The organism is Luteibacter aegosomatissinici (genome assembly GCF_023078495.1).
Taxonomy (GTDB): domain Bacteria; phylum Pseudomonadota; class Gammaproteobacteria; order Xanthomonadales; family Rhodanobacteraceae; genus Luteibacter; species Luteibacter aegosomatissinici.
The window spans coordinates 2,065,201-2,987,946 of record NZ_CP095742.1 but is presented as its reverse complement, the minus strand read 5'-3'; the positions used below and the strand labels follow the sequence as shown (position 1 = coordinate 2,987,946).

At 63.7% G+C, this 922,746-nt stretch carries 834 protein-coding genes, 4 tRNA genes and 8 pseudogenes (2 of these 846 cut by a window edge); 467 read left to right on the top strand and 379 right to left on the bottom strand.

The window, feature by feature from the left end; translation table 11 throughout:
* From serS to L2Y97_RS13450, 4 genes and pseudogenes are all read left to right on the top strand, one after another.
* A protein-coding gene (serS, locus tag L2Y97_RS13460; protein WP_247427360.1) for a serine--tRNA ligase crosses the window boundary here: on the top strand, positions 1-497 show its end. The gene continues 784 nt to the left of window position 1, outside the view; 497 of the gene's 1,281 nt are visible here — the last part of the coding sequence; its start codon lies off the left edge, out of view; its stop codon occupies positions 495-497.
* Positions 498-768: 271 nt separating this feature from the next.
* Positions 769-858 (top strand) — tRNA-Ser (locus L2Y97_RS13455).
* Between the two features lie 88 nt (positions 859-946).
* A pseudogene (locus tag L2Y97_RS22550) lies at positions 947-1,066 on the top strand (DUF6538 domain-containing protein); the annotation flags it as partial.
* Between the two features lie 84 nt (positions 1,067-1,150).
* Positions 1,151-2,446, top strand: coding sequence for a site-specific integrase (locus tag L2Y97_RS13450; RefSeq protein ID WP_247427357.1), 1,296 nt, complete (start codon positions 1,151-1,153; stop codon positions 2,444-2,446).
* A gap of 279 nt (positions 2,447-2,725) precedes the next feature.
* Here L2Y97_RS13450 and L2Y97_RS13445 read toward each other — a convergent pair whose 3' ends face one another.
* Positions 2,726-3,052, bottom strand: a complete 327-nt coding sequence (locus L2Y97_RS13445; RefSeq protein ID WP_247427354.1) for a hypothetical protein — start codon at positions 3,050-3,052, stop codon at positions 2,726-2,728.
* A gap of 27 nt (positions 3,053-3,079) precedes the next feature.
* The gene (locus L2Y97_RS13440) at positions 3,080-3,286 is read right to left on the bottom strand and encodes a ribbon-helix-helix protein, CopG family (RefSeq protein WP_247427351.1); all 207 of its coding nucleotides are present in this window, start codon (positions 3,284-3,286) and stop codon (positions 3,080-3,082) included.
* 458 nt (positions 3,287-3,744) lie between these two features.
* On the opposite strand from L2Y97_RS13440, the gene L2Y97_RS13435 reads away from it, so the two are divergent.
* From L2Y97_RS13435 to L2Y97_RS13420, 4 genes are all read left to right on the top strand, one after another.
* Positions 3,745-6,720 (top strand): sensor histidine kinase, encoded by a 2,976-nt coding sequence (locus L2Y97_RS13435; protein WP_247427348.1) that lies wholly within the window; start codon positions 3,745-3,747, stop codon positions 6,718-6,720.
* A 71-nt stretch (positions 6,721-6,791) separates the two neighbouring features.
* Complete coding sequence (locus L2Y97_RS13430) at positions 6,792-8,465, top strand: FAD-dependent oxidoreductase (RefSeq protein ID WP_247427346.1); 1,674 nt, start codon at positions 6,792-6,794, stop codon at positions 8,463-8,465.
* A gap of 109 nt (positions 8,466-8,574) precedes the next feature.
* Positions 8,575-9,210: a response regulator gene (locus L2Y97_RS13425; RefSeq protein WP_247427343.1), complete on the top strand. Its 636-nt coding sequence runs from the start codon at positions 8,575-8,577 to the stop codon at positions 9,208-9,210.
* Between the two features lie 311 nt (positions 9,211-9,521).
* Positions 9,522-10,220 (top strand): hypothetical protein, encoded by a 699-nt coding sequence (locus tag L2Y97_RS13420; protein WP_247427340.1) that lies wholly within the window; start codon positions 9,522-9,524, stop codon positions 10,218-10,220.
* On the opposite strand, the gene L2Y97_RS13415 is transcribed toward L2Y97_RS13420, so the two are convergent.
* From L2Y97_RS13415 to L2Y97_RS13405, 3 genes are all read right to left on the bottom strand, one after another.
* A complete protein-coding gene (locus tag L2Y97_RS13415) occupies positions 10,217-10,624 on the bottom strand; it encodes a hypothetical protein (protein ID WP_247427338.1) in 408 nt (135 codons plus the stop codon). The genes L2Y97_RS13420 and L2Y97_RS13415 overlap by 4 nt on opposite strands.
* A gap of 83 nt (positions 10,625-10,707) precedes the next feature.
* Positions 10,708-11,193: a hypothetical protein gene (locus L2Y97_RS13410; RefSeq protein ID WP_247427335.1), complete on the bottom strand. Its 486-nt coding sequence runs from the start codon at positions 11,191-11,193 to the stop codon at positions 10,708-10,710.
* On the bottom strand, positions 11,190-11,675 hold the full coding sequence (locus L2Y97_RS13405) for a hypothetical protein (RefSeq protein ID WP_247427333.1): 486 nt from the start codon (positions 11,673-11,675) through the stop codon (positions 11,190-11,192). Before L2Y97_RS13405 ends, L2Y97_RS13410 begins: the two co-directional genes overlap by 4 nt.
* A gap of 100 nt (positions 11,676-11,775) precedes the next feature.
* On the opposite strand from L2Y97_RS13405, the gene L2Y97_RS13400 reads away from it, so the two are divergent.
* Positions 11,776-12,294 (top strand): hypothetical protein, encoded by a 519-nt coding sequence (locus L2Y97_RS13400; protein WP_247427330.1) that lies wholly within the window; start codon positions 11,776-11,778, stop codon positions 12,292-12,294.
* Here L2Y97_RS13400 and L2Y97_RS13395 read toward each other — a convergent pair.
* Positions 12,242-12,925: an alpha-ketoglutarate-dependent dioxygenase AlkB family protein gene (locus L2Y97_RS13395; protein ID WP_247427327.1), complete on the bottom strand. Its 684-nt coding sequence runs from the start codon at positions 12,923-12,925 to the stop codon at positions 12,242-12,244. The two genes, L2Y97_RS13400 and L2Y97_RS13395, sit on opposite strands and share 53 nt — an antisense overlap.
* 2 nt (positions 12,926-12,927) lie before the next feature.
* Positions 12,928-13,683 (bottom strand): hypothetical protein, encoded by a 756-nt coding sequence (locus tag L2Y97_RS13390; protein ID WP_247427325.1) that lies wholly within the window; start codon positions 13,681-13,683, stop codon positions 12,928-12,930.
* 91 nt (positions 13,684-13,774) lie between these two features.
* Here L2Y97_RS13390 and L2Y97_RS13385 point away from each other — a divergent pair, with 91 nt between their 5' ends.
* The 7 genes from L2Y97_RS13385 to L2Y97_RS13355 all read left to right on the top strand — a co-directional run bounded on the left by L2Y97_RS13385 (position 13,775) and on the right by L2Y97_RS13355 (position 20,161).
* Positions 13,775-14,020, top strand: a complete 246-nt coding sequence (locus L2Y97_RS13385) for a hypothetical protein (protein WP_247427322.1) — start codon at positions 13,775-13,777, stop codon at positions 14,018-14,020.
* A gap of 39 nt (positions 14,021-14,059) precedes the next feature.
* Positions 14,060-14,977, top strand: coding sequence for a hypothetical protein (locus L2Y97_RS13380; protein WP_247427320.1), 918 nt, complete (start codon positions 14,060-14,062; stop codon positions 14,975-14,977).
* Between the two features lie 161 nt (positions 14,978-15,138).
* Positions 15,139-16,575, top strand: a complete 1,437-nt coding sequence (locus L2Y97_RS13375; protein WP_247427318.1) for a catalase — start codon at positions 15,139-15,141, stop codon at positions 16,573-16,575.
* Between the two features lie 71 nt (positions 16,576-16,646).
* Positions 16,647-18,038, top strand: a complete 1,392-nt coding sequence (gene lpdA, locus L2Y97_RS13370; RefSeq protein ID WP_247427316.1) for a dihydrolipoyl dehydrogenase — start codon at positions 16,647-16,649, stop codon at positions 18,036-18,038.
* A 161-nt stretch (positions 18,039-18,199) separates the two neighbouring features.
* On the top strand, positions 18,200-18,790 hold the full coding sequence (locus L2Y97_RS13365) for a hypothetical protein (protein WP_247427314.1): 591 nt from the start codon (positions 18,200-18,202) through the stop codon (positions 18,788-18,790).
* Between the two features lie 95 nt (positions 18,791-18,885).
* Complete coding sequence (locus L2Y97_RS13360; protein ID WP_247427312.1) at positions 18,886-19,809, top strand: hypothetical protein; 924 nt, start codon at positions 18,886-18,888, stop codon at positions 19,807-19,809.
* Positions 19,810-19,903: 94 nt separating this feature from the next.
* On the top strand, positions 19,904-20,161 hold the full coding sequence (locus L2Y97_RS13355; RefSeq protein WP_247427310.1) for a hypothetical protein: 258 nt from the start codon (positions 19,904-19,906) through the stop codon (positions 20,159-20,161).
* On the opposite strand, the gene L2Y97_RS13350 is transcribed toward L2Y97_RS13355, so the two are convergent.
* The 3 genes from L2Y97_RS13350 to L2Y97_RS13340 all read right to left on the bottom strand — a co-directional run bounded on the left by L2Y97_RS13350 (position 20,158) and on the right by L2Y97_RS13340 (position 22,879).
* Positions 20,158-20,697: a hypothetical protein gene (locus L2Y97_RS13350; protein WP_247427308.1), complete on the bottom strand. Its 540-nt coding sequence runs from the start codon at positions 20,695-20,697 to the stop codon at positions 20,158-20,160. The two genes, L2Y97_RS13355 and L2Y97_RS13350, sit on opposite strands and share 4 nt — an antisense overlap.
* Positions 20,698-20,812: 115 nt before the next feature.
* A complete protein-coding gene (locus tag L2Y97_RS13345) occupies positions 20,813-22,450 on the bottom strand; it encodes a hypothetical protein (RefSeq protein WP_247427306.1) in 1,638 nt (545 codons plus the stop codon).
* Positions 22,451-22,579: 129 nt separating this feature from the next.
* Positions 22,580-22,879 carry a hypothetical protein gene (locus tag L2Y97_RS13340; protein ID WP_247427304.1) on the bottom strand — a complete coding sequence of 100 codons (300 nt, stop codon included), beginning with the start codon at positions 22,877-22,879 and terminating at the stop codon, positions 22,580-22,582.
* A gap of 235 nt (positions 22,880-23,114) precedes the next feature.
* On the opposite strand from L2Y97_RS13340, the gene L2Y97_RS13335 reads away from it, so the two are divergent.
* The 7 genes from L2Y97_RS13335 (at position 23,115) to L2Y97_RS13305 (ending at position 33,244) form a co-directional block, all read left to right on the top strand.
* On the top strand, positions 23,115-23,468 hold the full coding sequence (locus L2Y97_RS13335) for a hypothetical protein (protein ID WP_247427301.1): 354 nt from the start codon (positions 23,115-23,117) through the stop codon (positions 23,466-23,468).
* A gap of 74 nt (positions 23,469-23,542) precedes the next feature.
* Positions 23,543-24,340 (top strand): hypothetical protein, encoded by a 798-nt coding sequence (locus tag L2Y97_RS13330; RefSeq protein ID WP_247427299.1) that lies wholly within the window; start codon positions 23,543-23,545, stop codon positions 24,338-24,340.
* A gap of 717 nt (positions 24,341-25,057) precedes the next feature.
* Complete coding sequence (locus tag L2Y97_RS13325; RefSeq protein ID WP_247427296.1) at positions 25,058-26,593, top strand: recombinase family protein; 1,536 nt, start codon at positions 25,058-25,060, stop codon at positions 26,591-26,593.
* On the top strand, positions 26,584-27,018 hold the full coding sequence (locus L2Y97_RS13320; RefSeq protein ID WP_247427293.1) for a hypothetical protein: 435 nt from the start codon (positions 26,584-26,586) through the stop codon (positions 27,016-27,018). Before L2Y97_RS13325 ends, L2Y97_RS13320 begins: the two co-directional genes overlap by 10 nt.
* Positions 27,019-27,565: 547 nt before the next feature.
* Entirely contained in the window at positions 27,566-29,749 is a 2,184-nt protein-coding gene (locus L2Y97_RS13315) for a tetratricopeptide repeat protein (protein WP_247427292.1), read from the top strand.
* 415 nt (positions 29,750-30,164) lie between these two features.
* Positions 30,165-31,814 carry a MobA/MobL family protein gene (locus L2Y97_RS13310; RefSeq protein WP_247427290.1) on the top strand — a complete coding sequence of 550 codons (1,650 nt, stop codon included), beginning with the start codon at positions 30,165-30,167 and terminating at the stop codon, positions 31,812-31,814.
* A gap of 23 nt (positions 31,815-31,837) precedes the next feature.
* Positions 31,838-33,244 (top strand): MobA/MobL family protein, encoded by a 1,407-nt coding sequence (locus L2Y97_RS13305; protein ID WP_247427288.1) that lies wholly within the window; start codon positions 31,838-31,840, stop codon positions 33,242-33,244.
* 197 nt (positions 33,245-33,441) lie between these two features.
* Here L2Y97_RS13305 and L2Y97_RS13300 read toward each other — a convergent pair whose 3' ends face one another.
* Entirely contained in the window at positions 33,442-34,263 is an 822-nt protein-coding gene (locus L2Y97_RS13300) for a hypothetical protein (RefSeq protein WP_247427287.1), read from the bottom strand.
* 44 nt (positions 34,264-34,307) lie between these two features.
* Positions 34,308-35,003, bottom strand: coding sequence for a hypothetical protein (locus L2Y97_RS13295; RefSeq protein ID WP_247427285.1), 696 nt, complete (start codon positions 35,001-35,003; stop codon positions 34,308-34,310).
* A gap of 119 nt (positions 35,004-35,122) precedes the next feature.
* Here L2Y97_RS13295 and L2Y97_RS13290 point away from each other — a divergent pair, with 119 nt between their 5' ends.
* From L2Y97_RS13290 to L2Y97_RS13275, 4 genes are all read left to right on the top strand, one after another.
* Positions 35,123-35,386, top strand: a complete 264-nt coding sequence (locus L2Y97_RS13290) for a helix-turn-helix domain-containing protein (protein WP_247427283.1) — start codon at positions 35,123-35,125, stop codon at positions 35,384-35,386.
* Between the two features lie 151 nt (positions 35,387-35,537).
* On the top strand, positions 35,538-35,792 hold the full coding sequence (locus L2Y97_RS13285) for a helix-turn-helix domain-containing protein (RefSeq protein ID WP_247427281.1): 255 nt from the start codon (positions 35,538-35,540) through the stop codon (positions 35,790-35,792).
* Between the two features lie 311 nt (positions 35,793-36,103).
* Positions 36,104-37,168 (top strand): RHS repeat-associated core domain-containing protein, encoded by a 1,065-nt coding sequence (locus L2Y97_RS13280; protein WP_247427279.1) that lies wholly within the window; start codon positions 36,104-36,106, stop codon positions 37,166-37,168.
* Between the two features lie 727 nt (positions 37,169-37,895).
* Positions 37,896-43,241 (top strand): hypothetical protein, encoded by a 5,346-nt coding sequence (locus L2Y97_RS13275; protein WP_247436797.1) that lies wholly within the window; start codon positions 37,896-37,898, stop codon positions 43,239-43,241.
* Between the two features lie 123 nt (positions 43,242-43,364).
* On the opposite strand, the gene L2Y97_RS13270 is transcribed toward L2Y97_RS13275, so the two are convergent.
* Together L2Y97_RS13270 and L2Y97_RS13265 are read right to left on the bottom strand one after the other, a co-directional pair.
* Positions 43,365-44,999, bottom strand: a complete 1,635-nt coding sequence (locus tag L2Y97_RS13270) for a site-specific integrase (RefSeq protein WP_247427277.1) — start codon at positions 44,997-44,999, stop codon at positions 43,365-43,367.
* Between the two features lie 258 nt (positions 45,000-45,257).
* Positions 45,258-45,860: a hypothetical protein gene (locus L2Y97_RS13265; RefSeq protein WP_247427275.1), complete on the bottom strand. Its 603-nt coding sequence runs from the start codon at positions 45,858-45,860 to the stop codon at positions 45,258-45,260.
* A 167-nt stretch (positions 45,861-46,027) separates the two neighbouring features.
* On the opposite strand from L2Y97_RS13265, the gene L2Y97_RS13260 reads away from it, so the two are divergent.
* Entirely contained in the window at positions 46,028-46,333 is a 306-nt protein-coding gene (locus L2Y97_RS13260) for a type II toxin-antitoxin system HigB family toxin (protein WP_247427272.1), read from the top strand.
* 4 nt (positions 46,334-46,337) lie between these two features.
* Complete coding sequence (locus L2Y97_RS13255) at positions 46,338-46,754, top strand: helix-turn-helix domain-containing protein (RefSeq protein WP_247427270.1); 417 nt, start codon at positions 46,338-46,340, stop codon at positions 46,752-46,754.
* Between the two features lie 283 nt (positions 46,755-47,037).
* Here L2Y97_RS13255 and L2Y97_RS13250 read toward each other — a convergent pair whose 3' ends face one another.
* From L2Y97_RS13250 to L2Y97_RS13225, 6 genes are all read right to left on the bottom strand, one after another.
* Positions 47,038-48,273: a DUF4238 domain-containing protein gene (locus L2Y97_RS13250; protein ID WP_247427267.1), complete on the bottom strand. Its 1,236-nt coding sequence runs from the start codon at positions 48,271-48,273 to the stop codon at positions 47,038-47,040.
* Between the two features lie 84 nt (positions 48,274-48,357).
* A complete protein-coding gene (locus L2Y97_RS13245) occupies positions 48,358-48,999 on the bottom strand; it encodes a hypothetical protein (protein ID WP_247427265.1) in 642 nt (213 codons plus the stop codon).
* Positions 49,000-49,355: 356 nt separating this feature from the next.
* Positions 49,356-50,666, bottom strand: a complete 1,311-nt coding sequence (locus tag L2Y97_RS13240; RefSeq protein ID WP_247427262.1) for a hypothetical protein — start codon at positions 50,664-50,666, stop codon at positions 49,356-49,358.
* Between the two features lie 2 nt (positions 50,667-50,668).
* Positions 50,669-51,709: a hypothetical protein gene (locus tag L2Y97_RS13235; RefSeq protein WP_247427261.1), complete on the bottom strand. Its 1,041-nt coding sequence runs from the start codon at positions 51,707-51,709 to the stop codon at positions 50,669-50,671.
* 174 nt (positions 51,710-51,883) lie between these two features.
* A complete protein-coding gene (locus L2Y97_RS13230) occupies positions 51,884-52,063 on the bottom strand; it encodes a hypothetical protein (protein ID WP_247427258.1) in 180 nt (59 codons plus the stop codon).
* Positions 52,064-52,194: 131 nt separating this feature from the next.
* Positions 52,195-52,797: a hypothetical protein gene (locus L2Y97_RS13225; protein ID WP_247427255.1), complete on the bottom strand. Its 603-nt coding sequence runs from the start codon at positions 52,795-52,797 to the stop codon at positions 52,195-52,197.
* Positions 52,798-53,300: 503 nt separating this feature from the next.
* Here L2Y97_RS13225 and L2Y97_RS13220 point away from each other — a divergent pair.
* A complete protein-coding gene (locus L2Y97_RS13220; RefSeq protein WP_247427252.1) occupies positions 53,301-53,732 on the top strand; it encodes a hypothetical protein in 432 nt (143 codons plus the stop codon).
* Positions 53,733-53,831: 99 nt separating this feature from the next.
* Positions 53,832-54,575, top strand: a complete 744-nt coding sequence (locus L2Y97_RS13215; RefSeq protein ID WP_247427249.1) for a hypothetical protein — start codon at positions 53,832-53,834, stop codon at positions 54,573-54,575.
* Between the two features lie 2 nt (positions 54,576-54,577).
* Here L2Y97_RS13215 and L2Y97_RS13210 read toward each other — a convergent pair whose 3' ends face one another.
* From L2Y97_RS13210 to L2Y97_RS13190, 5 genes are all read right to left on the bottom strand, one after another.
* Positions 54,578-54,967 (bottom strand): hypothetical protein, encoded by a 390-nt coding sequence (locus L2Y97_RS13210; protein WP_247427247.1) that lies wholly within the window; start codon positions 54,965-54,967, stop codon positions 54,578-54,580.
* Positions 54,968-56,237: 1,270 nt separating this feature from the next.
* Positions 56,238-56,462, bottom strand: a complete 225-nt coding sequence (locus L2Y97_RS13205; RefSeq protein WP_247427244.1) for a hypothetical protein — start codon at positions 56,460-56,462, stop codon at positions 56,238-56,240.
* Between the two features lie 87 nt (positions 56,463-56,549).
* Positions 56,550-56,831 (bottom strand): DUF3892 domain-containing protein, encoded by a 282-nt coding sequence (locus L2Y97_RS13200; protein ID WP_247427242.1) that lies wholly within the window; start codon positions 56,829-56,831, stop codon positions 56,550-56,552.
* Between the two features lie 350 nt (positions 56,832-57,181).
* Positions 57,182-57,838, bottom strand: a complete 657-nt coding sequence (locus L2Y97_RS13195; RefSeq protein ID WP_247427240.1) for a DUF3606 domain-containing protein — start codon at positions 57,836-57,838, stop codon at positions 57,182-57,184.
* Positions 57,839-58,111: 273 nt separating this feature from the next.
* The gene (locus tag L2Y97_RS13190; protein ID WP_247427238.1) at positions 58,112-58,975 is read right to left on the bottom strand and encodes a hypothetical protein; all 864 of its coding nucleotides are present in this window, start codon (positions 58,973-58,975) and stop codon (positions 58,112-58,114) included.
* A gap of 825 nt (positions 58,976-59,800) precedes the next feature.
* Between L2Y97_RS13190 and L2Y97_RS13185 the strand changes: the two genes are divergently transcribed.
* Positions 59,801-59,968 (top strand): hypothetical protein, encoded by a 168-nt coding sequence (locus L2Y97_RS13185; RefSeq protein ID WP_247427236.1) that lies wholly within the window; start codon positions 59,801-59,803, stop codon positions 59,966-59,968.
* A gap of 439 nt (positions 59,969-60,407) precedes the next feature.
* A complete protein-coding gene (locus L2Y97_RS13180; RefSeq protein ID WP_247427234.1) occupies positions 60,408-60,908 on the top strand; it encodes a hypothetical protein in 501 nt (166 codons plus the stop codon).
* Here the strand turns inward: L2Y97_RS13180 and L2Y97_RS13175 are convergent, their stop codons facing one another.
* The 4 genes from L2Y97_RS13175 to L2Y97_RS13160 all read right to left on the bottom strand — a co-directional run bounded on the left by L2Y97_RS13175 (position 60,909) and on the right by L2Y97_RS13160 (position 65,309).
* Positions 60,909-61,406, bottom strand: a complete 498-nt coding sequence (locus tag L2Y97_RS13175; protein WP_247427232.1) for a hypothetical protein — start codon at positions 61,404-61,406, stop codon at positions 60,909-60,911. It lies immediately after the preceding gene.
* 85 nt (positions 61,407-61,491) lie between these two features.
* Positions 61,492-63,747 carry a UvrD-helicase domain-containing protein gene (locus L2Y97_RS13170; protein ID WP_247427230.1) on the bottom strand — a complete coding sequence of 752 codons (2,256 nt, stop codon included), beginning with the start codon at positions 63,745-63,747 and terminating at the stop codon, positions 61,492-61,494.
* Between the two features lies 1 nt (position 63,748).
* Positions 63,749-64,585 (bottom strand): hypothetical protein, encoded by an 837-nt coding sequence (locus tag L2Y97_RS13165; RefSeq protein WP_247427228.1) that lies wholly within the window; start codon positions 64,583-64,585, stop codon positions 63,749-63,751.
* Positions 64,586-64,715: 130 nt separating this feature from the next.
* Complete coding sequence (locus L2Y97_RS13160) at positions 64,716-65,309, bottom strand: hypothetical protein (RefSeq protein ID WP_247427227.1); 594 nt, start codon at positions 65,307-65,309, stop codon at positions 64,716-64,718.
* Between the two features lie 337 nt (positions 65,310-65,646).
* Here L2Y97_RS13160 and L2Y97_RS13155 point away from each other — a divergent pair, with 337 nt between their 5' ends.
* Positions 65,647-66,033: a hypothetical protein gene (locus L2Y97_RS13155; RefSeq protein ID WP_247427225.1), complete on the top strand. Its 387-nt coding sequence runs from the start codon at positions 65,647-65,649 to the stop codon at positions 66,031-66,033.
* A gap of 427 nt (positions 66,034-66,460) precedes the next feature.
* Here the strand turns inward: L2Y97_RS13155 and L2Y97_RS13150 are convergent, their stop codons facing one another.
* The 7 genes from L2Y97_RS13150 to L2Y97_RS13120 form a co-directional block, all read right to left on the bottom strand.
* A complete protein-coding gene (locus L2Y97_RS13150) occupies positions 66,461-66,922 on the bottom strand; it encodes a hypothetical protein (protein ID WP_247427223.1) in 462 nt (153 codons plus the stop codon).
* 323 nt (positions 66,923-67,245) lie between these two features.
* Complete coding sequence (locus L2Y97_RS13145) at positions 67,246-67,614, bottom strand: hypothetical protein (RefSeq protein ID WP_247427220.1); 369 nt, start codon at positions 67,612-67,614, stop codon at positions 67,246-67,248.
* Positions 67,615-68,476: 862 nt separating this feature from the next.
* Positions 68,477-69,217, bottom strand: coding sequence for an SDR family NAD(P)-dependent oxidoreductase (locus L2Y97_RS13140; protein WP_247427217.1), 741 nt, complete (start codon positions 69,215-69,217; stop codon positions 68,477-68,479).
* Between the two features lie 1,293 nt (positions 69,218-70,510).
* On the bottom strand, positions 70,511-71,530 hold the full coding sequence (locus L2Y97_RS13135; protein WP_247427215.1) for a hypothetical protein: 1,020 nt from the start codon (positions 71,528-71,530) through the stop codon (positions 70,511-70,513).
* 54 nt (positions 71,531-71,584) lie between these two features.
* Positions 71,585-72,115: a hypothetical protein gene (locus tag L2Y97_RS13130; protein WP_247427213.1), complete on the bottom strand. Its 531-nt coding sequence runs from the start codon at positions 72,113-72,115 to the stop codon at positions 71,585-71,587.
* 1,294 nt (positions 72,116-73,409) lie between these two features.
* Positions 73,410-73,682 carry a hypothetical protein gene (locus tag L2Y97_RS13125; RefSeq protein WP_247427210.1) on the bottom strand — a complete coding sequence of 91 codons (273 nt, stop codon included), beginning with the start codon at positions 73,680-73,682 and terminating at the stop codon, positions 73,410-73,412.
* A gap of 1,804 nt (positions 73,683-75,486) precedes the next feature.
* Positions 75,487-75,834 carry a hypothetical protein gene (locus tag L2Y97_RS13120; RefSeq protein ID WP_247427207.1) on the bottom strand — a complete coding sequence of 116 codons (348 nt, stop codon included), beginning with the start codon at positions 75,832-75,834 and terminating at the stop codon, positions 75,487-75,489.
* Positions 75,835-76,026: 192 nt separating this feature from the next.
* Here L2Y97_RS13120 and L2Y97_RS13115 point away from each other — a divergent pair, with 192 nt between their 5' ends.
* The 8 genes from L2Y97_RS13115 to L2Y97_RS13080 all read left to right on the top strand — a co-directional run bounded on the left by L2Y97_RS13115 (position 76,027) and on the right by L2Y97_RS13080 (position 80,933).
* A complete protein-coding gene (locus L2Y97_RS13115) occupies positions 76,027-76,833 on the top strand; it encodes a hypothetical protein (RefSeq protein ID WP_247427205.1) in 807 nt (268 codons plus the stop codon).
* A 176-nt stretch (positions 76,834-77,009) separates the two neighbouring features.
* Entirely contained in the window at positions 77,010-77,258 is a 249-nt protein-coding gene (locus L2Y97_RS13110) for a hypothetical protein (RefSeq protein ID WP_247427202.1), read from the top strand.
* A gap of 275 nt (positions 77,259-77,533) precedes the next feature.
* Entirely contained in the window at positions 77,534-77,761 is a 228-nt protein-coding gene (locus L2Y97_RS13105) for a hypothetical protein (RefSeq protein WP_247427200.1), read from the top strand.
* Between the two features lie 198 nt (positions 77,762-77,959).
* Positions 77,960-78,199: a hypothetical protein gene (locus L2Y97_RS13100; protein ID WP_247427197.1), complete on the top strand. Its 240-nt coding sequence runs from the start codon at positions 77,960-77,962 to the stop codon at positions 78,197-78,199.
* Positions 78,200-78,593: 394 nt separating this feature from the next.
* On the top strand, positions 78,594-79,181 hold the full coding sequence (locus tag L2Y97_RS13095; protein WP_247427194.1) for a hypothetical protein: 588 nt from the start codon (positions 78,594-78,596) through the stop codon (positions 79,179-79,181).
* Between the two features lie 319 nt (positions 79,182-79,500).
* Positions 79,501-79,692 (top strand): hypothetical protein, encoded by a 192-nt coding sequence (locus L2Y97_RS13090; RefSeq protein ID WP_247427192.1) that lies wholly within the window; start codon positions 79,501-79,503, stop codon positions 79,690-79,692.
* Positions 79,692-80,084 (top strand): hypothetical protein, encoded by a 393-nt coding sequence (locus tag L2Y97_RS13085; protein ID WP_247427189.1) that lies wholly within the window; start codon positions 79,692-79,694, stop codon positions 80,082-80,084. Before L2Y97_RS13090 ends, L2Y97_RS13085 begins: the two co-directional genes overlap by 1 nt.
* A gap of 156 nt (positions 80,085-80,240) precedes the next feature.
* Positions 80,241-80,933 (top strand): ankyrin repeat domain-containing protein, encoded by a 693-nt coding sequence (locus L2Y97_RS13080; protein ID WP_247427186.1) that lies wholly within the window; start codon positions 80,241-80,243, stop codon positions 80,931-80,933.
* A 58-nt stretch (positions 80,934-80,991) separates the two neighbouring features.
* On the opposite strand, the gene L2Y97_RS13075 is transcribed toward L2Y97_RS13080, so the two are convergent.
* Entirely contained in the window at positions 80,992-81,945 is a 954-nt protein-coding gene (locus L2Y97_RS13075) for a hypothetical protein (RefSeq protein WP_247427183.1), read from the bottom strand.
* A 462-nt stretch (positions 81,946-82,407) separates the two neighbouring features.
* Positions 82,408-82,992, bottom strand: a complete 585-nt coding sequence (locus tag L2Y97_RS13070; protein ID WP_247427180.1) for a hypothetical protein — start codon at positions 82,990-82,992, stop codon at positions 82,408-82,410.
* Between the two features lie 501 nt (positions 82,993-83,493).
* On the opposite strand from L2Y97_RS13070, the gene L2Y97_RS13065 reads away from it, so the two are divergent.
* The 4 genes from L2Y97_RS13065 to L2Y97_RS13050 all read left to right on the top strand — a co-directional run bounded on the left by L2Y97_RS13065 (position 83,494) and on the right by L2Y97_RS13050 (position 86,169).
* Positions 83,494-84,171, top strand: a complete 678-nt coding sequence (locus L2Y97_RS13065) for an ankyrin repeat domain-containing protein (RefSeq protein WP_247427177.1) — start codon at positions 83,494-83,496, stop codon at positions 84,169-84,171.
* A 140-nt stretch (positions 84,172-84,311) separates the two neighbouring features.
* Positions 84,312-84,782, top strand: coding sequence for a hypothetical protein (locus tag L2Y97_RS13060; RefSeq protein ID WP_247427174.1), 471 nt, complete (start codon positions 84,312-84,314; stop codon positions 84,780-84,782).
* Entirely contained in the window at positions 84,779-85,330 is a 552-nt protein-coding gene (locus L2Y97_RS13055; RefSeq protein WP_247427171.1) for a hypothetical protein, read from the top strand. The genes L2Y97_RS13060 and L2Y97_RS13055 overlap by 4 nt, the downstream gene beginning before the upstream one ends.
* A 233-nt stretch (positions 85,331-85,563) precedes the next feature.
* Positions 85,564-86,169 (top strand): phage N-6-adenine-methyltransferase, encoded by a 606-nt coding sequence (locus L2Y97_RS13050; RefSeq protein WP_247427168.1) that lies wholly within the window; start codon positions 85,564-85,566, stop codon positions 86,167-86,169.
* Between the two features lie 372 nt (positions 86,170-86,541).
* Here L2Y97_RS13050 and L2Y97_RS22545 read toward each other — a convergent pair whose 3' ends face one another.
* Positions 86,542-87,021: a helix-turn-helix domain-containing protein gene (locus L2Y97_RS22545; protein ID WP_425492857.1), complete on the bottom strand. Its 480-nt coding sequence runs from the start codon at positions 87,019-87,021 to the stop codon at positions 86,542-86,544.
* Positions 87,022-87,716: 695 nt separating this feature from the next.
* Positions 87,717-87,893, bottom strand: coding sequence for a hypothetical protein (locus L2Y97_RS13045; protein WP_247427167.1), 177 nt, complete (start codon positions 87,891-87,893; stop codon positions 87,717-87,719).
* A 250-nt stretch (positions 87,894-88,143) separates the two neighbouring features.
* Here L2Y97_RS13045 and L2Y97_RS13040 point away from each other — a divergent pair, with 250 nt between their 5' ends.
* The 4 genes from L2Y97_RS13040 to L2Y97_RS13025 all read left to right on the top strand — a co-directional run bounded on the left by L2Y97_RS13040 (position 88,144) and on the right by L2Y97_RS13025 (position 92,340).
* Positions 88,144-89,022: a LysR family transcriptional regulator gene (locus L2Y97_RS13040; RefSeq protein ID WP_247427164.1), complete on the top strand. Its 879-nt coding sequence runs from the start codon at positions 88,144-88,146 to the stop codon at positions 89,020-89,022.
* A 478-nt stretch (positions 89,023-89,500) separates the two neighbouring features.
* Entirely contained in the window at positions 89,501-90,154 is a 654-nt protein-coding gene (locus L2Y97_RS13035) for a hydrolase (protein ID WP_247427162.1), read from the top strand.
* A 264-nt stretch (positions 90,155-90,418) separates the two neighbouring features.
* Positions 90,419-91,690 carry an alginate export family protein gene (locus L2Y97_RS13030; protein ID WP_247427160.1) on the top strand — a complete coding sequence of 424 codons (1,272 nt, stop codon included), beginning with the start codon at positions 90,419-90,421 and terminating at the stop codon, positions 91,688-91,690.
* A 191-nt stretch (positions 91,691-91,881) separates the two neighbouring features.
* Complete coding sequence (locus L2Y97_RS13025) at positions 91,882-92,340, top strand: VOC family protein (RefSeq protein ID WP_247427157.1); 459 nt, start codon at positions 91,882-91,884, stop codon at positions 92,338-92,340.
* Between the two features lie 575 nt (positions 92,341-92,915).
* On the opposite strand, the gene L2Y97_RS13020 is transcribed toward L2Y97_RS13025, so the two are convergent.
* The gene (locus L2Y97_RS13020; RefSeq protein WP_247427155.1) at positions 92,916-93,371 is read right to left on the bottom strand and encodes a MarR family winged helix-turn-helix transcriptional regulator; all 456 of its coding nucleotides are present in this window, start codon (positions 93,369-93,371) and stop codon (positions 92,916-92,918) included.
* A 154-nt stretch (positions 93,372-93,525) separates the two neighbouring features.
* Between L2Y97_RS13020 and L2Y97_RS13015 the strand changes: the two genes are divergently transcribed.
* The 7 genes from L2Y97_RS13015 to L2Y97_RS12985 all read left to right on the top strand — a co-directional run bounded on the left by L2Y97_RS13015 (position 93,526) and on the right by L2Y97_RS12985 (position 103,525).
* On the top strand, positions 93,526-94,446 hold the full coding sequence (locus tag L2Y97_RS13015) for an AraC family transcriptional regulator (RefSeq protein ID WP_247427152.1): 921 nt from the start codon (positions 93,526-93,528) through the stop codon (positions 94,444-94,446).
* 183 nt (positions 94,447-94,629) lie between these two features.
* Positions 94,630-95,667, top strand: coding sequence for an alpha/beta hydrolase (locus L2Y97_RS13010; RefSeq protein ID WP_247427149.1), 1,038 nt, complete (start codon positions 94,630-94,632; stop codon positions 95,665-95,667).
* 2,192 nt (positions 95,668-97,859) lie between these two features.
* Positions 97,860-98,570 carry a helix-turn-helix domain-containing protein gene (locus L2Y97_RS13005; RefSeq protein ID WP_247427146.1) on the top strand — a complete coding sequence of 237 codons (711 nt, stop codon included), beginning with the start codon at positions 97,860-97,862 and terminating at the stop codon, positions 98,568-98,570.
* A gap of 246 nt (positions 98,571-98,816) precedes the next feature.
* The gene (locus L2Y97_RS13000; RefSeq protein ID WP_247427143.1) at positions 98,817-99,722 is read left to right on the top strand and encodes a helix-turn-helix domain-containing protein; all 906 of its coding nucleotides are present in this window, start codon (positions 98,817-98,819) and stop codon (positions 99,720-99,722) included.
* 142 nt (positions 99,723-99,864) lie between these two features.
* On the top strand, positions 99,865-100,632 hold the full coding sequence (locus L2Y97_RS12995; RefSeq protein ID WP_247427141.1) for an alpha/beta fold hydrolase: 768 nt from the start codon (positions 99,865-99,867) through the stop codon (positions 100,630-100,632).
* A 541-nt stretch (positions 100,633-101,173) separates the two neighbouring features.
* On the top strand, positions 101,174-102,118 hold the full coding sequence (locus L2Y97_RS12990; protein WP_247427138.1) for an alpha/beta hydrolase: 945 nt from the start codon (positions 101,174-101,176) through the stop codon (positions 102,116-102,118).
* A 699-nt stretch (positions 102,119-102,817) separates the two neighbouring features.
* Positions 102,818-103,525, top strand: coding sequence for a response regulator (locus L2Y97_RS12985; RefSeq protein WP_247427136.1), 708 nt, complete (start codon positions 102,818-102,820; stop codon positions 103,523-103,525).
* On the opposite strand, the gene L2Y97_RS12980 is transcribed toward L2Y97_RS12985, so the two are convergent.
* Together L2Y97_RS12980 and L2Y97_RS12975 are read right to left on the bottom strand one after the other, a co-directional pair.
* The gene (locus L2Y97_RS12980) at positions 103,522-103,797 is read right to left on the bottom strand and encodes a hypothetical protein (RefSeq protein ID WP_247427134.1); all 276 of its coding nucleotides are present in this window, start codon (positions 103,795-103,797) and stop codon (positions 103,522-103,524) included. The two genes, L2Y97_RS12985 and L2Y97_RS12980, sit on opposite strands and share 4 nt — an antisense overlap.
* Positions 103,797-104,180: a DNA-binding transcriptional response regulator gene (locus L2Y97_RS12975; RefSeq protein ID WP_247427132.1), complete on the bottom strand. Its 384-nt coding sequence runs from the start codon at positions 104,178-104,180 to the stop codon at positions 103,797-103,799. The genes L2Y97_RS12980 and L2Y97_RS12975 overlap by 1 nt, the downstream gene beginning before the upstream one ends.
* A gap of 113 nt (positions 104,181-104,293) precedes the next feature.
* On the opposite strand from L2Y97_RS12975, the gene L2Y97_RS12970 reads away from it, so the two are divergent.
* Positions 104,294-104,536 carry a hypothetical protein gene (locus L2Y97_RS12970; protein WP_247427130.1) on the top strand — a complete coding sequence of 81 codons (243 nt, stop codon included), beginning with the start codon at positions 104,294-104,296 and terminating at the stop codon, positions 104,534-104,536.
* Between the two features lie 455 nt (positions 104,537-104,991).
* Here the strand turns inward: L2Y97_RS12970 and L2Y97_RS12965 are convergent, their stop codons facing one another.
* On the bottom strand, positions 104,992-105,957 hold the full coding sequence (locus L2Y97_RS12965) for an alpha/beta hydrolase (RefSeq protein ID WP_247427129.1): 966 nt from the start codon (positions 105,955-105,957) through the stop codon (positions 104,992-104,994).
* 618 nt (positions 105,958-106,575) lie between these two features.
* Here L2Y97_RS12965 and L2Y97_RS22540 point away from each other — a divergent pair.
* The 6 genes and pseudogenes from L2Y97_RS22540 to L2Y97_RS12945 all read left to right on the top strand — a co-directional run.
* A pseudogene (locus L2Y97_RS22540) lies at positions 106,576-107,100 on the top strand (cation diffusion facilitator family transporter); the annotation flags it as partial.
* A 464-nt stretch (positions 107,101-107,564) separates the two neighbouring features.
* The gene (locus L2Y97_RS22380) at positions 107,565-108,182 is read left to right on the top strand and encodes a CPBP family intramembrane glutamic endopeptidase (RefSeq protein WP_256452046.1); all 618 of its coding nucleotides are present in this window, start codon (positions 107,565-107,567) and stop codon (positions 108,180-108,182) included.
* A gap of 2 nt (positions 108,183-108,184) precedes the next feature.
* A complete protein-coding gene (locus L2Y97_RS22375) occupies positions 108,185-108,442 on the top strand; it encodes a CPBP family intramembrane glutamic endopeptidase (RefSeq protein ID WP_256452045.1) in 258 nt (85 codons plus the stop codon).
* A gap of 589 nt (positions 108,443-109,031) precedes the next feature.
* The gene (locus L2Y97_RS12955; protein ID WP_247427127.1) at positions 109,032-109,226 is read left to right on the top strand and encodes a hypothetical protein; all 195 of its coding nucleotides are present in this window, start codon (positions 109,032-109,034) and stop codon (positions 109,224-109,226) included.
* Between the two features lie 224 nt (positions 109,227-109,450).
* Entirely contained in the window at positions 109,451-109,915 is a 465-nt protein-coding gene (locus L2Y97_RS12950; protein ID WP_247427125.1) for an Hsp20 family protein, read from the top strand.
* Positions 109,916-110,332: 417 nt separating this feature from the next.
* Positions 110,333-111,043, top strand: a complete 711-nt coding sequence (locus tag L2Y97_RS12945) for a response regulator (protein WP_247427123.1) — start codon at positions 110,333-110,335, stop codon at positions 111,041-111,043.
* Here the strand turns inward: L2Y97_RS12945 and L2Y97_RS12940 are convergent.
* Entirely contained in the window at positions 111,040-111,315 is a 276-nt protein-coding gene (locus tag L2Y97_RS12940) for a hypothetical protein (protein WP_247427121.1), read from the bottom strand. The genes L2Y97_RS12945 and L2Y97_RS12940 overlap by 4 nt on opposite strands.
* 209 nt (positions 111,316-111,524) lie before the next feature.
* On the opposite strand from L2Y97_RS12940, the gene L2Y97_RS12935 reads away from it, so the two are divergent.
* Entirely contained in the window at positions 111,525-111,740 is a 216-nt protein-coding gene (locus L2Y97_RS12935; protein ID WP_247427118.1) for a hypothetical protein, read from the top strand.
* A 45-nt stretch (positions 111,741-111,785) separates the two neighbouring features.
* Here the strand turns inward: L2Y97_RS12935 and L2Y97_RS12930 are convergent, their stop codons facing one another.
* Positions 111,786-112,139: a hypothetical protein gene (locus tag L2Y97_RS12930; RefSeq protein WP_247427115.1), complete on the bottom strand. Its 354-nt coding sequence runs from the start codon at positions 112,137-112,139 to the stop codon at positions 111,786-111,788.
* Positions 112,140-112,442: 303 nt separating this feature from the next.
* Positions 112,443-112,787, bottom strand: a complete 345-nt coding sequence (locus L2Y97_RS22450; protein WP_343218403.1) for a helix-turn-helix domain-containing protein — start codon at positions 112,785-112,787, stop codon at positions 112,443-112,445.
* 404 nt (positions 112,788-113,191) lie between these two features.
* On the opposite strand from L2Y97_RS22450, the gene L2Y97_RS12925 reads away from it, so the two are divergent.
* Positions 113,192-113,866, top strand: a complete 675-nt coding sequence (locus L2Y97_RS12925; RefSeq protein WP_247427112.1) for a YoaK family protein — start codon at positions 113,192-113,194, stop codon at positions 113,864-113,866.
* A 570-nt stretch (positions 113,867-114,436) separates the two neighbouring features.
* On the opposite strand, the gene L2Y97_RS12920 is transcribed toward L2Y97_RS12925, so the two are convergent.
* Together L2Y97_RS12920 and L2Y97_RS12915 are read right to left on the bottom strand one after the other, a co-directional pair.
* Positions 114,437-114,706, bottom strand: coding sequence for a hypothetical protein (locus L2Y97_RS12920; protein ID WP_247427110.1), 270 nt, complete (start codon positions 114,704-114,706; stop codon positions 114,437-114,439).
* A gap of 20 nt (positions 114,707-114,726) precedes the next feature.
* Entirely contained in the window at positions 114,727-115,236 is a 510-nt protein-coding gene (locus tag L2Y97_RS12915) for a hypothetical protein (RefSeq protein ID WP_247427107.1), read from the bottom strand.
* A gap of 832 nt (positions 115,237-116,068) precedes the next feature.
* On the opposite strand from L2Y97_RS12915, the gene L2Y97_RS12910 reads away from it, so the two are divergent.
* The 3 genes and pseudogenes from L2Y97_RS12910 to L2Y97_RS12900 all read left to right on the top strand — a co-directional run.
* The gene (locus L2Y97_RS12910; protein WP_247427105.1) at positions 116,069-116,551 is read left to right on the top strand and encodes a hypothetical protein; all 483 of its coding nucleotides are present in this window, start codon (positions 116,069-116,071) and stop codon (positions 116,549-116,551) included.
* A gap of 770 nt (positions 116,552-117,321) precedes the next feature.
* Positions 117,322-117,519, top strand: coding sequence for a CopG family transcriptional regulator (locus L2Y97_RS12905; protein ID WP_247427103.1), 198 nt, complete (start codon positions 117,322-117,324; stop codon positions 117,517-117,519).
* A gap of 807 nt (positions 117,520-118,326) precedes the next feature.
* A pseudogene (locus L2Y97_RS12900) lies at positions 118,327-118,530 on the top strand (PhnA domain-containing protein); the annotation flags it as partial.
* Positions 118,531-119,620: 1,090 nt separating this feature from the next.
* Here the strand turns inward: L2Y97_RS12900 and L2Y97_RS12895 are convergent.
* Positions 119,621-119,797 carry a hypothetical protein gene (locus L2Y97_RS12895; protein WP_247427100.1) on the bottom strand — a complete coding sequence of 59 codons (177 nt, stop codon included), beginning with the start codon at positions 119,795-119,797 and terminating at the stop codon, positions 119,621-119,623.
* Between the two features lie 417 nt (positions 119,798-120,214).
* On the opposite strand from L2Y97_RS12895, the gene secF reads away from it, so the two are divergent.
* From secF to L2Y97_RS12885, 3 genes are all read left to right on the top strand, one after another.
* The gene (gene secF, locus L2Y97_RS12890; protein WP_247427098.1) at positions 120,215-120,892 is read left to right on the top strand and encodes a protein translocase subunit SecF; all 678 of its coding nucleotides are present in this window, start codon (positions 120,215-120,217) and stop codon (positions 120,890-120,892) included.
* Positions 120,893-121,028: 136 nt separating this feature from the next.
* Entirely contained in the window at positions 121,029-121,385 is a 357-nt protein-coding gene (locus L2Y97_RS22535) for an ankyrin repeat domain-containing protein (RefSeq protein ID WP_425492761.1), read from the top strand.
* Between the two features lie 171 nt (positions 121,386-121,556).
* Positions 121,557-122,204, top strand: coding sequence for a flagellar hook assembly protein FlgD (locus L2Y97_RS12885; RefSeq protein WP_247427096.1), 648 nt, complete (start codon positions 121,557-121,559; stop codon positions 122,202-122,204).
* 651 nt (positions 122,205-122,855) lie between these two features.
* On the opposite strand, the gene L2Y97_RS12880 is transcribed toward L2Y97_RS12885, so the two are convergent.
* A complete protein-coding gene (locus L2Y97_RS12880) occupies positions 122,856-123,314 on the bottom strand; it encodes a winged helix-turn-helix transcriptional regulator (RefSeq protein WP_247427095.1) in 459 nt (152 codons plus the stop codon).
* A 69-nt stretch (positions 123,315-123,383) separates the two neighbouring features.
* Here L2Y97_RS12880 and L2Y97_RS12875 point away from each other — a divergent pair, with 69 nt between their 5' ends.
* Both L2Y97_RS12875 and L2Y97_RS12870 read left to right on the top strand, forming a co-directional pair.
* Positions 123,384-124,181 carry an SDR family NAD(P)-dependent oxidoreductase gene (locus L2Y97_RS12875; RefSeq protein WP_247427093.1) on the top strand — a complete coding sequence of 266 codons (798 nt, stop codon included), beginning with the start codon at positions 123,384-123,386 and terminating at the stop codon, positions 124,179-124,181.
* 144 nt (positions 124,182-124,325) lie between these two features.
* A complete protein-coding gene (locus tag L2Y97_RS12870) occupies positions 124,326-124,835 on the top strand; it encodes a hypothetical protein (protein ID WP_247427091.1) in 510 nt (169 codons plus the stop codon).
* 200 nt (positions 124,836-125,035) lie between these two features.
* On the opposite strand, the gene L2Y97_RS12865 is transcribed toward L2Y97_RS12870, so the two are convergent.
* The 8 genes from L2Y97_RS12865 to L2Y97_RS12830 all read right to left on the bottom strand — a co-directional run bounded on the left by L2Y97_RS12865 (position 125,036) and on the right by L2Y97_RS12830 (position 133,676).
* A complete protein-coding gene (locus L2Y97_RS12865) occupies positions 125,036-126,778 on the bottom strand; it encodes a hypothetical protein (RefSeq protein ID WP_247427088.1) in 1,743 nt (580 codons plus the stop codon).
* A gap of 137 nt (positions 126,779-126,915) precedes the next feature.
* Entirely contained in the window at positions 126,916-127,755 is an 840-nt protein-coding gene (locus tag L2Y97_RS12860) for a hypothetical protein (protein WP_247427086.1), read from the bottom strand.
* A gap of 87 nt (positions 127,756-127,842) precedes the next feature.
* Positions 127,843-128,091, bottom strand: coding sequence for a hypothetical protein (locus tag L2Y97_RS12855; RefSeq protein ID WP_247427084.1), 249 nt, complete (start codon positions 128,089-128,091; stop codon positions 127,843-127,845).
* A 63-nt stretch (positions 128,092-128,154) separates the two neighbouring features.
* Positions 128,155-128,886, bottom strand: a complete 732-nt coding sequence (locus L2Y97_RS12850; RefSeq protein WP_247427081.1) for an SDR family NAD(P)-dependent oxidoreductase — start codon at positions 128,884-128,886, stop codon at positions 128,155-128,157.
* 38 nt (positions 128,887-128,924) lie between these two features.
* On the bottom strand, positions 128,925-130,001 hold the full coding sequence (locus tag L2Y97_RS12845; RefSeq protein WP_247427079.1) for an SDR family oxidoreductase: 1,077 nt from the start codon (positions 129,999-130,001) through the stop codon (positions 128,925-128,927).
* 76 nt (positions 130,002-130,077) lie between these two features.
* Positions 130,078-131,103, bottom strand: a complete 1,026-nt coding sequence (locus L2Y97_RS12840) for an XdhC family protein (RefSeq protein ID WP_247427077.1) — start codon at positions 131,101-131,103, stop codon at positions 130,078-130,080.
* 24 nt (positions 131,104-131,127) lie between these two features.
* Positions 131,128-132,765 (bottom strand): methyl-accepting chemotaxis protein, encoded by a 1,638-nt coding sequence (locus L2Y97_RS12835; RefSeq protein WP_247427075.1) that lies wholly within the window; start codon positions 132,763-132,765, stop codon positions 131,128-131,130.
* A 122-nt stretch (positions 132,766-132,887) separates the two neighbouring features.
* Positions 132,888-133,676, bottom strand: a complete 789-nt coding sequence (locus L2Y97_RS12830) for a cysteine hydrolase family protein (RefSeq protein ID WP_247427073.1) — start codon at positions 133,674-133,676, stop codon at positions 132,888-132,890.
* 288 nt (positions 133,677-133,964) lie between these two features.
* On the opposite strand from L2Y97_RS12830, the gene L2Y97_RS12825 reads away from it, so the two are divergent.
* Entirely contained in the window at positions 133,965-134,519 is a 555-nt protein-coding gene (locus L2Y97_RS12825) for an SDR family oxidoreductase (RefSeq protein ID WP_247427071.1), read from the top strand.
* 39 nt (positions 134,520-134,558) lie between these two features.
* Here L2Y97_RS12825 and L2Y97_RS12820 read toward each other — a convergent pair whose 3' ends face one another.
* Positions 134,559-136,211 carry a hypothetical protein gene (locus tag L2Y97_RS12820; protein WP_247427069.1) on the bottom strand — a complete coding sequence of 551 codons (1,653 nt, stop codon included), beginning with the start codon at positions 136,209-136,211 and terminating at the stop codon, positions 134,559-134,561.
* A 449-nt stretch (positions 136,212-136,660) separates the two neighbouring features.
* On the opposite strand from L2Y97_RS12820, the gene L2Y97_RS12815 reads away from it, so the two are divergent.
* Together L2Y97_RS12815 and L2Y97_RS12810 are read left to right on the top strand one after the other, a co-directional pair.
* Complete coding sequence (locus L2Y97_RS12815) at positions 136,661-137,452, top strand: hypothetical protein (protein ID WP_247427068.1); 792 nt, start codon at positions 136,661-136,663, stop codon at positions 137,450-137,452.
* Positions 137,376-138,272, top strand: coding sequence for an NAD-dependent epimerase/dehydratase family protein (locus L2Y97_RS12810; protein ID WP_247427066.1), 897 nt, complete (start codon positions 137,376-137,378; stop codon positions 138,270-138,272). The genes L2Y97_RS12815 and L2Y97_RS12810 overlap by 77 nt, the downstream gene beginning before the upstream one ends.
* Before the next feature lie 15 nt (positions 138,273-138,287).
* Here L2Y97_RS12810 and L2Y97_RS12805 read toward each other — a convergent pair whose 3' ends face one another.
* Positions 138,288-139,172: an AraC family transcriptional regulator gene (locus L2Y97_RS12805; protein WP_247427064.1), complete on the bottom strand. Its 885-nt coding sequence runs from the start codon at positions 139,170-139,172 to the stop codon at positions 138,288-138,290.
* A 41-nt stretch (positions 139,173-139,213) separates the two neighbouring features.
* On the opposite strand from L2Y97_RS12805, the gene L2Y97_RS12800 reads away from it, so the two are divergent.
* Positions 139,214-140,005 carry an alpha/beta fold hydrolase gene (locus L2Y97_RS12800; RefSeq protein WP_247427062.1) on the top strand — a complete coding sequence of 264 codons (792 nt, stop codon included), beginning with the start codon at positions 139,214-139,216 and terminating at the stop codon, positions 140,003-140,005.
* Positions 140,006-140,310: 305 nt separating this feature from the next.
* Positions 140,311-140,610: a hypothetical protein gene (locus L2Y97_RS12795; protein WP_247427059.1), complete on the top strand. Its 300-nt coding sequence runs from the start codon at positions 140,311-140,313 to the stop codon at positions 140,608-140,610.
* Positions 140,611-140,657: 47 nt separating this feature from the next.
* On the opposite strand, the gene L2Y97_RS12790 is transcribed toward L2Y97_RS12795, so the two are convergent.
* The 6 genes from L2Y97_RS12790 to L2Y97_RS12765 all read right to left on the bottom strand — a co-directional run bounded on the left by L2Y97_RS12790 (position 140,658) and on the right by L2Y97_RS12765 (position 145,848).
* On the bottom strand, positions 140,658-141,497 hold the full coding sequence (locus L2Y97_RS12790) for an enoyl-CoA hydratase/isomerase family protein (protein WP_247427056.1): 840 nt from the start codon (positions 141,495-141,497) through the stop codon (positions 140,658-140,660).
* A gap of 72 nt (positions 141,498-141,569) precedes the next feature.
* The gene (locus tag L2Y97_RS12785; protein ID WP_247427053.1) at positions 141,570-141,998 is read right to left on the bottom strand and encodes an OsmC family peroxiredoxin; all 429 of its coding nucleotides are present in this window, start codon (positions 141,996-141,998) and stop codon (positions 141,570-141,572) included.
* Between the two features lie 111 nt (positions 141,999-142,109).
* A complete protein-coding gene (locus L2Y97_RS12780; protein WP_247427050.1) occupies positions 142,110-143,654 on the bottom strand; it encodes a GDSL-type esterase/lipase family protein in 1,545 nt (514 codons plus the stop codon).
* A gap of 83 nt (positions 143,655-143,737) precedes the next feature.
* On the bottom strand, positions 143,738-144,169 hold the full coding sequence (locus tag L2Y97_RS12775; protein WP_247427047.1) for an SRPBCC family protein: 432 nt from the start codon (positions 144,167-144,169) through the stop codon (positions 143,738-143,740).
* Between the two features lie 15 nt (positions 144,170-144,184).
* The gene (locus tag L2Y97_RS12770) at positions 144,185-144,871 is read right to left on the bottom strand and encodes a type 1 glutamine amidotransferase domain-containing protein (RefSeq protein ID WP_247427044.1); all 687 of its coding nucleotides are present in this window, start codon (positions 144,869-144,871) and stop codon (positions 144,185-144,187) included.
* Positions 144,868-145,848 (bottom strand): alpha/beta fold hydrolase, encoded by a 981-nt coding sequence (locus L2Y97_RS12765; RefSeq protein WP_247427041.1) that lies wholly within the window; start codon positions 145,846-145,848, stop codon positions 144,868-144,870. The genes L2Y97_RS12770 and L2Y97_RS12765 overlap by 4 nt, the downstream gene beginning before the upstream one ends.
* A 157-nt stretch (positions 145,849-146,005) precedes the next feature.
* Here L2Y97_RS12765 and L2Y97_RS12760 point away from each other — a divergent pair, with 157 nt between their 5' ends.
* Both L2Y97_RS12760 and L2Y97_RS12755 read left to right on the top strand, forming a co-directional pair.
* A complete protein-coding gene (locus tag L2Y97_RS12760; protein ID WP_247427038.1) occupies positions 146,006-146,995 on the top strand; it encodes a quinone oxidoreductase family protein in 990 nt (329 codons plus the stop codon).
* Between the two features lie 23 nt (positions 146,996-147,018).
* Positions 147,019-147,450 (top strand): OsmC family peroxiredoxin, encoded by a 432-nt coding sequence (locus L2Y97_RS12755; protein ID WP_247427036.1) that lies wholly within the window; start codon positions 147,019-147,021, stop codon positions 147,448-147,450.
* 27 nt (positions 147,451-147,477) lie between these two features.
* Here L2Y97_RS12755 and L2Y97_RS12750 read toward each other — a convergent pair whose 3' ends face one another.
* Positions 147,478-147,912, bottom strand: coding sequence for a hypothetical protein (locus L2Y97_RS12750; RefSeq protein WP_247427033.1), 435 nt, complete (start codon positions 147,910-147,912; stop codon positions 147,478-147,480).
* A 1,181-nt stretch (positions 147,913-149,093) separates the two neighbouring features.
* On the opposite strand from L2Y97_RS12750, the gene L2Y97_RS12745 reads away from it, so the two are divergent.
* Positions 149,094-150,536 (top strand): aldehyde dehydrogenase family protein, encoded by a 1,443-nt coding sequence (locus tag L2Y97_RS12745; protein WP_247436795.1) that lies wholly within the window; start codon positions 149,094-149,096, stop codon positions 150,534-150,536.
* On the opposite strand, the gene L2Y97_RS12740 is transcribed toward L2Y97_RS12745, so the two are convergent.
* Positions 150,480-151,085, bottom strand: a complete 606-nt coding sequence (locus L2Y97_RS12740) for a helix-turn-helix domain-containing protein (RefSeq protein ID WP_247427031.1) — start codon at positions 151,083-151,085, stop codon at positions 150,480-150,482. The genes L2Y97_RS12745 and L2Y97_RS12740 overlap by 57 nt on opposite strands.
* 549 nt (positions 151,086-151,634) lie before the next feature.
* Between L2Y97_RS12740 and L2Y97_RS12735 the strand changes: the two genes are divergently transcribed.
* Together L2Y97_RS12735 and L2Y97_RS12730 are read left to right on the top strand one after the other, a co-directional pair.
* On the top strand, positions 151,635-154,694 hold the full coding sequence (locus L2Y97_RS12735) for a TonB-dependent receptor (RefSeq protein WP_247427028.1): 3,060 nt from the start codon (positions 151,635-151,637) through the stop codon (positions 154,692-154,694).
* 211 nt (positions 154,695-154,905) lie between these two features.
* Positions 154,906-156,567: an FAD-dependent oxidoreductase gene (locus L2Y97_RS12730; protein WP_247427026.1), complete on the top strand. Its 1,662-nt coding sequence runs from the start codon at positions 154,906-154,908 to the stop codon at positions 156,565-156,567.
* Between the two features lies 1 nt (position 156,568).
* On the opposite strand, the gene L2Y97_RS12725 is transcribed toward L2Y97_RS12730, so the two are convergent.
* The 8 genes from L2Y97_RS12725 to L2Y97_RS12690 all read right to left on the bottom strand — a co-directional run bounded on the left by L2Y97_RS12725 (position 156,569) and on the right by L2Y97_RS12690 (position 163,271).
* Positions 156,569-157,093: a winged helix-turn-helix transcriptional regulator gene (locus L2Y97_RS12725; protein ID WP_247427023.1), complete on the bottom strand. Its 525-nt coding sequence runs from the start codon at positions 157,091-157,093 to the stop codon at positions 156,569-156,571.
* 102 nt (positions 157,094-157,195) lie between these two features.
* Positions 157,196-157,546, bottom strand: a complete 351-nt coding sequence (locus L2Y97_RS12720) for a helix-turn-helix transcriptional regulator (protein WP_247436792.1) — start codon at positions 157,544-157,546, stop codon at positions 157,196-157,198.
* A 165-nt stretch (positions 157,547-157,711) separates the two neighbouring features.
* Positions 157,712-159,073: an NAD-dependent succinate-semialdehyde dehydrogenase gene (locus L2Y97_RS12715; RefSeq protein ID WP_247427020.1), complete on the bottom strand. Its 1,362-nt coding sequence runs from the start codon at positions 159,071-159,073 to the stop codon at positions 157,712-157,714.
* A gap of 45 nt (positions 159,074-159,118) precedes the next feature.
* Positions 159,119-159,997: an NAD(P)H-dependent oxidoreductase gene (locus tag L2Y97_RS12710; RefSeq protein ID WP_247427017.1), complete on the bottom strand. Its 879-nt coding sequence runs from the start codon at positions 159,995-159,997 to the stop codon at positions 159,119-159,121.
* Positions 159,994-160,818, bottom strand: coding sequence for an SDR family NAD(P)-dependent oxidoreductase (locus L2Y97_RS12705; RefSeq protein ID WP_247427014.1), 825 nt, complete (start codon positions 160,816-160,818; stop codon positions 159,994-159,996). Before L2Y97_RS12705 ends, L2Y97_RS12710 begins: the two co-directional genes overlap by 4 nt.
* Positions 160,819-160,831: 13 nt before the next feature.
* Complete coding sequence (locus tag L2Y97_RS12700) at positions 160,832-161,830, bottom strand: quinone oxidoreductase family protein (protein ID WP_247427011.1); 999 nt, start codon at positions 161,828-161,830, stop codon at positions 160,832-160,834.
* A 94-nt stretch (positions 161,831-161,924) separates the two neighbouring features.
* Positions 161,925-162,545, bottom strand: a complete 621-nt coding sequence (locus L2Y97_RS12695; protein WP_247427008.1) for a cysteine hydrolase family protein — start codon at positions 162,543-162,545, stop codon at positions 161,925-161,927.
* 36 nt (positions 162,546-162,581) lie between these two features.
* Positions 162,582-163,271 (bottom strand): flavodoxin family protein, encoded by a 690-nt coding sequence (locus L2Y97_RS12690; protein ID WP_247427006.1) that lies wholly within the window; start codon positions 163,269-163,271, stop codon positions 162,582-162,584.
* 112 nt (positions 163,272-163,383) lie between these two features.
* Between L2Y97_RS12690 and L2Y97_RS12685 the strand changes: the two genes are divergently transcribed.
* The 4 genes from L2Y97_RS12685 to L2Y97_RS12670 all read left to right on the top strand — a co-directional run bounded on the left by L2Y97_RS12685 (position 163,384) and on the right by L2Y97_RS12670 (position 168,335).
* On the top strand, positions 163,384-164,289 hold the full coding sequence (locus L2Y97_RS12685) for a LysR family transcriptional regulator (RefSeq protein WP_247427004.1): 906 nt from the start codon (positions 163,384-163,386) through the stop codon (positions 164,287-164,289).
* A 152-nt stretch (positions 164,290-164,441) separates the two neighbouring features.
* Positions 164,442-165,530, top strand: coding sequence for an HlyD family secretion protein (locus tag L2Y97_RS12680; RefSeq protein WP_247427002.1), 1,089 nt, complete (start codon positions 164,442-164,444; stop codon positions 165,528-165,530).
* Between the two features lie 150 nt (positions 165,531-165,680).
* On the top strand, positions 165,681-167,126 hold the full coding sequence (locus tag L2Y97_RS12675) for an MFS transporter (protein ID WP_247426999.1): 1,446 nt from the start codon (positions 165,681-165,683) through the stop codon (positions 167,124-167,126).
* An 876-nt stretch (positions 167,127-168,002) separates the two neighbouring features.
* Positions 168,003-168,335 (top strand): helix-turn-helix domain-containing protein, encoded by a 333-nt coding sequence (locus tag L2Y97_RS12670; protein ID WP_247426997.1) that lies wholly within the window; start codon positions 168,003-168,005, stop codon positions 168,333-168,335.
* Positions 168,336-168,340: 5 nt separating this feature from the next.
* On the opposite strand, the gene L2Y97_RS12665 is transcribed toward L2Y97_RS12670, so the two are convergent.
* Together L2Y97_RS12665 and L2Y97_RS12660 are read right to left on the bottom strand one after the other, a co-directional pair.
* Complete coding sequence (locus tag L2Y97_RS12665) at positions 168,341-169,060, bottom strand: helix-turn-helix domain-containing protein (RefSeq protein WP_247426995.1); 720 nt, start codon at positions 169,058-169,060, stop codon at positions 168,341-168,343.
* A 71-nt stretch (positions 169,061-169,131) separates the two neighbouring features.
* Complete coding sequence (locus L2Y97_RS12660) at positions 169,132-170,136, bottom strand: aldo/keto reductase (RefSeq protein ID WP_247426993.1); 1,005 nt, start codon at positions 170,134-170,136, stop codon at positions 169,132-169,134.
* A 314-nt stretch (positions 170,137-170,450) separates the two neighbouring features.
* Between L2Y97_RS12660 and L2Y97_RS12655 the strand changes: the two genes are divergently transcribed.
* Positions 170,451-171,773, top strand: coding sequence for a FlxA-like family protein (locus L2Y97_RS12655; RefSeq protein ID WP_247426990.1), 1,323 nt, complete (start codon positions 170,451-170,453; stop codon positions 171,771-171,773).
* Positions 171,774-171,985: 212 nt separating this feature from the next.
* Entirely contained in the window at positions 171,986-172,510 is a 525-nt protein-coding gene (locus tag L2Y97_RS12650) for a winged helix-turn-helix transcriptional regulator (protein WP_247426987.1), read from the top strand.
* Between the two features lie 25 nt (positions 172,511-172,535).
* Here L2Y97_RS12650 and L2Y97_RS12645 read toward each other — a convergent pair whose 3' ends face one another.
* The gene (locus L2Y97_RS12645) at positions 172,536-173,834 is read right to left on the bottom strand and encodes an MFS transporter (protein ID WP_247426984.1); all 1,299 of its coding nucleotides are present in this window, start codon (positions 173,832-173,834) and stop codon (positions 172,536-172,538) included.
* Entirely contained in the window at positions 173,831-174,331 is a 501-nt protein-coding gene (locus tag L2Y97_RS12640; RefSeq protein ID WP_247426981.1) for a hypothetical protein, read from the bottom strand. Before L2Y97_RS12640 ends, L2Y97_RS12645 begins: the two co-directional genes overlap by 4 nt.
* 541 nt (positions 174,332-174,872) lie before the next feature.
* Between L2Y97_RS12640 and L2Y97_RS12635 the strand changes: the two genes are divergently transcribed.
* Together L2Y97_RS12635 and L2Y97_RS12630 are read left to right on the top strand one after the other, a co-directional pair.
* Complete coding sequence (locus tag L2Y97_RS12635; RefSeq protein WP_247426978.1) at positions 174,873-175,142, top strand: hypothetical protein; 270 nt, start codon at positions 174,873-174,875, stop codon at positions 175,140-175,142.
* 289 nt (positions 175,143-175,431) lie between these two features.
* A complete protein-coding gene (locus L2Y97_RS12630) occupies positions 175,432-177,588 on the top strand; it encodes a carboxy terminal-processing peptidase (RefSeq protein ID WP_247426975.1) in 2,157 nt (718 codons plus the stop codon).
* 22 nt (positions 177,589-177,610) lie between these two features.
* On the opposite strand, the gene L2Y97_RS12625 is transcribed toward L2Y97_RS12630, so the two are convergent.
* Together L2Y97_RS12625 and L2Y97_RS12620 are read right to left on the bottom strand one after the other, a co-directional pair.
* Positions 177,611-179,920, bottom strand: a complete 2,310-nt coding sequence (locus tag L2Y97_RS12625; RefSeq protein ID WP_247426973.1) for a sensor domain-containing protein — start codon at positions 179,918-179,920, stop codon at positions 177,611-177,613.
* 90 nt (positions 179,921-180,010) lie between these two features.
* A complete protein-coding gene (locus tag L2Y97_RS12620) occupies positions 180,011-180,931 on the bottom strand; it encodes a ketopantoate reductase family protein (protein ID WP_247426970.1) in 921 nt (306 codons plus the stop codon).
* Positions 180,932-181,028: 97 nt separating this feature from the next.
* Here L2Y97_RS12620 and L2Y97_RS12615 point away from each other — a divergent pair, with 97 nt between their 5' ends.
* Entirely contained in the window at positions 181,029-182,858 is a 1,830-nt protein-coding gene (locus L2Y97_RS12615) for an FAD-dependent oxidoreductase (RefSeq protein ID WP_247426967.1), read from the top strand.
* 41 nt (positions 182,859-182,899) lie between these two features.
* Here L2Y97_RS12615 and L2Y97_RS12610 read toward each other — a convergent pair whose 3' ends face one another.
* Positions 182,900-183,673, bottom strand: a complete 774-nt coding sequence (locus L2Y97_RS12610; RefSeq protein ID WP_247426964.1) for an alpha/beta fold hydrolase — start codon at positions 183,671-183,673, stop codon at positions 182,900-182,902.
* Between the two features lie 185 nt (positions 183,674-183,858).
* Between L2Y97_RS12610 and L2Y97_RS12605 the strand changes: the two genes are divergently transcribed.
* From L2Y97_RS12605 to L2Y97_RS12595, 3 genes are all read left to right on the top strand, one after another.
* Positions 183,859-184,263 (top strand): hypothetical protein, encoded by a 405-nt coding sequence (locus tag L2Y97_RS12605; RefSeq protein ID WP_247426962.1) that lies wholly within the window; start codon positions 183,859-183,861, stop codon positions 184,261-184,263.
* A 131-nt stretch (positions 184,264-184,394) separates the two neighbouring features.
* Positions 184,395-185,603, top strand: a complete 1,209-nt coding sequence (locus L2Y97_RS12600; RefSeq protein ID WP_247426960.1) for a hypothetical protein — start codon at positions 184,395-184,397, stop codon at positions 185,601-185,603.
* 59 nt (positions 185,604-185,662) lie between these two features.
* Positions 185,663-186,958 (top strand): PDDEXK-like family protein, encoded by a 1,296-nt coding sequence (locus L2Y97_RS12595; RefSeq protein ID WP_247426957.1) that lies wholly within the window; start codon positions 185,663-185,665, stop codon positions 186,956-186,958.
* 625 nt (positions 186,959-187,583) lie between these two features.
* On the opposite strand, the pseudogene L2Y97_RS12590 reads toward L2Y97_RS12595, so the two are convergent.
* Positions 187,584-188,125 (bottom strand): annotated as a pseudogene (locus tag L2Y97_RS12590) (cytochrome b).
* Positions 188,125-189,276 (bottom strand): catalase family peroxidase, encoded by a 1,152-nt coding sequence (locus tag L2Y97_RS12585; protein ID WP_247426955.1) that lies wholly within the window; start codon positions 189,274-189,276, stop codon positions 188,125-188,127. The pseudogene L2Y97_RS12590 and the gene L2Y97_RS12585 overlap by 1 nt, the downstream one beginning before the upstream one ends.
* Before the next feature lie 318 nt (positions 189,277-189,594).
* On the opposite strand from L2Y97_RS12585, the gene flgE reads away from it, so the two are divergent.
* Positions 189,595-190,818, top strand: a complete 1,224-nt coding sequence (flgE, locus tag L2Y97_RS12580; RefSeq protein WP_247426952.1) for a flagellar hook protein FlgE — start codon at positions 189,595-189,597, stop codon at positions 190,816-190,818.
* A gap of 89 nt (positions 190,819-190,907) precedes the next feature.
* Here the strand turns inward: flgE and L2Y97_RS12575 are convergent, their stop codons facing one another.
* Complete coding sequence (locus L2Y97_RS12575; RefSeq protein WP_247426949.1) at positions 190,908-191,777, bottom strand: HEPN domain-containing protein; 870 nt, start codon at positions 191,775-191,777, stop codon at positions 190,908-190,910.
* Between the two features lie 222 nt (positions 191,778-191,999).
* On the opposite strand from L2Y97_RS12575, the gene L2Y97_RS12570 reads away from it, so the two are divergent.
* Both L2Y97_RS12570 and L2Y97_RS12565 read left to right on the top strand, forming a co-directional pair.
* Positions 192,000-193,214 (top strand): hypothetical protein, encoded by a 1,215-nt coding sequence (locus tag L2Y97_RS12570; RefSeq protein WP_247426946.1) that lies wholly within the window; start codon positions 192,000-192,002, stop codon positions 193,212-193,214.
* 64 nt (positions 193,215-193,278) lie between these two features.
* A complete protein-coding gene (locus L2Y97_RS12565; protein ID WP_247426943.1) occupies positions 193,279-194,568 on the top strand; it encodes a PDDEXK-like family protein in 1,290 nt (429 codons plus the stop codon).
* Between the two features lie 282 nt (positions 194,569-194,850).
* On the opposite strand, the gene L2Y97_RS12560 is transcribed toward L2Y97_RS12565, so the two are convergent.
* Complete coding sequence (locus L2Y97_RS12560; protein ID WP_247426941.1) at positions 194,851-196,278, bottom strand: hypothetical protein; 1,428 nt, start codon at positions 196,276-196,278, stop codon at positions 194,851-194,853.
* Between the two features lie 56 nt (positions 196,279-196,334).
* A complete protein-coding gene (locus L2Y97_RS12555) occupies positions 196,335-200,870 on the bottom strand; it encodes a hypothetical protein (protein ID WP_247426938.1) in 4,536 nt (1,511 codons plus the stop codon).
* A 243-nt stretch (positions 200,871-201,113) separates the two neighbouring features.
* On the opposite strand from L2Y97_RS12555, the gene L2Y97_RS12550 reads away from it, so the two are divergent.
* Positions 201,114-201,584 (top strand): hypothetical protein, encoded by a 471-nt coding sequence (locus L2Y97_RS12550; protein ID WP_247426936.1) that lies wholly within the window; start codon positions 201,114-201,116, stop codon positions 201,582-201,584.
* 73 nt (positions 201,585-201,657) lie between these two features.
* Here L2Y97_RS12550 and L2Y97_RS12545 read toward each other — a convergent pair whose 3' ends face one another.
* Positions 201,658-202,278 (bottom strand): hypothetical protein, encoded by a 621-nt coding sequence (locus L2Y97_RS12545; RefSeq protein ID WP_247426933.1) that lies wholly within the window; start codon positions 202,276-202,278, stop codon positions 201,658-201,660.
* A 335-nt stretch (positions 202,279-202,613) separates the two neighbouring features.
* Here L2Y97_RS12545 and L2Y97_RS12540 point away from each other — a divergent pair, with 335 nt between their 5' ends.
* The 3 genes from L2Y97_RS12540 to L2Y97_RS12530 all read left to right on the top strand — a co-directional run bounded on the left by L2Y97_RS12540 (position 202,614) and on the right by L2Y97_RS12530 (position 206,503).
* Positions 202,614-203,525: a hypothetical protein gene (locus L2Y97_RS12540; protein ID WP_247426931.1), complete on the top strand. Its 912-nt coding sequence runs from the start codon at positions 202,614-202,616 to the stop codon at positions 203,523-203,525.
* A 1,009-nt stretch (positions 203,526-204,534) separates the two neighbouring features.
* Positions 204,535-205,878, top strand: coding sequence for a hypothetical protein (locus L2Y97_RS12535; RefSeq protein ID WP_247426929.1), 1,344 nt, complete (start codon positions 204,535-204,537; stop codon positions 205,876-205,878).
* 82 nt (positions 205,879-205,960) lie between these two features.
* The gene (locus L2Y97_RS12530; protein WP_247426927.1) at positions 205,961-206,503 is read left to right on the top strand and encodes a hypothetical protein; all 543 of its coding nucleotides are present in this window, start codon (positions 205,961-205,963) and stop codon (positions 206,501-206,503) included.
* Here the strand turns inward: L2Y97_RS12530 and L2Y97_RS12525 are convergent.
* Positions 206,480-206,629, bottom strand: coding sequence for a hypothetical protein (locus L2Y97_RS12525; RefSeq protein WP_247426924.1), 150 nt, complete (start codon positions 206,627-206,629; stop codon positions 206,480-206,482). The genes L2Y97_RS12530 and L2Y97_RS12525 overlap by 24 nt on opposite strands.
* 145 nt (positions 206,630-206,774) lie before the next feature.
* Here L2Y97_RS12525 and L2Y97_RS12520 point away from each other — a divergent pair, with 145 nt between their 5' ends.
* The 3 genes from L2Y97_RS12520 to L2Y97_RS12510 all read left to right on the top strand — a co-directional run bounded on the left by L2Y97_RS12520 (position 206,775) and on the right by L2Y97_RS12510 (position 209,433).
* The gene (locus L2Y97_RS12520; protein WP_247426922.1) at positions 206,775-207,644 is read left to right on the top strand and encodes a hypothetical protein; all 870 of its coding nucleotides are present in this window, start codon (positions 206,775-206,777) and stop codon (positions 207,642-207,644) included.
* 131 nt (positions 207,645-207,775) lie between these two features.
* Positions 207,776-208,852, top strand: a complete 1,077-nt coding sequence (locus L2Y97_RS12515; protein ID WP_247426919.1) for a hypothetical protein — start codon at positions 207,776-207,778, stop codon at positions 208,850-208,852.
* 98 nt (positions 208,853-208,950) lie between these two features.
* Positions 208,951-209,433: a hypothetical protein gene (locus tag L2Y97_RS12510; protein ID WP_247426916.1), complete on the top strand. Its 483-nt coding sequence runs from the start codon at positions 208,951-208,953 to the stop codon at positions 209,431-209,433.
* On the opposite strand, the gene L2Y97_RS12505 is transcribed toward L2Y97_RS12510, so the two are convergent.
* Positions 209,414-209,659: a hypothetical protein gene (locus tag L2Y97_RS12505; protein ID WP_247426913.1), complete on the bottom strand. Its 246-nt coding sequence runs from the start codon at positions 209,657-209,659 to the stop codon at positions 209,414-209,416. The genes L2Y97_RS12510 and L2Y97_RS12505 overlap by 20 nt on opposite strands.
* Before the next feature lie 801 nt (positions 209,660-210,460).
* On the opposite strand from L2Y97_RS12505, the gene L2Y97_RS12500 reads away from it, so the two are divergent.
* The 4 genes from L2Y97_RS12500 to L2Y97_RS12485 all read left to right on the top strand — a co-directional run bounded on the left by L2Y97_RS12500 (position 210,461) and on the right by L2Y97_RS12485 (position 216,631).
* On the top strand, positions 210,461-211,261 hold the full coding sequence (locus tag L2Y97_RS12500) for a hypothetical protein (RefSeq protein WP_247426911.1): 801 nt from the start codon (positions 210,461-210,463) through the stop codon (positions 211,259-211,261).
* Between the two features lie 90 nt (positions 211,262-211,351).
* Positions 211,352-213,046 carry an ApeA N-terminal domain 1-containing protein gene (locus tag L2Y97_RS12495; protein WP_247426908.1) on the top strand — a complete coding sequence of 565 codons (1,695 nt, stop codon included), beginning with the start codon at positions 211,352-211,354 and terminating at the stop codon, positions 213,044-213,046.
* A gap of 481 nt (positions 213,047-213,527) precedes the next feature.
* Positions 213,528-214,445: a hypothetical protein gene (locus tag L2Y97_RS12490; RefSeq protein WP_247426905.1), complete on the top strand. Its 918-nt coding sequence runs from the start codon at positions 213,528-213,530 to the stop codon at positions 214,443-214,445.
* 179 nt (positions 214,446-214,624) lie between these two features.
* Positions 214,625-216,631 carry an ATP-binding protein gene (locus L2Y97_RS12485; RefSeq protein ID WP_247426903.1) on the top strand — a complete coding sequence of 669 codons (2,007 nt, stop codon included), beginning with the start codon at positions 214,625-214,627 and terminating at the stop codon, positions 216,629-216,631.
* Positions 216,632-216,809: 178 nt separating this feature from the next.
* Here the strand turns inward: L2Y97_RS12485 and L2Y97_RS12480 are convergent, their stop codons facing one another.
* Complete coding sequence (locus L2Y97_RS12480; protein WP_247426901.1) at positions 216,810-217,481, bottom strand: hypothetical protein; 672 nt, start codon at positions 217,479-217,481, stop codon at positions 216,810-216,812.
* A gap of 532 nt (positions 217,482-218,013) precedes the next feature.
* On the opposite strand from L2Y97_RS12480, the gene L2Y97_RS12475 reads away from it, so the two are divergent.
* Positions 218,014-218,295 carry a helix-turn-helix transcriptional regulator gene (locus L2Y97_RS12475; RefSeq protein ID WP_247426898.1) on the top strand — a complete coding sequence of 94 codons (282 nt, stop codon included), beginning with the start codon at positions 218,014-218,016 and terminating at the stop codon, positions 218,293-218,295.
* Positions 218,296-218,379: 84 nt separating this feature from the next.
* On the opposite strand, the gene L2Y97_RS12470 is transcribed toward L2Y97_RS12475, so the two are convergent.
* From L2Y97_RS12470 to L2Y97_RS12460, 3 genes are all read right to left on the bottom strand, one after another.
* Positions 218,380-218,805 carry a hypothetical protein gene (locus L2Y97_RS12470; RefSeq protein WP_247426895.1) on the bottom strand — a complete coding sequence of 142 codons (426 nt, stop codon included), beginning with the start codon at positions 218,803-218,805 and terminating at the stop codon, positions 218,380-218,382.
* 232 nt (positions 218,806-219,037) lie between these two features.
* Positions 219,038-220,882 carry a S8 family serine peptidase gene (locus L2Y97_RS12465; protein WP_247426893.1) on the bottom strand — a complete coding sequence of 615 codons (1,845 nt, stop codon included), beginning with the start codon at positions 220,880-220,882 and terminating at the stop codon, positions 219,038-219,040.
* A gap of 8 nt (positions 220,883-220,890) precedes the next feature.
* Positions 220,891-223,032, bottom strand: coding sequence for a YadA family autotransporter adhesin (locus L2Y97_RS12460; protein ID WP_247426889.1), 2,142 nt, complete (start codon positions 223,030-223,032; stop codon positions 220,891-220,893).
* Positions 223,033-223,177: 145 nt separating this feature from the next.
* On the opposite strand from L2Y97_RS12460, the gene L2Y97_RS12455 reads away from it, so the two are divergent.
* The gene (locus L2Y97_RS12455) at positions 223,178-224,836 is read left to right on the top strand and encodes a sensor histidine kinase (protein WP_247426886.1); all 1,659 of its coding nucleotides are present in this window, start codon (positions 223,178-223,180) and stop codon (positions 224,834-224,836) included.
* Here the strand turns inward: L2Y97_RS12455 and L2Y97_RS12450 are convergent.
* Positions 224,796-225,533 carry a response regulator transcription factor gene (locus tag L2Y97_RS12450; RefSeq protein WP_247426883.1) on the bottom strand — a complete coding sequence of 246 codons (738 nt, stop codon included), beginning with the start codon at positions 225,531-225,533 and terminating at the stop codon, positions 224,796-224,798. The two genes, L2Y97_RS12455 and L2Y97_RS12450, sit on opposite strands and share 41 nt — an antisense overlap.
* A 248-nt stretch (positions 225,534-225,781) precedes the next feature.
* Between L2Y97_RS12450 and L2Y97_RS12445 the strand changes: the two genes are divergently transcribed.
* Entirely contained in the window at positions 225,782-226,615 is an 834-nt protein-coding gene (locus L2Y97_RS12445) for an ImmA/IrrE family metallo-endopeptidase (RefSeq protein ID WP_247426880.1), read from the top strand.
* 93 nt (positions 226,616-226,708) lie between these two features.
* Here the strand turns inward: L2Y97_RS12445 and L2Y97_RS12440 are convergent, their stop codons facing one another.
* The 3 genes from L2Y97_RS12440 to L2Y97_RS12430 form a co-directional block, all read right to left on the bottom strand.
* Positions 226,709-226,990 carry a hypothetical protein gene (locus L2Y97_RS12440; protein WP_247426878.1) on the bottom strand — a complete coding sequence of 94 codons (282 nt, stop codon included), beginning with the start codon at positions 226,988-226,990 and terminating at the stop codon, positions 226,709-226,711.
* An 829-nt stretch (positions 226,991-227,819) separates the two neighbouring features.
* Positions 227,820-228,215, bottom strand: a complete 396-nt coding sequence (locus tag L2Y97_RS12435; protein ID WP_247426876.1) for an ASCH domain-containing protein — start codon at positions 228,213-228,215, stop codon at positions 227,820-227,822.
* On the bottom strand, positions 228,187-229,263 hold the full coding sequence (locus tag L2Y97_RS12430; RefSeq protein ID WP_247426874.1) for an N-acetyltransferase: 1,077 nt from the start codon (positions 229,261-229,263) through the stop codon (positions 228,187-228,189). Before L2Y97_RS12430 ends, L2Y97_RS12435 begins: the two co-directional genes overlap by 29 nt.
* 333 nt (positions 229,264-229,596) lie before the next feature.
* On the opposite strand from L2Y97_RS12430, the gene L2Y97_RS12425 reads away from it, so the two are divergent.
* The 7 genes from L2Y97_RS12425 to L2Y97_RS12395 all read left to right on the top strand — a co-directional run bounded on the left by L2Y97_RS12425 (position 229,597) and on the right by L2Y97_RS12395 (position 235,083).
* Entirely contained in the window at positions 229,597-229,896 is a 300-nt protein-coding gene (locus L2Y97_RS12425) for a DUF3892 domain-containing protein (protein ID WP_247426871.1), read from the top strand.
* Positions 229,897-230,241: 345 nt separating this feature from the next.
* Entirely contained in the window at positions 230,242-230,928 is a 687-nt protein-coding gene (locus L2Y97_RS12420; protein ID WP_247426868.1) for a hypothetical protein, read from the top strand.
* A gap of 223 nt (positions 230,929-231,151) precedes the next feature.
* Entirely contained in the window at positions 231,152-231,490 is a 339-nt protein-coding gene (locus L2Y97_RS12415) for a DUF2188 domain-containing protein (protein WP_343218372.1), read from the top strand.
* 159 nt (positions 231,491-231,649) lie between these two features.
* Positions 231,650-232,648 carry a hypothetical protein gene (locus L2Y97_RS12410; protein ID WP_247426866.1) on the top strand — a complete coding sequence of 333 codons (999 nt, stop codon included), beginning with the start codon at positions 231,650-231,652 and terminating at the stop codon, positions 232,646-232,648.
* A gap of 393 nt (positions 232,649-233,041) precedes the next feature.
* Positions 233,042-234,001: a hypothetical protein gene (locus L2Y97_RS12405; protein WP_247426863.1), complete on the top strand. Its 960-nt coding sequence runs from the start codon at positions 233,042-233,044 to the stop codon at positions 233,999-234,001.
* Positions 234,002-234,011: 10 nt separating this feature from the next.
* The gene (locus L2Y97_RS12400; protein ID WP_247426860.1) at positions 234,012-234,575 is read left to right on the top strand and encodes a hypothetical protein; all 564 of its coding nucleotides are present in this window, start codon (positions 234,012-234,014) and stop codon (positions 234,573-234,575) included.
* 187 nt (positions 234,576-234,762) lie between these two features.
* On the top strand, positions 234,763-235,083 hold the full coding sequence (locus L2Y97_RS12395) for a hypothetical protein (RefSeq protein WP_247426858.1): 321 nt from the start codon (positions 234,763-234,765) through the stop codon (positions 235,081-235,083).
* A gap of 682 nt (positions 235,084-235,765) precedes the next feature.
* Here the strand turns inward: L2Y97_RS12395 and L2Y97_RS12390 are convergent.
* Both L2Y97_RS12390 and L2Y97_RS12385 read right to left on the bottom strand, forming a co-directional pair.
* On the bottom strand, positions 235,766-236,347 hold the full coding sequence (locus tag L2Y97_RS12390; protein ID WP_247426855.1) for a hypothetical protein: 582 nt from the start codon (positions 236,345-236,347) through the stop codon (positions 235,766-235,768).
* 497 nt (positions 236,348-236,844) lie between these two features.
* Positions 236,845-237,054: a hypothetical protein gene (locus L2Y97_RS12385; RefSeq protein ID WP_247426852.1), complete on the bottom strand. Its 210-nt coding sequence runs from the start codon at positions 237,052-237,054 to the stop codon at positions 236,845-236,847.
* A 138-nt stretch (positions 237,055-237,192) separates the two neighbouring features.
* Between L2Y97_RS12385 and L2Y97_RS12380 the strand changes: the two genes are divergently transcribed.
* The 6 genes from L2Y97_RS12380 to L2Y97_RS12355 all read left to right on the top strand — a co-directional run bounded on the left by L2Y97_RS12380 (position 237,193) and on the right by L2Y97_RS12355 (position 242,167).
* Positions 237,193-237,525, top strand: a complete 333-nt coding sequence (locus tag L2Y97_RS12380) for a BufA1 family periplasmic bufferin-type metallophore (protein WP_247426849.1) — start codon at positions 237,193-237,195, stop codon at positions 237,523-237,525.
* A 147-nt stretch (positions 237,526-237,672) separates the two neighbouring features.
* On the top strand, positions 237,673-238,521 hold the full coding sequence (gene bufB, locus L2Y97_RS12375; RefSeq protein WP_247426847.1) for an MNIO family bufferin maturase: 849 nt from the start codon (positions 237,673-237,675) through the stop codon (positions 238,519-238,521).
* Positions 238,514-239,527, top strand: coding sequence for a hypothetical protein (locus L2Y97_RS12370; protein ID WP_247426845.1), 1,014 nt, complete (start codon positions 238,514-238,516; stop codon positions 239,525-239,527). The genes bufB and L2Y97_RS12370 overlap by 8 nt, the downstream gene beginning before the upstream one ends.
* Positions 239,524-240,324: an HvfC/BufC N-terminal domain-containing protein gene (locus L2Y97_RS12365; RefSeq protein WP_247426842.1), complete on the top strand. Its 801-nt coding sequence runs from the start codon at positions 239,524-239,526 to the stop codon at positions 240,322-240,324. Before L2Y97_RS12370 ends, L2Y97_RS12365 begins: the two co-directional genes overlap by 4 nt.
* Complete coding sequence (locus tag L2Y97_RS12360) at positions 240,317-240,808, top strand: DoxX family protein (protein ID WP_247426839.1); 492 nt, start codon at positions 240,317-240,319, stop codon at positions 240,806-240,808. Before L2Y97_RS12365 ends, L2Y97_RS12360 begins: the two co-directional genes overlap by 8 nt.
* Before the next feature lie 21 nt (positions 240,809-240,829).
* Entirely contained in the window at positions 240,830-242,167 is a 1,338-nt protein-coding gene (locus tag L2Y97_RS12355) for a cation:proton antiporter (RefSeq protein ID WP_247426836.1), read from the top strand.
* Positions 242,168-242,174: 7 nt separating this feature from the next.
* Here the strand turns inward: L2Y97_RS12355 and L2Y97_RS12350 are convergent, their stop codons facing one another.
* Positions 242,175-242,441, bottom strand: coding sequence for a transposase (locus tag L2Y97_RS12350; protein WP_247426833.1), 267 nt, complete (start codon positions 242,439-242,441; stop codon positions 242,175-242,177).
* An 88-nt stretch (positions 242,442-242,529) separates the two neighbouring features.
* A complete protein-coding gene (locus L2Y97_RS12345) occupies positions 242,530-243,477 on the bottom strand; it encodes a helix-turn-helix domain-containing protein (protein WP_247426830.1) in 948 nt (315 codons plus the stop codon).
* Between the two features lie 206 nt (positions 243,478-243,683).
* On the opposite strand from L2Y97_RS12345, the gene L2Y97_RS12340 reads away from it, so the two are divergent.
* Positions 243,684-244,082 carry a helix-turn-helix transcriptional regulator gene (locus L2Y97_RS12340; RefSeq protein ID WP_247426827.1) on the top strand — a complete coding sequence of 133 codons (399 nt, stop codon included), beginning with the start codon at positions 243,684-243,686 and terminating at the stop codon, positions 244,080-244,082.
* 9 nt (positions 244,083-244,091) lie between these two features.
* Here the strand turns inward: L2Y97_RS12340 and L2Y97_RS12335 are convergent, their stop codons facing one another.
* The 6 genes from L2Y97_RS12335 to L2Y97_RS12310 all read right to left on the bottom strand — a co-directional run bounded on the left by L2Y97_RS12335 (position 244,092) and on the right by L2Y97_RS12310 (position 249,911).
* Positions 244,092-244,223 carry a hypothetical protein gene (locus tag L2Y97_RS12335; RefSeq protein ID WP_247426825.1) on the bottom strand — a complete coding sequence of 44 codons (132 nt, stop codon included), beginning with the start codon at positions 244,221-244,223 and terminating at the stop codon, positions 244,092-244,094.
* A gap of 59 nt (positions 244,224-244,282) precedes the next feature.
* On the bottom strand, positions 244,283-245,626 hold the full coding sequence (locus L2Y97_RS12330; RefSeq protein WP_247426824.1) for a TolC family protein: 1,344 nt from the start codon (positions 245,624-245,626) through the stop codon (positions 244,283-244,285).
* A complete protein-coding gene (locus L2Y97_RS12325; protein ID WP_247426822.1) occupies positions 245,616-247,247 on the bottom strand; it encodes an FUSC family protein in 1,632 nt (543 codons plus the stop codon). Before L2Y97_RS12325 ends, L2Y97_RS12330 begins: the two co-directional genes overlap by 11 nt.
* 67 nt (positions 247,248-247,314) lie before the next feature.
* Positions 247,315-248,340, bottom strand: a complete 1,026-nt coding sequence (locus tag L2Y97_RS12320; RefSeq protein ID WP_247426820.1) for an HlyD family efflux transporter periplasmic adaptor subunit — start codon at positions 248,338-248,340, stop codon at positions 247,315-247,317.
* Entirely contained in the window at positions 248,337-248,543 is a 207-nt protein-coding gene (locus L2Y97_RS12315; RefSeq protein WP_247426819.1) for a YtcA family lipoprotein, read from the bottom strand. The genes L2Y97_RS12320 and L2Y97_RS12315 overlap by 4 nt, the downstream gene beginning before the upstream one ends.
* Before the next feature lie 99 nt (positions 248,544-248,642).
* On the bottom strand, positions 248,643-249,911 hold the full coding sequence (locus tag L2Y97_RS12310) for a PucR family transcriptional regulator (RefSeq protein ID WP_247426817.1): 1,269 nt from the start codon (positions 249,909-249,911) through the stop codon (positions 248,643-248,645).
* A gap of 155 nt (positions 249,912-250,066) precedes the next feature.
* On the opposite strand from L2Y97_RS12310, the gene L2Y97_RS12305 reads away from it, so the two are divergent.
* The 8 genes from L2Y97_RS12305 to L2Y97_RS12270 all read left to right on the top strand — a co-directional run bounded on the left by L2Y97_RS12305 (position 250,067) and on the right by L2Y97_RS12270 (position 261,510).
* Complete coding sequence (locus tag L2Y97_RS12305; protein ID WP_247426815.1) at positions 250,067-251,329, top strand: PucR family transcriptional regulator; 1,263 nt, start codon at positions 250,067-250,069, stop codon at positions 251,327-251,329.
* Positions 251,329-251,793: a LysR substrate-binding domain-containing protein gene (locus tag L2Y97_RS12300; RefSeq protein ID WP_343218371.1), complete on the top strand. Its 465-nt coding sequence runs from the start codon at positions 251,329-251,331 to the stop codon at positions 251,791-251,793. The genes L2Y97_RS12305 and L2Y97_RS12300 overlap by 1 nt, the downstream gene beginning before the upstream one ends.
* On the top strand, positions 251,676-252,020 hold the full coding sequence (locus tag L2Y97_RS12295) for a LysR substrate-binding domain-containing protein (protein ID WP_343218370.1): 345 nt from the start codon (positions 251,676-251,678) through the stop codon (positions 252,018-252,020). Before L2Y97_RS12300 ends, L2Y97_RS12295 begins: the two co-directional genes overlap by 118 nt.
* Positions 252,021-252,609: 589 nt before the next feature.
* A complete protein-coding gene (locus L2Y97_RS12290) occupies positions 252,610-257,910 on the top strand; it encodes a hypothetical protein (protein ID WP_247426813.1) in 5,301 nt (1,766 codons plus the stop codon).
* 8 nt (positions 257,911-257,918) lie between these two features.
* On the top strand, positions 257,919-259,004 hold the full coding sequence (locus L2Y97_RS12285; RefSeq protein WP_247426811.1) for an RHS repeat domain-containing protein: 1,086 nt from the start codon (positions 257,919-257,921) through the stop codon (positions 259,002-259,004).
* A 1-nt stretch (position 259,005) separates the two neighbouring features.
* The gene (locus L2Y97_RS12280) at positions 259,006-259,488 is read left to right on the top strand and encodes a hypothetical protein (protein WP_247426810.1); all 483 of its coding nucleotides are present in this window, start codon (positions 259,006-259,008) and stop codon (positions 259,486-259,488) included.
* A 595-nt stretch (positions 259,489-260,083) separates the two neighbouring features.
* A complete protein-coding gene (locus tag L2Y97_RS12275; RefSeq protein ID WP_247426809.1) occupies positions 260,084-260,638 on the top strand; it encodes a hypothetical protein in 555 nt (184 codons plus the stop codon).
* 119 nt (positions 260,639-260,757) lie between these two features.
* The gene (locus tag L2Y97_RS12270; RefSeq protein ID WP_247426807.1) at positions 260,758-261,510 is read left to right on the top strand and encodes a DUF6348 family protein; all 753 of its coding nucleotides are present in this window, start codon (positions 260,758-260,760) and stop codon (positions 261,508-261,510) included.
* Positions 261,511-261,536: 26 nt separating this feature from the next.
* Here L2Y97_RS12270 and L2Y97_RS12265 read toward each other — a convergent pair whose 3' ends face one another.
* Together L2Y97_RS12265 and L2Y97_RS12260 are read right to left on the bottom strand one after the other, a co-directional pair.
* Positions 261,537-262,154: a hypothetical protein gene (locus L2Y97_RS12265; RefSeq protein WP_247426806.1), complete on the bottom strand. Its 618-nt coding sequence runs from the start codon at positions 262,152-262,154 to the stop codon at positions 261,537-261,539.
* Positions 262,155-262,231: 77 nt separating this feature from the next.
* On the bottom strand, positions 262,232-262,798 hold the full coding sequence (locus tag L2Y97_RS12260; RefSeq protein ID WP_247426804.1) for a hypothetical protein: 567 nt from the start codon (positions 262,796-262,798) through the stop codon (positions 262,232-262,234).
* Positions 262,799-263,527: 729 nt separating this feature from the next.
* Here L2Y97_RS12260 and L2Y97_RS12255 point away from each other — a divergent pair.
* Positions 263,528-263,818 carry a hypothetical protein gene (locus L2Y97_RS12255; protein ID WP_247426802.1) on the top strand — a complete coding sequence of 97 codons (291 nt, stop codon included), beginning with the start codon at positions 263,528-263,530 and terminating at the stop codon, positions 263,816-263,818.
* A gap of 128 nt (positions 263,819-263,946) precedes the next feature.
* On the opposite strand, the gene L2Y97_RS12250 is transcribed toward L2Y97_RS12255, so the two are convergent.
* Positions 263,947-264,525: a hypothetical protein gene (locus L2Y97_RS12250; RefSeq protein ID WP_247426799.1), complete on the bottom strand. Its 579-nt coding sequence runs from the start codon at positions 264,523-264,525 to the stop codon at positions 263,947-263,949.
* 186 nt (positions 264,526-264,711) lie between these two features.
* On the opposite strand from L2Y97_RS12250, the gene L2Y97_RS12245 reads away from it, so the two are divergent.
* The 4 genes from L2Y97_RS12245 to L2Y97_RS12230 all read left to right on the top strand — a co-directional run bounded on the left by L2Y97_RS12245 (position 264,712) and on the right by L2Y97_RS12230 (position 268,957).
* Positions 264,712-266,211, top strand: coding sequence for a GGDEF domain-containing protein (locus L2Y97_RS12245; RefSeq protein WP_247426797.1), 1,500 nt, complete (start codon positions 264,712-264,714; stop codon positions 266,209-266,211).
* Positions 266,212-266,403: 192 nt separating this feature from the next.
* On the top strand, positions 266,404-267,825 hold the full coding sequence (locus L2Y97_RS12240) for a cytochrome ubiquinol oxidase subunit I (protein ID WP_283248261.1): 1,422 nt from the start codon (positions 266,404-266,406) through the stop codon (positions 267,823-267,825).
* Between the two features lie 5 nt (positions 267,826-267,830).
* Positions 267,831-268,838: a cytochrome d ubiquinol oxidase subunit II gene (cydB, locus tag L2Y97_RS12235; protein WP_247426794.1), complete on the top strand. Its 1,008-nt coding sequence runs from the start codon at positions 267,831-267,833 to the stop codon at positions 268,836-268,838.
* The gene (locus tag L2Y97_RS12230) at positions 268,838-268,957 is read left to right on the top strand and encodes a DUF2474 family protein (protein WP_247426791.1); all 120 of its coding nucleotides are present in this window, start codon (positions 268,838-268,840) and stop codon (positions 268,955-268,957) included. Before cydB ends, L2Y97_RS12230 begins: the two co-directional genes overlap by 1 nt.
* 48 nt (positions 268,958-269,005) lie before the next feature.
* Here L2Y97_RS12230 and L2Y97_RS12225 read toward each other — a convergent pair whose 3' ends face one another.
* Positions 269,006-269,428, bottom strand: coding sequence for a hypothetical protein (locus tag L2Y97_RS12225; protein WP_247426788.1), 423 nt, complete (start codon positions 269,426-269,428; stop codon positions 269,006-269,008).
* Positions 269,429-269,550: 122 nt separating this feature from the next.
* The gene (locus L2Y97_RS12220; protein ID WP_247426785.1) at positions 269,551-269,793 is read right to left on the bottom strand and encodes a hypothetical protein; all 243 of its coding nucleotides are present in this window, start codon (positions 269,791-269,793) and stop codon (positions 269,551-269,553) included.
* A 276-nt stretch (positions 269,794-270,069) separates the two neighbouring features.
* Between L2Y97_RS12220 and L2Y97_RS12215 the strand changes: the two genes are divergently transcribed.
* Positions 270,070-270,327 (top strand): hypothetical protein, encoded by a 258-nt coding sequence (locus L2Y97_RS12215; RefSeq protein WP_247426783.1) that lies wholly within the window; start codon positions 270,070-270,072, stop codon positions 270,325-270,327.
* A 21-nt stretch (positions 270,328-270,348) separates the two neighbouring features.
* Here L2Y97_RS12215 and L2Y97_RS12210 read toward each other — a convergent pair whose 3' ends face one another.
* The 3 genes from L2Y97_RS12210 to L2Y97_RS12200 all read right to left on the bottom strand — a co-directional run bounded on the left by L2Y97_RS12210 (position 270,349) and on the right by L2Y97_RS12200 (position 273,952).
* Complete coding sequence (locus L2Y97_RS12210; RefSeq protein ID WP_247426780.1) at positions 270,349-271,923, bottom strand: putative bifunctional diguanylate cyclase/phosphodiesterase; 1,575 nt, start codon at positions 271,921-271,923, stop codon at positions 270,349-270,351.
* A gap of 199 nt (positions 271,924-272,122) precedes the next feature.
* Complete coding sequence (locus tag L2Y97_RS12205) at positions 272,123-272,965, bottom strand: alpha/beta fold hydrolase (protein ID WP_247436782.1); 843 nt, start codon at positions 272,963-272,965, stop codon at positions 272,123-272,125.
* Between the two features lie 276 nt (positions 272,966-273,241).
* Positions 273,242-273,952: an SDR family oxidoreductase gene (locus L2Y97_RS12200; RefSeq protein WP_247426777.1), complete on the bottom strand. Its 711-nt coding sequence runs from the start codon at positions 273,950-273,952 to the stop codon at positions 273,242-273,244.
* Positions 273,953-274,054: 102 nt separating this feature from the next.
* On the opposite strand from L2Y97_RS12200, the gene L2Y97_RS12195 reads away from it, so the two are divergent.
* On the top strand, positions 274,055-274,960 hold the full coding sequence (locus L2Y97_RS12195; protein WP_247426774.1) for a LysR family transcriptional regulator: 906 nt from the start codon (positions 274,055-274,057) through the stop codon (positions 274,958-274,960).
* Positions 274,961-274,963: 3 nt separating this feature from the next.
* On the opposite strand, the gene L2Y97_RS12190 is transcribed toward L2Y97_RS12195, so the two are convergent.
* Entirely contained in the window at positions 274,964-275,572 is a 609-nt protein-coding gene (locus L2Y97_RS12190; RefSeq protein ID WP_247426771.1) for a hypothetical protein, read from the bottom strand.
* A gap of 387 nt (positions 275,573-275,959) precedes the next feature.
* Between L2Y97_RS12190 and L2Y97_RS12185 the strand changes: the two genes are divergently transcribed.
* The 6 genes from L2Y97_RS12185 (at position 275,960) to L2Y97_RS22370 (ending at position 283,404) form a co-directional block, all read left to right on the top strand.
* Positions 275,960-277,210: an efflux RND transporter periplasmic adaptor subunit gene (locus L2Y97_RS12185; RefSeq protein WP_247426768.1), complete on the top strand. Its 1,251-nt coding sequence runs from the start codon at positions 275,960-275,962 to the stop codon at positions 277,208-277,210.
* 16 nt (positions 277,211-277,226) lie between these two features.
* Positions 277,227-277,997: an ABC transporter ATP-binding protein gene (locus L2Y97_RS12180; RefSeq protein WP_343218402.1), complete on the top strand. Its 771-nt coding sequence runs from the start codon at positions 277,227-277,229 to the stop codon at positions 277,995-277,997.
* A 71-nt stretch (positions 277,998-278,068) separates the two neighbouring features.
* The gene (locus tag L2Y97_RS12175) at positions 278,069-280,435 is read left to right on the top strand and encodes an ADOP family duplicated permease (protein WP_247426762.1); all 2,367 of its coding nucleotides are present in this window, start codon (positions 278,069-278,071) and stop codon (positions 280,433-280,435) included.
* A gap of 33 nt (positions 280,436-280,468) precedes the next feature.
* Positions 280,469-281,857, top strand: a complete 1,389-nt coding sequence (locus L2Y97_RS12170) for a sigma-54-dependent transcriptional regulator (protein WP_247426760.1) — start codon at positions 280,469-280,471, stop codon at positions 281,855-281,857.
* Positions 281,844-283,154 (top strand): sensor histidine kinase, encoded by a 1,311-nt coding sequence (locus tag L2Y97_RS12165; RefSeq protein ID WP_247426758.1) that lies wholly within the window; start codon positions 281,844-281,846, stop codon positions 283,152-283,154. Before L2Y97_RS12170 ends, L2Y97_RS12165 begins: the two co-directional genes overlap by 14 nt.
* A gap of 127 nt (positions 283,155-283,281) precedes the next feature.
* Positions 283,282-283,404, top strand: coding sequence for a hypothetical protein (locus L2Y97_RS22370; RefSeq protein WP_256452044.1), 123 nt, complete (start codon positions 283,282-283,284; stop codon positions 283,402-283,404).
* 46 nt (positions 283,405-283,450) lie between these two features.
* Here L2Y97_RS22370 and L2Y97_RS12160 read toward each other — a convergent pair whose 3' ends face one another.
* A complete protein-coding gene (locus L2Y97_RS12160; protein WP_247426756.1) occupies positions 283,451-284,416 on the bottom strand; it encodes an MASE1 domain-containing protein in 966 nt (321 codons plus the stop codon).
* Between the two features lie 235 nt (positions 284,417-284,651).
* Here L2Y97_RS12160 and L2Y97_RS12155 point away from each other — a divergent pair.
* Both L2Y97_RS12155 and L2Y97_RS12150 read left to right on the top strand, forming a co-directional pair.
* A pseudogene (locus L2Y97_RS12155) lies at positions 284,652-285,023 on the top strand (GFA family protein); the annotation flags it as partial.
* A 200-nt stretch (positions 285,024-285,223) separates the two neighbouring features.
* Positions 285,224-287,047 carry an esterase/lipase family protein gene (locus tag L2Y97_RS12150; RefSeq protein ID WP_247426755.1) on the top strand — a complete coding sequence of 608 codons (1,824 nt, stop codon included), beginning with the start codon at positions 285,224-285,226 and terminating at the stop codon, positions 287,045-287,047.
* 33 nt (positions 287,048-287,080) lie between these two features.
* Here the strand turns inward: L2Y97_RS12150 and L2Y97_RS12145 are convergent, their stop codons facing one another.
* Together L2Y97_RS12145 and L2Y97_RS12140 are read right to left on the bottom strand one after the other, a co-directional pair.
* On the bottom strand, positions 287,081-287,800 hold the full coding sequence (locus tag L2Y97_RS12145; protein WP_247426753.1) for a hypothetical protein: 720 nt from the start codon (positions 287,798-287,800) through the stop codon (positions 287,081-287,083).
* Positions 287,801-288,182: 382 nt separating this feature from the next.
* Positions 288,183-291,242, bottom strand: coding sequence for a TonB-dependent receptor (locus tag L2Y97_RS12140; RefSeq protein WP_247426751.1), 3,060 nt, complete (start codon positions 291,240-291,242; stop codon positions 288,183-288,185).
* Between the two features lie 346 nt (positions 291,243-291,588).
* On the opposite strand from L2Y97_RS12140, the gene L2Y97_RS12135 reads away from it, so the two are divergent.
* From L2Y97_RS12135 to L2Y97_RS12115, 5 genes are all read left to right on the top strand, one after another.
* Positions 291,589-292,161 (top strand): cytochrome b, encoded by a 573-nt coding sequence (locus L2Y97_RS12135; RefSeq protein WP_247426750.1) that lies wholly within the window; start codon positions 291,589-291,591, stop codon positions 292,159-292,161.
* Between the two features lie 19 nt (positions 292,162-292,180).
* Entirely contained in the window at positions 292,181-292,735 is a 555-nt protein-coding gene (locus L2Y97_RS12130; RefSeq protein WP_247426748.1) for a sigma-70 family RNA polymerase sigma factor, read from the top strand.
* Positions 292,725-293,495 carry an anti-sigma factor family protein gene (locus L2Y97_RS12125; RefSeq protein ID WP_247426745.1) on the top strand — a complete coding sequence of 257 codons (771 nt, stop codon included), beginning with the start codon at positions 292,725-292,727 and terminating at the stop codon, positions 293,493-293,495. The genes L2Y97_RS12130 and L2Y97_RS12125 overlap by 11 nt, the downstream gene beginning before the upstream one ends.
* Before the next feature lie 164 nt (positions 293,496-293,659).
* Positions 293,660-294,742: a DUF5700 domain-containing putative Zn-dependent protease gene (locus L2Y97_RS12120; protein WP_247426743.1), complete on the top strand. Its 1,083-nt coding sequence runs from the start codon at positions 293,660-293,662 to the stop codon at positions 294,740-294,742.
* A 218-nt stretch (positions 294,743-294,960) separates the two neighbouring features.
* On the top strand, positions 294,961-295,362 hold the full coding sequence (locus tag L2Y97_RS12115) for a PAS domain-containing protein (protein ID WP_247426740.1): 402 nt from the start codon (positions 294,961-294,963) through the stop codon (positions 295,360-295,362).
* Here L2Y97_RS12115 and L2Y97_RS12110 read toward each other — a convergent pair.
* Positions 295,359-295,874: a lipocalin-like domain-containing protein gene (locus tag L2Y97_RS12110; protein WP_247426738.1), complete on the bottom strand. Its 516-nt coding sequence runs from the start codon at positions 295,872-295,874 to the stop codon at positions 295,359-295,361. The genes L2Y97_RS12115 and L2Y97_RS12110 overlap by 4 nt on opposite strands.
* Positions 295,875-296,005: 131 nt before the next feature.
* On the opposite strand from L2Y97_RS12110, the gene L2Y97_RS12105 reads away from it, so the two are divergent.
* Entirely contained in the window at positions 296,006-296,926 is a 921-nt protein-coding gene (locus L2Y97_RS12105; RefSeq protein WP_247426735.1) for a LysR family transcriptional regulator, read from the top strand.
* 43 nt (positions 296,927-296,969) lie between these two features.
* Here the strand turns inward: L2Y97_RS12105 and L2Y97_RS12100 are convergent, their stop codons facing one another.
* Positions 296,970-298,883 carry a glycoside hydrolase family 76 protein gene (locus tag L2Y97_RS12100; RefSeq protein WP_247426733.1) on the bottom strand — a complete coding sequence of 638 codons (1,914 nt, stop codon included), beginning with the start codon at positions 298,881-298,883 and terminating at the stop codon, positions 296,970-296,972.
* 242 nt (positions 298,884-299,125) lie between these two features.
* Between L2Y97_RS12100 and L2Y97_RS12095 the strand changes: the two genes are divergently transcribed.
* From L2Y97_RS12095 to L2Y97_RS12080, 4 genes are all read left to right on the top strand, one after another.
* Positions 299,126-299,992, top strand: coding sequence for an AraC family transcriptional regulator (locus L2Y97_RS12095; protein ID WP_247426730.1), 867 nt, complete (start codon positions 299,126-299,128; stop codon positions 299,990-299,992).
* A gap of 54 nt (positions 299,993-300,046) precedes the next feature.
* Positions 300,047-300,454 (top strand): DUF2000 domain-containing protein, encoded by a 408-nt coding sequence (locus L2Y97_RS12090; protein ID WP_247426727.1) that lies wholly within the window; start codon positions 300,047-300,049, stop codon positions 300,452-300,454.
* 155 nt (positions 300,455-300,609) lie between these two features.
* Complete coding sequence (locus L2Y97_RS12085; RefSeq protein ID WP_247426724.1) at positions 300,610-300,795, top strand: hypothetical protein; 186 nt, start codon at positions 300,610-300,612, stop codon at positions 300,793-300,795.
* Between the two features lie 111 nt (positions 300,796-300,906).
* On the top strand, positions 300,907-301,404 hold the full coding sequence (locus L2Y97_RS12080; protein WP_247426722.1) for a hypothetical protein: 498 nt from the start codon (positions 300,907-300,909) through the stop codon (positions 301,402-301,404).
* A gap of 12 nt (positions 301,405-301,416) precedes the next feature.
* Here the strand turns inward: L2Y97_RS12080 and L2Y97_RS12075 are convergent, their stop codons facing one another.
* Complete coding sequence (locus tag L2Y97_RS12075) at positions 301,417-301,740, bottom strand: hypothetical protein (protein WP_247426720.1); 324 nt, start codon at positions 301,738-301,740, stop codon at positions 301,417-301,419.
* Positions 301,741-301,881: 141 nt separating this feature from the next.
* Positions 301,882-302,460 (bottom strand): TetR/AcrR family transcriptional regulator, encoded by a 579-nt coding sequence (locus L2Y97_RS12070; RefSeq protein WP_247426717.1) that lies wholly within the window; start codon positions 302,458-302,460, stop codon positions 301,882-301,884.
* 153 nt (positions 302,461-302,613) lie between these two features.
* Between L2Y97_RS12070 and L2Y97_RS12065 the strand changes: the two genes are divergently transcribed.
* Positions 302,614-303,171, top strand: a complete 558-nt coding sequence (locus tag L2Y97_RS12065) for a hypothetical protein (RefSeq protein ID WP_247426715.1) — start codon at positions 302,614-302,616, stop codon at positions 303,169-303,171.
* On the opposite strand, the gene yidA is transcribed toward L2Y97_RS12065, so the two are convergent.
* Complete coding sequence (gene yidA / locus L2Y97_RS12060; protein WP_247426713.1) at positions 303,162-303,995, bottom strand: sugar-phosphatase; 834 nt, start codon at positions 303,993-303,995, stop codon at positions 303,162-303,164. The genes L2Y97_RS12065 and yidA overlap by 10 nt on opposite strands.
* Before the next feature lie 103 nt (positions 303,996-304,098).
* On the opposite strand from yidA, the gene L2Y97_RS12055 reads away from it, so the two are divergent.
* Together L2Y97_RS12055 and L2Y97_RS12050 are read left to right on the top strand one after the other, a co-directional pair.
* On the top strand, positions 304,099-304,731 hold the full coding sequence (locus L2Y97_RS12055; RefSeq protein WP_247426710.1) for a nucleoside/nucleotide kinase family protein: 633 nt from the start codon (positions 304,099-304,101) through the stop codon (positions 304,729-304,731).
* Positions 304,728-306,146, top strand: a complete 1,419-nt coding sequence (locus L2Y97_RS12050; protein WP_247426707.1) for a sugar porter family MFS transporter — start codon at positions 304,728-304,730, stop codon at positions 306,144-306,146. Before L2Y97_RS12055 ends, L2Y97_RS12050 begins: the two co-directional genes overlap by 4 nt.
* A 44-nt stretch (positions 306,147-306,190) precedes the next feature.
* Here the strand turns inward: L2Y97_RS12050 and L2Y97_RS12045 are convergent, their stop codons facing one another.
* The 5 genes from L2Y97_RS12045 to L2Y97_RS12025 all read right to left on the bottom strand — a co-directional run bounded on the left by L2Y97_RS12045 (position 306,191) and on the right by L2Y97_RS12025 (position 312,358).
* Positions 306,191-307,426 (bottom strand): histidine-type phosphatase, encoded by a 1,236-nt coding sequence (locus L2Y97_RS12045; RefSeq protein ID WP_247426704.1) that lies wholly within the window; start codon positions 307,424-307,426, stop codon positions 306,191-306,193.
* A gap of 10 nt (positions 307,427-307,436) precedes the next feature.
* The gene (locus tag L2Y97_RS12040) at positions 307,437-309,923 is read right to left on the bottom strand and encodes a TonB-dependent receptor (protein WP_247426701.1); all 2,487 of its coding nucleotides are present in this window, start codon (positions 309,921-309,923) and stop codon (positions 307,437-307,439) included.
* 101 nt (positions 309,924-310,024) lie between these two features.
* Entirely contained in the window at positions 310,025-311,140 is a 1,116-nt protein-coding gene (locus L2Y97_RS12035; RefSeq protein WP_247426699.1) for a FecR family protein, read from the bottom strand.
* A complete protein-coding gene (locus L2Y97_RS12030; RefSeq protein WP_247426697.1) occupies positions 311,133-311,639 on the bottom strand; it encodes an RNA polymerase sigma factor in 507 nt (168 codons plus the stop codon). The genes L2Y97_RS12035 and L2Y97_RS12030 overlap by 8 nt, the downstream gene beginning before the upstream one ends.
* 113 nt (positions 311,640-311,752) lie before the next feature.
* Positions 311,753-312,358, bottom strand: a complete 606-nt coding sequence (locus L2Y97_RS12025; protein WP_247426694.1) for a phosphatase PAP2 family protein — start codon at positions 312,356-312,358, stop codon at positions 311,753-311,755.
* An 81-nt stretch (positions 312,359-312,439) separates the two neighbouring features.
* On the opposite strand from L2Y97_RS12025, the gene L2Y97_RS12020 reads away from it, so the two are divergent.
* The 4 genes from L2Y97_RS12020 to L2Y97_RS12005 all read left to right on the top strand — a co-directional run bounded on the left by L2Y97_RS12020 (position 312,440) and on the right by L2Y97_RS12005 (position 316,796).
* Entirely contained in the window at positions 312,440-312,877 is a 438-nt protein-coding gene (locus L2Y97_RS12020) for a low molecular weight protein-tyrosine-phosphatase (RefSeq protein ID WP_247426692.1), read from the top strand.
* A 300-nt stretch (positions 312,878-313,177) separates the two neighbouring features.
* Positions 313,178-313,744, top strand: coding sequence for a YjbF family lipoprotein (locus L2Y97_RS12015; RefSeq protein WP_247426689.1), 567 nt, complete (start codon positions 313,178-313,180; stop codon positions 313,742-313,744).
* Complete coding sequence (locus tag L2Y97_RS12010; RefSeq protein ID WP_247426686.1) at positions 313,741-314,535, top strand: capsule biosynthesis GfcC family protein; 795 nt, start codon at positions 313,741-313,743, stop codon at positions 314,533-314,535. Before L2Y97_RS12015 ends, L2Y97_RS12010 begins: the two co-directional genes overlap by 4 nt.
* Positions 314,536-314,639: 104 nt before the next feature.
* Complete coding sequence (locus L2Y97_RS12005; protein WP_247426683.1) at positions 314,640-316,796, top strand: YjbH domain-containing protein; 2,157 nt, start codon at positions 314,640-314,642, stop codon at positions 316,794-316,796.
* A gap of 152 nt (positions 316,797-316,948) precedes the next feature.
* On the opposite strand, the gene L2Y97_RS12000 is transcribed toward L2Y97_RS12005, so the two are convergent.
* Together L2Y97_RS12000 and L2Y97_RS11995 are read right to left on the bottom strand one after the other, a co-directional pair.
* Positions 316,949-318,286, bottom strand: coding sequence for a UDP-glucose dehydrogenase family protein (locus tag L2Y97_RS12000; protein ID WP_247426680.1), 1,338 nt, complete (start codon positions 318,284-318,286; stop codon positions 316,949-316,951).
* A 44-nt stretch (positions 318,287-318,330) separates the two neighbouring features.
* Positions 318,331-319,446 (bottom strand): polysaccharide biosynthesis/export family protein, encoded by a 1,116-nt coding sequence (locus L2Y97_RS11995; RefSeq protein ID WP_247426677.1) that lies wholly within the window; start codon positions 319,444-319,446, stop codon positions 318,331-318,333.
* Between the two features lie 888 nt (positions 319,447-320,334).
* Here L2Y97_RS11995 and L2Y97_RS11990 point away from each other — a divergent pair.
* From L2Y97_RS11990 to L2Y97_RS11980, 3 genes are all read left to right on the top strand, one after another.
* Positions 320,335-321,786 (top strand): undecaprenyl-phosphate glucose phosphotransferase, encoded by a 1,452-nt coding sequence (locus L2Y97_RS11990; protein WP_247426674.1) that lies wholly within the window; start codon positions 320,335-320,337, stop codon positions 321,784-321,786.
* Positions 321,787-321,859: 73 nt separating this feature from the next.
* Positions 321,860-322,837 (top strand): UDP-glucose 4-epimerase GalE, encoded by a 978-nt coding sequence (gene galE / locus L2Y97_RS11985; protein ID WP_247426671.1) that lies wholly within the window; start codon positions 321,860-321,862, stop codon positions 322,835-322,837.
* Positions 322,837-324,018, top strand: a complete 1,182-nt coding sequence (locus L2Y97_RS11980) for an acyltransferase family protein (protein WP_247426668.1) — start codon at positions 322,837-322,839, stop codon at positions 324,016-324,018. Before galE (L2Y97_RS11985) ends, L2Y97_RS11980 begins: the two co-directional genes overlap by 1 nt.
* Before the next feature lie 2 nt (positions 324,019-324,020).
* Here the strand turns inward: L2Y97_RS11980 and L2Y97_RS11975 are convergent, their stop codons facing one another.
* From L2Y97_RS11975 to L2Y97_RS11915, 13 genes are all read right to left on the bottom strand, one after another.
* Entirely contained in the window at positions 324,021-325,526 is a 1,506-nt protein-coding gene (locus tag L2Y97_RS11975) for a right-handed parallel beta-helix repeat-containing protein (RefSeq protein WP_247426665.1), read from the bottom strand.
* A 19-nt stretch (positions 325,527-325,545) separates the two neighbouring features.
* Positions 325,546-326,367, bottom strand: a complete 822-nt coding sequence (locus L2Y97_RS11970) for a glycosyltransferase family 2 protein (RefSeq protein WP_247426663.1) — start codon at positions 326,365-326,367, stop codon at positions 325,546-325,548.
* On the bottom strand, positions 326,364-326,876 hold the full coding sequence (locus tag L2Y97_RS11965; RefSeq protein ID WP_247426660.1) for a serine O-acetyltransferase: 513 nt from the start codon (positions 326,874-326,876) through the stop codon (positions 326,364-326,366). The genes L2Y97_RS11970 and L2Y97_RS11965 overlap by 4 nt, the downstream gene beginning before the upstream one ends.
* A complete protein-coding gene (locus tag L2Y97_RS11960) occupies positions 326,866-328,071 on the bottom strand; it encodes an O-antigen ligase family protein (RefSeq protein WP_247426657.1) in 1,206 nt (401 codons plus the stop codon). The genes L2Y97_RS11965 and L2Y97_RS11960 overlap by 11 nt, the downstream gene beginning before the upstream one ends.
* Before the next feature lie 23 nt (positions 328,072-328,094).
* The gene (locus L2Y97_RS11955; protein ID WP_247426655.1) at positions 328,095-328,967 is read right to left on the bottom strand and encodes a glycosyltransferase family 2 protein; all 873 of its coding nucleotides are present in this window, start codon (positions 328,965-328,967) and stop codon (positions 328,095-328,097) included.
* A gap of 42 nt (positions 328,968-329,009) precedes the next feature.
* Positions 329,010-330,434 (bottom strand): MOP flippase family protein, encoded by a 1,425-nt coding sequence (locus L2Y97_RS11950; protein WP_247426652.1) that lies wholly within the window; start codon positions 330,432-330,434, stop codon positions 329,010-329,012.
* A gap of 12 nt (positions 330,435-330,446) precedes the next feature.
* Positions 330,447-331,679: a glycosyltransferase gene (locus tag L2Y97_RS11945; RefSeq protein ID WP_247426649.1), complete on the bottom strand. Its 1,233-nt coding sequence runs from the start codon at positions 331,677-331,679 to the stop codon at positions 330,447-330,449.
* A 2-nt stretch (positions 331,680-331,681) separates the two neighbouring features.
* A complete protein-coding gene (locus tag L2Y97_RS11940) occupies positions 331,682-331,930 on the bottom strand; it encodes a hypothetical protein (protein WP_247426646.1) in 249 nt (82 codons plus the stop codon).
* On the bottom strand, positions 331,921-332,910 hold the full coding sequence (locus L2Y97_RS11935; protein ID WP_247426644.1) for a polysaccharide pyruvyl transferase family protein: 990 nt from the start codon (positions 332,908-332,910) through the stop codon (positions 331,921-331,923). The genes L2Y97_RS11940 and L2Y97_RS11935 overlap by 10 nt, the downstream gene beginning before the upstream one ends.
* Before the next feature lie 2 nt (positions 332,911-332,912).
* Positions 332,913-335,096, bottom strand: a complete 2,184-nt coding sequence (locus tag L2Y97_RS11930) for a polysaccharide biosynthesis tyrosine autokinase (RefSeq protein ID WP_247426641.1) — start codon at positions 335,094-335,096, stop codon at positions 332,913-332,915.
* A 591-nt stretch (positions 335,097-335,687) separates the two neighbouring features.
* Positions 335,688-336,704: an LLM class flavin-dependent oxidoreductase gene (locus L2Y97_RS11925; protein WP_247426638.1), complete on the bottom strand. Its 1,017-nt coding sequence runs from the start codon at positions 336,702-336,704 to the stop codon at positions 335,688-335,690.
* Between the two features lie 65 nt (positions 336,705-336,769).
* Positions 336,770-337,438: an HD domain-containing protein gene (locus tag L2Y97_RS11920; RefSeq protein ID WP_247426636.1), complete on the bottom strand. Its 669-nt coding sequence runs from the start codon at positions 337,436-337,438 to the stop codon at positions 336,770-336,772.
* Between the two features lie 55 nt (positions 337,439-337,493).
* Positions 337,494-338,276 (bottom strand): alpha/beta fold hydrolase, encoded by a 783-nt coding sequence (locus tag L2Y97_RS11915; RefSeq protein ID WP_247426633.1) that lies wholly within the window; start codon positions 338,274-338,276, stop codon positions 337,494-337,496.
* 100 nt (positions 338,277-338,376) lie between these two features.
* On the opposite strand from L2Y97_RS11915, the gene L2Y97_RS11910 reads away from it, so the two are divergent.
* Complete coding sequence (locus tag L2Y97_RS11910; RefSeq protein WP_247426630.1) at positions 338,377-339,306, top strand: LysR family transcriptional regulator; 930 nt, start codon at positions 338,377-338,379, stop codon at positions 339,304-339,306.
* Between the two features lie 70 nt (positions 339,307-339,376).
* Positions 339,377-340,330 carry an NADP-dependent oxidoreductase gene (locus L2Y97_RS11905; protein ID WP_247426628.1) on the top strand — a complete coding sequence of 318 codons (954 nt, stop codon included), beginning with the start codon at positions 339,377-339,379 and terminating at the stop codon, positions 340,328-340,330.
* Here the strand turns inward: L2Y97_RS11905 and L2Y97_RS11900 are convergent.
* Complete coding sequence (locus tag L2Y97_RS11900; protein WP_247426625.1) at positions 340,320-341,453, bottom strand: FAD-dependent oxidoreductase; 1,134 nt, start codon at positions 341,451-341,453, stop codon at positions 340,320-340,322. The two genes, L2Y97_RS11905 and L2Y97_RS11900, sit on opposite strands and share 11 nt — an antisense overlap.
* Positions 341,454-341,521: 68 nt before the next feature.
* Between L2Y97_RS11900 and L2Y97_RS11895 the strand changes: the two genes are divergently transcribed.
* From L2Y97_RS11895 to L2Y97_RS11870, 6 genes are all read left to right on the top strand, one after another.
* Positions 341,522-342,202: a TetR/AcrR family transcriptional regulator gene (locus L2Y97_RS11895; RefSeq protein ID WP_247426623.1), complete on the top strand. Its 681-nt coding sequence runs from the start codon at positions 341,522-341,524 to the stop codon at positions 342,200-342,202.
* A 75-nt stretch (positions 342,203-342,277) separates the two neighbouring features.
* Positions 342,278-343,558, top strand: a complete 1,281-nt coding sequence (locus L2Y97_RS11890; RefSeq protein ID WP_247426621.1) for a sensor domain-containing diguanylate cyclase — start codon at positions 342,278-342,280, stop codon at positions 343,556-343,558.
* Positions 343,559-343,622: 64 nt separating this feature from the next.
* Complete coding sequence (locus L2Y97_RS11885) at positions 343,623-347,066, top strand: response regulator (protein ID WP_247426619.1); 3,444 nt, start codon at positions 343,623-343,625, stop codon at positions 347,064-347,066.
* A gap of 6 nt (positions 347,067-347,072) precedes the next feature.
* The gene (locus L2Y97_RS11880; RefSeq protein ID WP_247426617.1) at positions 347,073-347,843 is read left to right on the top strand and encodes a YkgJ family cysteine cluster protein; all 771 of its coding nucleotides are present in this window, start codon (positions 347,073-347,075) and stop codon (positions 347,841-347,843) included.
* Positions 347,844-347,912: 69 nt separating this feature from the next.
* A complete protein-coding gene (locus L2Y97_RS11875) occupies positions 347,913-348,950 on the top strand; it encodes a Dyp-type peroxidase (RefSeq protein WP_283248260.1) in 1,038 nt (345 codons plus the stop codon).
* On the top strand, positions 348,943-349,743 hold the full coding sequence (locus L2Y97_RS11870) for a family 1 encapsulin nanocompartment shell protein (protein WP_247426616.1): 801 nt from the start codon (positions 348,943-348,945) through the stop codon (positions 349,741-349,743). The genes L2Y97_RS11875 and L2Y97_RS11870 overlap by 8 nt, the downstream gene beginning before the upstream one ends.
* Before the next feature lie 9 nt (positions 349,744-349,752).
* On the opposite strand, the gene L2Y97_RS11865 is transcribed toward L2Y97_RS11870, so the two are convergent.
* On the bottom strand, positions 349,753-350,745 hold the full coding sequence (locus L2Y97_RS11865; RefSeq protein WP_247426614.1) for a GlxA family transcriptional regulator: 993 nt from the start codon (positions 350,743-350,745) through the stop codon (positions 349,753-349,755).
* A gap of 109 nt (positions 350,746-350,854) precedes the next feature.
* Here L2Y97_RS11865 and L2Y97_RS11860 point away from each other — a divergent pair, with 109 nt between their 5' ends.
* The 5 genes from L2Y97_RS11860 to L2Y97_RS11840 all read left to right on the top strand — a co-directional run bounded on the left by L2Y97_RS11860 (position 350,855) and on the right by L2Y97_RS11840 (position 354,646).
* Positions 350,855-351,157: an SDR family NAD(P)-dependent oxidoreductase gene (locus L2Y97_RS11860; RefSeq protein ID WP_247426610.1), complete on the top strand. Its 303-nt coding sequence runs from the start codon at positions 350,855-350,857 to the stop codon at positions 351,155-351,157.
* Positions 351,158-351,171: 14 nt separating this feature from the next.
* On the top strand, positions 351,172-352,179 hold the full coding sequence (locus L2Y97_RS11855; protein ID WP_247426608.1) for a zinc-binding alcohol dehydrogenase family protein: 1,008 nt from the start codon (positions 351,172-351,174) through the stop codon (positions 352,177-352,179).
* Positions 352,180-352,218: 39 nt separating this feature from the next.
* A complete protein-coding gene (locus tag L2Y97_RS11850; RefSeq protein ID WP_247426605.1) occupies positions 352,219-352,971 on the top strand; it encodes a helix-turn-helix domain-containing protein in 753 nt (250 codons plus the stop codon).
* A 95-nt stretch (positions 352,972-353,066) separates the two neighbouring features.
* Complete coding sequence (locus L2Y97_RS11845; protein WP_247426602.1) at positions 353,067-353,786, top strand: hypothetical protein; 720 nt, start codon at positions 353,067-353,069, stop codon at positions 353,784-353,786.
* Positions 353,787-353,794: 8 nt separating this feature from the next.
* Positions 353,795-354,646 carry an alpha/beta fold hydrolase gene (locus tag L2Y97_RS11840; RefSeq protein ID WP_247426600.1) on the top strand — a complete coding sequence of 284 codons (852 nt, stop codon included), beginning with the start codon at positions 353,795-353,797 and terminating at the stop codon, positions 354,644-354,646.
* 68 nt (positions 354,647-354,714) lie between these two features.
* Here the strand turns inward: L2Y97_RS11840 and L2Y97_RS11835 are convergent, their stop codons facing one another.
* The 3 genes from L2Y97_RS11835 to L2Y97_RS11825 form a co-directional block, all read right to left on the bottom strand.
* Positions 354,715-357,819, bottom strand: a complete 3,105-nt coding sequence (locus L2Y97_RS11835) for an efflux RND transporter permease subunit (protein WP_247426597.1) — start codon at positions 357,817-357,819, stop codon at positions 354,715-354,717.
* On the bottom strand, positions 357,816-358,919 hold the full coding sequence (locus L2Y97_RS11830) for an efflux RND transporter periplasmic adaptor subunit (RefSeq protein ID WP_247426594.1): 1,104 nt from the start codon (positions 358,917-358,919) through the stop codon (positions 357,816-357,818). The genes L2Y97_RS11835 and L2Y97_RS11830 overlap by 4 nt, the downstream gene beginning before the upstream one ends.
* An 81-nt stretch (positions 358,920-359,000) precedes the next feature.
* Positions 359,001-359,612 carry a TetR/AcrR family transcriptional regulator gene (locus tag L2Y97_RS11825; protein WP_247426592.1) on the bottom strand — a complete coding sequence of 204 codons (612 nt, stop codon included), beginning with the start codon at positions 359,610-359,612 and terminating at the stop codon, positions 359,001-359,003.
* Positions 359,613-359,754: 142 nt separating this feature from the next.
* Here L2Y97_RS11825 and L2Y97_RS11820 point away from each other — a divergent pair, with 142 nt between their 5' ends.
* Positions 359,755-361,293: a DHA2 family efflux MFS transporter permease subunit gene (locus L2Y97_RS11820; protein WP_247426589.1), complete on the top strand. Its 1,539-nt coding sequence runs from the start codon at positions 359,755-359,757 to the stop codon at positions 361,291-361,293.
* Here L2Y97_RS11820 and L2Y97_RS11815 read toward each other — a convergent pair.
* Positions 361,290-361,955 carry a DUF3800 domain-containing protein gene (locus tag L2Y97_RS11815; RefSeq protein ID WP_247426587.1) on the bottom strand — a complete coding sequence of 222 codons (666 nt, stop codon included), beginning with the start codon at positions 361,953-361,955 and terminating at the stop codon, positions 361,290-361,292. The genes L2Y97_RS11820 and L2Y97_RS11815 overlap by 4 nt on opposite strands.
* Before the next feature lie 366 nt (positions 361,956-362,321).
* On the opposite strand from L2Y97_RS11815, the gene L2Y97_RS11810 reads away from it, so the two are divergent.
* Entirely contained in the window at positions 362,322-363,092 is a 771-nt protein-coding gene (locus tag L2Y97_RS11810) for an energy transducer TonB (RefSeq protein WP_247426585.1), read from the top strand.
* Between the two features lie 207 nt (positions 363,093-363,299).
* On the opposite strand, the gene L2Y97_RS11805 is transcribed toward L2Y97_RS11810, so the two are convergent.
* The 3 genes from L2Y97_RS11805 to L2Y97_RS11795 all read right to left on the bottom strand — a co-directional run bounded on the left by L2Y97_RS11805 (position 363,300) and on the right by L2Y97_RS11795 (position 368,377).
* Positions 363,300-366,302, bottom strand: a complete 3,003-nt coding sequence (locus L2Y97_RS11805; protein WP_425492759.1) for a TonB-dependent receptor — start codon at positions 366,300-366,302, stop codon at positions 363,300-363,302.
* Positions 366,303-366,534: 232 nt separating this feature from the next.
* Positions 366,535-366,921 carry a TraR/DksA family transcriptional regulator gene (locus tag L2Y97_RS11800; RefSeq protein WP_247426582.1) on the bottom strand — a complete coding sequence of 129 codons (387 nt, stop codon included), beginning with the start codon at positions 366,919-366,921 and terminating at the stop codon, positions 366,535-366,537.
* 400 nt (positions 366,922-367,321) lie between these two features.
* Entirely contained in the window at positions 367,322-368,377 is a 1,056-nt protein-coding gene (locus L2Y97_RS11795; RefSeq protein WP_247426580.1) for a permease, read from the bottom strand.
* Between the two features lie 83 nt (positions 368,378-368,460).
* On the opposite strand from L2Y97_RS11795, the gene selD reads away from it, so the two are divergent.
* On the top strand, positions 368,461-369,501 hold the full coding sequence (gene selD, locus L2Y97_RS11790) for a selenide, water dikinase SelD (protein ID WP_247426577.1): 1,041 nt from the start codon (positions 368,461-368,463) through the stop codon (positions 369,499-369,501).
* Between the two features lie 10 nt (positions 369,502-369,511).
* Here the strand turns inward: selD and L2Y97_RS11785 are convergent.
* The 11 genes from L2Y97_RS11785 to L2Y97_RS11735 all read right to left on the bottom strand — a co-directional run bounded on the left by L2Y97_RS11785 (position 369,512) and on the right by L2Y97_RS11735 (position 379,856).
* A tRNA-Sec gene (locus L2Y97_RS11785) sits at positions 369,512-369,607 on the bottom strand.
* An 8-nt stretch (positions 369,608-369,615) separates the two neighbouring features.
* The gene (gene selB / locus L2Y97_RS11780) at positions 369,616-371,553 is read right to left on the bottom strand and encodes a selenocysteine-specific translation elongation factor (protein WP_247426575.1); all 1,938 of its coding nucleotides are present in this window, start codon (positions 371,551-371,553) and stop codon (positions 369,616-369,618) included.
* Positions 371,550-372,923, bottom strand: coding sequence for an L-seryl-tRNA(Sec) selenium transferase (selA, locus tag L2Y97_RS11775; RefSeq protein ID WP_247426572.1), 1,374 nt, complete (start codon positions 372,921-372,923; stop codon positions 371,550-371,552). The genes selB and selA overlap by 4 nt, the downstream gene beginning before the upstream one ends.
* Positions 372,924-372,986: 63 nt before the next feature.
* Complete coding sequence (fdhE, locus tag L2Y97_RS11770) at positions 372,987-373,934, bottom strand: formate dehydrogenase accessory protein FdhE (protein WP_247426569.1); 948 nt, start codon at positions 373,932-373,934, stop codon at positions 372,987-372,989.
* Positions 373,931-374,590: a formate dehydrogenase subunit gamma gene (locus L2Y97_RS11765; protein WP_247426566.1), complete on the bottom strand. Its 660-nt coding sequence runs from the start codon at positions 374,588-374,590 to the stop codon at positions 373,931-373,933. The genes fdhE and L2Y97_RS11765 overlap by 4 nt, the downstream gene beginning before the upstream one ends.
* Positions 374,587-375,504 carry a formate dehydrogenase subunit beta gene (fdxH, locus tag L2Y97_RS11760; RefSeq protein WP_247426564.1) on the bottom strand — a complete coding sequence of 306 codons (918 nt, stop codon included), beginning with the start codon at positions 375,502-375,504 and terminating at the stop codon, positions 374,587-374,589. Before fdxH ends, L2Y97_RS11765 begins: the two co-directional genes overlap by 4 nt.
* Before the next feature lie 10 nt (positions 375,505-375,514).
* Positions 375,515-377,980 (bottom strand): formate dehydrogenase-N subunit alpha, encoded by a 2,466-nt coding sequence (gene fdnG / locus L2Y97_RS11755; protein ID WP_247426561.1) that lies wholly within the window; start codon positions 377,978-377,980, stop codon positions 375,515-375,517.
* A 12-nt stretch (positions 377,981-377,992) separates the two neighbouring features.
* A complete protein-coding gene (locus L2Y97_RS22610; protein WP_247426558.1) occupies positions 377,993-378,586 on the bottom strand; it encodes a hypothetical protein in 594 nt (197 codons plus the stop codon).
* A 214-nt stretch (positions 378,587-378,800) separates the two neighbouring features.
* On the bottom strand, positions 378,801-378,938 hold the full coding sequence (locus L2Y97_RS11745; protein ID WP_247426556.1) for a hypothetical protein: 138 nt from the start codon (positions 378,936-378,938) through the stop codon (positions 378,801-378,803).
* Between the two features lie 9 nt (positions 378,939-378,947).
* The gene (locus L2Y97_RS11740; protein ID WP_247426554.1) at positions 378,948-379,385 is read right to left on the bottom strand and encodes a hypothetical protein; all 438 of its coding nucleotides are present in this window, start codon (positions 379,383-379,385) and stop codon (positions 378,948-378,950) included.
* Between the two features lie 198 nt (positions 379,386-379,583).
* A complete protein-coding gene (locus L2Y97_RS11735; protein WP_247426551.1) occupies positions 379,584-379,856 on the bottom strand; it encodes a zinc-binding dehydrogenase in 273 nt (90 codons plus the stop codon).
* A 335-nt stretch (positions 379,857-380,191) separates the two neighbouring features.
* Between L2Y97_RS11735 and L2Y97_RS11730 the strand changes: the two genes are divergently transcribed.
* Together L2Y97_RS11730 and L2Y97_RS11725 are read left to right on the top strand one after the other, a co-directional pair.
* On the top strand, positions 380,192-381,016 hold the full coding sequence (locus tag L2Y97_RS11730; protein ID WP_247426548.1) for a restriction endonuclease: 825 nt from the start codon (positions 380,192-380,194) through the stop codon (positions 381,014-381,016).
* Positions 381,017-381,115: 99 nt separating this feature from the next.
* Positions 381,116-381,439, top strand: coding sequence for a carboxypeptidase-like regulatory domain-containing protein (locus L2Y97_RS11725; RefSeq protein ID WP_247426545.1), 324 nt, complete (start codon positions 381,116-381,118; stop codon positions 381,437-381,439).
* A gap of 92 nt (positions 381,440-381,531) precedes the next feature.
* Here the strand turns inward: L2Y97_RS11725 and L2Y97_RS11720 are convergent, their stop codons facing one another.
* On the bottom strand, positions 381,532-382,278 hold the full coding sequence (locus tag L2Y97_RS11720; protein ID WP_247426542.1) for a glucose 1-dehydrogenase: 747 nt from the start codon (positions 382,276-382,278) through the stop codon (positions 381,532-381,534).
* A 112-nt stretch (positions 382,279-382,390) separates the two neighbouring features.
* On the bottom strand, positions 382,391-383,215 hold the full coding sequence (locus tag L2Y97_RS11715; RefSeq protein WP_247426541.1) for a DUF5694 domain-containing protein: 825 nt from the start codon (positions 383,213-383,215) through the stop codon (positions 382,391-382,393).
* Between the two features lie 373 nt (positions 383,216-383,588).
* On the opposite strand from L2Y97_RS11715, the gene L2Y97_RS11710 reads away from it, so the two are divergent.
* Genes L2Y97_RS11710 through L2Y97_RS11695 form a run of 4 tightly spaced genes read left to right on the top strand, consistent with a single transcriptional unit; the run spans position 383,589 to position 388,205 of the window.
* Positions 383,589-384,653, top strand: coding sequence for an HlyD family secretion protein (locus tag L2Y97_RS11710; RefSeq protein ID WP_247426539.1), 1,065 nt, complete (start codon positions 383,589-383,591; stop codon positions 384,651-384,653).
* Complete coding sequence (locus L2Y97_RS11705; protein WP_247426536.1) at positions 384,650-386,188, top strand: DHA2 family efflux MFS transporter permease subunit; 1,539 nt, start codon at positions 384,650-384,652, stop codon at positions 386,186-386,188. The genes L2Y97_RS11710 and L2Y97_RS11705 overlap by 4 nt, the downstream gene beginning before the upstream one ends.
* Positions 386,178-387,635: an efflux transporter outer membrane subunit gene (locus L2Y97_RS11700; RefSeq protein ID WP_247426533.1), complete on the top strand. Its 1,458-nt coding sequence runs from the start codon at positions 386,178-386,180 to the stop codon at positions 387,633-387,635. The genes L2Y97_RS11705 and L2Y97_RS11700 overlap by 11 nt, the downstream gene beginning before the upstream one ends.
* 3 nt (positions 387,636-387,638) lie before the next feature.
* Positions 387,639-388,205: a TetR/AcrR family transcriptional regulator gene (locus tag L2Y97_RS11695; protein WP_247426530.1), complete on the top strand. Its 567-nt coding sequence runs from the start codon at positions 387,639-387,641 to the stop codon at positions 388,203-388,205.
* Positions 388,206-388,233: 28 nt separating this feature from the next.
* Here L2Y97_RS11695 and L2Y97_RS11690 read toward each other — a convergent pair whose 3' ends face one another.
* Positions 388,234-390,531 (bottom strand): sensor domain-containing protein, encoded by a 2,298-nt coding sequence (locus tag L2Y97_RS11690; protein WP_247426527.1) that lies wholly within the window; start codon positions 390,529-390,531, stop codon positions 388,234-388,236.
* A 108-nt stretch (positions 390,532-390,639) separates the two neighbouring features.
* Entirely contained in the window at positions 390,640-391,437 is a 798-nt protein-coding gene (xth, locus tag L2Y97_RS11685) for an exodeoxyribonuclease III (RefSeq protein WP_247426525.1), read from the bottom strand.
* A 142-nt stretch (positions 391,438-391,579) separates the two neighbouring features.
* Here xth and L2Y97_RS11680 point away from each other — a divergent pair, with 142 nt between their 5' ends.
* From L2Y97_RS11680 to L2Y97_RS11640, 9 genes are all read left to right on the top strand, one after another.
* Entirely contained in the window at positions 391,580-391,903 is a 324-nt protein-coding gene (locus tag L2Y97_RS11680) for a hypothetical protein (RefSeq protein WP_247426522.1), read from the top strand.
* 72 nt (positions 391,904-391,975) lie between these two features.
* Positions 391,976-392,959, top strand: coding sequence for a dicarboxylate transporter/tellurite-resistance protein TehA (tehA, locus tag L2Y97_RS11675; RefSeq protein ID WP_247426519.1), 984 nt, complete (start codon positions 391,976-391,978; stop codon positions 392,957-392,959).
* A gap of 144 nt (positions 392,960-393,103) precedes the next feature.
* Positions 393,104-393,751, top strand: a complete 648-nt coding sequence (locus tag L2Y97_RS11670; protein WP_247426516.1) for a hypothetical protein — start codon at positions 393,104-393,106, stop codon at positions 393,749-393,751.
* A 130-nt stretch (positions 393,752-393,881) separates the two neighbouring features.
* Positions 393,882-394,052, top strand: coding sequence for a hypothetical protein (locus L2Y97_RS11665; protein ID WP_247426513.1), 171 nt, complete (start codon positions 393,882-393,884; stop codon positions 394,050-394,052).
* Positions 394,053-394,247: 195 nt separating this feature from the next.
* Positions 394,248-397,058 carry a TonB-dependent receptor gene (locus L2Y97_RS11660; protein WP_247426510.1) on the top strand — a complete coding sequence of 937 codons (2,811 nt, stop codon included), beginning with the start codon at positions 394,248-394,250 and terminating at the stop codon, positions 397,056-397,058.
* A gap of 2 nt (positions 397,059-397,060) precedes the next feature.
* Positions 397,061-398,911 carry a beta-galactosidase gene (locus tag L2Y97_RS11655; RefSeq protein WP_247426507.1) on the top strand — a complete coding sequence of 617 codons (1,851 nt, stop codon included), beginning with the start codon at positions 397,061-397,063 and terminating at the stop codon, positions 398,909-398,911.
* Positions 398,895-400,262 carry an APC family permease gene (locus L2Y97_RS11650; RefSeq protein WP_247426504.1) on the top strand — a complete coding sequence of 456 codons (1,368 nt, stop codon included), beginning with the start codon at positions 398,895-398,897 and terminating at the stop codon, positions 400,260-400,262. Before L2Y97_RS11655 ends, L2Y97_RS11650 begins: the two co-directional genes overlap by 17 nt.
* Positions 400,244-401,188: a carbohydrate kinase family protein gene (locus tag L2Y97_RS11645; protein ID WP_247426501.1), complete on the top strand. Its 945-nt coding sequence runs from the start codon at positions 400,244-400,246 to the stop codon at positions 401,186-401,188. Before L2Y97_RS11650 ends, L2Y97_RS11645 begins: the two co-directional genes overlap by 19 nt.
* On the top strand, positions 401,166-402,575 hold the full coding sequence (locus L2Y97_RS11640; RefSeq protein ID WP_247426498.1) for a family 4 glycosyl hydrolase: 1,410 nt from the start codon (positions 401,166-401,168) through the stop codon (positions 402,573-402,575). The genes L2Y97_RS11645 and L2Y97_RS11640 overlap by 23 nt, the downstream gene beginning before the upstream one ends.
* On the opposite strand, the gene L2Y97_RS11635 is transcribed toward L2Y97_RS11640, so the two are convergent.
* Positions 402,554-402,814, bottom strand: a complete 261-nt coding sequence (locus tag L2Y97_RS11635) for a hypothetical protein (RefSeq protein WP_247426495.1) — start codon at positions 402,812-402,814, stop codon at positions 402,554-402,556. The genes L2Y97_RS11640 and L2Y97_RS11635 overlap by 22 nt on opposite strands.
* A gap of 20 nt (positions 402,815-402,834) precedes the next feature.
* Positions 402,835-403,746, bottom strand: coding sequence for a class A beta-lactamase (bla, locus tag L2Y97_RS11630; protein ID WP_247426492.1), 912 nt, complete (start codon positions 403,744-403,746; stop codon positions 402,835-402,837).
* 187 nt (positions 403,747-403,933) lie between these two features.
* On the opposite strand from bla, the gene L2Y97_RS11625 reads away from it, so the two are divergent.
* The 5 genes from L2Y97_RS11625 to L2Y97_RS11605 all read left to right on the top strand — a co-directional run bounded on the left by L2Y97_RS11625 (position 403,934) and on the right by L2Y97_RS11605 (position 410,504).
* Positions 403,934-407,032, top strand: coding sequence for a response regulator (locus L2Y97_RS11625; protein WP_247426489.1), 3,099 nt, complete (start codon positions 403,934-403,936; stop codon positions 407,030-407,032).
* Positions 407,005-407,862 carry a CheR family methyltransferase gene (locus tag L2Y97_RS11620; RefSeq protein ID WP_247426486.1) on the top strand — a complete coding sequence of 286 codons (858 nt, stop codon included), beginning with the start codon at positions 407,005-407,007 and terminating at the stop codon, positions 407,860-407,862. Before L2Y97_RS11625 ends, L2Y97_RS11620 begins: the two co-directional genes overlap by 28 nt.
* A complete protein-coding gene (locus L2Y97_RS11615; protein WP_247426484.1) occupies positions 407,859-408,431 on the top strand; it encodes a chemotaxis protein CheB in 573 nt (190 codons plus the stop codon). The genes L2Y97_RS11620 and L2Y97_RS11615 overlap by 4 nt, the downstream gene beginning before the upstream one ends.
* The gene (locus L2Y97_RS11610) at positions 408,428-409,564 is read left to right on the top strand and encodes a hybrid sensor histidine kinase/response regulator (RefSeq protein WP_247426481.1); all 1,137 of its coding nucleotides are present in this window, start codon (positions 408,428-408,430) and stop codon (positions 409,562-409,564) included. Before L2Y97_RS11615 ends, L2Y97_RS11610 begins: the two co-directional genes overlap by 4 nt.
* Positions 409,565-409,628: 64 nt before the next feature.
* Positions 409,629-410,504 (top strand): VOC family protein, encoded by an 876-nt coding sequence (locus L2Y97_RS11605; protein ID WP_247426478.1) that lies wholly within the window; start codon positions 409,629-409,631, stop codon positions 410,502-410,504.
* An 18-nt stretch (positions 410,505-410,522) separates the two neighbouring features.
* Here L2Y97_RS11605 and L2Y97_RS11600 read toward each other — a convergent pair whose 3' ends face one another.
* Entirely contained in the window at positions 410,523-411,437 is a 915-nt protein-coding gene (locus L2Y97_RS11600; protein WP_247426475.1) for a LysR family transcriptional regulator, read from the bottom strand.
* Positions 411,438-411,535: 98 nt separating this feature from the next.
* Here L2Y97_RS11600 and L2Y97_RS11595 point away from each other — a divergent pair, with 98 nt between their 5' ends.
* The 3 genes from L2Y97_RS11595 to L2Y97_RS11585 all read left to right on the top strand — a co-directional run bounded on the left by L2Y97_RS11595 (position 411,536) and on the right by L2Y97_RS11585 (position 413,048).
* Positions 411,536-412,285: an SDR family oxidoreductase gene (locus L2Y97_RS11595; protein ID WP_247426473.1), complete on the top strand. Its 750-nt coding sequence runs from the start codon at positions 411,536-411,538 to the stop codon at positions 412,283-412,285.
* Positions 412,286-412,503: 218 nt separating this feature from the next.
* On the top strand, positions 412,504-412,713 hold the full coding sequence (locus L2Y97_RS11590; RefSeq protein WP_247426470.1) for a hypothetical protein: 210 nt from the start codon (positions 412,504-412,506) through the stop codon (positions 412,711-412,713).
* A gap of 92 nt (positions 412,714-412,805) precedes the next feature.
* The gene (locus L2Y97_RS11585) at positions 412,806-413,048 is read left to right on the top strand and encodes a hypothetical protein (protein WP_247426467.1); all 243 of its coding nucleotides are present in this window, start codon (positions 412,806-412,808) and stop codon (positions 413,046-413,048) included.
* Positions 413,049-413,083: 35 nt separating this feature from the next.
* Here the strand turns inward: L2Y97_RS11585 and L2Y97_RS11580 are convergent, their stop codons facing one another.
* The 3 genes from L2Y97_RS11580 to L2Y97_RS11570 all read right to left on the bottom strand — a co-directional run bounded on the left by L2Y97_RS11580 (position 413,084) and on the right by L2Y97_RS11570 (position 416,446).
* Entirely contained in the window at positions 413,084-414,289 is a 1,206-nt protein-coding gene (locus L2Y97_RS11580; protein ID WP_247426465.1) for a carbohydrate-binding protein, read from the bottom strand.
* A gap of 526 nt (positions 414,290-414,815) precedes the next feature.
* Positions 414,816-415,562, bottom strand: a complete 747-nt coding sequence (locus L2Y97_RS11575; RefSeq protein ID WP_247426462.1) for a 3-keto-disaccharide hydrolase — start codon at positions 415,560-415,562, stop codon at positions 414,816-414,818.
* A gap of 74 nt (positions 415,563-415,636) precedes the next feature.
* Complete coding sequence (locus L2Y97_RS11570; protein WP_247426459.1) at positions 415,637-416,446, bottom strand: CHAD domain-containing protein; 810 nt, start codon at positions 416,444-416,446, stop codon at positions 415,637-415,639.
* A gap of 109 nt (positions 416,447-416,555) precedes the next feature.
* On the opposite strand from L2Y97_RS11570, the gene L2Y97_RS11565 reads away from it, so the two are divergent.
* Complete coding sequence (locus L2Y97_RS11565) at positions 416,556-418,142, top strand: inorganic phosphate transporter (protein WP_247426457.1); 1,587 nt, start codon at positions 416,556-416,558, stop codon at positions 418,140-418,142.
* Between the two features lie 14 nt (positions 418,143-418,156).
* On the opposite strand, the gene L2Y97_RS11560 is transcribed toward L2Y97_RS11565, so the two are convergent.
* The 4 genes from L2Y97_RS11560 to L2Y97_RS11545 form a co-directional block, all read right to left on the bottom strand.
* Positions 418,157-419,041 (bottom strand): bestrophin family protein, encoded by an 885-nt coding sequence (locus L2Y97_RS11560; protein ID WP_247426454.1) that lies wholly within the window; start codon positions 419,039-419,041, stop codon positions 418,157-418,159.
* A 17-nt stretch (positions 419,042-419,058) separates the two neighbouring features.
* Positions 419,059-419,388 carry a 2-hydroxyacyl-CoA dehydratase gene (locus tag L2Y97_RS11555; RefSeq protein WP_247426452.1) on the bottom strand — a complete coding sequence of 110 codons (330 nt, stop codon included), beginning with the start codon at positions 419,386-419,388 and terminating at the stop codon, positions 419,059-419,061.
* A 105-nt stretch (positions 419,389-419,493) separates the two neighbouring features.
* Positions 419,494-420,225, bottom strand: coding sequence for a 2OG-Fe dioxygenase family protein (locus L2Y97_RS11550; protein ID WP_247426449.1), 732 nt, complete (start codon positions 420,223-420,225; stop codon positions 419,494-419,496).
* A gap of 61 nt (positions 420,226-420,286) precedes the next feature.
* A complete protein-coding gene (locus L2Y97_RS11545; RefSeq protein ID WP_247426446.1) occupies positions 420,287-422,023 on the bottom strand; it encodes a L,D-transpeptidase scaffold domain-containing protein in 1,737 nt (578 codons plus the stop codon).
* 163 nt (positions 422,024-422,186) lie between these two features.
* Between L2Y97_RS11545 and L2Y97_RS11540 the strand changes: the two genes are divergently transcribed.
* Both L2Y97_RS11540 and L2Y97_RS11535 read left to right on the top strand, forming a co-directional pair.
* Entirely contained in the window at positions 422,187-422,885 is a 699-nt protein-coding gene (locus tag L2Y97_RS11540; RefSeq protein WP_247426443.1) for a murein L,D-transpeptidase catalytic domain family protein, read from the top strand.
* A gap of 53 nt (positions 422,886-422,938) precedes the next feature.
* Positions 422,939-423,280, top strand: coding sequence for a hypothetical protein (locus L2Y97_RS11535; RefSeq protein WP_247426440.1), 342 nt, complete (start codon positions 422,939-422,941; stop codon positions 423,278-423,280).
* 68 nt (positions 423,281-423,348) lie between these two features.
* On the opposite strand, the gene L2Y97_RS11530 is transcribed toward L2Y97_RS11535, so the two are convergent.
* Positions 423,349-424,032 carry an SOS response-associated peptidase gene (locus tag L2Y97_RS11530; protein ID WP_256452097.1) on the bottom strand — a complete coding sequence of 228 codons (684 nt, stop codon included), beginning with the start codon at positions 424,030-424,032 and terminating at the stop codon, positions 423,349-423,351.
* A 135-nt stretch (positions 424,033-424,167) separates the two neighbouring features.
* On the opposite strand from L2Y97_RS11530, the gene L2Y97_RS11525 reads away from it, so the two are divergent.
* Together L2Y97_RS11525 and L2Y97_RS11520 are read left to right on the top strand one after the other, a co-directional pair.
* Complete coding sequence (locus tag L2Y97_RS11525; protein ID WP_247426436.1) at positions 424,168-424,491, top strand: hypothetical protein; 324 nt, start codon at positions 424,168-424,170, stop codon at positions 424,489-424,491.
* Between the two features lie 85 nt (positions 424,492-424,576).
* Positions 424,577-424,804 carry a hypothetical protein gene (locus L2Y97_RS11520; RefSeq protein ID WP_247426434.1) on the top strand — a complete coding sequence of 76 codons (228 nt, stop codon included), beginning with the start codon at positions 424,577-424,579 and terminating at the stop codon, positions 424,802-424,804.
* Here the strand turns inward: L2Y97_RS11520 and L2Y97_RS11515 are convergent.
* Positions 424,801-425,181 carry a DNA-binding transcriptional response regulator gene (locus L2Y97_RS11515; protein WP_247426432.1) on the bottom strand — a complete coding sequence of 127 codons (381 nt, stop codon included), beginning with the start codon at positions 425,179-425,181 and terminating at the stop codon, positions 424,801-424,803. The two genes, L2Y97_RS11520 and L2Y97_RS11515, sit on opposite strands and share 4 nt — an antisense overlap.
* 38 nt (positions 425,182-425,219) lie before the next feature.
* Positions 425,220-425,624, bottom strand: coding sequence for a hypothetical protein (locus tag L2Y97_RS11510; RefSeq protein ID WP_247426430.1), 405 nt, complete (start codon positions 425,622-425,624; stop codon positions 425,220-425,222).
* 131 nt (positions 425,625-425,755) lie between these two features.
* Between L2Y97_RS11510 and L2Y97_RS11505 the strand changes: the two genes are divergently transcribed.
* The 5 genes from L2Y97_RS11505 (at position 425,756) to L2Y97_RS11485 (ending at position 430,341) form a co-directional block, all read left to right on the top strand.
* The gene (locus tag L2Y97_RS11505) at positions 425,756-426,166 is read left to right on the top strand and encodes a hypothetical protein (protein ID WP_247426428.1); all 411 of its coding nucleotides are present in this window, start codon (positions 425,756-425,758) and stop codon (positions 426,164-426,166) included.
* 86 nt (positions 426,167-426,252) lie between these two features.
* Positions 426,253-426,489: a hypothetical protein gene (locus L2Y97_RS11500; RefSeq protein WP_247426427.1), complete on the top strand. Its 237-nt coding sequence runs from the start codon at positions 426,253-426,255 to the stop codon at positions 426,487-426,489.
* 129 nt (positions 426,490-426,618) lie between these two features.
* The gene (locus L2Y97_RS11495) at positions 426,619-429,036 is read left to right on the top strand and encodes a DEAD/DEAH box helicase (protein WP_247426426.1); all 2,418 of its coding nucleotides are present in this window, start codon (positions 426,619-426,621) and stop codon (positions 429,034-429,036) included.
* A gap of 149 nt (positions 429,037-429,185) precedes the next feature.
* Positions 429,186-429,965: a ribonuclease H-like domain-containing protein gene (locus tag L2Y97_RS11490; RefSeq protein ID WP_343218369.1), complete on the top strand. Its 780-nt coding sequence runs from the start codon at positions 429,186-429,188 to the stop codon at positions 429,963-429,965.
* A gap of 184 nt (positions 429,966-430,149) precedes the next feature.
* Positions 430,150-430,341, top strand: a complete 192-nt coding sequence (locus L2Y97_RS11485) for a hypothetical protein (RefSeq protein ID WP_247426424.1) — start codon at positions 430,150-430,152, stop codon at positions 430,339-430,341.
* A gap of 110 nt (positions 430,342-430,451) precedes the next feature.
* On the opposite strand, the gene L2Y97_RS11480 is transcribed toward L2Y97_RS11485, so the two are convergent.
* Positions 430,452-431,033: an FMN-dependent NADH-azoreductase gene (locus tag L2Y97_RS11480; RefSeq protein ID WP_247426422.1), complete on the bottom strand. Its 582-nt coding sequence runs from the start codon at positions 431,031-431,033 to the stop codon at positions 430,452-430,454.
* A 130-nt stretch (positions 431,034-431,163) separates the two neighbouring features.
* Between L2Y97_RS11480 and L2Y97_RS11475 the strand changes: the two genes are divergently transcribed.
* The 3 genes from L2Y97_RS11475 to L2Y97_RS11465 are packed head-to-tail and all read left to right on the top strand — an operon-like array spanning position 431,164 to position 434,135.
* Positions 431,164-432,192, top strand: coding sequence for a LysR substrate-binding domain-containing protein (locus tag L2Y97_RS11475; RefSeq protein WP_247426419.1), 1,029 nt, complete (start codon positions 431,164-431,166; stop codon positions 432,190-432,192).
* Positions 432,193-432,201: 9 nt separating this feature from the next.
* Complete coding sequence (locus tag L2Y97_RS11470; protein WP_247426417.1) at positions 432,202-433,347, top strand: pyridoxal phosphate-dependent aminotransferase; 1,146 nt, start codon at positions 432,202-432,204, stop codon at positions 433,345-433,347.
* Positions 433,335-434,135 (top strand): amidohydrolase, encoded by an 801-nt coding sequence (locus tag L2Y97_RS11465; protein WP_247426414.1) that lies wholly within the window; start codon positions 433,335-433,337, stop codon positions 434,133-434,135. The genes L2Y97_RS11470 and L2Y97_RS11465 overlap by 13 nt, the downstream gene beginning before the upstream one ends.
* A gap of 35 nt (positions 434,136-434,170) precedes the next feature.
* Here the strand turns inward: L2Y97_RS11465 and L2Y97_RS11460 are convergent, their stop codons facing one another.
* From L2Y97_RS11460 to L2Y97_RS11445, 4 genes are read right to left on the bottom strand one after another with little or no spacing between them, the layout of a single operon-like run.
* Positions 434,171-435,280 (bottom strand): C13 family peptidase, encoded by a 1,110-nt coding sequence (locus tag L2Y97_RS11460; protein WP_247426411.1) that lies wholly within the window; start codon positions 435,278-435,280, stop codon positions 434,171-434,173.
* Complete coding sequence (gene mtnC / locus L2Y97_RS11455) at positions 435,264-435,947, bottom strand: acireductone synthase (protein WP_247426408.1); 684 nt, start codon at positions 435,945-435,947, stop codon at positions 435,264-435,266. Before mtnC ends, L2Y97_RS11460 begins: the two co-directional genes overlap by 17 nt.
* Before the next feature lie 54 nt (positions 435,948-436,001).
* Positions 436,002-436,568, bottom strand: coding sequence for a 1,2-dihydroxy-3-keto-5-methylthiopentene dioxygenase (locus L2Y97_RS11450; protein ID WP_247426405.1), 567 nt, complete (start codon positions 436,566-436,568; stop codon positions 436,002-436,004).
* Positions 436,565-437,209, bottom strand: coding sequence for a methylthioribulose 1-phosphate dehydratase (locus L2Y97_RS11445; RefSeq protein ID WP_247426403.1), 645 nt, complete (start codon positions 437,207-437,209; stop codon positions 436,565-436,567). The genes L2Y97_RS11450 and L2Y97_RS11445 overlap by 4 nt, the downstream gene beginning before the upstream one ends.
* A gap of 140 nt (positions 437,210-437,349) precedes the next feature.
* On the opposite strand from L2Y97_RS11445, the gene L2Y97_RS11440 reads away from it, so the two are divergent.
* Positions 437,350-437,685: a high-potential iron-sulfur protein gene (locus tag L2Y97_RS11440; protein ID WP_247426400.1), complete on the top strand. Its 336-nt coding sequence runs from the start codon at positions 437,350-437,352 to the stop codon at positions 437,683-437,685.
* A gap of 305 nt (positions 437,686-437,990) precedes the next feature.
* On the opposite strand, the gene L2Y97_RS11435 is transcribed toward L2Y97_RS11440, so the two are convergent.
* The 3 genes from L2Y97_RS11435 to L2Y97_RS11425 form a co-directional block, all read right to left on the bottom strand.
* Complete coding sequence (locus L2Y97_RS11435; protein ID WP_247426397.1) at positions 437,991-439,430, bottom strand: amino acid permease; 1,440 nt, start codon at positions 439,428-439,430, stop codon at positions 437,991-437,993.
* A gap of 94 nt (positions 439,431-439,524) precedes the next feature.
* Positions 439,525-441,015: an amino acid permease gene (locus L2Y97_RS11430; RefSeq protein WP_247426394.1), complete on the bottom strand. Its 1,491-nt coding sequence runs from the start codon at positions 441,013-441,015 to the stop codon at positions 439,525-439,527.
* A 206-nt stretch (positions 441,016-441,221) separates the two neighbouring features.
* A complete protein-coding gene (locus L2Y97_RS11425) occupies positions 441,222-442,193 on the bottom strand; it encodes a transporter (protein WP_247426392.1) in 972 nt (323 codons plus the stop codon).
* 156 nt (positions 442,194-442,349) lie between these two features.
* Between L2Y97_RS11425 and L2Y97_RS11420 the strand changes: the two genes are divergently transcribed.
* Positions 442,350-442,892 (top strand): NUDIX hydrolase, encoded by a 543-nt coding sequence (locus L2Y97_RS11420; RefSeq protein WP_247426389.1) that lies wholly within the window; start codon positions 442,350-442,352, stop codon positions 442,890-442,892.
* A gap of 18 nt (positions 442,893-442,910) precedes the next feature.
* On the opposite strand, the gene L2Y97_RS11415 is transcribed toward L2Y97_RS11420, so the two are convergent.
* Positions 442,911-443,438 carry a 3-hydroxyanthranilate 3,4-dioxygenase gene (locus tag L2Y97_RS11415; protein ID WP_247426387.1) on the bottom strand — a complete coding sequence of 176 codons (528 nt, stop codon included), beginning with the start codon at positions 443,436-443,438 and terminating at the stop codon, positions 442,911-442,913.
* 107 nt (positions 443,439-443,545) lie between these two features.
* On the opposite strand from L2Y97_RS11415, the gene L2Y97_RS11410 reads away from it, so the two are divergent.
* The gene (locus L2Y97_RS11410) at positions 443,546-444,820 is read left to right on the top strand and encodes an NAD(P)/FAD-dependent oxidoreductase (RefSeq protein WP_247426385.1); all 1,275 of its coding nucleotides are present in this window, start codon (positions 443,546-443,548) and stop codon (positions 444,818-444,820) included.
* A gap of 72 nt (positions 444,821-444,892) precedes the next feature.
* On the opposite strand, the gene L2Y97_RS11405 is transcribed toward L2Y97_RS11410, so the two are convergent.
* The 4 genes from L2Y97_RS11405 to L2Y97_RS11390 form a co-directional block, all read right to left on the bottom strand.
* A complete protein-coding gene (locus L2Y97_RS11405) occupies positions 444,893-445,819 on the bottom strand; it encodes an MBL fold metallo-hydrolase (protein WP_247426382.1) in 927 nt (308 codons plus the stop codon).
* Positions 445,820-445,972: 153 nt separating this feature from the next.
* Positions 445,973-447,181: an acetyl-CoA C-acyltransferase gene (locus tag L2Y97_RS11400; RefSeq protein ID WP_247426379.1), complete on the bottom strand. Its 1,209-nt coding sequence runs from the start codon at positions 447,179-447,181 to the stop codon at positions 445,973-445,975.
* Positions 447,182-447,231: 50 nt separating this feature from the next.
* Positions 447,232-449,601, bottom strand: a complete 2,370-nt coding sequence (locus tag L2Y97_RS11395) for a 3-hydroxyacyl-CoA dehydrogenase/enoyl-CoA hydratase family protein (RefSeq protein ID WP_247426376.1) — start codon at positions 449,599-449,601, stop codon at positions 447,232-447,234.
* Positions 449,602-449,638: 37 nt separating this feature from the next.
* Positions 449,639-450,301, bottom strand: coding sequence for a TetR/AcrR family transcriptional regulator (locus L2Y97_RS11390; protein ID WP_247426374.1), 663 nt, complete (start codon positions 450,299-450,301; stop codon positions 449,639-449,641).
* 240 nt (positions 450,302-450,541) lie between these two features.
* On the opposite strand from L2Y97_RS11390, the gene ndk reads away from it, so the two are divergent.
* From ndk to moeB, 8 genes are all read left to right on the top strand, one after another.
* Entirely contained in the window at positions 450,542-450,967 is a 426-nt protein-coding gene (ndk, locus tag L2Y97_RS11385; protein WP_247426371.1) for a nucleoside-diphosphate kinase, read from the top strand.
* An 8-nt stretch (positions 450,968-450,975) separates the two neighbouring features.
* Entirely contained in the window at positions 450,976-452,100 is a 1,125-nt protein-coding gene (rlmN, locus tag L2Y97_RS11380; RefSeq protein WP_247426368.1) for a dual-specificity RNA methyltransferase RlmN, read from the top strand.
* Positions 452,090-452,875, top strand: a complete 786-nt coding sequence (gene pilW, locus L2Y97_RS11375; RefSeq protein ID WP_247426365.1) for a type IV pilus biogenesis/stability protein PilW — start codon at positions 452,090-452,092, stop codon at positions 452,873-452,875. Before rlmN ends, pilW begins: the two co-directional genes overlap by 11 nt.
* A gap of 89 nt (positions 452,876-452,964) precedes the next feature.
* Positions 452,965-453,936: a helix-turn-helix domain-containing protein gene (locus L2Y97_RS11370; protein WP_247426364.1), complete on the top strand. Its 972-nt coding sequence runs from the start codon at positions 452,965-452,967 to the stop codon at positions 453,934-453,936.
* 130 nt (positions 453,937-454,066) lie between these two features.
* The gene (locus L2Y97_RS11365) at positions 454,067-454,717 is read left to right on the top strand and encodes a YfgM family protein (protein WP_247426362.1); all 651 of its coding nucleotides are present in this window, start codon (positions 454,067-454,069) and stop codon (positions 454,715-454,717) included.
* Positions 454,714-455,910, top strand: coding sequence for an outer membrane protein assembly factor BamB (gene bamB / locus L2Y97_RS11360; protein WP_247426360.1), 1,197 nt, complete (start codon positions 454,714-454,716; stop codon positions 455,908-455,910). The genes L2Y97_RS11365 and bamB overlap by 4 nt, the downstream gene beginning before the upstream one ends.
* A 26-nt stretch (positions 455,911-455,936) precedes the next feature.
* Complete coding sequence (gene der, locus L2Y97_RS11355) at positions 455,937-457,346, top strand: ribosome biogenesis GTPase Der (protein ID WP_247426358.1); 1,410 nt, start codon at positions 455,937-455,939, stop codon at positions 457,344-457,346.
* Positions 457,347-457,376: 30 nt separating this feature from the next.
* Positions 457,377-458,546, top strand: coding sequence for a molybdopterin-synthase adenylyltransferase MoeB (gene moeB, locus L2Y97_RS11350; RefSeq protein WP_247426356.1), 1,170 nt, complete (start codon positions 457,377-457,379; stop codon positions 458,544-458,546).
* Positions 458,547-458,634: 88 nt separating this feature from the next.
* Here moeB and L2Y97_RS11345 read toward each other — a convergent pair whose 3' ends face one another.
* Positions 458,635-459,198, bottom strand: a complete 564-nt coding sequence (locus L2Y97_RS11345) for a GNAT family N-acetyltransferase (RefSeq protein WP_247426354.1) — start codon at positions 459,196-459,198, stop codon at positions 458,635-458,637.
* Positions 459,199-459,248: 50 nt separating this feature from the next.
* Here L2Y97_RS11345 and folD point away from each other — a divergent pair, with 50 nt between their 5' ends.
* The 3 genes from folD (at position 459,249) to guaA (ending at position 463,370) form a co-directional block, all read left to right on the top strand.
* Positions 459,249-460,109 (top strand): bifunctional methylenetetrahydrofolate dehydrogenase/methenyltetrahydrofolate cyclohydrolase FolD, encoded by an 861-nt coding sequence (gene folD, locus L2Y97_RS11340; RefSeq protein WP_247426352.1) that lies wholly within the window; start codon positions 459,249-459,251, stop codon positions 460,107-460,109.
* 155 nt (positions 460,110-460,264) lie between these two features.
* On the top strand, positions 460,265-461,719 hold the full coding sequence (guaB, locus tag L2Y97_RS11335) for an IMP dehydrogenase (protein WP_247426350.1): 1,455 nt from the start codon (positions 460,265-460,267) through the stop codon (positions 461,717-461,719).
* Positions 461,720-461,813: 94 nt separating this feature from the next.
* A complete protein-coding gene (gene guaA, locus L2Y97_RS11330) occupies positions 461,814-463,370 on the top strand; it encodes a glutamine-hydrolyzing GMP synthase (RefSeq protein ID WP_247426348.1) in 1,557 nt (518 codons plus the stop codon).
* 129 nt (positions 463,371-463,499) lie between these two features.
* Here the strand turns inward: guaA and L2Y97_RS11325 are convergent, their stop codons facing one another.
* A complete protein-coding gene (locus L2Y97_RS11325) occupies positions 463,500-464,399 on the bottom strand; it encodes an AraC family transcriptional regulator (RefSeq protein ID WP_247426346.1) in 900 nt (299 codons plus the stop codon).
* A gap of 144 nt (positions 464,400-464,543) precedes the next feature.
* On the opposite strand from L2Y97_RS11325, the gene L2Y97_RS11320 reads away from it, so the two are divergent.
* Together L2Y97_RS11320 and alkB are read left to right on the top strand one after the other, a co-directional pair.
* A complete protein-coding gene (locus L2Y97_RS11320) occupies positions 464,544-465,299 on the top strand; it encodes an SDR family NAD(P)-dependent oxidoreductase (RefSeq protein WP_247426344.1) in 756 nt (251 codons plus the stop codon).
* 31 nt (positions 465,300-465,330) lie between these two features.
* Entirely contained in the window at positions 465,331-465,975 is a 645-nt protein-coding gene (gene alkB / locus L2Y97_RS11315) for a DNA oxidative demethylase AlkB (protein WP_247426341.1), read from the top strand.
* Between the two features lies 1 nt (position 465,976).
* Here alkB and L2Y97_RS11310 read toward each other — a convergent pair whose 3' ends face one another.
* Complete coding sequence (locus L2Y97_RS11310) at positions 465,977-466,924, bottom strand: AraC family transcriptional regulator (RefSeq protein WP_247426338.1); 948 nt, start codon at positions 466,922-466,924, stop codon at positions 465,977-465,979.
* A gap of 99 nt (positions 466,925-467,023) precedes the next feature.
* On the opposite strand from L2Y97_RS11310, the gene L2Y97_RS11305 reads away from it, so the two are divergent.
* The gene (locus tag L2Y97_RS11305) at positions 467,024-468,055 is read left to right on the top strand and encodes an SDR family oxidoreductase (RefSeq protein ID WP_247426335.1); all 1,032 of its coding nucleotides are present in this window, start codon (positions 467,024-467,026) and stop codon (positions 468,053-468,055) included.
* Between the two features lie 4 nt (positions 468,056-468,059).
* Here the strand turns inward: L2Y97_RS11305 and L2Y97_RS11300 are convergent, their stop codons facing one another.
* Positions 468,060-468,833 (bottom strand): SDR family oxidoreductase, encoded by a 774-nt coding sequence (locus L2Y97_RS11300; protein WP_247426332.1) that lies wholly within the window; start codon positions 468,831-468,833, stop codon positions 468,060-468,062.
* Between the two features lie 136 nt (positions 468,834-468,969).
* Here L2Y97_RS11300 and L2Y97_RS11295 point away from each other — a divergent pair, with 136 nt between their 5' ends.
* Both L2Y97_RS11295 and L2Y97_RS11290 read left to right on the top strand, forming a co-directional pair.
* Positions 468,970-469,869 (top strand): LysR family transcriptional regulator, encoded by a 900-nt coding sequence (locus L2Y97_RS11295; RefSeq protein ID WP_247426330.1) that lies wholly within the window; start codon positions 468,970-468,972, stop codon positions 469,867-469,869.
* Position 469,870: 1 nt separating this feature from the next.
* Positions 469,871-470,491, top strand: a complete 621-nt coding sequence (locus L2Y97_RS11290) for a DUF4166 domain-containing protein (protein ID WP_247426327.1) — start codon at positions 469,871-469,873, stop codon at positions 470,489-470,491.
* A gap of 29 nt (positions 470,492-470,520) precedes the next feature.
* Here L2Y97_RS11290 and L2Y97_RS11285 read toward each other — a convergent pair whose 3' ends face one another.
* Entirely contained in the window at positions 470,521-471,444 is a 924-nt protein-coding gene (locus tag L2Y97_RS11285; RefSeq protein WP_247426324.1) for a LysR family transcriptional regulator, read from the bottom strand.
* A gap of 129 nt (positions 471,445-471,573) precedes the next feature.
* Here L2Y97_RS11285 and L2Y97_RS11280 point away from each other — a divergent pair, with 129 nt between their 5' ends.
* The 4 genes from L2Y97_RS11280 to L2Y97_RS11265 all read left to right on the top strand — a co-directional run bounded on the left by L2Y97_RS11280 (position 471,574) and on the right by L2Y97_RS11265 (position 474,017).
* The gene (locus L2Y97_RS11280) at positions 471,574-472,290 is read left to right on the top strand and encodes an SDR family NAD(P)-dependent oxidoreductase (protein ID WP_247426322.1); all 717 of its coding nucleotides are present in this window, start codon (positions 471,574-471,576) and stop codon (positions 472,288-472,290) included.
* 49 nt (positions 472,291-472,339) lie between these two features.
* Entirely contained in the window at positions 472,340-472,978 is a 639-nt protein-coding gene (locus L2Y97_RS11275; protein WP_247426319.1) for a glutathione S-transferase family protein, read from the top strand.
* Between the two features lie 174 nt (positions 472,979-473,152).
* A complete protein-coding gene (locus L2Y97_RS11270) occupies positions 473,153-473,728 on the top strand; it encodes a hypothetical protein (RefSeq protein ID WP_247426318.1) in 576 nt (191 codons plus the stop codon).
* Positions 473,718-474,017: a hypothetical protein gene (locus L2Y97_RS11265; protein ID WP_247426315.1), complete on the top strand. Its 300-nt coding sequence runs from the start codon at positions 473,718-473,720 to the stop codon at positions 474,015-474,017. The genes L2Y97_RS11270 and L2Y97_RS11265 overlap by 11 nt, the downstream gene beginning before the upstream one ends.
* 3 nt (positions 474,018-474,020) lie before the next feature.
* Here L2Y97_RS11265 and L2Y97_RS11260 read toward each other — a convergent pair whose 3' ends face one another.
* Both L2Y97_RS11260 and L2Y97_RS11255 read right to left on the bottom strand, forming a co-directional pair.
* The gene (locus tag L2Y97_RS11260; protein WP_247426312.1) at positions 474,021-474,470 is read right to left on the bottom strand and encodes a PaaI family thioesterase; all 450 of its coding nucleotides are present in this window, start codon (positions 474,468-474,470) and stop codon (positions 474,021-474,023) included.
* Between the two features lie 54 nt (positions 474,471-474,524).
* Positions 474,525-475,190, bottom strand: coding sequence for an O-methyltransferase (locus L2Y97_RS11255; RefSeq protein WP_247426310.1), 666 nt, complete (start codon positions 475,188-475,190; stop codon positions 474,525-474,527).
* Between the two features lie 84 nt (positions 475,191-475,274).
* Between L2Y97_RS11255 and L2Y97_RS11250 the strand changes: the two genes are divergently transcribed.
* Positions 475,275-475,910, top strand: a complete 636-nt coding sequence (locus L2Y97_RS11250; protein WP_247426308.1) for a TetR/AcrR family transcriptional regulator — start codon at positions 475,275-475,277, stop codon at positions 475,908-475,910.
* Here L2Y97_RS11250 and L2Y97_RS11245 read toward each other — a convergent pair.
* Positions 475,907-476,788, bottom strand: coding sequence for an AraC family transcriptional regulator (locus L2Y97_RS11245; protein WP_247426305.1), 882 nt, complete (start codon positions 476,786-476,788; stop codon positions 475,907-475,909). The genes L2Y97_RS11250 and L2Y97_RS11245 overlap by 4 nt on opposite strands.
* A 158-nt stretch (positions 476,789-476,946) precedes the next feature.
* Here L2Y97_RS11245 and L2Y97_RS11240 point away from each other — a divergent pair, with 158 nt between their 5' ends.
* Positions 476,947-477,786 (top strand): oxidoreductase, encoded by an 840-nt coding sequence (locus L2Y97_RS11240; RefSeq protein ID WP_247426302.1) that lies wholly within the window; start codon positions 476,947-476,949, stop codon positions 477,784-477,786.
* 83 nt (positions 477,787-477,869) lie between these two features.
* Here L2Y97_RS11240 and mgrA read toward each other — a convergent pair whose 3' ends face one another.
* Positions 477,870-478,910: an L-glyceraldehyde 3-phosphate reductase gene (gene mgrA, locus L2Y97_RS11235; RefSeq protein ID WP_247426299.1), complete on the bottom strand. Its 1,041-nt coding sequence runs from the start codon at positions 478,908-478,910 to the stop codon at positions 477,870-477,872.
* Between the two features lie 487 nt (positions 478,911-479,397).
* Between mgrA and L2Y97_RS11230 the strand changes: the two genes are divergently transcribed.
* The 5 genes and pseudogenes from L2Y97_RS11230 to L2Y97_RS11210 all read left to right on the top strand — a co-directional run bounded on the left by L2Y97_RS11230 (position 479,398) and on the right by L2Y97_RS11210 (position 482,900).
* Positions 479,398-479,910, top strand: a complete 513-nt coding sequence (locus L2Y97_RS11230) for a helix-turn-helix transcriptional regulator (RefSeq protein WP_247426295.1) — start codon at positions 479,398-479,400, stop codon at positions 479,908-479,910.
* Positions 479,911-480,066: 156 nt separating this feature from the next.
* Positions 480,067-481,167: pseudogene (locus L2Y97_RS11225) on the top strand (NADH:flavin oxidoreductase/NADH oxidase); the annotation flags it as partial.
* A gap of 160 nt (positions 481,168-481,327) precedes the next feature.
* Positions 481,328-481,789, top strand: coding sequence for a nuclear transport factor 2 family protein (locus L2Y97_RS11220; protein WP_247426292.1), 462 nt, complete (start codon positions 481,328-481,330; stop codon positions 481,787-481,789).
* A 38-nt stretch (positions 481,790-481,827) separates the two neighbouring features.
* Complete coding sequence (locus L2Y97_RS11215; RefSeq protein WP_247436772.1) at positions 481,828-482,343, top strand: TetR/AcrR family transcriptional regulator; 516 nt, start codon at positions 481,828-481,830, stop codon at positions 482,341-482,343.
* Positions 482,340-482,900, top strand: coding sequence for a DNA-3-methyladenine glycosylase I (locus L2Y97_RS11210; RefSeq protein WP_247426290.1), 561 nt, complete (start codon positions 482,340-482,342; stop codon positions 482,898-482,900). Before L2Y97_RS11215 ends, L2Y97_RS11210 begins: the two co-directional genes overlap by 4 nt.
* On the opposite strand, the gene L2Y97_RS11205 is transcribed toward L2Y97_RS11210, so the two are convergent.
* Both L2Y97_RS11205 and L2Y97_RS11200 read right to left on the bottom strand, forming a co-directional pair.
* The gene (locus L2Y97_RS11205; protein ID WP_247426288.1) at positions 482,894-483,877 is read right to left on the bottom strand and encodes a JmjC domain-containing protein; all 984 of its coding nucleotides are present in this window, start codon (positions 483,875-483,877) and stop codon (positions 482,894-482,896) included. The two genes, L2Y97_RS11210 and L2Y97_RS11205, sit on opposite strands and share 7 nt — an antisense overlap.
* Before the next feature lie 126 nt (positions 483,878-484,003).
* The gene (locus L2Y97_RS11200) at positions 484,004-484,471 is read right to left on the bottom strand and encodes a carboxymuconolactone decarboxylase family protein (protein ID WP_247426285.1); all 468 of its coding nucleotides are present in this window, start codon (positions 484,469-484,471) and stop codon (positions 484,004-484,006) included.
* Between the two features lie 108 nt (positions 484,472-484,579).
* Between L2Y97_RS11200 and pdxR the strand changes: the two genes are divergently transcribed.
* Both pdxR and tadA read left to right on the top strand, forming a co-directional pair.
* The gene (gene pdxR, locus L2Y97_RS11195) at positions 484,580-485,983 is read left to right on the top strand and encodes a MocR-like pyridoxine biosynthesis transcription factor PdxR (RefSeq protein ID WP_247426283.1); all 1,404 of its coding nucleotides are present in this window, start codon (positions 484,580-484,582) and stop codon (positions 485,981-485,983) included.
* A gap of 30 nt (positions 485,984-486,013) precedes the next feature.
* Positions 486,014-486,505: a tRNA adenosine(34) deaminase TadA gene (tadA, locus tag L2Y97_RS11190; RefSeq protein ID WP_425492758.1), complete on the top strand. Its 492-nt coding sequence runs from the start codon at positions 486,014-486,016 to the stop codon at positions 486,503-486,505.
* On the opposite strand, the gene L2Y97_RS11185 is transcribed toward tadA, so the two are convergent.
* Positions 486,502-487,380: an NAD-dependent protein deacetylase gene (locus tag L2Y97_RS11185; RefSeq protein ID WP_425492856.1), complete on the bottom strand. Its 879-nt coding sequence runs from the start codon at positions 487,378-487,380 to the stop codon at positions 486,502-486,504. The two genes, tadA and L2Y97_RS11185, sit on opposite strands and share 4 nt — an antisense overlap.
* The gene (locus tag L2Y97_RS11180; protein WP_247426280.1) at positions 487,341-488,120 is read right to left on the bottom strand and encodes an Hpt domain-containing protein; all 780 of its coding nucleotides are present in this window, start codon (positions 488,118-488,120) and stop codon (positions 487,341-487,343) included. The genes L2Y97_RS11185 and L2Y97_RS11180 overlap by 40 nt, the downstream gene beginning before the upstream one ends.
* Positions 488,121-488,245: 125 nt before the next feature.
* Here L2Y97_RS11180 and L2Y97_RS11175 point away from each other — a divergent pair, with 125 nt between their 5' ends.
* The 9 genes from L2Y97_RS11175 to L2Y97_RS11135 all read left to right on the top strand — a co-directional run bounded on the left by L2Y97_RS11175 (position 488,246) and on the right by L2Y97_RS11135 (position 497,354).
* Positions 488,246-488,884 (top strand): response regulator, encoded by a 639-nt coding sequence (locus L2Y97_RS11175; protein ID WP_247426278.1) that lies wholly within the window; start codon positions 488,246-488,248, stop codon positions 488,882-488,884.
* A gap of 190 nt (positions 488,885-489,074) precedes the next feature.
* Positions 489,075-490,715, top strand: coding sequence for a phosphoglucomutase (alpha-D-glucose-1,6-bisphosphate-dependent) (gene pgm, locus L2Y97_RS11170; protein WP_247426276.1), 1,641 nt, complete (start codon positions 489,075-489,077; stop codon positions 490,713-490,715).
* A gap of 3 nt (positions 490,716-490,718) precedes the next feature.
* Positions 490,719-491,273: an inosine/xanthosine triphosphatase gene (gene yjjX, locus L2Y97_RS11165; protein ID WP_247436654.1), complete on the top strand. Its 555-nt coding sequence runs from the start codon at positions 490,719-490,721 to the stop codon at positions 491,271-491,273.
* A gap of 139 nt (positions 491,274-491,412) precedes the next feature.
* Complete coding sequence (gene zwf, locus L2Y97_RS11160) at positions 491,413-492,897, top strand: glucose-6-phosphate dehydrogenase (RefSeq protein WP_247436651.1); 1,485 nt, start codon at positions 491,413-491,415, stop codon at positions 492,895-492,897.
* A gap of 108 nt (positions 492,898-493,005) precedes the next feature.
* Positions 493,006-493,467 (top strand): peptide-methionine (R)-S-oxide reductase MsrB, encoded by a 462-nt coding sequence (gene msrB / locus L2Y97_RS11155; protein WP_247436649.1) that lies wholly within the window; start codon positions 493,006-493,008, stop codon positions 493,465-493,467.
* Positions 493,464-493,964 (top strand): peptide-methionine (S)-S-oxide reductase MsrA, encoded by a 501-nt coding sequence (gene msrA / locus L2Y97_RS11150; protein WP_247436646.1) that lies wholly within the window; start codon positions 493,464-493,466, stop codon positions 493,962-493,964. Before msrB ends, msrA begins: the two co-directional genes overlap by 4 nt.
* A 71-nt stretch (positions 493,965-494,035) precedes the next feature.
* On the top strand, positions 494,036-495,118 hold the full coding sequence (locus L2Y97_RS11145) for a sensor histidine kinase (protein WP_247436643.1): 1,083 nt from the start codon (positions 494,036-494,038) through the stop codon (positions 495,116-495,118).
* Positions 495,115-495,846: a LytR/AlgR family response regulator transcription factor gene (locus tag L2Y97_RS11140; RefSeq protein WP_247436640.1), complete on the top strand. Its 732-nt coding sequence runs from the start codon at positions 495,115-495,117 to the stop codon at positions 495,844-495,846. Before L2Y97_RS11145 ends, L2Y97_RS11140 begins: the two co-directional genes overlap by 4 nt.
* 137 nt (positions 495,847-495,983) lie before the next feature.
* Positions 495,984-497,354, top strand: a complete 1,371-nt coding sequence (locus tag L2Y97_RS11135; protein WP_247436637.1) for a serine hydrolase domain-containing protein — start codon at positions 495,984-495,986, stop codon at positions 497,352-497,354.
* 3 nt (positions 497,355-497,357) lie between these two features.
* On the opposite strand, the gene gph is transcribed toward L2Y97_RS11135, so the two are convergent.
* Both gph and L2Y97_RS11125 read right to left on the bottom strand, forming a co-directional pair.
* The gene (gph, locus tag L2Y97_RS11130; protein ID WP_247436633.1) at positions 497,358-498,011 is read right to left on the bottom strand and encodes a phosphoglycolate phosphatase; all 654 of its coding nucleotides are present in this window, start codon (positions 498,009-498,011) and stop codon (positions 497,358-497,360) included.
* Between the two features lie 29 nt (positions 498,012-498,040).
* A complete protein-coding gene (locus L2Y97_RS11125) occupies positions 498,041-498,721 on the bottom strand; it encodes a TetR/AcrR family transcriptional regulator (RefSeq protein WP_247436630.1) in 681 nt (226 codons plus the stop codon).
* 93 nt (positions 498,722-498,814) lie between these two features.
* Here L2Y97_RS11125 and L2Y97_RS11120 point away from each other — a divergent pair, with 93 nt between their 5' ends.
* Together L2Y97_RS11120 and L2Y97_RS11115 are read left to right on the top strand one after the other, a co-directional pair.
* Positions 498,815-500,368, top strand: a complete 1,554-nt coding sequence (locus L2Y97_RS11120) for an MDR family MFS transporter (protein WP_247436627.1) — start codon at positions 498,815-498,817, stop codon at positions 500,366-500,368.
* A 40-nt stretch (positions 500,369-500,408) separates the two neighbouring features.
* Positions 500,409-500,747, top strand: a complete 339-nt coding sequence (locus tag L2Y97_RS11115; protein WP_247436624.1) for a hypothetical protein — start codon at positions 500,409-500,411, stop codon at positions 500,745-500,747.
* Positions 500,748-500,760: 13 nt separating this feature from the next.
* Here L2Y97_RS11115 and L2Y97_RS11110 read toward each other — a convergent pair whose 3' ends face one another.
* Both L2Y97_RS11110 and L2Y97_RS11105 read right to left on the bottom strand, forming a co-directional pair.
* Positions 500,761-503,826, bottom strand: coding sequence for a discoidin domain-containing protein (locus L2Y97_RS11110; protein ID WP_247436622.1), 3,066 nt, complete (start codon positions 503,824-503,826; stop codon positions 500,761-500,763).
* 84 nt (positions 503,827-503,910) lie between these two features.
* Positions 503,911-504,753 carry a class I SAM-dependent methyltransferase gene (locus tag L2Y97_RS11105; RefSeq protein WP_247436619.1) on the bottom strand — a complete coding sequence of 281 codons (843 nt, stop codon included), beginning with the start codon at positions 504,751-504,753 and terminating at the stop codon, positions 503,911-503,913.
* Between the two features lie 57 nt (positions 504,754-504,810).
* Here L2Y97_RS11105 and L2Y97_RS11100 point away from each other — a divergent pair, with 57 nt between their 5' ends.
* Positions 504,811-505,173: a DUF488 domain-containing protein gene (locus tag L2Y97_RS11100; protein WP_247436617.1), complete on the top strand. Its 363-nt coding sequence runs from the start codon at positions 504,811-504,813 to the stop codon at positions 505,171-505,173.
* 3 nt (positions 505,174-505,176) lie between these two features.
* Here the strand turns inward: L2Y97_RS11100 and L2Y97_RS11095 are convergent, their stop codons facing one another.
* The 8 genes from L2Y97_RS11095 to L2Y97_RS11055 all read right to left on the bottom strand — a co-directional run bounded on the left by L2Y97_RS11095 (position 505,177) and on the right by L2Y97_RS11055 (position 515,404).
* Positions 505,177-505,575: a VOC family protein gene (locus L2Y97_RS11095; RefSeq protein ID WP_247436615.1), complete on the bottom strand. Its 399-nt coding sequence runs from the start codon at positions 505,573-505,575 to the stop codon at positions 505,177-505,179.
* Between the two features lie 46 nt (positions 505,576-505,621).
* On the bottom strand, positions 505,622-506,218 hold the full coding sequence (locus L2Y97_RS11090; RefSeq protein ID WP_247436613.1) for a GspH/FimT family pseudopilin: 597 nt from the start codon (positions 506,216-506,218) through the stop codon (positions 505,622-505,624).
* Positions 506,215-506,652 (bottom strand): type IV pilin protein, encoded by a 438-nt coding sequence (locus L2Y97_RS11085; protein ID WP_256452093.1) that lies wholly within the window; start codon positions 506,650-506,652, stop codon positions 506,215-506,217. The genes L2Y97_RS11090 and L2Y97_RS11085 overlap by 4 nt, the downstream gene beginning before the upstream one ends.
* Position 506,653: 1 nt before the next feature.
* Entirely contained in the window at positions 506,654-510,451 is a 3,798-nt protein-coding gene (locus L2Y97_RS11075) for a pilus assembly protein (protein WP_247436612.1), read from the bottom strand.
* 11 nt (positions 510,452-510,462) lie between these two features.
* Positions 510,463-511,050, bottom strand: coding sequence for a pilus assembly PilX family protein (locus L2Y97_RS11070; protein WP_247436610.1), 588 nt, complete (start codon positions 511,048-511,050; stop codon positions 510,463-510,465).
* Positions 511,047-512,372, bottom strand: coding sequence for a PilW family protein (locus L2Y97_RS11065; protein ID WP_247436608.1), 1,326 nt, complete (start codon positions 512,370-512,372; stop codon positions 511,047-511,049). The genes L2Y97_RS11070 and L2Y97_RS11065 overlap by 4 nt, the downstream gene beginning before the upstream one ends.
* The gene (gene pilV / locus L2Y97_RS11060; protein ID WP_247436606.1) at positions 512,369-512,914 is read right to left on the bottom strand and encodes a type IV pilus modification protein PilV; all 546 of its coding nucleotides are present in this window, start codon (positions 512,912-512,914) and stop codon (positions 512,369-512,371) included. The genes L2Y97_RS11065 and pilV overlap by 4 nt, the downstream gene beginning before the upstream one ends.
* A gap of 624 nt (positions 512,915-513,538) precedes the next feature.
* On the bottom strand, positions 513,539-515,404 hold the full coding sequence (locus L2Y97_RS11055; RefSeq protein ID WP_247436604.1) for a beta-ketoacyl-[acyl-carrier-protein] synthase family protein: 1,866 nt from the start codon (positions 515,402-515,404) through the stop codon (positions 513,539-513,541).
* Between the two features lie 191 nt (positions 515,405-515,595).
* On the opposite strand from L2Y97_RS11055, the gene L2Y97_RS11050 reads away from it, so the two are divergent.
* The 6 genes from L2Y97_RS11050 to L2Y97_RS11025 all read left to right on the top strand — a co-directional run bounded on the left by L2Y97_RS11050 (position 515,596) and on the right by L2Y97_RS11025 (position 534,409).
* The gene (locus L2Y97_RS11050) at positions 515,596-516,081 is read left to right on the top strand and encodes a DUF302 domain-containing protein (protein WP_247436602.1); all 486 of its coding nucleotides are present in this window, start codon (positions 515,596-515,598) and stop codon (positions 516,079-516,081) included.
* 325 nt (positions 516,082-516,406) lie between these two features.
* Complete coding sequence (locus L2Y97_RS11045; RefSeq protein ID WP_247436599.1) at positions 516,407-527,311, top strand: autotransporter-associated beta strand repeat-containing protein; 10,905 nt, start codon at positions 516,407-516,409, stop codon at positions 527,309-527,311.
* Between the two features lie 224 nt (positions 527,312-527,535).
* A complete protein-coding gene (locus L2Y97_RS11040; protein ID WP_247436596.1) occupies positions 527,536-528,279 on the top strand; it encodes a gluconate 2-dehydrogenase subunit 3 family protein in 744 nt (247 codons plus the stop codon).
* 4 nt (positions 528,280-528,283) lie between these two features.
* The gene (locus L2Y97_RS11035; protein WP_247436595.1) at positions 528,284-530,059 is read left to right on the top strand and encodes a GMC family oxidoreductase; all 1,776 of its coding nucleotides are present in this window, start codon (positions 528,284-528,286) and stop codon (positions 530,057-530,059) included.
* Between the two features lie 12 nt (positions 530,060-530,071).
* Positions 530,072-531,409 (top strand): cytochrome c, encoded by a 1,338-nt coding sequence (locus L2Y97_RS11030; RefSeq protein WP_247436591.1) that lies wholly within the window; start codon positions 530,072-530,074, stop codon positions 531,407-531,409.
* 159 nt (positions 531,410-531,568) lie between these two features.
* Positions 531,569-534,409 carry a C1 family peptidase gene (locus L2Y97_RS11025; protein ID WP_247436589.1) on the top strand — a complete coding sequence of 947 codons (2,841 nt, stop codon included), beginning with the start codon at positions 531,569-531,571 and terminating at the stop codon, positions 534,407-534,409.
* Between the two features lie 31 nt (positions 534,410-534,440).
* On the opposite strand, the gene L2Y97_RS11020 is transcribed toward L2Y97_RS11025, so the two are convergent.
* The 3 genes from L2Y97_RS11020 to L2Y97_RS11010 form a co-directional block, all read right to left on the bottom strand.
* A complete protein-coding gene (locus L2Y97_RS11020) occupies positions 534,441-535,358 on the bottom strand; it encodes a cupin-like domain-containing protein (RefSeq protein ID WP_247436587.1) in 918 nt (305 codons plus the stop codon).
* 395 nt (positions 535,359-535,753) lie between these two features.
* On the bottom strand, positions 535,754-536,743 hold the full coding sequence (locus tag L2Y97_RS11015) for a VOC family protein (protein ID WP_247436585.1): 990 nt from the start codon (positions 536,741-536,743) through the stop codon (positions 535,754-535,756).
* A gap of 133 nt (positions 536,744-536,876) precedes the next feature.
* Positions 536,877-537,857: a GlxA family transcriptional regulator gene (locus tag L2Y97_RS11010; RefSeq protein ID WP_247436583.1), complete on the bottom strand. Its 981-nt coding sequence runs from the start codon at positions 537,855-537,857 to the stop codon at positions 536,877-536,879.
* A 154-nt stretch (positions 537,858-538,011) separates the two neighbouring features.
* Between L2Y97_RS11010 and L2Y97_RS11005 the strand changes: the two genes are divergently transcribed.
* The 4 genes from L2Y97_RS11005 to L2Y97_RS10990 all read left to right on the top strand — a co-directional run bounded on the left by L2Y97_RS11005 (position 538,012) and on the right by L2Y97_RS10990 (position 542,086).
* The gene (locus tag L2Y97_RS11005) at positions 538,012-538,365 is read left to right on the top strand and encodes a DUF4242 domain-containing protein (protein WP_247436581.1); all 354 of its coding nucleotides are present in this window, start codon (positions 538,012-538,014) and stop codon (positions 538,363-538,365) included.
* Positions 538,366-538,453: 88 nt separating this feature from the next.
* Positions 538,454-541,045, top strand: a complete 2,592-nt coding sequence (locus L2Y97_RS11000) for an ATP-binding protein (RefSeq protein ID WP_247436579.1) — start codon at positions 538,454-538,456, stop codon at positions 541,043-541,045.
* A gap of 73 nt (positions 541,046-541,118) precedes the next feature.
* Positions 541,119-541,664, top strand: coding sequence for a GNAT family N-acetyltransferase (locus L2Y97_RS10995; protein ID WP_247436577.1), 546 nt, complete (start codon positions 541,119-541,121; stop codon positions 541,662-541,664).
* Positions 541,661-542,086: a hypothetical protein gene (locus tag L2Y97_RS10990; RefSeq protein ID WP_247436575.1), complete on the top strand. Its 426-nt coding sequence runs from the start codon at positions 541,661-541,663 to the stop codon at positions 542,084-542,086. The genes L2Y97_RS10995 and L2Y97_RS10990 overlap by 4 nt, the downstream gene beginning before the upstream one ends.
* Positions 542,087-542,126: 40 nt before the next feature.
* Here the strand turns inward: L2Y97_RS10990 and L2Y97_RS10985 are convergent, their stop codons facing one another.
* From L2Y97_RS10985 to L2Y97_RS10970, 4 genes are all read right to left on the bottom strand, one after another.
* The gene (locus L2Y97_RS10985; RefSeq protein ID WP_247436573.1) at positions 542,127-542,636 is read right to left on the bottom strand and encodes a DUF2878 domain-containing protein; all 510 of its coding nucleotides are present in this window, start codon (positions 542,634-542,636) and stop codon (positions 542,127-542,129) included.
* A gap of 88 nt (positions 542,637-542,724) precedes the next feature.
* Complete coding sequence (locus L2Y97_RS10980) at positions 542,725-543,045, bottom strand: J domain-containing protein (protein ID WP_247436570.1); 321 nt, start codon at positions 543,043-543,045, stop codon at positions 542,725-542,727.
* Positions 543,042-543,755, bottom strand: coding sequence for a hypothetical protein (locus tag L2Y97_RS10975; protein WP_247436568.1), 714 nt, complete (start codon positions 543,753-543,755; stop codon positions 543,042-543,044). The genes L2Y97_RS10980 and L2Y97_RS10975 overlap by 4 nt, the downstream gene beginning before the upstream one ends.
* 8 nt (positions 543,756-543,763) lie before the next feature.
* Positions 543,764-544,648, bottom strand: a complete 885-nt coding sequence (locus L2Y97_RS10970; RefSeq protein WP_247436565.1) for a DUF2167 domain-containing protein — start codon at positions 544,646-544,648, stop codon at positions 543,764-543,766.
* 203 nt (positions 544,649-544,851) lie between these two features.
* On the opposite strand from L2Y97_RS10970, the gene L2Y97_RS10965 reads away from it, so the two are divergent.
* Positions 544,852-545,631 carry a class I SAM-dependent methyltransferase gene (locus L2Y97_RS10965; protein WP_247436563.1) on the top strand — a complete coding sequence of 260 codons (780 nt, stop codon included), beginning with the start codon at positions 544,852-544,854 and terminating at the stop codon, positions 545,629-545,631.
* A 101-nt stretch (positions 545,632-545,732) separates the two neighbouring features.
* On the opposite strand, the gene L2Y97_RS10960 is transcribed toward L2Y97_RS10965, so the two are convergent.
* From L2Y97_RS10960 to L2Y97_RS10950, 3 genes are all read right to left on the bottom strand, one after another.
* Positions 545,733-546,953 carry a PQQ-dependent sugar dehydrogenase gene (locus L2Y97_RS10960; protein WP_247436560.1) on the bottom strand — a complete coding sequence of 407 codons (1,221 nt, stop codon included), beginning with the start codon at positions 546,951-546,953 and terminating at the stop codon, positions 545,733-545,735.
* A gap of 37 nt (positions 546,954-546,990) precedes the next feature.
* Positions 546,991-547,836 (bottom strand): S1 family peptidase, encoded by an 846-nt coding sequence (locus L2Y97_RS10955; RefSeq protein WP_247436557.1) that lies wholly within the window; start codon positions 547,834-547,836, stop codon positions 546,991-546,993.
* 125 nt (positions 547,837-547,961) lie between these two features.
* Positions 547,962-549,389 (bottom strand): MFS transporter, encoded by a 1,428-nt coding sequence (locus L2Y97_RS10950; protein ID WP_247436764.1) that lies wholly within the window; start codon positions 549,387-549,389, stop codon positions 547,962-547,964.
* Between the two features lie 288 nt (positions 549,390-549,677).
* On the opposite strand from L2Y97_RS10950, the gene L2Y97_RS10945 reads away from it, so the two are divergent.
* The 6 genes from L2Y97_RS10945 (at position 549,678) to L2Y97_RS10920 (ending at position 559,595) form a co-directional block, all read left to right on the top strand.
* Positions 549,678-550,691, top strand: a complete 1,014-nt coding sequence (locus L2Y97_RS10945; RefSeq protein ID WP_247436555.1) for a LacI family DNA-binding transcriptional regulator — start codon at positions 549,678-549,680, stop codon at positions 550,689-550,691.
* 168 nt (positions 550,692-550,859) lie between these two features.
* Entirely contained in the window at positions 550,860-553,388 is a 2,529-nt protein-coding gene (locus L2Y97_RS10940) for a glycoside hydrolase family 3 protein (RefSeq protein WP_425492855.1), read from the top strand.
* Positions 553,389-553,703: 315 nt separating this feature from the next.
* Positions 553,704-556,142, top strand: coding sequence for a TonB-dependent receptor (locus tag L2Y97_RS10935; protein ID WP_247436553.1), 2,439 nt, complete (start codon positions 553,704-553,706; stop codon positions 556,140-556,142).
* 172 nt (positions 556,143-556,314) lie between these two features.
* Positions 556,315-557,907 carry a tryptophan halogenase family protein gene (locus L2Y97_RS10930; protein WP_247436550.1) on the top strand — a complete coding sequence of 531 codons (1,593 nt, stop codon included), beginning with the start codon at positions 556,315-556,317 and terminating at the stop codon, positions 557,905-557,907.
* 102 nt (positions 557,908-558,009) lie between these two features.
* Positions 558,010-558,810, top strand: coding sequence for a formyltransferase family protein (locus L2Y97_RS10925; RefSeq protein WP_247436547.1), 801 nt, complete (start codon positions 558,010-558,012; stop codon positions 558,808-558,810).
* The gene (locus L2Y97_RS10920; protein WP_247436544.1) at positions 558,807-559,595 is read left to right on the top strand and encodes a polysaccharide deacetylase family protein; all 789 of its coding nucleotides are present in this window, start codon (positions 558,807-558,809) and stop codon (positions 559,593-559,595) included. The genes L2Y97_RS10925 and L2Y97_RS10920 overlap by 4 nt, the downstream gene beginning before the upstream one ends.
* Positions 559,596-559,637: 42 nt before the next feature.
* Here L2Y97_RS10920 and L2Y97_RS10915 read toward each other — a convergent pair whose 3' ends face one another.
* The 4 genes from L2Y97_RS10915 to L2Y97_RS10900 all read right to left on the bottom strand — a co-directional run bounded on the left by L2Y97_RS10915 (position 559,638) and on the right by L2Y97_RS10900 (position 567,376).
* Entirely contained in the window at positions 559,638-561,647 is a 2,010-nt protein-coding gene (locus tag L2Y97_RS10915; RefSeq protein WP_247436542.1) for an OPT family oligopeptide transporter, read from the bottom strand.
* Between the two features lie 199 nt (positions 561,648-561,846).
* Positions 561,847-565,380 (bottom strand): autotransporter domain-containing protein, encoded by a 3,534-nt coding sequence (locus L2Y97_RS10910; protein WP_247436539.1) that lies wholly within the window; start codon positions 565,378-565,380, stop codon positions 561,847-561,849.
* 299 nt (positions 565,381-565,679) lie between these two features.
* Positions 565,680-566,768 carry a TolB family protein gene (locus L2Y97_RS10905; RefSeq protein ID WP_247436537.1) on the bottom strand — a complete coding sequence of 363 codons (1,089 nt, stop codon included), beginning with the start codon at positions 566,766-566,768 and terminating at the stop codon, positions 565,680-565,682.
* A gap of 224 nt (positions 566,769-566,992) precedes the next feature.
* Positions 566,993-567,376 carry a hypothetical protein gene (locus L2Y97_RS10900; RefSeq protein WP_247436535.1) on the bottom strand — a complete coding sequence of 128 codons (384 nt, stop codon included), beginning with the start codon at positions 567,374-567,376 and terminating at the stop codon, positions 566,993-566,995.
* 387 nt (positions 567,377-567,763) lie between these two features.
* On the opposite strand from L2Y97_RS10900, the gene L2Y97_RS10895 reads away from it, so the two are divergent.
* From L2Y97_RS10895 to L2Y97_RS10880, 4 genes are all read left to right on the top strand, one after another.
* Positions 567,764-568,063: a hypothetical protein gene (locus L2Y97_RS10895; RefSeq protein ID WP_247436533.1), complete on the top strand. Its 300-nt coding sequence runs from the start codon at positions 567,764-567,766 to the stop codon at positions 568,061-568,063.
* A 68-nt stretch (positions 568,064-568,131) separates the two neighbouring features.
* The gene (locus L2Y97_RS10890; RefSeq protein ID WP_247436531.1) at positions 568,132-568,488 is read left to right on the top strand and encodes a hypothetical protein; all 357 of its coding nucleotides are present in this window, start codon (positions 568,132-568,134) and stop codon (positions 568,486-568,488) included.
* Positions 568,485-568,829: a hypothetical protein gene (locus L2Y97_RS10885; protein WP_247436529.1), complete on the top strand. Its 345-nt coding sequence runs from the start codon at positions 568,485-568,487 to the stop codon at positions 568,827-568,829. Before L2Y97_RS10890 ends, L2Y97_RS10885 begins: the two co-directional genes overlap by 4 nt.
* 79 nt (positions 568,830-568,908) lie before the next feature.
* Positions 568,909-569,256 (top strand): hypothetical protein, encoded by a 348-nt coding sequence (locus L2Y97_RS10880; RefSeq protein ID WP_247436527.1) that lies wholly within the window; start codon positions 568,909-568,911, stop codon positions 569,254-569,256.
* Between the two features lie 232 nt (positions 569,257-569,488).
* Here the strand turns inward: L2Y97_RS10880 and L2Y97_RS10875 are convergent, their stop codons facing one another.
* Entirely contained in the window at positions 569,489-570,076 is a 588-nt protein-coding gene (locus L2Y97_RS10875) for a hypothetical protein (protein ID WP_247436525.1), read from the bottom strand.
* A 512-nt stretch (positions 570,077-570,588) separates the two neighbouring features.
* Here L2Y97_RS10875 and L2Y97_RS10870 point away from each other — a divergent pair.
* From L2Y97_RS10870 to L2Y97_RS10845, 6 genes are all read left to right on the top strand, one after another.
* The gene (locus L2Y97_RS10870) at positions 570,589-575,442 is read left to right on the top strand and encodes an RHS repeat-associated core domain-containing protein (RefSeq protein ID WP_247436523.1); all 4,854 of its coding nucleotides are present in this window, start codon (positions 570,589-570,591) and stop codon (positions 575,440-575,442) included.
* Positions 575,439-575,906 (top strand): hypothetical protein, encoded by a 468-nt coding sequence (locus L2Y97_RS10865; RefSeq protein WP_247436521.1) that lies wholly within the window; start codon positions 575,439-575,441, stop codon positions 575,904-575,906. The genes L2Y97_RS10870 and L2Y97_RS10865 overlap by 4 nt, the downstream gene beginning before the upstream one ends.
* A 126-nt stretch (positions 575,907-576,032) precedes the next feature.
* Positions 576,033-576,632, top strand: a complete 600-nt coding sequence (locus tag L2Y97_RS10860) for a hypothetical protein (protein WP_247436519.1) — start codon at positions 576,033-576,035, stop codon at positions 576,630-576,632.
* 56 nt (positions 576,633-576,688) lie between these two features.
* A complete protein-coding gene (locus L2Y97_RS10855) occupies positions 576,689-578,497 on the top strand; it encodes an ATP-dependent nuclease (protein WP_247436517.1) in 1,809 nt (602 codons plus the stop codon).
* Positions 578,419-580,233, top strand: coding sequence for an ATP-dependent helicase (locus L2Y97_RS10850; protein WP_343218398.1), 1,815 nt, complete (start codon positions 578,419-578,421; stop codon positions 580,231-580,233). Before L2Y97_RS10855 ends, L2Y97_RS10850 begins: the two co-directional genes overlap by 79 nt.
* Before the next feature lie 142 nt (positions 580,234-580,375).
* Positions 580,376-580,930, top strand: a complete 555-nt coding sequence (locus L2Y97_RS10845) for a potassium channel family protein (protein WP_247436513.1) — start codon at positions 580,376-580,378, stop codon at positions 580,928-580,930.
* 711 nt (positions 580,931-581,641) lie between these two features.
* Here L2Y97_RS10845 and L2Y97_RS10840 read toward each other — a convergent pair.
* Complete coding sequence (locus L2Y97_RS10840; RefSeq protein WP_247436511.1) at positions 581,642-581,941, bottom strand: hypothetical protein; 300 nt, start codon at positions 581,939-581,941, stop codon at positions 581,642-581,644.
* Positions 581,942-582,814: 873 nt separating this feature from the next.
* Complete coding sequence (locus L2Y97_RS10835; protein WP_247436509.1) at positions 582,815-582,979, bottom strand: hypothetical protein; 165 nt, start codon at positions 582,977-582,979, stop codon at positions 582,815-582,817.
* Between the two features lie 306 nt (positions 582,980-583,285).
* Here L2Y97_RS10835 and L2Y97_RS10830 point away from each other — a divergent pair, with 306 nt between their 5' ends.
* From L2Y97_RS10830 to L2Y97_RS22530, 3 genes are read left to right on the top strand one after another with little or no spacing between them, the layout of a single operon-like run.
* Positions 583,286-584,491 (top strand): Mu transposase C-terminal domain-containing protein, encoded by a 1,206-nt coding sequence (locus L2Y97_RS10830; protein WP_247436508.1) that lies wholly within the window; start codon positions 583,286-583,288, stop codon positions 584,489-584,491.
* Positions 584,491-585,423: a TniB family NTP-binding protein gene (locus L2Y97_RS10825; RefSeq protein WP_247436506.1), complete on the top strand. Its 933-nt coding sequence runs from the start codon at positions 584,491-584,493 to the stop codon at positions 585,421-585,423. Before L2Y97_RS10830 ends, L2Y97_RS10825 begins: the two co-directional genes overlap by 1 nt.
* A complete protein-coding gene (locus L2Y97_RS22530; RefSeq protein ID WP_425492841.1) occupies positions 585,420-586,415 on the top strand; it encodes a TniQ family protein in 996 nt (331 codons plus the stop codon). Before L2Y97_RS10825 ends, L2Y97_RS22530 begins: the two co-directional genes overlap by 4 nt.
* Positions 586,416-586,616: 201 nt before the next feature.
* On the opposite strand, the gene L2Y97_RS10820 is transcribed toward L2Y97_RS22530, so the two are convergent.
* Positions 586,617-587,123: a DNA-binding protein gene (locus tag L2Y97_RS10820; RefSeq protein ID WP_247436504.1), complete on the bottom strand. Its 507-nt coding sequence runs from the start codon at positions 587,121-587,123 to the stop codon at positions 586,617-586,619.
* A gap of 94 nt (positions 587,124-587,217) precedes the next feature.
* On the bottom strand, positions 587,218-587,514 hold the full coding sequence (locus L2Y97_RS10815; protein WP_247436502.1) for a hypothetical protein: 297 nt from the start codon (positions 587,512-587,514) through the stop codon (positions 587,218-587,220).
* A gap of 130 nt (positions 587,515-587,644) precedes the next feature.
* Here L2Y97_RS10815 and L2Y97_RS10810 point away from each other — a divergent pair, with 130 nt between their 5' ends.
* Together L2Y97_RS10810 and L2Y97_RS10805 are read left to right on the top strand one after the other, a co-directional pair.
* Entirely contained in the window at positions 587,645-588,028 is a 384-nt protein-coding gene (locus tag L2Y97_RS10810; RefSeq protein ID WP_247436500.1) for a response regulator, read from the top strand.
* A 114-nt stretch (positions 588,029-588,142) separates the two neighbouring features.
* The gene (locus L2Y97_RS10805) at positions 588,143-588,400 is read left to right on the top strand and encodes a hypothetical protein (RefSeq protein ID WP_247436498.1); all 258 of its coding nucleotides are present in this window, start codon (positions 588,143-588,145) and stop codon (positions 588,398-588,400) included.
* Between the two features lie 2 nt (positions 588,401-588,402).
* Here L2Y97_RS10805 and L2Y97_RS10800 read toward each other — a convergent pair whose 3' ends face one another.
* Positions 588,403-588,879: a DUF421 domain-containing protein gene (locus L2Y97_RS10800; protein WP_247436496.1), complete on the bottom strand. Its 477-nt coding sequence runs from the start codon at positions 588,877-588,879 to the stop codon at positions 588,403-588,405.
* A 117-nt stretch (positions 588,880-588,996) separates the two neighbouring features.
* Here L2Y97_RS10800 and L2Y97_RS10795 point away from each other — a divergent pair, with 117 nt between their 5' ends.
* A complete protein-coding gene (locus tag L2Y97_RS10795) occupies positions 588,997-589,401 on the top strand; it encodes a low affinity iron permease family protein (protein ID WP_425492840.1) in 405 nt (134 codons plus the stop codon).
* Here L2Y97_RS10795 and L2Y97_RS10790 read toward each other — a convergent pair.
* On the bottom strand, positions 589,398-589,745 hold the full coding sequence (locus L2Y97_RS10790; protein WP_247436494.1) for a hypothetical protein: 348 nt from the start codon (positions 589,743-589,745) through the stop codon (positions 589,398-589,400). The two genes, L2Y97_RS10795 and L2Y97_RS10790, sit on opposite strands and share 4 nt — an antisense overlap.
* A gap of 123 nt (positions 589,746-589,868) precedes the next feature.
* Here L2Y97_RS10790 and L2Y97_RS10785 point away from each other — a divergent pair, with 123 nt between their 5' ends.
* Both L2Y97_RS10785 and L2Y97_RS10780 read left to right on the top strand, forming a co-directional pair.
* On the top strand, positions 589,869-590,198 hold the full coding sequence (locus L2Y97_RS10785) for a hypothetical protein (RefSeq protein ID WP_247436493.1): 330 nt from the start codon (positions 589,869-589,871) through the stop codon (positions 590,196-590,198).
* 986 nt (positions 590,199-591,184) lie between these two features.
* Positions 591,185-591,397: a hypothetical protein gene (locus L2Y97_RS10780; RefSeq protein ID WP_247436491.1), complete on the top strand. Its 213-nt coding sequence runs from the start codon at positions 591,185-591,187 to the stop codon at positions 591,395-591,397.
* Positions 591,398-591,495: 98 nt separating this feature from the next.
* Here L2Y97_RS10780 and L2Y97_RS10775 read toward each other — a convergent pair whose 3' ends face one another.
* The 5 genes from L2Y97_RS10775 to L2Y97_RS10755 form a co-directional block, all read right to left on the bottom strand.
* On the bottom strand, positions 591,496-591,771 hold the full coding sequence (locus L2Y97_RS10775) for a hypothetical protein (protein WP_247436489.1): 276 nt from the start codon (positions 591,769-591,771) through the stop codon (positions 591,496-591,498).
* 668 nt (positions 591,772-592,439) lie between these two features.
* On the bottom strand, positions 592,440-592,928 hold the full coding sequence (locus L2Y97_RS10770) for a pyridoxamine 5'-phosphate oxidase family protein (RefSeq protein WP_247436487.1): 489 nt from the start codon (positions 592,926-592,928) through the stop codon (positions 592,440-592,442).
* Between the two features lie 201 nt (positions 592,929-593,129).
* Complete coding sequence (locus tag L2Y97_RS10765; RefSeq protein WP_247436486.1) at positions 593,130-593,318, bottom strand: DUF3606 domain-containing protein; 189 nt, start codon at positions 593,316-593,318, stop codon at positions 593,130-593,132.
* Positions 593,319-593,421: 103 nt separating this feature from the next.
* On the bottom strand, positions 593,422-593,796 hold the full coding sequence (locus tag L2Y97_RS10760) for a DNA-binding transcriptional response regulator (RefSeq protein ID WP_247436483.1): 375 nt from the start codon (positions 593,794-593,796) through the stop codon (positions 593,422-593,424).
* 529 nt (positions 593,797-594,325) lie between these two features.
* Positions 594,326-594,502, bottom strand: coding sequence for a CsbD family protein (locus L2Y97_RS10755; RefSeq protein ID WP_247436480.1), 177 nt, complete (start codon positions 594,500-594,502; stop codon positions 594,326-594,328).
* Positions 594,503-594,755: 253 nt separating this feature from the next.
* Between L2Y97_RS10755 and gntA the strand changes: the two genes are divergently transcribed.
* The 12 genes and pseudogenes from gntA to L2Y97_RS10700 all read left to right on the top strand — a co-directional run bounded on the left by gntA (position 594,756) and on the right by L2Y97_RS10700 (position 608,680).
* A complete protein-coding gene (gntA, locus tag L2Y97_RS10750; protein WP_247436478.1) occupies positions 594,756-595,442 on the top strand; it encodes a guanitoxin biosynthesis heme-dependent pre-guanitoxin N-hydroxylase GntA in 687 nt (228 codons plus the stop codon).
* Positions 595,439-596,023 carry a DUF1989 domain-containing protein gene (locus tag L2Y97_RS10745; RefSeq protein ID WP_247436475.1) on the top strand — a complete coding sequence of 195 codons (585 nt, stop codon included), beginning with the start codon at positions 595,439-595,441 and terminating at the stop codon, positions 596,021-596,023. The genes gntA and L2Y97_RS10745 overlap by 4 nt, the downstream gene beginning before the upstream one ends.
* A gap of 121 nt (positions 596,024-596,144) precedes the next feature.
* Positions 596,145-596,279, top strand: coding sequence for a hypothetical protein (locus L2Y97_RS22360; protein ID WP_256452091.1), 135 nt, complete (start codon positions 596,145-596,147; stop codon positions 596,277-596,279).
* 13 nt (positions 596,280-596,292) lie between these two features.
* Positions 596,293-597,399, top strand: a pseudogene (locus L2Y97_RS10740) (glutathione-independent formaldehyde dehydrogenase); the annotation flags it as partial.
* 1,187 nt (positions 597,400-598,586) lie between these two features.
* Complete coding sequence (locus L2Y97_RS10735) at positions 598,587-599,084, top strand: YciE/YciF ferroxidase family protein (protein ID WP_247436469.1); 498 nt, start codon at positions 598,587-598,589, stop codon at positions 599,082-599,084.
* A gap of 526 nt (positions 599,085-599,610) precedes the next feature.
* A complete protein-coding gene (locus L2Y97_RS10730; RefSeq protein ID WP_247436467.1) occupies positions 599,611-599,763 on the top strand; it encodes a hypothetical protein in 153 nt (50 codons plus the stop codon).
* Positions 599,764-599,886: 123 nt separating this feature from the next.
* Entirely contained in the window at positions 599,887-601,968 is a 2,082-nt protein-coding gene (locus L2Y97_RS10725; protein WP_247436466.1) for a catalase, read from the top strand.
* Positions 601,969-602,058: 90 nt separating this feature from the next.
* The gene (locus L2Y97_RS10720) at positions 602,059-602,961 is read left to right on the top strand and encodes an SDR family oxidoreductase (RefSeq protein WP_247436465.1); all 903 of its coding nucleotides are present in this window, start codon (positions 602,059-602,061) and stop codon (positions 602,959-602,961) included.
* Between the two features lie 44 nt (positions 602,962-603,005).
* Positions 603,006-603,617, top strand: a complete 612-nt coding sequence (locus L2Y97_RS10715) for a flavodoxin family protein (protein WP_247436464.1) — start codon at positions 603,006-603,008, stop codon at positions 603,615-603,617.
* Between the two features lie 585 nt (positions 603,618-604,202).
* Positions 604,203-605,255: an alpha/beta fold hydrolase gene (locus L2Y97_RS10710; RefSeq protein WP_247436463.1), complete on the top strand. Its 1,053-nt coding sequence runs from the start codon at positions 604,203-604,205 to the stop codon at positions 605,253-605,255.
* Positions 605,256-605,500: 245 nt separating this feature from the next.
* Complete coding sequence (locus tag L2Y97_RS10705; protein WP_247436462.1) at positions 605,501-607,537, top strand: alpha/beta fold hydrolase; 2,037 nt, start codon at positions 605,501-605,503, stop codon at positions 607,535-607,537.
* 429 nt (positions 607,538-607,966) lie between these two features.
* A complete protein-coding gene (locus L2Y97_RS10700) occupies positions 607,967-608,680 on the top strand; it encodes an ABC transporter ATP-binding protein (protein WP_247436461.1) in 714 nt (237 codons plus the stop codon).
* A 36-nt stretch (positions 608,681-608,716) separates the two neighbouring features.
* Here the strand turns inward: L2Y97_RS10700 and L2Y97_RS10695 are convergent, their stop codons facing one another.
* Positions 608,717-609,796, bottom strand: coding sequence for a site-specific integrase (locus tag L2Y97_RS10695; RefSeq protein ID WP_247436460.1), 1,080 nt, complete (start codon positions 609,794-609,796; stop codon positions 608,717-608,719).
* 104 nt (positions 609,797-609,900) lie between these two features.
* Between L2Y97_RS10695 and L2Y97_RS10690 the strand changes: the two genes are divergently transcribed.
* Positions 609,901-610,863, top strand: a complete 963-nt coding sequence (locus tag L2Y97_RS10690; protein ID WP_247436459.1) for a DNA-binding protein — start codon at positions 609,901-609,903, stop codon at positions 610,861-610,863.
* Positions 610,864-611,835: 972 nt separating this feature from the next.
* Here the strand turns inward: L2Y97_RS10690 and L2Y97_RS10685 are convergent.
* Together L2Y97_RS10685 and L2Y97_RS10680 are read right to left on the bottom strand one after the other, a co-directional pair.
* Positions 611,836-612,525, bottom strand: a complete 690-nt coding sequence (locus L2Y97_RS10685; RefSeq protein WP_247436458.1) for a nucleotidyl transferase AbiEii/AbiGii toxin family protein — start codon at positions 612,523-612,525, stop codon at positions 611,836-611,838.
* Positions 612,518-612,958 carry a helix-turn-helix domain-containing protein gene (locus L2Y97_RS10680; protein ID WP_247436457.1) on the bottom strand — a complete coding sequence of 147 codons (441 nt, stop codon included), beginning with the start codon at positions 612,956-612,958 and terminating at the stop codon, positions 612,518-612,520. The genes L2Y97_RS10685 and L2Y97_RS10680 overlap by 8 nt, the downstream gene beginning before the upstream one ends.
* A 273-nt stretch (positions 612,959-613,231) precedes the next feature.
* Between L2Y97_RS10680 and L2Y97_RS10675 the strand changes: the two genes are divergently transcribed.
* The 3 genes from L2Y97_RS10675 to L2Y97_RS10665 all read left to right on the top strand — a co-directional run bounded on the left by L2Y97_RS10675 (position 613,232) and on the right by L2Y97_RS10665 (position 615,603).
* Positions 613,232-613,858 carry a hypothetical protein gene (locus tag L2Y97_RS10675; RefSeq protein ID WP_247436456.1) on the top strand — a complete coding sequence of 209 codons (627 nt, stop codon included), beginning with the start codon at positions 613,232-613,234 and terminating at the stop codon, positions 613,856-613,858.
* Positions 613,859-614,445: 587 nt separating this feature from the next.
* Entirely contained in the window at positions 614,446-614,715 is a 270-nt protein-coding gene (locus L2Y97_RS10670; RefSeq protein WP_247436455.1) for a hypothetical protein, read from the top strand.
* Between the two features lie 150 nt (positions 614,716-614,865).
* The gene (locus tag L2Y97_RS10665) at positions 614,866-615,603 is read left to right on the top strand and encodes a hypothetical protein (protein WP_247436454.1); all 738 of its coding nucleotides are present in this window, start codon (positions 614,866-614,868) and stop codon (positions 615,601-615,603) included.
* A 461-nt stretch (positions 615,604-616,064) separates the two neighbouring features.
* Here L2Y97_RS10665 and L2Y97_RS10660 read toward each other — a convergent pair whose 3' ends face one another.
* Positions 616,065-616,382: a hypothetical protein gene (locus L2Y97_RS10660; RefSeq protein WP_247436453.1), complete on the bottom strand. Its 318-nt coding sequence runs from the start codon at positions 616,380-616,382 to the stop codon at positions 616,065-616,067.
* A 55-nt stretch (positions 616,383-616,437) separates the two neighbouring features.
* Here L2Y97_RS10660 and L2Y97_RS10655 point away from each other — a divergent pair, with 55 nt between their 5' ends.
* Positions 616,438-616,890 (top strand): acetyltransferase, encoded by a 453-nt coding sequence (locus tag L2Y97_RS10655; protein ID WP_247436451.1) that lies wholly within the window; start codon positions 616,438-616,440, stop codon positions 616,888-616,890.
* A gap of 6 nt (positions 616,891-616,896) precedes the next feature.
* Here the strand turns inward: L2Y97_RS10655 and L2Y97_RS10650 are convergent, their stop codons facing one another.
* Positions 616,897-618,123: an MFS transporter gene (locus L2Y97_RS10650; RefSeq protein WP_247436450.1), complete on the bottom strand. Its 1,227-nt coding sequence runs from the start codon at positions 618,121-618,123 to the stop codon at positions 616,897-616,899.
* Between the two features lie 136 nt (positions 618,124-618,259).
* Between L2Y97_RS10650 and L2Y97_RS10645 the strand changes: the two genes are divergently transcribed.
* On the top strand, positions 618,260-618,877 hold the full coding sequence (locus L2Y97_RS10645; protein WP_247436449.1) for a TetR/AcrR family transcriptional regulator: 618 nt from the start codon (positions 618,260-618,262) through the stop codon (positions 618,875-618,877).
* Here the strand turns inward: L2Y97_RS10645 and L2Y97_RS10640 are convergent.
* Positions 618,874-620,859: an SPFH domain-containing protein gene (locus L2Y97_RS10640; protein WP_247436448.1), complete on the bottom strand. Its 1,986-nt coding sequence runs from the start codon at positions 620,857-620,859 to the stop codon at positions 618,874-618,876. The genes L2Y97_RS10645 and L2Y97_RS10640 overlap by 4 nt on opposite strands.
* A 396-nt stretch (positions 620,860-621,255) precedes the next feature.
* Between L2Y97_RS10640 and L2Y97_RS10635 the strand changes: the two genes are divergently transcribed.
* Entirely contained in the window at positions 621,256-621,954 is a 699-nt protein-coding gene (locus L2Y97_RS10635; protein ID WP_247436447.1) for a dienelactone hydrolase family protein, read from the top strand.
* Positions 621,955-622,035: 81 nt separating this feature from the next.
* Here L2Y97_RS10635 and L2Y97_RS10630 read toward each other — a convergent pair whose 3' ends face one another.
* Positions 622,036-622,953 (bottom strand): hypothetical protein, encoded by a 918-nt coding sequence (locus tag L2Y97_RS10630; RefSeq protein ID WP_247436446.1) that lies wholly within the window; start codon positions 622,951-622,953, stop codon positions 622,036-622,038.
* Positions 622,954-623,071: 118 nt separating this feature from the next.
* Positions 623,072-623,863 (bottom strand): TOBE domain-containing protein, encoded by a 792-nt coding sequence (locus L2Y97_RS10625; RefSeq protein ID WP_247436445.1) that lies wholly within the window; start codon positions 623,861-623,863, stop codon positions 623,072-623,074.
* Positions 623,864-624,046: 183 nt separating this feature from the next.
* Between L2Y97_RS10625 and L2Y97_RS10620 the strand changes: the two genes are divergently transcribed.
* On the top strand, positions 624,047-626,506 hold the full coding sequence (locus tag L2Y97_RS10620) for a TonB-dependent receptor (protein ID WP_247436444.1): 2,460 nt from the start codon (positions 624,047-624,049) through the stop codon (positions 626,504-626,506).
* Positions 626,507-626,529: 23 nt separating this feature from the next.
* On the opposite strand, the gene L2Y97_RS10615 is transcribed toward L2Y97_RS10620, so the two are convergent.
* Positions 626,530-627,141 carry a hypothetical protein gene (locus L2Y97_RS10615; RefSeq protein WP_247436443.1) on the bottom strand — a complete coding sequence of 204 codons (612 nt, stop codon included), beginning with the start codon at positions 627,139-627,141 and terminating at the stop codon, positions 626,530-626,532.
* 287 nt (positions 627,142-627,428) lie between these two features.
* Here L2Y97_RS10615 and L2Y97_RS10610 point away from each other — a divergent pair, with 287 nt between their 5' ends.
* The gene (locus tag L2Y97_RS10610) at positions 627,429-628,346 is read left to right on the top strand and encodes an MBL fold metallo-hydrolase (protein ID WP_247436442.1); all 918 of its coding nucleotides are present in this window, start codon (positions 627,429-627,431) and stop codon (positions 628,344-628,346) included.
* 4 nt (positions 628,347-628,350) lie between these two features.
* On the opposite strand, the gene L2Y97_RS10605 is transcribed toward L2Y97_RS10610, so the two are convergent.
* Positions 628,351-628,923: a phosphatase PAP2 family protein gene (locus L2Y97_RS10605; RefSeq protein ID WP_425492854.1), complete on the bottom strand. Its 573-nt coding sequence runs from the start codon at positions 628,921-628,923 to the stop codon at positions 628,351-628,353.
* A 233-nt stretch (positions 628,924-629,156) separates the two neighbouring features.
* On the opposite strand from L2Y97_RS10605, the gene L2Y97_RS10600 reads away from it, so the two are divergent.
* Positions 629,157-630,401: a DUF1444 domain-containing protein gene (locus L2Y97_RS10600; RefSeq protein WP_247436440.1), complete on the top strand. Its 1,245-nt coding sequence runs from the start codon at positions 629,157-629,159 to the stop codon at positions 630,399-630,401.
* 148 nt (positions 630,402-630,549) lie between these two features.
* On the top strand, positions 630,550-631,353 hold the full coding sequence (locus tag L2Y97_RS10595; RefSeq protein WP_247436439.1) for an SDR family oxidoreductase: 804 nt from the start codon (positions 630,550-630,552) through the stop codon (positions 631,351-631,353).
* A 77-nt stretch (positions 631,354-631,430) separates the two neighbouring features.
* Here L2Y97_RS10595 and L2Y97_RS10590 read toward each other — a convergent pair whose 3' ends face one another.
* Positions 631,431-632,216: an alpha/beta hydrolase gene (locus tag L2Y97_RS10590; RefSeq protein WP_247436438.1), complete on the bottom strand. Its 786-nt coding sequence runs from the start codon at positions 632,214-632,216 to the stop codon at positions 631,431-631,433.
* 163 nt (positions 632,217-632,379) lie between these two features.
* Here L2Y97_RS10590 and L2Y97_RS10585 point away from each other — a divergent pair, with 163 nt between their 5' ends.
* Together L2Y97_RS10585 and L2Y97_RS10580 are read left to right on the top strand one after the other, a co-directional pair.
* Positions 632,380-633,228, top strand: coding sequence for a LysR family transcriptional regulator (locus L2Y97_RS10585; RefSeq protein WP_247436437.1), 849 nt, complete (start codon positions 632,380-632,382; stop codon positions 633,226-633,228).
* A gap of 32 nt (positions 633,229-633,260) precedes the next feature.
* A complete protein-coding gene (locus L2Y97_RS10580; protein ID WP_247436436.1) occupies positions 633,261-634,145 on the top strand; it encodes a DMT family transporter in 885 nt (294 codons plus the stop codon).
* Here the strand turns inward: L2Y97_RS10580 and L2Y97_RS10575 are convergent.
* Positions 634,142-635,035: a LysR family transcriptional regulator gene (locus L2Y97_RS10575; protein WP_247436435.1), complete on the bottom strand. Its 894-nt coding sequence runs from the start codon at positions 635,033-635,035 to the stop codon at positions 634,142-634,144. The genes L2Y97_RS10580 and L2Y97_RS10575 overlap by 4 nt on opposite strands.
* A gap of 160 nt (positions 635,036-635,195) precedes the next feature.
* On the opposite strand from L2Y97_RS10575, the gene L2Y97_RS10570 reads away from it, so the two are divergent.
* The gene (locus tag L2Y97_RS10570) at positions 635,196-635,975 is read left to right on the top strand and encodes a dioxygenase family protein (RefSeq protein ID WP_247436434.1); all 780 of its coding nucleotides are present in this window, start codon (positions 635,196-635,198) and stop codon (positions 635,973-635,975) included.
* Positions 635,972-636,631, top strand: coding sequence for an alpha/beta hydrolase (locus tag L2Y97_RS10565; RefSeq protein WP_247436433.1), 660 nt, complete (start codon positions 635,972-635,974; stop codon positions 636,629-636,631). Before L2Y97_RS10570 ends, L2Y97_RS10565 begins: the two co-directional genes overlap by 4 nt.
* A gap of 30 nt (positions 636,632-636,661) precedes the next feature.
* Here L2Y97_RS10565 and L2Y97_RS10560 read toward each other — a convergent pair whose 3' ends face one another.
* From L2Y97_RS10560 to L2Y97_RS10550, 3 genes are all read right to left on the bottom strand, one after another.
* Positions 636,662-638,128 carry a hypothetical protein gene (locus L2Y97_RS10560; RefSeq protein WP_247436432.1) on the bottom strand — a complete coding sequence of 489 codons (1,467 nt, stop codon included), beginning with the start codon at positions 638,126-638,128 and terminating at the stop codon, positions 636,662-636,664.
* Positions 638,129-638,230: 102 nt separating this feature from the next.
* The gene (locus L2Y97_RS10555; RefSeq protein ID WP_247436431.1) at positions 638,231-639,544 is read right to left on the bottom strand and encodes a PQQ-dependent sugar dehydrogenase; all 1,314 of its coding nucleotides are present in this window, start codon (positions 639,542-639,544) and stop codon (positions 638,231-638,233) included.
* Complete coding sequence (locus tag L2Y97_RS10550; protein ID WP_247436430.1) at positions 639,537-639,980, bottom strand: DUF2231 domain-containing protein; 444 nt, start codon at positions 639,978-639,980, stop codon at positions 639,537-639,539. Before L2Y97_RS10550 ends, L2Y97_RS10555 begins: the two co-directional genes overlap by 8 nt.
* 192 nt (positions 639,981-640,172) lie before the next feature.
* On the opposite strand from L2Y97_RS10550, the gene L2Y97_RS10545 reads away from it, so the two are divergent.
* A complete protein-coding gene (locus tag L2Y97_RS10545; RefSeq protein ID WP_247436428.1) occupies positions 640,173-640,709 on the top strand; it encodes a YaeQ family protein in 537 nt (178 codons plus the stop codon).
* Positions 640,710-640,824: 115 nt separating this feature from the next.
* On the opposite strand, the gene fabR is transcribed toward L2Y97_RS10545, so the two are convergent.
* Positions 640,825-641,493 (bottom strand): HTH-type transcriptional repressor FabR, encoded by a 669-nt coding sequence (gene fabR / locus L2Y97_RS10540; RefSeq protein ID WP_247436427.1) that lies wholly within the window; start codon positions 641,491-641,493, stop codon positions 640,825-640,827.
* Between the two features lie 94 nt (positions 641,494-641,587).
* On the opposite strand from fabR, the gene L2Y97_RS10535 reads away from it, so the two are divergent.
* A complete protein-coding gene (locus tag L2Y97_RS10535) occupies positions 641,588-642,664 on the top strand; it encodes a ferredoxin reductase (protein WP_247436426.1) in 1,077 nt (358 codons plus the stop codon).
* A gap of 8 nt (positions 642,665-642,672) precedes the next feature.
* Positions 642,673-643,788, top strand: coding sequence for a fatty acid desaturase family protein (locus L2Y97_RS10530; RefSeq protein ID WP_247436425.1), 1,116 nt, complete (start codon positions 642,673-642,675; stop codon positions 643,786-643,788).
* A gap of 19 nt (positions 643,789-643,807) precedes the next feature.
* Here the strand turns inward: L2Y97_RS10530 and L2Y97_RS10525 are convergent, their stop codons facing one another.
* The gene (locus L2Y97_RS10525; protein ID WP_247436424.1) at positions 643,808-644,533 is read right to left on the bottom strand and encodes a nucleoside/nucleotide kinase family protein; all 726 of its coding nucleotides are present in this window, start codon (positions 644,531-644,533) and stop codon (positions 643,808-643,810) included.
* A 135-nt stretch (positions 644,534-644,668) separates the two neighbouring features.
* Here L2Y97_RS10525 and L2Y97_RS10520 point away from each other — a divergent pair, with 135 nt between their 5' ends.
* The 9 genes from L2Y97_RS10520 (at position 644,669) to L2Y97_RS10480 (ending at position 653,507) form a co-directional block, all read left to right on the top strand.
* The gene (locus L2Y97_RS10520; protein WP_247436423.1) at positions 644,669-645,364 is read left to right on the top strand and encodes a nucleoside/nucleotide kinase family protein; all 696 of its coding nucleotides are present in this window, start codon (positions 644,669-644,671) and stop codon (positions 645,362-645,364) included.
* A complete protein-coding gene (locus L2Y97_RS10515) occupies positions 645,361-646,134 on the top strand; it encodes a nucleoside/nucleotide kinase family protein (protein ID WP_247436422.1) in 774 nt (257 codons plus the stop codon). The genes L2Y97_RS10520 and L2Y97_RS10515 overlap by 4 nt, the downstream gene beginning before the upstream one ends.
* Complete coding sequence (locus L2Y97_RS10510) at positions 646,131-646,892, top strand: aspartyl/asparaginyl beta-hydroxylase domain-containing protein (RefSeq protein WP_247436421.1); 762 nt, start codon at positions 646,131-646,133, stop codon at positions 646,890-646,892. Before L2Y97_RS10515 ends, L2Y97_RS10510 begins: the two co-directional genes overlap by 4 nt.
* A 241-nt stretch (positions 646,893-647,133) precedes the next feature.
* Positions 647,134-648,894: a fatty acyl-AMP ligase gene (locus L2Y97_RS10505; protein ID WP_247436420.1), complete on the top strand. Its 1,761-nt coding sequence runs from the start codon at positions 647,134-647,136 to the stop codon at positions 648,892-648,894.
* Entirely contained in the window at positions 648,891-649,874 is a 984-nt protein-coding gene (locus L2Y97_RS10500) for an NAD-dependent epimerase/dehydratase family protein (protein ID WP_247436419.1), read from the top strand. Before L2Y97_RS10505 ends, L2Y97_RS10500 begins: the two co-directional genes overlap by 4 nt.
* Positions 649,871-650,125: an acyl carrier protein gene (locus L2Y97_RS10495; protein WP_247436417.1), complete on the top strand. Its 255-nt coding sequence runs from the start codon at positions 649,871-649,873 to the stop codon at positions 650,123-650,125. The genes L2Y97_RS10500 and L2Y97_RS10495 overlap by 4 nt, the downstream gene beginning before the upstream one ends.
* A complete protein-coding gene (gene spt, locus L2Y97_RS10490) occupies positions 650,122-651,321 on the top strand; it encodes a serine palmitoyltransferase (protein ID WP_247436414.1) in 1,200 nt (399 codons plus the stop codon). The genes L2Y97_RS10495 and spt overlap by 4 nt, the downstream gene beginning before the upstream one ends.
* Positions 651,322-651,336: 15 nt before the next feature.
* Entirely contained in the window at positions 651,337-652,671 is a 1,335-nt protein-coding gene (locus tag L2Y97_RS10485; RefSeq protein WP_247436411.1) for a lipopolysaccharide biosynthesis protein, read from the top strand.
* Positions 652,671-653,507 (top strand): hypothetical protein, encoded by an 837-nt coding sequence (locus tag L2Y97_RS10480; RefSeq protein ID WP_247436408.1) that lies wholly within the window; start codon positions 652,671-652,673, stop codon positions 653,505-653,507. The genes L2Y97_RS10485 and L2Y97_RS10480 overlap by 1 nt, the downstream gene beginning before the upstream one ends.
* 89 nt (positions 653,508-653,596) lie before the next feature.
* Here the strand turns inward: L2Y97_RS10480 and L2Y97_RS10475 are convergent, their stop codons facing one another.
* The 12 genes and pseudogenes from L2Y97_RS10475 to L2Y97_RS10420 all read right to left on the bottom strand — a co-directional run bounded on the left by L2Y97_RS10475 (position 653,597) and on the right by L2Y97_RS10420 (position 670,683).
* The gene (locus L2Y97_RS10475; protein ID WP_247436405.1) at positions 653,597-654,973 is read right to left on the bottom strand and encodes an efflux transporter outer membrane subunit; all 1,377 of its coding nucleotides are present in this window, start codon (positions 654,971-654,973) and stop codon (positions 653,597-653,599) included.
* Positions 654,970-658,089: an efflux RND transporter permease subunit gene (locus L2Y97_RS10470; protein WP_247436401.1), complete on the bottom strand. Its 3,120-nt coding sequence runs from the start codon at positions 658,087-658,089 to the stop codon at positions 654,970-654,972. Before L2Y97_RS10470 ends, L2Y97_RS10475 begins: the two co-directional genes overlap by 4 nt.
* A 10-nt stretch (positions 658,090-658,099) precedes the next feature.
* On the bottom strand, positions 658,100-661,210 hold the full coding sequence (locus L2Y97_RS10465; protein WP_247436399.1) for an efflux RND transporter permease subunit: 3,111 nt from the start codon (positions 661,208-661,210) through the stop codon (positions 658,100-658,102).
* On the bottom strand, positions 661,207-662,415 hold the full coding sequence (locus L2Y97_RS10460) for an efflux RND transporter periplasmic adaptor subunit (protein WP_247436398.1): 1,209 nt from the start codon (positions 662,413-662,415) through the stop codon (positions 661,207-661,209). The genes L2Y97_RS10465 and L2Y97_RS10460 overlap by 4 nt, the downstream gene beginning before the upstream one ends.
* On the bottom strand, positions 662,412-663,554 hold the full coding sequence (locus L2Y97_RS10455) for a hypothetical protein (RefSeq protein WP_247436396.1): 1,143 nt from the start codon (positions 663,552-663,554) through the stop codon (positions 662,412-662,414). Before L2Y97_RS10455 ends, L2Y97_RS10460 begins: the two co-directional genes overlap by 4 nt.
* Before the next feature lie 234 nt (positions 663,555-663,788).
* Positions 663,789-664,154, bottom strand: coding sequence for an SMI1/KNR4 family protein (locus L2Y97_RS10450; RefSeq protein WP_247436395.1), 366 nt, complete (start codon positions 664,152-664,154; stop codon positions 663,789-663,791).
* 147 nt (positions 664,155-664,301) lie between these two features.
* Complete coding sequence (locus L2Y97_RS10445; protein WP_247436394.1) at positions 664,302-665,093, bottom strand: hypothetical protein; 792 nt, start codon at positions 665,091-665,093, stop codon at positions 664,302-664,304.
* A gap of 192 nt (positions 665,094-665,285) precedes the next feature.
* Positions 665,286-667,388 (bottom strand): phosphocholine-specific phospholipase C, encoded by a 2,103-nt coding sequence (locus L2Y97_RS10440; RefSeq protein ID WP_247436393.1) that lies wholly within the window; start codon positions 667,386-667,388, stop codon positions 665,286-665,288.
* A gap of 136 nt (positions 667,389-667,524) precedes the next feature.
* Positions 667,525-668,178, bottom strand: a complete 654-nt coding sequence (locus L2Y97_RS10435; RefSeq protein WP_247436392.1) for a DUF3313 domain-containing protein — start codon at positions 668,176-668,178, stop codon at positions 667,525-667,527.
* A gap of 116 nt (positions 668,179-668,294) precedes the next feature.
* Positions 668,295-668,930 (bottom strand): annotated as a pseudogene (locus tag L2Y97_RS10430) (DsbA family oxidoreductase).
* Between the two features lie 149 nt (positions 668,931-669,079).
* Entirely contained in the window at positions 669,080-669,784 is a 705-nt protein-coding gene (aqpZ, locus tag L2Y97_RS10425) for an aquaporin Z (protein ID WP_247436391.1), read from the bottom strand.
* Between the two features lie 122 nt (positions 669,785-669,906).
* Complete coding sequence (locus L2Y97_RS10420; protein ID WP_247436390.1) at positions 669,907-670,683, bottom strand: SDR family NAD(P)-dependent oxidoreductase; 777 nt, start codon at positions 670,681-670,683, stop codon at positions 669,907-669,909.
* A gap of 109 nt (positions 670,684-670,792) precedes the next feature.
* Here L2Y97_RS10420 and L2Y97_RS10415 point away from each other — a divergent pair, with 109 nt between their 5' ends.
* Entirely contained in the window at positions 670,793-671,719 is a 927-nt protein-coding gene (locus L2Y97_RS10415; protein WP_247436389.1) for a LysR family transcriptional regulator, read from the top strand.
* On the opposite strand, the gene L2Y97_RS10410 is transcribed toward L2Y97_RS10415, so the two are convergent.
* Positions 671,701-672,660 carry an MBL fold metallo-hydrolase gene (locus tag L2Y97_RS10410; protein ID WP_247436388.1) on the bottom strand — a complete coding sequence of 320 codons (960 nt, stop codon included), beginning with the start codon at positions 672,658-672,660 and terminating at the stop codon, positions 671,701-671,703. The two genes, L2Y97_RS10415 and L2Y97_RS10410, sit on opposite strands and share 19 nt — an antisense overlap.
* 170 nt (positions 672,661-672,830) lie before the next feature.
* Between L2Y97_RS10410 and L2Y97_RS10405 the strand changes: the two genes are divergently transcribed.
* Entirely contained in the window at positions 672,831-673,304 is a 474-nt protein-coding gene (locus tag L2Y97_RS10405; RefSeq protein ID WP_247436387.1) for a hypothetical protein, read from the top strand.
* Between the two features lie 158 nt (positions 673,305-673,462).
* Positions 673,463-676,468 (top strand): sensor histidine kinase, encoded by a 3,006-nt coding sequence (locus tag L2Y97_RS10400; protein ID WP_247436385.1) that lies wholly within the window; start codon positions 673,463-673,465, stop codon positions 676,466-676,468.
* On the opposite strand, the gene L2Y97_RS10395 is transcribed toward L2Y97_RS10400, so the two are convergent.
* Positions 676,465-676,959 (bottom strand): hypothetical protein, encoded by a 495-nt coding sequence (locus tag L2Y97_RS10395; protein WP_247436383.1) that lies wholly within the window; start codon positions 676,957-676,959, stop codon positions 676,465-676,467. The genes L2Y97_RS10400 and L2Y97_RS10395 overlap by 4 nt on opposite strands.
* A gap of 143 nt (positions 676,960-677,102) precedes the next feature.
* Between L2Y97_RS10395 and L2Y97_RS10390 the strand changes: the two genes are divergently transcribed.
* The 6 genes from L2Y97_RS10390 to L2Y97_RS10365 all read left to right on the top strand — a co-directional run bounded on the left by L2Y97_RS10390 (position 677,103) and on the right by L2Y97_RS10365 (position 682,880).
* Positions 677,103-678,920, top strand: a complete 1,818-nt coding sequence (locus L2Y97_RS10390; RefSeq protein ID WP_247436381.1) for a monovalent cation:proton antiporter-2 (CPA2) family protein — start codon at positions 677,103-677,105, stop codon at positions 678,918-678,920.
* Positions 678,921-679,034: 114 nt separating this feature from the next.
* The gene (locus L2Y97_RS10385) at positions 679,035-679,451 is read left to right on the top strand and encodes a GlcG/HbpS family heme-binding protein (RefSeq protein WP_247436379.1); all 417 of its coding nucleotides are present in this window, start codon (positions 679,035-679,037) and stop codon (positions 679,449-679,451) included.
* A 31-nt stretch (positions 679,452-679,482) separates the two neighbouring features.
* Positions 679,483-680,538: an NAD(P)-dependent alcohol dehydrogenase gene (locus L2Y97_RS10380; RefSeq protein ID WP_247436377.1), complete on the top strand. Its 1,056-nt coding sequence runs from the start codon at positions 679,483-679,485 to the stop codon at positions 680,536-680,538.
* Between the two features lie 45 nt (positions 680,539-680,583).
* Entirely contained in the window at positions 680,584-681,261 is a 678-nt protein-coding gene (locus L2Y97_RS10375) for a type 1 glutamine amidotransferase domain-containing protein (RefSeq protein WP_247436375.1), read from the top strand.
* Positions 681,262-681,295: 34 nt separating this feature from the next.
* The gene (locus L2Y97_RS10370) at positions 681,296-681,595 is read left to right on the top strand and encodes a putative quinol monooxygenase (protein ID WP_247436373.1); all 300 of its coding nucleotides are present in this window, start codon (positions 681,296-681,298) and stop codon (positions 681,593-681,595) included.
* Between the two features lie 37 nt (positions 681,596-681,632).
* On the top strand, positions 681,633-682,880 hold the full coding sequence (locus tag L2Y97_RS10365; protein WP_247436372.1) for an MFS transporter: 1,248 nt from the start codon (positions 681,633-681,635) through the stop codon (positions 682,878-682,880).
* A gap of 18 nt (positions 682,881-682,898) precedes the next feature.
* On the opposite strand, the gene L2Y97_RS10360 is transcribed toward L2Y97_RS10365, so the two are convergent.
* The gene (locus L2Y97_RS10360) at positions 682,899-683,303 is read right to left on the bottom strand and encodes a winged helix-turn-helix domain-containing protein (RefSeq protein ID WP_247436371.1); all 405 of its coding nucleotides are present in this window, start codon (positions 683,301-683,303) and stop codon (positions 682,899-682,901) included.
* 176 nt (positions 683,304-683,479) lie between these two features.
* Here L2Y97_RS10360 and L2Y97_RS10355 point away from each other — a divergent pair, with 176 nt between their 5' ends.
* Complete coding sequence (locus tag L2Y97_RS10355; protein ID WP_425492838.1) at positions 683,480-684,121, top strand: response regulator; 642 nt, start codon at positions 683,480-683,482, stop codon at positions 684,119-684,121.
* A gap of 72 nt (positions 684,122-684,193) precedes the next feature.
* Here the strand turns inward: L2Y97_RS10355 and L2Y97_RS10350 are convergent, their stop codons facing one another.
* The 4 genes from L2Y97_RS10350 to L2Y97_RS10335 all read right to left on the bottom strand — a co-directional run bounded on the left by L2Y97_RS10350 (position 684,194) and on the right by L2Y97_RS10335 (position 688,183).
* On the bottom strand, positions 684,194-685,207 hold the full coding sequence (locus L2Y97_RS10350) for an aldo/keto reductase (protein WP_247436370.1): 1,014 nt from the start codon (positions 685,205-685,207) through the stop codon (positions 684,194-684,196).
* Positions 685,208-685,279: 72 nt separating this feature from the next.
* A complete protein-coding gene (locus tag L2Y97_RS10345) occupies positions 685,280-685,621 on the bottom strand; it encodes a hypothetical protein (protein ID WP_247436369.1) in 342 nt (113 codons plus the stop codon).
* A 682-nt stretch (positions 685,622-686,303) separates the two neighbouring features.
* Positions 686,304-687,080: a LytR/AlgR family response regulator transcription factor gene (locus tag L2Y97_RS10340; RefSeq protein ID WP_247436367.1), complete on the bottom strand. Its 777-nt coding sequence runs from the start codon at positions 687,078-687,080 to the stop codon at positions 686,304-686,306.
* On the bottom strand, positions 687,077-688,183 hold the full coding sequence (locus L2Y97_RS10335) for a sensor histidine kinase (protein WP_247436365.1): 1,107 nt from the start codon (positions 688,181-688,183) through the stop codon (positions 687,077-687,079). The genes L2Y97_RS10340 and L2Y97_RS10335 overlap by 4 nt, the downstream gene beginning before the upstream one ends.
* 201 nt (positions 688,184-688,384) lie before the next feature.
* On the opposite strand from L2Y97_RS10335, the gene L2Y97_RS10330 reads away from it, so the two are divergent.
* Together L2Y97_RS10330 and L2Y97_RS10325 are read left to right on the top strand one after the other, a co-directional pair.
* Positions 688,385-688,804, top strand: a complete 420-nt coding sequence (locus L2Y97_RS10330) for a hypothetical protein (protein ID WP_247436363.1) — start codon at positions 688,385-688,387, stop codon at positions 688,802-688,804.
* Between the two features lie 10 nt (positions 688,805-688,814).
* The gene (locus L2Y97_RS10325) at positions 688,815-689,300 is read left to right on the top strand and encodes a hypothetical protein (RefSeq protein WP_247436361.1); all 486 of its coding nucleotides are present in this window, start codon (positions 688,815-688,817) and stop codon (positions 689,298-689,300) included.
* A 50-nt stretch (positions 689,301-689,350) separates the two neighbouring features.
* On the opposite strand, the gene L2Y97_RS10320 is transcribed toward L2Y97_RS10325, so the two are convergent.
* The gene (locus L2Y97_RS10320; RefSeq protein ID WP_247436359.1) at positions 689,351-690,265 is read right to left on the bottom strand and encodes a LysR family transcriptional regulator; all 915 of its coding nucleotides are present in this window, start codon (positions 690,263-690,265) and stop codon (positions 689,351-689,353) included.
* Positions 690,266-690,389: 124 nt separating this feature from the next.
* On the opposite strand from L2Y97_RS10320, the gene L2Y97_RS10315 reads away from it, so the two are divergent.
* Together L2Y97_RS10315 and L2Y97_RS10310 are read left to right on the top strand one after the other, a co-directional pair.
* Positions 690,390-691,139: an SDR family NAD(P)-dependent oxidoreductase gene (locus L2Y97_RS10315; protein WP_247436356.1), complete on the top strand. Its 750-nt coding sequence runs from the start codon at positions 690,390-690,392 to the stop codon at positions 691,137-691,139.
* Between the two features lie 36 nt (positions 691,140-691,175).
* Positions 691,176-691,709 (top strand): carboxymuconolactone decarboxylase family protein, encoded by a 534-nt coding sequence (locus L2Y97_RS10310; protein WP_247436354.1) that lies wholly within the window; start codon positions 691,176-691,178, stop codon positions 691,707-691,709.
* Positions 691,710-691,853: 144 nt separating this feature from the next.
* Here the strand turns inward: L2Y97_RS10310 and L2Y97_RS10305 are convergent, their stop codons facing one another.
* The 3 genes from L2Y97_RS10305 to L2Y97_RS10295 all read right to left on the bottom strand — a co-directional run bounded on the left by L2Y97_RS10305 (position 691,854) and on the right by L2Y97_RS10295 (position 693,239).
* Entirely contained in the window at positions 691,854-692,096 is a 243-nt protein-coding gene (locus tag L2Y97_RS10305; protein WP_247436352.1) for a hypothetical protein, read from the bottom strand.
* A 65-nt stretch (positions 692,097-692,161) separates the two neighbouring features.
* Positions 692,162-692,599 (bottom strand): tetratricopeptide repeat protein, encoded by a 438-nt coding sequence (locus L2Y97_RS10300; protein ID WP_247436350.1) that lies wholly within the window; start codon positions 692,597-692,599, stop codon positions 692,162-692,164.
* Between the two features lie 187 nt (positions 692,600-692,786).
* Positions 692,787-693,239 carry a DUF4437 domain-containing protein gene (locus tag L2Y97_RS10295; protein WP_247436349.1) on the bottom strand — a complete coding sequence of 151 codons (453 nt, stop codon included), beginning with the start codon at positions 693,237-693,239 and terminating at the stop codon, positions 692,787-692,789.
* 317 nt (positions 693,240-693,556) lie between these two features.
* On the opposite strand from L2Y97_RS10295, the gene L2Y97_RS10290 reads away from it, so the two are divergent.
* The 4 genes from L2Y97_RS10290 (at position 693,557) to L2Y97_RS10275 (ending at position 696,875) form a co-directional block, all read left to right on the top strand.
* Positions 693,557-694,108 carry a cysteine hydrolase family protein gene (locus L2Y97_RS10290; RefSeq protein WP_247436347.1) on the top strand — a complete coding sequence of 184 codons (552 nt, stop codon included), beginning with the start codon at positions 693,557-693,559 and terminating at the stop codon, positions 694,106-694,108.
* Between the two features lie 67 nt (positions 694,109-694,175).
* Entirely contained in the window at positions 694,176-695,714 is a 1,539-nt protein-coding gene (locus L2Y97_RS10285) for an MFS transporter (RefSeq protein WP_247436345.1), read from the top strand.
* Between the two features lie 22 nt (positions 695,715-695,736).
* Positions 695,737-696,243 (top strand): DinB family protein, encoded by a 507-nt coding sequence (locus tag L2Y97_RS10280; RefSeq protein WP_247436343.1) that lies wholly within the window; start codon positions 695,737-695,739, stop codon positions 696,241-696,243.
* 155 nt (positions 696,244-696,398) lie between these two features.
* Complete coding sequence (locus L2Y97_RS10275) at positions 696,399-696,875, top strand: VOC family protein (RefSeq protein ID WP_247436341.1); 477 nt, start codon at positions 696,399-696,401, stop codon at positions 696,873-696,875.
* 21 nt (positions 696,876-696,896) lie between these two features.
* Here L2Y97_RS10275 and L2Y97_RS10270 read toward each other — a convergent pair whose 3' ends face one another.
* The 3 genes from L2Y97_RS10270 to L2Y97_RS10260 all read right to left on the bottom strand — a co-directional run bounded on the left by L2Y97_RS10270 (position 696,897) and on the right by L2Y97_RS10260 (position 699,229).
* Positions 696,897-697,811, bottom strand: a complete 915-nt coding sequence (locus tag L2Y97_RS10270; protein ID WP_247436339.1) for an alpha/beta fold hydrolase — start codon at positions 697,809-697,811, stop codon at positions 696,897-696,899.
* Positions 697,812-697,824: 13 nt separating this feature from the next.
* The gene (locus L2Y97_RS10265) at positions 697,825-698,196 is read right to left on the bottom strand and encodes a DsrE family protein (RefSeq protein WP_247436337.1); all 372 of its coding nucleotides are present in this window, start codon (positions 698,194-698,196) and stop codon (positions 697,825-697,827) included.
* A gap of 133 nt (positions 698,197-698,329) precedes the next feature.
* A complete protein-coding gene (locus L2Y97_RS10260; protein ID WP_247436336.1) occupies positions 698,330-699,229 on the bottom strand; it encodes a LysR family transcriptional regulator in 900 nt (299 codons plus the stop codon).
* A gap of 216 nt (positions 699,230-699,445) precedes the next feature.
* Between L2Y97_RS10260 and L2Y97_RS10255 the strand changes: the two genes are divergently transcribed.
* The 5 genes from L2Y97_RS10255 (at position 699,446) to L2Y97_RS10235 (ending at position 704,793) form a co-directional block, all read left to right on the top strand.
* The gene (locus L2Y97_RS10255) at positions 699,446-700,375 is read left to right on the top strand and encodes a PNPOx family protein (protein ID WP_247436334.1); all 930 of its coding nucleotides are present in this window, start codon (positions 699,446-699,448) and stop codon (positions 700,373-700,375) included.
* Positions 700,376-700,386: 11 nt separating this feature from the next.
* Positions 700,387-701,340 (top strand): PDR/VanB family oxidoreductase, encoded by a 954-nt coding sequence (locus tag L2Y97_RS10250; RefSeq protein WP_247436332.1) that lies wholly within the window; start codon positions 700,387-700,389, stop codon positions 701,338-701,340.
* Between the two features lie 41 nt (positions 701,341-701,381).
* A complete protein-coding gene (locus L2Y97_RS10245) occupies positions 701,382-702,272 on the top strand; it encodes an alpha/beta fold hydrolase (protein ID WP_247436330.1) in 891 nt (296 codons plus the stop codon).
* A 310-nt stretch (positions 702,273-702,582) separates the two neighbouring features.
* Positions 702,583-703,224: an HD domain-containing protein gene (locus tag L2Y97_RS10240; protein WP_247436328.1), complete on the top strand. Its 642-nt coding sequence runs from the start codon at positions 702,583-702,585 to the stop codon at positions 703,222-703,224.
* Positions 703,225-703,359: 135 nt separating this feature from the next.
* Positions 703,360-704,793 (top strand): catalase, encoded by a 1,434-nt coding sequence (locus L2Y97_RS10235; protein WP_247436326.1) that lies wholly within the window; start codon positions 703,360-703,362, stop codon positions 704,791-704,793.
* A gap of 86 nt (positions 704,794-704,879) precedes the next feature.
* Here L2Y97_RS10235 and L2Y97_RS10230 read toward each other — a convergent pair whose 3' ends face one another.
* The 3 genes from L2Y97_RS10230 to L2Y97_RS10220 are packed head-to-tail and all read right to left on the bottom strand — an operon-like array spanning position 704,880 to position 706,806.
* Entirely contained in the window at positions 704,880-705,815 is a 936-nt protein-coding gene (locus L2Y97_RS10230; protein WP_247436324.1) for an enoyl-CoA hydratase/isomerase family protein, read from the bottom strand.
* A gap of 23 nt (positions 705,816-705,838) precedes the next feature.
* Complete coding sequence (locus tag L2Y97_RS10225) at positions 705,839-706,075, bottom strand: tautomerase family protein (protein WP_247436323.1); 237 nt, start codon at positions 706,073-706,075, stop codon at positions 705,839-705,841.
* 20 nt (positions 706,076-706,095) lie between these two features.
* A complete protein-coding gene (locus L2Y97_RS10220; RefSeq protein ID WP_247436321.1) occupies positions 706,096-706,806 on the bottom strand; it encodes an SDR family NAD(P)-dependent oxidoreductase in 711 nt (236 codons plus the stop codon).
* 268 nt (positions 706,807-707,074) lie between these two features.
* On the opposite strand from L2Y97_RS10220, the gene L2Y97_RS10215 reads away from it, so the two are divergent.
* The gene (locus L2Y97_RS10215; protein ID WP_247436319.1) at positions 707,075-708,124 is read left to right on the top strand and encodes an alpha/beta fold hydrolase; all 1,050 of its coding nucleotides are present in this window, start codon (positions 707,075-707,077) and stop codon (positions 708,122-708,124) included.
* 33 nt (positions 708,125-708,157) lie between these two features.
* Here the strand turns inward: L2Y97_RS10215 and L2Y97_RS10210 are convergent, their stop codons facing one another.
* On the bottom strand, positions 708,158-709,387 hold the full coding sequence (locus L2Y97_RS10210) for a LysR family transcriptional regulator (RefSeq protein ID WP_247436317.1): 1,230 nt from the start codon (positions 709,385-709,387) through the stop codon (positions 708,158-708,160).
* A 165-nt stretch (positions 709,388-709,552) separates the two neighbouring features.
* Between L2Y97_RS10210 and L2Y97_RS10205 the strand changes: the two genes are divergently transcribed.
* The 4 genes from L2Y97_RS10205 to L2Y97_RS10190 are packed head-to-tail and all read left to right on the top strand — an operon-like array spanning position 709,553 to position 714,042.
* Complete coding sequence (locus tag L2Y97_RS10205; protein ID WP_247436316.1) at positions 709,553-710,413, top strand: amidohydrolase family protein; 861 nt, start codon at positions 709,553-709,555, stop codon at positions 710,411-710,413.
* On the top strand, positions 710,410-711,306 hold the full coding sequence (locus tag L2Y97_RS10200) for a transporter substrate-binding domain-containing protein (protein WP_247436314.1): 897 nt from the start codon (positions 710,410-710,412) through the stop codon (positions 711,304-711,306). The genes L2Y97_RS10205 and L2Y97_RS10200 overlap by 4 nt, the downstream gene beginning before the upstream one ends.
* A 22-nt stretch (positions 711,307-711,328) precedes the next feature.
* Positions 711,329-712,630, top strand: a complete 1,302-nt coding sequence (dctA, locus tag L2Y97_RS10195; protein WP_247436312.1) for a C4-dicarboxylate transporter DctA — start codon at positions 711,329-711,331, stop codon at positions 712,628-712,630.
* Between the two features lie 38 nt (positions 712,631-712,668).
* On the top strand, positions 712,669-714,042 hold the full coding sequence (locus L2Y97_RS10190; RefSeq protein WP_247436309.1) for a carbohydrate porin: 1,374 nt from the start codon (positions 712,669-712,671) through the stop codon (positions 714,040-714,042).
* A 131-nt stretch (positions 714,043-714,173) separates the two neighbouring features.
* Here L2Y97_RS10190 and L2Y97_RS10185 read toward each other — a convergent pair whose 3' ends face one another.
* Positions 714,174-714,620 (bottom strand): nuclear transport factor 2 family protein, encoded by a 447-nt coding sequence (locus L2Y97_RS10185; protein WP_247436306.1) that lies wholly within the window; start codon positions 714,618-714,620, stop codon positions 714,174-714,176.
* Positions 714,621-714,862: 242 nt separating this feature from the next.
* On the opposite strand from L2Y97_RS10185, the gene L2Y97_RS10180 reads away from it, so the two are divergent.
* Positions 714,863-717,793: a TonB-dependent receptor gene (locus L2Y97_RS10180; RefSeq protein ID WP_247436303.1), complete on the top strand. Its 2,931-nt coding sequence runs from the start codon at positions 714,863-714,865 to the stop codon at positions 717,791-717,793.
* A gap of 57 nt (positions 717,794-717,850) precedes the next feature.
* Here the strand turns inward: L2Y97_RS10180 and L2Y97_RS10175 are convergent, their stop codons facing one another.
* A complete protein-coding gene (locus L2Y97_RS10175; protein WP_247436300.1) occupies positions 717,851-718,009 on the bottom strand; it encodes a hypothetical protein in 159 nt (52 codons plus the stop codon).
* A 22-nt stretch (positions 718,010-718,031) separates the two neighbouring features.
* Positions 718,032-718,499 carry a DUF1203 domain-containing protein gene (locus L2Y97_RS10170; RefSeq protein ID WP_247436298.1) on the bottom strand — a complete coding sequence of 156 codons (468 nt, stop codon included), beginning with the start codon at positions 718,497-718,499 and terminating at the stop codon, positions 718,032-718,034.
* 142 nt (positions 718,500-718,641) lie between these two features.
* Here L2Y97_RS10170 and L2Y97_RS10165 point away from each other — a divergent pair, with 142 nt between their 5' ends.
* Complete coding sequence (locus tag L2Y97_RS10165) at positions 718,642-720,075, top strand: S41 family peptidase (protein ID WP_247436295.1); 1,434 nt, start codon at positions 718,642-718,644, stop codon at positions 720,073-720,075.
* Positions 720,076-720,103: 28 nt separating this feature from the next.
* Here the strand turns inward: L2Y97_RS10165 and L2Y97_RS10160 are convergent, their stop codons facing one another.
* The 3 genes from L2Y97_RS10160 to L2Y97_RS10150 form a co-directional block, all read right to left on the bottom strand.
* Positions 720,104-721,021 carry an AraC family transcriptional regulator gene (locus L2Y97_RS10160; RefSeq protein WP_247436292.1) on the bottom strand — a complete coding sequence of 306 codons (918 nt, stop codon included), beginning with the start codon at positions 721,019-721,021 and terminating at the stop codon, positions 720,104-720,106.
* Positions 721,022-721,091: 70 nt separating this feature from the next.
* Positions 721,092-721,697: an OmpW/AlkL family protein gene (locus tag L2Y97_RS10155; RefSeq protein WP_247436289.1), complete on the bottom strand. Its 606-nt coding sequence runs from the start codon at positions 721,695-721,697 to the stop codon at positions 721,092-721,094.
* 88 nt (positions 721,698-721,785) lie between these two features.
* Entirely contained in the window at positions 721,786-722,529 is a 744-nt protein-coding gene (locus tag L2Y97_RS10150) for a cyclic nucleotide-binding domain-containing protein (protein ID WP_247436286.1), read from the bottom strand.
* 229 nt (positions 722,530-722,758) lie between these two features.
* Between L2Y97_RS10150 and L2Y97_RS10145 the strand changes: the two genes are divergently transcribed.
* Positions 722,759-723,103, top strand: a complete 345-nt coding sequence (locus L2Y97_RS10145) for a carboxymuconolactone decarboxylase family protein (protein ID WP_247436283.1) — start codon at positions 722,759-722,761, stop codon at positions 723,101-723,103.
* A 1,010-nt stretch (positions 723,104-724,113) separates the two neighbouring features.
* Here L2Y97_RS10145 and argS read toward each other — a convergent pair.
* Positions 724,114-725,859 (bottom strand): arginine--tRNA ligase, encoded by a 1,746-nt coding sequence (gene argS / locus L2Y97_RS10140; RefSeq protein WP_247436281.1) that lies wholly within the window; start codon positions 725,857-725,859, stop codon positions 724,114-724,116.
* 181 nt (positions 725,860-726,040) lie between these two features.
* Between argS and L2Y97_RS10135 the strand changes: the two genes are divergently transcribed.
* Positions 726,041-727,333, top strand: coding sequence for an NAD(P)/FAD-dependent oxidoreductase (locus L2Y97_RS10135; protein ID WP_247436278.1), 1,293 nt, complete (start codon positions 726,041-726,043; stop codon positions 727,331-727,333).
* Positions 727,334-727,467: 134 nt separating this feature from the next.
* On the opposite strand, the gene L2Y97_RS10130 is transcribed toward L2Y97_RS10135, so the two are convergent.
* The 5 genes from L2Y97_RS10130 to L2Y97_RS10110 all read right to left on the bottom strand — a co-directional run bounded on the left by L2Y97_RS10130 (position 727,468) and on the right by L2Y97_RS10110 (position 734,098).
* Positions 727,468-728,328, bottom strand: a complete 861-nt coding sequence (locus L2Y97_RS10130; protein ID WP_247436276.1) for an aldo/keto reductase — start codon at positions 728,326-728,328, stop codon at positions 727,468-727,470.
* Between the two features lie 87 nt (positions 728,329-728,415).
* Positions 728,416-729,336: an autotransporter outer membrane beta-barrel domain-containing protein gene (locus L2Y97_RS10125; protein WP_247436273.1), complete on the bottom strand. Its 921-nt coding sequence runs from the start codon at positions 729,334-729,336 to the stop codon at positions 728,416-728,418.
* The gene (locus L2Y97_RS10120) at positions 729,306-730,661 is read right to left on the bottom strand and encodes a hypothetical protein (protein ID WP_247436270.1); all 1,356 of its coding nucleotides are present in this window, start codon (positions 730,659-730,661) and stop codon (positions 729,306-729,308) included. The genes L2Y97_RS10125 and L2Y97_RS10120 overlap by 31 nt, the downstream gene beginning before the upstream one ends.
* 486 nt (positions 730,662-731,147) lie before the next feature.
* Positions 731,148-733,439, bottom strand: coding sequence for an ATP-binding protein (locus L2Y97_RS10115; protein ID WP_247436267.1), 2,292 nt, complete (start codon positions 733,437-733,439; stop codon positions 731,148-731,150).
* 8 nt (positions 733,440-733,447) lie between these two features.
* A complete protein-coding gene (locus L2Y97_RS10110; RefSeq protein WP_247436264.1) occupies positions 733,448-734,098 on the bottom strand; it encodes a response regulator in 651 nt (216 codons plus the stop codon).
* 258 nt (positions 734,099-734,356) lie between these two features.
* On the opposite strand from L2Y97_RS10110, the gene tviB reads away from it, so the two are divergent.
* The 4 genes from tviB (at position 734,357) to L2Y97_RS10090 (ending at position 739,762) form a co-directional block, all read left to right on the top strand.
* A complete protein-coding gene (gene tviB, locus L2Y97_RS10105; RefSeq protein ID WP_247436261.1) occupies positions 734,357-735,724 on the top strand; it encodes a Vi polysaccharide biosynthesis UDP-N-acetylglucosamine C-6 dehydrogenase TviB in 1,368 nt (455 codons plus the stop codon).
* Positions 735,725-735,808: 84 nt separating this feature from the next.
* Positions 735,809-737,482, top strand: a complete 1,674-nt coding sequence (locus L2Y97_RS10100; RefSeq protein WP_247436259.1) for a GMC oxidoreductase — start codon at positions 735,809-735,811, stop codon at positions 737,480-737,482.
* An 11-nt stretch (positions 737,483-737,493) separates the two neighbouring features.
* Positions 737,494-738,234 carry a 4'-phosphopantetheinyl transferase family protein gene (locus tag L2Y97_RS10095; protein WP_247436256.1) on the top strand — a complete coding sequence of 247 codons (741 nt, stop codon included), beginning with the start codon at positions 737,494-737,496 and terminating at the stop codon, positions 738,232-738,234.
* 127 nt (positions 738,235-738,361) lie between these two features.
* Positions 738,362-739,762: a TIGR03013 family XrtA/PEP-CTERM system glycosyltransferase gene (locus L2Y97_RS10090; RefSeq protein WP_247436254.1), complete on the top strand. Its 1,401-nt coding sequence runs from the start codon at positions 738,362-738,364 to the stop codon at positions 739,760-739,762.
* On the opposite strand, the gene L2Y97_RS10085 is transcribed toward L2Y97_RS10090, so the two are convergent.
* Positions 739,763-740,455 carry a J domain-containing protein gene (locus L2Y97_RS10085; RefSeq protein ID WP_247436251.1) on the bottom strand — a complete coding sequence of 231 codons (693 nt, stop codon included), beginning with the start codon at positions 740,453-740,455 and terminating at the stop codon, positions 739,763-739,765. It abuts the gene before it with no gap.
* Positions 740,456-740,563: 108 nt separating this feature from the next.
* Between L2Y97_RS10085 and L2Y97_RS10080 the strand changes: the two genes are divergently transcribed.
* The 15 genes from L2Y97_RS10080 to L2Y97_RS10010 all read left to right on the top strand — a co-directional run bounded on the left by L2Y97_RS10080 (position 740,564) and on the right by L2Y97_RS10010 (position 770,532).
* Positions 740,564-741,283, top strand: coding sequence for a hypothetical protein (locus tag L2Y97_RS10080; protein ID WP_247436248.1), 720 nt, complete (start codon positions 740,564-740,566; stop codon positions 741,281-741,283).
* Between the two features lie 329 nt (positions 741,284-741,612).
* Positions 741,613-743,913 carry a hypothetical protein gene (locus L2Y97_RS10075; RefSeq protein ID WP_247436245.1) on the top strand — a complete coding sequence of 767 codons (2,301 nt, stop codon included), beginning with the start codon at positions 741,613-741,615 and terminating at the stop codon, positions 743,911-743,913.
* A 70-nt stretch (positions 743,914-743,983) separates the two neighbouring features.
* Entirely contained in the window at positions 743,984-745,771 is a 1,788-nt protein-coding gene (locus tag L2Y97_RS10070; RefSeq protein ID WP_247436242.1) for a hypothetical protein, read from the top strand.
* Entirely contained in the window at positions 745,699-746,499 is an 801-nt protein-coding gene (locus L2Y97_RS10065; RefSeq protein WP_247436240.1) for a hypothetical protein, read from the top strand. Before L2Y97_RS10070 ends, L2Y97_RS10065 begins: the two co-directional genes overlap by 73 nt.
* 771 nt (positions 746,500-747,270) lie before the next feature.
* Positions 747,271-753,990, top strand: coding sequence for a polyketide synthase (locus tag L2Y97_RS10060; protein ID WP_247436237.1), 6,720 nt, complete (start codon positions 747,271-747,273; stop codon positions 753,988-753,990).
* Positions 753,987-760,373 carry a non-ribosomal peptide synthetase gene (locus L2Y97_RS10055; protein ID WP_247436234.1) on the top strand — a complete coding sequence of 2,129 codons (6,387 nt, stop codon included), beginning with the start codon at positions 753,987-753,989 and terminating at the stop codon, positions 760,371-760,373. The genes L2Y97_RS10060 and L2Y97_RS10055 overlap by 4 nt, the downstream gene beginning before the upstream one ends.
* Positions 760,374-760,403: 30 nt before the next feature.
* Positions 760,404-761,534: a glycosyltransferase family 2 protein gene (locus tag L2Y97_RS10050; protein ID WP_247436231.1), complete on the top strand. Its 1,131-nt coding sequence runs from the start codon at positions 760,404-760,406 to the stop codon at positions 761,532-761,534.
* A 5-nt stretch (positions 761,535-761,539) separates the two neighbouring features.
* On the top strand, positions 761,540-762,637 hold the full coding sequence (locus L2Y97_RS10045; RefSeq protein ID WP_247436228.1) for a polysaccharide deacetylase family protein: 1,098 nt from the start codon (positions 761,540-761,542) through the stop codon (positions 762,635-762,637).
* Positions 762,625-763,884, top strand: coding sequence for an O-antigen ligase family protein (locus L2Y97_RS10040; protein ID WP_247436225.1), 1,260 nt, complete (start codon positions 762,625-762,627; stop codon positions 763,882-763,884). The genes L2Y97_RS10045 and L2Y97_RS10040 overlap by 13 nt, the downstream gene beginning before the upstream one ends.
* A complete protein-coding gene (locus tag L2Y97_RS10035; protein WP_247436222.1) occupies positions 763,881-765,239 on the top strand; it encodes a phenylacetate--CoA ligase family protein in 1,359 nt (452 codons plus the stop codon). The genes L2Y97_RS10040 and L2Y97_RS10035 overlap by 4 nt, the downstream gene beginning before the upstream one ends.
* Complete coding sequence (locus L2Y97_RS10030) at positions 765,236-766,354, top strand: glycosyltransferase (RefSeq protein ID WP_247436219.1); 1,119 nt, start codon at positions 765,236-765,238, stop codon at positions 766,352-766,354. Before L2Y97_RS10035 ends, L2Y97_RS10030 begins: the two co-directional genes overlap by 4 nt.
* Entirely contained in the window at positions 766,351-767,523 is a 1,173-nt protein-coding gene (locus L2Y97_RS10025) for a glycosyltransferase family 4 protein (protein ID WP_247436216.1), read from the top strand. Before L2Y97_RS10030 ends, L2Y97_RS10025 begins: the two co-directional genes overlap by 4 nt.
* Positions 767,520-768,158, top strand: coding sequence for a polysaccharide deacetylase family protein (locus tag L2Y97_RS10020; RefSeq protein WP_247436215.1), 639 nt, complete (start codon positions 767,520-767,522; stop codon positions 768,156-768,158). Before L2Y97_RS10025 ends, L2Y97_RS10020 begins: the two co-directional genes overlap by 4 nt.
* Positions 768,155-769,339: a glycosyltransferase family 4 protein gene (locus L2Y97_RS10015; RefSeq protein WP_247436212.1), complete on the top strand. Its 1,185-nt coding sequence runs from the start codon at positions 768,155-768,157 to the stop codon at positions 769,337-769,339. Before L2Y97_RS10020 ends, L2Y97_RS10015 begins: the two co-directional genes overlap by 4 nt.
* The gene (locus L2Y97_RS10010; RefSeq protein WP_247436211.1) at positions 769,336-770,532 is read left to right on the top strand and encodes a hypothetical protein; all 1,197 of its coding nucleotides are present in this window, start codon (positions 769,336-769,338) and stop codon (positions 770,530-770,532) included. The genes L2Y97_RS10015 and L2Y97_RS10010 overlap by 4 nt, the downstream gene beginning before the upstream one ends.
* Here L2Y97_RS10010 and L2Y97_RS10005 read toward each other — a convergent pair.
* Complete coding sequence (locus L2Y97_RS10005) at positions 770,529-771,410, bottom strand: hypothetical protein (RefSeq protein WP_247436208.1); 882 nt, start codon at positions 771,408-771,410, stop codon at positions 770,529-770,531. The genes L2Y97_RS10010 and L2Y97_RS10005 overlap by 4 nt on opposite strands.
* A 227-nt stretch (positions 771,411-771,637) precedes the next feature.
* Entirely contained in the window at positions 771,638-774,157 is a 2,520-nt protein-coding gene (locus L2Y97_RS10000) for an autotransporter outer membrane beta-barrel domain-containing protein (RefSeq protein ID WP_247436205.1), read from the bottom strand.
* A 206-nt stretch (positions 774,158-774,363) separates the two neighbouring features.
* Here L2Y97_RS10000 and L2Y97_RS09995 point away from each other — a divergent pair, with 206 nt between their 5' ends.
* The 3 genes from L2Y97_RS09995 (at position 774,364) to L2Y97_RS09985 (ending at position 780,047) form a co-directional block, all read left to right on the top strand.
* The gene (locus tag L2Y97_RS09995; RefSeq protein ID WP_247436201.1) at positions 774,364-776,352 is read left to right on the top strand and encodes a hypothetical protein; all 1,989 of its coding nucleotides are present in this window, start codon (positions 774,364-774,366) and stop codon (positions 776,350-776,352) included.
* Positions 776,353-776,375: 23 nt separating this feature from the next.
* A complete protein-coding gene (locus L2Y97_RS09990) occupies positions 776,376-778,409 on the top strand; it encodes a hypothetical protein (RefSeq protein WP_247436198.1) in 2,034 nt (677 codons plus the stop codon).
* Positions 778,410-778,481: 72 nt separating this feature from the next.
* Positions 778,482-780,047, top strand: a complete 1,566-nt coding sequence (locus L2Y97_RS09985) for a hypothetical protein (protein ID WP_247436195.1) — start codon at positions 778,482-778,484, stop codon at positions 780,045-780,047.
* Positions 780,048-780,067: 20 nt separating this feature from the next.
* Here L2Y97_RS09985 and L2Y97_RS09980 read toward each other — a convergent pair whose 3' ends face one another.
* Genes L2Y97_RS09980 through L2Y97_RS09935 form a run of 10 tightly spaced genes read right to left on the bottom strand, consistent with a single transcriptional unit; the run spans position 780,068 to position 791,396 of the window.
* Positions 780,068-781,201, bottom strand: a complete 1,134-nt coding sequence (locus tag L2Y97_RS09980) for a GNAT family N-acetyltransferase (RefSeq protein WP_247436192.1) — start codon at positions 781,199-781,201, stop codon at positions 780,068-780,070.
* Positions 781,198-782,748: an oligosaccharide flippase family protein gene (locus L2Y97_RS09975; protein WP_247436189.1), complete on the bottom strand. Its 1,551-nt coding sequence runs from the start codon at positions 782,746-782,748 to the stop codon at positions 781,198-781,200. Before L2Y97_RS09975 ends, L2Y97_RS09980 begins: the two co-directional genes overlap by 4 nt.
* Positions 782,745-784,403 carry a hypothetical protein gene (locus L2Y97_RS09970; RefSeq protein ID WP_247436186.1) on the bottom strand — a complete coding sequence of 553 codons (1,659 nt, stop codon included), beginning with the start codon at positions 784,401-784,403 and terminating at the stop codon, positions 782,745-782,747. Before L2Y97_RS09970 ends, L2Y97_RS09975 begins: the two co-directional genes overlap by 4 nt.
* A gap of 53 nt (positions 784,404-784,456) precedes the next feature.
* Positions 784,457-785,458, bottom strand: a complete 1,002-nt coding sequence (gene galE, locus L2Y97_RS09965; protein WP_247436183.1) for a UDP-glucose 4-epimerase GalE — start codon at positions 785,456-785,458, stop codon at positions 784,457-784,459.
* On the bottom strand, positions 785,455-786,285 hold the full coding sequence (locus L2Y97_RS09960; protein WP_247436180.1) for an alpha/beta fold hydrolase: 831 nt from the start codon (positions 786,283-786,285) through the stop codon (positions 785,455-785,457). Before L2Y97_RS09960 ends, galE (L2Y97_RS09965) begins: the two co-directional genes overlap by 4 nt.
* Positions 786,285-787,061, bottom strand: coding sequence for a serine aminopeptidase domain-containing protein (locus L2Y97_RS09955; RefSeq protein ID WP_247436177.1), 777 nt, complete (start codon positions 787,059-787,061; stop codon positions 786,285-786,287). Before L2Y97_RS09955 ends, L2Y97_RS09960 begins: the two co-directional genes overlap by 1 nt.
* A gap of 2 nt (positions 787,062-787,063) precedes the next feature.
* Positions 787,064-788,434, bottom strand: coding sequence for an outer membrane beta-barrel protein (locus tag L2Y97_RS09950; RefSeq protein ID WP_247436175.1), 1,371 nt, complete (start codon positions 788,432-788,434; stop codon positions 787,064-787,066).
* 24 nt (positions 788,435-788,458) lie between these two features.
* Positions 788,459-789,217 (bottom strand): P-loop NTPase family protein, encoded by a 759-nt coding sequence (locus tag L2Y97_RS09945; RefSeq protein WP_247436172.1) that lies wholly within the window; start codon positions 789,215-789,217, stop codon positions 788,459-788,461.
* A 12-nt stretch (positions 789,218-789,229) separates the two neighbouring features.
* Positions 789,230-790,762 (bottom strand): XrtA system polysaccharide chain length determinant, encoded by a 1,533-nt coding sequence (locus L2Y97_RS09940; protein ID WP_247436171.1) that lies wholly within the window; start codon positions 790,760-790,762, stop codon positions 789,230-789,232.
* 10 nt (positions 790,763-790,772) lie between these two features.
* Positions 790,773-791,396 carry an XrtA/PEP-CTERM system exopolysaccharide export protein gene (locus L2Y97_RS09935; protein WP_247436168.1) on the bottom strand — a complete coding sequence of 208 codons (624 nt, stop codon included), beginning with the start codon at positions 791,394-791,396 and terminating at the stop codon, positions 790,773-790,775.
* Between the two features lie 136 nt (positions 791,397-791,532).
* Between L2Y97_RS09935 and L2Y97_RS09930 the strand changes: the two genes are divergently transcribed.
* Complete coding sequence (locus tag L2Y97_RS09930; RefSeq protein WP_247436165.1) at positions 791,533-792,273, top strand: YdcF family protein; 741 nt, start codon at positions 791,533-791,535, stop codon at positions 792,271-792,273.
* Here the strand turns inward: L2Y97_RS09930 and L2Y97_RS09925 are convergent.
* A complete protein-coding gene (locus L2Y97_RS09925; RefSeq protein WP_247436163.1) occupies positions 792,270-792,569 on the bottom strand; it encodes an antitoxin Xre/MbcA/ParS toxin-binding domain-containing protein in 300 nt (99 codons plus the stop codon). The two genes, L2Y97_RS09930 and L2Y97_RS09925, sit on opposite strands and share 4 nt — an antisense overlap.
* A gap of 92 nt (positions 792,570-792,661) precedes the next feature.
* Positions 792,662-792,976: a hypothetical protein gene (locus L2Y97_RS09920; RefSeq protein ID WP_247436160.1), complete on the bottom strand. Its 315-nt coding sequence runs from the start codon at positions 792,974-792,976 to the stop codon at positions 792,662-792,664.
* 127 nt (positions 792,977-793,103) lie between these two features.
* Between L2Y97_RS09920 and L2Y97_RS09915 the strand changes: the two genes are divergently transcribed.
* Positions 793,104-794,636, top strand: coding sequence for a cation:proton antiporter (locus tag L2Y97_RS09915; RefSeq protein ID WP_247436158.1), 1,533 nt, complete (start codon positions 793,104-793,106; stop codon positions 794,634-794,636).
* Between the two features lie 7 nt (positions 794,637-794,643).
* Here the strand turns inward: L2Y97_RS09915 and L2Y97_RS09910 are convergent, their stop codons facing one another.
* Positions 794,644-794,853: a hypothetical protein gene (locus tag L2Y97_RS09910; protein WP_247436155.1), complete on the bottom strand. Its 210-nt coding sequence runs from the start codon at positions 794,851-794,853 to the stop codon at positions 794,644-794,646.
* Between the two features lie 265 nt (positions 794,854-795,118).
* On the opposite strand from L2Y97_RS09910, the gene L2Y97_RS09905 reads away from it, so the two are divergent.
* Positions 795,119-795,481, top strand: a complete 363-nt coding sequence (locus tag L2Y97_RS09905; RefSeq protein ID WP_247436152.1) for a peptidase C13 — start codon at positions 795,119-795,121, stop codon at positions 795,479-795,481.
* Positions 795,482-795,609: 128 nt separating this feature from the next.
* On the opposite strand, the gene L2Y97_RS09900 is transcribed toward L2Y97_RS09905, so the two are convergent.
* The 4 genes from L2Y97_RS09900 to ispG form a co-directional block, all read right to left on the bottom strand.
* The gene (locus L2Y97_RS09900; RefSeq protein WP_247429573.1) at positions 795,610-796,431 is read right to left on the bottom strand and encodes an IS3 family transposase; all 822 of its coding nucleotides are present in this window, start codon (positions 796,429-796,431) and stop codon (positions 795,610-795,612) included.
* Positions 796,428-796,754 (bottom strand): transposase, encoded by a 327-nt coding sequence (locus L2Y97_RS09895; RefSeq protein WP_247429570.1) that lies wholly within the window; start codon positions 796,752-796,754, stop codon positions 796,428-796,430. Before L2Y97_RS09895 ends, L2Y97_RS09900 begins: the two co-directional genes overlap by 4 nt.
* Positions 796,755-796,840: 86 nt before the next feature.
* Entirely contained in the window at positions 796,841-797,671 is an 831-nt protein-coding gene (locus tag L2Y97_RS09890) for an aldo/keto reductase (protein ID WP_247436150.1), read from the bottom strand.
* Between the two features lie 74 nt (positions 797,672-797,745).
* Positions 797,746-799,002, bottom strand: a complete 1,257-nt coding sequence (gene ispG / locus L2Y97_RS09885) for a flavodoxin-dependent (E)-4-hydroxy-3-methylbut-2-enyl-diphosphate synthase (RefSeq protein ID WP_247436147.1) — start codon at positions 799,000-799,002, stop codon at positions 797,746-797,748.
* 100 nt (positions 799,003-799,102) lie between these two features.
* Here ispG and L2Y97_RS09880 point away from each other — a divergent pair, with 100 nt between their 5' ends.
* Positions 799,103-800,566 carry a phospholipase D-like domain-containing protein gene (locus tag L2Y97_RS09880; protein WP_247436144.1) on the top strand — a complete coding sequence of 488 codons (1,464 nt, stop codon included), beginning with the start codon at positions 799,103-799,105 and terminating at the stop codon, positions 800,564-800,566.
* 12 nt (positions 800,567-800,578) lie between these two features.
* On the opposite strand, the gene L2Y97_RS09875 is transcribed toward L2Y97_RS09880, so the two are convergent.
* The 3 genes from L2Y97_RS09875 to L2Y97_RS09865 are packed head-to-tail and all read right to left on the bottom strand — an operon-like array spanning position 800,579 to position 802,955.
* Positions 800,579-800,872 (bottom strand): DUF6587 family protein, encoded by a 294-nt coding sequence (locus tag L2Y97_RS09875; protein ID WP_247436142.1) that lies wholly within the window; start codon positions 800,870-800,872, stop codon positions 800,579-800,581.
* Positions 800,869-802,713 (bottom strand): ferrous iron transport protein B, encoded by a 1,845-nt coding sequence (gene feoB / locus L2Y97_RS09870; protein ID WP_247436139.1) that lies wholly within the window; start codon positions 802,711-802,713, stop codon positions 800,869-800,871. Before feoB ends, L2Y97_RS09875 begins: the two co-directional genes overlap by 4 nt.
* On the bottom strand, positions 802,710-802,955 hold the full coding sequence (locus L2Y97_RS09865) for a FeoA family protein (RefSeq protein ID WP_247436137.1): 246 nt from the start codon (positions 802,953-802,955) through the stop codon (positions 802,710-802,712). Before L2Y97_RS09865 ends, feoB begins: the two co-directional genes overlap by 4 nt.
* A 190-nt stretch (positions 802,956-803,145) precedes the next feature.
* Here L2Y97_RS09865 and L2Y97_RS09860 point away from each other — a divergent pair, with 190 nt between their 5' ends.
* Complete coding sequence (locus tag L2Y97_RS09860) at positions 803,146-803,931, top strand: enoyl-CoA hydratase-related protein (RefSeq protein WP_247436134.1); 786 nt, start codon at positions 803,146-803,148, stop codon at positions 803,929-803,931.
* A gap of 110 nt (positions 803,932-804,041) precedes the next feature.
* Positions 804,042-805,424 carry a D-alanyl-D-alanine carboxypeptidase/D-alanyl-D-alanine endopeptidase gene (gene dacB / locus L2Y97_RS09855; protein WP_247436131.1) on the top strand — a complete coding sequence of 461 codons (1,383 nt, stop codon included), beginning with the start codon at positions 804,042-804,044 and terminating at the stop codon, positions 805,422-805,424.
* 91 nt (positions 805,425-805,515) lie between these two features.
* Here dacB and L2Y97_RS09850 read toward each other — a convergent pair whose 3' ends face one another.
* Positions 805,516-805,998 (bottom strand): glutathione peroxidase, encoded by a 483-nt coding sequence (locus tag L2Y97_RS09850; RefSeq protein WP_247436128.1) that lies wholly within the window; start codon positions 805,996-805,998, stop codon positions 805,516-805,518.
* Between the two features lie 96 nt (positions 805,999-806,094).
* Between L2Y97_RS09850 and L2Y97_RS09845 the strand changes: the two genes are divergently transcribed.
* From L2Y97_RS09845 to L2Y97_RS09835, 3 genes are all read left to right on the top strand, one after another.
* Entirely contained in the window at positions 806,095-807,099 is a 1,005-nt protein-coding gene (locus L2Y97_RS09845) for a methionine ABC transporter ATP-binding protein (RefSeq protein WP_247436125.1), read from the top strand.
* Positions 807,096-807,770, top strand: a complete 675-nt coding sequence (locus tag L2Y97_RS09840; RefSeq protein ID WP_247436122.1) for a methionine ABC transporter permease — start codon at positions 807,096-807,098, stop codon at positions 807,768-807,770. Before L2Y97_RS09845 ends, L2Y97_RS09840 begins: the two co-directional genes overlap by 4 nt.
* A 78-nt stretch (positions 807,771-807,848) precedes the next feature.
* On the top strand, positions 807,849-808,658 hold the full coding sequence (locus tag L2Y97_RS09835) for a MetQ/NlpA family ABC transporter substrate-binding protein (protein WP_247436119.1): 810 nt from the start codon (positions 807,849-807,851) through the stop codon (positions 808,656-808,658).
* A gap of 99 nt (positions 808,659-808,757) precedes the next feature.
* Here L2Y97_RS09835 and L2Y97_RS09830 read toward each other — a convergent pair whose 3' ends face one another.
* Positions 808,758-809,804 carry an aldo/keto reductase gene (locus tag L2Y97_RS09830; RefSeq protein ID WP_247436117.1) on the bottom strand — a complete coding sequence of 349 codons (1,047 nt, stop codon included), beginning with the start codon at positions 809,802-809,804 and terminating at the stop codon, positions 808,758-808,760.
* 29 nt (positions 809,805-809,833) lie between these two features.
* Positions 809,834-810,598, bottom strand: a complete 765-nt coding sequence (locus tag L2Y97_RS09825; RefSeq protein ID WP_247436114.1) for an alpha/beta fold hydrolase — start codon at positions 810,596-810,598, stop codon at positions 809,834-809,836.
* 143 nt (positions 810,599-810,741) lie between these two features.
* On the opposite strand from L2Y97_RS09825, the gene L2Y97_RS09820 reads away from it, so the two are divergent.
* Entirely contained in the window at positions 810,742-811,320 is a 579-nt protein-coding gene (locus tag L2Y97_RS09820) for a TetR/AcrR family transcriptional regulator (protein ID WP_247436111.1), read from the top strand.
* Positions 811,321-811,418: 98 nt separating this feature from the next.
* On the opposite strand, the gene pncB is transcribed toward L2Y97_RS09820, so the two are convergent.
* Both pncB and L2Y97_RS09810 read right to left on the bottom strand, forming a co-directional pair.
* Positions 811,419-812,600, bottom strand: coding sequence for a nicotinate phosphoribosyltransferase (pncB, locus tag L2Y97_RS09815; protein ID WP_247436109.1), 1,182 nt, complete (start codon positions 812,598-812,600; stop codon positions 811,419-811,421).
* Complete coding sequence (locus L2Y97_RS09810; RefSeq protein WP_247436106.1) at positions 812,597-812,980, bottom strand: YbbN family protein; 384 nt, start codon at positions 812,978-812,980, stop codon at positions 812,597-812,599. Before L2Y97_RS09810 ends, pncB begins: the two co-directional genes overlap by 4 nt.
* 93 nt (positions 812,981-813,073) lie before the next feature.
* Between L2Y97_RS09810 and L2Y97_RS09805 the strand changes: the two genes are divergently transcribed.
* Positions 813,074-813,871: a c-type cytochrome gene (locus tag L2Y97_RS09805; protein WP_247436104.1), complete on the top strand. Its 798-nt coding sequence runs from the start codon at positions 813,074-813,076 to the stop codon at positions 813,869-813,871.
* A 21-nt stretch (positions 813,872-813,892) separates the two neighbouring features.
* On the opposite strand, the gene L2Y97_RS09800 is transcribed toward L2Y97_RS09805, so the two are convergent.
* The 4 genes from L2Y97_RS09800 to L2Y97_RS09785 all read right to left on the bottom strand — a co-directional run bounded on the left by L2Y97_RS09800 (position 813,893) and on the right by L2Y97_RS09785 (position 818,178).
* A complete protein-coding gene (locus L2Y97_RS09800) occupies positions 813,893-815,158 on the bottom strand; it encodes a dicarboxylate/amino acid:cation symporter (protein ID WP_247436101.1) in 1,266 nt (421 codons plus the stop codon).
* 242 nt (positions 815,159-815,400) lie between these two features.
* Entirely contained in the window at positions 815,401-816,432 is a 1,032-nt protein-coding gene (locus tag L2Y97_RS09795; protein ID WP_247436100.1) for an aminopeptidase, read from the bottom strand.
* A 133-nt stretch (positions 816,433-816,565) separates the two neighbouring features.
* The gene (locus L2Y97_RS09790) at positions 816,566-817,099 is read right to left on the bottom strand and encodes a cytochrome b (RefSeq protein WP_247436097.1); all 534 of its coding nucleotides are present in this window, start codon (positions 817,097-817,099) and stop codon (positions 816,566-816,568) included.
* Positions 817,096-818,178, bottom strand: coding sequence for a catalase family peroxidase (locus tag L2Y97_RS09785; RefSeq protein ID WP_247436094.1), 1,083 nt, complete (start codon positions 818,176-818,178; stop codon positions 817,096-817,098). The genes L2Y97_RS09790 and L2Y97_RS09785 overlap by 4 nt, the downstream gene beginning before the upstream one ends.
* A 107-nt stretch (positions 818,179-818,285) precedes the next feature.
* Between L2Y97_RS09785 and L2Y97_RS09780 the strand changes: the two genes are divergently transcribed.
* Complete coding sequence (locus L2Y97_RS09780; RefSeq protein ID WP_247436092.1) at positions 818,286-818,828, top strand: RNA polymerase sigma factor; 543 nt, start codon at positions 818,286-818,288, stop codon at positions 818,826-818,828.
* Positions 818,825-819,574 carry an anti-sigma factor family protein gene (locus tag L2Y97_RS09775; protein ID WP_247436089.1) on the top strand — a complete coding sequence of 250 codons (750 nt, stop codon included), beginning with the start codon at positions 818,825-818,827 and terminating at the stop codon, positions 819,572-819,574. The genes L2Y97_RS09780 and L2Y97_RS09775 overlap by 4 nt, the downstream gene beginning before the upstream one ends.
* Before the next feature lie 139 nt (positions 819,575-819,713).
* Here L2Y97_RS09775 and lolD read toward each other — a convergent pair whose 3' ends face one another.
* The 9 genes from lolD to L2Y97_RS09730 all read right to left on the bottom strand — a co-directional run bounded on the left by lolD (position 819,714) and on the right by L2Y97_RS09730 (position 826,161).
* Positions 819,714-820,403 carry a lipoprotein-releasing ABC transporter ATP-binding protein LolD gene (gene lolD, locus L2Y97_RS09770; protein WP_247436087.1) on the bottom strand — a complete coding sequence of 230 codons (690 nt, stop codon included), beginning with the start codon at positions 820,401-820,403 and terminating at the stop codon, positions 819,714-819,716.
* Positions 820,396-821,637: a lipoprotein-releasing ABC transporter permease subunit gene (locus L2Y97_RS09765; RefSeq protein ID WP_247436084.1), complete on the bottom strand. Its 1,242-nt coding sequence runs from the start codon at positions 821,635-821,637 to the stop codon at positions 820,396-820,398. The genes lolD and L2Y97_RS09765 overlap by 8 nt, the downstream gene beginning before the upstream one ends.
* A 95-nt stretch (positions 821,638-821,732) precedes the next feature.
* Positions 821,733-822,140: a hypothetical protein gene (locus L2Y97_RS09760; protein WP_247436081.1), complete on the bottom strand. Its 408-nt coding sequence runs from the start codon at positions 822,138-822,140 to the stop codon at positions 821,733-821,735.
* Complete coding sequence (locus L2Y97_RS09755) at positions 822,112-822,363, bottom strand: FAD assembly factor SdhE (RefSeq protein ID WP_247436078.1); 252 nt, start codon at positions 822,361-822,363, stop codon at positions 822,112-822,114. Before L2Y97_RS09755 ends, L2Y97_RS09760 begins: the two co-directional genes overlap by 29 nt.
* A 195-nt stretch (positions 822,364-822,558) precedes the next feature.
* Positions 822,559-823,347 (bottom strand): succinate dehydrogenase iron-sulfur subunit, encoded by a 789-nt coding sequence (locus tag L2Y97_RS09750; protein WP_247336199.1) that lies wholly within the window; start codon positions 823,345-823,347, stop codon positions 822,559-822,561.
* A gap of 21 nt (positions 823,348-823,368) precedes the next feature.
* Entirely contained in the window at positions 823,369-825,156 is a 1,788-nt protein-coding gene (gene sdhA, locus L2Y97_RS09745) for a succinate dehydrogenase flavoprotein subunit (RefSeq protein ID WP_247436076.1), read from the bottom strand.
* 3 nt (positions 825,157-825,159) lie between these two features.
* Entirely contained in the window at positions 825,160-825,546 is a 387-nt protein-coding gene (gene sdhD, locus L2Y97_RS09740) for a succinate dehydrogenase, hydrophobic membrane anchor protein (protein ID WP_247436073.1), read from the bottom strand.
* Positions 825,543-825,935 (bottom strand): succinate dehydrogenase, cytochrome b556 subunit, encoded by a 393-nt coding sequence (gene sdhC / locus L2Y97_RS09735; protein ID WP_247436071.1) that lies wholly within the window; start codon positions 825,933-825,935, stop codon positions 825,543-825,545. Before sdhC ends, sdhD begins: the two co-directional genes overlap by 4 nt.
* A 58-nt stretch (positions 825,936-825,993) precedes the next feature.
* A complete protein-coding gene (locus L2Y97_RS09730) occupies positions 825,994-826,161 on the bottom strand; it encodes a DUF1674 domain-containing protein (protein ID WP_247436069.1) in 168 nt (55 codons plus the stop codon).
* A 126-nt stretch (positions 826,162-826,287) separates the two neighbouring features.
* On the opposite strand from L2Y97_RS09730, the gene ygfZ reads away from it, so the two are divergent.
* Together ygfZ and L2Y97_RS09720 are read left to right on the top strand one after the other, a co-directional pair.
* Positions 826,288-827,073 carry a CAF17-like 4Fe-4S cluster assembly/insertion protein YgfZ gene (gene ygfZ / locus L2Y97_RS09725; protein WP_247436066.1) on the top strand — a complete coding sequence of 262 codons (786 nt, stop codon included), beginning with the start codon at positions 826,288-826,290 and terminating at the stop codon, positions 827,071-827,073.
* A 486-nt stretch (positions 827,074-827,559) separates the two neighbouring features.
* Complete coding sequence (locus L2Y97_RS09720) at positions 827,560-827,994, top strand: cell wall hydrolase (protein WP_247436064.1); 435 nt, start codon at positions 827,560-827,562, stop codon at positions 827,992-827,994.
* 151 nt (positions 827,995-828,145) lie between these two features.
* Here the strand turns inward: L2Y97_RS09720 and L2Y97_RS22425 are convergent, their stop codons facing one another.
* Both L2Y97_RS22425 and L2Y97_RS09710 read right to left on the bottom strand, forming a co-directional pair.
* Positions 828,146-828,610: an outer membrane lipoprotein gene (locus tag L2Y97_RS22425; RefSeq protein WP_283248303.1), complete on the bottom strand. Its 465-nt coding sequence runs from the start codon at positions 828,608-828,610 to the stop codon at positions 828,146-828,148.
* A 32-nt stretch (positions 828,611-828,642) separates the two neighbouring features.
* Positions 828,643-829,248: a glycine zipper 2TM domain-containing protein gene (locus L2Y97_RS09710; RefSeq protein ID WP_247436062.1), complete on the bottom strand. Its 606-nt coding sequence runs from the start codon at positions 829,246-829,248 to the stop codon at positions 828,643-828,645.
* A 146-nt stretch (positions 829,249-829,394) separates the two neighbouring features.
* Between L2Y97_RS09710 and L2Y97_RS09705 the strand changes: the two genes are divergently transcribed.
* From L2Y97_RS09705 to L2Y97_RS09595, 23 genes are all read left to right on the top strand, one after another.
* Positions 829,395-830,162: a TatD family hydrolase gene (locus tag L2Y97_RS09705; protein WP_247436060.1), complete on the top strand. Its 768-nt coding sequence runs from the start codon at positions 829,395-829,397 to the stop codon at positions 830,160-830,162.
* 112 nt (positions 830,163-830,274) lie between these two features.
* Positions 830,275-830,793 carry a MarR family winged helix-turn-helix transcriptional regulator gene (locus tag L2Y97_RS09700; RefSeq protein WP_247436057.1) on the top strand — a complete coding sequence of 173 codons (519 nt, stop codon included), beginning with the start codon at positions 830,275-830,277 and terminating at the stop codon, positions 830,791-830,793.
* On the top strand, positions 830,790-832,250 hold the full coding sequence (locus L2Y97_RS09695) for an efflux transporter outer membrane subunit (protein WP_247436055.1): 1,461 nt from the start codon (positions 830,790-830,792) through the stop codon (positions 832,248-832,250). The genes L2Y97_RS09700 and L2Y97_RS09695 overlap by 4 nt, the downstream gene beginning before the upstream one ends.
* The gene (locus L2Y97_RS09690) at positions 832,247-833,443 is read left to right on the top strand and encodes an HlyD/EmrA/EmrK family protein (protein ID WP_247436053.1); all 1,197 of its coding nucleotides are present in this window, start codon (positions 832,247-832,249) and stop codon (positions 833,441-833,443) included. Before L2Y97_RS09695 ends, L2Y97_RS09690 begins: the two co-directional genes overlap by 4 nt.
* Entirely contained in the window at positions 833,440-835,014 is a 1,575-nt protein-coding gene (locus tag L2Y97_RS09685; protein WP_247436051.1) for a DHA2 family efflux MFS transporter permease subunit, read from the top strand. Before L2Y97_RS09690 ends, L2Y97_RS09685 begins: the two co-directional genes overlap by 4 nt.
* A 106-nt stretch (positions 835,015-835,120) precedes the next feature.
* Positions 835,121-835,621, top strand: coding sequence for a polyhydroxyalkanoate synthesis repressor PhaR (gene phaR, locus L2Y97_RS09680; RefSeq protein ID WP_045829959.1), 501 nt, complete (start codon positions 835,121-835,123; stop codon positions 835,619-835,621).
* Between the two features lie 83 nt (positions 835,622-835,704).
* Positions 835,705-837,069, top strand: a complete 1,365-nt coding sequence (locus L2Y97_RS09675; RefSeq protein WP_247436048.1) for an FAD-dependent oxidoreductase — start codon at positions 835,705-835,707, stop codon at positions 837,067-837,069.
* 11 nt (positions 837,070-837,080) lie between these two features.
* Complete coding sequence (gene ccmA, locus L2Y97_RS09670; protein ID WP_247436021.1) at positions 837,081-837,707, top strand: cytochrome c biogenesis heme-transporting ATPase CcmA; 627 nt, start codon at positions 837,081-837,083, stop codon at positions 837,705-837,707.
* A complete protein-coding gene (gene ccmB / locus L2Y97_RS09665) occupies positions 837,704-838,390 on the top strand; it encodes a heme exporter protein CcmB (protein ID WP_247436018.1) in 687 nt (228 codons plus the stop codon). Before ccmA ends, ccmB begins: the two co-directional genes overlap by 4 nt.
* A 65-nt stretch (positions 838,391-838,455) precedes the next feature.
* Positions 838,456-839,223 carry a heme ABC transporter permease gene (locus L2Y97_RS09660; protein ID WP_247436015.1) on the top strand — a complete coding sequence of 256 codons (768 nt, stop codon included), beginning with the start codon at positions 838,456-838,458 and terminating at the stop codon, positions 839,221-839,223.
* Entirely contained in the window at positions 839,220-839,420 is a 201-nt protein-coding gene (gene ccmD / locus L2Y97_RS09655; RefSeq protein WP_247436012.1) for a heme exporter protein CcmD, read from the top strand. The genes L2Y97_RS09660 and ccmD overlap by 4 nt, the downstream gene beginning before the upstream one ends.
* Positions 839,404-839,871, top strand: a complete 468-nt coding sequence (gene ccmE / locus L2Y97_RS09650) for a cytochrome c maturation protein CcmE (protein ID WP_247436009.1) — start codon at positions 839,404-839,406, stop codon at positions 839,869-839,871. The genes ccmD and ccmE overlap by 17 nt, the downstream gene beginning before the upstream one ends.
* The gene (locus tag L2Y97_RS09645) at positions 839,868-841,832 is read left to right on the top strand and encodes a heme lyase CcmF/NrfE family subunit (RefSeq protein ID WP_247436006.1); all 1,965 of its coding nucleotides are present in this window, start codon (positions 839,868-839,870) and stop codon (positions 841,830-841,832) included. The genes ccmE and L2Y97_RS09645 overlap by 4 nt, the downstream gene beginning before the upstream one ends.
* The gene (locus L2Y97_RS09640) at positions 841,829-842,371 is read left to right on the top strand and encodes a DsbE family thiol:disulfide interchange protein (protein WP_247436004.1); all 543 of its coding nucleotides are present in this window, start codon (positions 841,829-841,831) and stop codon (positions 842,369-842,371) included. The genes L2Y97_RS09645 and L2Y97_RS09640 overlap by 4 nt, the downstream gene beginning before the upstream one ends.
* Entirely contained in the window at positions 842,371-842,811 is a 441-nt protein-coding gene (locus L2Y97_RS09635) for a cytochrome c-type biogenesis protein (protein WP_247436001.1), read from the top strand. Before L2Y97_RS09640 ends, L2Y97_RS09635 begins: the two co-directional genes overlap by 1 nt.
* On the top strand, positions 842,808-843,476 hold the full coding sequence (locus L2Y97_RS09630; RefSeq protein WP_247435999.1) for a tetratricopeptide repeat protein: 669 nt from the start codon (positions 842,808-842,810) through the stop codon (positions 843,474-843,476). The genes L2Y97_RS09635 and L2Y97_RS09630 overlap by 4 nt, the downstream gene beginning before the upstream one ends.
* A 55-nt stretch (positions 843,477-843,531) precedes the next feature.
* Positions 843,532-844,638: a homoserine O-acetyltransferase MetX gene (gene metX / locus L2Y97_RS09625; RefSeq protein WP_247435996.1), complete on the top strand. Its 1,107-nt coding sequence runs from the start codon at positions 843,532-843,534 to the stop codon at positions 844,636-844,638.
* Positions 844,639-844,766: 128 nt separating this feature from the next.
* Positions 844,767-845,345 carry a cysteine dioxygenase family protein gene (locus L2Y97_RS09620; protein WP_247435993.1) on the top strand — a complete coding sequence of 193 codons (579 nt, stop codon included), beginning with the start codon at positions 844,767-844,769 and terminating at the stop codon, positions 845,343-845,345.
* Between the two features lie 24 nt (positions 845,346-845,369).
* Positions 845,370-845,456 (top strand) — tRNA-Leu (locus tag L2Y97_RS09615).
* 183 nt (positions 845,457-845,639) lie between these two features.
* Positions 845,640-846,866: a tyrosine-type recombinase/integrase gene (locus L2Y97_RS09610; protein WP_247435990.1), complete on the top strand. Its 1,227-nt coding sequence runs from the start codon at positions 845,640-845,642 to the stop codon at positions 846,864-846,866.
* Between the two features lie 90 nt (positions 846,867-846,956).
* Entirely contained in the window at positions 846,957-847,238 is a 282-nt protein-coding gene (locus L2Y97_RS09605) for a hypothetical protein (RefSeq protein ID WP_247435987.1), read from the top strand.
* A 698-nt stretch (positions 847,239-847,936) separates the two neighbouring features.
* Positions 847,937-848,173: a helix-turn-helix transcriptional regulator gene (locus L2Y97_RS22525; RefSeq protein WP_425492837.1), complete on the top strand. Its 237-nt coding sequence runs from the start codon at positions 847,937-847,939 to the stop codon at positions 848,171-848,173.
* A 1,400-nt stretch (positions 848,174-849,573) separates the two neighbouring features.
* Positions 849,574-850,107, top strand: coding sequence for a hypothetical protein (locus tag L2Y97_RS09595; protein ID WP_247435984.1), 534 nt, complete (start codon positions 849,574-849,576; stop codon positions 850,105-850,107).
* A gap of 370 nt (positions 850,108-850,477) precedes the next feature.
* Here the strand turns inward: L2Y97_RS09595 and L2Y97_RS09590 are convergent, their stop codons facing one another.
* A complete protein-coding gene (locus tag L2Y97_RS09590) occupies positions 850,478-850,750 on the bottom strand; it encodes a hypothetical protein (protein ID WP_247435982.1) in 273 nt (90 codons plus the stop codon).
* A 204-nt stretch (positions 850,751-850,954) separates the two neighbouring features.
* On the opposite strand from L2Y97_RS09590, the gene L2Y97_RS09585 reads away from it, so the two are divergent.
* The 7 genes from L2Y97_RS09585 to L2Y97_RS09555 all read left to right on the top strand — a co-directional run bounded on the left by L2Y97_RS09585 (position 850,955) and on the right by L2Y97_RS09555 (position 858,595).
* Positions 850,955-852,211, top strand: coding sequence for an eCIS core domain-containing protein (locus L2Y97_RS09585; protein WP_247435979.1), 1,257 nt, complete (start codon positions 850,955-850,957; stop codon positions 852,209-852,211).
* Between the two features lie 749 nt (positions 852,212-852,960).
* Positions 852,961-853,326, top strand: a complete 366-nt coding sequence (locus tag L2Y97_RS09580) for a hypothetical protein (protein ID WP_247435976.1) — start codon at positions 852,961-852,963, stop codon at positions 853,324-853,326.
* 510 nt (positions 853,327-853,836) lie between these two features.
* Entirely contained in the window at positions 853,837-854,274 is a 438-nt protein-coding gene (locus tag L2Y97_RS09575; RefSeq protein ID WP_247435974.1) for a hypothetical protein, read from the top strand.
* Positions 854,261-855,019 (top strand): lysozyme family protein, encoded by a 759-nt coding sequence (locus L2Y97_RS09570; RefSeq protein WP_247435972.1) that lies wholly within the window; start codon positions 854,261-854,263, stop codon positions 855,017-855,019. Before L2Y97_RS09575 ends, L2Y97_RS09570 begins: the two co-directional genes overlap by 14 nt.
* Positions 855,019-856,812 (top strand): hypothetical protein, encoded by a 1,794-nt coding sequence (locus L2Y97_RS09565; protein WP_247435969.1) that lies wholly within the window; start codon positions 855,019-855,021, stop codon positions 856,810-856,812. The genes L2Y97_RS09570 and L2Y97_RS09565 overlap by 1 nt, the downstream gene beginning before the upstream one ends.
* A gap of 539 nt (positions 856,813-857,351) precedes the next feature.
* On the top strand, positions 857,352-857,843 hold the full coding sequence (locus tag L2Y97_RS09560) for a hypothetical protein (protein ID WP_247435966.1): 492 nt from the start codon (positions 857,352-857,354) through the stop codon (positions 857,841-857,843).
* Between the two features lie 101 nt (positions 857,844-857,944).
* A complete protein-coding gene (locus L2Y97_RS09555) occupies positions 857,945-858,595 on the top strand; it encodes a DUF1828 domain-containing protein (RefSeq protein ID WP_247435963.1) in 651 nt (216 codons plus the stop codon).
* 429 nt (positions 858,596-859,024) lie between these two features.
* Here the strand turns inward: L2Y97_RS09555 and L2Y97_RS09550 are convergent, their stop codons facing one another.
* From L2Y97_RS09550 to L2Y97_RS09535, 5 genes are all read right to left on the bottom strand, one after another.
* The gene (locus L2Y97_RS09550; RefSeq protein ID WP_247435961.1) at positions 859,025-860,500 is read right to left on the bottom strand and encodes a recombinase family protein; all 1,476 of its coding nucleotides are present in this window, start codon (positions 860,498-860,500) and stop codon (positions 859,025-859,027) included.
* A 492-nt stretch (positions 860,501-860,992) separates the two neighbouring features.
* The gene (locus L2Y97_RS09545; RefSeq protein WP_247435958.1) at positions 860,993-861,727 is read right to left on the bottom strand and encodes a hypothetical protein; all 735 of its coding nucleotides are present in this window, start codon (positions 861,725-861,727) and stop codon (positions 860,993-860,995) included.
* Between the two features lie 560 nt (positions 861,728-862,287).
* On the bottom strand, positions 862,288-862,593 hold the full coding sequence (locus L2Y97_RS22520; RefSeq protein ID WP_425492836.1) for a helix-turn-helix domain-containing protein: 306 nt from the start codon (positions 862,591-862,593) through the stop codon (positions 862,288-862,290).
* A complete protein-coding gene (locus tag L2Y97_RS09540) occupies positions 862,581-862,982 on the bottom strand; it encodes a Rap1a/Tai family immunity protein (protein ID WP_247435955.1) in 402 nt (133 codons plus the stop codon). The genes L2Y97_RS22520 and L2Y97_RS09540 overlap by 13 nt, the downstream gene beginning before the upstream one ends.
* Complete coding sequence (locus L2Y97_RS09535; protein WP_247435952.1) at positions 862,979-863,290, bottom strand: hypothetical protein; 312 nt, start codon at positions 863,288-863,290, stop codon at positions 862,979-862,981. Before L2Y97_RS09535 ends, L2Y97_RS09540 begins: the two co-directional genes overlap by 4 nt.
* Before the next feature lie 327 nt (positions 863,291-863,617).
* Between L2Y97_RS09535 and L2Y97_RS09530 the strand changes: the two genes are divergently transcribed.
* Entirely contained in the window at positions 863,618-864,901 is a 1,284-nt protein-coding gene (locus tag L2Y97_RS09530) for a methyl-accepting chemotaxis protein (protein ID WP_247435949.1), read from the top strand.
* A 9-nt stretch (positions 864,902-864,910) separates the two neighbouring features.
* On the opposite strand, the gene L2Y97_RS09525 is transcribed toward L2Y97_RS09530, so the two are convergent.
* Positions 864,911-865,624: an SDR family oxidoreductase gene (locus L2Y97_RS09525; protein ID WP_247435947.1), complete on the bottom strand. Its 714-nt coding sequence runs from the start codon at positions 865,622-865,624 to the stop codon at positions 864,911-864,913.
* Between the two features lie 133 nt (positions 865,625-865,757).
* Positions 865,758-866,354, bottom strand: a complete 597-nt coding sequence (locus L2Y97_RS09520) for a TetR/AcrR family transcriptional regulator (protein WP_247435944.1) — start codon at positions 866,352-866,354, stop codon at positions 865,758-865,760.
* A gap of 147 nt (positions 866,355-866,501) precedes the next feature.
* Here L2Y97_RS09520 and L2Y97_RS09515 point away from each other — a divergent pair, with 147 nt between their 5' ends.
* Both L2Y97_RS09515 and L2Y97_RS09510 read left to right on the top strand, forming a co-directional pair.
* Complete coding sequence (locus L2Y97_RS09515) at positions 866,502-866,756, top strand: type II toxin-antitoxin system HicA family toxin (protein WP_247435941.1); 255 nt, start codon at positions 866,502-866,504, stop codon at positions 866,754-866,756.
* Positions 866,753-867,091: a type II toxin-antitoxin system HicB family antitoxin gene (locus L2Y97_RS09510; RefSeq protein WP_247435938.1), complete on the top strand. Its 339-nt coding sequence runs from the start codon at positions 866,753-866,755 to the stop codon at positions 867,089-867,091. Before L2Y97_RS09515 ends, L2Y97_RS09510 begins: the two co-directional genes overlap by 4 nt.
* Before the next feature lie 3 nt (positions 867,092-867,094).
* Here the strand turns inward: L2Y97_RS09510 and L2Y97_RS09505 are convergent, their stop codons facing one another.
* Positions 867,095-867,439 carry a hypothetical protein gene (locus tag L2Y97_RS09505; protein ID WP_247435936.1) on the bottom strand — a complete coding sequence of 115 codons (345 nt, stop codon included), beginning with the start codon at positions 867,437-867,439 and terminating at the stop codon, positions 867,095-867,097.
* A gap of 104 nt (positions 867,440-867,543) precedes the next feature.
* Positions 867,544-869,499 (bottom strand): formylglycine-generating enzyme family protein, encoded by a 1,956-nt coding sequence (locus L2Y97_RS09500; RefSeq protein ID WP_247435934.1) that lies wholly within the window; start codon positions 869,497-869,499, stop codon positions 867,544-867,546.
* A 106-nt stretch (positions 869,500-869,605) separates the two neighbouring features.
* On the opposite strand from L2Y97_RS09500, the gene rnd reads away from it, so the two are divergent.
* The 9 genes from rnd to pgaD (L2Y97_RS09455) all read left to right on the top strand — a co-directional run bounded on the left by rnd (position 869,606) and on the right by pgaD (L2Y97_RS09455) (position 879,356).
* Positions 869,606-870,727 carry a ribonuclease D gene (gene rnd, locus L2Y97_RS09495; protein WP_247435931.1) on the top strand — a complete coding sequence of 374 codons (1,122 nt, stop codon included), beginning with the start codon at positions 869,606-869,608 and terminating at the stop codon, positions 870,725-870,727.
* Between the two features lie 57 nt (positions 870,728-870,784).
* Positions 870,785-870,860, top strand: a tRNA-Ala gene (locus L2Y97_RS09490).
* Positions 870,861-871,019: 159 nt separating this feature from the next.
* Positions 871,020-871,658 carry a MarC family protein gene (locus L2Y97_RS09485; RefSeq protein ID WP_247435928.1) on the top strand — a complete coding sequence of 213 codons (639 nt, stop codon included), beginning with the start codon at positions 871,020-871,022 and terminating at the stop codon, positions 871,656-871,658.
* A gap of 187 nt (positions 871,659-871,845) precedes the next feature.
* A complete protein-coding gene (gene pgaC / locus L2Y97_RS09480) occupies positions 871,846-873,081 on the top strand; it encodes a poly-beta-1,6-N-acetyl-D-glucosamine synthase (RefSeq protein WP_247435925.1) in 1,236 nt (411 codons plus the stop codon).
* Entirely contained in the window at positions 873,078-873,578 is a 501-nt protein-coding gene (gene pgaD, locus L2Y97_RS09475; protein WP_247435923.1) for a poly-beta-1,6-N-acetyl-D-glucosamine biosynthesis protein PgaD, read from the top strand. The genes pgaC (L2Y97_RS09480) and pgaD (L2Y97_RS09475) overlap by 4 nt, the downstream gene beginning before the upstream one ends.
* A 180-nt stretch (positions 873,579-873,758) precedes the next feature.
* Entirely contained in the window at positions 873,759-875,789 is a 2,031-nt protein-coding gene (pgaA, locus tag L2Y97_RS09470) for a poly-beta-1,6 N-acetyl-D-glucosamine export porin PgaA (protein WP_247435920.1), read from the top strand.
* Between the two features lie 5 nt (positions 875,790-875,794).
* The gene (gene pgaB / locus L2Y97_RS09465) at positions 875,795-877,669 is read left to right on the top strand and encodes a poly-beta-1,6-N-acetyl-D-glucosamine N-deacetylase PgaB (RefSeq protein ID WP_247435917.1); all 1,875 of its coding nucleotides are present in this window, start codon (positions 875,795-875,797) and stop codon (positions 877,667-877,669) included.
* Positions 877,666-878,916, top strand: coding sequence for a poly-beta-1,6-N-acetyl-D-glucosamine synthase (gene pgaC, locus L2Y97_RS09460; RefSeq protein ID WP_247435914.1), 1,251 nt, complete (start codon positions 877,666-877,668; stop codon positions 878,914-878,916). The genes pgaB and pgaC (L2Y97_RS09460) overlap by 4 nt, the downstream gene beginning before the upstream one ends.
* Positions 878,913-879,356, top strand: coding sequence for a poly-beta-1,6-N-acetyl-D-glucosamine biosynthesis protein PgaD (gene pgaD / locus L2Y97_RS09455; protein WP_247435912.1), 444 nt, complete (start codon positions 878,913-878,915; stop codon positions 879,354-879,356). The genes pgaC (L2Y97_RS09460) and pgaD (L2Y97_RS09455) overlap by 4 nt, the downstream gene beginning before the upstream one ends.
* A gap of 121 nt (positions 879,357-879,477) precedes the next feature.
* Here pgaD (L2Y97_RS09455) and egtB read toward each other — a convergent pair whose 3' ends face one another.
* The 9 genes from egtB to L2Y97_RS09405 all read right to left on the bottom strand — a co-directional run bounded on the left by egtB (position 879,478) and on the right by L2Y97_RS09405 (position 889,101).
* Positions 879,478-881,655, bottom strand: coding sequence for an ergothioneine biosynthesis protein EgtB (gene egtB / locus L2Y97_RS22445; RefSeq protein ID WP_343218396.1), 2,178 nt, complete (start codon positions 881,653-881,655; stop codon positions 879,478-879,480).
* 19 nt (positions 881,656-881,674) lie between these two features.
* Positions 881,675-882,052 carry a DUF427 domain-containing protein gene (locus tag L2Y97_RS09440; protein ID WP_247435909.1) on the bottom strand — a complete coding sequence of 126 codons (378 nt, stop codon included), beginning with the start codon at positions 882,050-882,052 and terminating at the stop codon, positions 881,675-881,677.
* A gap of 148 nt (positions 882,053-882,200) precedes the next feature.
* Positions 882,201-883,289: an SAM-dependent methyltransferase gene (locus L2Y97_RS09435; RefSeq protein ID WP_247435907.1), complete on the bottom strand. Its 1,089-nt coding sequence runs from the start codon at positions 883,287-883,289 to the stop codon at positions 882,201-882,203.
* Positions 883,286-884,074 carry a DUF1295 domain-containing protein gene (locus L2Y97_RS09430; protein WP_247435904.1) on the bottom strand — a complete coding sequence of 263 codons (789 nt, stop codon included), beginning with the start codon at positions 884,072-884,074 and terminating at the stop codon, positions 883,286-883,288. The genes L2Y97_RS09435 and L2Y97_RS09430 overlap by 4 nt, the downstream gene beginning before the upstream one ends.
* Positions 884,071-885,306, bottom strand: coding sequence for an SAM-dependent methyltransferase (locus L2Y97_RS09425; RefSeq protein ID WP_247435901.1), 1,236 nt, complete (start codon positions 885,304-885,306; stop codon positions 884,071-884,073). Before L2Y97_RS09425 ends, L2Y97_RS09430 begins: the two co-directional genes overlap by 4 nt.
* Positions 885,287-886,075 (bottom strand): DUF1365 domain-containing protein, encoded by a 789-nt coding sequence (locus L2Y97_RS09420; RefSeq protein WP_247435898.1) that lies wholly within the window; start codon positions 886,073-886,075, stop codon positions 885,287-885,289. The genes L2Y97_RS09425 and L2Y97_RS09420 overlap by 20 nt, the downstream gene beginning before the upstream one ends.
* Positions 886,072-887,334, bottom strand: a complete 1,263-nt coding sequence (locus L2Y97_RS09415) for an NAD(P)/FAD-dependent oxidoreductase (protein ID WP_247435897.1) — start codon at positions 887,332-887,334, stop codon at positions 886,072-886,074. The genes L2Y97_RS09420 and L2Y97_RS09415 overlap by 4 nt, the downstream gene beginning before the upstream one ends.
* 4 nt (positions 887,335-887,338) lie before the next feature.
* The gene (locus tag L2Y97_RS09410) at positions 887,339-888,289 is read right to left on the bottom strand and encodes an acyl-CoA desaturase (RefSeq protein WP_247435894.1); all 951 of its coding nucleotides are present in this window, start codon (positions 888,287-888,289) and stop codon (positions 887,339-887,341) included.
* A 71-nt stretch (positions 888,290-888,360) separates the two neighbouring features.
* A complete protein-coding gene (locus L2Y97_RS09405; protein ID WP_247435891.1) occupies positions 888,361-889,101 on the bottom strand; it encodes a hypothetical protein in 741 nt (246 codons plus the stop codon).
* Between the two features lie 131 nt (positions 889,102-889,232).
* On the opposite strand from L2Y97_RS09405, the gene L2Y97_RS09400 reads away from it, so the two are divergent.
* The 7 genes from L2Y97_RS09400 (at position 889,233) to L2Y97_RS09370 (ending at position 896,107) form a co-directional block, all read left to right on the top strand.
* Positions 889,233-889,793, top strand: coding sequence for a sigma-70 family RNA polymerase sigma factor (locus L2Y97_RS09400; RefSeq protein WP_247435889.1), 561 nt, complete (start codon positions 889,233-889,235; stop codon positions 889,791-889,793).
* Positions 889,790-890,503: an anti-sigma factor gene (locus L2Y97_RS09395; protein ID WP_247435886.1), complete on the top strand. Its 714-nt coding sequence runs from the start codon at positions 889,790-889,792 to the stop codon at positions 890,501-890,503. The genes L2Y97_RS09400 and L2Y97_RS09395 overlap by 4 nt, the downstream gene beginning before the upstream one ends.
* A 112-nt stretch (positions 890,504-890,615) precedes the next feature.
* Entirely contained in the window at positions 890,616-892,112 is a 1,497-nt protein-coding gene (locus tag L2Y97_RS09390) for a GGDEF domain-containing protein (RefSeq protein WP_247435883.1), read from the top strand.
* 56 nt (positions 892,113-892,168) lie between these two features.
* On the top strand, positions 892,169-893,983 hold the full coding sequence (locus tag L2Y97_RS09385; protein WP_247435881.1) for a vWA domain-containing protein: 1,815 nt from the start codon (positions 892,169-892,171) through the stop codon (positions 893,981-893,983).
* Positions 893,984-894,028: 45 nt separating this feature from the next.
* Complete coding sequence (locus L2Y97_RS09380) at positions 894,029-894,580, top strand: RNA polymerase sigma factor (RefSeq protein WP_247435878.1); 552 nt, start codon at positions 894,029-894,031, stop codon at positions 894,578-894,580.
* Positions 894,581-894,584: 4 nt separating this feature from the next.
* Positions 894,585-895,511 (top strand): hypothetical protein, encoded by a 927-nt coding sequence (locus L2Y97_RS09375; protein WP_247435876.1) that lies wholly within the window; start codon positions 894,585-894,587, stop codon positions 895,509-895,511.
* Positions 895,508-896,107, top strand: a complete 600-nt coding sequence (locus tag L2Y97_RS09370) for an IMPACT family protein (protein ID WP_247435873.1) — start codon at positions 895,508-895,510, stop codon at positions 896,105-896,107. The genes L2Y97_RS09375 and L2Y97_RS09370 overlap by 4 nt, the downstream gene beginning before the upstream one ends.
* Positions 896,108-896,160: 53 nt before the next feature.
* Here L2Y97_RS09370 and L2Y97_RS09365 read toward each other — a convergent pair whose 3' ends face one another.
* From L2Y97_RS09365 to L2Y97_RS09350, 4 genes are read right to left on the bottom strand one after another with little or no spacing between them, the layout of a single operon-like run.
* Positions 896,161-896,949, bottom strand: coding sequence for an ABC transporter permease (locus L2Y97_RS09365; RefSeq protein WP_247435870.1), 789 nt, complete (start codon positions 896,947-896,949; stop codon positions 896,161-896,163).
* On the bottom strand, positions 896,946-897,500 hold the full coding sequence (locus tag L2Y97_RS09360) for an ABC transporter ATP-binding protein (RefSeq protein ID WP_247435868.1): 555 nt from the start codon (positions 897,498-897,500) through the stop codon (positions 896,946-896,948). The genes L2Y97_RS09365 and L2Y97_RS09360 overlap by 4 nt, the downstream gene beginning before the upstream one ends.
* A gap of 50 nt (positions 897,501-897,550) precedes the next feature.
* Entirely contained in the window at positions 897,551-900,640 is a 3,090-nt protein-coding gene (locus tag L2Y97_RS09355) for an efflux RND transporter permease subunit (protein ID WP_247435865.1), read from the bottom strand.
* Positions 900,637-901,803, bottom strand: coding sequence for an efflux RND transporter periplasmic adaptor subunit (locus L2Y97_RS09350; protein ID WP_247435862.1), 1,167 nt, complete (start codon positions 901,801-901,803; stop codon positions 900,637-900,639). Before L2Y97_RS09350 ends, L2Y97_RS09355 begins: the two co-directional genes overlap by 4 nt.
* A gap of 167 nt (positions 901,804-901,970) precedes the next feature.
* On the opposite strand from L2Y97_RS09350, the gene L2Y97_RS09345 reads away from it, so the two are divergent.
* Together L2Y97_RS09345 and L2Y97_RS09340 are read left to right on the top strand one after the other, a co-directional pair.
* Positions 901,971-902,639, top strand: a complete 669-nt coding sequence (locus tag L2Y97_RS09345; protein WP_247435860.1) for a response regulator — start codon at positions 901,971-901,973, stop codon at positions 902,637-902,639.
* Positions 902,636-904,024 (top strand): sensor histidine kinase, encoded by a 1,389-nt coding sequence (locus L2Y97_RS09340; protein WP_247435857.1) that lies wholly within the window; start codon positions 902,636-902,638, stop codon positions 904,022-904,024. Before L2Y97_RS09345 ends, L2Y97_RS09340 begins: the two co-directional genes overlap by 4 nt.
* On the opposite strand, the gene L2Y97_RS09335 is transcribed toward L2Y97_RS09340, so the two are convergent.
* The 4 genes from L2Y97_RS09335 to L2Y97_RS09320 are packed head-to-tail and all read right to left on the bottom strand — an operon-like array spanning position 904,005 to position 911,024.
* Positions 904,005-905,582: an ArnT family glycosyltransferase gene (locus L2Y97_RS09335; protein ID WP_247435854.1), complete on the bottom strand. Its 1,578-nt coding sequence runs from the start codon at positions 905,580-905,582 to the stop codon at positions 904,005-904,007. The two genes, L2Y97_RS09340 and L2Y97_RS09335, sit on opposite strands and share 20 nt — an antisense overlap.
* A gap of 29 nt (positions 905,583-905,611) precedes the next feature.
* Positions 905,612-908,650 (bottom strand): efflux RND transporter permease subunit, encoded by a 3,039-nt coding sequence (locus L2Y97_RS09330; protein WP_247435852.1) that lies wholly within the window; start codon positions 908,648-908,650, stop codon positions 905,612-905,614.
* Complete coding sequence (locus L2Y97_RS09325; protein WP_247435849.1) at positions 908,650-909,693, bottom strand: efflux RND transporter periplasmic adaptor subunit; 1,044 nt, start codon at positions 909,691-909,693, stop codon at positions 908,650-908,652. Before L2Y97_RS09325 ends, L2Y97_RS09330 begins: the two co-directional genes overlap by 1 nt.
* A complete protein-coding gene (locus tag L2Y97_RS09320; RefSeq protein ID WP_247435846.1) occupies positions 909,693-911,024 on the bottom strand; it encodes a TolC family protein in 1,332 nt (443 codons plus the stop codon). The genes L2Y97_RS09325 and L2Y97_RS09320 overlap by 1 nt, the downstream gene beginning before the upstream one ends.
* Positions 911,025-911,470: 446 nt before the next feature.
* Between L2Y97_RS09320 and L2Y97_RS09315 the strand changes: the two genes are divergently transcribed.
* From L2Y97_RS09315 to L2Y97_RS09305, 3 genes are read left to right on the top strand one after another with little or no spacing between them, the layout of a single operon-like run.
* Complete coding sequence (locus L2Y97_RS09315; RefSeq protein WP_247435843.1) at positions 911,471-913,744, top strand: TonB-dependent receptor; 2,274 nt, start codon at positions 911,471-911,473, stop codon at positions 913,742-913,744.
* Between the two features lie 45 nt (positions 913,745-913,789).
* Positions 913,790-914,476: a Fe2+-dependent dioxygenase gene (locus L2Y97_RS09310; protein ID WP_247435840.1), complete on the top strand. Its 687-nt coding sequence runs from the start codon at positions 913,790-913,792 to the stop codon at positions 914,474-914,476.
* The gene (locus L2Y97_RS09305) at positions 914,473-915,192 is read left to right on the top strand and encodes a tetratricopeptide repeat protein (protein WP_247435837.1); all 720 of its coding nucleotides are present in this window, start codon (positions 914,473-914,475) and stop codon (positions 915,190-915,192) included. The genes L2Y97_RS09310 and L2Y97_RS09305 overlap by 4 nt, the downstream gene beginning before the upstream one ends.
* Here the strand turns inward: L2Y97_RS09305 and L2Y97_RS09300 are convergent.
* Together L2Y97_RS09300 and L2Y97_RS09295 are read right to left on the bottom strand one after the other, a co-directional pair.
* Positions 915,152-915,451, bottom strand: a complete 300-nt coding sequence (locus tag L2Y97_RS09300) for a helix-turn-helix domain-containing protein (protein ID WP_247435835.1) — start codon at positions 915,449-915,451, stop codon at positions 915,152-915,154. The genes L2Y97_RS09305 and L2Y97_RS09300 overlap by 41 nt on opposite strands.
* 265 nt (positions 915,452-915,716) lie before the next feature.
* Entirely contained in the window at positions 915,717-915,935 is a 219-nt protein-coding gene (locus L2Y97_RS09295) for a hypothetical protein (RefSeq protein WP_247435832.1), read from the bottom strand.
* 259 nt (positions 915,936-916,194) lie between these two features.
* Here L2Y97_RS09295 and L2Y97_RS09290 point away from each other — a divergent pair, with 259 nt between their 5' ends.
* From L2Y97_RS09290 to L2Y97_RS09275, 4 genes are all read left to right on the top strand, one after another.
* A complete protein-coding gene (locus L2Y97_RS09290; RefSeq protein ID WP_247435829.1) occupies positions 916,195-917,958 on the top strand; it encodes an ABC transporter transmembrane domain-containing protein in 1,764 nt (587 codons plus the stop codon).
* A gap of 79 nt (positions 917,959-918,037) precedes the next feature.
* Positions 918,038-919,057 carry a ligase-associated DNA damage response exonuclease gene (locus L2Y97_RS09285; RefSeq protein ID WP_247435827.1) on the top strand — a complete coding sequence of 340 codons (1,020 nt, stop codon included), beginning with the start codon at positions 918,038-918,040 and terminating at the stop codon, positions 919,055-919,057.
* Positions 919,057-920,652 carry an ATP-dependent DNA ligase gene (locus L2Y97_RS09280; RefSeq protein WP_247435824.1) on the top strand — a complete coding sequence of 532 codons (1,596 nt, stop codon included), beginning with the start codon at positions 919,057-919,059 and terminating at the stop codon, positions 920,650-920,652. The genes L2Y97_RS09285 and L2Y97_RS09280 overlap by 1 nt, the downstream gene beginning before the upstream one ends.
* On the top strand, positions 920,609-922,746 hold the 5' portion of the coding sequence (locus L2Y97_RS09275) for a ligase-associated DNA damage response DEXH box helicase (RefSeq protein ID WP_425492835.1). Its footprint extends 301 nt past the window's final position; 2,138 of the gene's 2,439 nt are visible here — the first part of the coding sequence; it begins with the start codon at positions 920,609-920,611; the stop codon falls past the right edge of the window. Before L2Y97_RS09280 ends, L2Y97_RS09275 begins: the two co-directional genes overlap by 44 nt.

Below are 922,746 nucleotides of genomic sequence, written 5' to 3'. Positions count from 1 at the left end.
GCTTCCGTGCCGAGGCTGGCAGCTATGGCCGTGATACCCGCGGCATGATCCGCCAGCATCAGTTCGAGAAGGTGGAGATGGTGCAGGTGACGGCGCCCGAGCACTCGATGGCCGCGCTGGAGGAAATGGTGGGTCACGCCGAGACCGTGCTGCAGAAGCTTGGCCTGCCGTATCGGAAGGTGATGCTTTGCACGGGCGACATGGGCTTCGCGGCGGCCAAGACGTACGACCTGGAAGTCTGGCTGCCTAGCCAGCAGACCTATCGCGAGATCTCGAGCTGCTCCAACTGCACGGATTTCCAGGCGCGGCGCATGCAGGCGCGTTGGCGGAATCCGGCTACTGGCAAGCCGGAGTTGGTGCACACCCTCAACGGCTCGGGGCTGGCTGTTGGCCGCACCCTTGTGGCTGTGATGGAGAATTATCAGCAGAAGGATGGGAGCATTGAGGTTCCCGAGGTGCTGCGGCCGTATATGGCTGGGATTGAAGCTATTAGCTAAGCAGTATCTTGCGGTAACATCGAAGCGTCCTGCCGGCGCTGTCCGGCTCTCAAGACCACCAAAGCACCGGTGGCAGGACCGGCGGGCGCTCAGGCGTGTGTCGGTTCTTCGTCCAAAGCCCCGCTTCGGCGGGGCTTTGTCTTTTCTGGGGCGTTCGTGAATGGGCTTCCGGAGCCATTCGCTAGACGGTTCGGGTACAATTGCCCGGCCGGGGCAATCCCGGCATGCCTTGCTTTACCTCCGGCTGCAACAGCGGGAGCGCTGAAAATACGGAGAGATGGCCGAGTGGTTTAAGGCAGCAGTCTTGAAAACTGCCGTAGGTGTAAGCCTACCGTGGGTTCGAATCCCACTCTCTCCGCCAAGCTGATTTTTTGGTAATAAAATCAGTCACTTGCACTTGACCTGCCAAACCGCCATCGGGACACATTTCGGGACACATTGGAGTCCCGATGCGCATCCCGCACTACCTGGTCCGGTCACCCAGTGGCATCTTCCATTTCCGGCGGAGAGTGCCGGTTGTTCTTCGTGTGTTGTTCCCACACGCCGTCATCAAGAAAAGTCTTTCCACGCGAGACCTCGGTCCTGCGCGTGACCTCGCCCTCGAACTTTGGCGTGCGTATGATGAGCTCCAATCGGTCGTCAGGACGCGTGGCATGGCAGGGAAGAAGTGGAACGTCGATGAGCTCGCCGCATTCCTCAACCGGAATGGCAAGACGTACAAACTGAAAGTCGGCGCCGACGGGTCCGTCGAACTCGAAACCAGGGACGCCGCCGACCACATGGAGGCGATGGAGGCCATCGCCCGCATTGGCGACATGCACAAGGAAGCCATGGTCCAGACGTTGATGCGCGACAGCGCACCCACGGATGCACGTTCTCCCGCAGCACCCACATCAGTCGCGCACACGACCATTGCTGCACAGCGCTCGGTGCTTGCCCCTGCAGCCCCCAGTGCCGTCATGCTCCTCGAAAAAGCAGTCACGCAGTGGGTCAAGGACATCCAGCAGTCGACCCGTGGCAAGACCCTCGTGTCAAAGCGCCAGGCGCTTGAAGATTTCGTTCGGACCGCAGGTGCAGACACCCCCGTCCACGACTGCACGCGGGTGGTCATTGGGGGATGGGTGTCGGAACTGCGTGCGAGAAACCTCGCCACACCGACCATCGTCAACCGGCTGTCGTATCTGCGGGGCTTTCTCGAATGGGCAAAAGGAAAAGGCTTTGTCGACTTTCCCAGGAACGACAACCCGGCCTCGGGTCACGCGACCTATGGTGCGCGTGAAAAGCGCCTGCGGAAAAAGCATGGCTTCAAACCATTTACCGACGCACAGCTCAAGGTCCTCTTTGCGCCGGACAATCTCAAAAAGATTGAACCCGAAGCCCGCCTTGGTGTGTGGATGGGACTTTTCACCGGCGCGCGGGTTTCCGAAATTGGCCAGCTCATGCTCGACGACTTTTTTGACGTCGACGGCATTCCCTGTCTGCGGATTACGGATGAGGGCGACGGGCAGAGCACGAAGAACGATTTTTCCAATCGCGTCATTCCCGTCCACCCCGAGTTCATCAAGATGGGACTCTTGAAGCGCGTTGAACGCTTGCGGGCTGAAGGCGAAAAGCGCCTGTTTCCCCGCGTGGGTCGTCGTGCCACAAAAGCCGGGGCGGCCACAAACGGCAAGGGTGACTGGTTGTCCAAGGCCTTCGGCCGCCATCTTGGCGAACTGCTGGTCAAGCCCGAAACGGGCAAACTCGGTTTCCACAGTTTCCGCAAGACCCTGATTCAAACCCTTCAGGCCAAGGGCGTCCAGGCGGAAGTGCGCGCGGCGTATGTTGGCCACGACCTCGACGACGAGCACCATGCAAGTTACGGCATGGATGCACCCAAGAAGCAGGTGCTCGATGCCATCCGACTGCTGGACTTCCCGGTCACGCCGGCTCGGGACGTCTTCGCTTGACGGCATGGCCCGGGACAACAGGTTCGCGGGCACATCACACCGCGCAAAAGACGCGGCCCATTCAAGGGTGATGCTTCGTCGGGCGGTACGACGACTGCCGCGTCGGCGACTAGGGCAGTGCGGTGGGCGTTGAGTCGGGCGTCGACAGGAGGGTGGCTGGTGCCGGCCCTGTGTTTCGGGCGGATTGGAATCCGTGCCCTGCGTTGTCGGTGGCATCGACAAGCCTGGATGTGGACGGGGGAGTGTCAATGCACCGACCGGATGCTGTTGCGTCCTGGGCTACTTCGCCTGGCTTCCGAAGTAAAAGCCGGTCGCGGCGCCAACGAGTGAGCCAACGGGCCCGATGACGAGCTCGAGGATGCCCTTCAGGTGGTCGAAGTCTGCGCCGACCGCAACACAAAACAACGTAAAGCAGCAGATGACCGCCAACAGCCATGCAAGGAGGTAGGCGAGCTTGCGGCGCGCCTCGTCCATGGCTTTCCCGGCATTGTATGGCTCGGTCTTTGGTGGCGGCGACTGGGTGATTGTCAGATGTGTCGCGGCGACGGGCACATACGGGGTGGTGCTGACCTCGTCAAACAATTCGATGTCGCCCAAGTCTTCCATGCTGACCATCCTTCTGTCTTGTTTGGCTTACCGGAAGATGACCTGACGCATGCTGCCGTCCTTGTCCTCAATGAGGATCTTCTTTCCCTCATTGACTTCCTGACTGAGGAACCGCTCCATGCTGATGGCCTGCCGGAGGACTTCCGTGAGACTGATGCCTTTCTCTGCCGCGAGTGCGCGGAGTGCCTGGGTGACGTCGTCAGACAGGTTCACGGTCAGCTTGGTCTTGTCCATGGCGTGTACCTTGTACGGATATGTTGCGTATATCGTACGGCTTTCTGACGTCTTGTCAATAGATCTTTTTTTGTGGTAGATGCGTCCCTTTGGGTTGATGCCAGCGACGGCCCGGTCCCTCCGGTGACCCGGCTCAGGGCAGGATTGGACGGGGCTGTTCGCCCCATCCAGCATCGCTCCCGGCTGCCAAGCCCAGGCTCAATTGACAGTCGGCCATGACAGGCTTCATATTATGAATTGACTATCCGCTTGGCTGGCGTTTTGAGTACCCGCGTCAGCGACTTCGGCGTCGGTCGCGCGGTTCAGTGGAGTGATCAAGGCCATCCCGCGAGTGCTCGCGCCGCTCGGGCATGCGGTGCCCCGTGCGCGCAGTGCGCGGAAGTATCGTTGCCACCGTGGAACACAGGAGTTGTCGTTTGGCGGTGTTGCGGGCCCTTGCATGGCGTTGGCAGGTGTGGATGCTGCTGTCACTGTGGTGTCTGTCCGCAGGCACACCAGCCGCCCCGTCTTTGCCGTTGTCCCAGTACGACCATTTCGCGCAACGCTTCCTGCATGAGGCGCCGAACGAAATCATCCTGATGACCGAGTCATCCGATGGACTGCTGTGGCTTGTCAGCGGCAGCAAGCTCCTCACCTTTGATGGTCTGCGCATGGCGCCCTACCGGTCTCCGGCAGGTCAACCGGAGTTGCCGCTCGATATCCCGACCGCCCTGATGACGGCAAGGGATGGAACGGTCTGGGTGGGATACACCACGGGCGACATTGCGAGTGTTGGTACAGGCGGGACCCGGGTCTTTGGTCATGACACGGGTCTGCCCAACACCGACATCGAATCCATCTTCGAGGATTCATCAGGAAGTGTGTATGCGGAAACCGAGGCCGGCGGCATTTTTGTGCTGCAGGGCTCAACGTGGGTGGTGCGCTACGGCATCCGGCGCGACACCCGCTTCTCCATGGACTCGGCCGATACCCTTTGGGGCGCGTCGCCAGGAAAGATTTCCTGGCTGGCAAGAGGTGAGCGCTCACCGCACGAGATTCCAACACGCGGTTGGTCGGCCGATGTGCTCCACGAAGCACCGGACCATTCGATGTGGGCCCTTGCCCGTCGTGAGGCACCTTCTGCCGCGCATGCAGTGGGTCGTGGGTGCACGCTCCGTCGCCTTAACCTGCCGGGCCACCGCGCGGAAGAGTTGGCCGTTCCCGTCCCCTGCGGGCCCGTGGGGCGGGGCAACCTCTGGCTCGATGCCGACGGATCGGTTTGGGTCGCATCCTTCTCGGGTGCGTTGCATGTGCGACCGTCCGCCGACCCCTCGTCGGATGGGTCGCACGCCTGGACCGTCGAAGGGTTCACCGCAGCCAACGGTCTGACCAGCGACTCGGCCTATCTTGTCCGCCGCGACAGTTTTGGCAATGTCTGGTTTGCCGGCAAGGATGGCCTTGACCGCTTCACTCCGCCGACGCTCCACAAGTTCGACAGCATTCCGGAGCATCAACTCAAGCTCGCTGCGGGCCCTGCCGGGCATGTGTGGATTGCCGGCTGGCACACGCCGCTGCGCCTCGTCGGCACTGGCGAAGACACGGTCCATGCAACGGAGCGGCAGTGGTCGACGCTCTACGGGGCCCCCGACGGGGCCCTGTGGGCTGCCACCAGCAATCCGTCGGGATTCGGCGTTGCAAGGCCTGGCGGGAAACACTTCGAGGAGATTTCCCTTCCGAAAAAAGGCTCGTTTACCGCGCAGGCCATCACCGGGGATGCAGACGGCATCCTGGTGTCCTATGAGGGGCTGTGGCGCTATGCAAACGGCACATGGTCATCCATTGACCAGGGCGACCTCAACGACGTCGACGAGCCGGTTGCAATGCTGACCGACCGCAGGGGGCGTGTCTGGCTCGGTTATGCGGACGGACCCCTTGCCTCGTTGCAGGGCAACACCATTCGGCGCTGGGATGGGGACGTTGGCATGGTTGAGGTGTTCCTCGACAGTTCGAGGGGAGTGTTTGCTGGCGGGGCGAAGGGCATAGCCTTTTTTGACGGGCAGCGCTTTCGGACCTTGCGGACCGACGACCCGCTCACCGTCCATAATGTCTCCGGACTCGTGGAGGCGCCCAATGGGGATGTCTGGGTCAACGGCGAGGAAGGCGTTGCACTGCTTTCGGCCGGCGAGGTTGGCCAGGCCCTGGCGGACCCAGCGCACGTCATCGAGGTCCAGTCGTTTTCGGGCGGCGACCTCTCGGGTGGCCGTTCACCGTATGTGCGTCCCAGTGCGGTCCTCGACGGGGCAGGGCGCGCCTGGTTTTCCATCTCCCGCTACATCGCATACATCGACCTCGGACAGAAAACGCCCTTGCGCCCGCCGAGCAAGGTCAGCATCCGTTCCATTGAGGCCGACAGTGTGCCCCTTCATGCTGGCGAGGCAATTCCCGCAGGGACCCATACGTTGTCCATCGGGTACGTGGGCGTCAACCTCGCCGCACCCGAGCAGGTCCGTTACCGCTATCGCCTCGATGGTGAGGACAAGGCCTGGCGTGATGCGGGGCGTGGCACGGAAGCCATATACACAGGCCTGAAGAATGGCAAGTACCGCTTTGAGGTGATGGCGTCCAACGGTGCGGGGACGTGGACGACGCTGGCGACACCGCTGGAGCTCGACGTCCTGCCGCTGGTATACCAGACGCTCTGGTTTCGTCTGCTTTGCCTCCTCGCAGTGGTCACGTGCCTTCTCGTGCTGGTGCAGCTGAGGGTGCGCGCCGCCGAGACCGAGGTCCGCGCCCGTCTCTCCGGGCGCTATGGCGAGCGGCTGCGCATCTCGCGCGAGTTGCACGACACCCTCTTGCAGGGGGTGCAGGGCCTCGCCATGAAGTTTTCGGCATTGGCAAGGCAGGTTGTCGACCAGCCTGACCTGAGCGAACGCATGGAGCTTGCCCTCCGGCAGGCAGACCAGTTGATGGTAGAGGGGCGAAACCGCGTCCAGGACCTGAGGTCGGATGCACCCGACGACGCAGACCTCATGACGCGTCTGCAGCACATCGCACACATGAGCCTTGTCGACACTGCGGTTGCCGTCGCGTTTGTCGAAACCGGCAAGGCAAGGCCGCTTTCGCCTTCGGTCCATCTCGAATTCGATGCTATCGCGCGCGAAGCACTGACCAACGTGGCAAGGCACGCGCGCGCATCGGAAGTCTGCATCTCGGTCCTGTTCAGGCCAAGGGCCGTGCATCTCATCATTGCAGACGATGGAGGCGGCATACCTGCGGACGTCCTGGCGGCGGGTGGCCGTCCCGGACATTGGGGCCTGCGCGGCATGCATGAACGGGCGGCAGGCATCGGCGGTCGGCTCAAGGTCCTCTCAGCGGACCCGTCAGGCACCCGGCTCGAGCTCATCCTCCCCGCGTCGATTGCCTTTGCCGAGCGCAGGAAGAGACGCGCGGGCTGACGAGTGCAACGGCGTTGGAGCGAAGTGCCACCGACGGGTGCGGACTCCACAATTTTTTAAGGAAGGCGGTGATGGACAAGAAGAAAGCTGGCGGGTCCCGCAGTTCGCGTCGTGCGAAGGGTGGAGAGGGCGGTGCGTTTGCCTTCTCCAGCGAGATGATTGGCCGGCTCATGCCGTACGGCACAATCGAGGCGGTCGGGCAGGACGCGGTCCTGTTTGAGCGTGGCAGTCGGGAGGCGGACTTCGTCATCGTCCTCAGTGGTGCCGTCCAGTTGTCCGGGGAGAAAAAGAGCCGGCTCGGAAGGGCAGGCATCACGCTGATCAAAGGCCAGTTCTCCGGCGAACTCGACCTCTACAGCGGGCGGGAGACACTGCTCAACTGCAGGGCTTCTGCCCGAAGCACCGTCCTCAGGATTGCGCCAGAGGCGCTCCGGCGCCTGATTCACACCGAACTCGACATTGCCGACGTCATCACCCAATGCTGGATGCACAGACGCACGCTGTTGCTTGAGAGCTGCGCGGGCGGCGCCATCGTGTTCGGCGCGGCAATGGCGCCCGATACCACCCGACTGCAGCAGTTCCTTTTCCGCAACAACTATCCTCACCGCGTCCTCGACCCTGTCTCGAACGGCACGGCGGAACTGCTGCTTGCCGGGATGGACCTGCCGCCGAACGGGCTCCCGGTCGTCTTTCTGTCCGACAACCGCATCCTGCACAATCCATCGAACGAGGCAGTCGCCCGGGCGCTTGGCATCAGCAACGTCTTTGACGCCGACGCGCTCTTTGACGTGGCAATCGTCGGTGCCGGTCCCTCCGGCCTGGCCTCGGCCGTTTATGCCGCATCCGAAGGCCTGCGCACGATTGTCATTGATGGCAACGCGCCCGGCGGACAGGCCGGGACGAGCTCCCGCATCGAGAACTACCTCGGGTTTTCCAATGGCGTATCTGGCCAGGAGCTTGCGTCCGCAGCCGAGGTGCAGGCCCAGCGGCTCGGTGCGCACCTTGAAATCTCCCGTGAGATTGTGCGCATGGAGCCCGACGCTCGCATCCATTCGCTTGTCTTTGCCGATGGCCAGCGGGTGAGGGCGCGGACTGTCATCATCGCCACTGGCGCGCGCTATCGTCGGCTCGCCATTGACGGCAGCGAGCGGTTCGAGCGCCGGTCCATCCATTACGCGGCCACGACAGTCGAGACAGCGCGGTGCAGGGGGAAGGGAGCGCTGGTCATCGGGGCGGGCAACTCTGCCGGGCAGGCGGCGCTCCATCTTGCCGCGACGGCAAGGGAGGTGCACCTTGCGGTGCGCGGCGCGTCCCTGGATGCGACGATGTCGCACTACCTCGTCCAGCGCATCCGTTCAAATCCGCGAATCAGTGTGCACCTGCAGACCGAGCTTCGCAGGATTGTCGGGGAGGAGACGCTCGAGACAGTGGTTCTCGAGCGGAAGGGCCTGGGCGATGTCATCGAATGCGACGTCGGCGATATCTTCGTGATGATTGGCGCCAGTCCCAACACTGGGTGGCTCGGTGGCACGGTCGTTCTCGACCGAAATGGCTTTGTGTGCACCGGTGACGACGCCGGCGTAATCGGAGCCCGATACATGACCAGTACGCCTGGTGTGTTTGCCATCGGCGACGTGCGCCACGGCTCGGTCAAGCGCGTGGCCGCTGCCGTCGGCGAGGGCTCGGCGGTCATTGCCGACTTGCATGTATACCTCGGGGCGCTCGAGCCGGCCCTGGCGGTCTGAGGCCAATGACCGCCTTGACTACACGAAAGGACGACGCGGCGATGGTCGTGCCACGTCATCATGGCGATGGTTCGATTCTTTTGGCCGGAGCAACACAAAAGGTGCCCACATGAATGCCCCGGAGCGTCCGCGCATACGCATCCTCATTGTCGATGACCACCCGCTCATCCGTGAGGGACTCGGTGCAATGATTGCCAGTGAGCCGGACATGGCGCTCGTTGGTGAATCGGGAACCGGCGGGGGTGGCATCGACCGCTTCCACGCCGAGCGGCCTGATGTGACCATCATGGACCTTCGCCTTCCGGACATGAATGGCATCGATGTCATCACGGCAATCCGGGCCGCACATCCGGATGCACGGTTTGTCATGCTCACCACCTATCTCGGTGACGTCCAGGCGGCCCGTGCACTCAAGGCCGGTGCACAGGCCTATCTGCTCAAGGCGAGCCTTCGCACCGACCTCCTCGACACCATCCGTGCTGTCTACAACGGACAAAGGCGGGTGCCGGCAGAGGTTGCGTCGGAAATCGCGGAGTATGCTGCGGACGATTCGCTGACGGCACGGGAAGTCGAGGTTCTCGAGCAGGTGGCCAGCGGCAACTCCAATCGGGCGGTCGCAGACAGGCTCGAGGTGACGGAAGACACCGTAAAGGCCCACATGCGAAACATCATGGCCAAGCTCGGTGCCAATGACCGCACCCACGCAGTCACCATCGCGCTTCGCCGGGGCTTTCTCGACATCTGACCCGACGCGTCCCGTTGCAAACGCTTCCCGGGTGACGGCCTCCCGCCGACGCCTTGCCCGGGAATCCTTTCTTTCCGGACGCTGTGATGACGCGCCTGGTCCTGTCTGGCGATGCCGGTATGCCCCTCCTGCTGTCATGCCAGCACGGGGCGACTCGGCGATGATGTCCCTCGGCCGGTCGAGCCTCGCCCTGTCGGGGCAGTTGCTTGCTGGCGTGCGTCATCGCGCGACATCCTGTCACTTTGCCGGGACGACCAGCTGCTTGACCGGAGGCGCGTCCTTGCCAGGATGGGGGTCCCGCCAGGATTCCCATGGGCAACCTGATTGAGTATGCCGAGGACTTCACCGAGCTGTTGAACGATGTTCCGGATGTCGTCCGCGCCCGTGCATTTCATCCCGATGAATTCAATGTGCCATACGGCCGTCGTCAGCGACCCGAGGAGATGGCCGACTGGTTGTCGGCGGCCGGGTACATGCTGGCACCCGCTACACCCGAGGTCATGGCCGCCTATCCGTCTGCGGCGTGGATGAGCTGGCCGGCGAACTGGCCTTATGCGTTGACAGGCTCCCTCGGGCTTCTGCTCGTGGTCGATGACCTTGCGGGCATCATGCAAGAGCACCATCCGACTGTCGTGGACAGCTTGGCACGTGAGGCGTTCGAGACGGCCCTGCGCGAGGCGCTCCAGGACGGCGGCGCGGATGTGTTCGATGCCACACGTGCCTGGCTTTCAGGACCTGAAAAAAAGGCAGCACTCGTTCCGGATGTCTTGCTCATGCAGGGGCCGGGCGCGTGCAGGAACACTTTTAGCGGCAGGGTGATGTCACCGGAGGAGTGGTCGCCTGCACGATGGCGGCATGGCGCTTGCTTGTCCCATATCCACGCTCGTGAAACGCGGGAAAGTCCTTATCCGGTCCGGGAGGCTGCGCTGCGGGTTCTCCTTGAAGAAGAACATCGTCTCCTTGACCGTTTGGAGGGAGCAGACGGGAGCAGTCGGCGCCAGCGCCTCTAGGGAGGCTTTGGCCGTGACGGGTCGTGGCGGAATGTTTGGGCGTCGAGCATCGTCTTGATGAGGCGCTCTTCGACCGGGGTGGCCTCCCGGACGTCGAGATACGCGAACACCTCAATCAGCGAGGGTTTGCGAAGGAAGAATGCGCCACGCCGGGCATCGATGGATCGTCGCATTCTGCGGATGCGGCTTCGCGCTGCGGCGAGGCTCTTGCTTGGCATCGACAGGCACTGCTTGCTGCCACCTTTCGCTCGAATGACATATTCGCGAGCGCGGCTTTCGCGCCAACGGAGCGCCTTGCCCGGTGTTCCGGCGACGACAAGGAAGGCGACTTCGGCAATCTCATAATCCGGGTCCGTCGGGACACCGTCATGAACGCGGGTAAGCAACATCACGGATGGGCCCATGTCACCTCGTCTCCGGTTGGCTGCATGCGCAAACCGGCCAGCAGCCGCTCTGTAACCTTGCTTCGCGGCGTGTTTGTCTGGAATCAGGCAATCAGGTGCAGAATCAAACCTGCATTGCCCGAATACGATGTCCCGTCCTCGTAGGTATCGAGCGACGCGTTCGGGTCAACCTTCTTCAACGCCTCCTCAATGGCGTCCCGGGTCGACTGGGGAACCCGGGCCAACGCCTGGCTCGGGGTCTCCTTGCCGTCCTGGTCGACAACCTCGTCGCTTTGCCGTGGGAGCACACCTGGGAGTACCCCGGCCTGGGCCGAGCGCTGGAGGTAAGCCGTGCCGGAAACGCTCACGGAAAGGGAGGTGCCAGCAGTGATGTTTGACGTGTTGATGGTCATGTCCGGAATCCTGGATGGGCTGCCCAGATAGGCTTTCGGCAGCAGGCCCGGCGACTTTAGCAAGACTTCAGAAAAAAAAGCATGTGACATTTTTCTCTTGTGCGGCAAATTGCCGGCCTCGCCGTTGCCGCCAATGCCTTGACGAGAAATCTGCATCGGATAGAACGGGTCTTTCACAGGAGACGACCGTGGCACCGACCGAAAAGACGCTCTCGCAAAATCTTGGGCACTGCGGATGGGTATTGCAGCGAACCCGTGTCAATCCGGACAGCGAATGGCACCGGTGGCTTGTCCGTCACGAGGGAACCGGTGAGGCATTCCGCTTTGACCTGTTGGACGAAGTCGACCGCTTCTGGCGCAGTTGCTTCCATGCGCACATCGCGATGGTTGTGCGAGGCGAGGTCGTGGCCGGCTGGCTTGACGACGGTGTGCTCGGAGATGCCGTCAAGGGATGGCTCGAGGGGGCAGGGACACGACTGCCGCAGGCCCTTCGCGAACCCGTACGGACCATTCCCGTCCCGCCCGTCCCCGTCCGGTGGCGGACGAGGGCCGTGCGCCTCGGACATCTCCTCCCGCCAGGTGGCCACGAGTTGCGCCGTCATGTGCGGGATGCCGTCGCCCGCCGGGAGCGGGCGCATCTTGACAGTCTCGTCGACCACGCAGCTTGTCGACGCACGGTGCGCCGCCTCTGAACGGTGCGCTCTGCTCTTGACAGGAATCAATCCCAGGGTAGATGTGTATTTTTGAGGGGATTGGCCCATGGGGTACGGAACCATCGAAGAGGCCACGGAAGAGCTCCTGCTCGGGCGCTGGTGCGTGACACCGACGCCGCAAGTCGAGCAGGAGGCATGGGGCCTTTGGACGATTGAGCCGGCGGAGGGCGGTTACCGCATCTCGGCGTCGACGGTCGACGAGGTCTGGGAGTTCTGGATGATGTGCTATCGCGCGCACCTCGTCGCCGAACAGTCCACGGCCGTTGTCCTCGCACTCCACGCAAGGGACGAAGCCGGCATGGCGGCGCGCATTGAGGAGTGGGCATCCGGCGTGGTTGCAACGCCCCCGGCGCAGGTCGAAAGCGCCCTGCGGGCAGCGTTGCCAGGCTTTCGCGCCCCCGGCCCCTGGTGGCGGCAAGAAGTGAAGTCGCTCGGTGCCGTGCGCCGACCGGACGAGCATGACCTCCGCACTTCGGTACAGCTTGCCCTCATCAGGCAGCTGCACGACAGGCTCACCGCCGCTTCGGATTCACGGGGCCCGGCGTCGCCGGGCCGGCGCCTTTAGAACGGTCCTCGCTGCTGCCGCTGCGGGTGCGTACCGCCCGGAACGTCAGGCTGATGCGCGGACCGGTTACCCCCGCTTCCTTGTTGATGGCATGCTGCCAGTTCGCCTGCGTTTGACCGGCCATCAGGAGCATGGTTCCGTGGGCGAGCATGACCTTGACCGGGGTGCCGTTCTGTTCACTTCGCCGGCGGAACAGAAATGCCCGTGACGCGCCGAGCGTCAGTGACGCAATGACCGGCTCCGGGCCGAGTTCGGGCTCGTTGTCGCTGTGCCAGCCCATTGAGTCATTTCCATCGCGGTAGAGGTTCAACAGCACGCTGTTGAACCTCGCGCCCGAGAGGACTTCCATCCGTCTGCGCAACCGTTGAAGGAGGCCGGTCCAGGGCAGGGGGGCGAACGTTGCGCCCGAATAGCGGTACGCAGCGCCGTCGTCGCCATACCAGGCAATCTGCCTCGGCTGCATGCGCTTCTTGCCCCAGATGACCACCTCACGGCTCTCCCAAGGGGTGTGCGAGAGAAGCCTGCGGAAGGCAAAATCGGCCTCATCGGGACCGAGGGCATCCGGAAACAGGCGGACGTCCGCGTCCGCCAGCGGTACCCGGTCCCCTGAAAGGTCGAACAGGTCAGGCATTGCTATACCTTTTCAAACACGCCATACCAAAGCTTCGCTTTCAGCCGGGGCGAGCGCCCGAAACGGTCCAGATATTCCTTCAAGTCAGACATCTGCTCAGAAGAGCGGGGCCACATCGACACACCCTTTTCCTCGAGCTTGCGGAAGCCGGCCCGCTGCATCGCTGCCCGAATGAAGGCAACAAAGCCGGGGGAATCGTTGTCCAGAACCACGAACTTTGCACCTGCCTTTGCGTTCTGGCCGATATCGTCCCAGAAAGCGTCGGTTTGCGCGCCGAACCTTGCGACTTCGGAAAAGAAGTAGGAGCTGACAAAAAGGTCGGCTTTGAGGAATTTTCGCTGGTCCCGATAGGTGTGGGGCAAGAGCACATCAATCGGCTGCACGGTGCTCGTCACATTGATGAGCGTGCCCAGATGGCGTCCGATTTCACTCCATGCGTCCGCCCACGCACCCTCCTTGTCGCACAGGTAAAACATGAGCGACTGGGTCTGGCGGTTGTGGTGGTTGAGAACGTACTGCAGCGTGCCGAGCATTTCGCTGCCCGGGCCACCGCCGATGCACGAAACGAGGGGATACTGCTGACGGAGAAGCAGATCGTCAATGTGCTCGTCGGCCATCTCGAGGACCTGTCGGACATAATCGGCGTGTGCCGCAACGTACGAGTAGACGTAGGCAAACCGCGTGGCCGCAGGGGCGTAATTGATGGGTGTCGCGGTTGCGTCTTCGAGCCGCCGGTAATTGGCGCTGAGCGTATCCATCTCCTTTTTCAGGACGGCATCCGTATTCGTACCGAACTGTTTTCTGACCTCGTGTTCAAGGTCTTTGAGCGTGTTGTAGACGAGCTAGAACATGGTCGTCGCGGTCGTGCTGTTCATCTCTTCCCTGTTGTCCGTGAAGCCATGCGGGCGCATGGCCACACTATCATCGGGAAGTCATCCGGATGCGGCAATTGGCGGCATGCACGTTTTCGGCATTTCTTGGTCTTGGCGGGCAATGAGGTTGGAAGCAGGCAAAAAAAATCGCAATCATGCAACGAGTGGTGCTGCGTCGCTGGGGCCAAACGCAGACCTGCGCAGCACGCCGCGTGGTGGATAATGGTTGCAGGCGGGCCAGGCAGGTCCGGTGGAGACGCGCATGGACATGACCCGGACGCAGTACTGGCAGAACTTCCAGCTTGGCACCGAACTCGATGTCGCCTGCGGCTTCATGTACGACGGCTTGCGGAACCTTCGCGACCTGCATGACTTCCGGGAAGAGTCGGACGTCTTCCCTGTGCTCTACAACCTCGCGGTGGGTCTTGAGCGCTTGCTGAAGGTGGCCGTCGTCCTCCTGGAGTTCACGGACGAAACCGACATCACGGCGTTCGAAGATGACCTGCGGACACACAACCACGGCGAACTGATGCGCAGGGTGAGGAAGCGGGTAACCGTCAACCTCTCGCCTTGCCACAACGAGTTCATCGCCCTGCTTGCGACCTTTTACAAATCGCATCGCTACGACCGGTTCAATCTCTCGAGTGTGTCTGATGCTGCCAAGGACAAGGCGGCATTCCTCGCCTTCCTCGGCAAGCACCTGCGCATCGATGTGACGGACGATGGATTCTTCGTCTATCCGGGAAACTCGCCCCGCATCCGTGCCTTCCTTGGCAAGGTCTTGCGCCACATCGCCATCCAGCTCTACGACATCATCCGGAAGGCCGCCCAGGCCAAGGGGCTCTACACCCACGAGCTGCGAAACGGCGGGAAGGCCTCAAAGCTCCTCCTTGAGGAAGATTTCTCATTTGCCTCCGACGACCTCGTCTGGAAGGAGGTCTTCCTCTTCCTCCTCAACACGAGGCGGCGGAACGGCTACAAGAGGTTCCTCAAATCCATCAAGCCGCTCGACCTCGACATCGCCCACCTGCCTGATTTCCTCTCGGTCCTCCGGGGGGAGGTCCAGTCCGACGTGGCCGAGCAGGTCGAGACACTCTGGGAGGAGCTCGACGGGCCGGCGCGGAAGGAGCGCATGGAACGGCTGTCTCTGATTGGGGCACCGGGCGTGTCCTTCGACTGAGGTCACCACGAACGGCCCCGGAGCAGTCGGCTCCACGTTTTTTCCAATCGCCGACCATTTGGACGGCCTATCGTGCCGCGCGAACCTTCCCGTTCCGGCACTCGGGCCGTTGCCTGCAGCACGCCGGGCCAACCACCCATGACCTGGTCAAAGGCAGTTCCATGAGCAAGCTCACCACCGCGTTCGGCGCCCCCGTCGCCGACGACAACAACACCATGACCGCCGGTCCGCGCGGCCCCGCGCTCCTCCAGGACGTCTGGTTCCTCGAAAAGCTCGCGCATTTTGACCGCGAAGTCATCCCCGAGCGCCGCATGCATGCCAAGGGCTCGGGTGCCTTTGGCACATTTACCGTCACCCACGACATCTCGAAGTACACCCGCGCGAAGATTTTTTCGGAAGTGGGCAAGACGACGGAGATGGTCGCACGCTTTTCGACCGTCGCCGGCGAGCGCGGCGCAGCGGATGCCGAGCGCGATATCCGTGGTTTTGCCCTGAAGTTCTACACGGAAGAGGGCAATTGGGACCTCGTCGGCAACAACACGCCGGTGTTCTTCCTCCGGGACCCCCTGAAATTCCCGGACCTCAACCGCGCCGTCAAGCGCGACCCCCGTACCGGCATGCGAAGCGCGCAGAACAACTGGGACTTCTGGACGTTGCTCCCGGAAGCCTTCCATCAGGTCACGATTGTCATGAGCGAGCGCGGCGTGCCGAAATCGTACCGCCACATGCATGGCTTCGGCTCCCACACCTACAGCTTCATCAATGCAGCCAACGAGCGCTTCTGGGTCAAGTTCACGTTCAAGACCCAACAAGGCATCGAGAACCTGACGGACGCCGAGGCGGGCGCCGTCGTTGCAGTCGACCGCGAATCGCACCACAGGGACCTCTATGAGTCCATCGAGCGCAAGGACTTCCCGAAGTGGACGCTCTTTGTCCAGGTGATGCCGGAAGCGGATGCTGCAAAGACCACCTACAACCCGTTTGACCTGACCAAGGTCTGGCCGCGCGCTGACTACCCCCTGATTGAAGTCGGTGTCATGGAGCTCAACCGGAATCCTGAGAACTACTTCCAGGACATGGAGCAGGTGGCCTTCTCCCCGGCCGTCATCGTCCCGGGTATTGGTTTTTCCCCCGACAAGATGCTCCAGGGCCGGCTCTTTTCCTACGGTGACGCGCAGCGCTACCGCCTCGGCGTCAACTACGCCCAGGTCCCGGTCAATGCGGCCAAATGCCCGGTCCATGCCTATCACCGGGATGGTGCCATGCGCGTTGACGGCAACGGCGGTGGGTCGACCCACTACGAGCCCAACAGCTACGGTGCGCTTGCCGCCCAGCCGGATTTCTCCGAGCCGCCGCTCGACCTCGGCGACGCCGTGGCCAAGCGCTGGAACCACAGGGAAGACACCGATTATTTCTCGCAGCCGCGAAAGCTGTTCGAACTGATGGACGCCGGCCAGCGCCAGGCGCTGTTTGACAACACCGCCCGCTCCATCAAGGGCGCATCGCAAGAGGTTGTCCAGCGCCACATCGACAACTGCACGATGTGCCACCCCGCCTACGGCCAGGGTGTGGCCGACGCCATCGCAAAACTCGGTTGAGGTCGTTCACAGGGCGGCGCGTCACGCCGCCCTGTGTTTTTTCAGCCCAGCGTGTTCCAGGGGAAAACAACATGAGCCAATACGACGTCCTTGTCATCGGCGGAGGCCCGGCCGGGTACAACGCAACCATCCGCGCCGGCCAGCTGGGGCTGAAGGTCGCCTGCATCGAAGGTGCGCCGGTCCTCGGCGGGACGTGCCTCAACGTCGGCTGCATCCCGTCCAAGGCGCTGCTGCATGCAAGCGAGCTCTTCGAGATGGCCAGGGACGACTTTGCGAGGCTCGGCATCCGGGTCTCCCCGGAACTCGACCTCGCACGGATGATGGCGCAGAAAGACGAGAGCGTTGCTGCGCTCGGCAAGGGCGTCGAGTACCTCTACCGCAAGAACAAGGCCGAGTGGATAAAGGGCTGGGCCAGCATCGCAGCGCCTGGTGAGGTTGACGTGCGGAAAGACGACGGGAGCACCGAGCGGTTGACGGCTCGTGACATTGTCATTGCCACAGGGTCGGTGCCGGCTTCCCTGCCTTTTTTGCCCGTTGACGGCGTGCAGGTCGTCGATTCGACCGGTGCCCTTGCGCTGTCGTCGGTACCCCGGCATCTGGTCGTCATCGGCGGTGGCGTCATCGGTGTGGAGATTGGGTCGGTCTGGCGCCGCCTCGGGGCGTCGGTCACCGTCGTCGAGCTCATGGACCATATCTGTCCGGAAGCCGACCAGGAAGCGGCAAGGGCCCTCCAGCGGGCACTGGCAAAGCAGGGCATGGCGTTTCGTCTGGGCGCGAAGGTGACCGGCGCGACGGTGTCCCCCGGGAACGTGGCCCTCTCGGTTGAATCAGCCGATGGTGCGGCTTTGATTGAGGCGGATGTCGTCCTTGTCGCCGTCGGCCGCGTGCCGTCGACCAGGGGACTGGGGCTGGAGCGGGTCGGCATCACGCCCGACCGGCGGGGAACAATCCTCCACGACCACCATCAGACCGGGGTTCCCGGCATCTGGGTCATCGGTGATGTGACCACCGGGCCGATGCTCGCCCACAAGGCCGAGGAGGAGGCCATTGCCTGCATCGAGCGAATTGCCGGCCGGGCAGGGCACGTCAACTACGGCGTCATTCCCAGTGTCGTCTACACGCGCCCTGAGCTCGCCAGTGTTGGACAGACCGAAGAGCAGCTCAAGGCCGCCGGGCGGCGATACACCGTCGGCAAGTTCGCCTTCCAGGCCAACAGCCGCGCGAAGGTCAACCATGAGGCCGAGGGGTTCGTGAAGGTGTTGGCCGACACGGACACGGACCGAATCCTCGGGGTTCACATGGTCGGTCCCGGCGTCAGTGAGCTCATCGGCGAGTACTGCGTGGCCATGGAGTTTCGCGCGTCGAGCGAGGATGTCGCACGCACGTGTCATCCGCATCCGACCCGGTCCGAAGCTTCGCGGCAGGCGGCCATGAATGTCGATGGCTGGGCCATGCAGTCCTGACGGAGCAACCGGCGACGACTTGCCGGCACCGGTTCGTGCCTGGTGTCGGCATTCCGGCGCGGAAAGCGGGAAGGCGCGGTGACGTGGAGATGGTTCAAAAATTGCATGCTTCGGTTCGGGCTCCCCCTCCACCGCCCGACTGCCAATCCGGAAAGACAACCATGTACACACAGACCCTTTGCAGCATTGTCCCCTCGCAACCCGATTACGCCTCGGTCAAATCGAAGTTCCCGGGGCTCAAGGACACCAACGTCAACGGTACGCTGACCGGCCAGATTCAGCGGATGCTCGACAACATCGACACGCTCTCCGGACCTGGCTCCTCGAAGACCCTCCTCGACGGCTTCGGCGTCAAGGCCGGTGACATCGCAAACCTCGACCCGGATACCCGGACGAAGCTCTCGGAGAAGGTCACCAACCGCTATATGAGCGCCATCAAGGAGGCAGCCGGCGACACCATGGGCAGCTTCGCCGATGTCTACGGCAACCTCACGGGCGACGCGGCAACGGAGGCGTCCCCGAACGGGACCACGACGGCGACGGCCTCGGGGAGCATCGGGTCGTTCATGGGGCCGCAACCGGACCAGACCGGCACGGCCACGGCGGCCAGTGCGGTCGACCCTGCCGGAACGCTCGCCGACATCCTCATGCGCAGCGTTGCCTACCGCATACCGGCCACGAATGCGGCCCATGAAGCAACGACGGAAGACCCGAAGGTGGCAACCGCTGCACCGGCCACACCGGCCGTCTGAAACAACACCTCTTCTTCCCCGGCCGGGCAGGGCCCCGGGAGCAGCATCCCGGCCAGAACGCCGGGTCCCTCCCTACTCGACAAGGCGCCCTGCACGTGACCCTCCCGCACCAGACTTCTCCCGACAGCAGTGGACAGACCGGCGACGTTGCGGCCAACAGCTCCTTTGGTGTTTGCGCTTTCGTTGACCTGCTCGGCTTTGCCGAGGAAGTCCGCAATGTCTCGTCCTTCGATGACCTCAAGCGAAGCCGCGACCGAATCCATCGGGTCCGCGAACGGTTCGATTTCAACCCCGATGACGAGACCGTGCTCGAGGTCCAGGAGATGTACCAAAAGCGCGTGCTCGCCTTTTCCGATTCGGTCATCGCCTACTTCCCCCTCCGCTCGCGTGCCATCGAAATCCAGGGTGACTTCGACCCTGTCTTCAGCGAGCTGGTCGGGTTTGCCGAGGCGCAGGGGGCGGGTGTCGTCTTCAACGGGGACTTCATCCGGGGCGGGGTTGAACTCGGATGGTGGTTCGAGGAAGGGGCGACCCTCATCAGTGACGCACTGGTCGAGGCGCACGGGCTCGAGACCCGGGCCGACGTGCCGGTGCTGGCCATCGGCGAACGCCTGTACAAGCACGCCCGTTCGCATCGCGACCGGGGCTTTTATGCCACCGACATCGACCCCGTGGCCACGTCGTTCCGCCTGTATGAAGGCACGTACAAGCGCGGTCCGACCCGGTTTTATTACCTCGACTACATCCGCATCTGCCTCGAGTCCATCCACGCCCTGGAGACCCTCGCCGAGCTCGAGCTCTACAAGGCAACACCGTCTGGCAAGGCTCGCCAGGCATTGCTCGATGAGGGTTACCGCGCCAAGTTGCTCGATTGGCTCACCCGTCATGGTCAGCGCATCAAGGACGCCCATGCGGCAGCGCCCGGGCCTGCAAAGTCCAAGTACGTGTGGCTGGCCGGTTATCACAACGAGATGTGTGACCTGCACCTTGCCAACCCGTCGTGCTACTGCCGGCTTTGAGCATCCCATGAAGAAATACCAACGAATTGATGTCTTCCTCTCGCGACTTTCCTCCGCTCCAGGCTATGTGTCCGTAGCGGCCGCCTGGAGTGGCATGGGCGACATCCTGGATGACGTGGAGGCCGAATTCGCTCCGGCTGGAGCGGACCAAATGCGGATGCCTTCGCAGACCGGGCAATCGTTCAGGACGTTTGAGGATGGCGGTGTGCGCATCATGCTCATTGGGCATCATCTGTACATCAACCCCACCGGTGCCATCGGGTGGCAGTCGCACGTGGACATGGACCATTTCATGTTCACCAAGCCATCGGCGGCGGGCGACGCTTTCGTGCCCCGGCCCGTCGATGCCTAGAGGCGACGGTGTCGGTGAGGTGTACTCGCTTCGGCAATCTGGTGCGAGAGACGGACGTGCTCCTCTGCGATGTCTCGGACTTTAAGCCGCTCGACAACGCGCGCTGCCCAGTTCACACCCTGCGTTTCCACCTCATGCCACCGGCGGCCTCGCGCCAGCGTTGCCATCCACGTTGGCCATCCGTCCGGCAGCTGCGGCTCGGGCGCTGTGCAGATGGCAATGGCCTGGTTGAGATACCGCGTCGGCAGGTCCTCGATGACGTCATAGGGCGGCGCGCGCAGATACCGTCCCCCGTTCGCGGCAATGTCGAAGAGAAAGTCCGCTGCGAGTCCGCACTGGACAATGTCACCGGCCGTGCTTCGCCAGTATCGCCACAGGCCGCCAACCCCGGGGCCATACCTGGGTGCGAAGGGAGCTTCGACGTCATGGGCATCAAACAGCGACCATGCCTGGCTGTCGCTGTCGGGTCCGATGGCTGGGGGCTTTGCGTTCCAGCCGAAGGCGTGGAAATAGGCAACGGTCTCGTCCGGGTTCATCCATCCGTTGTAGCGACCACGGCGCGTCCGGCAAGCGGCCTGCGACCGATTGCCGTGGCACGCGAGGCAGACTGTCGGGAGAGGTGGTGCGGTCAGTGCCGCACCACCCGATGCATCAGGGGCCGGCCTGCCAGATGACGGTGCCCTGCCAGACAATCTGGGCCACACCATCGTTCCGGATGTTGAACCAGGCACCCGGGTGGCCGGCAGTGCCGGACGCCCAGCGGGGGACGCCGCCGGTGTCGTATTCGACGAGGTTGCCGTCGCCCTGCATGACGGTTGTCGGGATGGCGTGGCCCGCCGTCCCGCTCGAGTAAAGCTTCGTCGTGCCACGGTAGACGACGAGGTCGCCGTTGGCATCCTGCGAGACACGGACACCATTGCTGCACGAGTAGAGCGGGTGGGACTTGTCGATGACCTGGTTCGCCACCAGGGTGCCACACTCCGGCATGGGGTCGAGGGGACCCGGGTCGGTGGGCACCGTCTGGGTCAGCGGGTCGATGCCCTTCATCATGCGGCTCGCGTTCCACACCACGCGCAGGTACCAGTCGGTCGGCAACGACAACCCATCCGCGTCCTGGTTAATCCACGTCGTCTCGCTGGGCGCTTCGCTGGCGTTCCGGGCGTTCTTCAAAAGCGCCGTGCCTTCGTTGACCTCGTCGAACATGGCAATCTTCACAAACGGTGCGCCGGCGGACTTGGCGTTGTATATCTGCTCCCAGAGCAGCTGTCCCCCTACGCGGGGTGCGTCATTGGTGGCGAGCTTTGTGGTGGGATTGCGGCCAGCGGAGCCCGGGATGGCCACAGGCATGTACAGCTGGTGGTTTGCGGCTGTCAGCGCAAGGTCGGGAACAATCTTCGTCCGCTGCCAGTTGTCGACCTCGGCCACCGTCGAATAGGCGCCAACCGGCCAGGGCTGGATGATGTCCGCCTCGGCCAGCACGCGCGCCCAGTCCGGGTCCGCGCCCCGGTTGGGGTCCTCCCAGTTGTTGGGCACCCCTGCCATCACTTCGACGTGGGCCACGTCCCTGAACCAGCCGATGATGCGCTCACCGAGCGCCGCGCGCGGGACATGGCTGCCGTCGGCGCCAAAGCCAAGACCCCACAACGACACCAGCGGCTTTCCTGCATGGCGCTGGTAGGCCGGGCTGTCGGTGACATGCACGGTGTTGACGAGGTAGTTCCAGTCATTGGCGAGGTCTGCGATGACCTGGTCGTCGGAAACCACATCGTAATACCCGCCATGGGAGAGGTCGTACTCGATGGCGAACGTGCGCTGGTTGTCTTCGGCGGCGTGCATCGAGTGGCGCAGGACCGCATCGTTGCCCCTCTTGAGTTGCTCAATCTCGCCGGTAAAGCGCTGGATGAGCGCGCCGTCGATGCCGTACTCGCGCATCCACCGGAAATGGATGTCGGACGTCTCCTGTTCGAACGACGAGAAGAGGTAGGCGGGAGCGCCGTTGATGGTGAGCTTGGTCAGGGGACAGCGTCCTGCGGCACTCCATTCGGTCGTCACCGGGTAGGTGGTCACGTTGATGGACGCGGCACTGGGAATGTTGTCTGTCCAGTGGGAGTAGTTGTTGTCCGGACTCCCGTCTCCGGGGCAGCGGAACCACCCCTGGTAGCCGACGAGAATCTTGCCGTCGAGCGTCGACGGGTCGACCGGAGCCGAGTCGGCATGGGCAACCGTGCCGAGGAGGGGAAGGGCGAGACAGAGTGCCGCTGTAAGGCGGCGGCGCGTGATGCGGGTCATGGGCGTTCCTTGGGTGGGGTACCCCGTTGGTCGGGGCGCCTATCGTCGCCGAGACGGCAGGTCCCATCCGTGCCGTGGTGCACAGGTTTTGCAGATGCTTCACAAACCAAAGCGACAAGCGGCGAGGCATCAACTGTCCGGCACCTGGACAGATGTGCTGCAGGCGCAGTGGACCGCCTCGGTCAATGCGTTGAGCGCGAGACCGAAATCCCGTGCGGGCCGCTCACCGTTCGGGCCAAGGGCGCGGATAAGGGCGCTCGCGGCTTCGTGAATGACGCGCGTGTCGAAGAGGACATGGGGCGCATCGGCGATAATGGCGTGGGCGAGAAAGCGGAGCTCGTCGAAGTCCCGCTCGAGCGCCGCTTCATTCATGGCGATGGCGGTAAACAGGAGCGCCGTACAGTCCCGGGCGAGTGCAGGGTGGGTCATGCCGGGAAATGTACCTTCCGGGCGAAGTGGCAAGCTTGGACAGGACGGGCGACAACACCCCCTCGTTGACACCTTTGCCTCATTCCGTGTCTTTTGACCGATGGCGATATCGTTCACGCATTTCCGGCAACGGCACAAGGACTGGCATACGGGTGCGCTATCGTCCGGTCAGTCCATCGAGAGGTCGTTGCTTCCACCGAGGGATGGACGGAATTCTCCGACAGGAATGGAACGTATGGCCGTCTACTTCAAATCAAGTGCACCGAAGTCACTCCTTGAACAGTTTGATGCGCGCATCGCGCAGGCAGAACCCAAGGGAAGAATCACGACATGGGAAAAATCGGCCGACGGAAAGTACTACACGCACAAGGCACCTGACTGGGCTCGCAAGGCATGGTTCAAGCCCGTCGTTGACCAGGGGCGATTGCGGTTCAATATCATCCGGCCGCAGGGAGCGAACATCAGCGTGCAGGTCTATGGCTACTACCATGGCCATCTGGTCGAGACGTTCCTCAATCATTTCGACAAGTCCTTCGATGAGGGCACGTCGACGGCAAAACCCAGCCAGAATGACGATGTCTCGGCTTGACGCAGCCGGGGCCGGCGGAGTGAGTGCTGATATGAGGGAAGCTGCGGCCTGTGACCATGCCGAGAGGGACGCCGATGACTGTCTTTGATGCTGTCACGAAGGAGCCCTTCGAAGAGAAGGACATAACGTCCCGCATCGGTGAACTGAGGAGGAGGTCCCTGGTCGACCGCGACGGTTGTGCGGTCATTGCCGTCAACCATGCGACGAAGCCCCATTTCCGTCGGCTCGTCAGTGGGGATGAGCTGCTTGGCGGGCGGGAACAGCAGGACCGTGATTCCCATGACAACTGCAAAGCCTGGTTGCTCGGTCTGCTCAAGGTCGCCACGCGGCTGAAAGTGGTGACCTACAACTTCAACGAGGACGCAGCGGGGGATGGCGGTGAGGACGAGCGGTTCACGAGGCCGGTCCTCGCCGAGGTCGGGCAAGGCATTCGTTATGACTGGTTTGACGAAGCTCGCATTGGAGTGGATTTGGAGCGGTACATCCAGCCTGACCTCGCAGGGCGCCACGCCGGAACATTCGCCGCCAGGCCCTCCCAGCCCTCCATCGTCATCGAGGTTGTCAGGACCCACACGCCGGAGCCGGAGACACTTGCGGAATTGCTGAAGCTTTCTTGTACCGGGCACCTTGTTGTCTTTTACTTCGTTGGCAAGCAAAGACGTGACAGCAGGGGGGCGTTGATTGAGTATCAGTCCTCCAAGTACAACAGCGTCCGTGGCGCCGATGAACTCGAGCTTCGCGTGTCTTACTACCTGTACGGTGGCGAGGGCTTCAGGAGCGGCAAGGTCTTTGGTCGTCGTGCGAACGAATCGCCGGAGGCTTACGTGGCGTATCTTTCAGATTTGCTCAATGGGGCGACGAAGCGGGTCTGACAAACTGGTCACGAAGACAGGGCGCGCAACCACGAGGCAGGCAAAAAGGACGCTACCTGCCTGTTCAATGATGTCCTCATCGCACCGATAAGCCGTGAAGGCGTCACCCACAAGACGCGGTGAATCAGTCTCGTCATCGAATACAAGGGGAACAAGCGATTCTCTTCTGTTCCGGTCCAGTACATGGGCGATGCCGATATGCATTCCACATGGGGCGTCAGCGACCATCGCCACACCATGCGGACGATGCCTGTACCAGCAAGCCTGGTCAGGCGGGACGACGCAAAACCTTGGCATGAATTGAAGGCAAAAGCCTGCGGCCCGCTCGTGTTGGTGTTCGGTCCATTGCGGCTCGCCGACCCGTCCGGCGACGCTCGTCCAGCTCTGGTTCCGGTTGAATGCGACAAGGGACGTAGCGCCCTGGCTTGCGAGGTGCAGGATGGCAAGGTCGATACGCCCGAGCATCGAGCCACCTGTCCCGGCGGAATGGATGTATCGGGTGGCGTCACTCGCGGAGGGTGGAGGATGGTAGTCGATGCGCACTGGATGTCCTGTACCGGGGAATCCTTTACGTGTAGCCCGGGCACAGAATTGGTCAAGGGGGCATTGTGCCGCATCAGGGCAGGTCTTCCTGCTGGCAAAACTACTTAGGGCAAACGGCCGATGGTGGCCGGTTGGGCGTGCGCCTAACCTTGGCGGACAGGGGAGGGAGGAGCGATGTCCGGAGCCACCACGCCCGAATCTCCAATCCTGGCTGCGGCGTACATGCGCATGTCAACCGACATGCAGCAATACTCCATCCTCAACCAGACCCTTGCCATCTCTGCCTATGCCGACAGCCACCAGATGCGTGTGGTGCGCACGTACCGCGACGAGGGAAAGAGTGGGCTTACCATTGAAAACCGCCCGGGTCTGCTTTCTTTGATGAAAGACATCACGCGCGGAAGGCTTGAGTACAGCACGGTCCTCGTCCTCGATGTCTCCAGGTGGGGCCGGTTCCAGAATGTGGACGAATCGGCGTACTACGAATTTCTCTGCTGGAAGGCGGGCATCACCGTTCGCTACGTCGCGGAACTCTTTGAAAACGACGGCTCGCCCTTTGCGATGATTGTAAAGGGGCTCAAGAGGGCGATGGCCGCTGAATACAGCCGCGAGCTCTCCGGCAAGACCGTGGCGGCGCATCGCCAGCTTGCCTCCCGGGGTTACCACCAGGGCGCAAGCCCCGGTTACGGGCTGCGCCGCATGCTCATTGACCAGTCCGGCAAAAGGCGCCAGATACTCACACGCGGGGAGCGGAAAGGGACGCAAACCGACCGCGTCGTTCTGGTCCCCGGACCGGTGAGGGAGCAACGCACCATCCGCTGGATGTTCCAGCAGGTGGTTGCAGGAAAGACGTTTACCGCCATCGCCCGCGACCTCAACGACAAGGGGACCACCACCACCTTCGGCAAACCCTGGACCTATGGTCGTGTCCATGAGGTCATCACCTCCGAGCGCTACACGGGCACCCTGGTCTACGGCCGCGAGGCCAAGCGGCTCGGTGGCCCGCTCGAGCATCGGCCTGAAGCGTCCTGGATACGCGCCGAAGGCGCCATCCGGCCCATTGTCAGCCGCGAGCTGTTCGATGCGGCACAAGCGGCGCACCGGCGGCAAAACGAGCACATGTCAAACGACGACATCGTCGTCAATGCGCGCCGTCTCCTCGAACGGGAAGGGCGTCTGTCAGTCGAGCTCATCCGTGCCGACCCGACACTGCCGGACAGTCACTCCGTGGCACGACGTTTCGGCGGACTGACCCCGCTCTACCGCCTGCTTGGCTACACCCAGCCGCGCAATTCCGATGTGGCTGCGGCCCGTGCGCTGATTACAAGGTGGCGGCAATCGGTCACCGGCTTTGTCGCCGAATGGCTGGGTGAATCGGGCTCAAAGGTCGAGCGCTGTGGCTGGGTGCTTTGCATCGACGGGGCGTGGACGGTGTCGTTTTCGGTCCTTCGTGCGGTGGGGCGTGGGCGTATGCAGTACTTCAACCACCGGGCTGTTGAAGACACCGACATCGTGGTCTTTGTCCGCACCGGGTTTGACGAGCCGGCACCTCGCGATTACCTGGTCTTGCCCCGTGTGTTGTTTCCCGTCTGGCCACGGACCTTCTGTGCGAGGAACGGTCCGCTCATCGACGGATGCACATATCCCTCGCTTGCCATCCTCGGCGACCTCGCACGCCTCTCGAGGCGGGACGCGATGCGATGTGGGTAAACAAGGCCGAACGCCTCTGGCGCCGCCGGGAAGAGGCGGTCGTCCTCAAAGCCGTTGCCGGCGATGCAGAGGCGCACTTTGCTGCCTTCGCTGGCGCCATCGCCTTGCTCCTCCAGGACACGGAGGGTGTCCGGCACCTCGCCCGCCATGGCATCAACCAGGCGTGGTGCGCGCGCTCGCCCCGCACCGGCAAGACCGGGGCGGAGGGGCTCTCCGTCCTCGAAGGCGTCGTCCTTGCCGGCACATGCAGCCGGCTACTCGACGACCCGGCCTTCATCCGCTGGATGTCGAAGGCGCACCCCGATGCATTGCAGGCCCTGCACAGGGTGGCCGGTCCGCTCGGCTGTGCGCGCGAGGCCACAGGTGGCCCGACGCCTCTCTCCACACCATCGGATGGCCACGTGCATTGTTTTGCGCGGTCCTGAAGGCCTGACTGGTTAGCGAGGTACTAAACGCGGGTGGGGGGCGGGCGTATGCTTTCGGTGTTCTGCCGGCGGGCGGGTGCTCGACCGGCAGCCGGGGTCTCTCTTGCGAAGGTGGCTGCATGGCTGGGTACTACACGGCGTTTCTTGGACTGGCGGAAACGGCGCGCACGGAGTGCGAGCTCGCTGCCGACGACCTGATGGACGGGGGGCGAAGAACTCGGGAAAGCGGCAGCCGCCTACAGCGAGCTCGAAGAGAGAAATGCGGAGACCATCGTCCGCCACGCGGCCTGCCTTGCCTGGGGCGGCAACCCGGGTGCGGCGGTCGGGATGCTCGAGGCGTCTGGTTTGCGTACGCCAGCTGCAGAGGCGGTCCTCGCCGAGGCGTATTTCGTCTGGTCGGGCGGGTGGAATAATCCGGACCGCGATGCGCGGACCGCGCGGGGCTGGGCACTGCTCCTGCCGCTTCTCGACACCGACAGGCCACCCTGGCTTGCCTTGGCCACCTTCGAGGGACGCCGGGAGGCGCCGGACCCTCGACCCGGATGCGGTGGCCGCATGGCTCGCCAAGGCGCTTGACCTCTACCCGGCCGACGAGCGCTTCCACCTTGCCGTAGAAAGCCTCCTTTCCCCTGGAGTCACCGCAGAGCGCCTCGCTGTACTCACCCGGGCGTTCGCCGAGGTGCCCTCCGCCCGCGTCGCCTGCCGGCTTGCCATGGCCCACAGTGACGCGGGTGACCACGCCAGTGCCGCCGCCTTCTTTGCCACCGCCGAAGAATGGGAATGCAACGACTCGGGTGAGGAGACGGTCATTGCGACCATCCGCACCCTCCGGGTCGGGCAGCTCATCCGGGCTGGGGATGGTCAGGGGGCACTTGCCTTGGCGAAGGCGATTGACGCCGTCGGCCACGACACCCTCGCCGGGCCGCGTGCGAGGCTCGCGGCCGCCTGCGCGACGGGCGACGCAGCCCTGGTCTCGACCCATGGCAAGGTGTTCATCGCGGTCCTGGAAGACAATCCCGGGATTCCGGAAGACGAGATGTTGTGGAACGAAGTGACCTTCCTCAATGGTCCACACTGGACGAGCGGGGAATACAGCCTCGACGCGCCGGACCTCCTTGCCCATCGCAACGTCCTGCTCCACGCAGACGACAACACGGTCCGGGCATTGATGCAGTATCTCTTCGCCGAGCGCGATTCGCGTGTAGCAGACCCGGACGAGGAGGGCTCGACCGACTGGCCGGCCGTCGCTGCCGTCCTCGGTGACGCCGCAACACGGGTCAGTGTTCCCCGCATCAGGCTGTTTGACGCGTCCGTCCGTCTGCGCCTCAAGGGAGCGAAGTGGCGCGTGGTGGGCCGCCAGTGGATGGAAGCGAAAATCGCCGTTGCCGAGACGGAGTCATCCGACGCCGCCCCCGGCATTGATGGCTATCTCGTCGCCAACATCCGCCGTGCGTCGACGTTCCTCAAGGGCGTGGTCGACGGACTCCGGGCTGCAGCGCCCGCGCCCCATGCTTTCGATGCACTGTCCGAAGGGCTCGACGAGCTGCGCATGCATGCCTGGGTGGCAACCGAGATGGCCGACATCATGGCACTCGTAGGGACAACGGACTTGCGGCCCCGTGCCCAGTTTGCCCTGGGCTATGCTCTGGCCGCGCGGCGCGAGGCCGCAGGAGCGCTCACTGCCTATCTTCGCGTCCTCGACACCGAGCCCGACCACGTCACCGCCATCTTCAACCCCTTGCTCCTGTGTCGCTCACCGGCGGAGGCTGACGCGTTGCGACGGCTTTGCGGGTTTGTCGATGGGCTCGGTGCCGACAGCGTCACGGACGAGTGGCGCGGCAAGGTGTCTTCCGCACTCGAGCGTGCCCTGAAGGCCTGCGTGCCGGCCGAGGTGCCGGGGTCACCGATGGCCTTGATGCTCGCCGACTTCCCCAGGCTGCGAAGCGATGTGCCCACGCCCGAGGCTGTCCCGCTCCGGGGTGTCATCGCCCTCATCGCGCTCGTCCGGAGCGCACCACCCGATGTTGACCTGCTCCTGCTGAGGCCGTTTCCGATGGGCACGACCGTGTTTTCCCCGACAAGGGCCTCGCGGCACCTGTCGTTTGATGCGATGCGCACGGGGCTCGTCACGGTCGGTGAACCGACGCCTGCCGAAGCGGTGAGTGCAACGGGTGAGCAATGGAGCATCACGCCCGACAGCATGTGGTGGCGCCTGTCGCCGGCCGCCTTCGCCTTCATCGAGGAGGCGCGAAGCCTTGGGTCGGTCGGCGCGTGGCCGGACGCTTGGCAACGGGTCGCCCCTGGCCTTGCACGCATGATTGCCGCCGACGAATGCATGCAGTACGTCGAGTACCTCTGTGAGGAGCGCCGCTGGCCGTTGCCCTCCGGCAAGGAAAAGCTCCAGACGCTGCTCAATGACATCATTGCCCGGTACTCGGTCGCCCAGGCCTACTATCTCTTTTACATTGCCGTGATGGCCGCCAGCGACCGCAAGGAAACCCAGGGGCTCACCGGTCAGCATGCAAGCAACCTCTTGGTCTACATCGCAGCCGACCGGTTCGAGCGGGCAAAGACCGGGAAGTACGGTGAGGTTCCGCCCGGGTCATGGCGAAAGCACACCTATCCCCGTTCCGCGCTCAGCCTCGCACTGTGGTCCGACCTGCTCGACGCGGGGGATGCGGGCTTCGAGCAACAGGTCGACGATGCACTGGGTTTGACCGAGCCGGGCTGAGGGAAGCATCTCGTCGGGAGGGGGCCGGGCGTACCCCTGCAAAAAACCGGAGAGCACGTCTTAGCATGCTGCGCATGCAAGCGCCGGGCTGCGCCCGGCGAGTCGGTGCATGAGGTCCAGTGCAGAGATACAAATACCCCGATGTACAGTTGTCAATCTGGAAAAGCCGGATAAATATGGCGAAAAAAGCCGTGTTGAGGCGTGTTTTTTCCGCTCCGACGAACAGCCGCCATTCGTTTCGACACCATCCGCGACTGGTCGCGTTACACCCTGGGTATCGCGAAAAACAATTTTGCGGGACCCCCTTGACGGCACTGATATTCGAAGTATGCATATAGGAGATGCGGGCGGGTGTGTGTTGCAACCCAACTGCCAATGGCCAGGAAGGCCCCCAACAACGACAAGGAAGTTTTCAATGGCAGAGCACGCCCGCCCGCATCTCCATACCCATAACCGTGACCGCAAGCATTCTGCTGTCGCTGCTGCCGCGTACCGGCTCGGCATCAAGTTGTTCGACGAGCAAACCAAAACCTGGCATGACTATTCGAAGCGTGCCGGAAAGGCCGTGGTCTTCGGGGAGACAATCGGGCCGCACGGCGCACCCGGATGGCTCCTGGATCCAGCGACGCTCTGGAACGAAGTCGAGAAGGCGGAAAAGCGTGTCGATGCGCAAATCTGCCGTGACTACCGTATTCCCATTCCCCTCGGCCTCGGTCAGGACGCCGCCATTGCCATGAGCCGCGCAATGGCCGGCTACATTCTCGCCCGCTTCAACACCCCCGTCTGCATCGCTGTCCATCACGACAACGCAGTCGATCTCGATGGCAACGCCAAGCCACCCGGGTCCATTGGCTTTCACGCCCACCTGCTTTTCCCCACCCGTGAACTCGTACGCGATGGTGACGGCGGAGGGGAAGGGTGGCGTTTGACCCGCAAGCTCGACGAGCTCGGCAATCGTCGCATGTCGGCGCCGATTGTCGACGCGATGAACGAGAAGTGGGCCCGCCTTGCAAACAGATTCCTCGCCGAAGCAGGCTTGCCAGCGACCTATGAGTACAAGAGCTATAAGCGGCTCGGAATCGACAGGAAGCCAGGGCCCGTCCGGGCACGCAAATACGGTGATCAGGCGAAGTGGTACAAGAACGCGGTACGCCCGAACCCGGAGGCCATCGTCCTCACGCACGGATTGCGACGTCTCAAAAAACAAGTTACCCACGCTGCAGGGCCGGAAGGCGCGGCACCGCCGATTGACCTCAAGGCAGCCTCTGTTGTCGGGCGGCTCAACGCACGGCGGGCTGCGCGCGGTGTAAGGGACGCAACGGTAAAGGTCCGGCGTCTTGAGCGCCGTGCCCGGGCCGGGCAGCATGGCAAGGCACCCTTGGCCAACCGCGTGAACTTTGTCGCTGGGCGGACGCTCCGCATTGACCATCACCTGCGCCTTGCCGAAGCGATGCGCCGTGCCGGTGCGCCACCGAAGACCGATGCCGAGCACGCTGCGCTTGAACGGTCCATGTTCCTCGCGGATCTGCTCGAATCCGTCCTCTTTGCCATGGAACGTGCAAGACAGGAGAGGGCTGATTTCCACATGCGGATGATGCGCGAGAAAATGGCACTCGATGACGCCCGTGCCCGCCAGGATGTCGTCGACGGCGAGCTCCGGAAGGCCGAGGCAGCATTGCAGCGCTGGCTCATCAGTCACCCGCTCCGCGCACGCTACCACCCCGTATCCGGCGAGCATCGCACCCTCTCCGGGGCACGCGATCGGGCATTGGCGCATGTCCAGCGCGTCCAGGCGTCGAAGACAACGTTGCGCCAGAACGTGTCCGACCTGCAAAAGGAGATCGAGGCAAGGGCCCGCCGGGAAGAGGCGTCACTTGCCCGCATGGTCGCGTTGATGGCGGGCTACAAGCCGGAATTCCGCACAGTAACCGACGCCCTCCGGAATCTCCTCGGCGATCAGCAGAACCAGGACGTCGAACAACTGGCTGCCCGGCTGGACGTCGACATGCCCGACATGATGCCGCTCTCACGGGCCGAGTCGGCGTTCAAGGGAAAGCACCCCTGACGAATGGCCATGGAGGGCCATGCATGACACATGATATTGAACTTGACCTGCTGAGCCGGCCGGGCGGGGGAACCGCGGTCTCCCTGGTGGCCAGCCGCCTTCGTCTCGGGATGATGGACGTCCGAAACGGTCTGATGCACGACCACGCCGTTCGCGGACAGGTCGACGCATCGATGACGGTGGCGCCCGCGGGCTCTGGCGAGTGGTGCTACAACGCCGAGCTTCTCTGGAACCGTGTCGAGTGGTGTGAGCGGTACGGAAACGCGCCCATCGCGTTCGAGGTCAGGGCCCGCCTTCCGGGCGCGCTGACGGGCAGTGCTGTCCATCGTTTTGCCCGCGAGCTGGCCGGTTACGTTGCCCGGGACCTCAATGTCCCTGTGACATTCACCGCTTTGCAAGGGAGCGCACCGTGGTCCGTTCGTGAGGCCGGTGACACGTCCATTCAAATGTGTTTTCCGACCCGCATCCTCGCGCTCAACGATGGGTCAAACGCCGTGGGGGACCGGTCGGGTGCCCCCTCCGGCTTTGCCGGTCGACTTGCCATGGTGAGCAACCCGCACCTTGTTACCCAGTTCACCCGTCGCGTGGCCCTTGAAATGGCACGACTTGAAAAGGCCTCCGCAGGCTGGGAGCGGGCGTCGTCGCCCACGGTCGTCGCCCGGCGCGCAAGAAGCGCGTTCCCCTTCGACGACCTCGATCTGTGGGCGGATATCCCGCCGGCGCCTGCGCCGGCTCCCTCTGAAAACCCGGCAACGCACCCGTTGCTTGCCCGGCTGCGAAGGGAAGCTCCGCGCAGCATGACGGTGCCCGACCTGCGGGATTTCGAGATTGCCATGGGGTTTGCCCGCACCGTCGAAGAGACACTGGCAGAGGTGGTCGCCCACAGCACGGCCTGCGACCACCTCCACGGAAAACGCACACAGTTGCAAACGGCCATCCTCGACCATCTCCATCTCCTCGACATCGCACGGCGGACCCGTGCGGCACGCGTGACTGAATTGGAGGAACTTCAAAAGCGGAAGGACAGCTTCATGGTGTTCCTTCGCGGCCGGATTGAACTCGCATCGCTTGCCCGGGAAAGGAAGGCCGTCGAGCTTCGTCGCGCGCGCGGCCACGTCGAGGAACTCAAGGGGGCCATCAGTCGCCTTCGCCACCAGGAGCGCCGGTTGGCGTCCGACACCGAGGCGACCGCGTTGGTGCTGTCGACGGCCTGTCGTGAGCTTCGTGACGCGGTCAAGACCCTCCACGGGGCCGACCCCCGCCTGCTCCAGCATCTGTTGACGATCCTCGGTGACGACCAGCGCAGGCATGTGAAGAAAGCCATGTCTGACGCGGTTCCCGAAAAGCCGACACGGGAGTCTCCGGCGAGCGACGAGGATGGCCGGGCCGGGCCGCCCGCAAAGCCAACGCGAGGAAGCCGGTTGGGATAGCAGCAGAGTATCCCGGCTTCAGTTGTTTCTTCGATCCATTGCCACGGCGGTTTCGACTTTGCGTGAAGGGGCGGTTTTGGCCGGTTGTCCACGGTAGCCGTGTCCGCGTGATCGTCGGGAAATCGAGAGCCGCCGCGACATCTGGCCATCCGGCAACGAGGTCGAGGGCCCGGCTGGCATGCCGTCATCTGGGCGGGTCAGTACGGATTCGGTCGCGGTGGCTCTAGCCGCAGCACGCCCTTTTCCTGCAGTCCCTGGATGAGGCGCATCTCCTGTTCGGTCAGCTCGAACGTTGCTGGGGAACTGTGGAGGAATTCGACTTCAACGGTCCGCCCCTTACCCCGGTGAACGTCACCGCCCCGCACGCAAAGGACAGGCTGGGGGAGCGAATCTGCCCCGCGCATGCCGTAGACGAACCCGGACGGCAGGAATGCCACGTAGGCGTAGTGGTCGATGAGGCGCCCGACATCGCATTCGACCACCGGGGTCTCCGGCAGGTGCCGGCGCACGGCAGCCGCAATCTGGCGCTTTTGCGCATCGAGCTTGCGATAATGTCCTTCGACATCCGGGGCAAGGCGCTTCGCACGATGGGCGAGCCAGCGCATGAGTGGCCCGGCATTGCCCTGACCCACCCATACATCAATGCTGTCTTGCACTGCGTGCGGGTTGTAGTCATTGAACTGTCCGAACGCGTAGGCGTCGGGCAGCTTGAACGATGCGATGCGGACACTGGTCCCGATATCGCGCCACGTCACGGTGCCCAGGGGAAAGCGCTGGACGCCCGTGCGATCGGTCTGGGAAATGATGAGGACATTGGCATGTTCATCGATGACAAGCGACGCCCCACGGTGGCAAAAGCGCGACCGGCGGGGGGCGAGAAACTGTTGGGCAAGGAAAGCAAGAAACAGGACAAGGATGAAACCGGCAAGGAGAAGGGCGCCGGTGGAAAAGCTCAAGCTCGACGACATTGTGGGCTCCACATCAGGGACATATTCGCCCCTGCCGCGCACGGCGCGCATGGAGGGCAGCGGGCCGCACGGGGCAGGGGCTCAAGGGCATCGGCTCAGCCCCTGTTTCCATCCGGGTTGTAGCCGGCAATCCACAGGCGGTAATCGAAGCCGCCTCCGGAGATGCCGTTGCCAAAGCCCGTCACGCGCAGCAGGCGGGTAATGACCGGCCACTGGGCCCACACAAGGGGCTCCGGGATGGAGCGGATAAACAGCGACCTGGGCGGGTTGGGGCCCTCAGTCGCCACCGTGCCTGTCGACATCACCGGCGGGTGCGTCTCGGCCGCCTCGGCCAGCCGTGCCTCCATGTCGTTGGGCATCGCGTATCCGGATTGGCCAAGGTCATTCGTCACCTTGACCGGAGAGCTTCGGCAGATCTGGAAGCGCTCATCGTGATGGCTGCCTGCGTCCGGCCAGATTCGCGCGCGGATGGTCCAGCAGTCGAGATGCTCGCCGTATTCTTCCATCGTCAGGGCCACGCGCGGCCACGCGAGATGCCCGAGCTGCGCCTCTCCTGACTGTGCCGCCGGAAAGATGCCCACGAGCTCACCGGCACCCGGCGTCAGCGGCCGGAACGCGTCGCCCTTGGTCGACCCGGGATTGCTGATTTCCTGCGTGATGCGATGGCCGGCGTCCCGTGCGGTGTTGCCGACACGCTGCCAGAACGAGGGTTTGGCCGTGGTGCTGGCCGGGGCCGGCGCATCCTGGGCGGCCAGCGGCATGGCCGTGAGGAGGGCGAGAAGTGCAGTCAACGTTTTCAATCCGGTTCCCCTGTGTCCTTGGTGGGAGAATGTTAGATCGAAAAATACATCAACATGGAGTATTTCATTCTGTTGTTTAGCGTCGCTTCACCAATCCGTGAAGCGAGCCGATGCCCAAGGGCAGCAAGTCCATCTACGCTGACGAGTACCCGTTCCTGCTGGAGCTCCTTGTCGAGACACGGAAGAAAGCCGGTCTGACGCAGGTGCAGCTTGCGGCAGCGGCTGGTATCTCACAGTCGTATGTCTCGGCCGTCGAGCGCGGTGTTCTGCGCCAGGACATGCTCCAGCTCCGCACGTGGCTGCATGCCTGCGGGACCAATCTTGGTCGCTTCGGTCGGGAGCTCGAGCGGCGGCTTGAGCGGTTTCCGCCCTGAGGGGGCGCTCCCCGGTTGCGTTGTGTCTCGAAGCGCTCTGCAAGGCCTTTTTCGGCGCCTTGCCGGATATGCATATCTGCGGCGGATTGCCGTGTTGACGCGGCCTGCGGGCCCGCCAGGATAGCCCTCCCGTCACCGAGAGTGTCTTCCCATGGCCAAGGGCCCGACCCTGACACAGCGCGCCCAGCGCAACGTGTATCTCGCCCTCCTGGTCGACACGCGCCTTAACGCGGGACTGACCCAGGACGCCCTGGCGGTGGCTGCAGGCGTCTCGCAGCCCGATGTCTCGCAGGTTGAAGCAGGAAAGGTACGCCGAGACGTTGTTCAGTTGCAGGACTGGCTGAGCGCACGTGGCTCGACGTTGGCCAGATTCAGCCGCGCGCTCGAGCGGGGGTTGGCAAAGTGACAGGGGCAGCAGCACGATGCGTCACCGGCGTGTCGTCCTTTACCGTCAGGACGTGTAGGGCATTTCCTACAAAACGACCCGCAAGGCGTCACGGTTGGGCGGCCGCTTGATGGCTGAGGCGGGGCTGGAGCGGGAAAGCGCACGATCTTTCCGCGGGTTTTGATCTGCAACGGCGGTGTCTGGCCACAAGGCGCCGCCTGTGCGCGCCGCCACCCCAATGCCTGGGGTGCCCGGACCTCCCATTGACAGAGTTGTGAAGGGCGCGGAATCTTGCGGCATCCGGCGCAAGGCCGGTGACAGGGGAAAACGGAATGGCAGATGGTCCAGGAGTGGGCAGCGCCGAACGTACGCGGCGTCTACGTTGGCGGGATGTCGCAGCACGTTTGATGGTCTGGTTGGCCTTGACGGTCGCTGCAGTGTCTGCGCACGCCAGCAAGGAAGTGACGTACTACTACGCTGACCCAGCCGGAACCGTTCTGGCGACAACCGATGCGGCAGGAAACATCACCGGGTCGCAAGAGCACACGCCATACGGAACCATTCTCGGCGACATCGCAGTCGGAAACGTGCGTTATGCCGGGAGTGTTGTCGATGGCGAGCCGGGCTACGTGTACATGGCAGCCCGCTATTACGACCCGGAGGTCGGCCGCTTCATTAGCGCGGATCCCGTCCTTCCCGGCGTCGGTAATGTCTTCAACTTCAACCGGTTTGCCTACGCCAACAACAACCCCATCTCCAACATCGACCGGACGGGAGCGGCCTGCGGAGCGGTGGGCGAGGTCAGCCAGAAGGTTCAGCGACTTCGCGATGCCTCGGATGGCTGCAACAACCAGCCCGTCGGCAACGACGGCGGCATTTCCCTGCCGATCTCAGCTGCCGAGCGAGCGGCCGCTGCAGGAGGGAACAGGGCGCTGTTCTGGAGTCTTCGCTACCACCGTTCGCCGCGTGATCCATGGTCAGCTGATGGTATGGCGCTGTGGAATCCTGGCGGTCTCGACAACAGCTGGGCGTCCACTCAAATGAAGGCGCTGGCATGGGTAAACCTTCAGCGCCTCAATGACGCAATCGCGCTGCGCGACGGAACATGGTCGTTGTTCTCCAGCAACGTCAACCAGATCGAGTTAAGCAGCATAGGCAACGATGTGATGAATCTTTACGTCAAGCAAGTTGACCGGAACAACGGAACAATTCCGACGCTTACTCAATCGGCAGCTTTCCATTACGAGGTTTTTATGGCGCACCGGCTACCTGGCGGGACCTATGGCGGAACGCCATTTGGCTATGGACCGACGGGGGCATGGAAATCCTGGGGCGACTTTCAGGCGAAAGCCACAAATGCCATGTTCAGCTACTGCACGCCGGGGTGTCAGCCGTGACGTCCGAAGCAATCAATGCCCGTATCGCAATTTTGCTTTGCGGACTGCTCGTAGCAGGATGCGACTCGGCACCTCCGGGGGTTGTCGATGACCGAGCCACAACGTCGATGGTGCGCTTCACCGTCGATTCAAGCGAGATCCAGAGTCTGGCGCTCGTAACGTCGACTCCCACCGATCAGACCTACCGGAACTGGGCCCGTCTTCAGCCGTATCTGTCCAATTCCGCCAAGCGTCAGGCCGTCTACAGGGAGTTCGAGGTCATCAATGGTCCTGAGCATCTTGTCATCCTGGTCCCACCTCCTTCATGGCAGGCCAACGGATGGGTCATGGTGTGTGAGGAGACCACGTACAGGCAAAGCCACGGAGCCTGCGATACAGAAGGTATGGTGGGTGACGCGGTTGTGAGCGTGACTGGATGGAGCAGCGACATTGAGCGATTCAGAACCATTGTTGCGAGTGCTTCGCGTGCCGTGGCAGAGGAAGGGCTCGGAGTGCCTGTAAACAGCGCGGGAACGTCACCGTAGCATCCAGACAGTTTGCTTCGACGCGCACCTGACCAGGAAGGAACGTCGAGCTGATCGTAGAACAATCATGCTTTGCGACGAATTTGCGCGGTCTGCTCGCTGTCGATCGTCGGTTGTCTGTCGTGATTTCCAGTTGCGTAAGCCAGTTTTTGATACTTCCCCGGTCTTAACCGACACATTTGGCGGGATGCCCAGTGCCGACCATGAAAATGACACCAATTGCCTTAGTCCGTCGGCTTGCGTTCGGGCTACTCCTTCTGTCTGCGATCGGGGTCAGTCACGCCCAGACGACCAATCCGGAAGACGAGTACAAGAAGCTGGTCAGGGTCAACGACCAGCTCGCACCGCTTGGCGACACACCGTTCGGCGAGCAAATTGACCTCCACGACGGGTCGCTGACGTTCTCGGCGGTTGACATCAAGATTGCCGGCAACGGGCCGGTCATCCAGATCGGACGGACGTTCAAGGCCGACGGTGATGCGGATATCCGCAAGGACAACGCATCGTTCGGCGACTGGGACATCGAACTGCCCCGCCTCTCGACGGTCGTCTCCGACCAGCACACGCTGACCGACGGAGACTCCCACAAGGGATGGCTGGTCAACTCCATTGTGATGACGGACCGCTGCACGAATTTCCGGGAGCCGCCCTCCATGACACTGGGCCGCCCGGGCTCTGAACCGCTTGAGTCGGATCAGTGGTGGAACGAGGGGTATCTGCTCCGGATTCCCGGCGAGGAAAGCCAGGACATGCTCGCGCGCGCACCGAACGGGTTGCCGGCACCGTCGATGGCAAGGACGTTTGTCGGTGTCTCCAAGGGCAACTGGCAGCTCGCGTGCCTTCCTGGCACGTCCAATGGAATGCCCGGCGAGGCCTTTCTTGCCATCGGGCCGGATGGGACGCAGTACTCACTGGACTATCTTTACTACCGCCCCGCGCGCTACTTCATCATCGGCCGCCAGATAGGCTTCATGTTCGCCACCCGCGTTGTCGACCGTTTCGGCCGCGGGGTGACCTACAACTACGATGCCGGCCGGATCAGCAGCATCATTGGCGATGACCTGCGACGGGTCGATTTCCAATACACCGGCGACGGCAAGCAGATTGCCCAGATTGTCGTGTCTGCCGACGGCAAGACGCGCACGTGGTCGTACAGCTATCAGCCGAGCGCCACAGGCCAGACCCTGACCGGGGTCACCCTGCCGGATGGAACGACCTGGGGTTATTCGCTCGCTGACCTCACATTTGACGTCAAGAGCACGGCATCCATTGGCCACTGTCTGGACCCGTCTGCACCGGACGAGAACAACGCCAAGGTCGGAACGGTCACCACCCCATCCGGCCTTGTGGGAACGTTTACGGCACGCCCCACACGACACGCGCGGTCGGACGTCTTCGAGTACTGCGGTGCGAACGGACCCACCGCCAACGGGTATGAGAGTTCGCCGCGGTATTACAACAACCTTGCCTTGCGCAACAAGCACGTGACCGGTGCAGGGCTCGACCCACAAGACTGGTCCTACAGCTACCCTCTTGCACAGGCCAGTTGGAGGCAGCAGTGCCAGGCAGGCGGCTGCACGTTTACGTCGTATACGGACGTCGTCGACCCAGGCCAGAACCTGACGCGCTATTACTTCAGCAACCGCGCGAATGTGACGGAAGGCAAGGGCGTATCAACCGAGTACTACGCAGGCGGCGGTGGCAGCCCGGTGCGGGTTGAGACGATGGTCTATGCACTGTCGGGTCCATGGCCTGCCAAGTACGGTTACAACTTCAATATTTACGCCAATGTCGACCTTGCCACGAGTGAAGCGCCGATGTCGCGGCGGACCATCACCGAAGGGGCAGACGCCTGGACGTGGCAGGCGTTGTCCTTCGACACGTTTGCAAGGCCGGCCTCGACGCGTCGCTCGAGCACCATCTCCCTCAGCGTGGGTGGGGAGGCCATTCCCAACTCGGTTGACGAACAGTTCAGCTATCTCGACGATTTGCCGCACTGGGTCATCGGACTGCCCGCCAGCCGCGCAACACTGGTTCCCGCCGGTGAATCACCGACCGGACAGGCTTTCTGGGAGACCGTATCGCGGAACGTCTACAACCTCGCCGACGTCACGATGCAATCGCGCGAAGAGTATGGTCAGACCGTAATGAGCTACACGTTCGACCAAGGCCAGCTTGCGTCGTTTACCGATGCACGCCAGAAGACGACGTTGATTGGTGGCTATACCCGCGGCATTCCGACATCCATCCAGTTTCCGGATGGTGGCCGGCGGACGTTTGTCGTCGACGGCTTCGGGCAGGTGTCGAGCGAAACGGACCAGCTCGGCCAGACCACGTCGTATACCTATGACGCAGGCGGTCGCCTGGCATCGACCAGCTACTCGCCGGACACAGACGGGACAATCTGGTCGCCGAGTATTGAGAACTATGCCGTGGTTGACCAGGGCGAGCGGGGACTTTCCGGACGGCACTGGCGACACACGGTGACCGAGGGAAACCGCAGCCAAGTCACATACCTCGACGCGATGTTCCACCCGGTCCTCACCGAGTCGTACCGTACCTCCGATGGAGGGTTGTTCACGTCGACGGCGACGCGCTACGACTGGAAGGGGCGGACGACGTTCCGGGCCAATGCGCTCGACGGTGCACATGACGTGCCCAGCTTCACCGACGGCGTCTATACCGACTACGACGTCCTTGGGCGTGTGACCGCCACGCGGGAGCGGGCAAAGGACGCCGAGTTTCTGACGAGCCACGATTATCTCGGCGGCGGCCGCGTGCGGGTGACGGACCCCAACCGGGTCGCGACCACAACCGCGTACCAGTCCTTCGACGAGCCGACTTATGACAACGCGGTCGAAATCGATGCGCCGGAAGGCCTCACGCAGCTCGTCAAGCGCGACACCTACGGGCAGCCCCGGTGGCTGTCGCAGGGAGGCATCCGCAAGGACATCTACTACGACGCCAATCACCGCGTCTGCCGCACACAAGAGCCCGAGGTCGGTAGCAACGTCGTTGCCTATGATGCTGCGGGCAACGTTGACTGGAGCGCATCGGGCGTTGGCGTGACGGGCACCGGCTGTGGCCTGGACCAGGTGCCCACGACCGCACGGACCACGCACCAGTACGACGAACTCGGCCGGGTGACCACCAGTATCTATCCCGGGATCACGGATTCCAGCTCGTATGTCTACGACAAGCAGGGCAACGTGCAGTCACAGTCGACCTCGGGGCTTGTCGGCTGGTCGTTTGGCCGCAACCGCCACGGGCTGCTCACGACCGAGCAGCTCTCCATCGATGGCTGGGTCTGGACCATCCGCTACGCCTACGATGCCAGCGGCGCGCTGAGCAAGGTGATCTATCCCGACGGCGAAGAAGTGGCCTATGCCCCGGACGCCATGGGTCGGCCCACGGCGGCGGGGTCGTACGTCAACAACGTCCTGTACGCGGCAAACAGCGATGTCGCGTCCTTCGGTCTAGGCAGCGGGGCGAGCTACGTTGCCGCCCAGAACGATCGCAAGATGCTCGGCAATTTCACCTTTGGGCGCGCGGGTGTGCCCGCCGTTAGCGAGGACTACGGCTACGACGCCAACGGCAACATCACGGGGATGACCGACCAGTCCGGGTCGACCCGCCGGACCAAGGTGCTGACATACGACCAGCTCAACCGGCTGGCGACGGCCACGGCAAGCAACGCTTGGGGCTCGGAGAGCTACGAGTACGACGCCCTCAACAACATCCGATCCATTACGCGGGGCGCGGCGAAGAGCATCTACACGTATGACTCCGCCAATCGGCTGGCGACCATCACAGCCATCGATGGTTCGCGTCTGCATACCTTCGGGTATGACGCGCGTGGCAACACGACTGGCAAGGATTCAGCCATCCTGACTTTTGACGGTGCCGACCGGTTAACCGGCATAACCGGGCACGAGTCGTATGTCTATGACGCAGCCGGGCGCCGCGTCAAACGCTCGGTGACGGGCGGGGCAACAACGTATTATGCGTACAACGCCGCGGGCCAGCTGCTTTGGCAATACGACGCCGGCACCACGCAGGCCACCAACTACGTGTACCTGGGAACGCGTCTCGTGGCCAGTTCGCGTGGGGCGACGTCAACCGTCATCGGCTCGGTCGACGGGATCACCTCGGGGAGCAGTGCCGTGCTGGCTGGCTGGGCCTGCGGTACGGGACTCGCTGCAAGCATCGACATCCACGTCTACGCAGACGGCCCGGCGGGATCGGGCGCCTTCGTGGGCGCCTACCATGCCAACGTTGCCAATGACGAGCGTCAGGTTGAGCTCCAGACCCAGTGCCACGCCGTTGGCACCGCCTACCGGTATTCAGTCGCCTTCACCGAAGCGCAACGGGTCGCGCTTGGCGGAAAGGTGCTCTATGTCCACGGTATCTCTCCGGTGGGCGGCGACAACCTCCTTCTGAGTGGCTCGGGGTCGTACACGATGCCGCCATCCGTCTCGGCGCCTGCCTCCCCGGCCTCAGCGTCGCTCGCGGTGTCGGGTGACTTGTCGACCCTGACCGTGTCTTGGGCGGCGACGTCCAACACCACGTCGTACACGGTTGAGCGGTCATGGAACGGGGAGAACTGGCCTCAGGTCTATTCCGGTGCCGCAACGACGGTGTCTTTTGCGGTGGCCGTGGAGGGCGGCTATGTCTTCCGAGTCAAAGCCTGCAATCCCAATGGGTGCAGCGTGCCGACGCAGACCAATGCCGTTACGGTGCGGCACACACCGGCTGCCCCGGGGTCCATCACCGTGCAAAGCCCGAGTACCGGGTCCATTGCCATCGGCTGGCCGGCGGTAAGCTATGGCCAGACTTATGCGGTCGGCAGGAGCACGGATGGCGCCAATTACTCAGACGTGTTTTACGGGGCGGCAACATCCACGACGCAGTCGGTAAGTACAACGGGCACCTACTGGTTCAGGGTCAGGGCCTGCAACAGCACGGACGGGACCTACTGCGGACCCAGCAGTCCCGCCGCAGCATTGTCGGTCACCATGCCGCCGGCGCAGGCGCCCGGGATCTCCGTGCCAGGGTCGAGCAGCGACGGGTGCTATACGGTCAATTGGAGTGGGGTAGCGGGTGCGACGTCGTATGTGATGCAGGAACAGGTCAATGGCGGCGGCTTCGCGACGATTGGCAACAACGGCTCCGGTGCGCTCGGCATCTGCGGCAAGGGCAATGGCACGTACGGTTACCGCGTCCAAGGATGCAATGCAGGCGGGTGTGGGCCCTTCAGTGGCACCGCATCCGTTACCGTGACTCTCATCCCGGCGATCCCGGGCGGAATCCATATGGAGGAGACTATTGTCGGCAAGTCCCAACGCTATACGTTGTCCTGGTACGCCACGCCGAACGCCACGCGGTACGAGATCCTCAACATCCAGCTGAACAAAACGATATACAGCGGCGGGGATCTTTCGTATCGCGTCGAGGCGGGTGTCTTCCCCTACGACTTGCACAATACCTATCGACTGCGCGCCTGCAATGCCCAGGGCTGCTCAGCCTGGTCGGCAGAAATCACGGGGTGAAGACAATGCGTTCAGGCGTGTTCTTGGGCGCTTGCCGACGCGGCTCTCACCGCTCTGCCCGACGGGCAAAAAAGCCGCACCCATGATGGGTGCGGCTTGGACTGCACATCGCTGTGGCCTCCGTCACCGGGCACGTTTCCGCGGACTGTGGCCGAAGACCGCGTCGAGCCTCGTCTGCCGTGTCTGGTCAGCGTAGGCGATGCGGAAATAGCGCTCATACCTCGATGGGGCGTGCGGCGTCATTTTCACATCAGGGAACTGGATGCGGTGGAGCTGGTGGTGCTTTTCGCGAAGGTCGAGCTCCTGCGTGTAGGTGCGGCGCAGGATGCTTTTGCCCCAGTCATGCCCGAGGAGCTTCATGATGTGCTCATCGCGAATCTCCGACCGGTCCGCAAGCGTCGCAAATGTATGCCGCAGGCTGTGGAAGGTCTTGGCCTTTGACTCAATGCCACAGTGCTTGCGGATGAAAACCGAAAACCAGCAACTCATCTTCTTCGAACACGACTGCTTGCCCGGTTTGAGGTCGGGGAACAAACGCTGCACACCGGCCGCCCGCGCCTGGTTGACGTAGTCGAGAAATCCCGCATTGATAAGCCGGTCGTGGATGGGAATCTTGCGCCGGGACGCCTGGTTCTTCACCCGCTTGCCGGTGCTCTTGTCGGGCGAGATATCAATGCACCAGATGCCTTCGACGTTCTGGATGTCGTCAACCCGTAGCTGGGCGATTTCAAGCTGGCGCATGCCGGCAAACAGCGCAAGGCGAAGCCCCCAGGTTTGCCAGGGCACAAAGAAGGCCGCCTCTTTTTTAACGTCGAACATCAACCGGATTTCGGCCGGATCAAACCAGTCGCGCTGTCCGCCGAAATCCTTGCCCTGATGAAACAGACGCACGCCAAGGAGCAGGCCCGGCCGCACCTCACCCCGGGTCTCCAGCCAGATGAAAAACGTGCGGAGCACCGTGACGAGTCGTTGCTGGCTGTTGAGCATCCGGGGGCCGACGTTGAGCTGCCGGGCCTTCCATACGATCTGCGGAATGGAGAGATCCCGGAACTCCTCGACCTTGGAATAGTGCTTCGGAAGCCCCGCGATGGCGTCAAGGACCTCGTCCATGTCGGTAACCGACACTTCCCCGGTTGCCTTGTCACCGAGGACCTCGGTAAGGATGCGGAAGGCCGATTCGTGCTCCTTGACGTAGGCATAGGTCAGTTCCTTGCTGTGGATATGGCGCATGTAGCGCCCAATCCGGGTCGACAACAAGGCGTTCCCGTCCTGTGGCTCCCCCCAGTCGATCTCGGTGGCCAGTTTGAGGTGCTGGTTGGTGCGCCGGGCCGCTGGGTACCCGTGCAGGGCTTTCATGGGCTGCGGGGCGGTGATGGGCGACACGCGGGGCAGGGTGACGCCAAGGAGGGCGAGCTGGGCGGCGACCGCACGGCTGACGGCCGACTCGAACGGGTTCTCGCCTCGGTTTGCGTGACCAGGCGGGGTGTTGTCGTCGGTGTCGTCACCGGTGTCGTCCTTCGGAGCGAAATGCGCTTCGATCTCCGCATCGGTCTTCGTCGTCTGGAACGGGATCTTCACCCCCTCGTTGATGACGACCACGCGTCGGCGGGTCTTGGCTTTGGCGTTGGTGCTGGCAAGCAGGCTGTCTTCGACGGCCTGGGCGATGGGGTGGAGGGGGGCGTCGAGGGTGGTGCGGGAATCGGCGATGACATTGCGTCCACCTGGAACGCGGAGCGAGCCGCGGCGTTGCTGGGTCATGGTGGTTCTCCGGTTGATGCAAGGGACCTGCAGGGCAGGGTGTGGGGGACTGCGGTGTTGCGTCTTGCCCTTTCATCAAAGCGGGGTTTGAGGCGACGTCAAGAGGGGGATGGGCGACTGGTCGTTAAGACGCGGGAAGTAACGCGGGAGACATCACAGGGCAACGGGCAAACCACAAAAAATGATCCGTGGCCCGTCATCGACTTAGAACAGTTTTGCGGCACGGGCCAATCCGGGTTCAAACCTTTTTTGAATCCGTCACAGTCGGCGGCGTGTTTGGGAGGCCAGTGCGACGGGCATGTGCTCGGCAAGCCACAACGGCTCCCCGTGGTCGAGCAAGGCGCGCAGTGCATCGAGGTAGACGCGGGGGCGCGCCGGGTCGAACCGGGCAAACGACGCCTCGTCCACTGCCCACGCCGGCTGCGCCATTTGCGCGTCGTTTATTCCCGTCCAGGGCGGGCCGAAGGTGTTGAGATATCCCATCCCCTTTCTTCCCGGGTGCTGGTGGGCACTCGTCCAGGGAAACCCTGCCTTCGCCGGTTTGAGGGCAGGGAGCGCATCGGCCGCCAGCCATTCATCGATGGCGTTGCGCGCTGCCGCATCATCGAAATAGCACAGCATCAGCTGGTGGCAGCACGCCGCATGCAGCCGGAACGTGGGCAGGTGGCGGTCGAAGGCTGCCTCGAGTTCGGCGGCGGTGGAAAAGGATGTTCCGCCGGGCAAGGAGTAAGGATGTCCGTCAGACAGCAGCCGGTAGCGGGACACCACGCCGCTGGGCAAGTAAGCGAGGGTGCCTTCAAGGGTCAGCTCAAGCGCGGCAAAACGGGCGGCGGTGTTGGCCTCGGGAACGTTGAAATCCATGGGTGCATCCGGGACCTCCACCCTGGCAGAAATGGCCCAGTGGTCAAGACCGTGGCTGATGCGCGCGGATGTGGGCCGTAAGACGCCAGGGGACGTGAGGAGGCAGGGCGGTGAGGTTGACAAAAAGTAAACTTTCAACTATGTTGTGCGCATAACTGGATCAACCCATGCACGTCATCTCCAAGAGGCCTTTCACCGAAGCCGCCACGAACTACCCCAACGATGCCGATGCGCTGATGCGCACCTACCGTCTGCTTGACGCGGCAGAAGTCGCCTTGCCAACAGAGTTGAAGAAGATCTTTGGCTCTTTGGACAACTTCAAGTATGAGGATCGCTGGTGGGTCATCGACATCGGCGGGAACAACCTGAGGCTTATTGCCTTTATTGATTTCCGAACAGGATGGGTGCTCATCAAGCACATCGTGACGCACGCCGATTACGACCGCATCTGTAAAAAATACCGCGAGAGGTAACACCATGGCATTCGCCGCCATCATCGAAAAGGCGCATTCACTGCTCGATGAAGCGCCGTTTATCGGACATATTTCCAACCAGGCCGAGTACGAGCAGGCGTTGGCGTTGGTCGATGAGCTTTTCGCTGACATTGAGGCCAATGAGGTGCTTATCTCGGTCGTGGCAACTGCCATTCGTCGCTGGGAAGATGAGGCGGAGGAATTCTCTGCCTTCAATGCCGGTCTCGCGGCCCTTGACGACGTGGATGTGCTGCGCGTTCTGATGGAACAGCACAACCTGGGTGTGGCGGATCTGCCGGAAATCGGCGGAAAGTCCCTTGTGTCACGCATTCTCAATCGCCGCGAGCGGAACCTGACCAAGGACCACATCATTGCGTTGAGCCAGCGCTTTGACATCAGCCCGGCGCTGTTTTTCTCCTGACAGAGCCGACGGATCGGAGTTGCGATGCCGCAGGGTGACCAGGCGAGTTTTCCAACGAGATGTTCGGCTTGATTGGTGTTCCTTCGCGTTCGAACACGCGGTTCAGCACGTGTAGAACGCAGGCCAGCAGGGCCGTGCATGTCGTCTGGCGGCATTGCCTTTTGGCCATGGGCGCCTTGTGTCGACGACAAGTCATCGCTCCTTCGCCCCATCGTAGACCACCCCTTGGATGCACAAGAGGCGGCGCCCAGTTTCGGGCGCGACCCAGGGGCTCAAACGCTCGTTAGGCGTTGCGCCATGGCTTCCTGTCAACAAATGCGTTGAGGCTCGGCGGCGTATCGTCGCCGGTCCCAATCCAGTGCGCGGCCCGATAAGGCATCCGGCTCCCAGAGAAGTCACGAAGAGAGACGAACCCCAGGGTGGGATGGAAGGAAGGCTCGGGGTCGACAATCGCGTTGACATCCCGCAAGTAGCGCCCACCCGGCGTCAACTGCGGCAGACGTTCCACTGTTTTGCCCCTCTTCTCCCCGGGCGCAGCCGAGGCCCAGAGAGAGGCGACATAGGTTGCATTGGCGGCATCGTGGAAGTAGATGCTTTGATGCGCCTCATGGATCTGGAGCTTGTTGAGTTCGCTGACGTCGGTTTCATCCGTGAGCATCACGAGCAGACCATTGCCCTCGGTCTGGACATCGTACGTTTCCGGGTCATAGAGCATCACCGCCCATCGCGGGCTCAAAGGAAAAAAGACCTGCAGACCGAGGCTCGATTCATTGAGCAGTGACATCTCCCGGTCGCACAGTGCCGCGTTTGCGTAGACGACGGGTGCATCGCCGAAGATGAAGGGGCGCGGCGTGTCGTTCTCCAGAAACACCATGGTGAGATCCGCAAGCGCATTTGCGTCGTCCTGCGCGGCGGCGATTTTGGTCATTTGAAAGGGGCGGGGGTCGTCGAGCTTTTTTGTCATGATCGCAAACATGGTTCGAAGCGCCTCGGCCGCTTCGGGCGGGCATCCGGATTCGTCGATGCCCGGGGCCGTCAACTGTGGCGCAAGGGCGTCCCTGACGAAGGTATGCACACCGCGCTCGGCCTCCCGTTCTGCGAGCGTGCGCCGCCGTTGGAGCAGCATGTTCCGCAAAAGAACCAAACGGTGCTCAGCTGTAATGGCAGCCGGACGGCCGCCGTCCAGCGCCGATACAATGAACTGGTGGTTCTCCGAGTACGGACCATCGAACGCACTCATCGCATCCTCGGTCGCAGCGTCCCCGTAAAACCACCAATCGGACGACTGCTTGTCAATTGAGGCCGGTTTTGGAACGACCTTGCCTGTCTTTCGCAGCATCAGCTGGATGCTCTTTTCGTCGAGTGAGAAACAGCGAAAGTAATACTTGGGGACGTAATGCTGGTTTCTGTTGCGGTTGTCCAAGGCGATGCGTCCGTACACGGTGGTCGGGGTATGCGGGCTCACCCGGAACAACCCCTGTTCATGAGCCGGGCGAGTGGGAACGGGGAAGGTAATCATACGACGGCATCCGCACGTCGACACACGGCGGTCCCAAGCGTCTCTGGGGCAGTCCCGCCGCTTGTCCCTGGCACCATGCAGGCATCAGGCCGGCGGCTTTTCGACCTTGTGTTCCTGCGCGGTAAAGGAAAAATCGCAGCCATCGTCGTCGATTTGCGTCATGTCGAGATGCCAGTCATAGCCACCATCGGTTCCGCCGACCCGCTCGCCGACCGTCATGCTGTGGGCCTGGTTGCCGACCACAACGCTGCAGGCGCCGTACGCCAGGTATCCTCTGACACCCAGGAAAAGCTCGTTCGGGATGAGGTAGGCGGAATGAGCAAACTCGACTTTCAAGTGCTTGCCGCTGCCTACGAGCTTGGCAATTTTGCTGGTCAGTACGTCGCGCTCCGCCGTGCGGTCGGATAGCACGCGCTGCAGGTTTTCGATTTCCGTTTTTCCGGCAGCGAGTTGTCCTTGCAGGGCATTGAGCTGCATTGGCAGCGCCTGGAAAGCAGCAAGGCTCTGGCGCTCCGAGGCGGACAATTGCAGGGCATTGGCCGCGTCGCCGAGTTGCTGGATGCGGGCCGGCAGGTTCAGCTCCTGGCTTGCCTTGTAGCCGGCCAGCTCGTTGGACTGGAAATACACGGCAAAGATCCATGTCCCAGTGATGCACGCCGTAGCAACAGCGGCCATCTGGGCAAGTAAGGTCGGTGTGCCGGCACCGGTCTGGAAGGGTCGGTTCATGGATCGTGCTTGAGGGGGACGGGAGTTTATCGGCACCGGGCAGGAATTCTTGATGGTACGGGCGCGTGGGCCCTGCGTGATGTATGCAGCTGGGTGCGATCGGCACTGCTTCCGCGTTAATCTCCTGAGTGGAACCGAATTCACGCGGACGTGCATTGCGCATGGAAAGCGCGGGTACCCGGAGACTTGCGGGAGGCGGGTGACCGGGTCCGCAACTATCTGCTGCCGCCGCGCGCCGGCGCATCACGTTGACGAAACACCCGTCGCCAATCCCGCTCATCTGCACCGGACGAACAACCGATCCCTGGTCGATGGGAAAAGGCGCCTGGATGGCCAGGCCAGCGAGGGGCGAATCGCTAGGGCTCTCCCGGGAATGAGGCTATCGACCAGACGACCACCAGCAACATGAGCGCGGTCAGTAACAGCGAAATCCTGGCGATGCTGCCGTACGCGGCGGCGGCGTCCCGGGCAGGAGTGTCAACAAGGCTCGCGTAGCTGTCCGAGGAAATGAATCCGTAGGTTCGCGGCTTCCACTGCAACCGTATTGCGTCTTGCAGCCGGATTGAGCGAAAACCCGACCATACGATGGCCGCAACGTACGCAGACGCGATGACGGCAATGGCCCCGATGATGCGACCGTCGGCCCTAGTGCCCACCTTGGCGGCAACAAGGCCGACGCCCACAGACAGTGTTGTGGCAACGGAAGCCACCAGCTGGCGCGTGCTGTCGGCAACCTTGGTGGACTCATCGAGAACACTTTTTCGAAGATCCGTCAGCATCTTGAGCGTGTCACTGCTGAGCTTGGACATGCCAAGATCATAGGCAAGGCGGGCACCGTCAAGCGATCGGGCGAACGTGTCGGAGCTTGCTGCAATTGTCCCATCGACTGACGAGAACCGTGCAATTTCAGCGGACATCAGCGGATGGCGCATTTCCGTTTCCGTCGGCGTCTCGTAAACCCAGGCCGCGCACGCCTGGACGGCCAGGAAGAACCTCTCGTCGACAATGCCGGTGGGGACAGTCAGCAAGCCGCGCGGCGGTCCCTTGAACACGACGGCCGACGATCCCTGATCCACTTCGTTGCCGAGCGCCGTCAGGCATTGCGACGTGGCAACCGCTGCCCAGCGCGGGAAGATCGCGTCTTCGAGCCAGATGGGAGTCGAAAGCACCCAGGGAGCGATGGATGCTGGTGCAAGGCGCCGGTCGCCGTACTCGCGGACAAAGGACCTCGGGCTTTTGAGAACACCACTCGGTGTCGGGTGGATGGCGGCTGAGACGGCATCTTCCCACGGCAATAGCGTAAGGCCGTGCGCCACCACCGGGGCGCTCAGGCCGGCAATACGGACAACGCTGCGGTCGCTCGTCTCAAGCAGCAGGGGCTCGATCGCACGGACGGTGAGGATCCACCCAACGTCTGCCGTATCGTCCTTGGCGATGCTGATTCGGTATGGCCCTCCGAAGGCATCAATCTCGCCAACGTCCAGGTCATTGTCTGCACTGTCGACAATGGCAAAGCGGCACCCTGCGATGGTCGCCAGACCAGCCATCGAGCGGGCAATGTCCTCATCCAGGCCCGAGACGAGTACGCTGCTCCACGTTTCGCGGGCGAGGCAGTTGCCTTCCGCTTGCACCGCATTGATGAGCGCACCGAGGTCGGGCATGGACATGGTCAGCCAACCTTGGTCACGGTTTCCCGGACCGCTGCATCAGTCTCGATGGTGATGGTTTCCCCACCACCTGGTTTCTTCTCGCGGCGCACGAGCGTCTCGCCTGCGCGCTGGCTGTAGCGGACGACGACGCCTTCCTCGGTTTCGAGCTTGACTGACTTGGGCGTCTTCAATGCGGAAGGGTCCGGCTTGAAACCGAGCCCGTGCAGTCGCGCGGACTCGAATTTCCGGTCAACGGACCGGCCAACGGCGCTCTGCAGTTTCTCATCGTCCGGGTTGCCAAGGACGCCGAGGAGAATCTCCCCGACGACTTCGGCATCAACCGTGGGGCGAAGCCTCAACGCGTTTTCGAACTCACCCATTGCAATGGCCACCGAGCGGTCGCCCAGATTCGCTTTTTGCTCCTGGAGCACGAGCCGCGCGACATTCAAGACGGCCTTGGTCAAGTCAGCATCCGTGCGTTCACGGGACACGCCGAGGAAATCGTAAAAGTAATCGCTCAGTTCTGGCGCAGGGCGCATCCGGTCCCGCGCCGCGACCGAGGCTTGCACACCGTCGTCCGTCGCCCGGATGAGACAGATCTTCTGCACGGCTTTCTTGTCGGTCACAAACGCCTGGACAAGTTTTCGCAGCTGCTGCTTTCCCTTTACCTGCCGACGGACCACCGCCTCGCTGTAGTCGTATTTGATGAGACAGTAAATGCGTGAACCGTCCGCGACCTCAAGGTCGATGACGAAGAATGCGCCGTCGCGGCTCGTGGCCACATGCGCGGTGTTGAAGGCGCGTGCGAGGCGCTGCGCACCCTCCTCGAAGGGAAGGGTCCCGCCGGTCATGCTCTCAAGCAGCTCCCGGGTGGTGCTTCCGTCAACGAAGGAAAAGATGGCATCAGCATCGTTCTCGACGATGCGGGTCAGAAAGAACGCTTCCTCCGAAACGTCGTCGAATGCTTTTTCCGGGACAAAGTCGGTCAACGGCACGCCGACGACGTGAAGGCTCATGGCCTTGATGGACAGCCCGCTCTCGTCATGTCCGAGAAATCCCATGTCTCCTCCCTGTGGTGTGCTGGCCGGCCCCGGCGCCACTCATTGAGCCTTGTCTTGATCCCAAAGCCTGCGACTGCGGCCGGGTGCTGGCGCGGACAATAGCATGACCACAGTCCTTCCCCGGAGGGGGCGTTCGGCGACAGACGCCACCGTCCCCGCGGCTACCAGATACGCTCAGCGCTTCGTGTAATCGCGTCGGGCAAGGTAGGGCATGACATAGGACATCCCGGTGGCTGCCTCGAAGCGGAGGGTAAAACGTTTGACGGGCGTCTTGCGCACACCAGGGGGAAACGGCGCTGGATACTTGAGGCGGGCCACGTCGTCGGGCCCGACGCGCACGTCGGGGAGCGGCATGCTCGTCTCGTCTGGGAACAGGTGGAGGGGCACGGCGGCGACCGACGCAAGGAAGTGGCCCGCCGCCCGCGACGCTGCACGAGCGGTCGGCTCGCCCGTGGGCGGCACGTCGCCGAGCGAAAGGGCAGATTTCAGCGCAGCAGCGGCAAGATAGATGTGGCAAGCATGCAAGCGGAGGTCCCGGTTGAGGGAAAACGCGGTGTTGGGTGCATGGAGTGCGGTGTCTTGCCCGATGACGCCACTGCCGGCGGGAGCTTCGAGCGTGTAGCCGACCATGCCGCCGCCAGCCAGAGCCCGTAAACGGTGCGCAGCATGCGGTGGCGGTGCTTGATGTGGTTGATGAGCATCATCACGTGCGCGTGGTACTGCGCGATGGACCTGCGGAAGGATGCAAACATCCGCTCACGATCCTTGCCATTTGGTGCAAGGCACACAATGACGGACCGGCAGGCCTCTAGATAGCCTGCCAGCGAATGCAGGAACGCGAGCAAGGTATCCCGGAGTGCCGCATCCTGCTCATCGTGCGTCGGCGTTTCGTGCGACGAGACTGCCTGTCTTGCCTGGTTGGCAAGGCGAGCACCGGTCTCGACCACGCGGACGAACACCCGATGGAACAGCTGGCCGGGCGGGAGAAGATCGTGCTCGGCATGCATCGACGCACTGTTGTCAACGGCGTTCAGGGCGTGGAGCACGGGTGGATCGAATCCGGTCAGCGGTGAGAGTTCGGTTTTCAAGGCTGCTCCATACCGGTGCGCCGATGGTCTGCTGATGGGATTCTCTGTCAGGGCTCGCCAGTGTTCAACGTTGGAGCGATCCCGAACTCGATGACAGGGCTGCCGTGATCCCCTCCCGGAATTGCAGTGTCGGGCCATGGCTGTCGGACGCCAATCCCCCGCCAGACTCATCTCTTCGGGTGTGAAAAGACGCATGTCTCCCGTTCTAATGTCGCTTGAAACCGATCTGTGAAGAGCTTTGGGATCAGGGATTTATCCGCAATCGGGTCCGTTCCATTTCCGGACCCAACCCTGTGAATTTCCCTCCCAATCCTCATCCCAGGAGAACACTAAGATGCGACCCCAACCTCTGTTGAACCCATCGCGCAACGCCCGGAATTTCGGCCCATCCCGCCTTTTTGTGAAGACCATCGACGTCTTCACGGGCGTCGTCACGCACCCATCCGCTGGTCCCCGGACCCGTGTCTCCTGCACCTGGCCCCCCGCACCGGGGAGGACCTGACGTGGACATTCTCCATCTCCAGCATCGCGCCGATCCGTTTGGGTCTTCTGACCCGGGCACGGTCATTGCACTCGGCAACCTCCAGCCCATCGGCCGCACGGTCCTGACCTTCCTCGCCATCGACCCAGGCCTTGCACGCGACGTCGAGCGCGACCGTCTGCGCACCTTGGTCAAGCTTGTCATCGCCAATCCATCGAACGACCTCATCGGCATGGCGTTCAATGATCTGCGAAAGATGTGGAAGCGGGGCTTTCCCATCCCGGCCTTTGACGATGACGCCACGCCCATGGTCGACATCGACATGGCCCGCGCCCTCGTGACGGACTTGCGCACGCGTTACCACACCTGCTGGCCAGACGCGGTGTGGGAGGAAAAACATGTCCGTCGTGTGCTGGTGCTCTGCGGGTTTGATGGGGTGGGGGAGGGCCCGTGACACGTCGGGTCGGGCCATCGCTACCCTCCATCCTGACCTGCACATCGCGCGGCTGCTGGTGTTGGTTGCGTATGACGTGTTGCCCGGGGCAGCGTGACAATGGCTGAGTCGGCGCGCACCGGAACGCGGGTCGCCCCGGCCGACTGGCGTCCCCATTGCCCACTGGACGACGTGGCGGTACGAATCGAAATGCCCTGCGATCCCCTTGCGAGCAATGGATTTCGATCGACCTGGTGGCAGGAGGACCGGACACCCTGTTTTCTTTCAGAGGCGACGCTGCTGTCGCTGCTTGGCGCGGCTGGTCGCGACCTGCGGCGTCTTCCCCCGGAGCATGCGTTGCAGCCTGGCCAGGCGATCGTTGTCAATGCCGGTCATATGGATAGCCCTCCGCATTACTTCACGGACATGGATGACGTCAGGCGGGGTACCGAGCGGGAATGGGCCGCACGGCTCTGGACGTTCGAGCTCGTGTACCGCCTTCGCAGAACGGTACCATCGATGGACGCGGCGGATATCGACGACATTCGCGCCGCGCTCGACATGAACAATACAGGCTCCTGCTTCAACGTTCCCGGCTTCATGTCGGCATGGGCAAGGTGCGTATTTGGTGAACCGGCCTGGTTGCTCCGGCATGATGGCGGATACCTGAGCGAGAGTGGATGGCGGGCTGCGTCGAGCATCATGGCTGTGCACATTCCCGAGCTTGACGATGTCGATGGAATGTCGCCACGTCATCCTGGTGTTGCCCATCGTCTCATCGACGAGATCAACCGTTCCACCGCCGAGAGGTTTTCCGCATTGTGGCCCTCGACGCAACACGCAGGCAGACCTCGGCGGCTGTAGGTTCAGTGCCTTTGCCCAGGAGGCGTCCAGTCCATGTCTTTGATTGGAAGCCCCGACAGGTCGTCGCCTTCCTCGCCCACGAGCACGACGCCGGTAAACTTTCGCGTCACCATTGCCTGGTCAGCCACGAAGTAAAGGGTCATCCAGCCCGCTTGGCCCGCCATTTCACGAAGAAGTTCTTCTCGCGCCTGCTTTGCGTCGTCCTCCGAGCCATGTGGGTTCCCACCATAATTCTGGTTGGGGCCCTTTAGCCGGAAGACCCGACGTTCCAGCCTCTTGCTCTGATTTCCATTCATAACCTGTACCGTCCATTCGGTAAACGCGACAATGACGACGCCTTGCACGCTCGTCACCGTGTCGACCTCGATGTGCAGATACGTGCCATCGATCATGGGCTGTTTCTCCTGACAGGTGAATGATTCTTGCGCTGGCCGTCTGGTCGTTGACATTTGGCCGCCTGTCACGCTGATTATCCATGTCTGCATGCCCTTGTCTGTAGGGGAAACCAGACACCCGCTTGACAGATGCCGGACCCACGCCAGGATGGTGAAACAACCCAAAGAAGCTCCACGATGTCAGGACGACATTCCGCACCCTTCGGTGCAACCGAAACCCTCTTCCGTGCCTGTGCAGCACTCGACCATGCCGCGATGACCCAAGCGCTGGAATCCGGCGCCGACGTCCATGGTGTCGATGGTCAGGAGGACCATCCGCTGGGTGCCTCATCCGCGCCTGGCAAAGCGCGAACCCACATCCCGACCCGACATCCTTTGTCGAACTGCTCAGTCGACATGGCGCGAACCTGTCGCGCCCCGGGGCCGGCGAGTGGGCAGGGCACGCCATCGGCCGTCTCTGGTGTATCGACCGTGAGGCCGTCCTGCTCGATGCACTCAGTGCGGCAGGGATGGACTCGGACGACGACATCGATGACGGTGAACTCATCACGCGTGTGGTGTGAGACCGGGCACCAAACCTCCTCGCCTCGCTCCTGCAAAGTCCGCGGGATCTCGCCCCCGACGCGACGGACGAAGACGGGCTGACCGCGCTCCATGCGCTCGTCGACGCAAGACGCTCTCATCACGAGACCCCGGACGACACGATGGACGCGATGATGACGGTGCTCTTCGAGGTCTGTGCCTAGGGTGACGTCCCGGACATCTACGGGCAAACCTCGGTCGAGGTTTGCCAGCGAGGAGCGCCGGAACTCTTCGACGCGTGGCGGACCTCGGGCAGGTTCGGCGCACCATGCACGAGGAGTCCGCCTTTGACGCATCGCAGCCGCCGAGGTCACTTCGGCCGAGAAGGCCGCGCAGCAGCTCTGCGTGTCGAACCTCCGGGCGGGTGCAACCGGCCCGACAATCGGTCGCAGCAGCCTTGCGGTGGGGCCGCCATGTGGCGGCCTTGGGCTCTTCCAACAGGATGCGCCGATGATGATTGAATAACACGCCGCGACCGCCTGCCCCGCACGACCGGGACTGCAGCTGACACCCCGGCCCATCAAGGTCCCCGGCCGCAAGGTGATCCGCTGGCGCCTGGAGGCCGCCGCCGATGGTTGGTGCGCAGTGCCCCATGCAAAGCGCGGTCACCGTGGGTGAGGAGGACCGGCAGCGGTATCGCTGCCGCTGCCGGTCCCATGGGTGCCTGCGAGGAGGGTCCGCCGTGTCAGCGGCAGTCGGACTTGCGCCAGTGCGCCGGATTGGGACGCTCCTGCCGGTGTCGTTCACGGGCGACATGGACACTGTAGCCCTGCTTGCATGCCCAGGTCTCCGCTTCGCGCTGCGTGTTTGCGCGGTGGACTTCCTGCTCGTGGACGATGACCACATGATGGGTGACACCATGGGTCTGGTCGGCCGATTTGGGGCGGTATTCAACGAATGCGTTGGTCATGTTGGTGCAACCTCGAATGACTGGATGATCGCGGGGCGGGCATCACCGTTTTTTTTCCACGGAGATGCCCGCTGTCGGTTCAGCGTTTCAGATGGGGCACTGGTTCAACGCCAGGAGGTTGTTGTTCCAGTCACCGTCGGCGTAGGTGCGCAGGTACGCGGGGCGCCCACTCGGACGGACGACACCGACCTCCGAGCGCTTTCCTGTCTTCGGGTCTCGCACGAAGAAGGTGTTGGTCTTCGCGTCGATGCTGCGGATGACTTCCTCGCGCGACCACTTCCACCGTGGCGGGTTGCCCACGTGGGTGATGTGCTCGTGGGGGCTGTCGGGGTGGGGCTTGGTGATACAGGTGATCTGGCAGTCAGCCATGGCAATATCCTCGGCATGGCCCGGCCGGGTCCCGCTGGGACGCGTGCGTCAGGGCATGCACTTGACGATGGAAATTGCGCTCAGCATTCAGGGCGGATGGCCGCATTCGGACACGCACCAGGGGCACGTGGGAGTGTGAAGATCGCTGGGTTGAATGTTGAGTCGCCCGCATGGGACGATGGGCTCGGACATGAAAGCCAAGCCGTCGTCCGGCGTTTAGCTTGCTGCGGCGCGATTGCCAGTCACTGTCCTACCTCCTGGGGCGAGCAGACCGTTCGCCGTATGGGGCGCCTCTCAAAGCGCGTTGGAATGAACCCGGCCTCGCTCGCAACGAGGTCGGGTTTTCATGTTCATGGCCGTCCCTTCAACCCCCATCCGTCACGGCGGTTCGGGTCGAACCGCTCATCGCGGCTGAGCAGGGTGCTGAGGAAGGCCGACGGATTGGCGCCCTTGGCGGCGATGCCGCGCACCTCAAGGAACGACAAGATCTCGTGCAGGGAACGCCGTCGCCCATCCGCCAGCAAGCGGTAAACGGTGTCGCCAATCTCGGCTGACGATCCCTGCGGTGCACGGTAGACATCGCGGACAGGCGGGCTTCCGACCCCGCCGTCCCGCCGATCCTGTACGGATCCCCCTTCCGCCGTGACTGTTAAGGTGTAGAGGTCGGCCCCTGTCGAGCCAGCTGCTGCATGCATCCGCTGGTTGCGCTGCGTGCGCTGCAACTGCGCGAAGCCTTCAAGAAACGACACGATGCTGCGTCGCTCCTCGCCGAGCCGCTCGACCAGGACTTCAATCTCGTCGAGCCGTGCCTTCATCTGGTCGACGTAGGCGCCCATGGGCTCGCGGAAGGCTGCCAGATACTGCCCGACCGCCTCGGCATCGGTACCGACGGTGCGCATGGCGGTCAGCAGCGAATGAACCGATACCCCAAACTCGGCCGCCCACGCCTCAGCATGGGCCTCGGTGGGCACTTCGATCTGGGTAGGTTTGCGGAAGTGAACGGTCATGGTCCGATATCACGCTCAAAGGCGTCTCATGTCAATGCGAACTTTTCACATTTTGAGATAAGCCTGTGCATGAAACTTGAAATGAGTCTATTTTTCAGAGACTTGTGATATATGGCGCGAATGCTGGCGGGGTTGAGCTAGGTTTGAACGCCGGTGACCGCAGTCCGGGGCCGTGCTAGTCGGGAAGCGTTCGGAAGAGCGGAGCGGTAGATGCCGGTCGCCACCATTCGGGGTTGCTTACCAAGGGGCTGACTCCGGCAGCCATCGGTCCACTCAATGAGACGGGCAAGGCATCGGCTCGAGCGATGGCGCACCGGGCTTGTCGACCACAACAAGGTAGCGATTGTCTGAAACGCGGGCGGAGGGCCGCCGGTCGGCGCCGCATGCGGGTTGGTTCCAGAAGTCAAGGCCCACGACAATGGCAAGGCCCGTGTTGCGTAGCCAGGAGGGGCGGGAAAGGTCAGGGAGCGTGACGGCGCTGCAGGTCGCAGCCACGGCACACGCAATGAGGACGAGGCGGACACCCTGGGCGCAACGGGCGACGAACTGGCCGTGGTGGTCATCAGTGTCCCTTGTCAGGGTCCAGGCCATCGCGGGCAGAACCATCAGTGTGGCGACGACACCGATGACCACCGCCCAGGCGAAGGGTAGACAGAAAAAACCGATGACGGCGAGTGCGCCGGGAAACTTCATCGGATCCTCGCCGGTCAAATCAAAAACCAGCCGGCGTGCAGCTGCGAAGGCAAGGGCCGTGATGAGGGCGGCGAACAGCGTCTTGAATCCCCTGCCGGCTGTGCGTGCCCACTGCAGACGCAAGGCGGCCATGCCCATGACCAAGACATCCACCATCGCGATGACCACGCCGACGGAGGTCAGGGTGTCGACAGCGGCGCCCTGGGCAAAAGGCGACAGGCCTGTCGCCGGCGAGAGGATCGCAATGAGAACAACAACGATGAATGCCTGCCACGCAAGCGCCATGGTGGCCGACGGAGCAACGGCTCGCCGCATGCGCCGGATGGCGAGGTATTTGCGTGCACGCACATGCCGCCCGACAAGTTTCCACTCGTGCCGGGCCTCACCCAACAGCTGCAGCCACCCCGCACCAGTGCCTTCGCACAGCAGGACGAACAGGCCCACGGCAGTTGCCAGTGCGCCAGAGCGTGGAAAGAACCGCAGCAACAGCAAGCCCACGATGAAGAGGAACAGCCCGGCAATGGTCGTACGACTGGGTGGCGCAGCTTGCATGAGAACCCCTGTGATCCTGGATGACGCATCCGTGTGTGGGGCACACTACGACGGGGCAGTCTCGCCGGATGAGATGCTGGCGCATCATGCATCCGGCGCCGTTGCTCCGTTCAAGCACGGCAGCTGCTGCGCCGGATGCGCCGGGAGACAGGTTTATATCCAGGGTTCGTCCCTGGGCACCATGCGGCAGGCGACATGCACCGGGCATTCGATCATCCCATCTCGCTTTGCCGACGCGTCAAGATGGTCCAGCTTGAGCCGCATGAGATGCAAGGGGCAGGAATCGGTCCCGGGAAGGGCGGGGAAACCGTCTGCGCAGCACGCATTCATACGTGGACAGTGCCCTCGCGCCGGGGACCGGCGGACCGCTCACCGGGACGCTTGAACCGATGCACGGCACCCCTGACTCAGATGCAGGCGAATCTTGGATTTACCTCGCGGACGATGTCGACACGGCCGTCGACATCCTCGAACAGGAATTGCACAGCGACCCGTCCGGCGCGTTCCGGTTCTGGGCTCTGCCCGGAAGGTGGCGGTCGACTGGGTGCCCGGCACCTGGTTTGGCGCCTTGGAATTGTCAGCACAGAGCCCCATTCTTCCGTCCGCCGAATTTCCGGCGACAGGGGCAACAACAGTGCAAAAGATCGTCGAGACCTCCGCAGACAGCTTCAAGTGCTTCGACCTCCCGTCACTGCAGGCGTTTTTGCCACGCGCGCCATGGCCACCCCCATTCCCCATGGCATCAAGTATGAGTTTGCCGATGGCCTGGTGGTCAACTGCTATGCAACGGGCAGCGTGACCATCCAGGGACAGGAAACGAAGGGGGCGCTGCCCAACGATGTGCGCATGTTTGTCGAGCTCACCAACAAGAGCAAGACCGGCTGAGGCGCGTGCCCTAGGGTGAGGCCGCCCCGGCGTTTGTCGAAACCCGGCAATGGTCGCGTCCCCGCCCACGGGGCGATGAAACCGGGACGGCTGCTGGCGGGAGGGGGGGAATCAGCGCCGCATCCTCCCGCGCAGCGCCCTGCGGCGGGTCTATGGATGCCGTCGGCAACCGCCCGCTCTGCGGCCTTGCTCCTCGTGGCGGGTGTGACCGGGCAGCGTGAGGGGCGCGGAATGTAGGCAGTCGCGCGACATCCTGTCGCCAGTCCATAGCCTCCTGCCTGTTGACAGCGCGCCAGACCAGGGTAGATCTATGTCTTTGGGAAGGGCGGCGTGCCGCCCGCGACACCCGAACCGTGAATCGCATTGATTTCCAGAATGACCTTGAGGCCATTGGCCTTGCGTTCGTCAGACTTCCGAGGGCATCGGAGCCTTGGCGCCGATGGCGACTGCAGATTGCAGGCCCGCCGGGGCCTGCCCCGGCGTCACCTTCGCGTCAGTTGCCGAGGCGATTGATTGGTGGCGTCGGTACACCGCCGTCGTCGCCCTGCGCGCCTGGGTGGCCGAGGCACTGACGGTCCTGCTCGAATGCAGCACCTCGGAGGAACTCGACGCCATCCGTCGGGTCTTCGACAAAGGGCGACAATGGGGCATTGACCCGCCCGATGCATTGCCGTCGGCGCTCGCAGATGCCTTCGAGCTGCTGGAATGCGCCAAGGCCCCACCCAGCCTCGGCTGGGGGACACCTCGCATGCAAGGATCAGGGTGGCGCCAGTGCGCGCAGGAGGTCTGGCGGAACTGGCGGCGTCCCGATGGCTGGGCGATTGGACCATTCAATGTGGGTCGTGAATGGGCCCGGACACTCATCGACGGCGAGATTTCTCGTCGAATCGGGACGTTACCCGCAGCGAGCGCTCCTGCGCGATCCAACCGCCGCCTGTAGTCAGAGACGGACCCGGCGTCGGGCCGGCGTCGGGTGTGCGGCGGACTTGGGTATGCCCAGTCGCACCGCCACCTCGTCGGGGAGGTCACTGCCCGCTACCTCAGGCGGTCGCGCACCGGGCAGCTCGCGCCGGAATTCCGCGACCTCGTCTGCGTCGATTCCAACGAGGTCCATGGCGGCATCGGTATCGACACTGCAGGCTCGTGCGGTGGTGCTCGCTACCGTGGGCTTGTTCGACCAGTCCACTGTGGCCATCGTGGTCCACGCCTGGAGGACTGCCGAAGCAGCGGGATACCATCTCTCGAGATTTGAAATCACCGCACGGTGGTGGGCTGTCTTGTACGCCTCAGCGCGCTCGACAGACAGCAACTCATCAATGGCTGCCAGCGGGTTGATGTGCAGGTGAGGCGAACACGCAACCCCGTTCCAGCACAGGAAGTAGTAGGTGGGTTCAATATCCACGCCCTCGCCGTTCTGGCGTGGCCTGATGGCAACCACCAGGACGCCGGTAAGTGCGCCCCGGCCAAAGTTTTAGTCATGACAGGTCTCGGTGGTGAGTGTGTGCGTCGGGGAACGGCGTACATCAGTCGGGAAAGTCCGCGAGCTCATCGATATGGTCATTGGCAAGTGCGCGGGACAGGAGAGGTGCATGCCCGCCCCCTTCGCGCGTGGCATAGAACTCCAAGGTGTGCTCCGCTCGGCTCGCGCCAAGGTAGACCTGGGAAGCGAAGTGCCGACGGGCACTCGAGGTCATCGGCCCCTCGGGAACCTCGTCTTTGTTGACGTCGATGAGGAGAACCGTGTCGAACTGCAGGCCCGCGACATACTCCGGCATGCTGAAGATGAATTTTCTTGCGCTGCCGAACGAGCCGCTGGCATCGTCGCGCGATGCAATTGCCGTGAAACGGTCGCGCTGTTCGCTCCGCGACAGGTAGCGGGAGAAATGACTCGGGCTCAGGCAAAGGACGGCAATCCGGGCGCCAGGTTTGGCGTCCGCCTGCAGCTTGCGCGCACGCGCAAACACCTGGCCGTAGACCTCGCTCGCATTTTTAAGCGTGTAGAGCGTCGGTGCGGGGCCGTCCGGCAACTTTGAGATGGCAGTGTAAGGCACCCAGTCCTCGCCAAGGTTCTGGCCGGGGAACTCCGCGTCAATGGCGCGCAGGGTTGCGGCAATCTGCGGGGTATAACGGAAGGCATCGGCAAGTTCAATCTTGCGCACCTTCTTCAATTTTGCGTCCTTCCACAGATCGAGCGCGCTGGCCTCCATGCTGGGCAGTTGGAGGAAGGTGTCGCGGGGCGACTGCTTGGCGTCATAGGCAAGGTACACCCGTGGCGCCTCGTCGATGTTGCGAAGCAGGTGGCTGAATATCATCCGTTCCTGCCGGTTGAAAAGATGCAGCTCGTCGACAAAGATGGCGTCAAAGCCCTCCTTCGTCTGCAGGGCCTCCCACCGGAAGGTTTCCAGGTAGCCCATGTAGTCGGTGACCATCTGGTCGAGCCCGATGACCCCGTTGCTGCGCAGCTTGGCGCGGAAGAGGTCGTAGAGCGCAAGGACGACCTCACGGTCTTCCCGTTTGGGTAGCTCCCACATCCATGACCGTCGACGGTTGTTGTTTGCGTACGCCTGCCGTCGCGTGGTATCGGTCCGGATTCCGTCCGCGTCAAGGACGCAGGCGAATTCGTTGAGAATTTCCCACAGGAAGAACCGGCGTACTGCTGAGTCCCGGTCTGCCTCGATGTATGACCGCAGGGGAGGGGAGCACGCACTTTTGAATGTTACCCAGTTGCCGCGCACAAACTCGTCGACGGCGTCGTTGAGCAGGATGGCTTGGTAGTCCCGTCCATCCTGCCCGTCAATGGAGATGGGGGAAATGTCCGATACGTTGTAACCCATGTGGGCACTGGCCAGATCGTAGATGGTCTGCACCGACAGGCGTGGTCGCTCTCCCGTCAGAAGGTCGATGCCGGCATCGCCCTCCATCGTCAGGATCATCTCCTCAATCTCTTCGACTGTACGGGTCGCATGCGTCAAAAAGAGGATTCGCTCGAACTGCCGGGCTGGAGGCTCGGCACGCAGCATCCGAAGGCACTTGACCACGAGAGTGCGGGTCTTGCCGGTTCCTGCGGCGCCGAGCAGGCGAAGCCCGCCGTCGTCCTGGTTATCGACGAACTCTCGCTGCGCGGGTGTAAACCAGGTGTCGTACCACTGGGTAGTGCTCTGGTGCGGATTGTCATTGGGAAGGCGGCCATCGAGGCTGAAGGTGCCTTCGGCATCAACGGCTTGGCCAGCGACCGGTGTGGCGAGGAAGGCGGGAAGCAATCCCAGCGCCTCATTGACGAGCGCCTCATCGGGCACGAACGTGGAGATGTCCCGGACCCCGCTTTTGTCGAGCAGGAAGGCGAAGATGCGCTTGCCGCCGCCGTCGATGCGCAAGACGATACGCCCGTCCTCGCTTCTGCCGCCCCCTTCGCGTCGCACGAAGCGGTCGGCGTGGAAGGACAAAAGATTGCCGTGGTGGAACGGCTTCCACGCCTGTGTGATGGCGCGGGACCGGCCTGAGGCTATGCGCGCCGCGGCCTTGACGATACGGCCAAGCGCTTCCCCGCGAGCCGGTATCGACGCGACGGCAAGGGGGCCGTCGGGCGCAAGGGAGATGGTCAGCAGGGCGTCTCCGGATTGGTAGTTTCCCGAGACGACAAAGCCGTGGTCGTCGACAACACCACAGCGGATGGTGTCCGTTCCGTCCGGGAGACCCAGTGCCTCGACGATGGCATCGAGGTCAAGCTGATGCGCCGACGCGGCGTCCATCGACTTTTGGTCAATCGTTATCGTTTTCATGTCAGATCCATCCGCACTCGAGGATACTGGCCTTGCCGCTGTCGCGTCGCACCTCGTATTCGGTCGGCATGCCGATTCTCGAATAGAGGTTCCCGAACGCCTGGGTCAGGGCATATTTGTAGGGGGCAATCAGGCGCCCCACGCGCACGCGGTGATGGGACGCGACTGCATCCGAACTCGCGTGAACGACATGCTCGGTGTTCGTCGCCACCAGCTCCCGCAGCAGAACGACTGCCGGGGACACGTCGTATCCGGGTAGGCCAGGGAGAAAAAATACATCGTCAGGAAACTTGCTCTGGCCACCCGCCTTCTCCAGCAGCGCAGCAATGGCCGTGGCTCGGCTTTCGGCCTTGACCGACGAACGCAGGGCCAAGCAGCGCTCGAAGGCGTCTGGCTGGTCCATTTCTGCCCGCAGGCCGGCCTGGATTGGTCCAAACTCCCGCGTGAATCCGGCGTGCGACCCTTCTGGCACGTCGAGTGCATCAAGGATGGCATGCATGTCCTCACGACGGAGCCAGTCGAGTGCGGCGGCATCCGAGAGTGTGCTGTCCTGACCGAGTTGGGCGCTGTGCAGGGCGCGCAGCCGCGCGCCCAAGCGTTCACCGTAGGCCTTCAGCAGCTTCAGTCGCTCGCTTTCGGCCCACGTGTTGCGGACATAGTCCGGGTACCAGACCAGCCTCAGGCACGCGAGATGCGTGCCGAATTTGCGTTGGGCGATGTCACAGTCGGCCGTTACCACGATGGACATGGCCGCCGGCTGGCCGCCACGTGGGGGCCTTTCCATGAGGATGTCGCCTTGCCGTACCTCTTCATCTTGTGGAGGAGTGCTCCATTCCATCGGTTCTGCTCCATGGGTTTCGCAAGACATCGGCCGGGACCAGCGGAACTTTAGTGCGGCGAGTCGGCCCGGTGGGTTTACGCAGGAACTACTGTGGATTCTGTGCGACTGTGGTGCAGCAGGGCGGCAATCACGAGTTCCACAGTAGAGAAGATGGTCGGATTTCTGTCGCGTTTCGATGATTGGCGAAGGCTGATTCCCGCAGACAGCATCGGGTGCGGGTGGTGCGATCGAGTGCTGCAAGAATTGGAAGGCAAATCGCGGGAATGTCCGGTCTGCCTGCACGACGAAAGGCAATTGGCGGCACTGAAAGATAAACGCCGCGACTCGGCCGCGAGCGACAGCAGGAATCGGTTGCATCGGGTACGTCGGCGTCGCGGCGCCTGTCACCGAAAGCGGCGCCTGTTATCTTTTCGGTTATATCCAGTACGGTCAAGGGCTTGTGACAGTCCTTGGCACAGGTCACCGCAGCACGCTTGACGAATGGCCAGGGTGCTCCAGGATGGTGTATCCCCAAAGAATGCCATCCATGTCGTCCGGTGACCATCTCCAGTTCGATCTCCTCCAGCACATCGCGGGTGTCATGGACCTCCGCTTGTCCGAAGCCGTCCACACTGCGCTCGGGTCGGAAGCCGGAAACGTCGACGTCATGGTCGACGAAGACCTCGATGCAGTGGACGTGTGCGCCACCACCGCCGACCGGGAGCGCAAAATCCGGGATCACGCTGGTCGCCTGGTGCAGGCACGGGCCCGCGTCGTTTCAATCAGTCGGTGGACGACCGACCCATCAGCCCCGGTGAACTTCTCGACAGTCCACGGGACTCCACCCTGCGTGACAGGAGCGCCTCAATCGCCGGAACCTCGACGGGTCGCTCCCGGAGGCTGTTGGATATCGGGTCGCAAGATGGCTTTGGCCGCGGACGTACAGCACCCGGGCGTGCCGGCACGTTCCTCCGTGTACCGCATGAGCCACGCCAGTTCCGTGACCAGCGGTTCGCGGCACGCCCGATATGCCCGACAACACCGGATTGCACCTTCCCTAATCAGACAAGTGAGTTGTTATGGCCACCAGAATCCCTGCCGTTGAAACCTTCCAGCATGTCGCAAAGTCGATGAGGTTGCGCCTGAGTGAACCAGGCCGCTCAAAGCGCGGTAAGCTCGACGGAACCTGTTTTGTGCTTGTCGATGAGGACAGGGACGCGGTGGCCGTGTGTGACACGCTCCGGGACCTCACCTTGGAGTTCCGGTGGCGAATTGTCCACATACTGACGGACCACGGACCGGAGCGCTTTAGGCTGGCGATGGCGAATGGTGTAATGACGCTTGAAGAGTTCCTGGCCGTTGCCGGCGACCTCCCGCCGGCGTTGGGGGCACCGTTTGAGCGTGGGCGGCTGGAGGCCGCAACACCGGGTGCCACAAGCCCGGTACTTGCCGCCAAGCGTTTGTAGGGCGCCCCGGGCGTGCTGTTTGACGCCGGCGATTGCGGCTTGCGATGCCCTCCAGAGCCGCCTTCCAGTCAAGCAGTCGCCGTTCGAGGCTGGTCGGCAGCTGGAGCAAGTGCTCCGACTTAATGGCTTGACCCAGGGTGATCAGGTTGATACGACCTGTCCGACATCATTCAGGAAGGCCAGTTGCCAGGGACCTCTCAAGCCGCCCTAAACCGGCCTTCGGATAGGGGGAGTACGTCGATACCCGTTTCGTCCACCAGCAAGAAAAGCACGCCCTGGAGTCTTCTCTGGGGCTGGCATTCCCTCGGGGCTGCAGGCAGCTGGCGGATGCGCTCCAGACATGCCCGACGCGCAAGCCGACTGATCCGTTCCCCATTTAGGCCTCGCCGGAGTGACGTCCCGTTCTTGTGGCTGCGCACACGGTTCTTCACCGCGCGTGCGCTCCAGTCGGCATCCCGGAAAAAGGGGGCAAGTGGCGCAGGGACGGCGTCACAGGTTTGCATGAGTACATTTTCCCAGGACCATGCTCCGCCAGCTGATTGCACAGCGGTTCAAACACGCCCGACACAGTGTTCCCGTACGGGCCGCCCAGGACGTTTCCATGCCGGTCCGCCCACTCGACCAGCGCTTCGAGTTCGGCCGTCGGCGCCGTTTGATAGTGCTCAAGCACAAGGGTCAGGCAGCGGTCCTCTGCGTCTTGGACGGCAGAGGTAAGTAGCCACCAGTGCCACAGTGCGGCGCCGGTGGGTCGGTGACACCAGCTCCCGAGCTCACCATAGGCGACCGACCTTACCGACCAGCCCTTGGCGGTCTTGTCGTCCCCCATGCCCTTCGACAGATACAGCCCCATGGATTGGAGGTAATCATTCAGACGGATGACGGTGGGCACGGGTACACCTGGGCGGGAACTCCATCCTGGCTTCTCCGGGCAAATGGCAATCCATGCCAGGCCGATTGCCTCCCCCCGCGCAGTCGGCGGACCCACGCCCGATGTTGGTGACGCAGCCCCTGCGTGCCCGCGTTGACTGACTTCATCCGTCAATCGGCGGGAGCGTCCGGATGGTCGACGTTGCACATTCCGCGCATCACGCGGGTTGTGCCGTTCGCCACGCCTGGACCGGCCTGAGAGTCCAGCAATACCCCCTTGGCATCTGAGCCACACCGCCGGCCGCAGCGGTCCCCGCCTGCCGTCGGCGCGCCCGCACGTCCTTGTTACCAAGTCTTGGCATCCGAGATGAGGACGGTGTAGTCGGTCATGCCCGGCTGGTAACGGAACAGACGGCCCAGGTCGAAGTCAACGGCCTTGCCCGGTTCGATGTTGGACGTCCCGGCGGGCCAGCCCTGCTTGCTGGCCATGACCTTTCCCGAAGCGTCCTTTGCATCGATGCGGACCTGCGCAGCCGCTGCTTCCGCGCAGTGGTTGACGAGTTGGCCCTTCATGCTGAAACGTGGTTGGCCTGACCCTTGCTGCAACTTGACCGCGAAGGCTTCGATGTTGAAATCCTTTGCGGTGCAGGCTGCGAGGGTGGGGCCGGACGCGATGCTTGCCAGAATGGCGACAGCAAGGGGCAGGGTTCTCATGGCTTGCCTCACGGGTGACCCAACCGCTGGGCCTGTACCGGCTTATCGGCGGGGCCGGCCGGCGCTTTAGCAAGGCTGTACCGCTATTCGTGTTTGCCGCCGCCCCCGGGGCTACAGTGGGGCGACAGGCTGCCCTGTCGAGTCGGGCGCTCATCCAGGGTCAGCTTGCCCCGACAGGCGGCGGTGGATCGCGTCGTCAGTCGGCTCTGACAGAGGGCCGCAATGCCCAGTGGTTGCTCACTGTCGACACAGTCGGTGACAGCGCCCGTCGACGGCTTCGGCTGGACCGAATTGGTGACCCTGCGCCACGCTTTCTGCGTCCCTTTCTGCCTGATGTTGGTGTGATGGGCCTGACGGTTTCATCCAGGCCTTGAGCAACAACGGGCCGACGCGCTGCCGACGACGGTGGGCGAAAAAGGCGTCCTCGTCGCTCGAGGCGTTTATCGCCAGCGCTGGGCGTCGTCTGGCGTTCGGTCACGTCGCTGGCGTATAGGTAGGCTTCTGTTGATGTGTTGAGCGCCTCCGTTGTTCTCGCGCAGTTGTCGCGACGCGCGGCACAGCTGTGGATCAAGCCGAAGCCCGAAGCAAACGTGAGCGCATGAAGCCGCAAGGACCCGTGATGTCCGTCAGGGAGGACTGCGTGGTCTTGAGAAGAAGCGGCGCGCCGCACAGGCGACGTCGAAAGTGCCATCGGCGGCGCGTCATGCCAGTGCTCGGCTTGAACATTCGCGAGAAATGAATGCGCGATGCGTCGCATTCGCCCGAGGCAGCATGCGCCCCACGCCGACGGCCATCTCGCGCGCCATTTCGTGCCTGGCCGCCCGTAGCCGATGGGGCGTGGGCCCCCTGGACTCGTGGTCCTTCACGCGATGGCACCACCGTCGACGGTTAGCGTGGTGCCTGTGATCATCGACGCGGCTGGGCTGGCGAGAAAAGCAACGGCATTTGCGATGTCGCGCGGCTCTGCGAAGCGCCCCAGTGAGGTCAAACCGCGCTGAAACGCTGCTGTTGACCCGTCGGCAGGATTCGCGTCCGTATTGGTCGCGCCGGGTTGCACGAGGTTGACGGTCACCCCGTGTGGCCCCAGTTCGCGTGACAGGCCCCGCGTGAACGATGTGAGCGCGGCCTTCGACATGGCGTATGCGGTGTTGCCAGGAAAGGGAACGCGCTCGCCCAGCGCGGAGCCGATCACGATGATCCGGCCGCCACCGGGCAGGTGCGGAATCGTCGCTCTTGCAAAGAGGACGGGCGCGCGCACGTTCACGTCCATCAACCGCTCGTATTCGTCGAGATCAATGTCGGCGATCAGGCCGACATGGCCGACGCCTGCGCTGTTGACCAGGATGTCGATTCCCCCCAGACCTGCCACAGTATCGTTGACTGACGTCGATATCGCGAAGGGATCGGCACTATCTGCCTGAATCGCCACGGCGCGCCGCCCTAGGGCTTTCACCGAGTCGAGCACCTGTTGCGCCGGGTTCGCCGAGCGCTGGTACGTGATTGCGACATCGGCGCCATTTTCTGCCAGCACCAGTGCTATGGCGGCACCGATGCCTCGGGAGCCGCCGGTAACGAGTGCGCGCTTTCCGTTCAAGTCGATCATTGATCAGTCTCTGGAGTTGTAATGGCTTTTGCATGGTCGCGACCATGCATGGTCAACAGCGAACCCTGGGCATCACAACCTCGGCCGTCTTCGACCCGAAAGTGGTGTGTCGAGCATCTTGCCGCGTGCAGGCGGGATTGCCTTTCCACTTTTGTGGGTTGTCATCGTTGTTGGTCGACTCACTTGGGCTCTTTTGCGGACACGGTTGTCGCACGTGCACGAACGGAAGTGGCCTTGGGATCATCGGCGACGTGGCCAAATCGAGTGTCGGAAGACATGGGAAGGAGCGACGTGGACGTCGAAAACGCGTCGGCAAGATCGCATTCAACGGGAGGCGGAGGTATGCCAGTGGCGGTGTCCGCCGTGCGCTGACCAAAGCCATTGCTGGTCCGGTGACGCAAGCCACTTGGTCGGTCCTGTCCATTGCAAGGCGTGGCGGGGCGCGCGGGTCGGCGTGTGCCGGGAGCCGGCGCATGAAGAAGCTACTGCTCCAGAAACACGCGACGCCGCTGACCGCCGAATGAGAACCGGGGTTGGCACGTTGAAGACCTTTGCGGTCTTGGCCAAGCCTGTCGTTTTGTTGACCACAATGCGTGGGTCGCGGCTGATGAGATCGGGCAAGGCAGGGTTGGTAATCGATCAGGATGGGCACCGAATCATCAGGAAGAAGCTGGGAGTCGAAGCCATTGCGGTAAGTCATCCCCGTTCCCTTGTGCCAAGGTGAAAGTCTTCAGTGACGCCCGCTGTCATGAGCGTCGCCTTTGGCATTATGGGTGTCGCAAGAACTTGTTCGGTAGTCTCACTCTGAATGCAACTGTGTTGCTCATCCGGGAACGCTCATGCATTATCGGAGAACGAAGAACGTTCGCAGAGGTTGCCGATGCTGGTGGGTCATACAAGCGGCTTGCCGCTTGGACATGTGAAAGTCCGTCGCTGGTCGCCGGATTTACGGCTCTGCGTGGGGTGAAATGGCGATTGATCGTCCTGCCAGTCGGACTTGAAGCGCGGATGGACGGCGCTATGTGCACTCAGAAATGTGATCCCTCTCAGTGGGGAGGTTCACGAAAGGCGCCCATCTCGAAAAGCATACCGGCTCACCACATACGACGCTGGCCACGAACAGAAGAACCTGTTTACACGCCTTGTCGAATCCTTCGTCGCGGCGGCCCGGACACTCAGCTTCACGAGTACGTCCGCGCGGGTAGTTATATTGCGTAGGGCGCCAAGCCACGCCATGACGGCCCTGGACCGGTGGTCACGGTTGCCGGGCTTCCATCGGTATTACCGCAGCTGTCACCAGATCGTCCCTGCGTTCGCACTTGTCATCGAAGCACTGTGCGGCCAGCCTTGATCCTTGCAACAACCTTGTTCCTCAAAAAGGCGACCGCTCGCAAGCGAGGTCGCGAGCTGCTCGCTTGCTTGGCCACCCGCTGCCCGGTCCAGGAGCGCGGAGAGCGCCGCTCGATCCCCAGGCCCTGCCCAGCCCGCCTTGTGTCCCACCAGGGTTTTTCCACGAAAGACGTAGAAGGTTGGCGTGTCAAACGAATCAAGCAACGGCCATTCGCCCTGGCTGTTCATCAACACCACCGGCTGGTCGCCCAGCTCCCGCTGCCAGTCAGCCGTCGCTGTCATATCCAGTTTCTGCCCGGGTGGCTCAATCCAGATGATATGGCCGGCGAGCCGATGCGAGAGTTGCCCATCGGCGGTGATATCGCGGGAGGCGTTCCGTGAAAAGTGGCACAGGGGGTGTGACACCACCAGGACTGTGAAATCGTCCCGCAACCTGAAGGGGCGCACTTCCAGGCGACGACCGTTCGGGTCGGGCACAAGAATGGGGGTGTCGGCCGCCCGCGCGCCCGGCAGCCAAGCGACGTCCGGGATGGATTCAAATGCTCCGGGAGACGACGTCGACAGCCGCTTTGCTTCGTCAAAACGGCGCAGCATGACCAACGCCCTGAACAGATAGTCGGTTTCGACACGGACGTCTGCTTGATGGGCAACCAGCACGTTCCTGATTAGATAAAGGTCACCAAGGTGCGATGGGCTATCGCTGTAGTAGATGACGTAGAATGCCGCAAGGAACCACGCACGTAGATCCTTATCGGGCAGCGCGCTGGCTGAGGACGGGGTGGGTCTGCCGTGTTGGTCGTAGAGGGTCGTCAAGTGCGAGGCCTTCTCCCGGTCGGATGCCGCCGGGCTGCGCGCTGCAGATTGCAAGCGGTCGAGAAGCTCGTTGGTGGTGCCGGCCAGCGCTGATCCAGCCACCAGGCACGCAGCCAATGCGCACAAGGCGCGGAAAAGCAGAGGATTCATTCGTTTCTCCGAGAGAACCATGGCCGCAACATTGGCGGCCATGGCATTTGCCGCTCAGCAGCCACGCATGCAGATGTCATTTATCGACTTCGAGCACGTGTGCGGGTGGAGGCACGCATATCCCTCGTAATCGTCACCGACCCCTTCGGCCGGCTTCACGAGGCCAAGTGCGCTGTCCGCCTCGGTCGGGCCGGTCTTCGGGCCCGCCACCACTGCCGCCAGGCGCTGCGCGCCGAAGAGACTGAGGACCTGGTAAATCTGCACCGGTGTCAATTCGTTCCGAAGGTCGGCGTAATTGAAGCCGACAAGGCCGTTGTCGTTGAACTTCAGTGAGGACAGGAACCGCTTCTGCCCCTGCGGCGACAGCAGACTCAGCGGTGATTGCGCCTTGGGGGTGAGCGTCGTATAGCGATAAAGGTCATCTTCGCTATGGATGGGCGCAGCTGCCCGATCGACCAGAATCTGGGGGGAACTTCCCGTCGGTGCTGGGATATCGCTCGCCCGGGCGAGAAGGCTTGTGCCAAACAGGGCGATGGCAACCGTGGCGCTGTATCCGAGACGCTTCAGGCTATCTAACGTATCCATGTTGTCTCCATGATTTGTTTGCCAAATGGCCATCCAAACGTCTCACCGGGTTTTGGGGATTTGAATAGGAAAGGTTCCTATGCGGTGCGCGCAATGCGCGGGAGTGCGCGCTACGTCACTGTTGGGCTTGCCGGTCGAACGGCATGAGCGAGGCTGCGGACAAAAACCATTCCCGGTCCTGGCCCGCGCTCCATGCCATGATGTGCCGGTTATGCGCATGAGATCGCGACGGCCACGCTCTGCTTTCCACACCGCCGCACCGCTGCGTCGCCCGATCGCGACGCGATAAGGCGGTAATATCGCTCGCTCAAATGCTTCGGCTCGGCAATGGCGTGGAAGCGAAGACGTTGATAGGACGTGGCCCATGTGCAGGGTCGCGACATGAAACGCACTTGCGACATGATCAGGGCGTCATGCGACGCGATTAGCCGTATAGCGACACTTCGCCACCTTACCGCCCAACTGGCAGGGGAAGGGGAGGTGTCACTGGCCGCGCAAGGTGCCGCTGGGGCTGCTTGACCGAGGATCAATGGCGCGGTCTGCCTGATGGGCCCGCATCTCTGACGCGGTCGCTTGCGAAGTCGAATGGGCCATCCGGCGGCCTGGTGGTTGGACGGTCGCATCCCGCGACGGCGCCTTAGACGATTGAGCGGATACGCTGCTTTTCGATACACGGTCAAAACCTTTCAATTTGCCACCAGGGTCTCTTTTCCTGCGACGACGCATGTGACACGCTTTCGGGGTCTTCGGCTTTCGCTGTTTTCCCGTCGATCCCGGAGGCAAGCTGGTCCGCTTCGCCGGGAGGCGTGGGCGGCTGGTGACTTACTTGGGGCACGTCCGCCATGCGGTCGTTCGCGCGGCCGTATGGGTGTCCGAAGGACCGGCTGACATCAGCGGGGGCGGGGATCGGGGTGATGCCGGTCCTCGCCAGTTCGGGCCGCCGCGCTGCCGAGTTCAATGAACGAAGCGCCGACGCCAACAACGGGTGCCGTGGCGCGGCCGATTGTCCATGAGACGTTGGGTCCCTGCATGCCTGCCGAACACACCACCCCCCGAGTCGGAATGTCACCGGTGGGGAGGTGCGCATGAGCGCGTTGCCGGAAAGCCGCCCGCCTGCCCGCCAGAAGGCAGGAGGACCGGTCATCCATGACGACAGGGACGACAGCGCAACAGGAAGGAGGCACCGGCATCGCGCGATGCTCACGCATGGTGGCGCGAGGGTCGCGGACCCGGAAGGATTTGCAGACGTGGTGCCCAGCCAGTCCGCCGCCTCGTGGCGGATCAGATCGAAAACCTAGCCTTCCTCGTCGGAGGTGTGCGCGCCGTCGATCAACAGGGCGATCTCGTCGGCAAGCACGATCATGGCCAGGCCCAGATCACCCTCCTCGGTCGGATCTTCTGATAGGGCATCAACAACGCGCTGCGCCGTCTGGGCGACCGTCTGGAGTTCCGCCCTGCCAGCGAACTTGGCGACGTCGATCGCGAGCAGGCGTGCATTCCTGTGGTCGCCCGCTTCGACGGCGGCCGCCAAGTGCGTCGCGGTGGCAATCACGTCTTCGAGCGTCATGACCGAGTCCTGGCAATAGAAGGTTCATCCTAGTGCGCAAGGCGGAGCGCGGCCACCGGGTCTCTCCACACAAAGGAAAGGTCTTGCGGACGGGCGTCGTGGCTCCTTCCAGGGCTGTGTGCCGTGTCTCGCACCCTGTCCGGGTCGCAGGCACACCCCCGGATGACACCGCGGGCCGGTGCTGGGCGAGGGGTTAGCGCAACGTCGGCATAGCCCAAAGCACCTTGGCCGCGGCTGCAGGGACTTCTTGGTCCGTCAATCTGCCGTCAGCATGCTGGTTCGGCCTTCTTGGGTCAAATCCACGCAAAATGTCATGCGGGCCGACTTCGCTGTGCCGTGAGCGGCGCCCAGGGAGCCCGCAGTTCCGATCGTGGAATGTGTCACCGTCACGGAGATGTGGCTATCCGGGCGAAATCTGTGTGCGGGATTGGTCGCGCGGCACCAGCAGCCGGGGATCGCTTGGACGTGACCCATGGTGGAGAACGAGGTTGCCACGGTGTTGGCTGCTTGGCCTGCCGCGCTCGCGCTTTGGATCATTTCCGTGACGGTGCGCATCTAGATCGCCCGGCCGGATGTGTGGGCGGCGTGATCCATGGAGCCCACGAGTTGTAATGTAAGGGGGGCTGACAAGGAGCCCTGAAGCGCCGTTGAAAGCGAGATGGCGCTCGACAGTGCGCGATGCAAATGAATCTTGGTGGGAAAAGGCGCCACCACGCGTAGTGGTATGTCCAAGGTTGGGCTGACTGAAACGATCGCGATGTCCTACGCTCGGCCAAACGCGTAGCAAACGCAGCCGGAAGACAGTATGCACTTTCGTGTTTGAGCCGTCGCCCTAAGTGCAATGCTCGCCTCGGCGATCCTCCCGGGGCGCTGCTTCGGACAAGCACAAGACGCAGGTCGCGTCGTGACATCGGTGCCTTGCGCATTCCACGGGGACGAGCCGAAACCTGGTCCTGCCTGTCTGCTCGCGCATGAGGGCTTGGGTGCACTTCCTAAGGGTCCGCTGTATTGGTACATCGATGTATTCCCGACCGCCAGGAGTGCAGGTGCTGATAAAGGCCATCATGGTGTGGTTGTGGCGGACTTCGGGAAAGTATGGCTCTTCACCATTGCCAGCAAAGGTTGTCGACCGCTGAAGGGCAGCCATGTGGCGAGCATTGGGCCGTTGCCCGTCGTCCAGGCAAGGTCCTTCAGCGCGGAATACGTTCATGCCTTTTTCGCCCCGCGAATGAGTGCACCGGCGCACAAGCACTCCGGTCCCGAGGCTTCCTATTCGCTCGATGGCGATACCTGCCTTGAGATGCGAGCGGGCGTGCACGCCGGAAGGGGCCCTGGCAATGTCGCGCTCATGCCTGCGGGCGAGCAGATGCTACTGATGGCCATTGGTTCCATCCCACGGCGCGCCTTTGCTCTTGTCCTTCACGTCCCGCCACGACCCGCCACGACCCGCCACGACCCGCGTTGAGAGTTGGAAGCCAGCGGGACTGTGCCATGCGAAGCTTGCCAATGTTCAATGCGTTAAGGAAAGATCGGCCAGTCGAAAAAATGGGAGCATGAGATAATTTGACTGGCCCGCTTTGCGTTCACCGATGAACCACGTCACCCTGGCACGCCATCCGCACGACGGTGCGCGACAGTGACATGCCTTGGGAAGGCAGGTGGGCCGTGTTCTTTGACGCCGAGGGTGCGATTCGGGCGTTGGTCGGGTCGCATCGGCCCTCCCATGCGACGGTGGCGTTCGGATGCGAAATGCAGCTCACATTACGATCGGGCTGTGCGATCGCACGACACCCGCCCCTCCCGACTACTGTTCGGCCATCTCGCAGTTCACGTCGACTGCGGCCACGTACGTTGTTTGCTTCTCGCCTGTGGTAAAGCCTCGTAGGAAGCTGAGCACCATCCTCCCGTCGGCTTTTGGCTGATAGTAAATCTGGCGGGCCACCTGGTTGTCGCTCGTTGTGCCACGCGGGTAGATGCCCCAGATGAGTTGATCGCCCTTGAAGCAGCGGATGCTGAAGTTTGCAATATCCGAGCGTGGCACCATCTGGTAGGGCGTGTTCTGATAGGACGTGTTGGATGCCGAAGGCATCTGCTGCGCGACCGCTGGAGCAGCAAGCAGGGCCAGAAGTAAGAGAGTGCTTGTGCGAAGCATGGCTATATCCACATGGTAATACGTCGTTAGCGGCAAGCATCAGTAAAGCTTGAGCCGAGCGGGCCGCATGGTGCCACGTGCTTGGGTGCGGTCGCTTTCCCGATCCCTGAGACGCCGCGTGCTCGCCTTGACCGAGGAATTCGAGGCGCAGAGGGTCGACCCGGCGTTCGCCGGCCCGAGGGAAGCCGATGGGTGCAAGTGGGCCGCGTGGAAGCGGTAAACTCCCCGCCGGTCAAAATCACACCAGGGATGAAAATGGATAAGCAAGGTCTGGCGCCCGCCGGAGATATCAGCCTCAAGCAGGCCAGCGACGTCATCGACCTCCTGGCCAACGCTGAGCGCTACCGGTCCGGCCACAATCCCTTCGACGTCGGCAAGGTCATTGTCACGGTTTACTGGTGGTGTCTTCCGCCCGTCATCGCGTCCGTCGTCATCCTGTATGGCGTCGACGCCTGGCTTGGCCGGTCGCCGACCGAGCAAAACGACCCTATTCTTTATCAGCTGACGGACGTCATCTCCATCGGCGCGCTTGTCTTGTGTGTGGGGACCCTTCTCGTTGTCGGTGCCATCCTCCTGTTTAACAAACAGTGGTTGCGGAAAAACGACGCCCACCATCTGCGCTCAGGGTACGGGCTGCATGAGCAGCAGGTCAGGTCCATTGCGGTCTACCCGCTGCCGGTTTTGCAAAGTGTGGCCCGTTACTTCGACCAGCGCCTTTTGTCTGACCGGGGTGTCCACACGTTTTTCTTCGGCAAGGGGGAGGTGAGCCTTGCGACCATTGCCGTCGTGCTGACCTCGGTCAAAACGCTCAGCGACCTTCACGTTATCGGGGTTTCGCCCGCCAGCCGCCAAATCCTGTTGTCCGTACCGCTGTCCTTGCTGGGCCTTCTGGTGATGAGCCTGTTCGTGCGCTGGATTCGCAAGAGGGAGGACTACCAACGCGGGTTGCTCGCCGACGCCATCGCCATGGTGACCGAGCGGGACAGCAAGACAGCCTGAGCGTTCGTCAGGACAGGCCCGCCCCTATCCTCATTCGTGCATCCTGGCCGCCGAGCGCGCCCTGGTGTATTGGAAGAGCCGGCCGGCGACCGGCCATCGGGGTGATTGGTGCTAAAGTGCTTTAAGTCATGTGCAGACAAAAACCCATCCCTTGGAAACGCCGAGCATGGGCGGCCATGCTGTTTGTCTGGGGCGTTGGCCTTATGCTCGCCGCCCCCAGTCGCAAACACTCGTTGGCAATGGGGGCCTTCCTCCTCATGGGGTGGCTAGAGGCGTTCGTGCCAAGGCCGCCGTTCTTCCAGCCCTTGGCCAAAACCGTCGATGGTTACCGGACCGGTCTGTACCCACGTCCCCGCGTGCTGGATCTGCTGGTCGCCCTGACCGTGTTCGGGATGATGATCGCGGCCATGCTCACGGACGAGTGAGGGCAAGCTTGCATGTGCTGGGAGTGGACGATGCGTTTCGTCTCACCCTGCGTGGACCACTTCAGCACGCGTGATCGGTCTGAGGGGTGTGGGCATGGCCAGCACCCCTGCGGTTGACGACGACTTCGAGGATATTCACATGTGCCCGCGGCCCACCAGTCACCAGGAGAGACGTGGGAGAAAGCTTTTGATCTGACCGGTGTCATCCCCGTCGGATTGACCTATGCGTCACTCTTGCAAGCGGAGGCGGGCGTCGTGCAGATGCTTGTGAGCGGATGAACGTTGCAGCAAAGAGCTGCGCGTCGCTCGATATCCCGATGATTCGTCGGCACATTGGCGCGAGCAAGCGCCGAAAGAGGGCCGAGCTTATCGAAACCCGCAGTGTGTCCGGGAACAACAAGATGTCCTCACACAGCCACATGGGCAAGCGCCGTCCAGACGACGACGGCGAGCCCGAGAAGATCAAAAAAGAGAAGAGATATGTCACGGTTTCCCCCGTATAGCTTGCCGAAGACGACGGGATGAACACGGTAGGCTCCCCGTCTGGACGCCCGACACGCATCCGGGAAGAAGGACTTTCCCGCTTCCATGGTGATCGCATTCCGATGAGGTGTCCGGAACCGTGTAACGCGTGCCTCACAGGCAAGCGTCCCTCCCTTTTGCCATCATGAGCACGTCAACCGGCCGGGGGAAGGGATGTGATGGAGGAACTCACGAATGGAGGGCTTGTCCTGTTCGAGAACGGGGTCGCCCTGGAGCCGGTTGACCCCACCAACCTAATCGCATGGAACCGGACCGGCAACCATCTGACGGTGGTCGTTCGCCGTCAGGGCGCAGCGCACACCATTGCCCAGGCTGTGCGGGTGCCGGTGATCCCGGGCAATGAGGAAGCGCCCACCATCCTCGCTTCCTGGATCCCGCAAAAGCCGCTGCCCTTGTAGCGGGCGGTCGGGCTGGCGACATCGGTGCCGGACCACTGGCGCTGCCCAGGACGGTCGGCCTGTTCGGGTCTGCGGTTGGCGGTAAAAAGGGCCGCCCACGCAAGGTTGCGAAGGCACGGGATGATGGCGTGATGGCCCGACATCGCTGTACCCACAGGCACATCCTTGCGTCGACTGTTCGGTCTGGAGGTCATCACGAGGCGACGGCAAACGCGACACACCCGATTTCTCACGCGTGTTCGTCACCATGCAAATCTCCGTGCGTGCGAGTGTGGTTCGCAAGCACGACATGACGTGTTGCGCGTTGCAGGTGTTCATTTGAACCATTCCCGGGAGCCTTGACAGCCCGGTGCGGGGCGCCAGGATGGATTCATCAATCACCAGGAGTTCTCCCATGACCGTCTCGCGCCGCGCACCAACCGCCAGGTTGATGCGCACATACTTCTCCGACATTGGCTTTGTCCTTCGGCACCAGGTGGTGGCCATGAATGCGCCGGAGCGCTGGTGGCTCACGAACAACGATCAAACAGTCTATCCATTGCCCGGTGGAGTAGGGGATTCGGGGGAGGGGGAAGGCGGCTTCTTTCGCACTTCACAGAGATTGTGGCGCGGCTGGGCCGCCAACCTGGCGCGTTTTGAGCGCGAAGCCCATTGCGTTGCATTGATTGCCAACCGCCTGGCGGGCGCGTCGGCAGAGGAGCGTGTGGAGTTCGACCGCTGGGTCCGCTCGGAAGGGGACTGCTTCCCTGACACGCTCGACGGGACGCCCTTGGACGTGGATGGAAAGCCCGTCGACGAAACAAGGTGGCCGTGGTCAGCCATGCGTTTTTCCAAGGAGACCGGTCAGCTCGAATCCAGGGGCTGGCCCTGGGACGCCCACCCCGTCGCGAGGACCGCTGCCTGGGACGTCCTGCGCAAGGCGGGCTGGGCTGAGCTTGCCGGGCAGCTCTCTGTGTTCGATGTGCGTTCGCCTGCGCTGTAGTTCTCCGCTGTCCGATCAGTGGTCTTGGATGGCGTCTCTGGCGCCCGTCGTCGTCCTTCCGCCTGACCATTGGTGGACGAGGGTGATGCAGGCACGGAGACCACCCGGCATCGAGACGGCAGCCTCAGCCGGGGCGGTGGTGCGCAGCGACGTGCCGCTTTGTCTGCCCGGGCACAAGCGGGCCTTGGCGTCATTCCGTTACATGTAACGCCTCGCGTTCTGTCACACGTAACGCCCCGCCGGGCAATCGGTCGCAGCACGCTTGACGAAACGCCAATTGTCGTTAGCTTGGATGGACTCTCCCAACCAAGGACCCTCCATGCAGCTGACTGTGACCATTGATCTCAAGCACCGTGCCTTTGACGAAGGCCAGGGCGTCGAAGTGGCCTCAACCCTGCGCAAGCTCGCCGAGCGCATCGAGACCCTGTCCGGTGAGGACATCGAAACATTCAGCACGCGGGTGCACGACACCTGTGGCGTGGCTGTCTGCACAGCCGAGGTAACGCCGTGATGGAAGACGAGGACCTGCTGAGCGCCTTGCAACGAATCCTCGCGGTCTCGGGCCAAGTCCTGCTCGTCGGTGATGACATCGTCTCCGGCGACATCGTCGGGCATCGATGTGTCCTGGTGGACATGGATCCTACGGTGACCGCTCGGCTCTTCTCGTCCATGGAAGAGGTGAGGGAGGAGGTGGAGGGCATCGTGCAGCACTCGCTCAACGCACTCGGCGGCCGACGCTACGTTGAGGCCATTGGCCGGGGTGACATCGAGCGTGACGAGTTCCTTGCGGTTGCCGGCCGCGAGGGGCCATTGTGGCTCGCGAAAGGCGAGAAGGCCGTCCTCGGCCAGTCGCTCGAAAACGTTCCGGTCGCACCGAGCACAGCAGCGCAGAGGCGTCTTTAGGTTCCGAGAAGATCCGCCGACGCGTAACACGTAACGCTTGGATGCCGTTACATGTAACGCGTGCACGCCAAACGACTTGGACAACATGCCGTGCGCCCCCTTGACGACCTCAGGATCCTCGTTAACGTGGAAGGAGTCCCCCTTTCCGGAGCTCCCGTGAACGACCCCGTCCGCCTTCCACCCACGACCCTTGGTTGGGACTCACCTGGCTTCGGTGATGCCCATGGTCCCTACCGCATCGGTCGGCGGGAACTGCAGCAGCAGTTTACTCCTGACGAACTCGAATCTTTGGGTTACACGTTGGTTGACCCGTCACTGGGGTATGCGTTCGACGACCCGAGGCGGCGTCAGAGCGACAGTTCAAAACAGGAAAAGGTGGACGAGACCTTGCCGGGCCTCCATTTCATGCTCGAAGCGGCCCTGAATGAGCGGGACATGCCGGCTGCGCATGCCGTGCTCCGTACTGGCCTGCGGACGGACCTCGACTGCATGAATTTCGGGTGTGACCCGACAGGTGAGGAGCCGCCCGAGGTCGCGGACATCTCGGCCGTGGCCTTTGCGACGCTGCTCGACTCCGAGTCGGGCAACCTTGAGTTTCTCCCATTGCTCGCGCAGTTCGGGGACCTCCAGCAGGTCGACACCCACGGTCGCACGCTCATCGCCTATGCCGCGAACCCCGCAGTCATCGGATTTCTGCTCGACGCCGGCGTCCGCATCGATGCCGTCGATGAAGACGACGTCCCGGTGACCGAATTCCTGGGCGAGGAGAACGCCCGTCTCATTGAGGCCATGCATCTCGAACGGGCCCTTCCACAGGGGCTGCCGAGGGAGGCAAGCCCGCGCCTTTGAGGTGAGGCTCTCGACCTGCGTGGCCCGAGCGCCCGGCCGGGAGCCTGATCACCCGGAATCACCCTGGCGTGTGGCGTCGCGTTGGGACAGTCGGCTGGATTTTCGTGTCCAGGGCGGCTGTCTCCTCATTCTGTGGCACCGCCACCTGCGCCAACTCATCGGCTGGTCTGTTGCCGGCAGGGTTGGCGTCACACGATGCGCCGCTGTCAGCGGCGCACGTAATGGTGAATCCCTCGCCCCCTTTATCGGTTGTCATGAATACGTCGCCGAGGGTCTGCAGCGCAGGCAGCATCTGTCGCACGGTTTCGGCCGTGACCCGTAGCCATCCATGGCAGCCGAGCATGCCGTCTTGGGAAATGGGCTCGAAGGCATTGAGGAGCACATCGATAAACCGGTAGCAGTTGACGGTAGCCAGGTCGACGACATGCTTGCGGGCTGGTCCCTCCTCTGCCTCGCGCCCCATGCAGTCTTCAAGGTCAGTCAGCGTTGTGCAAAGTACCGAATGCCCGGGCGGTTCGACGGTTCCGTCAGGCTTTTTTGTGCCAGGTTGGGCCCGGCTGTAGGCAAGATAGTGAATCCAGGTCAGTCGATCATCACCAGGCTGCGGACGGCTGCTCGACCATGTTTCATAGTAATCATTGAGTTCGGCGAGTGCGGGTTCACGTTCCATGTTGGCGTCGCGCGCTCTTTCGTTCGCGGCCGCAAGCTCCTCCTCAGATTCTTCCTTGAGGAGGAAAGTGCGTATTGGAAGTGAAGGCGCATCGAGCGGCGCCATCAAGGTCCTGAATTCGGCGGCACTGCCACCGTTGGCCTGGATCACATCGGCCATGATGATCCACTTTCCCGTCTGCCGGAGCGATTCCATCTGGCTCTTGCGCCAGGGGCCTCCTGCGACAAACTTCGCGCGCCGGTGAATATCAATGAAGCGGTGGGCGCCGTCCAGACCGAAAACCGGCCCTGCACCATTGATGGATAGCGCCGGTTTTCGGGTGTTGATATTGGCGAGCGTCATGCTCCCATCCGGAGGCGGGGCCTTTTCCACCCGCTTGGCCTGGAACAACGCAACACGTGCCGTGGTTTCCGATTCCCACACCACGAGGGCGAAGTCGGCTCCCCGGCGGGCCTCGGAACCCGTCACACTGTCGGTACTCTTGTCGTATTGGCCCCAAGCCACCTTCGGTTGTCCCGGGGGGCCGTTTGGGGCTCCGCCTCGGTGCCCGGCGCTTGGACCGGCGCAGACGCGAAGACAGCGGTACTCACGGGCAGGGTAGCCACAAAACCACCGAGGATTGCGGCGGTGATGGTTTCCTCGTCCATGGTTGCGAGGAGCCCGCTTGCGGCCATCTGGTTGAGTGTGTGCCGGAATGCTGCCTCAACGGGCCCCGGGATTCCTTCGCGTTTTGCATACTGCCCGAGCATCGCCTGCCGCAATCGGTCCATGGTTGCCTCCTCGCCTGGTAGGGCAAGGATACGGCTACAGGCGCCTCCGGGGTGAGGTCGGGGCGTTCGCTGCCGATATTGCATCTGAAAGCGCTTGGCGAGCCTGCAACTGTGTATACCGATCGATGTAGATGCACAGCCGCTCACTCGATCGCGCGCCGGAGGCCCTGCATTCTGCCTCGATGGCAGCGACAGTTTCGAGCCAGGTGTCATCAAGGTCCGCGATTTTCAGTTCGCAGTAGGCGAGTCGCTGGAATCCGCAGGGTCGCAGGGACTTTGCTGCAGGATGGTTCAGGGCGCAATCTTCCCGGGCACGCTGCAGAATCTCTACACGCTCGTCTGGAAGGGCTGTGCGGTACCAGCTACAAAGCAGCCGGTATTCGGTGTCGGCGTTGAGAATACGCAGGGACTCTTCCAGCCACCAGACCCATAGGCCGCCGTAGTCACTGAACGATTGTGCTTTGAGTCGGGCGTTCGGACGAGAAACGACCCAGTGATCGAACGTCGCCTGTGGGTTGTGCACGAGGGCATAGCCCAGCTCGGAGAAATACGCGGTCAGAACCTCCGGCGGCGGCGGGCTGAAGAAGCCGGATGGTCGTCGGGTAAGGCGGATGCCCACGTCGAAGCTCCCAAAGACAACAACGTAACGAAGACGGCGGCGTTGTCAAGCTGATCGAGGTGGCGCCCAAGTTGCCGTCGCACTCGGTTTGTCTCCGGCCATGACTCGACGCACTCAATCACCATTGGGGATTCGGGGGGCGTTGACCCGCTGCCCGCCCGGTGGCGGACCGGAGTCCGCCTCGAGCCTTTGCATGGAGGCTCGTTCAGACGACGGCAACAAACCATGGCAGATCCACACGACCTGGACGCCCTCGGTTTGGCGAAGGTCTTCGAAGACCAACAGCCCGCCCGTGCCTTGGAATACTCGAAGGATGGATTGCCGTTATAGCCCGGGGAGGGCGCGGGACTTCGCGACCGTTCTCCTTGCGTAACACGTAACGCCTGGATGCCGTTACATGTAACGCGTGCACGCCAAGCGACTTGGACAACATGCCGTGCGCCCCCTTGACGACCTCCGGAACCTGGTTAACGTGGAAGGAGCCCCCGGGAGATAGGCCCAATGTCGAGTCCAGCACCCAACGCCACCACCTCGTGGGAGGGCAAGAGTGATTTCGACGAGCGCAACGGGCCGATGGTGGTCTCCCCCAGTGACCTTGAAGCGAAGGCGTCGAAGGCGGTCCTCGAGGCGGCTGGCTATGGGCGCATGGCGCGCCAGATTGAGGGAGCCGGTGACCGGATGCAGGACTTCTTCCGGAAGGTCATGGGCGATGACGGTGTACTGGCACCGTCGCACTGCCTTCCACAGGCCCTCGTCAGGCGTGATCTCAAGGCGGTCACCGCGCTCATTGAGCTTGGCGCTGCCGTTGATTTGCAGGTTTGCGAAGCGGTCATCAATCGCGACGGTGTTGAGATGGAAGTAACGCACGTCACCGCCCTGACGCTTGCGGTGATGCTCGACGCCGAACGCGATCGCCTGCGTTTCCTGCCAGTCGTTGCCGCCAACGGCGACCTCCGCCAGATAGATAGTAACGGGCGCACCTTGCTTCACTATGCCTATAGTCCTGTGACCGTCCGCTATTTGATGGACGCAGGCCTTTCCCTCGACACACCGGACGTCCATGGCGAGACCCCCCGCGACCACATTCCGTCTGCGGTGCTCGCAAACGTTGAACAGGGGTGGCTGGCGCGTGTGCTGTCTGCGGCCGGGATGGTGCCTGGGCCGCAATCCCGTCTTTGACTGCGGGCGGCACCTGACGCAAGGTATCGTGGCGTCCCCAGGGCGCAGCGGCATCACGACGGTGGCCTCCGCTTGTGCGTCATACCCGCCGCCCTGCATGATGCCTCCGCCGACCCGATCGGTCTGACAGGGAGTATGTGGTGCCCAAGGAATCCGTCGTCGACCTCGTTCCAAAAGCCCTCTATGACCTTTATCGTGCTGCGGGAGCCGGCGAAGACAAGCTGCCGCATGACGAGCAAAAGCAAAAACGTGCCCGCGATGTGGCCATCCGTTTTGCGCAAAAGTGCAAGGCACGTGTCGAGAAGGAGGCAGGCGGCGCGCTCAATCCGCATGCGCCAGGGACCAAACGTGCCCTTGCTGGCGACGTCCTCAACCACCGGGGTATCCGGCGTGCGCTGTCGATGATGGACGACGGCGACTGGGTTGGCGTGGAAGTCGCTGCCTTTGCCCATGGAATAAGCAAACTCTCCCTGGAGCGCGCCCTCAAGGCGCATTTCGAGCCCGAGCTAACCGAGGAAGAGAAAAAGAGGGGCGTGCTGCCACCATTGGCCTGGCGCGTGCAGCTCATCAACCTCAAGCACGCCCGCCGCAAGGAGCACAGGCGCTCATGACGAGGGGAAAGGATGTCCCGGAATTCGAGAAGGTGCCACTGCCGCAGTCCGTGGAGTTTGAGGTGCGCTGGGAATGGGTGCGTACCGACCTCAACGTGATCCTCGGTGGGACCAGACACTTTGCAGCCATGGGCCAGCATCCGCCCACCACGACCAGTGCCGAGGCCGTGGTCGCGACCGGCGAAGGCACCGAGACCGTCGATCCGGTCAAAGTGCTTGAGCTGGGCATTGAGTTCGTCGTTCGCCTCGCCGCCGATGGCACGATTGAGGCGGTCGTCGGCTCGCCGTGTGTCCCGGGCCTCACCCCGGAGGTGCTCGTCCAGGCGATGCGGGGGCAGGGCATGGCGGTGCGGGTCATGTCCGCGTTCGAAGCGGTGACCCTGGCCTGGGAAGACAACACTGCGCGGACACCCTGGGTGGACCTGGTGGAAAGCGCATTGGAGGTCATGATGGAGTCCGTCCGCACGGGGGACGCCATGACCTTGCGCCGCGTGCTACTCAAGGAGCTGCCCGAGTCGTCTGCGGGCCGTGTTCACCACCCGCTTTGAGCGGGTATCCCGCATCCCAAAACAGTCAAATGCCTCCTGCCGTCAAGGCGGAATGATGGCGCAGCCTGGGTCCGGTGGCGTGGAAAGCCCCGGATGCATTCCCGGCGCCCTCGGTGCTGGCCTTGCTGTGCTGCGGTCGGGATGGGGTCCTGGTTGTCAGGCCACCGGGGATCACGCTCGACACGGGGCTGATCCCCTCAAATCTCCATTGCTCCCATCACTGGAGCAACGCAATGGCCCGCACCACCAAACCCGCTGCACGCACTCCCATTCCGTCCCGGACGTCGGCGCTCCGCACGCCGGGCAATCAAAAGTCCGCTCCCCTGCGTGGCTTCCAGCATGACCGCACGAAGGGCGAGGAGACCTGGCTCACCCCCCGCTGGCTGGTTGACGCACTGGACCTTCCCCACAATGCCGACGTCGACCCTTGCGCGCCGCCGGTGCGCCATTGGAAAACCGCCCGCCGGCATTTCAACAAGGTCCAGGACGGTTTCAACCGGCCGTGGGACCCGGCGCATTTTTACTGGGTCAATCCGCCCTATGGCGCCGAGTGCGGGAAGTGGATGGCCAGGCTCGCCGACCACGGCAATGGCCTTCTGCTGGTGTTCGCGCGCACCGACACTGCCGCGTTCCACGAAAGCGTGATTGGCCACCCCAATGTCGCGGGTGTCTTCTTCATCCGCGGCCGGCTGAAGTTTGCAAATGGCGCTGGCGAACAGGTCGGCACCGCTGGTGCGCCGTCGATGCTTGTGGCTTACGGACGCCGCGCGCTTACGGTCATCCGCCGGGCCATGCGGGACGGAGCGCTTGAGGGGCACCTCCTCGAGCTTTCGAAGTAGGTGCAGGCGCGACCACTCATCGCCCGGTATTTGCGTCCGGGCGAATGAATACGCATTTGTTGGGCGGCGCGTGGTGGACGACGGGGCGTCGCAGGAGGGATTGGTATCGGTCGGATTCTCCGCTGGCCCCGTGGAAATTCAGAGGGTGGGGGACGGTGGCGCGGGAAGCAGTATCGCCACACCGCCCAGCTGCCCCTGCCGACAACGGCCGCGACGCGACTTATCGATCCCGGGTCTTCGGCAATGTGCAGCCGGATGCTACTTAGGGGAGTGGGACCGTGCCCAGGCGCAAGACATCAAAGCCGGATTTCAGAAGGAACGCGTACTGTCAGTGAGATCTGGAATCGCCGACTTTTGGCTTTTTATGCGATGTCAGTCCACGACGGACTGTGTCGGGCGCTGTTCCGTGGACCGCCCTGAATTGACGTCGGTGTATGCGGCGCGTTCCGCCTTACGGAAGGCACCGGGTGTCATGCCAGTCTCTGCCTTGAATACTCGGGTAAAGTGGGCTTGATCACTGAATCCACATGCCGTGGCGACCTCAGACAGCGACGGAACATCCCGTCTTAGCGCGTCTACCGCCGCCTCAAGACGAACCGACCTCAACCATTGTCGCGGGCTCTCTGCAAACGTGCCCCGGAACGCCCGAAGAAATACACGCGGTGTCATTCCACATGCGCCTGCGAGCTCCGCCGTCGATGATCCTTCCGGCAGTTTCGCGCGAACCACTGCAATGATGGAGCGTACCTGCCCGGATGTGAGTTCGGATTTTCCGGCGGAGTAGGTGATGCCGGCTGTGGCAGCGCGGTGGGCGAGCAGTGCGCGGCGGACATGGTGACGAACGGGTTCCATCTCACCGCCACTTGCCGCGCCAAGGAGGACAAGAGCAGCGTTCAGAAGTCTGTCGAGCCGTTTACACGTCGCAAGAAGGGCAGGCATTGCATGCGGGTGTCCGTCAGCATCAATTGATTCGGATTGTTGCGCTTGACCCTGGAATGTGGAGGGTCGGCTGGGTTCGAGCATCTTTACCTCGGTCATTGGATGATGGGTCGTGACGGTGGCTCCCGACGGTGGCAAGCGGGAAGCCCGCGAACAGCGCAGACCTGTCGTCACTTCGGTCGTGACGCTTGCCGCCATCCCGCGTGCATCGAGGCAGTACATGTCACCCCTTGCTCGCATGGGCCATAGGCAGGCATGGGTCTCTGATCACTGATTCAGGAACCTCTCATCGGGCATCAGCCCCGGGACGGACGCTTCGAAGGTGTTCCGTTACTCAGGCCGGCTCGCGATCGTGTAGTCGGCATCGTTCGTTGTTGATGTTCTACACCGCACGCATCAGTCGCAAATTTGCCATGTTTGGCCCATGGAACTCCCTCAGCCGCTCTTGCGCAGTGACGCCGCCCAGCGAGGCGGGGTTCCCGGTGATGGTCAGTGATACTGTATGGCCGGAACCCGTTCAAACATGACAAGCCCGCCGGTCTGGCAATTGCGCACTATGGCATCGTACTGGGTACCGGGTTCGTTGAAGCAGGCTGGGCTGTTTCTGACTACCCTCCGATCGCATCGTGGCCAACGGCCATTCCCGGCTTTGAGTGGAATTCGCTTGATGACACCGAAGCCCAGCGCAGCGTCAATGTTGCAGGCATGGCAGGATTGACGCCCATCGGGATGCGCAAAACTCCGAAGCCGCGTTCCACATGCAAAAGAGCCGCCATGTCGGGCATGTTTCGGTTCGCTCTCGTCCCGTGCGGAGTCGAAACGCCGACAGGACTGGTCGTACCCGGCGGCTTCAGGTTGACCGCCTGGGCACATGCGCGATTCAAGACCGATGGAAACGTCATGGTTATTGTGTGTTTCTTGACTGGGCTGGCTGGGCGTGAAAGTGTGCTTTCGAGCCCCATTATTTCGGTGGGGAAGCGCAAGCGATAGGGTGCTTTCGTGCCACGCTGTGTCGCAAAATGGGGAACGCTAACGATGGACATCGAGGATCTGCGTACATTTGTTGAAGTCGCTGACGCGGGTGGGGTCTCGGCTGCAGCAGCAAGGCTTGGGGTGTCGAAATCCATTGTCAGCCGGCGGCTCGCGCGCCTGGAAGAGGAGCTTGGAATTCAGCTCCTTGCCCGAACAACGCGCGGGGCCTCTCTGACAGAGGCCGGGGCCCTGTATCGCGATTTCGCCGCGCGCGCTTGTACCGAGATGGAGGTGGCGAGGGAGACCATTCTTCCCTCCGGCGAACTGCGTGGCAGGTTGCGCATCGCCGCACCGCTTTCCTTTGGTCCCACGCATGTCGCCCCGGTGCTTGCGGACATGGCGCGACGTCACCCTGCGTTGCACATCCATGCCTCCTACAGCGATCGCTTCGTCGACATCGTTTCCGAGGGATATGATTGCGCGGTGAGGTTTGGCTATCTCGCCGATTCCAATCTCGTCGCCCGCTGTGTGGGGCCGATTTACGGGAGTCTCGTGGCCAGTCCCGATTACATCAAGGCGTTCGGTGCCCCGCACAGGCCCTCGGAGGTCACGTCCCACGAAGCGCTGATGCAGGGCACCGAGGTCTGGCACTTCATGGACGGCGAGTCCGTCGTCGTGGTCCACCCCAGAGGCAGGTTCAAGGCCGACAACGCCGTGGCGCTCGTTGCAGCGGCTGTTGCAGGACTGGGCATTGCGTGGCTTCCCGATGGCATTACTCGTGAGCACATCGAGCGCGGAAGCTTGAAACGCTTGATGGTTGATCATCCAGTTCCCCCGGGCGGCATCTATGTGGTGAGGCCGAGAAGTGCCCATCCGCCACGAAAGGTGCAGGTTCTCACTGAATTGCTCTCGGCATGTTTTGAGGCGCGTCCTGACACTTGATGTCGCGCTGCGCGGCACGCGCGGATGCGGACCTTGATACCTGGAAATGGTCACCGGTCCTGCGTGAGAGGGCTTGACCATGCCCGCGAGCGTCTCTTGTTGCAATCCTCCGGCGGTGCACGGCCCGATTCAGGACACAACCTGGTTGCAGACGCAGACTGTCGTTCACGGGGTAGCAATCCTTTTTGGTCCTGGCGGCGTGCTGATCATAAAGTCGCAAACCCTAAAGACACCGGGTTCCTTGGTGTGTTGCCGACCGGAATAGACAGCATCAAGCTGGCGTTGACCAATTGGTTTCGATGACTTCTGGGCGGTACCGGGACTTGAGCGTTCCATTTGACGCGACACAGCAAGCCGCTGCATACGGCTACCCTGGAAAAAAGCTGACAAGCAGAATGCTGGCTCTGAAGAGCGAGCGGGTTTGCACGCTTTCCCGTTGAGCCCTTTCTGACTCCCGCCAACAAAAAAAGGAACGCGCATGACCTTCCGCAATGGTCTCGACTCGCTGCTTCGGCCCGAGGACTCGGTACTCGTCTTGATTGACCACCAGCCCTATCAGCTTGCCAATGTCAACAGCCACGACCCCCAGGCCGTTGTGAACAACACAACCGCACTGGCCAAGCTTGCAAAAGCCTTTGGCGTTCCGACGATCCTCACAAGTGTCATCGCAGCCCGTGGTGGTCTGCTCTTCAAGCAGGTAACCGACGTATTTCCTGACCAGGAGGTGATTGATCGCACCTGGGTAAACACGTGGCAGGACAGCAACGTGGTCGACGTGGTCAAGTCGACAGGGCGAAAGCAGTTGATCATCGCCGGGCTGTGGACAGAGGTCTGTGTAGCGATGCCAGTCGTCCAGGCGCTGGGGGAGGGCTGGGACGTGACGGTGATCACCGATGCGTGCGGAGGCGTCTCCGTCGAGTCCCACCAGGTCGCCATCCAGCGGATGGCGTCCGCTGGCGCAAACCTCATGACGCTCATGGCGCTGTGTGGCGAATGGCAGCGCGACTGGGCGAGGACGGAACATGTTGAGGAGCTGACAGACATCATGATCCAGCACATCGGTGGGAGTGGTGTCGCCTACCTGTGGGAGCAGCAACTTCTCAGGACGCAGCCGGGCAAGGACGCGGGCTAATTCGGGATGCGTGGCGGGAACGGGGGTAATGCGTTGCGCGTGACTGTGGGTATTTTGGCTTCCGCCCCCCCTGATCCCGCCATGTCCGGATTGCCACAGGCTTCGCGGAAAGTCGTCCGCCAAGCGCGGGCACTCCGGATGGCTTTCATGCGGTGCCTGGTAATTGCCGCCGTGGTCCTCTCGGCAGGCGCGAGGGCCCAACTATCGACCAACCCGGATCGTGCGCCGACGCTGACGATTGAACGGTACGCCGAGGATTGGACAATGCTCAGCAATCCTGCCAATCGTACCGGTCGGTGGACGGAGGGGTTCAAATATATTTCTCTCAACGACACTGGCACGGCCTATTTGACGACTGGCGTTGAGGCGCGTATTCGTTTTGAGAGCTACCGAAACGTCAACTGGGGTTCGTCTCCGGACGACAGCTACGTCTGGACCCGCCTGATGCCCTTCGCTGACGTCCATCTCGGCAATTTCCGCGTGTTTTTTCAACCGATATCCTCTGCGATCTCCGGGACGGACAGGCCGAAGGGGCCGGCGGATACCACAGCCACCGACGTATTGCAGGCCTTCGCCGACGTTGAGATCCCCGTTGAATCCAATGGTTCACTGCGGCTCTCAGTCGGGAGAAAACTGGTGTCGTTTGGTTCCGGACGCTTCATTGACCGGCGGTATGGCACGGGGGTGCCGCTGCCCTTCGACGGTTTTGAGGCCGTGTACGCCAGTTCAGTGAATCAGCTGTCTGGCTTTTATCTTTATCCTGTCGACACGGGGCCCGGCACCTTCAATGATCATCGGTCGCACCAAAAAGCAGTGTGGGGCGTCTATGCGACGCATTGGCTCGGCCCGCAGCGCCTGGATGGGTTCGATTTTTACTGGATCGGTCTACGGGATGACCGGGCTGTGTTTGATCAGAGTACGGGCCGGCAACTGGCGCAGACCGTTGGCTCCCGCCTTTTCGCAGACGACGGAGCTTGGCATTGGAACATTGAGGGTGCACTCCAGTTCGGCACGTTTGCAGGTCATCGATCAAGGGCCTGGGGTTATGGGGTCGAGGCCGGTTATCGCTTCCGTGACGCCCGCCTGCGGCCCGAGGTTTCGCTCACGGCCGACATCGTCTCCGGTGACGATGATCCCGACGACCCGCGACTGGAGACGCTGAATCCGCTCTTTCCGAATGGAAAGTATTTCGGGGCGCTCTCTCCGATAGGCCCAAGGAATCTCATCCACGTGCGACCCTCGGTTTCAGTATATCCCGGTAGGGACGTGGCGTTGTCCCTGACCGCAGTGGGCTATTGGCGGGAGAGCACCGCTGACGGCATCTATGCAATCCCCGGTTTCCTCGTGCGCAGTGGTCGGCAAAGCAGCGCCCGCTTCATCGGCAAAGAGCTGGAGGCGGCGGCCAGCTGGCAAGTGACGCCTGAGCTCAACCTCGCCTCGTCGCTGAGCGCGTTCGTACCTGGTCAATTTGTTCGGGATACCGGACCGGCGCACACGATAACGATGGTCGGATTCCAGGCAATGTATAGGTTCTGACGGGGAATTCAGTCGTGCGGCGGCGGTGCGGAGCGGTGCCAGTTGTGATCGGATCGATTTTGCGGCTTCTTCGCGTATGAGAGTGTACGGAGCGTCGAAGACGTCTTCTGGAATGACGCAATCCATCTCCATTTCCGCTTGTGGGCATCAGAGCCTAAACACGAACACCAATTTCAACGCAGGGAGTGTCAATGGCTGTCGCCACCTTTGAAAGAAACGATCTGTCGCCTTTTGCCGACATGCGTGGTCACCACGTTGCAGTTCGCACTGCGGACATCGAAATGATGAAGCGGTGGTACCGTGAGAAGCTTGATTTCCGTGTTGTCGCCGAGTGGAGTCACGCCCATTCGGAACTCGCGTTTCTTGCGCCGCCGGCAGACGATGGCTTCCTCATTGAGATTCTGGGCGGGGATGAGGCCAGTCTTCGAGAGACGCCCCAGTTCGCGGGTTTTGGTCGAAGCCTTGCAAATCCTGGCTATCACCACTTCTGTTTGAACGTGGCCAGCGTCGATGCCACAATTGCGGAGCTCCGGGCGCGCGGTGTAGACATTATTGTCCAGCCCTTCGTCGTGGAGGCCATCGATCGCCGGATTGCATTCTTCGCCGACCCATTCGGTAACGTCATCGAATTGGCGGAGGTGCTCGCCTAGCTCGCGGTCGCCTGTTGGTTCGCACCCGTGATTGCCGTGACCTCAGGGCTTTTGTTCATGCTTGCCGTCGCTGGGTTCGAGCACCACTGAGCATCGGATTCTCGTGTCCGGCATATGCGGCTTGCTCGTGCAACACGACGTCGACGCAGGCACATTTTCAGCCGCTGCACTGATGATGGCCGGCTTCGCGAGCCGCGAACCAAAGGGGTCGGGCGGCCCGCTGGCGAGCATTCAAGAAACGTAGTCCGCCGATCCACGCAGTCCTGGGATGCGTCTGCATCGACGGAGATGTCGTCTGAGAGCGTGATCTGCACGGCATCACATCACGGTATATGGCTGCCATTGCGAAAAATGCAATGACTATCTAGCCCGCCTTCCTCGAGCTTGTTTGGCGCCGCTGAATACTTCTGCTTCGTCCGATACCAATGCGCGGGAGGGGCCCAGAGGCGCATCAGGCATAAATCCGTTCGCGATGACGAGTCCTTCTACCTGGCTCGGTGCTCGACCTCCCAAATCGGAGGCAACCCCGGTGGCGCCCTGCTGCATGGGTGGCGGATCGACGGCATGCGAACTGGTCATTCGTCGTCAGCGTTTGCAAGGAGCGAAGTCCGCATTGCCAGGACTTGGCTGCGTAGCTTCCGCAGTTCGACACGCGAAAGGCCCGTCGAGCCATCGACGCAGCGCGAAAAGTCGCTGGCCTTGTCGCGCAGGGCGGTACCTGTCGGCGTCAGTCGCACGCGCACCTGGCGCTCGTCACGGGGATCGCGGCTTCGGGACAGGAAACCCATGACCTCCAGCCGCTTGAGCAAGGGGGTGAGTGTGTTTGACTCCAGAAACAACGTGTCACCGAGCTCGCTCACAGTCCGGTCATCGTGCGACCACAGGGCGACCATGGCGATGTATTGCGGGTACGTCAGACCAAGCGCCTTGAGCAACGGCCTGTACACCCGCCCGAAGGCGTGACCGGCCGAATACAGGGCGAAACAGATGAAGTCGTCGGGCTCGGGAAGGAGTTCGGGCTGGACGGACACGGGCTAAGGACCTTGGACGGGGCTCCATTCTAATACCTTTGTATGAATCGTGCACGATAAAAGCGCGAGCGCTTGACATTCGCAGAGGCATCGGAAAAATATATCGCACACGATGCAAGCGTGCGCGATATCACTTTCGAGCTGGAACCTGATCATGGACATGCCTAACCACGGCGCCCGCAAATACACGTTTGCCGAGCTGGTCACCTCATCCGAGGGCCGTCGGTGGACGACGCTGTCTGCGGAAGTGCGTTCGCACCCGGTCAGCGAGATGCCGGGCTTGGTGCCGCAGGACATGGAGGTCTCTCTGGCGGTGCGGGGACGCCATGACGGCTGGGTCCTACGGTCAGGGGCAGGGGAGCGGCAAAGGACGCGTCCCTTGCCCGGCACGCTGTGGCTGTCGCCCATCGGCATCGCGGACACCGATATACACGTCACCCGGCCCCTGATGCGGATCCTGCACCTGTACCTGCCAGCTTCCCGCTTCCAGGTGTTGGCTGAGGAACACCACCTTCCGGCTTCGTCCGCGCATTCCATCCATTACGTGGCCGGCTTCCAGGACCAACTGATCCGCGAGCTGGGGATGGCGGTACTGGGCGAACTCGAGTGCGAGACCTCAGCGGGTCGGATGTTGGTCGAAACCTGCTCGCTGATGCTGGCGGCGCGCTTGGCGCATCGATACGGCGATGGGTGGTCGCTGCAGGTGACGCCGCCCTCGACGCGCAAGCTCGATGAGGTGCGGCTTCGTCGTGTGAAGGACTATGTTCTCGACCACATCGAAGACGATCTTTCCGTCGCGCAGTTGGCAGCTGTTGCTAACCTCAGCGTCTTTCACTTCACGCGCCTGTTCAGCGCCGCAACCGGCCTTCCTCCCCACCGCTACGTGAGTCACCAGCGGCTGGAACGCGCAATGACGCTGCTGGCAACGGGGCGTATGCGTCTGAGCGAGATAGCGCTGTGTTGCCGCTTCTCTTCGCAAGCCAGTTTCAATCGCGCTTTCCGCGCCGCCGTCGGCATGACTCCTGGTCAATATCGCCGCCTTTTCGTCTCGCAATCCGAGGACGAACCGGCATGAGCACGATGGGCAAAAAGTGCAGCAAGACCTGGAAATACGTTCGGGGTCCTCCGTGAACAGAATCGTAGGACGGCGATCCTCCTGGACACGTCCGTCCCATGGAAAGTGCAGTCACCAAGAACATTCCGAAGTCACGAAAAGCGGAATCCCAAAACCAACCGAGCATTTCCTGGAGCCGTAAACATGAATCTTCGTCGCCTGATCGCCTCCGCCTGCCTGCTGGGAGCTACCCTGATGAGCCAGAACGTCCTTGCCACTGACTCCATTGCCAACGACACCCGTTTGGACCCGACCGTCCGCACCTTCCTCACCGCGATCAACAAGGATCCAAGCCCGTTCTGGGAACTGCCTCAGCCGAAGCCGCAGGACATTCTCTCCGGCCTGCAGGCGCAGACGCCGGTTGACATGTCCGGCGTGAAGACCATCGAGAAGACCATCGTGCAGGATGGCAAGACCGTGAAGCTCTACATCATGCAACCCGAGCATGTGAAGGGTGAGCCGGGCGTACTGCTCTTCATCCATGGTGGTGTGTGGATTGTTGGCAACTTCGAGAATCACAAGCGCCTGCTTCGCGACCTCGTGGTGGGCTCGGGCCAGGTCGGTGTCTTTGTCGAGTACACCCCGCTGCCGCAGGCAAAATTCCCCACGCAGATGGAGGAGTCCTACGCGGCGCTGACCTGGGTGGCCGCGCACGCTGGTGAATTCGGTGCCGACGGTCGTCGCATTGCGGTGGCGGGCAATTCGGTGGGCGGTGACATGACTGCGGCACTCACGTTGATGGCGAAGGACCGCAAGGGTCCAAAGATCAGCTACCAGGTGCTCTTCATTCCCGCCACGGATGCCAGCGTCGACACCGAGTCCTACAAGTTGTTTGGAACACAGCGCTTCCTGGCCCGCGATTTCATGAAGTACGGCTGGGACCGGTATGCCCCGGACACGGCGAGCCGTGACAACCCCTATGTCTCACCGCTTCGAGCCACGCGGGAACAGTTGCAGGGCTTGCCGCCCGCGCTGGTCATCACGGCGGAGAACGATCCCCTGCGTGACGAAGGTGAGGCATACGCACATAAACTCATGGACGCCGGCGTGAGCGTGGCCGCCACCCGCTACAACGGTACGATCCACGACTTCGTGTTGCTGAACGCCTTGCGCCATGTGCCCTCGACCGAAGCCGCCCTTCGCCAGGCCAGCGAAGGCATCCGCGACCACCTGGCAAAATAGAGTCTGGGGCACCGTTCGGGGGCAATGCGACTCCCGAACGGTGCCTCCATTCGAGAAAGTTTGGTCGTCCTTGACGCAGCGGCGTACTCGGCCCCCCTCCACGCATGCCGTGCTCGCGGAGGTCAATCCAACGGACTCCTGAATGTGGCTGATGCGTCAGCGCTGGATAGACGTGATATTACAAACGTCGCGCCAACCTCAGTGATGAGAACAATGAGTGGGTGGTCCGTTTAAGGACGTCTTTCCCGTGTTTCATATCGCCCACGCGGCACGCACGCCGCGCGTTGCGCTGCAAAAAGGCCTTCCGGTCCTCACTCCACGGGCCGTGCTGCAGGTGCCCTGTGATTCGTCGGGCGGGAGAAGGCGATTGAGGCTTTTGTGTCGGATGCGAGGCTGGGATGCCGACCTGACGACGGGCGATGACGCCGTTAGGCGCGCGACGGTCCGCTCGTGATCGCCTTGGACCATGACGATGAAGGCGTGACGTCGGACCTGAGCTAGTGCGCTTCGGTGCCGGAAGTCTGCTTTGATGACGCGTGGCTCGAAGCCACCACTCGCCGATGGCAACCAGCGGATGCCCGAGCCACGGTTCGCCGATTTGGTCGAGAGTGGCGTTGCCGGACTGCTTGTAGGCGGCGTTGGGTGTCGGGCCGTTCGCTCGCCCTGGGTAGCTGCGTTAAGGGCGGCGGACACGACAGTGGAAAATCACCCTGACCATTTGTGTGCGCTGCCCGACCGCAAAAGGCCGGACGGACGTTGGCGTCGCTTGGCTTCCAGGGGGCGATGCGGCTGCAAAAGCTGGGTCGGCACGATGGCGGTCGCCTGCTTGACACCACCCAGTTTTTCGCTCGCCTGGGAAGCCCAGGACGTCTGCGCTCCCGAGACGTCATGACTTTAATGGACCAGCGTGCATTGTGTGGCGTTCCTGGACGGGAAGCATTGATGTCGTCAGGCAATGCGTCAACGACCCGGTCATACGCCACCTCGGCGACACCCATCCGTCACTTTCCGCTTTGCGTCCACGTGCTTTTTTCCACGCTTTGGTTTGGCATCGCGAAAGCGGGCTCGTCGCCAGGGGCAGGGGACGTGTCGGGGACGGTTGCTGCGGACGTCATCCTATCGTCTGTCCTCGGTGTCGTCGTTTGTCATGCCGGGAATGACGTTGGTCCACCAATCGTCGTATGTCGCGGGTCGTCCCGTGTGACGCAGTCTTCCCCCGCGTCGCAGCCCTCCGGATGGACCGACGCTACGGCCGAATAATCCGGGGATTCGGGTGGCATCAGGCGGCAAACGGGTGCCAAGGGGAGGGAAGTTAAAATCGTGACCACCCCCGACGCGCAGCCTTACCAACGACCACTGTGCCGGTGCGACCATTGAGAATGAGAGGGCGAGGCGGCAGTAATGGAACTGGGCGAACACCGGCGTGGTAGGCAGAGGGGTCGCTCAACGGATCGACAGTAGCGGGCAATTGGTGGACTGAAGGGAGAGACGGCCTGCGCCGAGCCAAGCCACATGCCAGGCCATTCCATGGCCAACAGGAGGTGGTCTCCTTACGAGACCGGTGCGATTCTCACGAATGGCACGCGAAGCGTACTGGAGGACGGCTGTCGCAACAAAGGGCGTGCCGCGTGGCGCCGCCCTCCAATCCTGCGGAGGAGGTCTGGAAAAACAGGCGTACGTGTCCCAGCCTTCCCTCTCTCAGGGGATGGTCGGTCCTGGTGAGGTCGGTTGCGAGGACGTGGCCAGACTGAGGATTCCTGTCCCGGACCGTCACCCAAGATCGGACCAACAGCGGACAGCCAGCACTTCGTGGGCAGCCGTGTACGACGATCGCCGGAGGCGGACTGCGATTCCGGAACCGTAAACCACTCAGATAAGGATATGGTTGACCGTGGCCTCGCGTTCGTTGAAGCTTCACACTTTATTCACGGCGACAATCGACGTGCCTGCGGCTCGGCTCAGCCTTTTCCGCCATCTGCCGCCTGTGGCGCCAGATGGTTTTACCATTGAGCAATCATTCTTTTGGGAGGTTGGTCCAGCGCAGGTTCCAGTCCCCAGGCATTAACACCGTCTTTGCCAAGACCCGCTGTCGGGAACCGATTGCCATTTCACATGTTCAGGTACCGCCCACCATCACAGAGCGGCTTTCCCCGGAAATGGGGTTTACTGTTCAGGTTCAGACCGGGACAGCGGTGGAAATCGCCGAGTTGTACGTGGACGGCAAGGCAATGGGCCTGAAGCCTCAGCACGCCGGCTTTGTGAGGATTGTTGACATGGCGAGTCAGCCATTTGCCGACATCCAGACCCCAGCCGAGTTCGTACAAGTCAACCTTCCTTACCGGACGCTTGATGAACTGGCCTACGAAAGTGGTTCTCCACGCATCGTCCGTCTAATGCAGGCGCTCGATACGCATGACCCGGTCCTGCATGGTCTTGCGGTGGCGCTCAAGTCGCACATGTCGCTTTACGGCGGTGCAGATCAGTTGTTTATCGATTATGTCGGGCTGTCGTTCCACGCCCATGTAACCTCGCGGTACAGCAGTTTTTGCGCGCCCGCGACACCAACACGCTGCCTCACCCCCCGCCAACTCAAAATGGCGACCGACCGGATGATGGATGGCCTCGCGGGAACGGTCTCCCTTGTCGAACTCGCCGCGGAATGTGGGATGTCGCAGGGGTATTTCGCCCGGGCGTTCCGCCATGCAACGGGGCTTCCGCCCCACCGGTGGCTCACTGCCGAGCGGGTAAGGATGGCCAAGAAGCTTCTGCTCGGACCGATGACGATCGCAGGGGTCGCCCTGACATGCGGATTCGCCGATCAAAGCCATATGACACGCGTCTTCGCGCAGTTTGAATCGTTGAGCCCGGCACGTTGGCGTCGACACTTCGGCACGAGAGCCTGATATGGACCAGCGATGATTTGGCAGGAGCGGCGCCATTTGATTGGGCGCACGGGGTTCATGCCGCAATTTGCCACACATCGCACTTGGGGAATTGCCTTCGTCCGATGCCGCAGGACGTAACAATCACCGGCAGTCGTGGCGGAGCATTGATCCAAACAACGATGGCACGGTACTCACTGGACTGACCAGCGTCCAGTTCCGGACGCCAGCCGACCGGGGTCTTGAGCAAATTTCAGGAAGTCGACCATGCAGAAAGCCGTATTCACGGAGACGGTCTGTCGCCGCTTTAACGCTTCGTCGCTGAAGACCATTTTTGCCAGGTCGGAAGCGAGCGATCCCATCGCGATATCCCGGGTCATCACGCAGGCAACTCGGACAAAGAAACTCCCCGCCGAGCCGGCGTTCGTTGTTCATGTTCAGACGGGTCAGGTCAACCATGGCGAACTCTATGTGGACGACCTGCCGCTCGGCCTTCGAACCCAGCACGCTGGCCACGTCCGGATCGTCGACATGGCTGGCCGCCCCTATGCTGATATCCACGATGATGCGGATTTCCTGCGCATCAACTTGAGCTACAGGACCCTAGACGAACTCGCCTACGAGCATGGGTTACCACGATCGTTGCGTCTTCAGCAAACTGTCAACGTCATGGACCCCGTCCTTCATGGCCTCGCGTCAGCGCTCTTGGCGCATTTTGACCTCTATGGCGAGCACGATCAGTTGTTCATTGACTATGTGGGCCTTGCGTTCTTTGTCCATATTGCACGTCGCTATGGGGACACACGGTTGCGGGAGAGGCTTCCCGGCCAACTGACGCCTGGTCAACTGAAGTCAGCATGCGACATGTTGCTGGCCAATATGTCTGGGGGCGTGAATCTTTCCGAGCTTGCGAGGGCCTGTGAAATTTCCCCGAGCTATTTTGCCCGATGTTTCCGTCGGACGACGGGTGTGCCCCCTCATCGCTGGCTGATGAACGAACGGGTCAGGCTCGCCAAGCGGCTGCTTCGGGAAGGCCCAATGCCCATTTCCGAAATTGCCTATGCGTGCGGGTTTTCTGACCAGAGCCATCTGACAAGGATCTTCATCCGGTCTGAGGCGGTATCTCCCGGACGTTGGCGCAAGCAGTTCCGGCCGGCGTCGGAGTCGGGGTGAGGGTGGGAAGGCCCTTGCGTTGTAGAAATCTGTGGTCAGTGAGTTCAGGTTCGTTCCAAATTGTTCATGCTCGTGCAGGAGATGACGTCGCATGACACGCACAATCTCCTCGCGGAATTGCCGCCGTGTTGAGGAAATGAAAATGAAGAAACGAGCCATCGCACGCGCAGCTGCACTTGCTGCGGGCCTCGCCGTCGCCTCTTTCGGCGCTTCGGCAAACAAGGCTGTGGTGCCAGCCTCTCACGTCATCCTCGTCCACGGTGCATGGGCCGACGGTTCGAGCTGGTCGAAGGTCATCCCCCTTCTGACAGCCAAAGGTCTCGATGTGACGGCCGTCCAGTTGCCCCTGACGTCGCTGGCGGACGATGCCGCCACTGTAAAGCGTGCCATCGCCCTTGAAAGCGGTCCAGTTGTCCTGGTCGGCCACTCGTACGGTGGCGCGGTCATCACCGAGGCGGGCAACGACGAAAAGGTCTCTGCGCTGGTCTACGTCGCCGCGTTCGCTCCCGACAAGGGACAGTCAGCTGGGTCACTGAGCGCCTCCGTCCAGCCGCCGCCCATGGCCGCTGAAGTCAGGCCCGACCCGAACGGGTTCCTGAAGCTCACGCAGAAGGGCATCTTCGAGGACTTCGCCCAGGACGTATCTGCAAGAGAGAAGGGGGTCCTCTTTGCGGCTCAGGCGCCGACCAGCGTAAAATCACTGGGTGGGAACATCACGGAAGCGGCGTGGCACCAGAAGCCGTCCTGGTACATTGTTGCCGGCAATGACCGTGCCATTCCGCCGACGCTCGAGGCAACCATGGCAAAAACCATCGGTGCAACGACGAAGACGATCCAGGCCAGCCATGTTGTAATGCTCTCCCACCCTGACGAAGTTGCCGCAACGATTCTGCAAGCTGCCGGCAAGTAAGTATCCTCGAAGGTCCCTGTAACGGTGACCTCAGGTCACGGTTACAGGGACGAGCTCCTGCGGCCAGTCCCAGCGCATTCGCTGTGCATTCTTGGCCCTGGTCCGCCGCCCGGAGGCGATTGTCTGCTCGTCGCCGCTTTGGTACTTCGCTCATTCGTGGTCGGGATTGCGCTGTCCCTGTTGCGTAACTGCAGAGAGCACTTACAGGAAACCGAGGCCCGCCACCCTCGGTTGGGCGATCCCTCCATGAGTAGCCGGTGAGGCTGTTGGCGAGCCGTGCCCTTGCTTGAACGCTTGGGCTGCTGAGTAATGAGCTTTGGGGGTGCAACGCGAGATCGCACTCGACCTGGCCGTATGTTGCGCCTGAGTCAGGTCTTTCCCATTTGACGGCGATGGACCGGTGTCTTCGCAGCGCAGGACCCTGAGTCGCAATGCAACCCTTGATCACGTTGGCGCATCCAAACGCTGCGCTGCCCTCGTCACCGCTTTGCGATGGGGCAAGGCAGTCATTCCGAATCGACCGTCCAGAACCGTGATCTTTATGAATCCTATTGTTTCTATTGCATTTTCTATTTCTGCAATCATTGCGCCATTGACGAACGCAGGCGAAGTGTCCCTGCCGCCTGCAGAAGTCCATCACACCCAGCAATTTGACTTCGTTTCCTCGGCAACGCACGAGTCCTACCGAGTGAAGGTGTCCATTCCGCACGGGCATGCGCCCCGTGGCGGCTTTCCAGTTATCTACGTTCTCGACGGCGACCTACTGTTTGGCACCTTTGCCGAAGCGGCGGGAAATGAGGGCAAAGCGGCCGAGCGAGCGCCTGCGGTGGTGGTGGGAATTGAGGGTGGGGAAGGGAAGAAAGGTGCGGATCGCACCTATGACTTCACTCCAAAAGACCTGACACCTTACGAAAAGCAAGTCGTTGTTGATCTGGGGCCGAATCCCCGGTTTGGCGGCTATGACGCATTCTTTCGTGCCATCACTGATGAAATCAAGCCACGGGTGGGCCGGCTCGTGCCGGTTGATGTTGCCCACCAGAGTATTGTCGGCTGGTCCCTTGGTGGTCAGTTCGTGGTGCATACGATGCTGACGCACCCGGAGGCCTTCACCAACTACGTTGCCTTGAGTCCAGCACTTTGGCGAAGTGGCAGGGCAGTATTTGGCGAGATCGATGGGTTCGAACGAACCATCACGAGCAGCAGACGCACGGTCAATCTCTTTGTTGGAGTGGGCTCCTTGGAAGAAGAGCTCTCGCCAGGCATGCTGAAGTGGGATATCGATCAAACCAGATTCGCGGCTGAGATGAAGTATGCGCGCATGGTCGGGAATGTCCGGGATCTCGACGCTGCGTTGGCGCCCTTCTTCCGCTCGGAAGGCATGGCGATGGAGTCGCATATTTATCTTGGGGACACCCATAACACCGTTGTTTGGACCGCAGTCAATCCGGTGCTTCGTTTCCTGCTCGACACCGACCACCCCAAGTGAGGGGCTTCCGAACTGATGGGGTTGCGTTGGCTCCCTTTCCGCAAAGCTGAGACAAAACCTGAGTCCGTCGCGGCCGAACGTCTGTTGGTCCCGGGGTTTCGGCAGTGGCTGGCCAAATCAAATCGGAATCGGCTCTCGTGGAGATCGCCGCAGGAACCCTGCGTGCCTGTTAGCGCTCCCTGCCGGCATGGACCGATTTCATGAGCTCCAATCCGTGCCTGCCAGGCGGGTTTGCCATGCGTACTCGTCTCGCTATCAATCCGGTCGTCCGTCGGCGCGCCGGTCGTGACGTTGTCGAAGAGCTTCTGAACGCCGATGCCCCGGGGCAGGGCGACGATTTCACGCGGTTTGACGCCATCGGCTGCTCCGAAAAGCGGTTTCGCCTGATCGTGGCTGCTCCCGGTTCACCGAAGGCGAGCTCGCTGTTACCCAGCGCAAAGCGACGCCCATGGTCATTCCTGGCGTGGTCAATCCGCCGGGTGGGCGGCCCGTTGCGGGAAACGGGCGGCTTGCCTGTCTTTCAGGGTATCGACTTGATGTGCGGGTCGTGTACCGGTGCTGGTTCGCCCGCATGTGACACCCCCTGATTCGGGACACGCATCCTCAGGGCGGGCGAGGGCTTGCCAGCAGGCCATCATTTTTGCAGCATGGGGGGGCATTTCCGATGGTCGTGATTGCGTCGAACATATCGTCATAGCCATGCCGCTTCGTCGTCTTCCGCGCATCGTCGGATTTGAGGTCCCGCCGCTGAAAAAGCGCGGTGGAGGTTGTGCGCGATCCCCGATCGTCGGCTTGCTGAACGTCGAGCCGAGCAGGGAATGGCTCGATGCCTTCATCGGGGAGGCCGAGAACACGCGTGGCTCGCTCACGAACGCGCTCGTGACCGTGGAGGGAGGGCGAGTCCTGTTCTTTGCCTCTGCTGGCGATGCCCAGACCCGGTGCACTGCCGTCCCGGCAATGATCGGCGACGTGAGCAAGAGCGTGATGACCAGGACTTCCAGGAAGCAAGGGGTTGCGCCACAGGCAGCACAGGCGTCACGCCCGCGGAGCGTGCTGGTCGCCGAGGACAATGAGGTGTTGCTTGATGTCGCTTGCGACGCGCTGAGGGCCGCCGGATGGTCGGCGTTCCCGGCGTCAGGCGTGGCGCAGGCCACGGCTTTGCTTGAGTGCCAAGCCATGGATGCGGGTCCGACCGACATTGACCTCCTCATCCAGACCGAGGGCGTGGGGCTCGCGAGCGACATCCGTGCGCCGTGGCCCCAGATTGGCGTCGTCGTAACCGGGCGTCATGCCGACGACACGTTGGCCCTACCGGAAGGCGCTCTGTTTCTCGCGAAGCCCTACCAGCGACGTCAACTTCTTGCGATGCTCGATATGGCAATCGATTCATCCCGCAACGGGCGTTAGATTTCCCCGTCCTTCGGCCCTCGATCGAGCCAGCCGACTGGCTTGTTCATCGCCCACTCGATTTCGCGAGCCGTGGCATCGGTGATCTCAGTGCCTCTTCGGATATCGGCCAGCGTTCCTGCATGGAGTCCAAGGAGCTGATCGACGAGCACTGCAGACTCGATGCCGTCGTCTTCGAGTTCCTGGAGGAGTGCACGCAGGTTACCCCTCCGATTGAGCTGGAGCGAATCGGGGAGGAATCCCGGCGACGGACGGCGGCGCCTTCCTGTCATCAGAACGTCACCGCCAAGGCCTGTTCGATGGCTTCATCCAGCTCCGTTACGGTGAACGGTTTGGTGAGCTTGATAGCACCAATCGGGGCCTCAGTCGCGTCCTCGTCCGGGTCGGAAAGCATGACGACTGTTCGAAGCGCTGGGTTGCGCTCGCGTGCAAGCGCCAGGTACGCACCGGTTCGGTCCTCCCCAGGTGCCGGCACGGCTGCGATCAGGAAGTCCACCACGGCGTGGGCAAGAGCGGAGTGCGCGCCGCCGGAATGGGTGGCAGCCACGAACACTTCGAAGCCGCGCTGGCGGAGGGCGTCGGCGACCGTGTCCGCAAGGGTGGTCGAGGGTTCGACAATGATTGCGATCGGAGGTGGTATCGTTGGGGAGGTCATTGTGCTTTGATACGCCAATGCAATGGATGGGGCAAGCATGAGGAGCGGTGCGCTTTACGTTTCGTCTCCCGGGTCGCATGCTGGTGTTCAAGACTTCAGGTCGGGAGGTTGCAATGACGGAGCGCATTGAGGTTGTCGACGAGCACGGGCAACGACTGGTGGCGTTGGTTACGCATGCCAGATTAGGGCAGGAAGTTGTTTGGTCTGCCGAGATTGAGGGCGCGGCGGTGACCATCCCGTTGAGCGGAACGGCGGGGGACGAGGGCAGCATCGCTGCGGCGCTACAGGCTCATGTCTTGCGTTGGGGGATAACGGCATCGCCGGGGGCACGGGTCTCCGATTTTCCTGCCGCTTGAAAATCCAACGCAAATGATTTGATCCGCTAAGGGCAACTATTCCGATAAAGACCCGCGGCGTAGCTTGCGCGACCGCCCGTGGTTGGCCTGGATCAACGAGTGCCTTCAGGTCTCTTGGCCATCCGGGGACTATCGGGCCGCCACTTTGCGGCCGGTACGGTTGCTCCGACCCAGGCGTAGGACGCGCATGATGGCGCTGGTTCCGGACGCGCTCCATCCGGGCTGCGCATGATGGGAGGCACTGCGCGGGTCGGGGCCGGCTCGCATCGATCCTCCCGGCAGCGCCAGTTGGCGGGGTCAGGGCCTCCAGTTGATCGTGCGGTTGGATGTTGCGGCTGCAACTAGTCCTCTGCTCTCAAGAAGTCCACTCGCGCATCGACAAGGTGAGGCCAATGGGCAAGGCGTTCGAGGGCCTTCTGAGTCGAGCCAGGGCGATCAACGCGGACTCAATGCCACTAATGAGCGGATTCTGGGGCATGCAGCGGCAGGATAAAATCCAGGATGGTGTTGACTGCAGCCCAGGGTACGGAGTTGTGCGACTCGCCGTCGAACACTTTCGCCGTCCACTCAATCGCGTGCGAGTCGAGCACTGGGCCGAGCCGGTGGGTGAAATCGCCGAAGTTCGTAACCATGCGGCAGTACCGCAGCTCCTCAATGAGCTCCTGGCTCGTCATGCCGCCGTTGTGCATTCCAGGAGGTGGACGCTCCTCGTTGCCTCCGACACCGAGAAGTATCCGTGGCGAGGTTGATGCGTGGTCCAACCGACGCGCGAACGGTTCGATGTCGTCAAAGATGATTCGGTTGCTGCGCCAGAGCGAAGGGCTGAGCGAGACGTATGTCGAGAATGAACCTGGATGTTCGAACATGGTGTGGATGACGAACAGGCCACCGAGAGACCAGCCAATGAGCGATTCCTTCGCCGGGTTTATTGTTGCCGTCGCGGCGACCTTCGCTTTCATCTCCGACTGGAGCGTGCCGTAGAACGCTTGGGCGCCTCCCCATCGGGGGTGGTCACCTAAATCCTTGATGACCGTTTTCTCACGGTCTGTCAGGTCGGTCCACGTGAAATCGAACGTCCGGTTCCCTCCCTTTGTTCCCGGGGCCGACGAGATACCGACGACCACAGCCGGTTCAATCTCGCCCGCCATGGACCGATTGCGCACGGCGTCAGCAAAAGTGTTGAACAGGATGTTCCCGTCGAGAATGAAGAGAACCGGAAAGCCGTTGTGCGGTGGCATCCGTTCTGGAACAGAGATTCGCATGATGAACTGTTCTCCGCTTTCGCGGGAGGTCACGACGAAGGTCATGGGTCCTGTTGCGGAAACTGTGGGCAAAGGAGGGCGGCCTTCGGAAAACGCGCTCACGTTTGCCGATGCCAGCATGAGGAATAAGGTGGCCTTCAGACGCAGCGTGATGCACATAAGCAGTCCCTCCAGCCGACACGCTGCGCCAGCATTACTTCAGGTTCTTGGCGTTTCTTTCCCCGTCGGGCGGGAACAAAGCTGTACACATAGCTTGCAAGAAAGGCGTTTCCTGGCGAGCGGCTGTCGTTCGTAGCGTGCCTTGAGCGTCAAGGGATAGATCAATCGGGTCCGTGGACACACAGCAGAGTGCTCCTCCAGCTTGCCGGCCCGCACAACTCTGCTTTGGCTGCCAATGTTCTGGAATGAGACGTCCGTCGCTCTTCTGTGGGCAATCCAAGGCGATAGCGGGCAATGGCGGGGCCTCGCATCGGATTCGAGTGGAGTTCATCGGCGACGAAACGTCCGTTTTCAGGCTTCGGCCATTCCATGGGCAACGCGTCGGGCGGACAACAAGTGTCGCCCTTTTTCAAGTTCTTGGTTGATCACGCGCGCCGATAAGAGCGCTGGTGGTGACCTTGGTTGAAGGCGGACTGTTTCTGACGGCCCACAATTGGATTCCGATGCTTCACAGTCCTAGAATGCTTGGTGCCAGAGGTCGTTAACGTGTCCCACTCCTGCTGCGGAACAACAATCGATGTGACAGAGCTTCAGGGGCGTCAGCGCCATGTGCTGTACATGGTCCTGGGCATCAATGCCTTCACATTTCTGATCATGTTGGCCGCTTCGTTCCAGAGCCGCTCCACGTCCCTTCTTTCCGGAGGCCTGGACAACTGGGTGATGCGGCGACATATGCTCTTAGCATTGCCGTCGTAGGTGCCAGTCGACAGGCGAAGGGAGGGGCGACCCTTGTCAAAGGCATATTCATTCTCGCCGCTGCCGGCGCAGTTGTTGTCCAGATCAGCATCCGGTTGCCCATCCGCAAACGCCGCTGTTTGAAACCATCGGTCTAACCGGCGCCGTCAATCTCAAGGCGAACCTTGTCTGCCTCCTTCTTCTCTGGTCCTGCCGTTATCGCGACGTCAACATGGCCTCGGCATTCGAGTGTTCCGGAATGACGTGGCAGAGGGGCTCGCAGTGTTCGTCGCGGCTGCTGGAGTCTGGGTCATCCGTCACGGATAGCCTGACCTTGTGGTCGGCTCCGTCTTGCTGGTCGTGTTCGTGCGCTCCGCGCTGCGAAGTTTCCGAAACGGCGTCATGGAGCCGGCTGCCTCAAGAAGGACGGCGTTTGAACCAATTTCGCTGGTTCCGGCGCAGTCGCGCGACTCATGCACAATGGGGGATCGTCGAGTCTCCCGCGCCATCCTGAGCGGGATTCTTCATGACCTGGTGGTGCGCCGCCAATAGCCGCCTGGAGGGATCCCCAAATGCTCGGATGCACCTCTAATGAAGTCACCTTTAAGGCGGAGCGAAGGGGTCGTATGATCGACTTTACGGTTAGCGTCTCAGGCCCCGCTGGAGCTGGAACCTCTGAGCGGCCTGGGCGAGATCCGCTCGGGGCTCGAAGATGATCCAGGGCGTTGGTGCAGTATCGCAAAGGGTCGAAAAGGCTGCGGTCGTTCGGCATCTGGCCGTGGTATGAGACGCGCACGGGGGTGACCATCGGCAGGCGCGGAAGTCCCATGGCCTCGCCAACATGACCCTGTCAGTCCGAGCAGGAAGGCCCCGTGATCCCCAAGAGTTCCTGGCAGCCCATCGGTTGGTTTCTGTTCTGGCTCACCGCTTTCAGCATTCCGGTCGACCTCCTCAGCGTCCATGCCGGGGCGACCCCGCCGATGCTGTCCCGCATGAGCATGTGGTGCCCGGGGCTTGCCGCCCTCTTCACCACCTTTCAGTTCCGCCTGCCTTTTGCATCATTGGGGTTACGGGCCCCGATACGTCGCTTCTGGCTGGCAGGCTATTTCATCCCTTGGGTCTACGCCATCCCGGTCTACCTGCTTGTCTGGGTTTTGGTTCCCGGTGCCTGGGACTGGGCGTCGTATGTGGCATCCCAGGCCGGCACGTACCACATAGCCTCGCATCCGGACCTGTTCTCTGCGATCTACGGCATCCCCTCGACTCTGACCTTTGGCGTGCTCTCCACGGTGGTCTGGACACTTGGGGAAGAACTGGGCTGGCGAGGATTTTTCTCGCCCCGGCTTGCGGAATACATCGGAGTGACCGGCGCGGGCCTCGTCGTAGGGTTGGTGTGGGCGTTCTGGCATTACCCCGTCCTGCTTGGGGCCGACTACAACGCAGGAACCCCCCCGCTTATGCAGTCACCTGCTTTACCGTCATGGTCGTAAGCATGGGTATCACCATGGCCTGGCTGCGTGAGGCCTCGGGCAGTGTTTGGCCGTGTGTGGTCCTTCACGCCAGCCACAACATCATCGTCCAGGGGGTGTTGGATGCGATGACCGCACGCGATGGCCACGCGGTGTTCGTGACCACCGAATTTGGTTGGGGGATGGCGCTGACGCAGGCGCTGATGGCGGTCTACATTGCCGTTCAGGGAGGCAGGAAGCGTGGCTTGATGTGGCGCGGAACCATCGGCGTTGGCGCGTAGCCTCGGCAGCTGTCGCAATTCACGCCACCCACTCGATGCCTGCAAAGGGTGACCCCGCGGAGCCCATCAAGCGACCCTTCCCCGGAGGTCGCTCCGCGCAGTAACCGCCTGAAAGTCCCGATACGGGCCTTCCCTGGACGCTGGGCTTTCAGGCAGACGAACTGGGCTGTCCTCGCCCCGTGAAGGGCCCGCCACCCAATCCAGGCTATGGTCCGCCACCGGATGGCAAGCCCGAATTCCGAGAGTGGGAGGCGGGAAATGGCCGACGCATAACCCGAAGCGGCCTGCGCCCGGGGAGGGGCGCAGGCCATGGCCTTCCATGGTCAGTAGGGGGAACCTCGCAAACGAGGTTCGTGCGATTCTCACGAATGGCCTGTGCATGATACTGGACATGGCAGTTTTCCGGCAGCGGGCGGCCGGTTGGATGTCGAGGTTTTCATCACGGAACAACGACCGGCGTACGGCGATCATCATCCCTGGTGGCACGGCCCCTTCCACCCCCACCGTGTCCGCCTGAGCCCCTGTCATGAGCAGGGGCTTTTTGTTGCGGGTGCCAACACGTTTGACACCAGCCCAACGGGAGTCCGGAATGGCGCAAGTGCGCATCTACGTCGTGTATCGCGCGCACAAGACGCGGGCGTGGCACGTTTCCCTCAACGGTGCGGACGGTGAGTCGTATGCGAGCGAGCTCCTTGCCCTGCATGCCGCATGCGAGCGCGTACGGGTCATGGAGAAAATTGGCAACGACGTCACCGTGCTGCAAGAAGATGCAGGAGGCGTCTGACACGTCGTCCGGGAATAGGCCCGGACAGGAGCACGCACCCTTCGCCGGGAATTGGGAGCATTTGTTGTCCCCTGCCGAGCGTCGTTTGGATGTCCAAACAAATCCTGAACCGGCCCCTTGAAGACGGGCGGCAAGTCCTTATCTGGCTATCGCCGGAACACCACCGGCCTGGCCTGATGACAGGCGAGCACTCATTCCATCTCCTTGCATCCGGAGGATTTGCCATGCGTACTCTTTTCGACATCACCCCATTGCACCGGTCCAACGTCGGCCTCGACCGCGTCTTTGACCTTCTGGAGGCCACGGCGCAGCGCCAGGGCGACGATTTTCCGCCCTTCGACTCGATCCGTCTTTCCGACAATCGCCATCGGCTGACCATCGCCGTACCAGGGTTCACCGAGGACGAGGTGGCGGTAAGCGTCCATCAGGGCGCACTCATTGTCAGTGGTGAGCGCAAGGGCGAACCACAGGGGGAATACCTCCATCGCGGGATTGCTTCCCGGGTGTTCAGTCGCCGCTTCCCGCTTGCCGAGCACGTCGACGTCGTGGGGGCAACGCTCGCACACGGCCTGCTTTCCATCGACCTCGTGCGGGACATCCCGGAGGCGGAGAAACCCCGCACCATTCCGGTGAGCGTCTCGCCCGACCGCGCGGAACCCGTCCGCCAGATTGGCCGCACCGTCGCCTGACGGAGATGCCCGCCCCTGCCAAAGGGGCGGGCCTTTTTGATGGCAAAGCCAGTCGAATCACAACAGCGGTGGCGCATCACGGCTGCAGACCTTCAATGGGCGGAGACCTTTCATCCGCCGTCCAGACCTCCGCGTCGGGAATGCATAGATTGCTGGCATTATCTGCCGGACGCCATCAATCCACAGGGTGGGCTCGGTCGATGCAGCAAGCGGGAGGGGCTCAGCGTCTTTCCCGGTATTGACCTGGGATGCAGCACGTGGACCGGTACTGCGGGCCATGCGGATGGCGACTGATAACGGCCACACTGCATCGCATGCCCGAATATGGTGGCGTCCGCTTGCCGGGCGCGGGTCTACTTTGCAACATATGCGTTGACGTCCATTTGGCCATCCACCACTGACTGCACGGGTTTCGTCATGCCCCTTCGCCATCTTCCCCGGATTGTCGGATTCGAGGTTCCCCCGTTGAAAGACGCGGTCGATGTGGTGCGCGATGCGCCCGTCGTGGGCCTGTTGAACGTCATGCCAAGCCGGGAATGGCTGGATGCGTTCGTCAACGAGGCGGCGAGTACGCGGAACTCGCTCACCGATGCACTGGTATCGGTTGAAGGCGGGCGGGTCCTCTTTTTTGCATCGGCGAGTGACGTCCGGACAAGGTGTACCGCCGTGCGCACGATGGTCGAGGAGGTAAGCAAGCAGGTGGTGACCGGATCGGCCCGGCGGCGAGAACCACGACCCGAATCGACGCCGGACATGCGTCCAAGGCAAGTGCTGGTTGTCGAGGACGACGAGGTGCTGCTGGAAGTGACGTGTGACATGCTCAAAGTCACCGGTTGGGTGCCGACGCCGGCATCGAACGTGGCGCAGGCCATGGCGGCCCTCGAAGCGCAGGTTTTCGATGCCGTGTTGTCCGATATCGACCTCGCGGTGCGAGCAGAAGGCCTCGAACTCGCGCTCAGCGTCCGGACCCGCTGGCCAAAGACTGGTGTAGTGGTCGTGACAGGGCGCCATACCGAGGGCGCGCTTGCGGTCCCCGAAGGCGTGTTGTTTCTTGCCAAGCCCTACCAGCGACGCCAGCTTCTGGCAATGCTCGACCTCGCCACGGGGGCTGCCCCTGCACCGCGCTAGATTTTGTCGTCCTTAGGTCCTCGGTCGAGCCAGCCAGCGGGCCTGTTCATGGCCCATTCGATTTCCCGGGCCATGGCGTCCGTGACCTGTGCACCCTCGCGGAGCTCGGCGAGGGTGCCCGTGGGCAAGCCGAGTACCTGGTCGACGCGGAGGGCCGATTCAATGCCGTCGCCCTCGAGTTCCAGAAGAATAGCGCGCAAGTTGCCGCGGCGGTTGAGCTGGAGGGTGTCGGGGAGAAATCCCGGCGCCGTGCGGGGCCGTGTGCCGGCCATTAGCGTCTCATTGCAGGCGAATGGCCAATGGTTTCGGCAAGGATAGCCTGCCGTTCGAGGGTGTATCGTTTTGGGGAAAGCAGCGGTTCGGAAGTCATTGTGATGTGATACGCCAACGCGGTCGGCACATCAGGTGAGAGGCAGCGGGCTTTACGTCCCGTCTGTACGGTTGCATTGTGGAGCTCGCAATCTGGACCCGGGAGGTACGAATGACGGAGCGCATCGAGGTCATAGATGAGCACGGGCGACGGCTGGTTGCGGTCGTCACCTATGCGCGGTTTGGCAGGGAGGTTGTATGGTCGGCCGAGATTGAAGGCGCGGCGGTGGTTATCCCATTGAGCGGCACGGCGGTCGATGAAAGCACCGTAGCCGCCGCCCTTCAAGCACATGTACTGCGGTGGGGCATCACTGCGCCGAAGGGGTAGTCCGGCGTCGACTTCCCGGACGCTTGAGGAAGGTCTTCCATTGACTTACGCACCCGAAGGAATGGGCAGCAGAGGGACCAGGGCGGGCCCCGATGCAATATCGTCCGTGGAGTCCATGCGCAGGGCCTGTTCGACCAACAGATGCCCTGCCGGTCCGGTGACGTCCTGGTGTGGCTCGTCGAGCCAGTGCATGTTCACGCCCATCAGGTGTTCAATCGAGCGGGCAAGAAAGTCCGGAAGCGGTGCACCACCAAGAACGTCCCGGAGCCGTTCGCGAGTCATGGAAGGGCCGAATGCCGCAGCCAGTCGTTGGTTGCCTGAGAGACCCCTGCTTTCAAGGGCTATACAGAGTGCCCGGATGTTCTCGGGTCGTATTTTCAGCGAGACGGACTGGTTCATGGGAACAGAAGCGGTCGAAGCAAAGCACTCTCCTGTATCGGCCTGCTTCCTTGGCGCTTGAGCCAAATCGCCTCGAAGGCTGCGCCGGAGACGTGGGTGAATGGATGGCGTCAGCTGCCGTTCGGGAACGCAGCCTCGTAGCTCGGCCAGCCCCGGCACTTTTTGGTCTGTTTTGCATGAACCGTGGTACAGCGCGCGGGAGGGGAAGACGGGCTGGTCGATTTACCAGTCCGTCATTCTGCCCCTGCGCAGGAATTGTAATCCGCCACTGTGAGCGCGTCTCGTCGCGCTTGTGACGACCGCTTAGATGCGTCTCGAGCAGCCAAATTTTGCCCTGAAAGCCAGCGGGGTGAGTCCTGTGCTCTTCTTGAAAAGGCGGGTGAAGTAAGCCTGATCGCTAAATCCGCACCTCTGGGAGATTGTGCCAACACATTGCGATGTCGCAACCAGGAGTGTGCGCGCTTTGGCCAATCTCTCCGCCTGATGCTGGCGGCGGGACGGCGCGCGCTGGAGCGGATTGAAATGCGCAAGGACGGGAGGAATCGATATGGCGCCTAGTGGGTCTCGGTGAGGCGGATGGCTGCTACCCACGTCGCTACTCGCGTCCGGTAGTCCCGGCGCGACAAAGGTTGTCCGTTGCCACGGCATCCCTTTGCAGAGATGGAGCGCACGGAGGAGGTAATGGGTGCAAGCCAATATATCCGAGGGGGTGTAATCGAGGCATCGCTGGGCTTCGCGCGCGAGGCGCAAAGCCTCGTTACGCCCTTGGGGTTTGAGGGAGGGGAATCCGTGGTCAGCCATCTTTTCGAGCCAATCAAAGCCTCGTTACTCTACTCCCTGGCCCGGTCTCCTCATCCCCCAAACGAGGGACTTGTTATGCTCAGTGGCATGTCATTGCAAACAAGCGTGGGTAGGTACAAGCGCGTATTTCGGGTCGGACCTTCCATTTGCTTGGCTTGCGAGGCTGTCGCCGTGAACTTGCGAACGAATTCGTGGCACGATGACGGGGTCCTGCATGGGTAAGGTGGCGCAGTCTGAAGGAAAGTGTAGGCATGATTCCAGAGATACCCCGCTGGGCCTGGTTGTGGGCCATTTGCCTCCCGGTTGTCGCCGGCGGCGTGAACGCCATCGCTCTGATGGCCCTGCATCACGGAGGTGTGACACATCTGACCGGAGTGTCCACGGAGGGGGCCATCGGCCTGGGTACGTCCCACACCAACCTATGGATGCATGCAGCGATGATCATCGGCTTGTACGCTCTGGGCTGTGCCATCAGTGGATGGGTTTCCAGATCTCCCCGGTGGATTCCAACGAGGGCTGCCGGGCTCATGCTTGCGGCCGAGTCCGGGCTCATTGCGATTGCCGCCGGGATGGGGTCAGTGCACCTCTCGGCGGCCTTGGGGTTGTGTGCCGTCGCCATGGGAATCCAGAACGGATTGACCTCTGTTGTTTCTGGCGCGTTGCTGCGGACGTCGCATCTCACGGGCATGTTCACTGACCTCGGAATTGCGGTTGGCCAGCGCTTGGGCCGCTCTGCCTTCGATGGCCGCCGTGTGATCGTGTGCGTCGTGGTGATCGGTGGTTTCAGCGGGGGAGGGGCTATTGCCTCAGCGTCGTTCCAGCGTTTTGGCTTCGATGCGCTTTTTGCAAGCGCTCTGCTGTCGGCACTTGTTGCCGTGGTGACGTTCTTTCTCGGGCAGATTCGTCTGACCCGATTCGCAAGATAGCGGTTGATCCGGTCGCACGAGTCGACGATTTGGTCGGAGTGAGCGCTTGGCACGTACACTCCGTTCGCAGTGGGTAGGTGACGAGCAGGATTCTGATTTCGGTGAAGACATCGACGGGGGTGCTTGGTGGGCGCGCGCAAAACGGTCGGTACGGCAGGAAGTGGTGCTTTGACACCTCGCGCGAATTGTCCGACCAGCAGGGTCGTGCTCGCGAAAATTACGCGGCTTGGTCGCACAGCCAGGCAAGCGATGGCCGATGGCCCCCCGTCACGATGGGATGGATGTGCGTGCTTGGTGCGGTAACGCCCCGGCATGTTGAAGGCCGGTTGGGAAGGGTGACAGCTTCTTGTACGCCTCGGGCGTTCGGCCATTCATGGCTGGCGGAGGTCCGAGGGATGCATCGTGATAGTGCGATTCGCACGCAGGGAGCGGGCTGTGCGGAGGTTCTGGCCGGTCGCGACACTGCATCGCGTAAACCCTAAAGCTGATCAGCGTATTTTCGGGCAGGTCTCGGGCAGGTCTGCTGCACAGGCATGTTGTCCGTTCGAGCTCGCGTTTAGTTCGAATCGGTCAACGGTAGGGGCTTGTGCCGCGAACATCCGTGCCGCCGTTGGCGAGCAAGGTACGCACCTTCGTCTGGATGTCACTGCGGATGTCGGCAAGCGATCGCGATGAGCCGAGCATCTCGGCGGGTGGACTCCCCGACGCGGGAAAAACCGCATGCCAGACAAATGGCGAGCTCGCATCATCCTGGGTCGCGGTGACCTCCGCGAGCAAGGAAGCGCCAGTGCGATCCTGGCATTGGAAGCTGAAATGGATGGGGTGCGGTAACGTGTGCACGTGTTACTCCTTGAGGGCCGTCATAGATTGCGCGTTTGCCGCTCTTCGTCCATCCAGCCTGTCCTGCGCTGCATCACCCACTCGAGCTCGCGGGCAAAGATATCGGAGATGTAGCCGCCGTTGAGCATCGTTTCAAGGAACGCGCCATTTACATGCAGGACACTTGCTTGATCCTGTAGGGCGGAAATACCTTCGTCCTTGAGCTCGTCAAGCGCCGCACGCAGGTTGCCGCGCCTGTTCCGCTGCGAGCAATCCCGAGTCAACTTCGGCGTCGAGCCTGGCGATGATTCCATGCAGTTTTCGATGGTACGCGCCAGCGCGGTAAGGGCTCCCCCCAACTCGCTTTCCCTGTGGTCGGGAGTCGCCAGGACAGCGATAACTCGATATGCGGCGAGCACAATCCCCAGTGCTTCGTCGACGGCGGCCACAGCGGCAATTCGGCCGGCGCGGAACACTGCCTCGTCAATTTCGCCGCTTTCGATTGATGACGCGAGTGCATGGGCGTCATCCACAATGTCGTGGAGGTCCATCCCAGTCTCCGTTGACTCACCGACAAAACGAAATGAAAGAATGGCAGACCCTGACCATCCCTCGCAACAGGCATCGGCGAATTGCCAAATTCGACAATTTCGGGACCTGGCGCCCATCAACCAGTGGGAGCCCCGGTATTCTCCAGCTGTTATGCGTCGCCGTTGTGATCCAGGGGTGTTTGGGTGCTTTTTTGCACTGGTTTTGCACTGGTAAGGAGTTCTTTCGACGTCCTCGCCGTCCAGGACATCTGATCCTGCACCCGGTCATTCGTGCACCGCGGTTCAAGACGCGCGCGAGAGGTCGTGCGCACGGCACGATGCAAGGACGAGGCGACCAGGCTCAGTGATGCGCCACCATCCGTCACGGTCTTCAGTGGCCAATCCGTGGGCTTTCAATTCGCGGCATGGGCCTTGATCGAGGGGGCGGACGGCGAGGAACGCGGTATCGGCCAGCTGTCGAAGCGTGAGCAACTGCGTCGGGGTCAGCTTCGGTGACATGGCGGTATGCACCTCCTTCCGGGTTGATCGGATCACGGCAATCGCAGGGCTGACTAGGGTGCTTTTCGGCAAATCGAGCTCTTCTTGGTGCCGCTCGGGGTCCGAGGTCGTCTACGTTCTGGTGCCTCTCGGGGAAGCCGTTTTGGCCCTCAAGTTTCTCGTGCCACTGCCGATGTCGTTGTCAGACGGCTGGGCGAACGTCAGCGCAGCGGCGTGATTTGTGCGCGATAGGTGGGCCACAGTGAACACCTTGGGCGGCAGAAGCACAGGTCGGTGAATTGAAGGTCGACGGCTCCCAGTTTCAGAGGGACCCCGACGTTGACAGGAACGCGAAGTGCACGAACTCAGTCTTAGGCTTGAAAATCCCGTGGTCGAAGGCATCAACGATCGCGGGCGGCAGGGATATCAGGTTGTGTTCAACGGCATATTGACAGACGGGGCTGTGATCAGAACGGGCAAGGAGCTTCGGGTATTCCATGTCACGGTCCGTCATGCTCATTCTGATGGCGCGCTTCATGCGAATGGCATTTCTGTTGAAGATCATCGGACGGAGGAGGCTTGCGTGGATGTCACGTTTGCGCCGGCAATCGTTAACCGGCTCATGGCTATGAGCGATCTTGAAGAGGCGACATTGGCGCTTCGCTTCAGCGACGGGGGGACACGTGATGAGCGAGGAACTGTCTTCGAGGCGGCCGGCTCCCCATGCGCCATCGAATGGAACGCCACCCGCATCACGCGCGTTGAGCCGGTCCTCTGTACCATTCGCATTGCCCGTATGCCGAAGGCGGGCTCGTCGGGGCTGTCGACTGCCGTCTAGCGTAGCGGGACTCGCGTCCAGAGGGCGCAGGCACAACTGATACTGACCAGTTCGGTCAATAGCGCCGCTGTGTCTGGAGATGTTACAAATTCGACAACGACAGGGCGATCGGCCCTGTCGTTACCCTGCCGCGAGCTCAGGCCCTTTTGTTTGTGCAGCATGGCACCTGACCGATATAACCGGCCGCTTCCGAGTCCCCGCAGTCGGGCCGCCTCTCTTAGCCAATGATGAAGGGGCGAGCCGCGATGTTGCGCGCGCGGCCACATGTAGAATCGCAAGATCCATCGTTCCATCGAAGACTCCGCCGACAACCCTGATGGAAGCATACGCCGCCGTGTAGCATGGCTTCAGTCTGGTCTGCGCGCTCGATTGGGACTCTGCCTGGCTTGAGATGGTTTTTTGCGTGCGGGGTAAGGCCAGGTTGAGTCGATAACGCCGCCGCAGATTTCTTTGTCAACGTCGACTGTCAGGCGAAGGAGTAGCCCTGGGGGAGGGGCGGACGTCGGCTCGGCGCATGACCAGGTTGATGCGGCAAGCATGGTGCGCTCGGTGGGACTCGAGCGCGTCGAGCGTTCTGGTGTGGGCGCCGCCGGCCGCGTGACCGCATTCATCTTTTGTTGCGCGGGGCGTCGGCCGACCCGTCAAAGGCAGGCGGAGTGAGCAGGAGCCCGTTTTACCGACCGCGCTGCGGTGGGGGGGGGGCTCCCACTTGCCAGGACATTCATTAGATACGCATGCTATGATAATGAAATGTGTTCAGGAGTCCTTCCATGACCCAGGAAACGCGTACCGCGAGGTTGACCATTCTGGTTGACCCTCGAAAAAAGGCCATCTTCGAGCGCATTTGTGAGGAGCAAGACACGACTCCCTCGCAGGTGGTCCGGCAGCTCATTCGAGACTACATCGAGCGAGTCTCGGGCCACCCGTGGCACGCAGAGGAGCAGAAGCCGGAGACCGACGGTGACTAGCGCACCAGGCATGTCGTCCAAGGGGGCCGTCCCGATTGAGCAGATCGCGGTGTGGGCAACGTCGACCCGCGCACCGGCAGACGCTCCCGACGCACAGCGTTCCATCCGTGTCTTTTGTTGGCCTGAGGTCGGAAAGGCATGGGTTCGCCTCGGCGAAGCAATTGCGGCCGCCGGGCAGCGATTCGGCCACCGTGTTCCTGATAGCGGTCAATGCTGGATGGAAGGGCCGGCGCCACAGCTCCGCGCGTCGCTTCATGGAGATGGGATCATCGCTGAGGCAACCCTCGGCGCCTTGGTTCAGCGTCTACCCATTCGCCTGACCCTGGCGCGGGTTGACCATAAGCCAGGGTCGCCCTCAAATCTCGGCCAGCGCTGCCGTTCGCTCTTTGGCGAGTGCATGGGACCTTACGCCGCGTATTTGAAAAAAACCAACCAGACAGCGCGGGCTGCGGCACTATCTGCGGATGTTGACGGCCAAACGCGCACGGCTCAGGCAGCGGCTTTCACGGCGATACATTCGTTGGTTGAAGAGGGCGGGCGCCTTGGGGCGATGCGTTTGCGGTACTGGACCGACGGCCCACCGCCGTTGCCGCTGGAACTCGCACAGGTCATGGCGGAAGGGGTGGCCAGACACCTTGATGATCCGGAAAGGCCCAGTCCGCTTTGGGAGGCCATGCGGGCAAAGCTGGTCGGTCACGTGCGTTGGGTTGGGGCAAGTGGCCGTCGCCGTAAATGAGCCAAAGGCATTCTGCTCCCGCCCCATCAGGCGGGACAGGTGGTCACTATTTTGGGGAAGAGATCATGGCAGTACGTGACAGCAACGGAAACGAGCTTGTGGAAGGCGACAGCGTTCTGGTCATCAAGGACTTGAAGGTGAAAGGTGCATCCCTGACGCTCAAGCGCGGAAAGCAGTTCAAGGGAATTCACTTGACAGATAGCGAAGACGAGGTGGAATGCCGCGAAGGCAAGAGCGTACTGGTCCTGAAGGCCTGCTACCTCAAGAAGGCTTAACGAGCCGCTGACCACGGGAATATCCGCTCGTGGCTTTTCGTCCGAGACCGCCCTGTTTTGCCGGCCTTGGGGACTGTGACGGCGTGGAAGCTGAAGAAATGCCCCCACTCTGGGCACCAGTTGCCTTTTCTTCATTGTTTATCCATGCGAGCGGACCTGGAGGCCGGACGGAGTCGCGACCGCCTGCCGTCACCTGCCTGGAGTGTCGCGACCTTGGGCACGTACACCTGCGGCTGGGCGACGCTGCCCCGACCGTTCGGACAGGCGAAGCCTGCTGTTGAAGCACCACGCAGTCACAGCGGGAAGCGTCAACTTTCCCATGGTTCGGCGCGCGATGACACGAGCCACCGGACCGACTGAGTGTGGCATAGCTTTCGTTCGCCGATTCGAGGGCGCCTAATCAAGGTTGGTCAGGGGCGGCGCGTGCAGATGCGAGTGCGCATCGGACGTGCCCGGACGCGGCCGCATTTGGCAATCGCTTTTCATTCGCGACAGCCCGTGGCGCACGCGATACCGAAGGCTGGGTCGGTGGTTCAGTGGTCCACGCGGCGCGACGTGATCTGGCCGGCAGGACTCCGCCACGCAAGCCGCTCGATGGGGGGGCACTGCAGACGACATCGGCGGCATCGCGCGTGGTGTGCAAAGAAGGTCCTGATGGCAGGTGCGCCTGCAAACCGGAAACGCCGCATCTGATCTGGCCGGCGGCGCTACGCTCGCCACCCGGAGTGGATCGCGCGAACGCCGTCCTTTGCAAGGCGAAGGCGGGAGAGCCGTTAGGGGTGGAGCGTGCTGGACAGGATGCAAGGTGACGCGCGCACTTTGGCCATCCCGGTCATCACGACGGCGGAGGGAAAGTACCCCGGAAAAAGCCACGTGCACGGACTTCAAACGTGATGGGGATCAGGATGCCAGCGAAAACCAGAAGCTAACCGTCGCGATGTTGAACGCGAGCCCTGCAAGAAACGTCCCGCACTCCGCAAGGGACGACCCGGCCACTGTCCTGTGATCACGAATGCAAGGCCAGTCATCCCGATGACCAGGTAGCTCAGAGGCTTCCACTGCGCCGCTGGCAAGGGCCCTGCAGTTGTACTCACGATGACGGCTTCAGTGCTGTGGGCAGGGCAAGGCAGCGGAGGGCGGCAACGCCACGGAGCAGGGCTGACTCAAGAGCAATGCCGGTCACCTGTTGCAACAGGGCGGAGTCATCGATTCCGGCGAGGAAGGCGGGGCGCATGGGGAACGTCGGATTTGGGATGCCGTCGGTCACGTCACATGGCCCTTTGTCCGCGGGTAGCGCGGCGATCCGCCCCGTGCGGCGTGTGCAGCAGTCTCATCCAAGGGAGTCGCCACCGGCTCGCCTACGATCCAAGGGCCGTCCGGTGACCCTGAGCGCATTGTCCGCAGTGGCGTGAGCCACCGCAGCGCCGACGTCATCTGCATCGCCGGACGGCATCGTTCTCAACCCGCGCCTGCCATCGCGTAACCGCGTGACTGGACAATGCGAAATCCCGTCGTGTTGGCGCTCTTGCTGGTGGTCGCGTCGATAGGGCTCATCCTTGCCCGAGACTTCAAACAGGGCTAGGAAGTCGTTGTCGGCGTGGCGGTCGACATGGCCTAAAGCGCGCCGACCGAAACGAACGATTCTCGCCGCGCCCTGACGAGTGCTGGACTCGACGGCGGCCTTATGCATGCCCTCGGGGGTACCCGGTCGGTAACGGTTCGCCTCCGGCCTAGGGATGACCATGTTGTTATCAACAAGTCTGGGCAAAGCGAGTTCGCAACGCACACCATGGCTGCCCTCCAGCAGAGTCGGCCGGATGCGGTCATGACTCGCAAGTCCTTCGTTGGTCCACAGGTCGGCGCTGAGCTTCGCTCGGACGGCATTTATGCGGTCATCTTCGTCATCATCGGCATCATGGGTAATCTGTGGATCCGCTTTGAGCGGCGCTTTGCCATCGCCGCCCTGGTGACCGAAATCCACGATGTGCTCGTGACCCTCGGTATCTTTGCGCTGACCCAGTGCGAGTTCGACCTCACCGTGCTTGCCTCGGTCCTCGCGGTTGTCGGCTACTCCATCAACGACAAGGTCGTCGTCTTAGACCGGGTCCGTGAGCTGTTCCGCTCATCCCGCAACGCCACGCCCGAGGATGTCCTCAACCGTTCGATCAACAGCACCCTGTCGCGCACCATCATTACGTCCCTCTTTACGGGAATCACCATGGCTGCGCTGTTTTTCTTCGGTGGCCCGGCGGTCCACGGTCTTGCCGTCACGCTCCTCATCGGTCTTGTCGTCGGCACGCTCTCGTCGATTTTCGTGGCCAGCCTCATCTGCTCTGGCTCGGGGTGTCCAAGCAGGACCTGATGCCGCAAACGAGAAGACGCGACGCTGGACCGCCGTCCGTAGCACGCCTGATTCCGCGATGTGGACGCTAAGACGGCGCCCCGGGCCCGCTTGACAGCGGTCCGGCCTCTGTTAGGAGTAGGGCACTTTTCAGGGCATGGAGGCCCATATGGACTTGCAATTGCAACGCGCGCTCTGCGATGCCGCATGGGACGGTGATGCGGCCACGGTGGCAGCCCTCATCAAGCACCCGGACGTGGTCCCGGCGGCCCATCATTCCACGGCCCTCGTTCACGCGGCCCACCGGGGCAAACTCGGCTGTGTTCGCCTGCTGATCCCCGTCAGTGACCCCAGCGCGCGAAATGCCGAGCCCCTCTGGCGCGCTGCGCGCTATAACCGACCGTCGTGCGTCCGGGCCCTCATGGGCGTTTCCGATACCAGTGGCTGGGAGGACTGGCAATGGGAGGAGCTCCCGGTCCCAATGCGCCGTCTCCTCGGCCGTGTGCGGTCGTGAGCGCCGGTATTAAGCCTATATGGTTCAAAAACTGAATGCTCTATGATGCGCGTGCGGGAGAGACAGTGCCCCGCACAAGATGGGGCGAGGTAGGCGCCCCTTCCCCTGGCCGGTTGTCCGGGCGGTATCCCGTTCGACGCCGGGCTCCGCCCGCTCATTGAAGGACCACCCATGACCACACCTGTCGGCAACAGCAACGCCGCATCGAACCAGTCCTCGTCCGGCAAGCTCCAGCAGCAATCGCTCAACCAGGACGATTTTCTGCAGTTGCTCGTGACCCAGTTGACCAACCAGGACCCAACGAAGCCGAACGACCCGACGCAGATGGTTGCCCAACTCGCGCAGTTCTCGCAGGTCACGGCTACCCAGGAGCTTCAGAAATCGTTCGACACGTTGGCGGGGAATCTCACGGGTGACCAGTTCGTTCGGGCATCCGGTCTGGTAGGCCATGACGTACTCGTGCCATCTGTAAAAGGCACGCTCAAGGACGGTGTCATGACAGGGGCGGTCAATGTCCCGACCGCCAACGCGAACGTCAATGTGCAGGTCAAGGACAAGGACGGAAATGTCGTCCGCACCATCCCTCTCGACAAACCCCAGGCAGGGCTTGCGAATTTCACATGGGATGGCAAGTCCGACGATGGGACGAAGATGGACGATGGGGTCTATACCATCTCCGCAGTCGTCAATGGCACGGCTGCCGACACCTTTGTGCGTGGCAAGGTGACGGGCGTTGGCGCATCGGGCACCGATGGCACGTATCTGCAGGTCGATGGGTATGGGGGCGCGCTGCTCAGTCAGGTCGCCCAGATTCTCTGACCGATAAGCGCTGACCGGGGCGGGCGAGCCTGTTTCCGGGCGCCCCCCGGTCCTTACCGCATGTGCCTCAGCCTCATCCAAGGCTGAGAAGGCGCGGTCCGCAAAAATCCCGTGTAGCCAGCCGAGCGCGATGGAGCGCCCAAGCGGAGTGCTTGTCAGCGGCGAGACGCCGCGAGACAGGGTCGGGTGGGTCCACGGTCCCCGGCAAGGCAGCGTGTCCCCGTTTGCGAGAAGAGTCCATGCATGCCCCGACCCGGATGTTCCTGACCCTGTGTCTGCCTGCCGCCATCGTCGGCAGCGGAACCCTTCTCGTGGGCATTCGCTGGGGCGTATTTCGGGACATTGCCCAGCGCGGGACACTCGCCTTCCCGGTGGAAGACCTCATAGTCCTGATGGGGGCTGTCGTCGCCGTGCTGCTTTATTGGGGAGCGGTGTGGCGCTTTCGGAAATGGGAGCGAGGTTGCTCTGCGTGCTGCAGGCGGTGCGGCTGTGCGCTGGGGCGCACGCGGGAAACAGCGACTGGCCGCGTCCGCAGTTGTCTGGGGTGTGGGAGGACGCATGCGGTCTGACGCCACTTCCGATGCTGGGTAGAAGGCATGGCGAGCATTCTTGTTCGTTCGCTTTCAGCGAAGATGATTGCAGCCTTGCGAGTCACCCGCCAGCGTCGTCCTGTCGCATCGGCATGACCACGCGCCAGGTTTCGGGCCGTGCACGCTTTCCGGTGCGTCCGTCGACGACGATGGCCTGCACGGTTTCCCCAGTGTGTGCATCCTCGATGTGGCCGAGCACGCCGTCGCCGTTGTGCGTGCGCCCCCATTCGCCGATGGCGGCAAGGATAGGAAGAAAATCCACGCCGGCGTTCGTGAGCACGTACTCGTCCCTCGGCGGCCGTTCGCTGTAGCGGCGCCTTTCGAGGACGCCTGCCTCCGTCAGCGACTTGAGCCGTCGAGACAGAATGTTCGGCGCAATGCCGAGGCTGACCCTGAACTGGTCAAATTGCGTCATGCCACGACCTGCATCACGCAAGATGAGGGCGCTCCAGGTGTCGCCGACGAGCGCGAGCCCGCGCGAGATGGCGCATGTTCCCGTCGAAAGTTTGTCGATGTCCATTGCACAAGACTAGTGACGACGCTATCGTTTCGCAACACACGCTTCAATAACCAAAGCAAGGAGTGTTGCATGAACACCGAATCGAAGGGCACTGCACTGGTCACGGGCGCATCAAGCGGCATTGGCGCGGTCTACGCTGAGCGCCTGGCTGCACGGGGCTACGACCTCATCCTCGTTGCCCGGCGGGCAGACCGCCTTGGGGAACTTGCCGGCCGCCTGCGGGATGCGACTGGTCGCCGTGCGGAAATCCTCCAGGCGGACCTGTCGAAGGCCGAGGACCTCGCCCGCGTCGAGCAGCGTGTGATTGAGGACGAGTCCCTGACGCTTCTGGTCAACAACGCCGGCATCTCCCTGCAAGGCGGCGTGCTCGAAAACAGCAGCGCTGCCATCGCGGAGCTCATTGCGGTCAACGTCACCGCCCCATCCGTGCTCACGGCCTCGGCCATCAAGCGCTTTCTTGCCCGCAACAGGGGCGGCGTCATCAACATCGCCTCGGTTCTCGCCCTCGCACCGGAAATTCTCGAAGGACTCTACAGTGGATCGAAGGCGCACCTTTTGAACCTCACGCGCGGCGTTGCCCTCCACCTCAAAGACACCAACGTGCGCATCCAGGCCGTTCTCCCGGGCGCCACGAAGTCGGAAATCTGGGACAAGGCCGGCATTGATGTCGACACCGCGCTTCCGGGCATGGTCATGGAAACGGCCGATCTCGTCGACGCCGCCCTTCTCGGGTTTGACCGGGGGGAGGTGGTGACCATCCCGCCGCTCCACGACGAGGAGATGTACCTCGCCTATGACCAGCACCGTCTCGGCATGGCCGAGCACCTGTCGAAGAAGGAAGTGGCCCAGCGCTACCGCGCGGCCTGAGCGAACCAGTGCGCCGGGGCAAGAGGGCCCCGGCGCGGGGCAATCATCCGCAAAAGGACGCCAGTCATGCACGTCGCCTCACCCGCGCCAACGCCCCATTCCCTTGTTCGTCGCTGGTGGTCTGAGCAACGACGCCCACGGCCCGTGAGGGAGATCCTCCTGGACCAGGCCCTCGCCGTGGTCTCGCAGGCTGCGCTCTGGGTCATCGTTGGCTTTCTTGCCTGGATTGCGCTTCCGGGGAAGGCGACACCGGATACCGAGGCTCCCTTCCTTCTCGAATTTGCCTCTGTGCTCTACAACGCGCGGGATATCGCCACTGAACTTGCGATTGCAGCCGGCGCGATGGTCTTCTTCGCGCTTGTCAACGTCGGGCCGGTGGCCCGTCGCCAGCAAGACGACATCAGCCGCGTGATGTATGGCGTCGCTATGGCAACGGTGATGTTTGCCGTCTTGCTGCGTGCCTGGGGATTGCCCTTCAAGCCGTGGCCCTGGGTCTGGTTCGTCGTCGTCGGATATCTAGCCTTCGGGGTTGGGGCCGCCGTCGGCGCAGAGTTCCTCATTCGGGTGTGGGTGAGGAAACCGCGCCCTGATGATGCGACTTCAGCTGTTGGCCCAACGAAGGGCGAGGCCGGCGGCGATCCCGAAGAGGGCTGAGGTCAAAAGCGTCCAGACGACGACCCCAAGGGTGTAGAGGAAGGTCCGCATTCCGGGGCGCAGGCGCCGGGCGAAGGGAAACAGCGTGTCGTGGTCCATGAGGGTGCTCCAGGAAGGGAGCTCCAGGAATAACCGCTCGCCCCCTTTGCGCAATGGGCGAGCGACATTGCGTCCCGTCTTGAGCGTTGGAGGGCGGGCGCTCAGGCTTTTAGGCTCTGCAGGAGCATGTGACGGACTGTCAGGTTCTCGAGCTTGGAGACGATGGGACTGCTCTCGTCCACGCTCTCGTTGACGTGCATCCCGTCGTTGTAGATGAGACCGAGGAGGTAAAGGGTGTCATCGACCACGACCCCCTGGGACGCTGCGTATTCGAGCTTGTTTCGGGTCTTCCAGGTGCCGAGGAACGTGGTTTTTCTGGCCTCGTCCGGAAGTGCATCATAGGCATGACGCTCGATGGTGACCCGGACATGGCAGCAGACCGCAAATGGGTCGTAGTTGTCGGCTTGTTTGACGTATTTTTCCCATTCCGCCTCGATGTGGGCACGAAAGACGGCGGACTGTCCCCAGGCTTCCTTCAGCCCAACCGCCTTCATCTGGGGCCGGATGTCGACGTCGACCGGGTCGTAGTGCAGAAAGTGGCGTCCGATGTCCTTTTCGATGGACGGATCTTCGCGCTTTAGAAGCAGCAGGCGGAACTCCTTGCCAATGGAGGGTTTGGATTTCTTGAGGAAATAGACCTTCGGCTTCGGAAACGAGAAGTGGCGGAAATAGTAGGGATTGAGGTGGGTGAGGATGAGGGGGTAGATGTTCCGGCCCTTTTCCTTGACCCGGTCGATAAGACGCAGGATGTAGTACTGCACGGCCACGAGGTTAGCGTCATCGAGATAGTCAAACACCTCGTCGATAACGACGATGACGTCCTTTGAACCGATGCTGCGCTCAATTTTCCGCAGCTCCGCCGCGAAACAAAGCGAGTCACGCTGGCCGTTGGAGATGTGCATCGCGGCCGGGAACGACACGACGAGGCTTCGTTTGTGTTCCCTTGGGCGTACTTCCTTCCACGTGGCTCCAAAGGCGTTGATGACGTCCTGGTACCCCTGCTTTTCGTCAAGGTACGAAAGGTACTTGCAGGCCGCCTTGAATGCTTTCCTGTCGTCAAGGTACGTCAACGTGACCTGCAGGGCGGACAGGAGTGCGTCGATGCGCCGGTCGCCAGTGGCTGCATGCGGCTCGATGAAGTCGGCCACCGCTGAAAGCGGAGGAATGACCTCGAAGCGAGGCGCAAGCGTCAGTTCGGCCCACGTGCGGATGTCATCTGCCGTCCCGGTGGCGTTGGTCAGTGCATCCATCAACCCCGTAATCTCGGCACCCATGCGCACACCGTCGGCCTTGTCCATCACCGGGCAAAGGTCGGTGAAGCCATCGGCAAGACCCGGGTTGGAAAGGATGTCATCGACCTTTCGCAGCGCCTTGCCGGCGTTTCCGAAGCGGGCCCGTATGGACGTTGAGCTGTAGAGGTGCTTAGCCTTTTCGGGGATGGTTGCAACCAGGATGAGGTCGCTGATTTCAAGCGCGGCAACGGCCGTGGTGAAGCGACCCATGTTGTGCTTGGTTGCCTTCGCACGCAGCCGGCTTGAGACAACGTGGACGTCGAACGCCCCGGCAATGGTGTTGCTCTGCCCATCTGCGACCAGTGTTTTGACAGGGCCCTTTTGCTTGACCGTCAGCGACAGCTTGGGAGGGAGTGCTTCATCGCCCAGGTGCCATTGCTCCTTGGGCAGCTCCATGCGCCTCGTCTTCAACGCCGCAAACGCGGCAGCAAGCGAACTTTTGCCAAAGCCGTTGGGCGCAACAAGCAAGGATGGCTTGTTGGGGAAGATGTCGAGGTCGAAGGTCTTGCTGCCGATGCCGCGTACGTTCTCGATGGCAATGGTTTTTATCATCGTCCTTGGTCCCTGCAAGTTGGAGGTGCTGCCCGCGCATGATTATGGCTACACGGTGCAACGGGCGCCATTGGATGCCGTTGCTGTGACTGCATGACGGAGGGCAGCATGCCGACGGTCTTGATGGCAGCCATGGGTTAGGCCCTCACCCTGGAGGCCGAGGCCAGGGCCGGTGGACCGCCCTCTACAGGCTGCCTGGGCAGGCTGACCAACACATCTGTTACCTCACTGGCGGGGACGAGCCGCAGGCGGACAACGTCCGGCTCCGGGGAGATGACCAGATACCTGTCCTCGACGGCGCGAACCATTCGCCACGCGCCGGGACCGTCGCCCTTGATGCAGACATCGGGATGCCGGCTCCTGGCCTCGCCCTGCAGCACCTGCTCGGCATCGAGCTTGCCGACGTGGTAGGGCCAGAACATGAGCAGACCGAGCTTCACGACCGTCCCACCGAGGGCGGCCCAGCGCAGTTCAAGGGGGGTTGTCGGTTTTCTTGCAATCAGCGCGGTCCCACCCGTTGCGACCAGATAGGCACCGGCCAGGGTGGTGACAAAGGCGAGCGTGTCGGCACACCTGCTGCCCCGCACAGACTGCAGCGATGAAAGGCCCGTCGATGCACAAACGACGGCAATGCAGATGATGCAGAAAGACGCCATCTGACGGCGCGTAAACAAGCCGACGACGGTGACGGCAACGGTAATTGTCGTCGTCAGCAGGAAGATGAGGGCGTTGAGTGCACCGGCCCGCACCATCGCGGTATAGGGGATGGTGTCGACGGCCCATGTCGCGTGCAGGTGTTCAAGAAGCGCCTGGTAGTAAGACGCTCCCGAAATGAGAAGAAACGCTGTCGCCCCGACCAGGCTGGACCCGATGGTTGAGAGGTAGCCCGGGACGGCAGCAAGGACTTCGCGTAGCTGATGGTCGCTGGTGGCATCGGGAGGGGGTGCGGCAGTGGGGGTGGGAGTTTCCGTGTCCATGTGCATGAAAACCGGTATCGGCACAGACGCTGCCGACTTGAGGAGGGGGGCTGGACAGGGGCACCGTACGGTGCCCCGGCTTGGCCATCAGGCGCTCACATCAACAAATCGTCCGGTCGACTGTCCGTCGGGGTCCTCGAGCAGTACATCCGGCGAGAATGCACGAAGCAGCTGTACAGATGGCCTGGGTGAACTCGTTTCCGTCGATTCGACGCCCTGGGTATTGATACTGCCATCGCCGGCGACCTCTGGTTTGCGGGCGTTCTTGGCGAGGTCGGAGGCCGACAGTTTGGCGAGATTGGCGGTACCAGTTTGGCTAACGGTCAGGGTGGTCATGTCTTTACCTGCATGGTGTTGGATCGCAAGACTGCGAGGATTGTCTGCCCGTATTGGAATCAGCTACCAGGGAAGGACTCTTCCGGTGGCAAAAAAGCCGCCCGTCGGAATGACCGGCGCGGTCGCAAGACGCACAGCCTCCGCCGCGCCCTGTTGCAGTGACTGGTAGCCCTGGTGCCGGTTCATGTCGGTGGCGGTAAACCCGGGATCGACGGCATTGACGGAAATGCCCTCTGGTTCAAGTTCGACTGCGAGCTGGACGGTGAGCATGTTGAGCGCGGCCTTGGACATGGCATAGCCGGCAAGTCTGACGTCGGAAAACTCCGAGTCACGGTCAATGGCATCCCCAATCGAGCCCAAAGCACTTGACAGGTTGATGATGCGGGCGCCCGCCGACTGTCTCAGCAATGGAAGCATGGCACGGGTGACGGCAAGGGTCCCCAGAACATTGGTCTCGAACACGCCTCGGGCGCCATGGATGTCCATGACGGTCGCCGGGCCGTCATTCGCGTCGATGACCGCCGCGTTGTTGACGAGTACATCAATGCGCCCATACGCCAGCGCAATGGATGCGGCGGCCGCTTCGTGGGTTTGTGGGGAGTCGAGGTCGATGTGAACGACATCGACGTTGATGCCCTCGTCGGCAAGTTGCGTGACGGCTTCGGCACCACGCCCGGGGTCGCGCGCACCGAGCAGTACGGTGTGTCCAAGCCGGGACAGGTCACGGACAACCTGCAGGCCGATGCTGCGATTGGCGCCAGTCACAAGGGTGATGGGGGAGGGAGCAATGGTCATGGTCGGTCTCGATGGGTGCGGGAGTGTTGTCGCCGCACTCAGGGAATGAGCCGCGCGTCGCGCAGGCGCTGGAGATGTGACAGGTAGCTTTCATGGGTGTCGATGCAATCGCCAAAGCCGGCTTTCCTTGCCTTGATGGTGCTCTGGACAAGGTCAAAGCCCACGTTGACGATGCCTTGTACAAACGGCCATGCGGCAATCTGCGCCCACGACGTGGGGACAAGGTTGTATTTGGCAACGATGGCGTCCCAGACCGGGCCCTTGTCGGCCATGTACTCGGCGAGGGGAATGGGTTGGGGTTCTTCGACCGGGATGTCGAAAAACCGGGCGAGGTCGGGCCAAAGGTGCTTCCAGCGGTAGTGGTCACCGTTGGTGATGTTGAAAATCTCGTTCCGGGATGAATCGCTCTCGAGTGCCCAGAGGGTCGCACGACCAAGAAGGTCGGCATCGGTGACCTGGTGAAGGGCGGACCACGCCTGCGGTGAACCGGGGAAGCGGAACGGAACGCCGAGCTCCTTGCACACGGCCGCATAGGTTGCCATGCCGGTGAGGATGTTCATCGGCGACCCGAGGCTGGGGCCGATGATGCCGTCGGGTCGCAGGATGGTCCAATCCGCGCCATTTGACGCCGACCATGCGCGCAGCGCATCTTCCTGCGCCTCGAAAAACTGCGGAGGCAGGTGGCGGGGGTCGGATTCCTTGGCCGGCGTCTTGTAGGGGCCAAGGTGCGCACCGTATGACTTGCCGCCACCCATGAGCACGATTCGGGAGACCTTTGCGCCAATGTGCTTGAGTGCGTTGAGTGTGTTTCCGAGCATGGCCACATTCGGCGCCACGGTGTCGGCAGCGGTGCGACCTTCCAGGTAGGCACAGAAGGCAACGTCTGTGACGGCTTGAAGGTTGGCGAACGCCGCGTCCGTCCCTTCCTTGTCGAGGAGGTCGACCTGGATGTGTGCCGGTGCGGGCCGTCCACCAAGGAGCGTCTCGGGCGCCGGGCGGCGGCCCGTCGTGATGGGTGTCCACCCCGGGCGGGCGAGGGCGGCCTCGACGACGCCGGTGCCGGAGACGCCATAGCCACCGGTAATGAGGAGGGTTCGTTGCGGGGCGGTGGTCATCTCGAGTATTCCGGAAAGAATTGAGACTTCAAAATATAAATCATCATACATACCGTCCACATTGGACCGTTCTGCGTCAGCTCATTGGCGCCGCGCTGAGCATGCGCCCGAGGATGCCCGTGGCGATGAAACGCGGGCTGGTCATGGCCGGGGACTTGGTCCCGGCGGGAAGGTGGACGGCATGGACCGCTGTCACATCAAAGCCGGCATCGAGCAACCGCCGTCGTCTGGCGTCGGTTTTCTGGCGGCTGCCAAGTGCGCCAGCGGCAAACGCCCCGTCTGTCAGTGCCTGGCAAAGCACCGCATGGTCGGTGTCGTCGTCGTGGGTAAAGGTGTAGATGGCCGTGCGGGCATCGACCTTCGCCGCACTGAGTGCCGGGCCAAGGCTGCCCCGGATGTAGCCAATGCGGGGAAGGGGTGGTGGTCCGTCAGGGCCATCGGGGCGGACGAGCACCACCTCAAGGCCCGTGTGATGGGCAAGGTCGGCAAGCGCAAGCGCCACCGGGTCCGCGCCAACGACAACGAGCCGCAACGCGGGACGGTGCACGCGGCCGATGTGGCCTTCAGGCACCGGGGTTTCTCCGTCGACGGCATGCCAGCGGCCTGTGGTCACCGACGTCACGATGGTGACCGTTCGGCGGGCGGCACCTGCCGCCCTCAGCAGGTCAATATATCGGCCTGCGTCAGAAACGGGGCGCACAAGGATGTGGATGCGTCCCCCGCAGCTGAGCTGGAGGTCGAGGACGGGGCTCCCGGCACCGTAGTCGAGCATCACGGTCGTGTTGTCCCGCAGGCACCCGAGCGCCGCATCAACGACGGCAGCCTCAACGCAGCCACCGGACACGTATCCTGCGCATTGGCCGTTGCGGGCAATGGCCATCTCGCTGCCCAGCGGCCGTGGCGATGAGCCTTCGACCGAGACCAACGTGGCAAGCGCCAGGGGTAGGCCCTGTGCATGCCACTTTGCCATTGGCCCGAGCAGGTCGTCGTCGACCGCGTACCACGGCCAGTCCGGCATCCGGGAAGGGTGTACGGACTCAGTCGTCATGGCGTCGGCCAACTCTCGCGGGCGGCGGCGGTCGCGGGTGTGCTGCTTCGTCACCGCAGCCACCCGCATCCTGCCAGGTCAGAACTCGACCCATTCGTCCTTCCGTGCGCCAGCCGTCCGGGGCGGGACCGGTTGCGTCGGCGCCGCTTGGGCGGGTGCCTTTTCCGGGCGCGCCTTTGCGACGTGGCCAGCGATGGAGAAAAACGACACCTGCTGGAGGAGCCGGGCCGCGAGTTCGGCGGTCGCCCGGCTCGCGGCACTGGCCTCCTCGACCAGGGCGGCGTTCTGCTGTGTCACATCGTCGAGCGTGGTCACTGCATTGTTGACCTGCTCGATGCCGGCCGACTGTTCCTCGGACGCAGCGGCAATTTCCTCGACGATGGCGCTGACCTCACGGCTACCGTGCGCGATGCCCTCGAGCGCATCGTTCGTGCGTCCGACAAGGGCAGCACCATCGCTGACCTTGTCGACGGTATCGCTCACAAGCGCCTTGATTTCACGGGCAGCGGTGCCGCTTCGTTGCGCAAGACTCCTGACCTCGGCAGCGACGACGGCAAAGCCACGTCCCTGGTCACCCGCGCGCGCAGCCTCGACGGCGGCATTGAGGGCGAGAAGGTTGGTCTGGAAGGCAATCTCATCGATGAGCACCACAATCTCGCCAATCTGCCTGCTGGCGGCCGTAATGGCGGTCATCGCCTCCGTTGCCTGGGCGGAGACCGTCCGTCCCTCGCTTGAGGTTTCGAGCAGGCGTCGGGCAAGGTCCCTGGCACGCACGGCGCCATCGGCATTTTGCCGCACAGTTGCAGCAAGCTCTTCCATCGAGGCGGCCGTCTCCTCCAGTGAACTCGCCTGTTCCTGCGTGCGTTGGGACAAATCTTCATTGCCCTGTGAGATGTCCGAGGCCGCGCCGGAGACATCCTCCGCAATGTCCCGGATGTCGGCGACGATGCCCGCGAGCTTGAGGTCCATGGTCGAGAGCGTCTTGAGCGTCTCGGCGAGCTCATCGGTTCCCTTGGCATCAACAGCATTTCCGAGCCGGCCATCGTTGATGGCCTCCGATAGCGTACGCGCCTTGACCAATGGCCGTACAATCGAGCGCGTCAGGAATAGGGCGACGGCAATGAGGGCAATGCCGCTGATGACGATGACCGCGACGCACAGGTCGCGCGTTCGACTATAGCCGCGGGATGCTTCAGCGTACGCTTCCTTCGCCTGCTCCTCGTTGACAACGATGAGGGCGTCGATGGCGTTTGCTGCTTTGCCCAGTTCATCTGCCGTGCGCGTGATGTGCAGTCGTCGAGCCTCTTCAAGCCTTCCTCCATCGAGCATTTCGGCCTCCTGAAGCGCGAGCCGCGATGCGTTCTCCCGCATCGTCACATACGCGTCAGCAACCAGTCGCTCATGCTCGGATGAGACAAGCGCGGGAAAGTAGTTGGCCCATTCCTTCTTTTCTGCGGTGATGTCACGATTGACCCGCTCGACAAATCCCCTAACGGTCGGGTCGGCAAAGCCACGGTTGAGCGCAAGGCGTTCGTCGACAAGCTGTTGCCTCGCATTGACGACATGGACAATCGAGAGAAGGTTGCTCTGATAGATGTCTTCGGCGTTGCCGAAGGTATGATGGAGGCCTGCCAAGCCGGCGACCCCCACCACAATTGAGGCACTGAGCGCAAAGCCCATGGCCGCGAGGATTTTTGTTTTGACGGTGATGCGCATGGACGTTCCCCCTGTTGAAACGGCGCGCAGGATGACAGACGGGCCCAGCATTCTGTCGACATGCCGGACCCTTCCAATGAAGTGGCGCGTGGTCCGCCCGGCGGCTAGGCCGGGCGCACGTGTCAGATGGCCTCGAGCGCGGAGACCAGCTCGCCGGTGGTCAGGATGGCGTGGGCGTACATCGGTGCGTTGATTTTTGCAGCGAGCATGCCGTCCTTGCTGAAGGCCGCCGTGGCGTCCGTCACCAACGTGACGTGGTAGCCGAGTTCCATGCCAAAGCGCGCCGTCGACTCGATGCAGCTGTTGGCAATCAGGCCGACGAGGATGATGCGCTGGATACCGTGCTGCTTGAGGAGAACATCGAGGTCGGTGTTGGCGAAACCGCTCTGCGCCCAGTGCTCCTTGACAATGACATCGCCAGGCTTCGGGCCGAATTCAGGATGGAATTCGCCACCCCAGCTGCCGGCTTCAAACGCCTTGTGCGGCAGGCCGGCCTTTTGGAACATGTTCAGGTGCTGCCAGTGATCGAAGTCGCCCGGCGTCGAGCGGTGGTGCGGCACGATGAAGACCTTGATGTCTTTTTCGCGAACAAGGGGGATGATTTTGCGCAGATTGTCGAACAGTCCGGCTTCGGAGGCGGTTTCCTCGATGGCCTTGTACAGCTTGCCGCCCTCACTCATGAAATCGTTGTAGGGGTCCACAATAAGAAGGGCGGTGCGGTCGGCCGTGTAGGTGTTGTCGGTCATGATGTGTTCCGGTGGCAGGTGGGAGCCGGGCGGCCAGAATGGGTGCGGCACATCCGCCGCACGGAAAACAGGTGTCCCGGTCACGGTTTTTGCGTCGCTTTGATTAGTGAAGCGACTATTTCTTGCGGTGTCAACAGCCCCTGCAATGCCGCTCTCGAACGCCAACGCGCTGCGGTACGTTGGACCAAATGAGGGTGGTCGCATTCATGAATGCCCGGCACGGTGGCCTCATCCAAGTGTGCTCACGGCATCAATGGCACCATCGGCGCCAACGCCCCGGTCAGGGGTATGTCCCGCTACCCGTCCGAGAGCTGCCCATGACCCACGCCATCGCTTTCCCGTCGCGTCGCGCCCTTGTCATCGGCGCGAGTCGCGGTCTTGGTCTTGGCCTCGTTGAACGCCTCCTTGAGCAAGGCTGGGCCGTGTCCGCGACGGAGCGCAGGAGCCGCCCGAGTGCGGTTGCACAGTCTGGCAGGGCCGAACCTGATGGTCGGCCACGTCGACATCGATGACGCATCCTCCATCCACGCCCTTCGCGAGGAGCTCGCTGGATTCCGGTTCGATGTCGTGTTCGTCAACGCAGGCGTCCTCAGCGACCCGGCTCTTTCTTTTGCCGACCAGGTGATGCAGGTCATGCGCACCAACGTCGCCGGTGCGATGCTCGCCACGGAGGCCTTTGAGCCGCTCGTTGCCGACGGCGGCGTGCTCGCGGTCATGTCATCCGGCCTCGGCAGCGTCTCGGGAAATACCACCGGTGGGTGGGAGCCGTACCGCTCGAGCAAGGCAGCGCTGAACCAGTCGTTGCGGAGTTTTGCCGCTGCCCGTCCGGCCATGCCGTACGCCCTCGCGGCCATCGCCCCTGGCTGGGTGCGCACCGAGATGGGTGGGCCGGATGCCGCGCTCGATGTGGCCACCAGCACCAGTGGCATGGTGCGGGTGCTGGAAGGCCTGTTCGGCAAACCGGGGCTCGTCTTTGTCGACTACAAGGGCAATGAACTGCCGTGGTAAGCGAATGCCGGCCCGGAACGCGCCCGGGCCGGCACATCGTCACGGACCAGCTGTCCAGATGACCTTGCCCTGGTAGACAATCCAGGCCTTGCCATCGTTTCGCAAATCCAGCCACGCTCCCGGGTGGCCGGCGGTGTTGCTCGCCCAGCGGGGCGTTCCGTCCTTGGCATACTCGACGAGGTTGCCGTCCCCCTGCATGACAGTTGTCACCACTGGCTGGCCACCGGTCCCGCTCGAATACAGCGCAGTCGTGCCCCGATAGACGGTCAGGTCCCCGCTCGGGTCGAGGCTGACGTGGACAAGCTGGCTGCATGAGTAAAGCGGCTTGCCCGGATTGATGACGCCGTTCGGGCCGAGCACGCCGCACGACGGGGCCGGGTCGAGCGGACCCGGGTCGCCTGGTACCGTATCGGTCAGCGTATCCTCACCTCGCAACACACGCCCTGCGTTCCACGCCAGACGCAAGTACCAGTCGGACGGCAGCTGGTAGCCGTCTGCGTCGAGGTTCAACCATGTGCCCTGGTCGGGGGCTTGGCTGGCGTTTTCGGCCACCTTCAGCAGCGACGTGCCTTCATTGACCTCGTCGAACATCGCAATCTTGATGACCTTCGCCCCGACGCTCTTTGCGGTGTAGAGCTGGTGCCAGAAGAAGTCGCCGCCGTTGCGTGCCGCGCCCTGGCCTACGACGTCGTTCGAATCACGCCCGGCAACCCCCGGCTCGATGACCGGCATGTAGATTTGCCCGTTAGCGTCCGTGACCTTGATTTCGGGGATGAACTTGTTGGTCTTCCACCAGTCGATGTTGTCCCGGTTGCTCAGCGCGCCGACGGTCCAGGGCTGGATGATGTCCGCCTCCTTCAACACATCACCCCACGCCGGGTCGGCCCCATTGTTGGGGTCGTCGTAGTTGTTGGCCACGCCCGCCATGACCTCTGCATGGGCGACGGTCTTGAACCAGTGGATGATGCGCCCGGCAAGGGCTGCGCGCTTGGGGTGGCTGTCATCGTGGAAGGCGAGACCCCACAGGGACACGAGCGGCTTTCCGGCTTCCCTCTGGTAGGCCAGGCTGTCAGTGATGTGCAGGTCATTGACCAGATGTAGCCAGTCATTGGTGATGTCGGCCACGACCTGGTCATCGGAGACCACATCGTAATAATCCCCATGGCTCAGGTCGTATTCGATGGCGAAGGTGCGTCCGTTCGCTTCGGCCGCCTTCATCGCATGGCGTGTGATGGCTTCGCCTTCCTGGCTGTGGTTCGGAATCTCCCCTGTGAAGCGCTGCAGGAGTGCGCCATCGATACCGTACTCGCGCATCCAGCGGAAATGGATGTCAGCCGTCTCCTGGGGGAACGATGAGAAGAGATACGCGGGCTGGCCTCCGACGGTCAAGGTGGTGACCTTGCACCGCGCCACACCTGTCCACTCTGTGGTGATGGGGTAGTTGGAGATATAGAGGTTCTTGCCGTTTGGTTGCCCGTCGGCAAGGTGACTCCAGTTGTTCCATGGGCTCCCGTCACCCGGGCAGCGGAACCACCCCTGGTATCCGACGAGGATGTGGCCGGTGATCGTGCTCGCATCGGCGGATGCGGTCTGCGCGGCAGCGGGCAGCGCGCAGCCAACGGACAAAAGCGCAAGGACGAGTCTTGCGATGGAATGTCTTGTGAGGGGAAGGCGAAGGTCGTAGTGGGACATATGGATTCTCTCAACGGTTGGGGAAGCACCGCTCGGCATGCGCTGCCCGTGGCCATCCGGGGGTGGCTCCTGTCGCTGGAGGGTGCCAGCGAAGCGTTGCGCAAAAAAAAGCGGAGGACCGTGCACAAGTGCACAAGAACGTCATAGGCTTCAAAAAACAAAGCCGGTATACATGCCGCACTTGCGCTCTTTAGGCATGACCATGTTCCCCCTTATCTCTACGAATCCATCCTCCGGCGCTCCCCCAACCACGACCGCCCCTTTCCTTCGCGGGGCCTTCGGCATCTGCGGCAGCCTCTCTCTGGTGAGAACGGGGGCGCGGGCAATGAAGCTTGCCTGGGCACTGCAACGAACGCCCGTCGCCTCGTCACCCTGCGCGACACGTTCGACTTTGACGCGGGGGCCGGTGGGAATGAAGTGGGAGCGGCCCCGGGCAGGACGTCGTTGCGGTGGCCGATTCTGTGATGGCGTTTTATCCGCTTGGCACCCCGCTGTTTGGTTCGGGCGCACACTCCGAGCGCATCCTTGATGAACTTATCGGGATTGCCGACGCGCAGGGCTCGAGCCTCCTTGGACACGGACAGGTCGTCTCCGGGGCCTTGAGCCTTGGGTGGTGGCGTCATGGGGGTGGGGTCGTCATCAGCGACGGGCTCGTGCGTGCTCGTGCCCTGCAGATGGAACTGCAGGCGCCGGTCATCGTTATCGATGAGCGGCTCTTTGCCCATGTCAGGGCTCATTCGTTCGCTCGCAACTATGGGGCGGAGGTTGACCCGGTCAACAACCTGTTTCGTCGTTTCGAAGGGACACTCAGGGGGAGCGAGGTGTCGTTTTGCCATCTCGACTACATCCGCATCTGCCTCGAGGCGGTGGACTGGGCCGACACGCCGGAGCGCATCGAAGCCTACCGCGCTGCACCTGTCGGTGTGGCGCGCCGGGCCATCGTTGAAGAGGGCTACCGTGCCAGCGTAAGCGAATGGCTTCTTGCCCACGCAGCATCCATCGTTCTTGCCCATCGCCGTGCGGAGCCCGACGCCCGCGAGTCGCTCGAATGGCTGGCCGCGTACCACAACGCGATGGTTGCGATGGCGATGGCAGACCCCGTTTGTCTGTGCGTGCTCGACCCGGCCCCCCCCAATCCACATCTCATCCAGACGGGACGCAGTCATGAAGGTTTTTGTCACCGGCACGTCCCGATACATTGGCGGGTCGGTTGCCGTAAATCTGCGCGCGCAAGGCCATGAGGTGCGCGGGCTTGTCCGCCGTCGCGAGAGCGTCGTATCCCACCGCTCAGCAGGCATCGAGCCCGTCCTCGGCGCCCTAGACGACACCGAGTTGCTTGGCAGACTCGCCAACTGGGTCGACGTAACCATCAACGCGGCAAGCTCGGACCATTTCTGGGCCGCTCACGCGCTCATCGAGTCGCTCTCGGGCACCGGCAAGATGCTCATCCACACGAGTGGGTCGAGCATCGTGGGCGATGATGCAGCAGGGATGTACGCCGAATCGACAGTCTACGCCGATGATATGCCCTTCCAGATGCTGCTCAACCGGTCGCCGAGGAACGAAATTGACCGTCTTGTGCGTGCCGCCGGCATCTTCCGTGGCATGCGCACCGCCGTCATCTGCCCGACGATGGTCTACGGGCAGGGACTGGGTGAGAAGGCCGACAGCGACGAGATTCCCAAACTGCGAAAGAAATCCACCGAGGTCGGGGCAGGGGTGTACATCGGCGAGGGCAGGAGCATCTGGTCGAACGTCCACATCGCAGACCTCGTCGACCTCTACCTCCTGGCCGTTGAACGTGCGCCGTCCGCGTTATTTTATTTTGCCGAGAGCGGTGAGCTTGCAATGCGGGACGTGGCCGTCGCCGTCAGCCATTCGCTGGGCTTTGGTGGCAAAACGCAAAGCTGGAACGTGGACGATGCTGTCGCCGAGCTTGGCTTGTGGCCACGCATCGCGCTCGGCACCAACTCCCGTGTACGCGCCACCAACGCGCGCGGTGTGCTTGGATGGACGCCCTCGAGGCCCGACCTCGCAGCGACGGTATCGGCCAATCTGTGAGACCGGAGGCGGGCGTTACGACGCCCGCCGCTCCCCTGGACGCTCGCCAAAGCAGGCCTTGAAGGCGCGGCTGAAGGCTGCGTCCGACGAGTAGCCGATGCGTCCGGCGACTTCGCCGATGCGCATCCCGCTCCGCAACATCTCAGCGGCCATGTGTAGTCGCCAGCGGGCGAGATAGCGCAGCGGGGCTTCGCCGACTTTGGTAACAAACCGCTCCGCAAAGCCCGAGCGCGACATGGCCGAGATGTGCGCAAGCTCCGCGACCGTCCATCGGCGAAGGGGCGCATCGTGCATGGCACGAAGCGCCCGACCGACGCGCTCGTCGGTCAGCCCAGCCAGGCGACCGAATCGGCCATCGCCTTCCGTCGCCCAGGCGCGCAGTGCACGGATAACCAGCACGTCGACGAGACGGGAGACCATCAGGGACGAGCCCGGTTCAATTTGACGTGATTCTTCCAGCAGGAAATGCGTGAGCGCGCCGAGCCAGTCCGGGACCCGGCCGGCATTGGAAATATGCACGCAGGAAGGCAGCGCGGCGAGGACGGGCGGCAGTCCGTCGCCATCATAGCGGTAGGCGCCTTCGACACAGTTCAACGCGGTCACAGCGGTAAGACGGTGGGCTGCACCGGTGGGCAACAAGACAAGGTCGCCAGCCACGGCTCGCGTGGTCGAACCGTCGTCGGTGTCAATCCGGCATTCGCCCTCACTGATAAAGAAAAAGCATCCGGCGCCTCCCCGCGAGGACATCGACTGCCCTGCTGGGATGGCCCTCGGGAAAACCGCCTCGCCCCGCAGGCGAACCCAGGTCAGCACCTGCGACAGCACATCGGGGGCATGTGTGACACGTTTGGACGTGATGTCATCAACGCTGGTGTTTGGGTCATTTGGTTCGGCTTGCATGCATCCCACCTCGTGTGTGTCCTTCCAACCGAGACACCATCATGAAGATTGCTTCAATTGTTGCACTGGGTGCCATGGTCGCTGCCGGCGGCGCCGAAGCCGCCACCAAGCCGACCATCGCGCTCGTCCACGGTGCGTTCGAGAATGCGCAGGTCTGGCAGGGCGTCACCGCTCAGCTCAAGGCCGACGGCTACACGGTCATTGCGCCCGACCTGCCAGGTCGCCCGGGCAACCCGGCCACTCCTGACAAGGTCAGCCTCGACCTCTACCGTGACACGGTCATCAAGGCCATCGACAAGAGCAAAACCCCTGTCGTCCTTGTCGGTCACAGCTTCGGTGGCATTGTCATCTCTGATGTGGCCGAGGCGGCCCCGAAAAAGGTGCGCACACTGGTCTATCTTGCCGCCTATTTGCCCAAGGACGGCGAGTCGCTCATGAGCCTTGCCCAGACCGACGCGGATGCCAAGATTGGCCCGCATCTGGTCATTGACAAGGAGCATGGCGTGGCGTCCATCGAGCGCTCGGCGCGTGCGGACCTGTTTGCCAATGATGCACCGGACGCTGTCAAGAAGATGATTCCCGACCAGATTATCGACGAGCCGCTGGCTCCGCTGGCAACGCCGGTCAAGCTCACCGCCGCTGCCTTCGGTTCGGTCGACAAGGTCTACGTGCACACCTCCCTCGACCAGGTCGTGAGCCCGTCCCTGCAGGCGCGCATGGTTGCGGGAACGCCGGTGCGCAGTGAGACGACGCTCAAGACCGGCCACACGCCGTTCATCACCGACGTGCCGGGTCTGGTCAAGACCATCGAAGAGGCCGCAAGCCACAAGTAACCCGCAGTTGCGCGGCGGGCACTCGGGTGCCCGTCGCGCCGAGGTCGCCGCCATGTCATCCCCTTTTGCCCGTGCCACGTCGCGTCCTCCGATGGTCTGGAAAAGGCCTTCTGGCTACTCGAGTTCTCACCCATCGATGTCAGGAGGCGGCTCCTCGACTGGACCGAGCACCTCGGCGCGCACCTCAACGCACTGACCGTCCGGCTCGACTCGCTGGACTCGGATATCTGGTCGGATGCGCGGGGTATGCGGCGGCCCTTGCCCGTTTCAACGACACCCGCGTCCTTGCCGGCGGCATCCAGGCCGTGCGCGACGCGGTCGCCGCCGTCGACAGTCCTGATGCGATGGCCGATGGTTGGGCGGTCGTGTTCGGAGCGGAAATCCTGCTGACGAACCTCGGTAACCTGAGCCTCGCGCCGGTTTTCGGTGACATCGGGCTCGAGGCCGTCTGGGGGCCGGCGGTTGCAACCGGCATTGAAGCCGAACAGACCCTCTCCGCACTCGGCTTTGGCGGACGGCTTCATCTGGCCCACACGAGCTTCCAGCCACTCCCGGGCTTCCTCGACGCCGTCGTGACCCTTCTCGACGAAGTCGTCGAAGGGTAGCGGACAAAGGGCGCCGCCGTTGATGGCGCCCTTTGTCCAGCCGAGTCTTACGGAACGATGTCGCCGATGTCACGGCCGAGGTTGTACTCGAGCTCGCCACGGGTCTGCAGGCCCTTTTCCATCAGCTGACGGGTGACCGAACCGAACTGCGGGAGCTTTGCCGCCCCCCAGAACGCATCGGAGTGCAGCGGGAATTCCGAATCCGGAAGACGCGTGTACTTGTTGATGTAGTCCTTGAGCTCGGTGATGACACGGAAGTCCCACTTCGACACGCGAAGTGCCCACGCATCGACAAACGCTTCGAACTTGTCGTCGTCGATGGCACGGTTGATGTAGCCGTACTTCTCGGCGAGTTCCGCCGGGTAGTCCTCACCGCTGAGCAGGATTTCAAACGCGCGGGCGCGGCCAACGAGTCCCGGAAGACGTCCCGGGGCGCCACCGCCGGCAACGGCCGTGAAGCCGACTTCCATCTGGCCAAGGATGGCCTTCTCACGGCTGCCGAAGCGGATGTCGGCCGCAAGCGCGAACTCGCTGCCGGCGCCACGAGCAATGCCCCGGATGGCGGCCACGGTCACGGCATGGAGGTGCGACAGGCGCACCGTCACATCAACCCAGGCAGCAAAGCCGGTCTTGCTCGGCAACGCTTCCGTGGCGGCATGGTTGGCGGCGAGGTCGTAATGGGCGAGGTAAAAGTCCGGGTCCGCGCTTTCGAACACGACGACGTTGACGGTCTTGTTCGACTCGAGTTCGGTCAGGAGCTCCTTGAGCTCCTTAATCATCTGCGTGCCGATGACGTTGACCGGCGGGTTGTCGAAAGCGACCTTCCAGTACTGCGGGGTCACAGCCGTCAGCTTGAAGTGCTGGGGTTTGAAGGTATCGAGAAACATGGGGATTCTCCTGGCGTGCGCGACGCCGAGCAAAAGAGGGGGCCGGGGCAGGGCACCGGCCCGAAAAAGGCCTCAGGCCAGCAGCGTCGCGGTCATGCCAAGGTCGACCTTGAGCAGGAGGGCGATGGTGCACGTCGTGCGCGCCCGTTCGACGCAATAGTCGAACTTGTCCTTGGCAATGCCCGGGACCTTGGCTTCGGTGGTGATGGCAATGCCGAGAATGGCCGGGTGGCCGTTTTCGCCATAGCCGAGCTCGACCGTCGCCGAGGTCTTGATGCTCTCGGCCTCAAAGCCAATCATGCCGAAGTTGTTGGCGAGCGCCTGGTTGAAGCAGCCTGCCTGGGCGACGGCAAGGAGTTCCTCGGGGCTGCCGCCCGGCGTGCCTTCGAAGCGACTGGAAAAGCTGTAGGGCTTGTCCTTGAACGTGTCGGTGGTCGTCGACAGGGTGCCCTTGCCTTGCTTCCAGTTGCCTGCCCAGGTGGAAATGCCGGTTGCCTTCATGGTGTTGCTCCGAGGGTTGGGGGGAGAAGTCCGCAGGCTAGACGGGGAGTCGCTTTTGTTATTGCAGCAGACTGCGGCGGAAGAACCTGCGGGCCGTCGCGCCGGAATGGACTACCGTCCGGCGGTGTTCGTGGCCCAGACCGGCCCCTGCGGAGCGTAGATGACGAGGTTGCCGTCTTGCTGGAGATACATGTGCGCACCCGTCTGGCCGCCGGAACCGGACGCCCAGAGCAGTTCACCAACCGCGCCCCGGAGTTCGAAGTTGCCGTCCGGCGTCAGGTACGCCTCGGCAGCGTCCGAGCCGGCCGTTCCCGTGTCGATGAGGGTGGTCGTCCCCGAGGTCACGACGAGGTTGCCGTCGGTGCGCAGGGTCAGGGCATGGGCGCCATCGCAAGATCGCAGCGACTCTCCGGGCCGCAGGCCTTCGCCGGGCTCGATGGCACCGCACGAGGCAGGCAGCGCAACCGGTGCGAGGCTCACGGGCGGGAAGTCGGCAAGATTGATGGCGTTGGCAAACGCCTGGTAGCCGGCGTCGGACGGGTGGAGGTTGTCTGAGGCGACATAGGCCGGCAATGTGTAGGTTGGGCGGTTGGGGTCTTCGAGGACCTTGTGGAGGTCAACGACACCGTCGCAGCCACTGTCCGGCGAGAGCATGAAGGCATTGAGCGCATCGGCGCGTTTCTGTCCTTCCGCTGACCAGTTTGCCGCCGCATGGAACGTCGGCATCGTCGTGCAGTAAAACTTGATGTCCCGCGCATGCGCCTCGGCAATAAGCGTCCGGTAGGCGGCAATCATGTCGTCGGCGGTTGCGTTGGCGGCAACCGGGAGGATGTCGTTCATCGGTGCATCGGAGAAAATCACCCACCGCACGCCGGGCTGGTCGAAGACATCGCGCGCAAAGCGGTCGAGCACATTGGGGCCGCCGTTGATGAGCCCGTTGCCGCTGATGCCCTCGTTGATGATGCCGACCTTCATGCCGGCCGCATTCAGTCGACTGGCAAGAACGTTCGGATACCGGTGGTTGGCGCCATAGGTCGAGGCAAAACCATCGGTCGCCGACGCGCCAAGGGCAACGAGCGTGCCCTGGAGGCCGTCGCCCTGGACGTCCATGTTGAGGAGGAACTGGTAGTCGCCTTCCTCACTCGCCTGCAGCTCGGGCTGGCCACTGACGTCCCCGTTGGCGACCCACTTGGACTGGTTGCTGTAGCTGTGGCCCGTGACCACGTTCGTCGCCTCGGGCACATAAAAACTCACCGCGACGTCGCCCGATGCAGGAATGGGCATGTCGACAGCGTCAGTCGCAGCCGTCCGGCCCACGGGGATGGTCACCGAATGCTGTCCGCCGAAGGTGGCAACGCGGTCGGTGGCACCATCAACCGTCGACCCCGATGGATTGAGCGCCAGGTGGACATCACTGATGACGAGGGGCGCGTCGCCGAACGCGTTGGAAAAGCGCAGTCGTACCCGGGTTCCGGCGACGCTGGTGTGGACAATCTCCCGGAGCGTCTTCCCTCCGTAGTTGACGGGCCCCATGGGCACGGGGGCCACACCCCAGGTACCGACCCAGGGCGGGTTGCCGGCGGCGAGCGCAGGCAGGCTGGTAAGGCCGCATGCAAGGGCGAGGGTCAGGCGGGCGCGGTGGAAGGGAAAGGGCACGATGGGAGGACTCGGTTGGGGAGGAAAAATCAGCCCGGTCCGAACCGGCGGTCCCCCCGCCCCCGGGCCGGACACGGCAAGCGTCAGGGGGTTTCCGCATGGGCTTTCATGGCCAGGGCCCCGCCTTCAAAGCGCCGGGTCAGCCGTTCGAATTCCTCGCCGCGCTGCGCGTCCGAGGCCTGCGTCTGGTCGTACGTCAGCGCCCAGGTCAGCAGGCACTGCGCCGGACCGGTCGCTTCAACCGACAGGCAGCCGTGGTAAGAGCGCAGCGCCATGGGCCCTTCGAGCTGGGCGTAGGTGTAAGACGTTCTGGTCTGGCCCACCATCACCTCGACGACGGCATCACCGACCGTCCGGATGGACCCGAGGTTGCCGTCTCCCTCGACCACGCGGCTGGTGGTGCCGAGAAAGCGGCCGGCGTCGGCAAAGTCGCCGATGCGCGCCCAGGCCTGTGGGGCACTCGCGTCGATGGGCTGCCGGGCGACGATGGTGACAAACTGCGGGAACATGGCCATGGCGCGGTTCCGGGTTCAGGCGACGAGGACCGGCCGCTTGCCGGTGAGAAGCTGCTGGAAGACGAGCGCGTACTCGGAGGCCGACTGCTGGTTCTGGCCGGTGACAAGCCGTCCGTCAACGACAACGCGGACGCCCTGCGGCTCGACATGGACAAAGGCGATTCCCGCCTCTTCCATGACCGGTTGCGGGTAAAACGGGATGAATTTCGGGCCGTAGATGGACTCGGCCTGGATGTCCTCGGCGAGCGTAAAGCCCGTCGCCGTGCGTCCGGCCACCCGGTCAGGGTTGTTGGCCAGTGCGATGGAGCCGTGGCAGATGGTCCCGACGACCTTGCCGGTTGCCCAGAAGTGCTCGAAGAGGCGCGCAAGGTCTGCATTCGGGTAAAGGTCGACTGCCGCGCCGGTGCCGCCCGCCACATGGATGGCATCGAATTGCGCGGGGTCGATGTCGGCAAGACGTGTCGTATTGCCAAGGCGTGCCACCAGCGCGGAGTCCGACAGGAAGCCCTTGCTGACAAGGTCGTCGGCTTCAAACGAGCCGTCCGTTGCCGGGTCGCTCAGTCTGTCCCAGATGATTTTCCCACCTGCCGGACTTGCAAAGGTGATGTCGTGGCCGCGCTCGGAGAGATGCCAGAAAGGGCGGGTGACCTCGGCAAGCCAGGTGCCGAGCGGAGCGCTGGTGATGACAAAGAGGATTTTCATTGATTGAGGAACTCCGTGAGGTAGGTCAGCAGCGCATCGGGCTTTTCCTCGGCGATGAAATGGCCGCTGCCTTCGACGCGGTACGTGGTCGACATGGCTGCCGTTGCTTCAAGGAAGGCCTTCAGGCGCGCATACCCCGGACCACCAAGCCCGAGGACCGGCATCGGGAGCTTGCCGTAGGTCTCCGAGTCGGCGATGTCCTGGTTGAACGTCTGATACCAGCCATTGGACGCACGGATGGCGTCCCGGCTCGCGTAGGCGGCGGCGTACACGGCGCGGTCGCGCGCATCGATGGCCGCTTCGTTCTTTGTCATGTAGCGGAAGAACCACGCTTGCTCGCGGTCCTCGCGCCCTTCCATGAGGTCTTCGGGCAAGCCCTTGACCTGGTGGAAGGCAAACCACCACAGGTACGGGTGGTCCTCGTCAATCTTGTCGTTGAAGGTTCCGGCGTCAGGCAGCATCTTCAACTGCAAGTACCCTTTTGAGGGATGGCCCACGTCGAGCAAAACGAGCTTCCTGACCAGTTCGGGATGGTTTGCCGCGAGACTGAAGGCCACCATCGCGCCGATGTCGTGCCCCACGACGTCCGCGTTGCCGTCGCCAACCTGTGTGATGAGCGCCGCGATGTCGTTGGCCATCGTCTTCTTGTCAAAGCCACCCGCCGGCTTGTCGGAAGCGCCCATGCCGCGCAGGTCGACGCTGATGACCCGGTGTGTCTTTGCCAGTTCCGGCATCGTCTTGTGATAGGACCACCAGGTCTCAGGCCAGCCAGGCAGCAAGATGACCAGTGGTCCCCGTCCGCCGATGACGTAATGCAGACGCACGCCATTGACCGTCGCCATCTTGCTGGCAAAGCCGGGTAGGGCGCGGACGAGCGCCGTATCAGACACGGCCTGCGCTGGCACCGTCGGATGGCCAGCGAAGACAGGGGGCGCAAGCGTGAGGGCGAGGGCAGCGACAATGGACAGCCGTTTCATCAAGGAGCATCCAGGGCGGAAAGCCGTCATTACGCCGTCGGGACGCGGCAGGGTATTGGACCGGGCTGCGGCAGCACACTTTCACACGCTGCCCGGTTGCTTCAATTAAAAAAGCGGGTGATAGTCCAGCACAAACTTTTTCTATAAGGCATGCAACATGAAAACTGTGCGTTTCCACGAAACCGGCGAGCCCGGGGTGTTGCGCTACGAGGATGTGCCCGAACCGTTCCCGGGTCCGGGGCAGGTTAAAATTCGCGTAGAGGCTGTGGGCGTGAACTTCTCCGACGTTCTCCGCCGCCGGGGTGATGACTACCCTGAAGCTTCACCGACCCCCTTTACACCTGGCAGCGAAGTCGCCGGCACCATCATTGAGCTCGGCGAGGGGGTCGCGGGGCTCGCAGTGGGCGATGCGGTCTACGCTGTGCCGCGAACGGGAGGATACGCCCAGTATGTGGTCGTCGATGCCGCAATGGCCGTGCCACTTCCCGAAGGGATTGCCGCCGCTGAGGCGACCTCGCTTGTCATCCAGGGGCTCACGGCCCTGCTCTCGCTCCGGGACGCAGGCCGCCTGAGCCCTGGCGACACCGTTCTCGTTGAGGCCGCAGCCGGGGGCGTTGGAGCCTACGCTGTGCAGCTCGCCAAACTCTCGGGGGCGGGCAAGGTCATTGCGGCAGCGAGCACCCCGGAAAAGCGCGCTTTTGCTGAATCGCTCGGTGCCGATGCGTCCGTCGACTACACCGAAGAGGGTTGGCCGGAACGGGTGCGGGAACTCACCGGTGGTCGCGGTGTCGACATCGCCCTTGAAATGGTCGGTGGCAACATCCTGGGGGAGGCGCTTCGCGCCATCGCACCCTTTGGCCGCATGGTGGTCTACGGCCAGGCCAGTGGTGAGCGGGCCTTCATCAATCCCCAGGAGCTTACCGTCGACAACATATCGGTCATCGGTTTTTACATCGCTGGCTATTTCAAGCTGCGCCCCGACCTCATCAATGCGTTGCACGAAATCATCGGCCATGTCCGGGACGGGCGCCTGTCCATCAACATCGGAGGCCGCTTCCCGCTGTCGCGCGCGGCCGATGCCCACCGCTTCGTCGAAGGCCGCCAGAGTTCGGGCAAGGTCGTCCTCGAGCCCTGGGTCGACGTCTGAGCGCCGGCATGGAAGACAGGACAATGAAGGCGATCGGCTATTCAGACTGGTCAGGCACATGGAAAGAGGGCGCGGGCAGCATCTCGACGGACAGCCTGACCGTCCCCAAAACCTACTACAGTTTCGCGACCCGTTTTGAAGGCGCCAACGGGGCAAGCCCGGAAGAGTTGCTTGCGGCGGCCGAGGCGGGATGTTTCAACCAGGCCCTCGCCAACAACTTCGGCATGAACGGGCTCAAGGCCGAATCCATCGCCACGAGTGCAGTGGTGGAGATGGGCCATGACGATAAGGGGAGCCCGACGATTGTAGGCATCCTGCTCAAGGTCGAAGCCGTCGTTCCAGGTGCGACACAAGAAGTGTTCGACCAGTGCGTCGAGCGCGCACGCACGCGCTGCAGCATCGCCAAGGTGCTCAAGCTCGACATCCGTGTTGAGGCGGCGCTGGTCGTGAATTGACCTGCCTCAATCAGGGCGGCCGCCCGGTCATCCGGCGTTCGCCCCGGTTGGCCGGGGACGATGCAAACCGGCAAACTCGATGGCGACCAATGCGGCGACTGAATCAGCCGACTCAATGAGCCGTGTGTGCAGGGTGACTTCGATGTCTTCCGCAAGCCGTGCCCTGTCGTCGGCGGGCATCGACCGGGCAACGTGGAGCCCGCGCGCGAGGACGCCAGGTGAAAGCCCCAGACGCGGCCCAAGTGGCGTCGGCATCGACGCGGTGACCCAGGGATTGTCCGCAGCCCCTGCCAGATGCAAAACGCCGCCCGATGCGGCTATGAATCCGCAAGCACGTCTTGCCTCGCCATCGTCGGCCTCAAAGCTTGCGCAGACAGGAAGGACCGCACTGCCTGTGGCTTTGCCGACCGGACGGATGACCAGATCTGTGCCGTGGCTGTCGACAGAGAGCGTTCCGACCATGTAAGGCAGGGTCGGGCGTGTGGCCAAGGACACCCACGCGTTTGCCAGGGACCCGCCGAAGCGGTATGCAGTTGCTGCTCCGGGTACACGGGCGGGCAAGAGCGCAGCGATGGTCCCATTGACCGCTCCGGGCAATGCGCGCCATACGAAGTGCCCGAGCAGCGCTGTCGCGAGCACGGGCCGGGCAAGTCCAAAAAAAGGTCCATTGCTGACGTCCGCACCCGGCTCAGTGCCCGTTCGGGCGGCCCTCGGGCGAGCCGCTGGGACGGGTGCTGTCGCAGGGGGGATACCCGGCAGCGGCAGCCCCCAGCCGGGCAAGGTGCTGTAAAAGTCCGGCATGGCCGGGAGGATGGCTGCCAGAAGAAACGCTTGTGCGGTCAGACGAGGCATGGGGCACCGGGTTGGATTTCATGGCGATGCTGCCATGGACGCGCGTTTGAACATGCGGCGATGACAAAGTTCAACATTTGAAGCTGTGCCGTCAGTCATGGCGTTTTCGTCAATTTTCTCCAATTCCGTTTGTGGCCATCCCTCCACGATGTCGATTGTTTTCCCATCCGGCCCCCCGCTTGAACCGTTCCCCTCTGCGGCGCTTCGCTGCCGCCGTCGTCCTGTCGCTTTCCGCCGCATCGGCGCGGCCCCGTCACTTCTGTCGGTCCGCCCGCAAGACGTCCTGGCAGCGCCCGTGCGGGTTATCAAGAGGCCAGGCCGGGGTGTCGGCAGGGAGTTGTCTGCACGCCGGTCTCGCGCCCCTGGAAGCCTCGTTCGCTGTCATCACCTACGACCCGAGAAACAGCGGCCGGCCCGACCGGGTACGTCAACCGGAGAGATTCTCCGCGCGACAGATGGTCGACGACCTCGGATCCCTCCGGCAGGCTCAGGATGTTGGAAGGATTCGACCTCTTGGAAAAAGTGCCGGTCCCATTTGCGCGGACCGGGCCGCTTTGCAGCTGCTGTATGCCGCAGATTGCCGCACGCGGTCCCTGTTCGGCCGAGTGCGCCGGCAAGGTCCGAGCTTTTTTTCAAGCCGTGGCTGCCGAAGGTCTCCGGACTTGACCGTGGCTCGAGCCAGGAGGTCGAAGCCGTCGGGCTCTGCGGCGCCCGCCTCCTCGACCAAGGCCTGTCGGTCCTCATGAGCCATTGACCGGTTGGCCGGGGCACTGTTGCCCGTCCCCGGTCCAATGCACTGCCCCGGGGCGGCCACCCCGCGCCGCCCCCGTCACATAGAAGACAGCACCGGGCCACAGGCGCCCGAGGGAGCCCACGCTTTGCCATTCGCTTCAATCAATCCGTCAAGCGGCGAACTCATCGTTGAGTTCGCCCCCACCACAGAGAGGGCACTCAACGCAATCCTCGAGCGGGCAGACCTTGCATTTCGCGGGGACTGGGGCCGTGCCCACTGCGCGGTTCGAGGCAACATGCTCCGCGCTGCCGCAGACAGCCTGCGGGAAAACCGCATGACGCTCGCGCGAACCGCGACGCTAGAAATGGGCAAGCGCCTCACGGAGGCGCTTTTCGAAATTGAGGCCGCAGCTGGGCTGTTTGAGGTCCACGCCGATAGCATTGCCGATGAGCGCCTCGGCGATATCGCCGGGCACGGGCCGTCGCCGGGCCTCTGTGACGCCGCTCCGGTCGGTGTGGTGCTCTGCGTGGAGACCTGGAATTTCCCCTTCTTCGAACTCGCCCGCGTCGCAGCACCCAACCTTGCGGCAGGAAACACGGTCATCGCTCGCCACAGCAGCCGCTTGCCCTTGTGTGCCGCAGCGTTCGAGCGCGTGGTGCGGGCGGCGGGCCTGCCCATGGGCGCTTTTTCGACGGTCTTTCTCACAGACGACCTTCTCGAACGAGCCCTGCTCGATACGAGGGTGCACGGCGTATCCATGCATGGAACGCACCGCCGTGTGGCCGCATGCGCAATGGCCGCTGGCAAGGCCCTCCAGTTGATGTCCCACGAACCGGCCGGAACGGACGTGTTCGCCGTGCTCGATGACGCCGACGTCGGTCTCGCCGTCGACCTCGCCGTCGAGGGGCGTCTCGCCAATTGCGGGCAGATGTGTTCGGGCGCGCGCCGCTTCCTCGTCACGCCCCCCATCGCCCGCGCTTTCACCGAGCAACTGGCGGCTGCCATGGCGGCGCGCATACCCGCCGAGCCCGGAAGCGCTGCAACGCTACTCGGGCCTGTTGCCTCCCGCGCCGGACTCGAACACTCACTGGACTTGATGGGGAAAGCCATGCGGGCGGGCGCGCAACTGCTTACCGGCGGCCGCCGGGTCGACCGGCCCGGCTTTTACCTCGAACCCGCCGTATTGGCGATGGGAGCCGACGATCCTGCCTTCAGCGAGGACTTCCTTGGCCCGGTCGCCATGGTCGCGACCATTGGTGGGGATGACGATGTGGTCCGGATTGCAAATCGCAAGCCGGGCGGCCTCGGCGGCAGCATCGTCAGCCAGGACACTGACCGGGCGCTCCGTGTCGCAAGGCAGTTCGCGCACGGCCGGGTGTACATCAACGAAACGGCCCTCAGCCGCAAGGCGCGGCTTGGCACGCACGGGCCGCAGGGGGCGGCCCTATCGCAGCTTCCCGTGCGCGCCTTTGTCCATCGCCGCACCATCCATATGCCCTGACAGTTCTTGGACCCAGTTGCCCCGCCGGGCAGCCTGTTCCTCGCGCCAGCGGTGCGGGGACTGGCCGTGGATGCGCCGAAAGGTGTTGGTCAGATGTGCCTGGTCGAAAAAGCCGCAGTCGGCGGCAATGGCGGTCAGGGATGTTGCTGACTCGAGAATCAGCTCTCGCGCGCGTCGCAACCGCAACCCCATGATCCACGCGTGAGGGGTCTGCCCCGTACGCAGGACAAATGCCCGGTGGAAGTAGCTCACGCTCAGGCCCGCGACGTCCGCCAACACGGAAGTCGGCAAGCTCGTGTCGATGGACCTCTCGACAAAGGCCGAGAGCGCCTCGAAGCGTTCGTCTGACAGCGCCAGCGTGCGGCGGGGGCGGGCGGGACCATTCGTGGCGGGGACTTCGGTTGCAAGCGCTGCGACCTCAACGAGGCGCAGCACGGGTGGGGTCGAGCGGAACGCGCCCGTGCGCTCGGTGCAGAGGCGGCCCGTTGCCGTGTAGCAACGGCACTCGGGCAGCGCAGGCGCAGTCGGGTTCGCGGATTGCAGTCGCAAGCTGGCCACTCTCCCCCACGTCAACGTGGGCAGATCCGGAAAAGACGCCCCACGGCGCCAACGGGTGCGGGCGGTGCGCCCCATGACTGCATGTTACTGTAAAAAATGAAGTGGCTATTGGACGAAAGTCGCTTCTCCGGATTTGAACGGCAGTCGATCCGTCGAATCTGCCCGCCCCAGGTCGGGGGCGGTACCGGGCCGGCGGTCGGTCCGCGTTGAAAGACTGCGGAAAGGGCGAGGAAGCCCGACGTTGCATACATCTGATGTTTTTTGACAAATGCCGACGACTTGGCGTGGGATTTGAGGAATCGCTCATCGTTCCATTGACACCGATCGGTTTGGACGTCTAATTTCCAACACGGTCTTAACGTCACCAGCACATGGTGCAGTGATTGAAGTGACCAGAAAATCGTTGCATCAGTGCGGCAGTCCAGCGCCCGGGGAGGGTGGGGTTGCACCAAACGCCCTGGTGCAACTGCCTCTAATCCTTGGCCACGTGGCCGCCTTGAATCAACTGGCCCTGTCTGGGGTCTTCTGGGGAGTGTCTTGATGCATGTCCAATCCTTCCGCCGCGCTGGCGTGAATCGTCCGACCGCGTTGGCGTTCGCCCTCGCAGTGTGCCTCGGCGCAAGTGCGCCTGTTTTTGCCCAGGCGACAACGGGTGCCATCTTTGGCCAAGTGCCGTTTGCAGCGAACGAGACGATACTCATCTCCGGGTCGACCGGTTTCACCCGCGAGGTGTCCGTCGATGCACAGGGTCGCTACCGCCTCGGTAACATTCCGCTCGGGGCCTACAATGTAAGCCTCAAGCGTGACGGAGCAGTGGTCGATTCGCGAAAGAACGTCCAGATTACCGTCGGCGGCAGCACCGATGTCTCGTTTGACGCGCCGACGGCCGCTCTGACGAGCGCACAGTCGCTCGATTCGGTGACCGTTGTCGCCAACGCACTCCCGCCGATTGACACCACGGCTGTCGATTCGCGCACGGTCGTTACCTCCGAAACGCTGGCCCGGCTGCCGCTTGGCCGCAACGCGGAGGCCATCGCACTTCTCGCACCGGGCGCCGTGCCGGGCTCTTCGAACCTCGGTAATGGTCGCTTTCGAACGGTCTCGTTCGGCGGTTCGGGCGCATCCGAAAATGCGTACTACATCAACGGCTACAACACGACCGACCCGTACAAGAACCTCGGTGGCGTGGGCTTGCCGTACGGCGCAATTGACCAGCAGGAGGTCTATACCGGAGGTTACTCGGCCAAATACGGCCGCTCCGATGGTGGTGTGATTTCGCAGGTCGGCAAGCGTGGCACGAACGACTGGCATTTCGGCGCGCAGATTCTCTGGGAGCCGAAGTTTGCCGCATCGAACCCCGGCAGCATCTACTATGGCAACCGTCCGCTGCCGGCGGGCTACGGTTACCAGGATCCGTCTAAGGTCGGCGCCATCTACAAGTCCGGTGACGACAACACCAAGTGGACGACGACGTACTCGGCCTATGTTGGTGGCCCGCTCATCAAGGACAAGCTCTTCTTCTTCGTCGCAGCCGAAGCCGAGAAATCCGAGGGTGAAAGCACCAGCTCGGTTGAGGCCAATCCGGTCGCCACCAATCACTATACCTACAAGCTGCCGAAGTACTACGCAAAGCTCGATTGGAACATCAACGATTCTAACATCCTTGAATTGACGGGTATCCACTCGACGGACGAACAGCAGGGCTACTACACAGGGTATGACTACGACGCGCGATCGGGCTCCGGTCGTACCGGGGCGAACGCTGACACGTCGAAGATTGAATCCAAGTACGCCATCGCAAAATACACTTCTTACATTACCGACGACCTGACGCTGTCGGCGACCTATGCCAAGGGCTGGACCGACGACTACCTGCACAACCCGACGCCAAACCTCGACCAGCAGCCGTATATCTACAATCCCTACCTGCAGAATCCGGCGCTCAACGGCGGCAGGCCGATCTCGAATCTCAACTCGTCCCAGACTACCCAAGACCCGAGCGCCGGCAGCCGTACGCATGGCCTGCGCCTCGACCTCGAGTGGCAGGTCGGTGACCACCATCTCGCCGGTGGCATCGACAACATGCATTACCGTGGCATCGATGAAGGCACTGCGACCAGCGGTCCGGGCTACTACTGGCGCTACTTCCGCTCGGCCAATCCTGGCAACGCTATTAGTTCCTCGCAAGGCGTCGGAGCGCCCGGTGGCGACGGGTACTACGCCCGCAAGGTCGTCTTCTCGTCGGTGACCAACATGTCTCTCGATCAGCGGGCGCAGTACCTTGAGGATCGCTGGCAGGTCACCGACCGCGTGCTGCTGAGCGTTGGCGTGCGCAACGACCGCTTCAAGAACTTCAACGATGAGAACAAGCCTTACGTCAATCAGGCGGCGCAGTGGGCGCCTCGTCTGGGTGCCTCGTGGGACGTCTTTGGGGACTCGAGCCTCAAGGTCTATGGCAACGTCGGCCGCTACTACCTCGCACTGCCCAACAATGTGGCTGTGCGTGGTGCTTCGCCGTCGACCTACACGTTCGAATACTTCAGCTACACCGGCATCGACTCGAACGGTCGCCCGACCGGTCTCAAGGCCCTCGGTCCTGGCCCGGTGTCGCCGGATGGCGAGTACGGTCAGCCGGTCGACGCACAGGCGGTGGCAGCACGGGACCTCAAGAGCCAGTATCAGGACGAGGGCATTGTGGGGTTCGACAAGACACTCGGTGACGGCTGGGTGACAGGCGCCAACCTTACCGTGCGCAAGCTGCGTACGGCCATCGACGATGTCTGCGACACCGGTAAGATTGGTGACAAGCTCTCTGCCGAGGGCATCAACCCCGATTCCGTGGTCATTCCGGGCTGCGTCATTTTCAATCCGGGCGACAGCAACACGTTCAGCCTTGCCAATGCCAACGGCGTCGGTCGCACCGACGTGAAGATGAGCATGGATGACTGGGGCTTCACAGACAAGGCAAAGCGCAACTATTACGCGCTCGACATGTACCTCGAGCATCCGTTCGACGGGAAGTGGCAGGGGCGGCTCGACTACACGTTCTCGCGCTCGTACGGCAATACGGAAGGCCAGACCAAGTCGGACATCGGCCAGACCGATATCTCGAAGACTCAGGACTGGGATTCGGCGGAGCTGATGCGTTACGCCAATGGCCTTCTGTCGAACGACCGTACGCACCAAATCAAGGCGTACGGTTCCTACCAGCTAACCCCAGAATGGTTGCTCTCGGGCAACCTGCGCCTTGCCTCCGGCGCACCGAAGTCGTGCCTTGGCTATGAGGATGGTGAGGCTGACCCTGATCCGATTGGCTACCAGTCCGCTTACCACAACTGCAACGGACAGCCTTCGCATCCGGGTGCCAAGCGCAATCCGTGGTACCGCCAGGTTGACCTCGCCGTGGCTTACCGTCCGGCCTATTTCGACAGCAAACTCGCCTTTGGCGTACAGGTCTTCAACGCGACCAATGAGCGCAAGCCGCTCAACTCGTACTCGACGTACGAGTCGGTGTCGAAGACGGTTCTCAACAACTATGACCTTGGTGAGTACTACCAGACGCCACGCTATGCCCGCCTGACCGTCTCGTACGACTTCTGAGTTCGACCCCGATAAGAAAGTCCCCCTCCCGGGTCAAACCGGGAGGAACAACGACGCAAGTCCCCCATTTAAGGCCGTCCGCTCCCACGGGCGGCCTCCTTTTTATCTACCGCGTCGAGATTCATCCCTATGGATAGGTTGAAGAATGCTAGTGAATACTTCAAATATGGAAGTGGTTCCGACAGTACGGAAAAATCACGGTTAGAGATGCATGATTGACCGCCCAGAGTTTGACCCCGCCGATACGGTCGGCCTCCTTCCGGAGCCCTATCCGCACCTTTCAGACGAAATGGTCGCGCGAATCGGAAGCTACGGGACGCTCGAGTCCATTGACGAGGGCCATCTGCTGTACGCCCGGGGCCAGCGCTCGGTCGATTTTTATGTCCTTATCTCCGGCACGGTCACCGTTTTCGACATTGATGCCCGGGGACGTGAACGGCAGGTCGTCGTCCACGAGGCCGGGTCGTTCACCGGCGAGCTCGACCTCTTTGACGACCGGGGCATCCTGCTCAACGGACGGGCAGGCCGGCACACGAGTGCCTACCGCTTGCCGCGCAGCGCCTTTCGCCGCATGGTCTCCTGTGAACCGGACATCGGCGAGTTCCTGACCCGTTGCATCATCCTTCGCCGGTTCGGGCTTGTCCGTCGGGGGTTTGGCGGGGTCATGCTTATCGGCCACGACACCTGCGTCGACACTGCGCGCATCCGCCGCTTCCTGTCACGGAACGGGTATCCCTACCGCCTGCTCGATTCCATCGACGACCCCTGCGCGCTCGAACTCATCGAGCGCCAGGCCCTCCGGCGCAGCGACCTCCCGGCGGTGTTCATGGGGGATGGCACGGTGATGGTTAACCCGACAACGCCGGTGCTTGCCGATGCACTCGGCTTTTCCGCGCCCGGGGAGCCTGGCCACGTCTATGACCTCGCGGTGGTCGGGGCTGGCCCGGCCGGGCTCGCTGCTGGCGTTTATGGTGCGTCCGAGGGACTCGACACGGTTGTAATCGAGGGGCTTGCACCGGGTGGCCAAGCCGCAACGTCATCGAAAATCGAAAATTACCTTGGGTTTCCCTCAGGTGTCTCCGGGCATGCCCTGGCGAGTCGGGCGCAGGTCCAGGCGCTCAAGTTCGGCGCGCGACTGACCATCTCCCGGACCGTCACCCGCCTGCGCAAGCTCGAATGCCACTTCGAGCTCGATCTCGACGACGGAACGAGTGTGAGCGCGCGCTCGGTGGTGGCGGCCACTGGCGCGCGCTACAGGAAACTCGGTCTTGGGGATTTTGATCGCTTCGACGGGCGTGGCATCCACTATGCCGCAACGGCCATCGAGGGGTCGTCCTGTTCGGGGAGCGAGGTCGTCGTTGTGGGTGGGGGAAACTCCGCCGGACAGGCGGCCGTCTACCTCTCCCGCGTCGCGGCCCACGTCCACATCATCGTCCGGGGTGAGGGCCTTGCCGCCACGATGTCCGACTATCTCGTCCAGCGCATTGGCGGCTCACCCAGGATCACTTTGCATGTCCAAAGCGAGGTGGTCTCCCTGGAGGGCGCCGAGCGGCTCGAGCGTGTGATTTGGCGCAACGTCCAGACAGGGGAAGTGACGACGGCTCACGCCGACAGCCTCTTTGTGATGATTGGCGCCTCCCCAAACACCGGATGGCTCGAGGATGCACTGCGGCTCGACCCCAAGGGATTCATTCCCACTGGTGACCAGGTGTTGTCGCACCGTGCGGGCCCATTCGGGACAGAGTTGCGCGGGCTCTTTGCAGTCGGTGATGTGCGCTCGGGCTCGGTCAAGCGTGTCGCATCGAGCGTAGGGGAGGGCTCGGTGGTCGTTCAGGCCATCCACCAGTTCCTCAGGCCCGAGCTCGCTTGCTGATTTACTCGGACTTCGAGGCTGAAGCGCGCCGGCCGGCCCGGAATGCTGCAGCGCGGCCCTTGCGTTCAGCGGCAAACTTGCGGCCCACGGTCGCATCACAGAGGTCGAACGTAAATGGCGTATCGGCCTTGCCCGGTACCCAGTCGGCGTCAATAGTTTCCCCGGTGCGTTTGAGGACCATGTTGACTGCAGGTGGCTCGTTCTTCCGGTATTTGCCCCACCGCATCCCCCAGCCACGAAGCGCAAGCAGTACGGGGTCGAGCTCCTTCCCCTTGTCGGTGGCGACGTACTCATATCGCAGCGGTCGGTCGCTGTAGGGCACGCGCTCGATGACCCCGTCGGCTTCCAGGCGCTTGAGGCGCGTGGAGAGCAGGAACGACGACATGCCTGTTTGCGCCTGGATTTCGTCGAATTTCGTAGATCCCATGGAAAGCTCGCGCAAAATGAGCAGCGTCCAGCGGTCACCGACCACGGACAGCGAGCGCGCGATGGGGCAGACGCTTTCGTCGACTTCGTCCCAACTCATGAGGGGGCTCCTTCAGAATTAGCAGCAGATTCTCCGCTGAATTCGGGAGTATCGCAAGGTGGGGCACAGTAATTTCCAAGACCTTACGGGCCCAGTTCTGCCTCAGGAGCGTCGTTTCCGGGGGCACGCCGTCAGGACAGGCGGGCGCGTTATAGCCTCAGAGGAGGGTTGCAGGGGCACACCGGCAATGCCAGGCCCGCCGATCATGCCGCAATCCGCGCGCCACTGACTTGGAGAAATGCCGTATCGGACGCGGAATGTATTGCCAAGATGCGCTTGATCGAAGAATCCCGCCGCTGCGGCAACATCCTTCAGGGCGAGGTTGGTCCTTTCGACCAGCAGTGCGGCATATCGCAGTCTCGCATCGAGAACGTAGGCATACGGCGTCATGCCGAAACTCAGTTTGAACGACCTATGGAAGTGGCAGACCGACAGCCCCACGGACGCCGCCATCTCTAGGGGGCCGACCGCTTGGTCGAGATGCTCGGCAACGAAGGACCGCAAGCGGCCGCACCGCGCCTGGCAGAGCGGTGCGGCGTTTCGGGATGACCTTGGAGGACGGATGGTCACGGGGGAGGGGCGGGGGAAGCGCTGCCGGTCCCGGGCAGTGCGCCGGGCTCAGTTGTGGATGAGCTTCTTGTTGACGAATTCGCCAAAGCCGAGGTCGGCAAGCTCGCGACCGTAACCTGAATTCTTCACGCCACCAAACGGCAGGTCCGGGGCGGAAAAGCCGCCCTGATTGATGAAGACCATGCCCGTGTCAAGTTCTGCGGCAACCCGCTTGGCGCGCTCAAGGTCCTTTGTCATCACCATTGCGCCCAGTCCAAAGGGGGAGTCGTTTGCAATATCGACGGCGTCCATCTCGTCCTTTGCACGGAAGAACATCGCCACCGGCGAAAAAAACTCCAGATGGAATGCCGGATTGTCACGAGCGACGCCGGAGAGGATGGTCGGCTCCATGAATGCGCCCTGCATCCCTCCCCGACCGCCACCTATGACGATTTTCGCGCCGGCGGCGACCGCTGCACGCACCTGGGCGATGGCGTTCTCCAACGCGGTTTCAGAGTTCATCGGCTGCAAGGTCGTCGTCGGCAAGGCGGGGTCGCCAGGAGCAACCGCCTGCATTTCCCGGATAAACTTCTCAAGGAACGCGTCAGCCACGGTTTCCTCGACGATGAAGCGCTTGGCGGCATTGCAAACCTGTCCCGCGTTGTGCAGACGGCTGGCTGCTCCAATCTTGGCGGCGCTGTCCAGGTCGGCGTCATCAAGCACGATGAAGGCGTCGCTTCCGCCAAGTTCCATGGTGCTCTTTTTCAAGGCGTGGCCGGCTTCGGAGGCGACAGCCGAGCCCGCGCGTTCACTGCCCGTCAGGGCAACGCCACGGATACGGGCATCGGCAATGAGGGTCGCGGCTTGATCGTTGGTGATAAATACATTGGTATAGACACCATTGCCAGCACCCGCATCGTGCATGACCTGCTCGAAGGCAAGCGCACTCTGGGGAACGTTCGGGGCGTGCTTTGCTATGAGGGAGTTTCCGACTGCGAGATTCGGCCCCACTACGCGGGCCAGCTGGTAGTAGGGGAAATTCCAGGGCTCGATGCAGAAGATGGCCCCCATGGCGCGGGTCACGAGGGTCGCGTTTCCGGACGCGGCAGCGATATGCCGGTCGGCCATGAATTCGGCCGCGTGGTCGGCATAGTACTCAAGGATATGCGCACTGAGTTCCACCTCGCCGAGTGCATCGCGCGTTAGTTTTCCCATCTCGCGGGTAAGCAGTGATGCCAGGTCCACCGCGCGGGAGCGGAGCAGGCCGGCTGCGCGCAGCAGAACGTCTGCACGCTCCTCCACCGGACGCTTGCGCCATGTCTTGAACGCGGTATGTGCCCGGGAGATGACCCGCGCGACGTCCTTGTCGGTGTGCTCGCCGAAGGTCTGGAGGAGTTTGCCTGTAAAGGGATTTACGGACTGGTATGCCATGGAAGCCTCAGGAACGTGTCGCTTGGAAGTCACGGAAGGGTGAGCTCAGGTTGAGCCGTGGATGTCGGGATCGCGGGACGTTGGCGCGAAGTGCCTGGGCGTGTAGTCGCCTGCCTTGCCGAGCCACGTGTTGGGCACGAACACCGGGTCTGCCTGATGGAGCGAATGCCCGCTCTTTCCGCCCAGGAGCTCCTCCCGGAGCACCTGCACGTCGTTGTAGTCCCCGCCGTTTTGCGTTCGCATGGGAATGGGCTCCGTGGTCGCCGCAGCAAGGAGCCGGCCACAATAGATGCGCGTCATCTCCGCGACGACCGACTCATCGGCTCGGCCCAGCTCGTAGAAAGTGACTGGCGGAAGGACCGACATGCCAGGATAAAAGAGCACCCCATGTTCAATGGGCCACAGAAGGTCGTCCATTGCGCCATTGACGCCGCGCGGACCGTAGTGGGCCATACGTCCGCCGACCATCATGGCAACCATGCCGCGACGGCCCTGCAAGGTTCCTTCGCCGAAGCGCTTGCCCCAATCAGGGCCGCCATGGGGTCCGACGCCGTAGGCAAAGCCATAGGCGTAAACACGATCAACCCAACCTTTCAGGATGGCGGGCATTCCGTACCACCAGATGGGGAAATGCAGGACGACGACGTCCGCCCAAAGCAGCTTTTCTTGTTCGGCGGTGACGTCTGGTGCCTGGGTGCCGGTGGTAAACGCCTCCTTGGACGCCCGTTCATAGTCGAGCGGCTCAGACGTTTGCCTGCGCATTGGAAAGTCACCTTCATCCGCCACCGCCTTCCATTTCATGGCATACAGGTCGGACACAACGACTTCATGACCTGCTGCAAGCAGGGCGGCAACTGCATTGTCCTTGAGGTGGCCTGTCAGGGACCTGGGTTCGGGATGGGCGTATACAATGAAATATCTCACCCGACTTCGCTCCCGCTGGAGGATACCGCAGCCACCAGGTAGCGACTTGCTATCTTGTCATGGGATACATCGGCCGCAATCGCACCTTCTGCAGCCAGGAAACGACTCCACGCTTCAGCATCGGGCAAGGATGGAATGCAAACGTCTTCGCGAAGGTCGACTGCGGAGAGGGACGCCGTTACCAGGTCTGCAGCCGACATGATGCGGTCTGCGGGGTATCGCGCGAGATCCGCCCCGGCGATTTGGTGAAAGTCAGTGGCAATGATTCCAGGGACCAGAAGTTGCACGTAGACGCCGGTGCCGGCAGCCTCCAATTGCATATGGCGGCTGAATGCCATCACATAGCTCTTCGACGCACCATAGCCAGCATTCCCGGGCCTCAACAGGAACGCCGTCGCCGAGGAAACGTTGATGATGATGCCGCTGCCAGCTTGGACCATCTGTCCCATGGCGCTTCTGGCAAGACGCGTCATGGCTTGCACATTGACAGCAAGCATCTTGTCGAGAAGGTCAGCGTCGAATGCGGTGACCTTCCCTCTGAATGCATACCCTGCATTGTTAATGAAAATCTCGATTCGCGGACCCGCTTCTAGCCTGGCTGCGATGCGGCGCACGTCCTCAGTTCGGGCAAGGTCCGCAGCAATCACTTCGACCTCGACGCCGAAGGAACCGGCCAGCCGTTCGGCAACGGCGTTCAGGCGGTCTGTCCGCCTTGCGACGATGACGAGATTGTAGCCACTCTCTGCAAGACGCTCGGCATAAGCTTCCCCGATCCCTGAGGAAGCGCCGGTGATGAGAGCCCAGCGTGGTTGATTTGTCACGATGCGTTTCCTCTTACGTCAGTTGGTTCCACGGTTCCAGCACCAGTTTTCCGACGGTGTGGCGGGCCTCGATCGCCTTGTGGGCGACGGCGGCGTCGTTCAAGCCGAAGCGGCCGGACACAGATACGCGGAGATGACCATCGGCCAGTGCGTCGATGAGCGTTCGCATGCCATGCCTGACCAGGCTCGCGCGGTCACCGGTGAACCAGGCCGGAAGGTAGAACCCCCGCACGAGCTGGTTGCGCTCGACGAATCGGTGCAGGTCAAGTGCGTTTTGTTCATTGACCCCGCGACCGAACTTGACGACCGTCCCGAACGGGGCGAGGCATCTGGAAAGCCCGGCGAGGGAAGCGCCGGACGACTCGTACGCCACATCCACGCCTTGGCCGCCCGTAAACCTGGTGATCTCATCGGCCCAGCCATCGACGGAAGGGTCGATTGCGAGATCCGCACCAATCATCCGGGCGAAATCTCGCTTTTCTTCAGAGCTCGCCGTTCCAATGATCTTCGTCGCGCCCATCCAGCGAGCCATCTGTACGACTTGTGAGCCAACTCCGCCAGCAGCTGATTCAACGAAGACGGCTTTCCCGCGAACGTCGGCAACGTGGTGCGTCAGGAGCCATGCGGTGGTGCCTTGGGCAAGGACTGCGGTTGCTTCGGCGAATCCGATGGTGGGCGGCAGCACGTTGGCTTGTGCGACTTCCACGAGGGCGTACTGTGCGTATCCCCTCGATGGCACACGCCCAACGACGCGGTCCCCGGCGGCGAAGCCCCTGACGCCGCGCCCGGCGCTGACCACGAACCCAGCAACTTCCGTTCCTGGCTCGTATGGTAGTGCTGTAGGCAAAAGATAACGGTCGGTGCGACGCATGACATCGCCGTACAGGATGCCGGCTGCCTCGACGCGCACAAGGACTTGGCCCGGGCCTGGGCTGGGCACAGGTACGTCGACAATTTCAAGCACCTCCGGGCCGCCGAACTGCCGGACGATGACTTGCTGGGCTGATGCCATGGCACACTTCCTCAGGCCGGCAAGGCCGGCGCACTCTCTTGGGGGACAGGTGACGGACTTCCGCAGAGTCCCCGGCGGACGCCAGGGAAATGCGTCATGCCGGATCGATGGCAGCAAGGAATTCGTCGATGGTCGTCACCTCATGCCCGAAGGTCGGATAGGAGAGATCAATGGCCGCCCTGTGCGCCTCCTCTGTAAACTCGGCCACGCCATCTGTGAGGAAAGTGACATGGAATCCCTCCTCCAGCGCATGTCGGCCCGCGCTTTCCACGCACGTGTGCGAGGTCAGGCCGGCGAGGACCACCTTTTCAATCTTGTGCTCCTTGAGCTTGGCCAGCATGTCGGTGTTGACGAAGCTGTCGAACGTGCGGTGTCGACTGATGATGACGTCCCCGTCATGCGGTTTGAAGGTGGGATAGAAGTCGGAGCCCCACTCTCCCATCCAGAACACCTTGTTTTCCATTGCCCATTGCCAACGCGGGTGGACATGGGTCACGTCGTCGAAACTGTGTTCGTGAAGGCCATGCGGCACATAGAAAATCTTCACGCCCCGAGCGCGTGCGCCGGTAACGAGGCGCGTGAGGTGGTCAATGAGACCGGTCTTCTCGAGCATTGGGCCGATGCGTTGCGACAGTTTCCCTGTCTCATCGAGAAAATCATTCAGGAGGTCGACGAGAAGAAGGGCGGTGTCGTTGGTCGAATAGTTTTCTTTCATGGCATTGGCCTGGGTTGGGTTAATCAGGGTGGGTGTTCAGTCGTCGAACCGGCGCCATTCATCCGCACCGGCGATGTTCCGCCGGCGCGATTCCTCTTCGCTGATTCGTTGTGGCGGATATGCATCGGCACCGATTAGCCAACGTGCAGTCGTTCGCGCGATGCGTCGGCCGAAGCGCTCGGCCGTAAGACGGTCCCCCGGGTGCGGGGCGGTCTCCGGGGTGCCATCACCAAAGCTCTGTGCACTGAGGCCGAGCCACGACCCATTTACGTTTACGTCCGTATACCGACTTTCAGTGAAATTCCCGCCGGGCTGGTCACCGACGCCGACCCACACCATGCTCATCTGCGCGGCAAACACAGCCATCTGCTCGAGGGCGATAAGCTTGTCTCCGCTTCGCGACGCGGAATTGGTGAATCCTGCGGCAATCTTGTCTTTCCATTGCTGCCCAAGCCATGGCGTAAAGCCGTACTCGAGAAAAAGTTTGAAGAGGCCATGTGCGGATCCCATATACGTCGGCGCGCCAAAGACGATTGCATCGGCTTCATTTAGTGAGGCGACAATGGACTCGTCGTGCCAGCGCCCGTCCTCGCGAACCTGGTCCGGCAGGATCTCGAGCAGTTCCCCGGCAACGCCGGCAACGCCAAGAATCCCCTTGAGTACGTGCTCGGCGATGGTTCGCGTGTGGCCGTGGCCGGATGAAAAAACGATGGCAACTTTGGCCATGTGGACTCCGTAGCAGGGAACGACGGGCTTTTGCGCCTGCCGAATACGCCTAGTCTGTGCCCGCTAGACGCCCCTGTTGAAATCAAAAATTAAAGGTGCTGGTATTTGTCTGATGGATGACAAGCGACTCGACCTCAATCTCCTCCTCGCGCTCGAGGCACTCCTGGCTGAGCGGAACGTCACGAGGGCGGCGCAGCGGCTCAATCTGAGCCAGCCAGCGCTCAGCGCCCAGCTCGCGCGCCTCAGGATCCTCTTCGGCGATGAACTCCTTACGCCGACCTCGCGTGGCGTCGTCCCCACGGCGACCGGGGCTGAGCTTGAAGTCCCGTTGCGCCGGGCTCTCGGGCAGGTCAGGGACGTGGTTGCGGCAGCACGTGGCTTTGATCCCATGGTCTCCTCGGTGACATTGACCGTCGCCGCGAGTGACTACATGCAGGTGAGCATCCTGTTGCCGTTCCTCATTGAGATGAGCGCTGTGGCACCGGGTGTACGTCTGATGGTAAATCTCATGCATGACAGCCGCGCGGTCCACGCTGCGCTGGAGAAAGGTGTCGTAGATGTGGCCTTTCTACAGCGCGAGGATGTCGCTGGCACCTCCCTGCGCCGCATGGACGTGCTATCCGAACGCTACATCGGCGTTGCCCGCAAGGGTCGCTTTGACGACGGGGCTATAACCCTGGATACGTTCACGGAAGCTCGTCACATAATGGTTTCACCCCGGGGCGATGGATTCGCTGGGGCGACCGATATTGGGCTCGCAGCGGTCGGCCGGTCGCGCCACGTCGCCTTCGCAGTCTCGTCATTTCTCGTCATGCTCGAGACGGTCGCGGCTTCAGACCTCATTGCCCTGGCGCCTGAGCGCCTCGCCCGACGGTACATCGAACGGCTCGACCTGTTCACGCCACCTGTGGAGGTGGCGGGATTCTGCATCGCCATGGTGTGGCACGAGCGCACGGACTCCCACCCGGCACGGGAATGGCTCCGTGGAAAGCTCGCGGAGTTCTGCTTGGCGCACTGAGCGAGCAGCATCACGCATTTCGTGGTTGACCGTGGCCATCAGCCGCTTCAATATATGAAGTAACAGATGCTGGACGTTCTTTGGGCCGGGCAGCGACTCTGTGTACGCCATGCAGGGCAAACAACCTTGTTGTGAATCTGGAAAAAAAGCTCATGGACCCGTTCGTCCCTTCCGTGCCATCAGGTTTGCCATATCGCTGGGTCGCAACCGGCGTCCGTATCCTTGTTGTGCTCCTCGGGGTCGCAACGGTTTGGGTGTTTGCCACGAGGTGGAACATGTGGTCGGGGGCGGCGGCGCGTCAGAGAACCGATGACGCCTATCTGGAAAGCGATGTGATTCCCCTGTCGGCCCGTGTCGCCGGATATGTTCGCACCGTTAACGTGGGCGACTTCCAGCGTGTCAGGAGGGGGGATGTCCTCGCGGCGTTGGTCAATGATGACTACCGCGCCCAAGTCGCTCAAGCTCTGGCGTCGCTTCAGCAAAGTGAAGCACAGATTGCGATTCTCGAGCGACAACGAGACCAGCAGGTCGCCACGATAGCAGCATCCACGGCTGGTGTTGCTTCCGCCGTGGCGTCCGCCCGGCTCTATAAGCTCGAGGTCGCACGCCAGAGAAATCTGTTCGTTCAGGGGCACTTTGCCTCCAGGCAGGCTGTCGATCAGGCTGAGGCGAGCGATCTTCAGGCGACTGCCGCCCACACCCAGTCGGTGGCTCAGGAGAGTGCCGCACGAAAAGTCCTCGGGACGCTCGACGCCCAAATCGCGGCCGCACGAGCCTCTCAGGCGGCACAACGCGCCGTTCTGGAGTTGGCTCGTATCAACCTTGGCTACACCGAGATTCGTGCGCCTGTCGACGGCATGGTTGGTCAGCGCCAGGTGCGGCCGGGACAGTACGTGGGCGTTGGTGCGCAGGTCATCAGCGTCGTCGCGCTTCCCAACGTGTGGGTCATTGCCAACTACAAAGAGACACAGATGACCAACATTCGCCGCAACCAGCCGGCCAAGGTGACTGTCGACGCGTTCCCCGGCAGGGTCTTCCACGGCCACGTTGACAGTTGGTCGCCAGCCTCCGGAGCACGGTTCTCGCTCCTTCCTCCCGATAATGCAACGGGCAACTTCACCAAGGTCATCCAGCGCCTTGCGGTGAAGATTGTCCTCGACGATGTTCCTGCGGCGGGTCAGGTCTTGCTGCGACCGGGTATGTCTGTCATCGCCACCATCGACACGGATGCGGGCAGGTAGACCATGTCAGGCGCGGGAGGGATTGCGGTAACCGAGCGGGCTCTTCCCGGGCCTGTGGAAGCGCCGACCCACAGACCGTGGCTGGCTGTCGCGGCAGTGATGCTTGCGGCTTTGCTGTCAACGCTCTCGGCGCGGCTGACGAGTTTTGGCTTGACCGACATCGGGTCCGCCATCGGAGCCGGTGTTGACGAGCGGGCGTGGATAACCACAGCCTTCAGTGTCGCACAGATGCTGACCGGGCCCGTGGCGGCCTGGCTTGGCCTGGTTTTCGGTCTCAGGCGCGTCCTTATGGGGGGAGCCGTGCTTTACTCGCTCTCCCAGCTCCTCTTGCCGTTCTGTCAGAACCTGCCGCTGTTTATCGCCGTGCAGTTTCTGGCCGGTCTTGGCTCGGGTACGTTTATCCCGTTGACCATCGGGGTGGTCCTTAAAAATCTCCCGAAGCCGTTCTGGGTGCTTGGCATCAGTGCATATGCTCTTAACCTTGAGCTGACCCTCAACATTGCAGCAACCCTCGAGGGTTGGCACATCGACCACGGTGGCTGGAGGTGGATTTTCTGGCAAAACCTACCTATCGCTCTTGCACTGGTCTTCTGCATCATGGGCGGTATCCCGAAAGAGCCTGTCAATCGCGCTGAGTTGGTGCGGGGTGACTACTGGGGAATGTTTCTCGCGGGTGTCGGGTTTTCGCTTGTCTACGCGTGTCTCGACCAGGGGAACCGCCTCGACTGGACGTCCTCCGGTCTGATTGTTGGTCTGGCAATCGGAGGTTTGGTGCTACTTGCCGCTTTCGCAATCCACGAGTTTACCAACCCCTTCGGTGCCATCGAATTCTCGTTTCTGGCCAAACGCAATATTCTCATTCTGGCGCTCCTCCTCGCGCTCGCCCGTATGCTGGTGTTAAGCAGCAATTTCCTTGTGCCGCAATTCCTGACCACGGTCGGCGGCTTCAGGCCTACGGAGGTCGGTGACCTGCTTTTGTGGGTCGCCTTACCCCAGTTCCTCATTGGCCCCCTCGTCGGCCTTGTCCTTCTTCGCGTCGATGCGCGTTGGGTGCTCGGCGGTGGCATCCTTCTCGTCTGCATCGCGTGTCTTCTGGCTAGCCGTTTGACCCCTGATTGGGCCGAGGCCCAGTTCATTCCGTCCATGCTGCTCCAGGCGTTGGGCCAGACGATGGCACTCACGGCCCTCATATATTATTTCGTACTGCATTTGACCCCGGCGCTGGTCCTGACCTTCGGCGCCATTGCACAAACGGCTCGCCTTTTCGGCGGCGAGATTGCGGTGGCGGTCATCCAGACCTTCCAGCGCGTCCAGAGTCAGGTTCACTCCAACCTTGTCGGACTCCACGTCGGGGCGGGGGAAGCCGACACTAATCTCCGTTTGGTGCAGTATTCCACTGGGCCGCTCCTCCGATTTGGCGGCAGTAACGATCCGGCCAACGCCGGTCGATCGCTTGCGCTGCTCTCGAGTGCGGTGCGGACACAGGCTCAGACGCTGAGCTTTTCCGACACCTTCCTGATGGTCGCAGCGACCGCTGTGCTCGGCCTTGCCCTCGTTGCACTTTTGCAGCGACCACCACCCTCGGAGCCAGCCTAGGTCTCAATGGTGTGAACCAGCAGGCGAGCACGTCGACCGACAGTGGCATTCAGTCGTACTGGCCTGCTCGTCGCCAATGTCATTGCGGGGCGGTTTACCCGCGTTGAACGGAATACGTTCCGCATCATGGTAAGTCGGTCGTCCGTGGGGCCTCGCCCCTTCACGGTTGCCCCCCGTCCTTTCAGCCAATGCCCGACGGTCAGTCTGTTGGGCGTGGGATGGATGTTGCTCCTGCCGGGGCCGCTTGCCGGCAGCCCGTAGTCGCCGGGCAGGGCGCTGGCCACCCCGCAGTCGTGCAGCGGGAAGCCACCCGTTCCTTCGTCTCGAGCCAGGCAAGGAGAAGGAGGCGCCGGGGCCTTCTCCGACCTTCCCGTCGATGCCCATCCTGAGGCGGGCGTGAACATCGGGCAGAGAGTGCGAGCAGCCGCGATACGCGCACGGAAGTTGCCTGGAGCTCTCGGTGCAATGACCGTATCACTCGGCACAGCAACAGTGCGGCGAGGGTCAGATTGAGGCGATGTCTACCTAAGAACGTTCCTCGGACCCGCAGCCGACTCGTGCACATGCCGCCGCCCGCCTTCCGTCCAGTCCTGAACATGGCAGACGACCTTTTGTAACTTCAGTAAATGAAGTAACATCCATTGTCACGAAGAGACTTGTCTGTGTTTCGACCCATCTGGCAGTCGCTCGCACTCTTCCGCAGGAGGGGCTATGACCGGGTGCATCAACCAAGCAAACCGCGCGCGGCACAACAGACGCACTTGTATGGCCGGGGACAGCGCCAGCCTGAGCGAAGACCTGCCGTCTCGCCAGTGCGCAAGCGTAACCTGCATGTATCCCAGGGCAGTCGGTGCTATGAGTGAGAGGCGGCGAAAGATGGTCATTGCGCTCATCGAGGAGTCATTCGGTCGTCCCTTGTCCGGCGACGAGATGGCGGCAAGTGTCGGCCTGAGCAAAGGGGCCTTCCACCGGGCGTTCAAGGCGACCTTTGGCCTCACGCCGTTCCGCTATTTGACCCGAAAGCGGGTGGAGGCAGCCGCGCGATTGATGTTGGCCACGAACCTCAATCTTGGTGCCATCGCCGCCGACGCCGGCTTTTATGATCAGGCGCATCTGTGCCGTCAGTTTCGCAAGGTTTTTGGTGAATCGCCTGACCGTTGGCGCCGCCGTCAGCGCGAACGGTGCACAGGTCAGCGCGTATCGGGCTGACAGCGTTAGCCGTGGGAGTCCGCCGAGCGTCGCCAGACGCCAGGCGGTACTCCGACGGCATTGCGGAAGATTCGGGTAAAGTGGCTCTGTGAGGCAAATCCGCAGTGTGATCCGACGTCAATGAGCGGCATGGGCGTTTCGACCATGAGTCGTTGCGCTTCATGGATGCGTCGTTCAAGCAGCCAGCGGTAGGGCGTCTTGCCAGTGCTCCGCTGGAACGCCCGCGCGAAATGCCCGGGCGAGAGTGCGCAGGCGGCAGCGATGTCCGGAAGCTTGAGTGCCTGCCCGAAATGGCTGTTGATGAAGGCGAGCGCGCGTTTGAGCTGGAGGTCCGACAGGCCCGGCGCCTGGGCTGGTGGCGCCGTCGTTTCGGGCTCTGTGATGAGTGCCCGCATCGCGAGGGCGAGGTGAGCCAGCAAAGGCGTGTTTTCCGGACTTTCGGTGAGGGCCGAATCGAGGAGCCTGCCGAGCGACGACACCGACGGGTCAGTCGTGGCGTCGTGGTGCGTACGGGAAAAGGTAAGCAGCAGCGGGCGCGGTGCGCTGGCGCTCGCCAGGCGCAATCCGCTGAAGACAAGGTGCAGGTACCGGCAGGGGCCGGCCTCGACCTGGATGCGGACCGTCCGCGCCCGCTCCCTGATAAAGGCCAACTGGTGCCCTGGCAACGCTGTCTCCGGCCGCACCCGCCCGTCGCACCGGCGGGTATCGGCAACAAAGGTGGTCACCAATATTGGCCCTGTGACCCCTTCAGTATGCAAAGGTGCGCCATTGGCTGCTGGCACGTGCGCGACGCCCATCAGGCGCTCGCCGTGTCCGGGTCCGGAACCGGGGCATGCGCGGGAATCAGCCCGGTCGCCTTGAGCTCCGTCCAGAACGCGCCAGGGATGGTCATGTTGAGGAGCGCCACGTTCTCGGCCACACGTGCAGGCGTCGACGTGCCTGGAATGACGGAGGCAACGACCGGGTGCGCCTCGCAAAACTGCAATGCCGCAGCGCGAAGGTCGACACCGTGCCTTGTGGCGATTGCCGCGAGGCGGTCGCGCGCAGCGACTTCCTCCGTCTCCGCATCGCGGTAGTTGTAGGTCTTCCCGCCCGCAATCAGTCCGGAGTTGTATGGCCCACCGATGACCACGTCGACGCCCCGGGAAAGACAGGCCGGAAAGAGCGTATCGAGCGCCGGGGTGTTGAGCAGGCTGTAGCGGCCGGCAAGCAGGAAAACGTCGGGGTCGGCCTGTTCCAGCGCCCGTTCGCAGGATTCAACGGTGTTGACGCCAAGGCCCCACGCCTTGATGACGCCCTCGTGCTTGAGCTCCGCAAGCGCGCGGGCAGCGCCCTTCATCGCACCATCAAACAGGGGTCGCCAGCCCGTCCCGTGCGCGTCCTCGGCGATGTCATGGATGTAGACGATGTCGATGCTCGAAAGTCCCAGGCGCTGCAGACTGTCGTCAATCGAGCGTTTCGCCGCGTCATACGAATAGTCATATTCGACGTCAAAGGGCAGACCGCTAACGAAAGGGCCGAAGTTGCCGTCCGATGACGGATTGGGCAGCAGCATGCGGCCAACCTTGGTCGAGAGGACAAACTCGCCGCGCGGGCGCATACGCAGGGCATGACCGAACCGGTGTTCCGAAAGACCCGTACCGTAAACCGGCGCCGTGTCGAAGTAGCGAATGCCCGATTCCCACGCCGTATGCAGCGTCTCCTCGGCCTGGGCCTCTGAGACGGTCCGGAACATGTTGCCGAGAGGAGCTCCACCGAAACCGAGCGGGCCAAGGGAGCGGAGAAACGTCGGGTGCGCCATGTGAGGATCCATAGGTTAGATACTTCAGAGATTGAAGTGAATGAACATTTCAGTCAAGGCGTGGTTTGTATAAAGCGCTTACTTTTCGTCTCATGCTCCCGCCTGTTCCGGGTTTGCCGTCACGTCGTCACAATCCTGTCGCACAAGTGTCATCGATAAAAACGAGCATTCGCGTCGGTTTGGCGCCGTATTGCGCCATTTAGACGTCCATCAGGGGCTTAATCAACATGACATCGTCCTGCCTCGCGAAGGCTTCCCTTCGCACTCTCTCTGCGTGCATCATCATCGCCATCTCAGCGCATTCCGCTGGCGTCATGGCGGCCGAGAAAGGCAAAGAAAACTCAAAAATCGGCAAAGACCAGACAGCAACGCTTCAAGAAATGCAGCGGCAGATACAGGCCTTGCAGGCAAAAATTGCGGACTTGCAGGCAAGGCAGGAAGCGCAAGCCGACGCCCAGGTCGAGACTGCTAAGGCGGTCAATGACGTCCAGGTGGCCAGTGCAAAGCCAGCGGACGAACTGACCAGGAAGCTCGATGCCCTCAACAAGCTCGTTGACAACACCCATGTCGGCGGCACGATGTTCTTTGACGTGACCAGCCAGAGTCACAAGGAAGCGACGGGCATCAGCAGCCTTGTCAAGAAGGACGGCCACGGTTCGACCAATGGCACGGGTTTTGATGTCAAGCGCTTTTACCTGACGGTCGACCACAAGTTCGACGATGTCTGGTCCGCAAACCTGACCACGGACTTCAACTACCAGGTCTCCATCGGGCAGACCAGCCTGTTCGTGAAGAAGGCATACGTCCAGGGCAAGTTCGACGGTCTCTTCACCGTCCGTTTCGGTGCGGCCGACATGCCGTGGATTCCGTTCGTCGAGAAGTGGTACGGGTACCGCTTCGTCGAAAACACCATCACCGACCGTTCGTTCGAAGGGGGGCGTAGTGGCGGCACCGCGACCGCCGGTGGCGTTGGCGCATTCGGCAATTCGTCGGACTGGGGCATCCACGCGCTGGGCGCGACAACGGGCGGCAATTCCATCAGCTACCAGCTGTCGGTCGTCAATGGTCGCGGGTACCGCAACCTCAGCCGTTCAAAGTCGGTCGACACCGAGGCGCGTTTCGGCTACTCGCCCATTGAGCAGATGGTTATCGCCGTTGGCGGCTACAGTGGCAAACGCGGCTACGACACAGAGGGCGGTGCACCCACCCGCACGGCGACTCGTGGCGACGCGTTGCTTGCCTGGCGCGACAAGACCTGGGGTGCGGGCGTGGAGTACTTCCACACGGAAAACTGGGACGATATCCTCAGGTATGCGGGCACCGGCGCAGGGCCCAATCCTGCGACCAACTCCACCAAGGACAAGGCGGATGGCTACTCGGCATGGGCCGACTGGCACTTTTACGACCAGTTTGCTGTCTTTGGTCGCTATGACCGCGTCGACTACAAGTACGACAACCTGACCAGCGTCGAGGAAAAGCTCAAGGACCGGTATTACAATGCGGGTGTTTCCTATGATGTGCTAAAGAACCTCAAGCTCGCGCTTGTCTACAAGCACAACAAGCTCGACGGTCCGGTGGCAACGCCGTACCATTACAAGACGAACGAAGTGGGTGTTTGGGGCATGCTGACCTTCTGAGCGGCCAGCATGAAAAAAAGGGGTCCTACGGGACCCCTTTTTTGTGGGCGCGAAAAGGCCTCATTGCCGAAATTGCCCATGACGGCCGTCTTTGTATGTCGCATCGGCGAAAGGACGCAATAATTGAAGCATTGCCGATGTGGAAAAAAGCTGGACCATGATGTAAGACTGTAGGCAGTGGTCGCGATGAACAAGGGAAAGAGGAGCATGGCATGAACTGGGAGGAAATCTCTGGCAGCGTCTGTCCCATTGCGCGAACGCTCGCCGTCGTCGGTGACCGCTGGACGCTGCTCATTTTACGCGAGCTTGCCATGGGCAATTCCCGCTTTGATGAAATCCAGGCCCAGACCGGCATGTCCTCGTTTCTGCTCTCGACAAGACTCAAGCGCCTTGAGCACGACGGCGTCGTTGAGCGCCGGCAATACACGGACCGGCCGCCCCGCTTTGAGTATTTTGCCACTGACAAGGGCAAGGAGTTCGATGCCATTCTCCTCTCCATGCGGGATTGGGGTGTCCGTTGGACACCCTACAACGAGGGCCAGCCGCTGCCCCTCGCAGTTGTCGTTCGCGCCACGGGTGAGGCGGTCGAGCCCGGGCAACGCCTTCCGGCCGGGGCCTTCCCTTTCCGCTTTGATGAATGCGTAACTGCCATCAGCCCGGCGTTCGCCCATGAGCGCGACCTCCGCCGGGACGCCTTCTTTGACGCAAGGCGCCACCCCCGGGGGGTCGACGCGTGAGCGCCGACGGCTCGCAGGTGATGCGTCAGGATTGGGCGCGTGCGGGCTGTGGCACGCCACCCCGGCGGGTATGTCGTATCGAAGAGACAACGAGAACGGTGGCCGCCCCCAGGGCGATGACGCCGGCGGCGACGAAGGCTGGCTGGTAGGACCCGGCCATCTGTCGCACGGTGCCCGCACCGATGGCGGCGCCAGCCGCGCCGAGTTGGTGGGCCACGACCACCCAGCCAAACACGATGGGCGCGTCGTGCTCGCCGAAGGCTTCGTTGGCGAGCTTGAGTGTTGGAGGGATGGTCGCAATCCAGTCGAGACCGAAGAAGACGGCAAAGATGGTCAAGTTGGTCGTCGAGAAGTCGACAAATGGCATGATGAGCAGCGATACGCCGCGCAGGGCATAAAACCCGATAAGGAGCCGGCGTGAGTCGTAGCGGTCGGTCAGCCAGCCTGATGCAGTGGTCCCGATGAGGTCGAAGAGACCAATCATCGACATGAAGCCTGCGGCGTGCACTGGCGGGATGCCGTGGTCGCCGCAATAGGCAATCAGGTGGGTGCCGACAAGGCCGTTTGTCGTCAGCCCGCAGGCAAAAAAGGTGCCTGCCAGTAGCCAGAACGCCGGCACTTTCGAGGCTTTTTGCAGCACGTGGATGGCGGCCATGGGTGTGCGGGCCTGGTGTGGCGCAGGCGGTGGGGGCGACATGTCCGTTTCTCCCACGCGACGAACGCCGACATGGTGGGGATGCTCGGGGACCAGAAAGTACACGAGCGGTACGAGGGCGAGGGCGGCGATGGACACAGCAATGGCAACGGGTTGCCACTGGGCGTTTCGGGACAACCAGGCAAGGAAGGGGAGGAAGATGAGTGAGCCCGTGGCCGTACTCGCGCTGAGGATGCCAATCATAAGGCCCTGGCGCGTGGCGAACCAACGGTTGACCACGGCTGCCCCGAGAACGCCGGCGAGTGCGCCAGAGCCGATGCCGGACAATACGCCCCAGGTCACGATGTACTGCCAGGGTTCCTTCATCCACAGGCTCGCGAGCGTCGCTGCCCCGATGAGCAACAGGCCGCTCATCATCGTCCGGCGAATACCAAACGACAGCATCAGCGCCGCTGCGAACGGACCAACCAGGCCGTAGAGGAAGATGCCGGTGGCAGCCCCTGTCGAGACCACCGAGCGGTCCCATCCGAAACTCAGTCCGAGCGGGACCATGAGGACGCCCGGCGTCGACAGGATGCCGGCCGACAGGAGCAGGGCGAAGAAGGTGATGGCCACGACGATATGGGCGTGACGCGCTGAGTGCCTGCTGGACTCTGGCTTGGGGGTCATGTGCGGGATTCCACGGAGCGGACGGGGATGCGACGTCGGCGACCGGGACCCGGTCGCAAGGCCCGGACGCATGTGAGGAGGGACACTGTGCCGAGCAGACCCTGGGCGCTCAGGAAAAGCGCGGGAGCATGCGCCAGGCTCGGTCCGGTGCCGTTAACGGCAAACAGCTGCAGCGTGGCCATCAGGGCAAGGATGTAGGTGTTTGAAATTACGCCCACGCGGTAGATGCTGCGCCATGTCCCGTGCTGGTGGCCGATGTAAAAGCCGCGAAGCGTGACACCAAGGAGTAAAAGGGAGGCAATGGCGATGATGTGGGTGGGGCGGACATCGTCAAACCCGATGACGAAAGCGCTTGCGTCGGTCAGGAAGGCGAAGGCAAAAAAGACCCGGAGCATGACGCCGCCAGGGCGATGTGTGGCAAGCCTGCTGCAAGAAACGAGGCCGGTGCCGAGGGCGATGACGGCAATGACGCCGTGGACAAGAGTGGCCCAATCCATTGCGCTCATCGCTCATGCCCTTTGCGTCCGCCGTCTGTAGCGTCGCTCGGTGGCGTGGTCGACCCGGGCGGCGTGGCGCGGAGCGCTTCTTCCGTTTCGCACCAGCTTCGCCCCCTTGGCGTTGGCAACCAGATGGCGTCACTCAGTTGCTCGGCAAGCCCGTGCTGCACCAATACGGCGGCAACGGCCGGGGGGAGCACAACAGGCCCATTGCGCCCCTGGTTGCACAGTTCGCGCAGTTCCCTGCGAAGCTCGTCATCGGTCAGCGGTGCACTGTTCATGGGTTCCCCGGTCTTGTGCGGTGGCCATCGGGTCGATGGGGAGGTGCAGAAGATTGACCGTGCTTCTGACGCCACTTCAAGTATTGAAGCAGTAACAGACCAAGTCAACGGCATACCTAGGTTTGGGTCTCTCGCTGCGGCGGCCTCATCCAAGCGCTGGGTGCACGAAAGGGTAAAGTGCAAGCCGCGCCAGACAGCGTATTGACTCCGCGCGGCCGGGCAGCCGGGTCCGATGGTCTGGCACGGATTTGGGAGGAACAATGGGCAACAAGGTTAATCTGCATGCAGTCGTCAGCCGCCCGGCAAGGTCGGTCGAGGATGTCTCGATGGACATCCTGTGTCTCGCCTCATCCCTTGAGAGCTGTCCCGTCATGCGGGTCCGGTGGTACTTCGAAGGCTGCCTTGCCTGCGTCGGCGGGCTGACGGCACACCAGTTGGTCGAGGCCGGGCGTGGCCAGGAGGTTATGGACTTTCTTCGCCGCGCACTGTTTGATGAGCAGCGCCACTGGGACGCTGCCGAATCTGCCTGACGCTACTTCCTGCGAACACCCAAGATTCGTTGCGAAGATCGTGCGCGTTTCACAAAAGAAAACGCAAACAGAAGTGCGATTGCGAGAGGACAACATGGCCGTACCGACGAACGGGTCGGGTTCCAAGCGACGTCGATAAATTGTCAGCTCTCTCGGGACAAACAACCGTGGCCAAAGTCAACCAGGGCTCTGACATGGATCCTACGTCACCATGGCGCCTTGCACTGCAAAAACCGAAATGATGATGGTAAATATGCATCCTGCTGTCCAATCCTGCCTGACCTCTCGTATGACCACGACCCGCTTGTCCATTCTCCCACTGGCACTTGCCGGGTTCGTGCTCCTCGCGTTGCCCGGATTGGGGTCGGCAACTGGGCTCCCGCAGCGTCCTCAGGCGTTTGCGTTGACGGCGGACGACCATCAGGCGACGGCGGCGAAGGTCGCGATGCTATTCATGACGCGCGTCCACTATCGACCGCATCCGCTCGACGATACATTTTCGGCTGTCGTCTTCGACAAGCTCGTTGAAGACCTCGACCCGCAGCGGGCGATGTTTACGAAAGGAGACATCGCCCGTTTCGAACCACTCCGGCCCACCTTGGGAAAGGGCATCGAAGACGGGAATCTCTCGGCGGCCATGGCCCCGGTCAACGTCTATCTCAGCCGCATTGTCGAGCAGGCGCGCTTTAGCCAGTCGTTGCTCGACGGCGGCTTTGACTTTTCAGCGCACGAATCCATCACCGTTGACCGCAAGGCCGCACCCTGGCCGGAGGATTCCGACGAACTGCGCGCGCTCTGGCGCCTCCACGTCAAGGATGACTGGCTGCGTCTGAAGTTGGCCGGCAAGGACGATGTGGCCATCCGGGCGACCCTCGCGCGCCGCTACAGGAACCTTGAGTCTCGGGTGCAAAAGACCACTGCTGAGGATGCGTTCCAGCTCTTTATGACGGCGTATGCGGAGTCGACCGACCCCCACACCGATTACTTCGCGCCTAGGGCAGCCAGCGAGTTCAATACAGCCATGTCCCTTTCGCTCGATGGCATCGGTGCCTACCTGCGCGCGCACGACGAGTACGTCGAGGTGACCGAACTGGTTGCAGGTAGTCCTGCGGCAACGTCGGGCAAGGTCCATGTCGGTGACCGCCTGACGGGCGTGGGGCAGGGTGCCGGCGGGACGTTGACCGACGTCATCGGCTGGCGGACGGACGATGTGGTCACACTGGTTCGCGGCAGGGCGGGAACCAATGTGCGGCTCGAATTGTTGCCGGACGAGCATAAGGGGGACGTTGCCCCACACATTGTCACTCTCACACGCCGACGCGTGACAATCGAGGACCAGGCCGCCCGGCAAGGCATCATCGACGTCGGTGTTCCTGGTCATCCGCAGAAAATCGGCGTCATTACGGTCCCGTCGTTTTATGAGGACTTCGACGCCAGGCGTGCAGGCGACGCAAACTACCGCAGCGTGACCCGTGACGTGTCGGCAATGCTTGTTGCACTCAAGGGCGCAAAGGTCGACGGCATCGTCATCGACCTTCGAAACAACGGAGGTGGGTCGCTCGGCGAGGCCGCAGGCATGGTCGGCCTTTTCACCGGCCCCGGCCCCGTGGTGCAGGTGCGAAGCGCCAACGGCGACGTTGACCTTCAGGGTACTCCGGGAACCCCGGCGGTGTGGCACGGACCCGTCACGGTCATGGTCAACCATGCTTCGGCGTCAGCGTCCGAAATCTTTGCGGCCGCGCTCCAGGACCGGGGGCGCGCGGTTATCGTCGGCGAGCGCACGTTTGGCAAGGGAACGGTCCAGAATCTCGTTGACCTCGGCGATGCGCTGGGCCGCTCCAAAGACGAGAAGCTCGGCGAACTCAAGATGACCATCGCCCAGTTCTACCGAATCAACGGCCGGAGCACGCAGCTCGAGGGGGTGACACCGGACATTGCGTTCCCGGAGACGCCAGGCGAGCAGGACCTCGGTGAGTCGATGTACAAAAACGCGTTGCCCGCGTCACGCATTGCGCCGGTAGCCTATTCGCGCGACGTCACCGACGCCGCCCGCATTGCCCTCCTTGTGAGAACCCATGAGTCCCGTATAACCACCACACCCGCCTGGCAACTCCAGCTCGAAGAGTCAGCAGCATTCACCGCGATGGCAAAACGCCCGACAGTCTCATTGAACCTTGCCGAGCGTAAGGCCACCCGCGATGCGGACCTCGGTCGGTACGCGGCCTTTGCCGCCCGGCAAAAGGCACTCGACAGGGCTGCGGGCGTCACCGGGCGCGAAGACGCACCTGTGGCGGATGACGGACTCGATCCCACGGAGCGGGATGCAGCAGCTGACAAACGCCCGGACGCCGCGAAAAGCCCCGCCGATGCCTATCTGCAGGAAGCTGCCCACATCAGTGAGGACAGCGCCTCGTTGCTGATGACGGTCGCAGGCGAGGCGGGCTGACGTCGGCGAGACCGCGTCATGGTCAGCGGAGAGGGCGCGGAAACAGCACCGCCCGGTTTCGTCCGCTCTGTTTGGCGGCATACAGCGCGGCGTCTGCCTTGCGCATCAGTACAAGTCCGTCGAGGCCTTCATCGGGGACAAGGGCGATGCCGACGCTCAAGGTCACCTCGAGCAACAAGCCGTTCCACTCGTAGGGTTGCCCGGACACACTGATGAAGGCGTGCGCCCTGGCCAGCGCATCCGCTTCGGTGGTCGGCGGCGCGAGCAACGCAACGAATTCGTCGCCGCCAAGGCGGCAGACCGTATCGTCCGGACCGGCGGCTGCAGACAGGCGCATGGCGAGCTGGCGCAGCAATTCATCGCCTGCACCATGGCCGTGGATGTCGTTGACGCGCTTGAAGCCATCGAGGTCCATGTACAGCACAGCCATCGGTTCGTCCGTGGCCAGATGGTGGAGAGCGTCGGCCAGCCGCTGGTCAAACACGAGGCGGTTGGGCAGGCCCGTCAGCACATCGGACTCAGCAAGTTCCCGCATGCGGTTGGCCATCGCCTGCGCGGCGGAGACGTCGCGCAGCACAAGGACGCCACCGGCGACCGTCCCGTCGCGGGTGCGGATGGGTGACGCCACATCCTCGATTTCCACGTCGCTGCCGTCCGCAAGGGGCAGTTTCCTGGCAGCCAGCATGTCGACGTGACGCTCCTCTTCAATCGCGCGGGACAGGCTGCTGTGGCCCATGCGCCCCATGCTGTCGATGAGCTGCACGACCTGGTCGACATGCAGGCCGAGGGCACGGCGCGCGGTGGGTGCCAGCAGCACCTGTGCGCGGCGGTTGAGGAAGGTGACGATGCCGCGCGCGTCAGTGGTAACGACCGCGTCGCCGAGGGAGTCGAGGGTGACCTGGGCCATCTCCTTGGCCGAGTAAAGGCGGTCCTCGAGCCTCTTTCGCTCCGTCACGTCGGTAACGAGAACGTAAAAGCCGCACACACGGCCTTCCTCGTCGAACTCGGGGGTGTAGGTCACATCGCCAACGAAGGCAAGGCCGTGGAGGTTGTCCTGTGCCATCTCGAGGCGAACGGAACGTCCGCAAAGGACGCCCTCAATGGAAGGCCGAAGCCGCTCATAGGCGGTGTCACCGAGAAATTCCCGGATTGTCGTTCCCACCTGTGGCGCGCCCCGGCCAAACCAGTGCGCGTAGGTAGCATTGACGAACTGGTAGGTCTGTGTTCCATCGAGATGGGCGAGCATGGCGGGAACCGAGTCGGCCATGCGTTGCAGCCGGGTGCGGGAGCGCCCGAGCTCGTCCTGGAGCGCACGCGTCGCGGTGATGTCCTGCAAGACGGCGATAAATCCGGTGGTCACGCCGTTGACCCGCACCGGCACCGCATGCGACTCGGCCCACACGGGTGTCACCGCCCCACCCAGAAGGCGGAAGGTCTGGTCGAACCGCTCGCCGCCAGAAACCAGTGCATCCCACGCCGACCTGACCCGGTCACGGTCCTGGGGGTGGAGTCTGTTCTCGAACAGGGACGGCACATCTCCAGGCTCGCGGGTCGACAGCCACTCGACCGCATGCGCATTGAGCCACAGCGGCCGCCCGTCGGCGTCGGTGTGGACCATCGCCAGGGGAGCCGCGTCGGTGATGGCAGACAGCTCCGCCCGCCCTCGCTCGAGAGCCGCAAACGCGTCCCTCAGGCTTCTGACCATCGCCTTTGCGGTGCGTTGCGAGCGCCGCAGTCCGAACGCCGCCCACGCAACGAGTGCAAACAGGGCACTGCCCGCCATCAGCAAGACAACGTGTTCGCGACGCTGGAGGGTTTCGACCCGTTGCGTCTGGAAGGTCCTCAGCTCGTCGAGGGCAACGCCAAGTTCACTGTTTTGCGTCTGGTAGGCGCGCCCCATCATTTCCACAACCTGGGCATTGGCACCGCCAGGACGCTCGGTAAGCAGCGGTGCTGCCGTCTCGACCCGCTCTGACAATCGCACGGCCACTGCACGAATGAGGCGGGTGCCTTGCGGGTCGGCGGCCGCGCGCCCCTGCAAATTGGCCAGTTCGCCGCTCGCCTGGTGTGCAAGACGCATCCAGTCCGACCGTGCCGCATCGTCCCCGCGAAGGACCCATGCGGCCATCGACAGGCGCATGGCCGAGACCTGGCCGGAAATCGCATCGGCGGCCATCAATGCACGGAACGCGTCGGAAAGCCGGGTCTGGGCGGTGAGCAGGCCGAGGGTCGAGGCGAGTGCGGCTGAGGCGAGGAGCAAGACGAGAGCGCCGCTGGTCTTGATGCTCCGGTCAATGAGGCGGGTAAGGAGCTTGTGGCGTTCCTGGGTCATCAGGCACCGGGAGAGCAAATCGGGAAATGGAGCGGACGGCGCGCACGCCCTGTCGGCAGGAGTCTCCCCCTGCCGACAGGGCATGCGATGTCAGCCCGCGTGGCGCCGCATGTACACCTGGAGATGGGCAAAGGCGGTCTCGAGAACCGGTGCAGGCAGGCCCTTGGCCACCGAACGGGCGAGCATGTCGCCGACGATGGCATCGGCCTCGAGGCGCGGTCGGCCCTGCGCGATGTCCCGCATCATCGACGCGGCCCAGTTCGATTCCGTCGCAATGAGGTACCCGTCCGTAAAGGCTCTGGTCTCGGCGTTGAGGGCGTGCCCGAAAGCAGCAGCAACGGCCGCCGATTCGGCGATGGCCTGCCGCATGATTTTCTCGCCCGCATCGGTGTGCAGGATTTCCCGCAGCGTCCCGCGAAGCAGGCAGCACACCGCCGCGCCAGAGGCAAGGAGCACCCATTTGTCCCAGAGGGCTTGTTCGATGTCGGGCGACAGGCGCCGAACGCCCGGCGTCCGGTGTGCAAGGTCAAAAAACGCACGGACAACCGGTGCGGCGTCGGCGGTGCGCTCGCCCACAATCATCGTGTCGGCGTCGGCAAGGTGGCGGACGGTTCCATCGTCGGTCAGCGTGGTTGCAACGTAGGCCACCCCGCCGAGCACTTTGTCCTTCCCAAAGCGGGCGTCGAGTGCATCGTAGGCGCCAAGGCCGTTGAGGAACGGCAAGACGACGGCACCTGCTTCAACCGCAGGGGCGACGGCGTCAATCGCGCCGGCAAGGTCATAGCTCTTGCAGGTCAGCAGCACAAGGTCAAAGTGGGCCCCGTCCGGCACCCGGGTCAGGGTCCTGACCGGCCGGCTGAAGTTGCCGACACCGCTTTCGACCCGCAGGCCGGAGGAAAGCTGCGCCTCGCGCGCAGGACGCACAAGGAAGGTGACGTCCGCACCCGCTTCAATGAGGCGTGCGCCGTAATAGCCACCGATGCCACCGGCACCGAGAACAAGGATTTTCATGGCAGGGTCCTGGGAGTCAACGAGTGCGCCCGGGCTGCCGGGTCGAGGCCCGCGTTCCGGACCTGATGCACTTTTACCGTGCGGCCGGGCGGGCCAATTGGACAGGAGTGACGCGCACATCTGTCCGGCGCAAAGCGGCATCAATGGCCAGGTGCGCCTTGACCCGCACGACACAACACTTCAATATCTGAAGGTAATGCATCTGGTGCCGTCGTTCGGGTATGCAGCAGGTGGCCCGACGGAGGATATTGCAATGACAGCTCACGGAACTGGTTCGGGCGGGATGGACGGGCGCGATGCGGACGCCTTTCCCCGCCTCGACGACGACATGCTCCAGCGACTCGCGCGATATGGCGTGGAGGAAGACGTGGCCGAGGGCACAGTGCTCTATGAGCGCGGGCAGCGGGCGCCTGATTTCTTCGTCGTCGTCAAAGGCAGCATCGAGGCGTTCGAGCACGATGCCGGGGGTGTGTTGCGGACGGTGACGGTGCATCGGGAGGGCCAAATCAGTGGCGAACTCGATACCCTGACCGACCGTGAAATCAAGGTCTCCGGACGGGCGGGCCCGGGCGCGCGCGTCATCCGGCTTCGCCGTGACCAGTTCCGGTCGATGGTGTCGTTCGAGCCGGACATCGGCGAGGTGGTGATGCGGGCCTACATGCTCCGCCGCGCCCGCATCCTGAAGACCAGTGTCGGGGGCCTCATCATCATCGGTCCTGCGCATGGGGGCGACACCCAGCGCATTCGCCGCTTCCTCGAGCGCAACAACTACCCCTTCGCCCTTGTCGATACCGAGACCGATGAGGCGGGTCTGGCGGAGCTCGAAAGCTTCAATCTGTCCGCCGCCGACCTTCCAGTCGTCATGACGGTCCGCCGCGAGGTGCTCAAGAACCCGGGTGCCGCAGAACTTGCCGACACCCTCGGCCTGACGGAACGCATCGAGCCCGGGCACGTGTTCGATGTGACGGTGGTCGGTGCCGGGCCGGCGGGCCTTGCGGCGGCGGTCTATGCCGCATCCGAAGGCCTTGACACCCTGGTCATCGAAAGCCTCGCGCCCGGCGGCCAGGCGGGCACATCGTCCAAAATTGAAAACTACCTCGGTTTTCCGGCCGGCGTCTCGGGCCACGAGCTTGCCGGACGTGCCCAGGCCCAGGCCCAGAAGTTCGGTGCACGCCTCTCCGTTTCCCGTGCCGCCGTTTCCCTCGACTGCAGCGGGCGACCCCTTGTCATGGCGCTCGACGACGGGCAGTTCGTGATGACGCGAAGCATCGTCATCGCCACGGGCGCCCGCTACCGGAAGCTTGTCCTCAACGACTATGCGCGGTTCGAGGGGCAGGGCATCCATTACGCGGCAACGCACATGGAAGCACAGCTTTCTGCGGGTAGCGAAGTCGTGGTTGTCGGTGGCGGCAACTCGGCAGGGCAGGCGGCCGTGTTTCTTGCCGCCAGTGCCTCGCACGTCCACATCCTCGTACGGGGAGAGGGTCTGGCCGAGACCATGTCCGACTATCTCGTCCGGCGCATCGAGCAGTCTTCCCGCATCACGCTCCATGCGCGGTCTTCGATCACGGCGCTCAACGGCGGCACCTACCTCGAAGAAGTCATCTGGCACAACAGCGCCTCGGGGGTTGACCGCAACCTGCGGGTGTCCGGGCTCTTTGTCATGATTGGCGCCGAACCCAACACCGACTGGCTCGGAGGCTGCCTTCCGCTTGACGCAGGTGGGTTTGTCCTGACAGGAATCGATGCCGGCGTTGCCCCGGACGCTGGCGGGACGTTTGCAACAGCGAAGCCGGGCATCTTTGCCATTGGCGATGTCCGCTCGGGCTCCATCAAGCGAGTCGCCGCCGGAGTCGGGGAAGGCTCGGCGGTCATCGCAAGCGTCCATCAGTATCTCGCCCCTCCTCTCACAGAAGAAAACGCGTGACACACCAATGCAGCGCCCGGTCCGGGCGCTGCATTGCAGACTCACTTTGCGGCTGCAGCCTCTTCAATGACGTGTGCGACCTCGAGCGGGTGGGACACCATGACGACATGGGACGCGCCCTTGATGACCACGGTCTTCTTGGACGCTGCGCGCTCGGCCATGAAGGCCATGGCCGCAGGCGGGATGCATTTGTCAGCGTCACCATAAATGTGCCAGGAAGGGATGTGCGTCCAGGCAGCGGACGTCGGTGCGTCGTTGAGCGCGGTGTCTGTGACCGGGCGCTGGCCGGCAGCCATCAGTGCTGCAGTCTTTGGTGGCAGGTCGGCGGCAAACTGCGCCGGAAACTTTGCCTGTTCGATGAAAAGGTCATGTCCGCCCGAGGCGAGCGCTACCGGCGGGGCGAGGGTCGGCCCCAGGGTGCTCCCTGGATATTTCCTGGACAGTGCCATGCCCGACTCGCCGACTGCAGGGGCAAAAGCGGCGACGTAGACGAGCGCACGCACATTCGCCTGGCCTTCGGCGGCCTGCGTGATGACCGAGCCGCCATAGGAGTGGCCGACGAGGACAACGTCGCCCTTGATGCTCCCGACGACGCGAGCGACTGACGCCGCATCACCCTTGACCGAGCGCAACGGGTTTGCAGCGGCGACGACGGTGTAGCCGTCCTTCTGGAGTTGGCCGATGACGCCATTCCAGCTCGACGAGTCGGCGAAGGCCCCATGGACGAGCACGATGGTTGGCCGTGTGGCAGCGTGGCTGGTCGGGGGAAGGACGGTTGCCGCAAGCATTGCGGCGCCGAGAAACAGACGGGACATGGGTATCTCCTTGGCATGGACAAAAGGCCCGGGGGCGGACTCGCCCCGGGCCCGGCTCACTCGAGTCTGGGGCGAGGCGTTGCTGCGGCCTTGTTTGAGGCTGCGGCAGATGCCGCTATCCTCAGTCCCATCCAAGCGAAGGCTGTGGCAGGTTGCGACGATTGGCGTTTTAATCAGGCCCACCGATGCCGCGCTTTACGGTCTTCCGTGCAAACCGCTCTGACCTCGACAGGCTGCGCGGTGCCGTCGCCCATGCCCACCGCCTTGCCGAATCGGACGGCGTCGGACTGACGTATTTTGTCCCGGCCATCGGACACCTCGGCAGCTCCGACCTTGCGGCGGCACTGCCTGGCGACATGTTGCAAAGGCTCCTCAAGCGGACCCTCGTTCTCGGCAACGGTCATCCGGTCAGGCTCGTATCGGCCATCACCTCGCGCTTTGAGCGCGGCGTGATTCTTGCCCTTTGGACGGCACCTGAACGCATGGTCGAACTCGAAGGGTGCACGCATGTGCGCGACGTCGTCGTGCTGACCAATGACATCGACGAACTCGATGAGTGGATTGCTGCAAACGAGTCCGCGATGGCCTGAAATCCGCGCGCATTTCCGGGACGGCGACTCCTCAGGCCACGCCCTGCCTCCCGCTGGTACTGACGACACGCCACCAATCATCGGGTCGATGGCCCAGGACGCCCCCACCCCTTCCACGCCAAGGCCGCTCAATGGTTCGCCGTACTGCCCTGACAAAACGCCCGACAACGGTCTACCTCGACACGTCGGACATCTCCAACCTGTCAACGCCCGGTTTCGCTGCACGGAAGACCGGTTTGCTGGAACTCAAGGAGCGCGGTCTTGCCCGGTTCCCGTTCAGCGACGTGCTTCTCCTGGAGAGCCTGCCCGTCGATGAGGACGCGGCTGGCAAGGGCATCGCGCGCATCCGTACCATCGCAGAGCTCAGTGGGCTCGAACACCATCCCTCAGCCTGGGCCATCCTCGACCACGAAGTCCGGCGCATTGTCGCCCGCCACCGGAAGTCGCGCGTTCGCGCGCCTATGCCCACCGACTGGTTTTACCAGCTGGGCGAGATTCCCGACCTCTGGGGTGATGTGCGAAAGTCGCTCATGGAGGAGTGGAAGGCGACGCCTGGCAGCAGTCGCACTGAGCGCCGCTACAGGATGAAGAAGCTGGCCCAGACCTTTCGAGCGAGTGCTGCAACGCCAGCCGAGGAAGAACGACTGGCCGTCCTCATCGACAGCTATCCGTTCCGCGAAAAGGACCGCTTGCGTCTTCTCTCGGCCCTCAAGACGTCGACGACTTCCGCTGACATCAATCTTCTCCACCGTGAGGCGCTCGGCGACATCGTCAACTTTGCTGAATGGGTCGTTCGCAGCGGCGAGCGTGGTCAGGGCGTTGTGCGCGGGCTGCGTGCACAGGGCATGGCCATCGAGTCGGTCCTGGTCGAGTACGCGCATCGAACCAGGCAGGCCCACGAGGGAATGCAAGGGGCGGCGTCGAAGTCCGAACGCCTCGCTGGTCTCCGCTTGGCGCTCGCGGGAATGCGAAGCGAGTGGCTCACCGAAGTCCCGCGCCTGATGGCTGCCCGGCTTTTCAGAAAGGACGCGTCCGATTTCAATACGCTCCCGCCCCTGACGCCCGATACCACGCCATCGCTCTACGCGCTCCACGAGTTCATGATGCAGGTCATCGACAAGTCGAGCAGCGAGTCGATGCCGAGAAATCCCGTAGGCCGTGCGTCGCACGATTATCTTGACGCACTCCACGCCGTGTTTCTTCCCCATGTCGATGTGTTCCGGTCCGACCGCTTTGCATCCGGGCTTCTGGTGACGTCGCCCCTTTCCGCTGCGACCGCCATTGCCCCATCACTCGCCGACGTACCCGCGCTGGTCATGGCGCACCAGTCACGGGCATGATGGCTGACCGTATGTGGCCAACCACCCTTTGCCCCGCAACATGACCAGCAAGGACGACCATGGATACCGATGCACTGAACGCGTCAATGGAACAACTCATGGCGGATTCCCGCCTCGTCGAGCTTTGTGAACTCCACCGGACCGGCGACAGTGTCTTTGATGTCTTCGACCTGACCGAGAACCAGAACTCGGCCATGCTCGCCTGGATGCTCGACCCCAAGGAAGGGCACGGACAGGGCGATGAAATCTTGCGTGACCTGCTGACGAGGGCATCGACGATTGCCAGCTCGGGTGATGCGGGCCTCGATGGACGTGGGGCGACAGCGCGCTTTTTCAGCGCGTGGCCCGCCTCTCGCGTCCGCACGTCGAGCTTTGCCTCGGCATTTACCACAACCGAGCTTCGCGTCAGCGACGGAGAGCGCATCGACCTTTGCGTGGTCGATACGCACAACGGATTCATCCTGGTCATCGAAAACAAGGTTGGCGCAAAGCACACCGACGAACAGCTCGAGCGGTACCGGGACGAGGTCAGCAGCGCGCTCAAGGCCAACCCGAGACTGCGGGGGCTCGAGCAGGTCTATCTGGCACTCGACTACTATCATGACGGGGAGGCCGGGGCGACGCGTCCCTCCATGCTCTACTGGCTGCACCTGGGTTATGACTGGCTCGAGACGTCTGCAAGACGGGCGCAGACGCATGTTGAGCGCGGCAACGCTTCGGCCCGCCTTGTCGCCACCTACTGCCAGCAGCTGACCGATTGGGAGAGTCCCAGAACCGAGCGTGTCCAGACACTGGCCGCTGCCATCCACCAGACCTACCCGGATGCCGTGGCCAGGTTGCTGACCTTTGCGGGCGGCGGGAATGACAACAACTGGCTCTTGGGCAAGGAGCAGAACTGGACCCATCGTCTCTTCGCGCTGCAAAACAAGAGCGTCATGACCACCCTTGGCCAGATGCGCGGCATTGCGTCGGTAGCAACGGAGGTGCGCAATGCCATCCCGGTTCTGCCAAGGACGAGCGTTTACTCGCGCAGGAACTCTTTTGAGGTGTGCCCAAGGGGGTATGAGGTTACGGGCCCGGACCTCCACTGGCCGGTCTACATTCGCGTCAAATACGCCGGAAAAGACAGGCGACAGTTCAATCTCTCCCTTTGTCTCGACCGTGAGTCGGCAACGTCCCCGGGCCATGCCGAACGCTTCCGCGACGCCCTCGCGAGGGTCGATGACCGGTTTGCTTCCCGCGTCGGTGCGGCACGCCGGCGGGCCCTGGTCGGACGGAGCGTTGGTCATGCCGAGATGCTCAGGCAGCTCATTGAGCTCGAGGCCCGGATCTTCTCGGCACTTAACGCCGCCTGAGGTTGGGCGTTCAGCAGGGCTGAGGCGCTAAGGAGGCCCCGCGCGACACCGCGCTCGACGTCCGCCTGGGTCTCAATAGCAAGGCCGGGGGTGTCGGCACGCACGGCGTTTGGTCGCTATTCGCGCCAGAGGTGCCGGAAATACTCGTCCCTTTGAGCGTTGAGGCGGCGGCAAACGTCCTTGCATCGGGCACGCCCGGGATGCCCATCGAAGGCCCGTATTGGGCCACCCCGTCCGTTGCCGGCTTGGCTCTGCGGCATCGGGCAGGGTACGGAGATGGGGCGACTTCCAGTACGGACTGGTCAATGGCCGTCACGGGCACCGGATGGGTCCGCCCGGCGAGGACTGCCGCGACAGCTCGAGCGTGGTGGCCATCTCGGTCTTCCGGCGCGGCTTGAACGCAACCACCGCGCCAGGGCCCGTCCGCGAGCTGTCCGGTCCCTGCACCCGGGGGCAACCCCCAGCCATGCCGGCGGAGGTTGCGCCGACAAGCCGAGGTGTCCTGGCAAGCGGCGTTTCCCCATGGACCATCAGCGCCTGTTTGACCTGCCCCGGACGCCGGCTCGCGTCGGCAGCGAGCAAACCGCGTCATGGGTGTCACCGCCATGGGGCAGGATGTCCTCGGTCACCGACGGCGGCGCAACGTCATGCTCTCGAACACGCCGTCCCTGCGGATGAGCCCGTGGAGCAGGGCCGCGCCCATGTGGGCGAGGAAGGTCACAAAAAACAGCCACGCCAGATACCGGTGCGAGTGACGGCGCCACGCAAAGAGCGTCGCGTCCATCGGCGCAATGGAGGGCAGGATGAGACCGCCGCCGAGGGTGACCGGATAGCCGCCTGCCGACAGCGTCGCCCAACCAATGAGCGGCATCGCAATCATGACGATGTAGAGCATCACATGTGACCCATGTGCGGCGAGCTTTTGCCACTCCGGCAGGTCATCGGGCAGCGGCGGCGCCGGATGCGTCAGGCGGAAGGCAAGGCGGGTGGGGGCGAGGACGAAGACCGCAATGCCGAGGGGCTTGTGGAGGGCAAAGAGCCAGTCATGCGTGGTCTCGACGCTGGTGACCATGCCTGCCCGACAAACAGCAGCATCGAGAGCACCATGACGGCCATGGCCCAGTGAAGGACAGGGGCGACAGGATGGAACATGATGAGGCGTGCCATTAACGCGACGCCTTCGGTGCGGTCGTTCTTGGAAAGTGCCCTTCCTCGCTCGTCCGGCGCGGGTACGATTCTGCGTAGGCAGCGGAGCGGGCGGCGAGGAGTGGGTCGCCTGACGCCTCGATGCCCCGGGGCAGGATGGTCGGGTCGTACAGGATGGTCGGGTCGTAATTGATGTCGCGGCAGTTGCTGGACGCCTGGGGTGTTTTGCGGTCGATCGCCAGTGTGCCGGCGTCGACAGTCGGCCGGGCATCCGGCCGGGGCCCTGCCGAATCGTCAACGGGGTCCCCCTTTGCCAGTTGGCGGACAAGGTCCGCCTCAAGATAGTCCCCGTCCCCCGCAGCGGCACCGCCGTCGCCCGGCGTGGGTGTCTCGGACACCAACTTCCAGCGGACGGCCTGGCGCTTTCCTGCGTCGTTGCGAAGGTAAAACGCATTGATGCTCTCATACGTTTCGGTGACATAACTGGCAGACGGTTTGGCCGCATGAATCCAGGTCAGGAACGGTGCGGTTTCCGGATGGGCGGCGTAAAAGGCCTTGAGCTTTTCCGGGTCCGGCTTGCCGGTTGTCTTGTCAGCCGCGCCCGCGACCTGGAGCGCATAGAACGCATCCGGCGTGGAGACGGGAAACATGTGCACGGAATTCATGCCGGTTCGCCACTGCTCGCCACCGGGCAGGTCGAATTTCAGGGCAAGGCTGCGCATCGGAATGCTGCTGTCGGGCGCCAGCGGGTTGCTCCCCGGAAGGGCGAGGCGGCCGACAACCGGTGTTTGCACCGCCTTGAATACCGAGGCACTCGAGTACGCAGACAGCGCACCATTTCCATCGAAGTGACCGGAAACGCAAACCCCCTTGGAGTGGTTGCGTCGAAATCCCGGATGGGTGCCACCGGCCGACTGGAACTCATCGACAATCTTCTCCGGTGTCACCCGCGAGGGGTCGAGCCAGCCGCCAACGTAGCCAAAGACGATGACGGTGGCTCCAACAGCCACGCCGATGAGGCCCATGCGGAACAAAAGATTCGGAGGTGGTTGGTTGTTTGAATGGCGGCCCATGGCGCGGATGGACCTCTGGGTTGCGGATTCTGGAAGAGTGCACGCGCCGTTGCACACGGCGCTGTTCCAACCGGGGGGCGGAAGCCCGCCGACGAACAAGCGGTGTGCGCTGATCAATGGGTATGCGCTTGTGCCCGACTGAAGAACGCGGGCGAGACCTCGTAGTGACACTTCAAGAAGTGAAGCGTATAGTCTCTCAGCACCCCGAGTGGGCCGGCGCGGCGGCCAGCGACGTGCCGAAACGTCGGTCATCCCTGCAAGGTTCAGGGATGCATGCTGGAACGTTCGGGGACAAGACAGGCTACGTCGTCTCCGGTGCGTGACTGTCGACGCAAGGCAGCGCACCGGTAGTGGTCATGGTCTTGGTCTTGCACTGCAGCTTCCCGTCGCACAACCGCAACCAGTGGGGATTTGTCCATGCCTTTCGATATCGCGCTCAGCGGCATCAATGCCGCCTCAACGGACCTCTCGGTCACCGCCAACAACATCGCCAACACAAGCACGGTCGGGTTCAAGGGCTCGCGTGCAGAGTTTTCCGAGGTCTATTCAGTTGCTGGGCAGAACCTGTCGGCGACGTCCGCCGGCAACGGGGTGCGGGTGACCAACATCGCCCAGCAGTTTGGTGATGGCAACACCACGCAGACCGGCAATGCCTATGACATGGCCATTACCGGCGCGGGATTTTTCACCCTGCGCGACGGGTCCGGATACTCCTACACGCGGGCGGGCAATTTCCATCCGGACGACAACAACTTCATTGTCAACTCGACCGGCCAGCATCTGCAGGTCTATCCGCCGACGGCCTCCGGCGGGTACGACATGAGCGCATTGAAGGACCTCCAGTTGACGTCCGGGTCGTCTGCGGCGAAGGCCAGCACCAAGGTTGGCATCACGGCGAACCTTGCCGCGAGCGCGAAGGCTGCGACCGGGACATTCAGTCCTACCGACAGCAACACGTACACCTCCATGTCGACTTTCCAGGCGTTCGATTCACTGGGCGCCACACACACGGTCAATGTGTACTACGCCAAGAGTGACGCCAGTACGAATACGTGGACCGCGTACATGACGGTTGATGGCAACCAGGTCGGCGGGGCGAAGACGCTCAATTTCTCCACCGGCGGCGCGCTGACGTCCCCGACCGATGGCAAGCTCGACTTTGGTCCGATTTCGGCAAATCCCGGCGCCGAACCGCTCGATGTCAGTCTCGACATGAGCAAGGTCACTCAGGTTGGCGACTCGTCGTCTACGACCAGCACGACGAACGACGGTTACCCGGCAGGCAAGTTCTCGAAGATTGACGTGTCGGACACTGGTGTTGTGTCGGCGATCTATTCCAACGGGGTGACCACACCCCTGGGTCAGGTCGCGCTGGCGACCTTTGCCAATCCCCAAGGTCTGCGCCAGCTCAACGACACCAACTGGGCAGCGTCCGCCGAGTCGGGGCAGCCGGTCCGGGGCGCGGCGGGGAGTGGTGACGTCGGCAGCATCGGGTCGGGCGAGCTTGAATCATCAAACACGGCGGACCTCACCGCGCAGCTGGTCAACATGATCAAAGCCCAGCGCAACTACCAGGCCAATGCACAGGTGTTGTCGACGGACAACCAGCTGACCCAGACCATCCTCAATATCCGCAACTGACGACGGTCTGCTGCGTGGGGAGGGGCGACCCGCGCCTCCCCGGGGTTCGCCCGAGGGAATTCTGCTGAGGGCCGGAGTCTGGCCAAGCCTCAGGAAAGCAGGGGCCCGCGCGCCGGAGCCCAGGCGTTGTCCGCCATCCACTCCGCCAGGTCGTTGCCGAGAAAGCGCCGCATGCTCGATGCAGCGATGAATTGTGCAGCGAGTGCAAGGCGGACCACATGCAGCCGGGCAAGACCCGCGCTTTCATAGCGAGACTCGACATACGGTGGAAACAGTGCGACCGCCTGTGCGATGAGATGGTCGTCTGCGTGCGGCGCCAGGCCCGCCAGCTCGTTGGCGAGACTGACCAGCTTGTGGTGGTGCGGAGGCGTTGTTCCGGCATGGGCAATGGCGGCTTTCAGCGAGAGCTCGGCCGTCAGGCAGATGGGCTGAAGCACGCTGTCGACGCCTGCCGTTTTCGGCAGGATGTCAGCGAGGTTTGCAAGGTTTTCCCCCGCCATGTACCAGAGTGATGCTGCCTGTGCGTTTCCGTGGCGCAGGGTATCGACGCCGGTTGCAAAGTCGTGGATGTCCGCCATGGCGTGGATCGTTCCTGTGATGATGCCGTTGTCGTCCTGGCACCATTCGCGCCACAATGTCTCGCTATCGAACCCGAGATACCGCCAGGGTGGCGGGAGCACCGGGCTACCGAAGGGGACACCGGCGATCACCTTCCTCACGTTGTCCGTCGACGCGATGATGCCGGCGCCGAGCCCTGGCCAGGTGTCATCCCCGGAAGGAAAAAGTGCGCGAAACCGGGCGGTGATCGCCTCGACCTCCGGATTGCCGCCCGCGCCCATCGAGAACGAACCCTTCAGGATATCGACGGCGGCACGCAAGGGCCGCTGGAAGGGCTTGATGCCTGCTTCGGCGTACTTTTTGTTGAGGGCGCGCAAGGTCTCGTCAGTCCAGTGGCTCATCGGTCCGTGGATCCCTGAGTGTGAGAATCCAGCTATGGGGGTGACCCGCCAAGGAACAAGGGAGGCATCCGCCAGGCGATATGCTGCAATCAAGGGCAACGGTCAGCGATATCCAAGCGAGCGTGCATCACATGTCCTAGCGTGAGCGGGCGGCATCCGGAAACGGGCTGCGCCAGCTGCTGGTCACCTCCCATGATTCAGACCGAACCTTCGCAAGGAACCATGAGCAAGCAAACCTCCCCGGCGACGCAGGCCGCCATCGTCTATCTCGACAGTTCCGACATCTCTGAATTGACCACGCCGGATCGTGCAGGACTCAAGACCGAGCTTCTCGCGCTCAAAACCAGTAGCCTTGCGAAGTTCCTGTTCAGCGATATCCTCGTGCTCGAGTGCCTCCCGAAGGACCCGGACAATGTCTTGCCGGACGACAGGAGCCTGCAGCGCATCCGGACCATCGCGGAGCTGAGCGGCCTGGAACATCACCCTTCTGCATGGTCAATCCTTGACCATGAGATCCGGCGATTGGTCGCACAACACCATCGATCCCGCGAGCGGACGAGGCTGCGCCGGGACTGGTATTACCGTGTGCCGCAGATCCCACCGCTCTGGGATCTTGTTCGCAAGGAGTTGATGCAGGATTGGCGAAATGCCGGGGCAAGCCGCAATGAGCGGCGTGTCAGGTTCAAGGGCGCTACCCGGCTTCTTCGTGGGAGCAAGAACTCCGACGAGGAGGTGCAATTGCTCGACGAGCTGGTCCGCAGGTTTCCGTTTCGTCCCGGCGACCAGGCGAAACTGCTGACGGCTCTCAAAACATCAACCAACCCTGCGGATCTCAACCGACTCTACCGCGAGGCGCTCGACGATATCGTCAATCTCTCCGAATGGGTGGTCAAAAGTGGTGATGCGGGGCGACAGTACGTTGATGAGCTGCGCGCGAAAGCGCGCAGCATGGAAATGGTTGTCGTTGAATACTTCAACCGGACCAAGGCGACACATGCCGCGCTCAAAGCCGGCGCCAGTGACAACGGTGGGGCAGGCACAGTGCAATCGGCGACTGAGAAGATGAGGGACGAATGGCTGGATGAAGTGCCCCGCCTGATGGCTGCCGGATTGTTCGGAAAAGAAGCGGAGGACTTCAAGGGACTGCCGCCTCTCAGTCCAGGGACAACCCCCTCCCTTTACGCACTCCACGACTTCATTATCCGAATCATCGAAGGTGCAGGCAGGGAAAAGCATCCACGAAACCCGACCGGGAAGGCGTCGCACGATTACTTTGACGCCATGCACGCGGTGTTCCTCCCGCATGTGGACATCTTCCGTGCAGACGGCCACGCCGCTGAGGTCCTTCGCTCATCGCCCATGGCAGCAACGAAGCAGATTGCGGCCTCCCTCTCCGACATCCCGGGCCTGGTCGCGGACCACCATCATCGCGCATGATGCATCCGGCGCTCAGCGACTGCCGGGCGCCGTAAGGCACCGTACTGAAAAAAGGAAAAAGCGCATGGTAGCGACATCCCGTGAACGAGACATGGAGCGGCTGATGGCTGACCCAAGGCTGGTTGAGCTCTGTGAGCTCCACCGCACAGGAGACAGCATCTTTGACGTCGTCAGGCTCAGCGAAAAGCAGAACTCGACCATCCTGGCCTGGATGCTTGACCCGAAGGAAGGGCACAGCCAAGGGGATGAAGTGCTGCGGGATCTGCTCACGCACGCGTCGTCTGTTTTTGCCTCTGGTGGCAGTGGCCTCGACAAGCGCGGCGTGACGGCGCATTTCCTTGCCCTTTGGCCCGCTTCGCGCATCCGCACATCGAGCTTTGCATCCGCCTTCACCCTGACCGAGTTCTGGGTCTCGGAGACTGCACGGATTGACCTCTGTGTTGTCGATACCCAGAACAACTTCGTTGTAATCATCGAAAACAAGGTGGGCGCCAGGCACTCGGAGGAACAGCTCGAACGCTACCGCGAGGATGTTGGTGCGGCACTGAAGGCCAACCCGCGCTTGCGCAAGCTCGACTCCGTCTATATTGCGATGGATTACTACCACGACGCGACGCAGGAGGCTCCGCGCCCGTCTGGTAGCTACTGGCTGCATGTGGGGTATGACTGGCTGGAAACCTCAGCGGTGCGCGCCCAGGCCCATGTGGGTCGTGGCAACGCATCCGCAAAGCTCGTTGCCGCTTACTGTCAACGCCTCGCGGACCTCCCGGCGGAAGGTGCTGAACGCGTCGAACAGCTCGCTGCAGCCATCCATCAGGCCCATCCCGGCGCCATCAACGAGCTCCTTGGCACGGGGCGCCAGGATGCCGCCAATGACTGGCTGAAGAGCCCTGCTGCAAACCGGACGAAACTGCTGTTCTCCCTGCAAAACAAGAGTGTCATCAAGACGCTTCGCGAGACGAAGGGCATGGCTTCTGTCTTGACCGAAGTCCGGGCGGCCATCCCGGGCATGCCCCGCGACAATCTGCATGCTCGCCGGGCGACACTCGACATTTGCCCCCGGGGCTGTGAAAACCTCAGCCGGGAGGAGTACTGGCCGGTGTATATCAGGGTGCGGTACTCGGGCAAGGACAAGACGAAGTTCAATGTGCTGGTCTGCTGGGACCAGTTGGAAGCCAAAACGCCCGAGGTCGCCCACGCGCTTCGCGGCGCGCTCGCAGTCGACGATGAGCGCTTTGACAGCTACACGCAGGCCCGTCGTCGTCGTGTGCCTGTCTGGCGGGGATTGACCCTCGATGAGCTGAAAAAAGTCCTTGTAGAGCTCGAAGCCCGGCTCTCATCGGCCCTGGCTTGACGACCATGCGACAGAGCCCTCTCCGGCCAGGTGGGGCATGCTTCTGGCGACCTCCCCCGTTGTCTGCTGTCGAAACACTGCCCCGCCGGCAAAGGGTAGCGTGAACCGGGCAGGGACGAGCGACGCGGAGGGAGGCATGCCAATGGCGGGTCGGCGGGGCGTGTGCGGTGACAAACGACTTGACGGTCCTAGGCAGGTCGCGAAGGGCGAGCCAGTCATGAGGCGGCGGAAGGGCAAGGCGCCCTCATCTGTATCGGGTGGCGGGGACCGTCGCCAGCCGGACTAGCCGGTCGACGGTTCGGGCCGAGTGTTTCGGATGTGGCCGAGGCTTTGCAGTTCAATCTGCCGGCTGCCGGCGTTCCGCACTGCCTGGAAAAACTCGAAATCATGCCGCCCAGTGGCGACGCACTTTGCCTGCACGAGCTGGAAGAGGGCCTGCTTGTCGGCGTCGGAGGTCTTGATGCCGAAGACGATCGCTTCAAGGTCCTCGAAGTTGTACCGCATCAGCCGCATCCCGGCAGGTGCAAGATTGAGGATATTGCTATGGAAGGTGAGGCGATGCTCCCGTTCCGGCGCCCATTCCGTGTTTTTCCTCGTGATGGCAGCCTCAAACTGCTGCCAGTAGCCCGCGCGCCAGCGATGTTCATCCCCATGGACTTCCTGTTCAATGGCGCTCAGCTTGCCGGTGCGGCTCACCCGCCACACCTTGTTGAGCATCGGGACGGGCAGGTTGCCCATAGCGGTAAAGAAGTTCAGGCGGACCCCTTCGTCGGTGTAGCGGACCGGCTGGAATTCAAGGTCGAGCGTGCTCCACAGCGTTTCTTCCCTGTTGAAACCCGCCGGAACGCGCAGCGGCAGGGTGTGCCTTTCACCGACTGACTTTGCCCGGAATTTCAGGCAGACATCCCGGTGACCGTTGGCATAGTGTCCCCACACGGCAGAATTACCCACATCGTCCATGAAGCATGCCGTGTACCAGTCCGGATGCAGGAGGCGCCGCAATCCAGTGAGGTAATGGTCAACGAAATCGAGGTACACAAAGCGGTGGTTGGGTCCGGCAGGACGGTCGGTCTTCGCCCATAGGTGGACGTTGCGCTGTTGGGCGCGCACCTCTGCTGCCTGGAACATCGCTTCGAGTCGTGACTCAACGTCGCTTTTCCCGGCCATGCCAGCCAATGTTTCATCCGTCGCCCGGACAACGGCGAGTACATCAGGCGGCGTCGCTACAGAGACGTTCCCGCCCAACGGGTGCCCGGGAAGGGCGTCGAGAATCGCGACTGTCCAGGCGGGATGGAGCTGTTTGAGGTAAAACCGCAGTTCGGATTCGCTGGCCGGACTGCCACGGTTCGCCAGGTGTGCGACGAGCATCTGGATTTCAGGCGTCGCGACCAGACGGTCGGCGAGCTCCTCGATGGCCCTGACCACGGATTCGACCTTTGAGTCGAGCGGATCTTCGATGGGCATGTCGACAACGCGGATGGGGCGGTCCTCGCCAGATGCCGACGCGACCACGGCCCAGGTCAGACAGGCAACAAAATGCCTGAAGAGGTTTTCCCAAACGATGTCGTCGCCCCGGAACATGACGTCCGCGCGGCCCTCCATGGGATCGTTGAGCTCGTCGGGACCAGCAAAGTAGATGGTCTGGGTCTCAAGCTCCCGGGACTTGCCGAGCAGGCGATCGATGGGACGGAATCGGTAGTAAGAGCTCATGAGCTGCGGGCTTGGTAAGTCGTTGGGTGTGGTGTGAGAATCCGGAGGCGTTCGGCCTACCGAAGCGTTGAAGCGAGGAATACCTCGTCGGGTCGCGGCTCGCCGAAGAGGGTCTTTTCCCGCTCGTGGGCCGTTTTTCCTGCGCGCTTTCGCACTGCGCCAAGGACGCTGGTGCCGAGGCGGTGGATGTGCGCAGCATGACCGGCAAGGTCACTCGACCACAGGTCGTATCGGGCGTCCGCGCATTCTTCGAGGTGCACCAGGAACGGCCAGGCTTCCGCGTCCGTGGGCGCCGCGAGCAACGCTTCGAACCAGTGACGGGCCCATGCGTTTGCCTGAAACGCGCGCGTTGCGTGCTTCCACGCGGCGCCCGGCAATCCGCCCATCGAACTCCCTGAGGCAAGACGGACATCCACGTCCGGGGACGCATCCATGAAGCCGAGAACGGCAAACGCCCTTGCCGCCCGCGCCGGAAGGCCGGTGGCAAGCGATGTATCGACCCATGCGAGCAAGACATCCGTCCTCCCTTCGCTCTGTGCCGCGACGACCTCCCTGGCCAGCGCTGCGTCGTTTTTCGCCCCATCAAGGCGCTTGCCGCACAGGTCAGCAAATGTCGAGGTGCCGGCCGCCTGCCAGGCGACCTGAGAGGCGAGGGGGTAGGCGGCCATGTCGAAGACGAGCGACACGTAAGGCTTGACCTCCGCGTAGGCGTCAAAGAGCATGCGTGCGCGACCGGGTGAGACCTGCGCAAGATATCCCGCGAACATGAGCGCAATGTTGGCAACAGCGCGCTGGCCGGAGAGGGGCATACGGAGGAGCTGGTCGGTCCAACCTTCGAGGAGCGAGGCTGACGCGGCGAAGGCGGCATGCATGCCCTCGGGTCGCAGGGCCCGGAGCGCAAGCGCCGCATCAACCCGTGTCAGCGCCTCACAAAATGCCATGAGCGCCTCGTGCTCACGCTTTGCCTTTTCGGCATAGTCGGCGGGCGTCCAGTTGATGCGGCCGAAACCATCATCGTCTGGAATTTCGCGTTCCTCAACGTCGATGAAGTCACGCAGGACGAGCGGACCACCAAGCTGGACTTCCAGGTCGACTGTGGGCGATGGTAGGACATTGCTTTCCATCGCGTGCAGGAAGACCTGCAGGAACCCACCGACGATTGCGGCGGCTTCCGCGTTCGCGAGAGCAAAGGCGCCATAGGCCTCGGGGGTGATTCTTGGCGATACGGCCGCCGGCGATGCAAGGCCCTGTTTCACGGCCCGGACCAGCACGAGAGACCCGAAATAGGCCTCCGTATCGTTAGCGGCCGTTGCCGAAGACCAATTGCCTTCCACGAACGCGACCAGTGCATCGTCCAATCCCCGCTGCTGGAGAAACGCGAAGGCACTGACGCGGTCATTCGGTTCGTCGCTTGCCACCATTTTGAGGACCAGCTCGTCGACGGCCGGCGTGACAGGGTCGTCCGACGCCGCAAGATGCCCGAGGATGTACCGTCCGACAACCGGGTTGCCGGACGCCAGTGCCTGACGCGCCGCCTGCTCGATGCCAGGCGCCGTGGCGTCCTTGAACTGTCTCGTGTGCTGTATCCATACCGCCTGCTCAGGCGCAGGTCGAAGCAGTGCGTTGAGCTGCGCGTCGCCGTCGAGTTGGGGCAGGGCGAGCAGCAGGCAATAGCCGCCCATCACCTCTCGCTCGCGTTCGGAAAGGCTTTGAGCCTTGTCAGTCAACAATGCGCTGCGGACGTCGAGCAGCGCATCTGCACGGCCAGGTGACATGGCCAAAGAGAACGCCTCGATGGCGAAGATGCCCTGTCGCAACGCCATCCCGTCCCGCGACGGGACCTGATCAATGAATGCCTGGACCTTGGCAATGGCCGTCGTTGGTTGTATGCGGGCAACCCAGGGCAGGGCACGTTCGAAGTCGTGGTCCTCTGACGTCGTCCCGAAGTGGTTGAACAGCGTCGTTACGTCAATGGACTCAAACTGCTCGATGCGCGTGGTGATGTCATCTGGATCGAGGGATGCGGGGTCGGCCGGTTCAGGCGACTGCATGGCATTCAGCGCACGAATCTGAGCATATTCGGGGTCATTTGCGCGCATCTTATCGAGAAGATGCATGGCGATGCGGCCGTCCTGCGAGTCGCCAGTGAAGCGGTACATCTGCACCACGGCGGCCGTGCCTGTGTCGCTGTGGCCAAGTGTCAGCATGTCATTGCACCACCCGCGCACGGCATCACGCGTCGTTGGCCAGTCGACCGCATTGTGGTTTCCCAGCCAGGAAAAGGCGCTGTTTGGAGAGCGGGAGGACTGGGCAAGCCGGCGGCTGAGTGCCCATCTCGCCAGGGCCGGGACAAATGATTCAAGCGCGCGGCCGGCGAGCAACTCAAGCGAGAGGCCGGCAAGGGCATCGACATCTCCCTCGCATTTCTGCATGCCGACAAGCAGCTCCTTCTCGTGCTCGGTCAGCTTCTCGAGACGGCCCCGGTATCGCTGCACCCGGCGTTCGTGGGACTGTTCGTCCTGGGATGAGCTCCCACTCTCAACATGGACAGGCGCGAGCGCGTGGAACGACAGCCACCGGGTGATTGCGGCGGCGACCATCGTCCAGGCCGGGGAGCTCGACGGGATGGCAGAGAGGGCGCTCTGGACCCACTCACCGTTCTCCGGCAGCTGCCCGGGCGCTAGCCAGATGGTCTCGGCAGCGAGGACCACCGCGTCGGGGCACTCCCTCGCAAACGCCTGGAAACCCGGCGCATGGACGGGGTCGACGTTCTGGAGACCGACAAAGGCGGTGATGATGCCGGCGACGATGTTAAGGCGTGAATTGCCGCGCGAGAGGTTGGCAGCCCACGCGGCCGCGATCAGGACATCTGCCGTATCGTCCATGGTGGATATCGGTTCGACCAGTGCAGCAATCGCTGCTGTGGGCGAGATGCCGCCATGAATTGCCTCACGCACGTGGTCGACGACCGCAAGCCCGAGCGCAAGGGTAAGACCTTCCGGCGAGAGGGTGTAGCGCGTCGGGTCGTCAGCGAGAGGCGCGAAAAAACGGCCCTCGGCGGTTGCCGTCACATCGTCGAGGATCCCCGCCCGTCGCCTCTCGATGGGCGTTGTCGCGGCCAGCAAGGTTTTAGCAAGGCCCGTCAGCCGCCGCATGAAAGCCGGTGCGTTCTCGTCCTCGGCATAGTCGCGGCGGGCCCGCCGGAGATATTCAAACAGCAGCTGCGCCTTGGTCAACTCGTCCATCGACTGCAAGGCGTTTGCGTCCAACAACTCAAGCGCGATGGAGAGCATCCTCGGGTTTCGAAGCGAGGCTGCGACGGAGGGCTTGAGTGAGTCTGCGGCGAGCCCGGCGGCGGTCAGGATCTCGTTGCGCTCGGCTTCCGTCCAAACCGGCACAGCGCACGTGCTGACCTCGGTGAAGCGGGGACGGACCACATCCTCGAAGACGCCTTGCCTTGATGAAACAACAAGGCGCGCGTTTCGCTCCCGCAGCTCACGAAAAAGCCTGCGGGTGATGCGGCCCCAGTCCGCTTCGTGCTGGTTGATGCCGTCAACCACAACGACCAGTGGGAGCGAGCGGTAAGGCTTGGTGTCGACCCAGCGCCTGACCATGCGCCCCCAGTTGTCCGGGGTCATGCCGTTTCCGTGTCGAAGGGTCTGGCGAGCAAGGGTGGTTGCAAGCAGTTGGACGAGGTCAAACCCATCCCCGACGGCGGCCAAATCCCTGGACTGGATGACCAGCAGCATGGGGCGCTCATCGGGCGGCAGTTCAAGCCATGCGTCAAGCGGCAGCCACGACTTGCCAGCCCCCTCCTCACCTATCAGGAACAGGGCATCCGTGGGCGCAGGTCCTTGCATGTGCGCCTGGACGGTGTCGACCAAGGCAGTTCGGACGATACGGCGGGGGATGGATTCGTCGAGCGGGGCGAGTGGCTGTCGCAAATGGTCGATCGCAGCCTCCCTGTCCGACAGCGTCTGGACGAACCATTCGGCATTTGCCCTGCGCGCGGCGGCAAAGCCCAGGTTGACGACGTCCAGCCCAGAGAGAAGCTCCTGGCGCTCAGCCAGGTATCCCGGTTGGGCGCGGAGGCCGGCCAGTGCGGTACGCATCCCGTCTATGTCAGCCTGGCTCACGCCGGCCTTTGCCAGAAACGCGTCGAGCGTTGCGGGCAGGATGAAGGAGAGAAGCAGCGCGAGAAGCGGGTTGGCGCCTGTGTCATCCCAGTCGAACACCTGGGTCTGCAGTCCGAAGAGGTCGGCGTGCTGTCGGACAGAACGGACAATCCGCTCATCAACCGGGCAGGTGGCGCAAAGCACCCACAACTCGACGTCGTTCCGTGTCTGGAGGTCGAGGAGCTTGACCTTGACGGTGGAGCTCTCCACCTTCGAGTCGTAGCGCTTGCACTCGAACCCGATGCCGTCAGCGGGCCCGGCGCCGGCGCCGTCGGTGCCCTGCTGCGAGCCGCTCTTGGTGAGCCGAAAATGCAGGTTCGTCGCCGCGTTCAAGGCGAGCGCCGCAAGTCCCTCGAATCCGTCGCTTCCCGTCGGCTCCATTGCGACCAGAACATCTCGCATCGCGTCCAGGGTCATTGCCGTGTCCTCCTTGAGTGAGATTGCAAGGCTACCCGATATGGTCGGCGGCCTAAAGGCGGGCCTCTCACACCTGCTCCCCTGCGGTCGATGCCGACATTCGGACCCTCAAAGACCCTTGGCTCTACCGACTTGAGTCCTGAATGATGCAAGAAATGAAGCGATATCCTTTTCCCCTTATAGACAGCGTTTTTTGCATGCGCCAGAATTCCGCCACGGTTTCCTGCGGGGCGCGAACGTCCAATGAGCAACGACAGCGACGTACACAAGGAAGCGGCATTTCCTGGCGGAGAACTCCTCGCTGGCACGGCGCCACGTGACGTCGTTGCCGCAGTCTCGGCCTATACGGACGACAAGGTTCCATTCCTGGTGGTCATCCTGCGGTCGGGTGACCCGTGGCTTGTACCGGACACGGCAGCCGGACGGGAAAGTCTGGCCAATTCGGGCATCGACATCTCACCCCTGCACAGTGCTCGGCAGGGGTCGCTCTCGCGTCCATGGTCTGCCGACATCTCGCATTGGGCGCAGATGGCCGTTGCCTTGCGGGATGCTGATGCCATCGGATGGCTTCTTGTGGTCATGAAGACAGGAACCGTCTGCGTGATGCTGGACAATCCGGGCAGGCGGCTCGAGCTTCTGGCACTGGGCGTGCCCATGGTGACGGCCTCGGCCTCCCGCGAAGGAATCACCCGGGTGCTGTTACCCAACGGTTGACGCTTTCGCGAAACGGCCAGCGAGCTTCAGCGGGCCCCGTATATTGGTCAGCTGCTGCGACGACGGCGGGAGCTCAGCTCCCTGCAGCGATGGGCGTGCAGGGTTGGGCGTGTTGGGCGGGACCTGCCGCCGGAATCTCACTCCACGTCTCGGCGTTGAGCGCCCAGATTGCCATCCCGGCAAGGAAAAGCCCCATCAGGGCTGGCCGCCTGCGCTTTTCGAAGAATCGGGCGTAGTCGGGGTTGGCAAGGAGGCGTGCGAGGATGACCATGCACGCCTGGCCGGTGGCCGACACGGCCAGCGCCGGAAATACCATGCATCCGAGACGCCAACTCTGGATGAACGCAGGAAGCAGGATGCCAATGAAAATGCCTGACGCGGCGGCAAGGAGGTCGAAGGCGAGCCCTGCCATCAGGGACGCGATGCCAACCATGGGCGGAATTGGTTTCCATGCCCTGCTCAAAAAAGCGATGCCAAGCACGATAAATGTGCCAAAGCAAAAGAGCTTTATCATCGTCGTTGAAAGCTGACCGGTGACTGCCGACAGCAGAACATGCGTCCAGTGGGGGCTGCTCAACGACGCCGCGAGGCCTCCTGCAAGACTGAGGGCTGCAGTTGTCCCGGCGATGGGCGCAGCCCGTCGTATGGCGTCAATGTCAGTCAAGCGGGCAAATCGGGGTGTCGACAGGTCCATCGATGAGTTCCTTGATTGGATGTCAGCGTCTTCTGTGCTTCTGCGTTTGTCGCTGTGGTCCAGAATACTGATGGGCTGGTAACAGGGCCAGCCAGCATGAGGACAAAACGGCGCAACGCGCGAATCGTCGTAGTCCTCGGTTCCTTTGCAGAAGCGAGCCGCAGCGGGGTGAGCCGCAGCAGCTCAGCAACCGGAGCACCCGGACAATGCTTTGATCCGCACGGCGGGATACCATGCGACTCATGCCTGGCGCTGCTGGGTGAGGCGGGGCGGACCGCTGAGACGGCTCGCCTATTGAGGTGACCTTGGGAGAGGGGCGCACATTGGACATCGCAGTGACCCTTGGCAAGAGGGTTGAACGCATCATGTTCCTCGGTGTTCTGGTCACCATCGCGTGTTTGACGCTGATGGTGGTCTGCCTCGGGCTCTCGGCTGGCAACGATCGGGGTGTTGCGCGCGCATACGCGATCTATGCCGGGAAGATTGAAGCCGAGCTGCCGAACTTCGAGCAGGCGTGGAACGAGGCCAGCACGGAGAAAGTCCCCTTCATGTCGACATACGACTGGGCCACGTACGAGTTGTCCTACGACAAACTTGTCACCCGGTATTATTTGACCGCTGAGCGCTTCGTTGATGTCGGCGACGAACTCTCGGCGTTCAACAAGGGCATTGACAAAAGGTCTCCGAAGGCGCTGGTTTCAGACCTGCGCGCGCGGTCGAAGGCGCTACTGGAGAAGCCAGCCTCGGTCTATGGTATCTCCATCCCCAGCCAGATTGGCGTGGACGTTGGTGCAACCCATGTCACGTCGTCGCTCGAGTCGATGGCCCTCATCGCGCGCATCGTCCTTGCTCCGGTCCTGATCCTTTGGTTGGGAAACTACCTTGGCACACGCCAGCGCGAGGTGCTCGTCATCGGTGCATCGCAGTCGGTGCTCCAGATTCATCCCCATCTTCTCAACTGCTTTGCGGTCGTCAAAGACAGGGTTGTGCGGAAGGCCGAACGCCTCGACCGGACAATGGGGCTCTTTTTGACGGCAGTCGCGCGCGTCATCATTGCGGCCATTTTGTTTCTGCCGGGTTGCCTCGCCTATGCTGTCGCCGTCTTCTCGTTTGGTGGAAACGAGCCTTTTTTCTTCGCGCCGCTGGTTATCCTTGCCATCCAATGCCTCGGCGTGTTCATCCTTGAGTTGTCGCCGCCCATTGTCACCAAGGTCTACCACCGCCGCGTTTACGGGACCAGCTCCTGAGACTCGGCCTGCATTTCGTCGCGACGCCCGTCCTTGCCGGTCGTATCATCCTTTGCAGCCCATCTCGCCGTAAGCGCGCATCAGTGCAGCATTGGCCTCATTGCCAGGGTGGTCGCGTTTCATCTTGATGGTGTTACAGCTGAGTGTGGTACCGACGGCATTGACCGTGTCGCGCATGCTTGTGGGGGCAGTAAGGACGATGCCCTTTGCACGCGAGCCCGCGTCGAACCCGGGGACGGCAGGGGCACGGTGGGCCGACTCGCCAAGGGCCTGCCGGAGTGCTGGGTCGCCGCCGGCGTAGGACGTCGGACTCCCGGCTGGCTGCACCACCTCGAGGGTGGGGGCTGGGGCCGGTGCCGGCACGGGTGGTTTAAACGCGGCGAGCGGCGTGTCCGATGGTGCGAGGCGGGAGGCGGATGACGGTCGGACCTTGCGGGGAAGAGCGGTCACCGGTGGCGCCGGGACTGCAATCACGGCGGCAACGGGGTGTTGCGGCGGCGGTACGGACCGGGGACGGAGCATGACCTCAAGGGCGGCGTCGGGTGCCGGTACAGACACCGCCAACTCTGGTTCCGGTTGTTCTGACAGGGCAAGAAGGCCAGCCGCGAGGTCGATGTGCAGCGAGAAGACAAGGCCGAGAACCGCGCCATTCCGGAGGATGGACCAGGGGTTTGTCGAGGGTGGGCGTTGGGGAGGCATCGCGGTTTCGGGCGTGTTTTATGGGCCGTGGCGCGGCGGGGTTTGCGCGTGGCGGGCTACGAAAATATGATGCTGTAGATACTGAAGTGACAACTATTTTGCGTCAATCTGCCAATGGTCACGGCCACCACGGTCGGAGGCCTAGGCGTCCTGTCTTACGTCTGAGAACCTCGTCATTCGCCCGGCAGCGGGCCGAGTGTGGTGGCGTACTTGAGCAGGAACTGGGGAGTGTCGCGGCCGAACGCACGCCTAAAGTCTGTGTCATGCGCGCCGTTATTCGTCTTGCCAACCAGGAGAAGGAAACAGGGACATGCAGCATCTGTCTGCTTATTTGATGGAATTGCCGGATTTGCCGGATGCCGAAGCCCGCGCGCTTTACGACCGGATCAACGCCGAAATCGACGACTGGCTGTCGAGGAAGGGTGTGGCGGACCCGTCGGCCAGCGAGACGACCTTCGTGTCGAAGACAGGTGGCCAGACGGGTAGGGTGTGGCAAGCCCCCTTTTCCAACGAGGTTGGTGACCTCCGAGAGGTCATTCTCGAAGAGCCAACGACGGACGACCACATCTTCCGTACGGCCCTCCGGGTGATCAGGACGTCCCTTCGCGTGGTCGTCTACCTCACTCTTGCGGCCCGTAACGTCCACAGCATCATTCGTCCGGGTTTTGTCGTCCCGCGCTGTCCGCAAATAATCCACGCCATCCGCGCGCTGCGCTCCGATTGGCATCTCGGTGACACCAAGCTGGGGCCGGTCGAGGTCACTCGTTTGACCGAGGACGCCGACGGCATCGCACTGGCTTCGAACATCCTGTCGACACGACGAACCATGCCCATCGTCGCCGTGTCTGTCTTTGACGGGGACGAACCGTGGGATGGCCTTTCAGGCCGCATCGCCCGTGACCTGTCGGCCCTCGCAACGGTCGTTACCCTGACCGAGGACGCGAGCTGGAGCCTGACCGACGAAATCGGAAAGCGGATGTCTTGCTATGGCGGCGCCGTACGACTTTACTGGCCGCCGCTGAGAAGTGGCTCTGATGCGAGGGTGTCCGGGCGTGTGTGGACGCCGGAACGGCTCGACAACATGGACTGGGACGGGGATGGTCAGGAGCGGCTGCGAAACCAGCTGCGGTATACCGTCATGAGTGCTGCGGCCCTTGGCGTTGAGCCCCCCTTCGAGATTCGCGAAATCCGCACGTATCGCGCCCGCATGCGCGTTCGAAAACTCGAGGCGCAGGGACAGACGGCCGAAGAGGCGCTTGAACTTGTCCATGAGTTTGACAAGGAAAACGACGCCCTGCGGGAAGAGAACAAGGCGCTCCAGCAAGTCATTGCCCAGATGAAAGGGGGCTACCAGCCGCCCGAGGATGCGCGCGTCGGCGAGCGCCAGGACGAGGATGAAGAGTCACCCGACGATATTGGCCGGGAAGGGCCGCCTGAATCGGGGGAGATTCGCTTCTACAAGAAGCGCTACTCAAAGCCGGGCTACGACGTCTTGATTCGGCGCGGCGATTGCGGCCATGACAACTGGGAGAACTCGCATACCGCCGACAAGGCGCGGAAGGGCCTCAAGCGCCTTGAAGGCCGTGATGACTGGCAGATGCTCAACCACTGTGCGAGTTGCACCGGTGGTGGCGTGTGGCGGGTGAGGTGGTGACGTCTGTGCACAACAGCCTCTCACATCGAAACGGGGGGCCGTGGGCTCGCGTGGACGGGTTGGATCTCGTCAAGGAATGAGCATGAACACGAGTTTCAATGACGCAAAGAGTGGCCCTGCGTCACGGACGGAGGTGCAGCGCGATCGACCCTTCATCAACGCGGTGAGGGCGATCGGTGCCATCGACCCCGACGGGAATGCCTTCATTGTCGTCATCTTCGCAAATGGCAGCTTCCTGCTGTGCCCGGACTCTGAGAAGGTGCGCAATGCGCTTGCAGAGGAAGGTGTGGCCGTCGAACCGTTGTCGCAGCTCAAACGCCGGGCGTTCGCGGACAGTTGGGATCCGGCTCTTGGACCGCTTGCACGGAGCGCGATCATCGCGCGCGACGACGACGGCCACGCGCTTATCCTCGTCCTCATGACCGACGGCAAGGTTCTCCTGTTGCCCGACACGCCCGAAAACCGCAGCGCCTTGCAGGCCTCCGGGGTGTCGTTGATTGTGCCGAGCGTGACGCCTGAGGGGGGGGCGTCGCCGAACCCGCAGAGGGTCTTCCGAATCCGCGCCGGCCCAAGCCGCGCGTCTGAACCCCGGGCGCCAAAGCTAGTTGATCATGTCCTGATATAGCTTCTGGATTTCCAGGAGCTCCTGGATGCTGCCGAACTGCTCCCTGGCCAGCAGATCGGCGATGGTCCGGTTGAGTTCGGCAAGAAGGCGGTGGCGGATGGTTCGGGTGATGTCAATGTTGGTCATGGAAAGCGCTCATGGATGGAATTGACTCCAGCCTGGCTTGATCCTTCGTATTGTCAAGTCAATGAGCCCGACGATTCGGACGGCAGTTTGTCGCAGTAAAGAGAGCCCCTGGTCCTTGGGCGGGGACCGAACTAGAGGAAAATGGATGACACACCGAGAGGAAGAGGCGTTTGTGCTCCAGACTGACCTGGAGGCATTACGCGGACGGCTTGATGAAGTCGCGGATGAGCTCGAACGCGCGCTTGCTGCGACCTTTACATCCGAAGAGCTCGCGGAGCTCAAATCATCGGTGCCGGCAACGCCCGAAGGCGTACGTGATTTCATCAAGGCCCAGCGCCGGAAAGTTGATGAGTCGCTCGAGAGGTTTGCAACGTGGCGAGGCCGGCTGCCGCCCATTGCAAGGGAACAGCTGACATCCATGGCGAGGGAGGGGTGGTTTCTCGACGCCCGAATGCCGCACGCACTCCGCTGGAGATTCCAGGAGCGCATGGGTGCGGGTGACGTGGATGGCGCGACAGCCCTGATGCGGGATTATTTCGCTGAGAGAGCCAGCGGGATGCTGGAAGAGCTGTCGCGTGCCTATCCCCGCCGGGCCGCGCTCTTGCACTCGGCATTTGCCGCAGTCGAAAGAGGTGACCACGGTCTCGCCATTCCCGTCCTCTTCGCACAGGTTGATGGTGTGTGCTTTGATGCATCGACCGGCGCAGCCTTTTTCGTCAAGGCCGGGCGAAACGCACTGGGCAATCATCTGCGCCGAAAAGGCGCCGCTCCCTTTTCAGCGTTGGCCGCCATCTACATCGAGGCGTTCACGGCAGACCTGCCGGTGCACCAAAACGAAAATCAGCGGCCCGCTGGATTCCACGGCCTGAACCGGCACCAGGTTGTCCATGGGGAAGTGGTTGACTATGGCTCATTGGAGAACAGTCTTCGAGCCATGTCTCTCCTCTATTACGTTGCCTGGTGCACCGGAGGCCTTGGTTTGGCGTGGTCGCCAGCGGGCGGTGAACAATCGTGATAGCCGTGTCGGTTCGTGGTCCGCACCGAACGCATTGACCAGGACGGGTCGAAGCGTTCCCTTCTCCTTTTAACTTGACAAGACGAATGCAAAAGAATCAAACAGCGCTCGCGGAGCGTGGATCGAGGAAGATGGCCGTGCTCTCGGTCGCCGTAGAGGCTATCTGGGAGACCGCGAAGGTCTGGGGCATGCTAGGGTCCATCGCCATCGCCATTGCGGCCGGCTACTGGTACGAGTTCCGGACGCAGTACGCCATCCCCGTCCCGGTCGGGTCGAGCCTGGCGTGGGGAAGCTTGCCCGTGCTTTTCTGCCTGATTCTCTTTGCGACGTTGGTGCTCACTGTCTACGTGCTCGCCCCATCGATGGCGATGTGGATGAAGGTGGACGTCGAAGGCAGAAGGCTCATCGACGGAACCAGGTCACTGAAGGCAAAGGAATTCATAAACCCCTTTCGGACGGAAAATCTCTCTCGGGCGTGGCTTGCGTCCCAAATTCTTGTTCTGGGCCTCATGGCGCTTTGCAATTGGCTGATGAGCGGCACGGATTGGGCATCGGGCATCATTCTCCTGGGTACAGGCGTCATCGCCTGCGCTTCAAGTGTCAGCGCGCTGCGATTGGTACAGCGACGCGCGGGCATTGTTGGAAAAGCCAGGGTTTACTCGAATACGCTCATATCGTACTCAACCGTGCTTCAGTGCTTTGTCGCTGTCGGCCTTGGTCGAGCCATTTTCGGCATTGCAAAGGATATGGATGGTGTTTCCGCCGTTGAGTGCTGGATGATATGGGTGGTGCTGTGCGTGGCTGGTATTGGGGCGCAATACGCGTTCAGTCATGCCTTGCGCCGTCGGTTGGTCATGGAGGCCATCCGCCTCCTGCCATTTCTCGTCCTGGGACTGGCAGCGCTTCCCCTGTTCGTCCCGCCACTTGCGGCGAAACTAGCCACACCTGCGTACCGGAGTACGGCGGGACGCGGAGAGAAATGTGTCCGCCTTGTCGCGTCAGAGAAAGCGAACAAGGCCGACTGGGACATGATTGCAACGGTTTCGCCGGTGAACGTCAGCGACAACCTGGATCTTGTCGTCCAGATGGATGGCTACCACGTCAAGCGCCACCTCAATGAGGACACGGTGACCATCCCCCCTGAGCAGGTGCGCCGGATCACGACATGCACCCGGATGAGTGGAAAGGACGACAGCGGTTCGGGATGACGCACTGTGTGTTGGCGTGGGGAGCGAGGGCCGCTTGCGTCGGCACGAGCGGGACCGGGCGGTTCAGGGAATGACATGCAGATGATGAGGAGCTGCAAATGATTGTCGTACCACCGAGACACGCGTTTCCCGGAATTGTCATGGAGGTTCAGTCGCATCCTGCGCCCTATAAAGGAGACGTTCGCGAGACCTTCCTGCAATTTGTAGCCTCTCACGCAGGCCTGTTTTCCACGGTCTTCGCATTTACAGTCATGGTCGCCTGCGTTTCCTTCGCACGGCGATGGCGAAGTGATTTCTCTCAATGGCTCAATGGTCTGGTGCTCGTTGGAGTCGGAATTGTAGGCAGCATCTTTGTCTACATCGGCGGAGACGTCCGTATCCAGGAGCAGCTCGAAGGGGCGAAAAACGTCTATCTAATCGTCGCTGGCGTGGGCGCCAACTTGATTGCGGGGATTCCCGCCAGACCCGGCGAGGGACCACCGGGCCAGCCGACGGGGCTCACCTTCTTCTCGGTGCTTGGGGTTGGCTTCCTTATCACCGCTGTGGTCGTTCTGGCGGCGCTCATCGCGGGCGCCGGGTGAAAGGCCACTGATGATGCGCTTTGCGCCGGCGCCAGCGCGCGGACATTGAACTCACAAGCCAGTTCAGGCCAAAAAACAGGATGGAGGCTGTGACAAGACCGATGTAAAAGACGATGGCGCAACCAAGCAGGACAAGCGTGGTCTCACTCATGACGGGTGTCCCCTGCGAACGACATGCCGTGCAGCCGCCCTGCACTTCGACATTCACCGGCGAAACGTTGGCCATGCCTGATGCGCTCCACGTACCGCGCTCGGCACACGCACAGCCACCGGTCCATCCCGTCGCTTGCTCGTTTGACGGGTGTAAGGCGGGTGGCCCACAAGACGCGAGGCAGTACGGTCGCGCCGTTGCGGACGGCTACATGGCATTCTTGGGAAAGGGTGGGACGGCACGGCGTCATGGGGAGCTCCGGGGGAAATCTCCAGCCTGGCGCCAGATGGCCGGGCGTCAAGGTGTCCGGGCTGGGCAATCGGTCGCACCAGCACCTATGCAGGGGCACCGGACGGCATTTTGTTGCGCCATTCCACCTTTGCCGTCGCCGTTTTCTGATGAGGCGCCTGCGTTGCCCACCATCGAACGCGGCTGGAGGGATTCGGAGCGGAGAGTCTCAGGACCTGAGACAGAGATGGGGACACTGTGGGTACGAAGGGGAGGGGCCATGTCCTATCAAACGCGGATGTTCGTAGCGCTCTGCATCCCCGCGCTGATTGCAGGCGGGGTGTCAATGATGGCTGCCGTGGCGGTGGGTGGCATATCTGACCTGCCGGTCGCTGCGGGTGATGATGCGTGGTTGCATGGCTCCGGTGACCTTGTTGCGCTGGGCGGGCTCGTTGCCGCGTCAGTCTCGTACGCAGCAGCCCTCTGGCGTTACCGTCGTTGGGAAAAGGGGCTAAGTCCAGTGTGCTTCGTGTGCACGTGTCTTCTGGGCCGTGAACGCGAAGGAAGACTTGGGCCATACCGGAAATGCCTTGGCTGCGGCAAGAATCACGCGCTGTCGCGCGTCTGAAGAGGGGGGCGTGAAGCACCATGGAAGAAAGCACGGAGGTCATCCGCATCCTGTCAGAGGCGGTCATCTATCGGCCCCTGAAGAACCCGAGTCCGACCGAGCGGGTCATCCAGCGGTGGGAGCGGCGTTGGCGGAGGACGTTTGGTCTGGCATGGCCAATCGGATTTTTGCTCGCCGTCGCGCTTGGTCCCCTGCATGGCGCGCCCATGTTCTGGGCGGGCTGGCCGCCGCTCGCGGTATGGGCCTTGATTCTGTTCCCCACGCTGGCTTACGTCCTCGTTGACCCCCTCGTGTCCTACGTGCGCCGCGCACACCGCGCCTCGGACGAGGCGCACCATCAGCTTGCACGGTGGGCGGTGCGCGAGCCGCAAATCGCAGCACTCGCGGCCCATGGCGCAGGCGTTCTTGAGGACATGGAGGACCAGTACCGGGCACGTCTGGCCACGGGCCTCGCGCGTCTGTCGGTTCTGGTGGGTGACAAGGCCGCCATCGTCACCACGGCGCTCGGCGTGATGGGCATCTACAAGGTCGTGACCGACTCGCACTGGCTCAATCCCGGCTCGCCTGCAGTCGGCGCCCTGCTGGCCATCGGAGTCGCCATGGCATTCTTGCCGGCGCTGATGCGCACCTTGTCGGAGCGGCTCGACTATCAGTGTGGATTGCTCGCGGCAGCCCGTCGACGACAGGCGCGTCAGGCGCCTGTTTTGGACGCAATTGCGACGAAAGCTCCGCATGAACCTTCATTGCAAGCGGAGACGGCGGGTGAGGGTGACGCAATGCTCGCACCGCCGGAGGCGATGCTCGTCAAAACGCCGGCCTGAAATGCTTCGGGTGTGCGCCAGACGGTTCGCGTTCGACGTCACCGGTTCCGCACGCTCACCCTACAGCCACCTCCCATCAAAAGGCGCGACATGTCCATCGCCAACACCTTCTCCGTACCGGCCGAGTTCGACGTCGACGTTTACGGCGACTCTGGCGCGTTGCTTGGGAATGCGAGACTCAGGGTTGGCGGGCCAAGTGGTACTTCGTTGACGTTCCGGCGGACGGCCGCGTTCCATGAGCTCGATGATGGTACGCCCTTTGACAGGCTGCTGGCCAAGACGGTTGAAGGACAGGTATTTACGCTGTTCCACTGCCAGTACCACTCGTACCGGGTGTATATCGCTCAGGTCATCGGAGGCGAGACGACGGATGCGTTCACCGAGGTCAGCGTCCGGTTTACCCGGTTGACCGAGTGGTTCCTGTCGGGGCAGCGGATTCGGGGTGAACCCGGAGAAGCGCTTGCCTGGGAAGGTCGTCCCGACGACGTCAATGTTGAGGTCAACACCCCCTACGGCATGCTGGAGGTCCGGATCACGGTCGAGACGTCGCTGCGGCCCTCAGGGGACGATACCGTCGTCACCGACCAGGTCTGGGTATCTGTGGGAGCAGCGACGCCGTTTCGCATTGCCGACGCGCGGGAGCGCTGCCGGGAGCTGTCGATCTTCCTGACCATTCTCCTCGGCCAGCCTGTCGACATCCTGGAGATGACCGTGGGCAGCGGAATCGCCAGGCACCACGCCTGGGTTCAGTATTTTAAGCCGGAAACGGAAGATGGAGACGGGAGGGGGTGGTCGCGTTTCCTGATGAGGAGGGCCTTTGTCGACGGGCGGTGGAAGGTGCTGCTGGAAAACTACTACCAGTCGGCCTTTCGCATGATTTCCTGGACGCGGGTCGCGGGGATGCTTCGGTACGACGGGTTCTGGGAGTTCCGGTTCTTCGGCTATGTGAGCGTCCTCGATGGTGTGGTCAAGCTGAAGGCCGGCGACGTCGCCACGGAGGTCATCGGTCCATCGAAAGCCGCTATCCACGCCCTGCGGGGAGTACTCGCCACGATGACTGAACCATTGAGCCCTGTACAGGCGGAGGAGGTCATTTCACGCGTGCGGCAGGCATTCACCCGGGAGAGCGTGTCATTCGGCGGGTGTTACCGGCGGGCCGTGGATGCCACAGACCAGGGGGTTGTCGACGCCATCAACATCACGCATGGGGAATTCAAGGTCATCAAGGAGACTCGCGACGCCATCGCACATGGCGACAACATGGCGCTCTCGGAAAAAGCCTTTGACGATATCCCGAGGCTCACCAACAAGGTGGCGCTCTTGCTGAGTTACTGGGCCATGCAGGACTTTGGGATTACTGCAGGAGAGTTTCTCGACTGTCTTCACCAGACCCACAATCCGTTGGCAATGGGCGCCTGCGTCGACCGGGTGGCTCTCGACCGTGCGCGCGATCACGCCGAGTTCCATGTCTTTACCGATTCAGCCTTCGATGCGCTACCAGCATCAAGGGGACTGCTTCTGCACGTGTGTTTCACGCAACGGCCCGGCGAAGGCATCGAATACTCGGATGCATACAGCGCAATCGTCAAAACCTTGATGAAGCAGGGCAAGCTTGCGCCAGCGGACCTGGCGGAGGCGATTGGCTTTTCGCCAGACCGCGTCAAAATGTCGGGGCCTGCATACATCGAGTGCGGAAAACGGGTCGTTGAACTCGTCTGGGTATACATCGTCGCGATTGACGACATGTCACCTCCGCCATTGGAACAAGACGCTGATGCACCCTGACAGGAAACGTCACGACTGCTGTGGCGAGCGAGGCGCCAGGTGTGGCGACAGTCGCTAACGCGCAGGTTGATGATCGGTCGATGTTGGATTGCGCGTGGTCCACCCGGATGGCCGACCAGCCGCCAGTCCTCCCCTGGCGGCTCCCCCGAACGAGCTTGGCCCCAAGGTTGCGGGCATCGGCTCGGGGCCTGGTGACACCAGGTTTGGTCGGGCGAGATCGGAATGACCTGCATGTTTGGTTCGAAAATCGGACAACGATGCTGCGAAAAGGGGCCATTCTTCGCGTCGTGAGAAACGGATAGTGAAGGCAGTCCACGCCGGTCGCCCTCGATATGACTTCAGAAAGTGAAGCGACTGCCGTTACCAGGATGTAGCGCCAGGTCGACAGGCCGTCTTGTCGTTTGCAGCATCACAACGTTTTGGCAATCGGTGCGGCCGCCCTTGCCACCAAAGGACAACATTGGACACTGCACGTGACAAAGTGACCCGCGAGCTGGTCGAGGCCGAAGAACTCTGGACGATGGAATCGGTCAATCCGGAAGGGTACGTCTGCCCAGGGTGCGAACTTCAGCTTTTTCCGGCCTCCTACGATCGTAAGGTCAATCTCAAGCGTCCCTACTTCCGGGTCGGGCCGGAGAAGAAACACGCCAGGGATTGCAGGGTGGGCGGTGAGGAGAAGATCACGGCCCGGGCGAGGACCCAGCGTATCGGCACGCCTCAGGGATTCCCCGTGCCGTTTCCAAGCAGCCTCGTCGTCACGGACGACCGGCCGGTCACCGGAGAGGTCGGTGTTGGACTCGGGCCAGTTCGCGGGGGCGCGGCTGGCGGGCGCACGGACAGGGCAGGGTCGTCTGGGCTCTACCATGGTCACACCGTCAAGACGATTCGCCCCATCTGCCGGGCGTTCCTCAACATGCCTTTTGATCGCGACGCGATGCCGCTTCGGGTGCCCGGCGTGCAAGGGAGCACGTATGCGGAGGTGTTTCGCCATGCCAAGAGCACGCTGGGCAAGACCGGCGAGGTGTCTGCGCTGTTTTATGCACCGCTCCGGTGGATGGCCGAACCGGTTGAAAGTGATGAGGCGTGCGAGGTCATGCTGAATGCCGGCGAGTGGGACGACGCGGCGCGCGAGTTCAAATCACCGTTCCGGGTGCGGCTCCACTGGGCTGGCTGGAGTCGGCGTGAGCAGCAGGCGTTTTTGGCCGAATGCGGGGCTGCGTATGACGAAGCCAAGGAGCAGGCAGGCAAGAAAGGCGATATCAAGGGATGGCTCTTCTTTGTCGGGCGGCTGGATGCGACTGACCGGAGCCTCTTCCACGTCGACCGCTACCGGTTTGTGTGTGCGCTCGCCGATGCGATGGTGACGCCATATCGCGCAGGTGCCGGTGCCCGCCGCTAACCCCGGGGTTGGCGGTCGTGCTGGTAAGAGGCGGGTTCACAGGATGTCAGGCGCAGCAGCGACCGATGATATCGGCAAGATGAGCTGCGCGGTTCCAGGAGGCGTGCTGTCCGGCCGAGGGACGAGAAGCTATATTGACACGCGGGTATATCGGCACCGTACGACAAGGAGTGGTTACTGTGAGCAACGTCAACATCAAGCGTGCCGTCGAGAACATCAAGACCGGCACGACTGTCTACACGCCGGTGGTCGAGCTTGTCGTCAATGCCATTCAGGCTGTGGAGGCAGGGAAGCCCAGCGAGGGCTATGTGCGAATCATCGTCAAGCGTGCGCCCCAGGTGGAGGTCGAATTTGATGGAGCGATTCCTGCGGTCGACTCCATCATGGTCGAGGACAATGGCATCGGTTTTGATGAAGTCAACAGGAACGCGTTCGATACCCTCTACACCGACAACAAGATAAGCATCGGCGGCAAGGGCTTCGGTCGGTTCACCTGCCTCAAGTATTTCGACAGTGTCACCATTGACAGCACCTATCGCAGCAATGGCACATTTGCTCGACGTCGATTCGAGATGGGAAAGGAAACCGAGATAATCGTCAATGAATCAGTATCCGTTGCCGTTCGCAATGAGACCGGGACAGTGGTTTCACTCTCGTCCGTGCGTCAGGCAGGTCGCTTAAACAAGAAGCTTCCGACCATCGCAAAAGGAATCGTCGAAAAGCTCCTTCCTTATTTCATCGATGAGAACTACGTCTGCCCAACGGTAACCCTGGCGGAGGCGGACGGCAGTGACAAAATCGTCCTCAATAATTACCTCAATGAGAAGAACTCGGTAATCACTGAGGTTTCGCTTGGTACGCGCTCGTTCGCAATCGATGTCAACGGTCACAAGCACGACTTTGATGTTCGCATCTTCAAATTTTTCTCGCCAAGAAATACCAAGAGCAAGATAAGCCTGGTGGCGCACAATCGCGAGGTCACCGAAACGCCGACGCAGAACTATGTTCCTGAATTCTCCGAAGAGTTCTACGAGAAGCGGTCGGATGGGAGCGCAGATGAGGGACGGAATTATGTCATTCGGACATATGTATTCAGCAAATGCCTCAACGACCATGTGTCGCTCGAGCGTGGTGGATTCGAGTTCCATAAGGAAAATGACGCCCTCTTCGGTATCTCGCAAAATCAGATAGAAAGGGAGGCTGCAGAGCTGACACGTCTTGCCATCGAATCTGAGGTCGCCTCCCGCCAGAAGAGAAAGGAAGCGCAGGTGGCGACCTACGTTGACCGGGATGCGCCGTGGCACAAGGCCCTTCTCCCGAGAGTCGACCTGACGGAGTTTCCCTACAACCCGTCCAATGAACAAATTGAGGCTCGGCTGCAGGAGGAGAAATTCCGGGAGGAGGCGAAAATTCGGCGCGACGTCAAGCGCATCCTGACCGACGGAAGCTCTGGTGATTTCGGAACGACGGTGTCCGAGGTGGTCGGGCGAATTTCCGAGACCAGCAAGAACGACCTCGTCCACTACGTTGCCTTGCGCAAAAATGTCCTGGACCTCTTCCAGAAGAGCCTCGAGCTGATGGCCAGCGGCGACTACGGGGACGAGGGCGTTGTTCATCGCATAATCCATCCGACGAGAGCGGACAGCGAAAGCGTCGGATATTGGGACCACAATCTGTGGCTCCTCGACGAGCGCTTGACGTTCACGCGGTATCTTGCGTCCGACCTTCCTTTGAACAAAGGGAAGTCTGACCGCCCTGACATCATCGCGTTCAATGAGCGAGTGGCGTTCCGGGCAGACAACGAGGCAAGTAACCCCGTCATCGTTTTTGAGTTCAAGAGGCCGCAGAGGGATGACTTCGTCAACCCGTCCTCCAAGGAAGACCCCGTAGAGCAAATCATCCGCTATGTGAACAAGATTCACGATGGAAAATATCAAACGCCCACTGGCCGGAATATCCACGTGGCCGAGCACACACCGTTTTACGGTTACGTCATCTGTGACCTTACGGAGAAGGTCAAGCGCTGGCTGAAAAGGGAGAAGAACTTCAAGCCGATGCCGGACGGCCTCGGTTGGTTCAACTGGTACGAGAACATCAATCTCTATGTTGAGGTGTTGAGCTGGGAGAAGGTTCTCAAGGATGCGGACATGAGAAACAAGGTTTTCTTCCACAAGCTTGGGATATGACGATGGAGCGAGCGAGGGAATGATGCGCGTTTTGGCATCACGAAAACGACATCGATGCAGCCAGGGCGAAGAAGGCGCCTTGGCGGAGCCGGGTGCGCCGAATCGATTCCCTCGCGCCACGTCCCTGACGGGTACGCTTGCAGCAGTTGCCCTGTCGCGCCCTGGCCAGTGGGCGTTATCAGCCCGGATGACGGTTGACGAGACCGATGAGGCCGGCTTGTCGCATCGCATCGAGCCGCTCAAATTGGTGGTCGGTCAGCGTCCATGCCGGTGCATAGTCACCAACGACAGCCTTGACCTCACGGCAGCCATCGGACATCAACGGGTCAACGACTCGCTCCAGGTTGGGTTCACCTCCGACTGCCCCATAGACCCGGCCATCCTCCTCGATGACGAGGTAGGCAATGGTCGGCCCGCTTTGGACATCGATGAGCTCAACGGCAGGTGGGTCTGTGACAAGCCTCTGGTCACGGCACTCACGGACGAGGCTTGCGACCTCGGCCTTCCAGGCCCGTTTGAAGGCAACTTCATCGGGTGTGACGAACGGATGGAGCCGGAGCCAGGCCTTGATGTCCCGGGCAAAGCGGGGGGAGACGTCGGCGGAGACAAGCGCTCTGACCTGTTGTTGCGCGTCGGCCGGTGAGAGGTGCTTGCCGTGGGCAGCTGGCCACTGGCTGACGATCACCCTTGCGAATTTGGTTCCCCTGACCGTGCGGACGCTCACGGTGACGAGCACCTGGCCAAAGGGGACGTCATGGCCTGGACGGTCGCCGGCTTGCTCGATGCGAACGCAGCGGCGTGTGCGATCGAGTGCAAAGCCAATGGAGACGCCCGGGAGCTCGTCGTTCATCAGCCGTCGTCGGCGGAGTGTGTGGATGAGCAGTGCGGTGACCAGACTGACCCCCAGGATGGGGATGGCGACCTTCGCGCAGCTTCCGATGCTGGCGTTCGGAAGGCAGGTCCCCAGCTCCTGCGCAGCACTCCTGCCGATGGATGCGACGCGAGTACCCACAACCGACACACCCGCTGCCTTCACCCTTGGAGGGAGCCTGGATGCCAGGTGGCCGCAGGATTCCCTCAGAGCGGGACAGGCGGCGGTAATCACGGCCAGCGAAACGGCCGTCCACACGAGTTCGTGGGGCATGGGGTCTCAGTTGTGAACAGGAGGGGGCTCGCCCGGGAGGGCCGGGGCGCTATGGGTTGCGGACCAGGTGCCTCGTTCGGCGCGGGTTGGCGGCGGCATGCGGCGTTCCTGATGAATAACGCCGGGAGGGGCGAACCCGCGCGCCCGGCGGCCTGTTGAGGGCCAGGCGCGAACAGAGTATCTAGTAATCAGGTAAAAATCCTGAATTAAACGTAACTGTTCATCAGATATAGGTTCCATGCCGACCATCCGGGTACGGCTGATGAAACGAACCTCTGTGCACAGCGAACGGCACGCCATCCTCACTGCGTATTTGAGGGAGCTGCGCGTGGTCCGGGGTTTGACGCAGGGCGAGGTGGCCGAGGCCCTCGACAGGCCCCAGACCTATGTGTCGGACATCGAGAAGAACCGGCGTGGCGTCGACCTCCTGCAGGTCCTGGATTTTTGCGATGCCTTCGATATCAGGTTCGAGGCCTTTTCCCGGGAGCTGATGAAGCGGATCCGGGCAAAGAAGGCGTAGGGCCCGCAGGCTGCTCATCAGGGGATCTGGCTCCTGCTTGGGCCGGGCAACCCTGCGACACGAAAATCTGGGGTGCTTTGGCGATCAGCCTGTCAACGTCGCATCCGTGATGTCGGTCCATGGGATGGTCGTGTCTGAGGGTAGAGCGCCGCCCAGCGCCAGCACGCTGGCTTTGACCTTCACCGGCGTATGCGCGGTCGCCTCAAACTCCGGCGCGCCAAAAAAGCCGCACGGGTGGCAGACAAACCAGAGCGACGTCGCGGCGGCAGCATCAACAGCCGGAAGCGAAAATCCCGCATCCCTGACAAGGGGCGACTGGGGATTACCGTCACCAAGCACCTCGATGGGCAAGACGACCCGAGAAGCCGCCGTATGCGCTATGCCCGGCCCACGGATCGCGCTTGCGGAAACCCCGGCAAATACGGCTGGGGGCGGCGCGGCCAGGGCGCCATCGAGCGGTAGGGCAAGGAGCAGAGTAAGGACCAGAACGGTCCGGGGAAACAGAGGCATGAGTGGGTCCAGGCGACGGGCCCACGCGAACGTGCGCGGGCGGCGGCCCAACCTAGGCGGGAGGGGACCATCCCGCTTGCACAATTGTCACCGCACGCTGCGCTTCATGCGTCCGGCAACATGCAATGGCGGGAACTGTGACCTGCGGCGCATTGCCGGTGCACCACGGGTCGGGGCGATCGCACGCTTGGTTCATGATGAAGGCATCGCCTGCTCGACTTTGCGCGTCTTGCTAGGGCTGAGCGAACGAACCAAGCACCGTGAAGCCTGTGCTCTGTGCTTCACCCACAACGCGAATGAACCAACGTCCAGGTGCAGGAATGCTCGCTGCGACGACCTCGGCATTGCCCGGGTGGCGGGGCACGAGCGTGGCATCTGACCCGTCCAAGGCCGGCAATTGGCCAACTCGCGCATACACCGTGACATCCCCCGACCCACCGGTGGTGCGCACCGTGAGGGAACGTGCGCCATTCGGGACATCAATGGCATACGCGGACGAGCCACCCTGCGGCAGTGCCTCATTGGTTACCGGTAGGTTTCGCGCAAGCACGGTGAGCGGGGGTGGGAGCGGCACGCCGGCAGCTGCATGGACCGCTGCAGTCGCATCAATGATGCCCGCACCCACGGCTGGGTTTTGTGTCGTCGGAAAACGTCGCGACGTGCTGACGAGGAGCGATTTCAGTTGCGCCGGGGTCTGCGTTGGCAGGTGGGCCGCGCGGGCAGCTGCGACCATGAGCGCAAGAGTCCCTGCCACATGCGGTGTGGCTTGGGAGGTTCCGGCCATGCCGCCGTAGGCGTAGCCCTCGGCAGATTCGATCGGCTCGTGGGTGCCTGTGTTGACGGTCGACCACACGAACCCCGCGTCGACCAGGTCCCCGGTTGCGGCGTCCCCCGCATACACGCCAGCACCGGGCGCCGCGATAGTCACCGCGCTTCCCCAGTTGGAATAAAACGCGCGCCCGCCGCCGACGCCGACGGCGCCGACCGTAATGACACCAGGACAGCTCGCCGGCGAGTACCCCGCCGCGTTCGCTGCACTGTTGCCGGCAGCCACCACCACGGTCGCGCCGCGCGCGAGCGCATCCTGGATGGCGATGGCTTCCGGTGTGTCGGGCAAGCACATGCCCTCGCCACCGAGGCTCATGCTGATGATCTCGGCAGGGTGCAGGTTGTCGGGTACCCCGTCGACGTCGCCGCCTGACGCCCATTCGATGGCATCTGCGATGTCGGATTCGTACCCGCCGCAGTGGCCGAGTGCACGGACGGGCAACACCCGCGCTCCAGGCGCCACACCCGCCATCCCCGTGGCGTTGTTGGTCAGCTCAGCGATGGTGCCGGCCACATGGGTGCCGTGCCACGAACTGTCCTCGGCCGCATCGGGCGTGGTGCAGCCATCGGGTGTGTTGTAGGGCGGCCCACTGGTCCAGTCGCCGGTATCCCACCCGCCGGGGGCTCGCTCATCGGTCGTGCGCCCCGAGATGAAGCCGCTGGAAATGAAGTCGTACCCGGCATCTCCCAGCGTCAAATCAAGGTCCGGATGGTGGGTGAGTCCCGTGTCGATAACGGCAACGCTGACTCCGTTTCCCGTGCCCACCTGCCAGGCGTCGACGGCATCGATGCCGCCGAGGTTGGCCACCGGCTTGGTGTCACGCCCGATTGTCTCCATGGCGCCATTGCCGGCCCGCAGGTGCCACTGGTAGCGGGCAAAGTACGGATCATCCGGCGGCGTGGCGGCCGTGGCCCTCTGCCACACATGGTCAGGCTGCACGCTGGCAACCATGGGGTCGGCCGCGATGGACGAGATGAGCGCGGCGAGGTCTTGGCTGGATACCGTGTGGTTGATGGCCACGAGGTGCGCGCCCGTCGCAAGGGTACGCACCGGGTCGATGGACCAGGGCGTCCCGGTCCGTTGCCGTGCGCCTGCTGCGTGCGAGACGACCGTGGCGGCGGTGGTTGCACTACTGGCCACGCCCGGCTTCATGCGGACGATGAGTCGCGTTTGGAACGCGGGTGAGGCAAGGGCGCTCTGGCAGGCAAGGAGCGCTGCCATGAGCGGCAGGAGACGGAAGGGGGGCATGGGAATCCTCACAGGTCAACACCGAAGCCGACACCGGCCGAGTTTTGAGAACCGCTGAACGCGCCGCCGATGCTCACGTGAGCGCGCTCGCCGAGGCTCCGGGCGTAGCCTACCGACAACGCCTGCTGGCCACCCTGTGTGCCCATGCCCACGGCCACGCGTCCGCCAGGGGTGGTCGCACCGGCTGCATTGATGGCCATCTGCGTCGAGGCCTGGCCCATTGCACCGGAGCGTTTCATGTCCCTGTCGAGTGACTGGAAGCGATGGTTGGTGTCGTCGCGGAAGCTGTCGAACTCACTCCGGGTCACGCCGACGGTGCTGATGCGCGTGTCGGTGTAGGCATTGGCGCGGGAAAGAGTCGCCGCATCGCCCTGGTCGGCGTACGACCGCGCCGTGGTCAGCGCTTCATCCATCTGGCTGACATTGGCCGCATCCGTTCCATGCACGCCAGCGGCGACGTTGGTCACTCGTCGCTCGGCGCCCGCTGAGCCGACGGAGACCGTGCTCGCCTCTGTGGTCACGGACCCCGCGCCAATGGCCACGCTGTTGGTGGCCGGTGCCGAGGCGTTGTTGCCGACCGCAACCGACGTGCCGTCGCTTGCGCTGCTGCCGGCACCCACGGCAAGCCCCGGACCGTTGCCCGATGGCACGGATGGCGAGGTGGGCGGCGTGTTCGACAGGTCCGTCAGGTTGCGGTCGACCGCGCCAAACGCATCCTGGAGGGTGTCGTAGACGGTCCCCTGGATGAGATAGCTCGCGCCCGGCCCACCAATGGCAGACAGCGCCCGGTTGAGCTGGCCGAGATTGACCGCGTCAAAGTCATCCGCGCCATCGGCGACGTTGGTCAACTGGCGGCGAACCACGCTCGAACCGTCCGACCCGTCGCTGCCGAAAGACACCGTCCCTTCGCGGTAGTTGCGAGAGCCCGAGCCGAGTGCGACACCGTCTGTGACATCCACTTGGGTATACGCCCCGATCGCAATGGTGCCTTTCGCACCGAGGTTGGCTGAGGCAAACGTGCCAATGGCAATGGAGTCGTCCCCTGAGGCCTGAGCCTGAGCTCCAAGGGCTGTCGACGAGACGCCCGAAGCAATTGCACCTCCGCCGAACGCCGAGGCACGTGCAGCCAGGGCGCTTGTTACCTGATAAGACCCAAAGGCGATATCGAGCGCGCCGCCGACCGCTGTGGTCTCCGGCGCAACGGCATGGGAAAACATGCCGATCGATACGCTCCGGTCACCCGTGGCGGTCGACAGGCGACCGAGGGCAATGCTGTCGACCGCAGGCGCATAGGCCGTGTAGCCCGAGGCGATGGAGAAGGCACCGTCGGCAAACGAGCCGGCACCGAATGCGATGGAAAAGTCGCCTGCCGCCTCGCTGCCGGACCCGATGGCAGTGGCCGCCAGCCCTGCGGCGTTGGGGGCGAGAAGAGGAGAGCCCGGTGCAAACTCAAGGAGCGCGCCTGTCGCATCCCGCCCTGCGCCGCCGATGGCCACGCTGCTCGCGCCCGTTGCCTGCGCCCCGGTACCAATGGCGGTGGCATTGACGCTTCCCGCATTGGATCCGAACCCTGTGGCGATGGAGAAATCACCGCTTGCGTCGGCGCCTGCGCCGAGGGCGGTGGCGCCCTGACCCGAGGCGGAGGTCAGCCGGGCTACGGCAACGCCGTAATCATCCGTGCCTTCCGCATAACCGCCGACAGCAAGGGCTGACGTACCGGTTGCCGAGCTGCCATAGCCCATGGCCGATGCGTAATCGGCGGTGGCCAGTGCGCTGTCGCCGACAGCCGCAGAATGCAGTCCGTCGGCCAGTGAAAAGCTCCCGAGCGACAGTGCGCCCGTCCCGTAGGCCTGGGAGAAATACCCCAGTGCCGTGCTCGCGTCTCCCGTCGCGACCGAAGACGCACCACCGGCCACGGCGCCTGCACCGCTGGCCAGTGCATCGTCGGTCCCGTCGCCTGCACCGTCTCCCTGAAAATAGTTCCCGGTGACTGCATTGGCCGACAGGGTGCGCTGCGCTTGCGGCGAGGGCGCGGTACCATCGCGGTTTGCGGCGTTCGACGTGCCGGGCAGGGCAACGGCGACGCAAAGCGCAAGGAACAGTGGTGCGTGTCCGGCACGGGGGTGCCGGAAGGAAGGTGGGCAGGACATTCGGTTTCCCCGTTGGTTCTGGTTTCGCCTGCAGGGCAGGTCTGCCGCAGGGGCGGCGGTTTTTTTATAGGCGTCATCTCCCTGAAATACACGCACGCACGCGCACGGAATCCTCACGGACGCTCACTTTTTCCGGAGCCCTGCCATGCCCGTTGTCCGTTCCGTCCTGACCTGGTTGCAGGCGGCCCCTGTCGAAGACCCCGTTGAGTTCCGTCACGCGCCGGCAATCCAGTTCCTGCTCCTGTTCATGATGGTGACCCTGCCGCTCAACTGGGCGTATCACCTCTTGCTGGTCAAGACCCCCGTCCGCCCCGACATGGCCATCGACCTTGCCGTCGACGTGATGGTGTGGACAACGGCATTGTTGTGCGTCCGGCTCATCCGCCAGGGGCGCCTGCGGCGCGCGGTGCAATGGTTCGTCACGGCCATGCTCGTCGCACTCGCTGTCATGTACCTGTCCATCGGCCTGACGCGGCAGATGCTCGACCAGACCTATCCGGTGCTCACCATCGTCCTCGGTGGCCTCATTCTTGGTCGCAGGTCGCTCTGGCTCATCTACGGTCTCATCGTGCTGATGATGTGGGGTGGGGGCATTGTCGATGTGGTCCATCTCACAGCCCGTGCGTACCCCCGACCCTGGCTCGGCGCAGCGAATGCGCCATCGATGTCGATGAGCTACTTTGTCATCACGCTTGTCCTTGACCGCTGCGTGTGGGCGATGCGTGCTGCCCTTCAAGAGGCGCGGCAATCCGCCGGATTGCTTCTTGCAGCCAACGAGGCGCTCCGCACGGAAATGGAGGCCCGCGAACGTGCCCAGGACATGGCGCTCCACGCACACGGCATGGAAACCGTCGGCCGCCTATCCGCTGGTATTGCCCACGACGTCAACCACCTCGTTGCCATCGTTGAAGGCGCAGCCGAGCGCAGCCGTTCTCTTGACGACCCGGCGCAGTTGCGCGCACTCATCCGGGACATCGGCGGTGCTGCAACGCGGGCGCGCGAACTGGTGCGGCGTCTGACCGCATTCGCGCGGCGTGGCGGGACCTCGCCGGAACGCTTCGATGCCGCACGCGCCGTCGCTGACATCCAGCCGGTCCTCAGGCAGATATTCCCACCGGGGGTTGATGTTGATGTCGAGTCGGCCGCGCCATCGATGGTCTGGATGGACCGCAGCCACTTCGACCTTGCCATCGTCAACGTGGCGACCAATGCGCGCGACGCCATGGGCGCATCGGGACGTTTTGCGGTGAAGTTCAGCTGGAGCGACCGGGGCAACACGAGAGGGGTGAACGTGGAGATGGCCGACAGCGGTCCGGGCATGTCGGAGGCCGTGCGCGTCCGTGCCTGCGAGCCGTTCTTCACCACCAAGCCGACGGGGGAGGGAACAGGACTCGGCCTCGCGATGGTCAAGGATATGCTGGTGCGAAACAGCGGGGAGCTAACCCTCACATCCGTGCCCGGGGTCGGGACAACGGTCGGGTTGTGGCTGCCGGAACGTGGCGAGGACGCTGCTCCGGCGCCGCTTCGCGTCCTGGTGGTCGAACGTGACGAAGGGCGACGCGATGCGTCGGTTGTATCGCTTGAGGAGATGGGCTGCATTGTGGTGGCTGTGGCCGGACCGGCGGAGGCCGGAGCGCTGCTCGACCACCTCGCAGACGACCTCGATGTCATTCTCGCCGGGGAGCCCCTCAAAGGCTGGGGAGACCTTGCCGTCGTTGCATTACAGCGCACAGCGGCAGCGGATGTCGCCGCCCGTGACGCCGTCAAGGGGTTTCGGGCAAGGGGGCCTCTGGCTGCAGCATGAGGTACCCACGCGAACGGATCGCGCGCACCGGCAACATGCTGGCGGTTACACGGCTGACTTTGGTACGCAGCCGATGGACGGTCATCTCCAGACGGTGGGGATCGAAGTCGTGTGCATCGTCAGAAAGAGCGCGGATGAGGACGTCCCTGGCAACCGTTCCACCGCGTTGCTCGTAGAGCAGCCCGAGCACAATCCGCTCATGGGCCGTCAAGGCAACTGCCTGCCCGCCTGGCGAGCGAAGCACCCAGCCACCGTCACGGAGCGTCCAGTCCGGCACCTGTTGCGCCACGGGCAGCTCGGTCGGCCGCCCCGTCGCCAGCCGCCTTGCCACGCTGCGGATGGTTGCCGCCAGGACGGAGACCGAAACCGGCTTCGTCAGGTAGGCGTCCGCGCCGTCTTCAAGCCCCCGCACACGGTCAGTGGTCTCATCCCGCGCCGTCAGGAGGATGAGGCCGAGGGACGGCGTATTCCGCAACCGCCGGACGATGCTGAAGCCATCCTCGTCGGGAAGCCCGACATCGAGGACGACCACGTCGACCCTGTGGTTCCCGAGGATGGATTCAAGGCCAACGGGATGCCCCGCTGTGTGGACCTCGAACCCGTACGTCTTCAGTTCGGGCGCGATGATGCGCTCACGCAACGCCTCGTCATCCTCAAGGAGGGCGACGCACAGCGATGGCGAAAACAGTGGATTCATGAGAAGGCAAGCCGCAGGACAGACACCCATCGTAGCGTCGTGCTGCTCGTCCGGTAACCGGATGAATCACAGTTGGAATGACGGTCGACCTCTATAGCGCATCCGGGGCGTCTACACAAGGCAGCGTGGGCAGTCCGGTGGGCTTATGATGAAGCCGTTCCCAGGGGAAGGGGAAATGCTGTTGCAGTTTCGTTGGACCACGTTGTTTTAGCCGGGGCGGCTTTGCTCGCCTCCGTCCCAGAACCACAATGGTGATTCCAGTGACTGATACACGACTCCGCAAGATTTCCGCCCTTCGCCACAACCTCCAGGACCCGTACGCCTTTATTGAGGACATCGAGGAGGCGGCCGGGCAACCCCAACACGCAGCCCTCGCGAAACAGCCCCAGCAGGCCCGGCAAGGCCGTCGGCACACGGAAGAGGCCATCAAGGCGGCCGTACGAAAACTCCACATCGACCTCTGGACCCGACGTGCTGAGTTCTGGCGGACGCCACCGACGGACCCTATCGAAGTCATTGATGCGGAAAAGGCCGTCGAGCTCATCGGCTACAGCCTGGAGATGTCCGATGGTCTTGGTTTCCGGCAGGCCCAGAAGGGTCAGCAGGAGGTGGCCGGGCTCATCGACCGGGGGGAGCGCGTTATCCGCCTCTCACGCCAGTTCCCCGGTCCGTCGATGGCGTTCACCCTGGCTCACGAACTGGGTCACGCTGTCCTCCACCCCGAAGGCGGCGGCATCCACCGCGACCGCTCGCGCGATCGTTCGGGCGCGTCCACCAGCCCTACGGAGTTTGAGGCGGACCGCTTTGCCGTCCACTTCCTCATGCCCGAGCGTCTGGTCCGAGAACGGTTCGAGGACCGCGTTGGCACCGCACCGTTCGTTCTCAACGACGAAACGGCATTTGCACTTCGCCAGAAAAACCTCGACATCGCCGACGAGCGCTTCCCGACGGACCGCTCGCTTTCGCGACACCTCGCCGGCCTTGAGCAGTACGACACGCGCCACTTTCCGTCCCTGGCCGCCATATTCCGGGTCTCGTTGACCACGATGGCCATTCGCCTGGAAGAACTCGGGCTGGTGTAGGGCGGTAGCGCGGATTCACGCGCCGGCCAATTGCATGCATGGTCACGGATGACCATTTCCTCGGCGACCACGCATGCAACACAGCTGGAGTTCTTACTTCCCTTTTTTCTGAGTCAGCACGCTGCCGGCCAGCGTTTTGGTCGTCTTGCTGCTCCGCCCGTCGTCGAGCGCCTTGGCCGCGACGGTGGCGACCTTTGCCGACGTTGCCTTCGAGGTTCCCGCCTGGGCAAGGGCGCTGGCGGCAACTGTCTTCGCTGCCTTGCTCGAAGCGGGATTGCTGAGCACGTTCGATGCCTTCGTGGCGACAGGCTTGCTGGTCTTCTCGTTGTTTCCCATGATTCCCCCGATGGCTTTGGTTGGGTGGCGCTTATGCATCCTGCCGAACACGTGCGGCCATGTCTGTAGGAAGTCGCCTACACCGGAAGGTCTAAGTATGACTACCCACGCCTTCACGATGAAAACCACAGCCCAGGTTCACGACGCCCACCTTGGAGCCTCACGCATTCTTGGCGGCCCGGCTGGCGGATGTCTTCGGACGGTCGAGATGCCTGATTTCGGGAAGGGGGCCGCTGCGTCAGCGGTTGTGACTCTGGGTTCGTGTTTTCCGGCGATGCCGGGTGCGCTTTTGAACCTCATGAGAAGGACGTGCCGGGTCTGTGAGCGGCGCTTGGGTCGGTGCCTGTTGCTCGTCGTCGTTTCACACAGCCGCTCTGCGTGCCGAACGGATGTGGACCAACAACAAAAAAGCCGCCCCGAAGGGCGGCTTCATCGGCGCGACAGACGTTGTCCGGAAGGATGGCCGTCAACGTCACCATGCTCTGCCACGGTGGGCTGGAAGCGTGGTTACACATGCCGCGTCTGCCTTGACCCTACTCTGGATGGGGAGAACGTCAAGGGGGCTGGATGAAATGATTTTACGGGTTGACAGATATAACCCAAAAGATAGGATCGCGGGACACTTCCCGGTACACCCCGAAATGCCCGTAGGCGTTGGCGGAGAGTGCATCAGGCGGATCCCACTCTCTCCGCCAAGTGACCCCAATGCCCGGAACAGTGAGGCCCTTTGGCGGGCCACCAAACACGGCCATCGCATGGTGGTCCGGCTGCTGGCGCCGGCATCGGACACGTCGGCGTGGGAGGAGTGGATGTGGGATGAAGTTAAACGCTGCGGGCGCCTTGCGCCCGACAGCGAAACCGCCAGGGATTACCAGTGCGCCGATACCTCTGGGTCGACGTACCTGAAAGACTGAGGCGCGACCATTCCATCCTCGACCTCATCGAGCGCGCGCGGGAGGTCGAAGCGGCGGGGATTCCTCACTCCAATCGCAATAGCCCTTTGCCTGCCGCTGAAGTACAACCTGAAGAATTTCCGGGAGATTCCGGCGTGATTCTTGGTCGTCTCCCAAACAGTGCTGGGACTTCCATCTATCACCTCACCAATTTCAAAATCGCCAATGACCTTTCCTACCGGCATGGTCGCGTAGATGAGAACCTTGGTCACGGCCGGATTCTTGAAAAAATTCTTTCGAAACTCATAACGCTTATGGCCAGACAAGATTTTGTCGGCATGCTCAGGGTGTATCGACAATAAGACCTGCACTTGCACCTCCAAGCTTCAATACATGTTTGATCTGTTGTTCCGTAATTGGAAAAGACGTCCAGCGCGCCTCCCTGTCAAATCCGACCTCTTCAATGAGGCGTTTCCGGATGATTCGCTTGGGGAGCGCGATGTTGTAGCTGAATCGAATGACGCGGTTGTATTGCTTGTCCGTGTAGAACTTTGTCAGCTCTTCCTTGGTGAACACGCTGTAGGGAAGGGCATATTCCAGGAAGCTTTGCAGGGTGGGAAACGAGTTCAACCACCTGAATTCCTCGACGACACAGGCACTGGTTGCTACCGCACTGTACTCGGCAGGGATGGTCCCCTCCTTCGTCCTATAGATGAGCACGATATCGCCCGGCTTCAGGTCCTCGACGCCGGGAATTTTGCACAGATAGACCTTGTGTATGCTGTTGGTGGCCGATGTGTCAGTGACCATAACCGACGCGTCTTCGGTTTTCAGCAGCGAGTCTGGAAAGAGCCGACTGTGGTACTCCGGATAAATGGACAGGAGGACGTGCTTTGTTGTGGGTGCTATCCGGATTAAGGGGTAGGACTGGCGGGCGGTGGGTCCCAAAGCGGTCATGCTGCGGGACATGACATCCTCGGCCATCCGATTGACCATCTTTTCGCCCACCTTCTCGAAGCCATATCTAGAAAGAAGCGATAAAAGCCCTTCATGCTTCGGAAAGACCGTGACGTATACCTCGGAGACGTTGCAGGCGACAGCAATGTCAAAAATCTTCTTTATGAAGCGCTCGCCGAGTTTTGTGCCGTGAGCGTTGACCTTGAATGTGCCAATCTTCAGGCGATGGAGCGCTGGGAGGCTGGGGGTGATATCGGTGAGTTCCTCTGTTTCCTGCTTGGTATAGAGGAACCCTTGTAGGTTCCCAGCCTCATCAAGTGAGACAAAGGCTTTGTCGTCCTTTTTCTTTTCGAACCAGTTTTCAAAACCTGGATAGTCCGCCTTCAGTGAATCGAAGAACGGGTCCGAAAGCTTCACATCGCTAAACTTCCTTAAAGACAACACGCCATCTGTATCGGTCACCACGCTCTCCTTGATTCCCTCTGAGTGACAGGGCACGAACCGTGCCTTGCCCGTAGAGGATAACGCTGCTGGGTGGCGCTGTCTGACATGTCGGGAAATCCAACCATAAGGCGCCTGGCCGGCGCAGCGGGGGCCACCCCCGGAAACCGCCTCGCGGTTGACGACGGAGGCCTTGATGACGGCCTCTATATAATTCGGCGTAGGTGAGAGCTGACAGACAAACGGTCCTTCTCAGGCCCATCCTCTTCCCGCCGTCTGACCGGCGCCCCATGCGGCGAAGGCCGCCCCGAGGATTGCCGGATGGCGAGCGCAAATTCGACAGGGGAGTACGACATGACCGAATATCAGGTGACCTGTATCATCAGGCCACACCCGGAAAGTCGATACGAGCACATTACCCATGTGGGCAATTCGCAGGGGAGCTGGAGGATGACCCGCGAGGCCGTTATCCGCCGGATTAATGGTGGCAATGAGGCGTATGTGGTCATCGACCCAAGCACCGGAAAGAGGGCGCTGATTGGCGTCCGGCACGACACCGGAAAGGCCCCCTACCTGCAAACCCATGCAGATGGGTACTGGAACGACAACCTGCTGGCGCTTCCCCAGTGCGGGGCGCTGCCGGTCATCGAGTGACAGAGGAAGCCAATGGCCATCCGCCGTCCCCAGCCGCCACGTCCACCCTGTCCTCCGAAGCCACCGGAGCGCATCCAGAACATTCAGACCGTCCGCCCCATCGGCAAGACGAAGTGGGTCCGGGCCCACTGGCGGTGGGACTACGGAACCCATCGTTGGGAGTGGGTCCTCGGTCATTGGAGCAAATAACGAGCGGTTTGCCGGGGCGGAGTAAACTGACCCCCGTCGCCGGATATAGGCGGTTACAGGGGAATGTCATGCATCCGAGACTTCGCCAGGGAGCGGCGGTTCTGCTGCCCCTTTTTCTATCCTCTCTCGCTGCCACAGCGTGTAGTTGGGCCAGCCGTGAAAGCTGAGCCGGTCACGCCCGCCCCCTCCATCCTAGACCCCGTCTTCGACCGGGCCAGCGACACGCTGAGGTATGCCGAACACCTTCTGGTCAAGCGGGTGAAGGTGCACTCCTCTGAAGCCCTCGTGGTCATGGACTCGGTTTGGCATGTGCCGGGGTTTCTGTTCCTCGGGCTTGGTCTCAATACCAAGCGGCTGGTCCTGACCGCCCTCATGGTGCCCGTCTGGTGGCTGATTTTTTCCGCTATCGCCCTGTTTGACAGTGCGCTCGGCCACCCTTCGCCCGGTGGTCTATGGTGGCCGGCGGCGCTGATGGCGATGGGAACGATGGTGTTCCGCCTGCCGGCTGGCGGTGCGCTGGACGGGGTCAAGCGGACTGCCGTCCTGCTCCTTGCCATCTTTGTCCGGGACCGCTGTCCCACCGAGGAGGGCTTGGTTGGGGTCAAGTCGGCCATTGCCGCTCTTCAGCCATTGGCAATCGCACGGAATGCCCGGTTACAGGCTGTCGTTGGCCTGCTCTGGGGTGGTCTCACCTGGTGGGTGCTGACTTGGGTGTTGGGCAGCAGTGTGGCCCAGGCCACCCGGAATGCTGCCGCCGGGTGGGCGATCGTGGCCGGCTTGTTTTCGTCCTCGTCTTTCTTGCCTGGACCAGCTATGCGACGGCGTCCCGGGTCTTTTGGCTGACCGTGGACCTGGCGGTGGCCGAGGTCGAGGCGGGAACCATCCCTGTGGGGATAGCTCTGCCGGAAGGCTTGCGCCTCTAGGTTCCAACCAAGCAGGATGCTGGAAAAAATCCCCTATATCTTGTGTTGACCCCGCCGCCGAGCGTGGATATGTTGAGGACGAGCGTAAAAAGCCGCTTGGTGTCTAGACCAGCCGGCCGGCGTGCCCAAACAGCACCACGGTAATGTGGGGTTGGTCTGGGACGGTTTCGCATGTCCACGTGCAGCGTCCTCCTGCACACCGTCAACCAGAGGCGGCCGTGGTGTCATCCAATTTCATGGAGAGACATTCAGTGACTCTGAAACGGTATGCCATCACCAAGAGAGGTGGCATTTGGGAGCTCAGGGCACATGGTGCTCAGCGGGCCACCCTGACGGCTCAAACCAAGGCCGAGATCATGCAAAAAATGAAGCAATTTATGGCCGACAAACACGCATCCGTCCGCATCCACGACGAGTGCGGCCTCTTCCAAGAGGAGCGGACGTATCAGCGGAGCGATGACCCCCGGTCCAGCAAAGGGTGACACGTGGAACGAGGAGGACGGCGCGAGCCGGCCTTCTTCGTCGGTAGGTGTACTTTTACACGCGCGTGCGTCGAGAATCCCACCAATGGTTTCCCGCCGGGTAACCGGTTTCCGTTTGCCCGACGCCGACTTGAAGTTTGGAATCTACATGGAGGGGGCATGGCGAGGACTCGCGCAAAGCTCGGTTGGCTTGACTCCGCAGATGCCCGACACCGTCAGCGCCGACCGGTCTATGAAATTGTCATTTTCCGCGAGCTTGGCCTGTATCCGAGGGGGACCTACGTCCTTCCCGATAGTCTTTTCCATGCGGACGATGAAGTGGTGTTTTCGGTTGTTCGCGGAGTTCCTTGGGATATTTTCGACCCAGAGCTGCCGTTCACCGAGTTGAGGAGCTTGTCGCCGGGTCATCTGCGTTTGGTTTCTGCCCTGATGCTGTGCGAGGTCAGAAACGGAAGCCGCCTAATCTTCTATCCGGAAATCGAGTCTCGCCCCCTCCTCGATGCGCGGCGGCTTCAGCTCGACTCCCCGTCGGTGCTTGCCGAAATCAGGGACCTAGTAATGGGGCGGTGCCGGGAGCAGCTGGCAATAGAGCGTGTGCGCCGGCATTTTCGTCCTCCCGAGCGACCATATGACCTATGGACCCATTCCGAATTCGCCATCCATCGGCTTCCGGAATTCTTTGAAGCATTGAACCCGGTCGACTACGTCGTCTATCGGGGCATGCATGCCTTGATGAAAGCGGACATGCTTTCCCGCCATCCGGAGTTCAGGGAAGAGGCGACCACCGCCTGCTACGTTGCCCTGGATGCCTCGTTTTCGGCTGTCCAAGAACACCTGGTCCAGTCCGGCATCGTCAACCCTTCCGCCAGGGACGCCGCGCAATGGGTCCACCGTCATTTCAATGAGCCGTTCGGTTTGCCGGCCCCCGGCGCAGACGAGCGGTATTTTGGGGAGATGTATGAGCAACGCATCATGACCCTGCATCCAAAAAGCCGCCATGGCGCGGTACCCGTCGCGCCACTTATGTATGAGGACTACATGTTCATGCGCCGCGACCTGCGCGAGTTTTTTGCCTATCTTCTGACCGGCCGGCACGGTGAGGACTTCCAAAGGGACGTTGATGTGCATCTTGGCAAGAGGAGGCCGTACGAACGGTAATGCCGAGCGTTGACAACTTGGCTCGTCGTCCTCACGATTCCGGGCCACAATCCGGCCCACCGATGCGGGGCCCGGGGGCGTTGGGGTAGTGCGGAACAACCGTCCCCCACTCTCTCCGCCAGCTGAAGTCACTTTTCGTAAAATCAGTCACTTATGAGAAAAGGATTTGACGGCGCGGTGGTAGACAAAGGTCCGAAAAAATGACCGAGCATTCGGAGTCGTCGAGGGACGCGCTTGGCAGACGGTCCTCGTTGGTGCGCGGAAACGGTCAAGGCGTTGGTGTTTAGCAATGGCGAGAGTCAAGCCTGATTCTGCGAAGGCGGGGCATCGTCTAGGCGGTGGCGCGGCGATCGCAGACCATGAGATCCTTTCGCTTTAAATCGGGGGATATAAATGCGCAAGGACGAACGCTCAGTATTTTTCTACGACGCGAAGTCGTCGGCGTGGACGCGAAAGCTGGGAGACGGATTGCCCGGCTTTCCGCACTACGCGCTTGCCGCCACTCTCAGGGCACTCGTTAACGCCAATCAAGCGACGATCACTAACGCCAAGGGGCATGCGTGGAATATTCAGGACATCAAGCTTTTTGCCAATCGATGCGAGATGCTCATTAACTATGTCGATCCCGATGCGGCTGACCCGACTCTAACGGATCCGGTTAAAAAACAACGGCGCCAAGTGCTAAAGAATGGCGACGAAGGGCTCGAGCATTCGGCGCACATCCTTTGGAAATTTGGCGACAAGAGCAATAACGCGCCGTGTACCTTCCTAGTTGAAGCAGCGGCGGGATTGGGGTCCACTCGTGTAGCAACTATATTACGCACGTTGCTCCGCGAGGCCTCGAAGGACTCGAAGAAGTTCACCATTGAGGATCCGGAAGCGACTCGCGACGCCGCTGGTCACTTCAAGCGTATCCCAGCTCGGCCATTGATCCACCTAGCTGGGCATCCGTCGAAGGAGTTCATTCAAGATCTCCAAAAGGGCGAGCTTAAAGAGGTTGAGCTGTACAGTCTCCAGAATAAAGGGGCAAAGTGGGACTCTAGTGGAGCTGCCACGATTGACCGTTCGTCGGTCATCATCAAGGCCAATCCTCAGAAGGCAACGCAGAAAGCGTTAAACCTTTTGAAGACAATCACGTCTGGGCATACGAGCGACTACGAGTTCGCCAGGATCAAATTCAAATCAGAGTCAGATCTCGACCACACTGTGAATGTGCACTCGTCGTCATTCAACCTAGTGAACGAGGATAAGTATGTGAGGAAGGAGCGCATAACGGGTATAGGCGACAACTTGCCCACGGCGTTCAGCGCAATCAACACTGTCATCATGTCGAAGATCAGGGCGCTGAGCTGATGAGACCGCCATGCTTGATATAACTATCGCGCCCATTTCTTACTTGCGTATCCGTCATCCGCAGAAGTGGGTAGTGGACTGGCTCATGCCGTCGATTCTGACCGCGATATCAACGGTACTTGTGATTTGCTTTGCAAAAGCCGGAGCGATCGCTGGCCCCTCAGGGCTTATCGACAGACTGTGTCTCGCTTGTTCGATCCTTCCAGGGTTTTACATCGCATCGCTCGCGGCGATCGCGACTTTCAATCGTCCAGATATCGACGAGTTGATGCCGGCACCGACTCCAACGCTTCTCGTGGTGGTGCATGAGGCAAAGAAGGTCCTGGACCTCACCCGGCGGCGCTTCCTGGCTTATCTTTTCGGCTTCTTGTGTTGGGAAAGCCTACTTTTGCTCGTGTATTTCGTATTCGCCGGCGTAATTGCGCAGGGCGTCATGCAGCACCTCGGCGCGTTCGCTCCCTTGGGTCGTGCTGCCTTCATCGTCATTGCATTTTTTCTGTTTTGGCAGCTCATATGCGCAACCTGTTTAGGTCTCTATTATTTGGCTGACCGCCTCAATCGCCCTGCATTTTGATACGGCACTGACCCCGTCGAAGACGTCCTACCGGTTGGTCCCGTTTCGTTTCAAGTCGATAGCGGTGCGGCGATTTTATCCGCCGTGAACTCATTGCCGGGCTTCCATTGGCTGCCCGATCTGCTGAACTGTAAACCCGGCCAAAGGTGGTCGATTAGATGGTTGGGCCTCACAAGGATAAACTTCCATGATCAAGATCTTGAACACGCAAGGCATTTCCGGTCCAGTCCTCTGCTGCGATGTATGCGACGAGCGCATCGATGACTTTGGGCTGGGTGCAGCAGTTTTCTCTAGATCCAATGCGGAGAACTCTCTCACGCCAGTATTCATTGTCCATAAAGGCGGTTGCCATGATGCAGCAGAGCGAAAAATTAGGGCTGCTGGCCTGCGCTCTGGGTGGGAAGAGCTCAAACACCATTTTGTCTATTTGCTTCATAACGGCGGAGTTTCACCAGAATCGTTTGTGGAGTCGTCCGTGTCCGCCGACCGAATTGGCCGCATTCGGTAAAGCGTTGATCCGGCTAGCGCTGGTGTTACATTAGCCCAGCATATCGTTCAAGACAGACGGCTTCGCTGTCGATTGAGCCCAGAGTTCCACACTCGCTCATGGCCGGTTGTGCGCCACGTGAACGCGGTGGCGATTGAGCGGGCTGTGGCCCGCAGAAGCCACGATGCAGCGAACCTTACCGATTCGATGGAAGTAATCGCTAGCAGCAAGGTGATCGGCATCAGCGCGTTGTCCAGACCGTATCGGCATCCCAGAAGCGTCTGGCCTGCGAGTCGTTCATTGAGCCCATGAACGCAGCCGACGCGAATTCCGTTCGAGTTGTCATCTTGTCCTACCATGGTCCAACGTCAGCCTTGAAAGGAAACGCGATGGCAAGGACGTGCTTCATTTGTTGCAAACCAGCCTCGTCACGAGAGCACTTGTGCGCGGCTGCGCTGGGTGGCGCCGGGCGAAACAAGGGCATTCATTGTCACAAGCGCAACAATGCGTATGGGCCGGTCATCGGCGTTTGATGGCGCAGACGACGCCGGCGATGGGCTTCTCCATCGGGTCATGTGCGACGATGACGACGAAAAGCACCAAGCCATGCTGTGGGGCGAGGGCGCCACGGCGGCCTATGGGTCGACAGGCGCCTGATCGTCGTCAAGCGCCTATTGCCGGGGCGTCGTCTTGATGGCGAGCACTATTTTGATGGCGCCGGCGCCGCCTCCACCGCCTCCTCGTAGCGGCCCGTTTTGAACAGATCCCCGGGCTGCTTCGGGAAAATGCCTAGCGGATCTTCGATGACGGTGATGACGCGATCGTTGCCGTGGGCGGCCAGCGTGAACGCGGCAAACTTCGTCTTCCGGCCCCCGACGTAGTCATAGAAGATGCCGGTCACGGTGCCATCAACCTTTTTGCCGTCGATCAATAGATGCGGGTAGGGCAGCTTGCCGATCATTGGCGGTGTTTGCACTTCGCCGCTAGCGATTCCGTTTCGCACCAGCAGATTGATCGTGATGAACACATCCGGGACAGGGCAATCGATGCATCCTTCATCGGTCCAGCCGCCGCTCCAGGCCTGGTCGACTGCCCACCACTCGTAGGCGTGATGGGCCGTGCTGGTCACCGCGTTGGGCAAACGATCAAGGTTATCCAGCATATCGGCGCCCTTGACCAGGACGGCGCCGAGCGCGGCGAAGAGAGCTTTGGTCCAGACGCCCGAGGTCGGCTGTGCCCGTTTCGCCTGGGTGGGCGGCGCTGGGCGGCGCTTACGCTTTGGCATGAACGGTCATCGTCCTTGGTGTAAAAGGGGCGGCGCAGCGAGCGCAGAAGGGCAATTCCCCTTACCGCGACGCCTGAGTATCCTGCTTTGCGCTGCCCATCAACAAGGACGGATCATGGCCAGAACCGCCACGAGACTGAAAGACACCGGCACGGCCATTGACGCGCTGCAGCGACTGACCTCAATACCTGGTGCAGCCAGCCTTGAAGCACAGAACGATGCCAAGTAGATCCGAGACGCCGCGCCCACCGTTTCGAGCGCCGAACAAGTGCGCTACCTGCTCAATGCCCCCCTCTATTCAGCGGCTCGTTGGCACCTTCAGTCCATCGGAGTGGGTTCCCAAGGAGCTGATCGACGCTTACTTCAACTGTTCGGTGCTCACGTTTGAGCGCCGCGTGCACGCCCACGTAGGCGTCGCAGGTAAAGCCTGCCGTACCAAGCTGGAGGATCATCGGCCGCCCGACTACGACGCGCAATGATGGGGCGGGTAGGCTGCGTTACTCCAGAGGGTGCGCCAGCTGTCGGCTGTAGGCGTCGTGGACGTTTCCCTGGCATTGGAGAACATCAACGAGCCCTTGGCCAATCATTCCCTGGACTGCGGTCAGCAAGCTGTCGATCAGTGTCCGTACCGGATTGAAGTCGCCGATCGTGGCGCCGATCCCGACGATCGCCGCGAGCCCGGTCACCGTCTGGCTGACGTACGCCACCGCAAGACCAAGCCCACACCGCAACCACGTGCCACCCCGCACAACCGAATTCAATCAACCCCACACGATCCGACACAACATCCTCACGGGGCCGAACCACCTATGAGCCTCTTCTCTCAAGCCACTGAGGATGTATCCATGTCTAGCCGAACCGTGAGCCTTCTTGTTGCCGGTGCTATCGCAACCGTCGTTGGCAGCTTCACCTGCGCGACCGCTGCCGCTGAGGATTTCACGCCCGCCCAGAAGAAGATCCAGGCGGAACATACGAAGTTGGTCAAGTCCGGAAAGGTTGAGCCGTGCTTTGGCACGGCCCTGAAGGGCCAGAACGATTGCTACGCCGGCGCGGGCACCACGTGTGCCGGCACGAGCACGCAGGACTACCAGGGCAACGCGTTCAAGCTCGTGCCGAAGGGTACCTGCACCGCGGTCAGCACCCCGAACGGCCCGGGCAGCCTCACCCCGAAGGTCTGATGTCCAAGCCCATCCGGCCGCTCGCGCCGGATGGGCCCTCCAGGGCGCTCGCCCCGCATTCAAGGCAATGCCGTGTCCACTGTCTGGTCAATTCCCCCGCATAGCCATGCTCCGCCGCGTCGTACGCCGATCGGGCGGTGGTGCGGGGTGAGCCTAAAGCCCGAGCACTACCGTGCCATCCTCGACAACGAGCCCGCTGTGCCGTTTTTCGAGGTGCATGCTGAGAACTACATGGGCGCAGGTGGGCCTCCTCATCGTTACCTCACCGCCATCCGGGAGCGCTATGCCATCTCGGTACATGGCGTGGGCCTTTCGCTCGGTGGCCAACTTCCCCTGGATCGTGAGCACCTGGGCCGCCTGAAAACGTTGGTGGACCGATACGAGCCTGCGCTGTTCTCCGAGCACCTGGCATGGTCCACGCATTCGCGGGGCTTCTTGAATGACCTCCTGCCGTTGCCGTATACGGTCGATACGTTGCGCCAGGTCTGTGAGCACGTCGACGAGCTGCAGAGCCATCTTGCCCGGCAGATACTGCTTGAAAACCCGGCGACGTATATCCGTTTCGACGAAAGCACGTTCGAAGAAACGGATTTCATCAATGAGATCGCCCGCCGGACAGGATGCGGCATCCTGCTCGATGTCAATAACGTCGTCGTGTCATGCGCGAATCATGGAATGGACCCGTTCGCGTATGTCGGCCGGATCGACCCTGGGGCTGTGGGGGAATTCCATCTCGCCGGCCATCAGCGGGAACACGAGGGCACGGACGATGAGGTGCTCATCGACACGCATGATCGTAGCGTCGGCCCGTCGGTATGGGCGTTGTATGAGGCAGCGATAGGGCTTACCGGTGCCCGGCCAGCCATGATCGAGTGGGACGCGAACATTCCCTCGCTGCATGTGCTGGTGGCCGAGGCCGCGCAAGCAGACGGCATCACAGCGAAAGCGACGGAAGCCGCGGCTCCTGCACGAACGTCACGGTGCAGCCATGTCTGAGCGTCGCGTCTGCCTTTATTTTTCCTGGAGCCGTCCGCTCGAAACGGGCGCTACGCTGGGCGACATCAACAACCGCTTCCCCGCGTTGTTCGAGACACGCCGTATCCACTATCCGCGTTTCGAGCACCTCGCGCATTCGGGTGATATCGATCAGGGGATAGCCGGCTTTCTCGATCACATCCAGTTACCCAACTTCCTTAACTTCCGGCAGCTGGCGAAGGGCATCACCCGTCACCAGGCCTTGCTGCTCGAGCGGGTCAGCGACAACGTCGGAACCCTTGAACTGACGGACGCGCTCCTAGACGAAGTCGATACCCTGATCATCATCAGCTTCGATGCCATGCCCACGCGGCAGCGCCCGTCGCCGGCTGAGATGAAAGCCCTCCGCCGCTTTCTCCACGCGCCGGAGAACATGCTCTTCGTGTGTCCGCATCACGACATCGGGGATACCACCAGCGTCGCCCCGAATCTACGCGACCATCGTCAGGAGACCGAGTTTCACCATCATGGCGATCGCACCATTCCGCCTCAGCAACGCTTTGGCGGCTTCGGGCGAGCGGTACTTTCCGGCCTGGGTGTGCCGGTGGAAAACCGATTCGGCCTGCGTCCGCGGCTTGATAGCCAAGGCACGCCGTGGCCGTTCCGCGCCGCCCGTGCGCTGGACCGGTGGGGGCTGTTGAAGGATGTCGAGACCTTCAACGCGCACCCGCACTTGCCGCATTTCGAGCGCCTGGGCGAGGCGCGGGAGCGTCTCGATGTCCTCGTCCAGCAGCAGGTCGAACCGACGGCGCTTCCGCACCCATTCTGCGACGAGGGTTGGCGTGATTTCGACGCCATGCTCCAGTCACGGCCTGGCGTGTTCAGTGGCACCTTGCTCGTGTGCGACTCGACCCTGTGGAGTTCCACGGCGGGCGGCCTTGCCCAACTCCAGATGTTCTGGTCGAACGTCCTCCATCGGCCGAAGGCGACGACGGCCATGCCGTCACCGCCAGGTGCACGGCCGTGAGTGGCCGCTTCGAAGCCGATTGGCAGTCGTGTTTCGGCGACGCTGTGCTCGACGCGTCACTTCCCGTTCCCCCAAGGATCAACGGCGGTCCACGCGCCAGTACGGCACGGCGCTTCGGCGTTTACCGGAACAACGCGGTGATGGGGCAGGTGCTCACGCTCGAGGATGCGTACCCCGTGACGGCCAGGCTCGTCGGCACCGAGTTCTTCCGGGCAATGGCGGCGGCTTATTGCCTGGGTGAGGTTCCTCGCTCACCCGTGATGGCCGAATACGGCGCGTCGTTTCCGGCTTTCATGGATCGCTTTCCGCCTGCGCAATCGCTCCCGTACCTCGGTGACGTCGCCCGGTTGGAACGGGCGTGGGTCGAGGCCTATCACGCGAACGAGTCCCCGGTGCTTGAGCCGGACGCGCTCCTGGTAGCCATCTCCGGCGACGCGCATGCGCAGGTTGTACTGCATCCCTCCATAAGGCTCGTACATTCCATCTACCCAGTGGTATCGATCTGGGAGGCAAACACCGACCCGGCCGCCGCGCAATGCGTGCACCTGGATGAAGGGCCAGAGAGCTGTGTCGTCGCGCGTCCGGCCCAGGATGTCGAGGTCTACCGGCTTCAGCACGGAGGCGTCACGTTTCTTGCCGGCTTGATGCGTGGTGAAGACCTGACCAGCGCGGCGGCGCTCGCAGTCAATACGGCCGACGACTTCGATCTTGTTTTTCATCTACGCCTGCTGGTCGACGCACGCCTGGTCGTCGCGTCGAGCATGGGCGTCCCTACCGCGGAGACTTCCGGTGATTGATCACGTCATTCGACGCTCGCGCTTCTCGTGGCTGGGGCGCATCCATGGCGCGCTTACCCATATCGGTGCCGCGCTCGCGCCGATCGCCGTGCGGATCGCATTAGCGTTGCCTTTTCTTCGTTCGGGGTTAACCCGCTGGGACGGCTGGTTCAGCTTATCGCCGGCGACCACCTATCTTTTCGAAGAGCAGTTCCAACTCCATGTGTTCGGTGCGCAGGTCGCCATCCCGTGGCCGGATCAGGTTGCATGGCTGGTCGCCTGTGCGGAGCTCGCACTGCCCGTGCTGTTGCTTGCTGGGTTGGCTACCCGCGCTGCGGCCCTTGGTTTGCTCATCATGACGGCCGTGATCCAGCTGGTCTTTCCTGACGGTTGGGCGAACTTCCATTTGTATTGGGCGGCGCTCGCCCTGGCCGCGATGGCGCTCGGGGCCGGCCCCTTGTCGCTTGATTGGCTTTTCTCAAAGGTGATGCGGGGCGCGAGATAACACCCCCGTGAGGGAGAAGCCATGGGCACCGTGATCCTGACAGTCCTCCTGCTCTCTACCGTGGTGGTGAGCGCCGTGCTGACCCGCGCGCTTGGCCAGCGTGTGCCGTTGCCGCTCGTGCAGATCGCCCTTGGGAGCGCACTGGATCTGGTCCATCCGGTGGACATGGCGCTGTCGCCCGACACCTTCTTCCTGCTCTTTCTTGCGCCACTGCTCTTCCTGGATGGCTGGCGATTGCCCCGGGAAGGGTTGTTCGCGGACAAAGGAACCATCGTGTCCCTTGCGTTCGGACTGGTCTGCCTGACCGTTGCGGGCGTCGGTGTGTTTATTCACTGGCTCATTCCGACATTCACCATGGCAGGGGCTTTCGCGCTGGCCGCCATCCTGTCACCCACGGATACCGTGGCGGTGACCGCCATGGCTGCGCGCTCACCCATGCCACCGAGGCTGATGCTCATCCTCGAAGGGGAATCGCTGCTCAACGACGCCTCCGGCATCGTCTGCTTCCGGTTTGCGATCGCCGCTTCGGCGACAGGCACGTTTTCTGCGGCTCATGCGCTGGGTACCTTCGCCTGGGTGGCAGCCATCGGCCTGATGGTCGGGGCTGCCGTCTGTCTCGTTGCCAACGCAGCGAAGGACTGGGTCGCACGTTCGCTTGGTGAGGAAGTGGGCGTACAGGTCTTGGTGAGTCTGATCATCCCGTTCGTGGCATACGTGGTGGCCGATGCACTGCATGCCTCCGGCATCCTCGCGGCCGTCGCGGCGGGCATCACGATGGGCGTTGAGGAGCGGACAGGGCGGGCATCGGCATTGACCCGCGTTCGCCGGCGTGCAGTATGGGACGCCGTCGCGTTTGCGGGCAACGGCGTGATCTTCGTCGTGCTTGGGCAACAGTTGCCAGCGATCGTGAGTGCGGCGAACCGGGCGCTCGGTCAGGCGGCCAAGGCCGAGCTTTGGTGGCTTGCGGTCTACGTTGCTGCCATCTGCGCTGTCCTGACGATGATCCGGGCGCTCTGGGCGTGGGTAGCGTTGCGCGTTCGCCAGGACCCGGGGCACCGCTGGCGTGGGGCGTTCAGCGCCGCTGAACTGCGTATCGTGGGGATCACGGCGGTGGCGGGCGCGAAGGGCGCCGTGACACTCGCGGCCGCCATGGCGATCCCCCTGCAGACCGGATCAGGCGAGCCGTGGCGGGCACGTGACCTTTCCATTTTCCTGGCCGCGGCCGTCATCGTTGTTTCATTGGTCTGCGCATCGCTTGGCCTGCACCTGCTCACCGGGTATGGCAAGGCCCGAGATGGACGCTCGTCGTCGCCGGATGGTGGTGGTGAAGGCGTGCTCCGTCATCGCGGCGCCCGCTGATGGTCGGTTAGCGTTTTCCCGTGAGCAGTATCTTCAGCCGCTCGTTCTCAAGCGCGAGTTCGGCATACATGCGCTTCAGGGCACCGAGCTCCATTTCCGCTTCCCGCAGCCGCTGCGCGGTGGAAAGTGCGGCACCCGCAAACCGGCTCCGCCAGGCTTCCAGTGTTTCGCGGGTGATCTGCAGGTCTTCGCAAACGACCTCGGGCTCGCGTCCGCTCGCCAGCTGGGAAAGGGCGTTGGCGATCTGCTGCTCGGAGAACCGCTTCGTACGCACGCGCTTCCCTCCATTGGACACCAGATACTACGTCCGTGCGCACCTTTGCGGCTGGCCCCGCGTTGCGAAGTCTGGGCATCGGTTGCGCTCAGGATGACCGCGCGCCGCGCGAACGGCGGGGACCGTACTCACGTGCGAAGGCGCCCGGTGTGGCGCCGACGTGGAAGGTGAACCGCCGCGTGAAATGGCTCTGGTCCGAGAATCCCGCGAGCAGGGCGATATCGGCTAGTGACAACGCAGTCTCGACCACGAGCTGGCGGGCGCGGCGGATGCGGCACTCTTCGACAAAGGCAAATGCGGTGACGCCCATGGTCTGCTTGAACACGCGACAGAAGTGGAAACGGCTGACGCCGACGATCGCCGCGAGTTCCGCCAGCCCGATCGGGCGGTGCAGGTTATCTTCGATGTAGTCGGTGAGTCGGGTTATCTCGGTCCGGCCAAGCCCGCGCGTTCGCTGCCGCTCGACGGGCCGAAAGACGTTGTAGCGGCGGAGGAGATGCGCCGCCAGTGCGCTGGAGAGCGCGTCGACGATGAGGCGCTGGCACGGATGCGGGGCCAGGTCGAGTTCGGCAACATACGCCTGGGCCAGACGCGTGATGGTGGGATCGAACGTATCGAAAACATTCACCACCTCCAGGCGCACCGGTCCCGCGTCGCCGAGTTCGTCGGCCGCGTGCGTCACAAGGGAGGTGGGGATGCGCAGTCGCGCCGAGGGCGCGGCATCACCGTCCCAGGACGACGAATAACCCGCCGGCATGATGAGCGTGTGGCCGGCCCGAATGGTCCGTGTGTCGACCGCACCCGCCCGCATCTGGGTCAGGCGCGACGCGCCTGACGTGCAGAGATGCACCATGTGGTGGTCGAGCGGCGCGTACGATTCGGCCACGTTCGAATAGCTGCGGTGTACGTCCAGGGTCACGCCGGACCAGCCCCGGCCCCTGCTCGTGGCGAGGGGAAGCTGGGGCCGGGCATGCAGGATCGCGTCAATGGAAAGCGCGGTCGGGGCCTGTGGCGGGTTCGGGGTCAGCTGGGACATCGTGCTGTGTCCGGTAGATGGCGTGATTGTGCCTGCGCCTGCAGGGACACGTTCTTGCGTGGCATTGCTGTAAATAGGCGCGCCTTGCTTCTCGCGGGCCGTGCGGGCGTCACGGGATTTTTCCAATATCCGTTGGTTGAATCGCCAATGCCATTGGCTGCGTGTTGCCACCACAGTGGCCGTTTAACCAGATGGTCGATGGCGCAATGCAGCAGTCGTTGATGGATGTGCGGCCCAAGCCGTCGGCCCGCCTGTTGGGCGCGGACGGGAAGCGGGTGATGGATTACATCGAGCAACACTTGGGCGAACGCGTTGACATCACCGCAGTCGCGGGCCTGTTGAACATGTCGGTCGGGCACTTCTACCGAAGCTTCAAGGCCACGTTCGGGGAGCGGCCGGGGCAATACATCACCCGTCGGCGCATGGCCTATGCGCAGTACTTGATGCTCTCCACGGATATGTCGCTTGCCGACGTCGCGCTGGCCTGCGGGATGTCGGACCAGTCGCACTTCTCGAATGTGTTCAAGCGTGTCGTTGGTTGGCCGCCGAGGCGTTGGCGGAGCGAGCGAGGCGGAACGCGATCTGCCTTCACTCCCGCGCGGTAACATCGCCATTTAGACCGGATCCAGGATGTCGGCTTTGCGCAACCAGATGTAAAGGCTGCCGGTCTTCACGGAGAGATCCCGCGCAACAACGGCCACAGGTTCACGTGCTACCCGCACCCGCCGGACGGCTTCGGTCTTCACGTGCGCTGGGTACCGCCGCTTGGTGCCGCCATCCAAGGGCTGCCGGTTCAGCGGCCCGCTCACGGGCCGCCGGGATCAGGGTGCGCCTCGCCGGTAGCGAGGGCCAGGCCGGCCGCTGAGGCGAACGCGTTGGCTCGCGCGTCTTCCTCGTCCGACTCCGCGGCGGCCAGTGCATTGCCTTCGGCCGAAAGCTCGTCGAACGTGGCAAGCCCGTGGCGGTATGCGCTGAGCGCTGCATCGTGTGACACCGTCGCCGCGAGGGTCACCGCGTGCGCTGCTTCGACCTCGGCGAGCGCCGTCTTCAGCGCATGAAAGGCATTTGAGACCTGCTTCTCAGCCTTCCGCCTGGCCGCCTCCAGGCTGTCCTGCGCCGCATCACGCGCTGCCTCGGCGGCAAGCCGTGAGGAATGGCGCATCCCGCCATCGTAAAGCGGCCAGCTGAACTGGACGAAGAGGGCACCGCCAGGGCGATGGACGGAGGACCAGGCGCCGCCGTCCGAGCGCAGCCGTCCATCGTTGAGGAAGGCCTGCCCGAGCAACGAGACGGTCGGACGATCGTCGGCCTTGGCAGCGCGCACGCCGGCTTCGGCGGCCTCGAGCTTCCCTTGCGCGGCAAGCAGGTCGGGCCGCCGGGCGAGAGCCGCATCGACATACCGGGCCACGTCCGATGCGGGCGGCAGCGGAAGGTTCGTCATCTCGTCCGGTACCAGCGTGAGGGCTGTATCCGGTGGCAGCCCGATGTCGGCGAGGAGCGCGGACAGCGCGACCGTCCTGGCCGCGCCTGTCCTGACGACCGCAAGGCGGGCTTGTGCCACCTGTCGATCGGCGCGAGCGGCTTCCACCACCGTGGCGAGCTCGTGCTTTTGCCGTGCGGTCACCGCGAGTTGTTCGATGGTTGCGGTTTCCAGTGCCTTTTGCGCCGAGCGTTCCTTGCCCTGCGCGGCACGTACCGCGTAGTAGTCGCGGGTGATGGTGAATACGAGTGTCTGGTGCGCGCCGGTGAAGGCCGCATTGGCGACAAACACGGTCGCGTCCGCGCGGTCGCGGGCCGCATCGCGGCGGCCAAAATCGAACAGCAACCACTTGACCGTCAGCGACGGAATCGATTCCCGTGTGTCCGATACGAAATAGCCCCGGGCGACGACAGTGGCAGGTGCTGGCAGCGGCGTACGTTGCGCGCCCGCGAGTGCCTCAACGGCCAGCTGGGGCAGGTAGGCGCTGCGCGCGAGACCAGCGCCAGCGGCAGCGGCCTGCGCCTCATCCCACGCCTGGCGCGTCTCGGGGCTGGTGCGTTGGGCCAGGTCGATCAATCCGGCAAGGTCATACGGCGCCATGGGTGGTGGCGCGCATAGTGCAGTAGCCGGGATGAGCAGGAGCAGCGAGCACAGCAGGTTACGAGACACGGAATGGCCTCGCATCGAGCGTGGCAATGGCCGCCACCAGGTCGTCGGGAAGCACGCCCGTGGGTGGGGCTTGTAGAACCCCGCCTTCGAGACCATCACGGGTGCCTTCCGCGAGCCGGGCGAGTGCCGAACACAGCCAATCGCGATCATTCCGGTTCACGGTGCTGTCCGGAACGGCCAGCGTCCACACCGCGACCCGGGTGAGCGCGTACAGCCGGTCGTGTTGTTGCATAGGTGCCATGGCATCGCGTGCTGGCTCAAACGAAGCGATGACGGCAAGGCGCCCCATGTCTTCCAGATCCACGGCCGTCCCGATGACATCCGACGGATGCGCTGGCAAGGTACTGGCGGCGATCCCGCGAAGTCGACGCAGCATGCGGGAAGCCACACGTTCAAGGCTGGCTTGCGTGCTGATGGGCCAGAGTGTTGCAAACACGACACTCATGGCGATGTTGCCGAGCAGGATGCCGATCAGCCGGTCGCGCAGCACGGTCAGGTCATCCGTGGGGCCCGTGTCTTGAAGCACGCCGAGGAAGAAGGCGAACGCGGTCTGGAGGCCGGCATAGGCGATCAACGGACCTGCGGTAGCTATCCAGCTACAGCCCAGCGTGACGAGGAAGAAAAGGACGATGAAGCTGCCTATGTCGTCCATCACGGGGAACAGGAAGATGATGCTCACACCGGCAATGAAGCCTCCGGTCGCTGCGCCGGCGAGGCGTAGCCCCAGCTTGTGAATGGTTTCCCCGGTACTGGCGAGTGCAACGAAGAAACAGGTGATGATCGATGTGCGCAGGCCCGACCAGTCGAGTGCGGAATAAACCACGTAGCACGTCATGGCCGCGAGCGTCGCCTTGAGTGCAAAGCGGGCACCACCCACGTGGTCGAACGACGTGCCCTCGTCCACGGGCACCGCAGTGGCGAAGGGCGTGCGGTGGCGTAGCAATGAGCGTAGGGCCTCGGCGCGGGCGAGGAGGCGCATGCTTGTCGGGCCGGGCATCGTCCGCGCCAGCGCGGCGCAGGTCGCGATTTGCCACGTCGTGCCCAGTCGCGCCATGGCATCTTCACCAAGCCGGGACGCCAGCGCCGCCAGCTCCCGCATCGAGACGTCCGCGCGCGCCGGTTCGACGGGCGCTGGGCGAAGCGCTGCATCGAGGCCATCGTCGAACACCGCGCGCGCCGACCGGCCGAATGCGGCCTCGACGAGAGGGACGAGCGCACACGCCACGCCCAGGATGAGCAGCAGCCACAGCAGCAGGTGTGTCAGCGCTTCGGCATCCGGTATCTGGTCCGCCAGGGTCTGCGTGACCACGAGCAGGAAGCCGGCGAGGAAGACCACCGGCCCGATCCGCTCCAGTCGGGAGGCGAACATGGCCAGGAACATGACCCCTGCCATGAGCGGAATGCGTAGTGCCGGTTCACTGATATCCAGCATGTAGAGCAGGAGGCTGGCCGATATCGATACGAGGCCAGCCACGAAAGCGCCGGCCGACTGGATCGCCGATGTCGACATGTCGCGCTGGGACGCCATGAGCACGACGTACGCGCCATAGGCGGGTAGCGGCACCCGAAAAACGAGGAAGACCGTCGCGACGAGGGTTGCGCAGGCCGTCGTTCGAATCATGCGGCCCCAACGGTGGCCGTCAAGGCGAAGGTCGGCACGTGCCATCGCCAACCATGGCGTGCGTGCGTCAGTGGCCACCCTGCCTCCGGACGACAACGGTGACCGTGGCCCCCACGCGCATGAGGTCCGCGGGTGGATGATCGAGTTCGATGCGAACGGGATAGCGCTGCGCGATGACCACCCATTTCAGGGAGCGCTCGACCGACGGGAGCCCCGGACCGTCAGAGGCCTCGCTGCGCACGCCGTGGCCCAGGCTGATGACGTGGCCCGGCAAAGCGCGGGTCGTATCGCCGATGACCCACACGGAGGCCTCGTCGCCAGGTGCGATGTGGGGCAGGTCGGTTTCGCGAAAGTCCGCGATCGCATACCAGCGGCGCGAATCGATCAGTGTGAAGAGGGGATGGCCGGCGGATGCGAAGGTACCTTCGGCGAGGGCCAGGCCGGTCACGATGCCGTCGAACGGTGCGCGAATGGTGGTCAGGCGCAGGTCGCGTTCGGCCAGCTGCAGGGACGAGCGGGCGCCATCGAGCTGCGCCTCAAGGCTCAGCGTGTCGCCAACGCCTGATCGCGCCTGGTCGGCTTGCTGGATGGCCGCATTGAGCGCGGCTGCAGCTGAGCGCTGGTTGGCGTCCGCTTCATCCATCTTCTGACGGGTGACAAAGCCAGGACCCACCAGTGGCGCGAGGCGCCGGACCGTCTCGTCGGCGAGCTGGAGTTGGGTACGCGCGCGGGTGATGTTCGTGGCCGCCGCGTCCGCCCCCGAGCCCTGGGCCCGCACCTGGCGGGTGCCAACGCCCAGTTGAGCTTCGAGGGCGGCGACCTGCGCACGCGCCTGGCGCACCCGGAGCTCAAACGGTTCGGGGTCGATCTGCGCAAGCGGTTCCCCTGCGTGAACGCGTTGGTTCTCGTGGACGAGGAGGGCGGACAGGCGTCCCGTGACCTCGGGGGCGACGGCGGTGCTCTCGGCGTATAGCGAGGCGACATGCGTACGTGGCCGCGCCGCGAGCCGGCTTAAGACGAGTCCAAACAGCGCTAGCACAAGCACGATGGCGATGATCGTCGCGGCCCAGCCGGCGCGGTGTCCTGCCTTCATGCCAGGCATGCGAGATACGCGCCGAAAACGAAGATGCCCGCGCATGCGGCATAGAAGAGGACGGGAACGGGCAGGGCCTCATGCCACTTCGTCAGCGTGCAAACCAGTCGCACCACCAGCGCAAACACGATGCCCAGGACGACGAGCAGCAGCCAGGTGGGGAAGAAGGATCCGAAAACCGAAATCGTGGGGGAAAGCGTCATGGGGAACCTGCAGTGCGGTATCGGCAGGTTTTAAAGCGGCTAGAGGCTCCTTTCCATTGTGCAAACACACAGCCAGCGTGATGTTTTGCACAGGGAGGCTCAGGCGTCCGGCGGCTGGCTCCCTTGCGTGGAGGGGGTGCTGCCGGTACGCAGCGCGAGCGCAACCTGCAGGCGAGCAAGCCAGGTGGCGTCTGCGAGCGAGGCGCCCAGGATGTCCTCCATGCGCGAGAGACGGTAGTTCAGCGTGTTGGTGTGGATCTCCAGGCGCTCGGCGGTCCGTTTCCGATGTTGCCCCTCATGCAGGAACGTTGAAAGCGTCAACAAGAGATCCGGATCGTGAGACAGGCGCTCGACGACCGCGTCCAGGTATCGGAGCGCAGCTGGGGAGCGCATCACGCTTTCGTTGAGGACGATATCCGCATAGGGGAAGATCGCCTGGTGGTGGTCGCCCGGTGCGCCGGCCTGCAACGCGCGCGATGCCTCCGCCAGGCTCTCTGCCCAGCCGTGGGGTCCGGTGTTTGTCAGGCCGATGCCGACACGCCGGATCCCAGGCAGCGTCTTATGGATCAGCATGGCGCGCCGGCGCATGGATCGATCGGCCGCGAGAACGGAATCGCCGCGCAGCGCGGGCATCCAGAACACGAGCCGGTCGCGATACAGGGCCCGCACCACTGCATCCGCGGGCAACTCCACCGCCCGGGATGCCGCGAGTACGAGGCGATCGAGTTCACCTTCGAGATGCGCCGGCGAGGTATCGGGGAGCGGCATGTCCAGCACAAGGCATGTGTAAGGGGCCGTCGGCTCGATACCCAATGCCTCCGCAGCGCGCCGGAACGCCACCTCATCATCGGGAAAGCTCAGGATCACGTTGAGCAGCTGGTGGCGTGATGCGTCACGCCAGCGTGCGCGCTGGAACTGCTCGTCCAGGTAGGCCGACGCGATGCGTTGGGCTAGATCGTCGAAGTAGTCGAGCAGGTACACAGAAAACACATCGAGGAGTGCATGGCGATCCTCCGCATGGCTGGTTGCATGGAGCAGTTCGACCCACAGCTCCCGGGATCCCAGCCGGCAGGCATGCAGCACCGCGCCGAGGCTCACGCCCTGGTGTACGCGGCGCCTTGCGCATGCGTCGACGGTGGCCCAGTCGGCCTCCGTGGGCGGCAAGCCGTCGAGCACCGTACGGAACCACAGGCTGGCCGAGAAATGCATGAACTCGCGCACATCTTGTTTCACGTGCGCAGAAAGCGCGGCATAGCCTGGCTCGGTCGATTCGAGCCGCTCGTTCAGTCGGGCAACGATGTGTGAGGGGTCCCGGGCGAGCTGCTGTCCGAGGTCGATGAGGCGGCCGTGCAGGCGGGGAATGGTCATACAGGTCATTGTCCTTCATCGCGGCAGGCGAGGGCGATCGGTAGAGGCGACGGCGCACGGTGGATATCCACAACGGATACCGCGTTTTTGACAATGGGGATTGTGCGGATGCGCTGCTACAACCATGGCGGGTCGGGTAGTGCAACGGAGCGCGTGTGGCAAAGGTGCTGTGCATCCCGTTACTGGATGCGAGATTGAGGGCGGCAACGGAAGGTCTGGCGCGAGAGCAGGGGGCGATCGTGGATGCGGTCCACCAGGCGATCGTCGCATCGAATAGTGACTACGCGGACTTGCCGCGGGGGGTGGGGGCTGACGTACTAGGCAATATCAGCCGTACCGTCGCAATCTGGTTCAAGACGCTCCTGACCGGCTGCGGGCCGAATGAGGAGGACATAAACGCAGTCGCCGAGAGCGGGCGCCAGCGGGCACATCAGGGGATGCCCTTGCCATCCGTCCTCGCGGCGGTCCGGGTCGGCTCACAGGAACTCTGGCGGAGCATGCTTGCGGGGCTGGCTGATGATGTCGAACTGCGCGATGGGCTCCTGTACGCCGTTTCTCCCTACCTGCTCGAGCACTTCGATGCCGTGGCGCAAACCATGAGTTCTGCGTATCTCGATGAGCAGTACCGGCGCACGCGGGGACGGGAAACGCTGTGTCGTGAGCTGGTGGGCCTTGTGCTCGGGGCGCCGGGCGACTCGGCGGCTTTCCTGCGTGTGTGCGAGGCGCTGGGCATCGACGCAACCATCCCCAGGGCCGCCCTGGTGATGGATGTGTCACTGCCGGATGTGTTCCCATCCCGGACAGATATCTTGCTGGGCCAGATCGTCATTGGAATTGCCCGTCAGCTGAAGATGGCCAGCGACGAACTTGTGTACATGATGCTCAGGGACAAACTGGTGGTGTGGGTCCCCACGCACCGAGGCGACTCCGTCCTCTCGACGGAACGACAGCTGCTTGGCCTCGGGCACGGCATCGTCAGGACTGTGCCCGAGGTCACGTCGATCGGCGTGGGCTTGTCGAGTGCGGGTGCCTCGGGCTGGGCGGATTCCGCCGACGAGGGATTCAAGGCACTGGATGCGGGCTTGCGGAGCGGACGCGACGGCCTCGTCCATCCCTATTCTGAGATTGCAGTGACCGACGGTGTGCTCCGTGCACCGAACGTGCTGCGATACCTCAACGTGCTACTCGAACGTCTCACGCTGGAACCCGAGCTCCTCACGACACTATCGGCCTACTTTGATCAGGCCCAGCACCGACGACGGACGGCGGCGGCACTGGGGATCCACCCGAACACGCTCAATTACCGGCTGGACCGTGTCGAGAAGATTCTAGGTGCACGGCTTGATGAGGCTAGCTGGATCGCCCGTCTCGACGTGGCGATAAGGCTGTTTCGGCATAGCCATATTCTGCCCGGGTGATGTGCATGGGCACCGCTGGGGTCGGGACGCTAAGCTTAAGCCTGCCGAGGCGACGGGGTTGCTCCGAGTCGCTTGTCCCACGGCATTGGCGCACTCGTTTTTTGTTGCCTCATTTGCCCGATTTCCTGGCCCGGCACCCGGCAGTCTCGTTGGAACTGCAGATAAGCGACCGGTATGCCGGTTTGGTCGACGAGGGCGTCGAGGTGGCCATCCGCATTGGTCACCTCGAGGACAGCGCATTGCGCGCCCGACGCGTGGCGCTGTTCAAGCGCGTCTGTGTTGCAAGCCGGGATTATCTTGCCGTGCACGGTGCGCCCAAGACGCCGGACGATCTACGTTCGCATCAATGCGTGATCTATACGCTCTCCTCACCTCGGGCAGCACCTGGCGATTCAATGACACCGAGGTGCCAGTCTCCGGGCGCCTGCGGGTTAGTTCGCCTGAGGCGGTCCGTGATGCAGTGATGGCAGGTGTAGGCGTCGGCTATGGGCCGCAGTGGCTGTTCGCCGACGGGCTGAGAAGCGGTCATCTCGTAATGCTACTGACCGAAAACGAGGCCTCGCCTGTGCCAATTCAGGTGCTCTACATGGCCAACCGGCTGCTACCCAAGCGTGCATTGGTGTATATGGACTACATCGCCGCAGCGTTTGCCAAGGTTCCGGCTCTTAACGTTGGACCCGAGTCGCCCTGAGGACGGTCAGTGTACCTATAGCGGCCCGGTGGGGTCGTCGCGCCTGCGCATGTTGTCATTCTGGTACCGGCACCCACTTGGGGCACGCACGGACGATTAGTGTTGTGCGAGGAGGCCACATAAACGCAGGGCCACGGGTCTTGCGACATGGAAAGCGCGGTGGGGAAGTCAGTGGTTCATTGGACCGGACGGGCTAGCGCTACGGATCGTTGTCAATCCGTCGTGGAACGTACCGCGGACGCAGTCGAGAGGGCGGGGCTGGTTGTGCCCGGAGGAGCAGGACGGGAGACTGCGTAGGATTTCTCCGCACTAAGACGTAGGGGAATGCCTACAAGGGCTGTCTGCACTATTCACCATCCCTAGGATTGTCATGCAATTGCGAGCGGCGCGTGCGCGGACCGCAAGAAATTGCGATGCGTGAGCGTATTGCGCCCACCGGTTCTTGTCGCTTAGCGTTCTGCCGCGAGTCAGGGGTGGGGCGCGTTCTTGCGCATCGTGCACAACGAGCTAGCAGGAATTCCTCTGGCACAAGGGAACGCGGCCGGCAGGTCGCGAATGCGGTTCGGATCTCACTACAAGGTTTTCGCTGATGACTTCCCGCACTGGATGGTGGTGGTGTCTGGCTGTCGCGTGTCTCGCGTTTGCACCGGGCGTATTCGCCCAGACGGCAACGACCAATCCGGAAGACGAGTACAAGAAACTCGTGAAGGTTGACACCGAAATAAAGCCACTTGGCGAGAACCCCTTCGGGGAGTCCGTCAATGTGTTTGATGGCAGTCTGTCGTTCCACGTCGTCGACATCTCAATCCCGGGAACCGGACCGACTATTGAGATCGGCCGCACATTTCACGCCGATGGCGACAATTCCGTTCGCTGGTCGGATTCGGAGTTCGGCGATTGGGATATGGACTACCCGCGCCTTACGACGTTGACATCGAACCAGGGCACCATCATTCAAGGACCGAGCCAGATAGGTTGGCAGGTCAACTCGACAGCACGTACCGACCGATGCACGAACTTTGGTATCCCGCCTGATCAGCGCGTCGGGCGGCCGGGTTCCGACCCCTTGACCTCAGACGCGTGGTGGAACCAGGGCTACACCTTGCAGATCCCCGGCACCGCCGACCAGGACATGCTCCTTCGTGTCGCGACGTCGCCAGCCGCACCCACGGTGGATGGCCTGACCTACAAGGCTGTTTCCAAGGACGGCTGGCACCTCGGTTGCCTCGCATCGACCGCAAATGCTTCGGAGGGTGATGTCTACACGGGCGAAGCTTTCGAAGCTGTTGGCCCGGGTGGTCAGAAGTACATCCTCAACGAACTGTTCTACCGGCCAGCTCGTTCGTTCGGCATTGTTCGCAATCTCGGTGTCATGGCCGCGAGGCGGGTCGAAGACCGCTTTGGCAACTCGCTGACCTACAACTGGACCAATCGGCAGCTAACCAGCATCGTGGCCAGCGACGGCCGTACGGTGACCTTCGAGTACGCTGGCGACGGTAAGCACATCTCGAAAATCAACGTCGTCACCCAGGACGACGGAACGCGGAGCTGGACGTACGGCTATACGGCTGTGGACGGTGGCTCGCTCCTTTCCAGCGTCACGCTGCCCGACGGAAGCGCCTGGACCTACGACCTCTCCGGTCTGACCTTCGATGTGCAGTCGCCCGCGCCGTCGGGCAATTGCAAGGATGTCGTGGCCCAGCCGGATTCAACCCAGGTGGGCACCATCACGGGCCCGAGCGGCATCCAGGGCAGGTTCGAGGCGCACCCGGTCTTGCATGCGCGCTCGAACGTCGTTGAGGTCTGCGCGCACAGCACCGCCGGGACCCAGGCTGCGGAGTCCCGGCCAAGGTATACCAACAATCTCGCTTTGACCTCGAAGACCATCACTGGCACGGGTCTCGGTACGCAGACTTGGTCGTACCAGTACCCGCTGGCCTCGGCGAGTTGGCGCGCGCAGTGTCAGGCGTCGGGATGCGACATGACAAGCCAGTCGCTTGTCGTCGACCCATCGGGTAACACAACTCGCTACACGTTCTCCAGCAGCGGGGATGCCACGGAGGGCAAGCCGATAAGGACCGAATACTTCAAGGGCGGTGCGACCGGTATACCCGTGCGGACGGAGAGCTACCAGTACGCGTCGTCAACGGCCGGCCCCTGGCCTGTACGATATGGCGGCGGCTTCAACTATTTCGCCAACACCGAACGCCAGGAGCAGGAGGCTCCCCAGTCGCAAAAGGTCATCCTCCAGGACGGGGACACCTACACATGGCAGGCACTCCAGTTCGATGCGTTTGCACGGCCAAGCCTGACGCGGCGATTCAGCAGCATCGACCCATCGTTCAGTACGGATGAAGGTCACACGTTTCTCGACAATACCGACCGGAGCATCATCGGGCTCCCACTCCAGCAGACCCATCTCGTCAATGGCGTCTACGAAGTCGTCAGCCAGAACAACTACAACGACAACCTGATTCTTTCGTCTCGTGACCACTTCGGCCTGCGCGCAATGGACTATACGTTCAACGCGCAGGGCCAACTGGAGACCTTCAGGGACCCGCGCGGCAACGTCACCACATTGACGGGATACACGCTCGGAATACCGCACACCATTACCTTTCCTGACTACCCGGCACAGTTTCCGGAGGGTACGAAGGAAACCATCAACGTCAATGGATTCGGCGAAGTCTCATCGGTCACCGACCAGGCAGGAGCCACGACTTCCTACGGATACGACGCTATTGGTCGGATTGCCCGGATTGACTATCCCGCCGGTGGTTCGGTGGCATGGGCGCCGAAGATTTACAGCTATGTTTATAGTCAAGATGCCCTAGGCGTCGGCGGCAATCACTGGGTGCGCACCATCACGCAAGGCAACCGTACGGACCGCACTGATTTTGACGCGATGCTACGTCCGGTGCTCGAAGGGAAATCGGAGACGGGCACCGGCGCGCTCTATGTGTCCACGGGAACGGCGTACGACTGGAAGGGCCAGAAGACATTCGTGTCATACCCGGTCGACGGCCAGGTGCCGCTCGGGAACCTGACCACCGGCGTGACGACCGAATACGACCCCATCGGGCGCGTCATCAAGACAATTCAGGCGTCGGAGCTGACCAGCGCATATCCCAGTGGCCTGCAAACCTTTACGGATTACGTTTCGAGCGGCACGCGCCTGGTGACCGATCCCAAGGGCAACAAGGTCGCAACCGCGTTCCAGGGGTTCGATGAGCCCGATTCGGAGCACCCGGTCCGGGTGGATGCGGTCGACGCGCAGGGCAATCTCCTGTCGACCCAGACCGTCACGCGCGACACGTATGGCGATGTGCATGCGATTACCCAAGGCGGGAAGACCCGCTTGACCATGTACGACGCTCAGCACCGTGTCTGCCGTACCGATGAGCCAGAGACTGGTAGCGAGATGACCGCGTACGACGCGGCCGGCAACGTCGCCTGGACTGCGGCGGGTCAGGCGTCCGATGCAGTCGACCGCTGTGACCTCGACCTGGTCGCCGATGCGTCCAAGGTCAACCACTCGTACGACACCATGAATCGCCTGGTGGCCGAGACCTACCCGGCAGGTAGCGTCGCCTTGACGTTCGGTTACGACCTGCTGGGTAAGCCCGCTCAGGCGATCTCCAACACTGGTGCAGGCAACGCCAATAACCAGGGTGAGGTCATCTGGACGTTCGGCCGCAACAACCTCGGACTACTGACCGCTGAAATGCTGCAGGTCGACCACCTGAGTTGGTCGCTTGGCTATGGCTATGATGCCAACGGCATCCAGAGTTCGGTGCAGTATCCGGACGGCGAACTGGTGACATTCGCTCCAAACGCGCTCGGCCAGCCCACCTCGGCGGGTCGTTTCCTGAGTGGCGCCACCTACGGCCCCGACGGTCAAGTGAAGGCTTATACGCTCGGGAACGGCGCCACCTACACAGCCCACCCCAATACGCGCCAGTTGCTGACGGATTTTAGGTATGGCGCCACCTCGTCTGTCCTTGGTGAGCACCTCGACTACGACGCGGCCGGCAATATCACCCAGATCACCGACCAGACTGACGGAGCTGGCGGTCAGCGGACGCGTTCTTTCCAGTACGACGGCATGAATCGCCTGACGCGTTCCGATGCCGGTTTGTGGGGCACTGAGACGTACGCGTACGACGACGTAAACAACATCCTGAGCCTCGGAAACGCCGCGGGCGCGACCGCGACGTACGTGTACGACACTCGCAACCGGCTCGCGTCCATCACGGGGGCGGCTGGTCACACGTTTGAGTACGACGCACAGGGGAATGTGACCAAGCGCGATGGTCAGGCCATGGTGTTTGACCTTGCAAACCGTCTTTTGTCACTGACCAGCAAGGCCGATTACATGTACGACGCGGCCGGGCGGCGGGTCAAGAACGTCACGTCTGCAGGTGCGACCTACTACGCCTACAGCAGTGACGGCACGCTGATGTGGGAGTTCGACCCGACGAACGGTGAGGGCACGGATTACGTCCACCTAGGGAAGACTCTCGTCGCCAGCAGGAAGAATGTGCTGGCGCCCTATGGCACACCAACCGTCACCGTACCGACGTCTGCCCAGGCCAATGTGGCGTACACGGTGTCCTGGACGGCCGTGAATACCGCGACAGGCTACGACCTCCAGGAGCAGCCCGACGGGGGTGCCTGGTCGACGATTGCCACGGGCTCGGCGCGGACCCAATCGGTGATCCACGCCGCCGCTGGCACCTTCTATTACCAGGCGCGTGGCTGTAACACGACCGGGTGTGGTCCGTGGAGTGCTCAGGTGACGATTACAGTTGCGCCGCCTCCGTCCGCGCCCGCTGCGCCAGCGACCGCCACGGCCGTCTTGGCGGGGAACCAACAGTCTATTGCCGTGGCCTGGTCGGCCTCGGCTACTGCGACGTCGTACAACCTCCAGGAGAAAGTCGGGGCTGGTGTCTGGACGACGGTTTACATGGGACCTGCCACGACGTTCACCGTGTCGTCCAGTGCGGACGGTGCCTATGCCTTCCAAGTTGACGCTTGCAGCCAGTACGGATGCAGCGCGTGGACCGCGGGCAACACGCTGAGCCTCCAGCATACGCCGGCCGCACCGGGGTCCATCAACGTGCAGAGTCCCAGCAACGGCACGCTTGCCATCGGCTGGCCTACCGTCGCCTACGGTCAGACCTACGCGTTGGGGCGCAGCGCCGACGGAACCAACTTCACGGATGTCTACTATGGGGCAGCAGCCTCAACCACCCAATCCGTTAGCACGAGCGGCACCTACTGGTTTCGCGTCCGCGCATGTAACAGCACTAATGGCACGTTCTGTGGTGCCAACAGCCCATCGGCGACGTTCGCGGTGACCATCGCGCCGTCACAGTCCCCGGGCATCTCCGTACCGGCGACGAGCAACAACGGCTGCTACACCGTCAACTGGAGCGGCGTGGCGGGAGCGACGTCCTACATCATGCAGGAGCAGGTCAACGGTGGCGGGTTTACGACCATCGGCAATGACGGGTCTGGGGCCTTAGGTATCTGCGGTAAAGGTAACGGTACTTACGGCTACAGGGTTCAGGGCTGTAACGCCGGCGGCTGCGGTCCGTTCAGCGGGACAGCGACGGTCACGGTGGCGCTTGCTCCTCCAGCGCCGTCGGGAGTGCAGACGATCAAGACAACGGCCGGCGCAAACACCTACCGCTTCCTCGGGGTATGGGGTGCGGTCAGCGGGGCCACGCGGTACGAGGTATTGAGTGGAACGACGACTGTGTATACCGGAACGACGAACTCCTACACGTTGCAGAGCGGTACGACGAGCTTCCTTATGGGCACCTACTACGTGAGGGCATGCAATGCCTCGGGGTGCTCGGCGTACGTGCAGTTCCCCTCGGCATGAACCGGAGAATGACGATGATGAATCAAATGGGTCTTCTCCGTATTCTCGGTCGAATCGCCAATACGGAAGCTTGCATTAAGCGACTGCTGGCCGCCGGAAGCCGTGCGCTCCTATGGACCTTAGTGCTCGGCTTGAGCGTGGGTGTCTGCCGGGCGGAGACTGTAACGTATTACTACACCAACCCGCAGGGGACACCGCTGGCAACAGCGGACGCGGCCGGCAATATCCTGTCGACAGCTGACTACCGTCCTTATGGAGCCCAGGTGCTCGGGACGCCGGAGGCAGGGCCCGGATACACCGGCCACGTAAACGACCCGGATTCGGGTTTGGTTTACATGCAAGCGCGGTACTACGACCCTGTCGTGGGTAGGTTTATAAGCGTAGACCCCTTGGGGCCATCGGGCGGAAGTCTCTTCGGTTTTTCAAGCTACGGATATGCATCTGGTAATCCGATATCGCGGCTGGATCCGACAGGGATGGCCGACGATTGTGGTCCAGGTTGCAGGCAACTCCGTAAGTTGTCAGATGCAATGGGCTTTAGTGCCATTAGCGGGCCTGTCGGAGGAGGGGCGGGGCCGCTGGGTCAGACAACAGCCGGGTTGAACGCGCTGAACAGCGATCTTGAGAATGCGGGGGCATCCGAAGTTAGAAGTGCCTCCAATTTTGTGGATTCCGTTCCTGGCGCGGCTGCAACCGCCTGTGCGAGTGGTGCGGCATGTTCTGCGGGTGAATTGACGTTTGCGGCTGCAGATATTGTCCTTGCGGAAGTCGATCTACCCGAAATCATCGCCATCAACAAGTTGTTCTCGAATGGCATCCTTCGGGAAGGGAAGAGCTTGTCGACGATGTTGTTTAACATGTCCTATCGAGAGGGCGCGAATGCGAAGATTGCAACTGTGATTCGAGATATTGCGGGCAGGGGTGGACACATGTTCGAAAATGGCAATAAGCGAACTGCATACGAGGTCGTCAAGCGGATGCTAGGCGACAACCCCAGGCCGGCAAATCTACGGGCAGTTATAGGCGCAGCGGCCGACGGTCGACTTCAGACGACAGAAGCCATTCAGAAAGCTCTAGAAAAGGGAGGTAAATGAGGTGGATCCAAGTGCTGATCTAGAAGGGTCCCAGAACGATTGGTTGAAATCGGCCAGGCATGTCCTGGCGGCGAGCGCAATCGTAACGCGCGCGAGGGCGCTCGTCCTCATCAAGTTTGATGGTGAGCGGTGTAACGGTAAGCGCTACACCGTGGATATCGACGGCAATGGGAACGGGATCTTGGATTTCCGCCAAGAGACGAGCGATTTCGCTGGCGCGGTCTCGAAAGCATTTCCGTTGGAAACTGAGAGCGACGAAAGCGAGATCGCGATGTTGGCAGCGGTGCTCCAGAAATGGGATGCGTGGGCCAGAGATGGATTTGTACTGGGGCTGCAGATTTTTTGGAACGGCGAAGTGACGTTCTATTCAGTCTTTATTCTGGGAGAGCACGGCGTATTTGAGCGCATCGGTGTCAGGGGGAGTGCATTGCTGGACGTGATGCTCGAGAGTGCGCGGCAGTTTGAAGCGCGATTGGATGGGTAGCATCCATGCCTGTCTCAAGTAGGGGCGGCGGTTTGACGTTCCGGGAATTGCTCGTTGCCAGCACTTCCTCGGCACCCCGAAAAAAAGCCGCGCTGATGGGCGGCTTGTTCGACGCGACAGACGTGGTCCGAGAATGAGGCGGCGACGTCACCACGCGACCTGCAGCGATGCTGGACGCGTGGCCTCAAGGTGCCGCGTTTGACGCGACCATACCCAGGGTGGGGACAACGTCAAGGGGGCTGGAAGAGATGATTCGCCGGCTTGACAGATATAACCGGACAGATACGATCGCGGGACACATCCCGGTACACCCCGAAATGCCTGGAGGCGTTGGCGGAGAGTGCATCAGGCGGATCCCACTCTCTCCGCCTGTTCCTCCTCAAGCCTTGCCGTGCGTTTGACTAGCTCCGCACACGCTTTCGGAAGTTCGCGATGGCAGAGTCGGTCAGTTCGGACCTCCAATCTGGCGAGAATGCGCGACAACAGAGGCGACTGGCCCACTCTTGATCAGCGGAGACATTCAGATGAGCATCGATCAAGATGATCGTCAACGATACTTCGGCGACACTGCCAGTTCGTTCTTCGGGTCCATCCAATGAATGTTTTAGTGTTGGCGCTGGCAGCATGCAGTGCCCTGTGTTGTTTGCCCATTCACTCGATCGGTGAGCTTCGCACGCCTATAAAGTATGTCGACGGCCAACAGGGTTACTTCATTGGCATCGAGAAAAACACGTTTGTGATAGGTACGGCCATCGACCAGGTGCGTAGCCCGGCGAACGACATGTCCCAGGTGTCGGGATCAGTGCGCAACTGCTCATCTCGCGCGATCAAATGCCGTTCGATAGCGTATCTCGTCTTCGCCGTTCCAAGAGAGCAGGCAGAAGATGCTGAGTATCTGGATGGCCCCAAAATCACTCTGGCGCGCCTCCAGAATGGCGGCTGGCACGGAACCGCCACGTGTTCGTCGCTCACTAATACAGGTTGTTCCCCTCATGTCGACATGGGTAAGCCGGTTGTGGAATACGAATATGAGATCGATCCCGCTGGCACCCTCACGTCGCTGAAAGTCAGGAATTGGAACGGCAAAGGCGAGATGTCGAGTACTCAGAGCCTGGTTCTGACGAGCAAGGTTGGGCTGAAGCTTGATTGATGGTCGAGGTTGAAGCGTAGAGCCGTGCTACCGTTACGGCGGCCGCGAGGGGGCTTTACGATAGCGGTGGACTCTTCGGTCGCGACCTTATAGCCGCCGGAACATATGGAGGAAGCGCGATGGATTGGCTACAGCGCCTCACTGGCAAGCCTGCGAAACACAAACCCAAGACCACCGAATCCCCGGTTCTGATCGGAAACCCAGCAGAGATGTTGGCGAACGCGCTAACCCAGCACGGCGTAGAGGTCGGTCGTACGGGCGACATCCTCTGGTTGCCAGGCGACCTTGGCCTGAAGGGTTTCATCCACGACTTGCCATCGTCGAATCCAGGCACCCACCTGGTTGCGTTCGAGCTCGTTGCCGCCAGCCCACTCACGAGTAATGGCCCAATTTACTCGAGCATGTTCGGTCACGGCGATTCACGCGAAAAGGCCGTAGCCAACAGCTTCGTCAAGACGATGATTGGCCCGCTCCACGTCATGTTGGAGTCCTTATCCAACCACGTGTGCGACCCGCCCCAGGCCGCCATAGAGGCCTGGGCGTCGGCGACAGCAGGCTGGAAGGTCTTCGAAGGGCAGGTGATCACCGAGGAATCCGAAGGATCAACGCATTCGCTCAGCTCGATCTACCGGGAGCATGGCTGGCCGGCACTTCGCCGGATGTTCGAAGCAATGCAAAGCCGCGGGCCTCACGCCATTAGCGTCTCGCTCGTCAGCTTCAAAGGGGAGGTGAGTGGCATCGATATCCTGCTGGACAACGAGCCCTGGCTCGAAGCTATCGAGCACTTCCGAACCCTCCCGTGGCAGGCAGGACCGGGCTATGAATCCGCCCGGCATTTCGCCATTGCGCTGGAAAAGGATGCAGCACCGTGAGCCTCGCCGATCGGAGGGCGGGAAGCTCACCGTTGCGCGATGCGGAGCTGACGATCTGACGACATCGATTCGGAGACCCAGATGCTGCACTCCCGCGGATCAGGTTCCCATGCGCCGCCTTTCTTACGCATGATCGTGATACCGCCGGTGCCGCATAGTCCGCCGCATACGAAGCCATAGCTGAACACCGCTACGTCATGGCGTTCGTTGAAGGCGATCGCGGAGAAAGTGAGGAGCGCCGCTGACATGCCCGCCTTCACGGCGTCCTTGACCGGCTTTCCTTGTCCAATCAGCCGTTGCGGGTCGGTAGGGTGCCAGGTCGACCGATCAACGTAGTGGATGGACGGGTCCGGCCCGAGCACCTTGCTGAGGTCATCGATGCGCTCAGCGGGGCGCTTAATGATCGCTTCGATATCGGGGTGGCCCCCGCAACCGCCGTCGTCACCCTCGGGGTGCATCGGCTCAGCGACACGCGCCACGTTGACAGGGTCATGGCTCTTGCCCATCCAGTGATGCAGGAAGGCCTTATAGACGGCTGCTGCGTCCGTTGAAGTCGTTGCGTCTTGCGCGGTGACGCTCGCCGTCGTGCCCAGCGAGACAGCCGTACTGATCACTACATAGGCTATGAGCCTTGCTGTCTTCATGTCGTTTCCCCTTGGTGTGTGGCGAGCGAGCAGCGATCGAATACCTGAGTCTCAGCTGCAACACTCGCGCCGCATGATTATTCGCCGGTGTTGTAGTAGTTGTCTACGCGAACCGTGGTGGTGACGCCCTTGAATGCGGGCATCGGCTCGATGGTCGATATTTCGGCGACGTAATGCCCATCCCGCTTGGCGTAGAAGCCACAGGCCGATAGATTCGACTCGTAATCGAGCCCTGCATAGAGATGGAGTCGGCAGACCGTCGGATCCGCGCGGGGGCGTGGCTTACCGGTATTTCCGGCCATGATCGTTTCGGTATCTTCGGTCTCAATAGGTACCTGGGTGCCGTGGTCGTCGTAGACGATACGGACGCGGATCAGCCGGGTGTGGAGTCGGACGTCGTCCACTGCTGGAAAGTCCGGCGCATGCGGTACATCCACGCCGATCATTAGGTGCCGTTTCGCGTCCACATTGCCACTGTTGACGTCGAACGGGATCGTGATGCTGTTACCTGAGGCATCAAGCGCAAAAGCGGCTGGAGCCGGGAACGTGCTTGGCGCGCTAAGAGATTCGGGTATGGCGTGTGCCCCCGTTCCGATGGCCATGGTGAAGACGAATAGCAGGCCCGTAGCGGCACTGTTACGCATATCCGGCGATCTCTCTCCTTTGATTCCGAATAGATAGTCGCACACCCATCCGAATGGAGCGAGCCACGCCTACGCAGCTGATCAACGTTGTAAGTGCAAGTAGGCGGGTTTTCTTTGCATATCCATATCCGTGCGGTATCCGATGCCACCGGACACTGTTTTGCGTTCGATCAAGAACGCGCCGAATGGTAGGGCGTTAAGGTCGGACGGCCTACACACGATGTCCCAAGTTCCTACAGACATCATCAGCAAACATTTGCTACCGTCACCTCGTTGCCCGCGCGCGCTTCACCCCCGCCACGCAGGCAACCACCGCCCAAAGCGGTGAAAGTCGCGAGCCAGAGGTGTTACGAGCACCCCTGACCCGCTAACCGCAACCAACTAACGAAGAGTTGATTATGGCTACCCCTGACTATACGGCACTCGCTCGCCCGCCGAATCCCCCCGGCGACACCTCACCGGTCAACGGACCGCCTGCATAAGCCGCAGGCACGGTTGAAGAACCGCGGCGAGGCCTTCTTTTGAGGTAATTCTTGATCGAATGAGGCAGGCGAGACGCCTGGTGAACCTCATCGTTGGCCTTCGCCTCGAATACGTCATCAATCAAGCCACCCGGCGCCCGGTCACGGGCATCCGGTGAACCCGCGATCGTATGGTCCGTGGCATGGCAGGTCGTGTTGACTGCCGTGCCACGTTAGAACGCGGTGTGGCGATAAACGAGAGCGAGTGATGAGAGCAGTGAACGAAGCACGGATGCCCGAGCATGTAGAAGCCGACACCAGCGATGCGCAGGGCATACACGATCTGTTGAACGAAGCCACCATGTGGCTTCAATACTCCCGCGGCGTCACCGCGACACTGGCCGACCTGATCCACGAAGCCGACGAAGTTGACTGCCAGCAGCTCGCACTGTCGCTCGAGGCAATTGCAGCCATGACGCGGCTAGGGGTGCATCAGTTGAGCGAGGCGCGTGCCCAGGCCTATTGGGGCGCTGCAAGCGAAGTCCCGGATCGAACCTAAGCTCTGATCTGTATTCCGGAGGACACGTAAGCGTGGGGAAGGGCGACTTGTCCAAAATCGATTCTCTGCACGAGTGCGATGTCGCCATGTAGTGCTCGCCTGGATCGTGACCGATGCAATGCCCGCTCTCAGCGCCCCGGAATCGGAACCGACTCCGGGCGGCCAGATGGGCCCATGCGTAAGGGCCGTGTGGGAATACCGGCCCGTGGCTGCCTCCGCGTGTCAATGACGATACCCGCAAGGCATCGGCCCGTGCGCTGCGAAAGCGCGACAAATCTCCCCTGGATCGTCGCCGACCACCCTTGAGCAACGCCGATGGGTGTCCATTCCACATGCTCCATGCGGGTGAGATCCGCGCGCACCTTCGCAGCGTCGACGCACTGGCGCCCATCTACAGTGGCCACCAGGCGAACCACATCAGGTTTTTTGGCGTCCCACTCAGACACCAGATTGACCTCGAGCGTGACGTCGTCGGTGGTATGGAGCTGGATCGCGGCGTATCGCCAGCCCTTTGGCGTACGCTCGGCGCCGCCCGCGGTGCCGAACGCTTCTTGAATGCTCGACGCGTTCCCAGGAATAAGCATGACTGAGCGTGCCACGAAGTCCACCAGTGACATGGGCCTTGCTGCGGGCTGGAAGGCTAGTGACGAGGTTGACGTTACGGTCGCCGCAAGGAAGAAGCACACCATCAGGGTTCGCTGGCTCACGGGGTGACTCCCAAGGGGCTGTGATCGGGATGGACCGCCATTAGCGTGGCAAGCTCAAATAAGCGGGCTGAGGCAGGATGCCAGAACGGCGATCGTGTTTCGCCTTACGGAGACGTTCAAGGGCATCGTCAATATTCCCCCACCGTGGCACGATGAACCATCCGACTGAGCCGGAAGGGAGGGGCCATGGGGACGATGAGACGTTACGGGGGCTACGGCGTCCTCCTGCTTGCCATCCCGGTCATTGCCATGACCGTGCCGGAAATAGCCGGTCACGATCTTCCCGAACTCCCTTACTACCTCATGCTGCTCGCCGTACTGCTGGCCTGCGCGACGGCTGTAGGCTGCATGCGCTCGCCGGCATATGAGCGGCGCACGATGCTTTGTCTGGCCATTGGCCTGGGTTGTTGGGCTGCGGGAATGGCTAATGCGATTGCCAACTCGGGTACTGACGACAACGCCATCATCAATTACGTCTTCTTCGTGGCGTACGGCCTCCCTCTGCTTTATGCGGTTTCGGCAAACCGGGATGAACCGACGACGCCCGGGCGGCGAATCGTCGACGGGATTCTTTTTCTGCTTCTTGTCGTCCTCTGTTACCTCGGTGTCGAGGATCTTCAGGACGGCCGTGGCTTGCTCCGTCACGAGTATGTCGGGTGGGTCGCCGCAGCGTTCGATGTGGAGAATGTGTTCCTCTTTCTGGTCTTTTTCGTTCGCGCGATGGCCGCAGAGAGTGATGCCGAGTTTCGCTTCTTCCGCGTCACCGCGGTATTCCTTGGTGTATACGCCGCCGCCGCGGCGATCCACAACCACGACGTTCTCTACCCGCAGGCGCTATGGCTGCAGCGGGCAGCCGACACCTTGCCCGCCATCGCGTTCGTCTTGCTTGCGTGCCTGCTGCACGCCAACCGTACGCCACGGCCATTCAAGCCCCCGTATCGTCGGTGGGCACGATGGGCTGCGGCCGGGTTCGCCCCTGGTGTGTTGTTGGCTGCTGTATTCGCGATGAGCGTCGGTATTAGGGAATCACACGGCCTGGTCGGACGTGTCGCCCTGGCCCTGGCGATGCTCACGTACATTGTCCGAGTGGTCCAGACGCAGTTCTGGTTCGCGACAGCACGCGACCGTCTCAAGGAAGCGCTCTCGGCGGTCGAGCGCCTGTCGTTGCTCGATGAACTCACCGGTGTTCCGAACCGTCGTGCTTTCGAACACACGCTGGCTGCGCTCACCGGTGAGGCACAGCGGGATGGTCGGCCGCTGAGCGCGCTGATGATCGACGTCGACCTGTTCAAGACCTTCAACGATACGCTCGGCCATCCCGAGGGCGACGTGGCCCTGGTGGCGGTCGCACGCCTGCTGGCAGGCACGTTGCGTCGCCCGGCGGATTTCATTGCCCGCTATGGCGGGGAGGAATTCGTGGTTCTCCTACCGAACACGCCCATCCAGGGGGCCGAGGTGGTGGCGCGCCGCATGACGCGCGCCGTGTACGACGCAGCACTGGATTTTCCACATGGCATTGATGGCCGCGTGACCGTCAGCATTGGCATCGCTTTCGGCAATGCCCCTGATGGGGCGGCGTTGCTCCGGCAGGCGGACATGGCCCTTTACCAGGCGAAGCACGCGGGCCGTAACGGCCATGTTGCGCTCGATGGGGCCGTGGACCTTTCGGATCTCGGTTTCGCATAGGCGCAGAGCTATGCCGCCATCGCGACCGCTCACCGGCGGTGCGACAATCTTTCCCGGCGACGCCAAAGGCCCGCCAGACGGCGCGCTTCCGCCACTTCGGGGGCGAACCCGGCAAAGCTGCGACATTCCGGCACAAACGGTTCCACCGCGATAGGCGTAATTTGCACGCCATACCCCGTGGAAGTGCATCCCGTGCTGACTTCACCTGACCAGGCACTCCTGCTCGCGCGCTGGCAATTCGCGTTTACCGTCTCGTTCCACATCATCTTTCCGGCGATAAGCATCGGCCTTGCCAGCTACCTTGCCGTGCTGGAAGGCCTTTGGCTGCGCACCAGGAACACGGTTTACCGCGACCTGTTTTTCTTCTGGTCCAAGGTGTTCGCCGTCGGCTTTGCCATGGGCGTCGTGTCCGGGGTGGTGATGAGCTATGAGTTCGGCACAAACTGGTCGGGCTTTTCGACCGTTGCCGGCTCGGTCACCGGTCCCTTGCTCGCCTTCGAGGTGATGACCGCCTTTTTCCTTGAGGCGGGTTTCCTCGGCATTATGCTCTTTGGCTGGCACAAGGTCGGGCCGCGGGCCCACTTCTTCGCCACGGTGATGGTGGCGACAGGTACGCTCATCTCGACGTTCTGGATTCTTGCATCGAACAGCTGGATGCAGACGCCGCAGGGTTATGCGCTTGAAGATGGCCGGATTGTGCCGGTGGACTGGTGGCAAATCGTCTTCAATCCGTCGTTTCCGTATCGTCTCGTGCATATGGCGCTTGCGGCGTTCATCGTCGCGGCAACCCTTGTCGCGGCATGCTCTGCCTGGCACCTGCTGCGAGGCCGGGGTGATGCGGCGATCCGGAAGGCCTTTTCCATGGCGCTATGGATGCTGCTTGTGGTCGTGCCTATTCAGATCTTCGTGGGGGATGCTCATGGCATCAACACGCGCGAACACCAGCCCGCCAAGATCGCCGCCATAGAGGGGCTCTGGGAGACGGAACACGGCGGGACGGCACTTAACCTGGTCGGCTGGCCGGATATGGAGCGCGAAGAGACGCGCTGGGCGGTGAAGGTCCCGCATCTGGGGAGCGTCATCCTGACTCATTCCTGGGACGGGGAAATCCGTGGGCTGAAGGACTTCGCGCCCGAAGACCGGCCGAATTCGACGATCGTTTTCTGGAGCTTCCGCATCATGGTCGGCATGGGCCTGCTCCTGCTGCTTATGGCGCTGGCAGGGCTCCTCCTGAGGCGCGGCGGGCGGCTCTACGCCAACCGTTTCTTCCAGCGCTTCGTGCTGCTGATGGCCCCGTCGGGTCTGATCGCATTGCTTGCGGGATGGATAACGACGGAGGCCGGCCGCCAGCCGTGGGTGGTCTACGGCGTGCTGCGCACCAAGGACGCCGTGTCGGCGGTCTCCGCACAGCAGGTGGGCACGTCTCTAATGATATTCGTGGTCGTTTACTTCGCCGTGTTCGGCACCGGCATCTATTACATGCTCAAGCTCATGGGGAAGGGGCCCGATCTGCCGCGCGATGCCGCCGAGGCTGCTGCGCCTGACACAGGGAAGGGCGCCCCGCGCTTCGACCACCGGCCGCTGTCGCGGCCCACCGACCCCATCGACGAGTGACGGACATGACTATCGACTTGCCGGTTGTCTGGGCGGCCATCATTGCTTTCGGGGTGTTCCTATACGTCCTTCTCGATGGGTTCGACCTCGGGATAGGGCTGCTCTTTCCGTTCTTCGATCGGGAGCACGACCGGCAGACCATGCTCAACACCGTCGCGCCCGTGTGGGATGGCAACGAGACCTGGATGGTGTTGGGCGGCGCGTCGCTGTACGCGGCGTTTCCCGTGGCGTACTCGGTGCTTTTACCGGCCACCTACCTGCCTATCATCGGCATGGTCTGTGGTCTCATTTTCCGTGGCGTTGCGTTTGAGATCCGCGCCAAGGCCCGGCGCTCCCAGCGCTTGTGGGATGTGGCCTTCATGATGGGCTCGGCAACGGCGGTCTTCTGCCAGGGCCTCATCCTCGGCACACTCCTCCAGGGCGTCCCTGTGGTCGACCGCAAATTCGCCGGCGGCCCGTTCGACTGGCTTTCCCCGTTCGGACTACTCGCGGGCCTGGGCTTGCTGGTCACCTACGCCACGCTCGCCTGTGGCTGGCTCATCATGAAAACCGACGGCGATTTGCAGCGCCGGGTACACGTGGCGATGAAACCCCTGGTGTGGCTATTGCTGGCCTTCATCGTGGCGGTGAGCGGATGGACGGTCCTCGGCCAGGCGAGCGTGGCCGCCCGCTGGTTCTCCCTTCCGAACCTGTTCTTCTTCCTTCCGGTGCCCTTGCTCGTCGTCCTCTGCGTGGCAGGCATCCTGCACGCGCTGGGCAAGCGATACGATCGGCGGCCGTTCGTGCTGACGGCAGCCATCCTGTTCCTGGGCTATACCGGCCTCATCATCTCCATCTTCCCCAACATCATCCCACCCGGCCTCGATATCTGGGCCGCATCCTCTCCACCATCGAGCCAGAAGTTCACCCTGGTGGGCGCGGCCATCATCATCCCGATCATCCTGTGCTACTCGGCGATGTCGTACTGGGTGTTCCGTGGGAAGGTGCGTCACGACGACCCGGGCTACCACTGATGGCACGCGGACCTGAGTCCTTCGTCCGCCGGGCTGCGTGGTTTGTTGCCCTCTACGTGGGCGGTGTGGTCGCCGTGGCGATCATTGCGCTGGCATTCCGGGTTCTGATGCCGCACTAAGGCAGGCCGCTACGGCGTAGCGCGTCCTCTCCGCGAGTGGCTATTCAGTCACCTCGTATGGCCCGAGGGGCGAGAGGCGGCGAGCCTGGCTTCGAGGACAGCGAATCTATTGTCGATCTTGGCGTTGAGGACAGCGAATCTATCATCGATCCGGGCGTTGAGCGTGAGGACTTTGTCGTCGAACCTAATCTTGAGTGCGCTGAGGTCGCTGCCGATCTTGTCAATAGCGCGCTCAAGAGACGTAACTCGTCTCTTGATCTCACGAACGTCATTGCGGATATCTTCGATATCATGGCGCACGTAGAAAGAGCCGTCTTCCAACCGAGTGAGTCGCGCGTGCAAGCCGATATCATCTGGTGGTCGCGTGGACGTTGAAGGCCCGCTTGAAGAGGTTTGCACTTCGGTTCTGGTGGCGGCGTCGATAAATGGCGTGTCCACGTTGCTCCCCATGTGATTGATGGATGTGGTCACGCAATGCTACGGCGGGTCTGTGTGCGAATGGCCCGCGTTGCTCTGTAAGAAACGGCTGATTTCGGGAGGTCGAGTCCTTGGACGGCGCGAGCAAGTTTCAGGAATTTCTTACAGGGTGGTCGCTAGCTCAAATCCAACCCAATTTTCCGACTAAGAGCAAACGTGGCAATCAACAAGCCCGTGAGCAACAGCCCGAAGATAACGACCACGGCAGCCGCCTTGCCGGCCACGCGCAGCACCGCGCCTCGCTCATAGACGCGACCCTTTCGCTTTTGCTCGTAGTGCCACTTGATGGCAAGGAACATGCCTGTGCCAAAAATGATGGCCTTGAAGGTGAAAAAGACGATGGGGAACCAATCCAACATTTCTCTACTTCCTGGCTTTGGCTAGCCGCTGGTTATCGCGAGGCGCTCACTGGGGTGCTGAGCTCGCGGGCATGCTATCCAGAAACAATTGCCATACATCAGGACAAATTGTCCCACCTGTTGACCCTCCCCGGCTGAGGCGGCGGGGCGTCCGGCGGGGGCCTGGCTACCGTCCGCAGCTGGGTCGAGGCTAAAGAGGCGGTAGTAATACGATTGGCTGATACCCACCCCGCGGCAAGGCGCGTAGGTTCATAAGCTGCGCCGCGGAGGTCAGCCATGGTCACCCTTTCAGTTCGTTGCACCGATCAACGCGCCAGTGACTGTTTCAAGACGGTGGAAGTCGAAACGGGCGTTTCGGAACTTACCCCGGCGCAACTGGCCGAAATCTTCGAGAGGGGGCCGTCACGGCCGCCCACGAGTGTGCCGGCAGCCGCCGCCATCGTGCCCGATACCACCTACTTCGTGCCGGTGAGCCTCGATGACGCCGTGTGCGCGTCGTGCCTTAGAGACCGGTCATCCGAGATTCCCGAGTGAGGGTGCCGGGCGGGGCGAGCACTACGAACGGCAGACGTGCGACTGGTCCCGCCCCGTAAGTCGCCGCGCCTCCTCAGCGGTCAGCGCCTCACTGAACAAGAAGCCCTGCGCTTCATCGCACCCCTCGCCGAGCAATGCCCGGCGCTGGGCGGCGTCCTCCACGCCTTCCGCCGTGACCTTCACCCCCAGCCCATGGCCCAGGCCAAGCAGCGCGCGGACAATGGCAACGCTTTCGGCCTCGGTGGCCATGGAATCGACGAAGCTGCGGTCGATCTTGATGCGGTCCACCTTGAAGCTGCGCAGGTGATACAGGCTTGAATAGCCCGTGCCGAAATCATCGAGGGCGATACGCACGCCAAGGTCGCGCAGGCCCGCCAGCGCCGTCTGTGCGGCTTGCAGGTCGCGCACGAGCGTGTTTTCGGTGATCTCGAGTTCCAGCCGACCCGGTGGCAGGCCGGATTCGTCCAGAGTCCGGGTCACCATGGCGGCGAAGTCAGGCAGGTGGAGCTGCACAGGCGATACGTTGACGGAAACGATGAGGTTGCCATCCCAGCTCATCGCCTCCCGGCAGGCCTCACCAAGCACATGGGCTCCCAGGGCGTTGATGACACCACATTCCTCGGCAATGGGAATAAAGCGCTCAGGTGGAATATCGCCCCAGGCCGCGTGATGCCAGCGGGCGAGGGCTTCGAAGCCGGTGAGCGCGCCGGTTTGTAGATCGACCTGGGGTTGGAAGTGCACCTGGATGTCGCCGCCGATAACTGCCTTGCGCAGCGCGGATTCCAGCTCGGCACGGACCCTGACTTGTTCATCCATTTCTTCGAGGAAGAACTTCACCGCCGAGCCACGCTCGCTTTTCGCTCGGTAGAGCGCGATATCGGCTCGCCGCACGAGTTCGCTTTCCGCCTGGGCATCCTGGGGGTAAAACGCCACGCCAATACCCACGCCCACGCTGTGCTCGTTGTCACCCACGCGAACGGGTTGCTTCAGCGACTCGATGATGCGCAAGGCGATGCTTGTTGCTTCCTCCGGGCCGAAGAGGTGGTTCGCGACAATGGCGAATTCATCGCCGCCCAGCCGGGCCACGACATCGGCGTGGCGCCGCACGCAACCCTTGATACGTCCGGCGACGATCGTCAGCACCTGGTCCCCGATGGGGTGGCCGTACACATCGTTGATGAGCTTGAAGCGATTGAGGTCCAGCATGAAGACCGCATGCACGCGTGCCGAACCGGGTGGGGCGGCGACGGCCGTGGCTACCGCTTCATCGAATCGCCGGCGATTGGCCAGGCCCGTCAGCGGATCCTGGAGCGCAAGGACCCGCGCCTCGCGCTCAGCCACGATCCGGCGCTCGACTTCCTGCGATTGCGCTTTCATGCGCCGCTGCATCACCACCACGAATACGCCGACGACAACTACCACGGCAATGAGCTCGGCAAGCTCGAGCTCACCGGCCTTGCCTGGCGCGACACCAAGGTGTCGCAGCAGGTCGTATTCAAACCCAAGAAACACCAGCACGCCCGCGACGGCGAGCACGACGGCAGCATCCCAGATCTGAAAGCGGTGGCGCATCAACCACTCCTGCGGCTCAGTCATGCGGGCTCCGGCGGGTAAACGGGCCACCCATGCCATGTATCGGCCCGCTGACCGGACTTTATCGGTGCAGCGCGTCCGCCGTTTCGTTTTGGCCGAATTCGCAGAGTGCAGGGACCGCGCGCCGATCGTCCTCCGATCCCCGAAAAAAAAAGAACGGGGCGCCTGAGCGCCCCGTTCCGTTCCTGCATCAGGCGGCGTTTCAGCCCTTGATGAACGCCAGGATATCCGCGTTCAGCTCATCCGGATGCACCGTCAGCATGCCGTGCGGGTAGCCCGGGTAGATCTTCAGCTTGCTGTTCTTCAGCAGCTTGGCCGAGAGCACGCCGGCATCCTTGTACGGCACCACCTGGTCGTCATCACCGTGCAGTACCAGCGTCGGCACCGTGATCTTTTTCAGGTCTTCGGTCTGGTCGGTCTCGGAGAAGGCCTTGATGCCGTCGTAGTGGGCCTTGGCCGCACCGGTCATGCCCTGGCGCCACCAGTTCAGGATGATGGGCTGAGACACCTTCGCGCCCGGGCGGTTGAAGCCGTAGAACGGGCCGGAGGCCACATCCCAGTAGAAGTTCGAGCGGTTCTCGGCAAGCGCCTTGCGGAAGCCATCGAACACTTCGAGCGGCAAGCCGCCCGGGTTGGCTTCGGTCTTCAGCATCAGCGGCGGGACGGCGCTGACGAGCACGGCCTTGGCCACGCGGCCATTCGGCTGGCCGAAATTCGCCACATAACGCGCCACTTCGCCACCACCGGTGGAGTGACCGATGTGCACGGCGTTCTTCAGGTCCAGGTGCTCGACGACAGCCCACGCGTCAGCCGCGTAGTGATCCATGTCGTGGCCTTCGCTCACCTGCTGCGAGCGGCCGTGGCCACGGCGGTCGTGCGCGATGACGCGGAAGCCCTTGCCGAGGAAGAACAGCAGCTGCGCATCCCAGTCGTCCGCGGAGAGCGGCCAGCCGTGATGGAACACGATCGGCTGGGCATCCTTCGGACCCCAATCCTTGAAGAAGATTTCCACGCCATCCTTGGTGATGACGGTGGACGTCTCCATGCGATGGCCGCCAGCGGCCGACTTGCCCGGAGCCGGCGCGGCGCTGGCCGTGCTGCCAGCGGCCATGGCTGCGCCGGCAACCATGGCACCTGCGGTAAGGCCAGCCGTGGTGACGAACTTGCGCCGGGGGGCGTCATGCGACGCAGTAATCTCGATCTCGCTCACGGGAGGTCCCCTACATTGTTAATGGTCAGGGAACTATGCGGGAGCGAACGGATTCGCTCTTGCACAAGCCTGCTGTCCAAAACAGACAACGCGGTACATAACGCCGCAGGCTCAGGCGATGGAACCGCCACCATCTACCGTGATCGTCGAGCCCGTGGTGAACCCCGTGCCCGCCGCATACAGCACTGCATTCGCAATATCCTCGGCTTCACCCACGCGTTTGGCCGGAAGCTTGCCCGCGGCGGTGGCGAAGAAGGCGCTGCGTGTCGCTTCATCCATGCCGTTCCACAGCGGCGTGCGAATGACGCCGGGGGATACGGCATTAACCCTTACGGGGGAGAACTCCAGGGCTAGCCCACGCACGAGACTTTCAAGTGCCGCGTTGATCGCGCCCTGCAGGACCGATGTCGCGCTGGGGCGCACGGCGAGGAAGCCGGATACCAACGTGAGGGAGCCGCCATCACGAATCTTCGCCGCGCGAGCGACGCGGTAGGCGCCCCAGAACTTGCTCTCCATGGCCGCGTAGGCGCCCTCGAGCCCCAACTGGCGAATCGGGCCACCCGGGGTTTTCGCGGCCGAGACCACGACGTGGTCCCAGGTCCGGCCACCCAGCAAGGCCTCGACGGCAGCGTTGTCGGCCGTATCGAGCTCGACCGCCTGGGCGCCGTGGCCGATGAGGCTGGCGGCCTCCTGCAGCTTGCCGGCCGAGCGCGAGGCAATGGTCACGTTTGCCCCGGCGTTGGCGAAAGCCTTGGCCGTCGCCAGGCCAATGCCGGAGCTGCCGCCGACGATGAGGACATGCTGGTCAGTGAACGTGTTCATGTAAGTTCTCTGCAAGGAAGGAGGGTGTGGAGACACTATGATTCTTGCCGCCGGACCGAAAAAGCATCGCTACCCCGAAAGACTCTTGCCGGACCATAAACAATGCTCGACAACCTGCTCGAACTGACCATCTTTGCCCGTATCGTCGCCACGGGCAGCTTGTCCGGGGCGGCCCGGGAGCTGGATCTGTCCCTGGCCGTGGTCAGCAAGCGACTGACGGCGCTTGAAGAGCGCCTGGGCGTCCGGCTGCTGCAGCGGACCACCCGCAGACAGTCGCTGACGGAGGAGGGCGAGGCCTTCCACGCCCGCTGCGTGAGAATCCTTGCCGAGGTACAGGAGGCCGAAGCGGCGGTGTCCCGAACCCGTGATGCCGTGACAGGCGTGTTGCGGGTTGCGGCGCCGCGAGCCTTCGGCCGGCGGCGCATTGCGCCCCTGGCCGTCGCGTTCCGCGAGGTGCACCCCGAGGTGTGCGTGCAACTCACATTGAGCGACGCCTTGGTCGATATCGTTGAGGACGGCATCGATGTGGCCATTCGCTTTGGTGCCCTGGCCGATTCATCGCATATCGCGCGGCGGCTCGCCCCCAATTATCGGATCCTGTGCGCAGCGCCTGCATACCTCGCCCTCCATGGTATGCCGAAGGAGCCTGCGGCACTGGCAAAACACGATTGCATCATCTTCGGTGAACATCCGACCCGTGAGTGGACCTTTAGGGACAAGGAGGGCGAGACATCCGTACGGGTGAATCCCGCCTATGTCACCAATGACGGTGAAGCAGCGCACTCCCTGGCGCTGGCAGGCGGAGGCATTGTGCAAAAGTCGATATGGGACGTGGGTGATGACCTCGGCACCGGGCGGCTCGTCCGCGTGTTACCGGATCATGCGATCCCGGCCGCACCGCTGCATGCGCTATACGCCAACGCACAGCACCTGGCGCCGAAGGTCAGGGCATTCGTTTCGTTTTGCGCGGAAGCGCTTGAGAAGGATTGGCGATGGGGTGAAGCCTGAACATCAGCCACGCAAGGCCTCGAAAACCTCAGCCACAACCGGGTGACCGCTTGCACGAAGAAGGACGGCGATTAACGCCGCAGCCGACATCAGTAGCGCGGTGGTTCCGGCAAGGGCCCAGAGGGCAAACTGATGCTTCGTCATATACCGATCGGCAAGACTGTCTATCTTCTCAATGAGCGAGCGATGCACGCCATCGATCTTTTCGTGTAACGATTGGTTGAAGCCATCGATCTTGTTGTTCAACGTTTGGTTTAAGCCATCAATCTTGTCGTTCAGCGTTTGGTGCACGCCATCAATCTTGTCATTCAACGCTTGGTTGAAGCCATCGATCTTCTCATTCAGCGCTTGGCGGACGCCATCAATCTTTGCATCCATGGCGCCCAATCGAGCTTCTGTTCGTGCGACGGCACATTCGAGAGCCCCCACGCGTTCCCTGACGTCACGCATGTCGGTGCGTATGTCGGCCACATCACGTCGGATATGGCCGACGTCGGATTCGAGCTTGCTTATTTTTGCTTCCATGAGCGCTTCTCGAGGCGGTTTGTTTTGCATGGCTACGCCCGAAGGTATTGCTCCGTTAGCGCGGTAATCGCGAAGTCGTGCAGCCATGGACGTACTGACCCTTGGTTTGACCAGTTGCCCTTAGGCTAAGTGCTTTCCGCGCAAGACGTGCCCGCATCGTTGCGTAGTACTTCCCTTACAAGCGCGCCCAAGACAAATAAAAAGCCCGCGGAGGGGGCCGCGGGCTTGGGTGTACGTCCATCAATGCAAAGGCTGCAGGGGAACAGCCGGAGATGCGTGGGACCGGTGCCTCTCGGCAACCTTGGGAATAAATATACTCGCCAGTACATGAATGGATGTTAAGCCGAGGCAGGCCAAGCGAAGTTGTCCCCCGAAACCGTACACAACCTGTCCGCCTTCGTACGCTCACTGTGCCGTTAAACGGCGCCCCAGAGCCATTCAGCGCGTTGGCACGCCCCGTGCTGTGTGCCCCGTATGGATATTGCAAAAGCCGCGACCCCTGTTCTCCGCCGCCCCCGCACCTGGTGGCTAGCCGGCATTGCCGCCGGGCTGGCGCTGGTCTTGGCCGTCTCGCTGGCCCTGGGCCGGGCGGCCCCGACGGTGAAACGCTCCGACGTCTGGATCGGCACCGCCGAGCAGGGTGAGATGAAGCGAGAGATCCGCGCCAACGGCACGCTTGTACCTCGCCAGGTCCGCTGGATTACGGCGGGTGCGCCGGCCACGGTGCAGCAGGTGGTCGTTGAGCCGGGGGCGCGGGTTACGGCGGATACGCTGATCCTGCAATTGGTGAACCCGGAGCTGCAGGCCAACTTCGCGAAGCAGAAGGCGGCGCTTGCGGGTGCGGAAGCCGCCGTAGCTGCGCAGAAGGCCCTCCTGCACTCACAGCTGCTCGATGCCCAATCAATGCAAACCCAGGCCGAATCCGACCTGCTGACCGCCGACATCAAGCGCGTCGCAAACGAGCGCGCGTTCGAGAAGGGCGCCTCGGCCGAGATCGAGGTGAAGCAGAGCAAGATCACGGTTGAACAGGACCGCAAGCGCCTCGCGATACAGGAGCAGCGCGTAACCGCGATCAAGGCCAATATCGAAGCTCAAGTACGTTCGGAAGAGGCCAAGCGCGATGAGGCCATGAGCGCACTGGCGATTGCACGGCAGCAACTGGATGCCTTGGGTGTTCGCGCTGGCATCGACGGCATCCTGCAGCAGGTGGACGTGGAGCCCGGCCAGCAGATCCCGTCCGGCGGGAAGCTGGCCCGGGTTGCCCGGCCCGATGACCTGATTGCCCGCTTACAGGTACCCGAAGCCCTCGCCAACGAGGTGGCCCTCGATCTGCCTGTGGATGTCGACACGCGCAATGGCCACGTCACGGGGCGGCTCATCCGTGTTGACCCCTCGGTGCGCAACGGCAGCGTCACTGTCGACGTTGCCTTTGAGAAGCCCTTGCCAGCGGGTGCGCGTCCCGATCTTTCGGTCGAAGGCCGCGTGGTCCTTGGCACGCTTGCCAACGTCGTGAACGTCGGCCGCCCCTACGGCGCCGGCGCCGACCAGGCTGGCTCGCTCTTCGTGATTCATCCTGGCGATAACGAAGCCCACCGCGTGTCGGTACGCTACGGTGCCATGTCAAGCGACCGCGCCGCGGTGCTCGAGGGTTTGCACGCAGGTGACCAGGCCATTCTTTCAGATACCAGCCAGTGGAACGGCTATGACACCCTACGACTACGTTGAGATGGAGAGCGACCTGATGACCCCTGCGACGACCGCGAATGACCGCGCACCGCTGATCCGCCTGGAGGGCCTGGGCAAGGTGTTCCATACCGATGAGGTGGAGACCCACGCGCTTTCCGGCGTCTCGCTGGATATCCACGCGGGCGACTTCGTCGCCATCACGGGGCCCTCCGGCTGCGGCAAGTCCACCCTCCTGTCGATGCTTGGCCTGCTTGATTCGCCTAGCACAGGGCGTTTCCTTCTCGATGGCAGCGATGTGGCCGGGCTGGACCCGCGCAGCCAGGCACGCGTGCGCAACGCGAAGATTGGTTTCATCTTCCAGGCGTTCAACCTGATCGCCGACCTTACCGTCGAAGAGAACGTTGCACTGCCGCTGACATTTCGCGATGACTACCGGCGCGACGTGGCCCAGCGTCGCGTGCGTGAAGTGTTGGATCAGGTCGGCATGAGCCACCGTAACCGCCACTTTCCGGGGCAGCTTTCCGGCGGCCAGCAGCAACGCGTGGCCGTGGCGCGTGCCCTGGTGGGCGAGCCGCGCATCCTGCTGGCGGACGAGCCCTCGGGCAACCTGGATTCACGCAACGGTGAAGCGGTGATGCAGCTGCTGGAGCAGCTGAATCGCGACGGTGCCACGCTGTGCATGGTGACCCACGATCCGGCCTTCGCCCGCCGGGCTGGCCGTATCGTGCACATGCTCGATGGCTGCATCGTGGATGAAGACACCTTCGAGCGGCTGCGCAACGAAGAAGACAGCGACATGCCGCTGTTACGCGAGGTAACGCCGTGATATCCGTGACGGTCGCGCTCATTGAGTTACGCCAGACGTGGCGCGGAATGTTCCGCCGACCAGCGTTCCTTATGCTAGCGGTATTCACGTTATCGCTTGGCGTGGCCACGATCACCGCGATGTTCGCCTTGCTGGACCAGGCATTGCTGAAGCCGTTGCCGTTCCCACACGCCGAGCGCCTCGTCACGCTGGGCACATACATGGATGACTACGGGAATGCCGCCGCGCCAGGCTACTACGCGCCGTTGCGAGCCATGCCGTCGATCGAATCGGCCGGGATGATCGATGGCGGCAATGTCAACGTGAATATCGCGCCCGGCGGCCGCCCTGAAGTGGCGTTGGCCACGCACGCGGATCGCGGCTTCTTCGAGACACTAGGCTTGCCGATGGCATTGGGCCGCAATTTCGACGAGGCGGAGAATCGCCCCAACGGGCCCGGCGCGGTGATCCTCACGCACGCATTCTGGCAGTCGCGATTCGGCGGTGATCCCGCCGTGGTCGGCCAGACATTGCAGGTGGAAGGGCGGGGCGTGCAGATCATTGGCGTGTTGGCCCGTGATTTCCAGTGGCCGGTTTCGCTCGACATGGTGTTGTCGATGCAGCCCGATCCACTGTCGCAGAACATGTCCACGAACCAGCAGATCGTGGCGCGCCTCAAGCCAGGCGCCACGCTCGCAGGTGCCGCGGCGGAAACAGCCGCGACGCTCACGCCGCTGCTCCTGGCGTCGGCTGACGATCCGGCCCGTGCGCGCGAAGCGTTGAGCCTGCAACCGCCGAGGGCCATGCCGCTGCTGAGCGGTGCCTACGTGGGCGAGCATGGCAAGACGATATGGCTCTTCGTTGGCGCGGCGGCGTGCGTGCTGCTGATCGCCGTGATCAACCTGGCCAGCTTGATCTTGCTGCGCTCGCTGACCCGTACGCATGCCAGCGCCGTGCGCGCCGCGCTTGGCTCATCGACAGGCCGGCTTAGCTTGCCCGCCTTCGGCGAAGGCCTGTTGATTGGTTTGCTGGGCGCCGGCATAGGGCTGCTCCTGGCCTGGCTGGGCCTTAGGCTGATGGGCGATATCGTGCCGCCCGAGTGGCTACGGGGCGAACATGTGGCGCTGACCGGCATGAGCGTCGTCTTCGCGTTGATCGCTGGGCTTTCTGCTGCGGCCGGTGCAACGTTGCTGGCGGTATGGCGTGGTCGTCGCCGCGATTGGCGGCGCGAGCTGGTAGGTGGTGGCCGTGGCGGTATCAGTCGCGAGGATGGGCGAGCAGGGCGCGTGCTGGTCGTGGCGCAGGTCGCCGTGGCCGTCATCCTGCTGGTTGGCGCGGCCTTGTTCACCCGCACGTTGCGTGAGCTCGAATCCGTGCCGATGGGTTTCACCCGTAGCAACATCGCGACGTTCACCCTCTCGCCCGTGAAAGAGCAGTACGTCACCGTCGCCGACGTGTCGGCGCTCACGCGCAAGGTGCGCGAACGCCTGGGCCGGTCATCAGCCGTTGATGGGGTGGGTGTATCCAGCAACCTGCCGACCGGCTCCCAGTTGAACTGGCCTATCGTGCTACCCAATGGTTCGCCGCTGGGTGTGCAGTACCGCATGACAAGCCCCGGCTTTCTCGAAGCGATCGGTGTGCCTCTGTTGACCGGCCGCCTGTTCGAGGACACTGACACGGCGGGTGCCGACCCGGTCTGTCTGGTGAGCGCCGCGTTCGCACGCAAGTTCTTCGGCGATGGGAATGTCGTTGGCCGCGTGGTGATGCTGCGGCTGGACAACGATCGGCAGCGTCCCCTGCGCATCGTGGGGGTGGTCGGCGATGTGCGCCAGCGCGGCCCTGCTGAACCCATGCCGCCCATTCTCTATACGCCGTTGGCCCAGGTGCCTGAAGGCATCTGGTCGATCATGCGACAGTTCGGTCCGCTGAGCTTTGCGGTCCGCCTTCACCCGGGCATGGGGCTAAACGACGGTGCGTTGCGCGATGCCGTGAACGAGGTGGCTCCCGGCCAGCCGATAGCCAATGTGCAAACGCTTGAGGCGGTGGTGGGATCCACCACCAGTGCACAACGCCTCAACCTGCTGCTCGTGGGGTTGTTCGCCGGCCTGGCGCTGCTGCTTGCATCCGTGGGGCTATATGCCGTGATGTCCGTAGCGGTGGCCGCGCATCGGCACGAGTACGGTGTGCGCGCAGCACTAGGGGCAACGCGCTACCGGCTGCTGTTCACGGTGATTCGCGCGGCCGCGATGCAGGTGGGATTGGGCCTGGCCATTGGGCTGGCCGCCGCGATGGTGCTTTCACGCCTACTGGCAAGCTTTCTCTTTGGCATCCAGGCCCTGGATCCATTGGCGATCGGGGCGGTGCTCCTGGTTCTTGGCGCATCGGGCCTGCTGGCGAGCTTCCCACCAGCGTGGCGCGCAGCGCGGGTAAAGCCCATGCAGGCACTGCGCATCGACTAACCGCTTTTTCATTCAACTGATTAGACTGCCCGCATGGCCGAACCCACCCATATCGATCGCAGCAAGCCGCATATCCTCGTGGTGGATGACCAGGAGGCCGTGCGTGATGCCGTTCGCCTGCTGTTGAAGCATGCGGGTTACCGCACCAGCGAGGCGGCGACGCCTGAGGCCGCGTTGGCGATGGCGCAGGGCGATGATGTTGCCGCCGTCCTTGTCGACATGAACTACGGTAAGGACACGACATCCGGCGAGGAAGGGCTTGCCTTGATTCGCGACCTGGCATCTCTCAAGCCCGGTGTTCCCGTCATCGCCATGACCGCTTGGGCCAGCATAGAACTGGCGGTGGAGGCCATGCGCGAAGGCGCGGCCGATTTCATCGAGAAGCCGTGGCAGAACGCGCGGCTGCTCAGTGTGCTTGAGTCGCGTATCACGCTGAGCCGCCGCGAGCGCGACGTGCGGCGCCTGAGCGAGGCGCAGGCACTTCTGCTGGATGATGGCGAGGTCTTCGTGGCGGAATCGCCGGCCATGCGCCGGCTGATGGAGGATGTGGCGCGCATCGCCATGAGTGATGCGGCGGTGCTTCTGCTGGGCGAGAACGGCACCGGCAAGAGCGTGTTGGCGAAGCGAATCCACCAGCTTTCTCCTCGACGCAGGCAGGCGTTCGTCAAGGTGGATATCGGTGGCCTGGCACCTACGCTGTTCGAGGCGGAACTCTTTGGTCACGTGAAGGGTGCCTATACCGATGCGCGCCAGGATCGCGCCGGTCGTTTCGAAACCGCCGACGGCGGCACCTTGTTCCTCGACGAGATCGGCAACTTGCCGCTCGAGCAACAGCCCAAGCTCCTGCGCGTGCTGGAGGAGGGTGAGTTCGAACGCCTCGGCGCATCGCGTACGCAGCGCGTCGATGTGCGCGTGGTGGCCGCGACCAATGCCGACCTTGATGCGGCGGTGGAGGCAGGTCGTTTCCGGGAAGACCTTCTCTATCGGCTCAGCGTGTTTCCGCTGCGCCTGCCGGCATTACGTGAGCGCCGGGACGATATCGTGCCACTCGCCCGACACTACCTCGCCACGGCAAGCCGTCGCTACCGTCGGGAACCCCCCGTGATGGATGCTGCGGTAGAGCGCGCCATGCTCGAGCATGCATGGCCTGGCAACGTGCGGGAACTGGCACACGCCATGGAAAGGGCGGCCCTGCTGGGCGGAGACCGCATGCATGCAAGCGACCTGCGTTTGCGTAAGGCAGCGAAGTCGCGCGGCATGGAAGATATGACATTGGAGGATGCGGAAGCCATGATGCTGCGCGTGGCGATCGATCGCCACGACGGTAACCTCATGCGTGCCGCGGAGCATCTTGGCATCACCCGTCAACGGTTGTACCGGCGCCTGGAGAAATACGGGCTTCAGCGTGATGAGACGGAGTAGGGTCGACGCGGCGGGCCTGGTCGTGGCGCTCCCTGCGATCCTCGCGTTGGGAGGTGTCCTCGTGGTTGGCGTACCGGCGCCCGCGGAGGCGGTGGCTCTGCTGATCCTCGTCGTGGCGCTTACCCTTGTGGCAGGGCACGTGGCGGGCGAGCGGCCTAACCGACTGCGCACCGTGGCGAACCTGCTGGAAGCGCTGCGCGAGGGCGACTACGGCGTGCGCGCTTCAGCGACCGGACGCGCTGATGACTTCGGTGACATCGCCCGCCGCTTCAATGAGCTTGCCGCCCGGCTTCAGGACGAGCAGCGTGGTTTGCAGGAATCGCTGCAGTTGCTCAGCAAGACGCTGGCCGCCCTGGATGGGGCCGTATTTGCCTTTGAGCGTGATGGCCGCCTTCGCCTGGTCAACCCGGCTGGCGAACGCCTGCTGGGCCGGCCGGCACACGAACTACTCGGCACCGATGCCATGACGTTAGGTCTTGCGCCGTTTTTCGATGTGCCCTCGGGAGAGATTGTGCCGCATGTTTTTGCCAGTCAGACCGGTCGTTGGCAGGTGGGGCATGCCGCGTTGCGTAGCCGCAGCCAGGAAGGACGCCTGCTTGTGGTACAGCCGATGGAGCGAGCGTTGCGTGACGAAGAGGCGCTGGCATTCCGTCGTCTGTTGCGCGTGCTCAGTCACGAGATCACAAACTCCATGGCGCCGATTGGTTCGCTCGTGGAGACGCTGAAGGGCGTGTTGCCCGCAGCGGGAAAGCCCGTGGACGACGATCTGCACGATGACTTGCGCCATGGCCTGGAAGTGATTGGGCAGCGTAGCGCCGCGTTGCAACGGTTCGTTGGGCAGTACGCGCGTCTCGCCCGCCTGCCGCCACCTCAGCCCGCCCTGATGGATATCCCGCCATTCTGTGAGCAAGTCGTGCGGTTGTTCGACGACGTGCGTATTCGCATCACCCCTGGCGAAGCACTGCAGTGCCATGGCGACCGCGACCAGCTGGAACAGGTGCTGATCAACCTGCTGCGCAACGCGGTGGAGGCGGGTGGTGATCACGATGTGTTGCTCGGCTGGCGCCGCGTCGATGCGCGTGTGCTGGTCGAGGTCACCGATTGCGGTCCGGGATTGCCAGCGAGCGGCAATCTGTTCGTCCCGTTCTTCACCACGAAGACGCATGGTGCCGGCATCGGGCTGGCCCTGTCGCGGCAGATCGTGGAAGCCCAGGGTGGCACCCTGGAGTTGCACGGGCGCGACGGCGCGCAAGGCGCTGTCGCCCGACTAAGCCTGCCCCTGGCGAAAGCGGGCTAAACGCGGCCCCAAAGGCCCCGTCGGGGCTCGCACTGCACATCTCCGGCCAGTTCGCCTGCGGTACAGGTGGGGCGGGCAGGTGCTCGGCTACGCTAAAGACTCCATCCAACGAAAGAGGGAGTGCGCCATGCGTTCGATCACCAAGTGCCTCGTTATGGGTTTCCTCGTCCTGGCTTCCACCGGTACGGCCGCCGTCCATTCACTGGACCTGCCATGCAACCCGCTGGTCTGCTCCGTCAAGGGCCCCTGATCCAGCCTGGCCACCGGGGGCGGCGTTGCGTCGCCCCCGGTGTGCGTTACAGGCGCTGGGCGGACGCCGCGGCGCGTGCCGCGGGTACCCGGTAGCCCACGAGCAGGGATCCGGAGATCACCAGGGCCAGGACGGCTTCCACGCGAATGGTGCTTGCTTCGGCAAGCAGCCCGGGGGAGGTCACGGCCGCATCCACGGCCAACGCAACACTGGCGGCCATGCCGCCGATGGCGGTGCCATGCCAGCCATGCCGCACGGCCATGGCCAGTACGGGCAGAAGTAACGCCAGGCGGGCGGCCTGGCGCACGAAATCGTCGTGCGTCTCCAGACTGACCCACAAGAGGGCGGCAAGGGTGGGGAGTAACCACGCCACGACGTCCTTGAATAGCGGGCTGCGCACGATACCCGCCACCGTGAGCGGCTGGCCGCGCAGACTCCGGAAGCGCTCATGCAACGCCAGGATAGTCGGAGTGAGGGTGAGCGCCCCAAGGTACGCGCCGAGCGAATAAGCGAGGAAATAGCCCATGGGCCCGGTGGCCGGATCAGGCCAGGCACCGGTGGGCGTCTGCAGGATGGCGGCCAGGGCGGTGAGCAGGGTGGCGATCGCGGTGATAACGGCCGTGACCAGGGCGGCTGCCAGGATCAACGGCAGGCGCACGCCGCCCCGCTCGTCATACGCAGACCAACGCCGCCGCATGGGCTTAAGCGCGGCCATCCACAGGACCACCATGGGCACGGATGCCGATATAGCCCAGGGCAGGCCCATGTCGTGCGCGTTCGCTACGGAATCTTCCAGTAGCGGGAGGCCCTCGCCGAGCGCGAGCGCCGGCCAGTAACGGATGGGCAGCAGGAGGAGTGCGGCCAGGCGCAGGCCGGACGTGAGCATCCACTGGGGGAAGGAAAGGTGGCGCGCGATCTCGTATACCGCGCCGTAAGCGGCGGCAATTGCGAGGTGCTGGCCCCATTGCCAGGGCGTGTTTCGGGCTCCGAGCCCGCCTGTGCGTCCTTTCATCACCGTTGCCAACTCCTAGCCGTGTAGTCGTGGTCCGATGGCGCGAAGGATGCCACGTTTTCGGGCGGCTGGCAGGTGGGGAAAGTTCTTAGGAACGACCCGGGTCATATCGCAAGAACGGGCCGGTGATGGAGGCGGCTTTCACCGGCCATTCGGGGGAGTTTTTGTAGGGCTGGGCTTCTGTCTCGGGGTGGGCCGCTATACTTGCCGGATCAAAGCCGCCTGAGTCCCCGCCATGCTGCCCGATATCACCGAATCCAAAGGCGCGTGCCATTGCGGCGCCGTGCGTTTCACGGTCCGGCTAAGCGATGGGTTGCGTACGGCGCGCCGCTGCAATTGTTCCTTCTGCCGGATGCGCGGTGCCATCGCGGTTTCCGCTGAGCTGGATGGCATCACGATCGAGCAGGGTGAGGACGCCCTCAGCGTGTACCAGTTCAATACCAGCACGGCAAAGCATTACTTCTGCTCGACGTGTGGCATTTATACGTTTCATCAGCGCCGGTCGAACAATGCGCAGTACGGCATCAATGTCGCCTGCCTTGAAGGGATCAGTCCGTTCGATTTCGACGAAGTGCCCGTGCTGGATGGGATAAACCATCCAGCGGACACGGGCCGCCAGGCGGGCGAGACTGCCGGCTACCTGCGTTACACGGCAGTCACTCCCGAGGCGCCTGCCGTGCCGATGATACGCCGGGCCCGCCTGAAGTCCGGGCAATAGGGCGCGGCGTGCGGCACGGGCGTTTGCGCGAGCGGGCACCAGCCCTTTTTTTCGTTTCGTTGCTGGTCGCGTTGATTCAGGGCTGCGCCATGGTCACCGTGGGCAATGTTTCCCCGCGCGAGTACATCGCCCAGCGCCGTGGCGATATTCTCTCCGGCCGGCACCTGAGCGGCCAGACGGCGGAAACCCTGGCCATGGCCGGTCTTGATGACGAACCGTGTGAGCGTGCACCCCTCCCGTGCATCAGTGCGCTAACGGCTGTTAGCCCGATGGCGGAAGAGCGTCGGCAATCGGCTATCGCCGAACTGTGGGTGGCCCGGGCCACCGGCAACGCCTTGGGCGCCGGCCCGCAAGCTGAGCAAGCGCGTGTCGAGGCCTACCTTGAGGTGGCGCGCCACGCCTACGCGTACCTCTTCTTCACGGAGCGGAATGCGTCGGAACGCGCATTCGAGGATCGGCAGACCCAGGTGCGCGATTACTACAACTACGCGGTCCAGCAGTTTGCCGTGGCGCTGGGACATCGCGCCCACGAGCGGCCGGGGGTGGGCCTGGCCACGGAGGTTGGGCAGACCCATGTAGCCGTCGACCTGCACTCATTGTCGTGGGCAAACGAACGGCCGCGCGAAGTCGTGGCGGCCTCGGGCCTGCGCTTTCAGGGCATTCGCAGCACCTATCGGCGCGACGGCCTGGGTGCGGAACTCGTAGTGGATCTCAGACCTGAGGCGGGTGGGGTGCCTGACAAGGCCTATCAGGCCATGCCGACACCTTCCGCCACCGCATTCCTCCGCTTCGCTGACGATAACCTGGATGCAGTGCTCTCGTCGCACAGTGCTGTGCTGGAGGGCCACGACCCTTTTCAGGATGCAACGGTATCGGTGGGCGAAACGACCGTGCCCCTCGCGGGCAACTTTACGGCGGGCTACGGGCTTTGGCTGGCGCGCTCCGGCTTCGCCACCCAATCGCTCGCCACGCTCTTCGGGCGTGCTGGCGGCGTCAACGAGCCACGCATCTATTTGATGCAGCCGTACGACCCGAATCGCAGGGTTATCCTGCTCCTGCATGGCCTGGCTTCCAGCCCCGAGGCGTGGGTGAATGTCGCCAACGATATCCTCGGTGATGAGCGCCTGCGCCGGCACTTCCAGGTGTGGCAGGTGTACTACCCCACCAACATGCCGATTGCCTTGAATAACCGTGCGATTCGCGATGTATTCGCCCGAACGCTCGCTCACTTCGATCCCACGGGGCATGCCGTTGCCTCGCAGGATATGGTGATCATTGGCCACAGCATGGGCGGCATCCTGGCGCGGCTGATGGTCTCTTCTTCAGGCGACATGATCTGGGATGACGTGGCGCAGGGCAGTGCACGCAGGCGCGCTTTTCTATCGCGCCGCGCCAAGGATGTAAGTCCTTATTTGCGCTTCGACGCGTTACCGAACTTTGATGAGGCCATTTTCATTGCGGCGCCTCATCGCGGTACAGACTTCGCCACGAACCGGCTGGCACGGCTTGTGTCCAACCTCATCCGTCTGCCTGCCGCGGTGGTTACCCAGTTCGGAGGAATCCTGGCCGATCTGGCAGGGGATGATGGGGAGGCGCAGGGTCACAAGGTTGCGCTGGTTCCCAACAGCATCGACAACTTGCGCGCAGATGATCCGTTCATCCGCGCGGCCGCCAACCTGCCGATCGATTCGAAGGTTCGTTATCACTCGATTATCGCCAGGCGTAGTCCCGACGGGCCGCTGGAGGAAACGAACGACGGCCTGGTGCCTTACTGGAGTTCGCACCTTGCGGGTGCCGCGAGCGAAAAAGTGATCGTGTCCGGCCATAGCGTGCAGGAGACACCGCAAGCCGTGCTTGAGGTACGCCGCATCCTGACGGAGAGCCTGGACCAGGCCGGTGAAAGCGCCCCGTAGGTGGCATGAATCGGCGCCCTCATGGCTGATGGCTCACTCGCCACGAATGGCCTTAATGGCGTCGGCGGAGAGCGGGTGACCCGATGCGCGCAGAAGCACTTCCGTGAACGCAAGGACGCCAGCGAGAAGGATTGACACGAACGCACCGGCGGCGAGCAGGAGCTGGATTTTCGTGGGATGCCGCTCAAGGAGCTGGATCACGTTGTCGAATTTCAAATTCATGGACTCGAATTTCGAATCGAACTTCACATCCATGGCTTCGAGCTTCGAATCGAATGTCGTTTTCATAACATCGAGCTTCGAATCGAACGTAGCTCCCAGGGTATCGATCTTTGCATCGATACCGCAGAACCTCAATTCGAACGTCGTGTTCATCACGCCGATCTTCGAATCGTACGTCGCGCCCAGGGCATCGAACTTTGCATCGATACCGCAAAACTTCGATTCGAACGTCGTTTTCATCACATCGAGTTTCGATTCGAATCTCGAGCTCATGGCATCGAACTTCGAATGGGACGCTGCGTTCATGGCATCGAACTTCGCATCGATAGCCACGAGTCTTGCATCCATACAGGTGGATCTTACATCGATAAGCTCCCGAACCTGCGCGAATTCGGACGTCACGAGGCGCTCGAAGCCTTCCATTCGTGCATCCATGACCTCTTTCAGGTTGTCGACCGTCGCATCCACAATGGCCAAGCCTTGCCGGACCTCGGAGAGGCCGGTTTCTACATCAATGAGTCGGGTTTCCATGGTGCGATGATCAGGTGGTGCATCGTGCAGGGCAACACCGGGCGCGATGGGATGGCGCCGGGCCGGGGTGGTGCTCTCTTTGGATGTGGCAATCATCGCTTCGGTTTCTCCATGCGTAGCGCGGTGTATGCATGCTAAGTCGCACATGTCAGGGAGGTGCCCGCGTCGGCGTGTAGGGTTTTTCCGAATCTGATCGTTGGCGGCCTACCGGGCACCGCTCAACGTCGTCGCGCACGAAAAATCGCAGTTTCTCGACGCCAACAAAAAAACGCCGCCAGAATCCTGGCGGCGAGGGGAGGTTTGCTTGCCCCTGTCCAAGGGGAAATTGTTCTGGAGTTCGGTCCGGCGCCCAGGCTAGGGCGCCGGCCGGGACACGTCGCTATCAGAAGTCGTACGTCGCCGTGAGGCGTGCGTAACGCGGCTGCTGGTAGAACTGGCCGAGGTCGTAGTTGTTCAGCACGGTCTGCGGCGTATCGGATTCATACGTCGAGAAGCTATTGAGCGGCTTGCGCTCATTGCTCACGTTGAACACCTGCAAGCCAAACGAGGCCTTGCCGTCGAAGAACGCCGGGCGGTACGTGACCGCGAGGTCGAGCTGCTTGAACCACGGATTGCGCTTGACGCCCGGGGGCGACGGCTGGCCGTTGCAGTTGTGGTACGACGAGCCGTAACCGATCGGATCCGGATCGGCCAGGGCATCTTCATAGCCCAGGCATTCCTTCGGCGAGCCGGAGGCCAGGCGCAGGTTGCCGGACACCATCCACTCATCGGTGAGCGAATAGGACCCGTAAGCCTTCAGCTGGTGAGTGCGGTCATTCGACAGCAGGCCATTCGCGGAACGCATCAGCTCAGCCGAATCCCAGTCCTGCGTCTTCGAGATATCGGTCTGGCCGATATCCGACTTGGTCTGGCCTTCGGTGTTGCCGTACGAGCGCGAGAAGGTGTAGTCGATGCGGCCCTGCCATTTGCCGTCGTACGGATGGTCAAGGTACAGGTCGAGGGCGTAATAAGCGCGCTTGGCCTTCTGCGAGAAGCCCCAGTCCTCCTGGTTCATCTTCACTTCGGTGCGGCCGCTGCCATCGAGGTTGGCGAGGCTGAACGTGTTCGTCGAGCCCGGGTTGAAGATAACGCAGCCCGGGATGTTGACCGAATCGGGGTCCAGGCCTTCGCGGGCCATCTTGTCGGCAATCTTGCCCGTGTCGCAGACGTCATCGATGGCGGTGCGGAGCTTGCGCACCGTGACCTTGGCGCCCGTGACCCATGCCGAGCCGAGCTGCTTGTCGAAGCCGAAGATGGCTTCGTCCTGGTACTGGCTCTTCAGGTCGCGCGCGGCAACTGCCTGCGCATCGACCGGCTGGCCGTACTCGCCATCGGGCGAGGCCGGGCCGTTGGCGCTCAGCGAGGTCAGGCCGGTCGGGCGGCCGTACTGGTCGATGCCGGTGTAGTTGAAGTACTCGTAGGTGAGCGTGGAGGGCGATGCGCCACGCACGGCCACGTTGTTCGGCAGCGCGAGGTAGTAGCGACCCAGGTTGCCGTAGATCTTCAGGCTGGAATCGCCGAACACGTCCCACGTGGCGCCGAGGCGCGGAGCCCACTGCGCCTGGTTGTTCACGTAGGGCTTGTTCTTGTCGTTGAAGTTCTTGAAGCCGTCGTTACGGATACCGATGCTGACCAGCACCTTGTCCGTGACCTGCCAGCGGTCTTCCAGGTACTGGGCGCGCTGGTCTAGCGACATATTGGTGACCGACGAGAAAATGCGCTGGCTGACGTAGTAGCCATCGCCGCCCGGTGCACCCGCACCCAGCGCGCCGCTGATCGGAGTGTCCGGGTTGGCGGAGTGGCCGTACTGCCAGTAATACCCAGGGCCGCTCGTGGCGATACCTTCGTTGAGCCCGCGGTAGTGCATGTTGTCGATACCACCCGCCAGGTGGTGGTCGCCGACCTGCCAGTCGAGATCGATGCGGAGACCGTGGGTACGGCTGCCCGCGCCCGGATCCTGCGTCTGGTTGGACGGGTTCAGGTTGGTGATCGGGTTGCCGCCGTTGAGTGCCGGGTTCTGGTTTTCCGGGAAGTTGATGTACGGCTGGCTATCGATGTTCGGTGTCGGGTTGGCCAGGTAATCGTCCGTCCAGCCCTTGGCATAGGTTGCCGACAGGGTCAGGTCATCAGTGATATACGAGGTGTACTTTGCGATCGCGAACTTCGAGGTGATCTTCGAGGTATTGGCATCGGCACCGGTCAGGCCGGTATGCGAGCGGGTGTCATAGTCGTAGCCGGTGTAAACGCCACGCTGCTCATCGGTCGAATGGATGCCGGTGAGCTCGAGGATGTTGGAATCGTTGATGTTCCAGTCGAGCTTGGCGTAGTACTTCGGAAGGTTGTACGTGTAGTGGTTCGTTGCCACCGGGTTCGCTTCAACCGACGAGGTGCTGTCGCCTTCGGACTTTTCCGCTTCCGCGGCGACGAAGAAGAACAGCTTGTCCTTGATCAGCGGGCCGCCGACATACGCGCTGTAGGTCGTCGTCCACTTGGTGTTGTCCTTGTAGTCACGGTACGGCGTGCCGACCTTGCTCTCATCCTGGTAGCCATAGCCCGGCGGGAGTGCGCGGGTGCCGTAGTACTCGGTGCCCAGTGAGGAGGCAGCGAAACGCGGCTCCCAGAGCACCTGCGCACCGAAGTGCCATTCGTTGGTACCGCGCTTGCCGACCTGCGAAATCACGCCGCCGTCGGAGCGGCCGTACTTCGCCGAATAACCGCCGGTATAGACTTCCTGCTGGTCGATGGCGCCGTAGGGCAGGCCAACGCCGCCGAGCGCCTTGTACGGGTCGGTCGTGTTGTAGCCATTGATGTAGTAGGCGTTCTCAGAAGCGCCCGAACCACCGAACGAGACGGTGCGGTAGCGGCCGTTGCCCAGCGTGCTGGAGCCCGGCACGGCGCCCGGCGCAAGGAGCGCGATGGCTTCGGCGTTACGGCCCAGCGGCAGGCGGGCGAGGGTTTCGGAGGTGACGACCGTGCGCGAGTCGACCTGCGAGGTATCGATCGGCGGGAGCGCGTTGGCGGAGACGGTAACCGACTCCAGGGCCTGCGCGTTGGCGGCGGTCGCCGCGGCGGTGAACGACACATCCGTGCTGCCGCCGACCTTGATGCTGACGTTTTTGCGCGAATCAACGACGGCACCGTTGTTCTTCGCATTCACCGTGTAGGCGCCGAGCGGCAGGTTGCTGATGGTGTAGCGACCCTGCGCATCAACCGGTACTTCACGGCTGAAGCCGGTGCTGCCGGTGACCTGCACCGTCGTGACGCTGCCTGGCTGGACCGTACCAGCGATCGCGCCCGTGGTGGCCTGGGCGTGTACGCCCCCCGTAAGTCCCAGGCCTGCCGCGAGGGCGAGCGCCAGCGTAGACCGACGCAGCATCTGCGCCTGTGCTTGGTTGCGTGACATTAAATTTGTCTCCCCAGATGGCCTTGCGGCCGCTATATGCGGGCAAAAGAGCCCGCACAAATTTGCACAACCCGTGCGTATGACCTTGCGGTCGATATCGCACGTAAAAGCAGCGCTACCCGTCGCTACCTTTCATCGAAGTTAAGATTGCGTACGTAATCGTGTCTATCAGGTTTTTTCCTATATGAAGCACCTATAGACACCGCAAGTATTTGCGATTTCACGTAAAGTAATGATGTGCATCATGTAATTTCCTCGGGCGAGCTCTTGCGGGAATAAAAATAGTCTCCGAAAGATCTTGGAATTCGTCGGAACCGTTCCGGTACCGCGAACCGAGGCCCCAGCCATGTCCATGCCAGCCCAGGCGCTACACACCGTCTCCACCCCGCAACCCGCGTCGTACACCAAGGTCGCCATCGCCATGCACTGGTCGATCGCGATCCTGATCTTCCTCAATGTCGCCCTTGGTTTCTTCATGGAAACCTTCCCGAAGAAGGCCCCCGGCCACGACGAGGTGCTCTTCTACCACGCGTCGTTTGGCACCCTGATCTTCCTGCTGGCCGTGTTCCGCCTGTTCTGGCGCAGCACCCACAAGCCACCCGCGCTACCCACCACCATCCCGGCGTGGCAGCGGGGCGTTGCCCACGGCCTGCATTGGGTGCTTTATTCCCTGATGCTGCTGGTACCGCTCACGGGTTACCTGCACCGAATGGCCGGCGGCCACCCGGTCAGCTTCTTCGGGATGGGCAACCTTCCTGTGCTGATCGGCAAGGACGAACCGCTGCGCCTGCTCACCGATACCCTGCACGTCTCGCTGGTCTGGGTTCTGTGTATCCTCGTGGTCGGGCATATCGGTGCCGCGCTGAAGCACCGGTTCTTCGACAGGGATAGCGTGATCCAGCGTATGTTGCGGGTATGACCGGTAACCAGCCGCCGACATGATTTCGACCCCTAGCCGAACCGTTGTCGATGAACTGGCCCTGCGCCATCTGGATGCTGCCTACAACCTGGGTCGGTGGCTGCTGGGCAGCGAGCAGGATGCCGCGGACGCGGTGCATGATGCCTACCTGCGTGCTGCCCGCGCCTGCGATACCTATGCCGGTGGCAATGCGCGGGCGTGGTGGCTGGCGATCGTGCGCAACTGTTGCCTTGCGCGGCTGGCCGTGCGCAGCAAGGACACGAGGAACGTGGCCATCGACGGAGATCCCGCGGCCGCCGAGCGCTGGTTGCCGCACACCGGTGCCGACGATATCGAGGAGCGCCTCGACAGCTCCAGGCGCACGCAGCAGATCGATGTGCAGCTGCAGAGGTTGCCAGTGGTTTACCGGGAGGTCCTTATCCTGCGCGAGATCGAAGAACTCTCCTATCGGGAGATCGCCGACGTGTTGGAAACGCCGATGGGAACTGTCATGTCGCGCCTGGCCCGAGGCCGTGCGCTTTTGCAGAAGGCACTGACTGAGGATGGCACCACGGGAGCCCCGCATGGACTGTAAGACTGCCAGCGACCTGCTGCCCTTGTACTTCGACGGTGAACTCGACCGGGCGACCAGTCGCGAGTTCGAGGCGCACCTGGACGAGTGCGCGAGTTGTCAGGCCGCGTTGATCGAACTCGATGCGCTACGCCAGTCGCTGCGACACGAGGCGGCCCGGTACAAGGCACCGCAAGCGCTCCGTACGCGGATCGAGCGCGCGGCCGCGGCTCCCGTCGCCGCGCGCGCTTTGCAGAATCGAGTGCGCTGGTTAGCCCTTGCTGCTTCCTGGGTGCTGGCCTTTGTTGCAGGCGGCTTCACTCTCGAGGCCTGGAACCACGGCTCGGCGTCCGTAAGCGAGGAATCACAACTGACCCGTGACCTGTTCGCCAGCCACTGGCGTGCGCTCGCCGCAGCGGCACCCATCGATGTGGTATCCACTGATCAGCACACGGTAAAGCCGTGGTTTGCCGGGAGGATCGCCGTGTCGCCCACGGTGCGTGACTATGCTGATCAGGGGTACGCCCTGATTGGCGGACGCATCGACTACGTGGGGTCCGAGCGTGTTCCCGTGTTGGTTTACCGGCATGGAAAGCACCTGATCGATGTGTTCGTGTTGCCGCCGGCGGTCGTTCCCGCGGGAACCGCGCCCGTTCGGCAGCAGGGCTACGTGCTGGAACGCGCATCGATGGGTGGGCAGGCCGTCGCCATGGTTTCGGATATGGATGAGACGGAACTGACCCGGTTCCGGGATCTCGTGGACGCGTCTTCGCGCGGCGAATAGGTGCGCCAGCAGGCGAAGCTGCGAGCGCAATTCGCCAAGCCACCATGACCTGCACGACGATAGCGTGAACGGGCGCGATCTGGTGCGTGGCGTGCAACCGCATGAGGCTGGCATGCATCTATTGCGGGCGCTGCGCACATCCTTCCCTGACTCCAGGACCGTTCATGACTCTCGACGTTCGGCATATCGCCGTGTTGCTTTGCTTTCTCCTTTCGTTTCAGGCATCGGCCACCGTCGATGTGGTTATCGATACGCATGCGGCGCATGCCGTGCTCGATGCCTTGCAGAATCCCAATCTCTCCCTGGCCGATGCAAAGCGCATTGCGCAACTTCCTGCGAACCAGGGGCCGATCAGGAAGCTTCGGGAATTCAAGATCGATGTGACCGAAGACGACCTGGCGCATGCGTTGTTCGCCACCGCGCATGGCCAGCCGGTAACAAAAAAAGAAGAGGCGGCGTTCCTGCTGGATTGGATGAAGCCCAAGATTGCGGGTGCGAACGCGTTACTGGCGAAGATCGATGCGGATCCAGCGGGGTTCCAGGGTGCGATTCGCAAGCGCATTGACGCGTACACGCCGCCCGGCACCACGGTGACACTGAAGGGATATGTCGTGGCCGTGGGAGACGGCGGCGGCTATGCCTTTGGCGACACCGATTTTTACCTGAACCTGGTGATGACCGACGACTTCGCCATGGCCCGCAGTGTGACTACTCACGAGATGTACCACGCCGTGCAGGGCGTGTTTACGGCATCGCGCATACCCAAGGGCCAGGACGAGGATGCGTCGACGGCGTGCCGTGCCGTGCGTAGGTTATTCGACGATGTGTACCGTGAGGGCACCGCGGTGGAAGTGGCCGATGTATCGCTCATGGCCCAGTTCAAGTCGGCGAACAGCCTGCGCCAGAAGACGGATATGGACGATGGTGCCCGGCATATGGCCATGAGTGCGGCGTTATTGGAGATGTCGGTCGTCGCGCTGGAGGCGAAGCCTGCCGTCGCCTACGACGACGTGTATGACGTTGGTTTCTTTGGTCACGCTGTGCTCTACAACATCAGCTATGCCATGGCGCGCGCTATCGCACAGGCGGATGGGCCGGCCGGGCTGGCATCGTTCCTGAACCGCCCGGCGTATGCCTTTATCCAACGCTACACCGAGCTTCCCTCCTATGGCAGCGATGACCAGCATCCCCGCCTGGGTGCTCACACGCTCGCGGCGTTGCGAATGGAATCCGCGGGTTGCCCTTGATGAGCCGGGCAGGGATGACCTCCTGTGAGGTTGTCCCTTTCGCCCGCCTGAATCGGCTGTCATTCGTTCCTGGCACGGCGCTACCGCCGCCCGCGGTTGCCGAAATGGCGTCACTCGCCCGCATGAACCGGTGCCACCATCGGGGTATCACGTCACGCCATCCTGACCTTTCGCACGCTTTCATGGTCGCGAACGTGGCGATACGAGGGCGGTGGCCAATGGGTGTAAGCGGGCTGAGCGCGGATGTGGCGGAACTGGTGCGCCTGGCGGGGCCGGGCAGGGAAGGCGAGGGCATCGTCATCACCGATGCCGCCGGCGAGATGGTGTTCGCGAACGAAATGGCGACGGACATCCTGGAAACACCACGCATCGGCGCAGGCGTTGAAGACTACAGTGCGCTCCACGGCGTCTTCACCGAGGATGGCCGCCCGTATCCTTCCACCGATCTTCCCCTCGCCCGGGCAGTGCTCAAGCAGAAGACCACGCGCGATGAGCGCCTGGTGATCAAGCGCTGTGACGGCGTGCGCCACCTCTTGAGCGTTTCCGCACGGCCGCTGTTCGATGCTGATCGCAGGCAGGTGGGCTCGGTGGTGTTCTTCAGCGTCATTGCTCCTGATTAACTCTTCCGCCTCCAGACAACTTCCCCATGCGCCCCTTCCGCCGCCCCACTCGAAGGCTTAGCCACCGTATACGTCAGCTCATCGTCCTTGAGTGTGTAAGCGGTATCACCACCCTTGCCATCCCAGTTCGGAAATGACGCCCGCACAATCTGGCTGTGCATGGTGTGCCGATCCGCGCTCACATGGCCGAAGTGCGCATTGCTGTCCATCGACGCGGCCTTGTATTCCGCCGGCGTGCCTTTGGATTTGTCGTTCACCGCGAACGGCATCCGCTTTGCGCGGACGATCTGCATCATGTAGTCGCCCTGGGCGTCGATGAGCCACATCCCTTCCGGGTTCGGGCCGTACAGTTCCACCCGGTGCCCATCGGGGTAGACGTTGTCGCAACGGACCAGGGTCCAGGCGCCGATCAGTTCCTTCGGTACTGGCATGGCATCGGAGGCGGCGGCGAAGGACGGGGCGGTGGCCAGGGCGAGCAGGGTGGTCAGTAGAGAAGGGCGCAGGCGGGACATGGGGTGCTCCGTGGGTGGGGTGTCCGGATCATCCCGCTGGCGGATGAATTTGATAATGAGCCTCGATATGAATTGACCTTCAAACGTAAGTTGAAGATGATCGGGCCATTGCCCCCGTCGAGGCCCCGCCCATGAACCGCCTGAGCGACATGCAGCTCCTCGTCGATGCGGCGGACCTTGGTAGCCTGTCTTCCGCTGGCCGGCGTGCGGGGCTCTCGCCGGCGGCGGCCAGCGCCTGTGTCCAGCGCATCGAGGCTGCGCTCGGCGCACGCCTGTTTGAGCGGACGACGCGGCAGCTCCGGCTTACCGACGAAGGCCGTGCCTACATCGCATCCTGCCGCATGGCGATCGAGACCATGCGCGAGGCGGAGCAGGCCGTGCGTACGGGCGTCAATCGCATCAGCGGCACGTTGCGTGTTTCGACGCCGTCGGATCTGGGCCGCAATGTCATTGTCCACATTCTCGATCGCTTCATGGCCCAGCACCCCGATGTGCGCATCGTGCTGACCCTGTCCGATTCGCTCTCGCGCTTCGTGCCCGATGATGTCGATGTCGCCATTCGCGTCGGTCCGCTGGAGGACACCGATCTCGTCGCCCGCCATCTGGCCGGTAGTTGGCGCGTTGTTTGCGCGTCGCCCACGTGCGTAGCGACACAGGGCATGCCAATGCATCCCGAAGACCTGGCCGACCTGCCGACGCTGGTCATCACCACCAACGCTGGCCCGCGCAACGAATGGCGTCTGGGCGACACTGTGGTGCGGGTAAGGCGTTACCACGAAAGCACCGATAGTGAAGTCATCCGCACTTGGGCGGTACTCGGCCGCGGCTTCGCCTACCGCCAGCTGTGGGCGGTTGCCAACGATGTTCGCGAAGGACGCCTGGTACTCGTTAATGCGCCGGCATGGTCGGCACCGTCGCCCATCCATGCGCTGTACCACGCCAACACCTTTCAGCCGCCGCGCGTGCGCAGCTTCGTCGATTTCCTGCAGAAGGAGATGGCGACGCTGATGCCGCCGCATGCAGCGACGGCCCTGGGCCTGCACTTCGTCTAATGCCTCCGTCCCCGTTAGGGCGAGGACGGAGGCACCCCTGTGCTTACTCGACGATATTCGCCGTCACGTGATACACGCGCCCACCCCAGCCATCGTTGGGGAAGGAGTCGGAGACCTTCAGGTAAACCGGTTTCGAACCGTCCGCACCGGTCGTGAGGTACGGCGTGAGGTCGATCGTGCGATCGGCCTTGTTCGAGCCATCGGTGATCGGCCGCGTTTCCTGCAGCACGGTCGTCCAGGTCTGGTTATCCGAGCTCACCTGCACCAGGAACTCGGCATCGATGGTCAGGGTGACCTGTGCCGAGGTGGTGTCGCTCGGGAACGGGAACCGGTACGTGAAGTGCGCATTGCCATCGGCGAAACGGTTCTGCACGCCATTGCTCTGCGAGTTGGCGGGATCGAACAGCCACGGGTTCTCATCGACAGTGCCGGTATCGAAGTTGATGCTGTGGGCGATCAACACATCAGCCTGGGTGCTGAAACGCAGGCCCGCGGCCACCAGGTTTGCCGTGACGGTGTGGTGCCCATCAGTTGCCGTACCCGGCACCTTGATCGTCAGCGGCAACGTGCTGCTCACCGGCACGGCATTGCCGTGGGGTTGCAGGCGTACCAGTGACGAACGTGGCGTGACGCTCCAGCCCGAAGGTGCTTCGACCGACGCCAGCGCGAACAACGGGAAGAAGCCCGTTGCCGAGCTGCTCAGCTGCACCGGGATCGTCGTGGTACCCGATGCCGAGGGCATCACCACCGGCTGCGCCGGCGACATGGTGGCGGCCAGCGAAGCGAGCGGGGTGAACAGCGGCACGTTGCCGACCAGGGCGCTGAGTGCGCTGGCCTGCGTGCGCCAGTCGAACACGTTGGGGTGGTCGTCGCTGGTGGCGCCCGTCCAGCGGGTACCGAGGCGGCCCGCTGCGTCGCGATCATCGTTCCAGATGCTTTCGGCCTGGTTATCGAGGAAGGCGGCGTAGCCGCGGTCATGGGTGGTATCGACCAGATCAGTCCAGTAGCGCATGAAGATGCCCTTGAACTGCTTGCCGTTGTCGTCGCAGGTCTGATCGGTGGCGTCGCAGATCTCGGTAAGGACGCCGTTCTTCACCAGTGCGTTCGGGCCGATGGCTGCATCCGCCAGCCGGCGCACGGAGGCCAGGATCTTCGGATCGCGCGTGGCACGGAACAGTTCCAGGCCGCCGCCGATCGCCAGGCCCTGGTTATACGACCACACGTTCTGGCCGTTGTTGGTGCAGGCGTTGGTCAGGCCATCATTCACCTGGCCATCTGCATTGATCATGCCGCTGTTCTGGAACCAGGTCCACGCGGTTTTGGAGCGGCCGAGCCAAAGCGTATCGCCGGGGATGCGGTTATGCAGTTCGGCGGTGAGGCGGATCCACAAGCCATTGGTAATGGCGTTCTTGTAGGTGCGCTCGCCGTCCCACCACACGCCACCACCGCAGGTGCTGGTATCCCAATAGCCGTACACGTAATTGGCGATGGTAATCGCCATGTTGAGGTACTTGGGATCGTGGGTCAGGTCGTAGGCTTGCAGCCACGTGAGGCCCCACCACTCGGAATCATCGATGGCGCGGCTGGTGAAGTTGCCCAGTAGTGGATCGCCGGAGAGTACGCCCGCGGGGAATACGCCCTTGTCCTTCTCGAAGGTGTTGTTCAACTGGCCGATGTAGCGGCGGTCACCGGTGCGCTGCATGTAATCGCCAATGGTCTGCAGTGCCACGGCCGAGTTCCACCAACTGGAGGGGAACCAGGCCTTGTCCGGGTCGTACGAACTCATCAGCACATCGGCTGCCACGCGTGCCCGCGCCATGGCAGTGGGGCCGTCACTTAACGAACTGGCCGTTTGGGCCTGCTCCGCGGCGAGGGTGGGGAAGGCGACAGCCATGGCTGTCAGGCTGGCCGCGGCCAGCAGGGATTGTGCGCGAATGCGCCATGCACCGAGCTTCATAAGTAGAAGCGCTCCTCTGGAATACCCACTGTGGGGCTTGAGGCTGCGCCTCCCCCCGCCACTCCCCGGCCAGATCGTGGGCGATGATCCGGCCTGGCAACGCGTGCGCACGAATCATTTAAACGTCTAAATTTTCCCCATTTAGATCGTGCGAATTGGCGGAGTGTCGCAGAGCCGCCGGGGCAAAATGTGAGAACCACGTCAAGGTGGAAAACAAATTCGCGCGAGGCATACTGGGTCCCATGGCTGGCAGCGCGCGCAATGTAGATAACTGGTTTCAACTTTGCCGCGATGCAGAAACCGGCATCGAAAGCGTGCAGGCGCATTTTCAGGGGCATGCCTACGATGCCCATGCGCACGACGAAGTGTTGATTGGTGTAACGCAGCACGGCGTGCAGCGCTTTCGCTGCCATCGGGCGATGCATACGAGCACACGGGGCCGCATCATCCTGATCGAACCCGGGGCGGTGCACGATGGGCACGCGCCGGAAGCGGGTGGCTTCACCTACGCGATGCTTTACATCCCGCAGCCATGGTTGCGCGATGCGCTGGAGGGGCGTTCGTCGTCGTTAGGGGCAGGGCTTCGGGCGCGATTTCGCGAAACGCTTACGGATGATGAGGGTTTGCGCAATTCGATCGTTCGTTCTTTCGCGGCGATCCATGGGCGCGAGGGCAAGCTCGCTCGCGACCTGAGTTTGAATCGGCTGGTGAACAGCCTGGCCGGGCATATGGCAATCGATGAGCCAGTCATGACGTCGCCAGCCCCGGCTTCGACATCGGTCCATTCGGCGCCCATGCGCCGGGCGCGTGATTACCTCCACGACCACATGGCCACCGATGTAAGCCTCAACGATCTGGTTGATCAATCCGGTATCGATCGCTTCCGCCTGAATCGCCATTTCACTGCGGAATTCGGCCAGTCGCCCCACGCTTATCTCGTGAACCTGCGTCTTCGCGCCGCCCGCGAACGCCTGGCGCGGGGCGAGGCACCGGCCGAGGTCGCCAGTGCCGTCGGCTTCGCCGATCAAAGCCACCTGGGCCGCTGGTTCCGGCGTGCCTTTGGCATGACGCCTGGCCACTACCAGCAGGCTTGCACAAACGTTCTATAGGGCGGGCAGGGGCGTAGCGGATGCTCACGGGCAGAAGCCTGAGCGAGATAACGCATGTTCGATACGAAAGTTGCACTGATCGTCCGCGACGATCTGGCCACCTGGCAGAAGCTCAATGTGGTGGCGTTCCTGGCGACAGGCATTGCCGCCGCCGCGCCCGAGGCGATTGGCGAGCCGTACATCGATGCAGCCGATGTACATTACGGTCGCATGCTGATCCAGCCGATGATGATCTACGGCTCAGGTGGCGATGCACTGAGGAAGGTTCGCCAGAAGGCGCTGGATCGAGAGATCACCATCGTCCCGTATGTCGATGCCATGTTCAGCACCGGCAACGATGAGGAAAATCGCCGGGTCTTCCGCGAAGAGCGTGTCGAGTCCATGAACCTTGTGGGTCTCGCAATTCGCGGGCCGCGCAATGCGGTGGATAAGGTGGTCAAGGGGCTGCTACTGCATCCCTGATGGTGTTTCGTGGGTCGAACCTGAGGCTGCCTGTCGCTACTTTGACCATGAGCACGTCGCATCGTCCTTGGCCTACGGACGTCGATGGGCGTTGACGCATTCCCTTGTCCTTGTGTGCGGGTGACAATCGCCTGAGATCCCTCAAGGAGCCGCCCATGTTCGCAAACTGGAACCGCTTGTTCGATTCGCACGTGCGCCTGTGCGATCCAGAAATGAAGGAGACGATGGACCGGATTGATCACAAGCTTCGTACGGACAAAGTCGCTGCTGAACAGTTCTTGCGGTCCGTCGGAATCCTTCCTCCGATCGGGCCGTTAGAAAAACCGATGCGCTCACGTTGATCCTGCGGTGCGCACATGTGGGACGCCCATAAGCGCCTTCCTGGTATCTCGCTAGGCTTTCACGGTTGTGACGCAGCTACAGGGGAGGCTGTGCTCGCCGGTGAGCTTACCTTGGCCAGCAGCGACAACGATCATGACTGGCTGGGGCCCGGCATTTACTTCTGGGAGGGCGATCCTTGGCGCGCACTCGAGTTTGCATCGTGTGCATCGACTGGCGATCGGATTACGACGGCCGGCTCAATTCACAAGCCGTTTGTTGTCGGTGCTCTGATTTGCGCCAGTCGCTGCCTGGATCTGCACAATCAGGCGGCCCTTGAGGAGCTTTCGCGCGCATTCGACTCCGCGGCGGCGGCCGCATCCGATGGAGGCGTTGCCTTACCTGTGAACGTATCAGGTGCCGATAGGCGCGCTAGGCGCCTCGATTGTGCGGTAGTGCGCACGATGCACAAGCTGCGCGCAGACGCTGGCTTGCCGCCCTACGACGCGGTGCGGGGTGCATTTTGGGAAGGTGGCGAACTCTACCCCGGCGCGGGTTTCTCGGCGAAGCAGCACGTCCAGATTGCCGTGCTGGATCCCAAGGCTATCCTTGCCTACTTCAGGCTGCACTAGGCACAAGGTGCCTTAGGGCGCGACGCGCGGCCCCATCGCACCATACGGAAGGATCGTCGCCGCAGGTACGATCTTCGCGTGGCTCATCGCGCCGTAAGGGAGAATGGCTTCCCGGGCATTCGCCCGATTCGCGCTCATGGCCCCGTAGGGCAGCACTGAAGTGCCAGCCACCTTTGCAGCGTGGCTCGCCGCGCCGTACGGAAGGATCGCGCCACTGTCGTTCGCAGAGGTCGGGGCTGCGGAGTGCAGGTCGGTGGACATGGCCCAGGAGGCCGTCGCCACCAGCACCAGCGCTAGCGGCAGCCAGCGGGCTGGCGAGGAAATCGAAGCATTCATGGGGCAGGGCTCGCAGGGATTACGCCGTTTCGGCGTCCCATGAATGATGCGTTGCAGCAGCCTGGCGATCCAATCGTTCCTTCCGATGGGAACGATAGCGGGTGTGAATCGGTTGCTTGCGGCCTGGCTACGGCAGCTAATTCACTGTTTGGGCGGGATGATCAGCCGTTCCAGTCCGCTTCGGACCACCTCGGCGAACTTAGCCGGCTGGCCATAAGCCCGGGCCGTGAGCATCGCGCCGTAGACGATCGACATGAACGCTTCGGCCTCGGTGCTGGCCGCGCCCCGCAGTTTAAAGACGCCGACTTGCGCGCCCTTGGTGAGGATGGTTTCGAGCCAGCGCGACAGGTCGCGGAAATGCGCACGCACGGCCTCGGCCAGGTTTTCTGGCAGCGACGGCAACTCGGCGGCGAGCATGCCGGCCACGCAGAAGGGTGCTGTCGCGTCTGCGATGCACTTTTCCCAATAGCCGGTATAGAACATCAGCTTTTGCGCCGGATCGAAGGTGCCGTCGGCAAGCAAACGGGTCTGCTCGACGATGCCGGCGCGCGATTCCTCCACCACCGCCAGCGCCAGGTCGGCCTTGGTCGGGAAATGGTGGTGGATGCTCGCCTTGCGCACCTTTACCTCCTCAGCCACATCGGCATAGCTAAAGCCGTTATAGCCGCGGGTCTGGATAAGGTACCGCGCCGAGTCGATCAATTTCTGCTGTGTGCTCATCCACTTAGCCTACCACTAGGTAGGCTGAGGAAGCAAAGCACCCCTGTAGGAGCGCGCCTGCGCGCGATCGGTGACACCGTACAGCAGGGTTGACTGGGTAATCTACCAACTAGTAGGCTGGTAATCCTTCCCCACAAACCCAGCCCAAAACCCATGACCTCCCTCCGCCAGTTCTACTACCTCCGTGCCGGCGTCGCTTTCGCCTGGGTCGCCCTTGTCATCCTGCTCTCGCGCCTGGGCCTTCCCGCCATCGTCGCCAACGTCTTGCTCGTCCTTTACCCGCTCTGGGATGCCCTCGCCAACATCATCGATGTCCGCCACAGCGGCGGCCTGCGTGCGAATCCTGGCCAGCAGTTCAATGCCGCGGTCAGCATCGTCACGGCTATTGCGCTGGTGATCGCCCTGATCGTGGCGGGGAATAAAGGGGCGTTATTCGTCTTTGGGGTTTGGGCCCTGCTATCAGGCGTGCTGCAGCTCGCCGTGGGTATCCAGCGGCGCAAGCTGGGTGGCCAGGTCTTCATGATGATCAGCGGCGCGCAATCGGCGCTAGCCGGGGTGGTGATGGGTATCCGCGCCTTTGGCGAGCCGCGCAGCATCGCCGAACTGGCGCCGTACGCCGCGTTCGGTGGCCTGTACTTCCTGCTGTCCGCGTTGCGTCTTACCTTCAGGAAGGCGCCGCCCGTGGCTAGCGCCGTCAACCCTTACGACTGAAGTACGAACATCTCGATGGCGCGGGCGACGCCATCTTCCGCATTGGTCGCGGTTTCGTAGCGGGCGGCCTGTTTTACTGCGGGAATGGCGTTGCCCATGGCCACGCTGGTCCCGGCGAACTCCAGCATCGCGATATCGTTCTCGTGATCGCCCAGCGCCATGATGCTGTCGCGGTGAATGCCCAGCCGATCAGCCAGCCGTTTCAGGCTGGGCCCCTTGCCCGCACGGCCATCGAAGATATCGAGGAAGCTGGCGGAGCTCTTCAGTGAGGTGAAGCGCTCCGCAAAGCCCGCCGGAAGCCGGGCGATCGCTGCGTCCAGGATCTCGGGCTGATCGATCATCATCATTTTGGGGAAGCGCATGCCTTCAGGCATGTCGGCCACCGCGCGGTACGACAACGGCGTGTGGGTAAGGAAGGAATCGGCCACCGTGTAGGGGCTGATATCGAGGTCCGGCGTGTACATACGCTCGCCATCCAGGCCCTGGAAATGCACGCCGACCTCGCGGGCGATGGCCGCGCAATAGCGGTATTCCTCGATACCCAGGGTGAATTCCACCACGCGCTCGCCGGTGCCGAGGTTTTGCACGATGGCGCCGTTGAAAGCGATGCAGTACTCATCGTTCCCGGCGATGCCCAGCTCGGCCAGGTAGGGCAGCAAGCCGGCCACGGGGCGACCGCTGGCCAGCACCACGCGGACGCCACGGGCAATCGCGGTGTGGATGGCCTGCTTTACGCGGGGGGAGATTTTGTGGCCTGGATCGAGGAGCGTGCCGTCCATATCAATGGCGATGAGCTCAATGGGGCGGCGTCGTGCAGTGTCCATCGGTGGTGCTTAACCCGGTTTACTTTTGGGTTGGAATTGTACGACATTTACAAACTGTCACGTTCATCAATTCCTTACAGCCGCACCACTACCCTCCGGACCCATGATCGATACCACGACCCGCGCACGGCTCGATGCTCTGATGGCAGGCGGTGGCCGGCGCATGCTGGGGATTGCGGGGTTGCCCGGTTCGGGCAAATCGACGTTGGCCGCGCAAATCCTCGCGACCGTCGGCGAACTGGCGGTCAACGTGCCGATGGATGGCTTCCACCTGGCGAACGCTGAGCTAAGGCGGCTCGGCCGGGCGGAGCGGAAAGGCGCACCCGATACCTTCGATACGAATGGCTACGTGGCGCTGCTTAAGCGACTACGCACTCCCGTCGAGGGGGAAATTATCTATGGCCCCGCATTTCATCGCGAGATTGAAGAATCAATCGCTGGCGAAGTGGTCGTGCCCGCCGAAGCGCGCCTGATCATCACCGAAGGCAATTACCTGTTAATGGACGAGGGCGGGTGGGCCGATGTGCGCCCGCTTCTGGATGAGGTCTGGTTCGTGGATGTCGACGACGAGCTGCGCCTTGAACGCCTGCTGGAACGCCACATGCAGTTCGGGCGCACCCGCGAGGCAGCCCAGCACTGGATCGAAACGACCGACGAACCGAACGCCCGGCGCATCGCTGCCACGGCGTACCGCGCGGATTTCCGCGCACGAACCCTTCCGATGGAGCCCGCATGAGCGCAGTCACGTCCCCTGGTTCTTCAGTCACCGTGGAGGCCACGCCTCGTACGGGTATCGTGGTTGGCATCGCGGTTATCGCGGCACTTGGCGGTCTTCTGTTTGGTTACGACACCGGCGTAATCGGTGTGGCGCTTCTCGGCCTCGGGCGCCAGTTCGCACTGGATGACACCACCAAACAGCTGGTGACCGGCGCCATTATCTTCGGCGCGTTGTTCGGTTGCCTGGCGACTGGGCCGTTCTCGGACCGCCTGGGCCGCCGCCGCATGGTGATCTTCGTCGGCGTGCTGTTCGCGATTGGCTCCATTGCGTCTGCATTCGCGCCGTCCGTAGGTTGGCTGATTGCAGCGCGCTTCGTGCTCGGGTTGTCCGCCGGTAGCTCGACGCAAATTATTCCCGTGTATATCGCCGAAGTGTCGCCTTCAAAGCATCGCGGCAAGATGGTGACGCTGTTCCAGTTCATGGTGGTGTTCGGTATCACCGTGGCGTATTTCACCGGCTTCGTACTGGGTGAACACTGGCGCTATATGTTCGGCCTGGGCGTGGTGCCGGCCATCATCCTACTGGCTGGCATGGTGTACCTGCCCGAAAGCCCGCGCTGGCTGGTGGCTGAGAAGCGCATCGACGAGGCCATGAAGGTGCTGGAACGCGTTCGTGGCAACACGGCCGCGGCGCGGGCCGAGATCGAAGAGATCCAGACGGTCGCCGAGCAGGAGCCGTCGAGCAGCTGGAAGGACATCGCCAAGCCGTGGATCCGCCCCGCCGTGATCGTGGGTGCGGGCATTTCCATGTTCTCGCAGATTACCGGTAACAATGCGCTGATCTATTACGCGCCCACCATCCTTACCAAGGCGGGCTTCTCTGATGAAGCCGCTGTGCTCGGCACCGGGGCGAGTACGGTACTGGTCGTCATCATGACGGTGATCGGCAGCTTCCTCGTCGACAAGATCGGTCGCCGTACGTACCTGTTGTGGATGATCCCGGGTTCGATCGTCGCGCTGATCGTCATGGGCTTCATGTTCCAGGGCGCCGGCCCGCAGAATGATTTCAGCCGCTGGCTGGCCGTAGCCTGCCTGGGCGCCTACATGATGCTGAACTGCGGCAGCTTCGGCATCTGCATCTGGCTGATCAACTCCGAGGTGTACCCGTTGTTCGTGCGTGGCAAGGGCGCGAGCATCGGCGCCTTCAGCCACTGGACCTTCGACCTGATCGTGACGCTGACGACGCTGTCGCTGGTCACCTGGCTAGGCGCCACGCACACCTTCTGGCTGTACGCGGTGATCTCCGTGTTCGCCCTGGCCTTCGTTTATTACCTGGTTCCCGAAACCGCGGGCAAGAGCCTGGAAGAAATCGAGCACGAGCTGCGCGAGCACCGCTTCTATCCGTTCCAGAAGAAGCGGCTCAAGAGTTCCTAAGAGGTAGGCTACTTCCTGGCGCCCTGGTGATAAGTTGGGGCGACTCAGTGGGTGACGGGCTCGCTCTTCAATTGGGGGGCGAGCGCGTCACCTGAAGCGTGTGCGGATACCATGGCGAAGTGTTCCAAAGGGCATGTCTGCCACGCTCCGCAGGCAGGCTGCACCAATGTCTTCCTTGCGATCGCTCCGCTCGGAGTCATGTCCCCGGTGCGCAGTGCAGTGAGCGTCGGCATCGCCACGGAGAGGCGTACGACGTCACCGCGCGGCGTTCGTACCAGGTCATAGATCAGCGCGCCGCCCGGCGGGAAATCGTCGCCGTTCGTCACGTCGTGCCAGTGGAGCCCTAAAAGGCCGGCTTGCGCTGCCAGGTCTGTGTCGTGGCCGACGAGGACCAGGACGCGTGTGCTGGCCGGGGCCAGGGCACTGACGGGTCCGGGCTTGCCGGCCGCCACCAACAAGGTGGCCGTGATATGGGCGAGCATGTTGCCACCACGCCCGCGCGACGCCTCGGGCGTGGCGTGCGCCAGCTGGAACGAGGCGTTGTGTAGCTGGATGATGCGTGCGACGCCTGCGGCATCGAGCCGGTCCCAGCCGTATTGCGCCGCGGGCATGCCCTGCGCATAGGCCAGCATGATGTTCTCGGCAAGGGAGCCAGCCGTCTTCAATGCCTTCGCCAGGTCGCCGCCAAGCAGCACTTGCTTGCCGCTCTCCCGGGCTTTCGCGACGCAGGCGTCGTCGTGACAGCCAAGCAGCACTTGCTGCAGTTCGGCCAATGTTGCGCGCGTGCCTTCATCGATAGCGGCCGCGTCAATACCACCTTTATCATCATCATCGCCGCCGCCGGTCCCGCGGAACAAGGGGTCATCTTGCCCGGCGGGGAACGCCTGATACGTTGGAGCACAGGCAGGAGAGAGCCCTTCTAACAGAGCGACGGCACTGGCACGGTTGCGTGGCGTGCTATCGGCGATCACGCGGACTTCGCCGTGGCAAGCATCCTGCGAAAGGCCCGCCAGCGCCAGGTCCTGACCCATGCGCTTACCGAGCGAGTGCAGCGTATCGATGCCGTGTGGCGTGAGCTGCCCCGGCGCCACTGGCCAGGCGGGCCAAGGCTCCGCGGCATATTTGGCGAGCTCCGCCGGCGCCTTGGTGGGCGACCGGATACCGTGGCGGATCAGGATGATTCGCTGTAGCACGTGCTCCTGTGCATCGGCGCCGGTGGCAAACGTCACAGGAGACGCCAGCAGCAGCGCGCAAAGCAGATAACCCACACGCATCGACATAGCCAGCCCCTTACAGCTTCAACGACAGGTCAAGGAACACGCCACGGCCCGGCAGGCCCCAGTACAGGGCGTCACCGCTCACGCTCTGCGTGCCGGCATAGCCGATGAGCTTGTGGACGTTGAAGAGGTTATTGACATCCATGCTCACCGACCAACCCTTGCCCGTGGGGCCGCCGTCCGCGCTGCGGTAGCCAAACGCGGCGTCAGTCGAAACGTAGGCCGCCAGGCGGTTGTCGTTGACGAACACGGTGTTGCCGGCGTCATTGGTGGCGTTGTCACTGCCGTACTGCTTGCCGATGAACTTGGTCATCAGCGAACCGTAGTAACCCAGCGGGCTGCTGTAGAGCAGGCCAAGCGCCGCGGTGACCTTGGGTGTGCCTGCGATCTGCGTGCTGGTGTTCTTGTAGGTGGCCTTGTTGTACGTGGCATTGCCATACAGGCTAAGCGTCCGGGTCATGGCCCACGTGCCTTCCACTTCAGCGCCCTTGTAGATCGCGCCGCCGGCATTGAGGTAGGTGGATTCCTGGCCTTCGTCCGTATTGACGAGCGTGGTGGCGAGGTAGTTCTTGAAATCGATGTAGTAAACGTCGGCGCCGAAGGTCAGGCCACGATTGGCAAACGCCGTGCCCAACTGGTAGTTGGTCGTGGTTTCCGGGTCGAGTTTCTTTGAGCCGACCAGTTCGACCACATCGATGGGCGGCGCAAGGAAGCCCTTCGCTACCTGCGCGTAGCCCGTCCACTGGTCACTGAAGCTGTCGTGCAGGCTCAGCGACGGAAGCATCGCGTTGTAGTTGGCGGAGTTGTACTGCGACACCTGCGCGTTGCTCTTGCTGATCGGTGCGTTCATCTGGCGGGTGACGGTGCTGTAGCGCACGCCGGGGCTCAGGGTCAGGGCATCGGTCAGCGACCAGTCGTACTGCACGTAGGGCTGGAACGTATCGGTGCGGTCGCGCAGGATGTAGTTGTACTTCGAGCCGTACTTGGTGCCGGTCTCGGCGCCCGTGGTCAGGTCCAGCGGGTACTGATAGCGCGCATCCTGGCTGCGCTCCAGCCATGCACCGGTCTGCAGCTGGCCGGGGCCGAGCTCACGTTCGAAGCGGAGGACGTCGCCAAACGAGTGGAAGCCGGAATCCGCCAGTTTGCCGGGCACATCGTTCTTCAGCGTCGAGACCTTCTTGCCGGCGGCATTGTAGAGGGTCACGCCGTTGTCCGCCGGGTTGTTGTCCGATGCATCGGTGGTCTTGCGTGCCCAATGGTCGAAGCTGTTGTAGTAGGCCTTGTTGTCGATGCTCCACTCGCCGAGCTGGGTGGCGAGGCCCACGTATGTAAAGCTCGAGTAGTAGGCCGCGTTGTTGTAGCCCTTGTAGCTCTGCAGCGTCGGATCATTGCCCAGGCCATAGCGCCAGCCGAACTCGTCCATTTCCTGCTTCGTGGCACCCTGCACGGTATTCTGGTGTTCGCGGTTGTAGCTGCTCACGAATGTGAGCGTGGTGTTTGACGAAAGCGCCGTTATCGTCTTGATAAAGGCATGTTCTCGCTTGTCGTCGGTACCCTTCAGGTAGGTGTCGCTTTTTTCCTTGGAAAGGTCCGCGAAGATACGGGTATTACCCAGCGTCTCGTCGGCGCTGACGCCACCGGCTACGGTGTTCCAGCTGCCAACCGTGGTGTACAACGTCACGCCATCCACGGCGCTGGGGTCACGCGAGCGCAAACCCACGGTGCCACCAAACGTGGCGTTACCGATGGTCGAACCGCCGCCCGGGCCACGATCAATCTCCGCCTGCCCGAGCACATGGTTGTTGAAGTAAGCCGACGTGGTGTGGTGCAGATCACTGGCATCGCCGAACGGAATGCCATCGAATGTGATGTTGAACTGGCCATCCTGGAAGCCGCGGATGCTGATGCCTTCGTTCTTGCCCATGCCCGGGCCTTCGGGCGAAGTGACCGTCACGCTCGGCGCGTACTTGATGATGTCGTCGAAGTTGGCGTTGAAGCGCAGGCCGTCACGGATGAAACGCTCGTCGATCACCGAGGTGGGCTGCGTGGCTTCCAGCGGCGGTGCGCTGGGTGCGAGCGTATCGACCGTATTCGCCTGGACGCTTACCGGGGCAAGGTCGCGCGGGCTGCCGTCGGCTTCATCGATGGGCGGGAGGGAGCCCGCGCGGCTGGATGCCGCGGCGCTTTTGTCGTCTTTCGGCGCAGGCACCAGGGTGACGGTGCTCGCGGTGACGAACCTGTAGTCGAGACCGGTGCCTTGCAGTAGCGCGTGCAGCTGGCCTTTGGCATCGAGCCCGGCGGGAACCGCCTTGCTGCGCAGGGCGTGGACAGCATCAGGCGTGTAGACCACCTGCAAGCCCGTCTGGCGGGCGAACGTATCGAGCGCCTGGTCCAACGGCATGGCGGCGATGGCGGTTTCGTGGGTGGCCTGCGCCGCGATCGCGGACAAGGGTAGGGTGCCCAGCAGCAGGGCAAGATGGAAGGCGAGCTTGTTACGCATGCGATGGGACTCGTCAAGGGAGATGGCGCGCAGCGGTTGCGCATGTCATCTACGAGTCGGTGGCACCCCTGTCGGGTACCGCCTTTTCTGTGAATTTTTTCTTACAGCCGCGCCGTGTTGGCGCCGCGGAGGTGGCGAACCACGTGCACGCCTTCCTCATCCCGGCGCACCTGCACGCCCGGCAGCGTTTGCAGGTAGGCCACGAAACCAGCGGAATCGCGAGCGTGGAAGCGGCCGCTGATGCGCGTACTGGCGACCGAATCGTCCTCGATAAGGAGCGGGGCGTGCCCGTAAGCGTTGAACCGGCGGGCCACCTCGGCCACGGGTGTGTCGTGGAAATCGATCTCGCCAGGGAGCCACGCGAGATCCTCCGACAGGTCCGCCCGGGGTCCGACGTGGGTCACGTGTCCGTCGCCCGAAAGCGTGGCGCGCTCACCCCCTTGCAGATGGGCGATCACAGTCTGTGGCTCGACGCTGCCCGCCGGCCATGGCCATGAATCACGTGGTGCGAGTACGTCCACACGGCCACTCAGGACGGTGACGTCGCCGCCATCGCTCTTCGTACTTACCTGGAATACGGTGCCGATGTCGCGCAGGACGGTGCGGCCCAGGGTCACGCTGAGTGGCGTGGACGCGTCATGCCCCACGTCGATGAGCATGGTTCCCGCGAGCACGGTGATATCGCGCCGTTGGTTGTCGAACTGCACGCGGATGGCACTGCCGCGGTCGAGTTGGATGCGGCTGCCGTCGGCCAGGTCGAGGCTGCGGGTGGCGTTGGCGCCAGCGCTATAGATGATCCCTGTCACGGATGGCTCGGCGGGCCACGCGATGACGGTGGCCACTGCGATCGCGGCAGCCGTGGCTGTCGCCGTGGCCATCCATGGCCAGCGTCGACGGCGTGGTGTCCTGGCATGGCGCGTCGCCTCGGGGTGGGCAGCGTGCGCGGCGCGTGGACGTAGCGGGACTACCGCGGGTTCGTTGGCCGCGTCTTTCACGAGCGCGGGCGCGGCCAGCGGTTCGTGGCCCGCGGCGTCCTTCATTTCCTGATCCAGCTGCACCATGGCCATGTACTCGGCCACGTGCGCCGGCGAATGGCGCAGCCAGTTCACGAAGGCAATGCGCGAAGGCTCATCCAGCCCCGCACGGCTTGCCAGCAACCACTGGCCCGCTTCTTCGCTGATACGTCGTGCCGCCGCCTGGCGGATCTCGTCATGCATAACGCCCCATCCCTTGCCGACATGCGGCCAGTCCCTTGACGATGTATTTTTTCACCATGTGTACCGAGATATCCAGCTGATCCGCGATATCGCGGTAACTCAGCTCATCGCGGTAATGCAGCACCAGCACCGCACGGCACTTCGGCGATAGCCGGGCCATCAATTCATGCAGGCGCTTGCTGCGCACCTCGTGATCAACCCCGGCGGCGGCTTCGCAAGGCGTTGCCAGCCGGTCGAGCACCTCGTCCAGGCCGCCATCCTCGCGTCCACCTGTCTGCCGACCACCGGCGCGCTGGCGGAGCAGGTTGGTGGCCACGGTGAAGAGGTACGCCTCCGGGTTGCGGATGGATTCCGGATCCGCGGAGAGCAGGCGTAGGTACGTTTCCTGGACCAGGTCCTGCGCATCCCAGGCGTGCCCGGCCCGGCGGTGGATGTAGCGCTGCAGTGGCCCATCCTGCTCAAGCAGGACATGGGCCAGGCTGGGTGAGGGATCGGACATCGGGGTCCCTTGGGGCGATGCGGCCGCGGCGGCCACGCCGAAAGGAAGGGAGGCTAGGTGTGACGTATGACGGGTGTGTTACAGGCGCGGCGCGGCGTCCACGGGCTTTGTATCTATCGCAGTCGCAATCGCCGCGTGAACACATTCGAGTGCCCGCTTACCCATAGCGCGATGTCCTTGAGCAGGTGCTGTGACGGGAACACACGCCCGTAGAACACGAGCCAGATAATGATCGTGCCTGCGATAAGCACAAGCGCATGCCATGTCGGAAGATCGGGCGCGGGCAGCAGTCCGTGAATGAACCATGCGGCGATGACCGCGCCAAGCGCCGCACCCATGATGACTTCGGACACGCTGTGGACTTCCAGCGCAAGGCGCGACACGCCCACGGCGAGGCCGAGGACAAACGCTGCGGCGATGGCCAGCACGGCGAACGGCCTGCGCGCACTACGCATGAGGATCGCGGCAAGGCATGGCCATGTGAGTACCGACAGTGCTGTGTGCCCGCTGATGCCGGTGTAGTCGAGGCCGGGCGGACCGATCCCCCACGCCATGAATACCAGTTTCGAAAGTGCCACCGTGCCGCCGGTGGTTATCGCGGCGATGATCCAGCGCAGGGCATCGCGCCGCTGTGGCGGTAGGCTAAGTACGATGGCCACCCACGCGATCAAAGGAAGCAACAGCGCGCTGTCGCCGTAACTGGTGATGGCGTGCCACATCACAAGGTGTCTGTCACAGTGGTTATGATGGGACGGGTTCGCATGGCGCCTTTATCGTTTGGTTCGGGAGTAACGCTTTACATGTTCCAGCAGATCCTTGTCACCTGTATCGGCAATATCTGCCGCAGCCCGACGGCCGAATACGTATTCCGCGAACGGCTAGGCGCGGGTAGCAAGGTACAGGTATCCAGTGCGGGGCTTGGCGCGCTCGTGGGGCACGGTATCGATACCACCGCGCTGGAGCTCCTGCGCGAACACGGTATCGATGGTAGTGCACACCGCGCACGCCAGTTGGACCGCTCCCTCCTGCGCAGCGCCGACCTGGTGCTGGCGATGGAGCGGGAGCATGTCGTTTCCATCAACAGGATGGCGCCCGAGGCCAGCGGAAAGGTATTCCTGCTGGATCGCTGGCTGGCGGCCCAGGATATCCCGGATCCTTTCCGGCAAAGCCGGGCCGCCTTTGAACATGTCTACACGCTTATCGATAACAGCGTAAACAGCTGGCTTAAATATCTCTAGTCGCAAGACGAGACGCCAGTCAGTTTTCAGTCCGGTTAGCTCGTGTACTGTCCCTAGGACGTGCCGAGTGCGAAGGAGGCCCTTGTCTCCTTCAGTCAGTGCAGTCCAATGCGGGCCTTCCGTTTCATTACGTTGACAGGCCTCCCATTTCCACTTGCCGGACCATCGCTGATCTTGTCTTGGCCTGACGCCCGACAACGCGCGCTGTGCGCGCTACGCCTTGTTGCCTACGGTGGCCTCGCCCTGGCGCTTTTTGCGCTGGCCGCATGCTCGCCCGTGTCCAGTGGCAGCATCGAAGCCGTGCGTCTCGCCGTGCACGGAGAAACGGTGCATCCCACGGCAGAATCCGTCGCAGCATCCCCCTATTTCCAACTCCAGGCGAATGGCCCCGAGGGCGAAGCGATCCTCGTTCTCGGCAAAGTCGAAGACGGGCGGCTCGGCTGGTACGGGCAGGGCGATGACATCGTCTTCACGCGCGATGGCTTGCTGATCAAGACGGTTGGCCTGCCGCAAAATCTTGACGGTTCGTCGATCACAGGCGTCGAAAACCCCTTTGCAAGCGGTCTGCAGCGCGTAACGTCGCCCATCTCGTATGCACGCACGATGGATTGGTCTCCTGGCGAGCGCTATGGCGTCGTCATGCAGGCGACGCTGACGCCAGGGGGTGCCGAGACGATAGAGATTCTCGGCACGCGGCATGAGGTGCGCCGCTACGACGAGCACCTCAGTGGCCCGGCGGGCAGCTTTACCAATCGTTATTGGGTAGATCCCGCGAATGGTTTCATCTGGAAGAGTCGCCAGTACGTGGCCCCGGGCTTCCCGCTCGAGCTGATTGCGTTGCGGCCATACACGGGGGCAGCGCCATGAGGCGGCCAGCGTGGGTGATGGTGGCGTGCGCGGTAGCGGCCTTGCTCGCCGCCAGTGCCAGTGCCGAAGACGCCCTGAGGGCGAGCGCCTCCGGCGAGGTTCGCCAGGCCGGTTCGGCCGTCTATTCGCCAGGTGCCCGGCTTGCGGACCTCGCGCTCGCCGCCCGCGTGAATCCCGATGCCTACATGGCTGGTGCGGCATGGCTCCGGCCTTCGCTGCACGAGGCGCAGGTGCGACTTAAGGCTGGCGTGGTGTTCGAGCTCGGTGTGATCCGCATGGACGCACTGACGCACGGTAAAGAAGACCTGGGCGTTGCGGCAGCGGCGTTCCACGCGTGGATCACGACGTTGCCGGTCACGGGGCGTCGCACCAGCGTGGTGCTAGATCCGGATCGCCTCGAAGTATCCGCGGCGGATAACTGGCCGATCGAGGAGGGCGATGCGCTGTTCTACCCGCGCCGCCCGTCCACGATCAGGATCGTGGGTGCCGTTGGCAAGCCTTGCAGTGTCCCGCACGTGGCCCTGCAGGATGCCCGGCGCTACCTGGTGCAGTGCCCGGCGTCCGTTGCCGCGGATCCAGACATGATCTTCGTCATCCAACCCGATGGCAGCGTATTCCCACAGAACATCGCCGCGTGGAATCGCGATCCGCCGCGCGTGCTGGCACCCGGGGCGTGGATATACGTCCCCTTCAACCGCAAGGCGATCGCCGGTGTGACGGATGGCCAGTTCAACGAGGATGCCGCCGCGTTCATTTCGACCCAGTTAGTGGGCGCGGAGGGCTCGCCTTGACGCGGCGCAGGATGCGGTTCAGGGCGCGCCGCCCGAACGTCCGCCGTACGGTTTGGCATGGCTGCTGCGCAGGCTTGGTGCTGTGGGCGGGTGGGGTCGCCTCCGTGCATGCGCAGGAGTACTACACGCAGAGTGACTTCGGCGGCGTAGGCCTGTTGCAGACACCCACGGCGCGCATGGCCCAGGAGGGCGAGTTCAGCTTCGTACTCAGCCGCACCACGCCGTACACCAACTACAACGTCTCCATGCAGCCCATCCCCTGGCTGGAAGGCAGTTTCCGTTACACCAACGTCAGTAACCGGCTGTATGGCGCCCGCTCGCTCAGTGGCAGCCAGACCTACAAGGACAAGTCGATCGACGTAAAGGCTCGCCTGTTCCAGGAAACGCGATGGACACCGGCCGTGGCGTTCGGTGTGCGCGACGTCGGCGGCACGGGGTTGTTCTCCAGCGAATTCCTGGTCGCGAGCAAGCGCGCAGGGCGATTCGATTTCAGTCTTGGCCTGGGCTGGGGCTATATAGGCAACCGCGGCGATATCAGCAACCCGCTGAGCATCATCAGCGATCGCTTCAATACGCGACCGGCCAGCGGCACGGGGGCTACCGGCGCCCTCAGTATCAACAAGTTCCTTCGTGGTCGACCTGGCTTCTTCGGTGGTGTGGAATATCACTCCCCGTGGGATTGGCTGGTACTCAAGGCGGAGCTGGACGGCAACGACTACAAGCACCAGCCACAGAGCAATAACCAGCCGCAACGGTCCCCGATCAACCTGGGCGCGGTGTTCCGCCTGAATGGCAACGCCGACCTGACGCTGGGTTACGAGCGTGGCAATGTCGCCACCGCGGCATTGAACCTGCACGCGAACCTGGCGACGCATGTGGGACCGGAGAAGTCCTTTGATCCACCGCCGGAGCCCGTGTCCTTCACCAGTACGCCCGTAACGACCTTGCCTACGGGCCCGAGCCAGGGCACGGGAAAGCAGGCAGCCGACGTGGCGTCGATGCCACCTGGAGCGATGCCCGAGGCAGCCTCGGTACCGCAACGTAAGGCCCCGGAGCAGGTCGATTGGGCGCAGGTGGCGAAGACCCTGCAAGCCAATGCAGGCATCAACGTCACCAACATCCGCCGCCGGGGCTCCGAGCTCGTGATCCAGGGTGAGCAGGAGCGCTTCTTCTACACGGCCGAGGCCGCTGGCCGCGCGACCCGCATTGTCGATAATCGCGTGGACAGCAGCATCGATTGGGTCACGGTGACCAGTGAACGCAACGGCCTGAGCACGGTGGATACGAGTGTGCACCGGCCGCGCTTCATCGAGCTGCTGAACCATCAGATCGACCTGCCGACCTTCCGCCGCAGCGTGGAGCAGGATCCGGTGACGTCCCGCGACGAAGAGGTGCTGTACAACGCGCCGCTGAAGCGCTTCACCGGTGGCACGGCGCTGGGTTACCAACAAAACCTCGGTGGCCCCGATGCCTTTGTGCTGTACCAGGTTTATGGCGCAGGCTATGGCACGTTCAACTTCAGCCGCCACGTATGGCTGGATGGCGTGATCTCGGTCAACATCGCCAACAACTACGACAAGTTCAAGTACGACGCGCCAAGCAACCTGCCACGCGTACGTACCAACGTGCGCCAGTACCTGACCAGTTCGGATATCACCATGCCGAACCTGCAGCTGACCGGTACCCGGAAGCTCGGGCAGGACCTGTATGGCATGGCGTACGCCGGCATGCTGGAGAGCATGTACGCCGGTGCGGGCGGGGAGGTGCTGTACCGCCCCTTCGGTGAGCACTGGGCGGTCGGTGGCGATATCAACTGGGTAAAGGCCCGTGGGTTCGACCAGGACTTCTCCCTGCGCAAGTACCACGTGATCACGGGGCAGGCGACCGGATACCTTGATACAGGGTTCCACAATGTCACGCTCGCGGTGAGCGTAGGCCGTTACCTGGCCGGCGATTGGGGTACGACCGTGGATGTGTCGCGGCAATTTGCCAATGGCACGCGCATGGGCGCGTACTTCACCGTGACCGATAAGTCGGGTAGTTCGGGTTATGGCGAAGGCAGCTTCGACAAGGGCATCTATGTATCCATCCCCTTCGATGCCTTGCTGCCGAATTCGTCGCGGAATCGGGCCACGCTGATGTGGCAGCCGCTGGTGCGCGATGGCGGTGCCCGCCTCAACAAGCGCTATACGCTGTACACGATGACCAACGATCTCGACACCGATCAGTTCGACGAGAACCTGGGCAAGATCTCGCAGTAGCCCCACGGATGGCTGTAGGAGCCCACCCTGTGGGCGACGCTCTTGGCAGGGTCACCGCTCGTAATGCGTGTGGCGTGTCGCGAAAGATGTCGCCCACAGGGTGGGCTCCTACAGCGCGTTGGGCGTTGCGGGAGCCCGCCGTGGGCGATCAGTCAACGGAGCAGTGAGCGGCCGCGGCCGATGCCGTAGTAGGCCAGGCCGGCATCCTCCACCGTCTGCGGGTCGTACAGGTTGCGACCGTCGAAGAGGGCAGGTTCCTTCAGTGCCGCTTTGATCCGGGCGAAGTCAGGGCTGCGGAAGGCCTTCCACTCGGTGATGAGGGCGAGTACGTCGGCGCCGTCCAGTGCCTCGTACGGCTTGGCGCAGAGTACCAGGTCATCCCGCTCACCGTAGATACGCGCGGTCTCCTCGCGGGCTTCGGGGTCGTACGCGCGGACCTTTGCACCGGCTCCCCACAACGCTTCGATCAGCTTGCGGCTCGGGGCCTCGCGCATGTCGTCGGTGTTCGGTTTGAAGGCCAGGCCCCACAAGGCGACCGTCTTGCCGGCCACGTCACCATGGAAGTGGCGCAGGATCTGCGCGAACAGGCGGGTCTTTTGCGTGTGGTTTACGGCTTCCACCATGGCCAGCAGGCGGGCATCGTAGTCGTGCGCACGCGCAATGCGTTCGAGTGCCTGCACGTCTTTGGGGAAGCACGAGCCGCCATAACCCGCGCCGGGGTAGATGAAGTGGTAGCCAATTCGCGGATCCGAGCCGATGCCCTGGCGAACGAGCTCCACATCCGCGCCGACGCGTTCGGCGATGTTGGCAATTTCGTTCATGAAGCTGATCTTGGTCGCCAGCATGGCGTTGGCTGCGTACTTCGTGAGTTCGGCCGACCGCTCATCCATGACCACCATGCGATCGTGGTTGCGATTGAACGGTGCGTAGAGCTTGCGCAGGCGGCCGACGGCACGCTGGCTGGACGCACCCACCACGATGCGATCGGGGCGCAGGCAATCCTCCACCGCGTCGCCTTCCTTCAGGAACTCGGGGTTGGATACCACATCGAACTCAAGCCCCGCGTCACGGTTATTCAGGACATCACTGATAGCGGCACGCACTTTATCGGCCGTACCTACCGGCACGGTCGACTTGTTTACAACCACGGCGTACCGGTCCAGGTGCTGGCCGATCGTCCGCGCCACGGCAAGCACGTACTTCAGGTCGGCGCTGCCATCCTCATCGGGCGGCGTGCCGACCGCGATGAAAATGATCTCACCGTGCGCGATGGCAGTGGCCGGGTCCGTCGTGAAATCGAGCAGGCCTGCGGCATAGTTGTTCTTCACGATGGGCTCGAGGCCCGGTTCGTAGATGGGGATGATGCCGTTCTTCAGGCCTTCCACCTTGGCCTCGTCAATATCCACGCATACCACGTGGTTTCCCATTTCCGCGAGACAGGCGCCGGTAACCAGACCGACATAACCGGTTCCAAAAATTGTGACCTTCATTTATTTCGCCTGTAGTGCGGAAGAAAGTGTCCTGGCTACCTCCGTTACAGCTGGCGGTCGCGATCAAGGCTGTACTGGGCGTTGGCTGCGTTGTTGATCAGGCCGGAAAGCGGAAGCAGCTGGCTGATGAAGCGGTTCCAGCGGGTGATGCCGGCCGGGCCGACGTAGATCACATCGCCGGGCTCGACGGGGAACTGGGCCGCGACCGCGAAAGCGGAGGGCGACGTGTTGTCGAGCTGATAGATGGTGGCCGGCGCTTTTTCCATGTTCTCCACGCCGCGAATCACGTACACGGATTTGCCGCTGGAGCTGGTCTGGTTGAGACCGCCCGAGCGGCCCAGTGCCTGGGTGAGGCTGAGGTCGGTGGTCTTGAACGAGATGGCCTGCGGGCGCAGGACCTCGCCCAGCACGTACACCTCGTGGTTATCGTTGTAGGGCAGGTACACGTTGTCACCGCCCTTGAGATAGATGTCCTGGCCGCCCTGCAGCGTATGCGAGAGGGCATCCAGGTTCAGGTGGTACTCGCGGTTATCACGACGTAGCACCACATTGGAAAGGTCGGCCAATTGCGCGTTCACCCCGGCGGAACCGACCGCCTGCGACAGGGTGAGCGGTGCCACCGTGATGTTCTGCGGAGCGGTGTTGGTGAACGCGCCGCCCATGGTCACGCGCTGGCTGGCGAAGCCCACGATGCTGATATCGACCTGCGGCTTGGCGATGTACTTGGTCAGGCGGTTGGATATTTCCGTACGCAGCTGTTCAATCGTCAGGCCATCGGCCTTGATCTGGCCCACGTAGGGATAGAACAGCGTGCCATCGGGCCGTACAAGGCGGCCATTGGCCGCTGTCTGCTGTTGGGAGCCCGCAGGGGAAGTGAGTTCCGGATGCTCCCAGACAGTGATGTAGAGCGAATCACCGGGCCCGATGTGGTAGTCATCGGGCTTGTAAGCGGTAAGTGCGGGATCCAGGCTGGCCGGCGAGGCTGATGCCTTATCCATCGCGATCAGCTTGGGCGTGATGGGGACGAGCTGATAACGCGCACCATCGGCGCTCTTCTTGTTATTCAGCTCGCCGGTATTCATATGCTGGCCGGGTGCCAGGACGCAGGCATGCAGGAGCAGGCAGCATCCGGCCAGACCCAGGGTCGGCAGGAACTTCATCGTGCGCGGATTCCTTGGATAAAACGACTGCCCGGAATCGGACGGCCCACTACTAAAACCGACCCAGCATTAACTGATCGGGAACATCGCGGACGTCTGGACGTCCATTCGCTAGGGTATGGCGCGATCAGTGCGTACCGCCTGTTCCACCGGTCCCGCCGGTACCACCTGTACCGCCGGTGCCACCCGTTCCACCCGTTCCATCATTGCCTGTGCCCGTTGCCGAATTCGCAGTTGCGCCGGTGGCGGCGGCCATTGCGGCGGTGCCCGCACCGACCCGAGTTGGTGCAACTGCACCTTGTGATGCTGAACGCGCCTGGTTCGGCGTCGCAACGCGTGCCGCTTGCGATGGCGAATTAGCGCCATTTGCGGCCTGTGGAGCGGCTTCGCTGGAAGCGCGTTGGGTCTGTGCCCACAACGGTGCGGCAACAGCCAGGATGGTGCATGCGATGAGCAGACGCTTCATGGCCTGGTCTCCTGTGGTGAATGAATTTCGCGATTTCAGAGGATGTGCGTCATACATGAACAACGTAATGCACGTTCATGAACGCCTGCGTGTGTCGAAACACGCGCGAACCATTCACCGCTATTGATGTGTCAACAAGCAAGTCATTCTGCTGAACGACAAAATTCAGCGAGTGTTTCTGTGAAACGTGTCAGGTTTTAGCACTCACACGATTGCTGCGGATTTCGTGGCGATGCAGCATCATCACATCGTCTCCGCTCCACAAGCGTAGTGAGCTAACTGAATCCGGTGCTCCGCGGATTCGGGCAATAGCGTGTTGGGTTGATACGGGCTTCGGGATGAAGCGACGACGGCCCTACAGGGGGCACGTACCTTGGCACCACGGCGTGGCTGGCGGTGCTTCTCGGCAGAAGGTACTTGTCATGCAACTGAAAAAAATCAACGCGTTAGTTGATCTGGAGCTTCGCGTCGGTGACTTGATGAGTGCAGTCACCGCGGCCCATGTGGCCTACCTGGCTCGCTTTAACGGCGAAGCCATGGACAAAACCTATGCTGCGGCCATGGTCATGCTTGTGATGCTCACCCTCGTGCTTTCCATGGGGTTGCGTGTCTACGAGCAGCCGCTTGGCGAACGTCCGGTCAGTCAATATTTGCGCATCGCAGCATCGTGGGCCGGATCGTTCATCGCGCTCATGGTGATGGGCTACTTGCTGAAAGTCGGCGACGTTTACTCGCGTGGGTGGGTGTTGCTGACGCTCCCGCTCGGTCTCGTCGGCTTTGCGCTGGTGAGACTGATTGCGCTTGTTGCGCTGCGTCGCCTGCGCAAGCGCGGTGAAGGTATCGCGCGCTGCCTCCTCGTGGGTGCGACCGATTCCGGTTTACACATGCTTGAGCAGGCGCGCGCAAATCCCGCGTTGGGCATGGATATCACCGGCTACGTCAAGACCAGCTACGACCACGGCGTGCCTGATGGCGTGCCGAAGGTTGGTTCCTTGCTCGAACTCGAAGACATCCTGTTGCGTGGCGAATGGGACGAGGTCCTTCTAGCGCTGCCGGTGAGCGCGAATCGCGCGATCACGTACGCCATGGACCGCATGGAGCAGCACGTGGTGACGGTGAAGTTTGTCCCTGACCTGCTTGGGCGCCAGCTGATCAATCACCAGATGGAAGACTGTGGTGGCGTGCCCATCGTGACCCTGCGTTCCAGTCCGCTCGAAGGGCACGCATGGCTGGTGAAGAACGTGGAGGACCGGCTGCTCGCTGCCGCCATCCTGTTCATGATCTCACCGATCATGGTGTTGCTTGCCATTGGCGTGAAGCTGTCCAGCCCGGGGCCCGTGCTCTATCGACAGCCGCGCGTGGGCCTGGACGGCAAGGAATTTGAAATGTTGAAGTTCCGCTCCATGCCGGTGGACATGGAGAAGAGCGGGAAGGTGGCGTGGGGCGGTGCGCAGAACAAGACCACCACCCGATTCGGCAAATTCATTCGCCAGACCAGCCTCGATGAACTGCCGCAGTTCCTGAACGTGCTCCGTGGCGACATGTCGATCGTGGGCCCCCGCCCTGAGCGCCCCATGTTTGTCGAACAGTTCAAGGGCGAGATCGACGGTTACATGCACAAGCACCTGGTGAAGGCTGGCATTACGGGTTGGGCGCAAGTGAACGGCTGGCGTGGCGATACCGATCTCACCCGCCGCATCGAGCACGATCTCTACTACATCAATCATTGGTCGCTGGCCTTCGATCTGCGGATCATCTTCCTGACGATCTTCAAGGGCTTCGTGCACAGCGAGAAGCAGACGTCATCGCGTACCGGCGCCGTTGCATCGGTGGCGACGACGGCGGATCCGCAGGTCGCGGAGGAAGCCCGGTAGCCACCAGGCATCGCTGGCCGCGCCCGCTGGGCGCGATCGCGCGCGAGCGCGCTCCTACAAGAAAGGTTGTTGCTTGAAGATTCTAATTTGCGGTGGTGCGGGGTACGTGGGCTCGCACATGGTCCGGTACGTGCTTGAGCGCGGGCACGAGGTGGTGGTCTACGACAACCTCTCCACGGGGCATCGGGAGTCCGTGCCCGCCGGCCATCCGTTCATCCACGGTGATATCGGTGACGCGGGGAAGCTCGCCCGTGTGTTCGCGGACCACCGCTTTGATGCGGTCATGCACTTCTGCGCACGCTCGCTGGTCGGCGAATCGGTGGTGGACCCTTATGCCTACTACGAGAACAACGTTGGCAACACTATCGCCTTGCTCGATGCCATGCGGCATGCGGGGGTCGATAAGCTTGTCTTCTCCTCCACGGCGGCAGTTTTTGGCCATCCGGTATCCGACACCATTGATGAGAGCCATCCGACGGCGCCCATCAATCCGTACGGCCAAAGCAAGCTCATGATCGAGCAGGTGCTGGCCGATGCGGCGAAGGCCTATGGCCTGCGTTCCGTGGCGCTGCGCTACTTCAATGCGGCGGGTGCCTCCGCTTGCGGCAGTATTGGCGAGGCGCATGACCCCGAGACGCACCTCATTCCCAATGTCCTGAAGGCGGTCCTGGGGCAGGGCAGTGGCCTGAAGGTGTTCGGTACCGACTACGACACCCGCGATGGCACCTGCGTTCGTGACTACGTGCACGTGAATGACCTGGCATCCGCGCATCTCCTCGCGATCGAGTACATGGGGATGCACGAGGGCGCATTCACGTTCAACCTGGGTAATGGCGAGGGGTTCACGGTGCGCGAGGTGATCGCCGCCGCGGAGAAGGTCACCGGCCGACCCGTGCCTCATGAATTCGCCGGGCGTCGGCCGGGTGATCCCGCCGTGCTGGTGGCATCGAGCGCGCAGGCGCGCGAGCAGCTTGGCTGGCGGCCCGCCATGGCCCGCATGGAAGATATCCTCGCCAGCGCCTGGAACTGGCATCTGGAACCCCGGTTCTGATGCAGGCCAAGCCCCGCCTACAGCTCGACTTCATCGATGCGCTCCGTGGCCTGGCCATCATCGCGGTGCTGGTGAGCCACGCGCAGCGCAATGTGGAGATCTACCAGGCCATGGGCCACCCGGCCACGATGTCACCATGGCTAAGCCGCTACGCGGAGCAGGGCGCGCGGGGCGTGCAGCTGTTCTTTGTTGTCAGCGCACTCACGCTGTTTCTTTCGGCAGGCAAGCGCCTGGGCGAGTCCGGCGAATGGTTGAACTTCTACATCCGGCGCCTCTTTCGCATTGCGCCCATGTTCTACGTTGCCTTCGGCGTGTATTGCCTGGCACCGTTCATCCTGAAGGGCCACGAGCTGCCAACACCTGGCACGATCCTGAGCACGCTGACCTTCACCAATGGTTGGAGCCCGGCGTGGCTGTTGGGTGCCAATGACGTGGTACCTGGCGGCTGGTCGATCGGCATGGAGATGTCCTTCTACATCGTGTTCCCGCTGGTGTTCCTGCTGGTTAAGGATCTGCCGCGCGCGTGGGTTGCGCTGTTGTTGTTCCTGCTGCTGGATGTCTTCCTTGGGCCAGTGCTGGTCGCCAACCCGCCGATCGCGGATGCTGATCTGTGGGAGAGGTTCGTCTTCGTCTGGCTGCCTAACCAGTTGCCGATCTTCCTGTTCGGCATCTGTGCGTACTTCGTCCTGTTTGGCGAATCAGGGGTGCTTACGCGTTTCTTCCACGCGGGTGACCGGCGGATGAATGCGGCGCTTTTTGTTGCGGCGTGTGCGGTCCTGCTCACGGTGCCGCAAGTCATTCAAGACAGCCGAGCCGTGTACCTCTACGGCGGTGCCTTCGCCCTGATCGCGCTGTGCCTGAACCGCCAGCCGTACCGCTGGCTGGTGAATCCGCTGGTATGCCACGTGGGCAAGATCAGCTTCAGCGGCTATCTGGTGCACTTTTTCATGCTGCAGGTCGCGCGCAAGGTGCTGGACAAGGTGCATGCGGGTTCGCGGCTCGGGCCCGATGCGTACTTCATAGCCACCGTAGTGGTGGCACTGGCTGGAACGGTCATCCTGGCGACACTTACCTACAGGCTGGTGGAAGTGCCCGGACAGGCATTGGGCAAGCGCCTGATCCAGTCGCTGGCGTCGCGCCGGGAGGCGGGTCGCCAGCAGCTTGAGAACGAGGCCGGTTGAGATCAGCCAGCGGTTAGCTGGCCGATAAGGTCAACGGCATTGGCCACGGGCTTGCCGTTGGCGAAGCAGGCTTTCACCAGCGTATTTACCTGGGCGAGCGTTGGCCGGTGGCTGCGGAAGCGCTCGAGCATGGCGTGCTCCGTGGATGCCGCCTGTGAGCCCGCCAGGCCTTTCTGATTGCTGGCGGTCGTCGCGACCATGCGGTTTTCGTTGAGCTTGGTGGCCTGGGCCACCTGCATGTCGATGCCGGGTTCTTGCGGAGATACGACGATATTGTCATGGATGTTCGTGCTGCTCGGCACACCCTTCCAGCTCGTCGCCTTGAAGACCGTCACCTCGGCGCCGGCGATCGGTTTCTCCGGGATGATGATGATGTTGTTGTAGATCTGGCTGCCGTCGACCGGGCCGGAGATACGCAGGCTCGCGCTATCCGTCTTGCGGAGGGCATCGTTGATGCTCACGTTGAAGCGAACGATGGTGCCGGTATTGCCAATGTCGCCGCCGCTGCGCCCGTCGTTACAGACCAGGGCCATCCCACCGACGTTATCGTGGCTGTAGTTGTACTGGATCACCGTGTTGCGGCAACGGAAGTCGGAATCGTAGGCCTGGCCATCCGCGAAAGCCTTGTGGTCGCTGACCTCGTTGTACTGGACGGTGGTGTTGTCGCAATCGAACGGCCAGATGCCCGCAGCGGCTTCCCCACGGGGCAGGGGGCCGCAGTGGCTCACGGTATTATGCTCCACCAACGCGCCGTCACAGCCCTTCACCAGGATGCAATCACCCGGCACGCCGCTCAACTGGTTTCCCCGCACCACCACGCCTTTCGCCAGGCCACCCTGCCGGTTACCGGCGCCCAGGAACAGGATGCCGTCGCGTTGGGTGTTATCCAGACGGTTATCGATGATGGCCAGGCTTTCGTACCGGGTCGGCTTGTCCTTGCCTTTGGCTTCAACAAGGATGCCGCTGCCACCGCCGTCCTTCTTCACCGGCACGCCATTCACATCGTGCACGTGCAGGTTCTTCAGGGTAATGCCATGGGCGACGCCATAATCCTGGTGGAACAGGTGTACTCCGGTGCGGCGTGGGGCGGGCTGGGGGCCTTGGTTGGAGATGTCGAGGTTTTGCAGCGTCCAGTACTCGACATTCTGCAAGCGCACCGTGGAGGGCGCCTTGCCGTCGGCGTGCAGGTGCGGTGGGGCGCCCTGGCCGTAGGCGTCTGCCACGATAGGTGCGCCGGCGCTACCGGAGCCTTTGGGGAGAAAGGCGCCCGGGTAGTCGCCGCCGCGTTTGAACAGGATATGGTCGCCTGGACCGAAGGTTTCCTTGTTGAGCCGATCCAGGCTGCGGAACGCTCGTGCCTCGCTGGTGCCGTCATGGGCATCATCTCCGCCGTTCGCATCGACGTACCAGGTGCGGCCGCGGTTGGCGGCCTGCACGCGGACCAGTGGAACCACCGACAAGGTGGCAAGGGCCAGCGTGGTGTGGCGAAGGAAGGTGCGGCGATGCATGGGCTGGCTCCGTGGGGATTTAGCGGCGCTCGCTCAGGGAGTAACGGTAGACGCCCCCATGCTTCTTCAGCATGTAGGCAAAGCCCGCGAGGTGCTTGATGGTGAGCTTCGAGAACTTGCGCGTGCGCCGCTTGTAGTCGTGGACGATCGAGATGCGCCGCGAGTAATAGTTGCGTAGGCCCATCTTGCGGGTCCGTACGCAAAACTCCGCGTCCTCGGGGCCGAAGAAGATCCGGTCGTCGTAGCCCATGAGCAGCGCAGCCGTCTTCTTGGTAAAGGTCTGGTTCGCGCCGAGCACGTAATCCACTTCCATGGGGTCGGCTTCGTTATCGAACACCGTATCGGTCATGAGGTGGCGGTCGAGTTCGCGCTGCACGAAGCCGAGCTTCCGGGTGGCTGCGATGCGCGCGGCGATCGGCTGGTAAAAGCGTGGGAATCGGCGCGTTGAGTCCTGGCGGGTGCGATCGACGTTGAGCAGCTCGAAGCCCACCACGCCGGCATCGGGGTGTGCCTTGAAGAACGTATCCACGACTGTACCGGGGTCGTCGGTCAGGAAGATGGTGTCGTTGTCCAGGGTCATGCAGTACTTGCCACGGGCCAGGAACAGGCCACGGTTGCGTGCAGGACCCACGCCAAGGTTCGTCTCCAGGGGGAAGTAGCGCACCTGCGGCAGCGTCGCGACGAACTCGGCGCTTCCATCCCTCGAGCCATTGTCGACGACGATCACTTCATCCTGGGTGAAATCGACCTTGTCGACCAGCGATAGCAGGCACCGCTCCAGGTTGGCCAGTTCGTTCCAGGTGATGATGATGATCGATAAGCGCTTCTCGGCCTCGCTCATGACGCAGCTCCTAAGGGATCGTGATTTTTAGGGGAAGAAGCGGGGGCGCTGTCGCGCAGGGACGACGGGGTGATGACGGCATTGGCCTTCACCACGTAGTTATCAGGTATGACCACGGGGCCGAAGATGCAGGCGCCGGTACCAATGGTGACGTTGTCACCGATGGTCGGCGTGCCGTCGCCCGGGAAGCGATTGCCGATGCAGACGCGGGCGTAGAGTGTGCAGTTCTTGCCGATGGTGGTCTTGCCGTTGATGATGACCCCGAACGCGTGGAAGATCACCAGGCCCGGGCCGATCGTGGCGGTGGTGGGCACGTAGCTCTTGAATACGAATTCCGCGACCTTCTCGAGCACACGCAGCGGCGTATGAAACACCGTGCCGCGGGCCCCGGCGATGAGGCGGTAGGTGAGGATCACCCAGAACGACTGGTCGAGCATCCACCAGATCATCCCGCGCCACCCAGGCAGCGACTTCAGGCGGCGGGCATCGGCCCGGAAGTCATTGAGCATGGGCGATCTCCGGCCGGGGTAGCGGGGCTTTGCTGCGTATCAGTTCGCGGCGCGCCTGGGCATGCGCGCGGCTTTCGACGGCCAGGCGTTGCTGCCGGACCTGTTGCCGCGCGTAGAACATGCCTACAAAGAACCAGAAATAGGCCTCGTAGCCGCTGAACTCGATGAAGGCCAGCATGAGATACAGCAGCAGGAACAGCTTCACGTTGCTGTTCTGGCCCTCGGTCTTCGAGAACAGGATGTGCGCGCACATCACCAGGAACAGCAGTGCCGACTGCAGGCCGCCTTCGAGGAAGAACTGCAGGTAGATGTTGTGGACGTTGTTTTCCACGAACTTAAGTCCCGAGATCTGCTCCATGATCGGCACGCCATTGCCGACGCCGTAGCCGAACAGGTTCTGTTTCAGGGCGATGCCCGCATTGCTCCACAGGGCCAGGCGGCCGACGTTCTTGTGTTCCAGCTGGGTCTCGGCCTGCAGGTTGAAGCGATCGAGCACAGGTACGTCGATCACCTGGGATAGCACCAGGCCGATGACCAGCACGACCATCGCAATGCAAAAGAAGGTGTAGAAGTAATAATGGCGCGTCTTTCGCATGCGCCATGCGGCGATGAAGATGGAGACGGCGGCACCGATCAGGCCCGCGCGCGAGAGCATGGTGGCACTGGTGAGAAACGCGATGCCCGCGGCAATCGGATAGGCACGCGTACCGATCAGCAGGATGGACAGCAGGGCCAGCAGGCTTGCCTCGATGTTGCGGCCGCCCGTGGACATGTAGAGCACGCTCGAGGCCGATTCACTGCGCGTATAGATCGAGCCCAGGGCATTGGCGTAGGCGATATCGCGCAAGATGATGAAGGTGATGCAGCAGCCGAGCATCCACACGAAGATACGGCGGAGTTCCACCTCAGCCAGCTTGTGGCCAAATACCAGGCCAAGGAAGTACGACGCCGCGACGAACACGATGAGGGTGGAACGAAGGCCGCCGCCATAGGTCGCCGCCGCCGCGAGCGATGTGGCCGTGAGCACGCCGATGAATGCCGTCGCAGGGTTGAGTTTCAGGTAGCGCGCGGCCGGCAGGTACAGCACCGGCATCATGAGCAGCAGCAGGTGGTACACATTCACGTGGGTCTTGCTGGCCGAGCTGTGCCCAAGCGGTATCTGCACGAAGATCATCGCCATGAGCGTGATCGCCATCGCCCGGGTCCGGTTGATGACCATCAGCCGAGTGCCACGCCGAAGAACTTGTGGATGAGCACCTTCACGGTCGACTTGTAACCGCCAAAGGAAAGATTGCGCGCGATCTCGGCCAGTGGCGGGCGTTCGCGGTTCATGACGAACTGAATATTTCGATGGTTACGCTGCTGGTCGGCACTCATCAGGGCGGCGTGCTTGGCGATGAAGCGCTCACTACCCTCCGCGCGCTTGGATGAATTGCGGATCCGCGCGCGGCTGCGGTCGTCGTCCACGAACGACAGCAGGTGGGGCGAGCGCACCGCCGTACCGTAGCGGGCCGCCAGGCGGATCCACATGTCGTAGTCCTGCCAGCTGGGCATGGCCTCGTCGAAGCCGCCGAGTTCGCGCATGCGTGATAGCTCGGTAAGGACCTGGTTGCCGGCGTGGTTGGCGTAGAGCTGGGCGGGAAGGGTCAGCTTGTCGGCTTTCGCCAGCTCAGCCGCGGAGTACACCCTGTCGCGCAGCATGGCCACCTGGTCTTCGCCCTGGAAGTAGCGAAAGCGGGTGCAGGCAAACGATGGTGCGTGGGTTTGGTAAAGGTCGACCAGGCACGCCACGCGCTGCGGGTGGAAGAAATCATCGTCATCGAGACCGGTGACGTAGGTGCCGCGGGCATGCTCGATGCAGCGGTTGCGCGCCCGGCAGGCGCCCTGCGGCGTGTCGTTGCGCAGGTAAGTGAACTTGCCGGGATGCCGCTCGATGTACCCGGCCATCACCTCGGGGGTATCGTCCTCGGAGGCCTCGTCGCACACCAGGATCTCGATTTCCGGGTAGCTTTGGGCGAGCACGGAATCGACGGCCCGGCGCAGGAGGGCGGAGCGGTTACGCGTGGGGATATAGACACTTACCAGCGCCATGGCGTGTTCGCTCCTGGGGTGGATGGGGTGCGCGTGCGCATCTCAGGCCCTCGCCGGCGTGGCATGCCGTGACAGCAGCAGGCCACGGTGCCGCCATGCCACCCAGCACAGGGGCGGCACGGCAAAGGCGAAGCGGACGGCACAAGCCTTCCAGTCGTCGGCGGGGTAAATAGCCACCGCGATCATCAGGAAGGCGTAGGGCACGACGGTCTCCAGCGTCCACGCGCTGAAGAAGTCGCGCGCGCTGATATCGATGATCTTTGAGGAGAAGAAGTAGTACGACAGGATGGTGGAAAGCACCTGGCTGAAGGCGAGGGCGACCGCCATCGTCTCCAGCGACCGGGACATGGCCCCGGCAACGCTGACGGCCAGCGTGATACCGCAGATCTTCAGGTTCCAGCCAAACTCGATGTCGGAGCGGCCCAGGCTCTGGCTCAATGCACCGATCAGCGAGCCCAGTGGCCGCAGCATCCCGAACAGCAGCATGAGGGGGATGAGCGCCGCCACGCCGTCGTAGCGGTGTCCGTACAGCACCGTCACGGCGAGCGGCGCCGACACGGCAAGCATGATGAACACCGCGGCGCTGAACAACGAAACGCCGCGTAGCCCCATAAGGTAGATGCGGCGCAGGGCGGCGGGGTCGCCCTGCAACGTGGCCAGGCGCGGCAAGGCCAGGCGCTGGGCCACCGGCATGATCAACTTGGTGGGCTGGAGCACCAGCTCCTTCGCCAGCGAGTACACGCCCAATGACGCCAGGCCCAGGAATTTGCCGAGCACGATCTGGTCGGCCTGGCTGCGCAGCTGGTTGATGACCTGTGAGCCGAGCTGGAACGCCCCGTAACGCAGTGCTTCGCCGATGATCCGGCGGTCGAACTCGCGGCCCGGGTGCCAGTCGCGATCGGCGGCGAACACGAACAGGGCCAGGCGTACGAAGCTGTTGACGATCATGGCGTACACCGCGGCCTCGATCGAAGCACCAAACGCCAGGACCATCACCACGACCGTCGCCAGGCCGGAAAGGCGGCCGATTACCTCGATACGCGCGAGACGGGGAATCTGGAACGCCTTGATCAGGCTGGCCTGGTATTGCGCAGCCAGCCCCAGCATCAGGAAGTTCAACGTGGACAGCCGAAGCAACTGGCCCAGCACGTCGGAATGGTAGAAATCCGCGATGACATACGACGAGGCGAACAGCACGGCTGACGAGAACACGCCAAGGCCGGCGCTGATCAGGAACAGGGAGGTGCGTTCGGGTTTGCTGATGTCCTGGCGATGGATGAGGTAGCTCGAGAGCCCCATGTCCTGCAGCAGCGTCGCGATAGCGTTCACCACGTTCACGATCGCGAGGGCACCTAATAGGTGGGCATCGACGTGGTGGGCCAGTAGTGCGATCTGCAGCAGCTGGCTGAGCGCGCTGATCACTGTGGATCCGGCGGTCCAGAGGGCATCACGGCGGACAGAAGCCATCGTGCGCCTCCGTCAAGCCAGCTGTGCCGCCAGCTGATCGTGCAGCTGCCGTTGGTTGAAGCGATTCTCGATGGTCTCGCGCGCGCAGCGGGCAATCTGGAGCAGGTCGTAGCTCCCACGCTGGATCGCGGCAAGCTTCTGCGCGAGGGCTTCGGCGTCACGTTCCGGCACGAGCCAGCCACTACGCCCATCCTCGATCAGCTCGGGGATGCCGCTGTGTAGGGTCGAAAGGCATGGGACGCCGGCTGCCATGGCTTCCATCAGCGACACGGGGATGCCCTCCTGATCGCCGTCGGCGGCGGTGACACTGGGCAGCGCAAACACATCCGCGCCGCGCAGGGCGGCTTGCACATGGGTCTTGTCGCGGCGTCCGCTGAGCTGGATGCGCCCGGCCAGGCCACGCGAGGCGACAAAAGCCTGCAGTTCAGCGTGCAGCGGACCGTCGCCGATGATCTCCAGGTCCACGGGCACGCCGTGCGCCGCGGCGAGCGCGACGGCCTCGCACAGGTAACGTACGCCCTTCTTTTCAACAAGGCGTGCCACGGTTACGACGCGGAGCGTGCGCTCGGGCGAGGAGCTGGGCCGCGTACGCGGCAGGAAGGGGAAGCTGTCGAGATCGACCCCCATGCGGTGCACCTGAATCTTCTCCGGCGCGCAGCCCAATGCTTCCAGCTTGTGCTGCCAGCGTTTGCTGATCGGCAGCATGCGGTCGCCCGCGGCGAACAGCCGCGGATAATCGTTCACGTGGCGGGCAAGCACGCTGTGCTGGGAGAGGTCGTAGCCATGGAACACCGTGTGGATGGGGCCGTCGATGAGGCCCAGGCTGCGCAGGTGCATGGCGAGGACGCCGGTCGGGCCGAAGTGCGCAATGATCGCGTCGGCCCTGATGGGCTCCCTGATCTTGCGAGCGGCGCCGGCGAGGGTGAGGCTGCGTGCCACGTGACCGTAGCGCTGCACGGACAAGGCGCGGCGCACGCGGCTCTGGCCCAGCGCAGGTCCGATCTGCCGGAGACGGTCGATCAGGACGCGCCAGTTACTGACCGCACTCGCCGCGCGGTCGAAGATGAACGTGGCGCGGTTCATCAGGTCATGCTGTGACACGATATCGCCAGGCGCCGGCGACGGTCCACGGCTTACGGCGAGGATGCGGACGTCGAAGCCCCGCTCCAGCAGGCCGATGATCTGGTCGATGACGAAGGTCTCCGAGTATCGGGGGAACTCGGGGAGCACGAACAGCACGGTCATGGTCAGGCCCCGATACCCAGCGTCGCCAGCACCGATTCCCGCGCGAAGGCCTTCTCGCGGGCCACGGCTGCGGCGATTCGCGGGCGCAGGGTCTCATCCTGCAAGAGGGTGAGGACCTTGGTCTTGAGCGTGCCATCCAGCAGCGATTTCACCGGCATGGAGAGCTCCGGTGTGCCAAGGCGTTTCATCACGCCCTCGCTCTTGTGTTCGTAGGCCAGCGCCACGGCGGGCGTGCCGAAATTCATGGACATGATGGCGCTGTGCAGCCGGTGCCGATCGTAAGGGCACTGCGGGCGAAGCGGTTGCCAAGCTCCACATCGTTGAGCTCGCCCATTTCCACATCCATCGCATCGGCGCGGCGCATGCGGTTGCGCACACGCAGCGCGATCATGCGGTCATCCTTCGGGTAGCCGTCGATCGCCGTGCACGTCGACAGCGCCTGCAGCCGATAGCCCGCGTCGGCCACCGCATCCAGTAGCTCGGCGAAGGCAGTCTCATAGGTGTCCTGGCTGATGCCAAGGCGCTTGTCGAACGGGGCCAGTTCACGGAACGTCACGGCGACACTAGGCTGGCCCGCGAGGGGTGTGGGTGCGCCGGTGGACACCAGCCATGCCGTATCAGCGGCAGCGCGCACCTTGTCCTGCGGCACCTGGCCATCGGCCATGTGCTTCAGGCTCACCTCTTCGCGCAGCGCCAGGGCATCGACGCGGGTCATGACGTCCTGCGAGATCTTGCGGAACAGCGGATGCTGGAACGGGCCGACGCTATGCCCGATAAGGAAGACGGGCTTCGCCGCCAGGAGCGCACAGACCACATGGTCGTATTGCGTGGGCCCGTAGAGGTCGACGAAGAACGAGCCACCCACCTGGATCACCAGGTCGTACGCCGCCAGTGACGCCATGTAATCCGTGTGCCGGCGGGGCAGGCGGATCAATCGTGACCACCACGTGCCAGTCAGGTGGCCGTGCAGAAGCCATGGGACGACACGGCGCAGCAGTTTTGCGCGGATCGACCCGAAGCGCTGCTTGCCTGCCTCGAGGTAGAACGCGTTGAGTACATCGGGCCGTAGCGTGCGGCCAAGCAGCCACGCGGAACTGGTCGGGAACCGGCTGATGATATCGATGTTGCTGCCGGGGATGGCGTCTTCCAGGCACTCCAGCAGGCCGCGCAGGATGGCCGCGTCGCCACGGTTGCCGCAGGTATGGTTCCCGACGATGAGGATGCGCGTCATGGTTACGTCGGCTCGGTCTGGTACTTGTAATAGGCGTACGCGGAGTAACCGGCGGTGCGGCGTTCCACGGCATTGAAGATGGCGCCCTTGAGCTCCACGCCGTTCTGTTCGAAGCGCTGCTGGGCCAATGCCAGTTCGCGGGCCTTGTTGAGCCCGAAGCGCGCGACGAGCAGGCTGGTGCCGACGTGGTGGCCGATGATGGCGGCATCGGTCACCGCAAGGATCGGCGGGGTATCGATGATGACCAGGTCGTACAGCGGCACCACGGTGTTGATGAAATCAGTGAAGTGCTGATGCATCAGCAATTCGGATGGATTCGGCGGGACACGGCCGCGGGTGATGAAATCCACGTTGGGCACGATGTCCTTCTGTACGACGGCGCCGAGCTCACGGGTGCCGACAAGAACGTCGGAGAGACCGTCACCGGCGCGGATGCCAAGGTGTTGGTGCAGCGTGCCGCGGCGCATGTCGCCATCGACCAGCAACACCTTTTGTCCGGCCTGGGCGATGACGGCAGCCAGGTTCGCGGAGACGAAGGTCTTGCCGGCGAACGGGCTGGCACCGGTGATCATGAGGATATTGTTCTTCGCCTCGAGCCGCGCGAAATGCAGGCTCGTACGCAGGCTGCGGAACGATTCCACGGCAAGGTCCGCGGGATCGGAGATCGCCAGGAGCTTCTTCCTTGCTGGGCGCTTTGAGCCGGAGATCACCGCGGACTGGCCACGGCTGAGCGGTACCGAGGCGTACACAGGCAAGCCGAGGTCTTCGATGACGGCAGGGTCCTCGACACCGCGGTTGAGGATCTGTTTGAGAAAGACGAAAGCGAGGGCGAGGAACCCGCCGAGGAACGTGGCGATAGCGACGACCAGGAGCTTGCGCGGCTGCACGGGCTGGTTGATATCAACCAGCGACGCATCGACGATGCGCACATTTCCTACGGTGCCGGCACGGGCGATATCCAGCTGTTGCGCCTGGTTGAGCAGGCTGGTGTAGGTATTCGAGCTGACCTGGACGTCGCGGCTCAGTTTCAGCAGCTCCTGCTGTGTGTCCGGCAGGTCGCCGACCTGCTTCTCCATCGCTGCCTTCTGCGCCTGCAGCGTCCCCATTTGTTGCTGCAACGCCTGGTAGGCCGGGTGGTCGTGTGTGAACCGGCGGTCGATATCGGCCTGCTGCATGTGCAGCTGCTGAATGCTGTTTTCCACGCCGACGATCTGGTCCAGCAGGCCCTTGGTCTGCATGCTGATATCGACGGCGTGCGATTTGGTCTGGAACGCGTTCATGGCCGCCTGGGCGCGGTCCAGGTCATTGCGAACCTTGGGTAGTTGGTCCTTGACGAATTGCAGCTGGCTGGCCGCCTCGGCCGAATTGCGTTCCACGTTCTGGCGCACGTAGGCCTTGGTCACGTGCTCCATCGTCTGCTGCGCGAGCACCGGGTCGGCATGGTTGTAGGTCAGGTCGATGATCCCCGAATCCGTGCCCTGTTCGAGTGCCGTGATATCGGTCTGCAACTTGTTGATGGTGGTGAGCACCGGTTGCTCAACTACATCGAAGCGCGTGCCCGGATTTGCGGTGAGCTGGCGGATCTGCACCGTGACATCGCCGGATTTCACGAGCTGGCCGACAGCGCCTTGCGCAATCGTCTTGCCGTTGTCGTCCAGCAGCGTGAATTGATGGTTCTCACCCGCACGCAACTCGAGCTTATGATTCATCAACCGGTCGGGCAGGTCGAGCTTGAAGATATCCACCAGCTCGCCGCCCCAGCCATAGCGGCTAAGGCCAAACCGGACAGGCCCGGGCTCACCGGGGTTGTGGCCCCGCGATAGATACTCGCCGATGACAGGGAGACGCTGTGGCGTCACCTGTACGTTCAGGCGTAATTCGTCCACGGCCTGGCCGATGACGAGTCGCGAGGTGATCAGTGCGATTTCGGTGGTGGCTTGGGATGCTGTGGTGCCGAGCGACTGTGTCAGGTCACTCAGCCCGGGCAGGGAAGGCGTTTTCTGCTCAACCTGCACCACTGACGTGGCCTGGTAGATAGGTGTGGCGAACACCGTGTAGAGCACGCCTATCGCAAAGAAGGCGCCCGTGACGATGACTATCACCCATTTGTGGTCCAGAAGCGTGCCGAACAGCGCGTTTAGGTCCAGGGTATCGTTGTCACGCGCCTGATCAGTTGAATTCATCATGCGTGGGCAGTTTGTCCCAAGGTGAAATGGCCGTCTGAACGGTTATAACGTGGTTTTGATGAACGACTCACTAAGCGCTCAGATCTCACGCGTGCGTTCGACATCAAATCGCAATATCAACACGCATCGCGATATGCACCGCAATGGGGAAAACCACTTGGATCAAGCACTCTGGGGAGCGTGAGAGTGTTGTAGGACAAATATCATCCCAACATGTCATCTCACCGTGCCGTACGTCGGAGCTTAGTTGCGGCGCGCTGTGTGCGGGTAGTTGCAGGCGCTCGTTATGCGACGCGCTTCAACAAAATACATATCCGTTGTCGGATATAAGCGGAATTCGTGAGCGTGTCGTGAATATCGTCGCGATATTCTGTCGACATTCACGTAACGTCTGAGCGTCGTGTTCATCGAGTGCGCTGCGCCGCACATAGGCACATATGTTGCCGTGACGACCTTCGCTGGCGTGGATTGTCGCAGTGCGCTAAGAGATTCTCAGGCCCGGCAGCCGTGATAAAACACGCGAGGCGGCCACCGGCGGTCTCGGGAAACGGGATCCTGCATCTAAGCCAAGCCAAGCCAGGCCAGGCCAGCTCAGCGCCAGCCGAGCGCCGGCGCCACATGCTTAAGGATTGATTCGAGCAGATGTACGTTGTAGTCGACGCCTAGCTGGTTTGGTACGGCGAGAAGCAACGTGTCGGCTTCCGCGATGGCCTGGTCGCTGGCGAGTTCGCTGACCAGGGTCTCCGGGTCGGCCGCATAGGTACGCCCGAATACCGCCTGCATGTTGTCGATGAAGCCGATCTGGTCGCTGCTCTTGCTGCGGCCGAAGTAGGCGCGGTCGGTGTCGTTCATGAGCGGAAAGATCGAGCGCAGCACCGAGACGCGCGGCTCGCGCGTGTGCCCGGCGTCGGCCCATGCGTCGCGGTAAGCGCGCATTTGCTTTGCCTGCTGTACATGCAGCGGTTCGTTGGTTTCGTTCGCCTTGAGCGTGGAGCTCTGCAGGTTCATGCCCATCTTTGCGGCCCATACGGCGGTGGCATTCGAGGCCGAGCCCCACCAGATGCGCTCGCGCAGGCCAGGCGGGTGAGGTTCCACCCGGAGCAGCCCGGGTGGATTCGGGAACATGGGATTCGGGTTTGGCTGCGCGAAGCCCTTGCCCTCGAGCAGCTCAAGGAACACTTCCGCGTGGCGGCGGCCCATGTCGGCATCGGTCTCGCCTTCCGCCGGGGCGTAGCCAAAGTGGCGCCACCCCTCGATCACCTGTTCGGGCGAGCCGCGACTGATGCCCAGCTGAAGCCTGCCGCCGCTGATGAGGTCGGCCGCACCGGCGGTCTCCAGCATGTAGTGCGGGTTCTCATAACGCATGTCGATCACGCCGGTACCGATCTCTATCCGCCGGGTCAAAGCACCGATCGCGGATAGCAGCGGGAAGGGCGAAGCGAGCTGGTTCGCGAAATGGTGCACACGAAAGTAGGCACCATCCGCACCGATTTCCTCGGCGGCCACCGCAAGGTCAATGGACTGGCGCAGCACATCCTCGGCCGACCGCGTGGCGGAATGCGGCGAGTCGGTCCAATGGCCGAATGAAAGGAAACCGATGCGCTTCATGGGCGAGCCTCTGTGCGGTCACGTGGAGGGCGTGACTTCAGCAGTGGCCATGATAGCGCCGCGGGCTAAGCGTCCGTCGGGGCGTGGGCATGCCGGGTTTCGAACACAGTGTTCTCCAGGAGGTCACAGCCGTTGGGTAATGCGAAACCCGGCACGTGGCGGTGGCCGATGTCCACCAGGCCGGTGCCGGCGGCGAGCAGGGGCTTCTTGCGTACCACGTCGGCCAACGCCGCCTGGAAGGCCGCCGGGAAGCCGTCGCGTGGATAGCGTTCCAGCGTTTCGTCGATGAGCTGTGGCGTGACTTCGTCGTAATAGAAGCCCAGTACATCCAGGTGCGCGCCCATGTGCACCAGGGCGATTTCGGGTGCGGTGTATTCGGCGATGCCGATGCTGGAATGGAAGGCAATGGCCTCCCATACCGTCTGCGCTTTCCTGTCGTCGTATCCATCAGCGACCAGGAGGCGCCGCGCCGCATCGGCACCATCCACTTCGAACCGCTTGTCAGCGGCATGGGCCTCGGTCAGGCCGAGGTCGTGCATGACGGCGGCGAGGTACACCAGTTCGCGGTCATAATTCAGACCGCGCTTGCGGCCGAGGAACTCGGCGAACCACCACGAGCGATGGACATGGTGGAGCATCTCGCGGTTGTGGACACGGGCGACCAGTTCGGCCGCCTTGCGGGTGTAGGCCGAATCAGGCGCGCTGATGCCGGCGATGGTGATGGGGGCTTGCATGGACTACTCCAGGATTGGGGTGCCGGCATCGGCGTTTCGACGTTTGTTGCGGCAATTACGTAGCGGGGCGCAGGGAAGCGGCGATCAGCGCCGCCACCTCGGCGGGTGCTTCAAGTGGCAACAGATGGCCGTGCCCGGGGAGCACCTTGAGTTCGGCATGGGGAAGGAGCGGCAGCAGGTTGGCTTTCAGCGTGTCGGTGGGATCGACCTTGTCGTCGCTGCCGGACAGCACCAGCGTCGGGACGTTGATGTGGGCGATAGCCTCGCTGATGTCCTCCTGGCTGATCGATAGCGGCCACGCGGCCTTTGCGGCGGGCGCACCGCCCAGGCTGTCGGCTACCACCTGTTCGTGGAGCCGCTCGGGCAGCGGCTGGGCCACGAGCATGTTCTCTAGCGCGCCCTCGATGCTTTCACGGCTGTCGTATACCGAGGCGAAGCCGGCAAGGACCTCCGCGGGAAGGGCGAGCGGCGTAGGCGTAGCGGGAGCGACGAGGACGAGGCGGCGCAGACCGGCGGGCTGCCGGGATGCGATGAGCTGGGCCACCTTGCCGCCCATGGAGTGGCCGACAAGGACGAAATCCGTGACGCCGCGGGCGGCCAGTATCGCCTGGACATCATCGGCATAGGCATGGAGCGTGTGGCCTTCCGCGGTGCGTTCCGACTGGCCCCAGCCGCGGAAATCCACGGCGATCGTGTGCTGGTCCGCGGGCAGGCCAGCGATCACGCCGGACCACGTGCGTGCCGAGCCGCCGTAGTAGTGAAGGAACACCAGCGTGGGGCCAAGGGAGCCCTTTTCGCTGGCGTGGATCAGCGGGCGTGATTCGGTCAGGGTTGTCATGGGGGTACCGGTCTGTGTGGAAGGTTCCCCTATGCTATGGACCGCATGCCGCTACGATTAGGGGCAGCTCGGGACCGACAGCCGGTCAGGAAAGGACGGAATGGACCGCTTGACTTGCATGGGTGTGTTTGAAGCCGCGGCGCGCACGGGCAGCATCGCGGGCGCGGCGCGGCTGTTTGCCATGACGCCGTCGCGGGCGAGTAAATACCTGGCGGCCCTGGAGGCGGAACTTGGTGTATCGCTGCTGCGGCGCTCGACCCGCCAGCTCGCATTGACGCCCGAGGGGGAGCGGTATCTGGAACGCTGCCGCCGCGTACTCGCCGAAGTGCGCGAGGCCGACGATGAGGCGCGCGCCCAGACCGACGCGATCAGCGGGACGCTTCGCGTGACGGCGCCGGTCACGTTTGGCGCTTTGCATCTTGGACCGGTGGTGGCTGCGTTCCTGCAAAAACATCCTGGTGTATCGCTGCAGATCCAGCTCGATGACCGTTACCGCGACCTGCGCAGCGATGCCGTGGACGTGGCGATCCGCATTGGTCGCCTCGCCAGTTCGTCGCTGGTGGCCCGGCGGCTCGGGGCGTGCCACATGGTGCTCTGCGCGGCGCCCTCGTTCCTGGCGAACCATGCGACAGTGCGAACCCCGGCGGATCTCGCCGGGCTACCCGTCCTGGCGTTCAGCGAAGCGGTGTCCCCCGCGGACTGGATGGTCCGGGATGCGGCCGGGGCGCTTCATCGAATCGAGGGGACCATGCGCCTTGCTGCGGATAACGTCCAGATGCTTGCCGCCGCGGCGGTCGCTGGCGCAGGCCTGGTGTTCGGTCCGACGTTCATTCTTGGCCCGCACATCCAGCGGGGCGAGCTGGTTCGTGTCCTGCCGGCGTACGAGGCCGATAGCCTGGATATCAGCGTGGTGTATTCCACGCGGGCATTCCTGCCGAGGACGGTGCGCGCGTTCGTCGATCACCTGGCCGGTTCACTGAAGGAGCCGTTCGCTTGGGGCGGCGCTGGCGTACAAGCCGCTAGCCGCTGAATTCGCGAACATCAGGTGACTTTCCCGTTCGCGAGGTAACGGCCATGTCAGGCAATGCGGAGACGGCAGCATGAAGGCGGCATGGATCGCGGATGCGGCGCGCGGTGATCTCTCCATCGTGGTGGGCGAAACCGCCGACCCGGATGCCGGTTCGCGCGGCCTCATCGTGGCGGTCGAGGCGGTGGGCCTGACGTTCGGCGAACCGCACTGGGTCACCAATGGTGCGGGCCCCTTGCCTGATGGCCGGCCAAGGCCCTTGCCCGTGATCATTGGCCACGAATTCGCCGGCCGCGTGGTCGATGCGGCGGCAGGCGATCACGACTTTACCGTGGGCGATCGTGTGTTCGGCCTCATCGATTTCTGGCGCAATGGGGCGGCGGCGGAACTGGCACACGTGCTGCCAAGCGAGATCGCGAGGGTCCCTGAGGGTATCAGTGCGGTCGATGCCGCGACCTTGCCTATTGGCGCGCTCACTGCCTGGCAAGGGTTGTTCGATCACGGCCACCTGCAGGCCGGGCAGACGGTGCTTATCCACGGTGGCGCCGGGGCCGTCGGCACGTTCGCCATCCAGATCGCGAAGGGGGCGAAGGCGCGCGTGATCGCCACGGCGCGTGGCGCCGAGTCTGTCGCATTGTGTCGCTCGCTGGGCGCCGATGTCGTGGTGGATACGGCCGCGGAGCGTTTCGAGGCGGTGGCGGGTGGTGTCGATCTGGTCTTCGATACCGTGGGCCGCGATCTGCTTGAGCGTAGCTGGGCTATCGTGCCCCGGGGCGGTACGCTGGTGACCATTTCGGGTGAGGCTGAAGATGCGCCATCCCCCGAGCGTGCACGTGAGCTTGGCGTTTCCGCCGCGTGGTTCATCGTTAGCCCGGATCCCGGGCAGCTGGCGCAGCTGGCCTCGTGGGTGCTCGATGGCCGGATCAGGGTGAAGCTTGATGCGGTGTATCCGCTGGACGACGCGCGGCGGGTGTTCCAGGAGGCCGCGGGCAGGGCGCACGCGGGCAAAACGGTGCTCAAGATCTAGCAAGTGCTGTATCGAACATGCCGACCAGGCTAGCGGGTGACGCCGGTCCGAACAGGGTGGCCAGCAGCGCCGCCGCATCGGTGGCTGCGGCGGCTGAGCGGTGGAACATGGTCTGCTCAAACGCCGTCAGCGCCGCTTCCACGTCGTGCGGACGTGCGGCGAGTGCCTGCCCCAGTTCGGCGCCATCGATCATCGCCAGGTTGGCCCCTTCGCCGGATGGCGGCATGAGGTGGGCGGCATCGCCAATCAGTGTTATGCCCGGCACGCGGTTCCACGTGTGGTTCGCGGGCAGGCTGTAGATGCGGCGCAGGATGGGTGCCGATGTGCCATCGGTGATCAAGGCGCGCAGCGGTGGCGCCCATCCTTCGAATTCGGCGGCGATCGTCGCGCGCGCCGCTCGCGCATCAGCGAAATCGATGGCGCGGAACCAGTCTTCAGAGCGCAGTAGTGCGATGTATGCATGCACTACGGCACCAGGTTCGCGATGCGCCATGATGCCCTTGCCTGGCGCAAGCGCAAACATGCCACCCGGGCCGACCGCTGCGGCGCTCGGGCCGTGACGGTCGTCGGCATCGTCAAGATAGGTTTCCACGAACGACACGCCGGCGTAGGTGGGCGTCTGGGGCGAGAGCAGTGGCCTGACTTTCGACCATGCGCCGTCGGCGCCGACCAGGAGATCGGCAACGACCGTGGTGCCGTCGCCGAACCGTAGCGTGTGCGGGCCGCCGCCGCTGGGCACGGCCTCGATCAACTTCATGCCCCAATGGATCGTGTCCCGCGGTAGGGAATCGATCAACATCTGGCGCAGCGCGCCGCGTGGGACTTCGGGCCGGCCGCCCGTACCGTCGTCATCGTTATGGAAGAGCAGGTTGCCGGTGGCGTCGAAAACGCGTGTGGCCTCGCCGCCGGGATGAATCAGGGTGACGAATTCGTCGTACAGGCCCGCCGCCTTGAGCGCCCGCTGGCCGTCGTGCTCGTGGATATCGAGCATGCCACCCTGCGCCCGTGCATCGGGCGATGCCTCGGCCTCGTACACCTTCGCGGCGATGCCGTTGACATGGAGCACGCGAGCGAGCACCAGGCCGCCGAGGCCGGCTCCGATGATGGCGATCGATGGGGTCATGAGGGCGATTACTGGAACAGCGTTCCATTCATCTTGGAACGACGTTCCAGTCCTGTCAAGATACGGGCATGCCGACCAAACCGAAAACACCCGTGCGCCGGAGTGAATCGCTCTCCCGCGAACGCATCGTCGAGGCCTCTATCGCGCTGTTGGATAGCCTGGGTGAGACGGGCCTGACCTTCCGCGCCTTGTCCGAGCGCCTTGCTACGGGCGCAGGCGCCATCTATTGGCACATCGCCGACAAGGACGATCTGCTGGTGGCGGCCAGCGATGCGACCATCGCGGGCGTGCTGGCGGCGAGCGCGGACGCCAGGTCGCCCGAGGCGAAGGTGCGCGCCATGGGATTGGCGTTGTTCGATGCCATCGACCGCCGTCCATGGCTCGGATCGGCCCTTGCGCGTGCGCCGGGGCAGCTGCCCGTCGTTCGTATCATGGAAGGGCTAGGGCAGCAGGTGATTGCCTTGGGTGTGCCACCGAGGGCCCGGTGGGCCACCACGAATGCGTTGTTGAGCTTCATCCTTGGCGTGGGCGGGCAGAATGCCGCCAACACGGCCTTCGCCACGACACGCGAGATCGACCGGGAGGCCTTCCTCGGGGAGATGGCAGGCACCTGGGCGGCCCTCGATGCCGAGGCGTTCCCGTTCACGCGCAGCATCGCTAGCCAGCTGCCGCGCCATGATGATCGCGCCGATTTCCTCGCTGGCTTGAATCTGTTGCTCGCCGGCATCCAGGCGCAGTGGCCTCGCTAAGCGGGAGGGTGGCTGGCGTAAGTGCCGTTACCACGGCATGCTCCCGCTCCGGGGAATCAAGCGCGGGGGTGCTGGATGTCAGATCACGGAGTGTCCGCGGAAGGCCCCGGGCGCGTCGCGCCGCCCGCTGGTGAGTCGCAGGATCTTGCGCTGCGCGATCGCCTCGCGGCGAGCGAGGATTTCCTTGATCGGATAGGCCAGGTTGCTGGCGTCGGTGGTTGGAAGCTGGACCTCGCGAGTGGCTCGCTCACCTGGACGGCGCAGACATGCCGTATTCACGACCTGCCGCCGGACCACCAGCCGACCCTGGACGAAGCCATCAGCTACTACGCGCCTGGCGCACGAGCCGTGCTCGAAGCGGCGGTGATGCGTGGCATTGAGCACGGCGAGGGCTGGGACCTCGAGCTGCCGCTCACCACGGCGACCGGCAGGCCCATCTGGGTTCGCGCGCAGGGCGCGGTGGAGCAGCGTGAAGGCAAGGCATCACGCCTGGTGGGTGCGCTGCAGGACATTACCGAGCGCCGCCGTGATATCGATGCGCTGATCGCCAGCGAACGCCGCTTCCGTAGCCTGTTTACCTACAGCCTGGGGTTGATCTGCACGCATGACCTCGCGGGCCGGCTGTTGACCGTGAACCCGGCGGCGTGCCGTTCGCTGGGCCTTGCCGCATCGGAGCTGATCGGGCGTTCGGTCGCCGAATTGATGCCTGCGGAGGATGCTGCCCGGGTACCGGCTTATCTTGCACGCATCCGCGCCCGTGGCGTCGACGCAGGACGCCTCCGTTTCCTGGCCGCGGATGGATCGGTGCGCGTGTGGCAATACCACAATGTCACCGATACGCTGGATGGTGAAGTGCAGGTGCTCGGCCATGCGCAGGACATTACCGATCAGGTCCAGCAGGAGGATCGCTGGCGTGAGTGGTCGCTTCGCGATGCGCTCACCGGATGCCATAACCGTCGGTATCTCGCCGCGTTCATGGATGAAGGTGGCCGTGAAGGCGTGTGGTCCTGCGTCACGCTCGACCTGGACAAGTTCAAGCTGATCAACGATACGCTAGGCCACCAGCGCGGCGACGAAGTGCTGGTCGGTATGGCGGAGTTCTTCCGTGAGCACGCACGGAAGAACGACAGGGTTATCCGCCTGGGCGGTGATGAGTTTCTGGTGTTGCAGCCGGGTGGCCAACTGGCCGATGCCCAGCGCATGGCGAGTGGGCTTGAGGCAGCGGCGGCATCCGCGCCGTGCGGCTTTACCGCCGGCGTGGCCGAACACGTCCCTGGCCGCACGGTCGAGGCGACGCTCGCCGATGCGGACAAGGCCCTCTATGCAATCCGCAAGGTGCGTCGCGGCCTGGGCTAAGCCAATGCAGCCAGGTCGCGGCCGCGTGGTAGATTGAGGAGTTGCCCTCACTGCCCGAGTCTCCATGACGCTCCAGCCGACGTCCCGACGTACCTCCATGCGCGCCGGGGCCGATGCCCGGATGCTCCTGGCCCTCTTGCTCGTGATCGTGTTCTTCGTGTGCAGCGGGCTGGTGGCCGGGGCAAACATACGGACCATCCGCAACGACAACGCGCAGGTCATCCGTTCGCAAGAAACCGTGACCGGGCTGGGTGAGATCCTTTCCAGCATCCAGGATGCCGAGACCGGCCAGCGTGGTTACCTGCTCACCGGCAGCGATGGCTACCTGGAGCCTTACAGGGCCGCCCTGGCCATGATGCCCACGCGGCTGGAGGCTATCCGCGTGGCGCTGGATGGTGATGCCGGCCAGCAGGCCCGGTTGCGGGAGCTGGGCGTACGAATCAACGACAAGCTCACCGAGTTGCGGGAAACCATCGAGCTGCGGCGTGATCGTGGCCTGGATGCCGCGCTCCCCGTGGTGAACTCCGATCGGGGCAAGGCGGCCATGGACGATGTGCGTGCGCGGCTCACCGCCATGCGCGCTGTCGAGTATGACCTTCGCGCGAAGCGCCTGGCAGAGATGGAAGGCGCTTACAGCACGGCGATCACCAGCGGCGCGGCGAGTGCATTCCTTGGAGTGGCCCTCACCATCTTCGTGGCGGTGCTGATCCGCCGTAACTCGCGAGCCCGCGAGCGCGATGCCTGGTTGCAGCGCGGGCAGCTGGAGCTGGCCACTGTCATGGCGGGTGACAAGGATGCGGGTGAGCTTGGCGGCGCCATCCTCTCGTTCCTGGCTGGCTTCCTCGGGGCTGAGGCGGGCGCGCTGTTCACCGCGAACAACGGCCGCTTCGTACGGGCGGGCGCGGTGGGCCTTGCCCCCGATAGTCAGGCCGATGCCGTGCGGCCCGCGGGCAGCCTGCTCAGTCGTGCGGTGGACGAGAACCGGGTCATCGTCGTCAACGACGTGCCCGATGGCTATTTCACGGTCGGTTCCGGTCTGGGCCAGGCCAAGCCCCGCCACCTGGTGGTCGCGCCGGGCGTTTCCGATGGCATGGCGCAGGGTGTGCTGGAGCTCGGCTTTTTCCATGCCGTGGATGCCGATGCGGTCACGTTGCTTGAGCAGGCCTCACCGGCCATCGCGATCGCGCTGCGCTCGGCAGCGTACCGCGCCGAGCTGACCCGCCTGCTCGAGGAAACACGCCGCCAGTCCGAGGCGCTGCAGGCGCAGCAGGAGGAGCTGCGCGTTTCCAACGAAGAGCTGGAAGAACAAAGTCGCGCCCTGCGCGAATCCCAGCACGAACTGGAAGAGCAGCAGGCCGAGCTTGAGCAGACCAACGCGCACCTTTCCGGCCAATCGGAACAGCTCGAACAACAGCGTGATGCCTTGCGCGCCGCCAACCAGGCTACGGAGCTCAAGGCGCGCGAAGTGGAGCGTGCCAGCAAGTACAAATCCGAGTTCCTGGCCAACATGTCGCATGAGCTGCGTACGCCGCTCAACTCCGCGTTGATTCTTTCCAAGCTGCTGGCCGATAACACGGCGGGCAACCTCAGCGAAGAGCAGGTGAAGTTCGCCCGCACCATCCACACCTCGGGTACCGACCTGCTCAGCCTGATCAACGATATTCTTGATCTGTCGAAGATCGAGGCGGGCCACGTGGACGTGCGCAGCGAACCGGTGAATACCGAGTCGCTGCTCAATGACCTGTCGGCGCTGCTCTCGCCCATCGCCATGGAAAAAGGCCTGGCCTTCCATGTCGTCGCCGAACCGGGCACGCCCCCCATTGTGGAAACGGATCGCCAGCGCCTGGAGCAGGTGCTCAAGAACCTGCTATCCAATGCGTTGAAATTCACCGAGGCCGGCGGGGTCACGCTGGGCGTGCGGGCAGAGCGTGGTGGACGCGTGGCCTTTACCGTGGGCGACACGGGCATCGGCATCGATCCTGAGCAGCAGGCCCGCATCTTCGAGGCGTTCCAGCAAGCGGATGGTTCCATCAGCCGCCGTTACGGTGGCACCGGGCTGGGCCTTTCCATCTCGCTCGAACTGGCCCGCCGCCTGGGCGGTGATATCACGGTGCAGAGCGAGCCGGGCAAGGGCAGCACGTTTACCCTCACGATCGCCACGAAGCTGGAAGGATCTCGCGGCGCTTCGCCTGCGCCTGCGCCGGCACCGGCACCGGCACCGGCGGTGACACCCGTCGCGGTACGCGCGGCGCCGGCATCTGCGCTGCAGCCGACCCCGTCGACGGCGCCCGTGCCGCTCACGGGCGCGGAGAAGGGCCGCCTCATCCTCGTCATCGAAGATGATCACACCTTTGCCGAGATAGTCAGTGGCCTTGCCACCGACATGGGCTTCCGCGCCATCGTGGCACGTACCGCGAACGATGCGCTCGCCATGGCGCGGGAGTATTTACCGCACGCGATCATCCTGGATATCGGGCTGCCCGATCAGTCCGGTCTGTACGTGCTCGATATCCTGAAGCACGACGTCCGCACCCGGCATATTCCTATCCACGTGGTGTCGGCGTCGGATCACTCGCGGACCGCGCTCTCGCTCGGCGCCATGGGCTACCTGACGAAACCGGTCACGCGCGATGCCCTGACCCATGCGCTGGATTCGCTCGAGGCTCGCCTTTCACAGCGACCGCGCCGCGTACTCGTGGTGGAAGACGATGCGGTGCAACTGGATGCGATCCGTCATCTGCTCGCCACGGCTGATGTGGAAACCGTCGGCGCACGGACCGCGGCGGAGTGCATCGCCGCGCTGCAGGCGCAGGCCTTCGATTGCATGGTGCTGGACCTGTCGCTACCGGATACCTCCGGTTTTGAATTGCTTGAGACACTGAGCTCGAAGGAAGGCCATGCCTTCCCGCCGGTCATCGTCTACACCGGGCGCGTGCTCTCGCCGATGGAGGAAGAGCGCCTGCGCCGTTATTCGAGCTCGATCATCATCAAGGGGGCCAAATCGCCCGAGCGCTTGCTCGATGAAGTCTCGCTGTTCCTGCACCAGGTGGTCAGCGAGCTCCCTGAGCCGCAGCAGGGCATGATCCGGAAGGCGTTGCATCGTGATGCCGTGCTCGAGGGGCGGCGCATCCTGCTGGTGGAAGATGATGTCCGCAACGTGTTCGCACTGATGAATGTGCTGGAGCCACACGGCTGCCTGGTCACCATCGCGCGTAACGGCCAGGAGGCCCTCGACATGCTCGAGAGCTCGAGCCAGCCGGGGCAGGGTGCGTACGAACTGGTGCTCATGGACATCATGATGCCGGTGATGGATGGCCTGACTGCCATGCAGCGAATCCGTCAGGAGCGGCGCTGGGACAAACTGCCGATCATCGCCTTGACGGCCAAGGCCATGCCGGATGACCAGCAGCAGGCCATGCAGGCGGGTGCCAGCGATTACGTGGCCAAGCCGCTCGACGTGGATAAGCTCTTGTCGCTGATCCGCGTCTGGTTGACTGACAAGGGCTGACGAACGATGTCGTTGCGTTTCGCTTGCACCATGTGTGGCCGCTGCTGCCATAGCTTGCGGCTCCCGCTCAGCGTGGCCGAGGCGCAAGCCTGGCTTGAGGATGGCGGTGAGGTGGAAGTGTTCTGCGAGGCCATCCCCTGGCCCGAGGAGCCGGCGCCGGATAACGGCCCCGCGTGGCACAAACGCAAGCGCTCGTTCGCAGCCGTGAGTGGCCACCTGCCCGTGCGGGTGATCGTGACGCTGGTAGCGGCGTTCGACGGCGCGTGCCCGAACCTGCGCGCTGACATGGGGTGCGGCATCTATGAACGCCGCCCCACGGCCTGCCGTGTCTACCCCGCCGAAGTCAATCCGTTCGTCGCGCTTGAGCCCGCCCAAAAACTCTGCCCACCCGAGGCGTGGACATCGGGCGGGCTGTTCCAGGATGACCAGGGCCACTGGACCGATCCTGGGGTTGCCGATGCGATACAACGCCGGCGTGGGGACGATTACGCGGAGGCCGAAGCACGAGGCGTGTTGTGTGAACGGCTGGGCATTCACGAGGCCGGCTTGTCGAACGAAGGCGTGATCGTATACGCCCCATCAAGGGAAAGCCTGCGTGAGGCGCTAAAAGACGCGACGGAAACGTACAAGACACCGGCGGGTCATGTTGACTGGCTCCTCGTGTCGCATCGTTTGCGTACGATGTGGCTGCTGGAATCGGCAGGTGCCCGCGCCACGCAAGCGGCGGATCTGGCCGGCGCAGACCGGCGTTTTGTGAGCTTCCTGCAAGGCGAATAGCCGCAGAGCACTTGCCACGGCCGGAGTCGTGACGGATCCTTTCCGCTCATGAGATGAAGGAGCAGGTTCGTGGCAAATGGTGTTCCGCAACCCGTGGTAGCGACGCTGTCGCGTTCGGCCATGTTCCTGGTGCTGACGGTGAACCCGGGTACCGCGTCGGTCGAGTCCGTTCGCGCGCTCTGCGGCGATCTGGCGAGCCTGCTGCGCGCCGTGGGCTTCCGCGACCTGGAGGGACAGCTTTCGTGTGTCATGGCGTTTGGCTCCACGGTGTGGGATCGCCTGTTCGCCGGTCCGCGCCCGGCCGATCTGCACCCATTCGCCGAGATCAACGGCGTGCATCGCGCACCCAGCACGCCAGGCGACATCCTCCTGCACATCCGCGCCCGGCGCATGGATCTTTGCTTCGAGCTCGCCACGCAGATCCTTGCGCGCCTGGATGGGGCCGTTGTGGTGGTCGACGAAGTGCATGGCTTCAAGTACTTCGATGATCGTGACCTCATTGGCTTCGTGGACGGCACCGAAAACCCCACGGGTATCGAGGCGGTGGAGGCTGCCGTGGTCGCCGATGAAGATCCGGATTTTACCGGTGGCAGCTACGTCATCGTGCAGAAGTACCTGCATGACCTGAAGCGCTGGAACGAGGTACCGATCGAGGCGCAGGAGAAGATTATCGGGCGGCACAAGCTTTCCGATATCGAGCTCGATGATGCCGCCAAGCCGTCGTACGCGCACAACGTCCTCACCAGCATCGAGGAGGATGGTCAGGAGCTGGACATCGTCCGCGACAACATGCCCTTCGGTGATGTGGGCAAGGGCGAGTTCGGCACTTACTTCATCGGGTATGCGCGCTCGCCAGCGCGAACCGAGAAAATGTTGAACAACATGTTCGTGGGCAACCCGCCTGGCAACTACGATCGCCTGCTCGATTTCAGCGTAGCCGTGACCGGCTGCCTGTTCTTTGTGCCGGCCGCCAGTTTCCTGGCCGCCATTCCCGATGCGCCCGGTGCCACCGGCGCACGCCCCGTTTCCGAACCCGCTGCCGACACGCGCGCCGCCGATGGCTCGCTCGGCATCGGCTCGCTCAAGATGGAGAACAACCATGGGTAACCTGTTCCGCGAACTCGCCCCCGTCAGTGGCGGCGCCTGGAAGCAGATTGAAGACGAAGCGACTCGCACGCTGAAGGAACACATGGCGGCACGGCGTCTCGTCGACGTCGTCGGTCCCCGTGGCTACGACTACGGCGGCGTTCCCACCGGCCATGTGCGTGAGATTGCCGCGCCGGGCGATGGCATCCGGTCATTGCAGCGCCAGGTCGCTTCGCTGGTGGAGCTCCGCGTACCGTTCGTGCTTTCGCGCGAGGAGCTCGATGGCGTTGCCCGGGGTTCGAACGACCCTGACCTGCAGCCGCTCAAGGATGCCGCACGCAAGCTGGCGTTTGCCGAGGACCGCGCCGTGTTCGATGGTTATGCGGCCGCCGGCATCACCGGTATCCGCGAGGCCTCGGATAACAAGAAGGTGGCGCTGCCAGCGGATGTCGCCGCCTACCCGCGTGCCATCGCCAAGGCACTCAGTGAACTGCGCCTGGCCGGCGTCAATGGTCCCTACCGCCTGGCGCTGGGCGCCAAGGCGTATGCCGCCATGAACGGCGCCACCGATGAGGGCTATCCGGTGTATCGCGAGCTGCACGGCATGCTCAATGGCGGCATCGTATGGGCACCGGCTATCGAAGGCGGCGTGCTGCTTTCGGCCCGCGGCGGTGATTACGAGCTGCACCTGGGCCAGGATGTGTCGATCGGCTACGACTCGCACGATGCGACATCGGTGCAACTCTACCTGCAGGAAACCTTTACGTTCCTTGCGCTGACGGCAGAGGCTTCGGTGGACCTCGCTGCGGGCTGACCGGGGTCTTCAGGACGCGAGCTCGATCTCGATCGGGCTTTCGTCCGTGTCCCTATCGCCCGGCATGCGCGCGCCCCGCCGTAGCGACAGGGGCGTTACGCCATACCCGCGCACAAATGCCTCGCGCAGGTGCTTTCGATCGCGAAATCCTGTCTCCCGGGCTATCACTTCGAGCGAATGACGCCCGCGTTCAATCAGGTTTCGTGCTTGTTCAATACGCAGGCGCTCTATGGCTTTGGCCGGTGAATGGCCGGTTTCAGCCTGGAATACGCGGCTGAACTGCCGTGGGCTGAGATGCGCCGCTTCAGCCAGATCATCCACTGATAGTGCCTTCGCGAGGTTCTTGCGGGCGTATTCCAGCGCGGTCTGGATACGATCCGATTTCGGGGCCATCTTCAGTAGCTCCGAGTGCTGGGACTGGCCACCGGCCCGCCGGTGGTGCATGACCAGCACGTGCGCCACCGAACTGGCCAGTTCGGGGCCCAGATCCTTGTCGACCATGCCAAGCGCGAGGTCCATGGCAGCGGTAAGGCCTGCCGAGGTCCAGATCGGCCCATCGATGATGAAGATCCGGTCGGCTTCGACCTGTGCGCCACCGCAGCGCTTGCGCAGCTCATCGGCGTAGGCCCAATGCGTCGTGACACGGCGGCCCTCGAGCAGGCCGGCTTCGGCCAGGACAAACGTGCCCGTGCATAGCCCGACCGTGCGCCGCGCGCGTTTTGCCGCATGGCTGATGAAGGCTAGCTCGCCGGGCGGTGACGGATGGGCCAATGGATTCACGATACCGCTGACCATCCAAGTATCGGCATCGATATCGTGTGTCGCTTTTTCCGTTGTCACCGAGACGCCTATGGACGAGCGTACTTCGCCACCCGCCAGCGAGTAGTTGGTGATGTCATACACCTTCTCACGCGCCACGATATTGGCCATCTCGAACACGGTCTGCGTGCCGATGGCCATGACCTGGAAGCCGTGGGTAAGGAAATAAGCCATTCGATGCATTGCGGTGTCCTGGTGCCGTGTCCGAAATCCTAGCCAACTATGTCATTGGCGCCTGCCTGCCGGGCCTGCAGGATGGGTGCCTCAACGCACCGCTCGGGAAGACGCCAGGATGCCTTCGCCTTTTCGCACCGCGGTGATCACGAGCGCGGCATCCGGGCTTGGCATGGCTTGCGCGGAACATCTGGCGCGAGAGGGGTATGGGCTGATCCTGGTCGATACCGAACGCAACGTCTTGAACACTTTAGCCGAGGCGCTGACCACACGTACACGTTGCGCCGTGGAAGTGGTGGCGGCCGACGTGGGCTGTCCCTGGTCGCTCCCTGCGCTGGCCGAGCACCTGCGCCTGGATGCGAGCATCGCCGTCGTGGTGTGCATTACACATTTTCCAGAACGGGTTCTGGACGATTACTGAGGAGATTTTACCCCATGAAAGCCATTGTCTATGACCGGGCGGGCCTTCCTGCCGAGGATCCGGCCTCCCTGTTCGAAGCCGAGCTTCCTACCCCAAAGCCGGGTCGCCACGATCTCCTGGTGCGGATCAGCGCGATCGCCGTGAATCCCGTGGATGCGAAGCTCCGGGCGGCGGTCCCTCCGGCCGCTCCGCGTATCCTGGGCTGGGACGCCGTGGGCGTCGTTGAACAGGTTGGCGAGGCGGTGACGTCGTTCCGCGCGGGTGATGTCGTTTGGTTCGCGGGCGACATCACGCGCCCAGGTAGCTACGCCGAATACACGCTGGTGGACGAGCGTATCGCGAGCCTGGCGCCTTCCTCGCTCTCCCACGCGGAGGCCGCCGCGCTGCCGCTCACGGCGATTACCGCGTGGGAAATCCTGTTCGACCGGCTGCGGGTTGCCGAAGGTGGCGGGGCAGGGCAGAGCGTGCTCGTGATCGGCGCGGGCGGCGGTGTGGGCTCCATCCTGGTCCAACTGGCGGCGAAGCTCACCGGGCTTACCGTCATCGGTACGGCGTCGCGGCAGGAAACCAAGGAGTGGGTGCGCGGCCTGGGCGCGCACCACGTGATCGATCATTCGCAGCCCCTCCAGCCGCAGTTGAATGCCGCCGGCATCACCTTGGTCGACCACGTCATCAGCCTGACGCACACCGATGCGTACTACGCGCAGATCGTCGAATTGCTGAAGCCGCAAGGCCAGTTCGCGCTGATCGATGATCCCGCGACGCTGGATGCCATGCCGTTGAAGCGGAAATCAATCTCGCTGCATTGGGAGTTCATGTTTACCCGCTCCATGTACCGCACGCCGGACATGGATGCCCAGAAGGCGCTGCTGGCCCGCGTTGCGGCCCTGATCGACCAGGGAGTGATCAAGACCACCGTGGGCGAGCACCTGGGGGTGATCAATGCTGCCAACCTGCGGCGGGCGCATGCATTGGTCGAGAGCCACAAGGCGCGAGGCAAACTCGTGCTCGAGGGCTTCTGAGGTCGCGCCGGCCCAGCGAAGGCGATGGGAGTGTCTGGTTTGAGCGATGTAGAGGGCATGCCCTACGGCTTCATCATTGATCGTCGCGACGCGCTGGCGAGTTACCGTACCGGTGGCTCGCTGGCGGCGATGGTCACGACGCTGCAACGAAAGGAGGGGCTCGTAAGGGTTCCGGTAGCCGACGAGGAGACAGGGCGCAGACCTTTTCTTGTTGCGTTTCGCGAACATCACCAGGCGGTCGAGGAGCTCGGCTTCGTGATTGGCCCGGCAAGCGATGCCCAGGCGCAAGATCCAGCGCTGATCGTGCCCGCTATCGCGACGGCGCTATGCCTGCTGCTGATGAAGCTGGCGGAGAAGCCCTTGTTTGCCCAGTCACTCTTCGCAGAAGTGGCACTGGCGCTGCGTTCGGCGTACGGCGTCACATCCGGAGGCGTTCTCGTCCGGCGCCCGGCGGGTGGGCTCTACCCATGGCAGAGTGACAGGGCCGTGGCGTTCATGGATGCCAGCCTGTCGTCCCCATTCACCACCGCCGATGTGGCGCGCGCGTGCAACATGTCCGCCAATCATTTTGCGCGGGCGTTCCGTGTGACCCATGGCATACCACCGCGGCAATGGCTGTTGCGTCGGCGCGTGGCGCGGGCGAAGGAAATGCTGGCCGACGCGCGGACCACGCTGACCGATGTGGCTCTTTCATGCGGATTCGCTGAGCAAAGCCATTTTACGCGCGTGTTCACGCGTATCGAAGGCATGCCGCCGGGTGCATGGCGGCGTAGCGGAAGGGCGGCGCCGTAGCGCGACGGTGTCCGAAATGAGGGCGGAAATTGTCGTTCCGCTTGTGCTGGTAGCGGGCACCATGACGGCTTCGGTTTCTTTCTGGAGCGCCATCCGTGATTCCTCTACTTGACCTCGCCATCCGCGCTGCAGGCGGCATGGACCGCTTTAACAGCTTCCGCACGCTCACCGCGCGCCTGCACCACACCGGCGTGCTTTGGACGCTGAAGCAACGCGACGGTGTCCTCACCGATGCCAAGGTCACCGTTGCCTTGCACGAAGAGCGCGTTTCCCATGGACCGTTCTTGCCGTCGCCCAACCACTCGGTGTTCACCCCTGGGCGCGTGGAGCTTCGTGGGCCGGATGATCGCCTGGTTGAAGCGCTGGACGAGCCTCGCCGTTCGTTCGAAGGCTTCGCCCTGGAGACGCCCTGGACAAACCCCCAGCTGGCCTACTTCGCGGGCTACACCATGTGGACGTACCTCACGTCGCCGTTCGTGCTTGCGCGGCCCGGTGTGCTGGTTGAAGAGCTCGAACCCTGGACGGTCGATGGCCTGGTCTGGCGCCGCCTGCGCGCGGTCTTCCCGGACGACATCGCCACACACAGCCGTGTCCAGACCTATTACTTCGATGCGGATGGTTTGTTGCGCCGTCACGATTATGAGGTCGACATCCAGGGCAAGAACGCGGCCGCGAGGTACCTGCATGATTACGTCAATGTGCAGGGCATCCTGCTGCCGTCACGCCTGCGCATCCACCCGCGCACGGCGGAGAATCTCGCGGCGCCGGAGCCGCTGATCGTCGGTGTAGATCTTTCCGACTTCGCGTTCACCTGAGGCGCATCATGACCAACCCGAACACGGCCATGGCCGAAACCCGCTTCATCGAAACGGCCGGCATTCGCTATGCCTATCGGCGGCTTGGCGTCCCCGGAGGCACCCCGTTGCTGTGCCTGCAGCACTTCACCGGGACGCTCGATAACTGGGATCCGGCGATCATCGATGCGCTGGCGGAAGATCGCGAGGTTCTGCTGTTTGAGAACGCCGGCGTGGGCCAATCCGGCGGTGATGTTCCCGGGTCCATCGCCGGTATGGCGAAGCACGCGATCCAGTTCCTGGATGCGCTTGGTGTGGCCAAGGTGCATATCCTCGGTTACTCGCTGGGCGGCTTCCTTGCCCAGGACATCGCATTGGCGCGGCCTGCGCTGGTTGAGAGGATGGTGATAACGGGCAGTGCGCCACAGGGCGGCGCGGGTGCCGGCATGGACCGGCCCGAACTTGTGGCGATCTACACGGATGCCACCATGGCCCCGGCTGACAAGCTGCGACACCTGTTCTTCCCTGACACGGCCGCCGGTGCGGCAGCCGCGGCGGCGTTCGTGGGACGGCTAGCGACGCGCCGTGCCCCGGCCGATCTCCCGGCGGGCCCGCATGTCGCGCCGACCCAGCTTCAAGCCATGATCGATTGGGCCAACTGGCGCGGCGACGTCGCCGGCAAGCTGGCGACCATCACACAGCCCGTGCTCGTTACGAACGGCAGTAACGACACCATGATTCCCACCGAGAACTCATTCACCCTGGCGAAGTACCTGCCGAACGCCACATTGATCATCTACCCGAATGCGGGGCACGGCGCCTTGTTCCAGTACGCCGAGGGCTACGTGGCGCACGTGCGCACGTTTCTTCACGGCGCGTAAACCGCGGAGGGCCCCGCGGCGAGAAACCAGGCGGCGCCTCGTGGCGCCGCCGTTCTTACGGCCGTGACCTATTCCTCCGTGGGCGAGTGGCTCAACGCAGGCACGGCACCCGGATCGATATCCTTATCCGGCTTGATCCGATACCAGATCGCATAGAGCGCTGGCAGGAACAGCAGCGTCAGCACGGTGCCACCGATGGTGCCGCCGATCAGGGTGAAGGCCAGTGAGCCCCAGAACACCGAGAACGTCAGCGGGATGAAGGCAAGCACGGCGGCCAGGGCGGTGAGGATCACGGGGCGCGAGCGCTGCACGGTGGCCTCCACCACGGCGTGGTACGTATCCAGGCCCTGACGTTGGTTGGTATGGATCTGGCCGATCAGGATGAGCGTGTTGCGCATGATGATGCCGGCCAGGCCGATCAAACCAAGGATGGCATTGAACCCAAACGGCTGGTGGAACAGCAGCAGGGTGGGGACCACGCCGACGAGCGCCAGCGGAGCCGTAGCGAGGATCATGAGCATGCCCGAGATGGAGCGCACTTCGAACACGATCACGATCATCATCAGCAGGAGCATCAACGGGAACACCGCGGCGAGCGCCTTGTTGGCCTTGCCCGCTTCTTCGAGGGCGCCGGCTGTCTCGATGGCGTAGCCAGCGGGCAGGGTATCCATCAGCGGTTTCAGCTGGCCAATCAGCTGCATGGAAATATCCGGTGGCTGGAAGCGTTCGTCGATATCGCCACGCACCGTGATGGTGGCCATGCGATCGCGCCGACGCAGGATCGGATCTTCCATCCGTGTTTCCGCGTGGCCCAGTTGATCCAGCGGGACACGCTGCCCCGCGCTACCTACCAGTGAGAAGGCTCCCAGGCGAGCGGGATCAAGGCGGGTGGGGCCCGCGCTGCGTGCCACCACATCCACCGAGCGGATATCTTCGCGGACACTGGTGACAGGGATGCCCGTCAGCAAGAACTGCAGCTGCGTGGACGCGTCGTGCGTGCTCAGGCCGATCGCCTGCAGGCGGTCCTGGTCGAGCACGAAATGCACGGTCGGGACGCGCTCATCCCAGTCCGTGTTCACCGTGCGCAGGGCAGCATTCTTCTGCATCGTGTCGCGTACCTGCCCGGCAAGGGTGCGCACCTTGTCCTCATCCGGGCCGGACACGCGGAACGCAACCGGGTAGGGTGACGGCGGCCCGAAAACGATCTGCGTGGCTCGCACGCGCGCTTCCGGCGCGAGCCCATCCTGCACGGCCTGGCGCACGCGCAGCTTCAACGCTTCGCGGGCCTTTTCGTCGGGGGTGAGGACCACGATCTTCGCGAACGAAGGATCCGGGAGCTCCGGTGCCATGGCCAGGAAGAAGCGTGGCGCGCCCTGGCCGATATACGTGGTGACGATCTTCGCTTCGGGTTGCTTGCGCAACCAGGTCTCCACCTTGGTCGTCGCCTTCGCGGTGGCATCGATCGAGGTGCCCTCGGGCATCTGCACTTCCACCAGCACTTCGGGGCGATCGGAAATGGGGAAGAACTGCTGACGAACAAAACCCATGCCGAACACGGCCACGACGAACAGCGCGACGACGCCCAGCGCCACGGGAACCTTGCGCCTTACCACGAATGCGATGAGCCGGCGGAATGCCCGGTAGCGCGGTGTGCCGTAGATGGCCGCATGGCCGCCTTCCACCGCCGGGATCTTCGGCAGGAGCTTCACGCCAAGGTACGGGGTGAAGATGACCGCGACGAGCCACGAGGTAAGCAGCGAGAACATCACCACCCAGAAAATGTTCCCCGCGTACTCGCCGGCGGTGGATTGCGCAAAGCCCACGGGCATCAGGCCAATGGCCGTGACCAGCGTGCCGGCAAGCATGGGTGCCGCGGTGTGGCCCCAGGAGTAGGTGGCAGCGGCGATGCGGTCCTTGCCTTCCTCCATTTTCACGACGATCGTTTCGATGACGATGATCGCATCATCCACGAGGAGCCCGAGTGACAGGATGAGCGCGCCCAGGGTGATGCGGTCGAAATCGCGCCCGGTCACCAGCATGATGATGAACACGCCAGCGAGGGTGAGCGGCACGGCGGCTGCCACGACAATGCCCACGCGGAAGCCCAGGCTGATCAGGCTCACGGCGATCACGACCGCGAGGGCCACGAAGAACTTCAACATGAACTCGTCGTAGGCCTCGGCGATGTTCACGGCCTGGTCGGTGACCTTGGTGAACGTGAGGCCGAGCGGCAGGTTCGAGGAGATGGTGGCGGCTTCCTTTTCGAGCGCCTTGCCCAGTTCCAAGCCGTTGTAGCGTTCCCGCATCACCACGCCCAATACCAGGGTGGGCTCACCATCGTTGCGGACCAGGAACGTGGCGGGGTCTTCATAGCCGCGACGCACCGTGGCGATATCGGCCAGGCGCAGCGTCTTGCCGTTGGCCACGACAGGGGTTTGTTCGATCGTCTTGAGGTCGTCGAAGGCGCCATCCAGCCGTATCAGTACTTGCGGACCGGCCGTGTCGATCGAACCGGCGGCGGTGAGCACGTTCTGCTTGTTCAGTGCATCGAAGATCGCCGTTGGTGCAATACCTAGCGTCGCGAGGCGTTCGTGCGAGAACTCCACGAAGATCTTCTCCGGGCGTTCACCGATGATGTTGACCTTCTTCACGCCGGGCACGTGGAGCAGCTGCTGGCGGAGGGTTTCCGCTTCGCGTACCAGCAGGCGCTGGGGTTCGCCACGCGCCTTCAGTGCATAGAGTGCGAACGTGACGTCGGCGTACTCATCGTTGATCAAGGGGCCCACCACGCCCGGCGGAAGCTTCGCGGCTTCGTCACCGAGCTTCTTGCGTGCCTGGTAGAACTCCTCCTGCACATCCGCCGGGGGCGTGTCATCGCGCAGGGTCAGTGTCGTCCAGGCGACACCGGGGCGAGTAAAGGTCTCGCTACGGTCGTACCACTTCAGTTCCTGCAGGCGCTTTTCCAGGGGCTCGGCCACCTGGTCCTGCATTTCCTGTGCGGTGGCGCCGGGCCACGCGGTTACGATGGTCATGACCTTGACGGTGAATGCGGGATCTTCCGCACGGCCCAGGTGCACGAACGCAAAGAGCCCCGCCATCGACACCGCGATGATGAGGAACAGCGTAACCGCCCGCTCGCGCACTGCGAGGGCGGATAGATTGAAGCCGCTCATGGCTGCGTGCCTGCAGCAAGGCTCGTACGTACCGACTCGCCTTCATGCAGCTGGTGGGCCCCGAGGGCGACGAACTGCTCGCCAGGCTTCAGGCCGCTCGTGATAGCGACCGTCTCGTCCCCGACGGTACCCAGCGTGACCGGTCGCCATGTCACCGTTGGCGACTTGCCCTGGATGACCCATACGCCGGGACCTTTGCCACCATCGAAAATGGCGGCCACCGGAATGGAAGCGGTCGCGGTAGCCGCGTTAGGCAGGTGGATCACGACCGTCGCGCCCAGCGGTGCCTGCGCCGCCGTGCCGCCGAGTACATAGCGGGCTTCGAACGTGCGGGTGAGGGGATCGGCGGCGTCGGAAAGCAGGCGCAGGCGCGCGTCGACGCTGGTGCCTTCGGTTCCGTAGAGCGTGGCACGTGCCACGGAACCGATCGCCGGGCGCATGGTTTCCGGCAGATCGACGCGCGCTTCGCGCGGGCCTGCGTGGGCCAGGCGGGCGACCACCTGGCCGGCAGTAACCACCTGACCCGGTTCGCCGAGCGTTTCGACCACCGTGCCATCGGCGTCGGCGAGCAAGACCGAGTAGCCCGCTTCGTTCGCGGTAACGGCGGCCTGCGCCTGCGCCGCGCGCAAACGTGCCGCCGCGGCATCGGCGGCCGCCTTGGCCTGGTCATAGGCCGAGGCGGACACGGCGCCGCGGGCGACCAGGCCGTGAAAGCGTTTCTCGTCCGCCGCCGTCTGGATGGCCTGGGCGCGGGCGGCCTCGAGCTCGCCGATCGAGGCTGTGTCGGCGAGGGCGAGGTCGGTGCGGTCGATCCGCATGAGCGGTTGACCCTTCGTCACCGTCTGGCCGGCATCGACGAGCCGTTCGACGATCTTGCCGGGCACGCGGAAGCCAAGGTTGCTCTGGACGCGTGCTGAAACGATGCCCGAGAAGCTGGCCTCGTTCGCGTGGCTGGCTTCAAGCGTGGCGGTGCGGACCAGTGGCGCGGCGAGGCGGGGATCGGCTTCGCTACGGGAGCAGGCGCTCAGGGCAACGGCGAGCGCCGCGCTGCCAAGCACCAGCAGGGGGAGGGAGGAACGGTAGGCGGTGCGGGCGTGCATGGTGGTTTTCCGAAGCGGGAAAACCACATCGTGGTGTCGAGTGACCAAAACGTCAACGGGTCACTAGAACTTTTTTACACCTTAGGGGGCGAGGCTGCGCAGGATAAGTCCGGTCACGGCCGGCAAGCCCTCTTCGACCAGATCCAGGTTGTGCTGCAACAGGACCGGATCGGCCAATGGCAGGGCGGCCAGCCAGATGCCCTGACAGACTTCGTCGAGCGGCGTCTTCTTCTCGAAGTCACCGGAAGCGCGTCCTTCGCGGATAATGTCTTTAAGTAAATCATTGAGTTGGGCGATGTGCTTGACCGAGCTCGCCCAGTTTTCCGCCCGCGAGTGCGCCACGATGTCGTAGAGCTGCCGTTCGGCGAAAAACTGCGCCAGGCACTGCTCCACAGCGGTCCGCAGCATGGCGCGTACCTTTTCGGTCGGGCCCGGGGCGGCCTCCACGGCTGCAACGATCGCGGCATATTGGCCAGCTAGGGTTTTGGTGCAGATAGCCTCGCCAATCGCCTGTTTTGAATCGAAAAATTTGTAGAGATACGCTTTGGAAAAGCCAATGGCGCGGGCCAGGTCGGCCATAGTGGTCTTGGCGTACCCGTAGCGGCTGAAGTGCGCATCAGCGGCCTCCACGATCTGGTCGCGGATGCTGGGGGCCGACGCGTCGGTGGCGGGGACAGGGGCAGTCTGGTTCATGACCCACCTATACATGAGGTCGTTGAGGGAGGCAACTTGTGACCAATTTGTATATTGGTTATCAGGTGGGCCTGTTCAACCTTGCCCGTCGCATGTCCCGTGCGTGCAAGGCGGCGGCCCCACTTGGCACTAAGCTGCGCCGATGACGAACACCACGCCAGCGGAGCGCCCGGGCACGTCGGCCTCGTGCTCCGAGAGCGCGCGCCGCTGGACCCTTGTCGCCGCGATCATCGGTTCGGGTATGGCCTTCGTCGACGGGACGATCGTCAACGTGGCACTCCCCGCGATCCAGCAAGCCATGAACGCGACGACGGCCGATGCGCAATGGGTCATGGAATCGTACGCGTTGCTGCTTTCCGCGCTGCTGTTGGTGGGCGGTGTTTTGGGCGACCGGTTCGGGCGACGGCGCATGTTCGCTACCGGTGCGGTGGTGTTCACCCTTGCATCGGTGGCGTGCGCCGCTGCGCCGGGCATCACGGCGTTGATCATCGCGCGCGGTGCCCAGGGCCTGGGTGCCGCGTTGCTTGTGCCTGGCAGCCTTTCGCTGATCACCTCGGCCTATCCGAAGGAGCGGCGTGGCCGTGCGATAGGAACGTGGTCGGCCTTCAGCGGTGTCACCGCGGCACTGGGGCCTGTGCTGGGTGGCTTCCTCGTTGAGCATTTCTCCTGGCACTGGGCGTTCCTCATCAACCTACCCCTTGGCGTCGCGCTGGTGGCGATCTGCCGGTGGCGGGTGCCGGAAAGCCGTGGCGCCGATGCGGGGCGTATCGATGTACGGGGTGCGTTGCTGGCGACGGTCGGCCTGGCGGGCGTTGTCTATGCGCTGATCGAGGCGCCTTTGCTTGGCTGGCTGGCCCTGCCGGTGGGTATGGCGGCGGCCGTGGGTATCCTCGCGCTCGTCGCGTTCGCACTGGCCGAGCGTCGCGCTGCCTCACCCATGTTGCCCCTGGCGCACTTCCGTGACCGGAACTTTGCCGGCGCCAACCTGCTGACCTTCCTGCTCTATGCATCGCTGGGTGGCAGCATGTTCTTCGTGCCGCTGAACCTGATTCAGGTGCAGGGGTATGGCGCAACGGGTGCGGGCGCGTCACTGCTTCCGTTTATCGTGATCATGTTCGCGCTGTCGCGTGTCGCGGGGCGCCTTGTGGATGTCGTGGGCGCGCGGCTGCCTTTGATCGTCGGGCCCACGGTAGCAGCGGTGGGCTTTGCCCTGTACGCGCTGCCAGGCGTCGGCGGTTCGTACTGGATTACCTTCTTCCCCGCATCGGCCGTGCTGGGCCTCGGTATGAGCATCACCATCGCACCGCTCACGACCACGGTCATGAATGCGCTGGACCCCTCGTTGGCAGGGACGGCCTCAGGCGTGAACAATGCCGTGTCGCGCGTGGCCGGGTTGATCGCCATTGCCGTGTTCGGGGTGGTGCTCACCCATGGATTCGACGTGGCGTTACGCGACAGTCTCGCGACCATGCATCTGCCCCGGGAGTCCGTTGACGCCATCATGGCGCAGCGAGCGAAGCTTGCCGGCATGGAACTGCCGCCTGGAGCCGAAGCGGCGCGGCGCCTGGTCGATCAAGCCTTCGTCGCGGGCTTCCGCCAGGTCATGATCCTGTCCGCTATTCTGGCGGTGTTATCGGCCCTAACTGCCGCGCTGATGATTCGCGACAAGCCAGTGCGCTAGGTGCGCTCACGCCCGTCAAAGTAAAGATGGATGACCCGTACATCGAGCCCTAGCGTGTCCGTATATTGAGGTCGTTTATGCTCAAAGTTGGCGTTGACAGCGCCTGCCATGAAGTCGGCGAACTGTAGCCCGCGGCACTGCCTGCTATCGGTCCGCGATGTTCTCAGCTCATTGCTTACACGTGCCTCGAACCACAGGTTCGTTTGCAAGTAGTCGTGCAGGGAATTGCCACTTTCAACTTTCACTGAACGGTTGTCTGGAATGAAGTGAACAACGTCATGCGAGCTCATTTCGTCCAGAAGCAAGAGCTTCAACATGAAGTTGTAGAGCTTCTCCGGGTCACGATGAACATACCTCGGAACGCCAGGCTTGTACGCGACAATGGCGTGGTAGGTGATATCGGGGTGTCGGCGCATGAGCTGCGCGGCCTGTCTTGAGAAATGGATGCGCGACGCTTCACTTGCGTCTGTCCATTTCTTCTCGCGCTTGGTGTTCCATCGGCTTGCTTTGTAGAGATCGCGCACGACCCGATCCAGCAGATGGCATTTATCGTCGGGGACGCATGCCGCGAATATCGTCAGGAAGCGGCTCGAGCCATACTTTCCGTACGGCGGTTCAAAGTTCCAGCCAAGGTCTCCACTTTCGTCCATGTAGATGTGCAACGCGAACCTCCTGCTCGCGAGAAAAAAGGCCCCCGATGTGGAGGCCTTTCGATGGAGGACAGACCCTGGGGCCGACGCGCTTACAGCGCGCTTACGACGCCTTCGTAGGTATCGCGGTTGACCCAGGCTTTACCTGTCGGAGCGGAGTATGGCTGTGCAGATGAATTTTGGTCAATCTGTGTGCGCGGCGCCCGGTTTGCAGGTGTTCATCTAACCGTAGGAAATCTAAGAATATTCGTATGCATACATCGCCCTGATCGGGCAGCGCATACGCCTTCTGCGCTAGGCCGATGGATTCGGAGCTATCGAGCGGTTTGTCGCTAGAATGCTGACGTGGAAGGGGCTTCCGACAGCGCAGGAGGGGCGATGCGACGGTTGAGTGTTGTATGCGTGGCATGCGTCGCCATGACGGTTGCCGCGGCTGTCGTGAAGGCATCCGACCTGACCATCGAGACCGTCCTGGCGCAGGCGTCAGCGATCAACGGCACCCCGGCTGGTAAGCAGTACAACGCCATGCTCTATGCCGGCACGGGCATGGATAACACCAAGGCGAGCATCCTCCTTTGCGCCTCGCTGTATCCGCAGGAGGATATGGAGGGGATGGTGGTAAGCGGCGTCGTGTTTCCGGGTGGCATCATGCGCCACGCGCGGGTGTTGCCGGATACGCCCTTCACGCAGTGCTTCATGCGCCGCTTCGTGAACCAGCAGTTCCCGCCGCTGCCGGTGACCATGGAGGCGTTCCCGCTAGCCTTGGTGATCGATCTCTCCACCGGCCACGCCAGCGATCCCTTCACCTCATTCACAAAGAAAAGCAGCCGGGACGCCGTGACGAAGGCGAGTGCGCCGCTGTATGCGCCGCGGCCTGTCTATCCGAAAGGGGCGATGACGGACCGGGTCACCGGTAACGCCATGGTGCTTATCGTGTTCGGCAACCTGGGTACGCCTGTCGATGTGCGCGTAGAGAAAAGTAGCGGTGATGCGCGGCTGGATGCCGCTGCGCTGTACGCGGCGCGGCACTGGGTGTTCCGGCCAACGCTTGGCCGTCAGTTGAGTGTTCGTGTACCCATCAGCTTTGACCTGCGGCACTCCTGCGCGGACGGGTGCGCGAAAGCGTGGGAGCCGGTCGACGATCAATGAGGCCTCCCGTCCCGGCGTGGCGGCAGGAGCGCCTTGCTGATGCGCGCGGCGACGGATCCACGTCTCGCGGGCTTCAGCGGGGAGGGCCAGCACGGCGGAAAATGCGAACCGGGCGGCACGACGCTGCATGCGGTATCTCCGCCAGGTTGCCTACACGTATAGGCAACCTGGCGTCTGACGACAGGTCTAGTCAATGTGGCCTTTCGCTCAGAAGTCGTAACTCACTCCGAAACGGACATAGCGGGGCAGCTGGCGCACCTGCGCTTGTCCGTACTGGGGATCCGCCACGCCTGGGTCGGTCTGCGAATACGGGTACACGTTAAGCGGCCGCTGCTCGTTGGCCACGTTGAACACGCTGGCGGTGAAGGCCAGCTTTCCGTCGGCGAACGTCGGTCGATAGGTGGTGCCGATATCGAGCTGGCGGATCCACGGCAGGCGGCCCTGCGACCCCGGCGGGGACGGCTTGCCATCGCAGTAGTGGTACGAGCCACCGTATTTGCCCGGGTCGGTGAAATCGGGCCCGTAATAGCCCAGGCAGATCCTCGGTGCGCCCGAGACAAGGCTGAGGTTCGCGGACACCAGCCACTCCGGGGTGAGCTGGTAGTAGCCGTAGAGCTTGAGCTGGTGGCGGTGATCGTTGTTGGTGACCCCGTTGGTGTTCTCCATGATGTAGCTGTTGTCCCAGTCCTCGCTGGTCGACGCGGCCGTCTGCTGAAGATCCGAGCGCAGCTGACCTTCGGTATTGCCGTAGCTACGCGAGAACACGTAATCCAGCTTGGCATACCAGGTGCCATCGAACGGGTGCTCAAGAAAGCCCTCGAGCGCGTAGTAGCGCCGCTTCAAGCCCTGGAAGCCAAGTTCCTCGTTGCTCAAGGGCACGTTCACCGCGTTGCCGTTGGTGTCGATCAGGTTGAACGTGTTCGCGCGGCCCGGGTTGAACAGATAGCAGCTGTTGGTCGCCGTCACGTTGTACCCAAGCTCCGCCGCCTTGGCCGTAATCCGGTCGACATCGCAATAGTCGTCGATGGCGCTGCGCAGGATGCGCTGCGTGGCTTTCGCACCATAAACCCAGTTGGCGCCGGCGGTCTTCTGGAAACCCAGGATGAATTCGTCCTGGTACTCGGATTTCAGGTTCTTCGCTGTGACCGTGCGCGGGTCGGGGAGGATCCCGTAGTAATTGTTCGACGAGACGGGTGCCGAGAATGCCGTGAGGTTGGTGGGCAGGCCTTGCGAATCGATGCCGCCATAGGTGAAGTACTGTGAGGTACTGAGCGACGCGCCCGCGGCGTTCAGGCCCGGGTTGAGCGGAAGGCCAAGGTAGTAACGTCCCGCGTTGCCGAACACCTTGAAGCTGGCGTCGCCGTTCACATCCCAGCTGAAGCCGAGCCGCGGTGCCCACTGCGGGCGGTGCTGGGAGACGTAGGACTCGCCGTCGCGGTTGAAGTTCTCGAACTGGTCATTGCGCAGGCCGAGCGAAAGCAGCCAGCGGTCGCTGACCTGCCACTTGTCCTCCACGTACTGCGCACGTTGCGTGGCGCGCACGCTTGCGAGCGAGCTGACGACGTGGCGCACCACGTAATAGCCCTGCTGTCCGTTCGGGAAGCCGCCCGGGGCGGGGACGCCAAGGCCCGTGGAAATGGGGATGTTGGGATCGGCCTGGCCGTACGTCCAGTAGTAACCATCACCGGAGGCCGTGGAGCCCTGGTCGATGGCGCGCGTCACCTGGTTATCGATACCCGCGCTTAGCGTGTGGTCGCCCAGGGTGTATGTGATATCCACGCGGGTGTTGTTACTGCGTGTGCTGCGCCCAGGGTTGATCACGGTCTGCACGGTCTGGTTATTGCCGACCGGCGTTCCACCGTTGAGGGCGGGATTCTGGTTGATCAGCCCATCGACGTACGTCAGCGAGCTGTCATAGGCGCCGGGCTGGTCATACTGGTCCAGCTTCATCTTGCCGTACAGGGCGGAGATGGTGAGGTTATCGGTGATGTAGCCGGTGTATTTCGCAGTCCACAGATCGCCGCCGGTCTTGATATTGTCGGCGCTGCCTATGCGCTCGCCGCGTTGCAGGTTGTTGTAGTCGTAATCGTAGATGGTGCCCTGGGTTTCGCGTTTGCTGGATGCGCCGGTGACCTCGAGGATATTGTTGTCGGTGATGTTCCAATCGACCTTGCCATACCAGCGCGGGGAGTCGTAGCGGTAGTGATTGTCGGGGCTCACGTTATCCACGGCGTTGTGCGTATCCGCCTGCTCGCGCTCGAACTCCCCGGCGAGAAAGAAGAACAGCTTGTCCTTGATCAGTGGTCCGCCGACGTAGCTGCTTACGGTAGTCACCCAGTCGCGGTTCTGCCGGTTGGGCTTGTACAGCGAGCCGGCGACCGGTGAGGCGGGCAGGCCGTTGGTGTAGTACGTGTTGACGCTATCGGCACGGGCGAAGTCCGGTTCCCACAGGATCTGTGCCCCGTAATGCCACTCGTTGGTGCCACGCTTGCCCACCTGGTTGATCACGCCGCCATCGGAGCGTCCGTACTGGGCGCTGTAGCCACCCGTATAGACCTCCTGCTGGTCAATGGCGCCGTAAGGCAGTGAGATGCCACCGAGGCCACGCTGCGGGTCGGTGACGTTATAGCCGTTGATGTAATAAGCGTTCTCGCTGGCCGCCGAGCCGCCGAAGCTGTTGAGCCGGGCGCCCGTCGGCCCTGTATAGCCACCGCCATTGGACACGACGCCGGGCGCCAGGCGGGCGATTTCGTCCGCGTTTCGCGCCAGCGGAAGCCTTGCAAGCTGGTCCGCGGTGATCACGCTACGTGAGTCCACGGCCGCCACATCAATGGATGGCAACGCATTATCCGTTACCGTGACTGATTCGAGGTTTTGTGTCGGTTGCGCGTTGAACGACACATCCACGGAAGCACCTACGCGAAGCGTCACGCCGCTGCGCTTTTGCACGTCCGTACCGCCTTTCCTGAGCGTGACCGTGTAGGTGCCAAGCGGAAGCTGGCCAGCGGCATAGCGGCCTTTTTCGTCGACGGTCACCTCGCGGCTAAGGCCGGAATCACCCTGGATGAGGACGGATTCACCCCCTTCGATCGGGGCCTGGCCCGTAATGGAGCCGGTGGTGGATTGGGCGTGTGCGTGGGCGGCGCCGAGGATAGCGGCCACCGCGAGGAACAGGCGGCTGCGGGCGGAAAGAGTGGCGATCTGCTTCAAAAGAGCTTCCCCTTGGATATCCGGAGTGAGGCGCAAAGGCGGGCATCGGCGATGTTGCGATGCGGTAGCGCAGACAAGGAATATCGAATAGACGTCTATATGTCTAGACGTGCAAACGTGAAGCGTCCGTCACGATGGAAACATAGCGTTTCCCGTGACGAACACTGCGTGGCTCAAAGGGGTTCCCATAGGCCGCGAATGGGCCTATGGTTGGGGGTTGGTTGCGGGCGGCTTAGAGGCCGCGGCGAGCGTTGCGCTCGCGAATCTCGGATTCTTCGACGGTAAGAATGGATTCCGGCACCGCCTCCAGGCGTGCCCGGGGGATCGGTTCATCGCTTTCGTCGGAGAAGCCGTAGGTGCCCTCGGCGATCTTCTCCAGGGCGCGATCGATGGCGTCGAGCCGGCCTTCGCTGTGGGCGAGCACGGCCTCATCGTTTTCCTGCTGGGCGAACCGGTTGCCGTCATCGCCCTCATCCTGGGGTTCCCCGCCGGCCGAGGCCTGCCAGGCCTGCTCATCCGAACCGGCGGCGTTGCCGACGGATACCAGCTGGCGGCGAAGTTCGAGCAGGCGCTCTTTCTGCCGTGCGATGAAGGCGGGGTCGAGAGGGTTGCTGGACATGGTGTGTCTCCGTGGTTTGGCCATTGGGAAGCGCGTGGTTTAGCAGGGAATGGCGGAGTAGGCTTGTCAAATCGCATCCAGCCCCTACGGGGTGGACCGTACGCCATGCAGCGTGAGCCCCACATCCATTGCCCGCTCTGTGGGTGGGAACCGAAGGCGGATTCCCGCTGGATCTGCGCGCCCGATGAACCCGGTGCGGGGTGCATGACGCGCTGGAACGTTTTCTGGACGGCCGGCTGTTGCCCTGGCTGTGGTCACTTGTGGCGCATGACGGCCTGCTACGCGTGCAACAAGGCGACACCATTGCGTGACTGGTATCACTATCCCAGCGACGCTGAGTCGGCGGTGTGGCTCGCTCGAGACGTCGAGTCCGGCGCCGAGGTCGGCTAGTTTAGAGGTGCTAGCCCTGGTGAAGCCCGATAGCGAAGGCCAGGTATCCAGCAAGGATGCCAAAGGCGACCACGCAAGCCGCCAGCGCGACGAGTACGCGCAGCGGTAGTGAGCGACCCAGCATGGCGAGGGAAGGCAGGCTCACGGGCGGCAAGGTCATGAGAAGGGCGGCCGCGGGTCCCACGCCAATGCCCAGTGTGAGCATGGCCTGGACAATGGGCACCTCGCCGGCCGTAGGAATCACGAAAAGCATGCCTGCCACGGCGAGGCCCGCGATCCAGTACCACTGGTTGCCGATGTCCGGCCCGATGTGCGGGAACAGCCACGCACGCGCTGCGCCCAGGGCGAGCACGATAACGATGTACTCGGGAATGAGCCGCACCGTCATCCGCACGAAGATTTCGAGCCAGCGGCGAGCGATCTCCATGGCCGTGTGTGCTTCGGCTTCCACGTGGATGTTCGTCGTAACGGGCGTGGAGGCGCCAACCATGCGGTTCGCCAGCCACCCCAATCCGAACACCATGGGGATGGCCAGGGCGATGCGCAGCCCGACCCAGTGCCAGCCCAGGACGAAGCCAGTGAAGATAAGGGTGGCGGGATTGAGCATCGTATTGCTCAGCCAGAACGCGACCGATGCCCCGGGAGCGGCCTGTTGCTTGCGCAAGCCGGCCACGACAGGCGCAGCGCAGCAGGTGCACATCATGCCGGGAACGCCCAGCAGGCCACCCGCCAGCGTGCTGCCGAAGGCCGTGGTGCCGAGAAGGCGCCGGATGGCGTTCGCCGGCAAAAGGGCTTGCACGGCCGAACCCAGTAACAGGCCCAGCACCATGGCTTTCCAGATCGCCTTGCCATAGGCGAGCGCATAGTCGACGGCAGCGCCCCATGAGGGAGCAGGCGCCGCCGCGGCATCCCCCATGAGGATCGAGTGACCAATCGAGTGATTTTCCGCCGCATCGAACGCGCGGCCGTAATAGGGGTACCACTTCACGTAGAAGAGTCCGGCCACGACAAGGAGGGCAAAGAGTGCCCAGCGGATACCGCTGCCCCTGTGCGCCGCGACGTTCATGGCTTTCCCCTATGGATCGGACGTGGGCTATCCTGCACCACATTCGGCCGACCGCGCTATCGCGCATTTGTATGGATTTGCCCATGAATCCCGTTCGTTTGACGGAACTTGCCCACGGTGGCGGTTGTGGCTGCAAGCTGGCCCCTTCGGTGCTCCAGGAATTGTTGGCGAACAAGGCGCCGGGCATGCCTTTCGCCCAACTGCTGGTGGGCAACGAAGCCAGCGATGACGCAGCGGTATGGCAGGTCGACGAGAACACCTGCGTCATCGCCACGACGGATTTCTTCATGCCGGTGGTCGATGACCCGTACGATTTCGGGCGCATCGCCGCGGCCAACGCGCTCTCGGATGTCTATGCCATGGGTGGCAAGCCGATCATGGCCCTCGCCATCCTGGGCATGCCCCTTGGCAAGCTGGATCCGGCGTCGGTGCGCGCGATCCTTGCGGGCGGCGAGTCGATCTGCGCCGAGGCGGGCATTCCGGTTGCTGGCGGCCACTCCATCGATTCAGCCGAGCCCATTTATGGCCTGGCTGCGATCGGCGTGTGCAAGCCAGCAGAGGTTCGTCGCAACGCGAGTGCGAGGGTGGGTGACGTACTGATCCTTACCAAGGGTCTGGGCGTCGGCATTTACTCGGCGGCGTTCAAGAAGCAGGCGTTGTCGCGGGAGGCTTACGACGAGATGATCGCCTCGACCACGCTCCTGAACCGGGTGGGCCACGTCCTGGCGCAGGATGCGGACGTGCACGCGATCACCGACGTGACGGGGTTCGGCTTGCTCGGCCATGCCATGGAAATGGCGCGCGCGGGCGGCGTGCGCCTGCGCATCGACGACAGTCGCGTGCCGTTGTTAACCCAAGCGGAAGCCCTGGTTGGGGCGGGGTATATCACGGGTGCGTCCAAGCGAAACTGGGCTAGCTATGGCGATGGCGTCGCCTTGTCGCCGGCGTTGCCAGCGTGGCGCCGCGATCTGCTCACCGATCCGCAGACATCGGGTGGTTTGCTCGTGGCCTGTGCAGCTGCCCGTGCGGATACGATACTGGACGCGATCAAGTTGGCGGGCTACCCGCTGGCAAGCATCATCGGCACCGTCGTAGAGGGCGCCGCGGGCATCGATGTCGCCTGACTTGCGGGAATGGCGGAAGAGCATGGGAGTCGAACCCACCCGAAACAGTCTGGCTGCCTCACCCGGATTTGAAGTCCGGACGCCCCACCGGGGACGTTGCTCTTCCATCGCGGCCTATAACCGCGCAGTGGGCGCGAACAGGTCCGTGTAATCGGCGCGGATGCTGCGCACCGTGCCGCGGTTCAGCATAACACCCTGCCTGTCGAAGAACTCCAGGATCTGGATTGCCACCTTTCGCCCATTGTCGAGGCGATCACGGAACTGCGCGGCGGTGAAGCGTCCATCCGGCGCATGGGCTGCGACGTCCACCGCTATCTGCACCATCTCGTGCACGACGTCACGAAGGAAGAAGTGATCGTGGGCGATTTCATCAGCAAGGCCGCGACGAGCGGCCGATTTCATGCGTTGCCTGATGTCGGCTTCCGGGCGCCCGAGCATCGCGGCGATATCGCGAACACGCGGCGGACGGAAGCGCGTCTCGCCACCGAGCAGTGGGGCGATCGCCTGCCACGCGGCTTCGTCGGCTGCGCTGGCCACGGGCACATGGCTGGCCAGGCGGACAAAGGCGCCATCGCGCGCGACATGCGTGCGGAGATCGGCATGTAGGAGGGCCTGGGTAAACGCGGGCGCGGCCAGTCGCGGTTCGGTCGCCCGGCGCAGCGTTTCGCGCGGCATGCCCTGCAGGTCGGGATGCTCGGTGTGAAACAGGGCCAGACGCGCCACCACCGTGTCGATGACCCGCTGCCACTGGGTGGCGTTCAAGGCGATCTGTTCGTCGCCGGCGCCAAGGATCACAGGTAAGAGGCTACGGATGATCACGTCCAGCGTATCGCTGGAAAGCGCCCGGTCGCGCGCGAACGCGGAGAGCCGGCGGGCGTGCGGGGGCGCCTCCATGAGTCGGGCGAGCGCGGCCCGGGCATCGGGGTCTGCCCACGCGGCTCGTTCGGCCATCCTGGCGGGCGTGCGCCGTTGCCGGGCCGGGGCACGCAGGTCCATGAAGAACCCGCCGCCGATGGTGCGCTGGGCGGTGGTGTCGCGCAGCACGAAGCGATCCAGCGACGCCGCGGCGATCGGGTGATCCAGAACCAGCTGCACGTCCGCGGCGTCGCCCGGGCGCAATGCGTCACCTTCCAGAAGCACGATGCGCACACCGGTTTCCACGGAGCCGTGATGCAGTCGCGCGGGGAACCACGAGGTGATGGGCCGCGGCTCGCCGGGCAACAGCCGCAGCCGCGCATCGATACGGTCCGTCGGCGCATGCAGGAACGGATCGAGAACCATATCGCCGCGGTGGATGGCGTCCTTGCTGATATCAGGGCCGGCGAGGTTCAATGCGACGCGATCGCCGGCGCAACCTTCGTCGGCTTCCTGGTTCTGCGCATGTATCGAACGCACGCGCGCCGCGAGGCCCTGGGGGCTGATCATCACGGCATCCTTCAACTGGACAGCACCGGAGAGCACGGTGCCCGTCACGACCACCCCGATGCCCGTCAGGGTGAACACGCGATCGATAGCGAGGCGAAAGCGGGCGTCATCGTGATGGACCTGGCGTGACCACGCCTCCGCCGACAGGCGCTCCCTCAGGGTATCGACGCCATCGCCGGTTGCGACCGAGACGGGGATGATGTCGACGTGGGCGAGGCATGTCGGGTTCAGTGCCGTGCGAATGCCGGCGGTCACCTCGGCGAGTCGCTCGGGCGAGACAAGGTCCATCTTGGTCAGGGCGACGACGCCGTGGCGAATACCCAGCAGATCGAGGATGGCCAGGTGCTCGACGGTCTGCGGCATCACACCGTCATCCGCCGCCACGACCAGCAGCGCCATGTCGATGCCGGTGGATCCAGCGACCATGGTGCGAACGAATTTTTCGTGGCCTGGGACATCAATGAAGCCGATGGTGGGGCCGTCGGGCAGGGGGAGGTAGGCAAACCCAAGGTCGATCGTGATGCCCCTGGCCTTTTCTTCCTTCAGCCGATCACCTTCCACGCCTGTGAGGGCGCGGACCAGCGACGTCTTGCCGTGATCGATGTGGCCAGCGGTGCCGACGATCATGCGCGCCCGGCGAAGTTCGCCAGGAAGAGGGCTTCATCTGTTTCCGCCAGGCAGCGCAGGTCGAATTGCAACGCGCCGTCCGTGATCCGGCCGATCACGGGGCGCGGCAGCGCACGCAAGGCCGCCGAAAGATCCTCGAGGGAGCGTTGGCTGCCTTTCGCGCGAACCTGTAGTGCGGCGCTGGGGAGGGTATCGAGCGGGAGTGCGCCCGAACCCACCTGGCTATGGCACGGGCCCACGTCCACCTGGAAGTCATCGCCCAGGCACGCCGCGACGGGGTCGCGTAACCGGGCGCCCTGTGCGGCGATGGCATCTTGCGACCGGGCCAGGAAACGTAGCGTCGGCAGCCGTTCGGCAAGGCGATCCGGGTCGCGGTAGAGGCGAAGCGTGGCCTCGATGGCCGCAAGGCGGATCTTGTCGACGCGTAGTGCGCGCTTCAGCGGGTTTTGATTGATCGCCGCGATCGCGTCCCGGCTGCCGACGATGAACCCGGCTTGCGGGCCGCCGAGCAGCTTGTCGCCCGAAAACGTTACCAGGTGCGCGCCTTCATCCACGGCCTGGCGTACGGTGGCCTCGCGGGCGAGGCCGTAGGCGGACAAATCCACCAGGCTGCCGGAACCAAGGTCGTTCAGCAGGGGAATGCCGGCGGCACCTGCCATGGCGGCGAGATCGCGCGCACTTACCTCCGCCGTGAATCCCTGGATGCGGTAGTTCGAGGTGTGCACCTTGAGGATGAGCCCGGTGCGCTCATCGATGGCGTTGCGGTAGTCGGTGAGGTGCGTGCGGTTGGTGGTGCCCACCTCACGCATCTCGGCACCTGCGCGCGCCATGATGTCGGGCATGCGGAACGCGCCCCCGATCTCGATGAGCTCACCGCGCGAAACGATAGCCCCGCGACCAAGGGCAAACGTGTTCAGGCAAAGCAGCACGGCGGCCGCATTGTTGTTCACGATCGTGGCGTCTTCCGCGCCGGTTAGCGCCCGCAGTAGCTCCCGAACGTGATCGTCACGCTCACCCCGTCCGCCTTCATCCAGGTCGTACTCGAGTGCGACGGGATGGCGCATCGCTTCGGTCGCCGCTTCGATGGCGGCCTCCGCCAGCAAGGCGCGACCGAGGTTGGTGTGCAATACGGTGCCGGTCAGGTTGAACAGCGGGCGTAGCCGGGCCGGCTGGTTCTCGAGGTGTGCACGTGCGCTTTCGATCAGCGCATCCATGCTCGGGACGGCCCCGCTGCCGGCCCCGAGCTCGGCCCGGGCGTCGGCCAGGGCGCTGCGAATAGCGCCGGTGGTGGCCGCGCGGCCGTGTACCTGGAGCAACGGCGCGGTCTGTGCCGCTGCCAACACGGCCGCCACGGCGGGTAGGTGGCGCATGGGGCTCGCTGCGGAATCTGCCATATCCATGCGCGCAGCCTAGCCCTATCGCGCGGAGGCTGGCTAGTCGATATCGGTGCTTTCGCCCACCAGGAGGAACGGATTGGGTGCGTGACGAGCGAAGCCGGCCTCGGCTACCAACAGGTCCAGGCCGAGGGACGCCAGGTCGTCCGCCACGGGATCGGCCTGCATGTCCTGCACCTGGTAGATGAGCTTGCTGTAGGTATGGCACTCGCCACAGGTTTCGGCCTTGATCAGACCGCCGTCGCCCTCGATCGCCTGGACTTGCAGCTTGCGGGTGCCGCCGCAGGTGATGCAGGTGGCGCGGACGTGGTTCCACGCCGTGGCGCACAGCGAGCAATGCAGGTAGCGCGATCCGGGTGTGAGGCCGCTGGCGGTGACCATCCCGGCGACGCTGGGCGAGCCGCAGCACGGGCAGAGGCTGCGCTCTTCCAGCAGGCGAAGGTCGTTCGCGGACAGGCGCGCGGCTGAAACCGTGAAATAGACCTGCAGGGCGCCGGCAACGTACACCGCGGCGGCCGTCTCCTCCGCGCTCACCCGGCCGCGCAGGAACTGGTCCGCCAGCCGTTCCAGGTGCGCGTCATCCATCGCCCGCAGTTGCTCAATGGCTTCGAGGGCGGCAGGCGGGAGGGGGGCGGATTCGATCTCGGCAAGTAAGAGGCGCAGGCCTTCGCGCCATGCCGCATCGCGCGGGTGCCCGTCGGCCGCCAGCGGCGGCAGGCGAGCCTCGACAAGGCGGGCCACCTCCTGGGCGGCTAGTGACCCCGAGGGAGCCAGCGTGGTGGCGACGGCGTGCTGCGCCCGCGCGACGGCCGCCATGAAGCGCAGCCATTCGTCGAGCGGATGGCCATCGGCGAGTTTGTCCAACCGTGTGGCGGTCGCCAGGAATCGCGTTGCCCGGAGGGGCACCACGATCGGCTCGGGTGCCTTGACGCCCGCATGGGACGGGCCGCTCCATTTCGCGTTCGGAGGTAACTCGGCTTGCTTCACGAATGCTTTCCAGGTGAATCGTTACCGCGACGATAGCCGATGACCTGGCGGAACCACTTGCGGTGGTGGTGCCAGGCCCAGCCGGGGGTGACCCAGCCCTGGGTCATGCTGCGCACGGAGTGGCGGATCCAGATGCCTGCGTAGATATGCGTGACGAGGACCAGGATGGCGGCGAACGCGCAAAGACTGTGGATCAGCACGGCGACGCGCTGGGTTTCGATCGACGTGGATTTGCCGAAATAGACCTCCCAGATCAACAACCCCGTGATGAACAGGATCGGGATCAGCAGCGCCATGGACCAGAACACCAGCTTCTGGCCGGCGTTGTTGCGGCCGATCGGCGGTACCTCTTCGTCGTCGTTGGCGACCACATGCATTATCGCCTTGGACCAGGCGACGTCATCGCGGTTGGGCAGGTTGTGCCGCCAGAACTGGATGAACATGCCGATCCAGCTGACCACCATGCAAACCCCGAACCAGGGGTGCGCCGCGCGCGTCCACTGCCCACCACCGAACAGGCCGGACAGCCAGAACAGGATGGGATGGAACATGGACAGGCCGGAGATGACCAGCATCACGAACAGGATCGCGTTAATCCAGTGGTTGATTCGGTTCCCTACGCTGTAGCGCGTGATGGCGTTGGCAGGACGGGTCATGGCACCTGTTCCTCCTCGGTCTCGCGGACTTCGCGGTTGGCCTCGGCTTCGTCTTCCTCGGTGGTATCGTTCGGCCCGATCGTGATCCAGTGGAAGAAGCCGGCGAGCGCTGCCAGGGCGACGGCCGCGACGGCCAGCGGCTTGTACAGGCCTTTCCAGGCCTGCACGAGGTAGCTGATGTGCGGTTTGTCGGGAAGGCCCGAGTACAGCGACGGCTTGTCGGCGTGGTGCAGCACATACATCACGTGCGTGCCTTGCACTTCCGGCGGATCGTACAGGCCGGCTTTGTCGAAGCCCCGCTCCTTGAGGTCGACGATGCGCTCCGCCGCCTGGTGCTGCATATCGACCTTGGAGCCAAACATGATGGCGCCCGTGGGGCAGGCCTTGACGCAGGCGGGTTCAAGGCCCACGCCCACGCGATCGGAACACAGCGTGCACTTGTACGACTTGTGGTCGGTCTTGCTGACCCGCGGGATGTTGAACGGGCAGCCCTTGATGCAATAACCGCAGCCGATGCATTTGTCGCTGATGAAATCGACGATGCCGTTCGCGTACTGAACGATGGCGCCGGGGGCAGGGCACGCCTTCAGGCAGCCGGGATCCTCGCAATGCATGCAGCCATCCTTGCGGATGAGCCATTCCAGGTTGCCCTGTTCGTTCTCGTGCTCGGCGAACTTCATCAGGGTCCATACGCTGGGCCCCAGGTCATTGGGGTTTTCGTACGAGCCCTCGAAATGGCCGATCTCCGGGCGCAGGTTGTTCCATTCCATGCACGCCGACTGGCACGCCTTGCAGCCGATGCAGCGGCTGACATCGATCAGCTTGGCTACCTGGTCTTCTACGTTGCGCGTTGCCGGTGGCGTCATGGTGGACGCGGAGCGGCGGACGTAGTCTTGGGATTGCAGGTCAGACATGACGTTCGCCTCAGGCCGTGGGTGCCGACGTCTTTTCGACGTTGACCAGGAACGCCTTGAACTCCGGCGTCTGCGTGTTGGCATCGCCTACCGAAGGCGTGAGCGTATTGGCGCCGTAACCCTTCCTGGCCTGGCCCGTAAAGCCCCAATGCAACGGGACGCCAATGACGTGCGTGGCCTTGCCATCCACCATGAGCGGTTTGATGCGCTTGGTGACATAGGCCTTGCAGATGACTTCGCCGCGCTTGGAAGAGACCTTTACCCAGCCGCCCTGGTCGATACCTTTCTCCTTCGCCAGCACCTCACCGATCTCCACGAACTCCTCCGGTTGGAGGATGGCGTTGATGAGGGCGTGCTTGGTCCAGAAGTGGAAGTGCTCGGTGAGGCGATACGTCGTGGCCACGAAGGGGAAATCCTTTGCGCTGCCGAAGTTCTGGCGGTCGTGGTCGAACACGCGTGCCACGGGGTTCGCCCGCACCTTCGGGTGCAGGACGTTTTCCACCGGCGACTCCATGGGTTCGTAGTGCTCGGGGAACGGGCCCTCCGCCATGAGGTTACGCGCAAACAGCCGGGCCTGGCCTTCGACGTTCATGATGAACGGGCCATCGTTCGCGGAAGGCTTCTGTGTCACGACATAGTCGGGCACATCAATGCCCACCCACTTCGTGCCGTTCCATTCCACGACCGGCTTCTTTGGATTCCACGGCTTGCCATCCGGATCCGCGCTGGCGCGGTTGTAAAGGATGCGCCGGTTGGCCGGCCACGCCCACGCCCAGTTCGGCGCGATACCTTGTTCGCGCGGATCGGTCGCATCGCGGCGGGCCATCTGGTTGCCTTTCTCGGTGAAGGAGCCGGCGAAGATCCAGCAGCCGGAGGCTGTGCTGCCGTCGTCGCGGAGCTGGCCGAAACCATCCAGCAGCGTGCCGGCCTTGGCGGTCACGTTGGTTACCGGGTCGGTCACGTCGGCGAGGTAGCGGCCGTTCATCTCCTTCGCCAGCTCTTCCGGATCGGGCTCCCAGGGGTCGGTGTATTTCCAGGTGACGTTGAGCAGTGCGTCCGGGAATGCACCGCCTTCCTTGCGGTACAGCTCGCGCAAGCGCTGGAACAAACCGGTCATGATCCAGATATCGGACTTGGCGATGCCCGGCGGATCCGCCGCCTTCCAGTGCCACTGCAGCCAGCGCGACGAGTTGACCAGCGAACCGTTCTCCTCGGCGAAGCAGGTGACCGGGAGCTGGAACACTTCGGTCTGGATCTCGTGGGGCTTCGCCGGGTTCTGGGGCCCGAAATCCTGCCAGAAGCGAGACGTCTCGGTATCCAGCGGGTCCATCGTGACCAGGAACTTGAGCTTGCTGAGCCCGGCGCGGATCTTGCCGCGGTCGGGGAACGCCTGCAGCGGGTTGAAGCCCTGGCAGATGTAGCCGGTTAGCTGCCCGTTGTTCATCATCTCGAACGCCTTGATGATGTCGTACAGCGGGACATCGAGCTTGGGCAGCATGTCGTAGCCCCAGTTCGTCTCCGCGGTGGCGGCGTCGCCAAACAGCGCCTTCTGGAAGCTGACCACGAATTTCTTCGTGTTCTGGTAATAGCTGGTCTGCCCCGGACGAAGCGGTTTGAACTGCTTCGTCTTCATGTACTCGTCGAAGCTGGTTTCCTTCTCGTTAGGCAGCGTGAGGTAGCCCGGCATTTGGTTCGAGAGCAACCCGATATCGGTCAGGCCCTGGATATTGGAATGGCCGCGCAAGGCGTTCATGCCGCCGCCCGCCACGCCGATATTGCCCAGCAGCAGCTGCACCATCGCCATGGAGCGGATGTTCTGCGCACCGACGGTGTGCTGGGTCCAGCCGAGGGCGAACAGGCTGGTCATGGCCTTGTCGGGCGCGGACGTGCTGGCGATGAGCTCGCAGATATGCAGGAACTTGTCTTGTGGCGTGCCGCAGATACGCGACACCATCTCCGGCGTGTAGCGGGATACGTGCTGCTTCAGCAGGTTGATGACGCAGCGCGGGTCCTGCCACGTATCGTCGGCCTTCGCGAACCCGTTTTCATCCAGCTCGTAGTCCCAGGTTGTCTTGTCGTAGCTGTGGGTCTGGTCGTTGTAGCCGCTGAACAGGCCTTCCTGGAACGTGAAGCCGTCCTGCACGAGCAGGCTGGCGTTGGTATAGCTCTTGACGTACTGATGCTGGATCTTGTCGTGGGTAAGCAGGTAATTCATCAACCCGCTAAGGAACGCGATATCGGTACCCGGGCGGATGGGGGCGTAGTAATCGGCCACGGAGGCCGTGCGCGTAAAGCGCGGGTCGACCACGATGAGCTTGGCACCGTTCTCGATCTTCGCTTCGATCACCCACTTGAAGCCGCACGGATGCGCCTCGGCGGCATTGCCACCCATGACGATCACGACATTGGCGTTCTTGATGTCCTGCCAGGTGTTGGTCATCGCACCGCGACCGAATGATGGGGCCAGACTGGCCACCGTCGGTCCGTGTCAGACGCGCGCCTGGTTGTCGAACACCACCATGCCAAGGGAGCGGGCGACCTTCCACGTGAGCCAGGCCGTTTCATTGGATGACGCGGATGCCGCGAGCATGCCCAGGCTGGTCCACCGGTTCACGGTGGTACCCGCGGCATTGGTCGTGATGAAATTCTTGTCGCGGTCGTCCTTCATCAGCCTGGCGATGCGATCCAGGGCGAAGTCCCACGACACCTCCTCGAACTCCGTGCCGCCGGGCTTGCGGTAGCGCGGTGCCTTGAGGCGGGTAGGGGCGTGGACGATATCGAGCAGGGCCGAGCCCTTGGGGCACAGGGTGCCGCGGTTGACCGGATGATCCGGATCCCCCTCGATATGGATGATGTTCGATTTGGCGTTTTTCGCCTTGTCGCCCATGCTGTAAATGAGGATGCCGCAGGCCACCGAGCAGTAGGTGCAGGTGTTGCGGGTCTCGGTGGCGTGGGTGAGCTTGAAGGGGCGGACGGCGGCGGCTTGCGCTACCCCCGATGCCCCGAAGCCGATCATGCCGAGGCTCGACGCAGCGAGCCCCATGCCTGTCAGTTTTATGAACTCGCGGCGGGTGAGTGCCATCGCAAGAACTCCGTAGGAAACCTGGCTGGACCACCGCCCCCAGGGGGCGGCCACTGGCTTGCGTTCCTCAAGGGTGGCCCGGGAGGCCTGGCTCACCCTTGAATGAACTTACCACGATCCTACAAAGGCCGGGGGGAGGTTTCCTGCAAAAAATGCGCCTGATGTTCACGGGCCGTGGAAAGGCAGGGGTTCTCGATTTAGCTAATGAAAACAGTCACCTGAGCACCTTATTGGCGATGAAGAACGCCAGGTTGAGCAGCAGGCTGACAATGCCGAACCCTAGGTAGATGCCAAACAGCCAGTTGGGCATTTGTGAGGGCGTGGGTTGGGTCGTGACTTGCGGTGTGTTCATGGAGTCCTCTTAGTAAAGCCAGCCGAAATGTATGCCCGTATAGCTAACGCCGGTGCCGATCGCCGCAACCGCTGAGCCTACAAAGATCTTGTAATGGATTAACCACTGGCTGGGGTTGAGACGAACGGACAACTTGTCGGCAGGGAACAGGAGACCGCACAGCGGAATGAGGCAAGCCAGCAGCATGGCCGCAACCGTAATAGTCAGCGCCACGCCCGAGCTTTCATGCCGGTAGATCCGCAGCATCTCGTCGCGTTCATAGAGCGCCGATACAGAAAATGCCAAGGCCACCCAGGCAAGCTGCCCATCCTTTACTGTGAGGAAGGGGGAAAGTTTTTCCTTGTGCTCGTCGTTCGAAAAGCCGCAGACGATGCCGACGATCACCAGTGGTGCGAGTAGTGGCGCCGCTATGTTTCCAAGCATCCAGCCAACCCAGCTTTCGCTCATGTCGCGGATATCCCTTGCTGACCAAGGGATATCATTCTGGCGAGGTTCCCAAGGCAAGCAATACGAAAAACCAGCGTCCTACGCTTCGGTCGATATCGGCCTACAGATGCCCGTGAGCGAGGTCTCTGCGCGCCTGTCGGCTGCTCGGGTCGCGGAGCGGCCTGCCCATGTTCGGCGACCGCTTTCCGGGAGACGCCATTACACCGTGACGACGATCCGGCCGATGTGCTCGTTCTTTTCGAGGTAACGGTGCGCTTCGATGATGTTGTCGAAGGTAAACGTCCGTGCGATGCGTGGCTTCAGCTGGCCGCTGGTGAGGCCGGCGCTGATGAAGCCCACGGCGGCGGCCTGGCGCTCCGGGTTCGTGGTGGTCGCGAAAAGGTTGTAGCCACGAATGATCGGTTCGCGGGGAATCACATCCAGCAATGGCAGTGGTGTGACATCGTCAGCCAGGGCGCCGTAAACGAACATCGACCACGCCTGCGCTCTCATAGCCCAATCGGGCAGGGAGGTGCACCGGTTCGACGTAATGGCCCGTTCGCCACATCGATTTCCGCGCCGTATGGCCATCCAGCCGCCACATGCCACCACGATTGCGGGCATTCATCGACCATATGGGTGCGTCGCTCTTCCCTGGCAGCTCGCCGGGCTGAGGCCACCCCTACCCAAGCGTCCGCCACACGCATACCATCGGTCCGTCCGGCAGCCGGCCAAGGGGGCCGCCACCCGGCAAGGGGAGCCAGCATGGAATGTTGCCAGGGTGCCAGCAGGTGCCAGAGGGATGTCGCGTGCGCCGGGTGCGCCGCATGAGCCGCTACACCAAGCGTGTCAGCGAGAGATGGGACGACGCCCTCAGCCGGGTAGGATGGGCCGACTTCGAACGCCGCGTCGGCGACTATTACGCGAGCCAGGGTTACCGCGTGGAGCACAGCGGTACGGGGAGTGGATTCGCGCGGACCGACGGCGGCGTGGACCTGAAGCTCTTCAGGGATGGCCAGTTCATCGTCGTGCAGTGCAAGCACTGGAATGCATTGCAAGTCCCACATAATCCTGTGCATGAACTCATCGGCGTCATGCACACAGCCGGCGCCACAGGCGCCATCCTGGTGACATCAGGCGAGTTCACCCGCGCCGCGATCGATTCGGCGTCACGATTCCCGGGCATCACGCTGGTCGATGGTGCCGCCGTTCGCGCCATGATCGGGCCCGTTGACGAAGCGGCCTTGCAGGCCACGGGCCTCGCCAGGGTGTCATCGCCCGCGGGCGGCCCGTTTCGGCGGCCTGCCCAGGTGCGTCAGGCTCGCCGTCGGGATGCGGCGATGTTCGCCGTAGCGATCGCCGCGACGGTCGCGAGTCTTTTTGTCTACGCGCACCTCGTACGCAAGGCGACGTTGCCGCCGAAGCATGCGACTCCTGCGGCTGAACGTTCGACCACACGCGCGACCCCATGGGCTGCCGCACCTGTCGCGGCAACGTCCATGCCGCCGGCAGCCGCAACACAGACGGTGGGACGTGCGCCCGAGAGGGACAGCACGCCGCGCACACCGGAAGAACTCAAGGCGTGGGAACGTGCTAACGCCGAGTCGATGAAGATCCTCGAGAAGACCACGCCGGCCCTGCAATCGCCTTAGCGTGTCACTTGCGCAACAAAGTGGTGTACAAAACACATCCCCGCAGTACGGGCCTGCTGGGTAGCATCCGAACGAAACCAATGAGAGGGGGAGTTGCTTGTGAAAGTGCGTTTTATGTTCGTGGGCCTGCTGGCCGTTGCCGCGTCCGTCGCCGGCGCCCAGGGTACCGCCGGTAGCATCTTTGGCCATGGCCCGGCCGGGGGATCTGTGACGGCGACAAGCGCTACCGGTGCGCAGCGCCATGCCGTGATCAACGGTCGCGGCCGATACACGCTGACTCCGCTGCCCATGGGCAGCTATAGCGTGACGCTCGAGAAAGACGGTCAGGCGGTTGATACGCGCAAGAACATCAATGTCGTCGTCGGCCGCGGGTTGCAGGTGGATTTTGCCTGCGAGAACGATAAGTGCGAGGAAGGCGGTTAAGCCGCTGGATCGAAGGCCGGACGAATCGCGCGCAAGCGCGCTCCTGCAAGGAAGCCCTGTAGGAGCGTGCTTGCACGCGATGCCTTTACCGCTTAACGCATGCCGCCGGTAGCGAGAATCTTCTCGCCCGTCACCCAGCCCGCATCATCCGATGCGAGGAAGGTCACGACTGGGGCGATATCACCCACCTGGCCGATGCGGCCCAGCGGCGTCTGGCCTTCGGCCCAGGCCTGGAAATCCGAACCGACGAAACCGGCGCTGTGCGTGCCTTCGGTTTCCACCATGCCGGGGTTCACCGAGTTGACGCGAATGCCACGCGGGCCCAGCTCGCGCGAAAGCACGCCCGTAATGGCGTCGAGCGCGCCCTTGGTCCCGGTGTAGATCGCGGTCTCCGCCGGGACCAGCTGGGTCACGCCCGAACCGATGTTGATCACGCTACCGCCCTTGCCCAGGTGAGCGGAGGCGGCGCGCGTGACCAGCAGGGGGCCGAGCACATTGATATCGAACATGCGGCGGAACAGCGCCTCGGTGGTGTTCTCTACTGACGCGAACTCGTAGACGCCCGAGTTGTTCACGACGATGTCCAGGCGGCCAAACGTATCGACGGCCGCGGCGACCAGCTTGCCGGCATCCGCTTCCTTCGAGACATCCGCGCCGACCGCGATCGCCTTGCCGCCGGCGGCCGTGATCTCCGCGACGATCTTCTCGGCCCCTTCCTTGCTCGAGGCATAGTTCACGACGACGCTGGCGCCCTCGGCGGCCAGCGACTTCGCGATACCGGCACCAATGCCCTTCGATGCGCCCGTGACGATGGCGACTTTATCTTTCAGCTTGCTCATGGCGTTTTCCTGGATGGCATGGTCGGCTCGACGTGAGCCGCCTGCAGCTATCTCTGGGGCCACGCCACGGCCGCTGTGATACCTCGCGCGGAAAAGCACCTTTGCCTGATCGTCACGGATGCATGGCTTTCAAGTACGCATAGGTATCCGTCAGTTCAAAAATGCCTGACTCGGTGGCGTCCTTGCGCAGGTAGGGACCGTGGCCGGCGCCGTAGATCACAAGGATGCGATCGCCCGGCTTCGTGGCGAGTTCCCGGATGTGGGTAAAGATGCGCAGGTTGCGGGCGTACCACTGGCCGACCCAGGCCGCACCGGGGTTGTTGGTGTCGTTGCCGAACAGGGCCATGTCGAAGTAGCCGGATTCATCCTCGTGCATCCGCTCCGGGTCGTTCCATAGCTGGTACCACTGCAGGATCGAGTGGTCCTTCAGGTAATCCGTTTCCCTGACTGCCATGGCCTTCCAATGGTTGACGGTCTTGTCGAGCAGCTCACCCTTGCCGTTCGCTTTCGCCCAGGCCATCCAGTCGTAATCGGCATCCTGTCCGGGCGCGTTCTCGTTCCAGTCCACGGCATCGACGCGTGGCAGCCCGAGCTTGCGGGCCAGGCGCAGCCCGATCTGATCGACTTCGTCTGCGGTTAGCTTGTACGTGCCGGCGCGATAGGCGGCGTAGCGCTCATCCAGCTGGGCTTGCCTGGCGTGAGGGTATTCGACGGCGACGTGCGTAGGTTTCCACGCGGCGAGCTGGTTAACGACGCTCTCGATCTCGGCCTGCCGCTTGGCCACGAGGATGTCCTCGACGTGGGTATTGGCGATGTCGCGATTGTGGTTGGCGAGGTGGCCCGAGCCCAGGAACATCATGGTGGGCTTCTCCTGCGCGGCCGTGGCGGCAAGTGGGGCAAGGGCGAGCAGGGATAGCAGGATCCAGCGGTACGTCATGGTGCATCCTTACAGTGGTGGCGTAAGCGGGTGGGATGCACGCGCGCATGAAGTGGTTGCCGTGACTGATGGCACGCTACGACCGATATGAATAAACGGTGGGGCAGGGAAAGCGAGACGCCCGTCACGCTTCGGCGCGCAGGTCAGCGGGCACGATGAGGTTGCCTGGCGTCCCCCCGGAATCCCCCATCGCCAGGTCCAGCGCCGTCCGGTCCATCAGCCGGGTCGGCGCTTTTTTTTGGTGTCACCTAGGGGCGCGGCGCTCGGTACGGTCATTACGCCCGGGTGAAACTATTTTTCATCGACCCCCTTGAATCCCCATCGGTGCGGTCATAAAAGTACGAGCATAATTCAACTGCTGAAGGGTACGCCCGTGTCCGCTGTCATCGATTCACCCGCCGCGCCGGTCCGGCGCACCAAACCCCTCAAGCTCGCGGCGGGGGCGGTCGTCCTGGTGGGCGTCCTCGCCTACGGCGCCCACTGGTGGACCACCGGCCGTTTCATCCAGGACACCGACGACGCCTATGTCGGCGGCGACGTTACGGTGATCGGCTCGAAAGTCCCCGGCTACATCCAGACCGTCGCCGTGACCGATAACCAGGCCGTCCATAAAGGCGACCTGCTCATCCGTATCGATGACCGCGACTACCGGGCTGCCGCCGCCAAGGCCGACGCCGCCGTTGAGGCCCAGGAAGCCACGCTGCGCAACCTCGATGCCGTCGCGGCCTTGCAGCAAAGCGTCATCCACCAGGCCGAAGCCAGCAAGGCGGGCGCCGATGCCGAGGCCAACCGTGCGCGGCTGGACGATACCCGCTACGGCGACCTGGTCAGCCGTTCCGCCGTCTCGGTGGAAGCTGCCCAGCGTGCACGCGCCGTGGCACAAACCGCCGACGCCGACCGCCAGAAGGCAAGCGCTGCCGTTGAGGCGGCGCGCCGCCAGCTTGACGTGATCGATACCCAGAAGCACCAGGCCGAAGCGGCGCTGGCCCAGGCGAAGGCCCAGGCCGATAGCGCGCACCTCGATCTGTCCTACACCGAGGTGCGTGCGCCCGTGGATGGCACGATCGGCAACCGTCGTGCACGGGTCGGCGCGTTTGTTTCGGCCGGCAGCCCGATGCTGGCCGTCGTGCCCGCCCACGGTCTGTGGGTGGATGCGAACTTCAAGGAAGACCAGCTCGCCCGCATGAAAGTCGGGCAGGGCGTCGACGTGCGTGCCGACGTGATGCCCGACCATCCGTTCCGTGGCCACATCGCCTCGCTCGCACCCGCCACGGGTGCGCAGTTCAGCGTGCTGCCGCCGGAGAACGCCACGGGCAACTTCACCAAAATCGTCCAGCGCGTGCCGGTGCGGGTCGTGCTGGATGGCAAGGACGGCGACCTGGGCCTGTTGCGTCCAGGCCTTTCCGTCACGGCGACCGTTGATACCAACGCGCCATGAGCCCCGTCGCCCACCTCACCCCGGGCCAGAAGATCTTTGCCTTCGCCAGCATGTGCGTGGGCATGTTCATCGCCCTGCTGGATATCCAGATCGTTTCGGCATCACTGCGTGATATCGGCGGTGGCCTGTCGGCCGGCGCGGACGATACCGCCTGGGTGCAAACCAGTTACCTCATCGCGGAGATCGTGGTCATCCCCCTGTCCGGCTGGCTTTCCCGCGTGTTCTCGACGCGCTGGTTGTTCGCCGTCTCGGCGGCGGGCTTCACGGTGACCAGCCTGCTGTGCGGTATCGCCGGGGATATCCAGAGCATGATCGTGTTCCGCGCCGCGCAGGGTTTCATTGGCGGCTCCATGATCCCGATGGTGTTCACCACGGCGTTCGTGTTCTTCGAAGGCAAGCAGCGTGTCATCGCCGCCGCGACGATTGGTGCGCTGGCCTCGCTCGCCCCGACAATGGGGCCGACCCTGGGTGGCTGGATTACGGATAACTACTCATGGCACTGGCTGTTCTTCATCAACCTCGTGCCGGGCATCTTCGTGACCGTGGCGGTACCGGCACTGGTGAAGATCGACGAGCCTGACCTTGGCCTTCTGAAGCTGGGTGACTGGGCTGGCATCGTCCTGATCGCGCTGTTCCTGGGCTGCCTTGAGTACACGCTGGAAGAAGGCCCGCGCTGGAACTGGATGGAAGACAGCGTCATCCGGACTACCGCGTGGACGGCAGCGATTGCCGGCGTGCTGTTCGTGTGGCGAGAGCTGACGGCAGAACACCCGGTGGTGGACCTGCGCGCGCTGAAGGACCGCAATTTCGCCCTTGGATCGTTCTTTTCGTTCGTCACGGGCATCGGCCTGTTTGCAACGATCTACCTGACGCCCTTATTCCTCGGCCGGGTGGAAGGCTATAGCGCGTTCCAGATCGGCAAGGCGGTGTTTTCGACGGGTGTTTTCCAGATCCTCACGATCCCGGTGTACACGTTCCTGGCGAATCGGGTGGACCTGCGCTGGCTGATGATGGTGGGCATGGCGTTGTTTGCCATCTCCATGTTCGAGTTCACGCCCATCACGCACGACTGGAGCGGTACCGAACTGTTGCTGCCGCAAGCGCTGCGCGGCGCGGCGCAGCAACTGGCGGTCCCCCCGGTCGTCACGCTCACCCTCGGCGGGTTGCCGCCGGCACGCCTGCGTCATGCGTCGGGGCTGTTCAACACCATGCGTAACCTCGGGGGTGCCATCGGTATCGCCGCGTGCGCCACGATCCTCAATGACCGTACCAACCTGCATTTCCAGCGCCTTGCCGAGCACCTGACGCCGGCGAACGAGGCGATGAACAGCCTGCTCACCGGCCTGGACGGTGCCGCGCAGACCTCTCAGGTCGCACTGCGCGAGCTCTGGCAGCTCACTTACCGGGAAGCGCAGACCATGACTTACAGCGACGCTTTCTTTTCCATCATGTTGTGCTTTGTGCTTGCCACGGCCATGGTGCCGCTGATGCGCAAGGTGCAGCCTCCTAAAGGTCCTTCCGCCGATGCGCACTAAACTGCTCCCCTTGATTCTCCCCCTGGTGCTGGCCGGTTGCACGGTTGGCCCGGATTACGTGAAGCCCAGCTTGCCGGCCGCATCTGCATGGCACGAGCAGGCCGCCCTCGACCAGCGGGTGGCCGAAGCCCCGGCTCCTGCGCTGGAGACGTGGTGGAACGGGTTCGACGATCCCGAACTCAGCACGATCGTTGCGCGGGTGCTCGATCAGAACCTGGACCTTGCGGCCTCCGCGGCGCGTGTCCAGCAGGCCAGCGCGGCGGCGCAGTACGCGCACGCCGATCGCTTACCCCAGGGCAGCCTGGATGCGAACGCCGCACGCCTACGCCAGTCGGAGCGCAGCCCGCTGGGCAAGCTGGCCAGCCCGCAGCCTGGCTATGAGCGGAACCAGACGTACGAAGACCTTGGTGTAGGTGCGAGCTGGGAACTCGATCTCGCCGGTGGCCTGCGCCGCGGTGACGAAGCGGCGAATGCCGCCTGGCAGGCCGCCGAGGCCACGCACGCTGGTGTGCGCATCACCCTGGTCGCTGAAGCCGCGGATGCGTACTTCCGCGTGCGTGGCGCGCAGGCGCGCATCGCTATCGCGAACGAGCAGATCCGCAACGAGCAGGGCCTGGTCGACCTGGTGCACCTGCGCCAGCAGAATGGTTTGGGCACGGAGCGCGAGTCGGCCCAGGCCGAAGCGCTGCTGCTACAGGCGCAGGGTACGGTGCCCCCGCTGCAGGCCGAGCTGGATACGCAGCTCAACCGGCTCGATGTATTGATGGGAGCCGCGCCCGGGACGTACGCCAAAGAGATCGCCTCGTCGCAGAAGCCGTTCCACATTCCCACCGTGGATGGCGCCGGTGGCCCGGCATCGCTGCTGCGCCGCCGGCCTGATGTCATCGCGGCAGAGCGGGAACTGGCGTCCAGCAATGCACGTATCGGCGTCGCGCTGGCGCAGTACTATCCGCAGGTATCGTTGTCGGGCCTGCTTGGTTTCGCCACACTGGATAGCGGGAAGTTGCTGACCGGTTCGGCCTTCCAGTCGCAGGGTGCCCTTGGGCTGCACTGGCGCCTGTTCGATTTCGGCCGGGTGGATGCGGATGTGAAAGAGGCACGTGGTGCGAACGCCGAGGCACTGGCGAAGTACCGTGGCTCCATGTTGAAGGCCACGGAAGATGTGGAGAACGCCATCGTGTCGCTGACCCAACTCGAGGCCCAGCATGGCGTGCTGGAGAACGAGGTGGCGGCGCACGTCCGGGCGCGCGATGCGGCGCAGGATGCCTACAAGGGCGGTGCGGTGAGCTTGCTGGAAGTGCTGGACGAAGACCGCCAGCTGCTGGCTTCACGCGACCTGCTCGCGCGCGTACGCACGGACGATGCCCGCGCCGCCGTGGGCGCCTTCCGTGCCCTGGGTGGTGGTTGGGATGTGCCTGCCGACAAGGTGGCCGATGTTTCGAGGTGAATCATGCGATACGCGAAAGACCATAAGGAAAAGACCCGCCAGCGGATCATCGAAGTGGCGGCGCAGAACTTCCGCGAGCGCGGCTTTGAAGGCGAGGGCATTGCCTCCGTGATGCAAAGCGCCGGGCTGACCAATGGCGCGTTCTTCAACCACTTCACATCGAAGGAAGACCTGGCCCGCGAGGTCGTGGCTTACGCCATGGCCGAGCGGTTGGACTTCCTCAATGAGCGCATCGAAAAGGGCGGCAACACGGCCGCCTACATCGAGTCCTATCTTTCCACGCGGCATCGGGATAACCCCCAGCAGGGGTGCCCGATCGCCACGCTGGTGGCGGATGTCTCCAGGCGCTCCGAGCCGGTACGTGAGGCGTTCGCCGAGGGTATGGACGCCCTGGTCAGCCGGCTGGCTGAGCAATGGCCTGCGCTGCCCAGGGAGGAGGCACGCGCAAAGGCCATCGCCCTTTACGCGCTGATCAATGGCGCCCTGCAGATGGCGCGGGCCACGAAGGACGGTGCGCTCTCGGATGAAATCCTCGAGGCCGGCAAGCGCTCCGCGCTGGCACTCTTGTAGGAACGCGCGATCGCGCGCCAGCGCGCTCCTACAGGACGGCGACTTTGTTTTTGCCGGTGGCTTTGGCTTCGTAGAGGGCATCGTCGGCGCGGCGGACCAGGGCGAGGGCATCCACGCCGTGCTGCGGTGCCGTCGAGATGCCGACGCTCAAGGTGACATGCAGCGGCAGGCCGTTCCAGAAGAAAGGCTGGCTGGCGGCGTCGATGAAATCTTCCGCGCGCACCATGGCCTCGCGTAGCGAGATCGGTGGGGCGAGGAGCGCGACGAATTCGTCGCCGCCCAGGCGGCAGACGGTATCGGCCTTGCGGGTGCGGCGGAGCAGGCGCTCGGCGAACTGGCGCAGGAGCTCATCGCCCGCGGCGTGGCCATGGACGTCGTTGACCGCCTTGAAGCCGTCGAGGTCCATGTAAAGCACCGCCAGGCTATCCGCCGCTTTCAGGTGGGCGAGCGCGGCCTTAAGGCGCTCCTCGAAGACCAGGCGGTTCGGCAGCCCCGTCAGCGTGTCCGATTCCGCGAGTTGACGCATGCGGTCAGCCACCGCGCGCGCCACCGATACATCGCGCAATACCAGTACGCCGCCCACCACATGCCCTTCGCGATCACGGATCGGTGCAGCGACATCCTCGATGTCCAGGCGCGTGCCATCCGCAAGCAGTAGCTGACGCGGCTGGAGCATATCGACCGTGCGTTCCTCGGCGATGGCCCGGAGCAGGGAGCTGTCGCTCGGCTGGTCGTGCATGTCGCGCAGGTGGACGACGGATTCGATGGGCATGCCGCGGGCGCGCATCGTGGGGCGTAGCAGCAGCGATTCAGCCCGTTGATTCAGGAAAGTGATGGTGCCCGTCGTGTCGGTGGTCAGCACGGCGTCGCCGATCGAATCCAGGGTCACCTGGGCGAGTTCCTTCGCGGCGAAAAGGCTCTCCTCGAGCTTCTTGCGCTCGCTGACGTCGGTCACCATCACGTAGAAGCCATGGAAGGCGCCGGCATCGTCGTATTCGGGCGTATAGGTGACATCGCCGGTGAAGTACTTGCCGTGCAGCTTCATCTGGTTCATTTCGAAGCGCACCGCCTGGCCGTGGTGTACGCGGGCCAGCATCGGGACCAGGCGCTGGTAGTTGGCCTCGCCGACAAACTCGCGCAGTGTCTGGCCAATGCGTGGTGCGGCATCGCCAAACCACTGCCGGTAGGTGGCGTTGACGAACCGGTAGGTCTCATCCTGGTCGAGGCGGCCGATGAGCGCCGGGATGGCATCGGTCATGCGGCGGAGGCGTTTACGTGAATGGTCCAGCTCCTCCTGCAACATGCGCGCACCGGTGATGTCCTGGAGAACGGCCACGAAGCCGCTGGTCGCGCCGCCATCCACGACAGGCGTCGCATGGGCATGCGCCCAGACCGTGAGCCGGTCGGTACCGTGAAAGCGGAACACCTGTTCGAAGCGCTTGCCCTCGGTCACCAGCAGGCGCCATGCCTCGAGTACCCGCTCGCGGTCCGCCTCCTCGATGTTCTCACGCATGAAATCGGCCACGTCGCGTCCGGTCCGTGAGCCGACCCACGCATTGGCCTGTGCGTTCTGCCACTGCGGTACCCCGTACGCATTGACGTGGAATACCGCGAGCGGGGCCGCGTCAGTGAAGGCATGGAGTTCGGCCCGGCCACGCTGTGTCGCGTCCAGGGCATCCCGCCAGCCATCCACGAGGCTGCGCGCGGTGTAGCGGGCGCGCCGAAGCGTGATCACCGACCACAGGACCAGGGCGACCAGCACGACGCCGGCGACGGAGAGCACCAGGTCCTGGCGGAACTGGCCGCGCTGCAGGCGCATTCGCTCGTACGCCGCGAGGGCGGTGACATCGCGGGCGACGGCATCGTTGCGCGACTGGTAGTCGGCGCCCATCAATTCCTCGATGTGGCGCTGGCGCTCGGGGGCAGCGGAATGCGTGAGGAAGGGGGCTGCGCTATCCACCCGCTGTTGCAGGCTGATTCCCAGGGCGGTGACGAGCGCCTTCTCGTGGGCGTCGCTGCCGAGGCTGGCCTGCACGGTGGCGAAGTGGCTTTCGCCGGAAGCCACCGCCTGGTGCCAATTCAAGGACGCGTTGGGGTCGTCCCGCAGGACCCACGCACCGATCGCTGCCCGCATGTCGTGGACATCCTGGCCGATGGCCTGGGTGGCGATGAGTACCTCGTAGCGCTTGCCAACGATGCGCTGGGTGGCCAGCAGGCCCATGGCCGTCGCTACGCCCGCGAGGGTGAGGAGCACCACCAGGGCCACGCTGGCTTTGCTGCTGCGGTCGACGAGGCGGGTGAGCCGTGCGTGGCGCTCTTGGGGCATGGACGTGCTGGCGGGGGTGTTGCCGCGAATCTAGCAAACCCGCCGAATCCTTGCTTCGCTTTTTTGGCCGTTCTGTGACGGCCCTTCGCCGGCGTTCACGCGGCGGCGCTACCGCCGGGGCTTCGCCCGTGGCGGGTCGCGCAGCTCCACCCAGGTCGGCGCATGGTCGCTGGCCTTGGGGAGGTCGCGGACCCAGCGATCGACGCCTGCGTTTTTCAGCCGCTTGGCCAGGTCCCCGGAAAGCAGCAGGTGATCGATCCGCAACCCGCGGTCGCGGGGCCAGTGTTGGCGGAAGTAGTCCCAGAACGTGTAAATATGGGCGTCCGGATGCATGGCACGCAGTGCGTCCGTCCAGCCCTGGCCGAGCAGGCGCGCATACGCGTCGCGCGATTCGGGCTGGAGCAGGGCATCGCGGCGCCAGTTCTTCGGGTCGTAAATATCCGCATCCGTGGGCACCACGTTGAAATCGCCGGCAAGCACGATGGGGTAACCCGTATCGAAAAGCGGCTTCGCGTATGCAATAAGCCGATCGAACCACGCCAGCTTGTAATCGAACTTCGAACCGGGCCTCGGGTTGCCGTTAGGCAGGTAAATGCAGCCCACGAGCACACCGTGCGCCAGGGCTTCGATATACCGGCTATGCACGTCCTTATCATCACCGGGCAGGCTACGCCGGCTCTCCACCGGATCCTCCCCCCGGGACAGGATGGCGACGCCGTTCCACGAGGCCTGGCCAGACCAGATCGCGCCGTAGCCCACATCGTGGATAGCCTGAAGGGGGAATCCCCGGTCCGGTGCCTTCAGTTCCTGCAGGCACGCCACATCGGGCTGTTCGCGCTCCAGCCACTGCAGGAGGTGCGGCAAGCGGGCGGTGATCCCGTTGACGTTGAAGGTCGCGATCTTCATGGGCGTACTCTCCCGGCGTGCCCGTGGAAGCCGGGTGACGGCATGAATGCCTGCCGAACGCCGGGCCTTCACTCGCCAACGAAATGGCCAGGAAAGCGTTGGGTCGTTCTACTCTCCCCCCTTTTGCCCCCTGAGGATTCCCATGCACCCAGCGATCGCCACGCCCCTGATGGCCCTCGCCCTTGCACTCACCCTGGCCGCGTGCGCGCCACAGCCGCGGCTGGCGCGCAACGAAACCCTGGTGGTGGTCACCCATGAGCCGCCGGGTGAGCTCGTCGAGGAGGTCCCGGCGGGCCGTGCCGGCTGGGTCTGGGCGCATGGTTACTGGGGCTGGAACGGGCACGATTACGAGGCGGTCCGCGGCCACTGGGAACGCGATCGCCCCGGCTACCACTATGTGCATCCCTACTGGGAAAACCGGAAGGGCAAGTGGGTGCTGCACGCGGGCGTGTGGGCCAGGGACTGACAACGGCATTTGCCAAGACGCCCCGGGGTGAGGCCAAGATAGTGGGCGCGTTTGCGACCTACGAGGCTTCCCATGGTGCTCCGCCGCTCCATCCCCGCATCCTTCTTCGGCATGGTCCTGGGCCTGGTGGGCCTCGGGAGCAACTGGCGTAACGCCTCCCACCTGTGGGGTCTTCCTCCCGCGATCGGCGAGGCCATCATGGCCGCCGCGTTCGTGGTCTGGGCGGTGCTGATCACGTGTTATGCCATGAAATGGCTGGGCCACCGTGAGGCGGCCGTGGAGGAGGCGCGGCACCCCGTGCAGTGCTGTTTCATCGGCCTGGTGCCTGCCACCACCGCGCTGATGGGCGTGGTGCTGGCGCCGCATTCGCACATGCTTGCCGTGCTCGCCCTGGTGATCGGTGGGGTGGGGCACGTGCTTTTCAGTGTGTGGCGGGTTGGAGACATGCTGCAGGGCGGCCGTGAGATGACAACGGTGACGCCGGTGATCTACCTGCCATCGGTCGCTGGCAATTTCATCACGGCAATTACTGCCGGAACGCTCGGCTTTCCATCGTGGGGCATCCTGTTCTTTGGTGCAGGTGTTTTCACCTGGCTCGCGCTCGAATCCGTCATCGTCAATCGCTTATTCCACGCACAGGAGTTGCCCGTCGCGTTGCGGCCAACGCTGGGTATCCAACTGGCGCCCCCCGTTGTCGCGGTGGCGGCATGGCTGGCGAATACGCAGGGACTACCCGAGTTGCTTGTGCAGGCTGCGTGGGGTTACGGCCTGCTGCAGTTTTTCCTGCTGGTTCGTCTGCTGCCATGGATCATGAAGCAGCCGTTCGCGCCGAGCTACTGGGCGTTTACCTTCGGATTGACAGCGCTTTCGGGTACCGCGATCAGCATGTCATCGCGTGGCCTGACCGGTGCGATCGCGGATGTGGCGCCAGTGCTTTTCGTAATCACTAACGTAGCGTTGGCGATCATCATCATCGGCACCATCGTGCGCGCAGCACAGGATAAACTGCTGCCCCCGGCGGCGGCACCGGTCGTTACCGCACCCGCTACCAAATGATGAAATTGCGCATATCGCGAATATGCCGAATGGATTAAAGCCATGTTCCGATATGCCGTTACGCTAGATCCGGCATCGCCCATTTCCCCCAGATGCCGGCTTTATGCGCCGTTGCGAATGCGAGTTCGCCACGGCGTTTTTTTGTTGTGTGTCATCGGTGGCGCAACGCTGCCCTTCGGTACCAGCAGCCAGGCTCATGCCGAAGGTGGGAGCTACAACGTCGATGACGCGTCCGTCGTCGGCGCGGGAAAGTGTCAGCTCGAGTCGTGGTTGCGCGAGTGGTCGCATGGCAGTAATGGCCTGTATGCCGTGCCGGCATGCGGCGCCGGGCCCGTGGAGTTCGGCGTCACGCTGAACACCGGTCACGGCACGGCCGGGCCAGGTATCAATCCGTCCATCAAATGGCAATTGCGCAACGGTGACGACAAAGGCATCGGCATCGCTGTCGCGACGGCAGCCACCTGGTTGCACGGGCGCCGCGATGATACGCAGGCTTACGTGGCCACGACCTTCGGCATCGATGACGCGCGCCGATGGATGGTGGCGCTCAATGCAGGCGTCGATCGCGTGCATGGTGAATCGGCATATGCGCTTTACGGTGTGGGCCTGGACTTTGCCGTGACGGCACGCTGGACGTTGCTGGTCGAGCGCATGTGGACACATCGGGTGATTACCGACCAGGGTGGTATCCGCCTGAACTTCGGCGACTCGAGCCTGGATCTTGTCGTGGGCAGTGAGCGGAGCCTGCACGCGGAGCATTGGATCAACGTTGGTTGGAACGCTGCTTTCTGATCACGTCGATTGCTGCTGCGCAGCAGAAAAATCGATCTAAACCCGCGTATTGACGCAGATTTTATGGTGCGCTATATCTTACCAAGGCGTCGCGTTGCCATTGCCGCGGCGTTTTCCTTGAGGGGTCTTCATGCGCCACCGCAGTCACAATCCAGCACATCCGGGTTGCGCCATGGCGGAGCCGCTGTTCCCGTTCGTGCAGGCCGATGGCCAGCCGATCCTCTCCCGCGCCAAGCTCAGCGCCCTGCGTTCGCGGGGCAAGTCGCTTGCCGGCTATTCGCCGCCGCGCCACACCCGCTGATCTGTCTTCCTGATCGGCCTCCCTTCCTGATGGGTTCGCGCTTGCGCGCGGGCATGACGTGATGCACGCCTGATTGCGGCCTGTGGCTGCCTGCAGGGCGTACGCGCACGTCGAAGGTCGCTGGTCAGCTCAATCCGCAACACGGGCGGAGGGCCACGTGTTGTCTTCAGCGACACTTTCGGGGTGGGGTGCATTGTGCGTAACGAACATGTATTGACGAAGAAGGCGCTTGTCCTGGCCGTGTGTACGGCCTTCGGCTTGCTCGTCGCGCCAGTCATGGCGCAACAGGCGTCGCCGGCGGGCGATGCGCCTGCAACGGCTGGCGCGAGCAAAACCGACAAGGACAAGGCGGAGAAAGACAAGGCGGTGCAGATGAAGGCGCTAAGCGTCGTCGCGAACCGTTACGAGGCGACCAGCATCCGCATGGACTCGGTGAACACCGTGGACGTGCTCTCGGCCAAGGATCTGCAGAACACGGCCGTGCATAACGTCGCCGAGGCACTGGGCCTCATGTCGGGCGTGAACGTCACCACGACCGGCACGGGCTACTTCGGCGGTATCGATGGCGCGGCGCGCGGCGAAGGCATGTTCGCCTCGGTCCGTGGCCTGCCGTCGGAATACAACGTAAACCTGGTGAACGGCAGCAATGTCGCCCAGGGCATGCCCTATAGCCGCAGCGTGCAGCTAAGCCTGTTGCCGCCCTCCGGCCTCCAGACGATCGTGCTCAACAAGACGTCCACGGCCGACATGGACGGTGACGCCATCGGTGGCACCATCGACTTCCGTACGCCCAGCGCGTTCGACTTCAAGAAGGATTTCAGCGGGAGCGTGACGGCCAGTGGGCGCGTCGAGAGCCGCGCGCGGGACTACGGCGGCAGCGGCCTCGGCAGCGGCCTGGCCGGCGAACTGCAGAAGAAGTTTGGTGAAGAGAAGCAGTTCGGCTTCTATATCAGCGGCTACTACGATTACCGCAACATCGCCAACAGCGAGATCGGCGCGGCGGAAAGCGCGTCGAATGACGGCTCCTGGGCATTCCTGCATGCGACTGCCGAGGGTGAGAATGCGCCGGGCTACGATCCGCAGCACAACCTGACCAGTATCGGCACGAACGTCGGCATCGCCTCCGGCTTCGAGCGCCGCTATGGCGGCAACATGTCGTTCGACTGGAACGTGGATCCGACCCTGCACGCGTATGCAAAGGCCTCGTACGCCTACGCGCTGACTGAACAGAACACAACGTACAACCAGTTGCTGCCGCAGGATGTGACCTACGTCCCGACGGCCACCCCGGGCGTCTACACACCCAACATCGGGCGTATCGCCAATCGTTTCTGGTTCGAAACCAACCCGGAGCGCGCCGACCTGGCCACGATCCAGTTGGGCGCGGACAAGACCGCGGGCGGCTGGACGATCTCGCCCAACGTGTTCTGGAGCATTGGCCGCAACGATCGACCCGAGCATGTGGAAATCGACGGGCGTGAGGACAAGTACTCGCAGGATAATTTCGCGTACAACCAGAGCTCGCTGCTCAGCTACGGCGGCAACCACTTCCCGTACCCGGTACTGACCCCGGCACTGCTGAACTCGGTTAACAACATCCAGAACATGTACGCCAACGACTACGGCGAGGTCACGAAGATCCGCTCCGGCCAGAAGCGTGGCGGTGCCAAGCTTGATCTTCGCTATGACTTCGAAGACGGCCCGGTACAGAACGTGAAGTTTGGCGTGAAGTACAGCGACAGCTCGCGCGAGTTCACGAACCGCGACTGGTCCACCGGCGGCATCAACGATGGCACGACCACGCTGGGTGATCTTGGCATCTTCAAGGGCGACTACAGCCAGATCTTCCCGGGCAAGTACCCGTGGGTGACGCCGGACGTGAGCCGCGCCGCGGTGGCGGCGCTGATCGCTGCGCACGTCCAGCCCTCCGACCTGGATACCTGTAGCCAGCTCGATTACAACAACTTCAACTGCGACACCATGCGCGGCACCGAGGCGGTATCCGCGGCATACGCCATGGCTACCATCCAGGAAGGCCCGCTGGAGATCATCCCGGGCATTCGCTTCGAGCATACGTCGATACACAATACGTTCTGGACGACGCCCCAGGACGCCGACGGCAACGAGCAGCCGGGTTACTTCTCGAACAACCGCACGATCTACAACGAGCCGCTGGGTAGCCTCTTCGTCAACTATCGTCCCGGTGGCAACGTCGTGTTCCGCGGATCGATCTGGCAGAGCTATACCCGCCCGGCCTTCGTCCAGCTGGGTGGCGGCGAGCAGATCAGCGTTTCCAACGGCGTGACCACGATCACCCGCGGCAACCCGGACCTCGATCCGATCAAGGCGACCAACGTGGACCTGGGCGCGGAATGGACCACCGACCACGGTGGCTTCTTCTCGCTGACCAGTTATTACAAGAAACTGAAGGATTACATCTACGACAGCGGCGGCGGCCAGGCCAACCCGAATACCTCGGGCGTGGGGACCGTGTTGACGAAGACGCCCATGAACGGCGGCGATGGCCGGGTTTACGGTATCGAGGCGACCGTGCGCCAGAAGTTCGAGGACCTTCCTGGTGCGTGGAACGGCCTGGGCTTCAGTGTCAACGCCACCAAGCAGAACTCGCGCGTCGACCTGGGCCGCGACGGTTTCGAGAACGAGCGCCTGCAGCAGGCCCCGCGCACGATGGCCAATGCAGAGCTTTTCTACGAGAAGTACGGTTTCTCGATCAACCTGAGCTACCACTACACCGGCTCGTATATTTCCACGTATGACTTCCTGAACCAGGGCGCGCCGTGGGATGACCTGTGGCTGCGGCCGATCCGCCGCGTCGACCTCCATGCCGGGTACCAGATGGATAACGGCCTGCAGTTCGACCTGCAGATCAGCAACCTCACCAAGCAGTACCAGTACTGGTCGCACATTGGACAGTACAGCCTGGTGAATTCGGATATCGTCGATGCAGGCCGCACCGCGCTGGTCACCGTGAAGTACTCGTTCTGAGCATGCGCCGCCGGGAATTCATCGCCATCTCGCTCCTCGCGCCCCTGGCCATGTCCGGGGGCGCGTGGGCGGGGCCGGCTTCGGATGCGCTACCCGATGGGCGTCCGCACCGGTTCGGTTTTGGTGACCGGCGGTTCGAGCTTGACGGGCGCCCGTTCCGGATCCGCAGCGGCGAGATGCACCCGGCACGCATTCCCCGTGAGTACTGGCAGCACCGTATCCGCATGGCGAAGGCGATGGGCCTCAATACCATCGCGATCTACATCATGTGGAACCACCACGAGCGTCAGCCCGGGGTCTTCGACTGGCAGGGCGAGAACCGCGACATGGCGGCGTTCATCCGGCTCTGCCAGGCCGAAGGCCTGTGGGTGTACCTGCGGCCGGGTCCTTATGTTTGCGGTGAGTGGACCAACGGCGGGCTTCCTGCCTATCTGTTGCGGGACCCGGATATCAAACTGCGCACGAAGGACGATCCCGCGTTCATGGCGGCGACCCTTCGCTACATCGGCCAGCTTGCCGGCTTCGTAAAGCCGCTCATGGCGGCCAGTGGCGGCCCGATCCTCATGATCCAGGTGGAGAATGAGTATTCGATGTTCGCCGATGATGTGGACTACCTGCGCGCCCTTGCCGACATGTGGCGGGTGCACGGTATCGATGGGCCGTTTTCGGTTTCCGATGGCTGGAAAGATCTCGAGCGGCGCAAGGCGTACCTGCCGGGTGCCGCGCTTGGGCTCGATGGCGCGGACGTCGAGACGCTTAAGAAAGGCCCGGTTTATGCGGGCGATGCGCCCGTGTGGGTCGGCGAGGGTTACCCCGGCTGGCTGACCCACTGGGGTGAGAGTGAATTCGCTGGCAAGGATTACGTCGACACACTGCGATCGATCATCCGCGCCGGATACTCGTTCAACCTCTACGTGGCGCACGGTGGCACGAACTTCGGCCTCACCGCCGGCAGCAATGCCGAGGATGACGGATCGCAGTTCCAGCCGGTGATTACGAATTACGACTACGCGGCGCCCATCGACGAGCGCGGCCGCGCCGGGCCTGCCTACGCGGCACTCCGCGAGGTGATAACCCGCGAGGCGGGCGTCACGGCGCCCAAGCTCCCTCCGGATATACCGACTGGCCACTTCGCCGCCTTTACCCCGGTGGCGAAGGCGTCGCTCTGGGATGCGTTGGGACAGGCGATACAGCTACCGCGACCGGGGCCGAACGAAGTGCTGTTCGGCCAGGACCAGGGCCTTGTCGTGTATCGCAAGCGCGTGGACCATGGCGGCACACTGCGCCTGGAAGGCGTCCGTGACTATGCCGTCATCTATGCCGATGGTCGTGAAGTGGGGCATGTATCGCGCGTGACGCATCCGTCGGTGTCGTCCTCGCCGGACGTACCTATCCCGGGCAATGCCGTCATCGACGTGCTCGTGGATACGTTCGGTCACATCAACTTCGGCCCGCGCCTGGGCGACCACAAGGGCCTGGTGGGTCCGGTCGCGTTTGACGGTGCCGCGGTACGCGATGTGCAGGCATGGCCACTCGCGCTGGATGGCGCGTGGCTGGATCAGGCGCCGGCGTTGCGTGACGCACCCACCCGGGGCGGCGTACTGTTCGAAGGTGCGCTGTCGCTCGACACGGCCGGTGACGTCTATCTGGATATGTCCGCCTGGAACAAGGGTTACCTGTGGGTTAACGGCCACCTGCTGGGGCGGTACTGGCATATCGGCCCGCAGCAGCGGCTGTACTGCCCGGGCGCCTGGTTGAAACACGGTGCGAACACCGTGCGCGTACTCGATCTGCACCGCACCGAAGGTGCGCCCATTACCTGCGCGGAGCGGATGCATGACGGGCTGGCGTGAAGGCGATACCAGGGTGATTACGAATACCGCACCGCCGCGCGCGATCGGCTTTTGGGGTGGCCTGTCGGCGAATGTGCTGAACATGATCGGCATCGGGCCGTTCGTCACCATTCCGCTGGCACTCAGCGCGCTGGCGGGGCCGGCGGTGCTGCTGGGCTGGATCGCGGGTGCGCTGCTTTGCCTGTGCGATGGCCTGGTGTGGGCGGAGCTCGGCTCGACCATTCCGGAATCCGGTGGCCCGTACCATTACCTGCGCGAGGCCTACGGCCGTAAACGGGCAGGGCGGTTGTTCGGCTTCCTGTACCTGTGGCAGACCCTGCTGACCGCGCCACTCTCGATCGGCTCGGCGGCGGTGGGCTTCGCGCAGTACGCAGGCTACCTCATGCCATCGCTGGGGGAGGGTGGCCGCGTGCTCGTAGCGGCCACGCTGTGCCTGCTGAACACCGCGATCCTCTATCGCAAGGTCGGGGACATCCAGAAACTGTCGCTGGTGGTCACTACTGCCGTCGTTGCCGCTGCCGTGTGGATCGTCTTCACCGGCATCACGCACTTCGACGCGGCCACGGCAAAGCATTTCATGGACGCGCCGGTGCCATCCGGCAAGGGTTTCTGGCTGGGCCTTGGCGCCGTGTCCCTTATCGCGGTGTATGACTACGGCGGCTACAACAACGTGTGCATGCTGGGCGGTGAAGTGAAGAGGCCGCGGCGTACCATCCCCATGGCCGTGCTCATTTCGATTCCCGTGGTCGCTGTGCTCTACCTTGGCCTCAATGTCAGCATCCTCGGCGTATTGCCCTGGGAGCAGGCGGCGCATTCCACGGCGGTCGTGGCCGACATGATGCAGGCCGTGCACGGCGCGTGGGGCGGTACGGTCGCTGTCGTGCTCATCCTTGTCGCCAGTTGGGGTTCCGCGTTGGTGGTGTTGCTGGGCTACTCGCGCGTCCCGTATGCGGCTGCTTCGGAAGGCCAGTTCTTCAAGCCATTTGCCCGCCTGCACCCGCGCGATGGCTTTCCCACGGTATCGCTGCTGTTTGTTGGCATCACCTCCGCGCTCGCCTGCTTTCTTTCGCTGGAAAAGCTGATCAGCATGCTGATGGTGGTGCAGATCCTGTTCCAGTACATCGCGCAGTGCTTCGCCGTGGTGGCGCTGCGCCGGCGCGATCGCAACGCGGATGTTTTCCGCATGCCGCTCTATCCGCTGCCCATTGCCATCAGCGTGGCCGGCTGGCTTTACCTCGTCGCGACCAGCGGCGTTTCCACCATGCTCACCGCCGTCGTCGCCATCGCGGTGGGTAGTGTCCTTTTCCTATGGCAAGCACGGAGGACACGCACGTGGCCATTCCCCACGTAAAGCCCTGGGATGTTGCCGTGGTGGGCGAGATCTTCGCCGACCACGTGTTCACCGGGTTCCCCCATTGGCCCAGGCCCGGCGAGGAGGTGATCGCCCAGGGCTACGTACGCGAGCTTGGCGGCGGTAGCGTCAACACCGCTTGCGGGCTCTCCCGCCTGGGGCGGCGCGTCCGCCTCGTCGGGCTGATCGGTGATGCGGATTTCGACTGGTTCGAGCACCGCCTCAGCGAGTTTGGCGTCGGCATCGGAGGCATCCGCCTTGAGCACGATGGCACCGGCATCACCGTCAGCGTATCGATGCGCGACGACCGCACGTTCTTCACCTACCCGGGCGCGAACCGTGGGCTGGCGGAACTGTTGACCGTACCCGCCGTGGTCTCGGACCTCGCGGCGGCTCGCCACGTGCATTTCGCCATGCCACTTTCGAGGGAGCTCGCCGCGAGCGTGCTCCCGGTGCTACGCGCCGCGGGCTGCACCACGTCCATCGACGTCGGCCATAGCCCCGAGTGGTTACGTGACCCTGCCAACATCGCCACCTGCCGCGACGTGGACCTGTTTCTCCCGAATGCCGCCGAGGCAGCGCTCGCCTGCGGCGATGCGTCGGTGGAAGCGTATGTCGCGTGGGTGCTGGATAACGGCCTTGCGCGCGCCGTGTTGAAGCGCGGCGCGCAAGGCGCACTGGCCGTGGCCGGCGGCGTGCTAAGCAGCGTCGCGCCGCCGACGGTCGATGCCGTCGATACCACGGGCGCTGGCGATGCGTTCAATGCCGGCCTCATCGACGGCTGGCTCGATGACGAACCCCTTGGCCGTGCGCTCGAGCGCGCCTGCATCTGCGGCGCGCTGTGCAGCACGGCCCCTGGCGCCCTCGAGGCGCTACCCCATTCCCCGCAATTGAGGACCCTTCGTGAACAGACGTACCGATCGTAAGATCGCACTGGTGGGTGGGGGCGGCGTGCGTTCGCCCCTGGTGGTTTTCGGTGTGAACGAGGCGGCACAGGCGCTCGGCGCGGCCGAGATGGTGCTTTACGATCCGGATCCCTCACGCCTGCGCGTCATGGTGGACCTGGGCAACGCCATCGTGCGCCGCTTCGGCGGTGAACTGCGGCTGCGCGGCGCCAGCTCGATCGAGGACACGATCGAGGGTGCCGACTTCGTGCTCAACAGTATTCGTATAGGCGGTATCACCGGCCGTGCGGCCGATGAGCGCGTCGCGATCGAGCATGGCTACCCGGGCCAGGAAACGACGGGCCCGGCGGGCGTGGCGATGGGCTTGCGCACCATTCCGATTGCCATCGAGCAGGCGCGCCTCGTCGAACGCCTCGCGCCCGACGCATGGCTGGTGAATTTCACCAACCCGGCGGGCCTGATCACCCAGGCCGTGAACGACCACAGCAAGGCGAAGATCGTTGGTATTTGCGACACGCCCACCGAGCTGTTCCACAACATCGCCCGCGCACTGGGCGAGCCGTACGCGGACGTGGAATGCGACTACGTCGGACTGAACCACCTGGGCTGGGTGCGCAGCGTACGCGTGCGCGGCGAAGAGAAGATCGACACGCTGCTGGACAGCGACGAGCTGCTACGCAGCCTTTACCTGGCGCCCTTGTTCGATACCGACATGATCCGCACGCTGCGGCTCATTCCCACCGAGTATCTGTTCTTCTACTACGAGCGGCAGCGTGCACTGGGTAACCAGCGCCGCCAGGGCGGCAGCCGTGGTGCGGAAATCGCGAAGCTCAACGACGAGTTGTTCGCCACGTTGAGTGCGCGGCTTGCCGCAGGGCAGGGCGACGAGGCCGTAGATATCTACGCCGCCTACCTCAACCAGCGCTCAGGTTCGTACATGAAGCTGGAGGCCGAGGGCGGGTCCGCCTTCGATGCGGATGTCAGCCTGGACGTTGATCCGTTCCGCGTGGCGACGGGCTATCACCGCATTGCCATCGATGTGATGAGTGCACTGACCGGCGCCAGGCCGGCGCCCATCGTGGTCAATACACGAAACCGCGGTGCCGTGCCGGACCTGCCGGAGGCGGATGTGGTGGAGACGCTATGTGACATCTCGCTGGACCGGATCGAGCCGCGAAAACTTGCGCCGCTGCCGGATGCCGTCGCCGGCCTGGTACGGTCGGTCAAGGCCTATGAGCGTGCGGCCATCGCGTCGGTGCTGGAGGGCACGCAGCTAGGGGCACGCAAGGCCATGCTGATCCACCCGGCGATCGGTGAGTGGACGCCTACGGCCAGCCTGCTTGATGCGTTGCTTGGCCACGCCAACGAGGATGGCGAATGCCTGTGTCAGGGGCCGGTGCACCGGTAGCGCGCGAAGATATCGACATCACCACCCAGCCGCGGGCCGAAACCGCGGCTGACCTCGGTGACGGGGCCGCCACAGGCCTGTCTGGCCTTCGTCTCGCAGTCGCCCAGCGTAATGATGCTGGGCGACGAGGCGCAGCGCACGCTCACCTCGCCGTTGGCATCGGGCTTTGGCGGAGCGGTTGGCGCCGAACTACAGCCCGTGAGCACGGCGAGAGCGACCAGGGTGCTGAATGCCTTCATGTAATGAGCATACTCCTACATTACATGGAGGCCGCGACGAGCTTGCCGATCTCGGCGAACCACGTCGTGGCCTGTTCGGGCGTGGCACGCGCTTCGGCAAGGAGGACGACCACGATGCGTTGCTGCCCATCGGGTGCGGTGATGATGCCGATGTCGTTGAATGCGGCCATGCGGCCATCGCGCGTGCCACTGGTACCCGTCTTGTCCGCCAGCTGATAGCCGGCGGGCAATCCAGCACGAATGCGGTTGGGGATCACCTGGGCGGTCATCAGGCCGAGCAGCTTCCGGGTCGAATCCGCCGAAAGCAGTTCGCCGGCCTGGAGTTTGCGAAGGAACGCCGCGGCAGCCTCCGGGGTGGTGCTATCGACATGGCTGGCCAGCACGGCATCCACGCCCTTCGTCTCGAAAAGGCGGCTGAGCTCGCCTTCGCCCATGTCGATGCGCATGCCGCGCACACCGTTGCCTTCGAGGAAGCGTGTCGCGACGGAACCGCCGCCGATGACGCGCAGGAGGGCGTCGACGGCCGTGTTGTCACTTTGGGTGACGGCGCCGTGCAGCAGCTCATCGACCGTGAAATCCCTGGCGCCGGCCTTCAGCGTGGCGCCCACGGAAGGCACCGCGGAGCCGTCGACGATATCCGATGGCGTCAGGTGCACCTTGTGGTCGAGCGTAAGCTTGCCGGCATCCACCTGGCTCAGCACGGCCGCGGCGATGGGCGCTTTGAACGTGCTCATCATCAGGTAGGGCCTGCTCGCGTTGACGCTTACCGACTGCCCGGTCGCCGGATCCATCACGAGGACACCCAGGGTGCCGGGCCGGGCCTGGTCAGCCACTTTCTGAAGGGAGGCCTGCAATGTGGCATCGGGCGCCGCTGCCATGGCGGCCGTGGTCACCAGGGAGAGCGCGGCGCCGCGCAGTAGCTGCCTGAGCATCGGGGGGATTCCTTTTCGTAAGGGGTGCGGGCACCTTAGCGCCTGGCCTGGCCACGCCGCTGTCGCAAAGCGGGCAATTTGCTGACGGGACGGGCCGTCACATCGGCTTTACGGGTACGTGGGCACCGTTTGAAGGTTATGCCCCGTCCGGCAGGCGGGTGCGCGCCAGTTTTGCAGGGGTAACCGTTTGAGCCAGAAGCAGTTAGTACGCGACCGCACCATCTGGGCCGTGATTTTCGTCATCCTCGCAGCCACGTTGGGGATCGATGCATTCACGCCGCTCGGGTACTCCGTGTGGTGCTTCTATTTTTTCGCCGTCGGCCTGACGGTCTTCCAGTCGCGTCGCGACATGCCATTCATCGTCGCGTTTCTTTCGACCGTGCTTGTGGCCATCGGCTACAAGCTGTCGCCACCTTCGGTGGCATCCAGTTTCTCCGGCATTAATCGCACGATTGGTGCCCTGTCGTTCTGGGGGATTGCCGCGCTGGTCGCACAGGCGCTGCGCGCACGCATGGCTGCGGAGCGAATGCTCTGGCTGCACGAGGGCCACAACGCCGTGGCGCTTGCCCTCCGTGGTGAACAGACCCCCGAGGAGATCGGCAGCCATGCACTGCGGGCGCTGTGCCGTCGGCTGGATGCCCAGGTCGGGGCACTGTACCGGGTGGCGCGTGGGCAGCTGGTGCTGTGCGGTGGGGCGGCGCTGCCGGCGGATCATCCCGCGACCCTTCCGCGGGAAGGCGGCCTTCTTGGCGATGTGCTGGCTGAGGGCCAGGTCCGCCGGGTCGGCGGTTTGGCGGACACCCATCTCGCATTGGCATCGACGCTGGGGCGCACGGCGCCAAGCGAGCTCTTTCTCATGCCGGTCACGGCGGATGGCCGTACCGTTGGCGTCATCGAGATCGGGCGAATCGGCGGCAACGATCTTTACGGCGCTGACCTCGAGTTGCTGGAGCGCACCGGCGAAACCATCGGCGTGGCGCTGCGCACCTCGGCATTTCGCCAGCGGCAGAACGAACTGCTGGAGGAAACCCAACGGCAGAGTGAAGAGCTGCAGACCCAGCAGGAAGAACTGCGCGTCGCCAATGAAGAGCTCGAGGAGCAGAGCCGTAGCCTGCAGCAGTCGCATGCGTCACTCGAGGCGCAGCAGGCGGAGCTGGAACAGACCAACGTCCAGTTGGAAGAGCGCACGCATGACCTGGAGCGCCAGCGCCAGACCCTCGTGATGGCACAGGCCGACCTGGCTCGTAACGCACGCAAGCTGGAGGCGACCAGCCGCTACAAGTCCGAATTCCTCGCCAACATGTCGCATGAGTTGCGCACGCCGCTGAACAGCTCGCTGATCCTCGCCAAGCTGCTGGTCGATAACAAGGACGGGACGCTCACCGATGAGCAGGTGCGGTATGCGAGCGCGATCCACGCATCCAACAACGATTTGCTGACCCTCATCAACGATATCCTTGATCTTTCCCGGATCGAAGCAGGGCATGTGGAGATCGCGGCGGAACCGCTCTCGGTGGATGCCGTGCTGGAACGCGTGCGCGAAACGTTCGCACCCCTGACCGCGGAGAAAGGGCTTGCCTTGCGTATCGAACTCGCCCCCGGCGCGCCCACGCGCCTGGTCGGCGATGAGCAGCGGTTGCGCCAGGTGGTGAAAAACCTGGTGGCCAATGCCGTGAAGTTCACCGAGTCCGGCGAAGTGGCCCTTCGTGTCGATGCCGCACCGGGCGGGCGCGTGCGCTTTACGGTGTCGGATACGGGCATCGGCATCGATCCCGCCCAGCTTGGCGTCATCTTCGAGGCATTCCGCCAGGCCGATGGCAGCACAAGCCGCAAATTTGGCGGCTCCGGCCTGGGCCTGTCGATTTCGCGCGACCTGGCCCAGCGCATGGGCGGGGACATCACCGTGGCGAGCGAGCCGGGCCGTGGCAGCACGTTCACGCTCGAATTGCCCGTGGATGGCACGAGCTACGCCAGCGAGGCGCCAGCCACCGGCGTACCAGCCCCGGCCGCTGAGGTTCGGGTGGCATCACGGCCGGCCGCCGCCGTACCGCCGAAGGCACCGGCGGCGCCCACCCCGGCGGTACACGACGACCGTACGGCGCGACAGCGGCCAGGCCGCCTGATCCTCGTGGTGGAAGACGACACCGTATTCGCCCGTTCCCTCGTGGACCTGGCGCATGAACTCGATTTCGACTGCATCGTGGCTGGTACGGCGGATGAGGCCCTGGCCCTTGCGGCAGTGCATTCACCCAGCGGCGTGCTGCTCGATATCGGCTTGCCCGATGTCTCCGGCCTTAGCGTGCTCGAGCGGCTGAAGCGTGACCCGGCGACCCGGCACATTCCCGTGCACGTGGTATCCGCCACGGAACAGGCGCACATGGCGCTCGAGTTGGGTGCGGTGGGCCACCTGCTGAAGCCGGCATCACGCGAGCACCTGGTGAATGCCATCGCGCGACTGGAAGACCGCCATCAGCGCACCGTGCGCCGGCTGCTGATCGTTGAGGATGATGCGGAGCTGCGTAACAACCTTACGTTGTTACTGGCGCGCGATCAGCTCGAGATCGTGGCCGTGGGCAGCATCCATGACGCCCTCGAGAACCTCTCATCGGCGACGTTCGATTGCCTGGTGATGGACCTGGTGCTGCCCGATGGCACCGGTTACGACCTGCTCGAGCACATGGCCGCCAGCGAAGCGTTCGCGTTCCCGCCAGTCATCGTCTACACCGGCCGTTCGCTCACCCGCGAGGAAGAGCAGCGGCTGCGCCGCTATTCCAGGAGCATCATCATCAAGGGTGCACGCTCCCCGGAGCGCCTGCTGGATGAGGTGACGCTGTTCCTGCACAGCGTGGAAGCCTCGTTGCCCACGGACCAGCAGCGGCTGCTGAAGGAAGCGCGCAAGCGCGATGCCATGCTCGATGGCCGCACCGTGTTGCTTGCCGAAGATGACGTGCGCAACATCTTCGCGCTCACCAGCGTGCTGGAGCCGTTGGGCGTGCGCCTGGAGATAGCCCGCAATGGCCGGGAAGCCGTCGAGCGGCTGGTGCACACCGAGGTCGACCTGGTCCTGATGGATATCATGATGCCGGAGATGGACGGCCTGGAGGCCATGCGGCGCATCCGCGCCGACGCGCGCCTGGCCGATCTGCCGATCATCGCGCTCACGGCGAAGGCCATGTCGGATGACCGCGAGCGCTGCATCGAGGCCGGGGCCAACGACTACATCGCCAAGCCCATCGATGTCGACAAGCTCGTATCGCTGTGCCGCGTCTGGTGCTCGAGGCGCTGATGTCCGCAGAAACTGAACTGTTCGACCTGGAGCTGAAGATACTGCTGGAGGCGGTGTACCTGCGCTACCACTACGATTTCCGTCACTACGCGGTGAGCTCGCTGCGCCGGCGCATGCGCCATGCCATGGGCCGCTACGGGCTGGAGCGCCTGAGTGACCTGCAGCACCGGGTCATCCACGATCCGGCGTTTTTTGCCGAAGCCATGCAGTATTTCACCGTACAGGTCTCGGAGATGTTCCGCGACCCGGCGTATTTCGCGGCGTTGCGCGAACACGCCATACCGGTACTCAAGACCTACCCGAGCATCAAGGTTTGGATCGCGGGGTGCAGCACCGGTGAGGAGGTGTGGTCCATGGCCATCCTGCTGGAGGAGGAGGGGTTGCTGGACCGCGCGGTGATTTACGCCACCGACATCAACCCGGCGGCATTGGAGGCCGCCGAGAGCGGGGTGTTCGCGCTGGACCGCATGGCCTTGTTCTGCCGCAACTACCAGGCCGCTGGCGGTCGTCGTTCGTTATCGGATTACTTCACCACGGGGTATGGTGGCGCCGTGTTCGATCGGCGGCTGAAGAAACAGGTGGTGTTCGCCGACCATAGCCTTGCGACCGATGCGGTGTTCTCCGAAGTTCACCTGGTGTCGTGCCGCAACGTGTTGATCTATTTCAACCGCGAACTGCAGGACCGCGCGGTGGGCCTGTTCCACGATTCGCTGGTGCGCCGCGGCTTCCTGGGCCTGGGCGCGAAGGAATCGCTGCAGTTCGGTGCCCATGCCGAGGCATTCGAGGCATGCGCTCCCCAGCAGCGCCTTTACCGGAGGGCGGCGACATGAGCATGCCTTTTCCCCATGCCGTGGTGATTGGCGCATCGGCGGGAGGCGTGCAAGCGCTGCGCGATGTGCTGGCGTGCTTCCCCGCGCGCTTCCACGCGCCGGTGCTGGTCGTCCAGCATATTCCGCGTGATCGCCCCAGCGGCCTGCCGGCGCTTTTTGATAGTTCGTGTGCATTGCCCGTCGCCGAGGCGGAAGACAAGGAGCCCCTGTGCCCTGGGGTGGTATTGTTCGCGCCGCCGGACTACCACCTGTTGGTCGAGGACCGTGCCACGGTGTCCCTTTCGCGCGACGAGCCGGTGCTTTATTCGCGCCCGGCGATCGATCCGCTGTTCGAATCCGCCGCCGAGGTGTTCGGTGACGGCCTGCTCGCGATCCTGTTGACCGGCGCCAGCAGCGATGGCAGCGCGGGCGTCGCCGCCGTTCGCCGCGAAGGTGGCACCGTATGGGTCCAGGATCCCGCGGAAGCTGTCGCCCCAGTCATGCCTGCATCGGCGATCGCCCATGCGGGCGCCGATGCCATCGTCACCCTACGTGACCTCTGCCGCCGCCTTGGAAGCTTTACCTCATGAACCTGTCGATGACCCTGCCTGACGAACCGGCCGCGGCCCGCGAGCTGGCGAACCTCCTTATCGTCGACGATGTGCCACAAAACCTGGTGGCCATGGAGGCACTCCTTGCGCGCGATGACATCCGTATCCTGAAGGCCTCCTCCGGTCCCGAGGCGCTGGAACTGCTGCTTGTGCACGACGTGGCCCTGGCCCTGCTGGACGTGCAGATGCCCGACATGGATGGCTTCATGCTGGCCGAACTCATGCGCGGTTCGCAGCGTACGCGGGATGTCCCGATCATCTTCCTGACCGCTTCGCCCAATGACCCGGCCCGCTCATTCAAGGGTTACGAGACCGGCGCGGTCGATTTCCTGCACAAGCCGATCGATCCACGGATCATCCTTGGCAAAGTGGATGTGTTCGTCCAGCTGTACCAGCAACGCCAGCAGCTGAAGGCTCAGAATGCACGGCTTGAGCGGGCCCTGCAGCTGAACGAGGCCATGATCGCCGTGCTTACCCACGACCTGCGCACGCCACTGTCAGCCATCAGCCTCTGTGCCGACCGGATCAAGATCGAAGTGGGCGATGGCCCGCTGGCCCGTACGGCGCACCATGTAGAAACCAGTGCGCGCCGCATGGCGCGCATGATCGACCAGTTGCTCGATTTCTCGCGGATTCGCTCCGGTGTCATCCGGCTCGACCTGGCCAACCATGATGTCGGCGCCCTCGCGCACACCGTGGCGGAGGAAACCCGGCAGGCCAACCCGACACGGGACATCGAGGTATCCGTATCGGGCGAAACGCTGGGCTATTTCGATTCGACGCGCATCTCGCAAGTACTCTCGAACCTGCTGGGCAACGCCGTGCAGTATGCGCAGGGCAGTACGCCCATCATCCTTGACGTGAATGGCGACGACGCCGCGGCACTGCACCTCAGCGTACGAAACGCGGGCGCGCTGCCAGCCAACCTGGTGCAGCGGATCTTCGAGCCGTTCAAGGGCAGTTTTCACCAAAGCCGCGGGCTTGGGCTCGGCCTTTACATCGTGGATCAGTTCGTACGCGCCCATGGTGGCGAGGTGGTGGCGCAGAACGTCGAGGAAGGTGTGGAATTTCGCGTCAGCATGCCGCGCCAGGCGGTGCGCCAACCAGCGTAGAAACAGGCTAGACGGCAAGACGGCGGTGCCGCGAAGATGGGGGATCCCCTTCGATGGACGCCCCATGCGCACCTTCACTCTTTTCGCCGCAGCGGCCATCGCATTCGCGCCGGCCGCCTTCGCCCATACGCAGGATTTTTCGGTCGGGGCCCAGTACGACAGCACGCATGTATACGTGGCGCCGCAGGATGTCGATGCGTTCGTCAGCAGTTTTGTCGCCACCTTTGGTGGCCAGTCCACGAAGCAGGTGGTGGCCACGGTGACGCCGACACCGTCGAGCACCACCTCGCAGCTGGTACAGACGCCGGTCGGTATCGTTTCGGTATTCGGGTTCCGCACGCCGGTGCCGTATCCGTTCGGGCAAGAGCGCACGGGCTACCTCGTCACGAATGTCGACGAGGCGGTGAAGGCCGCGAACGCGGTGGGTGGCGCAACACTGGTTGCGCCCTTTGATGATCCGATCGGTCGCGATGCGGTTGTTGCGTGGCCGGGTGGGGTGAACATGCAGCTGTACTCGCACACGAAAACGCCAGACTACAAACCGCTGGAGCACGTGCCTGAAAACCGGGTTTACGTGCCGGTGCAGGCGGCCGACGCCTTCGTCAAGGCATGGCTCGCGTTCTCGCACGGCAAGGTCGAATCGGATGACAAGGCGGTGCCGGCCACTGAGATCGGGGCGAAGCAGGGCACCTATCGGCGCGTCCGCATCACGTCAGGTTACGGCAGGCTGACGCTGTTCGTTACCAACGGGCACCTCACATGGCCTTACGGCAGTGAACTTACCGGTTATGAGGTCGGTGACCTTGATGCCACCCTGGATCGTGCCCGACAGGCCGGCGCGAAGGTGGTGGTGGATACGCATGCCGAAGGTGGCCGCCGCTCGGCCATGGTGCAGTTTCCGGGTGGCTACGTGGCGGAAATCCATGCTGACGCGAAATAGCACGGCGGACGGAGCGTGTCAGGGCGTGACGGGGACGCCCTGGATCAATCGTTTCGCCAGCCGCGGCTGGCGGAACTGGTCGATCCACCAACTGAGCGCACGCCCCTCCGCGTCGCCGCGCCAGGCCACGTAGAGGGTGTTCGGCTCGCGTGGATCGGCCATGCGTTTCTCTACCAGGTCGCCCGCGTCGAGCAATGCTTTTGCCCGGTGTTTGGGCACCCAGCCCACGCCCAGGCCCTCGCGTTGCGCCAGGATCTTCGCCCGCATGCTGGGTACGGCGAGGGTAGGCTGGCCGCCGGCCGTGCCGTAACCGCGGGAAGCCCCGCGGGAGGAATCCGCGACCACGATGGCGCGATGCTTTGTCACCGTGTCGGAATCCAGGGGTTCGGTGGACTTGGCGAGGGGGTGGCGCGGCGATACCGCGAACACCCATTCCATGACCCCCAGTTCGTGCCAGCGCAGCTTGGGAATGGCAGGCGGCTCGTTGGTCGCACCCACCACCACATCGGCTCGTCCGTCGCGAAGCGCTTCCCAGGTGCCGCCGAGCACTTCGTGGGTGAGGCGGAGGCGTACACCCGAGTTGAGTGCGTCGAACGATTTGATGGAAGGGAAAAGGAGTTCGAACTCCAGCAATTCGTCGGTCACGATCCACAGCCGGTCCTCCCAGCCGCCAGCAATCTGCTTCACGCGCTGGGTGAGTCGTGACACGTCCTGCATGAGCCTTGCGGCTTCGTTGGCGAGCAACTGGCCCGCGGGGGTGAGCTGCAACCGGTAGCGGCGGCGGTCGAACAGAAGGGCGTCGAAACGATCTTCGAGCTGGCGGGCCGCGTGCGACAGCGTCGATGGCGCCTTGCCCAGCCGGGCGGCGGCACGGGACAGGCTGCCGGTTTCCCGGATAGCCTCCAGCAACGCCAGTTCGTCTTCCGACAACATGTTCGACCCCATCGAACGTCTGCGACGGAAGGATGGTACGCCAATCGATGGAACGCGGAGCAATCTATGCTCCATCCCATCCCAACCGGAGTAACACCATGAACCGCTTCAATGGCAAGAACGTCCTCGTTACCGGCGGTACCAGCGGCATCGGCCTGGCCGTCGCCCAGGCGTATGCGGCGGAAGGCGCCCGGGTCATCGTGACCGGTCGCGACGAAAAGGCGCTCGAACAGGCGGTGCCGAACATTGGCGCCGGGACGCTCGCCCTGAAGAACGATGCCTCGAGCATGGCGGATGCCAGGTCGCTGGCCGCGGCGATCGCAGCCCAGGGGATCAAGCTCGATGCGATCTTCATCAACGCGGGCGTCGCCAAATTCGCCCCGTTCGACCAGGTGGACGAGAACCTGTGGGACCTGACGTTCGACACGAACGTGAAGGGTGCTTACTTCCAGCTGCAGGCGTTGTTGCCGCAGCTTAACCAGGGGGCTTCGATCGTGCTTAACGGGTCGATCAACGCACATATCGGCATGCCGAACTCGTCGGTGTACGCCGCAAGCAAGGCTGCCCTGATCACCCTGGCCCGCACCCTGTCGGCCGAATTGCTCCCGAACGGCGTGCGCGTGAACGTGGTGAGCCCGGGCCCTGTGCAGACCCCGCTTTACGGCAAGCTGGGCATGGATGCCGCGCAGCTCGAAGCCACCGCGGCGCAAATCCAGGCCCAGGTTCCGCTTGGCCGGTTTGGCCGCCCGGAGGAAGTGGCGGCGACGGTGCTGCACCTTTCCTCGCCGGAATCGGGCTTTATCGTGGGTACCGAGATCGTTATCGATGGTGGCATGAGCCAGCTGTGAAGATGAAGCTAACCGCCAGCTAAGCGTGGTGGGCCCGGCTTACCCGGGCTTCACCTCGTGGCGACGCCACCCGCCGCCAGGATGAGCGCGTCCCTCCTGGAACCATGCCAATGGCCGATCGTCCCTGTCGAAGTTGCGTGCTGGCACCCGGGTTCATCGTGTGCCGGCATTGCCTCGTGGCGGTAGTGAAAGGCAACACGTCCAGCGCATCACGGTGGATGGCTTTCGCATGGGCGGCCGCCATGGCGATGGCCGCCGCCGGCCTCATGGTATTGCTAAGTGCGCATGGCGTACTTGCATGGACCTTGGCGGTAGCTGCGGTGAGTGGCGGTGCACTGGTCGGCGCGGTGCTTGCCGAGCAGCGCGGCATCCATCCGCTTGCTCCCGTGGAGATCATGCCCGCAGGCCAGGAGCACGATGCTACGTAGTTATACGTAAGACAGTAACCCACGCGTTCCTTAACCTCGGCGCCGCACCCCGAGCCAGCACCCTGGCTTTATTTCGCCAGCGGTACTGCGCCATGGATACGATTCAATTGAACCGACGAGCCAACCTTCGAACGGTGCTCGACGAGCTTGCGACCGAGGGTATTACCGGCGCAGTAACCCGCTCGTCCATCCTTGGCATTGATGATCGCGAGTTGCTCGCGATGTTGCGCGGCAAGTACATCAGCAACGAAGCGGCGCGCGAGATCGAGTGGTCGATGCAGCGGCGCGAGGGCTGGATGGACGAGGATCACCGCCGCGAAACCCTGGACCTGTGAGGGATGCCGGTATGGCCGGCATCCCTCGTTTTGTCTCAGCGCCCCAGGTTGGAAAGGAAACGCTTGGTGTACTGCAACACCGTGGTGGACGGAAGTGAATTGCAGGTGGGCGATGCCGTGCTTTGCGAGCAGGGCGTATCGCGGTCGAGCGACCAGAAATGCACGCCAGCCAGCTTGTTGGTGGCGGCGTAGTTCGTCACCGTGTCGATGTCGGCGGTAGTAAACACTTCGCTGGAGACATCATTCACACCGATCATCGGCGTGATTTCAATCTTGCTTGCAGCGATGCCATAGGTGTGCTGCAGGTTGACCACGGCCTGCACGGCTGATTGGCCCATGTCGCACGCGCCGTTCTTCACCACGCAGACGCCTGCGCCCGCGGCACCGTAGTCCATCGTCATCAGGTTGATGGTGTAGTTCTTCAGGCCCGACGCCTTCACGGCCTTCACCACGGCATCGCCGGTGCTGTTGAGGCCGCCGAAGCTGCCATCGGAGGCCGCCAGCGTGGCCAGCGTGAACGAGAAGCGCAGGTTCGGGTAGATGCTCTCGGCGTACACCGCCTGGCTGACGAGTGCGTTGAGTTGCTGCGCGTTCTGGCCGCCCTCGATATCGAAATCGATACCGACCAGGTGTGAGCTGTTGTATCGGCTGATGAACTGGGCCATCCCGGTGGCGCTGCCGCAGGTAAATACGCCGGCCTGGCCGCCGGTGGAGACCACATAGTTCACGCCGGCCGAATTCAGGCGGGCGATATTCGCATCGGCAAAGGCCTGGCCCGGTACGCCGCCCCAGTTCTCGCTGCCGCATTCGCCGCTCGCGAAGGCCAGTGTAATCGCACCGAGATTCGGCACCTGCGTGGATACCAGGCTGCCGGAACCGACGACGGGGAGACGCGTCCCCGTGACCGACGACGACATGATGTTGGTGTTCCAGTCGAGGTTGATGGTGATGTCCTTGTACGGACTGAAGAACAGGTCACCTGCGCCCGGGGGCGGGTTGGTCGGCGGCGGATCGGTCGGCGGCGGGTCCGTGGGCGGCGTGCTGCCGCCGTCGCATGCGCCCTGTGAGGTCCATGGCTGGCCCGTACCTGCGCCGCCACTATTCGTGGCCGGGTCGTTCCCCTGGGTCCACCAGTTGGCTTTGTAGTTCACGCCGTTCTCGCTGGCGACATTGCCGGCGGTATAGACCGTGCCCGCGCTCCAGGCGGCGGCGCATGCGGTCGCCGCGTGGGCCTCTCGCATCGGTACCACGGTAGACAGGGCGAGGGCGATGGCAACGCCGAGCGTGCCAGTACAGCTTCCAAAGACAAGACGGGACCGAACACCTGCATTCACGTGCATGACGACTCTCCGTTCGAGTGGTGTTACCGGATGGTTGGTTTCCCCCTGGTGCCGGCGCCTGCCTGTGTCTGCCCCCGTGGCGATGGCGCACGGTGTGTCGCGGACGGCCCGACCTGTCCGGTTTAGTCCGGTATGACAACGTTGTCTATTTGCAATCGACGAAAATGTGACAGGGCACACGGCGCTAATTCGGCCGGAATTTGGCGCGCCGCGGTAAGGGCTGAGCGGTGAAATCGATTACCTGCCTTGGCAGGCGGTGCGGCACGATGTGGTGCGGCGCGACAGCCGCAAGGCGGCCGGCGAGGTGCGTTTGTGACTCGGAATGACAACGTGGTCACCCGCGGGACCTGTAGGAGCACGCTTGCGCGCGATGGGGGCTTGCCGCACCGCCAATCGCGCGCAAGCGCGCTCCTGCAGAGGCCTGCGATTAGCCCAGGTCTTTGATCCGGATGCTGCGGAACCAGATCTGGATGGGCGGCTTACCCTTGTCTTCGCCACCCTGCAGCGAGATGTGCCCACGGGTGAATTTCGCGAAATCGGGCATCTTCGCGAACTTGGTCTTCGCGACGAGGGCTTTCCACTCGGGCGTCCAAAGCTGGGTATCGACCGTCTTGTGGCCGTTCTGGAAGAACTGCATGTGGCCATGGTCGACGATGATTTCGATCTGGTTCCAGTTGCCGTTCTCGCGCACGTTTTCGATATCGGACGAAATCAGGTCGAACAGGTCGCCCGCGCGCTCATACAGCGTATAGCTGTCGGGCTTGGTGCAGACCAGGTCGGCGATCTGCATCTCCGGCCCGGTTTGCCACGTGTACTTGTACTTCGGTGCTTCGCTCACGTTGAACATGACGCCCGCGTCAGCACACGCGGTCATCTTCCACTCAAGCTTGAGATCGAAGTTCTCGTACTCGGCATTGCTGACCAGGTCGGCGAAGTCGGCATCCGGTGCCTTCAGGTCGCGATCGAGACGAATCGCGCCGTCGGCGACGCTCCAGTCCTTGCCCGTGCCCTTCTGCTGGAACGAATGCCAGCCATCGAGGGTCTTGCCATCGAACAAGAGTTTGAAGCCCTGGCCGCGCTCGGCGTCTGTAAGCGTGTTGGGCGTATCCGCTGCGTGTACGGGCAGGGCGATGAGGCAGGCGAGGGCGAGGGCCTTCAAGGTCACTCGAAGCATGGGGGCGACTCCGGCGGGGAAACCCCGGAGCATACAGACGTCCAGCCGTCTGTTGTAGGCGCGCAAGCGCGCTCCTACAATTTTCGGTGCTTTTTGAGTTCTTCGGCGATCTGGTCCGTGAGAGGGGCCGTCAGCGCTGGTTTCTTCAACGCTCGCAGGTTCACGCGCAGCGCTCGCAGATCCTGCTTCGCCCCCAGCGCGTCGGAGAGCTTCGACATGGCATGCGTGGACGCCTTGTCGTGCTTTGCGCGATGGTGTGCGGTCTTGTTGGCGGCGCGGAGGACGCGGCGCCAGTACTGTAGTTGCATGCGTAACCGTCGGGCCCGACGGCGCCAGCGGTGGAGATTCCCGGGCGACGCATCTTTGCGGACCCGCTTGCCTGCCGCAACGACGCGCTGCTGCTGGTCGTCCAGGGTGGATTCCACCACACCGCGCTTGACCAGGCGCCACGGTAATCGCTCCACCATGTCGCCAAGCTCGCGCACCGCGTGTCTGCGCTTGAGGAAGCGAGGGTCCTTCTGCAAGGCCTCGATCAACCTGCCATCCCGCCGGTGCTCAAGGGTGGTGATCGCCTCGGCCCAGGCGGCCGAAGGCCGTGGTCCGGCGAGCGTGTGGGCGAGGGTCACCGCGACATGCGCATCCCGCAGTGGCGAAAGGCTCGCAGCCAGTTTTCCTATCCGTCCCTCGATATCCGCCAGGTTGGCGCCAAACACATCCGCGCCCAGGCGCAACAGGCTTTTCAGTCGGCGGAGCCCCTTGCGGGCGGCGTGGATGCCGGCATGGCGGTCCTTCGTGTTGGCCAGCGAGCGCGCGACGCTGCGGCATTCGCGGGAGGCGAACAGGGCCAGGGCCGTCGGAATGCTTGGCGCGCTCTTGGGTGGCATCGGCCTGTGTATACCACGTGACGGGCGGGATAGCCGTATTCGGCCATCCTGACACCAGACCGTCATGCAGCCTTGCTAGTTCTGGGCGGGTCATGACCGGAGGCACGCGATGAACAGCACCGTCCTGAGCTCCCAACCCGTCGGCTCCCCGCAAACCCGCATGATCAGCTTCCTGGCGGGCGCCGGTGTCCTCCTTGCCGCGGCCATTTACGTGGGATCGCAACTGGGTCACGACCTGACCGTTGCACCCGCTAGCCCCACCTTCGAATACGTGCTGCTGGGTATCGCGCTGCTGATTGCGCTGGGCTTCGAGTTCGTCAACGGATTCCACGACACGGCGAACGCGGTGGCTACGGTTATCTACACCCGTTCACTGCCGGCGACATTCGCCGTCGTATGGTCCGGTAGCTGGAACTTCCTTGGCGTGCTTATCTCCAGCGGTGCCGTGGCCTATGCGGTGCTCCAGTTGCTGCCCATTGGGCTCGTGCTCAACGTAGGCACCGGCGTGGGCTTCGCCATGGTGTTCTCGCTGCTGATCGCGGCCATCATCTGGAACCTCGGTACCTGGTGGCTTGGTTTGCCATCATCGAGTTCGCACACCCTGATCGGTTCGATCATCGGCGTGGGCGTGATGAACCAGATGATGAACCCGGGGGATGCCAACGCGTCGGTGGACTGGAGCCAGGCCTTGAGCGTGGGCAAGTCGTTGCTGTTCTCGCCCCTGATCGGTTTCGCGCTGGCGTACCTGTTGTTGCTCGCGCTGAAGACGTTCGTCAAGGTGCCGGAGCTTTACCAGGAGCCGCATGGCGACAAGCCGCCGCCGTTCTGGGTGCGCTCGCTGCTCATCCTCACCTGCACCGGCGTGTCGTTCGCCCACGGTTCGAACGATGGCCAGAAGGGCATGGGCCTCATCATGCTGATCCTTATCGGCACCGTCCCCAGCGCGTATGCGCTGAACAAGGCAGTGACCAGCGGCGAGACACAGACCTTCGTGTCAGTCGCACACCATGCGAGCGAGACCCTGTCGAAGTACGCCAGCGGTACGCAGCCGGTCGCGAACCCGCGCGCCGAGATCGAGCACTACATCCAGTCGCATGAGGCTACGCCGCAGGCCCTCCAGGCATTGACCCAGCTTACGGCCACGATTGCGGATCAGGTCGCACAGCGTCCGTCGCTCGCCGATGTGCCGCAGCACGAGGTCAACAACGTTCGCAACAACATGTACCTCAGTTCAGAGGCGCTGCGCCTCATGGCCAAGGACAAGAAGCCGGCGTTCTCACCCGAGGACCAGGGCGTACTCGATAACTACCATGGCCTGCTCGACAAGGCGACCAAGTTCATCCCGACCTGGGTGAAGGTGGCGGTTGCTATCGCCCTGGGCCTGGGCACGATGGTGGGCTGGCGGCGCATCGTGCGCACGGTCGGCGAGCGGATCGGCAAGCAGCACCTCACCTACGCGCAAGGGGCGTCCGCGGAAGTCGTGGCGATGCTGACCATTGGCGCGGCCGATCGCTTCGGTCTGCCGGTGAGTACCACGCACGTGCTCTCGTCCGGTGTGGCGGGGACGATGACTGCGAACGGCTCCGGCCTGCAGTGGCCTACGGTGCGCAACATGCTGCTTGCATGGGTGCTTACCTTGCCCGTGTCGATTGCCCTGGCAGCTGGTTTGTTCTGGCTATTGCGGCACGTGTTCTGAAGCGATGCAAGGCGTCAGCCTTGCTTTAAAAGCGCCATCAGGTCGGCTTGTATGTTCGTCGTGTACACGTCGAGCGGCAAATCGTTCGGCATCACGTCGAACGGATCTTCGATCTGGTCGCCCAGGGCATCCAGCCCGAAGAAGGTGTAGGCCAGGATCGCCACCACGACGGGGGTAAACCAACCCATGACGCCGACGAGGCAGAACGGCAGGAAGAAGCAGTACACATGCACCGATCGGTGCAGCAAGAGGATGTACGAGAATGGGATGGGCGTATTGCTGATGCGTTCGCAGCCTGCCAGTACGTGAGACAGCTGGCTTACCTTGCTGTCGATACTGGCAAGCAGTATCGGATCCGAGCCTTCCGCACGCGACGCATCAGCGAGCGCGACGCCTAGCCGATGCACCAGGAATGCGGGTCGGTTGGGGGCGGCAAGCGCCTCATCAGCAAGGCGTGGCGCGAGCCATGTGGAGAGTTCAGGCGCGGGGTCCGTGTCGCGCAGGTGGTGGCGCAGCGCGTGGGCGAACGCGATAACCATCCCGATGAGGGTGGCGCGCTCGGCCGCGGAAGCTCGCGGCAGGAAGGCCGTTACCTGTCGCGCGAGGTCGCGCCCCACGGTGACGAGTTCGCCCCAGAGATTGCGCGCCTCCCACCAGCGCTGGTAGGCCACCTGGTTGCGAAAGCCAAGAAAGATCGCCAGGGTCAGGCCCATTAGCGTGAGTGGCGTGGCATTCAGGCCGCCGCTGAACCAGCCGTACTTCAGGTCAAGCACGGCCACGACCAGCGATAGCGCGACGGCATAGAGCACGCGGCGCAGGATCACCGGCATGATCGTGCCGCGGTAGGCAAACAGCAGGGAGCGGATGCCGGGGGTGCGGGTACGGGTACGGGGTGTCATCCCGTTATCGTACGCCCTCAGGTTCCGGCGTCTTCGCTCTTCTTGCGGCGGCGTTTTGGCGCAGGCTGGGCCAGCAGGGCCTGCAGGTAGGCGATGCCTTCCTCCTCCGGGAACCAGGAGATCACATCGGCCACGCTCAGCTTGTAACTGACACGCAGGGCGTCAAAAGCCACCCGCGCATCAGCGAGGGGGTCGACACGAACAGTCTTCGGCCTGCCGGGCTTGCGCTTCTCGGGTCCCGATGCGGCAGGCGCAGCGACGGGTGCCGGGGAAACGGCTTTCTGGCGGTCGAGCGCGGCGAGTTCGTCCTGGAACTGTCTGAAATCGTATTTGCCGGACGAATTCATCACTTCAATCTGTGGCGGCGAGGGATCCCATTGTGGCATGGGTAGATGTCGGCAATTTGAGAATCGGGGACATCTCCTCCGCGGATCGTCTCACCCCGGGGGCCTTCAGCCGCCGCGAAAGGTCACGACGAGCACATCGCGGTGCGAGGCTTGCGCCGGATCGAGCGGGGTGACGGGGGTGACGCCGTGGAACACGCGCGGGTCATGGATCAGCGCGGCATCGAACGGCCGGGCCAGGGTGAACTCGCCTAGCGCGGTGCCATCGGGCGCATGGATCGTGGTCGTGCCGCTGGCAATGTTCTCGCGATCCACCAGCAGGACCAGGACGTAATCAACCCCGTCACGGTGGCTGCCCTCCGGCGTCGGTTCGCCCGCGGCACCGGCGGTCGCCTCGATGCGGAACTGGTGCACCTCGATATGCCAGTGCGGCACATCGGGCGAGAGGCCGCCGAAGAAGTCACGGCAGAAGCCCAGGATGGCCTGCATGGTAGGGCCGGCGGCGATCTCCGGGAGCACGGGTTCGAACCAGCGCTGGATATCGCCCTGCAGCGAGTTGTAGCTGCGCGCCTGGAAGTGGGCCTGGTGCGGGCGCTGGTCGATATGGCCGAAGCGCTCCGCCGAATACGTGGCATGCCGGCGCCGGCGGAAGCGGCCCGTGGCCGCAAGGTAGGTATCCGGCTCGAGCGCGTTCCAGCTGGCGGCGAACGCTTCCCAGTCGGCCAGCGAAGCCACGTGGCTCACCAGATCGCGCATGGTATCGCCCTGTACGAAGGCGAAACCCTCGCCGTGCACCTGGTCGTGGAGGGTCAGTTCGGTCGCTTCGAGGGGGGCGTTCATTCGCGCAGTATACGCCCGCCCCATGGGGCGGGGCTGCGGCAAAACGCATCAAGGCGGTGCGCTACAGGGTCTTCAGCAACTGCGGCTTGTTGAGCGCCGCCAATAGGGGCGCGTCCCTGCCGTAGATGTCGTTCTTGTAAGCCAGCTTGCCCGTGTCGTCGATGTCGACGGTCCAGTAGGCGAGCAGGATGGGGACCTTGGTGGGCAAGGTCACGTTCTGCGTCTTGCCGGTGGCAATGCGCTCATCGATCGCATGGCGGTTCCATTTCTCATCATCGTTGAAGAGGAGCTGCACGAGGTCCAGGGGGTGTTCCACGCGGATGCATCCGGAACTGGTATCCCGCTTGGCTTTGGAAAAGAGTTCCTGGTGCGGGGTGTCGTGCAGGTACACCGCAAACGAGTTCGGGAAACGGATGACCACCTGGCCCAGCGAGTTGCCGGGGCCGGCATCTTGCCGCAAGGTGACGCCGCCGGGCCTGGACCAGTTCACGCTGGCGGGGGAAATGGCATTGCCGGCGCTATCGAGCACCCGGATCCGGTTGTTCGCAAGATACGAGGGGTTCGCGCGGATCTTGGGGATCACATCGTTCTTGAGGATCGTGGGCGGAATGGTCCAGGTCGGGTTGAATGTGATGTAGGTGATGTCCGATCGGAAGATAGGCGTGCTGCGGTAAGGCTTGCCCACTTGCACGCGCGATTTCCAGATGGGGTTGCCGTCGCGGTAATAGGTGACCCGGAAACCCGCGACATCCACGACCACGAAGGTGCCGGGCAGGGCATGCAACAGCCAGCGTGCACGCTCCATGTTTGCGCGCACCTGGCCTATCCGCTGGGTGATGGAGACGTTGAGGGCGGCTAGCGTATCCGCGCCGACGGCCCCATCCACGTCAAGGAACTGATCCCCCTGGAAGCGCTTCACGGCATCGGTCACGGCGGTGTCGTAGTGCTGCCCGTGTTCCAGCGACGCATCGAGGTAGCCCCCCGCGACGAGCCTGGCGCGCAACGCGCTAACGCGTGGATCGTTCATGCCGGGCTTCAGTGACGGGCCATCGGGCACGGTCGGCCAGTCACCGTTCGCGGCGGTGGCGCGGAGCTGGGCCAGGCCGTCGCGAAGCTGCGCATACAGCGGGTTCTGGGGGCGCGCCATGGCAAACGCCTGTGCCACGGTGTGCTCGTTGATCGAGCCTTCGATCATGGCGAGACCCTGCTGGGGATCGATGGCCACCGGGTCAATATTCCAGACCGGATCCAGCCGGGTGGGATCCACCTTTCCCCGGGCCAGCTGGACCAGGGCGGTCATGTACGCGCGGGTTGCCGTGAGGTCAAAATCGGCATGTTGGGCGGGGCTGGCGTCCTTGAAGCCGGGTGCTTGCCAGATATTCCGTAGCGCATCGAGCCCGTAGTCCTGCGGCAGCAGGCCGTCTCCCTCCATGCCCGCCAGGCCAGCGAACAATTGATCGACGTTATCGCCATCGGCCCACGCGGGCGCGTAATGGCGCTGCGTGTAGAAATCGGCCAACGCCTGGCCAATGGCGGCATCCTGGCGGCTCAGGGGGCCGCCTTGTAGAGGGGCCATGGCCAGGATGCGGGCATAGATCGCCTGCGCGACGGCGTCGTCCGGGGCCGGGGGCTGCGGCACGGTGACACTGGCGGATGATCCAGGGGCCGGGGCCACGATAGGGGGTGGATTGGCCGCCGAGGTCGGCGCAGGAGGGGTCTGTGCGTTGCCGCACAAGGGCAGGGCCGCTCCCATGAGGAGCACGGCCAGCATGCCGGGATGCCGCTTTTCCATAGTCATTATCTATTGCTTCCAGTTTTTTCTGCGGTGATTCCTTCACCCTTTCACATATATGAAGGGCACAGATGTGACGATGTTGTGGTCAGTAAATGATCACCACGTTAGGATCGGTCCATCTGTAGTTCCCCCGGCTGGCCTGATGATTCGATCGATTCGTACGCTTATGGCGTCCGCACCGCTCCTCGGTGTGCTCGCTTTCCTCCCGCTCCAGGCTCATGCCGCCGATTCGCTCGGTGCCGCGCTGGCCAAACTGGCTCCCTCCGCTGATCCGAAAGTCATTGGGCTTGCTGTCCAGGCGGCGGAGTGCGCGCAGAGCCAGGGTGGTACGCCCTCGAGCCGCCTTGCCGTCATCGATTACTCGAAGCCGTCGTCGCAGCCGCGCCTGTGGGTGTTCGATACAGTGAACCGCAAGCTGCTGTTCCAGGAGTTGGTGGCGCATGGCAAGAACAGTGGCGATGGCAGCAGCACGAAGTTTTCGAATGCACCGAACAGCCTGGCCTCGAGCATCGGCCTGTTCCGCACCGAAGACACCTACATGGGCAAGAATGGTTATTCGCTGCGCATGGAAGGGCTCGAGCCGGGTGTGAACAGCAACGCGTTGGCGCGTGCGATCGTGATCCATGGCGCCGCGTACGTGAGTGAAACCATGGCGCGCGCGGCTGGCCGTATCGGCCGTAGCTGGGGCTGCCCGGCGGTGAGCACCGCCGTGGCGCACAAGCTGATCGATGCTTTGAAGGGCGGGCAGATGGTGTTCTCGTACTACCCCGACCAGAAGTGGCTGGCCTCGTCGAGCTACCTGAAATGCAGCGCCAACCAGCTTGCCAGGGCGGACGCCACGGCCGCCGTGCACGCCGGGACCTGATCCCGGTGCGCGCTCTCGGCTAGAATCCCGGGAACCTCACCGTGGAATCCAGCATGAAACACGTTCTTGCGATCGCCGGCTGCATCCTCCTGGCCGGCTGCGCCACCAGCGGCATGAAAGACACCCTGCCCAAGCTCAGCAGCAAGACGGGCAAGAGTGTGCCGGCCTACGTGCAGTGCGTCGTGCCCAAGTGGCAGGCCCTCACGAAGGATGCGAAGGGTGACGCGAAAGACGACAAGGGCGTGGTCACGGCCAGCGATGATGGCAAGCACGAGCGCCTTGAAGTCACCGCCAATGGTTCTGGCGCGCAGGTGGTGATGTACGAGCTGCAGAAGATGAAGAAGGGCTCGGAATACGACAGCCGTTTCCGCGACGAAGCGATCAGCTGCCTGTAAGCGAAGCATTTTGGGCGCACTTGCGCGTCATGGGGTGTGGCAAGTACCCATCACGCGCAAGCGCGCTCCTACAGGGGTTCGACCAGGTCGGGGGTGTCGTTCTTTGGCGAGCCCACCGCCTTGGTGACCGGGTAATACACCAGATCGGGTTCGTTCGCGGCCTCCAGTAGCGTCATCGCGACATCTGCCGGCGCGAACAGCCAGTCTTCCCACGCATCCGGCGCAAGGATCACCGGTTGGCGATCGTGGATATCGCCGCCGACCTTGCCGGGCTCGCCCGTGATGATGGTGTAAGTGCGCATGGGTTCACCGTCCGCGCCGCGCCAGATTTCCCACAGTCCCGCGAACAACAACAGGCTCCCGTCCGGCGGACGGATGAAGTACGGCTGCTTGCTGCCTTTCTCGCCTTGCCACTCGAAATAACCGGAGGCCGGTACCAGGCAGCGGCGTTTCCTGACCGCGGCGCGGAATGCCGGCTTTTCGGCGAGGCCTTCGCGGCGCGCGTTGATCATGCGGGCACCGATCGATGGGTCTTTCGCCCAGGACGGGATGAGCCCCCAGCGCAGCAGTCCCGTTTCGGCGTGGCCTTCCTCGTGGCCAGTGACCACCAGTGCCCGCTGGGTGGGGGCGATATTGAAGTGATCCTCGCGCTGGTTGATCTCACTGGAGAGGTCCAGTTCAAGGCGCTCGAGCACGTCGCGGGCTTCCCGAGACATGCTGGCCGGCCCGTAGGTGGCGTAGCGTCCGCACATGGGACCGAGCATAGCGCCTGCGCCCATTTACGGGGATGCCGGGGCGTCCGGGCGAGCGCCGGGGCAGGCGGGGCTGGGCCCTTGCCAGCCCGCGTGGGCGGGGCCACACTCGCCCGGACCTTGGGGGAGGCATGCATGGCCCGTTTGCTGATGATCGGCCTACGTCTGGTCGCGGGGAGCGACGATGCCGCGCTGGTTGACCTGGTGCGCTCGGCCCTCGTCATCGCGCGGTCGAAGGGTTACCTCAGTGAGTTTCCCGCGAGGCTCGCCCGCACCGAAGCCGGCACGCTGCTGCTCCTTGCCGAGCTGGTGTCCGTGCGCACCGTCGATGCCATGGACGAAGACCCTGAGCTGCAGGATGTGATCATGCAAATATCGGCGCTTGCCGAATCGTTCCCACTCCATTCGCTGGTCGAGTTCAACGCGAACCGGGTCACGTTCGAGACCCTCGGCGCCTAGCCGGACACTTTTTTTCCCTGGCGTTCGCGCGCTTTTTATATGCACCTTGCTGCACTCATCCTCCCGACAGCTGGCGGAGCGTGCCATGGGCCATGACCTGGACGAAGAAACCCGCATCGACGTGGAGTGCCTGCGCGACAGCAGTGTCCACGATGTGCCGCGGTACACCTGGGATTACCGGGTGTTTGCACGCGACGGAACCACGATCATCGATACCAGCGACAGCGGTGGGGTGTCTTACGAGTCGCAGAAGATGGCTCTCTCGGAGGGCTGGCGCATGGCCCGGGAATCGCTGCACCGGCTGGAGCGCTAGGCGCGCACGGGGCGGGCGCCGCGGGCCTGGGCGATCGCTTCGAGCAACTGGGCGCGATCGAATGGCTTTTCGAGGAAGACGGCGCTGGGCGGAAACGGCGCCAGGTCCTCGGGCACGCGGCTGGACACTACGACGATCGCGGTTTTCGGCCGCTCGCGCAGCACGGCCTGGAGCAGGGCGGTCCCGCGTCGTTCGCCCGGCGTATCCGCGTGGATAACCAGCAGGGAGAGGTCCGGCATGTTCTGGAACGCGCGTTTTGCGTCGCGGTACGTCACGGTCGCGCGCGCGGCATAGCCCTCGAATTCCAGGGCCACGGCCACGGTTTCCGCCACGAGGCTGGCTCGGTCGAACACAAGGGCGTCGGGGCGGGGGCTCATGGAGGCAGTCTAGATCTGATTGGCGTGCAAGGGGTGACTTATTTGCCGCCCGCCTCGGGTGGCCATCCGGCGTTGACCGCCTTGATCCGGGAGATCATCTCGCGCACCTCCTCATCGCGGTCGGCGATGCGTTTTTCCTCGGCCGCCCGTTGCGCGGCATAGTCGTGGTTCGTGCCCTGGACGGCATCGTTGACCAGCCGGCAGGTGTCCTCGATATGCGCCGCCCGGGTGTGAAAGCCGAGCCGGTCGGCGATGATTTCCATGCGCAGGCCGGGTTGGGTCTGTTCAAGCGCACGCGCCCGGACCTGGAAAAACTGCTGCCACTCGCGTTCCGGGGCGCCACTCAGAATCGCCTCAACCCGCGGGATATCCGGGCGGTCGAACTGGCCGATGTCGTCGGTGGCTTCGAACGATTCGATGTCGATCCAGTCGCGGCTGGCCATGGTGGGCTTTTCCTGAGGGGCGTGGGGGCGGCATTGTTCGGTGCGCCGCGTGGAGGCCACGTCACGGCACTTCACTCGGGTTGCACACTTGCGAAAGAATGCTGGCCAGGTCCCCCAAGGAGTTGCACGCCATGCGTTACCTCGCCATTGCCGGCCTTGTCCTGCTCACCGGCTGCGCCACCCAGAACGAACGCCACGTCGGGATCCACGATGTCCTGTCCAGCACCACGTTCGCCTACCAGAACCCGTCCGATGGTGATGCCACGCTGACGATCGTTCGCGACCAGGGTCTGTGGGGCGCGGGCTGCTCCAGCGCCATCTACCTGGATGACAAGGTGGTGGCGGATATGGAGATCGGCCAGCAGCTGGTGCTCCACGTCCCCTCGGGTAGCCGCAAGCTGACCGTCATGCCCCATGGGGCATGCAGCAGCGACCGGGTCGATGCGGATGCCACGGTGGGCCAGGGCGAAACGAAGACCTTCTCCATCCCCGCCAGCGGTGAGGGCCTCGCGGCTGCGGCAGCGGCCCAGCCCAAGGCCTGATTCATCACATAACGCTTGTCATTGGCGACGCGAAGGCGCAAGAATCCGGCTATTCGCATCGCGTCGCCAGACGGGAGTTCCGTGACATGCACCGGCGCATCGTAGGCCAGTATTGCGTGGAGGTACGCACCCTTCGCAACCCCGTGGGGCTCTGGAAGGCGGCCTATATCGTGGAGCTGGCCCACGCCGGTCCGCGTGATTTCGTGATGATTACGCTGCTCGAGGAATTCCTGGACGAGCGCGCCGCCGTGGACGCGGCCATGGAGAAGGGCTGCCAGCACGCCAACTGGCTTGCCGCCGCCCGCAATGCCTATTCCGGCTGACGCGCCGGCCACGGTCGCCTGGCCATAGCTCCTCTGCCAGGTCACCTTGCCGCCCCAGCCAGGGCGGTCGCAGGATTTGAGACTTAGTGGGGCCATAAACGGGGCCCTCTCTCCGTACGCCAATCCGCCATGGCCGCTTACCTGCAAGCAAAGCGCAACGACGAGGCCGATGCGGCACTCGCGACCCACCACGATGGCCGTACGCTGGCGCATCGGTTAACCGACAAATACGGCGACCGGGTCTCGTCCGCCTTTACCGTGTTCGGGCGGGAAGGCCGTTTCGTACCGTTGCCGGCCGACCTTCCGCCGGCGCTGGCTGCCGCGCTCACTGCCCGTGGCATCGAGCGGCTGTATTCGCACCAGCAGGAGGCGTGGGAAGGTGCCCGTGCTGGCAGGCATGTGCTGGTCGCGACGCCCACCGCCTCCGGCAAGACGCTCTGCTACACGCTGCCGGTGGTGTCTTCGGTGCTCGAGGCGGGCGCGAAGGCGCTCTACCTGTTCCCCACCAAGGCCCTGGCGCAGGACCAGGTCGCCGAGCTGCTGGATCTGAACCGGGCGGGGGACCTGGGCGTGAAGGCGTTCACCTTCGACGGCGATACCCCCGGCGATGCGCGCCAGGCCATTCGCCTGCATGGCGATGTGGTGGTGAGCAACCCCGACATGCTGCACCAGGCCATCCTGCCGCACCACACCAAGTGGGCGCAGTTCTTCGAGAACCTCAGGTACGTGGTGATCGATGAAATCCATACCTACCGTGGGGTGTTCGGCTCGCACCTTGCCAACGTGCTGCGCAGGCTCAAGCGCATCTGCGCCTTCTATGGCGTGCGGCCTCAATTTGTCTTGTGCTCGGCCACGATCGGCAATGCGACGGCGCATGCCGAGGCATTGATCGAGGATGAGGTGCTGACCGTGGCGACCAGTGGGGCACCCAGCGGCGACAAGCACGTGTTGCTATGGAACCCGCCCGTGGTGAATCCCGACCTGGGCCTGCGCGCCTCGGCCCGTTCGCAGACAAACCTGATCGCCCGCGTGGCGATCAAGGCGAAGATGAAAACGCTGGTATTCGCCCAGTCACGCTTGATGGTCGAGGTGCTGACGAAGTACCTGAAAGACGTGTTCGATCATGACGGCCGCAAGGCGCCGCGGATCCGCGCTTACCGTGGCGGCTACCTGCCCACGGAGCGCCGTGAGGTAGAGCGTGAGATGCGCGCTGGCAACGTGGATGGCATCGTGTCCACGTCAGCGCTGGAACTGGGTGTCGATATCGGCAGTCTCGATGCGGTCGTGCTTAATGGTTACCCCGGCTCGATCGCCGCCACATGGCAGCGCTTTGGCCGAGCGGGGCGCCGGCAGCAGCCATCGCTTGGGGTGCTCGTGGCCACCAGCGCGCCGCTGGATCAGTACCTGATGCGGCATCCGTCCTTCCTTACCGAAGCCAGCCCGGAACACGCGCGCATCCAACCCGACCAGCCGCTGATCCTGCTGGATCACATCCGCTGCGCGGCGTTCGAGCTGCCGTTCGTGGGCGCTGAGCCCTTCGGCCCGAACGATGCCGAACCGTATCTGCAGGTGCTGCAGGAATCGGAAGTTCTCCACCGCGAAGGTGATCGCTGGGAATGGATTGCGGACAGCTATCCGGCCAATGCGGTGAGCTTGCGCGCCGTGGCCGATGGCAACTTCGTGGTCGTCGACCGCACCGAAGGGCGGCAGTCGATCATCGCTGAAGTGGATTATTCGGCGGCGGCGCTGACCTTGTACGAGGGTGCGATCCACATGATCCAGAGCGTGCCGTACCAGGTCGAACGGCTGGACTGGGAAGGCCGCAAGGCCTACTGCACGCGCACGCGGGTCGATTACTACACCGACGCCATCGACTACACGAAGCTCAAGGAGCTCGAGTGTTTCGACGGGGCGACAGCGGGCGAGGGTACGGCGCGGCACGGCGAGGTACACGTCGTTCGTCGCGTTTCGGGCTACAAGAAGATCCGCTATTACACGCACGAGAACATCGGGTACGGGCCGGTGAACCTTCCCGACCAGGAGTTGCACAGCACGGCCGTGTGGTGGCAGCTGCCGCAGGGGCTGCTTGATAGCGTATTCGGTTCGAGGCAGCAGGCGCTGGATGGGTTCCTGGGCGCGGCGTACGCCTTGCACACGGCCGCCGTCGTCGCGGTCATGGCGGAGCCGCGTGACCTGCAGAAAGCCGTGGGTTCGGGAGATGGCGGCTGGTCGGCGCAGGTTGATTCGGGCGGCCGTGGACAGATTCGTGCGCCGGATGGGTCGCTGGCCCTGGCCGATGCGTTCGAACGATTCCTCCCCACGGTCTACCTCTACGACAACTTCCCCGGCGGCGTGGGATTGAGCGAGCCGTTGTTCCGCCGCGCGCCGGAACTCGTGCGTCATGCGTTGATCACTGTGATGGGCTGCGAGTGCAAGGCGGGCTGTCCGGCGTGTGTTGGCCCTGTACTGGCCGCGGATGAGCATCGTGATGAAACGCCGCGGGCGCTGGTCGCCAGGGTGCTCCAGCTGCTCGGGGGCAGCGCGTGAGCGACCTTGCGGCCAGGCTCGCGGCGCTGCGTAAACAAGCGGGTGCCCAAGGGGTGGGCGGATCGTCGGCCACGGCCGGCGCCACGGGGTCCATGAAGTCTCAGGGCACCGGCCCTTCCGGCGTGGCCGCGAGGAACCCAGGTGGACCCGTGGATCTGGCCGCCTTGCGCCGCATGGCAGGCGTGCGTGAACGCCTGGGCATGGTCAGGCCGGTGGCGCCACGGCCCATGACGCGCGACGTTCCGGGTGAAGAGATTTCACCCGGGTTGCGTTACCTCGAATACACCACGGCCTGGCCTGAGCCGCCGGTTGAGTTCGACCTTTCCTTCGCCCGCCTGGCGACGGCCCGCCGCGAGCATTTGCTGCACTTCGATACGGAAACAACGGGGCTGGCCGGCGGCACGGGCACGCGTGCCTTCATGATCGGTGCCGCGGATTGGCATGGGGGCCAGCTGCGGGTGCGCCAGCTGTACATGACCAGCATGGCGGCGGAATCGGCCATGTTGACCGCGTTTGCCAGCTGGGTCGGAACCCATACGGTGCTCGTCAGCTACAACGGCAAATCCTATGACGCACCGTTGTTGGCGACCCGCTACCGTCTGGCCCGTATGCCGAACCCACTCAGCGGATTAACCCACGTCGACCTGCTGCACCCGATGCGCCGCCGGTTTCGGCATGTGTGGGAAAACTGCAAGATGCAGACGGCCGAGCGCAAGCTTCTGCGCATCGTTCGCGAAGATGACTTGCCGGGCTCCGAAGCTCCGCGCGCCTGGCTGACCTACCTGCGGGGCGGCTCGTCTGCCGACCTGGCGCGGGTGGCTGCGCACAATCTGCAGGATGTGCGCAGCCTGAGCGGACTGTTGGTCGAAGCGCAGGGCTGGGCGGCACAGGATGCGCACGCAGCTTCGCCGGCTGGTAACGAAAAATAGACGCCGGGCCGCGCAGGCTTCGGGACGGACTGAACGCCCGGAGACGTGGCAATGAGCGAACCGACCAAGCCTTGCGACCACACCGGTTGTGGCTGCCAGGTGCCCGTATCGCGTGAGTATTGCAGCGAGGCCTGCCGCATGGCGGCAGAGACGCAAAACGTCGGTGGCACGTGCGAGTGCGGCCATGCCGCCTGCCAGCAACGACACTGACGCGGAGGAGGCGGATGTGATGACGAATGACGGTAAACAGGAAACCCCGGGCTACAAGGAAGATAACCCGAAGCCGCGAACCGGCAAGGAACACATCCCGGGGGAAGGCCACCCGAAGGAGCACCAGAACATGCCCGAGAAGAAGCCGGGCAAGCAGGGTAGTTGAGCTGCGGCGCCCGTGAGAGGGTGATCGCACGCAAGCGCGCTCCTACAGTTGCCGCTCCGCCGCAACGGTGGCTCTTGTAGGAGCGCGCTTGCGCGCGATTCAGTCCGCGATCAAGCCGCCTTGCGCAGCAACCCACCAATCCCGGCGACCGCGGTCTCAACCGCTTGCGCCTTGTGGTCATCGCTCATGGCCACGCCTTCGGCGCGGACGAACTCGATATCCGTGACGCCCAGGAAGCCCAGTACCGCACGCAGGTACGGCTCCTGGAAATCCATGCCAGCGGCCGGGCCAGCGCTGTAGATACCGCCGCGGCTGGAGGCAATGATGACGCGCTTGCCGCCGGCCAGGCCCTCGGGGCCGTTCGCGGTGTAGCGGAAGGTCTTGCCGGCCACGGCGATGCGGTCGATCCAGGCCTTCAGGGAGCTGGTGATGCTGAAGTTGTACATCGGGGCGCCGATCACGACGACATCCGCCGCCAGGAATTCTTCCATGACCTTGGCCGCTTCGGCGGCGTTCGGGTCGTCTTCACCGGCCGGCAGGCCCCAGTGGGCGAGCGGGGTGGCATGCAGGTCGCGGTACGTAACCTCGGTGCCCGGGTGATTGTTCACGAACTCCGAGACGATGGCCTGGGTCAGGCCGCGCGAGACGGAATGGGCGCCCAGGGCGCTGGCGTCGATGTGCAGGAGTTTCATGGCAGGTCCTCGTTTCGTCGGTCCCGCGGTGAGCGGGAATGGGAAAAAGGTACGCCTCGGACAATCACTTGATTAGTCGGCATGGAGTAGACTGATTGTTCCGGATAGGAAACGACCGAGGCATGCCCCGATGGAAGGCGCCCTGCAAGACCTGAACGACCTGTATTTCTTTGCCTCCGTGGTCGAGCACGGCGGCTTTTCCGCTGCTGGACGCGCGCTAGGGATTCCCAAATCGAGGCTGTCCAAGCGGATTGCCCAGCTGGAGGACCGTTTGGGCGTACGCCTGCTCCAGCGCACCACGCGCCGTTTCGTGGTCACTGAGATTGGCGAGCGCTTCTACCAACACTGCCGGGCGGTGCTTGAGGAGGCCAAGGCAGCGCAGGACGCTGTCGACGAGCTGCGCACCGAACCGCGCGGCATCGTCCGGATCAGCTGCCCCATCTCGATCGCCCAGAACATCGTGGGGCCCATGCTGCCGGCCTTCATGCTGGAACATCCGAAGGTGCAGGTTCGCCTGACCGCCACCAATCGAAGGGTGGATTTGATCGGCGAGGGTTATGACGTAGCGGTACGTGTGCGCGAGAAGCTGGATACCGACGCGACCCTGGTCTTGCGCAGCATTGGTTATGCGCGCAGTTTGCTTGTGGCCAGCCCGAAGTTCCTGGATAGCCACGGCCGCCCGAAATCGCTCGAAGAACTCGCCCAACTGCCCGCGCTCAGCATGTACGAGCACGAGGGTGCCCAGGTATGGGAGCTGGTCGATTCCAACGGCAAGAAGGCAGCGGTGGAGGTGAAGCCGCGGCTGGTCAGTGGCGATTTCACGGTGCTGATCGCCGCCGCGGTGCAGTGCTGCGGCGTGGCACTGCTACCGGAAGATTACTGCGCGCCCATGCTGAGCACGGGCCAGCTGGAGTGGGTGCTACCCGAATACACCACGGCCCAGGGCACGCTGCATTTCGTCTACCCGAGCCGCCGCGGCCTGCTGCCGGCCGTGCGCAGCTTCGTGGATTTCCTGGCCGAGCGGCTGCCCAAGGCGCAGGCCGAGTTCCACAAGGATTGCGAGAAGGTGGCGGCCGACCCGGCCAGCCGGGGCGCGGTTGCCATGCGCCGCATGTTAGGATCGGAAAATGCGGCCGCGTTTGGCCGTCCAAACGAATAAGGGCGTTCGATGCAGATCGAAACCAAGCTTCCCAAGGTCGGTACGACCATTTTCAGCGTCATGAGCCAGCTTGCGCTGGAGCACAAGGCCGTGAACCTGGGCCAGGGCTTTCCGGACTTCGAGCCGCCGGAACCGCTGCGTGAAGCCATCACGCGCGCCATGGCCGAAGGCAAGAACCAGTACGCGCCGGGCGTCGGCATTCCGAAGCTGCGCGAGCAGATCGCCCTGAAGACCGAGCGGCTGTATGGCCACCGGGTGAGCCCGGATACCGAAGTGACCGTTACCTCCGGCGCGACCGAGGCCTTGTTCTCGGCGATCGCCGCCGTCGTGCGCGCGGGCGACGAAGTCATCGTGTTCGACCCGTGCTACGACAGCTACGAGCCGGCCATTGAGCTGCAGGGCGCCGTCGCGGTACACATCCCGCTGGAACTGCCGTCGTTCGGCATCAACTGGCAGCGTGTTCGCGAGGCAATCACGCCGAAGACGCGCATGATCCTGATCAATTCACCGCACAACCCGTCGGGTGCCGTGCTGTCGCGCGCCGATCTGGATGAGCTGGCGGCCATCATCCGCAACACGGCCATCGTCGTCCTTTCGGACGAGGTGTACGAGCACATCGTGTTCGATGGTGCGGATCACCAGAGTGTGCTGCGCCACGAGGAGCTTGCCGCGCGCAGCATCGTGGTGTCGTCGTTCGGCAAGACCTACCACTGCACCGGCTGGAAGGTCGGTTACGCCGTGGCCCCGAAGGCGCTCACCGCCGAGTTCCGCAAGGTGCACCAGTACCTTACGTTCTGCACCTTCAACCCGGCGCAGTGGGCCTTCGCAGAGTTCCTCGAGTCCACGCCGGCGCATTACCTGGAGTTGCCTGCGTTCTACCAGGCCAAGCGCGATCGCTTCCGTGAGCTCCTGGCGCCGTCGCGGCTGAAGCTGCTCGACGTGCCGGGTGGCTACTTCCAGCTCGTCGATTACAGCGCCATCCGCGATGTGGATGACATCAACTTCAGTGAGTGGCTGGTTCGCGAAGGTGGCGTCGCCGCCATTCCGCTCAGCCCGTTCTACGAGACGGCGCCGGATACCCGCCTGGTCCGCCTGTGCTTCGCCAAGAACGACGCCACCATGGAAGCCGCCGCGGAGCTCCTGTGCAAACTCTGACCGTCTCGCTTGTCCAGGGCGCCACCCGCTGGCATGACGCGCCGGCCAATCGCGCGTATTACGGCGGCCTGGTGCGTAGCGCGCCGCAAAGCGATCTGTTCGTTCTGCCGGAGACGTTTCTTTCGGGGTTCACGAATGACACCCTCGGCAATGCCGAGACGATGGATGGCGAGAGCGTCGCCTGGCTGCGCGCACTGGCTGCTGAAGTGAACGCGACCATCACCGGTAGCCTGGTAATCCGTGAAGGCGAGACGGTCTACAACCGCCTGATGTGGGCCTCGCCGAACGGGGATCTGGCGTACTACGACAAGCGCCATCTGTTCCGCATGGCTGGCGAACATACCCGTTACGGCGGGGGCCGCGAGCGCCTGATCGTAGAGCTGAGGGGCTGGCGGATCCTGCCGCAGGTTTGCTACGACCTGCGTTTCCCGGTGTGGCTGCGCAATGGCCGCAATGAAACGGCCGCCGGTGGCATGGATTACGACCTCGCGCTGTTCGTAGCGAACTGGCCTTCGCCGCGGCGCGGGCCGTGGCGCACGCTGCTGCGCGCCCGGGCTATTGAAAACCTGGCATACACCATTGGCGTGAACCGGGTGGGCGTGGATGGCAATGACCACCCGTACGCCGGCGATAGCGCGATCATCGATCCGGTCGGCGAGCCGCTGGTGGAGCTTGGCCCTGTCGAGCAGGTCGTGACGGTAAACATCGATCCGGCGCCGCTACTTGCACACCGCGAGCGCTTCCCGGCGTGGATGGATGCCGACCCGTTTTCGCTGAAAGCCGATTGATCGTGTAGGAGCGCGCTAGCGCGCTCCTACAAGAGCTATTTTGCCGGAGCGAACGGAACGGCTGGGCCGATCTTCGCGACCTTGCGCCATGCGGCCAGCTTGTCTTCGATGCCCGTGCCGATGTCGATTTGCGGCTCCGACGGTGTGACCGCATCGCGCTTTTCCCAATCGGCGATATCGACCTTCGCCTTGTTGAAGGCATCGACGAAATCCGGCGTCGCGTTCAGGCCATTCTCGAGCCAGGCGTGGCCGAAGTAGGTGATATCCGAATCCGTGCCGCAGCCGAACGAGGTGCGATCGGTACGCGCGGAGGCCAGCACCAGTGTGCCGTTACCACGTAGCTTGGGCAGGTAACCACCCGAATAGCAGGCATTGACCACCACCACCTTCCAGCGGAAATCGTGTTTGGCCAGGATCTGTGCCAGGCCATCCGGGTCGAGCTGGTCGAGTGGAATTGGGTCCATGTCCACCAGCAAGCTGTGGTCACTGCCGCCGTGCGTGGCGATGTAGACGAGAAGGATGTCTTCCTTCGGATTCATGACCTTGGCCAGGCCATCCACGGCGCCTTCCAGGTTGGTCCAGCTCGCCAGGGGATGCGACGAGAGCGTGGCCGGGTTGTTCTCCAGCACCAGGGTGTGCGCCGGGCTGCCGAAACGCGTGGTCATCAGCTTGTCGACGTACTCGGCTTCATTGCGGAAGACATCCTCGGACCCATCCGCGCCAAATGCCACGGCATAGACGTTGGGCTTGCCTGGCGTCCGCTTTGCCAGCCGACCAAGCGCTGCCTGCAACGCGCCTGGCTGAGCAGCGAACACCTGCTCCGGCGAGGGAGCGTCCTGCGGCCAGCTATCCACATCGAGTTGGGCGCCCTGATCGTCCCCGGCATCGCTCTCGGCGTCGGCATCGGGGGCGGTGGAGGACGGCGCGGGCGCAGACGCCGCCACGGCGACAGTGGCGCGCGCCGACGTTGCCGACGCGGAGGGTAGTGCCGCCGTGGAGGCCGGCGATGGGGCGACCGGCGCCACGCCCGTCACGACGGGCCGGGGCCCGAAGTTGAGTATCGCTGCCGTCAGCAAGGCCCCGGCGATAAAGCCCGCCAGCGTGTAGATAGCCGTGCGGCGGCGGGGATCAAGGCTGGATGGCATTGAAATCCGCCACGGCCGGGTGGCCTGCATCGATCATGGCTAGCGGCGGGCGCAGGAGGTGCGTGGTGCGCATGCCGGCTTCGCGCGCGGCGTCCAGCTCCTCGCGGATATCGGACAGGAACAACACCTGGGCGGCCGGGAGGCCAATGGCCTCCGCGATGCGGCGGTAGGAGTCCGGGTCGCGCTTATGACCTGTCTGGGTGTCGAAATAGCCTGAGAACAGGGGCGTGAGATCGCCGCTTTCGCTGAAGCCGAACATGAGCTTCTGCGCGGGCACGGATCCCGAGGAGTACACGTACAGCTTCAGTCCCTGGTCGTGCCACGTCTTGAGGCGGGTCGCGACCTCAGGATACATATGCGAGACGTACGCCTTCGCCTCGTAGCCTTCGCGCCAGATCATGCCCTGCAGCGCCTTGAGCGGCGTGGCCTTGCGGTCTTCATCGATCCAGCGGATCAGCAGGTCGATGACCTCCGTGCGCGAGGCCTCGACGATGCCCGCTTCCTTTGCCGCCTCGTGCAGCCAGTGCTGCACTTCCGGCTCGTCTGCGTGGGTTTCCACGAAGGCGGGCAGGTGTTGCCGGGCGTAGGGGAAGAGCACGTCCTTTACGAAATCAATCGAGCTGGTCGTGCCCTCGATGTCGGTGAGGACGGCGCGGATATCGGACATGGGGTAAAGCCTGCGGATCGGGGAGAGCCGCAGGATAGCCGAGCCGGGCGCCCTTTACGACGCGCTGACGGCCGAGGGGTGGGGATCCATGCGCGGGAAACGCTCGGCGATGTCCTCGCCGGTGAAGCTCGCGACCCAGCCCTCGATATTCGTGAAAAGGCGAATGGCCACGAAGTAGGGCGAGGCGCTCATGTCGAACCAGTGGCGTGTGCCGTCCGGCACGCCGATGAGGTCGCCCTTCTCACAGAGCACCTCGAATACCTTGCCATTCTTGTGCAGGGTGAACTGGCCGGCACCGGCGACGAAGAAGCGCACTTCATCCTCGCTGTGGGTGTGCTCGTTCAGGAACTTCGAGCGAAACGCAGCGCGGTCCGGGTGGTCGGGCTTGAGGCTGATGACGTCCACGGCCTGGTAGCCGTTCTCTTTCATCAGGCGGTCGATATCGCTGCGGTACGCCGCGATGACGTCCTCCTGGCTGGCGCCGGGCTGGATCGGCTGGCTGGCCTCCCACTGTTCAAAACGCACGCCAATGGCATTCAGCTCACGGGCGATGTCCGCATGGTCGGTGAGCGTGATGAGCGGGGTGTGGTTGGTTTCGTCGTAAACGCGCAGACGGCTCACGGGGAAAGCCTCCGAAGGTCAAGTTCGCAGCCCAGCAGGAATTCGAGGGCCTCGAGGTGGCGGCGCGTCTCGGCCATGTCACGGCCCCAGGTATAGATACCGTGGCCGTTGATCAGGTAGGCGTAGAGCGGCTTGCCGCTGTCGATCCAGGCGTCGACCTGGGCCTCGAGCTCGGGCATGTGCTGGGTGTTGGGGAAAACAGGGATATCGAGCACGCTTTCGTGCGTGGTGTAACCGGAGATGGCCTTTTGCAGCTCCCAGCCCTCCAGGTGCACACGGCCTTCGCTGGCAAACAGGCGCGAAGCCACGCTCTGCGTGCGCGAGTGGGTGTGCAGGACCACGTTGGCGTCGGGGTAGCGCTTGTAGATCTGGGTGTGCAGCCCGGTTTCCGCGGAGGGGCGCGCGTCGCTGCCCACGGCCTTCCCATCCATGTCGACGACCATGATGTCGTCGCGTCCCAGCTTGCCCTTATCGCGCCCCGAGATCGTAATCGCGGCAAGGTCGTGGTCCAGGCGCATCGAGAAGTTGCTGCTCGTGGCGGGTGTCCAGCCGAACGCGGCCAGTTCACGGGCGGCATCCGCAATGGCATCCGCGCGCGAGGCGAGCAGGGCGGGATCGATGTGGTCGAGGGTTTTAGTCATGGGTTTGGACGTCTAAATCAAGGGGCGACTATACCATGGGGGTATTTCAGCGCCGGTGCCGCGCGATTTCGCGAAAATGCGAACCATTCCGATTTTACGATTTGCGTAGGATGCAGGCATCCATCGCAGAAGGCTGATCCATGTCGAACAACGACCATGACAACATCGAGGGCCGCCGCCGTTTCCTCAAGGCCGCCGCTGGCACGGTAGCCGCCGCCACGGTCCTCGGCGGGCTTCCTCGCCGGGCCGGGGCCCAGGACCTGCCACACCTTTCCCCCTCGGACCCCACCGCCTCGGCGCTGAAGTACGTTGAAGATGGCAGCAAGGCGCAGGGCAAGAAGGCGCCCGGCGATGCTTGTTTCAATTGCAACTTTTACCAGGGCAAGGCCGGGGCGGCCTGGGGGCCGTGCCAGCTGTTCCCGGGCAAGGCGGTTGCGGCGAAGGGTTGGTGCGTGTCTCACGCTGTCATGATCTGACGCGGGCCCACGGCTCCACAAACAGAAAGGCCAGCCCCGGGGCTGGCCTTTTCATTGGGTGGAACAAAATGCTGCCCAAGCGCGTCAGGCTGAGGAGCTGACCCGCCTGACGCGCCGGGCGGCAATCCGGGGCCCACTGCCAAGTGATTTACCCACGGAACCGGGATCATACTCCCCTCGGGGCGCGACCGGCCAATGGCAGTTAAATGACGATGATGTTTTTGCGCCTTCTGTCGCAAAAACAATAACATGGGTGAAATTGTTAAACCGATGTTGTAGGAGCGCGCTTGCGCGCGCTGGCCGCGTCAGGAAGACCGTCGAAGCCGGCTGTGACGGAAGCTGTAGGCGAAATACACGATCACGCCGAGCACCGTCCACACACCCATCAACACCCAGTTGCGAATACCCATCGACCACAGCAGGAAGATGCAGCTGAGCACGCCGAGTGCGCACGTTAGTGGCGCGAACGGAACACGGAACGAGCGCGGAATATCCGGCGCGGTGCGGCGCAGAATCAGCACACCGATGCACACCGCGCTGAAGGCGACGAGCGTGCCCATCGAGGTGAGATCGCCGAGCAGGTTGAGCGGGAACACCGCAGCGAGCGCAGCGATGCCCACGCCCGTGATCACGGTGTTGAGGTGCGGCGTGCGGTACTTCGGGTGGATGGTGGTGAACACTTTCGGCAGCAGGCCGTCGCGTCCCATGATCATGAAGATGCGCGGCTGCGCGATGATCATCACCAACACCACCGACGAGAGGCCGATCAGTGCGCCAACTTCCACGATGCCGCGCAGCCAGCTGAGTTCGGGATGGTTGCGGATGGCGGTGACGACCGGCTCTGCCGTATCCAGCTGCGAGAACGGCACGAGGCCCGTCAGCACGGCAGCCATGGCGATATACAGCACGGTGCAGATGCCCAGCGAAGCGAGCGTTCCGATCGGCATGTCGCGCTGCGGGTTTTTCGATTCCTGGGCCGCGGTGGATGTGGCTTCGAAGCCGATATAGGCGAAGAACACCATGGACGCGCCACGCAGGATGCCCGGCCAGCCGTACTTGTCGCCGCCCTGGTTTTCGGGAATGAACGGGTGCCAGTTGCTGGTATCGATGTGGCTTGCGCCCACGATGATCACCACGATGATCAGCGCGACCTTGAGCAGCACCATGGCCATGTTCAGGCCGGTGGATTCCTTGATGCCGACGTAGCAGAGCCAGGTCAGCGCAAGGGTGATGCCGACCGCAGGCAGGTTGAACAGCGCGCCGGTGGTCACCAGGTGCCCATCGACGAAATCCAGCGGCGCATTGGTGAGCGCGGGCGGGATGTGGATGCCGATATGGTCGAGCAGGCTGACGAAATAGCCTGTCCAGCTCACCGCCACGGCGGAGGCGGAAACGCCGTATTCGAGAATGAGGTTCCAGCCGATGAACCAGGCGGCACCTTCGCCCAGCGTGGCGTAAGCGTACGAATAGGCGCTGCCCGAGACCGGGATCAGCGAAGCGAACTCGGCGTAGCACAGTGCGGTGAACACACTGCAGATCGCCGCAAGGATGAACGACAGGATGATGGCCGGGCCGGCGTGTTCCGCCGCGGCTACACCCGTGATCACGAAGATGCCACCGCCGATCACCGCGCCAATGCCGAGCGCCGTCAGCCCCCAGGGCCCCAGTGTCCGGCGCAGGGCAGGGCCATGGGCATCATCGGGTTCGGCTTGCGGGCTTTTCTTGGCGAGTAGCTGTTTGAGCATGGAGGGCTCGGATCGAAGTGACGAATGGGAGGATAGCTGCAAAACAGGGAAGGCCGGCGAGTGATCGCCGGCCTTCCCGGGTCGTTGCGCTGGATCAGCCGAGCGACTTGCGCAACTTGCTGTGCGCGTAGCCGTAGCCGAAGTAGATGAGCTGACCGATGATGATCCAGCCCACCATCAGGCGCCAATGCTCTTCAAACGCCTGCCAGAATAGGTAGATGCAGGCGAGCGCGCCCAGGATCGAGATCGGCCATACCATCGGCACGCGGAAGCTGCGCTTCAGGTCCGGGCGGGTGTAACGCAGGATCAGGATGCCGATGCACACGGTGGCAAACGCGAGCAGGGTGCCCATCGATACCAGTTCGCCAAGCACGCTGACCGGGAACAGGCCGGCCATGGCGGCCGCGGCAACGCCGACGATGATGGTGCCGAGATACGGCGTACGGAACTTCGGGTGCACCTTGGCCATGCCCTGCGGCAGCAGGCCATCGCGCGCCATCGAGAAGAAGATGCGCGGCAGGCCCATCAGCATCACCAGGATCACCGACGAGAGGCCCGTGATGGCGCCCACCACCACGATGAACTTCAGCCAGGACAGGTGCGGGTACAGGCCCAGGGCGGTAGCGACCGGCTCCGGCGTGTTCAGGATGCGGAACGGCGCGATGCCGGTAAGCACCAGGGCCACGGCGATGTACAGCACGGTGCAGATGGCGAGCGAGCCGAGGATGCCGATCGGCATGTCGCGCTGCGGGTTCTTGGCTTCACCGGCGGCGGTGGAGACCGCATCGAAGCCCACGTAGGAGAAGAACACGATGGTGGCGGCACGGAAGATACCGCTCCAGCCGAACACGCCTTCGCCTTCGTTCGGCGGAATGAACGGGTGCCAGTTCGCCGGGTTCACGACCTTGATGGCGAACGCGAGGAACAGCAGGATGACCGTGACCTTGATGGTGACGATGATCGAGTTCACGAACGCGGACTGCGTGATGCCCACGTAGCACAGGCCCGACAGCGCGGCGATGATGATGACCGCCGGCAGGTTGATGAGCGCGCCGGTTGCCTGGATGTGGCCTTCGACGAACTGGAACGGCGCCGAGGACAACGTGCTGGGCAGCGTGATGTCGCTACCGATCAGGCCGCCGATCAGCCCGAGCAGTTCGTTGAAGTAGCCGGACCAGCCCGCCGCCACCGTGGCGGCCGCGAACAGGTATTCCAGGACGAGGTTCCAGCCGACGAACCAGGCGACGTATTCGCCGAGGGTGGCATAAGAATAGGAGTAGGCGCTGCCCGAGACCGGCAGCATGGCTGCGAACTCGGCGTAGCAAAGGCCGGCCAGTGCACAGGCGAAGCCGGCGATGATGAAGCTGATGACGAGGGCGGGGCCGGCGTGCATCGCGGCCGCCTGGCCGGTGATGACGAAAATACCCGCACCGATCACGGCGCCGATGCCCAGCAGGATCAGGTGCTTTGCGGTGAGGACGCGCTTGAGGCCCGCATCGCCATGGGCGCCGGTTTCAATATGCTCGCCTGCATCGACGTGCGGCGCGGCCTCGATGGGATGCGTCGCGAAAAGGTGTTTCAACATGTGTCTCCCCTACTGCCGGAAGTGCTCTTTATTATTGGGACCGCCGTGGCAGCCATGGAACGCCGCCCCCGGTGAGTCGGCACGGCACCATAGCCCAGCGGGGCACGGCCGTACAAGCTGCATTGCGAGGCCTTCCAAGGCCTTGCACGGAGGGCGGCGGAAGTCACCATGACTTACGGCGGTTGTGATGGAACGGGTGCGGTGTGTCAGAACACCATATTGAGTGCAGCCTGCGGTGCGACGTACGCGGGCGCATTGCGGCCTGCGACCGTGAACTGCACGCCGGCGATGAGGCCGAGGGTGGGGCTGACGTGGTATTCCACCGCCGGCGCGAGACTCAGGTCCTCGCTGGGTTTGTGGTCGCGGTGCCCGTAGTGCTGATTGCCGTCGCGGCCGGCCACATGCACGGTGCCGGTGCGGTTGAAGATCGCTTCGCCCACCAGTACCCACTGGCCGTTGAGCGCGTATTCGGCGGCCACGGATGCGTTCCATGCCTGCCCCTGGCGGACCGTTCCATGGAAGCCTCGGCTGGTGCCGTAGACGCTGGGGCCGTGCACATGGATGCGGCCGGGCGATGGGCTCCACGCGACCTGGCCGCGCCAGCGCAGGGCCTGGCCATGACCAAGCGGCTGCAGCTTCTGCACGCCGTAGGCCAGCGTGGTACGGGCCACGCCACTGCCGAGTCCGTTCATCGGATTGGTATTGAGGTGGTGGTACTGCCCCGTAGGCAAACGCTGCGCGATCGAAACGGCAGAGACCCAGCCCGTGCCGTCCGCGCCGGGCCCCGTCAGGCGCTGCTGGACCCTCACGGCCGTATCGCCCATGCGCAAACCATCGGTGTGGCCGCTGTGCGTGGAGGTGCGGGCTGCGCTGAGCGTGAGTTGCACGGCGGTCGAATCGCCCAGGCCGTAAATCATGGGCAGCGCCACGTGCCACTGGCGGGCATGCTCGGGCAGCGTGTGGCGCGTGCCCGCATTGCCGTAAGCGGCGCGTGCATTGGTATAGATGAGGTATGGCTCGATGTTGAGCATCCCGGCGGGGAGCGTGTTGACCGCCGGCGTGGCGAGGGGCCCGGTGAAATTCAGGGCCGGTTGATCGGTGCTGGCGAAGGTGGTGGCTGGGACAAGGGCCAACAGGCCGAAAAGGCGGGCGGTGTGGCGAGGTGAACGCGGTGACATGCGCGGCTCCATGCATGGGGCAGCCGTATGGCTGCGGGAAGGTCGGTGCGCTCCTTGCGCACCCAGCCATGCTAGGGAGGGCCGGATAGCCGGCGACATCGGATTTGTCTGAAAATTGCGTGCGAAAATACGCTCACGTTCAATCGGAATTCCCTGATGGATCCTTCGTTCGCTCCCCTTGCCTCCGCCCTGGCGGCTTACGCACACCACCATCCAGACGAGGCTGACGTCGCGCATTTCAGCCAATGGCTCGCCACCCAGGCGCAACCGTTCCACCGCGAAACGCTCGCAGGGCATTTCACGGGCTCGGCATGGCTGGTGAGTGCGGATGGGCAGCGCGTGCTGCTGATGCACCACCGCAAACTGCAACGCTGGTTGCAGCCGGGCGGCCACGCCGATGGCGAGGCGAATCTCGCAGGTGTCGCGCTACGGGAGGCGGAGGAAGAAACAGGGCTGACCGACCTGGAAGTGCTGCCGCATCTGTTCGATATCGACCGGCACGTCATCCCCGCTCGCGGGGCTGAGCCGGCGCACTGGCATTTCGACGCGCGCTACGTGGTGGTGGCACGTGGTTCGGAGGATTTCGCAGCGAACGAGGAATCGCTGGGCCTGGCCTGGCGCCAGGTCGCCGACATAGCCACGGATGAGGCGAGCGACGAGTCGCTGCGACGCATGGCCCGCAAGTGGCTGGCCCGCTAGTGCGGTGGTAGGCGGGCCTTACGCCTCGGCGTAGCGGGCGGGTGCCGGGTGTACGGTGCCGCAGTTGGGGCAGGTGCGGGCTTGTTCGTCGCGGTAGAAGGTATCGAATACCGGCGGGAAGTCCGATTCGATGCTCTTCAGTTCGAAGTAGCGATCGAAAAGCTTCGTATTGCACTTCTCGCAGAACCACATGAGCCCGTCACGCTCGCCGTTGACCCGGCGCCGTTCGATCACGAGGCCCACCGAGTTGGGCATGCGCTGGGGGGAGTGTGGTACGCGCGCCGGTAGATAAAACACCTGGCCGGCCCGAATCGGGATATCTTTCGCCACCCCATCGTCCTGCACCTTGAGCACCATCTCGCCTTCGAGCTGGTAGAAGAACTCGGGCCCTTCATCGTAGTGGTAATCGGTGCGCGCGTTCGGGCCGCCGACGATCATGATGATGAAATCGCCATCCACGATGCACTTGTTGCCGACGGGGGGCTTGAGCAGGGCGCGGTGCTCGTCGATCCAGCGCTGCAAATCGATGGGAGGCGTGAGGCTCATGCGGAAGGCTTCGTGGAGGTGTCGAGGGATGATACTCCCGCACAGGGTCTTCCCGGCGGCCGCGCCGTGTCGTACAACGACCCTCCGTTTCGTCAGGATTCCCTTACATGGCGTCGTGGTACCACGCCCGCCAAGCCGCTCCCACGCCCCGTCCTGCGCCGCAAGGCAAGCGGGAAGCGGCGGTCGTCGTCGTGGGTGGGGGCTTTGCCGGCCTGAACACCGCGCTGGGCCTGGTGGCCCGTGGCGTCCGCGATGTGGTCTTGCTTGAGGCGCAGACGATCGGCTTTGGGGCATCAGGCCGTAACGGGGGATTCGTCTTTGCGGGGTATTCGTTGGGCGAACGCGCCCTGCTGAACACCCTGGGCGAGCCGCACGCCCGGGATCTGTACGGCCGGACCGTATCCGCGGTGAACCTGATCCGCCAGCGCATCGCCACGCTGGGCATTGAATGCGACATGGTGGATGCCGGAGTCGTGTGGGCCAACTGGTTCCGCGATGCAAACCTGCTCCGCGCGCGGCAGGAACTCCTTGCCGAGTGCTATGGCTCGGAGTGGCAGTGGATTCCTGCCGATGCCATGCATGCGTTCGTGCACAGCCCGCGGTACCACGATGGCCTGTACGAGCGAAACGCGTTCCACATCGATCCGCTGGCGTACGCACGTGGCCTGGCCCAGGCGGCGGAGGCCGCCGGCGTATCCATCCATGAGGGCTCGCGCGTGCGTATGCTGGAGCGCCGCGGTCCACGCTGGCTGCTGCGGATCGGCGATGCGGAGATCGAAACCCCGAACGTCGTGCTGGCGTGCGGCGGTTACCTGGCGGGCCTCGATCGGGAGATCGATCGTGCGGTATTGCCGATCGCCACCTACGTCATGGTCACGGAGCCGCTCGGTCCTCGGCTCGCCGAGTGCCTGCGGACGCAAGCAGCCATTTATGACACGCGCTTTGCGTTCGACTATTACCGGCCCCTGCCGGACACGCGGCTGCTCTGGGGTGGGCGCATTTCGGTACGTGACCGCAGCCCGCGCGCCGTGCAGAAGCTGCTTACCCGCGACCTGGCGAAGGTGTTCCCTTCATTGAAAGGCGTGAAGGTGGAGCACGCGTGGTCGGGCCTCATGAGCTACGCCCGGCATGAGATGCCGCAAGTCGGAACGCACGGTAATGGCCTCTGGTATGCACAGGCGTTCGGTGGCCATGGCCTGGCACCCACCTGCGCGGCCGGCGAGACGCTGGCCGATGCCATCGCTTCGGGCGAGAAATCCGTACCGGCGTATGCGGCGTTCGGCCTGGAGCCGGTGCACCGGCCCTTCGGTTACCTGGCGGCGCAGGGAACGTACTGGAAGATGGAGCTGGCCGACTGGTTCAAGTCGCGTCTGGAAGGTTAGCCAAGCCATCGTCGGGGCGCGCTTGCGCGCGATCCCGGTTTCCGCGAGCGCCCATCGCGCACAAGCGCGCTCCTACCGTTTCGCGATGCGATCGAGCCACACGATCATGCCCTGTGCATTGAGTTTGATGTCGATCTTGAGCAGCCTGGTGATGTCGTCGGGGCTCATGTCCACGCCGTGCTTTTTCGCCCGGCCCACGTACAGGTCGGCGAACTCGGTGGCGATGCGTGCCTCGCGGTCCGGATCGGCCGCATGCCGCTTCGCGATGGCCACCATGGCATCGATTTGCTCGTGCAGGTCGCGCGCCAGGCGTTTGACGTCCTCCACCCGGTCGTAATGGGTGAGGTACATCGCCTGGGGCTCGTAGCGCATCAGGCGCTCAATCGAGGCATGGGCTTCGTCCGGGTCGAACTGCACCGGGGAGGTGGTGGGGATGATGAATGGCCCGTTCGCCGTATCGAACTCGCGGTAGGACAACCCGAAGATATCGCCGGTGAAGAAGGCGCTGGCACGATCGTCATGGATCGCGATGTGGTGTTTCGCATGGCCCGGCGTATCCAGGCAGAGCAGGGCGCGGCCTGCCAGGTCGACGACGAAGCCGTCGGTGGCCTCGATGACGCGATCCCCGGGTACCGGCACGATGGTGCCGTAGTCGCGACGCACAGCCTCTTCACCGTAGACGCCCGCTGCGCCGGCGATCAGTACGGAAGGATCGATCATGTGCCGCGCACCGCGCGGGTGTACTGCGAGCATGGCGTTCGGCAGATGTCGCATCAACTCGCCAGCGCCGCCGGCGTGGTCCAGGTGGACGTGGGTGAGGATTACCCAATCGATATCCGCAGGCTTCAGGTCGGCCGCCTGGATCGCATCCAGGAAGCGCGGCACGGAGTGCGTTGTTCCGCTATCGATGATGGCGCCGCGCCCGTGTTCCACCACCAGGTAGGCGGCGTCGAACGCGGGGCGGCCGAAGCCGGTGTCGATGGTGTGGATACCGTGCATGGGCCGGAGCCTACCGCCGATGGGTTCACCATGCATCTGTAGGAGCGCGCTTGCACGCGATGGCGGGCTGGCCGCCTGCCGGCGGATGGCGCGCAAGCGCGCTCCTACAGATTTTGGGCAGTCACCGCGGCTGCGGTGACGTGGGATTGCCGTTTACAGCGCTTCGAAGATACCGGCGGCGCCCATGCCGGTGCCGATGCACATGGTCACCATGCCGTACTTCTGCTTGCGGCGGCGCAGGCCGTGGATCAGCGTGGCCGCGCGGACGGCGCCGGTGGCGCCCAGCGGGTGGCCGAGGGCGATGGCACCGCCCAGCGGGTTCACCTTCGACGGATCCAGGCCGAGGTCACGGATGACCGCCAGCGCCTGGGCCGCGAAGGCCTCGTTGAGCTCGATCCAGTCCAACTGGTCCTGGGTGATGCCGGTCTGCTTGAGCGCCTTGGGAATCGCTTCCTTCGGGCCGATGCCCATGATGTCCGGTGCCACGCCGGCCACCGAAAAACCGACAAAGCGGGCGAGCGGCGTCAGGCCGTAGTCCTTGATCGCCTTCTCCGAGGCGAGCAGCAGGGCGCCGGCACCGTCGGACATCTGCGAGGAGTTGCCCGCGGTGACCGAGCCGCCGAACTGGCCGTTACGGAACACCGGGCGCAGCTTGCCGAGCACCTCGAGCGACGTGTCGGCGCGCGGGCCTTCGTCGATCGAGATGATGCGGCGGTCTTCCTTCACCGTGCGGTTCTTCAGGTCCGGGTAGCGGTCATCGAGCTGGAACGGGGTGATCTCGTCCTTGAATTCGCCGTTCTGGATGGCAGCCAGTGCCTTCTGGTGCGACTGCAGGGCGAACGCATCCTGGTCCTCGCGGCTGACCTTCCAGCGCTCGGCCACCTTCTCGGCGGTGATGCCCATGCCGAAGGCGATGGCGCGGTTTTCGTCGTTCTCGAAGATCGCGGGGTTCATCGCGATCTTGTGGCCCATCATCGGCACCATGCTCATCGATTCGGTGCCGCCGGCCAGCATCAGGTTGGCTTCGCCCAGGCGGATGCGGTCGGCGGCCATGGCAATAGCCTGCACGCCGGAGGAGCAGAAGCGGTTGATGGTGACGCCCGGCACCTGCTCGGGCAGGCCGGCCAGCAGCACGCCGATGCGTGCCACGTTCATGCCTTGCTCGGCCTCGGGCATGGCGCAGCCGATGATCGCGTCCGCGATCAGGGCCGGGTCGATTCCGGGCGCCTGCTCCATGACGCCACGGATCACGTGGGCGAGCAGGTCATCGGGGCGGGTGTTGCGGAATACGCCGCGCGGCGCCTTGCCAACCGGTGTGCGGGTGGCGGCGACGATGTAGGCGTCTTGCACTTGCTTGCTCATGGGGTGGTTCCTGATAAGTGGGCAGGTCGTTGGCTAGAGCGCGGGTCGCGTCAGTTACGCAGCGGCTTGCCGGTCGTCATCGTGTGGGCGATACGGGCCTGGGTCTTTTCGGTCTGGGCCAGCTCGACGAAGTGCTTGCGCTCCAGGGCGAGCAGCCACTCTTCATCCACGGCGGAGCCGCGCTCGATCCGGCCGCCCGAAAGCGTGTCGGCGATGCGGCTGGCGATGTTGATGTCGTGCGGCGAGGCGAAGTAACCCTCGGCCATGTTCGCCAGGTTGGCCTTGAACGTGGCCGTGCTGGTATCGCCCGCAGCCGGGATGGCGCGCGCCGGCATCGGTGGGCGGTAGCCGGATTCGGCCATCGCCCGTGCCTGGGCCTTCGCTACGTGCAGCAGTTCGTAGGCGTTGAAGACCACGATGTCTTCCTTGCGCAGCAGGCCGAGGGTCTTGGCCTCGAGTGCGCTGGTCGATACCTTGGCCATGGCGACGGTCTCGAACACCTTCTTCAGGTATTCGAACGGATCTTCCGGGTTGGCCTGCGCAGCGCGCACCGCCAGCTCCTTCAGTCCACCACCCGCCGGGAGCAGGCCGACGCCCGCCTCGACGAGGCCGATGTAGCTCTCCAGCGCCGCGACCGTGCGGGCCGAATGCATCTGGAACTCGCAGCCGCCACCCAGGGCAAGGCCACGCACGGCCGCCACGACCGGTACCAGCGAGTACTTGATGCGCATGCTGGTGGCCTGGAAGTTCGCCACCATCGCTTCGAACTCAGCCAGCTTGCCCGCCTGCAGCAGGCCCAGCGCGCCCTTGAGATCGGCACCTGCCGAGAACGGCTCCGAGGGCTGCCAAAGCACCACGCCGCGGAACTGCTGCTCCGCCAGGCCGATGGCGTGCTGGATACCGTCGAGCACGTGGTCGTTCACCGTGTGCATCTTGGTCTTGAACGAGATCACGCCGATGTCGTCGCCGCTGGTCCACAGGCGCACGCCATCGTTCTCCCACACCGTGGTGCCCTGGTCGAACTTTTCACCGAGGATCGGATCCGGGAACGCCTGGCGGGCGTAGACCGGGTGGGTGGAGCGCGGCTTGTCGGCGTTGGCGCTGGCCGAGTACGAGCCGGCCTTGCCGTGCACGCCGGTGCGGCCGTCGGTCACCCATGCCGGCAGCGGGGCGCTGCTCATGGTCTTGCCGGCGGCGATATCTTCCGCGATCCAGCCTGCGATCTGTTGCCAGCCAGCCGACTGCCAGATCTCGAAGGGACCCAGCTTCCAGCCGTAACCCCAGCGGATGGCGAAGTCGACATCACGCGCGGTCTCGGCGATATCGGCCAGGTGGAAGGCGGTGTAATGGAACAGGTCGCGGAACACGGCCCACAGGAACTGCGCCTGCGGATCGGCGGAGGCACGCAGCTTCGCGAACTTCTCGGCCGGATCCTTGATCGCGAGGATGGCGGCGACTTCATCGGAGGCCTTGCCTTCGGATGGGCGGTAATCCTGCTTCTGCAGGTCGAGCACCACGATGTCCTTGCCGGCCTTGCGGTAGAAGCCCGCGCCGGTCTTCTGGCCGAGGGCGCCCTTGTCGATCAGGCCCTTCAGCCACACCGGCGGCTGGAAGTACTTGTGCCACGGGTCATCGGGCAGGGTATCGCCCATGGTCTTGACCACGTGGGCGAGCGTATCCAGGCCCACCACATCGGCGGTGCGGAACGTAGCGCTCTTCGGGCGGCCGATGGCCGGGCCGGTCAGGGCATCGACGGTGTCGAAGCCCAGGCCGAACTGCTCGGTGTGGAACATGGTCGACAGCATCGAAAAGACGCCGATGCGGTTGCCGATGAAGTTCGGGGTGTCCTTGGCGTACACCACGCCCTTGCCCAGGGTGGTGGTGAGGAATGCCTCAAGCCCTTCGAGGACGGCACCATCGGTCAGCCGGGTCGGGATCAGCTCCACCAGGTGCATGTAGCGCGGCGGGTTGAAGAAATGCACGCCGGTGAAGCGGTGGCGCATCTCTTCCGGCAGTGCCTCGGCCAGGCCATTGATCGACAGGCCGGACGTGTTGCTGGCCAGCACGGCGGTCTTCGACACGTGCGGCGCGATCTTCTGGTACAGGTCCAGCTTCCAGTCCATGCGCTCGGCGATCGCCTCGATCACCAGGTCCACATCGGCCAGCTGGGCCAGGTCGTCTTCGTAGTTGGCAGGGATGATCGCGGCGCCCAGCGACTTCTCAGCCAGCGGGGCCGGCGAGAGCTTGGCCAGGTTGGCAATGGCCTTGAGGGCGATACCGCTCTTCGGACCTTCCTTGGCGGGCAGGTCGAACAGGACGGTTTCCACGTTGGCGTTCGTCAGGTGCGCGGCAATCTGCGCGCCCATGACGCCGGCGCCGAGTACCGCGGCCTTGCGAATGCGTAGCGGTGTTGCGGTCATGGTGATCTCCAGGGTGCAAATAGTCGTCCCGGCCAGCTCAGCGGCTGGCCGGGGCGTTCGAAACGGATGGGTTGCGCATGCCGGCGGCGGCGAACTGGATAAGGTGTTCGGCGGCGGCTTCGCGGTGGTCGCGCTCGGCGACATCGCTCTTGCGCTGGATGATGCCGAAGTCGGCCATGGCGTAGGTCAGCGCGCCGGTCACGATATCCAGGCGCCAGTAGATGTCTTCCTTGGCCAGCCCAGGCAGCAGGCGGGCGAATTCGCTGGCGAACTGGCGCAGGATGTGGCCGTAGTTCTCGGAGAGGAACCGGCGCAGGGTCTCGTTGTGCTCGGCGTAGGCCCGGGCCAGCACGCGGACGAACGCGGCGCCGCCGCCGTCGGTGCGCGACAGGTCCAGCGCAGGCCGTATGTAGGCGTCCAGGACATCCTCCAGCGAGGTGTCTTCCTTGCCGGCGAGACGGTGCAGCGCGGCCAGGCGGCGGCTGTTCAGCTCGTCCAGGCGGCGGCGGAACACCTCTTCGATGAGCTTGTCCTTGGAGCCGAAATGGTAGTTCACCGCGGCCAGGTTCACCCGGGCGGCGGCGGTGACCTGGCGGAGCGAGGCCCCGGCAAACCCGTGGGTGGCAAACAGGGCCTCGGCGGCGCCCAGGATCCGTTCCTTCGTACTGCGCTCACGTGAGGCATAAGGGGCAGGGGTCATGGCGGGCCACTCCGGCGGGGTCAGTTTGAATCAAACGATCGTTTGAGAATACGCCTGCCCTGATTTGGTGGTCAATGTGCGCTGCACAAGCCTGCAATCAGCTTGCGAATGAGCTAGAATCCGTCAAGAATTCGTGAGCTAAGTCAGTCATTCCTGACGGCTTTGCCATCAAACTTTCACCGGGCGTCCTGACGGGCCTCGGCATTATCTGTTTCTTCAATCCTTTCCCGGAGTACCCGTATGGCGCTGGAGCGCACCCTTTCGATCATCAAGCCGGACGCCGTCAAGAAGAACGTCATTGGCGAAATCCTGGCCCGTTTTGAAAAGGCCGGCCTCAAGATCGTGGCCGCCAAGATGAAGCAGCTGACCCGCGAAGAGGCCGAAGGCTTCTACGCCGTCCACAAGGAGCGTCCGTTCTTCGGCGCGCTGGTCGAGTTCATGATCTCCGGCCCGGTGATGATCCAGGCGCTGGAAGGCGAAGGCGCGGTGCTCAAGAACCGTGACCTCATGGGCGCCACCAACCCGAAGGAAGCGGCTGCCGGCACCATCCGCGCCGACTTCGCCGAGTCGATCGATGCCAACGCCGTCCATGGCTCGGATTCGCTCGAGAACGCCGCCAACGAAATTAAGTACTTCTTCAACGACTCGGACGTCGTTTCGCACTGAGAACTGCCGTGAATACGCCTGCCGACAAGGTCAACCTGCTCGACTTCGATCGCCAGGGCCTGCGCGATTTCTTCGCCAGCCTGGGTGAGAAGCCGTACCGCGCGGACCAGGTCATGAAGTGGATCTACCACCGTCTCGAAGACAAGTTCGAGAACATGACCGATGTCGGCAAGGCCCTTCGCGAAAAGCTCAATGCCAGCTGCTATGTCGGGCCGCCGTCCACCGTGTTCGAAAAGGGCGCGGTCGACGGTACCCACAAGTGGCTGCTCGGCATGGATGGCGGCAACGCCATCGAGACCGTGTATATCCCGGAGCCCACCCGCGGCACGCTGTGCGTGTCCTCCCAGGTGGGCTGCGCCCTGAACTGCCAGTTCTGCTCCACGGCAACGCAGGGTTTTTCCCGCAACCTGTCGACGGCCGAGATCATTGGCCAGATGTGGGTGGCGGCCAAATTCCTGGGCAACGTCACGCACCAGCAGCGCCGCATCACCAACGTGGTGATGATGGGCATGGGCGAGCCGCTGCTCAATTTCGATAACGTGGTGAAGGCCATGAGCCTGATGCGCGATGACCTGGGCTTCGGCCTGGCCAGCAAGCGCGTCACGCTTTCCACGGCGGGCCTGGTGCCCATGATCGACAAGCTCTCGGCCGAGAGCGATGTCTCGCTGGCCGTGTCGCTGCACGCGGCCAACGATGAACTGCGGACCGAACTCGTGCCGCTGAACAAGCGCTACAACCTGGCCGAGCTGGCCGGGGCGTGCGAGCGCTACATCCGCCGCGCGCCGCGCACGACCATCACGTTCGAGTACACCCTTATGAAGGGTGTGAACGACCGCCCCGAGCATGCGCGCCAGCTGATCAAGTTCATGCGCCGCCTGCCGGGTGCCAACAAGGTCAACCTCATTCCGTTCAATCCGTTCCCGGGCACGCGCTTCGAGCGCTCCGAGCCGGAAGAAATCCGCGCGTTCCAGACCCAGTTGTTGAACGCCGGTGTGCTTACCATGCTGCGCCGCACCCGCGGCGACGATATCGATGCCGCCTGTGGCCAGCTGAAGGGGCAGGTGGTGGACCGTACCCGCCGGCAGGCGGAGTTCCGCAAGAAACTCGAGGAAGGGGTAGTGAATGCGGCTTGAGCGGTGGGGGATGCTGGCGGCGCTCGCGATGGCGTGCGCTGGCTGCGTGACGACCGGTGGTGATGGCCCCGGCGCGCGGCTGAAGCAGGACACCAAGGCGGATGAGCGCCGGCACGGCGCTGAAGTCCATACCGATCTGGGCACGAAGTACATGGAGCAGGGCAACCTTGAGGGTGCCATGGACAAGCTCAACAAGGCCGTGCAGTTCGACCCCACCTACGCCCCGGCGCATACCGTGCTCGGCGTGCTTTACGAGCGCATCAACGATCCGGCGAATGCCGAAGTCCAGTACCGCAAGGCGGTAGAGCTCGACCCGAAGAAGGGCGATGCGAACAACAACCTGGCCGTTTTCCTGTGCAAGCAGGGTCGTGCCGCCGACGCCAAGCCTTATTTTGATCGCGCGCTTGCCGATCCCTTCTACGCCACGCCCGATGTCGCGCTATCGAATGCCGGCACGTGCGAAATGAAGGCCCAGGATTACGGCGCCGCCGAGGTTTATCTGCGCAAGGCGCTCGATCGCAATCCGAAGAACCCGGACGCCCTGTTTCAAATGGCGAACGTGTTGTACCTTAAGAACGATGCATTTCGGGCAAGGGCATTTCTCCAGCGTTTCGACGCGCTGGGCGTGGCCAGCCCCGATGCGTTGAAGCTCGGTCACGATATCGAGCTCCGTCTGGGCAACGGGGAGGTTGCCCAGGACTATGCCAAACGCCTGCGTGAAAAGTTCCCGGATTCGGAACCCGCGCACGCTCTCGAAGCCACTGCACGTCAATGACCACTGCATCGTCGAATTCCAACGGTCGCGACGGACGCGAACAGGATCTGTTCGCCGGCATCGAGCCCTTTAAACACAGGGAGGACGCCATGGACCCGCAGACTGATTCCCAGGCCGCCGATGGTGGCCGCGTCCTGATCGATCACGCGCACGAGGACCATTTCGGGTCCCGCCTGCGTGCCGCGCGCGAGGCGCGTGGCTACACCATCGAGGCATGTGGCCAGGCCCTGCGCCTGCCTGTGCGCCTGCTGCGCCAGCTTGAGGCCGGCGAGTACGGTGGTATCGATTACCAGGTTTACCTCAGTGGCTACCTGACCAAGTACGGTCGCCACGTCGGCGTGGATGACGAGGCCATCAAGGCCGAGCTGTCGCGCCTGGCGCCGGCCCAGCGCCAGCCCGACCTGGTGGTCACGGGTGGTGTGTCGCACTCGCGCTACCTGCTCGAGCGCTATGTCACGGCCGCGACCTATGTCGTGCTCACCGCGATCATCGTGGTGCCCATGGTGTGGCTGGGCGTGCGTGGCACGCTCGATCGCGACATGCCGCGCCTTGCGCCGCTGGATGCCACGCCGGTGGCCCAGCAGGATGCCCCGGCGGCTTCCTCGAGCAGCGCCACGGTGATCGCATCGGCGGCGCAGCCGCAGGCCGCTACGCCGGCTGAAGCGCATCCGGAAGACCAGCAGCCCGTGCTGGCGAGCATGGCCATGTTCCCGCCGCTGGACCACAGTGCGTCGAAGACCCCGCTGGCTACCAGCGCGGCCGCCCCGGCGGCAGCGGTTGCTGGCCAGGGGGGCCACGACCTGACGCTCAACCTCCCGGCGGCCAGCTGGGTGGAAGTGACCGATGCCGCGGGCCAGCGCCTTGAGTACGGCATCCTTCCTGCCGGTACGCAGAAGTCGTACCACAGCGATAGCGCCCTCGATGTGCGTATCGGTAATGCCAACGGGGCCCAGGCCTCGGTGGATGGTCAGCCGGTGCCCATCGAAACCTTCCGCCGCGCCAACGTCGCCCGTTTCCGGGTGGATGTGCGTGATGGCAAGGCCGCGCCGGTCGCCTACTGATTGACCCGGCGCCGCCTTGCGGCGCTTTTCGGGTATCCTTGCCTATTGATCCGCGCGGCCGTCCCCGGACGGCCGGCTCGGTCCCGTTTCCTCCAAGGTTTGCTGCGTTTTGGGCGCAGTGGGTGATTGCATGGCATTCGACGTTTACGACGATTACGAACAGGGCGAACGCGTCCAGCAGTGGCTCCGCAAGAACGGCGTTTCCATCGCCGTTGGCATCGCCCTCGGCCTGGTGCTCATCTTTGGCTGGCAGCAGTGGAAGTCGCACCGCGCCAACCATGAGCAGGCTGCCGCTGGCGAGTACAGCGCGCTCCAGGCCGCCGCTGCGATCAACAAGACCACCGAATCCGATGTCCGCACCGAGACCCTGATGAAGGAGTACTCGGATACGGCGTGGGCCGTGTTCGCCGCCAGTGAGCGCGCGCAGCGCAACGTGCTGGCAGGCCAGTTCGACAAGGCCGCGGGCGATCTCGACTGGGCCCAGGCCCACGCCAAGGATGAGACGCTCAAGGCTCTCGTGAGCCTGCGCGTGGCGCAGTTGAAGTACGCCCAGGGCAAGGCGCAGGAAGCGCTTACGGCGCTCGATGCGCTGCCGGGCAAGAACTTTGCGGCCTCCGCACAGGAACTCCGCGGCGATGTGCTGGTCAAGCTGGGACGCCAGGACGACGCTCGCAAGGCCTACGAGGCGGCGATCGCCGCCATGGGCGACAGCGCACCGCAACGCGGTGTGGTTCAAACCAAACTCGATGATCTGGCTGTGGCCGGGAAGCAGGGTGCATGAAACGTTTCTGGGCAATCGCGTTGACTTCGTCGCTGGCCGCTGTGGCCGGCTGCCATTCGTTCAAGAAGGAAAACGTCGAACCGCCGACCCCGCTCGACAAGAAGTTCGAGCCGTCCATCAAGGTAGAACGCCTGTGGAAGAACAGCGTCGGTGACGGCGCCGCCGAATCCGGCATCCGCATGCGTCCGGCCGTGGTCGATGGCGTGGTCTATGCCGCCAGCACCGATGGCAAGATCGCCGCGTTCGATGCCACCAGCGGCAAGACGCTGTGGTCCAAGAGCATCCGCCAGCACGGCTGGTTCGGCTGGGGCGACGACAAGCGCGAGGATTCGCGTTTCGCCGGCGGCCCGGGTGTGAGCGGCGACCTGCTTGCCGTCGGTACGCTCGATGGCCACGTGTATGCCATGGGTGCGAAGGATGGCGAGCGCCGCTGGGCAGCTGAAGTCTCCTCCGAGGTCGTTACCGCCCCGGTCGTCGTGAACGACCTGGTCGTGGTCCGTTGCAACGATGGCCGCGTGTATGGTCTCGATGCGAAGACCGGTGAGCGTCGTTGGGTCTACGATCAGTCCCAGGTGCCGCTGCTCAGCCTGCGCGGCAATGGCCGCCTGCTCGTCGCCAATGGTGTCGTGTTCATGGGCAGCGATGCCGGCAAGCTGGTCGCCATCCGCCTGGATAACGGCGAAAAGCTCTGGGAACAGACCCTCGCCAGCGGCGAAGGCCGTACCGAAATCGATCGCCTGAACGACGCCGATGGCGCCATCACGCTTGACGGCAGCACGCTGTATGGCGCGGCCTACCATGGTGACCTGGCTGCGTTCGACGGCCCCAGCGGTCGCCCGCTGTGGAACCACAAGTTCTCGACGTTCACCTCGATCGACGTGCACGACAACTCGGTGTTCGGCGCGGACGATACCTCCCAGGTGTTCGCGTTCGACAAGAGCAGCGGCGCCAACATCTGGAAGAACGATGCCCTGAAGTGGCGCTGGGTGACCGCGCCGGCCGCACAGGGTAACTATGTGGTCGTCGGTGACCTGGATGGCCACATTCACTGGCTGAACGATAGCGACGGCAAGATCGTCGGCCGCGAGCGCCTGTCGAAGAAGGCCATTCGTGCGCAGCCGGTGGTTTCCGGCGACACCGTGTACGTGGAAGACGTGGAAGGCCACGTCGGCGCGTACCGCGTCGCTCATTGATTTACTGAAGGACCTTAGCTACTCCCATGTTGCCCGTCATCGCCCTGGTCGGCCGCCCCAACGTCGGTAAGTCGACCCTATTCAATGCGCTGACGCGTAGCAGGGATGCTCTTGTCGCTGATATGCCCGGTGTCACCCGTGACCGCCACTACGGCGTTTGCCATGTCGGCGAGCGTCCGTTCGTGGTGGTCGATACCGGTGGCCTTTCCGGCAGTGAGGAAGGCATTGAAGGCCTGACCGCGCAGCAGGTTCGCCTGGCGATTGCCGAAGCGAACCTGCTCGTGTTCGTCGTCGATGCCCGTGACGGCATCCTGCCCCTGGATGCCAGCATCCTCAGCGAGCTGCGTCGCAGCGGCAAGCCGATCATTGTCGCGGTCAACAAGACCGATGGCGTCGATGAGCCTTCCGCCATGGGCGAGTTCGCCCGTTTCGGCGTGGCGGAAACCATGCCGATGTCGGCCGCGAACAATCGTGGCGTCGACAAGCTCATCCTGCAGATCATGCCGCACCTGCCGCCCGACGAGGATGAAGAGGCCGAAGGCCGCATCCCGCTGGAAGAGCAGGGCATCCGCGTGGCCATCGTTGGCCGCCCGAACGCCGGCAAGTCCACGCTGATCAACCGCCTGCTGGGCGAAGACCGCCTGATCGTGTCCGATCTGGCCGGCACCACGCGCGATCCCATTCGCGTGCCGCTCGAGCGTGACGGCAAGCGCTACACCCTGATCGATACCGCTGGCGTGCGCCGCAAGGCCCGCGTCGAGGAGGCCGTCGAGAAGTTCAGCGTCATCAAGACCCTGCAGTCGATCTCGGCCGCGCAAGTCACGGTCATCATGATCGATGCGCGCGAGAACCTGGCAGACCAGGACCTCACCCTGATCGGCCACGTGATCGAGGAAGGTCGCGCGCTGGTCGTGGCGGTGAACAAGTGGGATGGCCTTGACGCGTACCAGCGCGACCAGACGGTACAGGCGCTCGAGCGCCGCCTGCAGTTCGCGGACTGGGCCAAGATCGTCTTTATTTCGGCGCTGCACGGTTCGGGCATGCGCGAGCTGATGCGTGCCGTGGTACGCGCCCATGCCTCCGCGACCAAGGAGCTGACCGCCAGCGACCTGACTCGTGCGGTGGAGAAGGCTTACGAGGCTTACCAGCCGCCGCTGGTTCGCGGCCATGCGCCGAAGCTGCGTTACGCGCACCCGGGTGGAAACAACCCGCCCACCATCGTCATCCACGGCAGCCGCACGAAGCACATCGCGCCGGCATACCGCCGTTATCTGGAAAACTTTTTCCGCAAGCGCTACAAGATGGAAGGCACGCCGATCCGTATCGACTTCCGCGATGGTGAAAACCCGTTTGCCGGCAAGAAGAACGTGTTGACTGCCAGCCAGGCGCGCAAGCGCCAGCGCCTGATCCGCAACGCGAAGCGGCGCGACAAGTAAGCGCGCCGCACCTTGATAAAGGTGCCCGCCATGACCGAAGGCCTCGATCGCGAACGCTGGTTGGAAGACCTGCGCGGTCGCGTCCCTGAAATCACCTCGACCGAGGCGCTGGCCCGCCAGTTGGGTGGGGCCTTGCTGGTCGATGTGCGTGAGGATAATGAGCGGGCTACGGGATCGCCTGCCGGCGCCGTAGGCCTCTCGCGTGGGTTCCTGGAGCTGCGTATCGAGCAGATCGAGCCGGATCGTGATCGCGATGTGCTGTTGCTGTGCGGCAGTGGCCAGCGCTCGCTGCTGGCTGGCGAGGCCTTGCAGCGCATGGGCTACCGCCGGGTGCACTCCGTGGCGGGCGGCATGGCCGCCTGGAAGGCGGCAGGCCTTCCCGTTAGCGCGGGAGCCCTTGATAGCGACGCCACCGAGCGTTACAGCCGCCAGATCCTGTTACCGCAGGTCGGTGAAGCGGGTCAGGCAACACTCTCCTCGGCTCGCATCGTCGTGATCGGCGCAGGCGGCCTGGGTGCCCCGGCGTTGCTTTACCTCGCCGCCGCCGGCATCGGCCACATCACGGTGATCGATGATGACCGCGTGGAGCGTTCGAACCTGCACCGCCAGGTTGTGCATGCCGATGCGCGGGTAGGGATGGGCAAGGCCGAATCCGCCCGCATGACGCTGTTGGCGTTGAATCCACGGGTGCAGGTTGAGGTGGTGGCGGACCGCCTTCGCGCGGAAAACGTCGAGACGCTCATCCGCGGCCACGACGTGGTCGTGGATGGCGCGGACAACTTCGCCACGCGTTACCTGCTGGCGGCGGCGACGCGGCGCCTGGGCATTCCGATGGTCTATGCAGCCATCGAGCGGTTCACCGGCCAGGCCAGCGTGTTCGACCCGCGCCGCGAGGATTCGCCGTGCTACCGCTGCCTGTTCCCCGAGCCGCCTTCCGCGGCGGATGCGCCCAATTGTGCGGAGGCAGGGGTGCTTGGGGTGCTGCCGGGCACGTTGGGCCTGGTGCAGGCGACCGAAGCCATCAAGCTGGTGCTCGGGCTTGGCCAGCCGCTGGTTGGCCGCCTGCTGACGTACGATGCCCTTGCCATGCGCTTCCGCGAGCTCACCCTGCGCCGCGATCCGGCGTGCCCCGGTTGCGGGCCCGATGCGCGCTTCGAGGGGTACACCGACCTCGAGCGCATGTGCGCCGCGAACCTGTAGGAGCCCACCCTGTGGGCGACATCTTTTCGAGATGGCGCTTCAGGTCTTGGGGCGCTTTCGCGAGAGCGGTCGCCCACAGGGTGGGCTCCTACAGGTCTGCGGGAATGACGGAATACATCGCGGCATCTACTTCGTTATCGTTGATAACCAATCGGTTGCGTAACATTCCTTCGAAACGACCTCCGATGCGTTCGGCGGCCCGACGGCTCGGCAGGTTGTCGTGCGCCGCGACAATCTCCATGCGGCTCACACCTGCCACCTCAAACGCCCAGCGCAAGGCCAGCTTGCCGGCGCGGGTGACAATGCCCCGGCCCTGCGCACTCTCGCGCACCCAATAACCCAGGTTCGCGAAGCGGTGCTCGCGGTTGCGCTGGTTCACGCCCATGCCGCCCAGGAAGTGATCGGTGTGGGCATCGACGATGATCATTTCGAACCCGTCGCCCAAGAGCCATGCCTGTTTGCACAACCGGATCCAATCCTGCGCCGTCGCCGTGTCGTAGTCTGCGCGCGCCCAGCTGAGCCATGCGCCGGCGGTGGCGACCGATTCGCGTACGGCCTCGGCCAGGGCTTCGGCATCGTCGTCGCGGTAGGCGCGAAGGCGCACCACGCCATCGGTCAGGTCATGTGGGTAGGGCACGGTATCAATGGTCATTCCCCATTAAATCACGGATAATGCAACGCTTTTCGCAGGGCGAACTTTCCATGACGGCACGTATCCTCGACGGCAAGCGCATCGCCCACGAATTGCTTGATCACATCGGCCTGCGCGTGGCCAAGCGCGTCGCGGAAGGTCGCCGCAAGCCGGGCCTTGCCGTCGTGCTGGTCGGCACCGATCCGGCTTCCGCGGTGTACGTGAAGAACAAGCGCCGCGCTTGCCAGCACGTCGGCTTCGAGTCGTTCGGTTATGACCTTCCTGCGGAAACATCGCAGGAAGAGCTCTTCGCGCTCATCGATAACCTCAACGCCGATCCGGCCGTGCACGGCATCCTCGTGCAGTCGCCGCTGCCGGATCACATCGATGAGGACGCGCTGGTCGACCGCATCGATGCCCGCAAGGATGTCGATGGCTTCCAGGCCGTGAACGTCGGCCGCCTGGCCCTGCGTCGCTTTGGTCTGCGCCCGTGCACGCCCAAGGGCGTGATGACGCTGCTGGGCCACACGGATCGTCCTGTCCGTGGCCGCCATGCTGTCATCGTCGGTGTGTCCAACCACGTGGGTCGTCCGCTTGCGCTTGAACTACTAATTGCAGGTTGTACAGTAACTTGCTGCCACAAGTTCACGCAGGATCTGGAAAGCTTTGTTCGCCAGGCCGACATCCTGGTCGTGGCCGCCGGTAAGCCGGGCCTGGTCAAGGGCGAATGGGTCAAGCCGGGCGCCGTGGTTGTCGATGTGGGCATCAATCGCCTGGAAGATGGGCGCCTGGTGGGCGATGTCGAATTCGCGCCAGCCGCCGAACGCGCCTCGTGGATCACCCCGGTACCCGGCGGTGTGGGCCCCATGACCGTGGCCACCCTGATGGAAAACACCCTCGAAGCTGCCGACGCCCTGGACGCCCAGTTGTAGGAGCGCGCTTGCGTGCGATAAGCGGTGCAGCCATGCGTACGGCCAAACACCCTCATCCACAACATATGGGGGTTTTGCGGTCAGCTTGACGCACCCCCTGTCGCATTTGTGCAATGCGGGGTATAATGGCGTGATTTACTCGCGGGACTAATGCTATGCGCATCCTTGCCGAGGCACTCACTTACGATGACGTGTTCCTGGTTCCCGGCCACTCCACGGTACTTCCCCGTGATGTGGATACCTCAACGCGGTTCACGCGCGGCCTGCGCCTGAATATACCCATCGTGTCCGCCGCCATGGACACCGTGACCGAAGCCCGCCTGGCCATCACCATGGCCCAGAACGGCGGCATCGGCATCATCCACAAGAACCTTACGCCCGCCCAGCAGGCCGCCGAAGTGGCCCTGGTGAAGAAGTTCGAAGCCGGCGTCATCCGGAGCCCGATCACCGTGGGCCCGGATACCTCCATTGGCGATGTCATCGCGCTGACCCGCGCACACAACATCTCCGGCGTGCCCGTCGTCGACGGTGGCCGCCTCGTCGGCATCGTCACCGGCCGCGATACGCGCTTCGAGCGCAAGCACGATGATCCGGTCCGCAACATCATGACGCGCGAAGAGCGCCTCATCACGGTGCGCGAAGGCGCCTCGCAGGACGAAGTGCTCCAGCTCCTGCACAAGAACCGCATCGAGAAGGTCCTGGTCGTCAACGACGCGTTCGAACTCCGTGGCCTCATCACGGTGAAGGACATCCAGAAGGCCCGCGATAACCCCAATGCCGCCAAGGATTCGCACGAGCGCCTGGTGGTTGGCGCCGCGGTCGGCGTGGGTGGCGATACCGAGCAGCGCGTCGAGGCCCTCGTGGCCGCCGGCGTGGATGTCATCGTGGTCGATACCGCGCACGGCCATTCGCAGGGCGTGATCGATCGCGCCGGCTGGGTGAAGAAGCGCTACCCCCAGGTGCAGGTCATCGCCGGCAACATCGTCACGGGCGAAGCGGCGCGCGCGCTGCTCGATGCCGGCGTCGATGCAGTGAAGGTCGGCGTGGGCCCGGGCTCCATCTGCACCACCCGCATCGTCACCGGTATCGGCGTGCCGCAGATCACCTCCATCGACCTGGTCGCCACCGCGCTGAAGGGCGAAATCCCGCTCATCGCCGATGGCGGCATCCGCTACTCGGGCGATATCCCCAAGGCGCTGGCCGCCGGTGCATCCTCGGTGATGCTCGGCTCCATGTTCGCCGGTACCGAGGAATCCCCGGGCGAAGTCGAGCTGTTCCAGGGCCGTTCCTACAAGAGCTACCGCGGCATGGGTTCCATCGGTGCCATGCAGCTGGGCTCGAAGGATCGCTACTTCCAGGATGAAGCGGACGCCGACAAGCTGGTGCCCGAAGGCATCGAAGGTCGCGTGCCGTACCGTGGCCAGATGCGCAACATCATCCATCAGCTGATGGGTGGCCTGCGCGCTTCCATGGGTTACATGGGCACGGCCAATATCGACGAGATCCACCAGAAGGCCCAGTTCGTGAAGGTCACGGGTGCCGGCGTGCGCGAAGCGCACCCGCACGATGTGCAGATCACGAAGGAAGCGCCTAACTACCGCCTGGACTGACGCCGCCAGGCGCTCTTCCAGGTGGACCCAGGACGCCCGCTCGCAGTGGGCGTTCTGCTTTTTGCCCTACCGAATTCCACTGCAGGCCGTACCGATGACCGATATCCATAGCGACAAGATCCTCATCCTCGACTTTGGCTCGCAGTACACGCAGCTGATCGCCCGCCGCATCCGCGAGATCGGTGTCTATTGCGAAGTGTGGGCCTGGGACCACGCGCCGGACGAGATCCGCGGCTTCAATCCGCGCGGCGTCATCCTCTCGGGCGGCCCGGAATCGGTGACCGAAGATAACTCGCCGCGCGCACCGCAGGTCGTGTTCGAGCTGGGCGTGCCCGTCCTCGGTATCTGCTACGGCATGCAGACGATGTCCGAGCAGCTCGGCGGCAAGGTCGAAGCCGGCCACCATCGCGAGTTCGGCCCGGCGACCGTCACGTTTGCCTCGTGTGGCCTGTTCGATAACGTGATGGCCGATGGCGAAGCGCTCGGCGTGTGGATGTCGCACGGCGATCGCGTCACCAAGCTGCCGGACGGTTTCCGCGCCACCGCTGCGACGCCGAGCCTGCCGCTGGCCGCCATGGCCGATGACGAGCGCCGCTTCTACGGCCTGCAGTTCCACCCGGAAGTGACCCACACCAAGAAGGGTATGGAGCTGCTGCGCCGCTTCGTGATCGACCTGTGCGGCTCGGCCACCCTGTGGGACGCCGCGCACATCATCGAAGATGCCGTCGCCCGCGTCCGCGAGCAGGTCGGCTCCGACAAGGTGCTGCTGGGCCTGAGCGGTGGCGTCGATTCCTCCGTGGTCGCCGCGCTGCTGGAGAAGGCGATCGGCCACCAGCTCACTTGCGTGTTCGTCGATACCGGCCTGCTGCGCTACCAGGAAGGCGACCAGGTCATGTCGACCATGGCCGAGCACATGGGCGTGCACGTCATCCGCGTGGATGCCAAGCAGCGCTACTTCGATGCGCTGGCCGGCGTGGAAGACCCGGAAGCCAAGCGCAAGATCATCGGCCGCCTGTTCATCGAGATCTTCGATGAGGAATCAGCCAAGCTCGAAGGCGTGAAGTGGCTGGCCCAGGGCACGATCTACCCGGATGTCATCGAATCCGCCGGCAGCAAGACGGGCAAGGCCCACGTCATCAAGAGCCACCACAACGTGGGCGGCCTGCCGGAGCACATGAAGCTCAAGCTGGTTGAACCGTTGCGCGAGCTGTTCAAGGACGAAGTCCGCCGCATCGGCGTCGAGCTCGGCCTGCCGCGCGAGATGGTCTACCGCCACCCGTTCCCGGGCCCTGGCCTGGGTGTGCGCGTGCTGGGTGAAGTGAAGGCCGAGTACGTCGACCTGCTGCAGCGTGCCGATGCCATCTTTATCGAAGAGCTGCGTTCGCATGGCCTGTATGACCGGGTGAGCCAGGCGTTCGCGGTGTTCCTGCCCGTGCGCTCGGTGGGCGTCGTGGGCGACGGCCGCGCCTACGAGTGGGTGATTGCGCTGCGTGCCGTGGAGACGATCGACTTCATGACGGCGCACTGGGCGCACCTGCCGTACGACTTCCTTGATAAGTGCTCTACGCGTATTATCAATGAGTTGCGTGGTATTTCTCGTGTTGTTTATGACATTAGTGGAAAGCCGCCCGCTACGATTGAGTGGGAGTGATGGCCTGCGCGGCAGCGGTTTGTAGACACGCAGCGGACCTGGCGTTGAACTGCTAAGGAACCCTTAGTAGTTCAACGTGAGCAATGTGCTGGAGCCTGCGTTGACCGGAGTCACGTGGCGCTGATGTGCTCAGCCGGCGGCTCGTGAAGACGTCCTGGTCCTCGAAGCCCTGATTTCCCGCACTGGCGGTGCACCAAACATTCGCCCGTACTCGCGAGTGAATTGCGGCACGCTCTCATAGCCCACCGCGTAGGCCGCCATGCTCGCGGAGCTGCCCTCCGACAACATCATCCGCCGGGCTTCGATCAGCCGCAGTTGTTTCTGGAATTGCAGGGGCGACAGGGTGGTGACGGCACGGAAGTGCTGGTGGAACGTCGATGGGCTCATGCCCGCTGCTTCCGCCAGGCGCTCCACGCGCAATGGCTGAGCGTACCCGGAACGGATGATGGCCACTGCACGGGCCACGCGCTGGGCGTTGCCTTCGGCGATACCCAGGTTGCGGATGGCTGGGCCGTGCTTGCCGGCCAGCAGCCAGTAGTGCATCTCACGGATCATCTGGGTTTTTAGGATGGGAATCGCAGCGGGACGCGTGAGTAGCTGCATCAGGCGTAGCGCCGCGTCGGCCACTTCGGCTTCGGTGGGCTCAACCCGGACCGGCGCGCTCATCTCCTCGCGTGCCACCTCCATCTCGAGGGCAAGCGCCTCGATCACGACCGGATCGAGGTCGAATACCAGCGAGTAGTACGGTTCACCGGCACTGGCTCGCATGATCTGGCTGATCGTGGGCACGTCCGCGGTGATAAGCAGCGAATCCCCGGCTCCGAAATCAAATGTACGGCTACCCATCATGACGCGCTTGTTGCCCTGGACGACCAATGCGACCAGCGGCCGCGATATGGCGTAATCCATTTCGCTCGGGGTGGTGGCGCGGATCGTTGTCAGCCCCGTGATCGGCGTGGCTGCGGTGCCTTGCGCGTTGGCATGGAAGTCCGCATAGCGGCGCACTTCGGTAAGCAGGGTCTCGGCCATGGCCCGAGCGTAAGCCCGGTGGAATGGGCGGCGCAATCGCCATTCGGAGGAATAGGCAAGAACGACCGAGGATCCCGCAACTTACGGATTCGGCCCGCCCGAATACTGCTCCTGTCATCCCGACACCTTCCACAGGAGCCCAGCATGTCTACGATTTCGCTAGTGACCGGTGCCAGCCGCGGTCTCGGCCGTAACACCGCCTTGAGTATCGCCCGCCATGGCGGCGATGTGATCCTGACCTACCGTAGCGGCGAAGCCTCGGCTCGTGAGGTGGTCAGTCAGATCGAAGCCATGGGCCGCAAGGCGGTCGCCCTGCCGCTGGATACCAGTGACGTCACGACCTTCGCGCAATTCACCGCGACAGTTGGAGCGGCACTGAGCAATACCTGGGGACGCGATACCTTCGATCATTTGGTCAATAACGCCGGCCACGGCGAAATGGCTTCGTTCGCCGAGACGACCGTCGCGCAGTTCGATGCCCTGATCAACGTGCACGTCAAAGGTGTGTTCTTCCTCAGCCAGGCCTTGTTGCCGCTGCTCGCCGACGGTGGCCGCGTCATCAACCTCTCCACGGGACTGACCCGTGTTACGTATCCCGGCTTTTCGGCGTACGCGACTGCCAAGGGCGCCGTCGAGATCCTCAGCGTCTGCATGGCAAAGGAGCTCGGCAGCCGCGGCATCACCGTGAACACCGTGGCCCCGGGGGCGATCGAAACGGATTTCCTTGGTGGTGCGGTGCGCGATATGCCTGACCTCAACCAGCAGTTCGCTGGCATGATTGCCCTCGGAAGGGTAGGCGTGCCTGACGATATCGGCCCGATGATCGCCAGCCTGCTGGGCCCGGACAATCGCTGGATCACCGGGCAGCGGATCGAGGTTTCGGGCGGGCAGGTGATCTGACCAGAGACCGCCCACTGGTAACCTAGCCCGCATGGATTCATTTGATCTGTTCGAAGTGGCCGGTGCGCAGCTGCGCCTGAGCAGCCATGCCGTGCTTCTGCACGGGTTCGCGCTCCCTGATGTCGGGGAGCTCGTTCCCGCCATTGCCGATATTGAGGCTGCCTCGCCACTGCGCCACATGGTGACGCCAGGCGGTCTGCCCATGTCCGTGATGTCGACGAGCTGCGGCATGCTTGGCTGGGTGACCGACCAGCGTGGCTATCGCTACACCTCCGTGGATCCGGAAACGCGCAAGCCGTGGCCCGTGATGCCCGAGGCGTTCGCATCGCTTGCGATCCGGGCCGCGGCGGAAGCCGGGTTCCCTGGCTTTGAGCCGGATGCCTGCCTGATCAACCACTATGCGCCCGGTGCGCGCATGTCGCTGCATCAGGACAAGGACGAGCAGGATTTCGCAGCGCCGATCGTCTCCGTGTCGCTCGGTATGTCAGCGACGTTTCTCTTCGGCGGGCTCGAGCGATCGGATCGGGTGGCCAGGGTGCCGCTTCACCATGGTGACGTGGTGGTGTGGGGCGGGGCCGATCGCTTGCGCTACCACGGCATCATGTCGTTGAAGGATGCACCGCACCCGCTCTTGGGGAGTGAGCGTATCAACCTGACCTTCCGCAAGGCGGGATGAATCAGTCCACGGCGTCAGCCAGTACCTCTTCATGGGCACGCGCGCCAAGGCGATAGCTCCGGGGTGATTCACCAACAGCGCGCTTGAACGCCGTACTGAAGGCACTCTCCGACGAATAGCCCAGTTCCTGGGCCAGCACGGCCACCGGCTTCTTGCCTTCGCGCAACGCGCGCGTGGCCAGGTGCATGCGCCATCCGCTCAGGTAGGCCAGCGGCGTGCTGCCGGCGACGTCGCGGAACCGGTTCGCGAACGTCGTGCGCGACATCGCGCAGGCCTCGGCGAGCTCATCCAGGCTCCATGAGCGGGATGGATCGGCATGCATCAGGCGCATGGCGGGAGCGATGCGTGGGTCGCCGATCGCGCGCAGCCAGCCGGCAGGCATGGGGCCGGAGGTTTGCAGGTGGGCGCGGAGGATCTGGATAAACAACAGTTGCGAGAGCTGCGCGGCGGCGAGCTGGTTACCGGGCAGGTCGGTGCGCCGCTCGGCGACCAGTTCGGCGAGCAGCCAGCGGAACGAGGTCGCCTGCGGGGATTCGGCGGAGACGTGGATCCACGCCGGGAGCACATCGGCAAGGAGTCGGCCACTGGCGGGATCAAGCAAGACGTGGCCGCCAATATGGGTGAAGTCCTGGCCATCGCCGAGGGCGGCCACGCTTTTTCCCGAACCTGAGAAGACCGCCATGGCATCGAGCGGCGGCACGCCCAGGTCGCTAGCCAGCACCAGGCCGCGCTTCGCCGTGATCAACCCGACATCGCCCGTACCGAACCAGATGGGTTCAGGCTCGCCTTCGATCGTGACCCAACAGCCGCCTTTGACCACCGCGAAGAACTTGATGCTGGACGGCGGCGGAAAGCGAAGCGCCCACGGGTTGCTGGCTGAGAACCCCCCGGTGACCAGCGATTCGGCCTGGGTGAACTTCAGGATGTCGGAAAACGGGTCGGCGCTCATGGTTGTACTCGCACGCAAGTAATGCGCACTCTATCGCATTCAAAGTACGCATTGCGCTCCCTAAGCTTGTCGGCATTCCTCAACTGACAGGCACGCGACATGGCCAACGAACTCGTTCTGGTGACCGGTGGTACCGGCTTCATCGCCCAACACTGCATGGTGGCGCTCTTCCAGCAGGGCTTTTCCGTTCGCACGACGGTGCGCACGCTTTCCCGTGAGGCCGAAGTGCGGGAGCACCTCCGCGTTGCCGGCGTCGAGGCGGCCGATCGTCTTTCGTTTGTCCGCGCCGACCTTGGCGACGATGCAGGCTGGGCCGATGCGGTGTCGGGGTGCACCTACGTAATCCATGGCGCCTCACCGACGCCTTCCGGCGATCATGTGACCGAAGAGGATTGGGTGCGCCCGGCCGTCGACGGCAATCTCCGCGTGCTGCGCGCATCGCGCGATGCCGGCGTAAAGCGCGTGGTGCTGACCTCCGCGTTCGGGGCGATCGGGGCGGGGCATAAACCCAGCCATCGGCGTCCGTTCGACGAAACCGACTGGAGCGACATCAACGGTGACGTGTGGCTGTACCAGAAGTCGAAGACGCTCTCCGAGCGCGCCGCATGGGATTTCATCGCGCGCGAAGGTAACGGCCTCGAGCTGTCATCGGTGAATCCCACGGCGGTGATGGGACCCGTGTTGGGCGCCGACTACTCGCACTCCATTCGCCTCATCAAGAACCTGCTCGAAGGCCAGCAGGGCGTACCGAAGATCAACTCGGGCTTTGTCGATGTGCGTGACGTGGCCGACCTGCACGTTCGCGCCATGCTGGACCCGGCCGCTGCGGGCGAGCGTTTCGTCGCGACCTCGGGCGAAAGCCTGTGGCTTGCCGAGGTGGCCAGGGTGCTGCGCGAACGCCTGGGTCCCGCGGCGGCGAAAGTTTCGGATCGCGTCCTGCCGAACTGGGTCGTACGCATGGCCGCAGCGACCAACCCAGCGATGCGGTCGACACTCCCGTTGCTCGGCATGGACCTCAACGTGACGAGTGCCAAGGCGCAGCGTGTGCTCGGCTGGCAACCGCGTTCACGGGAAGACGCCATCGTGGCGACGGCCGAGAGCCTGATTCGTCTCGGCCTCGTCGCGCTGTGAGGGCTTATTTGGTGGTGTAGCCACCGTTCACCAGAATCGTCTGCCCGGTCATCCACCAACCATCCGAGACGAGGAAGCGGATAAACGGAACGATGTCCTCGATGTCGGTCAGGCCGGTTTTCGAGAACGCCGAAAGCGCCGCGGCTGTCTTGTGGTACGCCACGGCGTCCGCGCCTTCGGCTGGGTAGAAGAACGGCGTATCCATGGGGCCCGGGCCGATGGCTGTCACGGAAATGCCGCGCTCACCGAACTCCTTGGATGCCGCGCGGGTGAAGTGCTCCACCGGAGCCTTGGTCCCAGCGTACGCGGCGTAGAAGGGCGTATAGGCGCCCAGCAACGAGGTGACCAACGTGCAGATCTTGCCGTTATCGTTGAGGTGCTTGCCGGCTTCCTTCAGGAAGAAGAACGCGGTTTTCGAGTTCACCGCGGTCATCTCGTCGTACTCGGCTTCGGAGATATCGGCCATCGGCTTCTTCAGCACCTTGCCCACGGTGTTGATCGCGATATCGGGACGCCCCGCGGCGGCGATTGCCTCGGCGAAGAGCTTTTCGGTCGCACCGGCGGTGGTCAGGTCAGCCTGGATGGCGAACCCCTTCGCCCCTGCGGCGTTGATGGCGGCGACTGTTTCATCGGCGGCCGTTTTCGTGGCCGCGCTGTTGTAGTGGATGACGACGGCTTTCGCCCCATGGGCGGCAAGGTCGCGGGCGAGCAGTCCTCCCAGGTTCTTGGCACCGCCGGCGATGAGAACGGCTTTTCCCTTGATGCTGTGATCGGTCATGGCTGTGGCCTCGTGGGGTTAGCTGGCGGCCACCCATGCGACCGCTACCTGTCGCTCACCATATCGTCTATAAATCCCTCATAAAGCAGCCATTCCTGACAGCACCCGTCAGGAATGGCGAACAATAGGGGGCATCGTGGATCGCATTGACCTGTTCCGAACCTTTGCCCGGGTGGTGGAGTGCGCGAGCTTCACCCGGGCAGCCGATTCGCTGGCCCTGCCGCGCTCAACGGTGTCGGCGGCGGTCAGCGAACTGGAGGACAGGGTAGGCGCCCGATTGCTCCATCGCACCACGCGCAAGGTATCGCCTACCCAGGATGGCATGGCGTTTTATGAGCGCTGCCTGCGCCTGATCGCCGATGTCGAGGAGACCGAAGGCCTGTTTCGCGACGCATCGGCGGGCACCAGCGGGAAGCTGCGGGTCGATGTGCCGGGACGGATCGGCCGCCTGGTCATCGCGCCGGCGCTTCCTGCTTTTCTTGATGCGCACCCGCAGCTCGATATGGAGTTACGCCTGACAGATCGTGCGGTCGACCTCGTCGAAGAGAGCGTGGATTGTGTCTTGCGCGTGGGGCCGTTGAGTGATTCCGGTCTGATCGCCCGCAGGATCGGCGACTTGCGTTTGATCAACGTGGCGAGCCCCGCGTACCTGGAAAAGCATGGCGCGCCCACCCATCCGGCAGAGCTTGGCGCTCATACCGCCGTGAACTACAGCTCCCCCTCAACGGGGCGGGTTGAAGCATGGGAATGGCAGGAAGACGGCGAGGTGCGCACGACAGCGGTGCGCGGACGCGTCACCGTCAATAGCGCCGAGGCTTACATCGCTTGTTGCCTGGCGGGGCTGGGCCTGATCCAGATCCCCGCCTACGATGTGAAGGCGCACGTGGATGAGGGCGAGCTGATCGAAGTAATGCCTGGCCACCGCGCCGCGCCCATGCCGATGAGCTTGCTATATCCTCACCGCAAACATCTCTCCCGAAGGCTGCAGGCCTTCGCGGACTGGCTGGAAGAGCGACTGAAAAAGGACATTCTGTAGCGTGAAGATCCTGATCCTCGGTGGCTATTACGATTCACTGATTCGCGGGTGCTCCATTTACACGGGCTTTCGCCCGGATGAATCAGGCGAGCCGTTGTACCGCCGGATCCTGGGCTCGGCATTCGACGCTTTGCCGCCGCGGCTTCGGGAATTGCATGGTACGAGCCAGGCACGGCGCTGGTCCGGCCGCGCGGAGGTGCGCCACGGGGGTGGGCTGCTCGCCCGCATTGTTCGTGGTGTTGTCGGCTTTCCGACGGCGGGCTCGAATGTGCCGCTTACCGTGACCTTTACGCCCGAGGGCGAAGGCGAACGGTGGACGCGTACTTTCGACGGCAAGGATTTTTCTTCGCACCAATCCGCGGGCAAAGGTCGTGACGAACATCTTTTGACTGAGCGATTCGGAGCGGCCACCTTTGCGCTCGCGCTGGTCGTGGAAGGCGAGCGCCTTGTTCTGGTCCCGCGCCGCTGGTCGCTGCTCGGCGTGCCGATGCCTGCGTTCCTGTTGCCCAAGGGCATCAGCTTCGAGCATGAGGAGGATGGGCGGTTCTCCTTCGACGTAGAGATATCGATGCCTGGCATGGGCCTGATCGTCGGTTATCGCGGCTCTTTGATGCCTGTGTAGGAGCGCCCTGTCCGTGACTTACGAGCATCTCACTGTGTCAGTGAGCGTGTGACGTCGAAGATGGTGTCGCGCAGCCAGCGATGCGCAGGATCCACCTGATGCCGCGGGTGCCAGATCAGTGAGACCTTGATGCCCGGGGTCTGCACGGGCAGATCGAAGTGGTGAAGGCCGGCCGCATGCCAGCCGTGACGGTCCGCCTCGCCGCCAAGGCACGAGAACGGAACCAGGCCGAGCAGATCGGATTCGCAAGCGATGCGCATCGCGTTCGCGTGGTTAGGCACCACGAGGGCCACCGAGCGAACCAGGCCCAGCTTCTTGAGCGCGGTGTCCACCGGCCCCGTCCACTGGCGCTTACGCGATACGACCACATGCCGGCAGGCGGCGTAGCGGGCCGTCGTCATGCCGCCATTGGCAAGAGCAGGGTGGCCGCGGCGGCAAACGCCCACGAAGCGATCGGTGAACAGCAAGCGAGTACGCAGCTCCGGTGCGGTCGCACCGAGTACACCCACTTCAAGATCGATCATGCCTTCGCGAAGGGGCTCGGCGTCCTTGTCGGGCTTCGGCACGAACTGGAGGCGCACGCGAGGCGCCGCTTGGCCAGCCGCGATCGTGAGAGGGCCGGCGGCCAGGTCGATAAAGCCGTCATTGGCGCGAATCACAAACGTGCGTTCCAGCGTGGCGACATCGAGCGTTTCCGTCGCGGGTTGCAACACCGCCTGCGCCTCGCGTGCGATCTCGTGAACCCGCTCGGCCATGGCTTCGGCATAGGGTGTGGGGACGAGCATACGGCCCGCTGGCACCAGCAGGGGATCGCCCGTGGCGGCGCGTAGCCGGGACAGCGTACGGCTCATTGCCGAGGTGCTCAGTCCCAGCTTCTTCGCAGCAGCGGTCACGCTCCGCTCGGTAAGCAGCGCATCCAGCGGGGTGAGTAGGTTCAGGTCGATGCTGGTCATGGGCAGGTGCTCCAGGGGCAGCCAGCCGGGGCGCCACGTGCAATCGAGTATTGCATTACGCGCGTCTGGTGCAACCCATGGCCCACCACCAGACTGAGGCATACCCCATACCGACAAAGGGTTATAGCCATGACCATTTCGCGAAACGCTCCCTCCCAACCCGCCATCCTGCTCGTGGGCGCATCCCGTGGCCTCGGCCACGCCATGGCCGAAGAACTGCTCAAACGCGGCTGGCTGGTGACCGGCACGGTCCGTGGTGGCGCGAGCACGCCACTGCATGCGCTGCTGGCTAGCTACCCGGATCAACTCACCATCGAACACCTCGACATTACGCTACCTGAGGAGATTGGCGCTGTGCGCCAGCGCCTGGCGGCAAACCGCTTCGACATCCTGTTCGTCAACGCCGGCACTACCAACGAGAACCCCTCGGAGACCATCGCCGAAGTGACGACGGAAGCATTCGTCCATGTCATGGTCACCAATGCACTGGGCCCCATGCGCGTTCTCGAGGGCCTGCAGGATCTGGTCACCGCCGACGGCCTCATTGGCGTGATGTCCTCGGGGCAGGGGAGCATCGCCAACAACGAGCGTGGCGGGCGCGAGGTCTATCGCGGCAGCAAGGCGGCCCTGAACCAGTACATGCGCAGCTACGCCGCCCGCCAGGCAGGTACGCCGCGGGCCCTGCTGCTGATGGCACCGGGCTGGATCCGCACTGGCCTCGGCGGTGACGACGCGCCGTTCACCATGGAAGAGACCATCCCGGACATCATCGATACCCTGCTGGCCAAGCAAGGCCGCCCGGGCCTCGAATATCTGGAGCGGAACGGCCAGACAGTTCCCTGGTAACGCCCTTGGAGTACCCTCCAGTCATCTTTGGGACAACTGGAGGTGCGCGGTGGCCAACCTGATCCTCAGCACATTCGACTGGGTGCCCGAACCGCCGCGTGGCTACGTACGCGACCTGCGCGTGCGCTGGGCGCTCGAAGAGGCCGGGTTGCCATACGAAGTTCGTGGCGTGCCCTTCAAGGAACGCGGTCCCGATCACTTCGCCCACCAGCCTTTCGGCCAGGTGCCATGGATTACCGATGGCGATATTTCATTGTTCGAGAGCGGGGCCATCCTGATGCACATCGCCAGCCGCAGCGATGTGCTCATGCCGAACAACGAACGTGGGCGCGCTGAAGTCCTGGAGTGGGTCTTCGCTGCACTCAACTCGGTGGAGATGGCCAGTGTGCCGTGGTCCATCCTGGCGTTCTCCGACGAAAACCGCGAATCAACCGCGTGGCAGAAGCTCGATGGCTTCCTGCAATTGCGCCTCGGCCACATGGAGAAGGTGCTGGCTGACCGCGAATGGCTGGCCGGTGAGTTCTCCGTCGCCGATATCCTGATGGCCGATGTGCTCCGCCTGGTCGATCGCTTCGATGGACTCGAGGAATACCCCGCTTGCCAGGACTACGTGCTGCGTGCGACGGCGCGACCTTCGTTCCTCAAGGCGCGCGCCGACCAGATCGCGCATTTCGCCGCGGCGGATTGACTTCACGCGGCGTCCCGACGGGTGGTACTACTCGGTGAGCTGATGGCCGGCTGACGCGCGTTGTCGGTCTGAGCTGACTTGATCGCCTCTCTAGCACGATGAAATCATACTCAGCCGCGTTGCGCGGCCTGGCGCCGCTCGCGTTGATCGTGCGAAGCCATGGAGAGCCGCCGAATGGATGGCATACGAAAAAACTGGATCCGTATCACGTACGGTGCTGTCAGCTGCGTTGTTATCGTCGCGTCGGTCATCTATCGCGCCCCGGTTTTGGCAAGCCAGAACAGCCTGAATAATTTTAGCTACGTCGGCTGTGTAGCAACCCTTGTCGGCTTGATCGTCGCCATTCTTGAGATCGTGCATGGAGCGAGTGTCTCGCGCTCGATCCGCGACGAGGTGCGAAGAATCGTAGATGGCGGCCGAAGCGTTGATCGAGCCACCATGGCGATAGAGTGCCTTTCGTACCTTGACGAAGCGAGTGAGCACGTGACGGGAGAACGATATCAGCTGTCGCTCAAATGCGTGCAGTATGCTCGGAAGAACTACATGCGAATTGCCAGCGTCGCACAGACGGAGGAAGAAATGACGGACACCATGGGGAAGATCGAGCTTGGTCTGGTGAAGGGAACTCACACGACAGCCGGGACGCCTTTGCGAAAGTGGGAGCGGGTTGCCATCCAGCAGGACATCCTGGCCATGAAGTTGCACCTCGAGCGACTGGTTGCCTTGTTCGGAGCGACGCATGTTCCCTGAACGGATACGCGTGTTCGTGACGAACGTTGCGACTCGCACAGAAATGAGCGAGTTCGTGTGGACCTATGACGACATGAATGCGACCGTCCACTTGCGGGAAACTTTGTTCACGCTAACCCTACGATATTCCTTCAGCGATACCGAGCGATGTGGGGAGTTCGTGCTCATCTACACCGATCAGGCCGACAAGGAGTACCGCTTCTACACGAACCAGGAGCAGGGCGACTACGCCCTTGCCCAGCGTCTGTACGAAGTGGCGCAATCATCCGGCATGACGCTGCCGTTTTGATCCTCAGCGCTCCATTACCAGCAGGGTCGACGTCGCCGAGGCGTAGAGTTTCCCGGCGGCATCCTTCAGTGTCGCCTCGGTAAACGCGACCCTTCGGCCGATGCTCAACACGCGGCCTTCTGCACGCATGAGGCCGGTGTCTCCCGTGATGGCCTTGTGGTAGGCCGTCTTGAGCTCCAGCGTCGTGTAGGCCTGTGTGGGCGAGAGCTTCGAGTGCACGGCGCAGCCGCACGCGGAGTCGAGCAGCGTCGCCGCGAAACCGCCGTGGACCATGCCGATCGGGTTGTACACGCGAAGGGATGGCATGCCCTCGAACACCGCGTACCCGTCGCCGGCGTCGACCAGGGTGATATCCATGGTCTCGCCGATGGGTGGGCGACCGCCCATCTCAATAAGCTTCTGTAGTTGCTCCAGGCCGGTAAGGCCGGGAGGGAGTTGGCCGACGATGTTCATGCGATGCCCGCTTCGATAAACGTACGGTCATAATAAGAATGTCGGCCACGCCCATCAAGCGAGTCGCATCGACAGCTCGACATCCTCCGAAAACGGCACCGACAGGTACCCGCTGCCAGCGGATCGCACTCGCGCCATGTACTCCGGGCTGTAATCGGCGTTATCCGCGATGATCAACGCACCGGGACGAAGTCGCGATTCGAGCAGCGCGAGCACGTCGGGATACAGCGCCTTGGCGCCATCCAGCAAGACCAGGTCAATGCGCTCAGGCAGGTTCGACGCGAGGGTCTTCAGCGCATCGCCTTCGCGGATCTCGACCAGGTCGATGACACCGCCGGCGATCAGGTTTTCCCGGGCACGGATCACCTTCGACGGTTCAAACTCGCTGGTAATCAGCGTACCGCCGCCGTTATCGCGCAACGCCGCGGCAAGGTGCAGCGTGGAAATGCCGAAGGAGGTGCCAAACTCGACGATCACGCGGGCCTTCGTGCTACGGGCAAGCATGTAGAGCAATGCGCCTGTTTCGCGGGAGACGGGCAGCGGCATGTCCTTGAGGGCGCCATAGAAGCCGAGGTACTCGGTCTTGCTCTGCATGAGGCGGGCGTGGTCTTCCTGGGACAGGTTGGCGATGGCGGGGTTATCCGCCCAGGTGACCTTGTCGGCTTCATCGAAAAGGCGACCGATCAGGCCGGCCAGGGGTGCGGTGGTAAGAGTGGACATGGGACTCTCCGGTTGCAGTAAGTGAGCACCGGATTAGAATGTGACGAATTCGTCAGGTTTTCTATTCGCATTGCCGGGGCACCCATGAGCAATCCGCAAAACCCTCCCATTTCCTCGCGGAAACAGCCCAAACAGGCACGCTCCACGGAACTGGTGTCGGCCATTCTGGAGGCGGCAGCTCAGGTTTTGGCGAAGGAGGGCGCCGCCCGGTTCACCACGGCGCGCGTGGCGGACCGTGCCGGGGTGAGCGTGGGCTCGGTCTATCAGTACTTCCCGAACAAGGCCGCTATCCTGTTCCGCCTGCAAAGCGACGAATGGCGCCAGACCAGCGACATGCTGGCCGCTACGCTGGCGGATGACGGGCGGCCGCCCTTCGAGCGGCTGCGCCGGTTAGTGCATGCCTTCATCGTATCGGAGTGCGATGAAGCGGCCATGCGTGTCGCGCTGGATGATGCGGCGCCGCTCTACCGTGACGCGCCGGAAGCGCGGGCGGCGAAGGCATCGGGGGAGCGCGCCTTTCACACCTTCATGGTCGAGGCGCTACCGGGCGCGACCGACGAGACCCGCAGCATGGCGGTACGCATGGTCGTCGCAACGCTCAGCGGGGTGGGCAAGGATTTTTCCTCGAGCCCACGTGAACCCGCCGAGATCGCCAGTTTCAGTGACGCCATGGCGGACATGTTCTGCGCGTGGCTCGGGGACCTTCAGGCCGGGCGTTAGGGTGCGCCTGCGGTTCGCGCCGCATCCGCCGCCGGCGGTGCGCCGAACATGCGCTTGTAGTCCCGGGTGAATTGCGACTGGCTGTCGTAGCCCACGTGCGCAGCGACCGCTCCGGCAGAGCGCGGCTCCGCCAGCAGCATCTTCCGCGCCTCCTGCAGCCGTAGCCGCGTGCGGTACTGCACGGGTGTCATCAGCGTGATCGCCTTGAAGTGGCGATGGAACGACGTAGTGCTCATGCCGGCGACATCGGCCAGCGCCTCGATGGACATCGGCGCGGTGTAGTTGGCCTTGATCCACTGGGTGGCGCGGCCGATCTGGGCCACGTGCGAACCGCTCAGGGCCAGCTGTCGTAACGGCTCGCCCAGACCGCTTCGAAACAGCCGGTAGTAGATTTCCTGGATAACCAGTGGCGCGAGGAACGAGATGTCCGCGGGGTGATCGAGCAGATCGAGCAACCGAGCGAACGGCTCGAGCAGCTCGGGCGTCATGCGTGCTGTCGCCACGCCCGCGGGTGCCGATGCCACGCTTTCGTCCACGGGCAGGCGCGCCATGGCTTCCGCCAGTGCATCGCGATCGATATCGAGCGAGAACGCCAGGTGCGAACGACCTTCCGCGTCGAGGAATACCTGGGCACACACGGGCAGATCGACGGTGACCAGCAAGAACGTCGAGGTATCGGCGAGGAAGGGCGCATCGCCCGCGGCGATGGTTTTGCTGCCGCGCAGGATGACGACCATGCGTGGGCGGTAAAACACGTGCGATGGATGCGCGGCCTGATTCACCCGGTACAGGGTGAGGCCGGGCAGGGCTGTTTCCTGGCGGGCGTGCGCCGCGTGGCGCTCGACAGCCTCGCACATGCGCTCGAGGATGGTTTCCATGGAGGCATTATGGACCTCGCGGTCGATAAAGCTGAATAGCGATGCGGTCGATTTGGCAGGATCGTGCAAAACATCGGCAGCATCGACGTAGAGCCTTCACGGCGCCGGGGCCATCCTTTCCGGGTAACGGCGACTGATCGCCCCACCCAGGAATCCCCATGTCCGACTCAAAGATCTGGTTCATCACCGGCTGCTCCACCGGCTTCGGCCGTGAGCTTGCCGAGCAGGTGCTCGCACGCGGCGAGCGTGTGGTCCTTACCGCCCGCAAGCCCGAGCAGGTGGCGGACGTGGCTGCCAGGTACCCGGAACACGCCCTCGCGCTGGCACTGGATGTCACCAGCGAGCAGGCCATTCGCAAGGCCGTTGCCGACGCGGAAGGCCGCTTCGGCAGGATCGATGTGCTGGTGAATAACGCCGGCTACGGTTATTTCTCGGCCATCGAGGAAGGCGAGGATGAGGAGATCCGCCGCCAGTTCGAGACGAACGTCTTTGGCTTGTTCTCGCTTACCCGCCACGTACTCCCTGGCATGCGCCAACGCCGCACTGGCCACATCGTCAACGTATCCTCGATCGGCGGACTCGTTGCGTTCCCGGCGACGGGGTACTACCACGCCAGCAAGTGGGCGGTGGAAGGCTTCTCCGAATCCCTTTCGAAGGAAGTGAGGCCGCTGGGTATCAAGGTCCTGATCGTTGAGCCGGGTCGCTTCCGCACCGACTGGGCCGGGCGTTCGGTGATCGAATCGAAGACCGTCATCGATGATTACGATGCGACGGCGGGTGAGCGCCGCCGCCAGGCCAAGGCTTATACCGGCACGCAGCCGGGTGACCCGGCCCGTGGCGCCGCCGCGATCATCCAGGCCGCCGATGCGGAGAACCCGCCGCTGCGCCTGCCGCTGGGCTCGGATGCGTACACGTTCCTGACCGATCGCCTCGACGAGCTGCGGGCAAACTTCGAGGCGGTGAAGGACATTTCGATTAGCACGGATTTTCCGGGCTAGCCTCGGACCTGCAGGAGCGCGCTTGCGCGCGATGGGTGCTTGCCGCAAACCCGATCGCGCGCAAGCGCGCTCTTACAGGAGCATTAGCGCTTGCCGATGCTGGAGGACACTTCCCACAGATCCACGCCACCGTCGCGTGCATGCTGGTCGATTTCGGCGAGTTCCGCGGCGCTGAAGGCCAGGTTCTTCACGGCGTCCAGGGAATCATCCAGTTGCTCCACCGTGCGCGCGCCGATCAGCGACGAGGTGACGCGCGGATCGCGCAGGGTCCAGGCAATGGCCATCTGGGCCAGGGTTTGTCCGCGCTTTTCAGCCATGCCGTTCAGTGCACGGATGTGCTTCAGATTCTCTTCGCTCAGCATGTCGCGGCTCATCGAGTCTTCGCGGGTCACGCGGGCATCTGCCGGAATGCCGTTGAGGTACTTGCTGGTCAGCATGCCTTGGGCGAGCGGGGAAAACGCAATGCATCCCGTGCCCAGCTCACCCAGCGTATCGAGCAGTCCGTGCTCGATCGAGCGGTTCAGCATTGAGTAGTTCGGCTGGTGGATGAAGAGCGGCACGTTCTCGGCGGCGAGGATGGCGGCGGCTTCGCGGGTCAGTTCCGGCGAATACGAGGAGATGCCGACATACAGCGCCTTGCCCTGCCGGTGCAGGTGCACGAGGGCGTTCATCGTTTCGTCCAGGGGCGTGTCGGGATCGACGCGGTGCGAATAGAAGATATCGACGTAGTCCAGGCCCATGCGGCGCAGGCTTTGCTCGCAGCTCGCGATCAGGTGCTTGCGCGTACCGGTCGGGCCGCCATACGGGCCCGGCCACATATCCCAGCCGGCCTTCGATGAAATGACCAGTTCATCGCGGTGCGGTGCAAAGTCCGCCGCGAACCAGCGGCCGAAATTCTCTTCCGCCGAGCCGTACGGCGGCCCGTAGTTGTTCGCAAGATCAAAATGGGTCACGCCGCGATCGAACGCGCGGCGCAGGATGGCGCGCCCGGTCTCAAACCGGTCCACGCCACCGAAGTTCTGCCAGAGGCCCAGCGACACTGCCGGCAGCACCATGCCACTGCGGCCGACGCGACGGTATGGCATGCGGCCGTCATAGCGGGCGGGATCAGCAACGTACGTCATGAAGATTCCTTGCGTGGGGACGTGAGGGGTAGGTGACCTGAGGATGGTAGCGGGTTGCAACGGGTCGTGGCTCATCGGGACTACACATGTTCGTCATCCGCTGACTTGATTTGGCGATCTCCGCCGATTGGCTCCTCTTCGGGCTTGAACGAATACTGGAAAACCTCCGTGGTTGTCAGTTGACAACTTATCGTTCAGGCCCGACAGTGGAGTTCCTCGTGGCGAGGCGCAAGCATCCCAAACCAGATATCGAGGCAGCCATCCGGCACGCGGAGGCCCACGGATGGCGTGTGGTCCAGGGTGCCAGCCATGCATGGGGCCGCATGTTCTGTCCGTATAACGAGCGTGATTGCCGATGCGGAAGGCATTGCATATCCAGTATCTGGAGCACACCGGCGAATCCCGCCGATCACGCGCGCAACCTTCGACACGTCGTTGACGGTTGCGCCTTCTATCGACAACAGCCGCATGACCTGGAATCCGAATTGTGAAGGAATATACGTTTAACCTCGCCTACCACCTCGATCCTTCCGACTCTGATCATGATGTTATTGAAGGGCGATTCGATGCCGCGGGCCTGCATGATTTCCTGCTGGGTATCGGAAGGCCCGGGCAGGTCGGCCTGATCGTTTCGCGAAAGGCGTTGTCTGCCGATGCGGCCCTTTCGTCGATCATGGCCGATGCCCAGCGTATGCTTGGAAACGCCCGATTGATTGAGGTGGGGCCCGACTTCTCCGGGCTGACCGACATCGCCGACCATGTCGGCGTCTCCCGGCAGAACATGCGGAAGCTGATGTTGACGAATGTGCGCACGTTTCCGTTACCTGTTCATGGTGGCAATGCGTCGGTCTGGCACACGGCGGAGATCCTTACCTGGTTGCGCGAGCACGCGGGTTACGAGATAGGCGATGAAGAGATCGCTGCAGCGTTCGCGGCGTGGCGGGTAAACGCCGGCACGGAAGCGGCGCGAAGGAAGCGGGCTGGCCATGCCGGTGCCTGAATCTTACCGGCGAGAAGGGGCAGACTTGCCCGCGAAATGCAGGCCGTGGTGACCCGCCAGCGGGATTAGGTTGTGCATACGTTGGTTTGCCAGGGCTTGACCCGTACGGCCCGTGCCCCCAATCCTGCCGGAATACACTTCAAGCAGGGATTTCCGATGGCTAACCCCGTCCTTTTCTCACCGTTCCGGGTCCGTGGCCACGAGCTGGCGAACCGCATCGTCATCGCGCCGATGTGTCAGTACTCGGCGGTCGATGGCCAGATGAACGACTGGCACCTGATCCATCTGGGACAGCTCGCGATCTCGGGTGCTGCCCTGCTCACCATCGAGGCCTCGGCCGTTCTCCCCGAAGGCCGGATCACCTGGGCGGATGTGGGCTTGTACGACGACGCCACCGAAGAGGCGATGCGCCGTATCCTGGAAAGTGTCCGCCGCTGGTCGGATATTCCGGTGGTTGTGCAGCTAAATCACGCAGGCCGGAAAGCGTCCACGGAAACGCCGTGGGCGGGTGGTGCACAGATCGCGCCGGGGACGGCGCGTGGCTGGCAGACCGTCGCTCCTTCAGCCATCCCGTTCCAGGAAGGCCAGGTGGCGCCGCTGGCCCTTGACCGCGAAGGGATGCAGCGCATCAAGGCGGCATTTGTCGAGGCGGCCGCGCGGGCGGTACGTGCCGGTGTCGATGGCATCCAGTTGCACAGCGCCCATGGTTACCTCCTGCACCAGTTTCTTTCGCCGCTTTCGAACCAGCGCACCGATGAATACGGCGGTTCCCTGGAAAACCGCATGCGTTTCCCGCTCGAGGTCTTCGATGCCGTTCGTAGCGCACTACCGGCGGGCAAATTGCTGACGATGCGCGTGTCCGCCACGGACTGGGTCGAAGGTGGTTGGGACCTTGAACAGACGATCGCTTACGCGAAGGCGCTTGAAGCCCGTGGTTGCGACGCGATCCACGTATCAACGGGCGGCCTGCATCCGGCACAGAAGATCCCAGTCGGCCCCGGATATCAGGTGCCGTTCGCGCGCGGCGTCAAGGAGGCGGTCGCGATGCCCGTCGTGGCGGTTGGCCTGATCACGGAACCGGAGCACGCCGAGGCGATCATCGCCAATGGTGATGCCGATATGGTGGCGCTGGCCCGCACCATCCTCTACGACCCGCGCTGGCCATGGCATGCGGCGGCACAGTTGGGTGGGCAGGTGAGGGCGCCCAAGCAATACCTGCGCTCTCAACCGTCGCGGCACAGGCACCTGTTCCATACCGAGGCGGAAATGAAGCCCGAGGCGCAGTGGGTGCGCGGGCCGGACTGGCGTTACGTGTGACCGCACGTGTAGGAGCGGGCCTGGGACCATACCTTCGTATGCTTGTGCTGGAGTGTACCGATTGGTACAGTGCAATCCCCCCGGTACAGGAGATTGCGTCATGGCCGCACCCGTTCCTCCCTTTACCCACGAAACGGCTGTCCAGAAGGTTCGCCTTGCGGAAGACGGCTGGAACAGCCGGGACCCGTCGCGGGTGTCCCTGGTCTATACGCCCGATAGCGAATGGCGCAACCGCGCCGAGTTCGTGCACGGCCGCGAGCAGATCGTGCAGTTCCTGACCCGCAAGTGGGCCAGGGAGCTCGATTACCGCCTGATCAAGGAACTGTGGGCGTTCACCGGTGACCGCATCGCCGTGCGCTTCGCGTACGAATGGCACGATGACAGCAACAACTGGTATCGCTCGTACGGTAATGAGAACTGGGAATTCGGCGAGGACGGCCTGATGCACCACCGCTATGCATGCATCAATGACGTGCCCATGAAGGAAGCCGATCGCAAGTTCCACTGGCCACTCGGCCGCCGCCCGGATGATCACCCTGGCCTTTCCGACCTGGGCCTCTGATGCCCCGGCTGGTTTACGAAAGGACCGATGTCGTGCCGATGCTCGCGGAAGCGTTCCGCGAGCTGGGTTACGACGGCGCCTCGATGGCGCGCATCACCGAGAAAACGGGGCTGGGCAAGGGCAGCCTCTATCACTTTTTCCCCGGTGGTAAGGAAGAGATGGCTGCGGCAGTGCTCGCCGACGTGGATACGTGGTTCGAGACGCGTGTGTTCAGTCCCTTGGCCACGCTGCCCACTGGCCAGGCGATCCGCGGGATGTGGACCGCCGTCGATGAATACTTCCACGCAGGAGGCCGCGTTTGCCTCGTGGGTGCCTTTGCGCTGGATGAAACCCGTGATCGCTTTGGCAGCGCCATTGGCGCTTACTTCGGTCGCTGGATCGATGTGCTCACCGCGGCGCTCGAACGCGGCGGCGAACGCGCACCGCGCCAGGCCGCCCTCGAGATCGTCGGCGGCATCCAGGGCGCGCTCACCCTGGCCAGGGCACTCAACAATCCTGGCGTGTTCGTGGAAACTACGGCCCGACTCCGCCAATTGGGCACCGGCACACCGTGACGAAGACCAGGATCCGTTGTAGCTGGGCGGGCAACGACCCGCTCTACACCGATTACCACGACACCGAATGGGGCGTGCCGCTGCACGATAGCCGCATGCTCTGGGAGCAACTCATGCTGGAAGGGTTCCAGGCTGGGTTGTCGTGGATCACCATCCTGCGCAAGCGGGAAAACTTCCGCAGAGCGTTCAAGAACTTCGACCCCGTGAAGGTAGCGCGCTTCACCGAGAAGGACATCGAGAGGCTGTTGGCCGATGAAGGCATCATCCGTTCGCGCGCCAAGATCGAGGCCACGATCCAGGGCGCACGCATCTATCTCGATATGAAAGCCCGTGGCGAAGACTTCGCGGCGTATTGCTGGTCATTTACCCAGGGCAAGGTGCTGCGTGGCGACGGCAAGACGGTACATGCGCAGACACCGCTTTCGGCCACGATCTCCAAAGACATGAAGAAGCGTGGCTTCAAGTTCGTCGGGCCTACGATCGTTTATGCGTGGATGCAGGCCGTGGGCATCGTCGATGACCATGCCCACACCTGTTTTCGCTACCGGGCTCAATAAGAGCCCGGGGGTGCCTTTTCGCCCCACCAGCCTTCGTCGGGACGGTGGTGGGCTTTGAGCCCGCCGTAGAATGTCAGGGCGCGCAGGGCCCACTGGCGCGTGACGCCCAGTACATATCCCAGCGGCGCCTTGGCACGGTCGCGCCAGAAATGGTGGCCGGGGTAGGCGGGGTGCAGACCCAGGTACTTGCGGCAAACGCGGTTGAACTGGTGCACGCGCGCGTTGCGTACCGTATGGCTGGTATAGAACGTGACGCCGATTGAGATCGAAACACCGTCGTCGCCGTGTACCCAGTCGGTATCGGATCGGGTCATGTGGGGTGCGGTGGTCGGAAAATAGACGCCATCCCCGGGGCCGCTATCGAAGTCATGGCTCGTCGCGCGTGCGGAATCCTTCAGCCGCACGTCGCGCAGCGTATGACTCACGATGAAATCCTCGACGTGCGCCGCGCTGACGGCATCGCGGTCGTCGGGCTCCCATACGCTCAACGTCTTCCGGCCATGAAGCTGCATCCAGAAGTTGTTCTCGCGATCGATGTGGAACGGCGTGACCGACGGCGGTGCCGAAATGAAGATGAATCCCGTCACGTTGAAAATGCCCGGCTGCTCTCGCTCGATCAGCGGGCGCAGGCCATCGATGATCTCTTCGAGTAGTGCCTGGTAGCGTGGGACGGCCTCCACGTTGTACAGCGCGATCCACGAACCGCTCTCGTGGATATGGTCGAACACCTGATCGATGTCGCGTCCATCGACAGGCTTTGGCTCGTGACGGAACGCCGAATCCTGCTGCATGCCCGGCCGAACGAACCGGCATTGCTCTTTCGGCATGAGTTCACGCGCCAGGTTGGCGAGTTCCGGTAACTGGAATAGCGGATGGCGGTGGAAGTTATGCCGCAACCGGGTGATCCGGTGGGTCGAGAACCCCGCAGGGTCCAGGGGCCACACGATATGCAGCTCGCCGTTGTTTTGCTGATCCATGGTGACGCTCCCCTCGAAACAGGACCCCTGCCAGCGAGGAAAGCGTCGTACGAACCTGCGCGCCGTGCCACCCGACGGACGGCCTAAGCGCAAGGTAAGGCGCGGCCGTCGGGCGAATGCGCGGCCTTACACTGCCCTGGCAAGACGGGAGGCGGCGACGGGCTGGTTTCGGAAGGCCACGCCAAGCCGGTTGAACGCACTCATCAAGGCAATGGCCACGGAGAGGTCGGCAAGCTCCTTTTCGTTGAATTCAGCGGCGGCTGCGGCATAGTCCTCGTCGGGTACGCCGGTCTCGGCGACGTTCGCGACGGACTCGGCCCAGGCCAGCGCCGCCTGCTCGCGCGCCGTAAACACATCACCGGCTTCACGCCACGCAGAGGTCAGGATGAGTTTCTCGAACGGTACGCCGTGCTTGTTGAGGTCCTGCGAGTGCATGTCGATGCAGTAAGCGCAGTGGTTGATCTGCGAAACACGCAGGTAAACGAGATCGACCAGATTCTTGTCGAGCCCGCTCTGCGCGAGGTAACCGTGCACGGTGAGGAAGCCCTTGGCGGCCTCGGGGGCGGCTTTCATGTAGCTGATGCGCTTGCTCATGGCGTGTTCTCCGGTGGTTCGTGATGGGATGGGATGGGCATAGCGTGCGCCGCACTTGGGCTATCCGGTAGAGCCAAGAACGCCCCTGCTCGATGTACCATCGGTGGTATGGAACATGGCTTTGGTATCCGGATTGATCGAGGCGCCCGGCAATCCCTGTCGGCGCAGATCGCCGATGGCATACGGGCGGCGATCCGTGATGGAAGCTTGCTGCCAGGTACGCGGCTGCCGTCCTGGAACGACCTTGCCGCCCAGCTGGGTGTCGCGAGAGGCACCGTCCGAATGGCCTACGAGGAACTCGCCGACGGCCAGTTCGTCGTCCCTTCCGGGGCAGCCGGCACGCGGGTGGCCCGGGGCATCCCTGCCAGGCGTCCCGAGCCGGACCCGATCCGTGGGCGGGCATCGTTCGGCAGCTTCCCGGTGGGCGCCACGTCCGCCCTGCCATTTCAGGTGGGCGTGCCTGCTGCGGATCTGTTTCCGCAGGCGCTCTGGTCGCGCCTGCTGGGCCAGGCGGCCAGGGAGGTTGCCAGCCACGCCGTCGATTACCCCGATCCACGTGGCGAGCCCGGGTTGCGCGCGGAGATCGCCGGCTACCTGGCCGTTGCACGCAGTTTGCCGTGCCGTCCTTCGCAAGTCTTCATCACCCATGGCTACGCCGGTGCGCTTAGCGCCATCCTTCGCGTTCTCCGTGCCCAAGGTGCCGATGCCTGGTTCGAGGAGCCGGGCTATCCGTTTGCGCGTACCGCGCTCGGGTGGGCGGGCCTGCGGCCCGTGGCCGTTCCGGTGGATGCAGCCGGGATCGACGTGGCGGCGGGCAGGGCGCTTGCCCCGCATGCCGCACTCGCGCTGGTGACGCCCGGGCAACAGGCGCCGACAGGCGCGGCCATGTCGCTCGAACGCCGGCTGGCCCTGCTGGATTGGGCCCACGCCGGCGAGCGCTGGATCATCGAGGACGATTACCTGGGGGAGCTCCAGCTTGCGCGGCGCGCGGCCCCGGCGCTCGCCTCGATGGATCCGCACCGGGTCATCCATGTCGGTACGTTCAGCAAGACGATCGCACCGGGCATCCGGATGGGCTACCTCGTCGTACCGGAGGCGCTGGTCACGCCGCTACAGGAGGTGGTGGGCACGCTGGAGCCTGCGCCACCGCCCCTCATGCAGCACGCCGTGGCGGGCTTCCTGCACGGTGGTCACTACCTGCGCCACCTGCGCCGCATGAAGCGTGCCTATGCGAGCCGGCGCGATGCGATCGGCGCGGCGTTATCCGCCGCAGGGCTGGCGTGGCACACCGGTGGCCTTTCGCTGAACGTATCGCTGCCCGACGGCACGAACGATGCGGCACTCGCCCGCGCTGCGCATGCGGCGGAGCTGGCACCGGTACCACTTTCTCCGTGGTTCGCGGGGCAGGAGAAACGCTCGGGCCTGTTGCTGGGTGTCACCAACGTACCCGAAGCGTTGGCCCCGGCGCTGGTGGCACGCCTCTCGGCGGTCATCCATGGCGCGACCGGCTAGAATGGACGGCTTGCCCAGGAGCCATCGTCCTTGAACAGCCCGCTCACGCCCGATGCCACGCCCCCATTCAGCGACGAGGATCGCGCATGGATGGCGCGTGCCCTGGAGCTGGCGGCGCACGCACGCGATGCGGAGGGCGAGGTGCCCGTCGGGGCCGTCCTGGTCATGGATGGAAAGCCCGTGGGCCTGGGCTGGAATCGCAACATCACCATGCACGATCCCACGGCACACGCGGAAATCCAGGCCTTGCGTGCCGCAGGCGCCGCTCTCGCGAATTACCGGTTCCCCGGTGCCACGCTTTACGTGACCCTTGAGCCCTGTGCCATGTGTGCCATGGCCATGGTGCACGCACGCATCGGCCGTGTCGTTTATGGCGCCACGGACCCGAAGACCGGGGCGGCGGGCAGTGTGTTCGATACGCTTGTATCGGATAAGCACAACCACAAGGTCGAGGTCGTGGGCGGCCTCGAGGCCGATGCGGCGGGCGATATGCTTCGCCAGTTCTTTCGCGCACGGCGTTAGCCGAACGGCTGCAGCGCCTCCGTTACGTTGAGCGGCACTTTCAGCGTAATGAGCGCATCGGCACGCGTCACACCCAGGTTCACCGAGGCGATGGGCAAGCCCTGGCGCGAGGCCTCCAGCACAAAGCGGTAGCCCGAATACACCATGAGCGACGAGCCGACGACGAGCATGGCATCGGCGCGGCCCAGGTGCGCCCACGCGGTGTCCACGCGTGCGCGCGGCACGTTCTCACCGAAGAACACCACATCCGGCTTCAGGATACCCCCGCATACGAGGCAGGGCGGCACGTTGAAGTGGCGGAAATCAACGCCATCCAGGTCGGCGTCACCATCGGGCGCCACGGTCGCGTTCAAGCCCTGCCATTCCGGGTTCGCCTGCTCGAGACGCTGCTGCATGACGTCACGCCGGGTGATATCGCCACACTGCATGCAGCGCACCCGATCCATGCGGCCGTGCAGGTCCACGACGTTCACACTACCCGCCGCCTCATGCAGGCCATCCACATTCTGGGTGAGCAGCAGTTCGATGCGTCCACGTGATTCGAGGTTGGCAAGTGCATGATGTGCGAAGTTCGGCTTCACTGAACCGAAGTGCCGCCAGCCGACCATGCCGCGGGCCCAGTAGCGGGCGCGTGCCGGCTCGCCACTCATGAACAGCTGCAGAGTCATGGGCGGGCTGCGCTTCCATTCTCCCTGGCCGTCGCGGTAGTCGGGTATGCCAGAGTCCGTACTGATACCCGCGCCCGTGAGTACGAACAGGCGGGGATGTGACTCTACGAAGTTTCGCAAGTCATCGAGGTGGGCGGGGGATTCGTGCGGGGCGTTCACCGTGCTGACTATATCAGCGGATCGGGCAGGTGGCCCTCGCGCAACCAGGCCTGCGCGCGCGTCGCATCCAGGGCGAAACGGCGTACGGCCAGTTCCATGCCGGCCAGGCCACCCGCGGCCACTTCCTGCTCCAGCCGTATTCCCATGGCAGCCAGGCCCGTGGCTTCCGCCATCCCCAGCGCGCCTGATACACGATGCAGCCATTGGCGCAGCGCCTTGGCATCACCGCGGGCGAGTGCGTGCTCGAGGTGGCCCACGTCAGCCGCCAGTGCATCGCCCAGCGCGGTCACCACTTCGTACAAGGCTGCGTCGCTTCCCAGCGTGTTGCGCAACGCCGCCACGTCGACGTGCGGCGGTGCGGGCGGTGCGATCAGGCCGACTTCGACGATGGCGCGACATGTGAGGTCCTGCTCCACGAGCAGCCGCCCGCGGATGCTTCCGAGCGTCTCGCGCAATGCCTGCCAGGCGTCGGCCGGGGCGGCCCGCGACTCGGTGGTGAAATGCAATACCTGCCGCCCGGGCCCGTCGCCAACCACGTCGATGCGCAGGGTCACCTCACCACACGGTGCATGATCGATGGCATGTGCGAGAAGGGAGGAAAGCACGTCGCCAAGGATGTCGAACGGGCCCACGAGATCTGCCTCCACGGCGGGATCAACATCGAGTGACAGCACGATGCCGCGCCGGCGCGCACGCCACGCGTGTCGTGTGCCTACGCGTTCCAGGAGGTCAGGCAGGCTGGTGCTTTCGATGATGCAGGCAGCCCGTGCGGCGCGGGTATCGAGCATGCGTTCGATCCATGCGTGCAGTTTTTCGACTGGCGCCCATCGGCGTGATGTGCTCAACTCGGCGCCCCGTGACGCGCCGCTACCGCAGCGCGGATGAATGGATCACGCCGCCTGGAAGGATCGCCATGACTTATCGCGTCATCGTCGCCGATGATCATCCCGTCGTATTGAAAGGCATCAGCCTGGCGCTTGCCCACGATGGCACGTGCCGCGTGGTGGGTGAGGCGGCTTCGCCCGAAGCGCTGCTGGCCCTGCTGGATACCGAACCCTGCGATGTGCTGATCACGGATTTCAGCATGCCGGGTGCCGAGCACGACGGGCTTGCGATGCTCGATGCGGTTCGCAGGCGTTATCCCCGCCTCCCGATCCTGGTCATCACCACGATCGCCAATCCCGCGTTGTATCGCGAAATCCTGGCCGCCGGGGTGCTTGGCCTGATCGGGAAGTCGGGCGATGCGCGCGATATTCCCGAGGCATTGCGAACGATACTGGGCAACCATGTCTACCTCGGTGCCTCCGTGCTGGCGGTCATGGGGGCGGAGCAGGCGGCCGCGGTGGACAGGTCGGGCACGTTGGCCGATCTGTCACCACGCGAACTTGAGATCCTGCGCCTGTTCGCCACGGGCAACAGCGTGACCGATATCGCCCGGGCCACGGGGCGGGGCTTGTCCACGATCAGCCAGCAAAAATCCAACGCCATGCGCAAGCTGCGCCTGGCTAACGACGCCGAGATTTTCGAGTACATCGAGCGGCTGCGCCTATAGGTGCTGAACGGACGCTGCCACGATAGCCAGCGACGGCCGCCGGGGACATAGAAGAATTCTCAAAACTACGCGATCCTTGGGGGCTGGCGCGCACGGCGACGTGCACGCACGCTTGACAACCACGGTAGCTTACCGTGCCTACAATGCCCGACCAGGGCGCCTGGGGCGCCCATAGCAAGGAGACCCATCGGTGAGTGCCAAGATCAGCCCCCTCGCTGGCAAGCCCGCCACGGACAGCACGCTTGTCGATCTATCGAAGCTGCTGGCCGCCTATGTGGACCTGAAGCCCGATCCCTCGGTACCCGAGCAGCGGGTCGTCTTCGGCACCTCGGGGCACCGCGGCTCCTCGTTTGAGCGCTCGTTCAACGAAACGCACGTGCTGGCGGTGGTGCAGGCGATTTGTGAGTATCGTGCGAAGGCGGGCGTCGATGGGCCTATTTATGTGGGCATCGACACCCACGCGCTATCGCAGCCCGCACTGGAAAGTACGCTGGAAGTACTTGCCGCCAACGGCGTCGAAACACTGATTTCGGCAGGCGGTGAGTACACCCCGACCCCGGGTGTATCGCACGCCATCCTCGTGCACAACCGCGGGCGTGAGCGAGGCAAGGCCGATGGCATTGTCATTACGCCATCGCACAATCCGCCGGACAACGGCGGTATCAAGTACAACCCGCCGCACGGCGGCCCGGCCGACACCGACGCCACCAAATGGATCGCCGATCGCGCCAATGTGCTGATCGAGGGCGGCCTGCGCGAGGTGAAGCGCATGCCTTACGCGCAGGCCCTGAAGGCCTCCACCACCCACGAGTTCGATTTCCTGCAGCGCTACGTCGGTGACCTCGGCGATGCGCTGGATCTCGACATCATCCGTGCCCATGGCGTGCGGATGGGCGTGGATCCCCTCGGTGGAGCGGGCGTGCATTACTGGGGGGCCATTGGCGAGCGATACGGGCTCGACCTCACCGTGGTCAGCGAAGAGGTCGACAAGACCTTCGCGTTCATGTCGCTGGATTGGGATGGGAAGGTCCGCATGGACCCATCATCGTCCTATGCCATGCAGCGCCTGATTCACCTCAAGGACAAGTTCGATGTCGCCTTCGCCTGCGACACCGATCACGACCGGCATGGCGTGGTCGCACCCAGCACAGGCCTGATGCCCGCCAACCATTACCTCGCTGCCGCTGCCTGGTACCTGTTCCAGAACCGCCCCGGCTGGAGCGCGAAAGCCGCTGTAGGCAAGACGGCCGTAAGCACCGGCCTGCTTGACCGCGTCGCAGCGCATCTGGGCCGGCCCTTGCTCGAGGTGCCGGTCGGTTTCAAGTATTTCGTCCCCGGTTTGTTCGATGGGAGCGTGGGTTTTGGCTGCGAAGAGAGTGCCGGTGCCTCGTTCCTCGCCAAGGATGCCTCGGCGTGGTCCACCGACAAGGACGGCATCCTCGCCGCGCTCCTGTCCGGTGAAATGACGGCGCGACTCGGTCGCGATCCGGGCCGGATCTACCAGGACATCACCCGTGAACTGGGCGATCCGGCCAACGCGCGCATCGATGCGCCGGCCACGCACGCACAGAAGCAGAAACTGGCGAAGCTTCAGCCGGCGCAGGTGACCTCGACGATGCTCGCCGGTGACCCGATCACCACCGTCATCAACCAGGCCGATGGGCAGCCCATCGGCGGCATCAAGGTCAGCTCGGCGCAGGGCTGGTTCGCCGCGCGCCCCTCCGGCACCGAAGACATTTACAAGGTTTACGGCGAAAGCTTCCGTGGCAAGGAGCACCTCGACCAGGTGCTCGAAGAGGCCCAGGCCATGGTCGACAAGGCATTGGGCTAAGCCATGTCGCATGCGCCGCTGAAAGTACTGGTCGGCTCGCGTAACCCGGTCAAGGTGGCGGCCGTACAGCGGGCACTAGCGCCGTTGTTTCCGGGCCGGCTGGTGGTCTGCGAGGGCATGCATGCCCCGTCGGGCGTCGCCGACCAGCCCATGACCGTGGCTGAAACCCGCGAAGGCGCCCTCAACCGGATGAACCACTGCCGCCAGCACGGGGACGGCGATTTCTTCGTGGCGCTGGAGGGCGGCGTGGACGTGACCGAGGATGGCCCCGGCACCTTCGGTGTCGTGGCCATTGCCCACGGCGATACGGTGTCGGTCGGACGCAGCGCCTGGCTGCCGTTGCCACCCGCAGTGTACGAAGCGCTGCTTTACGGCGAAGAGCTGGGTGATGTCATGGACCGCCTGTTCGGTACCGTTAACATCAAGCAGCAAGGCGGTGCCATCGGCCTCGTAACCAATGGCCACGCCACCCGCGAGGACGCCTACGCCCAGGCCATGGTCCTCGCCATGGCCCCCTTCCTGCACCCCGAGCTCTACAGCACCGAACCCGAACCGTAGGCGCGGTAAAGGTGTTGTGAGCCTGGGGCACTAATTTAGATCGATCCAGCCCCTTGAATCTGGGCCATTGCCCCTCATCCAGCAAGGCGTCGACGACGGCGAAGCCGCCGCCATCCTTTGCCTTACCGGATACCAGGCCATGACCGCTTCCAGCCAGCTCGAACCCGTCCCGTCCTTCGATTACGTGATTTTCGGCGCCACCGGCGACCTGACCATGCGCAAGCTGCTGCCTGCGCTGTACCGGCGATTTGCCGAGGGGCAGGTGCCCATGGATGCGCGCATCGTCGGTACCGCGCGGTCGCCCCTGGATGACGGGAGCTACCGCGAGCGCGCCCTGAAGGCCCTGCACGAGTTCATCCGTGCGGATGAGCTGGATGAAGCGACGGTCAAGCGCTTCCTCGGCCTGGTGCATTACGTGAGCCTCAATGGCGCCGACGCCGGTGGTAACTGGGCCGGCCTGACTGAAAAGCTTGGCCGCGATGGTGACGGACGCGTGCGTGTTTTCTACCTGGCCACCGCGCCCGATCTTTACGGCGATATCGCCAGGAACATCGATGAGAACGGCCTGCGCACCGAGCAGTCGCGCATCGTGCTGGAAAAGCCGATCGGTACCGACCTGGAAACCGCGCGCAAGGTGAATGAGGGCGTTGGCCGCCATTTCCCGGAAAACAGCATCTATCGCATCGATCACTACCTGGGCAAGGAGGCGGTGCAGAACATCATCGCGCTGCGCTTTGCCAACCCCATGCTCGAGCGCATGTGGGATAGCGAGTCGATCGAGTATGTACAGATCACGGCGGCGGAGACGGTTGGCCTGGAAGGCCGTGGCGGTTACTACGACGGCTCCGGCGCATTGCGTGACATGATCCAGAACCACCTGTTGCAGGTACTGACGGTGGTGGCCATGGAGCGCCCGTCCTCACTGGATGCCGATGCGCTGCGCGACGAAAAAGTGCGTGTACTCAAGGCGTTGAAGCCGCTCGATCGCAACAATCTCGCCGCCAACGTGGCGCGTGGCCAGTATGTGCGCGGTACCGCGGGCGGCCAGGCCGTGCCGGCCTATCGCGAGGAGCTGCCGGAAGCGACCCCGAGCAACACAGAAACCTTCGTCGCACTGAAGGCCGAGATCGAAACACCGCGCTGGAAGGGCGTGCCGTTCTATCTGCGTTCGGGCAAGCGCATGCCGGAAAAACTCACCGAAGTCGTTATCCAGTTCCGTGCCGGTGAGCCGGGCCTGTTTGGCGAAGCGCGCCCCGGGAGCCGCCTGGTCATTCGCGTGCAGCCCAATGAGAGCGTCATCCTGCCCCTGTTTGTGAAGCAGCCGGGCAACACCTTCGGCCTGGATGAAGTCGATGCGCTGTCGAAACTGGGCGAACCGGCCCGCGTGCGCTTCCGTGATTCGTACGAGGGCTTGATGCTCGATGCCGTGAAGGGTAGCCCGGCACTGTTCGTGCGCAAGGACGAGACCGAGGCCGCGTGGCAGTGGGTGACGCCCATCCTGCAGGGCTGGAGCGAGGCCACGACGGGACCGGATGCGTATGAGGCCGGCACCTGGGGTCCGGATTCGGCGCGTGAGCTGCTGGCGCAGGCGGGCCATCAGTGGGTGGAAGACCTGGCCGCCTGAGCCCGGCCTTCACCCTTCCGGGGCATTGCATCCACGCCGCTCGCCCGCATTATGTGGGCAGCGGCGAAGCGGGCGACCGCGGCGCCGAATATCCCCTGGAGGCTCCCCATGTCTGACTATCGCAAGAGTCCCGAGGCCATTGCGCGCCTCAGTCCCGAGCAGTTCCGTGTCACCCAGCAAAGTGGCACCGAGCGCCCGTTCCATAACGCGTTCCACGAGAGCAAGGAACCGGGCATCTACGTCGATATCGTGTCAGGTGAGCCGCTGTTCTCGTCGCTGGACAAATTCGATAGCGGTTGTGGCTGGCCGAGCTTCACCCAGCCCCTCGAAAACGACCATGTCGTCGAGAATCGCGACACCAGCCACGGCATGATCCGTACGGAAGTGCGCTCCACGCATGGCGACAGCCATCTGGGCCATGTGTTCCCGGATGGTCCGCGCGATCGTGGCGGCCTGCGCTACTGCATCAACTCGGCGTCGCTGCGCTTCATACCGCTGGCTGACCTGGAAAAGGAAGGCTACGGGCAGTACGCCAGCCTGTTCAATGAAACCAAGGGAGGTGTCGCATGACGTCGAAAGCCATCCTGGCCGGCGGTTGCTTCTGGGGCGTGCAGGACCTGATTCGCAAGCAGCCCGGCATTATCAGTACCCGTGTCGGCTATTCCGGCGGTGATGTGCCCAACGCCACGTACCGTAACCACGGCACGCATGCCGAGGCCATTGAGATCGAGTTCGATCCGGCGAAGATCAGCTATCGGAAGATCCTCGAGTTCTTCTTCCAGATCCATGACCCGACCACGGTGAATCGTCAGGGTAACGATGTGGGTACAAGCTACCGCTCCGCCATTTTTTACCTGAACGACGAGCAGAAGGCTGTGGCGGAAGACACGATTGCCGACGTCAACGCATCGGGCCTGTGGCCGGGCAAGGTCGTGACCGAAGTCAGCCCTGCCGGTCCGTTCTGGGAGGCTGAGCCGGAGCACCAGGATTACCTGGAAAAGTACCCGAACGGGTACACGTGCCATTTCATCCGGCCGGACTGGGTGCTCCCACGCCGCGCCGCGTGAGCTGAAGTCGCCTGAAGTAACGCCCGCCGGCTCTGGTATAAGAGCCGGCGGGCTTGTTTTGGGGGCAGGGGATGGCGAACAGGGTAGGGCAGGCGGTTCCACCGGCATGGCGGCGGCGCGCGCTGTGGCTGTGGGTGGCCCTGCTCGTGTTGATCGGGCTCCTGCGCGCGTCAAACCGTTTTCTGATCGATGTGGCCAACGGCCATGCCACGCCATTTGTCCCGCCCCTGATCGAAGAGCTGACCGGCTCCCTGAGTTTTGGCGCGTGCCTGCCGCTGCTCTTCGCAGCCCTGCGGCGCATCCCTCGTTCGCCATGGGCTCATGCCGGTGTTTTCATCGCGCTATCGGTCGCGCAAACCACGCTCATGATCGCATCGCGCCAGGTCGTCTTCCGGCTGGTGGGCTTGCCTGGGCGGGCCTATGGGATCACGGTGTGGCGGTACCTGATGGAGGTGCCCACGCAGCTGTTCTTTTACGCGGTGATCGTGGTGGGTGTGTGGCTGTTCGATCGCTACCGCGAAGGTCGCGAGCGCGAAGTGCGCAACGCCCAGCTCGAATCGGCGCTATCCGAAGCACGTCTCGAGGCGCTTCGCCTGCAACTCAACCCGCACTTCCTGTTCAACACGCTCAATGCGGTATCCGAGCTGATGTACGAGCGACCGCGCGTGGCCGATGAAATGCTGGCACGGGTCGGCGAGCTGCTCCGTGCCACCCTGGCGGCGGCTGGCCAGGAACATGCGCTGCGTGAGGAGTGGCGGCTGCTGGATCTTTACCTCGATATCCAGCGCGCGCGCTTTGGTGCAGGCCTGGATGCGGACCTCGTGGCCGATGAAGGGCTGGCCGACGTGCGGGTGCCGTTCCTCATATTGCAGCCGCTCGTGGAGAACGCGATCGAACACGGTGGCGTGGGCGATGCCCGGTTTGTGCGTGTGGCCGCGGTGTCCGATGGCGGGCGTGCGGTCATCACCGTCCGCGACGGCGGGGGCGGGGGCGGGGGCGGGAGTGTGCGGCCCGGTCATGGCATCGGCATGGGCAACGTGCAGGCGCGGCTGCGCCATTTGTACGGTGACGAGGCGGGCGTACAACGGGATGCGGCGGGCACGGGTTCCGTCGTGACCCTATGGCTGCCCATCCGGCGGGGAGATGCGCCATGACGCTCCGGGCTGTCGTCGTCGACGACGAAGCGCCGGCGCGCGCGAAGATCCGCCGGTACCTTGCCGAGCATGACGGTTTGCTCTGGGTGGGTGAGGCCGCTGATGGGCCCGCCGCCGTGACGTTGATAAACCGCATGCGGCCGGATGTGCTGTTCCTCGATATCAGCATGCCCGGCATGGATGGCTTTGGTGTGCTGCAGGCACTCGGTGAACCGCTGCCGGCCGAGGTGGTGTTCGTGACGGCGCACGATGACCTGGCCGTCCAGGCGTTTGAGGTGCATGCGTTCGATTACCTGCTGAAGCCGGTGGGCCCTGAGCGGTTCGCGCGCACCGTGCGGCGACTGGTTGAAAAGATCGCGCCGTCGATGGCGCGGATGGACGCCCTGCTGGGGGATCTGCCGGCGCCGGTGCACTACCTGGAGCGGTTGCTACTGCCCACGGGCGACTCAGCGGAACTGGTCCCCGTGGCACGCGTCGATCGCATTGAGTCGGACCGGAACTATCTGGATGTATATGTGGACGGTGCGGCACGCCGCTTGCGCGGTACGCTTGATGGCCTCCAGGCCCGGCTACACCCCTCCGCCTTCGTCCGAGTGAACCGCTCGACCATCGTCCGGCTCGATGCCATCACCGAGGTGCAGCCCTGGCCCGATGGTGAAAAGCGCCTGGTACTGCGCGACGGGGCACGCACCACCTGGACTCGCCGCTACCTGTCCCCGGACTTGTAGGAGCGCGCTCGCGCGCGATGCCCCTTTCTTTGCCGCCGGTGCAGGATTCGTCCCACCCCCATCGCCATTCGTCCCAACCCGACACCGGCACGTTCACTCCGTGCGCCACAGTTCAGCCCACACCACGGAGCTGAACCATGCGCAAGCCGTTACTTGTCACCACCAGCCTGGTGCTGGGCCTGGCCATCGCCGCCTGGGCGGTCTACCGTCCGGACCAGGCCATACGCGTCGCAGCTGGCGTGGCTGCCCACCACGTCTGCTCGATGACCTACGTCGGGCACCAGGATCCGGACACGATCTACCGTGAACTGGTCACGCCCATGATCGGATCCCTGCCGGCGAAGTGGCTCACGGTACACGTGGATCGGGAACGCCAGGCGGTCGCGGTTGATGGGCTGGTCTCGACGCTGGCCACCGCCACATTTACCCCGGGGTACGGTTGCCGGCTTGATCTCCCTGGGAACACGGCATGGGTGGCCGATACCCATGTTGCGCCTGATATCGATGATGGATTCGCCGCAGCCGGGCTCGTCGCCACGGACAAGCCCACGGTGGCTGCTGCCATGGAGCGCGTGTTCGCCGAACATCGTGGTGACGCACCGAAGGCAGTGAAGGCCGTCGTCATCGTCAAGGATGGCAAGGTAGTGGCCGAACGCTATGCGCAAGGTTATGGCATCCGCTCGAAGCTCATCAGTTTTTCCGTGGCGAAATCATTCACCAATGCGCTGCTCGGCATGCTTGCGCTCGATGGCAAGGTGGATCCGAAGCAGCCGCTCGGTGCGCTGGAGTGGCAGACGCCGGGAGATCCGCGCGCTGCGATCACCATTGAAGATCTGATGCGCATGCAAAGCGGCCTTGCCGCCGAGGAGGCGGAGTCCGCCTTCAGCCCGGTGGCCCAGATGGAATTCCTGCACGCTGACATGGCCGGTTTCGCAGCGGCCCAGCCGGCGAAGGAGGCGCCAGGGAAGACCTTTGAGTACACGTCGGCCGATACCGTGTTGCTGGACCGTATGCTCGGTCAGCGTATTGGTGGCGGTGCCGCTGGCGTGCGCGCCTTCGCCCGCCAGCGCCTGTTCGCCCCGCTGCACATGGGTGATGTCACGATGGAATATGACGGGCAGGGCACCTTTATCGGTTCGACGTATGTGTACGCCACCGCGCGTGATTACGCCCGGCTCGGCCTGCTGTACCTCAATGACGGCAAGGCGCCGGATGGATCGCGCCTGCTCCCCGAGGGTTGGGTTGCGTGGTCACGCACGTCGGCCCTGGGGGCGCCTTACGGTGCGGGCTTCTGGACCAATGACGGCCCGAGTGATGTCGCGCAAATGCGCGTCGAGGGCGGCTTCCCGAAAGATGGCTTCTTTGCCAGCGGCACCATGGGGCAGCGCATCTACATCGTGCCATCGGAGCACCTGGTCATTACCCGCTTCGGCTATTCCGCGCCACCGACCTACGGCATCGAGGACGATGTGCGCCTGATCAAGGCGGCCATCGCCGCTTACCGGTAGTGGTCAGGTGTGCAGGTTGAGTAACTCGGCGAACTGGTCGATCACCGCCAGGGCGCCTGCGTTGCGGATATCGAGCGACTTGGGGTAGCCGTAGCTCACCAGCACGTAAGGCACGCCCGCATCGCGCGCTGCCAGCATGTCGCTCTCGGAATCACCGACCATGAGCACCTGGTTCAAAGGTACACCGGCTTCATCGGCCAGGTGTTTCAGCGGCACGCCGCTGGGCTTGCGTTCGGGCAGAGTGTTGCCGCCCACGATGCCATCGATATACGGCAGCAGGCCGCGTACCTCCAGCAGCGGGCGCACGAACTCCTCGTTCTTGTTCGTGCACACGGCCAGCTTCACGCCCTGCGCATGCAATGCGGCCAGGGTGTCTGCGACACCTGGATACACCACGGCGTCCAGCGCGGTTTCCGCGTAGTGTTCCAGGAACCCGGGCATCACATCGTCGATATCCGCATCGCTACCGGCGTCGCGAAACGCATATGTGATGAGCTGGCGGGAGCCCTCGCCGATCCAGCCGGTGATCTGCTTCACGTCATACGTGGGCAGGCGCCAGTCGCTGAGCGTGCGGTTGACGGATTCCGCGATATCGGCGGCGCTATCGACCAGCGTGCCATCCAGGTCGAAAATGACGAGGGAAAAGGGGTAGGCCAAGACGCCGCTCCACGATCAAAACGCTGATTCTACGCCTTCGGCGGCCCCAGCCCGTGCCCCAGCAAGGCCATGGCGTGGCGGCGAATGGTCGCGCGCGTGACTTCCTTGCGGATGGGGTCGTCCTTCCACTTCCGCCGCGCGGCCATGAACAGCATGGTCAGCGACATGATCGAGGGCATGATGAGCGAAGGATCGAGCTCCGGGTTAAGCAGGCCCGTGGCCTGCCACGCCTGGATGCGTTCGTGGAACGCCGCCTGGGTCTTGTAATCGACCTTGCCTTTCACGTGCTTGCGGAACGTATCGCCTTCCGTGAGCAGATCGCCGAAGAATACGGGTGCGATCCATTCGTGCTCACCGGCCACGTCCACGAAGCGCTCGGCCACCTTCACGAAGGCGGCCACCGGGTCGCCGGCGTGCTCATGGAAGATCGCCTCCACGTGCTTGCGCATGGGCACGATATGGGCCTCGTGGATCTCGTCGAACAACTGCTCGCGGGTCTTGAAGTAGTAGTGCACGGCAGCCGGTGTCATGTCAGCGGCGCGTGCAATGGCGGCCAGCGTGGTCCCGGCGTAGCCCTGCTTCGCATAGAGGGCCAGCGCGATCTCGATCAGTCGCGTGCGCTGGTCGGCGGCATCCGGCTGGGCGTGGGGGCGCCCAGGTGGGCGGCCGCGACGCGGCTTTAGGGGTTTAGCGGTATCCGGTTTGTTCATGGCCACTGAATAGCACGGGAGCGGGGAGTTGCCTTGCGGTTCGTTGCCGCATATATTAACTGACGACTTAATTAATTTACAGGCCCACCGCCCGTGAACGCCGTCCACCGCCCCGAACCCGCCGAGACGCCCGCTGGCGTCGTCGAACCCAGCCTGGCGCCGATGCCGGCGCAGCCATCCCTGCGCCTGCTTTTCCCCGCCCTCATGCTGGTGATGCTGCTGGCCGCCCTGGACCAGACCATCGTCTCCACGGCATTGCCCACCATCGTGGGCGACCTGGGCGGCCTCAGCCAGCTGTCATGGGTGGTGACGGCCTACCTGCTCACCTCTACCGTGGTGGTGCCGTTGTACGGCAAGTTCGGCGATCTCTATGGGCGGAAGATCGTGCTACAGGTCGCCATCGTCATCTTCCTGATCGGCTCGGTGCTCTGTGGCCTGGCCCAGGACATGACGATGCTTATCCTGATGCGTGCATTGCAGGGCCTGGGTGGTGGCGGGTTGCTGGTGATCACGATGGCGGCGATCGGTGATGTGGTGCCGCCCGCGGAGCGCGGCCGTTACCAGGGCTTGTTCGGTGGTGTCTTCGGGCTGGCGACGGTCATCGGCCCGCTGCTTGGCGGGTTCATGGTCGACCACCTGTCGTGGCGGTGGATCTTCTACGTCAATCTCCCGCTGGGCATCCTCTGCCTGCTGGTGATCGCCGCGGTGTTTCACCCGCACGCGCGGCACGTCAAGCATCAGATCGACTGGTTTGGTGCTGGCTTTCTCGCCACGGCGCTGAGCTGCATCATCCTGTTCACGACCGAGGGCGGCACGCAGATGCCGTGGAACTCGGTGGCCCTGTGGTCGATCCTGGTCATGGGCCTCGTCGCCGTCGCTGGCTTTATCTACGAAGAGAGCATTGCCAGTGAGCCGATCATCCCACTGCACCTGTTCAAGCACCGCACGTTCCTTTTGTGCAGCCTGATCGGCTTCTTCGTCGGCACGGCGCTGTTTGGCTCCACCACCTATTTGCCGCTCTACCTGCAGACGGTAAAGGGTGTGTCGCCGACGGGGGCGGGGCTGCAATTGCTCCCGCTCATGGGTGGTGTGCTGGTCAGCTCCATCGTCGCGGGCCGGATCATCAGCCGTATTGGCCGCTACAGGGTGTTTCCGGTCATCGGCACCTTCCTGGGTGCGGTCGCGTTGATGTTGCTCGGTAGCGTCAAGGAGGAGGATCCGCTCTACCTGATCTATGGCTACGCCGGCATTCTTGGCCTGGGCATCGGCATGGTGATGCAGGTGCTGATTCTGGCTGCGCAGAACAGTGTCGAGATGAAGCACATGGGTGTTGCCACATCCGGTGTTACACTATTCCGTTCCATCGGCGGCTCGGTGGGTGTATCGGTGTTTGGCGCACTGTTTACCCAGGGGCTGCAGTCGCGCTTGCAGGGCGATATCCCCGCCGCACAGATGGGCCCGCGCACGTTCTCGCCCGAAATGGTCGCGAGGATGACGCCCGACCTGCATGCGAAATTCATCCATGCCTTCGGTTCCTCGCTGCACGTGGTTTACCACGTGGCGGCCGGCGTCGTTTTCCTCGGGTTTTGCCTGGCGTGGTTCCTGCGCGACGTGCCGCTCCGGGGTGCAGGACGGAAGGCTGCCTGACAGGATTGCCTTATTCGTTACCGTAACGAATAATAGCGGCATGAAGAAGAACATCAACGCGACGCGCGATCCGAATACCTCCGACATGTTTCCGAATGCGAAGCGTGGCCGCGGGCGGCCGCGCAAGCCGGATGCGCTTACGAATGCGCAGCGCCAGGCCCGTTACCGCCAGCGCCGCAAGGCGATGGGCTTTGATAGTCGCGGCATCAACGCCGCGGCAGTGCAGTTGCTGGCCAGCACGTTCCGCGACCTGATCGAGGCGGATGCCCGTGCCGGGCAGCTGCTGGATGCGATGAAGGGCGCGGGTGATGCTGATGCGGCCGCCATGGCGCAGCAGCTGCGTGCCCTTGTCGAAAAGGCGACCCACCGTTTCGCATAACGCGTAACGAAAATTATATTTGGGCTTCCAACGTGTGGAAGGGGTGGTCGATGCGGATGCTGTCGGCATCCCATGTTGTCGCGGGCTTACCGTCGATCGTTACGCTGGCCGGCCGGGTTCGGCCGGGCCAGAACACGCGAACCGGGGTATTCGGGCGGATGCCCTTGTCTAGCGTAACGGTCAGCTTCCCGCCTTCCCGGCGGGCGGCCATGTTGAGCTCGCCATAAGCGACCGGCAGCTTCGATACCTTCAGGCCATTGCCTTCTACCCACGCTGGCGGCGCACCTGGCAGCAGGTACAAGCCGTCGTCGGCCTCACGCATGAGCATGCCGAATAACAGGCGGGCGTACTCCGCGCCGATCCACGTGTGCGGCATGTCGCCCAGGTAGCCGGGGTGGCGTAGGCGCGAATGAACGACCTCGGCCCACATATTCCACTCGGGCGGGCGCCGGTCGCGCACGATCGTGCCGAGCAGCTCAGCCGCATCCGCAGGCCGATCGAGGTAGACGTAGGTCAGGACGTTGCGCAGCTCGTACGGGGTGTAGGCAAACAACTCACCGGGCTGCTCGCGCTTGCGCACATCCGCCAGGTACCGATTGAACGTGGTCACCAGCGCATCGTGCGGAAGCACATCCATCTGGCCCGCAGGGTCGAGCGCGATCGAGATGCTGGTCGGATCACCATCGCCCAGGTCCGCGGCGGCCGGGATGGTGTCGACACCCTTCCATGCCATGGTGGCGCGAATGGAGGCGCCGACCGATTCGCGCAGGGCGGCGTACTGCGTGCGCGCATATGCGGCAAGCTCCTTGTCGCCCCATTGATCAGCCAGCCATGCGCCATCGTGCCAGCCCTTCAGTGCCCACCAGTCGTCCCAATAGCTATGCGTCGGGCTGGAATAGCCTTCGTGACTGATCGAGGGCGCAATGATGCCGTGGAAGCGCTGCGGTGCCGGCTGGTCGGCCATGTAGCCCGGCACCATGGTGCGCTCGCGCAGTTCCTGCATGAAGTGCATGGCGGCGCGCACCTTGGGCAGGTAACTGCGGACGGATTCCGGTCCGCCGCCGAAGCGCGCGACGTCGGCGACCAGGTTGATGAATTCCCCCTGGCTGTCGTACTCGATATCCGAGCCAAAGCCCTTGTTTACCGTGCCATCTGCATTGAGGATCGGCGAAACCAGGCCGTTCTCGTGTACCGCGTGGCTGGCGTACCAGTCGAGATAATCGCGCGCCGTTTTTACCTCGCCCATGCGCAGCAGGATCGATGCGGTGGCCGCGCCATCGCGGATGAACGAGCGGTTGTAATTGCGTGGACCGGCCTGCATGGCATGCCCAGTCTGGTTGACAAGCATGTAGGCCGCCTGCGAACGCAGGATGTTGACCAGTGTTTCATCGGGAAGGGAGAGGCCGACGCTGCCAAGGCGCGCCTGCCATTCGCGCGATACGGCATCTGCGAGCGCGTCGAACGCACCGGCGGTAACGCGCGTGCGATCAAGTGGCGGCGGCTCCGGTAGCGAGCCGTCGCTGTTCGCGGGGTGGGCACCAAGTGGAAACGCTACGACGATGTCGCGGTGCTCATGCGGCGCCAGGTGAGCCTCGTAAGCGAGGCCGCCTGCGGCGAGGCCTTGCGCATCCGTCGCGGATGCGATGCCGGGAAGCTTGCCGGCAGCGATGGCTGTGGTGATTTCGGTACTTCCGTGGTCGCCGAATGGCGCGGCGCCAAACGCATCAGGCAGCGTCAGCGGAACAAGCAGCGTGCGCCCGTTGACCTGCACGCTGTCGCGACTCGTGGCAATAGTGTGGATCGGCGACGGGCCACCGTTCTGCCAGGGAGGGTTGACCTGCATCGGCCGGATGGCAAGGAACAGCTTGCCGTCGATGCGTGTGGTGCCCTGGTTGACCAGGCGGTGGCGGACCAGGATCACGGGCTGCGCGCCATCCTGGATGGCGATGGTTTCCGCGGTCACTGCCAGCCCGGCTTGCGGGTGCCAGCCCACCGAGGGCATGGGTTTCCATTGGTCACGCAGCGCATGTGTGCGCTCCACGTTATCCGCGACGACTGCCTTGCCCTCCGCATCGCGCCAGATGGCCTGCACCAGCGGCCCGCCCTTGAACGGTTCGATATCACCGTATTCATCGAAAATGGCCTTCTGCAGCCCCGCGGGCACGCCGACATCCGTCCAGTACACCTGTTGCATATGCAGGGAGGACGGGAAGAGTGCCGCGTTCTCGCGTGATGCGGCGATCTGGTAGCGCTTCATGGCGGTCATGACGCGTGGCGGCCCAAGGAAGCGCAGCCGCGCGATCGTCGGTGCGCCGGTGCCCGCCGCGAGCACCAGGCGAAGGTCGCTCGCCAGGAAGGGTGTGGGTGCCGCCAGGTATGACGTGTCGCCAGCGCTGCCCGGGTCGCTATCGACGACCCCCCACTGGCCCTTGGCGTCCTTTGTTTGTAACGTCGCGCCGACGCGCGGGCCGGCCCAGGTTACCTCGATGCCAGCGATATCGAGCGGGTGGGGCAGGTGGATGCTTACCACGCGCTCGCCACCGTTACCTGCGACCCCGTGCGGATGCCCATCGGACCAGATCGCTGCCGCGTCGGCTGCATCTGCAAGGCCATCGACCCGCGCCACGTCGTCCGCCGACATCGGCTCGAACTCGAAGACCGATACACCCCAATCAGCCGTGCGGGCGGGTGCTGCAAGGCGCACGTAGCGCGCATCTTCGGCGGGGAAGACGAGGTACTCCACGCCGCCGGGTGAGTCGGTCACGGTGTAGACCGGGTGGAAGGCCTTGCCGTCCGTCGACACCTGGATGCTGTACGACGCGGCAAACCCGCTATCCCAGTGGATCCTTACGCCACCCACCCTGGACACCTTGCCCAGGTCTACCTGGAACCACTGCCCTGGGCTGAAGGAGCCGCCCCATCGGGTCGTCTCGTCGCCGTCAATGGCGTGTGCCGGCGCAAGCGCAGGGACCTGCTGGGAGGAACTTGTCGCTTGCCACGCACTGCGGGGCGGCAGGCTGGCGGCGAACGTGGGTGTCGCAAGCAGGGTTGCGACGGCGAAGCACAGGGTCGAGCGCATGGGATACCTCCGGGGAGGTTTCACAGCCTAGTCACGTAACGCGATGAAACACAGCCCCAGCGGGCGCACGTGTCGTGACGCAGGTCACCGCCGCGTGGCGAACACGCCATCGAGCGCCAGGGTCGGGTTGAATCCGGCCTTTTCGAGCCGGCCCGCCACCTCGGAGGGCACATCGCGCCCCGTGGTCAGCTTGTTCGGGCTGCCGGTGTAATGAAACAGGCGGCCACCCCGGCGAATCACGCGGGCAAGCTCATGATAGAACGCCTGCGAGTACAGCTCACCGGCGATGCCGAAGCGGGGCGGGTCATGCAGGATGGCATCCACCGAGCCATCCGCGATCGTGTCGATCTGCTCGGACACATCACCTTGCGCGAGGTGCAGGCGCCCCGCGGCCGCCACCGATGCCGGATCGGGCGACCACGGGTTGATCGTTCGCAGCCAGAGCACATCCGGGTTCTTCTCGAATGACTGGATGCGTGCCACGCCGCCATCCAGGCAGCATGCCGCGAAATAGCCGAGCCCGCCGCACGTATCGAGCACGACCTTGCCGCGCGGCTCCACCAGGGCCACCTTGCGGCGCGCATCATCCAGTGGCGATTCCTTCGATGTGGGCAGCATCTTGATGCCGTCGATCTCGAAGGTCGGCACACCCCATTCCGTCGGCACCAGTTTGATCAGGGAGCCGGCGAACCGCGAGACCGGCTCGAACCCGTCGCCATCCCAGGCGTAAATGGTGCGCGCTTTGATCTTCCCGGGGTAAGGGTAGGCCTGGCCAAGCCATGTCCAGTGATCGTCGTGCAGGCTTGCGGTACCTTCAGTGCGCCCCAGGTCGAGCGAGCCTTGCCACGATGGCGCGGCTGCCTTGCGTGCCGCGAGCAAGAGCTGGGCGGTCGGTTCGGTGAGGAGTGGGCCGGCGTAGTGCGACAAGGGAGGGGCCGATCAATGGTTGAGCGCGCCATGATAACCGCGCGGAGGTAAGCGAACATGCCAGCCGTCGAAAAAACCTTCGCGATCAAGCCGGTGCGTGACGCACCCGCAACAGCCGACGGGCGCCGCGTACTCGTTGACCGGCTATGGCCGCGGGGCGTGTCCCGTGAGCGCGCCGCCCTGGACGACTGGTGGAAAGAGATCGCGCCAACGCCTGAGTTGCGCACGTGGTTCGACCACCGCGAGGACCGCTTCGCCGAGTTCACGGAACGCTACCTGGCAGAGCTCAGGGCCAATCCGTTTGCCAAGGCGGTAAGGGCCGCATCACATGCCGGCCGAACGACGCTGCTCTACGGCGCGAAGGATCACGCCATCAACCATGCCGTGGTGTTGGCCCGTTTCCTCAACCGCCGCCGTTAACCATCAGCCGCCCAACCGGGCCTGGCCATGGAAGACGGCTTCGATGTTGTGGCCATCGGGATCGAGGATGAATGCGCCGTAGTAGCCTTCGTGGTAGTGCGAGCGTGGACCAGGTGGCCCATTGTCGCGCCCACCCGCGGCGAGTGCCGTTTCGTGGAACGCATGCACCAGCTTGCGCGAATCCACGCGGAAGGCCACATGCACCGGCGGCTGGTTCGGTTCGCCCTTGTAGATCCAGAAGTCGGGCTTTCCGCCTTCGCCGAACCCGGCGACATCCGTGCGGCCCGTGACCGAGGCAGGGAACACCGCAAGCAGCTCGTACCCGATGGCGGCCAGCACCGTTTGATAAAAGGCCTTGCTGCGCTCGAAGTCGCTGACGTACGCGGCAGTGTGGTCGATCATCGGGGCTCTCCTGCGCAATGGGTCAGGCCCGGACTTTAGCGCAAAGTCAGATGGTGCAGGCGTCCGTTGCATTGAGCTTGGTGCCGGCCGAGGCGCCGAACGCGCTGATGCCGATTCGTGAGCCTGGCACCGCGGTCGTATTTTGACCGGGGAGCGCGGTGCCCGTGGTCACGGCGCAGAGGACGAAGTACATCGGCTGGGTCGCGTTCGAGCGCGTTGCGACGGGCTCGAGCTGGCCTTGTTGGCCAAAGGTCACCACGACTGTATCCAGGGCGCGCGCAGAAACCATATCCAGGGCACCACCCGCGCGAAGCAACAGCATGCCCTTCGTCGAGTCCGTGGTGTAAACGTCCGTCGCCGTCGTCGTGGCCACGGGGTGGGCATATACCAGCCAGCCGGTTTCGTAGGTTTTGGTGCCCGAGCACGTGGCGCCGTCGGTACTGGCGCAAAGGGATACGTAAGTCGCGCGCAGGACGGCTTCAGCCCGGGCATAGTCGACCGCTGCCTGCAGGTTGTCGGCCGCACTGCGTAGCCGGTGTTTCTGGATGGTGGTTCGGAATGACGGAACCGCGATCGCGACAAGGATCGCTATGATCACGATCGCGACGAGCATTTCCAGCAGGGTGAAGCCGCGCGATTTCACCAGCAACTCCCATTGGTCGTGATGTTGAGCGGGGATTTCACCCCGGCGTTGGTGATGCTCAGGGCGCCACAGACATCTTTCTGTTGCGCGCTGCCCGGAATGGGTGTCGCTGTAGCGGTAAAACCTTGAGCCGCAAACGTGTTAACCGTCGTGACAGCGACAGATGCGGAGTAGTACCCGCTATCCGAGGTCGACGTCGTAGTGGTCGAGAAGCCAATGGTTTGCAGATCGGCATACTTGTTTTGCTGCGCGTAATAGCGCTCCTCCGCGTTGGCGATGGCCATGAGCAGTTTCTGGCCGTCAGCCCGCCTGGCGCGGAAGCCGTAGCGGCTGAACTGGGGGATGGCGATGGCGGCCAGGATGGCCACGACACCCACGGTAATCATCAGTTCGATGAGGGTGAAGCCGCGTGCAGGCCTGCGGATGCCATTCATATCAATTCTCGCTATTCAGCACGCGCCAGCTCCGGCGGCGCGCGGTAGGGATGGCGGTGCTCGTCGTATTGCCGCCGACGGCGGTGGGCGAACTTGGGTTGTACGCCTTGCCGCCGGAGAGGCTGGCAACTGTGCTGAGCGCACCGGAGGTGGCGGCGCCTGTGACCCGTGCCCCCGCAAGCGTATAACCCGTACCGATGTTATACGACGAGGTGCCGATGGAGACGCCGTATGCGGCGCCACCGGTCGTGGCATCCAGCGCAAGCACCGAGCCGGAGCTGGATGTCGTGCAAGGATCGGTTGCGGTCGGAATGAGCGTACTGAAGGTTACCGTGCTCGAGCTGGCGTCCAGTGCGGGCGTTACCACCACGCGCTCACCTGCCGGATTATTCAGGTTCAGGTACCACCCCGATTTTGTCGAGGGCACTGCGTTACTTGTGACGCCAATCGCCCCCGTGCTGGCATCGACCGACATGGTCTGCTGTACGAGGGAGCCTACGGCAATGGGCGTAGTGACAGTCGTGCCGGGGTCGCGCACCCCATAGATCGACTGGACGGTCGTGTCAGACGTGTCACCCGTGCTCAGGAAGCGCCCCGTCCCGAAGACCACCATGAAATAGGCGGAGTTTGGATCGGCGACCAGGCGCGGTGCCGTGGTGATCGACTGCGTATTCGCCGTGGCCGGTTTGAACAGCAAGCTCACGCCCTGCGACTTGCTCGTGCTGGCCAGCGAGGCGTTGGAGAGATCGATGCGCCACATGTTGCCATCCAGGTCGCCGGCGAAGGCGACATCGGCCACCTGGTCGCCGTCGTAATCACCCAGCGTCGGCGTGGTCAGGCCATGGCTTGCTGTTGTTCCGGTGCCGGTCGGGGTGCGGATTTCCTTCAGCAGGGTGCCGGTCTGCGCATCGAGGATGAACAGCGAACTGTAGGTGTTGTCCTTCGCGGCAGCTGTGCTGTCATCGGGAAAGTACCCGCCCGGCACGAGCACTACCCAGCGGCCGACGGTATTGCCGGTCGTGCCGGTGGCGTCCGAGTTCGTCCACGCGATGCGGGCGATCACCGGCGTGCCGAACGTGTAGCCCAGGTTGGCTGGGGTGCCGGCGGTGGAGATGCTGTCGCTGTTGAATTCCCAAAGCACCTTCTGTGCGACAGCCGTGGCCGTGTTCAGTGTGGCGGCACGCGGGTCGGTGATATCGATGCCGAACACACCGCGCCCGCCATAACGCAGCGAGCCAACCAGCAACGTGTGCCAACCCTTGGTGCTGTTGTTGGTGGCATTGGCAGAGTTGAAAAACACATCGCCGGTGACCGGGCTGCCGTCCACCGTCGGCGTGAACGTGAAGTTCTTCAGCTTGCTCTGCGCGGGCAGGTTGGGGTACACGCTGGCTGGCACGTAGGCCCATTGCTCGTTACCCGGGCTGGCCGCGGTATCCGAGGCCAGGCGGGCATCGAAGGCGTGCAGCATACCGTCGTTCGCGCCGACGTAAACCATGGCCGGCCGGCTGGCCCACGTGGTCAGGAATGACGCGTAGCTGTTCGTGCTGACCGCGGCCGCTTCGGGTGAGTTCGACGGGAAGCTGTCGCTGTAGTTGCCATTGGGTGTGGAGACGTAGGCCGGCTGCGAGCCGAAGATCGCACCGAGAATGGACCCGCGCGTGCGGAACGTGCTGCCTTCGCCCGTCTTTGAGCCGGTCAGCCAGGTCACGCGCTGGGAGCCGAGTGTATCGGTGGTCGCGATTGAACCCGTGCCATCGGTCGAGTTCATGATGGCCTTCTCGCCCAGGCTCAGGTTATCCCAGGCAAATACCACTCCCGTGCCGGTGCCTGGACCGGTGCTGGTTGCGATAAGGCGTGGACGCGCGTTGAGGTCGCGCCCGTCCAGCGTGGTCAGCGTCGTCCACAGCTGGGCGCCTACCACGCCAGTGAGGCCTACGCTCATGGCTTTCAGCTCGCCGCCCCAGGTCGTGGTGTTGTAGCCCGCGTAGTACGCCACCGCGTTTGCCGTAAGTACGTTCGTGCTAAGACTCAGTGTGAGTGAGGTGGAGCTGCTCGCGATCACTGACGAGAGGATGCTGCTGAGGCTGGTGACCAGGGACGTGGGATCGGCTGCGCTGAAATAGCCGCCACGACTGTTGACCGCGGCGTGCCACGTGTCATCGATATTGACGGCGCCGCCGCCGGTCAGTGGCGTGGGCCACTGCTTGGTGCCCTTGCGCAATGCAGTGTAGTCGCCGCTATATGCCAGGGTGCCGGAGATGCCCATGGTCACCATGTACTGCGACATGTGCTGCCAGGTGGCCGGGTCGTTCGCCGGGTTGAAGTAAACCTCGGGCGTGTTGCCTGGTTTGGCGGAATCGACCGTGGCCTTGCCTGAGGTGACGCCGGTGCTGATATCCGGCCAGTACGCCGGGACGTTGTTGGTCAGGTCGGGACGAAGGTCCGTCGCCCAGTAGGCGAAGGCAATGTCCGCAAGCGACGGATCCGTGGTGCCGGACTGGTTCCAGTAAATGGCCGAGTTGGGGTCAGAGACGGAATAGGACGTGTTATCCGGCAGGGTTAGTGCGTCGTCATCCGAGGGCGAAAGTGATTTGACGGTATCGCCATTCCAGTAACCGTCGGTCACCAGCATGTGGAAATTCTTGCGGCAGGCAATCTCGCCGGCCGGGCTGGAATTGCCGTTCCAATAAGGATCCTGCGCGGTGGGTGTCGTCGTACTGAGCGTGCGCTTGTAGAACTCACCGGCCTGGATGGTCGCGACGCGGGTGGGGGTGCCACCGCTGGCGGGCACGCCATAAATCCAGTTCATGAACTGGCTTCGCCAGCACGTATCGGTCGTGCTGGTCGCTGTGCAGCTCGTGCCGTTCACGAGCTCGAGGATCTTGCTGGCGGTCGCGAGCGGGCCATAGCTCAGACCCGCGTACGCATTGGCATTCGTGTTGTAGTTGGCGCTTGCCGTCTGTGCCTGAAGCGTCTGCCAGCCGACGCGAACCGCGTTGTCGCTCAGGGCACTGAACACGCGTCCGATCGCGGCGCGGGCGTTGAAATTGCGCGTGCGATAGTAGCTATACCAGATGGCGAAATTCGCCTGGATTGCAGCGGATTCGTTGGCGACCAGGTGGTAAGTGCAGGTGCTTTCGTCCGCGGCGGCCGTGCACACATAGTAGAAGGCGCCAGTGTCGTATGTCGTCTTGTTGCCCGATTTCGTTGAGCCGCGCACCGCGGTCGGAATCTCCAGCGCCGGGCAGGTCACCGTCGTGTTTCTTCCCGAGGTTGTGGTGGTATACCAGCCCGGCTCATTGGCATCACGGGGGCAGGGCGAATTACCTGCCTGGATATTCACCAGGAAGTTGGTGCTGAACGTCGAACTAAGGTCAATCGTGACCGGATCAAGATAGGCACCCTTGTTCGAATTGCTCGAGGGGGCCCAGCACTTCTTGTTTAGTGTGTTCGCGCAATAGCCATCGCGCCACGCGGCGGTGAACGAGGGGGTTCCCAGGGGCTGGCCAAGGGCATCCGGCGGCACCACGTACGTAATGGTCGGGTCGAAGTAGATCGGGTTGCCCTTCGCCGAGTAGTAATACTTCTTGTCGTAGAAGCCGTCCATCTCATCCGGGATCGATGTCGAGTTCATCGAGCCGGAGTCATCGAACGTCACCACGATGTTGGGCGCGACCTTGGATGTGACACCCGGCGGCGTTTTGCTGAGCGTCACCGTGGTGGCCTGCGCGGCCGAGCCGACGAGTACCGTTGCCAGGAATGAAAGGGCGGCGCGCCAGGGGAAGGAAAGGCGAGGCATGTCGGGTTCCTTCAGCTCAGCGTGCACGTGAACAGGTTGGGCGTGACGAACGTCGATTCGACCACGCGAATGGTGTTGGGGCTGCCCCCCGTGGCGCGCGCCGTGATCCGGTAGAGGTAAAAGCGCGCCGTCGTGCTGCCGCCCGAGCCGGCTTCCGCTTGCGCGCCCGTCGTGTTGGGCGGCGCACGGTCCTGGCCTAGCAGTTCGACGATGTACCAGGGGTTGGCGGCCAGCGTCGCACTGGCCATGCTGGTATCGGTCGTGGTGGCCGTGTAATCGATCGCGACCCCTGCACCCTTGTACTCGGCGGCGCCATCTGTCACCCACGTCGAGGCGTTGCGGAAGGTGGTGACCTTGGCGCTTACCGTCGCTGGGTTGCTCGAGTTGTAGCACCCCAGTGTCGTGTCACCCGTGAATATTCGCCACTCAACACCGCGCAACGCATTTTCTGCCGACCATTCTGCCTGCTGTGAATTGCGCAGGGCGCCTGCCAGGCGCTCCTGGATGAGCGACCGACTCGAACTCGTGATGGCGACAATCGTCAGCAACAGCAGGAAGATCAACGCTAAAACGAGGACAGCTCCGCGCTCCTTTTTCATGGGTTGTAATTCCTTACAGCCACTAGCGTGGTGAACTCACGGCGGAGCATGTGGTTATCGAACCCCTGCTGGCTCGGCTTCACGGCGCGGTTGGTGTCGTCGGGTGATGCCAGCCCAGTGATCGCGGCGTCACCGTAATACTGGTACTGAAGATCACCGGTACTCAGGGCATACAGTGGTTTCTGCCCATCCATGAGCAGGTGCACCTCCACGCTCTGCACTGAGCGCCAGAGGCAGCCGGGGTCTGTGCCAAGCACGCTGGGGCTGGAGGATGCGCAGCTGGTGGCGCTGTCGATATCGGTCGCGCTGCGGAAGCTGGTGTTGCCCGTGGCATCCATGACGCCGTAGAGGAAATCCAGGCGCTCCACCCCGCGGATCACCTCCGAGCTTACGCCGTTCTGCCGGCGCATCAGCGCACCCGTCTTGTTCCCGTCGTTGTCGTCAACGACCTGGAGGTAGTAGGTGATCGTCTGGTAATCGCGGTTAAAGTCGAAAAGGCGCGGCGACACACCCGTGGGCTGCGAGACGCTTACGTAGTTCGAATCCGGCGTGATCGATCCACCCGACACCTTGGCGCTGAAGACCTGGCCCGCATTACAGTCGGTGAGCAGCATGAGGTCGCCCGACTTGATATCCGTCAGCAGCGGCTCGCCCGTTTTCGGAACGATGGTCAGGCTGCTGACGACCTGAGACGCGACCGTCATCTTGCTGCTCGTGCCATCCAGTGTCCATCCGCGCGTGCCATCCAGGTAGCGAAGCGTCAACACGTCGCTGCCGACGACGCGGTTGCCTGTCGCGGTCCCTTGTGCGGGAATGACGTTCGTGCCAGAGCCTGGCGCGGGGTCCACCGGTGTACACGCCGTGGCGGTGCAGTCGTAGCCGCGCATGGCATACCAGGCTGGCAGGATGAATGGTGCCGTGGGCGAAGCCGGGTACGTGTTGGATCCACTCTTGGTGCCCCAGGTCGTGGTCACGTCCTGGAGTGCCGATTGCAGCGTGGCGCCCGACACGATGACCTTTGGCGACCGAAGGTAGCGGTCAAGCGTCATCGCACCATTGGAGAGGGCTGCTGACTGGCCACCCATGTTCGAACAATATTGCGCATTGGCCATGCGCAGATCATTGGTCAGGGCCGTCATCGCAAACCGGCCGCCTTCCTGAAGTCTCGCCAGTTGCGCCTGGACCAGGCTGCTGCTCGATGTGGTGTTGAAGATATTGACGATGCCAAGGGCGACGAGGATGCCCAGCGTGATCGCCACCATCAGTTCGATGAGCGACACGCCCCGTACGGAGCGAAATGGCAGGTTGGGTAGTTTGATCATGGCTGGAAGTTCCATGCATACGTGCGCGTCACTACCGTGCCGTTGTTGGCGCTCGAGGAGGCGGCGTTGGTCGCGTTATCGGTTGCGGCGCGCTCTATCCAGCTGATTTTCATTACGCAGTTGCCCGCATACGGAGGGCGCATTTGCAATTGTGTGGCATCTGCGGTCGCGCCCTTGGTGCAGGCGATCGATGCGCTTGGGTTGGGCAGAAACGTATTGAGTTGCGAGCTCCATTGCGACTGGTCACGCTTTGCCAGCTGCGCCGGCGTGCACGCCGCCGCCTTCGTGCAATCCTGCGTTATCGTGAGCGGGTACGTGGTCGAGTCGTAATTTCCAGCCCATACAGCCAGCGGATTGGCCCGCATGCGATCGGCCATGCTCATCGCGATAAATTCCGCTTGCGTACGCAGGTAACCCACCTGATTCGAGCGGAACGAAATAATGAGAAGACCTGCGAGACCGACAATACCGACACCAAACACCAGTACTGCGACAAGAACCTCGATCAGGGAGGCGCCCCTGGCTCGCCCTGGTGATGACATACGACCCCTTGCAATGTGTAGCAGACCAAGACGCGCGTGCATTGTGTTTGCACGCGCAAGGTAAAGACCACCTTCCGCGACACTTTGTCGCCCGCCTGCGCCGGATGAATTTTTGTTTACTCTCGTCACAGCGCCCCCGATGAATACCCAGGCGGCGAACGCATGGTATCGATCGGCCCATCACATCATCCTGCACGGACTACGTGCGAATGCTGCAATTACGGCATTCCGTGCGTCGCGCGACAACGTTAGCTCCGTGAATGTGATCAACGCATCACAAACGTGATTCGCAATCTCTTCACATTGGGTTGATGCAACGATTACGCCGCGTAGTGCGTTGACGGGTCCACGTCGATAGTTGTTGCGACATGAAGATTCACAATGAGAGGCGCTAGATGTTTTTCACTGGAACGTCGTGTTCTTGCGCACGAGTGCCGTTCTCGCGGCTGGTGCTGCATTTCGCGTGGCCTGCGCCGCAGAAGCTCGCCCTTGCGATGAATGAGGCATCGTCAGCGGGGCGTCGCACATTCAGGCGCCACACAGGGGTTCGCGGCGAGCCAAAAAAAATGGCGCCGTGTTACGGGCGCCATTCGTGGCTTGCTGCATTGCTTGGCGTGGTCGGCGTTATTCGAGGCCTGCCCAGCGATGCCGCTCGGCCATGGCGAGGGCAAGCTTCGGGCTGCGGCGCGCCACGCGCTCGCGCTTCTCGCGCTCGGCGCGGATCGTGGGCCACGCGGCGAGGTACGCCTCAAGCACGGCCGGATCCGCTGCATAGCGCTTCAGTGTTTCGGCGTTGGCCGAGCGCAGCGCTACCGCGCCGTTGTAGCCGCCAAATCCCTGCGTGGCGCAGATGGCGCCGCCGTCGGCATTGCCCGGTGACGGCTCGGCCTGCAGGTGGAAGTGACCTGCCACTTCGGCCAGGTCCGGATCCAGCCGGCGCAGCGTCGGTACGCCCGGTGCCGTGCGGCCCAGTACGAACTGCACCGCCTGGGAAAGCGCCTTTAGGCCGGTCTCGCCCATGGTGTGGCCATCGCCGACGGCCTTCGGCGTACCGACGAAGAGCTTCGGCAGTTCGCCTTCGCGGCCCTGGCGCAGGGCAGCGCCACGCAGGCCGGCCAGGGCGGTGCCCAGGTCGGTTTTGGAGTTGGTGCGGGTACCGGTGGCGTGGGCCGCCAGGTACTGGAAATCGTCCACGCCGAAGCCATGGGCCTGGTAGGCCATGTCCAGCGCCTGCACAAGGGCGTTCTCGCCGCCGAAGCCCACGCCGGCGAAGTGTGCCTTACCGCCGGCTTCGCCACTCTGGCCCCAGCCGACGATGATCGAGGTGATGTCGAGCTGGTTACGCAGGGCGAAATCCAGCGTGGTTACCAGCAGGCCGGAGCCACCATGACCGACTACCGTGCCGTCGGCATCGATATCGAAGGGCGCCAGGGCGTCGTGCACCGTGCGCTCGGAACCGTCGCCATGGGCGGCGTTCTTGGCGGCCAGCTTCTCGCCGGTCATCAGGGCGCCGCCGCCAAACGCCTCGAGGATGCCGTAACGGGGCTGGAGCGCGGCATCGGCCGCTGTCAGCAGCACGACCTGCGGGCGCTGGAAGCCCGGGTAATCGAACAGCAGCTGCGGGGCGATATCCGCCAGTGCGATCAGGCTGGAGGCGCACGCGCCCACGGCCGTGGCCGGTGCCTGCGGCACGCGGGTGAAGCCCACTTCCTCGGACTTCAGCTGCTCGCGCAGTTCCGGGTTCTTGAGCACCCGGCTGATGCTGAAGGATGGGGCGAGCATGGTCGACACCAGGGCCGGTCCGTGCGAGCCCAGTGAATGCGCCAGGCGTACCGCGAACGTATCCTTGGGGAAGCCACCTTCCGGCAGGGGCGCATCAGGGCGCAACCACTGGCCCAGTGCCTCGTTGCCACCGAACGCCGTGGCGGAGGCGACACGGAAGGAAAGGGGGTTCGGCACCAGCTCGGAAAGCGGGCGGGGCAGGCCGGCCAGCGCGCCCAGTGCGCCGTAGGCGAACAGCTGCGCCTGCAGCGAAGGGCTCAGTAGCGGATCGTTCTGGAACAGGCCGTGCATTTCCTTCAGGCCAGAACCGCGGATGTCCTCGTAACGCAGGCCGGCCAGCCGGCGCAGGCCCACGGTTTCCAGGTCGTGCGGCAGCGGCGCGGCGATATCGGTGACGACGCGCGGCGCGAGGTCGCGAACGCCCGGCACGTGGCGGATGCCCGACTGGGCGCGCAATTCGGCGCCGTGCAGCCGCTTGAGTTCATCCAGCGACACCGGCTGGCCCGCCTGTTCGCCCTGGGCCCAACGCATGCCATCGGCGGCGCTGGGCGCCTCCGGGTCGAGCTCGACCAGGCCGGCGTCGAAGGCGGCCAGCGGGAGGAATTCCTCGGACTGGGCTACCAGCGCCTGGTAGGTTTCCGTCGAACCCACGGCCGAGATGGTGCAGGCGGTGCCGACAGTGACGAGGACTTGGTCGCTTCTCAACATAGGTGCGTGATTATCCGGACAGACCAAACGTTAATTATAGGCGGACTCGGCCCGGTAAAAGGCGCCTGTCATACCGCCGGGCGAAAAATGCCCGCCAGGGCCCGCGATACACCCTTATTGATGATGGCGGCCCATATGGCAGGAATGGCACGCTTGACGCCCATCCGCACGGCATCCTTATGGAGAGTGGCATGATCAAGGCAGGTTTCCTCGTTACCGTGGCGGCCGCAGCCATGGCGATCGGCCCCGGCGCATCCGCGGGCCAGCTCCCCAGCGGTCCCGCCGACCTCATGGTGAAGGAAAGCACCTCGGACGTCGCGAGCACCCAGGCCCGGGCAACAGCCGCCCTCGCGAAGCTGGGCGTGCCCGTGTTCGCCACGTTTGATCATGCCGCCAATGCCAGTGAAGCGGGCATGCCGCTACGACCGACCGTTGTACTGGTGTTCGGCAATCCGAAGGTGGGCACGAAGTTGATGCAGGACCAGCAGGCGATGGCGCTCGACCTCCCGTTGCGCATCGCCATCTGGCAGGACGGGCAGGGTCGCACCTGGATCAGCTATCACGACATCCGGCGCACTGCCGACGCCTACGGCGTGAAGGACCATGAGACGGTGGGGAAACTTGCTGATTTCATGACGTCGCTCATAAAGCAGGCGGCTGGCGATAGCACGATCTGATCAATCGTCGCGAAAATGTGGAGTGGCTCACATTTTTGTTGCAACGCCGAAATTGCACACCCCTAAGAGGCTAGGTAGTTCTACGGAGTTGTTTACCATCCAGTCACCGACGTGAAATTCCTAGGACACGCCGGCGACATGGGGTGTCGCGGGAATGCGCGTGAAGCCTTTTTATTTCGCAAGCATTTGAATCGATTTAGATTCGCAGCGCGCCACCTTCCGTAGCGGCGCCTTGAGCGCTTTTGAAGACCATGCGACTGCCTGATTGGGGGCGGCTTGATGCTGCCCCGCGTTTGGCTCGTGCGCGTGTTGACAGGGGAAAGTGATGAACCGGGTATTCCGCATCGTGTGGTCCACGGCCGTGGGCGCGTGGGTGGTAGCGTCTGAATTCGCTGGCCAGCATGGCAAGGGTCATGGCCGTTCCGCGGCGCTCACCGACCAGCGGCCTGGCCTTCGCGGCGCCGCCAGCGGGCGACTGCTCGCCCTGGCCGTGCTCGCCGCCCTGGCAGGCATGCACGCGCCCGTGGCGTCGTCCGCCGATCGCTACTGGGACGTCAACGGCGGTTCCGCGGGCAGTGGTGGCACCGGCACCTGGGACACCAGCACGGCCTTCTTCAACAGCGCTAGTGATGGCGTGGCCGGGCCCTTCGTCAAATGGAATAACGCGGCGCTCGATAACGCCGTCTTCGCGGGCACGGCGGGCACCGTCACGCTGAGCGGTGGGATCACAGCGCAAGCCCTCACATTCTCCACCACCGGGTACGAACTGGACGGCGGCACGCTCACCCTGGCCGGCGCCACACCGACAGTCAACGTGGCCACAGGCAACGCGACGATCAACTCCGTGATCGCCGGCACCGCTGGGCTCACGAAGACGGGTAGCGGCTCATTGACTCTTGGCGGCGCCAATACTTTCAGCGGCGGCATCAATGTGCAGTCAGCCGGCCTGGTCGTGACGGGTGATTCGGCATTGGGTGCGGCCAGCAATGGCATCACCATGGCCAGTGGCACTGCCCTGAGTGCGACCACCAGCGCCCTCGCGGCAACACGTACGGTGACCACCACCGGCACGGGCGATGTCACGCTCCGCGGCATCGTCGGTTCGGCGCGCTACACGGGTACGGCCGGCATCGTTGCTGTCAGCGGCGTGATCATGAGCAACGCCGCCAACGATTACACGGGGCGCACGGCGTTTATCGGGGGTGGTGGCGGTTACGGCTTCACGTCCATCGCAAACCTCGGCCTTGCGAGCTCACTGGGCGCGCCCACCGATCCCACGACCGGCATGATCGTCGTGCAGGCCGGCGGCGGCCTGGGCGGCACCGTGACCTATAGCGGCAGCGGCGATACATCGAACCGCGCGTGGCAATTCCAGAATACGTCCAGCGGTGGCACGACACTACGGAACACGGGCACGGGCACCTTGCACCTCACGGGCGATATCGCAGCGGTGAACCAGTGGGTACTCGCCATGGGTTTCCAGGCGGTAAACGCCGACATCGATCTGAGCGGCGTGCTCAGCAGCGCGTCGGACCGGGTATTCGCTTACTCGGGGAGTGCCGGCCGCACGATCAGCGTGACCGGCGCCAACACGTATACCGGTTCGACGCAGATCAATACGATCACGGTGGCGGCCAACACACTTGCCGATACCGGTACGGCCAGCTCCTTCGGTACGGGTACCGCATCGGGTGCCGTCGTCGCCCTGATCAACGGCACCCTCAGCTACACCGGCGGTGCGGCAAGCAGCAACCGCGCCTGGACGTTCGATGGTACGAGCGCGCTCAACAACAACAGCACGACGGGTGGGATGTCGCTTTCGGGCAACGCGGCGTTCGTGGCGGGCGGTACCGATACGGTCTCGCTGGGTGGTTCGTACACGGGTGCCAATACGTTCTCCGGCATCATCAGCGGGGTCGGCAACGTCACCATGAACGGTGCGGGCACGTGGGTGCTCGGCGGTGCAAACACGTACACCGGCAAGACCACCGTGACGGCGGGCACGCTCGTGGCGGGCACGGATCAGGCCTTTGCCGGCACCAGCGGTCTCCAGGTGGATGGCGGTACGCTGGACCTCAACAACCAATCCATCACGGCCCCGTCGCTCGCCGGCGCGGGTGGTACCGTGGCGCTCGGCAGCGGCACGCTCACACTCAAATCATCCACGGGTACATCGGCCTATAGCGGGGTGATCACGGGTACGGGCGGCGTGACCAAGCTCGGCGCTAGCACCGCCACGCTGAGTGGTGCGAATACCTATACCGGCGCCACGACGATCGGCGGCGGTACTCTTGCGCTCGATTTCACCGTGGCCGGTGCGCCGGCCAGCAACATCATCAACGCGGCATCGGCCCTTAATCTCAACGGTGGCACGTTATCGCTGAAGGGACGTGCCGGCGCGAATGCACAGGCATTCAGCGCGTTGAACATCAATGCCGGCAGCAACCGCATCAGTGCGACCGCGGGCTCGGGTGGGACGCTTAACGTCGCCCTGGGTGGTATCAACCGCACCGGCGGCCTTATTGATTTCGCGTACAACACCGGCGCCACACTCGGCACGACGCACGCCGATGGCGTGCTTGGTGGCTGGGCGACGGTCAACGGTACCGACTATGCGCAGGTGACCGGCGGCGTCATCGGCGCGTTCACCAACTACGCGAACAAGGATGATGCGAGCCAGTGGCTCAGCGGGGATATCGTCAGCGACGAGGGCGGCGCGGCGAACACGCCTTATACCAACACCGTCAATGGTAATGTTGCCCTGGGTGGCCTGAAATACACCGCGGCCGCGAACTCCACGGTCACCGTGGGCACCGGTAATACGCTGGGTGTGGATGGCAGCATCATCGTCGCCCCCAGCGCCGGGGCGGCGAGCCAGAAGATCCAGGGCGGATCCATGACGGGCGGCGCAGGCGGCAGCCCCCTCGGCGTCCTGCAGAACAGCACCGGCACGTTCACCATCGCCTCGTCGATCGTCGACAACGGCGGTGCCACCTCGTTCGCGGCGGGTGGCAGCGGGACCGGCACGGTGGCCCTGACCGGCAACAACACCTACACGGGTGGCACGACGGTAAGTGGCGGCACGCTGGCCTTCAACAGTGTGGCCAATGGGGGCGCAGCTAGCGCGCTGGGTGCGTCCACCGCCGATGCGGCAAACCTGGTCCTGGAGAACGGCACGTTGCGTTACACCGGTGCCACGGCAAGCACCGATCGCGGCTTCACCCTGGTGAACGGCGGCCCCGCGCGTACGATCCAGGTGGATGGCACCACCAACCTGACGTTCGCTGGCCAGGTGACGAGCCCCGACGATGCCGGCTTCACCAAGACCGGCACCGGCACGCTGACCCTCGCGAATGGCGCGAACGATTTTGTCGGCCCGGTGGTCGTCACGGCGGGCCTGGTCGCCACCGGCACGCTGGCGGACGGCGGGCAGGCAAGCGGCATTGGCGCGGGCAGCAGCAATGCCGCCAGCCTGGTGCTGCAGGGCGGTGGCGGCCTGGAGTACACCGGCGCCACGGCCTCGACGGATCGCGGCTTCACCCTGGCAGGCGGCAATGGCGTGGTCGCGGTGGATGACGCAGCAACGACGCTGACCGATAGCGGCACGATCGTGGGCACGGGCCGCTTGAATAAGGATGGTGCGGGCGTGCTGGTCCTCTCCGGCGCCAACACCTACACCGGCGGCAACACGGTGCTCGCAGGTACCTTGCGCGCAGGATCCAGCCAGGCCTTTGGCGGCAGCGCGACCGGCGCGGGCGCCGGTACGATGACGGTCAACCCGGGCGCGACGCTCGACCTTGCCGATTTCAATGTGTGGGTTGCGGGCCTGAACGGATCGGGCAACGTCACGCTGGGCTCGGGCACCCTGCAGAGCAACGGCAACGGCACGTTCTCGGGCGCGATCAGCGGCACGGGTGGCGTGCTGATTTCCGCGCATACGCAGACGATGAGCGGCTGCGGCAATACGTACACCGGTGTGACAACCCTGGCGAGTGCCTCCCTCACCACCGATTGCCTGGCGAACGGCGGCCAGGCCAGTGGCCTGGGTGCATCGTCCAGCGCCTCGTCCAACGTGCTGCTGCAGAGCGGAACCATCGTTTACACCGGTACAGATGTTGCCATCGATCGCGGTATGCAGATCACGGCCGCTGGCGGGATCAACGTCAGCAACGCCTCGACGACACTCGGCATCGGCGGCCTGATTACGGGTACGGGACAATTCCAGAAGCTGGGGCAGGGTACGCTCGTCCTGTCCGGCGCGAACACGTATTCGGGCGGCACCTATGTGCGTGGCGGCACGCTGCGCGCCAATGTAGTCAATGCATTGAGTACCGGTGCATTGCGGTTCGATGATGTCGCCGGCGCGGCACTGGATATGAACGGATTCGACACGGCGGTTGCCGTCGTCACCGGCGGCGGCACGACGGGCGGGAACATTTCCCTGGGCGGCGCCACGCTCACCACCAATGGCGCATCGTCGGCGGGCGTGGGTATGTACTCCGGCGCCATCACCGGTAACGGCAATATCGTCAAGACCACCGGCAGCGTGCAGTACCTCGCCGGCACGGCTAGTACCTATGTGGGCACCACGACGGTGAATGCCGGTACGCTGTCCGTGCAGTCATTGGCCAATGGCGGCGTGGCCAGCTCGCTGGGCGCGGCCAGCAGTGCCGCCGCCAACATCGTGCTCAATGGTGGCACGCTGCAGTACCTGGGTACGGGCGACAGCACCGACCGCCTGTTCACGCTGGGCGCCTCGGCGAGCAGCGCGCTGGGCGCGGAGGGCACGGGCGCCATCCAGTTCACCAATACCGGCGCCGTGGCCTTCGCCACCCAAAATACCGCGCAAACGGTAACGCTAACGGGTGCCAGTACGGCGGATAACAGCCTGGCCGCGAACCTTGCGGATAACGGCACCGGCAAGACCTCACTGCGCAAGACCGGCATCGGCACGTGGATCCTGCGCAATCCGGCCAGCACCTACACAGGTGCCACGACGATCGTCGGCGGTGTGCTGGGCGTGGATAAGCTGACCAATGGCGGGCAGGCGAGCAGTATCGGTGCATCGACCAACGCAGCCGCCAACCTGGTGATCGGAAGCGGCGCAACCCTTCGCTACACCGGCGCGGGAGATACGACGGACCGTTTGTTCACGCTATCCACTGGCTCGAGCGTGATCGAATCCTCGGGTACTGGCGCGATCGTGTTCAGCAACACGGGTTCAGCCGCGTACGCGGGCAGCGGTGACCGCACCCTTGGCCTGGGCGGCAACAACACCGGCAACAACACCATGGGTGGCTCCATCATCAATGGCCCCGGCGGCGTGACGACCCTGGCCAAGAACGATGCCGGTACGTGGCTGCTCACGGGTAACAACACCTATACCGGCAACACGGTCATCAACGGCGGCACCCTCCAGATCGGCAATGGCGGTACGACCGGCTCGATCGCCAGCCCGAGCGTGATCGTCGCGGCTGGCACGCTTGCGTTCAACCGTTCGGATGCGCTGAATCTGGCGGGCACGATTTCCGGCGCGGGCAATGTGCTGCAGAAGGGTACGGGTACCACGCTGCTTACGGCCACCAACACCTACACGGGTGGCACGAGCATCACGGGCGGTACGCTGCAGCTCGGCAACGGCGGCGCAAGCGGCTCCATCGTGGGCGATGTGCTGGATAACGGCACGCTGGCGTTCAACCGCTCCGATGCCTACGGCTTCGCCGGGCTTGTATCGGGCACGGGTGGCGTGACCCAGCGCGGCAGCGGCACGACCAAGCTCACCGGGGCCAATAACTACAAGGGTGCAACGAGCGTTGAAGCCGGCACCTTGCTTATTGACGGCAACCAGGCCGGTGCGACCGGAACCGCCACGGTACAGACTGGCGGTACGCTGGGTGGCACGGGTGTGCTCGGCGGTGATGTTGTCGTCGCGACTGGCGGCAGCCTTGCTCCGGGTGACAGTGGCGCGGCGGGTACGCTGACGATCAACGGCAGCCTCTCAGTAGCCAACGGCGCGGCGCTCAACTATCAGTTTGGCCAGGCCGATGTGGTGGGTGGCTCGCTGAACGACCTGACTGTCGTGCATGGCAACCTCGCGCTGGATGGCACGCTCAACGTAGCGGCGACGCCGGGTGGCAGCTTCGGTCCTGGCCTGTACCGGATCATCAGCTACGACGGCACGCTCAATGACCAGGGCCTTGCGCTCGGGACAACGCCTTCCGGTTCGTACCAGGTACAGACCTCGGTCGCCCACCAGGTCAACTTGCTCAACGGCTCGGGGCTCACGCTGAACTTCTGGGACGGCCCGGCCGGTCACGCGAACCACACGATCGATGGTGGCAGCGGCACCTGGCAGGACAGCAGCGGCAACGACAACTGGGCGGACCAGACGGGCGCCTATAACGCCCCGTATACCGATGGTGAGTTCGCGATCTTCATGGGTGCGCCGGGCACCGTGACGGTCGACAACACCCTCGGTAACGTTACCAGCGCGGGCATGCAGTTCGCGGTGGATGGCTATCGCATCAACGGTGATGCGATCACGCTCACCGGTGGTCCTTCGGTGTTCCGCGTGGGTGATGGCACGGCGGCAGGTGCGGCCATGACGGCGAACATCGATGCAACCCTCGCCGGTACCGGTGGCTTGGAGAAGGAGGACCTGGGCACCCTCGTGCTCTCGGGCGCCAATACGTACACCGGCGGCACGGCCGTGAATGCCGGCACGCTCTCGATATCGGGCGATGCGAACCTCGGCGACGCCGCGGGCAACCTGTCGATCGACGGCGCCACGCTGCGCACCACCGGAACCATGACCAGCGCGCGTGCCGTCACGGTCAACCAGGGTGGCGCCACGCTGGATACGCTCGCCGACCTTGGCCTCACTGGCGTCGTGGATGGCGCCGGTACACTCACCAAGACGGGTAGCGGCACGCTGACGCTTGCCGGTAACAACAGCTATGCCGGCGGCACCGTGATCGACGGTGGCACTGTCGCCGTCGCTGCCGATGCGAACCTTGGCAATACCGCAGGCGCGCTGACGCTGGATGGCGGCACGTTGCAGAACAGCGCCACCTTCGCTTCCGCACGAGGCGTCAGCCTGGGCGCGGGCGGCGGTACCTTCGATACGCTCGGCGACCTGAGCCTGGCTGGGACGATTAGTGGCGCTGGCAGCTTGGCCAAGGCCGGCAATGGCGCGCTCATTCTTACGGCAGAGAACAATTACACCGGCGGCACCGTGCTCGGCTCGGGCGTGCTTCAGCTGGGCAACGGCGGCACGACGGGCTCTGTCGCTGGCGATATCGTCGATAACGGCACGCTTGTCTTCAACCGCAGCAACACCTTGACGCTTGCCGGGCTGATCTCGGGTGCGGGCTCGGTGGAGCAGCGCGGCGCAGGCATCACCATCCTGACAGGGGCGAACCGCTATGCGGGCTCGACGGCGGTCCGCGGCGGGGCCTTGTTCGTCAATGGCGACCAGTCCCTGGCCACGGGGTCTACCACGGTCGATGCCGGTGGCACGCTGGGCGGCAAAGGCACGATCGGCGGGGATGTCGTTATCGCTGACAACGGCACGCTGAATGCCGGCGATGTCGGCAGCGCACCGGGCACGTTATCGATCCGCGGCGACCTGACCCTCAACGGCGCGTCGAACCTCAACGTCGACCTGGGGCAGGCCAACGTGGTGGGTGGGCCACTCAACGACCTGACCAAGGTCAATGGCGATCTCACCCTCGATGGTGTCCTGAATGTCTCGGTATCGTCGGGTGGCACGTTTGATCCGGGCATCTACCGGATCATTGGGTATAACGGCAGCCTCACCGACAACGGCCTGGCGATCGGCTCGGTACCCTCGCCGAACTATTTCCTGCAGACCTCGGTGGCCCAGCAGGTGAACCTGGTGAACACCAACGGCCTGCCGGTCAATATGTGGGATGGCAATGGCAATCGCGGCGATGGCGTAGTGAGCGGTGGCGATGGCGTGTGGCAGAACGCCAGCGGCAACGATAACTGGACGCTGCTGGATGGCAGTATCAACGCGCCGTTCCAGGACAGCAGTTTCGCTATCTTCGCGGCTGCACCGGGTACCGTCACCGTGGATGCCAGCCTGGGTGCGATCAACACCGCTGGCATGCAGTTCGCCACCGATGGTTACCGCGTGGAAGGCGACAGCATCGCGCTGACGGGTTCATCGCCGGTGATCCGCGTTGGAGACGGCACCACCGACGGCGCCACGATGACGGCGACGATCGCGTCGCAGCTCACCGGTACGAACGGGCTGACCAAGTCGGACCTGGGCACGCTGGTGCTAACGGGCGCAAACACTTATACGGGGAACACCAGCATTACCGGAGGTACGTTGCAGCTGGGCGAGGGCGGTACAAGCGGCTCCATCGTCGGCGATGTGGCGAACGACGGCACGCTGGCCTTCGATCGTTCTGACGATGTCACCTTCGACGGGCTCATCTCGGGCACGGGTGCGGTGGCGCAGCGTGGTAGCGGTACCACGGTGCTCACAGGCAGCAACCGCTACAGCGGCCCGACGACCGTGCAGGCCGGCACGTTGCTGATCAACGGTGATGCGAGCCTGGCCACGGGCACCACCACGGTGCAGGCAGGTGCCGTGCTGGGCGGCGCTGGCACCCTCGGCGGCGATGTGACCGTCGACGACGGTGGCACCCTTAGCCCGGGCCCGATCGCGGGCTCTGCTGGCACGCTGACGATCAACGGCAGCCTCGCGCTAGGTGCCAACAGCATGCTGGATTACCAGCTGGGCCAGGCGGGTACGCCTGGTGGCGCGCTGAACGACCTGACCGTGGTCCACGGTAATCTGACGCTCGGTGGCACGCTCAATGTCACCACGACGGCCGGCGGCGCGTTTGGCGCCGGCGTCTATCGTCTCTTCACGTACGACGACGGGCTCACCGACAACGGACTGCAGCTCGGCACCATGCCTGCGGCCGACAATTTCGTGCAGACCTCCATCGATCACCAGGTGAACCTGGTCAACAGCAACGGGCTGACCCTTAACTTCTGGGATGGCCCGGGCCATGCTAACGACGGGGCGATCACCGGCGGCAGCGGCGTATGGCGGTTGAGCGACAACGATCACTGGACCGAAGCCGATGGTGCGATCAACGCGCCGTACAGCGAGGGCGCATTCGCGATCTTCGGGGGCACCGGCGGCACGGTGACTATTGATAACGCGAACGGACCGGTCAGCGCCTCGGGCCTGCAGTTCGTGGCGGATGGCTATACGGTGACAGGCGGTGACCTCGCGCTTACGGGCGGTGCCACATCCATTCGCGTCGGCGATGGCAGTGCAGCCGGTGCGTCCATGACCGCGACCATCGATGCAGCGATCAATGGCGCGGGCCTGCTGGTGAAGGATGACCTGGGCACCCTGGTACTCGGTGGCACCAACGTCTACACCGGTGGCACCGATGTGCATGGGGGTACGCTGCAGGTGTCGCGCGATGCCAACCTCGGTAACGCGCTGGGCAGCCTTTCCATCGACGATGCCACGCTGCGGACGACCGCGAGCTTCAGCAGCCAGCGCGTGGTAGGCCTGGGCGGGGACGCCACGATCGAGACGGATGCCGATACGACGCTCACGTTGAGCGGTGGCATGCAGGGCACCGGCAGCCTGACCAAAACCGGGGCGGGCACGCTTGCGGTGGGTGGCGGCGCCACCTACGCCGGCGCAACGACCGTGGCAGATGGCACGTTGGCGGCCACGGCGGTCAACGCATTCAACGGTGCATCTGGGTTTAGCGTGCAGCAGGCAGGCGTGCTTGACCTTGGCGGCCACGCGCAGCAGCTTGCGTCACTGGTGAACGCCGGTACCGTCGCGTTCGGTGGCACACCGGGTACCACGCTCAGCGTGACTGGTGACTATGCGGGGCAGGGCGGTACGCTGAAGTTCAACACGGCGCTGGGCGGCGACAGCTCGGCCACGGATACGCTGGTGGTCGGCGGAAACACCTCCGGTAACACGCAGGTACTGGTGGCCAACGTGGGTGGCGCAGGTGCGCAGACCAGCCAGGGCATCAAGTTGATCGATGTGAAGGGCAACTCGGCGGGTACGTTCACGCTGAAGGGTGACTACGTATTCCAGGGTGACCAGGCCGTGGTTGCCGGTGCGTACGCGTACCGCCTGTACAAGGGCGCTACGGATACAGCCGACGGTGACTGGTACCTGCGCTCGGCGCTGACGAATGGCGACGCAGGGGATCCTGCCGGGGATCCGGGCAATGGGCCGTTGTACCAGCCTGGCGTGCCGGTGTACGAGGCATACGCGGGTATGCTCGCGCAGGCCAATACACTCGACACGCTGTTCCAGCGCACCGGCAACCGCCAATGGGCCGACGAACAGAGCCGCGATGCCATGCAGCCGGGTGAAGGCCTCTGGCTGCGTGTGCAGGGTGCGGACCAGACCATCAAGCCGGCAAACAGCACCAGCGGCACGAACTATGATCTGTCGGGCGCGAAATCCGAAGTGGGCGCCGATGCGGTGCTTGCCCAGGGTGGTGATGGCAAGTTGGTCGGTAGCCTGTCCCTGCAGTACGGACACGAAAGCACGAGCGTGCGTTCGGCCTATGGCGATGGCAGCATCAACACCCACTCGTACGGCGTCGGCGGTGCGCTTACCTGGTATGGCGATAACGACTTCTACGTTGATGGCCAGGTCCACTGGATGCGTTTCGATTCCGACCTGCACTCGAACGAGCTCGCCCGCGTGCTGGCCGACAACAACAAGGCGACGGGCTACGCATTCGGTGTGGAGGCCGGCAAGCGCTTCTGGCTCTCCGATGCGTGGACGATTACCCCGCAGGCCCAGGTCAGTTACGGGCGCACGGCGTTCGATGGCTTCAACGATGCGTTCGATACCCGCGTTTCCCAGGCTGATGGGAAAGCGGGCATCGCGCGAGGTGGCGTGACCGTGGATTACCTGCGCACCCGCCAGGGCGCCGCAGGAGCGGTCACCACCCATCTGTACGCCATCGCCAACGTCTACAACCACTTCAAGGACCAGGCCGTCGCCAGCGTGGCCGGCACGGATGTCGGTACCCGCAACGAGCGCTGGTGGGGTGGCCTGGGTGTCGGTGGCGCGCTGGATTGGGCGGGCGGCCGTTACTCGGTGTACGGCGAAGTGCAGGGGCAGACCGGCATCTCTGACGGTAGCAACTCGCACGGCGTCAGCGGCACCGTGGGTTTCCGCATGCGCTGGTAATCGCAGGCCAGCCCCGGGAAGAAGCCCCGCCGCTTGGGCGGGGCTTTCTGGTATGCGTTTCCTGCATACATGACAACCTGATGTCAGATGAAGTTACTGTCATGTTGCGCCGCAACGATAGCGACGTGCCGGTGTTGCGCGTAAATTGGAACGGTCGTGTTCTAGCCTGTCGTGTGTAACGCCGACGGGTCGCCAACCTAGCCAGCCTCCAGGGGGCCAAGCCAATGTCCGAGAAGGACCCTTCACCCGACGCGCTGCAATCGCGTCGCCGTATCCTCATGGGCTTGTCGCTCGCGCCGCTCGCGGCAGCACTCCCTGGCGTTCACGCCGCTGACAAGGCAGCACCCGGCGCAGGCGGATCCTCCTTCGCCGGCGCAGACGATCCGCGCAGATATACGCCATCGTTCTTCAAAGATACCGAATGGGCCTTTATCCAGGCGGCGTGCGACCGGCTGATTCCTGCCGATGACACCGGGCCTGGCGCTGTGGAATCCGGTGTGCCCGCGTTCCTGGACAAGCACATGCAGACCCCGTACGCCGCGGGCGCCATCTGGTACATGCAGGGGCCGTTCCTGGAGGCGCCGGCGGAGTTCGGCTACCAGGGCAAGCTCACGTTGCGCGACATTATCCGCGTGGGCATCGATGCGATGGATGCGCATTGCCGGAAGACCTACGCGGGCAAGACGTTCGCGCAGCTGGATACCGCCATGCAGGAAGACCTGCTCACCCAAGCCGAAAGCGGCAAGCTCAAGCTCGAAGGTATCTCGTCCAAGCTGTTCTTCTCCAACTTCCTCAACGAAGTGAAGAACGGCTATTTCGCTGATCCGAAGTACGGCGGCAACCGCAACATGGGTGCGTGGAAAATGATCGGTTACCCCGGCATGCGTGCCGACTACATCGACTGGATTGGGGTACGCGACAAGGCGTACCCGCTGCCACCGGTGGATCTTTCGGGCAAGCGGGGTTGATGACATGGCTACCGTGAAACCGAAAGTCGATGCGGTCATCGTCGGCATGGGCTGGACGGGTGCGATCCTGGCCAAGGAACTCACCGACGCTGGCTTGCACGTGGTCGCGCTGGAACGTGGCGCGGATCGCGACACGCAGCCAGACTTTGCCTACCCCAAGGTCGTCGATGAGCTGGAAGGCTCCGTGCACCGCCGTTTCCTGCAGAGCCTCGGGCAGGAGACCGTGACGATCAGGCACACCGGCGATGCGACGGCCGTGCCATACCGCCAGATGGGCTCGTTCAAACCCGGTACGGGCGTGGGCGGCGCGGGCACGCATTGGTCGGGTTGCCATTTCCGCCCGCTGCCCGAGGACATGCGCTTCCGCAGCAACGTGGAACAGCGCTACGGTAAGAAATTCATCCCCGACGACATGACGATCGAGGACTTCCCGGTCAGCTACGACGAACTCGAGCCGCACCTGGATATGTTCGAGCGCGTCTGTGGCACGGCGGGCAAGGCCGGCGTGCTGAACGGCGTGGTGCAGGCCGGTGGCAATCCGTTCGAAGGTTCACGCTCGCGTGAATACCCGCTGCCGCCGAACCCGGACTATCTTGGCTCGGAGATGTTCTACAAGGGCGCGAAGGAGATGGGCTGGCACCCGTATCCGATCCCGGCCTCCAACGCATCGGCACCGTACATCAACCCGTACGGCTGCCAGATGGGCCCGTGCAACGCCTGCGGATTCTGCAGCGACTATGGCTGCCTGAACTACTCCAAAGCCAGCCCCAACGCCTGCATCCTTCCGGTATTGCGTCGTCGCGGCAACTTCGAGTTGCGGGCGAATTCGCAGGTACTGAAGGTGAACCTGGATAGCACGAAGAAAAAGGCCACCGGCGTCACCTACCTCGATGCCGAGGGCAAGGAAGTCGAACAGCCGGCTGATATCGTGCTGCTGTGTGCGTTCCAGTTGTTCAACGTGCACCTCATGCTGGTCTCGGGCATCGGCACCCCGTACGACCCGGAAACGAACACCGGTACCATCGGTCGCAACTACTCGTACCAGAACCTCAACCGCGTGGTGCTGTTCTTTGATAAGAGCGTGCAGGCCAACCCGTTCATCGGTATCGGTGGAGCGGGCGCCACCATGGATGACCTCAACGGTAACCAGCTCGATAACGGCAAGGCCGGTTTCGTCGGTGGCGGCCTGGTCTGGGCCCGGCAGCCGGGCGCGGGCCCCGTGCGCGGTATCAACGTGCCTGCCGGTACGCCCAACTGGGGCTCGAAGTGGAAGCAGGCTGTCGCCGATAACTTCCGCCACTCGTTCTATTTCGAGGTGCAGGGCGCCTGCATGTCGTACCGGCAGAACTACCTGAGCCTTGACCCCACCTATCGCGACGGTTTCGGCCGGCCCTTGCTGCGCATGACCTTCGACTGGCAGGCCAACGAGATCAATGCATCGCAGTTCTTCGTCGACCAGGCCCTGAAAATGGGTCGTACCCTCAATCCGCTCTCCATCCTGGGCGATGCAAAAAAGGATGGCGAGCACTACAACATTACCAAGTACCAGAGCACGCACACGTGCGGTGGCGCGACCATGGGCAACAACCCGGCAACGTCAGCGCTCAACCGCTACCTGCAATCCTGGGATGTACCGAACGTATTCGCGATCGGCGCCAACGCGTTCCCGCAAAACAACGGGTACAACCCCACGGGCCTCGTGGGTGGGCTCGCGTACTGGGCGGCGGCCGCGATTCGCGAGAAATACCTGAAGGACCCCGGTCCGCTGGTGCAGGCTTAAGGGGGCAGGGTGATGAAAAAATTCCTGTTGACCCTGGTTGGCCTCGGCCTCCTCGCCCTCGTGCTCGCACTTGCGTTCGCCTTTTGGCCCACTCACACGCGTGAAATCGCTGAGGGCCCTGCGGCCGACAAGGCACTCGTGGAGCGAGGCCGGTACCTCGCTTATGCCGGCGACTGTACGGCATGCCACACGCGGCCGGGCGGCCCGGCATTCGCTGGTGGCCTGCCTATCGCCTCGCCGCTGGGTACGATCTACAGCAGCAATATCACGCCCGATGCCGTGCGTGGCATCGGGCGCTACACGCTGGATCAATTCGATCGCGCCGTCCGTCATGGCATCGCCGCTCAGGGTTCGTCGCTGTATCCCGCGATGCCGTACCCGTCGTATGCACGCATGACCGATGACGACGTGCGAGCGCTTTATGCCTACTTCCTGCATGGCGATATCGCGCCTTCGGCCGAGGCCAACCGCGAGGCCGATATTCCCTGGCCACTCTCCATGCGCTGGCCGCTTGCGATCTGGCGCAAGCTGTTCGCGCCTGCGCCGGATGAGGTGGCGTTCGATGCCAGGGGCTACGCCGACGCACGGCTTGCCCGTGGCGCCTACCTCGTACAGGGCCCGGGCCATTGCGGCAGCTGCCACACGCCACGCGGCTTCGCCCTGCAGGAGAAGGCGCTGGACCAGCAGGGCAGGGATTACCTCGCCGGTGGCCAGGTTATCGATGGCTGGTTCGCCGTGAACCTGCGCGGGAATGCCGCCGACGGCCTGGGTCGCTGGAGCGAACAGGATATCGTCGACACCTTGAAAACGGCGCGCAACGCGCACAGCGCCGTCGTTGGCCAGCCCATGGCTGACGTGGCTGTACATAGCACGCAGCACCTCAACGATGCAGATCTGCATGCCATCGCCGCGTACCTGAAGTCGCTGCCACCCACCGCAAATGACTCCTCGTCATACGCGGTCGACGATGCCACCGGCAAAGCGCTGCAGGCGGGCATCAACGATAGTCGCGGTGCGGAGATCTACGTGGATAACTGCGCGGCTTGCCACCGCACGGACGCCAACGGTTACGCCCACGTGTTTCCCGCGATCGCGGGTAATCCCACCGTTCTGGCGGAGGATTCGACAACGCTGGTTCGGTTGATCCTGAAGGGCAGCCGCTTGCCTTCGACCGAGGCGGCCCCGTCGCCACTCGGGATGCCAGCATTCGCCGAGCGCCTGAGCGACGACGAGGTGGCACAACTCGCCACCTACGTTCGTAGCCATTTTGGCAATCACGCGAGCGCCGTGGATGCCTCGGCCGCGCACAAGGTCCGCGATTCACTCCCCAAGGATCACGAAGCCCTGTAGGAGCGCGCTTGCGCGCGAAAAGCCAACGAAGCGGCGATGCCACGGGCCATCGCGCGCAAGCGCGCTCCTACTTACATCGTTTGGGCTATGGGTTGCACGCGTGCCACGAGCGTATAACCCTCCTCTTACCCAGTTTCCTGGGCAGGCAGGAGAAGGGCCATGGCGTTACTTCTGGTGAAGGGTTCTTCGGGCGCGGATGTTGCGCAGCTGCGCAAGAAGCTCGCGGCGCAGCTGAAGGGTGGTGAGAACGCGTTCCCCGGCCTAGCCAACGGGAGCGTGTTCGACGACGTCACTGACGCTGCAGTCCGCCAATGGCAATCAGGGGTCGGTCTCGTCGCCGATGGCATCGCCGGGCCTTACTGCCAGAGTGTGCTGGGTTTGGTCACGCTCAGCGCCACGGCCGTACCGCTCACGCTTGATGCGGTCAGGCAGCTGTTTCCTGCCACGAAGCCCTCCAACATCGCCCGTTACCTGCCGTATGTCGCGGCGGCGTTGAACGTGTTGGGCCTGCGCGATCGCCCGATGATCTGTGCGGCGCTCGGCACCATTCGCGCAGAAACCGAGGGGTTCGTTCCGATCCCGGAGTTCCCATCCCATTTCAACACCATGGCGGGCATGGCGCCGTTCAGTGCTTACGACGGGCGAAAGGACCTTGGTAATACCCAGCCGGGCGATGGTGCACGCTATCGGGGGCGTGGGTTTGTGCAGCTGACCGGTAGGGCCAACTATCACAAATACACGGCGGAGATCGGGCTGGATATCGAAACATCGCCCGATCTGGCTGATGCGCCGGAAGTGGCCGCGGTGCTGCTCGCGACCTTCCTGGGTGATGTTGCCTCGAAAACGCGAGAACGGATCGCGGCGGGCGACCTTGCCGGCGCGCGCAAGTTGGTCAATGGTGGAAGCCACGGGCTGGACAAGTTTCGCAGTGTTTTCACCCTGGCGAAGAGCGTCTGGCCCGAAACCGCGGCAACCGGTACAGCCGCTCGCGCACGTTCACGCAAGGGAGCCGTCGCCGCGGCGGCGCCACTGCGCAAGCTCAATGCCAGTAAGGATCCGGTCGACCTGCGTGATCGCGTTTACGCCCCCCGGGTTGATAGCCTTCCGGATTGCACGCCGGCCGATGAGGACATCGTCGCGTTGCTGCCGGTGTATACGAAAGCGGGCCTGATCATGGACCAAGGCCAGGAAGGCGCTTGCACCGGTTTTGGCCTCGCCTGCGTCATCAACTACCTGCGCTGGCGAAAGGCGGGCATGCTTCCGAAGCTCGAATCCGTAAGCCCGCGCATGCTTTACAACTTCGCTCGCCGCTACGACGAGTACGCGGGTGATAACTACGATGGGTCGAGTTGCCGCGGTGCCATCAAGGGGTGGTTTTACAACGGTGTGTGCCTGGAGAACGACTGGCCTTATACCGCAGGCGATACGCATCCCCCCAAGTTCGGCTACGCCGACCGGGCGACGGCGCACACGCTCGGGGTGTATTACCGGGTTGATGTCGCCACCATCACCGACCTGCAGGCGGCCATCCTTGAAACGGGTGCCGTGTATGTCTCCGCCAATACGCATGCGGGTTGGCAGGATGTCCCGACCGTGCGCAAACACATCACGGGCCACGAGACGCTGCCCGCGATCGCCTTTGATGGGCACCCCTCGCACCAGGACGGGCACGCGTTCGCCCTGGTGGGCTTCAATACACGTGGCTTCGTCGTGCAGAACTCCTGGGGCAAGACGTGGGGGTGTGGCGGCTTTGCCGTACTCACCTACGCCGACTGGCTCGCCAACGCCATGGATGCGTGGGTGGTGGCCATGGGCGTGCGTGGCCTCGTGTTCGGCAAACGCGCCGCCGGAACGACCGGGCTGACCCGGCGCGCGGGGCAGCCGGGTGCCGCGGCGTGGAGCGAAGCGGATGCCTACGAACATAGCGTCGTGCTGGGTAATGACGGCAGGGTCAGCCGGTACCTTACGCAGGATGAGATGAGCAGGAGCCTGCTTTATCAAGCCAGCACATTGCCCGATCAGTGGTTTCGCCAGCAGCCCGGACCGATCAAGCGCCTGGTCATCTACGCGCACGGGGGCCTGAACAGCGAGGCTGATGCGATCAAGCGTGCCAGCATCATGGGCCGGTACTTTACCGGCAACGGCTGCTATCCGTTGTTCATGGTGTGGAAGACCGGGCTACTCGAATCGATCGACGACATCATCAGTGATCGCTTCCACGGTTCGACCCGCGCGGGCGGCCTGCGCGAGACCGTGACAGACCTGACCGATACGCTGATCGAGACGACCGTGGGCCGCCCGTTCGCGCGGCCGGTATGGAGCGAGATGAAGGAGAACGCCCAGGGCGCGAGCCAGCCGACACGCGGCGGCGATCTTCTTGTAACCGCCCTGCAGAACCTCGCGCAAAGCTGGGGCGACAAGCTCGAGATCCACCTCGTGGGCCATTCAGCCGGGGCGATCTTCCATGGCTGGCTCGTCGATCTGCTGGCGGGGCGCGGCCTCGATGCCTGGGTGAAGTCGGTTCACCTCTACGCGCCCGCGTGCACGGTGCAGTTTGCAAACCAGCACTACGCACCGCACACAGCACTGATGAAGAACATGTACCTGGACATACTCTCCGATGACAACGAGCGCGACGACAACGTCGCGTCAATCTATCGCAAGTCGTTGCTCTATTTCGTTTCCGATGCGCTGGAGCTTGATGTGCGCACGCCTATCCTTGGGCTCGCCAACGTCATGGATGTGTCCTACAAGCGCTGGGATGGCTCATCGGCTTCGGGGGAAGCATTGGGCAACTGGCGCCAGGCAGCAAAGCTGGGTGGGCTAGACAAGCGTATCGACCTGACGACGACCAGCACCGTGCCCACGACCCTTGCCGGCGCCACCATCCCTGCCAGCCACGGAAGCTTCGACAACAACATCACCGTCGTCGGTCGCACGTTGCAGCGGATTACCGGTGGCAAGCTCGCGATGCCAGTGGATGATCTCAGCGGATTTTAGGCGCCCGGCATGCCATCCGCGCGAACGCATATCAATCGTCCACGGCGTAAGCGTGCGTGTGCCGCAGTGATGGGCACGCCGGTGGATGGCCACCTGGGCCACCCAAGGCAATCAACGCCGACGAGGCCGCCCAGGCCGCCGAATCGAACGCGATATGCGAGCCCACCGGCGGCGCTTTCAGCCCCATTCGCCGCAGTGCATCGCGCAACACGTGGATCCTGCCCATGCGCCGCGTAGCCGCCGTGTTGTAGGTGAAGCTGATGGTCCGCGAGGCGTCGGTGCTGGTTTCGACCATGTGCGGACTCGTCAGTGGCATGTAGACACCGGTACCCGGGGTCAGGTGGAACACGTGGGCCCGCTCACGAAACGCCTCCTGCCACTGCGCACGGCTGAGGTCATGGCGCGCGTGGAAATCATCGCGAACACGGTCGTCCAGCGTCTCCCGATCCGTTGGATCCCACACGTACACGGTCTTGGTGCCGGATACCTGGCACAGCAACACGTGGCTGCGATCGATGTGGAAGGGCGTACATGTATTCGGTGACGCCGAAAAGATCCATCCAGCCCGGTAGTAAACGCCGGGATCCACGCGCTCGATGTCATCGATGATCGGCTCGAATGCCTCATCGACCAGTGCACGGTAGGTCGGATCGGCCTGGATGTGGCGTAGCAGTACCCATGCCTTGGCATCTTCGATAGCACTCAATGACGCTACGGCCGATTGCGTGGTGGGATAGAGCTGGGCCGCGGCATCGAAATCGGTGCCGGGTTCCACGCCGCTGGCGAAGCTATACCAGCGATTCGTTCCGCGACATCGCTTACCCAGCTCAACCAGCGCCTCCCTTTGCAGCAGGGGGTGATCGGTGAACGTATGGGTCAGGGGCGTGACGCGCATGGGGTCAAACGTATCCCATGCCATGGTGATGGACGGAGCGACGGACGTAGTCATGGGCGGTCACCGTTCTGGAGCCACGCAACGTGTGCGTGCGCACTACCTGCCGAGGACGGTTATACGCTGGCGTTTTTCGCGTTGATCACTGCCTTTCGATGTAGACCTTTGTGCCGTAATTCGTTGGTACGAGCGGGATCCGGCGGTCTTCACGCAATATCTTTCGAAATAGGCCGCGCGGTGAGAATCGTCGCGTGAACCAGTGCGAGAAATGGCAAAGACGTACGTACAGCAAAGTGATGCACACCGCGGACTTGTCACGCACTCGCATATCTTCGCTCACGAACGCGTGAGAGCCGGCGCAGCAAGTTTTCGCCGCGTGTACCGCGTCCGTAGCACTACGTTCGAACACGGCATAGGCCGCACGTATGACGTCAGCCTGCGTGGTTCTCCACTCACTGCGCGCAGGGCGACGCAGTCTTCCGCGTCGCATGGAATTCGACGGAAAGCCCAAGATCACCCTGGGTCGGTGCGAGGAACGCCTCGCCCTGTGCACCTGCGTAGGTCACCAGGGTTTGCTCGTATCCGCGCTCGACCCAACGCTGGGCACGGCCGAGGTCGTCAACAGCGAAGCTCACGCCAAGCACGCGCGCGCCGCCACTGGCCATGGCCTGCGTGGCGATGCCAGGCCCATCGGGCTGCAATGTCAGCAACGCCGTGGGCCCCACCGGAACGCAGAATCCCGACGCCGCGACAGCGGGGAGTTTGATGGGCACGGCATGACCAAAGCCCATCCTCTCGAGTTGCTGCCGATCCGCATCGGCATTGGCCGACACCAGCCATATCGACGTGAGCGCCCGTGCGCCGTTCGGGTGCTCCCGGGTCACACGATAGTCGGTCGCATTGTCCGGATCGAACTGATCCGGCGCATAGCCCTTCGCGTAATCGATGAAGAAGGTGTTGCTGGATAACGGCGGCTTATCCAGATCGAACGCGAACAGACGCCAGCCCGGCTTGCTGCTGTCGGGGCCGGAGAAGACCGGGGTCACGGGGTATTTCAGGGCCTGCAGTGCGATGCGTAACGGCTCCAGCGATGTCGTACGTATGCCGAAGGTCCTCGAGCCCGGGCCGCCCTTCAGCGCCTGCTGGTCCTCCTTCATCCCGGGATCGAATGCGGGGTTGGGCCGCGTAATACCGAGCAGTTCGATAAAGCTGGTGTCTGAGAACCGGATGTAGCGGTTTTCCACGCCGCCGGGATCGCGGCCAGGCCGCACTTGAAAGCCTAGCTTCACCGCCATGACCGATGTCGCCTGATCGATGTTGCGTCCCCACAACAGGACATGATCAAGGCGCGCGCCGGTCGTGGGCGATGTCGGCTGTATGGCTGCCGCTTGGGCGGCACCCAGGCACACCACGGAGGCCATGACGAAGAGAGGGAGGCGCATGCGAATCCTCATGGGGACTGAGTGAAGGTCTCGCGGCCAGTTATCCGCGACACCGCGGCGCAGCCGCAAGGACAATTTCCGTGCGAAAACCGCCAGCCGCACCGAGTAACGCGGGCCGGGTGGACAGCCCGCCTCAGGTGCCCGCGCTACGCCGCAGCGATTGCGGGGAGCTACCAAATGCCCGGACGAAAGCACGGCGCATGCGGTTGGCATCACCGAAACCCGTCGAGATCGCGATGTGCTCCAGGTGCAAATGGCTGGTTTCCACCGCCAGGCGAGCCGCCTCCAGGCGTAGCCCCTCGACCACCTTCGCCGGTGTCGCACCGATCTCTGCCGAGAAGGCGCGAGCGAAGTTGCGCGGGCTCATCGCCGCGCGTTCGGCCAGGCGCTCAACGGGCATCGGCTCGCCGAGGCGGGAACGCATCCATCCGAGCAGGTCGCCGAAGCGCCCCGTCTTGCCCCCTTGCTCCACGAGGACCGAATACTGCGATTGCCCTGCGTGCCGACGTTGGTGCACCACCAATTGCTGTGCGGTACGCCGCGCAATGCCCGGGCCCAGATCATCCTCGACCAGCGCGAGTGCCAGGTCGATGCCTGCGGAGATGCCGGCCGATGTCCACACCCTGCCATCGCGGATGAACATCCGGTCCGCATCCAGGCGCACCTGCGGGTAGCGCTGGCGGAAGCGATCGGCGGCCGCCCAGTGGGTCGTGGCAAGGCGGCCGTCGAGCAGCCCGGAATCCGCCAGGAAGAATGCGCCTGAGTACACGCCGGCGGCGCGCCGCCAGTCGTCGCGGGCGAGCAGGGTAGCGATGCCGGGCTGGCCTGCCTCCACCTGCGCCAGGTTGCCGCCGGCCACGATCACGGTATCGAAGCGGCCATGCTCCAGTGGCGCGGCGGTCAGGCACACGCCCGACGAGCTGCGTACCACGCCACCCCCTTCTGCGATGACCTGGATCGCGTAGCTCTCCGGCCGGAAACGCTCGGCCATCTCGAACACGGCGATCGGGCCCGCCGCGTCCAGCAGCTGAAACCCCGGGAAAATGACAATGGCGATCTCGCGGCGCATGGGGTGGCGACCTGGCGTGGCCTGGGTGCGGCGAAGGTGGCGCATGCGCATCGCGGCCGTCAACCCAACCCACGGCACCCCAAGGTTGGGGGCCGGGCGACGCAATCTGGGGGATATCCCCGATGGCGGGCAGGGCGCGTCTCCGTAGTCTGGCATCACAGTCCGCCACTGGGCTGTCACCACCGAAGGAGAACCCCCCATGCCACGTTTTATCGTTGAACGCGCCTTCCCCGGCGGCCTGGATCTTCCCACCAATGAGACCGGCGACCGTATGTGCCGGAACATCGTCCGCACCAATGCCGAAGAGGGCGTGACCTGGGTGCACTCGTACGTCAGCCTCGACCGTACGCGTACCTACTGCGTCTACGATGCGCCCACGCCGGAAGCCATCCGCGAGGTCGCCCACCGCAACCAGCTCCCGGTGGGCAGCATCACCGAAGTCTCGGTGCTCGATCCGTACTTCTATCTCGGGATCGGGCATTCCGGAAAAGCGGCGGCGACGTCTTCGCGGCTGCGCGCCCCCTGGTTGCCCTTCAGCTACCTCGCCGCGTGAGGCGTAAAACCACAAAGACGGCAGTGGGCTTCACTCGGCTGGAACCTGCCCGGTGCAAGAATGGGGCAGGTTCCGGGGAGCCGGCACAGTGGAACTCATTGAACGCGATTACGCGCTGCAACGCCTGCACGATGCCGCTGGGCGGGCAGGGCAAGGCTCCGGCCTCACCGTGCTGGTCAGCGGCGAGGCGGGCATCGGCAAGACCGCGCTGGTCCGCCGGCTGGTACGGGACCGCGCGGTCGATGGCGACCGGGTGCTGTGGGGTAGCTGCGAAGCGCTGTTTTCCCCGCGGCCGCTCGGGCCCATCTACGACATGGCCAGTGCGTTCGATCCCGAGGTACAAGGCATGCTCGGCGTGGATGGGCACCGTGCGCGGCTTTTTAGTGCCGTGCTTGCCGACCTGCAGCAATCGCCACGCACCACGCTGCTGATCCTGGAAGACCTGCACTGGGCTGATACCGCCACGCTGGACCTGGTGAAGTACCTGGCGCGGCGCATCGCCCCGCTGCGCGCGATGCTCCTGCTTACCTACCGTGACGATGAAGTCGGTGACAAGCATCCGCTGCAGCTGGTGTTTGGCGACCTGCCTGCCGATGCGGCGATCCGGCTTCCCTTGCTGCCGCTTTCGGAAGAGGGTGTGGCGAGCATGGCCATGCAATGCGGTTATCCCGTCGAGGGCATTTTTGCCGCGACCGGTGGCAACCCCTTCTTCGTCACCGAGGTGCTGCGTGCCGACGGCGTCCCCGCCAGTGTGCGCGATGCCGTGCTGGGCCGCGCCGCACGGCAGACGCCCGCCGTGCGTGCGTTGCTGGATCTGGTTGCCATCGTGCCTGCGCGTATTGACGTGGCCACGGTGGATGCGGTGCTCACGCCCATGGCAGAGGACATTTCCGCCGCACTTGCCTCGGGCCTGCTCACGCTCACCGATGGCTGGTATGCATATCGCCATGAACTCGCGCGCATTGCCATGGAAAAGGCGCTTTCAGTACCACATGCCACCTTGCTGCACGAAAACATGCTCGCGCACCTGGAGGCCGAAGGCAGTGGCGTGCCGCTCGCCCGGCTGGTGCACCACGCCGCCGGCGCGCACGATACGGACGCCGTGCTGCGCTACGTCCCCGCTGCCGCGATGGAAGCGATCTCACACGGATCGCATTGCGAGGCAGCGAAGCTCTACGGCGTGGCCCTGGCGCACGCGGCCGGCATCTCACCGCGCGAGCAGGCGGTGCTGCTCGGCCAGCGTTCCTATCAGTGCTACCTCACGGATCAGGCGGATGAAGCACTGGCCGCAAGCCTGCGCGCATTGACCCTGTGGCGCGAGCTGGGCGACCTCACACAGGAAGGGCGGACCCTGCGGTGGCTATCGCGATTGCACTGGTTTGCCGGACGCAATCGCGAGGCGGAGGCGCACGCGGACCAGGCCATCGCCTTGCTCGAACCCCTCGCCGAGGACAGCGAATTCGCCTGGGCGCTGAGCAACCGTTCGCAACTGGACATGCTGGCCGGGCGTACTGGCGAAGCCATCGCGTGGGGCACTCGCGCTATCGAACTGGCGAAGCGCATCGGCGACACCGAGGTGCTGTGTCACGCGATGAACAACGTAGGCGCGGCCATGTACGCACGCGGCGAGGCGGAAGGGCGCACGCTGCTCGAAGAGAGCCTGAGCCTCGCGTTGGAACACGGCTATGGCGAACATGTCGCCCGCGCGTACGCGAACCTGACCAGCACCGAGGTCATTGCGCGTGACTTCGCGCTCGCCATGCGCACCATCGAGGAGGCCAACCTGTACTTCGCCGACCGCGACCTGGATGCCTGGGCGAACTACATCCTGGTGTGGAAGGCCCGCGTCGATTTTGAGCAAGGCCGCTGGGACGATGCCGCCCGGCTGGCCAGCCAGATGATCGTGCGCGATGCCGTGGCGCCGGTGACGCGGATCCCTGCCATGGCTGTGCTGGCCCGCATCCGCTTGCGTCGCGGCGATTCAGGCGCAGATACGCTGATCGACGAAGCGAGCGAACTCGCCAGCTGCACCGGAGAGCTGCAACGGCTGGCTCCAGTGGCAGCCGCACGGGCCGAAGCGGCATGGCTGCGCGGCGACACCTCGTTGCAGGATCCGTGGGTAAGGCAAACCTGCGAGATGGCCGGTGATCTGGGTGATCGCCGCGAACTGGGCGAAGTCACCTTCTGGTGTTCAAAGCTGGGCGAGGGGCCGGGCGCGTACCAGGACGACGAAGATCCCTACACGATGCAGGCCAGCGGCGACTGGCAGCATGCCGCAGCGGCATGGGAGCAGCTGGGTTGTCCCTATATGCGTGCCGTGGCCCTGTGGGATGGCGGCGAGGGTGACAAGCTGGCCGCCCTCGCGATCTTCGAAGGCCTGGGCGCCGCGGCCACCGTCAAACTATGTCGCCAGCAATTGCGCCAGGCCGGTGTGCGCGGCGTCACGCGTGGGCCAAGAGCGACGACGGTGGCTAACCCTGCCGGCCTCACCACGCGCGAACTCCACGTGATGACCCTGTTGGCCCAGGGCCTTTCGAACGCCGAAATTGCCCAGCGCATTGTCCGTTCCGAGAAGACCGTGGAGCATCACATTTCGGCCATCCTGCGCAAACTGGATGTCTGCTCGCGTGGTGAAGCGGTGGCGGCGGCAGGACGGTTGGGGCTGGTGGGCTCGAACTAGGTCGTATGGCCCTGTTCACGGCGACCCGAGCGGCTACTATGCGGGCACGCAACTGCCGTGAGGGGCTGAAGCCATGGCGTCAACGTTCACCGTTTCCGTACCACGCCTCCAGACCGAGCGCTTCCTGCTGCGCGAGTACCGCCCCGAGGATTTCGAAGCCTTCGCCGCGCACCTCTCCGATCCGGAGAGCATGACCCACCTCAATGTTTCCGACCGTAAGCTGGCTTGGCGGGTCTTTGGGTCGCACGCCGGCCTGTGGCTGTTGGGCGGTGCGGGCTGGTGGGCTATAGAACGGAAGGACACCGGCGAGCTGGTTGGCAACGTGGGTGCGTTTTTCCGCGATGGCATGCCGGGCATGGAGCTCGGCTGGAACACGTACCGCACCTTCTGGGGTCAAGGCGTGGCGCCTGAAGCCGCCGCGGCCGTGCTTGCGTACGCGTTCGATGTCCGCCGCGAACCGAGGGTGCATGCGTTAATCAATGCTGACAACCGCGCCTCGATTCGCGTCGCGGAGCGCCTCGGCCTGCGCTACCACGCCGATACCGAATTGAATGGCAAGATGACGGGCAAGTACACGCGTGAGACGGAGACATCTCCACTCCACGGAGGTGCGCCATGACGCGCTACGAGAGTCTCAAGCTCTTTTTTCGGATCTATGTCGATACCGAACTTGATCTCGGTGGATTGCCCGACGAACATCGGCCAATGTACGTCTTGGCCGAAATGGAGAAGAAGGCCCCGGCGCGTGCGCGCGAAGGTCTACGCATAGCGCTGGGCGATGTCATGGAAGACCTCGAGCATGCGTCGCCGGACCAGCTCGCGAGACTATCGGTGCGGCTCGCGGCTGAAGGCGCGCCAAGTATTGCGGCCGTTCGCGCCATGATGTCGAAGAAAGTAGCTGCCGTGCTCAAGCGCGGTGTGATCGCGAATGAAACCGAGTTCTATCTGCTGAGGAACGTGCTTGAAGCCCCCGGCATACCGGATGACGAGCGCGGCAAGATCGCCGACATGCTGGATCAATTCGAATTCGCTCCCAGGTAACGCCGCCCTCGCGCGCTGCAACAGAATTCGCGCGATCCGATCAACACGATCGACGGGCGAGCAACGGAATAGCGATCGCCCAGGCCGCGGCGAGCCAGGCGATGTAGATCACAGGTTCCACGTCGAAGTGGACGGCTTGCCAACCATGTGCGGCCGCAAGGTAAGCGAGCGGGCCACCTACGGCGCCGAGCAGTGCGCCGAGCCATGGCGCACCCTGTACGAACTGGAGCGAGCGGCTGATGGTCGTGGAGAAGCACGCCCACAGGGCTAGTATCCACAGTGGAGCCCCACCGGGAGGAAGCGCGGGCCAGGGCGTGGCGTACTGCCACCAGCCGAGCAGGGAAGGGACGCCGTCAACGAATGTGCCCAGTACGAGGGCGACAATCAGCCGGCGCAAGTCGCTCAGGCGTTCGCTTCCGCACGCAATCTGTATGGCGATAAACAGGACGGCCGCTGTAATAGCAAGGCCGGTGGTGCCCCTGGCAGCGCCTATCACCAGCGCAAACCATAGCGCCTGGTAGCCGACGAAGTTAAGCGTGCGCATCCACATGGCAGGGTTCCTTTCGTACATCTGATCTAGATGTACGAAGAACAACGCGAAATGGATGCATGCCGAATGCCCGGCCTCGGACGAACGCTCAGCCTAACTGCTGAAGCGCTTCGTCATACGCCACGTTGATCTCCGAAGCCCGGCGCTCGGCCAGGTCGCGGAATTCCTTGCCCAGGTTCGCTACGCGGTCGGGGTGGTGTTCTCGGATAAGGCGGCGGTAGGCATCCACGATCTGTTCGCGACTGGCGTCAGGCGCCACGTTCAACACTTCATGCCACGGGCGTTTCACGGAGGCTGGCGGCACGCGTGGCGCGTCCGCGGTCTCCCTGGAGTCCACCAGCATGGCTGCAGTGAATTTGTACCCAATGAACAAGGCCAGGGCGATGACGACGATATCGGTGAGGCTCATGCCAGGGCGCCTTCAAGCTGCCGGGAGTACGCCTGGAGCTGGGCATGCCGCTCGCTCCCCAGGTCTTCGAGGTCCAACTGGTGACGAATGCGCGTCTGGATCGCGCGGGTAAGCCGCACGCGTTCCGGTGCTTCAAGCAAGGCGTGCGCCACGGACACCAGATCAAAACGATCGCCCGCACGCGAGCCAAGCTTGCGGACGACGTTCAGCGAATATGGCGCACACAACAGGGCATCGGACGTGATGCCTGCGGCATCCTTGCGGCTGAGGCCGATGACACGGCGCACGCGCCACAGGCGCAGCACGGTCGAAGGGATGGCGACGTACAGCGCCGCCATCCACGCCAACAGCACGGGAATAGGGCTGTACACCGCAGCGGGCATCACGGCGAACAAGCAAGCCACAAGCATGACAGGCCACGCGCACGCGGCTCCACCCACTCGCCAGGCACGCAGGCCGCGCAGAGGCGCCGGCGGCAGCAGGGATTGATGCGAGGTCCAGCGCAGCCGCAACACCCGTCGCGTAGGGGCAAGCATGGATGGCAGGAAGACATGGCGCCCCGCCAGTTGGAAATCAGAACCCACCGAGAACGACCAACGCCCACCACGCCCCTCGTGGAAAACGACTTCATTGTGATAAAGCAGCAGCACGGCGTCGTAGACATACATGACGACGACACCGGCCAGCAGCCACCAGGCGTGGGGGAGCATCGGGGCGATCAGGCCTTGTTGCGGGTGAAGAGGCGCTTGAAGAACGTGCCAACGGCGGCAAGGCCGACCAGCACCAGCTTCCAGCCAGCCGCCAGCGCACTGAGGATCACCGCGAAGAAGCCCTTCTTTGCCGCCACGGCCGCTGCACCACCGACGATCAGCGCACCGAGGCCATACTCCGCCACGCGATCGCCCGACTGGAAATCGGTGTACGACTGGCCGGGATTGAAGGCAAAGCCGTGGATGGCGCCCTTGAAGTCACCGATCGCGGTATTCAACTGCGCCGGATCGGCCACGAGCACGACGCTCATCACGCCGCTGCGGCCCAGCAGGCGCGCGTTGTAATTCACCACGTCCTCGTGTGACTTGTCGTTACGCGCGACAAACGCCCAGGTCAGCGACTTGAATGTCGAATCGTACTGCGGCTTCGACTGCCACCCCGTCAGGGTCAGCGTGTCCCAGCCGTTCTTGCGGCGCTCCACGTTGCTTTCCTCGGTGCCTTCCTTCACCGACTTCAGCAGGTCGTCCGCATCCAGCTTCTCGTCGTCTTTTACATAGCCGACATCGTCGTAATCGAAGTAGGCCACCCAATCCATGCTTTCCGGGGCAAGCGTGTAGGTTTCGGCATCGCCCGGCGGGTTGTGCATGATCAGGTCGAGGCGGCGGGTGCCGTCCGGGCCGAGGAAGGCGTAGCCGGCCGGCACATCCAGCGCGGCGTGCGAACCCAGCTGCACCTTGGTCGGGCCGACTTGCCACGGCAAATCATTGACCCCCTCGGCATGCGACGCGGCGGCAACGAACGAGAGCGCGACCAGGGTCGCGAGGCGGCGGGCGAAATTCTGCATGGTGATCTTCCTGAGCGTGCGCAGCAACGCGCGAATACGGCTCGCCATGGGCGAACCCCTTGTCCGTACGGAAGCCGTAAGTCCCCTGACACGGCACGAAAATTCTGAATGGATAGGGACGGGGCGTCAAGAATGGCGGAGCTGGCCTTGGGGTGGGAAAACAGGTCGACCGGGCTATGGCGCCGGGGTGCCCCCGGGATTAGGCTCTGGCTTCCGTGTCCATGGGCCGCGTGCCCGAAGGAAGGCAAGCCATGAAATCCACGTTCCTGGCCGCGGCGCTTGCCGCCGTTCTTTCCACCGGCGCCCTGGCTGCGAGCCCGCCGCCTGCCGACGCGGCCATCGCTGCCGCCGTCGCCAATACCCACCGGCCCGCCAAGGACACCGACCAGGACGCCATTCGTCATCCGGCGGAGCTGGTGGCGTTCTCCAAGGTGAAATCCGGCGACACGGTCATGGATGTGTGGCCCGGCGGCGGCTATTGGAGCCGGCTGTTCTCACCCATCGTGGGTGCCAAGGGCAAGGTCTACGCTTACGTTCCCGCCGAGATCGCGGAGTTCAAGAGCGACCCGGTGGCCACGGCGAAGGCCATCGGCACCGAACCCGGTTACGGCAACGTCAAGGGCATTTCCGATCCGCTCGCGCAGCAACCACCCGCGAACATGTTCAACACGTTCGATGTGATCTGGACATTCGAGAACTACCACGACCTGCACGACACCTTCATGAAGGGTGCGAGCGTCGATGGCTTCAACCAGGCCGTATTCAAGCTGCTCAAGCCCGGCGGTTATTACGTGATCGTAGATCACGCCGCAACGAAGGGGAGCGGGCTGGCGAACACCGAAGACCTGCACCGCATCGATCCCGCCACGGTGAAGGCCGAGGTGGAGAAGGCCGGCTTTGTCCTTGATCAGGAATCGTCGGTACTCGCCAATGCGGCCGACGATCATTCGCTGAAAGTGTTCGATCCAGCGATCAAGGGCAACACCGATCGCTTCATGCTGCGCTTCAAGAAGCCGGTGAGTGCGAAGTAGCTAAGGACGTAAGCAGAAGCTGCGCACCATCCGTCAGGGAGTACACTGGGCTGCGGCGTGCCTTCGGCCGCCGCAGCGTTTTCAGGCCGTACGGCGCCGACTCACTTCGGCGTCAGATGGAACAAGCCGCCCGGCTGCGCGTCCTGCAGCAGCCACAACGAACCATCCGGCGCTTCTTCGATGTCGCGCACGCGCATGTTGAGCGTCCAGCGCTGTGCGGGCGTCGCGCCACCCTTGCCGTCGAACGTGATACGGGTGATGCCCATGCTGACCAGGCCACTGATCAAGGCGCTGCCCTTCCAGTGCGGGAACAGGTTGCCCTTGTAGAACATGAGATTGCCCGGCGCGATCACCGGCACCCAGTAGATCACTGGCTTGACCAGATCCGGGCGCGTGTCGGGGCTGGGGATCGGCACGCCGTCGTAGTTCATGCCGTACGAAACCAGCGGCCAGCCGTAGTTCTTGCCGCGCTGGATCAGGTTAAGTTCGTCGCCACCACGCGGGCCATGCTCCACTTCCCACAGGCGGCCGTCCGGGCCGAAGGCCAGGCCGTACGGTGTGCGGTGGCCGATACTCCACGTTTCCGCAGGCGCCAGGTTGGGGCCAGGGAAGGTGTAGGTGCTGACCACCGGTGCCGTCTTGGCCTCTTCGGTGTTCTTCGCAGGATCAATCAGCGGCACGGTGTGTGCACCTTCCTTGCCGGCAAACGGGTTGCCCGGCGCGGGTTTCCCGTCGAGCGTCAGGCGCACGATCTTGCCCAGCGTCTGGCCGGGATCCTGGGCCGGCGTGAAGCGCTGGCGATCACCCACGGTGAGGAAGAGATACTTGCCGTCCGGTGAAAACGCGATCTGGGCGCCGGCCTGGCCACCCTTGCCGGTGGGCAACTGGCGCCAGATAACGTCCAGGCCATCGAGCTTGGCCTGGTTCCCGTCCAACACCAGCTTGGCCCTTGCCAGGGCAAGGCCACCACCGTAATCCCCGGGCGCGACGTACGTGAGGTACACGTTGTGGTCGGTGGCGTAGTGCGGCGACAGGAACACCCCGAGCATGCCGTTCTGGCCACCGAAATCGACCGGCGGTACCCCTTGCACTTCCGTCTTCACGCCTTGCGGAGTCACCAGCTGCAGGCGTCCCACCTTTTCAGTCACCAGCATGCGCCCATCGGGGAGGAACGCAATGCGCCAGGGCAGCTCCAGGTCGGCCACCTTCGTCATGGTGAAGGGCAGGTCGGGATCGACCTTCTGGTCGCCCGCATTGGTCTGGGCGTGGGCGGCGCTCGTAAGCAGGGCGGCAAGCACGGCCGCAATCACCAGCTTCTTCATCGGCATGTTTCCTTGGGGCAGGGCACCGCAGGCCATCCTAGTGGCCCGAATGCGATGCAGGTGTGACATTCGGGGATGTAGCGCGCGCAGACATTATCTCGTCGATCCACGGAGCGTATGCGCCCACGCGCACGTTATAGACGATCAGGCCGTAGTGCCCGCCGTCGCGCAGCCGACCATCGGGGTACTTCTTCCACGACGCAAGGCCGGCAAGTTCCCGTTTGCCATGGCTATCCAGGATCAACGGGCCACCGCTGTCGCCGTTACCAATCGTGCCCTCCAGGGGCAGCGCAGCCGGTGGTGCGCGGAACGTATACCAGAGCCAGTGCGCATTCGCGCCGCTGACGACGTTATATGCATGGCGCAATTCGGTGCGATGCGGGGCATCAGCGGATTCGCCGTCCGCGCCGTTACCGGTAGCGCCTTTGCCCACGATTTCCACCGTCTTTTCTTGCAGGTCATCACCTCGATACAAAGGCATCGGTGTGACATCGCTGGCGGGCGTTGCCAGTTCGATCAAGGCAATGTCATTCGACTCCGCGAGAAACGCATGAATTTTCGATGCGTCGCCCGATGCCAGCGCCTGCTTGCCAAGTGCCTCGGGCAGGGTCTGATAGCCCGGATACTTGATGACGGCAACCACTTTGCGTGCCTTGCCGTTGAGATACACCTCGCTGATCGAGGCTTGCCACGAGACCGCATGGGCTGCCGTCACCACCCAGGTGGGAGCAATGAGGACGCCATGGCCTTCGCCGGGCAGGTCGACCAGCGCCGGCACCGCCGTCGCGGGAATGCGGTAGTTCGCATCATTGATATCGGCACGAATAACGACCGCACTGGCGGATGTCGACACGACGAGGAGAAGCAGGGCGCATCCTTTCACGAGCACACTCCAGGGTGGGGAGGGTTGATGACCGTGGCGCGCCAGCCTGCAGGGCCCGATCTACAGCCATTGACCCTACGCATTTGTGCGTGACCGCCGCAAGACCCATTCGGCCTGGGTGGCAACTAATGCCGGCCCTCGGGCTCGGGGACATACAACGTACACAGCCCGGCGATAAGCAGGCTGGCCCCGCCCATGCCAAGGGCCCAGATCGGCTGGTTGTGGAAGCACAGACGCAGCAGGGGGCCGAGAACACTGGCGGCGAGCACCTGCGGAATGACGATGAAGAAATTGAAGATGCCCATGTACACGCCCAGTTTCGCCGTCGGCAGCTTGTCCGAGAGCAGGGCATAAGGCAGTGACAGGATGGATGCCCAGGCGAAGCCGACGCCGACCATCGAGGCGAGCAGCCAGTGGGGATCGCGGATGACAAGGAACGACAACAGGCCCGCGCCGCCAAGCCACAGGCTGATCAGGTGGCTGATGCGCAGCCCCCAGCGACGCACCATCAAGGGAATGACCACCGCCGCCAGTGCGCCGAAGCCGTTATACGCGGCAAACAAGACGCCGACCCAGTTGGCACCGTCGTTATAGAGGGCCGAGCCTGTGTCATCAGTCCCGTATATCGCGTGCGTTACGCCTGCGGTGGTGTAGATCCACATCGCGAACAACGCGAACCACGAGAACAACTGCACGCCCGCCAGTCGTCGCATCGAGAGGGGCATGCCATACACATCGCCCATGATCTGGCGAAGCACCCCGTGGCTGCGTGTGCGGGCCAGCCAGGTAAGCAGCAGGCCAAATCCGACCAGGCCGCCGGCGAGCAGGTAAACCTCGCGCTCCAGCGCGAAATGCCTGATGGCGAACCATACGGCCGCACCCGCCAGTAACAGCACCATGCCAGGCCGTCCTGCCCCCGATACATCCGCCGGCTGACTCTCGGGCACGTTATCGGTGAATGATCGCAGCTGCGCAGGCGTGTATTCCCGCGTGGAAAGGATCGTCCAGAGCACAGCGCCGAGCAGGATCGCGCCGCCGATATAGAACGCGTACTTCACCGTATCCGGAACGCTTCCCTCGGCGGCGGTATTACTGATACCGAAGTGCGCAAGGGCCCACGGCAGCATGGACGCGATGACCGCACCCGCGCCGATGAAAAAGCTCTGCATGGCATAACCCGTCGGTCGCTGCCTGGTGGGCATCTGGTCGCCCACCAGTGCGCGGAAGGGCTCCATCGAGACATTGATCGACGCATCCAGGATCCACAGCAAGCCCGCCGCCATCCACAAGGCCGGCGCATTCGGCATCCACAGCAGCGCGAGCGAAGCAAACACTGCCCCAAACAGGAAATACGGCCGGCGCCGGCCCAGGCGATTCCACGTGCGATCGGAGTAGTGGCCGATGATCGGCTGCACGATCAACCCGGTAAGCGGTGCGGCGATCCACAGGGCGGGGATGTCATTGAGGTTCGCACCCAGCGTCTGGAAGATGCGGCTGACGCTCGAGTTCTGTAGCGCGAGGCCGAACTGGAGCCCAAGGAACCCGAAGCACATGTTCCATATCTGCCAGAACGAAAGCGCGGCCTTCTCTTTCGCCGCGACCGGACCATGCGGCAGGCGATGCCGTGCCACCACGCCACGCCCGCGCGCAGGGCTGGGCGTGCGCAACCGGTCTGCGCTTTGGGTGATCCGGGCCATTCATCCCTCCTCGAAACACCCTTATGTCATGGCCCGGCCCATCTCGCATGCTGCGAGTGCAGCATCTGCGGCCAGGGCCGCGCTTGTAAAGCGACGGGCTCTGGCGGCATAGTCATTCGACAGTGTGATGCCAGTGGAGAATTCATGCGGGTACGTCTCGAAGATGTGGCGCGCAAGGCGGGCGTATCGCCCAAGACGGTGTCACGCGTGCTCAACGACGAGGCCAACGTCACCGATGCCACGCGCGAGCGCGTGCGTGCCGCCATGGAGGCGATGGATTACCGCCCGAATCCCTCGGCCCGCAGCCTGGCGGGCAATCGCTCGTTTCTCGTCGCGATGCTTTACGACAACAACGACAACCCGGCCTCGACCTACCTGGCCGAGATCCAGGATGGCGTCCTCGAAGCCTGCGACGCGCACCGCTACAGCATGATGGTGCGCCCGCTACGCATGCGCGACAGCGACTTCATTCGCCGCCTGGATGTGTTGATCTCCGACCACCACCCTGATGGTGTGGTATTGACACCGCCGATTACCGACTACGCGCCGCTGTTGAAGCGCCTGCGCGAGTGCAACGTGCCCTATGCCAGCGTATCGCCGGTACGCCGCGGCAAAGCCCTTGGCGTCACGATGGATGAGCAGCGCGCGGCGCGTGCGATCGTGGAACACCTGGTTGAGCTGGGCCACCGACGGATCGCCCACGTGATTGGCATCGCAAACCACGGCGCAAGCCGCTGGCGCCTGGAGGGTTACCGCGAGGCCATGGCGGCCGCCGGCCTGGCAGAGGATCCGGCACTGGTGGTGCAGGGCGCCTTCACCTTCGCCTCGGGTGTCGAGGCCGCAAGGCAGTTGTTCTCCCTGCGTAAGCGTCCTACCGCCGTATTTGCCGCCAACGACGACATGGCCACAGGCGTCATGTGGGCGGCGGGCGAGTTCGGCCTGAAGGTGCCGCACGATGTCTCCGTATGCGGCTTCGACGACACGCCGCTGTCGCGCCAGTTGTGGCCAGCCCTCACCACGATCCAGCAGCCCAGCCGCGAGATGGGCAAGATCGCGGCTGAGCAGCTGCTCAGCGAGCTGCGCAGCCATGGCACCGGCAAGCTGGTGCAGATCCCGTTTTCCCTGCAGGTTCGCGGCTCAACAACCACCGCTCCCTGATGCCGTCGCTTCGCCCTGGATGGCGCAGGCGGTCATGCTGCATAGCAAATTGACAGCGCTGTCATTCCTGTCACGATGCAGCCCGACAAGCGTACCGCCGGTGCGCGAGCAGGGAGCTTTATCGTGCCGTTGCCGCAGCCGCTGAGCCTGTTTTCGCGAAGCCTTTCCATGGCGCTCTCCTGCGCCGGCGCCTTGCTGATGGCGGCCCCCGCCATGGCATCCGACCCGACGGCCGTCCATCCGGAACAGTGGCCGACGGGCGGTTCGCCGCTGTCGACGGACCCCGCGCTCGAAGCCAGGGTCAGCGCTTTGCTGGCGAAGATGTCGGTGGAAGACAAGGTCGGCCAGATGATCCAGGCCGACATCAAGTACGTGACCCCGGATGACGTGCGCGAATACCGGCTGGGTTCCGTGCTGGCCGGTGGCAATTCCAAGCCGCCCGAGCAGCCGTTCCCCGTGGCTACGCAGTGGCAGGCGCTGTCCGATGCGTTCTACCGCGCATCCATGGATACCTCGAGCGGCCGCCTCGCCATTCCGGTGCTGTTCGGCATCGATGCCGTGCACGGCCACAACAACCTGGTCGGCAGCACACTGTTCCCGCAGAACGTAGGGCTTGGTGCCACGCGCGATCCGCAGCTGCTCCACGAGATCGGTGAGGTCACCGCGCAGGAGCTGCGTGCCAGCGGTATCAGCTGGACCTTCGCCCCGACGCTCACCGTGCCGCAGGATGTGCGCTGGGGGCGTTCCTACGAGGGTTACTCGCAGAATCCGGCCGTCGTCGCACAGTACGCCGCAGCCGTGATCGGGGGCCTGGAAGGGAAGCCGGGCACCCCCCGGTTTCTCGATAGCGGACACGTCATAGCCACAGCCAAGCACTTCCTCGGCGATGGCGGTACCCACGACGGCAAGGACCAGGGCGACGCCCGCATCAGCGAAGCCGTGCTCCGCGATGTGCACGGCGCAGGCTACCCGCCCGCGATCAAGGCGGGCGTGCAGGTGGTGATGGTCTCGTTCTCCAGCTGGAACGGGGTCAAGATGGCTGGCAACAAAGGCCTGATCACCGGCGTGCTGAAGGAGCGCATGGGCTTCGACGGCATCGTGCTGGGTGACTGGAACGCCCATGGCCAGGTGCCCGGCTGCACCAACGAGAGCTGCGCCGCGGCGTACAACGCCGGCCTGGACATGCTCGAGGCGCCGGATTCGTGGAAGGGCCTGTACAAGAACACGCTCGCCCAGGTGAAGGCCGGCGTCATTCCGATGAGTCGCGTGAACGATGCGGTGACCCGCATTCTCCGGGTGAAAATGCGTCTGGGCATGTTCGAAGCCGGCTTGCCATCGGCGAACCCTCTCGCGGCAAAGTCAGCCGAAATTGTTGGCAGCGCTGCGCACCGGGAGGTAGCCCGCCGGGCTGTACGCGAGTCGCTGGTGCTGCTGAAGAACGACAAGGCCGTGCTGCCGATCGATCCGCGCAAGCACATCCTGGTGGCCGGCGATGGTGCGGACAACATCTCCAAGCAGAACGGTGGCTGGACGCTCACGTGGCAGGGCACCGGTCTGACCAATGCGAACTTCCCCGGTGCCACGTCCATCTGGGCCGGCCTGAAGGCGCAGGTCGAAGCCGCCGGCGGTAGCGCTGAACTCTCGGTGGAAGGTGACTTCAAGCAGAAGCCCGATGTGGCCATCGTCGTGTTCGGCGAGGATCCCTACGCCGAATTCCAGGGCGATCTGCCGAACCTGGCCTACCGCCCGGGCAATGACCAGGACCTCGAGCTGCTTCGCAAGCTGCGCGGGCAGGGCGTGCCCGTGGTGGCCGTGTTCCTGACCGGCCGCCCGCTGTGGATGAACCGCGAAATCAACGCCGCCGATGCCTTCGTGGTGGCGTGGCTGCCGGGCAGCGAAGGCGCGGGCATTGCCGATGTGCTGCTGCGTACCCGCGACGGCCACGTGGCGCACGATTTCCACGGCAAACTGGCTTACACATGGCCGCGTAACGCATTGCAGATTCCTGGCGCCATCGCGCCGGGTGATCACCCACAGTTCGCGTATGGGTTCGGCCTGACCTATGCCGACCGCAAGGCCACCGGCAGGCTGCCGGAGGATCCGGGGCTTGTGCTGAGCTCGGCACAAGCTGGCGTCTACTTCACCCGGGGCAAGCCGGCACAGGATTTCGCCGTGCGTCTGACCGGCGCCAATGGCGCGAGCGCGAACATGCTGGCTGCGCCTGCCAACACGGCCGACGGCAGCCTGCGCGTCGCCGCGCTCGACTACAAGGCACAGGAGGATGCGCGCAGCGTGACCTGGTCCGGCGGTGGATCGGGCGCCGCGAGCGTTACGCTGGTGGCACCTGCAGCGCTCGATATCGATCGCGAGACCAATGGCGATGTCTTGCTGGTCACCACCTTGAAGGTCGATACCGTGTCGGCCGGCGATACATCGATGGTTGGCATCGGCTGTGGCACCGGCTGCGATGGCTGGGTGCCCGTCGGCGAGCAGCTCGCCGCCTTGCCAAAGGGTCAATGGCTTCGCGTCGGCATTCCGTTGAAGTGCTTCCGCGACGCCGGTGCAAACATGAGCAAGGTCGATCGGCCGTTCGAATGGGCCAGCCGTTCCGCAAGCCAGGTGTCCATCACCAATGTGTCGCTGGGTACGGTGGCGGATCGCACGCTGGCGTGCCCGGTCCATAAAGACAAGCCGTGACCGCGGGACCACGGCCCGGCATGGGCCGTGGCGGCGGCCTGGGCAGGTTAGGCGCTTAGATGTCTAACTGCTTTGCACCAATATCAGGTGATCGAAGGGCTCGCGATGCACTACAGGGCCCCTGTTGCAAAGGTTTTTAAACGCCCCGACCGCTTGCTGCCATGCGGCAAGCATTCCCGGCAAGGGAGTTCTAATATCCAGTAATGACAGCGCTGTCATTACTGGATGGATAGCGCACCGGGGGCTTGGGGAAGTCGTGTCATGGCCGTTGCGCTCAACGGACCACACAGATCCGAACGAACGAGGGAGAGCCAGATGAATCTGCGTCACAAGTTGATGTACGTCGCCATGTCACTCGCCTTTGCCCCGGGTACGCTGCTCGCAGCGGACCAGGATACGACGGCACAGAATCCGCCCGCCAAGGCCGGGGACGCCGCGGACAAGAAAGTCCAGAACCTGGATGCCATTTCGGTCTCCGCGACCAAGCGCGATACGCCGCTGCAGAAGACGCCTGTGGCGGTGTCGGCGATCGCCGTCGATACGCTCGATCGCGAACGCGTGATGACCGTTCAGGACCTGACCAAGCTCGTGCCGGGCCTGCAGGGTACCTCGCAGGGTGACCATGGTGTCGTGACGCTCACGCTGCGCGGCATCGGCAATGACAGCGCCAAGACAGAATACGCCGATCCCGAAGTCGCCACGTTTGTCGATGGTGTCTATGCGCCGCGCGCTGAAGCCGCTTCGGGCCTGCTGCTGGACATGGATGGCGTGGAAGTACTGCGCGGCCCGCAGGGCACGCTGTGGGGCCGCAACTCCACCGCTGGTGCCATCAGCCTGCAGACCGCCAAGCCGGACATCGGCGGCGGCTTCTATGGCAACGCCCAGGTCGGTGCGGGCAATTACCACCAGTTCGGTTCGCGCGCCGCATTCAACCTGCCGATCAGCGATACCTTCGCCATGCGCGTGGCCGTGGTGCATGAGCAGCACGATGGCTATGTGGATTACCAGAAGCCCTCGGGCCAGCTGCCCAGCCTCGCTGCACAGCAGGCGGCATATCTCGCTTCGCCGGCCTCGGGTGGCACGCTGGCCGGCTTCAAGCCGATCGATCCGGGCCAGTACGTGCAGGGCGGTGACAAGTACAACTCGCAGGACCAGTCCGCCGCGCGCGTGAGCGCCCTGTGGCAGCCCAGCGATACGTTCAAGTGGAACATTTCGTACGAGTACTTCATCGATCGCGGCACACCCAGCATGAGCCTCATGCAGACCCCGCGCGACGGCCAGAAATTCTGGTCCGCGCTGATCGATACCGCGCCGTACCTGCACCGCACGTCCAACACGGTGCGTAGCCGCATGGACTGGAACATCAACGATGGCATGCAGCTCAGCTACATCGCGGGCTACAACCATTACTCCGGCCAAAGCGACTTCGACCAGGATGTGGGCGTCAGCGTGCCCACCAGCTTCACCACCAACGGCGTGTACCAGGACGACCGCACCAACAGCTCCACGTACACGAACTGGAGCCAGGAGATCAACCTGAAGTCCACCGGGCCACAGACCGTGGACTGGATCCTCGGTGCGTACTACGGCTACGAAGACAACAGCATCCGCTTCGATATTCCCATCATGAACGGCACGCGCTACGGCACGGTGAGCTGGCAGGGTTCCTTTATCCAGCCGAAGGAGACCGTGGAATCGTATGCGCTGTTCGGCCAGGCCACCTGGCACCTCAGCGACCACTGGCGCCTGACCGGTGGTGCGCGCTGGTCGCACGATGACAAGGAAAACAAGGGCGGCATCAACTGGGGTTGGGCGTACGATCCCGCTGTACCGCAGGTTCCGATCTCGCCGGATGTGTACCCGGATCCGTCGAATGGCTTCAGCATCTCGCAGCGCAACTCGGCCAAGTACAGCAAGGGCAAGCCGACCTGGCTCGTGCGCCTGGATACCGATGCCGGTGAGAACGGCCTGCTCTATGCCAGCGTTTCCACCGGCTACAAGTCGGGTGGCACGCAGGATGCCGGCACGCTGTACAAGCCGGAGACGCTGACCAATTACGAAGTCGGTAGCAAGTTCACCTTCCTCGATGGCCACCTGACCTGGAACTCGGCCGTCTATTACGAAGACTTCAAGAACTTCCAGCTCTCCGCGCCCATCGTCTACCCGGATGGCAATCATGGCCTGGGCTTCTCGAACGTAGGCGGCACGACGAAGGTGTTCGGTATCGAATCCGAGCTCGCGTACCAGCAGAAGGGCGACCGCGTTAACCTGATCTTCTCGGCCATCCCGAAAAAGGAGCTCGGCAAGTTGCAGTACGCCGGTTCCAACGACTACCAGGGCCTGCCGGCATGCCCGCCGGAATCCAACCTGGCCAACTGCGCGGATGTCACCGGCAACGACCTGCCGCACGCGCCGAACTTCTCGCTCACCGCTATTTACGAGCACGATTTCCAGCTCGGCAACGGCGGCCGGCTCACGCCGCGCGTGAGTGCGCAGTACCAGAGCGCGCAGTGGCTGAGCTACTTCAACCTGGGCTCGGGCGACCGGCAGAAGGCGTACACCCGCGGCGACCTGGCCCTGCGCTACAGCGAGCCGGGCGACAAGTGGTGGATCAACGGCTACGTGCAGAACGTCTCCAACGGAAAGATCCGCACCAGTGCCGGGCGCTTCCTGATGTCCGACGGCTCGTTGCAGTACGTGTCGCAGTACCTGGCGCCGCGCACCTACGGCGTGCAGCTGGGCCTGTGGCTCTGACGTGATGTGGGGCGGCGCCCATGCTGTACACGCCGCCCAGGGTTTGCCGTTCTATCGGCGGCGCTGGCAGAGCGTCGCCACCTCTCCCCGTGAATGGCGCTTTTTGCCGGGTCCGCGTGGGCCGGCCCGGCAGTTCTTTCTTCCCATCGTGTAGCACCCGCAGGAATACGCCATGGCGCGCCTGAAGAAAGTGTTGGTTGTGGGCGGCGGTACCGCCGGCTGGCTGGCCGCGTGCTATCTCGCCAAGGCCGTGAATGCGGTGGATCCGCAGAGCGTGCAGGTGCATCTGGTTGAGTCACCGGATATCGGCTTGCTTGGGGTAGGGGAGGCCACGTTTCCTTCCATTCGCGGCACGCTGGCGGCGATTGGCCTCGATGAGCGTCGCTTCCTCGTGGGTGCCACCGCGACGTACAAGCAAGGCATTCATTACCGCCACTGGGTGCGTCCGCCGGGTACGCCGGGTGCTTCGCACTTCTTCCACCCGTTCAACCCGCCCAGCCAGCGCCCCGGCGGCCCGGAGCTGTTGCCGTACTGGCTGTTGGGTGCGGCGCCGCCGGGCATGTCATTTGCCGAGGCGGTATCGATGCAGACGACGCTGGTCGAGCACTCGCGTGCCCCGAAGCGTGCCCGCGATGCGGAATACCAAGGGCCGATGAACCACGCCTTCCACTTCGACGCCGCCTGCTTCGCCCGTGTGCTTGCCGAGCATGGCCAGGAGACGCTTGGCGTAGTTAGGCACGTGGCGACGGTGGAACGCACAGAGCTTGACGAGCACGGCGCCATCGCGCGCGTGGTCACGAAGGAGGAGGGCGACCTCACCGCTGATCTGTACGTGGACTGCACCGGCCTGCGTAGCCTGCTGATCGGCAACGTCATGCAATCACCGTTCCGCAGCCGCGCGGATGTGCTGTTCTCCGATCGTGCCGTGGCCATGCAAGTGCCCTACGAGGCAGCCGATACACCCATTCCTTCGTACACCATCTCCACGGCGCAGGAGGCGGGTTGGATATGGGATATCGGCTTACAGAAGCGGCGTGGCGTCGGGTACGTGTACTCGTCGCGGCATACCGATACCGACCGTGCCGAAGCCGTCTTCCGCCAGTACCTTGGAAAGGCCGGTGCGGACGCGAAAGCCCTGCACATCAAGTTCGAAACCGGTTACCGCCCCGAGCACTGGCGCAAGAACTGCGTCGGCGTCGGCCTGGCCGGTGGCTTCGTCGAGCCCCTCGAGTCGACCGGCATCGCGCTGATCGAACTGGCAACGTACCTGCTGACCCATCTGCTGCCGGGCGACACCGACGACATGGAAGGCGCAGCGAAGCATTTCAACGAGATGATGGTGGCGCGTTACGACCGCATCATCGACTTCATCAAGATGCACTATTGCTTGAGCCAGCGACGTGATTCGGCGTTCTGGGCAGATAACTGCGACCCGGCCAGCATTCCGGCATCCCTGCAGGACAAGCTGGCGAAGTGGAAGCGCCGACCGCCACACCGGCTGGATTTCGTTACGGACTTTGAAATGTTCATGCCGTCCAGCTGGCAATACGTGTTGTATGGGATGGAATTTAAGACGGACCTGGAGCCGATGCGGAGCGCGTATCCGCATATGGAGGCGGCGCGGCTGGAGTTTGCGATGATCCAGCAGGCGGCGGCGAGGGCACTGGGGGATCTGCCGGATCATCGGGAGCTGGTTGAACAGCTATGTGGCGAGCATGCGAGCAGGCTGACCTCCATTAAGAGTAGGGCCGTCGCGACCTCTTAGAGCCTCTCGCTAGCGGAAAGCTAGGCGGCATAGACCCTTCGACCAATCGCGCCCCGGCCGGGGCGGCGCCAGAATAGGCCGCCTTCCACCTGAGTGCGACTGATGCGCACCGTATTGATGTGCCACGCCGAGGATGCGTTCGACCGTGAGGGCCTTGCGGCCTGGCTGGCGTCGTTTTCGGATCTGGCCGGCCTGGTCGTTATCGAAGAGACCGGGACGCAGAAGCAGGCGCGCGTGCGGCGTGAGTTGCAGCGCGTCGGGCCGTTACGGTTCCTGGATGTGCTGGCGATGCGGTTCTACTACCGTTTTCGGCTGGCGGCCGCCGATCACGCCTGGATGGAGGCCAGCCTGGCGGGCCTTCGCGCCCGGTTTGGCGAGGTGCCGGCTGTACCTGAGCTGCGGGTTTCCAGCGCCAACGCCCCGGAAGTCGCCGAGTTCCTGACTGGTTGCAAGCCCGATGTGATGATCGCCCGCAGCAAGCAGCTTCTGTCGAAGCGGATCTTCCGCATCCCGAAGCAAGGGTGCCTGGTCATGCACCCGGGCATCTGCCCCGAATACCGCAATGCCCATGGCTGCTTCTGGGCCCTGGCCGAGCGTGACCTCGACAAAGTAGGGCTCACCCTGCTGCGGATCGATACCGGCGTGGACACCGGGCCGGTCCATGGCTATTTCACCTATGCCTTCGACGAGGCCAACGAATCCCACATCCGCATCCAGTACCGCATGGTGCTGGAGAACCTGGATGCCCTGGCCCAGCGGATAAGGGACATCGCCGCCGGCACCGCCAAGCCATTGGATGTGACGGGCCGGCCAAGCGGTGTATGGGGCCAGCCTTGGCTGAGCCGTTACCTGCGCTGGAAGCGGGCCGCGCTCGATAAGCAACCGGTTGCGGCCGCCGAATGAGCCTCGCGACCCTCATGTACCACGACGTGGTGGCTGCCGGCCGCTGGGACGACAGCGGTTTTCCCGGTAGCGCGGCGGCGCACTACAAGCTCGATACCGCGAACTTCCTCGCCCACCTGGATGCGCTGCGTGCTGCGGGGACCGTATTTGCTGAGCCGGATGCCGTGGCTGGCGGCGCCTTCGACGGCTGCCTGCTCACGTACGATGATGGCGGCGCGAGCGCGTCTGCTGCCGGCGAGGCCATGCTCCAGCGAGGCGTTCGCGGCTGCTTCTTCATCACCACGTCCCGCATTGGCACCACCGGGTTTGTGAGTGCCCAAGATCTCCGCGCGCTGCGACAGGATGGCCACCTGATCGGCAGCCATTCGCATACCCACCCGGCGAACATCTCGCAGCTCGATTCGAAAGCGCTGCATGATGAATGGCGGCGCAGCGTGGATACCCTCGAACAGATCCTCGGTGAACGCGTACACACCGCGTCCGTACCGGGCGGCTTCATGTCCATGGATGTTCTGCGCGCGGCCGAGGTAGCCGGGATATGCACCTTGTTTACCTCGGAACCCACCACGCGTGACCAGCACAGCGGCACCTGTGCCGTGCTGGGCCGCTACGCGCTGTTGCGGGAATCGTCGCCTGCGATGGCCGTGGCGCTTGCGAGCGGCGAGGGTGGGGCGCGCCTGAAGCAGTGGGCGGCGTGGAACGTCAAGAAGCCGCTTAAGCGCTGGGCGGGGCCGGTGTATCGCTTTGCGCGTGCGAGGCTGCTGCACGAGCGCATACAGGCCTGACGCCGGGTCGCGCCCGCCTCACAGCGAGCGCGACCGGCAAATTCACTTGCTACCGATACCGTTGGCCATCCGGGCGACCCAGCGGTACATGAAGATCACGATCAGCGCGAACACGATGCCGCCGATCCACTGGGCCTTCTCGCCGAAATCCTCCCCGACCAGGGCCAGCGGCGCCTGCAGGTTGCTGAAGCCCAGCTTGTCGGCGAAGGCGACGATTGCGGCAATGACCACACCGATGATGCTCTCGCCCACGATCAGGCCCGACGCCAGCAACACGCCGAGCTGCTTGGTGCTTTCCGGGCGGGCCGAGCGGTCGGCGCGGCGATCGAAGTACCAACCGACTACCGAACCGACAACGACCATCAGGGTGCTGACAGTCGGCAGGTAAATGCCCAGGCCGACAGCCAGCGGTGGGATGCGTGCCTGCTTGGTGGTGCGCGCCAGGATTTCATCGATCAGGATGATGACGATGCCGATCCCAACGCCGATCTGGATCAGGCTCCAGTCGATATTGCCCGTGATCACACCCTGGGCCAGCGCGGAGATCAGGCCTGCCTGCGGGGCCGGCAGCGCGTGCGCACCCGCGCCCGCCACACCGACAAAGCCGTAGGCCTTGTTGATCAGATCCAGCACCGGCGGGATCACCGCCGCACCCGCGATCACGCCCACGACCAGCGCGACCTGCTGACGCCACGGCGTCGCGTCCACCAGCTGGCCGGTCTTCAGATCCTGCAGGTTGTTATTGGCAATCGCGGCCACGGTAAACACCACCGCAGTGATGAACAGCGCGAACGCCACCAGCGCCTTGCCTTCCTCCGGGCCGACGTACGGCTTGACGAAGGCGACCAGCAGCAACGCGGCAGCGATAACCACCAGGATGCCCACGCCCGAGAGCGGACTATTGGAGGAGCCGATGAGGCCCGCCATGTAGCCGCACACGGTGGAAACAAAGAAGCCCATCAGCACCACGAAGGCCACACCGCCAATGGCCAGCACGCCCACGTGAGCGCCGAGACCGGCCGTGTTGCCGAAGTAGCCAAGCAGCCACGCGATCGGCACGAAGCACGCCAGGGTGACCAGGCCGACGATACCGATCGGGATGTCGCGCTCGGTGCGGGGCAGGGTATCGGCCTTGCCGGCTTTGCGTACCTTCGCGGCAGCCATGGCCGAGGTCAGGCCGGTGATCACCGGCTTCACCAGCTTGGCCAGGGTCCAGATCGCCGAGACGCCGATCGCGCCGGCACCGACGAAGCGCACCTTGTGGCTCCAGGTCGCATTGGCCAGGTCGGACATCGGCTGCGACAGGTCGCCGAGCATGGAGAAGTGCGGCACCCCCCATCCCCAGCCGATAATCGCGCCGATCAGCATCGCGATGCCCACGGACAGGCCGACAAGGTGGCCAATGGCAAACAGCGCGAAGGAGAGGCTGAAGTCGAAACCGCTGACCGCACCCTTGTCGTTCACCCGGAAGTAGCGCACGAAATCGCTGGCGAAAACCTGGGTGGCCACGACGACGGCAAACGCGGCCGAGGCGATCGAACCCCACAGCACGGCCAGGAGGCCGGCACGGCTCTCGTCCACGCTATGGGCATCGGCATCATCGCCACTGCCCACCTTCAACACTTCCGCGCAGGCCAGGCCTTCGGGGTAGGGCAGGTCGGAATTGGTGACCAAGGCGCGGCGCAGGGGGATGGAGTACATCACACCCAGGATGCCGCCCAGGGCGCACACAGCGAAGGACATCCAGAACGGGAAATCCGCCCACCAGCCGATCATGATCATGCCGGGCAGCACGAAGATGATCGAGGACAAGGTGCCCGCCGCCGAGGCGATCGTCTGCACCACGTTGTTTTCCTGAATGGTGGAATCCTTGAACCCGCGTAGCAGGGCCATGGAGATCACCGCCGCCGGGATCGAGGTGGCGAAGGTGAGGCCCGCCTTCAGGCCGAAGAACACGTTGGCGGCGGTAAACACCACCGTGATGATCACGCCCAGGATGAGACCGCGAACGGTCAGCTCCTTGCGGTTGTCGGTAGGAAGATTGCCGCTCACGAAAGTCGTCCGGTCATGTGGTAGTCCCCTTGTGGCCGCTTAGGGCGGCTCGGATACGTTGGGCCCAACTCCGGTGGCGGGCCAGGGGGTAGGGTTGCCGGATTTGGCAGGAATGGCAATGGGTTGACGGAGTGATGGGCCCGCAACAATGAGATGGGTAGCCTCCCGGCGCGCCCGGGGGACACATGGATCATCGCGCTTAGAACGCCATAACCAGATGAGCCGAGAGCGCCTGAGCCTGGTCGCGCTGGCCCTTCTGGTAGTCATATCCGAGTTTTACTGTCGTGCGCGCCGACAGCGTCGCATCGAGGCCGATGTTCAACACGCCGCTGTACCGCGACAGGCCAATCCCGCCAAGCGGCTGCCATTCCTGAAGGCCGACGAAGCTGGCGTCGAACACCTCGCCCTTTGAGGCAACCGTCCTGCGAAACTGTACTCCAGCGTTGAGGTCGACGGCGCGCCCGCCATCGATAGCCCAATGATGGGCAGCCCGCATGCCCAGGCCCGCCTGCCAACGGGTCACCGATTGCGCGTTGCTGCGTAAGCCGAACCCGCCCGCACCCTGTTCGGCGAAGCCGCCGCGATCGATGCTGGCGTATTCGACATTGATGTTAGGCATCAGGCGACTTCCGGCCCAGTCCAGGTGCAGACCGCTTTCGCCGTAGGCCACCCTGTAGTTGCCGCCGAAACGCGTGGCCACACCTTGCTGACTCACTCCCAGCAGGAGCTGACGACTGACGTCCTGACGGAACTGGCCAAATCCGACGCGCCCCTGCGTATACCAGTTCCCCTGTAGACCAGCGGCGTAGAACATACCCTCGGTGTTGCGGCTGCGGTTGTGGTCATAACTCCGATCAAGCTGTTGACGCCCCTGGCTCTGGCCAAACGCGAAACCCGCTACGCCGGCGTTGCCGATCTGTCGATCACTACCGACGAGCCAGCCATTCAACTGGAAACCCACGCCGTCATAGCCGGCCCGACCCATGTCACCACCCACGTTGAGATTCTGGGTCCAGACGCCAACACCGCTGTTCTTGCCGAGCAGATCGTCGAGGTGATCGGACATGGCCCGGGTGGAGGCATCGATAGCCTCGAATGTCATGGCCGCGCTGGCCGCATGAAGCTGGCCCGACAGGCTCTGCAGCGACGCTTGCGCAGCCTCCAATGTCGGTGCCTGCTGGAACTGTCCTGCGGCGCGCACGAAATCACTGGATACGCCCGAGGCGCTGCCAGCGGCCGCGTGATCATCCAGCTGGGTGAAGGCGCCTTGTACTCGCTGCGCACTGCGGAAGGAGGCCGGCGTGTAGGTGACCCCATTACCCGCGGCCGCCGTCGTTACGTCCAGCCCCGTCGTATCGAGCCACGCGCCATGTGCGTCGTATGTGATGGTGGTCGCAGTGAACACCACACCGGTGTCTTTGACCAGTCTGTCGAAGGTGCCGTTGAGGCCACCTGTCGCCGTAAGTACGTCAGTGTGCGTATTGCTGGTGTAACCGGCTTCCGCACCCGTGATTTCCAATACGCCACCGCCCAGCGTCGCAGTGCCATTTACCGCAAGCTTGCTGCCAAGCTTGACCGCGAGCGTGCCACTGGATAACTGGTTGTAGTTGCCGCCAATAACCGCGTCACCACCAGCGAGCACGACCCTTCCGGCATTGGCCAGATTTCCGCCGACACCTGGCAGGCCTGGTTGCGGCGCCCGGCCACCGCCGCTCAGGACGGCCGCCTGACTTACCGTTACGTCGCCGGGTAAAACGTCCGAGGTCATCACCGAGCCCGAATGGATCATGAGGCCGCCGGTGTAGGTGCTTCGGCCATCCATGATCAAAGCGGCCGAGCCATTTTGTGTGACCGAGCCTGAGCCGGAGATGCTGCCGGTGAAGATATTCAGGGAGCTGTCAAAGACGAGCGAGCCATTGTTCACGATGTCCGTAGCAAAGGGGTAGCTACTGATTTCGCTTCCTGGCATCGCACCCGTGTTATCGATCTGCAACGTGCCGCGATCAATCCTGACGTGCGTGGGACTGAGGTCGTTGTCTCCCAGCACAAGTGTCAATGTACCGGTGCCGGCCTGGACGAGTGTGCCGTCGTAAGCCTCGGAGTGACCGCTCGAAATGCTCCCGTCGAACGTCAGATCGTCACTCCGGTTGAACACCAGATTACCGTGGTAGATGTCGACATTGGCGCCGGGGCCAATCGAGCCTGTCGTACCGCCGTTGCCCACCTGCAAGGTGCCATCGGTGATGGTGACACTGTTCAACTGGAGATCGTCGTTGTCGATGTTCCACTGACTTCCACCCCGCACCGTCAAGCCGCCCGTGAACGTCGTTCTTCCCGTGACCGCCTGCGAGTACAGCTGCGCCTGTCCTGACGCTCCATCAAATGTCAGGCGGCCCGAACCGATATCGAGGTCGCCGCGAATGGAGCTACCTGCAAACAGTGTCACGTCGGCACCTGCGTCGTGAGCCACCTGGATATTGCCAACGATCGTTCCCGCGTTGCTCAGTACCAGGCCGCCGCGGACGTTGCCGAAGGTGTCCAGATACGAACCCGCGGAAATCGCGCACACGCCCACCGTGATGCAGGGCCCCGTCGCCGTGCCGCGGGTTTCGATGAGGGAGCCACTGCCATTCACGACGCTGCCGCCGCGCTCCAGGGAAATCGTTGTTCCGGCGCTCGAGATCCTGGCGCCGCCCGTGTTGCTAACCGATGCCGAGCCACCCGCAGCCATGATGCCGCTGTAGATTCCGGAGATTGAACTACCCACACCAGCGTTGGTCACGCCACCACCGGCCTGCAGGTCAAGGCCCAGCCACCCGGTGATCGTTGCGCCGTCGGTATTCCGAATGCTTGTCCCGATCGCCTGCGTGGTAATGGCAGCCGCTGTATCGGAACGAATGAGGCTACCGACACCATCGTTCTCGACCCTACCGCCATAGCCGAGAAGCATGCCGAATTGCACGCCATCAATCGTGCCACCGCTACTGTTCCGAACGAGGGCATCGGCATCGTAAATCTGGATGGAGTAGCCGGCACCCTTGATCATTCCGCCGTCGTGATTCAAAACGACAGGCGCGGAGCCGGGCAGTATGTTCACGGAGCGAACGGCTAGCGGTACGTCACCACCGACGAGGCCGGTATTGTCCAAAACGCCATGGCCCGCGAGCCAGACCGTGTTGGGAAGCGCAGCACCCCGATCGACCTGTAGTGTCGCCGACAGTGCGGGGGCAACATACAAGCCTACGGTGACATCGCCCGTGCCTAGCGCCGCTCCCGGCGCCACTTCCAGGGTGCCACCGCCGACGCTTGTTCCACCTGTGTAGGTATTGGCGGCCGTTATGGTGAGCCTCCCGCCACCGTGCTGGTTTAGCACTCCCGTCCCGCTGATCAAGCCGTCGAACGTGACGTCGTCGCTGCGATAGAAGGCAAACTGTCCATCATTCTGGACGTCGCCCTTGATTGATCCCGTGATGCCCCCGTTGCCGAGTTGCAACGTGCCCTGCTTGATGGTGGTGCCACCGGTATACGTGCTGTTGCCGGTCAGAATGAGCGAGCCCTCGCCACCTTTGATCAAGTCGATCGGGCCGCCGTAGCTGCCGGGCAGTTCGACAGACTCGCTGGTGTCAACATCGATTTCGCCGCCAGTGAATACCGGGGTGCTTGGTGGGGGAGGGTTGCCGACGGGCGGGGGATTATCCGCAGGTGGAGGGTTACTCGCCGGTGGCGGCGTCACCGGCGGTGCCGCTGGCGTCGTCGAAGGCCTCGTATTGCCTCCGCCACCGCCGCCACACCCCGATAGCCCGAGCGCCACGGCCACTGCAAACGCCAACGCGGCAGGCCTGACCCATTCACCCATGGGCATGCGACCGGACACTCCCGGATCCCGTGATTCTTCCATGCTCTTCCCCTGTTGTCGCAGCATCTTGCCGCAAGATCCTTCGGTACGCCAGTGCGATGAGGATGGGCAATCGAAGCTAAAGAGGCCCCGGGGCCGCGCCGCCTATCAGGTCCGAAGCAGCAACGGCGCAGGTCTTAGTCCATCCACACTAACTCCATCACCGCCAATGCACCGCTGTCATCGGATATCTGCGTATCGCCGGCTCCATCGGCCCTGGACACATGGATGACCCACGGGATATCGAAACGCCGTGGGAAGCGGCGCTTATCGCCTGCGCCCCTGTGCGGCACGAGGTAAGCGATGAGCGTGCCATCGGGCGACCAGGCCGGATCGATGCCGAGCGGTTTGATGATCACGTGAAGTCCGGTCCCATCAGGGTGAATGAGCGAGATCCCCTTGGGCGAATTGAACGCGATCCATTGGGCGTCGGGCGACCAGACGGGGTGGTTCGATTTGTGCCTGCGATCCGTCGCATCGCCCTTAACGACAATGGCTTCGCGCATCTCCCGACCCAGGCGGTCGCCAGGAATATCCGTTAGCTGGCGGGTCACGCCAGTGCTGGTATCCATGATAAAAAGCTCATGGAGATTGCAGCTGCTGCGATCGGCCTTGATCGCCCCGGCGAAGACGATCGCTTTTCCATCAGGCGACCACGACGCGAAATGACTGTCGCAAGCACGAACTTCGACCGCACAAAGCAGCGGTTCATTGCCACTGGTGGGCGCGATGCACATGCGCATCCCGGGACCCATGATGCCAGCGACGCGCTGTCCGTCCGGTGCGACCGTTATCTGTGTCGACAAGTAACGTTGCGCTTGCATCGCTGGTGGAGCGTCGGGAGTCGTCCAGTCAGGTGAACTGAAAGGGCTTTGCACTTCCCACGGGATGAGCGGCGTCTTGAGGAAATGTGGCGCGCCGGTGTCGATGAGAAAGGAACTCCGGTTGGGCCCGGCACTCAGGTTGACACCCACCGCATGCCGGGCCGGGTAGCCGACGAGTCCGGAGACCAGCTCATCGGAAATAACCTCGATGGGCGCCGCCGCTCCGCTGGCCGGTATCACGTAAAGCTTTCGAGTTATCGGATGCCCTGGAGGGGGCGCGTGCACCCGGTCATATGCGACGAAGAACAGCCGGCCCGGGAGCGCGGCCCGATCGAGGCGCGCGTCAGTTCCCGCCGCAGAGCCGCAGGCGAGTGACAGGATAGCCAGGAATCGTAATTTCAATCAGATTGCCCCCCCGAGAACCCCGGGGCACGAATTGTCCCCTGGCGCGGCGATCATCCGGCGGTGTTGCGGGCGACGGAAGTCACCTCGCCGTATTCGATTAGCGATTGAGGGCGATTGCTCTTCGGGGTATCGCCGTGGCCAGGGCTCCACCTCCAGTGATCCGATCCCCTTCATATAACGAGACTTCTTGGCGACGGTCGAACCCGTCCCGAAGCTGAGGGTTACATGCAGACGTCTGGCAGACGCAGCGCGCCGTGGGGATGAACCTCATGCATTTTCTTGTCCTGCCCGTACTGGTAGCAGGTTACCCCCGATACTTCGAACACATTGCCGTTCAACCTATCAACTTGAAGGAACGCCGCGACCTGGCTGCCTTCGACCGCTTGATCCCAGTGCAATTCCAATCCATAGAAGCCTGGCGACATCTGCTCCTCCAGTTCCGGATACAGATGCGCCCCTTGATAGACAGTTCGCGTCAACGCTTCCGCCTTCGCTTTCGCCTGATCGACCGAAAGCCCTTTCGAAGGCTCAGCCGCCCTGGTGCTTGCACAGCCGACGACCATCACCATCAACAGTGCTACATGCGCGGACCGATACGTCATCATCGTCGCTCCCGAGTAATTTTCTGCACTGACCAGTTCGGGCCGCAACTTAGGATGGCCCGCGTATCCCCCTAGTCTTGCCCAGAATTGGTAGCGCTTTCCGCAAGAACTTGTGGCACTCTCAGCCGGCATTGCGCCTGGAAGGAAGGATCGGGCGCTGGACAGTGATGTCGGGCCGGGGGAACACATGAGCGCATCGTACGATGTCCGCAGGCGTGAGCTTGCGTTGACCATTTGCGTAGGTGGGGGCGTGATCGGTCGCGGCCAGCTACGGCTAACCCTACGCCGGCTTGGTAGTGGGGCAGTGGTGTGGCGGTCGGCTCCGCGACCCAGGTTCAAACGTCGATGACAAGACTCGGGTTACTTATCGCGGTGTCCGGATGCGGCGGCATGCTCGTGGCCATCTTTAACAAGGCTGTGACCGGTGGTGCGCGGAACATGGCCGCACGCATTTCCTGGATGCTCTTCGGCGTAGCGATTGCTGCCTGGATCTACGGTGGCGTAGGCGGAATGCTGTACGCCCTTGAGCATGAGGTCACCGCAATACAAAGCCGGGCAGGCACGTCCGTTCTCGATCGCTCAGCGCATCCGGTTCTTTATTGGACCGCATTTGTCGGATCGGTGGGTTCCATGGCGATTTTTGCCGCCATTTCCGTCGGGTGTTTTTGGAAAGCTCTCAAGAAGGGCTAACTCTCCTATTCTCAACGAACATGCAGACATTAGGACTATTGATTGCTGGGGCGACATGCGCAAGCGCGATGTTGGCGCTCTACAACAAGGGCAAAAGCGATGGTCCGAGCGCAGGTGTGGCTCGGTTGGCGTGGGCGCTTATGGGCGTTTCGTTCGCATTATGGGTTCGCGGTGGCATTGACGGGATGCTCTACTGCCTGGAACACGGGACTGTCACCGGGCAGAGCCGGGGTGGCGGAAGCGCTACATTCCAGCGCGCTGAACATCCCATCCTTTTTTGGATCACCTTTCTCGCCCTGACGGCGGGACTTGGGGTGTTCGCCTTTTTTGCGCTGATGTGTTTCTGGAAAGCCCTCGACCGGAAAACCCTCAACAAGGTCGCCAAGACTGGCGCGCGCTATACCCGTGGGGAGGTAGATGAATGATTGCGATAGGTTATGTCATCGCCGGGTCGGCGAGTGCCAGCATATTGATTGCCCTGTTCAACAAGGCGATCACGGACGGGGCAAGAAACGGGGCGGCCCGGCTTGCATGGGTTCTTGCCGCCATTGGGCTGGGTACCTATGTCGTTGGCGCCATCGGCGGACTGGGGGACGTGATCGAAAGAGGTATCGTCGTATACGGCAGTAGAAGCGGCAGCGTGACGTTCCACCGCAACGAACACCCTGTCTTCTTCTGGGGTGCACTGGGCATGCTTACGGTCGCGATAGGCATCTTCGCCGTTTTTACCGTTGTCGCTGCCTGCAAAGCCCTTAAGAAGGGCTGATTTGTCATCCGGATCAGAGAGCTCGATGGTGCGCCCCATAGTCTTCTCAAACGCGTGAATTTCCTCGGGAATCCGAACCATGTTAACGCTCGGCCTAGTCATCACGAGTGCTGTATGCGGAAGCGCGGCCATTGCGCTCTACAACAAGGGGAGAAGCGCTGGCCCCAAGAAAGGCATCGCCCAGCTCGCATGGATGCTTATGGGTATCGCTTTCTCGCTGTGGTTCTACGGTGGTATCGGCGGCTTAGTCTATTCATTGGAAAATGGAATCATCACGGGCCAGAGCAGGGGAGGCGGGAGCGCAACCTTCCATCACGCAGAACATCCAATCCTGTACTGGGCCACGGTCACTGCCTTGAGTGGCGGATTGGGTGGCATTGGGATCTTTGCGGTTATGGCGTTCTGGCAGGCCTTCAAGAAGGCCTAACTCGCACGATTGAATCCCAGGTCTCACTGCCACGACGAAATTCATAATCAATTCGTTTGAATCAACAGTGCGGCAACTCTAGGCGCCTGTGCTGCAGCGGAAACCGGAGTTGCGATAGCAAGTGGGCATACAGGATTCCGCTGACGACCAACGTGTCCCATTAATCAGCAGATCTTGCCCCGCCGTTGGAAGCGAGTTGTAAACCAATGACAAAAGACCTACCAAATCGGCGTTAGAGGTGGTAATGCTGAGAGTCCTTTATCGTGATCTGAAAACGATTGACGTCTGGGTGTTTGAAGAACGTATTTCTTGCTGCTTCAAGTGACATGCAGTCGACCGGCGCCAATGAACTAGGTTGGCAAACGATGGTGACCGGCTTAACCGGTAGTTGCTGCACGGCATCCGGAGTGATTCCTGCGCCACCCACAAGCCTACCTCCGTTAAAGAAACGCACATCGACGAGAGCTAGGGACCAGTGACAGCGGTCGCCCTCGACCTGATCTGTCAAGGTCGAAACGACGTACGAGGCGCCGCTTCGTTCGACACGGGCTGCCAGGTGCGCGGTGTTTTCGATGGGCACTCCTGAAATCGGATGTTTGGGAGCGCATGAGTGATCTGTAATGACCCAATCGGCGGACGCTTCAACATCATCAACAAACCCTGGCTGCGGATTTACCTCAAATGAGAGGAGCTGCCTCGCCTGTGCGTTGATGACTGGCGTAGGCGACACCAAGGCGGTGTTGTCTGATGAACTGCAAGCGGTTATTAGAAGCCCAATCAAGATTGAAAGGCCCATCCATGAATATGGTCTACGCGTCATACCCGTCATCCTGTTGGTCTGTGTCTTCGACCTCGCTGGGGGCTAGCGCGCCGGCTGGTCGGGCTTGGGCTAATTCGCAAACCGCGTTATGCGCTCAAGCGATGTCACCGTCAATGCATGTTTTCCCCGTGGAAGTGCTGAAAGCCGGGACTGCCAGAAGGGACCATCTCGTGCCGGGGCTTCCGGGCGGGGTTAACTATGATGCGAAGCAGGGCTCTCAATAACAATGGGTTACGATCGCGGGGACTGCGTAGGTGTCGCGTATCCCTGAAACCTGCAGCATCGCTTGGGCCAAGCGTCTCCAACGCGACGCCAAGTCTCGGACAGTGGCCCGAGGTCATTCCTCGTTCTGCTGGCCCTCAGTCAGATCTGAGTATGCAATGTTGACGGCGGGGAAGCCGCTTTCTTGAATCGTGACCCAGGTCACGCGGACGTAGGTGTGCGCCTACATCAATTCCTTCGGCTGGTTCGTAACATCGTGCGGTCAAAAACCGGTCGAAGGAGCAAGGACGATGGGCACGCACGACAGGGGTGGGAAGGAAGACGGGGAGACCGCAATGCCGGGATCTCATCAGGCCTCAGGCATGTGTCGAGCTAAGGATATCGTCAGGCGGTCGGCATCCAAGGTGTTCGGAGCGCTGGCGCGCGTTCTGTGCTTGCTGACGATAGCCGTGGGACTCATCAGCGGTCCGGCCGCGCACGCACAACAACGCGTGGCGCCCATTGTCGGACCCTATGAGTACGGCTACAACCGCTGCGAAGTGGCGCAGTTCGGGTATTTCGACGAGGAGACAGCAGCCAGCACCGGCGCCAACCAGTATTACAACACGGGCTGTGGTGCGCCAACTTACCAAGGCGTCTGGGGTACTGTTGAGCAGCCGAACTATGGTGCCTGCGGCAGCGACAGTCGTTATCCGACCTTCTATCTCGGCGTTGAGAACCAGAACGTCCGCGACCTGTCGGTCACCTACACCTTCTCACCACCCAGTTGCCTGAGTTCTTCGCAGGACGGCCTGACGGTCTATCGTCGCCGTGCCGTGGAATGCCCGGCCGGCTACGTCGGAGACGGGGCGACTAATACCTGTGTCCTGCCTGCGGGCACGCCAGACCCGACGAAGAACAATGACCCGTGCAAGGCCGGCTGCAATGGGTCCAATCCGGTGCATTCTGCGCTTGGCTACAAGCTCCAGCGCGAGGTCGACTTTTCGGGCAACGGCACACTGCTTGGATTTGCCCGCTACTACAACAGCTCGCAGCAATGGAGCCCGTGGGTTCTCGGTCGCCAGTGGCAGAGCAACTTTGACCTCCGCATTACGAAGGTCTCGACGGAAGGTGCAACGACGGCGACCGCCTACCGGGGCAATGGTGACAAGTTCTATTTCTCCCACGACGCAACAGGCCACTGGAAGGCGGACCCGGATGTAACGCTGTCGTTGCTGGAAATCTTTGACGCCCAGGGAAAAACGATTGGCTGGACGGTGGAATCCGATCAGGGCGTCACCGAGGAGTACGGCGCGGAAGGCCAGCTCACACGGATATCCGACCGGGATGGTCACACGCTCGACATGGCGTACACCAACGGGCTCCTCGCGCAGGTGACGGACGAAAATGGCCGCAATCTCGCGTTCACCTATGAGACTGTTCCCATCGGCTCGGGTGATTCTGCCATCCGCCTGACGAAGATGGTCTCGAGCGGCGGCCTTGTGGTCACCTATGTGTACGACTCGACCGATTCGCCGTACCAACAGTACCGGGGCATGCTCAAACAGGTCGTGTACACGTCGACCCTTGACGCGAGTTACTCGGCGACCCGGACGTATGTCTACGGGGAAGGGGAGAACGCAAACCCGCTCCTTTTGACGGGCATCACCGACGAAAGCGGCAAGCGTTCGGCCAGCTGGCGGTACGACGCCAATGGGAGGGCCATCCTGAGCGTGCATGGCACAGCAGATGCAGATGCCGACCGCGTCGAACTGACCTATGCGGCCGATGGCTCGACGGACGTCAAGAATTACCTGGGGTCGGCGACTGCGCCTGCCGTTCGCACGCTGAAATTCCAGACCATCTTCGGCGTCACGCACCTTGTCGGCAGCACCGGCAGCACCCCTGCTGGCGGGACTGCCTCCCCGAGCGGTCCGCCGACCTTACCGACGTCCTCCACCTTCGACGCAAACGGTTTTCCCGACCATGTGGTCGATGCCAACGGGGTCACCACGGACCACGACTACAATGCCCTTGGTCTTGAAACGAAGCTCACAGAAGCAGTCGGCACGCTGGTTCAGCGAACAACCGAAACCGTGTGGGACGACGGCTTTCGTCTGCCGCTAAGCAGGATCGTGCGGGACAACGCCGGCGTTGCGGTCAACCAGAAGCTCTGGACCTACAACGCCCGGGGGCAGGTGCTCGCCACCTGCGATTCCGACCCCCGCTCGGTCCAGCAGGCTTCCTGTCCGGCAACGGGGGCGGTCGCTTCCGGCGTCCGCCGCTGGACCTACAGCTATTGCGACGCGGTCGATGCCACCCAATGTCCGTTGATCGGCCTTCTGTTGTCCTCGAAAAACCCCCGCACGGACATCAATGCCACGAAGACTTACACATACTTCATGACGACGGACGAAAGCGGATGCGGCTCCATCGGACTCTCCTGCCATCGCCTTGGCGACCTGAAGACGACGACCAATGAGCTGGGTCAGGTGACGACGAACTTCGCTTACACGCGTCTTGGCAAGGTGGCAAGGACGAAGGATGCCAATGGCACGTTCACCGACTACACATATACGCCCCGGGGCGCGCTGGCCAGGAAAATCATCCGCGCCAATGCCAGTGGCGCCGCGTCGAGCAACGACATGTCCGTGACGCTGGCCTATGACAATGCCGGCAACGTCATCTCGACAACGGATGGCGATGGCGTGCAGCTGACCTACGCCTACGACGACGCCCACCGGCTGACCAGCGTCAAGGCGCAGGACGGCTCCCTCATGCGGGTAACCCTCAATGCGGCCGGCTCGCGCACGAAGCTTGAGTTTGTCGATGTCACCGGTGTGGTCCGCTCGTCGAAGGGATGGGTGTACTCCGCGCTAGGTCAGGTGGTATCCGTGCTCAACGGCGACGGCGTGTCGGTCAATGGTGCCGGTTTCGCGGATTCGTTTGATGCGTCGGGCAAGCCCGTCCACGGCCAGGATGGGTTCGGCACACAGACGACAAGGGCCTATGACGCGCTGGGCCGCCTCTCGTCGGTGGTCAACGATGCCGCCGGCACCGCATCGTCCACCGCGCATGCGACGACCGGCTTCAAGTACGACACGCTCGATCAAATCACCTCGGTGACCGACCCTCTCGGTCAGGTGGTCACGACCACCTTCGACGGTCTCGGCAATTTGCTCAAGCAAGTCAGCCCGGACGCGGGGACGTCGGTGTTCTCTTATGACGCGATGGGCAACGTGACGGCGCGGACCTTGGCGACTGGCGGGGCACAGACTGTGACTTATGATGCGCTCGACCGGCCATTGGCCCAAACGGGGACGCACGCGAAGAGCAATGTCACCTTCGAGTACGACCTGGCCAATGCAACGTCCGGTTGTGCGACGTCGTATCCAATCGGTCGCTTGGTCCGTGCGACACGGGACGGAACGACAACAACCTGGTGCTATGACCGGTTCGGCAATGTCTCGTCGCGGACCCAGAAAACCGATACTGGAACGACATACGCCGTGTCCTACGAATGGTCGCCCGGCGGCAGGGTCAAAACCATGACCTACCCGAGTGGGTCGAAGGTAGCCTATACCTACGATGCGCAGGGCGACACCAGCGCCATCTCGGTCCGCAAGCCCGGGTCGACCACACTCGATCCGGTGGTCGCCCAGGCGAAATATCTTCCTTTCGGTCCAGCATCGACCTTCCAGCTCAACGGCCGGGCCGTGACGATGACGTACGACAAGTCGTACCAGTCGACGGGTGTGCAGTCGTCGGCGTATACCCTGACGTCAACACTTGGCGTCGACGGACAGACTTCATCCATGACCGAAACGGTCGGTGGGGTGGCCTCGTCGGCCGCCCTTTCGTACGACGCCGCCCGGCGCATGACGAAAGACACCACCGGGACGGTCACCCATGCGTCCTTGACCTATTCTCTCGGGGGCGACAGGCAATCGAAGTCCGGCGACGGGGTGATGACCGGCACGTACGCCTATCTCGCCGGCACGCGCACCCTGTCGTCAGTGGGTGGGTTTGCCCGGTCCAAAGATGCGGGTGGTGCAACAACCGGCCTCACGTCGGGACAGGGCGCATATGTGTTCACGTATGACGACGACCACCGTCTCATCCAGGTGGCCAAGGATGGGCAGGTGGTCGGCAGCTACCGCTATGACGGCCTCGGCTTGCGGGTCCGTAAATCGGCCACGGTGCCCGTCGCGGGTGTCGACCGCACCTTCGTCCATGACGAATCTGGGCGGCTGCTTGGCGAGTATGGCGACGTGATCCGTGACTACATCTGGTGGGATGGTGTGCCAGTGGCAACCGTGGACACGATCAGCGGCGTGGGCACCGTGACCTACCTCATCGCCGATGGCGCGGGGACGCCGCGCGCGGCCGTGAACACGGCAGGTACCCTTGTCTGGTCGTGGGCGGCAGTGGGCAACGGATTTGGCGAATCGTCGCCGAAATCGGCAGGGTCCACCTATGAGCTTCCACTGCGCTTTGCGGGCCAGTACTTCGATGCCGAGACGGGTCTGCATCACAATAACCACCGGACCTACGAGCCGGCCACGGGCCGTTACCTCGAAACGGATCCCCTCGCGCAGGTTGGTGGCGAATCACCGTTCGACTACGCAGGCAACAGTCCCCTGATGCGCACCGATGCGCTGGGTCTGTGCTGGTCGAACACCCGCGCTGCAGCCCACTTCTTTGCCGGCGGCGGTGACGTCACCCTTGGCCAGATTGGTTGTGACGGTCAGGTTGAAGGCATGATTCATCCCTTGCGTGAACAGTGGAAGTCCATGACCGAAGCAGCGGTAAAGGGTTTTGCCAAGGGGATCCATTGCAACGATTCGAGCCCCTACGACGCGCTGCGCAGCGTGGGTGCAAGGTCCGGCGTGTTCTGGATTGGTGGTGTGTCCCTCCATCAGGATGCAAAGTGCCAGGTCCAGCACACGTGTCCCCAGGCAAACAACCGCTGTATGGCTGAGGGGTACAACTACAACTGTGTCCTTACCAGTTCGATCCACGATCTTTTCGTTAATCCGAGTGACTTCAAAAATCATGCCGGCACGCCAAATGCGGAGTTCTGGGACACATGGAACTACGGTGGCACGACTTTCTACGTCGACGGCTGGTGGCAAGACGAATTGTCGGGAGGTGGCCAGTTGTGAGGTATCGCATAGCCAGCGTGGTCTTGCTTTGTATTGGCGCATCTTCATGCGCCAAGGTCCGCGACTTTGGTTGTCTCTCGGATGGCTATTGGGTTGCTGCCCCCAGTCATGTCGAAATGGGCGTTTATGACAGGCACGACACTGCCGTTCTTGAGAGATATGTATTCCAGGTCGGGCTGACGAAGGGCTTCATCGTTGCATCCTGCGAAGTCCGGCCCGGCGCGGATGCGGCGTCACTGCCCGGTGAACAGCCGTGCAAGGGATATAACGTCATCAATACTGCAACGGAACAGGTGTGGCGAGGGCTAAGCGGTACCGAGGCTGCTGTCGTGCTCAAAAAGGAGGGCATCGCGATGCCCGAACTCCACTACGCGAATGAGTGGTTCAACCAGGACTGGCCCGACGGAAATCCGTCGGCGTTTTGCAAGGCGCATTTTCGTGACAATCCGGCGCCGCAGCCGTAGCGCGGGCCGCACTACCGTCAGATACCCCTGAAGAAGCTGTCATCAGGTCTTCGGGGGCAGGCGGCGGACTCAAAATCCGTTTGTGCCGCCCCCCCTTGACGGGGTCCGTTTCCTGGGTAGGTTGGCATGCTCTACGTCTCCGAGTTTTCGTTTGCCAAGTTCAAAGAGGATGTCGAGAAGGACAAGATCGAGTTCATTGCGAAATTGAACAAGGTGTTCGCCGATATCCAAAGCCAGTTGCTGGCCATCCCAGCGGCGCTCATTCTTATCGGCAGTCAGATGGAATACCTAGGGCGGTGGGGCACGAAGAACCTTCTGATCGTGCTGGGGGCCTTCGCGTTCGCCCTCCTGATGGATCTGCTCATTCGCAACCAGCACCACACGCTGACAGCCCTGGGTAGCGAGATCAGGCGGGAATGGGGCCTGATCGAAGGTCGTCACGCCGCCGTGGCGAGCGAGTTTCAGAGCTCGTACGAGACACTGGCGCGACGCGAACGGCACCAGAAGCTCCTCCTGGGCACGGTGAGCGCCTTGGTCGCAGGCTCCTTGAGTATTTCCGTGATCCAATTGCTTCGATACTCGGTCCCACAGCCGCTTGTCATTCCTTCGCTGCTGGCCGGCCTGCTTGCAGGCGTTGCGATGGTGGCAGGCCAAGGGGCGCATAAGCGCTTACAGCGCCGCGCAACGGCACGAGCGGCCCCACGGGCCGCCGATCGAGCAGGCTGACCGTGGGTGAGGGAAGGCGGTAAGCTGTCACCCATCATGCGCCTGGAAGGACCCTTATGCGTATCACTCGGCTGGTCGTCCAGAACTTCCGCAACCTGAAGCAGGTGGATGTGCCCCTCACCGGCTCCGTCACGGGCATTCTGGGCGAGAACAATGCGGGCAAGTCCAACCTGATCACCGCCTTGCGGCTCTGTTTGGACGTGGAGATGCCGGCGCGGCTGCGGGCATTGGCGCCCTCCGATATCCACGTCGACGTGCCGCAGGATCGCCCCTTCCACGTGCTGGTCGGTGTGGAGTTTTCCGGCTTTGCCGAGGACCTGAATGAGGCGGCCCTGCTGCATGGCTGCCAGATCGCCGTCGACCGTGCGCGCGTGATGTACCGGTACCGGCCTCGTCGCGCCGTGCGCGACGCCATTGCCCGGGGCGACCAAGTAGCCGACGCGCTGCACGTGGACGACTACGGCTGGGAAATCGTCGGTGGCGGCAACCCCCGTGTCGACCTAGCGGCACTCGCCTGGGACGATAACGTCGGAGAGCCGCTTCGTTTCGCCGACCTACAGTACTTCCAGGTCGTCAGTCTGCACGCGTTGCGTGACGTCGAACAGGACCTGCGTAACCCGCGCACCTCGCCACTGGTGAAGCTACTGGAGTCCAAGACGATCCCGGCCGACGAGCTCGCAGCGCTGCTGACGACCTTGGGACAAGCCAACCGTGACGTGGCCGGTGCGGCCTCGATCGCGTCGACCGCCCAAGCAATCGCGCGGTCCCTGCAAGGCGCGACCGGGCCGTCCTATGCGATCAACACGGCGATAGGCGTGGCGGATGCCACCTACGAATCACTCCTGCGGTCGCTGCGCATCCTGCTCAGCGACGGGCGGGGCTTGCAGGGGGTGGACCCGTCAAAGAACGGACTAGGCCTCAATAACGCGCTGTACATCGCCATCTGGCTGGAGTACCTGCGAGAACGAACGCGCCGACCGGGCTGCGCCGGTCAGCTCATCCTGATCGAAGAGCCCGAGGCGCACCTGCACCCCCAACTGCAACTGACGCTCATGGGAGCGTTGCGGGCACTGGGCATGCAGACCGTAGTCACCACGCACAGTACGCACGTGACTGCACGGCTACCGCTCAATGCGCACGTCGTGCTGACTCGGCAAGGCAATGCCGCGCATTGCCGTGCGGTGGCCCAGAACGGCTTGCTCGACGATCGCGAGCGCGCGGACCTTGAACGGTACCTGGACGCGACCAAGTCCACCTTGCTGTTCGCCCAGAAGATCATCTTGGTCGAGGGGGCGGCCGAGCTGATCCTCCTGCCGGCCTTGCTCAAGGAAATGATGGAAATCGACGTGGAAGATCACGGCATCTCCATCATCTCGATCAACGGCACGCATTTCACGCCGTTCCTGAAACTGCTGGAACGAGGGGCCCTGGGCAAGCGTTGCGTCGTGATTGCCGACGCCGACCTGCCGGTCGACGAGGACGGCGAGGATGCCGACGCGGGCGAGGTGCGTGCGGATCTGCGGCAGTGGGCCGGCGGAACAGTCAACGTCTTCCTGGGCCGGACGACGTTCGAACGGGAATTGGCCGATATCGAAAACGCCACAATGCTGCAGGCGGCTGCCGCCGACGGCGGCCTCACTGCCGCCGCGGCACGGCTTCGCCTCATGGCGACCGAGATCAACGCTCTGCGTGAACGTGATCCGGCCCGCGACCGGCTGCAGGATGACTATCGAACGGCAGTCCTGAACGTCGCCAAGCGCATCGGCAAGGCGCGTTTTGCCCAGCTATGCGCGGCGCGGATCGACCTTGGCCGCGTCATCCCCGAGTACATCGACGACGCGGTTTGCTGGCTGACCCGACCATGAGACTGACCGGGGAACAACGCGCCGCGGTTGCCCGAACCGGGAACGTCTACGTCGAGGCGTGCCCAGGTAGCGGAAAGACTCGCGTCCTGACCGCCCGGCTCATTGAGGCATGTCAGTCGGATCGGTGGTTGCCGCGGCGGGTGGCGTGCATCACGTTCACCAACACGGCTGTGGATGAGATTCAGCAAAGGCTGACGACCGCCTTGCCAGAGCAGCGCGAGGATCGCGTGGCGGTCTGCACAATTCACTCATTCTGCCTGGCATACATCTTCCGCCCGTTCCATCAGCGGCTGGAGGGCTACCAGCATGGGTACACCTTCGTCACCCCTGACGACGAGCGGGCCATCGCGCTGGTGCAACAGATCACCCAGGGACTCGGGGCCAACGCGCTGTCAGCGATCGAACTCGATACCTTCGCCACTGCATCCATGACCGCCGCCGGCGAGCCCGTACTGTCCGGCCGAGCAGGGCCTCTCGCGCAAGTCATGCCGCTGTACTGGAACGCGTGCAGGGCGCGCGGATGGCTGGACTACAACTTACTCCTTCAGGAGTCGGCGCAGATCCTCGCTCGGATTCCGGAAGCGGTCCAAAGCCTCTCGGCGAAATTTCACACGGTGCTCGTTGACGAATTCCAAGACACCACCCATACCCAGCTCACAATCCTGACCCGGCTTTTCCAACAAGCCAGCAGCCAGTTCTTTCTGGTTGGTGACCCCCATCAGTCGATCTATCAATTCACCGGCGCCGAGGCAGCGCGATCGGAGGGCTTCATCGCTCAGGTGTGTGGCGAAAACCGCTTGTCGCTGACGGGAAATTTCCGATCGTCGGACGAGATTGTGGGCATGGCGGAACGCATGTTGCCGAGGCAGCCAAGAATGCGTGCGCGGCCGCCCGCTGCGAGGCGGGGGGTGTCTGCCGAGGTATATACAACGCAGGATTGCGCCTCTGCGGTCGTCGACCACTTTGTACCCACGGCCGAGGCGGCGCATCTGGGCTTAGGTGACTGCGCTGTGTTGGCCGCATGGTGGACGGACCTACTACCGATCGCGAGGCTGTGCTGGCAGCGAGGTATCCCCGTGATCGGACCGGGTGCGCGCCCGTACAGGCGCGGTCGACTCATCGTGGGGCTGATGGAGAACCTCGCTGCGTCGGCGACCAATGTCATGGCCCTGGAGCTCACTGTGCGCGCAATGCGCCGCACCCTGGACGATCTAGGCGTTTCGCGGGCATCTGGTCTCGACGGCTGGGAGGGCAGGGTCCTTGGCTTGCAACTCCAAGCCGCAGCGAAAGCGCACGCTGCCGCCGACGACGACGGGATCGCCTGGATCCGGCGGGTCGCACAGATTGCAGACCAGCTGTTCCATGACGCGGGGTACCCGGTGGGCAACGTGTTCAGCAACTCCGCAGAAGAGGTAATCGCTGATATCCATGCGCGACAGTCGGGCCATCCTGCACCAAAGGTGACGGTGGATAGCCTGGGACTTTTCGCCAGACCAGATCAGGCACTGCGCTTAATGACGGTGCATGCCGCCAAAGGCCGCGAATTCGACGGGGTGGCCATCGTCAGGGCCAACGAGTCGCGTTTTCCGCATTTCACAGCTTCCTCTGCGGCTGAAATCGAAGAAGGGCGGCGTGTACTCTATGTCGCCATGACGAGGGCGAAACGGTTGCTCCACCTCTATGTGGATAGCTCGCTGAGAAATAACGGGCCATCACGATTTCTCGCGCGCTTGTAGTGATCGGGCGCCGGTCCTGCAGCAGCTCCCCCCGCAATGGCGTCGACCCACCCGCGAGAGCGGCGCCTGCCTCAGTGGCCCTCACCGGGCCGGATTTATCAGCGTCAAGGCGTTTCGTTGATATGACGGCCCGAAACAAACGATGACGTATCAAAAAATTAAATCTCGTGCCTCAGAATTTGCTCGGTTTCACCGCCCCCTTTTATTGGCGGTCGGCGCCTGTACTGTGGCAAACATCGTTGCAAGTTATGGTTGGCCCTTCTCATCCGCGGAGGCTCCGGCCGAGTGGGGCGTCTCCGTACTGATTATCGTAACGTCCGTCGCCTATCTTTGGATCGCTCGATTGATTCCCCAATCGCTGGTGATTCGTGAGCACGAACTCTATGGAAGCGTACTTTTGTACGTTGCCATAGCCATGCTGATAATCCTTCAATGCGCCGGTTTCGGCTGGGCTCCCTACGACCTTTTTGGTCCAACTGCAGCCAGTGGTGTTAGGCCTACGCGCGGTGACGCCATCTATTTCTCTGCGGTGACGTTTACAACACTCGGTTATGGCGATTTCGCACCTAGCGCTGGGCCCGGAAGGGCACTCGCGATATTTGAAGCCATGCTGGGGACCGCTCACTCGGTATTCTTCGTCCTCGTTTTCCTCCGAGGAGGGACGATTTCGGAACAGAGCGATGGACATGAAGGGTGAGTCAATGCAGGCATCGTCCAGGCCAGGAGTCGCCGGTCCGCAGTTAAAAACTCAGACGCTTCTAGCGGAGACCAGCGGACGCCGCACGCTTTGTGTCAAAACCTGGCGGACGCCGTGAGGCATGTCCCACAAACGGATAATGGCCGGATCTTTCGGATCACTTGTTCCAGCCGGTAACTCACGAATAGCGGCGATTGCGACTCACGAAGGGCGTTTCTGTCGTCGGCCAGGACCACTGACGTGATCCGTCGGCTTTGGTAGGTCACTGATTTTTCTAGCCGAACGAAAACAGCCTTGGTCATTTTTCTTGGCGTCGTTTGAAGTTGACGCCCGGGTTAATGACCAACTAGTTTTTAACGACAACGATAGTGACCACAACCGGCTCGTCCGGACAGGGTTATTGGCGATCCTCCAGTCTCCGCCGAGCTCAATCCAAGACGTCCGCTTCGGCGAGCCGCCGTTGCAAAACCGACGTCGTCACCAGCCGGACATGTCGAGTATCGACGCCTAGCACTTGCGTGTAATCGGTAGCGCTTTTCGTCATTCAGGGGCGTTTATGCGTCAGTTTGACGGCTGATGCCGGAATCAGCCGCTAGCACGTGACATCGGTAGCGCACGTACATCGGGGAATGTGACGATCGCCAAGTATTACGTCCAGATCGGTTGTGGTGCCTGTGAAGCCGGTGCAAGATTAGGCCTGCGATAGCGATCTCAGGGTCTCGGATGGCACTTCAAGACAACGACATAGACCGCGAAATAGCCCGACGCGTAATGGCTGAGTGTTCGGCTCGCCTGCAACACGAGCTTCGTCTGGAAAGGTCCAGGCAAATATCGAACGAACATCGCATTAACGGGCTTCAGCTTGCTAACGAGCAACTCCGAGCCGAGCGAAGGTCTGTTGTGAATGGCGATAAGGTGGCCGTGGCGAAGGCGCTCTACTTCTATGCGCTCCTCCTCAAGCAGATTCACCATACCCATTCCGCCCCAGAAATAATCATCGATGAGAGGCATGAGCAACGTCGTGATGAGTCACCGAGATGACATGCATCATCGCTGCATCATATTTGCATCATCTTTAGATCATTAGCCGTGAATGTGCACTTGGGTGACGCCTAACCCTTAATGTTTTTTAGTTCCATCGTGAAAAATACGCCCAAAAGACCGCGTTTTTATTGCGGTCTTTTTTTTCGTCTGGCAGGCTAACTAAGCATGGACGGATTTGCTTGCATGCCGTTATGGGTACACTTCGGCTCTCACCGCACCACCTGCTTCACATGCGGCCGTGCAATCGCGTGCCGCTGCGAAGATCGACGGTGTGCCCGTCCAGGCAAGTATTCCGCCCAGTTGCCCGCACCTCAAGCCACTGGGTGGCGAAGCGCGCTCTCCCACAGAGGTTGCAAGCACTACATCGCCTGAGGCGAACCTCTCCCAGTCGGCGGAGACACACATGATCATTATCTAGCCCCGGGGGGCTGTAGATAACAAAAAAGGATCGCACTGGCATGCGACCCCTTTTGGTTATTTCGTACGGATTGGCTCCCGTATCGATAGCCTCGCACAGCCTCCCTCCCGTTGCAACCCGTTTTGGCCCCTCAAATGGGGCCCATACGGGCAGCTTTTGTCCGGGCGTCGCTAGGCGCCCTTCAAGGGCCGCCGGCGGCCCGCTGTGGGAGAACGAAAATGACAAGCAACGTGATCAAGGTCCGTCCCGGCCGTGCGGCGGCAAGTCCTCTAGCGCCCGCCGCACGCGGCAATCAGACGGGTCCGGCTCACATCACTCTAGCGCCCGGGTCACGATTGGGATGGGGCGATGCCGTCGTCTGCGTAGTAGCCGTGCGTGACCGTGGCAGGGTACTCGTCACCGAGTTGGCGACTGCGGAGCAACTAGACGTCCCGATCGAAGCGCTGCACGCCCTGCCGGAACAACCCACGGCGCTTGCGTTTGACCGTGTGGATGCTCACCCCGACGAGTGGGCCCGGGTCCGGGCGGTGGCTCTGGATTTCGAAGTACATATCGAGCTGGGCAAACTCCCGAGTGCTGTCACGCATACACTCGCAAAAAAGTACGGGGTGTCCGACCGGTGTATTCAGCGGTGGAGAAAGACCTATCTCCTCTGCCGTCGCGCGTCGTCACTTTTGCGCAACCCAGGAGGTCGCAAGCGTGGCACGACTCTCCTCGACCCTCGGGCTGAGCGAGTGATCCAATTTGTTATCGAACGTCGCTACCGGCGCGGTGAATATATCTCGCAATTAGAGGTCGCCGAACGCGCGCGTTCGCTCTGCCGGCGACTCCGATGGCCCGTGCCAAGCTACCGCACCGTTGCCCGGAGAATTGTCGCTGAGTCAGGCGAGTTAATGGACAAGGATGTCATCGGTGCGAAGCGGGCGCGAGAAAAATGGCACCCCGTCCCAGGCCAGTTGTTTGTGGTCGAGCCGCTCGAGCTTTGCCAGATCGATCACACGTTGGTCGACGTTATGATCGTTAGCCCGGATCGAAAGCGAGTTATGGGGAGACCGTGGCTGACAGTTGCCATGGATATCGCGACGCGCTGTGTACTTGGAATTTATCTGACAATGGACGCACCGTCGGTGGTCTCAGTGGCCATGTGCTTGAGTCACGCCATGCTGCCGAAGACAGACGAAAACCGTGAGCGCAGTGGACGTTGGCCTATGTATGGCAAGGTCAGGCGGGTCCTCACAGACAACGGAAAGGACTTTCGCAGTCACGCGTTGGAACAAGGCTGCGCAGAACACGGGATTGCCCTTGAGTTTCGGCCGCCAGGCCAGCCTCGCTACGGCGGCCATATTGAACGAATCATGGGGACGCTCATGCGCTTGGTGCATGGACTGCCGGGCACAACATTCAGCGACGTGCACCAACGAGGCGACTACAAGGCCGAGAAGCGAGCAGCCATGACACTCGCCGAGCTACGCGAATGGCTCGTAGTCCGGATATGCCAGTACTACCACGTGCGTCGCCACCGCGCCCTGGGCATCGCTCCGCTAGTCGCCTGGGACCGTGCTTGGACCCTCCCATCGGGAGAACTAACCACGCCTCCTGTCTGGGCCGATCCAGAACGAGTCCGTCTCGACTTCTTACCAGTCACGCAGCGCTTGATCCGACGAGACGGAATTACCTATAACCATACCCGCTATTGGCACCCTGCAATGACAGGTAGCGTGGGTCGCGAACATGTCGCGCTCGTGCGCTTTCATCCGCATTTCTCGGGCTGCATCTGGTTTCGCGACGAGGACGGCGTGATGGTCAAAGCGCCGGCGGTCGCCGGTCGGGGGCTGGGCCAGATGCATGCACCACACACTGCCCAGGAAGCCCTGAAACTGGAGGCCGTGCTTGACGAAGGACTTGCGTTAAGCGACGGCATCGAACTAAACGCGCGGGCAGAAACCCGCAAGCAGCCGCGTTCGACTGCCCAGTGCCGCCCGGTCCCTGGACGCGGCGCCCGAAAACGCAAGCCGCTTCCCACACCATCGCCGAGCGTCTCGGATGACGAACCTTTCGTCGTGCCGAACCGCGCGAGCGTCCGTACGGAGGAGCTGTGATGACCACCCTATATCCTCACTTAAATGCGATGGCCTTGGCGGCCATGGCCATGCCCGTACCTCAGCGCAGCGACTGGACGTGTCGCGACCGATTCATCGAGCACGAACAGATCCAGGCGATCTACAAAGTCACTGACATGCTTGTACGCTCCAAGGGGCGCGTGCGCGCACGCGGCGCGGTGGTCTCGGGCGCTGGTGGTTCTGGCAAGACCATGCTAGCCAACGCGATCCTTCGCCGGTATCCGGAGGTGGGCAACAGCGAGGGCGTTGACGCCATGAGGCCAGTGATTCGAATCACCATGACGAATGCGCGCGAGGCTAATAAGGTTTTTTCACGCACCTTGCGCGCCCTCGGTTGTCCCCACGTTGCAGGTTACTCGCTCGATGAGCGTGAAGAGCTCGTGGTCGAGCTGCTACGCGCCGCCCAAGTGCGGATGCTGATCATTGACGAAATTCAGGACATTCTGAAACGATCAGCGCGTCAAATGGAGAATACGTTTGAAGGGATCAAGTATCTGATGAACGAAGCGGGCATTTCGATCCTGGCCTTGGGGACCGAACATGCGCAACAGGCGATGATGCGTGAAGAGCATCTAGTGACGCGATTTCGAAGCATCAAGCTGCCGCCGTGGCGTACTGGCCCCCTGCTTGCGAATTTTCTCGATGAACTAGAGACGTGCCTGCCGCTACCAGAGCGGTCGCGCCTGTCGATGCCAGCCATTCAACGCCTTCTGGTCACAGCCGGCGGCGGTCGGCTGGACATCATCGTCGAGCGGGTTGTCTTCGCCGCTGCGCTGGCGATCGAGGACGATGTGAGACGAATCGATGAACGCTACCTGGAACGCGCGGAGTTCGAAATCCCTGCCTATTTCAGTGGCCGAACGCCCGCATCGCAGCGGGGAGATCCTGCGCAACAGGAGGAAGCGGCATGACGGCCTGGCTGCAATACCGCTATGGCGGGCCGCGCGAGCGCTGGTGGATCAAGTCACTCATGCCGCAAGAGACGATTGACTCGATCATCGAGCGGGCCTCTCACGTTTATGGCGGCATTGTGCTCCAACGCACCGGATGGTTTACCGATGTGCTCGGCTCACGAGGAACGGAGGAAACGCCTCTTAGGCTCGGGGATATCATCAGGTTGGCGCGCCTAATGCAGGTCAAGGCTAGCCAAATGCGGGCTGCCCACGTTGCGGATGAGCCGGACACGCTCGCGCCAGGCGAGCGGCGTGCCTTCTGTCCGGCATGCTGGCTTGAGGACGACGCAGCTGGACGGCCGCGCTACTTCCGTCGGGCATGGGCTCGGGTGTTCTCGTTGTCATGTACACGGCACAACGATCCCCTCGCGTGGGCTGCAGCGCCACTCTTTCCAATGCAAAGGATGTGGTTTGAACGCCGTCATTTGCACTCGACGGATGATGCCCGATGGTTGATGGACCTGCTTAATGACTTTGCAGCAACGATGGAGTGGCATTTGTTTGGCGGGCTTCCCTGGCCAAGCAATTGGCGGCTCAACGGCTATCAGGCGCGCGCGCTGCTATGTCATTGCCTCGGCCACTTGGACGGCGTTCCTTCCCCAACAATGGGGCAACTGCTTCATTCAGCTCTTGGGCCGGCGTCGCTGTTTGAGACACGCCGCGGCGATGCCCCGCCATGGAGAGGCAGCCCCTGGGAGGTCGTCCGCCACGCGGGAAGGCCCTCGTGGCGGCGAGGAGCCATTTGGATTACCGCTTGGCTCACATTGCCCGATTTCCCAGCCGAACTTGCACCTCGAGGAGTCACGCAAATAACGCAGAGGATCGATCCGATGATCTCGTATCGTAAGGTTAAGCGTCGCCCTGGTCGACGACTTCGCCGACTCCGCGAAGCCTTTAAACGTGACCGGCTGGCTTGGGTCGAGCGTGCTCGTACACGTTCGCGCGGTTAGCGGAAGAGCGTTGGCTAAGCTGCCACCATGTCAAGCGGTCGCACGATTCATGGGGTGGGAACTTCTTAGCGGCGAGCGGGCGTCACAATTGGTCATTTCTGTGGCGCCCGCCTGTTGATCCGCTCAATTTCGAGCTGCGCGCGTAGTGGACGATACGATTAGGGCTCGTTATCGCGGGTATCCGCCCGAGTCCGATCGCGGCTAGGAAGTTTTTTTGGCGCGAGTCCGCGCAGCTTTCTTTGCCGCAGCCTTCCGTACCGCGGGCCCCTTCGTCTTTGCGGCTTTTTTTGCCGCGGCCGACTTACTTGCCGATGTGCGCTTGGCCGCACTCTTTTTTGCATGAGCCGACAATGCGCGCTTGGATGCGGCAGCCGTGCCTTCGCGTTTGAGCGCTTTCGTCGTGGCGCGTTTGCGTGCGGTCGACTTCTTGGCGGCGGTTCCCGATGAGCGTTTCTTGGCAGCAGCAGTGTCCTGGGCCGCCTTTTTCTTGGTCGACTTGCTCGCCGACTTGGATGGTCTGGCTATAACACCAGCCCGGCGCGCCTCGGATAGGCCTATGGCGATGGCTTGTTTCGTCGAGCGAGCGCCGTGCTTTCCTTTACGGATGTGTTCGATTTGTTCGTGCACGAACTCACCCGCTTGTGTCGAGGCCGACTTCCCTTCGCGCTTGTCTTTGGCCGCTTTCGCGATGGTCTTTTTCTCGGGCATGGCAGATTCTCCTGCAGCGAAGCGAGTGGATGGACCTATGCTTCAGCACGCAGCGTACTGCGCTACCGTGTGACGCGAACGTATGCCGTGGCCATCAGGGCTGGGGTCGTTCCACCGTGTGGAGTGCATCGGAAAGCGCGAAGATGGCGGCTCCGTATCCCCGCTGCGGTGAAGAACCTTCGGGACCCATCTGGTCGATGACCTGTGTCGCTGCCCGTTGAACGGATGTCAGACCAAGGACGAGGGCCAGGCGCGCCATTTCTCGAGCTCGAAACCGGACCTCTGTGAGGTCGTGGCTCAGCAGCGCCTCGCGCAGGGCATCCCCTTCCTCCTCGAGGGTGAACACGGTTATGTGGGCATCGTTTTCAGCCATGCGTGCAGTGTGGCGCATGTGTGTCCCCCATAAATATGACAAAACCGGTCATTTAGCGCAGTTTGTGCTGCCCCATCACCCCATGCTTACACGCCAAGCGGCTCAGTGGGACAGACTGGTAATCCGCTCATCTCAGGAGCGATATCCGATGCAGACCCCAGCTTTGGTCGGTCGCCGCTATTTGGTCCTCGAAGACGACTATTTGATTGCCAGCGCACTGGCAGACCTCTTGGTGTCCCAAGGAGCGGAAGTGTGCGGCCCGGTGTCCAATTTGGTGGACGCCGCAGCGGCGTTGAAGGGCGAGGGCGATTTAGACGGCGCGTTGCTGGATATCGATGTGCATGGGCAGACTTCTTACGGCATTTTTGACGCCCTCGAACAACGGGGCGTACCTTGCCTGTTCGTGACCGCCTTGAGTGTCGAGCGCATCCCTGCCGCATATGCGCATGTGCCTCGGCTCGAAAAGCCGATGGGCGGTGGCGCGGTCGTCGCGGCCCTGCAGGAGTTGAGCACGGGTCCAGCTCGGGCGTAACGCCACCGCCCGCCGATAGGGTCTTCACCAATGTGAGGACGGTCGATTCAATGTTGGACAGCCCGCGCCGAAACAGAGGGGGACGCCGGATTCCCCACCGGCACCGATGGGTTCGTGCGCATGCTTGGAAAAGTACTGTGGTTCCATGATGAGTTGCGCATGGCGCTCATTGAGCGGGCCGGCGGTTTTACAGTGGGCTCGGTCGAAAGCGGATTCTTGACCATGGGCGGACACGTGGAAGGCGACGGCTGGCACGAGGGGCCTACCGTCTTGAAGGACCTGACCACCCAAGGTCGCGTGGTGTTTTTGGTCGAGGCCGATGCGGTGACGGAGGAGGAAGCGAACGAGCTGCTGGGCTTCCTGCGCGGATAGCGTCAGCGCGCGCGCCGCACCAGAGTGATTTTGCCGTTGGGCTCAAGGCGCCCGATGACCACCTCCCGCTCGTCCTCAAGGCCGGCTGCGTGTAGCGCTCGGTCCAAGGCGGCATCGGTCAGGCTTTGGCTGCGCATCGCGGCGCGGTCGCGTTGTCCCTCCCGCACCAGCAGGGTCGGAAACCCTTCCATGACCCGGTTGAACCACGGCGCTCGGGCGGACGCCCAGGCGATGGCTTTGTCGGTCACAAGAATGCCTGCGACGCCGAGAAACGGGCCCAGCATCCCTTGGTCCTCGCCAATGATGGCGGTGCGTAGCGTGCCGCCGGCCAGTGCGATGACGACCACATCGAACGCGGACAGCTCGCCGAAGCTGCGTTTGCCAGCCAACCGCATGAGCAGCAGCAATCCGAGATAGGTGAGGGAGCCGCGGACCAGAAACGTCCACAAAGGGGCGGAGAGGGTCAATACATCGCTCATGGGGTGCTCCTTCGGCCAGCTCCTTCACACCCAACGCGCAAAGGGAAGCCTACCGTCGCGCCATCCTTTCCCATCTGGCGTGGCGCCGATGTGTCGCCGTCGCCCTGCGAGGCCCCCATGGCGCACGCACCGCAAAGCTGGTTCACCCGCATGGCGATGGCAGTGTCCAAGGCCGCTGGCGAGCCGGTCACGTTCGCACTCGCATTGGGCGTGGTCATTGTGTGGGCCGCCAGTGGCCCCATCTTCAAATTTGGCGATACGTGGCAGCTCGTCATCAACACGGGCACAACCATCATCACATTCTTGATGGTGTTCCTGATTCAGGCGAGCCAGAACCGGGACACGGAAGCGCTGCAAATCAAGCTCGACGAAATCATCAATGCCCTAAAGGGCACGAATGAGGCCTTGTTGGATTTGGAGCAACTGGACGAAAAAGAGCTGGACCGCATCCGCAACACCTACCTTGAAAAGGCCAAGGCTGCGAGGCAGGGGGCCGGTGGGGGCGAGGACAGCAGCGCCTAGTTGAGCAGGGCATCGGCGGCCTCAATCGGCAGGCAGTTACCCACATGGAACAGCAATGCAGCAGGCCCGAGGGTGCGAGGGGACGGCAGTTTGCATTGCGAGCTGTCCATCCAGCCCAGGGGGAGTCCCGCGGCATGCTCAACGGCCCGCGCCGCCAGGGAACCGATGGGGCTGGCAAACATCATCCGGTTGAGTTTGCGAGCGGTGACCGCATTGCCGAGGAGGCGGGCGTGCGCGCAGGCATCGGTGACACCGGCGACTTCCAGGACTGTGAGGATGCGCGAGAGGTTGCAGCGTCGAATCTGTTGCAGGTGCCTGATGCCCTTTGCCGATATTGCCCACACTTAAAATGTGGTCCAGCCGGGCGCGATCTGCATGCGCAAAACAGGCAAATCTTGGAGGAAATCCCACGAAGGCCAAGTCTGTCATGTTGCGTGAACGTTCTGGCGCCTACAGTGATGTTCGTCATGCCCCATTCCCGTTACCCCAGGGTGGTCGGATTCGAGGTCCCTGTGCTGAATGCTGGCCGGGTCCCTGCCGACACGCCCCTCGTGGCCCTGCTCGACACCGTCCCCACGCCGAACTGGGTGAGGGTCTTTGAGCGCGAAGCCCAGCACCTGAAGAAATCGCGAGGCCTCGTGGCGCTAGCGGTCGAAGAGGACAGGGTGGTGGTCACCGGTGAGCCGGGCGACCCACGCGAGCTGACCAAGGCCCTGCGGTCGCTCATCGAGCGCGTTACCCAGGTGCGTATGGACGAACGCTTGCGCGAATCGGCAAATCAGCCCCACGGGGTATGAGTCGCCCCCGAGGCACCGGTTCCATCCCACCTCGCCCCCCATCGTCAATGCATCTCGTCGAGCGGCATGCGCTCGAGATTGTCGAGGCCGTCGGTGTCCAGCCAGCCGACGGTGAGGGCCATGACCCCACGCCGCTCCAGTCGTCGCCGACGCCGAGGCCGTTTCGTCACCTAGCTGCGGCAGCCCGGCGCCTATGGCGGAGGGGCAAGGAAGGGGGCCTGGTCACGCACCAACGACGGGCGGACCGCTTCGCTGTCACGGGCATAGAAGGAAGGTGACCGAAACCCTTGGAGACCGCCATGCGCGCCATCGACCCTCTTCTTGCCTCCAGCACCCCTCCGAAGCCCGACCCAACCGAACCGGGCAAGCCTCCGTCGCCCGAGGTCGACCCCGGCAAGGCGCCGCCCGAGAATCCCGATCGGGATCTCCCCGGAACGCCGGGATTCCCGGCGGAAGACCCTAGCCGGCCCAGGCCGGTGGATGACCCGCCTCTGGTCAATCCCGATGGAGTACCGCCACCGCCCGGTGGCACGCCCGAAATCCGAGAACGAAGGCAGATGCAAGGGAGAAGCAGGCTGCTGGAGGGAGAGGCAGGAAATGGCCTGCGCCCCGGGAAGGAGCGCAGGCCGGTGTCCGTCCATGGTCAGTAGGGGAGCCTCCGCAAAGGAGGCTAGTGCGATTCTCACGAGTGGCCGTCCAAGGGTAGCCATCGGCTCAATCTCGGCCACGTGCCTGAGGTCACATCATCCCCTAGAAACAGGGCGCGGAAGTACGCCTTCCAGTTGCATCGCACTCATCCATGCAAGGCCTCCGGTACACGTCTGCATGCCGTGCGCAATCATCACGAAACCGTGACCTCCCGGCCCCGACCATGCGCACTGTGTCACGGCCTTCCACCCCCAGACCGTGCCACCCGAGCCCCTGTCCTGCGCAGGGGCTTTTTATTGATGGCGGTGTCCGCCACTGGCCTTCGTCTGGAGTCATCAATGGCGCATGTGCGCATCTACATCATGTACCCCGCTCACAACACGCGGACCTGGCACGTGTCGGTCGACGGCAAGGATGGCGAGTCGTACACAGACGGGCTTGTTGCCCTACATGCGGCATGTGACCGGGCGCGAGCCATCGAGGAGATGGGTGACGATGTGACGGTCCTCCAGGAAGACGCGGGCGGAGCCTGGCACGTGGTGCGGGAATAGGTACGGGAACCTCGGGAGGGGCTGTGTTCCTTGCCAAGCTCTGCCACCGGGCCACTTGTTTGCCTTTCTCCACTGAGGCATAGGCATGCGCGCGCCGGCTAGATCTCCGGCGCCCTCGGCCCCCGGTCGAGCCAGCCCTTGGGCAGGTTCATCGACCACTCGATTTCCCGGGCCATGGCGTCGGTAATGTAGGCCCCTTTCTGGATGACCTTAATGCTCCCGGCCTCAAGGCCCAACACCTGATCGATGAGCTGAAAGGACTCGATGCCTTCGCCTTCGAGGTCTTGGAGCAACAGCCGCAGGTTGCCCCGCCGGTTGAGCTGAACGGTATCGGGCAGCAATCCCTGGCGCGGGCGGGGGCGGGCGGTTGCCATCAGGACTTCACCGGTGGTCTAGCGCCGAAGCGGTGGGGGTGGAAAGAGCGCGCTGTTGTCATGAGCGAATTGATACGCCAGCTGGCCGAGCGCAACAAGGGCGTCGGTTGCCCGCTTTCGATGAAGGGGCCAAATGCTCGGCCACGGTCTGCATTTCCGTGGCCGCATGGTCAGACCTCACAGGCTGGACGGTGTCGTCCTTCAGTCGGCGCATGGGGGCGGTACCCCGTTATGGGGTGACCCACGAGGGGCGCTCGTCCAGCAGATGGTCGGTCGCCAGGGTGGCACCGGGATGAGGCTCGTCGAACCGAAACATGCGAGCACCCTTTGATGTGCTCGACGGAACGGGCCAGATAGTCGGGAAAGGCTGTCCCGGCGAAGATGCCGTGGAGCCGGTCGGGCGGCATGGACGAGCCAGAGATTGGCAACCGAGGACCGCCGTTGAGTCCGCGGGTCTGAAAGAGACCTTGGCTTGCCGGTCACCAAGGCGTGGTGGCCCAAGGTCGATACTGGCGTTGAACCCTTCAGGCATGCCCCACGGTGCGCCTGTTTTGACCAAGCCGACCGTACGCGCCTAGTGGGCGCGTTCAGCCGGATGGTGATTACCTCTCGCCGCTTAGGTGGGCTTTGCCTCTGCTGTCGTGAGAGAGGCGGTTTCTCACAACGGGTCACACATCGAGTTTGCCGTGGTCACCGACGTCGGGCTGGGAGCCCGTCACCCGTGCCTTGATGTAGTCGAACGCCACGGCCATCTTCGACGACGGGGCATCCCAGTATTCGGCAGTTTCGATATCGACACGGAGCAGGGCAACGTCCGGATCGTCCTTGCCGCCCGGGAACCACGTCGCCACGAACTGATTCCAGTGCTCATCGATGGCGTGAACGTCATCGACAAGGATGGCACGTCCGGCCAGGGAGACAAAGCTCATTTCCTCGGCACTGGCGTATGCCACGTTGACCTCATGGTGGCCGGCAACCTCGTCGACCTTGGGAGAACTCTTTCGGGTGAAAAACCACAGGATGCCGTCAAAATGCCTTTGTGAGGCAACCATGGGCCGACTGTAGAGCCGACCGTTTCGGGTGGTCGTGAGCATCGCGACCCGGGCGTCCTTGATGAGCGACCAGATTTTTTCGTGGTTCTCTTCCCGCTGATTCATGGCAGTGTCCTCCGGCAAAACCTGACGCTGGCACCCGAGCCCTCAAGTAGGTGTCAACGCAGCGCATACCCTTGGAAGACTAGGTGGCCGCGCAAACGGACAGCAGACCCTTGCCGTGGCGCTTCTCGGCAGCGATTACTTGGGCTGAACGGCTGGACAGGGGTCTCCCACGAACACCGAGCCCCTGTGTTCGCCTGACTCCTAGTCGTCGGTCTTGGGACGGGGCGGCTTGCCCTTCAGAAGCGCATGCACGTTTGCGGCGTCGGTGCCGACCTCGGCCACAGCCGCGTAAACCGTGGCTGGCGTCAAATCGAGGACTAGCGCCCAGAGAGCGACATCGTGGGGGTCATCCGGATCGATGTGGGTGACACGGTGAAAATGGTCGGACACGAGGAATCCCGGTCTTCTCGATAGCCGGAATCTGCCCAGCGCGATGTCAACAGACGATTGAAAAGGGCTCAATGGGCCCGTGATTGACGTGAAGCCGTTCGACCTAAACGCCCTTCGTTTCCATGGCACGGTCGACGGCGGCCATCAGCTCATCACGGCTGAAGGGCTTGATGATGCGCACGGCTCCCTTGGGGGCATCGTCCGCCGGTTCATCAGGGTCGGAGAGCATGACCACGACGTTCATGCCGGGATTCTTCTTTTGCGCCTCTTCGAGATAGGCGCCGGCATGGTCCTCGCCAGGGGCGGGCACCGCCGCAGCGAGGAAATCAACGCGGGCGACTTGCTCGACCTGGCGGGCACCCCCGGCATGGGTCGAGGCGGTCAATGTCTCAAAACCACGCTGCCCGAGCACCTCGGCCACGGTCTGGGCGAGGGCGGTACTCGGTTCAATGACCACGGCGAGGAGTTGGCGGGACATGACCGGACCTTACCAGATGCAAGGAGACGACGGCGGGCGAGCGTACCGGGCGATAGGATTCCGTGCACCCGCGCCTCACAAATCATCTTGCAAGATGGAAGTGTCCCATCGAGCGCGATTGACCCATGCCCCCCAGCCCCTACCAGATTGATGTCGACGTCCAACTTTTGCCTGGGCGAGGCTATGCCGCCTCCTATGTGATTTCCGGGGCCGACGGCACCGTGGTCCACCATCGCCTCATTGCCAGACGGTTTACTGCCTACTCGGAGGCCATGGGCTGTGCGATTGACTTGGCGAAGGCAACGGTTGCCACCCTGGGCGTGCCAGCGACCGGGCTTCCGGACACCGGCCTTGTATTGGGACCTTCCCAGACGTCAGCGTCCCCGCTGTCTGCCTGACCGGCGTTCCCGGTTCTCGCCAGGGGAAATGAGGCGGAGGCAGCGCAAACTGGTGTCCCGTTTACCCATCGATAGCCCGCCCAAGAAAAAGCCCGCAACGAGCAGTTGCGGGCTTTTCTAGTATGGCTGGCTCAGTGGTCCTTGCGGGCGTCATCGGCAGCCTTGCCGACTTCTTTCTGAACCTTGCCAGCATTCTTCTCGATATTGCCGCTCACTTCCTTGGCCTTATCGCCGGTGACCTTGCCGGCCACTTCCTTCACGGCGCCCTTCACTTCGTGCTTGGTGCCTTCAGTACGGTTCTTGTCCATGGTGCAGCCCTCGGTGATTGGTGTGGCGACTGTGGAGTGAGGGTGTGATGGCAGCCGTGCAGGGGCTGTGGAGGTGATATTCACCCGTGTCTGTCTGTCGTCACGTGCAAGCGAGCCACCAAGCCATGATCTGCGTGCGCATACATCAATGAAATGCAGGTGACTCCACGATGCCCGTTGACGTCACCAACATCACAGGGGTCTTCAACGGACCTGCCTCAGCGCTTCACGGACGGGCCACCATGCTCGGTCCATGAAGACCAACCACCACACACAAACACTCCGTGAGTTTGAACAGCTCGTCGAGGGCGACCGTTTTCCCTGTTTTGCAGGCCGCACGGCCCAGCGACGCCATCTCGTCGACCACCTTTTCGCCGGTCACATGGCGTGCCCAGCCGACGACCAAGTGTTGGCCGAAGGCATTGCACGGTTCGCAACCGACAACAAACCAGAAGACACTTTTAGAAGCCTCGTTGTGCATTTTGAAGGTTCCGACCCGGTGCCAGAGCACGCGTTCGAAGACCTGCTGTTTGCTAGATTGCAGGGCATCCACGAGGCTGATGCGCGCGCCCACGCCTGGGACCCCTCCGTGTCAGACGATGCGGATGACCCGGGCTTTAGCATGAGCATTGGCGGGAAGGCCTTTTACGTTGTGGGCCTGCATCCAGGGGCGTCGCGGCCCGCGCGTCGGCTTGCCCATCCTGCACTCGTCTTTAACCTTCACAGTCAGTTTGAATACTTGAGGCAGGAAGGCCGCTACGAGCGGCTGAAGGCCGCCATCATCGACGAGGACATCGCGCGCAACGGCTCGGCGAATCCCATGCTCGCTGTCCACGGCGAAAGCTCCGAGGCCATTCAATACAGCGGCCGGCACATCACTGGAGAATGGCATTGTCCGTTTGCAGCTGTCCACCCGCAGACCGACAGGGAGACCGCGTGACGACGACCATTATCCCGCCGCAAAGTGGCACCGCATTTCTGGTGAAAAAAGGCCAACGCCTGACGGTTATCGACCCTGAGGGACAACAAGTCAGTGACCTCGTCGCCTTCAATGCAGACGATACGAGCGAGTGGCTGTCGAGTGGGCGCACACTAGACTATGCAAGCAGGTTTCTCCTGACGACGGGTGACGCCCTTTATTCGAACCGAAGCACGCCGATGCTGGTCATTGAGAGCGATGATGTAGGCCGCCACGACTTTCTTCTGGCGCCGTGCTCAAGGGAGATGTTTGCGAAGCTCTATGGGCACACGGAACCGCATCGGGGATGCTTTGGCAATCTTGCTGAGGCACTTGAACCCTTCGGCATCGAGCCCGATCGCATCCCCACCGCGTTTAATGTGTTCATGAACGTCCAGGTCAATGGTGAGACCGGCGCGTTATCCGTCGAGCCGCCCTTGAGCAAGGCAGGCGATTCGACGACATTCATTGCCCAGATTGACCTCATTGTCGGGCTGACGGCTTGTTCTGCCGGGCTTTCAAACAACTTCCGGTTCAAGCCCATCTCATACCGCATCGAATGAAGTGTACTGCCGGTCCTGGCCCGACGCCCTTCAAGACGGGGTGACGGCTGGTGGGGAAAGACTGAACGTTTCGCATGCATGGACGGGTCCATCGTGGTCTCTCCAGCAACGGGAGAACGACATGAGCGATGAACAGAAAGGGCATGCAGACACCAGCCCACATCAATACGATGAATCGGTCGACAAGCGCGTTGAGAAAAAACCTGCCCAGAAGGAATCTCCGCAGCAGGAACACAACGACGAAGACCAAGGCTGAGGAGAGAGCGGTGATGGCTGACCAGGCCCACTGGCCCAGTTCGGGGACCGCAACCTCAACTACGTCGCAAAGAAAGACAAGCCACAGCAAGACAGCCGGGACGACGCCATCGGAAAAGGTGAGGAAAAGATGGATGAGGCCTCGAAGCGCGACGGGGGCGTCCGGTAGGCCCAATCGGATTGCCGCTAATGATTGTGCTTCCGACACGGTTTGCCTTCACCCGTGTGCACATCACTTCACCTGTCGGGGACATGTTGCTTCTACTCAGCCAGTCACGCTGAGCAATCACTCGCTGTGCGGAGAAGCCATGAAAGCCCTGGTCTACAACGGCCCCAGAGACGTCGCCATCCAGAATGTTCCTGACGCCCGGATTGAGAAACCGACCGACGTGCTCGTGCGCATCACCACCACCAACATCTGCGGGTCGGACTTGCACATGTATGAAGGACGGACCAGCGTGGAGCAGGGCAAGATTCTCGGGCACGAGAACCTGGGCGAGGTCATCGAGGTCGGTCCGGCCGTCGACCGCGTGAAAGTCGGCGACCGGGTCGTCTTACCGTTCAATATCGGGTGCGGCTTCTGCCGGAACTGTGAGGCGGGGCTAACTGGATTCTGCCTGACGGCGAACCCGGGCAGTGCCGGCGCGGCCTACGGCTTTGCTGACATGGGTCCCTACAGTGGCGGGCAGGCAGAGCTGCTCCGCGTGCCTTATGCGGACTTCAATTGCCTCGTTTTGCCGGAAGACGTCAAGGAAAAAGAACTCGATTACGTGCTGTTGTCCGACGTCTTTCCCACGGGCTGGCATGCCACCGAGCTTGCTGGCCTGCAACCCGGCGAAAGCGTCGTCATCTACGGGGCAGGTCCCGTCGGACTTATGGCAGCGTTGTCAGCTTGTTTGAAGAGCGCGGCCCAGGTCATTGTCGTCGATCGCCACCCCGACCGTTTGAAGTTGGCCCGGAATTTCGGGGTCACCACCATCGATGACTCCAAGGGCGACCACATCGACCAGATTCTTGAACTCACGAAGGGCGGGGCTGATCGGGGCTGCGAATGCGTCGGCTACCAGTGCCACGACCACCACGGCCACGAACGGCCCAATGCCACTATGAATGACCTGGTCGCTTCGGTACGGCCGACGGGCGGTCTGGGCGTGGTCGGTGTGTTCGTTCCAAAAGACCCTGGTGGGGAAGACGCTCTCGCGAAAGAAGGACAGATTGCGTTCGACATGGGCAACTTCTGGTTCAAAGGCCAGTTCATGCGCACAGGGCAGGCGAATGTGAAGCGCTACAACCGTCGCCTGCGGGAACTGATCCATCGGGGGAAGGCCACCCCGTCAGAAATCATTTCTCACCAGCTGTCGCTGGACGAGGCCCCCGAGGCCTACCGCCATTTTGATGACCGTAAAGACGGGTGGACGAAAGTCGTTCTCCACCCCGGCAAGTGACCGAAGGGGTATCCATGAGCACCCCGCATCGCCTTCGATGCGATCACAGAGAGGCGAGAGATCGGAATTTCGCTGCGGAGCCTGCCTGTGTCCGAAACGGACGGGTAGGATTGTCCCAGGTCTCGTATCCACGACCTATGTAGGGATGCTCGTCAACGTTCGCCGACGGCTTATTCTTAAGATCTTGATCCAATGATTCGCCTCACCAGGCTACGGCGTAGCCCAGTTCGCTGGCGAAACCGCGGCAATGATCGGATCGCGCGACGAACTAGGGAAATGAGCGTCAGCCTGGCAGCCGAGGCTCCACGGCTACCTACCAACCACCATCCCGACGCTCAAGGATGTGATGGCGATGGCGCCTTCGCCGCCGACGTAAGGCTGGGTCGTGCACGCCCAAGGTGAGATCATCGAGGCGCAGGCGCCGTCCGAGCAGACGGCCTAGCAAAAAGAGTTAGGGCGGGGGCGTGCTGACTGCATGAAGGTCGGTCCATATAGCTAGACACCGCGCGTTGCGTAATCCTACTGATCAAGCTCAACCAGATCTGCCACATTCGCCGACTTTTTCGGTTATCTGGCAGAGTAATTGCCTTTGAGTGACGATACGTGCCGAAACTTGGTACGTCGGTCTCACACGCAATGTGTGACGATGCAATTGCCTTTCCGGGCGGCTTCTACCCCCAGCCGTCTCCCCAAAAGGCCCCCGTGATCGACTGGGTGGTTCGGTCTCGGGGCCGCTGGGCTACTCTGCCTTCGCGCATCCGCGCTCGCTCCTGACTGCGTTCCCCTTGCGTGCCCATCCGTAATAACCCGATACCAGGTGGCCTTGCCGGCTGCCTCGGTTCTTTATCCCGATGGAGAACGACATGCCACATATTCGACTGATCGATCTGTATGCACGGGAATTGTCTCAGGTGCTGAGTGCTGAGCAGCAGATGTCCCGCGCGTTGCCGAGGATGGCTGACGCTGCGTCCGTTGGAGAGCTTCGTGCCGCGTTCGAGGACCATCAGAAGGAAACACTGAATCAGGTACAGCGCTTGGAGCGCATCCTTGAATTGAGCACCGTAAAGCCGGAGCGCGTGAAGTGCACCGCCATGGAGGGGCTGATCGCAGACTGCCAGGATCTCGTTGAACAGATCCCGGAGGGGCCCGTGCGGGACGCTGCGCTCATCTCCGTCGCTCAGAAGATCGAACACTTCGAAATAGCGGCGTACGGTACATTGATCGCCGTTGCGGACATCGTTGGGGCGGACCACGAAACGGCCGTTCTTCTCGCTGAAACGCTGGACGAGGAGAAAGCGGCCAATGAGAAGCTTACGACGATCGCACTGACCCGGGTAAATGAAGATGCGAGGGCGGCATGAACTGGCTGACCGTCATTCCGGGAAAGCTGCCGCCGATGGCGATACACGAGCGTATGTGGCTTTTGGCTCGCGATCCTGACCCGCGTCGGATGCGTCGCTGTCTTTGCCGTGCCCTCAATGGAAGGCACCCTCGGCTCGGCGTGAGAGTAGGGGGCGATTCAGACAAACCCTCAACGTCGCCGGCAGGTTTGGCGTCTCGCAAGATGCCCGACAAGACACGTCACACTGGGCTTACCGTAGACCCCACGGGGTCTGGCGATGATCCCCCATCGCCCGACGGGGTGGGGGAAAAGCCCCTACCTGACAAGCAGGTGCAAAAAGAGCGCGGCCCAGCCAACGCGCAGACCCCATCTGATCGGGACCTCCACCGACGGCGTTAAATGCGCCCGGGATGGCGGCGACAATAATTATTCACATACAAATAGGCCCGCCTGATCGCAAACGTGCTGCACAGCCCCGTCACGTGAACGACACCCCTCCTTCAGCGGCCGAGGAGAAGGCTATCGTCTCGCAATGGGAGACGGATATGGCAAACGAAAAAGGCGCACCGGAAAAGCACCCCGGACAGAACGACGTGCCGGAGCATCCGCGCAACCCCACCCGGCCAAGGGACACCGACGCATCGGGCGATGCAAAGGATGGCACGGGTGAAGACAACCACACGCAGAAGGGCGGATAAGCCACTGCATCGCGAACGCTAGCCTCCGGCGCATAAAGTGTGCCAAGCCCCATGGTGACTCACTGACCTGGCGTAGACATCGGAATGCGCAAGGTCGGTGGTCAACACCAGCCGAGGTCAGCCATGGTCAGCAAAGCAAAAGCGCCGTCGAAGCCCGCGAAGGAAACTCGCGGAAACGCCGATGAGCTCCATCAGCTAGCAAGCGGTATCCATCCACAGCTGACGACGGACCAAGGCACCCCCATCAGTGACGACCAGAACTCGCTCCGCGTCGGTGAGCGGGGTCCGACGTTGCTGGAGGACTTCATCCTCCGGGAAAAGATTACCCACTTCGATCACGAGCGCATCCCGGAGCGCATCGTCCATGCGCGGGGATCCGCCGCGCATGGGTACTTCGAGCTCACGGCATCGCTGAAGAACTACACCACCGCTCGGATCCTCACCGAGGTCGGTGAGAAAACGCAGGTATTCACACGGTTCTCGACTGTGGCAGGCGGTTCCGGCTCGGTCGATACGCCACGCGATGTGCGCGGCTTTGCGGTGAAGCTCTACACGAAGGAGGGCAACTGGGACCTGGTTGGCAACAACATCCCGGTCTTCTTCATCCAGGATGCAATCAAATTCCCCGACCTCATCCATGCCGTGAAGATGGAGCCCGACCGAGGCTTCCCGCAGGCGGCCAGCGCGCACGACACGTTCTGGGATTTCATCTCGCTGACCCCAGAAGCTTTTCACATGGTCATGTGGGCGATGTCCGACCGCGCCATTCCGCGTTCACTGCGCATGATCGAAGGCTTCGGCATCCACTCGTTCCGCCTCATCAATGCAAGTGGCAAGAGCACCTTCGTCAAGTTCCACTGGCGGCCGAAACTGGGCTTGCAGTCCACCGTGTGGGACGAAGCGGTCAAGCTGGCCGGCGCCGATCCCGATTTCCACCGCCGTGACTTGTTTGAGTCCATCCAGGCGGGCAATTTCCCTGAATGGGAGCTTGGCGTGCAGCTGTTTAGCGAAGAGGACGCGGCCAAGTTTCCGTTTGACCACCTGGACCCAACGAAGCTCATTCCGGAAGAGCTCGTTCCCCTGAAAATCATCGGTCGCATGGTGCTCGATCGCTGGCCCGACAACTTTTTTGCCGAGACCGAGCAGGTCGCGTTCTGTCCCTCGCATCTGGTGCCTGGTATCGATTTCAGCAACGACCCCCTCTTGCAGGGGCGGCTGTTCTCGGACCTCGATACGCAGCTCTCCAGGCTCGGCGGGCCCAACTTCCACCAGTTGCCCATCAACGCCCCCAAGTGCCCGTTTGCGAACCACCAGCGCGATGCCCACATGCAGCACCAGGTACCCAAGGGGCGCGTGGCTTACAACCCGAGCTCGCTGCAAGGCGATGCGCCGAGTGAAGATCCATCCCGCGGCTTCCGGAGCTATCCGGGGGAAGAGTCCGGCGCGCGAGGACGCATCCGTGCGGAGACCTTCGCCGACCACTACAGCCAGGCGCGGCTGTTCTATCGTAGCCAGAGCTCGTATGAGCAAGCCCATATCGCCCTTGCATTGACCTTCGAACTCTCCAAGGTCGAGACGCAGCATGTGCGCGAAGCGGTCGTTGGTCATCTGCGCCATATCGATGAGGACCTCGCCCGCCGCGTTTCCGGAGGTCTTGCGTTGGCGAAGCTGCCGGCGGCACCTGCGGCAAAGGCGCCCGTCATTGACATGGCGCCCTCGCCAGCCCTGCAAATCATCGGCAAGATGAAGCGGACACTCGAGGGAAGAGTCGTTGGGATCCTTGTCAACGATGGCTCGGATGCGAAGGCTGTGGCAGCCCTGCGTAAGGCACTGGAGGGTGCAAAGGCCACGGTGAAAATCGTTGCGCCCAAAGTCGGCGGGGCCAAGCTATCCGATGGAAAGCTACTTGCCGCCGACGGGCAACTCGCCGGTACGCCGTCCATCAACTTTGATGCCGTGGCCGTGGTTCTCAGTGCCGAGGGTGCCAAGGCCCTGCAGGCCGAAGCCGCCGCCGTGGATTTCCTTCGCGATGCCTATGGGCACCTCAAGGCCATCGCCCTGGACGCGGGCGGTAAGGCGCTGTTTGGCGTCACTGGCCTGGACGCGGACGAGGGCGTTATCCAGGCGAAGGATGTAAACGCCTTCATCGACGGTGCGAAGGGCCGGTACTTCGAGCGGGAGGCCAAGGTCCGAACCCTGCCGTGAACGATAGGGTGAAGAGTTTGGGCCTTCGCGTGGACATGCCTCGCACACGTTGGCCGCTAGGGTCGATGTTTTCTCCATCGGAGCACGGCAATGACCGACGCGAAGACTGCACCTGTTCTCATCGACCCAACGACGAAGTATCCGGGGCCGCCCTTCGATACACCCAAGCAGTCGGCACCGGGTACGGTTCACAAGCTCCAGCCACCTGCGGACCATGGTGAGACGAGCTATGAGGGGCATGGGCGGTTGAAAGGCCGCCGTGCCCTGGTCACCGGTGGTGACAGTGGCATCGGCCGTGCGGCTGCCATCGCCTTTGCCCGGGAGGGCGCCCATGTGGTGATCACGTATCTTCCTTCCGAAGAGGAAGATGCGAGGGAAGTCATCCAGTTGATCGAAAAAGAGGGCGTTACCGCGAAGGGTATTCCTGGCGACCTCAAGGACGAAGGGTTCTGCCGCTCGTTGGTCAAGCAAGCGAGTGAGGTCATGGGTGGCCTCGATATCCTCGCCAATGTCGCGGGCAAGCAGACCCACCAGAAATCGATTGAAGACATCACCACCGAGCAGTTTGACGCCACGTTCAAGACGAACGTCTATGCCATGTTCTGGCTATGCAAGGCGGCGCTCGAAGTGATGCCTGCGGGTGGCACGATCATCAATACGGCGAGTATCCAGTCCTACGACCCGTCCGCCATCCTGCTCGACTACGCCTCAACCAAGGCCGCCATCGTGGCCTTTACCAAGGCCCTTGCCGGACAAGTCGCCGAACGCGGCATTCGCGTCAATGCCGTAGCCCCCGGCCCGGTGTGGACTGCCTTGCAGCCATCAGGCGGCCAACCCATGGACAAGCTGAAGGACTTCGGTTCGCACGTACCTCTTAAACGGCCCGGGCAGCCAGTCGAATGCGCACCCGTGTATGTCTTCTTCGCTTCCGATGCGTCGAGCTATGTGACGGGGGAAACCTATGGGGTGACCGGCGGCAATCCACTGCCATAACGATCACCGCTTGCTAATCTCATTTCTCCGCAGGAGTGAAAGTCATGGCCCTAACTGCCCTCGGAATGAACTGCACGCTGTCGGCATCTCCCAAGCCCTCGTCCAGCCAGAAGCTGCTCGACCAGTTACTGGCCGGTCTGGGTCAGCACGGTGTGACATCCGATAGCGTTCGCGTTGTTGATCTCAACATCAAGCCGGGCGTCCAGCACGATGAAGGTGCCGGCGACGACTGGCCGGCGCTCCGTGCTCGCATGATGGCCGCCGATATCCTGGTCATGGCGACGCCCATCTGGATGGGCCAGCCGTCGAGCGTGGCCAAACGCGTCCTCGAACGCATGGATGCCATTCTGGGCGACATCGGTGATGACGGCCGGTACCCGACATTCGGCAAAGTCGCGATCGTGGGTGTGGTGGGCAACGAGGACGGTGCCCACCATGTCACCGCCGAGCTCTATCAGGCCCTCGCGGATGTGGGGTTCACGATACCCGCAGGCAGCTCCGCCTACTGGGTGGGCGAGGCCATGAGTGATGTCAACTACGTCGACCTGCCGGGCACTCCGGAGAAGGTCGCTAGAACCATCGCGACTTTGACGACGAACGCGGCGCACTTGGCGGGAGTGCTCAAGGCTAATAATTACCCCGCGCTACAAGGGTAGATGTTCTGAAGCATCGGCGAGTGAAGGTGGAAGCGGTTCACGCTCCTGTTCATCCCCGGCACCGGCGCCTCACACTTCATGTTTTCAGGATGGAGTGGTCCCGCCCTGCTCGATTGACCCATGATCACTGCCCCCATACCAGAGTGAGGGCGACGTTCAGCTCGTGGCTAACCAGCCAGTGAAAGAGTAGATACAGACGTGTATGACATTGGCTTCAATCAATCCAAAGGGTTGGACGTACCGAGGTGTAAAAGCCGGCGCTGCAGGATGCTTAGAGAGCGGCACTACTTTTGGAAGAGTAGTGCCGGTTTAGATTGATTAGGGATGGTTATCGAGGGTACGAGCGCGCTCCACTCGCGAGTCCGCTCCAACGACTGCGTACCCATGTCAGGCCATCCGGTACTCGCGTGCATTGACCGCGAAGTGATGCGAGCATCACGGTATTACGCGTAGTCTTGCCGAGCGACTCTTTCCTGCGGCACACACGGAATCGCAGCGAGGCCGTCGTCGCAGGGATGGTGGCAATCGGTCTGGCACGCTCACCCCTCGAACGGATCGCGCAGAGCGGATCAAAGGGACTGAAGAATGAACCTGGTGAAAATTGCCTCGGCTGCCATCCTGGTCGCGGGCACGCTTGCAGCCGCAGCGGCGGTTGCCGCCGAAGCCGCGATGACTGCGCCAACGATCACCGATCCGGCATATGCCGCACCGGTCCGGCTTGTGGACGTTGGAGGTGGGCGGCGCCTCAATGTGTATTGTCGGGGCACGGGCTCACCGGCGGTCATTTTCGATGCGGGCCTCAACGACTCGTCTGTGTCCTGGGCCTTAGTGCAACCAGAGATCAGCAAGAGCAACACAACATGCTCCTATGACCGCGCAGGCCTCGGGTTCAGCGATGCGCCGACGCGCCCAGGCGACGCGTCCAACGATGTTGACGATATCCACAAGGCCTTGATGTCGCTTCATGTCGCGCCGCCCTACCTCCTCGTCGGCCATTCGGCAGCCGGTTTGGCGGTGAGGGTCTTCGCGGATCGTTACCGTGATGAGGTTGTCGGCATGGTCATTGTCGATGGCTCGCATGAAGACATGTCGGAACGGTACAAGGCGCTCGCCACGCCGGAAGCCCAGGCTCATTGGGACGACGACCTGAAGGATACGACGTGCGTGGACGCAGCCAGCGGCGGCGAAATCCCTAAGGATTCGCCTGTCTACAAGCGCTGCGTCGGCGAGCCCGACCCCCGATTGAGCCGGGCTATCAACGATGCGGAGCTGGCGTATGGTGCCAAGCTCAAGTATCAGGCCGCTGTCACTGCGGAGTATCGCGCCTTCTACGGAGCCAGCATTGCGCAGGTGCGTGCCACCCGACACGATTTCGGCAACATGCCCATCATCATGCTTACGCAGTCGCCGCAACCGCCTCGTAACGGCCGCACGCAGGCCGATCAGGATAAACGCACCCTCCTTCTGGAAGAGCTCCACAACAAGGTGGCGGCGATGTCCACGCATGGCGTCAACATGATCGTGCCTCGCAGCGGCCACCTGATTCCGTTCGACCGCCCAGAGATCGTGATTGATGCCATTCGTATGGCGCTCGCAATCGCCCGCGAAGAAGACGTAGTTAGCCATGTCGGCCAGTAGCAAGAGGTGCCCGTATTTGCCCGGATCTCTGGCTGTATTTCGGCGAATTTGGGCACCTCGCGCCCCTAGTTTCCAAATCTTACGCCAACTTTCTTCTGGGTCACCCGACCCAAGGCTTGGTGAGTCCCCGACGGTCGCTCGCCTCGAGTTGACGCTCGTCGAGCCCATCCTTTAACTTCATCGTTCGCACCACCCAGCCTGCCGTGGCCGGCAGCCTGGAACCGCGCAACTCAGGGGATCCACCCATGTTGAAGGAAGTGCTCACCACCCTCGTGGCGGTTGGCTGTCTTGCGAGCACGCCGGTGGCATGGGGAGGCGAGCCCGCCACCCAACCCGTGGTGACCGATCCGGTCTACCTCGGAGCGGCCCGGTTGGTCGATATTGGCGGCAGACGTCTCAACTTGTACTGCCGTGGAGCGGGCTCACCCGCCGTCATCTTCGATTCCGGCGCTTACGATACAACCATCGCGTGGGCACTGATCCAGCCGGAAATCAGCAACGCCCACATGACCTGTTCATACGACCGCGCTGGGCTCGGATTCAGCGATGCCGCTGTGCGGCCAGGTACCGCTGGAAACGACGTCGATGATATTCACAAGGCACTCCAGGCGGCTCACATCGAGCCGCCTTATGTGCTCGTGGGACATTCGGCCGGGGGGCTCGCGGTTCGGATCTTCGCAGACCGCTACCGTTCGGAGGTTGTCGGCATGGTGATCGTCGATGGTTCTTACGAGGAGCAGGTCAGCGGGGGGAAGGCCCGAATGGCGCTTGAGGTCAAGGAGATGCCGTCCCTGGCAGGGCCGTCCGCAGCGCCGGCACCCAACTGCGTGGAAGCTGCGAAGTCGGGCAGTATTCCGAAGGATTCACCCCTGTTCGAGCCTTGCGTCGGGATCATGTATCCCGGTGTCAGCCAGGCCATTACCGATGCGACTTCCGCCGCCATGGCCTCACTGAAGTCGCAAAAGGCCATCACGTCGGAGATGGAGAACTTCGGTACCGTCAGTGCAGACGAAGCACGGGCGACGCGCCGGGATTTCGGCGACATGCCCATCATCATGCTGACGCGCTCGCAGTCGCCCGCCCGCAACGGCTTTCCACAGGCCATGCAGGACCGGCGCAACATGGATTGGGAGCAATACCACAACGAGGTCGCGGCCATGTCGACCCGGGGCGTGAACTGGATCGTTCCGCGAAGCAAGCACGCGATGAACTACGACCGGCCGGATATCGTCATCGAGGCCATCCATCAGGCGATAGCGATGGCGGCCGAGCCGGCGCCCGCGGTGAAGGCGCTGCAAGGTCACCCAATCGTGACTGATGCTGCCTATACCCGCCCGGCACGCCTCGTGGATGTCGGTGGTGGCCGGCGTATCAATCTGTACTGTCGGGGGGCGGGCGCGCCTACGGTCGTGTTTGCCGCAGGTGCGGCTGATAGCACCGTTGCCTGGGGGCTCGTCCAGCCGGCCATCAGCGAGACGCATGCCACTTGTGCGTTCGATCGTGCCGGGCTCGGATTCAGCGACGCTGCCGTACGGCCCGGCACAGCCGCTAACGAAGCTGACGACCTGCACATGGCCTTGCAAGCGGCCCATGTGGCGCCGCCTTATGTGCTGGTGGCGCACTCCGATGCGGCGCTATCGACGCGTGTATTTACCGGCCGCTTTCGCGACGACGTCGTCGGACTGGTCATCGTCGATGGAACACACGAAGACCAGTCCTCCCGCCTTAAAGCGATCGCGCTACCCGAGGCGAAGGCTCATTGGGACGACGACATCCATGACACGACATGCGTGGACGCGCTGCGTGACGGAGAGATTCCGAAGACGTCCCCGGTCTATGCGCGTTGTGTTGGCGAACCCGATCCACGCTTCAGCCAGGCCATCAACGATGCGCGACTGGCGTATGGAGCAAAGGCGAAGTACCAGCTGGCCGTCAGGTCGGAGACTCAGGCCTTCCGGGGTGAAAGCGCCGATGAAGCACGCGCAACGCGAAGCGATGTCGGCGACCTGCCGCTCATCTACCTGACCCACGCTCCCTTCAAACCCGCGGCGGGGGTCACCCAGCTGCAGCAGGACCAGCGCACCGCCACCGTCGAGCAGCTGCACAACGACGTCGCGGCCATGTCGACTCGTGGGTTCAATGAAATTGTCCCGCGCGCCGGACATCTCATTAACTACGACCGGCCTGAGATCGTGATTGATGCAATTGATCAGGTGTTGCGCATGGCTTCGGAGGCGGGTGGGGAGCGTGATGCCGGGCGACGAGCGCCTGCGTCTCCGTGAATCGGGGCGGTTTGTGTTCAGGCCGTGGGTAGTGGCGCATAGCCCGCCTCTCCGTGGCCATCTGAACCTGACGGCGGCCAGCCGCTCGCTGCCTGCCGTACGCCACCGGAGTGCTACCGTCATCTCCCGGCGCCCCCGACATCTCGGCGAGCAGAAAGCAGGGTGATAAGCCCGTGTTATCGCGGGTAGATCAGCGCAAGCTTTGAACTGAGATTTGACTGGTTATGAAGCTAACTAACGTGGATGAAAGCCGAAACAATGCCTTGGATTTTCTGGCATCGCCAGGTAGACCAAAGCGAGGAAGAGCCGTGACTTCCATTTGATTATCGATCAACTCGGTAATACCTTTTCTCAGCGCATATGGCATCCTTGGCTAAGGAAGGGGCGACTGAGGGTTGCCCCGCGTCAAGGGATAGTAGGGGAGGGGCTGTGACACAGCTTGTGGACGTATCCATTCGGTTGGCGCAAGAGGGGTTGCGGCCGCCCGAAATGCCGTTTCTTTCTCGCGATCCAGGCTTCATTAGGGCACTTCTCTTTCAGCCGCAAGGCGCCATCGTCGCCACCGACAGGAGCGTCAGCGTCCTCGATCGTGACTTGCTAAGGATGCAAATGAGTGGCTTTCTGGGACGAGCCGTTGCTCTCGGTTCGGACTTGGTGGCTTGTCCCGAATACTCCTGTCCTTGGACCGCACTTTTCGATGCTATTGGATCCGGGACTGTTCCAGCAGAGGGCAAGTTGTGGGCTATTGCGTGCGAAAGCATTTCCGCCCCTGACCTGCGCGCGAGGCTAGAGGCTCTCGAAGGTCGCGTCCGAGTGGTGATTAACTGGCCAGCACCAGGCGCCAATGGAGAATTTTTAGACTGCTTGTGCTACCTGTTCGTGACGCGCACCCAAGCAGATGGCCCACCGATCATGCTAATCGATGATCCAGTTGCGCACATTGACGATCTAAATTCCTTAGCGCTACTCGACTACTTGGCGGACATCGCGGAGACCGGAGCCCGGCAAATCTTCTTTGCCACCGCGGACGATCGACTGGCAAATCTCTTTGCGAAGAAGATGGGCTTTTTAGGCGCAACGAATTTCCGAGAGATTGACTTAACGCCAGGCATCGACGAGGAGGAAGGGCACCCGCTTCATTGAATTGCGCAATCTCTGCGTTTCGGTTTATGTGAGGTGTCACTTAAGAAGCCGCGCCGCGGGATTCTCTTCCACCTGACCGGCCTGAAAGTATCCAATCACGCTAGCGACGGAGCGGTGCTCCGTCATCGCCATCACCGCTGGCAACGGTACGCCTTGCTTGCCCGCCTCGGTGACAAAGCCTGAGCGGAGACTATGGGCACCGAAATCCCCATTTAGCCCCGCCATAATGGCTCGGCGTTTGACGACTGAGGCCACCGAGCCGGGTAGCAGGGCAGGGCCGATCCGATTCTTCCATATGCGCCGAAAAATTGCCCCCTCTCGTATGCCTGCCGCTTCGAGCCACGCCGCGAGCGCCTGAGCGCTGCGTCCTAGGATCGGCTTGTCAGGCGTCGAATCTACCTTCACGCCGGCCTGCTGCGTCTTCGAAAACTCCAACCGATAGATGTAGCTGTCGTCACCGGTCTTGCGCAGGTCGCACAGGTCGGCTGCTGCGATCTCGCTGCGTCGACGGCCACCGCTGGCAAAGCCGAAGCAGAGTAAGGCGCGGTCGCGCAGCCCTTCCAGCGAGTCGTCACATGTGGCCAGCATGGCCTCGAGCTCCGGGCGCGTGATCGCAGTCTTCTTGGTCGGCCGCTCACCGCGTTTCACCGCGGCACGCCGGGCGCGACTGAGCAGCGTGCGGACGGTGGCTAGCTCGCACGGGTTGGTCAGTCGTTTGAGCTTGTGTGCCGTCGACAGCACGGCCACGCGTTGGGTCACGGTGGCGAGCTTGGGCGGCCCGAGCTTCGCCTTGAGGCCGGACGCGACCAGTACTTGGTCGACCGCCGGCGGCAGCTCGCTGACCAGGCCAGCTTTGCTTTTCCGCTGGATATGGTCGACCAGGAACTGGATCACCACGGTCTCGGTCACCGGCAACGTCAGCTCCATACCAAACCGCGCCTGGTGCCAGCCGGCCCAGTAGCGCAGGGCGGCGGCATAGCTGCGGGTGGTGTTGGCCGCGGCGGCTTCGGCCAACAGTTCACGCACGGCGTCCGCCGCTTGCTGGGCCAGCTGTTCCGGCAAGACCAAGCTGGAGGCAGGTGCGGAGAGATCAGTCGAGGTGCGTTTATGCTTCATAATATGTAATGTGAATTACGATATAGAGCTGATACTAGCGATAATCATCACTTATCGCGAGTAGAGAATCAAAGGGCAGGGTGCTCAACCACGGAGACATAGCGATGGCACGCGGGATCACAGAAAACGACGTGCACGGCGCCGCCGATGCGCTGGTGGAAGCAGGCGAACGACCGACAGTCGAGCGCATTCGCGCGCATCTGGGATCCGGCTCGCCGAACACAGTCACTCGGCACCTGGACAGTTGGTGGGGCAGGCTGGGCTCGCGGCTGCGCCAGCAGCGTCAGGCTGCGGCGTTGCCGGCAGCACCCTTCGCGATCGGCGACCTGGCGGCGCAGCTCTGGGATGCCGCCCTACGCAGCGCGCGCGAAGAGGCCCACGCTGCGCTCGCCACCGACCGTGAAACCTTGGCCGCCGAGCGCGAGGCCCTCGTCGAGGCTGACGCGGCCCGCCAGGCCACCGTCCGTGAGGTGCTCACCGCCGCAGAACATGCCGCGCATGCCCAACGGTCCGCCGAGCAGCGCCTGCGCGACCTGCAGCAATGGTGCGATCAGCAACAGACGCAGCTCAACGACCTTCGCGCCCAGCGCGATGCCGCCGAGGAGCGGGTCCACCGCGCCGACCAGGAAGCGATGGCGCAGGCAGCACGAAGCCGGACGCGCGACGCGGAGGACGCGGCCGAACGGCAGCGCCTTGCCGAGCACGTACGCGCCGTCGAAGACCGAGCGCATGCGGAGGTCGACCGGATCCGCGCCGAGCTGCGCGCAGTGCAAAAACAGCGGGATGCAACGCAAGGCGAGCAACGGACCCGTGACGAGGCAGCGCGCCGGCGCGAGGCCGCGCTGCGCCAGGCGGTCATCGATGCCCAGCGTGAAGCCGCGGTAGCCGCGGCCCGCGCCGATGCCGTCCTGACCACCCAGCAAGCACTCGTGCGCCAGGTCCGCACGCGCGCGAAAGCCGCAGCGACCGTCCCGGCGCAGAGGCCGGCCACACCGCGCCGCCGCGCCACCCCCGGCCAGGCAAAGCCGGCCGCGAAAAAGAAGGTGCGCGCTAAGCGTGGGGCCTGATCCCCGGCGATTGCCAGTGGAGGCGGAAAAGCAGGGAGGCGGGAGTTGCCTGCCTCCTTGCGACTGCGGCCTATCGCTGGACGTCCGGGATCGCCAGCGAGCGCGAAAGATCAAAACTCACCACGCGACGCTGACCGGCCATCATCGATGGTGAATCACAACTGGTCGGTGACCGGCCGGTGCGGATTGCGGTTTGCGGAGTACCAATAGCTCGCGATGGAGGGCTGCAGCATCGATCGACAGCGTGACAACATTTCCTGATCTGGTAGCCGTGAAGGTGGCGACGCGATTAGCCGACGTGACTCAATTTCCTACTGCGCGGATCACAAGAATAGGAAATGATGTCACAACCCAAATGGATTAGCCCGCCGAGCAACGAGCAGTTATAACAACCAGTTACGGCCGGCAGTGCCCAGAACGTGACATGATTTCACGAGGTGACAGGATTTGCTGGCCATGGGACAGGGAATGCTGGTCGCCGACACGCACCAATAATGTGCCTAGCCTGAGGGCGTCCCACCGGTTGTCGGCAGGGCAAATCGGCGGCGGCACGCTCTCAGACGCAGTTGGTGGGTCGCCGACAACAAGAAACGCTGGTCGCCGATGCTAGCCGTCGATGGATACCTCAGGTGCAGGCCGGTAGCAGTGTCGTTAGCCGTGCCGTCGCGACATCGTTAATGTCGGTGAAGGCCTAGCCAGAAACGGTGTCGTCGAAAAGTGTGCCCCGATCAATCCAGCCCTCGGAGCAAAATCAACCACCTAGCGCGGAGTCGACGCGCCTGGCGATAGAATTACTGACCGACGACGAGGTAAATGGCTAGGCGACACAGTTATTGGCCGACGACAGTTTCGCGCAGGCGCGTAAACATGTCGCGAAGCTTCGAAATGCAACGTTTCGAAGTTGACATAATATACATTATGCGCACATGTGCGTGTATGCGCGCGGAGCCTTTCCCTCTCACCCATGGCGCCTCAAACGTCTGTCGCCCAGGGTTTTGCCAGGTTCTCTTGAATCACCGCCACAAGCGAATCCTTCATCGACATGGCCTCGATTGACCGTCTGAGGTACGCATCGTCGGAAACCAGGGCGGCACTTTTGTCCCAGGCCCTCCTAACCGACGAACCATAGGCGGACTCGGCCTTGATGACCGAATCACGAGGAACCGGCCCCCAGGCCTCAATCATCATGGCAAGGTCAATGATGTCCCGACTCATCGTTGACCGATCCATCCCGCGGTCAGCGTTGGCGAGCAGTTTCTCGGCGTACGCATCTACGTGGGCAAGAACAGGCACGCCTTCGATGTCTAGCGGGCTCGCATCAAATTCGATGCGAGCTTCCCGCACGAGTTCAAAACGAATATTCACTCCATCGACGTCAATGTACGTGGATATCTTGTCGCGATCCGTTCTGACGTCGCGAGCATGCTTTATTGCCTTGCGGAGTAATCCTCCGAGCGTCGGTGGCGCAATGGCTTCGCGCAGGCTTCGATACCCAGCCGCATCTGCGCAAAGAAAATCTATATCGACCGACTCTCTATATTCGCCACACTGCAGGACGATCGCTGTGCCGCCGCCGAAGTAGCACTTAGCGTCCTTTAGCAGCTTTCCATCCAAAGCGCGCAGGATGTGCGCTATACGCTGGTGATGTGGCCTCTCAAACATGCAGTACCCCATTTCCGTATCGATTTACGAGGTCGTCGAGTAAACGACGCTCCTTATCGTTCATCTCGTTCCGATCCACGAGATCCCAATTTCGCTCGTAAAGGGCAAGTGCGTCCGGCTCGGGAATAGTTCGCTTACCCGGTCGATTCCAGGCGAGCCGTTTCAGCTGCGGAAACTCGTCAATGGCGACCAGTGGCTCGCCGGCAGTCGGTATTAGGTTCAGGGCGCGCATCACCGCCGCATACGTGCCCATCGCGACCGATGGCTTACCCTGCTCCACTTCTATCAACTTCTGGCGCCCTACCCCTGCCGCGTGCGCGACCGCAGCCTGAGTCATGCCCATGCGGGTGCGCGCATCCTTAAGCATCTGGCCAAGGTCGCGAAGGGGTTGGAGGATGGGATCTGGCGTAATCATGTCTCGAATATACGACATTTAGCCAAAATGTCACGTTAACGCGACACCACTCCTCACCCATCCAAACGCGCCGCATGATCATCTGCGTGGTTTGCTTGCTGAGGTCCGCGCGCTAACGGAGCCGGGTGCGTCCGGGCTACCCCACCAAAACCCAGCCCTTTTCGAGCTGCACCACCGGACCCCGGTAAGCCTCAAGACGCTCCCGACGCAATGGTCACTTCTGGCAAAACCGCTCGGCTTTCGCCGTGCGTATCATTGGGCTCTTTCGGTGTGCAGTGGAGCAACGGATCAATGAACCCAGTCCTGGCCAGCGCCGTGTTCGCCGTCGCTGCGGTGCTACCCACGGGACATCCCGGGCCTGGCCAACTGCCAAAGAAGCCGGTCGTTCTTCAGTTCGGGCCTGGAATAAATCACGTCAAGCTGGATGGTCAGCCTTATACGTTGGTGTCGGCATGGCGTGATAACGGGAACGCCCATGGTTACAACGTCGTGAATGTGTACGCGGATGGCCCGGTTAGCAATGGCGCCGTCACCCTCGCTGCGATACCGGTGTTTGTCCGTGATCCCACGAACCCCAAGAAGGAACAGCCCGAAGAGCTTGGCCTGACGACGTCGGGGGGTGCAGATTGCACGCTGCATACCTTCCGCATCTTCCATAGCAATGACGCTACGGGCACCCAACTGGTCATCGCCGACCGTGACTTCGGTAAATCGTTTGGTGACACGGAAAAGGTGCACTTCACGTTCTATCGGCTGGTCGACCACTCCGACGATGGTGCTGGTGATGCGCCGCATTCGTTCGACTTCGACCATGTAGTCGACGCCGCGACGCGCTATTGCGACGTTGATGAGGCACTACAGAAAGAACTCGGCATGCCGCCCGTCGCCGGCGCGAGTCTTCCCTGGGCCGGCGAGTGACGTCAACCAGAGATGTAGCTGGATGCCCGGCAACGGTTCGTTCGCTACCGGGATCGCACAGATTTGACTTGAATAACTACGCGGGTGGGTCCGTCCATCGAGTCGACCCACACAACCACTGTGGCGTGCGAGCCGCCGATCATAAGATTGAAGAATCGATCGACGCCCGAATCCGTCAATGCCACGTGACCATTCGGAAACGAGATGTCGCATACAGCGACCTGCAGAAGCTCATCGATCTCTGGCACGTCTAGCCCCAGGAAAACCTCCGTCTCTCCGTCAACAGCGGCTTGAGTCGCGACAGATACGCAAGTGCTTGTGGAACTCACGACCTTCTCAGGGTCATATTCAGGGATTACGGCGTCCGTGTTCGTAGGATCCAGAACGAAAATGATACCGTGTGTGGGTCGTACCATCATGCTCTTCATTTTTGGTCCTTCACTTGTTGCTGCTTCACGTCATCGCTCTGGCGCACCATGCAAGCTGCCCTGCTGTGAATGCCCTTCCCTCCCATGCCGTTGGTACCAAGAACGGCATAGGCCGACCGATGGATCCCGCCACCATGCGAGCAGTCGTACGCTGCAAGCATGGATGTCATAGACGAAGAACGCCAACTTGCCCGCGCCCAGATGGCAATGGATGCGATGGCGATCGGTCATGCCCTCCTCGATAGCGATGTCGACGAGGCGCGATTCCGCACGCACCTGGTGCACGGGGTGGCGTCGCGCCACGGCTTCGTCCAGATAGCAGCTGCGGCCCATGGGGTTAGCAGATTGCTCTCCCGGTCAGAGGTAACCGTCATACCGGGCATCGGGCGAGCCCTGTTGGCATTACTCGGCGCCATCGACCGCGTTTGACACTGGCGAACAACGCCCGGGTAATATCCTGCCAGCGACGCGCTTCAGGGTGTCGATTTCCAGCCTGCTCATTCGACGCCTACATGTGGCGACCTCCGCCATCCAGGAGAACCCCGAATGAACATCCATTTCGCCCCGTTACGTCCCGGCATGGCCCGGATCGGCCAACTCGGCCGCGCCGCCGCCTGTTCCGCGGCGCTCCTTTTTGCCCTAACCGGCGCGCCACTGCACGCCAAAGACAACCCCGGCATGGCACCCGTCGACGCCTACCTGATGGACAAGGCGGCGGAAATCACCCTGGCCAGGAGTGCCGCCCCCGAATCGATTTCCAAGGACGCCACCGTTCTGGTGCTAACCCGCAAGGGCTACGAAACGGCAGTAACGGGAACCAACGGCTTCGTCTGCTACGTGGGCCGCGGGTTTGGCGGCGCCCCTGACTGGCCGGAGCGCTGGGACCCGAAGATCCTGGCCGCCGCGTGCGATAACCCGCCCGCGGTGCCCACCATGACGGCGCTGCTCAAGCTCCGCACTGCCCTGACGCTTGCCGGCAAGACCGACGCGGAAGTCATGGATCGCATCAAGACGGCCCTGCGCACAAAGGAAATCCCGCCGCTCCAGGCCGGCGCTATGTGCTACATGATGTCGAAGAACGCGTATCTATCCGCGCAAGGCGACCACAACATGGCGCACGTGATGTTTTACGTGCCTGCCAAAGATGGCGCGACATGGGGTGCGAACTTGCCAGGCTCACCCCTGATCGGTGGGAACTACTGGTACCTGCTTCCGGGGCATGAGGCCGAGGCCGCCGCCCTCCCCCCTATCTCGGTGTTTCTGCTGGCAACAAGCACGTATTCGGACGGTGCACCAGTAGCGCCACACGCTATGTAGGAAGCTAAGACGCATGGTCAAAGGAGGACAGTTACGCCGGACGTGGTCCTTGACTTCACGTCATAGGTACAGCGAAACGTAAACGTCTGTGCCTGGCTACCCGCACCGGCGAAGCTTCCCTCCCCAGACACATCCACCCTGTTCTCGCCGGAAACGGAAGCATCAGTGCGGCTGACCTTGACGCCGCCGGCCGACGGCACTCGTGAGCGCACCTCCTGGCTCGCCGCATCACTGCAAGCGCCAACCGCAAAGGGATCGACGACCTGGTGATCACGGGCATCAAACGATGACCATTGCGCCCACGCAGCCAAGGGCACCCACAGTGCCAAAAACACCCATAACGCTCTCATGCCGGTCTCCCGTCAGCGTACGGACGGCTCCACGCTCGCCCACCCGGCGTCATGAAGAGCCGAACGTCCCGTGAAGACGTCAATGCACGGCGCGAGCATCGAGCGACCGGACTAAGGAAACACCCGCCCGTTCTCACAACGCAGGTTGGTGCCGGTATACGCGCTCCCCTTCACAAGCACCACCAGGCCACCGATACAGCGCTCATCCGTTCCGAGCAAGCGGCCACGGCGCGTCCTGCCTGCCTCAGCGGCGACGCGGGGATCGGGTGGCCGCACCCAAACCGACTGTGGAGATGGCGCGTCCTGCCTGAGCTGCTCGAGCACCGCTTTCGCTTCGGCCAGTTCGCGATGGCGCACGTACTCGTGGTAGCCGATGTATCCAACGACTAGAATCAGCGCCCCTGCAATGATTGCCCACGGTCCCGTCATGCTGGCATCCCCTCCTTAGAACGGCGGAGGATACCAGCCTTGGAAATTGAACGTCATGATCCACATTCGACCCGCCGCACCGACCGACAGTGCCGCCCTGCTCGCCCTTTGGCTGCGCTCCGTCCGTGCCACACACACGTTCCTGAGCGAAGCCGATATCGAAGCACTCATCCCTGCCGTGCGCGATGCCGCCCTGGTGATGCTGGAGGTATGGGTACTGGCCGATGAAAACGACCAGCCACTCGGCTTCATGGGCCTGGACGGCACAAAGCTCGAAGCCCTCTTCATCGACCCCGCCCATGCCGGCCACGGTGGTGGCAGCGCGTTGATCGCGCATGCCGTCACACGCAAGGGCCCCTTGAGCGTCGATGTGAACGAACAGAACCCGGACGCGCTCGGCTTCTACAAGGCGAAGGGTTTCGAAGTGACCGGACGCTCGGAAACGGACAGCGATGGCCGTCCGTTTCCGTTGATTCACCTGGCGATGTTGCCGACCACGAGCAACTGATCGGCCTCACGCCACGGGATCGAGCTGGGCGTCGCCATCGGTGTTTGCATCCTCGATGCGCCCAAATTGCATGATCAGGAAGCCGGTAGCGATCGAGGCTACCGCGGCGCCGATCAGCGTCGTTGGCAGGCCCACGGTATCGACCGCGCGGCCGCCCACGAACGCGCCAACCGCGAAGCCCATCTGCAGGATGGAGACAAACACCGCACTGGCGCTTTCCAGCTCCTTGGCCGCCGCACGGGCCATGAACCCCTGGGTAGCAATGGGCAGGGCGCCGAACGCGAAGCCCCAGGCCAGCACGGCGATGGATGCGATCATCTGCGACTGGCCGCCCAGCGTCAGCAAAAGAATGGAAAGACCCAGGGCCGCGGCGGCCCCTGCGTAGGTCACCCGCGGACCGCGATGCGACAAGGCCCCGCCGACGAAGTTGCCCACGAAGCCTGCGACGCCGTATCCCAGCAACAACGAGGAAAGCAACGCCGGCTGCATCTTCGTGACGTGCTCAAGGAACGCACCCATGTACGTGTAGGCGGCGAACTGGCCGGCGAAGGCGAGGAAGCACGCAAGCAGCCCAAGCCGCGCGCTGGGAATACGGAAGATGCTTGCCAGGTGCCTGACCGTGACGACTTCGGACGGGGGAAGCCGCGGCAGCAATACAAGCTGCGCCACGAGTACGAGCGCCCCAAACGCGGCAACGCTTTCAAACGCGGCACGCCAGCCAAACGCACTTCCGATCAGCGCGCCGGCAGGCACGCCCACAACGGAGCCGAGCGAGATGCCGGCGAAGATAATCGCGCTGGCCCTGGCCACGGAAGCGGCCGGAACGATCTTGGCCGCGACAATGCTGCTGATCGCCCAGAACGCACCGACATCGATGCCAAGGAGCACGCGCCCGAACAAGGCGACGCCCAGGCTGGGGGCAAGCGCGACCACCAGGTTCGACAGCATCAACAAGGCGCTGAGCAGGCAAAGCATGATGCGCCGGTCCATGCGCTTTGCACCAAGCATGACCGCTGGCGCGGCGATCGCGGCGGCGAACGCAGGCACGGTCATCATCAGGCCCGTGGCGCCCTCCGGCGAGCCGAAATCCGCCGACATGCGGGTAATCAAGCCCACGGGGATGAATTCGCTGGTCACGAGGGCAAACGTGCCAAGGGCGACGGCGCCCACAGCCAGCCACTCGCGCAGGGCGGCCTGCGGCCCGATAACGGGCCGGTCAGAAAGAGAAGACATCGGATTTCCAGTAAAAAGCGCACCCGCAGGGCGGTGGCGTATAGTTATGTAGCAATGACTACACAAGGTAGGGGCGCTCGACCCCGGCGTCAAGAAAAATCTGTATTATTTGCTACATAACCAGCGGAGATAAGAGATGGCGGGTGGCAGGCCGCGAGGCTTCGACATCACAACAGCACTGAACCAGGCGATCGATGTCTTCATGGCCAAGGGCTACGACGGCGCGACGCTGTCGGACCTTACCGGTGCGATGGGTATCAACCCGCCGAGTTTCTATGCCGCGTTTGGCAGCAAGGAAGGGCTGTTCCGGCAAGCCATCACCTGCTACGAAGAAGAGCGCGGCGCCCTGTTGAAGGGCGCACTCCTTGCTCCCACCGCTGCCGAAACCGTCGAGCGCTTCCTGCGCGACAGCGTCGAGGACCAGATCCGCCCGGATCGCGTCCATGGGTGCCTGTTCATCCAGGGCGCGCTCGTGTGCGGAACGCAGGGCGAAGGTTTGCGCGAACCGCTTGCCCAGGCGCGCCTTGCTGGCTACGAGCCGCTCGCTGAACGATTCAGGGCGGCACAGGGCACCGGGGAGATCGCAGCAAACATCGACCCCGATGCCCTGGCCCGCTACGTATGCGCCGTCGTCCATGGCCTTGCGGTGCAGGCGGCCAGCGGCGCATCACGCGAACAGATGACCTGCGTGGTCAAGATGACGTTGCGGGCATGGCCAGCCATGACCGGCAACGTCACCGTTCCGTCGACTTAAACGTTAGCCAGCCCCTTCCCTTCCGGTATACCGGCATCCGCCCGCTCGGCCAGCAACGAACTGGCCAGCTGAATCAGCGAACCCAACCCGTTCGCGCCGCCTTCGCCGCCGCCCAGCGAGATCTTCGGCACGATCGCGATCTGCCCATCGCGGATAGCCTCAGCGAACTGGGCACCCAGGGTGTTGATCAGCTGCAGGCGAGCGCCCTCCCCGGTCAGCGCCTGCGACTTGGCCTGGATGGCTTCGGCTTCCGCCTTACCCACCGCCGCAATGGCCGAGGCACGGCCGTCGCCTTCGGCGGTGAGGCGGCGGCGCTCGGCATCGGCGTCGATACCGATGACGTTCGCGCGCTTCGTGGCCTCCACGACATTGGCATCACCGACGTTCTTCTTGATCTCGATATGGATCATCGAATTGGTGAGCTCTGCCTGGATATCGGTCTTGGCGCGTGCCTCGCGCAGTGAACGCTCCTTGGCCGCCGATTGCTCCTGCAGTTCGAACGTGGCCACCTGCTCGATCGCCACCTGGCGATCACGCAACTGGTTGAGGATGGCATCGATGCGGGCACCCGAGGCATTCCCCGTGCTGCCATGCGGCGTGCCGATCAGCACCTCCTGCAGTTCCAGGTTGTAGGCGGCGAAACGCCCCATCATCTCCACGCCCGCTACGTGCTGGATTTCGGCACGGTTCTGGATCAGTTCGATCAGCGTTTTGGTCTGGCCGATATTCTTGAAGTAAGCGCTTACCATCGGGTCGAGGGTCTGGTCCACGAGGCGTTTGATGTCGCCGAAGCGCTGCACGACCAGCGGCGCCTTGCGGTAATCGATATGCACGACCACAGAGAGCGGTAGCAACGGCTCGAACGCATCCTTGGTAATCAGCGAGACCTCGGAAAGGTTCTCATCGAACTTGTGCAGGTTGGTTACTTCCGGCGTCCACTTCAAAATGAAGTTGGTCGTCGGCACAAGCTGGATCTTGCCCGCGTACGTGTTGAATGCGTATTTGCCAGGCAGCAGCGGCTCCTTCCACACGCCACGGCACGAGCTATCCACCAGCTCGCCATGCGAATAACCCTCACCGGAGCGATCGGTGCCGATCGTGCCGATATACGAGACCACCACGCCCACGAAGCCTACCGGCACCACGGTCTTGGCGATGTAATCCACCGTCGCAAACAGGCGATTGATGTAATAGGTACCCTCGACCAGTACCTGGTGCTGGCGGCCGCGGTTACCACCGGCGCGCAGGAAGGCATCGATATTCTGGAAGTTGTTGTGGAAGGTGGCCTTCTCCGCCGGGTCCTGGCCCACGCGCGACGCGACGATTTCATCCGGCGGGAGCACCGGGCCGTCGTGCACGGTTACCACGCCGAGCATGTCATTGCTCGTGTCGTCGGCCTGGGCCGAGGCGTTCTCGCGGCGGCCGCCGATAATGACTGGCTGGAAGCCGCCGCGCTCCTGCAGCACGCTGCCCATGTGATCGATGGTGCCGCGCTCCTCTTCGGAAAGCAGCAAGCCATGGACCCGCGATGCCGTGATAATGGCGAATTGCGCGACGTTAATAGCATACGTACCTTCGCGAAGTACCGTGCGCTGCGGGCCCTTCTGGCCACCATTGCGCAGGAACGCATCGACATCCTCGATGCCGGTCGGCACCGTACGGCCGAGCGCCTGGCCTTCCTCGAGATCACGGCCATCGCGCGCGAAGACGTAGCCAAGTTCGCCCTGGGGGATGGTGACCAGGTCCACCTTGTGGACGCGCCACTGGAACGGAAAGAAGTAATGCAGGCCGCCGCGCAGCACGGTCGGTTGGTAACCCACCTCTCCGTTTAGCGCGATCAGTCCGCGAACGACAGAAGGTGCACCCCACAGCCGCTCGACGACACCGACGCGGTCATTGGGGATGTAGACAATCATGCGTGACGCAATAACGAGCACGATCAGTACGACGACGGCCACTGCGATAGCAATTAGCCAGGTCATGGCTGGATGTCCTTATGTGAGTGAAGAACGCAAGGGCTCATACCGCGCCATCAGGAGCGGATGAGGTAAAAAAGAGGCAGGGTCAGACGCGCCGCGGCTTGCGCTGCGGTATCGTCAAGGAAAGGTTGGACGCGAGCTCTGTGCCAATCCGGTCGCGGTACGCCCTGGGACGTTGCGATCCGGCACTGATTTACTTCGTGGGCGGCATGGCTATGGGGTCTCAGGAACGCGGATTCGCGTAACGTGGTGCGCAACATACGCCGACGTCCGGTGATACACAATCACACCGGATCGCCCTGGCGCAGGAAATCAAACCAAACGCCACCCGCTTTCGCCAAGCGCCGCGCGGCACGCCGGTGAATGGTTACGCGGTTATCCAGCCCACAGGTTATCGCCATGCACAACGCCATAACGATCAAGACGGACGCCGGCAGTTTCAACGCTTACGTCGCCTACCCTGCCGCAGATAAAGCACCGGCTGTCGTGGTGCTACACGAAGTGTTCGGCGTCAATGATGACGTCCGCCAGACCTGCGACGCCCTCGCCGAACAGGGGTTTATTGCGATCGCACCCGATCTGTTTTGGCGGCAGCAGCCGGGCGTGGACCTGAGCGTCACCTCCGAAGCCGACTGGAAGGCGGGCCTCGCACTCTACATGGCTTACGATCGCAATGCCGGCGTTACGGATGTCGTCGCAACGATCGATGCAGCCAGGCACCTGCCCCGCTCCACCGGCAAGGTGGCCGTGATGGGTTATTGCCTCGGCGGATTGATGGCCTTCCTCACGGCTGCGCGGAGTAACGTCGATGCCGTCGTCGCATTCCATGGCGGCGACACGGAGAAATACCTCGATGAGGCACCCGCCGTCACGGCGCCCCTCATCATGCACCTGGCCGACGAAGATGAATTCATTACGAAGGCAGCGCAGGCCGACATCAAAGCCGCACTTGCTGGCAAGCCCAATGTCACGATTTACAGCTACCCGGGATGCAATCACGCGTTCTCGCGGCACGGCGGCACGCACTACAACGCGGAGGCTGCCCGTACCGCTAACGATCGGACCTGGGCATTCCTGAAGCAGGCACTGAGCGCCTGACGTATAGCAACCAGGGCAGTTCGCAAACTGCCCTGGTCGACTCCCGCGGCGCGAATGAATGCCGCGCTCAAACGGCGCTTATCAACTACCCGGCGTAAGCCCCGCCGAGATTGCCCCGGCATAACCGGCAGACAACGTACCGCCGTTATAGGTCTTGCCGGCGACATCGTCGTAAAGCCACAGGAACGCGCCGGTGATGCCGCACTGCCCTTCCCAGCTGGCGATCTTGCTCTGCGCTGACGGCACGGAGAGGCCACCGGACACCGTCGTATCGGCAATACCCGGGTAAACCGGTACGCCACCGAAGTTCCAGCCCGAGCAGGGGTTGTTACCGGAACCGCCGGAATACGCCTGAAGATGCACACCATCGATGGTGCCAGCGCGCTGCTGGTTCACCTGCGAGACGACCCCCGTCCAGTACGAGGCATTGGTATAGGCATCGGGCATCACGTGGTAGCCGAGCTTGCCTAGCATCACTGAGAAACTCACGGTGGACGCCGTGTCGTAGCTGTTTTCGTCATCCAGATCGATGGCGTCGATCGACGGAATGGCCGCCTTTAGTGCCTGGAAATTTCGGTAAAGAATGCCTGACGAGCCGACACCACCGTTGGCACCCGTACTGTTGACCAGCGCCTTGATGTGCTGGAAATCGCCGACATTGGACGAGCCGATGCTGAAGGTGATGCGCTTGACGCCGGCCGCCTTGAGGCTGGCCAATGTATTGGGGAAGCCCGCGTGCGTCTGGTCGCCGATATAGCTGCCATTCGAAACAATGGGGAATTCGCCATTGAGGTTAAGGTCGCCATTGGCGGCGACTTCCACGCTCCACACGATCACTTCATCGAAACCCGACTGGCTGAGCTCGGTCAGGCTGGCACTCTGATTCTTGTAGATGGGCCCGCCCGTGAATATGCCCACGTAGCCGGTCGACGCGGCAAGCGAGGGTTGGGCGCTGAACAAACCCGCCGAGGCAAGGGCTAACGCAAGCAGGGTCTTCATGTCGCAGGTCTCCGTTGGCGTGGGGAAGCACAGGGATGCGATATCCCATTCATGCTGGCGACCCACGCGCATTAACGGTGTGACCTGTTCGGCAAATCGTGCTGCCGAGTATCGCTAATCAGTCTGTGACACCGACAATGACAGAGGCCGCATCGAAGATCGCAAGAACCGCCATACCCTCGACAAGCCCCAGGCTCTCGGCACTGTCCTTCGTAATAATCGACGTCACGGTGCCACCGCCTTCAATGTCGATGCTCACTTCGGTGTTGACCGCACCAGGATGAATGCGCGCCACGGTGCCGGGCAATTGATTGGACGCGGATAGACGCCCCTCGCCCGGCAACCCAAGGATGATCCAACTGGCCTTGATCAATGCGATCACGGGGCGACCAGGGGCAAGGGCGAGGTGATCGGTGCTCTCGCGCGTAACGGTCGCCACCAATGCGGCGCCGCCCGTGGTCCTGATGGTGATGCTGTCGTTCACCGCGCCCTGCTGGACACGATCGACAACGCCGGCAAGCTGGTTGCGCGCACTGGTTCGCATGGTGAGGTGCCTTAGAAGGTGGATATCCTGGGTGGCCTCATCGCCAAGCGAGGCCAGGTGTTCGACAAACTGTCGATGCGCCGATTCGATGCTGCGGAAGGAAACGATAAGACGCTCGGCGCGCGGGGTGAGCGTGGCGCCGCCCCCGCCCTTACCGCCCGTGGCCCGCAGGACCAGCGGCTCGCCCGCCAGTTGGTTCATGGCCTCGACCGCATCCCACGCGCCCTTGTAGCTCATGCCCACGGCCTTGGCGGCCGCGGTGATAGAGCCCGTCCGGGCGATCTGGAACAGCAGTTCGACGCGGTCCGGCCCACCCCAGCGGCGCGCGCCATCGGTAAGCCAGAGGGAGCCTTCGTAGCGAAGCATGCGGCGGCCGTCGGAGAGGATCGACCGAGTCTAGCCCTGGGGCCGCCGGCCCGACCAGCCCGGGAGCAGGAATTTACATGCCCTTGCCCGCAAGTTCTTGTAGCCTCAGGCTCGCTGTATAGGCCGCTTTATATCGCTGTCAGGCGTCCCGGCCCTGCCGGGTTCGGGGATTGGGGAGACACCATGAAACGTTTTGTCTTCGGCGCCATGGCGCTGCTGTGCCCTGTAGTCGCAGTAACGGCCCAGGAGGTGACGGGTCCGGCAACGCCCACCGAGGACAAGAAGGACGTGACGACGCTCGAAAGCGTCACCGTCTCCGCTCGCCAACGTGACGAAAACCTGCAGAAGGTGCCATTGGCGGTCTCCGTCGTGAGCGGCGAATGGCTCGATCGCTCGTATACGGTGAACACGCAGCAGCTCAGCCTGCTGGTCCCGTCGCTGTACTACAACTCGGCCAATCCACGGAACACGGCGTATACGATCCGCGGCCTTGGCTCGAATACCCTTTCAGTCAGCGCAGCGAACGACGGTATCGAACCCGGCGTGGGTTTTTATGTGGATGGCGTTTACCACGGGCGCCCGGCGACGGCCGCTTTCGACTTCACCGATATCGACCGGATTGAGGTGCTTCGCGGACCCCAGGGCACGTTGTTTGGCAAGAACACCACCGCCGGCGCAATCAACATCACCAGCCGCCTGCCCACGTTCCAGCCTGAAGGCAGTGGCGAGATATCCCTGGGCGAACAAGGCTTCGTGCAGGCCAAAGGTACGGTATCGGGCCCACTGACCCAGACCGTCGCGGGCCGGCTCTCCGTGCAATACACCGAGCGCGATGGCACGTTACACAACGTGACCACCGGCAAGGACGAGAACGAACTGAACAATTACGCCGTGCGCGGCCAGTTGCTATTCAAACCGGACGACAGCCTGAATATCCGCCTGATCGGCGATGTATCCAACCTGGATTCCGATTGCTGCACGCAGAATTACCTGCGCGTCGGCAGCAGCCTGCGCAGCGCGGCGCGGCAATTCGAGGGCCTGGCAGCAAACCTGCCGGCGCACGGCTTGCCCGCGTATTCACCACCCAGCCGCAACATCTACGATCGCCTCACCGATATCGATGCGCCGCTGCATATCGATACCCAGGACGGTGGTGTCTCACTCAATGCCGACTGGAATGTCGGCCCCGTGACACTGACCTCGATCTCGGCATGGCGCTACTGGAAATGGGATGTCGCCAACGACCGCGACTACACCGGTGTGCCCATCCAATTGGTACAGCGCATTCCGTCGCGCCAGGATCAGTACAGCCAGGAGTTCCGGGTGGCATCGAACGGCGATGGCCCCTTCACCTACGTCGGCGGCCTTTACTTCTACACCCAGGAAATCAACGGCAAGCCGATCAGCATTTACGGGCCAGCCGCAACCTACTGGCTGGTGAGCACGACGAGCTTCCCGCGCATGCCGGATAACCTGGCCGATGGGTATGGCCAGTACGGCGATTCGCATTACCGAATGAAAAGCTACGCGGCCTTTGGTGAAGTGAACTACCACTTCACGGATAAGCTCATTGGCACGGTCGGCGTGCGTTACACGTACGAAGACAAGAACGGCACGTACTCGACGACGGTGTCCGGCGGCTTGCCGACAACACCCGGCAGCATCCAGGACAATGCCAAACTCTCGCTGTTCCGGCCGCAGAGCTATCGCGCCTCGGATAATGGCGGCAATCCGTCGGGGCGCCTGAACCTGTCGTACCAGTTCACCGACAACCTGATGGGTTACGTAGGCTACGCCTACGGCTACAAGTCCGGCGGCCTCAATATGTCCGGCCTGCCGCTGGATGCCGCGAACAACCCGGTGCTGGCCACCGCGGTGATCAAGGACGAGACAAACCGAACCGCGGAAGCCGGTCTGAAATCGGCATGGTGGAATGGCCGCGCCACGGCGAACTTTGCCGCCTATCGAACCGTGGTGCGTAACTACCAGGCCAATATCACCTCCAGCACCGAAACGGCCGCCATCCGCACATACCCAGCGAATATCCCGGAGGTGCGGGTGCAGGGCGTTGAGGGCGATTTTGCCGCGCTGCTCTTCAGGGGCTTCACCGTGCGCGCGTCGTTCGCGTACGCGGATGGCAAGTACACGGATTATCCCAAGGGCCCCTGCCCGCTGGAATGGCAGAACCCCAATGCAACGGGCGGTTGCCAGCCGCTGGTCGTGCCGGCGAGCCTGGCGATCAAAACCTCAAACCCGCGCGGCAACCCGGATACGCCGGGCGCTTATGTACTCACGGGCCTGCCACTCGCGGGGCTCTCCAAGTGGGCTGGCTCACTCGGATTCGATTACGAACTGCCCATCGGTAGCGACGCATTCCTCGTCCATGCCGACACCAGCGCGCGCAGCGACTACAACTCCGATACGGCCAACTCGATTTATACCCGCATCGCAGGCTACGCGGTGGTCAACGCCAGCATCGGTTACCGGTTTGACGATAACTGGGAAGTGGATGTGTTCGCCCGCAACCTGTTCGACCGGAATTACGTCACGGCACTCACCGTGCAGACGGGCAATTCGGGCCTGATCCTGGGCCAGCCGAGTGATCCGCGCCTGGTGGGCGTCACCTTGCGCGCGCACTTCTGATCCCAGATCAATTCGGACGCATCCTATTTGGGCGTGACCTGGATGGCCACGCCTTCCACATACGTCATCCTGACCAGGTCGCCCACCTTCAGGCTGCTCATCCGGGCCTGGCGTGCCGGGTCATGCACCTCGATCCTGCGTTGCTTACCATCCGGACCGGTCAGGGTCACGGTGTGGGCGGCCAGGTCAATGGCGCTGATCCGGCTGGTCACGGAGATGGATTTACCCACCACGCCGCCTGGCTTGGCGCCGGGTTCGGACCGGGCACTATCCATCGCGCTCTCCACGCCGAGCGTGCCGCCATTGGCCGGCAGGATCTCCAGTGCGGTTGCCGCCTCGTAGGTGATCGTGACCACATCGCCCACCTTGAGCTGGGCAAAGTTGCGCACCTCGGGGCTGGCCTCGATCGTGAATTCGTCGCCCTTCTCGCTCTTCAGGGTCACGAAGCGCGTCTTCCGGTCGATCTGCGTGACGGTGACCGATTCAGTTTCTTTCTGGCGAGATAGCTCGTACGCCGTGCCATGCACCGTCGAGGCCGCGGCGGGTGCTGCCGCCTGGGCAAGCGTTGCTTCGGGCATGGACCATGCCGCGATTGCGGCGACCAGGCACATCGGTACAAGGGGCAGGATGTGCATGTGATCTCTCCTGTGGGCGGGCCATGCGGGATGCGTCATCCATGGTGTTGGTGGGCGGCCCGCTGTGCGAGCGTAGGAATGCTTTGGCAGGGTCAGTAGAAGTACGGAGTTACCGAGGCGCAGCGTGTGCTGGGGATCGCGCTCAAGCGCGCTCCTAGAGAGGCCCGTGGCTTGTAGCTGTCGGCTATTTTTGGTGCGTGGCGGGCAACACTTTGGCGTGTCCGGCGGATCTACTGGTGTTTTTCATCGCAGCCTACGATGCAGGCGTCCCCCACTGGAGATTCACCATGTCTGCCGTAGCCAACGCCACACGCCCAGCCACGCGCGCCACCGAAGAACTCGTTCCGTCCCGTTATGCCGTCAAGGTGGGCGATATCGATGTCCTGGTCGTCAGCGATGGCGTCCTTCCGCTACCTACCGTGACCATGGCGACGAATGCCGCGCCGGCCGACCTGTCGAACTGGCTCGGCTCGATGTGCATGCCGCCGGACAAGTTCGATTGGCCGTTGAATGTGCTCGTGGTACGCACAGGCGAGCAGACCATCCTGGTCGATGCCGGCCTGGGCGTGCAGTTCCCGGATTTCCCGCGTGCCGGCCAGTTCCCGCAGCGCCTGGCGCACGCCGGCATCGATCTTGAATCGGTCACCGATATCGTGATCACGCACATGCATATGGATCATGTCGGTGGCTTACTGGTCGATGGCGTGAAGGAACGCCTGCGCCCTGACGTTCGCATCCATGTCACTGCTACTGAGCTGGCTTTTTGGGAAGCCCCGGATTTCACGCATACGTCGATGCCGGCTGCCGTGCCGCCGGTACTGCGTTCGACGGCACAACGCTTCGCCAGCGAATATCGCGACCGCATCCATACTTTCGATGCCTCGTATGAGGTCGCGCCGGGCGTGGTCGCACGCAAGACCGGCGGCCACACACCCGGCCATTGCGTGGTCGATATCGCCTCGCGCAACGAGCGCCTGACCTTCGCCGGCGATGCCATGTTCCCGGTCGCGTTCGACCACCCCGACTGGTTCAACGGCTTCGAGCACGATCCCGAAGAAGCCGAGCGCGTTCGTGTGCGCCTGTTCAACGAAATGGCGGAAACCGGCTCGTTGCTGGTGGCGACACACCTACCCTTCCCGTCCGTAGGACGCGTCGTGTTGAATGGCGATACGTTCCGCTGGGTGCCGGTGATCTGGGATTTCTGAACCGTTAGCGGAAGTGATGGATAAATCCGACTCGGAAACCGCCCGGCAACCAGCTCAGGACGATAGGCGATTCGGTTCGCCGGGAACTCCAGATTCCGATCGTGGTGCCCAGCGCAGCGCCGACAAGCACATCGCTTTGCCAGTGCCCGCGTACCTTTACGCGGGCCACTGCGTCGTACGCAGGCAGCAAGGCCAGCGCGTAAACCCAGGGGTGGTCTTCCCGGTAATTCACGATAAACGGCGTGACGGCGGCCGAGATCAGCGCGACCTCGCCACTGGGGAAGCTGTGGTTCTGGCTGCCTCCCTTGAACCATTGGTCCGGGTCATCCGTTCGCGAGGGGCGCTCACGGCGAAAGGTGTACTTCATGACCGTGGTCGCGCCGACCGTCATGATCGTGGAATCCACCGCTCGCCAGAACGTATCGCCCTCCTTGTCGTTGTCGCCCAGTGCCAGCGCGCCAAGCCCCACGGTGAGGATCGTGCCGTAGCGGAGGATGTTCTGGTTGGATCGTTTCCAGATCCCGCTGTTGTCGTAGCTCACCCGATGATCGATACCGAAGGGTCCGCCGCCCGCCATGGCCGGAAGCGGAATCGCCAGTATCAGCAGCAGTGCCGAACGAACGCCCAGGGCCCGCATAATGCCTCCCCCTGCACCAGGCAGGTCCACGACCATTTGACAGCACCTTGATTAAAGCGCGGCCGGCTTAGGCTTTGCTGAGAAAGTGGGGGCGTCGTGGGCGGAAAAGCCCACCTTGGCAATACTAGCCTCGTCAGCTAATTTCCTCCCATCGACACCAGCAAGGAACGGGGATGGGGATCTTCGACGTATTCCGCCGGCGGGCATGGTCGCGCGATGAATTTGCCGCCAGGGTGATCCAGCGTGCCCGGTCATTGGTGCAGGCCACATCGGCCAACTACGACGCTGATAGCTTCCAGATCCAGTTCGAGCTACCCGGCGGCCGCCCCTTCACGATGATGCTGCATAACGCGTTCACCGACACGGGCAAGGTCGCGCGCGGTGAACGCGACCGGGTCATCGACAAATACGTGCTCGCCCTGACGGAGACGCAAAGCGACACCCCGGGGGATTTGGCCACGCACCTCATGCCGGTCATTCGCGATGCCGGGATGTTCAGTTGGGCGTCACTCTCCGCGCGGCTAACGAGTGACGCCGGCCCCGCCAAGCTTCCCTGGTCCACGCCCTTCTCAGGCGACCTTTCCATCACGCTGGTCCAGGATCTGGAGCACGCGACCCGGACGGTGAACCCAACCGCCCTGAGCGATGCCGGCCTCGATGAGGAATCGGCCTTCACTCGTGCATTGGCTAACCTGCGTGACCGAACGCAGGACGGGGGCATGGAGCGCCACGGCGGGGTTTGGGTATCGACCTGGCACGACGTGTACGATGCGTCACGTATCCTGCTGACGGATATGATCCATCGGCTGCCCGTCCACGGCGTACCGGTCGCCATGATTCCCTCACGCGACCATCTTCTCGTTACCGGCAGCCTTGATGACGATGGCATCGCCTTGATCGCTTCGCTCGCCGCGGACATTCTCGAAAACGATACCCGCCCCATGAGCCCGCAGCTCTTTATCCTGCGCGAAGGCACATGGACGCCATTCGAGGCACCACTACCGCCTGACATTAAGCGCAGGCTGACGCTTGCACGCTACAAACGTCTCGATGGGATGTACGGCGATCAGAAGACGTTGCTTGAGAAAATCCATGACAAGGAACAGGTCGACGTCTTCGTTGCGACCTACCGGGCGGCCCAGAATACCGAAACAGGGCGGATTACCGGGTCCGCCCAATGGACACGGGATGTGCGAACCCTCCTGCCTGAATGCGACCTTCTCTGGCTCCTCTGCCGCCAGAGGAACGAGCTTCTCGAAATCGAGTGGGCCGATGCGCTGCCCCACGTGCCCGAACTGCGCCAGCCGCATGGCGATCTGGTGCCGCCACGCTACCTCCTGACCCAATTCCCCGACGATGCGACCTATGCGCTATTGCGGGAAAAGGCCACCTACGTGAAGGCGGTTTCTCCGGGGTAACGGCCTTACCCATTGGCTATAACCACCCGATTTGCAGGAAGCTACCGCCATCCGCGAATCCACACCTACGTACAATGGAACCCGCGCCGCAAAAGGTTTCCCATCGAGCACGGCAGGCCACCACCTCTGAACCAGAGGAGTACTCCACGTGCCCAGAACGATCCTTATTACCGGCGCAGGCTCCGGCCTCGGCGAAGGAACCGCGATAGGCCTGGCCAAAAAGGGCCACACTGTCATCGCTACCGCCGAATCCTGGCCACAGGTCACTGCCTTGCGCGACAGGGCCGCCGCTGAAGGCATTCCCAACCTCAGCGTCACCAAGCTAAACCTGCTTGACCCATATGACATCGCGGCCGCCGCGAAGCTCGATTTCGACGTATTGGTCAGTAATGCCGGCATCGGCGAGGCCGGACCCATCGCGGAGATCCCCATCCCGATCCTCAAGCACAATTTCGAGGTCAACGTATTCGCCTTGCTCGACCTGACACAGCGCGTCGTACGCCGCTGGGTCAAGAACAAGGTAAAAGGAAAGGTGGTGTTCACCTCCTCGATCCTTGGCGTGGTCAGCCCTGGCATGCTGGCCAGCTATTCGGCCACCAAACATGCGCTCCAGGCGATCGCGGAGGCGATGCAGGATGAGCTGAAGGAATTCGGTATCCAGGTGCAGACGATCAACCCCGGGCCGTTCTTCACGGGATTCAACGAGCGCATGGTCGAGGCCGCCTACCGCTGGCTGGACGATGACGTGAACTTCACCACCCGCGCATCGTACAAAGCGCAGACGAATGCCCTGCTCGATAAGCCAGAGATGCGCCTGAATCCCGAGGACATGATCGGGAAGATGGTCGAACTCATTCCGAAAACCACCGGCCCCTTCCGGAATATCTTTCCGAAGGACACCGCCGACTGGGCCATGGCGGCAGGGAAAGCCATATGGGATCGCACGATCTGAAAAGGCTATAGCTGCCGGCACTGATCTGGCCGGCAGCTATGCTGCATTTGTCGGAATACGGCTGGCGAAACGTCGCTTTACCTCGCCGCTCCCGCCGTCTTCGCGGCCTGTTCAATCAACGCCGCCACCTCTTCCGGGTGCGACTGGTACACCGAGTGGCTGGCCCCGGCGATCTCGATCGTGTGGCTGTTGGCACGCTTGGCGTACATGCGCTCCAGATCGGGGTTGATGATCCGGTCTGCCGTGGCCACCGCGTACCAGCTGGGCTTGTCCTTCCACGCCGGGTGTCCTGCCGGCGCGGCAAATACCGTCGCGGCGGTCAGTTCCTGCGCATTCGCTTCGAACTGGGCCTGCTGCGGCGCCAGGTCGGCGGCGAAGTCGGCCGCGTATTTGGTGGGATCCAGGTAGAGGAAGCCGTCGGCGGTCTTCTTGATATCCGGGGTCTTGCTGGTTGCGCTGGGGTACTTCTTGCCGTTGGAGACTTCCGTCTCGCCCTGGTCCAACGCATGCGCGGCGATATAGACCAGCCCGACCACCTTAGGATCGTTACCGACGTCGGTAATGATGGCGCCGCCATAACTGTGGCCCACCAGAATGGTCGGGCCACTCTGCATATCGACGATGCGCTTCACCGCCGTGGTGTCCTCCTGGAACGAGGTCAGCGGATGCTCGGCCACGGAGACGTGGTAACCGTCTTTTGTGAGAATATCGTAAACGGGCTTCCAGCCACTTCCGTTCACCCACGCACCGTGGACAAGGACGATATTCTGGACGCCTTCCGCGGCCTGCGCGGCGACGGTGGTAGCGAGCGACATGGCAACCAGGGAAGCGAGGATGGCGCGCTTGATCGAGGGAGTTTTCATGGCGGGGACCTTTTGTGAAAACGAATCGTGGGATGAGCCTTGGGCGAATGCCTGCTGAAAGGTTCGGAACGGTCGCGCTGCCTCACCAACCGTTGAGGAAAGCATAGGCGCTGCCCGCTCCTTGATTGATGACATTTGCCGCGTGGATTAATCGGGAATCCCAATGCGCCCGCTACCGACCGAATTGCTCCGCACCTTCGTCGTTGTCGCGCAAAGCGGCGGGTTTACCGCGGCGGCCGAGGAGCTGTGCCTGTCGCAATCGACCATCAGCCAGCATGTGCGGCGGCTGGAAGACCTGACCGGTTCACCGCTGTTCGAGCGGGATACCCGCAATGTGCGTCTCTCCCCATCGGGCGAAGCCCTGCAACATTACGCATTGCGCATCCTCCAGCTAATGGACGAAGCGATGACCGCCGTGTGTGGGCCACCGCTGGATGGAACGGTGCGCCTGGGGCTGCCGGAGGATTTCGCCTCGTCACGGCTCGCAGCAGCACTGGCGAGCTTCATAAGACGCAACCCTGCTGTCGACCTGGCCATCAAGACGGGGTTGAGCGGCGATCTGTTTCGCGAGCTCGATGAAGGCAAGCACGATCTGGTCTTCGCCAAACGCCTGCAAGGCAGCGGCCGCGGAACGCTGGTGCGCTCCGAACCGCTGTATTGGTGCGGCAGTGCGAATACACCCCTGCGCGATACCCAATCACCGCTTCCGCTGGCCTTGCATCCGCCGCCGAGCATCACCCGGGAGCGCATCTTTGCAGCACTCGACAGCGCGAAAATTTCCTATCGCCTCGCCGTGGTCAGCAGCAGCGTCATGGTGATCCAGGCGGCCGTGGAAGCCGGACTGGGCATCGGCGCGTTCACCGGCTACGCCATCCCCGCGGGGATCGTAAAGCTCGAACGCGACCTGCCCGATCTCGGCGTCATGGAATACGTCATCGACCGGCAACGTGCACCGACGCCTGCCATGACAGCGCTGGAGCATGTGCTGATCGATGCCGCCGGCAATCTGTAAGATGTCCGTTTGACGTGGTGTAGCGGACGGGCATGAACGAAGGCAAGGCATCGGCGGGCGCGGTGGTCGCGTTGGGCGCCACGGTCGTCATATGGGCATTCAGCTGGATCGTGATGAAGCTGGTGCTTCGCTACGCCGGGCCGTTCGATTTTTCCGCCTTGCGCTACAGCATCGGCGCCGTGCTGTTGTTCGTCGTGCTGGTGGTGATGCGGCGTCCACTCGCCCCGCCGCCGCTCGGTGGCACCATCGTCACCGGCCTGGCGCAAACGGCGGCGTTCCAGGGACTGGGGCAGATGGCACTCACCTCCGGCGGCACGGGCCACGTCGTGCTGCTGGCCTACGCCATGCCGTTCTGGGCCGTACTGCTTGCCTGGGCGCTGCTCGGCGAACGGCCGCTACCAAGGCACTGGCTGGGACTCGGCCTCGCTGCGATCGGCCTCACCTGCGTCATCGCCCCGTGGCACGGCCTCGGCAACCCCGCCAGCACGCTCATGGCCCTGGTGGGCGGCATGTGTTGGGCACTCGGCACCGTCACCAGCAAGCGCATGTTCCAGCGCCACCAGCCCGATCCGCTCACCTTTACCGCGTGGCAGATGGCGTTCGGTGCGGCTGGGCTGGCGATCGTCGCCTTTGTCATTCCGCAGCGCGCCATCGACTGGACCCCGGCGTTCATTGCAGGCCTCGCCTACTCCGTCATCCTGGCTACCAGCCTGGCGTGGACGTTGTGGCTGCTAGTGGTGCGCAGGCTCCCGACCGCGGTCGCGTCGGTGTCATCGTTGGGCGTGCCCGTACTGAGCGTGCTGATGGCGTGGGCCGTACTCGGTGAAACGCCCAAGCCCAGCGAATGGCTGGGCATGGCCTTCATCGTGGCCGGGCTCCTCGCGGTCAGCGGTGTGACGCTGCGTCGCCGGGCCTAGCTCCAGCGAACCCCATCGAAGGCTTCTGCCAGGAAATCGACCATGCGCCGTACCTTCACCGGCAGGTGTTTGCGCGAGGCGTACACCGCGTGGATGCCAATCGTCCCCGCATCGTGCGTGGGCAGCAGGTGGACAAGGCGCCCTTCACGAACATCATCGCCCACGATGAAATCCGGCTGTAGCGTGATGCCTTGCCCTGCCAGCGCCGCCACGCGTGAGGTATCGCCATTATTGCTGCGCATGAAGGGTTTCACCGTGACGCGCTCAATGCGCCCGTCGGCGGTGGTGAACTGCCAGTCGTCGGGCCAGTAGCTGTACGCCAGCACTGCGTGTGTGGCGAGTTCGGCGGGCGTGCGCGGCGTGCCATGCGTCGCGAGATACGCCGGCGATGCGCACAGCAACATCCGGGTCACACCTAACTGCCGACTCACCAGCGTGGAGTTCGGCAAACGCGAGATGCGCACGGCCAGGTCAAAGCCCTCCTCCACCAGGTCCACGACGCGATCGGACAAGGTGATGTCGAGCGATACCTGCGCGTGCTCCGCCGTGAAGCGAGCCCATAGCGGCGCCAGGTGCAGCACGCCAAACGTAAGGGGTGCCGTGATGCGCAGGAGACCGGTGGGTTCGGTGCTGCTCGCACTGAGCTCGGCCTCGGCCTCGGCGATGCCGGCCAGCAGCTCACGCGAGCGGCTGTAGAAGGTGCGCCCTTCCTCGGTGAGCGACAGGCGGCGGGTGGTCCGGTGCAGCAAGCGGACGCCCAGGCGGCGCTCCAGGTCGGCCACATGGCGTGAGATCGCCGCCTTGGTTGCACCGATGGCCTCGGCAGCACCGACGAAGCTGCCCGCATCGACGACGGCGACGAAGCTGGTCATTTCCTGGACTTTGTCCATGGGCGGGTGTCCTTTGGGGTCGAATCCAGTGTCTCACACGGCGAGACAGTTGGTTTCTTATCTTGCCATTTATCACTCTCCTTGGAACCAATACATTGAGGTCATGGGTGGAGCATCGCGCGCAAGCGCGCTCCTACACGTCTTTGATGGAGGGTTGGTCATGTCATTGGCACCTGTTCTGTTTATTTCGCATGGGGCGCCTACGTTTGCGCTGGACCCGGGCGTGCTTGGCCCGAACCTGCAGCGGATTGGCGCGCATCTGGAAGGCATTCGTGCAGTGCTGGTGGTTTCGCCGCATTGGCAGGCGCCGGGGCTGCGCGTGATGACCGGCGAGCGGCCCGCGACGCTGCACGACTTTGGCGGCTTCCCTGAGCCGCTCTACCGGCTGCAATACCCGGCGCCGGGTGCACCGGACGTGGCGCGCGAAACGGCCGAGGTCCTGCGCGCCGCGGGCCTCACGGTCACCGAAGATGCCGCTCGACCGTACGACCACGGCGCGTGGGTGCCGCTGCGGTTCCTCCTGCCCAACGCCGACATCCCGGTGTTTCAGTTGGCCATGCCAGCCGACCTCGACACCCGTGGTGCATTGGCGCTGGGCAAGGCGCTGCGCCCGTTGCGCGAGCGCGGCGTGCTCGTGGTTGGCTCTGGCAGCCTCACGCACAACCTCTACGAGATTCAGCGCACGAGCGATTCGGTGCCGTACGCCGCGGCGTTTGCCGAGTGGGCAACGCGCGCCGTGCTGGCCCGTGACGAGCAGGCCCTCGTTGACTATCGCCAGATCGCCCCGGCTGCCGAGCGTGCCCACCCCACGGAAGAACACTACCTGCCGCTGCTCGTTGCCATGGGCGCAAGCAGCGATGACGACAAGCCTTCGCTGGTGCCCGGCGGCATGACGTATGGCGTGCTGTCCATGGACTCATACGCGTGGGGTGTCGCATGAGCCAATTCGATACGTTGATCGAGGGCCGTTACCCTCTCGCGCTACGCCTGCACGTACCGGAAGGCGCGAAGCGGCTGCTGGTAATGCTCCATGGCGTGGGCGGCAACGAAGGCAACCTTGCCACCCTGGCCGAGCAGGCGCCCGGCGATATGGCGGTCGCCTTGGTGCGGGGACCGTTGGTGATCGGGCCCGGCCAGTTCGCGTGGTTTCGTGTGTCGTTTACGCCACAAGGCCCACGCATCATGCCTGAAGAGGCGGAGCGGTCCAGGCAGTTGCTGATCGCGACCATGGATCAACTGCGTGCCGAACTGCAGCCCGCGGCCGGCGCGACGACCGTTGCCGGTTTCAGCCAGGGCGGGATCATGAGCGCGAGCGTGGCGCTGACCTCACCCACAACGACCGCTTCGTTCGCCATTCTTGCCGGCCGCATTCTTCCGGAGATTGCGCCATTGATCGCACCGCATGCTTCGTTGCGGTCAACGCGAGGCTTCGTCGGACATGGGCGGTTTGATCAGAAGCTGCCCGTAGCCTGGGCGGAGCGATCGCGCAAGCTCCTCGAGCAGCTGGAGGTGGCGCACGATGTGCGGCTTTACCCGACGGAGCATGTGTTGGGGGCGGAGATGGCGGGGGATTTTTGGCGGTGGGTGGGGGGATGACGCGAGCACCTTTCGCGCGCAAGCGCGCTCCTACCGAGTGCGGGGGCGTCGTTGCGTGGCCAGTATGGCGAACAGCGTCGCAATGAAGGCGGCGTAGGCGTATTGGCCGCGTGCGACGCCCACACCGAAGGGGAACCAGATGCCTGGGATGCCGAGGGCGTTAAGTTCCGTGGCGAACAGGCCGATGCCGACGAGTACGGCGGCTAAGGCGGCGAGCCACGACGACACGCCGCGGTCACGAAGAAGGCCGGCGATGATGGCCCACACGTAGAGTGCGGCGAACGCGAGGCGCACGGCGGTGATGATGGACCCTGTGGTCGCCGACGTGTCGGGCATGATCCACGGCCGCCCCGCGAATGCGGTGAGGATGTAGAGCAAGGTAAGCAAGCCGACGACCGGACGCAGCCACCCCAGGCGAAGCCAAGCGACCCCATCCACGCGAAACCACGCCACCCAGGCCAGTACCCACGCACCCAACACCAGCGGACGGAGCACCACCGTCACCGCCATATCGTAGTTGCGCAAACTCCAGAATGGCGTCCAGTAGAACAGCACCTGGTTCACACGCAGCAGCGCGAGCAGCACCAGTGCGATGGCCAACCACACGTAGCGGCCAACCCCGTCGACGCTGCCACCGCCCCGGTCAACGATTCGGCCGCCTCCATCGGCGGTACCGGCCCCACCGCCGATGTGCCGCGACGCATCGGTAACGAGCGCAGCCCCATCGCCCGCGCCGCCGTTCCCAAGCCCCCTGCAGGAGCGCGCTCGCGCGCGATAGCCCGACACCGCCACGACAGCCAGCACAACGAAGGCCAGCGGCTCCAGCGCATCCACCACATACCCATAAAACGTCCGCCGCCACTGCGCGCGATACAGCGCATCGATAGCCGCAGCCGACCCGATCGCGGGCGCCACATGGATCCCACCACTCTCATCACCCGCATCCAGCGGATCCATCCAGACACGCAGCGCCAACTGATACGTCCGCGTGCCAGGTCCCGACGTTTGCGGCAACGGATAAACGGACGGCCGCACGCTATAGACCGTAGCCTTCCCGCCAGAGAAATCCCCCGGACCACCCGCCAGCCGCCCATCAACGTAGAGTTCGTAGGTTGAATCAAGGAGTGTCGGGCCAGCGAGTGCGAGCGGCCTCCCACCCTGCCCGTCAACCATCACGCGCAAGCGGTACCACGCATACCCGGTGTACCCTGCGTGCCCGCGCTGGCTCCAGCCCGTGACGTAACCCGGCAAGCCCACATCGCCGTCGTGCGCGCCTGGCGCGGGCGTGAGATCCACGGTTTCCCAATCGCTATCGTCGTAATCCTGCGATGCCCAGCGTGCATCGTCGCCCACATGGAAGCGCCAGGGGCCATTGAGCGTAACAGTCGACGAGCCGATAGTTATCGCAGGGGCTTCGGCGGAACGCGTCGAGGCGGCGGTAGCCATGGAGACAAGCGCAAGCGCCATCCAGGCCAATAATACGAACGCTCTACGCATACCCCGGTCTCCGCGTGGCGAGCGCACGCCCGCCACCGGAGACTAACCAACCCGCCACGGCAAGGCCAGCCAACGCCAGCCCTACCGTGCCGTTCCGGCAGGTTACTGCGCGGCGGTCACGCGCCACACCGTATTGCCCACGTCATCGGCAATCAGCAGCGCGCCATCCTTGTCGAACACCACGCCGACCGGCGCGCCGTAAAGCAGCTTCTCGTCCTTCGAGTAGAAACCGCTCACCAGCGTTTCGGGCTTACCGACCGGCTTGCCATCCTGGAAGGCGACGAACACCACGGCATAGCCACTTAGCGGCGAACGATCCCAGCTACCGTGCTCGCTAACGAAGGCGCCGTTCTGATACTGGGCCGGTAGCGCATTCTTCTGCGACAGAAGCAGGCCCAGCGCCGCGACATGCGAGCCCAGCGCGTAATCGGGCTTGATCGCCTTGGCCACCATATCCGGGCGCTGCGGCATCACGCGGGTATCCACGTTCTGGCCGTAGTAGCCGTAGGGCCAGCCGTAGAAGGCACCCTCGGTCACCGTGGTCATGTAATCGGGCACCAGGTCCGCACCGATCTCGTCGCGCTCGTTGGCGATGGCCCAGAGCTTGTTCGTGGTCGCATCCCACTGCAGCCCCGTGGGGTTGCGGATGCCCGACGCGTAGATGCGGCTGCCGCCGGACGCGACATCCACCTCAAGCACGTCGGCACGGCGGTACTCCACTTCCATGCCGTTCTCGGTGATGTTGCTGTTCGAACCGACACCGACGTACAGCTTGGTCCCGTCCGCGTTCGCCTGCAGCGCCTTGGTCCAGTGGTGGTTCACGGTGGAAGGCAGGTCGGTGAATTCCACGCCCGGCGTTTTGATCTCCGTCTGGCCTTCCTCGTAGGGAAACTTCACGATGGCATCGGTGTTGGCGACATACAGCGTATTGCCGATCAGCTGCACGCCAAACGGCGAATGCAGGTTCTCGATGAAGGTGTGTTTCTCCCACTCACCACTACCGCTGCCCTTGCGCAGCAGGGTGATGCGGTTGCCACCCTTGGCGCCCTTGCCCGACTGGTTCTTCACGATGCCCGCGATGAGCTGCTTCGGCGTGGTCAGGGCTTCTTCGCCCGGGCCATTCGATTCGACGACAAGCACATCGCCATTGGGCAGCGTGAGCAACTGACGCGGGTGCTTCAGGTCGCCGGCGATCTTCTCGATCTTCAGGCCCGGCGCCACCGTAGGCATGGCGCCGTTCTGCCAGCCGGCGAAATCAGGTACCTGCATGGGCGGAACAAGAAAGCGCTGCGCCTTGGGCAGCGTCGGGTCGCCGCCGGATTGCTGGGAGGCATCCAGCGAGGCCTTTTCACTGCAGGCGCCGAGCAGCGCCACGCAGGCCATGGCCAGCGCGCTGCGGTAGAGATGCTTAGCCATGGATCCACTCCCGGTCCGCGGAGTAGCGCACGGCGATGATGATGTGGCCGATGGCAATGAGCGCCACGGTAAGGGCCGACAGCCATACGCCGCCGGGGATGATCGCGTAGGCATCGCGGCTATGGACGAAGGCGTTGAAGATCGCGGCAATGATGGCCACGAAGTTCAGCCAGAAATCGACGTGATCCGCACCGGTGCTGATCCGGCGCGACGTGATCCAGACCTGGGTCAGGTTCACCAGCCGGGGAATGATCGCGAATACCAGGCCGATCGAGACCAGCCAGGCCGCGCCTTTCGCCCACAGGATGGTGCCGCTCTTCGCATACATGATGTCGAAGACGAGCGCGGCGACGAAGAAGCCAAACGGGATGGGATTCAGCAGGCCATAAATGGCATTGGCCACGGCGGAACGACGTGGTGCGGGTGGATAGCTCATGGTGGGGCCCCTTGGGTAGACCCGGCCATGGTAAGGCGCCGCCCCGTCTAGACATTGTATGGACCTGACCCTGTAGGAGCGCGCTTGCGCGCGATGGGTGCTTGCCGGCGACCCCATCGCGCGCAAGCGCGCACCTACAGGGGGCACGTTTGTCGTGTAGGCTTGGCGGCTAATCTTTCGGTAGAACCACCCATGGCTCTCAAATCCACGGTCTTCAAGGCCGACCTGCAGGTCAGCGACATGGACCGGCACTACTACCAGGGCCATGCCTTGACTATCGCCCAGCACCCGTCGGAAACCGACGAGCGGATGATGGTGCGGGTGCTCGCCTTCGCCCTGAATGCCGATGAGGCGCTGGTGTTCGGCAAGGGCCTGAGTTCGGAAGACGAGCCGGACCTGTGGCGGAAGGAGCTTACCGGCGAGGTGGATCTGTGGATCGAGCTCGGCCAGCCGGATGAGCAGCGGATCCGCCGGGCTGCCGGCCGTGCGAAGCGTGTGATTATTTACACCTACAACGGCCGCGCCGTTGAGCCATGGTGGAAGAAGATGTCGTCCGCCGTGGCGCGTACGAAGAACGTATCCGTGGTGGATGTATCGCCCGCCACCGTCGAAGCGCTGGCTGCCCTCACCGAACGCACCATGCAATTGCAGTTCATGGTGCAGGACGGTCACGCGCAGGTCATCAGCGGTGATGCGGTGATCCCCATCGAGCTAACGCCCCTGACATAACCGTAGGAGCCCACCCTGTGGGCGACATCTTTTCGCGACGACGCAACGGGTCCTGTTGCTCCTACGCGAACAGCGTCGCCCACAGGGTGGGCTCCTACGGGTGGCGGATCTTGGGTCAGGCTTTCGGTGGCGTGCGGTTGAGTGCGTGCGAGCCGGTGATGATCATGCGCAGCATCTGCGAGATCTGCTCGATGAGTTCGGGGTCGCGCTCGGGCGGCTGATCCATGGCCGTAGCGCCCATGGCGAACACCAGGCGGGTGATGGCTTTGGCCACCAGCGCCGGCTCGTACAACGTTGAATTATCGGCCGCCGCCAGGCGAATCAGATCGACGCGCAGCTCATCTTCGAAGTAGGTGAGCTCGCGCTCCACCGCGTGCTTGAAGTCATCGGAACCGACTGCGCCCTCGCGCAGCAGCACGTGCAGCAGCTTGTCGTCGGCGCGCAGCTGCTCCATGAAGGTCTCAACCGACACCCGGATCACGCTGCGTTCCGTGGAGGTTGCCCGCTCGCGGGCCTGGCCGATGATCGTGCGCAGGGAGCTGCCCGCCAGGTCGATCAGGGCGACCGACAGCTCGTTCATATCCCGGAACTGGCGATAGAAGCTGTTGGGGGCGATCCCGGCCTCGCGAGCCACCTCACGCAGGCTCACCGTGGAAAGGCTGCGGTTGGGGCCGATCAGCTTCAGGGTCGCGGCCAGCAGGTCGCCCCGCGAAATCGCGGCCTTCCGGACGTGTGGCACGTCGGCGGAGACACCAGTGAGGGAGGTGAGGCTGATGGACGTCATGGGGGCTGGGCCGCTGGCTAAGGCTGGATCATACATCGCTGACTGATATACAAGTGTATACACGGCCGTATATGCGTGCGTATAGTACGCTCCCATGAATGCCGCCGCCCCCGCCCTGAAGCCCCGCTGGCCCCTGCGCCTGGCCCGCCGCGCCGTTTCGCCCGCCCTGTTCGATTTCTGGGCCACCCGGGTCAACCCGCTGTGGACCCTGGAACAGCCCCTGGCCCGCCTGGTGTCTCGTACGGCCGCCAGCCGCGACGCCGTGACCCTGGTCCTGCGCCCCAATAGTCACTGGAAGGGCATGCGGGCCGGCCAGCACGTCAGCATCGGCGTGACGATCGGCGGCCGCCGCCTGATCCGCAGCTATAGCCCTACGCCCCTGGACGACGGCACCCTGGCGATCACCGTCAAGGCCATCACCGGCGGCGTGGTGAGCCAGCACCTGGCTCACGAAGCGCGAATCGGCGACGTCGTGACCCTCGACCCGGCCTTCGGTGACATGACGATCACCGCAGATCACGAGAGCCTGTTGTTGCTGGCCGCCGGCAGTGGCATCACGCCCATGCGCGCGCTGCTGCGTGATCTGGCCGCGAGGAATATGCCCGTGGTGGTGGACCTGTATTACTGGGCACGCCAGCGCGACGAGTTCTGCTTCGTCGATGAACTGATGGAACTGGCCGCGGCGCATCCGCGCCTGCACGTGCATTTCCTGGCCACGCGCGACGGCACGGCCGCCGATCCGCGGATCGATGCGGTGTCGTTCGAGGGCATCGGCCCGCTGGACCAGCGCCGCGTGCTCGCCTGCGGACCCGGCGGCTTTGTCGAAGCCGCACGCGCCCGCCTGGATGGTCAGGTCGCGAGCTTTGCCGCCGAGGCCTTCAGCCTGCCGGCCACCGATGCAAGCGGGGACGCTGGCGAAGTGGAAGTACACCTGGCCCGCAGCGGCCGCACGCTGATGCTCCCGCGCAACCTTTCCGTACTGGCCGGCCTCGAGGCACAGGGCGTACGCCCGCCCAGTGGCTGCCGCATGGGCATCTGCAACACCTGCTCGTGCGAACGCCAGTCCGGCACCACGCGCCACCTTCTTACCGGTGATCTCACCAGCGAACCGTCGTCGCCGGTACGCCTGTGCGTCAACGCGCCGGGCACCGACCTGATTCTGGATCTTTGAGGCTACGCATGAGCCGTACTCGCAACCGCACCCTTTCCGCTGCCGAGCTGCAGGCCTTCGGCGATGAGCTCGACGCGATTCGCGCGAAGGTCCAGGCCGATATCGGGCCGCGTGACGCGCGCTATATCCGCAGCGTCGTTGCCCGCGTGCGCTGGACCGGCGTTGCCGGCCGCGCGCTGCTGTTCCTTGGCGCCTTCGTGCCTGTGGCACTCATTCCCGCATGGATCGCCGGCACGCTGCTGCTGGGCCTGTCGAAGATCCTCGAGAACATGGAGCTGGGCCATAACGTGATCCATGGCCAGTTCGACTGGATGAACGATCCCAAGCTCAACGGCAAGACCTACGAGTGGGATATCGTCGCCACCTCGGCCAACTGGCGTAAGACGCATAACTATCAGCACCACACGTTCACCAACGTGCGCGGCCTGGACGATGACATCGGTTACGGCCTGCTGCGCATCTTCGCTGAGCAGCGCTGGCGTCCGTTCTACCTGATGCAGCCGGTGATCGCAGTGATATTCGCCCTGCTGTTCCAGTGGGGCGTGGCGATCCAGGACCTGCGCGTGGGCCGCCTGTTCGCCGGCAAGATGAAGTTCGCCGAGCTGCGCCGCAACTTCCGCCCGGTGGGCCGCAAGATGGGCAAGCAGCTGCTGAAGGATTACCTCGTGTTCCCGTTGCTGGCCGGCCCGTTCTTCCTGCCGGTGCTGCTGGGTAACCTGGTCGCCAACGGCATGCGCAACGTCTGGACCTACACGATCATCTTCTGCGGCCACTTCACCGCGAATGCGGAAGTGTTCCCGAAGGAAGTGATCCGCAATGAATCGCGCGGCCACTGGTACCTTCGCCAGCTGCGCGGCTCGTCGAACATTCGCGGCGGCAAGCTGATCGACATGCTCTCGGGTGACCTCAGCCACCAGATCGAGCACCACTTCTATCCGGACCTGCCGGCGAACCGTTACGCCGAGATCGCCGTGGAAGTGAAGGAGATCTGCGTACGCTACGGCCAGCACTACAACACCGGCACCCTGCCCCGCCAGTTCGGCCAGGTGGTGTGGCGCATCCTGCGCCACGCGTGGCCCAGCCGCCCGCGCAAAGTGCGCGTGCGCGAAGAAGCCGTCGCCTGATATCAGGCGTCGCCGCGGGTCAGGCGGCGTTGGCGTAGCCGCGGGCGTGCATGACCTGTGTCACGGCTTCTTCGGCCTGGCGGATGACGGTGGCCAGCGGTTGGCTCGCATCGATATCCACGATGGGGGCACCGCTGTATTTCAGCAGCGGCGTTACCGCGATCTTCCGGGCCAGCGCTTCGCGGCGGTGGTCGGGCTTGCGTGCGCAGGCCGTATCCAGGTCAACGTTGAGACGCAGCACCAGGTCTGGCTTGTAGCTGGCCATCCACTGGAAGCTGTCGTGTTCGAACTTCGCCAGGCGCAACACCAGCCAGGAGCCCTGCGAGGTTTCAGGGAACCCCGGGCCATCGTATGCGCCGGTGATCTCCACCTGCGGGAATCGATCCGTCACCACGATCAGGCCCTTCCGGCGCATGGCCAGCATGCGCTTGAAGCGGCGGATTCGGCGCAAGGTGAAGCCGGCGATGACCAGCGACGGGAACAGCGTGGGCTGTTTGTGCTCGTCGATGCGCTTGTTCACGCCATCGGATTTCTTCCGGATCAAACGACCGAGATAACCACCAATAAGCGGAAGCTCGGCCAGTGCGCGGCCAATATTGCCGGCCTGCTTGCCCAGGTGAGCCTGGCCTGCGGGGCCAAAACGGCCGATCCAGCCGACCATGTGCTCGGCCACGGTGGACTTGCCAGAACCATCCGTGCCGATGATCGCGATGAGGGGAGCGAGATTATTGCCGTTTTGTGACACGGTATTTATCGACAATTTCATGTGAAAGGGGGGTTATATTCTAGTGGACGCGACAATATATAGCGTCATAACATCGTCATTATATTGCGCTACCGGGCCGCTGGTGTGCTCCCCCTTTCTGATAAGCCTATGTCAATGAAGCCGTTACCCGTTATCGCCCTGACCGGCTCCGACGGTTCCGGCAAATCGACGCTGGCCACGTCTCTCGTGGCTCGGCTGCGTACGGTCGCGCCCGTCGAGCAGCTTTATCTTGGCCAGTCCTCCGGCAAGATCGGCGACTGGATCGGCACGCTGCCGGTCATTGGCCCGCGCTTCAAGGCGTACCTGGTGCGCAAGTCGGACAAGGTGCACGACCAGCCGGGCAAGCCGCCGGGCAATGTGACGGCGCTGGCCATTTACCTGCTGTCGCGCTGGCGCGCGTTCAAGTTCCGCCGCCTGCTGGCCATGGCCCGGCGCGGCACCCTGGTGGTGACCGATCGCTTTCCGCAGGCGGAAAAGCCGGGCTTCAGCATCGATGGCCCGCAGCTGGCGAAAACCGAAGGCGGCAACTGGTGGGTGCGCATGCTCCGCCAGCGTGAGCATCGGCTGTACGAGTGGATGGCTACGCACGTCCCCTTGCTGGTAATCCGCCTCAACGTCGATGTGGAAACGGCACACGCGCGCAAGCCCGATCACAAGATCGCATCGCTGCGCGAGAAGATCGCCGCCATCCCGCACCTGCATTTCAACGGTGCCGCCATCCTCGACCTGGATGGCCGCGATGCCGCGGACCATGTGCTCGAGTCGTCGATGCGCGCCGTCACGGCCGCACTGCAGGTGGCCGGCGCATGACCGCGCAGGCCGCCCGCATGGCTGATGTCCAGTCCACCACCAAGGCACCGGCAGCGAAGATCAAGACGCCACTGGTGAGCGGCCTGGTCGCTGTCGTCGGCTGCGATGGCACCGGCAAGTCCACCATCACGCACGACCTGGTGAAGCACCTGCGCGCCTTCGGCCCGGTCGAGCGCCGCTACCTCGGTCTCATCTCCGGTGAGCAGGGCGCGAAGATCAAGGAACTGCCGATCATCGGGCCGCGCCTGGAGCGCCGCCTCGCCGCGAAGGCAGACAAGGCCCAGGATACGAAGAACAAATTGCCGGGCGTGATCGGCTCGCTGATCATGTACGGCTTCTCGCTGTGGCGCGCGCGTCACCTGAAGCGCGTGTGGCGCCTGGCAAACAGCGGTGTGCTCGTCATCAGCGACCGCTACCCGCAGGCCGAAGTCACCGGGTTTCGTTACGACGGCCCGGGCCTCGGCGTGAATCGCAGCAAGAACTGGCTCGTACGCAAGCTGGCCGTTCGTGAGCAGCGCCTGTATGAGCGCATGGCCGAGTACAAGCCCACGCTCATCATCCGGCTCGATATCGACCTGGCCACGGCCTACGCGCGCAAGCCGGATCACAACGTGGCGGAGCTGAACGACAAGATCGCGATCATGTCGAAACTCCAATACAACGATTCGACCATCGTAGACCTTGATTCCCGGGCGCCTTACACCGATGTGTTGGCTCGCGCCATGAGCGCGATCCGAGGCAACGCCACCGCAGGTGAATCGCAGTCGTGAATACCATTGCATCCAAAGCCGCCACGGCGCCCCTGTGGCGACGAGTCCTGATCAAGGGCGGCAAGCGCTTCCTGCGCTGGAGCGGCCGCTTCCAGGCGAAGCACTCGCTCGTGCCCTCGACACCTGTTATCGCGAACAGTGAGTTCGCGTGGGTGCCCCAATTGGAAGCCGCGTGGCCGGAGATTCGCGCCGAGCTCGATCACCTGCTCGAGCATCCGGAAGATATTCCCTCGTTCCACCAGCTCTCGCCGGACCAGAAGCGCATCTCCAAGGGCGATAACTGGAAGACGTTTGGCTTTTACGTCTACGGCAACCGCTCGGACGAGAACTGCGCCCTGTGCCCGCGTACCGCCGCCGTGCTGGATACCCTGCCCGGCATGCGCAGCGCCATGTTCTCGATCCTGCAGCCGCGCTACCGCATCGCCGCCCACCATGGCCCGACCCGCGCGGTGATCCGCGCCCACCTGGGTCTCAAGGTACCGGCAGATTCGAAAAACGTCTGGATCCGGGTCGATGACCAGATCCTGCACTGGGAAGAAGGCAAGGTCGTCCTGTTCGACGACACCTACGAGCACGAGGTGCACAACGACACCGACGAGCTCCGCGCCGTGCTGTTCATCGATATCGACCGCCCCATGGACCGCCTGGGCACCTTCTTCAACGGAATCATCTTCCGCCTGATCCAGGCTAGCCCGTACGTTCGTGCGCCCATCAAGAATCTGGCGAACTGGAACCGCCAGAGAGTCCGACGAAGTTAAGGTTTCGAGGGCGGGCTAAGCCCGCTCTAAGGCCGTTCGTAAGCGATTCCGGCAGGGAAATGTGAAGTCCCTGCAAAAAGACACGTGGCATGTAAACGAAAACCGGAGCATTCTGTCACCCGCTCTGAGGATTTTCTTAACAACCTTGAAATATGGTACCATTCGGTACAGTTACCTGTTCGCACGGGCTATGGGGATGTTCCCCTGGGGTGCGCAACTCGCTGGTGAGTTAAATAAAACCATGAGTGCAGACGGAAATCTTTCAATCGAACCCGGGGCCGCGACCCCTACCGTAAACACGGTACCGCTGCGTCACGGCGACTTTGCCACCCTGGCAGAGGCGCTGGACTATGCGGCCGCGGGCGTTACCGGGGCAAATTTCTACGCAGGCGGCAAACTGGCCACCGCGCTCCCCTACCGAACCTTGCGCAAGCAGGCGGTGGAACTTGCGCAGCGCCTTGCGACGCTGGCCCTGCCGCGTGGATCGCGCCTTGCGATCGTCGCCGAGACCAACGCCGATTTCCTGCGTTTCTTCTTTGCCTGCCAATACGCTGGCCTCGTGCCGGTGGCCCTGCCCTCGTCGGTGAACCTGGGCGGCCACGACGCGTTCGTGCATAAGCTCAACGGCATGCTGCAGGCCTCGGGTGCCTCGATCGCCGTCGCCTCCGAAGCGTTCCGCGGCATGCTCGGCGAAGCCGTGCAGGGCCTTCCGATCGCCATGTGGGGCACGCCGGCCGAGTTCGATGCGCTGGCCCGCCAGGATGGCGAGCTGAAGCCGCTGATGGCCGATGAAATCGCCTACCTGCAGTTCACCTCGGGCAGCACGGGCACCCCTAAGGCCGCCATGATCCCGGGCCACGCCCTGATGGCGAACCTGCAGGGTTCGAGCGGCCCCGGCCTGAACCTGCGTGAAGACGACCGCTTTGTCTCGTGGCTGCCGTTCTATCACGACATGGGCCTGGTCGGTTGCCTGCTTACCGTGATGGCCGCGCAGCGCTCCATCGATTACCTCGATACGCGCGAATTCGCGATGCGTCCGCGCCGCTGGCTGGAGCTGATGAGCCAGTCGAAGGCCACGATCGCCTATAGCCCGCCGTTCGGTTACGACATGTGCGCGCGTCGCGTGCGCCCGTCGGATATCGCCGCGTACGACCTCTCGCACTGGCGCGTCGCCGGCATCGGCGCCGAGCCGATCCATCCGGCCGTGCCGGCCCGCTTTGCCGAAATGCTCGCACCGGCAGGCTTCGATGCGCGTGCGCTCGTGCCGTCGTACGGCATGGCCGAAGCCTCGCTCGCCGTCAGCTTCTCGCCGGTCGGCAAGGGCATCGTGGTTGAGTGGATCGATTCGGATGAGCTGTCGGAAAACCTGATCGCCGTACCGGTCGCCGAGGGCACGGGCAGCGGCTTTGTCCGTTGCGGCGGCGCCCTCCCCGGCCACGAGATGGAAGTCTGGGATGATGCCGGCAACCACCTTGCCGACAAGCATGTCGGCCGGATCATGGTCCGCGGCCCGAGCGTCATGTCGGGCTATTTCCAGCAGCCGGGCGTCACCGCCGAAGTACTGGGCAGCGATGGCTGGCTCGATACGGGTGATATCGGCTACATCGTCGAAGGCGAAGTGGTCGTGACCGGTCGCCACAAGGACATGATCATCGTCAACGGCCGCAACATCTGGCCGCAGGATATCGAGCACATCGTCGAACGCCAGGCGGAACTCCGCTCGCAGGATGCCTCCGCATTCAGCGTGCCGGGCCCGGGCGGCGCCGAAGTGCCGGTGGTGGTCGTCCAGTGCACCACGCTGGACCTCGCCGCGCGCGAAGCGCTCATGCACCGCATCCGCCGTGACCTGTTGGAAGAGCTCGGCATTACCTGCCTTATCGAGCTGGTGCCCCGGCACACGCTCCCGCGCACGTCCTCCGGCAAGCTGTCGCGTTCCGCGACGCGCCGCGGTTACCTGGAACGCCGCGAACAGGAGCAGGTTCTCGAAGCTGTCGCCTCGTGAACGACGATCCCGTCCATGAGGGGCGGCCAGTCGTCGCCCTGACGGGCGCGACGGGATTTATTGGCCACGCCTTACGCACCCACCTGATGGCCGCCGGCTATCGGGTGCGTGCGCTTTACCGTCCGCGCCGCGGGCGCGTGATGCAGTGCGCCGATGGCCTGAAGTGGGTGGCCGGTGACCTCGCCGATCGCGATGCATTGGCGGAGCTGGTGAAGGGTGCAGACGCGGTGATCCACTGCGCCGGTAGTGTGCGTGGCGCGAGCCGGGCCGATTTCGATCGCGTGAACGAGGCCGGTGTCGTCGATATCGTGCGCGCCGCCGAGAACGAACCCTCGGTGCGCCGCTTCCTGCTGATCTCGTCACTGGCCGCGCGTGAAGCGCAGCTTTCCGATTACGCCGGCAGCAAGCGCCGCGGCGAGCTGGCCCTGCAGGCCGGGGCGCAGCGCATGACCTGGACCATCATTCGCCCGCCTGCCGTCTACGGCCCCGGCGACAAGGAGATGCTGCCCATGTTCCGCGGCATGGCCCGCGGCGTGGCGGCCATCCCCGGCGATGGCAACGGCCGCTTCTCGATGATCCACGTTGCCGACCTGGCTAGCGCCGTCGTGGCCTGGCTGGATAGCGGCCGTGGCGTGGGCGCTACGTACGAACTGGATGACGGCCACGGCGGTTACGACTGGCCGACCGTACTCGGCACCGCCGCCCGCGTGCTGCGCGGTGGCGCGCCCATCCGCCGGCTGGCCATCCCGGTGCCGGTGCTTCGCTTTGTTGGCCGCACCAATCTCATGGCTGCGCGCGTCTTCGGTTACGCCCCGATGCTCTCGCCCGGCAAGGTACGTGAAGTCACTCATGCGGACTGGTCGGCAGACAGCCACGCGTTTTCCCAAGACACTGGCTGGCGCCCTGCGATAAGCTTCGATCGCGGCCTGGCCGAGACGCTGGGACTCTCCCCTCAAGCAGTTACAGGAGTTCCCTCGTGAACCCATCCGACATCGTTTCCCGGCTTATCGAGTTGATCAATCCGTTGATCGAAGTACCCCTCGCCAAGCCCATCAGCGCATCGACCGGCATCACCGCCGATCTTGGCTTTGATTCGCTCAAGGTCATGGACCTGATCATGGCCGTGGAAGACGAATACGACGTCTCCGTGCCGATCAACGCCCTGGCGGACATCCGTACCGTCGGTGAGCTGGCCGAGCTGGTCAGCAAGACACTGGGCCAGAACGCATGAGCGAGAACGCGCGCCTGCAGGCGATCCGCGCCGTCCGCGAGGAGCTGGCGGCGCTGGGCATCGATCCGTTCGGTGTGCAGATCGATCGCATCATCACGCCGACGGAAGGCATGATCCAGGGCCGCCCGACGATCCTGGCCGGCACGAACAATTACCTCGGCATGACCTTCGATCCGAGCTGCATCGCGGCCGCTCGCGAAGCGCTGGAACATGCCGGCACCGGCACCACCGGCTCGCGCATGGCCAACGGCAGCTACGCCGACCACCGCGAGCTGGAGCTCGACCTGGCGCGCTTCTACAACAAGCGCGACGGCATCGTGTTCTCCACCGGCTACCAGGCCAACCTGGGCATGATCTCGGCCCTCGCCGGCCCGGGCGACAACGTGCTGATCGATGCGGATAGCCACGCCAGCATCTACGACGGCTGCAAGCTCAGCGGCGCGAACATCATCCGTTTCCGCCACAACGATCCGGCCGATCTCGAGAAGCGCCTGCGTCGTCTCGGTGACGATGCCGCCAAGGCGGTGATCGTGATCGAAGGCGTGTACAGCATGCTGGGCGACCGCGCGCCGCTGGCCGACTTCGTGCGCGTGAAGAAGGCTTTCGGCGCCACGCTGCTGGTCGATGAAGCCCATTCGATGGGCGTGCTCGGCGCTACCGGCCAGGGCCTGGTGGAAGAGCTGGGCGTGCTCGACGATGTCGATTACGTCGTGGGCACCTTCAGCAAGAGCCTGGGCAACACCGGCGGCTTCTGCGTGAGCAACGCGGAGGAGATGGACGTGCTGCGCTATGCCAGCCGTCCTTACGTCTTTACGGCCTCGCTCGCGCCCGCCACCATCGCGGCGACCCGCCAGGCACTGCGTGTACTCGCTGCCGCCAGCGACAAGCGTGAGCGACTGCGTGCGAACGCCGAGCGCCTGCACGCCGGCCTGGCCGCCCTCGGCTTCGAACTGGGCGCACCGCCGAATGCCGTGGTCGCCGTGCTGGTAGGCGAGAAGCTGGAGGCCCTGCGCTTCTGGGATCACCTGCTGAAGAACGGCGTGTACGTGAACCTGATGGTGCCGCCGGCCACACCGGGCACGTCGTCGCTGCTTCGCTGCAGCGTCAGCGCGGCGCACACGCCGGAACAGATCGATGCCATCTGCGCGGCCTTCGCCAGCTGGCCGGGCGCGAGGCAACATGCACACGTGGCGTAAGCGGATAGTCGCGGCATGAAGCACTGGTTTGCTGACGGGTCGTTCCGCACCATCCTGCGGAACGCGTCCTACCTTGGCTCAAGCAATGTCGTGAGCGCCCTACTGGGCCTGCTCGCGCTTGCCTGTGCCGGCCGCGCCATGTCGCCTGCGCTGTTCGGCACGCTCGTGGTCGTGCAGGCGTATGCGAAGAGCGTCAGCGATTTCGCCAAGTTCCAGACCTGGCAGTTCGTGGTGCAGTTCGGCACGCCTGCCCTCGCCCGCCAGGACCTGGCGCGCTTCCGCGATGTGACCGGCCTGTCGTTCGGCCTGGACCTGGCCAGCGGCGCCGTCGCCGTTGTCGGCGGCATGGCGCTGCTGCCGCTGCTGGGCCATGCCGTGGGCCTGAAGCCGGAAGATTTCTGGTGGGCCATGGCGTACTGCACGCTGATCCCGACCATGACCGCGGCGACGCCGACCGGCATCCTGCGCTCGATCGACCGCTTCGACCTGATCGCCGTCCAGCAGGCCATCACGCCGTTCCTGCGCGCTGTCGGCAGCGTGCTCGCCTACCTGTTCCACCTCGGCTTCCCAGGCTTTATCGCCACCTGGTACATCTCCAGTCTGGCCGGCGACATGTGCCTGTGGGTGTTTGCCGTGCGCGAGCTGCGCCGGCAGAACATCCACGACGCGCTGCGCCCAGGCCTCCTGGCACCGGCGCGCCGTATCAAGGGTGCGTGGGATTTCGTCTGGACCACCAACTTCGCTCATTCGATCTGGTCGGCACGTAACGCCGGCAGCAATGTGCTGGTCGGTATCGTGCTGGGCCCGGCCGCCGCCGGCGTGTTCAAGGTGGCACTGACCTTCTTCGATGCGGCCGGTACGCCCGCCTCGCTGATGCAGAAGAGCTTCTACCCGGAGATCATGCGGCTGGATCCCTCCAGCACGCGGCCGTGGAAGCTCGGCGTGCGCTCCGCCGCCCTGGCCGGTGGCCTGGGCGTGCTGGTGGCCCTGCTGGTCATTCTGGTCGGCAAGCCGCTGATCGGCTCCGTGTTCGGCGCCAAGTACCTGGAGGCGTACGACCTGCTCCAGATCATGTCCGCGGCGCTGGTGGTTTCCATGGCCGGTTTCCCACTGGAATCCCTGCTGTACATCGCCAGCCGCCAGCGCGCCGCGCTGGTGGCCCAGGCCCTGGCCGCGCTCACCTACGCGGGCCTGCTGGTCGGCCTGAGCCACCTCATGGGGCTCATGGGCGCGGCCATCGCCTATTTCATCGGGACGTGCCTGGAGGCGCTGTTCTCGCTAATTCCCACCGTAGCGGCGTATCGTCAGCGACACACGCTCTCCTTCCACGCACCGGAAGAAGCCCGTTAATGAACACCATGATGACCGAGTGGCCTAAATTTTCGCCGGAGACGCTGGGCCGTCTCTTCGATGCGGTGGATGTCGATGACATCGTCGATGCGCACACCTGCCTGCCCGATCCGATCGTGCTGGCGGTGCCCGAGGATGCGATCCGCCGTTGCTATGCGCTGTGCCTGCAGTTCTGGGACGATGGCGTATCGCGCGAGGAGCTGCTGCACCTGGTCGAGAAGCTGATGCGCAACGAGGGCCTGAGTGCTGACGAGCGCCTGCAGTACAAGCACAGCCGCGCGCGCTACAAGCACCTGCGCTTTGCGCAGCGCCTGTACAGCCGCAACCACCGCTCGAGCTATCTGTTCGACCTGACGACGCGTGTGCTGGGCCACATGCAGGATGGCTTCCGCGGCGGTAAGCGCGGCACGATCGTGCGCCAGGGCTGGAAGCTGCGCGTGCTGCTGTCGAAGCCGGTGTGGAATTTCGTTCGCCGCGGGATGGTGGAGACACGCCTGGATAGCGAGGCGGGCCTGATCGCGTTCCAGAAGGCGGAGATGAGCCGGCTGAAGAAGGCGGTGAACCGCACGATTTTCGCGGGTGACCAGTTCCACGCGGTGCGGAAGATCGTGAGCATGCAGGTGTCGTATTACGACACGCTGCGTTCGCTGGCACCGAATGAGCATGCGTATTGCATGTCGCGGTTTCTGGCGGCGATTAACGGGCTGATGGGGTCGCGCCACGATGAGATGGTGGCGGAGTCGCTTTCCGGACGCCGCAGCTACAACACGCCTGCGCCGCTGGCGAAGGAAACGCGTTCGCGGCTTGAGACGCTTGTCGCGCGCTATCCGCTTTAAGCCGCTGTTGCGTTAGGCCAACGGATCGGTTCATTCGCTGAAGCGAATGAACCGCTAACGAGGCGCGGCGAGCCCGCGCCACCGAAAGCTTATTTGGCCGGTGACGGCGCCTGAGCCTGCGCTTCAGTCTGAGCGGGCTCAGCCTGCCATCCGCCACCCAGCGCCACGATCAGGTTCACACTCGTATCCAGCCGGCGCAGGCGCAACTGCAACTCACCACGGCCCGCCTCAAGCGCACCATTCGTCGCCTGCACCACCGCCGGGTAATCCGCCACGCCTTCCTTGTACTGGTTCTGCGTGACGCGATCCGATTCGGTCGCCGCCGCAGCCGCCTTCGCATGCAGCTCGGCGACGTTCGCCAGCTCGTTCGTCGCGACGAGGTTATCCTCCACTTCGCGGTAGGCATCCAGCACCGTCTGGCGATAGTTCGCCACCGCCTCGGTATAGCCCTCGCCCGCCGACTTCACCTGCGCATCCAGGCGGCCACCGGTGAACAGCGGACCCTTCACGTCGGCCGTACCGGTCGGGCCACGGCGTACGCCGATGCCCGCGGCAAGGCTGATCGAGGGCAGCTCTTCCGCTTTCGCCACGCCAATGCGCGCATTCGCCGCCGCCATGCGGCGTTCGCTGGCTGCCACATCGGGACGACGCTCGAGCAGGACCGCCGGTACGCCCGGCGGGATTTCCGGCACCTTCGTGTCGAAAGGTGCCGCCGCGAGCGAGAACTCCGCGGGCGGCTTGCCCAGCATCACGGCTATCGCGTGTTCGTACTGCGCACGCGCACTGCGGGTATCCGCCAGCTGTAGCTGTGCACCACTGAGCTTCACCAACGCATCGGAGACATCGGCGCTGGAGGCCTGGCCTTGCGTGTACTGGTTGCCGACCATCCGGTGCCACTGGGTGGCCACGTCCGTCGAGCGCTGCAACAGGTCGATTGCGGCATCGCTCTGGCGCAACGCGAAATACGCCTGCACCAGCTGCGCCTGCATCGAAAGCGTCGCGGCGGCGAGGTCATCCGCGCTAGCTTCCGCCGAGGCGCGATGCGCTTCGACATCGCGGCGGATGCGGCCCCACAGGTCCAGCTCCCAGCTCACGCCCAGGCCAAAGTCATTTTCGTTGCGGCGGCCAGACTTGATCGTGCCGACACTCACCTGCGGGTACGCCGCGCCGTGCGCTTCCTGCACCAGCAGCTGCGCCTCGCGCATGCGCGCGGCGGAAGCGGCCAGCGACTGGTTATCCACGGCCACGCGCGAGACCAGGTCGTTGAGTACCGGGTCGCCGTAGATCTCCCACCACTTGCCGGCGATCGGTACTGCCGGCGTGCTCTGGGCCGCCTGCGGCTTCGCCTCCTTGAACGCCGCCGAGGTCGGCGCCGCCGGGCGCACGTAATCCGGGCCAACAGTGCAGCCAGCCACCAGGGTGACGGTCGTGACCGCCATCAGTACGCGCAAGCCACGGGCGCTCACGGGAGCGGCTCCTCGTACTGCGCCGGCCATGCCGCGTCGCGGTCCTGGCCGCCGAATCTTTGCATCCATCTGCCAGCCCACCTGCTGAAACGGTCGAGATAAAGGTAAACCACGGGGGTGGTATAGAGGGTCAGCAACTGGCTGACCACCAGGCCGCCGCCGATCGCAATGCCTAGCGGGCGGTGCATTTCGGCGCCGTTGCCGCGCGATATGGCCAGCGGCACCGCCGCCACCATCACCGCGAGCGAGGTCATGAGAATGGGGCGGAAACGCAGGCGGCACGCATGCTGGATAGCCTCGGACGGGGTCATCCCCATCGTACGCCCCGCGACGATCGCCACATCGACCATCATGATCGCGTTCTTCATGACGATGCCGACCAGCGAGAAGATGCCGACCAGGGCGATCACGTCGAGGTCGGTACGCAGCGCCATCAGGGCGAACACGGCGCCCACTGCCGCCGAAGGCAGCGTCGAGAGAATGGTCAGCGGATGCACCACGCTTTCGTACAGGATGCCCAGCACGATAAACAACGTAAGCACCGCGCCAAGGATGAGCGCCGGCTCGCTGTCGGAGACCTGGCGCGCCGCACCGGCCGCGCCCTGGAAGGTGCTGCGCACCGAGGTCGGCACGGCGAGGCTATCCATCACTTTCTGGATCGCCTGGGTTGCCTTGGAAAGCGAAACACCCGGCACGCGGTCGAACGAAATCGTGGTGGCCACGTTCTGGCCGTAATGCGAGATCGAGAGCGGCACCTGGTACTGGCGCACCTGGGTCAGGCCGAGCAACGGTACGCCGGCGCCGCCCGTAACAGGCACCTGGATGGGTGCGAATGCATCGGGCGATTGCGCCTGCTCGGGCGCCACGCGCATCAGCACCGGGTACTCGCCGGTGGGCGAGAACATCGTCGCCACGCGACGGTCGGCGAAGGCATCGCGTAGCACGCCGTCGATGCGGGCATAGCTGGTGCCCGCCTGCGCCGCGGCATCTCGATCCACGCTCAGCGCGGTCGCCACGCCCTTGCGGCCGTTATCGCCGTGCACGTTGCGCAGCTCCGGCAGGCGCATCATGCCTTCCACGATGGGCGGCACCCAGCGGCGCAGCAGCTCCGGTGAATCCGCCTGGATGGTGTACTCATCCGAGGCACGGCTACGGCGGCCACCCACGCGGATGTTCTGCACCGAGGTGACCGTGAACACGCCGCCCGGCAGCTTCGCCAGCTGGACATTCAGGCGCGCCGCCACCTGGTCGGCGCTCGCATCGCGCTTCGACAACGGCTTAAGCGTGACGAACAACGAGCCCGAATCGTCTTCGGCATAACCCGCCGCGCTTTCCACGGCAGGATCGGCACGCACGATGGCCAGGAACGCGCCCAGCTTCTCCTTCGATACCGCGAACGAGGCACTGCCATCGGTATCGAAATCGCCCGTCAGCTCACCCGTATCCTGGCGCGGGAAGAAGCCCTTGGGCACCACGATAAACAGCACGACGCTCAGGCACAGCACGCCGAGCAGCGAGAGCATGGTGAGCGGTGCGCGGCGCAGCGCCCAGGTCAGGCTACGGTCGTAGGCGCCCTGCAATGCAACGAAATGCCGTTCGGTCCAGCGGAAGATGGCGCCATGCTCGCGATCGGCGCGGGCCGGTTTCAGCCAGAAGGCGCACAACATGGGCACGACGGTAAGCGACACGACCAGCGAAATGGCGATGACGGTGGCGATCGTGACCGAGAACTCGCGCACGAACAGGCCCACGTAACCGCCCATCAGCAGCAGCGGGATGAACACGGCGATCAGCACGGCGCTCATCGACAGCACCGTGAGTCCCACCTCGCCCGCGCCAACATACGCTGCCTCACGGGGCGGCATGCCTTCCTCGATATGGCGGGCGATGTTCTCCACGACCACCACGGCATCATCCACGGTGAAACCCACCGCGATGGTCAGCGCCATCAGCGAGAGGATATCCAGGCTATAGCCGAGGAAATACATGACGATCATAGCGCCGACCAGCGAGATCGGTGCCACGGCGCTGGCGATCAGGGCCGTGCGCAGGTCGCGCAGGAACAGCAGCATCACCACGACCACCAGCACCACGGCCAGGGCCAGGGTGTGTTCGGCGGCGTGCAGGGAGGCGCGCACGGTGGTGGCGCGATCGACGATGACACTCACCTGCATATCGCCGGGCAGCGATGCCCGCAAGGCCGGCAGGCGATCGGTGATGCCATCGATCACTTCGATGATGTTCGCGCCCGGCTTGTGCCGCACCAGGGCCAACACCGCTGGCTCGCCGTTGGCCAGTGCGGCGTTCGACGGTTCGCGCACGGAATCGACGACGCGCCCGATATCGCCCAGGTGCACGCTGCCGCCGCCGTCATGCGCCACCGTGAGCGCACTAAGCGTCGCAGCCGAATCCACCTGCGCGTTCGCGGCCACCTGCAGGTAACGGTCGCCGAACTCGATGGCGCCCAGCGGCGCATTCGGCAGTGCGGCCGAGACGGCGCGGCGGACCTGGTCGAAGCTGACGCCATGCGCGTTCATCGCCTGCGGATCCAGTTCGATCCGCAACGCGGGTATGGAGCTGCCCACCAGCTCCACATCGCCCACGCCATCCACCTGCGACAGCGTCTGGCTGAACGTCGTGGAGGCCACGGCGTACATCTGGCCCGGCGTGGCGTGTTTCGAGGTCAGGCCCAGCACCAGCACCGGCGCATCCGCCGAGCTCACCTCGCGGTAGCTCGGGCTGGCCGGCATCTCGGGGGGCAGCTCGCCGCGCGCCGCGTTGATGGCGGCCTGCACATCGCGCGAGGCGCCGACCACGTCACGCGACAGGTCGAACGCCAGGCGGATATCCGTCGTGCCGTTCGCACTGACCGAGGTCATCTCGGTCAGGCCGGATACGCGGCCGAGCGTGCGCTCAAGCGGCGCCGCCACCGCATTGACCATCGTTGCCGGGCTGGCACCGGGCAGCTCGGCCGAGACCTTGATGGTCGGCACGTTCACCTCCGGCATGGAGGCGATCGGCAGCAGCCGCCATGCGAGCGCACCGGCGATCACGAGCCCGAGGCACAGCAGCGAGGTCGCTACCGGTCGGTCGATGAAGGGCCGCGAGATGTTCATACCGACGGGCTCAGGCGCGCTGGCCGCGTGCCAGGAACACGCGCTCGAACGCCAGGTAGATCACCGGCGTCGTGAACAGGGTCAGCACCTGGCTCACCGCCAGGCCCCAGAAGATGCCCACGCCCAGCGGGTGGCGCAGCTCCGCGCCCATGCCGCCGCCCAGCATCAGCGGCAACGCACCGAGCATCGCTGCCAGGGTCGTCATCAGGATGGGACGGAAGCGCAGCATGCAGGCCTGCACGATGGCGTCGCGGGCGCTGAGCTTGTCGTTGCGCTGCGCCTCCACCGCGAAGTCGATCAGCATGATCGCGTTCTTCTGCACGATGCCGATCAGCAGGATCACGCCGATCAACGAGATCACATCCAGCTCGAAGCCGCCGATCAGCAAGGCCAGCAACGCGCCGATACCGGCGGAAGGCAGCGTGGAGAGGATCGTAAGCGGGTGGATGTAGCTCTCGTAGAGCACGCCCAGCACGATGTACACGGTGATCAGCGTGGCCAGGATCAGCCACGCCTGGCCTTCACGCGAGACCCGGAACGCCTCTGCGGAGCCTTCCCACTTCACCTGCGCGCTGGCCGGCAGGTTCAGCGCCGCGTGCGCCTTGTCGATCTCATGCATGGCCGTGCCCAGCGCCACGCCCGGGGCGAGGTTAAACGACACGGTGGCGGCCGGCAGCTGGTCGATACGGGTAACCAGCAGCGGCGCGGCACGCTCGCTCACCGTCGCGAACGAAGCAAGCGGGATGAGCGACGACGAGGGATCGTTCGGATCGGCATCGCTGTTCGCGGGCGCGCCCTGCCCGGCCAGGTAAACACCGCTCATCGCGTCCGCCGCATCGCCACCGGTTTCCTTCGCTTCAAGGATCACCCGGCGCGGGCTGCCCGAGGTAAGCAGCGTACCGACCTGGCGCTGGCCGAAGGCGTTGTACAGTGCATCACCGACTGCGGCGGAGGTCACGCCGTAGCGGTTGGCCATGTCGTGGTCGACGTTGATGTACGCCTCCACGCCGTGGTTCTGCTGGTCGCTGGCCACATCCACGAGCTTGCGCGAATCACGCAGCGGATCCGCCGCGCGCGATACCCACGCGCCGAGCTGGGCGGGATCGGTGCTGGCGACCGAGAACTGGTATTGGCCGCGGCTGATGCGGTCATCGATGGTCAGGTCGGGCACCGGCTGCATGTACAGGCGGATACCCTGCACCTTCGCGGCGGCCTCGGCCAGGCGCGCCATGACCTTCGGTGCACGGTCGCGGTGCGCCAGCGGCTTCAGATGAATGAGCAACTGGCCGCTGTTGAGGGTCGTACCGCCCTCACCCACGCCGATCGACGACGCCACGCTAGCCACATCCGGGTCGGCCGAAATGGCCTTTACCAGGGCCTGCTGGCGCTCGCCCATCGCGGAGAACGAGATCGACGCCGGGGCTTCGGAGATGCCCTGGATATCGCCGGAATCCTGCGCTGGGAACAGGCCGCGCGGAATAACGACGTAAAGCACGACAGCGAGAACCATCATGAGGCCGACGCCGGCCAGCGTGAGCCGCTGCCGTTCGAGCACCCACTCGAGCCCACGTGCATACGATGCCAGCACGCGATCGAGCCACGCCTTGCCACGACGCGAAAACGCGCTCTGCCGCTGCTCAGGGACCTTGCGCAGCATGCGTGCGCACATCATGGGCGTGAGGGTCAGCGAGACCACGCCGGAGATGAGGATCGCCACGGCCAGGGTCACCGCGAACTCGCGGAACAAACGGCCCACCAGGCCGCCCATGAACAGCAGCGGGATCAGCACGGCCACCAGCGAGACGGTCAGCGACACCACGGTGAAGGCGATCTGGCGCGAGCCTTTCAGCGCCGCCGCCAGCGGGCGCTCGCCCGCTTCGATATAGCGCGCAATGTTCTCGATCATCACGATCGCATCGTCGACCATGAAGCCGGTCGCCACGATCAGCGCCATGAGCGTGAGGTTGTTGATCGAGAACCCTGCGAGGTACATCACCGCGAACGTGCCGATCAGCGAGAGCGGCACGACCACACCCGGGATGATCGTGGCGGTGCCACTGCCCAGGAACAGGAAGATCACCAGCACGACCAGGATCACGGCGAATACCAGCTCCACCTGCACATCGTGCACGGCGGCGCGCACCGATTCGGTACGGTCGGAAAGCGTGGCGATATCGGCGGCGGCCGGCAGCGTCGACTGCAGCGCGGGCAGCAGCTGGCGGACGCGATCGACCACTTCGACCACGTTCGCGCCGGGCTGGCGACGAATGCGCAGGATGATGGCCGGCTTGTCGTTCGACCACGCGCCAAGGCGCGAATTTTCCGCGCCCTCGGCCACGTGCGCGACATCACCCAGGCGCACGACGGCGCCGTCGCGATGGGCCACGGTCAACCGCTCGAACGCTTCCGGACTATCTACCGGCTCGCTGATCGCGATCTCGGAGGAACGGTTCGCACTCTCCAGCGAGCCCTTTGCCTGGTTCGAATTTGCATCGCGAATGGCGTTGCGTACGTCATCCAGGGTGAGCCCATGCGAGCGCAGGCGAACGGGATCGGCCCGCACCACGACGGCCGGCTGCTGGCCGCCATCCAGGCTCACCAGGCCGACGCCCGTCACCTGCGAGAGCTTGGGCACGAGGCGTGTGTCGGCCAGTTCGCGCAGCGCGCGCAGCGACAGGGTCGGCGACGTCAGCGCCAGGGTCATCACCGGCGTATCCGCCGGGTTCACCTTGCGGTAGATCGGCGGGTGCGCGATATCGGCGGGCAAACCGGGCGAGGCGGCGTTGATCGCGGCCTGAACTTCCTGCTCGGCCACGTCGAGCGGCAGCGCCAGTTCAAAACGCAGCGTGATGGTCGAGGTGCCGACCGCGCTGGTCGAAGACATCTGCGCCAGACCGGGCATCTGGCCAAGCTGCCGCTCCAGCGGCGAGGTGATGGTCGATGCCATCACCTGCGGTCCCGCCCCCGGGTAAGCCGTCACGACCTCGATGGTCGGGAAATCAACCTCGGGCAACGCCGAGAGCGACAGGAACCGGTAGCCAAACAGGCCAACGAGCAGGATCGCGATGGCCAGCAGCGAGGTGGCTACTGGCCGGAGGATGAAGGGACGTGACGGGTTCACGGGTGCGCGTTCGGTGCCTGCGGCGTGGCGCCTGCATCGCCATCACGGCAGGCGGCCGAATCCGCGGCGGCCGCGGGCGGCTCCGGCGCCATGGTGGCGTTGACCGGCGTGCCGGCACGCAGCCGGTCCGCACCTTCAACCACCACCTTCGCACCGGCGACCACGCCAGACGTCACCACCGTGGTCGTCGCATCCGAGGCGCCCACTTTCACCGGCACCACATCGGCGGTCTTGTCGTCCTTCACTACATAGACGAAGGGGCCCTGGGCGCCTTGCTGGATGGCCGCGGACGGCACCAGCAGCGCTTGGGGCAGGACCTGCACCGGAAGCTTGGCAGTCACAAACTGATTGGGAAGCAACGAGTTATCCGCATTTGCGAAGGTAGCTTCGAACTTCACCGTGCCCGTCGCCGGGTCCACCTGGTTATTAGCGGCCAGGAGATGGCCGGTCGCCAGGATGTCATCCGGGCCATCGCCCACCGCCTGCACCGGAATGCAGGTACCGGCGCGCATGCGCTCGAGCACCTTCGGCACCACGTTCACCGGCACGGAGAACACAACTTTGCTCGGCTGCGACTGGGTGACCACGGCGATACCGCGGGCATCGCCCGGGCCGACGAGGTTGCCCGGATCCACCCGGCGCAAGCTGACCACGCCGTCGATCGGCGAGGTAATGCGGCCACTGGAGAGCTGTAGCTGCGCCGTATCGGCACGGCCCTGCCCGGCTTTCACTTCGGCCTGGTACTGGCGCACCAGTGCTTCCTGGTCAGCCACGCGCTGGCGCGAGATCGAATCCTGGGCGAGCAGCGCGTTGTAGTGCTTCAGCACTTCCTGCGCATTCGCCAACTGGGCCTGGCTGCGCGCCAGATCGCCACCGGCTTGCTGGGCCTGCGCTTGCAGGGGCCGCGGGTCCACCTCGGCCAGCAGGTCGCCCTGCTTCACCAACTGGCCACCGGCAAAGTCCACACGCTTGAGCACGCCATCGACCTGGCTGCGCACCAGCACGCTATTGGAAGGCGTCACCGTACCCGGCTGCGAGCGGTAGATCACGAAGCTGCCCTGGCGCACGCTGGCGGCGACGACCGGCACAGCCTGGTCCGCCTGCGACTTGCCGCCGCCGGGGCCCTTGGCCACCCACCAGATGCCACCGATCACGACGATGCCCACAAGCACCGCCACCCCCGTACGCGATGCTTGCCGACTCATGCGATGGTCCTCTCGTACACGCGGTACCGCTTGTAATCGTGGCCGCCGATCTGCTCGATGATGTTGCGCATGCCGTCGTTGTCCTCAAGGATCCACGACAGCTCGACCTGCTTCACGCCACGCGCGACCAGGTGGTGGCGAACCGCATCGATCACCAGGAAAGCGAGGCCCGGGCCCAGCGGCGTGTTGTGGAAGCTGCGGCGCACACCCATCAACGGTACGCGCGACGACTTCGGGAAACGCTTCTTCAGGCCCCACAGCAGCTTCACCCAGTTGAACGGAGCGAGCTTGCCGTTGAAGCCCTTGATCACTTCGTTGACGTTGGGCAGCGCCACGATGAACGCGGCCGGCACGCCATCCACTTCGGCGATCTGGATCAGGTCCGACGCCACCAGCAGCTTCAGGCTGGTACCCAGGTCCTTGAACTCGGCCTCGGTGAACGGCACGAAGCCCCAGTTATCGGACCAGGCGTCGTTGAAGATATCGCGCAGCACGGCGAGCTCTTCGGTGTAACGCTTGGTATCGAGCGGGCGCACCTTGATCCGCGGCATGAACTTCGCCAGCAGGCGGTTCATGACCTTGGGCACCGGGAAATCCGGCGCGATCATGTAGGCCAGCATGTCCTTGGCCTTGGTGTAACCGGCCTGCTCAATGCGTGCGCCGTAATACGGCTTGGCATGGCCCATCATGAACACGGGCGGCGTATCGAAGCCATCGACCAGCAGGCCGACTTCGTCGTTGATCGACAGGCTCAGGGGGCCGCGCACGCGCTTGATGCCCTTCTCGCGCAGCCACTGCTCGGCCGTCGCAATCAGCGCGTCGTACGTTTCCTGGTTGTCCTCGGCATCCAACATACCGAAGAAGCCGGTGGCATCGCCGTAGCGCTCCAGGTACAGGTCATCCACCTGCGCGCTGATACGGCCCACCACCTTGTCACCACGGTAGGCAAGCCAGCCCTGCTGATGGGCATGCTCGAACCAGGGGTTGGTTTTTGCACCGAGATGCAGGGTGCGTTCAAGAAGCAGGGGTGAGATCCAGTTCGGATCATCGCCCAGCAGGGTGGCAGGCACCCTAATGAATTGACCGAGATCTGCCTTGCTGGCAACCGGGACAACACGCAGCGAGGCCGACGCGCTCAAGGTGGAACCTCCGACGGAAAAACCACAGAATCGGCGCCCGCCAAGGGCTAAGCCGTGGCAGACGCATCCTGCGCTCGAGATCCTCGTGGTTACCCCTCTGGAGCGCGCAGAATATTGTAGTCATGGCAATGTCATTTTGATACAGACATTGGTATGGCCGGATGGGCATATGGGGCGCCCGGCGGCATTATCAACCGCCAGGCCATTGTTCGCGCGCAATCACACCCCTGAGGATCAGTCCCAGTCCAGGTGGACAGGCTGGCACTGCCGTGTTTCGTGATTCCACGCCAGGACCTCGTCCGAGCCCACAAGGATGACCAGTGCATTGCCCTCGCCATCACTGGCAATGGCAATGGCACCTTCCGGGAATCCACTCCACTGCCGCCAGCTTTCGTTCTCGCGAACGATGTGGTTCGCGGTACGGGCGATCCGCTTGCGATCGGTCGGGTCGTACACTGGAAACAGGATCCAGTCTGCGTCTTCGGTCGCCAGGTCACCGCCGTTATTGCGGCGAAGGCGCTGCTTCAGCTCCACAGGAAGTTGCCGCCCCAAGGCCTGCTCGGCCTTGCTGATGTGCTCCTCATCGACGGTGAATGCCATGCCTGCTCCATGCTGGTGATCGTCTCTTCGGCGCATAACATAGCATGACATTCGTGCACGCCAATCCGGCCTCGGCCGTCCTGTGGCGATCCCACTTCTGTAGGAGCGCGCTTGCGCGATGCGCTTGTGGGGCAGCCCCGCACCAAATCAAGCGCCCGGGGCTGGCGGCGCCTCGTCATCCACGTCATCCGGTAACGCGTCACGGGTGCAGCTGTACATCAGGTGCAACTGCCACTTACCCGCCGCTGCGGCGGTCTCCGGATCGTACGCGGCCATATCCAGACGAGTTCGCGGCGTATCGAAATGCATGGGCCGCGCTTCCGGCGTTCCGGATACCTTGTCGATGACAAAGCCTTTCCCGCAATGCCCGTACAACACGTAATCACTGGTGAAATCGTAAGACGCATACACCTGGACCGGCTCAAGCGCTTGCCCACGGACACTGGCATGGAATACCACCGGGTGATCGCCCTCGGTGTAATCCACATCCATGCTCACTTCATAGTCATGGACATCGCTGCGCGGCTCAACGTGACTGTAATCCGGCGCAGGCGGTGTCCGCTTGCAAGCACCTATGGCTTCAACCTTCCGCACGTCCTGGTACATGTCCATTTCGATGTTCCCGATGGACGAGTACTGCAATGAACCGAAGGTCCGGACCCGACATCCCGCATAGGAGTCGACATCCGGGCCGCCCGCCCCGAACACCACGAGTCGGATCGATGCCTCGCCACACACAGGCGCTTTCTGAGGTAACTCAATCGAGCCACGTATGCTGTCGTGGACGATCATCCGCCCCTCGATCCAGCGCGGCGCCGATTCGCTACCCTCGCCCGCGTCACGCCACACGGGGCATGCTCGGGCGTGGCCGGCATACGCAGGCAACGCAAATACAGCTTGTGCGGTGACAAGCAACAGCATCAGCACTAAACGTGACATGCCTCGACCACCCCTGGCTCCCCTGGGGTCAGTCTACGCACGCACCGGCCGCCATTGCAGCGGCGCCAGATGAATTCGCAAGAATTTGCCCGACAGCGTGGCCACCCCTGTAGCAGCGCGCTTGCGCGCGATGGGTCTTGAGGCAAGCACCCATCGCGCGCAAGCGCGCTCCTACAGGTGAGGGTCCGCGACTTATCCGCCGAAGGCGGGATCGGAGACCGAGGGCTGGCCGGTTTCGCGGTGGCCGGCGAAGCGGCGCAGGAACAGCTCGTCGGTATCGCTGGTGGCGGTCAGGTCGTACCAGTGGTCGCAACCCGTGATATCCCAACGGCTTTCGATCTGCTGGCCGGGCATCAGCCAGTAACGGCGCGGCGGCTCGCGCAAATAGTCGTTAGCCGTAACGGTAATGGCACAAGGGCGGCCGCCGTTGTTCACCAGCACCAGATGCAGGTCGCCGTTGCGGCGGCCTGGCCTAAGGCTCACCTCAGGTAAGGCAAGGCGGCGCGGATCGACACCCGCGGCGGGTTGATTGCCGCTGAACTGGCGCAGGAAGCCATTTGGGCCCAGCACGGTGAGGTCGTACGCATCACCACTGTAGGCGCTGGTCCAATAATCCGAGAGCGCCTTACCGGCTTCCACGGTGTACACCCACGGGCCGTCGGAACGGAGCGACGACGTGACGTGGAAGCACGCGCCCGCATCGCCGCTGTTAGTGAAATCCAGGACGTAACGGCCCTGCCCCTGGTCGACGTTGCCGGTGACATCCAGCGCGTACGGCAGCGCACGCGCCGGGCGCTGGCCGCGCTCCTGTTTCGGCATGTGCTGGTGCGCGGGCACCGGCGGGCTGAGCGTGTCGTGGTTGCCACGGTCGGGCTCGTAGCTGGCCGTCGCCGGCAGCCGCGGCATACGGCCGTCGTGCTCATCGAAATCGAACGCGCGGGTCAGGTCCCCGCACACCGCACGGCGCCACGCCGAGATGTTCGGCTCGCGCACACCAAAGCGCTGTTCGAGGAAGCGAATGATCGACGTGTGGTCGTAGGTTTCCGAACACACCCAGCCGCCCTTGCTCCACGGCGACACCACGAGCATCGGAACGCGCACACCCAGGCCGTATACGCCGGCATTGAACCCGTTACCGCCCGGATAAACCTCCCCATCAATGCTCACGGTCGACAGGCCACGGTCACGACTTGCCGGCGGAAATGCGGGCAGCGCGTGATCGAAGAAGCCATCGTTTTCATCGTAGGTGATGAACAGCGCGGTCTTGCTCCACACCTCCGGGTTCGAGGTGAGCGCATCGAGCACTTTGTCGACGTACCACGCACCGTAATTCGCTGGCCAGCTCGGGTGCTCGGTATAGGCCTCTGGCGCTGCGATCCACGAAACGGCAGGCAACGTACCGGCGGCCACATCCTTCTGCAGGATGTCGAACAGCGACTGGCCGTTTAGCGTGTTCGTGCCGGTGCGCGCCTTGTCATACAGGGGGCTGCCCGGTTCGGCGTTGCGGTATTGGTTGAAGTACAGCAGCGAGTTATCGCCGTAGTTGCCGATGTACGGGTCCGAACCCCAGCCCCAGCCACCGGCAGCATCCAGCCCCGTGCCGATGTCCTGGTAGATCTTCCAGGACACACCCGCCGCTTCCAGCCGCTCGGGGTACGTGGTCCACCCATAGCCCAGTTCGGCATTGGAAAGCACCGGACCACCGCCCTGCCCGTCATTGCCGACGTAACCGGTCCACATGTAATAGCGGTTCGGGTCGGTCGAGGAGAGGATCGAGCAGTGGTAGGCGTCGCACACCGTGAACGCATCGGCCAGCGCGTAGTGGAACGGGATGTCTTCGCGCGTCAGGTAGGCCATGGTGGTCGTGCCCTTGGAAGGCACCCACTGGTCGTACTTCCCGCCATTGAAAGCGGCCTGCGTGTCGTTCCAGCCGTGCGGCAGGTCCTCAAGGAACTGCAGGCCGAGGTTATCTGCCTGCGGGCGGAACGGCAGCAGGTAGTCATCGCTGCCCGCCGTCAACGGCTGGTGCCACACCGAGCGACCCGACCCCAGCGTCAGCGTGCGGGTATCGCCGAAGCCACGCACCCCACGCATGCTCCCGAAATAATGATCGAACGAGCGATTCTCCTGCATCAGGATCACCACATGCTCAATATCCTTGAGCGTGCCGGTCCGCCGCGCCGCTGGCACCGCCAGAGCCTTCTGGATCGATGGCGGCACCACCGATGCCGTGAAAGCGGCGCCCGCGGCGCCAAGGGAAAGCTTCAGGAAGTGCCGCCGATCCTGGGAGGTCATGTGTGCCCCATACGCTGTCGTTTATCCCCCTGCGGCAGCGAGTGTCACGGCGGCATATGACAGTTTTGGCACACGGGCGGCCACCCCGGCCAGGGCGTTCCGAAACCGCCATATGGGTCACAGTTTCAGGCTGTGATCACCGCGCGTTATCACCATCCAGCCGGGCGCGCATGCGCTTGCCTGCGGCATCCATGATCTGGCCGAGGTCGGCCCAGGTCATGGTGTCCTTGTTGAAGTCAGCAGGGACAAGCGGATCGACGGATACAGCCAGTTGCTTGCCGGAGGGATCCAGCAGCTCAGCTTCCAGCGTCGCGGATTTCAGGTTTACGTTGGGGCCGGCCGTGGCCATGTCTTTGGCCGCGCCCACTACAAAGCCGATGGGCGTGTAGCCAAGAATGCCGCGCTTCTTTTTCTCGGCCACGACTTGCGTGATACCTATGCGCAGCTGCAAAACGTCCTTTCCGGCCACGTCGAGCACCGGGTAGTCCGGCTCGAGGTTGCGGACCATAGCCGCCCGCAGGTTTTTGGTGACGCCAGCAAGCTCCTCCGGATCGATCCCCTGGTACGGCGAATCCTTGGCATACCAGATGGTGATCGGCGCCAGTTCGATCTTGCTGTACCCCTTCAGCGATGTGCCCGGCGCAATATAGAGGTAGCCACCGGCATGCTTGGGATCCGGTTTCAGTGCAGGGTACGACTCGAGGAAACCGCTATGCGGCGGGGGTGCGGCGACCGCTGCTACCGATACGGCCGCCAGGAAGACAACAAACGCGATCGGTTGCAGGCGCATGGCACGGGCTCCTTGTCTTGTATGACGAAGGTAGCCCGATGCCACTCGCTAAAACTCAGTAGGCAGGCGTAGAGCAGCTCCGCAGAATTACGTAGCCGCCCCGCCGGAGGGGAGGCTCACGCCTCCTGCGCGATGGCCCGCAACTGCCGCTCGAACTCCTCCGGCGGCTGGCCGCCCGAGATGAGCCACTTGTCGTTGATGATGACGGCCGGCACGCCGGTGATGCCGCGGCTCTGCCACAGCGCCTCGTCGCGGCGCACGTCGCCCGCTTAACGATCGGAGTCGAGCACAGCACGCGCCTCCGCCTGATCAAGGCCAACCTTGCCAGCGGCATCGACCAACGCATCGTGGTTGCCCGGGTCGGTCTGCTCGGTGAAGTTCAGTTCCAGCAGCTGGCGCTTGAGCGCGTGCTGCTTGCCGTGCTCCGCCGACCACGCGATCAAACGATGCGCATCGAAGGTGTTGTAGATGCGACTTGCATCCGAGGTGTTCATCGTGAAGCCGACACTCGCCGCGCGTGCCTTGATCCGCTCGCGATTGGTGCGCGCTTCGTCGGCGGGAATGCGGTACTTGGCGACGATGTGCTCCACCATGTTTTCACCGCCAGCCTGCATGTTCGGGTTGAGCTCGAACGGGTGGAAGGTGATGTCCGCATCCACGACATCGTGCAGGGTTTCCAGGGCGCGCTCCAGCCCACTGAGGCCGATCGCGCACCACGGGCACGCGACATCGGAGACGAAATCGATCTTCATTTTCTTGGACATGGGAGGCATGTTCACTAAAGGGGATGCGAAAAAGTATACGCCCCACCCCGCCGGCACGCGTTAGCCGCGCGTCGGCGGAGAACATTCAGAACTACCTGTCCGTCCGAGTATAGAAACGACGCATAGAGCGCGTCGATTTACACCACCTCTTCGCGCCTGTTCTCCAGCAACGCCCGATGGATCCACCCACCGACGGCACCACCAAGCAACGGCACGACCCAGAAGAACCACAACTGGCCGAGCGCCCAGCCGCCCTGGTACACCGCCACGGCCGTGCTACGCGCGGGGTTCACCGAGGTGTTGGTGATCGGAATCGAAATAAGGTGGATCAGTGTGAGCGCCAGGCCTATGGTCAGCGGCGCAAAGCCCGTCGCTGCCAGCTTGCAGGTGCTACCGAGGATCACGATCAGGAAGAACGCCGTGAGCACGAACTCGGCGACCGCCGCTGCCACGATCGAGTAACCGCCGGGCGAATGCTCGCCGTAACCATTGGTGGCAAAGCCCAGCGTTACATCAAACCCCGGCTTGCCGCTGGCGATGAGGTACAACACGCCACCCGCAGCGATACCGCCGATCACCTGGGTGATGATGTAAGGGAGCACATCGCGCGCGGCGATACGGCCGCCGGTCAGGCAACCCAATGTCACCGCCGGGTTGAAGTGGCCACCGGAGAGGTGCCCCACGGCATACGCCATGGTGAGCACGGTAAGGCCAAAGGCCAGCGCGACACCGGCGAACCCGATGCCAAGTTCCGGAAACGCGGCGGCGAACACCGCGCTACCGCAGCCACCAAATACCAGCCAGAACGTGCCGAAGAACTCGGCCCACAAGCGCTTTGCCATGTCGCAGCTCCTCCGGTGAACAGCTCGGATCCCCCGCAGGCATGTTCCGGTGCGACGAAAAAAGGCGCCTGCGTACATTTACGCAGGCGCCGTAGGTAAGGCTTCTAACCAGCGCGGGCGAATCAGATCTGCGCCTGGCCACCATCGACGAACAGCTCGATACCGGTGATGTAGCTCGCATCATCCGAGGCCAGGAACGACACGGCCTTGGCGATTTCATCCGGCTCGCCGGTGCGGCCCAGCGGGGTGATGCCGGCCACGTAGGCGGCGTAGTCCGAGATCTGCTGCTCGCTCATGCCAAGCTCGGTCGAGTAACCCGGGGTGACGATCGTGCCCGGGGCAACCACGTTGACGCGGATGTCGCGGCCCTTCAGGTCGCTGGCCCAGGTGCGGGCAAACGAGCGCAGCGCGGCCTTGGTGGCAGCGTACACACCGAACGCCGGGGCGCCCTTGATCGAGACCATGGAGCCGTTGAGCACGATGGCGCTACCTGGGCCCATCAGTTCCAGCGCCTTCTGCACGGTGAACAGGGTGCCCTTCACGTTGATGCCGAAGTACTTGTCGAACTGGGCTTCGCTGATCTGGCCCAGCGGCGCGAACTCACCGCCACCGGCATTGGCGAAGACGATATCGAGCTTGCCGCTGCGCGCCTTGATCGTGGCGAAGATGCGGTCGAGGTCAGCGGCGACGGCGATATCGCCCTGGATGGCGATGGCGCCGGTCTTGGCCGCGGCGGCATCGAGCTCGGCCTGGCGGCGGCCGGTGATGTACACCGTGGCGCCTTCGCGGATCAGGCGCTCGGCGGTGGCCAGGCCCAGGCCCGAGCTGCCGCCGGTAACCAGGGCGATCTTGCCGGCGTGGCGAGTGGTGTGGACGTTGCTGTTGGCGAGGGTATGCATGGTCGGTCTCCGATGACCGCGGCGCGGTCGATGGGTGATAGTCTGGCTATTCGCGATTCGCGGATAAATAATCCGGATGCGATTTCACTATCCCCAGGGAGAAACAATCTTGGACCATCTGCTCGCCATGCGCGTGTTTGGCCGGGTCGTGGAGACCGGGGGTTTCGCCAGGGCCGCCGATGGCCTGCGGCTGCCGAAGTCCACGGTGACCAAGCTGGTCCAGGCGCTGGAAGCCCAGTTGGGCGTGCGCCTGTTTGAACGAACCACCCGCCGGGTCTCGGTGACCGCCGAGGGGGCCGCGTATTACGAGCGCACCCGGCACTGGCTGGCCGAGCTGGACGATTTCGAGACGACCCTTGCCAGCGGCAGCGCCAGCCCCACGGGCACCCTGCGCATCGACACCGGCGGCTCGGTCGCGGCGGGCCTGATTCTTCCGGCCCTGCCCGCGTTCCGTGAGCGCTACCCGGGGATTCGCCTCCAGGTGGGCGTCTCCGATCGCACGCTGGACCTGATCGGCGAAGGCATCGACTGCGCCATACGCAGCACCGCGCATGATCCGAATCTCGTGGCCCGGCACATCGTGGATCTGCCGTGGACCACCTGCGCCTCGCCCGATTACCTGGCACGCCACGGCACGCCCACGCATCCCGACGACCTCGCCCGCGATGGTCACGACGTGGTGGGTTACTTCTCGGCGCGCACGGGCCGGGCCCACCCGTTGCGCTTCACCGATCGCGAACGCAGCGCCGAGGATGGCCTGGTGCTGTCGGTCGAGGTCAACGAAAGCAACGCGCATACGGCCGCAGCCGTGGCCGGGCTGGGCATCGTGCAGACCTTTACGTTCGCCGTGGCGCCTTACCTCGCGAGCGGCGCGCTGGTTGCCGTGCTCGATGCATGGCAACCTGCGCCACTACCGGCGTACCTGGTGTACCCCGCCGATCGCCGCAACAACGCCCGGCTCCGCGCGTTCCTCGACTGGATCACCGAGGTGCTGCCGGAGCGGGCGAATGCGGCGGATCACTTCAAGCCGTCGTAAACAATCCGGGTGAAGAAATCCGGGCCGATCACGAAGTGGCCGTAGACGTCGTCGTACTTCGCCGTCGGCTTGGCCGCGATCACTTCGTCGCGTGATTTGCCTTGTTTCTTCAGCGCCGCGACGTTATCGCGGATGCCGGCCAGCATGTCGCGGAAGGCCTGAAGTTGCTTCTTCGTCCCCACGGGGCCATGCCCGGGCACCAGCACCACGTCATCATTCAGCGCGGCCAGGATCGCGTCGTCGGCCTTGATCATGCCGTCGATGCCGCCGCCGTTTTCATTATCGATAAACGGATAGACGCCATTCCAGAACAGATCGCCCAGCGAGGCGACGTTCGCCTCCTTGAAGTACACGTAGAGGTCGGTGTCGGTGTGCGAGGGCTCGAGCAGGCGGACCTCGACGGTCTGCCCGTCGAAGTGGTAGGTCTTGTTGGCCTTCAGGATTTCGGTCGGCACGCCACCCTTGGCCATGGGCGTGAACGTGTAGTCCCAGTCATCCACGCGGGTGGTCGCGGTCACGCGCTTTACGGTGCCCGCCGTCGCGATGATCGTCGCGCCGTCTTCGTGCACCCAGGGGTTACCGTCGGTGTGGTCCCAGTGGTAGTGCGTGTTGATCAGGTACTTGACCGGCCCCTTGCCCAGCGCGGTGAGCGCTTCTTCGATCCTGGGCCGCGACACGGCGATGCCCGCATCGACCATGAGCTTGCCCTGCTTGCCGGTCAGCACCGTGATGTTGCCGCCGGAACCGGAGAGCATGTTGAGCGGGCCGCGTAGCGGGGTCGTTTCGATCTTGGCGGTGGCCGCGGCCGCGTTGATCTTGACCACCGGGCTGGTCGGCGGGGCCGCTGCCTGCGACCAGACGGGCCCCGCGGCGAGTGCCGCCATGATCGCCACGCCAAGCGCTGGCCGGATACAGCCTTTAAGCAGGGAATTACCTGTCATGACCCACCCTCCTGGCGCCGCGGAACGCGGCGGATAGCGAAGCATTCAGCGCCCGGGGCAACGCACCGTCTTGGTGATTCCCGCCGGGAGCGAACGGTGGGTTGTTTGGCGCTTCGCGAAGTCCCAGACTCGCGCCCCTGCGGTGCACTGGGCACCGGAAGGAGAAAGGCATGGTGGTTGTATATCTCGAGCTGCACAGCCCGTCGGTCGCATCGACGACGCGCAAGGGCGTGCACAGCACCTGGGTCAGCTTCGACGGGCAGGTGACGTCCGAAGAAGTCTGGAGCGAGAGCCTGGGTGCCCAGCTCGAACAGTGGTCGGTGGAATTCCATGCAGCGACCGGGAACGCCAACCCGAACGCCTCGGGCATGAGCATCGAGCCGGACGATGGCGTGGGCAAGGTCTCGGTCGCCATCGACCCTGCCCTGTTCCAGCGCCTCCTCTTCGCCCAGGAAGACGACGTGGCGACGCTCACCCTGACCTTCGACAACGCGTCCGTGCTGTCGCTTGACGACGATAAGCTCACCTGGCGCGACCAGGCCGGTGCGAGCGTGGCGCCGGATGAAATCGCCATCCAGTTCCACCCCGGCGGGCTGGATGCGGAAGATGACGATGAGGACGAGGACGAGGAAGACGAAGGTTGATTGACGGTGGCCAGTTAATGGCCGCCGTTCACCGCCGCACGATCGATACCCGCGCACGCTAGCCGCAGCGCGGATTTACCAATCTTTTCGCCGGGGGCACCGCTACACCCCTTGCGATGCTTGCCTTCGCGCGATCCCGTGTACTGCCCTGGATGCTGGTGGCCTTTGCCTTGGCATGCACGGCCGTGGCCCACGCCGACGGCCCCGGCGCCTTGCAGCCGGGGAGCTACGTGCACCAGGCATGGACCACGGGCGATGGCGCGCCGCCGGCCAACATTGCGCTGGCGCAGGCGCCAGATGGCTACCTGTGGCTGGGATCGGGCACCGGCCTCTACTGCTTTGATGGCGTAACGTTTTCGCGTTACCAGCCGCCGCCCGGACAACACTTGCCCGCGGCAAACATCACAGCCCTGAAGTTCACCGCCCGCGGCGGCCTGTGGGTCGGGTTCTACGACGGTGGCGCCGCCTACATAGCCGATGGCGATCTGCATGCGTACGACGTCGCCGATGGTTTCCCACCGGGCTGGGTGCTGGTGTTTGCCGAAGGGCCGGGAGGCGAACTCTGGGTAGCCACAAGCCAGGGACTCGGTCGCTTCGATGGCACGCGCTGGCACAAGGCCGGCGCCGACTGGGGGTATGCCGCGGACCGTGCCGACTGGGCCCTGTTCGATACCGAGGGCACACTGTGGGTGTCCGCCGTGAACCAGCTCGTCTACCTGTCCCACGGAACGACACACTTCCAGGCCACCAACGTGGCACTCGCGCCGGGGAGCACACTGGCGCTGGATGGCAAGGGCACGCTCTGGGTGTCGGACCGCCTGCACGGCACCCGCCCGTTGCCGGGGATCTCGGCGGCGCACCCGGCCGTGGCCGATGCCGCGACACTGCCGGTGACCGATACGCACGCCGCGCTACGGATGACGTTCGATCGCGAAGGAGGTTTGTGGGCCACCGGGCTGGGTACGGGCAAAGTGTTCCACGTCGCGGATCCGCAACACCTCGCCACCACGGGCATCGTCGGCGACCGCGACGTCACCCACACCTTCACCGCACCCCAGGGACTCACCTCCAACACCGCCACCCCCGTGCTCATCGATCGTGAGGGTAATGCGTGGATCGGTACCGCCTCAGGCATCGATAGCTACCACCGCGGCCCCGTGGGCGTCCTTCGCGATTTCGGCCCCGAGGCGCGCCTGCACACCAGCGTTACCCGCGATCCGCACGGGCAGCTATGGCTATCGAATCAAGAGACGGTCTATCGGCTTCAGGGCGACAACCTTGAAACCGTCCTGGCCGGCGTGCCCGACATCCTCAGCATCCTTTTCGACACCACGGGCATGCTCTGGGTCGTGGGCTATCACGACCTGTATCGGTACCGCGAAGGCCACCTTGAACCGGTGCCGCTGCCCAACGGCCTGTATGGCTCACGTCTGAAGTTCCTCGCCGCGGGCGCATCAGGCGAACTATGGGCCTCGATCGAAGGCCTCGGCGTGCATCGTTTCCGTGGTGACCATTGGGAGGCGTGGACGCCACGCAGCCACGGGGCCAAGGGTTACCCCACCACCGGCGCCATGGGCCCGGATGGAACATTCTGGCTGGGCTACGCGGGTGGTGAGGTGCTTGCTGTCGGCAGCACAGGCGCCGAGACGCTGTACGACCCGAACAACCGCATGGATATCGGCGCGGTGGCAACCATCACGGCGACGAACACGGGCGTGTATTTCGGCGGCAGCACCGGCCTCGCCCGCTACCGCGACGGCCGCATGCAGTCGCTGACCGACCACGATTTCCCTGCCCTCGTTGGCATTACGGGCATCGTGCAAGCTGCCAAGGGCGATGTCTGGATCAATGGCGGCCACGGGGCCCTGCGCTTCACAGCCAACGAACTTGAGCAGGCCTTCGCCGATCCGCACTACCGTCCTCAATCGGGTCTGTTCGACTTTCGCGACGGGATCCAGGGCATCGCGCGGCAAGGCCAACCCGTGCCCAGCATGCAGCAGGACGACAGCGGGCGAATCTGGCTCGTCACGAACGAAGGGTTGTACTGGCTCGATGCCTCCGTGCAGCGACGGAACACCCAACCGCCGCCGGTTTTCATCACCGGCGTGCAGGCCGACGGCCATGCCCTTGAACCTGCCGGGACGGTGCGCCTGCCTTCCGGCGATGGCGCGCTGCAAGTCGATTACACGGCGGTGAGCCTCACCTCGCCTTCGCGCGTCCGCTTTCGTTACCGCCTGGAAGGCGAGGATCTGGGCTGGGTGGATGCCGGTACGCGGCGACAGGCGTATTACACCAACCTGTCCCCGGGCACGTATCGGTTCGATGTCATCGCCGCGAACGATGACGGCGTATGGAACGAGCGCGGTGCGCGCCTCACCATCGACATCCCTCCGCGCTTCTATCAGGCCACCTGGTTCATCGTACTGTCGGCGCTCACCTTGCTCGCGCTGGTCGCCCTCGCCTACGCGTGGCGCATCCGCAGCGTGTCGCGGGCCGTACGCCTTCAATCGGAAGCGCGCCACGAAGAGCGCGAGCGCATCGCGAGGGAGCTGCACGATACGTTGCTGCAGGCGATCTACGGCATCATGCTTCGGTTCCAGGCCGTGGCTTCCGCCATTCCCAAGGACGACCCCATGCAGGAGGGCATCCAGGGCACGCTGAAAGTCGCGAACGATTTCATCGTGGAAGGCCGCGACCGGGTTCGTGAGCTGCGCACCAACATCACCTCGTTGCGCAAGCTGGGGGCCGCCGTGGAAGAGCTGGCCCACCTGATGGAGAACGCTTCCACGGTGGCGGTGGTGATCGAGGTACGCGTGGATGACCAGGATATCGATCCGGAGGTAGGCGAAGACATCCTTGCAATTTGCCGCGAAAGCCTCGTCAATGCATTCCGCCATGCCGGCGCTGCGCAGATCGAACTGCGCTTGCTCACGACACGGAGATCGCTGGAACTCACCATCGCCGATGACGGTATGGGCATGCGCAACGACATGCACGGCGATCCGCGCGATTCGGGTCACTGGGGCATCGCCGGGATGCGCGAGCGCGCGGCAGTCCTGGGGGCACCGCTAGGCATCCAGTCCACCACCCATGGCACCCGCATCACCCTTACGTTGCCGCTGCGCTGCCTGCGCCGGCGTGCGACCCGCCCGGCTCGCAGCTAAAGGCACGCGCTGAGCCACCGCCACGAACCCAGGAGGCCAGCCACCTGGCGACGGACGCGGGGCGCGGCATCGGGCGGGTATTGCGCAAGGACCACATAGGTCGCCTTGCCGCGCCCGCGCGAGTACTCGTGCACGGTAAGCCGCGCACCACGACGCGACATCGGGTAGGTAACCCAGGGTATGCCCGCGATCGTGCGCCGTACTGGCGCGCCTTGTTGCCAGCCTTGCGAACGGTAGTAGGCATGGGCGTGCGGAAGGTCGCCCGGGTTGCGGGGGTAACCCGCGGCAATGCCGATGGAGACACACGCCGGCCCGGTACACGGAGCACCCCACTCCATCGTGATACCGGTTCCATCGGCGCGGGGAACCACCCGGGTGACACCGGGTGGCTGGACGATGCGGTAACAGAACATCGGGTTGACGTACTCATCGCTCGCGCGCGCACCGCCCGCCATAAGGAGCAACAACCCCATGGTGATCGCGGTTCGCATGTGCGGTACCCGTAGCCCGTGGCGTGGCCAGACCGGCCCAGCGTGACGGGCGTGGCTGCCGGGCGCAAGCGGCCACGCGACGCTTAACGCGGCTTGGCGCACTTTTGCAATCACGGTGCCCGCGGCAGGCATAGGATCGCCCGATGACAGGCATCGCCAATAGCCAGCTGCTGCAAGCCGTGGCCCTGCTGGGCGCAGCCGTGCTGATCGTGCCCGTTTTCCGTGCACTGAAGCTGGGCGCCGTCCTCGGCTACCTCGTGGCAGGTGTACTGGTTGGGCCGTTCGTGCTCGGCTGGTTCACCGATCCGGAGGCGATCCTGGGCCTGGCCGAGCTTGGCGTGGTCATGTTCCTGTTCGTGATCGGTCTGGAAATGCGGCCTGCGCATCTTTGGGCGCTGCGCAGCACGATCTACGGCCTGGGGCTAATCCAGCTGGTGGCCTGCGGTGCCGCCCTCACTTTCGTGGCGTGGTTGCTCGGCGCCCCGCCACGGGTCGCGTTCGTCGGGGCCATGGGCTTCGTGCTCACCTCCACCGCCATCGTGATGCAACTGCTGGCCGAATCCGGTGAGCTGAACCAGCCTCCGGGGCAAAAGGTCGTCGCTATCCTGCTGCTGGAAGATCTGATCATCGTGCCCCTATTGGCCGTGGTCGCCTGGATGTCGCCAGTGCACGAGAACGCATCCAACAGCGTACCGTGGATCGCGGCCCTGACTGGCATCGGGTGCCTCGCGGTACTACTGGTCGCCGGCCGCTGGTTGCTCGATCCGTTGTTCCGCGTACTGGCCCGGTCGAAGGTGCGCGAGGTGCTGTGCGCGGGCGCGCTGCTGGTTGTGCTGGGCGCCGCACTGCTCATGCAGCTGGGCGGCCTGTCGATGGCATTGGGGGCATTCGTCGCTGGCGTGCTGCTTTCCCAGTCCAGCTTCCGCCACCAGCTCGAGGCAGATATCGAACCGTTCCGCGGCCTGCTGCTGGGCTTGTTCTTCCTTGGCGTGGGCATGGCACTGGACCTCCACGTCGTACGGGTCCACTGGCTATCCGTGCTACTAGGGGTGGTCGCGATGATGCTGGCCAAGATGGCCGCCATCTATGGCGTCGGCCGCGCCCTGGGCGATGGGCACACCGAGGCACTGGACCGCGCGCTCCTCATGCCGCTGGGCGGCGAGTTTGCCTTCGTGCTGTACGCAAGCGCCGCGGCGACCGGCCTGATGAGCCAGGAGGACAACGCGCGTTTCACCGCGATCGTCGTGCTTTCCATGGCGCTGGCACCGGTGGTCCACGCGACCGCCCGCCGCTACCTGCCTGCGCGCGTGGTCCCTTCACGCCCGGCCGATGTGCCGCCCGGGCTGACCGGTAGCATCCTGATGATCGGCTTCGGCCGCTTTGGCCAGGTGGTAAGCCAGTCGTTGCTTGCACGAGATGTGGACGTCACGGTGATCGATACGGATGTCGAGATGATCGAAGCCGCCACCGGGTTTGGATTCAAGATCTATTATGGCGATGGCACACGGCTGGATGTGCTGGATGCGGCAGGTGCCGACAAGGCACGGATCATTGCCATCTGCGTCGATTCACGCACTACCGCGAACACCATTATCGCGATCACCCAGGAGCGCTACCCCGCCGCCACGCTCATGGTACGTACTTACGATCGCGAGCATTCACTCCGCATGGCGGCGCTGGGCGTGAAAATCCACCAGCGGGAAACATTTGAATCCGCCTTGCGCTTCGGTAGCCTCGCGCTGGTGGAACTTGGCGTTCCTCGCGTCGAAGCCGATGAAGTGGCCGAGACGGTACGCCAACGCGATGCCGACCGATTCGCGCGCGAGCTCGCCGGGATCGATTGGGCCACCGCCGGCCTTGCCAACTTCCAGCGACCACAACCCACGCCATTCACCCGGCCCACGCACGAAGCGCGCACGCTACATGCACCGCCCGCCGGTGATTCTTCACCTGCGAAGTAACCCCCGGGTGTCACGCACTAAGCGGCAATGGTCGCGGTTTTACCGCGCTTAACGGGCTTCGGAGCAGGACCCCGTGTTACACCAGAGGTCACCCGTATCACGGAGAAGGTGGCCATGCCGCGCGCGTTCCAGACGCTCACGCTAGCCGATGCCAAAGCCATGATCGTCGCGGCCGAAACCAAGGCCACGGCGCTCGGCATTGCCTACAACATCGCCGTCGTGGATGCCGGTGGCCGGCTTCTCGCGTTTGTCCGCCAGGATGGCGCGCTCATCGGCAGCATCGACCTGTCGATCCACAAAGCGCTCACCGCACGCATCTTCGATAAAACGACCGCCTTCCTGAGTGGGCTTGCCCAACCCGGCAGCCAGCTCTACGGCATCCAGAACAGCAACGAAGGCGCCGTAGTGATCTTCGGCGGCGGCATGCCGGTCATCCACGACGGCCAGATCATCGGTGCCGTCGGCACCAGTGCGGGCACGGTCGAGCAGGACATCGCCGTGGCCGAAGCCGCACTTGCGGCACTCGCGTGACATCACTCCCTTCCCCCCGAGGTGACAGCCCATGAAAGCGGCACGCATGCATGAGTACGGCAAGCCCCTGGTCCTGGAAGATATCCCGGTACCCGATATCGCGGAAGACGAGGTGCTCGTGCAGGTGAAAGCCTGTGGCATGTGCCGCTCGGACGTGCAGCTGATCGATGGCTATTTCCGCCCCTACGCCGACCTGAAGCCGCCGCTGACGCTTGGCCACGAGATCACCGGCGTCATCGCGAAAATGGGCTCGCTGGTGCCGAAGGGCGCGGGTATCGCCGAAGGCGACCATGTGGTGGTGGCTCCCGGCTGGGGTGATGGCATCTGCCGGCACTGCCAGGTGGGCGATACACAGATCTGCCCGAACGTGCGTTGGCCGGGCTTTGGTCCGGTGGGCGGGTTTGCCGAATTCATCCCCGTGCCGGCGCGCTATGTGATCAAGGTGGGCAAGAACCTGCCGTTCGAGCAACTGGCGCCACTCACCGATGCCGGCCTTACCACCTACCGCGGTATCCGCAAGCTGCGCGATGCCGGTGCCCTCGGCCCTGATCGCGTCATCGGCGTGCTTGGTGTTGGTGGCCTGGGCGCCTACGCCGTGCAGTACGCCCGGCTATTGGGTAGCGGTGCGCGTGTCGTAGCCATCGCCCGGAGCGAGGAGAAGCTGGCGGTGGCGCGCGACTACGGCGTTGACCACACCATTGCGGTGAAGGGCAAATCAGAAGCCGACATCAAGAAGGATTTGAACCAGGCTTTCGGCCAGGTCGACCTGGACGCGATCATCGATTGCACGGGTGCGCCGGCCATGATCCAGCTCGGCATGAGCCTGCTTTCCATCAGCGGCCACTACGTGGATGTGGGCCTCGTCGGCGACCGGATCGATATCCCGCTCTTCCCACGCGTATCGCGCGAGCAAAGCTTCCACGGCTCGTTCTGGGGTAACAACGCCGACCTGATGGAAGTCATGGCGCTCGCCGCGCAGGACAAGATCAAGCACACGATCAAGCCCATCAAGTTCGAAGAACTGAACAAATACATCGATCTTCTGCGCACCGGCGACATCGTCGGGCGCGCGGTGATGACGTTCTGATTGGCGCATTCCCTTCCCTTCCACACCATCGACGGAGCCACCACCATGCGCGTCAAGCACGTTCTTTGCATCGCGACCAACACGGCAGTCATCGGTAACTTCGAACGCACTACGGGATTCTTCTTCCCGGAGATCGCCCATCCGTTCGAGGTGCTGGAGAAGGCAGGCATCGCCGTCGAATTCGCCTCACCGCTCGGTGGCATCGTTCCGCATGATGGCTACGACGGGTCCGATCCAGTCCAGAAGCGGTTCCTGGAGAGCGCCGCTTTCCGGCGGCTGCAGAGTAGCCGCAGGCTATCCGAAGTGGATGTGCTCGATTACGACGCGATCTTCTTCCCCGGTGGACTCGGGCCCATGGTGGATATCTCGAAAGATCGCTATGTGAAGCAGGCGGTGCTGCGGGCCTGGAATGGCGGCAAGATCGTTTCCGCGGTGTGCCACGGCCCTGTCGCCTTCCTCGGCGCGCGCTTCGAGGACGGTACGCCGTTCGTCAAGGGTCGCAAGCTCACGTCCTTCTCCAAGGCCGAGGAAGACGGCTACGCGGCGCGCGATGTCGATTTCGACCTTGAAGGCGTGTTGCGTGAAGCGGGCGCCGAGTACACGTGCGTGGATCCCTGGCAGCCGCACCTGATTGTCGATGGGCGCCTGATCACCGGCCAGAACCCGGCCTCCGGGTCCATCGTCGGCAAGGCGATTGTCGAGGCCCTGGCCAAGGTCGATTAACCTTCAGGTTTTCGCCACCCAAGGAAATGCCGCCATGTCGTCGAAGCAAGTGAAGGTGATAGCCGTCCTGACCGCGAAAGAAGGCAAGGCCGGCGAACTCGAAGCATTGCTTCGCGGCATGACGGCGCCCTCGCGCGGCGAGCCGGGCAACGTGCACTACAACCTGTGGCGGCACCGCGAGACGCCAGGTGTGTTCGTGATCGACGAGTTGTATGTCGATACGGCCGGTGCCGAAGCCCACCGGGCGAGCCCGCACTACCAAAACTACCTCGGCCGCATCAACGATCTCGCCACGCGCAACCCCATTCCGCTCGAGGCGGTGGACGCGATCTGAGCGCGTGCACCGCCGCGAGCCTTGAGAGGCTCGCTCCATGCATGAGAAGGCATTTGAAGCGCAGTGTGCCGCCGTACAGGTGCACTGCCAGGATCGCAAGCAGGCGTCGCGGCGCACGTTGACCTTGTTCGCCCTCGCTTTGGGCAGCTTTTGCATCGGCACGTCCGAGTTCGCCAGCATGGGCATCCTGCAGCTATTTTCGACGTCGCTCGGCATCAGCCTGCCAACCGCGACCAACGCGATCACCGCCTACGCCTTCGGCGTGGTGATCGGCGCGCCGGCCGTGACCCTGGCTGCGGCCAGCCTCAACCGCCGCACTCTCCTGCTGTGCCTCATGGTCTTGTTCGTGATCGGCAACGTACTGTCGTCCCAGGCGGCCAACCTGGGCATGTTCGCCGCGGCGCGCTTCATCAGCGGCCTGCCGCAAGGCGCGTACTTCGGGGCAGGCGCCGTAGTGGCCTCCTACATCGTAGGCCCGGGCAAAGGCGGCAAGGCGTTCGCGCTGGTAATGACCGGCCTAACCGTGGCCACGATCATCGGCTCGCCGCTGGCCACCTTCCTCGGTCAAAACCTCGGGTGGAGGAATACGTACCTTGCGGTGGCCGGGCTAGGCACACTCGCGTCCTTCGCACTGCTGGCCTGGGTGCCACGCACCGATGCCCTGCGTGGCGGTCCCGTGGTGCAGGAACTCAGCGCCCTCCGCAAGGGCTCGGTGTGGGCCACGATGCTCGTGGCAGCGCTCGGCGTGGCCAGCATCTTCGCCGTGTACACCTTCATTGGACCATTCATCACCGACGTGGTGGTGCTCGATCGCCGCTGGATTCCCGTAGCGCTCGCGCTGTTCGGCATCGGCATGACCCTCGGGAACCTGGTCGGCGGTCAGCTCGCCGATCGATACCCCCAGCGCGGACTGGTGATCGGTTATGGCGCCGCGCTGTTCGTGCTTGCGACCCTGGCCGTGGCGGGTGACAACCCATGGATCCTCATGGCCGCCCTGTTCGGCGTGGGCACCACCATGATGATCGCCATCCCGACGATACAAGTGCGCCTCACCCAGTTCGCGCCTGAGGCGCCGACACTCATGGGCGCGATGAACCTGGCATCGCTCAATGTCGCCAATGCGATCGGCGCATGGGGTGGTGGCGCGGCGATCGCGGCGGGGCTGGGATTGCTCTCCGCCGCCTGGGCGGGCTTCATCCTGACGCTGCTCGGTCTGGTCGTGTTTGCGATCACATTGCCGCGTTCGCCGCACCTGGCCGCCGCCGCGGGCGGCGCGAGGGCATGACCTTCGCGTCGCGGCCGCTCAGACCGCTGAACCGACCCAGCGCCACGACCACGTGCCTGCCAACCATGTGGGCTTCGGAGCCGTTGGTGCGGAAGCTCTCACGTCCACCGGCCGGGTGACATGGGCAAGAAAGGTATAGCCTCGACCCGGGACGCTGGCGATATAACCAACGCCTTCGCCTTCGCGGCCCAGCGCCTGGCGCAGGTTGGCGATCTGGACCCGGACATTCGATTCGCCGACGACGAGGCCTTGCCAGGCCACCGCCATCAGCTCACGCGGGGTGACCACGGCACCTTGCCGCTCCACCAGCATGACCAGGATATCGAACGCGCGACTGCCCAATTTGACCAGCGTGCCATCGCGGTGGAGGGTGCGCTGCGCAGGTTCAAGGCGGAACGGGCCGAACAGGGACGGTGCAGGCATGGCGATGCTCCTCGGAGTTTCCCATGCACAACCGTAGGTCAGGCCGCAGCGAGGTCCTACCCCCTAAGGGCTGGATCTTGTCGCCATGGCCGAGGGTCACACTTTCACCCCGATGGGTATTGACCCGGGCGCGCGGGCGATGCACGGTGACGTTACTACGCGCGGGGAGCGCCACCGTGAGCGACGCGGATAACGCAGGCAGCATGATTCGCGTATTGATCACCGATGACCACCCGGTCATGCGGCATGGCTTGCGCGCTGCCATATCCACGCAGGCCGACATGGCGCTTGCCGGTGAAGCCGCCAACGGCCGCGAAGCCATCGAGAAATTCCGCGAATTACGCCCCAGCGTTGCCTTGATGGACTTGCAGATGCCCGATGTGGATGGCCTCGATGCCATCAGTGCCATCCGCAGTGAGTTCCCCGACGCGAACATCATCGTGCTTACCAGCTACCCCGGCGATGCGAGGATCATGCGTGCACTGATGCTGGGTGCCACCTCGTACCTGCTGAAATCATCCAGCCTGGAGGAAATCGTCCGTGCTATCCGGGCGTCCATGGCCGGGCGCCATGTGATGGACCCTGATGTCGCGCATGATCTGGCCGCCTATGCCGGCACCGAGCTGTTGACGGCAAAAGAGGTTGCTGTGCTCGCATTGGTTGCGCAGGGCCATGGCAACAAGATGATCGCGGGAGAGCTATTCGTCTCCGAGGAGACGGTGAAATCGCGCATGCGCAGCATCCTGTCCAAGCTCAATGCCCGGGACCGCACCCACGCCGTGATGCTGGCGATCCAGCGTGGGTTCTTGCAGCCATAACGCTTGGCATACCGCTGGCGACACAGCGGCCTCGGGGCGTGCCGCCCGGTGTGGTGCCACGCGCGGGTTCGCTCAGTCGTCACCCGGCAGCGGCGCATCCGGGGCGACAAGGCCCTCCTTACGCAACTCCAGCCAGAACGAACGGGGCACATGCTCGCGCATGGCGTCCTTGTCCTCGGCGATGCGGCCCGGGTGGCTGGCGCCAGGAATCACTGCGACCACGGCGGGGTGAGCCAGGCTGAACTGCAGGCCGGCGGCCTTCATGCTGATGCCGTGGGCCTCGGCGATGCCGCGAATGCGTGCCACCTTGTGCAGGATCTCCGGGCTGGCCGGGGCGTATTCGAAGTGCTTGCCGCCAACGAGTGCACCGGAACTGTAGGGGCCGCCCACGACGATACCCAGGCCTTCGCGCTGCACGGTTGGCATCACGCGCTGCAGGGCCTTGGCGTGGTCCAGCAACGAGTAGCGGCCCGCGAGGAGGAAACCATCCGGCCGTGGTTCGTCCAACTCCAGCAGGATCTCGATCGGCTCGACGCGGTTCACGCCAAGGCCCCAGGCCTTGATGACACCTTCGTCGCGCAGGCGATCGAGGGCGCGGAAAGCACCCTTGCGGGCACTCTCGAACTGGGCCAGCCATTCATCACCGTAGAAATCCTGGGCAACGTCATGGACCCAGGCGATCTCGATGACATCGGTACCCAGGCGCTTGAGGCTGCCTTCGATGGAGCGCAGCGTGGCGTCTTCCGAATAGTCGTTAACGACTTTATTGGGCAAGCCGTAGCGGAACACATCGCCCTTCTCGCCGAAATCGCGGCTATTCACGTCCTCGACCTCATCGAGCACGATGCGGCCGACCTTGGTGCTGATGACGTAATCCTCGCGCGCATGGCCGGCCAACGCCTTGCCCAGGCGAATCTCGGCCAGGCCCGCGCCGTACAGGGGCGCGGTGTCGTAGTAACGGATGCCGTGATCCCAGGCCGCATCGACGGTGGCCTGGGCTTCTTCCTCGGGAATGTCGCGGAACATGTTGCCGAGCGGCGCAGTGCCGAAACCCAGCGGATCGGTGATCAGGTCTTTCAGTGCCATGGGGCGCTCCGATGTCGTGGCGTGAGGGCGGCGTAGCCTGTAACGCTAGCACCGTGCGCCGCCGCTGGCGTGTCAAATGCCGCCAAATCCCGCCAAGGGCGGTTCGTCACGGCGGTTTGCTGCAAATGTGGCGGCCTCCTCGGCGGCAACGGCATCCCAGCGGGCCTGTGCCCTCGCCTCCCCAAGCTGCTGCGTACCCATGCGGGTCATGGCGGCGATGGCCTCGAGGGAGAGGGCGAGGTTCTGGCAATCGACTTCTTCGGCTTCGTGGATCAGATCGGCAAGCGTTAGCGTGACCCCACGGGCGTACTGCAGCCAGGTCGTGGCGTCGTTGAGCAAATCATCAGTCGACTGCAGCGGCTCGTTGTGGCAGGTGGCGACATGGGACGGTGTGCTGTCGATGGATGTCCTCATCGTGTTCTCCTTTGTACGGTGGCCGCGTGCTTTGACGTGGCATGACAGTCATACGGACCTGCCATGCCACGGACCATAGGAGCGCGGGTTCACCGGCGGCCCGTGCGCGGGCGCCGGGTGGCGTGATTGATGAAGTGGGTTGCGGTGACGACCCTTCATGAGGCGCACCAGGCGGTGCGCCTGCCTCATTCGATCAAGAATTGCCTCAAAAACAGATGCCACCGCGATTCACCAAACGTGCCTACGACTTATGCAGGCGGCCCGTTGACCGGTGAGGTGTCGCCGGGGGGATTCGGCGGGCGGGCGCGTGCCGTATGATCAGGGATAGCCATTATCAACTCTTGTGTAGTTGGTTGTGGTTAGCGGGCCAGCGGTGTTGGTAGCACCGTTGGCTCGCGACTTACACCGCGTTGTGCGGTGGTTGCCTGCGCGGGTTTGCTTGGGTGCGCGCAGGCAACGAGACGAACGTAACAAAAGTGAGTTGGCGTTGTCTGTAAGAAGAACGGACATCGTGTGTAGGCGCTGCGTTGCGTCTTTTCGCAAATCTGCGCCGCGTCAATTCCTGCCGCACCAGTCGCCCAGCCCGCCCCCTTGTAGGAGCGCGCTCGCGCGCGAAAAGCCAACAACGCGCAGACGCCAATACTCCGCAACCTGATCAACACCGACACCAGCAATGCCGAACTTATGATTCTGCTCGTACTGAAACGAGTTTCAGGAAGGTGTCGTGCTGGTAGCGGCTCATTCGGAGTTTCTGGCCTGTGTCCATCGTGAGGACGTGGTAGCCGTTGAACCAGGGGTGTACGGCCTGTACCCGGCGCACGTTGACGATGGCCGAGCGATGGACCCGCGCGAACTGCTTCGGGTCCAGCCGCTCCGCCAGCCCCGCCATGGTCTCGCGCATCTCGTGCACCCGGTCGGCCAGGTGGATCAACACCGTGTTGCGGCTGGCCTTGATCCACACAATCTCGTTCACATCCACAAAGGTGATTTGCTCGCTCTCGCGGATGGGGATGCGATCGAGGTAGTCGTCGCGCTTCCGCAGGGCATCCAGTGCCTGCATGATGCGTGCGGACGCCTCGGCGGCCGGGCCGGCCGTCGCGAGACGTGTCTTGGCACGGGCGAGCGCATGGGTGAAGCGCTCGCGGTTGAAGGGCTTCACCAGGTAGTCGACGGCATTCGCCTCGAACGCGCGCACGGCGTACTGCTCGTAGGCCGTGACGAAAATCGTGGCGGGCATGCGGTCGAAGCCCACGGTACGCACCACGTCCAGACCCGACATGGCGGGCATCTGGATATCAAGAAACACCAGATCGGGCGAGCCGGCACGGATCGCTCCCACCGCCGATGCCCCGTCGCCGCATTCGCTTAGCTGGGCGACATCGGCATCTTCGCGCAGCAGGCGTACCACGGCCTGCCGTGCGATCGGTTCGTCATCCACGACCAGCACCGACAGCTTCATGCGTCCACGACCTCAGGTTCGTCCTCGTCGATCACCTGATAAGGCAGTCGCAAACGGCAGGCTACGCCCTGGGGCCAGAGCATTTGCAGTTCTACCTGGCCTTTGCTGCCGTAGAGCTCGTTCAGGCGAAGGCGGGTGTTCGACAGGCCGATGCCGTGACCTTCGGTGGCAGCGCCTTCGGGCTCAAGCACGCTGTTGCGGTTGCGCACTTCGATCACGAGGCTTTCGCCATCGCGACGGCTTTCGATTTCGATGCAGTCGTTACCGACCCGCTCGCCGATGCCGTGCTTGATGGCGTTTTCGACGAGGGGCTGGAGAATGAGACTGGGTATCGCGCACGAGAGCGTGTCGGGCGCGACATAGATGCGAGTATCAAGGCGATCCTTGAAGCGCGTGCGCTGGATGCCGAGGTAGAGATCAAGCAGCACGAGCTCTTGCTGGAGCGTGATCTCCTGGCCCTGGCATTCATCGAGGAATGCACGCAACAGATCGCTTAGGCGAAGCAACATGTCCTCTGCCGAGCCTACGTCCTCATGCAGGAGCGTGGCGATAGCGTGCATGGTGTTGAACAGGAAATGGGGCTGGAGTTGCGTGCGCAGCACCTGCAGCCGTGACTGGGCGAGCTCGCTTTCGAGCTGGGTGGCTTCGAGTTCCCTTCGTGCTTTCTCTTCACGGAACTGCATGGCTTGCTGGATCACAAAGAGTGCCCAGCAGGTGAGCAAGCCGGTAGCCGCATGCTGCCCCACGAACTGGCGCCATTGCTCTGCGAGGCCCGAAGGCTCCGTGATCGTGGACACCAATGCGCCGATAAGTAGTGCAAGGCCGGTCATCCCCAGGCTGGCGAGCAGCGGTATCCACAACTCACCAAGCCGTAGCGGCACACGTATCGGGTAGTGCTCCCCCAGCCGGAACACCAGCGGTGCGAGCGCCGCCCACGTGTACCACTGGATGGCCGACCAGCGCATGTAATCGATGAAATCCCAGGTGTGCCCGGCGAGGTCATCGCGCATATAGCCCTGCCATGCGAAGACCAGGGCGACCACACCCCACAGGCCGAGGTAGCGGCCCATACCGATCTGCGTATTGCCGAGGCGCACTTTCATGGGGCGTTCCGCGGTGGGTGGCGGCGCCATCTTAGGCACCTCCGTGCGCGGGTGGAAAGCGAAACCGGGCGTTACTGCCATTGGTCATGCCGGTACGACGATTCGTCCCGGAACCGTTTCCGTGCAGGGCGCGCGGGCGCCATATGGCGCCACCCGGGCCGCTTTCGGCCGGGCCCACCTTCGACCTCGCTGGAGCTTCCCATGACACGGTACCTGCCCTGCCTCGCTATCCTCCTGGTCTCCCTCGCCTCGACGGCCTGTGCCTCTACCGCATCGCGCGCCGTAGGCGAGCGCCAGACCTCGGCGCCCTTCAACCTGGTCAATGCCACGGCCAGCAGCGTGGCGGTGTTGGCGATCGCTCCATCGGGAAGCGACGCCTTCCAGCCCGTGGATCTGGGCGGCTCGCTGGTCGGCGGCCTCAACGCGGCCGCGTTCCAGCTTCCGAATGGCCCATGCCTTCGCGATATGCAGGTGACATTTACCGACCAGCGCGTGTCACGCCTCAACGGCATTGACGTGTGCCGCACCCACGGCCTGCGCCTCGACAGCCTAAAGGGCCGTATGATCACCCCGGACACCCTGGCCAACGATGGGCCAGTCACCGATCGGATCGTGAACTGACGGAGGTCGCATGAAGCACGCTTTCCTGGCATCCACACTGGTCGCAGGGCTTGCCCTGTGTGTTTCGGCGTCCGCCACGGCGCCCGTCCCGGCACCGCTGTTGGGCCGCTGGGCAGTCGATACATCGCGACTCCCAATGGCGCCCGAGGCACGACCCAAGAGCGTGACCATTGGGTTTGCGGATGCGGGGAAGAACGCACTGACCGTTGATGTCACCATCGTCGATGCCGCTGGCGGCGTGATTCATTCGAAGAACGATACGCCGCTGGATGGCACGGCTGCTGCGGTGACCGGCAGTCCCGAGGCCGATTCGGCCGCGCTTGAGCATCCCCAGCCCAACGTGCTCGTGATGGGCCTGAGCAAGGGCGGCGTACCCGCATCCACCCGCGTGTACACCGCGGCACCCGATGGCAAGACGATGACCGAAATCGTGTCGTACTTCGACAACCAGGGCCGGCCAGCGATGCGCACGCACTACTTCACCCGCACCCCATGATCCATTGCACTCCTACAGGTCACGCAGTGGAAGGGTTTTTGGCGAGGGTGTTACGTGGCGAACGCGGCGGCGACGTGGTCCATGAAGGCGCGGACTTTGGCGGAGTGGCGGCGTTCCTGGGGGCTGACCAGGTGGATGGGCGAGAGGATCGACCAGTCGGGCAGTAGCTTCACGACATCGCCGGCGGCAATTTCTTCTTCGAAGAGCCAAGTTGGGGTGTAGCAGATGCCCATGCGGGCGAGGATCGCCGCGCGGACGACTTCGCTGCTGTCGGTTTGCAGGCTGCCCGCGACGGGCACGCGGTGCTCGGTGCCGACGGGTTCGGCGGCGCCTGGGCCGGCCACGAACCGCCAGCTGCTGCGCATGCCGGTGCCGGTGTAGACGATGCAGTTGTGCTGGGTGAGGTCTTCGGGGTGCTTCGGGGCCTTCAGGCCTTTGGGCAGGCCCCGCACGTAATGGCGGTGTGCCAGCACTTCACGCGTGGACTGGCCGATACGCCTGGCCACCAGGCTGCTATCGGCCAGTTCGCCGATGCGCACGGCTACATCGATGCCACGTTCAACCAGATCGATATAGCCATCGCTCAAACGCAGGTCGATGCGCAAGCCAGCGTGCTGCGCCAGGAAGCTCTGCACCAGCGGCATGAGCCGCAGGCGGCCAAAGCCGACCGATGAAGCAACACGCAAGGTGCCCTTCAGCGCTTGCTGGCCGCTGCCGAGAGTCGCCTCGGCTTCCGCGATATCGGCCACCAGGCGCCGGGCCTGCTCGAAGTAGCGCTCACCATCGTCGGTGAGAGCCAGCGATCGGGTCGTGCGGACAAGCAGCCTTGCTCCGAGCTCCCGCTCGAGAGCCGCCACCTGCTTGCTGATCGCGCTCTGCGTGGCGCCCTGCTCCTTGGCGACAGCCGAGAAACTGCCCGCCTCCACCACGCGAACGAAGGTTTGCATGGCTTGCAGCTTGTCCACGGCGCGACCCTATTAAGTCCACTATGGCATGAATGATATGCCTTTTCCTTGGCTAGTTGCACCTCATGGAATGGATCAAAGTTTGCCCATCGACCGATCCACCACCTAGCCACGGAGTCCACCCATGAATACCCCCGTCGTCCTGATCACTGGCGCACTCACAGGCATCGGCCGCGCGACCGCCCTAGCCTTCGCCGCCGACGGCGCCCGTCTCGTCGTGAGCGGCCGCCGTGAGGAAGTTGGCCATGCGCTCGCCGCCGAGCTTCGCGGCCTGGGTGCGGAGGCGGAGTTCGTCCGCGCCGATGTGCGCCATGAAGCCGACGTGCGTGGGCTGCTTGACCAGACCATCGCGCGTTTCGGTCGCCTCGATATCGCCATCAACAACGCTGGCACCGAAGGCCAGCTCGCCCCCGTGGCGGAACAGACCACCGACAACTACGAAAGCACGTTCTCCACCAACGTGCTCGGCACGCTGCTTTCGATGAAGCACGAGATGCGCGTCATGCAGGCGCAGGGTGCGGGCTCGATCGTCAACGTCTCTTCCATCGCAGGTCACGTCGGCATGCCGGGCGCCTCGGTCTATGTCGCCAGCAAGCACGCGGTGGAGGGCATGACCAAGTCAGTTGCTCTCGAGGGCGCCCCCGTCGGTGTACGTGTGAACGCCGTCGCCCCGGGCCCCGTCGCCACCGACATGCTGGATCGCTTCGTCGGCAATGACGAACAGGCCAAGAACGGCTTCCTCGCCACCATCCCCGCCCGCCGCGCCGCGACGGTGAACGAGATCGCCCAGACCATTCTTTTCGTCGCTGGCAGCAAGGCCCAGTACCTCACCGGCCAGGTGATCGCCGTCGATGGCGGTTACACCGCGCAGTAATCCCTTCATCCCACCATCTTTCCACGGAGTTACCCCATGTCACGCATTAACGTACCCACCCGCGACGACGTTTCCCCGGCCAACCAGGCCCTGTTCGATACCTTGAAGAAAGGGCTCGGCATGGTGCCAAACCTGTACGCCACCCTCGCGCATTCCGAGAATGCCCTGGGCAGCTACCTGGCCCTGCAGAACGCCAGAAGCAGCATCACCGGCAAGGCCCGCGAGGTCGTGAACCTCGTCGTCAGCCAGGTCAACGCGTGCGAATACTGCCTGGCCGCCCACACCATGATCGGCAAGATGAATGGCTTCACCGACGCGCAGGTGCTCGAAATCCGCGGCGGCACGGCTTCATTCGATCCGAAGCTGGATGCCCTGGCTCGGCTGGTGAAGGCGATTGCCGTGCAGCGCGGCAAGATCGACGACGCGCTGATCGAAGGCTTCTTCGCCGCCGGCTGGACCAAGGAGAACCTGGTCGACACCATCGTCACCATCGGTGACAAGACGATTACCAACTACCTGCACTCGGTGACCCAGGTGCCGGTGGATTTCCCGGCAGCACCGACGCTGTAACCGACTCGTGCAGGAGCGCGCTCGCGCGATGGGTAATTGCCAAAACAACCATCGCGCACGGGCATGGCATGACCGCACCGCGCTGCTCCGTGCAATCGAGGCCAAGCTAAAGTTGTACGGATTTCGGCGTGTCCCCGCACTCGGCTAGAGATAGCCCGCCTCCACGAACAGCTCTCTAAGGCTCGCATCAAGGTTTTCATCGCTCAGTCCCTGGCCCCTACCCGGTCCTTTCCAGTGCCAGATGATTTGCTGTGCAAGACCAGATAGCCCGCCGAATTCGTCCCGCACAATCTCACCAAGCCTGATGTTCGATATCGAGGCGTCAGCTTCGATAATACGTCTGAACAACGCACTAGGTGCCTCACCGGTGAGAATTGATTCAAGCATACCTTTCACATCTCGTTAGTCGTCCCGCCTCGTAAGTCCGTCGATTGTCAGGCGCTCATGTAACATCAGATCCGGGCTCGAGACTCGAGGAACGTCAGATACCTCTGATCATCTTTCTCGAAGATCTCTTTACCAGCCCACATGTAAGCCCTCATCAATTCATCAGCCGCAGCGTCTTCTTCGCCGGCATCGAGAAGCACCTGACCCAAGCGCAAGTGAAGGAACGGATTTCCTATCGCTCCTGGGCAGGTCATGGCAAATTCCAGTGCCTGGCGAGCTGACTTTGCCTTCCCCAGAAGGAAGCAGGCATCCCCTATAGCCGCAAGGATCCACGTCGACGCCTCCCATTCGTTCTTTGGCTCGGGAACAAGCTTCCAAGCCTTGTTGTACTCCTCTACGGCACTTTCGTACCGACCGATCGAATCCAGCTTGTCGCCGGATTCGCATAGCCGAACGATTTCATCGTAGGCATTGTCGTCCAATTCACTTTCAACCGAAGGCATATCTACGTTCCATGACGAGCACCGTGCGGACTGCACTGACGGCCACGAGCACACTGCCGATGTCACGAAGTCGGGAGGCGCCCTTAACGACCTACCCGGCGAATCGTACATCGGCTAGCTGCAGATGGTCACCGGGCAGGCAGCAGAGCCGCGGGCCGTGTCGGTCGGACACGGCCCATGACCTAACCTATTTCACCGGCAGATAATCGAACGCGCCCTTGGCGGTAACGAAGAAGATGCACTCCGTCTGCGAGATGCACTTGGTCACGTGCGGCTCGTTACCCCTCTGGTACCAGTAGGAACCGGGGGCGAGCGGGCGATCCTGCTTCGAGCCCGGCGGTTCGTTTGCCACCACGCCGGCGATGACCACGCCGTAGTACGACTGGCTATGCGTGTGGACGCCGCTGGCGGTGCCGCCGGCCATCTTGATGTAGTTGCTGTGCGCACCATTGGCGGGATCGCCCCAGCCGTTGGCGATCGTGAGGCCCTCCTTGTTCTGGTAGAACTTCAGGTCGGTGACGGGCACGACCTTGCTGGTGTCGGCGTAGAGATCGGCGTTGCTAACGGCGAAGGCGGCAGGGGTTGCGGCGACCAGGGCGGCAGCGATGGCGATGCGTTTCACTGTGTTGCTCAGATACATGGGGAAATCCTCGGGAAGGCGGTGACGTACGTGGGGGCAGGTGTCTCCGGGAGCGGAGGATTCATAAGCTAGGCCGATGGCGGCGATAGCAGAACGACGTACGGCGGAAGATGCCGTTGCGTTACGCGGAACAATCGCCTGCGTGCCGTGAAGCGTTACGAGCGGCGCAATAATGAATTCCGCCTGCCAGCGATTCTCTTAAGAGACAGCGGTCGCGATCATGTCGCTGCCTTGGTGCGCCACGCGCTTCTCCATCCCCGTCATGCGCGACCCCCCGGCGCACCAGGTACCCCACCCCATCGCCTGGTAGTAGCCCCATGAGCAAGAAAGCCATCATCGTCGTCGATATCCAGAACGACTATTTCCCCGCCGGCAAATTCCCTTTGAAGGATGTCGAGCAGGCCGCCGATAACGCGGCGCGCGTCATCGCCCACGCCCGCAAGCAGGGTGATCTCGTCGTCCACATCCGCCACGATTCACTTGAGCCGGATGCAGCCTTCTTCGTGAAGGACACGCACGGCGTGCAGATCCACGACAAGGTCGCGAACCTTCCCGACGAAACGTTGATCATCAAGCATTTCATGAACCCGTACCGCGAGACAGGACTGAAATCCTTCCTCGACAAAAACGGTGTGACGGATGTCGTGGTGGTCGGTAACATGAGCCACATGTGTATCGATGCGGTCACCCGCGCTTCCGATGATTTCGGCTTCGTGACGACGGTGGTTCACGATGCGTGCGCCACGCGCGATCTGTCGTTCGAAGGTGTCGATGTGCCGGCGAAGATGGTGCACGCCGCGTTCATGGCGGCACTGCAGTTCGGCTACGCAAACGTCGTCACCACCGATGCTTACCTGATCGCCGCCTGATTTTCGTGTTCCAGCGCTCCCGTGCCGCCGGATGATGCCGGCGGCACATCCTTCAAGGCCCCCCACCATGTCTTCCGCAACGTCACGCAACATCCTTGCCCTGATTGGCGTCTGCCTCGCCTCCCTGCTGTTCGGCCTGGAGATTTCCAGCGTGCCGGTGGTCCTTTCCAAACTGAAGGATGTGCTCGGTGCAGATTTCCGCGACCTGCAGTGGATCATGAATGCCTACACGATCGCCTGCACCACGGTGCTGATGGCGACGGGCACGCTCGCGGATCGCTTTGGCCGCAAGCGGGTGATGGCAATCACGACGATCACGTTTGGCGTGGCGTCGCTGCTTTGTGGACTGTCGTCGAGCGCAGGTGCACTAATCGCCGCGCGCTTCCTGCAGGGCCTGGCCGGTGGCGCGATGTTTACCTGTAGCGTCGCGGTGCTGTCGCATCAATTCCAGGATGGCAAGGCGCGTGGTCGTGCGTTCGTTGCGTGGAGTGTCATCTCGGGCATCGGGCTGGGCTTTGGCCCCGCGATTGGCGGGCTGATCGTGGCCCTGGCCGATTGGCAGTGGGTGTTCCTGGTCCATGTGCCGCTGGCCATGATCGCCTTGCTGTTCATTGGCGCGGGCGTGACGGAGTCGCGTGACCCGGAGGCGGGCCAGCTCGATCTGGCCGGCATCATCACGCTATCGCTGGCGGTGTTCGGCTTCTCTTACCTCATTACCCAGGACGGTGAGTTGGGCGGCGGCCTGCGCATGGCCATCGGGCTTGCCTCGCTGCTGGCGTTTGGCGCCTTCCTCTGGGCGGAGCGTGTCAGCTCCCATCCCATGTTCGATTTCTCCGTGTTCCGTATCCGGCCGTTCTCCGGCGCGATCATGGGCGGCATCGGCATGAACTTCAGCTACTGGCCGTTCATCATCTACTTGCCGATCTATTTCTCGAGCGGGCTTGGCTACGACGCGACCACCACGGGTACGTTGCTGCTCGCTTACACCATCCCGTTCATGCTGATGCCGCCCATGGCGGAGTTCATCCGTGCGCGGTTTGGCGCGCGCGTGGCTATTCCGCTTGGGTTGCTGACGCTTGGCGTGGGGTTCCTTGCCATGCGCGTGGGCGCGGGTGCCGAAGCTGCGAGTTGGAAGACGTTGCTACCCGGCACGCTTATCGCGGGCGTGGGCATTGGCTTGACCAACTCGCCGACCACGAACACCACTACCGGCTCCGTGTCGGCCGACCGTGCCGGCATGGCCTCCGGGATCGATATCAGTGCACGGCTTATCACCCTCGCTATCAACATCGCGGTGTTTGGGCTGCTGCTGGTCAAAGGTATCCATGCCTATCTCGAGGCGGCGCTGGGTACATCGATCGACGAATCGCAGTTGCGCGCCGCCGCCGAGCGGATCGCCGGCGGCGATCTATCGGCCCTGGCCAGCCATGTGACGGGCGCCACGCCTTCCACGACGCTCGCCCATGATGCGCTGGTGCATGGCTTCGGCTGGCTCATGCTTTATGGCGGCCTTGGCGCCATCGTACTGGCCATGCTTAGCTTTACGATCTTCGGATCGGGCACGGTGCGCCAGGAAGCCGCCCGGCCTTGCACTGATACGCCGTAAATTCCGAACCCGCGAGCCTTTCATGCCTAACACCACCCTCAACGCGCTATTCGCCCAGAAAGCCTTCGCCAACACGGCCCTGCTCGACAAGCTGGAAGGCTTCGTGGAAACCCACCCCGAAGAAAACGTGATGTGCCGACGCACCCTGAACCATGCGCTCGTCGTGGACCGGGTGTTCAAGGGCCACCTCACCGGTGAACCCCACGGCATGACCGCGACCAACACGCCGGAGACACCGAGCGTCGCCGAATTGCGCGAGGCGGTGGCGGGCATGGACCAGTGGTACCAGGCCTATGTCGCCAGGATCGCTCCGGAGGCCCTGGCCGAAGAGGTGGCCTTCGTGTTCACCGACGGCCAGCACGGCCGCATGACCCGCGACGAAATCCTCCACCACGTTGCCTTGCACGGCGCCTACCACCGCGGCAACGTGGGCCAGGTACTCCGCGGACTGGGCATCAAACCCAGCCCCGATACCCTGACCTCGTTCCTACACATGCGCGAGCCCGAGCGCCGCGAGGCCTCCGTGTAGGAGCACGCTTGCGCGCGACGGGTGCTCTCGGCGGACCCGGATCGCGCGCAAGCGCGCTCCTACAAGGGCCGCCGCTGGCAGGGGAAGCCGCGCCAAGACGGGGATGAGCGACCAGAGACATCGTGGCGCTTTCCGCCCGCCCCTGGAACGACGCCATGGCCACCTACGAGCCCTTTCCCTTCCCGCTCACGCTCGAGATCATCGTGCTCCCGGTGGCCGACCCGGACCGGTCCAAGGCCTTCTACAGCCAGCTCGGCTGGCGGTTGGATGCGGATTTCGCCAACGACAAAGGCTTCCGGGTTATCCAGTTCACACCCCCGCAATCGGGCTGCTCCATCCATTTCGGCGACAAGATGACCGCAGCCAAGCCGGGCTCTGTTCGTGGCTTGCACCTAGTGGCGCACGACGTGGTGGCGGTGCGTGATGAGCTGCGCCGACGCGGCATCGAAACCAGCGAGGTGTTCCACGACGCCGACGGGCTGTTCCACCACGGCGGTAACAACAACCGCGTGGATGGGCCGAATCCGGAGCGGAAGAGCTACGCGTCGTTCGTCTCGTTCAATGATCCGGACGGGAATGAATGGGTGGTTCAGGAGATCACAGGTCGGTTGTCGGGGCGGCTATGGGAATAGCCTGTGAAGCACCTTGCGTGCTCACTCTCCAGCCACCTTCGCCACAAACCCCGCCGTTAACACCACGACATCGTCCAGCTTCGTATCCATCACGAAGTGGCCGCCGTCGAGGATATGCACATCAGTATCGGGGTTATCGCGGCGGAAGGCGAGCGCACCGGGAACGGTGAACGCCTGGTCGTATCGGCCCCAGACCACGAGCGTAGGTAGCCTGTGCTGCCTGAGCCACGCCTGCCAGGCAGGGTAGCTGGCAAGGTTGTGCTGGTAGTCGAATATCAGGTCGGCCTGGATCTTCGCCTGGCCCGGTCGATTAAGATAGGCGACCTCATCCATCCACAAGTCCGGGTCGTACGCTTCAACATCCGGATCACCGCCTATGTGGCGCGCACGAGTGACCGCCACCGATTGGTGGCCGGCGATCACTTCCGCCTCGTGTGCTGAGCGATCCTTCCAGAACGCTTTACGCTTCTCCCATAACGGGCCCAGGCCCTCGCTATAGAGATTGCCATTCTGGAACACCAGGGCCGACACGGCTTGCGGTCGCGCCACCGCCATGCGCATGCCGACCGGTGCGCCATAGTCCTGCATGAACAACGTGTACTTGCTGAGCCCCACCTTGTCGGTGAACTCCACCATCACCTTCGCCAGATGATCGAACGTGTAGGCGAACGTCGCTGGATCGGGGGCGCCACTATTCCCGAACCCCGGGTAATCCGGGGCGACAAGGTGATAGCGATCGCCAAGCCGGCGCATCAGTGCGTCATACATGCGCGACGAGCTGGGTACACCGTGCAACAGCAGGATCGTCGGCTGCCTTGGATCGCCCGCCTCACGGTAAGCGATCTGTACACCTTCGATCGACACGGTCCGATAAGCCACGGGTGCAGCATGAGCGACACCGGCAAGGGCCAGAGTAGCAGCGACGACGTGTTTCATGAGGACAGCCTCGTCAGAAACTGAAGACCGTGAAGCCGTCGGCAGCGATCTGCGCGATGCTCGGCAGGCCCGATGTGCCTGGGACGCTGTTATCAGTAATCAGGTCGAAGCCAGCCTTTTCGACCTCTTCGCGCGCACCAAACACATCCGCGCAACCGCACGAGACACCGACGATCTTGTCTTCGACGGCCTTGAACAATGCGTGGATCGGATGCTTTGCATCAGCGAGGACGCCGGGCCACCGCGTGCCGGTGCCCTGGAAATAGATACCGACTTCCGCACCCTTGGTCTTGAAGTCGTAGGCGGCGGCGAGGCCGTTGAACATACGGCCGAGGGCTTCTTCGCCGGCCTTGGGATCGGAAAGGATGACAATGGCTGCTTTCATGGTGGGGATTCCTGGTGTCGGGGTTGGGATAGGTATCCGCCACGGGAGTGCAGCGGACGAGCTCATCCTAGGTATTGCGTGACACAGCAGGAACGGCGCAATGGTCAATTGATCATTGCGCCGGGCGAAACGCTCACGCCAGGTGCGGATGGCCGCGCAGGTGTTCCGCCAGGCTATCGATAAAGTGCCGGACCTTGGAGGACCCATACTTGCTCTCCCTGTGCAGGATATGCACCGGCCAGGCTGACTCCTCGTAATCGTCGAGAATGATCTTCAACTGCCCGGCCGCCAGTTCGGCACCCACCTGGTAGGAAAGCAATCGCGCGATACCCAGCCCCGAAGTCGCCGCGGCGATCGCACCATCGTTGCTGGTCACGGTCAGCCTGGGCTTCATACGCACCATGGTCGGATCCTCAACGGCGCCGAACTTCCAGTCGACCCGCGGGGAAATACCGCTCGCGGCGATAATGGTGTGGCGGAGCAGATCGGCCGGGTGCTGGGGCACGCCATGCGTGGCCAGGTACGCCGGCGAGGCGACCAGCACCCGCCTCACCTGCCCCACTCGCAAGGCCCGCAGGCTTGAGTCCGGCAGGTGGCCGATGCGTACGGCGACATCCATGCCCTCATCGACCAGGTTCACCACGCGATCGAGGAAGTAAGCCGAGACATCCACCTCGGGAAAATCCTGCAGGTACTGCACGATGCACGGCATGACGAAGGTGCGGCCGAACAGCACGGAGGCGGTAACTGACAGGTTGCCCTTCGGCGCCGCATTGACGCCCGCAGCCGCCTCGTTCGCCTCGGCGATACTGGCCAGGATGTTGCGGGTGTCATCCAGGTAGCGCCGCCCCGCCTCGGTAAGGCGCACGTTACGGGTGGTACGGGCCAGCAGCTTGACGCCCAGTTCGTCTTCCAGGGCGGCGACAGCACGGGTGACTGCGGCCGGCGAAAGATCGATACGGCGCGAGGCCGCAGCGAAGCTCTCCTCCTCGCCTACCGCCACGAAAACCTTCATCAGGTGGATCTGGTCCATGTCATTGCATCCGGCGAAATGCTGGGTGGACTTACGGGGCCATTATTTCGCGATTATTCGCCGGAAACCACTCGCCTTCAACGGGGCCGCCCGCCGCGAGACGCCCGCCAGCCACCCACCAGCCCTTCGCGCCGCGCAACAGTTAATTGCTGTCCGCCTCGTTCCCGATAGCGGCCCACTTTCGAAGAATGCATCCATCGAAACGAGGGCTGAGCCGTGAACGACAAGCACCACTTCCACGAAGGCGAACGCGAGGTACAGATCCGCGCCGGTGAGGCTGGTATCGCGGACCGCAACATAGCGGTCATGAGCGATACCGTCATCGGTGGCGCGCGTCCGTTCATCGCAAAGCAGTTCATGGTCGCCCTGGGCAGTGTCGATGCCTCGGGAAACGTCTGGGCCTCCTTGCTGTTCGGCAAGCCCGGGTTCGCCCATACCACCGACGGCAAGGCCATCGATATTGATGTACCGGCCGCCTATCGCGATACGGACGAACCGCTCTGGAACAACGTGATGACCCGCAAGGACGTCGGCATGCTGTTCATCGAGGTGGGCTCGCGCCGCCGCTACCGCGTGAATGGCACGGTGAGCCGCCTTGATGAGGCAGGCATGCAAGTCAGCATCCGCGAGGCTTATCCAAACTGCCCGAAATACATCCAACGCCGCCACCTGCGCGCCCTGGGCGAACCGAGCGCGCATGCGCAGACGGCCTCGGGCACCGTGCTTCGCGGCACCGTCGAATCGATCATTCGCGATGCGGATACGCTTTTCGTGGCCAGCCATCATCCTGAAACCGGTGCGGACGCATCGCACCGGGGTGGCGACAAGGGCTTTATCCACATCGTGGACGAGCGCACGCTGCGCATACCGGACTATCCGGGAAACAGCCTGTTCAATACGTGGGGTAACTTCTCGGTCGATCCTCACGCGGGCCTGTGCATTCCTGACTTCGCCAACGGCCGCCTGCTGCAGCTCACCGGCACCGTCGCCATGCAATGGGACCAGGACGACCAGGCCGGTGAGACCGGCGGCACGCGCCGCTACCTGCAGTTCAACGTCGAGCGCTGGATCCTTCGTGATTCGATCCCGAAGGCCGAGTGGGAATACCTCGATGCTTCTCCGTTCAATCCACCCGTGACGCGCTGAGGGCCGCCGCCATGACCTTCATGATCCGTGACGTGATCCAGCTGAACCCGCGAGTGCGCGAGTTCCGTATCGCCAGGCAGGATGGCGCGCGCCTACCGGCATGGATGCCTGGCTCACACGTCATCCTGCGTTTCAACGCCGCCGACGGTCGTTCGTTTGAAAACCACTATTCACTGGTCGGTGTTACCGGCCCGGCCGATGCATACCGCATCGCTGTGCAACGCGAAGATGGCGGCAAGGGCGGGTCCGCCTGCCTGCACGATGAGTTCGCAGCCGGCAGCGTGCTGGAAGTCCTTGGGCCATTCGACAGCTTCCCCCTGACGATTCCCGAGAGCACGCCGGCGCCACGCATCGTGCTGATCGCTGGCGGCATTGGTGTCACGCCGCTGGTATCCATGGCGCACGCCCTAGCCTGCCGCGGTGTGCCGTTCGTGATGCACCACCTTGCCAGGAACGCAGAACAGGCCACCCTGACCGACGAACTGTGTGGCATCGCGGGCGACGCCATGCATACGCACTATTCCGAACGCGCCGGCCGAGTGGACTTCGTTCGGCTGCTCGGTGCGTACGAGCCCGGGGCGCAGGCGTATGTGTGTGGACCTTCGGGCCTGATCCAGGCACTTGCCCAGGCCGCCGAGGCACAAGGCTGGCCAGCCGATGCCCTGCACGTGGAAAGTTTCGGTGCACGCGCCCAGCCGGGCGACGCGCCGCTGACGGTCGAACTCGCCCTGTCCGAACTGACCGTCGAAGTTCAACCCGGCACGTCGATCCTGGATGCCTTGATCGCCGCGGACGTGTTCGTGTCGTGGGAATGCAAGCGCGGCGAATGTGGGAACTGCTTCACCCAGGTGCTCGACGGCGAGCCGCTCCATCGTGATGTGTGCCTGACCCCAGCCATGCGGTCGCAAGGCATGTGCACGTGCGTGTCGTGGGCCCAGCCGGGCCGCCTGGTACTCGAACTGTAAGCGTCAGCCCAACCTCATCATCCAAATACCGGAGAACCGCCATGACCACCCAAACCAAACCCATCGTCGTTTCCTACCGCAGCGAACAGATCGACGGCCTGAAGATCGCCTACCGCGAAGCCGGCCCCGCCGATGCACCGGTCGTGCTGCTGCTCCACGGCTTCCCGACCTCCTCGCACATGTTCCGCAACCTCATCCCGTATCTGGCCAACCGCTACCGCGTGATCGCCCCGGATTACCCCGGCTACGGCGAGAGCGACGCACCGGACGTGAAGGATTATCACTACAGCTTCGAGAACTTCGGCAACCTGGTGCGCACGCTGCTCGAGCGCCTGAAGGTCGACAAATACGCCATGTATGTCATGGATTACGGCGCGCCGGTCGGCTGGCAGCTGTTCCTGAGGAACCCGGAGAAGACCACCGCGCTGATCATCCAGAACGGCAACGCGTACGAGGAGGGCCTGAAGGCGTTCTGGGACCCGATCAAGGTGTATTGGGCCGATGGCGCCGCCAAGAGCCGCGATGCGCTGCGCTGGCTGGTGAAGCTGGAGACCACGATCTTCCAGTACACCGATGGCGTGGACGACAAGACCCGCATCTCGCCGGATAACTGGGTGCACGACCAGTTCCTGCTCGATCGCCCGGGCAACGAGGATGTGCAGATGGACGTGATGTACGACTACCGCAAGAACGTCCCGCTCTACCCGGAAGTGCAGCGCCTGTTCCGCGAACACCAGCCGCCCACCCTCATCACCTGGGGCGAACGCGACACCATCTTCCCCGCCGACGGCGCCCACCCTTACAAGCGCGACCTGAAGGACCTGGAGTTCCACTTGTTCCCGACCGGGCACTTCGCCCTGGAGGACAAGGGTGACGAGATCATGCCGCTGATCGGCGATTTCCTGGACCGGAAGATCGGCAAGCAAGCCTGAGGCGGCTCGCACACCGGCGATTGCCCGTACATCGCCGGTTGCCCGCACGTCGCCGGTGCCCGCACATCACCGATTGTAGGAGCGCACCCTGTGCGCGACAGTCTTTCGCCATACCGCTACAGGACCTGTTGTGGGGTCGCGAAAAGATGTCGCGCACAGGGTGCACTCCTACGCGGACGGTTCGCCGTATCGCGGGGCCAGGGCGTCCGCTTCGGCGGTGTTTTGGCTGAATTGGATACACTGATACTTATCCTGCCAGCCCTGTTTGGCCGTGAAATGGTCCCTACCAAATCACCCAGAGGGCACCCCCATGGTCACCACGGTTGCAGGCATTGTTGTTCCGGATAGCGCCCTGGCGCGCGAGATCACCCAGCTGGTCCGCGATACCGAGAGCGATCTGCTGTACCACCACTCGCGCCGCGTGTTCTTCTTTGGCGCCCTCAGCGGCAAGGCCAAGGGCCTGAAGTTCGATCCCGAGCTGCTGTACGCCGGCGCGATGTTCCACGACATGGGCCTGGTGCCCGAGTACTCGAGCAAGACCGAGCGCTTTGAAGTCGATGGCGCCAACGTCGCCCGCGACTTCCTGCTCGCCCGCGGTATCAGCCCGGAACAGGTCGATACGGTATGGGCCTCCATCGCCCTGCACACCACGCCGGGCATCCCGCAGCACATGAAGCCGGAGATCGCACTAGTCACCGCTGGTGTGGAGATGGACGTGCTTGGCCTGGGCTTCGAGACCGTGCACACGCACGATCGTGAACTTGTCGCCGAAGCCCACCCGCGCGGCCCCGCGTTCAAGCACGGGATCATCGATGCGTTCTACAACGGTGTGCGCAACAAGCCGGAGACCACCTTCGGCAACGTCAAGGCTGATGTCATGGCGCACAAGGAGCCACATTTCCACCGCGGCGACTTTGTCCACTGCATCCTCGGCAACGGTTGGCCGACCTGAGCGGTTGCGAGAACGAAAGGGCAATCCATAGTTACAAGCTATCGGCGCGAAAAGAACTTTGAATTTCACATCGTGCCGTTAGCTCCCTAACGTGATGCGACCCGGGCTTACCCACCTCTCTTTCTAGGAAAACCCATGAGCAAGCTCACGACCGTCTTTGGCGCGCCGGTGCCGGACGATGACAACACCATGACCGCGGGCCCGCGCGGCCCCGCCCTTCTGCAGGATGTGTGGTTCCTGGAGAAGCTGGCCCACTTCGACCGCGAGGTGATCCCCGAGCGCCGCATGCATGCCAAAGGCGCGGGCGCGTTCGGCACCTTTACCGTCACCCACGACATCACCCGCTACACCCGGGCGAAGATCTTCTCCGAAGTGGGCAAGAAAACCGAGATGATGGCCCGCTTCTCCACGGTGGCCGGTGAGCGCGGCGCGGCGGATGCCGAGCGCGATATCCGCGGCTTCGCGCTGAAGTTCTACACCGAGGAAGGCAACTGGGACCTGGTGGGCAACAACACGCCGGTGTTCTTCATCCGCGATCCGCTGAAGTTCCCGGACCTGAATCACGCGATCAAGCGCGACCCGCGCACGGGCCTGCGTTCGGCCGACAACAACTGGGATTACTGGACCAACCTGCCGGAGGCCCTTCACCAGGTCACGATCGTGATGAGCGAGCGCGGCATCCCGCGCACGTTCCGGCATATGCATGGGTTCGGCAGCCACACCTACAGCTTCATCAACGCCAACAACGAGCGGTTCTGGGTGAAGTTCACCTTCAAGACCCAGCAGGGCATCCAGAACTTCAGCGACGAAGAAGCCGCCCAGGCGATCGCGGGCGACCGCGAAACGCACCAGCGCGATCTCTTCAACGCGATCGAAGGCGGCGATTTCCCGCGCTGGACGCTATACGTGCAGATCATGCCAGAAGCCGATGCCGGCAAGACCCCGTACAACCCGTTCGACCTGACCAAGGTATGGCCGCACGCGGATTACCCGCTGATCGAAGTGGGCGTGATGGAGCTCAACCGGAACCCGGAGAACTTCTTCCAGGATATCGAGCAGGCTGCTTTCTCCCCGGCGGTGATCGTGCCGGGCATCAGCTTCTCGCCTGACAAGATGCTACAGGGCCGCTTGTTCTCGTACGGTGACACCCAGCGCTACCGCCTGGGCGTGAACTACGCACAGATCCCGGTGAATGCGCCGAAGTGCCCGGTGCACAGCTACCACCGCGATGGCGCCATGCGCCTGGATTCCTCGCGCAGCGATACCACCAGCTATGCGCCGAACAGCCGCGGCGCCCTGCAGCCGCAGCCGGACTACAGCGAGCCGCCGCTGGCCGTGGATGGCGCCGCTGCGCGCTGGAACCATCGTGAGGACACGGATTACTTCTCGCAGCCGCGGAAGTTGTTCGAGATGATGTCGCCGGCGCAGCGCAAGGTGCTGTTCGAGAACACCGCGCGGGCGATCAAGGGTGCCTCGGCGCCGGTGGTGCAGCGGCATATCGATAACTGCACGGCGTGCCATGCGGAGTATGGCGCGGGGGTGGCGGACGCGATTCAGCGTCTCGGATAAGAGATGTCGCCCACAGGGTGGGCTCCTACAGCGTCACGGCGCCTTGTAGGAGCTCACCCTGTGAGCGACGCTCTTCGCGCAGCCCCTCAAGGCACCGGCTCCAACCTCCCCGTGTACTCCGGCAGCCGCACTTCCACATCCGGCTTCACCTGCAGCCCTTCGTCCATCAATACCTTAATGTTCTTCTGCGCTGCAGGCCGTTTCACGGACTCGATGAACGCATCCCAGCCCTGCCCGATCTCCTGATCCGGCGGCAGGCTGTTCTCGTTTACCAGCTTCTTGATATCCGCGATGGATTGCTTGTCGAACCGCGCAATGCGCCGGGCGAGCTTGTCGACGAAGCCATCCAGCTGGGCATCGGGGAACGAACGATTGACGTAACCATAGCGCTCGGCCAGGTCGCCGTTGATGTCATCGCCGGTGAGCAGCACTTCCAGCGCGCGCCCCCGCCCCATCATGCGCGGTAGCCGTGCCATGGGCCCGCCGCCCGGTACCAGGGCCGCACCGATCTCCCACTGCGAGAACAGCGCCTTCTCCCGACTGGCGAAGCGCATATCGCTGGCCAGCGATAACTCGCTGCCGACACCCGTGGCACGCCCGCGAACCTTCACGATGGACACGACGGGCGCCTTGCTCAGGCGGATCAACATGTCAGGCACCGGCGGCAGCCCCGTTGGCCCGTTCTTCAAGCCCGTCGTATCGGTCAGCGGCGGCACGAAGTCATAGTGAGTGAGGAAGAACCCCGGCACGTCGCTCTCGAATACCACGACGCGCACCTTCGGATCCGTCTCCAGCTGGGTAATCACCGCATTGAACTGCGGGACGGTTTCCGGCCCGAAGATGTTGAACGGCGGGTGGTCCAGAATGACTCGCCAGTATTCGGGCGTGACCTTCACCAGCTTGATTTCGTCCTTGGAGGGCTGGTTTCCCTTGGGGGCATCCGGCGCCTTGGCGGCGAATGCTGGCGTAGCGAAGACAGAGCCAGCGGCAAAAAGCGCCGCGGCCAGCAGGCATGGCTTCATGATGGATCCCTCGGTCGGTTCGGTTACTTGAGGCCGTCAGGGTGTTCTTTGCGGAACTCCAGGGCGGGCAGGCCACCCCATCCCCAGTTTTCCAGGGGCACTTCCTGGATCACGACGAAGGTGGAGACCAGCGGCTTGTTGAGAACACGCAGCAGCAGCTCACTGGCGCCCTTGATCAACTCCGCCTTCTCTTCATCGGTCACGTGTTTACGCCCCGGCCCCGAGCCTTCGCGCGTGATCTGGATGGTGACGATCGGCATGGCATCACTTCCTTCGGTGATTAGTGGCCGGCGCTCTGCCCGCCATCCACATGGAGGATTTCCCCGGTGACAAACTGGGCGCCATCGAGGTAGAGCACGGCATCGACCACATCCTTGATCTCGCCCATCCGGTGTACCGGGTGGAGGCCTGCGAGTGCTTCCCACGTGTCCGGGGAATGCATGGGCGTCCTGATCACACCCGGCGATACCGCGTTGGCGCGGATCCCACGCTTCGCGTACTCAATGGCAAGCGACTTGGTCGCCGCAGCGATGCCGCCCTTGGTCAACGAGGCCAGCACCGAAGGAATGCCATCCACGGCGTGGTCTACCAGCGTGGTCGTGATGTTCACGATGTGCCCCGAGCCCTGGGCCAGCATCTGCCGAACGGCGGCCTGGGTGATGTGGAAGAAACCACTGACGTTCACCGAGAGCACGCTGTTGTAGTCATCCACCGTGTATTCCACGAACGGCTTCGCGACAAAAATGCCCGCGTTGTTCACGAGTGTGTCGATGCGGCCGAACCGGCCAAGGCCTTCGCTGATGACACGTTCGGCCACGTCGCGATCACCGATGTCGCCCGCCACCGAATGAATTTCCGGATCATCCGACGGCGGCATGGAACGCGAGTTCGCGATGACCTGGTAGCCCTGCTGCCGGAATGCCGCCACCAGGCCGGCCCCTATGCCCTGTGATGCGCCCGTAACGATAGCGACCCTGCGGGTTACGCTCATGCTTGTCACTCCATCGTGCCGAAGAGGCAGCCGCGCGCTCCCGCGCGCCCGATTTAACAGGGCGCGCCGAGCGAAGGACGGCTGGAAACATGACTACACCCGTCAACGGGTTCGTTGGATTTCGCGCCGGATTCCGTGAGCGTCCGGTTAAGTACGCGCTAAAGATTCGCTGCGCGAAGAACGCGAAGGCAGGCCAGTGCAAGCCACGGAAATTTCATGGGTGCATGCTCCTTCGCCATGGCAGCTTTCCGTCACGCAGGAGCCCGTCATGCCCGTCGATACTGATCCGCTACGCCGCCGCTTTCTTGCCATGGCTGGCACATCCCTCGCAGCGGCAGCCCTGGGGCAGCGTGTGGTGGCGACCTCCTCGTCCGTGCTCGCTGCTACCAGTGCGGCCGATAAAGGAAAAGGCGATCCCGCGAAGTTCGGGCCGGTGAAGCAGATCCACGCCGGTGTACTTGATGTCGGTTACGTGGATATGGGTAAGGCCAGGCATCCCGCGGTCCTGCTCCTGCATGGCTGGCCCTACGACATCTACGCCTTCGCTGAGGTAGCACCCGCGCTCGTGGCAAAAGGTTATCGCGTGATCGCGCCGTTCCTGCGCGGCTACGGCAGCACGCGGTTCCTTGAAGAAGGCACCATGCGCAATGGCCAGCCTTCCGCCATCGCGGTCGACGCCATCGCCCTGCTCGATGCCTTGAAGATCAAGAAGGCCATTGTCGCTGGCTTCGACTGGGGCGCTCGCACCGCCGATATCATGGCTGTGCTATGGCCCGAACGCTGCAAGGCGCTGGTCTCGGTGAGCGGCTACCTCATCGGCAGCCAGGAGGCCGGCAGGAAGCCCTTGCCGCCGAAAGCGGAACTACAATGGTGGTATCAGTTCTATTTCGCCACCGAGCGCGGCAAGCTCGGCTACGAGCAGAACCGGCACGATTTCAACAAGCTGATCTGGCAACTGGCCTCGCCCAAGTGGCAGTTCGACGACGCGACCTATGACCGCACTGCCGCCGCGTTCGATAACCCGGACCATGTCGCCATCACGATCCACAACTACCGTTGGCGCATGGGGCTGGCAGAGGGTGAGGCCAAGTACGACGAGTACGAGAAGAAGCTTGCCACCGGGCCGACGATCGGGATTCCTACGATCACGATGGAAGGCGATGCCAACGGCGCGCCGCATCCCGATCCTTCTGCCTATAAGTCAAAATTCACGGGCAAGTACGAGCACCGGAATGTGGAAGGGGGCATCGGGCATAACCTGCCGCAGGAGGCGCCGGATGCGTTTGTGAAGGCGATCGTTGATGTCGATAAGGCCTGAGGTAGGACAGCAACGGTTCGCTGCTTGCGATCCCTACGGAGCGGCACGCCCCGCCGCCTTCTCCGCCGCCATCCGCCGCAACAGGCTGACGAACCGCCCCTGCAACGGCGTGGGCATCCACTCGGTCCGCCGCGTCATGGCAATGCGCCGCCAGAAATCCTTCCCGGGCGAGCCAATCTCGACAAGGTGCCCCGCGCGGCTCTCCAACAGGAACTGGTCGCGCGACATCAAGGTCAGCCAATCCCCCGCCAACATCATCCCGCGCATGATGAGCACCGAGGCGCACTGCAAGCGAATCGGCGGCGGCTCCACGCCGCGCACGTGAAACATGCGCTCCCAGTTCAATCGCAGCGGTACGCCACGTGCTGGCACGACCCACGGGTAGCGAAGCAGGGCCTGCGTGGTGAGGCGGCCGCCACGCAGCGGATGCCCTGCCCGGCCAACGATCACCAGCTCATCGTCGAACAAGCCTTCCTGCACGACATCGCGTGCCGGCACCGTCTGCCGCTCCGAGCCGATCAGCAAGTCCATGTCACCCTGGCGCAGCCGAGCCAGCAACTCAAGATATGGCCCCTCGATCACCTCGACCGCCGCACCCGGATACTCGGCGGCAAACGTCGATAACAGTTGCGGCAAGAAGTGCGCTCGCGCGACGGGGAGCACGCCAATGCGGATGAATCCGGTACCCGCATCGTCACCACCGCCGATCTCCTCGATCGCCGCGCCGAGCTCGGCCAGCATCAGGCGCACGTAATGCACCAGGTTCGTGGCCGCATCGGTGGGGCGAATCGAGCGGCCCACGCGCACCAGCAGCGGCACGCCCGTCACTTCCTGCAGTTCGCGCATGGCACGGTGCAAAGCAGGCTCGGAGACACCCACATCCTCAGCGGCGGCTGCATAGCTGCTAGTACCGACCACGGCGATCAATGCCCGCAACTGCGCCATGGTGATCCGCCGCTCCACATGCGCCAACGCCTGGCCACGCACGCCACGCCGGATGCGCTTGATGCCGCGAACGAGCAAGCGCAGCGCGACATCCACACGCCGCACGAAGCGCCGCCCGCCCTCGGTCAACTCGACCCCCGCCGCATGGCGATCGAACAGCCGCGCATCCAGCACACGCTCCATCTTCGCCACCGCATGCGCGAGCGCCGGCTGCGAGAGATTCACCGCTACCGCGGCGCCGCTCATGGTGCCCGCGCGGGCCACCGCCAGCACGGCATCGAGGTGGCGCAGGTTCAGGGCAAACACCCGTTGATCCATATCATTAACCTTTTTCGATAGCCTGATCGTAATTCGAATTTGGCGTAGATGGCAGTACGGCGCATATTCCACCCCGACCTGCGAGCTTGCCGTTTTTGCACTGCAACAAATATCGATAGCAAATGCGAATAGCAGCTTTGCGCCAACTCCATCCATGAGGCTCCCGTGATCCTGTTTGACACCCACACCCACGTCATCTCGCCCGACACGGCGACGTACCCGACCGACCCGATCGGCGGCAAGCAATCGGAGTGGTCGCGCGAGCGCCCGGTCGATGCAGAGGGCCTGCTGCGCGCCATGGATGCCGCTGGCATCGAGCGGGCGGTGGTGGTCCAGGCCTCCACGGTGTACGGCCACGACAACCGCTATGTGGCCGAGACCGTACGCGCCCACCGCGACCGCCTCGTGGGCGTGTATTCGATCGACGCCATGGCGCCCGATGCCGTCGAGCGGATTGATTACTGGCAGGACCAGGGCCTGTATGGGTTCCGTCTGTTCACCACCGGCAGCACCATGCCTGGCCAGGCGGCGTGGCTGGGCCACCCGGATTCCTACCCTGCGTGGGCCCACGCCGAAGCCCTTGGCATTCCGGTGTGCTTGCAGATGACCATGGATGGGCTGCCGGTGCTCCGCGACCTGCTGACCCGTTTTCCGAAGGTGCGCGTGCTACTTGATCATTGCGCACGGCCTGACCTGAGCGATGGCAAGCCGTATGCCAGCGCGCAAGCCTTGTTCGATATGGCGGCGTACCCCGGCGTGTACCTGAAGCTCACCAACCGCACGCTGGAAGCGGCGGCCCACGGGCCATCCACGCCACGCGACTTTCTCGCTGCCATCCTCGCCGCGTTCGGCGCCCAACGCATCGCCTGGGGCTCCAACTTCCCGGCGGCCGCCGGCACGCTGGCAAGCCTGGTGGCCCAGGCTCGCGCGGTGCTCGGTGACCTTGCGCCCGCCGCACAGGCTGCGATCGGCCATGGCACGGCGAGCGCCCTCTACCCGTTCGCTCGCGAAGGCGCTGCCGCATGAGCACGCCCACGCTCCGCACCGTGCTGGGTAACTACCCCCACACGCAGCCGCTGAAACAAGGCTCGCTCCCGCACGCCGGCGTGTCGCTGGATTTCGTCGACGTATCGCCCGTGCACAAGGCGTTCGCCCCAATGGTGCGCGATGCCGCCTACGATGTCTGCGAGCTGGCGATCGTCACCGCGCTGCAGGCGATCGCATATGGCGCACCAGTCATCCTTCTCCCGGCCGTGGTGGCTTCCCGCTTCCAGCGAGGATGTATCGTGGGCTGGGAGGCGAACGGCATCCCGGATCCCACGGCGCTGGCTGGCAAACGTATCGCCGTGCGTGCCTACACCCAGACCACCGGCATGTGGGTACGCCACCATCTCTATGAAGATTTCGGCCTGGATGTGAAAGCCGTCGAGTGGATCACGCAGGATCCCGCACACGTCGCCGAATATCAGGATCCGCCGTTTGTCTCGCATATCCCCAAGGACAAGGCGCTCACCGACCTGCTGCGTGCCGGCGAGGCGGATGCGGCGATTTTCGGCAACGATTTGCCGAAGGAGCCGGGCTTCACGCCGCTGATCGCCGATGCGGAAGCACGCGATGCGGCCTGGTGGAACACGCACGGATTCATGCCGATCAACCACATGGTCGCTGCGAGCCAGGCGGCTTGCAAGGCCACGCCCGACGCCGTGCGCGCTGCCTACCGCCTGCTGAAGGAGTCCGCCAGCCACGCCGCCACAGCCACGGGCAAGCCCGTACCGTACCGGTTCGGCTTCACGGCACTGCGCGACCCGGTGGCGTACACCATCGAAGCCTGCCGGCGCCAGGACCTGCTGCCACGCACGTTGAGCGTTGACGAGGTGTTCGCCCCCGCCATGGAGCTGCTCGGCCATGACGGCGATTGACCTGCACCCCACGGAACCCCGGATGACCGCTAAACCCGCAATCCAAGAGACCCCGCGCCCGGTGCGCAAACGCCGCTTCTATCAGGACCTGACGTTCCAGGTGCTGGCAGGCATGGCGCTCGGCGTGCTCGTGGGCGCGCTGGCACCCGATGTTGGCGAGCAGCTGAAACCGCTGGGTGATGTGTTCATCCGCCTGATCCAGATGGTGGTGGGCCTCATCATCTTCTGCACCGTCACCCATGGCATCGCCAGCGTGCGTGACCTTGGCAAGGTCGGCCGTATCGCCATCAAGGCGATCGTGTACTTCGAGATCGTCACGACGTTCGCCCTGGTCATCGGCCTTGTGACCATCAACATCCTTAAGCCCGGCGTGGGCATGCACATCGACCCGGCCGCGCTGCACAGCTCGGCAGACAAAGTGCACCCCGCGGCGAACATGAGCTTCGGCGAGTTCCTGCTGAACCTGGTACCGAAGTCCGCGGTGGAAGCGTTCGCACAGGGCGAGATCCTGCAGATCCTGGTGTTCTCGGTGTTGTTCGCATGCGGCCTGGCCTCGCTGGGCGATCGCGCCAAACCGGTGCTCGATGTCGTGCACCTGGTCTCGCAGGCGCTGTTCTGGGTGATCCGCGTCGCCATGAAGATCGCGCCCATCGCCGCGTTTGGCGCCATCGCCTTCACCGTGGCGAAGTTCGGCCTGCAGACGCTTATCCCACTGGCCGCGTTGATCGGCGAATTCTTCCTCACCTGTGCCATCTTCTTCGTGATCGTGCTGTGGCCCATCGCGCGCTGGTCGAGCTTCAGCCTGTGGAAGCTGATGCGTTACGTGCGTGAGGAACTGGTGCTGGTGATCGGTACCAGCTCATCGGAAAGCGTGTTCCCGCAGCTCACCGCCAAGCTCACCAAACTGGGCGTGCAGGAATCGGTCGTTGGCCTGGTCTTGCCCACGGCGTATAGCTTCAACCACGACGGCACCTGCCTGTACTTCGCTGCCGTGGCCGTGTTCCTGGCGCAGGCCACGGGCACCGCGCTTGGCTGGGAACAACAACTCGGCCTGCTGCTTGTACTGCTGGTGACATCGAAGGGCGGCGCAGGTGTCGCAGGTTCCGCCATCGCCGTGCTCGCCATGACCCTGGCGGCGACCAAGACCATTCCGGTCGGGAGCATCGCGCTGATCCTGGGCGTGCACCGCATCCTCTCATCCGCCTTCGTCTTTACCAACATCGCCGGCAACTGCGTCGCCACGCTGGTCGTTGGCAAGTGGGAGAAAGCCGTCGATACGGAACGCCTCGAGGAAGAACTCACCCAGGGCTACCGCCCCGCCTGATCCACCACCTTCAAGTCTGCCCGGGGAGGGGACGACTCATGATGTTTCACCGCAAAACCTTCGGCTGGAAAGCCGTGGGCTTGGGGGCACTTTGCTGCCTCGCCGCTACCAACGCCGTCGCCGCGCAGGATGATGCGGATACACAACCCAGCACGTCGTTGAACGCACTGCAGAAGCTGGCCGCCGATGGCGTGTTCATCCGCGCCAACCTGATCAACCAGTACGCGACCAACCCACGCGGGGGCGTGGACCAGGGCCGCACCAACGTGGGCCAGTTCAATATCGGCGCCGATTTCGATATGCAGAAGCTCGCCGGCATCGCCGGCGGCAGCTTCCACTTCACCGTTTACCGTGACTACGGAAATGGCCTGAACCACGACGTGACCGGCACGTTCGCGAAGCAGCAGTACATCTACAAGAATGAATACCCGCGCTGGCACCTTGGCCTGTTCGCCTGGGAGCAGAAGTTCCTCTCGAACAAGCTGGATATCCTGTTCGGCCGGTTGGGCACCACGGCGTACTACGCGCACCTGGCCACCAACTGCCAGTTCATGTCCGGCACCACATGCGGCGTGCCGCGCCTGATCAACTCCGAGGCCGGCTACAGCCTACTGCCGTCGGCGACGTGGGCGTTGAACGTAAACTACAAGCTCACCCCGCATTCGTATATCGAAGCGGGTGCGTACGAGGTGAACCCAACCACGTCGGCAAGCAACGGCCTGGATTTCTCGATCGCGAACGCCAACGGCGTCACCTTCCCGGTGGAATGGGGCTGGGTAAAGATGGACCCGGTGGAGAACCCATACGGCTTCGAGATCAAGGCGGGTGGTTACCTGAGCACCGCGCCGCTATCCGATCCGTACTACAACACCGCGGGCCGCTCGAAGGGCCGTTATGGCGGTACGGCACGTGAGGCGGACTCCAACCGCTCCGGCGTGTACCTCATGGCCGATCGCATTGTCTGGCGCCCCAGCCCGGGCTCCTCGCGTAACCTGGATGTGTTCGCGGGCATCGCGCACCAGCTGGAAACCGACGAGATCATGCGCCGGCAGATCTACACCGGCTTCGTGCTCACCGGACCGTTCGCTGCCCGGCCTACCGACACCATCGGCCTGAACGTGTCGTACTTCCGCATGACGGACGCCGAGGAGGCTTACCTCAACGATGCGCGTATCAAGGCCGGCGGGCATGGCAAGAACAACCCGAATCAGGTCACGTTCGAGGTCAACTACGGCTGGAAGCCGGTACCGGGCATCACGCTGATGCCAACCATCCAGTACTACATCCACCCGGATAACTCCGGCATCCCCGCGACGAAGACGGTGCCGAAGAACCTGCTGGTGTATGGGTTGAACCTGCAGGTGAACATTTCGCGGTTGTTCGGCTTGCGCCGGCCCGCGGCCGTCGAATAAACCGGGCGCCAACGCTTTGTAGGAGCCCACCCTGTGGGCGACATCTTCTCGCGATATCGCCACAGGGCCTGCATCGATATCGCGAACGGCGTCGCCCACAGGGTGGGCTCCTACATGAGGGCGATGATGAATTACTTCACGGGGCAATCGTCGCGGCTGTTGTCGGCGATACCTGCAATCACCCACTTCCCATCCTGCTTCACCAGGTGCACCAGGTCGGTACCGCAATGCACGACCTTGCCATTCAAGCGGAAGTCGTAGCGCGCCCAGATGATCGCCAAGTTGTCGTCGATGCGGACCAGCGGTTCGTAGATGCGCTCCTCGATGCTGTCCTTGCCCGGCTTGATGTGGTCGATGAAGCCTGAGAGCGTGTTGCGGATGACCTTGTCCTTGCGCAGCAATGCCACGCTGCCATCGGGCTGCACGGTGGCGCGCATGGCCGCCTGGTCGTACTTGGCCATGCCATCGAGGAAGGCCTGGAACGGGGCAAGCACCGCCTGGTCGGCTGCGCTGGTCGCGGCGAATGCGGGTGCGGCGGCAAGCAGGCAAGCGGCGGCGGCAAGTGTACGAACGAACATTGGGTTCCCCTCCCCGGTGGATGTCGTGCCGATGCTAGCCGCAGCAGAGCAGAAGATGCCTGTGTCTTTTGGGATGGTCATCGCAACTTCTTACGATGCGTTTCACGTGAAAACTGAACGTTTCGCACGAATCTGCTGCGTTGCCAGATGACAGCCGTATGGCACTCGCCCATCCTCCCCGCCGCGAGCGCGAGGGGCGTTCGCCCACACTAAAAACAACGTCACAAGACGCGGGGAACTCAATGAATCGTCGCCATTCGAAGCGGGGCCACGCTGTGCCCGCGCTGCGCGCGCGCCCTTTGGCCGCTGCCTGCGCCATGGCCCTGCTGCTGGCCTCCGGCGCCACCTGGGCCCAGGACCAGGGCCAGGCCCAGCCCCCACAGAAGCCCACCACGGCGCCCACAGCCGCCAATGCAAAATCGGCAAAGGATGAAAAGGCGAAGAAAGCTCCGAAGCCCACCAACAGTGACGGCGTGAGCAACCTCGATGCCGTGGTCGTCACCGGTATCCAGGCCTCGATCCAGAACTCACTGAGCGCCAAGCGCAACTCCGGGAACATCATCGAAGCCATTTCCGCCGAGGACATCGGCAAGCTGCCCGATAGCAGTATCGCCGAGAGCCTGGCCCGCGTGCCTGGCCTGGCGACCCAGCGCGTCGATGGCCGTGCCAACCAGATTTCCATTCGTGGCTTGTCGCCCGATTTCGTCGGCACCACGTTGAACGGGCGTGAGCAGGCCACCATCGGCGAGAACCGTGGTGTCGATTTCGACCAGTACCCCTCCGAGCTCATCAGCGGCGTCGCCGTGTACAAGACGCCCGATGCGGCGCTGATCGGCCAGGGCCTCTCCGGCACCGTCGACCTGCACACCATTCGCCCGCTGGACCTGCCCAAGCGCGCCATCGCCGTGAACCTGCGTGGTGAGACCACCGACAACGGCAACCTCAACCACGGCAGCGGCGTGGGCGATACGGGGCACCGCGCAAGCTTCTCGTACATCGACCAGTTCTTCGACCACACGCTCGGCCTCGCCGTGGGCGTGGCGCAGTTGGATTCGCCGATCCAGGAGAAGCAGTACCAGGCCTGGTGGTGGAGCCTGAACAACGGCTCGCAAGGCGCGGAGAACAACTGGGGCGCCCCGCACACGCCGGGCCTACCGGATAACGTGCTGTCGCAGGAAGGCATGCAGCTGCGCGCCAAATCCGAGAACCAGCTGCGCAACGGCATCATGACGGTGCTCGAGTGGGCACCGGATGACCATTACCACTCCACGCTGGATCTGTACTACTCGACGTTCGACCAGAAGACCAACCTCAACGGTGTGCAGTGGTCGAGCAGCCCCTACGACAACGTGTCGTATTCGAACGTGGGCCTGGAGCCGACCCTGCCCTACCCGCTGGTCACCACCGGCCATATCGACGGACTGAAGGCGATCCTGCAGAACGAGTACACCAAGGAGAAGGACAACCTGTTCTCCGCGGGCTGGAACAACCAGTACGACTTCGGCAACGGCTGGATGATCAACGCCGATGCGTCGTACTCCATGGCCAAGCGCCGCCTGCACGATGCGTACCTGTTCGCCGGCCTGCCCGGCCAGGAAACCAGCTCGACGGACTTTGCGACACCGATCCACGAGCACTTCCCGGATTTCACCCCGGGCACTAACTTCGCCGACCCGTCGCTGATCCAGTTCACCGACCCGAACAATTACGGCTACAACGGCCGCGCGGAGTACGACAAGCAGAAGGACACGATCAAGGCCTTCCGCCTGGAGGTGACGCACCCGGTCGGCTGGATTTTCAGCGACTTCACCCTGGGCGCGAACTACTCCGATCGCCGCAAGACGAAGTCGGCCGATGTGTTCTTCGCATGGCTCAATGGCAATGGCTCCGACTCGGCCACGTATGTGCCTGGTTATGGCATGCCGATCGATCCGTCGTTCCTGAGCGGCATTACCGACCTCAGCTACGGCGGCATTCCCGGCATCGTGAACTACGACGTGAATGATGCGCTGGGCAGCCAGTTCTACCTCACCCAACGCAACGGCCAGTCCGACTGGAGCCGTAACTACACCGTGCGCGAGAAGGTGCCGGTGGCGTACATCAAGTTCAACCTCGACACGAGCCTGGGCGGCGTACCGATCACCGGCAACCTGGGTGTGCAGGCAGTGCGTACGGACCAGTCCTCTACGGCGCTGCAGACCAACGGCGATACGCTCGTGGGCCGCATTTCCGATGGCACGCGATACACCAAGGTGCTGCCCAGCCTGAACGTCGTGGGCGAGATCGGCGAGAACCAGTACCTGCGTTTTGGCCTGGCCAAATCCATGGTTCGCGGCCGTATCGATGATGAAAAGGTCGCCACCTCCGCAGGCGTGGCGGAAGTTACTGACGGCCCGGCCGCCGGCCAGGTGCTGTGGTCCGGCAGCGGCGGCAACCCGAAGCTGAAGCCGTATGTCGCGGTGGGCGCCGACCTCAGCTGGGAAAAGTACTTCGGCAAGGCCAGCTATGTGGCCGCCGCCGTGTTCAACAAGAACCTGTTGAACTACATCTATAACGAGACGGTGCTCGATTACGACTTCTCGAAGTACGTGAACGATAACCCGACGCTCACCCCAACGAGCACGCGCGGCTCGTTCACCACGCCGCAGAACGGCACCGGCGGCAAGATCAAGGGCCTGGAACTGCAGGGCGGCATCGAGGGCGGTCTGATCGCATCGTGGCTCGATGGTTTCGGCGCGCAGGGCAACTTCTCACTGACCAACAGCACGCTGCCGGTAAGCGCTGTGTCGACGATCCCGGGAAGCCCGAGCACCCTGCCCGGCCTGTCGCGCAAGGTGGCCAACCTGGCGCTGTACTACGAAAAGTACGGCTGGTCGTTCCGCATCGCCGAGCGCTACCGCTCGTCGTTCACCGGTGAGGCAGTCGCTCTGTTCGACCAGCTTGGCTACAACACCGTACTGGCGGACAAGCAGACCGACATGCAGATCGGCTATGAATTCCAGGAAGGCACTTACAGCGGCCTGAGCGTGCTTCTGCAGGTGAACAACCTGACCGACTCGCCGTACAAGACCGCACAGACCTCGGCACTGCCGAACAACGTGAAGATCCAGCGCCCGCTGGAGTTCGACACGTACGGCCGCACGATCATGTTTGGTATCAACTACAAGCTGTAGCGAACCGCTCCTGCAAAAAAGGCCTTCCCTGTGGACCGGCCGTTTTGTAGGAGCGCGTTACAACCAGGGTGCGTCGGGAGCCGGCTGGCCCAGCGAGGTCTCGGCCTTCAGTGCACACGCCCAACACGGCAACGTCACCTGGCAGCCGACTTCTTCATCGACGTAGGTGACTTCGCCGGTACCGTTGCAGATGGGGCATGGGGTGCTGGGGTCCATGCCCACCGTTATACGCCGCCGCTCAGGCCCGGTCGATGTAGCCGGCGAAGCAACCGTAGGCGGCGTAATGGGCATGCACATAGGCCACGCTGGCCGTGCCCAGCATGCGCCGGATCGCGTCATCCAGCTGGCGGCCATCGACAAGGGTGGCGTGATCGATCAGGTGCGCGGCGTTGAACGCACGGAGCGAGATCATCCGCGTGGCCATCACCTCCGGCACCTCGTCCAGCATTTCCGCGGCCTCGGTGGCACCTTCACGAACGAACACCGCGTGGCTCGCGTGGTACGGGCCCGCGGCTGGCTGGTGGGTGAAGTTCAACAGCAGTAGCGATTCGCCGCGACGGGCGTTACGCAGTTCAATGCGCTCCGGATAGCCGGTATCGTCACCCGCCACCATGCGCAGGACACCGCGCTGCTTCAGCTCGGCTTCGTCGCGCCCATAGAGCGAAAGAAAGGGGGTGGGATCGATGCCGCGGATGCGGTAAGCCATGACGTTGCCTCCGTTGGGGATGGCGCTATCGTCCGCCCGCGCTTGCGCCCGGGCTATCCGGGTCTTGCGGCGTAACCTTCGTCCCTTGACCACATAGGGCCACCGCTCGACCATCGACAAAGGGAAACCACCAGGGATAACCATGAGATACCTGCTCGCCACCGCGCTGCTGCTCGCCCTGCCCGTGCACGCCGAAGACTGGGCGGCCGACCTGCGCAAGGATGCCCAGGCGATGCACGACGATATCGCCAGCAACCACCCGGGCCCGGTGGATCCGCTGAATCCCGGGTTCGCCGCAAAGAACGACAAGGGACTCGCACTGGCGCTCCAGCGCGCGCAGACCACGACGAACTACCCTGGTTATTTCTTCGCGTTGCAGGCGTATGCCGCAAGTTTTGACGACGGCCACCTCAGCCTCGTGCCGGCCGACATGGCGAAGGAACCCAAGCTCGACCTGCAATGGCCCGGGTTCCTTACCAACTTCGACACGAACGATGTGCAGCGCGTCGTGACCCGTGCCGCGGATGCGCCCGTGCCGAACGGGGCACGCCTGATCGGCTGCGACGGGATCGATGCGGCGACACTCGCCCAGCGCAATGTCGGCACGCAGTTCGGCCGCTGGAGCCTGCACGCAAGCCGGGTGATGCGCGGCGCGCGGCTGTTCGTTGATGCGGGAAACCCGTGGATCCAGCGTCCGCGCCGCTGCACGTTTGACGTAAACGGGAGCACCCGCGACGTGGACCTGGTGTGGCGCCCGTTCACCGTGCCTGAGCGTGAGCTGCACCTGCCGGCCGCATGGCACCGCGCGGCCGAACCCATCGGCCTGACGACGCTTCCCGATGGGACGGTCTGGATCGCTCTCAGCGACTTCGATGGCGACCTCGACAAGCCTGCGGCCAAGGCGCTTACGCCGCTGATTGCGCAGATCGCGGCCCAACGAAACACCATTCTGGCGAGTCCGCGTGTCGTGCTCGATCTGCGCGGCAACAATGGCGGCGACTCAACATGGGCCATCCGCGTGGCGCAGGCCCTCTGGGGCAAGGAAGCCTTCGAGAAGGTCAACGTCGAATCCACCGCCGTCGACTGGCGCGCCTCCAGCGGTGTAGCCGACCGGCTGAAAGGCATCCTTGCCATGTACGCCGCCCATCCGGATACGCCGATGGATGACGTGACCTGGATCCGGAAAACGCTCGCCGGTGTCAACGCAGCCATCGCCGCACACAAGCCGTATTTCCACGATGCCTGGGACCCGAAGCCGGCCACCCCACCCCCGCCACCCACCCATGCGCGCATCTACATGGTGACCGACGCGGGCTGCGCCTCTGCTTGCCTGGATGCCGCAGATATTTATCTGGCCCTCGGCGCGATCCATGTTGGCGAAGAAACCAGCGCCGATACCTTGTACATGGATGTGCGCACGCCTGTGCTGCCCAGCGGCTACGGGAAGCTATCCGTGGCGATGAAGGTGTACCGCGGCCGGCCACGAGGGAACAATGTGCCGCTGGTACCGCGCTACCGTTACCCGGGCGACGTGGCCGACACAACCACGCTGGAGAAGTGGATCACCGAACTCTGACGCGACGCGCCCCGACAAGAAACCGTGATCAGGGGGCGCTATCGCGGCGGAAGCGTGCCGGCGTCGCGCCCATCACGCGCAGGAAGGTTTTGCCGAAGGCGGATTCGGAGCGATAGCCCACGCGCTCGGCGACGGCGGCGGCGGTGAGTTCGCCACGGCGTAGCAGTTCGGCGGCCAGATGCATGCGCAGCAGGGTGAGCACTTCGTGCGGCGATTGCTTGCCTTTCGCTTCGAAGTGGCGGGCGAAGGTGGCGCGTGACATCGCCGACTGCGCGGCGAGGGATTCGACGGTCCACTCCTTCGCGGGTTCACGCAACATGGCCAGCATGGCGCGACCGAGCCGCGGATCAGCCAGGAGGGTCAGCAGCGACGGCGGCATGAGGTTGCCTTCCATCTGCGCGCGCAAGGCAAACACGAGCAACGCCTGGCTCAGCGCCGTGACCACGGCGAGCGCGCCCGGCGCCAGGGTGCCCACTTCGTCACGGAACACGCTGACGATCGCCTCGAGCGTCGGCAGCCCGTGGCGATCCGCCAGTGACGCCTGCACCACGTCAGGCAGGCTCGCGAACAAGAGCTGCCCCGCGTCCGGCGCGTGCACGAAGCGGCCGCAAAGCAGGTCCAGCACCTGGCCCTCGCCGGCCGTGCGCTTGATCGTGAGCGGGCCGGAGGTGTCCAGGGACACCGGCGCTTCCTGCTTCACACCATGTGTATCGCGGATCCGGTGGCTGGTGCCATGCGGCAGTACCACCAGATCGCCAGCGCGCAAGGCCAGCGTGCGCCGGCCCGGGAGCTCCATGACGCCTTCCCCGGCCAGCACAAGGTGAAACGGGGCCTCCCCCGGCCCCGCGTCCTCGTGATCCAGGCTGAAGCCGCCCGCCAGCTGGCAACGCAGGTCGAGTGCGCCGCGCACGCGGGCAAGTTCCAGGATCCGGGTCAGTGCGTCCATGGTTCGATCAGGCACGGAAGGTGCCGCGAGTATCGGCACGCGGCACGCCGCGGACAAGCCCGCGTTTCGATCAGAGCCGATAGCCGAAGCTCACGCCGTACACCCAGGGATCCACATGGGCCGTGCCGACACGCGCGCCGTTCACCTTCACCTTGGTGTCGATATCCATGTAACGGGCATCCACGGTGAACAGCCAGCGCTCATCGAGGCGGATATCCACGCCGACATGGCCGGCGGCACCCCAGCTGTTCTGCAACTGCACCCGGGTGCCATCCAGGGCGTTGCGGCCCTTCTTGTCGAAGAACCATGTGTAGTTCACGCCGGCACCGATGAACGGCGAAATCGTGTGGCCTTCCATGAAGTGGTAGTTCACGCCCAGCGTGGGCGGCAGCTGCTTCACGCTGACCGCGCGCGTGCCATCCAGGCGCACTTCGTGCCGGAACGGCAGCGCGGCAAGCAGCTCGGCGGTCCAACCCGGCGCGAAACGGTACTCGACGCTGAACGTGGGCCGGGTGCTCTTGCTGATACTCGACGACATGCCGGCGAGCTGGCCGGTATCCGACTTGGGATCGACGACATGGGCGCCGAAATGCAGGGTCCAGGGGGTATCCGCCGCCTGGGCCGCGATCGGCGCGGCAAATATCAGGGCGGCGGCTAGGGTCTTGAGCTGAAGCACGGGGTGACTCCTTGTGGGCTAAGTGCCAGCCATCGGGGCCGGCATGCACAAGGGTAGGAACCGCAGGCCCCCGCAATCCTGACTTTAGTCAGTTCCTTCTGCGGTCGCTTCCACCGTCGGCGACGCACAGGGTCTCCAGCAAATCGCGTCGATGGATGCGCAGGTGGCGGCCGCTGGCCGAGAGCACACCGTGCTCTTCCATGCGCCCCAACGCCCGGCTCACGGTTTCCACCGCCAGACCGAGGTAGCAGGCGATGTCACTACGGCCCATCGGCAGGCGCAGGCAGTCGGTCGGGCGCGACAACCTGTCGTAGCGCTCGAGCAACCCGCAGAGGAACATCGCCACGCGCTCGAGCGCCTGCTGGCGGCCCAGCGCCTGCACGTGCTGCTGCGCGCTGGCAACCTCGCGGCCGAGTTCGCGCATCATCTTCCGCTGCAGCCCGGGCAACTGCAGGAACAGGTCTTCCAGCCGCGCGAACGGCACCTCGCAGACGGTCGTGCGTTCAAGCGCGAGGGCGTCGGTGCGGTGGGTATCCTCCAACAGCGCATCGATACCCAGGATTTCGCCAGGCAGGCGGAAGCCAAGCACCTGCTGGCCGCCGTCGGCATCACCGATCGCAACGCGCACGGCGCCGGAACGCACGACGTAGAGCGCATCGAACGGCTTGCCCTGGCGAAACACGACATCACCGCGCTGGTAGGTGCTGCGCTGGCGGGTGAGCCGATCGAGCCGGGCAAGGCCGCCTTCGTCGATGCCTTCGGGCAGGCAGATGGCATGCAGGCCGCAATCCGAGCAGCCCAGTCGTGCCGCCGTGGTGGTCGGCTGGTTCATGAGAATTCCCTCTCCGAGTCAAGATTGCGCGACCGTACCAGCGGTGCGGACGGCCACCGTCGAATGTCAGCCGGGTGCGGCGTTCTGTCCTGCCTTCGGCCGAAAACGCACGGGTGAGACGAATCCGCCAAAACACGCGTCATTTGAGCATTCAGCGGCGCACGGGGCAGTGCCACTATGTGTGCATGGGCAGCGCATTCCGCGCCGCCGTCTTGATGGAGTCACGGACATGCTTGACTGGGTTGGTTATAAGAAAGAGCTCATGGGCCGCATTGGCGAGATTGGCAAGCTGAGCCCGGATACGGTGAAGGGCTACCAGACGCTTTCGGCGGCGAATGCGAAGGAAGGCCACCTGGGTGCGAAGACGCGTGAGCTGATTTCGCTGGCGGTGGCGGTGACGTCGCGTTGTGATGGTTGTATTACGGTGCACACCGATGCGGCGCTTAAGGCGGGCGCGACGCGTGAAGAGATCAGCGAAGCGCTGGGTGTGGCGATCGCGTTGAATGCGGGCGCGGCGCTGGTTTACTCGGCACGTGTGATGGATGCGGTTGAGGCTTATAGCCCGAAGGCATGAGCGCGCTGTTGAGCCCGGTCGATGTTGTTATCGACTGGGCTCGCCTTCGGCCTCGCGCTGTGGAACCGGTTCATTCGCTTTCGCGAATGCATGTTTCTAGCGGCATCTGCCGCCTCGCTCTTGAGGTTTTGAGGCGAAGAGCCGCCGGTGCCCACCCTCGCTGCTCAGACAGGTCCTCCGCGTTCGTACCGGAGTGCGCCTCCGGCGCATATGTACCTAATTGGCCTACGGCCGCTCTCTTGTGCGGAACTCGCCTCGAGGGTGGGCACCGACGACTCTCTTCACCCATGAGGCTTCATGGGGGCGAGCTCGTATCTTGTGTGGCCATGCCCTTGTAGGAGGCCACCCTGTGGCCGACAGCTTTCGCGATACTGCCGCAGGACGTGCGCGCTTGGCGATGAGATGTCGCCCACAGGGTGGCCTCCTACAAGATGTGCCACGAATTAATGAATGAACACGCACGGCTCGTGTAGGAGCGTGCTTGCACGCGATCAACCTACGCAGCGGTGACGCCATAACGCATCACTGCGCGACAACTCGAAAACGTCGCCACAACACCGCCTTTGCCGATACGCACCGCACGGCCGCGCCTGTCCGCAGACGAAGCAGCTGTCCGCCCATGCATGCCCGAACGCACCGATCTCCCCGCAGACAACGCACCGGCTCTCCACCCACCCAACCTCATGGGTCAAAAGAGCCGTCGGTGCCCACCCTCGAGGCGAGTTCCGCACAAGAGAGCGGCCGTAGGCCATATACGTAAACCATGCCGCGCAGCGGCATTCCGCACCGAACGCGGAGGACCTGTCTGAGCAGCGAGGGTGGGCACCGGCGGCTCTCGGCCTTAAGCCCTCAAGCACGAGGCGGCGAAGCCGCTAAGAACACGCATTCGCGCCAGCGAATGAACCGCTTAACCAGCGCGAGGCCGAAGGCGAGGCTGTTGTTGAGGCACAAACGAAAAACCCGGCATCTCGCCGGGCTTTCGTCAGCGGGAATCGCGCGCAAGCGCGCTCCTACATATGCGGGGGCACATCGATACCCAGCAGTGACAGCGCACGCTCCAGTACTGCCAGCGTTAGCTTGCAGATGCCAAGCCGGTGCGAGCGCACGGCATCGTCGGGCTCGCGCAGGATCGGGCAGCGGTCGTAGAAGCGGCTGAAACGTTGTGCGATGTCGTACGCCCAGCCTGCCAGCACGCCAGGCTGAAGCAAATGGGCCGCCTCGCTCACCTTATCGCCAAACGCCAGGCACGCCAGCACCAGCTCACGCTCCGCCGGTTGCACGGCATACGGCACGCCTACGGGCGTTGCATGCGCCTTCTCCAGCACCGAACGCATCCGCACCACCGCATACTGCAAGTAAGGCCCCGTCTTACCCTCGAACGCCACCAGCCGCTCGGCATCGAACATGTAGCCCGACAACCGGTCGCCAGACAAATCAGCGAACTTCACCGCGGCAATGCCGATCATCCGTGCGAGCGCTTCGCGCTCACCAGCCTCCACGCGGTCGGAGGCGTCCACCCGCTCACGCGCCCGCTCCACCGCCTCATCCAGCAGATCGCGTAAGCGCGCTACACCGCCCTGGCGGGTCTTGAACGGCTTGCCATCCTTCCCGTTCACCGTGCCGAAGCCTGCATGAACCAGGTCAACGCCCACGGCGATGCCGCCGCGCCGCGCGGCACGGAACACCTGCTCGAAATGCAACGCCTGGCGCTGGTCCACCACGTAGACCACCTTCGCCAGGCCCGGCATGGCCGCGCGCGCCTGCAGCGTGGCCAGGTCCGTCGTGGCGTACAGCGCGGCGCCGTCGCTCTTGGCCAGCAACAGCGGTGGCACATCGTGCGCATCGCCCGGCAACGCCACGTCCACGACCAACGCGCCGTCGCTTTCGCGCGCCACGCCGCGCGTCCGGAAATCAGCCACGAGCGGCGCCACGGCGTCGCGCACATCGCTCTCGCCGTCCAGGGCGTCGAAGTGCACACCCAGCAGCGCGAAGTCCTGAACCTGCGCATCGACACTCAGCTTGCGCAGGTTGCGCCACAGGGCCATGAGGCCCGAATCGCCTGCCTGCAGCGCAGCCGTGTCCGCGCGCGCCTCCGCCATGCGCGCCGGGTCGTCGCGGCTCGCGGCGGCAGCTTCGGGATACAGCCGCTCCAACTCGTCGAGCGTGACCGGCGCCTCGGCGGGATACGGGCCCGGGCCCGTGAAGTACGGCAGGCCGGGCTCTTGCCGGCGAATGGCCGCGCTGAGCATGCCCATCTGCAGGCCCCAGTCACCCAGGTGTGCATCGCCATGGGTCCGCCATCCTAATGCGCCAAGGATGCGACGCAGGCTTTCGCCGAGCACCAGCGAGCGCAGGTGGCCAACGTGCAGCGGCTTGGCCACGTTGGGGCCACCAAAATCGAGCACCACCAGCGCGCCCTGCCCTTCGTCGGCCACACCCAGCCGCGGATCAGCCAGCGTGGCGGCGGCGACGTCCGCCAGGAAGGCATCCGACAAGCGCAGGTTGACGAAGCCGGGCCCGGCCACCTCCACGGTGGCGAAACGGGCATCGGGGCGGAGCGCCGAGGCAATGGCCTCACCGATGGCACGCGGCGGCTTGCCAACCCGCTTGCCGGCGGCCAGCGCCGCGTTGCATTGCAGGTCACCGAGCTCCGGCCGCGCGGAGGGCTCCACATGAGCCAGATCCACGGGCAACGAAAGGTTCTGGAAGACCAGGGCGAGGGCCTGGTCCACCTGCGACATTAAGGACAGGGACATGCGATCTCCATGCGAACGACAGACGGCAGCGCTTGCGCGCCAAGGGCACGGGGCTCAGGTTCGTCGTCGGAGAAGGCGTAACGGCATGGCATGGATGTACAGGAAAGGTAGAGGCTTCGCAAGCAACCGACAGCTTTCCTTTTATGCTCTGGGTCAGTTATTACGATCAGGAAACCCTTCCATGACAACAAGCAGGCATCGGGTAGTGATCGTCGGTGGCGGTGCCGCCGGTGTGGAACTGGCGACCCGGCTGGGCAGGCGCGATGCCTGCGACGTGGCGCTGGTGGACCGGGACCCCAGCCACTTCTGGAAACCACGGCTGCACGAACTCGCCGCCGGGCTGCTCGGCGATGGCGAGGAGGCCGTGCCCTTCCTTGCCCACGGCACGGTGCACGGTTACCGCTATGAACCGGGCGCCATCCGGCACGTGGATGTGGAGGCGAAGCAGATCGACCTGGCCGAAGTACACCTGCCCGGCACCGAAGAGTTGATCCTCCCCGCACGCAAACTTTCCTACGACACCCTGGTGCTGGCCTTCGGCAGCCGCGTGAACGACTTCGGCACGCCCGGCGTGCTCGAATACTGCGACATGCTGGATAGCCCCACGCAGGCCGTGCGCCTGCGCCGGCGCATCCTGGCACTGGCCCTGCGCACGGCGGGCGATCCCGCCTTCAAGATCCGTATCGGCATTGTTGGGGCGGGCGCCACGGGCGTGGAGCTCGCTGCGGAGTTACACCACGCGTTCAACGACATGCACCGGTATGGCGGGCTTTCGCCGGCGACCAAGCTGGAAATCACCCTGATGGACATGGCGCCACGGGTGTTGCCCGCCGTCGATCCACGCACCTCGGCATGGGCGCAGCGGATTCTCGAACGCATGGGCGTGAACGTACGCGTGGGCGTGGGCGTGAAGTCGGTGCAGGATGGTTCGTTTACCCTCACCGATGGCTCGCACATCCCGTGCGATATCCAGGTATGGGCTGCGGGCGTGGTCGGGCACGACTTCGTGACCGGGCTCGGTCCGTTCGAGCTATCGCGTGACCGCCGCATCGTGGTCGATGCAAACCTGGCGGCGAAGGGCGTGCGCGATATCTACGCGATCGGCGATTGCGCGTATGCGGCCTTCAGCCCGGAAGGCACGGTCGTGCCACCGACGGCCCAGGCCGCACACCAGCAGGCGACCTGGCTGGCTAAAGCGCTGCCGCAACTCATGGAGGGGCGCACCGTAACCCCGTTCAAATATCACGCGAAGGGCACGCTGGTGTCCCTGGGCGTGCGCCAGGCGGCGGGCGAAGTACCCACGGTGCCGCCGGGGCGTTCGGTGCTACCGCTACGTGGCTGGCTGGCGAAGATGCTCTACGTCTCGCTGGAACAGATGCACCGGGTGACATTGCACGGGTACGGGCGTGCGACGGCGCTATGGATTGCTGACCGGTTGCGTCGTACGACCTACCCGCCCGTCAAACTCCACTGACGCGGCGAACGACACCACGCCCGATGTAGGAGCCCACCCTGTGGGCGACATCTTTTGCGATCACGCCGCAGGGCCTGTCGCCTCGATGCGAGAAGATATCGCCCACAGGGTGGGCTCCTACAAGGGCGCGGTGCTTATTTGACGGCGTGTTCCAAGGCCTCGAAGTCGTCCTTCGATAGCTTCAGCGAAGCACCCTTCACGTTTTCCTCGAGGTGCTCCGGGTCACCCGTGCCCGGGATCGGCAGCATCACCTTCGAACGCTCGAGCAGCCACGCAATAGCCACCTGGCCATTCGTCGCCCCAAGCTTCTGCGCGATCTTCGACAGCACCGAGCCTTCCTTCGCCAGCTCACCCGCGGCCAGCGGGAACCACGGGATGAAGCCGATATTGTGCTTGTCGCAGTAATCGAGCACAGCCTCGCTCTGGCGGTTGCCCAGGTTGTAGAGGTTCTGCACGGTGGCGACCTTGAAGAACTTCTGCGCGGCTTCGATCTGCTCGACACTGACTTCGGACAGGCCCGCATGGCGGATCAAGCCCTCCTTCTGCATCTGCTTGATCACGTCGAATTGCTCATCGGCCGGCACCTTCTCATCCACGCGGTGCAGCTGCCACAGGTCGATGCGCTCCACCTTGAGCCGGCGCAGGCTCATCAGTACGCCCTGGCGCAGGTACTCGGGCCGGCCCAGCGGCGCCCAGATATTCGGGCCGTGGCGCGTGAGGCCCGACTTGGTGGCCACCACCATGCCCTTGTACGGATGCAGCGCCTCTCGAATGAGGTCTTCACTCACATAGGGCCCGTAACTATCTGCCGTATCGATGAAATTGACCCCAACCTCAGGCAACTTCTTAAGTACCGCCAGGGCCTTGTTACGGTCCTTGGGCTCTCCCCATATCCCGTCGCCAGTAATACGCATGGCGCCGAACCCGAGGCGATTCACCTCGAGGTCGCCGCCAATCTTGAACGTACCGCTTGCCGCTGCGTTGATGCTTGCCATCGATGGACTCCATGGGTGTGGAAGGGAATCAACTCCACCGACATGGGTACGCCGTGTCTTGTTTAAAGCGGGCGAAAAAACATTCGATCAGAACGTGAAGCGCACCCCGGCGTTGGCCGACCAGCCTCTTAGTCCATAGGCGCCCACGTGGTGCTGCCACGTGCCTTCGGCGTAGAACTGCCAATGATCGGTGGGCTGGCTGGTAAAGCCCGCCGCCACACGGTACGAATTACCCGCCTTCCCGGTCTGGAACGTATCTCCGACGTTCCACGCCTCGCTGGAGGCATCCAGTGAAGGATTGCCGTTACTGGTGTGGATCAGATCCAGGCGGCCGTAGGGGGCCAATATCGGATTGGCGGTACGGCCGATCTGGATACCCAGCCGCGAGGTGGTTTGCACGCTGTTGCCCAGGCGGATATCCAGGCCATCCTTGTCACGGAAATCGCGGAAGTTCAGCTGTTGCGCGCGGAACTGGAACTGCGGCTCCACCGTCCAGTCGCCGCCCAGCGGCAACGGCTTGCCGACCTCCACCGACATGGTCCAGCCCTGGGCATGCAGCTTGCCCACGTCCTCGCCGCGCAAGTCAGTGCTCACATCGCCGTGGAAACGGTTCACCCCGAGCACACCATCCACCCACAAGCCGTTGCCATGCTGGTAGGTAACCCACACGTTGCCACCATTGGCAAAATACTTGGCCCGGCTGTTGCCATCGGCCGCACTCGGTGTCACGCGTGTCGTGCCGTGATCCAGTGCCCACCCCGCACGAATCGAGCCCTGGTCGGTATCTACCGCCACGATGCCACCGCCCACCTGCAGCGCGTTGATCTGTTGGTCGAAGTCGTACCCGTAACGCTGGAACGACAGGTTGCGTGTGTAGCTCAGCTGGCTGCTGATGACACGAGCAAACACTTCGCCGCCCACGTCGGCGCCGTAAGCGCTGTCGCGGATTTCACCAAGGCGCTGGTGCAGGCCATCGTTCAGCGCGTTGCCATAGTTCTGCAAGGCCATCGGGGCCAGCATGTACGATGGGAGCTGGGGCACCACGGCGACACGATCCACGGGCCCAGGCTCACCTGGCTGCACGGGGTCGACAGGATCAACAGGGTTACCTGGATCAACAGGGTGGCAGTCATCACCGCAATCCGAGACATATGGTTCCCAAGGCGGTAATCCCACTGGAAGCCGCTGGCCCCCAACTGGCTTTGCGCGGGATCGACCTCGCCCGGACCGAAGGCATGGAGTGTGTATTGCCAGGGACCGGAAGCCACGTAGCCACCCGCCAGCGCAAACGCATCGCGACGCGACGTGCCGGCCACCTGGATAAGGGAGATACCTTCGTTATTGTCGACCACGCCATTGCGGTTGCGATCCGTGAGCGCGCCTTCGCCGGTCGGTGCGACCGAAATCAGCGTCGTGCCGGTCGTCGTGACGTTCCCGTGGATCAACAGCCGATCGGTGGCCTGGCCCGCTGCGCCACCTTCATTAAGCAGGGTGTTGATGGTAATGCGACCGCCCTGGCCACTCAGGTCACCCGACACATTGAGTTGTTTGTAGGTTGTGGCCGAGGGCGCCGCGAACAGCACATCGCCATCCAGCCGCAGCGATGAGACCGTCGAATCACCCGTGACCTGCCAGGCACCCAATGTATCGATGCCCATGCCAATTTGGCCGCCATTGACCTTGCCCACCAGCGTACCGTTGCCGCCAAGCGTCACATCCGCGGTGCCCAGGTCGGCCGCCACAATATCGCCCACCACACGGCTATTGTTCACGCCAATAGCCGCATGCATTCGCGCGCCCACATCGACGGCGACGCCGTTGCCGCCGATGAGCTGGCCACCGTTGACCACGGAAATGTTGGCCGTGGCGTACGGAGCAAGCCCGTAACGCACCGCTACAGCTGCCTGCGTCAGTCCTTGCACCGATGAGCCATCGACAATCAGGAAACGCCCCTGATCGGGCACGTCGCCACCGCGACCGTCACCGAACATCAGTACGCCGTTTGCAACGCCGGATACCTGCGTTCCGTCACGCAGGTTCGCCACTCCTTTATCGATCTCGATCCCGGTGCTGGCCGAGCCGGTGCCCGCGATCTGTGCGCCGGACGTCGTTAGCGTTCCACCGCCGCCAACGGTTGCCCCCCGATATGCGCCGGATACTGCAGTGCCCGCGAGGGAAACCGTTGCGGGCCGGTCCGCCCCCTCGACACCGCCCATACCAATCACCCCCAGGCCGGTACCCACGGCGGAGCGAATCTCCCCGCCCTGCAGGGTGGCAGTGGATCCGTTGGCTACGACCAGCGCCATATCGTTGCGGGTACCGCCGGTCGTCACGATGGACGCATTCGTGGCGTTCAACGTGGACGTGGTGAGGCTAATGGCCAGTGCGCGCGCCCGGGGAAAGTGTCAGCGCTCCGTTGCTGCTTACGGTCCAGGTTTCCGCTGGATCGGCGGCGTGAATGGTGTACTGCTCACCCGGATTCAGGGTACGAGCGTTCGAGGCAAACGTAGATGCGGCGAGCGAAAGGGCAATCGCACGACACAAAACGGCGCGGCGGCCGCAGCGCGGCTGAATGGGGCTCATGATGGCGTTTTCCTTGGACGAGGGATGCGCGCGACCGCCAGGAGCGACCCGGAGGACGGACGGCGTTGAAATGGGATGCCGGTTATTCCAGCAGCCCCGCCGCCACGCCGCCATTGGGCGTGGTCCTAAAAGTGCGTGCACGAAATTGCCACGACATTCCCTGTCGCCAAGTGTTACAGCCCACGCCAGGGTGTCCGGCCCGTGGCAGGGTGACGATCATGCCGTCGGTGAGCCGATTACCGATCGCCTGGTGAAGTTGACGTGAAGCCTACCTGCGAGAGGGCGTGGCGTAGCCACTGCGCCGCGTCCTTCAGCACGGCCGCATCCGCCGATAACGCCGCATCGACCCGGGTAATCGCCACCTCCAGGCTTTCAAGGCGTAATACCAGCGCGGCCCCGTGCAGGCGATGTATCGACAGCCGAGCGGCCGCCATGTCGCCCTGGCTTGCCGCCACGAGCGCGGCGTCCAGGTCGCGCACCCCCTCGGCTCGAAACACCGCGAAGACATCATCATCGCGAGCCGGCGGCGAGAGCACGTCGCGCAGCCGGTCGAGCGAAAGCGGCTTACCCATGACCACGTCAATGCCGCTGTCGCGGCAACGGCGGGCGTGATCCTCCCCCTGGTTTGCCGAAATAGCGACGAACGGCGTACGCGCGCCCCCTGTTCGTGCCTCATGGGCCCGCAACTCCGCGGCGATGTCATAGCCCTGCATGTCGGGCAACTCGCAGTCGAGCAGCACCGCGGCAAAACGGCCCGGCTCGAACGCATCGATGGCGGCCTGGCCGTGATCCGCTGCGAATGTATCGAAGCCAAGAAAACGCAACTGCGCGGCGATGATCTGGCGATTGGCCGGATGGTCTTCCACTAAAAGCACCGTACCGCCCGAAGGCGGCGGATCGGCCGCAGGTGCCGGCTCAGCCACGGGTGCCGCGGGCACCAGGCTGGTCGGCAGTTCCACACGCACCGAGGTACCGACCCCCTCATCACTCCTGAGTACGAAGCGCCCACCCAGGTGCCCCACGATCTCCCGGCAGATGCCAAGGCCCAGGCCGGTACCACCCAGCCGCCGCGAGCGCGCGCCGTGTGCCTGCGCGAAAGGGCGAAACAGCTCGCGCTGCCTTTCCCGGGGGATACCGACCCCGGTATCGAACACCTCAAGGAACAACCGGCGGGTATCGTCCGCGCCCACCGCTTGCCACAGCGCGACGCCGACATGGCCTTTTTCCGTGAACTTCACTGCATTGGAGAGCAGGTTCTCAAGCACCTGGCGCAGGCGCAGCTCATCGAGCAACAGCCATGGCATGGGCCCCATGGGCAGGTCCAGGCGCATGGCCAGCCCTTTCTTCTCCACCTCCGCCGCCTGGGCCTGCATCGCATCCCGGGCCACGGCCAGGGCATCGCAGGATGCAAGGTCAGGGGTGAAGCCCTCGGTTTCGGTACGTGTGTAATCAAGCGCGCTCCGCAGCAGGCCTTGCAGGTTGCGTGAGCTCGATTGAGCGATCGCCATAAGGTCACGCTGGGCCGGCTCCATCGGGCTGCGCGCCATCAGGTCGATCGACGACACCACCGCATTCACCGCGTTACGCACTTCATGGCTCATCACCGCCAGCAGCAGGGTCTTCTGTTGTTCACCACGCCGTGAGGCCAGCTGGGCCCGGCGCATCTGCCACAGCGCAAAGATGAGCACGAGCACCAGCGCGATGCCCAGGCCGATTTCCACGCGGTACACCGAGACTATATGCGCCACCGTCGGCGCGCGCAGGTAAGCCGTTTCCAGCCAGCGCTCGATCACCGCCTCGTTTTCATCCACGCTGATACGGCCGAGGCTATCGTCGATAAGTTGCAGAAGCTCGGCCGAATCCTTGTGCACGGCGACGCGCACGGTGACCGGCATATCAGGCACGTCCCCGGCCACGCGAAGGCTCAACGCATAATCGCGACGCACGATGGGGTGATAGGTGACATCCACACCTACCGCCAGGTCCGCGATGCCACTTTCCACCGCCGCCAGCACCTGGTGCACATCGGCGAGCGGCAGGCGGTGCAAGGCCGGATGCTCGCGGCGCAGCCAGCTGTCGTACTCGCCGCCGCCCTTATAGGCGATGGTGCGGCCATCGAAATCGGCGAGCGTCGCGTGCGATGGGCCCACTGTGCGGGTGATGAGCAACGTGCGGCCCACGTAGAACGGCCGCGACAACACCGCGTCGCCTCCCAGGTCACTCACCAGCCGATCTGTCAGCGACGGCAACAGGTCAACCTGGTGCTCACGGAACGCCTTTACCGACGCCTCCCAGGAACCGGTGTGCACCACCACGAAACGCAGGCCGGTTTTCTTTTCCGCGAGGGCGAGGTACTGGGTCACCAGCGGGTTCGAGGTATTGCCACCCAGCCGCCCGCCCTGCTGGTCATCGATGGCGATCCGTACGACGGGGTGCGCGGCCACCCACTGCTTCAGCGCCGCCTCGTCGCTTACGGCTGCTGCGGCGAACGGACTCCATGCCAGGAACGCCGCCACTGCTGCATTCAACCAGCGCCTCACTCCTGCCCACCACCCGTGGCAATCACATGCTCGCGCATGCTGAACAACTGCACGTCGTTATCGATGCCAAGCTTGCGATACGCGGAGGATTTCTGCGCGCTAATGGTTTTCAGGCTTCGCCCGAACTTCGTAGCGATCTGCGTGACCGTCATGCCATCGAGAAGGCAACGAATCACCTCGTTTTCCCTGGGTGATAACTTCGGCTCGTCACCGGCTTCCAGTGCACCCTGCAACCCTGGCGGCACGTACGTCCGCCCGGTCATTGCGGCATCGATGGCGCGCACGACTTCATCGGGGTCCTGGCTCTTGAATACGAAGCCGTGCGCGCCCGCGCCAAGCACACGCCGCACCAGCGGCCCGTCCTCATACGCCGACACCACTACCAGCTTCATCCGGGGGAACGCCGCGCGTAGCGAACGCACCAGGCTGAGGCCATCCGGATCATCGGGTGAGAGGGAGTAATCGATCAAGGCGACATCGGCCGGCATATGGGCCAGCAAGGTCCGAAACTGCTGGCTATTGGGTGAGCTGCCGACAACGACAAGCGAGGGGTAGGTCTTGAGGTGCGCGACAAGCCCCTTCAGGACGAGTGCGTGGTCGTCCAGCAAGGCCACGCGTACGGACCCGATATAGGTTCGCGAGGACATTAGTGGACGGGATCTCTGCAACTGGACATATGCCTGACCACCCACGGGTTGGCGGGCGGAACCATATCGCGCACTCCAGCGCTTGTAAACGCCGTTTTCATGGGCGGTTGCGCACAGACATGGGCTTTCGTTCAGCCCCGCGGCATCGGCCATTCGTTGGACCCCGTAAGCCATACAGAGAACTACGTGGCGCATTGATACGCTTTGGCCGCCCGGGTTTCCGGGCTTCTCATAGCCAGGCCAGGGGTGCACGCGAGCATGGATACCGAAAGCCGCCAAGCGGGCGACGATGCCGCACATGAGCCAGGGAGCGCTACGCGCCCTTATGCCACGCCCTCGGCCTTCGTCGCGCATTCCCTCGACACGGTCCGCGTGGGCATTGTCGGCCTGGGCTACGTCGGCCTGCCGCTGGCCGTGGAATTCGGCAAGAAATACGCAACCCTCGGATTCGACATCAATTCCCGGCGGATCACTGAGCTGCGTTCCGGGCACGATGCCACCCTGGAAGTGGATGCGCATGAACTTGCCGATGCGAAGCGCCTGCGCTTCTCATCGGGTATGCACGACCTGGCCGAATGCGATGTGTACATCGTCACGGTACCCACGCCGATCGACGATGCCCGCCGCCCGGACCTCACGCCGCTGATGCGGGCCAGTGAGACTTTGGGCAAAGTTCTCAAACGCGGCGATGTCGTCATATACGAATCGACCGTATATCCGGGTTGCACCGAAGAGATATGCGTTCCCATTCTCGAACGCGAATCCGGGCTCACGTTCAATCAGGATTTCTTTGCCGGCTACAGTCCCGAGCGGATTAATCCCGGTGATAAAACGCATCGCGTTACGGGAATTCTCAAAGTTACGTCAGGTTCGACACCGGAAGCCGCCGAATTTGTCGACGCCCTTTATCGATCCGTGATTACGGCGGGCACGCACCGCGCCAGTTCGCTTAAAGTGGCAGAAGCCGCGAAAGTGATCGAAAACACCCAGCGCGATCTGAATATCGCCCTCGTCAATGACCTGGCGATCCTGTTCAATAAACTGGGCATCGATACGCTGGAAGTCCTGGAAGCCGCCGGGACCAAATGGAATTTCCTTCCCTTCCGGCCTGGCCTGGTCGGCGGCCATTGCATCAGCGTCGATCCGTATTACCTGACACATAAGGCCCAACAGGTAGGCCACCACCCGGATGTGATCCTGGCCGGCCGCCGCACCAACGACAGCATGGGGCCGTATATCGCCAGCGAACTGGTACGCCTCATGGTGCGCAAGGGCATTAACCCGGTGTGTGCGCGGGTGTTGATGCTGGGCCTGGCGTTCAAGGAAAACTGCCCTGACCTGCGCAACACCCGCGTGGTCGATATCGTCGCCGCCCTGCACGCTTATGGCGTCACGGTGGATGTGCATGACCCCTGGGTACGCGCCGACGAAGCGATCCACGAATACGGCATAGCCCCGGTAGAGGCACCACGCCCAGGCACCTACGACGCCATTGTGGTCGCGGTCGGCCACCGCGAGTTCACGGCCATGGGGGCCGAAGGCATTCGGGCTTTCGGCAAGCCGGCGTCGGTGGTCTACGACGTGAAATACGTACTCCCCCGCGACGCGGTGGATGGACGGCTCTGAATCACCACCACGAGAGGGCGCGGCACAGCGCCCCGGGCACCAACAAGAAAAAACGCTAAAGAACCTTACCCGGGAGAACGCACCGTGATCCTCGACTACCTTGACGGGTCGGCACCTGCCGACTATAAGGCCGACCTTTGCGTCATTGGCGCAGGCCCGGCCGGCATCGCCATCGCGCGCGCCTTCCTCGGCACATCTGTTCGCGTCTGCCTGGTGGAGAGCGGCGGCCTGGCCGGTGAAGACCGGAGCCAGGCCCTGTGCGAAGGCACGGCCGATGGGGGCGCGGCGTTCGACATGGCCCACTCACGCATGCGCGTGTTCGGCGGCAGCTGCACCCTATGGGGAGGCGGCTGCATCCCGTTGGCGGACACGGACCTGGAGCCACGTGATTGGGTACCCGAGAGTGGCTGGCCATTACGTTATGCCGACCTGGCGCCGTGGTATGCCAAGGCCCGTGAGTTTTGCCAGATCGATGCGGAGCACACCTTCGGCCCCGGCCAGTTCGATGGCCCGACACAGCGCAAGCCGCTCGACCTGGACCCGGAAGCGCTGGTGAACCTGCTGTTCGCACGCAGCCCCATCCTGTTCGGCGACGCGTACCGCGACGAGATTCGCGCGGCACCGAATATCACCGTCGTACTGCACGCGAACCTGATGGAGCTGGAAGCCAATGCCTCCGGCACCAGCGTCGTACGCGCGCGCCTCGGCGCGCTCACCGGCCGCCGCGGATACGTACGCGCGCGGCATTTCGTCCTGGCGGCGGGCGGTATCGAGAACGCGCGCCTGCTCCTGCTTTCCGATAGCGTGGCGCCCTGTGGCCTGGGCAATGATCGCGACCTGGTTGGCCGCTACTTCATGGACCATCCGCGCGGCACCATCGGCAACGTGCATTCCACGACGCCTGACCGGCTGACGCGTCCGTACGAGCGCACCATCGGTAAAGTGCGCCTCCCCGTCTCACCCGAGATCGGCCTGGCCCATGCGGCGCAGCGGCGGCATCGCGTACTGAACGGGCGCGTGCACCCGTTCGCCGTCGAAGGCGCGGTGCCGCAGGGCATCCGCGCACTGCGCAACGTGCGTGCCGCGTTGCGCCCGCCCACCCGTAATGAAGCCACGCTGCTGGAAGCACGCCTTTCGGCGGCCATGGCCAACGGACCCACCGCCGCCGCGGTAGCCGTGCCGCCTAACCTCGCGCTAAGCGCCGTCAGCCTGGGGCTGCACATTGGCGATGTGCTGCGCGCGGTTGCAAAGAAGGTGGCCGACAAGCCCACCGTTCACAGCGAGCGTGTGGAGCTCGTCGGTTTCTTCGAGCAAGCGCCCAACCGGGATTCCCGGGTCACGCTGGGCCAGAGTCGGGATGCATTGGGCCTGCGTCGGGTGAACATCGACTGGCGCCTTACCGAACTGGACCGGTACACGTACCGCACGCTGACCTCGCTCGCGGGCGAGCCCCTCGCCCACGCATGCGGCGGGACGTTCGAGGCGGCGCCATGGGCGGTGGACGAAAGCGTCAAGCCTGACGTATTTGGCACGGCGCACCACATGGGCACCACCCGCATGTCGACCGATCCCACCACCGGCGTGGTCGATACGGACGGAACCGTGCATGGCGTGCATAATCTGCACGTGGCCGGCAGTTCGGTGTTCCCCACCAGCGGCTGGGCGTTTCCGACGTTTACGATTGTTGCCCTTAGCCTCAGGCTGGCCGAACACCTCCGTGTACTGCTGGCCGCCTGCGAGGGCAGCGGCATGACCTGACGGATGGTGGCATGGCGGCTGGGCTGAAGCAGGATTTCATCGAACGGTTTGAACATGCGATCCGCGAGACCGGCTTTGGTGCGTTCAACGCCCGGCAGGCGGCCGTCCTGGTGTTCGACGCCAACCGCTACACCGATTCCCTGGCCGCCGCCGCGGCCGTGCTCGATGCGCGCGAACGTGAACGCGCCGCGCGCTTTAAGTTCGAGGCCGACCGTGCCACGTACACGGTGGCGCATGCCGCGTGGCGCGTCGCCATCGGTCTTTGCCTTGGCATGCCCGCGAAGAAAATACCCCTGACCTTCACCCCGGAAGGCCAGCCACGGCTGTACGGCCATGCACTCAGCACCAGCCTCAGCCACAGCCGCAGCATGGTTGCGCTGGCCATGTGCCACGCGGAAACCATCGGCGTGGATATCGAGACGGTGCCACTGAAGGTCAACCTGGAAGAGCTCATGCCCACCTTCTGCACCCCGCAGGAGATCACGGCGATTGAAGCACTCCCTTCCTACGACCGCGCGCACGAGCTGCTCCGCCTGTGGACACGCAAGGAAGCCCTGCTCAAGGCGTTCGGCGTGGGCCTGCTCAACGACCCGGCGAAAACACCCGCACCCGCGCACGAATTGCTCTGGCCGCCCGCGGGTGCCGTGCCTTACCCCGCGTGCCACGTACGCAACATCGAAACGGGCGAACTCTGGCTTGGCGCGCTGGCGACGCCGGGCATGGTCGCCGACATGGTGTTGCATACCTTGTGATACACGGGTGTTACAACCATTCGGCCTAGCCATCGCGAAACCGTAAGTGCAATCGACACCCCTGCCCCGCGCGCCTAGCCTTCAACGCATCGGCACGCAGGCGATGCGTGCGCAAAGGGGATGTCTGATGCTTCGCCTGTTTCGACAGCCGATCGTTCGCTGGCTCACATTGCTCGGCGTGGTGGAGTTGCTGCTGCTCGCCACCTCGTTGAATCTCGCGACATGGATCCGTTTCGCGCCCTCCCCGGAAGACCTGCAGGCCTCCAACAACACGGTGATTGCCCGTGCGGTGATGTTCGCCGTGGTGATCTTCCTCGGCATGGCGGCGTTGGGCGAATACCGAGGCAACCTGCGCATGAGCTGGCGCGGGCAGCTCGCACGGCACGCCATTGCCTTCATCCTCGGTGGCCTGGCACTGATCGTCGGCTACTACGTGATCCCGCAGGCCTATGTCGGCCGCGGCGTGCTGGGTATGGCCCTGGTTTTCGGCTTTATCGCCACCGCCGCGTTCCGCGGCCTGTTCATGCGCCTGGTGGAGATGGATGCACTGAAGCGCCGCGTGCTGGTGCTGGGTGCGGGCGAGCGCGCCGCGCAGATCCATAACCGCATGCGCCGCCGCTCTGACCGGCGTGGCTTCTTCCTCGTGGGTTACGTGCCGGGCCCGAACGATGTAGCCCAGGTGCCGGAACCGCTGCTGATCCCGCGTAACGCATCGCTCGCCGAGCTAGCGCAGCGCGAGCGCATCAGCGAGATCGTGGTGGGCGTGGATGACCGTCGTGGCTCGTTGCCGATGGACGACCTGCTTGCCTGCCGCCAGCTCGGCGTGCAGATCACGGACCTCACGACGTTCGTGGAGCGCGAGGCCGGCCGCGTACAGCTGACCATGCTCGATCCGTCGTGGCTGGTATTCTCCGGTGGCTTCAACGCCACGCCCATCGCCCTGTTCGCCAAGCGCGCGTTCGATATCGTCGCCTCGCTGGCAATCGCCCTGCTCTGCTGGCCGTTGATGCTCGGTGTCGCGCTGTGCATTCGCATGGAATCGGGCCGTGGCCAACCCATCCTTTACCGCCAGGAACGCGTGGGTGAGCACGGCCGCACGTTCTGGCTCTACAAGTTCCGCAGCATGCGAACCGATGCCGAGATGGACGGCGTGGCGCGCTGGGCCAAGGCCAACGACGATCGCGTGACCCGCGTGGGCAAGATCTGCCGCAAGCTTCGCTTTGATGAGTTGCCGCAGCTGTGGAACGTGGTCCGCGGCGACATGAGCATCGTCGGTCCCCGCCCTGAACGGCCGCAGTTCGTCTCCGACCTGGAAGGCAAGATCCGCTATTACAGCCTGCGCCACAGCATCAAGCCGGGACTGGCCGGCTGGGCACAGCTCTGCTACTCCTACGGCGCTTCCGAAGAGGATGCCGCCGAAAAGCTCAAGTACGACCTGTTCTACGTTAAGAACCACAGCCTGTTCCTCGATCTGGTGATCCTCATCGAGACTGTTGAAGTGGTGATCTTCGGCCGTGGCGCGCGTTGATCAGCGCGGCGCGTGCGATGACTGGACGTGCAACGTCCTGAGCGGCGAGCTGTACCAGTCCACCACCGAACCGCCCTCGAACCGTACCCACGAAGGGCCGTATTCCCAGCGGTCCGCGCTACGCAGGGTGGGCTCACCTTCCAGCGCCACCACTTCGTTATCCTTCATGCCCAGGCTGATCACGCCTGCTTCAATAGCGGGTGCTTCTGCCTCCGCGGCCACGACGGGGATGCCTTCCACCGAGGGATCCACCCGATCCGGATCGGGAATAAACATCCACGCGGCTACACCCACGACCGAGATAACCGCGAGCCACACAATGCCCTTCGTACGAGCGCGCTTGCGCGCGATCCCTACGGCGCCCGGCTCTTCTGTCACCTCAGGCTCCCCCACGGGACGCTCCCGCGGCACAAACACCACGATATTGCTGGGCACCTCAGGCGCGACCTTGACCGCCACCGCCCCAGGCAACCGCCCGTGCCGCTTGTGGAACTCCATGGCCGCCGAATACTGCGCCATCAACCGCTGCAACCGCCGCGCCGCCAACGCGTCCGCCCGCACACCGCGGGTGCGCCGGTCCGGATGCCATTGCGACACATGCCGGCGGTACGCCTGCTTGAATTCGGCCAACGAGCAATCCGGCTGCAGGCGCAGCTTGCCGTACAGGTCGAGGAAGTCGGTTTCGTCTGCCACGATCGCAGGTCCCCACGGAAGGCGTGCGGCATACGTACCCAACACGCCGCAGCGTGCAGCGTGGCCCACCTATCGCCTCGTGACAAGTACAACTTTTGGAGGGTTTGCATGCGCTTGCTCTTTTCTATCGCCGCCACGGCCGCCCTGGGCCTGAGCGGCCCCGGCGCCATGGCCACCGAGCCCGGCCCCTCGCTGGGCGCGCACGTGTTTCTGGGCCAGGGCGAAGGGCTGGGCAGCGACCCCGCCGTGACCCCACCGATGGATACGGCGCCCACGGGGAGCGTATTCATCGCGTTTAACGCTGGCTATGCCAGCAACGACGGGACGCTGAAGGACACCTACGGCAACCGCTGGAAGTCGCTCGGGCGGGCGATGACTTACGCCAATTATGGCGACCGGTTCGACGTGAAAGCGTACGTGGTGACCGCCGCGAAGGGCGGACCTGGGCACCGTATTTCCATCGCGAAGGCCGGCGAGCCCAAGGGTGAGCTTTCCCTGCCCTTCATCGAGGTGCGTAACGCGACGCGCGTGCAGTCGTTCGCCCAGAATTACGCCGACCCGGCATTGGAAGTCGCCAGCAAGGAAATCACCGTGGATGGCCCGGCCACGCTGCTTGCGTTCTGGTGGGGTGATGGGGGTGTAAAGCAAATGACGGCAACGCCGGGCGATGGATTCACCCTCATCGACAGCTTCCTGCAGTTGCCGGACGAGAGCGGTGTGCAGGGTGCGGTGGCGTGGCGGCAGGTGGATAAGGCGGGTACCTACCAGGTGCATTGGACGGCGGCTCCGGTCCAGGGAGCGGCGCTGTGGATCATCGCGATCCGGTAGGCGGAATTATCGAAATCGGACAAGGTGTCCGGATTCGGATAGTGCGAATCGAGGGCTGATGCGGGTTGCGGCGGCATAGCGGAATTCGGCACGAAAAAGGTGTCCGGAAACGGACAGTCGCGCCTACAACGAAGGGTATATTTTCTTTTTATTTCCGCAAGTTATAGTCACTCCACGATATCCCCCGGACCACGGCGGCATGGCGAATGATCTCGCCGGCACTGGATGCTCTACGGCAACGGATTGGGCAAGGATCGCAGCAGGACGCGTAAGTCACGTCGGCTCCGGGGCGGTATCGGCCCACTCTCGCGCGGCATGGAGGCAACATCATGAAACGGAAGTCGAATCGATCGGCAAAAGTCACCGCGTGGCGGTCGTCTGTAGGCAATCGGTTTCGCGCCTGGTTAGCGCCCCAAAGCCGGCAGCCGCGGCGACGCCGTAACGGCCTCCCAGCGGGCATCGATCCCAAGCTACCTTTGCCCGTGATCGCGGCAGGCGATCTTGCCCGGCCCATCGGCGACCTACCCGATGGCGAACCCATCGATGGGCTTCTGAAGTACGCGGCGTATCAGAGCGGGTTCGAGGTCTCACTCGGCCCCCTGTCCGGCGTCATCCCGACGCCTACCGGGCGCGAATCGATCACGCTCTACGTCGATGGCACGTCGCTTGCGCTCACGATCAATCTTGAGGAACAACCTGACGGCACGCTGTTACCCGATCCGGTCGTATTCTCGGTACCCGCCAACTTTGCCGGGACCAATCCATACGAGTACTTCGTGACGCTCATGTGGTATCGCGTGAATTACGGCACAGGCGCTTCCGATGACAGCTTGAAGGTCAACATCGGCATCGATACGACCAAGCCAGCCGACGGTGGCGCATTCCTCGGGCAGTTGGTATTTCCGGCAGATATTGTCCGCGATGGCATCACCGTGGATTCGTTCGCCGGTCGCGACTACATCGAAGCCGAGGTGCCAGGATACCGTGGAGAAAAGGCTGCCGACTGGGCCCGCCAGTATATTGCTACGACACTGGACACCGACCCGACCCACTATGCCGTCATCCCATGGGACGACGTTCCATCACGTGTTGTTGTGCGTTTCTACCGCGCCTTCATCGAAATGTTAGGTGACGGCCGGCATGCCTTTCAGGTCGACGTCTTTCCACGCGAAGAAAATGCATCCAGCTTGTCGGAACCGGTTTATCTTGAGGTGCGGCTGGATGACGCCATCGACGATCTCGCGGCACCTGGCGTACCCGCTTTTGATGACGATACCGGCACCAAATTGGTGACCGAGTTGGATGCCCGCGGCAACCTTGTGGTCACGGTTCCCGAAAACCCCCTCATCACCGAGGATGACTTCGTCCAGATCCTTTGGGCCGACGAGACCTCAACCCTCGTCAAGATCGACGATCCGGAAAACATCCAGGTCGTCGTATCGTATGCGGTCATTCTCGCCGCCTGGCTTGCCGGCAATCCCGAGGGAGCCGACGCCATTATCTCTATTGCCGTCCGTTACCGCATTTTCGGGCCGGACGATAACCTGCGCGGCACATCGGAAACGCACACGGTTGAGGTCAACCTGCATGTGGCTGGCGGCATCGTCGACCCCGATCCGGGGACCGAGCCCAATGAAAACCTCGATGTCCTTACCCTGGAGAGCGCGTCAGGGAAATTGAACCTGATTGATCTAGCCGATCGCGGCGAGGATGCCACCGCGCGAGTGCCTTATCTTTCGCTCGCCGACGACGCTGATGGCGATCCGCTACCGGCCTGGACCACCGGCGATGCGATATCTATCAGGGACCCTGACGGCAATGAACTCGCCAGCCACACCGTCGAAGCCATCGACCTGGACCCCGCATCTGGTTATCTGGAAGTTACTGTACCGTGGGATGAACTCGAGCCCTTGCCAGGGGGCGTGGTTAAACTGGCCTGGTGGGTGGAAACGACACTTACCGACGGAACGATAAATACCAACAAGGCCCCATCCACAGCCATCACCATCCAGACCACGGATGCCCTGCCCGGTAAGGGCACACTGAGCGAAGTGGTTCTCCCGGAGATGGGTCGCAACGCCGCAGGATGGGTCGACTTGCCTGATATCGAAAATGGCGTGGTGATTGCCTTTCCCATGCCGGTGGAGAACTTCGATCCCGATACTGACACCATTACGGTGTCGATCCCGATGTACCTGGTCGGCCACTCGGGCACCGAGGCCCCAGTGCTGGGCTTTGGTGATGCGATCGGTCAGAACCGGTTTGAATTGCCACCACCACACACGATGCATCCAGCCGATGCTGGTGACGTGCCCGAGCCGCCTGGCGGCGGGGAGCCAACACGTCCGCCGGTGCTCACACCATACGTGCTATTCCGCTTGATGCCTGAACGCTTCCCGACGCTACATGGAACAGAGTGGTACCACTCGCACATCAAGTGGTCGATCACCAATGCCGTGGGCACAGGTAGCTCTCCGGCCGTGGGTCTATTTGTGCGGTTTGATGTTCGGGGTAGCGCCTTACCCTCGCGAGCTATGCCCAGCCGTTCTGGCTCCGTCCATGAAGCCGCCTTCGATGACGACGGCACGCACAGATTTGCCATCAAGCATGTTGAACGCTTTATGAGATAGCGCGCTGCACTGGCACCCGTCCCGTGCAGCAAACATGGACTCGTTACCCCAAGCACACGGAGATCCACTCATGACTCACCGGCCAGGCAAGGATGTCATTCCGTTCCGCATGCATCGCGTGACACCAACGGCGACGACGGCTTTGCCGGTGCGTCCCGCCGCGCTGCACGAGCCAATGATCAATGGCCGCACGGGCGCCACACTGGGTTACCAGGACCTGCTGGGCACGCTGGACAAGATGGTCTACGTGGCATGCAGCAGCGACGGCATTATCTATCCGCCCGCCAGCGCGGAGCTCTACTGGGGCGTTGATGGGAGCGGCGCGCCGAAACGCATAGCGTCGCTCCCCATCGTCACGGAAACCGATAGTGTCACCTTCGCCGTGCGCGGTGAGGACATCGCCGGCACCCAGGATCCGACGGGGTACGACTACACCGGCGATGGCACCCATGCAGTCTTTGTACGCCTGGTCTACGGCGGAGGCAGTAACGACGATTCATTATCAGCCACTGTCGTCGTCAAGTGCAGCGAACCCGGTGGCCCCGATCCCATCGGCGCCACCCCCGAAAACGAGAACCTGCCAAAGCCGACGATCACACCGAGCACCGTCCCGGATCTGGATACACCGGTGTGGATCGTGATCGAAGGTTATGACGTGCGATACATCGGCGATCGCATTACGGTCGAATGGGGTGGCCCGCGCAACCAGTTCTTCCTCGCCGTGACATCGACCGATGGCGCACTGACCGTGCAGGTGCCTCCCGAAATCATCGCCCGCGTCGGCGGCGGCAGGGTCCCCGTGAGTTACTACATTACCGACATCGCCGGGAACTGGTCCAAGTACGCGCCTTACGCTGAGCCGCTTGTCGATATCGATCCGGGCATGCTGGTTGCGCCGCAACTGCTCTACGCCGATGGCACATCGGTCGAAGGCGTGGTGGACCTCGACAAGGTGGGGAGCAACCACCTCATCCTTCGCGTACCCGTCCGCAACCTGGTCGAAGGTGACGTCGTCAACGCCTGGTGGGAAGCCACGCTGGCCAGCGGGGAGGTGGTCGCTTATGAGTCAGTGGATCTGGCTTTCAACGACGAAGACGACCAGCTTTACCTCGATGCACGCATTGAGAATGCGGCGGCGTTAGAAGCGGCCGGCGGCACGGTGCGGGTATGGTACGTACGCCAGGGCGACAAGGTGCTTTCGAAGCGGCGTACTTATCGGGTGGGCGACCTGCCCGACGTCGGTTTACCGCCGCCTGAAGTGCCTCAGGCCGCGGGCGGCGAACTCGATCCATTCGCCCATGGTAATTACATCGTTGTCGAAGTGCCCTTCGACGATAGATTAATGCACAACGGGACATTGGTGAAAGTGGTGGTCGCTGGCCATGCCAGTGGAGCTAACACGTACTGGACCGATCAATTTAACCTTTCCTCGGGTGACATCGGCCGCACCATAGTCTTCTATTGCCCCGCCTCGAAACTTCAAGAAGTGAGCAACGGAACTGCTTACTTTCATTATGAGGTAACACAGCCGACCACCCCGGTCGTCAATCAATCAGGCCGCACTCGATCGACACCAGTCGTATCCCATACACTGACTTTGAGAATAAGACGGGCAGGCGCGGAACCCGAGCTTCCCGCGCCAAATGTGCCCGATGTAATGGATGGCTCACTTGACCCGGATCTTCCCTCCACCCGTGTCGCCATTCCAAAATCCCCCTCACTTACGCCAGGAACGACGGTCACGCTGCACTGGTCGGGAAAGTTCCGTATACAACTACCGGAACGGTGCCGTCGTCAGGCTCAATCGAGTTTCGAATCAATGCACCTTATATTGATGGCAATCGTGATAGCGAAGTGACGGTAACATATGCGATCGGCGGGATTACGTCCCTATCTTTAGCATTCTTTATCGGCACAAAGGACCCCCTCTACATTGATTCCTCTGAAATGATCCTGGAAGTAGGCGAAACCGCGAATCGCACTGCAACGGGTGGCAGGCCCCGTTACGACTATGAGGCCGATTCTGATGATGTCGTGTTAGCGGCATCGAACGGCAACGTGCACGCAATTTTGGTAGGCAACGCCGTAGTGACGGTGAGCGACTCATCTACACCGCCTCAACGTAAGTCGTACCCAGTCCGCGTTATAAAGCGGCGAGAGGTCGAGGACTTTGAAACAGCACCCATCGGTGGTATTGGAAGGCCATTTGAACGGCCGCAAATGACATTCTCGATGTATCCGTCGGACGCACGCCACACGTCAATCGTCGAATCAACACGAGGCGACTATCTTGGCGGACGTGTGCTGCGAATGACTAGACACTCAAACACTGTGTCGACGGAACTGGGGGTCACCTTTAAGGCCAAAGCCAAGCGCGTTAGATTTAGCGCTTATTCGGACGCAAACTCCGAGTACACGGCGAGTGACGGCAGCTTCCCGCCCACTTATCCTAGACATTACATCACACCCAATGTACCTGGCGAGTATATCGCCGAGCATAACGGTAAAGATATTAGCGTATACTTTCACATTGTCGGTCCGATAGGATCTATCCTAGAGATCGACAATATCGAGGTCCTTGATTGACGTACGGAGTGATTTAGGATTATCTGCATTACTTGCGGAACGCCCATTCTTAACTATACCTCAGGCGGGTTGGCCCACCCACTCGAAGGCCTACAAACGTTTCTGTGAGCGCAGGCGCCTTCCGCATAGGCCTTCTTCACGGGGCACCGCACGATGGCCGAAACGCCCGTTAAGAAAACGTGCCGTGCTGGATTCAGCCTTGCGCGGCAAACATGGACTCGTCACCCCGAGCATACGGAGATCCACTCATGACTCACAGGCCAGGCAAGGATGTCATTCCTTTCCGCATGCATCGCGTGACTCCAACGGCGACGACGGCTTTGCCGGTGCGTCCCGCCGCGCTGCACGAGCCCATGATCAATGGCCGCACAGGCACAATGGGCTGGACTTTGGCGCGCTATACGCCTTCGAATCCGTCGCGAACGATTTCGGCCATTAAGGTGAGGCTCAATACCAAAGCTGTGGACCAGCGTAGTCCCAACCATCATTCTTGGGCGTTACACATCGGCCAAATGCCCACCCCCGGCTAGCCCTCTGGTTGTATAGGCCCCGCCCCTTCCAAAGCCTATAAATAATCCCGCGAGCGCAGGTGCCTTTCCGCCCTGCGCTGTATCACGGGGGATCGCATGAAGGCCGACAGGAAGGTGCTGGGTACGAAGGACCAGGGGGCGTCGCGGTACGTGCCGGCCGGTGTGGCCGGCACGGGGGCTGCGGGCCTGGCCATTCGGCCTATGACGTCCTGTCGCCGGATGCCCGGCACGGGGTTTGGCCATGAATGATCTGTTTCTCCCGGATGCTTCCCTGGATGCCACGGTGCATGGGCGTTTTGCCCAGGTAGTGGCGCAGTATCCCGAGCGCATCGCTATCGCCTCCGATGATCTGACACTGACTTACGCTGAGCTGGATGCACGTAGCGATGTCGTTGCGGCCGGGCTCATGGCGGCGGGGGTGGAGGCTGGGTCGTACGTCGCTTTGTTGATGGAGCGCTCAGCGCTGGCCGTGGTTGCCGTGTTCGGCGTGTTAAAAGCGGGCGCTGCCTATCTGCCGATTGATGGGTCATGGCCGGCGGAGCGGGTTGCATTTGCGCTGCGCGATGCGGATGTTGCCGCGGTGATCGCCGATGAACCGGCCGCCATGGAGGTGGCTGAGGTTCCGGTGTTTGGGATGGGCGATCTGGATGCTGTCTCGCAATACCATCGAGCGCAAGCGCGCTCCAACAGTGGCTCGGGTGATGATTTGGCTTATGCCATGTATACGTCCGGCTCTACGGGCACGCCGAAGGGCGTGGAGATCCGGCATAAGTCGATCCTTCGGCTGGTGCTGAAATCTGACTACATTGATTTTGACGCGCCGCGAGTCTTGCATGCGGCGCCGCTGGGCTTTGATGCCTCTACACTGGAACTCTTCGGGCCGCTGTTGAATGGCGGTACCTGTGTGGTTTACCAGCAGCGCGTGCCGACAGGCTGCGGCATTGCCCGGACCGTTGAGAAGCATGGCGCTGAAGTCGCCTGGCTAACGGCTGCGTTGTTCAACGCCATCGTCGATGACGATGCAAGCAACCTGGCAGGCCTGCGTTGCATCCTGACCGGTGGCGAGGCGCTCTCGGTGCCGCACGTGCGCAAGGCGCTGGCTGCCCTGCCCGCTACCACGCTGATGAATGGTTACGGCCCGACCGAATGCACCACGTTTACGACCACCTACCGCATTCCGCACGAACTGCCGGATGACGCGGGGGCGATTCCCATTGGCATGGCGATTGGTGAGACCTCCCTCCACGTGTGGGATGAAAACCGCCAGCCGGTGGTGAGTGATGAGATTGGTGAGCTTTACATCGGCGGTACCGGTGTGGCCCGTGGTTATCTCAACCGGCCGGAGCTCACTGCCGAGCGGTTTATCGCCTCCGAACACGGAATGCTTTATCGCACCGGCGATCTGGTGCGTTACCTGCCCGATGGGAACCTGGCGTTTATCGGCCGGGTGGATGGGCAGGTAAAGATTCGTGGGTACCGGATCGAGACCGGTGAGGTGGAGTTTGCGTTGCGGGCGCTGCCGGGTGTTGCCGCTGCTGCTGTGATCGCTCGCGAAGACCAGCCTGGGGATAAGCGGTTGGTGGCTTATTACGTCGTGGGGACTGAGGCGAAAGATGTCGCCCACAGGGTGGGCTCCTACGAGGTTGATGCACGGTCGTTGCGGGATCAGCTGGCAAAGGCACTGCCCGAGTACATGGTGCCGACGGCGTGGGTGCGGATGGATGCGCTGCCGATCAATGCCAATGGCAAGCTGGATCGCAATGCGTTGCCGGCGCCGGATCGTGCGCGGCCGGAGTTGGCGGCGGCGTTCGTGGCGGCACGTGGCGCGACGGAACAGACGCTTTGTAACGTCTTCGCGGAAACCCTCGGCGTGGAACGCGTCGGCCGCGAAGACAACTTCTTTGACCTCGGCGGCAACTCGCTGCTGGCTACGCGTGCCATGGCGCGTATCCACGCGGAGTTGTCCGCTGTCCCCACCCTGGTCGGCTTCTTCGCGGAGCCGACCCCGGCCGCCGTGGCGGCCACCATTGAGGGGCGCGCTACCCGGCAGGCGTTGGCAGGCCGCCTGGCGAGTGGCGCGCCAGCGGGGGGCGAACCGGTGGCGATCATCGCCATGGCCGGGCGCTTCCCCGGTGCGCCGGATGTCGAAACCTTCTGGGATAACCTCTGCGAAGGCCGCGAATCCATCCGCTTCTTCGCCCCCGAGGAACTGGACCCAGCCGTGCCGGCCAGCGATCGCGAGGATCCCGATTACGTGCTCGCGCGTGGCATCGTCGACAACGCCGGCGACTTCGACGCGCCGTTCTTCGGCATGTCGCCGCGCGAGGCCGAGCTGACCGATCCTCAGCAGCGCCTGTTCATGGAGCTGTGCTGGGAATGCATGGAGCGCGCCGGTTACGTACCCGATGGGCAGGAGGTGCCGGTTGGCGTGTTCGGTGGCATGCACAACGCCACGTACTACCAGAAGCACATCAGCGGCCGCCCCGACCTGATCGAAAAGCTCGGTGCGTTCCAGGTCATGCTGGGCAACGAGAAGGATTACGTGGCCACACGCGTGGCCCACAAGCTCAACCTCACCGGCCCGGCGATCAGCGTCAACACTGCCTGCTCCACCTCGCTGGTAGCGATCGCCCAGGCCTTCGATGCGCTGCGCGCCGGCCGCTGCAATATGGCGCTCGCGGGAGGCGCCTCCATCGCCTGCCCGCCGAACAGCGGCTACATCGCGCAGGAAGGCTCCATGCTTTCCCCGGATGGCCACACCCGCACGTTCGATGTGAACGCGCAGGGCACCGTGTTCAGCGATGGCGCCGCCGTAGTGCTGCTGAAGCGCCTGTCCGACGCGTTGCGCGATGGCGATCCCATCTACGCGACAATCCGCGGCGCGGCCGTGAACAACGATGGCGCCGTCAAGGCCAGCTTTACGGCACCCAACGCCGCCGGCCAAGCCGCCGTGATCACCATGGCGCTGGATAACGCCGAGGTGGAAGCCCGTGATATCTCCTACGTCGAGGCGCACGGCACCGCCACGCCGCTCGGCGATCCCATCGAAATCGAAGGCCTGACCCAGGCCTTCCGCCAGACGACCAACGACAGTGCCTTCTGCGCGATCGGTTCGCTGAAGAGCAATGTGGGCCACCTCGTGATGGCCGCCGGCGCGGCCGGTGTAATCAAGACCGCGCTGGCGATGTGCGAACGGCGCCTGCCGCCTTCGCTGCACTTCACCGCGCCGAATCCGCGGCTGAACCTGGATGCCTCGCCGTTCGTCGTGAACGATACGCTGCGGCCCTGGCAGAGTGCCGGCCCGCTGCTCGCTGGCGTGAGCTCGTTTGGCGTGGGTGGCACCAATGCCCATGTGATCCTGGAAGAAGCCCCGGCACGCACGCCTTCGGATGCGGCGACGGGCGCCCAGTTGCTGACCCTCTCTGCACGCACACCGGCGGCCCTCGCTGCCGCTGCCGCCCGCCTGGCCGATCACCTGGCCATGCATCCGGATGGCAACCTGGCCGATACCGCGTTCACTCTCGCCAAGGGCCGCAAGGCGTTTGGCCAGCGCACGCACGTCGTCGCGGTCTCGGCGACCGATGCCGAAGTGCGCCTGCGCGATATCGCCGCCGCCGCAATCTGCCACACCAGCAGCAACCCCGCACCCGGCGTGGTGTTCCTGTTCCCCGGCCAGGGTTCACAGTACGCCGGCATGGGCCGTGAACTGCATGCCACCGAGCCGGTATTCCGCGCCGCGATCGATGAAGTCGCCTGCGCGCTGCGTGATGAGCTCGGCTTCGACCTGCGTGAGCGGATGTTCGATGACGATGCCGACGCGCTGAAAGCCACCGCCCTCACCCAGCCCGCGACGTTTGCGCTGGAATACGCGCTGGCTCGCCTGTGGATGAGCCTGGGTGTGCAGCCGGTCGCCATGATCGGCCACAGCGTCGGCGAATTCGCTGCCGCGGCACTCGCCGGCGTGATGCCCCTCGCCGATGCGGCGCGCCTGGTCGCGCGGCGCGGCCGCCTGATGCAGGCGCTGCCTTCAGGCGCCATGCTTTCCGTTCGCCTGGGGGCCGCCGAACTGCGGGCGCGGCTCTCGGGTGCTTTGTCTTTGGCCGCTGAGAACGCGCCGAACGCCACGGTGGTCTCCGGAACCCACGAGGACGTCGAAGCCTTCCGCGTGGCACTGGAAGCCGAAGGCGTCGCGTGCCGCTTGCTGCACACCTCGCACGCGTTCCACTCGGCGATGATGGATCCGGTGGTGGAGGCGTTCCGCGCCGAGGTCACCGGGATCGCCCTGCGTGCGCCGACGCTGCCGATCATTTCCACCGCGACCGGGTTGCCGCTTTCCGATGAGGAAGCCACCTCGGCCGAGTACTGGACCTACCACCTGCGCCACACCGTGCGCTTCTCGCCGGCGCTTTTGCATGCCCTCGAGGAATCGACGCTGGCCTTTGTCGAAGTGGGCCCGCGCAGCAGCCTGACCCAGTTGGGGCGGCAGCATGCGCAGGCGCGCGGCCGGACGTTGATCGCCAGCCTGGGTGATAACGCCGGTGAGGAACGCGCGGCGATGTTGAATGCCGCAGGCTCCCTGTGGGCCGCGGGAGTTCAGGTCGACGTGGACGCATTCGATCACCGTGAACAGCGCCGCCGTGTGCGCCTGCCGACGTATCCGTTTGAGCGGAAGCGGCATTGGGTTGAAGCGCGTACGCCTGCGTCCGTGACGACGATTGCCGCGGGACTGCCTCTGTCGCAGGTTGCCACGGATGAAGCCAAAACCCTTCCTTCTTCGCCCCAGTCCTTGGAGCACGCTATGCCCGCCACATCCAACCGCCCACAGCGCCTCGTCACGGAACTCGTCGCCCTGTTCGAGGATGTCTCGGGCACGGAACTGGAGAATATCGACCCGGGTGCGAACTTCGTGGAACTGGGCCTGGATTCGCTCTCGCTCACCCAGGTGGCGTTGCAGCTGCAGAAAACCTATGCCCTGAAGATCACCTTCCGGGAACTGATGGATGGGTGTTCTTCGTTCGAGCGCCTTGCGGCGCATATCGATCGTCTCCTGCCGGCGGATACCGCGCCGGCGGCACCCGTGACCGTGCCGGCACCTGCCGCACCGGCCATGGCGGTAGCGCCGGCTGCGCCTGTAACGGCCGGTGGTGGGCTGATCCAGGATGTGATCGCACAGCAGATGCAGATCATGCGGGAACAGTTGGCGTTGCTGTCGGGTGCTGCCGCACCGGTGGCGAACCAGGCTTCGGTGGCGGTGATGCCGGTGGTGCCGGCCGCCCCTGTGCAGGTGAATGGCGATGCCGCTTCGTTGGCCACCGGTGATGCCGGCGGATCGCGTGCGAAGCACGCTCCTACAGAGAGCCATCCGGCGCAGCCGGCAAACGCAGCGAACGACGTGGAAGAGGCCGCCCTCGCCCACACCACCTACGACGTCAAAAAGGCCTTCGGCGCCATCGCCCGCATCCACACCGGTGGCACCGACCTTACCGGCCGCCAGCGCGCCCGCCTGGATGCCTTCATGCGCCGCTACATCGAGCGCACCAAGGCCTCCAAGGCCTACACCACCGAGCATCGCGCCCACTTGGCCGATCCGCGCGTGGTGAATGGCTTCCGCCCGCTGGTGAAGGAAATCATCTACCAGATCGTGGTCGAACGCTCGAAGGGTCCGAAGGTATGGGACCTGGACGGCAACGAATATGTCGATGCCCTGAACGGCTTCGGCATGAACCTGTTCGGCTGGCAGCCGGATTTCGTGCTCGATGCGGTGCGGGCGCAGCTCGATGCCGGCTATGAAATCGGCCCGCAGCACCCGCTGGCCGGCACCGTGGCGAAGCAGGTCTGCGAGCTTACCGGCTTCGACCGCGCTGCGCTGTGCAACACGGGCTCCGAAGCCGTGATGGGCTGCGTGCGCGTCGCACGCACGGTCACCGGCCGCGACACCCTGGTCATCTTCACCGGTTCGTACCACGGTATCTTCGATGAGGTGATCGTCCGCGGCACCAAGAAGCTGAAATCGGTGCCCGCCGCGCCGGGTATCTTGCGCAACACCTCCGAACACGTGCTGGTGCTGGACTACGGCACCCCCGAATCCCTGCAGATCATCCGCGAGCGTGCGCACGAGATCGCCGCGGTGCTGGTGGAGCCGGTGCAGAGCCGCCGCCCGGATTTCCAGCCCATCGAATTCCTGCAGGAACTGCGTGCCATCACCGAAGAAGCCGGCTCGCTGCTCATCTTCGATGAAGTGGTCACCGGTTTCCGTTCCCATCCGCGCGGCGCCCAGCAAGTGCTGGGGATCGACGCGGACATGGCCTCGTACGGCAAGGTCGTCGGCGGAGGCTTCCCGATTGGCGTCATCGCTGGCAAGCGGCGTTTCATGGATGCGCTGGATGGCGGTGACTGGCGCTTCGGGGATGCCTCGGTCCCGACGGTCGGCGTCACCTACTTCGCCGGCACCTTCGTGCGCCACCCGCTGGCCCTGGCCGCGGCGCATGCGGTGCTCACCCACCTCGCCAACGAGGGCGCCCAGCTGCAGTCCGCGCTCAACGCCAAGGTCACCGCCATGGCGGACGATATGAACGCGTTCTGCGCTGCCGTCGGCGCCCCGATCAAGGTGGTGCACTTTGCCTCGGTGTGGAAGACCACGTTTACCGAAGACCACCCGTTGCAGGACCTGTTGTTCGCGATGATGCGCAGCCGCGGCATCCACATCCTGGATAACTTCCCCTGCTTCTTCACCACCGCGCACCGTGAGGAAGATTTCGCTGCCATCACGAACGCGTTCCGCGAATCGATCCTTGAAATGCAGGAAGCGGAATTCCTGCCGCGCCACCGCGAAGCGGCCAGCTTCGATCCGAACCACCCGCCGGTGCCTGGTGCCCGGCTGGGCAAGGATCCGGATGGCCAGCCCGCGTGGTTCGTTCCTAACCCGGATGCGCCGGGCAAGTACCTGAGGGTTACCGCATGACGCCCAACGAGCTGGCCGCCGCCACGGCGGTCGACTACGACCCGTTCGCCGGTGCGCCTGTCGCGCACCTTGTGCCGACGACGGAACCGCAACGCGAGGTGTGGCTGGCATCCCGGCTGGAGCCGGAAGCCTCGCTGGCGTACAACGAGGCGATTGCCATCAACCTGAAGGGCTTGCTCGACGTGCCGGCCCTCGAAACCGCCGTGCAGGCGATCGTGGAGCGCCACGAAGCCCTGCGCGCCACGTTCAGCGGTGATGGCGAAAGCCTGTTCATCGCCGAACACGTGAGCGTACCCATCGCGTTCCACGACCTCAGCCTGCTGGCCCCGTTCGAAAGCGATGCCCGCCTGATGGCGGCGTACTCGCGCATCGTCACCACGCCGTTCGATCTGGAACACGGCCCCCTGGTCCGCGCCGAGCTGTTCAAGCTGGCGGCGGATCGCCATATCCTGACCGTTGCCGCACACCACATCGTGTGCGACGGCTGGTCGTTCGGCGTGATCGTGCGCGATCTTGCCGCCCTCTACGCGCAGCGCACCGGCCAGGGCCCCGGCCCGGCCGCCGCGCTCGCGTTCACGAACTTCGCGTTGGCCGAAGCCACGCACGCCGGTACGGGAACGGCACGGGAAGACGAACAGTACTGGCTAGCCCGCTTTGCCGGCACGGCCCCAGCGCTGGACCTCCCCACCGACCGCTCGCGTCCGCGCCGCCGTACGTTTACTTCACGGCGCGAAGACCGCACCCTGGATGCCGCCGAGGTCGCCGCCATCAAGCGCCTCGGCGCATCCCACGGCGCCAGTTTCTACGCCACGCTGCTCACCGGATTCGCCCTGCTGCTGCGCCGCGTGGCCGGCCAGGATGATGTGGTGATCGGCATCCCCACCGCCGGCCAGGCCGCCGAAGGCCTGGATACCCTGGTGGGCCACGCGGTGAACGTGCTGCCACTGCGCGCACAGATCGACGACGCCGCCAGTTTCGCCACCACCCTCGGCACCGTACGCAACGACCTGCTCGATGCGTTCGAGCACCAGCGTTACACCCTGGGCAGCCTGCTGCCCAAGCTCTCCATGGCGCGCGATCCCTCGCGCCTGCCGCTGGTGAGCGTGCTGTTCAACCTGGATGCCGTGCTGGATGAGAGCACCGTGCGTTTCCCGGGGCTGCGCTTCAGCGTGGAGGCGATTCCGCGCGAATACGAGAACTTCGAGCTTTTCATCAACGCGGTGCAGGTCGATGGCGCGCTGCGCCTGGAATGCCAGTACAACGCCGACCTGTTCGAAGGCGCCACGATCCAGGGCTGGCTGGATGCTTACGCCACCCTGCTGCGCGAGGCCGCGCACGACGCGAAGGAAGCGGTGGCGAAGCTGCCGCTGGTCTCCGATGCCGTGTATCGCGAACTGGCCGCGCTGCAGCCGGCGCCCACGCCGTTCCCCGAACTGCGCCTGGCCCACGAATACTTCGAGCAGCAGGTAGACCGCGCGCCCGAGCGCGCCGCGGTGCGCTACGCCGACCGCTCGCTCACCTACGCCGCGCTGGAGTCGCGCGCCAACCGCATCGCCAACAGCCTGCGTGAACGTGGCATCGGCCACGGCATGCTGGTGGGCATCTCGCTCGCCCGCGGCCTGGACATGGTCGCTGCCGTGCTGGGCGTGATGAAGTCCGGCGCGGGCTACGTCCCGCTGGATCCGGCGTTCCCGGCCGATCGCCTGGCCTTCATGGCGGAAGACGCCTCGCTCGCCGCGCTGCTCGTGGATGACGATACCCCGCTTACGTTCGCCTTCGATGCGGCACGCGTGCTCGCACTCAACAGCGACGAAGTGGTGCATGCCTGCATCGAGCGCCCCGACCGCAACCGCAAGGCCGCCACGCCCGATTCGGTGGCCTATGTCATCTTCACCTCCGGCTCCACGGGCCGGCCGAAGGGCGTGCGTGTGCCGCACCGCGCCGCAGGCAACTTCCTGACCAGCATGCAGCGCGTGCCGGGCATCGCCCCGGATGATCGCCTGGTGGCGGTTACGACGCTGTCGTTCGATATCGCCTTCATGGAACTGATGCTGCCGCTCACCAGCGGTGCCGAGATCGTAATCGCCGGCCGTGACGACGTGCGCGATGGCGCGCAGCTTCGCCACCTGATTGAAGAAAGCGACGCCACGATGATGCAGGCGACGCCGGCCGGCTGGCGCCTGCTGGTGGATGCCGGCTGGCATGGCCGCCCCGCGTTCCGCGCCGTCTCCGGCGGCGAGCCGCTGCCGGTGGACCTGGCCGAGGCCCTGCTCGATCGCTGCGGCGAAGTATGGAACGGCTACGGCCCCACCGAAACGACGGTGTACTCGACCTACTGGCGGGTTTCCGATCCGCGCGAAGGCATCTATATCGGCCGCCCCATCGCTAACACCACCGTGCACATCCTCGATGAGCAGGGCAACCATTGCCCACTCGGCGTGCCGGGAGAGATCCATATCGGTGGCGCCGGCGTCACACTGGGCTACCTCGAACGCCCGGACCTCACCGCCGAGCGGTTTCTGACCGATCCGTGGTCGGAGAACGAAGGCTCGCGGATGTACAAGACCGGCGACCGTGGCCGCTGGCTGGCCAACGGCATGCTGGAACACCTGGGCCGCCTGGATTTCCAGGTGAAGGTCCGCGGTTACCGCATCGAGCCAGGCGAGATCGAATGCGTGCTCGCGGACGTGCCGGAAGTGGCACGCGCCGTCGTCATCGCGCGCGAAGACCGCCCGGGCGATGTGCGCCTGGTGGCGTACGTGGTGGCACGCGAGGGCATGTCGCTGGACGAGGACCTGCTGCGCGGCCGCCTGCGCGCCCGCCTGCCGGATTACATGGTGCCGCAGCACATCATGCTGATGGATGCGATTCCGCTACTGCCCAACGGCAAGATCGACCGCAAGAGCCTGCCCGCGCCGATGGCGCATTCGCTGGCCGAAGCCGGCGAGCGCATCGCCCCGCGCAATGATGACGAGCGCCGTGTCGCCGCCGCCATGGAAGCCGTGCTGTGCCTGCCTGACCTGGACGTGCGCGACGATTTCTTCGCCCTGGGCGGCCACTCGCTGCTAGCCGCACAACTCACCGCCAAGCTCAATCGCGAGTTCGGCATCAGCCTCTCCTTCCGCACGCTGTTCGACGCCCCCACGATCGAGCAGCTCGCCGCGGCCATCGGCACGCAGGTGTCGAGCGGCGGCACGCCGGCCGCCGAGCCGATTATCCATCGCGTGGACGCCGAGCAGGACCACGCACCGCTGTCGCTCATGCAACGGCGCCTGTGGGCGCTGGAGAAGATGCACCCCGGCCGTGTCACCTATAACGCCCCGTCGGCACACCGCCTGCGCGGCCACATGGATGAGCACGCCTTCGAGATGGCGTTCCAGGCACTGATCCAGCGCCAGCCGAGCATGCGCACGGCCATCCGCGACATGGGCAGCGACGTGATGCAGGTGGTGCAGGCGCAGCTGAACTACCCGCTGTTCCCTGCCGAAGACCTGAGCGATCTGGCGCCCGAGGCCCGCGAGGAGCGCCTGATGGCGCGCCTGCGCGAGCTCACCGATACCCCGTTCAACCTCGGCACGGCACCGCTGTTCAGCGCGAAGCTGTTCAAGCTGTCCGATAACGAACACGCCATGTTCTTCATGCCGCACCACATCATCTGGGACGGCTGGTCGTTCGACATCTTCTACAACGAACTCTCCGCGCTGTACCGCGCGTTCGCATCCGGCCAGCCCTCGCCCCTCGCACCGCTGCCCGTCACCTACGGCGATTACGCTGAATGGCACGCGCACTGGCTCGAATCGCCCGCGTTCCAGACCCAGCTTTCGTTCTGGCGCGACCGGTTGGCCCAGGTGGGTGATGTGCGCGCACTCCCGACCGATTACCCGCGCCGCCCCGGGATGTCCGGCCTCGGCCGCACGGAATGGATCCATGTCTCGCGCGAGCACACCGATGCCATGCACGAGGTGGCGCGCCAGGCGGATGCCACGCTCAACATGACCCTCCTGGCCCTCTACTTCGCCATGCTCTCCAGCTCGGCGGGCCAGCGCGACCTGGTGGTGGGCACGCCGGTGCGGGCACGCAACCAGACCGAGGTCGAATCGGTCATGGGCTACTTCAACAACCTGCTGCCGCTGCACGTGCATGTCGATCCGGGCCTGTCGTTCCTGGAATTCGTACGCCATGTGAAGCGCACCGCCATCGATGCCTTCGGTTGCCCGGATGTCCCGCTGGAATACCTGCAGCGCGAGCTGAAGGTCGGCCACGGCGCGGGCGCCACGCTGTACCAGGCGCTGTTCTCGTTCCAGGACGCCCGCCAGCGTGCAATCGACTGGGGCGGCCTGGACCACGAGCAGATCCTGCTGTTCCAGAGCGGCGCCACCGAAGACCTGGGCATGTGGTTCCTCGAGAGCCAGCGCGGCATGGTCGGCGGCGTCACCTACAACGCCGACCTCCTGCAGGCCGGTACCGCCCGCCTCATGCGCGAGCGCTACCTGGACATGATGCACGTCGTGTCGCAGAACCCGTCCATCGCCGTCGGGCAGCTCACCGCCGCGAGCACGCTGGAACGCGACCGCATGCGCACCTGGAACGCGGGCTGCGGTGGTTCGCCGCTGCCCGCCGACCTGTTCGCCATGGTGGAGTCGCAGGCGGCGATCACGCCGGATACCACGGCGGTGAAGCATGGCCTGCGCAAGCACACCTACGCGCAGCTTGTGGGCGAAGCCACGCGCATGGCCACGCTGCTGCGTGACCGCGGTGCTGGCAATGGCGCTGTCGTAGGCCTGTGCGTCGAGCCGGGCTTCGATCGCCTGGCCGGCCTGCTCGCCATCGGCCTCACCGGCAGCACGGCGCTATTGCTCGATCGTGCCGACCCCACGGCCCGCCTGCGCGATATCGTCACTGACGGCCGCATGACGGTGCTGCTGGGAGATTCGGCCCTGGAAGCCGCCCTGGACTGGCCACGTGCCTGTGCCCTCTGGCTGGATGCTGACCATGCCGAGCTGGAAGGCACGGTCGGCGATGCCAGTAACTTCGAACTGCGCGCCTGCGCCGAGTCCCCGGCGATCGCCTTCCACGTGCCCGGCCCGGATGGCCGCGCCCATGGCGCGTCGCTTTCACACACCGCCATCGCCGCCATGGTGCATGGCCTGGGTGAGGCGCTGGCGGTCGACACCGGGCAATGCATCAGCGGCGACGCCATGCCGTCCGATCCCATGTCAGTGATCGAGCCATTGCTCGCGCTCACCTGTGGCGCCACCTGGGAAGTGCAGGAACCGCACGGCCTCGCTCATGGCGAACTGGCCGACCTGGATTGCTTCATCGCCTCGCCGGAAACCTGGAATGCCCTCTTCGACCAGGGCTGGGCCGGCGACGGGCAGCTGCGCGCCGCCATGCTCGGCGGCACGCCGACGCAGGACACGGCGTCACGGATCGCCGATGCCACGGCCGGCCTGTGGACCTTGTTCGGCGATGCGATGACCGCACCGGTGGCGACTTGCGGCCGCGTGGAACGCGCGGCGGATGCACTGCACGCGGGCAGTCCGATCGGTAGCAACGAGCTCTGGGTCCTCGATAGCGATGGCGAGCCCTGCCCCATCGGCGCGACCGGTGACGTCGCGATCGCCGGCCATGCGCTCTCGCAGCGCTTTGGTACGCGCGCCACCGCCGATCACGCCAGCAACGACGAACACCTGCTGCGCACCGGTTACCGGGGCCGCTGGCTGGCCGATGGCCAGGTGCAGGTGCTGGACCGCGATGACCGCCGGATCCGCCGCCAGGGCCTCGACGTCGAACCTGCCGCCGTGGAAGCCGTGCTGCGCACGCAGACCGGCGTCGTGCGAGCGCTGGCCGTGCCGCGGACTAACCGCCTTGGCGAACAGCGTATCGATGCGTACGCCGTGACCGCACCCGGCTACCAGCTCGATCTGGAAGGCCTGCGCGCCACCCTCGCGGCGCAGTTGCCCGCATGGTCCATGCCCACCCACCTCATGCTGCTCGATGCCATGCCGCTGCTGCCCACCGGCGAGCCGGATGTGGATGCGCTGCCGCTACCGGAGGAACGTACCGCGTTCGCGCAAGCCGACGGCGCCGGTACTGAGCCGAGCACGGAAAGCGAGCGCCTGCTCGCCAGCGTGTGGCACGAACTGCTCGGCATGAGCCGGGTACGCACCAGCGATAACTTCTTCGACGTGGGCGGCCACTCGCTGCTGGCGGTCGACATGGCGCAACGCGTGCAAAAGCTGACCGGTATCCAGATGAACCTGCTGGATATCGCCAACGGCACGCTGGGCACCCTGGCGGCTGACCTGGCGATGGCGACGCCTACCGCGCCACCCACAGCCAAACGCGGCGGCCTGTTCGGCAGGCTGTTCGGGCGCGGCTGAGTTGCGACGTCATCAAAAGGGGGAGACGTCATGACACATATCGCCTGGTTGGCCTGTTGGGGATCGGCGCTGCTACTGGCCCACGTGTTCGTGGGCTACCCGCTGCTGATCGCGCTGTGGGCGCGCCTGCGCCCGCGGCCGGTGGCGCGCAAGGCATGGCTGCCCACGGTAAGCATCGTGGTGGCCGTGCACGATGGCGAACGCCATGTGCGCACCAAGCTCGCCAACCTGCAGGGCCTGGATTACCCGCCGGAGCTGATCGATATCGTGCTGGCCTGCGATGGCTGCCACGACAACACGGTGGCGATCGCGCGGCGCAGTACCGACCCGCGCCTGACGGTGCTTGATTTCCCGAACCGCCGCGGCAAGGCCGCGTGCGTGAACGATGCGGTGGCGCTCACCCGTGGTGACGTGTTGTTGATGACCGATATCCGCCAGCGGCTTTCCCCCTGTGCGCTGAAGGAACTGGTCGCCAACCTCGCCGATCCCGAGGTGGGCGCCGTGGGCGGGGAGCTGCACATGGAAAACGTGCGCACCGGCTTTGCCCAGGGCGTGGATTTCTACTGGCGCTACGAAAAGATGATCCGCCATGCGGAGAGCACCGCAGGCTCCATGATCGGCGTTACCGGTGCGATTTATGCCATCCGCCGTGCGCTGTTCAAACCGCTGCCCGCCGGCACGGTGCTGGATGACGTGCTGGTACCCATGCGCGTCGCGGCGCAGGGCAAGCGCGTGGTCTTCGAACCGCGCGCCATGGCGTGGGACCAGCCGTCGCAAGAGCCCGAGGCCGAGCGTCGCCGCAAGATCCGCACGCTGGCCGGCAATTTCCAGCTGCTGCAACTCGCGCCGTGGCTGCTTTCGCCGTTCCGCAATCCGCTGTGGTTTTGCTTCATCAGCCACAAGGTGCTGCGCCTGCTGGCCCCCTGGCTGATCGTCGCGCTGTTCCTCAGCACCGGCTTCCTGTTCAACCGGCACCCCATTTACGCGCTGGCGTTCACCGGCCTGGGCCTTGGCGCACTGCTGGTCGGCATGGCGCGCATGCGCCCGCGGCTGGGTACCTGGATGCCCGCACGCATCGCCGTCGCGTTCTTCTACCTCAACCTTTTCGCAGCGCAGGCCCTGCTGGCCTTCGCCCGTAACCGCAGGCTCCACCTATGGTGATCGACATGAATGGACGTGGCGCTCCGGGTATCCGTGGCCGGCTTGGCGAGTTGTGTTACGCCAGCGGTTTGTTGCATTCGCTGCAGCGCGTGCGCTCGTGGATCCATCGCGACCTGCGTATCCTGGCGTACCACCGGGTCATGCCGCTGCCGGACCCGGACACGTACGAATTCGACATGGAGCTGATCAGCACGCCGCCTGATGAATTCCGTGAGCAGATGCTGCGCCTGAAAAAGTACTTCCGCCCCATGCGCCTGACCGACATCGTGGCGGCGCTGGACGCGGGTGAAGCCCTGCCACCGGATACCGTGGCGGTGACCTTCGATGACGGCTACGACGACAACTACCGGGTTGCCGCGCCTATCCTCGAGGACGTGGGCGTGCCCGCCACCTTCTTCGTCTCGACCGGCCACATCGACACCGGCACGCCGTATTCCTACGACTGGCTGGTGCACATGATCCTGCTGACCACGGCCCCGCGGTTGGTGCTTCCCGAACTGGGCATCGACGTGCCGCTCCCGGCCGAGCGCGCGCTGCGCAGGCGTATCGCCGGCAACGTGCTGCTGCGCATGAAGTGGCTCGATGCGCATGGCCAGAGCGCGATGACCGAACGCCTGGAGCAGGAATGGAACATGCCCTCGGCCGGTGCCCGCCCGGTGGATTGCCGCCCGATGACCTGGGACCAGGCCCGCGAGATGGAAGCGGCCGGCCTGGAGTTCGGCTCGCACGGCGTGCACCACCGCATGCTGGCCCGGCTGCCCATCGAGGAGATGGAAGCCGAGATCCTGCAATCCAAGCGGACGCTCGATCGCGAGCTGCGTAACCCGGCCGTGCTCATGTCGTACCCGGTAGGCGGCGACCGCGCGTACAACGACGCGGTGATCGCCGCCACGCGCAACGCGGGTTTCCAGCTGGCCTGCAGCTACATCTGCGGCACCAACCCGGAACCCTCCGAGAACCGCTACTCGCTATACCGCCTGCCGGTGGAAGCCAACATGGGCCCCGGCTGGTTCGCGGCCATGCTGGCCCTCCCGCAGCTGATGAGCTACCCCACCGCGGCCCACGAAGCGCATGGACCGCAGGAGCAGGCATGTTCCTCCTGATCCTCCTCTACGTCGTCCTCACCATCATCCGCCCGCAGGATTACATCCCCGGGCTGGACCTGGTGCCGATCCTTCCCGTCGTGCTCGCGTTGTCCTTCCTTGCCTGGCTGGGCTCGAGCCAGAAGACCTTCGAAGCGCCGCAATTCATCATCCTGCCCTGCTTCCTGCTCATCCTCATGATCTCCCAGGTGACCAACGGCTGGACCGGTGGCGCGCTGGATGAGCTGGCCCATTTCGGCCCCGTGGTGATCGCGTTCTTCGTGCTGGGCGCCTCCTGTACGACCCAGAAGCGCGTGCGCATCGCCATGGGGGTGATGGTGGCCTGCGCCGCCGTACTCGCCCTGCACGGCGTGGAGCAGGCGCGCACAGGCATGGGCTGGACCGGCATCCCCATCGGCGAAGGCAACCGCATCCAGTACGTGGGCATCTTCAACGACCCGAACGACCTGGGCCTTCTGTTTGCCGCGACCCTGCCCATGGCCGTGTTCCTGGGGCGCCGTGGCGCGCCCGGCCGCCTGCTGTGGCTCGCCTGCGCGGTGCTGCTCCTCTACGGCACCTACCTCACCAACTCGCGTGGCGCCATGCTGGCGGTGCTGATCGTGGCCGGCTGCTATATCTGGTACCGCAAGGGCATGGTGGTCGCCGGCACGCTGGGCGTGATCGGCCTGGTTGGCCTGAAGCTGCTTTCGTCGCGCATGGATGAGCTGGATGCGGGCGAGGAATCGGCCGCCGGCCGCGTGGATGCCTGGTACGCCGGCCTGGAAATGTTCCGTGACAGCCCGCTGTTTGGCGTGGGCCCGGGCAACTTCACCGAGTACAACGAGCTCACGGCACATAACTCGTTCGTGCTGGTGCTGGCGGAGACCGGCTTCCTCGGCTTTATCCTCTGGCTTGCCTTTGTAGGCTATGGCTTCTGGATGATGTTGACGATCCTCCGGCATCCGCATACTGCCGCCAACGAACCGGGGCGTGAGGCGGAATGGGCAATGGAACGGCAACTGGCCCTGACGCTATTGCTCTCGCTGTGCGGCCTGTTTGCCGCCGCGTTCTTCCTGAGCCGCAGCTACATGGTGGTGCTGTACCTGATCGCCGCCGTGGTCGCCGGCCACTACGTGGGTGCCCGCCGCCGCTGGCCCGAGCTGCCCGCGTTCCGCTTCTCCCGCGATGGCTGGCGCTGGGTGCCGGCCGCCTTCGCCGGCGTTGCCGGCCTGTTCGTGCTGGTAGCCGTGTTGCTGCGAACCCAATGAGCCTTTACGAGCCCCTGCTGCGCAACGTGTTGTGGCCCGCCTACGAGGGCGGCCTGCGCCGTCGCGATACGCCGCGGTACCTGCGCGAGTATGCGCAGACGCAGTGGCTATCGGCCGATGAAATCCGTGCGCTGCAGTTCAAGCGTTTCAAGAAGCTGCTCGACTGGTGCCAGCGCGAGGTGCCGTTCTACCGCGAGCGCTGGGCGCAGATGGGCTTGTCTCCAGCGGATATTCGCGAGCCTGGCGATGTCGCGCTGCTGCCCGTGTTGACCAAGGTCGACATTCGCGAAAACGCCGAGGCGTTGAAAGCCACCTCACTGAAGGACACGCTGGCCTACAAGGCCACCGGCGGTTCCACCGGTGAGCCGCTGCGGTATGGCTATACCCGCGAGAGCAACGATCGCCGCGTCGCGGTCATGTGGCGTGGCTACGGCTGGGCCGGCTCGCGCATGGGGCGACGCACGCTGTTCCTGTGGGGTGGCGCGGTCGGTGAGCCCACCGCGGCGCATCGCGTCAAGGATCGCATCTACAACGCCGTCTTCGCGCGCAAGCTGCTCAACAGTTTTGCGATGACCGAAGCGAACCTTTCCGGTTATGCCGACGCCATCGACGCGTACCGGCCGGAAGTGATCGTGTCTTACGTCGGTCCCCTGGTCCGCCTGGCCCAGTTCCTTATTTCCGAGGGGCGCCGCGTGGCACGCCCCGCGTCGATCATCGGTGCGGCCGAGGCCCTCCACCCGTTCCAGCGCGAGCTGATCGAGCGCGCGTTTGGTGGCGCACCGGTGTTCAACACCTATGGCTGCCGCGAAGTCATGCTCATCGCCTCCGAGTGCGAACACCGCGACGGCCTTCACGTGAACGCGGATCACCTTCTCGTCGAGACCCTGGGCGTGGACGGCAAGCCCACGCACCACGGCAGCGGCGAGGTGGCGATCACCGACCTGTTCAACTACGGCATGCCGTTCATCCGCTATGTCAACGGTGATATGGCGACACACTTCCACGGACAATGCGCCTGCGGCCGCGGCCTGCCCCTGCTGGCCAGCGTGGATGGGCGCAAGCTGGATGCCATCCGTACCCCGGCCGGCCATGTGCTGCCCGGCGAATTCTTCCCGCACATGCTGAAGGACGTGCCAGGCCTGGCCCGCTTCCAGCTCGTGCAACGCCAACTCGACCGGCTGGACCTTTCCATCGTGCGCGGCCAGGGCTTCGACGACGCGTCGCTTGCTTACATACGGCGTGAAGTGGCGAAGGTACTGGGCGACAGTGCGCAGTTGCACTGCCATTTCGTCGACGACATTCCGCTTACCCGTAGCGGCAAGCTGCGTGTCACCGTGTCGGAGCTGGAATCGTGAACATCACGCATGTCGTCGAAAACCTGAACCGCGGCGGCCTGGAGCGCATGGTCATCGACCTGGTGACCCAGCAGCACCGCGAAGGCCACAAGGTGCAGGTCGTCTGCCTGTTCGAACGTGGCGCCATGGCGACCGAGCTGGAGATCAAGGGCATCCCCGTGCGCGCCTGCGAGAAGCGCACCGGCCTCGACCTGCGCGCCATCGGCCGGGCCCGTGAATTCATCGCCAGCCATCACACCGAGGTGCTGCACACCCACAACGCCGTCGCTCACTACCAGGCCGTATTGGCGACTGCCGGCATGGGCATCCGCCAGGTCGTTAACACCCGGCATGGCATGGGTGCCACGCGCAAGCCCGGTCGGCGTGAGTGGCTGTTCCGCCGGGCCATGTCCGCCACCGATGCGGTCGTGGCAGTGTGCGAAGCTGCGCGCCGCGATGCGGTGAGCCGTGGCATGTTCCCGGCCCGCAAATGCTGCGTCGTGCCCAACGGCATCCGCCTGGATGGTTTCGACGTGGCCAACGATGTGATGCATGAGCGCCTTGCGCGCCTGATCAACGTCCCCTCGCGCACGAGGATCATCGGCACGGTGGGCCGGCTGAACTGGGCCAAGGACCAGGCGAGCCTCATCCGCGCTTTCCGCGCGGTACGCCACCACCGCCGCGATACCGTACTGGTGCTTATCGGCGATGGCGAACTACGCGAGACATTGCGCGCCTGCGCTTACGACGAAGGTATTGCAGGTTGCGTGCATTTCCTCGGCGACCGCGACGATGTCCACGAACTCCTCCAGGGCCTGGACCTGTTCGTGTTGTCTTCGGTGACGGAGGGCTACTCGATGGCGCTGCTGGAAGCCTGCGCCGCCGGCCTGCCGATCGTCGCCACGGATGTGGGCGGCAATGCGGAAATCGTGCGTGACCGCACGACCGGGCGCCTGGTGCCCGCCTGCGACGCCCCTGCGCTGGCGGATGCCATGCTCGAGATGCTGCACGCCTCACAGCAAGCCTCTGCCTTCGGCCGCGCCGCACGTACCTGGGTCGAAGAAAACGGCTCATTGCAGGCGATGGCCGCCCGCTACACCCGCCTGTACTTCGGCGATGTCGAGGCGCTGCCGTGAAGATCCTGGTGCTCACCAACCTGTTTCCCACGCCGTGGGATCCGCGCCGGGGCACCTTCAACCGGCAGCAGTTCGAGCGCCTGGGTGAGCGCCACGAGGTGGATGTGCTCACGGCGGTGGATTTCCGCGAGCGCATGGCCGGTGCGCAGGGCCAGGTCCACGTGCCCAACGTGAAGCGCGATCACTTCACCTTCTACCACCCGCCAGGCATCGGCCGGTTCCTCAACGCACTGTGTTATGTGGCATGCGTCATGTGGCAGCGTGGCCGCGAGCTGCGCCGCGCGCGCTACGACGTGATCCTCGCCAGCTGGGCCTACCCGGATGCCACGGCCGCGGCGTGGATCGCCCAGCTGCTGGGCGTGCCCTACGTGGTGAAGGTGCACGGCAGTGACCTGAACGTGCAGGCGGCTTCGCGGCTACGCCGGCTGCAAATCCGCCATGCCCTGCGCGGTGCGGGCGCCGTGCTGGCGGTGAGCAAGGCACTCGCGGCCAAGGCCGTGGCTATCGGCGCCGATCCGGCGTCGGTCGAAACCATCTACAACGGGGTGGATGGCCGCTTGTTCCGCCGCGGCAGCCGCGCCGCCGCTCGCGAACGGCTGGGCATTCCCCTGGATGAGCCCATCGTCCTGTATGCAGGCAACTTGAAGAACAGCAAGGGCTGCATGGACCTGATCGAAGCCTTCCCGTCGCTCGCAAAGCAGCGCCACGATGCGCGGCTGTACTTCGTCGGCGATGGCCCTGACAGCACGGCCCTGGAAACACGCGCCGCCTCGCTGTGCTGCGCGCCCTCCGTCCATTTCATGGGCTCGGTCGCCCACGCCGCGTTGCCGGACTGGTTTCGCGCCGCCGACCTGTTGTGCCTGCCCAGCCATAACGAAGGGGTGCCCAACGTGGTGCTGGAAGCCATGGCCTGCGGCACGCCCGTGGTAGCCACCGCCGTGGGCGGTATCCCTGAAGTGGTGCCGGGGTTCGCGGGCATCCTCGTGCCAGCCCACCATCCGGACCTGCTCGCCGGCGCCCTGGCCGACATGCTCGGCCGCCATGTGGATGCGGAATCCATCGCCGCCCACGCCACCAGTTTCCGCTGGGACGACAACATCGATCGCCTTGAGCACATGCTCGAGCGCGTCGCCGGCGGTGCGCCGGCTCACGTGAGTATGAACGCATGATCCGCCGACCGAAAAAGCACGAGCTGCTGAGCCTGTTCCCCGAACACCTGCTGATGACGCGGGCCAAGCGGGATGGCACCTGTTACCTCAGCTTCGATGATGGCCCGGAACCGGAGCACACACCCAAGCTCCTTGACGTCCTTGCCCGCCACGGCGTGAAGGCGAGCTTCTTCCTGGTCGGCGAGAAGATCGAGCAGTACCCGGAAATCGTGCAGCGGATCGTGGGCGAAGGGCACATGATCGGCAACCATTCGTACAGCCATTGGTCGTTCCGCAACATGAACCTGCGCAAGCAGCTGGACGAGGTGTACCGCACCGATGCCCTGCTCCGCCTGTTCGACGACCGGCCGCATCACCGCATGCGGCCGCCGCACGGCTATATCGGCGCGCAACTGCTAATGCATTTTGCCCGGCGCAAGCGCAGCTTCGTTTACTGGTCGTACGACAGCCTGGATTACCAGGACAAGCCGATCGACTGGCTGATCGATCGCCTGCGCAACGATCCACCCGCCGCTGGTGACATCGTGCTCATGCACGACGACAGCGACAAGGCTGCGGATGCCCTCGATACCTTGCTGCCCGAATGGCTGGCCCAGGGCATGCGCTTCGATGCGCTACCGGGAAGCAACGCGTGAACATCCTCTATCACCACCGCACGCGCGGCCGCCATGTCGAGGGCGTGCATATCCGAGGTATCGTGAATGCGCTGCGCGAGTTGGGGCATAGCGTGTCGGTCATGTCGTTCCCGGGGGCCGATCCGGAGCATGAACAAGAGGCGCCTGCATCGGCTGCCGGCAGTTCGGCGTCGGGGAGGACAGGGCTTGCCGCGCTTGTGAGCCGGCTACCGGGTGTGGTGTTCGAAATGTTCGAGCTGCTCTACAACCTGGTGACGTTCGTGCGCATGGCGCGGGCCTGGCGCGTGACGCCGCCGCGGCTGGTCTACGAGCGGTATTCACTGTTCCTGTTTGCCACGGTGTGGATGGCCCGCCGGCGCGGCATTCCCATCGTGCTGGAGATCAACGATTCCGCACTCGTTGAGCGCGTGCGGCCGCTGACCATGCGCGGCCTGGCTCGCCGCGTGGAACGCTGGTGCTTCCGCCAGGCCACGGGCCTGGTCTTCATCTCCACCTATTTTCGCGACAAGGCCGTGGAAGCGTACGGTGATATCGCGCCCTCCGTGATATCGCCCAACGCCGTGGACCTGCCGCGCTTCGACCCGGCGAAGTTCGACCGCGAGGCCCTGCGCGCCGCGCGCGGGCTTACCGGGCTGACCGTGTGCGGCCATATCGGTGTGTTCGCGCACTGGCATGGCGTGGACGGCTTCGTGGAAGCCATCGCCAACCGCCTGGACCAGGCACCCGGGCTGGCGCTGGTATTCGTGGGCGATGGCAAGACCCTGCCCGCCGTGCGCGACCTCGTGGCCGCTCGGGGCCTTAGCGACCGCGTACTGCTGCCGGGCCGCGTGCCGCACGACGAGATCGCCAGCTGGATCGCCTGCATGGATTACGCCGTGCTGCCCAATTCAAACCACTACGGATCGCCCATGAAGCTGTTCGAGCTGATGGGGATGGGCGTGGCCGTGGTGGCGCCGGACTATGCACCGGTCGCCGAGGTCATTGCCGATGGCCGTACCGGCTGGCTGTTCCCGCGCGGCGATGCCACCGCCTGCGTGGAACGCGTGCTGGCCCTGGCCAGCGAAGCGGACGAGCGCCGCCGGGTTGGCGCGGCGGCCCGTGACTACATCGCCAGCGAGCGTCAGTGGCGAAATAACGCCGAGCAACTTCTCACCCTCGTGCCTGCGGGAGCCGCCGCATGATCGGTATCGTTCTCCTTTCGCTTCTGGGGCTGGTGCTGCTGGCCGGCGCTGCCCTTACCATCGCCATCCGCGCGCGCAGCATGCAGTACTGGCTATGGGGCTACCTTACCCGGCGCAAGGCGCCCAAGGTGCAAGGCACCAAACACATCCTGTTCTGCTTCGTGGACCACTTCGAACCCAACTGGGGTCGTGTCGACATGGACCGCCAGCGCCACCGCGTGGATCGCTGGTGCAAGGAGTACCGTGAGATGGCCAGCCGCCACCGTGATGCGGATGGTCGGCCGCCGCAGCATGGGTTCTTCTACCCGGAAGAGGAATACGTCGAGGAGCACCTGGAAAAGATCGCCGCCTTGTGTGCCGATGGCTATGGCGAGATCGAGATCCACCTGCACCACGACGACGACACACCGGAGAACTTCGTCGCGACGATCGACCGGTTCAACAAATTGCTGAACGAGCGCCACGGTGCCTTGCCGCGCGACCCGGTCACCGGACAGCTGAAGTTCGCCTTCATCCACGGCAACTGGTGCCTTGCCAACAGCCGGCCCGACGGGCGCTGGTGTGGCATCAACAACGAACTGGGGCTGCTGCGTGAGCTGGGCTGCTACGCCGACTTCACCCTGCCCTCCGCGCCCAGCGATACCCAGACCCGCACCTCGAATGCGATCTACTACGCGGTGGACAACCCCGGAAAGCCGAAGGGCCATGACACCGGCGTGCCGATGCGCGTGGGCGGAACGCCAAGTGGCGACCTGCTCATCATCCAGGGCGTGCTTGGCCTCAACTGGAAGAACCGCCGGTTCGGCATCATCCCGCGCATCGAGAACTCCGATATCCGCAAGGGCTGTCCGCCCACCCGCGACCGGGTGGACCAGTGGGTCGATACGGGCATTCACGTGGAAGGCCGCCCGGAATGGATCTTCATCAAAATCCACACCCACGGCACGCAGGAACGCGACATGGACACGCTGCTGGGAGCCCCCGTCGATGCCATGCACACGTATCTCGAGCAGCGTTACAACGACGGTAGCGACTACGTGCTGCACTACGTCACGGCACGCGAGATGTACAACATCGCCAAGGCGGCCGAGGCGGGCATGACCGGCAATCCGAACCTCTATCGCGACTTTGAACTGGCACCGCCGGTGCATGTACCGGTTGCCCAGGCGGCACCGGCAGCGACGGCGGTCTAGGACGACAGCGGCTCACACGGGATATCCGATTCGCCAAGGTCGAAGCGCACTTTGCCTACGTCTGACGGGCTGAGGGTGCCATGGCGCTCCAGGTCAAACGACACATCCAGGGTGAACGTCTCCGAGGGCTGCATGGACGCCAGTCGCAGGATGTCGTCGCAGGACACAAGGAAGTGCGCAATCGTCTCGCGCCCCACATCCATGCTGCCAAGCGTCATCGGCTCGAACCAGGCGTCGCCCAGGCGCAGCCGCAGGCGATCGCCGGGCTTGCAGCCGCCAACCCCCGATGGGATAGCCACCACCATCTCAGGGACGATGTCCGTTTCGCGGACCACGCCATCCTGGCTCGCCAGAACCACCGGTGCAGGCAGCCGTTCCGGCATGTCGTGAACCGCCACATCCAGGGTGACCGCGGCACAGCGCAGGGCCACATCCCCCGAAGCACTGCGCACCTCATACATGAAATCGATCCGACCGTTCTCACCGAACTGCTCCAGCATTGGCCGGTTAAAGCGGAACGTGAGGGGGGCATCGCCATGGCATACACACATCGAACCGGCCTTGACCGTGCGGTGCAGGCCACGGTGGAACATCAATACGGTGACGATATCGCCCGTACGCAAGCCTCGATAGTCAGGCACTACGCCGATCAGTTCCTGCCTCGGCATGGCCAGCAACGCCGCCAGCGACAAGCCTTCCTGCAGCATTTCCTCGGGGAAGACGATCGGATTCAGACTGCGCTGCACCGTGCAGCGGAACAGCGCGGTCATACGGATCCGCCAGCCGCGCACCGGACGGCCGGAGAGCCGGCCGTCTTCCCCGTACATCAACTCCTGCATGATCTCGCCGGCTTTCGTTTGGTCGCCTCGATGTTTCATTTGGCACTCCTTGGGGTGTTCCGCTGAAGGAGATGCCAAAGTACTTGTCGGTTGCGGTCGCACCTATCAGGGAAGGCGCTTTCCTGCCTTCCGTTCGAACTACTGTGCATGTAGGCCAAGGAATCGTCTACCTCCACGTCGAATCCATGGCCGTATCTCGATGCCCTTGCGTCGCGGCCGCACCGGGTCCGCGAAGGAGGTGGGCCATCCCACCTCCTCGCTCGTCATCAGAAAGTCACGCGCATCCCCACGTTGCCCGACCAACCCTGGAACCCGCCGCGACCAAGATAGTGTCGATAGCCCGTTTCGCCGAACGCCTGGACGCGCGACGTCAGCTGCGCCGTCAGGCCACCGGCGACGAGGGCCTCAGATCCATTCCGACCTCCGTCGAAACGAGACGCCGCCAGCCCTTCGGTCCCAGCGAGGAGGATGCCGTTGCCGGAGGTAGACCGGACGTCGATCCGCGCGAACGGCGAGAACCGGTCGTCCTGACGAGAAATCGCGACACCGAGCGCGCCCGTCCTATATCGACCACCACCGAATCGAACCAGCGTGCCGTTCCCCTGATGTATCGGATCGATACGAACACCCTGCGTGGACATCGTGATGTGCGGCTCTACGTGCCACTGCCCCCCGATGTGAATGGGTAGGCCGGCTCCCATCGATATGCCCGTCGACGTCGCCCGGAGCCTTCCTATGCCTGGACCGCCAGCCGCCGTGTCGGTCTGGCCATGCATCCGCTGACGACTCACCACCCAATCCAGCCAGAAGCCGTCTCCGCTGCGCCACGTCACCCACGCCGACGTGCCGTTCGACTTCAACCTCGTCACGCTGTCGCCATCGACCGCGTGAGGCACGACAGTCGACCGCCCGTGATCGAATGCCCAACCAGCCCTCAACGAACCATTATCACCGTCCAGACCAACGAGCGAACCGCCAAACTGCCACGCTTCTACCGCGTGATCGAAGTCGTATCCGTAGCCTTTGAACGAGCGATCGCTCGAATAGCGCTGCCGTTTCCCTGTGAAGCGGGCGAACATCTCCCCTCCGACATCCCCTTCGAATGCGTGGTCCCGTATCTCGCCGAGCCTCTCGTGGAGGCTGGTCACCGATCCGTCAGAATACGCAAACACCATCGCCGGAACGGAAACGTACGAGGCGATTTCTGGCGCGACCGCTGGGCGCCCGCTGTCTCCGCCCGGGCCTCCGCCGCTCCCAGACGGAGGTCCTTCGCACTCGGATTCACACACCACACGCGAGACCAACCGATAGTCCCACGCGGGCGGACTCGTATCGCTCTCGCTCCCAGCCTGCTCAACCTCGGCTCCGGCAAATGCCTTTAGCTGGTACTGGAACGCGCCCAGCGCAACGAACTGATCTCTCAGGCGGAACGCATCTGCGGAGGACTTGCCACCAACCTGCACCAGTGAGACACCTTCCGAAGCACTCGCGCGGCCATCCGCGTTGGCATCCGTGTTAAACGGAGTACCCGTGACGTTCACGACCAGATCGATCGGCCGTGACACGTCGACATCTCCACGCACGACTAAGGAGTCCGACCATGTGCTACTCGGACTTTCAGCATTCATATGAACGTTGAGCCCGACGGCGCCGGCCGTGCCTGTGACGTTGCCGTTCACTCGCAAGCTTCGCGCCGCCCCCACGCCGCAATCAAGTTCAAGACCGCCCCCCTCGAAGACGAGTTCACTAATTTGACTGTCGCCTCGAACAAACCAGTGTCCGGCCCGCCCGAGTGAGACGTTCACGGGACCTTGCGCGGACCCTCGAAGGACGCCTCCACGACCAACGCGGACCCGCGCGCTGGAATCGCTGGAAACGAGAACATCGCCAATCACCTCTGCGCGGTCGATCCCGAACGTCACACGCGCCCCGTTGCGCGCCCCGAGCGCCACTCCACCTCCAGACCGGACCGTCGCACCGTCGCGAACAAAGATCTCCGCGGCGTGAACGTCTCCCCCGTGACCCGTGACCACGATGGCCGGTCCAGTAACCGCCGTGACGGACGACTTGTTCGCCACGACTAACCGCGTCGCTCCAGCCGCGAGCCGGTGGTCGTAGCCCATAGCCGCGCCTGCCTCGGAACCCTTTACGGTAGTCCCGTCGTCCAGGAGAACGTCGCCTGAAGTAAGCAACAGGCCCACACCCTCATCTCCAGTAGCAGCGATGGTCGAACGTAGCGCGGTTACTCGCCCATGATCGCTCACCGCGACTCCCGCAATCGCACCGTCGACGCGACTTTCCACGATACGCGCAGTGGATCGCCCCTCGGGGGTTGAATCAAGGTTACCGGTAAGGAGCAGCCCGACCCCCACCGAGTCGTGCACGGCGGACCTAAGGAGATCGACTTCGCTCCGGAGTTGCGCGCTCACGCCCGCCCCGTTCGATGACGTCAGTATCGCGTCCTCCATAAACAGGCGAGCACGATACATATTCACGTACTCGGCGCGGGCTCCCTCGGATAGAGTGAGACTGGATCCGCTGCTCAGCTCCCAGAGGTCGACAGGATGGCCGGTACCGGACACAACGACCGACTGGTCAGTACCAACCGTCTTCGCTTGTAGGCGTCCCTCTACAACCGCTGCCCCAAGAATGACTACAGAGCTCTTCAACACGAGCCCAACTCCCTTACCCTTCATTTTCACCTCATGATCAGTCCGTACGCCATCAAGTTGCGGTTTGCGCAAATCGAGGTGGCGCATTCGACCATGCGAACGATCGCTCTTCATGTAGGTCTTCCCTGTTGTGTGTGTGCGCGATGCCTGACGCGTTGTAGTCCTTCGCGCATGAGAGGTATGACGGACAAGGCCGGCGGATCGCCCTACATCCGGCGGGGCACATCGCCGACACATAACGAGTCCTCGCCCGATAGGTCCGCGAAAGCGAGACAACTACGTTATGAAGCCCCGCCAATGGGGCTCATGGAGTCACACGCATGCCACCAGAAGACCACGCCAACCTGTACGACACCGACATCAGCAGCGAGCCGTTCCTCGACGATCCTGTTATCGACAACTTCAAGCCAACGATTCCGGCCGCCTATCCGGACGGCGTGATTCCGAATAGCGCTATCGATCTTGGGCTAGTCGTACACGCCCCCATCATCGTCAGCAACGGGCACAACACCGCACCCGGCAACAAATTCGACCTTGTCGTGGATGGCAACATCGTCCCGGGAACAACCGTTACTTGCGAGACCACTGACGAGAAGTACGTCGCCCTTCGCATGCCGGTCGATTTCGGAAAGTCGCTCAGCGAGCGCTTCCACGATATCGCGTATCGCGATACACCCGATCCGTTCGGACCTCCCGTCCGATCGGGTGCAACACAGATCCTGATCGACCGCACACCCGCGGGAAACCGTCGCCTCCCACGGATCGAATTCCCTGACATCATTCAGCGGCACGGATTGTCGCTCGCAACGCTGAACTCGCTGCCAGGCGCTTTACTTCGCGGTGTCGTCTCCGATTACGAGGGATTCGACCCCGACGACAAACTACACGTATTTATCCGGCCAAACGGCGCCGATGAAACGGCTATCAAAGTGGTACCGCCGTCGCCCGACGGTGACCTCATTGAAATCACCTTTGATCAAAATGAGATCGGCCGAGCTGGTGTCGATGGCGTAGTGGATTTTTACTATTACGTCGAGGACAAAGCGAACAATCGAAGCAAGGCGTCGCCAGTCACACCGGTCACCATTCTTCTTATCGATGCGCCAGAGCGCCTTCCTGGCCCCAAGGTCATTGCGTACGATGATGACCTCATTACCGAGGAAGATATCAAGCCGGTACTCTCCGCGGCCATTCCTGCTCTCACACCCCGAGCAAAGGAAGGCGACGCGCTGATTCTTCGTGCCGGACGTAACTTCGTAGGTCGCCTTCAACTCACCAAAGAGCAGGCGGCCTCGGACCCGATGGGTCTTGTGCACATTCCATACGACCTCGTGTGGGACCTCATTGCGGCGGGTAAAGGTACGGCCTTCTCTGAATCCCTTACCTACACCCATTACCGAAATGGCGTTCCGAGTCGCTCCGACGTCACCGACTGCAGGTTCGACCTTGATGCTCCAGGCGGTCGCGACCCGCTTCCCGGCTCCATTGAGAATGAGGCCCTCCCCTTGCCGATTCTCCGCGGCGCCTCTGGTGGCGAGGATAACTTGATCTCGTTCGCGGATGCAGACAAGGACGCCCTTGCGATTATTCCGTCCACTTCACTGCGAGGGCTTCGCTCTTTCGGATTGGAGAAGGACGACGTCGTAACCATGGTGATCAACGGGGACTCCGTCGGTGAGCCCCGTGAGATCGATGACCCCGATGCGTCGATTCAGGTGACGATTCCATCGAGCGACTTGAAGGAACACGCAGGATCTGGCCACCTCTCGTACACAGTAGTCCGCCATCTCGCGCTGTCGCCACATATCTCAAAGTCCATATCGCCAGTGCAACCTATCCGAATCGATAGCGCCGATGGTCTTCCTGGTGGCGGCACGCCGTTGCGTGGAGCAGTCTTCCCCGACGCACTTCGCCTTGAAGATGTTCAGCACGTCTATGGAATTCATGAAAGCGACCTTGTGAAGGGATTTACGCCGGTTCGCATTTACGGTTACGCCAACATGAAGCCTGGTGACAAGGTCACTATCAACTACACCGGCTTTAACGCTTTCGATGGCGGAGACCAGGTTCCTGATGCCTCGGGCGTCCTCAACCACGAAATCAGTGAGGCTGATCTAGATCCGAAGGAAGACGAATGGGGCGTGCTTCGTGGGCGATCCGTTTTTTTCGAGCTGAAGCTTTCAAGCGAGATCGTCTATGCGCTTGCATTTGGACGATTTGAGCTTTCCTACACCGCTACAAACAACGTCGGCTCGGTGACTACCAGAAGCCGTAACGTACTTGTCTCGGCCAGGCGCCCCAAACCCTAATAATTTAGCAAGGTAAGAGATACATGGAAGACACCGAAAAATTCGACGTCTCGCCGCGCGCGATCGCACTCATCCCTCCGTCGATCTATGACGCGACCGACGGAGGTCTTGGCTATGACGATATCGCGCGTGACCCCGACCGCCTCGTTGTCGTAAAAACCGGACCGTGGGGCGATATCAAGACGGGCGACGTTGTTGAGATCCTCTACGGACCGGATCTGGAGGTGGTTGGAAGCCACCGCTACACCGTCGTCGATAACCTTCAGCCGCACGTCCAGGTGCGGGCTTCGTTGCTCGCGCAGCACGGCGAGGGCACCATGCTGCTCGCGGCGCGTATAACGCTCGTCGACACAGGCGAAGCGTACCAAACTGCCGAGGCAGAGGTCGCGGTCAAGCTTTCCGTTCCTGGCGGACTTGACCCTAATCCTGAGACGCCGAACCGGAATGAGTCACTCGACGCGCCAGTGATCCTCCCATCACCACTGCCCGACGATCTTTCCGATATTTTCGTGGAAGTACCGCCTTACCGGAACATGGCAGTCGGCGACCGCGTCACTGTGCAGTGGCACACGACCTCCCTCAGGCATGGGCCACTCACTCTTGACGAGGTCGACAGACCAATCCGTGTGGGCGTCACCAAGGAGGTCGCCGCTGGCACCAATGGAAAGGATGTGGCCGTGCGTTATCAGGTCCACGACCGTGTGGCGAACCGCTCGCTCTGGTCCCCCGAGGCCATCGTTGACGTACCCCCTGGTGGTGACGCACCTCCGGCACCATGGGTTGATGGAACGGTTCGTGATGAAGGCAAGGTCGTCGACCTCGCAACCCTTGGCGACCGCGACTTACATGTGCGCGTGGAAGGGCATCCGGCCCAAGCGGGCGACGATATCGTCGTTTCCTGGACGGGTGTGACAGCCGCAGGAAAGGCCGTTGATTTCACGTGTCCACCGATTCGCGTGCAAAGGCCTAATCAGGCCCTGGATACGATCATCCCGCATGACAAGGTTGCCTCCCTGTCAGCGGGCCGCGCGTCTGCCGGCTACTCCATTATGTCAGGCGGTACGAAGGTGGCAACGTCGCGCCGCCGTCACCTGGCCATTGAGGGGGTTCCTCGACAGCTGATGGCCCCATCTGTGCGGGAGGCGCTCGACGGGACACTTGATCCGGCCGCCGTGGACGATGGAGCCCATGTCGTGGTGGATGCATGGGATGGCATTGATGGTGATGACCGTTGCTACCTCGAGTGGGTTGGTACACGCGAGGACGGACAGGCCACTTTTTTCCATGCCGGCCTTAGTGGCTCTGACGTAAACCCCGACAAGACGTTGGTTTTCACTGTCCCTACTAATGAGGTTTCGCGAATCGCAGGCGGTACCCTGCGGGTACGTTACGCGGTGGCTATCCAGGCACCCATCGTCTATAGGGACGGCATTCGAAAAGAGCCGCTGGTACACCTTGAGTCACCGTGGCTTGACCTGAATATCGCGAGAAGCACAGCACCTTTGAGCATCGACTCAACCCCAGCTACCCTCTCCGGCAAGATCACCCGTCTCGAAAAACGCGTAACCGTGCCTCCAGAGGACACTTTCATGGCACGAGTAGCCACCGGGGGCGTGCCGCCGTACCGTTACACGGCGAATAGTGGCGCCGTCGAGGTGGACGAGGCCACGGGGCGTGTCGCGTCGCTGCGGAATGGCGTCGCCGTGATCACGGTCACCGATGCCAGGGGCGCCACTGCGTCGTACGAGGTAACGGTGAGCAACGTGACCCATCTGGTGGACCTCGATCGGCAAGGTGGCTGGGATGTGGCGGTGCGGCTCGCTGGCGAACATAAGGCCAGCATCCCTTCGCTGGACGATTGGGACACGATGCGAGCCGCGTATGGCGGCTTTCCCAGCGTGCGGGCCGACGCCGCCTGGAGCAGCGTCGCCGTGGACAAGTTCTTCCGCTATGCGGTGTTCCCGAACACCGGGGCGCGTGAGCCGCGCCGCTATTTCGGCCTTGGCTCGCCCCTGCAGGGGGCCTGGGTGTGGATCGTGACCGTTCCCACCGCATAGGCGGCCTGTCGCGCGCGTCCTCTTCCGGCGCGCGCGACACCTCTTCCTCATAACAACCTGGAGATGTACGCCATGAATGGCGCTAGCCCCCAATACCCCTATCCATCACCTTATATCGCGCTTCATTTGCCACCCGCCTCACTGGAGACGGTGCTGGCCGGCTGGATGCTGGCAGCGGATGTACTGCTTCCACCCTATCCGGGAATGGCGGTCGGCGATCGCATCATCGTCGCCTGGGAGGAACGCCTGGTCGCCTTGCCACCAGTCACCCCCGAGCAGGTAGGCCTCCCGTTGCTGGTCACGATCGACGAACCCTTGCGCACCCTCGGCGGCTTGAGGGATGTGCGCATCAGCTGGCAGGTACATGACCAGGCAGGCCTCTGGTCCGGCTGGGCCCCCGCGACATTCGCACCCTTGCGGTTCGGCGGGGCGTTTGCCCCCGCGCCGTGGCCGGAAGGTACGGCGGGAGACGGCGGGCACGCGTACATGATCGATCGCATGCATGGCCCGTACGCACGCATGCGCGTGGAGGGCCATGGGGCACTGGTGGGTGACCGGGTCACCCTGCACGTGCACGCCACGACAGCGGCGGGTAAACAGGAAGCTTGGCACTCCCCGTCCACGTCCGTCCGCCGCGACGGACAAACGCTTGATTTCGATGTCCCCATGCAGCTGATACGCCACGCGGTTGGCGGCCAGTGCGTGGCCCAGTACACGATTTGCGCCCCCGGTGCGGAGCCGCGGCATTCAATCCGGCGGCGCATTGAAGTCATCGGCCACGCGCCGGCACTTGCGGCGCCAGGCGTGCAGCAGGCCGAGGGTGCCGTGCTCGATCCCCTGGCGGCGGCCGGTGGCGCGTGCGTGGACGTGCCCGCCTGGCCCGGCCTGGCGGGCGACGACGAATGCCACCTTGTGTGGCTGGGCATGAAGGCAAATGGCGAACCCACCCGGTTCGAGGAATCCGCGCTCGGTCGCGAGGCGCGCGACCGGTCGGGCCTTATCTTTCCCGTTCCAGGCCCGGAAGTGGCTGAGCTGGATGGTGGCTACGTTCGGGCGTGTTACCGGGTAAAAACGTTCGGTAACGTGGAAACGTCCCGCGGCACGCGCCGCGAGTGCCTGCATACACTCGAATCCGATTGGCTTGATCTGCGCGTGCAGGCGATCAACCCGCCACCCGTCATCGCGATGGACGACCTTGATAACCTGACCCCGCGCCCGTTCGATGCACTGAAACGCCCTTTCATCACCTTCATTGCGGAAAAGGGCGCGTGGTACATCCGTGGGGGCAAGGCGAGTATCACGCCGTTCCATGGCGGCGCCTTCCTGTGTGCGCATGACGATGTGTCCGCACTGCGCATGGAGTTCGCGCAGCCATGTACGTCCGTCCGGTTTGGTTACGGCGCCCTGGGCCCGAATGGAAATGGTTCACCGTTCCATCTGGATATTTTCGACGCGCACGGCAACCGCCTGGCCGATGCACAACACAAGGTTCCCACGACCGGCCTACCCGGTCTCTGGGTGCAGCTGGACGCCGCGGATTACGGCGATCGCATCGGCACCATTGTGCTTAGAAAGGACACATCCCACGATCCCCGCCGGGTGACGGCGATCATCGACAACTTCACGCTCACCTGGTGACGCGGCACGCTGCCACGGGATCAAACGCGTTTGCGAGCCCGCATATCTTCGCGAACGCGATGCAGACCTCGGTAAAGCCAGCGGACCGGCGCGTAGGCATGGAAGCCTGCCGTAGCCCCAGTGGAGCGCACGACGTATAGCGAGCCGCAGGGCTCGCTATGGGTCGCGAGCAGGCGCTTGTACTGGTTATCGCCGTAGCCGAAGCTCACCCGTTCGCCGGGGAAGCGATCAAGCAAAGCCTTGATCGCCTGGAAGACGGCGACTGACCCAAGGCCGATTTTCGCGATCTCTTCATCGTATCCGAGATCATCAACCAGGTATGTGCCGGCGATACGGTAGCCGTGCACATAGGCTAACGGCTTTCCATCGCGAAGCACGATGTTGCCCACCAGATGCCCCGCCGCCGCCAGCCTCTGGAACAACGCCACGCGCAATGGATGGTCCCAGCGGATGGGCAGGTCGTCATGGTGCCAGGTGCGCGCATACAGCTCATTCATGAGCCGGCAGTACTCAGGCATCGACTCGGGCGTATCAAAGGTATGCAACGCGGCATCGCCGCCAAGCTTGCGATAGGCGCGACCCACCCGCTGCGACAGATCGGTGCGCCGCTTCTTGTCCATCTGGGCCAGCCACGCCTCTGAGGAACGCTGCCCCTGGATCGTCCACTGCACCTGCTCAAGCAAATTGGCTGGCACCTGGCGCATATCCTCGCCCTTGCCCAGCGCCTGCGCGAACGGGTTAGGCAGTGGGCTCTCCTGGATGCGTACGACGCGGATATTCGCATCCCCGTGCAGCTGCCGCACCACGGCCAGCATGACCGTTGAACGATCTTCCGTTGCCGAGACCACGCCCGCGCCCAGCAGGCGCAACGCTGCACCATGGTAAAGGCGTACCCGGCGCCCGGCCATTTCGAGGCGCGCGGTGTGCTTGATTGCCAGCAACGGCGCATAGCCCACCATGCGCCCGGCGCCATCGCGAACAACCACCACATGCGGCGCGGTACCATCTTCGCGACTTTCTACCTCGTAGGTGATCCAGTCCGGGTGCTGCACGATGCCGTCGCAGCCGCCAGGCGTCTCCGCCAGGGCAGCCATCTCGTCACGCGCGTCGCGCAACGCCTCCAGGGAATGCAGGATCGAGCACAGGTAGTTCATGGGCTTGCTGCCTTTGCCGCCGACGGCGGCACGATGGCGAGCACGCGCGAGAGCGCGCGCCCGGGCGGACCCAGCCTGCGGCTGATGCCTGCCATCAACTGGAGATCATCGGCGGACCAGTAGCGCACCCAGGCGCTACCGGGGATATAGATGACCATGAAAGCCACGGCGCCGACCAGAAAGCCGAGACGCGAGGGCGTGGCTTCGGTCGCGGCCCACGCGGCGGCCGTGGCGATCACGCCCACGGCAAACAGCCGCACCATGGCCGCAACGGGCAGCCCACCGTGCGTGGCCTTGCGCAGGTAATGCACGGCCAGGGCCATCTCGACGATACGCGTGGCGGCATAGGTACCTACCGCGCCCGCCAGGCCGAACGGCGGGATCAACGCGCCACCCAATACCGCATTGGCCACCAGCGCGACGACGGCGATGCGTACACGATCGTCCTGGCGATCGACGACCGTCTGGAACGCGGCGATGCCGTTGCCGATGAGAAGCAAACCACCCAGGACCAGGGTCGCCTCGATCGCCGGTATGGCATCGACATAACGCGTGCCATACATGAGCCGCACGATCTCAGGCGTAGTCACCACGCCGAGCCCCGCAATACAGATGCCCACCGCCCAGTAGAACCGCGTCGCCTCGGAGAGGAACCGCGCAGCCTTCGCCGTGCCGCTCTCGCCGAAGGTCTTGGCCATGTACGGCAGCAGCGTGGAGGTAAGGCCCACGGAGAACAGCTGCACGGCGCCACGGGTGAGCGTACCGGCGATGGCGAAGTAGCCGACGGCCACCGAGCCCGTGAACGTATTCAGCAGGAACACCTCGATCGTGCCCGTGCGGAACGACCCCATCAGCACGAGCATGGCGGTGAGCTTGAGGTGCCGGTTCACCCGCGTGGTCATCGCCGCGGGCACCTCGCCTGGCTCATACGGCCGGCATAGCCGCCGGTACATGATCCGGTTGATCAGGTTCAGCAGCAGGCACGCCACCGCAAACAGCGCGACGAACGAGAGCAATCCCGCGTGCGCGAACATCGCTCCCAGCACCAGGAGCATGCCGACGACACCGCCGATGACGGTAGCGACGGCTTCCGGCTCAAAGCGCTCCTGGCCCTTGCCGATGGCCACGAGCATGGCGTAGTTCGCCTTGGCGACCACCGCCACGACCACAAGCAGCATGATCGGCAACAGCGACTGGTCCCACTCTGACGGGCGGAAAATCACCGCCACCAGCGCGAACAGGCCTATCACCACCAGCGAGCTCCAGCCCTGGATGCGCGAGAAGCGCGCCGCCAGGCTTGAGGCCAGGCGCGGATCACCCATGCCGTCGGCTTCGGCAATGAACTTGGTCGACGACGTGGTGAGCGCGTGGTTCGAGCAGACAATAAGCCAGCCACACAGCCAGACCGTAAACGCGTACCGCCCGAAGTCCGCCGGTCCCAGCGACCGTGCGATCCACACGCTCATCAAAAGCCCAAGCGCGTACTCGATATACGTGGACACCGTGACAATGCCCACGCTGCGCAGCACATCCAGCCGGCGGGTCATGGCCGGTCTCCCAAAACCACATCAGCTGCTTTGTGCAGGGGCGAGGTGAGCCCGGCGCCTGCCGGTTGGGCCATCATCCACTGCGCCACGCCGGCACCGCGGTTGTTCCAGTTGAACCGGCGCAACGTATCCGAAATCGCCGCGCAGCTCGGGCTGTACGAATTGGCGATGGCGTCGAAGCGCTTCTGCAGCGCCGCCGCCTGCGCGGGGTCGGCCGTGAAGTAGTGGGCCGCGGCCACCGCAAGCCCCAGCTCCACGGTGTGCCCATCGCTGTACCATCCTTCGCTCTCCTGGATCTTCGTGATGTCGGCCGGCTTGGCATGCGACGAGGACCAGTACCAGGCGATCTGGCCATCCGGCCCTGAGCAATCGTTGCGCCAGTTATGCGGTGACACGAGCAGCTTCTGGTCGATCCAGCCATAGCGCTCGAGGTAGCGACCGAAATCCACGATCATCGGTGGAATACGCGCATCGCCCGTGACCAGCCACGCATGCCACAACCCATCGATGATGTTCTCGCTCATCCACGGCGATGCACCACGCACGTCGTTATCGCCATGCGGATCGTTCTCGTGCACGTTCCAGCTGTTCCGCCAGGAGCCATCGTCACCCAGGCCATCCGGGTTGTGCTTCTGGTGCGCATCCAGCCATGCGATACGGTCTTCCATGCGCTGCCGGTCGCGCTTGTCGCCGGTCAGCTCGAACGCCGCGACCGTCTCGATCAGGCCGAGACCGGCCAAGCGCTCGGTGAAATAATCCTGTGGCGAGCGATACGGGCCCGGCGCGTTGTTCCAGCCGCCGCTCGCCCACAGGTCCGCCATTTTCGTTACCGTTGCAGCATCGTGCATGCTGTCGTCGCCGGTGAGCCCCACCGCCAGCAGGATTGGCTCGATATAGACGTACTTCACGTCGCACGGCTTGCCATCGGGTAGCCAGCCGCCACCGCACGAGGGGCTCTCCGGGAACCCATCCCGCTTGATGCCTGCCATGTACCAGCGATAGCTATCCTCGGCGGCCTGAAGGTAATCAGCGCGGCCCGTGCGCACATAGGCCTTGAACAAGGTCGAGGGGCGATCGAACAGCCACGCCGTCGTGTCCTTGACGGGCAGCTCGCGCGCCCAGTCAAATTGGGCATTCACATAACCTGCGTAGGCCTCACCCTTGGGCGCCACGCTTTGCGGCCCGGCAATGAGCGAGGCGGTTAACCATTGCGGGGTGAGCGTCGCCACGGCGGCAAGCTTTCCCTTCACCAGGCCATCGGCATACGGCCAGCCCGTTATCGAAGCCTGGCGAGGCTCGCCCACGGTGAAGTAATACGTGCCCTGCGCCGCGCGGAACTGCGCCCGCACCGCACGGATACTGCCATCGCGGAAATGCCAGGTCAGCATGACCTTCACGTCCGCACCTGCTTCCTTGCCCTGCGCATCGACGATACGAAGCGCATGCGCATCGCGCAGCATGCCCGGTGGAAATGGAATACCTACCGAGACCGGCAGGGAGTCGCCCTGCCCGGCCACGCGCTTCACATCGATCTTTTGCGCAGCGGGCGGCAAGGCGGCGTTCGCCGCCACCGCATCCGGCCCCATGACCGCGCCCAGGGCAAGCAGGCAGGCCAACAGGAACAGGAAGCGGCGCGTGACGGAACCGACATTCAAGGCGTCCTCGTCCCTACGGGCAAGGCGGCGCTCCCACCGGGCAACCCGTGCGCTCATGCCACGGACGCGACAGGTACGGCACCGGCCAGCTGGTACTCCCAGCTCAGCGCCGTGCGCACGATGAAATCGAGATCGTCGTAGCGCGGCTCCCACCCCAGCACCTCGCGCAGCTTGTCGCTGCGGGCGATGAGCTTGGGAATATCGCCGGGGCGGCGTGGCAACTCGACGACATTCAACGACAACCCGCCCACACGGGCCACGGCATCGACGACCTCGCGGACGCTGTACCCATGGCCGTAACCGCAGTTCAACGTCAGCGACGAACCGCCCGCGCGAAGGTGATCCAGCGCGCGCAGGTGCGCCGCGGCCAGGTCATCCACATGGATGTAATCGCGGACGCCCGTCCCATCCGGCGTGTCGTAGTCGGTGCCGTAGATCGAGATGCAATGGCGCTTGCCCACCGCATGCTGGCACGCCACCTTGATCAGCAGCGTGGCCTGTGGCGTGGAGTGCCCGATGCGCCCCTCAGGGTCACAGCCGGCCACGTTGAAGTAGCGCAGGATGACGTGGCGCATCGCCCCGGTGGCCGACCAGTCGCGCAACATCGTCTCCGACATGAGCTTGGAGGTGCCGTACGGGTTGATCGGCTGGGTCGGCGTGTTCTCATCGGCCACCCCTTCGGCCGTGGTGCCGTAAACCGCCGCGGTCGAGGAGAAGATGAACTTGTCCACGCCCGCGGCCGCACAGCAGGCCAGCAGGTTGCGGGTGTTACACGTGTTGTTGCCGTAGTACTTCAACGGATCGCTCACCGATTCCGGCACCACGGTGTGCGCGGCGAAATGCAGGACCGCATCGACGCGATATGCCTCCAGCGTGCTGGCCACCAGGTCGCAATCGCCGACATTGCCTTCGACCAGCGCCGCTCCACGTACGGCTTCGCGGAAGCCGGTGGAGAGATTATCGATCACGACCACGCGCTCACCGCGCGCGACCAGTTGCTGCACCGTGTGGCTGCCGATATACCCGGCCCCACCGGTTACCAATACCGTGCTCATGCGTGCCTCCCGGAAGCTGGCGGGAAATTGCGCGCCAGCCAGCCGCCAATGCCATCGACGAGCCGCGCACGGTCGCCGGTAAGGATGTAGGTGTGATCGGTTTCCGCGCGGTAGCTCGTGGTAACGGCCGGGTGATCCATGACCTTGCCGAAGCATTCGCGAAACTGCCGTGCGTGGTTGAAGCAGTAACTGATGCCACCGGAGTACACGAGGTAGAGCTTCATGCCACGCCCCACCATGCCGGTGAAGTCGGCGATGACCTCCTCACGCGGCGCGGGCGCCACGGCGAACACGGGCTCGGAAGCCGCCTTGTCCGTGCCGCCGCCACCGGCACGGTGGCGCAGGAAGCGTGCCCAACGCGCCGGATCCAGCGCACGCGGCAGATAGTGGCGGAGCTTGTAGCCCAGCGTGCGATACGCGTAACCATCGAGGAACACCGCGCCGCTGACGCGTGGATCGCTTGCAGCGACGGTGTGTGCGTTCTGCGCACCGGAACACAAGCCAACCAGCACGAAGCGCTTGCAGCCGGCGCGTTCGGCCAGCAGCCTCATCGCATCATCGACATCAGCGCACACCTGCTGCGTGCGGGTCAGGCCGCCGCCACTGGCGCCGCTGTCGCCCAGCGTGGAAAGATCGAAACGCAGCGTGGGATACCCGGCCGAATTCAGTTGACGGGTGAGTTCCACATGCAGACGGAAGGGCCCGATGCGATGGACCAGTCCGGCATTCAGCACGATCACGCCGGTCTCGCCATCACTGCCGTCGGGCACGCCGGCGATGCCGACCAGGTGGCGGGCACGGCCAAATCGAAAGGCTTCCTCGCGCATCACGCATCCTCCGTCATACGGCCGCTGACGGCCTGGATCAGCGGGTGCGAGAGAATCGCGGCCTCGAGTCGGCGCAGGTCATTCCAGGGCGTCGGCGGTGAAATGGCCGCGACCTTGCCCCGTCGCGAGACGAGGTGCTCCCAGCGCGGCGCGGCATCCGCGGGCAGCGAATCGAGCACCAGGGTGGGCACGTTCGGCGGCGCGACGCGCAGGCCCATGAGCTGCTTACGCAGGCTCTCGCCGATATCGAAGCCAAGCCACTGCTCGGCCACATCGGCATGCGTGCGCGGCCGACTGAACCGGTCCGCGTCCTCGCGCAAGGCCGCCTGCATGGTGTCCAGCGCGGCCACGTAATCGTCGCCGTTGACCACCGGATCCCAGGCAATCACTTCGGCAAAGCGGGCGCGGTCGGCCGCACCCAGGGCAATGCTGCCACCCAGCCGCGCACCAAATGCGACGACACGGTCCACACCCGCGCGCGAGCGGAGCTCACCGGCGGCGGTCACGGCATCGCCGATGCAACGGTTCCAGTCCACTTCAGCGCTGTCCCCCGCGGAATCGCCGGTGCCGTGGTAGTCAAAGCGCAACACCGCCACGCCCTGGGCTGCGAGCGCCTGCGCCAGCTGCCGGTAAAGCCGGTGGGTGCGTATCAGTTCCTGGCCCAGCGGCGGGCACATGAGTACGGCGCGCCGCGGCACGGAGACGGGCGCGTGATACATGCCAAACAACCCGCTTTCGGCACCGAAGAAGAACGGTAGTTCAGGATCGTTGCGCATGCTTACCTCCGGTAGACCACGCCGACGAAGAACTCGGTTTCCCGATAGCTCTGGCCGACGGCATCGCTGGTTCGGCGTTCGCGGGCCACCGAGGCATGCCAGCTCCAGTGGCGGTTCCATTGCTGGCCCAGGTCGAGGCCCAGGCGCACTGTGTTGTCGGTACGGTCGATCGTGTCGTAGCGAAGCCGGTCGGCGGTGCCGAATCCGGACAAGGTAAGGGTCGGTGTCACCCGGTAGCCCACGCCGACGCTGAGGCCCTTGCCGGTCTGGTTGAACGTGCTGTCATCGATGTATTGCAGCTTGTTCCACGCGGGCGACACGGTGATGTTCAGCCGCTCGCTCTTCCAGTTCCAGTTCGCCTCGAACCGCTTTTCCTTGTAAACCTGCGAGCCGATGACGGCACTGCCCACGCCGATACCGGAGAGGCTGCCGCGCCCCAGGCCACCCGTGTTGGCGAAGGGATCCAGCGCTTCGGTACGACTGGAGTTATCCGTGGCGCCCAACCCGTAGACGGAGGGCGTGGTCATGATGTCGGTGGCCGCATCGGCGTACTGGTAGGTACCTGCGACGGCGAACGAGTTGCGCAACGTGGGCTGCCAACCCACCTGCACGCGCAGCAAGGGTGAAGAACGGTCGCGCCCTTCGTCAAAGTTCAGCCGCGTCCCACCAAGCATCACGTCGGCATCGAAATGCGCCAGCTGGCTGGTGTAGCGAAGGTAGGCTTCCTCGCGCTTGTAGTTCGCGCTGCTCGGCTGGTTCTTGAAGTTGATGTCGGAGTACTCGACGTTCCCGGAGATCGTGTCGGTCGGCGTGAGGTCGCGAAAGAGCCGAAATGCCGCCATGCCACGGTTGGAATCGAAGTCATCCACCTTCGAGGCGTAGCTGTTGATATAACGCAGCTCGAACTGACCGCGGGTGGCGTCGCCGAAGCGCATGTGCAACGTGGGGCCAGCCGCGAATACGTTGGTCTGCTGCTGGTTATCCGGCGAATCGGCCGAGAGCTGGTCCACCGGCTGCACGCCGGCGTAATCCTCCACGGAGAAATCCAGCCGGTCCGGCATCACCGTCCAGTTACCCTGCCCGACGATCTGGGTCTGTGTCTGCGAATCGAAGTGGTTCTGCAGATACTTCCGGTATTCCAGCGTCCCGGCCACGTTGGCCTGGAAGGTGGAGCCCATCTGGGTGAACTGGAACGTCGCACCGGGCGTCAGCACGTTTTCGCTGATCGGGTTATCCGATGACAGCGTGATGTTGTTGCTGTGCTCCAGGCCAGCATAAAGCGTGTAATCCAGCGTGCCTGCCTGGCTTACCGCGGGTGCCGCGCACACAAGGCCCAGCAACACCGCATGGGTGAGCCTCTTCACTGCCGGCATGTTCCCTCCCCTTGGAGCCGAGGCTCACGGTGACTCGTTGAACACCACGCCCGCGAGCTTGGCGGGATCGAAATTGGCGACGGCCTGGTTGATGGCGGCCGGGGTATCGCGGCCGTAACCGGCGACCAGCACAACGAAATCGGCCAGGTCGGAAAGAATGCGAGCATCGGGCGCACCCTTCACCGGCGGGCCATCCAGGAACAGATAGCGGTCGGGATAGCGGCAGCGCAGCGAATCGAGCACCGCGCGCATGCGGAACGATGAGAAGTACTCACTGCTGTTCTCGCGCGCCTTGCCGGCCGGGATCATGCGCAGGCGTGGCACGCCCGTCGGGTACATGATGGAAGCGATGCCACGCGACGGGTGCTCGAGGAAATCCACCAGGCCACCGGTGGCGGGCTCCACACCCAGCGCCTTGTGCTGGTTCGGATAGCGCAGGTTGCAATCGATCAGCAGGCTGGTCTTCGATTCATCGAAGGCGAACGCCGTGGCGAGGTTGCGCGACACGAAGCTGCCACCCGAGCGCGGGCTCACCGAGCACACCAGGGTGATGAAGTTACTGTCGCCACCCATCTCGATCAGCCGCGTGCGGATGCCGCGGAAGGCATCTGATTGCTGGCGTACGGATTCTTCGCGATGGATCAGTCGCTTGCGTTCGCAGTCGATCGGGCTGAGCGATCCGCTGTCCTCACGCATGCGTGCGATGGAGTGACTCGGCGTGGCATGTGCGTCGTCGTGGGCTGTGGCGACCACGTCGCCGAGTTCGATGTTGTTCACGGCCATCTCGATTGTCCTTTAGCCCTTCAGGCGGAGCCAGATGACGAGCAGGTACACCATGGCGACACCGAGCACGATCATGCCCAGCATCATGTTCTGCACGTGGCTGCGGCGGCGATCGCGCGGCGTGGGATAGAACGGCACCGTCGCGAGTACCGGGAAGCCCGTGGCGCGCTCCAGCTGGGCCACCGAACGCACGCGCGGATCGAATCGCGCCACCATGAACAGCAGGCCCAGCGGCACCGCCAGCGCCAGTGCCAGGCCAGCCAGGCCGAAGTGCATGAAGCGCAGGCCCGAGGGCACCAGCGGCATCACCGCCGGGTTCTGTACGAGGAAGGTGAGGCCGCGCTGCTCCGCATCCAGGTTCATGGAGACACGCGCATTTTCGCGGCGCTTCAGCAGGTCCTGGTACACATCACGGTTCACGTTGTAATCGCGGGTAAGTTCAGCCACCACGTTTTCCGAGTTGGCGATGCGCTTACTGCGCTCCAGCTCGGCCTGCAGCATGGATTCGCTCGCGCCCACGCGGGCATTGCTGGCCGCCGCATCGGCACGGGTCTGGGCCAGCTGGATGCGCATCTGCTGGTACACGGGGTTCATCGCCACGGTGTGGTCGACCGGGGTACCACTCCCCACGGCCCGGGTAGCGTCGGCGGTGGTCATCTGCCGGCGCACATCTTCGATCTGGTGACGCAGGCGGATCACGTCCGGGTAATCGTCGGTGTAGTTCAGCAACAGCTTGTCGAGCTGGCCTTGCAGGTCGGCCAGCTGGGTCTGGTACACGCCACCCACCGTCTGCACGGCATTCACTTCGGATTCGCCGTTGAGCTGCGAGGAGAGTGCGGAGGCTTGCGAAACCTTCTGCATGTAATCCATGCGGTTGGCTTCGATCTGCGAACGCAGCTGGCTGATCCGCGAGTTCGTATCGGTTTCGCTGCCCGGGCGAGCATCCGCGTTGGCATCGCGGTACGCCTTCAGCTTGTCCTCGGCATCGGTCAGCTTGGTGCGGTACGCCTCCACCTGGCTGTTGATGAACTCGTAGGCCTCACGGCTTTCGCGCTGCTTGGAGGCCAGGCTTTCGCTGATAAACAGCTGGCCGAACGCGCGGGTCACCTCAAAGGCGCGGCGCGGGTCGGAATCGAAGTAGCTGATCGTGATCAGGTTGTCGCGGCTGTTGGCGATCTTGGTCCGCGCCTTGATCCCTTCGATGATCTTGTCGCGCTCGATCGGCGTGGGGTTGGATGCGGCCCAGCCGCCGGTCTTCAGTACGCGATCGAGCACATCCTGGCTGAAGATCACATCGCGGGCGATGCCGGCACGGTTCTTGTTGGCCGTGGCCGCTGCGGCACCTTCCATCAGCGGCGTGATGATGCTGGATTCCTGCGCGAGGATGGTGACCGAGGCTTCGTACTTCTTCGGCCACAACGTGCCGACCACCAGCGCGACCAGGGCAATGGCGGCAAACACCATGCCCATGGTCAGGCGGCGCCTGCGTGCCTCACCCAGCAAGGCGGGCAGCATGCCCGCGAAAGGAACGAGTTCCCCACTCATCGAATTACCCTCAGAATGCGCGCTGCGGCACCGTGATCACGTCGCCCGGCTGCACCGGGTAGTTGTTGGCCAGGTCGCCCTGCTGCAGGATCTTCTGCAGTTGCACGGCGTAGGCCTGGGTCTTCCCCTCACCGGTGTGGCGGTACAGTTCGGTACGATCCGGCGCCGCGAACTCGGTGGTGCCACCCGCCGCCAGCACCGCATCGAGCACGGTCATGCCCTGGCGGTACGGAATGGAGATGGGGCTGCGCACCGCGCCGGTAACCCGGACGCGAGAGAGGTATTCGTGGCTGCGCAGTGCTGTGAGGATCACGGCGACCTGCGGGTCGCGGATGTACTGGGCCAGCTTCTGCTGGATCTCCGCGCCTACCTGGTCGGTGGTGCGCCCTCCGGCGGAGACATCACCGACCAGCGGCACGGTGATCTTGCCGTCCGGCCGCACCGGCACGCTGACACTCAAGTCCGGGTTGTGCCATACGGTGATCTGCAACTGATCGTCCACGCCGATCAGATAGGCCTCCACCACCGGGCTGGCCGCATCCGCCTTGGGCGGCGGTAGCGTGCTGCCACCTGTGGCACAGGCCGCCAACTGCATGGCAGCGATGATGATGGCGACGCGATTCCAACGCTTCATGATGTCCACCCGCCCCTGTGTGTTCTCGGCGGCTATCGTCATTTCAACGGTGCGCGGCGTCCATTCAACAGCCCGCCTATGCCGTTTGACCGACGGTGCGAATTCGCGATTTGGGGGATCATGATCTTCCCGCGACATGCTCCGGACGCAACGGGTGGCTGTGGTCGATTACCTGGTCTCGCGCGCGCTGCACCCTGCGGTGCAAGCCTTGCTGCTTGGCCTGCTGGCGGCGGCATTCGTGCTCGTGCGCAAGCCACGCACGGCCCTGGTGCTCGGCCTCGTCGCCGTCGCCTGGGTGTGGGTGGCCTCATCCCCTGCGGTGGCATTGCGCCTTCGCCAGGGACTGGTGCCCGCCACTGCCGCCCCCGCGGCCGATACGCCACGCGCCGACGCCATCGTCGTGCTGGGCGGCGGTGCGATACCCATGGGTTCCTGGATCGAGACCGGCTCGCGCGCCGGCATCGGGCTCAGCCTGTGGCAGGAAGGCTATGCCCCTGTCGTACTCGTCTCCGGCAGCGACCAGGCGCGTACCCTGGCCGCCGGCTACGTGCAGTCGGGCGTGCCCATGGCTGACCTGCGCGTGGAGGCCACCAGCCGGAATACCCACGAGAATGCGCGCAATGCCGCCGCCATGCTTCGCAGCGGCGGGCTGACGACGATTGTGCTGGTCACCTCGCCAATCCACATGCGACGGGCCACTGCATCGTTCCGCCATGAGGGCCTCCAGGTGGCCCCGGCGCCGGCCGATGATGACGACCATGAAATACTGGCCGCGGCCTCTGGCTGGCTGCCACGCCGGGAGGCGCTGACGATGACCGCCCGTTGCCTGCGAGAGTACGTCGCCCTATGGATCTATACCCGCCGCGGGTGGATCTAGACAGCGGCCACGGTGCCGAACTGCTTATAGACCACCTGGTCCCACACGGCCTCGACATCCCCATCGGCCAGCATGTCGCAGGCGCTGCGCCCGGCGAACGCACGTTGCGGCATCACCAGCCAGCGGGCGGCGCGCTGGCGATCGCCAATGCAGCACAGCACCAGCTGGGCCAGCGGCGGGTGGCTGCTCTCCAGGGCGTCCAGGGTCTGTTCGATCGCCGCCTCACGGGCATCGTGCAGGCGGGTGAGTTCGCTCGCCAGGGCGGCGAACGTGGGCGAAGGCATGGGCCGTGGCATGGCGGGTGGCTCCCGTAGCGGCGTTGGAGAAAACCTATTCCCCCAAGCCCCTGCCGCGCTTGTAGCGGCTTGATGTGCCTTCCCGGCGGTTGCTACGGATCGCCGGTCTCGATCTGCAGGGTGGTCTTGCTGTCGCGGCGCACCAGCCCGGGGCCGAACTGGACCACTTTGTTGTCCTTCAGCACAACGGTGTAGTCCTTATGGGAGAAGGAGAAGCGGCCCGGCCGGCGCTCGAGCCAGCTCATGACCTCGAAGCCGATGATGCTGCGGTCGGAATCGGGCGGGCCCAGCCGGTCGAGCACGTCTTCCCGGGCGGTGCCAACCTCAAGCTTCGACACCTTGGCCGCCATGCCCTGGCAACCGGCAAGCCCGACCGCGATAGCGGCCACGGCAATCAGACGTTTCATCGGCACCCCGGTGTCGAAAGGCATGTGCCGGATGGTAACCCACCGTCGCAAAACGATGCGAGCCGGGTAGCGTCCGGGGCCACGCTGCGCTATTCATGCGGGCAGGCCTGACAAGGGGGAGGACGCCATGGCGCTGTTTGAAAGCATGATCCTGCTGTCGTTGCTGGCGGTCGTGCTGCTACGCCTGTCGCGGCATTTTGCGCTGCCCTACCCGACCATCCTGGCCGCCGCCGGCACGGCCGTGGCCGCCCTGCCATGGGCACCGCACATCGCCATGGACCCCAAACTGGCGCTGGTCCTGTTCATCGCCCCGGTGTTGCTCGATGCCGGTTTCGACATGCCGCCACGAACGTTGCGCCGGTTCTGGCTGCCCACCGTGTCGCTTGCCGTGGTGGCGGTCATCTTCACCACCGCGGCCGTGGCCTGGCTGGGCGTGGCCTGGGCGGGCATGCCGCTGGCCGCCGCCGTGGCCATGGGCGCCATCGTGGCCCCACCGGATGCGGGGGCCGCAACGGCCATGCTTTCCCGCCTGAACCTGCCACGGCGGACCGTGCAGGTGCTTACAGCGGAAAGCCTGCTCAACGATGCCTCGGCCCTTTTGATCTTCGGCGTGGCCGTACGCACCGCACTGGCACCGGATGGCCTGGCCCACACGTTACCCATGTTGCTGCTGGCCGTACCCGGCGGCCTGCTGCTCGGCTGGCTACTCGGCCGGGTCTTCATTTACTTCTCGCGCGAACTGCGCGGCACCCTGAGCGCCACCCTGCTGCAGTTCGCCGGCGTGTTCGGCATCTGGCTGATCGCCGAGTACCTGCATGTCTCGGCCATCCTGTGCGTGGTGTCGTTCGCCATGACCATCGCCCACGTATTGCCCGGCGAGACGCCACCGCGCGATCGCGTGCATGCGTATTCCGTGTGGGCAGCCGTCGTATTTATCTCCAACGTCATCGCGTTCCTGCTGGTGGGCTTGCAGGCACGCACGATCGTGGCACGCATGGCGGGGCCCGCGCTTGAGCACGCGCTGTGGTTCGCCGCTGCGGCACTGGGCGTGTGCATCGTGGTGCGCTTCGCCTGGGTGATGATTTACAACGTGACCCTGCGCCGGTTCCGCAAGAGCCAGCCCAACCCGACACCGCAGCAAGGCCTGGTGGTAGCGTGGTGCGGCATGCGCGGACTGGTCACACTCGCGACGGCCCTGGGTCTGCCTGATGCGTTCCCGCAGCGCGACCTGATCGTGCTCACCGCGTTTGGCGTCACCGTCGGCACGCTGGTGTTTCAGGGCACCACGCTAGCGTGGCTGGTCCGCTTCCTGAAGTTCGGCACGGATACCAGCCTGCGTGACGACGCATCGAAAGTGCGCCTGGAACTGATCGATGTCGCCGAGGCGACGCTGGTCGGTGAATCCGACGAAGCCGCACGCCGTGTCCGCGAATATTACGAAGACTCCCGCCACGAAGCCGAAGCCGGCCGCAGCCCCGTGGCCGGCACGCGCATGTCCGAACTCAAGCGCAAGGGCCTGCAGGCCAAACGCAAACGGCTGCTCGAGCTACGCCACCAGGGTGCGATCGAGGATGACGTGTTTCATCTGCTTGAGAACGAACTGGATTGGTCCGAGCTCGCGGTGACCTCGCCCGACGAACGCGAAATCGTCGAAGGCTAGCGCTGGCCTATTTGACCGTCGATGGAACCGCCGGCTTCTGCCCGACCGGTTTGCCACGCGGATCCAGCGTGTGTCCCTGCGCATCCGTGTCGTGCTTCGCCGCGTGGCGCACCTGGGGTGATACGCCGGTAGCTGGCGGCGCGTTATTGAGACCGCGCTCCGTGGCGCCCGCATCCGAGGCGGGCTGCAGTGGTGCCGAGGCGGGGTTGGTTTGCATGGGTGCGGAGGCCGGATTGGACCCGACATGCGAAGTAGCCGGATTCGTCTGCACGGGGGGTGCGGGTGTGGACGCTGGCCGCGCGGGTGCGCCCGCCTGGCCATACGCGATGGATGATGTCCCCAGGAGGATGAATGCAAGGAAGGAGCGCATGGTTACTCCACGTGGCGCGCCCGCAGGCGCTCTTGCCTGTGACCCTAGGCTGCCCCGTGTGAACACGGTGCCTGCCTGCTAGGCTGAAGCCTTCCCATTCCGGAGACACGCGATGTTGCTTGCCCTCATGTTCGCCCTTGCCGGCGCCGATGGTTTTGATGCGCGCGTGCAGGCCGCGAAGGCGCTGGAGGCCAAGCCCGAGGGCAAGGCCTGGCAGGCGAAGCTGTGGGATAGCGTGGGCAACCCGGCCACCGATGCATTGAAAGGCTGTATTGCGAGCAACAAACCCGCGGACAAGCGTGCGTTCACGCTGGTCGCCGTCGTCGATGCCAAGGGGCAATCCAGTGAGGTGCTCGTGCAGCCGGCGACGCCGGTGGCCACGTGTTTCGCCGGGCAGTTCTCGGCGTGGCGCCTGCCGGTGCCACCCAAAGCGCCCGCACCGTACCCCATGGAAATCGACATCTCCATGGAATAACCGCCGCGCCCTGTAGGAGCCCACCCTGTGGGCGACGCTGTTCGCGTAAGAGCAACAGGTCCTGTTGCAGCATCGCGAAAAGATGTCGCCCACTGGGTTGTAATGGCCGGCCTATTCTGGACCACCCACTAGGAGCGGATAGCCGCCCGCCGTTCGAATTCGGCGGGCGGAAGATAGTCGAGCGTGGAGTGTAGCCGCTCGTGGTTGTAGTACCGGGCCACGAAGTCGATCACGTCGGCCCGAACCTCATCCCTGGATAGGACGTCCTCCTCAAGCCACTCATGCTTGAGGGACCGGAATATCCGTTCCACGACGGCGTTGTCCCAGCAATTGCCCTTCCTGCTCATGCTTTGGATCGTGCCGCGTGCGGCCAGGTGCGAGACGAACGCATCGGACGTGTACTGACAGCCCTGATCGGTATGAAAAATCAGGCCAGGCGCGGGCTCGCGCGATGCGAAAGCCAAATGACTCGCTTCCAGCGCCAGTCGCGTGTCGGCCACGGTGCTGGTCGCCCAGCCGATGATTCGGCGGGAAAAGAGGTCAACGACAATCGCGAGGTACAGCCACCCCTGCCTGGTGGGGATGAACGTGATGTCCCCGGCCCAGACGACATTGGCGTGGGCAGGATCAAACTGCTGAGCCAGGACGTTGCCAGCCGGTGCGGGTTTGGTGTTGCGGGCATAGTGCTTGAAGCGCCTTTTTCGCCGAGGCAGATCCAGGCGACGCATGAGCGTTGCCGCCTTTTCCCGTCCCAGATCAAAGCCCTTCTCACGCAGGTGCTTGGACATCATTCGTGCGCCCAGGTGGCCGCGGCTCGCGCGATGAATCCTGCGCGCGGCCTTGGCCAGCGCGTGACTCACGGGTGCCGGAGGCCTGGGCTTGGCGTAAAAACTGCTGCGCGGCCAGCCCAGAATCGCCAGCGTGCGTCGAATCGACAGCGTCCCTCTCACCTTCTTGATGACCTGCGCGGCTTCAAGATTTTTGCGAGGTGAGAGGGCAACTGTTTTTTTAGGACATCGCGCTCCTCGGCAAGGACCTCGCGCGCTCTTTCTGAAGCCGCCAGTTGCTCCCTGAGCTCTTCGATGAGGAGCGCCTGGGCGGCTGTCGTGGCCGGGATCGCGGCCTGCTGCTGTCGCCACTCCTCCACCCAGCGCCTTAACGCTGTGGGACCCACACCGGTTATTTGCGCGGCCTGAGGCGCGCTATAGCCCGCCTCAACCACCAGTCGAATAGCCTCAGCCTTGATGGCCGGCGAAATTATCTTGAAACCCATGGATCACCTCGCAGGAAATTTTGCTCCTACTGGGTGGTCCAGAAAAGGCCGGCCATCACAGGTGGGCTCCTACACGGAGCTCGGCGTTAGTTGAACTTATCGGGATCCGGGCCCATGCGGTTGCCTGCATCGAGCTTCGCGATGGCGCCCATATCCTCGGCGCTGAGTTCGAAATCGAACACGTCGATATTCGAACGGATGCGCTCGGGCGTGACCGATTTCGGGATCACCATGTGGCCCAGCTGCACATGCCAGCGGAGTACGACCTGAGCGGGCGATTTGCCGTGCTTCTTGCCCAGCTGCACGAGAACGTCATTCTTCAGCAGGTCACCACCCTGCCCCAACGGGCTCCAGGCTTCGGTGATCACCTTGTGCTTGCGGTTGGCGGCGACGACATCGTTCTGCGCGAAATCCGGATGCACCTCGACCTGGTTCACCACCGGCGCAACGCCGGTTTCCTTGATGATGCGATCCAGATGATCCGGCTGGAAATTGCTGACGCCGATGGAACGGATGCGGCCTTCCTCGCGAAGGCGGATGAACGCCTTCCACGTATCCACGTAGCGGTCGTGCCTGGGCGTGGGCCAGTGGATCAGGTACATGTCGAGGTAATCGGTGCCGAGCTTCTTTACGCTGGCATCGAACGCGCGCAGGGTCGTATCGAAGCCCTGCTCCGAGTTCCACAGCTTGGTGGTGAGGAAAATATCGCTGCGCGCCACGCCGGAGCGCTCGATGCCGTCACCGACACCCTTCTCGTTCTTGTAGATCGCGGCGGTATCGATCGAGCGGTACCCGGCTTTGAGGGCCTCCTGCACGGCGCGGGACGTCTCATCATCGGGGATCTGGAAGACACCGAAGCCGATCTGTGGTGCCTTGTGGCCGTCGTTCAGGCCAAGCAGGGGGACGCTGTTCGCCATATGCCTTGTTCTCCTGAGGGAGGGGGAAACCACCTGCCATGGTGGCAGGTGGCCCCGCATGCAAGGCGTGATGGCTAGTCGTGGCGCGCCGCGTAGTGCGTTTCGACGTAGTTATCCAGGATGGCAACGAACTCGTCGGCGATGTTGTCTCCACGCAGCGTCATGGCCTTCTCGCCATCGATGAACACCGGCGCTGCCGGCGCCTCGCCGTTGCCCGGCAACGAGATGCCGATGTTGGCGTGGCGGGATTCGCCCGGGCCGTTCACGATGCAGCCCATCACGGCCAGCGTGAGATTTTCGACGCCGTCGTACTTCACCCGCCATTCCGGCATGCGCTCGCGGACATGGCCCTGTACGGTCTTGGCGAGTTCCTGGAAGAACTCGCTGGTGGTGCGGCCGCAGCCCGGGCAGGCCGTGACCAGCGGCGTGAAGGCGCGCAAGCCCATCGTCTGCAGCAGTTCCTGCGCCACGATGACTTCGGCAGTGCGCGACTGGCCCGGTTCCGGTGTGAGCGAAATACGGATCGTGTCGCCAATGCCTTCCTGCAGCAGCACCGAAAGCGCGGCAGCCGAGGCGGTGATGCCCTTCGAGCCCATGCCGGCCTCGGTCAGGCCCAGGTGCAACGCGTAATCGCCACGACGGGCCAGGTCGCGATAGACCGCGATCAATTCCTGTACGCCGGAGACCTTGCAGGACAGGATGATGCGATCACGGGCCAGGCCAAGATCCTCGGCACGCGCAGCGGAATCGAGCGCGGAGCGGATCAGTGCTTCGCGCGCGACATGACCGGCATCCCACGGGTTCGCGCGGCGGCCGTTCTCGTCCATCAGCGCGGCGACCATGGACTGGTCGAGCGACCCCCAGTTGGCGCCGATGCGCACGGGCTTGTTGTAGCGAATCGCCATCTCGATGATCGAGGCGAACTGGCTGTCCTTTTTCTTGCCGAAGCCGACGTTGCCCGGGTTGATCCGGTACTTGGCCAGCGCCTCGGCACAGGCAGGCTCGCCCTCGAGCAGCTGGTGGCCGTTGTAGTGGAAATCGCCGATCAGCGGGACCGAGACACCCATCATTTCCAGGCGCTCGCGGATACGCGGCACGGCGGCGGCGGCTGCCGGGGTGTTCACCGTGATACGGACCATCTCCGAGCCGGCGCGGGCCAGTTCGGCCACCTGCTTCGCCGTCGATACCGGATCCTCGGTATCGGTGTTGGTCATGGACTGCACGACGATGGGCGCACCGCCGCCGACCTGGACGCGGTCGATATGGACCCCGGTGCTGGGACGGCGGGCTTCGGCTTCCGCGGGGCGCGGGCGGGTCTGTTCTTCGGTCATAGCGGGGCATTTTAGCGCAACCCCGTGACAGGCATGCGCCTACCCCCGCACCCCTTCACGGTCACACGGATTCGATGGGGCCAGAAGCTACACTCCGCCCATGAACGTACACCGCCCCCACGCCTTTTCTACCCGCCAGTTTGCCGAGCAGGCCCTGAGCCGCAGTGCTGGCGCACCGCTGATCGGCGGCAATGCCGTCGATCTGCTGATCGATGCCCAGGCCCACTACGACGCCTGGCTCAAGGCCATCGCCGGCGCAAAGCGCCATGTGTTCCTCGAAAACTACATCATCCGAAATGACCGGATCGGCCAGGCGTTCCTCGATGCGCTCGTGGAACGGGCGCAGGCGGGTGTGTTCGTCGCGGTCATCGCGGACTGGGCGGGATGCCTGGGCCAGTCACGTTCCAGCTTCTGGAACCCGCTACGCGCAGCCGGCGGCTCGGTGCGGATCTACAACCCGCCGCGGCTGGGCAGCTCGTTTGGCTGGATCAGTCGCGACCACCGCAAGGTACTGGTGGTGGATGGCGAGATCGGCTTCCTGTCCGGCGTGTGCATCAGCGAAAAGTGGCTGGGTGATCCGGGGCGGGATGTACCGCCGTGGCGCGATACCGGGGTGATGTTGCGCGGACCGGCGGTCGCCGAGATTGAACAGGCCTTTGCCGATAGCTGGCGCGACGCCGGCCCGGCCGGCCTGCCGGACGATCCACGCGTGGCCCGCCATGAAGGTGCCGCGGAAGCCGGCGACGTGAACCTGCGTGTCATCGCGACGCAGCCAAGTACGGCCGGCATGTATCGCCTGGACCAGATGGTCGCGGCCATGGCGACCAAGACGCTTTGGCTTACCGATGCCTACTTCGTCGGTGTCGCGCCTTACGTGCAGGCACTCTCGGCAGCCGCGCGCGATGGCGTGGATGTGCGCCTGCTGGTGCCCGGCACCAGCGATATCCCGATGGTGGCCGGGATGTCGCGCTCGGGCTACCGGCCGCTCCTGAAAGCCGGCATCCGTGTGTTCGAGTGGAACGGCTCCATGCTGCATGCGAAGACGGCCGTGGCCGACGGCCGCTGGGCCCGCGTGGGTTCGTCGAACCTCAACATCGCCAGCTGGCTGAGCAACCGCGAAATCGATGTGGCGATCGAGGATGCGGGCTTTGCCCAGAAGCTGGCAGCGCAGTACGAGGCAGATCTGGAGAACGCCACCGAGATCCTCCTGCGTGGCAGCCGCCGTCGCTCCGGTAACGAGCGCATGCGTAGCCGCTCGCCTCGGCCACCACGGCCCAGGCATGGCGGCGGCAGTTCCAGCCGCGCGGCGGCCGGTGCGCTGCGCATCGCGAATACAGTAGGTGCGGCCATCACGCACCACCGCGTGCTGGGTGATACGGAGTCCGGGCCGGTGCTCGCCGGCGCCCTGGCCGCGATCGTGGTGACGGCCGTGCTGATTTTCTGGCCCGCGGTGATCGCGTGGCCGCTCGCACTGATCGGCGCATGGTTCGCCGTGAACCTCAGCGTGAACTGGTTCACCTTGCGCCGGCAGCGCAGGCAACACCCTGAGGAACCGGCGCCCTAGCGGGCGCCATGGCTACTGCCGCGACTTGAACGTCAACGGCTGGGCGTCATTCTTCGCCGTCGGCGCAGGCCCGCAGCTGTTACACGAACCACATCCATCGCCACAGCTGCCCGACGCACTGGCCGGCTGCAGTTTCTTGCCCAACGTGCGCAGCACGCCCGGCCGGCCATCGTGATTCAGGCTCGCAGAAACACCAGCCATCACCCGCGTGGAGGTCTTCGGCAGCAGCTTGCGGAACGCCACGTACAGGCTGGCCAGGACGACCACGCCGATGATCACGCCCTGGATCAGTTGGAACGTACTCACGAGAGTGCCCTCGCGATCTGGTAAGTCGCCAGCGACGCAAGATACGCCAGGCCGAACAGGTAGCCTGCGGCAATGGCCACGTTGCGCCAGGAATTGGTTTCGCGGCGGATCACCGCCAGCGTGGACATGCACTGCGGCGCAAACACGTACCAGGCCAGCAGCGACAGCGCCGTGGCCAGCGACCACGAGTGCGCGATCACCGGCCCAAGCTGGCTCGCCACCGCATCATCGGTACCCGACATGGCGTACACCGTGCCCAGGGCCGCGACGGCGACCTCGCGCGCGGCGAGACCCGGGACCAGCGCGATGCAGATCTGCCAGTTGAAGCCGATCGGCGCGAAAATGTACTGCAGCCCACGTCCGAGCATGCCGGCCAGGCTGTAATCGATGGCCGGGCCCGTCGCACCTTCCGGTGCACCAGGGAAGCTGGACAGGAACCACAGCAGCACGGTGAGCGCGGTGATGATGCCGCCCACGCGCTTCAGGAAGATAAGCGCACGCTCCCACAGGCCCAGCGCCACGTCGCGCACGTTGGGCAGGCGGTACGAGGGCAGCTCCATGATCAGCGCGTGCTCGCTGCGATCCTTGCGGAAGCGCTTCATGACGAAGGCCACGCCCAGGGCGCTAAAGATGCCCGCGAAATACAGCACGAACAGCACGATGCCCTGCAGGTTGAAGATGCCCACGGCGCGATCCGGAATGAACGCGGCAATGAGCAACGTGTACACCGGCAGGCGCGCCGAGCACGTCATAAGCGGCGCCACCAGGATGGTGGTCAGGCGATCGCGCGGATCATTGATGCTGCGCGTGGCCATGATGCCGGGAATGGCGCAGGCGAAGCTCGACAGCAGCGGAATAAAGGCGCGCCCGGTCAGGCCTACCTTGAACATCATGCGATCGAGCAGGAACGCCGCACGCGGCAGGTAACCGGATTCCTCGAGGATCAGGATGAACAGGAACAGGATCAGGATCTGCGGCAGGAACACCAGTACCGCGCCGAGGCCAGCAAACACGCCGTCGTTGAGCAGGCTGTGCAGCGCGCTATCGGCAGGCAGGAAACTCGTGGTCCACACACCCAGCGCCGTGATGCCATCCGTGATCGCATCCATCACCGGCTGTGCCCAGGAGAACACCGCCTGGAAGATCATGAACATCAGCACGGCGAGGATCGCCAGGCCGAACACCGGGTGCAGCGCCCAGCGATCGATGGCGTCGTCGATAGCCACGGTGTTGCGCGAGGTGCTGACGGTCTCGGCAAGGATGGCGCGCACTTCGGCGTGCAGCTCATCCACGTTGGCCTGATCGATGGCCGACGGCACGATATCCGGCACGACCTTGTCGATGCGTTCGATCAGCGACCGCGCGCCGCCACGCTGCACAGCGATGGTTTCCACCACCGGCACGCCGAGCCGACGGGACAGCTTGTCGACGTCGATCACCAGCCCGCGTTTGCGAGCCGCATCCATCATGTTCAGCGCAAGCACGGCCGGGCGGCCCAGGCGGCGCACTTCCAGCACGAAGCGAAGGTGCAGGCGCAGGTTGGTGGCATCGGCCACGCAAACGATCAGGTCCGGCGCGGCTTCACCCGGGTAACGCCCCAGGCATACATCGCGGGTGATCGCTTCATCGGGGCTCGTCGCATCAAAGCTGTACGCGCCCGGCAGGTCCAGGATCTGCAGGGTACGGCCCGAAGGCGCCGTGAACCGGCCCTCCTTGCGCTCCACCGTTACGCCGGCGTAGTTGGCCACCTTCTGGCGGCCGCCGGTCAGCTGGTTGAACAGCGCTGTTTTGCCGCAGTTCGGGTTGCCCACCAGGGCAATGCGCATCGTCGAGGCACTCATGCCGCACCATCCACCGTGACTTCCACGCGCGCCGCTTCCGTCTTGCGCAACGCAAAACGCGTCGAGCCGATCTGGATGAGCAATGGATCACCGCCGAGCGGGCCCCGGGCGACCAGTCGGACCGGTTCACCCGCGACAAAGCCCAGATCGCGCAGGCGCTGCGCAATGGGGTCGGCTGGGTGAGCATCGGTAACGGACTGGACCACGGCTTGGGCACCTTTCGGCGCGTCGGACAGGCGCACGGGATTTCTCAAATAAGAACTGTTCGCATTATAGACATTATTCAAGCCTGGCGTCTCCGTTTGGCCTGATCGCGCGCAAGCGCGCTCCTACAGGTTTGGGCCTCGTGTAGGGTCAAGGCTGACTGAGATCGGGGCCCACGCCTACAGACCGGGCGTTTATGATTCGCATTACGCCTTTCGGAGATCCTTCATGCCGGCTGTTGAACTGACCCGCCGCGGTACCGTCGCCCACCTGCTGATGAACCGCCCGGAGGTGCATAACGCCTTCGATGACGCCCTGATCGCCGACCTTACCGCCGCGATCGACGAGGTGGATGCCGATCCCGCCGTGCGCGCCGTGGTGCTCACGGGCGCCGGCGCAAGTTTTTCCGCTGGCGCCGACCTGAACTGGATGCGCGGCATGGCTTCGGCCTCGGAAGAGGACAACCGCGCCGATTCCCTGCGCCTCGCCCGGCTCATGCGCCGCCTGCAGTTCCTCTCCAAGCCCACCGTGGCCCGCGTGAATGGCGCCGCGTTTGGCGGCGGCGTGGGCCTGGTGGCCTGCTGCGATATCGCCATTGCGGCCGAGGGCGCCAAGTTCGCCCTTTCGGAAGTGAAGCTGGGCCTCGTTCCCGCCGTGATTTCCCCCTACGTCATCGCCGCCATCGGCCTGCGCCAGGCGCGCCGCCTTTTCATCACGGGCGAGGTGTTCGGCGCCGCCGCGGCGACCGCCATGGGCCTGGTGCATGAAACCGTGCCAATGGAAGAGCTCGAGCCAGCCGTCGAACGCGTGCTAGGCCTGCTCACCAAGGGCGGCCCGGTCGCCCAGCGCGAGGCCAAGCGCCTGGCGCTCGCCATGGGCGACATGACCGAACAGGCGATGGAAAAGGTCGATGAAGAAAACGCCGCCCTCATCGCCCGCCTGCGTGTTTCACCCGAGGGCCAGGATGGCCTCTCGGCCTTCCTCGACAAGGGACTGCCCACATGGCTCAAGTAGCGATAAGCACGCACACCCCACGCACACCCCGCAGGAGCCCACCCTGTGGGCGACGCTCTTCGCGAGGCGCCGCAGGCGTGTTGCGAGGCCTTGAAACGGTGCTGCGAAAGATGTCGCCCACAGGGTGGGCTCCTACGGCGGCGATGTTGCTGGTGTTCGCGACCAGTACCGCACAAGCCACCACGGTTGGCGAAGCGATCGATTCGCACATCGCGGCACCTCGCTTCGCTGCTGCGTCCTGGGGCATCAGCGTTCTTTCCCTTGACGATGGGCATGTCGTGTACAGCCACGACGACGTCAAGCTCATGCTGCCCGCGTCCACGGCCAAGCTCTTCACCGCCGCCGTCGCGATGGATCGCCTCGGCCCGGACTACCGCACGCATACCGACGTTCTGGCGGCTGGCGATATCCGCCGTGGCCGCCTGCGCGGCGCGCTGGTGCTGCGTGGCCGAGGCGACCCCACCCTGGCTGGCGATGCGTGGGCCGACCAGCTTGCCCAACAGGTGGTTGCCGCGGGCATCACCCGTGTCGACGATGGCGTGGTCGGGGATGACACGGCCTTCGCAGGGCCACCCATCGGCAGCGGCTGGGAGGCCTCCGACCTGCAGGCGTATTACGGCGCCACCGCCAGCGGGCTTAGCGTGGACGAGAACACCATGGTGGCCGAAGTCGCCAACAACGCGGTCACACTCGCGCCAACGGACGCGGCGACCACGCTGGCAGAGCAGCCCGCCGACAGCCCTGAGTTCTATCGCGCACCGGGTACCAGCACGCTTCACGTGCTCGGCGCCGCACCACGCAAGTCACGCCTTTCCCTGCCCGACCCGGCACTCACCGCGGCACGCCGCCTGCAGGCCGCCCTGGAAAAGCGCGGGGTCACGGTGAAGAAAGAGGCGCGCAGCGTGCATTGGCCGATACCCGCACCCACCGGCACGCAAGTAGCCACCCTGCCCTCGCCACCGCTCACCGAGATCCTCGCTTCGGGCCTCAAGCGCTCGCAGAACATGTACCTGCAAAGCGTGTTCCTCCTGACGGGCCTGGAAGCCACGGATCAGACGGCCGCCCACACCGAAGACCGCGCCGCGGCAGTGGTTGGCGCATGGCTCGGCGCGCGCGGGATCGGGCCCTCTGCCACCTCACTGGAAGAAGGTACGGGCCTGTCGCGGCATGACCTCACCACGGCCGGCTCGCTCACCCACCTGCTGTCTTCGGTGGACTCACCGACATTCCGGGCGTTGCTGCCCGTGGCTGGCGTGGATGGCACCCTGGTACGCCGCATGAAAGGCACCGCGGCCGAAGGCAACCTGCAAGCGAAAACCGGCAGCATGAGCTACGTCAACGCGCTGGCCGGGTACGTCACCACGAAAGCCGGCCAGCGCCTGGCCTTCGCCATCATCCTCAACAACTACAAGCCCACCCAGGGCGCAGGTTCCGTGTCATCGGAAGTGGATGCCATCGCCGTCATGCTCGCCGAAAACACCGAGCGCCATTGACGCCGATTTTGTAGGAGCGCGCTTGCGCGCGATGGGTGCTCGCGGCAAGACCCTATCGCGCGCAAGCGCGCTCCTACAGGGGCGGTGGGGATTACCCGAGGACCTTGGGCAGGTCCTTGCCGATCTTCTCCGGTGTATCGGTCGGCGCGTAGCGTTCCACCACTTCGCCTTCGCGGTTCACGAGGAACTTGGTGAAGTTCCACTTGATGCCCTCGGTGCCGAGAAAGCCCTTCTTTGTCGACTTCAGCCACTTGTACAGTGGGTGGGCCTTGTCACCGTTGACGTCGATCTTGGAGAACATCGGGAACGAGACGTCGTAGGTCAGCGAGCAGAAGTTGCGAATTTCGGCCTCATCACCCGGCTCCTGGTGGCCGAACTGGTCGCACGGGAATCCCAGCACGTCGAAACCCTGCGGGCCGAATTCCTTCTGCAGCTCTTCCAGCCCCTTGTACTGCGGCGTGAAGCCGCACTTGGAGGCCACGTTGACGATCAGCACGGCTTTGCCCTTCCACTCGGCCAGCGAACGCTCGTTGCCATCGATGTCGCGGGCGGAGAAATCGTAGATGCCGGTCATGGTGCTCCTTTGGGGGCGGGCGGAAAGCCCACAGTCTACGCCGCCCTGAGCCTTCGGCTACCATGGACATCTTTCCATCCAGGCCCACCGACGCCCGTGATCCGATTCGAAGCCGCCTCCAAGTCCTACACCGTGGCTGGAGCGCTCGTCCCCGCCCTGCAACCCGTGGATCTTGCCATCAACCAGGGCGAGGTATTCGGCATCATCGGCCACTCCGGTGCCGGCAAATCCACCTTGCTGCGCATGATCAACCTGCTGGAGCGCCCCACGGCCGGCAAGGTATGGATCGACGGCCGCGACGTGACCCACGCCGAGGGCGCCGAGCTGCGCCGCCTGCGCGCGGGCATCGGCATGATCTTCCAGCACTTCAATTTGCTGTCGTCGAAAACCGTGGCCGACAACGTGGCATTCCCGCTGCGCCTTCACGGCGACCTCAGCGAAGCTGACATCGCCGCCCGCGTGGATGAACTGCTCAAGCTGGTCGGCCTGGAGGCACACGCCCGCAAATACCCCGCCCAGCTTTCCGGCGGACAGAAGCAGCGCGTCGGCATTGCGCGCGCCCTTGCCAGCAAGCCATCCATCCTGCTTTGCGATGAAGCCACCAGCGCCCTCGATCCGCAGACCACGGCGTCGGTTCTGGAACTGCTTGCCGACATCAACCGCCGGCTCGGCCTCACCATTGTGCTGATCACCCACGAGATGGACGTGATCCGCCGCGTGTGCGACCGGGTGGCCGTACTCGATGCGGGCAACGTCGTCGAGATGGGCACCGTGGCGGATGTGTTCCTGCACCCACAGCACCCGACGACGCGCCGCTTCGTGGCCGAGGCCGACCACCGCGAAGGCCGCGGCCCGGAATACGCTGGCGTGCCTGGCAAACTGTTCCGCCTGTCGTTCCGCGGCGAGGCAACGTATTCGCCACTGCTCTCGCGCGTCGTGCGCGACACCGGCGTGGAATACAACCTGCTATCGGGCCGGGTGGACCGGATCAAGGATGTGCCATACGGCCAGCTCACCCTGGCCATGCATGGCGACCGCCTGGACGAGGCGCTGGCGCAGATCCGCGCCGCCGGCGTCGATATTGAAGAGGTGGCCCGATGAGCCCGCTGCAAACCCTGTTCCCCAACATCGACTGGGCCGAAATCCTGCAGGCGTGCTTCGACACGCTGCTGATGCTCGGCGGCTCACTCCTCTTTACCCTCGCACTCGGCTTGCCCCTGGGCATCTGGCTATTCCTCACCGCACGCGGCCAGCTACATGCCAAACCAAAGCTTTATGGCGTGCTGTCGCTGGTCGTAAACGTGCTGCGCTCCATCCCCTTCATCATCCTGATGATCCTGCTGATTCCCGTCACGAAGGCGATCACCGGCGTGAGCATCGGCATCCGTGGCGCCATCGTTCCGCTGGTGATCGGCGCGGCACCGTTCTTTGCCCGCCTGGTGGAAACCGCGTTGCGCGAGGTGGACCGCGGCGTGATCGAAGCGAGCCAGGCCATGGGTGCCACCACGAAACAGATCGTGGCACGCGTGCTTCTTCCCGAGGCAAGGCCGGGCCTGGTCGCGGCGACCACGGTCACCGCCGTCGCCCTGGTCGGCTACACCGCCATGGGTGGCATCGTGGGTGCGGGTGGCCTGGGCGCCCTTGCCTACCAGTACGGTTACAACGGCTACAAGCCGGATTACATGCTGGTCACCGTGGCCCTGCTCGTGGTGCTGGTCCAGCTGCTGCAGATGCTCGGCGACTGGCTTGTGGCGCGGTATAGCCGTAAATAACGCCAAACCGGGGCCTTTTTGCATCTGGCGGTATGGACGTCTATGCTGTCGCACCGCAACATCCGCCCGGACGCCCCCATGAAGAAGTACCTCCTGCCCCTGGTTACCGCCCTCGCCGTTGTCCTGGCGGGCTGTTCCCATGGTGAATCGGGTGGCGCGGCCGATGCCGGCAAGCCGCTCACTGTCGCTGCGACACCGGTGCCGCATGCGGAAATCCTCAAGGAAATCAGACCCCTGCTCGCAAAGCAGGGCGTCGAGATCGAAATCAAGGTCTTCACCGACTACGTGCAGCCGAACATGCAGGTGGCCCAGAAGCAGCTGGACGTGAACTTCTTCCAGACCGAGCCCTACCTGGATGCCTTCAACCGCGAGCGCGGCACGAACCTGGTCAAGGTCGTCGGCGTGCATATCGAACCGTTCGGCGCCTACTCGCGCAAGTTCAAGTCGATCGACCAGCTGCCTGATGGCGCCAACGTCGTGATCCCGAACGATCCGAGCAACAACAGCCGCGCCCTGCTCCTGCTGGCCAAGCACAACCTCATCACCCTGAAGAACCCGGGTGACAAGCTGGCCACGCTCAAGGATGTAGACCAGAACCCGAAGCACCTGAAGTTCCGCGAGCTCGAAGCGGCCATGCTGCCGCGCGTGCTGGATGAAGTGGACCTTGCGCTGATCAACACCAACTACGCCCTCGCCGCCGGCCTGAACCCGGTGAAGGATGCGCTGCTGATCGAAGACAAGGATTCGCCGTACGTGAACTTCCTGGTCTCGCGCCCCGACAACAAGGACGACCCGCGTGTGCAGAAGCTCGCCGCCGCGCTCACCTCGCCCGAGGTGAAGGCGTTCATCGAGAAGACCTACAACGGCGCCGTGCTGCCGGCGTTCTGATCGCCGCGGCACCGTTGTTGCCCTTGTAGGAGCGCGCTTGCGCGCGATGGGTGCTTGCCGCAAGACCCGATCGCGCGCAAGCGCGCTCCTACAGAAAGCTCAGGCCACCTGGCGTGCTGGTAACACCAGGTCGTCGAGTTTCCCGCCCGATGCCTTCTGCTGGTTCGCCGGATCCTCGATCAGGCTGTGCGGAAAGATCGGCGCCAATGCACTGGCTTGGTCCAGACGCGCAAGCTGCTCATCCGATAGCGTGATCTGCGTTGCACGTAGGTTGCTTTCGAGCTGCTGCACGCTGCGGGGCCCGATGATCGGCAACGGCCCCTTTCGCGCCACCCAGGCGATCGCGAGCGCCCCCGGGTCCAGCCCCGTCTCGTCAGCGATCGCGAGCAAGGCATCGACGACGCGCGTGCGTTGCGCGCTGTTTTCGTCCTGGAACACGCGGCCCGCAAAACCTTCCTTGCGCCCCACCTCGCCACGCCGGTATTTGCCGGTGAGCACGCCGCCGCCCAGCGGCGACCAGGCAACGACACCCAGGCCCAGCGCGTCGGCGGCGGGCAGCAATTCGTGCTCGGTGGTGCGCTCCACGAGGCTGTGTTCCACCTGTATCGCCGCGATCGGCAGCGAGCCACGCACCTCGGCCAGCGTCACCGCACGGGCGACTCGCCATGCAGGGAAGTCCGACAAGCCGGCATAGAGGATCTTGCCCGCACGGGCAAGATCGTCGAACCCGCGCAGGATCTCTTCGATTGGCGTCACCCGATCAGGAAAGTGCGTCCAGTACAGGTCGATCCGGTCGGTCTTCAAACGGCGCAGGCTTGCCTCGACGGAAGTCACCATCGCGCGACGGCTGTTACCCGTAACGAGAATGCCGTCGCTCCTTCCGCCGGCTTGCGTGTACTTCGTCGCGAGCACGAACTCGTCGCGACGGCCTTGCAGCAGCTGGCCAAGGATCTCCTCGGATTCCCCGAACTGGTACGTATCGGCCGTATCGAGGAAGTTGCCGCCGGCGGCCTGGTAGGCATCGAGCATGCGCTGGGCTTCACCGGGCTCGGCGCCGTGCCCCCAACGGGTGCCGAAGTTACCCGTGCCTAGCACGAGTTCGGAAACGCGAAGGCCCGTATGCTGGCCAAGAACGCGATATCGCATGATGTTCTCCCGTGATTAGCCGGCGCGGCTTACTTGCCCGCGGCCTGCTCGATGATCGAGACGACGAGATCCGGATGGGACAGGAAGACCGTGTGGCTGGCGCCCGGCACTTCCGTAACCTTTGCTTTGGCGCGCTTGTACATCCAACGCTCGAGGTCGGGATTGATCGTCTTGTCAGCGGTCGGGACGACGGCCCACGTCGGTTTCGTCTTCCACGGTGCCGCCTTCGCCGGTGTCTTAAAAGCCTTCTGCGAGAGAAACACCTGCGACTGAGCCATGAAAGTCGCCAGGTCGGCCGGAGAATCCGCCGCGAAGTTCGCCTGGTACTTCGCCGGGTCCATGTAAAAGAACCCGTCTGCCGTGAGCTTCACATCGCTGTTCGGCGCGGGGAACTGCGGCTTCGTCTCCAGCGTCTCGGTGCTCTCCCCCACATCCGGCATCAAGGCCGCCAGATAGACCAGCGACTTTACCTTCGGGTCGTCGCCAGCATCGGTGATCACCTGCCCGCCCCAGCTATGCCCCACCAGGACGACAGGGCCGTCCTGCTGATCGATCACCCGGCGCGTCGCGGCGACATCGGCCTCGAGACTGGTTTCCGGCTCCTGCACGACGCTGACGTGGTAGCCCTTCTTCACCAGCCGATCGTAGACCGGTCGCCAACCCGAGCCGTCGGCGAAGGCGCCGTGCACCAGGACGATGTTGTGGATGGGCTCGGCCGCCACGGCGACCGATGCGCCAAGCGAAAGGCCGGCGGCCAGGGCAATGGTGCGGAACGTGTGTGTTGCGACAGACATGGCTAATCTCCTCGACAGGTCAGGTAACCCGGCGAAAGCGGCATGGCCTTCGTAGGGCTGGCTTTTGATTGCGCCCACAATCATAATTATTTTGATGGTGAGTGCAATGTAAAAACCTGCTTCGATTTGTGAGGAAGTGAGCTGTGCGCGTTTCGAAACAGAAATCCGAAGAAAACAAGGCTCAGCTGCTCAATGCGGCAGCACGACTGTTCAGGGAGCGTGGGGTGGACGGTGTAGGTGTGGCCGAGGTCGCCAAGGAGGCCGGGCTCACCCATGGCGCGCTCTACGCGCACTTTCCCTCAAAGGAGGCGCTGGTGGCGGCGGCGTTTTCCCAGGCCTTTGCCGGCAACATGGCATCCATCGATGCGTGGGCGGCCGGGCGGCAGCCCACGTTTACCGACTATCTCGATGCCCTTTTTTCCGTGCGTGCGCGTGATCGCGTCGGCGAAGGCTGCCCGATGGTGGCTTCGGCCAGCGAAGCGTCACGGCATGGGCCGGCGCTGAGCGCAAACTTCGCTGCCGCGTTCCAGGCCGAGATCGCGTTGTTCGAGGCATCACTCGACCCCGCCGTGTCCGCGGACGAGCGACGGCGTGTGTCCATCGCGGCGCTCGCCGCGCAGATTGGTGCCGTCGCCGTGGCGCGCGCTGTCGCTTCAAGCGACGACGCGTTGTCACGCGAAGTGTTGTCTGCGACGCGGGAAGCCATCGCCCGCGCTGTCTAGACCTGTAGGAGTGCGCTTGCTTGCGCGCGATGGGTGCTCACCGCAAGACCCGATCGCGCGCAAGCGCGCTCCTACAACAGACGCTTCTAGCGCAGGGATTATGCGGCCGGCGGCAGATCGAAAACGCGGCGCAGGTAGGCCAGGTAATCCAGGTCCTCGCACATGCTCTTGCCGGGTGAATCGGAGAGCTTGGCCACGGGCTGGCCATTGCAGCGGGTCATCTTGATCACGATGTTGATCGGATCCGGGCCCGTGTCGTTGGTGAGGTTGGTGCCCACGCCGAACGATACGATACAGCGCCCCTCGAAGTGCTTGTGCAGTTCCATCACCTTGGGGATATCCAGGCTGTCGCTGAACACCAGCGTCTTCGTACGCGGATCGACACGGTTCTTTTCGTAGTGCGCGAGGATCCGGTCACCCCACGCGAACGGGTCGCCCGAGTCGTGCCGCGCGCCATCGAACAGCTTGCAGAAGTACATATCGAAATCACGCAGGAACGCATCCAGGCCGTACACATCGGAAAGCGCAATGCCCAGGTCGCCGCGGTATTCGCGCGCCCATGCCTCGAGCGCCGCCACCTGTGAATCGCGTAGCCGCGGGCCCAGCGACTGGAACGCCTGCAGGTATTCGTGGGCCATGCTGCCGATGGGGGTCATGCCCTGCTGCTTGGCGAACAGCACGTTGCTCGTGCCGGCCAGCTGCTTGCCCCACTCGGCGCGCATGATGCCCAGCGCCTCTTCGTGCCACGCACCGGAGAAACGGCGGCGCGTGCCATAGTCGGCCACGCGCACCTTCTCGAATCCCGGCGTATCGCGCAGCAGCGAAATCTTTGCACGCAGGCGCTTGCGCCCTTCGGCCAGGTCGTGATCCGGGTAGGCGTGGCGGAAGTACAGCTCGTTGATGATCGCGAGCAGCGGCACTTCGAACAGAATGGTGTGCAGCCAGGGACCACGAATCACCAGCTCGATTTCACCATTGCCCTTCGCCGATGGGGCGATGTCCACGTACTTGGCATTGAGCTGGAACAGGCCGAGGAAATCGACGAAGTCGCTGTCAATGAAGCGCATGGCGCGCAGGTAGGCCAGCTCGTCCTCGCCGAATCGCAACGAGCACAAGTGCGCGAGCTCTTCCCGGATGGCCGGAATGATCGGGACGAGGTCGATACCGGGCGTACGGCAGCGGAAACGGTATTCGACTTCAGCGGCCGGGTACTGATGCAGAACCACCTGCATCATCGTGAACTTATACAGGTCGGTATCGAGCAGCGAGTTGATGATCATGCGCTGGCCCCGGTCAGGGCAATCTGCTTGTCGACCGCTTCAAGGAAACTGTCGGTGCCGGGCCAGGAGGTAATACGGCCGAGCTTCTTGCCGCGATGGAACAGGAAAAAAGCGGGGATGCCATGCAGGCCGAAGCGCGTGGCCATCTTGGGATCGTCATACACGTTGTCCTGCATCCAGCGGACCTCGGGCTTCTGGAAGCGCGCCTGGGTCAGCAGCATCTGCCGCTTGGCGATATCGCAGTTGGGGCAATCGCGCCCCCAAAGGAACAGGATGGCGATGCGGTTATCGTCGGCCGCGAGATCGGCATCCAGCTCGCCGCTGGTGATCTTCGGCATGGGGAAGTGCGCGAAGAACTCGGGAACGGTGGTATCGGACATGGTGGATCCGTGATCGTGTGAACTGCCCTCATGGGGGCGACAAGGTCATAATTCGAGGGTACCGCGGCCATTCGCCCCGCCCAAGGATTCCCCGTGCGCTTTTTGCTAGCCCTACTCCTCGCCGGTGCTGCTGGCCTGGCCCAGGCCGCCAGCCTCTCGATGGATACCGGCCATGGCACGGCCACCCTGACCACCCAGCAGCTGCTCGCACGCCCCGACGCACGGACGATCGAGGTGCCCGGGGATGTCTCGTACCACCGCACGATGCGCTACAAAGCCGTGCCACTGAAGGCTCTGCTCAAGGGCGTGCCACCCGATGCGCACCTGCAGTTCACCGCGCTGGACGGCTTTGCGGCCGAAATCCCCGCCGCCCTGGTCCTGGAGAGCCAGGGTGCCGAGGCGTGGCTGGCCGTGGAAGATACCGCGTGGCCCGCACTGGGCGATGGCAAGCCCTCGGCGGGGCCGTTCTATCTCGTGTGGCTGCACCCGGAGGCCAGCAAGGTAGGCCCCGAGCAATGGCCGTACCAGATCGCCTCCGTACGGGTCCTGGCAGACCCGGCCGCCCGCTTTCCGCTCATGCGCCCGGCGGCCGGCCTGGCGAAGGACAGCCCGGTCATGCGTGGCTTCGAGGTGTTCCAGCGCAACTGCATCACCTGCCACACGCTCAACGGCCAGGGCGACGCGAAGCTCGGCCCCGACCTGAATATCCCGCACAGCCCTACTGAATACCTGCGCGACGGCATGCTCCGCGTGCTGGTGCGCAACCCCCAGGACCTGCGCCACTGGCCGCAGGCGAAGATGCCCGGGTTCAACAGCACGGTGCTAAGCGACCGCGACCTGGATGACCTCGAGGCCTACCTGAAACACATGGCCACGCGAAAGGCAAAATAACGCGCCCCTACAGAAGCAGGGTCAGGCGGCTTGTTCGACGACGAGCTCGCTGGACGCGCGGTTATAAACCTCGAGATCCAGAATGCCCCGCTCGCGCGCGACGAGCACCGGCACCACCATCTGCCCGGTCACATTGGTCATCGTGCGCATCATGTCGAGGATGCGATCGATCGCGACAAGGTAGCCGATGCCCTCCAGCGGCAGGCCCGCCGAGCTCAATACCAGGGTCACCATGACGGTGGCCGTACCCGGCACGCCGGCCGTGCCGAACGAACCCAGCACCGATGCCAGCAGGATGATGATGTACTGCGCGGGCTGCAGGTCCAGGTGGAAATACTGCGCAATGAACACCGCCGAGATGGCCGGGTAGATCGCGCCGCAGCCGTCCATCTTGATGCTCGCGCCGAGCGGCACGGCGAACGCCGCGTACTCTTCCTTCACACCCATGTTACGCACCACGCTGCGCAGCGCGATGGGCATGGCCGCAAAGCTGGACGATGAGGTGAAAGCCACCTGCATCGCCGGGAACGCCGCGCGGAAGAATTTAAGCGGGTTAAGCCCATGGGCCAGCAGCAGGCCGCCGTACACGACCACGATCTGCAACGCGCATGCGAGATACAACGCACCAACGAAGGTAGCCAGCGGCAGCAGCTTTTCGAAACCGTAGGCGCCCACCAGGGCGGCAATCAGGCCAAACGTACCGAACGGCGTCACTTCGAGCACGAAGCGGGTGACCTGGATCATCGCATCGTTGGCCTCGCCGGCAAGCTCACGCAGGCGCGCGGATTTCTCGCCTATCTTCACGAAGGCGAGCCCCAGCAACCCGGCGAAGAAGATGACCTGCAGGATCTTGCCTTCGGTGAGGGCACGGAACGGGTTGGCCGGCACGATATCCAGTAGCACCTTGATCGGTTCGGGCAGCACTTTCGGGTGCCAGCCCGAAGGCGCTGCGAGTCCTTCGACGCCAAGGCCCGGCTGGGTCGCCAGCGCTACCCCAAGGCCCACCACCACGGCCAGGGTGGCCGTCGCAGCAAACCAGAGAAAGGTGCGCGACCCGAGCGCAGCAACGTCTTTGACTCCATGCAAACTGGAGACGCTATGGAGTACAGCAAAGAACACCAATGGCACGGCGATCATCTTGATCAGCGTGACGTAAAGCTCGCCCAGTGGGCCGAACCAGGTGGCCGCCGAAGGCCCAAAAGCCCAGCCCGCGAGCGCGCCCAGCACAAAGCCGGCGGCGACGCGCTTCCAAAAGCGGATGCGGAACCAGGAAGAAACAAGGGACATTAGACAGGCCACCGTGGAACAGACGCCCGACCATACACCCGGGATTGGCCGTCTGGACGGCCAGATGCGAACACAGCGTTTCCCTGCACGAACGCCAAGGGTTGCGGTTGCGCCAAAATCGGTGTAACGGCGGCCCGGTGCGCCCGTGTGTCGCAACGAGCCCAAAGCCCCCCCCCCTGTAGGAGCGCGCTTGCGCGCGATAGCAGCCTTGCGGCAAGCACCCATCGCGCGCAAGCGCGCTTCTACAGGGGTTGCAGCGCCTTGAGTTCGCGCGTGCGCTTGTCGGGTGGGAGCTTCGCCAGCGTCGCCACGGCGGTGAAGAAGGCCGGCCACTGGCGGCCGCTATTATCGAACAGCGTAGCGAACGCCCCCGTCCACTGATCGTACAAACCGAACGGCAGAAGCTTCGCGTTGTTCATCGGCTGCGCCATCCAGCGGTCGTAGCGGTGGTCACCGCCCGCTTCGTTCGCGCGCCAGGCGAGGTACTGCCCGCGGAAGACTTCAAAGGCCTCGGCCTTGGCGACCCGCTTGACCTCATCCGTCATCGGCATCGCATACATCGCCTTCAATCCATCGCGCAACGCGAGCACCTGCTGCGTGAACGAGCGGGAGAGCATGTCGCCCTTCGGGTCAGGTGCCACCAGGCCCTTCGCGGCATGCCACTCTCGCACACCTTCCTGTTCGACGAAGCTGGCATACGACTCGTTGAACGACGAATCGTTCTTCACGTAGATCTTCTGGTGGGCGAGTTCGTGAAAGATCGTCCCCACCAGATCGTCATCATCCCAGCCAAGCATGCTGCTCAAGAGGGGATCGGCAAACCAACCCAGCGTGGAGTACGCAGGGACATCGCCGATGCTTACGTCGTATCCCAACGCCTGCTGGCGTGCGGCCTCGCGGTCGGCGAGCTCGCGACGAAAGTAGCCTCGGTACGACACGCAGCCGGCGAACGGAAAACAGTGCACGACCGGATCGACCGAGAGCTCCGGAGTGGCGAAAACGTTGTACGCCACCCAGGGGCGATCGAGCTGCACGTAATACGTGTAGCTACGGTTCGCGGGGAGGTCCAGCTGATCACTGGCAAACCGCCGTGCATCCCGTGCCGTGACCAGGCGCTTGCGCACCTTGTCCGGCGTTTTCGGATCATCGATCACCTTATCGATCGGCTTGCGCGCCGCAAGCAATGCCATCTGCCCATGGCTGACATGGGCGTAATAGCCGACGCTGCGGCAACCGGCGAGCAGCACGAGCATGGTGATGAGGGCTAGGCGCATGCGGGCGATTGTGCCCGATTCATCCAGACTCTGTAGGAGCCCACCCTGTGGGCGACCTCTTTCGCGATAGCGCCACGACCTTGCTGTGTTATCGCGAACAGCGTCGCGCACAGGGTGCGCTCCTACAGGGGCCTTAGTTGCCTGTCGTCATCGACTTGAGCACGCCATCGCGACGAATCAGGCCGTGCATCAATGCCGCGCCCATGTGCGCGAGGAACGTGAGGAAGAACAACCACGCGAGATAGCGGTGGGCCTCACGCAACCATGCGAACAGCGCAGGGTCTTGCGGCAGGATGGGCGGCAGCACGAACCCGCCCCACATCACCACCGGATATTTTCCTGCGGATAGCATGCCCCAGCCAATCAGCGGCATGAGGATCATCAGCGTGTACAGCACCCAATGCGAACCTTTCGCAGCCAGCTTCTGCCATTCGGGCATCCCCACCGGCAACGGTGGTGGGCGGTGCACCAGACGGAAGCCGAGCCGGATCAAGGCCAGCACGAAAATGATCATGCCCAGCGGCCGGTGGATGGCGACCAGCGTGGCGTGCTTCTCCGCCAGTGTGCTCACCATGCCAGCGCCAATGAACAGCATTGCCAGGATCATGATGGCCATGAGCCAGTGCAGCACGCGGGCCACGGGATGGAACGTGTCGTAGCGGCTCATGGCGTCTCCCCCTTCGGCCGTTCGGTGCCCGGCAGATGCCCTTCCTCACTCGTGCGGCGCAGGTACGATTCGGCATACGCCGCCGAGCGCGCGACGATGATCGGATCGCCCGAGATCTCCATGCCGTGCGGCAGGATGGCGGGATCGTAGTTCACGTCGCGACACGGGCCATCCGCTTGCGGCTGCCAGCTGTCAACCACGATCGTGCCGGCATCGACCATCTTGCGATCGTCGGGCCACGCCTTGGACGCGTCATCCACGGGGTCACCATCGTTGGCAAAAATGAACTGAAGGTGCCAGCGCGCGGGACCCTGTGCGAGGCGCTTCTGCAGATCGGCGGCCAGGTAGTCGGTATCGCCCGCCGCCGGGCTGCCATCACCCGTGGAAGGCGTTTCCGGCACCACCTGCCAACGCACTGCGTGACGCTGTCCGGCAGGGTCACGGAGATAGAACGCGTTGAGGCTCTTGTAGGTCTCGTCCACATAGCTGGCCGGCGGCTTCGCCTGCGAGATCCACATGAGGAACGGGCCAGTCTCGGGGTGCGAACTGAAGAAGGCCTTGGCCTTGTCCGGGTTCGGCTTGCCCGTCGCCGGGTCGGGAGCGGTGGCGACATTCAGTTCATAGAACGCCTGCGGGGTCGACACCGGGAACACCGGCATGGCGTTCATGCCCGTACGCCACTGCTCGCCATCAGCCATGTCGAAGCGCAGGGCGAAGCTGCGGATAGGCGCCGAGCTATCTGGCGCCTGGGGGTTGCCGCCAGGGATGGCCAGGCGGCCCACCACCGGCGTGCTGGTGCCCGAGGCGAACAGCTTGGCCGCGGAGAACGGCGCCAGTTGCCCGCTCGATTCGAAATGCCCACCCACGCAGATGCCCTTGGCGTGGTTGCGCCGGTAGCCAGGGTGGTCGCCGCCGTTGGCCTGCAGCACGTTGATGATCTTCTTCGGGCTGAGCCGGTCGGGGGCCAGCCAGCCGCCGGCATAGCCGAAGACTGCCGCGGTGCCGATAACGGCCAGGCCGATCACGCCCCAGCGCCAGGCAAGGCCTGACGGGGGGCGCGGGTTCCTGGGGTCCTGCATGGTGGTTCTCCTTCGCCCCAGGGAAAGGGGCTTCAAAAGGTGGGACGCACGTCAGCGACTTTTATTCCCTGTGAACGGAATATTCCGTCACGACGGTCGTCTAACCCATGTCCCGCTCCGGCACGAGGCCCGGCATGTCCGATCCGCAATTCGACGAAGCCTTGCGCACCATGCTGCCGCGCTTGCGGCGCTTTGCGCTGTGGCTCGCCCGCGATGCGCACGCCGCGGATGACCTGGTCCAGTCGACGATGGAGCGGGCACTCGCGAAATGGAACTCGCGGCGCGATGACGAGAGTCTGCGGGCGTGGCTGTTTGCGATCTTGTACCGGTTGTTTCTTGATGGGAAACGCCGGGCCGGCCGCTACGCGCGGCTGCTTGGCATGCTGGGGCGGGACGAGGAGCCGACGTGGCCATCGGCCGAGCGCGTGGCCGAGGCCCACGCCACCCTGGCGGCCTTCGCAGCGTTGCCTGACGAGCAACGAAGCCTGTTGTTGTGGGTCACCGTCGAGGGGCTCAGCTACCAGGAGGTAGCCGGCATTCTCGGCGTACCCATCGGCACCGTCATGTCGCGACTTTCCCGTGCCCGGCGCGCGTTGCGCGCACTGGGTGACGGCACCACTGAAACCCCTGCCCTGCGGCTACTGAAATGACCACCTCACCGCCTAGCGAACACGATATCCACGCGTACGTGGACGGCCACCTCGATGAATCGCGGCGCAGCCACGTGGAACGCTACCTGGCCCGTGATGCCGAACGCGCTGAAGAGGTCCAGGCGTGGCGCCAGGGCGCACAGCAACTGCGTGCCCTGCTGGCCGGCGACCTGGCCCCTGCCCCGGCCATCGACCCGGCACTGATCCGCGGCCGCCTGCGCGAACGACGCGTGCGCCGGGCGGCCATCGCGGCCGGCTTCGTCCTCTGCCTCAGCCTGGGCGCCATGGGCGGCTGGATGGCGCGCGGCATGGGCAAGGGCGCCATGGAACCCATGGCCGACGCGATGCAGGCGTACCGGCTGCTGGCGGTGGACCATGGCCTTGGCCTGGACATCAGCACGCCGAATGAAAACGACCTGCGCGCGTGGCTAAGCGGTCGCGTGGGCGCGGACGTGCGCCTGCCCGACCTGGCCGATGCCGGCTTCCGACCCATGGGTGGCCGCCTGTTCGCCACGGACCAGGGCCCGGCGGCCATGGTCCTTTACGACGATGGCAACGGCCACACGGTGAGCTTCTACGTGCGCCCGCCCGGTGCGGCGCGCCACCTACTGCCGCGAGGCGAACGCGAGGATGGCGGCCTGCTGGCCAACTACTGGTCGTCGGGCGATCACAACTTCGCCGTCGTTGCCCTGGCCGACGCCGCCGGCCGCGCCGCGACGCAGAAGATCATCAGCAAATCGATCTGATCGCCGGATGCTGTAGGAGCCCACCCTGTGGGCGACATCTTTTCGCGACAGGGCAACAGGACCTGTTGCGCGGTCGCGAACGGCGTCGCCCACAGGGTGGGCTCCTACAGCGGCGTCGCGGCGGGAAACTGGCGGCGGCTTAGCGCTCGAACAGTTCGCCGTTGTGCAGCTCGAGGGTGCGATCCATCCGCTTCGCCAGCCGGGGATCGTGGGTCACCAGCACGAAGCTCGTGCCGATCTCGCGATTCAGCTCCAGCATCAGGTCGTAAACGGCCGCCGCATTGGCTTCATCGAGGTTGCCGGTCGGCTCATCGCCGAGCACGCACGCGGGTCGCGTGACCAGCGCACGCGCCACCGCACAACGCTGACGCTCACCACCCGACATCTCCGCCGGCCGGTGGCGCAGACGCGCACCCAGGCCGACGCGCTCGAGCAGCGCGGTGGCCTCCTTCTGCGCCTGCGCGATCGCCACGCCACGAATCAGCAGCGGCATGCACACGTTCTCCAGTGCGGTGAACTCGGGCAGCAGGTGGTGGAACTGGTAGATGAAACCGAGCGAGCGATTGCGCTCACGCCCACGCTCGGCATCCGAAAGCTCGGACAGCACGCGGCCGTTGACCTCGACCTTGCCGGCGCTAAGCGTATCCAGGCCGCCGATGATGTGCAGCAGCGTGGATTTGCCGGAACCGGACGCGCCGACGATCGACAGTGTCTGCGCACGGCGTAGCTCGAAGTTCACGTTGGAAAGCACGCCGGTGCGCAGGTCGCCTTCCTCGTACACCTTGGCCACACCCGTGGCGCGCAGGACGATATCGCTTGGGTTATTCATAACGGAGCGCCTGGGCGGGCTGCACGCGCGACGCGCGCCACGCGGGGTACAAGGTAGCCAGCAGCGAGAAACCAAAGGTCACGAGCACGACCCAGCCCACATCGGACCAAAGCAACTGGCTCGGCACTTCGCTGATGTAGTAGACATCCGGGGCCAGGAAGGTATGCCCCGTCACGTGCTCAATGAATTTCACGATGGCCGGCAGGTTGTAGGACAGCAGCGAACCCAGCGTGACACCGACGCCGATACCGACGATGCCGACCAGCAAGCCCTGCACCATGAACATGGCCATGATGCTGCGCGGCGTGGAACCGAGGGTGCGCAGGATGGCGATATCCGCCTGCTTGTCGGTCACCAGCATCATCAGCATGGAAATCAGGTTGATCACGGCCACCAGGATGATCAGCGAGAGGATCACGAACATCACCGTCTTCTCCATGTCGATCGCATGGAAGAAGTTCGCGTGCGTGTCCATCCAGGTCTGCACCCGGTACGACTGGCCCAGCCGGTTGACCAGGTCCTGCGCGACGGGCATGGCCTCGCGCATGTCGTTGAGCTTCAGGCGGATACCCGTAGGCCCCTCCTGGCCGTTCAGCCGCTCGGCATCGGGCATGCTGATCAGGGCGAGGTTGGAGTCGTACTCCTGCATGCCCAGCTCGAAGATGCCGCTGACGGTGAAGTTGCGCAGTTTCGGCACCGCACCCATCGGCGTGGCCGTGAACTGGGGCACGACCACCGTCACCTTGTCACCGGTGGTCACACCCAGCTCCAGGGCCAGCTCGCGGCCGAGGATGATGTTCCAGCTGTGATCGGTCAGGTCGGTCATCTTGCCCTCGACCATGTGCCGGTCGAGGTCGGAGACCTTCGGCTCAAGGGAGGGCACAACGCCACGGATGATCGCGCCGCTGGAGCGGCGCGCCTGCAGGAAGGCCTGGATTTCAACGTAGGGGGCCGCGCCCTCGACGTGCGGCGTGGCCTTGGCCACATCGACTGCGCGCTGCCAATCGCGCACGGTCTCGTCGATACCGGACACGGTGACGTGCGCCACCGCGCCGAGAATGCGCGAACGCAGCTCGCTGTCGAACCCGTTCATCACCGACATCACCGTGATCAGCGCGGTCACGCTGATGGCGATGCAGACGATGGACACTGTCGAGATGAACGAGATGAACTGGTTGCGCCGCTTGGCCCGCGTATAGCGCAGGCCAATAAAGAGCTCGAGGGGTCTGAACATACCTGTCGAAAAGCACCTTGGATGAGGGAGCCGCCACGAAACGCAGGCACCGCGCGGCAGATTGCCCGATGCGGCGGCGCCGGGCAAGCGCGCTCCTACAGGGGGCCGAGGCGGATGCGGAGGATCCGGAGCTCCTCCGCCGCCATGTTATCCGGGCCCAGCACCAGGGACGCCCTGCCCTCGTGCCAGAAAAGTCGTAGAACAACCCATCCACCGACCACGCGGATATCCCGAGGTTCCGCGGCAAAGGGCTGCCCCGCGTTATCGACCACCACCCAGGCCCCTTGTGGGTGCCATTGCACGGCGGCCAGGGGCACCCGGATGAACCGGCGTACCCGCCACACACCAAGGAACAGCGCAGCCACGGAGAGGCCCGCCCGCGCCACCAACGGCAAGCTGGTAGGCCACGGCGCCATGGCGCCGGAAAGGACAATGAGGGAAAGAAGCCAGGTCAGCCTGGGCGACGGCCTTGGCTCAAAGGTGATGCCTTGCGCGGATCTCATCGATGATGGCCTGCCAGTCGTCGCGTGGGGCGCGGGCATGGCCCATCACCCAATCCCAAAGATCGGGATCCTGCACGTCCAGCAGCTCATCGAATGCCAGCCTGGCAGGCTCATCCGCGTCAGCGAAACGCTCGTCGAGCCACCAGCCGAACAGCTGGTCGAGCTCGCGGGTACCGCGGCGGGTACGCCAGCGCAGGCGTTTGAGACGAGGGTCAGTGAGCATGGGGTCTTCGCTCCGCATCGGCCCAGGTTGGCGCCACTGGCAAGCCGCCCGCCGCTCGCGGGCTGTCAGTCGTGGCCTTCGGCCAGCTGTAAATCGTCATTAGAATCGCAGGACTGCATCTCGTGATTCCACTGGCGATTTACAAGCCGCAAAGCGGCTGACTCACAGCCCGCGACAAGCGGGCGCCTTACTTCATCACGCCGAACGGCGCTGCACGATCAGCTTCTTGATCTCCGCGATCGCCTTGGCCGGGTTCAGGCCCTTCGGGCAGGTGCGGGCGCAGTTCATGATGGTGTGGCAGCGGTACAGCTTGAACGGATCTTCGAGGTCGTCCAGGCGGTTGCCGGTGTCTTCATCGCGGCTATCCACGATCCAGCGGTAAGCCTGGAGCAGGATGGCCGGGCCGAGGTAACGATCGCCGTTCCACCAGTAGCTCGGGCACGACGTGGAGCAGCACGCGCACAGGATGCACTCGTACAGGCCATCGAGCTTCTTGCGGTCTTCCGGCGACTGCAGGCGCTCCTTGTCGGCCGGTGCCGGGCTCTGCGTGCGCATCCACGGCTTGATCGAGGCGAACTGGGCGTAGAAGTGCGTGAGATCGGGCACCAGGTCCTTCACCACCGGCATGTGCGGCAGCGGGTAGATGTTGATGGTGCCGTTGCTGCCGCATTCCTCGATGGAACGCGTGCACGCCAGGGTGTTGGTGCCCTGGATGTTCATCGCGCACGAACCACAGATGCCTTCGCGGCACGAGCGGCGCAGCGACAGCGTCGAGTCGATCTCGTTCTTGATCTTCAGCAGGGCGTCCAGGACCATCGGGCCGCACGTATCGAGGTCAACCTCGTACGTATCGGTGCGCGGGTTCTGGCCGTCGTCCGGCGTCCAGCGGTAGATCTTGAAGGTGCGCGTATTCTTCGCGCCCTTCGCCGGGAAATGCTTGCCGGCCGTAATTGTGGAATTCTTGGGTAGCGTGAACTCTGCCACGATTGCCTCTCCGGTCCGGTATCAGTAAACGCGCTTTTTCGGCGGCACGACTTCGACTTCATCCGTCAGGGTGTACATGTGCACCGGACGGAAATCGAACTTCGAACGGCCTTCCTCGTCAATCCACACCAGCGTGTGCTTCTGCCAGTCGTGGTCGTCGCGGTCCGGGAAATCCTCGCGGGCATGCGCGCCGCGGCTCTCGGGGCGCTGGTTGGCCGAATGCATGGTGGCAACGGCCTGGGCCAGCAGGTTCGAAAGCTCCAGGGTCTCGATGAGGTCGGAGTTCCAGACCAGCGAACGGTCGGTGACCTTCACGTCCTTGAACTTCGAGAACACCTCGGAAATCTTGGTCGAGCCTTCCTGCAGCGTTTCACCGGTGCGGAACACCGCGGCGTCGTTCTGCATGGTCTTCTGCATCTCGGCGCGGATGGCGGCCGTCGGCGTGTTGCCGTTGGCGTAGCGCAGCGCGTCGAAACGGCCCAGGGCCTGGTCCAGCGCATTGGCCGGCAGGTCCGGATGGGCCGTACCGGGCTTGATGATCTCGGCGCAGCGGTTCGCAACCGAACGACCGAACACCACCAGATCGAGCAGCGAGTTGGAGCCCAGGCGGTTGGCGCCGTGCACGGACACGCAGGCCGCTTCGCCGATGGCGAACAGGCCCGGCACGACCGAATCCGGGTTGTCGTCGAGCTTGGTCACGACTTCGCCGTGATAGTTCGTCGGGATACCGCCCATGTTGTAGTGGACGGTCGGCAGCACCGGGATCGGCTCCTTGGTGACGTCGACGCCCGCGAAAATGCGCGCGGATTCGGCGATGCCCGGGAGGCGCTCACCGATGACCTCAGGACCGAGGTGCATCAGGTTCAGGTGGATGTGGTCCTTATTCGGGCCCACGCCACGGCCTTCGCGGATCTCGATCGTCATGGCGCGGCTGACCACGTCACGCGAGGCAAGATCCTTGGCGTTCGGTGCATAGCGCTCCATGAAGCGCTCGCCCTCGGAGTTGGTGAGGTAACCACCTTCACCGCGGACGCCCTCGGTGATGAGGCAGCCCGCACCGTAAATACCCGTCGGGTGGAACTGCACGAACTCCATGTCCTGCAGCGGAAGGCCGGCGCGCAGGACCATGCCGCCGCCATCACCCGTGCAGGTGTGGGCCGAGGTAGCGCTGAAATAAGCACGGCCGTAGCCGCCCGTCGCCATGACCACCGCGTGGCCGCGGAACAGGTGCAGCGTACCTTCGTTCATGTCGAGCGCGAGCACGCCGCGGCAGACGCCGTCCTTATCAAAGATAAGGTCGATGGCGAAGTATTCGATGAAGAACGTGGCGTCGTGGGCCAGCGCCTGCTGGTAAAGCGTGTGCAGGATGGCGTGGCCGGTACGGTCGGCCGCGGCGCAGGTGCGCTGCGCGGTGCCCTTGCCGTAATGCGTGGTCATGCCGCCGAACGGGCGCTGGTAGATCTTGCCTTCTTCCGTACGCGAGAACGGCACGCCGTAGTGCTCGAGCTCGATGATGGCCGGGATGGCTTCGCGGCACATGTACTCGATGGCGTCCTGGTCACCGAGCCAGTCGGAGCCCTTGATCGTGTCGTAGAAGTGGAAGCGCCAGTCGTCTTCGCCCATGTTGCCCAGCGCGGCGGAGATACCGCCCTGCGCGGCGACGGTGTGCGAACGCGTCGGGAACACCTTCGTGATGCACGCGGCCTTGAGGCCCTTTTCGGCCAGGCCGAAGGTGGCGCGCAGGCCAGCGCCACCGGCGCCGACCACGATCACGTCATACTTATGTTGTTGGACCTTATAGGCTTCCATGGATCAGCTTCCGAGCGCGACACGCAGCACCGCGAACACGCCCGTAAGCGCGGCGAGTACAGCGATGAACTTGATAACGACCAGCGAGGCCACTTCGAGCCAGCGGGTATGGACGTAGTCTTCGATGACCACCTGCAGGCCGAGGACGGCGTGGCGGAACATCGTGACGAGGAAGGCGATGGCCAGCACCGCGTTCCACGGCTTGGCCAGCGTGGCGCGGGCGGTGGCGTAGTCGGCGTGCAGCAGGCCGAGCAGCGTGCACAGGAACCACAGGGTGAGGAACACCAGGGCGAGCGCGGTGACGCGCTGGGTCATCCAGTGGCCGACGCCTTCCTTCGCGGAGCCGAGGCCGCGGGCGCGGGCCAGCGGGTTACGCAGATCCTTGCTCATGCGTGGCTCCCGGCAAGCACATAGGCCCACGTGATGATGGTGAGCAGGATGGCCACGATGATCGAGGTCCAGCTGGAGCGGACGAACGAGGCGATGGCGTAACCCTTGCCCGTATCCTGCACCAGGTGGCGGATGCCGTTGGCCAGGTGGTAGAAGAACGCCAGGGTCCAGCCGATCAGCACCAGCAGGCCCAGGGCGCTGCCGGCGCAGGCACTGAACGACGCGTAGGCATCGGGGCCGGCGGCGAGGGACGCGAGGCCCCAGACGATAAGGAGGCTACCGACGGCAAGGATGATGCCGGAGGCGCGGTGCAGGATGGAGGTCACCATCTGCACTTGCCATTTGTAGACCTGGAGGTGGGGTGAGAGCGGTCGTCCCGTTTGTGCCATGGCGGCTATCCTGGATTGGAATCGCTGATGCCCAAACTATCCCTCGCTCGCCTTCGGGTCAGAAGTCGATGCAGCGTCCGTTCTTTTCCCAATCGCCGTAGCGGGTGGGATCCAATGGCGCTTTCTCGACCCCGGGCACACCGTTCGTGGGGACGACCGGGTCGACGAGCGGTTTCGCAGGAGCGGAATCGTTCGGCGTTTCGGGCGCTGAGGGATGGTCGGACATGGTTATAAAACTCTAAAAGCGTAATACCTGTGCCTTCACAGCACAACCTTGACGAACCCGCCGAACCTTGGTTTGGCCTTGGCCCGACCGTATATCTTACTCCTCCCCCACCTTCCCTGCGCCCCCATGCCGAGCCGTACCACTCGCCCGATCACCCTTGCCGGCCCCGATGCCGCCGGCTTTGCCAATGCCCAGCTGACCAGCGATGTGCTGGCCCTCCCCACCGGCCAGTGGCAATGGAGCGGGTGGCTGGATCCCAAGGGACGGGTCCGCGCCCTGCTCCAGGTGGCGCGCATCACCGATGACCGCTTCGTCATCGTGCCGCGCGGCGGTGATGGCGAGATGCTCGCGAATGACCTGAAGCGTTTCGTGTTTCGGTCGAAGGTCACGATCACGCTGGGTGATGCGTGTTTCGTCTCCGATGGCGATGCGCACGATGACATGCATGCGCATGAAAGCGAGGACGGCGCGCTCGTGCTTGGCGAAGGCGGTGCATCGATACGCATCGGCACACGCAACGACAACGATGCATGGCTTGCACGTCATATCGAAAAAGGTTTCGCGTGGCTGCCCAATGAAGCACTCGGTGAGTTACTTCCGCCTGCATTGTCGATGGAGCGCATGCTTGCGGTCTCATTCAACAAGGGCTGCTTCCCAGGCCAGGAAATCGCGGCACGCCTGCACTTTCTTGGTGGACACAAGCGACACCTGCGTACGGTGCGGCCGGATGTCGCACTTCATGCGGGCCAATCGTTGCGCATCAACGGCCGCGATGCCGGCATCGTGTTGATGCACAAAGAATCGGACGAGTTGCGTATGTCGCTTGTCGTATTGGATGACAGCGTCGTTCAGGAAGAGACTCTTGAAATCGAAGGTGCGCGCCTGCACGTCTTGTCGACATTTGCTGCGTGACCTGTCGCACAGTTTCGTAAAAACTGATCTCTCATCAGCGTGAGCCTTAGCTGAACCGTGCCGCGTCTGCACTTGCGCAAAACGTGACGCGCCACTAGTCTCCGCCGATCCCATTACGTGGCCATGGTGTATCGCCATGGTTACACCCGCGACGATCCGTCGATGATGACGGTTCTGGCGCGACCCAGCGGAAGCTGGAGGATTTGAACCGCGCACTCGCCTTCGAGCGCGCTGTAGCTGACGGAGCCGCCGCCACTGCGATGCCGCTCCCTTTCAGCAACACCCTACCGGGAGGCTCCGGACAGCCGCCCAGTAAAGTCACAGTGTGTGACGCCCGAACCATTCGCGTAACTACGTATCCAAAGCGAATGTCATTCGGTTGGTCCAGGTAGTAACGGCCTGCCCGCCCGTCTACCGCCCGTACGTCCCCCATGGCTCTTCCAAGACGCCGCAAGTGACGGAAAAGCTCGTTGGAGGCAGATACACATGAAACTTTCCGCTTTGCTCTGGATGGCGTCCGTCCTTCCAAGCCACCTTGCCGACCAGACGTGCCTGGCGACGACGGTGTACCTCGAAGCACGTAGTGAACCGACCATCGGCCAGTACGCCGTGGCGGAAGTTGCACTTCGTCGCCGCGATCGCGGCATGGGTGGCAACAATGTGTGCGATGTCGTATCGGCGCCGCGCCAGTTCGCTATCACCACCACACCGAAAGATTTTGAGGTCACCGACCTCGTTTCGTGGACCAAGGCCTGGAAGATCGCCGGCGATTCCATCAACAACTGGAACCTGCCGAAGGGCGAACGACTCGTCTACGTACCACAAGCCGATCACTTCGCGACGGTTGCTGTTGCACCGAGCTGGTCCGCCAGCCGCATCGTCCGCAAGATTGGCGACCACGCGTTCTACGCCGTGAACTAAACAGGCGCTACAACGTGCGGGGAAAAGGAATCAGAGCGGGCAGCTTGCGATTCCCGGGAAAAAGGGGCCCTCGGACGAGGGTCTTTTTTTTGGCCAAAGAAAAACCCGCCACTTGGCGGGTTTTCTTATAGACGTCCAGACGTCCGAAACATTACAACCGATAGACGTGGTCGCCGCGGATCTGCACCTGGTCACCGCGCCGCAGCTGCGGATCTTCACGCTGCGTCACGGTGGCCCAGCGGCCATCATCAAGGCGGATGCGCACCTGGAAGGCCACATCCTGCCCATTCTGGCGGCCTACCGAATTACCAACGACACCGCCAACAACGGCGCCGCCGACGGTAGCCGCCGAGCGGCCATCACCCTTGCCGATGGTGCTACCCAGCAAGCCACCCGCAACAGCGCCAATCACGGCACCGAGCGGTGACGACTGGCGGTCGGTGTAGATCTGCTGGATGTCGTCGACAACACCGCACTGTTCGCAGCGACGCGAACTACCTTCGTACACCACGCGATCCTGGCGATACTCGCGCCGTGGCTGCTCGTAACACGCTGTCAACGACAACGGCACGATGGCGGCGGCGACAAGGCCTGCTTTACGGACGATGCTATGCATACGGTGACGCCCTCATGGAGGATCGATATGGATTACTGGCGAGCGTCGGAAACCACCGAAACGCCTTCCTGCACTTCAACGCGGTCGCCCGGGTCGTGGTCCATGCGGATCGAGCGGGTGACACCGTTGTATTCATAGCGGACATCGTAGGCCACGATCTTGTCGCCACTCTTTCCAGGCACGGTCTCACACTTGCGAACGGTGCTGGTCACCGTGTTGGTTTCCTGGCGGCGCTCCTGGATCTCGTGGCCCGCGTAACCGCCACCCACGGCGCCTGCGACGGTCGCCAGGGTACGGCCCTTGCCGCCGCCGATCTGGTTGCCCAACAGGCCACCGGCCACCGCACCGATGGCCGTACCGGCGATCTGGTGCTGGTCCTTGACCGGGGCGCGGCGGGTCACGACCTCGTCGTGGCACTCCTTCTGCGCCGCAGTGGCGGCCTCGCGCACCGGATCGACGCTTACAACGCGGGCGTACTTGGGACCTGCCGGCTCGGGCGCAGCGGCGGGCGCAGCTTCGGCGGCCGGGGCCGGCGCATTAGCCACATCAGCATTCGCATCGCGGTTGCAGGCAGAAAGGCTCAGCACCAGGGCCGCGCCCAAACCAGCGTTCAGGACGGAAATCTTCAACCTGCTCATAACCCTACTCTCCTGGAAAATATCGGCGGCTTGCCGGGCCACAGTGGCCCCGGAAATTCGCAAGAACGCCTCGAAACACATTTGACAATCGTTAAACTGAACGACGCCTTAGACTGGCCCCACCAAGCAAAACGGCAGCAAACCGCATGCACGAACTGGTAGATTCCCACGCCCACCTCGACGACAGCGCGTTCGATGCCGACCGCGGCGACATGTTCGAGCGTGCCGCGCGGGCGGGCGTGCGGCGCTGGATCGTACCGGCCATCGATCGCGGAAACTGGGAAGCCATCGAGCATTTGTCGGCGTCGCGTGAAGGCGTTTATCCGGCCTACGGCCTGCACCCGCTGTTCATGGCAAACCATCGGCGAGACCACCTTGGTGAGCTTCCCCATTGGCTGGACGGGCATGGCGCGGTGGCCGTGGGCGAGATCGGCCTGGATTTCTATGTGGACGGCCTGGACCCCGATGAACAGCGCGACCTCTTCGTTCGCCAGCTCCATATCGCCAAGGAGCACGACCTGCCCGTCATCGTGCACGCTCGCCGGGCCTTCGAGGAAACCATCCACACGCTGCGCCGCATCGGTGGCCTGCGCGGCGTGGTGCACAGCTTCTCGGGCAGCGAGGAGCAGGCCCGCCAACTGTTCGAGCTGGGCTTCCACATCGGCATCGGCGGGCCCGTGACCTACGACCGCGCGAACCGCATCCACCGCGTTGTGAGGCAGATGCCCCTCGAATGGCTGCTGCTGGAGACCGATTCACCCGACCAGCCGTGCATGCATCACCGGGGCGAGCGAAACGAACCGGCGTATATGGTGGATGTGCTTGAGACCATTGCCATATTGCGCGAGAGCGACCCTGGCGAGGTTGCCAAGGTGACCACGGCTAACGCGGCCACCTTGTTCGGGCTCGCGTAGCCACGCCATCGCGCGCAAGCGCGCTCCTACGGGCACGACGCCAACCAACGCTTGCCCCGGCAACCAACCCTTGCTAGCCTAATAGTTCACCAGCGAACTATTCGTCAGCGAAATGTCCAGCCTGAAACCATGCGTCGATGCCCTCTACGATGGCGTCGACCGCGTCGCCGAGATCATCCCGGGCCTGCCCCGGTGTGAGGTGTTGTTGATCCGCCTGCTGCTGCTCACCGGCGAGGCACTGCAACGCGACGTGGAAGCCAAGCTCAAGCCGTTCGACATGAACGACAGCGATTTCCGCACGCTGATGATGTTGTACTCGGCCGCCGACGGCAGTTCGACACCAAGTGAGCTATGCGCACTAGCCGAGCAGAAGCCGACCAACATGACCCGCATCACCAATCTGCTGGCCAAGCGCGGCCTGATTACGCGAGCGCACGCCACGCACGATCGCCGCCAGGTGGTGCTGAGCATCACGGACCAGGGCAGGCATTTTGTGCGCCAGATGCTGCCGCCCATGTTCCCCGAGCTCGTCTCGAAGTTTTCCTGCTTCAGCAGCGCCGAACGCAACACCTTCGAGCACCTGTTGAAGAAGCTCGCCCTGCATCTCGATCCCACGGATGTGACCGTATGATCCGCTCTCATTTTCGACCCGCGCTGCTGGCGCTGGCACTTGCCGGGGTACTCGCCGGCTGCCACGTGCCGGCGAAGATTGACCACCCTGCGTTACGTGCCGATGTGCCGCTCGCCGGCGTCGAGGCAGGCACCCGAGCCGGCTGGCCCGCCGCGCCGTGGTGGCGTGCGTATAACGACCCGCAGCTAGACCAGCTGATGGACATGGCGCTGCGCGGCTCACCCGACCTGGCCCAGGCCAAATCGCGCGTGGACAGCGCACAGCAGAACATCCGCGTCGCCGCCGCACAGGCCGGCTTGCGCGTCGATGGCAGCGCCCAGGTCACCCGCCAGCGCATGAGCGAACACGGCCTGATCCCCGCGCAGTTCCTTGGCTTCACCTGGTACAACCAGGCCGATCTTGGCGTGCAGGTGAGCTACGACTTCGATTGGTGGGGCAAGAAGCGCTACACGATTGAATCGGCGATCGACAGCGCGCGCGCCGCGGAAGCAGAACGTTCTGCCGCCTCTCTCTCGATCCAGTCCACCGTGGCCGATACGTACTTCGGCTGGCTTACCGATGAAGCGCGCGTCACGCTCACCGACCAGCTCATCGCTGCGCGTGAGCGTGCGCTGCGCATTGCCGAACTCCGCGTGAAGCAAGGCGTGGACGTCCCGGATACCGTGCAGCAGGCGCGCGGCGACCTGTCGGGTGCGCGTCAGCAGAAAACGGCGCTCGAAGGCTCCGCCGCCATTCGCCGCGCGGCACTGGCCGCACTCGTCGGCGTTTCGCCGAATGAACTTCCCGCGCTATCGCCACGCGCCCTGCCCGATGTGGCACCGGGCCTGCCGGATAACGCCGGCACCGACCTGATGGCACGCCGCCCCGATATCGCCGCCAGTCGCTGGCAGGTCGAAGCCGCGCTGCGCCAGACCGATGCGGCGCGCGCGCAGTTCTTCCCCGATGTGAGCCTGAGCGGCATGGCTGGCCTGTCGAGCATTGACCTCGACAAGGTGTTCAACGCCGATAGCCGCGTGTTCTCCCTGACCCCGGCCCTCCACCTGCCGATCTTCGAAGGCGGCGCGCTGGAGGCGAACCACGGCGTGAGCAAAGCCCAGCTCGATGCCGCGGTGACGCAGTACAACGCGACGGTGGCTTCGGCTGCCCGCGATGTGTCCACGCAGGCACTGGGCGCACAGCAACTCGCCGCACGGCGCACACAACAGGGGGATGCCGTGAATGCCGCGACCACCCTGCTCGCCAGTGCGAAAGCGCGCGCGGCACGCGGCGTCCGCGACGATCGCGAATCGCTGGCGACCCAGGCCACCCTGCTCCAGCAGCAGGACATGGCCACCGACCTGCACGGCCAGGCCCTTTCCACCGACGTGAGCCTTATCAAGGCACTGGGTGGCGGCTACCGCGCTGAACTTCCGAATTCCCCATCCACGCCCAGCACCGACGGAGCCCAGAGCCCATGAGCGCCACCCCCAACGACACGACGCTCCCGGCCGAAAGCGGCAACGCCCCCAAGGACAAGCGCAAGCGCGGACGCGCCCTGCTCATCGCCTTCGTGGTGTTCCTGCTTGCCGCCGCCACCTGGCTGCTGCTGTGGCTGTTCGTTTTCTCCACCCGCGAAACCACCGACGACGCCTATGTGGGCGGCAACCAGGTCGGTATCTCGGCGCAGGTGCCCGGCATCGTCGTGGGCGTGTTCGCCGACGATACCCAGCGGGTGAATGCCGGGCAGGTGCTGGTCAAGCTTGATCCGACCGATGCCGACATCGCGCTGCGCAAGGCCAGCACGGCGCTCGCCCAGGCCGTGCGCCAGGTGCGCCAGCAGACCCAGTCCGCTGCCAGCGCCGATGCCTCGCTCGGCGCGCGCCGCCAGGACCTGAAGCGCGCGCAGGATGACCTGAAGCGCCGCATCCCGCTGCTTGCCGAGAAGGCAGTGGCGCCGGAGGAAGTGCAGCACGCCCGTGACGCGGTGGAAACCGCGCAGTCGGCGCTGGACTCGGCACAGCGCCAGGCCGACGCGGCCCGTGCGCTGGTGGATGGAACGGATGTAGAAACGAACCCTGCCGTGCAACAGGCCCGGGCCAACTTCCGCCAGGCCTGGGTCGCCGCGCAGCGTAACGCCATCGTCGCCCCGATCGATGGCTACGTTGCCCAGCGCAGCGTCCAGGTGGGCAACAGCGTGCAGCCTGGCCAGCAACTGATGACGGTGGTGCCGCTGCACGACCTGTGGGTGGATGCCAACTTCAAGGAAAGCCAGCTGCGCCATGTGCGCATTGGCCAGCCGGCCAAGGTGGAATCGGATATCTACGGCGGCGGCGTGGAATACCACGGCCATGTCGTTGGCCTGGGCGCAGGGACCGGCAGCGCGTTCTCGCTGCTCCCCGCGCAGAATGCCACCGGCAACTGGATCAAGGTGGTACAGCGCGTGCCGGTGCGCATTGCCATCGATGCGAAGGACCTGGACACGCATCCGCTGCGCATCGGCCTCTCGACGGCCGTGACGGTCAACATCACCGACGACAAGGGCGATGTACTCGCCAAGGCACCATCGACCACCCCCGTGGCGCAGACCACAGTGTATGACGACGTGGCCGCCAAGGCCGATGCCGCCGCTGATGTGATCGTGCAGCAGAACCTCGGAGCGCGCGCGCCTTGAGCGATACCACCGCCACACCGGATGCCGCGCCCGCGCCTGCCGCGGGCCCGAAACCCCTGCACGGCCTGCCCCTGGTCCTGCTGACGATCGCTGTCGCGTTCTCCACCTTCATGGAGATCCTGGACATGACGATCGTGAACGTGGCGGTGCCGCATATCGCCGGCAGCCTCGGCGTGAGTTCGAACGAGGGTACCTGGGCCATCAGTTCGTACGCACTGGCCAGCGCAGTGATGCAGCCGCTCACCGGCTGGATTGCCAAGCGCTTCGGCGAGGTCAAGACATTTTGCTTCTCGGTCGCACTGTTCGTGGTGTTCTCGATGCTCTGCGGCCTGGCCACGAGCATGCCCATGCTGGTGGTGTTCCGCCTGCTGCAGGGTGCGGGCTCGGGCCCGATGGTGGCGCTCTCGCTCTCACTGCTGCTCGCCAGCTACCCCAAGGAGAAGCAAGGCATTGCGCTAGCCATGTGGGCCATGACCGTGGTCGTGGCGCCCATCTTCGGCCCTATCCTTGGCGGCTACCTCACCGACAACTTCTCGTGGCCGTGGATCTTCTACATCAACGTACCGGTGGGTGCGGCGGCAGGCGTCGTGACATGGAGCATCCTGCGCACGCGTGAAACGAAGATCGTGCGCGCTCCGATCGATTCGGTGGGCCTGTTCCTGCTGGTGATCGGCGTGGGCTGCCTGCAGTTCATGCTGGACAATGGTAACGACCACGACTGGTTCGCCTCGCCGCTCATTCTCACGCTTGGCCTCATCGCGCTGGTGGCGCTCACGTTCCTGATCATCTGGGAGCTCACCGCGAAGCACCCGGTGGTCGATCTCTCACTGTTCGCCCGGCGCAATTTCGCCGTCGGTGTCACCGCGCTTTCGCTGGGCATGCTGGGCTTCTTCGGCATCACGGTCGTCTTCCCGCTATGGCTGCAGACCACGCTGGGCTATACGGCCACCTGGGCCGGCCTGGCGACGGCACCGGTCGGCATCCTCGCGTTCCTCATGTCGCCGATCATCGGCAAGAACATCCAGCGGCTGGAACTGCGTGCGGTGGTGACCTTCGCGTTCATCGTGTTCGCCTTCACCTCGTTCTGGTTTTCCACGTTCAACAGCGGCGCCTCGTTCGCGACGCTGGTACTGCCTCGCTTCGTCATGGGTATTGGCATCGCCTGCTTCTTCATCCCGCTGAACCAGATCTTCCTTTCCGGCCTGCGCCCGGATCAGATCGCCGGCGCCTCAGGGCTGGCCAACTTCTGCCGCACGCTGGCCTCCAGCGTCTCGACGGCGATCACGGTCACCCTGTGGCAGCACCGCGGCGAGGCGCACCATGCCTCGCTGACCGAGTACGTGAACCCGGCCTCGCCGGCCGCCATGGCCTATGTGCAAAAACTGCAAGGCATGGGCCTGCACGGCCAGCCCCAGCTCACCGTGCTGGACCAGGTCGTCAACCGCGAGGCCCTGACGCTCGCGGTCAACGATGTTTTCTGGACCTGCGGGATTCTGTTCCTGGCCCTTATTCCGATCCTGTGGCTGGCCAAGCCGCCGTTCGGCAATGCGGGCGGCGCGGCGGGTCATTAAATCCAAGTTACGTAAATCGATCCAAATTCACGCACTGTGACTGAAAACGTTTACACGCCGTGAAACCAACTGGTGCGGCGCAATACCTCGTGGTAGCGTTCGCCGCATGGCACAAACCCTACGCATCATCAAAAAGTATCCGAACCGTCGTTTGTACGATACGGAAATTTCGAGCTACATCACGCTGGAGGAAGTTCGCCAGCTGGTTCTCGACGGGGAGCATTTCGAGGTCCGGGACGCCAAGTCGGGCGAGGACCTGACCCGCTCCGTGCTTCTGCAGATCATCGCGGAGCACGAGGAGCACGGGCAGCCGATGCTCTCCTCGCAGCTGCTCTCGCACATCATCCGTTTCTACGGGGATTCGCTGCAGGGCTTCATGGGGCCGTACCTGGAGCGCAGCCTGCAGGTGTTCCTCGACCAGCAGCAGCAGTTCCGCAACCAGCTCAATACGATGATGGGCCAGACCCCGTGGTCCATGCTCAACGAGATGACCGAGCGCAATCTCGACGTCTGGAAATCGATGCAGCGCGGGTTCCTCGACGCGGCTACCGCCAAGCCGGCAGCTGCCACCCACGTGCCGCCGCGCGGCGGCAAGAAAGCCAGCTGATAACCGGCGCCGCCTGAGGGCTTGCCCTCGGCGGCGTTGCGGCGCACGATGCGCTGCCCCGCAATATCGTCCAGGCAGGCTCCATGCCCCGTAACGACATCGCCGTTGTCGGCGCCGGCCTCGTCGGCGCCCTGGTCGCCACCCTTCTGACCCAGCGCGGTTTCCGGGTCACTGTTTACGAAAAGCGCCCCGACCCCCGAAAGGCAGGTTTCCTTGGTGGCCGCTCCATCAACCTTGCCTTGGCCGAACGCGGCCTGCACGCGCTGCGCGCCACGGGCCTGGCCGACCAGGTGCTGGCCCAGGCGGTGATGATGCGCGGGCGCATGGTGCACGACCCCGCCGGCCACAGTGGCCTGCAGCGCTATGGCGTGGACGATTCCGAGGTGATCTGGTCGGTATCGCGCGGCGGGCTCAACACCCTCATGCTGGATGCGGCCGAAGCCGCCGGCGCCACCATCCATTTCGACCAGGGCCTGGCCTCCGCGGACCTGGAACACGGAACGTTGACCCTGCGCGCCGCCGATGGCAGCGAACGCACGGTGGATGCGCCCGTGGTGATCGGCGCCGACGGCGCAGGGTCGGCGCTGCGTGCGGAGATGCATCGTCACGCCCCGCTGGGCGAACGGGTGGAAGAACTGGGCCACGGTTACAAGGAACTGGAGATTCCGCCCGGCAAGGACCCGTCGGCACCCTTTGCCATTGAACGCAACGCACTGCATATCTGGCCGCGCGGCCACTACATGTGCATCGCCTTGCCCAACCGCGAAGGCAGTTTCACCGTCACCCTGTTCCTGCCCAACGATGGCGAGCACCCCAGCTTCCGCACCATCGCCGGCGCGGGCGCTGCCGAAGCGTTCTTCCGCACGGAGTTTCCCGACGCGCTCGACCTCATGCCGGACTTCGCGAAGGATTGGGCGGAGCACCCGGTGGGCTCACTGGCCACGCTCTACCTGGACCGCTGGCACATTGGCGGGCGCGCGCTGCTGATCGGCGATGCCGCGCACGCCATCGTGCCGTTCCACGGCCAGGGGATGAACTGTGGCTTTGAAGATGCGGCCGAACTCGCCCGCTTGTTCGAACAGATGCCCGACGCTGACATGGGCACCGTGTTCGCCGCGTTCGAAGCCAGCCGCAAGCCGAACGCCGATGCCATCGCCCGCATGGCGCTCGAGAACTACGTGGAGATGCGCGACAAGGTCGCCGATCCGCATTTCCTGCGCATGCGCGAACTGGGTGGCCTGCTGGCGCAGCGCTCGCCCACGCACTACCTGCCGCGCTACCGCATGGTCACCTTCACCCACCTGCCCTATGCCTACGCGCTGGAACGCGGCCAGGCCCAGGACACACTCGTGGAACAGCTATTGCGCGGGCATGACGATGTGGCAACCATCGACCTCGATGCCGCCGTACGCACCCTGGAAGCCACACTCCCACCGCTCCCCCTTTAGGAGCGCGCTTGATGACTGCTCACCCGCCCCTGCTTGAAGCCCGCGCCCTGTGCTTTCTGCGCCAGGATGAGCCCGTGTTCGGGCCGGTGGATTTCGCATTGCATGGTGGTGAGATCGCGCTGGTGGAAGGCGATAACGGCAGTGGCAAGACCACCCTCATGCGTGTGCTTACAGGCATGCTGCGTGCCGGCGAGGGAGAGGTGCTGCTGGATGGCGCGCCGTTCGCACTGGATACGATGGCCGGTGCCGTCGTGTTCCTTGGCCACCACCTCGGCCTGAAAGTCGACCTTTCCGCGCGCGAGAACCTGCGGGTATCCACTGGCCTCTACGGCGTGCGCGGCGGCGCGGACATCGATGCCGTACTGGCCGACGTGGGCCTGGCGGGGTTCGAAGACGAACCGGTGCGCCGCCTCTCCGCCGGCCAGAAGAAGCGCGCCGCACTGGCTCGCTTGCTATTGCTGCCGGCCCGCGTCTGGCTACTGGATGAGCCTTACGCCAACCTCGACCGCGAAGGCATCGCCCTGGTGAACCGCCTGTTGCGTGAACACGCCGCACGCGGGGGCGCCGCCCTGGTCACCAGCCATGGCGCCGTCACGTTCGCGGGCGATGAACCCCGCCGCATCCGGTTGCACGCGTGACGCCCGGCAGCACGACCGCCGCCTGCGCCGCCCTGCTGCGCCGCGACCTCACCCTGGCCTGGCGCCGGCGTGGCGATATCGCGCTACCCGTGCTTTACGCCGTCATCGTGGTGACACTGTTCCCGTTCGCCCTTGGCCCTGAGCCGGCCCTGCTCGCCCGCATCGCCGGCGGCGTGGTGTTCGTCACGGTGCTGCTGGCCATGCTGCTCTCGCTGGATGGGCTGTTCCGCCCGGATATCGAGGACGGCTCGATGGAGCAGCTGATGCTCGCCCCGCAGCCGCTGGCGTTGCTGGTGGGCATGAAGATCCTGGCCCACTGGCTCACCGCGGCATTGCCGCTCATCGTCGTGGCGCCGGTGCTGGCCGGCATGCTGCACCTTCCGCCCGCGGCGGCGCCCGTGCTGGTGCTGGCCCTGGCGATTGCCACGCCGCTGCTGAGCCTGCTCGGCGCGGTACTGGTGGCACTGACGGCCGGGGCAAAACGCTCTGGTATGCTTCTGGCGCTCATGTTGCTGCCGTTGTGCGTACCCGTGGTGATCTTTGCCGCCGGGGCCGTGGCCGCCGCTCAGGATGGCCTGCCCTGGATCGCGCCTGTCGCGTGGCTGGGCGCCGGCCTGGCGCTGGCCGTGGTGCTCGCGCCCCTGGCGTGTGCTGCCGCGCTGCGCATCGCGATGGAATCATGAGCGCACGCAACCGCGGGGCGTCCATGGGGGACTCACCGCGATGCACGAACCGTTGATGAGGACGAATGGCTAACTGGGTTCCCCTCTGGCTGCACCGCCTGGGATCACCGCCGATCTTCTACCGCTTCGCGGGGGCCGTGTACCCGTGGGCGCTGGGCCTTGCCATCGTGCTCGGCGGTATCGCGCTGTACGGCGGCCTCGTGGTCGCGCCGGCGGATTACCAGCAGGGCGATGCCTACCGCATCATCTTCATCCACGTGCCCAGTGCGTGGATGAGCCTGTTCATCTACGCCATCATGACCGTCGCCGCCTTCATCGGCCTGGTCTGGCGGATCAAGCTGGCCGAAACCGTGGCCATGGAGTCCGCGCCCATCGGGGCGGCCTTCACCGCGATCACCCTGGCCACCGGCTCGCTTTGGGGCAAGCCCATGTGGGGTACATGGTGGACCTGGGACGCGCGGCTCACCTCCGAACTGGTGCTGCTCTTTATCTACCTCGGCATCATCGGCCTGTACCACTCCTTTGAAGACCGTCGCCAGGGTGCACGTGCTGCGGCATTCCTCGTGTTGGTCGGGGCGGTGAACGTGCCGATCGTGCATTTCTCGGTGAACTGGTGGAACACGCTGCACCAGGGCTCCACCATCCGCCTGCTCGGCCCCTCGCACATTGCCGCGAGCATGGTGTGGCCGCTGCTGACCATGATGGTCGCCACCAAGCTCTATTACATCGCCAGCCTGTTCTCACGCGTGCGCGCCGACCTGATCGCCTCCGAAGGCGGCAAGGCCTGGGTGCGCGAACTGGCGCTCGGCCCTGCGCAGGATGGCAAGGCATGAGCACCTTTCTCGCGATGGGTGGCTATGGTGCCTATGTGTGGACCGCCTTCGCGGTCTTCTTCATCGTCCTTTTGATCGACACGCTGGCACCGCTCGCCAGGCGCCGCCGCAACCTGCGCGATATCCGCGCACGCATCGCGCGCCAGGAGAACCGCCGCCGGCCGGGAACCCCAGCCAGTAATGAATCCAACGCGTAAACGCCGTCTCGCCGTCGTCATCTCCGTCATCGTTGCCGCCGCTATCGCAGTGGGCCTTACGGTGTTCGCGCTGCAGCGGAACATGAGCTACCTGTTTACCCCCAGCCAGGTGCAGGAAGGCCAGGCCACGCCCTACCCCACGTTTCGCCTGGGCGGCATGGTCAAGTCCGGCTCCATCCAGCGGGCGAAGGACAGCCTGAAGGTGAGCTTCATCGTGGTGGACGATGCGGGCGCCATGCCCGTGGAATACACCGGCATCCTCCCCGACCTGTTCCGCGATAACCAATCGGTGATCGCCACCGGCCGCATGGCCGACGGCCGTTTCATCGCCAGCGAAGTGCTGGCCAAGCACGATGAAAACTACATGCCGAAGGAACTGAAGGACGCGATGGCGAAGGCGCACCAGAAGCGCAATATCGACGACACCGCCATGAAGGACACACCCAAGTGATCCCCGAACTCGGCCAGTTCGCCCTGATCCTCGCCCTGCTGCTGGCACTGGTGCAAGGCGTGCTGCCGATGATCGGCGCGTGGCGCGGCAACGGCGCCCTCATGGCCATCGCGCGGCCCGCCGCCGCCGGCCAGGCGGTATTCGTGTTCGCGGCGATGGGCATCCTCATCCACGCGTTCCTGGTGTACGACTTCTCGGTGGCTTATGTCGCCGACAACTCGAACCTCGCGCTGCCCTGGTACTACCGCATCACCGCGGTATGGGGCGCACACGAAGGCTCCATGCTGCTGTGGGTCTTTATCCTCAACGTGTGGACCGTGGCGCTGGCCGCCTTCAGCCGGCACCTGCCGCAGCCATTCGTGGCCCGGGTGCTTGGCGTCATGGGCCTGATCGGCGTGGGTTTCCTCGCCTTCATCCTGTTCACGTCCAACCCGTTCCTGCGCGAACTGCCGATGCCGGCCGATGGCGGCGATCTCAATCCCGTGCTCCAGGACCCGGGTATGACGTTCCACCCGCCGGTGCTCTACATGGGGTACGTCGGGTTCTCCGTCGCCTTCGCCTTCTCGATCGCCGCGCTGCTCGGTGGTGAGCTGGAACAGGCCTGGGTGCGCTGGGCGCGCCCGTGGACCAACGTCTCGTGGGCGTTCCTCACCATGGGCATCGTGGCCGGCAGCTGGTGGGCGTACGCCGAACTGGGCTGGGGTGGCTGGTGGTTCTGGGATCCGGTGGAAAACGCGTCGTTCATGCCGTGGCTGGTCGGCGTCGCGCTGATCCATGCGCAGGCCGTGACGGAGAAGCGCGGCTCGCTGCCGGCATGGACGGTACTGCTTTCGCTGTTCGCTTTCTCGCTCTCGTTGCTCGGCACCTTCCTTGTTCGCTCAGGCGTGCTGACCTCGGTGCACGCGTTCGCCTCGGACCCTCGTCGCGGCCTGTATATCCTGGGCTTCCTCGTCGTCGTGATTGGCGGCTCGCTGCTGCTGTACGCCATCCGCGCGCCGAAGGTCGCCACCGGCAAGCCGTTTGCCGCGCTCTCGCGCGAGACCGGCATCATGGTGGCCAACCTGCTGTTCACCACGGCGGCCGCCATGGTGTTGCTGGGCACACTGTTCCCGCTGATCGGCGATGCATTGAACCTCGGGCGCGTTTCCGTGGGGCCGCCGTACTTCGGCTTCCTGTTCGTGCTGCTCATGGCGCCGGCGGTGCTGCTACTGCCGTTCGGCCCTTACCTGCGCTGGGGCCGCGCCGAAGGGCGCCAGCTCACCTCCATGGCCCGGCGCGCCGGCATTGCCGCGGTGATTTGCACCGGTGCGGCCGTGTTCTTTGTCGATGGCCGACTGCGTGCCATCGCAGGTGTCGCGGGTTCGGTGTGGGTGGCCGCGGGTACGCTGGCCTATGTGGTGAAGCGCTGGCGCGAGATGCCGTTTGGCCGCCGCTTTCCTGCCGAGATGGCCGGCATGCTTGTCGCGCATTTCGGCGTGGCCGTTTTCCTTATCGGCGTACTCCTTTCCGAATCGCTTAGCACTGAGCGCGACGTGCGGATGGCGCCGGGCCAGGTGGAAGCCGTTGGCTCGTACCAGTTCCGCTTCGATGGCGTGCGCGAGACAACGGGCCCGAACTGGCGCGCCGACGAAGGCGTCGTCACCATCCTGCGCGATGGCGCGGTCATGGCCACGATGCACCCGCAGAAACGCACCTACTCTCGCGGCCAGGTGCAAACCGAGTCCGCGATCGACCCGGGCCTTTTCCGCGACATCTATGTCGCCCTGGGCGAGCCGATGGATGGCGGCAACGTGGAAGGTGCCTGGGCGCTGCGCCTGTACCACAAGCCTTTCGTGCGCTGGATCTGGCTGGGTGGCCTGTTCATGATGGTGGGCGGGTTCCTTGCCGCGGGCGAGCGGCGCTTCCGCGCGAAGAAGGCCGCGGCGCATGCAACCGCACCCGCGAAGGAGCAACTGGCATGAGCCGGTTTCTTCCGCTCATCGCTTTTGGCCTGCTTGTCGCGCTGTTCGGTTTCGGCATCTGGTGGAACACCGCGCACGACCAGCACGACATCGTCTCCCCACTGATCAACAAGCCCGCACCCGCGTTCGCGCTGCCTGTCCTGGGCGACGACACGCGCAAGGTCGACAAGCAGTCGCTGCTTGGCAAGCCCTACTTCCTGAACGTGTTCGGCAGCTGGTGCATCGAATGCGTGCATGAGCACCCAGTGCTCTCGGGCGAAGTGAAGCAGCTGGGCCTGCCGCTGGTCGGCTTCAACTACAAGGATGATCCGCAGGATGCCACCGCGTGGCTTGCCGAGCATGGCAACCCGTTCGATGTCGTGATCGTCGACCGCGATGGCCGCGCGGGCATCGACTTCGGCGTGTACGGTGCGCCGGAAACGTTCCTCATCGATGGCAAGGGCGTGATCCGCTACAAGCATGTTGGCCCGATCACACCCGATGTCGTGGCCAACGAATTCCGGCCCGCGTTGGCGGCGCTGGCCAAGGAAAGCCCGTAATGCGCCGGATCGGCCTCCTAGCCCTGCTCTGCCTGCTGCCGCTGCTGGCCATCGCCCAGGCGATCCAGCCCCTGCCGTTCCACGACCGTGCCGAGGAAGTGCGCTTCCAGAAGCTCAGCGCCGAACTGCGCTGCCCCATGTGCCAGAACGAAACACTGGCCGATTCCAATGCGCCGATCGCGCACGACCTGCGCCGGCAGATCTTCGAGATGATGCAGGCGGGCAAGAGCGACGCCGAGATCAAGGCGTATCTTGTCGATCGCTACTCCGATTTCGTGCTGTACAAGCCGCCGGTGGAACCAAAGACCTGGCTGTTGTGGTTTGGCCCGCTCGTGGTGCTCGTGCTGGGCGGCCTCGTGGTCGCCGTGCAGGTACGCCGCCGTGCCCGCACGGCACCTGCGACGACAGCCGCAGCAAACGATACCGAGGATGATTGGTGAGTAACTGGTTCTATGCCGTTGCTGCGGCGATGCTCGCCGTGGCGCTTGCCCTGCTGCTCGTTCCCATGGTGCGACACGGCCGAACGCATGGCCGTTCACGCGCCATGTTCACGGTTGCGGCCCTGCTGGCTGTCGCGCTCCCGCTGGCCAGCATCGGCCTGTATGCGGTGGTGGGCACCCCGGCCACGCTCAACGGCGTGGAGCCAGCGAAGGAGATGACTGTCGGCCAGGCCGTGGACGCGCTAAAGGCGCGCCTGGCGGCAAACCCGGGTGACATCGAAGGCTGGCTGCTATTGGGCCAGACCTACACGATGGTGAAGCAGCCAGCGCAGGCACGCGATGCGTACGAGGGCGCGCTGAAGGCCGATCCGAAGAACGTGCCAGCGATGGTGGGCTGGGCCGAGGCCGATTCCCTGGTACGCGGCGACCATCGGATCGAGGGCCGCGGGCTTTCCCTGCTGGAGCAGGCTGTCGCGGCACAACCGGATAGCCAGAAGGCCTTGTGGCTGCTCGGCATCGCCCAGTTCCAGCAAGAGCGCTACACCGATGCCGCCGCCACCTGGCGCAAACTCCAGCCGCTGCTGGACCCGGATTCGAACGTGGCGCACGCCGTGGCGGAACAGATCAACCTGGCTGAGAAACGCGCCGCAGGTACGGCGCAGTAAGACGAAACCCCGCCGTCCGTGTCACCATTCGCTGCATTGAGCCAAGGAGCAGCGCATGGGCGACGCCCGCCGATACCATGACCTGAGCTCGCCGTTCCGCATGAAGCGCGGCGGCGAGCTGCACGGCGCCCGCGTGGCGTACGAAACCTGGGGCACGCTGGATGCCTCACGCGGCAACGCGATACTTATCCTTACCGGGCTTTCGCCCAGCGCGCATGCCGCGGCGAATGCGGAAGACCCGACGCCCGGCTGGTGGGAGGACATGATCGGCCCCGGCCACGCGTTCGACACCGATCGCTACTTCGTCATCTGCGTGAATTCGCTGGGCAGCGACAAGGGCTCCACGAGCCCGGCATCCATCGATCCCGCCAGCGGCGAACCCTACCGCCTCACCTTCCCCGAGCTCTCTCTGGAGGACGTCGCCAACGCCGCCTACGAGGCGGTGACCCATGCTCTGGGCATCACCCAACTGGCCTGCCTGGTCGGCTGCTCCATGGGCGGCATGAGTGCGCTCGCCTACATGGTGCTGCACCCGGGGGCGGCGCGTACGCACATCAGCGTCGACACCGCGCCACAGGCGCAGCCGTTCGCCATCGCCATCCGCTCACTCCAGCGCGAAGCCATCCGGCTCGATCCGAACTGGCGCGAGGGCTACTACGAGGGCGACGTGTGGCCGGACCACGGCATGAGCATCGCGCGCAAGCTCGGCGTGATCACCTACCGCTCGGCCATGGAATGGAATGGCCGCTTCGCCCGCATCCGGCTTGAGCCCGATCAGCGCGAGGGCAATGAGCCGTTTGGTTTTGAGTTCCAGGTGGAGTCGTACCTGGAAGGCCACGCTCGCCGGTTCAATCGCCAGTTCGATCCGAATGCGTACCTTTACCTCTCGCGCGCCAGCGATTGGTTCGATATCAGCGAATACGGCGAAGGCGATGTCATGCGCGGGCTATCGCGCATCGCGGTGGAGCGCGCCATGGTCATCGGCGTGAGCACCGATATCCTGTTTCCGCTCGAGCAGCAGGAGACGATCGCCAAGGGGCTCGAGGCAGCCGGGGCGAAGGTGGATTTCGTGGCGCTGGATTCCCCGCAGGGTCACGATGCGTTCCTGGTGGATATCGAGAACTACAGCCGGGCCATTGGCGGCTTCCTGCGCAGCCTGTAACGGCCGGACATCGCACGCCGCCGCAGCCGGAATGTCGCACCGTACGGCCCTGCACGGCACCCCGCCGGGCGCCCTGCTATGATCATGGGCAGCGCCACGTCCCCACGCCCCAGTAAGAGGTTCCACCCATGCTCACGGTCGAATTCCCGGGCAGCGGCAAGCTCATCAACGCGATCGATAACGCGGTGAGCCAGCCGACCACGCCGGCCATCACGGATACCCTGCGCAAGGCCCTGTGCCAGCTCATTCGTTCGCAGGAGGTGGTCCTCCCGGCGTGCGTATTCGAAGCGGCCAAGGATCATTACGCCCGTCGTGAGCTTTACCGGAGCGAAGAGCACGGCTACAGCGTGGTCGCCATGACCTGGGGTCCCGGCCAGGGCACCAAGATCCACGACCACAGCGGCATGTGGTGCGTGGAAGGCGTGTGGAACGGTGCCCTTGAGATCGTCCAGTACGAGCTGATCGAGCACGACGCGACGCGCTACCACTTCCGCCCGGTTGGCTCGATCGAAGCCGGCCCGGGCTCGGCAGGCAGCCTCATCCCGCCACACGAGTACCACACGATCCGTAATCCCAGCAGCGACGCCGTCACCGTCAGCCTGCACATCTACTCCGGCCGGATGACCCAGTGCGCGGTGTTCGATGAGCAGGGCGACGACTGGTACCTGCGCAATGAACGCCAGTTGGGTCTCGACCAGGTGCACTGATTCCCGCATAATCGCCAGCCCCATGCCGAAATGGCGGAACCGGTAGACGCGGCGGACTCAAAATCCGTTTGTAGAGATACAGTGTGGGTTCGAGTCCCACTTTCGGCACCAAATAGCAAAATCAGGACCGATCGACCCTTCTAGGCGATCACAGAAACCCGCCCCGCAAGGCGGGTTTTTTGTTGTCCGCCGTCTCAGGGCATGCCAAGGGGACCCGACACAGCCCCTATTGCATGTGAGTAACTTTGTGCGTAAGGTAGAGTCGTACTCACCGAGAGCCCGCCGGTTACTCACATGCTCACTGACGCCAAACTGCGAACCCTCAAGCCCAAGGCCGCCCTGTACCGGGTGACTGACGCTGCTGGGCTCGTCATCGAGGTCCCAGTGAGCGGGGGTCTTCGCTGGCGCTTCCGGTACAGGTTCGAAGGCAAGGCCAAGATGCTGAGCCTTGGGACCTACCCGTCTATCTCCCTCGCCCAAGCCCGCCTGCGGCGTGATGCGGCCCGTGCCAGCATCGCTAACGGCGTTGACCCGAGCGCGACCCGTCAGGAGGCCAAGCGGGCCCGTTCCCTGGCTCTGGCCCCTACCCCCACGTTCCGCTCAGTCGGCAGTCTTTGGCTGGCTCGGCAGGACGTGGCCGAGGTCACGGCAAGCAAGAACCGCTGGCTGCTAGAAAGCTTCCTCTACCCCGACCTAGGCGATCGTCCGATCAAGGAGATCACCGACCGGGAAATGCTGACCGCCCTCCGCAAGATTGAGGACGCGGGCAAGCTGGAAACCGCCAAGCGAGCCAAGATCAAGGCGGGTCAGATATTTCGCTACGCCATGTTGGAGGGCCTGACGGACCGTGACCCCACCGGCTCGCTCCGTGGCGCTCTGAAAGCCCCCAAGGTGAAGCATCACGCCGCGATCGTGGACCCACTCAAGATCGGCGAGCTACTCCGTGCCATTGATGGCTTCACGGGCCAGTACGTGACCCTGTGCGCCCTTCGGCTCGCCCCACTGGTGTTCGTGCGTCCGGGCGAACTGCGGACGGCGGAATGGGCTGAGTTCGACCTTGAAGGCTCCTTGTGGCGTATCCCTGGGCCCAAGATGAAGATGAAGGCTCCGCACCTCGTCCCGCTTTCCCAGCAGGCCGTGGCGATCCTTCGCGAGCTACAGAGCTTCACCGGCAATGGCCGGTACGTCTTCCCTTCCCTCGCCAGTGGCTTGCGCCCGATGAGCGAAAACACGGTCAACGCTGCCCTGCGTCGCCTAGGCTACTCGGGTGACGAAATGACGGGCCACGGCTTCCGTAGCCTGGCAGCTACCCGATTGAATGAAATGGGCTGGAACGCGGACGCCATTGAGCGCCAGCTAGCCCATGCTGAATCGAACAAAGTTCGTGAGGCTTACACTCATGCCGCCCAGTACCTCGATGAGCGTACGCGGATGATGCAAGCCTGGGCGGACTACCTTGACGGCCTGCGGGCCGGTGGCAAGGTCGTTGCATTCAAGTCGCAGGCGGGGTCTGCGGCGTAAGAATTCTGACGCGATAGTCAGAAGCGGCGGGACAGGGTGTAGCAGCACCCCGCCCGCCTAACCACCACCACGACATCAGGAGTCGCGATCATGGGTAACGAAAGTGTAGCTCTGAGCATGGCCGGGAAGCTCGTCCCTATTGAGTCCCTGGACGATCTCGATTTGAAGAATCTCATAGCCACGAACATCGACAAGGCGGATTCGTTGATCCATATGACCTATGGGGTTAACGGTGATTCCTTCCGAGGCATGTGTGAGGAGATTCAGGACAATGTCCTTTGGGCGATTTCGGATCTTCTCCGTCAAGCCAAAGCTGCCCGGAACGAGCTGGCCGATCGGCGAATTACTCCGCGTGAAAGTGTCCAAGGCTGATCAGCTGTCCCCATCCCATGTATTCGAGCCCGCCCTAACCGGCGGGCTTTTTCGTTTAACGAACTGGCACAAAGTGAACGGCTGGGCCTGATTTTCCCTTCCAATGCACGGAAGTCAGTGAGTTCGCGGACAGCCTAAGCAACTGTATCTAATGGCATTAGCTCGGTCATTGCGAACTGGGGAGGGCTGCATAAGCGATGGAGGTGTTTTGGTAGTGGAACGGCGAGGGCTGACGCAGCCGAAAACGCCACGGCGCGGCGGGCCGTCCCCAAACGGACCGGAAATCCCGGGGAAAGTCGTCGTTTCGGAGCGGTTTATCTAACCGCGTGGCGTCTGCAACGCTTCCAGGGCGATACGAAGTCGAGCGAACGAGACCATTACCTACATGGTTCGATAGGTAAGGTTTTTCTTGTCAAGCCTTATACGCGCCACTGTGGGGTATATCTTTCACCCAAGCGAACCGGCTACGCCTTACAACACCATCCTTCGTGATGGCACGCATTGGGACGAAAGCGGGACGTGGATGCGCTTCTAGACCTTCTTTGGGGGCAACAAAAAGCCCCCACCGCTCGCAACGGTGAGGGCTAGGAGTCTTGCTAACTAAGGCCGTGCTCTCCCGGCAGCGGCGCTTGCATCGTAGGTAGTTACCTACAACGTTGCAAGGCACTCGCTCGGGACCGGCTCAACTGGAATCTCCCATGTCACTTATGAGCGACGTGTCGGGCCCGTTTGTGCCCGAAAACCCGATCAAGTTCCTTCGCCTACCTGCCGTATGCGAGCGCACCGGCCTTTCTGGGACACAGGTATACCGCCTGGAGGCGGCAGGAAAATTCCCTCGCCGCGTAAAGCTGGCGCTCTCAACCAGCGCGTGGGTCGAGGCGGAAATTCAGTCTTGGGCGGCTGGGCGTATTGCCGTTTCACGGGGTGACGCATGAGTACCGCTCCCCGGTGCCCCCGCTTCGACTCATGCAGTGCGAACATCTGCCCCCTGGATCCACGTTGGCCCCGCGCTCAACACATCCAAGGCGAGCGTGTTTGCAGCTTGCTCACTGAGCTGGTCAAGGCCGGAGGCCAAACTCGCGTCGCTGGCATTGTGCAGCCGGACCAGTTCGCCACGCTCGTTCGCGAGTGGCCGAAGGTGGAAGCCCGCTGGACCGATATTAGGTCACGCCTCAAGGCTTCGGCTAAGACGGGCTCCCGTATCGATATCGCACGGGCGCGTTTCCACCACTCGCTACAAGGATCGCAACACCTCCCCCTGCCCGATGTATTCCCCCAGTCATCCGGCCCTTGTGTTGGAGTGCTTGGAGAGGCAGTTACGGCGGCGGGAGGTTCGCAATGAAGCCCAGGTACGACAAGCGAGCGAGGCATACCGGGAAAGGAGCATCGGCGGAGGGACACCGCCTGATCGTGCCCGCAGCGGTGTTGAACTCGCCGAACTATCGGGGCCTTAGTCACAAAGCAAAAGCTCTCATTCTCGACATGGGCGCGCGATACAACGGGTTCAACAACGGGAACCTCGCCCTTCCCTGGTCGTGGATGAAGACTCAGGGTTGGAAATCCAAAGACACCTTGCAACGGGCGATCAGGGAATTGTTAGGTGCTGGGATGATCGAGCTTACACGTCAGGGCGGGATGCACGCTCCTAGCCTGTACGGGTACACATGGTTTCCAATCCATGAGACGAAAGTAACGCTGGACGTACCGTTTACCACGGTCGCATCAGCGAAATGGCGGACTCATGGCGAGCCGCTAAAAACAGAAGTCCCACCCCGACTATCGGGTCAATGTACCCCGACCATCGGGTCAATCGAGAAGAAAGTGGCGTGACTTGCCTCGTAATCGCCCCGACCATCGGGTCAGTTCTGACCTTTTTACCGGTGTTTGTGCCCCGACTATCGGGCTCCTTTAATATTTACCAAGGGCTCTACGGTTTATGAGCATCCACTATCTCCCCGTATACCACCCAACGACCCCAAACGACGCGTCAGTGACGCGTGCCGACGCATCGAGGCTGTCCGCATCGAAAGCGGACAAGATGCGGACAGAAAGTAACGCTGTTAGTAACGCTCTCACCGTTACCCAACGGTCGCCAGGCTGGAACAACCGAAAGCCGGACATCCAGCGGGTGCAGCTTGGTGCTTGCACTTTGCTAGCAGTTCCCTATCGCCGATGGGCATGGCGACGCCATGAGCAATTGGTAGCCCAGCGACATCGCATGGAAGCTTGACCCATGGCGGACGGCGGGCGGGCCGAAACCCAGCAAGAAATGGTCGAGAGGGCGGCACGTATCCTGGCTACCGCTTTCGCTTGCGGTACACCCTGGATATCGCGGGTGAACTACGAGCGCCCCCTCGATTCATCCTCGGGAGACCTCGGGAATCCTCGCGAGCTTTTCGTGGCTGAGCGTGAGGAACGAAGGGGTAAGCGAAAGGTACTTGTGCCCACCCTTCGGGACGACGAGGGGAAAATCGTCACCCGTCGCCTCCGGTCATGGCGATACCACAAGTTCACCGCCAACCCGATCTATAACCCGTCCTGGGACGCGCTAGGAGCATTGGCTATAGCGAAACTGGACGGCCCCCTAGAGGCTACCCTTCTCCTGTACGCCACGGGCGATGTACATAGGTACTGGCCGACCGTGGAGCTATACGGCCTGGCATGCCTTCGCAATGCGTTCGCATGGGAGGCGCTTACGGACGCCATGCAGCGAATCCTGTGTGGGCGGGCTGCGATCTCCAAGGATGACCGGGCCCGGCAGCTAGGACTACGCGCCAGCACCTACCGTGAGCTTACGGGGAAAGCCGAGGCCATGATGAGGCGATGGCTGTCTGAGGCAGCCAGCCGCTTCCTTGCGGTGTTGGGTTAAAGAAAAGGCCGCCTCGTGGGCAGCCTCTTCAGAATTGGTGCGGGGAGGGGAGTCGAACCCCATAGGGCCTCTTGGCACACTTAACGCCTAATCACTTCACCGCTGACATGAATACCCCGCCTTGGTCCCCGCAGAACCCCTACAGTATTCATACCCATGAAAACACCATGAATTGCCATGTTATGCCCTCCTTCAGAGCCATCAAAAGCCATTAGGATTAAATCCAATGCTGTAGCGACTGCGATGCGGGCCAAGGCGGTATCCATGCCAAACGCGGTGCAAATGAACTCGGCGAAAAGTGCTTTGATAATTGCCAAGCCTGATGGCCGTGAGGCCATGGAAGCATCTTACGCTCGTATCGTGCTCCGGCTCAATCCCTAGGTGTGAGGATTCTTGCCAGCCTGAGCATTGCGTGGCCGTAATCAGGTAACGGCACTGTACCCGGCGCCCTAAGAAGGACTACTACGTCCTGGGCAGCCTCCACCACCTCGGACAGGCCCATTTCCTCAGCGGCCGTCCTAATCAGATGCGCACGAAACCTTGCCTCGTCCAGATCGTCCGCCAAGGCCGCGTCATTCATCGCGATCGCCTCGGCATTTAGCTGGGCGAATCGAAGAATTGCATCTTCATCAACCATTTTCACGCAGGAATTATGCTCCGTTCTTGCCGTGGTAGACACGTCGTGCGGTTCGCCGCGCTGCGAACTAGGTAGTTCTTCGTATGATCTATTGAGTACCGCGAAGTTGGCAAATCCTACGTGCGACATATTGCGCTCAGCGGCACCAAGGCATCAGCTCACCCTGGGGGGGAAGAGTGGAGTGCACATACTGCACGGGGAGAGCGAGTCATGACGCATCGAGCATTTGCGGCAAATACGTTGCTTTTTGCATTGCTGACGGTATCTGGCGGGGCATCTGCCGATTTCTGGAGTGACGCCAAGAGGACACTGGGCGACGCAGGCACCGTCGTTTATCAGGGGACGGTTGCGCCCACCCAGGTGGTGGTCAACGCTGCCCAGGCTGCTGTGGGGCAAAAGAGCTCTAGTGACATTCTCGCACCACTCCAGCAAGTGGCATCGTCAACCGGCGATTTGGTTGAAGGTGGCGCATCTCTGGCGCGCCAGCCCCAGCAATATCTTTACAATCGTGCTCAACGATACGCGCAGAAGTGGGTAGGTGACTCTGGCGCCTTCATCTTTGACGTTGCTACGTTTAGTACCGAGCTAAATACTGACCTTGCATCTGCAACCGCCGGTGGGGCTGCAAATGCACTGAGGGGTCAGAACCCACTTCAGATCGCAGCCGCACCGTTAGCAGCTGCACTCCAAGCTGCGCGTGACCAACACTACTCACGCTCCAAGCCGATTCCCGATAGTGTCAAACTGGCTTTTCGCGGACTGATCGATGAATCAACCCTCGGTCGTGCCAGATACGCGGTTGGGCAAATTGAGATAACGCTCCCTAACTTGATCGGGCGAAGCAACCGATTCATGGGGGCTGATTATGCGGTAACAGTCGGGGATACGATCGTCTTCAATCGTGAACCGCCAGACGTTTCCGAGGAGCCAGAATGGTGGGCGCATGAACTTACCCACGTGAAACAGTACGGGGATTGGGGCATTGAGCGATTCGCGTGGGAATACATTCGTGATGGCGGTAATGCTGTAGAGGGACAAGCACGAAGCAATGCATCTCAAGTTGCGTCGGCCTACGAGTCACGCTCGTCGGATGATGGAACTGGCACCCTTGCACTTGCATCGCAGTCAGCGCTGCCGGTTCCGAGCAACGGACCCGATATGAGCGTGAGCCCGCAGGTGTACACCCAGCAGGTTCGGATCGTAGCGCAAGCGTTTTTTGCCGATGGCAGTGGGCTTCCGAATAGTCCCATTCAGTTCTTGATCAATAGTCAGGGCTTCATCTTTGTGCGGAATATTTACACGGGTGAATGGTTTCAAGTTGGATGGGCAGTCGCCCCGCCGCAACCGAACCATGGAGAGGCTTGGGTTTATCAAACGCGCTTTGTCGCTTATGCGGTGATGCCGGATGGGAGAATTCTATTTCCTGACCAGGGTTGGATACAGATTGGGTTTGTGCGGCAGGTATAGCGGACGGAAACACACCCCGGAAATGGCATAAGTCATAGGGACCCTTGCCGCCCAAGGCCCTACCTCGCCCGACGCCGTGCCGGGTAATGCACGGCTCACTTTTACGGTAGGGCGGACCAAACACCAATCTATGAGGTTGCAATATGGGCGGCGGTGGACAACCGAAAAGCACCACGACGACGACCAAGACCGAACTCCCGGCTTGGCTGTCCAACGAGTACAGCTAGTTCTTTAACCAGACCAATCAGGTCAATAACAAGCCCTACGTCTCCTATGACGGCTAGCTCAACGCCAACCTGTCCAGCGGGCAGCAGCAGGCCCTAGGTAACGCCTGGCTAGGTGCACAAGGCAGTGGGGCCCAGCAGAACGCCCTGAACAGCGTTCTTGGGGGCGCGTACAACGTCAACGCCGGTAGCAATCCCTACGCAGGCAGCGGCAATCTCAATCAGGTCATCGCCCAGTCCAATCAGGACACGATCAACGCCTACAACAAGTCTGCCGTTCCCCAGCTCGCGGCCCAGTTCTCACAGGGCGGCGCATTCGGTGGCTCGGCCATGGCGTAGGCCCAGCAGGATAGCCAGTAGACGCTTGCTGACCGCCTTGCCGCGAATACGACCAATCTTCGCTACCAAGACCTGCAAAATCAGCAGCAGCTATGGCAGCAGGGGTTCCAGAACCAACTGGCTGCCAATCAGCAGAACGCCAGCAACATCCTTGGTGCCTCCCAGGCCCTCACTGGGGCTCAGTCCTTGCAGGCCCAGTACAACGGCCAGCTCGCCGGTCTCGGCCAGGTCCAGCAGGACTTCGCCCAGGGCAACATCGACCAGCAGTACAACGACTGGTACCAGCGGATGTACGGCTATGACCAGCAGCGCCTCGCCAACCTTGGCAATGCCCTGAACTCGTCTGCGGGCAACTTCACCAGTTCGGCGACGAGTGGCCTCAACCCTGCCTACAAGCCGCGTACCGCTGGCGGTGCCGTCGCAGCCGCAGGTGGCGGCGCTCTCGCTGGTGCTGCAACTGGTGCAACTATCGGGGCAGCGGGTGGCCCCATTGGTGCTGGTGCTGGCGCTGTTATCGGCGGCGGTCTCGCTCTCGCTGGCTACTACCTCTAAAGGATCACTATGGATTACTTGATCATCATGGACCCGGACAGTCCGGCCGCGAAGGCTCATGCGAGCCCTGACGCCATGCCTTACCTGCTGGCAGCCAAACAGAACGAAACCACGATTGTGTGCCCTACCCTTCGGTGCACGTGGCTGGATGCCTCTGTTCCGAACTTCCTACGGGCCGAGCTACTCCCCGACCACAACGGGATTCGAAACATCGTGTGGCTCCCGATTTCTTCGGTAGTGACCATCTTCGAACCGAATCACAACCCGAGCGTTCGCCAGTCCCCAGACGCTCAAGTGCACTAAGGCGGCAGAATGTCTTTCCTCGATAACCTCATTGGCCCGACTCCGGGCGCAAGTGACGACGAGCGACGCTAGCTCGTCAACGGTGGCCTGCTCAACGCGGGCCTTTCCATTCTCGCCAACAACAGCCAGCCGGGCGTCACCCCGTTCCAGGCAATATCCGGTGGTCTGCTGGGCGGCCTGCAATCCGTACAGCAAGGCGCTCGCCAGTTGCAGGACGACAAGTTCCAGCAGCAGCGTCAGGACTTCATGCAATCGCAGATGGCTGACCAGCAGGACCAGATGCAGCGTCGTCGCCAGATCCAAGACCTTGCACTTCACTTCGTCACGCAGAACCCGGACGGTACGACTGGGTTCAATCAGGACGGGTATGCGAACGCCCTCATGGGAATCGATCCCGAGGCGGCTCTGGACCTGCATCGAAATACCATCGCCAGCCAGATGGCCGATTTGCAGGCAAAGAAGGCTCAGCGTGACCTCAACACGCCTGACCTGCGAAAGATCGAACAGGGCAACAGCATCCTTACCCAGGAACAGCAGCAGGACGGCAGCTACAAGACCATCGCTACGGCCAATCGCTTCGCCCCCCCTGCAGGCTTCGGAGACCGACCGAAAGATTGCTGCCCTACGCGGGTTGGGTGCGACTGACGACCAGCTCAAAGCTGCCTTTGGCCTCACGAGTTCGGGTGGTGACAATGACCTGACTCCGGACGCCATCGATAACATGGCGTGGGACCAGATCCTTACCGGGACCCGCCCGCAGTACTCGCGGGGTAAGTCGGGTGATGCGATTCGCAATCAGGTGAACAACCGGATCGCCCAGGTATCGAAAGAGGCTGGCGTGGGTCCTCAGGAGCTTGCCACGGTCTCCGGTCGGAATAAGGCGATTCAGGGTTCGCTTGCCTACACGCAGAAGCAGGCCGATGCCCTTGAGCGGCAGGAGGAAACGTTCGATAAGAACTTCGACACCATGCTTTCGCTCGGTGACAAGGTTGGCCGCACTGGCATCCCCGCCTTCAACAAGATGCTGCTGAACGCCAAGAGCAACATTGGTGGCGATCCGGATACAGCCGCGTTCCTTACGGCCCGGAACCTTGTGGCCCAGGAGTACGCGAAGATTGCCTCGTCGGCGACGGGTGCTGCGGGAACGACGGACAGCTCGCGTGAGCATGCCCTTGAAGCCATCAATGCGGCTCAGACCCCCGACCAGCTCCGTGCCGTCTACAAGGCCCTCAAGCAGGACATTCATAACCAGAAGCAGGCGAACGTGGACAAGCTCAATGACCTTACCGCCCGCAAGGTGCAGTTCGGTAACGTAAGCCCCTCGATGAGCCAGCCCGCGGCTCAGCCTGCCGCCACGAACGGCGGCTGGTCTGCTCGGAGGGTCGATTAATGCCCATCTTCCACGTAACCGGTCCGGATGGGCACACGTACGAGATCAATGCACCAGAGGGCGCAACAGAGCAGGACGCCATTGCGTACGCCCAGGCAAATCTAGCCAAGCAGTCCCCGGCTTCGACCCAAGCGCCAGCACAGCCCGAGCGATCGCTCATGCAGCGTGCGGGTGATGCCATTGCCCAGGGCTACAAGGACGTAAACGACTTCGGCAATAACCTCGGCGATGCCTTTGCCCACCACGTAGCAAGCGTGCCGGTGGGCGTTGCCCAGTTGGGCATGCACGGTGCCAAGGCCATTGGTGACTTCGTAGCACCGGCTGATAACACCCTTTCGGGCTTGGTCACTGGCAAGCAAAAGGGTAACTGGCTCGACCAGCAAACGGCCGCGTACGACAAGTGGGTTCAGGATCGCGAGCAGGCTTACCAGCAGTCGGTGCCGAACTCGGTAGGGAGCTACACGGGCGCAACGCTCGGTGAGGTTCTTCCTTGGGCTACCGGTATCGGTGAAGCCCGGGCCCTCGGTCTGTTGCCCAAGGTATCCAGCACCGCCGGAAAGCTTGGCTTGCTGTCTGCCGAAGGCGGCCTCATGGCTGCGACGCAGCCCATCGCGGACGGTGGCGATAACTACGGGGCGGAGAAGGCCAAGCAGATCGCCGTAGGAGCTGCCACGGGCCCGGTTCTCTACGGTGTCGGCCAAGGTGCTGGCGCTGTCGGCCGTGGTGTAGGCAACCTCATTCAGCACGTCACCAACCCGCAAGCCGTGGCGGATGCCAACATCGCCCGCCTTTACGGGAGTGACCCTGCGACCGTGGCCAAACTGGCAAATGCACCTCAGTTGGTTCCGGGTGAAGTGCCTTCTGCCGCTCAGGTCTTGCAGACGCCCGACGCCGTACAGGCCGAACGCATGCTGCGCAACAACCCTGCTTCCTCGGCTGCTTTCGTAGCTCAGGACAACGCCAACAACTCGGCCCGAGTCGGATTGCTTAACCGTCTCGCCGGGACTGACGATGACCTGGCAACCGCCGTACAGGCACGTAGGGATGCAACGCAAGCGTATTACCGTGACCAGCTCGCCCCGACCACACCGCAGCAGCGGTACAAGAACGCGGCGGATGTGCTGGATAGCATCAAGGGCGAAATGTTCCGCCCCGACTTCGACGCCTTGCAGGACGCAAAGACGATTGCCGGAAAGGTGGCACGTGGGACCCTGGACGAGGGCGAAGCTGCCGACCAGTTGAACCAGATCACCGTGAAGACCAAGAAGGCACAGAAGGTGCTGGACCAGGCGATTACGGCGATCAACAAGAACATGGTTGACCCCAGCCGAATCGTGGGCCAACTGGAAGAACTCACTAAGTCAGGCAACCCTACGGTGTCCGGTGCGGCGCGCCAGCACCTCGACCTTATCGCCAGGAATCGGGACGGGGCTGGAATGGTCCCTGCCCGGGCCCTTGACGATATGCGCCAGAACATTGGGAATATGCTCTCGGCAAACGCCACCAATGGCGTCGTTGGTTCCCAAGAGGCTGCACTGTATGGACCGGTCACCGCCAAGATTGTCTCTACTCTCGACCGGGCCGTACCGGGCTATCGTAATAACCTGGCGACGTACGCCAAGCTTTCGCAGCCTATTAACGACATGCAAGCCGTACGTGGGCTACTTGACCCTAACGCTCCGGGTAGCCTTAACACTGCTGGCGATCCACAGCTTGCCGTCGCTCGTGTAAAGCAGGCCCTCCGGTCCGATGACAACGCCCGCTATGGCCTCGGTGACGCCACGCGAAGCTAGTTGGAGAATGTTAGGGACAGCCTCCTTCGCCGAGGAATCTCCGACCAAAAGATCGCCGCCGCCGGTCCAGGCACGGCAGCCGATATGCAGGCCCAGGGACTACTCTCAGGGGCAGTCTTCGGTAAGACCCTAGGTAACCGTGGGGGTCTTATCGGACGCACTGTAGGAGGTAGCTTTGGCGGCCTTCTAGGCCATGCCGTAGGGGGCATCGACGGTGGCCTGCTGGGGGCCAGCCTCGGTGCCGGTGTCACGGACGCCATCGGGGCGGTGAACTCACGGGCCATAGCCAAAACCGGCATGACGGCCGCAGACGCCAAGGCGACCTCCGAGGCCATTCAGCGGTGGCTCAAGGCCCAATCCCCGGCCACCCGGACGGGCCTGCTGGACTACTACCTCTACGGGCTCCCAGCGGCGACGCAGAGCCCATAACGTGCACTTGCTGAGGCCAGGGACGGCCTACCCTTTCGGCGAGAACCTAGTCGTGGCATTGTCACGGTTGGAGCGCAGTGGGAAGGCCGGTCAGGCAAGGGGAGCAGCACATGGAAGACTGGATTGAGCAATGCCGAATATGGTGTAAACAGGCCAAGTTCCTTGCCGAAGAAATCGAATGGCATCCTAGGGACAATCGCGTAAGGTGCCATCGCGGCAGCAGCGCATTGCTTGATGCAAGCCGGACTAGTATTCCTGGCCTGACTTTCGAAGGCGAAGCGGAGCGGCGGGGTTTTGGCCTTTACCAAAAATACGCAGTAATGCACCGACAGGGGACGCAAGTCCACCGCGTTCTGATGCTAGAGGTTTATCCACATTTCAAACGCTCTCATGTGGATTTGGAGAAAGAGATCTACGGACCCCACATCCACATTGGAGACGAACGCAAACCCGGGCAGTCTCATGCAGTGAGGCAGGTTCTTTGTAATCTAGACCCTTCGCTCTTGGCTGGTTGGATCGAAAGATTCCGTCGGCATGCGACAATCCGAGACATTCCCGGACGGTCTTTGGCTCAACCCTTCATTGACGATTTGTTTGCCTAAGCATGCTATCGATCGACTGCAAAAGCATCTTTGGAGATATGGGCTGGCGATGCAATCGCATCGACGGCCAAGGTCAGGACGTACTCTACGTAAGTAGTCCCATGTCGCTGCCTAACGGATCACCCATCGATTTTTATCTCATCAATTATGGGGATAGATTCGTCGTCACGGACGATGGATTGTGGTTATTCGCATTACGTAGCCTCGGATACTCTCTTGAGGACCGTCGAAATTGGCGCGGCTTAGCGGAGCTTGCCGCAACTCATGGATTTTCTCTATGCGACGACGGTTCGTTTGAGATTGACGGTGATGCATCGCGCCTGCATATATTGGGCGGCTCCGTCATCCGTATGATCTGCGCCCTAGTCGCGTGGGAGAAGGAGCATTACGCCGCAGCTGACTCTGATCTCAGTCTCAATCGTGAGGTCGAACGCCTCATGAGGCTAAAGGCTCCATTGTGGCCCATTGAGAAGTCCCCGATCGTTCGGTTACCGAACGGACAAGAGCTGCGCTTCGATTTTAAGTGGGGGACAAAGTATGTGGATGCCATTGCTCCCATCCCACTCTCTGTCTCCTCACGGTTGCGAAAAATTTTGCAGATGCAGAAAGAGCTGATGGATACAGAGTCTGTCCTGTTCATTGTCGATGACCGCGCTGAACCGAAGAAGGCTACGCAAGAGTTGGCGATCCTGGCGCAAGTATCAAAGGCAATTACGTTATCTGATTTCGATTCAGCCTATATAGCTGCTTGATGGATAATCCGCCATAAGTCCCCTGCCTGCGGTACTCGCATCGAGTTCGTACCCATGCGCGCACCAAGCGAAGAAGACTGAAAGCTGGTTACTCGGCCATTGCGTTGAGCGCAGCAAGTTCGGCGGGGTGGTGCTTCGATAGCCAGCGCACCAGTTGCGGGCTAGATAGAACTCTCGCCAGTGACCTCGCCAAGATGACGGCCTCCAGTACGGCCAACCCTTCGGCCCGGCCACTCCTGCCGACCCGAGACGACCTTCCGAGTGAGAGTCGATAGAATCCTGCTTCCGTAAGCCGCCGCCGTCCTTCGGCATCCGCTTGAATCGCGCCGAGTGCATTTGAGGCGCCAGCAATACGGGACTCTGCCAGTCGGGCGGCTTTCGCCAAATCGCCAGCCTCCTCCGCCCGCCGCCACGCCCGCTCTGTGTGCGTTACCCACATAGCTGACTCTCCATTCGAGAAAGCCTGGCTAGATCGCCCAGGATGGCTAACGAAGGATACGTGCAGCCCTCAATGGTGGGGCCGTTGTGGTTGTAGAAGGCGTTAGGCCACTCAGGAAATAGGACTCTGGGCAACACGAGATAGTCCCGTGGACAAGGCTCGGTGTAGCTGGCTCGGGCAAAGACCACGATATCCGTATCCTCGGGCTCCCGATGCCGGAACCAGGCGGGATAGTTCGTGGTGACCCCGTGCGCGTTCAGCACACTAAACGAGACCGTCCACGCATGATCTATAGTAAGCGACCTTGCACGTCGTTCTACGTGTGACCCCGCCTCCTCCAGCCAGTCAGCGGTGAAGGCCGTCAGCGTCCTCTGCCAAATAGTGACGTAGGCCCTCACCTCGCCATAGTGTTTATGGGTACGAGGCTCGAAGCCCAGGATCTTGTAAAGCGCATTGAGGCTACCGAACCGTCGCGTATAGGCAGGTACAGATGGGCAACCGGGCTCACGGGCAATCAGCGTCGAACTGATTGTCCCCAGGCGTCTACAGATCGCCCTAGCCCGTTTCAGCATTTCATCTGTGGGCATTCGTGCTACCTGATCCTTACGGGAACGCTGAGCCGCGTCAAAGACCTCCTGCGTGACTATCGGCCTGTAGGCGTCTTTCTTACGCACCCACATGGATTCGGGATTGGCCACCTGCTTCCCGCCCAGCAGCTTGCTGTCCCTCCCATAGACGGCCGTGCCGACGTATTTCTCGCTCTCGATCACCGTACGGACTGTTTGATAAGTCCAGGGGTGCCCTAAGTGATTCAACGTCCCCTTGGCATTCAAGGCCCTTGCGATGTCCGTACACGACACGCCCGCGATGCACTGGTCAAAGATCCATCGCACGGTGCGAACTTCTGCAATGGGCCCAGGAACCAGAATCACGCGATCGGTGGCGAAGCTCTTGCGCTCACCTATTGCTAGGAGACCCTTTGGCTTCCCGCTAGTGTCAATGAGCATCCGTCGAAGACCGTAGCCCGACAGCGCCCCCTGGTGATATCCGAGAGTGGCGAGGTTCCGCTGACCGGCCGAGGTCTTCGCAGACAGCTCCCTGCTGTACTCGGCAGCCATGGCCCGCTTGATACCCTTGACCACCATGGCGAAGGGCGTCCCGTCGTTCTCAAACAGCTCCCCGACGTAGCAGACCCGAATTCCTGCCTTCCAGCACAGGAACTCGTAATAGGCGGCCTCGTCGGAATTCTGGAAACGACCCCAGCGGCTCACGTCCAGTACGAGTACGGCGGTGAACCCAGGAGGTCCATGGGAGATATCCTGTATCAGCGATATCAATCCCGGACGGTGCTCGATCGTCAGCCCGCTACGTCCATCATCCCGGTAGGTCCGGACAATGCTCATTCCGTGGGAGTTGGCGTAACCCGTTATCGCCCTGGTCTGGTTCGTGATGGAATACTGCTGCATATCCGTGGACATCCGCAGATAGGCAGCCACAGGAACTGGATGGGGCGTAGGCAGCACGAATTTGGCCGGGCACATTGCGTGCTCCTGGCAGTCATGGCTAGCCTAAAATAGGCGTATCTAGGGCCACAGTCGTGGAAGTATGTGCCCCGAGGGGAGTTTTCTGACGCTATAAAAGGCCGTCAGCAGAGCCCTTCTTCCTCGGCTTGTAGGGTCTGAGCCTCGTGGCAGTCAAATTGCGGTATGGACCGAGGGGTGAGTCGGCTAGCGGCTGGATCGGAGCTGTCTCACGATCCCAAGGCGGAGCCTTCGCAATCGCTTCGTACAATGCGGCACGCTCGTAGAGCTTCTTGCCCATGAACCGTCTGGGCAACAAGCCGACAACCTCATAGTGCGCCTGGAACTGGCGGATGCTGACTCCGCAGTAATGCGCCGCCTCGGCTTCGGTAAGCCAATCCTTCCCTTCGATATTCACTACCGTACCCAGATAACGGATCAGTCATTGTCCTTCAGGCTGTCCTGAATGTTGATAATGTCTGCTGCCGCCTTCGCGATCTCCCTCACAAGGGGTTTCTCGTCCGCAGCAATGCTCGCCAGTACGTAGCTCTGCATGGCCGTCTCACAGAACGGCTTTACAACCGAGAGAAGGTTGGTCCGTCCGGCAGCCACTGCCCCACCGTCCCAAGTGCCGGAAAGCATCCGGTTTCCCTCAACAAGAGCCTTAATCCGTCGGAACTCAAGGAACGTGTATCCGAGATTCGTATCGAGATCACGAGGCAGAGTGGTCAAGCTTGGCAGAGCCATATCGAACGAAGGGAGATGATACTGAGATATTTGGTGATACACGCCTTCTAGACTGTGCTCTTCATCCTCAAGCAACGCGGCCCAAACCAACGCATGCACCGATAGGCCAAAGAGGTCACTACAGAGCATCGATAACAGAAGGCCGGCGTGTCGCTGCTCGCGGGCAGACGCGTGATCGCGCTCCTCCTTTCGCATGAGTCGCTCGGATTGTATGGCACGTTCCGCACTCCGTAAGCCGGTCACAACCGCGAGAAGCGTAAACGCCGCCGCGAGCGTGCTCACCAATACCCCGGCCCACTCTGCCGATTTCTCGACACGGAAAGGACCACAAGCCCAAACTGGAGCACGGAAAATCAGCCAAGAGCTAATCCCCCCGACTGTCAACCCAAGCAACAACGTCCACCACGCACGCGACACCTTAGCCATCTTCGATCCTTGACCCCCAATATTCCACGATGTTAACCGTTTGCCCGTGCACGCTATCAAAAATAGAAGGAAGTAGATTTAGCGGGATCTGGCACCTGATAAGAACCATCCAAGCACCCGAAACCCAGAAATAACCCAGATGGTTTCGGTTGGGTTTGCAACCGCCTCGATCACTAAAACAGTGATGAGTAGTGATGGGTGGCTGGCCTACGGTCTGAGTTCGGTGCCGCCACCTTAGGCGAATGGCCCAAATCCGCACTGTAGGGGGTACACCACAAGGCAACTAGGGGTTACCCGGTAGCGTGGTAGCGGGTGAGGCGGTATTCCCCGTAGCAGGTATTGCAAGGAAGGCTCAGGTCGCAAGATATGCCCCCTATTGCAAAGAACAGGGATTTACAGTCACGGCCCTACCTGCCCCATGCGTAGATCAGGCATCCCTAGTGATTAGTGGTCCATAGGCGGACGTAGGGGCACTCCGGCGGGTCAGTGACGTTGATTGAATATCAAACCAATCAGCTCGACTGAGAACAACGGATATCAATAAACAACAGGGGAAATACTCAACGGCCATCCCGTTTGCGAGCACACGAGAGAATGGCATGCGCTTGGGCCAGGGCTCCGGGATGGTCGTCGTTGCGTTTACGCGTAGGCTTCGTGGTCGGCCTCGGCTCAAGGGCCACCGCCGGGATAGTCTGAGACGCCAGATACTCAGCGATGTGGCTCTCTGAGAACCTAGGCGACTTGCCGACCATGTAGAAACCAATCTTCCCCGCCTTCCGCCAGCGGTAGACAGTTAGCTTGGTCACACCGAGGTAATCGGCTAGCTCTGCTTCCGTGAGAACGGGGGGAAGGGTCACTTGAGGCATGGATACGCGTCGAAGTAAGCAGATCCTACTGCCGAAAACCGGTCGCCAGAATGCGCCTGTGGGTGAGTATCGATATACCGCAACACAATCCGGATCATGCCTGCAACCTGCGTTGGGGAACTCATACAAGATGAGCTTCCCTGGCGCTTCATCTCGGCAGCAAGCTTCATCCCGTCCCACATTCCGGCGACGTAGCCGACAGCACTGGCCATATCTAGATCTGCGATCGTGTCAGGCTTTGGTGGATGCCCCTCCGCCATGTCCATGGCCCGCCTCAACGACGTGTAGAACTCATCGACCGGGACGCTCTTTGACTCGGTGGCGATCGAAGGAAGGACGGCAGTCGCAAGGACGACCACGAGGGATGTCCGCATGATGTTGGTAATCATCGAGCGGGTGCCACAATGACCAACCCAGAGTTCGGCTGGTTATGACGAACTTCCCCTGGCCCGTACTGGACCACTAAGCCATCCTTGAGCAAAACCTGATAGTCGGCTCGATCCCAAGACCAGCCCGACATCAGCCGGTTCTTGTAGGTGAGCACTTGATAGCCTTCCTGCTCGCTGAAACCGTCCGGGCGCCCCAGCTGGCGCTCCACGGCCTGCCGATCCATGCCCGTATCGAGCCGCCGCACCTTCTCTCCGGTCGCACACCCGACCACGGCCAGGCACAGCCCGGCTAGAATGATCTGCTTCATGACCCTGCCCCTCGGTTTAGCCTCACCCCGAGCGGATTGTAATGCGAGGTAGCGAGCAGGTGTTGTGAGTAATTTTGGGAGTAACTGGCATGTAAATGCCATACATCCGTTGACCACCAACGGCTTGTGAGTCCCACTTTCGCACCAATACCAAAGGGCCTCCCGCTGGGAGGCCTTTTTTTATGTTTTTGACCGAAGCGATAGTGAATTTACCATTTCCGCCGTTTTTGCCTAAAGTGTGCAAAATGGCCGCCGATATGTGACGTACATCACACTCTTGGCGGGGTCGGACCGATGATTGGTCGCTGGATACGGCAACAGCAAGCCATGCGCGGAAAGCTGGCCGCCCTGGATAAAGTCCAGGCCATTATCGAGTTCGGGCCGGACGGCACCGTGCGCCATGCCAACGGCCTGTTCCTGCAGACCATGGGCTACCGCCTGGCCGAGATCATCGGCAAACACCACCGCCAGTTCGTGGATCCCGCCGAGGCCGGGTCCACGGCATACGCCGAATTCTGGGAGGGCCTGCGCCAGGGCAAGCCCGACTCGGGCCTCTACCGCCGCCTGCACAAGCATGGCGGCGACGTATGGCTGCAGTCCTCGTACAACCCCATCAAGGATGCGTTCGGCCGGGTGACCGGCGTGGTGAAGTACGCCACCGATGTCACCGAACGGCGCCGCGCCGAGGCCGATATGGACGGCCGCCTGCGGGCCATCGACCGCGCGCAGGCCACGATCGAGTTCGCCCTGGACGGCACCATCCTGGACGCGAACGCCAATTTCCTCGCCGCCATGGGCTACACGATCGACGAGATCGTGGGCCGCCATCACCGCATGTTCGTCGACCCCACCGAGGCGGACTCTGACGCCTACATCGCCTTCTGGAACGGGTTGCGCGAAGGCCGCCACACCAGCGCGCTGTACCGACGTTTCGGCCGTGGCGGCCGCATCGTATGGATCCAGGCGACCTACAACCCCATCCTCGATGCCCATGGCAAGCCGGTACGGGTGGTGAAGTACGCCACCGATATCACGGCACAGACCATGGCGGCACAGACACTGCAGCGCGAGGTGGTGTCGCTGTCCCACGCCGTGCTCGATAACGCGGAAAAGGCCGGCCGTGCCGAAGCCCTGGCCGGTGGCGCGCGCGCCGCGGCCCAACGCGGCGGCGGCGTGGTGGCGGATGTGGTGCGCACCATGGGCGCCATCCAGGACAGCACGCGCTCCGTCGAAGATATCCTGGAGATGATCGACACCATCGCGTTCCAGACCAACCTGCTTTCGCTCAACGCGGCCATCGAGGCCGCGCACGCCGGCGAGAGTGGCAAGGGCTTCGCCGTCGTGGCCGACGAGGTGCGCCAGCTCGCGCAACGCAGCGGCAACGCGTCGAAGCAGATCCATGCGCTCATCGGTAACGCCCGCGATCGCGTGGATGAAGGCGCCGAGCTGGTGGGCAGTGCCGGCCTGGTCATGCAGGAGATCCTGGGCGCTGTCGATCACGTCACCGAGGTGACGAGTGCGATCGGGGAGAGCGCCCAGGTTCAGTCTACGGGCATTGAACGGGTCAACGCCGCGGTCACGCAGCTGGAAAGCGTGTACGGGCACCTTTAGGCCCCTGCCTCACGCCAGGTAACCGCCATCGATCGTCAGGCTGGCACCGGTGATGAACCGAGCATCCGGGCCCGCCAGCCACGCGACGAACGCAGCCACTTCGCCGGGCTTGCCGATACGGCCAAGCGCGATCAGCGACGACAGCATGTCGTGGTACTCCGGTGCATTCATGTCCGTCTCGGTCGGGCCCGGCTGCACGTTGTTGACGGTGATGCCACGCGGGCCCAGGTCCCGCGCAAAACCGCGCGTCATCGCCTGGACTGCCCCCTTGGACGCGCTGTAAACCGACGCACCAGGAAAACCCGAGCGATCCGCGACGATACTGCCCACGGTGATGATGCTGGCGCCCTCGCCCATATGCCGCTGTGCGGCCTGCACACCGGCGTAGACCGCGCGCACATTGACCGCAAATACGCGATCGAATGCATCCATGCCCAGCGTCTCGACGCTACCGCGCTCAAGCACACCGGCATTGTTCACGAGGACGTCGAGGCGGCCGGCATGACCTGCGGTTTCGCCAATCGCTGCGCCAAGTGCCACGGCATCCGCGCTATCGACCTGGACAGCGGTGACCCGGCCGCCAGCCCCAGCGAGTTCGGCGACGAGCGCATTCGCGGCCTGCGCCGAGCTTGCGTAACTGAAGGTCACATCAGCGCCCTCGCCCACCAGGCGCCGCACCACGGCCGCTCCGATACCACGCGACCCACCGGTCACAAACGCCACCTTTCCTTCCAACGCTCGCTGGCTCATACATCACCTAATTATGGATTGATCGATCAAATAATGGCCGTAAAAGAAGGCAGGGCTAGCCCTGCCTTCCTCGCACCATAGGTGAGGCTACGCCTTTATTGATCGATCAGTCAACTATATTGACCGGTGAGAACGAGCGTAGCGCCACCGCGATAATCTGCCTGAGCACACTGTTGGGCGCGCCGCCGCGGGCGGCGATCTTCAGGCCGGAAAGGGTCGCCAGGAGAAAGTGCGCACCCGCTGGCGGGTCAAGGGAGGCGGCGATCTCGCCGCGGCCGATGCCATCGCGCAACCGGCTTTCGAACGCCAGCAGCGTGCGCTCACCGACAGCGGCGGTGACCTCACAGACATCGGGTGCCGTGGTACCGAATTCCGCGACGGCATGAATACCGAGGCATGCCGTCCCGCCCGGCGTGGTGGCGGTTTCTGCGAAGGCAAGTAATGCGCCTTCGATTCCATCGAGCACATTCGCGTGGGCGAACATGGCGGCCAGCGTACCGCCGATGCTCTCTTCCGAATACGTCCGCAAGGCTTCGATGTACAGCGCGCGCTTATCGCCGAACGTGTCGTAAAGGCTCTGCCTTCCGATCTTCATGGCATCCAGCAACATGGGCGTCGATGTGCCCTCGTATCCGTGCTGGGCAAATGTCTCAATCGCCCGCTGAAGCGCGGTATCCCGGTCGAACTCGCGTGGACGTGCCATGGCGGCCATTCTGGAACGAAAGGTCAAGCATACGCCCAACCGAGCCACGGTGGGCACATTCAGCTACAACCGTAGTCGGTTCGCGCCGCTCCCGCCGGGCATGTCGCATCGGTAGCTTTGCTTGGTACTACTTTCTGGTACCATTCCATGACATCCCGCCACCAACGCACCCTCGATCTCATCGCAACCCGCCCCACGTCGGGCAACGTCAAATGGGCCGATATCGTGGCTCTTCTCCGCCATCTGGGGGCCTCCCTCAGGGAGGCGGAAGGGTCCCGCATCACCGTGCTCCTTTTTGGCGAAGTAAGGGTCTTCCACAGGCCGCACCCCAGTCCGGACACCGACAAGGGCGCTGTGGCGGACATTCGTAAATGGCTCTATCGCAATGGAGTGATCGCATGAACAACATAATGGTCATCGACGGCCACCGTGCCGTCGTACAGTACGACCCCGAGATCGACATGTTCCGTGGCGAGTTCGTCGGCCTTAATGGCGGGGCCGATTTTTACGCCCCGGATGTGGAAGGCCTTCGTCGCGAGGGCGTTATCTCGCTGCGGGTCTTCATGGAGGCCTGCCGGGAAGCCGGCATTCCCGCAGTGCGTACGTTTTCCGGCAAGTTCCAGGCGCGCGTTACCGCTGAGCTGCACCTCCGCTCCACCGAGGCCGCCGCGGCGCGGGGCATCAGCCTGAACCAGTTTGTGCAGCACGCCATGGAGCGCGAGCTGCTGGTCGTTTAACGGTCACCGGGCTGCAGCGGTCGCCGGGTATCCCGTCGTCGTCTCGAACTCGGCATACGGGTTCGAGGCCTCGCGGATATTGCCCAGTGGCACGCGCTCGGCAACACCCATAAGGCGGGCCCGGAGCGCGGCGACCTCGCGGATCTTTTCGGAGGCGGCGTAGGAATACTCGTTGGTCATCTCGAAGGCGGCAACCACGTTGCCGTCCTCACTTCGCATGATCCACGGCCGGCGAGCGGTAATCAGGCCGGCGCGCTGCATGGCTTCGTAGATCTCCAGCAGGATGGAGATCACAAGGTCGGTGCGGCCGGGAAACGGACGGTAGCCCACGATGATCGAAGTCGCCACGGTGCTTCGCCTCTTCCGGGTTTGATGAACGTGGCAAGCATCGGCACGGCGACCCACCGCCGTCAATAGGCGATGCCTGTCAATTCGGCATAAGTGGGTTCGGATCAGAGCTCACGTGCCACACGGAAGCCCACGCGCGCACTGCGAACATCGGCGGCCGCGCCCTGCCGGTAGGCCGAGCGCACCATATCCGGTGCGCTGCCCCACGAGCCGCCGCGTATCACCCGGCGGCTGCAGCCAGGGTTCACCCAGGCCTCGCCGGTGCGCGGCGCGCGTATGTAATTGTCGTGCCAGCAGTCCGCCACCCACTCCGATACGTTGCCGCCCATGTCGTACAGGCCGAACGGGTTTGGCGTGAAACTCATGACCGGCGCCGGCCCCCAGTAGCCGTCCTTGTAGGTACTGAAAGCGTTGCTCCAGCGGCGCCCGGAACCCGAACGATCATTGCCGCCGGTCAGGTTCTCCACGTGCGATGACGGTGTGCCATCGCCCCACCAGTAGCGGGTCGTGCTGCCGGCGCGCAGGGCGTACTCAAACTCGGCTTCGCTGGGCAGCCTGTACTTCTTGCCGGTGCGTTGCGAGAGCCAGTCGGCATAGGCCTTGGCATCGTTCCAGGAAATATTGATCACGGGGAGCCGATCCTGGCCCGGCTTGCCCGCGTAATCATCCTGCCAGGTGGCCGAGGCGTCGTCGCGAAGGCCCCCGCTTTGCTCGTCGTAGACACTGCTGCCACCAAGTGACTGCGATTGCGGCACGTAACCGGTCGCCCGCACGAAATCGCGGAACTGCCCGATCGTGATAGCACTGCGCGAAAGGGCAACGCCTTTATCCATGTCGACTTCGTGCGCCGGCGCCTCGTTCGCATCGTGGCCGGCCTCGCCATCGGGCGAGCCCATCGTGAACTTGCCTGTCGGCACCACGACCATGGGCGGGGCTTGACCGGTGGAATCGACGAAGCGGTCGGCAAACACCTGGCCCGGCTTGTAGCTCGCGTAGAGTTTGGCGTTGGTCACCCGTTCGTTGAAATCGTCGATGCCCGCAAGGTCGGGGCTGATCTGCTGCGCCTTGGCCGCCAGTTGCTGAGCCAGCTCGACATTACCGCCATCCAGCGCGGAGCGCGCCTGGGCCAGCATCGCCGCACCATTCTGCCGACGCATGCCCTCGATGCGGCCGCGCGTGTCCTGCAAGGCCTGGGACCCCGGTTCGATGGCCGCCGCTTCGGCGAGCGCGTTATCCGCGGCGGCGAAATCGCTTTGCGCGACCGCCGCGAGCGCCTGGTCGAGTACGACATGCTGGACCTGGCTGATGCCCTGGATCGCCACCGCGTTCTGCGGATCGAGCTGGAGCACCTGGCGATACGTATCCAGCGCACTATCGCCACGGGGCTGGTTCGCATGGCCCGCCTGGAGCTGGGTCGCGGCCGTCGTCAGCAGCGGGCGCACCTTGTCCAGCACAGCCAGCTGCTGAACCAGCGGCTGGCTATCCTTCGCACTGTTGGGCAGGGACTTCAGGGCGCTCAGCGCATCTCGCGCGGCATCGGCATCACCCAGGGCGATGTCCTGCTCGATCTCCGCGGCAAGGCGGGCACGGATCTCATCCATGCCCGATAACGCACGCGCGCTATCGGTCTTCTCCTTTAGCGCGCTCGCATAAAGTGCGGCGGCACTATCCTTGCCGCCCACCAGGCGGTCAGCGGCCAGCGCCTTGTCAGCACGATCCAGCAGCGCGGTGAGTTCAGGCGAATCCGGCGTGGCCTGCGGTGGCAGCTGTACGTCGTTCGTTTTCTCGCGCCGGCGCGCGGCGATGACGGCGGCGGGCGCCAGTACGAGCGGCGGGCCCGCATCCACTTCCGATGCCACGGCCGCCGGCGCGGCTTGCGGCCGCTGGTCGAAACCCATGGTGCCGGGCTGGCTGCGCACCGGTGTTCGCGCCGATGGCTGGCCCGGCTCTACGTGCAAAAGCTGCGGAAAGAAATGGTAGAACAACGCGAAGCCGAGCACGGCCACACCCATCGCACCGCCAATGGCGCGCTGTCGGCGGACGGTCTCGGTGTTGGGCATGGTGGGCGGTTCCGCGTGGGCCTGCTATCGTGCGGTGCCACCTTAGGGAATCGTGCGCTGCAGGGCAACACGCGCGCACGGTCCCGTTTATCTACAAGGACGCCTCATGTCATCGAGCGAACTCGCTCCCGCCGCCCCATGGATCGAACACCGTGACGAACTGGCCGCCTGGCTGGCGCCGGTCGGCGCGGGCGCGGTCGTTGGACTCGATACCGAATTCATGCGCCGGAACACGTTCTATCCGCAGCTCGCCTTGTTGCAGCTCGCGCATGAAGGCCGTTACGCCCTGATCGATCCCCTCGCCTTCCCGCTCGGGGAAACGTTGCGCCCGGTGTTTGCAGAACAGCCTGTAGTCACGGTGATGCACAGCGCCGGCGAGGACCTGGAGGCAATGTCACCGTTCCTCCCCGACGGCCCGCATACGCTGTTCGATACCCAGATCGCCGCCGCGTTTGTCGGCATGGGCCTGGGCATCAGCTATCGCGCCCTCGTCGCCGACCTGGTCGGCGCTGAACTGGACAAGGGCGAGACGCGCAGCGACTGGCTGCAGCGGCCGCTCACCGAGTCACAAAAACTGTACGCCACGCTTGATGTGGTGCACCTGCACCCGGTGCACGCCATCCTGAGCGAGCGGCTGGAAGAACGCGGCCGCTCGGCATGGCACGCGGAAGACTGTGCACGGATGAAGCGCCGCGCCAGCCAGCGCGAGGGCGATCCGCAACCGCAGCGCGGCTTCAAGCCTGCAGCGGATTGGCCGCGCGAACGCCAGGCCCTGCTCCGCCGCATCCTGCGCTGGCGTGAAACCACGGCACGCGCCCTCGACAAACCGCGTTCGTGGTTGCTCGAAGACGCGCACGCGCTGGACCTGGCCGGCAGCATTCCCAACGACATCGTCAAGCTTGAAGAACTGACCCGTGGCACGCGTGCCTTGCGATCCGCCCAGCGCGAAGAGCTCTTCGAGCTGGTACGCCGCCCCGTGGAACCCGATGAAGTGGAAGCCACGGCCTCGGTCGTCGGCCACCCGGCCGGCGAAGCCAAGCGCGCCATCAACGAGATGCGCAGCGCCGTCGATACCCTGGCCAGCCACCTCGACATCCCACCCGGCCTGCTCTGCTCCCGCCGCACCATGGAGGAGTACGTGATGACCGGCGGCGACTGGCCCGAGGCCTTGGAAGGCTGGCGCAAGGCCGTGCTGTTCGACCGGCTTTCGGCCCTGCTGCCTGGCTAGCCCATGCTCGGGGGCTTGGCGGCCCCTGGAGCGCCTGATAGTATCTATCGCTCACGTGGGGCCATAGCTCAGCTGGGAGAGCGCGTCGTTCGCAATGACGAGGTCGGGAGTTCGATCCTCCCTGGCTCCACCAAAATTACAAAAGAGAAGCCCCGGAATCCGTTCCGGGGCTTTTTTAGTTTTTGGGAAGCGCGAAGCCGTACCGCTTGCCGCGCAACGGCGGCGTCAGTAGTGTTTCACGTGGTGGTGATCGCACCTATCGGCCCATCCCGGCCTTCAAGGGGAGCCAGTGATGTCCTGGGACATACCGTTCGCCATCAAGGTGTTCACCGCGATGTTCGCCATCATGAACCCGATCGCGAACGTGCCCCTGTTCCTTTCCCTTACCGACGGGATCACCGACCGCGACCGGATCAAGGTCGCGTGGGCGGTTCTGATCGCTGTCACCATCGGCTGCGTTGTCTCTGCCGCGGCGGGCGCCGCCATTCTTTCGATGTTCGGCGTGACGGTGAACGATTTCCGGATTGCGGGCGGCATCATGGTGCTTTTGATTGCGCTGTCGATGCTGCATGGCTCGGAAAGCAGCCAACACAACCCCACCTTGTCTGAGGCGGAAGCGCTGGCCGCTGCGGAAGATGTCGCCATCTATCCGCTCGCCATCCCGCTGCTGCTCGGGCCCGGTGCCATCGCGACGCTTATCGTACTGGGCCAGACGGCGCGAAACGCACATACCGAAATGTCCATGGCCCTGGGCCTGGGCACCTTCCTGGTCGTCCTTGCCGTCTCGCTGCTCGGCGCCCCGTACATCGCACGCTACCTCTCGGCCAAGGCCGTAGGCATCGCCCGGCGCCTGATGGGCATGATCCTGGCCGCCATCGCCGTGCAGATGATGGTCACGGGCATCCGCAACGCCTTCCCCAGCCTGGGCTGATCCTGAACGGAATCGGCAGGCCGTCCACAAAAAATCGACGTAAATGCCCTGAAAGTGCCGGATATGCGTAAACCGGTTGCCGCCCGTGGCCGCCGGTTTGCACCGTTCCCCACAGCATAAGGGCCTACACCATGACGATTGGCAGACTCGGCATGGAGAGCACCGGATGACGTCGGATGCATCGTTGATGCATTCGCTCCTCCAATACGCGTTTTACTACCCCTGGGTGATGTCGCTGCTCTGGATGAGCGGTGGGCTGATCTATTACCTGCGGGTGGAAAGGCATATGGGCGACCGCGAATCACCGCCGCCCCTCGAGGCTTACCCGTTCGTCAGCCTCGTCGTCCCCTGTTTTAACGAGGGCCCGAACGTGCGCGAGACCATCGCGCATCTGGCGGCGCAGCGTTGGCCGGATTTTGAAATCATCGCCGTCAACGACGGCTCGGATGACAACACCGGCGACATTTTGGACGCGATGATGCCCGGCTATCCGCAGCTGCGCGTGATGCACATGGCCTCCAACCATGGCAAGGCCATGGCCCTGCGCGCCGCTGCGCTGGCGGCGCATGGCGAGTACCTCGTCTGCGTGGATGGTGACGCGTTGCTGGATGACTTCGCCACCCACTGGATGGTGTCCCGCCTCATGCGCAACGTGCGCGTGGGCGCGGTGACCGGCAACCCACGCATCCGCAACCGTTCCACGCTGCTGGGCAAGCTGCAGGTCGGCGAGTTCTCGTCGATCATCGGGCTGATCAAGCGCGCGCAGAGCATCTATGGCCGCATCTTCACCGTATCCGGCGTGATCGCAGCGTTCCGCAAGAGTGCGCTGCACGATGTGGGCTACTGGAACACCGACATGGTCACGGAAGATATCGACGTGAGCTGGCGGTTGCAGATGCGCCATTGGGAGGTGCAGTACGAACCCAATGCCCTGTGCTGGATCCTCATGCCCGAGACGCTGCGCGGCCTGTGGAAGCAGCGCCTGCGCTGGGCACAGGGCGGCTCGGAAGTGTTGCTACGCTACTTCCCCGCGCTGCTGCGTTGGCGGCAACGCCGTATGTGGCCACTGGCCATCGAGTACCTGCTGAGCGTGGCGTGGTCGTACGTCATGGGCACCATCATCGTGCTGTGGGCCCTGGGCAAGGTCACCGATGTCCCTGCACCCTTCCATGTCGCCTCGCTCGTGCCGCAGTGGCACGGCATCGTGCTGGGGGTGACGTGCCTTACCCAATTCATGCTCAGCCTGCTGGTGGATCGCCGCTACGAAGCGAAGATCGGCCGCCACTACTACTGGATGATCTGGTACCCGCTGGCGTACTGGTTACTCAACACCATCACCTCCATCGTGGCGCTGCCCCGCGCGTTCCTGCGCCGCCATGGCAGCCGGGCTACGTGGGTAAGCCCTGACCGGGGAGTGCAATGAAAGCCGACACCATCCTTATCGACCGCCCGGAAAAGCAGTCGCTGCCAAGGCGCATCCTTTATGCCGTACTCACGGTGATCGCGTGGCTGCTCTGGGGGTTCCTCTGGCTCCCCGTGCTGCACGCCCTGGCCGAGAGCCTGGGCATGCCGCCTGCGTGGGAGCGCTGGGTCCCCGACATGGTGCTGGGCAGCGCGCGCGAGCTGGCCGATATCGTCTGGGTGGCACCCGTCAGCCTCCTCGTGTTCCTGGCATGGTCGCTCTACGACGGACGCCAGCGAAGAAAGACGAGGCAGCGCCGCCGCAAGGCACGGCCGGTGCCCATTCCCGCGGCGGCCGAGTCCCTGGGCACCAGCGTGGAAGAGGCGTTCATGGTGCAGGAAAGCCGGCGCGCCGTGCTCGAGGTCGATGAGAAGGACCAGATTTCCGTACCCGAAGCCGACGCGCCGGATTTCAGCCACATCATGGATTTCCCCGAGTTGCAGCAGGGGAAAGGCTGACCGGTGTCACGGGCCTTGGCATTGGCTTTGCATCCATAATTCCGCCGCCCGTCGTCGCGTCAAGCGAGCGGCATTCTCACAAAAAATGAAACGCTGCCGGAAATGGACATCGCGGCGGCGAAAATAAGGTCACAAGGCAGTATGCGAATCTCAAACACGACACCTCCGCGCAAAGCGCGCGTGCCACGGGGAAGGCTGTGCCTGGCGCTTGCGCTTGCGATCCAGGGCCACGCGGCCCTCGCCGCCACGCCTGCCGCCAACCGTGATGCCCTGATGGCCCAGGTGCGCGACGAGCGCGCGCAGGGGCACCGGGTCGACGCGCTGCGGCACCTGCAGGCGATCCTGGACCAGTGGCCCGATGATCGCGAAGCGCGCGAAATGAACGTCGCTTTGTTGACGGAGCTGGGGGCGACCACCCGCGCCAGGCAGCTGGCGCCCGGCGTGCAACCCCCGCCTACGGCCCTCGACCTGGCCCGGCTGGATGCCGACCATGCGGCCCACGAAATCCGCTGGGCCGATGGCGAGCCCGCCAACCCGAACACCCCCTATGCCGAGGCCGACAAGGCCGTGGCCGATGCGCGCAAGCTGGCCGATGACCCCTCGCTGCCCGCCGACCTGCGCCGGCGCGGGACCTTCGACCTGCTCGTGGCGCTGGACCAGGCCGGGCGGCCGGATGAGGCCATCCAGCGTTACGACGCCCTGAAAAAGGAGGGCGTGGACCTGCCCGCCTACGCCGAGCGCGCAGTGGCAGATGCCCTGCTGGTACGCCGGCGCCCACTGGAGTCCGCTGCGCTTTATGAGGACAGCATCCGCAAGGACCCGGGCCCCTACGCAAGCACCGATAGCGAACCGCGCATTGGCCTGATGTACGCGTATTCCGAATCCGGCCAGACCGACAAGGCCTTCGCGACGATCGATGAACTCGCCGCGAGGGAACAGCCGTGGGTGCGCATCCGTGGCATTCGCCTGCCGATCCAGAACCCGCGCAAGGTCGATGCCGATCTCAACGCGGCTGTGCTGCGCAATTATGTGGGCATGCCGCGATCGGCTTACGACCAGCTCTACGCCATGAGCCGCGAAGCCCCGACCAACGCGCAGATCCGCCGTGAACTCGGCAATACGGAACTGGCTCGTGGCTGGCCGCGCCGCGCGCTGGATGATTTCCATATCGCCAGCACGCTGGACCGCCGCGATGTCGATGCGCTGGTCGGTGAAGCGGAGGCGTATCGTGCCCTCAACGACTACGCCCAGGTCGACGAGATCCTGGCCGAAGCCGAAACCCGTGCCGACCGCAATGGCAGGGTCGATCGCGCGGAGCGCGCCTGGCAGCGCGAGAAAGGCTGGCAATTCGATATCAGCACCGAGCAGGGCAAGGGCTCGAGCCCCGATTACGGCGACCGCGATGCCACCACGCAGGCCAGCATCGCCAGCCCGCTGATTGACGATCACTGGCGGGTGATGGCGCTGGGCCGTTACTCCACCGCCGACCTGCCCGAAGGCGACGTGCGCCGCACGCGCTTTGGCGTCGGCATCCGTGGCTACGCCCAGGGCTTCATGGCCTATGTGCAGGCCCTCCCCTCCGCCGATCGCTACGTCGGGAAGACCGCGCTGGAGACCGGCTTTGATTGGTCACTGACCGATCACTGGGCCCTGGCCGCCGATTACAGCACCGCCGGCGAAGATACCCCGCTGCGCGCGCAGTACTACGGCGTCTCGGCAAAGACCCTGGATACCGCGGTGACGTGGCGTGCGAGCGAGCTGACTCAGGCACGCCTGGGCGTTTCGCGCGACAAGTTCAGCGACGGCAACACCCGAACCGGCTGGCTGGCGTCCGTAATCCAGCGCGTGCACACCGAACCCAACCTCACGATCGATGGTGGCGTGGAAGTGGGTGGTTCGATGAATACCGATACCGATCGCCCCTATTTCAATCCGCGCCGTGACAACAGCTATGCCCTCACGGGCCGGCTGGAGAACCTGCTCGGCCAGTTCTACGAGCGCAGCGTCACCCAACGCATCGACGTGGCCGTGGGCCAGTACGCCGAGAAGGGCTATGCCACCGACTGGATGGCGACGGTGCGTTACGGCCAGGTGTTCCAGGCCCGCGAGGGCGTGCGCCTCGGCTGGGGCATCGGCTGGCACAACCAACCTTACGATGGGCGCCGCGAGCATCGCTTCGTCCTCGACCTGACGCTCCATTGGGGAGAATGAAGTCCATGCGCCCGCTGTTGTCCATGCTTGCCCTGCTCGGGCTGGCGCTTCCCGCCTTCGCGCAGCCGGCCGCCCCCGTGCGGCCGAACCTGATCGTGCTGGCGTACCACGATGTCCGCGACGACGTGGGCCTCGATGCCGACCGCGACCCGGATGCCACCAGCACCGATCACCTGGTCTCCCACTTCGATTGGCTCAAGGCCAACGGCTACAACATCGTCACGTTCGACCAGGTGAAGGAAGCCTCGCAAGGCGGCCGCCCCTTGCCAAAGGATGCGGTGTTGCTCACCTTCGATGACGGACTGGAAAGCTTCTACACCCGCGTTTATCCGCTACTGCGCGCTTACCACTTCCCGGCACTTGCCGCCGTGGTGGGTTCGTGGATGGACCTGCCCGATGGCAAGCGCATGCCGTACAACGGCAGCGATTGCGACCGCTCGTGTTTCCTCACCTGGGACCAGGTGAGCGAGATGCAGAAATCGGGGCTTATCGAGTTCGCCTCGCATTCGTGGGCGCTACACCAGGGCACCAACGGCAACCCGCAGGGCAACCAGATGCCTGCGGCCGCTTACCTGCAATACGACGCGGCGAAGAACCGCTACGAAACGGAAGCCGAATACGCCGCGCGCGTGCGCAACGACCTGTCGAAGAGCGCCGATGAGATCGCCGCACACACCGGCGTGCGTCCACGCGCCATCGCGTGGCCGTATGGCGCATTCACCCACGTGGGCCAGGAGGTGGCCGCGGGGCTGGGCATGAACATCTCCTTCAGCCTGGGCGATGCCATTCCGTCGCTCGGCTCGGGCGGCACCATCCCGCGCCTGCTGGTGAGCGGCAACATCACGGCCAACCGCCTGGGCTGGCTCATGCGCCACCAGGCACGTGTCGACCCGACGCGTGCGGTGCAGGTCGACCTGGATTATGTGTACGACCCCGACCCCGCGCAGCAGGATCGCAACCTGTCGAAACTGCTTGACCGTATCAAACGCATGCATCCCAGCCAGGTGTGGTTGCAGGCGTACGCCGATCCCGATGGCGACGGCGTGGCCGATGCAGTGTACTTCGCGAACCGCCACCTGCCCGTACGGTCGGATCTGTTCTCGCGCGTGTCCTGGCAGCTACGCACCCGCGCCGGCGTGCGCGTGTATGCCTGGATGCCGGTCATGGCATTCCGCTTCCCCAACGGCAAGGACTTGCCGTCGCTAGCCGGCGAACCGGCACCCGGCGGCGACCATTTCCGGCTCGCCCCGTACGATGCCAACGTGCGCAAGCTCATTGGCGATGTGTACGAAGACCTGGCGATGCACACGGACGAAGCAGGCATCCTGTTCTCCGACGACGCCTACCTGCGCGATACCGACCGCCTTGGCCCCTGGGCGAAGAACACGCCTGCACAGAACACCCAGGAGCTCATCGCATTCACCCAGGAACTCGCCGGGCGCATGAAGAAGTGGCGGCCACAGCTGCTGACAGCGCGCAACATCTTTGCCCGGCCCATCCTGCAACCCAACGCCGAGGCCTGGACAGCGCAGAGCCTGCCCGCCTTCATCAAGGCGTACGACATGACGGCCATCATGGCCATGCCGCAGCTTGACCAGCAATGGGATCGCATCGGCTGGTACAGGAACCTCGTTGCGAAGGTGCTGGCCGAGCCGGGCGCGGTGGACCGCACCCTGTTCGAGTTCGCCACGCAGAACTGGCGCACGAAGAAGCCGATCGACGTGGGCGATATCAACGACCGCATCCGCGCCGTGCAGGCGGCCGGTGCACGCCATATCGGTTACTACCCCGACGATTTCCTGCACAATCACCCCGACCTGGAATCGATCCGTCCGTACATCTCGGCATCGGATTACCCGTACCCGGAGCCCGCCCGATGAATTCAGGGGTGCTGCACTTCCTGCTGGAATTCGCGTTCTACTACCCGCTGGCGATGTCGCTGGTGTGGATGAGTGGTGGGGTCATCTATTACTTCCGCTGGGAGCGGAATGAACCCCTGCGGGTGAAGCCGCCCGAGCTGGCCGAGTACCCCATGGTGACCCTGGTGGTGCCCTGCCATAACGAGGGGGAACAGGTGCGCGAAACCATCGCCCACCTGGCCTCGCAACAGTGGCCCAACTTCGAGATCATCGCGATCAACGATGGCTCCACCGATGATACCGGCGCGCAGCTGGACCAGCTGCTGGACCAGTACCCAAAGCTGCGCGTGATCCACATGGCCTCCAACCAGGGCAAGGCCATGGGGCTGCGTGCTGCCGCCCTCGCCTCCAACGCCGATTTCCTGGTGTGCGTGGATGGCGATGCGTTGCTGGATGACTTCGCCACGCACTGGATGGTCTCGCACATGCTGGATAGCCCGCGCGTGGCCGCGGTGACCGGCAACCCGCGTATCCGCAACCGTTCCACGCTGCTCGGCAAGCTCCAGGTCGGCGAGTTCTCTTCCATCATCGGGCTGATCAAGCGCGCCCAGCGCGTGTATGGCCGCATCTTCACGGTATCGGGCGTCATCGCCTGCTTCCGCAAGAGCGCCCTGCACGATGTGGGCTACTGGAGCACCGATATGGTCACGGAGGACATCGACGTGAGCTGGCGGCTGCAGATGCGCCACTGGGAAATCCGTTACGAACCCAACGCACTGTGCTGGATCCTCATGCCCGAGACGGTACGCGGCCTGTGGAAGCAGCGCCTGCGCTGGGCGCAGGGCGGCTCCGAAGTGCTGCTGCGTTACACCGGGAAGCTAATGGCTTGGCGCCAGCGGCGCATGTGGCCAGTGGCGTTCGAGTACTTCACCAGCCTGCTGTGGTCGTACACCATGGGCACCATCATCACGCTCTGGGCGCTGGGTCACTTCATCCAGCTGCCGCCCTCTCTGTATATCGATACCCTGCTACCGCAGTGGCATGGCGTCGTGCTGGGCATCATCTGCCTGCTTCAGTTCGGCATCAGCCTGCTGGTCGATCGCCGCTACGAAACACGCATCGGCCGCAACTACTACTGGATGATCTGGTACCCGCTTATCTACTGGATCCTCAACACCGCCACGTCCATCGTCGCGTTGCCCAAGGCCATCATGAAGCGCAAGGGCACGCGCGCCGTTTGGGTCAGCCCGGACCGGGGCCTGCGATGAAAGCCGAAGCCATTGTTATCCAGCGGCCCGAACGCCAAAGCACTGCGCAGAAAGCCATGTTCGGCCTGGTCACCGTCACCTTGTGGGTGGCCTGGGCCTTCCTGTGGCTACCGCTGGTCACCCTGGGCGCGTGGGCCTACGGCATCCGGGATGCCATGACCCAACTGCACCTGATGGACCCGATCACCGATGGCGGCGATATCCACATCGTGCTGATCGTGGCCTTTGCGACTGCCGCCATCTTCACAGCCTGGTCGGGCTACAACTACGCCCGTTTCGTCGGCAAACAGAAACGTCGCGGCAACTCGCCCGTGGGCGTGGCCGAAACAGCAGCGAAGATCGGCGCCCACACCGACGAAGCCGTACGCCTGCAAGGCTCGCGCCGTGCCGTCGTGAGCGTAGCGGACGATGGCTTCATGACCCTGAAGGAATCTCGTTAGCTACCACACGAACGTAGGAGCCCACCCTGTGGGCGACGCTGTTCGCGACACGACCGCAGGCCCTGTGGCGATGTCGCAAAAGATGTCGCCCACAGGGTGGGCTCCTACGTGAGCCAATTGGCTATGGCGCCCTGAGCAAGAACACGCCGAACGCGGGGTCCTCGGAAATCCACTGCTGCTCCACCGCCCACCCTGCCCGCGCTGCCAGCGCCGCGAACGATTCGGGCGTGAACTTGTGCGAGTTCTCGGTATGGATGGTTTCACCGGCTTCGAAGGCAAAGCGCTGCCCCGCTACCGTCACGGTCTGCGCCACGGCGCTTTCCAGGTGCATCTCGATGCGTGATTTCGCCGCATTCCACACAGCACGATGCTCGAACGCATCCACGTCGAAATCGGCGCCCAGTTCGCGATTGATCCGTACCAGCACGTTGCGATTGAACGCAGCGGTCACGCCCTCGGCATCGTCATAGGCGGCCAGCAACGTATCGATCGGTTTCACCTGGTCGGCGCCCACGATGAAACGCGCACCCGGCCCGAGCCGGCGCCGCACCGCGTGCATCAGCGCCACGGCCTCATCGGCCTCGAAGTTGCCGATCGTCGAGCCGGGAAAGAAGGCGACCACCGGCTTGTCCGCCAATGCTTCGGGAACCTCGATACCGCGAGTGAAGTCGGCCACCACCGGTACGATCGGTAGCGCGGGATAGGCCGCGCGCAGGCGCTCCGCCGCGCCCTGCAGCGCATCAGGGCTGATATCGACCGGGATGTAAGCGGCCAGCGCCGGCGTCGCATCGAGCAACAAACGGGTCTTTTCGCTGGCCCCGCTGCCCAGCTCAAGCAGCACCGCACCCTCCGGCATGGCCGCGGACAGCGCCGGCACGATCGTCTTCAACAACGCGGTTTCCGTACGGGTCGGGTAGTACTCGGGTGTCTCACAAATCGCTTCGAACAACGCCGACCCTGCGCCGTCGTAGAAGTACTTTGGCGAAAACGCCTTCTGCGCCGCCGACAGGCCGGCCAGGGTGTCACGCAGGAACTCGCTGCGTTCGTCGTCCTCACCCAGTGCAAGATCGCGAGCCAGGCGCAGCCCGGCGAACATCCAGCGCTGGCCGGGCCGGTAAAAGTTTCGATACGACGGACGGGAGTGGCCCGGCGGCGTGACCGAGGCGCCGCCACGCAACACCATCTGGCCGCTCATGAATTTGCCGTTGTATTCGCCCACGGCGTCGTCCGCGGCGCGAAAGCCCGGGTACGGGGTATAGGCGCTCGCGGTCCACTGCCAGGCCGTGTCATACACCTGCTCCAGGTCGTGCCGTGTGCGCACGGCATGCTCCCACTCGGCTTCGGTGGGCAGGCGTGCACCCGCCCAGCGTGCGTACGCATCGGCCTCGTAATAGCTCACGTGCACCACGGCGGCATCCGGATCCACGGGCTTCCAGCCACCCGGGGTCATGTGGAACCACGTGTCACCCTCGCGCTGCCAGTATTGCGGCGCTTCCCAAGCCTCCGCCTGGCATTGCGCCCAGCCATCGGAGAGCCAAAGCTCGGCGCGGCGGTAACCGCCCAGCGCCATGAAGGCCAGCCACTGGCCATTCGTCACAAGGCGATCGGCAAGCTGGAAGGGTTCGAGCCACGCGGTGTGGCGCGGGCCCTCGTTATCGAAGGCAAACGGCTCATCCGCCGCGCCCACGCGCACCGGGCCACCCGCGACATGGCGGTAACGGCCCGCGGGACCCGCCGGTGTGGCTGGCCACGCGGGATCGAACGCGGGCTTGAGCGGTGACTGGGCGAACAGGTGCTGCACATCCATCACCAGCAACTCCTGGTGCTGTTCTTCGTGAGCCAGCCCCAGCCGGAGCAATGCCTCGCGCTCCGCATCCAGCCCAGCGGCAATGAACCGGCGCATGTGCGTGTCCACATGCTTGCGGTACGCGCGCACGCCATCGATGCCAGGCCGGGTCACGAGGCCGCGCGTGGGGCGCGGATAACGCGGCCCGACGGCTTCGTAATAGGAATTGAAGAGGTAACCGAACGCGGCATCGAACACCGTGTAGCCCGGTACGTTGGGACCGAGCAGGAAGGTTTCGAAGAACCACGTGGTGTGGGCCAGGTGCCACTTGGCCGGGCTGGCATCCGGCATGGATTGCACCTGCATGTCTTCCGGCTGCAGCGCCGCCACGAGGGCATCGGTGCGCGCACGTACGGCATCGTAGCGCTCAGCCAGGGTCAGCGTGGCGGCAGGGCTACAACCAGCGGGGGCAGCCGCGCTGCCCGCGGCCCAGGTATCGAAGATGGCTTGCATGGGGATTAGCTCCGGCGGCTCAATCGGGCGTGTGCTCGATCGTCACGCGATCGGGGTAGAAGGCGAGGTGCTCGCGTATTTCGCGGGCCGCCTCGCTCGGGGTTTCATAGGTCCAGATGGCGTTGATCGCGCGCTCACTGTTGCCGGGCAGGCTGTAGTACGACGCCTCACCCTTGTAGGGGCACCAAGTGGTGTGCTCCGTGCGCCGCAGTGCGGCCATGTCGGCATCCCCGCGGGGGATGTAGAACACGACCGGATAGGTGGCCTCTTTCAGGCTGAGGGCATGGCGGGTATCGGCAATGACCCGGTCGCCATCGCGCACCACCACGCGCCCGCCTGCGGGCGAGATGGACATGGGGTGATCGGGGCCGGGGATCCTGACGGGACGGGAGGACATCTCACTCTCCTTCGTAGCGGACGTGCAGGCGGCTCATCGTGGGACCGCCGGGCGCCCAAGCCAAGCCAACAGGCTGGAAAAGGTGAAATGTCTCGCAGGCACAGATGGCAGGATTGGACATTCCTGCCCGCCCCACGTCAGGCCTGCCCTAGCCTTCGCGCGGGCGCGTGAACCGGTAGTGGGCCACGCCCCACTCGCTGCCGCCCGCATAGCCGAACAGCTCCGCACAAGCCATCCAGAACATGCGCCAGCGCTGGAACCACAAGGGTGCCGCATCGCCATAGGCCTCGGCCAGCACCGCCAGGACCGCCGCACGGTTCGCATCCTGCCGGGCCAGCCAGTGGTTTGCCGTGCGCTGGTAATGCGTACCGTCCAGCAGCCAGCGCGCCTCCACGCGCAGGTCATCCTGAAACCAAAGAAGGGTATCGGCCGAAGGCATCAGCCCGCCGGTGAAGAAGTGGCGGGCCATCCAGTCACCCTGTCCATCGGTCTCGAATGGGTACATGAGCGTGCGATGGGCAAAAATATGGACGAACAGCTTGCCGCCGGGCCTTAGCCAGCGGCCGATCCTGCCGAGCAGCGTGGCGTAATTGCGCATGTGCTCGAACATCTCGACGGAGACACAACGGTCGTAGTCCGCCTCGGCCAGGTCCAGGGTGTTCACATCCACCGTGATGACCTGCACATTGCGAATGCCCAGTGCCACGCAGCGCGCCTCGATATGCCGACGTTGCGAGGCTGAATTGGATACGGCGGTGATGCTTGCGTGCGGGTAATGCCGGGCCATCCACAGCGTGAGCGAGCCCCAGCCACAGCCCAGTTCAAGGATCGACTGGCCATCGGCCAGCTCGGCGCGCTGCCCATAAAGCGCCAGCATGGCGTCTTCCGCCTCATCCAGCGTCATGCCGGGGCGCGGGTAGTAACAGCTGGAGTACTTCAGGCGCTGGCCGAGGCAGAGCTCGAAGAACGCGGGCGGCAGCTCGTAGTGCTGCCCGTTGGCCGCATCGGTATGGATCGCCACGTCACTATGGCGCAACGTTTCGATCAACGCCTGGAAGCGCCCGGCCGCCGCGCTTTCACCGCCGGCACGCTCGTCGGCCAGCCGTGCCGCGCACTGCCGGCGAATGCCAAGGCGTAACAGTGCATCGGGCACCAGTCCGCGCTCGGCAAGGCCCACCAGTCCCGGGGCGGGTGCATCTTCGCGGGCGTACGCGGTGGTGCTTGCGATGGTGGTCATACATCCTCGCCAGTGTGCCTGGGGAACCAGGGAATCAACGTTGGGGTATCGCGCTGGTAGCGGCGGTAGTCGTCGCCACGTGTACGCACGGCCTGGGCTTCGGTGAGCGGCACGCCACTGATGTAACGCACGAACAGGAACATCAGGACGGGCCCAACCCATGCGAGCCAACCGATCGGCGAGCCCACGGCCAGGAATACGTACGTGAACCAGTGCAGCCACTCGAAGAAGTAATTGGGATGGCGCGAATAGCGCCACAGCCCATCGCGGCAGGTCTTTCCGTGATGGGCCGGATCCGCGCGGAAGCGCACGAGCTGGCGGTCCGCCAGCGCCTCGCCCACGACGCTCACGACCCATGTGATCAGCGCGGGCACGATCCATGTGCCGGGGCCTTCTGGGTTCGCCGCCACCGCGATGAAGGGCACGGCACACACGCCGACCAGGAAGGCCTGGAACTGGAAGAAGGCGAAGAACTTTCCCTGGTGCCCCTGCCAGTGCGCACGCAACTGCCGGTAGCGCCCATCCTCAGGCTCGCTGCGCACGCGCCGCCACAGGTGCAGCGCCAGCCGGGCACCCCAAAGGCCACCCAGCACGGCCACCCACCACCGGCTCGACGCCGCACCCTGCCCCACCACCGCGGCGAACACGGCCGCGACCGCCAGCCCCGCGGCCCATAACGCATCCACGATGCCGGCATTGCGCTTGCGGCGCTGCCATGCCCAGCCACCCGCCATGACCCAAGCGGCCGTAAGCCACAGGGTAAGCAGCGTATTGAGCGTGCTCATGCGCTGGTACCAGGCTTCGCGAACAACAGGTGGGAAACGCCAATGGATCGCTCCAGGAAGCCGCCCTCGCAATACGCGAGGTAGAACTCCCACAAGCGCAGGAAGCGTTCGTCGAAGCCCTGCGCACGGACCTCCGGGCGCGCCGCGAGGAACCGCTCACGCCACGCGTGCAAGGTGCGCGCGTACGAGGGACCGAAATCCTCCTGACGTACCAGTGCGAGGTCGGTGACACGGGTTTTCGCCTGCATCAGGGCATTGAGCGAAGGAATGAAACTTCCCGGGAAGACATGTCGCTTGATGAAATCGACCGCGCGAACAGCCTGCGCGTAGCGGTGGTCTTCGATGGTGATGGCTTGCAGCAGCGCCCGCCCACCGGGGCGAACTAACCCACCGAGCTTTCCGAAATACGTTTCCAGATACCGGGCACCGATCGCCTCCACCATCTCGATCGACACCAGCTTGTCGTACTGGCCTTGCAGATCCCGGTAGTCCTGCAGCAACAGCGTCACGCGCTCGCCCAGCCCTGCATCCGCGACCCGCCGTGCGGCCAGCGCATATTGCTCCGTCGAGATGGTGGTCGTCGTGACGTGGCAGCCGTAGTACGTGGCGGCGTGCAGCGCAAAGCCGCCCCACCCCGTACCGATTTCCACGACACGGTCACCCGGCTGGAGGTCCAGCCACTGGCACACGCGATCGAGCTTGCGCCGCGAGGCCACCTCCAGCGTGTCGTCCTCTCCCTCCCACAGCGCCGAGGAGTACATGAGGTCAGGGGACAGGAACAGCCCGAAGAAATCGTTGCCCAGGTCGTAGTGCGCGGCGATGTTGCGCCGGCTGCCGTCGCGGGTGTTCCGGCGCAGCGCCGCCCACGCCTGCATGGCCCAGCCACCCAGCCGGGCCATGCCACCCTCCATGCCATCGAGCAAGTCACGGTTACGCACCAGCAAGCGCACGAGTGCCACCAGGTCGTCGCAAGACCACTGCCCTTCCATGTAGGCCTCGCCGGCACCCACGCTGCCGTTACCTGCCACCGTGCGGTAAAAGGCCAGGTCATGGATCGCGATGTGCACCGCTGGCTCGTGGGCCGCATCGCCGAGCACGACCTTGCCCAATGCGTCCGTCATCACCAGCTGGCCATGACGCAGCGGTGCCATCCGTGCAAGCAATTGCGCCCGAAGAAAGCGCAGGCCTCGCGATGCCGGTGCGCCAGCCGCGTTATGGACGATGGCGTTCATAGATTCCCCTCGGCTGCTTGCCCGGATGGTCATGGACCGGGTTGCGCTTAAGCCACAGGCGCAACGCTTCGAAATGGATGGCGCCGATCACCTGGGCGGTCATCAGTGGGTAGCGCCACAATACGCGCGCCAGCGATGCACCGTTGAGCGGATGACGCTCGAGCGCCAGGTGCGCATCGAACTCGTGTTCGTCGCCGCGCAGCACATCCATGTGTACACGGAGGTGATCGTCCGGCACATTGAACCGCCAGCGATAGGTCCGCTCCATCGGCATGAACGGCGATACGTGAAAGGCCTTCGCGAACGTGGCATCAACCATCTGCATGTCATCGTCCGGCGCTGGCAGCACGTAAGCATGTCGTTCGCGCCATGGGGTATTGGTGATCTCCGCCAGCACGGCGAGAAGCGTCGTGCCATCCGTGTCGTAGCAGTAGTAGAAGCTCACCGGGTTGAACACGTAACCTGCGTATCGCAGGTGCGCCAGCAACCGGACCGGACCCGGCGGCCGGGAACCCAACGCCAGCGCGACCCGATCGCGCACCGCCTCGGCCAGAGGCACGTCCACGGGCCCGAGGTAGTCGGAACGGCGAAACTCGGCAAGATTCCGCCCGCGCGCGGACCACAACCAGCGGCCCGCGAAGACGTCGTCGACTTCATCAAGGTCCAGCCACAACTGCGCCATGCGGTAACGGAACGCATGCGGATGTGGCGCGTGGCGGCGGTGCGTCACGAAGCCCTCGTAAACCGCGCTGGTGAAGGATTCACTCATGCAGGCACCCGGCGCGCGTGCGCAACGCGATCGAACTCATCGGCGAGTTCCACCGCGCTACGCATGCCGTCCTCATGGAACCCCCAACCCCAATAAGCCCCCGCAAACCAGGTCCGTCGCCTGCCCTGGATCTCTGCCTTGCGTGCCTGCGCGGCCACGGAGGCGTGTGAATACACCGGGTGGTGATAAGTCACGCGGCGCAACACCTTCGCCGGGTCGATGGCCTCCGTCTGATTCAATGTCACGATGAACGGCTCGGGCGATTGAATCCCTTGAAGAAGATTCATGCAGTAGCTCACGGTGCATGCGCCGCCCGGCGCGGCAGGCACCCAGGCATTCCACGCGGCCCATGCCTTGCGCGACCGCGGCAGCAAGCGTGTGTCCGTATGCAGCACGGTGTCGTTCGCCTGGTATCCCATGGCACCCAGAACATCACGCTCGGCAGGCTCGGCATCGGCCAGCAGCGCAAGGGCCTGGTCGGCGTGACAGGCAAGCACCACCTCATCGAACGTTTCGACGCCACGGGGGCTGGCCACATCCACGCGATCGGCGTAGCGACGGATCGCGGTGACCGGCGTGGCCAGCTGCTCACGCACGTTCCACCGCGCACGCATCGCCTCCACGTAGCGGGCCGAGCCGCCCTTAACCACCCGCCACGCCGGGCGACCGGACACCTGCAGCATGTGGTGGTTCGCCATGAACTGCACCAGGTATTTCGCCGGGAACCCGAGAATGCCGGTGGACGGTGAGGACCACAGGGCGCATGCCATCGGCACCAGATGTTCATCGCGGAACATCGCACCGTAGCCGCCCTCGGCCAGGTATTCGCCAAGCGTGGGGCCAGGGCCAGGCGTATCCAGCAACGCAGGGGCGTGCCGGTAGAAACGAAACAGATCGCGCAACATGCCGTGGAACCGCGGCGACCACAGGTTGCGGCGCTGGCAGAACAGCGCATCCAGCGAGGTGGCGTTGTATTCCAGCCCCGACGCTTCGCTATGGACCGCAAAGCTCATGGTCGTCGGTTGCGTCGCCACGCCCAACGCCTCGAACAGGCGCGTAAGCAGCGGATAGTGCACCGGGTTGTGCACGATGAAGCCGGTATCCACCACGTACTCGTGGCCATGCAGGGCCACGCTGTGCGTATGCACGTGGCCGCCCAACCGGTCGCTGGCTTCGTAGAGCACCACATCGTGCCGGGGCGAGAGCAACCACGCCGAGGCCAGCCCTGCGATACCCGAACCGATCACGGCGACGCGCATGGGCTCAGTCTCCCCTCTTCGCCAACACCCAGGCGGGGATCGGCTTCAGGTCGCGAACCAGGCCCATGCGGGCCATCAGCCACAGGCCGTACCAGGTGACATCCACTTCCCACCAACGAAAGCCCTGGCGCACCGTGCCAGGAAAGAAATGGTGGTTGTTGTGCCAGCCCTCGCCAAAGGTAAGCAGCGCGAGCCATAGGTTGTTGCGGCTGTCATCGCGCGTGGCGAAGCGGCGCGAACCAAACCGATGAGCCAGCGAGTTGATGGTGACCGTGGCGTGGAACAGCACCACGGTGGAGACGAAGAAACCCCAGGCCAGCATCTGCGCACCGCTGGTTCCAAGGCCGGGCGCGATGTGCGCGAGCAATGCGCCGAGGCCGTAGAGGCTGACCGCCAGCAACACCGGCACCGCCGTGTCGAAGCGATCCAGCCAGCGCAGTTCCGGATACGCGGCAAAGTCAGGCACGCGCGAAAGGTCGGTACGAAAGCCGCGGGGCGTAAGGAACCAGCCGGCGTGGCTCCACAGGAACCCGTGCACGGCGGGCGAATGCGGGTCCTCCGCGGTATCGGCGTGGCGATGGTGGTGCCGATGGTGTGCGGCCCACCACAGGGGGCCGCGCTGGACACAGGAGGCACCGATGACCGCGAAGACAAACTGCACGACACGCGAGGTGCGAAACGTGCGGTGCGAAAAATAACGGTGGTAGAAGCCCGTCAGCGCGAACATGCGCAGCGCATACAATGCCACCGCCACGCCGAGGGCCACGGTCGACACCCCGGTCCACAGCACCATCAGGCAGGCCAGGTGCATGGCGACAAAGGGCGCCGCGCGCCACCAGTCGATGCGGTCCAGGGCCGCCCCGTCTGCGCCTGGATCGGCGGCCGTATCGAACCAGCGCCGCAGGGCGGTGGTTCGTGACGGCTTGAGCGCATCGATGGCGGTATCAGGTCGCATGGGCCAGCCTTTCCGTGGGTCTCAACGAGGTATACGGATGAATCCGATGCCCGGATGCACGGCGGCGGCAGTCAGGTAGCGCAGGTTCCGCTCAAGGGCGTGTGGATCACGTCGTCCAAAGCCGAGGAAGGCAGGCCCATGGTCCGCCCCGACGGCGGGAAATCGATGCGCACCTCGATCCCCTTGCCCTTCGCATTACGCACGGTCCCCATGCCCTCGTAGCGCAGCAGCCGGCGGTCCGCGGCGCCGTAGGTCATCTCGATGGTGGGCGCGGCGAACGCGTACCACGCATCCAGCTTCATCACGAGGTGGCGCTGGCCATCGGCCACCTTCCCGCCCAGGATTTTTACGTCGAAGAAGCGAAAGCGGCTGGCGACAAGGAACGGTACGGAGACACCCGCCCCTAACGAATCCCAGTGGGAACGGATGTACGGGTCGAAGCCCGCATCGATGACGGCGCCCTGCGGCACATCGATTGTCCTGGCTTGCTCATCGCCACCTTTCTTGCGCACCTTGATGTCCAGCTGGCTGCCGCTGGCCTGCACCGTCTCGCTCAGGCCACGGCGCGCATCCTGGTAAGTGACATTGGGCTGGGTGGGATCACGTGCCGCATCGAGCACCTTCAACGCAAACGGCTTGCCATCCGGGCACTGGTAGCTCACGACCTGGCGCGACCCATCGACAAGATGCACCTCGCGATAGAGGACCGGGCCGCCATCGCGGGGGCTGGCATCGCCGGCGTAGCGATCGGCAGCGTGTGCTGGCAATGCGCAGGTGGCGAGCACGGCGAGGGTCAGGCGTTTCGTCGTCATAGGGGAATCCCAGGCAGGCGGAGCGCCGTGATTGGCATACGTGGCGGAGGGTGACCCGGACGCGGTCGCGTTTTCGTGACGGCCGTTCGTGTTATAGATCCCGTGCACAAACGCCATGGGAATCCTAACGCATGCCAGGCACCACGCCCGCCGAGCGGGATGCGCTGAACGACCTGCTACGGCGCACGGGCGCCCGGGACCAGAAAGCCTTCGAGGCCTTGTACAACGCCACCTCGCCGCGCCTCTATGGTGTGTGCATGCGCCTGGTGGGCGACCGCGCCGAGGCCGACGAAGTCTTGCAGGAGGCCTACGTTACCGTGTGGCGCCGGGCAGGCTCGTTCGATCCCTCCCTGTCCAGCGCCTTCACCTGGCTGGTGACCGTCGTCCGCAACAAGGCCATCGATCGCCTGCGTCAGCGACCTGGCGCCGTGGCGGTCACCGATGTGGCATGGGAGGCCATCGTCGATCCCGAGCCGGGCCCGGCGGCACGCGCCGAGGCTGGCGACGCGTACGGCCGCCTGCGCACCTGCCTGGATCAGCTGGACGCCCCCCAGCGCCGCTCCATCCGTGAAGCCTTTTTTGGCGGCGCCACGTATAACGAACTGGCAGACCGCGCCAAGGTGCCGCTGGGCACCATGAAAAGCTGGATTCGCCGCGGCCTGATGCAGTTGCGTGCGTGCCTGGGCTCATGAATACGACCTTCGATAACGACAAGGACAACCTCCGCTACGCGGAATACGTGCTCGGCCTTCTCGATGCCGATGCACGTGCCGCGGTGGCCCGGGAGATCGCCGACCAGCCCGAGGCAGAGGCTGCCGTGGCCGTGTGGCAGGCGTGGCTTGCGCCGCTGGCCATCGAAGTAGCGGCCGTCGACCCGCCGCAGCACGCGTGGGAGGGCATCTGCCGCCGCCTTGGCCTGGCCGAGCCGCCACGCCCGAGCCTGTGGGACAGCCTGGCGTTGTGGCGATGGATCGGCGTCGGGGCATCGGCGCTGGCCGCATGCCTGCTCGTGCTGACTTTCAACCGCACGCCGCAGGTACCACCCGCTGCGCATAGCCCCGCCGTGCTCATGGTGTCCACGCTCGCAGGTAACGATGGCGTGGCCGCGTGGACCGCGACCATGGACGTCGATCGTCGCGAACTGCTGGTGGTGCCCGCGAGCCCCAAGCCCACCGCCGCCGGGCACGATACAGAGCTGTGGCTGATCCCCGCCGGGGGCACACCCATCTCGGTGGGCACGTTCCCCGCACAGGACGCCAAGCGCTTCACGCTGCCCAAAGCCGTCCTGGACCGCCTGGGCCCCACGGCGGCGCTCGCTGTATCGGTGGAACCCACCGGCGGCTCACCCACGGGCCAGCCCACCGGCCCGGTGATCGCCAAGGGCAGCATCCGGGCGGCGTGAGCCTTCACATTTGTCGAGAAACGCGCCCTAAGATATTGAGCGCTGGGCTCAACTTTGCCGCGAGCCCGCCGATATGACCATAGCGTTGCAGGCAGGGGGCATTGAGCACGCCATGAAACTCGTCATTGCCGCGATGGTCATCCTCGCGGTCCACGCTAGCGCGCTGGCGGTCACGCCGGCCGGCGGCATGGCGATCTCGTACGGCTTTTTCTTCGCCGCCTCGATCGCGGCCATGTCCAGCACGGTGCTGGCCTGGCACCGCTCGGGCACACCGCGGGACAGCCGTTGGTGGCTGCTGCTGGGCAGCCTCATGCTCTGGACCGTGGGCATGTCCCTGTCGGCCCGGCAGAACTACGTGCTGGATAATTCCAACCCGGCACCGGGCGACAGCATGTTCTTCTACATCCTGTACGTCCTGCCGGTGCTCGTTGCGGTGTCGTCGGCGCCGGTGGCCGCGCGCAAACGCTGGGCACTGGCGATCGACCTGGTGCTGGCCGCCCTCCTTGGCGTGCTGTTCTACGTGCGCACGTTCTCCATCGTCTCGCTCGAAGGCGCCATGGGCCCCCAGCAGGCCATCGATGTCGCGCACATGCTCGATTTCGAGAACGTATGCCTGGCCGTCGCGGCGTTGCTGCGCTTCCTCGCCACCGATCGCGCCGATGACCACTATTTCTTCCGCGCGGTCATGGCGTTCTTCGTCTGCTACGCAGCGTCCGGGTATTTCTACAACCACTACGTCGCCCTCGGCGGCCACCCCGATTTCGGTGATTCGCCGTGGGACGCCTTGCTGGATGTACCGTTCCTCGCGCTGTGCATCGCCACGTTGTCGCGCAAGCCGCAACGCCACTGGCACCCGCCGGTGTACCTCATTCGCTTTGTCCAAAGTGCCAGCCCCACTTTCCTCGCCATGAGCGTGCTCGGGTTCGGCCTCATGGTGATCCCGGGCTACCCCTCGCTGGGCATCGCCGGGGCCATCGCGGCGGTGATCGGCATTGGCCTGCGCGGCACGCTGGCCCAGGTGGACCTGGTGGAAGAAGAATTCCGCCTGTCGCGCAGCCGTGACGAACTGGAGGGCCTCGTCTTCGTCGATAGCCTGACCGGGCTGGCCAACCGCCGCGCGCTGGATGAACGCCTGCTCCGCGAGTGGCACCGCCCCGGCCAACGCGAGCCCATTGCGCTGTTGATGATCGATGTCGATTTCTTCAAGGAGTACAACGACCGCTACGGCCATTTGGCCGGCGATGACTGCTTGCGTGCACTGGCTTCGACCCTGGTATCGCGTGGGTTGCGCGTAGGCGATTTCGTGGCCCGTTTCGGCGGCGAGGAGTTCGCCGTGGTCGCGCCGGGTACGCGATTGATGGAAGCCATGGCACTGGCCGAGGACCTGCGTGCCCAGGTGCAAGCCCAGGATATCGTCCATCCACGCAGCCCGTTCGGCGTGCTGACCATCACCATCGGCGTCGCGGCAATCCAGGCCAGTACCGCTGGCGGCCCGCTGGAGCTGCTCAACGCGGCCGACCGGGCCCTGTACCGCGCCAAGCACAACGGCCGTAACCGCGTGGGTGGGCCCAGCGAGGCTCGCCTGGAAAATTCAGTGCGCGCCGGTTAACCCCGTTTGCCCTGTTGCTCCGTTTCATCTGCATGCCCCCAAGGAGGCCATGCACGATGAACACGCTACGCATCACCCTTTCCCTGCTCTTCACCGGCCTGGTGGTTGCCGCCGGCGCCGCCGGTGCCGAGCCGCCGCAGGCGCGCCACCCGACGCCGGCGCCGCCCGTGCCCGAAGCGGATACGAACTGCGCCACCCTCACCGATGCCGGCTATGGCTATGGTGCACCCATGCCACCCAGGGTTCGCCCGCAGGTGCGTCGTGACGCGCGTGCCGCCGGGGCGCCCGCCGTGGCCCAGGAAGCACTGGGTTACGCAGGGCCGGTGGCGCTGGCCGCACCACCGCCACCGCCTGCTCCGCCCGCGCCAGGCACACCGGCGATGAACCAGCCCACGGCAAAGGTCATGGCCAGCGCACCGGTGATGGGCTACATGGGCGCCGTGGCCATGCAGGATGTGGACACCAGCCGTTACGCACACCGCGACACCAACCCGGTGCACCAGGCCGCGGCCGACCCGGTATCCACTTTCAGCATCGATGTGGATACCGGTTCCTACACCAACGTGCGCCATCTGCTGAACCAGGGCCAGCTGCCGCCGGCCGACGCGGTGCGTAGCGAAGAGTTCATCAACTACTTCAACTACGGCTACACCGCACCAAAGGATCGCTCGCGCCCGTTCACCGTGACCACCGAGTTCGCGCCTTCACCGTGGAACCCGAACCGGCAGTTGCTGCTCGTCGGCATCCAGGGCTACACCGTGCCAGCCAGTGAGATACCAGCCGCGAACCTCGTGTTCCTCGTCGATGTTTCCGGCTCGATGAACGAGCCCGACAAGCTGCCGCTGCTCAAGGCCTCGCTGAAGCAGATCGTGCCGAAGCTGCGCGCCCAGGACCGCATCTCGCTGGTGACCTACGCCGGAAGCACCTGTGTCGCCCTGCCCGCCACGGCGGGCGACCAGCACGCGAAGATCAACGCGGCAATCGATTCGCTCGGCGCAGGCGGCTCGACCAACGGCGCTGCAGGCATCGATCTCGCGTACGCACAGGCCGCGAAGGGCTTCATCAAGGGCGGTGTGAATCGCGTGATCCTGGCGACCGATGGCGACTTCAACGTCGGCACCGTCGGCGTGCAGCAGCTGAAGGACCGCATCGCCGATAAACGCCGAAGTGGTGTCGCCTTGACCACCCTCGGTTTTGGCGAGGGCAACTACAACGACGAAATGGCGGTGACCCTCGCCGATGTCGGCAATGGCAGCCACCACTACATCGATAGCCTGGAAGAAGGCCGCCGCGTGCTCGTCGATGAAATGTCGGCCACGCTGATGACGATCGCGAAGGACGTGAAGATCCAGGTGGAGTTCAACCCGGGTGTTGTCGCCGAATACCGGTTGATCGGCTACGAGAAGCGGATGCTTGCCCGCGAAGACTTCAACAACGATGCGGTGGATGCTGGTGAGATCGGCGCGGGTGCGAACGTGACGGCGCTGTACGAGATCACCTTAAAGGGCGCGAAGGGGGCGAGCGTGGATCCGCTGCGTTACGGCACCGAGCCTCCGGCCGGCAAGGGTGATGAGCTCGGCTTCCTGCGCCTGCGTTACAAGGCGCCCGATGGCGGTGCAAGCCAGCTGATTGAGCAGCCACTGGGCGCCACCGTCGGCACACCGAGCGAGCGCATGCGCTTCGCCGCCGCTGTCGCCGCGTTCGCCGATAACCTGCGCGGTGGCAAATACAGCGCGGGCTTTGGCTACGACAAAGTGGCAGAACTGGCCCGCTCCGCCCAGGGCAAGGATGAAGGCGGTTACCGCGCAGGCATGGCGCGCCTGGCTGACCTGGCCGGCGTCATGCAGACCCCGGTAGCCGGTACGCGCTGACCCAGGGCTGCTATGCCACGCCCGAATGCCGTAACCTCGTCGGCCATGGATGCTCCCCTGGCCGACGATGCCTCGCTGATGCTCGCCTGGGTGGGCGGGGACGCGGCCGCGTTCAAAGTGCTGTACGCGCGGCACAAGGGCCCGCTGTATCGTTTCTTGCTGAAGACCGCGAAGGACCGCACCCAGGCCGACGAGCTGTTCCAGGAAACGTGGGCGCGCGTCATCGCGGCGCGCGACCGCTACCGGCCCGAGGCAAAGTTCAGCACGTGGCTACTGCAGATCGCGCATAACCTGGCTATCGATGGTTTCCGCCGGCAAAAGCCCCTGGCAACGTCGGATGAAGCCGATGCCATCTTCGCGAACCAGGCCGCTCCCGAACGGGAACAACCCGAGCAGGCGCTCTCCGAATTCGAGCTGCGCCGGCGCATGCAGCAGGCGATTGAAAGCCTGCCCGAGGACCAGCGCGAGACCTTTGTGTTACGCATGGAGTACGAACTCTCCCTGGAGGACATCGCCGCCATCACCGGCGTAGGTCGCGAAACCGCAAAATCGCGGCTGCGCTACGCCATGGCACGCATCAAGCAGTGGTTTGCCTGACGACATGAACCCGAACACGCCACCCCCGAGCGACGACGAACTGCCCGACGAGCGCGAACTCGCCGCGCTGTACGCGCGCCTGCCCAAGGCCGACCCCGATGCGGCGCTGGATGCCGCGGTGCTCGCCGCGGCCGAGCGCGCGGTTCCGCCTCGCGCCGCTTCACCCGCGCGCCGCCGCTCGCGCTGGCCGGTGGCACTGGGCTCAGCCGCCGTGCTCGTACTCGCCGTAGGCGTGGGCTGGCAGCTGCGCAATGCCCCTATCCGCGACCCGCTGACCGAGCGAGCCGAAAAGCTCGCCGCACCGGCACCGGCCCCTGCTCCCGTCGCTGCCCCCGAAGCAGAAACCGTTGCCACACCTGCCGCACCACCCAAGCTCGCCCCACCCCCCGCAGGAGCGCGCCTTGCGCGCGATCAGGCCCGCGCAAGGGCTGCGGATGACACCACCACCTCACCACGCCCAGCCATCGTCGCCCAGGCCAAAGTCCTCCGCGCCCCCATGGCACCCCCCGAATCCGCACCGGCGCCGGCGCCCGCCGCTCCGCCTGCACCGCCCGCTCCGCCTGCACCGCCCGCTCCGCCCGCACCTCCAGCCGCCATGGATGTGGCGAATGCGCCCGCAGAAACCCGCAGCGACACGCGGCCGGCGGCGGCGCCCCCCGAACGCACCGTGTACGGATACACCGGCAATACCACCGAGCGCCGTGCAGACACGCCCGCCGCATCGGCGGCATTCGCACCGGCACCCGTGTCCCAAGGCATGCTGGTCGCCAAACCCATGGTCACCGGCCTCGACCCGGATGATCGCGTCGGTGAAATCCGCCGCCTGCTCGACCAGGGCAACCGCGCCGAAGCGTTGCGCAAACTGGCCGAACTGCGCCGCCTGTATCCTGCCTACGACCTGCCGCAAGACCTCCGCGACCTGAAACCTTGAATACCCCGCTTCACACGCTCGCCGCACCGTTCCGGCACGAGGAAGAAATCAAGAAGAGCCGCTTCCTCGCGCAAGCCTCGCCCATCGCGTCGCCCGCCGACGCCCTCGCGTTCTTCCAGGCCGTGGGCGATCCCGCCGCCACGCATAACTGCTGGGCGTACCGCATGGGCGACGCGTATCGCTTCAACGACGATGGTGAACCCGGCGGCACCGCGGGGCGGCCGATTCTTGCAGCGATCGATGGGCAAGGCTGCGATCGCGTGGCCGTTGTCGTGACGCGTTGGTATGGCGGCATCAAGCTCGGTGCAGGCGGACTGGTACGTGCCTATGGCGGCAGCGCAGCGGAGTGCCTGCGGCTTGCGCCACGCGTGCCCATTATCGAAACCGGCCGCATCGCGCTGCGCGCGGAGTTCGCCGACCTCGCGCTCGTCAGCGCCCGCATCCGCGAACTCGAGGGAACCATCGAACACGAGACTTTCGTCACCGACGGAGCTGACCTCATCGTGGTGGCACCTACCGACAAGCTCGATGCGATCATCGCGCGCATCGTAGACACCACCCGCGGCCGTATCACGCCCCGCCGCATGGACCTGTAGGAGCGCGCTCGCGCGCGATCGGGCGCGCCGTAGCGTGAATCGCGCGCAGGTGTTTATCGCAGGCGATCGAGCCGCAAACGTTCACGACCATCGGTTAGCTGCCGCAGGACAAGCCTCACTGACACCACGGCGCCCAGCCCGCTCCCACCGGCAAGCAACAACATCAGCACGATCTGGTAGGTCGCTGCCTGCAACGGATCCATGCCTGCCAACACCTGCCCCGTCATGATGCCGGGCATGGTGATGATGCCGGCGGCACTCATCTGGTTCACCAGCGGCACCATCGCACGCCGGATCGCGCGGCGCTGCAGGGCGCCCGTGGCATCGCTGTAGGTGTGACCCAGCATCAGGCGCGCCTCGATCGCCGGGGCCTCGACCGTCACGCCCTCGAGCACGTCAGCCATGCCCAGGCTTACCGCATTGAGCACGTTGCCCAGCAAGATTCCCGCCACCGGCACCACGAATCGTGGCGACCAGCCATCGTCGCCCGGCAGCAACGAGATGAGCGCAAACACGCAGGTCAACAGTGCCGGTGCTGCGACGCCCACGAGGCTCGTGAGGTAGTGGCCACGAAACAGGCGCTGCTGTGGTCGCGCGCCGGCCTCACGGGCGGCCGCCAGGGTCATCAGCAAGACTAGGGCCAATGTCAGCCAGATCGCATCGATGGCGAACACAGTGCGCAGGATGAAACCCAGCGCGACCAGCTGCAACACCATGCGAATCGCAGCGATCGCAAGTGAGCGATGAATGCCCAGCCGCAGGGCGATCGACAGCACGCCATCGAAAACGAGCATGCTGCTGGCGACGGCCACGTCGACCGCGCTGAACGTCACGGCTGTCATGCAGGATGCAGGCTCCCACCCTTGAGCTGATACACACGGCTGGCCATGCGCCATGCCTGGCCGAGGTCGTGAGTGACAAACAGCATGCCGGCACCGCCTTTGGCCAGGCCCGCCAAGTAGGTCTCTACCGCCAGCGCAGCGTCAGGATCGAGGCCACTGGTCGGTTCATCGAGGAGCAGCATCTCGGGCCGCTCCACGATGGCACGGATAAGCGCCAGTCGCTGCTTCTCACCCGTGGACAGGCGGCCCACCGGGCGATCCATGATGTCAGCGGGCAGCCTGAGTTCCCGGCAAAGTGCAGCCGATTCCGCCCGCGTGCCGTCGGTGAAGTGCTCGGCCGCGGTCGGAGCCCACCAGGCGGAAACGGCGGGCACGAACATCACCCGCCGACGCCATTTCGACGGCCCCATGCTGTTGCGATCCACGCCACCGAGTGCGACTCGCCCCTCACCGGGATCCAGGTCGGCGAGGAGTCGCAGCAGAAGCGTTTTCCCCGCACCGGATGTGCCCATGACGGCCACGCACTCACCGGGGCCGAGCTCGAACGACACCGGGCCAATCCGGTGGCTTCGCAATGCATTCACACTCAGGCCTTGCTCGCTCATGCGTCTGAGGATAGCGAAGCCAGCGGCAGGACGCCCGGCTCGCGCTTCGCGAAGCGGTCAAAGGCAAGGTATACCGCTGGCGTCGTATACAGCGTAAGCAGTTGCGACACGATCAGGCCACCGCAAATCGCTATGCCTAACGGCACCCGTAGTTCCGCGCCTGCACCGTGGCCGATCGCAAGAGGCACGGCGCCGAGCAGCGCCGCCATCGTGGTCATGAGGATGGGGCGAAAGCGTAGCGCGCATGCCTCGCGGATCGCTTCCAGCGGTGTCGCACCGTGCCGCTCCCGCTCAATGGCGAAGTCCACCATCATGATCGCGTTCTTCTTCACGATACCGATGAGAAGGAGGATGCCAACAAGGCCCATGACCGAGAGATCCTGTCCGAAGAGCTCCAGCGCAAGCAAGGCGCCAAGCCCGGCCGAAGGCAGCGTCGAAACGATCGTCAGGGGATGGACGGCGCTCTCATAAAGCACGCCGAGGACGATGTAGATCACGACCACCGCGGCGAGGATGAGCCATGGCTGGCTCGCCAACGAATCCTGGAACGCCTGGGCCGTCCCGGCGAACGCACCTGTTACCGACACCGGCATGCCAATGCGCTGGGTCGCCGCGTGGATCGCCGTCACCGCATCACTGAGCGATGCCCCCTTGGCCAGGTTGAACGATAGCGTGATGGCGGGGAATAGCCCCTGGTGGTTCACGGTGATCGGCGCCACGCCATCCACGACGCTGGCCACGACATTGAGCGGAACCAACCCACCACCCGTTGACCGCACATACAGATGCGATAGCGATGCCGTATCCAGCTGAAACCCGGGGGATACCTCCAGCACCACGTGGTATTGGTTGTTCTGGGTGAACAGCGTTGCCACCTGGCGCTGGCCGAACGCGTCGTAGAGCACATCGTCGATAGCCTGCACGCTCACGCCAAGCCGTGACGCCGTATCGCGATGGATGTCTACCGTCGCGGTCTTCGACGCCGGTTGCTGGTCCGAATCCAGGTCGCGCAGCAACGGCATGCGCCTGAACTCGGCCATGAGGCCCGTCGCCGCTTTATTCAGCGCGGCGACATCCGTGGATTGCAGGGTGTACTGGTACTGCGCCGCGCTCGAACGGCCGCCAATCTGGATATCCTGCCGCACCTGCATTTTCAGCTTTATGCCTTGCACGCCGGCTGTAGCCACCTTGATCTGGTCGAGCACCTCGCTGGCCGATGCATGCCGGGCCGGCAAGGGTTTCAGGTTGATCATGACCCGCCCCTGGCTCAGCGTAGGGTTGGGGCCTATCCAGAAGTACACGTTGTCGACGTTCGGGTTGCGCATGACGATCGCACCCAGTTCCTGGATACGGCTGGACATGGCGCCATACGAAATGCTCGACGACGCCTGGGCCGAGCCAACGATGAGACCGGCATCAACCTGGGGAAAAAAGCCCTTCGGAATCTGCACAAACAGGACACCGGTCAACGCAATCGTTCCTGCCAGCGAGAGGAGGACCGCCCGTCGATGGCCAAGGGCACAGTCCAGCGTACGCACGTAGAACGCGTTCATACGCTGGAGCAAGCCCTCAAGCACCAGGTAGACCCGCCCATGCGCCCGTTCATGGTCAGGCCGCACCAGCCACGCGCAGAGCATGGGGGTTACCGTGAGGGACATCACGCCTGAAATAAGCACGGTTGCGCTGATCGTCACGGCGAACTCCCGGAACAGCCGGCCTACGATGCCACTCATGAAGAGGATGGGGATAAAAACGGCGATGAGCGATAGCGTCATCGAGACGATGGTGAACGCCACTTCGCGAGTCCCCTCCACGGCCGCGTGCAACGGCCCCTTCCCCGCCTCCATGTGCCGCACCACGTTCTCAATCACCACGATGGCGTCATCGACCACGAAGCCGACGGCGATGGTCAAACCCATAAGCGAGAGGTTATCCAGGCTGTAGCCGAGCACGTACATCACCGCGAACGCGGTCACGAGCGAGAGCGGGATCGTCACCGCAGGAATGACCGTTGCCCAGACGTTACGCAGGAATGCTGCGATCACCGCGACGACCAGTACGATCGTCGCCAGCAGCGTGTACTGGACATCCGCCACCGACGCGCTGATGGTCTGGGTGCGGTCGCCCACGACGCGCACGTGCACAGACGGCGGCAATGCCGCCGCCAGCTGCGGCAGGCGTGCGTTGATCGCGGCGATGGTCTCCACCACGTTGTAGCCGGGCTGCTTGTGGATATCCATGATGATGGCCCGCTCGCCCTGCAGCCACGCCGCGCTGCGCACGTCCTCCGCGGCTTCGACCACGGTACCGAGATCGCTCACGCGGATGGGCGCACCGTTGCGCCATGCCACCACCATGTCCCGGTAGGCGGCGGGGTCGAGGATCTGGTCGGTCGATTTCAGCGTGATGCTCTGGTGCGGTCCATCGAGCGAGCCCTTGGGCGCATCCACCGTCTGCGCCGCGACAACAGTACGGATATCATCCAGGCTCAGGCCGAGCGCCGACACCTTGTCAGGATCCATGCGAAGGCGGATGGCCGGCCGCTGCTCGCCGTGATAGTCCACGAGGCCCACGCCCTTCATCTGCGAGACCTGCGTGGCAAGCCGCTCTTCCATCAACTTGTCCAGCTCGGTGAGCGTCAGCGTGGGTGATGTAAGGGCGATGGACATGATGGTGAAATCAGCCGGATTCACCTTGTGGTAAGTCGGCGGATTAGGCAGGTTCTTCGGCAGCAGGCCACCCGCAGCGTTGATCGCGGTCTGCACATCCTGGGCGGCCCCATCGATATTCCGGCTCAGGTCGAACTGGAGCACGATCTGCGTCTGCCCTAGCGAACTGGATGAGGTCATCTCCGTGACGCCCGGTACATCGGATAGCGACCGCTCCAGCGGCGTGGCTACCGACGATGCCATGGTCTCGGCACTGGCTCCCGGTAATTGAGCGCTAATCTGGATGGTCGGGAAATCCACCTGCGGTAACGGCGCCACGGGAAGCAGTCGGTACGTCACCGCACCCACCAGCAGGCACCCGGCGGCAAGCAGCAGCGTGCCGATCCGCCGGCGAATGAATACGGTGGCCACATTCATGCGCTTGCCCCGGGCTGTGCACGGGAAGCCTCCACCACGCGTACGCCGGGCTGGATGTCGCCCTGCCCTTCAACGATCACCCGCTCGCCCTCGGCTACGCCGCGTGTGATCACCGTATAGCCTTCCGCATCGAGGCCGGTGGTGATCCGGCGCTGGCGAGCCACGTGGCTCGCATCCACCACGTAGACAAAATCGCCAGCCTGGTCGCGCTGCACGGCCTGCGATGGCACTGTGATCACCTGTGCCTGGGTATCCAGCAACAGGCGCGCCGCGACGAACGCGCCGGGCCACAGCGCATGGTCATGATTTTCAAACTGGGCCTTGAGCAACACCTGGCCGGTCGACGCGGCTACCTGGCTGTCGACAAACGTAAGCGTGCCGCGCCCGAGGACCGCCGATCCATCGCGTGCCGTCGCCTCGACATGAACCGGCCGGAGGCGTTCGGCCGCGACCACATCCGCCAGCAGATCCTGGGAGACCGGGAACACTACCGTGATCGGCTCGATCTGGGTGACTGTCACGATGCCTGTCGTATCCGCGGCATGTACCTGCGCGCCCTGGTCCATCAGGCGCTGCCCAACGCGCCCGGCCATGGGCGCGGTGATACGGGTAAAGGCGACGTTTAGACGCGCTGCATCGGCCGCACCGCGGTCCGCGGCCACCGTCGCAAGGAGCGATTCGGCCTGGGCCTTCTGTGAGTCCAGTTGCTGGCGTGGGACGACTTGCAGTGTCGAAAGCTTCTGGTAGCGGGACAGGTCGAGTTCGGCGTTCCGGCGTTGCGCTTCATCGCGCTTCGCAGCGGCCTCGGCCTGCACCAGCGCCGCCTGGTAAGGCCGTGGATCGATCTCGGCCAGGAGGTCGCCCGCATTGACCATCTGCCCCTCCTGGAAGGCGATGCGATCAAGCTGGCCGTCCACGCGCGCCTTCACCATCACTTCGTTCAGCGGGGTGACCGTCCCGACGCCCGCGATCCATCGCGGCATATCGCGCCGGGCCGCAGCCACCGTGGTAACCGTCGAGGGGGGTGCCACGGCCGTCGTGGCGGGCCGGCCTGAGAGCCCGGCAAGGGCGAAGCCGCCGGCGCCAATCAGTACGGGAATCGTCATCCATAGGGCGCGGTGGCGCCATGGCGAACGGGATGGGGGCGATGCAGCCTGGGGCATGGGTAACTTCCAGCAAATCCTGATCGCCAAGGGTGCGGATCAAGCCTTAGCAAAGCCTTGCTCCAGCGATGAAACCTCCTTCATGCAACCGGCGCCTACGCGCAAAGCAGCCCGTAAGGCACGCCGGAAATAATGGAGCCGCCACTGAACTGCCCGGAGCCACCTTCGTGGAAATCCTCGTTGTCGAGGACGATGTCCTCCTTGGAAAGGCCATCGTGCGCGCCCTGGAACAGCTGGGGCACGGCGTCACGTGGGAGCGCGACGGTGCCAGGGCCCTGGCGCGGTTGCGAACGCGCAAGGATGACGTGGCACTCATCGATCTGGGGCTGCCTGATATAGACGGCATTGACGTCATACGCGCAGCCCGGTCGGAGCAGCTGACGGTACCGGTCATCATCATGACCGCGCGTGACGATATCCGCTCGAAGGTCACCGGACTGGATGCGGGAGCTGACGATTACCTGAGCAAACCGTTCCATCTCGACGAACTGGGCGCCCGGATCCGCTCAGTGGCCCGCCGGACTCGCGAAGCCGTGGACCATGTCATCGAAGTGGGCACGATCCGCATGAACCTCGACAGTTTCGAAGTGCTCGTCGCGGGTAAGCGTGTGGACTTCACACCCAGGGAATTCACCCTGCTGCATACCCTGGCCGCGCGCGCAGGGCGCATCGTACACCGCGATATTCTGGATAGCCTGGTGTACGGGCGCGACTCCGAAGTAAGCCCCAACGCGTTGGAAGTGCTTATCCACGCCGTGCGCCGCAAGGTCGGGCCGGACAACATCCGGACCATTCGCGGCATGGGATACCTGTTACCCTCGCCCGCCGACCGATGAAATCCATTGTCGGGCGCCTCCAGCTATCGATTTTCATCACCATCCTTGGCGTACTGGGGCTGATCGGCGTCGTCGCGGCGCGCCTCACCCTGCAGAAGGTGGATGAATACTGCGACGCACGCCTGATCCACGCCGCCGTGACGATGGATCAGTTGATGGTGCTGGCGCCTGCGGGCGACCAACTGGCACGCAGGCCCATCACGAACGTTCCCGTGCTGCCGCCCATGGGCGCCACGCGCACGTACGAACTGGAGGTGGGCTACCGCGTCCTCAGCCGGTCCGGCCAGGATGTGCTGGCGACCGAGAACTTCAGGCATCTCACCGGCACCGCGATACCGGCTGCCGGCTTCAGCGACGTGCATCTTGACGGCCGCAAGTGGCGACTCTATCGGTTTGACGATGTGAACAAGGACCGGATCGTCATTGTCGGCGAACGCCACGATAGCCGGCGCGACATCCTGCGCGCCGTGTGGCTTGAGCACACATTGCCCCTACTGCTCGGCCTGCCGTTGCTCGGCTGGCTCGCCACGTGGTCGGTGGAACGCGTGCTCGCGCCGCTATCGCGCCTGGCCAGTCACCTCTCCAGCCGCCCTGCGGGCACACGCGATCCGATCGTGATGGCAGGCCACGGCCCCGAACTTGCGCCGCTCATCCACGGGGTGAACGCGTATTTGCTGCGCGTCGACGACGCCCTCGACCGGGAAACACGGCTAAGTGCCGATGTCGCGCACGAGCTACGCACGCCCATCGCCTCGGCGGTGATCAACGTCGAGGGCGCATTAAGCCATGCGCCCGCCAGCGAGCTGGCGGCCGCGCTCCCCGATGCCATCGCCGGCCTGCAGGTATTACGCGAGCGCTCCGAGGAACTGCTTACCCTTGCACGGCTGGATGAGGCGCGATTCGCGCCGGCCGCCAAGGTCGACCTTGTACAGCTGATCAAGGGAGCCATCACCGAAGCCCGCGCGGAAGCTGCCATGCGTGGCATCACGCTGGGCCAGCGCACAACGCCCGGCTATTGGTGGGTGACCGGTGATGATGCTGCGCTGCATGCCATGCTGCGAAACCTTGTCGCCAACGCCCTGCGCCACGCACCGCAGGGCGGCACCGTGACCGTATCCCTCGACGATTCAGCAGGTGCTCCCACGCTTGCGGTGACCGATGACGGACCCGGCATACCTGCCGAACGTAGGGAGGCGGTGTTTCAGCGTTTTCAGCGGGACACCGGGTTGGGCGACGGCTTCGGCCTGGGGCTCTCGATCGTCCATCGCGTTGTCCACCTGCATGGGGCCACGGTCGCGCTAGGCGAAGGCGCGCACGGAAAAGGCCTGCGCGTCGCCGTGCGGTTTCCGGTGCACCCCGCTCCCGTTACGGATGCACCTCGTTGAGGTGCGGTGCCGGCACCAAGCCTTCCCAACCATCGGCAAGCAGGATGGGCGACTCGACAAAGGCGGGTGGCGCGCCCTGGCTCGCATGCACCAATGCACGGCCTTCGGGGTTTGCATGAACCCACGCCGCGTTCTCCGTGATGCGGGGTAACGGGCGCGGCAACCGCGCCAGGTACGTCACCATGCCGGGCTCGTCGCCCACCGCTGCGACTGCCACGCCCCGCCGCTGCAGCTCCTTCACCGTATCGGCAAGTTCGCTGGGATCCATGTGTGCTTTCACGTGCACGCCCACAAGAAGCACCAACGCCACGACGGCCATCAACCCGGCAAAGGCCGCCGTTCGCAACTGGCCCCCTTCGGCCCGGGAGGCGAAGCCGCGCGTGGCAAGGGCGCCAAGGCCGAGCAACGCCGATGTGGCCAGCGCAGCGATGTACCAGGTCGCGTTGCCGGGCATGCCAACGGCTGCATTGGCCACTGGCCACGCCCAGGCCAGTGCGACAGCGGCGAGCAACAGCCGCACACGCCCGAACGAGAATGGCGTGACGCCATGCTCGACCATGGCAGCACCCAGAAGCGCGGCGCCCGGGAGCAGCGGCAACAGGTAATGGATCTGTTTTCCGCTGATAAATGAGAACGCGATAAACGCCGGCACGGTAGCCGCCACTCCCAGGCGCCCTTCTCCGCTACCGATGGCGCACGCGAGGTTCGTGCGCACACCACGCCACTTCAGCAGGAAACTCCACGGCAGAAGGAACGGTAGAATCCATGGCAGGTACCAGGCGACAGGACGCTTGTGCGCAAAGCTGTGCGCCACGCGCCCCACGGATTGGTGTGAGAGCGTATGCAGCATGGGTACATCCGGAAAGCGCGCCGCGTTCGTGATGGCCCACAGTGCCAATGGAACACCGGCCAGGGCCAGGCAGCCGGTGATACCGGCGGTGAACCGCCACGGTCGTTCGATCGGCCTGCCATGCCACCAGCGCAACAATACCATCGGACCGAGCAAATGCAACAGGTAGACCGGCCCCTTCGCCAACAGACCGAAGATCGCGGCGACAAGGAAAAGAAGGACGCCGTGAACACGCCTTCCCTTGACCCACCAGACCAGCCCGAGCATGCCAAGGGCGACGAAGCACACCAGGGGAAGATCAAACATCGCGACCGGCGCGAAGGCCCCGAACAGAACAAAAGGCAGCAGTATCCAACCGGCGCTGGCAGGATCGTTAAGCCCAAACTGCCGGGCCATGGCGGTAACGGTCGCCACCGATGCCGCCGCGAACGCGATGGATACAGCACGCGCGGCCAGCGTCGACACGCCTAGCAATGTCCAGGCGACATTGATCAGCCAAAAGAGCAACGGCGATTTATCCATGTACGGATGACCGTTCAATGTCAGTCCGATGGCATTGCCCGACCGCCGCATTTCCCACGCGATCGACAAATACCGTGTCTCATCGATCGGCACCGCTGGCAGCAATGCCGCGGGAATCACCCAGAACATCGTGGCCAACCACGGACGGTCACGAAGCCAGAACAAGACGTGGCGAGCGGTTTTCATGCGCGCAGCCTAGCCACACGCGCTTATGCTCAACTTAGCGTTTTTACCCGCCCCATGGCGACGTGCAGTGCCACCGGCAGTGCGACAAGCACCATCGGAAACTGCAGCAACAGTCCTGCAACAATCGCCACCGCGAGCGGCTGTTGCATATCCGCCCCCTGACCTAGCGCAAGCACCAAAGGCAACAACGTGAGGATCGCAGCCAACGTCGTCATCGTGATGGGGCGAAGGCGATTGCGCACGGCGCGACGCATCGCCAAACGCCAGCCAAGACGCGAACCGATGGCCATGTATTCGGATACCAGGAAGATCGACATCTCGGTACCAATACCAAGCACCATCGTGAGGCCCATCATCGCAGTGACGTTAAGATCCACGCCCGCGATCCACAGCCCGGCGAATACCGCAGACGCCGAAACAAGCGAAGCGGCAATGACGAGCAACGCGATGCGAGCACGCCGGTAAAGAAACATGAGCAGCAGGAATTCCGCGCCCATAGCGGCCGCGAATACTTTCTTCAGTCCCGTGAACGCCATCTGCTGTTGCTGGTAGAGGCCACCGAGTTCATATCGCACGCCAGGCGGAAGCACCCCCGGCCGGGCCAGTTCAGCCCGCACCCTGGCCACGGCCGACTTAATGCCCCCATGCTCGATGCGTGCCGTCACAGGCACCATGGCTTGCAGGTCTTCACGGGTGATTTGTGGCTGGCCTGCGACCGGCACCACCGCAGCGACGCGCGATAGCGGGAACATATGTCCATCGGCAGAGCGTATGGGAAACGCGAGCAGGTTGGTTATCCGCCACGCCGACGAGCCGGCACCCACCACGCGTACGCCGATCGATTTGGTGGCGCTGGGCAGTTCTGTCGCAATGACGCCGACGAGGCCATCGGAAATCGCCTGGGACACGGCCTGAACGGTCACACCCTCAGCGGCCGCGGCGGTTGGATCAACACGCACCTCCAGGGCATCACCCGCGAGCTGTGCGCCACTCTTCACATCCACCAGGCCCGGCACATGGGCCATGGCATGGGCAATGCGATCGGCCAGTGGGAGCAACGTCGAGACGTCGTCCCCATACAGCTTGACCTCGATGGGCTGCGGGACGGCCGTCAGATCACCGATAAGGTCCTCCATGAGCTGCGCCACCTCCACCTGCACGCCCGGGACGTTATGCAGAATGCGGTCGCGTACGTCGTTCATCACGTCGAGTGTCGCGGCATCGTGGCCAGCTTTCAGCTTGACGAAGAAATCGCCGTGGTACGACTGGCCCAGATCCCCACCCAGGCCGGTGCCGAGGCGGCGTGAGAAGGTATCGATATCCTTGTTCATCCGCAGCAGGGATTCGATCTGCGCGACTTCGCGTTCCGTCTCGATGATGGAGGTACCCGGTGCCGTGTAGTAATCGAGCACGAAGCCACCCTCATCGGCCTCGGGCATGAAACCGGTTGGCACATGCATGTACGAAACGATGCCTACCGCAAACGTACCGGCGACAAGCGCGACCACGAACCATGGGCGGCGGAACGCTACCCGCATCACGTGGCCGTGGGCGCGTGCAAAGGCGCGCTCCCATCGCGCTGGCACGTGTACCCAGCTTCGTGGACGCGAAAAGCGCGCTGCCAGCGGCGGCACCACGAACGCCGTGACGATCCAGGATACGATCAGGGCCGCGCCCATCGTGATCGATAGCGCTCGCGAGAACGCACCCGTCACCCCATCGAGGAACGCCAGCGGCACGAACACGATCAACGTAGCCAGGCTTGATCCTGAAAGCGGCACGATAAACTCCCCGGCCGCATCGTAGATGACGACGTCGTAGCGGCGCCCACCGGCCGCCGCCACCCGGCGTGCCATGTGCTCAACCATGACCATGACATCATCGATGACCAGCCCCACCGCGGCCGCCATGCCGCCCAGGGTCATGATGTTGAAGCTGAGCCCGGTGACGCTCAGGCAAAGAATGGTTCCCGCCAGGATGGCCGGCACGGCGATAAAGACGATCGCGACGAGGCGCATGCTGCGGAGGAAGGCGAAAAGCACCAGCGCCGCCAGGACCAGGCCAATCGCGATCGCTTCCCACACGCTACCGGCCGACGCCGTCACCAGCTCACTCTGGTCGTACCACTTTTTCAACGTGATGCCGGGTGGCAACGGCAGACTCTTCAATTTCGACCGAACCGCTGCCGCCATCTGCACGGCATTGCCATCGGGCTGCTCGAATACGTTCAGGAGGACGGCTGGCCGGCCGTCCTCGGCGACGCGGGTCCAGTCGGGTGCCACACCGCTCCTCACCGTCGCCACATCGCCCACGGTGGTCCGCCCCCCACCGGCATTGGCCAGGGGAATGGACGCCACGGCCCGCGCGTCGCTTACCGGATCGTTTGCCACGACGAGAAACAGTTTGTGATGATCCTGGATACGACCGACCGCACTCACCTGGTTTGCTGCGGCGATGGCGGTGACGACATCGGTGGCGGTGAGGCCGCGCGAAGCGAGCGCGTGCGGATCCACGTCGACTTCGATCTCGGCGGCCTGGCCACCCTGCACATCGACGCGCGCCAACCCAGGGACGGAAGCCAGCATGGGGGCCATGCGATATTGCGCGAAGTCACGCAGGGCCACGGGCGAGATACCCTCACCGCGCAGGGCGTACGAAATAATCGGGAAGACCGTGGGGTCCATGCGGCGAACGTCATAGCGCGCACCCACGGGCAGGTCGGGCATGGTCCTCGCGATGGCGGCGTCGACAAGCAGGGTCGATGCGATCATGTCGCGGCCCCAACCGAAATCCACCGAGATCTGCGCCTCGCCGCGAGATGTCTCCGAGCGCACGCTGTTAACGCCGGGGATGGACCGTATGGCGTCCTCAACGGGCCGGGTCACGAGCAGCGATGTGGTTTCGGCCGGGCGGTCGCCAGCCGAAAGGTCCACGACGATCCGCGGGAACGATACTTGCGGGAACAGCCCAACCGGAAGATTGAGCGCGGCGACCGCACCCATCATCGCCAGCATGACGGTGAGCAGGATGAGTGTCGCGGCATGCCGCGCCAGGAACGCAGCCGGCATTAGCGGCCACCGCCGCTGGTGACCACGGTCATGCCTTCAGCCAGTTGGGGACCGCCGGCGGTCACGAGCGGCACCGATGGATCGATGTCGCCGCTGAGCAATACACGGTCGCCGCGCTCAAGGACGACACGCACGTCGACGCGATGTGCCTTCCCGTCACGGACCTGGTAAACGCACCGGCCCCTGCTATCGTCGACGACCGCATCCGCAGGGGCCGTCCATCCCGCAGCCTCCCCCACCGTGATCTCGGCCCGCCACGTACTTCCAGGCATCGGCGATGCATCCGGGCGGATACGTACCGGCACCAGGCGCGTTTGTGCGTCGATGGCACCAGCGATGCCAAGTACGTGTCCCGACATCCGACGGGTGCCGCCCACGAGTTCCAGATCCACCGGCATGCCGGCGCGCACCATCCCCGCTGCGCCGGGCTCGACTCCTGCGGCCACCGTAAGGCTTGCCGTAGGGGAAATGGCAAGCAGAGGCGTGTTAGCGGCGACCACTTGGCCCGGCGAGACAGCTACCGTCGCCACGGTTCCGTCCACGGGCGCACGCAACGCGACTGAAGAATCTGCCGAGCCGGCCTGGGCGAACACCGCAAATGCCGCCTGCGCATCCGCCAGTGCCTTCGATGCCTGCACCACCTGTTCGTCAGTGGCCAGTGCATCGTTGCGCAGGCGGCGCACATGCGCGAGCGATGCCGCCGCGCTCTGCACGCCGGTCCTTGCCATGTCCATCGTAGCCCTGGCGTCGGGCGCAAGGTCGAACGAGGCGAGTACCTGGCCTCTGTGCACCGCCTCGCCTTGCGCCACCTTCAACGTCGCCAGCGAACCATCAAACGGCAGGGTGATCATGTGCTGATAGGGAGCGCCCTGGCTCACCTCACCCCACGCAACGACCGTGCGGGGCATGACACCCTTCTGTGGCGGAGCGACGAGCACGGCAGCCGACGCCACTTCGTGCGCCGCATCGTCGTCCGGTGTGGCCTGGCAACCGGCGAGTACGCCAAGGCATAGGGCGAACGACGCCATACGGGTCCTACGCATCAGTGACGCTCCTTTTCCGTATCGATGACCGGCATGCCCATGCCGAGCAGGGCCTCAAGCCCAATCCGTTGATCGCGCATGACTCGTTCGCTTTGCAGTGCCGCGACTTGCCTGGCCAGTGATGCCACGGCCAGCCCGCTGTACGTCGCACGGTCGAGGTCGCCCCTTGCCAGCGCACCCGCAGCGGCCGCTGCCTGGTCGGGTTCGGTCGCCTCTGGCTGCGACAGGCGACGCCACTGCAGCACGGCCAGCCGGTTCGCCACGACGAGTGCCCTGGCTTCGTCCCTCGCATCAGCGATGCGCTGGCTGTATTCCGCGTGCAAGCGCTCGCGAGTCAGCCCCTCGGCATCGGCGTTCGCGGTGCCGCGGTCAAAGATCGGCAGATCCACAGTAAACGCCGGGCCGCCATTGATGACACGGCTGTTGTCGCGTGAGGCGTCGTAGCCAAGCGACAGCGCGGGGAACTGCGAGAGCACGGCCGTGCGGAAGCGCGCATCCTGTGCCTCGTAACCCATGGCGAGGGCTACAAGATCAGGCCGGTGCCTGGGCAGGTCGTGGATCGCCGCGTCAGCCGCGGCGTCATCCAGGGCGGGCATCGGCGGTAAGGGAGCGAGCGCGAGCGGCGCATCGAATCGCAACCCCATGAGCGCACGCAGCTCGCGCCGTTGCCCGGCCAGCGTGCGCTCGGTCTCTGCCGCGGCAACATCCGCTTCGCTGGCCGCTTGTGCCACGGGGGCCGTCACGGTGCGTTCCATGTCGCCCGCCCGTTCGGCGCGGCTGGCGGCGGCGCATTGCTCGTGGAGGGTTTGCGCGATCTGCGCCTGCAGGGCAAACAACTGCTCATCGAGCAGGATATCCGTCGTGAGCTGCCGTCCCCTGGCAACCGCTTGCCAGGCCTCCCAGGCAAGGCTCGCATCCACCTCCGCTGTCGTTGCGTGTGCCTCGGCACGGCGCGCACGCAGTGTGATCAAGCCGTTCACCGGTTCGGCGAGGGCCGCCGTCCACGCCGTTGCATCGCCCGCGCCGGAGAGCAGGTAGCCCAGGCTGCCGGAAAACGACGGGTTGGGTGGAAGCGCGCCGGCCTCCGCCCGAGCGCGTGCCTCCGCGCGCCGCAAGCCGGCCAGCTTCAGCGACGGGTTGTTCAGCAGGATCAGGCGCGTGACGTCACCCTGGGTGAGGGCCGCCGGGACGGCAGCGGCACCCTGCAGCGCGCTGATGGTATCGGCGTACTGGGGTTCGTGCTCAAGCGGTAGCGGCGCATAGTGCGCGCACGCGGCCATGCCAGCGGCAATAAGGCCACATAGCAGTGGCCTGGCCAGGGATGCAGACATGCGAGACCGTCGTCCGTAGAAAACTGCCGGTCAAGCTATCCAAGCTGGCTTAGGAAAATCTGTGCGACGCCAGGCATGCGGCGCCACGCGTGGATGATCCATGGCGGCTACCCGTGACGTCGCCATGGCCATGGCCAGGGTTCGACAAGCGCGCGCATTACATGCGCTCTTATTAGTAAGGACTTTATAAGCTTCCTTAGTAAGGGCCATTATCTCGTCGATTTTCTCAACTCATTCTCTTTTCATTGATTCAAACCCGTAGTCGTTGGGCCCCAACGGCTTCCATCGAGACCATTTGTTATTGCGAATCATTATCACATGCGTTAATGTTTCACGCCGTAATTACTTCACCTCTCCGCGAAAGCGTACGACGCCCATTAACCCGGGCGCCGCCGGACTCGCTTTGCCCGCGTATGGCGGGAACCACGTTTAAGGGAACATCCATCATGTCGTCGTATATCACCTCGAGGTCCGTACCACCCCGCCGCCTTGTCGCAAGCGCCCTGGGCCTGGTCATGGCCGGCTCCGCCGCCCACGCCACCGATGCGCCCAACCCGGACCCGCAGGACAAGGGCAAGGAGCGCAAAACCGAGAACCTCGAAGGCATGCAGGTGCAGTCGACGGTGGTCAACAGCACGTCGCCCAAGTTCACCGCACCGCTGATCGATACGCCGCGCTCGGTCACCGTCGTGCCGCAGGAAATCATCCAGCAGACCAACGCCATCTCCCTGCTCGATGTCCTTCGCACCGTCCCCGGCATTACGTTCGGCGCGGGCGAAGGTGGCAACCCTAACGGCGATCGCCCGATCATTCGCGGGTTCGATTCGGAAAGTTCCATCTTCGTCGATGGCGTGCGCAGCTCCGGCTCGCAGCAACGCGAGATCTTCGATATCGAACAGGTGGAAGTGACCAAGGGCCCAAGCTCGGCGTATACCGGCCGCGGCTCGGTGGGCGGCAGCGTGAACCTGGTGACGAAGGCGCCAGAGGCGAAGAACTTTGTGGCTGGCTCGATCGGCCTGGGCACCGATGCATACCGCCGCGGCACCGCGGACTGGAACCAGATGTTCGGCGACGACTCCGCGTTCCGCCTGAACCTGATGGCACATGACGCGAACATTCCCGGCCGCGACGGACCCGACCAGAGCCGCTGGGGCGTCGCACCCTCGGTCACTTTCGGACTGCATGCCGATACCAGCGTCACGCTGAGCTATTACCACATGCAGACGGATGACACGCCTGACAGCGGCATCCCGTACAACAACCCGAACAACGCGCCCACGCGCAGCGGCAGCCCCATCGATGTGCCGCGCGACACGTACTACGGCCTGCTGGACCGCGACTTCCAGAAGCAGAAGAACGATATCGGCCAGATCGTCGTGAAGCACAACTTCGCCGATGGCTGGCAGCTGCGCAACACATCGGTCTATGCACGTTCCACCAACGATTACCTGTGGACCCAGCCGGACGACAGCAACGGCAACTTCCTCGCGAACGGCGGGATCTGGCGCCGCGCCAACAACCGCATCAGCGCCACGGATTCGCTCACCAACCAGACGGACCTGACCGGTGCGTTCGAAACCGGCTCGGTCAAGCACACCATCGCAGCCGGCATCGAAATCGCCAACGAAAAGACCAACCGTTCGCAGTACCTGGTGGACCCGGCAAAGAACGCCGCCGATACGCACAACATCGGCGCGATCACCAACGGCGCGTGCTCGGCGAAGTACGGTATCGGCGCGGCATCCAATTACTGGTGCGCCCCGGTTATCGATCCCAACCCGCACGATCCGTGGCAGGGCGCGCTGATCGGCGGCCAGAACCCGAACCGCATCACGACGAACACGCGGTCTGCGTGGGCGTTCGATACGATGGACTTCAACGAGATGTGGTCGCTGAACCTTGGCGGCCGTTATGACCACTTCGAGACCAAGTCCACCGCGGTGACCACCACGAACGCCACCGTGCGCGTGCGCAACAATTCGTCGTTCTGGAACTGGCAGGCGGGCCTGGTGTTCAAGCCGGCCGAGAACGGCAGCATCTACGCGTCATGGGGCACCTCGTCCAACCCACCGGGCGTGGATGCCGGCGACGGTGCCGATGGCATCGCCGCGACGAATGACTCGCTCAAGCCCGAGAGCAGCCGTAACCTGGAACTCGGCAGCAAGTGGGACCTGCTGGACAACCGCATTTCGCTGACCGGCGCTGTGTTCCGCAGTGAAAAGAGCAACGCGCGCGTTGCCACCGGTGGCCGCGGCAGCGTCATGGTCAACGCGGGCAAGCAACGCGTCGACGGCGTGGAGATCGGCATCAACGGCCGCATCACCGAGAAGTGGAACGTCTTCGGTGGTTACACCTGGCTGGATAGCGACCTGGTCAAGCCGGCGCCAGCGGATGCGGCGAGCAAGGGCAACCAGTTCCCGAATACGCCGAAAAACAGCTTCACGCTTTGGACCACCTATGCGTTTACTCCGCGCTTTACGCTGGGTGGCGGCGCGTATGCCATGGATCGTGTGTACGGCAATACGGCCAACACCAAGTGGGTGCCGGGCTACACGCGCTATGACCTGATGGCATCGTATGTGCTCAACCGCAATGTGACCCTGCAACTAAACGTGCAGAACCTCACGAACAAGTACTACTTCGACAAGGCCTATGCCGCGCACTACGCCAACGTGGCACCGGGTCGCGTCGGTATGCTCAGCGCCAACTTCCGCTTCTGACCTGAGGACGCCCGGGCCGCTTCACCGCGGCCTGGGCGTATCACCATGCTTCTGCAGATCGAAAACATTATTACGGCCGACGACACCGCCACCCTGCTTTCGCGTTTGCGCGAAGCACAGTGGGACGACGGCCGCGTGACGGCGGGCTACCAATCCGCCCAGGCCAAGCGCAATACCCAGGTTGCCGAGGATGATCCCATTGCCCGCGCGCTGGGAGATGCCCTGGTCGAGCGGCTGCTGGCCAACCCCACCTTCTTTGCGGCCGCCCTGCCGCTGCGCATCTACCCGCCACTGTTCAATCGCTACGAGGGCGGCCAGGCGTTCGGCATGCATGTGGATAACGCCATCCGCTACGACCGTCGACACACGCCGCCACTGGCCGTGCGCACCGACCTCTCGGCTACCCTCTTCCTCAACGATCCCGAGTCCTACGATGGCGGCGAGCTCATCGTCGAAGATACGTACGGCACGCATGCGATCAAGCTCCCGGCGGGGCACATGGTGCTCTACCCCGGAAGCAGCCTGCACCGCGTAGCGCCGGTGACCCGCGGTGCGCGCACCGCATGCTTCTTCTGGGTGCAGAGCATGGTGCCTGATGCGATGCGCCGACGGCTGCTCTTCGATATGGATCTTTCCATACAGGAACTGGCCAGCAAGGGTGCGGATGCCGGCGCAGTGCTGAGGCTAACCGGCGTGTATCACAACCTGCTACGCGAATGGTCGATCACATGACGGCCTTTGATGTAGACGCCTTCGGGACCGAGCTCGCCACCTCATCGACATGTGCGCACGCCTATGCGCTGCGGCTGGCGAAGGAAGGCGACGCCACCGCGCAAACCATCGTCGGCCAGATGTTCCTGGATGGCCAGGGCTGCGATGCCCAACCTGTGGAGGCGGTGTACTGGTTCATGCAGGCGGCGCACCTGGCCTCACCCATGGCCATGAACATGCTGGGCCGCTGCCACGAAAACGGCTGGGGTGCCGTGGTGAATCACGAACTGGCTGCCGTGTGGTTCCGCCGCGCGGCCGAACATGGCCTCGACTGGGGTATGTACAACTACGCCCATGTGCTGGAACAGGGGCGGGGCCTGCGCGAGAGCCGTATCGACGCGTTCGCGTGGTTCAGTCGTGCCGCCGCACTTGGCCACGCGCGAGCCATGTGTTTCCTGGCGCGCTATTTCGAGCACGGGTGGGAAACCCCGCAGGATCTGCCGCGGGCATATGCGCTTTACGAGGCGTCGGCCAACGCCGGGGATTATCGCGGCGAGTGCGCCTGGGCCTCGGTGTTAGCCGGCCAGGGCCGTCATGATGAAGCCAGGGCCTTCCTGGAACGCGGCCTGTCCAAGGCACCCGAAGCCTTTGTCGCCAGCATGAAAGAAGTGCTTCTCGCCCACCCTTCAGGCGGCATCAGGGGGCTTTCGACCGCTTGCGACGGTCTTTGGGGCTGACGGGCCCGAACTGCCGCTCTATGTCTTCCAGCGCACGCAGCACGTGCTCGGAAGCATCCGGGTACGCGTGCACCAAGGCGGCGACGCGCGCGCTGAGTAAAACGGCCTTGCCCTGCCCCGCGTCGATCGGCAGCGGAATGCCCAGGCATTCGCACAGACCGCGCGCCGTCGGCGTCAGGGTCACTGCGATGCCGCGTTCAATGCGCGAAATTTGCGAACGGTGGACACCACTCAGCGCGGACAGATCTTCGATACGCATGTCGGCGGCCAGGCGCGCCTCACGAATCTGAGCGCCCAGGGCCTGGGCTCCCGAGGGGCCAAGCGGCAAGCGAGTGTGGGTACGTGGCGCCTTGGTCGAACGTGCGGGCATCTTGCCGGAGAACCGAAGAGTGGAACGCGATCCACCCTAATCGATGTTCCTTAGGCCCCACTTAGAAACCCCAGGTTGTGCAGGAGCGCACTCGCGCGCGATCGGGCGTGCCTCAACCCGGATCGCGCGCAAGCGCGCTCCTACATCGCTCCGATCAGCGCGTGACCCAATGGCACTGCTGCACGGTGTGGTAGTGGTGGTGGCTGTCATACACGCGATGCGGCTTGCACACCTTGTGGCGCGTCGGGTGGTGCGGCGGATGATGATCATCGGCCTGGGCGGCAAGCGGCGCCATGAAGGCGGCGCCCAGCACGAGCAGGCCGAGAAGACGCGTACGCGTGCGGGTTGCGTTTCCGTCGGTGTGGTTAGTCATGCTGTTCTCCCGTGAGTGGTGGAGCACAACGTCGCCTTTCAACGCGACGCCGTCAAGACAATCGCGAACACCGAAAGGCGTGCATTCATCTACCTCCAGATGACGCGAAGAACCGCAATTTCTTTCGCTCGGCAGTGCATTGAACTAGGCTCTGCCAATTGCATGGCGTGCTGGCCCGGCCACCACCCCGGTGGCAGCGATTGAATACAGCACGGCCCAGCCCCATCCGTATGCGAACGACCAGGAGCCAGATACAGGAATGAGCGGCGAACGCAGGGCGAAATCACGCAATATCGGCGCGTTGCGCAACCTTTGGCCGTTCATGAAGCCGCACAAGGGCCTTGTGTTTGGCTGGCTGGTGTTCCTGGCCCTGTCCTCCGGCGCCTCACTGGCCCTGCCCCCGGCGCTCCGCCACATCATCGACCGGGGCTTCCTCGCCTCGAACGTCGCCACCATCAATGGCACCTTCCTGGCCCTGTTTGCGGTGGCGGTGGTGCTCGCCATCGCCACGGCCGGGCGCTACTACTGCATCGCGTTGCTGGGTGAGCGTTCGCTCGCCTCGCTCAGGGCCGCGCTATACAAGCACGTCATCGGCCTCGACGTGGGCTTCTATGAAAGCACCCGCGTGGGCGAGCTCACCTCGCGCCTCGGTACCGATACCGAGGTGGTCCAGACGCTGGTGGGCTCGGGCATTTCCGTCGCGCTGCGCAGCGCCGTGATGCTGATCGGCTCGGCCGTGGCGATGGCCTGGACGAGTCCGCACCTCGCCGGCCTCACGGCATTGGTCATCCCTGCGGTGATGTTGCCGATCCTCATCTTCGGCCGCCGCGTGCAAAAGCTCTCACGGCATAGCCAGGACCGCATCGCCGATGCGGCCGCGGTGGCAAACGAGACGCTCAATGCCGCACAGGCGGTGAAGGCCTATAACCGCGAACCGATCGAGAGCCGCCGCTATGCCGATGCCATCGCGTTGGCCCTGGCCACGGCGCGTCGCCGCATCGGCATGCGCTCGCTGCTTACCGCGGCGGTCATCGTCCTGATCTTTGGCGCGATCACGCTCGTGCTGTGGAGTGGCGCGCGCGATGTGATCGCCGGCACCCTGCAGCCAGGTGTGCTCAGCCAGTTCGTGCTCTATGCCATCTTCGCCGCCGGCTCGGTGGCGGGCCTGTCCGAGGTGTGGGGGGATGTACTGAGCGCCGCCGGCGCCATGGAGCGCATCGGCGAGTTGTTCGCCGAGCAGCCGCTGATCCGCACGCCCGAGGCACCGGAACCGCTGCCGGTGCCGGTCACCGGCTCGCTGCATTTCGACCACGTGGAATTCCGTTACCCGTCACGCCCAGACGTAGCGGCCCTCTCGGACTTCACCCTCGACATCGCGCCAGGCGAAACCGTCGCCCTGGTAGGCCCCTCGGGCGCCGGCAAGAGCACCGTGTTCAGCCTGCTGCTCCGCTTCCACGATCCGAAGTCGGGCTCCATTCGCTTCGATGGCGTGGACCTGCGCGCGCTGGCCCTGCCCGACCTGCGTGGCTCCATTGCGCTCGTGCCGCAGGAGACGGTGATCTTTGGCGGCAGTGCTGCGGACAATATTCGCTTCGGCCGTGAGAACGCGACGAATGATGAGGTGCGTGAAGCCGCGCGCCTCGCCGAAGCCGACGGATTCCTCTCCGCACTGCCGGAAGGCTACGAGGCGGCGCTGGGCGAACGTGGCGTGCGCCTGTCAGGCGGCCAGAAGCAGCGCATCGCCATCGCTCGCGCCATCCTGCGCGATGCGCCGCTACTGCTGCTGGATGAAGCGACCTCGGCACTGGATGCGCAGTCGGAAGCGGCGATCCAGCAGGCGCTGGAGCGGCTTGAAAAGGGTCGCACGACGCTGGTCATCGCCCACCGCCTGGCCACCGTGCAACGGGCGGACCGGATCGTGGTGATGGAGGCCGGCCGGATCGTGGCCCAGGGCACCCATGAGCAGTTGCTGGCCCAGGGCGGCCTTTATGCCGAACTGGCGCGACTGCAGTTCGTGGCTTGAGGCGGGGCCGGATCGCGCGCGAGCGCCGTCCTACAGGATACCTACGCGGCCTTGACGCCCCGCCGCCTAGCGTCGGGCCATGGATAGCGACCTGCTGCTACCCCGCCCTGAAGGGCTTTACTGCCCGGCGGGCGATTTCTATATCGACCCCATGCTGCCGGTCGCCCGCGCCGTGGTCACGCACGCGCACGGGGACCATGCGCGTGCAGGCAGCGCGCTGTATCACGTGGCCAGCGCGGGCTCGGCGCTGATGCGCGAGCGGCTCGGCGCCACGGCCACCCTTCGCGCCTACGACTACGGTGAACGGTTCACGCTGGGCGAGACGGTGCTTAGCCTTCACCCCTCCGGCCATGTGCTGGGGGCCGCGCAGGTGCGCATCGAGGGCCGCGGCAAGGTCGCCGTGGTGTCGGGCGATTACAAACGCGACCCGGATCCCACCTGCGCACCGTTTGAGCCCGTACCGTGCGATGTCTTCGTCACCGAATCCACGTTCGGCCTGCCGATCTACCGATGGCCGCCGATGGGTGAGGTGATCGACGACCTGATGGGGTGGTGGGCGGATTGCGCCGAACGTGGCATCCCGGCCGTGCTGTTTTGCTACGCGCTGGGCAAGGCGCAGCGGGTCCTTGCCGAGCTCGCCACGCGCACCGACCGCGCGGTTTACCTGCATGGCGCCATGGTGCGACTGGTGGAGGATTACCGCGAGGCGGGTGTGCACATGGTGCCGACCGAGGCGGTCAGCGAAACCGCCCACGGCCGCGATTTCGCCGGGGAACTCATCCTCGCCCCGCCCTCGGCTGCCGGCGCGCCGTGGATGAAACGCTTCTCGAAAGCCTCTACCGGGTTCGCCTCCGGCTGGATGCAGGTGCGCGGTGCGCGGCGCCGCCGCGGCTACGATCGCGGCTTCATCGTGTCCGATCACGCGGATTGGCCGGGATTGATCCGCAGCGTGGAAGACTGCGGCGCGAAGCGGATCTACGTGACCCACGGTGATGGCGAGGCGTTGATCCGTTATCTGCGCGAACGCGGCCACGACGCCCGCTCACTACGTTCACTCGGCGAGATGCCGGACGCACGCGCCAGCGAGGAAGGCGACTGATGCGCCGCTTCGCCACCCTCTACGACGCACTGGACCGCACCGCATCGACCAGTGCCAAGCGTGATGCCATGGCCGCCTACTTCGCCGATGCGCCGCCCGAAGATGCCGCCTGGGCGGTGTATGTGCTTGGCGGCGGCAAGCTCAAACGCACCGCCACGTCGACCGAACTGCGAACGGCGCTGGCCGCCGAGACCGGCTATGCCGACTGGCTGATCGACGACAGCTACGCCCATGTGGGTGACCTGGCGGAGACCATTGCACTGATGCTGCCGCGTCGCGAAGCGGATGGCACCGATACGCCGCTGCACGTGTGGATGGAGGCGCGCCTGCCCTCGCTGGGGCGCCTCGAGTCCACGGAACGCGTGGAGACGTTGCGCGACTGCTGGCGCGACCTGCCCGCCGCGCAGGTGTTCCTGGTCAATAAGCTCCTGACCGGCTCGCTGCGTGTCGGTGTATCGCAACGCCTTGTCGTACAAGCAATCGCGCAATGGACATCGCTGCCGACCGACCTGATTGCACATCGCCTCAGCGGCACGTGGAAACCTTCGGCCGACGCTTTCCGGGCCCTGGCCGAACCCGAGCGCGCGGACGAACACGCGGGCGAGCGCCCCTACCCGTTCTTCCTCGCGTCACCGCTCGAACATGAGGTCGAGACGCTTGGTCCCGTCACCGATTGGCTAGCCGAGTGGAAGTGGGACGGCATTCGCGCGCAACTGATGCGCCGTGGTGACGAGGCGATTCTCTGGTCGCGTGGTGAAGAACGCCTCGACGGGCGCTTCCCGGAGCTGGAAACGGCAGCGCGCACATTGCCCGATGGCTGCGTGATCGACGGGGAAATCCTCGCCTGGTCGCTGGACGAAGTGCACCCGCTGCTGTTCGCCGCACTGCAGAAACGCATCGGCAAACTCAAGCCCGGCCCAAAGCTGCTCGCCGATACGCCCGTGCGGCTCATGGCCTACGACCTGCTTGAGCTGGACGGCAAGGACCTGCGCGAAACGCCACTGCACGAACGCCGGACTCGGCTCGCCGCATTACTGGCGGGCCACGGGCCAGTGTTCATGCTCTCACCCGCCGTACCCGCAAACGCATGGAACGATCTCACCGCCATCCGCGGCGAAGCGCGCGAACGCCGCACCGAGGGCCTGATGCTGAAGCGCCTGGATTCGCCCTACCGCGTCGGCCGCAAGCGCGGCGACTGGTGGAAATGGAAGGTGGATCCGTACACGATCGATGCCGTGCTGCTTTACGCACAGCCCGGCCACGGCCGCCGCTCAGGCCTGTTCACCGACTACACCTTCGGCGTGTGGGATGGCGAGGCGCTGGTGCCCGTGGCCAAGGCCTACTCCGGCCTCGACGACGACGAGATCGGCCGACTTGATCGCTGGATCCGCGCCAACACCGTCGATCGTTTCGGGCCCGTGCGCTCGGTACAGCCCACCCATGTATTCGAACTCGCCTTCGAAGCCATCCAGGCCTCGGGGCGCCATAAGGCCGGCGTGGCGGTGCGCTTTCCGCGCATCCTGCGCTGGCGTACCGACCTTGCGATCCGCGATGCCGACAAACTTGACGACCTCCGCCGCCTGGCGTCGGGCTGAGGCGCGCCTCGTAGCGTGGTTCACCGCGCAGGCGCGCCGCCCGGCGTCGTTCCAGCGCACCGCCTGGAAGCAATGGGCCGCAGGCAAGCATGGCCTGGTGCACGCACCCACCGGTACGGGCAAGACGCTCGCGGCGGCGGGCGGGCCACTGATCGATGGCGTGCTGAACCCAGGCACGGGCCTGCGCCTTCTATGGATTACCCCGCTCCGTTCGCTGGCCACCGATACCACGCAGCACCTTGCCGCCGCCGTGGAGGCCATGGACCTACCGTGGCGTGTGCTGCGCCGTACGGGCGACAGTGGCAGTGCGGAGCGCGCGCGGTTGCGTCGTGGCGCCTGCGAGCTACTGGTGACCACGCCGGAAAGCCTTGCGCTGTTACTCAGCTACCCCGACGCCCGCGAGCGCTTCGCGACGCTGCGCGGCGTGGTGGTCGATGAGTGGCACGAACTGATCGGCAACAAGCGGGGCACGCTCCTGCAGCTCGGGCTGACCCGCCTGCGCCAGTGGCAGCCCGAAGCACGCATCTGGGGGCTCTCGGCCACGCTGGGCAACCTGGATGAAGCGCTGAAAGCGCTCACCGGCGATGGCGTCCTCGTAGGCGCGGCGGCGCGAAAGAAGACCATCATCGATACGGCCGTGCCCGAAGGCGGTGAACGATTCCCCTGGGCCGGCCATCTCGGCCTCACCCAGCTACCGCGTGTGCTCAAGGCGGTGATGGAAGCGCGCAGCAGCCTGGTCTTCGCCAACACCCGATCGCAAGCGGAGCTGTGGCACGAAGCCCTTGCTTCCGTGTGGCCGGAAGCACCGGCGACCCTCGCGCTGCATCACGGCTCGATCGATCCGAAGCTGCGATTCGCGACGGAGGAAGGCCTGCGCGTCGGCGCGCTGCGCTGTGTCGTCGCCACGTCCAGCCTGGACCTCGGCGTGGATTTCTCAAGCGTTGAGCGCGTGATCCAGGTCGGCAGCCCGAAAAGCGTGGCGCGCCTGCTGCAAAGGGCGGGCCGCAGCGGCCATCAGCCGGGCATGCCCTCGCGCATCCTCTGCGTGCCCACCCATCTGCTGGAGCTGGCGGAGGTCGATGCCGCGAGGCGCGCGCTCAGTGAAGGCCACCTGGAGCCTCGGCGCCCCATGCGCGGCTGCCTGGATGTGCTGGCCCAGCACCTGATGACCATGGCGCTTGGCGGTGGTTTCACGGCCGACGAGGCGTACGCCGAGATCACCACATCGCTGGCATACGCAAACATGCCGCGCGATCGCTTTGATGCCGTGCTCGCTTACCTGTGCACGGGCGGCACGGCCCTGGCGAGCTATCCCGAGTACCACAAGCTGGTTCAGGTCGATGGACGCTACGTCGTGCAAAGCGGACGCGTCGCCCGCATGCATCGCCTCTCGATCGGCACGATTACCTCCGATGGCACCCTGCAGGTCCGTTACATGAAGGGCGCGCGGCTGGGTACCGTGGAGGAAAGCTTCGTGTCACGCCTTCGCCCCGGCGACCGCTTCCTTTTCGCTGGCCGCAACCTCGAACTGGTGCGCGTGCGCGACATGACCGCCTACGTGCGCGCGGCTCCGAACCGGCGCGGCGGCGTGCCCCGCTGGATGGGCGGTCGCCTGCCGCTCTCCGGGGAACTCTCCGACGAACTACGCCGCACTCTGGCGGCACCGGACCCGCGCAGTGCCGAGATGCGCGCCCTTGGGCCACTGCTTGCCATCCAGCGCGCGCATTCGGCGGTGCCCGGTCTCGACGAGATCCTGTGCGAACGCACTCGCACGCGCGAGGGCGATTACCTGTTCGTATTTCCCTTCGCCGGCCGCCTCGCCCATGAGGGCCTCGCGGCCGTGCTCGCATGGCGCCTGGCGCGGATACAGCCCGGCGATTACGGCTACGCCGTGAACGACTACGGCCTTGCCATCACCGCCGCGCGCATGCCTGCACTCAACGCGGAAACCATGCGCATGCTGCTACACCCCACCTGGTTGCATCGCGATATCCGCGCGAGCGTGAACCTGTCGGAACTCGCGCGTCGCCAGTTCCGTGAAATCGCCCGCGTCGCCGGGCTGGTATTCAACGGTTACCCGGCGCAAGCGAAGAC

Bases quoted from the DNA above. Each gene is read 5' to 3' on its own strand.
- L2Y97_RS13450 (WP_247427357.1), top strand. From the start codon at position 1,151: ATGGCAGGGAAGAAGTGGAACGTCGATGAGCTCGCCGCATTCCTCAAC.
- L2Y97_RS13445 (WP_247427354.1), bottom strand. From the start codon at position 3,052: ATGGAAGACTTGGGCGACATCGAATTGTTTGACGAGGTCAGCACCACC.
- L2Y97_RS13440 (WP_247427351.1), bottom strand. From the start codon at position 3,286: ATGGACAAGACCAAGCTGACCGTGAACCTGTCTGACGACGTCACCCAG.
- L2Y97_RS13435 (WP_247427348.1), top strand. From the start codon at position 3,745: ATGCTGCTGTCACTGTGGTGTCTGTCCGCAGGCACACCAGCCGCCCCG.
- L2Y97_RS13430 (WP_247427346.1), top strand. From the start codon at position 6,792: ATGGACAAGAAGAAAGCTGGCGGGTCCCGCAGTTCGCGTCGTGCGAAG.
- L2Y97_RS13425 (WP_247427343.1), top strand. From the start codon at position 8,575: ATGAATGCCCCGGAGCGTCCGCGCATACGCATCCTCATTGTCGATGAC.
- L2Y97_RS13420 (WP_247427340.1), top strand. From the start codon at position 9,522: ATGGGCAACCTGATTGAGTATGCCGAGGACTTCACCGAGCTGTTGAAC.
- L2Y97_RS13415 (WP_247427338.1), bottom strand. From the start codon at position 10,624: ATGGGCCCATCCGTGATGTTGCTTACCCGCGTTCATGACGGTGTCCCG.
- L2Y97_RS13400 (WP_247427330.1), top strand. From the start codon at position 11,776: ATGGGGTACGGAACCATCGAAGAGGCCACGGAAGAGCTCCTGCTCGGG.
- L2Y97_RS13395 (WP_247427327.1), bottom strand. From the start codon at position 12,925: ATGCCTGACCTGTTCGACCTTTCAGGGGACCGGGTACCGCTGGCGGAC.
- L2Y97_RS13390 (WP_247427325.1), bottom strand. From the start codon at position 13,683: ATGGATACGCTCAGCGCCAATTACCGGCGGCTCGAAGACGCAACCGCG.
- L2Y97_RS13385 (WP_247427322.1), top strand. From the start codon at position 13,775: ATGGTCGTCGCGGTCGTGCTGTTCATCTCTTCCCTGTTGTCCGTGAAG.
- L2Y97_RS13380 (WP_247427320.1), top strand. From the start codon at position 14,060: ATGGACATGACCCGGACGCAGTACTGGCAGAACTTCCAGCTTGGCACC.
- L2Y97_RS13375 (WP_247427318.1), top strand. From the start codon at position 15,139: ATGAGCAAGCTCACCACCGCGTTCGGCGCCCCCGTCGCCGACGACAAC.
- lpdA (WP_247427316.1), top strand. From the start codon at position 16,647: ATGAGCCAATACGACGTCCTTGTCATCGGCGGAGGCCCGGCCGGGTAC.
- L2Y97_RS13365 (WP_247427314.1), top strand. From the start codon at position 18,200: ATGTACACACAGACCCTTTGCAGCATTGTCCCCTCGCAACCCGATTAC.
- L2Y97_RS13355 (WP_247427310.1), top strand. From the start codon at position 19,904: ATGGGCGACATCCTGGATGACGTGGAGGCCGAATTCGCTCCGGCTGGA.
- L2Y97_RS13350 (WP_247427308.1), bottom strand. From the start codon at position 20,697: ATGAACCCGGACGAGACCGTTGCCTATTTCCACGCCTTCGGCTGGAAC.
- L2Y97_RS13345 (WP_247427306.1), bottom strand. From the start codon at position 22,450: ATGACCCGCATCACGCGCCGCCGCCTTACAGCGGCACTCTGTCTCGCC.
- L2Y97_RS13340 (WP_247427304.1), bottom strand. From the start codon at position 22,879: ATGACCCACCCTGCACTCGCCCGGGACTGTACGGCGCTCCTGTTTACC.
- L2Y97_RS13335 (WP_247427301.1), top strand. From the start codon at position 23,115: ATGGCCGTCTACTTCAAATCAAGTGCACCGAAGTCACTCCTTGAACAG.
- L2Y97_RS13330 (WP_247427299.1), top strand. From the start codon at position 23,543: ATGACTGTCTTTGATGCTGTCACGAAGGAGCCCTTCGAAGAGAAGGAC.
- L2Y97_RS13325 (WP_247427296.1), top strand. From the start codon at position 25,058: ATGTCCGGAGCCACCACGCCCGAATCTCCAATCCTGGCTGCGGCGTAC.
- L2Y97_RS13320 (WP_247427293.1), top strand. From the start codon at position 26,584: ATGTGGGTAAACAAGGCCGAACGCCTCTGGCGCCGCCGGGAAGAGGCG.
- L2Y97_RS13310 (WP_247427290.1), top strand. From the start codon at position 30,165: ATGGCAGAGCACGCCCGCCCGCATCTCCATACCCATAACCGTGACCGC.
- L2Y97_RS13305 (WP_247427288.1), top strand. From the start codon at position 31,838: ATGACACATGATATTGAACTTGACCTGCTGAGCCGGCCGGGCGGGGGA.
- L2Y97_RS13300 (WP_247427287.1), bottom strand. From the start codon at position 34,263: ATGCGCGCCGTGCGCGGCAGGGGCGAATATGTCCCTGATGTGGAGCCC.
- L2Y97_RS13290 (WP_247427283.1), top strand. From the start codon at position 35,123: ATGCCCAAGGGCAGCAAGTCCATCTACGCTGACGAGTACCCGTTCCTG.
- L2Y97_RS13285 (WP_247427281.1), top strand. From the start codon at position 35,538: ATGGCCAAGGGCCCGACCCTGACACAGCGCGCCCAGCGCAACGTGTAT.
- L2Y97_RS13280 (WP_247427279.1), top strand. From the start codon at position 36,104: ATGGCAGATGGTCCAGGAGTGGGCAGCGCCGAACGTACGCGGCGTCTA.
- L2Y97_RS13275 (WP_247436797.1), top strand. From the start codon at position 37,896: ATGAAAATGACACCAATTGCCTTAGTCCGTCGGCTTGCGTTCGGGCTA.
- L2Y97_RS13270 (WP_247427277.1), bottom strand. From the start codon at position 44,999: ATGACCCAGCAACGCCGCGGCTCGCTCCGCGTTCCAGGTGGACGCAAT.
- L2Y97_RS13265 (WP_247427275.1), bottom strand. From the start codon at position 45,860: ATGGATTTCAACGTTCCCGAGGCCAACACCGCCGCCCGTTTTGCCGCG.
- L2Y97_RS13260 (WP_247427272.1), top strand. From the start codon at position 46,028: ATGCACGTCATCTCCAAGAGGCCTTTCACCGAAGCCGCCACGAACTAC.
- L2Y97_RS13255 (WP_247427270.1), top strand. From the start codon at position 46,338: ATGGCATTCGCCGCCATCATCGAAAAGGCGCATTCACTGCTCGATGAA.
- L2Y97_RS13250 (WP_247427267.1), bottom strand. From the start codon at position 48,273: ATGATTACCTTCCCCGTTCCCACTCGCCCGGCTCATGAACAGGGGTTG.
- L2Y97_RS13245 (WP_247427265.1), bottom strand. From the start codon at position 48,999: ATGAACCGACCCTTCCAGACCGGTGCCGGCACACCGACCTTACTTGCC.
- L2Y97_RS13240 (WP_247427262.1), bottom strand. From the start codon at position 50,666: ATGTCCATGCCCGACCTCGGTGCGCTCATCAATGCGGTGCAAGCGGAA.
- L2Y97_RS13235 (WP_247427261.1), bottom strand. From the start codon at position 51,709: ATGGGATTTCTCGGACATGACGAGAGCGGGCTGTCCATCAAGGCCATG.
- L2Y97_RS13230 (WP_247427258.1), bottom strand. From the start codon at position 52,063: ATGCCGCTCCCCGACGTGCGCGTCGGGCCCGACGACGTGGCCCGCCTC.
- L2Y97_RS13215 (WP_247427249.1), top strand. From the start codon at position 53,832: ATGGCTGAGTCGGCGCGCACCGGAACGCGGGTCGCCCCGGCCGACTGG.
- L2Y97_RS13210 (WP_247427247.1), bottom strand. From the start codon at position 54,967: ATGATCGATGGCACGTATCTGCACATCGAGGTCGACACGGTGACGAGC.
- L2Y97_RS13205 (WP_247427244.1), bottom strand. From the start codon at position 56,462: ATGACCAACGCATTCGTTGAATACCGCCCCAAATCGGCCGACCAGACC.
- L2Y97_RS13200 (WP_247427242.1), bottom strand. From the start codon at position 56,831: ATGGCTGACTGCCAGATCACCTGTATCACCAAGCCCCACCCCGACAGC.
- L2Y97_RS13195 (WP_247427240.1), bottom strand. From the start codon at position 57,838: ATGACCGTTCACTTCCGCAAACCTACCCAGATCGAAGTGCCCACCGAG.
- L2Y97_RS13185 (WP_247427236.1), top strand. From the start codon at position 59,801: ATGGCCACCCCCATTCCCCATGGCATCAAGTATGAGTTTGCCGATGGC.
- L2Y97_RS13180 (WP_247427234.1), top strand. From the start codon at position 60,408: ATGGCGACTGCAGATTGCAGGCCCGCCGGGGCCTGCCCCGGCGTCACC.
- L2Y97_RS13170 (WP_247427230.1), bottom strand. From the start codon at position 63,747: ATGAAAACGATAACGATTGACCAAAAGTCGATGGACGCCGCGTCGGCG.
- L2Y97_RS13165 (WP_247427228.1), bottom strand. From the start codon at position 64,585: ATGGAATGGAGCACTCCTCCACAAGATGAAGAGGTACGGCAAGGCGAC.
- L2Y97_RS13155 (WP_247427225.1), top strand. From the start codon at position 65,647: ATGGCCACCAGAATCCCTGCCGTTGAAACCTTCCAGCATGTCGCAAAG.
- L2Y97_RS13145 (WP_247427220.1), bottom strand. From the start codon at position 67,614: ATGAGAACCCTGCCCCTTGCTGTCGCCATTCTGGCAAGCATCGCGTCC.
- L2Y97_RS13140 (WP_247427217.1), bottom strand. From the start codon at position 69,217: ATGATCGACTTGAACGGAAAGCGCGCACTCGTTACCGGCGGCTCCCGA.
- L2Y97_RS13135 (WP_247427215.1), bottom strand. From the start codon at position 71,530: ATGAATCCTCTGCTTTTCCGCGCCTTGTGCGCATTGGCTGCGTGCCTG.
- L2Y97_RS13130 (WP_247427213.1), bottom strand. From the start codon at position 72,115: ATGGATACGTTAGATAGCCTGAAGCGTCTCGGATACAGCGCCACGGTT.
- L2Y97_RS13125 (WP_247427210.1), bottom strand. From the start codon at position 73,682: ATGACGCTCGAAGACGTGATTGCCACCGCGACGCACTTGGCGGCCGCC.
- L2Y97_RS13120 (WP_247427207.1), bottom strand. From the start codon at position 75,834: ATGCTTCGCACAAGCACTCTCTTACTTCTGGCCCTGCTTGCTGCTCCA.
- L2Y97_RS13110 (WP_247427202.1), top strand. From the start codon at position 77,010: ATGCTGTTTGTCTGGGGCGTTGGCCTTATGCTCGCCGCCCCCAGTCGC.
- L2Y97_RS13105 (WP_247427200.1), top strand. From the start codon at position 77,534: ATGAACGTTGCAGCAAAGAGCTGCGCGTCGCTCGATATCCCGATGATT.
- L2Y97_RS13100 (WP_247427197.1), top strand. From the start codon at position 77,960: ATGGAGGAACTCACGAATGGAGGGCTTGTCCTGTTCGAGAACGGGGTC.
- L2Y97_RS13095 (WP_247427194.1), top strand. From the start codon at position 78,594: ATGACCGTCTCGCGCCGCGCACCAACCGCCAGGTTGATGCGCACATAC.
- L2Y97_RS13090 (WP_247427192.1), top strand. From the start codon at position 79,501: ATGCAGCTGACTGTGACCATTGATCTCAAGCACCGTGCCTTTGACGAA.
- L2Y97_RS13085 (WP_247427189.1), top strand. From the start codon at position 79,692: ATGGAAGACGAGGACCTGCTGAGCGCCTTGCAACGAATCCTCGCGGTC.
- L2Y97_RS13075 (WP_247427183.1), bottom strand. From the start codon at position 81,945: ATGACGCTCGCCAATATCAACACCCGAAAACCGGCGCTATCCATCAAT.
- L2Y97_RS13065 (WP_247427177.1), top strand. From the start codon at position 83,494: ATGTCGAGTCCAGCACCCAACGCCACCACCTCGTGGGAGGGCAAGAGT.
- L2Y97_RS13055 (WP_247427171.1), top strand. From the start codon at position 84,779: ATGACGAGGGGAAAGGATGTCCCGGAATTCGAGAAGGTGCCACTGCCG.
- L2Y97_RS13050 (WP_247427168.1), top strand. From the start codon at position 85,564: ATGGCCCGCACCACCAAACCCGCTGCACGCACTCCCATTCCGTCCCGG.
- L2Y97_RS22545 (WP_425492857.1), bottom strand. From the start codon at position 87,021: ATGGAACCCGTTCGTCACCATGTCCGCCGCGCACTGCTCGCCCACCGC.
- L2Y97_RS13045 (WP_247427167.1), bottom strand. From the start codon at position 87,893: ATGCCCGACATGGCGGCTCTTTTGCATGTGGAACGCGGCTTCGGAGTT.
- L2Y97_RS13040 (WP_247427164.1), top strand. From the start codon at position 88,144: ATGGACATCGAGGATCTGCGTACATTTGTTGAAGTCGCTGACGCGGGT.
- L2Y97_RS13035 (WP_247427162.1), top strand. From the start codon at position 89,501: ATGACCTTCCGCAATGGTCTCGACTCGCTGCTTCGGCCCGAGGACTCG.
- L2Y97_RS13030 (WP_247427160.1), top strand. From the start codon at position 90,419: ATGCTCAGCAATCCTGCCAATCGTACCGGTCGGTGGACGGAGGGGTTC.
- L2Y97_RS13025 (WP_247427157.1), top strand. From the start codon at position 91,882: ATGGCTGTCGCCACCTTTGAAAGAAACGATCTGTCGCCTTTTGCCGAC.
- L2Y97_RS13015 (WP_247427152.1), top strand. From the start codon at position 93,526: ATGGACATGCCTAACCACGGCGCCCGCAAATACACGTTTGCCGAGCTG.
- L2Y97_RS13010 (WP_247427149.1), top strand. From the start codon at position 94,630: ATGAATCTTCGTCGCCTGATCGCCTCCGCCTGCCTGCTGGGAGCTACC.
- L2Y97_RS13000 (WP_247427143.1), top strand. From the start codon at position 98,817: ATGCAGAAAGCCGTATTCACGGAGACGGTCTGTCGCCGCTTTAACGCT.
- L2Y97_RS12995 (WP_247427141.1), top strand. From the start codon at position 99,865: ATGAAGAAACGAGCCATCGCACGCGCAGCTGCACTTGCTGCGGGCCTC.
- L2Y97_RS12990 (WP_247427138.1), top strand. From the start codon at position 101,174: ATGAATCCTATTGTTTCTATTGCATTTTCTATTTCTGCAATCATTGCG.
- L2Y97_RS12985 (WP_247427136.1), top strand. From the start codon at position 102,818: ATGCCGCTTCGTCGTCTTCCGCGCATCGTCGGATTTGAGGTCCCGCCG.
- L2Y97_RS12980 (WP_247427134.1), bottom strand. From the start codon at position 103,797: ATGACAGGAAGGCGCCGCCGTCCGTCGCCGGGATTCCTCCCCGATTCG.
- L2Y97_RS12975 (WP_247427132.1), bottom strand. From the start codon at position 104,180: ATGACCTCCCCAACGATACCACCTCCGATCGCAATCATTGTCGAACCC.
- L2Y97_RS12970 (WP_247427130.1), top strand. From the start codon at position 104,294: ATGACGGAGCGCATTGAGGTTGTCGACGAGCACGGGCAACGACTGGTG.
- L2Y97_RS12965 (WP_247427129.1), bottom strand. From the start codon at position 105,957: ATGTGCATCACGCTGCGTCTGAAGGCCACCTTATTCCTCATGCTGGCA.
- L2Y97_RS22375 (WP_256452045.1), top strand. From the start codon at position 108,185: ATGGGTATCACCATGGCCTGGCTGCGTGAGGCCTCGGGCAGTGTTTGG.
- L2Y97_RS12955 (WP_247427127.1), top strand. From the start codon at position 109,032: ATGGCGCAAGTGCGCATCTACGTCGTGTATCGCGCGCACAAGACGCGG.
- L2Y97_RS12950 (WP_247427125.1), top strand. From the start codon at position 109,451: ATGCGTACTCTTTTCGACATCACCCCATTGCACCGGTCCAACGTCGGC.
- L2Y97_RS12945 (WP_247427123.1), top strand. From the start codon at position 110,333: ATGCCCCTTCGCCATCTTCCCCGGATTGTCGGATTCGAGGTTCCCCCG.
- L2Y97_RS12940 (WP_247427121.1), bottom strand. From the start codon at position 111,315: ATGGCCGGCACACGGCCCCGCACGGCGCCGGGATTTCTCCCCGACACC.
- L2Y97_RS12935 (WP_247427118.1), top strand. From the start codon at position 111,525: ATGACGGAGCGCATCGAGGTCATAGATGAGCACGGGCGACGGCTGGTT.
- L2Y97_RS12930 (WP_247427115.1), bottom strand. From the start codon at position 112,139: ATGAACCAGTCCGTCTCGCTGAAAATACGACCCGAGAACATCCGGGCA.
- L2Y97_RS22450 (WP_343218403.1), bottom strand. From the start codon at position 112,787: ATGCCGTGGCAACGGACAACCTTTGTCGCGCCGGGACTACCGGACGCG.
- L2Y97_RS12925 (WP_247427112.1), top strand. From the start codon at position 113,192: ATGATTCCAGAGATACCCCGCTGGGCCTGGTTGTGGGCCATTTGCCTC.
- L2Y97_RS12915 (WP_247427107.1), bottom strand. From the start codon at position 115,236: ATGGACCTCCACGACATTGTGGATGACGCCCATGCACTCGCGTCATCA.
- L2Y97_RS12905 (WP_247427103.1), top strand. From the start codon at position 117,322: ATGACCCAGGAAACGCGTACCGCGAGGTTGACCATTCTGGTTGACCCT.
- secF (WP_247427098.1), top strand. From the start codon at position 120,215: ATGCATGCCCTCGGGGGTACCCGGTCGGTAACGGTTCGCCTCCGGCCT.
- L2Y97_RS22535 (WP_425492761.1), top strand. From the start codon at position 121,029: ATGGAGGCCCATATGGACTTGCAATTGCAACGCGCGCTCTGCGATGCC.
- L2Y97_RS12885 (WP_247427096.1), top strand. From the start codon at position 121,557: ATGACCACACCTGTCGGCAACAGCAACGCCGCATCGAACCAGTCCTCG.
- L2Y97_RS12880 (WP_247427095.1), bottom strand. From the start codon at position 123,314: ATGGACATCGACAAACTTTCGACGGGAACATGCGCCATCTCGCGCGGG.
- L2Y97_RS12875 (WP_247427093.1), top strand. From the start codon at position 123,384: ATGAACACCGAATCGAAGGGCACTGCACTGGTCACGGGCGCATCAAGC.
- L2Y97_RS12865 (WP_247427088.1), bottom strand. From the start codon at position 126,778: ATGATAAAAACCATTGCCATCGAGAACGTACGCGGCATCGGCAGCAAG.
- L2Y97_RS12860 (WP_247427086.1), bottom strand. From the start codon at position 127,755: ATGGACACGGAAACTCCCACCCCCACTGCCGCACCCCCTCCCGATGCC.
- L2Y97_RS12855 (WP_247427084.1), bottom strand. From the start codon at position 128,091: ATGACCACCCTGACCGTTAGCCAAACTGGTACCGCCAATCTCGCCAAA.
- L2Y97_RS12850 (WP_247427081.1), bottom strand. From the start codon at position 128,886: ATGACCATTGCTCCCTCCCCCATCACCCTTGTGACTGGCGCCAATCGC.
- L2Y97_RS12845 (WP_247427079.1), bottom strand. From the start codon at position 130,001: ATGACCACCGCCCCGCAACGAACCCTCCTCATTACCGGTGGCTATGGC.
- L2Y97_RS12835 (WP_247427075.1), bottom strand. From the start codon at position 132,765: ATGCGCATCACCGTCAAAACAAAAATCCTCGCGGCCATGGGCTTTGCG.
- L2Y97_RS12820 (WP_247427069.1), bottom strand. From the start codon at position 136,211: ATGTCCCACTACGACCTTCGCCTTCCCCTCACAAGACATTCCATCGCA.
- L2Y97_RS12810 (WP_247427066.1), top strand. From the start codon at position 137,376: ATGAAGGTTTTTGTCACCGGCACGTCCCGATACATTGGCGGGTCGGTT.
- L2Y97_RS12805 (WP_247427064.1), bottom strand. From the start codon at position 139,172: ATGCAAGCCGAACCAAATGACCCAAACACCAGCGTTGATGACATCACG.
- L2Y97_RS12800 (WP_247427062.1), top strand. From the start codon at position 139,214: ATGAAGATTGCTTCAATTGTTGCACTGGGTGCCATGGTCGCTGCCGGC.
- L2Y97_RS12790 (WP_247427056.1), bottom strand. From the start codon at position 141,497: ATGTTTCTCGATACCTTCAAACCCCAGCACTTCAAGCTGACGGCTGTG.
- L2Y97_RS12785 (WP_247427053.1), bottom strand. From the start codon at position 141,998: ATGAAGGCAACCGGCATTTCCACCTGGGCAGGCAACTGGAAGCAAGGC.
- L2Y97_RS12775 (WP_247427047.1), bottom strand. From the start codon at position 144,169: ATGGCCATGTTCCCGCAGTTTGTCACCATCGTCGCCCGGCAGCCCATC.
- L2Y97_RS12770 (WP_247427044.1), bottom strand. From the start codon at position 144,871: ATGAAAATCCTCTTTGTCATCACCAGCGCTCCGCTCGGCACCTGGCTT.
- L2Y97_RS12765 (WP_247427041.1), bottom strand. From the start codon at position 145,848: ATGAAACGGCTGTCCATTGTCGCTGCCCTCGCCCTCACGCTTGCGCCC.
- L2Y97_RS12760 (WP_247427038.1), top strand. From the start codon at position 146,006: ATGAAAACTGTGCGTTTCCACGAAACCGGCGAGCCCGGGGTGTTGCGC.
- L2Y97_RS12755 (WP_247427036.1), top strand. From the start codon at position 147,019: ATGAAGGCGATCGGCTATTCAGACTGGTCAGGCACATGGAAAGAGGGC.
- L2Y97_RS12750 (WP_247427033.1), bottom strand. From the start codon at position 147,912: ATGGTCGGAACGCTCTCTGTCGACAGCCACGGCACAGATCTGGTCATC.
- L2Y97_RS12745 (WP_247436795.1), top strand. From the start codon at position 149,094: ATGCACTGCCCCGGGGCGGCCACCCCGCGCCGCCCCCGTCACATAGAA.
- L2Y97_RS12735 (WP_247427028.1), top strand. From the start codon at position 151,635: ATGCATGTCCAATCCTTCCGCCGCGCTGGCGTGAATCGTCCGACCGCG.
- L2Y97_RS12730 (WP_247427026.1), top strand. From the start codon at position 154,906: ATGATTGACCGCCCAGAGTTTGACCCCGCCGATACGGTCGGCCTCCTT.
- L2Y97_RS12725 (WP_247427023.1), bottom strand. From the start codon at position 157,093: ATGAGTTGGGACGAAGTCGACGAAAGCGTCTGCCCCATCGCGCGCTCG.
- L2Y97_RS12720 (WP_247436792.1), bottom strand. From the start codon at position 157,546: ATGGCGGCGTCCGTGGGGCTGTCGGTCTGCCACTTCCATAGGTCGTTC.
- L2Y97_RS12715 (WP_247427020.1), bottom strand. From the start codon at position 159,073: ATGGCATACCAGTCCGTAAATCCCTTTACAGGCAAACTCCTCCAGACC.
- L2Y97_RS12700 (WP_247427011.1), bottom strand. From the start codon at position 161,830: ATGGCATCAGCCCAGCAAGTCATCGTCCGGCAGTTCGGCGGCCCGGAG.
- L2Y97_RS12695 (WP_247427008.1), bottom strand. From the start codon at position 162,545: ATGAAAGAAAACTATTCGACCAACGACACCGCCCTTCTTCTCGTCGAC.
- L2Y97_RS12690 (WP_247427006.1), bottom strand. From the start codon at position 163,271: ATGGCCAAAGTTGCCATCGTTTTTTCATCCGGCCACGGCCACACGCGA.
- L2Y97_RS12685 (WP_247427004.1), top strand. From the start codon at position 163,384: ATGGATGACAAGCGACTCGACCTCAATCTCCTCCTCGCGCTCGAGGCA.
- L2Y97_RS12680 (WP_247427002.1), top strand. From the start codon at position 164,442: ATGGACCCGTTCGTCCCTTCCGTGCCATCAGGTTTGCCATATCGCTGG.
- L2Y97_RS12670 (WP_247426997.1), top strand. From the start codon at position 168,003: ATGGTCATTGCGCTCATCGAGGAGTCATTCGGTCGTCCCTTGTCCGGC.
- L2Y97_RS12660 (WP_247426993.1), bottom strand. From the start codon at position 170,136: ATGGCGCACCCGACGTTTCTCCGCTCCCTTGGCCCGCTCGGTTTCGGT.
- L2Y97_RS12655 (WP_247426990.1), top strand. From the start codon at position 170,451: ATGGCGGCCGAGAAAGGCAAAGAAAACTCAAAAATCGGCAAAGACCAG.
- L2Y97_RS12650 (WP_247426987.1), top strand. From the start codon at position 171,986: ATGAACTGGGAGGAAATCTCTGGCAGCGTCTGTCCCATTGCGCGAACG.
- L2Y97_RS12645 (WP_247426984.1), bottom strand. From the start codon at position 173,834: ATGACCCCCAAGCCAGAGTCCAGCAGGCACTCAGCGCGTCACGCCCAT.
- L2Y97_RS12640 (WP_247426981.1), bottom strand. From the start codon at position 174,331: ATGGATTGGGCCACTCTTGTCCACGGCGTCATTGCCGTCATCGCCCTC.
- L2Y97_RS12635 (WP_247426978.1), top strand. From the start codon at position 174,873: ATGGGCAACAAGGTTAATCTGCATGCAGTCGTCAGCCGCCCGGCAAGG.
- L2Y97_RS12630 (WP_247426975.1), top strand. From the start codon at position 175,432: ATGACCACGACCCGCTTGTCCATTCTCCCACTGGCACTTGCCGGGTTC.
- L2Y97_RS12625 (WP_247426973.1), bottom strand. From the start codon at position 179,920: ATGACCCAGGAACGCCACAAGCTCCTTACCCGCCTCATTGACCGGAGC.
- L2Y97_RS12620 (WP_247426970.1), bottom strand. From the start codon at position 180,931: ATGAAAATCCTTGTTCTCGGTGCCGGTGGCATCGGTGGCTATTACGGC.
- L2Y97_RS12610 (WP_247426964.1), bottom strand. From the start codon at position 183,673: ATGTCCCGTCTGTTTCTCGGCGCCGCAATGCTTGCGGCAACCGTCCTT.
- L2Y97_RS12605 (WP_247426962.1), top strand. From the start codon at position 183,859: ATGCCGCGCTTTACGGTCTTCCGTGCAAACCGCTCTGACCTCGACAGG.
- L2Y97_RS12600 (WP_247426960.1), top strand. From the start codon at position 184,395: ATGGTTCGCCGTACTGCCCTGACAAAACGCCCGACAACGGTCTACCTC.
- L2Y97_RS12595 (WP_247426957.1), top strand. From the start codon at position 185,663: ATGGATACCGATGCACTGAACGCGTCAATGGAACAACTCATGGCGGAT.
- flgE (WP_247426952.1), top strand. From the start codon at position 189,595: ATGCCTTTCGATATCGCGCTCAGCGGCATCAATGCCGCCTCAACGGAC.
- L2Y97_RS12575 (WP_247426949.1), bottom strand. From the start codon at position 191,777: ATGAGCCACTGGACTGACGAGACCTTGCGCGCCCTCAACAAAAAGTAC.
- L2Y97_RS12570 (WP_247426946.1), top strand. From the start codon at position 192,000: ATGAGCAAGCAAACCTCCCCGGCGACGCAGGCCGCCATCGTCTATCTC.
- L2Y97_RS12565 (WP_247426943.1), top strand. From the start codon at position 193,279: ATGGTAGCGACATCCCGTGAACGAGACATGGAGCGGCTGATGGCTGAC.
- L2Y97_RS12560 (WP_247426941.1), bottom strand. From the start codon at position 196,278: ATGAGCTCTTACTACCGATTCCGTCCCATCGATCGCCTGCTCGGCAAG.
- L2Y97_RS12555 (WP_247426938.1), bottom strand. From the start codon at position 200,870: ATGACCCTGGACGCGATGCGAGATGTTCTGGTCGCAATGGAGCCGACG.
- L2Y97_RS12550 (WP_247426936.1), top strand. From the start codon at position 201,114: ATGAGCAACGACAGCGACGTACACAAGGAAGCGGCATTTCCTGGCGGA.
- L2Y97_RS12545 (WP_247426933.1), bottom strand. From the start codon at position 202,278: ATGGACCTGTCGACACCCCGATTTGCCCGCTTGACTGACATTGACGCC.
- L2Y97_RS12535 (WP_247426929.1), top strand. From the start codon at position 204,535: ATGCAGCATCTGTCTGCTTATTTGATGGAATTGCCGGATTTGCCGGAT.
- L2Y97_RS12530 (WP_247426927.1), top strand. From the start codon at position 205,961: ATGAACACGAGTTTCAATGACGCAAAGAGTGGCCCTGCGTCACGGACG.
- L2Y97_RS12525 (WP_247426924.1), bottom strand. From the start codon at position 206,629: ATGACCAACATTGACATCACCCGAACCATCCGCCACCGCCTTCTTGCC.
- L2Y97_RS12520 (WP_247426922.1), top strand. From the start codon at position 206,775: ATGACACACCGAGAGGAAGAGGCGTTTGTGCTCCAGACTGACCTGGAG.
- L2Y97_RS12515 (WP_247426919.1), top strand. From the start codon at position 207,776: ATGGCCGTGCTCTCGGTCGCCGTAGAGGCTATCTGGGAGACCGCGAAG.
- L2Y97_RS12510 (WP_247426916.1), top strand. From the start codon at position 208,951: ATGATTGTCGTACCACCGAGACACGCGTTTCCCGGAATTGTCATGGAG.
- L2Y97_RS12505 (WP_247426913.1), bottom strand. From the start codon at position 209,659: ATGGCCAACGTTTCGCCGGTGAATGTCGAAGTGCAGGGCGGCTGCACG.
- L2Y97_RS12500 (WP_247426911.1), top strand. From the start codon at position 210,461: ATGGAAGAAAGCACGGAGGTCATCCGCATCCTGTCAGAGGCGGTCATC.
- L2Y97_RS12495 (WP_247426908.1), top strand. From the start codon at position 211,352: ATGTCCATCGCCAACACCTTCTCCGTACCGGCCGAGTTCGACGTCGAC.
- L2Y97_RS12480 (WP_247426901.1), bottom strand. From the start codon at position 217,481: ATGAACGACGAGCTCCCGGGCGTCTCCATTGGCTTTGCACTCGATCGC.
- L2Y97_RS12475 (WP_247426898.1), top strand. From the start codon at position 218,014: ATGCCGACCATCCGGGTACGGCTGATGAAACGAACCTCTGTGCACAGC.
- L2Y97_RS12470 (WP_247426895.1), bottom strand. From the start codon at position 218,805: ATGCCTCTGTTTCCCCGGACCGTTCTGGTCCTTACTCTGCTCCTTGCC.
- L2Y97_RS12465 (WP_247426893.1), bottom strand. From the start codon at position 220,882: ATGCCCCCCTTCCGTCTCCTGCCGCTCATGGCAGCGCTCCTTGCCTGC.
- L2Y97_RS12460 (WP_247426889.1), bottom strand. From the start codon at position 223,032: ATGTCCTGCCCACCTTCCTTCCGGCACCCCCGTGCCGGACACGCACCA.
- L2Y97_RS12455 (WP_247426886.1), top strand. From the start codon at position 223,178: ATGCCCGTTGTCCGTTCCGTCCTGACCTGGTTGCAGGCGGCCCCTGTC.
- L2Y97_RS12450 (WP_247426883.1), bottom strand. From the start codon at position 225,533: ATGAATCCACTGTTTTCGCCATCGCTGTGCGTCGCCCTCCTTGAGGAT.
- L2Y97_RS12445 (WP_247426880.1), top strand. From the start codon at position 225,782: ATGGTGATTCCAGTGACTGATACACGACTCCGCAAGATTTCCGCCCTT.
- L2Y97_RS12440 (WP_247426878.1), bottom strand. From the start codon at position 226,990: ATGCATAAGCGCCACCCAACCAAAGCCATCGGGGGAATCATGGGAAAC.
- L2Y97_RS12425 (WP_247426871.1), top strand. From the start codon at position 229,597: ATGACCGAATATCAGGTGACCTGTATCATCAGGCCACACCCGGAAAGT.
- L2Y97_RS12415 (WP_343218372.1), top strand. From the start codon at position 231,152: ATGTGGGGTTGGTCTGGGACGGTTTCGCATGTCCACGTGCAGCGTCCT.
- L2Y97_RS12410 (WP_247426866.1), top strand. From the start codon at position 231,650: ATGGCGAGGACTCGCGCAAAGCTCGGTTGGCTTGACTCCGCAGATGCC.
- L2Y97_RS12405 (WP_247426863.1), top strand. From the start codon at position 233,042: ATGCGCAAGGACGAACGCTCAGTATTTTTCTACGACGCGAAGTCGTCG.
- L2Y97_RS12400 (WP_247426860.1), top strand. From the start codon at position 234,012: ATGCTTGATATAACTATCGCGCCCATTTCTTACTTGCGTATCCGTCAT.
- L2Y97_RS12395 (WP_247426858.1), top strand. From the start codon at position 234,763: ATGATCAAGATCTTGAACACGCAAGGCATTTCCGGTCCAGTCCTCTGC.
- L2Y97_RS12390 (WP_247426855.1), bottom strand. From the start codon at position 236,347: ATGCCAAAGCGTAAGCGCCGCCCAGCGCCGCCCACCCAGGCGAAACGG.
- L2Y97_RS12380 (WP_247426849.1), top strand. From the start codon at position 237,193: ATGTCTAGCCGAACCGTGAGCCTTCTTGTTGCCGGTGCTATCGCAACC.
- L2Y97_RS12370 (WP_247426845.1), top strand. From the start codon at position 238,514: ATGTCTGAGCGTCGCGTCTGCCTTTATTTTTCCTGGAGCCGTCCGCTC.
- L2Y97_RS12355 (WP_247426836.1), top strand. From the start codon at position 240,830: ATGGGCACCGTGATCCTGACAGTCCTCCTGCTCTCTACCGTGGTGGTG.
- L2Y97_RS12345 (WP_247426830.1), bottom strand. From the start codon at position 243,477: ATGTCCCAGCTGACCCCGAACCCGCCACAGGCCCCGACCGCGCTTTCC.
- L2Y97_RS12340 (WP_247426827.1), top strand. From the start codon at position 243,684: ATGCAGCAGTCGTTGATGGATGTGCGGCCCAAGCCGTCGGCCCGCCTG.
- L2Y97_RS12325 (WP_247426822.1), bottom strand. From the start codon at position 247,247: ATGATTCGAACGACGGCCTGCGCAACCCTCGTCGCGACGGTCTTCCTC.
- L2Y97_RS12320 (WP_247426820.1), bottom strand. From the start codon at position 248,340: ATGAAGGCAGGACACCGCGCCGGCTGGGCCGCGACGATCATCGCCATC.
- L2Y97_RS12315 (WP_247426819.1), bottom strand. From the start codon at position 248,543: ATGACGCTTTCCCCCACGATTTCGGTTTTCGGATCCTTCTTCCCCACC.
- L2Y97_RS12310 (WP_247426817.1), bottom strand. From the start codon at position 249,911: ATGACCATTCCCCGCCTGCACGGCCGCCTCATCGACCTCGGACAGCAG.
- L2Y97_RS12300 (WP_343218371.1), top strand. From the start codon at position 251,329: ATGTGCATGGGCACCGCTGGGGTCGGGACGCTAAGCTTAAGCCTGCCG.
- L2Y97_RS12295 (WP_343218370.1), top strand. From the start codon at position 251,676: ATGCGTGATCTATACGCTCTCCTCACCTCGGGCAGCACCTGGCGATTC.
- L2Y97_RS12290 (WP_247426813.1), top strand. From the start codon at position 252,610: ATGACTTCCCGCACTGGATGGTGGTGGTGTCTGGCTGTCGCGTGTCTC.
- L2Y97_RS12285 (WP_247426811.1), top strand. From the start codon at position 257,919: ATGACGATGATGAATCAAATGGGTCTTCTCCGTATTCTCGGTCGAATC.
- L2Y97_RS12275 (WP_247426809.1), top strand. From the start codon at position 260,084: ATGAATGTTTTAGTGTTGGCGCTGGCAGCATGCAGTGCCCTGTGTTGT.
- L2Y97_RS12270 (WP_247426807.1), top strand. From the start codon at position 260,758: ATGGATTGGCTACAGCGCCTCACTGGCAAGCCTGCGAAACACAAACCC.
- L2Y97_RS12265 (WP_247426806.1), bottom strand. From the start codon at position 262,154: ATGAAGACAGCAAGGCTCATAGCCTATGTAGTGATCAGTACGGCTGTC.
- L2Y97_RS12260 (WP_247426804.1), bottom strand. From the start codon at position 262,798: ATGCGTAACAGTGCCGCTACGGGCCTGCTATTCGTCTTCACCATGGCC.
- L2Y97_RS12255 (WP_247426802.1), top strand. From the start codon at position 263,528: ATGAGAGCAGTGAACGAAGCACGGATGCCCGAGCATGTAGAAGCCGAC.
- L2Y97_RS12245 (WP_247426797.1), top strand. From the start codon at position 264,712: ATGGGGACGATGAGACGTTACGGGGGCTACGGCGTCCTCCTGCTTGCC.
- cydB (WP_247426794.1), top strand. From the start codon at position 267,831: ATGACTATCGACTTGCCGGTTGTCTGGGCGGCCATCATTGCTTTCGGG.
- L2Y97_RS12230 (WP_247426791.1), top strand. From the start codon at position 268,838: ATGGCACGCGGACCTGAGTCCTTCGTCCGCCGGGCTGCGTGGTTTGTT.
- L2Y97_RS12220 (WP_247426785.1), bottom strand. From the start codon at position 269,793: ATGTTGGATTGGTTCCCCATCGTCTTTTTCACCTTCAAGGCCATCATT.
- L2Y97_RS12215 (WP_247426783.1), top strand. From the start codon at position 270,070: ATGGTCACCCTTTCAGTTCGTTGCACCGATCAACGCGCCAGTGACTGT.
- L2Y97_RS12210 (WP_247426780.1), bottom strand. From the start codon at position 271,923: ATGACTGAGCCGCAGGAGTGGTTGATGCGCCACCGCTTTCAGATCTGG.
- L2Y97_RS12205 (WP_247436782.1), bottom strand. From the start codon at position 272,965: ATGGAGACGTCCACCGTCATCACCAAGGATGGCGTGGAAATCTTCTTC.
- L2Y97_RS12200 (WP_247426777.1), bottom strand. From the start codon at position 273,952: ATGAACACGTTCACTGACCAGCATGTCCTCATCGTCGGCGGCAGCTCC.
- L2Y97_RS12195 (WP_247426774.1), top strand. From the start codon at position 274,055: ATGCTCGACAACCTGCTCGAACTGACCATCTTTGCCCGTATCGTCGCC.
- L2Y97_RS12190 (WP_247426771.1), bottom strand. From the start codon at position 275,572: ATGGCTGCACGACTTCGCGATTACCGCGCTAACGGAGCAATACCTTCG.
- L2Y97_RS12185 (WP_247426768.1), top strand. From the start codon at position 275,960: ATGGATATTGCAAAAGCCGCGACCCCTGTTCTCCGCCGCCCCCGCACC.
- L2Y97_RS12180 (WP_343218402.1), top strand. From the start codon at position 277,227: ATGACCCCTGCGACGACCGCGAATGACCGCGCACCGCTGATCCGCCTG.
- L2Y97_RS12175 (WP_247426762.1), top strand. From the start codon at position 278,069: ATGCTAGCGGTATTCACGTTATCGCTTGGCGTGGCCACGATCACCGCG.
- L2Y97_RS12170 (WP_247426760.1), top strand. From the start codon at position 280,469: ATGGCCGAACCCACCCATATCGATCGCAGCAAGCCGCATATCCTCGTG.
- L2Y97_RS12165 (WP_247426758.1), top strand. From the start codon at position 281,844: ATGAGACGGAGTAGGGTCGACGCGGCGGGCCTGGTCGTGGCGCTCCCT.
- L2Y97_RS22370 (WP_256452044.1), top strand. From the start codon at position 283,282: ATGCGTTCGATCACCAAGTGCCTCGTTATGGGTTTCCTCGTCCTGGCT.
- L2Y97_RS12160 (WP_247426756.1), bottom strand. From the start codon at position 284,416: ATGAAAGGACGCACAGGCGGGCTCGGAGCCCGAAACACGCCCTGGCAA.
- L2Y97_RS12150 (WP_247426755.1), top strand. From the start codon at position 285,224: ATGGTCACCGTGGGCAATGTTTCCCCGCGCGAGTACATCGCCCAGCGC.
- L2Y97_RS12145 (WP_247426753.1), bottom strand. From the start codon at position 287,800: ATGGAAACCCGACTCATTGATGTAGAAACCGGCCTCTCCGAGGTCCGG.
- L2Y97_RS12140 (WP_247426751.1), bottom strand. From the start codon at position 291,242: ATGTCACGCAACCAAGCACAGGCGCAGATGCTGCGTCGGTCTACGCTG.
- L2Y97_RS12135 (WP_247426750.1), top strand. From the start codon at position 291,589: ATGTCCATGCCAGCCCAGGCGCTACACACCGTCTCCACCCCGCAACCC.
- L2Y97_RS12130 (WP_247426748.1), top strand. From the start codon at position 292,181: ATGATTTCGACCCCTAGCCGAACCGTTGTCGATGAACTGGCCCTGCGC.
- L2Y97_RS12125 (WP_247426745.1), top strand. From the start codon at position 292,725: ATGGACTGTAAGACTGCCAGCGACCTGCTGCCCTTGTACTTCGACGGT.
- L2Y97_RS12120 (WP_247426743.1), top strand. From the start codon at position 293,660: ATGACTCTCGACGTTCGGCATATCGCCGTGTTGCTTTGCTTTCTCCTT.
- L2Y97_RS12115 (WP_247426740.1), top strand. From the start codon at position 294,961: ATGGGTGTAAGCGGGCTGAGCGCGGATGTGGCGGAACTGGTGCGCCTG.
- L2Y97_RS12110 (WP_247426738.1), bottom strand. From the start codon at position 295,874: ATGTCCCGCCTGCGCCCTTCTCTACTGACCACCCTGCTCGCCCTGGCC.
- L2Y97_RS12105 (WP_247426735.1), top strand. From the start codon at position 296,006: ATGAACCGCCTGAGCGACATGCAGCTCCTCGTCGATGCGGCGGACCTT.
- L2Y97_RS12100 (WP_247426733.1), bottom strand. From the start codon at position 298,883: ATGAAGCTCGGTGCATGGCGCATTCGCGCACAATCCCTGCTGGCCGCG.
- L2Y97_RS12095 (WP_247426730.1), top strand. From the start codon at position 299,126: ATGGCTGGCAGCGCGCGCAATGTAGATAACTGGTTTCAACTTTGCCGC.
- L2Y97_RS12090 (WP_247426727.1), top strand. From the start codon at position 300,047: ATGTTCGATACGAAAGTTGCACTGATCGTCCGCGACGATCTGGCCACC.
- L2Y97_RS12085 (WP_247426724.1), top strand. From the start codon at position 300,610: ATGTTCGCAAACTGGAACCGCTTGTTCGATTCGCACGTGCGCCTGTGC.
- L2Y97_RS12075 (WP_247426720.1), bottom strand. From the start codon at position 301,740: ATGAATGCTTCGATTTCCTCGCCAGCCCGCTGGCTGCCGCTAGCGCTG.
- L2Y97_RS12070 (WP_247426717.1), bottom strand. From the start codon at position 302,460: ATGAGCACACAGCAGAAATTGATCGACTCGGCGCGGTACCTTATCCAG.
- L2Y97_RS12065 (WP_247426715.1), top strand. From the start codon at position 302,614: ATGACCTCCCTCCGCCAGTTCTACTACCTCCGTGCCGGCGTCGCTTTC.
- yidA (WP_247426713.1), bottom strand. From the start codon at position 303,995: ATGGACACTGCACGACGCCGCCCCATTGAGCTCATCGCCATTGATATG.
- L2Y97_RS12055 (WP_247426710.1), top strand. From the start codon at position 304,099: ATGATCGATACCACGACCCGCGCACGGCTCGATGCTCTGATGGCAGGC.
- L2Y97_RS12050 (WP_247426707.1), top strand. From the start codon at position 304,728: ATGAGCGCAGTCACGTCCCCTGGTTCTTCAGTCACCGTGGAGGCCACG.
- L2Y97_RS12045 (WP_247426704.1), bottom strand. From the start codon at position 307,426: ATGTCGATGCGTGTGGGTTATCTGCTTTGCGCGCTGCTGCTGGCGTCT.
- L2Y97_RS12040 (WP_247426701.1), bottom strand. From the start codon at position 309,923: ATGCGTAACAAGCTCGCCTTCCATCTTGCCCTGCTGCTGGGCACCCTA.
- L2Y97_RS12035 (WP_247426699.1), bottom strand. From the start codon at position 311,140: ATGCATGACGAGATCCGCCAGGCGGCGGCACGACGTATCAGCGAAGAA.
- L2Y97_RS12030 (WP_247426697.1), bottom strand. From the start codon at position 311,639: ATGTCCGATCCCTCACCCAGCCTGGCCCATGTCCTGCTTGAGCAGGAT.
- L2Y97_RS12025 (WP_247426694.1), bottom strand. From the start codon at position 312,358: ATGTGGCACGCCATCACCAGTTACGGCGACAGCGCGCTGTTGCTTCCT.
- L2Y97_RS12020 (WP_247426692.1), top strand. From the start codon at position 312,440: ATGTTCCAGCAGATCCTTGTCACCTGTATCGGCAATATCTGCCGCAGC.
- L2Y97_RS12010 (WP_247426686.1), top strand. From the start codon at position 313,741: ATGAGGCGGCCAGCGTGGGTGATGGTGGCGTGCGCGGTAGCGGCCTTG.
- L2Y97_RS12000 (WP_247426680.1), bottom strand. From the start codon at position 318,286: ATGAAGGTCACAATTTTTGGAACCGGTTATGTCGGTCTGGTTACCGGC.
- L2Y97_RS11995 (WP_247426677.1), bottom strand. From the start codon at position 319,446: ATGAAGTTCCTGCCGACCCTGGGTCTGGCCGGATGCTGCCTGCTCCTG.
- L2Y97_RS11990 (WP_247426674.1), top strand. From the start codon at position 320,335: ATGCAACTGAAAAAAATCAACGCGTTAGTTGATCTGGAGCTTCGCGTC.
- L2Y97_RS11980 (WP_247426668.1), top strand. From the start codon at position 322,837: ATGCAGGCCAAGCCCCGCCTACAGCTCGACTTCATCGATGCGCTCCGT.
- L2Y97_RS11975 (WP_247426665.1), bottom strand. From the start codon at position 325,526: ATGCATCGCCGCACCTTCCTTCGCCACACCACGCTGGCCCTTGCCACC.
- L2Y97_RS11970 (WP_247426663.1), bottom strand. From the start codon at position 326,367: ATGAGCGAGGCCGAGAAGCGCTTATCGATCATCATCATCACCTGGAAC.
- L2Y97_RS11965 (WP_247426660.1), bottom strand. From the start codon at position 326,876: ATGCTCAATGACTTCCGGGCCGATGCCCGCCGCCTGAAGTCGCTGCCT.
- L2Y97_RS11960 (WP_247426657.1), bottom strand. From the start codon at position 328,071: ATGGCGATCACGCTCATGGCGATGATCTTCGTGCAGATACCGCTTGGG.
- L2Y97_RS11955 (WP_247426655.1), bottom strand. From the start codon at position 328,967: ATGGCGCTGGTAAGTGTCTATATCCCCACGCGTAACCGCTCCGCCCTC.
- L2Y97_RS11950 (WP_247426652.1), bottom strand. From the start codon at position 330,434: ATGGCTTCTGTCCGCCGTGATGCCCTCTGGACCGCCGGATCCACAGTG.
- L2Y97_RS11945 (WP_247426649.1), bottom strand. From the start codon at position 331,679: ATGACCGTGCTGTTCGTGCTCCCCGAGTTCCCCCGATACTCGGAGACC.
- L2Y97_RS11940 (WP_247426646.1), bottom strand. From the start codon at position 331,930: ATGTCCATGAATTTCGGCACGCCCGCCGTGGCGCTGGCCTACGAACAC.
- L2Y97_RS11935 (WP_247426644.1), bottom strand. From the start codon at position 332,910: ATGACGCGCATCCTCATCGTCGGGAACCATACCTGCGGCAACCGTGGC.
- L2Y97_RS11930 (WP_247426641.1), bottom strand. From the start codon at position 335,096: ATGATGAATTCAACTGATCAGGCGCGTGACAACGATACCCTGGACCTA.
- L2Y97_RS11925 (WP_247426638.1), bottom strand. From the start codon at position 336,704: ATGAAGCGCATCGGTTTCCTTTCATTCGGCCATTGGACCGACTCGCCG.
- L2Y97_RS11920 (WP_247426636.1), bottom strand. From the start codon at position 337,438: ATGCAAGCCCCCATCACCATCGCCGGCATCAGCGCGCCTGATTCGGCC.
- L2Y97_RS11915 (WP_247426633.1), bottom strand. From the start codon at position 338,276: ATGACAACCCTGACCGAATCACGCCCGCTGATCCACGCCAGCGAAAAG.
- L2Y97_RS11910 (WP_247426630.1), top strand. From the start codon at position 338,377: ATGGACCGCTTGACTTGCATGGGTGTGTTTGAAGCCGCGGCGCGCACG.
- L2Y97_RS11905 (WP_247426628.1), top strand. From the start codon at position 339,377: ATGAAGGCGGCATGGATCGCGGATGCGGCGCGCGGTGATCTCTCCATC.
- L2Y97_RS11900 (WP_247426625.1), bottom strand. From the start codon at position 341,453: ATGACCCCATCGATCGCCATCATCGGAGCCGGCCTCGGCGGCCTGGTG.
- L2Y97_RS11895 (WP_247426623.1), top strand. From the start codon at position 341,522: ATGCCGACCAAACCGAAAACACCCGTGCGCCGGAGTGAATCGCTCTCC.
- L2Y97_RS11890 (WP_247426621.1), top strand. From the start codon at position 342,278: ATGTCAGATCACGGAGTGTCCGCGGAAGGCCCCGGGCGCGTCGCGCCG.
- L2Y97_RS11885 (WP_247426619.1), top strand. From the start codon at position 343,623: ATGACGCTCCAGCCGACGTCCCGACGTACCTCCATGCGCGCCGGGGCC.
- L2Y97_RS11880 (WP_247426617.1), top strand. From the start codon at position 347,073: ATGTCGTTGCGTTTCGCTTGCACCATGTGTGGCCGCTGCTGCCATAGC.
- L2Y97_RS11870 (WP_247426616.1), top strand. From the start codon at position 348,943: ATGGGTAACCTGTTCCGCGAACTCGCCCCCGTCAGTGGCGGCGCCTGG.
- L2Y97_RS11865 (WP_247426614.1), bottom strand. From the start codon at position 350,745: ATGCATCGAATGGCTTATTTCCTTACCCACGGCTTCCAGGTCATGGCC.
- L2Y97_RS11860 (WP_247426610.1), top strand. From the start codon at position 350,855: ATGCCTTCGCCTTTTCGCACCGCGGTGATCACGAGCGCGGCATCCGGG.
- L2Y97_RS11855 (WP_247426608.1), top strand. From the start codon at position 351,172: ATGAAAGCCATTGTCTATGACCGGGCGGGCCTTCCTGCCGAGGATCCG.
- L2Y97_RS11840 (WP_247426600.1), top strand. From the start codon at position 353,795: ATGACCAACCCGAACACGGCCATGGCCGAAACCCGCTTCATCGAAACG.
- L2Y97_RS11835 (WP_247426597.1), bottom strand. From the start codon at position 357,819: ATGAGCGGCTTCAATCTATCCGCCCTCGCAGTGCGCGAGCGGGCGGTT.
- L2Y97_RS11830 (WP_247426594.1), bottom strand. From the start codon at position 358,919: ATGCACGCCCGCACCGCCTACCGTTCCTCCCTCCCCCTGCTGGTGCTT.
- L2Y97_RS11825 (WP_247426592.1), bottom strand. From the start codon at position 359,612: ATGAACCAGACTGCCCCTGTCCCCGCCACCGACGCGTCGGCCCCCAGC.
- L2Y97_RS11820 (WP_247426589.1), top strand. From the start codon at position 359,755: ATGACGAACACCACGCCAGCGGAGCGCCCGGGCACGTCGGCCTCGTGC.
- L2Y97_RS11810 (WP_247426585.1), top strand. From the start codon at position 362,322: ATGCGACGGTTGAGTGTTGTATGCGTGGCATGCGTCGCCATGACGGTT.
- L2Y97_RS11800 (WP_247426582.1), bottom strand. From the start codon at position 366,921: ATGTCCAGCAACCCTCTCGACCCCGCCTTCATCGCACGGCAGAAAGAG.
- L2Y97_RS11795 (WP_247426580.1), bottom strand. From the start codon at position 368,377: ATGAACGTCGCGGCGCACAGGGGCAGCGGTATCCGCTGGGCACTCTTT.
- selD (WP_247426577.1), top strand. From the start codon at position 368,461: ATGAATCCCGTTCGTTTGACGGAACTTGCCCACGGTGGCGGTTGTGGC.
- selB (WP_247426575.1), bottom strand. From the start codon at position 371,553: ATGATCGTCGGCACCGCTGGCCACATCGATCACGGCAAGACGTCGCTG.
- selA (WP_247426572.1), bottom strand. From the start codon at position 372,923: ATGCGCCACCTACCCGCCGTGGCGGCCGTGTTGGCAGCGGCACAGACC.
- L2Y97_RS11765 (WP_247426566.1), bottom strand. From the start codon at position 374,590: ATGACCCGTCCTGCCAACGCCATCACGCGCTACAGCGTAGGGAACCGA.
- fdxH (WP_247426564.1), bottom strand. From the start codon at position 375,504: ATGTCTGACCTGCAATCCCAAGACTACGTCCGCCGCTCCGCGTCCACC.
- L2Y97_RS22610 (WP_247426558.1), bottom strand. From the start codon at position 378,586: ATGGCACTCACCCGCCGCGAGTTCATAAAACTGACAGGCATGGGGCTC.
- L2Y97_RS11745 (WP_247426556.1), bottom strand. From the start codon at position 378,938: ATGAACACACCGCAAGTCACGACCCAACCCACGCCCTCACAAATGCCC.
- L2Y97_RS11740 (WP_247426554.1), bottom strand. From the start codon at position 379,385: ATGAGCGAAAGCTGGGTTGGCTGGATGCTTGGAAACATAGCGGCGCCA.
- L2Y97_RS11735 (WP_247426551.1), bottom strand. From the start codon at position 379,856: ATGTTCGTTTACGGCGCCCTGGCTGACGATGTCACACCACTGCCATTG.
- L2Y97_RS11730 (WP_247426548.1), top strand. From the start codon at position 380,192: ATGAGCCGCTACACCAAGCGTGTCAGCGAGAGATGGGACGACGCCCTC.
- L2Y97_RS11720 (WP_247426542.1), bottom strand. From the start codon at position 382,278: ATGAGCAAGCTGAAAGATAAAGTCGCCATCGTCACGGGCGCATCGAAG.
- L2Y97_RS11715 (WP_247426541.1), bottom strand. From the start codon at position 383,215: ATGACGTACCGCTGGATCCTGCTATCCCTGCTCGCCCTTGCCCCACTT.
- L2Y97_RS11705 (WP_247426536.1), top strand. From the start codon at position 384,650: ATGAGCCCCGTCGCCCACCTCACCCCGGGCCAGAAGATCTTTGCCTTC.
- L2Y97_RS11700 (WP_247426533.1), top strand. From the start codon at position 386,178: ATGCGCACTAAACTGCTCCCCTTGATTCTCCCCCTGGTGCTGGCCGGT.
- L2Y97_RS11695 (WP_247426530.1), top strand. From the start codon at position 387,639: ATGCGATACGCGAAAGACCATAAGGAAAAGACCCGCCAGCGGATCATC.
- L2Y97_RS11690 (WP_247426527.1), bottom strand. From the start codon at position 390,531: ATGCCCCAAGAGCGCCACGCACGGCTCACCCGCCTCGTCGACCGCAGC.
- xth (WP_247426525.1), bottom strand. From the start codon at position 391,437: ATGAAGATCGCGACCTTCAACGTCAACGGGATCACCGCCCGCTTGCCG.
- L2Y97_RS11680 (WP_247426522.1), top strand. From the start codon at position 391,580: ATGCACCCAGCGATCGCCACGCCCCTGATGGCCCTCGCCCTTGCACTC.
- tehA (WP_247426519.1), top strand. From the start codon at position 391,976: ATGGTGCTCCGCCGCTCCATCCCCGCATCCTTCTTCGGCATGGTCCTG.
- L2Y97_RS11665 (WP_247426513.1), top strand. From the start codon at position 393,882: ATGCGCCACCGCAGTCACAATCCAGCACATCCGGGTTGCGCCATGGCG.
- L2Y97_RS11655 (WP_247426507.1), top strand. From the start codon at position 397,061: ATGCGCCGCCGGGAATTCATCGCCATCTCGCTCCTCGCGCCCCTGGCC.
- L2Y97_RS11650 (WP_247426504.1), top strand. From the start codon at position 398,895: ATGACGGGCTGGCGTGAAGGCGATACCAGGGTGATTACGAATACCGCA.
- L2Y97_RS11635 (WP_247426495.1), bottom strand. From the start codon at position 402,814: ATGAAGGCATTCAGCACCCTGGTCGCTCTCGCCGTGCTCACGGGCTGT.
- bla (WP_247426492.1), bottom strand. From the start codon at position 403,746: ATGCTCAGGCAGCTACTGCGCGGCGCCGCGCTCTCCCTGGTGACCACG.
- L2Y97_RS11615 (WP_247426484.1), top strand. From the start codon at position 407,859: ATGAGCATGCCTTTTCCCCATGCCGTGGTGATTGGCGCATCGGCGGGA.
- L2Y97_RS11610 (WP_247426481.1), top strand. From the start codon at position 408,428: ATGAACCTGTCGATGACCCTGCCTGACGAACCGGCCGCGGCCCGCGAG.
- L2Y97_RS11605 (WP_247426478.1), top strand. From the start codon at position 409,629: ATGCGCACCTTCACTCTTTTCGCCGCAGCGGCCATCGCATTCGCGCCG.
- L2Y97_RS11600 (WP_247426475.1), bottom strand. From the start codon at position 411,437: ATGTTGTCGGAAGACGAACTGGCGTTGCTGGAGGCTATCCGGGAAACC.
- L2Y97_RS11595 (WP_247426473.1), top strand. From the start codon at position 411,536: ATGAACCGCTTCAATGGCAAGAACGTCCTCGTTACCGGCGGTACCAGC.
- L2Y97_RS11590 (WP_247426470.1), top strand. From the start codon at position 412,504: ATGGCTTTCGCATGGGCGGCCGCCATGGCGATGGCCGCCGCCGGCCTC.
- L2Y97_RS11585 (WP_247426467.1), top strand. From the start codon at position 412,806: ATGGATACGATTCAATTGAACCGACGAGCCAACCTTCGAACGGTGCTC.
- L2Y97_RS11580 (WP_247426465.1), bottom strand. From the start codon at position 414,289: ATGCGAGAGGCCCACGCGGCGACCGCATGCGCCGCCGCCTGGAGCGCG.
- L2Y97_RS11575 (WP_247426462.1), bottom strand. From the start codon at position 415,562: ATGCTTCGAGTGACCTTGAAGGCCCTCGCCCTCGCCTGCCTCATCGCC.
- L2Y97_RS11570 (WP_247426459.1), bottom strand. From the start codon at position 416,446: ATGCCACCCAAGAGCGCGCCAAGCATTCCGACGGCCCTGGCCCTGTTC.
- L2Y97_RS11565 (WP_247426457.1), top strand. From the start codon at position 416,556: ATGAACAGCACCGTCCTGAGCTCCCAACCCGTCGGCTCCCCGCAAACC.
- L2Y97_RS11560 (WP_247426454.1), bottom strand. From the start codon at position 419,041: ATGACACCCCGTACCCGTACCCGCACCCCCGGCATCCGCTCCCTGCTG.
- L2Y97_RS11555 (WP_247426452.1), bottom strand. From the start codon at position 419,388: ATGAATTCGTCCGGCAAATACGATTTCAGACAGTTCCAGGACGAACTC.
- L2Y97_RS11550 (WP_247426449.1), bottom strand. From the start codon at position 420,225: ATGAACGCCCCCCTCGAAGCGACCGAACTGACCCTCCACGACCAGGTG.
- L2Y97_RS11545 (WP_247426446.1), bottom strand. From the start codon at position 422,023: ATGACTATGGAAAAGCGGCATCCCGGCATGCTGGCCGTGCTCCTCATG.
- L2Y97_RS11540 (WP_247426443.1), top strand. From the start codon at position 422,187: ATGGCGTCCGCACCGCTCCTCGGTGTGCTCGCTTTCCTCCCGCTCCAG.
- L2Y97_RS11535 (WP_247426440.1), top strand. From the start codon at position 422,939: ATGAAACACGTTCTTGCGATCGCCGGCTGCATCCTCCTGGCCGGCTGC.
- L2Y97_RS11530 (WP_256452097.1), bottom strand. From the start codon at position 424,032: ATGTGCGGACGCTACGCCACCTACGGGCCGGCCAGCATGTCTCGGGAA.
- L2Y97_RS11525 (WP_247426436.1), top strand. From the start codon at position 424,168: ATGGCCCGTTTGCTGATGATCGGCCTACGTCTGGTCGCGGGGAGCGAC.
- L2Y97_RS11520 (WP_247426434.1), top strand. From the start codon at position 424,577: ATGGGCCATGACCTGGACGAAGAAACCCGCATCGACGTGGAGTGCCTG.
- L2Y97_RS11515 (WP_247426432.1), bottom strand. From the start codon at position 425,181: ATGAGCCCCCGCCCCGACGCCCTTGTGTTCGACCGAGCCAGCCTCGTG.
- L2Y97_RS11510 (WP_247426430.1), bottom strand. From the start codon at position 425,624: ATGGCCAGCCGCGACTGGATCGACATCGAATCGTTCGAAGCCACCGAC.
- L2Y97_RS11505 (WP_247426428.1), top strand. From the start codon at position 425,756: ATGCGTTACCTCGCCATTGCCGGCCTTGTCCTGCTCACCGGCTGCGCC.
- L2Y97_RS11500 (WP_247426427.1), top strand. From the start codon at position 426,253: ATGCACCGGCGCATCGTAGGCCAGTATTGCGTGGAGGTACGCACCCTT.
- L2Y97_RS11495 (WP_247426426.1), top strand. From the start codon at position 426,619: ATGGCCGCTTACCTGCAAGCAAAGCGCAACGACGAGGCCGATGCGGCA.
- L2Y97_RS11485 (WP_247426424.1), top strand. From the start codon at position 430,150: ATGCCGCCTGCCAGCAACGACACTGACGCGGAGGAGGCGGATGTGATG.
- L2Y97_RS11480 (WP_247426422.1), bottom strand. From the start codon at position 431,033: ATGAAACTCCTGCACATCGACGCCAGCGCCCTGGGCGCCCATTCCGTC.
- L2Y97_RS11475 (WP_247426419.1), top strand. From the start codon at position 431,164: ATGGAAGGCGCCCTGCAAGACCTGAACGACCTGTATTTCTTTGCCTCC.
- L2Y97_RS11470 (WP_247426417.1), top strand. From the start codon at position 432,202: ATGCAGATCGAAACCAAGCTTCCCAAGGTCGGTACGACCATTTTCAGC.
- L2Y97_RS11460 (WP_247426411.1), bottom strand. From the start codon at position 435,280: ATGCCATCCAGCCTTGATCCCCGCCGCCGCACGGCTATCTACACGCTG.
- mtnC (WP_247426408.1), bottom strand. From the start codon at position 435,947: ATGTCCGATATCCGCGCCGTCCTCACCGACATCGAGGGCACGACCAGC.
- L2Y97_RS11445 (WP_247426403.1), bottom strand. From the start codon at position 437,209: ATGACTAAAACCCTCGACCACATCGATCCCGCCCTGCTCGCCTCGCGC.
- L2Y97_RS11440 (WP_247426400.1), top strand. From the start codon at position 437,350: ATGTCGAACAACGACCATGACAACATCGAGGGCCGCCGCCGTTTCCTC.
- L2Y97_RS11435 (WP_247426397.1), bottom strand. From the start codon at position 439,430: ATGCTCAAACAGCTACTCGCCAAGAAAAGCCCGCAAGCCGAACCCGAT.
- L2Y97_RS11430 (WP_247426394.1), bottom strand. From the start codon at position 441,015: ATGTTGAAACACCTTTTCGCGACGCATCCCATCGAGGCCGCGCCGCAC.
- L2Y97_RS11425 (WP_247426392.1), bottom strand. From the start codon at position 442,193: ATGTCACCGCGTTCACCTCGCCACACCGCCCGCCTTTTCGGCCTGTTG.
- L2Y97_RS11420 (WP_247426389.1), top strand. From the start codon at position 442,350: ATGGATCCTTCGTTCGCTCCCCTTGCCTCCGCCCTGGCGGCTTACGCA.
- L2Y97_RS11415 (WP_247426387.1), bottom strand. From the start codon at position 443,438: ATGAGCCTCACGCCTCCCATCGATTTGCAGCGCTGGATCGACGAGCAC.
- L2Y97_RS11410 (WP_247426385.1), top strand. From the start codon at position 443,546: ATGGCGTCGTGGTACCACGCCCGCCAAGCCGCTCCCACGCCCCGTCCT.
- L2Y97_RS11405 (WP_247426382.1), bottom strand. From the start codon at position 445,819: ATGCACGGTATCCACACCATCGACACCGGCTTCGGCCGCCCCGCGTTC.
- L2Y97_RS11400 (WP_247426379.1), bottom strand. From the start codon at position 447,181: ATGAGCAAGCAAGTGCAAGACGCCTACATCGTCGCCGCCACCCGCACA.
- L2Y97_RS11395 (WP_247426376.1), bottom strand. From the start codon at position 449,601: ATGACCGCAACACCGCTACGCATTCGCAAGGCCGCGGTACTCGGCGCC.
- L2Y97_RS11390 (WP_247426374.1), bottom strand. From the start codon at position 450,301: ATGACCCCTGCCCCTTATGCCTCACGTGAGCGCAGTACGAAGGAACGG.
- ndk (WP_247426371.1), top strand. From the start codon at position 450,542: ATGGCGCTGGAGCGCACCCTTTCGATCATCAAGCCGGACGCCGTCAAG.
- pilW (WP_247426365.1), top strand. From the start codon at position 452,090: ATGCGGCTTGAGCGGTGGGGGATGCTGGCGGCGCTCGCGATGGCGTGC.
- L2Y97_RS11370 (WP_247426364.1), top strand. From the start codon at position 452,965: ATGGACCCGCAGACTGATTCCCAGGCCGCCGATGGTGGCCGCGTCCTG.
- L2Y97_RS11365 (WP_247426362.1), top strand. From the start codon at position 454,067: ATGGCATTCGACGTTTACGACGATTACGAACAGGGCGAACGCGTCCAG.
- bamB (WP_247426360.1), top strand. From the start codon at position 454,714: ATGAAACGTTTCTGGGCAATCGCGTTGACTTCGTCGCTGGCCGCTGTG.
- der (WP_247426358.1), top strand. From the start codon at position 455,937: ATGTTGCCCGTCATCGCCCTGGTCGGCCGCCCCAACGTCGGTAAGTCG.
- moeB (WP_247426356.1), top strand. From the start codon at position 457,377: ATGACCGAAGGCCTCGATCGCGAACGCTGGTTGGAAGACCTGCGCGGT.
- L2Y97_RS11345 (WP_247426354.1), bottom strand. From the start codon at position 459,198: ATGACCATTGATACCGTGCCCTACCCACATGACCTGACCGATGGCGTG.
- folD (WP_247426352.1), top strand. From the start codon at position 459,249: ATGACGGCACGTATCCTCGACGGCAAGCGCATCGCCCACGAATTGCTT.
- guaB (WP_247426350.1), top strand. From the start codon at position 460,265: ATGCGCATCCTTGCCGAGGCACTCACTTACGATGACGTGTTCCTGGTT.
- guaA (WP_247426348.1), top strand. From the start codon at position 461,814: ATGACCGATATCCATAGCGACAAGATCCTCATCCTCGACTTTGGCTCG.
- L2Y97_RS11325 (WP_247426346.1), bottom strand. From the start codon at position 464,399: ATGGCCGAGACCCTGCTTACCGAAGTGCGCCGCTATGCGGACTTCCAT.
- L2Y97_RS11320 (WP_247426344.1), top strand. From the start codon at position 464,544: ATGTCTACGATTTCGCTAGTGACCGGTGCCAGCCGCGGTCTCGGCCGT.
- alkB (WP_247426341.1), top strand. From the start codon at position 465,331: ATGGATTCATTTGATCTGTTCGAAGTGGCCGGTGCGCAGCTGCGCCTG.
- L2Y97_RS11310 (WP_247426338.1), bottom strand. From the start codon at position 466,924: ATGAGCGCCGACCCGTTTTCCGACATCCTGAAGTTCACCCAGGCCGAA.
- L2Y97_RS11305 (WP_247426335.1), top strand. From the start codon at position 467,024: ATGGCCAACGAACTCGTTCTGGTGACCGGTGGTACCGGCTTCATCGCC.
- L2Y97_RS11300 (WP_247426332.1), bottom strand. From the start codon at position 468,833: ATGACCGATCACAGCATCAAGGGAAAAGCCGTTCTCATCGCCGGCGGT.
- L2Y97_RS11285 (WP_247426324.1), bottom strand. From the start codon at position 471,444: ATGACCAGCATCGACCTGAACCTACTCACCCCGCTGGATGCGCTGCTT.
- L2Y97_RS11280 (WP_247426322.1), top strand. From the start codon at position 471,574: ATGACCATTTCGCGAAACGCTCCCTCCCAACCCGCCATCCTGCTCGTG.
- L2Y97_RS11270 (WP_247426318.1), top strand. From the start codon at position 473,153: ATGGATGGCATACGAAAAAACTGGATCCGTATCACGTACGGTGCTGTC.
- L2Y97_RS11265 (WP_247426315.1), top strand. From the start codon at position 473,718: ATGTTCCCTGAACGGATACGCGTGTTCGTGACGAACGTTGCGACTCGC.
- L2Y97_RS11260 (WP_247426312.1), bottom strand. From the start codon at position 474,470: ATGAACATCGTCGGCCAACTCCCTCCCGGCCTTACCGGCCTGGAGCAA.
- L2Y97_RS11255 (WP_247426310.1), bottom strand. From the start codon at position 475,190: ATGTCCACTCTTACCACCGCACCCCTGGCCGGCCTGATCGGTCGCCTT.
- L2Y97_RS11250 (WP_247426308.1), top strand. From the start codon at position 475,275: ATGAGCAATCCGCAAAACCCTCCCATTTCCTCGCGGAAACAGCCCAAA.
- L2Y97_RS11245 (WP_247426305.1), bottom strand. From the start codon at position 476,788: ATGGAAACCATCCTCGAGCGCATGTGCGAGGCTGTCGAGCGCCACGCG.
- L2Y97_RS11240 (WP_247426302.1), top strand. From the start codon at position 476,947: ATGTCCGACTCAAAGATCTGGTTCATCACCGGCTGCTCCACCGGCTTC.
- mgrA (WP_247426299.1), bottom strand. From the start codon at position 478,910: ATGACGTACGTTGCTGATCCCGCCCGCTATGACGGCCGCATGCCATAC.
- L2Y97_RS11220 (WP_247426292.1), top strand. From the start codon at position 481,328: ATGGCCGCACCCGTTCCTCCCTTTACCCACGAAACGGCTGTCCAGAAG.
- L2Y97_RS11215 (WP_247436772.1), top strand. From the start codon at position 481,828: ATGCTCGCGGAAGCGTTCCGCGAGCTGGGTTACGACGGCGCCTCGATG.
- L2Y97_RS11205 (WP_247426288.1), bottom strand. From the start codon at position 483,877: ATGGATCAGCAAAACAACGGCGAGCTGCATATCGTGTGGCCCCTGGAC.
- L2Y97_RS11200 (WP_247426285.1), bottom strand. From the start codon at position 484,471: ATGAGCAAGCGCATCAGCTACATGAAAGCCGCCCCCGAGGCCGCCAAG.
- pdxR (WP_247426283.1), top strand. From the start codon at position 484,580: ATGGAACATGGCTTTGGTATCCGGATTGATCGAGGCGCCCGGCAATCC.
- L2Y97_RS11180 (WP_247426280.1), bottom strand. From the start codon at position 488,120: ATGCTCGATACCCGCGCCGCACGGGCTGCCTGCATCATCGAAAGCACC.
- L2Y97_RS11175 (WP_247426278.1), top strand. From the start codon at position 488,246: ATGACTTATCGCGTCATCGTCGCCGATGATCATCCCGTCGTATTGAAA.
- yjjX (WP_247436654.1), top strand. From the start codon at position 490,719: ATGTCGCATGCGCCGCTGAAAGTACTGGTCGGCTCGCGTAACCCGGTC.
- zwf (WP_247436651.1), top strand. From the start codon at position 491,413: ATGACCGCTTCCAGCCAGCTCGAACCCGTCCCGTCCTTCGATTACGTG.
- msrB (WP_247436649.1), top strand. From the start codon at position 493,006: ATGTCTGACTATCGCAAGAGTCCCGAGGCCATTGCGCGCCTCAGTCCC.
- msrA (WP_247436646.1), top strand. From the start codon at position 493,464: ATGACGTCGAAAGCCATCCTGGCCGGCGGTTGCTTCTGGGGCGTGCAG.
- L2Y97_RS11145 (WP_247436643.1), top strand. From the start codon at position 494,036: ATGGCGAACAGGGTAGGGCAGGCGGTTCCACCGGCATGGCGGCGGCGC.
- L2Y97_RS11140 (WP_247436640.1), top strand. From the start codon at position 495,115: ATGACGCTCCGGGCTGTCGTCGTCGACGACGAAGCGCCGGCGCGCGCG.
- L2Y97_RS11135 (WP_247436637.1), top strand. From the start codon at position 495,984: ATGCGCAAGCCGTTACTTGTCACCACCAGCCTGGTGCTGGGCCTGGCC.
- L2Y97_RS11125 (WP_247436630.1), bottom strand. From the start codon at position 498,721: ATGAACAAACCGGATACCGCTAAACCCCTAAAGCCGCGTCGCGGCCGC.
- L2Y97_RS11115 (WP_247436624.1), top strand. From the start codon at position 500,409: ATGAAGAAGAACATCAACGCGACGCGCGATCCGAATACCTCCGACATG.
- L2Y97_RS11110 (WP_247436622.1), bottom strand. From the start codon at position 503,826: ATGCGCTCGACCCTGTGCTTCGCCGTCGCAACCCTGCTTGCGACACCC.
- L2Y97_RS11100 (WP_247436617.1), top strand. From the start codon at position 504,811: ATGCCAGCCGTCGAAAAAACCTTCGCGATCAAGCCGGTGCGTGACGCA.
- L2Y97_RS11095 (WP_247436615.1), bottom strand. From the start codon at position 505,575: ATGATCGACCACACTGCCGCGTACGTCAGCGACTTCGAGCGCAGCAAG.
- L2Y97_RS11085 (WP_256452093.1), bottom strand. From the start codon at position 506,652: ATGAATGGCATCCGCAGGCCTGCACGCGGCTTCACCCTCATCGAACTG.
- L2Y97_RS11075 (WP_247436612.1), bottom strand. From the start codon at position 510,451: ATGCCTCGCCTTTCCTTCCCCTGGCGCGCCGCCCTTTCATTCCTGGCA.
- L2Y97_RS11070 (WP_247436610.1), bottom strand. From the start codon at position 511,050: ATGAAAAAGGAGCGCGGAGCTGTCCTCGTTTTAGCGTTGATCTTCCTG.
- L2Y97_RS11065 (WP_247436608.1), bottom strand. From the start codon at position 512,372: ATGATCAAACTACCCAACCTGCCATTTCGCTCCGTACGGGGCGTGTCG.
- pilV (WP_247436606.1), bottom strand. From the start codon at position 512,914: ATGTCATCACCAGGGCGAGCCAGGGGCGCCTCCCTGATCGAGGTTCTT.
- L2Y97_RS11055 (WP_247436604.1), bottom strand. From the start codon at position 515,404: ATGTTGAGAAGCGACCAAGTCCTCGTCACTGTCGGCACCGCCTGCACC.
- L2Y97_RS11050 (WP_247436602.1), top strand. From the start codon at position 515,596: ATGATCAAGGCAGGTTTCCTCGTTACCGTGGCGGCCGCAGCCATGGCG.
- L2Y97_RS11045 (WP_247436599.1), top strand. From the start codon at position 516,407: ATGAACCGGGTATTCCGCATCGTGTGGTCCACGGCCGTGGGCGCGTGG.
- L2Y97_RS11040 (WP_247436596.1), top strand. From the start codon at position 527,536: ATGTCCGAGAAGGACCCTTCACCCGACGCGCTGCAATCGCGTCGCCGT.
- L2Y97_RS11035 (WP_247436595.1), top strand. From the start codon at position 528,284: ATGGCTACCGTGAAACCGAAAGTCGATGCGGTCATCGTCGGCATGGGC.
- L2Y97_RS11030 (WP_247436591.1), top strand. From the start codon at position 530,072: ATGAAAAAATTCCTGTTGACCCTGGTTGGCCTCGGCCTCCTCGCCCTC.
- L2Y97_RS11025 (WP_247436589.1), top strand. From the start codon at position 531,569: ATGGCGTTACTTCTGGTGAAGGGTTCTTCGGGCGCGGATGTTGCGCAG.
- L2Y97_RS11020 (WP_247436587.1), bottom strand. From the start codon at position 535,358: ATGACTACGTCCGTCGCTCCGTCCATCACCATGGCATGGGATACGTTT.
- L2Y97_RS11015 (WP_247436585.1), bottom strand. From the start codon at position 536,743: ATGCGCCTCCCTCTCTTCGTCATGGCCTCCGTGGTGTGCCTGGGTGCC.
- L2Y97_RS11010 (WP_247436583.1), bottom strand. From the start codon at position 537,857: ATGCGCCACCTTCGCCGCACCCAGGCCACGCCAGGTCGCCACCCCATG.
- L2Y97_RS11005 (WP_247436581.1), top strand. From the start codon at position 538,012: ATGCCACGTTTTATCGTTGAACGCGCCTTCCCCGGCGGCCTGGATCTT.
- L2Y97_RS10995 (WP_247436577.1), top strand. From the start codon at position 541,119: ATGGCGTCAACGTTCACCGTTTCCGTACCACGCCTCCAGACCGAGCGC.
- L2Y97_RS10990 (WP_247436575.1), top strand. From the start codon at position 541,661: ATGACGCGCTACGAGAGTCTCAAGCTCTTTTTTCGGATCTATGTCGAT.
- L2Y97_RS10985 (WP_247436573.1), bottom strand. From the start codon at position 542,636: ATGTGGATGCGCACGCTTAACTTCGTCGGCTACCAGGCGCTATGGTTT.
- L2Y97_RS10980 (WP_247436570.1), bottom strand. From the start codon at position 543,045: ATGAGCCTCACCGATATCGTCGTCATCGCCCTGGCCTTGTTCATTGGG.
- L2Y97_RS10975 (WP_247436568.1), bottom strand. From the start codon at position 543,755: ATGCTCCCCCACGCCTGGTGGCTGCTGGCCGGTGTCGTCGTCATGTAT.
- L2Y97_RS10970 (WP_247436565.1), bottom strand. From the start codon at position 544,648: ATGGCGAGCCGTATTCGCGCGTTGCTGCGCACGCTCAGGAAGATCACC.
- L2Y97_RS10965 (WP_247436563.1), top strand. From the start codon at position 544,852: ATGAAATCCACGTTCCTGGCCGCGGCGCTTGCCGCCGTTCTTTCCACC.
- L2Y97_RS10960 (WP_247436560.1), bottom strand. From the start codon at position 546,953: ATGAAGAAGCTGGTGATTGCGGCCGTGCTTGCCGCCCTGCTTACGAGC.
- L2Y97_RS10950 (WP_247436764.1), bottom strand. From the start codon at position 549,389: ATGTGCTTCGGGTTCCTTGGGCTCCAGTTCGGCCTCGCGCTACAGAAC.
- L2Y97_RS10945 (WP_247436555.1), top strand. From the start codon at position 549,678: ATGCGGGTACGTCTCGAAGATGTGGCGCGCAAGGCGGGCGTATCGCCC.
- L2Y97_RS10940 (WP_425492855.1), top strand. From the start codon at position 550,860: ATGGCGCTCTCCTGCGCCGGCGCCTTGCTGATGGCGGCCCCCGCCATG.
- L2Y97_RS10935 (WP_247436553.1), top strand. From the start codon at position 553,704: ATGAATCTGCGTCACAAGTTGATGTACGTCGCCATGTCACTCGCCTTT.
- L2Y97_RS10930 (WP_247436550.1), top strand. From the start codon at position 556,315: ATGGCGCGCCTGAAGAAAGTGTTGGTTGTGGGCGGCGGTACCGCCGGC.
- L2Y97_RS10925 (WP_247436547.1), top strand. From the start codon at position 558,010: ATGCGCACCGTATTGATGTGCCACGCCGAGGATGCGTTCGACCGTGAG.
- L2Y97_RS10920 (WP_247436544.1), top strand. From the start codon at position 558,807: ATGAGCCTCGCGACCCTCATGTACCACGACGTGGTGGCTGCCGGCCGC.
- L2Y97_RS10900 (WP_247436535.1), bottom strand. From the start codon at position 567,376: ATGATGACGTATCGGTCCGCGCATGTAGCACTGTTGATGGTGATGGTC.
- L2Y97_RS10895 (WP_247436533.1), top strand. From the start codon at position 567,764: ATGCTCGTGGCCATCTTTAACAAGGCTGTGACCGGTGGTGCGCGGAAC.
- L2Y97_RS10890 (WP_247436531.1), top strand. From the start codon at position 568,132: ATGTTGGCGCTCTACAACAAGGGCAAAAGCGATGGTCCGAGCGCAGGT.
- L2Y97_RS10885 (WP_247436529.1), top strand. From the start codon at position 568,485: ATGATTGCGATAGGTTATGTCATCGCCGGGTCGGCGAGTGCCAGCATA.
- L2Y97_RS10880 (WP_247436527.1), top strand. From the start codon at position 568,909: ATGTTAACGCTCGGCCTAGTCATCACGAGTGCTGTATGCGGAAGCGCG.
- L2Y97_RS10875 (WP_247436525.1), bottom strand. From the start codon at position 570,076: ATGACGCGTAGACCATATTCATGGATGGGCCTTTCAATCTTGATTGGG.
- L2Y97_RS10870 (WP_247436523.1), top strand. From the start codon at position 570,589: ATGGGCACGCACGACAGGGGTGGGAAGGAAGACGGGGAGACCGCAATG.
- L2Y97_RS10860 (WP_247436519.1), top strand. From the start codon at position 576,033: ATGCTCTACGTCTCCGAGTTTTCGTTTGCCAAGTTCAAAGAGGATGTC.
- L2Y97_RS10855 (WP_247436517.1), top strand. From the start codon at position 576,689: ATGCGTATCACTCGGCTGGTCGTCCAGAACTTCCGCAACCTGAAGCAG.
- L2Y97_RS10850 (WP_343218398.1), top strand. From the start codon at position 578,419: ATGCGCGGCGCGGATCGACCTTGGCCGCGTCATCCCCGAGTACATCGA.
- L2Y97_RS10845 (WP_247436513.1), top strand. From the start codon at position 580,376: ATGACGTATCAAAAAATTAAATCTCGTGCCTCAGAATTTGCTCGGTTT.
- L2Y97_RS10840 (WP_247436511.1), bottom strand. From the start codon at position 581,941: ATGCCTCTCATCGATGATTATTTCTGGGGCGGAATGGGTATGGTGAAT.
- L2Y97_RS10835 (WP_247436509.1), bottom strand. From the start codon at position 582,979: ATGCGTGACAGCACTCGGGAGTTTGCCCAGCTCGATATGTACTTCGAA.
- L2Y97_RS10830 (WP_247436508.1), top strand. From the start codon at position 583,286: ATGGACAAGGATGTCATCGGTGCGAAGCGGGCGCGAGAAAAATGGCAC.
- L2Y97_RS10825 (WP_247436506.1), top strand. From the start codon at position 584,491: ATGACCACCCTATATCCTCACTTAAATGCGATGGCCTTGGCGGCCATG.
- L2Y97_RS22530 (WP_425492841.1), top strand. From the start codon at position 585,420: ATGACGGCCTGGCTGCAATACCGCTATGGCGGGCCGCGCGAGCGCTGG.
- L2Y97_RS10820 (WP_247436504.1), bottom strand. From the start codon at position 587,123: ATGCCCGAGAAAAAGACCATCGCGAAAGCGGCCAAAGACAAGCGCGAA.
- L2Y97_RS10815 (WP_247436502.1), bottom strand. From the start codon at position 587,514: ATGCGCCACACTGCACGCATGGCTGAAAACGATGCCCACATAACCGTG.
- L2Y97_RS10810 (WP_247436500.1), top strand. From the start codon at position 587,645: ATGCAGACCCCAGCTTTGGTCGGTCGCCGCTATTTGGTCCTCGAAGAC.
- L2Y97_RS10800 (WP_247436496.1), bottom strand. From the start codon at position 588,879: ATGAGCGATGTATTGACCCTCTCCGCCCCTTTGTGGACGTTTCTGGTC.
- L2Y97_RS10795 (WP_425492840.1), top strand. From the start codon at position 588,997: ATGGCGCACGCACCGCAAAGCTGGTTCACCCGCATGGCGATGGCAGTG.
- L2Y97_RS10785 (WP_247436493.1), top strand. From the start codon at position 589,869: ATGCCCCATTCCCGTTACCCCAGGGTGGTCGGATTCGAGGTCCCTGTG.
- L2Y97_RS10780 (WP_247436491.1), top strand. From the start codon at position 591,185: ATGGCGCATGTGCGCATCTACATCATGTACCCCGCTCACAACACGCGG.
- L2Y97_RS10775 (WP_247436489.1), bottom strand. From the start codon at position 591,771: ATGGCAACCGCCCGCCCCCGCCCGCGCCAGGGATTGCTGCCCGATACC.
- L2Y97_RS10770 (WP_247436487.1), bottom strand. From the start codon at position 592,928: ATGAATCAGCGGGAAGAGAACCACGAAAAAATCTGGTCGCTCATCAAG.
- L2Y97_RS10760 (WP_247436483.1), bottom strand. From the start codon at position 593,796: ATGTCCCGCCAACTCCTCGCCGTGGTCATTGAACCGAGTACCGCCCTC.
- L2Y97_RS10755 (WP_247436480.1), bottom strand. From the start codon at position 594,502: ATGGACAAGAACCGTACTGAAGGCACCAAGCACGAAGTGAAGGGCGCC.
- gntA (WP_247436478.1), top strand. From the start codon at position 594,756: ATGAAGACCAACCACCACACACAAACACTCCGTGAGTTTGAACAGCTC.
- L2Y97_RS22360 (WP_256452091.1), top strand. From the start codon at position 596,145: ATGAGCGATGAACAGAAAGGGCATGCAGACACCAGCCCACATCAATAC.
- L2Y97_RS10735 (WP_247436469.1), top strand. From the start codon at position 598,587: ATGCCACATATTCGACTGATCGATCTGTATGCACGGGAATTGTCTCAG.
- L2Y97_RS10730 (WP_247436467.1), top strand. From the start codon at position 599,611: ATGGCAAACGAAAAAGGCGCACCGGAAAAGCACCCCGGACAGAACGAC.
- L2Y97_RS10725 (WP_247436466.1), top strand. From the start codon at position 599,887: ATGGTCAGCAAAGCAAAAGCGCCGTCGAAGCCCGCGAAGGAAACTCGC.
- L2Y97_RS10720 (WP_247436465.1), top strand. From the start codon at position 602,059: ATGACCGACGCGAAGACTGCACCTGTTCTCATCGACCCAACGACGAAG.
- L2Y97_RS10715 (WP_247436464.1), top strand. From the start codon at position 603,006: ATGGCCCTAACTGCCCTCGGAATGAACTGCACGCTGTCGGCATCTCCC.
- L2Y97_RS10710 (WP_247436463.1), top strand. From the start codon at position 604,203: ATGAACCTGGTGAAAATTGCCTCGGCTGCCATCCTGGTCGCGGGCACG.
- L2Y97_RS10705 (WP_247436462.1), top strand. From the start codon at position 605,501: ATGTTGAAGGAAGTGCTCACCACCCTCGTGGCGGTTGGCTGTCTTGCG.
- L2Y97_RS10695 (WP_247436460.1), bottom strand. From the start codon at position 609,796: ATGAAGCATAAACGCACCTCGACTGATCTCTCCGCACCTGCCTCCAGC.
- L2Y97_RS10690 (WP_247436459.1), top strand. From the start codon at position 609,901: ATGGCACGCGGGATCACAGAAAACGACGTGCACGGCGCCGCCGATGCG.
- L2Y97_RS10685 (WP_247436458.1), bottom strand. From the start codon at position 612,525: ATGTTTGAGAGGCCACATCACCAGCGTATAGCGCACATCCTGCGCGCT.
- L2Y97_RS10680 (WP_247436457.1), bottom strand. From the start codon at position 612,958: ATGTCGTATATTCGAGACATGATTACGCCAGATCCCATCCTCCAACCC.
- L2Y97_RS10675 (WP_247436456.1), top strand. From the start codon at position 613,232: ATGAACCCAGTCCTGGCCAGCGCCGTGTTCGCCGTCGCTGCGGTGCTA.
- L2Y97_RS10670 (WP_247436455.1), top strand. From the start codon at position 614,446: ATGGATGTCATAGACGAAGAACGCCAACTTGCCCGCGCCCAGATGGCA.
- L2Y97_RS10665 (WP_247436454.1), top strand. From the start codon at position 614,866: ATGGCCCGGATCGGCCAACTCGGCCGCGCCGCCGCCTGTTCCGCGGCG.
- L2Y97_RS10660 (WP_247436453.1), bottom strand. From the start codon at position 616,382: ATGACGGGACCGTGGGCAATCATTGCAGGGGCGCTGATTCTAGTCGTT.
- L2Y97_RS10655 (WP_247436451.1), top strand. From the start codon at position 616,438: ATGATCCACATTCGACCCGCCGCACCGACCGACAGTGCCGCCCTGCTC.
- L2Y97_RS10650 (WP_247436450.1), bottom strand. From the start codon at position 618,123: ATGTCTTCTCTTTCTGACCGGCCCGTTATCGGGCCGCAGGCCGCCCTG.
- L2Y97_RS10645 (WP_247436449.1), top strand. From the start codon at position 618,260: ATGGCGGGTGGCAGGCCGCGAGGCTTCGACATCACAACAGCACTGAAC.
- L2Y97_RS10640 (WP_247436448.1), bottom strand. From the start codon at position 620,859: ATGACCTGGCTAATTGCTATCGCAGTGGCCGTCGTCGTACTGATCGTG.
- L2Y97_RS10635 (WP_247436447.1), top strand. From the start codon at position 621,256: ATGCACAACGCCATAACGATCAAGACGGACGCCGGCAGTTTCAACGCT.
- L2Y97_RS10630 (WP_247436446.1), bottom strand. From the start codon at position 622,953: ATGAAGACCCTGCTTGCGTTAGCCCTTGCCTCGGCGGGTTTGTTCAGC.
- L2Y97_RS10625 (WP_247436445.1), bottom strand. From the start codon at position 623,863: ATGCTTCGCTACGAAGGCTCCCTCTGGCTTACCGATGGCGCGCGCCGC.
- L2Y97_RS10620 (WP_247436444.1), top strand. From the start codon at position 624,047: ATGAAACGTTTTGTCTTCGGCGCCATGGCGCTGCTGTGCCCTGTAGTC.
- L2Y97_RS10615 (WP_247436443.1), bottom strand. From the start codon at position 627,141: ATGCACATCCTGCCCCTTGTACCGATGTGCCTGGTCGCCGCAATCGCG.
- L2Y97_RS10610 (WP_247436442.1), top strand. From the start codon at position 627,429: ATGTCTGCCGTAGCCAACGCCACACGCCCAGCCACGCGCGCCACCGAA.
- L2Y97_RS10605 (WP_425492854.1), bottom strand. From the start codon at position 628,923: ATGGCGGGCGGCGGACCCTTCGGTATCGATCATCGGGTGAGCTACGAC.
- L2Y97_RS10600 (WP_247436440.1), top strand. From the start codon at position 629,157: ATGGGGATCTTCGACGTATTCCGCCGGCGGGCATGGTCGCGCGATGAA.
- L2Y97_RS10590 (WP_247436438.1), bottom strand. From the start codon at position 632,216: ATGAAAACTCCCTCGATCAAGCGCGCCATCCTCGCTTCCCTGGTTGCC.
- L2Y97_RS10585 (WP_247436437.1), top strand. From the start codon at position 632,380: ATGCGCCCGCTACCGACCGAATTGCTCCGCACCTTCGTCGTTGTCGCG.
- L2Y97_RS10580 (WP_247436436.1), top strand. From the start codon at position 633,261: ATGAACGAAGGCAAGGCATCGGCGGGCGCGGTGGTCGCGTTGGGCGCC.
- L2Y97_RS10575 (WP_247436435.1), bottom strand. From the start codon at position 635,035: ATGGACAAAGTCCAGGAAATGACCAGCTTCGTCGCCGTCGTCGATGCG.
- L2Y97_RS10570 (WP_247436434.1), top strand. From the start codon at position 635,196: ATGTCATTGGCACCTGTTCTGTTTATTTCGCATGGGGCGCCTACGTTT.
- L2Y97_RS10565 (WP_247436433.1), top strand. From the start codon at position 635,972: ATGAGCCAATTCGATACGTTGATCGAGGGCCGTTACCCTCTCGCGCTA.
- L2Y97_RS10560 (WP_247436432.1), bottom strand. From the start codon at position 638,128: ATGCGTAGAGCGTTCGTATTATTGGCCTGGATGGCGCTTGCGCTTGTC.
- L2Y97_RS10555 (WP_247436431.1), bottom strand. From the start codon at position 639,544: ATGGCTAAGCATCTCTACCGCAGCGCGCTGGCCATGGCCTGCGTGGCG.
- L2Y97_RS10550 (WP_247436430.1), bottom strand. From the start codon at position 639,980: ATGAGCTATCCACCCGCACCACGTCGTTCCGCCGTGGCCAATGCCATT.
- L2Y97_RS10545 (WP_247436428.1), top strand. From the start codon at position 640,173: ATGGCTCTCAAATCCACGGTCTTCAAGGCCGACCTGCAGGTCAGCGAC.
- fabR (WP_247436427.1), bottom strand. From the start codon at position 641,493: ATGACGTCCATCAGCCTCACCTCCCTCACTGGTGTCTCCGCCGACGTG.
- L2Y97_RS10535 (WP_247436426.1), top strand. From the start codon at position 641,588: ATGAATGCCGCCGCCCCCGCCCTGAAGCCCCGCTGGCCCCTGCGCCTG.
- L2Y97_RS10530 (WP_247436425.1), top strand. From the start codon at position 642,673: ATGAGCCGTACTCGCAACCGCACCCTTTCCGCTGCCGAGCTGCAGGCC.
- L2Y97_RS10520 (WP_247436423.1), top strand. From the start codon at position 644,669: ATGAAGCCGTTACCCGTTATCGCCCTGACCGGCTCCGACGGTTCCGGC.
- L2Y97_RS10515 (WP_247436422.1), top strand. From the start codon at position 645,361: ATGACCGCGCAGGCCGCCCGCATGGCTGATGTCCAGTCCACCACCAAG.
- L2Y97_RS10505 (WP_247436420.1), top strand. From the start codon at position 647,134: ATGAGTGCAGACGGAAATCTTTCAATCGAACCCGGGGCCGCGACCCCT.
- spt (WP_247436414.1), top strand. From the start codon at position 650,122: ATGAGCGAGAACGCGCGCCTGCAGGCGATCCGCGCCGTCCGCGAGGAG.
- L2Y97_RS10485 (WP_247436411.1), top strand. From the start codon at position 651,337: ATGAAGCACTGGTTTGCTGACGGGTCGTTCCGCACCATCCTGCGGAAC.
- L2Y97_RS10480 (WP_247436408.1), top strand. From the start codon at position 652,671: ATGAACACCATGATGACCGAGTGGCCTAAATTTTCGCCGGAGACGCTG.
- L2Y97_RS10470 (WP_247436401.1), bottom strand. From the start codon at position 658,089: ATGAACATCTCGCGGCCCTTCATCGACCGACCGGTAGCGACCTCGCTG.
- L2Y97_RS10460 (WP_247436398.1), bottom strand. From the start codon at position 662,415: ATGAGTCGGCAAGCATCGCGTACGGGGGTGGCGGTGCTTGTGGGCATC.
- L2Y97_RS10450 (WP_247436395.1), bottom strand. From the start codon at position 664,154: ATGGCATTCACCGTCGATGAGGAGCACATCAGCAAGGCCGAGCAGGCC.
- L2Y97_RS10445 (WP_247436394.1), bottom strand. From the start codon at position 665,093: ATGTCACGTTTAGTGCTGATGCTGTTGCTTGTCACCGCACAAGCTGTA.
- L2Y97_RS10440 (WP_247436393.1), bottom strand. From the start codon at position 667,388: ATGACCTCCCAGGATCGGCGGCACTTCCTGAAGCTTTCCCTTGGCGCC.
- L2Y97_RS10435 (WP_247436392.1), bottom strand. From the start codon at position 668,178: ATGCGCCTGCAACCGATCGCGTTTGTTGTCTTCCTGGCGGCCGTATCG.
- aqpZ (WP_247436391.1), bottom strand. From the start codon at position 669,784: ATGGCAAAGCGCTTGTGGGCCGAGTTCTTCGGCACGTTCTGGCTGGTA.
- L2Y97_RS10420 (WP_247436390.1), bottom strand. From the start codon at position 670,683: ATGCATACCCTCGCCAACAGCAACGTCCACACCACTCGCCACGCCGGC.
- L2Y97_RS10410 (WP_247436388.1), bottom strand. From the start codon at position 672,660: ATGACAGGTAATTCCCTGCTTAAAGGCTGTATCCGGCCAGCGCTTGGC.
- L2Y97_RS10405 (WP_247436387.1), top strand. From the start codon at position 672,831: ATGGTGGTTGTATATCTCGAGCTGCACAGCCCGTCGGTCGCATCGACG.
- L2Y97_RS10395 (WP_247436383.1), bottom strand. From the start codon at position 676,959: ATGCGAACCGCGATCACCATGGGGTTGTTGCTCCTTATGGCGGGCGGT.
- L2Y97_RS10390 (WP_247436381.1), top strand. From the start codon at position 677,103: ATGACAGGCATCGCCAATAGCCAGCTGCTGCAAGCCGTGGCCCTGCTG.
- L2Y97_RS10385 (WP_247436379.1), top strand. From the start codon at position 679,035: ATGCCGCGCGCGTTCCAGACGCTCACGCTAGCCGATGCCAAAGCCATG.
- L2Y97_RS10380 (WP_247436377.1), top strand. From the start codon at position 679,483: ATGAAAGCGGCACGCATGCATGAGTACGGCAAGCCCCTGGTCCTGGAA.
- L2Y97_RS10375 (WP_247436375.1), top strand. From the start codon at position 680,584: ATGCGCGTCAAGCACGTTCTTTGCATCGCGACCAACACGGCAGTCATC.
- L2Y97_RS10370 (WP_247436373.1), top strand. From the start codon at position 681,296: ATGTCGTCGAAGCAAGTGAAGGTGATAGCCGTCCTGACCGCGAAAGAA.
- L2Y97_RS10365 (WP_247436372.1), top strand. From the start codon at position 681,633: ATGCATGAGAAGGCATTTGAAGCGCAGTGTGCCGCCGTACAGGTGCAC.
- L2Y97_RS10360 (WP_247436371.1), bottom strand. From the start codon at position 683,303: ATGCCTGCACCGTCCCTGTTCGGCCCGTTCCGCCTTGAACCTGCGCAG.
- L2Y97_RS10350 (WP_247436370.1), bottom strand. From the start codon at position 685,207: ATGGCACTGAAAGACCTGATCACCGATCCGCTGGGTTTCGGCACTGCG.
- L2Y97_RS10345 (WP_247436369.1), bottom strand. From the start codon at position 685,621: ATGAGGACATCCATCGACAGCACACCGTCCCATGTCGCCACCTGCCAC.
- L2Y97_RS10340 (WP_247436367.1), bottom strand. From the start codon at position 687,080: ATGAAGCTGTCGGTGCTGGTCGTGGATGACGAACCGATCGCACGGCAG.
- L2Y97_RS10335 (WP_247436365.1), bottom strand. From the start codon at position 688,183: ATGAAAGTGCGCCTCGGCAATACGCAGATCGGTATGGGCCGCTACCTC.
- L2Y97_RS10330 (WP_247436363.1), top strand. From the start codon at position 688,385: ATGACACGGTACCTGCCCTGCCTCGCTATCCTCCTGGTCTCCCTCGCC.
- L2Y97_RS10325 (WP_247436361.1), top strand. From the start codon at position 688,815: ATGAAGCACGCTTTCCTGGCATCCACACTGGTCGCAGGGCTTGCCCTG.
- L2Y97_RS10315 (WP_247436356.1), top strand. From the start codon at position 690,390: ATGAATACCCCCGTCGTCCTGATCACTGGCGCACTCACAGGCATCGGC.
- L2Y97_RS10310 (WP_247436354.1), top strand. From the start codon at position 691,176: ATGTCACGCATTAACGTACCCACCCGCGACGACGTTTCCCCGGCCAAC.
- L2Y97_RS10305 (WP_247436352.1), bottom strand. From the start codon at position 692,096: ATGCTTGAATCAATTCTCACCGGTGAGGCACCTAGTGCGTTGTTCAGA.
- L2Y97_RS10300 (WP_247436350.1), bottom strand. From the start codon at position 692,599: ATGCCTTCGGTTGAAAGTGAATTGGACGACAATGCCTACGATGAAATC.
- L2Y97_RS10295 (WP_247436349.1), bottom strand. From the start codon at position 693,239: ATGTATCTGAGCAACACAGTGAAACGCATCGCCATCGCTGCCGCCCTG.
- L2Y97_RS10290 (WP_247436347.1), top strand. From the start codon at position 693,557: ATGAGCAAGAAAGCCATCATCGTCGTCGATATCCAGAACGACTATTTC.
- L2Y97_RS10285 (WP_247436345.1), top strand. From the start codon at position 694,176: ATGTCTTCCGCAACGTCACGCAACATCCTTGCCCTGATTGGCGTCTGC.
- L2Y97_RS10280 (WP_247436343.1), top strand. From the start codon at position 695,737: ATGCCTAACACCACCCTCAACGCGCTATTCGCCCAGAAAGCCTTCGCC.
- L2Y97_RS10275 (WP_247436341.1), top strand. From the start codon at position 696,399: ATGGCCACCTACGAGCCCTTTCCCTTCCCGCTCACGCTCGAGATCATC.
- L2Y97_RS10270 (WP_247436339.1), bottom strand. From the start codon at position 697,811: ATGAAACACGTCGTCGCTGCTACTCTGGCCCTTGCCGGTGTCGCTCAT.
- L2Y97_RS10265 (WP_247436337.1), bottom strand. From the start codon at position 698,196: ATGAAAGCAGCCATTGTCATCCTTTCCGATCCCAAGGCCGGCGAAGAA.
- L2Y97_RS10260 (WP_247436336.1), bottom strand. From the start codon at position 699,229: ATGGACCAGATCCACCTGATGAAGGTTTTCGTGGCGGTAGGCGAGGAG.
- L2Y97_RS10250 (WP_247436332.1), top strand. From the start codon at position 700,387: ATGACCTTCATGATCCGTGACGTGATCCAGCTGAACCCGCGAGTGCGC.
- L2Y97_RS10245 (WP_247436330.1), top strand. From the start codon at position 701,382: ATGACCACCCAAACCAAACCCATCGTCGTTTCCTACCGCAGCGAACAG.
- L2Y97_RS10240 (WP_247436328.1), top strand. From the start codon at position 702,583: ATGGTCACCACGGTTGCAGGCATTGTTGTTCCGGATAGCGCCCTGGCG.
- L2Y97_RS10235 (WP_247436326.1), top strand. From the start codon at position 703,360: ATGAGCAAGCTCACGACCGTCTTTGGCGCGCCGGTGCCGGACGATGAC.
- L2Y97_RS10230 (WP_247436324.1), bottom strand. From the start codon at position 705,815: ATGAAGCCATGCCTGCTGGCCGCGGCGCTTTTTGCCGCTGGCTCTGTC.
- L2Y97_RS10225 (WP_247436323.1), bottom strand. From the start codon at position 706,075: ATGCCGATCGTCACCATCCAGATCACGCGCGAAGGCTCGGGGCCGGGG.
- L2Y97_RS10220 (WP_247436321.1), bottom strand. From the start codon at position 706,806: ATGAGCGTAACCCGCAGGGTCGCTATCGTTACGGGCGCATCACAGGGC.
- L2Y97_RS10215 (WP_247436319.1), top strand. From the start codon at position 707,075: ATGCCCGTCGATACTGATCCGCTACGCCGCCGCTTTCTTGCCATGGCT.
- L2Y97_RS10210 (WP_247436317.1), bottom strand. From the start codon at position 709,387: ATGGATCAACGGGTGTTTGCCCTGAACCTGCGCCACCTCGATGCCGTG.
- L2Y97_RS10200 (WP_247436314.1), top strand. From the start codon at position 710,410: ATGAGCACGCCCACGCTCCGCACCGTGCTGGGTAACTACCCCCACACG.
- dctA (WP_247436312.1), top strand. From the start codon at position 711,329: ATGACCGCTAAACCCGCAATCCAAGAGACCCCGCGCCCGGTGCGCAAA.
- L2Y97_RS10190 (WP_247436309.1), top strand. From the start codon at position 712,669: ATGATGTTTCACCGCAAAACCTTCGGCTGGAAAGCCGTGGGCTTGGGG.
- L2Y97_RS10185 (WP_247436306.1), bottom strand. From the start codon at position 714,620: ATGTTCGTTCGTACACTTGCCGCCGCCGCTTGCCTGCTTGCCGCCGCA.
- L2Y97_RS10180 (WP_247436303.1), top strand. From the start codon at position 714,863: ATGAATCGTCGCCATTCGAAGCGGGGCCACGCTGTGCCCGCGCTGCGC.
- L2Y97_RS10175 (WP_247436300.1), bottom strand. From the start codon at position 718,009: ATGGACCCCAGCACCCCATGCCCCATCTGCAACGGTACCGGCGAAGTC.
- L2Y97_RS10170 (WP_247436298.1), bottom strand. From the start codon at position 718,499: ATGGCTTACCGCATCCGCGGCATCGATCCCACCCCCTTTCTTTCGCTC.
- L2Y97_RS10165 (WP_247436295.1), top strand. From the start codon at position 718,642: ATGAGATACCTGCTCGCCACCGCGCTGCTGCTCGCCCTGCCCGTGCAC.
- L2Y97_RS10160 (WP_247436292.1), bottom strand. From the start codon at position 721,021: ATGGACGCACTGACCCGGATCCTGGAACTTGCCCGCGTGCGCGGCGCA.
- L2Y97_RS10150 (WP_247436286.1), bottom strand. From the start codon at position 722,529: ATGAACCAGCCGACCACCACGGCGGCACGACTGGGCTGCTCGGATTGC.
- L2Y97_RS10145 (WP_247436283.1), top strand. From the start codon at position 722,759: ATGCTTGACTGGGTTGGTTATAAGAAAGAGCTCATGGGCCGCATTGGC.
- argS (WP_247436281.1), bottom strand. From the start codon at position 725,859: ATGTCCCTGTCCTTAATGTCGCAGGTGGACCAGGCCCTCGCCCTGGTC.
- L2Y97_RS10135 (WP_247436278.1), top strand. From the start codon at position 726,041: ATGACAACAAGCAGGCATCGGGTAGTGATCGTCGGTGGCGGTGCCGCC.
- L2Y97_RS10130 (WP_247436276.1), bottom strand. From the start codon at position 728,328: ATGGCAAGCATCAACGCAGCGGCAAGCGGTACGTTCAAGATTGGCGGC.
- L2Y97_RS10125 (WP_247436273.1), bottom strand. From the start codon at position 729,336: ATGGCCTTGCAGAACTATGGCAACGCGCTGAACGATGGCCTGCACCAG.
- L2Y97_RS10110 (WP_247436264.1), bottom strand. From the start codon at position 734,098: ATGTCCTCGCGAACCTATATCGGGTCCGTACGCGTGGCCTTGCTGGAC.
- tviB (WP_247436261.1), top strand. From the start codon at position 734,357: ATGGATACCGAAAGCCGCCAAGCGGGCGACGATGCCGCACATGAGCCA.
- L2Y97_RS10095 (WP_247436256.1), top strand. From the start codon at position 737,494: ATGGCGGCTGGGCTGAAGCAGGATTTCATCGAACGGTTTGAACATGCG.
- L2Y97_RS10090 (WP_247436254.1), top strand. From the start codon at position 738,362: ATGCTTCGCCTGTTTCGACAGCCGATCGTTCGCTGGCTCACATTGCTC.
- L2Y97_RS10080 (WP_247436248.1), top strand. From the start codon at position 740,564: ATGCGCTTGCTCTTTTCTATCGCCGCCACGGCCGCCCTGGGCCTGAGC.
- L2Y97_RS10075 (WP_247436245.1), top strand. From the start codon at position 741,613: ATGAAACGGAAGTCGAATCGATCGGCAAAAGTCACCGCGTGGCGGTCG.
- L2Y97_RS10070 (WP_247436242.1), top strand. From the start codon at position 743,984: ATGACTCACCGGCCAGGCAAGGATGTCATTCCGTTCCGCATGCATCGC.
- L2Y97_RS10060 (WP_247436237.1), top strand. From the start codon at position 747,271: ATGAATGATCTGTTTCTCCCGGATGCTTCCCTGGATGCCACGGTGCAT.
- L2Y97_RS10055 (WP_247436234.1), top strand. From the start codon at position 753,987: ATGACGCCCAACGAGCTGGCCGCCGCCACGGCGGTCGACTACGACCCG.
- L2Y97_RS10050 (WP_247436231.1), top strand. From the start codon at position 760,404: ATGACACATATCGCCTGGTTGGCCTGTTGGGGATCGGCGCTGCTACTG.
- L2Y97_RS10045 (WP_247436228.1), top strand. From the start codon at position 761,540: ATGAATGGACGTGGCGCTCCGGGTATCCGTGGCCGGCTTGGCGAGTTG.
- L2Y97_RS10040 (WP_247436225.1), top strand. From the start codon at position 762,625: ATGTTCCTCCTGATCCTCCTCTACGTCGTCCTCACCATCATCCGCCCG.
- L2Y97_RS10035 (WP_247436222.1), top strand. From the start codon at position 763,881: ATGAGCCTTTACGAGCCCCTGCTGCGCAACGTGTTGTGGCCCGCCTAC.
- L2Y97_RS10020 (WP_247436215.1), top strand. From the start codon at position 767,520: ATGATCCGCCGACCGAAAAAGCACGAGCTGCTGAGCCTGTTCCCCGAA.
- L2Y97_RS10010 (WP_247436211.1), top strand. From the start codon at position 769,336: ATGATCGGTATCGTTCTCCTTTCGCTTCTGGGGCTGGTGCTGCTGGCC.
- L2Y97_RS10005 (WP_247436208.1), bottom strand. From the start codon at position 771,410: ATGAAACATCGAGGCGACCAAACGAAAGCCGGCGAGATCATGCAGGAG.
- L2Y97_RS10000 (WP_247436205.1), bottom strand. From the start codon at position 774,157: ATGAAGAGCGATCGTTCGCATGGTCGAATGCGCCACCTCGATTTGCGC.
- L2Y97_RS09995 (WP_247436201.1), top strand. From the start codon at position 774,364: ATGCCACCAGAAGACCACGCCAACCTGTACGACACCGACATCAGCAGC.
- L2Y97_RS09990 (WP_247436198.1), top strand. From the start codon at position 776,376: ATGGAAGACACCGAAAAATTCGACGTCTCGCCGCGCGCGATCGCACTC.
- L2Y97_RS09985 (WP_247436195.1), top strand. From the start codon at position 778,482: ATGAATGGCGCTAGCCCCCAATACCCCTATCCATCACCTTATATCGCG.
- L2Y97_RS09980 (WP_247436192.1), bottom strand. From the start codon at position 781,201: ATGAACTACCTGTGCTCGATCCTGCATTCCCTGGAGGCGTTGCGCGAC.
- L2Y97_RS09975 (WP_247436189.1), bottom strand. From the start codon at position 782,748: ATGACCCGCCGGCTGGATGTGCTGCGCAGCGTGGGCATTGTCACGGTG.
- galE (WP_247436183.1), bottom strand. From the start codon at position 785,458: ATGAGCACGGTATTGGTAACCGGTGGGGCCGGGTATATCGGCAGCCAC.
- L2Y97_RS09960 (WP_247436180.1), bottom strand. From the start codon at position 786,285: ATGCGCGAGGAAGCCTTTCGATTTGGCCGTGCCCGCCACCTGGTCGGC.
- L2Y97_RS09955 (WP_247436177.1), bottom strand. From the start codon at position 787,061: ATGCGCAACGATCCTGAACTACCGTTCTTCTTCGGTGCCGAAAGCGGG.
- L2Y97_RS09950 (WP_247436175.1), bottom strand. From the start codon at position 788,434: ATGCCGGCAGTGAAGAGGCTCACCCATGCGGTGTTGCTGGGCCTTGTG.
- L2Y97_RS09945 (WP_247436172.1), bottom strand. From the start codon at position 789,217: ATGGCCGTGAACAACATCGAACTCGGCGACGTGGTCGCCACAGCCCAC.
- L2Y97_RS09940 (WP_247436171.1), bottom strand. From the start codon at position 790,762: ATGAGTGGGGAACTCGTTCCTTTCGCGGGCATGCTGCCCGCCTTGCTG.
- L2Y97_RS09935 (WP_247436168.1), bottom strand. From the start codon at position 791,396: ATGAAGCGTTGGAATCGCGTCGCCATCATCATCGCTGCCATGCAGTTG.
- L2Y97_RS09930 (WP_247436165.1), top strand. From the start codon at position 791,533: ATGCTCCGGACGCAACGGGTGGCTGTGGTCGATTACCTGGTCTCGCGC.
- L2Y97_RS09925 (WP_247436163.1), bottom strand. From the start codon at position 792,569: ATGCCACGGCCCATGCCTTCGCCCACGTTCGCCGCCCTGGCGAGCGAA.
- L2Y97_RS09920 (WP_247436160.1), bottom strand. From the start codon at position 792,976: ATGAAACGTCTGATTGCCGTGGCCGCTATCGCGGTCGGGCTTGCCGGT.
- L2Y97_RS09915 (WP_247436158.1), top strand. From the start codon at position 793,104: ATGGCGCTGTTTGAAAGCATGATCCTGCTGTCGTTGCTGGCGGTCGTG.
- L2Y97_RS09910 (WP_247436155.1), bottom strand. From the start codon at position 794,853: ATGCAAACCAACCCCGCCTCGGCACCACTGCAGCCCGCCTCGGATGCG.
- L2Y97_RS09905 (WP_247436152.1), top strand. From the start codon at position 795,119: ATGTTGCTTGCCCTCATGTTCGCCCTTGCCGGCGCCGATGGTTTTGAT.
- L2Y97_RS09895 (WP_247429570.1), bottom strand. From the start codon at position 796,754: ATGGGTTTCAAGATAATTTCGCCGGCCATCAAGGCTGAGGCTATTCGA.
- L2Y97_RS09890 (WP_247436150.1), bottom strand. From the start codon at position 797,671: ATGGCGAACAGCGTCCCCCTGCTTGGCCTGAACGACGGCCACAAGGCA.
- ispG (WP_247436147.1), bottom strand. From the start codon at position 799,002: ATGACCGAAGAACAGACCCGCCCGCGCCCCGCGGAAGCCGAAGCCCGC.
- L2Y97_RS09880 (WP_247436144.1), top strand. From the start codon at position 799,103: ATGAACGTACACCGCCCCCACGCCTTTTCTACCCGCCAGTTTGCCGAG.
- feoB (WP_247436139.1), bottom strand. From the start codon at position 802,713: ATGAGTGCCTCGACGATGCGCATTGCCCTGGTGGGCAACCCGAACTGC.
- L2Y97_RS09860 (WP_247436134.1), top strand. From the start codon at position 803,146: ATGCCGGCTGTTGAACTGACCCGCCGCGGTACCGTCGCCCACCTGCTG.
- dacB (WP_247436131.1), top strand. From the start codon at position 804,042: ATGTCGCCCACAGGGTGGGCTCCTACGGCGGCGATGTTGCTGGTGTTC.
- L2Y97_RS09850 (WP_247436128.1), bottom strand. From the start codon at position 805,998: ATGACCGGCATCTACGATTTCTCCGCCCGCGACATCGATGGCAACGAG.
- L2Y97_RS09840 (WP_247436122.1), top strand. From the start codon at position 807,096: ATGAGCCCGCTGCAAACCCTGTTCCCCAACATCGACTGGGCCGAAATC.
- L2Y97_RS09835 (WP_247436119.1), top strand. From the start codon at position 807,849: ATGAAGAAGTACCTCCTGCCCCTGGTTACCGCCCTCGCCGTTGTCCTG.
- L2Y97_RS09830 (WP_247436117.1), bottom strand. From the start codon at position 809,804: ATGCGATATCGCGTTCTTGGCCAGCATACGGGCCTTCGCGTTTCCGAA.
- L2Y97_RS09825 (WP_247436114.1), bottom strand. From the start codon at position 810,598: ATGTCTGTCGCAACACACACGTTCCGCACCATTGCCCTGGCCGCCGGC.
- pncB (WP_247436109.1), bottom strand. From the start codon at position 812,600: ATGATCATCAACTCGCTGCTCGATACCGACCTGTATAAGTTCACGATG.
- L2Y97_RS09810 (WP_247436106.1), bottom strand. From the start codon at position 812,980: ATGTCCGATACCACCGTTCCCGAGTTCTTCGCGCACTTCCCCATGCCG.
- L2Y97_RS09800 (WP_247436101.1), bottom strand. From the start codon at position 815,158: ATGTCCCTTGTTTCTTCCTGGTTCCGCATCCGCTTTTGGAAGCGCGTC.
- L2Y97_RS09795 (WP_247436100.1), bottom strand. From the start codon at position 816,432: ATGCGCCTAGCCCTCATCACCATGCTCGTGCTGCTCGCCGGTTGCCGC.
- L2Y97_RS09790 (WP_247436097.1), bottom strand. From the start codon at position 817,099: ATGAGCCGCTACGACACGTTCCATCCCGTGGCCCGCGTGCTGCACTGG.
- L2Y97_RS09785 (WP_247436094.1), bottom strand. From the start codon at position 818,178: ATGCAGGACCCCAGGAACCCGCGCCCCCCGTCAGGCCTTGCCTGGCGC.
- L2Y97_RS09780 (WP_247436092.1), top strand. From the start codon at position 818,286: ATGTCCCGCTCCGGCACGAGGCCCGGCATGTCCGATCCGCAATTCGAC.
- L2Y97_RS09775 (WP_247436089.1), top strand. From the start codon at position 818,825: ATGACCACCTCACCGCCTAGCGAACACGATATCCACGCGTACGTGGAC.
- lolD (WP_247436087.1), bottom strand. From the start codon at position 820,403: ATGAATAACCCAAGCGATATCGTCCTGCGCGCCACGGGTGTGGCCAAG.
- L2Y97_RS09765 (WP_247436084.1), bottom strand. From the start codon at position 821,637: ATGTTCAGACCCCTCGAGCTCTTTATTGGCCTGCGCTATACGCGGGCC.
- L2Y97_RS09760 (WP_247436081.1), bottom strand. From the start codon at position 822,140: ATGAGATCCGCGCAAGGCATCACCTTTGAGCCAAGGCCGTCGCCCAGG.
- L2Y97_RS09755 (WP_247436078.1), bottom strand. From the start codon at position 822,363: ATGCTCACTGACCCTCGTCTCAAACGCCTGCGCTGGCGTACCCGCCGC.
- sdhA (WP_247436076.1), bottom strand. From the start codon at position 825,156: ATGGAAGCCTATAAGGTCCAACAACATAAGTATGACGTGATCGTGGTC.
- sdhD (WP_247436073.1), bottom strand. From the start codon at position 825,546: ATGAGCAAGGATCTGCGTAACCCGCTGGCCCGCGCCCGCGGCCTCGGC.
- sdhC (WP_247436071.1), bottom strand. From the start codon at position 825,935: ATGGCACAAACGGGACGACCGCTCTCACCCCACCTCCAGGTCTACAAA.
- L2Y97_RS09730 (WP_247436069.1), bottom strand. From the start codon at position 826,161: ATGTCCGACCATCCCTCAGCGCCCGAAACGCCGAACGATTCCGCTCCT.
- ygfZ (WP_247436066.1), top strand. From the start codon at position 826,288: ATGCCGAGCCGTACCACTCGCCCGATCACCCTTGCCGGCCCCGATGCC.
- L2Y97_RS09720 (WP_247436064.1), top strand. From the start codon at position 827,560: ATGAAACTTTCCGCTTTGCTCTGGATGGCGTCCGTCCTTCCAAGCCAC.
- L2Y97_RS22425 (WP_283248303.1), bottom strand. From the start codon at position 828,610: ATGCATAGCATCGTCCGTAAAGCAGGCCTTGTCGCCGCCGCCATCGTG.
- L2Y97_RS09710 (WP_247436062.1), bottom strand. From the start codon at position 829,248: ATGAGCAGGTTGAAGATTTCCGTCCTGAACGCTGGTTTGGGCGCGGCC.
- L2Y97_RS09705 (WP_247436060.1), top strand. From the start codon at position 829,395: ATGCACGAACTGGTAGATTCCCACGCCCACCTCGACGACAGCGCGTTC.
- L2Y97_RS09700 (WP_247436057.1), top strand. From the start codon at position 830,275: ATGTCCAGCCTGAAACCATGCGTCGATGCCCTCTACGATGGCGTCGAC.
- L2Y97_RS09695 (WP_247436055.1), top strand. From the start codon at position 830,790: ATGATCCGCTCTCATTTTCGACCCGCGCTGCTGGCGCTGGCACTTGCC.
- L2Y97_RS09690 (WP_247436053.1), top strand. From the start codon at position 832,247: ATGAGCGCCACCCCCAACGACACGACGCTCCCGGCCGAAAGCGGCAAC.
- phaR (WP_045829959.1), top strand. From the start codon at position 835,121: ATGGCACAAACCCTACGCATCATCAAAAAGTATCCGAACCGTCGTTTG.
- L2Y97_RS09675 (WP_247436048.1), top strand. From the start codon at position 835,705: ATGCCCCGTAACGACATCGCCGTTGTCGGCGCCGGCCTCGTCGGCGCC.
- ccmA (WP_247436021.1), top strand. From the start codon at position 837,081: ATGACTGCTCACCCGCCCCTGCTTGAAGCCCGCGCCCTGTGCTTTCTG.
- L2Y97_RS09660 (WP_247436015.1), top strand. From the start codon at position 838,456: ATGGCTAACTGGGTTCCCCTCTGGCTGCACCGCCTGGGATCACCGCCG.
- ccmD (WP_247436012.1), top strand. From the start codon at position 839,220: ATGAGCACCTTTCTCGCGATGGGTGGCTATGGTGCCTATGTGTGGACC.
- ccmE (WP_247436009.1), top strand. From the start codon at position 839,404: ATGAATCCAACGCGTAAACGCCGTCTCGCCGTCGTCATCTCCGTCATC.
- L2Y97_RS09640 (WP_247436004.1), top strand. From the start codon at position 841,829: ATGAGCCGGTTTCTTCCGCTCATCGCTTTTGGCCTGCTTGTCGCGCTG.
- L2Y97_RS09635 (WP_247436001.1), top strand. From the start codon at position 842,371: ATGCGCCGGATCGGCCTCCTAGCCCTGCTCTGCCTGCTGCCGCTGCTG.
- metX (WP_247435996.1), top strand. From the start codon at position 843,532: ATGGGCGACGCCCGCCGATACCATGACCTGAGCTCGCCGTTCCGCATG.
- L2Y97_RS09620 (WP_247435993.1), top strand. From the start codon at position 844,767: ATGCTCACGGTCGAATTCCCGGGCAGCGGCAAGCTCATCAACGCGATC.
- L2Y97_RS09610 (WP_247435990.1), top strand. From the start codon at position 845,640: ATGCTCACTGACGCCAAACTGCGAACCCTCAAGCCCAAGGCCGCCCTG.
- L2Y97_RS09605 (WP_247435987.1), top strand. From the start codon at position 846,957: ATGGGTAACGAAAGTGTAGCTCTGAGCATGGCCGGGAAGCTCGTCCCT.
- L2Y97_RS22525 (WP_425492837.1), top strand. From the start codon at position 847,937: ATGTCACTTATGAGCGACGTGTCGGGCCCGTTTGTGCCCGAAAACCCG.
- L2Y97_RS09585 (WP_247435979.1), top strand. From the start codon at position 850,955: ATGACGCATCGAGCATTTGCGGCAAATACGTTGCTTTTTGCATTGCTG.
- L2Y97_RS09565 (WP_247435969.1), top strand. From the start codon at position 855,019: ATGCCCATCTTCCACGTAACCGGTCCGGATGGGCACACGTACGAGATC.
- L2Y97_RS09560 (WP_247435966.1), top strand. From the start codon at position 857,352: ATGGAAGACTGGATTGAGCAATGCCGAATATGGTGTAAACAGGCCAAG.
- L2Y97_RS09555 (WP_247435963.1), top strand. From the start codon at position 857,945: ATGTCGCTGCCTAACGGATCACCCATCGATTTTTATCTCATCAATTAT.
- L2Y97_RS09550 (WP_247435961.1), bottom strand. From the start codon at position 860,500: ATGCAGCAGTATTCCATCACGAACCAGACCAGGGCGATAACGGGTTAC.
- L2Y97_RS09545 (WP_247435958.1), bottom strand. From the start codon at position 861,727: ATGGCTAAGGTGTCGCGTGCGTGGTGGACGTTGTTGCTTGGGTTGACA.
- L2Y97_RS22520 (WP_425492836.1), bottom strand. From the start codon at position 862,593: ATGCCTCAAGTGACCCTTCCCCCCGTTCTCACGGAAGCAGAGCTAGCC.
- L2Y97_RS09540 (WP_247435955.1), bottom strand. From the start codon at position 862,982: ATGATTACCAACATCATGCGGACATCCCTCGTGGTCGTCCTTGCGACT.
- L2Y97_RS09535 (WP_247435952.1), bottom strand. From the start codon at position 863,290: ATGAAGCAGATCATTCTAGCCGGGCTGTGCCTGGCCGTGGTCGGGTGT.
- L2Y97_RS09530 (WP_247435949.1), top strand. From the start codon at position 863,618: ATGCGCGGAAAGCTGGCCGCCCTGGATAAAGTCCAGGCCATTATCGAG.
- L2Y97_RS09520 (WP_247435944.1), bottom strand. From the start codon at position 866,354: ATGGCACGTCCACGCGAGTTCGACCGGGATACCGCGCTTCAGCGGGCG.
- L2Y97_RS09515 (WP_247435941.1), top strand. From the start codon at position 866,502: ATGACATCCCGCCACCAACGCACCCTCGATCTCATCGCAACCCGCCCC.
- L2Y97_RS09510 (WP_247435938.1), top strand. From the start codon at position 866,753: ATGAACAACATAATGGTCATCGACGGCCACCGTGCCGTCGTACAGTAC.
- L2Y97_RS09500 (WP_247435934.1), bottom strand. From the start codon at position 869,499: ATGCCCAACACCGAGACCGTCCGCCGACAGCGCGCCATTGGCGGTGCG.
- rnd (WP_247435931.1), top strand. From the start codon at position 869,606: ATGTCATCGAGCGAACTCGCTCCCGCCGCCCCATGGATCGAACACCGT.
- L2Y97_RS09485 (WP_247435928.1), top strand. From the start codon at position 871,020: ATGTCCTGGGACATACCGTTCGCCATCAAGGTGTTCACCGCGATGTTC.
- pgaC (WP_247435925.1), top strand. From the start codon at position 871,846: ATGCATTCGCTCCTCCAATACGCGTTTTACTACCCCTGGGTGATGTCG.
- pgaD (WP_247435923.1), top strand. From the start codon at position 873,078: ATGAAAGCCGACACCATCCTTATCGACCGCCCGGAAAAGCAGTCGCTG.
- pgaB (WP_247435917.1), top strand. From the start codon at position 875,795: ATGCGCCCGCTGTTGTCCATGCTTGCCCTGCTCGGGCTGGCGCTTCCC.
- pgaC (WP_247435914.1), top strand. From the start codon at position 877,666: ATGAATTCAGGGGTGCTGCACTTCCTGCTGGAATTCGCGTTCTACTAC.
- pgaD (WP_247435912.1), top strand. From the start codon at position 878,913: ATGAAAGCCGAAGCCATTGTTATCCAGCGGCCCGAACGCCAAAGCACT.
- egtB (WP_343218396.1), bottom strand. From the start codon at position 881,655: ATGCAAGCCATCTTCGATACCTGGGCCGCGGGCAGCGCGGCTGCCCCC.
- L2Y97_RS09440 (WP_247435909.1), bottom strand. From the start codon at position 882,052: ATGTCCTCCCGTCCCGTCAGGATCCCCGGCCCCGATCACCCCATGTCC.
- L2Y97_RS09435 (WP_247435907.1), bottom strand. From the start codon at position 883,289: ATGACCACCATCGCAAGCACCACCGCGTACGCCCGCGAAGATGCACCC.
- L2Y97_RS09430 (WP_247435904.1), bottom strand. From the start codon at position 884,074: ATGAGCACGCTCAATACGCTGCTTACCCTGTGGCTTACGGCCGCTTGG.
- L2Y97_RS09425 (WP_247435901.1), bottom strand. From the start codon at position 885,306: ATGAACGCCATCGTCCATAACGCGGCTGGCGCACCGGCATCGCGAGGC.
- L2Y97_RS09420 (WP_247435898.1), bottom strand. From the start codon at position 886,075: ATGAGTGAATCCTTCACCAGCGCGGTTTACGAGGGCTTCGTGACGCAC.
- L2Y97_RS09415 (WP_247435897.1), bottom strand. From the start codon at position 887,334: ATGCGCGTCGCCGTGATCGGTTCGGGTATCGCAGGGCTGGCCTCGGCG.
- L2Y97_RS09410 (WP_247435894.1), bottom strand. From the start codon at position 888,289: ATGCGACCTGATACCGCCATCGATGCGCTCAAGCCGTCACGAACCACC.
- L2Y97_RS09405 (WP_247435891.1), bottom strand. From the start codon at position 889,101: ATGACGACGAAACGCCTGACCCTCGCCGTGCTCGCCACCTGCGCATTG.
- L2Y97_RS09400 (WP_247435889.1), top strand. From the start codon at position 889,233: ATGCCAGGCACCACGCCCGCCGAGCGGGATGCGCTGAACGACCTGCTA.
- L2Y97_RS09395 (WP_247435886.1), top strand. From the start codon at position 889,790: ATGAATACGACCTTCGATAACGACAAGGACAACCTCCGCTACGCGGAA.
- L2Y97_RS09390 (WP_247435883.1), top strand. From the start codon at position 890,616: ATGAAACTCGTCATTGCCGCGATGGTCATCCTCGCGGTCCACGCTAGC.
- L2Y97_RS09385 (WP_247435881.1), top strand. From the start codon at position 892,169: ATGAACACGCTACGCATCACCCTTTCCCTGCTCTTCACCGGCCTGGTG.
- L2Y97_RS09380 (WP_247435878.1), top strand. From the start codon at position 894,029: ATGGATGCTCCCCTGGCCGACGATGCCTCGCTGATGCTCGCCTGGGTG.
- L2Y97_RS09375 (WP_247435876.1), top strand. From the start codon at position 894,585: ATGAACCCGAACACGCCACCCCCGAGCGACGACGAACTGCCCGACGAG.
- L2Y97_RS09365 (WP_247435870.1), bottom strand. From the start codon at position 896,949: ATGACAGCCGTGACGTTCAGCGCGGTCGACGTGGCCGTCGCCAGCAGC.
- L2Y97_RS09355 (WP_247435865.1), bottom strand. From the start codon at position 900,640: ATGAATGTGGCCACCGTATTCATTCGCCGGCGGATCGGCACGCTGCTG.
- L2Y97_RS09350 (WP_247435862.1), bottom strand. From the start codon at position 901,803: ATGCCCCAGGCTGCATCGCCCCCATCCCGTTCGCCATGGCGCCACCGC.
- L2Y97_RS09340 (WP_247435857.1), top strand. From the start codon at position 902,636: ATGAAATCCATTGTCGGGCGCCTCCAGCTATCGATTTTCATCACCATC.
- L2Y97_RS09335 (WP_247435854.1), bottom strand. From the start codon at position 905,582: ATGAAAACCGCTCGCCACGTCTTGTTCTGGCTTCGTGACCGTCCGTGG.
- L2Y97_RS09330 (WP_247435852.1), bottom strand. From the start codon at position 908,650: ATGCCGGCTGCGTTCCTGGCGCGGCATGCCGCGACACTCATCCTGCTC.
- L2Y97_RS09325 (WP_247435849.1), bottom strand. From the start codon at position 909,693: ATGCGTAGGACCCGTATGGCGTCGTTCGCCCTATGCCTTGGCGTACTC.
- L2Y97_RS09320 (WP_247435846.1), bottom strand. From the start codon at position 911,024: ATGTCTGCATCCCTGGCCAGGCCACTGCTATGTGGCCTTATTGCCGCT.
- L2Y97_RS09315 (WP_247435843.1), top strand. From the start codon at position 911,471: ATGTCGTCGTATATCACCTCGAGGTCCGTACCACCCCGCCGCCTTGTC.
- L2Y97_RS09310 (WP_247435840.1), top strand. From the start codon at position 913,790: ATGCTTCTGCAGATCGAAAACATTATTACGGCCGACGACACCGCCACC.
- L2Y97_RS09305 (WP_247435837.1), top strand. From the start codon at position 914,473: ATGACGGCCTTTGATGTAGACGCCTTCGGGACCGAGCTCGCCACCTCA.
- L2Y97_RS09300 (WP_247435835.1), bottom strand. From the start codon at position 915,451: ATGCGTATCGAAGATCTGTCCGCGCTGAGTGGTGTCCACCGTTCGCAA.
- L2Y97_RS09295 (WP_247435832.1), bottom strand. From the start codon at position 915,935: ATGACTAACCACACCGACGGAAACGCAACCCGCACGCGTACGCGTCTT.
- L2Y97_RS09290 (WP_247435829.1), top strand. From the start codon at position 916,195: ATGAGCGGCGAACGCAGGGCGAAATCACGCAATATCGGCGCGTTGCGC.
- L2Y97_RS09285 (WP_247435827.1), top strand. From the start codon at position 918,038: ATGGATAGCGACCTGCTGCTACCCCGCCCTGAAGGGCTTTACTGCCCG.
- L2Y97_RS09280 (WP_247435824.1), top strand. From the start codon at position 919,057: ATGCGCCGCTTCGCCACCCTCTACGACGCACTGGACCGCACCGCATCG.